Origin of the sequence: Rhizobium sp. 62_C5_N11_2, assembly GCF_051811185.1 — a bacterium.
GTDB lineage: Bacteria > Pseudomonadota > Alphaproteobacteria > Rhizobiales > Rhizobiaceae > Rhizobium > Rhizobium leguminosarum.
In genome coordinates, this window is sequence record NZ_JBPWPW010000001.1 from 2,567,969 (window position 1) to 3,442,500 (window position 874,532).

General features: G+C 60.9%; 821 protein-coding genes, 4 tRNA genes, 2 rRNA genes, 2 other RNA genes, 14 pseudogenes and 2 riboswitches (2 of these 845 running past the window's edge). Of the genes and pseudogenes, 378 read left to right on the forward strand and 465 right to left on the reverse strand.

Annotated features, from left to right (window positions below):
- From AB8B31_RS12975 to AB8B31_RS13010, 8 genes are all read right to left on the reverse strand, one after another.
- Positions 1-56 carry the start of a right-handed parallel beta-helix repeat-containing protein gene (locus AB8B31_RS12975; RefSeq protein ID WP_130652651.1) on the reverse strand. The gene continues 1,432 nt to the left of window position 1, outside the view, so only the first 56 of its 1,488 coding nucleotides appear in the window; the start codon lies at positions 54-56; its stop codon lies off the left edge, out of view.
- 422 nt (positions 57-478) lie between these two features.
- Positions 479-1,450: a DMT family transporter gene (locus AB8B31_RS12980; RefSeq protein ID WP_130652652.1), complete on the reverse strand. Its 972-nt coding sequence runs from the start codon at positions 1,448-1,450 to the stop codon at positions 479-481.
- Positions 1,451-1,589: 139 nt separating this feature from the next.
- Entirely contained in the window at positions 1,590-2,792 is a 1,203-nt protein-coding gene (locus tag AB8B31_RS12985) for an ABC transporter permease (protein ID WP_130652653.1), read from the reverse strand.
- 4 nt (positions 2,793-2,796) lie between these two features.
- A complete protein-coding gene (locus AB8B31_RS12990; protein ID WP_130652654.1) occupies positions 2,797-3,936 on the reverse strand; it encodes an ABC transporter permease in 1,140 nt (379 codons plus the stop codon).
- Entirely contained in the window at positions 3,933-4,637 is a 705-nt protein-coding gene (locus AB8B31_RS12995) for an ABC transporter ATP-binding protein (protein ID WP_130652655.1), read from the reverse strand. The genes AB8B31_RS12990 and AB8B31_RS12995 overlap by 4 nt, the downstream gene beginning before the upstream one ends.
- Positions 4,638-4,648: 11 nt before the next feature.
- Complete coding sequence (locus AB8B31_RS13000) at positions 4,649-5,929, reverse strand: efflux RND transporter periplasmic adaptor subunit (RefSeq protein WP_130652656.1); 1,281 nt, start codon at positions 5,927-5,929, stop codon at positions 4,649-4,651.
- 172 nt (positions 5,930-6,101) lie between these two features.
- Complete coding sequence (locus AB8B31_RS13005; RefSeq protein WP_130652657.1) at positions 6,102-7,175, reverse strand: helix-turn-helix domain-containing protein; 1,074 nt, start codon at positions 7,173-7,175, stop codon at positions 6,102-6,104.
- A gap of 264 nt (positions 7,176-7,439) precedes the next feature.
- Entirely contained in the window at positions 7,440-8,420 is a 981-nt protein-coding gene (locus AB8B31_RS13010; RefSeq protein WP_130652658.1) for an SDR family oxidoreductase, read from the reverse strand.
- A gap of 263 nt (positions 8,421-8,683) precedes the next feature.
- On the opposite strand from AB8B31_RS13010, the gene AB8B31_RS13015 reads away from it, so the two are divergent.
- Entirely contained in the window at positions 8,684-8,860 is a 177-nt protein-coding gene (locus AB8B31_RS13015; RefSeq protein WP_165403095.1) for a hypothetical protein, read from the forward strand.
- 8 nt (positions 8,861-8,868) lie between these two features.
- A complete protein-coding gene (locus AB8B31_RS13020; protein WP_018242616.1) occupies positions 8,869-9,243 on the forward strand; it encodes a VOC family protein in 375 nt (124 codons plus the stop codon).
- Between the two features lie 94 nt (positions 9,244-9,337).
- Here the strand turns inward: AB8B31_RS13020 and AB8B31_RS13025 are convergent, their stop codons facing one another.
- The 5 genes from AB8B31_RS13025 to AB8B31_RS13045 form a co-directional block, all read right to left on the reverse strand.
- Entirely contained in the window at positions 9,338-9,919 is a 582-nt protein-coding gene (locus AB8B31_RS13025; protein ID WP_018447120.1) for a dienelactone hydrolase family protein, read from the reverse strand.
- Between the two features lie 73 nt (positions 9,920-9,992).
- On the reverse strand, positions 9,993-10,778 hold the full coding sequence (locus tag AB8B31_RS13030) for an ATP-grasp domain-containing protein (RefSeq protein WP_130652659.1): 786 nt from the start codon (positions 10,776-10,778) through the stop codon (positions 9,993-9,995).
- A gap of 75 nt (positions 10,779-10,853) precedes the next feature.
- Entirely contained in the window at positions 10,854-12,842 is a 1,989-nt protein-coding gene (locus AB8B31_RS13035) for a primary-amine oxidase (protein WP_131604868.1), read from the reverse strand.
- Positions 12,843-12,917: 75 nt separating this feature from the next.
- On the reverse strand, positions 12,918-13,091 hold the full coding sequence (locus AB8B31_RS13040; protein ID WP_165403096.1) for a hypothetical protein: 174 nt from the start codon (positions 13,089-13,091) through the stop codon (positions 12,918-12,920).
- Positions 13,088-14,539, reverse strand: a complete 1,452-nt coding sequence (locus tag AB8B31_RS13045) for an APC family permease (protein WP_047621233.1) — start codon at positions 14,537-14,539, stop codon at positions 13,088-13,090. The genes AB8B31_RS13040 and AB8B31_RS13045 overlap by 4 nt, the downstream gene beginning before the upstream one ends.
- Before the next feature lie 121 nt (positions 14,540-14,660).
- On the opposite strand from AB8B31_RS13045, the gene AB8B31_RS13050 reads away from it, so the two are divergent.
- Complete coding sequence (locus AB8B31_RS13050; protein WP_047621154.1) at positions 14,661-15,698, forward strand: AraC family transcriptional regulator; 1,038 nt, start codon at positions 14,661-14,663, stop codon at positions 15,696-15,698.
- Between the two features lie 62 nt (positions 15,699-15,760).
- Here AB8B31_RS13050 and AB8B31_RS13055 read toward each other — a convergent pair whose 3' ends face one another.
- From AB8B31_RS13055 to AB8B31_RS13080, 6 genes are all read right to left on the reverse strand, one after another.
- Entirely contained in the window at positions 15,761-16,126 is a 366-nt protein-coding gene (locus AB8B31_RS13055) for a cytochrome C oxidase subunit IV family protein (protein WP_018242624.1), read from the reverse strand.
- Positions 16,127-16,151: 25 nt separating this feature from the next.
- Positions 16,152-16,871 carry a heme-copper oxidase subunit III family protein gene (locus AB8B31_RS13060; RefSeq protein ID WP_018242625.1) on the reverse strand — a complete coding sequence of 240 codons (720 nt, stop codon included), beginning with the start codon at positions 16,869-16,871 and terminating at the stop codon, positions 16,152-16,154.
- A gap of 11 nt (positions 16,872-16,882) precedes the next feature.
- Positions 16,883-17,602 carry a cytochrome c oxidase subunit 3 gene (locus AB8B31_RS13065; RefSeq protein WP_018447115.1) on the reverse strand — a complete coding sequence of 240 codons (720 nt, stop codon included), beginning with the start codon at positions 17,600-17,602 and terminating at the stop codon, positions 16,883-16,885.
- On the reverse strand, positions 17,599-19,392 hold the full coding sequence (gene ctaD, locus AB8B31_RS13070; RefSeq protein ID WP_018447114.1) for a cytochrome c oxidase subunit I: 1,794 nt from the start codon (positions 19,390-19,392) through the stop codon (positions 17,599-17,601). Before ctaD ends, AB8B31_RS13065 begins: the two co-directional genes overlap by 4 nt.
- Positions 19,393-19,450: 58 nt before the next feature.
- Positions 19,451-20,269: a cytochrome c oxidase subunit II gene (locus AB8B31_RS13075; protein ID WP_018242628.1), complete on the reverse strand. Its 819-nt coding sequence runs from the start codon at positions 20,267-20,269 to the stop codon at positions 19,451-19,453.
- A gap of 148 nt (positions 20,270-20,417) precedes the next feature.
- A complete protein-coding gene (locus tag AB8B31_RS13080) occupies positions 20,418-20,807 on the reverse strand; it encodes a c-type cytochrome (protein ID WP_018242629.1) in 390 nt (129 codons plus the stop codon).
- Between the two features lie 267 nt (positions 20,808-21,074).
- Here AB8B31_RS13080 and AB8B31_RS13085 point away from each other — a divergent pair, with 267 nt between their 5' ends.
- The gene (locus tag AB8B31_RS13085) at positions 21,075-21,719 is read left to right on the forward strand and encodes a LysE family translocator (protein WP_018447113.1); all 645 of its coding nucleotides are present in this window, start codon (positions 21,075-21,077) and stop codon (positions 21,717-21,719) included.
- A 131-nt stretch (positions 21,720-21,850) separates the two neighbouring features.
- Here AB8B31_RS13085 and AB8B31_RS13090 read toward each other — a convergent pair whose 3' ends face one another.
- Positions 21,851-22,774 (reverse strand): MYG1 family protein, encoded by a 924-nt coding sequence (locus tag AB8B31_RS13090; protein WP_018447112.1) that lies wholly within the window; start codon positions 22,772-22,774, stop codon positions 21,851-21,853.
- Positions 22,775-22,995: 221 nt separating this feature from the next.
- Here AB8B31_RS13090 and AB8B31_RS13095 point away from each other — a divergent pair, with 221 nt between their 5' ends.
- Entirely contained in the window at positions 22,996-23,493 is a 498-nt protein-coding gene (locus tag AB8B31_RS13095; protein WP_018447111.1) for an HIT family protein, read from the forward strand.
- Here AB8B31_RS13095 and AB8B31_RS13100 read toward each other — a convergent pair.
- The 4 genes from AB8B31_RS13100 to AB8B31_RS13115 all read right to left on the reverse strand — a co-directional run bounded on the left by AB8B31_RS13100 (position 23,490) and on the right by AB8B31_RS13115 (position 26,966).
- Complete coding sequence (locus tag AB8B31_RS13100) at positions 23,490-24,053, reverse strand: hypothetical protein (RefSeq protein WP_018242633.1); 564 nt, start codon at positions 24,051-24,053, stop codon at positions 23,490-23,492. The genes AB8B31_RS13095 and AB8B31_RS13100 overlap by 4 nt on opposite strands.
- Positions 24,054-24,151: 98 nt before the next feature.
- The gene (locus AB8B31_RS13105; RefSeq protein WP_018447109.1) at positions 24,152-24,916 is read right to left on the reverse strand and encodes an ABC transporter ATP-binding protein; all 765 of its coding nucleotides are present in this window, start codon (positions 24,914-24,916) and stop codon (positions 24,152-24,154) included.
- A complete protein-coding gene (locus tag AB8B31_RS13110; protein ID WP_018447108.1) occupies positions 24,913-25,944 on the reverse strand; it encodes a FecCD family ABC transporter permease in 1,032 nt (343 codons plus the stop codon). The genes AB8B31_RS13105 and AB8B31_RS13110 overlap by 4 nt, the downstream gene beginning before the upstream one ends.
- A 5-nt stretch (positions 25,945-25,949) precedes the next feature.
- Complete coding sequence (locus AB8B31_RS13115; protein WP_018447107.1) at positions 25,950-26,966, reverse strand: ABC transporter substrate-binding protein; 1,017 nt, start codon at positions 26,964-26,966, stop codon at positions 25,950-25,952.
- A gap of 178 nt (positions 26,967-27,144) precedes the next feature.
- Positions 27,145-27,399, reverse strand: a riboswitch (cobalamin riboswitch).
- A gap of 221 nt (positions 27,400-27,620) precedes the next feature.
- Here AB8B31_RS13115 and AB8B31_RS13120 point away from each other — a divergent pair.
- Complete coding sequence (locus AB8B31_RS13120) at positions 27,621-28,223, forward strand: tetratricopeptide repeat protein (RefSeq protein ID WP_018447106.1); 603 nt, start codon at positions 27,621-27,623, stop codon at positions 28,221-28,223.
- A 64-nt stretch (positions 28,224-28,287) separates the two neighbouring features.
- On the opposite strand, the gene blh is transcribed toward AB8B31_RS13120, so the two are convergent.
- Both blh and AB8B31_RS13130 read right to left on the reverse strand, forming a co-directional pair.
- Complete coding sequence (blh, locus tag AB8B31_RS13125) at positions 28,288-29,568, reverse strand: bifunctional sulfur transferase/dioxygenase Blh (protein ID WP_130652661.1); 1,281 nt, start codon at positions 29,566-29,568, stop codon at positions 28,288-28,290.
- 181 nt (positions 29,569-29,749) lie between these two features.
- Complete coding sequence (locus AB8B31_RS13130; RefSeq protein ID WP_130652662.1) at positions 29,750-30,118, reverse strand: DsrE family protein; 369 nt, start codon at positions 30,116-30,118, stop codon at positions 29,750-29,752.
- Between the two features lie 90 nt (positions 30,119-30,208).
- On the opposite strand from AB8B31_RS13130, the gene AB8B31_RS13135 reads away from it, so the two are divergent.
- The 3 genes from AB8B31_RS13135 (at position 30,209) to AB8B31_RS13145 (ending at position 33,148) form a co-directional block, all read left to right on the forward strand.
- A complete protein-coding gene (locus tag AB8B31_RS13135; RefSeq protein WP_018447104.1) occupies positions 30,209-31,204 on the forward strand; it encodes an AraC family transcriptional regulator in 996 nt (331 codons plus the stop codon).
- A gap of 125 nt (positions 31,205-31,329) precedes the next feature.
- Positions 31,330-32,802: a sensor histidine kinase gene (locus AB8B31_RS13140; RefSeq protein WP_130652663.1), complete on the forward strand. Its 1,473-nt coding sequence runs from the start codon at positions 31,330-31,332 to the stop codon at positions 32,800-32,802.
- Position 32,803: 1 nt separating this feature from the next.
- The gene (locus tag AB8B31_RS13145) at positions 32,804-33,148 is read left to right on the forward strand and encodes a response regulator (RefSeq protein ID WP_018242640.1); all 345 of its coding nucleotides are present in this window, start codon (positions 32,804-32,806) and stop codon (positions 33,146-33,148) included.
- A 107-nt stretch (positions 33,149-33,255) separates the two neighbouring features.
- Here the strand turns inward: AB8B31_RS13145 and AB8B31_RS13150 are convergent, their stop codons facing one another.
- Both AB8B31_RS13150 and AB8B31_RS13155 read right to left on the reverse strand, forming a co-directional pair.
- Complete coding sequence (locus AB8B31_RS13150; protein WP_018447102.1) at positions 33,256-33,738, reverse strand: cupin domain-containing protein; 483 nt, start codon at positions 33,736-33,738, stop codon at positions 33,256-33,258.
- A 45-nt stretch (positions 33,739-33,783) separates the two neighbouring features.
- Positions 33,784-34,164: a VOC family protein gene (locus AB8B31_RS13155; protein ID WP_130652664.1), complete on the reverse strand. Its 381-nt coding sequence runs from the start codon at positions 34,162-34,164 to the stop codon at positions 33,784-33,786.
- Between AB8B31_RS13155 and AB8B31_RS13160 the strand changes: the two genes are divergently transcribed.
- Positions 34,153-34,554, forward strand: a complete 402-nt coding sequence (locus tag AB8B31_RS13160; protein WP_165403071.1) for a hypothetical protein — start codon at positions 34,153-34,155, stop codon at positions 34,552-34,554. The two genes, AB8B31_RS13155 and AB8B31_RS13160, sit on opposite strands and share 12 nt — an antisense overlap.
- On the opposite strand, the gene AB8B31_RS13165 is transcribed toward AB8B31_RS13160, so the two are convergent.
- Positions 34,482-34,745: a DUF1127 domain-containing protein gene (locus AB8B31_RS13165; protein ID WP_018447101.1), complete on the reverse strand. Its 264-nt coding sequence runs from the start codon at positions 34,743-34,745 to the stop codon at positions 34,482-34,484. The two genes, AB8B31_RS13160 and AB8B31_RS13165, sit on opposite strands and share 73 nt — an antisense overlap.
- 176 nt (positions 34,746-34,921) lie before the next feature.
- Between AB8B31_RS13165 and AB8B31_RS13170 the strand changes: the two genes are divergently transcribed.
- The 3 genes from AB8B31_RS13170 (at position 34,922) to AB8B31_RS13180 (ending at position 38,742) form a co-directional block, all read left to right on the forward strand.
- Positions 34,922-36,934, forward strand: coding sequence for a BTAD domain-containing putative transcriptional regulator (locus AB8B31_RS13170; RefSeq protein ID WP_131702759.1), 2,013 nt, complete (start codon positions 34,922-34,924; stop codon positions 36,932-36,934).
- A 106-nt stretch (positions 36,935-37,040) separates the two neighbouring features.
- On the forward strand, positions 37,041-37,577 hold the full coding sequence (locus AB8B31_RS13175; RefSeq protein WP_112903868.1) for an ATP-binding protein: 537 nt from the start codon (positions 37,041-37,043) through the stop codon (positions 37,575-37,577).
- A gap of 178 nt (positions 37,578-37,755) precedes the next feature.
- Positions 37,756-38,742, forward strand: a complete 987-nt coding sequence (locus AB8B31_RS13180) for an aldo/keto reductase (protein ID WP_130652667.1) — start codon at positions 37,756-37,758, stop codon at positions 38,740-38,742.
- A 214-nt stretch (positions 38,743-38,956) separates the two neighbouring features.
- On the opposite strand, the gene AB8B31_RS13185 is transcribed toward AB8B31_RS13180, so the two are convergent.
- Both AB8B31_RS13185 and AB8B31_RS13190 read right to left on the reverse strand, forming a co-directional pair.
- Positions 38,957-39,394, reverse strand: coding sequence for a hypothetical protein (locus AB8B31_RS13185; RefSeq protein WP_130652668.1), 438 nt, complete (start codon positions 39,392-39,394; stop codon positions 38,957-38,959).
- A 69-nt stretch (positions 39,395-39,463) separates the two neighbouring features.
- Complete coding sequence (locus tag AB8B31_RS13190) at positions 39,464-39,952, reverse strand: hypothetical protein (RefSeq protein WP_018447095.1); 489 nt, start codon at positions 39,950-39,952, stop codon at positions 39,464-39,466.
- Positions 39,953-40,097: 145 nt separating this feature from the next.
- Here AB8B31_RS13190 and AB8B31_RS13195 point away from each other — a divergent pair, with 145 nt between their 5' ends.
- The 4 genes from AB8B31_RS13195 to ftsZ (AB8B31_RS13210) all read left to right on the forward strand — a co-directional run bounded on the left by AB8B31_RS13195 (position 40,098) and on the right by ftsZ (AB8B31_RS13210) (position 44,227).
- Positions 40,098-40,766: a response regulator transcription factor gene (locus tag AB8B31_RS13195; RefSeq protein WP_130652669.1), complete on the forward strand. Its 669-nt coding sequence runs from the start codon at positions 40,098-40,100 to the stop codon at positions 40,764-40,766.
- The gene (locus AB8B31_RS13200; RefSeq protein WP_130652670.1) at positions 40,763-42,148 is read left to right on the forward strand and encodes a sensor histidine kinase; all 1,386 of its coding nucleotides are present in this window, start codon (positions 40,763-40,765) and stop codon (positions 42,146-42,148) included. The genes AB8B31_RS13195 and AB8B31_RS13200 overlap by 4 nt, the downstream gene beginning before the upstream one ends.
- A 150-nt stretch (positions 42,149-42,298) precedes the next feature.
- Positions 42,299-42,949, forward strand: coding sequence for a hypothetical protein (locus AB8B31_RS13205; protein ID WP_130652671.1), 651 nt, complete (start codon positions 42,299-42,301; stop codon positions 42,947-42,949).
- A gap of 258 nt (positions 42,950-43,207) precedes the next feature.
- Positions 43,208-44,227 carry a cell division protein FtsZ gene (gene ftsZ, locus AB8B31_RS13210; protein WP_012758070.1) on the forward strand — a complete coding sequence of 340 codons (1,020 nt, stop codon included), beginning with the start codon at positions 43,208-43,210 and terminating at the stop codon, positions 44,225-44,227.
- 103 nt (positions 44,228-44,330) lie between these two features.
- On the opposite strand, the gene AB8B31_RS13215 is transcribed toward ftsZ (AB8B31_RS13210), so the two are convergent.
- The 3 genes from AB8B31_RS13215 to AB8B31_RS13225 form a co-directional block, all read right to left on the reverse strand.
- Entirely contained in the window at positions 44,331-44,609 is a 279-nt protein-coding gene (locus tag AB8B31_RS13215; protein WP_018074348.1) for a hypothetical protein, read from the reverse strand.
- 472 nt (positions 44,610-45,081) lie between these two features.
- Positions 45,082-46,623, reverse strand: a complete 1,542-nt coding sequence (locus AB8B31_RS13220; RefSeq protein ID WP_130652672.1) for an Ig-like domain-containing protein — start codon at positions 46,621-46,623, stop codon at positions 45,082-45,084.
- 286 nt (positions 46,624-46,909) lie between these two features.
- Positions 46,910-47,734, reverse strand: coding sequence for a helix-turn-helix transcriptional regulator (locus AB8B31_RS13225; protein ID WP_018447088.1), 825 nt, complete (start codon positions 47,732-47,734; stop codon positions 46,910-46,912).
- 91 nt (positions 47,735-47,825) lie between these two features.
- Between AB8B31_RS13225 and AB8B31_RS13230 the strand changes: the two genes are divergently transcribed.
- Positions 47,826-48,716, forward strand: coding sequence for an SDR family oxidoreductase (locus tag AB8B31_RS13230; protein ID WP_130652673.1), 891 nt, complete (start codon positions 47,826-47,828; stop codon positions 48,714-48,716).
- Between the two features lie 101 nt (positions 48,717-48,817).
- On the opposite strand, the gene AB8B31_RS13235 is transcribed toward AB8B31_RS13230, so the two are convergent.
- On the reverse strand, positions 48,818-49,027 hold the full coding sequence (locus tag AB8B31_RS13235) for a hypothetical protein (RefSeq protein ID WP_130652674.1): 210 nt from the start codon (positions 49,025-49,027) through the stop codon (positions 48,818-48,820).
- Position 49,028: 1 nt separating this feature from the next.
- A complete protein-coding gene (locus AB8B31_RS13240; RefSeq protein ID WP_018242661.1) occupies positions 49,029-49,229 on the reverse strand; it encodes a hypothetical protein in 201 nt (66 codons plus the stop codon).
- 194 nt (positions 49,230-49,423) lie between these two features.
- Between AB8B31_RS13240 and AB8B31_RS13245 the strand changes: the two genes are divergently transcribed.
- Positions 49,424-49,594 carry a hypothetical protein gene (locus AB8B31_RS13245; RefSeq protein WP_018242662.1) on the forward strand — a complete coding sequence of 57 codons (171 nt, stop codon included), beginning with the start codon at positions 49,424-49,426 and terminating at the stop codon, positions 49,592-49,594.
- A 184-nt stretch (positions 49,595-49,778) separates the two neighbouring features.
- On the opposite strand, the gene AB8B31_RS13250 is transcribed toward AB8B31_RS13245, so the two are convergent.
- A complete protein-coding gene (locus AB8B31_RS13250; protein WP_439007444.1) occupies positions 49,779-58,988 on the reverse strand; it encodes a VCBS domain-containing protein in 9,210 nt (3,069 codons plus the stop codon).
- A 618-nt stretch (positions 58,989-59,606) separates the two neighbouring features.
- On the opposite strand from AB8B31_RS13250, the gene AB8B31_RS13255 reads away from it, so the two are divergent.
- Both AB8B31_RS13255 and AB8B31_RS13260 read left to right on the forward strand, forming a co-directional pair.
- Entirely contained in the window at positions 59,607-59,780 is a 174-nt protein-coding gene (locus AB8B31_RS13255; RefSeq protein ID WP_018446286.1) for a hypothetical protein, read from the forward strand.
- Between the two features lie 175 nt (positions 59,781-59,955).
- Positions 59,956-60,879 (forward strand): hypothetical protein, encoded by a 924-nt coding sequence (locus AB8B31_RS13260; protein WP_130652676.1) that lies wholly within the window; start codon positions 59,956-59,958, stop codon positions 60,877-60,879.
- Between the two features lie 50 nt (positions 60,880-60,929).
- On the opposite strand, the gene AB8B31_RS13265 is transcribed toward AB8B31_RS13260, so the two are convergent.
- From AB8B31_RS13265 to AB8B31_RS13275, 3 genes are all read right to left on the reverse strand, one after another.
- Positions 60,930-61,373, reverse strand: a complete 444-nt coding sequence (locus AB8B31_RS13265) for an SRPBCC family protein (RefSeq protein ID WP_018242667.1) — start codon at positions 61,371-61,373, stop codon at positions 60,930-60,932.
- 114 nt (positions 61,374-61,487) lie between these two features.
- Positions 61,488-61,901 carry a GFA family protein gene (locus AB8B31_RS13270; RefSeq protein ID WP_047623313.1) on the reverse strand — a complete coding sequence of 138 codons (414 nt, stop codon included), beginning with the start codon at positions 61,899-61,901 and terminating at the stop codon, positions 61,488-61,490.
- Between the two features lie 258 nt (positions 61,902-62,159).
- The gene (locus AB8B31_RS13275; protein WP_439007445.1) at positions 62,160-62,852 is read right to left on the reverse strand and encodes a type 1 glutamine amidotransferase domain-containing protein; all 693 of its coding nucleotides are present in this window, start codon (positions 62,850-62,852) and stop codon (positions 62,160-62,162) included.
- A gap of 462 nt (positions 62,853-63,314) precedes the next feature.
- Here AB8B31_RS13275 and AB8B31_RS13280 point away from each other — a divergent pair, with 462 nt between their 5' ends.
- Positions 63,315-63,797 (forward strand): DUF4168 domain-containing protein, encoded by a 483-nt coding sequence (locus AB8B31_RS13280; RefSeq protein ID WP_130652678.1) that lies wholly within the window; start codon positions 63,315-63,317, stop codon positions 63,795-63,797.
- Between the two features lie 240 nt (positions 63,798-64,037).
- Here AB8B31_RS13280 and AB8B31_RS13285 read toward each other — a convergent pair whose 3' ends face one another.
- Positions 64,038-64,424 carry an ectoine synthase gene (locus AB8B31_RS13285; protein WP_130652679.1) on the reverse strand — a complete coding sequence of 129 codons (387 nt, stop codon included), beginning with the start codon at positions 64,422-64,424 and terminating at the stop codon, positions 64,038-64,040.
- Between the two features lie 130 nt (positions 64,425-64,554).
- On the opposite strand from AB8B31_RS13285, the gene AB8B31_RS13290 reads away from it, so the two are divergent.
- The 7 genes from AB8B31_RS13290 (at position 64,555) to AB8B31_RS13320 (ending at position 72,333) form a co-directional block, all read left to right on the forward strand.
- The gene (locus AB8B31_RS13290; protein WP_047623316.1) at positions 64,555-65,433 is read left to right on the forward strand and encodes a LysR substrate-binding domain-containing protein; all 879 of its coding nucleotides are present in this window, start codon (positions 64,555-64,557) and stop codon (positions 65,431-65,433) included.
- A 223-nt stretch (positions 65,434-65,656) separates the two neighbouring features.
- The gene (locus AB8B31_RS13295) at positions 65,657-67,312 is read left to right on the forward strand and encodes a putative bifunctional diguanylate cyclase/phosphodiesterase (RefSeq protein WP_130652680.1); all 1,656 of its coding nucleotides are present in this window, start codon (positions 65,657-65,659) and stop codon (positions 67,310-67,312) included.
- 75 nt (positions 67,313-67,387) lie between these two features.
- Positions 67,388-67,897 (forward strand): hypothetical protein, encoded by a 510-nt coding sequence (locus tag AB8B31_RS13300; protein ID WP_018242674.1) that lies wholly within the window; start codon positions 67,388-67,390, stop codon positions 67,895-67,897.
- On the forward strand, positions 67,894-69,066 hold the full coding sequence (locus AB8B31_RS13305; RefSeq protein ID WP_018242675.1) for a class I SAM-dependent methyltransferase: 1,173 nt from the start codon (positions 67,894-67,896) through the stop codon (positions 69,064-69,066). Before AB8B31_RS13300 ends, AB8B31_RS13305 begins: the two co-directional genes overlap by 4 nt.
- Positions 69,063-71,423, forward strand: a complete 2,361-nt coding sequence (locus AB8B31_RS13310) for a SpoIIE family protein phosphatase (protein WP_130652681.1) — start codon at positions 69,063-69,065, stop codon at positions 71,421-71,423. The genes AB8B31_RS13305 and AB8B31_RS13310 overlap by 4 nt, the downstream gene beginning before the upstream one ends.
- Positions 71,424-71,426: 3 nt before the next feature.
- Complete coding sequence (locus tag AB8B31_RS13315) at positions 71,427-71,987, forward strand: slr1658 superfamily regulator (RefSeq protein WP_018242677.1); 561 nt, start codon at positions 71,427-71,429, stop codon at positions 71,985-71,987.
- Positions 71,988-71,994: 7 nt separating this feature from the next.
- A complete protein-coding gene (locus tag AB8B31_RS13320; RefSeq protein WP_003560625.1) occupies positions 71,995-72,333 on the forward strand; it encodes a slr1659 superfamily regulator in 339 nt (112 codons plus the stop codon).
- 162 nt (positions 72,334-72,495) lie between these two features.
- Here AB8B31_RS13320 and AB8B31_RS13325 read toward each other — a convergent pair whose 3' ends face one another.
- The 9 genes and pseudogenes from AB8B31_RS13325 to AB8B31_RS13365 all read right to left on the reverse strand — a co-directional run bounded on the left by AB8B31_RS13325 (position 72,496) and on the right by AB8B31_RS13365 (position 78,930).
- Positions 72,496-72,624, reverse strand: a complete 129-nt coding sequence (locus AB8B31_RS13325) for a hypothetical protein (RefSeq protein ID WP_439007449.1) — start codon at positions 72,622-72,624, stop codon at positions 72,496-72,498.
- Positions 72,582-72,722, reverse strand: a pseudogene (locus AB8B31_RS13330) (transposase domain-containing protein); the annotation flags it as partial. The pseudogene AB8B31_RS13330 and the gene AB8B31_RS13325, both read right to left, overlap by 43 nt.
- 114 nt (positions 72,723-72,836) lie before the next feature.
- Positions 72,837-73,838: a tyrosine-type recombinase/integrase gene (locus tag AB8B31_RS13335; RefSeq protein WP_096772358.1), complete on the reverse strand. Its 1,002-nt coding sequence runs from the start codon at positions 73,836-73,838 to the stop codon at positions 72,837-72,839.
- The gene (locus tag AB8B31_RS13340) at positions 73,835-74,758 is read right to left on the reverse strand and encodes a tyrosine-type recombinase/integrase (protein WP_086083856.1); all 924 of its coding nucleotides are present in this window, start codon (positions 74,756-74,758) and stop codon (positions 73,835-73,837) included. The genes AB8B31_RS13335 and AB8B31_RS13340 overlap by 4 nt, the downstream gene beginning before the upstream one ends.
- Complete coding sequence (locus AB8B31_RS13345; protein WP_096772357.1) at positions 74,755-75,996, reverse strand: site-specific integrase; 1,242 nt, start codon at positions 75,994-75,996, stop codon at positions 74,755-74,757. The genes AB8B31_RS13340 and AB8B31_RS13345 overlap by 4 nt, the downstream gene beginning before the upstream one ends.
- Positions 75,997-76,146: 150 nt before the next feature.
- Positions 76,147-77,667 (reverse strand): annotated as a pseudogene (gene tnpC, locus AB8B31_RS13350) (IS66 family transposase); the annotation flags it as partial.
- Positions 77,668-77,712: 45 nt separating this feature from the next.
- The gene (tnpB, locus tag AB8B31_RS13355; RefSeq protein WP_018241646.1) at positions 77,713-78,060 is read right to left on the reverse strand and encodes an IS66 family insertion sequence element accessory protein TnpB; all 348 of its coding nucleotides are present in this window, start codon (positions 78,058-78,060) and stop codon (positions 77,713-77,715) included.
- The gene (gene tnpA, locus AB8B31_RS13360) at positions 78,057-78,467 is read right to left on the reverse strand and encodes an IS66-like element accessory protein TnpA (protein ID WP_018241647.1); all 411 of its coding nucleotides are present in this window, start codon (positions 78,465-78,467) and stop codon (positions 78,057-78,059) included. The genes tnpB and tnpA overlap by 4 nt, the downstream gene beginning before the upstream one ends.
- A gap of 46 nt (positions 78,468-78,513) precedes the next feature.
- Positions 78,514-78,930 (reverse strand): Lrp/AsnC family transcriptional regulator, encoded by a 417-nt coding sequence (locus AB8B31_RS13365; RefSeq protein WP_131703009.1) that lies wholly within the window; start codon positions 78,928-78,930, stop codon positions 78,514-78,516.
- A 139-nt stretch (positions 78,931-79,069) separates the two neighbouring features.
- Between AB8B31_RS13365 and AB8B31_RS13370 the strand changes: the two genes are divergently transcribed.
- From AB8B31_RS13370 to AB8B31_RS13390, 5 genes are all read left to right on the forward strand, one after another.
- Positions 79,070-80,125 carry an ornithine cyclodeaminase gene (locus AB8B31_RS13370; RefSeq protein ID WP_130652682.1) on the forward strand — a complete coding sequence of 352 codons (1,056 nt, stop codon included), beginning with the start codon at positions 79,070-79,072 and terminating at the stop codon, positions 80,123-80,125.
- 10 nt (positions 80,126-80,135) lie between these two features.
- Positions 80,136-81,065 (forward strand): citrulline utilization hydrolase CtlX, encoded by a 930-nt coding sequence (gene ctlX / locus AB8B31_RS13375; protein ID WP_130652683.1) that lies wholly within the window; start codon positions 80,136-80,138, stop codon positions 81,063-81,065.
- Between the two features lie 155 nt (positions 81,066-81,220).
- Positions 81,221-83,422 (forward strand): M48 family metallopeptidase, encoded by a 2,202-nt coding sequence (locus tag AB8B31_RS13380; RefSeq protein WP_130652684.1) that lies wholly within the window; start codon positions 81,221-81,223, stop codon positions 83,420-83,422.
- 190 nt (positions 83,423-83,612) lie between these two features.
- On the forward strand, positions 83,613-84,260 hold the full coding sequence (locus AB8B31_RS13385) for a hypothetical protein (protein ID WP_130652685.1): 648 nt from the start codon (positions 83,613-83,615) through the stop codon (positions 84,258-84,260).
- 1,052 nt (positions 84,261-85,312) lie between these two features.
- On the forward strand, positions 85,313-85,558 hold the full coding sequence (locus AB8B31_RS13390) for a hypothetical protein (RefSeq protein WP_155256924.1): 246 nt from the start codon (positions 85,313-85,315) through the stop codon (positions 85,556-85,558).
- A gap of 269 nt (positions 85,559-85,827) precedes the next feature.
- Here the strand turns inward: AB8B31_RS13390 and AB8B31_RS13395 are convergent, their stop codons facing one another.
- From AB8B31_RS13395 to AB8B31_RS13420, 6 genes are all read right to left on the reverse strand, one after another.
- A complete protein-coding gene (locus AB8B31_RS13395; RefSeq protein WP_018446301.1) occupies positions 85,828-86,049 on the reverse strand; it encodes a hypothetical protein in 222 nt (73 codons plus the stop codon).
- Between the two features lie 211 nt (positions 86,050-86,260).
- Positions 86,261-88,399 carry a beta-galactosidase gene (locus AB8B31_RS13400; RefSeq protein ID WP_130652686.1) on the reverse strand — a complete coding sequence of 713 codons (2,139 nt, stop codon included), beginning with the start codon at positions 88,397-88,399 and terminating at the stop codon, positions 86,261-86,263.
- A gap of 17 nt (positions 88,400-88,416) precedes the next feature.
- Positions 88,417-89,562 (reverse strand): ABC transporter ATP-binding protein, encoded by a 1,146-nt coding sequence (locus tag AB8B31_RS13405; protein WP_130652687.1) that lies wholly within the window; start codon positions 89,560-89,562, stop codon positions 88,417-88,419.
- 46 nt (positions 89,563-89,608) lie between these two features.
- Positions 89,609-90,460, reverse strand: coding sequence for a carbohydrate ABC transporter permease (locus AB8B31_RS13410; RefSeq protein ID WP_115157262.1), 852 nt, complete (start codon positions 90,458-90,460; stop codon positions 89,609-89,611).
- Positions 90,460-91,344 carry a carbohydrate ABC transporter permease gene (locus AB8B31_RS13415; RefSeq protein WP_018242688.1) on the reverse strand — a complete coding sequence of 295 codons (885 nt, stop codon included), beginning with the start codon at positions 91,342-91,344 and terminating at the stop codon, positions 90,460-90,462. Before AB8B31_RS13415 ends, AB8B31_RS13410 begins: the two co-directional genes overlap by 1 nt.
- A 133-nt stretch (positions 91,345-91,477) precedes the next feature.
- A complete protein-coding gene (locus tag AB8B31_RS13420) occupies positions 91,478-92,752 on the reverse strand; it encodes an ABC transporter substrate-binding protein (protein ID WP_130652688.1) in 1,275 nt (424 codons plus the stop codon).
- A 195-nt stretch (positions 92,753-92,947) separates the two neighbouring features.
- On the opposite strand from AB8B31_RS13420, the gene AB8B31_RS13425 reads away from it, so the two are divergent.
- The 4 genes from AB8B31_RS13425 (at position 92,948) to AB8B31_RS13440 (ending at position 96,259) form a co-directional block, all read left to right on the forward strand.
- Positions 92,948-94,165, forward strand: coding sequence for an ROK family protein (locus AB8B31_RS13425; RefSeq protein WP_113544272.1), 1,218 nt, complete (start codon positions 92,948-92,950; stop codon positions 94,163-94,165).
- A 118-nt stretch (positions 94,166-94,283) separates the two neighbouring features.
- On the forward strand, positions 94,284-94,670 hold the full coding sequence (locus AB8B31_RS13430) for a cupin domain-containing protein (protein WP_028732752.1): 387 nt from the start codon (positions 94,284-94,286) through the stop codon (positions 94,668-94,670).
- A 199-nt stretch (positions 94,671-94,869) separates the two neighbouring features.
- A complete protein-coding gene (locus AB8B31_RS13435; protein ID WP_130652689.1) occupies positions 94,870-95,397 on the forward strand; it encodes a cupin domain-containing protein in 528 nt (175 codons plus the stop codon).
- 526 nt (positions 95,398-95,923) lie between these two features.
- A complete protein-coding gene (locus AB8B31_RS13440) occupies positions 95,924-96,259 on the forward strand; it encodes an antibiotic biosynthesis monooxygenase family protein (protein ID WP_018242693.1) in 336 nt (111 codons plus the stop codon).
- Between the two features lie 61 nt (positions 96,260-96,320).
- Here the strand turns inward: AB8B31_RS13440 and AB8B31_RS13445 are convergent, their stop codons facing one another.
- Positions 96,321-97,184, reverse strand: a complete 864-nt coding sequence (locus AB8B31_RS13445; RefSeq protein ID WP_130653547.1) for a DMT family transporter — start codon at positions 97,182-97,184, stop codon at positions 96,321-96,323.
- A 102-nt stretch (positions 97,185-97,286) separates the two neighbouring features.
- Here AB8B31_RS13445 and AB8B31_RS13450 point away from each other — a divergent pair, with 102 nt between their 5' ends.
- The 3 genes from AB8B31_RS13450 (at position 97,287) to AB8B31_RS13460 (ending at position 101,284) form a co-directional block, all read left to right on the forward strand.
- Complete coding sequence (locus tag AB8B31_RS13450; RefSeq protein WP_131703010.1) at positions 97,287-98,699, forward strand: PLP-dependent aminotransferase family protein; 1,413 nt, start codon at positions 97,287-97,289, stop codon at positions 98,697-98,699.
- Between the two features lie 199 nt (positions 98,700-98,898).
- The gene (locus AB8B31_RS13455; protein WP_130652691.1) at positions 98,899-100,722 is read left to right on the forward strand and encodes a HAMP domain-containing methyl-accepting chemotaxis protein; all 1,824 of its coding nucleotides are present in this window, start codon (positions 98,899-98,901) and stop codon (positions 100,720-100,722) included.
- 190 nt (positions 100,723-100,912) lie between these two features.
- The gene (locus tag AB8B31_RS13460; RefSeq protein WP_130652692.1) at positions 100,913-101,284 is read left to right on the forward strand and encodes a nuclear transport factor 2 family protein; all 372 of its coding nucleotides are present in this window, start codon (positions 100,913-100,915) and stop codon (positions 101,282-101,284) included.
- A 65-nt stretch (positions 101,285-101,349) separates the two neighbouring features.
- Here the strand turns inward: AB8B31_RS13460 and AB8B31_RS13465 are convergent, their stop codons facing one another.
- Together AB8B31_RS13465 and AB8B31_RS13470 are read right to left on the reverse strand one after the other, a co-directional pair.
- Positions 101,350-101,751 carry a response regulator gene (locus tag AB8B31_RS13465; RefSeq protein WP_018242699.1) on the reverse strand — a complete coding sequence of 134 codons (402 nt, stop codon included), beginning with the start codon at positions 101,749-101,751 and terminating at the stop codon, positions 101,350-101,352.
- Between the two features lie 10 nt (positions 101,752-101,761).
- The gene (locus AB8B31_RS13470) at positions 101,762-103,507 is read right to left on the reverse strand and encodes a sensor histidine kinase (RefSeq protein WP_130652693.1); all 1,746 of its coding nucleotides are present in this window, start codon (positions 103,505-103,507) and stop codon (positions 101,762-101,764) included.
- An 86-nt stretch (positions 103,508-103,593) separates the two neighbouring features.
- On the opposite strand from AB8B31_RS13470, the gene AB8B31_RS13475 reads away from it, so the two are divergent.
- Positions 103,594-104,127 carry a GNAT family N-acetyltransferase gene (locus AB8B31_RS13475; RefSeq protein WP_018446317.1) on the forward strand — a complete coding sequence of 178 codons (534 nt, stop codon included), beginning with the start codon at positions 103,594-103,596 and terminating at the stop codon, positions 104,125-104,127.
- A 110-nt stretch (positions 104,128-104,237) separates the two neighbouring features.
- Here AB8B31_RS13475 and AB8B31_RS13480 read toward each other — a convergent pair whose 3' ends face one another.
- The 3 genes from AB8B31_RS13480 to AB8B31_RS13490 form a co-directional block, all read right to left on the reverse strand.
- Positions 104,238-105,152: a phosphotriesterase family protein gene (locus tag AB8B31_RS13480; protein ID WP_130652694.1), complete on the reverse strand. Its 915-nt coding sequence runs from the start codon at positions 105,150-105,152 to the stop codon at positions 104,238-104,240.
- A gap of 318 nt (positions 105,153-105,470) precedes the next feature.
- Positions 105,471-106,103, reverse strand: a complete 633-nt coding sequence (locus AB8B31_RS13485) for a Vgb family protein (RefSeq protein WP_115157653.1) — start codon at positions 106,101-106,103, stop codon at positions 105,471-105,473.
- A 49-nt stretch (positions 106,104-106,152) separates the two neighbouring features.
- The gene (locus tag AB8B31_RS13490) at positions 106,153-107,373 is read right to left on the reverse strand and encodes a helix-turn-helix domain-containing protein (RefSeq protein WP_130652695.1); all 1,221 of its coding nucleotides are present in this window, start codon (positions 107,371-107,373) and stop codon (positions 106,153-106,155) included.
- Between the two features lie 119 nt (positions 107,374-107,492).
- On the opposite strand from AB8B31_RS13490, the gene AB8B31_RS13495 reads away from it, so the two are divergent.
- Together AB8B31_RS13495 and AB8B31_RS13500 are read left to right on the forward strand one after the other, a co-directional pair.
- Complete coding sequence (locus tag AB8B31_RS13495; protein ID WP_130652696.1) at positions 107,493-108,290, forward strand: DUF899 domain-containing protein; 798 nt, start codon at positions 107,493-107,495, stop codon at positions 108,288-108,290.
- Between the two features lie 5 nt (positions 108,291-108,295).
- A complete protein-coding gene (locus AB8B31_RS13500; protein WP_130652697.1) occupies positions 108,296-108,658 on the forward strand; it encodes a hypothetical protein in 363 nt (120 codons plus the stop codon).
- 108 nt (positions 108,659-108,766) lie between these two features.
- Here the strand turns inward: AB8B31_RS13500 and AB8B31_RS13505 are convergent, their stop codons facing one another.
- From AB8B31_RS13505 to AB8B31_RS13515, 3 genes are all read right to left on the reverse strand, one after another.
- Complete coding sequence (locus tag AB8B31_RS13505) at positions 108,767-109,414, reverse strand: metallophosphoesterase family protein (protein WP_112903946.1); 648 nt, start codon at positions 109,412-109,414, stop codon at positions 108,767-108,769.
- A gap of 189 nt (positions 109,415-109,603) precedes the next feature.
- The gene (locus AB8B31_RS13510; RefSeq protein ID WP_130652698.1) at positions 109,604-110,557 is read right to left on the reverse strand and encodes an ADP-ribosylglycohydrolase family protein; all 954 of its coding nucleotides are present in this window, start codon (positions 110,555-110,557) and stop codon (positions 109,604-109,606) included.
- A gap of 309 nt (positions 110,558-110,866) precedes the next feature.
- Entirely contained in the window at positions 110,867-111,184 is a 318-nt protein-coding gene (locus tag AB8B31_RS13515; RefSeq protein ID WP_376775522.1) for an inositol monophosphatase family protein, read from the reverse strand.
- A gap of 44 nt (positions 111,185-111,228) precedes the next feature.
- Between AB8B31_RS13515 and AB8B31_RS13520 the strand changes: the two genes are divergently transcribed.
- Complete coding sequence (locus AB8B31_RS13520) at positions 111,229-112,251, forward strand: LLM class flavin-dependent oxidoreductase (RefSeq protein ID WP_130652699.1); 1,023 nt, start codon at positions 111,229-111,231, stop codon at positions 112,249-112,251.
- A 25-nt stretch (positions 112,252-112,276) separates the two neighbouring features.
- Here AB8B31_RS13520 and AB8B31_RS13525 read toward each other — a convergent pair whose 3' ends face one another.
- Positions 112,277-113,101, reverse strand: a complete 825-nt coding sequence (locus AB8B31_RS13525) for a helix-turn-helix transcriptional regulator (protein WP_130652700.1) — start codon at positions 113,099-113,101, stop codon at positions 112,277-112,279.
- A 97-nt stretch (positions 113,102-113,198) separates the two neighbouring features.
- Between AB8B31_RS13525 and AB8B31_RS13530 the strand changes: the two genes are divergently transcribed.
- Positions 113,199-114,122: a phytanoyl-CoA dioxygenase family protein gene (locus AB8B31_RS13530; protein ID WP_130652701.1), complete on the forward strand. Its 924-nt coding sequence runs from the start codon at positions 113,199-113,201 to the stop codon at positions 114,120-114,122.
- 174 nt (positions 114,123-114,296) lie between these two features.
- The gene (locus AB8B31_RS13535; RefSeq protein WP_130652702.1) at positions 114,297-115,229 is read left to right on the forward strand and encodes a LysR family transcriptional regulator; all 933 of its coding nucleotides are present in this window, start codon (positions 114,297-114,299) and stop codon (positions 115,227-115,229) included.
- Here AB8B31_RS13535 and AB8B31_RS13540 read toward each other — a convergent pair.
- The 3 genes from AB8B31_RS13540 to AB8B31_RS13550 all read right to left on the reverse strand — a co-directional run bounded on the left by AB8B31_RS13540 (position 115,216) and on the right by AB8B31_RS13550 (position 118,293).
- Positions 115,216-116,460 (reverse strand): MFS transporter, encoded by a 1,245-nt coding sequence (locus tag AB8B31_RS13540; protein ID WP_131703011.1) that lies wholly within the window; start codon positions 116,458-116,460, stop codon positions 115,216-115,218. The genes AB8B31_RS13535 and AB8B31_RS13540 overlap by 14 nt on opposite strands.
- Positions 116,457-117,101: a winged helix-turn-helix domain-containing protein gene (locus tag AB8B31_RS13545; RefSeq protein ID WP_130652704.1), complete on the reverse strand. Its 645-nt coding sequence runs from the start codon at positions 117,099-117,101 to the stop codon at positions 116,457-116,459. Before AB8B31_RS13545 ends, AB8B31_RS13540 begins: the two co-directional genes overlap by 4 nt.
- A 73-nt stretch (positions 117,102-117,174) precedes the next feature.
- The gene (locus AB8B31_RS13550) at positions 117,175-118,293 is read right to left on the reverse strand and encodes an adenylate/guanylate cyclase domain-containing protein (RefSeq protein WP_130652705.1); all 1,119 of its coding nucleotides are present in this window, start codon (positions 118,291-118,293) and stop codon (positions 117,175-117,177) included.
- A gap of 203 nt (positions 118,294-118,496) precedes the next feature.
- On the opposite strand from AB8B31_RS13550, the gene AB8B31_RS13555 reads away from it, so the two are divergent.
- Positions 118,497-118,721 carry a hypothetical protein gene (locus AB8B31_RS13555; protein ID WP_018446333.1) on the forward strand — a complete coding sequence of 75 codons (225 nt, stop codon included), beginning with the start codon at positions 118,497-118,499 and terminating at the stop codon, positions 118,719-118,721.
- Positions 118,722-118,835: 114 nt separating this feature from the next.
- Here AB8B31_RS13555 and AB8B31_RS13560 read toward each other — a convergent pair whose 3' ends face one another.
- Both AB8B31_RS13560 and AB8B31_RS13565 read right to left on the reverse strand, forming a co-directional pair.
- Positions 118,836-119,147, reverse strand: coding sequence for a GCG_CRPN prefix-to-repeats domain-containing protein (locus AB8B31_RS13560; RefSeq protein ID WP_028732772.1), 312 nt, complete (start codon positions 119,145-119,147; stop codon positions 118,836-118,838).
- Between the two features lie 233 nt (positions 119,148-119,380).
- Positions 119,381-119,827 carry an SRPBCC family protein gene (locus tag AB8B31_RS13565; RefSeq protein WP_130652706.1) on the reverse strand — a complete coding sequence of 149 codons (447 nt, stop codon included), beginning with the start codon at positions 119,825-119,827 and terminating at the stop codon, positions 119,381-119,383.
- A 243-nt stretch (positions 119,828-120,070) separates the two neighbouring features.
- Positions 120,071-120,213: riboswitch (FMN riboswitch) on the forward strand.
- A gap of 78 nt (positions 120,214-120,291) precedes the next feature.
- Here AB8B31_RS13565 and AB8B31_RS13570 point away from each other — a divergent pair.
- Together AB8B31_RS13570 and AB8B31_RS13575 are read left to right on the forward strand one after the other, a co-directional pair.
- Positions 120,292-120,726, forward strand: coding sequence for a 6,7-dimethyl-8-ribityllumazine synthase (locus AB8B31_RS13570; protein WP_018242719.1), 435 nt, complete (start codon positions 120,292-120,294; stop codon positions 120,724-120,726).
- 174 nt (positions 120,727-120,900) lie between these two features.
- The gene (locus AB8B31_RS13575) at positions 120,901-121,590 is read left to right on the forward strand and encodes a VOC family protein (protein WP_028732774.1); all 690 of its coding nucleotides are present in this window, start codon (positions 120,901-120,903) and stop codon (positions 121,588-121,590) included.
- Positions 121,591-121,708: 118 nt separating this feature from the next.
- Here the strand turns inward: AB8B31_RS13575 and AB8B31_RS13580 are convergent, their stop codons facing one another.
- Complete coding sequence (locus AB8B31_RS13580) at positions 121,709-122,593, reverse strand: LysR family transcriptional regulator (RefSeq protein ID WP_130652707.1); 885 nt, start codon at positions 122,591-122,593, stop codon at positions 121,709-121,711.
- A gap of 123 nt (positions 122,594-122,716) precedes the next feature.
- On the opposite strand from AB8B31_RS13580, the gene ampC reads away from it, so the two are divergent.
- Entirely contained in the window at positions 122,717-123,874 is a 1,158-nt protein-coding gene (gene ampC, locus AB8B31_RS13585; protein WP_130652708.1) for a class C beta-lactamase, read from the forward strand.
- A gap of 123 nt (positions 123,875-123,997) precedes the next feature.
- On the opposite strand, the gene AB8B31_RS13590 is transcribed toward ampC, so the two are convergent.
- Positions 123,998-124,774 (reverse strand): DUF1194 domain-containing protein, encoded by a 777-nt coding sequence (locus AB8B31_RS13590; protein ID WP_028732776.1) that lies wholly within the window; start codon positions 124,772-124,774, stop codon positions 123,998-124,000.
- Positions 124,775-124,887: 113 nt separating this feature from the next.
- Entirely contained in the window at positions 124,888-125,790 is a 903-nt protein-coding gene (locus tag AB8B31_RS13595; protein ID WP_113544290.1) for a LysR family transcriptional regulator, read from the reverse strand.
- A gap of 193 nt (positions 125,791-125,983) precedes the next feature.
- Here AB8B31_RS13595 and AB8B31_RS13600 point away from each other — a divergent pair, with 193 nt between their 5' ends.
- Complete coding sequence (locus AB8B31_RS13600; RefSeq protein WP_130652709.1) at positions 125,984-126,709, forward strand: SDR family NAD(P)-dependent oxidoreductase; 726 nt, start codon at positions 125,984-125,986, stop codon at positions 126,707-126,709.
- The gene (locus AB8B31_RS13605) at positions 126,703-127,191 is read left to right on the forward strand and encodes a RidA family protein (protein WP_130652710.1); all 489 of its coding nucleotides are present in this window, start codon (positions 126,703-126,705) and stop codon (positions 127,189-127,191) included. The genes AB8B31_RS13600 and AB8B31_RS13605 overlap by 7 nt, the downstream gene beginning before the upstream one ends.
- 102 nt (positions 127,192-127,293) lie before the next feature.
- On the opposite strand, the gene AB8B31_RS13610 is transcribed toward AB8B31_RS13605, so the two are convergent.
- Positions 127,294-127,833: a Pycsar system effector family protein gene (locus AB8B31_RS13610; protein WP_130652711.1), complete on the reverse strand. Its 540-nt coding sequence runs from the start codon at positions 127,831-127,833 to the stop codon at positions 127,294-127,296.
- 128 nt (positions 127,834-127,961) lie between these two features.
- Here AB8B31_RS13610 and AB8B31_RS13615 point away from each other — a divergent pair, with 128 nt between their 5' ends.
- Both AB8B31_RS13615 and AB8B31_RS13620 read left to right on the forward strand, forming a co-directional pair.
- Positions 127,962-131,750, forward strand: coding sequence for a FecR domain-containing protein (locus tag AB8B31_RS13615; RefSeq protein WP_112903982.1), 3,789 nt, complete (start codon positions 127,962-127,964; stop codon positions 131,748-131,750).
- The gene (locus AB8B31_RS13620) at positions 131,750-133,723 is read left to right on the forward strand and encodes a CHASE2 domain-containing protein (protein ID WP_130652712.1); all 1,974 of its coding nucleotides are present in this window, start codon (positions 131,750-131,752) and stop codon (positions 133,721-133,723) included. Before AB8B31_RS13615 ends, AB8B31_RS13620 begins: the two co-directional genes overlap by 1 nt.
- Before the next feature lie 48 nt (positions 133,724-133,771).
- Here AB8B31_RS13620 and AB8B31_RS13625 read toward each other — a convergent pair whose 3' ends face one another.
- On the reverse strand, positions 133,772-134,311 hold the full coding sequence (locus AB8B31_RS13625; RefSeq protein ID WP_018242730.1) for a GNAT family N-acetyltransferase: 540 nt from the start codon (positions 134,309-134,311) through the stop codon (positions 133,772-133,774).
- Positions 134,312-134,355: 44 nt separating this feature from the next.
- Positions 134,356-135,108 (reverse strand): nucleotidyltransferase domain-containing protein, encoded by a 753-nt coding sequence (locus tag AB8B31_RS13630; protein WP_130652713.1) that lies wholly within the window; start codon positions 135,106-135,108, stop codon positions 134,356-134,358.
- A gap of 284 nt (positions 135,109-135,392) precedes the next feature.
- Here AB8B31_RS13630 and AB8B31_RS13635 point away from each other — a divergent pair, with 284 nt between their 5' ends.
- On the forward strand, positions 135,393-136,088 hold the full coding sequence (locus tag AB8B31_RS13635; RefSeq protein ID WP_018242732.1) for a fumarylacetoacetate hydrolase family protein: 696 nt from the start codon (positions 135,393-135,395) through the stop codon (positions 136,086-136,088).
- Positions 136,089-136,098: 10 nt separating this feature from the next.
- A complete protein-coding gene (locus tag AB8B31_RS13640) occupies positions 136,099-136,629 on the forward strand; it encodes a gamma carbonic anhydrase family protein (RefSeq protein WP_018242733.1) in 531 nt (176 codons plus the stop codon).
- Between the two features lie 51 nt (positions 136,630-136,680).
- Here AB8B31_RS13640 and AB8B31_RS13645 read toward each other — a convergent pair whose 3' ends face one another.
- Positions 136,681-137,391, reverse strand: coding sequence for a methyltransferase family protein (locus tag AB8B31_RS13645; protein ID WP_026188458.1), 711 nt, complete (start codon positions 137,389-137,391; stop codon positions 136,681-136,683).
- A 225-nt stretch (positions 137,392-137,616) separates the two neighbouring features.
- Positions 137,617-138,018: a hypothetical protein gene (locus AB8B31_RS13650; protein ID WP_032980478.1), complete on the reverse strand. Its 402-nt coding sequence runs from the start codon at positions 138,016-138,018 to the stop codon at positions 137,617-137,619.
- Positions 138,019-138,349: 331 nt separating this feature from the next.
- Here AB8B31_RS13650 and AB8B31_RS13655 point away from each other — a divergent pair, with 331 nt between their 5' ends.
- Positions 138,350-138,721: a hypothetical protein gene (locus AB8B31_RS13655; RefSeq protein ID WP_130652715.1), complete on the forward strand. Its 372-nt coding sequence runs from the start codon at positions 138,350-138,352 to the stop codon at positions 138,719-138,721.
- A 31-nt stretch (positions 138,722-138,752) separates the two neighbouring features.
- On the opposite strand, the gene AB8B31_RS13660 is transcribed toward AB8B31_RS13655, so the two are convergent.
- The gene (locus tag AB8B31_RS13660) at positions 138,753-139,151 is read right to left on the reverse strand and encodes an ester cyclase (RefSeq protein WP_130652716.1); all 399 of its coding nucleotides are present in this window, start codon (positions 139,149-139,151) and stop codon (positions 138,753-138,755) included.
- A gap of 89 nt (positions 139,152-139,240) precedes the next feature.
- Complete coding sequence (locus tag AB8B31_RS13665) at positions 139,241-139,816, reverse strand: transglutaminase-like cysteine peptidase (protein WP_130652717.1); 576 nt, start codon at positions 139,814-139,816, stop codon at positions 139,241-139,243.
- A 192-nt stretch (positions 139,817-140,008) separates the two neighbouring features.
- On the opposite strand from AB8B31_RS13665, the gene AB8B31_RS13670 reads away from it, so the two are divergent.
- Positions 140,009-141,217, forward strand: a complete 1,209-nt coding sequence (locus AB8B31_RS13670; protein WP_439007452.1) for a hypothetical protein — start codon at positions 140,009-140,011, stop codon at positions 141,215-141,217.
- A 289-nt stretch (positions 141,218-141,506) separates the two neighbouring features.
- Here AB8B31_RS13670 and AB8B31_RS13675 read toward each other — a convergent pair whose 3' ends face one another.
- From AB8B31_RS13675 to znuC, 3 genes are read right to left on the reverse strand one after another with little or no spacing between them, the layout of a single operon-like run.
- A complete protein-coding gene (locus AB8B31_RS13675; RefSeq protein WP_011652680.1) occupies positions 141,507-141,905 on the reverse strand; it encodes a Fur family transcriptional regulator in 399 nt (132 codons plus the stop codon).
- Entirely contained in the window at positions 141,902-142,717 is an 816-nt protein-coding gene (znuB, locus tag AB8B31_RS13680; RefSeq protein WP_130653548.1) for a zinc ABC transporter permease subunit ZnuB, read from the reverse strand. The genes AB8B31_RS13675 and znuB overlap by 4 nt, the downstream gene beginning before the upstream one ends.
- Positions 142,710-143,621, reverse strand: coding sequence for a zinc ABC transporter ATP-binding protein ZnuC (gene znuC / locus AB8B31_RS13685; RefSeq protein WP_018446456.1), 912 nt, complete (start codon positions 143,619-143,621; stop codon positions 142,710-142,712). Before znuC ends, znuB begins: the two co-directional genes overlap by 8 nt.
- 102 nt (positions 143,622-143,723) lie before the next feature.
- On the opposite strand from znuC, the gene AB8B31_RS13690 reads away from it, so the two are divergent.
- The 3 genes from AB8B31_RS13690 (at position 143,724) to AB8B31_RS13700 (ending at position 146,237) form a co-directional block, all read left to right on the forward strand.
- Positions 143,724-144,716, forward strand: a complete 993-nt coding sequence (locus AB8B31_RS13690; RefSeq protein ID WP_130652718.1) for a zinc ABC transporter substrate-binding protein — start codon at positions 143,724-143,726, stop codon at positions 144,714-144,716.
- A gap of 139 nt (positions 144,717-144,855) precedes the next feature.
- Positions 144,856-146,061 carry a zinc metallochaperone GTPase ZigA gene (gene zigA / locus AB8B31_RS13695; protein WP_018242742.1) on the forward strand — a complete coding sequence of 402 codons (1,206 nt, stop codon included), beginning with the start codon at positions 144,856-144,858 and terminating at the stop codon, positions 146,059-146,061.
- Entirely contained in the window at positions 146,058-146,237 is a 180-nt protein-coding gene (locus AB8B31_RS13700; RefSeq protein WP_130652719.1) for a hypothetical protein, read from the forward strand. Before zigA ends, AB8B31_RS13700 begins: the two co-directional genes overlap by 4 nt.
- A gap of 151 nt (positions 146,238-146,388) precedes the next feature.
- On the opposite strand, the gene AB8B31_RS13705 is transcribed toward AB8B31_RS13700, so the two are convergent.
- On the reverse strand, positions 146,389-146,700 hold the full coding sequence (locus AB8B31_RS13705) for an RcnB family protein (RefSeq protein ID WP_112904010.1): 312 nt from the start codon (positions 146,698-146,700) through the stop codon (positions 146,389-146,391).
- Between the two features lie 434 nt (positions 146,701-147,134).
- Between AB8B31_RS13705 and AB8B31_RS13710 the strand changes: the two genes are divergently transcribed.
- Positions 147,135-147,518 (forward strand): VOC family protein, encoded by a 384-nt coding sequence (locus tag AB8B31_RS13710; RefSeq protein ID WP_026188460.1) that lies wholly within the window; start codon positions 147,135-147,137, stop codon positions 147,516-147,518.
- A 222-nt stretch (positions 147,519-147,740) separates the two neighbouring features.
- Positions 147,741-149,072: a hemolysin family protein gene (locus AB8B31_RS13715; protein WP_115157230.1), complete on the forward strand. Its 1,332-nt coding sequence runs from the start codon at positions 147,741-147,743 to the stop codon at positions 149,070-149,072.
- Here the strand turns inward: AB8B31_RS13715 and chrA are convergent.
- Together chrA and AB8B31_RS13725 are read right to left on the reverse strand one after the other, a co-directional pair.
- The gene (gene chrA, locus AB8B31_RS13720; RefSeq protein ID WP_130652720.1) at positions 149,069-150,490 is read right to left on the reverse strand and encodes a chromate efflux transporter; all 1,422 of its coding nucleotides are present in this window, start codon (positions 150,488-150,490) and stop codon (positions 149,069-149,071) included. The two genes, AB8B31_RS13715 and chrA, sit on opposite strands and share 4 nt — an antisense overlap.
- 1 nt (position 150,491) lies before the next feature.
- Entirely contained in the window at positions 150,492-151,307 is an 816-nt protein-coding gene (locus AB8B31_RS13725) for a chromate resistance protein ChrB domain-containing protein (RefSeq protein WP_130652721.1), read from the reverse strand.
- 326 nt (positions 151,308-151,633) lie between these two features.
- Here AB8B31_RS13725 and AB8B31_RS13730 point away from each other — a divergent pair, with 326 nt between their 5' ends.
- Positions 151,634-151,942, forward strand: coding sequence for a hypothetical protein (locus AB8B31_RS13730; protein WP_080764175.1), 309 nt, complete (start codon positions 151,634-151,636; stop codon positions 151,940-151,942).
- Positions 151,943-152,182: 240 nt separating this feature from the next.
- Here AB8B31_RS13730 and AB8B31_RS13735 read toward each other — a convergent pair whose 3' ends face one another.
- The 6 genes from AB8B31_RS13735 to AB8B31_RS13760 form a co-directional block, all read right to left on the reverse strand.
- Entirely contained in the window at positions 152,183-152,485 is a 303-nt protein-coding gene (locus tag AB8B31_RS13735; protein WP_130652722.1) for a hypothetical protein, read from the reverse strand.
- A gap of 176 nt (positions 152,486-152,661) precedes the next feature.
- The gene (locus tag AB8B31_RS13740) at positions 152,662-152,958 is read right to left on the reverse strand and encodes a hypothetical protein (protein WP_047623359.1); all 297 of its coding nucleotides are present in this window, start codon (positions 152,956-152,958) and stop codon (positions 152,662-152,664) included.
- A 154-nt stretch (positions 152,959-153,112) separates the two neighbouring features.
- Positions 153,113-153,188 (reverse strand) — tRNA-Lys (locus AB8B31_RS13745).
- 243 nt (positions 153,189-153,431) lie between these two features.
- On the reverse strand, positions 153,432-154,343 hold the full coding sequence (locus AB8B31_RS13750; protein ID WP_018242751.1) for a PhzF family phenazine biosynthesis protein: 912 nt from the start codon (positions 154,341-154,343) through the stop codon (positions 153,432-153,434).
- Positions 154,344-154,508: 165 nt separating this feature from the next.
- Positions 154,509-155,282, reverse strand: coding sequence for an NUDIX hydrolase (locus AB8B31_RS13755; RefSeq protein WP_130652724.1), 774 nt, complete (start codon positions 155,280-155,282; stop codon positions 154,509-154,511).
- On the reverse strand, positions 155,279-156,388 hold the full coding sequence (locus AB8B31_RS13760; RefSeq protein WP_047623362.1) for an endonuclease/exonuclease/phosphatase family protein: 1,110 nt from the start codon (positions 156,386-156,388) through the stop codon (positions 155,279-155,281). Before AB8B31_RS13760 ends, AB8B31_RS13755 begins: the two co-directional genes overlap by 4 nt.
- A gap of 198 nt (positions 156,389-156,586) precedes the next feature.
- Here AB8B31_RS13760 and AB8B31_RS13765 point away from each other — a divergent pair, with 198 nt between their 5' ends.
- The gene (locus AB8B31_RS13765; RefSeq protein ID WP_018242754.1) at positions 156,587-156,949 is read left to right on the forward strand and encodes a DUF4189 domain-containing protein; all 363 of its coding nucleotides are present in this window, start codon (positions 156,587-156,589) and stop codon (positions 156,947-156,949) included.
- Positions 156,950-156,975: 26 nt separating this feature from the next.
- Here AB8B31_RS13765 and AB8B31_RS13770 read toward each other — a convergent pair whose 3' ends face one another.
- The 3 genes from AB8B31_RS13770 to AB8B31_RS13780 are packed head-to-tail and all read right to left on the reverse strand — an operon-like array spanning position 156,976 to position 160,692.
- Positions 156,976-158,025 (reverse strand): ABC transporter ATP-binding protein, encoded by a 1,050-nt coding sequence (locus AB8B31_RS13770; RefSeq protein ID WP_130652725.1) that lies wholly within the window; start codon positions 158,023-158,025, stop codon positions 156,976-156,978.
- The gene (locus AB8B31_RS13775) at positions 158,013-159,707 is read right to left on the reverse strand and encodes an ABC transporter permease (protein ID WP_130652726.1); all 1,695 of its coding nucleotides are present in this window, start codon (positions 159,705-159,707) and stop codon (positions 158,013-158,015) included. Before AB8B31_RS13775 ends, AB8B31_RS13770 begins: the two co-directional genes overlap by 13 nt.
- A gap of 7 nt (positions 159,708-159,714) precedes the next feature.
- Positions 159,715-160,692 (reverse strand): ABC transporter substrate-binding protein, encoded by a 978-nt coding sequence (locus AB8B31_RS13780; protein ID WP_130652727.1) that lies wholly within the window; start codon positions 160,690-160,692, stop codon positions 159,715-159,717.
- Between the two features lie 301 nt (positions 160,693-160,993).
- Here AB8B31_RS13780 and AB8B31_RS13785 point away from each other — a divergent pair, with 301 nt between their 5' ends.
- Together AB8B31_RS13785 and AB8B31_RS13790 are read left to right on the forward strand one after the other, a co-directional pair.
- Positions 160,994-162,052, forward strand: a complete 1,059-nt coding sequence (locus AB8B31_RS13785; protein WP_047623366.1) for an aldo/keto reductase — start codon at positions 160,994-160,996, stop codon at positions 162,050-162,052.
- A gap of 101 nt (positions 162,053-162,153) precedes the next feature.
- Complete coding sequence (locus AB8B31_RS13790) at positions 162,154-163,197, forward strand: DUF2278 family protein (RefSeq protein WP_018242759.1); 1,044 nt, start codon at positions 162,154-162,156, stop codon at positions 163,195-163,197.
- A 16-nt stretch (positions 163,198-163,213) separates the two neighbouring features.
- On the opposite strand, the gene AB8B31_RS13795 is transcribed toward AB8B31_RS13790, so the two are convergent.
- Complete coding sequence (locus AB8B31_RS13795) at positions 163,214-164,434, reverse strand: PLP-dependent aminotransferase family protein (RefSeq protein ID WP_047623368.1); 1,221 nt, start codon at positions 164,432-164,434, stop codon at positions 163,214-163,216.
- Positions 164,435-164,734: 300 nt separating this feature from the next.
- On the opposite strand from AB8B31_RS13795, the gene AB8B31_RS13800 reads away from it, so the two are divergent.
- The 5 genes and pseudogenes from AB8B31_RS13800 (at position 164,735) to AB8B31_RS13820 (ending at position 167,450) form a co-directional block, all read left to right on the forward strand.
- Positions 164,735-165,835, forward strand: coding sequence for a branched-chain amino acid aminotransferase (locus tag AB8B31_RS13800; RefSeq protein ID WP_047623369.1), 1,101 nt, complete (start codon positions 164,735-164,737; stop codon positions 165,833-165,835).
- A gap of 101 nt (positions 165,836-165,936) precedes the next feature.
- Positions 165,937-166,188 (forward strand): annotated as a pseudogene (locus AB8B31_RS13805) (PIN domain-containing protein); the annotation flags it as partial.
- Between the two features lie 122 nt (positions 166,189-166,310).
- Positions 166,311-166,562: a ribbon-helix-helix domain-containing protein gene (locus AB8B31_RS13810; protein WP_018242765.1), complete on the forward strand. Its 252-nt coding sequence runs from the start codon at positions 166,311-166,313 to the stop codon at positions 166,560-166,562.
- On the forward strand, positions 166,546-166,881 hold the full coding sequence (locus tag AB8B31_RS13815; RefSeq protein WP_018242766.1) for a type II toxin-antitoxin system RelE/ParE family toxin: 336 nt from the start codon (positions 166,546-166,548) through the stop codon (positions 166,879-166,881). Before AB8B31_RS13810 ends, AB8B31_RS13815 begins: the two co-directional genes overlap by 17 nt.
- Positions 166,871-167,450, forward strand: a pseudogene (locus AB8B31_RS13820) (class I SAM-dependent methyltransferase). The gene AB8B31_RS13815 and the pseudogene AB8B31_RS13820 overlap by 11 nt, the downstream one beginning before the upstream one ends.
- A 48-nt stretch (positions 167,451-167,498) precedes the next feature.
- On the opposite strand, the gene ilvC reads toward AB8B31_RS13820, so the two are convergent.
- Positions 167,499-168,518, reverse strand: a complete 1,020-nt coding sequence (ilvC, locus tag AB8B31_RS13825) for a ketol-acid reductoisomerase (RefSeq protein WP_026188461.1) — start codon at positions 168,516-168,518, stop codon at positions 167,499-167,501.
- Positions 168,519-168,567: 49 nt separating this feature from the next.
- Positions 168,568-169,233: a TetR/AcrR family transcriptional regulator gene (locus AB8B31_RS13830; RefSeq protein WP_183619152.1), complete on the reverse strand. Its 666-nt coding sequence runs from the start codon at positions 169,231-169,233 to the stop codon at positions 168,568-168,570.
- 141 nt (positions 169,234-169,374) lie between these two features.
- On the opposite strand from AB8B31_RS13830, the gene AB8B31_RS13835 reads away from it, so the two are divergent.
- Entirely contained in the window at positions 169,375-169,851 is a 477-nt protein-coding gene (locus AB8B31_RS13835; protein ID WP_183619154.1) for a hypothetical protein, read from the forward strand.
- A 23-nt stretch (positions 169,852-169,874) separates the two neighbouring features.
- A complete protein-coding gene (locus AB8B31_RS13840) occupies positions 169,875-170,240 on the forward strand; it encodes a DUF4087 domain-containing protein (protein WP_130652730.1) in 366 nt (121 codons plus the stop codon).
- 11 nt (positions 170,241-170,251) lie between these two features.
- On the opposite strand, the gene AB8B31_RS13845 is transcribed toward AB8B31_RS13840, so the two are convergent.
- The 3 genes from AB8B31_RS13845 to AB8B31_RS13855 form a co-directional block, all read right to left on the reverse strand.
- Positions 170,252-171,934, reverse strand: coding sequence for a hypothetical protein (locus AB8B31_RS13845; protein ID WP_130652731.1), 1,683 nt, complete (start codon positions 171,932-171,934; stop codon positions 170,252-170,254).
- Positions 171,934-172,989: a glycosyltransferase family 2 protein gene (locus AB8B31_RS13850; protein ID WP_130652732.1), complete on the reverse strand. Its 1,056-nt coding sequence runs from the start codon at positions 172,987-172,989 to the stop codon at positions 171,934-171,936. Before AB8B31_RS13850 ends, AB8B31_RS13845 begins: the two co-directional genes overlap by 1 nt.
- Positions 172,990-173,166: 177 nt before the next feature.
- Entirely contained in the window at positions 173,167-174,075 is a 909-nt protein-coding gene (locus tag AB8B31_RS13855; RefSeq protein ID WP_130652733.1) for an AraC family transcriptional regulator, read from the reverse strand.
- Between the two features lie 205 nt (positions 174,076-174,280).
- On the opposite strand from AB8B31_RS13855, the gene AB8B31_RS13860 reads away from it, so the two are divergent.
- Positions 174,281-175,327 (forward strand): NAD(P)-dependent alcohol dehydrogenase, encoded by a 1,047-nt coding sequence (locus AB8B31_RS13860; RefSeq protein WP_018242772.1) that lies wholly within the window; start codon positions 174,281-174,283, stop codon positions 175,325-175,327.
- Positions 175,328-175,423: 96 nt separating this feature from the next.
- On the opposite strand, the gene AB8B31_RS13865 is transcribed toward AB8B31_RS13860, so the two are convergent.
- From AB8B31_RS13865 to AB8B31_RS13880, 4 genes are all read right to left on the reverse strand, one after another.
- Positions 175,424-176,506, reverse strand: a complete 1,083-nt coding sequence (locus AB8B31_RS13865; protein WP_130748007.1) for an acyltransferase family protein — start codon at positions 176,504-176,506, stop codon at positions 175,424-175,426.
- 115 nt (positions 176,507-176,621) lie between these two features.
- The gene (locus tag AB8B31_RS13870; RefSeq protein ID WP_130652735.1) at positions 176,622-178,568 is read right to left on the reverse strand and encodes an elongation factor G; all 1,947 of its coding nucleotides are present in this window, start codon (positions 178,566-178,568) and stop codon (positions 176,622-176,624) included.
- 317 nt (positions 178,569-178,885) lie between these two features.
- Entirely contained in the window at positions 178,886-180,151 is a 1,266-nt protein-coding gene (locus AB8B31_RS13875) for an NAD(P)/FAD-dependent oxidoreductase (protein WP_018242775.1), read from the reverse strand.
- 108 nt (positions 180,152-180,259) lie between these two features.
- Positions 180,260-180,724 (reverse strand): Lrp/AsnC family transcriptional regulator, encoded by a 465-nt coding sequence (locus AB8B31_RS13880; protein ID WP_018446488.1) that lies wholly within the window; start codon positions 180,722-180,724, stop codon positions 180,260-180,262.
- A gap of 157 nt (positions 180,725-180,881) precedes the next feature.
- On the opposite strand from AB8B31_RS13880, the gene AB8B31_RS13885 reads away from it, so the two are divergent.
- The 4 genes from AB8B31_RS13885 (at position 180,882) to AB8B31_RS13900 (ending at position 184,735) form a co-directional block, all read left to right on the forward strand.
- Positions 180,882-181,601 carry an aspartate/glutamate racemase family protein gene (locus tag AB8B31_RS13885; protein ID WP_026230679.1) on the forward strand — a complete coding sequence of 240 codons (720 nt, stop codon included), beginning with the start codon at positions 180,882-180,884 and terminating at the stop codon, positions 181,599-181,601.
- Between the two features lie 213 nt (positions 181,602-181,814).
- Complete coding sequence (locus AB8B31_RS13890) at positions 181,815-182,732, forward strand: bifunctional helix-turn-helix transcriptional regulator/GNAT family N-acetyltransferase (RefSeq protein ID WP_112904056.1); 918 nt, start codon at positions 181,815-181,817, stop codon at positions 182,730-182,732.
- Between the two features lie 60 nt (positions 182,733-182,792).
- Positions 182,793-183,416 (forward strand): TetR/AcrR family transcriptional regulator, encoded by a 624-nt coding sequence (locus AB8B31_RS13895; protein WP_028732791.1) that lies wholly within the window; start codon positions 182,793-182,795, stop codon positions 183,414-183,416.
- Positions 183,417-183,526: 110 nt separating this feature from the next.
- Positions 183,527-184,735 carry an MFS transporter gene (locus tag AB8B31_RS13900; protein WP_018446492.1) on the forward strand — a complete coding sequence of 403 codons (1,209 nt, stop codon included), beginning with the start codon at positions 183,527-183,529 and terminating at the stop codon, positions 184,733-184,735.
- An 11-nt stretch (positions 184,736-184,746) separates the two neighbouring features.
- Here the strand turns inward: AB8B31_RS13900 and AB8B31_RS13905 are convergent, their stop codons facing one another.
- Positions 184,747-185,163 (reverse strand): winged helix-turn-helix transcriptional regulator, encoded by a 417-nt coding sequence (locus tag AB8B31_RS13905; RefSeq protein WP_018446493.1) that lies wholly within the window; start codon positions 185,161-185,163, stop codon positions 184,747-184,749.
- 137 nt (positions 185,164-185,300) lie between these two features.
- Between AB8B31_RS13905 and AB8B31_RS13910 the strand changes: the two genes are divergently transcribed.
- The gene (locus tag AB8B31_RS13910) at positions 185,301-186,188 is read left to right on the forward strand and encodes an SDR family oxidoreductase (protein WP_018242782.1); all 888 of its coding nucleotides are present in this window, start codon (positions 185,301-185,303) and stop codon (positions 186,186-186,188) included.
- 183 nt (positions 186,189-186,371) lie between these two features.
- On the opposite strand, the gene AB8B31_RS13915 is transcribed toward AB8B31_RS13910, so the two are convergent.
- On the reverse strand, positions 186,372-187,124 hold the full coding sequence (locus AB8B31_RS13915) for a pyridoxine 5'-phosphate synthase (protein ID WP_026230680.1): 753 nt from the start codon (positions 187,122-187,124) through the stop codon (positions 186,372-186,374).
- 452 nt (positions 187,125-187,576) lie between these two features.
- Between AB8B31_RS13915 and AB8B31_RS13920 the strand changes: the two genes are divergently transcribed.
- Positions 187,577-188,269, forward strand: coding sequence for a MerR family transcriptional regulator (locus AB8B31_RS13920; protein ID WP_018446495.1), 693 nt, complete (start codon positions 187,577-187,579; stop codon positions 188,267-188,269).
- Positions 188,270-188,345: 76 nt separating this feature from the next.
- Here AB8B31_RS13920 and AB8B31_RS13925 read toward each other — a convergent pair whose 3' ends face one another.
- Positions 188,346-189,473, reverse strand: a complete 1,128-nt coding sequence (locus tag AB8B31_RS13925) for an ATP-dependent DNA helicase (RefSeq protein WP_018074216.1) — start codon at positions 189,471-189,473, stop codon at positions 188,346-188,348.
- Between the two features lie 136 nt (positions 189,474-189,609).
- Positions 189,610-190,536, reverse strand: a complete 927-nt coding sequence (locus tag AB8B31_RS13930) for a LysR family transcriptional regulator (protein WP_018242785.1) — start codon at positions 190,534-190,536, stop codon at positions 189,610-189,612.
- Between the two features lie 132 nt (positions 190,537-190,668).
- On the opposite strand from AB8B31_RS13930, the gene AB8B31_RS13935 reads away from it, so the two are divergent.
- The 4 genes from AB8B31_RS13935 (at position 190,669) to AB8B31_RS13950 (ending at position 194,135) form a co-directional block, all read left to right on the forward strand.
- Positions 190,669-191,148, forward strand: coding sequence for a carboxymuconolactone decarboxylase family protein (locus tag AB8B31_RS13935; protein ID WP_018242786.1), 480 nt, complete (start codon positions 190,669-190,671; stop codon positions 191,146-191,148).
- Positions 191,149-191,216: 68 nt separating this feature from the next.
- Positions 191,217-191,972 (forward strand): SDR family oxidoreductase, encoded by a 756-nt coding sequence (locus AB8B31_RS13940; protein WP_130652736.1) that lies wholly within the window; start codon positions 191,217-191,219, stop codon positions 191,970-191,972.
- A 68-nt stretch (positions 191,973-192,040) separates the two neighbouring features.
- Positions 192,041-192,457 carry a cupin domain-containing protein gene (locus AB8B31_RS13945; protein ID WP_018242788.1) on the forward strand — a complete coding sequence of 139 codons (417 nt, stop codon included), beginning with the start codon at positions 192,041-192,043 and terminating at the stop codon, positions 192,455-192,457.
- A gap of 196 nt (positions 192,458-192,653) precedes the next feature.
- Positions 192,654-194,135: a mechanosensitive ion channel family protein gene (locus AB8B31_RS13950; protein ID WP_130652737.1), complete on the forward strand. Its 1,482-nt coding sequence runs from the start codon at positions 192,654-192,656 to the stop codon at positions 194,133-194,135.
- Between the two features lie 16 nt (positions 194,136-194,151).
- On the opposite strand, the gene AB8B31_RS13955 is transcribed toward AB8B31_RS13950, so the two are convergent.
- Together AB8B31_RS13955 and AB8B31_RS13960 are read right to left on the reverse strand one after the other, a co-directional pair.
- Positions 194,152-194,640: an RrF2 family transcriptional regulator gene (locus AB8B31_RS13955; protein WP_012758212.1), complete on the reverse strand. Its 489-nt coding sequence runs from the start codon at positions 194,638-194,640 to the stop codon at positions 194,152-194,154.
- A gap of 133 nt (positions 194,641-194,773) precedes the next feature.
- Positions 194,774-195,349 (reverse strand): MarR family winged helix-turn-helix transcriptional regulator, encoded by a 576-nt coding sequence (locus tag AB8B31_RS13960; RefSeq protein WP_018242790.1) that lies wholly within the window; start codon positions 195,347-195,349, stop codon positions 194,774-194,776.
- Between the two features lie 143 nt (positions 195,350-195,492).
- Between AB8B31_RS13960 and AB8B31_RS13965 the strand changes: the two genes are divergently transcribed.
- From AB8B31_RS13965 to AB8B31_RS13985, 5 genes are all read left to right on the forward strand, one after another.
- Complete coding sequence (locus AB8B31_RS13965) at positions 195,493-195,828, forward strand: cupin domain-containing protein (protein WP_032980482.1); 336 nt, start codon at positions 195,493-195,495, stop codon at positions 195,826-195,828.
- A 46-nt stretch (positions 195,829-195,874) separates the two neighbouring features.
- A complete protein-coding gene (locus AB8B31_RS13970; RefSeq protein WP_018242792.1) occupies positions 195,875-196,294 on the forward strand; it encodes a VOC family protein in 420 nt (139 codons plus the stop codon).
- Between the two features lie 156 nt (positions 196,295-196,450).
- Positions 196,451-196,831 (forward strand): COG4315 family predicted lipoprotein, encoded by a 381-nt coding sequence (locus tag AB8B31_RS13975; protein ID WP_130652738.1) that lies wholly within the window; start codon positions 196,451-196,453, stop codon positions 196,829-196,831.
- A 34-nt stretch (positions 196,832-196,865) separates the two neighbouring features.
- Positions 196,866-197,381 (forward strand): RNA polymerase sigma factor, encoded by a 516-nt coding sequence (locus AB8B31_RS13980; RefSeq protein WP_026188465.1) that lies wholly within the window; start codon positions 196,866-196,868, stop codon positions 197,379-197,381.
- Positions 197,378-198,160 carry an anti-sigma factor family protein gene (locus AB8B31_RS13985; RefSeq protein WP_439007456.1) on the forward strand — a complete coding sequence of 261 codons (783 nt, stop codon included), beginning with the start codon at positions 197,378-197,380 and terminating at the stop codon, positions 198,158-198,160. The genes AB8B31_RS13980 and AB8B31_RS13985 overlap by 4 nt, the downstream gene beginning before the upstream one ends.
- Positions 198,161-198,163: 3 nt before the next feature.
- On the opposite strand, the gene AB8B31_RS13990 is transcribed toward AB8B31_RS13985, so the two are convergent.
- Genes AB8B31_RS13990 through nthA form a run of 3 tightly spaced genes read right to left on the reverse strand, consistent with a single transcriptional unit; the run spans position 198,164 to position 199,828 of the window.
- Positions 198,164-198,532 carry a nitrile hydratase accessory protein gene (locus AB8B31_RS13990; protein WP_130652740.1) on the reverse strand — a complete coding sequence of 123 codons (369 nt, stop codon included), beginning with the start codon at positions 198,530-198,532 and terminating at the stop codon, positions 198,164-198,166.
- Positions 198,519-199,178 carry a nitrile hydratase subunit beta gene (gene nthB / locus AB8B31_RS13995; protein WP_130652741.1) on the reverse strand — a complete coding sequence of 220 codons (660 nt, stop codon included), beginning with the start codon at positions 199,176-199,178 and terminating at the stop codon, positions 198,519-198,521. The genes AB8B31_RS13990 and nthB overlap by 14 nt, the downstream gene beginning before the upstream one ends.
- A complete protein-coding gene (gene nthA, locus AB8B31_RS14000; RefSeq protein ID WP_131605668.1) occupies positions 199,175-199,828 on the reverse strand; it encodes a nitrile hydratase subunit alpha in 654 nt (217 codons plus the stop codon). The genes nthB and nthA overlap by 4 nt, the downstream gene beginning before the upstream one ends.
- Positions 199,829-199,925: 97 nt before the next feature.
- Here nthA and AB8B31_RS14005 point away from each other — a divergent pair, with 97 nt between their 5' ends.
- Both AB8B31_RS14005 and AB8B31_RS14010 read left to right on the forward strand, forming a co-directional pair.
- A complete protein-coding gene (locus AB8B31_RS14005; protein ID WP_130652743.1) occupies positions 199,926-201,203 on the forward strand; it encodes an SDR family oxidoreductase in 1,278 nt (425 codons plus the stop codon).
- Positions 201,203-201,679, forward strand: coding sequence for a DUF2269 family protein (locus AB8B31_RS14010; RefSeq protein ID WP_130652744.1), 477 nt, complete (start codon positions 201,203-201,205; stop codon positions 201,677-201,679). Before AB8B31_RS14005 ends, AB8B31_RS14010 begins: the two co-directional genes overlap by 1 nt.
- Here the strand turns inward: AB8B31_RS14010 and AB8B31_RS14015 are convergent.
- A complete protein-coding gene (locus AB8B31_RS14015) occupies positions 201,671-202,264 on the reverse strand; it encodes a LysE family translocator (protein WP_018242801.1) in 594 nt (197 codons plus the stop codon). The two genes, AB8B31_RS14010 and AB8B31_RS14015, sit on opposite strands and share 9 nt — an antisense overlap.
- Positions 202,265-202,508: 244 nt before the next feature.
- Between AB8B31_RS14015 and AB8B31_RS14020 the strand changes: the two genes are divergently transcribed.
- Positions 202,509-203,357: an aldo/keto reductase gene (locus AB8B31_RS14020; RefSeq protein ID WP_130652745.1), complete on the forward strand. Its 849-nt coding sequence runs from the start codon at positions 202,509-202,511 to the stop codon at positions 203,355-203,357.
- Between the two features lie 58 nt (positions 203,358-203,415).
- Here the strand turns inward: AB8B31_RS14020 and ilvN are convergent, their stop codons facing one another.
- Positions 203,416-203,988, reverse strand: a complete 573-nt coding sequence (gene ilvN, locus AB8B31_RS14025; protein ID WP_003541288.1) for an acetolactate synthase small subunit — start codon at positions 203,986-203,988, stop codon at positions 203,416-203,418.
- Positions 203,989-204,009: 21 nt separating this feature from the next.
- On the reverse strand, positions 204,010-205,800 hold the full coding sequence (locus AB8B31_RS14030) for an acetolactate synthase 3 large subunit (RefSeq protein ID WP_130652746.1): 1,791 nt from the start codon (positions 205,798-205,800) through the stop codon (positions 204,010-204,012).
- A 322-nt stretch (positions 205,801-206,122) separates the two neighbouring features.
- On the opposite strand from AB8B31_RS14030, the gene AB8B31_RS14035 reads away from it, so the two are divergent.
- Positions 206,123-208,147 carry an ATP-binding protein gene (locus AB8B31_RS14035; protein ID WP_130652747.1) on the forward strand — a complete coding sequence of 675 codons (2,025 nt, stop codon included), beginning with the start codon at positions 206,123-206,125 and terminating at the stop codon, positions 208,145-208,147.
- Here AB8B31_RS14035 and AB8B31_RS14040 read toward each other — a convergent pair.
- Together AB8B31_RS14040 and AB8B31_RS14045 are read right to left on the reverse strand one after the other, a co-directional pair.
- Complete coding sequence (locus AB8B31_RS14040; protein WP_130652748.1) at positions 208,132-209,058, reverse strand: dihydrodipicolinate synthase family protein; 927 nt, start codon at positions 209,056-209,058, stop codon at positions 208,132-208,134. The two genes, AB8B31_RS14035 and AB8B31_RS14040, sit on opposite strands and share 16 nt — an antisense overlap.
- A gap of 21 nt (positions 209,059-209,079) precedes the next feature.
- Positions 209,080-209,694: a LysE family translocator gene (locus AB8B31_RS14045; protein WP_130652749.1), complete on the reverse strand. Its 615-nt coding sequence runs from the start codon at positions 209,692-209,694 to the stop codon at positions 209,080-209,082.
- A 151-nt stretch (positions 209,695-209,845) separates the two neighbouring features.
- On the opposite strand from AB8B31_RS14045, the gene AB8B31_RS14050 reads away from it, so the two are divergent.
- Positions 209,846-211,354 (forward strand): PLP-dependent aminotransferase family protein, encoded by a 1,509-nt coding sequence (locus AB8B31_RS14050; protein ID WP_182563543.1) that lies wholly within the window; start codon positions 209,846-209,848, stop codon positions 211,352-211,354.
- Here AB8B31_RS14050 and miaA read toward each other — a convergent pair.
- On the reverse strand, positions 211,351-212,247 hold the full coding sequence (gene miaA / locus AB8B31_RS14055; protein WP_130723522.1) for a tRNA (adenosine(37)-N6)-dimethylallyltransferase MiaA: 897 nt from the start codon (positions 212,245-212,247) through the stop codon (positions 211,351-211,353). The genes AB8B31_RS14050 and miaA overlap by 4 nt on opposite strands.
- On the opposite strand from miaA, the gene serB reads away from it, so the two are divergent.
- Positions 212,246-213,136 (forward strand): phosphoserine phosphatase SerB, encoded by an 891-nt coding sequence (gene serB / locus AB8B31_RS14060; RefSeq protein ID WP_018242810.1) that lies wholly within the window; start codon positions 212,246-212,248, stop codon positions 213,134-213,136. The two genes, miaA and serB, sit on opposite strands and share 2 nt — an antisense overlap.
- 330 nt (positions 213,137-213,466) lie before the next feature.
- Here serB and AB8B31_RS14065 read toward each other — a convergent pair whose 3' ends face one another.
- The 5 genes from AB8B31_RS14065 to AB8B31_RS14085 form a co-directional block, all read right to left on the reverse strand.
- Positions 213,467-215,242: a Do family serine endopeptidase gene (locus tag AB8B31_RS14065; RefSeq protein WP_047623386.1), complete on the reverse strand. Its 1,776-nt coding sequence runs from the start codon at positions 215,240-215,242 to the stop codon at positions 213,467-213,469.
- Between the two features lie 197 nt (positions 215,243-215,439).
- Complete coding sequence (hflC, locus tag AB8B31_RS14070) at positions 215,440-216,396, reverse strand: protease modulator HflC (protein ID WP_018242812.1); 957 nt, start codon at positions 216,394-216,396, stop codon at positions 215,440-215,442.
- Between the two features lie 3 nt (positions 216,397-216,399).
- Positions 216,400-217,482: an FtsH protease activity modulator HflK gene (gene hflK, locus AB8B31_RS14075; protein ID WP_018446516.1), complete on the reverse strand. Its 1,083-nt coding sequence runs from the start codon at positions 217,480-217,482 to the stop codon at positions 216,400-216,402.
- Positions 217,483-217,630: 148 nt separating this feature from the next.
- Positions 217,631-218,149 carry a dihydrofolate reductase gene (locus AB8B31_RS14080; RefSeq protein ID WP_047623387.1) on the reverse strand — a complete coding sequence of 173 codons (519 nt, stop codon included), beginning with the start codon at positions 218,147-218,149 and terminating at the stop codon, positions 217,631-217,633.
- 13 nt (positions 218,150-218,162) lie between these two features.
- On the reverse strand, positions 218,163-218,957 hold the full coding sequence (locus AB8B31_RS14085; RefSeq protein WP_018242815.1) for a thymidylate synthase: 795 nt from the start codon (positions 218,955-218,957) through the stop codon (positions 218,163-218,165).
- Between the two features lie 111 nt (positions 218,958-219,068).
- Here AB8B31_RS14085 and ssrA point away from each other — a divergent pair.
- The 4 genes from ssrA (at position 219,069) to AB8B31_RS14105 (ending at position 220,703) form a co-directional block, all read left to right on the forward strand.
- Positions 219,069-219,431: a transfer-messenger RNA gene (ssrA, locus tag AB8B31_RS14090) on the forward strand.
- Between the two features lie 127 nt (positions 219,432-219,558).
- Positions 219,559-220,074: an SspB family protein gene (locus AB8B31_RS14095; RefSeq protein ID WP_018446518.1), complete on the forward strand. Its 516-nt coding sequence runs from the start codon at positions 219,559-219,561 to the stop codon at positions 220,072-220,074.
- Positions 220,075-220,124: 50 nt separating this feature from the next.
- Positions 220,125-220,319, forward strand: a complete 195-nt coding sequence (locus AB8B31_RS14100) for a DUF4169 family protein (RefSeq protein WP_018242817.1) — start codon at positions 220,125-220,127, stop codon at positions 220,317-220,319.
- 159 nt (positions 220,320-220,478) lie between these two features.
- Complete coding sequence (locus tag AB8B31_RS14105) at positions 220,479-220,703, forward strand: ribbon-helix-helix domain-containing protein (protein WP_018242818.1); 225 nt, start codon at positions 220,479-220,481, stop codon at positions 220,701-220,703.
- Between the two features lie 105 nt (positions 220,704-220,808).
- On the opposite strand, the gene AB8B31_RS14110 is transcribed toward AB8B31_RS14105, so the two are convergent.
- The 3 genes from AB8B31_RS14110 to AB8B31_RS14120 form a co-directional block, all read right to left on the reverse strand.
- Positions 220,809-224,519 (reverse strand): AsmA family protein, encoded by a 3,711-nt coding sequence (locus AB8B31_RS14110; RefSeq protein ID WP_130652751.1) that lies wholly within the window; start codon positions 224,517-224,519, stop codon positions 220,809-220,811.
- A 202-nt stretch (positions 224,520-224,721) separates the two neighbouring features.
- A complete protein-coding gene (locus tag AB8B31_RS14115; protein WP_018242820.1) occupies positions 224,722-226,134 on the reverse strand; it encodes an FAD-binding oxidoreductase in 1,413 nt (470 codons plus the stop codon).
- 162 nt (positions 226,135-226,296) lie between these two features.
- On the reverse strand, positions 226,297-227,331 hold the full coding sequence (locus AB8B31_RS14120; protein ID WP_130652752.1) for an aldo/keto reductase: 1,035 nt from the start codon (positions 227,329-227,331) through the stop codon (positions 226,297-226,299).
- A 92-nt stretch (positions 227,332-227,423) separates the two neighbouring features.
- Here AB8B31_RS14120 and AB8B31_RS14125 point away from each other — a divergent pair, with 92 nt between their 5' ends.
- Positions 227,424-228,326 carry a LysR family transcriptional regulator gene (locus AB8B31_RS14125; protein ID WP_130652753.1) on the forward strand — a complete coding sequence of 301 codons (903 nt, stop codon included), beginning with the start codon at positions 227,424-227,426 and terminating at the stop codon, positions 228,324-228,326.
- Between the two features lie 256 nt (positions 228,327-228,582).
- On the forward strand, positions 228,583-229,677 hold the full coding sequence (locus tag AB8B31_RS14130) for an AbrB family transcriptional regulator (RefSeq protein ID WP_018242823.1): 1,095 nt from the start codon (positions 228,583-228,585) through the stop codon (positions 229,675-229,677).
- A 60-nt stretch (positions 229,678-229,737) separates the two neighbouring features.
- Here AB8B31_RS14130 and AB8B31_RS14135 read toward each other — a convergent pair whose 3' ends face one another.
- Entirely contained in the window at positions 229,738-230,652 is a 915-nt protein-coding gene (locus tag AB8B31_RS14135; RefSeq protein ID WP_018446523.1) for an AraC family transcriptional regulator, read from the reverse strand.
- 45 nt (positions 230,653-230,697) lie between these two features.
- On the opposite strand from AB8B31_RS14135, the gene AB8B31_RS14140 reads away from it, so the two are divergent.
- The gene (locus AB8B31_RS14140; RefSeq protein WP_018242825.1) at positions 230,698-231,105 is read left to right on the forward strand and encodes a DUF2000 family protein; all 408 of its coding nucleotides are present in this window, start codon (positions 230,698-230,700) and stop codon (positions 231,103-231,105) included.
- A gap of 49 nt (positions 231,106-231,154) precedes the next feature.
- On the opposite strand, the gene AB8B31_RS14145 is transcribed toward AB8B31_RS14140, so the two are convergent.
- From AB8B31_RS14145 to AB8B31_RS14185, 9 genes are all read right to left on the reverse strand, one after another.
- Positions 231,155-231,820 (reverse strand): OmpA family lipoprotein, encoded by a 666-nt coding sequence (locus AB8B31_RS14145; protein WP_012758248.1) that lies wholly within the window; start codon positions 231,818-231,820, stop codon positions 231,155-231,157.
- A 273-nt stretch (positions 231,821-232,093) separates the two neighbouring features.
- Positions 232,094-233,092, reverse strand: a complete 999-nt coding sequence (locus tag AB8B31_RS14150) for a flagellin N-terminal helical domain-containing protein (protein ID WP_018242826.1) — start codon at positions 233,090-233,092, stop codon at positions 232,094-232,096.
- A gap of 372 nt (positions 233,093-233,464) precedes the next feature.
- Entirely contained in the window at positions 233,465-236,620 is a 3,156-nt protein-coding gene (locus AB8B31_RS14155) for an efflux RND transporter permease subunit (protein ID WP_112904112.1), read from the reverse strand.
- Positions 236,617-237,828 carry an efflux RND transporter periplasmic adaptor subunit gene (locus tag AB8B31_RS14160; protein ID WP_112904114.1) on the reverse strand — a complete coding sequence of 404 codons (1,212 nt, stop codon included), beginning with the start codon at positions 237,826-237,828 and terminating at the stop codon, positions 236,617-236,619. Before AB8B31_RS14160 ends, AB8B31_RS14155 begins: the two co-directional genes overlap by 4 nt.
- 268 nt (positions 237,829-238,096) lie before the next feature.
- The gene (locus AB8B31_RS14165) at positions 238,097-239,020 is read right to left on the reverse strand and encodes an adenylate/guanylate cyclase domain-containing protein (protein WP_112904116.1); all 924 of its coding nucleotides are present in this window, start codon (positions 239,018-239,020) and stop codon (positions 238,097-238,099) included.
- Between the two features lie 160 nt (positions 239,021-239,180).
- A complete protein-coding gene (locus AB8B31_RS14170) occupies positions 239,181-240,731 on the reverse strand; it encodes a SpoVR family protein (protein WP_112904118.1) in 1,551 nt (516 codons plus the stop codon).
- Positions 240,728-241,999 carry a YeaH/YhbH family protein gene (locus AB8B31_RS14175; protein WP_018242830.1) on the reverse strand — a complete coding sequence of 424 codons (1,272 nt, stop codon included), beginning with the start codon at positions 241,997-241,999 and terminating at the stop codon, positions 240,728-240,730. Before AB8B31_RS14175 ends, AB8B31_RS14170 begins: the two co-directional genes overlap by 4 nt.
- Positions 242,000-242,011: 12 nt before the next feature.
- Positions 242,012-243,955 carry a PrkA family serine protein kinase gene (locus AB8B31_RS14180; protein WP_018242831.1) on the reverse strand — a complete coding sequence of 648 codons (1,944 nt, stop codon included), beginning with the start codon at positions 243,953-243,955 and terminating at the stop codon, positions 242,012-242,014.
- A 410-nt stretch (positions 243,956-244,365) separates the two neighbouring features.
- A complete protein-coding gene (locus AB8B31_RS14185; protein ID WP_439007458.1) occupies positions 244,366-244,842 on the reverse strand; it encodes a VOC family protein in 477 nt (158 codons plus the stop codon).
- Positions 244,843-245,087: 245 nt separating this feature from the next.
- Here AB8B31_RS14185 and AB8B31_RS14190 point away from each other — a divergent pair, with 245 nt between their 5' ends.
- The gene (locus AB8B31_RS14190) at positions 245,088-247,568 is read left to right on the forward strand and encodes an ATP-dependent helicase (protein ID WP_018242833.1); all 2,481 of its coding nucleotides are present in this window, start codon (positions 245,088-245,090) and stop codon (positions 247,566-247,568) included.
- A gap of 27 nt (positions 247,569-247,595) precedes the next feature.
- Here AB8B31_RS14190 and AB8B31_RS14195 read toward each other — a convergent pair whose 3' ends face one another.
- Positions 247,596-247,943 (reverse strand): hypothetical protein, encoded by a 348-nt coding sequence (locus AB8B31_RS14195; RefSeq protein WP_026188466.1) that lies wholly within the window; start codon positions 247,941-247,943, stop codon positions 247,596-247,598.
- Between the two features lie 399 nt (positions 247,944-248,342).
- On the opposite strand from AB8B31_RS14195, the gene AB8B31_RS14200 reads away from it, so the two are divergent.
- The 3 genes from AB8B31_RS14200 to AB8B31_RS14210 all read left to right on the forward strand — a co-directional run bounded on the left by AB8B31_RS14200 (position 248,343) and on the right by AB8B31_RS14210 (position 250,551).
- Positions 248,343-248,828, forward strand: a complete 486-nt coding sequence (locus AB8B31_RS14200; protein ID WP_130652756.1) for an EF-hand domain-containing protein — start codon at positions 248,343-248,345, stop codon at positions 248,826-248,828.
- A 331-nt stretch (positions 248,829-249,159) separates the two neighbouring features.
- On the forward strand, positions 249,160-249,786 hold the full coding sequence (gene pncA, locus AB8B31_RS14205; protein WP_130652757.1) for a bifunctional nicotinamidase/pyrazinamidase: 627 nt from the start codon (positions 249,160-249,162) through the stop codon (positions 249,784-249,786).
- 99 nt (positions 249,787-249,885) lie between these two features.
- A complete protein-coding gene (locus tag AB8B31_RS14210) occupies positions 249,886-250,551 on the forward strand; it encodes a dihydrofolate reductase family protein (RefSeq protein ID WP_130652758.1) in 666 nt (221 codons plus the stop codon).
- A 103-nt stretch (positions 250,552-250,654) separates the two neighbouring features.
- Here the strand turns inward: AB8B31_RS14210 and AB8B31_RS14215 are convergent, their stop codons facing one another.
- Positions 250,655-250,918 (reverse strand): DUF2164 domain-containing protein, encoded by a 264-nt coding sequence (locus tag AB8B31_RS14215; protein ID WP_131703018.1) that lies wholly within the window; start codon positions 250,916-250,918, stop codon positions 250,655-250,657.
- 133 nt (positions 250,919-251,051) lie between these two features.
- Here AB8B31_RS14215 and AB8B31_RS14220 point away from each other — a divergent pair, with 133 nt between their 5' ends.
- Both AB8B31_RS14220 and AB8B31_RS14225 read left to right on the forward strand, forming a co-directional pair.
- Positions 251,052-251,783 (forward strand): AzlC family ABC transporter permease, encoded by a 732-nt coding sequence (locus AB8B31_RS14220; protein WP_018242839.1) that lies wholly within the window; start codon positions 251,052-251,054, stop codon positions 251,781-251,783.
- Between the two features lie 3 nt (positions 251,784-251,786).
- Positions 251,787-252,095, forward strand: a complete 309-nt coding sequence (locus AB8B31_RS14225) for an AzlD family protein (protein ID WP_018242840.1) — start codon at positions 251,787-251,789, stop codon at positions 252,093-252,095.
- 43 nt (positions 252,096-252,138) lie between these two features.
- Here the strand turns inward: AB8B31_RS14225 and AB8B31_RS14230 are convergent, their stop codons facing one another.
- Positions 252,139-253,974 carry an aminopeptidase P family protein gene (locus tag AB8B31_RS14230; protein ID WP_130652760.1) on the reverse strand — a complete coding sequence of 612 codons (1,836 nt, stop codon included), beginning with the start codon at positions 253,972-253,974 and terminating at the stop codon, positions 252,139-252,141.
- A 279-nt stretch (positions 253,975-254,253) separates the two neighbouring features.
- Here AB8B31_RS14230 and AB8B31_RS14235 point away from each other — a divergent pair, with 279 nt between their 5' ends.
- Entirely contained in the window at positions 254,254-254,427 is a 174-nt protein-coding gene (locus AB8B31_RS14235; protein WP_012758267.1) for a hypothetical protein, read from the forward strand.
- A gap of 259 nt (positions 254,428-254,686) precedes the next feature.
- On the opposite strand, the gene AB8B31_RS14240 is transcribed toward AB8B31_RS14235, so the two are convergent.
- Both AB8B31_RS14240 and AB8B31_RS14245 read right to left on the reverse strand, forming a co-directional pair.
- Positions 254,687-255,565, reverse strand: coding sequence for a 50S ribosomal protein L11 methyltransferase (locus AB8B31_RS14240; protein WP_130652761.1), 879 nt, complete (start codon positions 255,563-255,565; stop codon positions 254,687-254,689).
- Positions 255,566-255,633: 68 nt separating this feature from the next.
- On the reverse strand, positions 255,634-256,236 hold the full coding sequence (locus AB8B31_RS14245; protein WP_026188469.1) for an SCO family protein: 603 nt from the start codon (positions 256,234-256,236) through the stop codon (positions 255,634-255,636).
- Positions 256,237-256,720: 484 nt separating this feature from the next.
- Here AB8B31_RS14245 and AB8B31_RS14250 point away from each other — a divergent pair.
- A pseudogene (locus AB8B31_RS14250) lies at positions 256,721-257,098 on the forward strand (methyl-accepting chemotaxis protein); the annotation flags it as partial.
- 2 nt (positions 257,099-257,100) lie between these two features.
- On the forward strand, positions 257,101-257,568 hold the full coding sequence (locus tag AB8B31_RS14255; protein WP_017965084.1) for a chemotaxis protein CheW: 468 nt from the start codon (positions 257,101-257,103) through the stop codon (positions 257,566-257,568).
- A 110-nt stretch (positions 257,569-257,678) separates the two neighbouring features.
- On the opposite strand, the gene AB8B31_RS14260 is transcribed toward AB8B31_RS14255, so the two are convergent.
- Together AB8B31_RS14260 and AB8B31_RS14265 are read right to left on the reverse strand one after the other, a co-directional pair.
- Positions 257,679-258,173, reverse strand: coding sequence for a CreA family protein (locus tag AB8B31_RS14260; RefSeq protein WP_130652762.1), 495 nt, complete (start codon positions 258,171-258,173; stop codon positions 257,679-257,681).
- A 76-nt stretch (positions 258,174-258,249) separates the two neighbouring features.
- Positions 258,250-258,840 (reverse strand): 3'-5' exonuclease, encoded by a 591-nt coding sequence (locus tag AB8B31_RS14265; protein ID WP_028732831.1) that lies wholly within the window; start codon positions 258,838-258,840, stop codon positions 258,250-258,252.
- Positions 258,841-259,123: 283 nt separating this feature from the next.
- Here AB8B31_RS14265 and AB8B31_RS14270 point away from each other — a divergent pair, with 283 nt between their 5' ends.
- Positions 259,124-259,660 (forward strand): GNAT family N-acetyltransferase, encoded by a 537-nt coding sequence (locus tag AB8B31_RS14270; RefSeq protein WP_130652763.1) that lies wholly within the window; start codon positions 259,124-259,126, stop codon positions 259,658-259,660.
- Between the two features lie 31 nt (positions 259,661-259,691).
- Here AB8B31_RS14270 and ligA read toward each other — a convergent pair whose 3' ends face one another.
- From ligA to aqpZ, 10 genes are all read right to left on the reverse strand, one after another.
- Entirely contained in the window at positions 259,692-261,848 is a 2,157-nt protein-coding gene (ligA, locus tag AB8B31_RS14275; RefSeq protein WP_130652764.1) for an NAD-dependent DNA ligase LigA, read from the reverse strand.
- A 110-nt stretch (positions 261,849-261,958) separates the two neighbouring features.
- On the reverse strand, positions 261,959-262,486 hold the full coding sequence (locus tag AB8B31_RS14280) for a DUF6886 family protein (protein ID WP_113542719.1): 528 nt from the start codon (positions 262,484-262,486) through the stop codon (positions 261,959-261,961).
- Between the two features lie 80 nt (positions 262,487-262,566).
- Complete coding sequence (gene recN, locus AB8B31_RS14285) at positions 262,567-264,240, reverse strand: DNA repair protein RecN (protein WP_130652765.1); 1,674 nt, start codon at positions 264,238-264,240, stop codon at positions 262,567-262,569.
- A 5-nt stretch (positions 264,241-264,245) separates the two neighbouring features.
- Positions 264,246-265,115, reverse strand: coding sequence for an outer membrane protein assembly factor BamD (locus AB8B31_RS14290; RefSeq protein WP_018242851.1), 870 nt, complete (start codon positions 265,113-265,115; stop codon positions 264,246-264,248).
- Between the two features lie 257 nt (positions 265,116-265,372).
- On the reverse strand, positions 265,373-266,329 hold the full coding sequence (gene lpxC / locus AB8B31_RS14295; RefSeq protein WP_018446543.1) for a UDP-3-O-acyl-N-acetylglucosamine deacetylase: 957 nt from the start codon (positions 266,327-266,329) through the stop codon (positions 265,373-265,375).
- A 261-nt stretch (positions 266,330-266,590) separates the two neighbouring features.
- Entirely contained in the window at positions 266,591-268,309 is a 1,719-nt protein-coding gene (ftsZ, locus tag AB8B31_RS14300; RefSeq protein WP_105006763.1) for a cell division protein FtsZ, read from the reverse strand.
- Between the two features lie 55 nt (positions 268,310-268,364).
- Positions 268,365-269,696 (reverse strand): cell division protein FtsA, encoded by a 1,332-nt coding sequence (gene ftsA / locus AB8B31_RS14305; RefSeq protein ID WP_003561012.1) that lies wholly within the window; start codon positions 269,694-269,696, stop codon positions 268,365-268,367.
- Positions 269,693-270,625, reverse strand: coding sequence for a cell division protein FtsQ/DivIB (locus AB8B31_RS14310; protein ID WP_130652766.1), 933 nt, complete (start codon positions 270,623-270,625; stop codon positions 269,693-269,695). Before AB8B31_RS14310 ends, ftsA begins: the two co-directional genes overlap by 4 nt.
- Positions 270,613-271,539: a D-alanine--D-alanine ligase gene (locus AB8B31_RS14315; RefSeq protein WP_018242855.1), complete on the reverse strand. Its 927-nt coding sequence runs from the start codon at positions 271,537-271,539 to the stop codon at positions 270,613-270,615. The genes AB8B31_RS14310 and AB8B31_RS14315 overlap by 13 nt, the downstream gene beginning before the upstream one ends.
- Positions 271,540-271,812: 273 nt before the next feature.
- Positions 271,813-272,523 carry an aquaporin Z gene (gene aqpZ, locus AB8B31_RS14320; protein WP_281032805.1) on the reverse strand — a complete coding sequence of 237 codons (711 nt, stop codon included), beginning with the start codon at positions 272,521-272,523 and terminating at the stop codon, positions 271,813-271,815.
- 195 nt (positions 272,524-272,718) lie between these two features.
- Between aqpZ and AB8B31_RS14325 the strand changes: the two genes are divergently transcribed.
- Both AB8B31_RS14325 and AB8B31_RS14330 read left to right on the forward strand, forming a co-directional pair.
- Entirely contained in the window at positions 272,719-274,032 is a 1,314-nt protein-coding gene (locus tag AB8B31_RS14325; RefSeq protein ID WP_130652767.1) for an MFS transporter, read from the forward strand.
- Positions 274,033-274,146: 114 nt separating this feature from the next.
- Entirely contained in the window at positions 274,147-275,076 is a 930-nt protein-coding gene (locus tag AB8B31_RS14330; protein WP_130652768.1) for a UDP-glucose 4-epimerase family protein, read from the forward strand.
- Positions 275,077-275,079: 3 nt separating this feature from the next.
- Here the strand turns inward: AB8B31_RS14330 and murB are convergent, their stop codons facing one another.
- The 18 genes from murB to AB8B31_RS14420 all read right to left on the reverse strand — a co-directional run bounded on the left by murB (position 275,080) and on the right by AB8B31_RS14420 (position 294,685).
- Positions 275,080-276,054: a UDP-N-acetylmuramate dehydrogenase gene (gene murB, locus AB8B31_RS14335; protein WP_018242859.1), complete on the reverse strand. Its 975-nt coding sequence runs from the start codon at positions 276,052-276,054 to the stop codon at positions 275,080-275,082.
- Positions 276,051-277,466: a UDP-N-acetylmuramate--L-alanine ligase gene (gene murC, locus AB8B31_RS14340; RefSeq protein ID WP_018446549.1), complete on the reverse strand. Its 1,416-nt coding sequence runs from the start codon at positions 277,464-277,466 to the stop codon at positions 276,051-276,053. Before murC ends, murB begins: the two co-directional genes overlap by 4 nt.
- Complete coding sequence (murG, locus tag AB8B31_RS14345; RefSeq protein ID WP_130652769.1) at positions 277,463-278,587, reverse strand: undecaprenyldiphospho-muramoylpentapeptide beta-N-acetylglucosaminyltransferase; 1,125 nt, start codon at positions 278,585-278,587, stop codon at positions 277,463-277,465. Before murG ends, murC begins: the two co-directional genes overlap by 4 nt.
- Before the next feature lie 6 nt (positions 278,588-278,593).
- Complete coding sequence (gene ftsW / locus AB8B31_RS14350; protein WP_018242862.1) at positions 278,594-279,748, reverse strand: putative lipid II flippase FtsW; 1,155 nt, start codon at positions 279,746-279,748, stop codon at positions 278,594-278,596.
- Position 279,749: 1 nt separating this feature from the next.
- A complete protein-coding gene (murD, locus tag AB8B31_RS14355; protein WP_131703019.1) occupies positions 279,750-281,162 on the reverse strand; it encodes a UDP-N-acetylmuramoyl-L-alanine--D-glutamate ligase in 1,413 nt (470 codons plus the stop codon).
- 7 nt (positions 281,163-281,169) lie between these two features.
- Positions 281,170-282,270, reverse strand: coding sequence for a phospho-N-acetylmuramoyl-pentapeptide-transferase (mraY, locus tag AB8B31_RS14360; protein WP_003541415.1), 1,101 nt, complete (start codon positions 282,268-282,270; stop codon positions 281,170-281,172).
- Positions 282,271-282,292: 22 nt separating this feature from the next.
- Positions 282,293-283,726: a UDP-N-acetylmuramoylalanyl-D-glutamyl-2,6-diaminopimelate--D-alanyl-D-alanine ligase gene (locus AB8B31_RS14365; protein ID WP_130652771.1), complete on the reverse strand. Its 1,434-nt coding sequence runs from the start codon at positions 283,724-283,726 to the stop codon at positions 282,293-282,295.
- Positions 283,723-285,243 (reverse strand): UDP-N-acetylmuramoyl-L-alanyl-D-glutamate--2,6-diaminopimelate ligase, encoded by a 1,521-nt coding sequence (locus AB8B31_RS14370; protein ID WP_130652772.1) that lies wholly within the window; start codon positions 285,241-285,243, stop codon positions 283,723-283,725. The genes AB8B31_RS14365 and AB8B31_RS14370 overlap by 4 nt, the downstream gene beginning before the upstream one ends.
- A 6-nt stretch (positions 285,244-285,249) precedes the next feature.
- The gene (locus AB8B31_RS14375) at positions 285,250-287,010 is read right to left on the reverse strand and encodes a peptidoglycan D,D-transpeptidase FtsI family protein (protein ID WP_018242866.1); all 1,761 of its coding nucleotides are present in this window, start codon (positions 287,008-287,010) and stop codon (positions 285,250-285,252) included.
- Positions 287,010-287,513, reverse strand: a complete 504-nt coding sequence (ftsL, locus tag AB8B31_RS14380; protein ID WP_130653549.1) for a cell division protein FtsL — start codon at positions 287,511-287,513, stop codon at positions 287,010-287,012. The genes AB8B31_RS14375 and ftsL overlap by 1 nt, the downstream gene beginning before the upstream one ends.
- 1 nt (position 287,514) lies before the next feature.
- On the reverse strand, positions 287,515-288,540 hold the full coding sequence (gene rsmH / locus AB8B31_RS14385; protein WP_018242868.1) for a 16S rRNA (cytosine(1402)-N(4))-methyltransferase RsmH: 1,026 nt from the start codon (positions 288,538-288,540) through the stop codon (positions 287,515-287,517).
- A 17-nt stretch (positions 288,541-288,557) separates the two neighbouring features.
- A complete protein-coding gene (gene mraZ / locus AB8B31_RS14390; RefSeq protein ID WP_026188472.1) occupies positions 288,558-288,995 on the reverse strand; it encodes a division/cell wall cluster transcriptional repressor MraZ in 438 nt (145 codons plus the stop codon).
- A 410-nt stretch (positions 288,996-289,405) separates the two neighbouring features.
- Positions 289,406-289,803, reverse strand: an RNA gene (rnpB, locus tag AB8B31_RS14395) — RNase P RNA component class A.
- Positions 289,804-289,959: 156 nt separating this feature from the next.
- Positions 289,960-291,135: an NAD(P)/FAD-dependent oxidoreductase gene (locus tag AB8B31_RS14400; protein ID WP_130652773.1), complete on the reverse strand. Its 1,176-nt coding sequence runs from the start codon at positions 291,133-291,135 to the stop codon at positions 289,960-289,962.
- A gap of 11 nt (positions 291,136-291,146) precedes the next feature.
- Positions 291,147-292,331 carry an NAD(P)/FAD-dependent oxidoreductase gene (locus tag AB8B31_RS14405; RefSeq protein ID WP_130652774.1) on the reverse strand — a complete coding sequence of 395 codons (1,185 nt, stop codon included), beginning with the start codon at positions 292,329-292,331 and terminating at the stop codon, positions 291,147-291,149.
- A gap of 98 nt (positions 292,332-292,429) precedes the next feature.
- Positions 292,430-292,957 (reverse strand): lytic transglycosylase domain-containing protein, encoded by a 528-nt coding sequence (locus tag AB8B31_RS14410; RefSeq protein WP_018242872.1) that lies wholly within the window; start codon positions 292,955-292,957, stop codon positions 292,430-292,432.
- 262 nt (positions 292,958-293,219) lie between these two features.
- Positions 293,220-293,981 carry an N-acetylmuramoyl-L-alanine amidase gene (locus AB8B31_RS14415; protein ID WP_018242873.1) on the reverse strand — a complete coding sequence of 254 codons (762 nt, stop codon included), beginning with the start codon at positions 293,979-293,981 and terminating at the stop codon, positions 293,220-293,222.
- The gene (locus AB8B31_RS14420) at positions 293,978-294,685 is read right to left on the reverse strand and encodes a J domain-containing protein (RefSeq protein ID WP_018242874.1); all 708 of its coding nucleotides are present in this window, start codon (positions 294,683-294,685) and stop codon (positions 293,978-293,980) included. Before AB8B31_RS14420 ends, AB8B31_RS14415 begins: the two co-directional genes overlap by 4 nt.
- Before the next feature lie 409 nt (positions 294,686-295,094).
- On the opposite strand from AB8B31_RS14420, the gene AB8B31_RS14425 reads away from it, so the two are divergent.
- The 3 genes from AB8B31_RS14425 to AB8B31_RS14435 all read left to right on the forward strand — a co-directional run bounded on the left by AB8B31_RS14425 (position 295,095) and on the right by AB8B31_RS14435 (position 298,050).
- A complete protein-coding gene (locus tag AB8B31_RS14425; RefSeq protein WP_130652775.1) occupies positions 295,095-296,306 on the forward strand; it encodes a pyrophosphate--fructose-6-phosphate 1-phosphotransferase in 1,212 nt (403 codons plus the stop codon).
- Between the two features lie 57 nt (positions 296,307-296,363).
- On the forward strand, positions 296,364-296,999 hold the full coding sequence (locus AB8B31_RS14430; RefSeq protein ID WP_018446558.1) for a LysE family translocator: 636 nt from the start codon (positions 296,364-296,366) through the stop codon (positions 296,997-296,999).
- A gap of 115 nt (positions 297,000-297,114) precedes the next feature.
- On the forward strand, positions 297,115-298,050 hold the full coding sequence (locus AB8B31_RS14435) for a lytic transglycosylase domain-containing protein (protein ID WP_065276109.1): 936 nt from the start codon (positions 297,115-297,117) through the stop codon (positions 298,048-298,050).
- Between the two features lie 39 nt (positions 298,051-298,089).
- Here the strand turns inward: AB8B31_RS14435 and AB8B31_RS14440 are convergent, their stop codons facing one another.
- The gene (locus AB8B31_RS14440; RefSeq protein ID WP_130652776.1) at positions 298,090-299,514 is read right to left on the reverse strand and encodes a serine hydrolase domain-containing protein; all 1,425 of its coding nucleotides are present in this window, start codon (positions 299,512-299,514) and stop codon (positions 298,090-298,092) included.
- A gap of 217 nt (positions 299,515-299,731) precedes the next feature.
- Here AB8B31_RS14440 and AB8B31_RS14445 point away from each other — a divergent pair, with 217 nt between their 5' ends.
- From AB8B31_RS14445 to AB8B31_RS14465, 5 genes are all read left to right on the forward strand, one after another.
- Positions 299,732-300,976, forward strand: coding sequence for a DUF3419 family protein (locus tag AB8B31_RS14445; RefSeq protein ID WP_130652777.1), 1,245 nt, complete (start codon positions 299,732-299,734; stop codon positions 300,974-300,976).
- Positions 300,973-301,647, forward strand: coding sequence for a class I SAM-dependent methyltransferase (locus tag AB8B31_RS14450; protein ID WP_130652778.1), 675 nt, complete (start codon positions 300,973-300,975; stop codon positions 301,645-301,647). The genes AB8B31_RS14445 and AB8B31_RS14450 overlap by 4 nt, the downstream gene beginning before the upstream one ends.
- 125 nt (positions 301,648-301,772) lie before the next feature.
- Positions 301,773-302,570 carry a glycoside hydrolase family 25 protein gene (locus tag AB8B31_RS14455; RefSeq protein ID WP_018242881.1) on the forward strand — a complete coding sequence of 266 codons (798 nt, stop codon included), beginning with the start codon at positions 301,773-301,775 and terminating at the stop codon, positions 302,568-302,570.
- Between the two features lie 81 nt (positions 302,571-302,651).
- Positions 302,652-303,869: a lytic murein transglycosylase gene (locus tag AB8B31_RS14460; RefSeq protein ID WP_130652779.1), complete on the forward strand. Its 1,218-nt coding sequence runs from the start codon at positions 302,652-302,654 to the stop codon at positions 303,867-303,869.
- A 132-nt stretch (positions 303,870-304,001) separates the two neighbouring features.
- Entirely contained in the window at positions 304,002-304,907 is a 906-nt protein-coding gene (locus AB8B31_RS14465; RefSeq protein WP_130652780.1) for a DMT family transporter, read from the forward strand.
- Between the two features lie 464 nt (positions 304,908-305,371).
- Here AB8B31_RS14465 and metF read toward each other — a convergent pair whose 3' ends face one another.
- The 4 genes from metF to AB8B31_RS14485 form a co-directional block, all read right to left on the reverse strand.
- The gene (gene metF / locus AB8B31_RS14470) at positions 305,372-306,274 is read right to left on the reverse strand and encodes a methylenetetrahydrofolate reductase [NAD(P)H] (protein WP_018446564.1); all 903 of its coding nucleotides are present in this window, start codon (positions 306,272-306,274) and stop codon (positions 305,372-305,374) included.
- Position 306,275: 1 nt separating this feature from the next.
- Complete coding sequence (locus tag AB8B31_RS14475; RefSeq protein WP_112904174.1) at positions 306,276-307,301, reverse strand: ArsR/SmtB family transcription factor; 1,026 nt, start codon at positions 307,299-307,301, stop codon at positions 306,276-306,278.
- 166 nt (positions 307,302-307,467) lie between these two features.
- Positions 307,468-309,117 (reverse strand): energy-dependent translational throttle protein EttA, encoded by a 1,650-nt coding sequence (gene ettA, locus AB8B31_RS14480; protein ID WP_130652781.1) that lies wholly within the window; start codon positions 309,115-309,117, stop codon positions 307,468-307,470.
- A 98-nt stretch (positions 309,118-309,215) separates the two neighbouring features.
- A complete protein-coding gene (locus AB8B31_RS14485) occupies positions 309,216-309,956 on the reverse strand; it encodes a ribonuclease T2 family protein (RefSeq protein ID WP_047623414.1) in 741 nt (246 codons plus the stop codon).
- 157 nt (positions 309,957-310,113) lie between these two features.
- Here AB8B31_RS14485 and AB8B31_RS14490 point away from each other — a divergent pair, with 157 nt between their 5' ends.
- Genes AB8B31_RS14490 through AB8B31_RS14505 form a run of 4 tightly spaced genes read left to right on the forward strand, consistent with a single transcriptional unit; the run spans position 310,114 to position 314,918 of the window.
- Positions 310,114-311,043: an alpha/beta fold hydrolase gene (locus tag AB8B31_RS14490; RefSeq protein WP_065276113.1), complete on the forward strand. Its 930-nt coding sequence runs from the start codon at positions 310,114-310,116 to the stop codon at positions 311,041-311,043.
- Positions 311,044-311,075: 32 nt separating this feature from the next.
- On the forward strand, positions 311,076-312,032 hold the full coding sequence (locus AB8B31_RS14495; RefSeq protein WP_047623487.1) for a DMT family transporter: 957 nt from the start codon (positions 311,076-311,078) through the stop codon (positions 312,030-312,032).
- A 17-nt stretch (positions 312,033-312,049) separates the two neighbouring features.
- On the forward strand, positions 312,050-313,252 hold the full coding sequence (locus AB8B31_RS14500; protein WP_130652782.1) for a CaiB/BaiF CoA transferase family protein: 1,203 nt from the start codon (positions 312,050-312,052) through the stop codon (positions 313,250-313,252).
- A gap of 13 nt (positions 313,253-313,265) precedes the next feature.
- Positions 313,266-314,918 (forward strand): thiamine pyrophosphate-binding protein, encoded by a 1,653-nt coding sequence (locus tag AB8B31_RS14505; RefSeq protein WP_047623417.1) that lies wholly within the window; start codon positions 313,266-313,268, stop codon positions 314,916-314,918.
- Between the two features lie 30 nt (positions 314,919-314,948).
- On the opposite strand, the gene AB8B31_RS14510 is transcribed toward AB8B31_RS14505, so the two are convergent.
- The 4 genes from AB8B31_RS14510 to AB8B31_RS14525 form a co-directional block, all read right to left on the reverse strand.
- A complete protein-coding gene (locus tag AB8B31_RS14510) occupies positions 314,949-315,185 on the reverse strand; it encodes a hypothetical protein (RefSeq protein WP_130723523.1) in 237 nt (78 codons plus the stop codon).
- Positions 315,186-315,312: 127 nt separating this feature from the next.
- The gene (locus tag AB8B31_RS14515) at positions 315,313-315,654 is read right to left on the reverse strand and encodes a RidA family protein (RefSeq protein WP_047623419.1); all 342 of its coding nucleotides are present in this window, start codon (positions 315,652-315,654) and stop codon (positions 315,313-315,315) included.
- A gap of 72 nt (positions 315,655-315,726) precedes the next feature.
- Entirely contained in the window at positions 315,727-316,065 is a 339-nt protein-coding gene (locus AB8B31_RS14520; protein ID WP_018074112.1) for a TIGR01244 family sulfur transferase, read from the reverse strand.
- Positions 316,066-316,136: 71 nt separating this feature from the next.
- Positions 316,137-316,976 carry an aldose 1-epimerase family protein gene (locus AB8B31_RS14525; RefSeq protein ID WP_047623420.1) on the reverse strand — a complete coding sequence of 280 codons (840 nt, stop codon included), beginning with the start codon at positions 316,974-316,976 and terminating at the stop codon, positions 316,137-316,139.
- A 361-nt stretch (positions 316,977-317,337) separates the two neighbouring features.
- On the opposite strand from AB8B31_RS14525, the gene AB8B31_RS14530 reads away from it, so the two are divergent.
- The 4 genes from AB8B31_RS14530 (at position 317,338) to AB8B31_RS14545 (ending at position 321,559) form a co-directional block, all read left to right on the forward strand.
- Complete coding sequence (locus AB8B31_RS14530; RefSeq protein WP_028732858.1) at positions 317,338-318,738, forward strand: L,D-transpeptidase; 1,401 nt, start codon at positions 317,338-317,340, stop codon at positions 318,736-318,738.
- Positions 318,739-318,972: 234 nt separating this feature from the next.
- Positions 318,973-319,941 carry an aliphatic sulfonate ABC transporter substrate-binding protein gene (locus AB8B31_RS14535; protein ID WP_026230694.1) on the forward strand — a complete coding sequence of 323 codons (969 nt, stop codon included), beginning with the start codon at positions 318,973-318,975 and terminating at the stop codon, positions 319,939-319,941.
- A 21-nt stretch (positions 319,942-319,962) separates the two neighbouring features.
- Positions 319,963-320,802: an ABC transporter permease gene (locus AB8B31_RS14540; protein WP_047623422.1), complete on the forward strand. Its 840-nt coding sequence runs from the start codon at positions 319,963-319,965 to the stop codon at positions 320,800-320,802.
- Position 320,803: 1 nt separating this feature from the next.
- A complete protein-coding gene (locus tag AB8B31_RS14545) occupies positions 320,804-321,559 on the forward strand; it encodes an ABC transporter ATP-binding protein (RefSeq protein ID WP_047623424.1) in 756 nt (251 codons plus the stop codon).
- Between the two features lie 55 nt (positions 321,560-321,614).
- Here AB8B31_RS14545 and AB8B31_RS14550 read toward each other — a convergent pair whose 3' ends face one another.
- The 6 genes from AB8B31_RS14550 to AB8B31_RS14575 form a co-directional block, all read right to left on the reverse strand.
- Entirely contained in the window at positions 321,615-322,313 is a 699-nt protein-coding gene (locus AB8B31_RS14550) for a ParA family protein (protein ID WP_047623426.1), read from the reverse strand.
- A 231-nt stretch (positions 322,314-322,544) separates the two neighbouring features.
- Positions 322,545-323,696: an iron-containing alcohol dehydrogenase gene (locus AB8B31_RS14555; RefSeq protein ID WP_028732863.1), complete on the reverse strand. Its 1,152-nt coding sequence runs from the start codon at positions 323,694-323,696 to the stop codon at positions 322,545-322,547.
- Positions 323,693-325,078 (reverse strand): aldehyde dehydrogenase family protein, encoded by a 1,386-nt coding sequence (locus AB8B31_RS14560; protein ID WP_112904196.1) that lies wholly within the window; start codon positions 325,076-325,078, stop codon positions 323,693-323,695. Before AB8B31_RS14560 ends, AB8B31_RS14555 begins: the two co-directional genes overlap by 4 nt.
- A 206-nt stretch (positions 325,079-325,284) precedes the next feature.
- Complete coding sequence (locus tag AB8B31_RS14565) at positions 325,285-326,652, reverse strand: glutamine synthetase family protein (protein WP_130652783.1); 1,368 nt, start codon at positions 326,650-326,652, stop codon at positions 325,285-325,287.
- A 145-nt stretch (positions 326,653-326,797) separates the two neighbouring features.
- Entirely contained in the window at positions 326,798-328,354 is a 1,557-nt protein-coding gene (locus tag AB8B31_RS14570; RefSeq protein ID WP_028732865.1) for an amino acid permease, read from the reverse strand.
- A gap of 119 nt (positions 328,355-328,473) precedes the next feature.
- Positions 328,474-329,244, reverse strand: a complete 771-nt coding sequence (locus AB8B31_RS14575; protein WP_130652784.1) for an N-formylglutamate amidohydrolase — start codon at positions 329,242-329,244, stop codon at positions 328,474-328,476.
- Positions 329,245-329,423: 179 nt separating this feature from the next.
- Between AB8B31_RS14575 and AB8B31_RS14580 the strand changes: the two genes are divergently transcribed.
- The 6 genes from AB8B31_RS14580 (at position 329,424) to AB8B31_RS14605 (ending at position 334,916) form a co-directional block, all read left to right on the forward strand.
- A complete protein-coding gene (locus tag AB8B31_RS14580; RefSeq protein ID WP_018242903.1) occupies positions 329,424-330,296 on the forward strand; it encodes a MurR/RpiR family transcriptional regulator in 873 nt (290 codons plus the stop codon).
- 190 nt (positions 330,297-330,486) lie between these two features.
- Positions 330,487-331,590 (forward strand): ABC transporter substrate-binding protein, encoded by a 1,104-nt coding sequence (locus AB8B31_RS14585; protein ID WP_018242904.1) that lies wholly within the window; start codon positions 330,487-330,489, stop codon positions 331,588-331,590.
- Positions 331,591-331,661: 71 nt separating this feature from the next.
- Entirely contained in the window at positions 331,662-332,555 is an 894-nt protein-coding gene (locus tag AB8B31_RS14590; protein WP_018242905.1) for an ABC transporter permease, read from the forward strand.
- Positions 332,552-333,340, forward strand: coding sequence for an ABC transporter permease (locus AB8B31_RS14595; protein ID WP_439007460.1), 789 nt, complete (start codon positions 332,552-332,554; stop codon positions 333,338-333,340). The genes AB8B31_RS14590 and AB8B31_RS14595 overlap by 4 nt, the downstream gene beginning before the upstream one ends.
- A 12-nt stretch (positions 333,341-333,352) precedes the next feature.
- Complete coding sequence (locus AB8B31_RS14600; RefSeq protein ID WP_018446586.1) at positions 333,353-334,414, forward strand: ABC transporter ATP-binding protein; 1,062 nt, start codon at positions 333,353-333,355, stop codon at positions 334,412-334,414.
- A gap of 196 nt (positions 334,415-334,610) precedes the next feature.
- Positions 334,611-334,916 carry an NIPSNAP family protein gene (locus tag AB8B31_RS14605; RefSeq protein WP_012758329.1) on the forward strand — a complete coding sequence of 102 codons (306 nt, stop codon included), beginning with the start codon at positions 334,611-334,613 and terminating at the stop codon, positions 334,914-334,916.
- Between the two features lie 74 nt (positions 334,917-334,990).
- Here the strand turns inward: AB8B31_RS14605 and AB8B31_RS14610 are convergent, their stop codons facing one another.
- The 5 genes from AB8B31_RS14610 to AB8B31_RS14630 all read right to left on the reverse strand — a co-directional run bounded on the left by AB8B31_RS14610 (position 334,991) and on the right by AB8B31_RS14630 (position 340,329).
- Positions 334,991-335,992, reverse strand: coding sequence for an ABC transporter ATP-binding protein (locus AB8B31_RS14610; protein WP_017988986.1), 1,002 nt, complete (start codon positions 335,990-335,992; stop codon positions 334,991-334,993).
- 10 nt (positions 335,993-336,002) lie between these two features.
- Positions 336,003-337,061 carry a Gfo/Idh/MocA family protein gene (locus AB8B31_RS14615; protein ID WP_130652785.1) on the reverse strand — a complete coding sequence of 353 codons (1,059 nt, stop codon included), beginning with the start codon at positions 337,059-337,061 and terminating at the stop codon, positions 336,003-336,005.
- On the reverse strand, positions 337,058-337,897 hold the full coding sequence (locus AB8B31_RS14620) for a carbohydrate ABC transporter permease (protein WP_018074095.1): 840 nt from the start codon (positions 337,895-337,897) through the stop codon (positions 337,058-337,060). Before AB8B31_RS14620 ends, AB8B31_RS14615 begins: the two co-directional genes overlap by 4 nt.
- Positions 337,898-337,906: 9 nt before the next feature.
- Complete coding sequence (locus tag AB8B31_RS14625) at positions 337,907-338,854, reverse strand: carbohydrate ABC transporter permease (RefSeq protein ID WP_018242910.1); 948 nt, start codon at positions 338,852-338,854, stop codon at positions 337,907-337,909.
- Positions 338,855-339,072: 218 nt separating this feature from the next.
- The gene (locus tag AB8B31_RS14630; RefSeq protein ID WP_018242912.1) at positions 339,073-340,329 is read right to left on the reverse strand and encodes an ABC transporter substrate-binding protein; all 1,257 of its coding nucleotides are present in this window, start codon (positions 340,327-340,329) and stop codon (positions 339,073-339,075) included.
- A 532-nt stretch (positions 340,330-340,861) separates the two neighbouring features.
- Here AB8B31_RS14630 and AB8B31_RS14635 point away from each other — a divergent pair.
- Both AB8B31_RS14635 and AB8B31_RS14640 read left to right on the forward strand, forming a co-directional pair.
- Complete coding sequence (locus AB8B31_RS14635) at positions 340,862-341,746, forward strand: N-acetylglucosamine kinase (protein WP_130652786.1); 885 nt, start codon at positions 340,862-340,864, stop codon at positions 341,744-341,746.
- A complete protein-coding gene (locus AB8B31_RS14640) occupies positions 341,743-342,507 on the forward strand; it encodes a GntR family transcriptional regulator (RefSeq protein WP_018242914.1) in 765 nt (254 codons plus the stop codon). The genes AB8B31_RS14635 and AB8B31_RS14640 overlap by 4 nt, the downstream gene beginning before the upstream one ends.
- A gap of 134 nt (positions 342,508-342,641) precedes the next feature.
- On the opposite strand, the gene metH is transcribed toward AB8B31_RS14640, so the two are convergent.
- Positions 342,642-346,415: a methionine synthase gene (metH, locus tag AB8B31_RS14645; RefSeq protein ID WP_130652787.1), complete on the reverse strand. Its 3,774-nt coding sequence runs from the start codon at positions 346,413-346,415 to the stop codon at positions 342,642-342,644.
- Between the two features lie 269 nt (positions 346,416-346,684).
- Here metH and AB8B31_RS14650 point away from each other — a divergent pair, with 269 nt between their 5' ends.
- A complete protein-coding gene (locus tag AB8B31_RS14650) occupies positions 346,685-347,944 on the forward strand; it encodes an AGE family epimerase/isomerase (protein ID WP_130652788.1) in 1,260 nt (419 codons plus the stop codon).
- Positions 347,945-348,051: 107 nt separating this feature from the next.
- On the opposite strand, the gene AB8B31_RS14655 is transcribed toward AB8B31_RS14650, so the two are convergent.
- The 8 genes from AB8B31_RS14655 to AB8B31_RS14690 all read right to left on the reverse strand — a co-directional run bounded on the left by AB8B31_RS14655 (position 348,052) and on the right by AB8B31_RS14690 (position 355,335).
- Complete coding sequence (locus tag AB8B31_RS14655) at positions 348,052-348,675, reverse strand: DUF2799 domain-containing protein (RefSeq protein ID WP_130748010.1); 624 nt, start codon at positions 348,673-348,675, stop codon at positions 348,052-348,054.
- A gap of 132 nt (positions 348,676-348,807) precedes the next feature.
- Entirely contained in the window at positions 348,808-349,305 is a 498-nt protein-coding gene (locus AB8B31_RS14660) for a heme-degrading domain-containing protein (protein WP_018446594.1), read from the reverse strand.
- A gap of 192 nt (positions 349,306-349,497) precedes the next feature.
- Positions 349,498-350,109, reverse strand: a complete 612-nt coding sequence (locus AB8B31_RS14665; RefSeq protein ID WP_130652790.1) for a flavin reductase family protein — start codon at positions 350,107-350,109, stop codon at positions 349,498-349,500.
- Between the two features lie 3 nt (positions 350,110-350,112).
- A complete protein-coding gene (locus AB8B31_RS14670) occupies positions 350,113-350,856 on the reverse strand; it encodes an aspartate/glutamate racemase family protein (RefSeq protein ID WP_130652791.1) in 744 nt (247 codons plus the stop codon).
- 1 nt (position 350,857) lies between these two features.
- Positions 350,858-351,679 carry an ABC transporter permease gene (locus AB8B31_RS14675; protein WP_018242920.1) on the reverse strand — a complete coding sequence of 274 codons (822 nt, stop codon included), beginning with the start codon at positions 351,677-351,679 and terminating at the stop codon, positions 350,858-350,860.
- 1 nt (position 351,680) lies between these two features.
- Entirely contained in the window at positions 351,681-352,595 is a 915-nt protein-coding gene (locus AB8B31_RS14680) for an ABC transporter permease (protein WP_130652792.1), read from the reverse strand.
- Between the two features lie 300 nt (positions 352,596-352,895).
- Positions 352,896-354,194 (reverse strand): ABC transporter substrate-binding protein, encoded by a 1,299-nt coding sequence (locus AB8B31_RS14685; RefSeq protein WP_018074083.1) that lies wholly within the window; start codon positions 354,192-354,194, stop codon positions 352,896-352,898.
- Positions 354,195-354,246: 52 nt separating this feature from the next.
- On the reverse strand, positions 354,247-355,335 hold the full coding sequence (locus AB8B31_RS14690; RefSeq protein WP_018446597.1) for an ABC transporter ATP-binding protein: 1,089 nt from the start codon (positions 355,333-355,335) through the stop codon (positions 354,247-354,249).
- Between the two features lie 267 nt (positions 355,336-355,602).
- On the opposite strand from AB8B31_RS14690, the gene AB8B31_RS14695 reads away from it, so the two are divergent.
- On the forward strand, positions 355,603-356,313 hold the full coding sequence (locus AB8B31_RS14695; RefSeq protein ID WP_018242923.1) for a GntR family transcriptional regulator: 711 nt from the start codon (positions 355,603-355,605) through the stop codon (positions 356,311-356,313).
- Positions 356,314-356,376: 63 nt separating this feature from the next.
- Here the strand turns inward: AB8B31_RS14695 and AB8B31_RS14700 are convergent, their stop codons facing one another.
- On the reverse strand, positions 356,377-356,790 hold the full coding sequence (locus tag AB8B31_RS14700; RefSeq protein WP_018446598.1) for a DUF4174 domain-containing protein: 414 nt from the start codon (positions 356,788-356,790) through the stop codon (positions 356,377-356,379).
- Positions 356,791-356,989: 199 nt separating this feature from the next.
- Positions 356,990-357,373: a hypothetical protein gene (locus AB8B31_RS14705; RefSeq protein WP_018446599.1), complete on the reverse strand. Its 384-nt coding sequence runs from the start codon at positions 357,371-357,373 to the stop codon at positions 356,990-356,992.
- 355 nt (positions 357,374-357,728) lie between these two features.
- On the opposite strand from AB8B31_RS14705, the gene AB8B31_RS14710 reads away from it, so the two are divergent.
- Complete coding sequence (locus tag AB8B31_RS14710) at positions 357,729-357,935, forward strand: hypothetical protein (protein WP_018242926.1); 207 nt, start codon at positions 357,729-357,731, stop codon at positions 357,933-357,935.
- A gap of 25 nt (positions 357,936-357,960) precedes the next feature.
- Positions 357,961-358,191, forward strand: a complete 231-nt coding sequence (locus AB8B31_RS14715) for a DUF2934 domain-containing protein (RefSeq protein ID WP_018446600.1) — start codon at positions 357,961-357,963, stop codon at positions 358,189-358,191.
- 88 nt (positions 358,192-358,279) lie between these two features.
- Here the strand turns inward: AB8B31_RS14715 and AB8B31_RS14720 are convergent, their stop codons facing one another.
- The gene (locus tag AB8B31_RS14720; protein WP_130652793.1) at positions 358,280-360,205 is read right to left on the reverse strand and encodes a DUF5054 domain-containing protein; all 1,926 of its coding nucleotides are present in this window, start codon (positions 360,203-360,205) and stop codon (positions 358,280-358,282) included.
- A 336-nt stretch (positions 360,206-360,541) separates the two neighbouring features.
- Entirely contained in the window at positions 360,542-360,736 is a 195-nt protein-coding gene (locus tag AB8B31_RS14725; protein ID WP_018242928.1) for a hypothetical protein, read from the reverse strand.
- A gap of 123 nt (positions 360,737-360,859) precedes the next feature.
- Between AB8B31_RS14725 and AB8B31_RS14730 the strand changes: the two genes are divergently transcribed.
- The 3 genes from AB8B31_RS14730 (at position 360,860) to AB8B31_RS14740 (ending at position 362,606) form a co-directional block, all read left to right on the forward strand.
- Positions 360,860-361,585 carry a LuxR family transcriptional regulator gene (locus AB8B31_RS14730; RefSeq protein WP_130652794.1) on the forward strand — a complete coding sequence of 242 codons (726 nt, stop codon included), beginning with the start codon at positions 360,860-360,862 and terminating at the stop codon, positions 361,583-361,585.
- A 155-nt stretch (positions 361,586-361,740) separates the two neighbouring features.
- Positions 361,741-362,406, forward strand: a complete 666-nt coding sequence (locus AB8B31_RS14735; protein WP_018446603.1) for an acyl-homoserine-lactone synthase — start codon at positions 361,741-361,743, stop codon at positions 362,404-362,406.
- Positions 362,403-362,606 carry a hypothetical protein gene (locus AB8B31_RS14740; RefSeq protein ID WP_018242931.1) on the forward strand — a complete coding sequence of 68 codons (204 nt, stop codon included), beginning with the start codon at positions 362,403-362,405 and terminating at the stop codon, positions 362,604-362,606. The genes AB8B31_RS14735 and AB8B31_RS14740 overlap by 4 nt, the downstream gene beginning before the upstream one ends.
- A gap of 121 nt (positions 362,607-362,727) precedes the next feature.
- On the opposite strand, the gene AB8B31_RS14745 is transcribed toward AB8B31_RS14740, so the two are convergent.
- Positions 362,728-363,096 carry a response regulator gene (locus tag AB8B31_RS14745; RefSeq protein WP_018242932.1) on the reverse strand — a complete coding sequence of 123 codons (369 nt, stop codon included), beginning with the start codon at positions 363,094-363,096 and terminating at the stop codon, positions 362,728-362,730.
- Between the two features lie 201 nt (positions 363,097-363,297).
- Here AB8B31_RS14745 and AB8B31_RS14750 point away from each other — a divergent pair.
- Positions 363,298-363,373, forward strand: a tRNA-Ile gene (locus AB8B31_RS14750).
- Positions 363,374-364,000: 627 nt separating this feature from the next.
- Here the strand turns inward: AB8B31_RS14750 and AB8B31_RS14755 are convergent.
- The 5 genes from AB8B31_RS14755 to AB8B31_RS14775 all read right to left on the reverse strand — a co-directional run bounded on the left by AB8B31_RS14755 (position 364,001) and on the right by AB8B31_RS14775 (position 369,403).
- Positions 364,001-364,195 (reverse strand): hypothetical protein, encoded by a 195-nt coding sequence (locus tag AB8B31_RS14755; RefSeq protein WP_003577126.1) that lies wholly within the window; start codon positions 364,193-364,195, stop codon positions 364,001-364,003.
- A 479-nt stretch (positions 364,196-364,674) separates the two neighbouring features.
- Entirely contained in the window at positions 364,675-364,986 is a 312-nt protein-coding gene (locus AB8B31_RS14760) for a hypothetical protein (RefSeq protein WP_047618398.1), read from the reverse strand.
- A gap of 326 nt (positions 364,987-365,312) precedes the next feature.
- Positions 365,313-366,731: a hypothetical protein gene (locus AB8B31_RS14765; protein ID WP_130748012.1), complete on the reverse strand. Its 1,419-nt coding sequence runs from the start codon at positions 366,729-366,731 to the stop codon at positions 365,313-365,315.
- 11 nt (positions 366,732-366,742) lie between these two features.
- Complete coding sequence (locus AB8B31_RS14770) at positions 366,743-368,176, reverse strand: DUF6384 family protein (RefSeq protein ID WP_130652797.1); 1,434 nt, start codon at positions 368,174-368,176, stop codon at positions 366,743-366,745.
- A gap of 12 nt (positions 368,177-368,188) precedes the next feature.
- Positions 368,189-369,403, reverse strand: coding sequence for a hypothetical protein (locus AB8B31_RS14775; protein WP_130653550.1), 1,215 nt, complete (start codon positions 369,401-369,403; stop codon positions 368,189-368,191).
- A 415-nt stretch (positions 369,404-369,818) separates the two neighbouring features.
- Between AB8B31_RS14775 and AB8B31_RS14780 the strand changes: the two are divergent.
- Both AB8B31_RS14780 and AB8B31_RS14785 read left to right on the forward strand, forming a co-directional pair.
- Positions 369,819-370,334, forward strand: a pseudogene (locus AB8B31_RS14780) (contractile injection system protein, VgrG/Pvc8 family); the annotation flags it as partial.
- Positions 370,335-370,931: 597 nt separating this feature from the next.
- Positions 370,932-371,126: a hypothetical protein gene (locus tag AB8B31_RS14785; protein ID WP_130652799.1), complete on the forward strand. Its 195-nt coding sequence runs from the start codon at positions 370,932-370,934 to the stop codon at positions 371,124-371,126.
- Between the two features lie 103 nt (positions 371,127-371,229).
- Here AB8B31_RS14785 and AB8B31_RS14790 read toward each other — a convergent pair whose 3' ends face one another.
- A complete protein-coding gene (locus AB8B31_RS14790) occupies positions 371,230-371,430 on the reverse strand; it encodes a hypothetical protein (protein WP_018446607.1) in 201 nt (66 codons plus the stop codon).
- Positions 371,431-371,683: 253 nt separating this feature from the next.
- On the opposite strand from AB8B31_RS14790, the gene AB8B31_RS14795 reads away from it, so the two are divergent.
- Entirely contained in the window at positions 371,684-371,830 is a 147-nt protein-coding gene (locus AB8B31_RS14795; protein ID WP_164902606.1) for a hypothetical protein, read from the forward strand.
- A 174-nt stretch (positions 371,831-372,004) separates the two neighbouring features.
- Here the strand turns inward: AB8B31_RS14795 and AB8B31_RS14800 are convergent, their stop codons facing one another.
- Positions 372,005-372,547: a hypothetical protein gene (locus AB8B31_RS14800; RefSeq protein WP_130652800.1), complete on the reverse strand. Its 543-nt coding sequence runs from the start codon at positions 372,545-372,547 to the stop codon at positions 372,005-372,007.
- Positions 372,548-372,741: 194 nt separating this feature from the next.
- Complete coding sequence (locus AB8B31_RS14805) at positions 372,742-373,188, reverse strand: GNAT family N-acetyltransferase (RefSeq protein ID WP_130653551.1); 447 nt, start codon at positions 373,186-373,188, stop codon at positions 372,742-372,744.
- A 197-nt stretch (positions 373,189-373,385) separates the two neighbouring features.
- On the opposite strand from AB8B31_RS14805, the gene AB8B31_RS14810 reads away from it, so the two are divergent.
- Positions 373,386-374,126 (forward strand): SIMPL domain-containing protein, encoded by a 741-nt coding sequence (locus tag AB8B31_RS14810; protein ID WP_018242956.1) that lies wholly within the window; start codon positions 373,386-373,388, stop codon positions 374,124-374,126.
- 325 nt (positions 374,127-374,451) lie between these two features.
- Here the strand turns inward: AB8B31_RS14810 and AB8B31_RS14815 are convergent, their stop codons facing one another.
- The 6 genes from AB8B31_RS14815 to AB8B31_RS14840 form a co-directional block, all read right to left on the reverse strand.
- A complete protein-coding gene (locus tag AB8B31_RS14815) occupies positions 374,452-374,832 on the reverse strand; it encodes a hypothetical protein (protein WP_018446610.1) in 381 nt (126 codons plus the stop codon).
- Positions 374,833-375,009: 177 nt separating this feature from the next.
- Positions 375,010-375,315 carry a hypothetical protein gene (locus AB8B31_RS14820; protein WP_018242958.1) on the reverse strand — a complete coding sequence of 102 codons (306 nt, stop codon included), beginning with the start codon at positions 375,313-375,315 and terminating at the stop codon, positions 375,010-375,012.
- 126 nt (positions 375,316-375,441) lie between these two features.
- The gene (locus AB8B31_RS14825) at positions 375,442-375,864 is read right to left on the reverse strand and encodes a secondary thiamine-phosphate synthase enzyme YjbQ (protein ID WP_018446611.1); all 423 of its coding nucleotides are present in this window, start codon (positions 375,862-375,864) and stop codon (positions 375,442-375,444) included.
- A 104-nt stretch (positions 375,865-375,968) separates the two neighbouring features.
- Complete coding sequence (locus tag AB8B31_RS14830) at positions 375,969-376,322, reverse strand: DUF1428 domain-containing protein (protein WP_018242960.1); 354 nt, start codon at positions 376,320-376,322, stop codon at positions 375,969-375,971.
- Between the two features lie 91 nt (positions 376,323-376,413).
- A complete protein-coding gene (locus tag AB8B31_RS14835; RefSeq protein WP_050565075.1) occupies positions 376,414-376,953 on the reverse strand; it encodes a DUF922 domain-containing Zn-dependent protease in 540 nt (179 codons plus the stop codon).
- Between the two features lie 134 nt (positions 376,954-377,087).
- A complete protein-coding gene (locus tag AB8B31_RS14840; protein WP_026230697.1) occupies positions 377,088-378,308 on the reverse strand; it encodes an MFS transporter in 1,221 nt (406 codons plus the stop codon).
- Between the two features lie 239 nt (positions 378,309-378,547).
- On the opposite strand from AB8B31_RS14840, the gene AB8B31_RS14845 reads away from it, so the two are divergent.
- Together AB8B31_RS14845 and AB8B31_RS14850 are read left to right on the forward strand one after the other, a co-directional pair.
- Positions 378,548-379,015 (forward strand): ester cyclase, encoded by a 468-nt coding sequence (locus tag AB8B31_RS14845; RefSeq protein WP_047618415.1) that lies wholly within the window; start codon positions 378,548-378,550, stop codon positions 379,013-379,015.
- A complete protein-coding gene (locus AB8B31_RS14850; RefSeq protein ID WP_130652801.1) occupies positions 379,015-379,941 on the forward strand; it encodes an NADP-dependent oxidoreductase in 927 nt (308 codons plus the stop codon). Before AB8B31_RS14845 ends, AB8B31_RS14850 begins: the two co-directional genes overlap by 1 nt.
- Before the next feature lie 27 nt (positions 379,942-379,968).
- Here AB8B31_RS14850 and AB8B31_RS14855 read toward each other — a convergent pair whose 3' ends face one another.
- Both AB8B31_RS14855 and AB8B31_RS14860 read right to left on the reverse strand, forming a co-directional pair.
- A complete protein-coding gene (locus tag AB8B31_RS14855) occupies positions 379,969-380,904 on the reverse strand; it encodes a LysR family transcriptional regulator (RefSeq protein ID WP_018242965.1) in 936 nt (311 codons plus the stop codon).
- 78 nt (positions 380,905-380,982) lie between these two features.
- The gene (locus tag AB8B31_RS14860) at positions 380,983-381,702 is read right to left on the reverse strand and encodes a Crp/Fnr family transcriptional regulator (RefSeq protein WP_018446617.1); all 720 of its coding nucleotides are present in this window, start codon (positions 381,700-381,702) and stop codon (positions 380,983-380,985) included.
- Between the two features lie 133 nt (positions 381,703-381,835).
- On the opposite strand from AB8B31_RS14860, the gene AB8B31_RS14865 reads away from it, so the two are divergent.
- Positions 381,836-382,081 (forward strand): DUF6894 family protein, encoded by a 246-nt coding sequence (locus tag AB8B31_RS14865; RefSeq protein ID WP_018242967.1) that lies wholly within the window; start codon positions 381,836-381,838, stop codon positions 382,079-382,081.
- A 159-nt stretch (positions 382,082-382,240) separates the two neighbouring features.
- Here AB8B31_RS14865 and AB8B31_RS14870 read toward each other — a convergent pair whose 3' ends face one another.
- From AB8B31_RS14870 to dnaG, 17 genes are all read right to left on the reverse strand, one after another.
- Positions 382,241-382,483 carry a DUF6894 family protein gene (locus AB8B31_RS14870; protein ID WP_018242968.1) on the reverse strand — a complete coding sequence of 81 codons (243 nt, stop codon included), beginning with the start codon at positions 382,481-382,483 and terminating at the stop codon, positions 382,241-382,243.
- Between the two features lie 81 nt (positions 382,484-382,564).
- Positions 382,565-382,963 (reverse strand): DUF427 domain-containing protein, encoded by a 399-nt coding sequence (locus tag AB8B31_RS14875; RefSeq protein WP_130652802.1) that lies wholly within the window; start codon positions 382,961-382,963, stop codon positions 382,565-382,567.
- A gap of 98 nt (positions 382,964-383,061) precedes the next feature.
- A complete protein-coding gene (locus tag AB8B31_RS14880) occupies positions 383,062-383,754 on the reverse strand; it encodes a B3/B4 domain-containing protein (protein WP_130652803.1) in 693 nt (230 codons plus the stop codon).
- A gap of 3 nt (positions 383,755-383,757) precedes the next feature.
- Complete coding sequence (locus tag AB8B31_RS14885; protein ID WP_130748014.1) at positions 383,758-384,657, reverse strand: DMT family transporter; 900 nt, start codon at positions 384,655-384,657, stop codon at positions 383,758-383,760.
- An 83-nt stretch (positions 384,658-384,740) separates the two neighbouring features.
- Positions 384,741-385,547, reverse strand: coding sequence for a helix-turn-helix transcriptional regulator (locus tag AB8B31_RS14890; protein ID WP_130652805.1), 807 nt, complete (start codon positions 385,545-385,547; stop codon positions 384,741-384,743).
- 75 nt (positions 385,548-385,622) lie between these two features.
- Positions 385,623-386,420 carry an APH(3') family aminoglycoside O-phosphotransferase gene (locus tag AB8B31_RS14895; RefSeq protein ID WP_130652806.1) on the reverse strand — a complete coding sequence of 266 codons (798 nt, stop codon included), beginning with the start codon at positions 386,418-386,420 and terminating at the stop codon, positions 385,623-385,625.
- Between the two features lie 100 nt (positions 386,421-386,520).
- A complete protein-coding gene (locus AB8B31_RS14900; RefSeq protein WP_018446623.1) occupies positions 386,521-386,682 on the reverse strand; it encodes a hypothetical protein in 162 nt (53 codons plus the stop codon).
- A gap of 105 nt (positions 386,683-386,787) precedes the next feature.
- A complete protein-coding gene (locus AB8B31_RS14905; RefSeq protein WP_166465881.1) occupies positions 386,788-387,903 on the reverse strand; it encodes a DUF930 domain-containing protein in 1,116 nt (371 codons plus the stop codon).
- An 85-nt stretch (positions 387,904-387,988) separates the two neighbouring features.
- Entirely contained in the window at positions 387,989-388,729 is a 741-nt protein-coding gene (locus AB8B31_RS14910; protein ID WP_130652807.1) for a DUF930 domain-containing protein, read from the reverse strand.
- Positions 388,730-388,896: 167 nt separating this feature from the next.
- Entirely contained in the window at positions 388,897-389,190 is a 294-nt protein-coding gene (locus AB8B31_RS14915) for a GYD domain-containing protein (RefSeq protein ID WP_018242976.1), read from the reverse strand.
- Between the two features lie 242 nt (positions 389,191-389,432).
- Complete coding sequence (gene rpoD / locus AB8B31_RS14920; protein WP_018074040.1) at positions 389,433-391,490, reverse strand: RNA polymerase sigma factor RpoD; 2,058 nt, start codon at positions 391,488-391,490, stop codon at positions 389,433-389,435.
- Between the two features lie 571 nt (positions 391,491-392,061).
- Positions 392,062-392,409, reverse strand: coding sequence for a GFA family protein (locus AB8B31_RS14925; protein ID WP_130652808.1), 348 nt, complete (start codon positions 392,407-392,409; stop codon positions 392,062-392,064).
- Between the two features lie 10 nt (positions 392,410-392,419).
- Entirely contained in the window at positions 392,420-393,457 is a 1,038-nt protein-coding gene (gene tdh, locus AB8B31_RS14930; RefSeq protein WP_130717301.1) for an L-threonine 3-dehydrogenase, read from the reverse strand.
- Positions 393,458-393,719: 262 nt separating this feature from the next.
- A complete protein-coding gene (locus AB8B31_RS14935; protein ID WP_130652810.1) occupies positions 393,720-394,907 on the reverse strand; it encodes a glycine C-acetyltransferase in 1,188 nt (395 codons plus the stop codon).
- A 164-nt stretch (positions 394,908-395,071) separates the two neighbouring features.
- Complete coding sequence (locus tag AB8B31_RS14940; protein WP_112904278.1) at positions 395,072-395,800, reverse strand: class I SAM-dependent methyltransferase; 729 nt, start codon at positions 395,798-395,800, stop codon at positions 395,072-395,074.
- A gap of 48 nt (positions 395,801-395,848) precedes the next feature.
- Positions 395,849-397,729, reverse strand: coding sequence for a DNA helicase RecQ (gene recQ, locus AB8B31_RS14945; RefSeq protein WP_439007461.1), 1,881 nt, complete (start codon positions 397,727-397,729; stop codon positions 395,849-395,851).
- Positions 397,729-399,738 carry a DNA primase gene (dnaG, locus tag AB8B31_RS14950; RefSeq protein ID WP_130652812.1) on the reverse strand — a complete coding sequence of 670 codons (2,010 nt, stop codon included), beginning with the start codon at positions 399,736-399,738 and terminating at the stop codon, positions 397,729-397,731. Before dnaG ends, recQ begins: the two co-directional genes overlap by 1 nt.
- A gap of 670 nt (positions 399,739-400,408) precedes the next feature.
- Here dnaG and AB8B31_RS14955 point away from each other — a divergent pair.
- Positions 400,409-401,299: a hypothetical protein gene (locus tag AB8B31_RS14955; RefSeq protein ID WP_130652813.1), complete on the forward strand. Its 891-nt coding sequence runs from the start codon at positions 400,409-400,411 to the stop codon at positions 401,297-401,299.
- A 6-nt stretch (positions 401,300-401,305) separates the two neighbouring features.
- On the opposite strand, the gene AB8B31_RS14960 is transcribed toward AB8B31_RS14955, so the two are convergent.
- Entirely contained in the window at positions 401,306-401,758 is a 453-nt protein-coding gene (locus tag AB8B31_RS14960; protein ID WP_130652814.1) for a GatB/YqeY domain-containing protein, read from the reverse strand.
- 273 nt (positions 401,759-402,031) lie between these two features.
- Between AB8B31_RS14960 and carA the strand changes: the two genes are divergently transcribed.
- Both carA and AB8B31_RS14970 read left to right on the forward strand, forming a co-directional pair.
- Positions 402,032-403,237 (forward strand): glutamine-hydrolyzing carbamoyl-phosphate synthase small subunit, encoded by a 1,206-nt coding sequence (gene carA, locus AB8B31_RS14965; protein WP_026230698.1) that lies wholly within the window; start codon positions 402,032-402,034, stop codon positions 403,235-403,237.
- A 128-nt stretch (positions 403,238-403,365) separates the two neighbouring features.
- Positions 403,366-403,683 (forward strand): annotated as a pseudogene (locus AB8B31_RS14970) (antibiotic biosynthesis monooxygenase); the annotation flags it as partial.
- Positions 403,684-403,696: 13 nt separating this feature from the next.
- On the opposite strand, the gene AB8B31_RS14975 reads toward AB8B31_RS14970, so the two are convergent.
- From AB8B31_RS14975 to AB8B31_RS14985, 3 genes are all read right to left on the reverse strand, one after another.
- Complete coding sequence (locus AB8B31_RS14975; RefSeq protein ID WP_018446635.1) at positions 403,697-405,100, reverse strand: MATE family efflux transporter; 1,404 nt, start codon at positions 405,098-405,100, stop codon at positions 403,697-403,699.
- Between the two features lie 142 nt (positions 405,101-405,242).
- Entirely contained in the window at positions 405,243-406,493 is a 1,251-nt protein-coding gene (locus tag AB8B31_RS14980) for a TCR/Tet family MFS transporter (RefSeq protein ID WP_018446636.1), read from the reverse strand.
- A 138-nt stretch (positions 406,494-406,631) separates the two neighbouring features.
- The gene (locus AB8B31_RS14985; protein WP_047618471.1) at positions 406,632-407,543 is read right to left on the reverse strand and encodes a LysR family transcriptional regulator; all 912 of its coding nucleotides are present in this window, start codon (positions 407,541-407,543) and stop codon (positions 406,632-406,634) included.
- 139 nt (positions 407,544-407,682) lie between these two features.
- On the opposite strand from AB8B31_RS14985, the gene AB8B31_RS14990 reads away from it, so the two are divergent.
- Positions 407,683-408,678: an aldo/keto reductase gene (locus tag AB8B31_RS14990; RefSeq protein WP_047618474.1), complete on the forward strand. Its 996-nt coding sequence runs from the start codon at positions 407,683-407,685 to the stop codon at positions 408,676-408,678.
- 58 nt (positions 408,679-408,736) lie between these two features.
- Here AB8B31_RS14990 and ypfJ read toward each other — a convergent pair whose 3' ends face one another.
- The 3 genes from ypfJ to AB8B31_RS15005 form a co-directional block, all read right to left on the reverse strand.
- A complete protein-coding gene (gene ypfJ / locus AB8B31_RS14995; RefSeq protein ID WP_047618476.1) occupies positions 408,737-409,657 on the reverse strand; it encodes a KPN_02809 family neutral zinc metallopeptidase in 921 nt (306 codons plus the stop codon).
- A 244-nt stretch (positions 409,658-409,901) separates the two neighbouring features.
- The gene (locus AB8B31_RS15000; RefSeq protein ID WP_130653553.1) at positions 409,902-412,199 is read right to left on the reverse strand and encodes an autotransporter family protein; all 2,298 of its coding nucleotides are present in this window, start codon (positions 412,197-412,199) and stop codon (positions 409,902-409,904) included.
- Positions 412,200-413,081: 882 nt separating this feature from the next.
- Positions 413,082-413,555 carry a DUF2306 domain-containing protein gene (locus tag AB8B31_RS15005; protein ID WP_130652815.1) on the reverse strand — a complete coding sequence of 158 codons (474 nt, stop codon included), beginning with the start codon at positions 413,553-413,555 and terminating at the stop codon, positions 413,082-413,084.
- A 47-nt stretch (positions 413,556-413,602) separates the two neighbouring features.
- Here AB8B31_RS15005 and AB8B31_RS15010 point away from each other — a divergent pair, with 47 nt between their 5' ends.
- Both AB8B31_RS15010 and carB read left to right on the forward strand, forming a co-directional pair.
- Positions 413,603-414,379 (forward strand): LytTR family DNA-binding domain-containing protein, encoded by a 777-nt coding sequence (locus AB8B31_RS15010; protein ID WP_130652816.1) that lies wholly within the window; start codon positions 413,603-413,605, stop codon positions 414,377-414,379.
- Between the two features lie 269 nt (positions 414,380-414,648).
- A complete protein-coding gene (gene carB / locus AB8B31_RS15015; RefSeq protein WP_112904308.1) occupies positions 414,649-418,137 on the forward strand; it encodes a carbamoyl-phosphate synthase large subunit in 3,489 nt (1,162 codons plus the stop codon).
- A 77-nt stretch (positions 418,138-418,214) separates the two neighbouring features.
- Here carB and AB8B31_RS15020 read toward each other — a convergent pair whose 3' ends face one another.
- On the reverse strand, positions 418,215-419,669 hold the full coding sequence (locus tag AB8B31_RS15020) for a UdgX family uracil-DNA binding protein (RefSeq protein WP_130652817.1): 1,455 nt from the start codon (positions 419,667-419,669) through the stop codon (positions 418,215-418,217).
- Positions 419,669-420,901, reverse strand: a complete 1,233-nt coding sequence (locus tag AB8B31_RS15025; protein WP_028732917.1) for a putative DNA modification/repair radical SAM protein — start codon at positions 420,899-420,901, stop codon at positions 419,669-419,671. The genes AB8B31_RS15020 and AB8B31_RS15025 overlap by 1 nt, the downstream gene beginning before the upstream one ends.
- A 253-nt stretch (positions 420,902-421,154) precedes the next feature.
- Between AB8B31_RS15025 and greA the strand changes: the two genes are divergently transcribed.
- Together greA and AB8B31_RS15035 are read left to right on the forward strand one after the other, a co-directional pair.
- Positions 421,155-421,631, forward strand: a complete 477-nt coding sequence (gene greA, locus AB8B31_RS15030; RefSeq protein ID WP_003541639.1) for a transcription elongation factor GreA — start codon at positions 421,155-421,157, stop codon at positions 421,629-421,631.
- A gap of 27 nt (positions 421,632-421,658) precedes the next feature.
- A complete protein-coding gene (locus tag AB8B31_RS15035) occupies positions 421,659-422,717 on the forward strand; it encodes a glycosyltransferase family 4 protein (RefSeq protein ID WP_130652818.1) in 1,059 nt (352 codons plus the stop codon).
- Between the two features lie 73 nt (positions 422,718-422,790).
- Here the strand turns inward: AB8B31_RS15035 and AB8B31_RS15040 are convergent, their stop codons facing one another.
- Positions 422,791-424,125: a dicarboxylate/amino acid:cation symporter gene (locus tag AB8B31_RS15040; RefSeq protein WP_018242998.1), complete on the reverse strand. Its 1,335-nt coding sequence runs from the start codon at positions 424,123-424,125 to the stop codon at positions 422,791-422,793.
- A gap of 224 nt (positions 424,126-424,349) precedes the next feature.
- On the opposite strand from AB8B31_RS15040, the gene AB8B31_RS15045 reads away from it, so the two are divergent.
- A complete protein-coding gene (locus tag AB8B31_RS15045; RefSeq protein ID WP_130652819.1) occupies positions 424,350-426,218 on the forward strand; it encodes an ATP-binding protein in 1,869 nt (622 codons plus the stop codon).
- 4 nt (positions 426,219-426,222) lie between these two features.
- Entirely contained in the window at positions 426,223-427,569 is a 1,347-nt protein-coding gene (locus AB8B31_RS15050) for a sigma-54-dependent transcriptional regulator (RefSeq protein WP_439007463.1), read from the forward strand.
- 32 nt (positions 427,570-427,601) lie between these two features.
- Here AB8B31_RS15050 and AB8B31_RS15055 read toward each other — a convergent pair whose 3' ends face one another.
- Complete coding sequence (locus AB8B31_RS15055) at positions 427,602-428,069, reverse strand: Lrp/AsnC family transcriptional regulator (protein WP_003541645.1); 468 nt, start codon at positions 428,067-428,069, stop codon at positions 427,602-427,604.
- Between the two features lie 231 nt (positions 428,070-428,300).
- Here AB8B31_RS15055 and trxB point away from each other — a divergent pair, with 231 nt between their 5' ends.
- From trxB to AB8B31_RS15085, 6 genes are all read left to right on the forward strand, one after another.
- Positions 428,301-429,275: a thioredoxin-disulfide reductase gene (gene trxB / locus AB8B31_RS15060; RefSeq protein ID WP_130652821.1), complete on the forward strand. Its 975-nt coding sequence runs from the start codon at positions 428,301-428,303 to the stop codon at positions 429,273-429,275.
- Positions 429,276-429,297: 22 nt separating this feature from the next.
- Complete coding sequence (locus tag AB8B31_RS15065; protein ID WP_018446649.1) at positions 429,298-430,194, forward strand: LysR family transcriptional regulator VtlR; 897 nt, start codon at positions 429,298-429,300, stop codon at positions 430,192-430,194.
- Positions 430,195-430,747: 553 nt separating this feature from the next.
- Positions 430,748-431,041, forward strand: a complete 294-nt coding sequence (locus AB8B31_RS15070; protein ID WP_018484589.1) for an ArsR/SmtB family transcription factor — start codon at positions 430,748-430,750, stop codon at positions 431,039-431,041.
- 1 nt (position 431,042) lies between these two features.
- Positions 431,043-432,209, forward strand: coding sequence for an MFS transporter (locus AB8B31_RS15075; protein ID WP_130652823.1), 1,167 nt, complete (start codon positions 431,043-431,045; stop codon positions 432,207-432,209).
- Positions 432,210-432,234: 25 nt separating this feature from the next.
- On the forward strand, positions 432,235-433,359 hold the full coding sequence (locus AB8B31_RS15080; protein ID WP_018243004.1) for an alkene reductase: 1,125 nt from the start codon (positions 432,235-432,237) through the stop codon (positions 433,357-433,359).
- Between the two features lie 74 nt (positions 433,360-433,433).
- Entirely contained in the window at positions 433,434-434,234 is an 801-nt protein-coding gene (locus tag AB8B31_RS15085; RefSeq protein WP_018243005.1) for an aminoglycoside phosphotransferase family protein, read from the forward strand.
- On the opposite strand, the gene AB8B31_RS15090 is transcribed toward AB8B31_RS15085, so the two are convergent.
- On the reverse strand, positions 434,231-435,253 hold the full coding sequence (locus AB8B31_RS15090; protein ID WP_130652824.1) for an NAD(P)H-binding protein: 1,023 nt from the start codon (positions 435,251-435,253) through the stop codon (positions 434,231-434,233). The two genes, AB8B31_RS15085 and AB8B31_RS15090, sit on opposite strands and share 4 nt — an antisense overlap.
- 94 nt (positions 435,254-435,347) lie before the next feature.
- On the opposite strand from AB8B31_RS15090, the gene AB8B31_RS15095 reads away from it, so the two are divergent.
- Positions 435,348-436,247, forward strand: a complete 900-nt coding sequence (locus AB8B31_RS15095) for a LysR family transcriptional regulator (RefSeq protein WP_131702174.1) — start codon at positions 435,348-435,350, stop codon at positions 436,245-436,247.
- A gap of 95 nt (positions 436,248-436,342) precedes the next feature.
- Positions 436,343-436,858: a GrpB family protein gene (locus AB8B31_RS15100; RefSeq protein ID WP_130652825.1), complete on the forward strand. Its 516-nt coding sequence runs from the start codon at positions 436,343-436,345 to the stop codon at positions 436,856-436,858.
- A 2-nt stretch (positions 436,859-436,860) separates the two neighbouring features.
- Here the strand turns inward: AB8B31_RS15100 and AB8B31_RS15105 are convergent, their stop codons facing one another.
- A complete protein-coding gene (locus AB8B31_RS15105) occupies positions 436,861-437,142 on the reverse strand; it encodes a DUF2188 domain-containing protein (protein WP_017965291.1) in 282 nt (93 codons plus the stop codon).
- Between the two features lie 232 nt (positions 437,143-437,374).
- Between AB8B31_RS15105 and AB8B31_RS15110 the strand changes: the two genes are divergently transcribed.
- Complete coding sequence (locus AB8B31_RS15110) at positions 437,375-438,472, forward strand: calcium:proton antiporter (protein ID WP_130652826.1); 1,098 nt, start codon at positions 437,375-437,377, stop codon at positions 438,470-438,472.
- A gap of 110 nt (positions 438,473-438,582) precedes the next feature.
- Here AB8B31_RS15110 and AB8B31_RS15115 read toward each other — a convergent pair whose 3' ends face one another.
- From AB8B31_RS15115 to AB8B31_RS15125, 3 genes are all read right to left on the reverse strand, one after another.
- Positions 438,583-439,452 (reverse strand): 3-deoxy-manno-octulosonate cytidylyltransferase, encoded by an 870-nt coding sequence (locus AB8B31_RS15115; RefSeq protein WP_130652827.1) that lies wholly within the window; start codon positions 439,450-439,452, stop codon positions 438,583-438,585.
- Positions 439,453-439,499: 47 nt separating this feature from the next.
- Positions 439,500-440,405 (reverse strand): glycosyltransferase family 8 protein, encoded by a 906-nt coding sequence (locus AB8B31_RS15120; protein WP_130652828.1) that lies wholly within the window; start codon positions 440,403-440,405, stop codon positions 439,500-439,502.
- A 270-nt stretch (positions 440,406-440,675) separates the two neighbouring features.
- Positions 440,676-441,878: a pyridoxal phosphate-dependent aminotransferase gene (locus AB8B31_RS15125; protein ID WP_018243012.1), complete on the reverse strand. Its 1,203-nt coding sequence runs from the start codon at positions 441,876-441,878 to the stop codon at positions 440,676-440,678.
- A gap of 384 nt (positions 441,879-442,262) precedes the next feature.
- On the opposite strand from AB8B31_RS15125, the gene AB8B31_RS15130 reads away from it, so the two are divergent.
- The 3 genes from AB8B31_RS15130 to AB8B31_RS15140 all read left to right on the forward strand — a co-directional run bounded on the left by AB8B31_RS15130 (position 442,263) and on the right by AB8B31_RS15140 (position 446,670).
- Positions 442,263-444,650 carry a marine proteobacterial sortase target protein gene (locus AB8B31_RS15130; RefSeq protein WP_130652829.1) on the forward strand — a complete coding sequence of 796 codons (2,388 nt, stop codon included), beginning with the start codon at positions 442,263-442,265 and terminating at the stop codon, positions 444,648-444,650.
- Complete coding sequence (locus AB8B31_RS15135) at positions 444,640-445,359, forward strand: class GN sortase (protein ID WP_130652830.1); 720 nt, start codon at positions 444,640-444,642, stop codon at positions 445,357-445,359. Before AB8B31_RS15130 ends, AB8B31_RS15135 begins: the two co-directional genes overlap by 11 nt.
- Before the next feature lie 168 nt (positions 445,360-445,527).
- A complete protein-coding gene (locus AB8B31_RS15140) occupies positions 445,528-446,670 on the forward strand; it encodes a PQQ-dependent sugar dehydrogenase (RefSeq protein WP_130652831.1) in 1,143 nt (380 codons plus the stop codon).
- A 4-nt stretch (positions 446,671-446,674) separates the two neighbouring features.
- Here AB8B31_RS15140 and AB8B31_RS15145 read toward each other — a convergent pair whose 3' ends face one another.
- Entirely contained in the window at positions 446,675-447,145 is a 471-nt protein-coding gene (locus AB8B31_RS15145; protein WP_026230701.1) for a hypothetical protein, read from the reverse strand.
- A gap of 100 nt (positions 447,146-447,245) precedes the next feature.
- Between AB8B31_RS15145 and AB8B31_RS15150 the strand changes: the two genes are divergently transcribed.
- The 3 genes from AB8B31_RS15150 (at position 447,246) to AB8B31_RS15160 (ending at position 449,436) form a co-directional block, all read left to right on the forward strand.
- Positions 447,246-448,136, forward strand: coding sequence for a DMT family transporter (locus tag AB8B31_RS15150; RefSeq protein ID WP_130652832.1), 891 nt, complete (start codon positions 447,246-447,248; stop codon positions 448,134-448,136).
- Positions 448,137-448,623: 487 nt separating this feature from the next.
- On the forward strand, positions 448,624-448,839 hold the full coding sequence (locus AB8B31_RS15155; protein ID WP_003561293.1) for a cold-shock protein: 216 nt from the start codon (positions 448,624-448,626) through the stop codon (positions 448,837-448,839).
- A gap of 141 nt (positions 448,840-448,980) precedes the next feature.
- A complete protein-coding gene (locus tag AB8B31_RS15160; protein ID WP_183619175.1) occupies positions 448,981-449,436 on the forward strand; it encodes a BA14K family protein in 456 nt (151 codons plus the stop codon).
- Between the two features lie 60 nt (positions 449,437-449,496).
- On the opposite strand, the gene AB8B31_RS15165 is transcribed toward AB8B31_RS15160, so the two are convergent.
- On the reverse strand, positions 449,497-450,363 hold the full coding sequence (locus AB8B31_RS15165) for an oxidoreductase (RefSeq protein WP_130652834.1): 867 nt from the start codon (positions 450,361-450,363) through the stop codon (positions 449,497-449,499).
- A gap of 33 nt (positions 450,364-450,396) precedes the next feature.
- Between AB8B31_RS15165 and AB8B31_RS15170 the strand changes: the two genes are divergently transcribed.
- A complete protein-coding gene (locus AB8B31_RS15170) occupies positions 450,397-450,855 on the forward strand; it encodes a winged helix-turn-helix transcriptional regulator (RefSeq protein ID WP_018243020.1) in 459 nt (152 codons plus the stop codon).
- A gap of 101 nt (positions 450,856-450,956) precedes the next feature.
- Here the strand turns inward: AB8B31_RS15170 and AB8B31_RS15175 are convergent, their stop codons facing one another.
- The 3 genes from AB8B31_RS15175 to AB8B31_RS15185 are packed head-to-tail and all read right to left on the reverse strand — an operon-like array spanning position 450,957 to position 453,551.
- On the reverse strand, positions 450,957-452,333 hold the full coding sequence (locus tag AB8B31_RS15175) for an ATP-binding protein (protein WP_047618532.1): 1,377 nt from the start codon (positions 452,331-452,333) through the stop codon (positions 450,957-450,959).
- A gap of 24 nt (positions 452,334-452,357) precedes the next feature.
- Positions 452,358-453,059: a response regulator gene (locus AB8B31_RS15180; protein WP_003581129.1), complete on the reverse strand. Its 702-nt coding sequence runs from the start codon at positions 453,057-453,059 to the stop codon at positions 452,358-452,360.
- Positions 453,060-453,551, reverse strand: coding sequence for a MarR family winged helix-turn-helix transcriptional regulator (locus AB8B31_RS15185; RefSeq protein WP_026230704.1), 492 nt, complete (start codon positions 453,549-453,551; stop codon positions 453,060-453,062).
- A 328-nt stretch (positions 453,552-453,879) separates the two neighbouring features.
- Here AB8B31_RS15185 and AB8B31_RS15190 point away from each other — a divergent pair.
- A pseudogene (locus AB8B31_RS15190) lies at positions 453,880-454,083 on the forward strand (branched-chain amino acid aminotransferase); the annotation flags it as partial.
- Positions 454,084-454,231: 148 nt separating this feature from the next.
- On the opposite strand, the gene AB8B31_RS15195 reads toward AB8B31_RS15190, so the two are convergent.
- On the reverse strand, positions 454,232-454,501 hold the full coding sequence (locus AB8B31_RS15195; protein ID WP_003541697.1) for a hypothetical protein: 270 nt from the start codon (positions 454,499-454,501) through the stop codon (positions 454,232-454,234).
- A gap of 182 nt (positions 454,502-454,683) precedes the next feature.
- On the reverse strand, positions 454,684-455,301 hold the full coding sequence (locus AB8B31_RS15200) for a DUF1236 domain-containing protein (protein ID WP_047618539.1): 618 nt from the start codon (positions 455,299-455,301) through the stop codon (positions 454,684-454,686).
- A gap of 288 nt (positions 455,302-455,589) precedes the next feature.
- On the opposite strand from AB8B31_RS15200, the gene AB8B31_RS15205 reads away from it, so the two are divergent.
- Complete coding sequence (locus AB8B31_RS15205; protein WP_047618542.1) at positions 455,590-456,285, forward strand: MBL fold metallo-hydrolase; 696 nt, start codon at positions 455,590-455,592, stop codon at positions 456,283-456,285.
- Between the two features lie 113 nt (positions 456,286-456,398).
- On the opposite strand, the gene AB8B31_RS15210 is transcribed toward AB8B31_RS15205, so the two are convergent.
- The 4 genes from AB8B31_RS15210 to AB8B31_RS15225 all read right to left on the reverse strand — a co-directional run bounded on the left by AB8B31_RS15210 (position 456,399) and on the right by AB8B31_RS15225 (position 458,730).
- Positions 456,399-456,740, reverse strand: a complete 342-nt coding sequence (locus tag AB8B31_RS15210) for a tRNA-binding protein (RefSeq protein WP_047618545.1) — start codon at positions 456,738-456,740, stop codon at positions 456,399-456,401.
- Positions 456,741-456,750: 10 nt separating this feature from the next.
- Positions 456,751-457,578 carry a pyrroline-5-carboxylate reductase gene (gene proC / locus AB8B31_RS15215; RefSeq protein ID WP_018243027.1) on the reverse strand — a complete coding sequence of 276 codons (828 nt, stop codon included), beginning with the start codon at positions 457,576-457,578 and terminating at the stop codon, positions 456,751-456,753.
- Position 457,579: 1 nt separating this feature from the next.
- Complete coding sequence (locus tag AB8B31_RS15220; RefSeq protein ID WP_003541709.1) at positions 457,580-458,080, reverse strand: YbjN domain-containing protein; 501 nt, start codon at positions 458,078-458,080, stop codon at positions 457,580-457,582.
- 389 nt (positions 458,081-458,469) lie between these two features.
- Positions 458,470-458,730, reverse strand: a complete 261-nt coding sequence (locus AB8B31_RS15225) for an accessory factor UbiK family protein (RefSeq protein WP_003541711.1) — start codon at positions 458,728-458,730, stop codon at positions 458,470-458,472.
- A 201-nt stretch (positions 458,731-458,931) separates the two neighbouring features.
- Here AB8B31_RS15225 and lgt point away from each other — a divergent pair, with 201 nt between their 5' ends.
- The 6 genes from lgt to AB8B31_RS15255 all read left to right on the forward strand — a co-directional run bounded on the left by lgt (position 458,932) and on the right by AB8B31_RS15255 (position 464,914).
- Complete coding sequence (lgt, locus tag AB8B31_RS15230) at positions 458,932-459,780, forward strand: prolipoprotein diacylglyceryl transferase (RefSeq protein ID WP_047618549.1); 849 nt, start codon at positions 458,932-458,934, stop codon at positions 459,778-459,780.
- 19 nt (positions 459,781-459,799) lie between these two features.
- Positions 459,800-460,900, forward strand: coding sequence for a class I SAM-dependent methyltransferase (locus tag AB8B31_RS15235; protein ID WP_018243029.1), 1,101 nt, complete (start codon positions 459,800-459,802; stop codon positions 460,898-460,900).
- 111 nt (positions 460,901-461,011) lie between these two features.
- Positions 461,012-461,806 (forward strand): peptidoglycan editing factor PgeF, encoded by a 795-nt coding sequence (gene pgeF, locus AB8B31_RS15240; RefSeq protein ID WP_018243030.1) that lies wholly within the window; start codon positions 461,012-461,014, stop codon positions 461,804-461,806.
- Positions 461,807-461,811: 5 nt separating this feature from the next.
- Entirely contained in the window at positions 461,812-462,963 is a 1,152-nt protein-coding gene (locus AB8B31_RS15245) for a M24 family metallopeptidase (protein ID WP_018243031.1), read from the forward strand.
- Positions 462,964-463,054: 91 nt separating this feature from the next.
- Positions 463,055-463,876, forward strand: coding sequence for a hypothetical protein (locus tag AB8B31_RS15250; protein WP_018243032.1), 822 nt, complete (start codon positions 463,055-463,057; stop codon positions 463,874-463,876).
- Positions 463,877-463,981: 105 nt separating this feature from the next.
- Entirely contained in the window at positions 463,982-464,914 is a 933-nt protein-coding gene (locus tag AB8B31_RS15255; RefSeq protein WP_018073974.1) for a ribose-phosphate pyrophosphokinase, read from the forward strand.
- A 222-nt stretch (positions 464,915-465,136) separates the two neighbouring features.
- On the opposite strand, the gene AB8B31_RS15260 is transcribed toward AB8B31_RS15255, so the two are convergent.
- Complete coding sequence (locus AB8B31_RS15260; protein ID WP_047618557.1) at positions 465,137-466,684, reverse strand: hypothetical protein; 1,548 nt, start codon at positions 466,682-466,684, stop codon at positions 465,137-465,139.
- A gap of 403 nt (positions 466,685-467,087) precedes the next feature.
- On the opposite strand from AB8B31_RS15260, the gene AB8B31_RS15265 reads away from it, so the two are divergent.
- From AB8B31_RS15265 to AB8B31_RS15285, 5 genes are all read left to right on the forward strand, one after another.
- Positions 467,088-467,696, forward strand: a complete 609-nt coding sequence (locus tag AB8B31_RS15265) for a 50S ribosomal protein L25/general stress protein Ctc (RefSeq protein WP_018243034.1) — start codon at positions 467,088-467,090, stop codon at positions 467,694-467,696.
- 184 nt (positions 467,697-467,880) lie between these two features.
- Positions 467,881-470,232, forward strand: coding sequence for a putative bifunctional diguanylate cyclase/phosphodiesterase (locus AB8B31_RS15270; protein ID WP_439007464.1), 2,352 nt, complete (start codon positions 467,881-467,883; stop codon positions 470,230-470,232).
- Positions 470,233-470,257: 25 nt separating this feature from the next.
- A complete protein-coding gene (locus tag AB8B31_RS15275; RefSeq protein WP_131702177.1) occupies positions 470,258-470,971 on the forward strand; it encodes a substrate-binding periplasmic protein in 714 nt (237 codons plus the stop codon).
- A 92-nt stretch (positions 470,972-471,063) separates the two neighbouring features.
- Complete coding sequence (gene pth / locus AB8B31_RS15280; RefSeq protein WP_047618563.1) at positions 471,064-471,795, forward strand: aminoacyl-tRNA hydrolase; 732 nt, start codon at positions 471,064-471,066, stop codon at positions 471,793-471,795.
- A gap of 4 nt (positions 471,796-471,799) precedes the next feature.
- Positions 471,800-472,252 carry a GNAT family N-acetyltransferase gene (locus AB8B31_RS15285; protein ID WP_047618566.1) on the forward strand — a complete coding sequence of 151 codons (453 nt, stop codon included), beginning with the start codon at positions 471,800-471,802 and terminating at the stop codon, positions 472,250-472,252.
- A 31-nt stretch (positions 472,253-472,283) separates the two neighbouring features.
- Here AB8B31_RS15285 and clpS read toward each other — a convergent pair whose 3' ends face one another.
- Positions 472,284-472,595: an ATP-dependent Clp protease adapter ClpS gene (clpS, locus tag AB8B31_RS15290; RefSeq protein WP_026188480.1), complete on the reverse strand. Its 312-nt coding sequence runs from the start codon at positions 472,593-472,595 to the stop codon at positions 472,284-472,286.
- Between the two features lie 264 nt (positions 472,596-472,859).
- Between clpS and ychF the strand changes: the two genes are divergently transcribed.
- Positions 472,860-473,963, forward strand: a complete 1,104-nt coding sequence (ychF, locus tag AB8B31_RS15295; RefSeq protein ID WP_026188481.1) for a redox-regulated ATPase YchF — start codon at positions 472,860-472,862, stop codon at positions 473,961-473,963.
- 192 nt (positions 473,964-474,155) lie between these two features.
- Here ychF and AB8B31_RS15300 read toward each other — a convergent pair whose 3' ends face one another.
- The gene (locus tag AB8B31_RS15300) at positions 474,156-475,253 is read right to left on the reverse strand and encodes a hypothetical protein (protein WP_130652835.1); all 1,098 of its coding nucleotides are present in this window, start codon (positions 475,251-475,253) and stop codon (positions 474,156-474,158) included.
- Between the two features lie 81 nt (positions 475,254-475,334).
- On the opposite strand from AB8B31_RS15300, the gene AB8B31_RS15305 reads away from it, so the two are divergent.
- Both AB8B31_RS15305 and AB8B31_RS15310 read left to right on the forward strand, forming a co-directional pair.
- Positions 475,335-475,826: a MaoC family dehydratase gene (locus tag AB8B31_RS15305; protein ID WP_130652836.1), complete on the forward strand. Its 492-nt coding sequence runs from the start codon at positions 475,335-475,337 to the stop codon at positions 475,824-475,826.
- On the forward strand, positions 475,823-476,290 hold the full coding sequence (locus tag AB8B31_RS15310; protein WP_130652837.1) for a MaoC family dehydratase: 468 nt from the start codon (positions 475,823-475,825) through the stop codon (positions 476,288-476,290). Before AB8B31_RS15305 ends, AB8B31_RS15310 begins: the two co-directional genes overlap by 4 nt.
- A 24-nt stretch (positions 476,291-476,314) precedes the next feature.
- Here the strand turns inward: AB8B31_RS15310 and AB8B31_RS15315 are convergent, their stop codons facing one another.
- The 4 genes from AB8B31_RS15315 to petA form a co-directional block, all read right to left on the reverse strand.
- Positions 476,315-476,857 carry an adenine phosphoribosyltransferase gene (locus tag AB8B31_RS15315; protein ID WP_018243044.1) on the reverse strand — a complete coding sequence of 181 codons (543 nt, stop codon included), beginning with the start codon at positions 476,855-476,857 and terminating at the stop codon, positions 476,315-476,317.
- Positions 476,858-476,972: 115 nt separating this feature from the next.
- Positions 476,973-477,857 carry a cytochrome c1 gene (locus tag AB8B31_RS15320; RefSeq protein WP_047618577.1) on the reverse strand — a complete coding sequence of 295 codons (885 nt, stop codon included), beginning with the start codon at positions 477,855-477,857 and terminating at the stop codon, positions 476,973-476,975.
- Between the two features lie 25 nt (positions 477,858-477,882).
- Positions 477,883-479,151 carry a cytochrome b gene (locus AB8B31_RS15325; protein WP_018243046.1) on the reverse strand — a complete coding sequence of 423 codons (1,269 nt, stop codon included), beginning with the start codon at positions 479,149-479,151 and terminating at the stop codon, positions 477,883-477,885.
- A 14-nt stretch (positions 479,152-479,165) separates the two neighbouring features.
- Positions 479,166-479,744, reverse strand: a complete 579-nt coding sequence (petA, locus tag AB8B31_RS15330) for a ubiquinol-cytochrome c reductase iron-sulfur subunit (RefSeq protein WP_026188482.1) — start codon at positions 479,742-479,744, stop codon at positions 479,166-479,168.
- 284 nt (positions 479,745-480,028) lie between these two features.
- On the opposite strand from petA, the gene AB8B31_RS15335 reads away from it, so the two are divergent.
- Positions 480,029-480,961 carry an endonuclease/exonuclease/phosphatase family protein gene (locus AB8B31_RS15335; protein WP_130652838.1) on the forward strand — a complete coding sequence of 311 codons (933 nt, stop codon included), beginning with the start codon at positions 480,029-480,031 and terminating at the stop codon, positions 480,959-480,961.
- On the opposite strand, the gene AB8B31_RS15340 is transcribed toward AB8B31_RS15335, so the two are convergent.
- Positions 480,917-482,830, reverse strand: a complete 1,914-nt coding sequence (locus AB8B31_RS15340) for an ABC transporter ATP-binding protein (protein WP_130652839.1) — start codon at positions 482,828-482,830, stop codon at positions 480,917-480,919. The two genes, AB8B31_RS15335 and AB8B31_RS15340, sit on opposite strands and share 45 nt — an antisense overlap.
- A 162-nt stretch (positions 482,831-482,992) precedes the next feature.
- Between AB8B31_RS15340 and AB8B31_RS15345 the strand changes: the two genes are divergently transcribed.
- Complete coding sequence (locus AB8B31_RS15345; protein ID WP_018446685.1) at positions 482,993-483,223, forward strand: CopG family ribbon-helix-helix protein; 231 nt, start codon at positions 482,993-482,995, stop codon at positions 483,221-483,223.
- 112 nt (positions 483,224-483,335) lie between these two features.
- On the opposite strand, the gene AB8B31_RS15350 is transcribed toward AB8B31_RS15345, so the two are convergent.
- Positions 483,336-485,192, reverse strand: a complete 1,857-nt coding sequence (locus tag AB8B31_RS15350) for an ABC transporter ATP-binding protein (RefSeq protein ID WP_130652840.1) — start codon at positions 485,190-485,192, stop codon at positions 483,336-483,338.
- A 386-nt stretch (positions 485,193-485,578) separates the two neighbouring features.
- On the opposite strand from AB8B31_RS15350, the gene AB8B31_RS15355 reads away from it, so the two are divergent.
- Both AB8B31_RS15355 and AB8B31_RS15360 read left to right on the forward strand, forming a co-directional pair.
- Complete coding sequence (locus AB8B31_RS15355) at positions 485,579-486,040, forward strand: tRNA (cytidine(34)-2'-O)-methyltransferase (protein WP_018446686.1); 462 nt, start codon at positions 485,579-485,581, stop codon at positions 486,038-486,040.
- Positions 486,041-486,256: 216 nt separating this feature from the next.
- A complete protein-coding gene (locus AB8B31_RS15360) occupies positions 486,257-487,903 on the forward strand; it encodes a Na/Pi cotransporter family protein (RefSeq protein WP_113542353.1) in 1,647 nt (548 codons plus the stop codon).
- A 3-nt stretch (positions 487,904-487,906) separates the two neighbouring features.
- Here AB8B31_RS15360 and AB8B31_RS15365 read toward each other — a convergent pair whose 3' ends face one another.
- Complete coding sequence (locus AB8B31_RS15365) at positions 487,907-488,167, reverse strand: hypothetical protein (protein ID WP_018243054.1); 261 nt, start codon at positions 488,165-488,167, stop codon at positions 487,907-487,909.
- 178 nt (positions 488,168-488,345) lie between these two features.
- On the opposite strand from AB8B31_RS15365, the gene hemF reads away from it, so the two are divergent.
- The 4 genes from hemF to AB8B31_RS15385 all read left to right on the forward strand — a co-directional run bounded on the left by hemF (position 488,346) and on the right by AB8B31_RS15385 (position 491,397).
- Positions 488,346-489,257: an oxygen-dependent coproporphyrinogen oxidase gene (gene hemF / locus AB8B31_RS15370; RefSeq protein WP_018446689.1), complete on the forward strand. Its 912-nt coding sequence runs from the start codon at positions 488,346-488,348 to the stop codon at positions 489,255-489,257.
- A 103-nt stretch (positions 489,258-489,360) separates the two neighbouring features.
- On the forward strand, positions 489,361-489,630 hold the full coding sequence (locus AB8B31_RS15375; protein WP_018243056.1) for a hypothetical protein: 270 nt from the start codon (positions 489,361-489,363) through the stop codon (positions 489,628-489,630).
- A 243-nt stretch (positions 489,631-489,873) separates the two neighbouring features.
- On the forward strand, positions 489,874-490,941 hold the full coding sequence (locus AB8B31_RS15380; RefSeq protein ID WP_026188612.1) for an IS110 family transposase: 1,068 nt from the start codon (positions 489,874-489,876) through the stop codon (positions 490,939-490,941).
- Positions 490,942-491,211: 270 nt separating this feature from the next.
- Complete coding sequence (locus tag AB8B31_RS15385; protein ID WP_003561358.1) at positions 491,212-491,397, forward strand: DUF1059 domain-containing protein; 186 nt, start codon at positions 491,212-491,214, stop codon at positions 491,395-491,397.
- Here AB8B31_RS15385 and AB8B31_RS15390 read toward each other — a convergent pair whose 3' ends face one another.
- From AB8B31_RS15390 to AB8B31_RS15400, 3 genes are read right to left on the reverse strand one after another with little or no spacing between them, the layout of a single operon-like run.
- Positions 491,398-492,651 carry a CCA tRNA nucleotidyltransferase gene (locus AB8B31_RS15390; RefSeq protein ID WP_018446690.1) on the reverse strand — a complete coding sequence of 418 codons (1,254 nt, stop codon included), beginning with the start codon at positions 492,649-492,651 and terminating at the stop codon, positions 491,398-491,400.
- The gene (locus AB8B31_RS15395) at positions 492,648-493,298 is read right to left on the reverse strand and encodes a CoA pyrophosphatase (protein ID WP_018243058.1); all 651 of its coding nucleotides are present in this window, start codon (positions 493,296-493,298) and stop codon (positions 492,648-492,650) included. The genes AB8B31_RS15390 and AB8B31_RS15395 overlap by 4 nt, the downstream gene beginning before the upstream one ends.
- Complete coding sequence (locus tag AB8B31_RS15400) at positions 493,295-493,918, reverse strand: DUF1285 domain-containing protein (RefSeq protein WP_018243059.1); 624 nt, start codon at positions 493,916-493,918, stop codon at positions 493,295-493,297. Before AB8B31_RS15400 ends, AB8B31_RS15395 begins: the two co-directional genes overlap by 4 nt.
- Before the next feature lie 158 nt (positions 493,919-494,076).
- On the opposite strand from AB8B31_RS15400, the gene AB8B31_RS15405 reads away from it, so the two are divergent.
- The 5 genes from AB8B31_RS15405 to AB8B31_RS15425 are packed head-to-tail and all read left to right on the forward strand — an operon-like array spanning position 494,077 to position 501,323.
- Complete coding sequence (locus AB8B31_RS15405; protein WP_003541786.1) at positions 494,077-495,087, forward strand: AAA family ATPase; 1,011 nt, start codon at positions 494,077-494,079, stop codon at positions 495,085-495,087.
- 13 nt (positions 495,088-495,100) lie between these two features.
- On the forward strand, positions 495,101-496,021 hold the full coding sequence (locus tag AB8B31_RS15410; protein ID WP_018243060.1) for a DUF58 domain-containing protein: 921 nt from the start codon (positions 495,101-495,103) through the stop codon (positions 496,019-496,021).
- Positions 496,018-498,831, forward strand: coding sequence for a DUF4159 domain-containing protein (locus tag AB8B31_RS15415; RefSeq protein ID WP_130652841.1), 2,814 nt, complete (start codon positions 496,018-496,020; stop codon positions 498,829-498,831). Before AB8B31_RS15410 ends, AB8B31_RS15415 begins: the two co-directional genes overlap by 4 nt.
- Before the next feature lies 1 nt (position 498,832).
- Positions 498,833-500,902: a hypothetical protein gene (locus AB8B31_RS15420; protein ID WP_113542360.1), complete on the forward strand. Its 2,070-nt coding sequence runs from the start codon at positions 498,833-498,835 to the stop codon at positions 500,900-500,902.
- 4 nt (positions 500,903-500,906) lie between these two features.
- Positions 500,907-501,323 carry a GNAT family N-acetyltransferase gene (locus AB8B31_RS15425; RefSeq protein ID WP_047618602.1) on the forward strand — a complete coding sequence of 139 codons (417 nt, stop codon included), beginning with the start codon at positions 500,907-500,909 and terminating at the stop codon, positions 501,321-501,323.
- Between the two features lie 67 nt (positions 501,324-501,390).
- On the opposite strand, the gene AB8B31_RS15430 is transcribed toward AB8B31_RS15425, so the two are convergent.
- Positions 501,391-501,954, reverse strand: coding sequence for a GNAT family N-acetyltransferase (locus AB8B31_RS15430; RefSeq protein ID WP_080763986.1), 564 nt, complete (start codon positions 501,952-501,954; stop codon positions 501,391-501,393).
- Between the two features lie 194 nt (positions 501,955-502,148).
- Between AB8B31_RS15430 and AB8B31_RS15435 the strand changes: the two genes are divergently transcribed.
- Complete coding sequence (locus tag AB8B31_RS15435; RefSeq protein WP_047618605.1) at positions 502,149-503,135, forward strand: glutathione S-transferase family protein; 987 nt, start codon at positions 502,149-502,151, stop codon at positions 503,133-503,135.
- A gap of 6 nt (positions 503,136-503,141) precedes the next feature.
- Here the strand turns inward: AB8B31_RS15435 and AB8B31_RS15440 are convergent, their stop codons facing one another.
- Complete coding sequence (locus AB8B31_RS15440; RefSeq protein WP_018446696.1) at positions 503,142-503,618, reverse strand: NUDIX domain-containing protein; 477 nt, start codon at positions 503,616-503,618, stop codon at positions 503,142-503,144.
- A 73-nt stretch (positions 503,619-503,691) separates the two neighbouring features.
- On the opposite strand from AB8B31_RS15440, the gene AB8B31_RS15445 reads away from it, so the two are divergent.
- The 4 genes from AB8B31_RS15445 (at position 503,692) to AB8B31_RS15460 (ending at position 506,864) form a co-directional block, all read left to right on the forward strand.
- Complete coding sequence (locus AB8B31_RS15445) at positions 503,692-504,600, forward strand: metallophosphoesterase family protein (RefSeq protein WP_018446697.1); 909 nt, start codon at positions 503,692-503,694, stop codon at positions 504,598-504,600.
- Between the two features lie 159 nt (positions 504,601-504,759).
- Entirely contained in the window at positions 504,760-505,320 is a 561-nt protein-coding gene (locus tag AB8B31_RS15450; protein WP_003561379.1) for a tetratricopeptide repeat protein, read from the forward strand.
- A gap of 186 nt (positions 505,321-505,506) precedes the next feature.
- Positions 505,507-506,016: an RNA polymerase sigma factor gene (locus AB8B31_RS15455; protein ID WP_018243069.1), complete on the forward strand. Its 510-nt coding sequence runs from the start codon at positions 505,507-505,509 to the stop codon at positions 506,014-506,016.
- 2 nt (positions 506,017-506,018) lie between these two features.
- Positions 506,019-506,864: an anti-sigma factor family protein gene (locus AB8B31_RS15460; RefSeq protein WP_018243070.1), complete on the forward strand. Its 846-nt coding sequence runs from the start codon at positions 506,019-506,021 to the stop codon at positions 506,862-506,864.
- A gap of 56 nt (positions 506,865-506,920) precedes the next feature.
- Here the strand turns inward: AB8B31_RS15460 and AB8B31_RS15465 are convergent, their stop codons facing one another.
- Positions 506,921-507,901 (reverse strand): quinone oxidoreductase family protein, encoded by a 981-nt coding sequence (locus AB8B31_RS15465; RefSeq protein ID WP_018446698.1) that lies wholly within the window; start codon positions 507,899-507,901, stop codon positions 506,921-506,923.
- A 5-nt stretch (positions 507,902-507,906) separates the two neighbouring features.
- Between AB8B31_RS15465 and AB8B31_RS15470 the strand changes: the two genes are divergently transcribed.
- Entirely contained in the window at positions 507,907-508,416 is a 510-nt protein-coding gene (locus AB8B31_RS15470; RefSeq protein ID WP_028732927.1) for a winged helix-turn-helix transcriptional regulator, read from the forward strand.
- Positions 508,417-508,508: 92 nt separating this feature from the next.
- Here AB8B31_RS15470 and leuA read toward each other — a convergent pair whose 3' ends face one another.
- From leuA to AB8B31_RS15485, 3 genes are all read right to left on the reverse strand, one after another.
- Complete coding sequence (gene leuA, locus AB8B31_RS15475) at positions 508,509-510,260, reverse strand: 2-isopropylmalate synthase (protein WP_018446700.1); 1,752 nt, start codon at positions 510,258-510,260, stop codon at positions 508,509-508,511.
- 428 nt (positions 510,261-510,688) lie between these two features.
- The gene (locus tag AB8B31_RS15480; RefSeq protein WP_018446702.1) at positions 510,689-511,918 is read right to left on the reverse strand and encodes a benzoate/H(+) symporter BenE family transporter; all 1,230 of its coding nucleotides are present in this window, start codon (positions 511,916-511,918) and stop codon (positions 510,689-510,691) included.
- 142 nt (positions 511,919-512,060) lie between these two features.
- The gene (locus tag AB8B31_RS15485) at positions 512,061-512,645 is read right to left on the reverse strand and encodes an ATP-dependent Clp protease proteolytic subunit (RefSeq protein ID WP_003561390.1); all 585 of its coding nucleotides are present in this window, start codon (positions 512,643-512,645) and stop codon (positions 512,061-512,063) included.
- Positions 512,646-512,876: 231 nt separating this feature from the next.
- On the opposite strand from AB8B31_RS15485, the gene AB8B31_RS15490 reads away from it, so the two are divergent.
- Positions 512,877-513,644: a DUF2076 domain-containing protein gene (locus tag AB8B31_RS15490; RefSeq protein ID WP_018243075.1), complete on the forward strand. Its 768-nt coding sequence runs from the start codon at positions 512,877-512,879 to the stop codon at positions 513,642-513,644.
- A 136-nt stretch (positions 513,645-513,780) separates the two neighbouring features.
- Here the strand turns inward: AB8B31_RS15490 and queF are convergent, their stop codons facing one another.
- The 6 genes from queF to AB8B31_RS15520 form a co-directional block, all read right to left on the reverse strand.
- The gene (gene queF / locus AB8B31_RS15495) at positions 513,781-514,245 is read right to left on the reverse strand and encodes a preQ(1) synthase (protein WP_018446703.1); all 465 of its coding nucleotides are present in this window, start codon (positions 514,243-514,245) and stop codon (positions 513,781-513,783) included.
- Positions 514,245-515,159: a CDF family cation efflux transporter EmfA gene (gene emfA / locus AB8B31_RS15500; protein WP_026230710.1), complete on the reverse strand. Its 915-nt coding sequence runs from the start codon at positions 515,157-515,159 to the stop codon at positions 514,245-514,247. The genes queF and emfA overlap by 1 nt, the downstream gene beginning before the upstream one ends.
- Before the next feature lie 213 nt (positions 515,160-515,372).
- Entirely contained in the window at positions 515,373-516,044 is a 672-nt protein-coding gene (locus AB8B31_RS15505; protein WP_028732928.1) for a DUF2161 domain-containing phosphodiesterase, read from the reverse strand.
- A gap of 15 nt (positions 516,045-516,059) precedes the next feature.
- Positions 516,060-516,299, reverse strand: coding sequence for a hypothetical protein (locus tag AB8B31_RS15510; RefSeq protein WP_028732929.1), 240 nt, complete (start codon positions 516,297-516,299; stop codon positions 516,060-516,062).
- Positions 516,300-516,420: 121 nt separating this feature from the next.
- Entirely contained in the window at positions 516,421-518,610 is a 2,190-nt protein-coding gene (locus AB8B31_RS15515) for an anthranilate synthase (RefSeq protein ID WP_028732930.1), read from the reverse strand.
- A 266-nt stretch (positions 518,611-518,876) separates the two neighbouring features.
- Positions 518,877-521,111: a TonB-dependent hemoglobin/transferrin/lactoferrin family receptor gene (locus AB8B31_RS15520; protein WP_028732931.1), complete on the reverse strand. Its 2,235-nt coding sequence runs from the start codon at positions 521,109-521,111 to the stop codon at positions 518,877-518,879.
- A 270-nt stretch (positions 521,112-521,381) separates the two neighbouring features.
- Here AB8B31_RS15520 and AB8B31_RS15525 point away from each other — a divergent pair, with 270 nt between their 5' ends.
- Positions 521,382-522,335: an extensin-like domain-containing protein gene (locus AB8B31_RS15525; protein ID WP_028732932.1), complete on the forward strand. Its 954-nt coding sequence runs from the start codon at positions 521,382-521,384 to the stop codon at positions 522,333-522,335.
- Positions 522,336-522,508: 173 nt separating this feature from the next.
- On the opposite strand, the gene AB8B31_RS15530 is transcribed toward AB8B31_RS15525, so the two are convergent.
- The 5 genes from AB8B31_RS15530 to AB8B31_RS15550 form a co-directional block, all read right to left on the reverse strand.
- The gene (locus AB8B31_RS15530) at positions 522,509-523,504 is read right to left on the reverse strand and encodes a HupE/UreJ family protein (protein ID WP_028732933.1); all 996 of its coding nucleotides are present in this window, start codon (positions 523,502-523,504) and stop codon (positions 522,509-522,511) included.
- Entirely contained in the window at positions 523,501-524,358 is an 858-nt protein-coding gene (locus AB8B31_RS15535) for a peptidyl-prolyl cis-trans isomerase (RefSeq protein ID WP_032998395.1), read from the reverse strand. The genes AB8B31_RS15530 and AB8B31_RS15535 overlap by 4 nt, the downstream gene beginning before the upstream one ends.
- 85 nt (positions 524,359-524,443) lie before the next feature.
- Complete coding sequence (locus tag AB8B31_RS15540; protein ID WP_028732935.1) at positions 524,444-526,384, reverse strand: DUF3604 domain-containing protein; 1,941 nt, start codon at positions 526,382-526,384, stop codon at positions 524,444-524,446.
- A gap of 429 nt (positions 526,385-526,813) precedes the next feature.
- Positions 526,814-526,975 (reverse strand): hypothetical protein, encoded by a 162-nt coding sequence (locus AB8B31_RS15545; RefSeq protein WP_162769097.1) that lies wholly within the window; start codon positions 526,973-526,975, stop codon positions 526,814-526,816.
- A 75-nt stretch (positions 526,976-527,050) separates the two neighbouring features.
- Positions 527,051-528,730 carry a formate--tetrahydrofolate ligase gene (locus AB8B31_RS15550; protein WP_028732936.1) on the reverse strand — a complete coding sequence of 560 codons (1,680 nt, stop codon included), beginning with the start codon at positions 528,728-528,730 and terminating at the stop codon, positions 527,051-527,053.
- 159 nt (positions 528,731-528,889) lie between these two features.
- Between AB8B31_RS15550 and AB8B31_RS15555 the strand changes: the two genes are divergently transcribed.
- Positions 528,890-529,420 carry a TIGR00645 family protein gene (locus AB8B31_RS15555; RefSeq protein ID WP_080671775.1) on the forward strand — a complete coding sequence of 177 codons (531 nt, stop codon included), beginning with the start codon at positions 528,890-528,892 and terminating at the stop codon, positions 529,418-529,420.
- A gap of 84 nt (positions 529,421-529,504) precedes the next feature.
- Here the strand turns inward: AB8B31_RS15555 and AB8B31_RS15560 are convergent, their stop codons facing one another.
- Entirely contained in the window at positions 529,505-531,199 is a 1,695-nt protein-coding gene (locus AB8B31_RS15560; RefSeq protein WP_028732937.1) for a hypothetical protein, read from the reverse strand.
- 474 nt (positions 531,200-531,673) lie between these two features.
- On the opposite strand from AB8B31_RS15560, the gene AB8B31_RS15565 reads away from it, so the two are divergent.
- Together AB8B31_RS15565 and AB8B31_RS15570 are read left to right on the forward strand one after the other, a co-directional pair.
- Positions 531,674-532,399 (forward strand): helix-turn-helix transcriptional regulator, encoded by a 726-nt coding sequence (locus tag AB8B31_RS15565; protein ID WP_018243091.1) that lies wholly within the window; start codon positions 531,674-531,676, stop codon positions 532,397-532,399.
- A gap of 46 nt (positions 532,400-532,445) precedes the next feature.
- The gene (locus AB8B31_RS15570; protein ID WP_018243092.1) at positions 532,446-532,907 is read left to right on the forward strand and encodes a PAS domain-containing protein; all 462 of its coding nucleotides are present in this window, start codon (positions 532,446-532,448) and stop codon (positions 532,905-532,907) included.
- Positions 532,908-533,028: 121 nt separating this feature from the next.
- On the opposite strand, the gene AB8B31_RS15575 is transcribed toward AB8B31_RS15570, so the two are convergent.
- From AB8B31_RS15575 to AB8B31_RS15585, 3 genes are all read right to left on the reverse strand, one after another.
- Positions 533,029-534,159, reverse strand: a complete 1,131-nt coding sequence (locus tag AB8B31_RS15575) for a DUF2333 family protein (protein WP_065276282.1) — start codon at positions 534,157-534,159, stop codon at positions 533,029-533,031.
- Positions 534,160-534,307: 148 nt separating this feature from the next.
- Entirely contained in the window at positions 534,308-535,381 is a 1,074-nt protein-coding gene (locus AB8B31_RS15580) for a hypothetical protein (protein WP_028732939.1), read from the reverse strand.
- A 76-nt stretch (positions 535,382-535,457) separates the two neighbouring features.
- Entirely contained in the window at positions 535,458-536,060 is a 603-nt protein-coding gene (locus tag AB8B31_RS15585) for a thymidine kinase (RefSeq protein ID WP_028732940.1), read from the reverse strand.
- 237 nt (positions 536,061-536,297) lie between these two features.
- Here AB8B31_RS15585 and AB8B31_RS15590 point away from each other — a divergent pair, with 237 nt between their 5' ends.
- The 6 genes from AB8B31_RS15590 to AB8B31_RS15615 all read left to right on the forward strand — a co-directional run bounded on the left by AB8B31_RS15590 (position 536,298) and on the right by AB8B31_RS15615 (position 542,116).
- Positions 536,298-537,254, forward strand: a complete 957-nt coding sequence (locus AB8B31_RS15590) for a choline ABC transporter substrate-binding protein (RefSeq protein WP_018243096.1) — start codon at positions 536,298-536,300, stop codon at positions 537,252-537,254.
- Positions 537,255-537,326: 72 nt separating this feature from the next.
- Positions 537,327-538,172, forward strand: coding sequence for a choline ABC transporter permease subunit (gene choW, locus AB8B31_RS15595; RefSeq protein WP_026242356.1), 846 nt, complete (start codon positions 537,327-537,329; stop codon positions 538,170-538,172).
- Entirely contained in the window at positions 538,169-539,221 is a 1,053-nt protein-coding gene (gene choV / locus AB8B31_RS15600) for a choline ABC transporter ATP-binding protein (RefSeq protein WP_018243097.1), read from the forward strand. Before choW ends, choV begins: the two co-directional genes overlap by 4 nt.
- Before the next feature lie 31 nt (positions 539,222-539,252).
- Positions 539,253-540,002 carry a HugZ family protein gene (locus AB8B31_RS15605; protein ID WP_028732941.1) on the forward strand — a complete coding sequence of 250 codons (750 nt, stop codon included), beginning with the start codon at positions 539,253-539,255 and terminating at the stop codon, positions 540,000-540,002.
- Between the two features lie 115 nt (positions 540,003-540,117).
- A complete protein-coding gene (locus AB8B31_RS15610; protein WP_003561417.1) occupies positions 540,118-540,435 on the forward strand; it encodes an ArsR/SmtB family transcription factor in 318 nt (105 codons plus the stop codon).
- 355 nt (positions 540,436-540,790) lie between these two features.
- Positions 540,791-542,116, forward strand: a complete 1,326-nt coding sequence (locus AB8B31_RS15615) for an aspartate aminotransferase family protein (protein WP_018446724.1) — start codon at positions 540,791-540,793, stop codon at positions 542,114-542,116.
- Between the two features lie 124 nt (positions 542,117-542,240).
- Here AB8B31_RS15615 and AB8B31_RS15620 read toward each other — a convergent pair whose 3' ends face one another.
- A complete protein-coding gene (locus tag AB8B31_RS15620) occupies positions 542,241-543,155 on the reverse strand; it encodes an HD-GYP domain-containing protein (RefSeq protein WP_028732942.1) in 915 nt (304 codons plus the stop codon).
- Positions 543,156-543,643: 488 nt separating this feature from the next.
- Between AB8B31_RS15620 and AB8B31_RS15625 the strand changes: the two genes are divergently transcribed.
- Together AB8B31_RS15625 and ade are read left to right on the forward strand one after the other, a co-directional pair.
- The gene (locus AB8B31_RS15625) at positions 543,644-544,747 is read left to right on the forward strand and encodes a branched-chain amino acid ABC transporter substrate-binding protein (RefSeq protein ID WP_028732943.1); all 1,104 of its coding nucleotides are present in this window, start codon (positions 543,644-543,646) and stop codon (positions 544,745-544,747) included.
- Between the two features lie 119 nt (positions 544,748-544,866).
- The gene (gene ade, locus AB8B31_RS15630) at positions 544,867-546,564 is read left to right on the forward strand and encodes an adenine deaminase (RefSeq protein ID WP_028732944.1); all 1,698 of its coding nucleotides are present in this window, start codon (positions 544,867-544,869) and stop codon (positions 546,562-546,564) included.
- Positions 546,565-546,638: 74 nt separating this feature from the next.
- Here ade and bglA read toward each other — a convergent pair whose 3' ends face one another.
- Positions 546,639-548,285 carry a beta-galactosidase BglA gene (gene bglA / locus AB8B31_RS15635; protein ID WP_028732945.1) on the reverse strand — a complete coding sequence of 549 codons (1,647 nt, stop codon included), beginning with the start codon at positions 548,283-548,285 and terminating at the stop codon, positions 546,639-546,641.
- Between the two features lie 285 nt (positions 548,286-548,570).
- Between bglA and AB8B31_RS15640 the strand changes: the two genes are divergently transcribed.
- The 7 genes from AB8B31_RS15640 (at position 548,571) to AB8B31_RS15670 (ending at position 555,627) form a co-directional block, all read left to right on the forward strand.
- Positions 548,571-550,151 carry a peptide ABC transporter substrate-binding protein gene (locus AB8B31_RS15640; RefSeq protein WP_018446729.1) on the forward strand — a complete coding sequence of 527 codons (1,581 nt, stop codon included), beginning with the start codon at positions 548,571-548,573 and terminating at the stop codon, positions 550,149-550,151.
- A gap of 48 nt (positions 550,152-550,199) precedes the next feature.
- A complete protein-coding gene (locus AB8B31_RS15645; protein WP_018446730.1) occupies positions 550,200-551,123 on the forward strand; it encodes an ABC transporter permease subunit in 924 nt (307 codons plus the stop codon).
- Positions 551,120-552,037 (forward strand): ABC transporter permease, encoded by a 918-nt coding sequence (locus AB8B31_RS15650; RefSeq protein ID WP_018243106.1) that lies wholly within the window; start codon positions 551,120-551,122, stop codon positions 552,035-552,037. The genes AB8B31_RS15645 and AB8B31_RS15650 overlap by 4 nt, the downstream gene beginning before the upstream one ends.
- Positions 552,038-553,030 carry an ABC transporter ATP-binding protein gene (locus AB8B31_RS15655; protein ID WP_018446731.1) on the forward strand — a complete coding sequence of 331 codons (993 nt, stop codon included), beginning with the start codon at positions 552,038-552,040 and terminating at the stop codon, positions 553,028-553,030.
- Positions 553,023-554,009: an ABC transporter ATP-binding protein gene (locus tag AB8B31_RS15660; RefSeq protein WP_018243108.1), complete on the forward strand. Its 987-nt coding sequence runs from the start codon at positions 553,023-553,025 to the stop codon at positions 554,007-554,009. Before AB8B31_RS15655 ends, AB8B31_RS15660 begins: the two co-directional genes overlap by 8 nt.
- Before the next feature lie 162 nt (positions 554,010-554,171).
- Positions 554,172-554,513 carry a hypothetical protein gene (locus tag AB8B31_RS15665; RefSeq protein WP_018243109.1) on the forward strand — a complete coding sequence of 114 codons (342 nt, stop codon included), beginning with the start codon at positions 554,172-554,174 and terminating at the stop codon, positions 554,511-554,513.
- Between the two features lie 193 nt (positions 554,514-554,706).
- Positions 554,707-555,627, forward strand: coding sequence for a sugar kinase (locus tag AB8B31_RS15670; RefSeq protein ID WP_028732946.1), 921 nt, complete (start codon positions 554,707-554,709; stop codon positions 555,625-555,627).
- Positions 555,628-555,738: 111 nt separating this feature from the next.
- Here AB8B31_RS15670 and gstI read toward each other — a convergent pair whose 3' ends face one another.
- Positions 555,739-555,930, reverse strand: a complete 192-nt coding sequence (gstI, locus tag AB8B31_RS15675; protein WP_018243111.1) for a glutamine synthetase translation inhibitor GstI — start codon at positions 555,928-555,930, stop codon at positions 555,739-555,741.
- Positions 555,931-556,362: 432 nt separating this feature from the next.
- On the opposite strand from gstI, the gene AB8B31_RS15680 reads away from it, so the two are divergent.
- Both AB8B31_RS15680 and AB8B31_RS15685 read left to right on the forward strand, forming a co-directional pair.
- Positions 556,363-557,403 carry a glutamine synthetase beta-grasp domain-containing protein gene (locus tag AB8B31_RS15680; RefSeq protein ID WP_018243112.1) on the forward strand — a complete coding sequence of 347 codons (1,041 nt, stop codon included), beginning with the start codon at positions 556,363-556,365 and terminating at the stop codon, positions 557,401-557,403.
- Positions 557,404-557,644: 241 nt separating this feature from the next.
- On the forward strand, positions 557,645-558,826 hold the full coding sequence (locus AB8B31_RS15685) for a glycosyltransferase family 4 protein (protein ID WP_028732947.1): 1,182 nt from the start codon (positions 557,645-557,647) through the stop codon (positions 558,824-558,826).
- 6 nt (positions 558,827-558,832) lie between these two features.
- Here the strand turns inward: AB8B31_RS15685 and AB8B31_RS15690 are convergent, their stop codons facing one another.
- Entirely contained in the window at positions 558,833-559,846 is a 1,014-nt protein-coding gene (locus AB8B31_RS15690; RefSeq protein ID WP_028732948.1) for an alpha/beta hydrolase, read from the reverse strand.
- A gap of 161 nt (positions 559,847-560,007) precedes the next feature.
- Here AB8B31_RS15690 and AB8B31_RS15695 point away from each other — a divergent pair, with 161 nt between their 5' ends.
- Positions 560,008-560,445 carry a MarR family winged helix-turn-helix transcriptional regulator gene (locus AB8B31_RS15695; RefSeq protein ID WP_028732949.1) on the forward strand — a complete coding sequence of 146 codons (438 nt, stop codon included), beginning with the start codon at positions 560,008-560,010 and terminating at the stop codon, positions 560,443-560,445.
- A 228-nt stretch (positions 560,446-560,673) separates the two neighbouring features.
- Here the strand turns inward: AB8B31_RS15695 and der are convergent, their stop codons facing one another.
- The 3 genes from der to AB8B31_RS15710 form a co-directional block, all read right to left on the reverse strand.
- Positions 560,674-562,098 carry a ribosome biogenesis GTPase Der gene (der, locus tag AB8B31_RS15700; RefSeq protein ID WP_018243116.1) on the reverse strand — a complete coding sequence of 475 codons (1,425 nt, stop codon included), beginning with the start codon at positions 562,096-562,098 and terminating at the stop codon, positions 560,674-560,676.
- 18 nt (positions 562,099-562,116) lie between these two features.
- Complete coding sequence (locus AB8B31_RS15705; RefSeq protein ID WP_028732950.1) at positions 562,117-562,800, reverse strand: tetratricopeptide repeat protein; 684 nt, start codon at positions 562,798-562,800, stop codon at positions 562,117-562,119.
- Positions 562,801-563,006: 206 nt separating this feature from the next.
- Complete coding sequence (locus tag AB8B31_RS15710) at positions 563,007-563,591, reverse strand: NnrU family protein (protein WP_018243118.1); 585 nt, start codon at positions 563,589-563,591, stop codon at positions 563,007-563,009.
- 136 nt (positions 563,592-563,727) lie between these two features.
- On the opposite strand from AB8B31_RS15710, the gene AB8B31_RS15715 reads away from it, so the two are divergent.
- Positions 563,728-564,714: a polysaccharide deacetylase gene (locus tag AB8B31_RS15715; RefSeq protein ID WP_028732951.1), complete on the forward strand. Its 987-nt coding sequence runs from the start codon at positions 563,728-563,730 to the stop codon at positions 564,712-564,714.
- Between the two features lie 210 nt (positions 564,715-564,924).
- Here AB8B31_RS15715 and sbmA read toward each other — a convergent pair whose 3' ends face one another.
- Positions 564,925-566,190: a peptide antibiotic transporter SbmA gene (gene sbmA / locus AB8B31_RS15720; RefSeq protein WP_028732952.1), complete on the reverse strand. Its 1,266-nt coding sequence runs from the start codon at positions 566,188-566,190 to the stop codon at positions 564,925-564,927.
- 125 nt (positions 566,191-566,315) lie between these two features.
- The gene (locus AB8B31_RS15725; protein ID WP_176707458.1) at positions 566,316-567,500 is read right to left on the reverse strand and encodes a YbfB/YjiJ family MFS transporter; all 1,185 of its coding nucleotides are present in this window, start codon (positions 567,498-567,500) and stop codon (positions 566,316-566,318) included.
- 166 nt (positions 567,501-567,666) lie between these two features.
- Here AB8B31_RS15725 and AB8B31_RS15730 point away from each other — a divergent pair, with 166 nt between their 5' ends.
- The gene (locus AB8B31_RS15730) at positions 567,667-568,242 is read left to right on the forward strand and encodes a PadR family transcriptional regulator (protein ID WP_018243122.1); all 576 of its coding nucleotides are present in this window, start codon (positions 567,667-567,669) and stop codon (positions 568,240-568,242) included.
- Between the two features lie 72 nt (positions 568,243-568,314).
- Here the strand turns inward: AB8B31_RS15730 and map are convergent, their stop codons facing one another.
- The 6 genes from map to glpK form a co-directional block, all read right to left on the reverse strand.
- The gene (gene map, locus AB8B31_RS15735; RefSeq protein WP_018243123.1) at positions 568,315-569,073 is read right to left on the reverse strand and encodes a type I methionyl aminopeptidase; all 759 of its coding nucleotides are present in this window, start codon (positions 569,071-569,073) and stop codon (positions 568,315-568,317) included.
- A 259-nt stretch (positions 569,074-569,332) separates the two neighbouring features.
- Entirely contained in the window at positions 569,333-570,394 is a 1,062-nt protein-coding gene (locus tag AB8B31_RS15740; protein WP_028733396.1) for an LLM class flavin-dependent oxidoreductase, read from the reverse strand.
- A 255-nt stretch (positions 570,395-570,649) separates the two neighbouring features.
- Complete coding sequence (locus AB8B31_RS15745; protein ID WP_018243126.1) at positions 570,650-571,117, reverse strand: SRPBCC family protein; 468 nt, start codon at positions 571,115-571,117, stop codon at positions 570,650-570,652.
- 100 nt (positions 571,118-571,217) lie between these two features.
- Positions 571,218-572,477, reverse strand: a complete 1,260-nt coding sequence (locus AB8B31_RS15750; RefSeq protein WP_018446744.1) for an RNA polymerase sigma factor — start codon at positions 572,475-572,477, stop codon at positions 571,218-571,220.
- Entirely contained in the window at positions 572,474-572,848 is a 375-nt protein-coding gene (locus AB8B31_RS15755; RefSeq protein WP_018446745.1) for a YciI family protein, read from the reverse strand. Before AB8B31_RS15755 ends, AB8B31_RS15750 begins: the two co-directional genes overlap by 4 nt.
- 172 nt (positions 572,849-573,020) lie before the next feature.
- Positions 573,021-574,514: a glycerol kinase GlpK gene (gene glpK / locus AB8B31_RS15760; protein ID WP_018446746.1), complete on the reverse strand. Its 1,494-nt coding sequence runs from the start codon at positions 574,512-574,514 to the stop codon at positions 573,021-573,023.
- Between the two features lie 158 nt (positions 574,515-574,672).
- On the opposite strand from glpK, the gene AB8B31_RS15765 reads away from it, so the two are divergent.
- The 4 genes from AB8B31_RS15765 to xdhC all read left to right on the forward strand — a co-directional run bounded on the left by AB8B31_RS15765 (position 574,673) and on the right by xdhC (position 580,265).
- Complete coding sequence (locus AB8B31_RS15765; protein ID WP_018243130.1) at positions 574,673-575,449, forward strand: 3-hydroxybutyrate dehydrogenase; 777 nt, start codon at positions 574,673-574,675, stop codon at positions 575,447-575,449.
- A gap of 28 nt (positions 575,450-575,477) precedes the next feature.
- Positions 575,478-576,944 (forward strand): xanthine dehydrogenase small subunit, encoded by a 1,467-nt coding sequence (gene xdhA / locus AB8B31_RS15770; RefSeq protein ID WP_018446747.1) that lies wholly within the window; start codon positions 575,478-575,480, stop codon positions 576,942-576,944.
- 103 nt (positions 576,945-577,047) lie between these two features.
- On the forward strand, positions 577,048-579,387 hold the full coding sequence (xdhB, locus tag AB8B31_RS15775) for a xanthine dehydrogenase molybdopterin binding subunit (RefSeq protein ID WP_131646728.1): 2,340 nt from the start codon (positions 577,048-577,050) through the stop codon (positions 579,385-579,387).
- A 62-nt stretch (positions 579,388-579,449) separates the two neighbouring features.
- Positions 579,450-580,265 (forward strand): xanthine dehydrogenase accessory protein XdhC, encoded by an 816-nt coding sequence (gene xdhC, locus AB8B31_RS15780; RefSeq protein ID WP_018446749.1) that lies wholly within the window; start codon positions 579,450-579,452, stop codon positions 580,263-580,265.
- On the opposite strand, the gene AB8B31_RS15785 is transcribed toward xdhC, so the two are convergent.
- The gene (locus AB8B31_RS15785) at positions 580,241-580,432 is read right to left on the reverse strand and encodes a hypothetical protein (RefSeq protein WP_018243135.1); all 192 of its coding nucleotides are present in this window, start codon (positions 580,430-580,432) and stop codon (positions 580,241-580,243) included. The genes xdhC and AB8B31_RS15785 overlap by 25 nt on opposite strands.
- Before the next feature lie 101 nt (positions 580,433-580,533).
- On the opposite strand from AB8B31_RS15785, the gene gcvA reads away from it, so the two are divergent.
- Positions 580,534-581,430: a transcriptional regulator GcvA gene (gcvA, locus tag AB8B31_RS15790; RefSeq protein ID WP_018446750.1), complete on the forward strand. Its 897-nt coding sequence runs from the start codon at positions 580,534-580,536 to the stop codon at positions 581,428-581,430.
- Between the two features lie 88 nt (positions 581,431-581,518).
- Here the strand turns inward: gcvA and AB8B31_RS15795 are convergent, their stop codons facing one another.
- The gene (locus AB8B31_RS15795) at positions 581,519-581,851 is read right to left on the reverse strand and encodes a hypothetical protein (RefSeq protein WP_018243137.1); all 333 of its coding nucleotides are present in this window, start codon (positions 581,849-581,851) and stop codon (positions 581,519-581,521) included.
- A 164-nt stretch (positions 581,852-582,015) separates the two neighbouring features.
- On the reverse strand, positions 582,016-582,174 hold the full coding sequence (locus AB8B31_RS15800; RefSeq protein WP_157213765.1) for a hypothetical protein: 159 nt from the start codon (positions 582,172-582,174) through the stop codon (positions 582,016-582,018).
- 43 nt (positions 582,175-582,217) lie between these two features.
- Here AB8B31_RS15800 and puuD point away from each other — a divergent pair, with 43 nt between their 5' ends.
- The 3 genes from puuD (at position 582,218) to AB8B31_RS15815 (ending at position 586,027) form a co-directional block, all read left to right on the forward strand.
- Complete coding sequence (puuD, locus tag AB8B31_RS15805) at positions 582,218-583,456, forward strand: urate hydroxylase PuuD (protein WP_018446752.1); 1,239 nt, start codon at positions 582,218-582,220, stop codon at positions 583,454-583,456.
- A complete protein-coding gene (gene guaD, locus AB8B31_RS15810) occupies positions 583,453-584,763 on the forward strand; it encodes a guanine deaminase (protein WP_018446753.1) in 1,311 nt (436 codons plus the stop codon). Before puuD ends, guaD begins: the two co-directional genes overlap by 4 nt.
- A gap of 121 nt (positions 584,764-584,884) precedes the next feature.
- Positions 584,885-586,027 carry an alpha-hydroxy acid oxidase gene (locus AB8B31_RS15815; RefSeq protein ID WP_026230721.1) on the forward strand — a complete coding sequence of 381 codons (1,143 nt, stop codon included), beginning with the start codon at positions 584,885-584,887 and terminating at the stop codon, positions 586,025-586,027.
- Between the two features lie 251 nt (positions 586,028-586,278).
- On the opposite strand, the gene AB8B31_RS15820 is transcribed toward AB8B31_RS15815, so the two are convergent.
- From AB8B31_RS15820 to AB8B31_RS15830, 3 genes are read right to left on the reverse strand one after another with little or no spacing between them, the layout of a single operon-like run.
- Positions 586,279-586,719 carry a hypothetical protein gene (locus AB8B31_RS15820; RefSeq protein ID WP_018446756.1) on the reverse strand — a complete coding sequence of 147 codons (441 nt, stop codon included), beginning with the start codon at positions 586,717-586,719 and terminating at the stop codon, positions 586,279-586,281.
- Positions 586,716-588,044, reverse strand: a complete 1,329-nt coding sequence (locus tag AB8B31_RS15825; protein ID WP_028733349.1) for a phosphatase PAP2/dual specificity phosphatase family protein — start codon at positions 588,042-588,044, stop codon at positions 586,716-586,718. Before AB8B31_RS15825 ends, AB8B31_RS15820 begins: the two co-directional genes overlap by 4 nt.
- Positions 588,045-588,053: 9 nt before the next feature.
- On the reverse strand, positions 588,054-589,838 hold the full coding sequence (locus AB8B31_RS15830; protein WP_028733348.1) for a bifunctional alpha/beta hydrolase/class I SAM-dependent methyltransferase: 1,785 nt from the start codon (positions 589,836-589,838) through the stop codon (positions 588,054-588,056).
- 200 nt (positions 589,839-590,038) lie between these two features.
- Between AB8B31_RS15830 and AB8B31_RS15835 the strand changes: the two genes are divergently transcribed.
- The 4 genes from AB8B31_RS15835 to AB8B31_RS15850 all read left to right on the forward strand — a co-directional run bounded on the left by AB8B31_RS15835 (position 590,039) and on the right by AB8B31_RS15850 (position 594,444).
- The gene (locus AB8B31_RS15835; RefSeq protein WP_018446759.1) at positions 590,039-590,650 is read left to right on the forward strand and encodes a CDP-alcohol phosphatidyltransferase family protein; all 612 of its coding nucleotides are present in this window, start codon (positions 590,039-590,041) and stop codon (positions 590,648-590,650) included.
- Between the two features lie 235 nt (positions 590,651-590,885).
- The gene (locus AB8B31_RS15840) at positions 590,886-592,043 is read left to right on the forward strand and encodes a PspA/IM30 family protein (protein ID WP_026230723.1); all 1,158 of its coding nucleotides are present in this window, start codon (positions 590,886-590,888) and stop codon (positions 592,041-592,043) included.
- Positions 592,044-592,048: 5 nt separating this feature from the next.
- Positions 592,049-592,696 (forward strand): OB-fold-containig protein, encoded by a 648-nt coding sequence (locus tag AB8B31_RS15845; RefSeq protein WP_018446761.1) that lies wholly within the window; start codon positions 592,049-592,051, stop codon positions 592,694-592,696.
- Positions 592,693-594,444: a flotillin family protein gene (locus tag AB8B31_RS15850; RefSeq protein WP_028733347.1), complete on the forward strand. Its 1,752-nt coding sequence runs from the start codon at positions 592,693-592,695 to the stop codon at positions 594,442-594,444. Before AB8B31_RS15845 ends, AB8B31_RS15850 begins: the two co-directional genes overlap by 4 nt.
- Before the next feature lie 135 nt (positions 594,445-594,579).
- Here the strand turns inward: AB8B31_RS15850 and AB8B31_RS15855 are convergent, their stop codons facing one another.
- From AB8B31_RS15855 to AB8B31_RS15890, 8 genes are all read right to left on the reverse strand, one after another.
- Positions 594,580-595,320 carry a metallophosphoesterase family protein gene (locus AB8B31_RS15855; protein WP_028733346.1) on the reverse strand — a complete coding sequence of 247 codons (741 nt, stop codon included), beginning with the start codon at positions 595,318-595,320 and terminating at the stop codon, positions 594,580-594,582.
- 3 nt (positions 595,321-595,323) lie between these two features.
- Positions 595,324-595,680, reverse strand: a complete 357-nt coding sequence (gene uraH / locus AB8B31_RS15860) for a hydroxyisourate hydrolase (RefSeq protein ID WP_003541961.1) — start codon at positions 595,678-595,680, stop codon at positions 595,324-595,326.
- Positions 595,677-596,177, reverse strand: a complete 501-nt coding sequence (locus tag AB8B31_RS15865; RefSeq protein WP_032998469.1) for an ureidoglycolate lyase — start codon at positions 596,175-596,177, stop codon at positions 595,677-595,679. Before AB8B31_RS15865 ends, uraH begins: the two co-directional genes overlap by 4 nt.
- A 4-nt stretch (positions 596,178-596,181) precedes the next feature.
- Complete coding sequence (locus tag AB8B31_RS15870; RefSeq protein ID WP_018243152.1) at positions 596,182-596,544, reverse strand: HepT-like ribonuclease domain-containing protein; 363 nt, start codon at positions 596,542-596,544, stop codon at positions 596,182-596,184.
- Positions 596,541-597,041 (reverse strand): 2-oxo-4-hydroxy-4-carboxy-5-ureidoimidazoline decarboxylase, encoded by a 501-nt coding sequence (gene uraD, locus AB8B31_RS15875; RefSeq protein WP_028733344.1) that lies wholly within the window; start codon positions 597,039-597,041, stop codon positions 596,541-596,543. The genes AB8B31_RS15870 and uraD overlap by 4 nt, the downstream gene beginning before the upstream one ends.
- On the reverse strand, positions 597,041-597,964 hold the full coding sequence (gene puuE, locus AB8B31_RS15880; RefSeq protein WP_018446766.1) for an allantoinase PuuE: 924 nt from the start codon (positions 597,962-597,964) through the stop codon (positions 597,041-597,043). The genes uraD and puuE overlap by 1 nt, the downstream gene beginning before the upstream one ends.
- A 115-nt stretch (positions 597,965-598,079) precedes the next feature.
- Positions 598,080-598,787, reverse strand: coding sequence for a DUF1045 domain-containing protein (locus tag AB8B31_RS15885; RefSeq protein WP_028733343.1), 708 nt, complete (start codon positions 598,785-598,787; stop codon positions 598,080-598,082).
- A gap of 114 nt (positions 598,788-598,901) precedes the next feature.
- Positions 598,902-600,080 (reverse strand): NAD(P)/FAD-dependent oxidoreductase, encoded by a 1,179-nt coding sequence (locus AB8B31_RS15890; protein ID WP_028733342.1) that lies wholly within the window; start codon positions 600,078-600,080, stop codon positions 598,902-598,904.
- Between AB8B31_RS15890 and mnmD the strand changes: the two genes are divergently transcribed.
- Complete coding sequence (mnmD, locus tag AB8B31_RS15895; RefSeq protein ID WP_028733341.1) at positions 600,079-600,822, forward strand: tRNA (5-methylaminomethyl-2-thiouridine)(34)-methyltransferase MnmD; 744 nt, start codon at positions 600,079-600,081, stop codon at positions 600,820-600,822. The genes AB8B31_RS15890 and mnmD overlap by 2 nt on opposite strands.
- On the opposite strand, the gene AB8B31_RS15900 is transcribed toward mnmD, so the two are convergent.
- Positions 600,816-604,175 (reverse strand): PAS domain-containing hybrid sensor histidine kinase/response regulator, encoded by a 3,360-nt coding sequence (locus tag AB8B31_RS15900; RefSeq protein ID WP_028733340.1) that lies wholly within the window; start codon positions 604,173-604,175, stop codon positions 600,816-600,818. The genes mnmD and AB8B31_RS15900 overlap by 7 nt on opposite strands.
- A gap of 109 nt (positions 604,176-604,284) precedes the next feature.
- Positions 604,285-604,494, reverse strand: coding sequence for a hypothetical protein (locus AB8B31_RS15905; RefSeq protein ID WP_157213766.1), 210 nt, complete (start codon positions 604,492-604,494; stop codon positions 604,285-604,287).
- Between AB8B31_RS15905 and AB8B31_RS15910 the strand changes: the two genes are divergently transcribed.
- From AB8B31_RS15910 to AB8B31_RS15925, 4 genes are all read left to right on the forward strand, one after another.
- On the forward strand, positions 604,493-604,801 hold the full coding sequence (locus tag AB8B31_RS15910; RefSeq protein WP_028733339.1) for a hypothetical protein: 309 nt from the start codon (positions 604,493-604,495) through the stop codon (positions 604,799-604,801). The two genes, AB8B31_RS15905 and AB8B31_RS15910, sit on opposite strands and share 2 nt — an antisense overlap.
- Positions 604,802-605,105: 304 nt before the next feature.
- A complete protein-coding gene (locus AB8B31_RS15915) occupies positions 605,106-606,026 on the forward strand; it encodes a hypothetical protein (RefSeq protein ID WP_028733338.1) in 921 nt (306 codons plus the stop codon).
- A 14-nt stretch (positions 606,027-606,040) separates the two neighbouring features.
- On the forward strand, positions 606,041-607,156 hold the full coding sequence (locus AB8B31_RS15920) for a DNA alkylation repair protein (RefSeq protein WP_018243163.1): 1,116 nt from the start codon (positions 606,041-606,043) through the stop codon (positions 607,154-607,156).
- A gap of 246 nt (positions 607,157-607,402) precedes the next feature.
- On the forward strand, positions 607,403-609,136 hold the full coding sequence (locus AB8B31_RS15925) for a DEAD/DEAH box helicase (protein ID WP_028733337.1): 1,734 nt from the start codon (positions 607,403-607,405) through the stop codon (positions 609,134-609,136).
- A 157-nt stretch (positions 609,137-609,293) separates the two neighbouring features.
- Here AB8B31_RS15925 and AB8B31_RS15930 read toward each other — a convergent pair whose 3' ends face one another.
- The gene (locus tag AB8B31_RS15930; protein WP_028733336.1) at positions 609,294-610,193 is read right to left on the reverse strand and encodes a DMT family transporter; all 900 of its coding nucleotides are present in this window, start codon (positions 610,191-610,193) and stop codon (positions 609,294-609,296) included.
- Positions 610,194-610,560: 367 nt separating this feature from the next.
- Here AB8B31_RS15930 and AB8B31_RS15935 point away from each other — a divergent pair, with 367 nt between their 5' ends.
- From AB8B31_RS15935 to AB8B31_RS15945, 3 genes are read left to right on the forward strand one after another with little or no spacing between them, the layout of a single operon-like run.
- The gene (locus AB8B31_RS15935; protein ID WP_018446777.1) at positions 610,561-611,970 is read left to right on the forward strand and encodes a circularly permuted type 2 ATP-grasp protein; all 1,410 of its coding nucleotides are present in this window, start codon (positions 610,561-610,563) and stop codon (positions 611,968-611,970) included.
- Positions 611,970-612,911, forward strand: coding sequence for an alpha-E domain-containing protein (locus tag AB8B31_RS15940; RefSeq protein ID WP_018446778.1), 942 nt, complete (start codon positions 611,970-611,972; stop codon positions 612,909-612,911). The genes AB8B31_RS15935 and AB8B31_RS15940 overlap by 1 nt, the downstream gene beginning before the upstream one ends.
- Before the next feature lie 12 nt (positions 612,912-612,923).
- A complete protein-coding gene (locus AB8B31_RS15945) occupies positions 612,924-613,748 on the forward strand; it encodes a transglutaminase family protein (protein ID WP_018243168.1) in 825 nt (274 codons plus the stop codon).
- A gap of 170 nt (positions 613,749-613,918) precedes the next feature.
- Here the strand turns inward: AB8B31_RS15945 and araD are convergent, their stop codons facing one another.
- From araD to chvE, 6 genes are all read right to left on the reverse strand, one after another.
- Entirely contained in the window at positions 613,919-615,658 is a 1,740-nt protein-coding gene (gene araD / locus AB8B31_RS15950; RefSeq protein ID WP_018243169.1) for an L-arabinonate dehydratase, read from the reverse strand.
- A 61-nt stretch (positions 615,659-615,719) separates the two neighbouring features.
- Positions 615,720-617,153: an aldehyde dehydrogenase family protein gene (locus tag AB8B31_RS15955; RefSeq protein ID WP_028733335.1), complete on the reverse strand. Its 1,434-nt coding sequence runs from the start codon at positions 617,151-617,153 to the stop codon at positions 615,720-615,722.
- 68 nt (positions 617,154-617,221) lie between these two features.
- On the reverse strand, positions 617,222-618,217 hold the full coding sequence (araD1, locus tag AB8B31_RS15960) for an AraD1 family protein (protein WP_028733334.1): 996 nt from the start codon (positions 618,215-618,217) through the stop codon (positions 617,222-617,224).
- Between the two features lie 106 nt (positions 618,218-618,323).
- On the reverse strand, positions 618,324-619,535 hold the full coding sequence (gene mmsB, locus AB8B31_RS15965; protein WP_018243172.1) for a multiple monosaccharide ABC transporter permease: 1,212 nt from the start codon (positions 619,533-619,535) through the stop codon (positions 618,324-618,326).
- Positions 619,532-621,070: a multiple monosaccharide ABC transporter ATP-binding protein gene (gene mmsA / locus AB8B31_RS15970; RefSeq protein ID WP_018243173.1), complete on the reverse strand. Its 1,539-nt coding sequence runs from the start codon at positions 621,068-621,070 to the stop codon at positions 619,532-619,534. The genes mmsB and mmsA overlap by 4 nt, the downstream gene beginning before the upstream one ends.
- Positions 621,071-621,162: 92 nt before the next feature.
- On the reverse strand, positions 621,163-622,227 hold the full coding sequence (gene chvE / locus AB8B31_RS15975; RefSeq protein ID WP_003561803.1) for a multiple monosaccharide ABC transporter substrate-binding protein: 1,065 nt from the start codon (positions 622,225-622,227) through the stop codon (positions 621,163-621,165).
- Positions 622,228-622,497: 270 nt separating this feature from the next.
- On the opposite strand from chvE, the gene AB8B31_RS15980 reads away from it, so the two are divergent.
- Together AB8B31_RS15980 and AB8B31_RS15985 are read left to right on the forward strand one after the other, a co-directional pair.
- Positions 622,498-623,502, forward strand: coding sequence for a LysR family transcriptional regulator (locus AB8B31_RS15980; RefSeq protein ID WP_028733333.1), 1,005 nt, complete (start codon positions 622,498-622,500; stop codon positions 623,500-623,502).
- A 157-nt stretch (positions 623,503-623,659) separates the two neighbouring features.
- A complete protein-coding gene (locus tag AB8B31_RS15985) occupies positions 623,660-624,130 on the forward strand; it encodes a hypothetical protein (protein ID WP_028733332.1) in 471 nt (156 codons plus the stop codon).
- On the opposite strand, the gene AB8B31_RS15990 is transcribed toward AB8B31_RS15985, so the two are convergent.
- Complete coding sequence (locus tag AB8B31_RS15990; protein ID WP_028733331.1) at positions 624,131-624,412, reverse strand: hypothetical protein; 282 nt, start codon at positions 624,410-624,412, stop codon at positions 624,131-624,133. It lies immediately after the preceding gene.
- Between the two features lie 333 nt (positions 624,413-624,745).
- On the opposite strand from AB8B31_RS15990, the gene iolG reads away from it, so the two are divergent.
- Positions 624,746-625,738 carry an inositol 2-dehydrogenase gene (iolG, locus tag AB8B31_RS15995; RefSeq protein ID WP_018243177.1) on the forward strand — a complete coding sequence of 331 codons (993 nt, stop codon included), beginning with the start codon at positions 624,746-624,748 and terminating at the stop codon, positions 625,736-625,738.
- A gap of 173 nt (positions 625,739-625,911) precedes the next feature.
- On the opposite strand, the gene AB8B31_RS16000 is transcribed toward iolG, so the two are convergent.
- Positions 625,912-627,153 carry an ROK family transcriptional regulator gene (locus tag AB8B31_RS16000; protein WP_028733330.1) on the reverse strand — a complete coding sequence of 414 codons (1,242 nt, stop codon included), beginning with the start codon at positions 627,151-627,153 and terminating at the stop codon, positions 625,912-625,914.
- A gap of 228 nt (positions 627,154-627,381) precedes the next feature.
- On the opposite strand from AB8B31_RS16000, the gene xylF reads away from it, so the two are divergent.
- From xylF to AB8B31_RS16020, 4 genes are all read left to right on the forward strand, one after another.
- Positions 627,382-628,422, forward strand: coding sequence for a D-xylose ABC transporter substrate-binding protein (xylF, locus tag AB8B31_RS16005; RefSeq protein WP_018073829.1), 1,041 nt, complete (start codon positions 627,382-627,384; stop codon positions 628,420-628,422).
- 266 nt (positions 628,423-628,688) lie between these two features.
- Positions 628,689-630,002 (forward strand): sugar ABC transporter permease, encoded by a 1,314-nt coding sequence (locus AB8B31_RS16010; RefSeq protein WP_028733329.1) that lies wholly within the window; start codon positions 628,689-628,691, stop codon positions 630,000-630,002.
- A gap of 14 nt (positions 630,003-630,016) precedes the next feature.
- Entirely contained in the window at positions 630,017-630,799 is a 783-nt protein-coding gene (locus AB8B31_RS16015; RefSeq protein ID WP_003542059.1) for an ATP-binding cassette domain-containing protein, read from the forward strand.
- 204 nt (positions 630,800-631,003) lie between these two features.
- Positions 631,004-631,080: transfer RNA gene (locus AB8B31_RS16020), tRNA-Arg, on the forward strand.
- An 81-nt stretch (positions 631,081-631,161) separates the two neighbouring features.
- Here AB8B31_RS16020 and AB8B31_RS16025 read toward each other — a convergent pair.
- The 5 genes and pseudogenes from AB8B31_RS16025 to AB8B31_RS16045 form a co-directional block, all read right to left on the reverse strand.
- A complete protein-coding gene (locus AB8B31_RS16025; RefSeq protein ID WP_130769022.1) occupies positions 631,162-631,446 on the reverse strand; it encodes a hypothetical protein in 285 nt (94 codons plus the stop codon).
- Positions 631,447-631,531: 85 nt separating this feature from the next.
- Positions 631,532-632,059: pseudogene (locus AB8B31_RS16030) on the reverse strand (ATP-dependent DNA ligase); the annotation flags it as partial.
- A 941-nt stretch (positions 632,060-633,000) separates the two neighbouring features.
- Positions 633,001-633,090 (reverse strand): annotated as a pseudogene (locus tag AB8B31_RS16035) (transposase domain-containing protein); the annotation flags it as partial.
- Between the two features lie 96 nt (positions 633,091-633,186).
- A complete protein-coding gene (locus tag AB8B31_RS16040; RefSeq protein ID WP_018243180.1) occupies positions 633,187-633,636 on the reverse strand; it encodes a hypothetical protein in 450 nt (149 codons plus the stop codon).
- A 159-nt stretch (positions 633,637-633,795) separates the two neighbouring features.
- A pseudogene (locus tag AB8B31_RS16045) lies at positions 633,796-634,025 on the reverse strand (IS481 family transposase); the annotation flags it as partial.
- 188 nt (positions 634,026-634,213) lie between these two features.
- Here AB8B31_RS16045 and AB8B31_RS16050 point away from each other — a divergent pair.
- The gene (locus AB8B31_RS16050; RefSeq protein WP_028733326.1) at positions 634,214-635,590 is read left to right on the forward strand and encodes a DUF882 domain-containing protein; all 1,377 of its coding nucleotides are present in this window, start codon (positions 634,214-634,216) and stop codon (positions 635,588-635,590) included.
- Positions 635,591-635,653: 63 nt separating this feature from the next.
- Here AB8B31_RS16050 and AB8B31_RS16055 read toward each other — a convergent pair whose 3' ends face one another.
- Positions 635,654-637,969 (reverse strand): rhodanese-like domain-containing protein, encoded by a 2,316-nt coding sequence (locus tag AB8B31_RS16055; protein WP_028733325.1) that lies wholly within the window; start codon positions 637,967-637,969, stop codon positions 635,654-635,656.
- A gap of 442 nt (positions 637,970-638,411) precedes the next feature.
- Here AB8B31_RS16055 and AB8B31_RS16060 point away from each other — a divergent pair, with 442 nt between their 5' ends.
- The 7 genes from AB8B31_RS16060 to AB8B31_RS16090 all read left to right on the forward strand — a co-directional run bounded on the left by AB8B31_RS16060 (position 638,412) and on the right by AB8B31_RS16090 (position 648,039).
- Positions 638,412-638,780 (forward strand): hypothetical protein, encoded by a 369-nt coding sequence (locus AB8B31_RS16060; RefSeq protein ID WP_130769024.1) that lies wholly within the window; start codon positions 638,412-638,414, stop codon positions 638,778-638,780.
- A gap of 105 nt (positions 638,781-638,885) precedes the next feature.
- On the forward strand, positions 638,886-639,842 hold the full coding sequence (locus AB8B31_RS16065) for an NAD-dependent epimerase/dehydratase family protein (protein WP_028733324.1): 957 nt from the start codon (positions 638,886-638,888) through the stop codon (positions 639,840-639,842).
- Between the two features lie 31 nt (positions 639,843-639,873).
- Complete coding sequence (locus AB8B31_RS16070) at positions 639,874-641,091, forward strand: glycosyltransferase family 2 protein (RefSeq protein ID WP_028733323.1); 1,218 nt, start codon at positions 639,874-639,876, stop codon at positions 641,089-641,091.
- Positions 641,085-644,087 (forward strand): trifunctional glycosyltransferase/class I SAM-dependent methyltransferase/polysaccharide deacetylase, encoded by a 3,003-nt coding sequence (locus AB8B31_RS16075; RefSeq protein WP_028733322.1) that lies wholly within the window; start codon positions 641,085-641,087, stop codon positions 644,085-644,087. Before AB8B31_RS16070 ends, AB8B31_RS16075 begins: the two co-directional genes overlap by 7 nt.
- Before the next feature lie 7 nt (positions 644,088-644,094).
- Entirely contained in the window at positions 644,095-645,171 is a 1,077-nt protein-coding gene (locus tag AB8B31_RS16080) for a glycosyltransferase family 2 protein (protein ID WP_018243187.1), read from the forward strand.
- Positions 645,164-646,918: an ABC transporter ATP-binding protein gene (locus tag AB8B31_RS16085; RefSeq protein WP_028733321.1), complete on the forward strand. Its 1,755-nt coding sequence runs from the start codon at positions 645,164-645,166 to the stop codon at positions 646,916-646,918. The genes AB8B31_RS16080 and AB8B31_RS16085 overlap by 8 nt, the downstream gene beginning before the upstream one ends.
- Entirely contained in the window at positions 646,915-648,039 is a 1,125-nt protein-coding gene (locus AB8B31_RS16090) for a glycosyltransferase family 2 protein (RefSeq protein ID WP_028733320.1), read from the forward strand. The genes AB8B31_RS16085 and AB8B31_RS16090 overlap by 4 nt, the downstream gene beginning before the upstream one ends.
- A 726-nt stretch (positions 648,040-648,765) precedes the next feature.
- Here the strand turns inward: AB8B31_RS16090 and AB8B31_RS16095 are convergent.
- Entirely contained in the window at positions 648,766-649,086 is a 321-nt protein-coding gene (locus AB8B31_RS16095; RefSeq protein ID WP_128408352.1) for a hypothetical protein, read from the reverse strand.
- A 220-nt stretch (positions 649,087-649,306) separates the two neighbouring features.
- Between AB8B31_RS16095 and AB8B31_RS16100 the strand changes: the two genes are divergently transcribed.
- Positions 649,307-649,513: a hypothetical protein gene (locus AB8B31_RS16100; protein ID WP_032980530.1), complete on the forward strand. Its 207-nt coding sequence runs from the start codon at positions 649,307-649,309 to the stop codon at positions 649,511-649,513.
- 258 nt (positions 649,514-649,771) lie between these two features.
- Here AB8B31_RS16100 and AB8B31_RS16105 read toward each other — a convergent pair whose 3' ends face one another.
- The 7 genes from AB8B31_RS16105 to AB8B31_RS16135 form a co-directional block, all read right to left on the reverse strand.
- On the reverse strand, positions 649,772-650,020 hold the full coding sequence (locus tag AB8B31_RS16105) for a hypothetical protein (protein WP_018243191.1): 249 nt from the start codon (positions 650,018-650,020) through the stop codon (positions 649,772-649,774).
- A 103-nt stretch (positions 650,021-650,123) separates the two neighbouring features.
- Entirely contained in the window at positions 650,124-650,831 is a 708-nt protein-coding gene (locus AB8B31_RS16110) for a TfuA-like protein (protein WP_018243192.1), read from the reverse strand.
- Positions 650,828-652,021, reverse strand: a complete 1,194-nt coding sequence (locus AB8B31_RS16115; protein ID WP_018243193.1) for a YcaO-like family protein — start codon at positions 652,019-652,021, stop codon at positions 650,828-650,830. The genes AB8B31_RS16110 and AB8B31_RS16115 overlap by 4 nt, the downstream gene beginning before the upstream one ends.
- A 41-nt stretch (positions 652,022-652,062) precedes the next feature.
- The gene (locus tag AB8B31_RS16120) at positions 652,063-652,275 is read right to left on the reverse strand and encodes a hypothetical protein (protein ID WP_018243194.1); all 213 of its coding nucleotides are present in this window, start codon (positions 652,273-652,275) and stop codon (positions 652,063-652,065) included.
- A 20-nt stretch (positions 652,276-652,295) separates the two neighbouring features.
- Positions 652,296-654,143, reverse strand: coding sequence for a peptide antibiotic resistance protein (locus AB8B31_RS16125; protein ID WP_028733319.1), 1,848 nt, complete (start codon positions 654,141-654,143; stop codon positions 652,296-652,298).
- Positions 654,144-654,152: 9 nt separating this feature from the next.
- Positions 654,153-654,578, reverse strand: a complete 426-nt coding sequence (locus tag AB8B31_RS16130; RefSeq protein ID WP_018446802.1) for a helix-turn-helix domain-containing protein — start codon at positions 654,576-654,578, stop codon at positions 654,153-654,155.
- Positions 654,579-654,749: 171 nt separating this feature from the next.
- Positions 654,750-655,442: a class I SAM-dependent methyltransferase gene (locus tag AB8B31_RS16135; protein WP_028733318.1), complete on the reverse strand. Its 693-nt coding sequence runs from the start codon at positions 655,440-655,442 to the stop codon at positions 654,750-654,752.
- Positions 655,443-656,179: 737 nt separating this feature from the next.
- Here AB8B31_RS16135 and AB8B31_RS16140 point away from each other — a divergent pair.
- The gene (locus AB8B31_RS16140) at positions 656,180-657,070 is read left to right on the forward strand and encodes a DUF6030 family protein (RefSeq protein WP_018243198.1); all 891 of its coding nucleotides are present in this window, start codon (positions 656,180-656,182) and stop codon (positions 657,068-657,070) included.
- Positions 657,071-657,181: 111 nt separating this feature from the next.
- On the opposite strand, the gene AB8B31_RS16145 is transcribed toward AB8B31_RS16140, so the two are convergent.
- On the reverse strand, positions 657,182-657,625 hold the full coding sequence (locus AB8B31_RS16145; RefSeq protein WP_026230733.1) for a hypothetical protein: 444 nt from the start codon (positions 657,623-657,625) through the stop codon (positions 657,182-657,184).
- 139 nt (positions 657,626-657,764) lie between these two features.
- Here AB8B31_RS16145 and AB8B31_RS16150 point away from each other — a divergent pair, with 139 nt between their 5' ends.
- From AB8B31_RS16150 to AB8B31_RS16210, 13 genes are all read left to right on the forward strand, one after another.
- Positions 657,765-658,838 (forward strand): endo-1,4-beta-xylanase, encoded by a 1,074-nt coding sequence (locus AB8B31_RS16150; protein ID WP_018446806.1) that lies wholly within the window; start codon positions 657,765-657,767, stop codon positions 658,836-658,838.
- A 31-nt stretch (positions 658,839-658,869) separates the two neighbouring features.
- On the forward strand, positions 658,870-660,021 hold the full coding sequence (locus AB8B31_RS16155; protein ID WP_028733317.1) for a glycosyltransferase: 1,152 nt from the start codon (positions 658,870-658,872) through the stop codon (positions 660,019-660,021).
- Complete coding sequence (locus tag AB8B31_RS16160) at positions 660,021-660,527, forward strand: acyltransferase (protein WP_028733316.1); 507 nt, start codon at positions 660,021-660,023, stop codon at positions 660,525-660,527. The genes AB8B31_RS16155 and AB8B31_RS16160 overlap by 1 nt, the downstream gene beginning before the upstream one ends.
- Positions 660,524-661,426, forward strand: coding sequence for an exopolysaccharide glucosyl ketal-pyruvate-transferase (pssM, locus tag AB8B31_RS16165; protein ID WP_018243203.1), 903 nt, complete (start codon positions 660,524-660,526; stop codon positions 661,424-661,426). The genes AB8B31_RS16160 and pssM overlap by 4 nt, the downstream gene beginning before the upstream one ends.
- A 151-nt stretch (positions 661,427-661,577) precedes the next feature.
- Positions 661,578-663,080 (forward strand): lipopolysaccharide biosynthesis protein, encoded by a 1,503-nt coding sequence (locus AB8B31_RS16170; RefSeq protein WP_026188495.1) that lies wholly within the window; start codon positions 661,578-661,580, stop codon positions 663,078-663,080.
- 30 nt (positions 663,081-663,110) lie between these two features.
- On the forward strand, positions 663,111-664,142 hold the full coding sequence (locus AB8B31_RS16175; protein ID WP_018243205.1) for a polysaccharide pyruvyl transferase family protein: 1,032 nt from the start codon (positions 663,111-663,113) through the stop codon (positions 664,140-664,142).
- Between the two features lie 11 nt (positions 664,143-664,153).
- Positions 664,154-664,975 carry a hypothetical protein gene (locus AB8B31_RS16180; RefSeq protein ID WP_018243206.1) on the forward strand — a complete coding sequence of 274 codons (822 nt, stop codon included), beginning with the start codon at positions 664,154-664,156 and terminating at the stop codon, positions 664,973-664,975.
- Between the two features lie 82 nt (positions 664,976-665,057).
- Entirely contained in the window at positions 665,058-666,002 is a 945-nt protein-coding gene (locus AB8B31_RS16185) for a glycosyltransferase (protein ID WP_018243207.1), read from the forward strand.
- Between the two features lie 24 nt (positions 666,003-666,026).
- Complete coding sequence (locus tag AB8B31_RS16190) at positions 666,027-666,911, forward strand: glycosyltransferase family 2 protein (RefSeq protein ID WP_131646726.1); 885 nt, start codon at positions 666,027-666,029, stop codon at positions 666,909-666,911.
- A complete protein-coding gene (locus tag AB8B31_RS16195) occupies positions 666,908-667,888 on the forward strand; it encodes a glycosyltransferase family A protein (RefSeq protein ID WP_018243209.1) in 981 nt (326 codons plus the stop codon). The genes AB8B31_RS16190 and AB8B31_RS16195 overlap by 4 nt, the downstream gene beginning before the upstream one ends.
- Positions 667,875-668,087 (forward strand): hypothetical protein, encoded by a 213-nt coding sequence (locus AB8B31_RS16200; RefSeq protein WP_130717552.1) that lies wholly within the window; start codon positions 667,875-667,877, stop codon positions 668,085-668,087. The genes AB8B31_RS16195 and AB8B31_RS16200 overlap by 14 nt, the downstream gene beginning before the upstream one ends.
- 13 nt (positions 668,088-668,100) lie before the next feature.
- Positions 668,101-668,559, forward strand: a complete 459-nt coding sequence (locus AB8B31_RS16205) for a glucuronosyltransferase (protein WP_018446812.1) — start codon at positions 668,101-668,103, stop codon at positions 668,557-668,559.
- The gene (locus AB8B31_RS16210; protein ID WP_018243211.1) at positions 668,556-669,032 is read left to right on the forward strand and encodes a glycosyltransferase; all 477 of its coding nucleotides are present in this window, start codon (positions 668,556-668,558) and stop codon (positions 669,030-669,032) included. Before AB8B31_RS16205 ends, AB8B31_RS16210 begins: the two co-directional genes overlap by 4 nt.
- A gap of 43 nt (positions 669,033-669,075) precedes the next feature.
- Here the strand turns inward: AB8B31_RS16210 and AB8B31_RS16215 are convergent, their stop codons facing one another.
- The 4 genes from AB8B31_RS16215 to AB8B31_RS16230 all read right to left on the reverse strand — a co-directional run bounded on the left by AB8B31_RS16215 (position 669,076) and on the right by AB8B31_RS16230 (position 675,109).
- Positions 669,076-669,771: an SGNH/GDSL hydrolase family protein gene (locus AB8B31_RS16215; protein WP_130652901.1), complete on the reverse strand. Its 696-nt coding sequence runs from the start codon at positions 669,769-669,771 to the stop codon at positions 669,076-669,078.
- A gap of 143 nt (positions 669,772-669,914) precedes the next feature.
- Positions 669,915-671,222 (reverse strand): HlyD family type I secretion periplasmic adaptor subunit, encoded by a 1,308-nt coding sequence (locus AB8B31_RS16220; RefSeq protein WP_130652902.1) that lies wholly within the window; start codon positions 671,220-671,222, stop codon positions 669,915-669,917.
- 15 nt (positions 671,223-671,237) lie between these two features.
- Entirely contained in the window at positions 671,238-673,004 is a 1,767-nt protein-coding gene (locus AB8B31_RS16225) for a type I secretion system permease/ATPase (RefSeq protein ID WP_018243214.1), read from the reverse strand.
- A gap of 488 nt (positions 673,005-673,492) precedes the next feature.
- The gene (locus AB8B31_RS16230) at positions 673,493-675,109 is read right to left on the reverse strand and encodes a right-handed parallel beta-helix repeat-containing protein (protein ID WP_130652903.1); all 1,617 of its coding nucleotides are present in this window, start codon (positions 675,107-675,109) and stop codon (positions 673,493-673,495) included.
- A 688-nt stretch (positions 675,110-675,797) separates the two neighbouring features.
- Between AB8B31_RS16230 and AB8B31_RS16235 the strand changes: the two genes are divergently transcribed.
- Positions 675,798-676,496 carry an Ig-like domain-containing protein gene (locus AB8B31_RS16235; RefSeq protein WP_047618813.1) on the forward strand — a complete coding sequence of 233 codons (699 nt, stop codon included), beginning with the start codon at positions 675,798-675,800 and terminating at the stop codon, positions 676,494-676,496.
- 210 nt (positions 676,497-676,706) lie between these two features.
- On the opposite strand, the gene AB8B31_RS16240 is transcribed toward AB8B31_RS16235, so the two are convergent.
- The 5 genes from AB8B31_RS16240 to AB8B31_RS16260 form a co-directional block, all read right to left on the reverse strand.
- The gene (locus AB8B31_RS16240; protein ID WP_130652904.1) at positions 676,707-677,411 is read right to left on the reverse strand and encodes a hypothetical protein; all 705 of its coding nucleotides are present in this window, start codon (positions 677,409-677,411) and stop codon (positions 676,707-676,709) included.
- A complete protein-coding gene (locus AB8B31_RS16245; protein ID WP_047618818.1) occupies positions 677,411-679,687 on the reverse strand; it encodes a polysaccharide biosynthesis tyrosine autokinase in 2,277 nt (758 codons plus the stop codon). The genes AB8B31_RS16240 and AB8B31_RS16245 overlap by 1 nt, the downstream gene beginning before the upstream one ends.
- Before the next feature lie 54 nt (positions 679,688-679,741).
- Positions 679,742-680,398, reverse strand: a complete 657-nt coding sequence (locus tag AB8B31_RS16250; RefSeq protein ID WP_130652905.1) for a sugar transporter — start codon at positions 680,396-680,398, stop codon at positions 679,742-679,744.
- Between the two features lie 74 nt (positions 680,399-680,472).
- The gene (locus tag AB8B31_RS16255) at positions 680,473-681,684 is read right to left on the reverse strand and encodes a polysaccharide biosynthesis/export family protein (RefSeq protein WP_130653560.1); all 1,212 of its coding nucleotides are present in this window, start codon (positions 681,682-681,684) and stop codon (positions 680,473-680,475) included.
- A gap of 310 nt (positions 681,685-681,994) precedes the next feature.
- The gene (locus AB8B31_RS16260) at positions 681,995-683,398 is read right to left on the reverse strand and encodes an O-antigen ligase family protein (protein WP_130652906.1); all 1,404 of its coding nucleotides are present in this window, start codon (positions 683,396-683,398) and stop codon (positions 681,995-681,997) included.
- Between the two features lie 309 nt (positions 683,399-683,707).
- On the opposite strand from AB8B31_RS16260, the gene AB8B31_RS16265 reads away from it, so the two are divergent.
- Both AB8B31_RS16265 and AB8B31_RS16270 read left to right on the forward strand, forming a co-directional pair.
- Entirely contained in the window at positions 683,708-684,307 is a 600-nt protein-coding gene (locus tag AB8B31_RS16265) for a transglutaminase-like cysteine peptidase (protein ID WP_018446822.1), read from the forward strand.
- Positions 684,308-684,575: 268 nt separating this feature from the next.
- Positions 684,576-685,904, forward strand: a complete 1,329-nt coding sequence (locus AB8B31_RS16270; RefSeq protein WP_113544224.1) for a UDP-glucose dehydrogenase family protein — start codon at positions 684,576-684,578, stop codon at positions 685,902-685,904.
- A gap of 164 nt (positions 685,905-686,068) precedes the next feature.
- Here AB8B31_RS16270 and AB8B31_RS16275 read toward each other — a convergent pair whose 3' ends face one another.
- Together AB8B31_RS16275 and AB8B31_RS16280 are read right to left on the reverse strand one after the other, a co-directional pair.
- Positions 686,069-686,860 (reverse strand): metallophosphoesterase family protein, encoded by a 792-nt coding sequence (locus AB8B31_RS16275; protein WP_018243224.1) that lies wholly within the window; start codon positions 686,858-686,860, stop codon positions 686,069-686,071.
- Positions 686,861-687,160: pseudogene (locus tag AB8B31_RS16280) on the reverse strand (TolC family protein); the annotation flags it as partial.
- Positions 687,161-687,562: 402 nt separating this feature from the next.
- On the opposite strand from AB8B31_RS16280, the gene AB8B31_RS16285 reads away from it, so the two are divergent.
- Positions 687,563-687,805, forward strand: a complete 243-nt coding sequence (locus AB8B31_RS16285; protein WP_012758625.1) for a KTSC domain-containing protein — start codon at positions 687,563-687,565, stop codon at positions 687,803-687,805.
- A 101-nt stretch (positions 687,806-687,906) separates the two neighbouring features.
- Here AB8B31_RS16285 and AB8B31_RS16290 read toward each other — a convergent pair whose 3' ends face one another.
- The 3 genes from AB8B31_RS16290 to ung all read right to left on the reverse strand — a co-directional run bounded on the left by AB8B31_RS16290 (position 687,907) and on the right by ung (position 690,398).
- The gene (locus AB8B31_RS16290) at positions 687,907-688,512 is read right to left on the reverse strand and encodes an alpha/beta hydrolase (protein ID WP_018243225.1); all 606 of its coding nucleotides are present in this window, start codon (positions 688,510-688,512) and stop codon (positions 687,907-687,909) included.
- 11 nt (positions 688,513-688,523) lie between these two features.
- Positions 688,524-689,456 carry a VOC family protein gene (locus AB8B31_RS16295; protein ID WP_105007104.1) on the reverse strand — a complete coding sequence of 311 codons (933 nt, stop codon included), beginning with the start codon at positions 689,454-689,456 and terminating at the stop codon, positions 688,524-688,526.
- A 240-nt stretch (positions 689,457-689,696) separates the two neighbouring features.
- On the reverse strand, positions 689,697-690,398 hold the full coding sequence (gene ung, locus AB8B31_RS16300) for a uracil-DNA glycosylase (RefSeq protein WP_018243227.1): 702 nt from the start codon (positions 690,396-690,398) through the stop codon (positions 689,697-689,699).
- 239 nt (positions 690,399-690,637) lie between these two features.
- Between ung and AB8B31_RS16305 the strand changes: the two are divergent.
- The 3 genes and pseudogenes from AB8B31_RS16305 to AB8B31_RS16315 form a co-directional block, all read left to right on the forward strand.
- Positions 690,638-692,059, forward strand: a pseudogene (locus tag AB8B31_RS16305) (phosphomannomutase); the annotation flags it as partial.
- Positions 692,060-692,101: 42 nt separating this feature from the next.
- On the forward strand, positions 692,102-693,529 hold the full coding sequence (locus tag AB8B31_RS16310) for a mannose-1-phosphate guanylyltransferase/mannose-6-phosphate isomerase (RefSeq protein ID WP_182565951.1): 1,428 nt from the start codon (positions 692,102-692,104) through the stop codon (positions 693,527-693,529).
- A 119-nt stretch (positions 693,530-693,648) separates the two neighbouring features.
- The gene (locus AB8B31_RS16315; protein ID WP_026188498.1) at positions 693,649-693,954 is read left to right on the forward strand and encodes a hypothetical protein; all 306 of its coding nucleotides are present in this window, start codon (positions 693,649-693,651) and stop codon (positions 693,952-693,954) included.
- Between the two features lie 37 nt (positions 693,955-693,991).
- Here AB8B31_RS16315 and AB8B31_RS16320 read toward each other — a convergent pair whose 3' ends face one another.
- Positions 693,992-694,948, reverse strand: a complete 957-nt coding sequence (locus tag AB8B31_RS16320; protein WP_130652909.1) for an endonuclease/exonuclease/phosphatase family protein — start codon at positions 694,946-694,948, stop codon at positions 693,992-693,994.
- A gap of 281 nt (positions 694,949-695,229) precedes the next feature.
- On the opposite strand from AB8B31_RS16320, the gene AB8B31_RS16325 reads away from it, so the two are divergent.
- A complete protein-coding gene (locus AB8B31_RS16325; protein ID WP_130652910.1) occupies positions 695,230-696,246 on the forward strand; it encodes an NAD-dependent epimerase/dehydratase family protein in 1,017 nt (338 codons plus the stop codon).
- Between the two features lie 146 nt (positions 696,247-696,392).
- Here the strand turns inward: AB8B31_RS16325 and AB8B31_RS16330 are convergent, their stop codons facing one another.
- Together AB8B31_RS16330 and AB8B31_RS16335 are read right to left on the reverse strand one after the other, a co-directional pair.
- Positions 696,393-696,779 (reverse strand): hypothetical protein, encoded by a 387-nt coding sequence (locus AB8B31_RS16330; protein WP_130652911.1) that lies wholly within the window; start codon positions 696,777-696,779, stop codon positions 696,393-696,395.
- Between the two features lie 193 nt (positions 696,780-696,972).
- Positions 696,973-697,125, reverse strand: a complete 153-nt coding sequence (locus tag AB8B31_RS16335) for a hypothetical protein (protein ID WP_018243232.1) — start codon at positions 697,123-697,125, stop codon at positions 696,973-696,975.
- 523 nt (positions 697,126-697,648) lie between these two features.
- On the opposite strand from AB8B31_RS16335, the gene AB8B31_RS16340 reads away from it, so the two are divergent.
- The 7 genes from AB8B31_RS16340 to AB8B31_RS16370 all read left to right on the forward strand — a co-directional run bounded on the left by AB8B31_RS16340 (position 697,649) and on the right by AB8B31_RS16370 (position 706,112).
- Positions 697,649-699,739: a phospholipase D-like domain-containing protein gene (locus AB8B31_RS16340; RefSeq protein WP_131605017.1), complete on the forward strand. Its 2,091-nt coding sequence runs from the start codon at positions 697,649-697,651 to the stop codon at positions 699,737-699,739.
- Between the two features lie 158 nt (positions 699,740-699,897).
- On the forward strand, positions 699,898-700,599 hold the full coding sequence (locus AB8B31_RS16345; RefSeq protein WP_018243234.1) for a CerR family C-terminal domain-containing protein: 702 nt from the start codon (positions 699,898-699,900) through the stop codon (positions 700,597-700,599).
- Positions 700,596-701,609: a secretion protein HlyD gene (gene hlyD / locus AB8B31_RS16350; RefSeq protein WP_018243235.1), complete on the forward strand. Its 1,014-nt coding sequence runs from the start codon at positions 700,596-700,598 to the stop codon at positions 701,607-701,609. Before AB8B31_RS16345 ends, hlyD begins: the two co-directional genes overlap by 4 nt.
- On the forward strand, positions 701,606-703,351 hold the full coding sequence (locus tag AB8B31_RS16355) for an ATP-binding cassette domain-containing protein (protein WP_018243236.1): 1,746 nt from the start codon (positions 701,606-701,608) through the stop codon (positions 703,349-703,351). The genes hlyD and AB8B31_RS16355 overlap by 4 nt, the downstream gene beginning before the upstream one ends.
- Entirely contained in the window at positions 703,348-704,475 is a 1,128-nt protein-coding gene (locus AB8B31_RS16360) for an ABC transporter permease (protein WP_018243237.1), read from the forward strand. The genes AB8B31_RS16355 and AB8B31_RS16360 overlap by 4 nt, the downstream gene beginning before the upstream one ends.
- A 1-nt stretch (position 704,476) precedes the next feature.
- Positions 704,477-705,586, forward strand: coding sequence for an ABC transporter permease (locus AB8B31_RS16365; protein WP_018243238.1), 1,110 nt, complete (start codon positions 704,477-704,479; stop codon positions 705,584-705,586).
- Positions 705,587-705,716: 130 nt separating this feature from the next.
- Positions 705,717-706,112 carry a DUF1236 domain-containing protein gene (locus AB8B31_RS16370; protein WP_018243239.1) on the forward strand — a complete coding sequence of 132 codons (396 nt, stop codon included), beginning with the start codon at positions 705,717-705,719 and terminating at the stop codon, positions 706,110-706,112.
- Here AB8B31_RS16370 and AB8B31_RS16375 read toward each other — a convergent pair whose 3' ends face one another.
- The 6 genes from AB8B31_RS16375 to AB8B31_RS16400 form a co-directional block, all read right to left on the reverse strand.
- On the reverse strand, positions 706,113-706,349 hold the full coding sequence (locus AB8B31_RS16375; RefSeq protein WP_018243240.1) for a hypothetical protein: 237 nt from the start codon (positions 706,347-706,349) through the stop codon (positions 706,113-706,115).
- A gap of 98 nt (positions 706,350-706,447) precedes the next feature.
- Positions 706,448-707,983, reverse strand: coding sequence for a winged helix-turn-helix domain-containing tetratricopeptide repeat protein (locus AB8B31_RS16380; RefSeq protein ID WP_018517012.1), 1,536 nt, complete (start codon positions 707,981-707,983; stop codon positions 706,448-706,450).
- A gap of 104 nt (positions 707,984-708,087) precedes the next feature.
- Positions 708,088-709,131, reverse strand: a complete 1,044-nt coding sequence (locus tag AB8B31_RS16385; RefSeq protein ID WP_018073767.1) for a Gfo/Idh/MocA family protein — start codon at positions 709,129-709,131, stop codon at positions 708,088-708,090.
- Between the two features lie 9 nt (positions 709,132-709,140).
- A complete protein-coding gene (locus tag AB8B31_RS16390; RefSeq protein WP_018243242.1) occupies positions 709,141-709,926 on the reverse strand; it encodes a ThuA domain-containing protein in 786 nt (261 codons plus the stop codon).
- 191 nt (positions 709,927-710,117) lie between these two features.
- Positions 710,118-710,459: an SMR family transporter gene (locus AB8B31_RS16395; protein ID WP_018243243.1), complete on the reverse strand. Its 342-nt coding sequence runs from the start codon at positions 710,457-710,459 to the stop codon at positions 710,118-710,120.
- A gap of 17 nt (positions 710,460-710,476) precedes the next feature.
- Positions 710,477-711,037, reverse strand: coding sequence for a TetR/AcrR family transcriptional regulator (locus AB8B31_RS16400; protein WP_131646724.1), 561 nt, complete (start codon positions 711,035-711,037; stop codon positions 710,477-710,479).
- A gap of 169 nt (positions 711,038-711,206) precedes the next feature.
- On the opposite strand from AB8B31_RS16400, the gene AB8B31_RS16405 reads away from it, so the two are divergent.
- Entirely contained in the window at positions 711,207-711,617 is a 411-nt protein-coding gene (locus AB8B31_RS16405; protein WP_026188500.1) for a group II truncated hemoglobin, read from the forward strand.
- Positions 711,614-711,985, forward strand: coding sequence for a DUF423 domain-containing protein (locus AB8B31_RS16410; RefSeq protein ID WP_018243246.1), 372 nt, complete (start codon positions 711,614-711,616; stop codon positions 711,983-711,985). Before AB8B31_RS16405 ends, AB8B31_RS16410 begins: the two co-directional genes overlap by 4 nt.
- 96 nt (positions 711,986-712,081) lie before the next feature.
- Here AB8B31_RS16410 and AB8B31_RS16415 read toward each other — a convergent pair.
- From AB8B31_RS16415 to AB8B31_RS16440, 6 genes and pseudogenes are all read right to left on the reverse strand, one after another.
- Positions 712,082-712,452 (reverse strand): annotated as a pseudogene (locus AB8B31_RS16415) (bleomycin resistance protein).
- Positions 712,449-712,763, reverse strand: a complete 315-nt coding sequence (locus tag AB8B31_RS16420; RefSeq protein WP_017994942.1) for an antibiotic biosynthesis monooxygenase family protein — start codon at positions 712,761-712,763, stop codon at positions 712,449-712,451. Before AB8B31_RS16420 ends, AB8B31_RS16415 begins: the two are co-directional and overlap by 4 nt.
- 9 nt (positions 712,764-712,772) lie before the next feature.
- Positions 712,773-713,045: a hypothetical protein gene (locus AB8B31_RS16425; protein WP_018243247.1), complete on the reverse strand. Its 273-nt coding sequence runs from the start codon at positions 713,043-713,045 to the stop codon at positions 712,773-712,775.
- Positions 713,042-713,449 carry a DUF2325 domain-containing protein gene (locus AB8B31_RS16430; RefSeq protein ID WP_018243248.1) on the reverse strand — a complete coding sequence of 136 codons (408 nt, stop codon included), beginning with the start codon at positions 713,447-713,449 and terminating at the stop codon, positions 713,042-713,044. Before AB8B31_RS16430 ends, AB8B31_RS16425 begins: the two co-directional genes overlap by 4 nt.
- A gap of 107 nt (positions 713,450-713,556) precedes the next feature.
- Positions 713,557-714,879, reverse strand: a complete 1,323-nt coding sequence (locus AB8B31_RS16435; protein WP_018517014.1) for a cell envelope integrity protein TolA — start codon at positions 714,877-714,879, stop codon at positions 713,557-713,559.
- Positions 714,880-714,934: 55 nt separating this feature from the next.
- Entirely contained in the window at positions 714,935-715,357 is a 423-nt protein-coding gene (locus AB8B31_RS16440; RefSeq protein ID WP_026188501.1) for a hypothetical protein, read from the reverse strand.
- A gap of 176 nt (positions 715,358-715,533) precedes the next feature.
- On the opposite strand from AB8B31_RS16440, the gene hemP reads away from it, so the two are divergent.
- The 7 genes from hemP to AB8B31_RS16475 all read left to right on the forward strand — a co-directional run bounded on the left by hemP (position 715,534) and on the right by AB8B31_RS16475 (position 720,564).
- Positions 715,534-715,716 (forward strand): hemin uptake protein HemP, encoded by a 183-nt coding sequence (hemP, locus tag AB8B31_RS16445; RefSeq protein ID WP_012758649.1) that lies wholly within the window; start codon positions 715,534-715,536, stop codon positions 715,714-715,716.
- Positions 715,717-715,724: 8 nt separating this feature from the next.
- Positions 715,725-716,774 (forward strand): hemin-degrading factor, encoded by a 1,050-nt coding sequence (locus AB8B31_RS16450; RefSeq protein WP_018243251.1) that lies wholly within the window; start codon positions 715,725-715,727, stop codon positions 716,772-716,774.
- Between the two features lie 11 nt (positions 716,775-716,785).
- The gene (locus AB8B31_RS16455; RefSeq protein ID WP_018243252.1) at positions 716,786-717,715 is read left to right on the forward strand and encodes a heme/hemin ABC transporter substrate-binding protein; all 930 of its coding nucleotides are present in this window, start codon (positions 716,786-716,788) and stop codon (positions 717,713-717,715) included.
- A 2-nt stretch (positions 717,716-717,717) separates the two neighbouring features.
- Complete coding sequence (locus tag AB8B31_RS16460) at positions 717,718-718,830, forward strand: FecCD family ABC transporter permease (RefSeq protein ID WP_018243253.1); 1,113 nt, start codon at positions 717,718-717,720, stop codon at positions 718,828-718,830.
- A 36-nt stretch (positions 718,831-718,866) separates the two neighbouring features.
- On the forward strand, positions 718,867-719,661 hold the full coding sequence (locus AB8B31_RS16465) for a heme ABC transporter ATP-binding protein (RefSeq protein WP_018243254.1): 795 nt from the start codon (positions 718,867-718,869) through the stop codon (positions 719,659-719,661).
- 147 nt (positions 719,662-719,808) lie between these two features.
- Entirely contained in the window at positions 719,809-720,153 is a 345-nt protein-coding gene (locus tag AB8B31_RS16470; RefSeq protein ID WP_018243255.1) for a DUF883 family protein, read from the forward strand.
- Between the two features lie 9 nt (positions 720,154-720,162).
- Positions 720,163-720,564, forward strand: coding sequence for a hypothetical protein (locus AB8B31_RS16475; protein WP_018243256.1), 402 nt, complete (start codon positions 720,163-720,165; stop codon positions 720,562-720,564).
- 250 nt (positions 720,565-720,814) lie between these two features.
- On the opposite strand, the gene AB8B31_RS16480 is transcribed toward AB8B31_RS16475, so the two are convergent.
- Both AB8B31_RS16480 and AB8B31_RS16485 read right to left on the reverse strand, forming a co-directional pair.
- Positions 720,815-721,372 carry an RNA polymerase sigma factor gene (locus AB8B31_RS16480; protein ID WP_003542247.1) on the reverse strand — a complete coding sequence of 186 codons (558 nt, stop codon included), beginning with the start codon at positions 721,370-721,372 and terminating at the stop codon, positions 720,815-720,817.
- A 10-nt stretch (positions 721,373-721,382) separates the two neighbouring features.
- A complete protein-coding gene (locus AB8B31_RS16485) occupies positions 721,383-721,589 on the reverse strand; it encodes a NepR family anti-sigma factor (RefSeq protein ID WP_024319398.1) in 207 nt (68 codons plus the stop codon).
- Positions 721,590-721,845: 256 nt separating this feature from the next.
- Here AB8B31_RS16485 and AB8B31_RS16490 point away from each other — a divergent pair, with 256 nt between their 5' ends.
- The 4 genes from AB8B31_RS16490 to preA all read left to right on the forward strand — a co-directional run bounded on the left by AB8B31_RS16490 (position 721,846) and on the right by preA (position 726,926).
- Positions 721,846-722,640 carry a response regulator gene (locus tag AB8B31_RS16490; protein ID WP_018243259.1) on the forward strand — a complete coding sequence of 265 codons (795 nt, stop codon included), beginning with the start codon at positions 721,846-721,848 and terminating at the stop codon, positions 722,638-722,640.
- Between the two features lie 192 nt (positions 722,641-722,832).
- The gene (locus AB8B31_RS16495) at positions 722,833-723,828 is read left to right on the forward strand and encodes a sensor histidine kinase (protein ID WP_018243260.1); all 996 of its coding nucleotides are present in this window, start codon (positions 722,833-722,835) and stop codon (positions 723,826-723,828) included.
- A 407-nt stretch (positions 723,829-724,235) separates the two neighbouring features.
- The gene (locus tag AB8B31_RS16500; protein ID WP_018243261.1) at positions 724,236-725,597 is read left to right on the forward strand and encodes an NAD(P)-dependent oxidoreductase; all 1,362 of its coding nucleotides are present in this window, start codon (positions 724,236-724,238) and stop codon (positions 725,595-725,597) included.
- Between the two features lie 15 nt (positions 725,598-725,612).
- Complete coding sequence (gene preA / locus AB8B31_RS16505; RefSeq protein ID WP_018243262.1) at positions 725,613-726,926, forward strand: NAD-dependent dihydropyrimidine dehydrogenase subunit PreA; 1,314 nt, start codon at positions 725,613-725,615, stop codon at positions 726,924-726,926.
- A 77-nt stretch (positions 726,927-727,003) separates the two neighbouring features.
- On the opposite strand, the gene ftrA is transcribed toward preA, so the two are convergent.
- Positions 727,004-728,005 (reverse strand): transcriptional regulator FtrA, encoded by a 1,002-nt coding sequence (ftrA, locus tag AB8B31_RS16510; RefSeq protein WP_018243263.1) that lies wholly within the window; start codon positions 728,003-728,005, stop codon positions 727,004-727,006.
- 70 nt (positions 728,006-728,075) lie between these two features.
- Here ftrA and AB8B31_RS16515 point away from each other — a divergent pair, with 70 nt between their 5' ends.
- Positions 728,076-728,486, forward strand: coding sequence for a rhodanese-like domain-containing protein (locus tag AB8B31_RS16515; RefSeq protein WP_018243264.1), 411 nt, complete (start codon positions 728,076-728,078; stop codon positions 728,484-728,486).
- Between the two features lie 113 nt (positions 728,487-728,599).
- On the opposite strand, the gene AB8B31_RS16520 is transcribed toward AB8B31_RS16515, so the two are convergent.
- Positions 728,600-729,622 (reverse strand): zinc-dependent alcohol dehydrogenase family protein, encoded by a 1,023-nt coding sequence (locus AB8B31_RS16520; RefSeq protein ID WP_018243265.1) that lies wholly within the window; start codon positions 729,620-729,622, stop codon positions 728,600-728,602.
- A gap of 102 nt (positions 729,623-729,724) precedes the next feature.
- On the opposite strand from AB8B31_RS16520, the gene AB8B31_RS16525 reads away from it, so the two are divergent.
- The 3 genes from AB8B31_RS16525 to AB8B31_RS16535 all read left to right on the forward strand — a co-directional run bounded on the left by AB8B31_RS16525 (position 729,725) and on the right by AB8B31_RS16535 (position 733,866).
- On the forward strand, positions 729,725-730,624 hold the full coding sequence (locus AB8B31_RS16525) for a LysR family transcriptional regulator (RefSeq protein WP_018243266.1): 900 nt from the start codon (positions 729,725-729,727) through the stop codon (positions 730,622-730,624).
- A gap of 141 nt (positions 730,625-730,765) precedes the next feature.
- The gene (locus AB8B31_RS16530) at positions 730,766-731,302 is read left to right on the forward strand and encodes a biliverdin-producing heme oxygenase (protein ID WP_026188502.1); all 537 of its coding nucleotides are present in this window, start codon (positions 730,766-730,768) and stop codon (positions 731,300-731,302) included.
- Positions 731,299-733,866: an HWE histidine kinase domain-containing protein gene (locus tag AB8B31_RS16535; RefSeq protein WP_018243268.1), complete on the forward strand. Its 2,568-nt coding sequence runs from the start codon at positions 731,299-731,301 to the stop codon at positions 733,864-733,866. The genes AB8B31_RS16530 and AB8B31_RS16535 overlap by 4 nt, the downstream gene beginning before the upstream one ends.
- Positions 733,867-733,871: 5 nt before the next feature.
- Here AB8B31_RS16535 and AB8B31_RS16540 read toward each other — a convergent pair whose 3' ends face one another.
- Positions 733,872-734,549 (reverse strand): TetR family transcriptional regulator C-terminal domain-containing protein, encoded by a 678-nt coding sequence (locus AB8B31_RS16540; protein ID WP_018243269.1) that lies wholly within the window; start codon positions 734,547-734,549, stop codon positions 733,872-733,874.
- Positions 734,550-734,825: 276 nt separating this feature from the next.
- Here AB8B31_RS16540 and AB8B31_RS16545 point away from each other — a divergent pair, with 276 nt between their 5' ends.
- The 3 genes from AB8B31_RS16545 to hydA are packed head-to-tail and all read left to right on the forward strand — an operon-like array spanning position 734,826 to position 737,808.
- Positions 734,826-736,079, forward strand: a complete 1,254-nt coding sequence (locus AB8B31_RS16545; RefSeq protein WP_018243270.1) for a Zn-dependent hydrolase — start codon at positions 734,826-734,828, stop codon at positions 736,077-736,079.
- Positions 736,076-736,357 carry a hypothetical protein gene (locus tag AB8B31_RS16550; protein ID WP_018243271.1) on the forward strand — a complete coding sequence of 94 codons (282 nt, stop codon included), beginning with the start codon at positions 736,076-736,078 and terminating at the stop codon, positions 736,355-736,357. Before AB8B31_RS16545 ends, AB8B31_RS16550 begins: the two co-directional genes overlap by 4 nt.
- Positions 736,354-737,808, forward strand: coding sequence for a dihydropyrimidinase (gene hydA / locus AB8B31_RS16555; protein WP_018243272.1), 1,455 nt, complete (start codon positions 736,354-736,356; stop codon positions 737,806-737,808). Before AB8B31_RS16550 ends, hydA begins: the two co-directional genes overlap by 4 nt.
- Positions 737,809-737,866: 58 nt before the next feature.
- On the opposite strand, the gene AB8B31_RS16560 is transcribed toward hydA, so the two are convergent.
- Positions 737,867-738,280: a cupin domain-containing protein gene (locus AB8B31_RS16560; protein ID WP_018243273.1), complete on the reverse strand. Its 414-nt coding sequence runs from the start codon at positions 738,278-738,280 to the stop codon at positions 737,867-737,869.
- A 94-nt stretch (positions 738,281-738,374) separates the two neighbouring features.
- On the opposite strand from AB8B31_RS16560, the gene AB8B31_RS16565 reads away from it, so the two are divergent.
- From AB8B31_RS16565 to AB8B31_RS16595, 7 genes are all read left to right on the forward strand, one after another.
- Positions 738,375-739,151 carry an ABC transporter ATP-binding protein gene (locus AB8B31_RS16565; RefSeq protein WP_018446866.1) on the forward strand — a complete coding sequence of 259 codons (777 nt, stop codon included), beginning with the start codon at positions 738,375-738,377 and terminating at the stop codon, positions 739,149-739,151.
- Positions 739,152-739,209: 58 nt separating this feature from the next.
- Positions 739,210-740,139, forward strand: coding sequence for an ABC transporter permease (locus tag AB8B31_RS16570; RefSeq protein WP_439007468.1), 930 nt, complete (start codon positions 739,210-739,212; stop codon positions 740,137-740,139).
- Complete coding sequence (locus AB8B31_RS16575; RefSeq protein ID WP_018243276.1) at positions 740,136-741,263, forward strand: ABC transporter permease; 1,128 nt, start codon at positions 740,136-740,138, stop codon at positions 741,261-741,263. The genes AB8B31_RS16570 and AB8B31_RS16575 overlap by 4 nt, the downstream gene beginning before the upstream one ends.
- A 59-nt stretch (positions 741,264-741,322) precedes the next feature.
- Positions 741,323-742,294, forward strand: coding sequence for an ABC transporter substrate-binding protein (locus AB8B31_RS16580; RefSeq protein WP_018243277.1), 972 nt, complete (start codon positions 741,323-741,325; stop codon positions 742,292-742,294).
- A 613-nt stretch (positions 742,295-742,907) separates the two neighbouring features.
- Complete coding sequence (locus AB8B31_RS16585; RefSeq protein WP_018243278.1) at positions 742,908-744,098, forward strand: efflux RND transporter periplasmic adaptor subunit; 1,191 nt, start codon at positions 742,908-742,910, stop codon at positions 744,096-744,098.
- Between the two features lie 12 nt (positions 744,099-744,110).
- Positions 744,111-747,437 carry an efflux RND transporter permease subunit gene (locus AB8B31_RS16590; RefSeq protein ID WP_018446868.1) on the forward strand — a complete coding sequence of 1,109 codons (3,327 nt, stop codon included), beginning with the start codon at positions 744,111-744,113 and terminating at the stop codon, positions 747,435-747,437.
- Between the two features lie 167 nt (positions 747,438-747,604).
- Positions 747,605-748,288, forward strand: a complete 684-nt coding sequence (locus tag AB8B31_RS16595; protein WP_018243280.1) for a Crp/Fnr family transcriptional regulator — start codon at positions 747,605-747,607, stop codon at positions 748,286-748,288.
- A gap of 90 nt (positions 748,289-748,378) precedes the next feature.
- On the opposite strand, the gene ureG is transcribed toward AB8B31_RS16595, so the two are convergent.
- The 18 genes from ureG to AB8B31_RS16685 form a co-directional block, all read right to left on the reverse strand.
- Positions 748,379-748,990, reverse strand: a complete 612-nt coding sequence (gene ureG, locus AB8B31_RS16600) for an urease accessory protein UreG (protein WP_003590582.1) — start codon at positions 748,988-748,990, stop codon at positions 748,379-748,381.
- 90 nt (positions 748,991-749,080) lie between these two features.
- Positions 749,081-749,752: an urease accessory protein UreF gene (locus AB8B31_RS16605; RefSeq protein WP_018243281.1), complete on the reverse strand. Its 672-nt coding sequence runs from the start codon at positions 749,750-749,752 to the stop codon at positions 749,081-749,083.
- A 6-nt stretch (positions 749,753-749,758) separates the two neighbouring features.
- Positions 749,759-750,355, reverse strand: a complete 597-nt coding sequence (gene ureE, locus AB8B31_RS16610; protein ID WP_018243282.1) for an urease accessory protein UreE — start codon at positions 750,353-750,355, stop codon at positions 749,759-749,761.
- Between the two features lie 86 nt (positions 750,356-750,441).
- Complete coding sequence (locus AB8B31_RS16615; RefSeq protein ID WP_018243283.1) at positions 750,442-751,305, reverse strand: GGDEF domain-containing protein; 864 nt, start codon at positions 751,303-751,305, stop codon at positions 750,442-750,444.
- A 331-nt stretch (positions 751,306-751,636) separates the two neighbouring features.
- Positions 751,637-752,308: a TIGR02117 family protein gene (locus AB8B31_RS16620; protein ID WP_018243284.1), complete on the reverse strand. Its 672-nt coding sequence runs from the start codon at positions 752,306-752,308 to the stop codon at positions 751,637-751,639.
- 31 nt (positions 752,309-752,339) lie between these two features.
- Positions 752,340-754,052, reverse strand: a complete 1,713-nt coding sequence (ureC, locus tag AB8B31_RS16625; protein ID WP_018243285.1) for an urease subunit alpha — start codon at positions 754,050-754,052, stop codon at positions 752,340-752,342.
- A 3-nt stretch (positions 754,053-754,055) separates the two neighbouring features.
- The gene (locus tag AB8B31_RS16630; protein ID WP_018243286.1) at positions 754,056-754,679 is read right to left on the reverse strand and encodes a hypothetical protein; all 624 of its coding nucleotides are present in this window, start codon (positions 754,677-754,679) and stop codon (positions 754,056-754,058) included.
- Between the two features lie 16 nt (positions 754,680-754,695).
- Positions 754,696-755,103 carry a lysozyme inhibitor LprI family protein gene (locus AB8B31_RS16635; protein WP_018243287.1) on the reverse strand — a complete coding sequence of 136 codons (408 nt, stop codon included), beginning with the start codon at positions 755,101-755,103 and terminating at the stop codon, positions 754,696-754,698.
- Between the two features lie 22 nt (positions 755,104-755,125).
- Entirely contained in the window at positions 755,126-755,431 is a 306-nt protein-coding gene (locus tag AB8B31_RS16640; protein ID WP_018243288.1) for an urease subunit beta, read from the reverse strand.
- A 10-nt stretch (positions 755,432-755,441) separates the two neighbouring features.
- Positions 755,442-755,693 carry a DUF1272 domain-containing protein gene (locus AB8B31_RS16645; protein ID WP_018243289.1) on the reverse strand — a complete coding sequence of 84 codons (252 nt, stop codon included), beginning with the start codon at positions 755,691-755,693 and terminating at the stop codon, positions 755,442-755,444.
- Positions 755,694-755,703: 10 nt separating this feature from the next.
- The gene (locus tag AB8B31_RS16650) at positions 755,704-756,006 is read right to left on the reverse strand and encodes an urease subunit gamma (RefSeq protein WP_018243290.1); all 303 of its coding nucleotides are present in this window, start codon (positions 756,004-756,006) and stop codon (positions 755,704-755,706) included.
- A gap of 112 nt (positions 756,007-756,118) precedes the next feature.
- Entirely contained in the window at positions 756,119-756,940 is an 822-nt protein-coding gene (locus tag AB8B31_RS16655) for an urease accessory protein UreD (RefSeq protein ID WP_018517017.1), read from the reverse strand.
- A 150-nt stretch (positions 756,941-757,090) separates the two neighbouring features.
- Positions 757,091-757,786, reverse strand: a complete 696-nt coding sequence (gene urtE, locus AB8B31_RS16660) for an urea ABC transporter ATP-binding subunit UrtE (RefSeq protein ID WP_018243293.1) — start codon at positions 757,784-757,786, stop codon at positions 757,091-757,093.
- A 70-nt stretch (positions 757,787-757,856) separates the two neighbouring features.
- A complete protein-coding gene (gene urtD / locus AB8B31_RS16665) occupies positions 757,857-758,612 on the reverse strand; it encodes an urea ABC transporter ATP-binding protein UrtD (RefSeq protein WP_018446880.1) in 756 nt (251 codons plus the stop codon).
- A 5-nt stretch (positions 758,613-758,617) separates the two neighbouring features.
- On the reverse strand, positions 758,618-759,781 hold the full coding sequence (gene urtC, locus AB8B31_RS16670) for an urea ABC transporter permease subunit UrtC (RefSeq protein ID WP_018243295.1): 1,164 nt from the start codon (positions 759,779-759,781) through the stop codon (positions 758,618-758,620).
- Positions 759,778-761,415, reverse strand: coding sequence for an urea ABC transporter permease subunit UrtB (gene urtB, locus AB8B31_RS16675; protein WP_018243296.1), 1,638 nt, complete (start codon positions 761,413-761,415; stop codon positions 759,778-759,780). Before urtB ends, urtC begins: the two co-directional genes overlap by 4 nt.
- A 115-nt stretch (positions 761,416-761,530) precedes the next feature.
- Positions 761,531-762,823, reverse strand: a complete 1,293-nt coding sequence (gene urtA, locus AB8B31_RS16680) for an urea ABC transporter substrate-binding protein (RefSeq protein ID WP_018243297.1) — start codon at positions 762,821-762,823, stop codon at positions 761,531-761,533.
- Between the two features lie 187 nt (positions 762,824-763,010).
- The gene (locus tag AB8B31_RS16685; RefSeq protein ID WP_026188503.1) at positions 763,011-764,915 is read right to left on the reverse strand and encodes an acid phosphatase; all 1,905 of its coding nucleotides are present in this window, start codon (positions 764,913-764,915) and stop codon (positions 763,011-763,013) included.
- Between the two features lie 179 nt (positions 764,916-765,094).
- Between AB8B31_RS16685 and AB8B31_RS16690 the strand changes: the two genes are divergently transcribed.
- Both AB8B31_RS16690 and AB8B31_RS16695 read left to right on the forward strand, forming a co-directional pair.
- Entirely contained in the window at positions 765,095-768,481 is a 3,387-nt protein-coding gene (locus AB8B31_RS16690) for a hybrid sensor histidine kinase/response regulator (protein ID WP_018243299.1), read from the forward strand.
- The gene (locus tag AB8B31_RS16695; RefSeq protein ID WP_018243300.1) at positions 768,474-769,391 is read left to right on the forward strand and encodes a response regulator transcription factor; all 918 of its coding nucleotides are present in this window, start codon (positions 768,474-768,476) and stop codon (positions 769,389-769,391) included. Before AB8B31_RS16690 ends, AB8B31_RS16695 begins: the two co-directional genes overlap by 8 nt.
- A gap of 21 nt (positions 769,392-769,412) precedes the next feature.
- Here AB8B31_RS16695 and AB8B31_RS16700 read toward each other — a convergent pair whose 3' ends face one another.
- The 7 genes from AB8B31_RS16700 to AB8B31_RS16730 all read right to left on the reverse strand — a co-directional run bounded on the left by AB8B31_RS16700 (position 769,413) and on the right by AB8B31_RS16730 (position 776,050).
- Positions 769,413-770,384, reverse strand: a complete 972-nt coding sequence (locus AB8B31_RS16700; protein ID WP_018243301.1) for a 2-hydroxyacid dehydrogenase — start codon at positions 770,382-770,384, stop codon at positions 769,413-769,415.
- 134 nt (positions 770,385-770,518) lie between these two features.
- A complete protein-coding gene (locus AB8B31_RS16705; RefSeq protein ID WP_018243302.1) occupies positions 770,519-771,640 on the reverse strand; it encodes a branched-chain amino acid ABC transporter substrate-binding protein in 1,122 nt (373 codons plus the stop codon).
- Positions 771,641-771,760: 120 nt separating this feature from the next.
- The gene (locus AB8B31_RS16710; protein WP_018243303.1) at positions 771,761-772,114 is read right to left on the reverse strand and encodes a DUF6867 family protein; all 354 of its coding nucleotides are present in this window, start codon (positions 772,112-772,114) and stop codon (positions 771,761-771,763) included.
- A gap of 19 nt (positions 772,115-772,133) precedes the next feature.
- Positions 772,134-772,877, reverse strand: coding sequence for an ABC transporter ATP-binding protein (locus AB8B31_RS16715; RefSeq protein WP_018243304.1), 744 nt, complete (start codon positions 772,875-772,877; stop codon positions 772,134-772,136).
- Positions 772,877-773,752, reverse strand: a complete 876-nt coding sequence (locus AB8B31_RS16720) for an ABC transporter ATP-binding protein (protein WP_018446887.1) — start codon at positions 773,750-773,752, stop codon at positions 772,877-772,879. Before AB8B31_RS16720 ends, AB8B31_RS16715 begins: the two co-directional genes overlap by 1 nt.
- Positions 773,752-775,143 (reverse strand): high-affinity branched-chain amino acid ABC transporter permease LivM, encoded by a 1,392-nt coding sequence (gene livM, locus AB8B31_RS16725; protein ID WP_018243306.1) that lies wholly within the window; start codon positions 775,141-775,143, stop codon positions 773,752-773,754. Before livM ends, AB8B31_RS16720 begins: the two co-directional genes overlap by 1 nt.
- Positions 775,144-775,147: 4 nt before the next feature.
- Positions 775,148-776,050 (reverse strand): branched-chain amino acid ABC transporter permease, encoded by a 903-nt coding sequence (locus AB8B31_RS16730; RefSeq protein ID WP_017965841.1) that lies wholly within the window; start codon positions 776,048-776,050, stop codon positions 775,148-775,150.
- Between the two features lie 542 nt (positions 776,051-776,592).
- On the opposite strand from AB8B31_RS16730, the gene cysQ reads away from it, so the two are divergent.
- Both cysQ and AB8B31_RS16740 read left to right on the forward strand, forming a co-directional pair.
- The gene (gene cysQ / locus AB8B31_RS16735; RefSeq protein ID WP_018243307.1) at positions 776,593-777,390 is read left to right on the forward strand and encodes a 3'(2'),5'-bisphosphate nucleotidase CysQ; all 798 of its coding nucleotides are present in this window, start codon (positions 776,593-776,595) and stop codon (positions 777,388-777,390) included.
- Between the two features lie 645 nt (positions 777,391-778,035).
- On the forward strand, positions 778,036-778,761 hold the full coding sequence (locus AB8B31_RS16740; RefSeq protein ID WP_018243308.1) for a sugar transferase: 726 nt from the start codon (positions 778,036-778,038) through the stop codon (positions 778,759-778,761).
- Positions 778,762-778,877: 116 nt separating this feature from the next.
- Here AB8B31_RS16740 and AB8B31_RS16745 read toward each other — a convergent pair whose 3' ends face one another.
- The 3 genes from AB8B31_RS16745 to AB8B31_RS16755 form a co-directional block, all read right to left on the reverse strand.
- Complete coding sequence (locus tag AB8B31_RS16745) at positions 778,878-778,970, reverse strand: hypothetical protein (RefSeq protein ID WP_370090421.1); 93 nt, start codon at positions 778,968-778,970, stop codon at positions 778,878-778,880.
- 151 nt (positions 778,971-779,121) lie between these two features.
- On the reverse strand, positions 779,122-779,262 hold the full coding sequence (locus AB8B31_RS16750; protein ID WP_245268239.1) for a hypothetical protein: 141 nt from the start codon (positions 779,260-779,262) through the stop codon (positions 779,122-779,124).
- 46 nt (positions 779,263-779,308) lie between these two features.
- A complete protein-coding gene (locus AB8B31_RS16755; protein WP_245268240.1) occupies positions 779,309-779,608 on the reverse strand; it encodes a hypothetical protein in 300 nt (99 codons plus the stop codon).
- 512 nt (positions 779,609-780,120) lie between these two features.
- Between AB8B31_RS16755 and sciP the strand changes: the two genes are divergently transcribed.
- Entirely contained in the window at positions 780,121-780,396 is a 276-nt protein-coding gene (sciP, locus tag AB8B31_RS16760) for a CtrA inhibitor SciP (RefSeq protein WP_007533628.1), read from the forward strand.
- Between the two features lie 23 nt (positions 780,397-780,419).
- Here sciP and AB8B31_RS16765 read toward each other — a convergent pair whose 3' ends face one another.
- A complete protein-coding gene (locus tag AB8B31_RS16765; protein ID WP_026188504.1) occupies positions 780,420-780,965 on the reverse strand; it encodes a paraquat-inducible protein A in 546 nt (181 codons plus the stop codon).
- A 55-nt stretch (positions 780,966-781,020) separates the two neighbouring features.
- Here AB8B31_RS16765 and AB8B31_RS16770 point away from each other — a divergent pair, with 55 nt between their 5' ends.
- Complete coding sequence (locus tag AB8B31_RS16770) at positions 781,021-781,299, forward strand: GNAT family N-acetyltransferase (protein WP_018243310.1); 279 nt, start codon at positions 781,021-781,023, stop codon at positions 781,297-781,299.
- Positions 781,300-781,673: 374 nt separating this feature from the next.
- On the opposite strand, the gene AB8B31_RS16775 is transcribed toward AB8B31_RS16770, so the two are convergent.
- Positions 781,674-782,024 (reverse strand): hypothetical protein, encoded by a 351-nt coding sequence (locus AB8B31_RS16775; RefSeq protein WP_026188505.1) that lies wholly within the window; start codon positions 782,022-782,024, stop codon positions 781,674-781,676.
- 436 nt (positions 782,025-782,460) lie between these two features.
- On the opposite strand from AB8B31_RS16775, the gene ctrA reads away from it, so the two are divergent.
- Positions 782,461-783,162 carry a response regulator transcription factor CtrA gene (ctrA, locus tag AB8B31_RS16780; protein ID WP_003542362.1) on the forward strand — a complete coding sequence of 234 codons (702 nt, stop codon included), beginning with the start codon at positions 782,461-782,463 and terminating at the stop codon, positions 783,160-783,162.
- A gap of 227 nt (positions 783,163-783,389) precedes the next feature.
- Here ctrA and AB8B31_RS16785 read toward each other — a convergent pair whose 3' ends face one another.
- Together AB8B31_RS16785 and chpT are read right to left on the reverse strand one after the other, a co-directional pair.
- Complete coding sequence (locus AB8B31_RS16785; protein ID WP_010069020.1) at positions 783,390-783,752, reverse strand: response regulator; 363 nt, start codon at positions 783,750-783,752, stop codon at positions 783,390-783,392.
- 120 nt (positions 783,753-783,872) lie between these two features.
- The gene (chpT, locus tag AB8B31_RS16790) at positions 783,873-784,520 is read right to left on the reverse strand and encodes a histidine phosphotransferase ChpT (RefSeq protein ID WP_018446891.1); all 648 of its coding nucleotides are present in this window, start codon (positions 784,518-784,520) and stop codon (positions 783,873-783,875) included.
- A gap of 194 nt (positions 784,521-784,714) precedes the next feature.
- Here chpT and AB8B31_RS16795 point away from each other — a divergent pair, with 194 nt between their 5' ends.
- Both AB8B31_RS16795 and AB8B31_RS16800 read left to right on the forward strand, forming a co-directional pair.
- On the forward strand, positions 784,715-785,302 hold the full coding sequence (locus tag AB8B31_RS16795) for a DUF1134 domain-containing protein (protein WP_018243313.1): 588 nt from the start codon (positions 784,715-784,717) through the stop codon (positions 785,300-785,302).
- A gap of 115 nt (positions 785,303-785,417) precedes the next feature.
- Positions 785,418-786,578, forward strand: a complete 1,161-nt coding sequence (locus AB8B31_RS16800; RefSeq protein ID WP_018243314.1) for a hypothetical protein — start codon at positions 785,418-785,420, stop codon at positions 786,576-786,578.
- A gap of 77 nt (positions 786,579-786,655) precedes the next feature.
- On the opposite strand, the gene AB8B31_RS16805 is transcribed toward AB8B31_RS16800, so the two are convergent.
- Together AB8B31_RS16805 and AB8B31_RS16810 are read right to left on the reverse strand one after the other, a co-directional pair.
- A complete protein-coding gene (locus AB8B31_RS16805) occupies positions 786,656-787,480 on the reverse strand; it encodes a TrmH family RNA methyltransferase (protein ID WP_018243315.1) in 825 nt (274 codons plus the stop codon).
- Between the two features lie 7 nt (positions 787,481-787,487).
- Positions 787,488-787,874: a hypothetical protein gene (locus AB8B31_RS16810; RefSeq protein WP_018243316.1), complete on the reverse strand. Its 387-nt coding sequence runs from the start codon at positions 787,872-787,874 to the stop codon at positions 787,488-787,490.
- A 42-nt stretch (positions 787,875-787,916) separates the two neighbouring features.
- Here AB8B31_RS16810 and AB8B31_RS16815 point away from each other — a divergent pair, with 42 nt between their 5' ends.
- Together AB8B31_RS16815 and rpoH are read left to right on the forward strand one after the other, a co-directional pair.
- Positions 787,917-788,942 carry an RluA family pseudouridine synthase gene (locus AB8B31_RS16815; RefSeq protein WP_018243317.1) on the forward strand — a complete coding sequence of 342 codons (1,026 nt, stop codon included), beginning with the start codon at positions 787,917-787,919 and terminating at the stop codon, positions 788,940-788,942.
- Positions 788,943-789,129: 187 nt separating this feature from the next.
- A complete protein-coding gene (gene rpoH / locus AB8B31_RS16820; RefSeq protein ID WP_018243318.1) occupies positions 789,130-790,038 on the forward strand; it encodes an RNA polymerase sigma factor RpoH in 909 nt (302 codons plus the stop codon).
- A 128-nt stretch (positions 790,039-790,166) separates the two neighbouring features.
- Here the strand turns inward: rpoH and AB8B31_RS16825 are convergent, their stop codons facing one another.
- Both AB8B31_RS16825 and AB8B31_RS16830 read right to left on the reverse strand, forming a co-directional pair.
- On the reverse strand, positions 790,167-792,674 hold the full coding sequence (locus AB8B31_RS16825) for a hypothetical protein (RefSeq protein ID WP_018243319.1): 2,508 nt from the start codon (positions 792,672-792,674) through the stop codon (positions 790,167-790,169).
- Positions 792,675-792,734: 60 nt separating this feature from the next.
- Positions 792,735-794,033 (reverse strand): adenylosuccinate synthase, encoded by a 1,299-nt coding sequence (locus AB8B31_RS16830; protein ID WP_018243320.1) that lies wholly within the window; start codon positions 794,031-794,033, stop codon positions 792,735-792,737.
- A gap of 191 nt (positions 794,034-794,224) precedes the next feature.
- Here AB8B31_RS16830 and AB8B31_RS16835 point away from each other — a divergent pair, with 191 nt between their 5' ends.
- A complete protein-coding gene (locus tag AB8B31_RS16835) occupies positions 794,225-795,142 on the forward strand; it encodes a DMT family transporter (RefSeq protein WP_018243321.1) in 918 nt (305 codons plus the stop codon).
- 3 nt (positions 795,143-795,145) lie between these two features.
- Here AB8B31_RS16835 and AB8B31_RS16840 read toward each other — a convergent pair whose 3' ends face one another.
- The 7 genes from AB8B31_RS16840 to AB8B31_RS16870 form a co-directional block, all read right to left on the reverse strand.
- A complete protein-coding gene (locus tag AB8B31_RS16840) occupies positions 795,146-795,994 on the reverse strand; it encodes a GNAT family N-acetyltransferase (RefSeq protein WP_018517019.1) in 849 nt (282 codons plus the stop codon).
- Positions 795,995-796,375: 381 nt separating this feature from the next.
- Positions 796,376-798,193, reverse strand: coding sequence for a putative bifunctional diguanylate cyclase/phosphodiesterase (locus tag AB8B31_RS16845; RefSeq protein WP_131646723.1), 1,818 nt, complete (start codon positions 798,191-798,193; stop codon positions 796,376-796,378).
- A gap of 129 nt (positions 798,194-798,322) precedes the next feature.
- Positions 798,323-800,107 carry an IlvD/Edd family dehydratase gene (locus tag AB8B31_RS16850; protein WP_018243325.1) on the reverse strand — a complete coding sequence of 595 codons (1,785 nt, stop codon included), beginning with the start codon at positions 800,105-800,107 and terminating at the stop codon, positions 798,323-798,325.
- Entirely contained in the window at positions 800,104-801,015 is a 912-nt protein-coding gene (locus AB8B31_RS16855; protein ID WP_018243326.1) for an NAD(P)-dependent oxidoreductase, read from the reverse strand. Before AB8B31_RS16855 ends, AB8B31_RS16850 begins: the two co-directional genes overlap by 4 nt.
- A gap of 215 nt (positions 801,016-801,230) precedes the next feature.
- Positions 801,231-804,431 carry an efflux RND transporter permease subunit gene (locus AB8B31_RS16860; protein ID WP_018446903.1) on the reverse strand — a complete coding sequence of 1,067 codons (3,201 nt, stop codon included), beginning with the start codon at positions 804,429-804,431 and terminating at the stop codon, positions 801,231-801,233.
- A gap of 118 nt (positions 804,432-804,549) precedes the next feature.
- On the reverse strand, positions 804,550-805,740 hold the full coding sequence (locus AB8B31_RS16865; protein ID WP_018446904.1) for an efflux RND transporter periplasmic adaptor subunit: 1,191 nt from the start codon (positions 805,738-805,740) through the stop codon (positions 804,550-804,552).
- Positions 805,741-805,786: 46 nt separating this feature from the next.
- Positions 805,787-806,599 carry an alpha/beta hydrolase fold domain-containing protein gene (locus tag AB8B31_RS16870; RefSeq protein WP_026188507.1) on the reverse strand — a complete coding sequence of 271 codons (813 nt, stop codon included), beginning with the start codon at positions 806,597-806,599 and terminating at the stop codon, positions 805,787-805,789.
- 164 nt (positions 806,600-806,763) lie between these two features.
- On the opposite strand from AB8B31_RS16870, the gene AB8B31_RS16875 reads away from it, so the two are divergent.
- Positions 806,764-807,675, forward strand: coding sequence for a LysR family transcriptional regulator (locus AB8B31_RS16875; RefSeq protein WP_018243330.1), 912 nt, complete (start codon positions 806,764-806,766; stop codon positions 807,673-807,675).
- Between the two features lie 265 nt (positions 807,676-807,940).
- On the opposite strand, the gene AB8B31_RS16880 is transcribed toward AB8B31_RS16875, so the two are convergent.
- Positions 807,941-808,843, reverse strand: a complete 903-nt coding sequence (locus tag AB8B31_RS16880) for an SDR family oxidoreductase (RefSeq protein WP_018243331.1) — start codon at positions 808,841-808,843, stop codon at positions 807,941-807,943.
- Between the two features lie 87 nt (positions 808,844-808,930).
- Positions 808,931-809,674 carry an SDR family oxidoreductase gene (locus AB8B31_RS16885; RefSeq protein ID WP_028733256.1) on the reverse strand — a complete coding sequence of 248 codons (744 nt, stop codon included), beginning with the start codon at positions 809,672-809,674 and terminating at the stop codon, positions 808,931-808,933.
- Between the two features lie 119 nt (positions 809,675-809,793).
- Between AB8B31_RS16885 and AB8B31_RS16890 the strand changes: the two genes are divergently transcribed.
- The 3 genes from AB8B31_RS16890 to AB8B31_RS16900 are packed head-to-tail and all read left to right on the forward strand — an operon-like array spanning position 809,794 to position 811,727.
- The gene (locus AB8B31_RS16890) at positions 809,794-810,702 is read left to right on the forward strand and encodes a LysR family transcriptional regulator (RefSeq protein WP_028733255.1); all 909 of its coding nucleotides are present in this window, start codon (positions 809,794-809,796) and stop codon (positions 810,700-810,702) included.
- A gap of 39 nt (positions 810,703-810,741) precedes the next feature.
- Positions 810,742-811,056 (forward strand): hypothetical protein, encoded by a 315-nt coding sequence (locus AB8B31_RS16895; protein ID WP_012758722.1) that lies wholly within the window; start codon positions 810,742-810,744, stop codon positions 811,054-811,056.
- Between the two features lie 53 nt (positions 811,057-811,109).
- Positions 811,110-811,727, forward strand: coding sequence for a DNA-3-methyladenine glycosylase (locus AB8B31_RS16900; RefSeq protein WP_130769038.1), 618 nt, complete (start codon positions 811,110-811,112; stop codon positions 811,725-811,727).
- A 60-nt stretch (positions 811,728-811,787) separates the two neighbouring features.
- On the opposite strand, the gene AB8B31_RS16905 is transcribed toward AB8B31_RS16900, so the two are convergent.
- The 3 genes from AB8B31_RS16905 to AB8B31_RS16915 are packed head-to-tail and all read right to left on the reverse strand — an operon-like array spanning position 811,788 to position 815,002.
- The gene (locus AB8B31_RS16905) at positions 811,788-813,329 is read right to left on the reverse strand and encodes a DHA2 family efflux MFS transporter permease subunit (protein ID WP_018243336.1); all 1,542 of its coding nucleotides are present in this window, start codon (positions 813,327-813,329) and stop codon (positions 811,788-811,790) included.
- Positions 813,322-814,545 carry an HlyD family secretion protein gene (locus tag AB8B31_RS16910; RefSeq protein WP_018243337.1) on the reverse strand — a complete coding sequence of 408 codons (1,224 nt, stop codon included), beginning with the start codon at positions 814,543-814,545 and terminating at the stop codon, positions 813,322-813,324. Before AB8B31_RS16910 ends, AB8B31_RS16905 begins: the two co-directional genes overlap by 8 nt.
- Positions 814,538-815,002: a MarR family winged helix-turn-helix transcriptional regulator gene (locus tag AB8B31_RS16915; RefSeq protein WP_003542422.1), complete on the reverse strand. Its 465-nt coding sequence runs from the start codon at positions 815,000-815,002 to the stop codon at positions 814,538-814,540. The genes AB8B31_RS16910 and AB8B31_RS16915 overlap by 8 nt, the downstream gene beginning before the upstream one ends.
- Before the next feature lie 523 nt (positions 815,003-815,525).
- On the opposite strand from AB8B31_RS16915, the gene AB8B31_RS16920 reads away from it, so the two are divergent.
- Both AB8B31_RS16920 and AB8B31_RS16925 read left to right on the forward strand, forming a co-directional pair.
- A complete protein-coding gene (locus tag AB8B31_RS16920) occupies positions 815,526-816,701 on the forward strand; it encodes an efflux RND transporter periplasmic adaptor subunit (protein WP_130758913.1) in 1,176 nt (391 codons plus the stop codon).
- Positions 816,698-819,886: an efflux RND transporter permease subunit gene (locus AB8B31_RS16925; protein ID WP_028733253.1), complete on the forward strand. Its 3,189-nt coding sequence runs from the start codon at positions 816,698-816,700 to the stop codon at positions 819,884-819,886. Before AB8B31_RS16920 ends, AB8B31_RS16925 begins: the two co-directional genes overlap by 4 nt.
- Before the next feature lie 30 nt (positions 819,887-819,916).
- Here AB8B31_RS16925 and AB8B31_RS16930 read toward each other — a convergent pair whose 3' ends face one another.
- Positions 819,917-820,693, reverse strand: a complete 777-nt coding sequence (locus tag AB8B31_RS16930; RefSeq protein WP_018446912.1) for a metallophosphoesterase family protein — start codon at positions 820,691-820,693, stop codon at positions 819,917-819,919.
- 164 nt (positions 820,694-820,857) lie between these two features.
- Here AB8B31_RS16930 and AB8B31_RS16935 point away from each other — a divergent pair, with 164 nt between their 5' ends.
- Positions 820,858-821,985, forward strand: a complete 1,128-nt coding sequence (locus AB8B31_RS16935) for a monooxygenase (protein ID WP_028733252.1) — start codon at positions 820,858-820,860, stop codon at positions 821,983-821,985.
- On the opposite strand, the gene AB8B31_RS16940 is transcribed toward AB8B31_RS16935, so the two are convergent.
- On the reverse strand, positions 821,986-822,450 hold the full coding sequence (locus tag AB8B31_RS16940; protein WP_026188508.1) for an RrF2 family transcriptional regulator: 465 nt from the start codon (positions 822,448-822,450) through the stop codon (positions 821,986-821,988).
- A 176-nt stretch (positions 822,451-822,626) separates the two neighbouring features.
- Positions 822,627-823,415, reverse strand: a complete 789-nt coding sequence (locus tag AB8B31_RS16945; protein ID WP_028733251.1) for an SDR family NAD(P)-dependent oxidoreductase — start codon at positions 823,413-823,415, stop codon at positions 822,627-822,629.
- A 143-nt stretch (positions 823,416-823,558) separates the two neighbouring features.
- On the opposite strand from AB8B31_RS16945, the gene AB8B31_RS16950 reads away from it, so the two are divergent.
- Positions 823,559-824,329, forward strand: coding sequence for a TIM barrel protein (locus tag AB8B31_RS16950; RefSeq protein WP_028733250.1), 771 nt, complete (start codon positions 823,559-823,561; stop codon positions 824,327-824,329).
- Here AB8B31_RS16950 and AB8B31_RS16955 read toward each other — a convergent pair.
- Entirely contained in the window at positions 824,326-824,862 is a 537-nt protein-coding gene (locus tag AB8B31_RS16955) for a hypothetical protein (protein WP_028733249.1), read from the reverse strand. The genes AB8B31_RS16950 and AB8B31_RS16955 overlap by 4 nt on opposite strands.
- 132 nt (positions 824,863-824,994) lie before the next feature.
- On the opposite strand from AB8B31_RS16955, the gene AB8B31_RS16960 reads away from it, so the two are divergent.
- Positions 824,995-825,468 carry a cupin domain-containing protein gene (locus tag AB8B31_RS16960; RefSeq protein ID WP_028733248.1) on the forward strand — a complete coding sequence of 158 codons (474 nt, stop codon included), beginning with the start codon at positions 824,995-824,997 and terminating at the stop codon, positions 825,466-825,468.
- Between the two features lie 72 nt (positions 825,469-825,540).
- Here the strand turns inward: AB8B31_RS16960 and AB8B31_RS16965 are convergent, their stop codons facing one another.
- The 5 genes from AB8B31_RS16965 to AB8B31_RS16985 form a co-directional block, all read right to left on the reverse strand.
- Positions 825,541-826,650, reverse strand: coding sequence for a sn-glycerol-3-phosphate import ATP-binding protein UgpC (locus AB8B31_RS16965; RefSeq protein WP_130717668.1), 1,110 nt, complete (start codon positions 826,648-826,650; stop codon positions 825,541-825,543).
- Between the two features lie 12 nt (positions 826,651-826,662).
- On the reverse strand, positions 826,663-827,577 hold the full coding sequence (locus tag AB8B31_RS16970) for an ABC transporter permease subunit (protein WP_018446920.1): 915 nt from the start codon (positions 827,575-827,577) through the stop codon (positions 826,663-826,665).
- Positions 827,578-827,587: 10 nt separating this feature from the next.
- Positions 827,588-828,472 carry a carbohydrate ABC transporter permease gene (locus AB8B31_RS16975; RefSeq protein ID WP_018446921.1) on the reverse strand — a complete coding sequence of 295 codons (885 nt, stop codon included), beginning with the start codon at positions 828,470-828,472 and terminating at the stop codon, positions 827,588-827,590.
- 213 nt (positions 828,473-828,685) lie between these two features.
- On the reverse strand, positions 828,686-830,041 hold the full coding sequence (locus AB8B31_RS16980; protein WP_018243350.1) for an extracellular solute-binding protein: 1,356 nt from the start codon (positions 830,039-830,041) through the stop codon (positions 828,686-828,688).
- 357 nt (positions 830,042-830,398) lie between these two features.
- Positions 830,399-831,610, reverse strand: coding sequence for an ROK family transcriptional regulator (locus AB8B31_RS16985; RefSeq protein WP_131647649.1), 1,212 nt, complete (start codon positions 831,608-831,610; stop codon positions 830,399-830,401).
- 222 nt (positions 831,611-831,832) lie between these two features.
- On the opposite strand from AB8B31_RS16985, the gene AB8B31_RS16990 reads away from it, so the two are divergent.
- The 6 genes from AB8B31_RS16990 to AB8B31_RS17015 all read left to right on the forward strand — a co-directional run bounded on the left by AB8B31_RS16990 (position 831,833) and on the right by AB8B31_RS17015 (position 837,900).
- Positions 831,833-833,071 carry an extracellular solute-binding protein gene (locus tag AB8B31_RS16990; RefSeq protein ID WP_018243352.1) on the forward strand — a complete coding sequence of 413 codons (1,239 nt, stop codon included), beginning with the start codon at positions 831,833-831,835 and terminating at the stop codon, positions 833,069-833,071.
- Between the two features lie 80 nt (positions 833,072-833,151).
- A complete protein-coding gene (locus AB8B31_RS16995) occupies positions 833,152-834,036 on the forward strand; it encodes a carbohydrate ABC transporter permease (protein WP_018243353.1) in 885 nt (294 codons plus the stop codon).
- Entirely contained in the window at positions 834,036-834,881 is an 846-nt protein-coding gene (locus AB8B31_RS17000; protein WP_012758755.1) for a carbohydrate ABC transporter permease, read from the forward strand. The genes AB8B31_RS16995 and AB8B31_RS17000 overlap by 1 nt, the downstream gene beginning before the upstream one ends.
- Positions 834,878-835,900 (forward strand): SIS domain-containing protein, encoded by a 1,023-nt coding sequence (locus AB8B31_RS17005; protein ID WP_131647648.1) that lies wholly within the window; start codon positions 834,878-834,880, stop codon positions 835,898-835,900. The genes AB8B31_RS17000 and AB8B31_RS17005 overlap by 4 nt, the downstream gene beginning before the upstream one ends.
- The gene (locus AB8B31_RS17010; protein ID WP_028733244.1) at positions 835,901-836,830 is read left to right on the forward strand and encodes a PfkB family carbohydrate kinase; all 930 of its coding nucleotides are present in this window, start codon (positions 835,901-835,903) and stop codon (positions 836,828-836,830) included. It abuts the gene before it with no gap.
- Entirely contained in the window at positions 836,827-837,900 is a 1,074-nt protein-coding gene (locus AB8B31_RS17015) for an ABC transporter ATP-binding protein (RefSeq protein WP_028733243.1), read from the forward strand. The genes AB8B31_RS17010 and AB8B31_RS17015 overlap by 4 nt, the downstream gene beginning before the upstream one ends.
- Positions 837,901-837,925: 25 nt before the next feature.
- Here the strand turns inward: AB8B31_RS17015 and AB8B31_RS17020 are convergent, their stop codons facing one another.
- The 5 genes from AB8B31_RS17020 to AB8B31_RS17040 all read right to left on the reverse strand — a co-directional run bounded on the left by AB8B31_RS17020 (position 837,926) and on the right by AB8B31_RS17040 (position 843,688).
- The gene (locus AB8B31_RS17020) at positions 837,926-838,753 is read right to left on the reverse strand and encodes a glycoside hydrolase family 16 protein (protein ID WP_026188509.1); all 828 of its coding nucleotides are present in this window, start codon (positions 838,751-838,753) and stop codon (positions 837,926-837,928) included.
- A gap of 50 nt (positions 838,754-838,803) precedes the next feature.
- Complete coding sequence (locus tag AB8B31_RS17025) at positions 838,804-840,285, reverse strand: lipopolysaccharide biosynthesis protein (protein WP_028733242.1); 1,482 nt, start codon at positions 840,283-840,285, stop codon at positions 838,804-838,806.
- Between the two features lie 78 nt (positions 840,286-840,363).
- A complete protein-coding gene (locus AB8B31_RS17030; RefSeq protein ID WP_028733241.1) occupies positions 840,364-841,608 on the reverse strand; it encodes a glycosyltransferase family 4 protein in 1,245 nt (414 codons plus the stop codon).
- Positions 841,605-842,954, reverse strand: a complete 1,350-nt coding sequence (locus AB8B31_RS17035; RefSeq protein ID WP_171820908.1) for a glycosyltransferase family 4 protein — start codon at positions 842,952-842,954, stop codon at positions 841,605-841,607. The genes AB8B31_RS17030 and AB8B31_RS17035 overlap by 4 nt, the downstream gene beginning before the upstream one ends.
- Positions 842,951-843,688, reverse strand: a complete 738-nt coding sequence (locus tag AB8B31_RS17040) for a Crp/Fnr family transcriptional regulator (RefSeq protein ID WP_018446931.1) — start codon at positions 843,686-843,688, stop codon at positions 842,951-842,953. Before AB8B31_RS17040 ends, AB8B31_RS17035 begins: the two co-directional genes overlap by 4 nt.
- Before the next feature lie 470 nt (positions 843,689-844,158).
- Between AB8B31_RS17040 and AB8B31_RS17045 the strand changes: the two genes are divergently transcribed.
- From AB8B31_RS17045 to AB8B31_RS17065, 5 genes are all read left to right on the forward strand, one after another.
- Positions 844,159-844,860 (forward strand): sugar transferase, encoded by a 702-nt coding sequence (locus tag AB8B31_RS17045; RefSeq protein WP_018446932.1) that lies wholly within the window; start codon positions 844,159-844,161, stop codon positions 844,858-844,860.
- Between the two features lie 120 nt (positions 844,861-844,980).
- Positions 844,981-846,735, forward strand: a complete 1,755-nt coding sequence (locus AB8B31_RS17050) for a polysaccharide biosynthesis tyrosine autokinase (protein WP_028733239.1) — start codon at positions 844,981-844,983, stop codon at positions 846,733-846,735.
- On the forward strand, positions 846,732-847,754 hold the full coding sequence (locus AB8B31_RS17055) for a glycosyltransferase family 2 protein (protein ID WP_028733238.1): 1,023 nt from the start codon (positions 846,732-846,734) through the stop codon (positions 847,752-847,754). The genes AB8B31_RS17050 and AB8B31_RS17055 overlap by 4 nt, the downstream gene beginning before the upstream one ends.
- A gap of 6 nt (positions 847,755-847,760) precedes the next feature.
- Positions 847,761-849,146, forward strand: coding sequence for a polysaccharide biosynthesis/export family protein (locus AB8B31_RS17060; protein WP_018446934.1), 1,386 nt, complete (start codon positions 847,761-847,763; stop codon positions 849,144-849,146).
- 125 nt (positions 849,147-849,271) lie between these two features.
- Positions 849,272-850,741 (forward strand): hypothetical protein, encoded by a 1,470-nt coding sequence (locus AB8B31_RS17065; protein WP_028733237.1) that lies wholly within the window; start codon positions 849,272-849,274, stop codon positions 850,739-850,741.
- A 188-nt stretch (positions 850,742-850,929) separates the two neighbouring features.
- On the opposite strand, the gene AB8B31_RS17070 is transcribed toward AB8B31_RS17065, so the two are convergent.
- Positions 850,930-851,229 carry a hypothetical protein gene (locus tag AB8B31_RS17070; RefSeq protein WP_018446937.1) on the reverse strand — a complete coding sequence of 100 codons (300 nt, stop codon included), beginning with the start codon at positions 851,227-851,229 and terminating at the stop codon, positions 850,930-850,932.
- Positions 851,230-851,535: 306 nt separating this feature from the next.
- Between AB8B31_RS17070 and AB8B31_RS17075 the strand changes: the two genes are divergently transcribed.
- Positions 851,536-852,447: a glycosyltransferase family 8 protein gene (locus AB8B31_RS17075; protein WP_018446938.1), complete on the forward strand. Its 912-nt coding sequence runs from the start codon at positions 851,536-851,538 to the stop codon at positions 852,445-852,447.
- Between the two features lie 132 nt (positions 852,448-852,579).
- Entirely contained in the window at positions 852,580-853,602 is a 1,023-nt protein-coding gene (locus AB8B31_RS17080) for a glycosyltransferase family 2 protein (protein ID WP_018446939.1), read from the forward strand.
- Positions 853,603-853,790: 188 nt separating this feature from the next.
- Here the strand turns inward: AB8B31_RS17080 and AB8B31_RS17085 are convergent, their stop codons facing one another.
- Complete coding sequence (locus AB8B31_RS17085; RefSeq protein ID WP_018446940.1) at positions 853,791-854,543, reverse strand: Crp/Fnr family transcriptional regulator; 753 nt, start codon at positions 854,541-854,543, stop codon at positions 853,791-853,793.
- A gap of 452 nt (positions 854,544-854,995) precedes the next feature.
- Here AB8B31_RS17085 and AB8B31_RS17090 point away from each other — a divergent pair, with 452 nt between their 5' ends.
- The gene (locus AB8B31_RS17090; protein WP_018446941.1) at positions 854,996-855,652 is read left to right on the forward strand and encodes a sugar transferase; all 657 of its coding nucleotides are present in this window, start codon (positions 854,996-854,998) and stop codon (positions 855,650-855,652) included.
- Between the two features lie 151 nt (positions 855,653-855,803).
- Here AB8B31_RS17090 and AB8B31_RS17095 read toward each other — a convergent pair whose 3' ends face one another.
- A complete protein-coding gene (locus AB8B31_RS17095) occupies positions 855,804-856,103 on the reverse strand; it encodes a hypothetical protein (RefSeq protein WP_018446942.1) in 300 nt (99 codons plus the stop codon).
- 916 nt (positions 856,104-857,019) lie between these two features.
- Complete coding sequence (locus tag AB8B31_RS17100; protein ID WP_028733236.1) at positions 857,020-858,240, reverse strand: acyltransferase family protein; 1,221 nt, start codon at positions 858,238-858,240, stop codon at positions 857,020-857,022.
- Between the two features lie 144 nt (positions 858,241-858,384).
- Here AB8B31_RS17100 and AB8B31_RS17105 point away from each other — a divergent pair, with 144 nt between their 5' ends.
- A complete protein-coding gene (locus AB8B31_RS17105) occupies positions 858,385-860,703 on the forward strand; it encodes a membrane-bound PQQ-dependent dehydrogenase, glucose/quinate/shikimate family (RefSeq protein ID WP_018446944.1) in 2,319 nt (772 codons plus the stop codon).
- A gap of 711 nt (positions 860,704-861,414) precedes the next feature.
- On the opposite strand, the gene AB8B31_RS17110 is transcribed toward AB8B31_RS17105, so the two are convergent.
- Entirely contained in the window at positions 861,415-862,170 is a 756-nt protein-coding gene (locus tag AB8B31_RS17110; protein WP_018243376.1) for an SDR family NAD(P)-dependent oxidoreductase, read from the reverse strand.
- A gap of 230 nt (positions 862,171-862,400) precedes the next feature.
- Between AB8B31_RS17110 and AB8B31_RS17115 the strand changes: the two genes are divergently transcribed.
- From AB8B31_RS17115 to AB8B31_RS17145, 7 genes are all read left to right on the forward strand, one after another.
- Entirely contained in the window at positions 862,401-862,988 is a 588-nt protein-coding gene (locus AB8B31_RS17115) for a L,D-transpeptidase (RefSeq protein WP_026188513.1), read from the forward strand.
- A 165-nt stretch (positions 862,989-863,153) separates the two neighbouring features.
- A complete protein-coding gene (locus AB8B31_RS17120; RefSeq protein WP_018243378.1) occupies positions 863,154-863,273 on the forward strand; it encodes a hypothetical protein in 120 nt (39 codons plus the stop codon).
- A 158-nt stretch (positions 863,274-863,431) separates the two neighbouring features.
- Complete coding sequence (locus tag AB8B31_RS17125) at positions 863,432-864,016, forward strand: hypothetical protein (RefSeq protein ID WP_028733235.1); 585 nt, start codon at positions 863,432-863,434, stop codon at positions 864,014-864,016.
- A 51-nt stretch (positions 864,017-864,067) separates the two neighbouring features.
- A complete protein-coding gene (locus AB8B31_RS17130) occupies positions 864,068-864,661 on the forward strand; it encodes a protein-S-isoprenylcysteine O-methyltransferase (RefSeq protein WP_018243380.1) in 594 nt (197 codons plus the stop codon).
- 10 nt (positions 864,662-864,671) lie between these two features.
- Positions 864,672-865,457 carry a hypothetical protein gene (locus AB8B31_RS17135; RefSeq protein WP_018243381.1) on the forward strand — a complete coding sequence of 262 codons (786 nt, stop codon included), beginning with the start codon at positions 864,672-864,674 and terminating at the stop codon, positions 865,455-865,457.
- Entirely contained in the window at positions 865,454-866,254 is an 801-nt protein-coding gene (locus AB8B31_RS17140) for an SDR family NAD(P)-dependent oxidoreductase (RefSeq protein WP_439007469.1), read from the forward strand. The genes AB8B31_RS17135 and AB8B31_RS17140 overlap by 4 nt, the downstream gene beginning before the upstream one ends.
- A gap of 186 nt (positions 866,255-866,440) precedes the next feature.
- Positions 866,441-866,581, forward strand: a complete 141-nt coding sequence (locus AB8B31_RS17145; protein WP_165505500.1) for a hypothetical protein — start codon at positions 866,441-866,443, stop codon at positions 866,579-866,581.
- Between the two features lie 185 nt (positions 866,582-866,766).
- Here the strand turns inward: AB8B31_RS17145 and AB8B31_RS17150 are convergent, their stop codons facing one another.
- The 3 genes from AB8B31_RS17150 to AB8B31_RS17160 form a co-directional block, all read right to left on the reverse strand.
- Positions 866,767-867,549 carry a FadR/GntR family transcriptional regulator gene (locus AB8B31_RS17150; protein WP_028733233.1) on the reverse strand — a complete coding sequence of 261 codons (783 nt, stop codon included), beginning with the start codon at positions 867,547-867,549 and terminating at the stop codon, positions 866,767-866,769.
- Positions 867,550-867,745: 196 nt separating this feature from the next.
- Positions 867,746-868,732 carry a substrate-binding domain-containing protein gene (locus AB8B31_RS17155; RefSeq protein ID WP_018243384.1) on the reverse strand — a complete coding sequence of 329 codons (987 nt, stop codon included), beginning with the start codon at positions 868,730-868,732 and terminating at the stop codon, positions 867,746-867,748.
- A 48-nt stretch (positions 868,733-868,780) separates the two neighbouring features.
- The gene (locus AB8B31_RS17160; RefSeq protein WP_028733232.1) at positions 868,781-869,761 is read right to left on the reverse strand and encodes an NAD-dependent epimerase/dehydratase family protein; all 981 of its coding nucleotides are present in this window, start codon (positions 869,759-869,761) and stop codon (positions 868,781-868,783) included.
- A gap of 259 nt (positions 869,762-870,020) precedes the next feature.
- On the opposite strand from AB8B31_RS17160, the gene AB8B31_RS17165 reads away from it, so the two are divergent.
- Positions 870,021-870,761, forward strand: coding sequence for an ATP-binding cassette domain-containing protein (locus tag AB8B31_RS17165; RefSeq protein ID WP_018243386.1), 741 nt, complete (start codon positions 870,021-870,023; stop codon positions 870,759-870,761).
- A 36-nt stretch (positions 870,762-870,797) separates the two neighbouring features.
- Positions 870,798-871,796, forward strand: a complete 999-nt coding sequence (locus tag AB8B31_RS17170) for an ABC transporter permease (protein WP_018446950.1) — start codon at positions 870,798-870,800, stop codon at positions 871,794-871,796.
- A gap of 540 nt (positions 871,797-872,336) precedes the next feature.
- Here AB8B31_RS17170 and AB8B31_RS17175 read toward each other — a convergent pair.
- The 3 genes from AB8B31_RS17175 to AB8B31_RS17185 all read right to left on the reverse strand — a co-directional run.
- Positions 872,337-872,413 (reverse strand) — tRNA-Met (locus tag AB8B31_RS17175).
- A 248-nt stretch (positions 872,414-872,661) separates the two neighbouring features.
- Positions 872,662-872,776: ribosomal RNA gene (rrf, locus tag AB8B31_RS17180) — 5S ribosomal RNA — on the reverse strand.
- Between the two features lie 242 nt (positions 872,777-873,018).
- A 23S ribosomal RNA gene (locus AB8B31_RS17185) occupies positions 873,019-874,532 on the reverse strand (it continues 1,301 nt past the right edge of the window).

Here is an 874,532-nt window from a genome sequence, read left to right on the forward strand (position 1 = left end):
CCCGTTCCACCGTTGCGGTCGGAGCCAGTCGCTGAGTTCACATAGTAGACTGTCATATCGCCATGTTGCCCTGTTCGTCGGATCGCTAATGTCGCCGCCGGGATCGTCCAGGATCGGCCGATCGGATGCGGCGGGGGCAACCGGCCACGGCAAAAAGGCGACAAGATGTTGTCAATGGGGCAATGAGCGCCTCGCAGGCCTTATTCCACAGGCAATGGCCTGGTGTGACGAAAGTTACAACTTGGGCCAAGAAATCGGCGACTTCGAGGTGAATAAATCGCGGCATGTTTGCGCGAGGCACACGTCGCCTTCCGTCTGTGCGCCATGTGATTCGTGCCTTCGCTTGCGCTCAGGGGGTCGGGAGCGCCGGCGACGAACGCCTTCAGCGTAAGCGAAAGACGCACTCCAAGGTGAAACCCTACCCCCTCGCCCTCAAAGCCGAGGTCAGCGGCAACCATGTCGCAGCGATGGGGAGACCTCAGGCCCTAGCCGCTTCGGCCTTGATCTTCGGCTTCAGCAGGATGATGAGAAGCAAGCCGGCGATGATGAGTGCCGCGCCTTCGAGGTGATAGCGTTGCAACTGCTCGCCGAGGATCAGATAGGCGAGCACGGCTATGAAGATGGTCTGAATGTAGAGGAGGACGCCCGCCCGAGCCGCGCCCAGTGCCTCGATGCTGCGATTGAAGAGGTAGTACATGACCGCCCCGCCGGGGATCGCGACATAGGCGAGCGCGATGAGCCCGCTGCCGTTGAGCGTCGAGCGCTCGTCTGAGAATAGCTCGAACAGGTAGAAGGGCAGCGCCGTCAGCACCGCCGCACCGAGCAGCAGCACCAGGAGCGCAAGGCGATTCACGTCGAATTTCGCGCGGCGGAGCAGGACGGTATAGAGACTGAAACAGAACGCGCCGGCGACGATCCACAGTTCACCCGGGTTGAAGTCGAGCCGCATCAGCGCGGCCGGACTGCCCTTGATGATGATGACCACGATCCCGAGAAAGGCCAGGATCGATCCGATCACCTGCCAGCGTCCCATCGGCTCGGCCAGCATCAAGCGGGCAAGGATCATGGTGATGATCGGGATCAGGGCGATGATGATGCCGGCAGTGGTGGCATCGGCATGTTCGAGGCCGACAAAAATCATGCCCTGGCAGATCGCCAGTCCCACGCCGCCAATAAGAAGCAGTTCGAGCGGGCGAGCCCACATCAGCGCGACCATGTCGGCGAAATGTCGGCGCACGATCGGCATCAGGATCGCGAAGGCGATCAGCACGCGCCAGAAGCAGAGCGCCCAGGGCGGCATCTCGGTAGAAACCCATTTCGCCGCGATATAGACGCCGGCCGAGAGCAGCCAGCAGAGAACGCCCACGGAATAGGCGGCGGCAAGCGAATTGCCTGCCGCCTGTTCCGTCCCGACCGTGTCGCGATGGACCGCCAAGACATTCATTGCCATGGCTCAGTTATGCCACAGTTTCGGTGGGCTGCACAGATGAGGCGGCGGCGCTCCGCCTGTTGCGGATGTCTCCATCGGGCCGATCAGGACGGGTCGCCGTGATGATGTGAGCCGCCCGGAAGGTTCAGACAGCCAGCCTCTACCCCCTCGCCCTCAAAGCCGAGGTCAGCGGCAATCGTGTCGCCGCAAGCGCCGGCAACGCGCCGCCGATCACGCCGATGGCGAGGCCCAGTAGGCCGGCGGTCAGCGCCACGTCGGTGGTGACGCCGAGCTGGAAGGCTATCTTGGTATTGTTGGCGCCCATCGTGCTTGCCTGCCAGCCATTGAAGGCGAGCCATGAGGCGAGGATGCCGAGCGCTGCCCCGGCGACCGAGAGAAGCATGGCCTCGACCCAGGTGGCAGTGAAGGCCGGCAGGCGGCCGAAACCCAGCAGGCGCAGCGTGGCGATTTCGACGGTGCGGTCAGAGACCGAGCTCATCATCGTATTCAAAGCGCCGGCGGTTGCCCCGACCGCCATCAAGAGCGCCAGCGGCCAGCCGAACAGGCGGATGAGGCTCGCGGTACGCTCAGATTGCGCGGCATAGAGGTCGGCCTCGGAGAGGGCGGTGAGCGGCGCACCAGGAAATGCGGAGAGATGCTCCTGCAACACAGGCAACCCGCCTGCCCCATCGAGACGCACGCGCAGGGTCTGCACCTGTCCCTGCCGGTCGAAGGCCGATTGCACCGCCTCCAGATCCGCCCAGATCTCGGATTCGAAGGCGTTGCCGCCAGAGGTGAAATGCCCGACGACCGTCCAGTCCACCGCACCGAGCCGCACCTTGTCGCCGACGGCGAAGCCGGAGAATTCATTGGCGATGCGGGCGCCGACGACGATATCGCGGGCGCCTGGTGAAAACAGCCTGCCCGCCGACAGCGTGGCGAGGTCGCGCAAGCCGGGGCCGGCCAGATCCATGCCCCGCAGCGACAGCGTCTGATCGGCGCCGTCGCTTGCCCTGGTGACATCGACGGCAACGACGATTTCGCGCGACAGCGCCAAGCCGCCTGCGGCATTCCGCGCCACGCCGATCCCGCCGGTTGCGGCGGTCAGGCTGCGGATCTCTTCGGCCGGCACATCCGACCCGGTTTCCTGGTTGGTGCCGCCGCCGAGGATGACGGCGATATCGGGCGAGCCTGCCCCGACAAGGGCGGCCTCGAAGCCACGCGCCATCGCCAAAAAGCCCGAGAGCACCGCCACCACGAGGGCGACCGACAGCACCATCGACAGCGAGATCCAGAGCCGCCGCGGCAGGCTGCCGAGATTGACTCTGATCATGAGAAAGATCTGCTTGAGCGCTGATGACATTGGACTATCTCGTTCTGAAGGCGTTGACGATGGGCAGGCGCATGGCGTTGAGGGCGGGGAGCAGGCCAGTCAGCAGACCAAGCCCCGCAAGGATCGCGACGGACTTCAACAGCACCGACAGACTGAAGGCGAGGCCGAACTCGGGGCCGATCAACAGCGTCGCAAGCCTGGCGAGAAGGAGCCCGCCCGCCCCACCGGCGGCGAAGATGAACAGCGTCTCGCCGAGCACCAGCGTCATGATCCGGCCGCGCGAAAAGCCCAGCACCTTCATGACGCCGATCTCGAAGCTGCGTTCCCGGATGGCGAAGAGCATGGTGTTCACCGTAATCATCAGGATGGTCACGAAGGCCGCGCCGACGACGAGGCTGACGATCAGGCCAACGTCGGCGAACTGACGCAGGAAGGCTTCGAGGAACTGCTTTTCCGATTGCGTCCGCGTCTGCGCCGCCGAGTTGGCAAACAGTGCATCGATCCGCGCCGCCAGCACGCCCGGCGACACGCCCTGGCGCGGGCGCACCACGAAGGCGTCGACCGTATCCTTGTCGCGCGCGCGGGCTGCATTGATCGTGTCGTAGCGGGCGAGCATGAAATAAGTGTCGGTGCTGGCATTCGCACCCTCGAAGATACCCGCGATCACGAAGCTCCAGTCACGACTGCCATCGGCCTTTATCAGCTGGCTGGTGACGCTGATGCGCTGGCCGACCGACCAGCCCTGCGCCTCCGCCAACGCCCGGCCGACGAGCACCCGGTCGCGGCCCTCTTCGAGCGCTGCGATCAGCGCGGACGTCAGCCCAAGCTCGTCGCCATTGGCAGCGGCAATCGAGCGTGGATCGACCGCGCTCGTCATGACGACATTCTTCTCCACCTCGACGAACCCACGCATGCGCGCGGTATAGGCGACCGCGGCGACATCGCCATCCGCAGCGATCCGGTTGAGATAGGCGAACGGCAGCGGCAGCCCCCGGCCCGATTTGTTGAAGACGCCGAGCAGATTGTCGCTGGCGCCGGCCGCCCCTTGGCTGCCGCCGAGGAAACTCGCCGTCAGGGCATAGATCAGGAAGGCGATGCCGACCGAGAACATCAGTAGTGTTGCCCTGAACCGCTTGCGGCAGGCATTGCGCCGCATGAGCTGGAAGAAGGTCATCGGCCCCTCCCTTGCTGCTCGACGAATTCGCCCTTGTTGAGATGCAGCGTGCGCCGAGCGAAGGCGGCGGCCTCGGGATCATGCGTGACCATGATGATGGTCTTATGAAGCTCGCGATTGAGAAAGCCCAGCATCTCCAGGATATCGTTGGCCGACTTCCGGTCGAGATCGCCGGTCGGCTCGTCGCAGAGCAAAAGGTCGGGATCGCCGACGATGGCGCGCGCGATACCGACGCGCTGCTGCTGCCCGCCGGACATGCTCGATGGAAACTGCCGCTGCCGGCCCGCAAGACCGACGAGCTCCAACACGGTCTCGACGCGGGCGTGCCGCTCCTTTCGCCCGAGCGGCTTCAAGAGCAGCGGCAGCTCGATATTCTCGCCGGCATTCAGCATCGGCAGCAGATTGTAGAACTGAAAGACGATGCCCATGCCATGCGCCCGCCATGCGGCTCTGGCGCCCTCGCCCATCTGCTCGAGATGGCTGCGGCCGATCCTGATTTCCCCGGCATCAGGGCTGTCGATGCCGCCGAGCATGTTGAGAAGCGTCGATTTCCCCGAACCCGACGGCCCCATGACGGCGATGAAATCGCCGCGCGCGATGGAAAGGTCGAGCCCGGAAAAGATCGGGATCGTCTCCGCGCCGATCCTGAATGCCTTCCGGACGCCGCGAAGCGCGATATAGGGTTCTTGAGAGTCGACCATCGCTCTGCTCCTTACTGATGGTCTGTGATATCCGCGGCCTGCGGCCGAAAGGTCGCAGGTCCGCCCGCCTGCGGGCCGAAATTTGTTGTTTCGTCCACCACAAGGCGGATGCGCGCGGCCATGGCGGGGCGCATGTCTGGCGGCGGCGAGGAGGGCGACAGGCGAAGCGTCACCGTCCCCTTCTCCCGCGAAATCATGGGCGCGATCTTCGATACTTCGACCGCAAACGGCTGGTCAGGAAAGCCGTCGAGCACCGCCTCCCCACGCAAGCCCGGCCGCATCAGTGCGATATTGGCCTCGGCCACATCGGCATCGATGACCATGTCTGTCATGTCGGCAATCGCAAGCAGGCTTTCATTCTCCCGCACGCTGTCCTCGCGCGACAGCACGGTGTCACCAACATGCGCGTCGAGCCGCGTGACGGTGCCCGATATCGGCGCCCGGACGGCCAGTGCCTCCACCTGCTCGCGCGCCCTCTCGATATCGAGATCCGCCTTGGCCACATCCTGCCGTGCCCGCAGGGCGGCATTTTCGGCAGTGTCGAAGGCCGTCCGCGCCTCCTCCAGCGTCTGCGCCGACATCGCATCGCGCCCGGCCAGCCGCTCGGTGCGCGTCAGGGAAGACCGCGCCTGCGCCAATTCGATAGTCTTCGCCGCAAGCGCCAGCCCCGCCGATTGCCGGGCGATCTCGGCCGCCTGAAGCGCAAAGCGGGCGCCCGCATCGTCGAGCCGCAGCAGCACCTGCCCCGCCGCGACCCTGCTGCCCGCCTCGACTTCGACGGCGACGATCCGGCCCTCATATTTGGAAAAGACGGTGGCGATATCGGGCGCCACGACGTAGCCGGAGCCGGTGACTTCCCGGATTGGCAAGGCCGGGCTCGCTGCTTCATCGGCAGGCAACGCCCGTCCGCGCTCGGCAGCAGCGCCGCCCTCGGCCGGCGCCTTCGCTCCACCAGCGGATATCGCAGAGTCGCTGTCCTCGAAGCCTGCAAGCATGCTTTCGATGCGCTCCAGCGTCTCTGGCCGATAGAAAAGAACCACCGCTAGCGATGCCGTCGCAGCAACGGCCAGCACTGCTCGAGGGATCACTCGCCGCCGGGCACGGCGCTCCGGCGGCTCTGTCTTGAAGGCCGCGGGCTCGATCGAAAGTGATCTCAGCTTGGCGGCAAGGTCTCGGTCATGTTCTGATGTCGTGTTCATGCCGCAAGCATCGCCGATCCGGCTGAAATCACGACCTCGAACACGTTCCAGACAGTCCTCGATCGCGATTGTGTACGTGGCAGCGCGGGGCATCCGGGTCAGCCCTCGTGGTGAGGAGGCCCGAAGGGCCGTTTCGAACCACGAGGGCGGGTGATTGCGTGGGGGCAGGCTGCATGCTGGCTGGATGAAGTGCCGGTGGCCAGCCCCGTCCTTCGATGCCCCTTAGGGGCGCCTCAGGACGAGGCGGAAGAGGACTGGCGTCACTTCAGGATGACACTGGAGGGAAGCCCGCGCCGCCCTTTTTCTGCCGCCAGGCGAGCGGCGTCATTTCCGTAACTCGGCGGAATTCGCGGTTGAAATTTGACTTGGTCTGGAAGCCTACCTCGAACATCACTTCGGTCACCGATTTCTGGGTAGCGGCAAGCAGCCGGCAGGCCTCGCCGATCCTGTAATCATTGACATATTGCGAGACGTTCTTGTCCATCGCCCGGTTGATCGCCGTTGAGATCTGGCGGGCGGGAATGCCGGCCTTACGGGCCAGCCGGTCGAGATTGAGATTGGCGTCGCGATAGAGCCTCTTTGCCTCCATCAGCGCATCGACCGTGGCGATCGTCTCCTTGTCCTCGGTCGTTTCGAGCTTCAGCGCCGCCTCCATCGTCTCGGCCGGCGCCCGGCTTCGGCTGGCGGCGGCGGCCGCAATGCCGAGGATGACAAGGACGGCAAGGTTGCTGACGCTGATCAGCGTCAGCGCATGCTCGCCATGCGTCCATGTGAAGTCGAGAAAGACGAAGATATCGACCGAGGCCGACAGGCACAGCGCCGCCGCCGCGAAGATGATTGCCCGATAGGCCGGCACCGCTCCCTCGAAGGGCGCAAGCCGAAGCGCATCCGCGCCCGGCCGCATCAGAAGCAGGATCGCCAGGGCATAACCGACGAAAACAAGCACCAGCGCGATATCGATCACATCCCGCCAGACCACCATCAACAAGAGGATGACGGCAGCGGGCACGGCATGCAGCGCAATCCGCGCCGCCAGCGGCCGCCGGCTCGTCCTCACCAGCCTGGAAACCCCGGCATACGCAAGCGGCGGCACCATCGCCGCGGTGACGGGCGCGATCACACCCACAGCCTGCACCCCGTAGCCCCAGCGCAGCCCGGAGAGGACGGATTGCAGCACGGCGAGCAGGATCAGTGCCAGAAACGGCCGGTTGGGCTGCGTCTCCTCGTCGCGCCGGAGGACGGTGACGAAGAGGACAAGCAGCAGAATGGCAACGACGAAGGGAAGCGGAACGAACAGCATGGCCTGGTAGGATCGGAGTGGCGAATAGATGGCCATCATTGCCGAGATCCTCACCCGGCGCGACCTCCATCATGTTTTAGGACGCGTTTTAGGCTGGGATTTTTTGTGAATGCCTGCCGTGATTCCTCGTCCGACCCTTTGGGCCGCCGGCCGCAACTCTCAATCCGCCGTTGAGGTCTGCATGGTTGTTTTCCAGCCAACCCGACAGGCTGTCGAGATCGGCGACATCGCAAGTCCGGGTGATCAGCGCGGGCACGACCGCCTGCGCCGTGTCTTTCGGAAAGTTGCTCTACGAGGACCTGCCTAGCCGAGAGCGCTTTGCGCAGCGCAAATCCGATCGACCAAAGTATCAAGATCGCCCCTTGGCGGGCGGTTCTTGGCCAGGCGCTGCTTGAGATGCATGATCGGCCCCGCCAGAATTTCATCAAGGCTCTCGGCGCAGGTGAAGTCGCCTGCCACGCTTTTGACCTTTGAGTTGTCAAAGATTGCCGACCACGCCTTGTCGCCCCGGAGAGGTCCAACCCACTCCGGATTGTAGCGGACCAAGGTGTCCGTCGGCACGTGTACGATCCTGGCCTCGACATCAAGCAATCTGGCGATCGCCGTTTGAATATCGTTCCAGATGTGGGCGCGGTCGGAGGTGATGTGGAAGATCTCGTTCAACGCCGCAGGCTTGCCGAAAAGCCCGACAAAGGGCACCGCAAAATCGACCGAGCGGGTCAGCGTCCAGGGCGTATGGCCATCGCCCGCCACGATGGTGGGCTCACCATCCAGCATGCGTCTCGCCATGACATCGCTGTCGCCCATCATGATGGGCAGGCCCGTGCGAACGGTGTGACTGGGACGTACGATGGTCCAGGCGAGATTCTGGGAATTCTTGAGCAGCGTCTCGCAGGCAATCTTGTCCTGGCTATAGCGCCAGTAGGGGTTGATCGCCGGTGTCTGCTCGGTAATCACGTAGTGGCGCGGTGGCTTTTCATAGACCGAGGCCGAAGAGATGAAGATGTACTGGCCACAGTGCCCCGCAAACACATCGATATCGCGCGCAATCTGATCGGGTGTAAAGGCAATGAACTGGCAGACAACGTCATAATTGGCTTTGGACAAGTCCACATAGGCGGGTGCCGCGAGATCGCCGACGATCGAGGTAACCCCCGCAGGCAATGGGTCGCCTCTCAAACTGCGGTTGTAGACGCTGACATGGTGACCCTGGGCCACAGCGCGCTCGACGCACGGATATGAAATCTGGCCGGTACCGCCAACGAAAAGGATTTTCAAAGCCATGGGAAGGACCTCGGTGTCGGATGTGGCGGGATATGCGGTCAGTCTTCATAGCGCGAAAGAAAATGGTCGTCTCCTGCAAAATCAGGCGCACCGGGTCACATCGTTTGATCGATCTGCCCCCTACCAACATTGTGACATTCCGCATAGGCCGATCGGTCGGCGTGAGGTTCGACCGCAGCCAACCATTGCCGATAACGCAAAGATCTCTATCTCAAGCGAATGACGCAGCTAATGTTTGATATCAGCACAAGACCGAGGCTCTCTTGAAAGATTATCTGCCCTATGCAGCCGGGGCGCTGGCAGGTTTGCTGGTCGCCTTCCTCATGTCTGGCCTGTTGGGGCTGACGGAGACACCGCATCTCGTGCTTTTTGCATTGCTGCCGGCAGTCGGCGGTGCGGTCGTTGAACGCGTTTGCCATCGCCGGCCGAACAATTCTTGAAGAGCTCCATGGCAAGGCTGAAAGAAATTGTCATTGATTGCGACATTCCCTCGCGTGTCGCCCAGTTCTGGGCGGAGGCGCTCGATGGCTACGAAGTGATGCCATATGACGACGACGAACTGGCCCGCCTGGCCGCTCTCGGACTGACGCCAGAAACTGACCCGACCGTGATGGTCGAAGGTCCCGGAACCCGCCTTTGCTTCCACCTCCGCCAGGGGGAACGTCCCGCCCGCAACCGGCTTCATTTCGATATTGCCACCCCCGATCGGGCCAGGGAGGTAGAACGGCTTTTATCCCTCGGAGCGACCTTCGTCCGGGAAGCAGATGGCTACACGGTCTTGAATGATCCCGAAGGCAACAATTTCTGCGTGGCGTCCGAATAGTCCGCGCCGCGCCGAAGCCGCGACGCAGGATGAACGGCACCCATCTCAGGACGGCTTGCCGGAGCCAAACCGGATCTCTCGCGGAATGTCTGGATCAGACGCGATTCAGGAACTCGATCACGCGGAGGGTGAGCAGCGCGGTCGCATCGGCGTCATAGGACGGCAGCGAGCTATCGGCAAAGTAGTGCTGATCGCCTGGGTACAGGAAAAGCTCCGCGTCTTCGACCTTCGCGACGATCTCGCGGGCGGCGTCGATGTCGCCCTCACCTGTGAAGATCGGATCGTTGTCCATGCCGTGGATCTGCACCGCGACGCCGTCCGGCCAGGGTCCGAAGGCCCACTCGCCGCTGATCGGCAGGCAGGAATAGAAGAGCAACGCCCCTCGGGCGCCGGGGCGTGTCTGCGCCAGCTTCTGCGCCGGCAGCACGCCGAACGAGAACCCAGCATAGACGAGCCCGGGCGGCAATTCGTCGGCGACCCGGACACCGCGCTCCCTGACTTCGTCGAATCCGATCTCCCCGATGTAGGCGAGACCCTCTTCGATGCTCGGGAATGTGCGTCCGTTAAACAGGTCAGGCGTGTGCACGATATGGCCGGCTGCCCTGATGTCATCGGCGAACGCGCGCACACCCGGGGTCAGCCCTTGTGCGTGGTGAAACAACAGGACCTCAGCCATACGGAGCCTCCGGGTGGGATAGTCGGGCAAACATTCTGCAACTCTACAGCGTCATTCCATCGCCGGAAAGACGTCAGGTGCGGGCCAGGCCGTCGATCGCCCTCGCCAGCTTCACGAGATCTGCGGCGTAGAACCCGGCGGCATTGAGACAGTTCGTCTCGAGCAGCTTCAGTCCCTCTTCCGTCCGACAGACATCGATGACATAAGCTTGGGAGTAGCCGGCGTTGATGTCGACCATGCGCTGCCCGAAGTCCAGCGCATCGTCATCAATCTCGTGGCGATGGACGACACGCGATCCGTCTTTGTAGAGCGAATAGGTGACGATCCGACCGTCGACGACCCAGAGACGCCATTCGCGCAGGATGCGAACGGGCTCGGTGAGCATCAGCAGCGTGTCGTGACGAAGTGAACCCTTGGGGATTTCATCTTCGTCGAGCGCCAGCACCCTCTCTGCCATACGGATGATCTCGCCGGTCGATTTAACATTTCCGGGCTCCTCCTTGCTGTCGTCGACCGGGCGCAGGAACCAGTCCCTGCCGTCATCCGCCAGACGCTGGGGGACATCCTGGAGTGTCAGGAACAGCGCATCAGCACCGTTGAGGAGGTAAGGGTGCCACGCCTGTTCGTGAACAAAAGGACGCAGTTTAAAAACACCCGGCCGGTAACCGTTCGCCTCGGCGTTCTTCCACAGCGTGTAGGAGCCGAACATGACCACTGAACCCGGATCAGCAACGACCGGCTCGGGGATGAGCTCGCCGACAAACGGTACGACCTTGTGCCATGTGTAGGAGATTCCGAGCTGGTCGAGCGCCTCGGCCAGCTTGTTGGTATCTTCGAACTGCTGGAGAAGCCACTGCATTCTGTTCCCTGCCTTTCTTACAATCCGTCGGACTATCAAAAAGCAATTTAAAAAGGAACAGCCGTAGTATTACAGCTATGTGTGGCAGCAGGAACCGTTTCCGATGTCGTCGGGCGAAGGCTGCAGGCGACTGTCGACACTTTGGCCGTTTCCTTCCGGCGGCAGGTCCATGGCGATGTTGGACGCGAAGAAGCCGTTCGGTTTCAACGTGAAGCCGGCATATTCCACGGGCATGATCGGAAAATCTTCGGGCTTGCAGACATGGGTATGGCCAAAGGAATGCCAGAGCACGACATCGGCATTCTCGATATTACGGTTCTGCTTGACATAACCCGGCAGACCGTCGCCGCCGGCGTGCACGTTTGGGTAATCGCCGCTCGCATATTTTTCCCTGGCATCGAAGGCGGTGACCCAGATGTGCTTCTTGGCGAAGCCGCCGCGCTGGGCAACGGTCGAATCCGGCTGGGCAAGCATGACAGGCGACGGCATGACGACAATCTTGTAGCCCGGCGCCTTGCCGACACTGTTCTGGATGTTGGGGTTGGAGACTTTCCAGTAACGGCCGGTCTCGCCATTGGCGAGTGCCGGGGAGTCGAGTTCGCGCTTCAGCACACGGGTCCTGGTATCGAAGACATTGCCATAGCGATTGTCTTCACCCCAGGGACGCGGCACGAACTCATGTTCGGTCACGGTATTGTCGCCGCCGTCGACATCCATGTGCAGGCGCGCATTGAAGAAATGTTGATGGGTCGGACCGCCGAGATTGTCATCGACCATGCCGCCCCATGGATAGGTTTCGCCGGTCGCGACCGCCGCCGTCTGGATGATGCCGGTGAGCTTGGCTTCGAGTTGGATCGTGCCGTCCTGGTAGAGATACCAGTAGAAGCCGTAATCGTAGTTGCCGACGGTTGCGAAGAAGGAGATGACGAGGCGGCGCGAACGGCGCACTTCGAAAATACCGTTGCGGAATTCGTAATGCTTCCAGAGGATGCCGTAATCTTCCTCATGCATGCAGATGGCGTTCTTCATGGTGAAGGGCTGGCCGAAATCATCCGCCGCCGGCACGTCGAAATAGTGAATATGGCCGAGGCAGTCGCAGCCGAGTTCGAGGCAATTGGCCAGGCGTCCGAGACCATATTCGCCGGCATCGAAGGCGCTCTTCCAATAGTGGTTCGCGGTCGGATCGGCGTAAGGCACGACCATTTCAGTGACACTGGCGCGAAAGACGACTGGCCGTAGCCTGCCCTGATCCTTGATGCCGAGTTCATGCAGAACGAGCCCCTCGCGCGGGGTGAACCCGACACGGAAACTCCAGTTCTGCCATTCGACTTTCCAGCCGTCGACAGTAAAGCTCGGCCCTTGCGGCTGAACGATATGCAGCGGCTTGAGATCAGGCCGCGGTTCCGGGAAGGTTTCGCGGCCATAATTGCGCTTCTTCCTCGGGACCGGAATGATCTTCTCATCGTCGACGAGATCGACCACTCGGTTGGCGATCAGATCGACCACCGCCACCACGCCCTCGATCGGATGCGCGTAGCCGTTGTCACGGATATCCTCGCGCCAATAGGACACGGCGCGGACGATGCGCTTTCCCTTCTCGAACTCGCGGCCAAAATAGCCCGAGGAAAAAGGATCGATCTGGATGAGCGGAATATCCTCGTCAGTAATGCCGCGTTTCTTGACGGCAGCGATCCAGCGCGGATCGGATTTGACGGTGCCTTCAACAGTTTCGAATTCGCACAGCATGATCGGCGGCTGGCCATAGGGCAGTTCATCGAGAGGCAGCCGGATATAGGAGCACACCGTGCCGGTAGTCAGGTCGACGATGCCCTCGAAGGTTTCGCCATTGCTGATGTCGCTTGCCAGGATGAAGGCGAGGCGCGGCAGCCTCTCGCCCAGGCGATGGGCGGCAAGATCCGCCTTGGTCGGCTCCTCCAGCCGGGTTATCGGAAAGCGGAAGGTGGCTGCGAGTGTCTGCGTATCCTTGAGTATGGCAACGGCAGAAGCGATCTCAGCGAGGCTCAGGGGATCGAGCGGATGGGTGACTGCGACAACGGCGTCCATTGGTATACCTCTTGGTTTCGGGCCTCTTGGTTTCGGGAGAGACGACGCACCATGGCGCGTCGCAAGCTGCGGTGATCAGGATCGACCGGAGCAGATCTGCGTATCGATCATCATCAGGTTTGGATGAATGCAGAACACCGAGCAGAAGGCGTGGGCCTCGACGGCAACCAGCAATGTTGCGCCGGCAAGGATCGCGACCGCGAGAACCAGAAGGCGATCGACGGGTGCACATTCAGCAACGGCACTCATTCAAAGACCTTTCCGAGCGAGGCGTAGAGAGCGGGGTTGGATCTCTTGATCCGGATCGCAAACAGCGCGCCAAGAATGCCCACCAGCACCATGGCATAGGGGAAAGCCTTGACGATCAGGCTTTCGCTGCCGGAAAGGAGTGAAAGATTGGAACTGACCAGCACCAGCGAACCAATGAGGCCGAGGAGCGCGAGCGTCGGAGCGATCATCGTGGTCCAGGCGCTGTAGCTGTTCGGCGTCTTGCGGAAGAACATGATGATCGCGACGGAGACAAGCACCTGCACCAGCAGGATACCGATACCCGCAAGCGCCGCCATCCACGAGAACACGACGGTGTAGGGATCGGCGCCGAAGATCACGAACAGGCCAAGGACGACGGCCGCGATCAGGCTTTGCAGCAGACCTGCAGCATAGGGTGAGCCATGCTTGGCGTGAACCTTGCCAAGCACCTGTGCGGCCAGGCCTTCACGGCCAAGGGCGAAGAAATAGCGGTTGAGCGTATTGTGGAAGGACAGGATGCAGGCAAACAGGCTGGTGATCAGCAGCACGTTCATCGCCTGGCTCGACCATGCGCCAAGCACGGAATTGGCGGCCGTGAAGTAGAAGCTGTCGAGACTGGCAGCCGCAGCAGCCTGCACCTTGCCCGGACCGTAGAATTGCACGATTGCCCAGGTGGAGAAAGCATAGAAGAGGGTGATGAGCAGCACGGCAACATAGGTGGCGCGGGGAATGGTCTTTTCCGGATCTTCGGCTTCCTCGCCGAAAATGGCCGTAGCTTCGAAGCCGATGAAGGAACCGATGACGAAGACCAGCGCCACACCAAGACCGGGCGCGAAGACCGACGATGGCGCAAAGGAGGAGAAGCTGATGCCTTCTGGTCCGCCGCCTGAAAAGACGATGGCAAGATCCAGAACCAGCAATATGGCGATTTCGGCAATCATGCAGACGCCGAGGATCGCGCCTGAGAAGGCAATGTTGCGCTGACCGCAGACCAGCACGACGACGAGTGCTGCGAAGGCCCAAGCCCACCAGGGCAGGACCAGCCCAAGCGGCGCTATGGCATTGGCCATGAAGAAACCGAACAGGCCATAAATGGCGATCTGAACCGCGCTATAGGTGACCAGCGCCATGAAGGCGCCACCCACGCCAGCCGGCTTGCCGATGCCATGGGTGATATAGGTGTAGAAGGCTCCTGCCCCGCCCACATGCCGGCTCATGGCGGTGAAGCCGACCGAGAAGAGCAGGTAGAGCAGGCCGGCAAGCACGAAAGCGCCGGGGACGCCTGCGCCATTGCCAAAAGCGAAGGCGGCCGGCGAAGCGCCGACGACGGCCGTGAGCGGCGCGGCCGCAGCAACGACGAAGAACACGATGTGGGCGAGGCCCACCGAGTCCTTGGCCAGACGACGCTCCGGCGATGATGGTGCGGGCATGCTTGCTTCCAGTGTCATGGAGAACCCCTCTTTGCTTGTCTGTTGCGAAGAAGGTAAGCGCGGCGATCTGGCCCCGAAATTGCAGTTTATGCCAATGAATCGATAATTCGCGCCACGAAGGTCACCGGAGACGCTGAAAATGGCAGTTGCATCGCATTTGATCAGCCGCATGCCCGCAGTTGCTTCAATTCGAGCCTCTGTCTTGATCCCGCTGGTGCAACAAATCGATAAAAGATCCGGGAAAACCGACCTTCTTCTGGCTTCGCACGGCATTCTGCGCTCGCAACTGGAAGACCCCTATGCTGTCCTGCCCATGGCGCGTTATGTCGCGCTGTTCGAGGATGCGGCGACCATAACCGGCGAACCGGCACTGGGAGCCCGCATGGGCACCGGATTCAAGCCCGCCGACATCGGCCCTATCGGCATGCTCTTTGCGCTCTCGCCGACCATTCGCAGCGCTTTCGAACGGCTGTCGAAATATGTCAACGCGGTCCAGGGCGCGACCAGTTCCGGCGTGTTCGAGGAGAATGGCGATTTTGTCTGGACCTACCGGATCGTCGATCCCAGCATGTGGCCACGCCGGCAGGACAGCGAATTCACGATTGCCGCCTCGTGTCAGCTCGTCCGGTCGTGCTTCCGCCGTGGCTGGCGGCCGATCGAAATCCAGCTTGAGCACCAGGCCCCGCGCGACGCCAGCGTGCTGGAACGCATCTATGGCGCGCCCATCCTGTTCGGCCAATCCGGCAACCGGATCGTCATGAACAAGGCGGATGCCGATCGTGTGTACCGTTCGGAAGACAAAAGCCTGATCGAAATCCTGGAACGGCATATCGGCGATCTGGTCAACGAGCCAGCGGCCGGTGATGTCGTCACGGAAAAGGTCCAGGCTCTGATCAGCATCTATCTCGGCCAAAGGCCGATCACGGTCGCAACCCTTGCCGCCGAACTGAAGATGTCGCCGCGAAGCCTGCAGCGCCGACTGTCGGAGGAAGGCGTGTCGCTTCGCGATCTCGTTCGCCAGCACCGCCAAACACTCGCCGCCCATTATCTCGGCGACCAACAAGTCGCACCGATGTCCGAGATTGCGCGTGTGCTAGGTTATGCAGACAACACGGTGCTCTGGCGTGCGCTGCGGTCCTGGGAGAAGAAGGGAAACCACCTATCTTCGAGACGTTGATCGAAGATGTAAAAGTAAAGCAAATACGATCGGACCGACAACGAAGACCGCCGATTGCTGCCCTACGGCCCAGCCCCAAAGAAGGCGAGCCGGGTGAAGATCGTGTAGTCCGCTTCCGATACCATCAGCGCGACAAAAACCAGCACCAGCAGCGGCGGCAGCAGGATGGCGTAGACGAGCGCCAGCCGTTCCCAGGCCATGTGCATGAAGACGGCGACGATCAGACCGGCCTTCAGCATCATGAACAGCAGGATCAGCGTCCACCTCAAGTAGCTCTGGACGCCGAGATAATCGACCATGTAGGACGCTGCACTGAGCACGAAGAGCAGGCCCCAGACCAGGAGATAGAGCCGGATCGGGTGCTGCTGTCCGGTGTGTGCTTGTGCGTGCACCGTTTGGCTTTGTGCATGCGCCGTTGTTTCGCTCATGACGACCTCACCACAGATAGAAGCCCTACCACAGATAAAAAAACGCGAAGATGAAGACCCAGACCAGGTCGACGAAGTGCCAGTAGAGGCCCATGATCTCAACGGCCTCGTAGCGGCCTTTCCGGCTGGTGAAAAAGCCGCGCCGTTCCTGGTCGAAATCGCCGCGCCAGACTTTGCGGGCGACGATGAGGAGGAAGATGACGCCGATCGTCACGTGGGTGCCGTGAAAGCCGGTGATCATGAAGAAGGTCGATCCGAACTGTGCCGCCCCCCACGGGTTCTCCCAGGGACGCACGCCTTCGGTGATCAGCTTCGTCCATTCGAAGGCCTGCATGCCGACGAAACATGCGCCCAGAACGGCCGTCAGCAGCATCAGGATCGCCGTCGTGCGGCGGTCGCGGCGATAGCCGAAATTGACCGCCATCGCCATGGTGCCGCTGCTGGAGATCAGCACGAAGGTCATGATCGCAATCAGGATCAGCGGCACGTCCTGGCCGCCGATATGCAGCGCGAAGACCTCGCTCGGATTGGGCCATGGAACGGGCGTCGACATGCGGGCGGTCATATAGGCGATCAGGAAGCAGCCGAAGACGAAGGTGTCGCTGAGCAGAAAGATCCACATCATCGCCTTGCCCCAGGAGGCGGTCTTGAAGGCGCGCTGATCCGAGCTGAAATCGGCGGCGACACCGCGCAGGCCGGCGGGCCTTACGTCTGGCTCACCGTGTATCCCGATAGTCTGTGCCATCTGCAAATCTCCTAGTTCAGAAGTGTGCGGCAGAGATCGACGAAATCATTTGCCCAGCCAGCAAAGAGCGCGAAGAGCAAGAGCCAGACGGCGAGCATGAAATGCGAATAAATGGCGGAAAGATCGACGCTGAGGCGCAGCCTCTCCGGCGCAATGTCGGTAGAGAATGCCCTGACCGTCGTGTGCGAAAGCACGGCAAGCCCGCCGAGGATATGCAGGCCGTGCAGGCCGGTGAGCATATAGAAGAAGCTGTTGGAAGGATTGTCGGCAAGCACGTAGCCGGCTGATACCAGCTCCCGCCATGCCTGGACCTGTCCGACGAGAAAAGCGACGGCAAGGACAAACGCGGCGGCAAGCGCCGGCCGCAGGTTTTCCATGCGGCCATGCCCCGCTTCTCGTTTGGCCCATTGCAGCGCGGCGCTGCTCAAGGCGAGTGCTGCGGTGTTCACCCAGAGGAGGCGCGGAACCGGCATTGCCCACCAATCGGCGGACGCCATGCGCATGAAATAGGCGCTGACGGCAAGACTGAAGACGGCGCCGACGACGCCGAGAAACACGAAGAGACCGATTTTCACTGCCGGCGCGGGCGACTGTTGCCGGTCGACGCCGTCATGAGCCGGCAGCTGTACTGACCCGGTTTCCAGCCAGGGCTTCGAGGTCAGCCGTTGCCCTGCCAGCCACCAGAAGATGATGGCGCCGATGGCGGCAAGGAAGACCAGGATGACGTTCATGCGTGGATCTCCCGGGTTACGCCGCCGCCTGACGGCACATTCTGCGGAATGAAATCCTCGGCCGCCCCCGGCACGCTGTAGTCATAGGCCCAGCGGTAGACGACAGGCAGATCCTTACCCCAGTTGCCATGCGCGGGCGGCGTCTGCGGCGTCTGCCATTCGAGCGTCGTTGCCCGCCATGGATTGCCGCCGGACTCCCTGCCCCGGAAAAGGCTCCAGACCAGATTGAACAGGAAGACCATCTGCCCGGCCCCGACGATCAGCGCCATGACGGTGATGAAGATGTTCAGAGTATGGGCCGAAGGCGGAACGAAGGCCGTCTCTCCCATCTCGAAGTAGCGACGCGGCACGCCGAGCAGGCCGAGATAGTGCATCGGAAAGAAGATCGCATAGGTGCCGAGGAAGGTGATCCAGAAGTGGATATGGCCGAGCACGTCGTTCAGCATGCGTCCCGTGACCTTCGGATACCAGTGATAGATCGCCCCGAAGATGACGAGGATCGGCGCCACACCCATGACCATGTGGAAATGCGCGACGACGAACATCGTATCCGACAGCGGCACGTCGACGACGACGTTGCCAAGGAAGAGGCCGGTCAGACCACCATTGACGAAGGTGACGATGAAGGCGAGCGCAAAAAGCATCGGCAGCGTCAGGTGGATGTCGCCGCGCCAGAGCGTCAGCACCCAGTTGTAGACCTTGATCGCCGTCGGGACGGCGATGATCAGCGTCGTGGTGGCGAAGAAGAAGCCGAAGGCCGGGTTCATGCCGCTGACATACATGTGGTGCGCCCAGACGACGAAGCTCAGCGCCCCGATGATGACGATCGCCCAGACCATCATGCGATAACCGAAGATGTTCTTGCGCGCATGCGTGCTGATCAGATCCGAAACGATGCCGAAGGCCGGGAGTGCGACGATATAGACCTCCGGATGCCCGAAGAACCAGAACAGGTGCTGGAAGAGAATTGGGCTGCCGCCGCCGTGCTGCAGCTGCGTGCCCATTTCGACGATGGCGGGCATGAAGAAGCTGGTGCCGAGCACGCGATCGAACATCATCATGACGCAGGCGACGAAGAGCGCGGGAAAGGCAAGCAGCGCCATCACGGTCGCGGTGAAGATGCCCCAGACGGTGAGCGGCATCCGCATCAGCGTCATGCCGCGCGCCCGCCCCTGCAGCACGGTCACCACATAGTTCAGCCCGCCCATCGTGAAGCCGATGATGAAGACGATCAGCGAGGAGAGCATCAAGAGGATGCCCCAGTCCTTGCCGCCAGGCGTGCCTGACAGAACCGATTGCGGCGGATAAAGCGTCCAGCCCGCCCCCGTCGGGCCGCCAGGCGCGAAAAAGCCGGCGGCGAGGATCAGCACCGCAAGCAGATAGATCCAGTAGCTCAGCATGTTCGCGTAAGGGAAGACCATATCGCGCGCGCCGACCATCAGCGGAATGAGATAATTGCCGAAGCCGCCGAGGAAGAGCGCAGTCAGGAGATAGATCACCATGATCATGCCGTGCATGGTGATGAATTGGTAATAGTGATCGGCATCGATGAAGGCGAAATAGCCGGGAAAGGCGAGCTGAATCCGCATCAGCCAGGAGAGCACCAGCGCCACCAGGCCGATTGCGATGGCGGTGATCGAATATTGCACGGCGATGATCTTGGCATCCTGGCTGAACACATATTTCGTCCACCAGCTATGTGGATGATAAAGCTCGACATCCTCGACTTCGGCGGAGGGGATGGCGCCAGCACTACCGGATGGAATGCTTCCGGATGGAATCTCGACCATGATCTCTCTCCTCCCTTTTCCCCGCCGGTTCCTTGAACCGGCACGCCGCCTGACCGGTTCAGTTTGCCGGCGGCAACGCTTCCGATGACGCCGTCAACTGGGTGAATGTCTGCTGCTGCCCGAGCCAGGTCTGGTAGTCCGCATCCTCGTCAACGACGACGGTGCCGCGCATTTGCGGATGGCCGACGCCGCAGAGTTCGGCGCAGAGAATCTCGAAGGTCCCCGTCCGCGTTGGCGTGAACCAGAAATAGGTGATCATGCCGGGGATCATGTCCATCTTGGCGCGGAATTCCGGCACATAGAAATCGTGGAGCACATCGACGGAGCGCAGCAATATGTGCACCGGCTTGCCGATCGGCAGATGCAGCTCGCCGCCCTCGATGATAACGTCGTCGAGACCGCTTGCGTCATTCTTGTCGAGGCCGAGCGGATTTTCCGGGGTGACGTCGCGCGTCTCGGCGCGGCCGAGCTTTCCGTCGGCTCCGGGCAGCCGGAAGCTCCATAGCCACTGCTGGCTGACGACCTCAACCGATGCGGCATCGGCAGGCACCGTGATGAACTGGTTCCAGACGATGAGGCCGGGTGCCAGCATCGCCGCGACGCCGAGCGCCGTTCCTCCTCCCAGCAGCAATTCCAGCCTGCGGTTCTCGGGCTCATAATGCGCCTTGTTGCCCGGCTTGTGCCGGAAGCGGAAGACACAATAGGCCATGAACGAAACCACCGCCACGAAGACGATGCCGGTGATCCAGAAGGTGATGACGAGGGTGCTGTCGATATAGGTCCAGTTGGACGCGATCGGCGTCCACCACCACGGGCTCAGCACATGGAACAGCACGGAGCCGACGACAATCAGGACGAGGATCAGCACGACAGCCATTTCCGCTCCTCCCTGAGCAGTCGACCCGTGAAACCGCATTCCGCAAAAAAGTCTGTTTTATTATCGCACAGATAGAAAATATCGGCAATTACGGCAATTTAGGCATGCGCCGCCGGCCGCGAACCGTCGTTTGGAGTATTGCTGCCCATCATTGGGAATACTGCTTGAGATAGGCGATGAGATCGGTGATCTCCTTGTCGTCCTTCACGCCGACGAAGGCCATTTTCGTGCCCTTCACCTTCGCTTTCGGATTGTGGAGATAGTCGCGCAGCACTGTCTCGTCCCAGACGAGACCGCCCTCGCCGGCAGCCTTCATTCCGGCCGAATAGGCAAAATTCGGATGCGTCCCGGCCTTTCTGCCGAACAGCTTGTTCAGCGACGGGCCGACCTTGTTCGTATCGGTATCGGCGACATGACAGGTCGCGCATTTCTTGAAAACGGTGGCACCCGCCGTCGCATCGCCCTCCTGCGCCCCGGCGTTACCAGGGAAAAGAGCAATCACGAATGCGCCGATCAGCAGAACAACACGGTAATCCATGGCAAACCTCATCCTCCTCAAGGTTGCCAGCCACTCACACCCTCCGTTATCTCTCGCGTGTGAGTGGTGGTTGTATGGCGTAAAGCTTAGTCCTTCACGATAGCAAGTCAATCGCTTCCACAATTGGGACGCGGGCCAGGCCTGGTCCAGTCCTCCCGGGCGGGTCCGTCACCCTCGAGGATTGGATATTGACGGCGGTATCGGCGACGACATACTTGACCGTCGGCTTCAAGGCCGCCCTCGAAACCAGCCCAGGAAAGGCGCGCAATGTCGATTGCTGAAATTCTGTCTTTTGCTTTCGTCACCGCGCTGCTGATCATCTCCCCCGGGCCCAACGGCATCCTCATCGCCAAGACGGTGCCGGCCTCGGGGCGTGGCGCCGGTTTCGCCAATATTGCCGGCTTCGTCGCCGCCTTCTATGTGCACGGCACCCTGTCGATCTGTGGCATCTCCCTGCTGCTGGCGCAGTCGGCGCAGGCCTTCCTCGTCGTCAAATTGATTGGCGCCGCCTATCTCTGCTGGATCGGTATCAAGGCGCTGGTCGGTGCTTGGCGCGGTTATGCTTCCGTAACGTCAGTGGCCCCTTCCCGTAAGGTAAGGCATCTCCCCCGCGCCTTCCTCGAGGGGTTCCTCACCAACGCCCTGAATCCGAAAGTGTCGATGTTCTACCTCGCGGTCTTCCCGCAGTTCATCTATCACGATGCCAATGGCCGGGCCGCGATCGGCGAGGCTTTCCTTCTGGTCACCGTCCATGCCAGCCTCAACGTCATCTGGTTCGGCTCGATGGTCCTGCTCTTTGCGAGGCTCGCCAGAGCTGCGCGCAACCAGCGCTTCCAGCGCTGGCTGAAAGCCGCGACAGGCGTGGTCTTCATCGGCTTCGGCGCCAAGATGGCGACATTGCAGGCCGGATAGCGAAGACGGGCAAACCGCCTTCGTCACAGAAAGGCTGGGCGAACGTCCGGAGGGCGGCAACAGGATCAGCGACCTGCCGCCGGGACTGGATATGATACTGGCCTCGCGCAACCTCAACCGCCGCCATTTAACTACGCCCCGATTGAAAGCGCCTCCTTTACCGCCAAATCGGCCATGGCAAGCACCGCCTCGCGGGTCCTGGCGGCGGCGATGAAGCGGCCGTTGTGGCAGAAGCTTGCGCCCTCTATGCCGCAAACCGCCTCCAGTGCGCCATTGGTGAGCCCGGCCCAGGCCGCCGGCAGATCAGCCCTGAGCTCGAACCCCTCCTCGGCGCGCCGGATGCCGGTCACGCACCAGTCCTTTTCGCGCGGATGAACGACGAACAGCAGGTGATCGGCGCTCGCCTTGACGATGGCGGGACGGAAAGGCATGCCCCTCGGCAATTCCAAAACACGCCCCTGCCCCGCAGCTTCGATTGCCCGATGCACAATCGCCTCGGCCCGCAATTTTGCGGCACTCTGGGCGATCCTGGCCTCAACGAAACTGCGGGCAATGGCAAGGGCCGCGTGGAAGGCGCGGTTATCGGCCTCAGGGTCCGCTTCGTCGAAAACCGGTTTCAGGGTCTCCAGCAGCGCCGGCAGCGTCAACCCGGCCAACGGCCCCGAGGGGCTGAGCGCGCCATTATCAGTCAGATCGACCGGCAGCACGAAGCTGGCGTCGAAAGAGCCGTGCATCGCTTCCACATGTGCTTGGGGAAGGCCGAAGGCCGTGAGATAATCACGGCCGTAATGCTTCCAGATCAGGCCGAACGAGCTGTAGGGCTGGCCATCGTCGCGCAGCGGCGCGCCGCGCTGGTGGTGATCGAACATCCCCGCAGCGGGGTCATAGGCTCCGCCGACATCATAGATGATCCGGTCTTCGCCCGGCGTGATCCACTCCGGCGCCCGGCTGCGGACGATCCGCGCCTGCGGGAAAAGCCGGGTCAGGATGACGCTCGACAGCAATTCGTCGGCATGAAAGCCACCGGAATGGGTGACGAGGAAATCGGGGATCATGGGAGCTATGCGCCTTGTCGTTCGCGGAGAGTCCGCTTGCAGGTCGGCACCAAATAACCGTTGCCGGCTGCTATCTCAACCCATACCTTAAATCGGAGTCGATTTAAGAATAAAATGATGCAGCAATCCAATGTGTTACAGCGTCCTTTCTGACGTCACCGCGATACCGGCCTCTAGCGGGATTCATCGAAGCCCCTGAAGGGTGCATCAGGAGTAAGTCCGTGGAGATTCCCCAGCACTTTCACGTCGCCGAGACGGCAGGATGGTTTGTGAACCACCGCATCAATTCTGCCCTTCCCGGTTACCTCATGATCAGCTCCAAGACCGACACCAACGATCTGTCGGATTTGTCCGAAGATGCTTTGGCTGAATTCGGCCCTTTGCTGGCAAGAGCTCAGAGTGCTTTGAAACAGCAATTGAATGCTCAGCGCGTCTATATCGGCCGATACGGGCACTCGCCTGGTTACCCGATCCATTTTCATGTGATCCCGATATATGACTGGGTGGAGGAGTTGTTCTGGAAGGACGCTCGCTATCGTCTGCTCGAGAATTTCGCAGAGGGGCCAGGGGAAACCGCAACGGGTGGCGCGGAACTGACGCTGTTTGTCTGGCGCGAGTTCTGCGAACGCGCAGAGCCGCCACCGGTCAAAGGGCCATCGGTCTCAGAGGCCATCGAGCTGCTGCGGGAGACAATGCGGTTTTCGGCGCCTGAAGCCTAAGACAACACCGTTCCCGGCTGTCTTGCGACAAGCGCCCGGCTGGCCGCCGCGCCGGCATGCAGGCAGATGAGCCCGATCGCCGCGAGAGAATTGATTAGCAGAACATTCGCCACCACCGCTGCCGAAAACGCGCCCTCACCTGACGGAAGCACCGCCGTTGCAGCAAACAGCGCGCCTTCATAGGCAACGAACCCGGCCAGGAAGGCGCCGGCCATCGTAACGGTAAGATCTGTCGACAGACGAAGTACCCCGAGCGCCGTAGCCAGGCACGCAAATGCCGCGATACCGATCGCCAGACCCCAGGCATAACTGTCCCAGGTCTGGGGATAACCGAGCACGAGATATCCGACCATCTGGTTGGCGAGCCAGGCCAGCAGAACCGCCGTCACCGCCATCCGCCGGGGAAGAATGACAGCCGATACCGCCGCCAAGGCCACGAAGGGCGTTATGCAGGCGAAAAGCAGGCTGAGAGCGACGCTCGCACCTGAAATGACGACGACCCAGGCGACAGCGAAGCCGGGTGCGACAGGGCGCAGGGGAAGCTGATTTCGTTCGAGCATCTCGAAACTCCATTCGACCGCAGGAAATAATACGCCAGTCCGGGAAAAAGGCTAGCGAGGCCATACCTCCTCTTGAGATCGAAATTCCCCGCCATTCCTCAATCCATGACGTATTGGATATGATGCCGGCCGTGCACGGCCGATTTCTGGACATGGGCGCGAACGCCGAAGACCCGGCCGATCATATCCTCCGTCAGCACCTCCTCCGGCGCCCCCGAGGCGACGACCTCGCCTTTCTGAAGCACCGCCAGCCTGTCGCAGAACATCGCCGCCAGATTGAGATCGTGCAGTGCGACGATGCAGGTGATGCCGAGCTTCGAGATCAGCGAGAGAATGTCGAGCTGATGCTGGATATCGAGATGGTTGGTCGGCTCGTCGAGCAGCAGTTCGCTCGGCGCCTGCGCCAGCGATCTGGCAATATGGACGCGCTGGCGCTCACCGCCCGACAGCGTCTGCCAGAGCTGGCCCGCCCTCTCCCGCATGCCCGTCCGCGACAGGGCCTCGTCGACGGCTGCGTCGTCTCCGGCGCCCCAGGACGACAACAGCCCGCGATGCGGCGTACGGCCGAGCCGCACCACGTCGCGCACCGTCAATTGCGTATCCGTCGTCGTCTGCTGCTCGACGAAGGCGACGCGCCGCGCAAGCGCTGCGCGCGACAGCGAGGATATATCGTCATCACCCAGCCGGATGACGCCGCTGCGAACCTTGCGCAGCCGGCAAATCAATCTGAGAAGGCTCGATTTGCCGGAACCGTTCGGCCCAAGCAGGCCGAACACCTTGCCCCTTTCCACCGTTAGGCTGACGCCGTTGACGATGACGGTATCGCCGGCGGCAAAGCTTACCTCGTCGACGCTGATGCTCATGCATTCCCTCGCACGCGATAGAGGATGATGGCGAAGGCCGGCGCGCCGAAGAGTGCGGTGACGACGCCGATCGGCAGGATTTGCTGCGGTATGATGACGCGCGAAACAATATCGGCGCCGACCATGTAAATCGCACCGCCGAGCGCTGTTGCCGGCAGCAGCCGCCCATGCCCCGGCCCGACGAGGAAGCGGGCGGCGTGAGGGATGACGAGGCCAACGAAGCCGATCGAACCCACCATGCTGACGACGCTTGCCGTCATCGCCGCCGTCATGCCGAACAGCACGATTTGGACGCGGCGTACGGCAATGCCGAGCGAGGCGGCAGCATCCGTGCCGAAAGCGAAGGCGTCCAGCGCCCGCACATGGGCCATGCAGATGATGAAGCCGGCAAGCGCGATCGGCACCGACAGATAGACATCGGGCCAGCGCACGCCACTGAGCGAACCCAAAAGCCAGAACAGGATGCCGCGCGCCTGCTCGGCATTCGCCGATGTCGTCACGATGTAGGAGGTCAGCGCATTGAAGAGCTGCGAACCGGCGACGCCGCAAAGGATGATGCGCTCGCCGCTTCCTCCCGCACCCGTTGCCAGGAAGCCGACCAGCAGAAAGGCGATCACCGCACCGATGAAGGCGCCGCTCGAGAGGCCGAGAATACCGTAGCCGAAGCCGAGGATCATCACGCAGACGGCGCCCGTCGAGGCGCCGGCGGAGATGCCGAGCACATAGGGTTCGGCCAGCGGATTGCGCAGCAGCGCCTGCAGGATCGCACCGCAAAGCGAGAGCGATGCGCCGGCGCTGGCCGCGACGAGCGCGCGGCTCAGACGATAATCCCAGACGATGCCCTGGTGGATGCGGCTGATCTCGAAATTCGTTCCGAACAGCCGGTTCGAGACCGCCTCCGCCGTGGTCGCAACGGGAATTGCGATCTCGCCGATGGAAACGGCAAGGCTGATCATCAGCCCGAGCAGGAGAAGTGCGGCAATGGTGAGCGCGGCAAGCGCCCACCATCCCTGTTGCCTGACCGACATTGCCTTCACTGCGCCAGGCCGAAGGACTTGATGCCGTTCGCCAATGTCTCGATGCCATCGATCGTGCGGATCGTCGGGTTCATCGACTGCGCGTCCATCATCACGAAGTGCTTGTTTTTGACCGCGTCGAGCTCCTTGGTCACAGGGTCGTTCTCAAGAAAATCGACCTTGACCTTAGGATCGTCAGCCGCATAACGGCGGCGGTCCATGGTCGCGAGCACGATGACGGCAGGGTTCGCCTGGGCGATGGTTTCCCAACCCACCAGCGGCCATTCCTCTTCCGTGGTGACGACGTTCTTCGCACCGATCGTCTTCAGGATATAGGCGGGCGCGCTGTTCTTGCCGGCGATGAAGGCGTCGCCGCTGACCTCTTTGCTGGAGAACCAGAAGACGACGGGCAGGTTCTTGCCCGATGCGCCCGATATCGACGCGACAGCATCCGCCTCGCGCTTCTTCAGCGCCGAAATCAGCGCATCGCCGCGGTCCTTCACGTCGAAAATCTCCGAGAGCTCGGCGATTTCCCGGTAGATCAGGTCCATCGTGAACAATTCCCCACGCACGCCGTCGCCGCCATCTGTGTTGACCTTGGCGACGCAATCGGCCGGCGCGAGATAGGTATTGATCCCGAGATCCTTGAACTGTTCCCGCTTGCCGACGGAGCCCTGCGCGCCGACATGCCATTCGAACTCGGCCGCCACCAGGTCGGGCTCCTGCCCGACGACGGATTCGAAGCTCGGATCGTTGTCGGCAAGCCGCTTTATCTTGCTGTTGGCCTCGGCATATTGCGGCAGGACTGGACCGACCCAGACGGCCGTCCCGGCGATCTTGTCGGCAAGGCCGAGCGAGAAAAGAATTTCGGTCATACCCTGGCCGATCGAAACGATCCTGGCGGGCGCCTTCTGAAAAGTCACCTGCTGGCCGCAATTACTGACGGTCAGGGGGTAGTGCGTCGCGGCAAGGCTTGGTGCCGCAAGGCCGGCGAGCCCGAAGGCAAATGTCATGGCGGCGAGAATCTGGCGCATGGAAAACCTCGATGAAGGAAAAAATCACGGCCGTTCCGCGCATGTGCGCGGACCGAAAGCACGCTTAAGCGTGCCCTAGCCGCAGGAGGCCCAATCGAGACGGATGCATGCCGGAATTCGGCGAAGGTTCAGCAGGTCAATCATATCTGTTCCTTGTCCGGGCATCCCCGCCCGGTTGATTGGATCGTGATTGACGGCAGGTCTCCTGGCTTGCGGATATCCGTCGTTACATCCGCCTTCCCGCGATATCCGCAGTGGCAGGGCCATAGGCCCTTCAGAGATGGCCAGTCGCTGGCCACTCCTGAGATGATCGACAATCCGCTTACAGTTGCGGGGGCAGCCACGGTCTCGGTCCCTACTGGGTCGTCCTCACCGTGTTCCCTATTAATCCCCTTGGAGTCATCTTCAGGGAACCGTCGAACCCAGTTACGTCGCAGACCTGCCTAACGTCAATGATTATTGCGGAGGATCGTGCCGGCCCACCGCGGCAAATTGCGAGACCTCGAAGCAAAACTCGCGAGCACCCTCGCGCAAAAGCTATCGTCTGCGGCGCTGGCGTCGGGTCATCAGTCGGCGTGCGTCACGACGGATTGCGGAAGGCGGGCCCCCGACATAGCTTTGGCGCCACCGATTTCAACGAGGTCTGATGTAGCAATGAGCAATCCGGATAGCACCGATCTCGCCGCAGCCAGGATAGACGCAATTCGCCAAGCAGCCGAGCAAGGCGATGCACAAGCACAATTTGAATTAGGCCATATGACCGCACGAGGTGAAGGTGTCACCGGGGATAAAGCCGAAGGCGCGAGATGGCTTCGGAAAGCGGGCGAACAAGGTCATGTCGATGCGCAATTCCTCCTGGCTGGCCTGTATCTCATGGGGGACGGCGTTGCACAGAGCGCGCCGGAAGGCGTCGAGTGGCTTGATAGAGGCGCCAGTCAAGGCCATGCCGACGCACAGTATTTATTGGGCTTGATGAGAGAGGACGGCGACGGTTGCGATATCGATCCAACAGACGCCGTGAGATGGTACGGCCAGGCCGCAAACCAGGATCATGCCGGTGCGCAATACAGGCTAGCCCAAATGAAAGAGCACGGCGTGGGCTGCGAGATCAATCTGACAGAGGCTTTCAAATGGTACCGTCGTGCAGCGCTTCAGGATTACCCTGATGCAAGAGAAGATCTGCTCGATTTATGTCGTGCACATCCAGACCTGCCGCTTCCAGTATCAGAATTGCTCGATGGCAAAGGTCGTTCCTGATACTCAGCCCTTTGTCCGGCGGCGCAATCGTCCAGACGCCGTCGCCGTCCTATTCACTCCGCCCCTACAACGCATCCAGCGGTATCTTCAAATACCGCCGGCCGTTCTCCTCCGGCTCGGGCAACCGCCCGCCGCGGATATTGACCTGCAGCGCATGCAACATCAGCTTCGGCTTCGGCAGCGTGCGGTCGCGCGCCTGGCGCAGCGCAACGAAGCCGGCCTGGTCGATGCCTGCGATATGAGGATTGGCGCTTTTCTGGGCGGTCACCGTGCTTTCCCAGCGGGGGTGGCGGCCGCCGGGCTGGTAGTCGTGGCCGGAAAAGAGCCGGGTCTCCTCGGGCAGCAATAGGATGGCCTGGATCGAGTGCCAGAGGGCACTGGCGCTGCCGCCCGGAAAATCGGTTCGCGCCGTGCCGGAATCCGGCGTGAACACTGTGTCGTGCACGAAGGCGGCGTCGCCGACTACATAGGTCACTGAGGCGAGTGTGTGCCCGGGCGAAAACATCACGCGGGCTTTAAGCGCACCGATCTCGAAGGCGTCGCCATCGGCAAACAGCCGGTCCCATTGCGAGCCGTCGGCTTTAAGCGCCGGCCAGTTGTAGATCTCCTTCCAGAGCATCTGCACGTCGGTGACATGGGCGCCGATCGCCGTCGGCGCGCCGGTCTTCTCATGCAGATAATCCGCGGCGGAGAAATGATCGGCATGCGGATGCGTGTCGAGGATCCACTCGACCGTCAGCCCCTCACTTTTGATATGAGCGAGGATGGCGTCGGCGTTGGCCGTTCCCGTCGCCCCCGACATCTCGTCGAAATCGAGGACCGGGTCGATGATGGCGCAGCGTTTCGTCGCCGGGTCGGAAACGACATATTGTACACTGCAGGTGCGGGGCTCGAAGAAGGCCTTCACATGAGCCGCCTGCCCTGCCCGCTTTTCCAGAAAGCGGCGCGCGCCGGCAAGATCGAAGCCGAGGTTTTGACCGAAGGCCTCGACATCTCCGGGCTTCATCCGCCCGTCGAGCACCTCGCCCAGTGCATAGAGCGTCAACGCTCGTGTGCCGCTCTTGCAATGGGCGACGACCGGTCCCTTGGCCTCGGCCATCGCTGCCTGGAAGGCACGGATATCGGCCTCGGTGATCTCGGTTCCCTTCACCGGCACGAAGCTGTAGGCGAGCCCGGCGGTGGCGGCGGAAGCCTTTTCCGCGGTATTGCCCGGCTGCCCCGGCTCCTCGCCATCCGGTCGGGCATTGATGACGGCGGCAAAACCATCAGCCGCGAAGGCGGCAAAACCTGCGGCGTCGGGCTGCTCCGCCACCGATATCAGCTCATTGACCCTCACGGATGTCATCGAAGCCCCCGCGCTGCCGCTCCAGGCATTATCGCACGTATATCGATACAATCTCACAAGTATATTGCCGAACGCAAGAATAGGCGTTTGGTATTTCTCTGCACCTGTCGCCGATCCGCAAAGCCTGAAGAAACCGGTGGGAGACGCCGCCCAAACTCCCGCCCATCCCGACGGAGTATCGTCAAAACGATAGCGTCGCAGCTCCTTCCTTGATCTCGGCATGCATGGCGCTGGCACCGACGATGACGACGCCGTCGAGCAAGTCTTCCTGCGTATAACCGCGCGAGGTCACACAGGGCGGGCAAGCCCAGATCGTGCCGCCGCGCTGCTGGAAATTCTCGATCAGGCTCGACAGCGGATCGAGCGGCGGCACATGCGTCATGCGCTGGCCGCCCTTGCGCACCAGGTCGATCCCGGTGCTGGTGAGGAACACCGAGACCTTCAGCCCGGCGGTGATGCCGCCATTGGCAATGGTGAAGGCGACGGAGGAAAGTTCGGATTCGATGCCTTTGTTGACGAGCACGACCAGCTTGTCGCTTTGGGTTTGCATAGTATTCTCCCGTTTGTCAGGGTGAACAGCGTTCACCCTGTTTGAACGAGCTGATGATAGGAGGGTGCGCGGGGCGCGTATTTGGCCGGAATGCGTGAAGCCTTGTCCGAAAATCCAGGCGCTGCGGGTGTCGCGCGTGACGACGTGCTGTCGGCGCTGCTGTCGACGATCCGCCTGTCGGGATCACTGCAGTTCTGCTTCATGCCGACGGGCGACTGGCAGACCGATGCCACGCCGGCCTTGGCGAGCCTTTCGGCGAAGGCTTCGGGCACGATGCCGTTTCACATCGTTGTGGAGGGCCGCTGCTGGCTGAAGACGGAAGGTGAAGAGGCCGATCTCGAGGCGGGCGACGTGCTGGTCTTTCCCTTCGGCACCGGACATCAGCTCGGCGCGGGAAGAGACGGCAAGCTGGTGCTGCCGACCCGCGACCTGCCGCAAAAGCCGTGGCGTGAGATTCCCGTGCTGCGCTACGGCGAGGCCGCGCAAGGCGTGCGGCTGCTCTGCGGCTATCTGCAATGGGGCGGGCTGAGCTTTGCGCCGCTGCGCCAGGCGCTGCCCAGGCTGATCCATGTCAGGACACGGGCAGCCAATGACGGCGACTGGCTGCGCGCCACCATCCGCCAGATGGTCGAGGAGGTCGACAGGCGGCGCGCCGGTGGCGTCTCGATGCTGCCGCGACTGACCGAAATCATCTTCATCGAGATCCTGCGCCATCAGATCATGATGGCCGAGTCGCGTTCCGTCGGCTGGCTGGCAGCGCTTGGCGACCCCGCGCTCTCGCGCTGCCTCTCCCTCATTCATGGCGATCCCAAACGCGACTGGTCGCTGGAGCAACTGGCGGCGGCCTCTGGCCTCTCGCGCAGCGCCCTCGCCGATCGCTTCCAGACGGTGCTCTCGACCTCGCCGATCCGCTATATCAGGGACTGGCGGCTCTACCTCGCAAGCGTGGCGCTCGCCACCACAAGCCAGCCGATCGCGGCGATCGCTTACGAGGCCGGCTATGCCACCGAAGCCGCCTTCAACCGCGCCTTCTCCCGCGCCTTCGCCACCCCGCCGGCCGCCTGGCGGGCGATGTCGCGGGCGTAGAGGGTGATCGGCTCAATAAGCGCCGATGCTCAAGAGAGGTTGGTAGGGAGAAGCCACGACATCCATGGGTGGAAAAAATCAAGGGATGCGCTAATTAGAAACACCATCAAAATTTGGAGCGAGCCTTGGATTCCGAATCCCCTCAGCCACTCACAGCTCGCTTTCCTGTCGGTGGCGGAGAAATTGGCCGGCTGATCCAGACCCGCGACTGGAGCAAAACGCCGCTCGGTCCTCTCGACCTCTGGCCGCAAAGTCTGAAGACGGCCACCAATATGCTCTTGCTTTCACCCGTGCCAATCGTTCTTCTATGGGGCGAAGACGGCGTGATGATCTATAACGACGCCTACTCCGTGTTCGCAGGCAGCCGTCATCCGGATCTTCTCGGTTCGAAGGTCCGCGAGGGCTGGAGCGAAATTGCCGACTTTAATGACAATGTGATGAAGGTCGGACTGTCAGGGAAAACACTCGCCTACGAGAATCAGGAGTTGACGTTGTTGCGCCACGGCAGTCCGGCTCCTGCCTGGATGAACCTCGACTATTCGCCAGTCCTCGACGAAAGCGGAAAACCCGCCGGCGTCATCGCGATCGTCGTCGAAACCACGAAAAGCGTCCTTGCCCAGCGTCGGCTGCGCGAGAGCGAAGAGAGGTTCAGGGCGTTCACGACTGCGACGACCGACATCGTCTACCGTATGAGCGCCGACTGGAAGGAGATGCAGCAGCTCGACGGTCGCAATGTTCTCGCAGACACGGCCAATCCAACTGTCGCGTGGCAGGAGGCCTATCTGTTTCCCGAGGACATTCCCGCGATCCAGGCGATAATCGACGAGGCCATCGCAAGCAAGGGTGTTTTCGAATGTGAGCATCGCGTCCGGCGGGCCGACGGCAGTACCGGCTGGGTGCTGTCACGAGCGGTTCCAGTCTTGAATGACGGCGGCGCTATCGTCGAATGGTTTGGGGCCGCGACCGATATCACCGAGCGGCGACGCAAGCAGCAACAGCTGGAACTTATCGTTCATGAGCTCAACCATCGCGTTAAGAACAATCTGGCGATGGTGCAGGCTTTTGCGTACCGCACCTTCCGCGATGCTGAAGACATCCCTCGTGCACTGGACAGTTTCACGGCGCGGCTGGTGTCGCTCGGCCGTGCCAATGATCTGTTGACAGGCGAACTGTGGAGCAGCGCGTCGTTGAAACAGACGCTCGACCAGGCGACCGTTCCGCATCGGCCGGACGGCGAGCGATGGAAGCTGACCGGAGACGATATCCGGGTTTCCGCAAAAACGGCCCTGGCGCTGACCATGGCCTTTCACGAACTCGGCACAAACGCTGTCCGTCATGGCGCATGGTCGAATGATGGCGGCGCCGTCAGCGTCAAATGCTCCCTCCAAATCATCGACGACGGAACGCAACGCTACCGCATAGACTGGGACGAACATGGCGGACCGCGCGTAGAGCAGCCGAAGAGGAAGGGATTCGGCACGGTCCTCATCCAGCGCGGCCTTGCCGCGGAGACCGGAGGCAGTGTGGATATCTCGTTCGCCGAAACGGGTTTTTCCTTCCGTCTCGACGCTCCCGCAGACCGTCTGCGGAATGAATGACATGGCCAAGCGCGTCCTTGTCGTTGAAGATGAAATGACCATCGCCATGATGATCGAGGACATGCTCATGGACCTCGGTCACGAAGTGGTCGCGACAGCCGCGCGATTGCCCACGGCGCTGGAGGTTGCCGGCGACGGTAACCTTGATTTCGTCATTCTCGATGTGAACCTCGCCGGGCATCAGTCATTCCCGGTGGCGGCAGTCCTTCAGCAGCGCGGTATCCCGTTTGCCTTCGCGACCGGATATGGGCCAGCGGGTATCGATCCCGCCTTTGCCGGCCGACCGGTGCTGACCAAGCCGTTCACAACTGCCGATCTTGCCGCTGTCATCGAAACTGAAGGCTGAGATGCAAGAGGGCCGATGCCCAAGTCAAAGAGCCGCTCCAATGAGACTTGTTGTGGCGGGCGATGGCGCAGGTCTGAACTGGATCCGATCGACACCCTGATGGACGATCAGCGCGGTTGCAGGCCTGTCAATCCGAGGGCAAGCGTGATGTCGTTGATGATCCCCAGTCGCGCTTCGATCACCGCGATTTTCTCGGGCGTATCAGCACCAAAAGCCTCGATATCGATGAACAATTGCTCGCAGCCGCCTGGCGTGACCGTGCCGAACATCTGGCCGGGTTCGTCGCCTATGTTTCGCCAGCTGTGCGGCACATGTGGCGGCAGAACGACGACGGTTCCCACAGGCGCGTCGAACGCCTCGTCGCCGCATTGGAATCGATAGAGCCCGCGGATGACCCGAAAGACTTCCGTCTCCCGCGTATGCGTGTGCGGGGCCGGGCCATGACCGGGCGGTGTGAAGGTTTCCCACATCCCGAGCGCGCCGCCGGTCTCGGCGGCCGTGGCATGGATGACGATCCTCGCGCCAAAGGGCGTCCTCGCCACGCGCTCCTTACCGGGCAAAGAGACGACGGCGTTCCTGAAACTCGACATATCCACCTCCCCCTCGATTGCATTCTTTGGGCGGAGCCCTGCGCCTCACCCTTGCGGCGCCGGCTCATTGAGCATCGCTTCGATATTGTATCCGTCGGGATCGAGAACGAAGCAGGCATAATAGTTCTCTTCATATTCCGGCCGCGGGCCGGGCGCGCCATTGTCCCGGGCGCCGGCGTCGAGCGCGGCCCGATAAAACGCCTCGACCTCCGCCCTGCTCCGAACCCGGAAGGCAACGTGCACACGCGTCAGAGGCGGCTTGTCTTCGGTGCGCTGGATTTCGAACAGGCTGCCACCCACATCGAAGGCCCAGAATACGCCCTCCTTTCCGAAGGAGAGGCGATAACCCAGAGGGTCGAAAGCGCGCTCATAGAACAGCTTGCTCTTCTCAAGGTCACTCACTGCGATGGTGATATGATCGATCATGCCGTGCCCTCCCGATCGTTCCAGCGCCCCATCATAGTCGAAATCGCCGCAGCGGAAAAACCGACGACTCTGATGGCGAAGGGTGAATGCCAGATCAACGGTCCCTGCCCCGACAGAGCGGACTCGCCCACACCCACAGCCCACCTGCCGCCGAACAGCAAAAAACCCCGCCAATCATTGACAGGGCTGTGCATGCTGAAAATCGATCGGCATTACATCCTCGGAGGAATCAATGATTGCCTTCGGTCAAAGCTTGCGCCTTGGATCCTCGCCTTGTCGACCGACAGCCGACGCGTCCGCACGGTGGAACGTTCCGATTATCGCATCGACATCAACTTCGTCATCAGCCCCGCTTTGATTTCGAGCACGGGTCGATTGGCCCGGGGATGACCGATGTCATCCCGGGGATGACCGATGTCCCTCAGTTGGTCGGGCGTCATGTCTGCCAATGCTTTCCGTCTTGCGACGCTCCGCTGCCACTTCCTCAGGGCAGCGACGATCATTGCGACGCTGTTGGACCTGAACCCGAACAACTGTCCTTTCGGCGCGCTGATGCCGGCGTGAGTTTCCGTGTGAGCCATTTTCAGTCTCCCATGTGTGAGATTTGCAGATGGGAGCCTGACACGCGGACGTATTGCGGCTGTTCGGTTCAGCGTGAACGGCCAGGAAAACTTCGACAAGCCGCCGCTAAATCGGTGTTAAATCTATCTGCCGAAATGCTATTCTGCGGTGGCGGTCGAAATCTGGGAGACGATCTGTGCGCATCAGGTTGCTGGGTGGCCTTGAAGTGACGTCCCGGGAGCACCGGCAAATCCGCTTCACCACGCGCAAGACGTCACTTCTTTTTGCTGCCCTGGCGCTTGCAGGCCGCCGTGGCCATCGCAGGGAACTGCTTTCCGAAGCCTTCTGGCCGGGACGAGGCAGTGAGCAGTCCCGCAATAGCCTGCGGCAGGCGCTGGTGGATATCAGACGATCGTTCCCGAGCGGGGGAGATGCCGCCGTCTACATCGACGGGGATCAGGAGACCGTCGCGCTGATAACAGGTCCTGATGAAACCGACATTTCGATCTTCGACCGTAAACTGGAGGCCGGCCGGACGGCCGATCTCGCCTTCGCCGCCGACCTCTACCGCGGCGAGGTGCTCGCAGGCGAGGCCATTCCGGACGGGCTGGATGAGTGGTTTGGACCCTATCGGAGCACATATCAACGCAAGGCGCTGCAGCTGGTGGAGCGGTTGAGCCTCGCGTTCTCCGAGCCGGGCTCCGCGGAAGAATCGGCTTGCGAAGGGCTCGCCGAGAGGCTGCTGGCCGTGGACCCGACCGTGGAGGCCGCCCATCGGGCGCTGATGCGGATCCACGCTCTCAGGGGTCACGAAAACGCGGCCTTGCGCCAGTTCGAAGCCTGTCGGGCGTTCTTGAAGAAGCATCTTCAGGCAGAACCTGAGGCAGAGACCTTTTCCCTGGCCGCTTCGCTGCAATCGCGCCAGGGATCCGAACATCAGCGGACGGCACCCAGCCTCGACGTGGCCTTACAGCCGCAGGTCTTCCCAGCCCCGGCGAAACATCACGACCGGCCATCGGTTGCCGTATTGCCGTTTCAGAATCTGAGCGGTGATGCGGAGCAAGAATATTTTGCCGACGGCATCGTCGAGGACATCACCATCGCGCTTGCTCAATTCCGCCACCTCTATGTCATCGCACGGAATTCGAGCTTCACCTACAAAGGTCAGGCGGTCGACATAAAGCAGGTCGGACGCGAGCTGGACGTACGCTATGTGGTCGAAGGAAGTGTGCGCCGGACGGGTGACCGCCTGCGCATTGCCGGGCAGCTCATCGATACGTCCACCGGTACACATCTTTGGGCCGATCGTTTTGACGGAACACTGGCGAATGTCTTCGATCTCCAGGATCAGGTCGCCTCGAGCATCGTCGGCGCCATAACGCCGAAAGTGGAGGAGGCTGAGATCGAGCGCGCCAAACGCAAGCCGACCGAGAGCCTCGACGCCTACGACTACTATCTCCGCGGCCTGGCGGCCTTCGACCGGACGATCACCAACAGATCGGTCATCGACGAGGCCCTACGGCTTTTCATGAAGGCGATCGAGCGTGACCCGGAATTCGCCATAGCCCATGCCCGAGCGGCGCGCTGCTACGCCACCCGAAAGAGCAACGGCTGGATGCTCAATCCCGCAGAGGAAACCGCCGAAGCCACCCGGCTGGCCCGCAGAGCGGTCGAACTCGGCTGGGACGATGCGGTTGCGCTCACCTACGGCGGATATGTCATTGGTTATGTCGGCGGTGACCTCGACGACAGTGCGGCCTGCATCGATCGCGCAGTCTTTCTCAACCCGAACCTGGCCGCTGCGCTCGGTGTCAGCAGTTGGGTGAAGGCTTGCCTCGGCGAGCCCGACAAGGCCGTTGAACACGCAGCACTTGCCATGCGCCTCAGCCCTTTGGATCCGCGCCTGTTCGCCTGGCAATTCAACACCGGCCTCGCGCATTTTTGCGCTGGCCATTATGACGACGCTGCCGCTTGGGCGGGAAAATCGCTACAGCACCAGCCGAACTACCCGAGCGCCATGCGCGTGATGGCGGCGGGCCAGGCCATGGCCGGACGGCTGGCGCAAGCCGGGGAAACAATCACTCGCCTGTGCCTGATGGACCCCGCCCTCCGGCTTTCCAATCTCGCCGACGTGCTGCCACCATTCCGGCGACCGGACGATCGCAATCGATATATCGAGGCTCTCAGGATGGCGGGACTGCCGGAGTAGCTGCCGCTTCAGCGGCGTCCTCGGAACGAAGGGGCATACCGGGCTATTACCCACCCCCTATCGGCTAATTGCGAAACGATGCTGCTTCGTGCGAAATTGCCACGCGATGGATCACACGGGTGAAGTTCTCATTCTCACCGGGCCGCCGGGCTCCGGAAAAACCACGACGGCCGAGGCGCTCGCCAGCGAGCCCGGCTCGCCGAAGGTCCATCTTCATTCCGACGACTTCTGGCATTTCATCAAGAACGGCGTGATCCCGCCCTATCTGCCGGAAGCTCATGAACAGAACATCGTTGTCGTCGACGTGTTGACGAAGGCCGCGGCGGGCTATGCCGGCGGAGGCTACTTCGTCGTCGTGGACGGCATTGTCGGGCCGTGGTTCCTGGAACCGTTCCGGAAAATCGCGACACCCCTCCACTACGTGATTCTGCGTCCGCCGCTCGATGTCGCCATCCGGCGCTGCCGGGAGCGTGGCGGCGATACGCTGACCGATCCCGGCCCTATTGCAGAGCTCCATCGACAGTTCTCATCGCTGGGTGCGTTTGAGCGACATGTTCTGTCGACGGATGGGCAAGGCAGGAAAGAGACGCTGGGCGCGGTTATCGAAGCCGTGCAAAGCGGAGCCTTCCGGCTGGCGTCATGACGTCACGCCATCGGCCTTCAGCGCAAACCAGCCCTCGCCCGCCCTTTTGCAATTCGCCGTTTTCCAGTTCGTCGGGCGACATTCATGAACCCAACTCATAAGCCCATGCCGATATCACCGGCTAATCGATACCAGCCTTTGCCCTTAGGGTAGGATCAAACCTGAGGAGGACATCCGCATGATCAAACGCAAGCTCGGCCAAAGAGGCCCTGACGTTTCGGCGATCGGTTTCGGCTGCATGGGGCTGAACTATCATCGCGGGCCGGCGATGGAGCGCGGCGATGCCATTGCGCTCTTGCGGGCGGCGCATGAGCGGGGCGTGACCTTCTTCGACACGGCAGAGGCCTACGGGCCGTTCACCAACGAAGATCTCGTCGGCGAGGCGCTGGCGCCGATCCGTGATGAGGTGGTGATCGCGACGAAATTCGGCTTCAAGGATGGCCGGCCTGATGTGGGCCTGGATAGCCGGCCGGTTCGCATCCGGCAGGTTATCGAAGAAGCCCTCACGCGGCTTCGCACCGATCGCATCGATATCTTCTACCAGCATCGGGTCGACCCTGCCGTACCGATCGAAGAGGTGGCAGGCACGGTCAAGGATCTGATCGACGCCGGCAAAGTGCTGCATTTCGGCCTCTCCGAAGCCGATGCCGACTCTATCCGCCGCGCCCATGCCGTGCAGCCCGTCACCGTGTTGCAAAGCGAATATTCGCTGTGGTGGCGTAACCCGGAACGGGAAATCCTGCCCATCCTCGAAGAAGTCGGCATCGGCTTCGTGCCCTATAGCCCGCTCGGCCGCGGCTTCCTCACCGGCAAGATGGATGAGAACACCAGTTTCGAAGGCGGCAACGACCACCGCAAGACCAATCCGCGCCTTTCGGCCGAAAACCGCAAGGCAAACCAGCCGGTGGTCGATGCGATCGAGGCCATTGCCGCTCGCAGAAAGGCAACCGCAGCCCAGGTCGCCATCGCCTGGCTGATGGCGCGCAAGCCTTGGATCGTCCCCATTCCCGGCACCACCAAGCTGCACCGGCTGGAAGAAAACATCGCCGCCGCCGACAACACCTTCACATCGGAAGAACTGGCCGAGATCGACTCGGTCTTCTCAGGTATCGAGATCCACGGCGACCGCTACTCGGGAACGTCGGCCGCCCGCGTCACACGGTGAGCCGAAGGCCAATGACCCGTTGGCCCCTTGGTCGCTGAGGGCAAACCATGCGGGGGATCGAGCAATTCGAGCGGCGGCATCATTCCTTGAGGTCTACAGGATGGCGTTTGACTTCGACGGCGGTGTCACGGCCCCCGAGAAACCCGCAAAACCGCCCGCGAGAAAGACGCGGACGGTTGCATTATTGTACGGCATCCGCCTCAAGCGCGGATGATCAGTCCTGGCCCTGCAGGCGGTCCATCACCTGGAGCAGCAGATCGGCGCAGGCCTTCATCGGTTCGTCCTCGGCGCATTTCAGATCGATCCGGGTGTTCCCATCCTCGATCCGGAAATGCGCTGCCTTGGACGGCGGTGGCGGTGGCGGGCGATGACCACGGAAGCCCATGTCGCCACGGAAGCCCATGTCGCCTCTCCGACCATGCCAGCGGTAATCGGGGCGATCTCCCGGCCGTGCATCCGGCCCGCCCATCATCCGCTCATCGTCATCAGAGGCGGACGGAGACGGCGGAGACGGCGGAGGCGGAGGCGGCGGTGACGCCGGATCGCCCGCCACGGGCGGAGTGCCGGCGGATGGCGGAGCGGGCGGCTGCTGGGCGAAGGCGGTGCCGGCCAGTGCGGCAAGGGCAAGGCCTGATAGGAGAAGTCGTTGCATGAGAAGCTTTCCTTTCGGAGTTATGAGGCGTGTCTGTAAACACCGCAGCGCGGCTTTGGTTCACGCCCGTCAGGGCCTGTGATCGAAATCGGCAAATCGTCTGTGCGGCGGACCTTTCGGCGGTCGCAGCGCTTCGGTTCGTCCGTCCTGGCGAACGAGGTAGCTTGCATGCACGAAGCCATCGTCGAAGCGTCCCTGAACGGTGACGGCTTCATCCCGGGTGACGAGGGCGCCACCCTCGCCGGCCCGGCCCGTTTCAACAAGCGCCTTGCCGCTCTCGTCCTGCAGCACGAACTTGTTGCCATAGATCTCGGCGACCTTGCCCTTGATGGTGATGAGGCTGGTGGCCGGCATGGCCGAAATCGCCACAGGCGTCAGCGGCGCCATTTCAGGCGTGGGACGCATCATCTTCACGGCGCTCGCGCCCCCGGCAGCACCGATGACAAGCGCCACGGCGGCAGCGATCACGGGGATCGCCAGTCGGCGCCGGCGGTATCCTGGCGGCATAGGCGTGGCGGCGCCTTCGGGATGTCCGTTGTCCTGGTCTTCATCAGGCATATATCTGCTCCTTGCTTCAGTAATGGCCGCAATCTAGCCGCCATACCCCCTCGCCTGCCTGAACCTCTCCGTTCAGATTGAGTTAAGCTCGGCCCGATAGTTTTGGCCCGTCCTCAGAGATGCCCTGCGATGAAAGCCCTGCCCCATGCGCGTATTGCTCGTCGAAGATGACGAAGACCTGAGCGGCCGGATCGCCGCCGTGCTGCGATCGGAAAACTTCGTCGTCGATATCGCCCGCAACGGCGAGGACGCTCTCCATGCGGGGCTCACCGAACTCTTCGATGTCGCGATCCTCGACCTCGGTCTGCCGAAGATCGATGGCGTCAGCGTGCTGAAGGGCTGGCGCGAGGGCGATCGCAACCTGCCGGTTCTGGTGCTGACGGCCCGCGACGGCTGGCCGGACAAGGTCTCGAGCTTCAAGGCCGGCGCCGACGATTTCCTCGCCAAACCTTTCAAGGTGGAAGAACTGGTGCTGCGCCTGCGCGCTCTGGTGCGCCGGGCGTCCGGCCATGCCGCCTCGCGGCTCGTCTGCGGCGCACTGGTCTTCGATGCGCAGCTCGGCACCTTCGAGCTCGACGGACTACCGCTGAAGCTGACGGCGCTGGAATGGCGGGTGCTCTCCTGTCTGATGTTGCGCAAGGAGATGATCGTCGACCGGCGCGAACTCACAGAGCGCGTCTATGACGGCGATGCCGAAGTCGACTCCAATTCCATCGAAGTCATCGTCGCGCGCCTGCGCAAGAAGCTCGGAGCCGATCGGATCGAGACGGTGCGCGGCCGCGGCTATATGCTGACGGCGGCAGTGGCGCCATGAAGGCCCCGTCCCTCAAGCCGCGATCGATCGCCGGCCGGCTGCTGATGTTTTCCGGCATCTTCGTGACGCTGGCGCTCGCTGTGGCCGCCATCGTGCTCTGGCTGGCGCTGAAAACGGTGGTGCGCGAGCAGGTCGACCAGCGTTTGGACATCCAGATCGGCGCCCTTGCCGGCGCGGTGACGCGCGACGCCGAGGGACGGATCGCCCTCTCCACGCCGCTCGATGCGCCGCCCTTCGATCGCCCCTCCTCCGGCTGGTACTGGCAGATCGACGACGGGCAACAACGCCTGACCTCCCGCTCCCTGATGAATGGCACGATAGACGCACCGCCGCCACGGCAGGATCTGCGTCATGTGCTGATGGGCATGCCGACATCAGGCAGCGGCGGTGATCGGGGAAGAGGGCCGCTCTATCTTCGCCAGGCGGTGCGCAGCATCGACGGCATGACGCTGACGATCACCGCGACGGCACCGATGATCGCCCTCGTCGGTCCGGCGCTCCGCGCGCTCTTCTGGCTTGTGCCCTGTATGCTGCTGCTCGGCCTCGTGCTGATGGCCGGTACGCTCTGGCAGATCCGCTTCGGCCTGCGCCCCCTGAAATCCATGGCGGCCAATATCGATGCCATCAACCGGGGCGAACGCGCCCGCCTGCCCGATGAGGCGACCGTCGAGCTTACGCCGCTCTCACTGAAAACCAACACGCTGCTGGCGGCCAACGAAGAGCGGCTGGCGGCAACACGCATGCAGTTCGCCAACCTTGCCCATGGCCTCAAGACACCGGTGGCGAGCCTGCTGCTGGCGCTCGACGAGAAAAACGATCCGCAAGGCGCATTGCGCAGCATCGCCGCCCGGATCGATAACAGGATCAAGCATCACCTCGCCGCAGCCCGCCGGGTGATGGCCACGTCGGACAGTGTCGCCGGCACCGACGTGGCAACATCGATCGCCGATCTGCACCGGGCGATCGGCCAGATTCATGCCGAACGCAAGATCGCCTTCGACACCGATATAGCCCAAGGCCTGCGGGTCGCCTGCGACGAAAGCGATGTCGAGGAAATGCTCGGCAACCTGATCGACAACGCCTTCAAATGGGCCGCCTCCCGCGTCACCCTCCGCGCCCGCCGCGACGGCCCGACCGCCCGCATCACCATCGAAGACGACGGCCCCGGCATCCCCCCGGCCCGCCTCGCCGCCGTCCTCCTGCCGGGCGTCCGCGAAGACGAACGCGTCCCCGGCAACGGCTTTGGCCTCAGCATCGTCAACGAGCTCGCGGGGCTTTACGGTGGGTCGCTGGTGTTGGAGGCGAATGGGATGGTGGGGTTGAGGTGTGTGCTATGTTTGCCGGTGGCGGTAACACACGTCGCTGCTTCGGGAGGAAGTTGACGCCCGCATCGCCTAGACGGTTGATGCAATGCTACAAGTTCTTGAAGCCTTTGGTGTCTTTGGCAAACGAAGACGTTAGCATCGTCGCCGCTTTCCCAGAAAGAATCGTCATTGAATTCTACAAAAATTCGCTCACCTTGAGGAAACACAATGGCGAAGAAGCCGACCGGTAACCAAGGACGCTATCGGGTCATAGTTGAGGACGATGGAAACGCTTCGGGCGAATTCCTGCGTGACCTGCTAGGGACAAGCAAAGACGCCATTGAACTCCGCGTGGTTGAATTGTTTGCCGAAGCCTGGAAGACAAAGACTGGTGTGGCGTTCCGGTGGCATCAGAATCCCGAGAACGACGTCGACTTCACCCTTGACCTACCGGGCGGGCGGGTAAAGCTCGAACTAACGGAGCTTGTGCTGCACGACGGCGAAGGAAACCCGTTCAAATCCGGAAACAAGCTTCGGACGTTTGGCCAGTATGCAGAGGCGTTGGTCGAGCGCGTTACAAGCAAGTCCAATCACTATCAGGTTGTGTCAATCCCTACTCACCTGTTGATCTATCCGACCCACGAGCCCTTTGACGCGCCCGGCCAGGCTATTGCGTTGGCCAAAATGAAGCTGAAAGCACTCAATCCGGCTCCAGTCTTCGAGAATATTTTCTACCTGCAGATGCTTCCCACCGGTCCGATTGTAAGATGTTTGCATCCTACCCCCGATGGTTTTCTTTCTGATTTCAATCCTGATGAATGGGAGAACCGGGGAATAGTCATCTTCGACCCCACTCTGGCTGAATTCAAAAGCGGATAGTGTCTCACCCTGCGCTGTTAAGCGTAGGACTGGCATGGGTTAACATTGGGAGGAGGACCTTATGCCTTAAGCGCAATTGTCAGTTCCCGGCACAACGCTCCCTCCCTCAATGCCGCCATCAAGCCCCATCCCGATTATCGCCGCTCCCGTCGCGACGTCTTTCGCCTCGCCTCTGCCTTGTTGCTCGCGTATCGTGGACGCACGATTCGCCGTCCGCAAACGAGGGTGGGCATGAACGAAGCATCAAAGGAGAGCGCGATGACGGACGCCAAGAGCGGCATTTCTGGACTACGGCCGCATATTACAGTCATTGGCGTCGGCGGCGGTGGTGGCAATGCGATCAACAATATGATCGCGGAAAAGCTGGCGGGCGTCGAATTCGTCGCTGCGAACACGGACGCTCAGGTGCTGGCCACCTCCAAGGCGACGCGCCGCATCCAGCTTGGCGCGAATGTGACGGAGGGTCTCGGCGCCGGTTCGTTGCCGGAGGTCGGCCATGCGGCTGCCGAAGAGTCGCTCGATGAGATCATGGATCACCTGGCCGGCTCGCACATGTGCTTCGTCACCGCCGGCATGGGCGGCGGCACAGGCACGGGTGCCGCACCTGTCATCGCCCGCGCTGCACGTGCCGCAGGCATCCTGACGGTCGGCGTCGTCACCAAACCCTTTACATTCGAAGGCAACCGCCGCATGCGGATGGCGGAAATCGGCATCGAGGCGCTTCGCCAGGCGGCCGATACGGTCATCGTCATTCCCAATCAGAACCTTTTCCGCATCGCCGATGCAAAAACGACGTTCGCCGATGCTTTCATGACCGCCGACCGCGTGCTCTATGCCGGCGTCGGCTGCATTACCGACCTGATCGTCAAGGAAGGCCTGATCAACCTAGATTTTGCCGACGTGAAGTCGGTCATGTCAGGCATGGGCCGCGCCATGATGGGCACTGGCGAAGCCTCCGGTGAAAGCCGCGCGATGAAGGCGGCGGAAGCGGCGATTGCCAACCCGCTTCTTGACGATATCTCGATGCGGGGCGCCAGGGGCGTACTGATCTCGATCTCCGGCGGTTCGGACATGACGCTGTTCGAAGTGGACGAAGCGGCAAGCCGCATTCGTGACGAAGTGCAGGAAGACGCCGATATCGTCGTCGGCGCGATCTTCGACCGCAGCCTCGACGGCAAGTTCCGCGTTTCGGTGGTAGCGACCGGCCTGGAAGGCAGCCCGCTGCCCGCATCCGCGCCTCACGCCGCCGAACAGATCCAGACGCGCACGCTGCAGTAAGCGCAGCGGCGCGACATATCCGAGCACGACAGCCTGCCGCGTCTTTTCAGACGCGCGGCGCTGTCGTGCTTCAATGTCCTGCGCTCCGGCGAAATCGCCGCGATCACCGGTCGTTGATCGTCGGAAGGTGCGTTTCGACCTCTACGCGGCGCTTGTCATCCAACGGCTCAATGTGCTTCTGCCAGAAGGCCTCGGCCTCCGGCGTGTCATCATCCCAGTGGCGGATCTTGACAATATTGTCATCGATTTTGGCCAGCCGTTTGCCGCCAAGCCGCAGGTATTCGTCCGCCAGTTCTTTCGATCGGGTCGTTTGCATGTCGTGCTCCTCCATAGGCGAACCGAAAGGCCGATCGTCATTACCGGGTTGGCCGGCAATCGGCATCCCCGTTATCGGCGCTTCCGCGCCTTCCTGTTAAACAGTACGGCGGGATCATGGTTCCAAATCATCGGCCGAGACCGGTCCACGCGGCCGGCTGAAGGCGTCGGCCGCCATCCATGTTCCGCACGGCCCGCCGCTCTTGCTGCCAGGACAGCCGGAGACGCCTCGTACTGGCAGGAGAGCGGCCTTGTCCGCAACGGCAAGACTGCATACGTCGGGGTGATCTCGACCGCTGCCTCGACGGCAAGTTCCGCGTCTCAGTGGTAGCGACCGGCCTGGAAGGCAGCCCGCTGCCCGCATCCGCGCCTCACGCCGCCGTTAAAGGCCCCGCCGTGAAGAGAACGGGCGGGGTCGGCATTCGAGCGGTAAGGAATAGAACGCCGTGCTTGCTTTCGGACGCACAAAGGACGCTCTAACACTTTCAATCCTCGCATCGTGCTTTCCGAAAATCGATTCCGATTTTCGGGCCGATGCGCTAGATGAACAGGACGTCCGAGATATTGTGCACCACGGAGATTTCGTCGATCCCGGTGTTGGTGATGTAGAGATTATCCGCCGCTGAATCATAGACCACGTTGGTGATCAAGTCGTCTCCCGGTATGGCGATGTTGACGTCGACCGCTGTCTTGACCCCGGTTTCAAAGTCGAAGGCCGTGCCGATATGCTCGCTGCTGGAGGAATCGCCGAAGAAGAACGTGCCGTCGACGGCAAAGCCGTAGCCGAGCCCGCCGGCCGCGAAGGTCTTGGATTCGATCGGGTTGAGCGTGTCGGGATCGATCTTGGAGACCTGCCAGGTAGCATCATCGATGCGGCCGACGACGTAAATGCCGGTCGAATCCTGCATCGTATTGACGGCCGTGTATCCACCCCAGTCGAACGTACCCGCCCCGTTCTTGCCGATAAGGCCGGGAATCGGGTCGCCCTTCTGATCGAGCGATCCGTCGGCGGCATCCCACTTTGCGAGATAGGTCTGATCGGGGAAAGGGTCCTCCTCGCCTCTCGCCTCGTTGGTTCTTCCGATGATCTCGCCGCCGCGGACCGAAAAATAGGTTCCGCCGATGTCATATTCGCCCTTGTCATAGTCGCCGAGAGAGATGGCGCCGCTGGCGTTGTCGGCTTCAAATGCGGCTGCGTTGTCGTAAATGCTCACCATGGAACCATCTGGGAAACCATGGCCGGAACTGACGTAATACTTGCCGGTTAGCGGATCGATCGCGACCCCCTGGAGTTCGTAATGGTCCAGGAAGGGGCGCACCACATCCGCCTGGGCCTCGACATGATTGGTGTTCAACGACTTCCCGTCCGTCACGCCGTCGACGGTCAGCGTGATCACGCCGGCATCCGCGTGACCGGCGCCGTCGGAGACCTTGTAATATTGGAGTTTCTCCGTGATATGCTCGCCGTCGTTGAGGCCCGCCTTTACGGCCGGATCGAGATCGTAGGTGAAGCTTCCATCGCCTGCGAAATGGAAGGTGCCGAATTCACCCGCCACGTCGGTTGTCTGCCCTTGCCCCTGACCGGCAGGAATGCTCGTGCCCTCGACCGAACGCAGGAAAAGCGTGCCCGCCTCTCCAGCGTGATCATTGGCAAGCACGTTGCCGGCCATCTCGCTTCCTTCGCGGAACGAGAAGGCGTCGTCGACCGCGACCGGCGGGCTCGTGACCCCGTGAATGTCGAGCGTGAAATGGCCGACATCGGTATTGCCGGCGCCGTCGGAGATTTTGTAGCCGATCGTCTCCGTCAGCGTCATTCCGTCAACGAAGCTCGCCTTGGCCGCCTCGTTCAGCGTATAGGTGTAAGAGCCGTCTGCCTTGACGTGGAACGTGCCGTATTCACCCTCGATATCGGTAATCGCACCATCCTTCTTGGCAAGCACCCGCTCGCCGTCGAAGAAGTTGAGAAACATGTTGCCGGAGCCCCCTGCCAGATCATTATCCAGCAGGTTGCCTGAGATCACATCATTCTCGGAAGCGCTCCTGACATCATCGACCGCCACAGGTTTTGCAAGCACTGCCATGGATATCTCCTTCAAGCTCCATTCGCCTTGGTCTATCGGGAGGAAAGCAGCTGAAACCGGGTCGGTCAATAAATTTTCTAGCAGGAGTGGTATTTTAGCCTTTCACAGCTTTGTCATGCTAGCAAGCCCGAAGCGGCGCCCAAGACCGCGGCAGATATGAATTCATTGAAATCCCCCATCCGCGCGGCTCAAATCTTGGGCGCGCCTATCCACAGAATGACTGCAGATTTGTCGGGACTGAGGCGATGAAGACCGCAATCTCGTCGATCGACCAATTGCCCTCGCCTCAGCCCACCAACCCCTTGATCTTCGCCGTATCCTCCGCCGTCGCCGGGTTGTACACCACCATGCTGAGATCCGGCCGGCCATCCACCTGGAAGGCGGAATATTCGAAAGCGAGTGGGCCGAGGATGGGGTGTTTGATGTGCTTGGCGCCCTCGCCGTGGCTGCGCACGTCGTTGTCGCGCCACATCGCCAGGAATTCGGGGCTCTTGCGGCAGAGTTCGTCGACGAGGGGCTCGACCTCGGCCGCGGCACCCGCGCGGGCCGCATCCACGCGGAATGCGGCGACGACGAAGCGGGCCACACTTTCCCAGTCGTACTGGGCGGCGCGTACGCGCGGATCGAGGAAGATGAAGCGCAGCACGTTGCGCTCCTCAGGCGGCAGCGCGCCGTAATCGGTCAGAAGCACCGTCGCCGCCCTATTCCAGGCAATCACGTCCCAGATGGCGTTGCGGATCAGCGCCGGGCTCGGGTCGAGCGCATCGAGCACGCCCTGCAGCCTCGGCGTCACGCCCTCTTGCCTGTGGTAGCGCACCTCGGGTGGTCGGCCGAGACCGATGAGGAAGAGATGCTCGCGCTCGACATCCGTCAGCATCAGGGCGCGCGAGATCCGGTCGAGCACGTCGGCAGACGGCGCACCGCCGCGCCCCTGCTCCAGCCAGGTGTACCAGGTCGGGCTGATATTGGCGCGGCTTGCCACCTCCTCACGCCGCAGACCCGGCGTGCGCCGCCTCTCCCCCGCAAAGCCGAAGGCGGCGGGATCGAGCCTGACGCGGCGACCCTTCAGATAGGCGCCGAGCCGGTTGTCTGAGGTGACGAACTCACCCATCCTGTTAGCCTTTATACCATGATAATATCACTACTTTACCATGATACAGGCAGAGCCGATATGTGTCTCCGGCAAAAACTGGAGATATCACATGCGCATATTCGTCACTGGAGCCACCGGCTGGGTCGGCTCGGCCGTCGTCGATGAATTGATCGCCGCCGGCCACAAGGTGCTCGGCCTAACCCGCTCCGACAAGGGAGTGGATCAACTGGCGGCCGCCGGTGCCGAAGTCCATCACGGCACGCTTGACGACCTGGGAAGTCTGAAGAGCGGTGCCGCTGAGGCGGACGCCGTGATCCACACGGCTTTCAACCACGATTTCTCGAAATTCGCGGAGAACTGCGCCGCCGACCGGCGCGCCATCGAGGCGCTCGGCGAAACCCTCCAAGGCTCGGGCCGGCCGCTGCTGGTCACGGCCGGCCTCGGCTTTGCCCCCGGCCGTGTCGGCACCGAGAAGGATCCGCCCATGCCGACGTCGGAGACCTACCCTCGCGCCTCCGAAATCACCGCGGTATCGCTTGTCGCCCGCGGCGTGCGCGCCTCCACCGTCCGGCTCCCGCCCTCGGTGCATGGCCATGGCGACCACGGCTTCGTGCCGATCCTGATCGATTTGGCCCGGCGCAAGGGCGTCTCGGCCTATATCGGCGAAGGGGAGAACCGCTGGCCGGCCGTGCACCGGCTCGATGCCGCCCGCGTCTATCGCCTGGCGATCGAGCGCGGCGCCGTCGGCGGTCCGTTCCTGGCAGTCGCGGAAGAGGGAGTTCCCTTCAGGCAGATCGCCGAGGTCATCGGCCGTCGGCTCGATGTGCCCGCCGTCTCGCTCTCACGGGAAGAAGCGGCCGAGCATTTCGGCTGGTTCGGCATGTTTGCCGGCTTCGACGTCCCGACCTCGAGCGAGCATACCCGCGCGCTGCTCGGCTGGCAGCCGCAACAGCCCGGCCTCCTCGCCGATATCGACCACCCGGCCTATTTCGGTGGGTAGCGTAACCGTGCCCGCATATAAAAATGGAGCATTTCCGTGACTGGAAAAAAACGGAAATGCCTCCCGGCTTGGCTCGTGAGGAGAACCGGCGGCAGCCCGAGCTAGTGCGACCGGCTCTCGTTCCTATCGGCGGGATCGTAATTAATTTCCCAATCCTTCTCAGGCTTTTTCTTGCCGGGCGGGTTCTTGTTTACCGTCGCATCCTCGGAGCCGGTGATGACGGTCGGCTTGGCGCTGGCGACGCCGGTGCTCTTCCGGTCGGCCCGCGACTTGGCGAACTGGCCGGTCGCGTCTTTCTCGGTGTTGGCCATGTCAATCGCCCTTCTGCTTCAGCGCATCGCCGAGATCTCTGGTCTCGGGGTCGCGATTGTTTTCGCCATGCGCGTCACGGTCGCGATCCGGATCATCCTTGGCCTTCATGTAGCCGCGAGGCTTATTCCCCCTCGGCCCTTCCCAGCGGGGTGACTGGTCGGTCGTGCCGGGGGCGCCGTCTTTCGGTGTCGTCATGCCCATGTTCGTTTCTCCATGTTGAATTCGAACAACAGGCAAAACCCCGAACTGTTCCCGCCCAGTCTCACAAATGCCAGCCAGTCGGCCGATCTTTTGCTCTCACCGAACAGCCAGCCCCGGCGTTGGCGCAGAAAAATATGGAACAGTGTCGGCCTCCATCGGTTGACCACAGGTCGACCTCAAATATGGAGCCGAAAATGAGCAAGACCAACGCCCGTGAACTTCAGAAACGCGCCGAACAGCAGGTCAAGAACACCAGCGCCGGCGGCCACCTCGGCGGCACCTATTTCGGCCAACAGCCGGACGGAAAAACCGCCTCGGACAGCAGCAATGACAGCGCCAAGGCACGGCCCAACGACGGCAATTGAGATCGGAAGGCTGCCGCAACGCGTGTGACCTGATGCTATCCACTACCCGATGAATCCGTCGCGCCCAGCGCGCTGGGCGCACAAACGTCCGGGACCTCCCCGTCAGGCCCGAGTACGTACGCCGCAGGCGAGGTCTCCATTGGGCTGCGTCTGCGATGAATGCTGGTGGTGATCACAGACCGCCTCAGCTAAACAAGAAGTCGCCCGAGTTGAAATTTGTAAGCCCGCTGAGGGTGGTGATGTTGTCGAATTCAGCAACCAGCACCGCGCCGCCGGCTGAACTTGGGTTCTGATCGTAGTAGACCGCCGCATGGCCGAGATCCGTGTTGTGGAACACGAACAATGCCCCTGTGGTTATGTTGCTGTAACCATTGATGGTGCTCTGGACGGTTGCGTTCGTGACGCTCACGTCCGTTTTGACGGCAACCTCCGTTCCGGCAACATTGATCGTGCCGTTGTTTCCCACCTTCACATTGTCCACGTTTGTATTGTTGTTGCCGACGGCGAACTCGAACGTGCCGCCTCCGACGTCCAACTGGAACCTGTCCACGGTTGTGCTATTCGTCCCAGCGTTGAAGTCAGTCATATGGTTCGTGGTGGTGGCAAACTTTTGGAAAAAGAAGGTATCATTTCCCACGCCCCCGGTCAGGGTGTTGTTGCCAGCACCACCGTTTAGGGTCTCGTTGCCGTCTTGGCCGAAAAGAGTGTCGTCACCTCCGAGCCCGAACATCATATCGTTACCGCCACCGCCGTAGAGCATATCGTCGCCCGTTCCACCGGTCGGATTGTCCACTGAGTTGCCATTGCCACCGGTGATAATCGTGAACGTCTCGGTCTTTTCGAAGGCCGGGCCTATAGGATCACCGGTCTGCGTTGCCGTTACCGTCACTGAAAATGTACCGTTCGTCGATAGCGCATCCGAATGAAGCGTATTGCCGGTAATCGAAAACAAGCCCGGATTCGACTGCGAGGCAATGCTGAAGCTGAATCCACCTGCGTCGGGATCAGTCGCCGCCAGCAGCCCACTGAACTCAAAACTATTGAAGTTAACGCTATCCGCCGGAACGACAGGCGTCAGCTTAATGTCGGTCGGCGCCTGCCTAGCTGGACCATCATCTGCGCCGGTGATGGCGACGACGATGTTGTGGCTGGCCGTGCCGTCGAGCGAGCTGACGCTCAGCGTGTCGCTGACGGCGTCGCCCTGGTTGAGCGCCTGCGTCGCGGCCCGGTTATTGTCGAGCGTATAGGTCCAGCTGCCGCTGGCGGCATTGAAGGTGAAGCTGCCATAGATGCCGTTGAGGGAGGCCGGGGCGGCAAACGCCGCCTCGCCGTCGTCGACATCGCTGACCGTCAGCTTGCCGGAGGCATTCGGATCGCCGCTGCCGGCCGCACCCGCCTCGACCGTCGCCCGATCGTCGGTGACCGTCGCATCGACGACGATCGAAGCCGCATCGTTGGCGCCGGTGATGGCGACGACGATGTTGTGGCTGGCCGTGCCGTCGAGCGAGCTGACGCTCAGCGTGTCGCTGACGGCGTCGCCCTGGTTGAGCGCCTGCGTCGCGGCCCGGTTATTGTCGAGCGTATAGGTCCAGCTGCCGCTGGCGGCATTGAAGGTGAAGCTGCCATAGATGCCGTTGAGGGAGGCCGGGGCGGCAAACGCCGCCTCGCCGTCGTCGACATCGCTGACCGTCAGCTTGCCGGAGGCATTCGGATCGCCGCTGCCGGCCGCACCCGCCTCGACCGTCGCCCGATCGTCGGTGACCGTCGCATCGACGACGATCGAAGCCGCATCGTTGGCGCCGGTGATGGCGACGACGATGTTGTGGCTGGCCGTGCCGTCGAGCGAGCTGACGCTCAGCGTGTCGCTGACGGCGTCGCCCTGGTTGAGCGCCTGCGTCGCGGCCCGGTTATTGTCGAGCGTATAGGTCCAGCTGCCGCTGGCGGCATTGAAGGTGAAGCTGCCATAGATGCCGTTGAGGGAGGCCGGGGCGGCAAACGCCGCCTCGCCGTCGTCGACATCGCTGACCGTCAGCTTGCCGGAGGCATTCGGATCGCCGCTGCCGGCCGCACCCGCCTCGACCGTCGCCCGATCGTCGGTGACCGTCGCATCGACGACGATCGAAGCCGCATCGTTGGCGCCGGTGATGGCGACGACGATGTTGTGGCTGGCCGTGCCGTCGAGCGAGCTGACGCTCAGCGTGTCGCTGACGGCGTCGCCCTGGTTGAGCGCCTGCGTCGCGGCCCGGTTATTGTCGAGCGTATAGGTCCAGCTGCCGCTGGCGGCATTGAAGGTGAAGCTGCCATAGATGCCGTTGAGGGAGGCCGGGGCGGCAAACGCCGCCTCGCCGTCGTCGACATCGCTGACCGTCAGCTTGCCGGAGGCATTCGGATCGCCGCTGCCGGCCGCACCCGCCTCGACCGTCGCCCGATCGTCGGTGACCGTCGCATCGACGACGATCGAAGCCGCATCGTTGGCGCCGGTGATGGCGACGACGATGTTGTGGCTGGCCGTGCCGTCGAGCGAGCTGACGCTCAGCGTGTCGCTGACGGCGTCGCCCTGGTTGAGCGCCTGCGTCGCGGCCCGGTTATTGTCGAGCGTATAGGTCCAGCTGCCGCTGGCGGCATTGAAGGTGAAGCTGCCATAGATGCCGTTGAGGGAGGCCGGGGCGGCAAACGCCGCCTCGCCGTCGTCGACATCGCTGACCGTCAGCTTGCCGGAGGCATTCGGATCGCCGCTGCCGGCCGCACCCGCCTCGACCGTCGCCCGATCGTCGGTGACCGTCGCATCGACGACGATCGAAGCCGCATCGTTGGCGCCGGTGATGGCGACGACGATGTTGTGGCTGGCCGTGCCGTCGAGCGAGCTGACGCTCAGCGTGTCGCTGACGGCGTCGCCCTGGTTGAGCGCCTGCGTCGCGGCCCGGTTATTGTCGAGCGTATAGGTCCAGCTGCCGCTGGCGGCATTGAAGGTGAAGCTGCCATAGATGCCGTTGAGGGAGGCCGGGGCGGCAAACGCCGCCTCGCCGTCGTCGACATCGCTGACCGTCAGCTTGCCGGAGGCATTCGGATCGCCGCTGCCGGCCGCACCCGCCTCGACCGTCGCCCGATCGTCGGTGACCGTCGCATCGACGACGATCGAAGCCGCATCGTTGGCGCCGGTGATGGCGACGACGATGTTGTGGCTGGCCGTGCCGTCGAGCGAGCTGACGCTCAGCGTGTCGCTGACGGCGTCGCCCTGGTTGAGCGCCTGCGTCGCGGCCCGGTTATTGTCGAGCGTATAGGTCCAGCTGCCGCTGGCGGCATTGAAGGTGAAGCTGCCATAGATGCCGTTGAGGGAGGCCGGGGCGGCAAACGCCGCCTCGCCGTCGTCGACATCGCTGACCGTCAGCTTGCCGGAGGCATTCGGATCGCCGCTGCCGGCCGCACCCGCCTCGACCGTCGCCCGATCGTCGGTGACCGTCGCATCGACGACGATCGAAGCCGCATCGTTGGCGCCGGTGATGGCGACGACGATGTTGTGGCTGGCCGTGCCGTCGAGCGAGCTGACGCTCAGCGTGTCGCTGACGGCGTCGCCCTGGTTGAGCGCCTGCGTCGCGGCCCGGTTATTGTCGAGCGTATAGGTCCAGCTGCCGCTGGCGGCATTGAAGGTGAAGCTGCCATAGATGCCGTTGAGGGAGGCCGGGGCGGCAAACGCCGCCTCGCCGTCGTCGACATCGCTGACCGTCAGCTTGCCGGAGGCATTCGGATCGCCGCTGCCGGCCGCACCCGCCTCGACCGTCGCCCGATCGTCGGTGACCGTCGCATCGACGACGATCGAAGCCGCATCGTTGGCGCCGGTGATGGCGACGACGATGTTGTGGCTGGCCGTGCCGTCGAGCGAGCTGACGCTCAGCGTGTCGCTGACGGCGTCGCCCTGGTTGAGCGCCTGCGTCGCGGCCCGGTTATTGTCGAGCGTATAGGTCCAGCTGCCGCTGGCGGCATTGAAGGTGAAGCTGCCATAGATGCCGTTGAGGGAGGCCGGGGCGGCAAACGCCGCCTCGCCGTCGTCGACATCGCTGACCGTCAGCTTGCCGGAGGCATTCGGATCGCCGCTGCCGGCCGCACCCGCCTCGACCGTCGCCCGATCGTCGGTGACCGTCGCATCGACGACGATCGAAGCCGCATCGTTGGCGCCGGTGATGGCGACGACGATGTTGTGGCTGGCCGTGCCGTCGAGCGAGCTGACGCTCAGCGTGTCGCTGACGGCGTCGCCCTGGTTGAGCGCCTGCGTCGCGGCCCGGTTATTGTCGAGCGTATAGGTCCAGCTGCCGCTGGCGGCATTGAAGGTGAAGCTGCCATAGATGCCGTTGAGGGAGGCCGGGGCGGCAAACGCCGCCTCGCCGTCGTCGACATCGCTGACCGTCAGCTTGCCGGAGGCATTCGGATCGCCGCTGCCGGCCGCACCCGCCTCGACCGTCGCCCGATCGTCGGTGACCGTCGCATCGACGACGATCGAAGCCGCATCGTTGGCGCCGGTGATGGCGACGACGATGTTGTGGCTGGCCGTGCCGTCGAGCGAGCTGACGCTCAGCGTGTCGCTGACGGCGTCGCCCTGGTTGAGCGCCTGCGTCGCGGCCCGGTTATTGTCGAGCGTATAGGTCCAGCTGCCGCTGGCGGCATTGAAGGTGAAGCTGCCATAGATGCCGTTGAGGGAGGCCGGGGCGGCAAACGCCGCCTCGCCGTCGTCGACATCGCTGACCGTCAGCTTGCCGGAGGCATTCGGATCGCCGCTGCCGGCCGCACCCGCCTCGACCGTCGCCCGATCGTCGGTGACCGTCGCATCGACGACGATCGAAGCCGCATCGTTGGCGCCGGTGATGGCGACGACGATGTTGTGGCTGGCCGTGCCGTCGAGCGAGCTGACGCTCAGCGTGTCGCTGACGGCGTCGCCCTGGTTGAGCGCCTGCGTCGCGGCCCGGTTATTGTCGAGCGTATAGGTCCAGCTGCCGCTGGCGGCATTGAAGGTGAAGCTGCCATAGATGCCGTTGAGGGAGGCCGGGGCGGCAAACGCCGCCTCGCCGTCGTCGACATCGCTGACCGTCAGCTTGCCGGAGGCATTCGGATCGCCGCTGCCGGCCGCACCCGCCTCGACCGTCGCCCGATCGTCGGTGACCGTCGCATCGACGACGATCGAAGCCGCATCGTTGGCGCCGGTGATGGCGACGACGATGTTGTGGCTGGCCGTGCCGTCGAGCGAGCTGACGCTCAGCGTGTCGCTGACGGCGTCGCCCTGGTTGAGCGCCTGCGTCGCGGCCCGGTTATTGTCGAGCGTATAGGTCCAGCTGCCGCTGGCGGCATTGAAGGTGAAGCTGCCATAGATGCCGTTGAGGGAGGCCGGGGCGGCAAACGCCGCCTCGCCGTCGTCGACATCGCTGACCGTCAGCTTGCCGGAGGCATTCGGATCGCCGCTGCCGGCCGCACCCGCCTCGACCGTCGCCCGATCGTCGGTGACCGTCGCATCGACGACGATCGAAGCCGCATCGTTGGCGCCGGTGATGGCGACGACGATGTTGTGGCTGGCCGTGCCGTCGAGCGAGCTGACGCTCAGCGTGTCGCTGACGGCGTCGCCCTGGTTGAGCGCCTGCGTCGCGGCCCGGTTATTGTCGAGCGTATAGGTCCAGCTGCCGCTGGCGGCATTGAAGGTGAAGCTGCCATAGATGCCGTTGAGGGAGGCCGGGGCGGCAAACGCCGCCTCGCCGTCGTCGACATCGCTGACCGTCAGCTTGCCGGAGGCATTCGGATCGCCGCTGCCGGCCGCACCCGCCTCGACCGTCGCCCGATCGTCGGTGACCGTCGCATCGACGACGATCGAAGCCGCATCGTTGGCGCCGGTGATGGCGACGACGATGTTGTGGCTGGCCGTGCCGTCGAGCGAGCTGACGCTCAGCGTGTCGCTGACGGCGTCGCCCTGGTTGAGCGCCTGCGTCGCGGCCCGGTTATTGTCGAGCGTATAGGTCCAGCTGCCGCTGGCGGCATTGAAGGTGAAGCTGCCATAGATGCCGTTGAGGGAGGCCGGGGCGGCAAACGCCGCCTCGCCGTCGTCGACATCGCTGACCGTCAGCTTGCCGGAGGCATTCGGATCGCCGCTGCCGGCCGCACCCGCCTCGACCGTCGCCCGATCGTCGGTGACCGTCGCATCGACGACGATCGAAGCCGCATCGTTGGCGCCGGTGATGGCGACGACGATGTTGTGGCTGGCCGTGCCGTCGAGCGAGCTGACGCTCAGCGTGTCGCTGACGGCGTCGCCCTGGTTGAGCGCCTGCGTCGCGGCCCGGTTATTGTCGAGCGTATAGGTCCAGCTGCCGCTGGCGGCATTGAAGGTGAAGCTGCCATAGATGCCGTTGAGGGAGGCCGGGGCGGCAAACGCCGCCTCGCCGTCGTCGACATCGCTGACCGTCAGCTTGCCGGAGGCATTCGGATCGCCGCTGCCGGCCGCACCCGCCTCGACCGTCGCCCGATCGTCGGTGACCGTCGCATCGACGACGATCGAAGCCGCATCGTTGGCGCCGGTGATGGCGACGACGATGTTGTGGCTGGCCGTGCCGTCGAGCGAGCTGACGCTCAGCGTGTCGCTGACGGCGTCGCCCTGGTTGAGCGCCTGCGTCGCGGCCCGGTTATTGTCGAGCGTATAGGTCCAGCTGCCGCTGGCGGCATTGAAGGTGAAGCTGCCATAGATGCCGTTGAGGGAGGCCGGGGCGGCAAACGCCGCCTCGCCGTCGTCGACATCGCTGACCGTCAGCTTGCCGGAGGCATTCGGATCGCCGCTGCCGGCCGCACCCGCCTCGACCGTCGCCCGATCGTCGGTGACCGTCGCATCGACGACGATCGAAGCCGCATCGTTGGCGCCGGTGATGGCGACGACGATGTTGTGGCTGGCCGTGCCGTCGAGCGAGCTGACGCTCAGCGTGTCGCTGACGGCGTCGCCCTGGTTGAGCGCCTGCGTCGCGGCCCGGTTATTGTCGAGCGTATAGGTCCAGCTGCCGCTGGCGGCATTGAAGGTGAAGCTGCCATAGATGCCGTTGAGGGAGGCCGGGGCGGCAAACGCCGCCTCGCCGTCGTCGACATCGCTGACCGTCAGCTTGCCGGAGGCATTCGGATCGCCGCTGCCGGCCGCACCCGCCTCGACCGTCGCCCGATCGTCGGTGACCGTCGCATCGACGACGATCGAAGCCGCATCGTTGGCGCCGGTGATGGCGACGACGATGTTGTGGCTGGCCGTGCCGTCGAGCGAGCTGACGCTCAGCGTGTCGCTGACGGCGTCGCCCTGGTTGAGCGCCTGCGTCGCGGCCCGGTTATTGTCGAGCGTATAGGTCCAGCTGCCGCTGGCGGCATTGAAGGTGAAGCTGCCATAGATGCCGTTGAGGGAGGCCGGGGCGGCAAACGCCGCCTCGCCGTCGTCGACATCGCTGACCGTCAGCTTGCCGGAGGCATTCGGATCGCCGCTGCCGGCCGCACCCGCCTCGACCGTCGCCCGATCGTCGGTGACCGTCGCATCGACGACGATCGAAGCCGCATCGTTGGCGCCGGTGATGGCGACGACGATGTTGTGGCTGGCCGTGCCGTCGAGCGAGCTGACGCTCAGCGTGTCGCTGACGGCGTCGCCCTGGTTGAGCGCCTGCGTCGCGGCCCGGTTATTGTCGAGCGTATAGGTCCAGCTGCCGCTGGCGGCATTGAAGGTGAAGCTGCCATAGATGCCGTTGAGGGAGGCCGGGGCGGCAAACGCCGCCTCGCCGTCGTCGACATCGCTGACCGTCAGCTTGCCGGAGGCATTCGGATCGCCGCTGCCGGCCGCACCCGCCTCGACCGTCGCCCGATCGTCGGTGACCGTCGCATCGACGACGATCGAAGCCGCATCGTTGGCGCCGGTGATGGCGACGACGATGTTGTGGCTGGCCGTGCCGTCGAGCGAGCTGACGCTCAGCGTGTCGCTGACGGCGTCGCCCTGGTTGAGCGCCTGCGTCGCGGCCCGGTTATTGTCGAGCGTATAGGTCCAGCTGCCGCTGGCGGCATTGAAGGTGAAGCTGCCATAGATGCCGTTGAGGGAGGCCGGGGCGGCAAACGCCGCCTCGCCGTCGTCGACATCGCTGACCGTCAGCTTGCCGGAGGCATTCGGATCGCCGCTGCCGGCCGCACCCGCCTCGACCGTCGCCCGATCGTCGGTGACCGTCGCATCGACGACGATCGAAGCCGCATCGTTGGCGCCGGTGATGGCGACGACGATGTTGTGGCTGGCCGTGCCGTCGAGCGAGCTGACGCTCAGCGTGTCGCTGACGGCGTCGCCCTGGTTGAGCGCCTGCGTCGCGGCCCGGTTATTGTCGAGCGTATAGGTCCAGCTGCCGCTGGCGGCATTGAAGGTGAAGCTGCCATAGATGCCGTTGAGGGAGGCCGGGGCGGCAAACGCCGCCTCGCCGTCGTCGACATCGCTGACCGTCAGCTTGCCGGAGGCATTCGGATCGCCGCTGCCGGCCGCACCCGCCTCGACCGTCGCCCGATCGTCGGTGACCGTCGCATCGACGACGATCGAAGCCGCATCGTTGGCGCCGGTGATGGCGACGACGATGTTGTGGCTGGCCGTGCCGTCGAGCGAGCTGACGCTCAGCGTGTCGCTGACGGCGTCGCCCTGGTTGAGCGCCTGCGTCGCGGCCCGGTTATTGTCGAGCGTATAGGTCCAGCTGCCGCTGGCGGCATTGAAGGTGAAGCTGCCATAGATGCCGTTGAGGGAGGCCGGGGCGGCAAACGCCGCCTCGCCGTCGTCGACATCGCTGACCGTCAGCTTGCCGGAGGCATTCGGATCGCCGCTGCCGGCCGCACCCGCCTCGACCGTCGCCCGATCGTCGGTGACCGTCGCATCGACGACGATCGAAGCCGCATCGTTGGCGCCGGTGAGCGAGATCGAGACATTTGCCTCGCTCAGCGTGCCATTGCCGAGCCGTATCGCGTAGACGAAACTATCTTTGAGGATTTCACCGGCAGACAGCGTGTTGATATCCGCGCCCGAGCCCGCGATGCCGCTTCCGTCACTAAGACGGTATTCGATCTTTCCATTATTGATCCTGACCCAATTGCCGAGCAGGGACTTCTCCCAGGCAGATGCCCCATTCGCTCCGACGTCTTTCGCAAGAAGCTCGTAGTCGGCGGTAATTGGATTGCCATCACCGTCGTCGACCGAAAAGAGGGATTTGGCATTCCCGCCAAGATCATTCGACATGACGTCGAGGGTTATGGTTTTGGTGGCCGCATTGTAGAGCTGGAGACTGAGCAGTTGGTCTTCTGTCCAGATGTAAGAGTCATCCTTCGCCTGCGGCGTATTGGAGAAAGAAGTCGTGCTGCCGCCGCCGGTGCTTTGCGTACCCATCAAAATAACCCCCCATAATACAAAACAAGTAACCCGGCATTGATTCAAGATTAGCAAACCAGCATGACACGCGTTGAACATGCGGTCGTGCCGATATTATCGGCAACAATGCCCATATTTCTTAAATCAGAACCGGAATACTCCCCATCCCTAATAAAGTGTTAACACATATACTGTGAAATGAAAGACGATTTTCTTGTGATGGTAAATTTGTCCAGGAATTCGCTGCGAGAGACGCCGAAGTCGCAGACCTCGATCCTGACGAGCAGTGGAGTGGGATGGCGGCGCGCAAGGCGCTTGCGAAGCGCAGGCCCAAACTTTAGAGCCTTTCCGCTTTTCCTCGCTTAGGTCGGCACCGGCTGCTCCACGCCGATCATTTCATCGGGATGTTGTCCCGGATCGGCTTTCTACAACGAAGCCAAAAGAAGGAGCTCCAAATGTCCGACGTGCGAATATTTCCATCGGGTGAGCGGCAGCGAAGCGGGACACCGACGACGGGTGAGCAAACGTTCCCCCAAGCCCGCCGCCGACGTAAAGGACACCGCCCTCCGCAAAAATATGGAACCGTGTCGTCCGCCATCGGTTGACCAGATGTCCACCTCAAACATGGAGCCGAAAATGAGCAAGACCAACGTTCGTGAACTCCAGAAACGCGCCGAACGGCAGGTGAGGAACACCAGCGCCGGCGGCCATCTCGGCGGGACATATTTCGGGCAGCAACCAGACGGAAAAACCGCCTCGTCGACCAACAACGACAGCGCCAAGGCGCGCCCGAACAACGGAAGCAAATAAGCGCCGCGGGCCTCACCGCACCTAAGTGAAGAATTCTCCTGCGCCCAGGGATCTGGGCGCCTCCCCTGCTCGCGACGTCCACCTCGCTATTGATCGGCGACGCCTCCGCGCTAGCTTCTGCTCGCGGCCGAGCGGCCGCGGGGGATACGATCTTTGGGCGAAGGCGGAGGGCGACGTGGCATTCTATTCGATTGACGATGCGATCCGGGAACTTGCACCGGCTCTCGACAAGGCGCCGGCGGGCGCGGTCAGCGGCGAATGGACAGCCACCACGATGCAGGCAGGGCATTCCTCCCGGACGGGCGGCTACCGCGATGCCGAGGGAAACTATGTCCCTGAGGCCTCCAGGCATCCGCTCGATATCATCTCTGATGTCGTTGAAAAGCTCGGTGCATCAGGGATGCCCCGCTTCAACAAGGTGATAATCCGCTGGAGGAAGCCGAAGTTCCCCTTCATGCGGGGAGAGATCACGCTCGAAACGAGTTATGACCGGACGATCGTGCCGCGCGGCCCCGACGACCCGATCTACGAAACCGCTGCCGCTACGCGGCGCGTCTTCTGGCAGAGCCGCGGCACAGTCCAGGAGGATTTTGCCGCAGAGCGCGGAACGGCCAACATTCACGCCCAGACGAAATGGTTCGGCCCGCACCGCCGGATCCTCGCCATCCATGCGCCGGGAAGGCTGACGCTTGCCACCGACGGGCTGTCGACCCCCTGGGCCGGCATATCTGAGCCTGAGAACGGCGTCGAATGCGAGCTTTTCATGGAACTCGACGCCGCGACACTGGATGCGGCCGGGATCGAAAACTGGGCGAACCTGTTGATCAACATCGGCGACCTCGTGGCAGACGGTTATCGTGTGGCCCGCGATGTCGAGAAGCACGGCGCCATCCTGTTCTGCCGGCTGACCGAGGATTACCGCCCGATGACCCGGATCGTACTCAGCCGTGACGCAGGCCGGATCGACGGCCTGCCTTTCGGCTCCACGCCGCTGATCCTGGCAACGCCGATCAAGGAAGCCGAAATCGAGGGGCAGGACCTTTCCGACGACTGGGGCGCTGCGGCCGCCCGCAACGCCCTGGCCAAACATGGGGATTGATTGATGTCGCCGATGCCGGACGGTTGTCGTCCGACCGGCGCGATCTTGCGCTATTCCTGGATGTCGGGCTCGACAACCCTGGCGAGGTTTCGCAGCGACTCCTGCCAGCCGAGATAACAAGCCTCGGGCGGAATGACGTCGGGCACGCCTGCCTGTACGATATCCACCTCGGTGCCGACCGAAACCTTCTTCAGCGTCACGGTGACTTCCATTTCGCCCGGCAGGTTGGGATCGTCGAACCTGTCGGTGTAGCGCAGACGTTCGCCCGGGACGAGCTCGAGATATTCGCCGCCGAAGGCGTGGCTGTTGCCCGTCGTGAAGTTGCGGAAGGACATTCTGAACGTGCCGCCGACAACCGGCTCCGAATGGTGCACAGTGCAGAGGAAGCCGTTCGGCGGAAGCCACTTGGCAAGCGCGTCCGCCTCCAGGAATGCGCGATAGACTTTCTCCGGGGTGGTCGCCAGAACGCGGTGCAGGCGTATGGTACTCGGCATGGTCGTGATCCTTTTTGGATTTACGGAATGGACGAACCTAGGACGGACGTGGCTTGGCCGATCCGACACCGGATCGAATTTTTCTTCAAGAAGAATTCGATCCGGCGTCGCGGCTCAACCAGGCATGCCATCGAACTGCGGAAGATCGAGCGGCCTTGCCCAGGCCAGCCGGCGCCGGGTGAACATTTCGACCCCCGGCTTGATCAACTCGGGCCGGTCGAGGCTGCCGAGCGTCACGAAGACGAGGCCGGGGAAGCTCTCGAGGTTGCTGCTGAATAACCTGGCGCCGCAATCGGGGCAAAAGTTGCGGTCGAGCCCTTTGCCTGAATCGGCGATGTAATGAAACGCTTTCGGGCTGCCGCTGATCACGGTGAAATCTTCCTGCGGCACGGCGAAGAACGTGGCGGCCTCGCCGCCCGTTGCCCTCTTGCAGTCCAGGCAATGGCAGTTGGCGACAAAGTTCGGGTCCGTGTCGAAGGCAAATCTTACTGCGCCGCAGGCGCATTGCCCGGTATATTTCCTGGTCATGTCAGATGCCTCCCATCCCGTGTTCGAACGTCGTGCGATTGGCACTCCACCGCCTCAGAGCGCCGTGCGTCCTTTATGACCCACAAAGGACGCCCTAACTCTTTCAATCCGCGCATCGGCCCGACAAGCGATTCCGATTTTCGGGCCGATGCGCAGGTGCCGCAGAGGTCGTCGAAACGCGCCTGCGGCCGGCGTTGGCACAAGCCGAATGAGGAGATCTCGCCCCCGGCCAGCAATTATGCCCAGGGGCTGAAGTGCTTAAGCCGCGGCCTGCTTTCCCAAGGCATCAAGCAGCGTGCGGGCGCCCTGTTTTGACGAGGCCGGGTTTTGGCCGGTGATCAGCAGGCCGTCCTGGACGACATGCACGCCCCAATCCGCCGTCTTTGAAAACTTTGCGCCCTGCTCTTTCAGGACGTCCTCGAGCAGGTAGGGAACGACCTCGACCAGGTGCATGGCCTCTTCTTCTGAATCGGTGAACCCCGTGACGGCCCGGCCCTTGGCGATGGGCTTTCCATCCGGCGCCTTCACATTCGTCAGGATACCGGGTGCATGGCAGACGAGCGCCACAGGCTTTCCCGCCGAAAGCATGTCCTCGATAAGCGACAGCGCATTGCGATCGTTCGTCAGATCCCAAAGCGGACCGTGCCCGCCGGGGAAGAACACGCTGTCATAGTCCGCCTGGTCGATTTCAGAAAGCTTGATGGTGTTTGCGAGCGCAGCCATTGCGGCCGCGTCTCGTTCAAACCGTCTCGTATCTTCCGTCTGGAACGCCGGCTCATTGCTCTTCAGATCGAGCGGAGGCTGGCCGCCCTTCGGCGAAGCGAGTGTAATATCGACCCCGGCGTCGCGGAAAACGAAATAAGGAGCAGCAAGCTCTTCGAGCCAGAATCCCGTCTTCTTGCCGGTGTTTCCCAACTGATCATGCGATGTGAGAACCATGAGAATTTTCATTGCTCAGCTCCTTCAAGCCGGCCGGCGGACAACGCCGTCGGCACCCGGATTTACGGTGAATACTGCCTGCAGATCTCATGCTGAAACGGGTGAGGACATAGAGCGGCGGCGCTGCGAAACAAGCTCTCCCGCGCAGCGTTTGCTAGAATTGCTTTAGCCGAAGCCTAACCAGACAAACGGAGGTCGCGCGCGACATCCGTTTGTCTGGGCTGAGCCGACCAAGACCCGCGCTGGAAAAGCGCAGCGTGAGACCCCGGGCTGACCGGCTCGCGCTGGAATTTCCCGCACCAGTCGACATGCCGGCGGTCACAAAACCGCCGCTCAATCGTCAGCAAATCGCCCCGTTACCGCCGCACCGTACCCTCTTCAAGGTTCCATCGTCGCGAGCTCGCCGGCCTTTGAGCGGCTGAGCGATCGACCGAGGCGGTCTTGCTGCCGATCAAATCATGCACTTGAAGAGGAATGAATATGATCAATCGTTACACATCTGTCGCAACATTGAGCACTGTGGTCTTCAGTCTGCTTGCTTTCAGCCCGGCATCCGCTGTCGACATGGCCCAGGCGCAACAGCAGCCGGCACAGGCGCAGCCGCCGGCTCAGGGCCAGACGCCGATGCAGGGACAGCAGGGCGGCACCGGTGCGACAGCAGCCGTCAGCGATCAGAAAATCGAGGCCTTCGCCGTTGCCTATCTGCAGGTCGACAAGGTGAGGCAGGAGTATTCGGCCAAGATCGGCGCGACGAAGGACGAGACTGCCAAGCAGCAGCTGCAGGAGGAGGCCAAGAAGCAGATGGTCGACACCGTCAAGGCTTCTCCCGACATCTCCGTCGAAGAATACTCGTCGATCCTGACGGCCGCCCAGAGCGACCCGGCTCTGGCCAAGAAAGTTCTGGAAAAAATCGGCACGCCACCGCCGGGCCAACAGCAGCAGCAGCAGCAGCAATAGGCTGCGCGCGGCGCTGTAAGTCGCCACGAAAAGGCAGCGGACGTCTTGCCGTTCACGCCGGAAGCAGTGCCCGCCATTTGACGGGCTCTGCTTTCCACCTAAGAAGTCGACGAAATGATCGGCTAGAACAGGATGATATTAGGCCGGGTCGGCCTAAAATCTGAATCCTGTTCTACATTATATAGTGAGAGCATGATTTCGTCCGAAAACCGCTCACACTTTTCGGCATCATGGTTTCGTTCAGTATTGCGAGCCGCTCTGGTTGTTCAGGTCGTGCCGTTCGGTGCCCGTCAGCGGCGGGTTGAAGATGCTGACCAGAATGAGATCCTGATCCTTGCCGCCGCGCAGATAATGGCGGTCATGCTTGTCCAGCACATAGATATCACCGGCGCGGATCGGAAAGACGTTGCCGTCCATATCCTCCACTTCGCCCTCGCCCTTAATGCAATAGCAGGCCTCCAGATGATTGCGGTACTGAAGCAGGGCTTCGCTATTGGCGCGAACGACGGTATGGCACACCGTAAAGCCCATGCCGTCGTCTTTGGTCAGCAAGCGGTGGCTCGTGCCGTTGCCCCAGTCGACGAAACGCTCGGTGAGCTCCACCTCCTTCAGATTTCTGACGAACATCGCCGATTCTCCTGATAAATTATTGAAGATGCAGCGATGATTCTTTTTTATCGCTCACGACAATTAGCTATTGAAATGGCTGGCATTTTCAAATGATGATTCTTGCGTCATCTGTGAGGAAATTTTACAAATGCAATTGCCGCCGTTGAACGCCCTGCGCGCTTTCGAAGCCACGGCCCGCCTGATGAGCCTTTCGAAAGCGGGCGACGAGCTGCACGTTACCCATGCGGCGATCAGCCATCAGATCAAGCATCTGGAGACCTGGCTCGGCCGCAAGCTGTTGCAGAAATCGGGCCGCGGTGTCGCGCTGACCGCAGCCGGCGGCGAATATTACCGCGCCGTGTCAGGATCGCTGGCGGCGATCGCGCATGCGACCGGCAACATGCGGCGCGATCACAACATGCGGGCCATCACCGTCGGCTGCATTCCCTCGATCGCCTCCCGCTGGCTCGTCCCGGCCCTGCCCTCCTTCCAGGAGAGCGACCCCGATCTCGACGTCAGGATCGTCTATGCACGCGCCGAAGAACGCTTCGACGACGAAAGCCTGGACGTGCTGATCACCATGGGCGAGGATCTGAGCGGCGGCAGGGAAAGCCGCCTGCTCTTCTCCCGCCGCAACCAGCCCGTCGCCAGCGGCCATTACCTTGCCAAACGAAACTGGACGATCGACGACGTCTCGCTCGCCGGCGCCGATCTGCTGCACGACGAATCCGCCGACGGCTGGAAGGAATGGTTCCGCAAGGCCGGCCAGAAAGCGCCGGAGCCGCTCCGGGGTCCGATATTCCAGGATTTCAACATGCTGGCGACGGCCGTAGTCGCCGGCCATGGCGTGGCGCTCTGCCCGGTCGAGGTGTTCCGCCGCGAGATCGAACGCGGCGATCTGCTGGTGCTTTCCGACATCGCGACGGCAGAAAACCAAGGCTATTACGTCATATCGAACAGCTGGGCGAAAAAGCCGGTGCGCCGCTTTATCGACTGGTTCATGACGGAGTGCGGATCGGGCGCGTGAGATCCCCTGCCGGCAATTTATCGAAGGGTCGCCGCCGAGACGATGGATGCAAATGGGTCGCGAAAATAAAGATGTGGCATAAGCCCATCCGTGAGCGAGTTGGGCCGAGGTTGGGGATTGTTAATCAGAAATGCCTAATGTAAATCTTGGCGTGCACAAGTTGTGTGGGAGCTAATTTGCTACAATATCTGGTTATGACATGAGACTAAGGAGGGCCTCGGACATGCAGAAAATTCGTGCGGCCCCCTCGGCGCTCGGACAAACAGAGGCGAGAGCTTCGAGCTCGATCGACCGGCTTTTGTTCTTTGACCGCGATTTCAATCCCGTCGAGAATTTGCTGGGCACTGAGCTGCCTGATTCTGTCAAACCAGCAGCGTCGTTTTGGGAACATTTTCCAGAATTGGACAAATCGGCGATCACACTCGCCCTCCGTTCATTGGGCGACAGTGCCCAGCCTTTGCAAATATCGGGGGATTTTGGCGCGCCAGCGTCGCACGGACTGACGATCTATCGGATCGGAGATCTGTTTGCCGTGGTTCGGTCCGAGGAATCTATCGACGATGAGCGGGCGACCCTTTTGCATCTGGCCACCCACGATCCGCTCACTGGACTGCCGAACCGACGCCAGTTCAGCGAGGACCTCGCTGTGTTGTTACGGGAGACCGCAGGCTCGAACGAGACTCTGTCCCTGATGCAACTCGATCTTGACGATTTCAAACCCGTTAACGACACGCTTGGGCATCCGGCCGGCGACAAGCTCCTTCAGCTGGCTGCAAGCCGCATTCAAGAGTGCCTTACCAGCGACGACAGAGCCTATCGACTGGCGGGTGACGAATTCACCGTCATATCAAGGGGCCCGGGACATCCCGCCAAAGGACACCAGCTAGCAGAAGCTTTGGTTGATGCATTCAAAAAGCCCTTCACGATAGATGGCATCGCGCTATTTGTGGGTGCCAGCATCGGCATATCTGCTGCTCCACCGGACGGTACAAATCCGGAGCAGCTGATGAAGGCGTCCGACGTCGCACTCTACGCCGCGAAGAAAGACGGACGCGGTCGCGCAAGACCGTTTGATCCCTCAATGCTTGAGTTGCTGGAACAACGCGAACTGCTGCGCCGCAGCCTTCGCATGGCCCTGGTCCAACAACAATTCTCTATCGAGTACCAACCCATCGCCGAGGGCGGCAGCATTGTCGGCTTCGAAGCCTTGCTCAGATGGAACCACCCTCTACTTGGAAAAATCCCACCAACGGCATTTATTCCGATGGCCGAGGCCGATGGAATCATGCCGGAAATAGGTGCATGGGTTTTGGAGCAGGCATGTCGCGAGGCAATGAAGTGGCCGCAGAACTACATCGTCGCGGTCAATGTGTCCGCGGCTGAATTCTTGACAAGCGGCCTCACTGATCGGGTATCCCAAACGCTAGACCTGATCGGGTTGCCGCCCGACCGTCTGGAGCTTGAGATAACCGAAAGCGTGCTCCTTGAGCGGACCGTCAACAATATCGACACCCTGAATACTCTCAACGTGCTAGGGATACGAATCTCGCTTGATGATTTCGGGACAGAATATTCTTCCTTGAGCTATCTGAAGACATTCCCTTTCGACACGATCAAAATCGACAAATACTTTATCACCGACCTCGAAAGCGATCTGAAAGGCCAGGCAATCGTCCGCTGCATCGTTAACCTCGCCCATGACCTCGACATGCAGGTGACAGCCGAAGGGGTTGAGACGCCAGGTCAGGCGGAATGGTTGCGCGGTGTGGGCTGCGATAGACTTCAAGGCTATTTGATTAGCAGGCCGCTTCCGGTCGAGGCGATTGGCGAGTTCATCACCCGGGCGGAAACATCCGTAAGACCCGCGCTACGACAGTGAACAACCGATTTTCGCCGCGCCTTTAGCTATCGCGTGCATCAACCTGACGCCCCAGGCAAACGAAAGGAGGGTGTATTGGAACAGGAAGCAGCTAGCTTCGATGACCATGCATTTGCGCCGATGGTATCGCTGGAACTGAACGTTGCGATGTTCAAATCCCGATGGCAGTTTTGCGACAGGATTACCGAATACCTCTCAGACATTCTCGGCCAAGGTCACAGCGATCCCGCTCGATATTCCAATTTTCTTTCCGTCGCGACGAATGAGCTCATTGAACTTGCTTTCCGTTCAACGAGCGAGCCAGGAAGGATAAGTTTCAGTCTCTATCGGAGCGCGACAATCAATCGGCTGAGAATTGTCTTTCCCGGCGAGGAAGCATTTGGCCGAAAGCACGCCAATGCAAGATCAAGTGAGCGCCAGCCGGTCCCCGGCGCCGGCTCTGGATACTTGGTGATGAAGTCCGACGGGACGGTTTTGCTCAGCGATTTGGCAGCAATATTCCGCGCCACGATCCGGATTGAGAAAGACGGCGGACAAGGGATACAGATCATAGCGGATTTCCCCTCGGCCGAGGACTTCCGATGAGCCTGCTCCCGCAGCCCTTCACTGTTCATTTTGATCCGACAAATCAGGAGCTGTTGCTGTCTGGCAAGATGCGACCGGAAAGCGCCACTGAGATTGCCGATGCCCTCAAGCTGGTGCAGCAAAGTTTGGAAAAATACAGCGGGATCGTTTACCTCAATGTCAAACGTCTGACGCACATTAACATGACTGCCTTCGTAACCCTGTCCGATGTCCTCGCGGCAAGCTGTCGGACCAGGCCAGAACGGAAGATCGTCATCATCACGTCGAGCGTGGTGGCATGGTCGACCTCTTTGTTCGAGACGCTGGCGGCATCACAACCAAACTTGTCGGTTGAAGTCTACGATTCGGCATTTTATCCGGGCCAGAGCTTTGTCGAGGACGAGACTTTCATCCCCATTCTGCGCACCCAGACGAAAATGACATGGAGGCACGAACGTGAACTGTTGCCTCGCCACGGCCTGCGCAGCGGTCTTGTCATCGCGGATATCTGTTGCGGAATTGGGGATTTCGCGGCCTTGGTTCAGAGGGAATTTAAACCGGCACGCCTTGTCGCGCTGGATCATTCCGTGCGCAGCCTCGAATATGCGCGCAGGGTCGCTGCCGACTTCGATCTACAGGGAATCGAGTACACCTATGGTGACGCCTCCCAAATGCTGCTGCGAGACAATCAATTTGACTTTGTGACCTGCCGACATTCGCTGCAGATTTTCAACCGTCCCGAGATGCTGCTGCGGGAGCTCTACCGCATCTGTAAGCCTGGCGGCCGTGTCTACATCACGAACGAAAAAAATTCGCATTGTCTCGGCGAACCACATGCTGAAACAATAAGATGGACTTACGAGGAAGTCGCCAAATTGTTCAGGTATTTCGACATGGATGTCGAGATGGGGCCGAAAAGCCGCCATCTCCTCGCTGACGCGGGGTTCGATAGTATCAAGGTCGATTCCTTTATGGTCACCAACCTTGACGGGGACCCCCAAGACTTCGCGGACATCATCGAAGCTTGGGAAAATGTCTATGCGGGTGAGATGGCCGTTCGACGGGGCGACTCGTTGGATTTTATTCGCAGGTTCCGGCAGGGATTCAAAGATCATGTCTTTGCTGCTCTTCACCCCAAGGGTTATGCAGGCTGGCCGATCTGGGCAGCCTCCGGCCGAAAGCCGCTATGATGGACGAGAGATCATTGAAGAGACCGACAAGACTAGGCTCATTTCGGGCAAAATTCATCTTGGTCGTCGGTGGAGCAGTCCTCTTTGACTTGCTGGTCAGCGGCGGGCTGGCACTTTGGAACGTTCAGAGGCTGTCGCGCGACGCAACCCTCGAAGTCGGACAGGGCCTTGAAGCGGCAAACCAAGAATACATTCGTACATATGCTGATTCCACCGCAGCCCAGGTGAGTTTGCTCCTGCGGCAGGTTCATAACGACGTCAGCACCTTGGCAGGTGTGCTCCAGGCGCAGATCGACGATCCCGAGCGTAATTCCGACGTCGGCGCGGCGATCGCTCGCACATCGCCCAGCAGCGTCAGCCTTGCTTACGATCAGACGGGAAAGTGGTCTCAGAACGCTCCGGGCTCCGTCTCGGTTGTCAGCGTCTGGAGTTACTTGCTCGGACAAGACCACAACCCAAGGTCTGACGTCCAGACCGATATCCAGACGAGCGCGGTTCTGGACCTTGTTGCACCGAGCCTGCTGCAGCACGGTGCTTCAAAGCTGCAGATGTATTACATCGGATCGAAAGAACGACCAATCTTCCGGACAGCGCCCTATACCGACCAGGCTCAAACCTTCGACCGCCTTTATCCGGGTCACAACGAGGCCAATTTCTGGGACTTCTTTTTTCCTGGACTTTATGAGTCCTGGCAGGGCTGGGCCAAGGATATGAAAACGCGGCCGGTCGCGGACGATATAACGCAGACAGCTCCATATACCGATGCCATTACCGGGAAACTGATCGTCAGTTTCTTTCATCCATTATGGACAGCCGACAGGAAGGATGTCGCCGGGACGGCTGGCGCGGACATAACACTCGACCAGCTCGCACAGACTGTTGAAAATGTGAAAGTGGCCCAGTCCGGCTTTGGATTCCTCGCAATGTCCGACGGAAACGTTGTGGCGATCAACAGCACAGGCGAAAAAACGCTCGGTCTGCGTTCTGCGAGCGATGCAAGCGGAACCGGCGTGACCGGATTGGAGCGCTCCCTGAAGGGAAGCTCCCAGCCTGCCATAGCGAAACTGGCCCTTGACCGCGAACAGGGCATCCAACATTTGCTGTTGCAGCAGGACGGCAACCAGGTCCCCTACATCTTTATCGTGAAGAAGCTCCCCGCGACCAATCTCTGGCTCAGCGGCCCGGTTCGGCAAGAGGCAATGTCTCTTGGAGTGGTTGTGCCTGAACGAGAAATCGAGGCCTCCCTCTATGCGGCCCAGGCCAAGATTTCAGACGCTACGAATCGGATCGTGCTCTACCAAATTCTAGCGATCTTAATGTCGCTGCTTATTGTAACGATCGCGGTATTTGCGGCTTCGAAACGAATAACGGGCGGAATCAGTGCGCTTGCAGATGCCGCCAGACGGATACAAGCGAAGGACTATTCGGTCAGGGTGGCCATATCAAGTAAAGATGAGGTCGGCGAGGCTGGGGAAGCATTCAACCGGATGGCTGAGCAGATCAGCTATCACACCGAAAATCTCGAACAACTCGTCGAAGAGCGAACCGCTCAAATCGAAGATGCAAAGGAAGAGATTTCGACACTGAACGCACAGCTCCAGCGAGAAAATCGACGTCTCGGAACAGAGCTCGCCGTCGCCGAAAGAATCCAGCTCATGGTTCTTCCGCTGCATCAGGAGCTTGAGGAGTTTCAGGCCCTCGAGATCGCAGCTTATATGAGACCGGCGGAAGAAGTCGGCGGCGATTATTATGACGTCTTGAAGAGCGGAAACCGATTGAAGATCGGCATCGGCGACGTCACCGGACACGGGCTCGAAAGCGGCGTATTGATGTTGATGGTTCAGTCCGTCGCCCGCGCCCTGCAGGAAGCCGGAAACACCGATGCAGTCAAATTTCTCACAGACCTGAACAGCGCCCTGTTTAAAAACATAGTGAGGACTAAAATCGATAAGCATCTCACTCTGGCGTTTCTTGACTACGACGGAAAAGAGATGATCCTGTCGGGACAACACGAGGAAGTTGTCATCGTGCGGGCGAACGGCAAGGTCGAGCGCATAGACACCATGGATCTGGGCATACCGATCGGGCTGGAAGCCGATATTTCTGCCTTCATTAAAACCCGTGAAATAGCGTTCGAGAAGGGGGACGTCATACTCCTGCATACGGACGGCGTGACAGAAGCCGAAAACGACGCGGGAGAACTGTTTGGCATCGAACGTCTGTGCCGCGAAGCACTTCGCCTGAAGGATCAGAGCGCTGAGAAAGTCGTTTCCGGAATTGTAGCGACATTAATGCTCTTTATCGGATCGCAGAAGATTTACGACGACATCACGCTTCTCGCAGTGCGACATAGGTGAGATATGACGCCAACGGTATATGGTATCGAATCTCTGGTGGGCATAAGCCTGGATTCATGCACTCGCCTTACGTTAAGCGATGGACCGCTTCAGCTTGGATGGAAGCACTCAGGAATGACCTCGGACTTCATAGCGGAAGTCATGGCTCTGCCCTATTCACGGTCAAGGAAAGACTACGTGCAGGCGCATCATGACATCGGATATCTGAGCAATGAGTTGATCGAAAATGCCGTTAAGTTTCGACAGCCTGGGGAGATCCTAATTGAAGCCGGCATATTCGACGGAACCTTTTTAATAAGGGTCAAGAACACGATCGATGGCGTGACATCATCTCGGTTTCAGCTACTGCTGCATCGCCTTCAATCGAAGGACCCTGGGGAACTTCTTCTTGAGCAAATCGAAACCAATGCCATATCGGCAGCAAGCGGTTCGGGCTTGGGGTTGCTCACCCTTTTGAGCGACTATGACGCAAAAATGGCATGGGCATTCGAAGGGAATAATGACCGGCATATCATACTGACGACGACTGCGGCTGTGGCGATGCCACCCTCCTCCAATCTGTGAGCGAAGAATGGAAATCAGCGACGAAAACTTCCGCGTATGGGCTGAGAAAAACGAAGTGTATTTCGATGGCGTATTCAGGCTGGCCGGACCGGACGCCTATGCGCCGATTTACTCATTGGTATTCGGCCTGCTCCACGAGGGGCACAAACAGGTGACGTTCAACCTGACGGGTCTCGAATTCCTCAATTCCTCTGGCATAAATCTCTTGGCTAAGCTGACTATTGAAGCCAGAAAGATGGGCGACCTCCTGCTCGTTGTCAAAGGCACCAACCAATATCCTTGGCAAGCGAAGTCCCTCCCGAATCTCAAGAAGTTACACCCGCTTCTCGATTTGCGCTTGGCGTGATTCTCTTTCGGAGGATAGCCAATTCACACCTCGACGCTCCGTCATAAATCGAAGCCAACGCCAAGAGCTGCCGAATTTGAGCAGTATCCTTGGCTCTTCGCCAGCCCCCGCAGCGCCAGCCCGTGGTGATGGCGCTCCGCGTCGACCCACGCTTGGCAACCCTCAGACGCTGCTGAGGAGGAGACTGGTCTCGCTGTTTGCGACACCGTCGATCATGCGCACCGTAAGCATACGGTGAAGGCCGCTGGTCACGCCGCTTGAGCGTCGATGGTCGGCGGTGTCCAGTTCCATGGAAGCAGTTGCTCCAACCTGGTGATCGGAGTGTCGGCTATGCGGGCGAGGATGTCGGCAAGCCACGCCTGCGGATCAATGTCGTTGAGCTTTGCCGTTTATGCCGACCGGCGAACTATGCCGAGTGCGTCTTCTGGCAGGAACGGCAAACCGTGCGTTCCGAGCCAGTTTGGCGGGTCGCCGTTGTTTGGCACTCGGCATAGTTCTCATGCTCAGAGGGTGTTCAGGAATTCCAGAAGCCGGTCGCTTGGTCGAAATCGCTCGGCCTTGGCGCCTTCGTACGGCTTCAGCTTTGCGAGTGCAGATTCCTTCAGTTCGAGATGCGCATGAAGATAGGTCAACGTCGTTTCCATCGCTTCATGGCCCAACCACAGGGCAATGACGGAGCAGTCGACGCCCGCCTGCAGCAACTCCATGGCAGCAGAGTGCCGCAAGACATGGGGCGACACCCGCTTTGAGCGAAGGGAGACGCAGTGCTCACGTGCTTTGGCGACATATTTGTTCAGCAGTGCCTGCACGCCGTCGGCGCTGAGCCTGCCACCGTGCGTATTCGGAAAGAGGGCTGTTGAGCCTCGCTTCCCTGGTTCCTTGAGCCAATAACGGAGGGCTTGCTGTGCAACCTTTGTGAGCGGCGTACTTCGCTCTTTGCGGCCCTTGCCGATGCATTGCACATGCGCACCGCGGCCGAGCATTACCGAATCTCGGTCAAGGTCGATGATCTCCGAGACCCGCAGCCCCGTTTGGGCGGCCAGTAACAGCAGAGTGTAGTCGCGGCGTCCCAGCCACGTGCTTCGATCCGTGCAGTCCAGGATCGCTTCAATCTCGGGCCTAGTTAGAAACTGAAGCTGCCGCTTGTCACATCGCTTGCTGGGGATCGCGAGCACACGCTGAATGTGGGCGCTATGTGCCGGCTCCTCGAACGCCGCATATCGGAAGAAAGAGCGGATGGCTGTAAGGCGGAGATTCCGGGTCCGCACCGAGGCGGATCTCTTCGTCTCAAGATCCTCCAGGAATGCGCCGATGAAGGGAGCGTCCAAATCCCGCAGCGTCAACTCCGATGGGGATCTCCCAAGGCGCGTCTGTGCGAACGCAAACAGGAGCCTGAAGGTGTCGCGATAGGAGGCGATGGTGTTAGAACTTACACCTCGATGCTTCATGAGCCGATCTGTGAACCACCGCTCGATCAGCACGGCCAGGTCTTTCGTGCGTCTCATGACCGTACCTCCCAGCGCTTATTCAATCGCCGTACGGCATGGTTCATCAGTTCCGGCGTGGCGGACAGATACCAATAGGTGTCGCGAACATTCGCATGGCCGAGGAAGGTCGAGAGAACCGGCAGCTCGCGTTCCACATCTTCGCCGGCGCGATGCCAGTTGATCAGGGTCTGGACGGCGAAACGGTGACGAAGATCATGAATCCGTGGGCCATCTCGTTTCCCCTCCTGCCGTAATCCGATTTGCCGAGATAGTCGCCAGAACACGCGGTGCACGTATTGATGCAGCAATCTGCCGCCCTGTTCGGCGACGAAGAAATAGGGACTACGCGGCGTACCAAGGTGTGCATCGCGTCGGGCGGCATAGCCTGAAAGGACAGCAATTGTCGTGGCATGCAGCGGCACCAGCCGTGACTTGCCAAACTTTGTCTCTCGGATGGTGAGGACGCCCTGGTCGAGATCTACATCGGCCCGGAGCAGGCTGAGCGCTTCGGAATGGCGCAGTCCGGCGACCGCTATCAGCCCGAACAGGCAGTGATATGTCCAGCGCCGCAGGGCGTTGGCCGGCGGCAACGACAGTGCTGCCGCCAGAAGTGCCTGAATCTCGACCTCACTATAGATGTAGGGTTTTGTCCGCCGTGCCGGCGCCACAGCGTCGCTCGGTGGCACTTCCGTCAAAGGATCGAAATGACTGAGGTGCTGGGCAAAGCAGCGCACATCAGCCAGTCGGATTGACCAACTCGGCTGCCGGCCCATCGAGGTGACCCACTCCATTGCCAGGTCCGCCGTGATGGTCTCGGCGCCGCGGGCTTCCATGAAAGCGACGAACTCCGACAATCGTTTTGCCGGACCGTCATATTTGTATCCCAGCCCTTGGCGCATGCCGATGTAGCGCTCAAGCGCGGTGCGAAGCCGGCTCATTGGACACCTCCCGGCCAGGGTAGGCTCAGTTCCCGCAGCTTCTCAATATCGAGCTTTGCATAGATTCTTGTACTGTCGATGCTTCGATGGCGGAGCAGTTGACCGATCTCGGCAAAGCTGGCGCCCGACCGCAAAAGGTCGGTCGCAAGGCTGTGGCGGAAAAGATGGGCACCGTGATGCGCATAGCCGTCAATGCCTGCCCGTTCGAGTGCCTGCTTCGCGATCATCGTGATGGCGCAGCCGGAGGCAAAGCCCACATGCGGCGCAAGTGTTCGCAAGAAGACTCGCCGACATGCCGAAGCTGGGCGCCCATGCCGGATATAAGCGACGATCGCTGTTCCGACGTCGTGACGCAGCGGCATAGTCGCTTGTCGTCGTCCCTTTCCGTGTACGAGGATCGTGCCCGACTGCCAGTCGATATCGTCAAGATTGAGGGTGGCCACTTCGCTGGCGCGCAAACCGAGCTTGGCGAGGATCATCAGAACCGCATAGTCCCGACGACCCATTGCCGTCGTCCGATCGCAGGCATCGAGAACCTTCTGGACTTTCTCGGGCGGCAGGAAGGTTGGAAGGCCGGCAAGTCGCCAGCGGCGGATGGACGGCACACAGTCAGCGAGCGGCGTCGAGATGAAGCCCTTCAGATGCAAATAGCGCAGGAAAGCACGCACAACCCCGCACATGGCTTTGCCACTGTCGGCGGAACCGTCGAGCGCATGTCGCTCGACATAACCGATAACGATCTCCGGGGTGAGCGCTGCAAACTCGTCTGCGCCGAAAGGACACACCTCCCGGAGAAATCGAAGCGACAGAAGCTTGTGGCTCCCCACTGTCGCGGCGGCGAGCCCTCTCTCATTCGAGAGATATTGCCCGAATACATCGACGATCATCTCGTGCTCACTGCGCTGAATCGGAAGCGCGGCTGGTATTAAGCCTTTCTCCCGTAACGCCAAAAGCAAGCGGCGGAGCGCCGATCGATCGCCCGAGTCGGGCTTCCAGTGTTTGAAACGATGCTCAAGAAAGCGGTCGGCGTGAACCTCATTCAAATCCTGCGGAGCATGTCCATTGCCAACATGCCAGTCCATCAGATCCCGAAACAGGCTCAGCGACCGCCACGTGCATTGCCGCCCCAAACCTTCGTTCGACATTTTGGCGGCGTAAACGCCCGCAAACTCCCGATACGGACCGTAGACCAGCTTCCGGTATAGGGCGCTGCGATTCAAATAGTCAGTTGCGTTCATGTGTCCTCTCCTTCGCGACAATTGCGACGGAGAGACCCTAAGCTATGCCGACTAGGCGGCCGCTATGGTGCTGGAAACGTTGGCAAAAAGTTGATTAATCGGCATAGTTCGCCGGTCGGCATAAACCGCCTTATGCCGCGCGCGGCATAAGGCAGTCATGATCAGCGTAGCCATGAAGGCGGCACGGTCAGCGCCACGATCCGATCCGGCGAATAGCCATGATTTCCTGCCAAGTGCGAAGCCTCTGAGCGCGCGCTCGGCGGCATTGTTGGTCAGGCAAATCCTGCCGTCGTCCAGGAATGACGTGAAGCCATCCCAACGCTTGAGCATGTAGTCGATCGCCTCTGCGACCGGAGAACTGCGCGACAGTTTTGCACGCTCGGTTTGAAGCCAAGCCTGGAGATCGTCGACGAGCGGCAGGCTGTCTCTGCGGCGTCGGTCCAGGCGTTGACCGGCGGCAAGCCCGTTTATATCCCGCTCGATATCGAACAGGGCGTCGATCCGTTTGACGGCTTCCAGCGCCATGGGCGAGATCGGCGCAGCGTTCTTTCCACGCTTGGCATTCGCCGCGATGTCGGCGAGCACGAAGAACTTACGTCTCGAATGTGACCAGCAAAACGCCTGCCTTAGCGGATTTGGATCGCGATCAACCTTGAACAGCGGATTATAGCCGCCATAGGCATCCGCCTGCAGAATGCCGGTGAAGGTCTTCAGATGGCGTTCCGGATGCTCCTGTCGCCGGTCCCGCGATGCATAATACAGCGCGGCCGGCGGTGAGAGCCCGCCGAATGGTCGGTCATCCCGGACATAGGTCCATATGCGACCGGTATCGGTCTTTCCCCTCGCCAAGATCGGCACTGTCGTGTCGTCGCCATGAAGCCGCCCGGCGGCCAGAACGTGCGCTTCGATCAGTGAATGGATAGGCTTCAAAGCCGCGGCGCATGCTCCGACCTGGTCGGCCAATGTCGATAAGCTGAGGTCGATGCCCTCGCGGGCATAGCGTTCGCTTTGGCGATTGAGCGGCTGGTGCTGGGCGAACTTCTCAAACAGGATCATCGCCAGCAGGTTCGGCCCGGCAAAACCGCGGGGCGTCACATGGAAGGGTGCTGGTGTCTGGGTGATCTTCTCACACTCGCGGCAGGTAAACTTCTCCCGCACCGTCTGGATAACCTTCCACTGGCGCGGGACGACCTCCAGGGTCTCGGTGATATCCTCACCGAGTTTCGACAGTTTGGTCGACCCGCAGCAGGCGCAATTCGTGGGAGCAGCGATGACGATGCGCTCGCGCGGCAGGTGTTCTGGAAAGGGTTTGCGTGAAGGACGCTTGCGCTCAAAGGCTTTGACGGCTGAAGCTTTGGCTGCGATCTCCGCGACCAGTTCATCTTCACCGGCATTTGCTTCTAGCTCCTCGAGCTGCAGCTCCATCTGCTCAAGGAGCCGCGCCTTACGCTCGGACCGGCTGCCGTAGAGTTCGCGGCGAACCTTGTCGATCTCCAGCTTCAGCCGCGCGATCAGCGCCTCGGAATGTGATACGAGTGCCTTTGCACTGGCGGCTTCTGCCTTGGCAGTTGCTGCTTCAGCCTCGGCTGCAACACGCCGAGCACGTTCCTTGGCCAGCAGTGCAAGCGCACTGGTAAGGTCGTCCGGAAGCTCTTCGGTCGCATTGCTCATGACAGGATGGAATCATATTCGACCCTGTCATTCCAGTGTTTTTGCTTATCCGGCCGACGTCGGCCGCCAGGTCTTTTGCGGCATCCGCCAGTCGATGCCTTCCAGTAAATAACCGAGCTGCGCGGGCGTGATCACCACCGTGCCATCGGCTGCCGAGGGCCAGATGAAGCGTCCCCGTTCTAACTTCTTTGTAAACAGACAGGCTCCCTGGCCGTCATGCCAGATCACCTTGATCAGACCGCCACCGCGGCCGCGGAATACGAACAGGTGCCCACACATCGGGTCACGCTTCAGCGCCTCCTGCACCATCAACGATAGACCCGGAAAGCCCTTTCGCATGTCCGTATGGCCTGTCGCCAGCCAGACCTTTACACCAGTAGGGACCGGGATCATCGACGACCCAGCACGCAATCGAGAATGCGCCCAAGCGCTTCCGTGTCGATATCGCTATCCACGCGTACGCGTCTGCCCCGACCCAGCTCAATCGTTACATCGCTGCGTTTGCGACGAGGATGGGATGTGGTGGGCGGTTCCGTTTGAACGGGAGAGACTGCCGGCGCGGTCTCGGACACGATCACCGGCACCAACGTGGTTGCCGTCTCGGTCTTCAGCTCCTCGATCCGGCACAGCTCCTTGCGCCAACGGAACAACTGGCTGACATGGATACCGGCCGCGCGAGCAATCTCAGAGATAACCGCGTCCGGCTCAAAGCAGGCAGCGACGAGGCGCTCTTTGTCCTCGCGTGACCAGCGCCGACGGCGCTCTACGGACGTGATCACCTCAATTGGATGCTTCGTCATATGACTACTCCTAGCGTTACCACTAGGACTGCCAGTCAGTAGCCCGTCATCGCAAGACGGCTTTCACCGTGGGCTTACTGCGCACCTCGCGTAGAACCCGGTCGAAGTCGGCAAGGCTTGCGGCCCGGATATCGGCGACAAGGTCCCAGTTGCCGTTGGTCGTGTGCAGCGCTGAAATCTCCGTCAGGCCACGGAGCTTTCGTATGACCTGGGTCGTCGATTTGCCGACAACCTCGACCATCATCACGGCACGCACGGCGTTGACGTCGTAGTCCTCCCGCACCCGAACGGTGAAGCCGAGCAGCGTACCCGTCTCCATCAGGCGGTCCAGCCGGTTCTGAACTGTGCCGCGCGCGACACCGAGTGCATCGGAAAGCTTGCTCAAGGAAGCGCGCCCATCGGCGCGGAGGTGAGCGATAATCCGGCGATCCAGATCGTCGGGTGCGTATTTCGCGATGGTCATATTGCCTCCTTGCTAAATTCGCGCAAATGAACTGAACGAATTGCACAATTTACTGCCAGAATTAGCACAGATTTGAACTTTCGGCCAACATGCAGGACAGTTAGTCTTTCTCCTCGAGCATATGCAGGAGGAACTCAGCATGTCGTCGCCCCTTCCATCGGAAAAAGCTCTCGTACCCTTCGTCAGCGTCGAGAACATGATGCGTCTTGTCCACCACATCGGCATCGAAACCGTTTTGACCGAACTTACCGACGTCATCGAGGCGGATTTCCGCCGCTGGGGATCGTTCGACAAAACCCCGCGCGTTGCCTCTCACTCCGGCGAAGGTGTGATCGAGCTGATGCCGACTTCGGACGGCGAAATCTACAGCTTCAAATATGTAAACGGCCATCCGAAGAACATGGCGCAAGGCCTGCAAACCGTGACGGCTTTCGGCCTCCTGGCAGAAGTTTCGACCGGCTATCCGGTGCTGCTCACCGAAATGACCCTGCTGACAGCGCTGAGAACCGCCGCAACTTCAGCCATGGCCGCGCGGCACCTCGCACCCAAGGGTGCCCGCACGATGGCCATGATCGGCAATGGCGCCCAGGCGGAATTCCAGGCGCTTGCGATGAAAGCCGTTTGCGGCATCGATCACATCAGGCTCTACGACATCGATCCGCTGGCGACGGAAAAGATGGTCCGCAACCTTGCAGGCACGGGGCTGACGGTGACCGCCTGCAGCTCGTCCCAATCGGCTATCGAAAATGCCGATATCATTACGACCTGCACCGCCGACAAGCAGTACGCGACGATCCTGACCGACAACATGGTTGGCTCCGGCGTCCACATCAATGCCATCGGCGGCGACTGCCCGGGCAAGACCGAGCTGCATCGCGACATCCTGTTGCGCGCCGACACCTTTGTCGAATATCCGCCACAGACCCGCGTCGAGGGCGAGATCCAGCAGATGGATGCCGACTATCCTGTCACCGAATTCTGGCAGGTTGTGACGGGACAGGCGACCGGTCGCGGCGATGCCAGTCAAATCACCCTATTCGACAGCGTCGGTTTCGCGATCGAGGATTTTTCCGCTCTTCGTTATGTCCGTGACAGGCTCAGGGGGACCGGGCTTTACCAGGACCTCGATATCATCGCCGATCCGGACGATCCGCGCGACCTGTTCGGCATGTTGCAGCGAGCAAAGCAGGCATAGGAGCGCGACGATGCCAAGACACGTCACATATTCCGTCCAGGCGCCCTCTGCAGTCGTCATGGTCCGGCCGCACCACTTCACCGTGAATACCGAGACCGCCATCGACAACCTGTTCCAGTCCAGCCCGGATACGACGGAAGACCTTTCACTGGCGGCCTATGACGAAATCACCCGGGCGGCCGATGTGCTCAGAAGCCATGGCGTGAACGTGCATCTTTTCGACGACACCGGTACCGAGACACCGGATTCGGTCTTTCCCAACAACTGGTTTTCCACCCATGCCGGCGGTCATGTGGCGATCTATCCGATGAAGGCCGTCAGTCGCCGGCGCGAGCGGCGCAGTGACGTCATCGAAATGCTGAAGAGCCAGTATCGGGTGCAGGAGGTGATCGACTATTCCGGCCTCGAGCCGGACGGACTGTTTCTCGAGGGCACCGGCGCCATGGTTCTCGATCACATCGATCGGGTGGCCTATGCCGTCCGCTCCGACCGCACCGATCCAATCGCGCTGGAACGCTTCTCGACCCACTTCAACTTCGAGCCGATGGTATTCGACGCGCGGGATGGAAACGGCGTCGCCGTTTATCATACCAATGTCCTGATGTGCATCGCCACCGACTTCGCCATGATCGGACTGGAGATGATGACCGATGCAGCAAGACGGCGGGAGGTCGTCCTAAGACTGGAGCGCTCCGGCCGCAGCGTCATCGCACTCACCAACGATCAGATCGCCTCCTTCGCCGGCAACGCTCTCGAACTCCAGGGAAATGCGGGGCGTATCCTTGCGCTCTCGACCACGGCGTTTGCATCCCTGAGCCGAGATCAACGCAACACGATCGAAGAAAGCGCCGAACTGGTCGCGCTTGATATCCCGACCATCGAACGCGCCGGTGGATCGGTCCGCTGCACGCTCGCAGGCATCCATCTGACGCCGCGATGATTGCGTGCTGACGGTGGAATATTGCGACTGCCGTTTAACACTCTCGTGAAACTCAGCGAGGCATCTTGTATGAAGTCGACATCCTTCGATAATGGGCGCGCGGCCAAGTTTTTTTGACCTCGCAAATGGGGAGAAAAAAGTTGGGGGGAACAAGCATGGCCCAAACCAGCCGTCGACAAGAAGCCCGCAAAATTGCAAGCCTCGGCTTGGCGGCGTGGGTGCTGCTCCTACCGATCGCACTGGTCTCTTTGGGGATTTGGCAAACACAGCGTGCAGCCGAAACGCTTGAACATGCGCGCCGTTCTTCGGCGGAACTCTCGACGACCCTGGCTCAGGTGAAAAACATCGCGGCATCCGATCCAACAGCCATTCTGACCTTCCAGGGAGCGGGCGAGCCCACCTCCCTTGCCGCCCTGGTCGCCGTTTCGCAAATCGAGGCAGCCCTTTCTCAAGCCGACGAGGAGCTGGAAATCTCGCAGATCCGCCGGCCACTGGTTTGGGGAACGATCGGCGGAGCCGTACTTGCGTTTTTCGGCGGTGCGCTGGGACTGATGGCGGCCGGCATTTCCGGGATCCGCGCGCGCGTCTCCCAACGCCAACTGATCGCGAGCTTTCAACGTCTGCGGTCGCTCCTTCCGTTCATTCTTGCGACCGTTGTGATTGGGTTTTCTATCGGCGTCATTTCGGCGGCCCTGTTCGAAGCAGTCAGCATGGGACTATGGGCAGATTTTACCACGGGCAGTGCCAAGCTTTTCGCGGTCGCCGTCGTCCTCGCCGTCATCGCAGCCTACAGCGCCTTCACGGCGCTGCGTGGCTTGAAAGATGTCTTTGCCCTGTTCACACCCGAACCGCTTGTCGCGGCGGGACGCGTCATCGAAGAAACGGAGGCTCCGGAACTTTGGCGTTTCGTCCGCAGCCTGGCCGGGCGGCAACACGCTTTGTTGCCCGACACGATCATCGTTGGCCTCGGCCAGGGCTTTTTCGTAACGGAGAGCCAGCTGCGTCTCTGGCCTGAGGACAGACTGGTGACCGGACGGTCGCTCTATCTGCCTGCGGCCTATCTTGATCTTCTCGACCAGGCCGAAATCGCGGCAATCATCGGCCATGAGCTCGCCCATTTTTCTGGCGAAGACACCACCTATAGCCAGCAATTCACGCCGATTTATGCAGGCCTCTGGCGTGCTCTTGCAGCTCTTGGACGCGCCGACGGTGGTCGCTTCGTCCTGTATCCGGCGGTGAAGCTCGGCTTTCACGCCATGCAGCGGTTCGATCATGCCGTCGCACACTGGAGCCGGCTGCGAGAATTCGATGCTGACCGTAGCGGCAGTCTGCTGGCGACGCCGGCAGACGCCGCCTCGGCTCTCATCCGCACGGGGATTATCGCTCCCGCCGTCGCCTATGTTCTTCAGCGCGCATATGCCGGACCGGATGATACCGGTTCCGATGATGCCTGGCCTGACCTCGTCGCGCAGACAACGGAACTGGTCACCACCAATGGATGGAGCGATCCGATGCCCCTTTTGGGAGATCGGCAACCGCATCCGACCGACAGCCATCCGCCGACGATCCAGCGGATATCGGCCCTCGGTGTGGAAATTGGCGATGACCTCCTGAGACGAGCGATGCGTCAGCCGGAGCCGGGAGCTCGCTCTTTTGCGGACGATCTGTTTTCGGATTGGGCCGGACTATGCCGTCTGTTGAGCAAGGATTTCATCGACGACGCGCGCATGATGCGTGACCGCCGTCGCGAAGTGCTTGAAAAGGTGGTTGCCGGGGCCTCACAGGAGACCGTCGTCTACGACAACGTCAAGCCGATGATCTGGACGATGGTGATCGTCGCCATGATTTTCGCCGGATTTGGCCTGACGGTCGTCTTTCTCAGCGGCCAATTGGGCCTCGGCTACGATGAATTCGCACAGTCACTGATCGCCGCGATCACCGCCTTCGGCGCTGTCACCTCCCTTCTCTACGCGGCCTTTCTGTATCGGAGCGCGGCACGACCGCTCATGGTGCTGACCCCGGATGCATTGCTCGCCTCCAGACTGGACAAGCCGGTTGCCTGGACGGATGTTGCGGGCTACGCGGTCTACGCATCGAGCCGTTTTGCCCTGCGCCTCTGGCTCAATCAGGATGCGCCAGTGCCAAAAAAACATTGGCGTGCGATCTATAGTAAAATCGACCGCCGGCAGCGCATCATCACGCTGGGTGCACTGGGGATTAAAGGGGTGAAGGCCGCCGACTTCAGCGCACTCGTCGGCCGGTATCACGAGGCCGCTTACGCCCGACAGGAGCTCGCCGCCGCTATGTTGCACCCGTCCCGCGATGCGTCCGCAGACGAGACAGCCGGAAAATACTGAGCAGCAATGAGCTCAACCGATGGCCGCTTCGCGCGAAGAGGGAATCGTTAAGCATTTCAGGTCGTCTAAGACCATTGCCGGGCCAGCATCGGACCTCGGTCCGATGTGCAATGTGCGATCACCGTCTAACCTCTCCTATCTGCTCAAGCCGTGTATCTGCGCGGCGCTTGATCTGATTTGGAGGAAAACAATGCGGATCGCAACCTTAGCGTCCCTGACCGCGCTCTCGCTGGCTCTTGCGGCGAGCCCGGCAACAATTGTCGGAATCGATATGACCGCACTGGCGAAGAACGGTGGAAACGGTGGAGGCAATGGTGGCGGCAATGGTGGCGGTCACGGCGGCGGCAGTGGAAACAGTGGCAACCATGGCAGCAACAGCCAGGGTGGCAGTTCAAACCACGGCAACTCCAAATCTCAAGGCGTGAAAGGCAAATCCACCGAGGCGTCAAGCAAGTCGAAGTCCGCGAAGGCAGACGAGACTAAAATCGGCACGAAAGAAAAAAACCTGTCGGCGCAGCTTGCGGGTCTGAACTCCTTGAAGCGGAACTATAAGGCACTGATGCATACGTCAGATCCACGCATGACCGCTATCGCGGCCTATGCCGTGGCTTATGCCCAATATGAACTCGACAATGGAATCGAGCCCGCAGCCGATGACCCTCTGTTGGGGGATCAGGCGCTGGAGGACGCATTGGCTTCAGCGACGAAAACCGGAGAAGTCAGCCCGGCGGTTTTGGACGAAGCCAAAACCATCTTGGGGGTTGGCGACGCAAACGGGAAGATCGATCAGATCCGCGCCTCTCTGGAGAACGCGGCGCCGGTGACATCAGACGAATAGCCGAGAATTCAGGTGCGAGCGGTGTGGAGCTGACAAGTATGGCTCCGCACTAAACTACGAAAGAGCATTTCCGTTTTGTTTGAGTACGGATATGCTCTTTTTTTGCAGACACAGAACCCTCTGTTGAAACTGCTCCAAGATGAATGCGCCTCTATCAGCCCAGTTCATCGAACAATTTCACGACGCCAAGTCATCATCGTTATTTCCTATTTATCAGAAGGCCGGGCGGGCAAACAGGTTCTCCTGTCGCTCATAGCCCAGATGCCGTCGACGCTGCGCTCGACCCAAAAGCGACACTCCCACTGAATCATGAGACCCTTCCCAAACTTCCGGCCCAAGCTTTAGCTCACCTTGCTGGATGTAGGATCATCCGGATTTAACGCGGGATGACCACAGTGGAGGTCAGCCGCCCATGCTTTAAGGCGAACGGTTTTTGCGGCGCGTTCTGCGATTTCGCTGGTCGTAATTTTCTCGAAAGTGCGCCTGGTCATCTCAAGCGGATCGCGGCCGGATATTTCGGCGCTTGATCGCGTTGAATTCCAATCCTTCGGTTAAGAGCCAAGTGAATTGTTGACGCAACGAATTATAATACTATTGAATCCGGAATAGAATGGATTGGAAAATGATGAATTATTCAGGTATTTTATAAATTTTATTTTCAACGGTTCGATAATTTCACTATTTTTCTTTATGCACACTTACTGATACTTACGTGAACGCATAAAGAACTTTCGAGCATTCCAGCTGTTGCGAGCAGTGTTTTCTAGGCTTCACGCCTGATTTGGAACGAAGGCGGATCAAAACGAGTTCCTAGAACAGCTGAGTTGAAACCGGTTTGGCTCTGCCTCGCCGGTCCCTATCCCCACGGCGGAACTCCTCGAATAGCGCCCCGGTCGCTCTCGATGCATCGGCGGGCGGCGTGATGCCACGTTCACCGCCCGCGGGCATCATTGCAAACTGAAGGTATCGTAACCACGTTAAAGCTGACGGCAGCCATGTCACGGGCGCTGCTGTTTGAGGGCAATTACCCTAGCCCCAGCAAGGAGGACGTCGTGTCTTCCACTCATTTGTCAGAAATTGATGATCCAACCGACATCGGCCTTATCAGGACAGTCCTTCGAAGTGCCGGCTTTCGGGGCAGCCACGCTGTTGCAGACTCCGAAGAAAAGCGTGCCGCGCTTACCTTTCTCAAATCGGAGTTTCGAAATGGCGTATCCTCGGAAAACGAATTGTTGTCGGCGCTGAAACGTCGAGACGATCTTTTACCGCCGGCACTTCGGCGAATGCAGGGGATATAGCAAACGACGTCGCGATCGCCTGAAAAACAGACAGTAGTGACATGACCCTGTCGTTTCCCAATGCGGCGCGCAGTTGCGACGAGACGAAACACGGCATCCGTTTTTGTAGTCCATGACAGCAAACCTCGAGGCGGAACCCCGTATTTGCAGGTGGCAGCACATTTCCAGCCGGTGCGACCGCTCGACCTTTCGTAAACAGGCTTGTGTAGGCGCCCGCAGCACTCATGAAGGCGCGTTTAAACTATCTCAGTTTCGATCTTCGGACTGTGCTATGATGAGCAATGGCAGAGTTCTCCGCACTTGAAGCAGCCACGCGACGGGTCACCGATGATCGAATCCAGATCGCGGTCCAGGAAGCCGAAATTGCCGGGGGCGTTCTCCGGGGCGAATCTACGTCTTTGGCTCGAGAAAAGCTCAAGAGCTGTTTGCAAAATCTTCGATTTCACATCTTTGCGCGTGACCTGATCCAAGCGAGGATAAGCGTAGATCATCACCTGCCGCCCATGTCGAGGACATGAGTTCCACGAAACTGCATTCAACGACGAGCAGTAAATTCATTGCGTTCCCGCCTTCCTTCCCCAGACTGGTGCTCCCCGATGATGACCGGTATTGAGCCGAAGGAGCTTCAGGCACGTTCCCTCGCCCATTTGGGGGAGAGGGTTGGTGTGACGCAGCTCTTGGGCTTCGACGGCGCGCGCAGGCTCATCCCTCCAGTTCGATGATCGCGCAGCCATAGCCTTTGAGATCGAGCCGGCCGGCAACGGGGTTTTCATCATTCAGGAGATCACGGCCAGCGGGAACGCCGCCGATGGCGGCCGGCTGGTCGGTGTAGTTCTGGATGAACAGCAGCCGACGGTCGTCATTCATCCGCATGGTCACCTCGACACCCTCGGGAAGCTCGCCGATCAGCGGCTCGATGCCGACGGGCGCAAATAGCCGCCCGGCAAGCGCTGCCGTCAGATCCGGCGTGAGATAGGTGCCGACATAGACCACCTGCCCTTTACCGACCTTGCGCGACGTCGCCATCGGCTGGCCCTCGGCATAGCGGTTCGACCAGGCCGCGACCACTTCGACATCGCCGTCGGTCGCAAGGTTTTCATAAAAATAGCCGGCAGCCAGTTCGCGGTTGCCAATCTTGAAGCGGCGCTCGCGCCGGTGCGATTCCGCCGGCTTGTTCGGAGGAATGACAAGCCCGCCCGAACGCTCCATCACATCGAACAGCCCGTTGGCGCCCGGAGCAGCAAGACGGCCGAAATCCTCGACGCGCACGCCTGTGAGCTGAGACAGCGAGGTGCCGGGCGCGGTCTCGCGGATGACGTGGTTGTCTTCGTTGCGCGTGCCGGTGCGCGCGCCGATGACGACAGTGCCGCCATGCTCGGCGAAGGATTTCAGCCTTTCTGTCCATTCGTCCTTCCACATCACCCAATGGGGGACATAGAGCAGCTTGAGCTTGGAAAGATCGTCCTCGGGATGAATGAAGCCGCAGGCAATGCCGCGGTCGTAGCAATATTGGTGCAGCAGGATCGCATCGTCCTGTGGGCTCGGCAGGCCGATTGGATAGGTCTTGTGAGCTTCCTGATTGTCGAAGTCGGATCCGGCGATGCCGACATCCATACGCACATAGGTGCCGAGGATCTTGGGCGCTAGCGCTGTCATCTCGGTTGCGAAGCGTTTCGCCTCGTCATAGCGATGGCGGGCGACGTCGTCGTGGTCGATGATGCCCATCCAATAGATCTCGGCGCCGAAATGCGCGGGGCGCCAGCGGAAGAACATCAACCCGTCAGCGCCATGGGCGACCGAGGAAAGCGCCATGCGGCGAAGCTCGCCCGGCTCCGGCGTCAGCGTGCAGAAGCCCGGCTGGCTGCCGAAGCCCGATTGCTGCTCGGGAACGATGTAGTTGCCGGAAAAACCGCGGCAGATATCGAGGTGCAGCGCTTGGACCTTGGCGTGGTTTCCGAGCCGTTGGAACTCGTCGTAGAGCATCGGATAGATATCGTAGCCGACGAAATCGAGATCGGTGGTGAACTGGCCGCGAAAGTCGATATCTCTGAGACCCCCGAGATTGTGGAAGACGAACCAGGAGGGTTTCACGGCGCGCAGGATCTCGACCTGGTCGTGCTGGAAGCGCGCCGTCGAAAAGGCCAGGAAACGGTGATAATCCTGGAGATGTCCGGGGCTCGGGAAGGTCGGGCCGAACTCGATCGGCAGCACCACCTGGTCGAAACTGTCATAGGCCGTCGCCCAGAAATCGCCGCCCCACGCCGTGTTGAGCTTGTCGATTTCGCCATATCTGCCGGCCAGAAAGGCCTGGAATTCGGTGAGCGTCGCCTTCGAAAAACTCTCCGGCATGCTGGTATTCAGCTCGTTGTCGGTCTGCCAACCGACGACAAAAGGATTGTCGCGATAGTGCTCGGCCATCGCTTTGGTGATGCGCCGGCTGTGTTCGCGAAAGACCGGGCTCGCCGTGTCGCAATGCTGCCGCGAGCCATGGCTCATCGGTCGGCCCTTGCCGTCGACCCTCAGAATCTCCGGGTGCGCCACGGTCAGCCAGCGCGGCGGCGTTGCCGTCGGCGTGCACATGATCGTGTCGATGCCATAGCGCCCGAGCATGGCGATGGCACGGTCGAACAGATCGAAATCGAAGGTGCCGAGTTTCGGCTCGAGAATATGCCAGGCGAATTCGGCCATTCTGACCACGTTGAAGCCGGCCTTCGCCATGCGCTCGGCATCGCGCTCCCAGTAGCTTTCATCGACGTGCTCGGGATAATGCGGGGCGCCGACGAGGAAGCGGTCGGTCTTGACGGAGTTCCATACGGAAAGGCTTGCGGTCTTGTCGGACACGGTGATGTTTCCTGTGATTATCTGTCGAGGATCGTCTTGCGGGCGCTGATCGTGCGTCCGCCGTCGGGCGAGAAGAGATAAAGTTCGCTGGCGTCGAGCTTCAGCGCCACGTTTTGGTCGGCGGTAACGGGCGCGACGTAGCTCAGCTGCACCGTGATGTTGCCGGTGCCGCTTTCCGAGGCGATGGTCCTGAGATTGCCGGCGTCGATATAGAGGATGGTTTCGCGCCCGAGATGCTCGACCAGTCGGACCGCACCGCTGATCGCCCCGCCTTGGGCAGCGTCGGCGACCACCGATATGTTTTCCGGCCTTACACCCAGCGTCAGGCTGGCGCCCTTCGGCAGCACCGGGGCCTCCGCCAATTCCACCGTCACCGGCACAAGGCCGGGTGCCGAAACCGTGATATTGCGGCCGGACACCTCATCGACGGTAACGCCGAGGAAGTTCATCCGCGGGGCACCGAGAAAGCCCGCGACGAAGAGGTTGTCAGGGTTGCGGTAGAGCTCGAGCGGTGAGCCCACCTGCTCGATTATCCCCTGGTTCAAGACGACGATCCGGCTCGCCATGGTCATAGCCTCCACCTGGTCGTGGGTGACGTAGACCATGGTGGCGCCGAGTTCGGCATGCAGGCTGCTGAGCTCGACGCGCATCTGGGTTCGAAGTGCTGCGTCGAGGTTCGACAGCGGCTCGTCGAAAAGGAAAACGTCGGGCGAACGGGTGATTGCCCGGCCGATCGCCACACGCTGCCGTTGGCCGCCGGAGAGCTGCTTCGGCCGCTTTTCCAGCTGGTCGGTGATCCTCAGGATCTTGGCGGCGCGGGCCACCGCCGCCTCGATCTCGGCCTTCGGGCGCTTGGCCATGCGCAAACCGAAGCCCATGTTCTCCGCCACCGTCATATGCGGATAGAGTGCGTAGGACTGGAAGACCATAGCGATGCCGCGGTCCCCAGGCTCCTGTTTGCTGACGTCGCGGCCGTTGATCAGGATCTGGCCGGAGGAGATCTCCTCCAGGCCGGCGATCGACTTCAAAAGCGTGGACTTGCCGCAGCCGGAGGGGCCGACCATGACGATGAACTCGCCTTGCGCTACGGAAAGATCGATGCCGCGCAGCGCATGATAGGCGCCGTAATTCTTGTTGATCTGTCGGAGTTCGAGACTGGTCATGCGTCCTGGCTCTCTGCTGTTGAAACTTGGAACGTTAGGAGATCGCTCATCCCTTCACCGCTCCCATCGTCAGGCCGGCGATGAAGTGGCGCTGCATCAGGAAGAACATGACGACGGGCGGCACGGCGACGACGATGGTGCCGGCGGAAATCAGGTTCCAGGCCGACACCCATTCGCCGCGAAGATTGGCAAGGCCGGCGGTAACAGGCTTGACGGAGTCGCTGACGGTCAGCACCACGGCCCAGAAATAATCGTTCCAGATGAAGGTGAAGATCAGGATGGCGAGCGCGGCAAGGGCCGGCCGCACCAAGGGGATCGCCACATGCACCAGCGTCTGGAAAGGAGAGGCCCCCTCGGCGCGGGCCGCCTGGAACAGTTCATCGGGAAGTGCGGCAATGAAATTGCGCATGAACAGCGTTGCAAAGCCGGTCTGGAAGGCGACGTGGAAGATGATCAGCGCCGCCGTGGTGTCGATCAGGTCGAGCCGGACCATCAGGTCGCGTACCGGGATCATCATGATCTGGTGCGGCAGGAAATTGCCGCCGACGAACAGCGCGAAGATCAGCATGTTGCCGGGAAAGCGGTAGCGCGACAACACATAGCCGGCGAGCGTGCTCAGCACCAGGACGCCGATCACCGAGGGAATGGTGATCGTCAGGCTGTTGAGGAAGTAGCGGGCCATCGGTGTCTGCGTGAAGACAGCCGTGTAATTGTCGACCACGCCGATGCCGGTCGGCCATCCCCACAGATTGCCGCCCATGACATCCTCTGTCGAACGGAACGAGGTGAGGATGATCGCAAACAGCGGGCAGAGCCAGAGCAGAAGGACGATGACGACAGCGAGCACATAGAGGCGGCGCTGCCAGACGTCGGCTTCGGGAATGGGACGAGGATACATCAGCCTCCCCTTTCTTCTGTATGGATGATGCGGCTGAGGTACCAGACGATGAAGGCGGCCATGATCACAAACAGCACGGAGGCGATCGCCGCGCCGTAACCGAAGCGGTAGGAGAAGATCGACTGTTCGAACATCTGGTAGGCGAGAACCGAGGACGAACCGAAAGGGCCGCCATTCGTCATAACCGATACCATATCGAAGGACCTGAGTGCCCCGACCACGGTGACGGCAATGGCGATGAAGGTGACCTGGGTCAGCTGCGGCAGCACGATGTGCCACAACATGTTCCAGCCCCTCGCCCCATCGACGCGCCCGGCACCGATCAGCTCTTCGCTGAGATTGTTGAGCCCGGCGAGATAAAGCACCATGCAGAAGGTGATCTGCGGCCAGAGTGCTGCAATCACGATGGCGAAAGTGACGAAATGCTCGTCGGAGAGAACCGCCGGAGCCGTCGCCCCGAACGCCCTGAAGATCAGCGCGAGCAACCCGAACTCCGGCGTATAGACCCAGGTGAACACCACGCCGACCGTCACCGAGGCGAGCACCAGCGGGATGAAGAACAGCGACTTCAGGAAGCGCATGCCGCGAATTTTCTGGTTGACCAGCAGCGCGATGGCGAGCCCGATCGGCGGTGCCGCCATGAACATTACCAGCCAGATCAGGTTGTTCTTCAGCGACACGTAGAATTGCGGATCGTTGTAAAGCTCGACGTAGTTGCCGAAGCCGATCCAGACCATCGGGCCGAAGCCGTCCCAGTCGTGCAGGCTGATCCAGAGGCTCCTGACGGCCGATAGCAGGATGACGGTGAAGAACAGCAATATCGCCGGCGCGATGAGTAAAGTCGGGGTGAGCCACCAGCGCTGGCGGCGCCATAACATCAACATCTCAAGAACCTCATTAATACAGGAGCAGACTCATGCGTGCTCCGGGAGCAGAGGCGCACCTCTCCCAAGGTGCGGAGGCAAACAGCCTCTACACCTTGGGAACAGCGGTTCGCCGCCGCCCCTGGGAGAGCTGCTAGATCTTGTAGATGCGCTTGCGCGTGCCCTCGAGGCGCGTCAGGATAGCCTTGCGTCGGTCGGGTTTGGCCATGAACTCCTGGAAGCCGACGAGGCCGGCCTGCGCCATATCGGGGTCGCTGTCGCGGTCGTAATATTGCGACGTGCCCTGCACCGTCTTCATCGTCTCGACAGCGACGTTGACCAGCGGGTCTTTGCTTGGCGGCAGGTCGTGGCGCGGCGGCACGTTGCCGCCCGGCTCCAGATAGGCCGCCAGGTTCTCGGGCTTGTAGAAGTAGGCGAGGAATTCGCGCGCGCCCTGCTTGTTCTTGGCCTTGGCGGGAATGTGGATCGAGTTGACCGAGAATTCCTCGTAGTGGCCGACCTTGGCGTCGAGCGCCGGGAAGGTCGCGTAGGAGAGCTGCGGTAGATCTTCGGCGGTGAAAGCCGAGCGCAGGAAAGCGCCGAGATTCATCATGCCGGCCTTCTTCTGCGCCAAGAGCGCCGCGGCCTCCTGCCAGCCGAAGGACGTGTGGTTCTCCGTGAAGAACCCCTTCGAAATCATCGCCGCCCACTGGTCGAAAACCGCTGTCAGCGCGGGATCGAGATAGCTCATCTCGCCGTTCATCAGCGCCATATGCTTGTCGAGGCCATTGATGCGAAGGTTCATCTGGTCGAACCAGCCGGCCGCCGGCCATAATTCCTTGGTGCCGATCGCAACCGGCGTGATGCCCGCGGCCTTGCACTTGTCGCCATAGGCCATGAACTCTTCGGCCGTCTTCGGCACGGTCAGGCCATGCTGCTCGAACACATCCTTGCGATAGAACATGCCCCAGAGCGTGCCTCCGGTGGGAAGGCCATACTGCTTGCCTCCGTCGGTGACGGCCCCTGCCGTCGCGCCGAGCACGTCCTTATATTTCTCTTTCTCGAAAAGGTCGGAGATGTCGTCGAACAGGCCGCGCTTGACGAAGGCGCGCATGCGGTTGCCCGAAAACCAGGAGCAGACGTCGGGCGCGCCGGCGACGAGATAGTTGCGAATGGCCGTCTTGTGGGCCTCGTGGTCCATATTGTTGATGACGACGTTGACGCCGGCTTCCTTGCTGAAGCCCGCGGCAATCGCCTTCAGCGCATCGAGTGCGGCACCATTGTTTTCGGCGGAGATCATCGTGACCTCCTGGGCCTGCGCGATCGCCGGGATCGGAAAGCTGCCGGTGACCGCTGCGGCGGAAACCAGCCCCGCGCCCTTCAGGAAGCGTCTGCGGGTGGTCGTCGGAAATTGCTTCAAAAATGTCATTGAATTCCTCCCAGTTGATCGATCAACATCTCCCGACCGTCGCCTCCTCCATGAAACGACCGACCAGGCATTCAACGCTGCGATCCGCTCGGCGATTCCAGCGATAATCCGTCTGGCTGAGTTGATCCGCGGCCGAACTTATGCATAGATCTTTGCAGCCCGCAATAATTAATTTACAAAATTAAGGAATGCATCGTGAAGTTAAAAGGCGACCAGACCACGGCGAGAGCCATGAACCGACGCCTCATCCTCAACCTTCTCCGGCGCGAGGGGCCGAGGAGCCGCGCCGACATCGCGACGGTGATTGGTTTAAGTCCTGCCGCCGTCACCTTCGTCGTCGCCGACCTTCTGGAGGAAGGCATCGTCATCGAAGGGAAGACCGTGCCCGGCCTCACCGGCCGCCGCCCGATCCCGGTGGATATCAACTACGAGCACGCACTCGCCGTTGGCTTCAAACTGATGGTCGACTCGGTGGAGTGCGTGGCAACCGACCTTGCCACCAACCCCGTCGCCGCCATGCGAGTAAACCTCGACGGCCACGACCCCGATAAGGTCGCCGACCTGCTGGCGGGCACCGTTCCCGAACTGGTGAAGCTCGCCGGCCGGCCAGATGCGAAGCTCGCCGGCATCGGCATCTCCATGCCCGGTGTCATCAATCACGAACAGACGGCCTGCGTGCGCAGCCACCGCTTCAGCTGGAACAACGTCCCCCTCGCCTCGCTCGTCGCCAGCCGTGTCCATGTACCGGTCTGGCTGGAGGACGACACCAACGCTTATGCCATTGCCCAGCAGCTCTTCGGGCTCGGCCGCCAGCATCGCAACATGGCCGTCCTCGCCGTCGGCGTCGGCATCAGCTGCGCGCTTGTCATCGACGGTAAGCTCTACCGCGGCGCAAACGGCGCGGCCGGCAAGTTCGGCCACACCCTCTACGAGGAGAATGGCCGGCTCTGCGAATGCGGCAAGCGCGGCTGCCTGATGGCCTATCACTCCGAAGCATCGATGCTGAGACGCTGGCGGGAAGCGACCGGCCGCGAGGAACTGGGATTGCCAGAACTGTCGGCTGCGCTCGCATCAGGCGACGCCGTCGCCCTCGCCCTCGTCGCCGATTCCGGCCGCGGCATCGGAACCGCCCTTGCTAATCTCGTCAACATCACCGATCCCGAAGTTATCGTCGCCGGCGGCGAAGCCGTCTCCCTCGGCGACCCTTTCCTGACGCCACTGCGTGAAGCCCTCGCCGCCCGGACCTTCCGAACCGCCCCGCCCCTCCTGCCTGACTGGGAGGACAATTCCTGGGCTCGGGGTGCCGCTGCGCTGGTGACTCAGAAAATATTCGACTTCGAATCCTCCGGCGGCATCACGGATATTGCCAACCTCGCCGGCGTCAGACCCGTAGACTCGTCGTCAGCGGCGTAGTGATACACTGGATTACAAAAATGGGGGGTTTTCAGACACATCCCTGGTTCAATCCTCAGGTGAAATCCGGACACGACCCAATGGTCGAGATTGGTTTAAATCCAGGAAGGATGACCACATGAAAATGATCCAGGCTATCGCGCTCGCCTTTGTTCTCGGCGGCGCAGCAACAGCACATGCAGAACAGCCGCTGCAGCGCACCGATCTCATCAGGAACGATATCGACGTGCCCGGCCACGAGGCCATTCAGGTCCGCGTCGATTTCGCGCCGGGCGTTCTCGCCCCCCATCACTCGCATCCCGGCGAGGAGATCGCCTTCGTCATTGAGGGAACGCTGGAATACCAGCTCGAAGGCAGACAGCCGGTTACCCTTAAAGCCGGCCAATCCCTCTTCATTCCATCAGGCGTTGTTCACTCGGCGAAGAACGTCGGGAGCGGCAAGGCTTCGGAATTGGCAACCTATATCGTCCGCAAGGGAGAGACGCTCGTCGTGCCTGCGAAGTGAGTCAGTTGTAGAAACCCGCGTCTGGATAGGGAGCCGCCGCTGCACGAAGCGCTCGCCCCCGAACCTTCAGGACCGCGCCGCTTGCGTGGGAGCGCCGTTTCGCCCTTGCGGTCGCTTTCCATTCACGGCAGCATGGCCATACGGATTGATGGAATTCGTGTCCCCAGTCATCTGACCTCTCACACTCAGGAGGATTACCATGGCAACGCTGGAGCAGCCGTCCTTTGTCGTCCATTGGAGCGAGATCGAACGGCCGGACGACTCACACTATGACGATGACGACGAACTGATGAGCATTGGTGCACCTTTCGGACGATATTTCGGCCTGACGAAATTGGGCATTCATCACGAGCGATTGCCTCCTGGCCGGCGCACCTCCTTTCCGCATGCCGAGAGCGCCGAGGAAGAATTCGTCTACGTTCTCGAAGGCGAGCCCGACGTCTGGCTCGACGGCCATCTCCGCCGACTGAAACAGGGCGACGCCGTCGGATTTCCGGCCGGCACCGGGATCGCCCATAGTTTCCTCAACAATACGCAAGCCGAGGTGCATCTCCTCGTCGTCGGCGAGCGCCACAAGGCCGAGAACCGCATTTTCTATCCGCTCCACCCTCACCGCCGACCGCTGCACGATGATTGGTGGGATGGCCATCCCACCCACGCCCTCGGTCCCCACGACGGAATGCCGGACCTGGTGCGGGAAGCAAAGGGTGGCGGAAACAGCGAATAGATCGGCCGGGGTGATTGCGTGTCGCAATGTCGGCGTCGCGCAAAGCGGAGACCAACGCCTGCTTGGAGCTTCGACGGGTCATTGCGGTGCCTCCGTCTGAATTCAGCGGGTAGATGGTGATCTCGCGAGAAATGCCGCGATCACCACCATCGCAGTTTGCCACGGCCGACGAAAACGGGTGAGCGAAATTGTCGAAGCCAGCACCTGCCGCCGGCAGACCTGGTCGGGGGCCATAGCCATAAGAGCAACTCTTGCGCTTTCCCGACATTGAGCGAGCGAGGGCCCAGCCGTCACAACGGATCGCTGATACCGATCAAAGAGAACTTGTCGAACCATAATGGATGGTATTCAGTCCGAAGCCCCGGCGCAACCATGGCAAAACGGCATCGAGCTGTCACGGCAGATGGCTGACTCAAGATGAGGGGCAATCCGCCGCGCCTAAGATTGCTCGCTTTCGCAGTATGCCGACAGCAGTCATTGCGATCGCGGCGATAAACCACACACATAGCAATCGATCGGAGCCCAAATGTCCACCGCCGCTTTGCCTGAACCGCCATACTATATGGTCAGTTTTTCCTCTCAACGAACAAAGCTCGACAACGGCTATGGCGAGATGGGTTATGCGATGACGGAACTTGCAAAACAGCAGCCAGGTTATCTCGGCTTCGAAAGTGCTCGCGGGGCAGACGGTTTCGGCATACTCATCTCCTATTGGAAGGATGAGGATAGCATTCGAGCCTGGAAATCAGTCGTCGATCACATTCAGGCGCAAAATCGCGGTCGGTCAGATTGGTATACTCGGTACGAAATCCGTGTTGCGCTCGTCACGCGAGCCTATGGATTCAATATTGAAGAGACATGAGTTGACTCGTTGAAGAATCTTGCCCCCTAAAACGGTATCCTCTGTAAAGCGACGGACAAGCCTACCGCGCAAACCTGCGGGCGCCGGCAACGCAGAGGATGACGGCAACCGTCACGGCGAGCATGGCCCAGGTCACGGGCTCGTGCAGCAGGGTTGCGGCGAGCGCCAGCCCGAAGAACGGCTGGAGCAGCTGCAGTTGGCCGACGGCGGCGATGCCGCCCTGCGATAGGCCGCGATACCAGAAGATGAAGCCGATCAGCATGGAAAACAGCGAGACATAGGCAAGGCCCAGCAGCGCCGGCACTTCGATGCCAGAGAAGGTCTCCGGCCTATGGAAAAGCGCGACCGCGACCGTCACCGGCAACGACAGCACGAGCGCCCAGGAAATCACCTGCCACCCGCCGAGCGTGCGCGAAAGCCTGCCGCCTTCGGCATAGCCGAGGCCGCAGACGACGACTGCCGCCAGCATCAGGAGATCGCCGACCGGCGAGGCCGTCAGCCCCTGCGTCAGTGCGAATCCCGCCACCAGCGCACTGCCGAGAACCGAAAAGAGCCAGAATGCCGGCTTCGGCCGTTCTCCGCCACGGACCACGCCGAAGATCGCCGTTGCGAGCGGCAACAGGCCGATGAAGACGATCGAATGGGCTGACGTGACATGCTGCAGCGCCAGCGCCGTTAGCAGGGGGAAGCCGACAACGACGCCCAGCGCCACGACGGCAAGGGAGAGGATGTCACGCCGGCTCGGTCGCTTCTCTCCGAAAGCGATCAGCAGGCCAAGGGCGAGAATGCCGGCGATCGCCGCGCGCGCTACGGTGAGAAAGACCGGATCGAACTGCATCACCGCCACGCGCGTCGCCGGCAGCGATCCGCTGAAGATCACCACCCCGATAAAACCATTGATCCATCCCGATGCCATGCGGTCCATCTCGCGCTCCATGATGCACTGCACTCCTTCATTCTCTCGCTCTTATCGGCCAACACGGATGGTTATGACAGTCACAGTCTGATACAATTTCGCGAAACTGTAATGGTGCGAAAAGCAATACGGATGAACGAAGGACGCACGCGTGTGGAGATGGTCGCCGCGACGATCAGGCAGCGCATCGCCGGGCGCAGCCTGACGCCGGGCGCAAAGCTACCCTCTGTGCGGGGGCTGGCGGCGACGTTGAAGCTGTCAACATCGACAGTCGTCGACGCTTATGAGCGGTTGGTCGCCGAAGGCGCGATCCTGGCAAGACCAGGCTCGGGATTCTACGTCGCCAACCAGGCAGCGCCCTTTGCGCTTGCCGAGACCGGACCGAAGCTCGACCGCGCGGTGGATCCGTTCTGGATATCGCGGCAATCGCTGGAGGCAGCCGAAGCCGACCTGAAGCCCGGCTGCGGCTGGCTGCCGCCCTCCTGGCTACCGGGGGACGGCATGCGCCGCGGGCTCAGAACGCTTGCCCGCGCCGACGGGCCGGCGCTCGCCGATTACGGCTCGCCGCTCGGCTTGCCGCAACTGCGCCAGCTGATTTCCCGCCGCCTGGGCGAACGGGGGATCGAAGCCTCCCCGGACCAAATCATGCTGGCCGATTCCGGCACGCAGGCAATCGATCTGCTCTGCCGTTTCCTGCTGGAACCCGGCGACACGGTGCTGGTCGACGATCCCTGCTATTTCAATTTCCATGCGCTCCTGCGCGCCCATCGGGCAAAGATCGTTGGTGTGCCCTACACGCCGTCCGGTCCCGATATCGAAGCCTTTGCGCAAGCCGTCGCCGATGAGCGTCCGCGGCTCTACATCACCAACTCCGCCATCCACAATCCCACAGGCGCGACGTTGTCTCCTGTTACCGCCCACCGCGTTCTAAAACTCGCCGACCAGTTCGACCTGACCATCATCGAGGACGATATCTTCGCCGATTTCGAATATACGCCGGCTCCCCGCCTTACCGCCTTCGACGGGCTCGAGCGGGTTATCCACATCGGCAGCTTCTCGAAGACCCTGTCGGCCTCGGCCCGCTGCGGCTTCGTCGTGGCGAAACCGGAATGGATCGACGGCCTGACAGACCTCAAGATCGCCACCTCCTTCGGCGGCGGCCGGCTGACGGCGGAACTGGTGCTGAACGTCTTGAGCGACGGCAGCTATCGCAAACACATGGAGACGCTGAGACACCGGCTCTCCCGAGCGATGAGCGAGGTCTCGGCCCGGCTGAAGAATCTCGGCATAACGCCCTGGCTGGAGCCCCAGGCTGGAATGTTCCTCTGGTGCCGGCTACCCGACGGCATCGATGCGGCTGATGTGGCGCGGGCCGCACTGGAAAGGAGGATCGTTTTGGCGCCCGGAAATGCATTCAGCCTGTCGCAATCGGCAACGAATTTCATGCGCTTCAACGTGTCGCAAACGCTCGACCCGCGCGTCCTCGAGGCGCTCCGCGACTTCTTGGCGAAAGAGAGGCATTAGGCACAAGGGTGCTCTTCGGCGGCAACAGTCCTCGTACTAGTGGTCATCCGCGTAAGACGCGGGGAACACAGCCGCCTGCCCGCTATGCCACATACATATATTCATTTTTCTTTAAATGCAGAGAGTTAGAATTCGCACACGCCAAACGATCACCAAGTCTAGAACTTTGGCCTGATCATTGCTCCGAAGAAGGTGTTGCATGCGCAAGCCAAAGGTTCGAACCTCGCTGACAATCATCAATGTAACATTTGCGTTCATCTTCCTGAGCTTTGGGCTGTTTTCCCTCAGGAGCGTACAGCAGGTTAACCAGGACACGACGGCAATCGCCAAGAACTGGCTGCCGAGTGTTTCGGTAGCCCGCAATATCGGCTTCGAGCTGGAACGCATGAAGTTTGCCTACGCCAACCATATCATGTCGATCAGCGACCAGGCTATCGCCGCTGCAGAAGTAAAGATTACCTCTCAGCGCACTGAGCTTGACAATGCGATTGCAGCCTATCGGCCGCTCATATCCTCGCCGCGCGAAGGCCAATTGCTGCAGCAGATCGAGGAGCAGGCCGCGAGCTACCAGAAATCGTCCGAGCCTATGCTGGAAAAATCCCGCAAGAACGACAACGATGTTGCCAAGACGATCTTCTATTCCGACATGGAGCCATTCGTCGACCGCGCGGAAGAACTGGCCAATGAATTGCTGACGATAAACGTCAATGGCTCCGAGGCGTCCTACGAAAACAGTCAATCCACGTACTTGGGCATTCTCTGGACAACCTCGGTATTCACGGCACTCGTGATTGCGATCGTTGCCGGCGCGATCTCCTATGTGGCAATCCAGATCTCGCGTCCGATCAAGAAGATCACGCAATCGATGACCGGGCTGGCCGCTGGCGACACCGGCACGCAGATTCCCTATTCCAGCCGCACGGACGAAATCGGTGCGATGGCGGCGGCGGTTGAGGTCTTTCGGCAGACGGCGCTTGCCAAGATCAGAGCCGATGAAAATATCGAAACGAATCGAGTGCTGACGGAATCCGAGCGGCAGCGCCGCGAGCAGACGGAGCGCGCGCGGGCTGCCGCGATGGCGCAAGCCACGAACGGATTGGCAGAGAGCCTGAAGCAACTTGCCGGCGGCGATCTCACCGTTCAGATCAGCGAGCCTTTCGATGCGGATTTCGAGGGCCTGCGCGGGGATTTCAACGGCGCCGTCGCAAAACTCTGCCAGACCCTCGCCAAAGTGGCGGGATCAGCCGTCAATATCGACGGCGGCTCGAATGAAATCGCCAACAGCGCAAACGACCTGGCGAAACGAACCGAACAACAGGCAGCGGCGCTCGAGCAGACAGCCGCTGCTCTCGATGAAATCACAGCCAATGTCGCATCCGCCTCCAAGCGCGCCGAGGAAGCCCGCGAGGTGGCCGCGCAGGCGAATGCCGGTGCGACGACATCAGGTGAGATCGTAAGCCAGGCGGTCCAGGCCATGAGTCGGATCGAGCAATCCTCCAGCCAGATTTCCAACATCATCAGCGTGATCGACGAGATCGCGTTCCAGACCAATCTCTTGGCCCTCAATGCCGGTGTCGAGGCCGCGCGCGCCGGCGAGGCAGGCAAGGGATTTGCCGTGGTGGCGCAGGAGGTCCGCGAACTGGCGCAGCGCTCCGCGCAGGCGGCCAAGGAAATCAAAACGCTGATCCATGCATCGGCGGGAGAAGTCGCAGCCGGCGTCGGACTGGTCTCAAAAACCGGCGAAGCGTTGAAAACCATCGGCGAGCTGATCGTTGCCATCAACCGCCATGTCGAGGCAATCGCCGTCTCCGCCCGGGAACAATCCGTCGGACTGGCGGAGATCAATACGGCCGTCAACAGCCTCGACCAGACCACGCAGCAAAACGCAGCCATGGTCGAAGAGGCGAGCGCCGCTTCCGCATCGCTTGCCGACGAAGGCGCCACGCTTCGCCAGTTGATCAGGCAATTCAATTTGAACGATATCGTGCAGGACAGCGCTTACGCGCGTCGCAGAACGGCTTGAGCCGGAGGACGATCGCATCGCGAAGCACGGAGTCTACCGGCTTTGCGAACCGGAATGCGGGCCGCGGCCTCCCTGCGCGACCTTCGATGCTGGTCCTAGCTAACGTTGCTGAGCAGGCGGGCTGTCGCGATAGCGCCGCGAGAGAACAAAGTGATATCGTTCGACATTCGCGTATTTAGGGAATTTCACGATGTCTGATTTCGATCTCGAAACCGTTCTGGGCGAACTCCTGCAGAGGGAGCCGATATTCCATCGGCGTGCCTTCGGCACGAGCCGTGACGATCTGGAAGCCATGACGGCGGAGGATTTCTTCGAGATTGGCGCAAGTGGCAGGATCTACCAGCGCGACTTCGTCATCGCCAACCTACTGGAGCGCTACCAGCAGCCGGAAAGGCATGACTGGCCCTGCCGGGACTTCTCGATCCGCCGACTCGCCGAAAACCTCTATCTGCTGAACTACACGCTGGACGAACCCGGCAGAACGACGCTCAGAACCACCATCTGGCAAAGCTCTGGCGGGAGCTGGAAGATCGTCTTCCATCAGGGAACCATTGCCGGCTGAGCCGCCAATGTCAAAATCGCGCGAGGCGTGGAATTGACGCAGCCGCCCCCTAACCCCGTCGATCATCAGAACGACCGGTGGACCGCTTTGTCATTGGCAAGGCGCGTCACGCAGCCTTCGAGCTTGGCGAGCAGCAGATCGAAGTCGAGCGGCTTCGTCAGATAGTCCGCCGCTCCGCCGCGCAGGCCGGCTAGCGTGTTTTCCCGGTCGGTCAGTGCCGTCAGCAGGATGAAGGGAATGTTGGAGAGCTCGGGATGATTGATCTGAATTTCCGCCAGAAGCTGGTGCCCGTCCATGACCGGCATCGAAATATCGCTAATGACGATATCGGGCCATTTCGACAGGATCATTTCCAGTCCCTCGGCGCCGTTCGAGGCCTCGAGCGTCCTGTAGCCGGCTTCGCTCAACTCTTCGACGAGGAGGTTCCGGATCTCGACTTCGTCTTCTATGCACAGGACTGTAACCATGAGCTCTTCCTTAAGCTGCGACTTGTTGATCCGACAATAGAAACTCTATTGGCAGAAGAATGGTAAATGTTGTGCCTTTGCCAAGCTCGCTCGTCACCTCGACGGTGCCGCCGTGTAGTTCGATAACCTGCTTGACGACGTTGAGACCGATGCCCGTCCCGGCAATGCCCGTCGCGCTGCGGGCGCGATAATAGGGCTGGAACAGCTTCGGCAGATCCTCCGCATCCATGCCGATGCCGCTGTCGGAGATGGCGATCTCCACCGTCTTGTCGTCGGCCCGGGCGCGAACATGAATGTCAGGCGCGTTGGGTGAATATTTGACGGCGTTCGAAATCAGGTTGGTGAAGACCTGTTCCATCGCGCTGCGGTCGAACGTCAATACATCCGGTATGGGCTCAAGATCGAGATGGAACACATGCGTGCGGCTGAGATGGCGCTGCCTGTCGCAGCACGTGACGAGCACCGCTTTCAGGTCACCTTCGCTCCGCTTCAGTGTGATCTGTCCGGTTTCGAGCCGCCCGCTGGCGAGGATACTCTCCATCAGATCGACCATGCGCACCACCGCACTGCGGATCACGCCGGCCTTTTCGTGAACGTAATCGCCGCTGACGTTGGTGGTCGAGCGGCAGAGCCGCTGCGCAGCGGCGTCGATGATGGCGAGCGGCGTGCGAAACTCGTGCGAGGCCATGGCGACGAACTGGCGCTGGAGCGCATTCACCTGGCGTTCGTGCACCAGCAGGCGGTCCAGTTCCTCTCTCTGCCTTTCGATCTCGGCCGTTCGATCGGCCACCATCTCTTCCAGATGGTTGCGGTGGTGGGTGAGCTGCTCTTGGCTGTCCAGCAGGGTCAGCGAGGTGCGATGCAGACCTCGTCCGAGCCAGAACACCACGGTGATCAGCAGCGCCAGGCAACCGAGCCCTGCCGGCGCGATTTGATGAAGCAGCATAAAACCGGGCAGGATAGGCGGCCACACGAGATAGCCGATCGTGCCGCCGTTATGGGACGACACCAACACTTGCGCCCGCTCGTCCTCACCTTTCGAAGGCGCGAAATGCAACCCTTCGAGCAGCGCATGATGGGCGATGTTTTCGGCAGTTATTCCATCGATGAACTTGACCGAGATGGCGATGAACTCCTGGCCCGCCTCGATCTGCATCCTGGCCGAGCTCGGCAGAATGGGACGCGCACTGGCAATTGCCGGTCTGTTGCCGATCATAATCGTCCGAACCTTGGCCAGTTGACCAAGCGCTTCAGCGCCGGGCTTTGCAGCCCGCTCGACGAGAACGGCGCGAATCTCTCCGGCGAGAGCAGTCATTTCTTGGCCGTCGTCGTCACCGAGCCGCGGCGGCATGGCATCGGCGCCGTCACGGAAGGCGAACATCAGGCGATTGGTGTCGTCGAAGATGTAGGTTCTGTCGTGCCCGAAATACCGGTTGGTCCACTGGCCGATATTGTCGAGCAGCCACTCATGGTTCCGCTGTTTGGTATAGAGGAAGGCATCGTCCCATTTGGTGACGCTTTCCTGCTCCCGCGGAAGTGCCGCGATCTGCTCTTCCAGTCCCTGTCGGACGAATTCGGCCTGCCGACGGAGCGAGAGATCATCGACCTTCACCGCTGCGAGCCACGCAAATCCGCACAGCAACACAGCCGCCGCGCAGGTGAGCGTCACCAGGACGAACGTAATGTGCGATGTGAGCCCGACCTTCAATACCTGCAACCTTTTGATGGCGCCCGCTGCCGAGAAATTGACACGCAAAGGTTGACGGACCGTGAATTATGCGCTCCCGTGCGGGTCTGCGGCAGGTCCCCCCATAGGCATCGCAATCGTTGAAGGAGAAGCACATGGATGCAGCATCGTCGGATAAATCAGGCATCAGGATCGAGCCGATCGCTGCCGTCCATATCGACAGCTTTCATCATGCGCTCGACGTGGTCGCGCGGGAGAAAAAATACCTGTCCATGCTGGAAGCAACGCCCCTGCCGCAGATGCGTGAGTTCGTGATGGACATGATTGCAAAAGGCAATCCGCAATTCGTCGCCACCGCTGAAAACCAGGTCCTCGGCTGGTGCGACATCAGCCGGCATTTTTTCCCGTCCCACGCCCATCGCGGAAAACTCGGAATGGGGATCCTTCCCGCCTATCGGGGCAAGGGCCTCGGACGAAGGCTCATCGAGACCACATTGAGAGCCGCGCAGAAAAGCGGTTTTGCCAGGGTTGAACTCGATGTTTATGAAGACAACGCCCGTGCTATCGCTCTCTACGAAAAGATGGGATTTGCACGCGAAGGCATCGTCCGACGTGCGGCACGCATCGACGGTCAGTTCATCGATGCGATCAGCATGGCGCTTTTGTTCGACGAGCGCGGCGCGGCATAGATCCCGGTATCGCGTCGATTTCTGAATGGGCCCCCGCGAGCCCGGCTGATCAACATTTCGGCCTGAACTTGAAACAAATGCCCTTTCGAGCAATTAGGCCAGCCACTCCCCTATCGGGCGAATGCCTCGAATGGATTGTCGTGGGTCAGGCGCATCAGGGTCCCGTCGTCTATGCCCCGCCGTTTCAGCTCGGGCAGCAAGACGGTGGAAAGATGGGTGTACGGTTTGGGTATCCCGCCCATCGGCAACGCCGGATCGAACCAGCCCCGGTCATGGCTCAACAACAGGTGATCGCCGCAGCCCGCCTCCAGCGCCCTGATCACCAGCTCCGCCACCTCGTTGTCTCCGCCCCGGCCGACATGGTCATACTCGATCCAGGCGCCTCGCTCGGCGACAGCGACATTATAGGCGAAGTCCTTTTCTTCCTGCGTATGGATCGAGATGAACCTGTCAGCCCTGTAGCCCTCTGCCTCGATGACATCGAGCTGATCCATGACGACCCGTCCCCTGATCGTATGACTGCCGATGACGGCGTCCGTCTGCGCCGCGGCGCGCGCGGCTGCCCGCAGGATTTTCGTCTCGAGCGCCGTCATGCCGTCATCGCCGGCGCTGAGCTTGATCCAGCCTGCCTGGAACCCGGTCTTGTCGATCTGCTCCGTCAGCTCGCGAAGCATCCATGCCTCCAGCTCTTTCTCGGAAGCCTGACGGACCCATTCGGGAATCCAGGGTTCACGGTAATTGCCGGTGGGCACGACGATCGGAAAATCCGTCGCGAGCGACACGGCAAGATCGATATCCGCACGGCGTCCAACACCGCCCGTCGAGCATTCGACCAGTGCCGTCACCCCGAGCTTCTTGATCCGCTCGATTTCGGGGGCCATCAACCGAACGACGTCTTCGATGTCTGCTTCTGCATAACCGGGCTGGTCCGGCGTCCTGAGGTCGACGAAGACGTGCTCATGCGGGAGGATCATCCCAAGTTCGGATCTGCTCTTAGGCCCGAGCGTCGTGCGCAGATGTTTCAAAGTCTCTCCCCCGCGATCATACCGGCTTTGCGTACAGCCTTCGACCGAAACCTCGACACTGCCGCGAAAGTAGATCGTGACGTGATGAAATCAATCGCTCACTTGATCGAAATTCTTACGACTGACCTTGATATCGACGTCCGGCTTGGCGAGCTGACTGTCGCCGGGGGGAAGATACGCCGCATCGACTACTTCCCCATGTCAACTTGCCTCTCCCAACCCTTCGCATGGCTCAGGGCGTTCGGCCCTGCAATCGGTTCACTGGATCGATTGCTCCCGCTTCGCCGGACCGGGCCTCACCACGGTGGCGCATCGCGCTCAACCCGGCCGGCGCACCGCGCGGATCTTGCCGCTGCCGCCTCCGCCGCAGAAGAAGCAGTCGCCGCCGTCGGATTCGAGGCCGGAGACGCCGGTGCCCTCGGGCATCTCCAGCCGCTCCAGCACCTCTCCGGTTTCCGGGTCGATGCGCCTGACGTCGCTGTCATCGCCCTCCCAGGTGCCGTGCCAGAGCTGGCCGTCGACCCAGGTGACGCCTGTCACGACGCGGTTGGATTCGATGGTGCGGAGAATCTTGCCGGTTTCCGGGTCGATCTGATGGATTCTGCGGCCGCGGTGCTGGCCGACCCAGAGCGAGCCTTCGGCCCAGGCAAGGCCGGAATCGCCGCCATTGCCCGGCGCCGGGATGGTGGAAAGGATACGCCCGGACTTCGGGTCGATCTTGTGAATGACATCCTCGGCGATCTGATAGAGGAACTCGCCATCGAAGGCCGTGCCGGCATGCGATGCGACCTCGATCGAGCGCACCACCTCGCCGCTTGCGGGATCGAGCGCATTCAGCTTGTCACCCGATGCGAACCAGACGTGCTCACCGTCGAAGGTGACGCCGTTGACGCGCTCGGCACCGGGAAAGGGTCCATATTCACGGATGATCGTCGCAGCCGATTTTTTCATCTCTTCCATCCTGTTCGCCCGTAGGGCCATCCTCATCAGTCAGGCCATACTAATCGCTTGGCAACGGTCCCGGGAGTAACAAGATCGTCGGGAAACCGGGCAGCGGCGGGCTCATCCAGCGCCGCGCCCGCCCGCGCCCGAAGGACTGCACCCTGCCTTCATCGGCGACCGAATCCAGCGCCCGCTGCACGGTGCGCGGGCTGGTGCCGAGCGCAATCGCGAGCGCCGAGCTCGACCACGCCTCGCCATCGGCGAGAAAGGCGAGCACCGCCCCGTGCTGGCCTTCGACCAGCGGCGCCAGCACGGCGGTCTCTTCGGCACGCCGCGGCGAAAGCGCAAAGCCGCGTTTCGTTGCCGAAACTTCCGCCAGTCCCCGCAGTTCGGCGCGCAGCCGGCCGATCTCGACGCGCAGCCGGGCGCGATGCGATTCATCAGCATGTTTGCCGCGGAAGGCGCGCGCGATGAGCGTGCCGCGTGCCACATCCGTCGGCCAGGCTTCGGCAAGCGTCCGGGCGAGCGTGAAGAGCACGGGCCGCGTTGCCAGCGACACCGACAGCTGATCGTCGCGCACGACGTGGCGGCAGGCATCGACGACAAGCGTGCCCGAACCCAGCAGCTCTTCCACCTCCTCAAGCAACAGCGGGCTTTCCCGCCAGCGCGAGATCAGCCGCGCCACCGGCGCGCTGAGCACGTGGGCGGCATTTTCCACCTCCGCCGTCAATACCGGCATACCGGCCTCGCGTGCAGCCCGCCTCGCCCGGTCGAGAGCCTCGTGCGCCGCATTCGTCTGCAGGCGCCGGATCGCGATGCCCGCGACCACCAGCTCATGAGCGGCCCTCGCCGCCGGCGGCAGCGGCGTTGGATCGAGCGTTTCCAGCGCCCGCTCGGCCTCGTCGAGCCGGCCGATCAGCACCAGCCGGCGAAGCTCGACATTCCTGGCATGGGCGGCATTGACCCTGTCGCCATGCGCTTCGAGCACCTTGCGCGCCGCTTCCAGCGCCTTGGGCGGCCAGGTGAGATCGCGCGAGACGAGCGCGATCTCGGCCTCGGCGACCACGCAGCGGGCCCGGGCCATCGCCTCCCGCGGGCCGAAGGCACGCGCCGCACTCTTCAGCAGCGCCTTGGCGCGGACGAGATCGCCGAGCTGCGCCATCGCAATGCCGCGCAGCGCCAGCGCCGGCGCATCGTCGCGCAGCGCCACCCGCTTCAGCGCGCCAAGCGCATCGCCCGCTGCCAGCGCCTGCGCCGCCGCCGTGATCAGCGAGTCCATTCAAATCCCGTCACACTTGTCACTCCCACCGTTTCCCCACCTGGCCTTAGATTTGTCGTCGACCGGCAAGCAAGCCTGCGCCGGATGCTACGACGAGAGACAGGCAAAGGAGAAGACCCATGACGGAACAGCTGAACGCAACACGCCAGCAGTGGCTGGCAGCAAGGCTCGATCTGCTCGAGGAGGAGAAGGAACTGACCCGGCAGAGCGACGCGCTGGCGATGAAGCGCCAGCAATTGCCGCGAGTGAGGATCGACAAGCAATACCGCTTCGACACCGACGGCGGCAACGTCTCGCTGAAGGACCTCTTCGGTGGCCGCTCGCAGCTTCTCGTCTATCACTTCATGTTCGGGCCGGACTATACCGCGGGATGCCCGTCCTGCTCGTCGATCGCCGATGGCTTCAACGGCTTCTTCGTTCACCTGGAGAACCACGACGTCGCCTTTTGGGCGGTCTCCCGGGCGCCGTTGGCAAAGCTCGAAGCATTCAAGCGACGGATGGACTGGAGCTTTCCCTGGGCGTCGTCCTTCGGCAACGACTTCAACGGCGATTTCAGCGTCTGGTTCTCTGCCGAGCAGCAGCACCAGGGCGATGTAGACTATAATTATCGCCGCGAACCTCCCGCCCCCCAACCGCTCACCGCAAGGACTGTCCAGGAGCGGCAGCCCCGCGACAGCGAGGCGCCGATCACCCAGATCGCCGCCATGACCGGCACCGATGTCCCCACCTATACCCGCGACCGCCCGGGTGTCAGCGCCTTCGAGCTCATCGACGGTGCCGTCTACCACAGCTATTCCAGCTATGCGCGCGGGCTGGACGGGTTATGGGGCATGTATCAATGGCTCGACCGCGCCCCCAAGGGCCGCAACGAAACCGGCATCTGGTGGCGCCACCACGACCGGTACGGCAAGGAGTGACGCCGATGCTGTTCTCCGCCCACACTCCAAGCAGAGGCGACGGCAACGTCGCTCTCAACGCCGCCGAATGGCTCTCGCTGGCTGCCGCCGCGGATGGATCAGCTGGGAAACCGAGCGGTGGCATGGCTAGCCCAAGCAGCCGGATCACCGGCCGCGCCGCCGATTGGCTGTCGCTTGCAGCCGCTCCGACATTCGCGATCATGGCGGTGCTGACAGCCACGACCGGCAGCGCCGACATGATCTGCACGACAATGCCGGATGCCTTCCCGATCGGCGGAATGGTGCCGATGTACCTGCTGATGAGCGGCTTCCACTTGGCACCCTGGCTGCGGCTCGCCGCTGGCTGGCGGGGCACAAGCCCCCGATAACGCTCCACGACGCCACCGGTATCTCTTCTTCCCAGCGGGGAGAAGAGGGAGCAAGCCGCACTCCCACTCAGCCGCGTCCGGCTTTACCTCCTACCGGCGCGACCAAGTTCATGCCCTCACCTCGATAAAGTCGATCGGCCCGCCGGCAACATCGTCGTCGAAGACCGCACAGGAAAGCTTGCCGCCGAAGACGCAGCCGCTGTCGATGTTGGTGCGGTTTCCTGTCGTCACCGGGTTAGACAGCGACGGTGTATGGCCGTGGACCAGGTGCTTGCCCCAATAGTCGCTGGACTCACCGGGAGGGAACCGTAACCAGAGAAGATCGTGCTCGCTCTGCTGCTGCAGCGGAAATGCTGGATCGACGCCCGCATGGACGAAGATGCGATATCGATCAATGTGCATGAAGGGAAGATCGGCCGCCCATTGCAGATGCTGGGGCAGAACTCTGCCGCCATAGGACATTTCGGTTTCAAGTCCGCCGATGCCGATTCCGATCCAGACGTCTCTGCTGTCGCTATCGGCATAGGCAGCAACCATCAGGTCCTCATGATTGCCTTTCAGGCAGATCCATCGCCACGGGTCCGATGGACCGGCGATGATCCGGTCGAGGACGCTTTTGCTGTCAGGCCCGCGATCGACATAGTCGCCAAGGAAGACGACGGTCCCTTCAGACGCATAAGCCTCGACCCGATCGATCATCCTGTTCAGCGGATCGATACAGCCGTGGATATCACCTATGGCGAACGTGTAGCGCATGTTTCATTTTTAGCGCCTGTCGGGGGTCAGGTGAAGTCCGGATCGCCGCGGCAGATCTCAATACTGCCGACAGAAAATCCGACTCATTTCCCGGCACTTACGGCGATTGCCTCGCCTTTGGCTTGAGTTCGCATATTGATCGGCGCATCGGCCGCCGAGGATGCCGATCTGCGGATGGGTACGGCATTGCTAACCAGCCCTCTTCAACAACTGGCTGGCCAGCTCGATGCAATCAACCGGCCAATATAGTTCAGGCCTTGGATGCGCGACCTTTGGGTTTCCCTCGTGTGGTCGGCAGGAAAGTATCGATTCACGCCATCGGCTGGGAATTGCGCACTCCCCATGAATCGCACCGAGCAGAGCTCCAGCAATCGCTGCGTTCGTATCAGTATCACCACCATTTGAGACGGTGCTCACTACGCCGTCCTCCAAGGAATTCGAATGCAGCAATTGAAAAATGGCATTCTGAAACGCGATCAGGACCCAGCCTTGCTGATTCACGAAGTCCTTTGGCGGTTCCTTTTCGGCGGCGGCGATTGCATCACGAATGCTGTCATGGACACCAAGCTCATCGGACCATTTTCTGATCGTCTGATAAACATCTCGAGGCGTCGGGCCTTCGGCAATTGTGTACGATAGCGCGCGAGCAAAGAGATTGTTGATCTGCCGGCACACAAGGTTCGGATGTGTGATGATGGCGTCCTGTTCCGCCCAGAACCCGACCCGTTCGGTTGGAAACTGAGATCCAAAAATGCCGAGAGGTGACACGCGCATGAGCGCACCGTTGGCTTGGCTTTGATGATCAGGCTCGTAGCGAATTCCATTATATACCGTCCGGCCAATGTCGAAAGGCTTGGATGCCAGCCAGTCTTCATAGGCCCGTCGGGCAGCGTCTTGAATGTATGCTCCTTCCGCGACAATCGATCTGGCCAAAGCCAGCGCCATCTCGGAGTCATCAGTCGGTTGACCGGCAATGGTGTTCCATGCGCCGCCATCATGAATTTCGCGGACGCCACGGGGATATTTCTGGCGTATTTCTTGGGGCGTCTGAAACTCCACCAGCGAGCCAAGCGCATCTCCTGCCAGTTGACCGAGAATACAACCGATTGCACGGGACGTCGTTGTACTATCTATGATTTTCATGCAGCCTCTGGCGAGTAGTAAGCGCCTTGATGGGATCACCCTGTCATGCAAATGGCGCAACCCCGCTAAGCGACGATACAAATACGCTCAGGTTTCCGCTAGTCGTTACGATGTTCGAGCGACCGCCATCGGCACAAAATAAAAGCCCTCATCCGCCTGCCTGCACTTTCTCCGTTCCCTGCCCACCTCCCGCATGCCACGTCCCCTCGCCCCGTGTACTGGAAGAGGGTTGGGTCAAGGGCAGCGTCTTGCGCCTCCCGCTTCAAGTGGGCGCCTTCGCTAGATTTTCCGCCAGCGTGCTAACCGCCATCACCCCTCGGCAAAACTCCGCCGGATCGCTTCCCAGCTTTCGGCATCCGGCGCCAACAGCAGCCAGCCCTTGGTCATCGCCGGCCGATAGGCTTCGCCGGAGAGGAGCGCACTATAGCCGCTGGCTTCGAGGTGGATCAGGACGCCGGCGGCGTGGTCCCAGGGTTTGAGCTCGGCGTTCAGGGCAAAGCTCATCGCGCCCGTCGCCACCGCCCGGTATTCATAGGCCGAGCAGCGCCATGTGGTCGTGCGGGAAAAGCGCTGCACGCGCTCGGCCCCTTTCGGTTCCGATTGTCTTCCGGGCCGAAACTGTGCGATGACCGGTCGAACCCAGATACAACGGATCAAGGTGCGGCATCGGCATGAAGAAGATTGGTTTTCTCTCGTTCGGACACTGGACGCCCTCGCCTCAATCGCAGACGCGCTCGGCCGGCGATGCGCTGCTGCAGTCGATCGACCTTGCCGTCGCGGCCGAGGAGCTCGGGGCTGACGGGGCGTATTTCCGCGTGCACCACTTCGCCCGACAGCTGGCAGCACCCTTCCCGCTGCTATCAGCCGTCGGCGCGAGAACCAGCCGCATCGAGATCGGCACTGCCGTCATCGACATGCGCTACGAAAACCCGCTCTACATGGCCGAAGATGCCGGTGCGGCCGACCTCATCGCCGGCGGCCGTCTGCAGCTCGGCATCAGCCGCGGTTCGCCCGAACAGGTGATCGATGGCTGGCGCCATTTCGGCTATGCCCCGCCCGAAGGCCAGAGCGAGGCCGACATGGCCCGCCACCATGCCGAAGTCTTCCTCGAAGTGTTGCGCGGCGAAGGTTTTGCCAAGCCGAACCCGCGGCCAATGTTTCCGAACCCGCCTGGCCTGCTGCGCCTCGAGCCGCATTCCGAGGGCCTGCGTGAACGGATCTGGTGGGGCGCCAGCTCCAATGCCACCGCCGTCTGGGCAGCCAAGCTCGGTATGAACCTGCAGAGCTCGACGCTGAAGGACGACGAAACGGGCGAGCCCTTCCACGTCCAGCAGGCCGACCAGATCCGGGCATACCGCGAGGCCTGGAAAGAAGCCGGCCACACGCGCCAGCCTCGCGTCTCGGTCAGCCGCAGCATCTTCGCGCTCGTCGACGATCGCGACCGCGCCTATTTCGGCTACGGCAACGACGGTGAGGACAAGATCGGCTTCATCGACGAGAAGACCCGGGCGATCTTCGGTCGCAGCTATGCCGCCGAGCCCGATGCCCTGATCAGGCAGCTCGCCGAGGACGAGGCGATCGCCGAGGCCGACACGCTGCTGCTCACCGTCCCCAACCAGCTCGGCGTCGAATACAACGCCCATGTCATCGAAGCGATCCTGACCCATGTCGCGCCTGCGATGGGTTGGCGCTGACGCTCCGGCCACAGCTGCCGGGCTCTCAAACTCGCGGATACCTCGCGCGAAATTCGCGAGGACTGCAGCCTTCGCGTTCGTGAAAGACACGCGAAAAATAAAACGGATCATCCAGGCCGATCATGGCGGCCACCGTTTCGATCTTTTCGTCGGTGGTTGCCAATAGCTGTTTGGCATGGTCCATGCGCGCCCGAAGCTGAAATGCCTTGGGAGGCAATCCGGTTTCGAGCGTGAGCCGCCGGCGCAGCGTGGCCGGCGACATGCCGTGCTCGGCAGCAAAGGCTGCGAGGTCCAACGGTTGCATCGCCCGCCGCCGTAGCGTTTCCACGATGTCGGCCATGTCGCGCCTTTCCTGGCGTCGATCGGCCGCGCCGCTTGCCTGTCTGGCGGCTGATATGACGATATGATGCAGCATCAATGCCGCCGATGCCTGCCCGAGATTGGTATCGTCAAGCAGATCGGCATGAAGCTTGCCGAACAGCCGGACCACCTCATCGAGATGATGCAAAGCCACGACGGGATGTCGCTCGGAGATAATCCTCAGCCTCACGAAGTCCCGCATGAAAGATCCTTCGAAAAGCGCCCAGCGCTCGTCCCAGCCGCCTTCGTCGGGGCCATAGGAATGCACCCGGTTGGGAAACAGCCAAAACAGTGCAGGTCCGGTCAGGCCCAGCCGGCCGCTGGCGGCGGTTTCCAGCCAGCCCTGCCCGCGCTCTACCAGGACGACGGCGAAACTCGGGAGTTTCCGCTCAGTCACCGCGCGGCGGGCCTGCTGCCTGCCGCCGCCGGTGACAGCAAGTCCGCCGGCAGCGGCAAGCGGCGTTCTATAGATGGCTTCGGCGTTTCTCATGATGAGCGAAAAGTCCAGGTATGAATTTCCTCTATGTCGGTTGGCGTGCCAGATCAGGTAATTGATGACAAACCAACTGAAGCGACGGAGGAGTGAAATGTCAATTGCTGCGGAGGTCATGCAGGTCCGAAAGCCGGAATTTTCCCTTGCCGCCCATGGCAAGACCTTGCCTGCGGAGCGAACGGGCTGGCTCACGCCGACCGATCCCGCCATCGGCGTCGACGCCATCCGCCGCCGCTACCAGGACGATGGCTATGTCTGGCTGAAAGGCCTTCTGCCGAAGGCTGGCGTGATCGACTTCCGCCGCTGGGTCTTCGAACATCTCGCCGAAACCGGACTGGTCGAACCCGGCAGCGATTTTTCCCTTGGCATTGCGTCTGCCGGTGGCTTCGACAGGAGCCTGGCGGACCGGCGCCTGATGTCGCTCGTTCGCTCAGCCGCCTATGAAGGCTTTTGTGCGCAACCGCCACTCGCCCGCTTCATGGACGATTTCCTGCAGGGCATTTCCTATCTGCATAAGCGCAAGCTCATGCGTTTCATCCAGCCGGGATCGCCGACGGCCACGCCCGCCCACTATGATCTCGTCTATCTCCGCGGCGGCACCAGCCGCCTGGTGACGGCCTGGATTCCAATCGGCGACATCCCCACCGAGATGGGCGGCCTGGTTTACCTCGAAGGCTCGCACGCGTTGGGTGTCAAGATGGAAGCCGAGTTCCGGGCCACGAGTGGCGATCTTTCTCCGGAAGAGCGGATCAGCGCCTATAACAGTCACATGGCGGAAGGCGGCTGGGTCTCGAAGGATCTCCCGGATATGGCGAAGCGCTTCGACACCCGCTGGCTCGCGGCCGATTATGAGGCGGGTGACGTGGTGCTCCACTCGCCCTACATGATCCACGCCTCGACCATCAATCAGGACCGCAGCCGGCGGCTGCGCCTTTCCACCGACATAAGATATCAGAATGTCGACGACGAGATCGACGTCCGATGGAACAACCACTGGAGCCTCGGCGACATGCTGTAGCCCGGCTTTCCAGTGCCCATCTTTGACCTGCTATCCGGTTGATTGGCGAAGGGACGTCTACATAGAATCGAAGCGTGGGGACCTTACTGCCGCGATGGGCGTTGATGGTCCGGGCCTTGAACGATCCCATGACTGCCCGACTTATTGATGTAGCCGAACCGCTCGAGTTGCCTCATGCCGCGTACGAACCTGAACGATATCCTGATCTTCATGGCCGTCGTCGATGCGGGGAGCTTTATCGCCGGCGGCCAGGCTATGGGCTTGTCCCGTTCGGCGGCTGGCAAGGCAGTCATCCGACTGGAAGACCGGCTCGGCGCGCGTCTGCTCAACCGCACGACGAGGACGCTGAGCCTGACCGACGAAGGCCGGATGTTCTACGAGCGCGGGCTGCAGATCCTTGAATCGGTCGACGAGGCGGAGGCGAGCGTGGCAGGGCAGAACAGCACGCCGCGAGGCGTTCTCAGGCTCACGGTTCCCGATGCCTTCGGGCGGCTCGTCATGCTGCCCCTGCTTAAAAAATATCTTCGGGCCTGGCCCGACATCCAGGTCGAAGTGAGCTTCACCGATCGCCCGGCCGACATCGTCGAGGACGGCTTCGATCTGGCAATCCGGATCGGCGCGACGGCGACGGACACCGGCCTGATCGCGCGGCCGGTCGCCAGATACAAGGCGCGGCTCTGCGCCTCGCCGTCTTACCTCGCAGAGCGCGGGGAGCCGGGCGATATCGACGATATCACGGCCCACGACTGCCTGATCTTTGCCAGCCGCAATCAAAGGCAGGGCTGGCGCTTTCGCGGGGAAGGCGGTCCCTGGGTCAAAGCGCAAGGGCGCAGCCGTCTGAGGCTCGACAGCGCAGAGGCGATCCGCGACGCCGCCCTGGCGGGACTGGGGATTGCCCTCCTTCCCGATTTTCTCGTCGCCGATGATCTCGTCGCCGGGCGCCTCCGGCAGGTCCTGCCCGGCCTCGAAACTGACGACGCAAAGATCGTCGCTCTCTATCCCGACAAGCGCCTGCTGGAACCGCGTGTCCGCCATTTCATCGATCTGATGGTCGAGGAGCTTGGGCACCTGGGCCAGGCACGCAACCGCGACGCTAGCTCTGGGTGATAGGCTTGTCGAAGCCGCGGAAGCTCTTCAGCGCCAGGGGAAAGAGCGTTGCGGCGAGATAGGTGAGCCCAGTGAGCGAGAGCGCCGCGGCAAGGCCGATCATGCTGATCAGTGCGCCGCCGACGAGGCCGCCGAAGGGGATGAGCGCGAAGCAGAGGGCGGCGTTCATCGCGGTGACGCGGCCGGTCAGCGGCTTGGGGATGCGCTCGAAGATCACCGCCGACAGGATCGGATTGAGGAAGCCCGAGGCAAATCCCGCGATTGTCAGGGTGAGGAAGATGAGGGAGAGCGGCGCATCCAGGGCAATAACGAGAAAGCGCGGAAATCCGGTCAGCAGGAAGGCCGCGGTATAAACCATCAGGCGCGGTATCCGCTCGCCGATCGCAGCGGCAATCGCAGCACCCGCGATCGAGGCGCCGGTGAAGGCCGAAAACATCGCCCCCAACAATTCTGGGCCATGGCCTGAGCTCTGGGTCCAGACGGGCAGCAGCACCGCGTGATAGGCCTGGTCCAGCAGGTTGGTGGTCGCCACCATGATGACAATGCTGACGAGCACCGCGTCGCCGCGCAGAAAGCGCCAGCCTTCCCTGAGATCGCCGAGATAGGACGACATCCCGCCCGGCCGGGCCTCGGGCGCGTCGCGTAGCTCAGACATACTCCTGAGCCGGGGGATGCCCACTCCAACGATCAGCGCCGCGGCAGCGAAGGTAGTGGCATTGACGACGAGCGCCTGGCCCGGGCCGATCAAGCCGATCAGCGCTCCGGCACCCGCAGCACCCGCCGTTGAGGCCAGCCGCTCGATGGCGCCGACGACGCCGGTCACCCGTTCGAGCGGCATGGCCGCCAGCGCGGCGATATCAGGAACCATCGCCTGCTTGGCGGCATCGGAAGGGCCGCGCAGCATGCCCATGGCAAAGACAACAGGCAGCAGCAGCGGCATACCAAGCAGGCCGAACCAGTCGAGCATCGGCACCAGCATCACCACGGCCACCGAAGCGATGTCGCAGACGACAGCGATGCGCTTCGGGCCGACGCGGTCGATCAGCGGCCCACTGAGCGCCTTGGCGGCGACATAGGGCAGCATCTCCATCATCGCCGTCAGCCCGGTTAAAACGGGGCTGCCCGTCGTGCTCAGCACCAGCCAGGGAATAGCGATGGTCGACAGCCGCGTGCCGGAAAGCGAAAGCGTCTCGGCCGCGGCAAGCGCCAGGAATGGCCCACCCTTCTTCATGACCCATCATCCCCCTCGCGATGCGGGAGCCGGCCCGGATAGGGAAAGGCGTGCAGCATGATCGAGAAAGGAACCATATCCGGGGGTGCCCGCTCTCCCAAAGGCGGAGCCACCCGCATCGCTTCGAGAATGATATCGGTCAGCCGCCTGGTCAGGGCTTCGGCCTGTTCCGCCGTCATCGGGATGATGATGTCGCTGGCTGTACTCGCCTTGCGCCATTCCGCCGGCAGCTCGGCATATTCCTCCAGCGCCTGTTGCATATGGCCGACCTGCAGAGAGAGTATCGCCTGGTTGAAGGCGAGATCGAGATCCAGCCCTTCGCCCTCAACCTCGCTTGCCGGCACCGAGGTGAGCTCGTGCCTGGCGCGCCACCAGCGGTCGCGCCGCGAAGCATGCGGCGCTTCCTCGATGAATCCGTACTGGGCGAGCTGACGCAGGTGATAGCTGGTCGCGCCGCTATTCAGCCCGAGCCGCGCCGCAAGCTGCGTCGCGGTGGCGGGGCCATCGAGCCTGAGCATGCCGAGCATGCGCAGCCGGACAGGATGCGTCAGCGCCTTCAGCGCGGTTGGATCGGGCACGACACGGCTGAGGGTGCGGGGTGCGGTGACGGATTGAGCAGGCTGCGGGCGCGGATTTTTCATGCCGGAAGCCTACTATTGCAAAGATATCTTTGCAAAGCTTTCTTTGCATAAATGCAACTGCCCTGTCCGCAGCTCAATCCTCAGGCAGGGTGAAGACCGCGCAAGGGTCGGCGATGCCACGCAAGGTGTGCTCTCCGAGCGGCATCAGTGCCGTCGCCGTATTCGCCGCAACCGCGCCCGAGATCAGCACGCTTCGGCCGAGCGGCTTACACAGCCCTTCCAGCCGGCTGACCAGATTGACGGCGGGGCCGATGGCCGTAAAGTCCAACCGGTCGGCAGCACCAATATTGCCCCACAGGATCTCGCCAAAATGCAATGCTGCGCCGAAGGGCAGCAGCGCCAGCCCCTGCGCCTGGCGCACCTGATCGAGATGGGCCATGCCGGCGCGGCTGGCGGCGACCGCGCGCAGTGCTGCCTCGCAGGCCTCGCAATCCCCTCGAGCGGCGTCGCCCTCGCTCGACGTAGCCGTGACCGGAAAGATCGCCAGCACGCCGTCGCCGATGAACTTCAGCACCTCGCCCCCGAAGGCATGCACGGCGCCGGCGACGCGGTCGAACCAGGCATCCAGTGCGGTGATCATCACGTGAGGCTCGGTCACTTCGGAGAGCGCGGTGAAGTCGCGCAGATCGGCGCAGAGAAGGGCTGCGCGGATGGTCTCGCCGGTGCCGCGGGCAAGGGCGCCGGCCTGCACCCGGGCGGCGCTGCGGCGGCCGAGATAGGCTTCAAGCAGCGCGGCCTTCGCCTCCCGCGCCGCCAAGGCGGCGAGCGGCGCTCCAGCAAAACGCGCGACCTCGTGCAGCAGGCCAGCCTCAGCCGGGCCGAATGCACCGGCCCCCGCCCCATTGGCGATACCCGCCCAGCCGAGCACCGGTCTGTCAGATATCTGATTGTCCTGTACAGGCCCGATCCTATCCTCCCATACCGGTCCCAACCCGGCCAGCCACTCGCGCCCGGCCTCACTCTGCGGAGCCGCGGCGAAGGCCAACGCCTCGATGACAGCACCGGTCTCGGCCCGCCACAGCCAGGTGCGCCGCGCGATGATCGGATGCGGCACCGAAAGCGTCAGCGCGCCACCGGAAAGCGGCAGGCCATCGGCCAGCAGCCGGCGCCCGAGTTCGGCCAGAAACCGTTCGGGACCAGGCGAGGCGCCGGCCTCGTCAATCAGCCAGGCAAGGGGGGACGGCAGATCCATGGCTTAACATCGCACGCTCACCGGGGCGGCCGCAAGGACATCCCCGGAGTGACCGCTTGCGGTCATCCCCGGGTTCGAAAAAGGACGTCCGCTCCCTGTCGAAAGCCATTCGCCACGGTGGAAAACAAAAAATAAACACTTTAAACTTGCGCGACTTTGATTCCATTATAGGGCCGTTCGTCATCGTGTGATTGAGGGGTACGATGGGCACGATATTCTGGCCGAAAGATCCGCTGGATGGGAATGACATGACGCTGCTGACGTCGATCCTTCGGCGATGGTGCGAAAGGTATCAGGTCGAGCTGACGGCGGAGGAGAGCAGCCGCAAGGCGAAAGAACTCGTCGAATGGTTCGAATTCGGCGTCAAGGATCCCATCGAGCTCGAGGAATTGATCGACGACAAGCACTGGCTCGTCGGCAGGATCTGACCCTCTCGGGCAAATCGGGAGAACGCTGGCTGTCAGCGTCGGCGAAGCTGTTTCATTAGAAAAGGCCGGGCGAAAATCGCTCCGGCCTTCATCCATTACATCTAAGCGAGACCTTTAGTCGTCATCCCGCCAACGCCGGTCGCGATCCCAGCGCCTCTCATGGCGCCAGCGCGGGCCATCATCCCAATCCCGGTGACGCCGCTCCCAGCCCCAGCGGGGCGGACCACCGTAGAAAGCTACCGGCGGCGGGCGTCTCCAGTTTCGCCGGCATTCGCCCCAGCGCGTCAGATGCCAGCCGCGACCGCAGGCGTAGTCGACCTTTGTGACATTGCTCTGGACATTGATTGTCCCCATCGGCGTCGCCTCAGCTGTGCCGATCGAGAGGCCGCCAACGAGCAAGGCGGCCGCGATAGAAAGCGCTTTCATCGAGAACTCCATTTTCAATCCAGCCGTCCCCACTTTATGGCCGCTAAATTGAACTGGAGATGAACTGCGCGTTCATGTTTGGCGCTGGAGCATGATGCCGAAAAGTGTGAGCGGTTTTCGGACGACCTTATGCTCTAACTCTTTAATTTAGAACAGGATTCAGACTTTGGGCCGATCCAGCCTAAAATCATCCTGTTCTGGCAGCGCGCGATGTCGAAGGTGGAAACGCTGGGCTACGTCCTGCCGTAAAATGGGTCGGGACCTGGACTACGCCCGGCGGCGACTTCGGTCAGCCGCCCGAGGTAATGCGCCCAGCCTTCCGCATGGCCGGCGCATTGATCGGCGCTGGGCAGGCCGCTATGGGTGAGCCGCAACAGCGTTCCGCCCCCCTGCTCGATCAGATCGATCTCGACCAGGCTCGACCCCGGCGGCACCACCTCGCTGCCGTCCCAGCCGAAGCTGTAGGCAAGGCGATGAACCGGCACCACTTCACGAAACGAGCCGCGCGCAAAGCGGGCGCCGGTGACGTTGACGAGATAGAGTCCGCCGGGCTGCGGCTCGACCTGCGCTTCCGTTCCCATCCAGCGCAGGATCTTCTCCGGATCGGTCATCAGCGCAAACACCGCGGCCGGCGGCGCCGCGATATGCGCCTCGCGGTGAACGACGAAAAATTCTGGCATCACTCTCTCCCATGGTTGTCACGGCCCCGCCCAGGCGGAGACAGCGCGTCCTGTCTTGTCGTGGTATTTCTGACCTAGATGTCCTCACAGAGAGCATGTAGGCGCATGCCCCTCCTCCGCAAGAGGGATTGCCGGTCGCCATCGACGAACGAGCGAAATCGCCGCTTGGGGAGCTCTGATCCAGCTCCGGCCGCGAAAGCATTTCGACCTATTGCCAGCCCGCCGCCTTCCCCCTATTGTTCGTGCCGTTCTCAGGGCGGGGTGAAAGTCCCTACCGGCGGTATGCAATTTTGATTGCGAGCCCGCGAGCGCCTTCTCAGGAAGGGTCAGCAGATCAGGTGAGATGCCTGAGCCGACGGTCATAGTCCGGATGAAAGAGAACGTGCGTTCCTGCCGCCCTTGCGGCTGTCGGGGACGTTCGTGATCGCCTTGGGTGATGTGTCTGTTCGCCAAAGGAGATTACCGTGACACCCACCCGCTACGCCTTCGTCAAAGCCAGCTGGCACGCCGACATCGTCGACCGCGCCCTTGATGGCTTCTACCAGCTCGTTCCGCCCGAGCAGGTCGACGTGTTCGATGTTCCCGGCGCATTCGAGATGCCGCTGCTTTCCCGCGATCTTGCGGCAACCGGGCGTTACGGCGCCGTCATTGCCGCCGCCTTCGTCGTCGACGGCGGAATCTACCGCCACGAATTTGTCGCCCAGGCCGTCGTCGATGGGCTGATGCGCGCCGGCATGGATACGGGCGTGCCGGTGCTGTCGGTGTCGTTGACGCCGCACCAGTATCAGGAAACCGAGCATCACAAGCAGATCTACCGCGCGCACTTCGTCGAGAAAGGCCGTGAAGCGGCAAAGGCAGCTCTGACGATCGGCAAAACCCGCGCCGCTCTTGCCGCGTAGTCAGCGGTTCGACGAACAGAAGACGGCGGGAACAGTCCCGCCGCTTCGATACAACTCCGCTACACGGCCAAACCAGACAGAATAATTGATTCGACGGCCTCACCGCACTGTGGTCCACTGGCCACTGACATGTATCGCCATTCTTAACGCATCCAAAACCCCAAGGAGCTGAAGATGAGCAATGCAATGCGCAGTGAAACCCCCATTGAGACCCCGAGAACACAGCCCGTCGACACCAAGCTCGAGGTGGTCGTCATCCCCGTTTCCGACGTCGATCGCGCCAAACGCTTTTACGACGGCCTGGGCTGGCGGCTCGACGCCGACTTCGCCAATGATGCCGATTTCCGTGTAATCCAGTTTACCCCGCCCGGCTCCGGCTGCGCGATCATCTTCGGCAAGAACGTCACCGCCGCGGCCCCCGGTTCCGCCCAGGGGCTCTACCTGATCGTCTCCGACATCGAGGCCGCTCGCCGCGATCTCATCGCCCGCGGCATCGAGGTCAGCGAAGTGTTCCATGACGCTGCCGGCGTCTATGCCGGCAAGGACGAACCCTATCTGTTCGGCCGCCTGCGGATCGCCGGCCGCGATCCCGATCATCGCAGCTATCGCTCCTTCGCCTCATTCAAGGATCCCGACGGCAACGGCTGGCTGTTCCAGGAAGTCACCACGCGGCTGCCGGGGCGCATCGACGCCGACGAGACGAAATTCACGACGTCGACCGAGCTTGCGTCAGCACTCCGCCGTGCGGCAACTGCCCATGGTGAACACGAGAAGCGAAACGGCGGCAAGCACGACGAAGGCTGGCCGGACTGGTACGCCGAATACATGGTCAGCGAACAGGCCGGCAAGCAGCTTCCCTTGTAGGCAAAGGCGGCAACATCCTCTGAGAAGCAAGGGCATTTCGGTATGGCGCGCGCCATACCGAAATGTTTTATCGTGTCTATGCCTCGTCAGGTCGAGGATCGCGATCCGCCAGAAGCTGTCATTGAGATGCGGAAGAGATCTGCGACGTTATCCAATCGGAAAATGCGAGCATGGCTGCCGTTGGCGGCCTTGATTGAAGTCGAGTCAGCCAATAGCTGCCCAATGATATGGTCGTGGGAAAAGGTTGTAATATAGCCCCTGATGACAGATGCCTGGAAAACATCGACGGCGGCGCCAGAGCAATTCCCAATCCTTGCATGGCCGCCTCCATCATGGCGAGGGAAGAGTCAAAAACGATCCCTGCGTTGACCTGTGCCGCCGGCGGAACATCCGCGGCCTCGAACCAGGTACTCCACTCGTCGGCCCTATAGCTCCGCAAAAGCGTCGCTTCGGCGAGATCTGCGGGCGATCTTAAACGGTCTGCCAGTCTGGGGGTGCACAGAGGCGAAAGCGGAGCGTCGAACAGACGCAGTGCTTCTGTGCCGTGCCAGGAGCCGCTGCCGAAGCGAATGGCAAAATGCAGCCCCTCAGCGGCCATATCGACGCGATTATTGTTTGTCGAAATGCGCACGTCGATGAATGGATGCTGCTGTTGAAAATCCGGAAACCTTGGCAATAACCAGCCGACAGCAAAGGTTCCAACCACGCCCAAAAACAGCAATTCCCGAACTTGCCCGGCTTCAATCCTGTCCAGCGTGATTGCCATTTGATCGAAGGAATTGGTCAACGTTGGCAAAAGAGCTTCACCTTCCGCGGTGATTTTCAAACCCTTTGGGAGGCGCTGGAAAAGCGCAACGCCCAATCGCTTCTCCAGGCTTTTGACCTGCTGGCTTACGGCGGCCTGAGTAACGCAAAGTTCGATTGCGGCGCGGGTGAAGCTGAGATGTCTCGCCGAAGCTTCGAAGGCTCTCAAGCCATTCAAAGGGAGGAATTGCCGAACCATCTTAGCCCTAGATTTTCTTGTATCTCCTCCGAGATATCATCGTTTGCTGCCGCAAAACAGTGCCATTAAATGCCGTCCTCATGCGCCTTTGCGCTGATTGAACCGCGTCTGGAGGATGAAAAAATGAAGCTTGATTGGATAGGAATTCTATCAGCCGCCCTGGTCGCGACATGCATTTCCTCAAATGGCTTTGCGGCTGACGAGATGAAACTGCAAGCCATCTCGGACAACGCGATCAAACCGATCATGGATAAATACGGCATCCCGGGCATGGCCGTTGCCATTACCGTTGACGGAGAGGACCACATCTTCAACTACGGCGTCGTGTCGAAGGACACCGACAAGCCCGTCACTGCGGCCACCATGTTCGAACTCGGGTCAATCAGCAAAACGTTTACAGTGACCCTCACATCCTACGCTGAGGTGACCGGCCGACTTTCGCTGTCGGACAAGGCAAGCAAATATCTTCCATCGATGAAGGGAAGCCCCTTCGGCGATGTCGCGCTGATGAATTTGGGCACGCACACGGCTGGCGGATTTCCGCTGCAAATTCCTGATGACGTCAAAACCGAAAAACAACTGATGGACTATTTTGAAGCCTGGCATCCTTCATACGAGGCTGGAACCCATCGAACTTACGCCAATCCAAGCATCGGGATGCTTGGCTATATAACGGCGAAAAGCATGGACGATGGTTTCGTCGCCTTGATGGAAGGCAAACTGTTTCCCTCCCTTGGATTGAAAAGCACGTTTATCGATGTGCCGAAATCGCGGATGGCCGACTATGCCCAAGGTTACAAGCGAAGCGGTGAGCCGGTTCGTATGACACCTGCCATTCTTTCATCCGAGGCCTATGGAGTGAAATCCACAGCAAGCGACATGATCCGGTTCATCGACGCGAACATGGGCCTCGTCGACCTGGACGAAAAGCTCCGGCAGGCGATCACGAATACGCATAGGGAATACTTCGATGTCGGCGCAATGACCCAAGACCTTATTTGGGAGCAGTATTCTTATCCCGCGACGCTGACGACGTTGATGGACAACAATTCCAGCGCGATGCTGAAAACCATTCCCGTCAAGCAACTGATGCCCGCAATGGAACCGCGCGACGATGTATGGATCAATAAGACCGGCTCAACGAATGGTTTCGGCGCCTATGTCTCGTTTATCCCGAAAGAGCGAGTTGGCATCGTCATCTTGGCCAATAAAAACTATCCCAACGAGGATCGAGTCTCTGCCGCTTACCAAATACTGACGGATATAATTTCCGCGCGCTAACCCGGTAGAGCATGATGCCGAAAAGTGTGCGCGGTTTTCGGACGACATCATGCTCTAACTATGTAATTCAGGACAGGATTGAGATTTTAGGCCGACCCGGCTTAAAATCATCCTGTTCTGGCATCAGCGGTCGAAGATGTCCCGCCACTGCTTCTCACCGATCAGGCAGTCAGTGCCCGCCTCAGCGCCAGCGATCTTCTGCACCGTCGCCGGCCGGGAAAGGTCGCTGATCTCCAGCACCAGCTTGCGGCGCACGGCAACGGCGAAATCCTCGATCTTGCGGACCGGCAGCACGAAGGCGCCGGGGCCGCCGATCACGCAATCCGCATAATATTTGTCGAGCCCGTTCGGCGCATCGGAGGGTCGCAGCATGATGGCCAGGCCGTTGATGATCATGCCCGCTTCCACCGCCTTGTCGCGGGCGGGGGTGACGGGATCGCCTGAGTTGTTCGGCCCGTCGCCGGAGACATCGATCACCTGTCGCCTGGACTGAAAGGGACTGGAAACGATCATGCTGGCGCCCTGGGCGATCGCGGTGGAGATCGATGTGCGCCGCTGCGTGGCAATCGGCCTGGCTTCGAGCTTGTCGGCAAACGCGATCGCATCCTCTTCCGTCTCGATCACCTGCCAGTCGATCACGGAATCCTGGACGACATAGCCTGCCCATTCGAAATAGCTGATGGCAATGCGGCCGGTCAGCCCGCCCTTCACCGCGTCGATGAATTCCTTGTGCTTGAGCGCCTCGACATAGCCCTCGCGCTGGATGCCGATCTCCTCGAAATCCATCGACCGCGAGGTGTCGACGGCGAGCACCAGCGTCACGTCGACCTCGCTTCCCCCCGCCTGCGCGGCCGGGGTAATGCCTGTCAGCCCCATAAGCACCGCAAGTGTCGTCAGCATTGGTAATCCAATCCCTGCGCCATCCAAGCCAGCAAACTCTAACACAGCTTGGCCGACGCAGGACGCTCGCCCACGCGCACGGCTTCAATTTTCGGTGATGGAGCGGAAGGCCTTCAATGCAAGGGAAGCCACAAGGGGGTCTTCCATGCCTTCAGCGCATCGAGAAAGACCTGCAATCGGGAAGGCAGGAAGCGGCGCGTGGGATAGACGGCGTGCACGAAAATTTCCTCGGACGACCAGTCTGGCAGCAGGCGGATGAGTTCGCCACTTCTGATCTGTTCGTCGCAATAGGTCGAAGGCAGCAGGCCGATGCCGTGTCCGCGATAGGTGAAGGCGCTCACCGCATCGAAATCCCGGCTCGATACCGGCCCCGACACATGCAGGCGAACAGTTTTGCGCCCGTTCACGAGATCCCATTCCGCTTCGCCGTTGCGGCCGTTCAACAGAATGCACTGATGGTCCTTCAGGTCTTCGGGCTTCAAGGGAAGCACCCTGCCCTTCAGATACTCGGGCGCAGCGACCAGATAGCGCACACTCTTCCCGAGCCGCTGCGCGACGATGGTCGAATCCTTGAGTTCGCCGAAACGGATGCCGAGGTCGATGTTCTCCGCGATCAGATCGAGGAACAGGTTGGTGACGAAGAGATCGACCTGGATCTTCGGATATGCCTTCAGGAAGGCCGAGACGAATTCGTAAAAGACCTCCTGTCCGAAGATGACAGGCACGGAGATCTTCAGCAAACCCTCCGGTTTTCTCTGTGTCTCGGTGAGTACCTGCTCGGCGTCGAGGAGATGGGCGAGCGGTTCACTGCACCTGTTGTAATAGGCCCGGCCCTGGGCGGTCAGGCTCAGTTTGCGGGTCGTCCGCTGCAGCAGCGTCACGCCGAGCTGCTCCTCCAGCGACGTCACCTTCCGGCTGACCGTCGATACCGGCATGCCGAGGGAATGGGCAGCACGGCTGAAGCTGCCGTACTGCGCCACCTTCACGAAGACTGCGATATCGTTCAGATCAGCCATCGCTAGATTTTTGCATGGATGCAAAAGAGAATCCAGACATTTCCATCTAATCGGGTAATGGAGTTTTCGCCATATTCACCTTGCGAAAACAAGACAACCCGATGGAGGCGCATTCGCAGCAGCCCCATCTCGAGCGACCCGGCCTTCGCAAATGCAAGGCCCGCGTTGCCCAAACCAGTTTATGGAGATCAGCATGACTACGAAAAAAACAGTCATCGTCACGGGCGCCTCGCAGGGTATCGGAGCCGGCCTCGTTAACGCCTTCATCGAGCGCGGCTATAATGTGGTCGCCACCTCGCGCCAGGTCAGCACTTCGAACGCCTTCCAAGCCTCCGACAAGCTGGCGCTCGTCGACGGTGACATTGGCGATGCCGAAACCGCCGCGCTGGTGGCAAGGACCGCAATCGACCGGTTCGGCTCGATCGACGGCCTCGTCAACAATGCCGGCATTTTCCTGGCCAAGCCGTTCGTCGATTTCACCATGGCCGACTTCAAAAAATTGTCCTCGACCAATCTCGAGGGCTTCATCCACCTGACCCAACTGGTCGTCAGGCAGATGCTCACACAGAAAACGGGCGGCAGCGTCGTCAGCATCACCACGCCATTGACCGATCATCCGATCGCCGGTTTCTCCGCTTCGGTGTCGATGATGACAAAGGGCGGTATCAACGCCATCTCCAAGAACCTGGCGATGGAATATGCGAACGAAGGAATTCGCTTCAATATTGTAGCTCCCGGTGTGGTGGACACGCCGCTGCACAAGGACAATCCGAAGGATTTCCTGAAGACGTTGTCGCCGATGGCAGGCATATCGAACGTCGAGGAGATCGCCGACGCAGTCGTCTTCCTCACCGAAGCGCCGCGCGTAACCGGGGAGGTGCTGCACGTCGACGGCGGCGCACATCTGGGCAGATGGTAGACCATGCGAAAACGCAGGTAGCCGGCGCGGAACGGCGGCTGCAGAAACTCGGCATCACGCTTCCCCCGCCGCCGACACCCTTTGGGGCCTATGTCGAAGCGATAAGGACCGGTAACCTGGTCTTCTTCAGCGGGATGCTGCCGGTCGTCGGCCATGAGCCGCGCTATATCGGCCGCGTCGGCGGTGCTCTGACGGCCGAAGGCGGCAAGAAGGCGGCCGAAACGGCAACGCTCAGCGCGCTCGCCGCCGCCAGGGACTATCTCGGTTCACTGGACAGGGTCGTTAGGGTCGTCAAGCTGGGCGTCTATATCGCGACCGAAGGCGATTTCCGCGACCATCCGAAGGTTGCGGACGGAGCATCCGAAATGCTGCTTGCGGTCTTCGGCGAGGAAAAACTCTCAGGCCGTGTCGTGCTCGGCGTCGCCAGCCTGCCCCTCGGCCTGCCGATCGAACTTGAACTCATCCTCGAAGTCGAGGATTGAAAGTAGCCGGGCACGTTTCTGCGTGCCCGGCGAAAGCATGCCTCGCCCTTCGAGGCCCCTCCGGGCCACCTCAGGGCGAGGCTCTCTTGAGCCATGTTGCGCTCACACCGCCACCAACAGCAGCACGTAAGCGATCACACTCACCATCAGCCCGCGGAACGCGAAGGTAACGCAACGATATTTGCTGCGGGCGATGGCGGAGAGGATGTTGGCGTTTTCGAGATACTGGTCGAAGAGATAGCGTTCGTCGCGCCTCAGTGCCGCCTCGAAGAACGGGTCGCGGTGGTTCTGCCAGGCGCCCCAGAACAGCGAGGTCGAGCTGTCCAAACGGCGCGGCAACACGACGAGGATCGCCGAAAGGATGGAAAAGACCGAGGCTGCAGCAAGCAGGCCCGACAACAGCATGCTCCCTGGCGCCCCGCTCGCGTAGCGTGCCGGGCTGAAGACTGCCCTCACCTCGCTCGAACTCACCAGGAAGGCTAGCATGAAAGTAAAGATATAGGCAGCCTTCTGGTCAGATATCTTGACCTGGTCGTAGAATATGTCGTTGATTTTCTTGATATGGTCGAAATACTCGGAACTGATATCACCGCTCGACGGCGCGCTCAGCATAAGATCAGTTGCATTTTCGAAATCGCTCACCTGAATACTCCAGCTACAAAGTGTTTCCCTGATATTACACTGCACGGCGAATTCAAGAACACGTGTGCAATGCGCTTGACTTTTCTTTTCTACATGGACAAAGGGGATGTGGGAGTTGGGGTTGGGTCATGCTGGGTCGCTGGAAAAACATCTGTCGCGCCGGGGTGGCGCTTGCGCTCGTCTTGCCAGGCTTTTCGCCGCCGGCGGCGGCCGACCCTGTTCAGCGTGCAACACCGGTTGCCGGATCCGTCATCGCCCGCAAGACCGGCGAGGAGGTCCGCTTCATCGACGTGTCGAACTGGCGTGTCGTCGACATCAATCAGGATCTCCTGACTGGCGACGTGCTGCGCACCAATGCCAACGGCCAGCTCGCCATCGTCTTTTCCGATCACACCCAGGTCCGTCTCGGCCGCAATTCCTCGCTGCAGGTCAAGAAGATGGCCGCGAGTGGCGACACGACGCTGGAGCTGCAATCGGGAACGATCTGGGCGCGCGCCGAGCGCGGTGGCCAGGGCCTGACCGTGGAAACGCCGGCGGCAGCAGCCGCCATCCGCGGCACCGACTGGACGATGACCGTCGAGGGCGCCAAGACCTCGATGATCGTGCTCGAAGGCCGCGTCGCGCTCACCAACCCGCAGGGCAGCGTCGAGGTGAACGAGGGGGAAGGAGCGGTCGCCACGATCGGCCAGGCGCCGCGCAAGCTCGTCATCGTCACACCCGACGATCGCGAGCAGATGCTGTTCTACCTGAACCTGCGTGACGGCTTCGGGCTGATGCCGACCTCGCCGCTGCCGGCAGGCCGCATGGCCGACGAGCGCCGCCGGCTGCTGGCTTTGCCGCCGGAGCGTCGCACCACCGAGGACTGGCTGGAGCTTGCAGAAGTGCAGAGCGCCTTCGATGGCCGGCAGGTTGCAGCCGCCACGCTTCAGGAAGTTCGGGGCCGTAAGCTGACGACCGCCCAGAAGGCCCGCGTCGACCTGATCGATGCCACGATCGCCGGCTCCGAAAAACGCTACGACGAAGCCGCAAGGCTATTTGCGGCAGCACTGCCGCATCTCGACGCCAACCGCCGGAACATGGCGCAATATGGCGGCTATTTCGCCCGTTCGCTTGCCGATCCCGCCCATGTCGAAAAGCCGCCGTCATCAGCTGTCGGCCCCTATGGCGCGATCATGCAGGCCTACACCGCCGGCTTTCTGCAAAACCCGCGCGCCGCTGTCGATGTGATCAGGGACGCCGAGAAGCGTTTTCCCGACGATCCCACCCTGCCCGCGATCCGCGCCCAGCTGGCGCAGCTGATCGATGACCGCGCCCAGATGCAGGAGGCGGTGAACCGCGCCCTCTCGCTCGATCCGAACCATCCGATCGCCCTTGCCGCGCGTGCGTCTTACAAGGCGAGCTACGAAAGCGATATCGACGGCGCCCTGGCCGATCTGAACCGCGCCATCGAGCTTGCGCCGGGGGCGTCGGGATCGTTGAACTCGATGGGCCTGCTGCAGAGCGCCCGCGACGCCAATGGCGAGGCCGAGGCGGCCTTCCTGAAGGCGATCGCGCTCGATCCGCAGGACCCGGTTCCCCACGGTAATCTTGCCATTCTCTATCTCGACCAGTCCAGGATGAAGGATGCCAAGCGCGAGATCGATGCGGCGCTCGCGGTCGATCCATCCTACGACATCGCTCTCCTCGCCCGCGGCCGCTACTACCTGCAGACCGGCGAACGCGACAAGGCGCTGGCGGACCTGCTGGCAGCCAGCACCGCCAATCCGGCGCATTCGCAGTCACAGTTGATGCTCGCCGCCGCCCATTACGAAAAGGGTGACCGCATCCCCTCCGCACAGGCGGTCGACAATGCTGACAGGCTCGACAAGAACGATCCCGTCATCTCCTCCTTCCGCACCGCCGTCGACATCGACGACTACGACGCGGACGGCGCGATCCGCAACGCCCAGGAATTTCTCCGCCGCTCCAGGGCGCGCGGCGGCGACTACAGCGCGCTCGGCGCCAACCAGGATGCCGGCTCGACGCTGAACAACGCCTTCCGCCTGCAGGGCCTAGACGCGTGGGGCCGTTATTATGGCGATGCCGTCTTCAGTCCCTTCGAAGGCAGCGGCTATACCGACCAGTCGATCAAGGGCAGCATCTTCCCCTTCAATAATGCGACCGATTTCGGCGACGACAACATCAGCCAGTATCGCGTCAACACGTCGAGCTTCTCCTCGCTGTTCCAGGGACTGCTGCTCGATCCGCACATGCTGTCGGGCCGTTCGCGCTCGGCAACGCTTCTGCGCACCCCCTTCATCGAAGGTTCACTCGGCGGCGGCATCAACAGCGTCGATGGCCATACGAGGCGCATCGGTGAGGCCGAGATCCAGGGCTTCTCTAACGAGACCATCCCGCTCAGCTTCTACGGCAACCTGAACTGGGAGGAGATCGCCCGCGATGGCGACTATACGGATTTCGGCGGCTTCTCCACCGAGAACAAGATCCTGAGCGGCAACGGTTATCTCACAGCGACGATCACCCCTGATGATCGTGTCGTCGCCTATTTCAACGGCGCCAAACGCGATTTCGACCTCGATACCTTGAGCAGCAATTCCCAGCTGTCGACCATTTTGAACGACGGGCTGTTCGATCCCATCCTCGTCCCCTTTTTCGGCATCCCGCGTGTGCCCGACGAATTGCCGCTTTATCAGACCCGGCGCGACATCATTACGGCGACCAATGCCGGCATCGGTTGGAGCCACACATTTGGCTACGAAAACGTGCTGAATGCAGCGCTGCTCTATTCCGGCACGCGAACGAAGACCACCGACGAACTGGCGTTCGATTGGGAGACTGTGCCGTTCCTTGGCGGTCCCGGCACCGATATCCGCCCTTTCGCGCAGATCAGCCAGGACCAGAGCTCGAAGACCTATGTCGCAGCCCTCAATCACGACATTGGGGCGGGACCGCTGACCTTCCGCTACGGCATCGAGGGCGGCTGGATCGATGCCCACAACAGCAGCTTCCTGCACATCGAGGATATCGTTCCGGGCTTCCTCGACGGCACGACGCTTGGCCCCACGGAGGCCGACAATCGCGTCGATATCGCCCGCGCCTATGTCGACGTGCTGCACGAGATCGCGCCTGATCTGAAGGGCGAATATGCGCTGTTCGGCACGCACATGTCAGGCGACGGCGTCGATGTCAGCCGGCTGGAGCCGCGCTTCGGCCTTGCCTGGTCGCCCGTTCAGAACCACTGGCTGCGCGCCGCCTTCATGCGTCAGAGCGTCGATACCGGCGTTCCCACCCTCGCTCCGATCGGCATCCTCGGCCTGCAGCCGAACCAGTTCTCGGTCGGTATCGAAGGTTATAGCGATACGGTCGCGCTGCAATGGGATGCCGAGTGGACCGATCGTTTTTTCACCTCGGTCGAATACCAGCACCAGGAATTGCATGATTTCTCGATCGACTTTCCGCTGATCTCGCTTCCGGCGGCCGACAGCCTGCCGCTGTCGCGCGGCAGCGTCGACCGCGCCGCCGTGACTGCCAACGTCGCGCTCGGCTATGGTTTCGGCCTTTCCGCCACTTATGCCTACATGGAATCGGAGAACAAGGACCCGCTGGAGCCGAACTACGGCGGCTCGCTGCCGTTCATTCCCCGCAACTCTGGCCAGATCGCGCTGACCTGGGTCAATGAGGCCAAGGTCAAGGCGACTGTGGCGGCCAATTATGTCGGCGAGCGCGATGGTGACGACCTCGGCACGAAACTCGACGACTATTGGAGTCTCGATGCCCACCTGATCTGGGAACCCCTGGACAAACGCATCGCGCTGGAAGCGGCCGCCTATAACCTGCTCGATGAGGATTTCGAGCTCACGCCCGGCGTGCCCGGCTGGGGCCGCGCCTTCAAGGGCACGCTCAAAGTCCGCTTCTGATGCCGGTGCGAGGCAAGCCTCGGCCGGCCGGCGGGCAAGCTGAAAGCCGTCATCTCAGGCTGCTGGTGCTGGCGCTCGCCACCCTCGTCACCATCTCGCTGCTGTCGCGCCTGCCGGCATGGTCGTTGCTGGAACTCAGAAGCTTCGACTATCTCTCGACCGTCGACGATCCACGCCCACCGCAAGGCGGGCCTGTCATCGTCGCGATCGACGAACCTTCGCTTGCCGATATCAATGCGCAATGGCCCTGGCCGCGCAGCCTGCATGCCGAACTCATCAGGCAGTTACGCGCGGCCGGCGCCCGTGTCATCGGCCTCGACATCATCATGGCCGAACCCTCGAACCCCTACAACGACGATGCGATCACCAAGGCCGTCGGCCCCGATGTCGTGCTCGCCGGCGACGAAACACTAATCGAGACGCCACAGGCTTCGCAGCTGATCCGCGCGACGCCGCTGCCGCAACTGACCGAAGCGGGTGCTGTGACCGGCATTGCCTCGATCGATCTCAGCGGCGACGGCACGTTCCGGCGTATTCCCGGCTATAAGGACGGCTTCGCCGCTATGCTGGCAAAGGCGTCCGGAGGTCCGGCCGAGGTGTTGTCGGCCGGCCGACTCATCCAATCCTTCGGCCCGGCCCGCAGCTATCCCACCGTCTCCTACTACCAGGCGCTAGACCCTGAGAACCTGCTGCCACCGGATTATTTCAAGGGCCGCGTGGTGCTGGTCGGCCTCAGCCTGCAGAATGCGCCTGCCATCGACAAGGGTGGCGTCGATGCCTTTGCCACGCCCTATACCGTTCACACCGGCAAGCTGGTCTCCGGTGTCGAGATCCAGGCGACGATCTACGACAATATCCGTCGTGGCCTGTCGATCGCGGAAGCCCGCCTGCCGCTGGTCGCCGCCTGCATCCTGATCACCGTGCTGCTTGCCGCCGCCACCGTCTGGCGCTCGACGGGATGGTTGACGATCGTCGCCAGCGCCGCGGCAGTGCTTGCCTTCGCAGCGGCGAGTTTTGCGGGTATCCGCTTTGCCCATGTCTTCGTCTCGCCACTCGGGCCAGTCGTTGCCTATGTCTCGGTCGCCTTCGGCCAGGCCGCCTTCGATTATGCCGAGGAGCGCCGCAACAAGCGGCAGATCATCCGCGCCTTCGCCCAATATATCTCGCCCGATCTGGTCCGGCGCCTGTCGAACGATCCCTCGCAGTTGAAGCTTGGCGGCGAGCGGCGCACGCTCTCCGTGCTGTTTTCGGATGTGCGTGGGTTCACAACCATCGCCGAGACGCTGAAGGACGATCCGGAGCAACTGACCGGCCTGATCAACCGGCTGCTGACGCCGCTTTCCGACGTCGTGATGGATCATGGCGGCACGATCGACAAATATATGGGCGACTGCATCATGGCCTTCTGGAACGCCCCGCTCGACGATCCCGACCATGCGCTCCACGCGGTCACCGCCTCGCTCGCCATGCAGGCGGCGATATCGAGCCTGAACCGTGAGCTGGAACGGGAGGCGGCGGCGCGCGGCGGCAAGCCGCACGTGCTGAAGATGGGCGTCGGCATCAACACCGGCGAATGCATCGTCGGCAACATGGGCTCGACCCGCCGCTTCGACTATTCCTGCCTCGGCGACAGCGTCAACCTCGCCTCCCGCCTCGAAGGCGCCTCGAAGAATTATGGCGTAGCACTGCTGCTCGGCGAGGAGACCGCAAGGCTGGTCGCCGGCACCCACACCGTCGTCGAGCTCGATCGCATCATCGTCAAAGGCCGCACTGTCCCCTCGCCTGTCTATACCGTCGTGCACAAGGCCGAGGCCGAAGCCCTTGCCGCCCATCGGGCCTTCACGCAAGCGAAATACGCCGGCACCCTTGCGCCATCCGACTCCGCCTTCGACAGGCTGGCCGCCGATATCCCCGAGCTTGCCCCCTATTACGCGATCGTCCGCGATGCGCTGGCTGAATCCGGCGAGGAATGACCGGCGGCGACGTCTCGTCACGCCTGATAATTGCGCACGGATGTTCGTTCATAAGCCGCTCGTTTTGCCAAAGGCGTACATGTTGGTTGGCGCGCCATGCAGCATCACCTCCCGCTCGAAGTTGAAGCCACACTTCTCAAGAATACGTCTTGAAGCGGCATTGGCGGTACGAACCAATCCGATCACCCGCTCCCCATGCAGATCATCAAAGGCAAACACCAGGGCTTCCCTGACCAATTCCGTGGCATACCCCTGCCCCCAGCTTTCGGGTTGCAGATGATAGGAAAGATTGAGGCCGTCGAATTCCTTGGAAAGGGTTACGCCGCCGAAACCGATCAGCGCACCGTTCGCCTCGACGGCCCAGCGCCCAAACCCGTGATCTTTCCAATGCCCGATGTCGCGCGCAAGCCGCGCTGCACTTTCCTCGCGCGAGTCCGGCCGTGGTACCGGTCGGTGCGCGACCAATTCCGGCTGCGAAAAAAGTCGGGTCAGGAAATCGATATCCCCTTCCACGGGAATTCTGAGACGCAATCTGGCGGTACGCCTTACCGCCGACGGCAAGGCACCCTTGAATTCATACTCAAGCATCTTCCATCCAATTTTCAAAACGCGGCAATGTGACCGATACCAAACTATTCCAGGCGGCGCGCTTCCAGCGGCGCGTTCTGCCTGAATCCCTCGAAATAGCGGCCACCATGCACGGCAAGCTCTCGGTCGGCCAAAGCCAGGAATCGAGCGCCGTCACCCGCTGCCGCCAGCCCGAATGCCATGTCGAATTCGGCCGCCAATTGCGCGTCGAGCTCTCTCATCAGACGCGGCGCCCACTTTCCCCGGCCAGACCACGCGCCACGCCCGAGGAGGATCAGGTCGGCGAGCTTCTGATAGAGCAGCGCGGCGATGGCGGCGATCTCTTCGGGCGGGCGCGTTCCGCGCAGGTCGTCGGCCAGATCGGTGACCTGATAGCGCAGCAAGTCGTAATCTACCCCGGCAAGAGGTTTCGGCCCCGCCGCAAGCATCCTTGCCGCCTTTGCCTGGATGACGCGCGCGCTGTCGATATCCGATCCCATTATACAGCCCGTCGCGACCATGTTGACCATGATCGGATAGCCGCTGTCGGCATCCTGATGGAGATAATGCGCCAGCGTCTGCGGATCATGGACGAAGGCCTCGACCGGGAAAGCGTCCTCAGTGAACGATTCCCGCCAGGCTCTTTCGAGAGACGGGAACACGACGACCAGATCGATATCCGAAAAGGCGGTCCCTTCGCCGCGCATGAGGGAGCCGGCTACATAAGTGAAAGCAGCCCCGGCAAAGCGGCTGGCGACACAGTTGCGGGCAGCGGCCAGCGCCCGCTCCGCAAGAATATGCTTCTGGATATCGTCCACGATCTCGTCCTCGAATGCGGACACGGGCGGGAACAAAAAACCCGCTCGTCTCCGGCGGGTTGGTCTTAGCAGCGATGAACGGAATTCAGTTCACGCGTCTACCACCCACCGCGGCGCGGTGGTCGTAGACGTCGTCGAAATTGCAAAAATCCTGCTCATGGCTAAGGTTAACCCGCCACCGTGAGAGCGTCAATGCACCGAAGCCGGACGCCAAGGACGGCTTTCCCGGCGCGATGTTTTCCGTCTAAGATGGCGCAAGACTCGTAAACAGGAAGAACCCGCCAATGTCCGATCCCGTCACCGTTATCCCGCTTCCGCAACCGGTGCTGCTGCCGGTCGAGGGCAGCGCCGAGCGTTTTCCGGTGCGCCGCGTCTATTGCGTTGGGCGTAACTATGCCGACCATGCGCTCGAGATGGGCCATGATCCCAGCCGCGAGCCGCCCTTCTTCTTCCAGAAGAATGCCGACAACCTGCTGCCGGCGGGCAAGGCCTTTCCCTATCCGCCGCTGTCGAACGACGTGCATTACGAGGTCGAGTGCGTGCTGGCGCTGAAATCGGGTGGCGCGAACATCGAGGCCGCCGACGCGCTCGACTGCATCTACGGCTATGCCGTCGGCATCGATTTCACCCGCCGCGACCTACAGGGCGAGGCAAAGAAGCTCGGCCGTCCCTGGGAAGTCGGCAAGGCCTTCGAACATTCCGCCCCCGTCTCGTCGATCATTCCGGCAAGCCGCCTCGGCCACCCCGCCGAAGGCAAGATCTGGCTGGAACAGAACGGCAAGCGCGTGCAGGACGGCGATCTCAACCAGATGATCTGGAAGGTGCCGGAGATCATCGCAGAACTGTCGAAGCTCTTCACCCTCGCACCAGGCGATATCATCATGACCGGCACGCCCGCCGGCGTCGGCGCGGTGGCCAGGGGCGATCGCATCAACTGCGGCATCGACGGCGTCGCCACCCTATCGGTCGAGGTCGTCTGAGGAGAAAGCGATGCCCGTCTACGCACTTGGCGGATCGACGCCGAAACTGCCCGCCGCCGGCCTCTATTGGATCGCACCGGACGCCAATATCATCGGCCAGATCGAGCTCGGCGAGAATGTCGGTATCTGGTTCGGCGCCGTGCTGCGCGGTGACAACGAGCCGATTACCGTCGGCGAAGGCACCAACATCCAGGAAGGCGTGATGGCCCATACCGACATGGGCTTCCCGTTGACGATAGGCAAAGACTGCACCATCGGCCATCACGCCATCCTCCACGGCTGCACCATCGGCGACAACACGCTGATCGGCATGGGTGCGACCATCCTGAACGGTGCGAAGATCGGCAACAACTGCCTTGTCGGCGCCAATGCGCTGGTGACCGAAGGCAAGGAATTCCCCGACAATTCCCTGATCGTCGGAACACCTGCCCGCGCGGTGCGCGTGCTCGACGAGGCGGCAATCGAAGCCATCCGCCGCTCGGCAAAAAACTACGTCGCAAACTGGCAACGCTTCGCGCGCGATCTCAGGCAGATCGGTTGATAGGATAACGCGAGGCTGGTGGTCAGGCGCCCTTTGCGCCCGCCAAGGCGTTCACCACACGCCCGGAATCCAGCGCCAACGCACACGCGCCATATAGTCCGCATAGCCTTCGAGGCCCTTGCGCAGTTCGGCTTCCTCGCCGAGCGTACGGCCGAAGAGGACGATAACGAGCAGGCCGGCGGGGATCAGCGCGTAGAGCGATCCAAGCGACAGTGCCATGCCGATGCTGAGCACGATAGCGGTTGCGTATCCGGGATGGCGGATGGCGGCGTAGGGTCCGGTGTCGATTACCTTGTGGTTGCGGTCGGTCTGGATGCGCACCGTCGGCTCGAAATGCCGGTTGACGGATTGCGCCCAGGTTAGGCCGAGATAACCTGATGTCATCAGGAGATAGCCGATGAGGACGATCCAACCGGGCTGCGGCGCCCAATGGAAACGCCCATCGTCGAACGCACCGACCGGAAGAATGGCGGCAAAGAGAATGATTGTCAGCGTCGCCACCACCGCGTCCCAGGGCCTGGTGCCTTTCTGATATCGGCTGCGCGCCGCAAACAGCTCCGGATTTGTCCGCCAGATCCAGACGATCGCGACACATGTCAGTGCAAGGAAGAGGCCCAGAAAGATCCAGCCACGCGGCCAGTCGAGCGTACCGGCCGGCCAGAATAGCGCGGCAAACATCACGGCAATGGTGATGGCGAGCGAGCCGAGCGATGGCGCCGTCGCTGCGAACGAGTGATTGGGCCGAGTGTCTTGCTCTGTCATGACCGCTCTCCGTTCAACCGGGAACGAGCTGTTTGCATCCCAACGGCTGCCGCCCGAGTCTAACACTACCGCACCGGATTGAGGAGACGGAACGCTCCCTAATGGCAGGGTAGCGACGAAAGCTGCCTTGATCGCAGCGACGCCTTTGCATCCAGGATTCGAGATGTCGGAGAAATTCTGCCGTTGCCGCAATAACGGCTCAGGGCGGATTCGGTAAAGAGCCGCCTACTCGGCAGCTTCCAGAAACTGGCTGTTTCGTGATGAAGAGGCAAGAGCCTGAACTCTGGCTTCGGCCTTGGCGATCAGCTGATAAAATTCGTCCTGCGCTTCGACATCCAGTTGAATAACGGCATTGACGTCGTCGGGCGTATCGCAAACGCAGGCGACCGCCGAAATGGGACAGATGCCGCCGGGATAACGCTTGCCGGTGCCCGTGTAGGCGCGGCGGCCCCAACGCTCGGAATAGACCGTCTCTTCCCGCTCGAGCTGCAGGATCGTTCCCTTGCAGGCGGTCACGATAGCCGCCTTGCCGTAAGCGAACCAGTGATAGTTCAGCCTCCGGAGAATATATTTGCCGGTGATATCCTCGCCAGCCAGTTCGGCAGGGTTTTCAATCATTCTAATCATGACGGCTTCCTCAACGTTTAAACAATATCCGTCATGTTTTCGCGCGCAGCAAGTCAAAAAACGCTGCTTTTGGAGACACTTAGTCACAAAGTGTTTCCGATTCTTACATTAACCACGCGCCGAGCATCCCCTTGTGCACACAATTCTTCGTCGAATTTCCCGCGACCTGCTACCGATTTCGTCATTGTCCGAGGTGGCAGTCACGTCAATGTCCCCTTGTGTTTTTCGGCGCGGGCTCGATATGTCTCCCTGACTGGCCCCAAGACCGCGCCGTTTTTCACCCCACGAAACGGCCGGCTGTTTCGCCAGTTGGTCCCCGCAGGAGAATTTCATGGTCGACGCGATCAACCCCATCTCCGCCACCGCCCCGTCCGAACCCACCAAGGTCGGCACCAGCACCTCGATCGGCTCCGAACCCGACAATGCCTGGGTTGCTGCCCGCCAGACGCAGATCACGGCCGATCAACTGGCAGCGAAGAAGGCCGCAGAAAAGGAAACCGCAAGCGACCTCATCCCGCACGCGGATCTGATCGTCGAAAACGAGGCGCATCCGCAAAAGCGGCACGGGCATGCGGCATTGGAAGAAGGGGAAGAGGCTGGCGAACTGGCGGAAGAGCCGGTCTTGTCAGGCGAAAGCGACCGGATCGGCACTCGCAATTTCGACGACGACACACCCTTCGGCGAGCGCGTCGCCATCATCTGATCAAAACGCAGACCGGAAACCGTCCGCACGATCAATTCGAGCCCGCGAGCTGGGACTCGATCGCCGCCTTGTCGATGACCGACCAGACCTCGACGATCTTGCCGCCGCGAAATTCGTAGATCACGTTCTCGCTGAAGGCAACGCGCCTGCCGTTCACATCGAGGCCGAGGAATTTTGCCTTCGGCCTGCAATCGAAGCCGAGCCGGCAGGCTATGTATGGCGGATCGCCAAGGAGCATCAGCACCTTGAAATAAAGATCGGGAATCTCATCGAAGTCTCGCTCGAGCATAGCGACGTAACCCGACAGCCCGAGCCGGCGGCCATTATGAACCGCATCGTCGCCGACGAACTGCCCGAGATTGGTCCAGTCCTGACTGTTCAGGCAGGCGATGTAGCCGCGGTATATCTCCGCGAGTTCGGTTTTCGTCACGCGATCGTCCCTGGCTTGCGCTCTGCGGCAAAGATAGCGCCAGGATCTGCACTTGCCAGCGGCGAGCGCGCCGCCTTGAGACTTTCAGTTCAAGAGAACTCACCTGCGCGGGGACCAGCAAGCGTCACGCGCCAGCCCGTTCGCGATTGGAAATCCTGAGTGGCCAGAAACGTATAGCCCGTCGTACGCCAGAGCCTCACGGCACTGGTCAGATTGTCGAGCACATAATCGCCGCCATCCGTCCGGGCAATCAGAACGACATGGTTTTGATCGTGCGGTCCAATCACGACGGAAAGCGCCAACCGGTTCGATGGAAAACCAGCTTCGATCAGGTCCTTCATCTTCTGGAGAGCGTAGTCCTCACAGTCGCCACGGCCGGCAACCGGCAGAGACCAAACATCCTTATTTCGGGAAGACGGGCGATCTTCCGCGGGAATGATACGTCCATTTACGGCACGATTGACCTTTTGAAGAAGCGCTGTTCCTGCCTGATCATTCAGCTGTTGCGCCGCCATCCTGCCGCACAGCCACTTGTACTTGGCGCAGGCTGCGGCGAATCCCACGGGTGCGCCGATGCTTCGCGTCACAGGAAGCGATGATCCCGCAACAGCTTGAAAATGCAGAAGAATCAATAAAAAGCCAGCGAGCGAAAAGAGGCGCCTCATAGCCGATTCCTTTTATTTATTCCGAGACGATAACATAGGCGAAATAAAAATTTAGTAAAATTTTATACTTGCGAATTTAACTGTATTAGACGAATGAGACAGATTAACCATTATCTATTCTTCGGGTTAATTGATTGTTAGTATAAGAGTTCTCCCCATTAACATTCAGTTAACCTTGGGAGATGGATTGAAATGATCAGCAGAGCAGCGAAATTCAGCGTCGCCGTTGCTACCCTTCTGGCAAGCAGCAGCTTGGCAACGGCAGCCCCGGCAGTCGTCAATTGCAAGGCCGCAGTTCGCGGTACACTCGAATACAGACTGTGCATGCCGACCAGAGCAATTCAGTCCGATAGCAGGTTCAGCCCGAACGATAACGATCGCGGCAGCCCAAACATTGGCGGCGGCAAGAAGACATCCAGCACCGGCTCCCTCGCCAGCAATGGGAATGATGGCGATAATGGTAATGGTAATGGTAATGGCACTGGCAGTGGCAGTGGCGACGGCAGTGGCGACGGCGACGGCGACGGCGACAATGGCGGAAAGGACGATCACGGCGGCAAGGGCCATGGTCATCACGGCGGCGGCAAGGGCGGGAAAGATCACGGGCACGGCAAGGACGGTCCGGGCCACGGCGGAAAAGACAATCACGGCGGCAAGGACCGCGATCATCACGGCCACGACAAGGGCGGAAAAGATCACGGTCACGGCAAGGGTGGCAATGACGGTCCGGGCAAGGGCGGCAACGACGGCCCAGGCAAGGGTGGCAATGACGGTCCCGGCAAGGGCGGCAATGACGGTCCCGGCAAGGGCGGCAACGACGGCCCAGGCAAGGGTGGCAATGACGGCCCTGGCAAGGGCGGCAATGACGGCCTAGGCAAGGGTGGCAATGACGGCCCTGGCAAGGGCGGCAACGACGGCCCGAGCAAGGGTGGCAATGACGGCCCTGGCAAGGGCGGCAACGACGGCCCGAGCAAGGGTGGCAATGACGGCCCTGGCAAGGGCGGCAACGACGGCCCGAGCAAGGGCGGCAATGACGGTCCGGGCAATGGCGGCAACGACGGTCCAGGCAAGGGTGGCAATGACGGCCCTGGCAATGGCGGCAACGACGGTCCAGGCAAGGGTGGCAATGACGGCCCTGGCAATGGCGGCAACGACGGCCCAGGCAAGGGCGGCAACGACGGCCCGAGCAAGGGTGGCAATGACGGCCCTGGCAACGGCGGCAACGACGGCCCGAGCAAGGGCGGCAATGACGGCCCTGGCAAGGGCGGCAACGACGGTCCGAGCAAGGGTGGCAATGACGGCCCTGGCAAGGGCGGCAACGACGGTCCGAGCAAGGGCGGCAATGACGGTTCGCACGAAGGCGGTTCCGGCAAAGGCGGCTCGGGATCTAAGCCGAACTAAGCCGATCAGCGAAAAAACGTGAAAGGTGAGGCCGGTCTCCGGCCTCACCTTTTTGGGGATCGTCGGCTTTGTATGGCAAGCGCCATCGGGAAGGCGGCCAGACGCAGGAGCGAGCCTAGCGGGATGACCCGGCGGCTCGGCCATCACAATACCCGCCCGTCAGGCAATAGTGTCCTCGGCCATCGAGCCTTCCGCGGCAGATCATGCCTATGATCGGATCGACACCCGCAAGTTCACGACACGCCTTTCGGCGAGCGCGTGGCGATCGTCTAGCGAACACGAGCCGAACTTACGCCGCGCAGGCCTCGCACAATCCGCGGATCTCGATCGTCGTCTTTTCAGGCTTGAACTTCTGCCCGCGCACCCATTCCATCAGCCTGTGGTCGACCTCATGGTCGTGGAACTCCGTCACCTGGCCGCAGCTTTCGCAGATGGCGAAGGCGACGATGCCGTGGCTGTGGCAGTCGTCGCCCGGATGGGCGCAGGCGACGAAGGAGTTGATGCTTTCGAGCCGGTGCACGACGCCGTATTCAAGCAGCTTCTCCAGTGCACGGTAGACCTGCAGGGGCGCGCGAAAACCGTGGTCGCGCAGCTTGTCGAGGATGGTGTAGGCGCTGAGCGGCCCTTCGGCCTTTTCGAGCACGTCGAAGACCAGCGACTGGTTCTTGGTCAATTGCGGTGTCGTCATGAGCCTTGTCCTTGCATGACCGCGCGGTGGCGCCTGATGGGAAGCAGGCTGAGCATGAAGAGGATCAGCGCCGCGACCACGATCGAGGGACCCGAGGGCGTGTCGTAGGTAAGCGAGCCGAACAGCCCGCCGACGACGGCGACCGCCCCGATCAGCGAGGCGAGCACCGCCATGATCTCCGGCGTCGGCGAGAAGCGCCGGGCCGCAGCCGCCGGAATGATCAGCAGCGAGGTGATCAGCATGATGCCGACGATCTTCATGGCAATGGCGATGACGACGGCCATCAGCAGCATGAAGAACAGCCGCGCCCGCTCCGGCTTCAGCCCCTCGGCCTCGGCGAGCTCGGCATTGACGGTCGCAGCCAAGAGTGGCCGCCAGAGCCAGACCATTGCCACGAGCACGAAGAGCCCGCCGCCCCAGATCAGCGCAATGTCGGTCGTGGAAACAGCAAGGATATCGCCGAACAGGAAGGCAATGAGATCGATCCGCACCCAGCTCATGAAGGCGACCATGACGAGGCCGATCGCCAGCGTGGCATGCGAGAGGATGCCGAGGAGAGCATCGGCCGACAGCGCCTGGCGCTTCTGCAGGAAGAGCAGCAGCACCGACACGAGGGCGGCGACGGCAAAGACAGCCAGTGTCAGATTGAGTTCGAAGAGCAGCGACAGTGCGACGCCGAGCAGCGCCGAATGGGCGATCGTATCGCCGAAATAGGCCATGCGCCGCCAGATGACGAAGCAGCCGAGCGGCCCCGTCGTCAGCGCCAGGCCGACGCCGGCAAGGATGGCACGCACGAAGAAATCGTCAAGCATGGCGCTCTCCCGCTGCATGCGCGTGCGGATGGGCATGGTCGGTATGATCGTGACCATGTTCATGACCGTCATGCCCATGCTCGTGCGCGTGATGGCCATCATCGGGATGGCAATGATCGGTCACCGTGCCGTCGGCATGTTGCACGCGGCCGTCCGGCAGGTGCGTATGATCGTGGTGATGGCTATAGACGGCAAGTGTTTGCGCCGCCCGGCTGCCGAACAGCTGCACATATTCCGGGCTGCGGCTGACGGCTTCGGGCGTGCCGCGGCAGCAGACATGGCCGTTGAGGCAGATGACCGTGTCGGTCTCGGCCATGACGACGTGGAGATCGTGCGAGATCAGCAGGATGCCGCAGCCAGTCGCATTGCGGATCGATTTGATGAGGTCGTAGAGCGCGATCTCTCCGGAAAAGTCGACCCCCTGCACCGGCTCGTCGAGCACCAGCAGATCGGGCTTGCGGGCAATCGCCCGGGCCATCAGCGCCCGCTGGAACTCCCCGCCGGAGAGGTGCTGGACCTCGGCATCGAGCATATGGGCGATGCCGGCGGATTCGAGCGCCGAGAGCATGTCGCGCTCCGGCAGCGGTCCTGTCAGCGTCATCAGCCGGCGCACCGAAAGCGGCAGCGTCCAGTCGATCGACAGCTTCTGCGGGACGTAGCCGACCTTGAGGCCGGCCTTGCGCTCCACCCTGCCCTCATCCGCCTTCAACACGCCGATCGCCGCCTTGGCACTGGTCGACTTGCCCGAGCCGTTCGGCCCGATAAGCGTGACGATTTCGCCCCGCGAGACGGAAAAATCGACGCCGCGCACCAGCCACCGGCCATTGCGCAGGATGCCGACATTTTCAAGCGAAACCAGCGGTTCGGCCCTGATACCAGCGGCGGTCTTTGCGGGAGAGAGCATCAAATTTTCCGAAAGTGCTGTTGCGTCCTGCTATTGCACACGTTATAGCATAACGCAATTGATGTAATAACATAACAGTTGCAATTCAAGCGGAGCATGTTGATGAAACGCGCCTTCGGGCCTGCCCTTAAAATTTTGGCCCTCAGAATGCCCACCCTCGCAATCCCGGCCCTGGCGATCCCCGTCCTCCTCTTCGGCAGCACTATGCGCGCAGCCGATGCGCCTGTCGTCGTCACCTCGATCAAACCGATCCATTCGCTGGTTTCGGCGATCATGCAGGGTGTCGGCGAACCGAAGCTGATCGTCGACGGCGCCGCTTCCCCGCATACCTACAATCTCAAGCCGTCCAACGCCCGCGCCCTGCAGGATGCCAGGGTGATTTTCTGGGTCGGTCCCGGCCTCGAGGCCTTTCTCGAAAAGCCGCTGCAGGCGCTGGGTCGGGATGCCAGCATCGCCGAACTCGACAATGCCCCCGGCCTCGTCAAGCTGCCGTTCCGCGAAGGCGGCGCCTTCGAGCCGCATGATGACGCCCCGGAGCACGAACACGATCACGCCGAGGCTGACCACGACCACGACGCCTTCGACACACATCTCTGGCTCGACCCGATGAATGCAAAGGCAATGGCGGCGCTGATCACCACGACACTGGTTGCCGCCGATCCCGCCAATGCACTGACCTATCAGGGCAACGCCAAGGCGCTAAACGACAGGCTGGATGCGCTCGACGCCGAGATCAAGGGTATCGTCGCTCCCGTCAAGGGCAAGCCCTTCATCGTCTTCCATGACGCCTACCAGTATTTCGAGCACCGGTATGGCATCCGCGTCGCCGGCTCGATCACCGTCAGCCCCGAAACCATTCCCGGTGCCGAGCGTGTTTCGGAAATCCGCCACAAGGTCGGTGAACTCGGCGCCACCTGCGTCTTTGCCGAGCCGCAGTTCGAGCCTCGCCTCGTCAATGTGGTCATCGAAGGCACGCGCGCCAAGTCAGGCGTGCTCGATCCCGAAGCGGCAACACTGAAGGCCGGCCCCGATCTTTACTTCACCCTCATGCGCGGCATCGCCGACAGCATGAAGGACTGCCTCTCCAGCACATGACTCTCATGCGCGCTCCGCGCGTCCTGCCGGACACGCGACGCTCAGGAGAGACCGGAAAAAGGCGGACAACCCCGTTCCGCCTTTTTTTGGCGCGTCAGATGTAATGATATAACATTAACTATGATCTTATGAGGTTCCCATGGACAACAGACTTCCCGTCACGGTGCTTTCAGGCTTCCTCGGCGCCGGCAAGACGACGCTGCTCAACCATGTATTGACCAATCGCGAAGGCTTACGCGTCGCGGTCATCGTCAACGACATGAGCGAGGTGAATATCGATGCCGCCCTGGTACGCGACGGCGGCGCCAATCTCTCCCGCACCGAGGAGCAGCTCATCGAGATGACCAATGGCTGCATCTGCTGCACGCTGCGCGACGACCTGCTGAAGGAGGTGCGCCACCTCGCCGATCAGGACCGCTTCGATTACCTCTTGATCGAATCGACCGGTATCGCCGAGCCCCTGCCCGTCGCCACCACCTTCGAATTTCGCGACGAGAATGGCCAAAGCCTTTCTGACGTCGCAAGGCTCGACACCATGGTGACCGTCGTCGACGCCGCCAATCTGCTTGCCGATTATGCCTCGGCCGATTTCCTCGCCGACCGCGGTGAAACGGCAGGCGATGGCGACAACAGAACCATCGTCGACCTGCTGGTCGAGCAGATCGAATTCGCCGATGTCGTGGTGCTGAACAAGATCGGCACGGCAGCCAAGGAGGAGCGCGACGCCGCGCGCAAGATCGTCACCGGCCTCAACCCGGATGCACGGCTGATCGAGGTGGATTTCGGCAAGGTCGCCTTGAAAGACGTGCTCGGCACTGGCCGCTTCGATATCGACAAGGCCGAGACCCATCCGCTCTGGTACAAGGAACTGCACGGTTTCCGCGATCACGTGCCGGAGACCGAGGAATATGGCATTCGCTCCTTCGTCTATCGCGAGAAGCGGCCCTTCCATCCGGCAAAGCTGCAGGCCTTCCTCGATAGCGTATGGCCGGGCGTCGTGCGCGCCAAGGGCTTCTTCTGGCTGGCGACGCGCCCGCACCATGTCGGCGAGATCAGCCAGGCGGGCGCGATCGTGCGCACCGGCAAGATGGGCCTCTGGTGGGCGGCAGTGCCGCGCGAACAATGGCCTGAGGAACCGGCCTTCATGCGCGCCATCGGCCCCTATCTCGACCCCGTCTGGGGCGACCGCCGCCAGGAAATCGTCTTCATCGGCGCCGATCCGATGGACGAAACCTGGATCAGGAAGCAACTCGACGCCTGTCTTATCAGGACAGATGCCTTCGCGCCCGAGCGCTGGCGCGACCTGCCCGATCCTTTCGCCAGCTGGAACCGGCAGGCGGCATGAAGGCGAAGGCAATCAAACGCTATCTCTGCGTCTGCACCGAATGCGAGCCGCTACCGCCGATCGAAGGGCTTCATCCGCTGACGCACGGGCAGGACACCGACGCTGAAGTCGGAAGACCAAGAGGTTTTCTCGGCGTCATTGCTGAACGGGTCATGCCTTCACGCAGGCAATCCTAAATCAGTTCATAACCGCCGCCGGCCCTTCCCCCTCCCTTTCATTCCTATACTCGTCACAGGAATGAAGGAGGAGGAAGGGCGCGAAACGGCTACGCGCCCTCCCAGAGTCAAAAAGGCGGCCGAAGCCGCCCTTTCCTCATTTGTCGACCGATCAGCGGCCGGCAATAATGCTGGAGATGATGCCGCTGGTGACGCCGATCAGCAGGTAGTCATTATCGGCCCGCACCCAGCGATAACCGCGGGGCGGAGGCGCCAGCCGGTAGCGGCGGTAGTCGTTGACATCGGAGAACCGGCGACGTTCGCTGGCATTGACGCGGTATCCCTTCTTCCAATGCGACCGGACGACCACCTTCTTCTGCACGACGACGGGGGGACGGCGATGATCGTCGGCGCTGGCCTGGGAAACAACCATCGGAGAAAGAAGGAAGGAGGCGGAAAGAAGAGCTGCAAAAATCTTTTTCATGTGGGGTTCCTCGTGTTGGGCACGTGACCAAACTAGGGCCGAAAAGATGAACTGAAACTGAAATAAAAATTAAACTTTTGTAATGGAATCCAATAGCTACGGGTCGAAGCTTATGTTTTAGATTAAGCTTATACACGGTGATCGGGGTTTTAGCGCGGCCGGCTGGCTTCGTTCCTGAAGCCCTTCGGCCTCTGTGCTCATTGCCTAGAAGGCGCGGTCGTGGAGGGTTGCCCTGCGGCAGGCGGCATGCTCTCCATTCAATCTAGTCTCGCCCAAAGGTGCTCAGCGATTTGGCATAACGAGATACATAAAAAACTTGAAACGGGCGCATAATCGAGTTTCGAAGCGACACATCCTAGGAACAGGAGAGTTCTGGATGCGCCCCGCGAAGGGACGATCAGATCAAGACAACGAAGACCACAATGGAGGAAAACATGCCCGGTATCAGCATGCGCTACATCGTCGACGACGTCGACGCCGCAGTGGAATTCTACACGAGACATCTCGGCTTCTCCGTCGCACTTCGTCCCGCGCCGAGTTTCGCCATCCTGACCAGGGACGGTTTTCGTCTGTTCGTCAGCGGCATGACGGGACCCGGCGGAGCATCTCAAGCAATGCCAGATGGGAGAAAGCCGGAGCCCGGCGGTTGGAATCGCATCCAGATCGAGGTCAAGGATTTGGAAGCAGACGTCGTCGCGCTGCGTCAGGCCGGCGCGCGTTTCCGCAACGAGATCGTGCAGGGCATAGGCGGCAAGCAAATCCTGCTCGACGATCCGGCCGGAAACCCGATCGAGCTCTTCGAGGCGCCCAAGCGATGAATGGCGCGACGCCGGTCACGTCGTTTGCCACACATTTTTGCGCTCCACATCAACGCGCATAAGCCCGATCATGCGGTGCGCGACACAACTGCGCTCCGCATCCGCAGACCGGTGCCTTGATCTCGATCACGGCGGGCTCCGCCGCGAGAATACCAGCTGCGCCTTGCCACCGGTGTGCGAGCGTGTAGGGTCGGACTCGCATCAATTCAGAGGTAGGGAAATATGTCCGAATCCGCGGGCGGGCTCTTCGACTATGTCGGGATACTAGCCGTGTTACTTCTCGTGGCCGCCAATGGCTTCTTCGTCGCCGCCGAATTCGCGCTGGTATCTGTGAGACGCAGCCGTGTTACCGAACTTGCCGCGGCAGGCCGGATGAATGCCTCCGCACTTCAGCGCGCCGTCGACAATCTCGACGCCAACCTTGCAGCCACCCAGCTCGGCATAACCATCTCGTCGCTCGCCCTCGGCTGGGTCGGCGAACCGGCGCTTGCCCACCTTATCGAGCCTCTGCTGTCCTGGCTGCCGGGGCAATGGGCGACAACAGGCGCGCATACCGTCGCCATCGTCATTGCCTTCGTCATCATCACGGCGCTGCACATCGTGCTCGGCGAGCTCGCGCCGAAAAGCCTGGCGCTTCAGCGCAGCGAAGCCACCTCGCTTGCCGTGGTGCGTCCGCTCGGGTTCTTCCTGGTGCTGTTCAAGCCGGCAATCTTTGCCCTGAACGGCATGGGCAACCTCGTGCTGCGGGGTGTGGGTCTCCGCGCCGGAACCGGCGAATCGTCGTTTCATTCGCCGCAGGAGCTCAAGCTGCTGGTCGCCGAGAGCCAGGAGGCCGGCCTTCTCAACCAGGTGCAGCAGCAGCTCGTCGAGCGGGTGTTCAACATCGGCGACAGGCCGATCTCCGACATCATGACCCCGCGTCTCGATATCGAATGGTTTGATGCCGACGACAGCGAGACCGAGATCCTGAAGACCATCCGCGAATGCAGCCACGAGCAATTGCTGGTCGCCCGCGGCTCGATCGACGAGCCGATCGGCATGGTGTTGAAGAAGGACCTTCTCGACCAGGTTCTCGACGGCGGCAAGGTCCGGCCGATGGAGGTGATCAAGCAGCCGCTGGTGCTGCATGAGGGCACCTCGGTCGTCCGCGTGCTCGACAGTTTCAAGGCCTCACCCGTTCGCCTCGCCATCGTCATCGACGAATATGGCAGCCTCGAAGGCATCGTCACCCAGACCGACCTGCTCGAAGCCATCGCCGGCGATCTGCCGGGATCCAATGAAGAGCCCGATATCGTCGTCAGGGAAGACGGGTCGCTCCTGATCGATGCGATGATGCCGGCCTTCGACGCCTTCGAACGGCTGGGCCTGCGCGATCGTCCGGATGCCGATTTCCATACGCTGGCGGGCTTCGCGCTGCATCAGCTCCAGCACATCCCCGAAGCCGGCGAAACCTTCGTCTTCGACAATTGGCGCTTCGAGGTGCTCGACATGGACGGCATGCGCATCGACAAGATGCTCGCGACGCGCATTCCCGCGGATGGGACAGAGGCCTAGCCGACTGCCAGCGTCCAGATCATCCCTGCGGCTGCGCAGGCTAGCAGCGTCGCGATCACGGAAGCCTTGAAGCGGAAGATCGCGACGGCGGCGGCGGCAGACAGCGCCATTGCCGCCGGCACGGCCGATTGCAGCACGGGAATATCGAGCCGCAAGCCGCCAAGGCGGACGGTGGCAACCTCGGCAAACAGCGTGTGCAGGGCAAACCAGATAGCGAGGTTGAGGATGACCCCGACTACCGCCGCGGTTATGGCCGACATCGCGCCGGCGAGCGCAATGTTGCCGCGCAGTTTTTCGATGAACGGCGCGCCGAGGAAGATCCAGAGGAAACAGGGCACGAAGGTGACCCAGCTCGTCAGTATCGCCGCAAGGGTTGCCGCAAGCATCGGGTTCAGCGCTCCCGGATCCCGGTAGGCGCCCATGAAGCCGACGAACTGGACGACCATGATCAGCGGCCCCGGCGTCGTCTCGGCCATGCCGAGACCATCCAGCATCTCGCCGGGTTTCAGCCAGCCGAAATGCTGCACAGCCTCCTGCGCGACATAGGCAAGTACGGCATAGGCCCCGCCGAAGGTGACGACCGCCATCTTGCTGAAGAACAGGCCGATCTCGGTAAAGACATTGTCAGCACCGAAGGTTACGTAGAGCGCTGCAAGTGGAGCTAGCCAAAGGGCGATCAGCACGGCCGACATACGCAGCGACCAGGCGAGATTCGGCCGCGCATGCGCCGGTATGCCTTCGCCGAGCGCCGACTCGGCATCCGACAGCACCGGGCCGCTCCCGGCCTTGTGGCCGCCGCCCGTCTGGAAGGCGGCAAGCCCGAACCTGCCGCCGAGGAAGCCCGCAATGGCGGCCGCGAGCACGATCAGCGGGAACGGGACATGGAGAAAGAAGATGGCGATGAAGGCCGCGGCCGCGATGCCGACCATGACGCGATTCTTGAGCGCACGGCCGCCGATGCGGATGACGGCCTGCGCGACGACAGCAAGCACTGCCGCCTTCAGCCCGAAGAAGAGGCCGGCGACGATGCCGACGTTGCCGTAGGCCGCGTAGATATAGCTGAGACAGAGGATCGACAGGAAGCCTGGCAACACGAACAGCAGGCCGGCGACGAGACCGCCCACTGTTCGATGCATCAGCCAACCGATATAGATGGCGAGCTGCTGCGCCTCCGGTCCGGGAAGCAGCATGCAATAGTTCAGCGCATGCAGAAAACGGTGCTCACCGATCCATCGCTTCTCATCGACGATGATCCGGTGCATGACGGCAATCTGGCCGGCGGGGCCGCCAAAACTCAGGGCGGCGACGCGCAGCCACACCCTGAAGGCCTCGCCAAACGAAACGCCGTGGTGATGCCCCTCTCCCGCGTCTTCCTCCGCCATTTTGCCGCCGGGAGCACTATCCGTCATCTCGACCATCTCACACCCTCTTCTTTGGCGCGGGCCAATTGTGGGTTTCCTCGGTCGCATCGCGGCACCAGCGGAAAAAAGCGTCGTAGAGAAGCATCCCAGCCTCGAGTTGCTCCAGATCGTCGGAATACATCCTGGAGAGGCCGAGCGATGCCGCAAGCAGGCCCGCCGCCTCAGGCGCGAGGTCGAGCCTCGCTGTATCTGCCGCCCTGACGATCCGCGCCAGGCGCAGAAGCGGTTCCGACGCCAGTCCGAACTCTTCGATCATGACGTCGAAAGTGCAGAATTCGCCGCGATGACTCCAGAACACGTCTTCGATATCGAAGGGCGTCGCCCCGAAGCGCTCGCCGACGGCCAAAACCTCGGGCGCAGGCACGAACAGGAACACGGCGTTCGGATCGACGAAGCGCCGGATCAGCCAGGGACAGGCGATGCGATCGATTTTCGGCCGCGCCCGCGTCACCCAGACGGTGCGCTCTTCAGCGTCGCGCTGCGGCAGCTTTGCATCGGGCACGGCCGGTCCGCCTGCGATCCACGCCTCGAAGCCACCTTCGAGGCTTTCCGCGTCAATCCCGGCATGGCGGAGATAGGCGGCAACACCATGACTGAGCTTGCCGCCTCTCTGGCACACCACGACGACGGCTTCGGCATCGACGCCGCCACACCAGGACGCGACGTCGGCATGAGCGCGCCGGATCGAGCCCGGCACCAATCGCGGATCGAGCGCGAAGTCCTCCTCAGTGCGAACGTCGATAATGCAGGGCGCACCGGGGGTTCCGATGAGGCGGCTCAGCTTGTCGGGAGAAATTTCGAGAAATGACGGCATGACGCGTCCCTCCGTTGATCGGTTTTACTGGACGCGATTCTTCAGCATGACGCCTCGTGGGGTGATCGCGACCCCATGCAGAAATCATGCGCAAACAGACCCCGGCGTGTCAAGCGCGCTTGCATCGAACCGGCACGCACAATGTTCGTTTCGAGACGAAATGAACTTCCGTGGAGGCCCTTCGCCTCGGGAAGCCGAGCGGCATTGGCTGCCGATTCTGGCCGGTAGCAGCCCGGAAATCCCTGATAACAACCGCTTCCCTGCACCCATATGGAACAAAAAGCCAGCTCCGCCATTATTGTTTCACCGAAAGAGGAGAAAGTACCATGACGTACGACCCCAATAATGCCAACGATCCCAACCGCCCACTGAACCCAAATCTCGATCTGCGCACCACGCCGAGCGCGCGCAGCACTAACACGTGGGTTGTCTGGGTCGCTGCATTGGCCGTGATCGCTGTCGCTGCATTCGCCTATTCGCAGTGGAGCACCCCCGGCACATCGCCGGACACGACAGCCTCCACGACCCAATCCGAGCCGGCGCCGGCCAAGCCGATCGCTCCGACCGACAACAGCGCAACGCCCGCACCGGCACCAGCACCGGCCACTCCGCCGGCTGCCCCGGCCCAGCAGTAACGCCTGCTCGGCCGAAAGAAGCCGGCCATATGCCGGCTTCCTTTCTGCTGCGAGCTCTTGAAGATGTTTAAGCAAACCCTATTTAAGGGATATTGAATCTGTCTCTGACGGCTGACCACGGAGGTACTGGCAGTCGTTATCGAGACCGGTCGAGGAAGGTCGTGCGAATTTCGCCCGGCCTTTTTTCTTGTCCTCGTCATCCATGCCGAACAGCGCTTTGGCAACGCCTGGATCGGGATATTATTTGGGAATCCTGTTATAGAAGGACTGCGGATCGTACACGCACTCGTAGTCGAGGAGGCAAAGCTTGCCATTGGCATCCCTCACCCGTGCGGTGTCGTACTTGTCGCCGAGATTGCACCTGGCCGGCGGATAACGGAAGCTGCGGCCGCCAAAGCCCATCCGCACAAAAACCGCCTTGTCCTTGCGGATGATCTGCGCAAGCTCTTCGCAACTGTGATCCCTGGCATTGACCTCCACCGCCTCGACGGCAAGAGCTGCGGACGGAAACAACACTGCGACGGCCAGAACAACGCTTTTCATGGAAACTCCTGAATGTGAGAGAGCGAAGTTAGGGCATCGCACCCCATGCCGCCAGTCCAGAAACCCTCCGAACTGTACGCCTGGGCACAGCCGCATGCACTTCCCGCTCGCTCCCCGTCTCAACCGGAAGCGCCGAGAACCCCGTGCGTCCTTTCGGACGCACAAAGCACGATGCGCTAGGGAAAATTATAAGGCGACGCAGGGTCAAAAACGCAGGCATAATCGAGCATGCACTGCTTTCCCTCGGCATCGCGAAAACTGGTCGTGGTGCGTTTTTCGCCCATGCTGCATTGGGCCGGCGGATAGCGGAAGCTGCGACCGCCGAAGCCGACGCGGACAAAGACCTTTTTATTCTGACGAATGATCTGCGCGAGCTCGCCGCAGCTATGATCGCCCGCTTTGACCTCCATTGCGCCTGCGGCAAAGGCAGGCAACGGCAGAGACAATGCGACGGCAAAAACAACGCTTCTCATGGACCCCTCCTGATACGCGAGAGGGAGATAGGGCGCGCGGATCGACGCGGCCAGTCCTGCGGATAACGCGAACCATGCCGCTTGCTTCGCGACAGTTTCCCACAGACCGGAAAATCCGGTCTGTGTTCAAATATGTCAATCTTTTCAAGAGATTTGGTGGGTGATGTAGGGCTCGAACCTACGACCCGCTGATTAAGAGTCAGCTGCTCTACCAACTGAGCTAATCACCCGTTCGCGCTTGGCTGCGCGGTGTGACGGGGCGTATAAACAGGATCGGCCGGCTTGTCCAGCGCATAGGCGAAATTTCTTTGGTTAATCGCGAAGATTTTTCGGCATGGCTGAAATGCGGCGCACAACCCCGAAAATCCGAATCCATTTTCGGAAAGGATTATGCGCCGATTCAAAGTGATAGAGCGTCCTAAGCGCGTCCTGTCGGACGCGCGGCCTATCGCACGCGCGGCGGTCTGGTGAAATCAAAGGTCGAGCGTGCCGCTGGCCAGCCGCACTGCCTGGCCGCCGATCCGCGCGTTGGAGATCGCTCCGCCGTCGACATCGATATGCAGGTGGATGAAGGACGGCCGGCCCATCTCTACGCCCTGCTCGATCATGATCGGGTGATGCCCGTCCGTCAGCCGGTCGAAATGGTGGATCGCGCCGGAGAGTGCGGCCGCCGCCGAGCCGGTGGCCGGATCTTCGACGATGCCCATGCCGCTTGCGAACATGCGCGCATGGAACTTTGCCACGTGGTTGACGCCGCCGCGGCAGTACACATAAGCCGAGGCAAGAGCGCCATCGACGAAGGGCACGATCTTTTCCCAGAGTTGCGGATCGAATTCCACCCGCTGCGTGGCTCCGACATCGTGCACCGGAATGAGCAGGAAGGGAACGCCGGCGCTCCAGATCGACGGGACGTGATTTTCGAAGCCGATCTCGGTCACCTTCAGCGATAGCGCATCGGCGATGCCGAGCTTGTCGAGCGGCATGACGGCGGGCTGCGATTTGCGCGGCAGGTCGAATTCGGCAAAGCTCGCCTCGCCCTCCCTCAGCCGCACCGCGCAACGCACCGGCCCGACATTTTCCTCGAGCACCGTGACGAGATCGCGCGTCGCGGCACCGTGCGCCCGTTCGGCCAGCGCCACCGCCGTGCCGACCGTGGGATGGCCGGCAAACGGCAGCTCGCGCCCAGGCGTGAATATCCTCAGACGCGCCGCATAGGCGGGGTTGGTTGAAGGCTGCACGAAGACCGTCTCCGAGAGATTGATCTCCCGGGTGATCGCCTGCATTGCCTCGTCGCTGAGATCGTCTCCGTCGAAGATCACCGCCAGCGGGTTGCCCGCAAGCTTTCGATCGGTGAACACGTCATAGACGCTGTAGCTTCGCGCCACATCGGCCTCCCTGAATCGTCATCGCGCCGCCAACCTGCCCGACCGGACGAGCGAGTGCAAGGCGCTAAAACGCGTCACGCCAACCGGATTCACATGTCGCGCTTTCGATCTTTACGTGATGCATGTCGTTATCCCAAAACGCTACACGGCTTTAGGCGGCATAGATCAACTCCGCTCGACCTTGCCGAAATACCAGTCGATCACGGGCAGCATGGCGATATTATAGGGGTGCGCCGAGTGATCGGCCGAGCGGATCGCCGCTGCACCCGCGATCTCCTTATCCTCGGCGACGAGCATGTGGCTTTCGATCCGTTCGACCATCTCGTCCGCCGTCATATCGAAACGGAAGAGCCGCAACACCGTCACCGTTCGGTTGGAATGACTGGCAAAGAGCCCTTGCCCCGCCACCGAACGGCCAAGATCCAATCCGGTTTCTTCATGGACCTCGCGGCGCATGTTCGCCTCGATGTCGCAACGCCCGTCGACGATATCCTCCGGCTCCAGCGAGCCGGCGGCGAAATAGACCTGGCCGGGATTGGCGGTATGGGCGCCCATACGGATCGCCACCAGCGCGCCGTCCGAGGTTTCGAGCACCGGATAGGCGAAGATGTGAACGCCGCCCTGACGCTGCGGCTGTCGGCGCCACCACATGAAGGCGGAAAAGGGAATGACATGGCCCTCGCCCGCAATCCCGTTTTCACTGAGCGAGAGCCGCTGCTGAAACACCATGCGCCCGTCGAACAGCGCCGGATTGGCGGCGGTCTCCCGCGCCCAGTTCTCGCGGATCGCTGCTTCCTCGGCGGCGACCAAAGGATGGGGGCCGGGCAGGATGCGCAGATCCACCCCGGCAATCGGGAAGACCGTCGCCTCCGGCGGCCAGCCGGCGAAATCATCGGATATATTGCTGTTGTTGAAATTCGCGTTCAAATTCGCATTCATGGGAGATCCAGTGTCATGACGACGGGGCAGTGATCGGACGCCTTCGGCCTGTCCCAGCCGGTACGCGGATAACGCTCCACCTCCTGCCCCGGCGGGAAGATGGTGCGGTAAGGCTGGCCACTGCGGATGATTTCCGGCAGGCGGCCGACATTGTGGGCGGCGAGTGCTGGCGAGAGCCAGAGATAATCGAGTTGGCAGAGCCACTGCTCCTGCGGCCCGCGTGCGTGATAGAGCGTCCAGCGGTCGAGGGCGGTGCGACGCCGCATCACATTTTCGGCAAAGCCATCGCGGCTGAAAACGTCGAGTGCGCTTTCGGCCTCATCCTGATGCTCGAAACGATAGCCAGCGCCCCGGCGGCCGATGACATCGACGCGCTCCTGATAATCGTTCATGTCGCCACAGATAGCGAAGCTCTTCGTGCCGGCTTGATCTGCCCCGAAGCGGTCCTCGATGATGCGGCGAACGGCGCGCGCCTCGGCGCGGCGGATCGGCATGGTCGATTGCCGCCCGTCCAGTCCGTCGCGCGGATTGCCCATGGACTTGAAATGCACGACGTAGAGCGAAAACGGCCGGCCGCCGATCAGAAGATCGAGCTCCAGGCAATCGCGTTTGAAGATCTTGTCGTCGATACGGTTGGTGAGCGCCAGCTCCTCGTCGAAAAGATCGAGATCGCGATAGGTCGTCATCGCATGGCTTTTGATGTCCCTGAGCTCGATCTTCTGGCCGTCGCGCGTTTCCTCGCGCATCAGGACGGCAACATCGATGCCACGGCTGTCATTGCCTTCGACAAGGTATTTCTGCCGGTAACCATTTCCGACCATCCGGAAGAGATAGCCGTATTCGAAAGCCTGAAGGGCGGCCATGTTGTCGATTTCCTGCAGGCAGAGGATATCGGCATCCGCGTCGGCAATCGCAAGCGCCGTCATCTGCCGCGTGTCGTCGGTCGCCGCGATCACGCGGGCCTGCTCGAGCTGCTGATAGACGCCCTCGCTCGACACCTGGAAAAGCTTGATGACGCGGTCCTGGCGCAGCTGGTTGCGAAAGCCGGTGAAATCGAAACGGGTCAGGAGATTTTCGACATTGAAGGTGGCGAGGCGAAGCGACATGGGAAGGATCCGGTTGCGGGGAGTACCTTAACCAGCAGAAGCCGCAGGAAAAGATGGCGAGGCCAAGAAATATGCGGACAACCACCCCTCTTGCAGCCCCGGACGCGATTGCCTGTGACTTAGGCCGCTGACATTCTCCCGCAAGCCCCGAATAATTCGTCCCGGACGACATTCACCAGTTCCGGCGGGAGGCATTTCATGAAACGGATTTCTGCATCGCTGGCGATTCTGACCGTCCTCGCCGGCGCCGGCCCGGCACTTGCCGACAGCTACGGTGCCATCGCCTATTCGCCATCAACAGGCGCTCTCGGCTGGTCCTATGCCCATGACAATCGCGGCGACGCCGAAATCGTTGCCCGGCGCAATTGCGACAGCAGCGCCAATGACTGCCGGATCGCCATCTGGTTCCGCAATGCCTGCGGCGCGGTGGCCGTCGGCCATCGCGGCGGCTGGGGCTCCGGCTGGGGTTACGACAACCGTGAGGCCCAGCGTCAGGCAATCCGCAGCTGCCGAAAACAAACCGGCAGCTGCCGCGTCATCCGCTGGCAATGTTCGGAGTAGGAATGATTCTGGTTGAGTGCGGCGCCTCAAAGCCGCCACGCCGCGCGCACCGATAGCCGGAGGCTGTCACCCGTTCGGACGGGAAAGCGGGTATAGGCCCGCAGCACCTGACTATCGGCGAGGACCAGCTTCAGCGCGTAACGCTCACCCTCGAAGAGAACGGACTCGACCGTCGCCGCGATCCCCTCGCCGGCGGCGATATTCTCGCCGGAGACGACATCCTCCGGCCGGACGAGGACATCCACCCTGTCGCCACTGGCTGCCCCGGCAGCAGCAGCAAATATCGGCTCCAGCGCAGGCCAGTCGAGCGCCCTGGCATCGCCGAAGGGACGAGGCAGCGTCACGATCGCGCCTCGCCCGATCAGCCCGCCAACGACGCGGCCTTCCGGCCGGGCATAGATTTCAGCGGGCGGGGCCACTTGCAGCAGCCGACCCTCCGACATGACGGCTACGTCGGTCGCAAGCGCCATCGCCTCGCTCTGGTCATGGGTGACGTAGATCATCGTCGCGCCCGAGCGCTGGTGGAATTCGCGGAAGGTTTCCTCCATCTCCTGTTTCAGGTGCCGGTCGAGATTGGCAAGCGGCTCGTCGAGCAGCACCACGTCGGGCGATGTCACCAGGCAGCGGGCGAGCGCCACGCGCTGACGTTGACCGCCGGAGAGATCGGCCGGCCGCCGTTCGGCATAATCGGCAAGCCGCACCGTGCCGAGCGCGTCGCGCACCTTCGCCCGGTAGACCTCGCCCGAGATGCCGCGCACCTTGAGGGGGTAGCCGACATTGTCGGCGACACTCATATGCGGCCACAGCGCATAGGACTGAAAGACCATCGCCATGTTGCGCTTTTCCGGTGGCACCGACTGCGCGGCATCGGCAAGCAACCGCTCGCCGAGATGGATCGAGCCATCGCTCGGCGTCTCGAAACCGGCGATCATGCGCAGCACCGTCGTCTTGCCGCAGCCGGAAGGCCCGAGCAGCGCGAGGAAGCCGCCCTCGCGCACCTCGAGCGAAAAGCCGCTGACGGCGGCCCGCCCGCTGCCAAAATCCTTGCCGAGCTGGTTGAGGATCAGCCTCGCCACGGGACCACTCCTTTCGGCAGTCGTTTGGCCAGAAGCTCAAGCAGCAGCATCAGCACGACGACCATGAGGACGACGAGCACCGAGAGCGCCGACGCAAGGTCGGAACTGCCGCTGTCGTCGAGATTGTAGATGGCGACGCCGAGCGTCTGGGTGCCGGCCGACCAGAGCAGCGCCGAGATCGTCAGCTCGTTGCAGGCGATCAGGAAGACCAGGATGACCGAGGCGCCGGCGGCCGGCGCAATCAGCGGCACGATGATATCGGCAAGCCGGCGGAAAAAGCCGGCGCCGGAAAGCCGCGCCGCCTCCTCGAGCGCCGGATCGAGCTGATGGAAGGCGCTGACCACCGGCTTCAGGCTGACGGCGAAGAACGATGAGAAATAGGCGATCAGGATGATCCAGATCGTGCCGTAAAGCGAGACGTGCAGGATCGGGATGGGTGCAGCGAACACCAGGATGAAGGAAACGGCCATGACGATGCCGGGCAGCGAATAGGGTATTTCGATCAGGCTGGAAACGATACGGGAAACCACATCCTTGCGCCGCGTCAGCGCATAGGCTGCAAGCACCGTCACCACAAGGAGACAAAGCGCAGTGGCACCGGCAAGCGACAGCGAATTGATAAAGGCCGTGCGCGTCACCGCCTGTCGGAACAGGATCTCCTCAAAAGCATGCAGCGACATCGTCTTGAAGGTGAGCGGCACGCCATAGGCCGGCACCAGCGCACCGGCAAGGAGCGCGAAGAACGGCGCGGCCAGCATGAAAAACAGGATCACCCAGACGAGCGGCGTGAAGGCAAACCGCCAGATGCCGAGTTCGAAGGCAGCACTCGCCCCGGATAACCCGATGACGCGGTAGTCACGGCCGCGCAGCGCCCGGTCCTGGATCATCAGCCCGACGACCGAGATGACGGCGATGATCGCCGAGAGCACGGCGACGTCGCCGAAGGTACGGCTGGTGAAGGCGGAAAACTTGGTGAAGATCAACGTCGGCAGCGTGAAGATCGAGGCCGGAATGCCGAGAATGGCGGGAATACCGAAATTGCCGGTGCAGGAGACGAAGGAGATCGCCGCTCCCGCGATGATGCCGGGCAGCGACAGCGGCAGAATGATATCGCGGAACACTCGCAAGCTGGAGGCGCCGGAAAGCCGTGCTGCCTCGACGCCGTCGCGGGGCAGCGTCATCAGCCCGGCCCGAAGCGCCAGGTAGACCAGCGGCGCATGCTGCACGCCATAAAGCAGCGCGATGCCACCCACCGAATAGAGCGGCTGCGGCGAGCCGAGCGGCGGGGCGATATGCAGCGCCTTCAACAGCGGGCTGGAGGGGCCTGACATCTGCACCCAGGCAAGCGCCGTCACCTGCGGCGGGATCATCATCGGCAGCACGAAGAAGAAGCTGAGCAGCCCCTTGGCGCGGATATCGGTCAGCGTCAGCAGGAAGGCGAAGAGGCAGCCGATAACAAGCGAGATCACCGTGCCCAGAATGGCGGTGACGACCGTGTAATAGGTCATCGACCATAGCGAGGCTTCGCCGAGAACCGTCATCACGCCGCCATCGGCAAAGGCCGCTATCCCGACCATGGCGAGGCGGGCGAGCGGCAGCACGCTGAGGATCAGGACGACGATGACGACAAAAGGAAACAGCCAGGCGGGCTGGCTGTTTCCGGTTTTGATATATCCGTGCATGAAAGGATCAGTTCGAGCCGTAGATGCCCGAGAAGGTCTTGAGATCCTGATCGGTATTCTTCAGAGCGTCTGCGGCCTTGATCGGCAGGACCTTGATGGTGTCGCGCGCGGGGAAGCCTTCCGGCAGCTTCATGCCGTTGCGGGCTGGGATGTAGCCGAGCTTCAGGAAGCCTTCCTGGCCCTTTTCGGAGAGCACGTAATCGACGAATTTCTTGGCGGCATCGGCGTTCTTCGTGCTGGCAAGGATACCGACCGGCTCGGTGACGGCCGAAACGCCTTCGCTCGGGAACACGAATTCGACCGGCGCGCCCTTGGCCTTCTCGCGGATCGGCAGGTAGTCGACGACCATACCGTAGGCCTTTTCGCCCGAGGCGACGGACTTCAGCACGGCGCCGTTGCCGCCGGCCGCGATCGCACCGTTTTCGGCAAGCGACTTGTAGAAGTCCCAACCGAGGCCGGGAACGGCGGCAAGCGTCTGGGCGTGGATCAGGGCCGCACCCGAGGCAAGCGGGCTCGGCATGGTGACGAGGCCCTTGGCTTCCGGCTTCGTCAGGTCCTTCCAGCTCGCAGGCTTCATCGCGGCCGAGGTGTTATACATGATGCCGGTGGTGATCAGCTTGGTCGAGTAGTAATAGCCGTCGGTGTCATAAAGGGCGGCGTCGTATTGGGCAGCTTCTGGCGACTTGTAGGCCAGGAGCTTGCCGTCTTCCTTGAGGCGCTCCAGCGTCACCACGTCGGCGATGAGGAGGACGTCGGCGACCGGGTTGCCGGCCTGAATCTCGGCCTGGAGCTTCGCCATGATCTTCGGCGTGCCGTCGCGTACCCAGTCGACCTTGATATCGGGATTGGCGGTCATGAAGCCGTCGACCGTCGCCTGCGCGTCCTCGTTCGGCTGGCTGGTATAGAGAACGAGGTTTGCGGCCGAAGCCGGAATGGCAAGGAGGCTCGCAGCGACAAGTGCTGCGGCGGAAACGATCGTTTTCATGGGAAGGATCCTCGATTTCGATACCCCTCCCTTATTAGGGGTCGTTGACAGAGATGTGACAGTGCGCCGCAGCCCACCAGGCTCCGGTTTCACAACCCTCCTTGATCTCTACCGGCTTTGCCGACAATCGGGGCGATCGCCTTTCCCGCAATCTCGCCGGCGTTGTCTTCAACCCTGTGAAAGAGGCGATCATCTGGTATCCTCGCGCGCAAGCGATCTCACACAGGCGTGAACACCCGGCGATTTGCCATTGCCGGGCGTTGCGCTACGTCACTCACGTTTCGATGAAGGAGGAATTTCAATGGAATATCGTCTGCTCGGCCGTTCCGGCCTGAAGATTTCGACTTTGACCATGGGCACGATGACCTTCGGAGGCGTCGGCTGGGCGAAGACCGTCGGCGACCTCGGTGTCTCCGAGGCCCGCAAGATGATCGATATATGCATCGATGCCGGCATCAACCTGATCGACACCGCCAATGCCTATTCAGCAGGCGAATGCGAAAACATCATCGGCGATGTGCTCTCCGGCAAGAGGCCGCAGGGCGTGCTGCTCGCCACCAAGGCCCGCTTCGGCATGGGCGACGGCCCGAACGACCAGGGCCTGTCGCGCTACCACCTCATCCGCGAATGCGAAGCGAGCCTCAAACGCCTGAAGACCGATGTCATCGACCTTTACCAGGTGCATGAATGGGACGGCCAGACGCCTCTGGAAGAGACGATGGAAGCGCTCGACACCCTGATCAGGCAGGGCAAGGTGCGTTACGTTGGCTGCTCGAACTATTCCGGCTGGCACATTATGAAGGCGCTCGGCATCGCCAAAGAGCACAGGTACCAGCGCTTCGTCAGCCAACAGATCCACTATACGCTGGAAGCCCGCGACGCCGAATACGAGTTGCTGCCGATCTCGATCGACCAAGGCCTCGGCGTGCTGGTCTGGAGCCCGCTCGCCGGCGGCCTGCTGTCCGGCAAGCATCGCCGCAACCAGGCAGCGCCAGAAGGCACGCGTCAGTTCGCCGGTTGGACCGAACCGCCGATCCGTGATGAGAACCGCCTCTGGAACATCGTCGAGACACTGGTCGCGATCGGCGAAGAGCGCGGTGTCTCGGCCGCCCAGGTGGCGCTCGCCTGGCTGATCGGCCGCAAGGCGGTCACCTCGGTCATCATCGGTGGCCGCACCGAAGCCCAGTTCCGCGACAACATCGCCGCCGCCGAGCTGAAACTGACGGACGAGGAGCGCAAGCGCCTCGACGCGGTCAGCCTGCCGCCGGTGATCTATCCCTATTGGCACCAGCTGAACACAGTTAGCGACCGGCTTGGTGAAGCCGATCTCGAGCTTTTCGGTCCGCATCTCCAGCAATAGCCGATCATGGATCAAGCATTGCACGGCGAAAGGCAGACGTCACAAAAGATGCACTTTCGCCGTGTTATCCTGAAACCCCGCCACCCGCTGCGAGGTTCTCCATGCTGAAGAATTACAAGGTCCTGAAGGGTACGGCGAGCGCCCTTGCCCTCGACGACGACAACGATCCCCATATCGAAATCCGCATCGAGGCGAACGGCATCAGCTACCGTATCGCGCTCAACGTCCGCTCCAAGGAATCGCCGCACGACCTGCTCTACGCCAATATCGTCGACTTCAAGCATTCGTCGCTGACGGAGGCACTCGAAGCGCTGCCGATGGGCCTGACCGACATCCGCAACGACCGTCCGGAGCTCGCCATCGATTATGTCCGCGGCGGGTTGATCGAGCGCGAGGACATGAATGTCGCGCCCTTCCAGCTCTCCGGGCCGAAGAACGACCTGCGTGACTTCATCGAGCCGATCGTCCAGGAAGGCATTGCCGATTCCGACGTGCATTTCTACGCCTTCGGCGAAGCCTGGGGTCCTGAGAACAACAAGCCGGACCAATATTTCCGTTTCGAGCCGGGCAACGGCATCCACGACATCCACATGAACCAGGGCGACGGCGGCAGCTTCAAGGCCACCAACGGGCCGAACCAGGACGGCGCCCTGCTCGTCCATTTCAACGATACCGACGAATGGGCGGCGATCTTCCTCTGCTTCCAGTCGCAGAACTGGAACACCGATGCGGCGACCGGCCATCCGGTTTCCGACAGTCGCGGCGGCCAGGGCCGCGGCGAAGGCACACGCCGGCCGCAGCCGATCGTCGCCTCGTCGCTGCGCATCGTCGCCGCGCTGATCAACCCGGTGAACGGTGAAGGCGGCACCGAGGCCGAAACGGTGACGATCATCAACCGCTCCGACATGCAGGCGTCGCTCGACGGCTGGAAGCTGGAGGACGAAAACGGCAGGACCCAGACGCTATCGGGGTCGTTGAGCGCGGGCGAGCTACGCACCATAGCGCTCGATGCCGCAGCCGGCGGCCCGCAGCTTGCCAACAGGGGCGGCGACATCATCCTGCGCAATGCCGACGGTGCCGTGGCCGACCGGGTCGGCTACGGCAAGAGCGAGACGGCGAACGAAGGCTGGACGACGATCTTCTGATCGGCGCCAGCCTGGATCAGCCGCCGATTTCGGCCGAGATCAGCGCGCCGAGGCGGCCGATGCCGTCCTCGATCATCTGCTCGTTGGCGCAGGAGAAGCTGACGCGGAAGGTGTTGGCGCCGGAACCATCGGCGAAGAAAGCCTTGCCGGGCACGAAGGCGACTTTGGCGGTTTCGAGTGATTTCGCCAGCAGTTTGGCGCCGTCCATGCCCTCCGGCAGCGTGATCCAGATGAACATGCCGCCTTCCGGCTTCGTCCAGCTGATGCCTTCAGGCATGTATTTTTCGAGCGCGGCCAGCATGCAGTCGCGGCGTTGACTGTAGGCGGTTTTGATCTTGGCGACCTGCGCATCGAAGGCGCGCTCGGCGACATCTGATATCGCCATTTGGTTGATCGTCGAAGAATGCAGGTCGGCCGCCTGCTTCATCAGCACCAGCTTGCGGATGACGGGCGCGTTGGCGACGATGAAGCCGACGCGAAGGCCGGGCGCCAGCGTCTTCGAGAAGCTGCCGCAATAGATCGTGCGCGTATCGTTGATATGGCCCTTCTCGGCGATTTCGAGCGCCAGGATCGGCGGGATCGGATCGCCGTCGTAACGCAGCGACTGGTAGGCCGCATCCTCGATGACGGCGATGTCGAGATCTTCCGCCAGTGCCAGGACCTTCTTGCGGCCGTCAAGATCGACGGTCTCGCCGGTCGGATTGGAGAAGTCGGCGGAGAGATAGGCGAACTTCACTTTGCCGCCGGCAGCGGAAGCGGCCGCGCGGTAGGACTCGGGCGTCCGGTTGCCGTTCGGCGTCAGTTGGTCGTAGGCCGGTTCATAGGCGTTAAAGGCCTGCAGCGCGCCGAGATAAGTCGGCCATGTCACGAGCGCGGTGTCGTTTGGTGACAGGAAGAGCTTGCCGAGATAATCGAGGCCCTGCTGCGAACCGGAGACGATGAAAACATTGTCGAGCTCGCAGGGAATGCCGAGAGCGGCCATCTGCCCGACCAGCCATTCGCGCAGCGGCTTGTAGCCTTCGCTGACCGAATATTGCAGCGCCGAATTGACAGCGGCGCCGTCGAAGATGTCGGCATAGGCCTGCTTGAACTCCCGATCCGGAAAGAGCGCCGGATCCGGAATGCCGCCGGCAAAAGAGATGATGTCGGGCCTGTCGAGAAGCTTCAGGAGTTCACGGATTTCGGATGCGCGCATGCGCGACGAGCGCGACGCAAACATGGTGTCCCAGTTCAGCATGGGGTTTCCTCGTATTTTCTATACCGTCGACAAACCATGCGGTGGAAATTATGTCAATAATGCTGACCTAATTTCTTGTTATGGTGACAAGTTGGAAATCTTATATTCCAAAGTCTTGGTGCGAGATTAGCGAACGTCTTTGCGACGGCGCTCGATCCCGAATTTGCTGCTCGACGTCAGCCACATCAAGCGATTATTCCTCTGATCAAAGCCGAAACCGGCTGATTCAGACCTTTCCAAGACCAGCTCGGCGGCGGTAGTGTCGCCGCCACTATTCAATTTACTATCAAGGTGCCAGCAATGACCGTAACGTCGGCCTCTCCTGAAATCAAAATCGAACTCCACAAGTCTCCCGTGTCGGACGCCGATCGCATCCAGGCACTGGAGACGCCCGGCTTCGGAAAGGTCTTCACGGATCATATGGTCCTGGCACGATGGACTGCCGACAAGGGCTGGCACGATGCGAAGGTTACGCCGAGGCGCCCCCTGGAGCTCGATCCTGCGAGCGCCGTGCTGCACTACGCTCAGGAAATCTTCGAGGGCATGAAAGCCTACAAGGCGGATGATGGCCGGATCCTGCTCTTTCGGCCTGAAGAGAACGCACGCCGCTTCGCGCAGTCGGCGACCCGCATGGCGATGCCTCCTGTGCCCGAAGAACTCTTCCTGAAGGCGGTCGAAGAACTGGTCCGCGTTGACAAGGCCTGGATTCCGTCCGGCGACGCCAGCCTGTACCTTCGCCCCTTCATGTTCGCCAATGAGGCGTTTCTCGGCGTTCGTCCGGCTCTGGAATATGTCTTCTGCATCATCGCCTCTCCGGTTGGCGCCTACTTCAAGGGTGGCGCGAAGGCCGTCTCCCTTTGGGTCGAGACCGAATACACCCGTGCGGCCAGCGGCGGCACTGGCGCTGCAAAATGCGGCGGAAACTACGCAGCCAGCCTCGTGGCGCAAGCCGAGGCGTCGAAGAAGGGTTGCGATCAGGTCGTCTTCCTGGACGCCGCAGAGCATCGCTGGGTCGAAGAACTCGGCGGCATGAATGTCTTCTTCGTGATGAACGATGGATCAGTGGTGACCCCGCCCCTTGGCGGCACGATCCTGCCGGGCATCACCCGGGCCTCCGTGATCGTGCTCGCCGAAGAAAGGGGCTTGCGCGTCGAGCAGCGCCCCTACTCGTTCGCGGAATGGCAAGAAGACGCTGCCAGTGGCAGGCTCGTCGAAGCCTTCGCTTGCGGCACTGCCGCAGTCCTGGCGGGCATCGGCCTGGTTCGACATGCCGGCGGCGAGTTTCTGGTCGGAGACGGACAGACCGGCAAGTTGACCAGCGAACTGCGCCAGCAGCTCGTCAGTCTGCAGAAGGGCGTAACGAACGATGAGCACGGCTGGACCCGCCTCATCCCGACCTGAACTCCAGACGTTCCACGCGAACGGCGGCGTCAACACCCACATGGTGGGCGCCGCTCTCCGCCTCGCCCGCAAAGTCGTCGGGCTGGCGATATATTCCGCGCGAGCTTTCCAAATGGCTGGCACGCGAAAAGGACGAAGAAGCCGTCGACAGCTTCATCGCCTATACCGCAATATGCATGGTTGTTTCGCTCGACACGACACTTGCCCGCCGTGCTGCCGAAATAACGGCAACTCATAAATTCGCCACTGCCGATGCGATCATTTATGCGACCGCGGAACGCCATGATGCCGATATCCTGCCGTGCGACGCCCATTTCAAGGATCTCGAACGCGCCATCCCTATCGATAAAAAGACTTATCCTCATGTGACCCAAGCCCTCGACGGCGCAGCACAACGCTTCTATCACAACATGGAAAATGGTAATCTGGCATCTGAAATGGCTGAAAACCGGCATGTGCGGGCGGCACGAATCCAATGGCGAAAATGACGATCTCGCTTCCGGATCATCTGGCGGAATACGTCGAAAATCGTGTCGCAAGCGGCAGATACAGCAGTGCCGGCGCATTCCTGGCGGAGCTCATTCTGAAGGATCAGCTCCATCACAAACTAGACGACGAAGAACTGCGCAACATCCTGAGGCAGGCTGAGGAAAGCGGCCCGAGCGATCGACGCATTCCCGACATCCTGTCGGAAACGAAGGCCAAGCTGCGTGACAACAACCTATAGGCTGACCCGAACCGCGGACGCCGTGCTATCAGGCATCGACGAATATGCTTGCCTCAACTTCGGCGAGGCGCAGGCAGACGCCTATCTTCTCGACTGGGACAGGATTTTCGTGCTTCTTTCCCACGCTCCCTCCATGGGAGAAGAGTGCGACGAACTCGGCGCTGGCCTTCGCCGGCTCCTCCACATGCGCCACGTCGCCTTCTACCGGGTGGCATCGGAAGGGATTGTCGTCATTGACATCATCGACGCGGACCGGCTTCCCGAAAAACATCTTCAATCCAACCGACGCCCGCGATCGGCCGAACAGCATGCCTCCTGACTGCACCTCCGCCTTCTACGAGGAAAATGCCGAGACGTATGCCAACCGGGCGCGCAGCCTGCCAAAGCAGCGGCTCGATGCCTTCCTCGCTGGTCTTGCACCCGGTGCGGCAATCCTCGAACTCGGCTGCGGCGGCGGGCAGGACAGCGACTACATGCTGTCGCAGGGTTTCGACGTTATGCCGACGGATGGCTCGGCCAAGCTTGCAAGACAAGCGGAAGTTCTGATCGGCAGACCGGTCAGGGTCATGCTGTTCCAAGAGCTCGACGCCGACAGCGCCTTCGACGGCGTCTGGGCGCAGGCAAGCCTTCTCCACGTCCCGAGGCCCGAGTTGCCCGATGTCTTCGCCCGCACCCGGCGCGCCCTGAGGACAGGCGGCATCATTCATGCGACCTTCAAGGCAGGCGATGCGGAAGGCCATGACGGCTTTGGGCGGTATTACAACTATCCCTTGGCTGTCGGAGCTTTTGACGAACGGCGGCTGGGGGAACATCGCCATCAGCGAGAGCGACGGCGGCGGCTATGACGGCAAGCCGACCCGCTGGCTGACCGTGAGCGCAGAACGGTAAAGGCCGGAGCTTTCGCCCCGGCCTCCAACCGCAGAATCTTGAAACCGCTTAGTTGACGGACTTGTCGACCAACTTGTTCTTGCCGATCCAGGGCATCATGCCGCGCAGCTTGGCGCCGACTTCCTCGATCTGGTGGCTGTCGTTCATGCGGCGGATGCCCTTGAAGCGCGAGCCGCCGGCACGGTATTCCTGCATCCAATCGGAAGTGAACTTGCCGGTCTGGATGTCCTTGAGCACGCGCTTCATCTCGGCCTTGGTCTCGGCGGTGATGATACGCGGACCGGAGACGTATTCGCCCCATTCGGCCGTGTTCGAGATCGAGTAGTTCATGTTGGCGATACCGCCTTCATAGATCAGGTCGACGATCAGCTTCACTTCGTGCAGGCACTCGAAATAGGCCATCTCAGGCGCGTAACCGGCCTCAACAAGCGTTTCGAAACCGGCGCGGATGAGCTCGACCAGACCGCCGCAGAGAACGACCTGTTCGCCGAAGAGGTCGGTTTCGCATTCTTCGCGGAAGTTGGTTTCGATGATGCCCGAGCGACCGCCGCCGACGCCGCAGGCGTAGGAGAGCGCCAGTTCAAGCGCATTGCCGGACGCGTTCTGGTGAACGGCAACGAGGCAGGGAACGCCGCCGCCCTTCTGGTATTCGCCGCGAACCGTATGGCCCGGACCCTTCGGCGCGATCATGACGACGTCGAGCGATGCCTTCGGCTCGATGAGGCCGAAATGAACGTTGAGGCCGTGTGCAAAAGCGATCGCAGCGCCGTCGCGGATGTTGCCGGCGATGTCGGCCTTGTAGATGTCGGCCTGAAGTTCGTCAGGCGTAGCCATCATCAGGAGGTCACCCCATTTGGCAGCGTCGGCAACGGTCATGACCTTGAAGCCGTCGGCCTCTGCCTTCTTGATGGTCGGCGAGCCGGCCTTGAGAGCGATGACCACGTTTGCATGGCCGCTGTCCTTGAGGTTCAGCGCGTGCGCGCGACCCTGGGAGCCGTAGCCGACGATGACGACGTTCTTGGACTTGATGAGGTTGAGATCGGCATCACGATCGTAATAGACGCGCATTTGAAGTTCCTTCCCTTTGCTTGTCTTGTTGACTGTCATTAAAGCGGAATCAACCGAGAACCGGCATCTCCGCCAGAACCTTGTCCGTGCCATAAAGCCTGAGGAAGGCAGTGACCGCCCTCTCCGCCTGGCGCGCGGTATCCTTGAGGCCTGGCTCACCGAGCAGCATGCGCACATGCAGGTCGGAAACGATCAAGCCGTAAAGCGTGTGATAAGCCTCGTCGGCATCGGAAAAACGCAGGAGCCCTGCTCTCTTCCCGGCATCGATCAGCGCCATGGCGCGCCGGTCGATCTGGCGACGGCCGCGCTCGAGCAGCAGCTTGCCGAGCTTCGAGCCGTCACGGTTCGACTGGCCGATCGCCAACCGGTTCAGTGCCAGCGAGACGTCGCCGGCGAGCACCTCGAGCAGGTCACGCGCGAAAATGACGACATGGTCGTGCAGGCTCGCCGCCGTCAGCCGCTCTCCATTGCGCTCGAAGGTGCGCACCTTGCTCGCCTGATAGGCAATCATCGCCGATAGCAGACCGTCGCGATCGCCGAACCACTTGTAGAGGCTTTCCTTCGAGCAATTGGCGGCGCGCGCGACGCCCGAAGTCGTCAGCGCCTTCTCGCCGCCATCGACGAGCAATCGCAGCGCCTGCTCCAGAACGGCGTTCTGGCGCGGCGAAAATTCGCTCGGCTCTGCGGTATCGACAGACACGGTCATGACTCCCATATACGTACCGTACGGTACGGTTCGCGAGGTTTATGCGATAAACCGATCAGGTCGTCAAGAAGTCCAGATAGATTTTTTTAATACGGGAAACCGCGATGAAACACCAGAATTGGATAGGCGCGAATCCTCGGCGACCGCATAATGTCGCGCTATACCATTTGCCCGGAGGCTTCGATGTCACGCCTGTCTGCAGCTCTTCTGCTCGGAGCAATCCTCCTTGGCGGCTCAAGCGCTGTCGCGCAGTCCGACAGCGACGTCTATAACCGCATCGAGGAACTGCACGGCGATGCCGCAAGCTTCGACCGGCCGCTGCGCCAACTTGTTCGGGCGATGCGCTCAGGCGACGCCGAGACCATCGCCGGCCTTGCCGAATACCCGCTGACGGTCAAGGCCAACGGCGAGACCTACGACGTCGAGAACGCTGAGGATTTCATCGACAATTTCGACGATCTCGTGACGCCCGAGACCCGCCGCGCCGTCGGACGCCAGCAATACGAGGATCTCTTCGTCAACAGCGACGGCGTCATGATGGCCGGCGGCGCCGTCTGGATGGGCGCGGTCTGCGACGACACCGCCTGCGAGGCGAGCCATTGGGCGATCATCGCGATCAACAACTGAAATCTGGTGATGAGGGAAAGCCGATGAAATACCAGATAACAGCCGCAGTCATCGCCGCAGCTCTCACGATCGCCGCAAACGCACAGGCCGCCGAAACGCGCTGCGGCTGGATCGAGAATCCGACGCCCGCCAACTGGTGGCTGGAGGACGCGGAGAACACCTGGACGATCATGACCCAGGGCGACGATGCCGGCGAGGTGGAAGGCATGGAGCTGATCTCCGACATCTCCGAACATGAGTATGTGAGAACCAACGGCAATTACGGCTACGCCTGCGCCTGCATGAGTGTGGAGACCGATGGCACGGAGCGCATCACGAAAATCCTCTCCTTCCGCCAGCTAAAGCTCGCCAAATGCCGTGCCGACAAGGCGCTGAAATTCCCCGGCTGATGAGCCGCGGCTTATAACGCCGTGGCGCAACCTGCCGGGATGGCGAAAGGCTCTGCCGGCACCGCCTTGTCGATCGCGTAAAGCTTCGCGAAACCCGCATCTTCGACGAGCGTCAGGCCGGCCGGCATGAAGGTGCCGACATAGCGGTCGGGAATATCGGCATTGGCGACGAGGACGAAATCGAATCGACTGCGCCAATCCGACAGATAGGGCGTGAAGTCTCGATATTGCTGCATCATTGTCGGGCATGAAAGCACACCAATCGACAGCAGATTGCCCTCGGGAATCGCGATCTCAGACCATGGCGACAGAACGGAAAGCGGCTGTTTACCCTTTGCCGTGAAGAGCGTCGGAACGAAAGCATGCGAGAAAGGCACGGCAAGCGTCGGCAGGTGCCGGAAAGTATCCAGTCCCCAGGCAAAATGCCGGTTGGAATGGGAAAGACCGTTCACCGTCTCGGGTTCGTGTCCCAAAGGCAGCACGGCGGCACCGGCCGGCACCCTTTTGAGCGCGGTCTCGAGGGCACCAACGTCCTCCTGTGCCAGCCACCAGTTCCAGCCGACCCAGCCGGTGCGGCAGGAGACCGCGAGATTGATGACCAGCGCTAGCAGCAGCGCATGCCGGCGCGTGAGATTGGCAAAGGGGCACACCATCGCCATGGCGACCAGCGCCGTCATGATCGGAAAGCGCCAACTGATCCATCCGGTGCCCAGCATGTGGCGCGGTGAAACACAGGAGAGCAGCAGCAGGCCACAGGCGGCGACGGCAAGCCCCGCATGCATGCGGATATCGCCCGCGCGTATGGCGCGTGTGCAGATGAGGATCAGCGGCAGAACCAGGACGACATCCACCACCGGGACATAGGTTGTGATGGCGGAGAGCAGATTCATGACGATCAGGACAACGCCGTCATTCCATGCAAGCCCAAGGCCGTTGCCGCCGGCGTTGGGCAGAGCTGCCGTGTGAAGGTAGAGCGCGAGCGGCGGCAGGACGCAGGCGCCAAGCGCCAGCACCAACCGGCCGACGAGCCTCATCAGACCCGCCTTCGATCGCACTATGTCGATGCGCCAGGAAAATTCTAGGCCGCAGACGATCGCCATATAGAAGCCAAGAGCGAAGATGTGCATGACTGTCAGCAGCAGCGCGGCGGCGAGCCGCCAGGCAAAAAGCAGCGTGGGATTTCCGCCCTGCAGACGGAGATCGATGCAGGCAAAGCCGAGCGCCATGCCGAGGCCGATCTGGAAGTTGATGAAGCCGCCGATCATAGTGGCACACCAGCCGAGCGACAGCATCGCGGTCTGCCAGTGGTGCCGGCCACCGAAAAGCGCGCGGTGCAGGCCGATCGCCCCGAGTGGCGGCAGCACGATCGCCAGGAAAAGCAAAGCCCGCGCAAGCCTGTCGGCGCCGACAAGCGGCCCCAGCCAGGTGGCCAGAACATCGATCCCGACATTGGTGAAGGTGCGGCTCCAATCGACCGTATAGATCTTGGGAAACGGTTGCTCGCCTATCCCGCCCGAAAGGAGCCAGATACGGGCGTAGTGATTGGCGTAATCGAGAACTGGCGGAAAAGGAAACAGGAGGACCAAAGCCGCGGCAAGCCCGACGAAAGCAACGATCGCAACGGTGGAATCCTGCCTGGCAATCAATTTCTCAGGCCCGGCAGCGGCCAAGGCAGGCGCAGCAATCCGGTCCATTATCCGATCCGACTGCTCCTTTGCGACCGCGGCTCACCGGATGCAAAGGCCGCATCCAGCGCCGTGCGCCTGTCGCTGGCGCTCATCTCCGAGAAAGCGATCGACAGTTCTGCGTGTTCACTGCCGCGCACGATCGTCTCGACCATGAACATCGGCCGCTTCTTGCTCTCCTGTACCAGCCGTCCGAGATACTCGCCGATGATGCCGATGCAGATCAGCTGGATGGCACTGAAGGCGCTGACGGCGGCCATGATCGACGACCAGCCGGTGACCGTTTCGCCCTGCAGCCAACGAACGAAGGTGTAGACGAGCAAAGCGATCGCGACGCCGGCGCTCATCATGCCAAGCCATGTGCTGATGCGCAGCGGCGTCGTCGAAAAGCTGGTGATCGCATCCAGCGCGAAATTGATCATCTTGCGCAGCGGATATTTCGTCGTGCCGGCAAAACGGGCGTCGCGCTCGTAGGGAAGCGCCACCTGCCTGCCGCCGATCCAGCTGACCATGCCACGGATAAAGCGATCGCGCTCCGGCATCGCCAGCAGGATATCGACGACGCGACGGCGCATCAGCCGAAAATCACCGGTATCACGGGGGATGGTCACGGAAGCGAGCTTGGACAAAGCGCGATAGAAAAGCGAAGCGGAGGCGAGTTTGAACCAGGTTTCGCCCTGGCGGCGCGTGCGCTGGCCGTAAACGACGTCGGCGCCGCGCTCCATGATCGGCATCATCATCAAAAGCAGCTCAGGCGGATCTTGAAGATCGGCATCGATTAAAAGCACGCGCTCGCCCCGCGACGCGGAAAGACCAGCCGTTGACGCCAACTGGTGGCCGTGATTGCGCAGAAGACGTATACCGAGCACCTGCGGCACATCAGCCGCCAGACTGGAAATGATCTCCCAGGTGCGGTCGGACGAGCCGTCGTCGACGAGAATGAGCTCGAAGGCGTCGCCGGCAACGCTGTGAGCAGCAGCAACGGCGCGGCGGCAGAACTCGCGCAGGCCCTCTTCCTCGTTATGACAAGGCGCGACGATGGAAAGAAATGGTATTTGCGTCATGCGGACATCGGCGCCTGCTTGATGGTGGCGCCAGACTAGCGACGAAAGGTCAAACATCCTTTAACGATTGGATGCCTGTCGCAGAGCTATCCTGTCCGCAGCCAGCGGAATGTCGCTTTGCTTCGACCGATCAGACGACAAATCTCGACAATACTTGGCTTCCAGACGCGCGCCGCGCTACTCCGCCGCCATGATGTCGCGAGCGCCGTCGACATCGCGGGCCGGCGAGGCGCCGTAGAGGCGGCTGTATTCGCGGCTGAACTGCGACGGGCTTTGGTAACCGACGCGGTGGCCGGCCGTGCCCGCATCGAGGCGCTCCACGAGCATCAGACGGCGCGCCTCGTGCAGTCGAAGCTGCTTCTGATACTGCACCGGCGTCATCGCCGTGACCGACTTGAAGTGATGATGGAAAGACGACACGCTCATGCTGACGCGGTCGGCAAGGTCTTCGATGCGCAGTGGCCGGGCAAAATTCTCCTTCAGCCATGCGACGGCGCGCGCAACCCTGTTGCTGTGGCTGTCTGCAGTGGCGATGTTGATCAGCCGCGCGCCATCCGGCCCGGTCAGCACCCGGTAGAGGATTTCCTGTTCGATCAGCGGCGCCATGGCAGGAATGTCGCCTGGACGATCGAGCAAGCGCAACAGGCGGACGGCAGCATCCAGGAGCTCCGGCGGAGCGACGTTCACCGCCATCCCGCGCTGCCCGTCGGTATCGGCGGCTGGGCGCGGAATATCGATGCGGCTGAGCAACTCCAGCAGCTTTTCGGAATCGATTGCCAGCCCCAGGCAGAGATGCGGAACCTCAGGGCTCGCCTCCGTGACGCGCCAGGCGACCGGCAGATCGAGCGAGGTCAGCAGATAGTCGCCAGTCCCATAGCTGATAAGTTCCGCGCCGAGGCGCAGGCTCTTGGCCCCCTGCAGGACAAAGGCAAAACAGGGCCGATAGCTGCTGTGCAGCGGATCGCTGGGCTTGGACCGACGGCTGATGTGAAGATTGCCGATATCAGTCGCGAACTCGCCGTCACCGGTCGCGAAGCGCATCGCGATATCGACAATTTCCTGATAGGGGCTGAAGGGCAAGGTCATGCGGCAACTCTTTCTGTCAACTCTCTGACACCGGCGATACCGCTCTTATCTAGAGTGCCTTCGCCATTTCGCAAACAGGCTGGCGCCTCACTTTTGCAGGATCGTGCAAAAAGCTGAGAGGATCGCTCTAACCCTCAGCCGCCGTTCCGGGCAATAGTCCACCATCTCTTTCAACCCCTACCCACAATCGAAAAGGATGGTTCCCATGCCTATTGCAAGAGGCTACGCCGCGACCGATGCTTCCAAGCCGCTGACCCCTTTCACCTTCGAACGCCGCGATCCGAACCCCGATGACGTCGTTATCGACATCAAGTTTGCCGGCATCTGCCATTCGGACATCCACACTGTCCGCAACGAATGGAAGAACGCCGTCTATCCGATCGTGCCGGGCCATGAGATCGCCGGCATCGTCTCGGCCGTCGGCTCTGATGTGACCAAGTTCAAGGTCGGCGATCGCGTCGGCGTCGGTTGCTTCGTCGATTCCTGCATCGGCTGCGCCGAGCGCGACCTCGATCGGGAACAGTATATGCCCGGGCTCGCCGGCACCTACAATGACTTCGAAGCCGACCGCAAGACACGCACCCAGGGCGGCTATTCGGACTCGATCGTCGTCAGGGAAGGCTATGTCATGTCCATTCCGGACAATCTGCCGCTCGATGCCTCCGCGCCGCTGCTCTGCGCCGGCATCACGCTCTATTCGCCGCTGCGCCACTGGAATGCCGGCCCCGGCAAGAAGGTCGCGATCGTCGGCATGGGCGGCCTCGGCCATATGGGCGTCAAGCTCGGCGCCGCCATGGGCGCTGATATCACCGTTCTCTCCCAGAGCCTTTCCAAGAAGGAAGATGGGCTGAAGCTCGGCGCCAAGGAATATTACGCCACCAACGACCCGGAAACCTTCACGAAGCTTGCCGGCACTTTCGACCTGATCATCTGCACCGTCAGCGCCGAGATCGACTGGAATGCCTATCTCGGCCTCCTGAAGGTGGATGGTTCCTTCGTGGTGGTCGGCGCGCCGGAAAACCCGATCCCCGTGCATGCGTTCTCGATCATCCCCGGCCGCAAGAGCATTTCGGGCTCGATGATCGGCTCGATCAAGGAAACCCAGGAAATGCTCGACTTCTGCGGCGAGCACAACATCGTCTCCGAGATCGAGAAGATCAACATCCAGCAGGTCAACGAAGCCTATGAACGCGTTCTGAAGAGCGACGTCCGCTACCGCTTCGTCATCGACATCGCCTCGCTGGCGGCTTGAGGAACGAGGGGCGGCTCCTTCGGGGGCCGCCTGTCCATCCGGCCCGGACTACCCGCAACCGGTCGTCTCGAAGTGTAGGTCGTCAATTCTGGACAGCTAGATAGGCCTCCAACGAAGCCACAATTTTCGACCAGGGGTCTGTATCGAGATAGCAATGAGGTACGCCATCAACAATGACAGGGGTAAAAGGAATGCCACCAGGGGAATTGCGTCTCGATGGCATTCGCCGCCCCAGGAGGTGTTTCCGAGCCCGAGATAATTGCGCAAAGCAAAACAATCGCCCACTCCGTACGTTGCGAGAAGAATGAGCAGCGGTACGTGCACGAGATAGAGAGGGTAGGATATCTCGCCCATCCAGGTGGCGATGCGTTCAAACCGTGCATTTCTTGCCAGACACAAGCCAAACCACATGATCATTGGGTGAGCGGCAAATGTCAGGAGCAGATAGTATTTTCTCTCGGTGAGGACGAATCCCGAATAAAGCGCCGCAAGAGCAGCCACCAAAATCCAGCCAGACCAGGCTGCAAGCCTGATGCGGAAGCCTCGTCGCCAAAGACAACTGAGAAGCACTCCGCCATAGAAAGATGCCAGAACCCGGGGAAAGCCCCCGACAATATCACCCCAAACAGAGCCCGGCGGGTACCGAAAGTACCACAGCGCAACGACGAACGCCGGCGCCGATAACGCGACAATAGAAACGGCCACTCGGAGACGAGCCGCAGTGAATAAAAAGACTGCGTTGGCCACGACTTCAAAGAACAACGACCACGCCGGGCCGTTCAAGGGCAGAATGCCGAGAACAGTGTCCGACGGCGCGGGAAGCATGAGCAGGCTGGCAACGAAGGAAACGGCAAAAGTGCTGAAGCTCCAGTTTTCAAGATGACCAATCAGTGGGAAAACCGAAGCAGCGCCCAGCAATGTGCAAACCAGGTAGACGGGGTACAATCGCGCAATACGGTGGCTAATGAAGTTTCGGCAGCCGTCCGCCTGCAACAGGCTCTCGCCGTATCTTTCCGCCAAAACGAAGCCGCTTAACATGAAGAAAAGATCGACGGCAGCATAAGCGACGGGAAACGCACTGCTGGAGTGATAGATAAGCACGAGTATTGCGGACGCTCCACGCAATAAGTCGAGCATCCAGAAACGATGCTTTCCGTCAGCAGATACGTCGCTTGTCATGCAAAGATCTCACGCTCTCTTCCCGGCCAGCGAGCTATGGTTATTCGATGTAGAGACCTTTGGCGAGGGAATAGGTCTACATCTACGTTCTCTATGCGTCGCCAGACTACTGTACTTAAATGGGAACAACCCTTAGGCGCAGCAGATATTCGGTGCCGTTGAACGGATCTGGCCCCGAACGCCGCCGCAGGCGCGGCGGGCCGGCGATCGGGGCGTAGTGATCGAAAGAGGTTTCCATGGTCCCCGCCCCGCTGGTCAGGCCCGGCAATTGCTGCCGGACGCTTTGGACCATCTGAGACGCCATGGTGCCCTCGAGCCGTGCGACGCCATCGGCGATCACCGAATCCGTCGTCGCCGCCGCCGATTTTGCAAGCAGGGTGAGCACGCCGCTCAAGTTCTCCATGGGCGCGACGAGATGAAAGCGGTCGACCGGCTCGCAGAGGACGGTCTGTGCGGCCGATAACGCCGTTGCCAGCACCCACGGCGTCAGCTGCCGGAAATCGGCGGCGGTGCTTGCGGGCGAGCTGTGGCGGGCTGCCGTCATCGCCACGTGGCAATCGGCGACCTGCCAGCCGAAAATCCCCTGCTTCAGCGTCTCGAACACGGTTTCCTCGACCGCCCGGTAAAAGGCGACCGGCATCTGGCCGACATCTACTTCGAGCGCGAAGCTGTTGCCTGCTCCAGGGGCGCGCGGCTCGACGCGCAGGCCGACGGTCGCGAGAAACGGATTGGGCTCCTTGAAGAGGATCTGCAGGCCGCTCCCGGTCCCCAATGGCCTCTCGACCAGGATGACCGTGCTCTCCTCGAACCTTGCCTCGAGGCCGAAATCCGTCAGCAGGGTCGATTGGATAACCTCCTTCTGCACCTCGCCGTAAAGCGACACGTAGACTTCGTCCGCCTCCTCGTTCCGGCGCAGATTGATCAGGGGATCCTGTTCGGCCATCTGGTTAAGCGCCAGCCAGAGCGCCGCCTTGTCGGAAGGCCGACGGGCAAGAACGCGGGTTTCGAGCGCGGGCGGCGCGAAGTGAGCCCACTCGCCCAAAGGATTTCCGCCCACAGCATCACCGATGCGGGCGCCGGCAAGGCCGCTGACGCGCGCGATCTGCCCGGCGCGGAGGCTCTCGGCGCCATGAACCCGGCCGGCCTCGAACACATGGATCGCGGTAACCCGTTCCGGGCCCTTGGGCAGGCCCAGAGATTGCCGGAGCCGCACCGTGCCGGAGTTCAGGTAGATGTAGGAGAGCTTTTCCCCGCCCCAGCCGCGTTCGATCTTGAAGATCTTGCCCGCCACCGGACCATCCGGATCGGGGCGCCGCTCGGGCAGGATCGTCGCAATGGCCGATGCCAAAGCGGGGATGCCGGCGCCGGTCATCGCAGCGCCCGCGAAGACGGGATGCACGAGGCCTCTCGCCACTTGGTCAGCCAGGCAGCGCCAGAGCCTTGCCTCCGTCAGCCGATCGGGAGCGACGACATAGTCATCGAGCAGCGCCTCGTCATTTTCCCCGAGCGTCTCGCAGAGCGCCGAAAACAGCGGCTCGTCTCCCGGAGCGAGCGCCTCCACACGGGCAAGCTTGGCTCCGGCGTCGATCACCGAGGACATAGCGATGGGGCGGACCGCCAGCTGCGCGGCAAGAACCTCCATCACATCCCGATAGCGCGCGCCGGGACGATCGACCTTGTTGACGAAGAAGATGAAGGGAACGCCGAGCCGCCGCAGCGCCCGGACCAGCACGCGCGTCTGCGCCTGCACGCCTTCGACCGCCGAAACGACGACGACCGCAGCATCCAGCAATCCCAGCACTCGCTCGATCTCGGCGATGAAATCGGGATGCCCAGGTGTGTCGATCAGATTGACGACCCTCTCGCCGATCACAAAAGACACCACCGCGGCCCTGATCGTGATGCCGCGTTGCCGCTCGAGTTCGAGAGTGTCCGTCTGTGTATTGCCGGTATCGACGCTGCCGAGCTTGTCGATCACCCCGGCGTTAAAAAGCAGTCTTTCGGTAAGGCTAGTCTTGCCTGCATCCACATGGGCGAGGATGCCCAGATTCAAAGTGCGCATAAACCACCAACTTCTCGGAAATTCGGATGTGATTTTCGTGAGAAGTGAATCGGCGCATTGAAACCTCTACCCGTTGCTACGGCTGGATGCGTAACTCCCGGTGGTTGGGAGACGCGGGTGAAATGTTAAGGGTGTGTGCGGAGATATGTCAAGGTTGGGTGTATTGCATTTACGGTGCGGGCGCGCCGGGAGTGGTTTCCTGTGTCGGGGGCCGTGGAATACCCCTTTGCTTTGTCATGCCCGCGCCCTTAAGGCTTGCCCAAGATATGTCACAGGAATCCAACACCGTATTTGCACGGCGAATAAAAATCTCCCGTCTACCCCTCCTCCCGCATCGTCTCCCGCTGGGTGATCAGCCGGGCGCTGTGCTGGCCGCTGAGATAGATCCACAGCCAGCTCCAGGCGACGGAGAAGCGCGAGCGGGTGCCGATGAGGAAGTAGATGTGGGCGATGCCCCAGATCCACCAGGCGATCCAGCCCTTGAGCTTGATCCGGCCGAAATCGATGATCGCCGCACTCTTGCCGATTGTCGCCAGGCTCCCCTGGTGCCAATATTTGAAAGGCGCCGGCGCCGGTTTGCCGGATATGCGGGCGCGGATGACCTTGGCGACGTAACCGCCCTGCTGCTTGGCGGCGGGCGCAATGCCGGGCACCGGCTTGCCGTCCTCGCGCATGACCGACGCGGTATCGCCGACGACGAAGACGTCGGGCAGACCAGGCGCGCTCAGATCCTTCTCGACCACGACCCGCCCTGCCCGGTCGGCTGCAACATCAAGCCACCGCGCCGCCGGCGAGGCGGTGACCCCGGCTGCCCAGACGATCGTCCGGCTGGCAACGAAGGTCTCGCCGATCTTCACGCCGTCGGCGTTGCATTCGGTCACCGGCTTGCCGAGATGGATCTCGACCCCGAGTTTCTCCAGCGCCTTCTGCGCATAGGCCGAAAGCTCTTCGGCGAAGGTCGGCAGCACCCGCGGCCCAGCCTCGACCAGCACGACGCGGGTCTTGCGCGTATCGATGTTGCGGAATTCCTTGGGCAGCGTGAAATGCGCAAGCTCGGCAATAATGCCGGCCAGCTCGACACCGGTCGGCCCGGCCCCGACGATGGTGAAGGTCAAAAGCGCATCGCGCACGGCCGGATCGGACTCCATCTCCGCTTTCTCGAAGGCAAGCAGCACGCGCCGGCGGATCGTCGTCGCATCCTCCAGCGTCTTCAGGCCGGGCGCCACCGGCTCCCATTCGTCATGGCCGAAATAGGCATGCGTCGCTCCGGTGGCCAGCACCAGCGTATCGTAACCAAGAGTCATGCCGTTGCGTAAGGAAACAGTCTTCGCGCCACTGTCGACGCCCGTGACCTCGCCGAGCAGCACCGTCACGTCAGGCCGGTCTGCATAGAGGCGGCGGATCGGCCAGGCGATCTCTGAGGTGGAGAGAATGGTGGTCGCCACCTGATAGAGCAGCGGCTGGAAGAGATGGTGATTACGCCGGTCGACCAGCGTGATCCTGACGCCGGCACCCTTCAACCCGTTGACGAGCTGCAGCCCGCCGAAACCGCCGCCGACAACGACGACATGATGATCGCTCATGACCTGCCCCTTTGCGCCATTTCGCTCAAAGTCAATGTGGCCTTCGCCGCAAAGGTTGCAACTGACGTTTCGGCATACCTCCCCTGCATCCCGGTCGGTGGAGCTGACTCAATCGGCGTACCCCACAGGGATTGCCGTGCCGCCCTTCAGAAGCTCCATCGAGATCGAGGCCGAGACGTCGAAGAGCTCGATCTTGCGCACGATCTGCTTGTAAATCACATCGTAATGCTCGACGCGCGGCAGCACGATCTTCAGGATGTAATCGTGGTTGCCGGTCAGCCGGTGCGCTTCGACGATCTCGGGAATGTCACTGATGATCCTGCGGAAGGTCTCCGTCCATTCGTCGGAATGATGCGCCGTCTTGACCAGAGCGAAGACCGTTGTCGGCACACCCATCTTGTCCCGATCGAGCACGACGATGCGCCGGGCAATATGGCCGCTCTCCTCCAGCCGCTGGATGCGCCGCGAACACGCCGACACCGAAAGCGCCACGCGCTCGGCAAGATCGGTCACGGATATGCCCGCATCCTTCTGCAGCATGTCCAGAATGCGTCTGTCGCGATCATCAAGCATGTGTCGAACATAAACCTCTCGCCTCTTTTTTGCATGATTTCATAAAATGACGCAAAATCCCATCACCAATCTGAAACGAGAGACAAACAACGCAAACACGCCGCGCCGGGATTGCGGCATCATTTCCGAAGTTCAGAAGCATGGAGAGCATGAAGAAATGGAAACGATCGGCCTGATCGGCGGCATGAGTTTCGAAAGTTCGGCGGTCTATTACCGTATCGTCAACGAGATGGTGCGTGACCGCAGGGGTGGCCTCGCCTCGGCCGAACTCATCCTGCATTCGGTCAACTTCGAGGAGATCGTCGCCCTTCAGAAGGCCGGCGACTGGGATATGGCTGCCCGTCGCCTCGCCGACGTGGCTCTGCGCCTGCAGATCGCCGGCGCCGGCTGCATCCTCATCTGCACCAACACCATGCATCTGATTGCCGACAAGGTCGCGGAGAAGATCTCTGTGCCACTGATTCATATCATCGACGAGACGGCGAAATCGCTGCATGCGGCCGGCCGGAAGCGCCCGCTGCTGCTCGCCACTCGCTACACGATGGAGCACGGCTTCTACAGCGACCGCATGAAGAGCCTTGGTATTGATATTATGGTGCCAGATGCTGGCGACCGCACGACCGTGCACGACATCATCTTCAACGAACTCTGCGCCGGCAAGGTGCTCGACAGCTCTCGCGACAAACTCATGGCGGTGATTGCACACGCCATCGACAACGGCGCCGACAGCATCATCCTCGGCTGCACCGAGATCTGCCTGATCCTCGATCCCGACCATTTGCCGCTGCCGGGCTTCGACACCACAGCGATCCATGCGCGGGCGGCGGTCGATTTCGCGCTCGGTGCAGACGAGACCGCGGAAGAAGAAGCGGCCTGACATCAGCGAATTAGTTGACTCAGTCCATTAAATGCAGGAAAAGATCTCCATCTGGAGATTCTTGTCAGCTTGTTGACAAACCTCGTTCTTGACTCGGCCTCATGCCGAGGATCTGCTGCACCCGATGCAGATGCTCGGGACAAGCCCGAGCATGACGAGAGTAGTTGGCCGACTTTATCAGCGGTCTGACAAGATCTCCATTTGGAGATCATCATGTCTAACCTATCGCTCATCGAAACCGCCCGCGATTTCAACCGCTTCTATACGAACTTCCTCGGCCTCTTGAACAAGGCCTATCTCGACACGCCCTTCACGCTAACCGATGCCCGCATCCTCTTCGAGATCGGCTCGCATGGGGGCATCAGTGCTGTAGCGCTCGCCCGCGACCTGCAGCTCGACCCGGCCTATCTCAGCCGCATCCTAAAGCGTTTTCGCGCCGAAGGGCTGATCGAAACCAGCCCCGACCCGGCAGATCTTCGCAGCCAGGTCATCATTATCACCGATCAGGGACGAGAAACGTTCGAGGAACTCGGCCGACGCTCCAATGCGCAGATCGCCGCTCGTTTCGATCGCTTGGCGACTGGCGAACCGGAGGCCGCCGTCTCCGCCATGCACACGATCCGCGCGCTGCTCGACCCGGCGGCGAAGCCCGCCCCGGCCATCATCCGCGCCCACCGCGCCGGCGATATCGGCTGGATCGTTCAGAGCCAGGGCCGATTCTACGCAGAAGAGTATGGCTGGGATCTGCGCTTCGAGGCGCTGGTCGCCGAGGTCGCCGGAAAATTCCTCGTCAATTTCGATCCGGCCAATGAATATTGCTGGATCGCCGAACGCGGCGGCATCAATGTCGGTTCGGTCCTCGTCACCAATGGCGGCGACGGCATCGCCAAGCTTCGCCTGCTCTATGTCGACAAATCAGCCCGAGGTCTCGGGCTCGGCAAACTGCTGGTCGACGAATGCATCCACTTCTCCAGGCAGAAGGGCTACCGCGAACTCTCGCTCTGGACCAACGACATGCTGGAGACCGCCCGCGCCATCTACGTCAAGGCGGGCTTTCGTCTTGTCTCCGAGGAGAGACATAAGATGTTCGGCCCCGAGGCGAACGGCCAGAACTGGGTGCTCGATCTCTGAATTTGCTGCGTCGCAGAAATTTCACTTGATTTGGAAACGTTCATTCCCTAATTAGGCGCCATGACCGTTGCCACTCTCACACCAGAAGCAAAGACCCGCAGCCGTGGCCGTCCGCGTGAGTTCGATATGGACGCAGCACTCGATGCAGCGCTGCGCGTCTTTTCCGAACGCGGCTACCATGCCGCCTCCATCAGCGAATTGACCGAAGCAATGGGCCTTGCTTCGGGGAGCATCTACAAAGCATTCAAAGATAAGCGCGGCATCTTTCTCGCTGCTTTCGCCCATTATCGAAAGCTCGGCCGACGGCGGCTGGAAGCGATGATCGCGTCTGCGAAGACCGGTCGCGAGAAGGTCTTCCAGATGGTGATGTATTATACCGAGCTCTCCTATGGCGAAGCCGGCCGCAAAGGCTGTCTCGTCGTTGGCGGCGCCAACGACTTCGCCCTGCTTGACGAAGAAGCCGCTGCCCACGTCGTGACGGCCTTTGCCGCGGACGAAAAGCTGATGGCCGATCTCATCCGCACCGGCCAGGCAGACGGCACCATTCCGAAGACAGTAGACCCGGATGCCGCCGCCCTCGCCTTCCTCTGCTTTACCAAGGGCCTGCGCGTCATCGGCAAAACAGGACGCAGCAGAGAAGAGATGATGTCTGCGGCCGAGGCCGCGATGAAGCTCGTGACCTGAACAGTCCACACCGTGGACGAGAGAAATACCGGCATTCGGTCAAGGATCGGGTGGCCGCAGCCAGCATTTTTGCATTCAATCCTTTCAATCTTTGAATACCGGAGTTTCTGATGAGCATTTCAGCCACCACGCCGGATGAGGCCATTCCCAGGGCGCTATCCCCCTGGCTAACCTTCCTTTTCGCCGCCGCCTGCGGGCTGGTGGCCGCCAATCTCTATTACGGCCAGCCGCTGGCCGGCCCGATCAGTGCCGATCTCGGCTTCACGCCTGCCGCCACCGGTCTGATCGTCACGCTGACACAGATCGGCTACGGCCTCGGCCTGCTGCTGATCGTGCCGCTCGGCGACCTCACCGAAAACCGCCGTCTGGTGTTGATGCTGATCGCCGTCTCCGCAGTCGCGCTCATCGGCGCGGCGCTGTCGTCGACGCCCACGACCTTCCTCATCGCCTCGCTCTCTATCGGTCTTTCATCTGTCGCAGTTCAGGTCCTGGTTCCCTTCGCCGCCAATATGGCGCCGGATGCAACGCGCGGCCAGGTCGTCGGCAACGTCATGAGCGGCCTGCTCTGCGGCATCATGCTCGCCCGCCCCTTCGCAAGCTTCGTCGCCGAGGCCTCCTCCTGGCACGTGGTCTATTACGTCACCGCAGCGCTCATGCTCGTGCTCGCCGTCGTCTTGCGCATCAACCTGCCGGTTCGCGTGCCGAAAACGAAGCTGCGCTATGGCGAACTGCTCGCCTCCATGGGCCATTTGGCGCTCACCTCGCGCGTCCTGCAGCGCCGGGCGCTCTATCAGGCCGGTATGTTCGGCGCCTTCAGCCTGTTCTGGACGACGACGCCGCTGCTGCTCGCAAGCCCGGCCTTCGGCCTGACGCAGAACGGCATCGCCCTCTTCGCGCTTGCAGGTGCGGCCGGCGCCGTCGCTTCGCCGATCGCCGGCCGGCTTGCCGACCGCGGCATGACGAAGATCGCCTCGACGCTTGCCATGCTGCTCGGCATGGCTGCCTTCCTGATCGGCCATTTCGCCAGCGATGGCTCGCTTGGTGCTTTGCTGCTCTTGACGGCAGCGGCAATCCTTCTCGATTTCGGCGTGACGACCAATCTCGTCTGTGGCCAGCGCGCCATCTATGCGCTGAACCCGGAACACCGCAGCCGGCTCAACGGCCTCTTCATGGCAACCTTTTTTGCCGGCGGCGCGCTCGGCTCGGCGCTCGGCGGCTGGGCCTATGCGACCGGAGGCTGGACGATGACGGCCTGGATCGGCTTCTGCTTCCCGGCGTTGGCCTTCCTGCTGTTCCTGACGGAAGGACGCGGCAAGTAGAGGAAAGCGGTCTATTTGTCGGCGGAATCAAATTGAGAACGGGCGGCGCGAACGGCATCATGGTTCGCTTCCGCCCAGTTCAGAAGCTGCGACAGCGGCTGGTAGAGGGAGCGTCCAAGTTCGGTCATCGAATATTCGACGCTCGGCGGCTTGGTCGGGAAGACCTCGCGGTCGATATAACCATCCCTCTGCAGGTCGCGCAGCGTCTGCGTCAGCATGCGCTGCGATATATCGGGGATCATCCGCCGCAGCTCGCCAAAGCGATAAGGCCGATCCGCCAACACCTCGAGTAGCAGCGTCGACCATTTGCCACCGATCTGCTGCATCATGTCCCTGACCGGGCAATTGCCGAAATCGAGGCCCGCGAGATCGATCTCGCGCCGCGCCCCCGGCACCCTGTTCTTCAGACTGACAACCGCACCGCTCATCTGCTGGTTCCCTTTTGGTAACGTAGAGCCTAAAAACTGCCTCCTTTACACAGCCAGGTCAATTCCTATTCTAGTGTTACTCTCTTTTTGAGACCACTGGCACAACACAGCCAGCACAACACAGAAGGAAACGACGTATGAGCGAAATCATCCTGGTCACCGGCGCTGCCGGGCAGCTCGGCCAACGTGTCATCCATCACCTCATCGAGACCTACAAGGTCGCTCCCGGCAACATTGTCGCGGCGACGCGCAGCCCGGAAAAGCTCTCCGAACTCGAAAAGAAGGGCGTCGTCACCCGCAAGGCCGATTTCGATGACGCGGCAGGCCTGGAGAAGGCTTTCGCCGGCGTCGACCGGCTGCTGATCATCAGCACCGATGCGCTGGACACTCCCGGCAAGCGCCTCGCCCAGCACAAGGGCGCCGTTGCAGCGGCCGTCAAGGCTGGCGTCAAGCACATCGCCTATACCTCTATGCCCGCGCCCGAGGATTCGCTTGTCACCTTCGCGCCCGATCATCTCGGCAGTGAAAACGCCATCAAGGCAAGCGGCATCGCCCATACGATCATCCGCGACGCCTGGTATCACGACAATTACCTGCACGGCATGCCGCACAACCTGCAGGGTGGCAAATGGTATAGCGCCACGGGCGACGGCAAGGTCTCGACCATCTCGCGTGACGACTGCGCCCTGGCGATTGCCGCAGCCCTTGCCTCTGGCACCTCGGAGAGCGCCACCTATACGCTGACCGGCGCGCAATCGCTGAACAACCGGCAGATCGCCGCCATCGTTTCCGAGGTCGCCGGCAAGCCGCTAGAGGTGATCGACGTCAATGATGAACAACTCGGCCAGGGCATGCGCGGCGCCGGCCTTCCCGGTTTCGTCGCCGACATGCTGGTTTCTGCCGACGCCAACACCCGTGCCGGCAAGTTCGACATCGTCACCGAAGACTTCACCAAGCTGACCGGCAAACAGCCGCAGCCGCTGAAGGATTTCTTCGTGGAGCACAAGGCGGCCCTGACCGCCTGAGGCTATGCCGCCCATTGAGCCTTTCGCTGCATCCCTGCGCTTGCTGCAGGGATGCAGCGCCACCGGACTTTTGACGCGAAAAACTTCTTCATTTCAGACTCTTCCTGCGCGGCGCACTGTGTGAATCGCGATCAGAAGCGTCGCGGTTCGATTCCAGTCAAAGCACTGAAAGAGACGCCCTAATCAGACCGCCTGCCCGCAGGCCCGGCAAAAGCGCCGCACCGTTTCCGCCATGCCATATTCCAGCGCATCGGCGGTCAGCCCGTGACCGATCGAAACCTCGGCAAGAGCGGGAATGCGCTTCACCAGCGCTGGCAGGTTTTCCACTGTCAAATCGTGGCCGGCATTGACGGCGAGGCCGATTGCGAGGGCTGCATCGGCCGTCCGTCCAAGCGCTTCAAGAATCGGGCCTGCCCGCTCCGGCGCGTCGAAGCAACCGCCATAGGGGCCGGTATAGAGTTCGATCCGATCGGCGCCGACCGCCTTGGCGATCTCAACCGCCTGTGCGTCCCCGTCACCATCGGCAAACAACGACACCCGGCATCCCATCGTCTTCAGCCGCGCGACGGCATCCGTCAGGAACGCCTGGTGCTTGCGGAAATCCCAGCCGTGATCGGAGGTCGCCTGGGCGGGATCGTCAGGCACCAGCGTCACCTGCTCGGGTGCCGCCCCGGCGCAGAGTTCGAAGAATTCCTCTGTGGGATAGCCCTCGATATTGAACTCGGCCTTGGGGAATTCGTCGTCGATCAGGTTGCGGATCACAGGCAGGTCGGAAAAGCGGATGTGCCGCTGGTCGGGGCGCGGATGCACCGTCAGGCCGCTCGCACCAGATTTCAGCGCGATACGCCCGAGCGCTTCGACGCTCGGCCAGGGCAGGTCGCGCCGGTTGCGCAGCATGGCGACGGCGTTGAGGTTCACGGAGAGCTTGGCGGACATGGCGAGATCCATCGGTCACGGAAATGGGAGGCCCCTGCTTTTAAGCCAACTGCTCCGCGATGGCCAACGAGATTCACAAATGGATGCGATGCCAATCGCTGATGGGCACCGAAATTACGCTGAGCATTTGCCGCGCGCGTACCGCAGATAGTAAATCCCGTCGGCTTTGAAGAGGACCGCCAGATCCCGCAGTGCAGCACATGTTTTTGTGCAACACACCCAAGAACCCGGCAAAATATGCCGGTAAAGTTGCTATCCCATTTAAAAGAGATTATTTTTAGCACTTATAAAAAAGATCGTTCACGCATAACGTGGACATCGTATCGCGTAGAGTACGCCGCGTACTGCTTCTTTCCCACTGAGAAGAACGCCTAGAGGAAACCCCACTCGCCGCGCATGGGAAGCAACTGGCAAAACCGCATGAGGTGCAACAACATGCCCCAGGAGGGTTCATGCCAGACGGTTCCAAACGCCTGTTTGCCACCGCCGGTATCGCTTCGGAGGCCCGATCGAAATATCGGTTCCTGCCTTCAGCCGCGCTACCGCCGGATCTACCGGACGGTCCGGTGCCCATTGCCGACATGGCAAACGCATTCGGCGTCACGCACAGGACACTGCATTTCTATGAAGAGAAAGGGTTGATTTCAGCCAACCGCATCGGCCTGATGCGGGTCTACGGCCAGGATGATGTGATGCGCATGGCCGTCATCACAGTCTGCCGCGATACAGGCATGCCGATCGCCGTCATCCAGGAACTGATGGACGAACTCCGCAACGCTGATTCGCAGGAAACGGCCGAGGCGATGTTCCGCGAGGCCTTGCAGGTACGCAAGCGCGAACTGACGGCGGAGATGTCGACGCTGCACCGCCAGCTCCAGCAGGTCGGCGACCTCCTGGATTACGACGGCAGCGTCGAGGAGCCGCCGTTAAACGACAATCAGGACAGTGCAAGCCTGACCGCAGAGGAGCGGCGTTGCCTGGAACTGATGGCGGAGGGTTATTCCACCCAACGCATCGCCCGGGCGCTCGACCTGAAGCATGACGAAACCCGTGACCTGGAGGCCGGAATCATCCTGAAATTCCGCGCCAACAACCGCTTCCAGGCCATCGCCAAGGCAGTTCTGCTCGGAATCGTGCAGGCCTGAATCACGCCCCGACGGCCGCCACCGTCTCCTCTTTCTTCTGTCCGATCAGCAGATGCGACCTGCGGGTGCGATGGGATCAGCGAACGATCGTCAGCGTCTCCGCCGCGCGGGTGATCGCGGTATAGAGCCAGCGTTCCCGCGTGTCGCGAAACGCCCAACTCTCGTCGAAGAGCACGACATCATTCCATTGAGAACCCTGCGCCTTGTGAACGGTGAGCGCATAGCCGTAGTCGAACTCGTCATAGCGCTTGCGGGTGTTCCAGGGGATCTCGCCCTCGACGTCCTCGAAGGCCTGTTTCAGCAGCTTGATCTTTGCAGCCCCGCGGTCCATGTCATCGTCTTCGGGGCGGACGAGCAGATTGATGCCGGGCTTCGTCGTTTCCTTGGACGAGGTCATTACCTGCCAGAGCGAACCGTTGAGCAGGCCCTTAGCTGGATCATTCCGCAGGCAGACGAGCTTGTCGCCGGTCTGGGGATAATCGGCATTGAAGCCTTTCAGCTCGCGCAGGCGCTGATTGTAGCGCCGACGCGTCCTATTGGTGCCGACGAGCACCTGGTCGGCGTCGAGGACCAATTGCTGCGTCACCTCGTTCTTCGAGATCACCTTGGCCGTGCCGTAGTCACCGTACATCACCTCATTGCCTTCGCGCACCTGCATGGCGAGCTTGATGATCGGATTGTCGCGCGCCTGGCGGTGGATATCGGTGAGCAGGTAGTCCGGCTCCTGATTGGTGAAGTAGCCGCCACCGGTAACCGGCGGCAACTGGCCGGGATCACCGAGCACCAGGATCGGCGTGCCGAAGCTCATCAGATCCTTGCCGAGCGCCTCGTCGACCATCGAGCATTCGTCGACGATGATCAGCGCCGCCTTCGCGACCGGGCTCTGCCGGTTGATCGAAAACATCGGCGCGATCGAGGTCTTGCCTGTTTCCTCGTCTTCCACCGCCTCCTCGCCGCGCGGCCGATAGATCAGCGAATGGATCGTCCGGGCGTTGGAGGCGCCGCGCGAGCGCAGCACCTGCGCCGCCTTGCCGGTAAAGGCGGCAAACAGCACGTCGCCATCGACATTCTCGGCGAAATGCTTGGCAAGCGTCGTCTTCCCTGTCCCGGCGTAGCCGAACAGGCGAAAGAGCGGCGAGCGCCCTTCCTTCAGCCATTTCGAAACAGCCTTCAGGGCTTCGTCTTGTTGCGGCGCAAATTGCATGATCGCAGGACTTGGCAGGATTCGCCGCCTTTAGGCAAGGCGGAAACTGGCGAGCAAGGCACCAATGACGGCAAATCCGCCCGGCGCCAAACCCGCTGCAGCTTCCCGCCGTGCACGATAAGCCGCCGGCCGACAGTCATCCCTCCCACCGCCGGCCCGCGCTGCTCGCGCACATTGACGGGTCCTGCCCGATGGCATCGGTCAGAAAGTCCAGAACCGCTTTGACGCGCAACGGTATGTTTCTTCGTGAGGGATAGACGACATAGATCGGCAGCCGGGTCGGTTGAAAGTCGTTCATGACAGGGATCAGCCGACCGGCGACGATATCCGGCACGGCGACGATGTGGGAGAGCACCGCCAGTCCTGCGCCGGCAAGGGCCGCCCTGTGAATAGCGACGGCGCTGCACGCGGTCAGCCGCGGCGAGATCCTGACGGATATGTCTTCCGAGCCGTTCGAGAACGACCATGAACAGGCATCGCCGGCTCTGCTGTAGCACAGGCATTCATGGTCCTTGATGTCCTTCGGCGTCCTTGGAGACGCCTTGCGCGCGAGATAGGCGGGCGAGGCGACGAGGAATGCCGTCGTCCAGCCGATCCGCCGGCAAACGAGGCTGCTGTCTGCGACGGAACCCAGACGCACTTCGACGTCGAGGCGTTCCTCGATCATATCGGAGCTTTGTTCCCTGAGGAGCAGTTCCACAGAGAGTTTCGGATGGGCGGCAAGAAGATCGCCCAGCCGTTCGCTGAGATAGAGGCCGAGCGGCGCGGGAACGCTCAGCCTCACCTTTCCCGAAGCCATGGCTCCATCCGATCCGGCGGCATCGCCAAGCTCCTCCACGGCTTCGAGAATCCGGAGCGCCATCGGCAGCATGCGCTCCCCCTCCGCCGTCAGCGACAGGCCGCTCGTCGTGCGATGCAGGAGGCGGATGTTGAAATGGCCCTCGAGGGCCGCGACCTGTCGCGAGACCGCCGGCTGCGTCACATCGAGATCGTGCGCCGCCGCCGAAAACGAGCCCGTCTCGACGACGCGCTGAAAGGTCCGCAATGCCGAAACGATATCCATCCCTGCCCCCTCATACTTCTGCGCATAGGCTTTATGCCGCCAGACTAAGCGAGAATGGCTTTACAGTCCAGCAATTAAGGATATCTTTTATCCATAAGGATATCTAATATCCTTAATTAGAGGAGAAATGACATGACCCAGCGATTGAACTACGCCCAGCAGTCCCCCGAGCTTTTCAAGAAGTTCATGGAATTCAGCATGGCTCTGCGCAGCAGCGTGATCGACGAGAAGTTGCAGGCCCTCGTCGAAATCCGCGCCTCGCAGATCAATGGATGCGGCTTTTGCCTCGACATGCATGTCAAGCAGGCAAAGATCCACGGCGAGACCGAACTGCGTCTCTATCACGTCGCCATCTGGCGGGAATCGAACCTGTTCGTTCCCCGCGAGCGTGCGGCCCTTGCCTGGACTGAAGCGCTGACGAACCTTCCCGAGGGCGGCATTCCAGACGAGATTTACGAACGGGTTCGCGGCCAGCTTTCCGAGAAGGAAATCTCGGACCTGACCTTTGTCGTCATGGCCATCAATGCCTGGAACCGTGTCAATGTCGGTTTCAAGACCGTGCCCGGCACGGCCGACAAGGCCTACGGCCTCGATAAGGCCGGCCTGAACTAAACCGCGCAATTCCTTGAGAAGATTCACCTTTGACGCTGCCGCACCCCGGCGGCGAACGGAGATCCATTATGAAAATCGTTGTCATCGGCGGAACCGGCCTCATCGGTTCGAAGACTGTCGAACGCCTGCGCAAGCGCGGACATGACGTGATTGCCGCATCGCCGAACTCCGGCGTCAACACAATCACCGGGGAAGGATTGGCGGAGGCGCTCTCAGGCGCCGAAGTTGTGCTCGACCTCGCCAATTCGCCGTCCTTCGAAGACAAGGCCGTGCTCGAATTCTTCGAGACCTCGGGCCGCAATCTTCTCGCCGCCGAAAAACTCGCCGGCGTCAGGCACCATATCGCCCTCTCCGTCGTCGGCACCGAGCGTCTGCAGGAAAGCGGCTATTTCCGCGGCAAGCTCGCTCAGGAAAAGCTGATCAAGGCATCGGGCATTCCCTATACCATCGTGCATTCGACGCAGTTCATGGAATTCCTCGGCGGCATCGCCCAATCGGGGACGGTCGGCCAGACGGTCCGCCTGTCGCCGGCCTATGTGCAGCCCATCGTTTCCGACGACGTCGCCGATGTCATGGCGGATGTGGCTCTCGCACCGCCCGCCAATGCGACGATCGAGATATCAGGTCCGGAACGGGCGCGCCTCAGCGAACTCGTCGCCCGGTATCTGAAGGCCATGAAGGACCCGCGCACCGTCGAGGCCGATGCCGAGGCGAAATATTTCGGCGCGAGACTCAACGATCAGTCGCTCGTTTCCGACAACAACCCGCGGCTCGGCTCGATCACCTTCGAGCAGTGGTTCGCAAAGTCCGCCCAGCCAAAGTGATCCGACTTGCCCTGAGGACGCGGCCACTCGGGCGCATCCTGCCCCACCCTGCAACCATGGAGATTCCGATGATCAGAACATCATTCCTCGCCGGTGCGCTCGCCCTTCTGGCAGCCACGGGCGCTAGCGCCGATGAGGGCAGCAAAGCTGCCAAGGTGACGCTCGTCTATGAACACGAACTTCCAAACGTACCGGGCAAGAGCATCAAGGGCGTGCTGGTCGAGTACGGCCCAGGCGGCTTCTCCGAAGGCCACACCCATCCCGATACGGCCTTCATCTACGCCACCGTGCTCGAAGGAGCGATCCGCAGCCAGGTCAACGACGGCCCCGTCAAGGTCTATCATGCCGGAGAGAGCTTCTCCGAAATGCCGGGCGACCGCCATGGTGTCAGCGCCAACGGCAGCAAAACGAAGCCAGCCCGCTTGCTCGCCGTCTTTGTCGTCGATACCAAGCAGAAAGAGTTGACCTATCCGCTCAAGAAGTGATGATCCGCATTACAGCGCCGCGCGTCTTTCAGACGCGCAAAGGACGCTGTAACACTTTCAACCCTCGCATCGTGCTTTCCAAAAACCGGTTCCGATTTTCGGGCCGATGCGATACCGCCTGCGCAAGCCCCGATGCTTGCGCGGGCGGTCTAGATGCTGAATCATGGGCGGCTCGCCCCATTCCGGAGACAGAGAGATGATTGACGACGCGCTCTTCGGTAAACCTCTGATATCCCTCATTACGATAGGTTTGGCCGGTATCGTCGTCTGGCATCTTCTCTCCCGCCAACGGCCGACGACGCGACTGGTGGTGCAAATCCTCTTCTTCGCGATGATGACGTTGATCCTCGTCGTCAGCGGCATCGAACCACACCGGTTTCAAGGATATGAGTCCGAGGATCCGCAGGCTTTGCTCGTCATCGTCGCGAAATCGCTCTGGTGGATCCATCTGGCATGGGCCGTCATCGGTTTCATCAGGCTGTATCTGGTGCTGGAGGGCAGTCCGCGAGAGGCCCGCCTGCTCCAGGATCTCGTCATCGGCGTCGTCTATATCGGCATGGCCCTGTCAGTTCTGGCCTTCGTCTTCGGCGTGCCGATCGGCACGCTCGTCGCGACCTCGGGCGTCGTCGCCATTATTCTCGGCCTGGCGCTCCAGAACACGCTCGCCGACGTCTTCTCCGGCATCGCGTTGACGCTCGGCCGGCCCTACATCATCGGCGACTGGATCCTTCTCAGCGACGGTACGGAGGGGCGCGTCGTCGAAAGCAACTGGCGCGCGACACACATCCTGACCAGCGCAAACAATGTCGTCGTTCTGCCGAACAGTTTTCTGGCAAAGCTCGGCCTGACGAATGTAAGCCGGCCGGACGAGACCCATCTCCTGGTCCTCACTATCCGCATCGCTCCGACGCGGATGCCGGCATCAGTCCGGCACGTCATGGCAACGGCGCTGGCGAGCTGCAATTCGATCGTGCGCGAGCCGCCGCCGGTCGTGGCGCTCAAGGGGCTGGATGCCACGGCGCTGGAGGTCGAGCTGCAGTTCCGGGTGACGAGCCCGAGCCAACGGGTGACAGCACGAAACGAGGTGCTCGATCTCGTCTATCGTCACTGCAAATCGGCCGGACTGCTTTTGGCTGTTCCGGCCGCGGCCTCAGTCCTGACGGGCGATCTGCCGACCGAAGAAAGCGCACGACCGCCCCGTGTAACGCCGCTCGAACTGATCGAGGCCATTCCGATCTTTGCGACGCTGACATCAGATGAAAAGCAGAAACTCGCCGAGACCACGGCCGTGCGGGAATTCCGCAAGGGCGATGTCCTCGTGCGGGAGGGCGAAATGCTCCCGTCGCTGATGATGGTGCGGGCGGGCATCATCGCGGCGCGGCACGGAGATGAGGAGCGCGGGCGGCTCGCGCCGGGTGATTTTTTCGGAGAGACCGGCCTGCTCGCGGGCATGCAGGAAGCCTGCACCCTGGAAGCTCTGACCTCCGTGACCGCGTATGAGATCGATCAAGAGGCCTTCGCGCCGCTGGTAAGCGAACGCCCGGCGCTGGCGGAAGAAGTCGCCGACCATCTCGCCAGCCGCGCCGAGCGTTTCCGCAACGGCGCCTCCTTGCCCCCGGAACATGCCCGCAGTGCGCATGCCATCCTGAAGACCATCAGGACCATCTTCAAGGCGTAGAGATCGGCACCCCCGCTCAGCCGGCGCGCTTGAGCACCCATTCGAACGTGCTCCGCCAAATGTCGGCCGGCACTTCCTCGGACAAGGTGCCGACCAGATCGGAAAGCCGGACGCGCCTCAGCGTATCCCGCCAGGCCTCGTCGGCCTCCCACATGATGCGCGCGACCGCGCATGGCTTGCTGTCGCAGTATCCTTCCGGCCGGCAGGGATTGTTCGCCCGGATGTTCGTACAGGTGAAGCTGCGGGCCTTCCCCTCGACCGCCTCGACGATCTCGAGAAAATTGATATCCGAGGGGGTCTTGGCAAGCCTGTAGCCGCCACTCGGGCCGAGCGTGGTCTCGACAAGCGATGCCTGCGAAAGGCTTTGCAGTGCTTTGGAGAGATATTCCTTCGGCAGACCATGAAGCTCGGCGAGCGCCTTGGTGGAAAGATACCTGCCCTCTGGCAGGCCCGCGAGAATGGCGCAGCAGTGAAGCGCCCACTCGACCTGGCTTTTCAGGATCATTCAGCAACTCGTGTGATGGCTGGCTCTGCCAATGGAATTAAGGACATATCATATCCGAAAACCGACACGATGTAAATGAGCCGCAAAAGCAGCGTGTTGTTGCCTGAACGGCGATGCGGGCTCCGATCTCCACTCAGCCCGCGTTCTCATCCTCTCCCCGCGCCTGCTCATTTTCAATTCCGGCGATCAGCTTGCGCAGCAGCGCAGCGAGCGCCTCGCGCTCCTTTCCGTCAAGAGCCTGCAGAAAAGAAGCTTCGCTCGCCATGTCGGTGCGGAAAGCCTTTTCGGCGAGTGCCGCACCCGCTTCGCTCAATGCCACTAGCACGCTGCGCCCATCGCGTGGTGATTTCTCCCGGCGGATCAGCCCCGCCTTCTCCAGCCGGTCAAGCCTGTGGGTCAGGCCTCCCGAGGAGATCATCAGCGCCGAATACATCTCCGTCGGCGTCAGCCGGTAAGGCGTTCCGGAACGGCGAAGCGTTGCAATCACGTCGAATTCGCCACGGTCGAGGCCAAAATCGGCAAAGGTCGCCTCGATGCTGGGGCGCACCAGGTTCGACAACCGAAAGGCCCGCCCCAGGATCGCCATCGGCTCCGTGTCGAGGTCCGGCAGTTCCACCGCCCATTGCCGGCGCAGCCGGTCGACATGGTCATCCCCAGGGCGGTCCTCGTCCCCCGGGCGGTCGCGGTCCCCTTCAGTTCCATTCATCATTCTCTGCCTCATATCAACACAAGCGAGACATACACCTTCCACGCGAGTCACGGAAGATATCTTGACAAGAAGATAGTTTTAAGAATATATCTTCTCGAGAAGATAGTTTTGTATTCATAGACAGAACGAGCGGGAGGCACGTGATGTTCAGGATTCTTCGCCACCAGGAAGTGCGACCCAATCACAGCCGCACTGTCCGATTCGAAGGCCGCGACTATGGCGGCGAGATATCGCTCTTCCTCGTCGACAACGAGCCCGGCCAGGGGCCCGACCTGCACGTCCATCCCTATTCCGAGACATGGGCGGTCAGGAAGGGTGAAGCCGAGTTCACCGTGGGCGACGCCAAAACCCGCGCCTTTCCAGGCGATATCGTCGTCGTAGCCGCCAACATTCCCCACCGTTTCGAGAATGTCGGCACGGGACGGCTCGAAATCGTCTGCATTCATGCCAGCGATACGATCGTGCAGGAGTTTGTGTGAGAAGAAACCGTCGCCCCGAAAGGGGAAGGAAGAGGAGGAAACTGCCATGCCCAAGATGATCTTCGTGAACCTGCCGGTGAAAGACCTTGCCGCTGCCACCCGCTTCTATGAAGCGATCGGGTGCAGCAAGAATGAACAGTTCAGCGATCACCAGGCGTCGAACATGGTCTGGTCCGAAGCGATTATCTTCCACTTGCTGACGCGCGATTTCTTCGCGAGTTTCACGCCGAAACCCGTTGCCGAAGCGCAGAAGACGAGCGAGATGCTGATCGCGCTGACGATAGACAGCCGTGAAGAGGTGGACGCCATCGTCGAGGCGGCCGGAGTGGCCGGCGGCAAGGCCGATCCGCGCGCGCCGACGGACATGGGCTGGCTCTATAATCGCGCCTTCGAGGATCCCGATGGCCATATATTCGAAGCAGTGTGGGTCGACATGGCGGCGGCTGCGGCCGCCACCGGAGAATAGCCGGCAAGGCGCCGGGCGCGATGTGCGCGACGAAACCGGCTTCGGCCTACCACGCCCGCCATCAAAACTTTTCCGGCGCTATGGAATAAAACCGCCTCGCCTCGTGTCTCATCTCAGGTATCGCAAGACTGCGTGCCCAATCTGAGGAGAGACACCATGAAATCCGTGAAATTTCTGTCCGTCGTGGCGGCTGCCACCTTTGCCGCGACCGCTGTTTTCGCCGCGCCTCCTGTCAAAACAGTCGAATCCGAAAAGGGCAAGGTGCTTGCCGGCGAAAACGGCATGACGCTCTACACCTTCAAGAAGGACGTCAAGGGCGTTTCCAATTGCAACGACGACTGCGCCAAGAACTGGCCGCCGCTGATGGCCGCTGGTGATGCCAAGGCCGATGGTGCATATTCGATCGTCGATCGCAAGGATGGCACGAAACAATGGGCCAAGGACGGCATGCCGCTCTATTTCTGGGTCAAGGACAAGAAGGCCGGCGACATCACCGGCGATGGCGTCGGCGGCAACTGGGATCTTGCCAAACCTTGATCGCGAAGTCCCCGATCACAAGAAAGCTGCCGGCGTGAAACCACCCGCACCCGAAACCTTCGAGGGCCAGATCCTGGCCCTCCTGCCCTCGCTCAGGCGCTATTCGCGCAGCCTGACACGCTCGGATACTGATGGCGAGGATCTGCTCCAGGATTGCGTCGAAAAGGTTCTCACGCGCCGCGGCCAATGGCGCGGCCTCAACCTGCGCGCCTGGGTCCTGACCATCATGACCAATCTCTACCGCAACGGCCGACGCGGCAAGGCGCGCGACGGCCTCGTCGAGCTTGACGCCGCAGAGGATCTGGCCGCGTCCGAACCGCCGGCCGATCCGCTGGAGCGCGCCCGCCTGGATGATGCGCTGAACAGCCTTTCAGAGGAGCACCGCGCCGTGCTGATGCTCGTGGTCATCGAAGGATACACCTATGGGGAGGTCGCCGCCGCGCTCGATATCCCGATCGGCACCGTCATGTCCCGCCTGTCACGCGCCCGCCGGCGCGTCGCCGAGCGATTGAAGGCCGACAACATCATTACGCTTCGGAGACCGAAATGAACGAGACCAATCCGAACGTCACCGAAGCCGACCTCCACGCCTATGCAGACGGCCAGCTGCCGGAAACGGCGCGCGCCCGCATCGAGGCCTTCCTGGCCGACAATCCCGACGAGGCGGCGATGGTTACCGAATGGCAGGCGCAGAATGGGGCCATCCGGTCGCTGTTTGCCGGTTATGAGAAGGCGAAGGACAGCGATCCTCTGCTCTTCGCCCCCCCGCGCGCCGTCTCATCGGGGCCGAAACGCTGGGCGATCGCCGCATCAGCCCTCCTCGTCTTCACGCTCGGCGCCGTCAGCGGCCATTATGGCCCGGCACTTCTGGAAAAGCCGGAGCTGCAGCTTGCCGGCTCCGAAACCCTGCCGAAACAGGCTGAGACCGCCTTCACGGTCTATGCCGCCGAGGTTCGCCACCCCGTCGAGGTCTTCGCCGACGAGGAGGCTCATCTTGCCACCTGGCTCGGCAAGCGTCTGGCAATCCAGAATCTCAAGATCCCGAGCCTGCAGCCGCTCGGCTTCAAGCTGGTTGGCGGCCGCTTGCTGCCGGTCGATGGCCAGCCAGGCGCCATGTTCATGTACGAGAACCAGGCTGGCGAGCGCCTGACTGTCCTGGTTGGCCGCAACACGGAAAATAGCACGACGAGCTTCCGCTTCGCCTCATCAGGCAATATCGAGACCTTTTACTGGATCGACGGCGAACTCGGTTATGCCGTCACCGGCGAAATCTCCCGCGAGACGCTGCGGGAGGTAGCAGAAGAGTGCTACAAGCAATTCCCGTCGTGAGGATCAGCGTGAGGGATCGTTGCCGAGCTCGATCGGCCGGCCGTGCGGCGTCGCTTCCGCCGCCCGCTGCCAACTCTGTTGCAGTGCCTGGATCGTATCCGCATCGGCGATGCCGCGGTTGACGATGAGGTCCGAGAGAGCAGCCACCCAGCAGTCAAAATAGTCGCTGCCATCTTCGGCCCGGCCAGGCTTGTGCAGTTGCGCGGAAAGCGTTTCAGCCCATTCGCTCCAACTGAACAGGCCTTTTGCGTGCAGGTGCACGGTCATGGCAAAAGCTTCCGCCGCCCACGGCTCGGGAAAGACCAGCTCGCCCTTCGGCGACCTCGGCAGCCCGGACGATTGCGTCAGCGGCGATGTCTCATGCCGGCTCAAGATAGCCCTCCCAGGCATCGATCGACACCGTCAGCGTTGGATCGGCATCCTCGCCCCAGATCTCCGCACCGTCGAAAACGACCGTATAGAGCCATTGCGGGTTCTCGCCCTTGCCATGCGCATTGTCGTCGGGAAAGACGAACGAACCCTGCACCGCCTCGACCACGCCAGTCCTGGCGCGGGCATAACGCGGCAGGCGCGTATGCGTCGCCGGATTGAAGTTCTTCGTCCTCACCGCCTCACCGACCACGAAGAGCGGCGCGGTCTCGACAAGACGATCACAAGGCCCGCCCTTCGCCAGCACGGCGGGCACCATGTCCGCCTTCAGCACCCGTTTTGGCGCCGCGCCGTCCTGCAGCTTCCGCCCCGAAAGCAGCTCCTCACGCGTCGCAAAGCCGTGCCGTTCGAGCAGCTTGTCGATGCCGCGGATCCAGATCTCGTAATAGCTGGCAGCGAGGTAATTGGCCGGCGGAATATTCTCGCGCGCATGCCGGCTTTCATCGATCGTCCATGCGCCGAAAGCGCCGCAGGAAAGCGTGATGCCGAGTGCCCGCTTTTCCCAATCGGCATGGAAATAGAGCTCGTCCTTTTCGGGCGCGACAGGCCCGAAGCCCATCTGCCCGCCGAGATCGTGCGGTCCGTTCATGTGGCGCTCTCCGGCTTGCGGGCAACGGCCGTGCCGATCATCGCATCGCGGCTGACGAGGCTGGCGAGCGTCCGCTCGTCCATTCCCTCTGTCCCTTCGGGCCGCTCGGGAATGACGAGGTAACGCAGCTCCGCCGTCGAATCCCAAACGCGGATCTTCTGGTTCTCAGGCAGCATCAGCCCGAATTCGGCCAGCACGCCGCGCGGATCGATGACGGCGCGCGAGCGATAGGCCGGCGCCTTGTACCAGACCGGCGGCAGGCCGAGCACCGACCAGGGATAACAGGAGCAAAGCGTGCAGACGACGAGGTTATGGGTCTCGGCCGTGTTGAAGACGGCACGCATGTGCTCGCCCTGCCGGCCGGTGTAACCGAGGCTTGATATCGCCGCCGTCGCATCGCGCTTCAGCCAGTCGGCGAAATCGGCATCGCTCCAAGCCCTGGCGACGACATGGGCGCCGTTTCTCGGTCCCACCTTGGTCTCGTAAGTATCGACGATCGCATCGATCGCCGCCGGATCGATCAGCCCCTTCTCCGTCAGCAGCGTTTCCAGCGCCTTCACGCGCGCCTGCATGTCGGAATAATGATTGTCATGATCGTGCCCGTGGGCGTGCTCATCTCCGTGAGCATGGTCGTCGTCATGGTCGTGCAAGGCGATGCCCTCCCGAAACTGCCCGCTCTTTCTAACATATGCCGCAGGCCCGCCAAGCCCTTCTATGTCTCATCCGCTTTTCCGCTAATCTCCTGCCATGAATATCCTGATTCTCGGCGCAACCGGCTTTATAGGCTCCGTCGTCGCGGCCCGGCTCGTTGCCGACGGCCACGTCGTAACCGGGCTCGGCCGCAATCCCGTACGTGCCCGTTTGAAACAGCCGGCGATCGAATGGCGGCGCGCAGATCTATCGCGCATGACGAAACCCGCGGATTGGGAGGATATCCTCAAGGACCAGCATGTCGTCGTCAATTGCGCCGGCGCCTTGCAGGACGGCCTGTCGGACGATCTGGCGGCCACCCAGGCAGAGGCGATGCTGGCGCTCTATGCTGCTGCAAAGTGCTCGTCGCGCCCGCTCATCGTGCAGATATCGGCAAGGACGGCAGGAGCGGCCGGCGACCTTCCCTTTCTCGCCACCAAGCGCCGCGCCGACGAGGCGCTCGCGGCAAGCGGCCTGCCTTACCTCATCCTGCGCCCTGCCCTCGTGCTCGGCCGCAATGCCCATGGCGGCTCGGCGCTGCTACGGGCGCTTGCCGCCTTTCCCCTGGTGCTGCCACTGATCCATGCCGAAAGCCCGGTCGAAACACTTTCGGTGGACGATGTGGCGGAAGCCGTGTCGCGGGCAGTCTCCGGCGGCCTTCCTTCAAAGGATATCGATCTCGCCGCCAATGAAGTCCTGACGCTCGCCGATCTCGTTCACCTGCACCGGCAGTGGCTGGGCCTGCCGCCCGCCCGCGTCTTCGCCCTGCCCCCCTGGCTGGCCAGGCCAGTGACGTGGCTGGCCGATCTATCGGGCCTGCTCGGCTGGCGTTCGCCGCTGCGTTCGACAGCGCTGACAGTGATGTCGGAAGGCGTGCAAAGCTCGAAAGCAGGAAGCGGCCTCGTCGCGACACCCGCGGCCGCAGCGCTCTCGGCCAATCCCTCCGGCGTCCAGGATCTCTGGTTTGCCCGGCTCTATCTCCTGAAGCCACTCGTCATATCGGGCCTATCCGTCTTCTGGCTGCTGTCCGGTCTGATCCCGCTGCTGGCACTGGAGAAGACGTCTGCTCACTTCTTGCCGTTCATGCCTGAGGCCTCGGCAACGGCGCTGACGCTTGCGACCTGCCTGATCGACGTCGTCCTCGGTGCCGCCGTCCTTGTCCGTCCCCTGGCGAAACGCGCCCTTCTCGGCATGCTTGGTGTATCGCTCGCCTATCTCGCCGGCGCCAGCCTGCTCGAACCCGCGCTCTGGTTCGATCCCCTCGGCCCCCTCGTCAAGGTTCTGCCGTCGATCCTGTTGACGCTCGTAGCCCTTGCCACCCTGGATGAACGCTGATGCTTGAAGAATGGCTGCTGCTCGCCCATGTCATTGGCGCGACCGTACTCTTCGGCACCGGCGCCGGCATCGCCTTCTTCATGGTGATGGCGCACCGGACGCGCGATCCCAGACTGATTGCCCATGTCGCCGGCACCGTCGTCATCGCCGACACGATCTTCACCGCGACCGCGGCCATCCTCCAGCCGGTGACCGGCTATCTGCTGGCCCGATCGATCGGCTGGGACCTGTCGGAGGGCTGGATTGCGCTGTCGCTGCTGCTCTATGTCGTCACCGGCCTGTTCTGGCTGCCGGTCGTCTGGATCCAGATCCGGCTGCGCGACCTCGCCCGCGCCGCAGCAGCGGCGGGAAAAGCCCTGCCGCCAGCCTATTTCAGCCTCTACCGCTTCTGGTTTGCTTTCGGATTTCCAGCCTTCTCAGCCGTCCTCGGCATTTTCTGGCTGATGCTGACAAAACCGGCGATCACTCTATTTTAGCATCGGCCAGAGGCTTAGCACCAAGAGTATCGCCATGCTGATATTGAACCACTTCAACCGCACCGGATCGGAAAGCCATTCCCTCAGCGCCGAGCCGAAGCCTGCCCAGGTCGAAACGCTGGGCACATTGACCGCCGCGAAGGCGAGACCGACGATCAGCACGCTCACGAGGTAGAGTTGCGGATTGGTATAGGTCGCCATCGCCGTGACCGCCATCACCCAGGCTTTCGGATTGACCCACTGGAAGGCAGCGGCCGACAGGAAGGACATCGGCTCGACGCCGCTCCTGCCTTCGCTGAGCGAGCGCGACGAGGCTATCTTCCAGGCGATCCAGACGAGATAGGCGCCGCCCGCAAATTTCAGCGCGGTATAGACCACAGGCACCGTGTGCAGCAGCGCGCCGAGCCCAAGGCCGACGCCGATGAGCAGCGAGAAGAAACCGACGCCGATGCCGAACATATGCGGGATCGTCCTGCGGAAGCCGAAATTCACGCCCGATGCGAAGAGCATCATATTGTTCGGCCCCGGCGTGATCGAGGTCGTGAAGGCGAACAGAACGAGGGCGAGAAATGTATCCAGTGGCATGCGACCTCCCGAAGCCAGCTTTTCCGCGGCCTGTTTATTTAGGTCAGCCTAACTGTCCTAAACCGGCGATACCATCGCATCATTGTCATGGTGACAGGATTACTTGAAAGATGGCGACCCGGCCCAATCTCTTGCCGACTGCATAATTCCTTAAATCGGCATCGATTTAAGGATAAAATCATGCAGCAATTCAAAGTGCTACAGCGTCCATCTCAAGGACGCGCGGCGCTGTAGGAAGAAACCCATGCAGAACGACCCGATTCCATCGATCACATTTCCGAACGGCACTGAGGTGCCGGCGCTCGGCCAGGGCACCTGGGCCATGGGCGAGGATGCCGGCCATGCCAAGGCCGAGATCGAAAGCCTCAAGGCCGGCATCGATCTCGGCATGACGTTGATCGACACCGCCGAAATGTACGGCGACGGCGGCGCCGAGGAGATCGTCGGTCAGGCGATCAGGGGACGGCGCGACGAGGTCTTCATCGTCAGCAAAGTCTATCCCTGGAATGCCAGCCTGAAAGGCACGGTCGAAGCCTGCGAGCGCAGTCTCGAACGGCTGGGCACCGACTGCATCGATCTCTATCTGTTGCACTGGCGCGGCAACTATCCGCTCACTGAGACCGTCACGGCCTTCGAAACGTTGAAGGCATCGGGCAAGATCGGCGCTTGGGGCGTCTCTAACTTCGACACCGACGACATGGAGGAACTGCTTAGAGTGCCCGACGGCGCCAATGTCGCCGCCAACCAGGTGCTCTATAACCTTTCCCGCCGGGGCATCGAATTCGATCTGCTGCCCTGGTGCCAGAGCCGCGGCATTCCCGTCATGGCCTATTCCCCGATCGAACAGGGCAATATCCTGCACCATCCCGAACTGATCCGCATCGCCAAGGCCTATCAGGCGACACCCGCCCAGCTGGCGCTCGCCTTCCTGCTGGAACGCGACGGCGTCATCGTCATCCCGAAGACCTCGAATGCCGAACGCGCGGCAGAAAACCGCGACTGCGTCTCGCTCGATATCACCGACGACGACTGGGATGCGCTCGACGCCGCCTTTCCGCCGCCTACAAAGAAAAAACCGCTGGAGATGCTCTGACCTTCAGCGGCTTTCCCAATGATTACAGCATCTGCCTTACATGCCCGGCCTGTAATCTTTACATGCCCTGCACGCCGCGATTCATCGCCGCGATACCGGTACGGCAGACCTCGATGAGGCCAAGCGGCTTCATGATCGCCACGAACTGGTCGATCTTCGACGATTTGCCGGTGATCTCCAGAATGAAGTGACCGACCGTCGCATCCACCACCTTGGCATGGAAGGCATCGGCAAGGCGCAGGGTCTCGGCGCGCATCTCGCCCTCGCCGATCACCTTGATCAGTGCCACTTCGCGCTCGATCGGCCGGTCCTGGCCGAGTTCGCGGGCGCGCACCGTCAGGTCGACGACGCGATGCACCGGCACGATGCGCTCGAGCTGCGCCTTGATCTGTTCCAGCACCTGCGGCGTGCCGCGAGTGACGACCGTGATGCGGGAAAGATGCGCCTGATGTTCGGTCTCGGAGACCGTCAGGCTCTCGATATTGTAGCCGCGGCCGGAGAACAGACCGATGACCCGGGCAAGAACGCCCGGTTCGTTGTCGACGAGAACCGAAAGCGTGTGGCTTTCGACGGCCGCCGTTTCCGGCGAAATGAAGTAAGCGGAGCCCGTGGGCTGTAGGTGAGCGTTCATTATCCTGGTTCCTCTTCCCTTTTAGACGAGCGCGCGGCCCTTGGCGTCGATCGCATTGGCGACCGCTTCGTCGGTGGCTTCGTCCGGCAACAGCATTTCGTTATGGGCCTTGCCCGAGGGGATCATCGGGAAGCAATTGGCGAGATTGGCGACGCGGCAATCGAAGATGACAGGCTTTCTGACCTCGATCATCTCCAGAATGGTGTCATCAAGCGCATCCGGCTTTTCGCAGCGCAGGCCGACGGCGCCATAGGCCTCCGCCAGCTTGACGAAGTCGGGCATCGCCTCGGTATAGGAGTTCGACAGGCGGTTGCCGTGCAGCAACTGCTGCCACTGGCGCACCATGCCCATATACTGGTTGTTCATGATGAAGATCTTGATCGGCGCATCGTGCTGGATCGCCGCCGACATTTCCTGGATGCACATCTGGATCGAGGCATCGCCGGCAATGTCGATGACGAGGCTGTCGGGATGGGCGATCTGCACACCAAGTGCGGCCGGCAGGCCGTAGCCCATCGTGCCGAGCCCGCCCGAGGTCATCCAGCGGTTCGGCTGCTCGAAACCGAAAAACTGTGCCGCCCACATCTGGTGCTGGCCGACCTCGGTGGTGATGTAGGTATCGCGGTCCTTGGTGTGGGCGAAGAGCCGCTCCAGCGCATATTGCGGCATGATGACGTCATTGCTCTTCGTATAGGCGAAGGAGTTGCGTGCCCGCCAGCGGGCGATATCGGTCCACCAGTCGTCCAGTCGGCTCTTTTCCGGCTTCTTCGGCAGCGCCCGCCACAGCCGGACCATGTCTTCGAGGACATGGCCGACATCGCCGCGGATGCCGATATCGACGCGGACATTCTTGTTGATCGAGGATGGATCGATATCGATATGGATCTTCTTCGAGTTCGGCGAAAAGGCATTGAGACGGCCGGTGATGCGGTCGTCAAAACGGGCGCCGATGCAGACCATGACGTCGCAGTCATGCATCGCCATGTTGGCCTCGTAGGAGCCGTGCATGCCGAGCATCTTCAGCCAGTTCTTGCCGGAAGCCGGATAGGCACCGAGGCCCATCAGCGTCGAGGTGATCGGGAAATCGGTGAGCTCGACCAGCTCACGCAGCAGCTTGGAAGCCTCGGGGCCGGAATTGACGACGCCGCCGCCGGAATAGATGACTGGACGGCGCGCATTCGCCATCAGCTCGATCGCCGCATGGATCTGGTTGAGGTCGCCCTGGATCTTCGGCTGGTAGCTCTTCTGGATCGTGTAGTCGGCGGGCGGCGTGTAGGTACCGGTCGCAAACTGCACGTCCTTCGGAATATCGACGACGACAGGTCCCGGACGGCCGGACTGGGCGATGCGGAAGGCCTCGTGAATGACGGCGGCGAGCTCGTTGACGTCCTTGACCAGCCAGTTGTGCTTGGTGCAGGGCCGGGTGATGCCGACCGTGTCACATTCCTGGAAAGCGTCGGAGCCAATCAGCGAGGTTGGAACCTGGCCGGTCAGGCAGACGAGCGGGATCGAATCCATCAGCGCATCCTGCAGCGGTGTGACGGCATTGGTGGCGCCCGGACCCGAGGTCACCAGCATGACGCCGACCTTGCCGGTGGAGCGGGCGTAACCTTCGGCCGCATGGCCTGCCCCCTGCTCGTGGCGGACGAGGATGTGCTTGACATCCTCCTGCTGGAAGATCTCGTCATAGATCGGCAGGACCGCGCCGCCGGGATAGCCGAAGATATGTTCGACGCCGTTGTCCTTCAGCGCCTTGAGAACGATCTCCGCTCCCGTCATCCGATTGCCTGCCGCCTGATTGTCCGTGCTCATCTGTCTGTTCCGTTTGATGCTGGGATTGCGTTTGTGGCCGGAAGCCCGAATTTCGGGCATAAAAAAAGGCCCCGGAGGAGCCTGTCATCTAGCGCATGGGTGGCTATCGCCGGATGGTTACACCATCCTGCCCATGCGCTTTCCCACCACGATAAGAGCCGTTGCGATTTTCATGGTCGGAAGTGATAGACAGAAAATTTCGCAGCGTCAACGCATGCCGCAATAAAAAACTCCCGGCTCCCCGCATCCCTAAAATCCATGGCCGGAAGGATTTGTTAAAGGAAGGGCTTTATTCTCGCTTCCCATTGCAGGAGTAGGCCCTTTGCTTAACAACGACTTGCACGCGCCTGGTAAGGCGGGTGAACAGGATCGCCGCGATGGCCATACACCGGGGAACCGCTTTCTCGGCCGCGTCGTTGCATGCAGCGGTTCGCGGGCGACCATCGCCGCCGTCGCCGAACAGGGCGGCACCGATCTGACGGAACTGTGGTCCGTGGGCCGGTTGATTTCGATCAGCGTCGGCCGCAACCGCGTCGTCGCCCTCGTCTATCAGATGAACACCGGCAGCCATGCCTGGGGCGAAGGCGAAGACAATACGTTCAGGATCGAGACGGAACTGCTCGGCGAAGTCCGTGTCGACGAGGACGGGCGCGAGGAATTCTCGACCGGCATCTCGCGTTATCCCTATCTCGGCGCCATCGCCCACCGCATCCGATCCGCCGACCTGATGCGCATCTACGACGCCGGCGAGGGTACGACCGCCGTTATCGGCAAGCTGACGCAGGACGAAAGCATCGATGCGGCGATCCACATCCCCTCAATGCTCTCCAAGCATTTCGCCGTCGTCGGTTCCACCGGCGTCGGCAAGTCGACGGCCGTGTCGCTGCTCCTGCACAAGGCGATCTCGGCGGATCCGAAGCTGCGCGTGCTGATCCTCGATCCGCATAATGAATTCGCTGCCGCCTTTCCCGAGCACGCCGTCACCATCGATACCGATACGCTCGACCTGCCCTTCTGGTTGATGCGGCTGGAGGAATTTGCCGAGGTCGTGTTTCGCGGCCGCCCGCCGGTGCCCGAAGAGCTCGACATGTTGCGCGACATCCTGCCGGAGGCCAAACGCGCCTTCCGCGGCAGCGACAACTCGCTGGTGCGCCGCACGACCGAAAAGAGTTCGATCACTGCCGATACGCCGGTCCCCTACCGTATGGCCGATTTGCTGGCGTTGATCGACGAGCGCATCGGCCGCCTGGAAGGCCGCTCGGAAAAGCCCTTCCTGCGGTCGCTGAAGATGCGCCTCATCGCTGCGATCAACGATCCGCGCTATCACTTCATGTTCTCCAACAACACGATCAGCGACACGATCACCGAAACCATCGCGCAGATCTTCCGCATCCCCGGCGAGAACCGGCCGATCTGCACCTTCCAGCTTGCCGGCATCCCCTCAGAAGTCGTCAATTCGGTCGCCTCCGTGCTCTGCCGCATGGCCTTCGAGGTGGCGCTGTGGAGCGAGGGCGCCATCCACATGCTCGTCGTCTGCGAGGAAGCGCACCGCTACATCCCCTCCGATCCGAGCCTCGGCTTCGTGCCGACGCGCCAGGCGATCGCCCGCATCGCCAAGGAAGGCCGCAAATACGGCGTCTCGCTCGGCATCATCACCCAGCGGCCGGGCGAACTCGACCAGACGATCCTGTCGCAGTGTTCGACGCTCTTTGCCATGCGCCTCGCCAACGACCGAGACCAGGAAATCATCCGCTCGGCCATTCCGAATTCGTCGATCTCGACGACGAGCTTTATCTCCTCGATCGGCAACGGCGAGGCGATCGCTTTCGGCGAAGCGATCAGCGTGCCGATGCGCATGCGCTTTTCCCGCGTCGACGAAAACCTCCTACCGAAGGCCAGCAGCGCCAACAGCAAGCAGAGCGAGGAAGATCCGGATACGGTCGATCTGCGCAAGATCGTCACCCGCATGCGGGCGGTGACGGTCGGACCCGACATTTCGAATTTTCAGCAGAGCTATGCCGCGTCCGTGGCAAGCTTGGACGAGGCTGATGCGGCCGACGAGGATCTCGACGCCAAGCCGTACGCGCCGCCCGCCTCCTCCGCTGCACCGCTCGAAACCTATCGGCGGGAACTGCTGCCGCAAACGCCGCGGCTGGACCCGGCTGCGGTGCCGGCGATCGATCCCCGGTTGGACGCGCTGCGTCGCGAAATGCGCCGCGAGGAGCCGGTCTTTCCCCGGCCGGCACCGGCGACGGATCAGCCTGCGATCTCCCGCCGCGAGCCCGGCACGTCGCTGCGCGAAAGCATTTTGAAAAAACCGCTGAGCAGCCTTTACAACAAGGAATAAGCCTTCCACTCGCTCTCCAGTGCGATCAGAGGCTCGACGGCCTCGAGTACACGCTGCCGATCCATCGGTCCGAGCGGCAAGAGAGGGCGTGGGAGCTCGGCCTTGGCGAGTGAGAGAAGGTCGATCAGCGTATAGATCACGCGAAGGCTTCCGAACGCCTTGAACGTTTGCCAGAGCGGCTGGAGAAGACCATCGAGCCGACGCACTTCGCCGTCCTCGCCTGCAATCGCGGCCTTGGTCAGGGCAAAAGCGATGCGCGGAAGCAAGCCGCCGATGACGCTGTACCAGGCGTCGGCACCTGAAAGCAGTGCTTCGCCAGCGCCCCAGTCGCCGCTATAGCCGATCGCAAGCTTGCTCCTCTCACGCAATGCCGCCAGTTCGCCTGCGAAATCGCCGTCAACTGGCAGAGGCATCTTCACCGCCCTGATCGTCTCGATGTCCGACAGGCGCTGCAGAAGATCCCGGCTGAAGGTGAAGTGGGTCGTGCCGGGATTGTTGTAAATACAAAGCGGCAGCTTCGCCGCCTCCGTGACGGCAAGGAAATGCTGATAGGCCTCCTCCTGAGTAAGCGGCGTGTAGGACACCGGCGCAAGCAGAAGCGCATCTGCACCAGCGGCCTCCGCATCCCTCGCCAGGGCCTGGGCGTGGTCTGTCCTCAGAGCACCGACACCGACGACGATCGGAACACGACCGCGCACGCACTCGACGGCGGCCTCGACGGCTCGCCGTCGCTCCTCGCGTGTGAGAAAGGCGTAGATCCCGGTGCTGCCAAGAAGGCCTATCGAAGCGACGCCGGCATCACACAAGCGTTCCAGCAGGCGGCAGAGGGCATCCGTGTCGACCCGGCCATCCCTATCGGCGGGCGTTGGCGGAAAGGCCGAAAGACCATGAAACGGAGAAGCGACAGACATGATGCGATCCTGAAAATCCGGTCAATGTGAGAACAGCAGGCGCGATCCGGCGCCCGCGAAGAAGACGGCGAGACTTCCCTCGATCCACCGCCGCGCACGGGCGTAGCCGCGCACCATCGGTGCCGTCGAGAAGAGCACGGCATAGCCGGTAAATATCGAGATCCCGAGCAGCACGCAGCCGCCGAAAGCTGTGACGGCCATCTCCGGTGAAGCGCCGGGCTTGAGGCCGAGAGACATGATCGCGACCCAGGCCAGAACCGCCTTCGGATTGCCGAGATGCATCAGAATACCACGACGATAGAGCGCGCCGAGTTGCGCGGCAGGTTGGACGGCCTCGCTTGCCGGCCTATCCGGGGTGGCTGCCGAGCGGGCCGCCCTCCAGGCGAGCCAGAGGAGGTAAAGCCCGCCTGCGACTTTGAGGAACAGCAGCGCATGGGCATAGCGGACCAGGAGTGTGGAAATGCCGGTGACAGCGACCAGCCCCCAGCATGTCGACATCGTTATAACCCCGGCAGCAAGGGCGAGCGCCGGTCGACGCCCTTGCCGCATCGCCACGTTCATGATGGCCATGTTGCTTGGTCCGGGACTGCCTGCAGCGATTGCGTAGGCGATGTAGACGACGAGAAGATCCTGCATTTGCGTTTTTCCAGAAGTTTGCGCCCGCGCACGGCACGACCGCGAAGACGAAGAATGCGCCATCGGGAAGCCGACGATCTGCTTCCTTTTCTTCGAAAATTGGTTCACCATGAAGCGCCATTTTTGAAGAATCTCTATGGACCATTTTGCGATGTCCAAACGGCGCAGCACTATCGAAATCCCATCGCTCAACGCAATCGACCGAACGGACAATGTCGGTCGCCAGCTTGCGCAGGCCCTGCGGAACGCAATCGCCTGCAGTGATCTGAGGCCAGGCGAACGCCTTCCTTCGACGCGTAGCCTTGCAGCTTCACTGAAGATCGCGCGCGGCACTGTCGTCGAGGTGTTCGATCAGTTGACCGCCGAAGGCTATCTCGAAGCGCGGGTCGGAGCCGGAACCCGTGTTGCCGCTGATCTGATTGACACCACGCCGGCGCCCCCGCCTGCACCGGCGGTGCCGTCTGCCGTGGATGCCGTCGATCTGCCTTCCCAGGCTGCTCGGCTGATCGCCATCGCCCGTGCGCTCACCCCGCACCCGCCCGTTCCCTTTGCCATCGCCGTCCCGGCTTCCGGCATTGCGCCCGACGACAACTGGCGCCGTCTCGGCAACCGCGTGCGCGCGTCGAGACAGGCCGCACCCTCGGGTTACCACGACCCGATGGGTCTGCTCGAACTCAGGCTTGCCATTGCCGACCACGTCCGCCGTGCGCGGGCCGTTCATTGCGAGCCGGAACAGGTCATCGTCACATCAGGCACTCAGCAAGGTCTCTATATGGCGGGGCGGGTCCTTCTCTCGCGTGACGATCCGGTATGGGCCGAGGACCCGGCCTATCCCGGCCTGACGGCAGTGCTCGACGATCTCGGCGTCCGGACGCACCGCCTGCCGGTCGATGCACAGGGAATGAACGTGGAACGCGGCCTCGAGCTATGTCCCCAGGCGCGCGCCGCATTCGTGACCCCTTCGCACCAATATCCGATCGGCATGCCGCTCAGCATGGCCCGACGCAATGCCCTGATAGCCTGGGCCGACCAAAATCGTGCCTGGATCGTCGAGGACGACTACGACAGCGAGCTGCGTTATGCCGGACACCCATTTCCCTCAATGCAGGGATTGCGTCCGTCACGCGTCATCTATCTCGGCACGTTTAGCAAGGTGCTCTTTCCCTCCCTGCGCCTCGGCTACGTCATCGCCCCTCCTCCACTCGCAGAAGCCTTTGCCGGCGCCCGTGCCATTCTCGACCGGCATTCGCCGATCGCCGAACAGCACGTTCTGGCGGCCTACATGCGGGAAGGCTATTTCGAAGCGCATATCCGGCGCATCCGTGGCCTCTATGCCGAACGCCGCGCTGTTCTGCTCTCGGCGCTCGAGCGGGCCTTGCCGGAGGGGTGCTGCGTCCAGCAGAGCGACCAGGGCATGCATATTCTTCTATGGCTGCCCGAGGAGGTCGATGACGTGCAACTCGCAGCCCGTGCCCTGTCGGCCGGCCTTGCCGTGCGCGCGATCTCCCCGATGTATTCCGCGCGGCCGGCACGCCCCGGCCTGATGCTGGGCTTCGGCGGATTTCTGGCGGACCAGCTACAGGCGGCGGTTGGCGAACTCGTCGAACTGTTGAGCCAGCAGATGTCTCAAGCGGGAGGCCCGCAACAAACTGAAACCTAAACTGTCAGCCGTTCCCAGCTATCGTCCATCTGGTTGCGGAACCATGTCATTTGCCGCTTGGCATATTGCCGCGTCGCCGCAGCCCCCTTCTCCAGCACCTCGTCGCGCGTCATCTCACCCCTGACCATCGCCGTAATCTGCGACACGCCGATTGCCTTCATCACAGGCGCCTCGGCCGGCAGGTCGAGCGCAAGCAGCGCCCTTACTTCGTCTTCCGCGCCTTGCTGCAGCATCTTTTCGAAACGCCCGTTGATGCGCTGATGCAGCACCGCCCTATCCGGCAGCACGACGACCTTGCGGGCCTCATCGGCGTCGATGATCACCGGTCCCGACTGGCCCTGGAAATCGGCGATCGACCGCCCCGTCGCCTTCATCACCTCCAGCGCCCGCACGATCCGCTGCCCATCCTGGCGGTTGAGGCTTGCCGCCATGGCGGGATCGGCCACCGCGAGTTCGGCATAGAGCCCGTCGGTGCCCTCCTCCAGCAGCCGCGACCTGAGTGCCTTCCGCAGGGCCTCCGGTATCTCGGGCATATCTGAGAGACCACCGGTCAACGCCTTGAAATAAAGCCCCGTGCCGCCGACGAAGACCGGCAGCCGCCCTGCGGCCCTGAGCGTCGGCAGCAATGCCGAGACATCCCGTAGCCAGCCGCCTGTGGAATAGGCCGCACCGGCCGGCACGTGGCCGTAGAGATGATGCGGCACGCCCTGCATCTCCTCTTCCGACGGGCGCGCGGTCAGCACCCGCAGCGTGTCGTAGACCTGCATGCTGTCGGCGTTGACGACCACGCCATCATGGCGCTTGGCCAATTCGACGGCGAGCGCGGACTTGCCGCTGGCGGTCGGCCCGGTTATCAGGATCGCGTTCACTGTGCTCAGAAGGTTTTCCATCATGGCCCTCGTTGCCACGCTTGTTGCCAATCCGTCAAATCCCGTGCTGACACCCGAAATCGCCGAGCAGGCGGCCGAGGCCGTGAACGCTTCCGGTCTCTACTGGCTGGCCGATGGCGTTGCCTGCGACATCGCGCTGCGCGACGGCACCGATGCGCAAGCGGCCGAGGCCAATATCCTTGCCGTCATATCAAACGCACCGATCGATCTCGTCATCCAGGAGCAGGAAACCCGCCGCAAGAAGCTGCTGATCGCCGACATGGATTCGACGATGATCGGCCAGGAATGCATCGATGAACTCGCCGCCGAAGTCGGCCTGAAAGAGAAGGTCGCGACCATTACCGCCCGCGCCATGAACGGCGAGATCGCCTTCGAGCCTGCCCTGCGTGAGCGTGTCGCGCTGCTGAAGGGCCTGCCGATATCGGTCGTCGACGAGGTGATCGCCAAGCGCATCACGCTCACCCCGGGCGGCCCGGAACTGCTTGCCACCATGAAGTCGAAAGGCCATTACACCGCGCTTGTCTCCGGCGGCTTCACCGTCTTCACCAGCCGCATCGCCGCCACTCTCGGCTTCGACGAGAACCGCGCCAACACACTGCTCGAAGACGGCGGCATTCTCTCCGGCTTCGTCGCCGAACCAATCCTCGGCAAGCAGGCGAAGGTCGATGCGCTGAACGAGATTTCGGCTCGCCTCGGCATTTCGCCGGAAGAAGCGATCGCCGTTGGTGACGGCGCCAACGATCTCGGCATGTTGCACCTTGCAGGCTCCGGCGTCGCCCTCCACGCCAAGCCGGCAGTCGCTGCCGAAGCGCAGATGCGCATCAACCACGGCGACCTGACCGCACTGCTCTACATCCAGGGCTACCGGAAGACGGATTTCGTGACGGTATGAGCGCGATACCAGCGACATTCCCAATCGGGGCTGATCGCTGGTGGCTCGTACGGAAGGCAACCTCCGTAAACCCGCCAAATAGCCTGTCACCTCCGGACCGTTAGGCCACCGATTCCGTTTCGAAAGGCCCCCCGGCACACCCTCTCCGCCCTCATTCCTGTGCTCGTCACAGGAAACCAGCCACCGCGCGTCTGCGCGGTGAGTGACTTACGTCAGGAGAGAAGAGTTTTCTGCGCCCAAGGACTTAGGCGCACTGGATTCCTATGACAAGCAGAGGAATGAGGGAGAGTTGGAGAGTACGGCGGCTAATTCACTACCGCCGTAGCTCCCTTATTCCATCGGCACCGCCACGAACCGCAGATCACCATTCGCCGATGCGATCATCAGCTGGGCGTTGCGGCGGCCCTCCTGTTTCAGCGCCTGCACCTTGGCGGCGACCGCATCCGGCGACTTCATGAACTCCTGCGCCACCTCGACGATCACGTCGCCGGGCTTCAACCCCTTTTCGGCGGAGGCGGAGCCGGGCGTCACCTCTGTGACGACGACGCCGTCGACGCTCTCGGCAATCCCGAAGGCCTTGCGCGTCTCGGCGCTCAACAGCGACAGCGACAGCCCGAGCACGTTCTTCGGCGTTGCAGCATCCGGCGACACCTGGCCCTTATGCTGGTCGGGTGTATCAGGTGCGGGTTGGGCCTGATCGCCGGTATCCGGCTGGTCCATGTCGTTGTTCTCGCCGGGGTCCGGGGTGATCACGCCGTCATCCTGCGAACCATCAGGCGCCGCATCATCGGATGCAGCCGCCTGATCGCTGTCCTCAAGCCGGCCAAGCTTCACCTTGACGGTCTGCTCCTTGCCGTCGCGCAGCACCACCACATCGACTTCCTTGCCGACTGTGCTTTCCGCCACGACACGCGGCAGGTCGCGCATTTCGCTGACGGTCTTGCCGTCGAATTTCAAAATGACGTCGCCCGCCTTGATCGAGCCGTCGTCGACTGGGCCACCCTTGATGACGCCGGCGACCAGCGCGCCCTTTGCAGTGTCGAGCCCGAGGCTGTCGGCGATATCGTCAGTCACCGGCTGGATGCGCACGCCGAGCCAGCCGCGCCGCGTCTCGCCATATTCGCGCAACTGGTCGACAACGCCGGAGGCAAGCTCCGACGGCACCGAGAAACCGATGCCGATCGAGCCACCGCTCGGCGAAATGATCGCCGTGTTGATGCCGATCACTTCACCCTTCATGTTGAAGAGCGGGCCGCCGGAATTGCCCTTGTTGATCGCCGCATCCGTCTGGATGAAGTTGTCGTAGGGGCCGGCATTGATGTTGCGGCCGCGCCCGGAAATGATGCCGACCGTCACCGAACCGCCGAAGCCGAACGGATTGCCGATCGCCATCACCCAGTCGCCGATGCGCATCTTGCTGGAATCGCCGAATTTCACGGACTTCAGCGGTGCCTTCGGCTCGACCTTCAGCACCGAAAGATCGGTCTTCGTGTCGGTGCCGATCAGCTTCGCCTTGAGCTTCGAACCGTTGGCGAAATTGATCTCGATGTCGTCGGCGCCCTCGATCACGTGGTTATTGGTGACGATATAGCCGGCCGGATCGATAACGAAGCCGGAGCCGAGCGAGCTGACATTGTGGTTGCCGCCCTTGTTGCCCTGCTGCTTGTTGAAGAAATCGTTGAAGAATTCCTGGAAAGGCGAGCCGTCGGGCGCGCGCGGCGCCGGGCCTGCGCCCTCGTCGTCCTTCACATTCTGCGAGGTCGAGATGTTGACCACCGCGTCGAGCAGCCCCTCGGCAAGATCGGCGACCGAAGCCGGGCCGTTATTCGGTACGACGGCCTGGCTCGGGGCGGCCTGCTGCGGTGCGGCGGGTACGGGAGGCGTAGGAGCGGGAGCAGCTGTTTCCGGTGCAGCCGCGGCCGGCGGTGTGGGTGCGGGAGCAGCCGGCTCAGGAGTAACCGGAGCGGGCGTCGCAACCCCGGGTGCTGTCGTCTCAGGCGCGGTTTGGGCGTAGGCGACCCCGTTCATGCCGGCATGCGCAAGAATTGCAGCGCTGGCCATAAGCGCGAGCGTTCGTCTGAAGGGCGAGCGAATCGTGGGGGCCATCAAGCTTCCTCATAAGGGGTACATGCGCACATTGAGCACCAGCATAAGGCGGAATGATGGAGGGCGAAATCACCTTTTCGCGAAATCCCCGTGCAATGTGACGTGGCCTCGCAAAAGCCCAATTATAGCGACCATTCCACGAAAAAAGGGCCGGCACTCGGGCCGGCCCTTCCAGGATTATCGGGGTATCCCCTGCTTCAATTCGTCGGCTGGGCAGGAGCCCCAGGCGCTGCCGGAGCCGGCACTGCCGGGCTTGCTGGCGACGGCTGCAGAGTGCCGGCGGCATTGTCGAAATAGCGGAAGAATTCCGAATTCGGCGACAGCACCAGCGTCGTGTCCTGCGACGAGAGAGCGGAGGAATAGGCCGCCATCGAGCGATAGAACTCGAAGAAGGCTGGATCCTTGCTGAAGACTTCGGCGAAGACGCGGTTGCGTTCCGCATCGCCCTGGCCTCGAAGGATTTCCGCATCACGCTGGGCGCCCGCGGTGAGCTCGACAACCTGACGGTCGGCGATGGCGCGCCGCCTTTGGCCTTCCTCATTGCCCTCAGCACGGATGCGCTCCGCCTCGGCAAGGCGTTCCGAACGCATGGCATTATAGGTGTTCGGCGCAACCTCCGGCGAAAGGTCGGTGCGGCGGATGCGAACGTCGTCTATATGCAGGCCGAGATTTTCGGCATCCGTGCGCAGATCGTCGCGAATCTCCAGCATCATTGCGACACGCTCTTCCGAGAGCGCGGCATTGTAGTCACGCAGACCGTAGACGCGGCGAAGCGATGAATCGAGCTGCGCCCTCAACCGCGCTTCCGCAGCCTCGCGATCACCCGACACCGTTTCGCGGAAACGGCGAACATCCGAGATGTTATAGATCACGAAGGCATCGACGTCGAAGGTCTGGCCGTCCTGGACCTGAACGCGGATATTGTCGAGATCGAGCCTCAGCGCCTGCTTTTCGACCAGCTGAACGCGGTCGGCATCCATGAAGCCGAAAGGCAGCTTGAAATAAATCCCAGGCTCGGTCTTGACCGACTGGATCTGGCCGAAGCGGACGACGATGGCCTGCTCACGTGCATTCACCACGAAGATGGACGAATAAAGCCCGACCAGCACAATGGCGAGGATGAGGAGAATGATGGGAAGTCTGTTCGATGTCATGACTCAACCTCCCTGTTGCGCCGGTTTGCCGAGCTCATTGAGCGGCAGATAGGGCAGGACGCCCTGCTTCTCGTCGATGATGACCTTCCGGGAGTTCTTCAGCACCTGCTCCATCGTTTCGAGGTACAACCGCTTGCGGGTCACATCGGGCGCCTTGGAATATTCGTCGTTGATCGCCGTGAACCGCTGCGCCTCACCTTCCGCCTCCTTCACCACACGGTCCTTGTACGCGGCTGAATCTTCGCGGATTCTGGCCGCATCGCCTCGCGCCTGGCCGAGCTTTTGGTTCGTGTAGCGATTGGCCTCTTCGATCGTGCTATCGCGGTCACGGCCGGCACGCTGGACTTCTTCGAAAGCATCGGCGACTTCCCGCGGCGGCGCCACGTTCTGGATCGTCACGCCGGTCACGGTCACGCCCGCGCCATAGCGGTTCATCGTGTCCTGCAGGATATTGAGCACATCCACTTCGATCGGCTGGCGATTACTGCGGAAGGCGTCCTGCGCCGGACGCCGGCCAACGATTTCACGCATGGCACTGTCGGAAACCTGCTGCAGCGTCTCTGCCGGATTTTCGACGTTGAAGAGATAGGCCTTGGGATCGCTGACGGTGTAGAAGACAGCGAACTGCACGTTGATGACGCTCTTGTCGCTGGACAGCATCAGGCCGTTCGAAGACGATGCCGAAGTCGCCCCGATGTTCAATTGCTGCACGGTCACCTTGACCGTCTCCACGGTCTCCATCGGCCACAGGTGGAAATGCAGGCCCGGCATGGAAATCTCGGCCTTCGGCTTGCCGAACCGCAGTTCGACGCCGCGTTCGTCCGGCTGCACGACATAGATGCACTGGATCAGCCAGAAGACGGCGACGATCGCCGCGACGATCACCGCCACGCCGCCGTTGAAGCCGCCGGGAATGATGTTGCGCAGTTGGTCCTGGCCGCGCCGGATGATATCTTCCAGATCAGGCGGTCCGCCCTTGCCGCCGCCACCGCGCGGCCGGTTCGGCCCCTGTCCCCATGGTCCCTGATTATTACCGCCGCCGCCGCCCCAAGGGCCGCCGCCGCCATTCTGATTGCTCCAGGGCATCAAAACCTCGTTGTTCGTTAAGTCTCCACGCATCCGAAACCGTGGGGGCTGACCGGCGGACGCGTTGGTGACCGTTATAGGTATCGCCGCATCGCCTTTCAACGCAGCGTGAGAAACTTGGTCAATTTAATTGGAAAATAGTTCATTTTCAGGCGTGACGGCGTTCGTAGACGATGAAACGCGTGGGATAGCTGTCCTTTTCGCCGGCCGGAACCGCGATCGCCTCCCCCGCCTGCCAGGTGTCGGGATCGATCACGGGAAACGACGCGTCTCCATCGAGATCAGCCTCGACATGCGTGATGCACATCCGGTCGGCAAGGCCGATCGCCTGGGCATAGACCTGCCCGCCGCCCAGAATGCAGATTTCGTCGACGCCGGTTTCGAGCGCCAGCCTTTCGGCCGCCGTCATCGCCTCCGGCAGCGTATGGGCCATGGAGACATCAGGATGGTCTATCGCCGCCTGCCGCGAGATGACGACGTTCGGCCGTCCCGGCAGCGGCCTGCCGATCGAATCGTAGGTCTTGCGGCCCATCACCACAGGCTTGCCCAATGTCAGCGCCTTGAAGCGCTTGAGGTCGCTCGAAAGCCGCCACGGCATGTCGCCGTCGCGGCCGATAATGCCGTTGCGGGCAACGGCGGCGATAATGGTCCTGCGGATGTCGGCCATGGAATATCCTGGATCAGACGGCGATCGGCGCCTTGATGCTGGCATCGGCCTCGTAGCCGATCAGCTCGAAATCGTCGAAGGTGAAGCCGAAAATGTCCTTCACCTCAGGATTGATGCGCATGAACGGCAGCGGCTTCGGCCGGCGTGCAAGCTGCAGTTTCGCCTGGTCGAAATGGTTGTGATAGAGATGGGTGTCGCCGAGCGTGTGGACGAAATCGCCAGGCTTCAGTCCGGTCACCTGAGCCACCATCATCGTCAGCAGCGCATAGGAAGCGATATTGAACGGCACGCCGAGGAAGATATCGGCCGAGCGCTGGTAGAGCTGGCAGGAAAGCTTGCCATCAGCCACATAGAACTGGAACAGGCAATGGCAGGGCGGCAGCGCCATTTCGTCCACTTCGGCCGGATTCCAGGCCGAGACGATGTGGCGGCGCGAATTCGGATTGTTGACGATGCCTTTGACGAGATTGGCGATCTGGTCGATATGGCCGCCGTCGGGCGCTGGCCAGGAGCGCCACTGGGCGCCGTAAACAGGCCCGAGATCGCCGTTTTCATCGGCCCATTCGTCCCAGATCGAAACGCCGTTCTCCTTGAGATAGCGGATATTCGTCTCGCCCTTCAGGAACCAGAGAAGCTCGTGGATGATCGAGCGCAGATGCAGCTTCTTCGTGGTGAGGACGGGGAAGCCCTCTTCCAGATCGAAGCGCATCTGGTAGCCGAAGACTGAGCGTGTGCCGGTGCCGGTGCGGTCGCCCCGGTCGGAGCCCTTTTCCATCACATGATTCAAGAGATCGAGATATTGCTTCATGTCGCGCTGATTCCGTTTCGGCTAATTTAAGCCTTCAGAACCGGGAAACCAATCACCGCCGGGCATTTTCCCAATGTTTCTGATGGGTCGCATAACGCTTTTATGACGTTTGCCCTTTCCTTGGGCTGAGGAAACCACTATATCACCCATGCTGGCTTTCGGGCCGGCTATGGCGATAAACGAGCGGTGTAATAAACCTATTGGACCCGGGGGCGGTACCCGGCGCCTCCACCAAAAACCGGCGGTCTCGAAGGCCGGCTTTTGATGGGGGCGAAACAGGATCGACAAGGGTGTAAAGATCGTCTTTTTGCTCGGCATTGTACCGCCGTTATCGGGCTAAAATTGTAGTTGCAAACGACAACTATGCGGAAGCTCGTCTCGCTGCTTAATCGCGGTGTGACACTTCAATCAAAGTCCTAGTGGTTCGCACCTCTAGGCGGGGTCCGAAGGCACCTGGCAACAGAAGCCTTCACCTTCTCCCTGCCGCCGAAATCATGTATGCTGCTTAAAAACGTGACTCGGCTCCGGTCTTTCCCAAGGCGCCCGGACGTGGCATACAACCTTGTGAAAAGACTCCGAACCGACGAAAGACAGGAAAAGCATGGGGCAGGATCATATCCGCTACGACATTCTGGCACAGGATGCACTTCGCGGCGTCATCCGCAAGGTATTGGCGGAAGTCGCAGCCACGGGCCGCCTGCCCGGTGATCATCACTTCTTCATCACCTTCCTCACGGGCGCGACCGGGGTGCGCATCTCCCAGCATCTGAAGTCGAAATACCCCGAGCAGATGACCATCGTCATCCAGCACCAGTTCTGGGACATGAAGATCACCGAAACGCATTTTGAGATCGGCCTTTCCTTCTCCGACGTTCCGGAAAAGCTGGTCATCCCATTCAATGCGATCCGCGGCTTCTACGATCCCTCCGTCAACTTCGAGCTCGAATTCGACGTGCCTCTCGCCGATGGCGAGGAATTGCCGTCCGGTGAAATCACCGCCTATCCGGTGGATGCGGCTGGAAAGTCGGATGACGCTGCGGGCGCAAAACCCGTCGATGGCGAAGAGAAGAAACCGGGCTCCGTCGTCTCACTCGACTCCTTCCGCAAGAAACAGTGATTTGAAGGGAGGCCAAGCCTCCCTTTTTCATAGGGAATTCAGGCAAACGCATGAGCGCCGAAATCATCAATCTGCGCCAGTTCCGCAAGAAGCAGGCTCGCTCCGAAAAGGAGAAGCAGGCCGAACAGAACCGTATTTCCTTCGGCCGCGCCAAGGCCGAAAAGCAACTGACCCGCAGCCTGAACGACAAGGCCGACAAGATCCATCGCGACGGCCGGATCGAGACTGATGACGACGGCGCGTGAGGGTTTCACGCAAAGCTTGAAAAGCTGGAATGGATTCTGCGATCAGCCACTTGCGCGGTTTCCTTGAATCGATCTGCCAACCCACGCATGATTTGACAAAACGTCCTGAGCGCGTCCTCGCGGACGCTCGGCGCTATAACCGGGATGTGAAGGCGCTCCATGATCCGCAAGCATTCGGCGACATTGCACGGCCATCGCACCAGTTTTTCGCTTGAAGATGAGTTCTGGGCCGAGCTGAAGATGATTGCCGCGGGCCGTTCGATACCGCTCGCCGCCCTGATCTCCGAAATCGACGACCACCGCCCGCCGGACAGCAACCTGTCCTCGGCGCTGCGCTTGCATGTGCTTTCCTGGCTGAAGGCTGGGGGCGACCGCCAGCCGTGACCCGGGCCTGATGCATGCTGCACAAAACCGTGGGGCGATTTGGGGAGAAAAATCAATGAAAACAAAGATCTGATACGCCCTGCATGAATCAAATTCTACGCAATCTCACTGCGCCTGAACGCCCGGCAACTGGTCAAAATTGAGCGGACCCGGCTGTGCTTGCCCGCTGCGCCGTGCCGCTTCCGCCTCGGCGGCAGCCCTCGCTTGCGCATCCGCCTTCGCTTTGGCTTCCGCCGCGCGTGCAGCCTCTGCCTCGGCAGCAGCCTTCACAGCGGCTGCTTGCTGCGCCAGTGCACGCAGCCGCTCTTCCTCCGCCTGCCGTTGTTGCTCGATCTCGGCCGCCTTGATGCGCTCGGCGTCGTTGAACCGATAGAGCGCCACCTCGCGGCGCAGCCGTTGTTTTTCGAGCACGATCGCCTGCAGCCGTTCGACCCGCCGGCGCTCGCGCTCGAAAGCGCGCAGCGACAGATAGCTGGTGATATCGGTCACATCCATCGTCTTGCCGGGTGATGGCAGCATGCCGGAAAAATTCAGCCTGAGCGCCGGCTCCGCACCAGAAAGCGCTTCGGTGCCCGGATTGAACCCGACACCCAGCGTCGCGCTGACCCGCTCTTCCGGCAGCGCGATCTGCGCATCGGCGGTGATGCGGGCGAGATCGTTGGCGACGGTGACATTCTGCACCCTCAGCGTCCCGTCGGTGATGTTGAAGGGGACGCCGAGCGGCGGCAGCTTCGCCTCGCCGTTGCTGAGCAGCGTTTCGATGATCGGATGCACCTTGCCGGCATTGATCTGCTCCTGCATCGTATCGGTCGCGGCAAGCAGCGGCGGAAGGATGGCAAGATTCAGCCCGCGTATGCTGGTATCGCCAAGCCTCAGTTCGCCCGAACCATTGAGCGAGCTGGCAATTTCGCCGATCGTCTTGCCCGAGGCCTCCATCGACAGCGACAATCCGAACTTGCCGTTGGCGATCGGCGCGCCGTCGCGCAGCCAGACGACGCCGGAAAGATCGGAATCGGCAAGCGCAAGCTTCGTCTGCAGGAAGCCGGTGCCGTTGGCATTGGTGAAGAGCAGGTTGCCGGAAAGCTTTCCACCGTCCCAGTTGCCGGCCATGTCGTTGAGCTGCAACTCGTCGCCCTTGTAGGCGACGTTGCTGGTGAAGTCCGACACCGCCGTATCCGGCAGGCCCGGCCAGAACTGCTTGGCCATCAGCTTCACGTTGACGTCGAGATCCTTGAAGATGGGCAGCCCCAGCGGCGCCGTCGTCAGCTGACCGTTGGCGGGATCGACGATCTGGCCGAACACCGCCTCGCCGAGCCAGCCGGCATCGGCCTTGGTGAGTGTCAGCCCACCGCTCGCGGTCGTCTTCGCAGCCTTCCGGTCGAAGGTCAGCGCACCTGAAAATTCGTTATCGGCCGCATGCCCCTTGAGATCCGAAAAGACGATCTTGTCGCTGTCGACGGCGGCATTGACCTGCAGGCCGAGCGGCAACCCGGTTCCGGTCTGCGGCAGGGCGATGCCGTTCATGATGAGATAGGGGTCAATATCGGCACTGTCCAGCGAAAGCCCGATCTGGCCGTTCATGAAGGTCTCCGGCCGAACATCGACCTTGCCGTTGGCGGTGAACGAGGTCCGGTCGGTCGCAAAGCTCAGGGCCGCATCGGCGGGATCATTGCCCGATGCCTTCACCTTCAGCGTCAGGCGGCCATTGGCCCCGACATCGACCGGCAGCGGGTCGAGCCCGGCCTGGCCGAACAGGATGGACGGCACGGCGTTTTCGAGCGTTGCCTCAAGGCTCGTCGTGCCATTGCCGGTCAGCGCCAAGAGGTCGGACATGCGGTAGTCGAGATTGACGCGGCTGCCGTTCGAGACACCGGCAAGTGTCACCGTCAGCGCGTTGCCCTCGTCGCCGCCGAGCGTCAGCGCGCCGCGAAGCGCCGTATTGCCGTACCACCCGGCATTGCGCACCAGCCGGTCGAGCACCGGGTGATGCGGCAGGTGCTCGCGCAGCATGGTAAAGAAGCCGCCGGGATCGGCCGATTTGAAGGTGATTTCACCCGCGCCTTTGTAGTCGAGCAATGAGCCTTCCGCTCTGCCCGTCGCCGTCAGCTCGGCGCCTGCGATATCCTTGATCGACAGCCGGTCGACGGCAAGCGCGCCATCGGCGATCGTAAAGGTGGTCTCGACATTGTCGGCACTGACGCCGAAGGCGGTGAACTTGTCGGCCTTAAGCTGGGCGGCGATCTTGTGGTCGAGCACGTTGTCGCCGGCATCCTGGCCGGTCATGAGCCCGCTCAGCGCCTGCAGCGCGTCGAGATCGAGCGTATCGCCGTTTAGCGCCACCGACAGCGTCGGCGTCTGGCCGGAAATCGCCTGGCGCTCCAGCCGGCCCTTCAGCGTCGCCGGTCCGATGGCAATCTCGAGATTTTCGAAACGCTGCAATTCATGCGTCAGGCTGACATTGGCGGAAAAGCCCGCCTGCCGCAGTTGCCGGATGGCCGGATCGACCGCGCCGGCAAGCCAGGAGGCAAGCCCGGTCGGCTGGCTGGAAGCCACCACGATCTGGCCGTTGAACGAGGCCTCACCCTGAAGCAGGAGCTTGCCCTTGCCTTCCACCTGCGTGCGCCCCGGCAGCGTGCCGGTGGCGCTGTCGATCATCCAGCCGGTGCCGGCCGGCTCGAGCTCCAACTGCACGTCACGCAACGTCGTATCACCGGCGACGATCGCCGGCAGCTTGACGCTCGCCTTGCCCGGCACCTGCGGGATCGGCACCTGCCCGACGATATCGATCAGCGAATTCAGCCGTTGGCGCGCCGAAACAGCCGCATCGCGCGTCGTCTTGCCGGCAGTGCCCTGATTGCCGATACGGTTGACGTCGATCTGTTGCCCGTCGGCGGTCAGCAGGAATTCCGGTGCATTGCCGGTATCGAGCGTCGCCTCGCCGGTTATAACATAGGGATCGTCGGTCGGGCCGATCTCCATCCGGTATTCGGGAATGCGGATGCGTTCATTGGTGAGCTCGAAGCGGCCCTTGACGCGCGGCGGCTGCTCTTTTTTGTTGGCGGGCTTGGCGCTGTTGCGGATCTCGATCGCCGCCGAAAGCTGGCCCTGATAATTCGGCTTGCTGTCGACGAGCTTCAGCTCGCCGTCGAGATCGACGCTGACAGGGTGCTTGTCCGGCGAAAGCCTCGTGCGCATGCGCAGCACGCCCTTGTCGTCCGGCTGGCTGCTCGAGATCGAGAAGCCGCCGTGCTCGCCGTCAAGCGCAGCGTCGCCCTCGATGCGCCAGGGGCCGGCCAGCGACTTTGCCGACATTTCCGCATTGAGGCCGGTGATGCGACGCGAGCGGCCCGACTGGTCGTCGATGAATTCGACCTCGCCGCCGCTGACATGCACGTTTTCGAGAACGACGGTCCTTGCCGGTATTTCCGCGCGGCTGCCGCGCATCCAGTCGAGCGTGCCGTCCTTGAGCAGTCTCAAGCGTACCTTCGGATTGACGATGCGCATGTCGAAGATCAGCGCTTCGCCGGACAGGAAAGGTGCGAGCTCCGCATCCATGGAAAACTGCTCGACCTTGACGATCGGCGTGCCGTCCGCTTCCTGGCCGACGCGCACATCATGCAGCGTCACCGATGGAAACGGCAGCAGGCGCGCATCTACCGTGCCGTAGACGGTGACTTTCTTACCGATAATGCGGCTTGCCTGATCCTCGAAATTCTTGCGGAAATCCGTCCAGTCGATGAACAGCGGCGCAAGCAGCGCCACAAACAGCACTACGACGATCACTCCCCCCAGAAAGACGAGGAACCGGCCTACCAATGCAAAGCGTCTCCATTCGGGATTCTGTTGCCGACACTAGAGCATGATGCCGAAAAGTGTGAGCGGTTTTCGGACGACATCATGCTCTAACTCTTTATTTGAGAACAGGATTCAGATTTCAGGTTGAGCTGGCCCAACATCATTCTGTTCTAGCGCTATTCATGCCGGGGGCAAGGCCCAAGTTCATGAGAATATTCCGTTTTCAGCCATGGTGGAAAATCTTGCCGGGATTGAAGATATCGTCTGGATCGAGCGCCTGTTTCACCTGTCGCATCAGATCCACCGCGCCGCCGAGCTCCTGTTCCAGAAACGCCATCTTGCCTTGCCCGATCCCGTGTTCGCCGGTGCATGTCCCGTCCAGGTCGAGCGCTCGCTGGTTGAGCCGCTGCACGAAGCTCTCAGCCCTGGCGATGTCTTCGGCACTTTTGTCGTCGAACAACAGCAGCACATGGAAGTTCCCGTCGCCGGCATGGCCGACAATCGGCCCCAACAGCCCGTGCTCCTCGATATCCGCCTGCGTTTCGGAAACACAATCGGCGAGCCTCGATATCGGAACACAAACATCGGTCGAAAGTGCGGCAAGCCCAGGCGCCAGCGCCCTTGCGGCCCAATAGGCGTCGTGGCGCGCCTTCCAGAGCTTCGTCCGTTCCTCGGCATTGGCCGTCCACAGGAATTCGCCGCCGCCGCATTCCGCCGCGATCTCGGCAAAGGCTGCCGATTGCAACGGCACCGTCTCGTCGGTGCCGTGAAATTCGAGGAACAGTGTCGGGCTTTCGGCATAGGAGAGCTTGGAATAGGCGTTGCAGGCCCGCATCTGTACCGTGTCGAGCAGCTCGATGCGCGCCACCGGAATGCCCATCTGGATCGTCATGATGACGGCATCACAAGCGGCCTTGATGCTCGGAAAGGCACAGGCCCCTCCGGCGATCTTCTGCGGAATCGCCTGCAAGCGCAGCGTTACCGAGGTCAGGATGCCGAGCGTGCCCTCGGCGCCGACGAAAAGCCGCGTCAGGTCGTAGCCCGCCGAGGATTTGCGGGCGCGCCGGGCCGTGCGGATCTCCTCGCCATTGGCGGTGACCGCGGTGACGGCAAGCACATTGTCCTTCATCGTTCCGTAGCGCACGGCATTGGTGCCGGAGGCCCGCGTCGAGGCCATGCCGCCGATCGAGGCGTTGGCGCCGGGATCGATCGGGAAGAACAGGCCGGTATCGCGCAGGTGGATGTTCAGCGCCTCGCGTGTCACACCCGGCTCGACGGTACAGTCGAGATCTTCCGGATTGACCTCGAGCACCCGGTTCATGCGGCTGAAATCGATCGAAATACCGCCATTGGCGGCATTGACCTGGCCCTCCAGCGAGGTGCCGACACCGAAGCCGATCACCGGCACCTTGTGAGTCGCACACGCCCTGACCGCCACCTTCACGTCCTCGGCGCTCTCGGCGAAGAGCACACCGTCCGGCAGCTGCGGCGGGATGTAAGTGGTCGTATGGGCATGTTGTTCGCGGAAGGACTGGCCGGTCTGAAAACGCTCACCGAAGCTCTGCTTGAGAATACCAAGCACCGCGGCAATTCCGGCCTCGTTGCGTGTGCCCGCCTTCGCGTCCTTCAGCGCCATCCCTTTGATCTCCCTGCCATTCCGCAGAAACCATATCGTGTTCCGCAGGTCAGGCTGGGTATGCGGCAAGTCTAAGCGGCTGTCCAGTTAAGATTGGCAGAAGATTTCATTCCTACTTTGTTATAGGCCGGTTGTTATAGCCAGGTCCGCAGTCCCCGCACCTCAGACAATCGGCGGATTGAGCCGCCCAAAACCCGCCTGCCTGCGATAGGGAAAATAGGGATAGGGCGCCGTGACAGTGCTTATGGCGTCGAGCCTTTCGATCTGCTCCCTCGACAGGCTCCAGCCGACCGCGTCGAGGTTCTGCCGGAGCTGTTCCTCGTTGCGGGCGCCAATGATGACGCTCGATACCGTCGGCCGGTTAAGCAGCCAGTTGATGGCGATCTGCGGCACCGTCCGGCCGGTTTCTAATGCGATCGCGTCCAGCACCTCGACGATGTCGAATAGCTTCTCGTCGTCGACAGGCGGGCCGTATTGCGCCGTCTCGTGCAGCCGGCTTGCCTTGGGCAGCGGCTGGCCGCGGCGGATCTTGCCGGTCAACCGTCCCCAGGCAAGCGGGCTCCAGACGAGGGCTCCCACACCCTGGTCGGCGCCAAGCGGCATCAGCTCCCATTCGTAATCGCGCCCTGCCAGCGAATAATAGACCTGATGGGCGACATAACGCGGATAGCCGTGGCGCTCGGCGGCGGCGAGCGACTTCATCAGTTCCCAGCCGGCAAAATTGGAAACGCCGACATAGCGGATCTTGCCTGCGGCGACGAGCCCGTCGAGCGTCGACAGCACCTCCTCGACCGGCGTCGAGGCATCGAAGGCGTGAAGCTGCAAGAGGTCGATATAGTCGGTCCCGAGCCGGCGCAGCGCATCCTCGGTCGCGCGGATCAGCCGCGCCCGCGACGTTCCCCAGTCCTGCGGCCCCTCGCCCATCGGCAGTGCCGTCTTCGTCGAAATCAGCACAGCGTCGCGCCGGCCGCGGATCGCCTGGCCGAGCACCTCTTCGGAGGCGCCGGCCGAATAGACGTCGGCTGTGTCGAAGAGATTGACACCCGCTTCAAGGCAGATGTCGACGAGCCGCCGCGCCTCTTCCGCATCGGTATTGCCCCAAGCGCCGAACAGGGGACCACTGCCGCCGAATGTGCCCGCGCCGAAGCTCAAGACCGGCACTCTGAGGCCGGAGGCGCCAAGATTTCTGTAGTCCATGGATCTGTCTCCTGTATTTCCTATGAGATAGACCTTGGTCTCTCGATGATATAGATTGCCTAAAAGCAAATCATTTGTGACTTAAATTCATCATGAGTCGTCAGGACATCAATCGCTCCGGCGAAATGGAAGTCTTCGTCAGCGTCGTCGAACGTGGCGGTTTTTCCGCCGCCGCTACCGCCCGGCGCATGACGCCGTCGGCTGTGAGCAAGCTCGTCGCCCGACTGGAGACACGCCTCGGCGCCCGCCTCGTCAACCGTTCGACCCGCAGGCTGCAACTGACGCCGGAAGGCTGCGCCTTCTACGAGCGCAGCATCGCCATCCTTGCCGATATCGCCGAAGCCGAACGTCAGGCCTCGACAGGCGAACAGGCCTCGGGCCGCATCCGCATCAACACCAGCGGCTCCTTCGGCAACCATGTGCTGGCGCCGCTCGTGCCTGCCTTCATGGCGCTTCATCCGGCCGTGACGCTGGATATTTCCCATACCGACAGGATAGTCGACTTGATGGAAGAACGCGCCGATGTCGCGATCCGCGCCGGCCCGTTGAAGAATTCCAGCCTGATCGCCCGCAAGCTTGGCGCCACCAGCAAGATCGTCGTCGCATCGCCGGATTATCTATCGCGCCACGGCGAACCGCGCTCGGCTGCCGATCTCCGCCGCCATTGCCGCATCGGCTTTTCCTACGCCCGCGCCGTAGAGGGCTGGCCGCTGCGCGAGGACGGCGAAACGCTGATGATCCCGATCACCCCCGGCGTGCAGGTGGGAGACGGCGAAGCCATGCGCCACCTCGCTTTATCAGGCGCCGGCCTTGCCCGCCTTGCCGCCTTCACCGTGCGCGCCGATATCGATGCCGGGCGCCTGGTGCCGGTGCTCGAAGAGGCCAATCCCGGCGATCTCGAGGAGTTCTACGCCCTCTATATGGGCCAGGGCGGGCTATTGCCGGCGCGTGTACGCGCCCTGCTTGATTTTCTCGCCGGCCATGTGCGTTTGTGACGGTACCCCGCCCAAAACCGCGCAGCGGCTCAAGAGGGAGACATACATAAAAACAATGACTTAGCGCGGCAACATGAATCAAATTCGCATCTTAAGGCGCCGAGTAGCCAAATTTCGCAATTGACCGCTCGTCTTCCACCCGCCTATACCGGACCCGCGCCAGCCGGCTCTCGTAGCCGGCCTTTTTTCGTCATGCCGGAGCCCCTCCCATATTCAGCCTCAGGGCTTGGCGCCGGCCAGGAAAGACACGGGGATCATGTCACTCAGCGACGCAAGCCGCCTGCTGCGGGATGCCGGCCTGCCGAAATGGGCGCTGCTGCTCGCGCTTTCCTCAGCTCTTGTCGTCTTCCTCGAGCTCTTCGCCCTGCCGGCCTCGCTGCTGATCGGACCGATGGTCGCGGCAATCGCACTGGCGCTGACCGTCGGCAAGGGAAAGCTTCGCGTGCCCTTCTGGCCGCTGCAGTTCGGCCAGGTCCTCGTCGGCCTGATGATGGCGCGCACCATCACCCCTGACATTCTCGGCACCATGGCGAAGGACGCGCCGCTCTTCCTGCTGTTCATCTTCTCGGTCATCGCCATCGCCACCGGCCTCGGCTGGCTGCTGACGCGCTGGCAGGTGCTGCCGGGAACGACGGCGGTATGGGGCTCCTCGCCGGGCGGCGCCTCCGCCATGGTCATCATGTCGGAAGCCTATGGCGCCGATGGCCGTCTCGTCGCCTTCATGCAGTATCTGCGCGTCGTCTTCGTCGCCGTCGGCGCCTCGGTGATCTCGCGCCTGTGGGTGGCAGCCGACGGCGCCGAGCCGCCGCCGCTTGTCCTCTTTCCCGAGATCGACTGGCCGGACTTTGCAGCGACGATGGCTTTTGCGGCCTTTTGTGCCTATGGCGTTTGGCGCCTGCGCCTCCAGGGCGGCACGATCATCGTCCCGCTCTTTCTCGGCGCCTTGCTGCAGGGCACGGGCCTCCTGAAGATCGAGCTGCCGATGTGGCTGCTCGCCATCGCCTATGCGCTCGTCGGTTGGAGCATCGGCCTGCGTTTCACCCGCTCGATCCTCAAGCACGTGGCGCGCGCCCTGCCGAGGGTATCGGCCTGCATCGTGCTGCTGATGGCGCTCTGCGGCTGCATGGCGGTGGCGCTTCACGTCTTCGCCGGCATAGACCCGCTGACCGCCTATCTCGCCACCAGCCCCGGCGGCGCCGATTCCGTCGCTATCATCGCCGCCTCCAGCGATGTCGACGTGCCCTTCGTCATGGCGATGCAGACCGGTCGCTTCCTGGTGATCCTGATGATCGGCCCGATGCTCGCCCGTTTCATCGCGCGCCGCTCCGGCCTTGCGGAAAATCCCGCTTGATGCATATCGCACCAAAAGCGCGCAGCGGTTTTGGGATAACGACATGCATAAATCAAAGACTTAAAGCGCGTCGCATGAATCCGGATTGACGCGACGCGCTTTAGAGCGCGGCGCGGAGTTATGCGCGAGCGCTGCCCACTGGCCGGGCGTCATGCCGTATGCCTTCTTGAAATGGCGATTGAGATGGCTCTGATCGGCAAAGCCGGTCGCCGCCGCCACATCGGAAATCCCTTCGCCCGCGCCGATCATCGCCCGCGCCCGCTGCAGCCGCCGCATCAAAAGGTAGCGATGCGGGCTGGTGGCGAAGACCGCCCGGAAATGCCGCGACAGCGCGAAACGGTCGAGCCCCGTCACCGCTTCCAGCTCTAGGGAATGCACTGCCCGGGTCGCATGCGCCTCAAGATAATCTCGCGCCGCCTGCGCCTGCCGCCAGGCGACATCGCCGAGCGGCCGGCGCGGCATGCGCGCATGCCGTGACAGCTCGCCGGTCACCCGCGATACGAAATCGTCGACGAAAAGCTCGTCCAGTTCGCGGTCGAGTTCGCCGAGTGCTGCCAGCAGCACGCCCGCCAGCGCGGGATCGCCGATAACGGGTTCATCGACAAAAGGCAGGCCGACGCCATCGGCTTCCAGGCATTCAAGAAGCAGCGACGGCTCCAGATAGAGCATGCGGTACTGCAGCCCGTCCTCGGTCCCCGCCCCGCCGTCATGCTCCTCATCGGGATGCAGCACGATCACCTGTCCCGGCATGCTGAAGCGCCGCTCGCCGCGATAACGAAAGGTCTGAACCCCCTTCAGGGTCACGCCGAGCGCATAGGTATCGTGTCGGTGCGGCTCGAAGGCATTGCCTGAGAACTGCGCCGCGATGCGCTCGATGCCGGGAAAGGCCGGCGCAGCCAGGATGGCGTTGCCGGATGGTCCCGCGCACAAACGTTCAAGACCTTCGAAGACCTGCGGATGTAAATCCTGGTTCAACGCGCCCGATACTCCATAACCCGTAGTTAGGTGAAAGACCGTCCGATGTTTGATACCAAAATTGCCGTCGTCCTGCGAAACAATCTTGCCGGCTGGCAGAAGCTGAACGTCACCGCCTTCCTGATGACAGGCATCGCCGGCCGGCATCCGGAGATCATCGGCGAAGACTATAGGGACCGCGCTGGCAATCTCTACAATCCGCTATCGATCCAGCCGATCATCGTGCTCTCTGCCGACGAGGCGACGATGTCAGCCGTTCACCGCCGCGCGCTGGAGCGCGATATTGCCAGCTCGCTGTTCATCGAGGAGATGTTTGCGACCGGCCACGACGCAGCCAATCGCGCCGTCTTCGCCGAATTTGCTCCCGAAGACGCGAAGGTGGTCGGCATCGCGCTGCGCGCCGAAAAGAAGATCGTCGACAAGATCACCAAGGGTGCGACGATGCAGCATTAACAAAAACGGCCGGGCTAGGCCCGGCCGCTTCAAAGGTAGAAAATCCGCTTCAGCCCTGCGTGATCGGAGCGATCTGGATCTCGACGCGGCGGTTCTGCGCCCGGCCGGCCTCACTCGCATTGGAGGCGACCGGCTGGGACGGGCCGAAACCGACGGCGGAGACGCGGCGCTGGTCGATGCCCTGGCCGCCGAGATAATCGGCAACCGACAGCGCACGGCGCTGCGACAGGTCCTGATTGTGCTGCAGGCTGCCGGTCGAATCCGTATGGCCATTGACGTCGATCAGCGTGCGGTTGAACTTGCGCAGCACGATCGCCACCGAATTCAGCGTCGGATAGAAGCCCGGCTTCACCGCGTCCTGGTCGACGTCGAAGGTGATGTTCGAGGGCATGTTGAGGATGATGTTGTCGCCGTTGCGTGTCACCGAAATGCCGGTGCCTTCGAGCTGCGCGCGAAGCTCGGATTCCTGCTGGTCCATGTAATTGCCGATCGCGCCGCCGGCGAGAGCGCCGACGCCTGCGCCGATCAACGCCGCATTGCGCTTGCCGTGGCCGCCGCCGCCGACAGCCACGCCGACGAGAGCGCCGCCGAGGGCGCCAAGCGCGGCGCCGCCCGCCGTATTGGAAACCTTCTGTTCACCGGTATAGGGGTCGGTCGTCGTGCAGGCACTGAGATAGCTTGCGGCAATAGCGAGAAGTACGAATTTTTTGATCATGGACAGGACGGTCTCCGTTCGACTGATCCGAGCAAATGGCAAGGATTGCGGCAAGAAAATGAAGATGTTCCCCTGATAGGGGAATTTCAGGCGCCGAAACAGAAGCGATGTTGCGGGAATGCGCAGATATCACCAGTTTTAGCGAGTAGTGCGCCTGCGCGACGGTATGGCCGAACGATAGCCTCTGCGGCCAGCGCGACAATCAGCCCTCATGGTCATGAGGCCGAAAGGCCGTCTCGAACCACGAGGGCGGATGGCTGGGTGACCGCACTCTTAGAAATTCTGGAACAACTGCCTGACCGTATCGTAGGTCGCGTTGGCGATATTCAGCGATTGCAGGCCGAGCTGTTGCTGCGTCTGCAGCGCCCTGAGCTTGCTGGACTCTTCCTCCATGTCCGCATCGACAAGCCGTCCGATGCCGGCGGTGATGTTGTCGTGGAGTTTCGTGGCGAAGTCGTTTTGCAGGTTGATGCGCTTCTCCAACGCGCCGAAGGCTGAACCGACTGTCGTCAGCTGCGTCAGTGCCGCATCGACGACACTGATCATTTCGCTGACCTGTCCTTTCGTCGTGACGTCCGAGAGCGAAATCACCACCTGCCCCGTGGTCGTGCCGTTCTTGCTCTCCATCAGCACATAATTCTGCGAGGCGCCGAGCTCGGTGGCGAAATAGGCCGATGTCAGCACGCCGTATTCGCCCGAACCGGTGGCGCGATCGTCGATCAGGTAGCGCGCGTCCTTGGAGGAGGTGCTCCCGGTCGGCGTCGTGTCGATATGGTAGCTCAGCATGCCGACCGAGATCGTGCCGTCGGCATTGCGGATGAAGGAGGCCGGGATCTGGCGCGGCTGGGTCGGCGTCGCGTTGTTGTCGAGAACCACCCAGTTGTCGCTGTTGAAAGTCGCCGCCTCGGAGACGCTGCGCAACTGCTCCTGCAACTGCTTGATCTCTTCGTTGACCTTGTTCTTGTCGATGCCATCTTCGGTCGCGGCAACCAGCTTGGCCTTGATCTCCGAGACGACATCGATGACGTTCTGAACGCCGGTATAGGCCGTTCCCATCGTCGCCGCCGCCATACCGAGCGCATCCTGGATTGCTGAAATCGCCTTGTTGTCGGTTCGCGCAGTGGTCGCGACAGACCAGTAGACGGAATTGTCTCTGGCCTCCGCGACGCGCTTGCCGGTGGTGATGTGGTTTTGCGTGACCGCCATATTGCGGTTGATATCGCGCAGCACATGAAGCGCCGCATCCACCGAGACGCGCTGGTAAATACTCACGGAACTAAACTCCAAAAACACAACAGGACGCAAACTGCACAAGAAATGAACCGTCCGCGCGGACTCTCATGTCCGGGGTCGCTGGAATTCCAGCGCGTTGCGGCCTCCAAGAAACGAAGAAGACCAGTCGGTTACTGATAACAATCATTGCCGTTTATGCTTAACAAACGACTAAACTTCAGAAGTAATTTATCTTATTTCGCAAGGTTTCATACACCATGAGGAGCGCCGCCCGATTACAGCGCCCCGCGTCTTTTCAGACCCGCAAAGGACGGTGTAGCACCTTGAATTGCTGCAAAATTTATCCTTAAATCCATTCCGATTTAAGGGGTTGTGCGGCAGTCCGGCGGCCTTCGAAATCGGATGAACGCCTTATTCGGCGGCCTGCAGCTGCTCGTCGTCGGGCGCAGCGCGCGGCCGCGTGGCGACCGACATCTCTTCGTGCAGGCGCGCCTCCTCATGGGCGTGCGGCTTGGCGAAGCGGGCAAGCAGCAGATAGGCGACCGGCGTGATGAACAGCGTCACCAGCGTCGCGAAACCGAGACCGCCGACGATCACCCAGCCGAGCGCAACGCGCGCTTCGGCGCCCGCGCCATGGGCAAAGACCAGCGGCACGCCGCCGAGGATGGTGGCGATCATCGTCATCATCACAGGGCGAAGGCGTAGCGCGCAGGCCTTCTCGATCGAGGACCGCACATCCTCGCCCCGGTCGCGGAGCTGATTGGCGAATTCGACGATCAGGATGCCGTTCTTCGCCATGACGCCGACCAACAGCACCAGGCCGATCTGGCTGTAGATGTTGAGGCTGGAGCCGGTGATAACAAGCGCGAAGACGGCGCAGGCAAGACCGAGCGGCACCGTCGACATGATGATCAGCGAGGACAGCACGCTTTCGAACTGCGCAGCCAGCACCAGGAAGATGATGACGATGGCGAAGCCGAAGGTCAGCGCCATGCCGCTCGAATTCTCTTCGAGCGTCGCCGCCTCGGCAAGCGGCAGCAGGCGGGAGCCTGGTGGCAGCAGCGGCTCGGCAAGAGCCGTCACTTGGCTGACGGCATCGCCGAGCGACATGCCGTTCCTGAGTCCGGCGGTGATCGCGACGGAGGCGAGCTGCTGCTCGCGATTGAGCTGCGGCGCGACCGACCCTTCCTTCATCGTGGCAATGACCGACATCGGCACGATCTTTCCATCGCCGGTCTTCAGGAACACGTTCTCGAGGTCGGTCGGATCGTCGATCGGCCGCGTCGTCGAGGTCAGAAGCACGGGATAGGATTCGCCGTCGACGAAGACGTCGACCACCGAGCGCCCTTCGAGCAGCGATTGGATTGCCGTCGAAAGCCCGGTTATGTCGATGCCGAGATCCGAGGCGCGCTCGCGGTCGATTGTCACCGACACCTGCGCCTGGCTGGGCTCGTTAGTCAGGCGCGGCGTCTCGTATTGGCCAGTGGCCTCGAGCGCCTGCACCAGCTTGGCGGCCGCCGCCGTCAGCGCCTCGTGATCATTGCCGATCAGCGCCATCTGCACGCCGCTGCCTGCGCCGCGGATGCGCAGGCTGTTCGATGAGATAGCATTGCCGCGCAGAGCCGGCACCCTGGAGGCCGCTTGGTTGATATCGCCGACGATCTCCGCCTGCGTCCTCTGGCGCTCTCCCCAGGGGGCAAGCGTCAGCACCATGAAGCCGCTGTTCAGCGAACCGCCCTGGCCGGAAATCGAGAAGACGTTGCGAATGTCGCCGCTGTCGACCAGCGGCTGCAGATATTCCTCGACGAGCTGCATCTTGTCGCGGGTATATTCGAGGCTCGATCCCTGCGGCGTCGTCAGCCGCATCATCACCATCGACCGGTCCTCTTCGGGCGTCAGCTCACTCTTGACCGTCGAGAAGGCGACGAGTGCCGCACCGGCAAAGATCACCGAGAACAGGATGACCACGAAGGGCGCGTTGAGACAGCCGTGCAGAGCCCATTTGTAGAGATTGGCAAGCGCCCCGCCGAAGCGGCCGAGCACGCCGTGATCTTCGAGCATCGGCTTCGTCAGCATGCGCGAGGCAAGCATTGGACACAGCGTCAGCGCCACGATCGACGACAGCCCGACCGAGAAAGCGAGCACGAAGCCGAATTCGCGGAAGAGTCCACCGACCTGTCCCGGCAGGAAGGAGAGCGGAATGAACACCGCCGCCAACGTCGCCGTCGTGGCGATCACGGCGAAGAACACCTCACGCGTGCCGAGCACCGCGGCCGCGCGCGGTCCCATGCCTTCGGCGCGCCGGCGCACGATATTTTCGAGCACGACGATCGCATCGTCGACAACGAGGCCGGTCGCCAGCACGATCGCGAGCAGCGTCAGAATGTTGATCGAGAAGCCGACCATATAGATCGCCGCCAGCGTGCCGATCAGCGCCACCGGCATGCTGACCGCCGGAATCAGCGTCGCCCGCCAATCGCGCAGGAAGAGATAGATGACGGCGGTGACGATGACGGCGGCGAGCACCAGCGCCAGCACCACCTCGTGGATCGCGCCCTGGATGAAGACGGCGTCGTCGCTGGTGATGGCAATCGTCGTGCCCTCGGGCAGCGTCTTCGACAGTTGGTCGACAGCCGCCTTGATGCCGGTCGAGATGTTCAGCGTATTCGACTGCGCCTGGCGGATGATGCCGAGGCCGATGCCCGGCTTGCCGTTGGAGCGCAGCGCCGTTTCGCCGTCGCGCGGCCCGAGCATCACCGTCGCGACGTCGCCGAGCCGGACGCGGTCCTGTAGGATCACGTTGGAAAAATCCGCCGGCGTCTGCAGGTTGGCGGTGGCGCGCACCACGATATCCTGCGTATTGCTCTTCAGCGATCCGGCCGGCACGTCGAGTGCGGCATTGTCGAGCGCCTTCGTCAGGTCGCCGATGGTCAGCCCGCGGCTGGCGAGCGCGCCCTGGTCGACGTCGACGCGGAAGACCTTCTCCTGGTCGCCATACTCCTCGACGTCGGCAACGCCGTCGACGGAGGCGAGGCGATCGATCACCTCGTTTTCGACGAGCTGCGTCAGGTCGTCCATGTTGAGCTTGGTGGAGGTGACGGCAAGTCGCAAGATCGCCGAGGAATCCGAATCCGCCTTGACGATCTGCGGCGCGTCCGCTTCGTCGGGCAGGTTCTGGGTGATGCGGCCGATCGCGTCGCGCACGTCGTTGGCGGCGACCGCGAGATCGATCGCATCCGAGAATTCCAGAGTGACCCGGCTCTGGCCGAAGGAAGAGGTCGACGAAATCGACTTCAGGCCGCTGACGCGCGCGACCGCCCCCTCGATCACCTTGGTCAACTCCTGGTCGATCGTCTGCGGCGAAGCGCCGTCGAAGGTGGTGCGCACGGTGACGACGGGACGGTCAACATCCGGCAGTTCGCGCACCTCGACGCCGACATAGGCGGCAAGGCCGGCGACGACCATCAGCGTGTTGAACACCAGCGCCAGGATCGGCCGGCGAACGAAAAGTGCGGTGAAGCTCTGCTTGCCCGAGGCCCTGTCCTGATGAATCTCGGTCACGCTCATTGGGTGGCGACCTCCGCAGTCGCGGCGACATCGGCGCTCACACGCACAGCCCCGCCCTCACGCACACGCTGCAGGCCCTGCGTCACGATCTTGTCGCCGTCCTTGAGGTCAGCTTTGACGAGCACGAAATCCGGGTTGCGCTGCACGATGCTGACCCGCACCTTGCGCGACTTGTCGTCATTGACCTGCCAGACGAATGACCCTTGTGAATCCCACTGCACGGAGACCGGATCGACCGCCGGATATTTGTCGCCGGCAAATTTCATGCTGACGCTGAAGGACATGCCGGCGCGCAACTCATCCGAACTATTGTCGATCTTGGCGCGCAGGCGAAGTGTGCGACTTGCCGCGTCGATGCGGTTGTCGACGGCTTCGACCACGCCGGAAAAGACCTGTCCCGGCCGCGCCACCGACATCGCCTCGACCGGTTGACCGACCAACACAGTATTGGCGAAACGCTCCGGCACCCAATAATCGACGAGGATTTCCGAACGGTCGTCGAGCGTGACGATCGGGATGCTCGTCGTGACGTTGTCGCCGATATTAACCGGCACGATGCCGACGATACCGTCGATCGGCGCGGTGATGTTGCGCCGTGCGAGATTGAGCTCGGCGGCCTGCAGTTGCAGCCGCGCGCCCTGCTCGGCAATCTCGGAATCGAAGACGTCCATGCGCGACACGCTGGACTTGATATTGTGATAGAGATTGGACTTCTCGACGGCGGCTTTGACCGCCACGTCAGCCTGGCCGCGGGCGATCACCTGCTCCTCGCTGTCGAGCTTGGCGAGCACCTGCCCGGCCTTCACCCTGTCACCAGACTTGATGAGGATTTCGCGGATCGTGCCCGATGCCTGCGGCGTGACCGCCACCGAGCGGATCGCGTCCCCCGTGCCGATGGCGTTCAGCCGGTCGTTGACGACGCCCTGGACGACAGCCTGCGTCGCGACGAGAATGGCGCTGTTGCGCCCGCCGCCGTTGCGGCGGTTTTGTCCCTGCCCTTGTCCGTCGCCGCGCTGCTGCCCTTGCGCCCGGGCGGGAGCATCGGCATCCGCAGTCTCCTCAGCCTTCGGCGCGATCTTGGAAACGATGCTGTCTGGAATACCTGCATCGCGCATCGTATCGCCGGCGCCGGGCACAAAGAAAACCCACGCGGCAAAGCCGGCAACAATGACGATGAGCGACAGTATAAACTGCTTCCAAAAGGCCATTCACGTCTCCAGAGGGACTCGAGGTTGGACCAGGGTCGGTCGAAAGAGGCGCTGCGGGATCAAGATTCCCGTCTGATGCGACAATATCGCGCGTTTACAGCTCACCGGCAAGCATAAGCAGCCGGCATTACCGATTTGTAATATCAGCAAAGAATGGAAATAACCCGACCGCTCACTTTTGCTTGAACGAACACTCGCCGCTGTCTTTGACACCGCCGATTGTCGGGCGAAATATTGCACAAAATCTCTGACGATGCGGGTTGGATGTCTATCGGCGCATCGACCATCGCACGCCCATGACGGCCGCAATCCCCAGTATCGGCCACATCGCCCAGAACTGCCCCGTCCAGGTGAAGAGGTTGATGCCGGCAATGCCGAGCGCCACGATCGCCAGCGAGGTGATCTTGCGGTTGAACAGCGTCTGGTCGCGGTTCCAGGCGAGCGCCGCGACGACGGCCAGCGCCAGCACAGGAAAGCGCGCCCAGAAAACGCCCTGCCATGACAGCAGATTGATGCAGATCAGGACAGCGGCGATGACGGCGAGCACGCCGTAGAGCCTACGTTCGCGCGGTGCCGGCCTTGCCTCGGAGATTGCCGCCGCCATAACCGCCGGCTGCGGCTGCGGACGCGCGGGGCCGGATCGTTCGGCAGGCGGCGTCTCGTCCCTGGCATCGCCGATCTTCACCGCGTAGCTCGGCACGCCTTCATCGACATTCTTCACCATCAACGGTCCGAGAAACTCGAAACCAACAGCCACCTTGTTGCGCACCTGATCGTAGACTGTGCTTGAAATGACGATGCCGCCGGCCGCAGCCGAAGCCTGCAGCCGCGCCGCAATATTGACGCCGTCACCATAGATGTCTTCGCCTTCGACGATCACGTCGCCGAGATTGATGCCGATGCGAAAGAGCATGCGCCCGTCGGCCGGACGGCGGGCGTTGAAGCCCGCGAGTTCGTTCTGGGTGTCGACGGCCGCGCGCACCGCTTCGACCACGCTCGGGAAATCGGCGATCAGCCCATCGCCCCAGGTATTGATGACGCGGCCGCCATGGCTTTCGATGAGGCGCCCCATCGCTTCTCGGCAGCGCTTCAGGCTCGCAAGCGTCCCCTCCTCGTCAGCCCCCATCAGCCGCGTATAGTCCTGCACGTCAGCACAGAAGATCGTCGTCAGCTTGCGCCGCGTTTCACTCATGGTCTCTCGTCTCCGCGCCATCCGCCCCGGGAAAGATCGCTGCAAAGGCTGAAACTGGTCGAGATCAAGTGGGCGATTGCAACGGCGGTAAACTACTAAGGCTTTGTGTTTGTTGCCACCGATAATTGTTCACGTTATCGCCCGTCAGCACAACGGGTGATTATTGAACGATCTTGCGCGGGCTCGCCGTGTGTTCTCTCGCCACCGCGCTGGAACTGTCGATTTCCTGAAGCAATACGTCATAGCCCCAGAGATCGGCGAGATGCTGCAGGACGAGCTTCGTGTCATTTTCCTGAAGATAGCAGCCATTCATCATGATGTGTTGCAGCAACAGCCGGCGGTCGCCGGCGAGATCGACATCGACGATATCGATTGCCGGATCTGTCCAGCCGATATCATATTCGCGGGAGAGCTGGCGGCGGATGCGCAAGTATCCACGCTCATTATGGATCGCCGAAACCAGCACTCCCTCGGTCTGTTCAGGATCGTCGTAGAGATGGAACAGCCGCAACTGCCGGATCAGGTTCGGGCTCAGAAACTGGCTGATAAAGCTCTCGTCCCGGTAATTGGCCCAGATGTCGCGCAGGACCGCCATCGCATCGCCTCGTCCAGCGATATCGGAAAACCATGTGCGGTCCTCTTCCGTCGGCTTCGTGACGATCCGCTCGATATCCTGCATCATCGCAAAACCAAGCGCATAGGGGTTGAAGCCCGAGAACCGCCGGTCGTCGTAGCTCGGCTGGAACACGACGTTGGCGTGCGACTTCAGGAATTCGAGGAAGTTTCCGTCGCTGATCTGCCCCCGCTCGTGAAGCCGGTTCATGATCTGGTAGTGGACGAAAGTGGCGGTTCCCTCGTTCATCACCTTGGTCTGCCGCTGGGGATGGAAATATTGCGCGACGTGGCGGACGATGCGGAGGATCTCGCGCTGCCACGGCTGCAGCCGCGGCGCCGATTTTTCAAGGAAGTAAAGGATGTTGTCCTGCGGAAGACCGAGGGCGGCGCGGCGCTTTTCCAGGCCGATGTCACCCGCCTTCCGGGCCTTGCCGACCGGAACCGTGCGCCATAGGTCGTTGAACATCTGCTCCTCGTGGGCGCGGCGCTCCTGCTGCCGCTTCTCCTCCTGGCGAAGATCGATGGTGGTCTTGCCCGCGTATCGATGTACGCCGTGCGACATCAGCGCATGGGCTGCGTCGAGCGTACGCTCGACCGCCGTCTCGCCGTAACGCTCCTCACAGCGGGTGATATAACCCTTGGCGAAATCGAGGTAATCGAGGATACCCTCCGCATCGGTCCAGAGCTTGAAGAGATAGTTGTTCTTGAAGAAGTGGTTGTGGCCGAAGGCCGCATGCGCGGTGACGAGCGTCTGCATCGTCGCCGTGTTCTCTTCCATCAGGTAGGAGATGCATGGAGAGCTGTTGATGACGATCTCATAGGCAAGGTCGCGCATCCCGCGGCGGTAGAAGGTTTCGTGATGCGCGAAGTGCTTGCCGAAAGACCAATGGCGGTAAAAGAGCGGCATGCCGGTGGAGGAATAGGCATCGAGCATCTGCTCCGAGGTGATGACTTCGATCTGGTTCGGATAGACATCGAGGCCGAGTTCGTTAAGCGCGATCTCCTCGCAGGCGTCGTGGATGCGCTGGAGCGTTGCGAAATCCCAGTCGGCTCCCTGGAACAAAAGCCGCTCTCTTGGTCTCATCGTCGTGGTCATGGCGTCACCCTCGACTGTGCGTCACGTTTCTGGAAGAGATCGTGGAAAACAGGGAATATTTCGCTCCGCCGGCAGACCTTGCGCATCGAAAGCGATAGCTCGGAACGGATCCCGTCATAGAGCATCCAAAGCGGTGAACGGGATATTGAGGAGTCGCCGCCCTCTTCGCCGACCTCGATATAGGCGAAATACTGGCACAGCGGCAAAATCTCGCGCAGCAGTTGCCCGGTCAGGTTTCCGTCCGAATGGGCGTTGTCACCGTCCGAAGCCTGGGCGCCGTAGATATTCCACTCTGCCGGATCGAAACGCGCCGCGATGATCCCGCGCATTGCCGCAAGGGCGCTGGATACCAGCGTCCCGCCCGTCGCCGGACCATAGAAGAAGGTTTCCTCGTCGACCTCCTCGGCCTTGTCGGTATGACGGATGAAGACGATCTCCACTTTCTTGTATCGCTTCGACAGGAAAAGGTAGAGCAGCAGGTAGAACCGCTTCGCAAGGTCCTTCATGTGTTCCGACATGGAGCCTGAGACGTCCATCAGGCAGAACATCACGGCCTTCGCCACAGGCTTCGGCTCGTTTTCGAAGCGGCGATACCGCACGTCGAGCGGATCGATATAGGGAATGCGCCGGCTTTTTTCCGTCAGGGATTTGAGTTTTGCCTCAAGCGTCAGGCGGCTTTCGTCGTCCTCGCATTCCTCGATCTGTCGCTGCAGGGCTTCGATCTCTTCGCGACGCGGACGGTGAAGCGCGACGCGGCGCATCATCGCGAGCCTCGTCGTGCGACCGACGGCGATGTTGGACGGCGATCCCGATACGGAATAGCCGGCCCGCGACGGAGTTTCCTCCTCGGTTTCGGTCAGACGCCGCTTGGCAAGGTCGGGCAGTTCCAGGTCATCCAGAAACACATCGAGGAATTCCTCGCGCGTCAGCACGAAACGGAAGCCGTCCTCGCCATCGCCTTCGCCTGCATCTTTTGGTTTTCCACCCTTCCTACCCGGCGGCCGTGGAATGATATCGCCTTCGACGAATGCCCTGTTTCCCGGCAGGATGTGATCGGCGACGCCGCCGTCGCCCCTTCGAAGGCTCGGTTCGGCCATTCCATCGATCGGCAGGCTGATCTCACCGCCGTCGAGCACATCGCGAATGTTCCGGTTTTGCAGAGAACGCTTTACCGCCTGCTGCACGGCGCCTTTCATGCGCCGAAGAAACCGTTGCCGATTTTCCAGACTTTTACCGCGCGGATTTAGCCGACGGTCGACAATGTGCATATTGGCTCCACATTAACTTGCCTGTTTGACGCGCATGTACCATTCGACGAGGCGCCGAACCTGCCTCTCCGTGTAGCCCCGCGCAGCCATGCGCGAGACGAACTCGCTGTGTTTCTTTTCTGTTTCCGAATCCTTCTTCGAACCGAAGGAAATGACCGGCAAAAGATCCTCGACCTGCGAGAACATTCGCTTCTCGATGACTTCCCGGATCTTCTCGTAGCTCGTCCATGACGGATTCTTTCCGCCGTTGGCTGCCCGCGATCTCAAGCAGAACTTGACGATTTCGTTGCGGAAATCCTTCGGATTGGCGATTCCCGCCGGCTTTTCGATTTTCGTCAGTTCCTGGTTGAGGAGCTCGCGATCGAGAAGCTGGCCGGTATCGGGATCCTTGAAGTCCACGTCTTCGATCCAGGCATCGGCATAATCCACGTAGCGGTCGAACAGATTCTGCCCGTAATCCGCATAGGACTCAAGATAGGCCTTCTGAATCTCATTGCCAATGAACTCTGCGTAACGTGGTGCAAGATCGGCCTTGATGAACTCCAGATAGCGCTTCTCGACATCGTCGGAAAACTGCTCGCGGCGGATCGACTGCTCCAGCACATACATCAGATGAACCGGATCGGCGCCAATATCCGTGGTGTCGTGATTGAAGGTGGAGGCGAGCACCTTGAAGGCGAAGCGGGTCGATATGCCGTCCATGCCTTCGTCGATGCCGGCGGCATCCCGATATTCCTGGACACTGCGGGCGCGCGGATCCGTCTCCTTCAGGCTCTCGCCGTCATAGGTACGCATCTTCGAGAAGTACGTCGAATTCTCATGTTTACGCAGACGCGAAAGCACGGAGAAGCGGGCCAGCATTTCGAGCGTCGCGGGGGCGCATGGCGCATCGGCCAGTTCCGATCCCTCGATCAGCTTTTCGTAGATCTTCTGCTCTTCCGTGACGCGCAGGCAATAGGGCACCTTGATCACGCAAATACGGTCGATGAAGGCCTCGTTGTTCTTGTTGGCCTTGAAGGTTTGCCATTCCGCTTCGTTCGAATGCGCAAGGACGATGCCGGAGAAGGGTATGGCGCCGATATTCTCGGAGCCGATATAGTTCCCCTCCTGCGTCGCCGTCAGCAGCGGATGCAGCATCTTGATCGGCGCCTTGAACATCTCGACGAATTCGAGCACGCCCTGATTGGCGCGGTTGAGGCCGCCCGAATAGCTGTAGGCATCGGGATCGTTCTGGGAATAGGTCTCCAGCTTGCGGATATCGACCTTGCCGACCAGTGACGAGATATCCTGATTGTTCTCGTCTCCAGGCTCGGTCTTGGCGATAGCGATCTGGCGCAGCCGCGAAGGCTGTACCCTGACGACACGGAAGCGGGAAATATCACCCCCAAAATCATCGAGCCGCTTCAGGCACCACGGGCTCATCAGTCCGCTCAGGCGTCGCAGCGGAATGCCGTATTGCTCCTGCAGGAGCGATCCCATCGTGTCCGGGTCGAACAGGTTGAGCGGACTTTCGAAAACGGGGCTGATCTCGTCACCCGCCTTCAGCACGTAGATCGGATGAAGCTCCATCAGCAGCTTCAGCCGCTCGGCCAGCGATGACTTGCCGCCGCCGACCGGGCCGAGCAGATAAAGGATCTGCTTGCGCTCCTCGAGCCCCTGCGCCGCGTGCCGGAAGAAGGAAACGATGCGTTCGATTGTCTCTTCCATGCCGTGGAAGCCGACAAAGGCCGGATAGATCCGGATGGTCCGGTTCATGAATATCCGACCGAGGCGCGTGTCCCTGGCGGTGTCGACCATCTGCGGTTCGCCTATCGCGGCGAGCAGGCGCTCGGTCGCATTGGCATAGGCAAGCGGTTCCTTTTTGCAAAGGTCGAGATACTCCGCGATCGACATATCGGTTTCGCGACGCGCATCATAGGTGCGGGTGAACGCATCAAATACGGATTCACTCAGCATGGGCCCTCCATTCAAGGTTAATGCCACAGGCTCTAGGTCGTCATACCAAGGAGATGGACACGACATTCCTAAGAATCAATAGTTTCGCAGGTATATTCCACGCTCACCGGCTGTTTCTGGCAATGCACAAAAACGTGCATGCACCGGTTATTTTTTTACTCTACGAAACTGTTCCTTATTGTAGTGGAGAAGGGTGCCATCGCGGTATCAGCACATTTCGCGACGTGACAGAAAGATGAAAAAGGTGTGCAATGTCGCCCGTGATTCGAGCACTGGAGAAATCGACGGTTGGCAGCCAATCTGCGCAAAGTCGATGCAGGACAGCGTGTGCCGATCCGCTTCAGACATGATGGAAACGGACGCATCGCGACTATGCGCCCATCATCGTGATCATACGCTAACCGCGCGACTCAGCCGTTGAATGCCTTCTCCAGCGCGGCGACATCGATCTTGACCATGCCGAGCATCACTTCGGTTACGCGCCTGGCCCGCTCGCGGTTGCTGTCGGCGATCATTTCGGACAGCGTGCGCGGCACGATCTGCCAGGAAAGACCCCAGCGGTCCTTCAGCCATCCGCAGGCCTCCGGCGTGCCGCCATTGGCGAGAAATGCCTCCCATATCCGATCGATCTCGGCCTGGCTTTCCACAAGAATCGCGATCGAGAAGGAATGATTGAAGCTATCGAGCGGGCCGGCCTTCATCGCCAGGAAGGCCTGGTCGGCGAGCGTGAACTCGATCAGTTCGACACTGCCGGGAGGCCCGCTCGGCGTTTCCGCCGGCAAAATGGTGGTGCGGCCGATCCTGGAATCCGGGATAACAGACACATAGAATTCGACGGCTTCGCGTGCTTCCTCGGCGAACCAGAGATTTGAAACGACCTTCGGCATGAAACGACCTCCTTGTTGACGGTATCGATCCGGACTGCTGTCCGATGACCTAAGGACGCCCCACCGGCGCCGGTTCCGACAGGCCGCGAACCGTTTTTTGGCCCCGCTCGCCCGCGTGACCACCATGGCCGCGCTCTGCGGCGGCATTGCTGCCCGCAACCTACCGCCCGGAATAGCGGCGGCTCGGGAATGAAAGCAGAACATCTTTTCTGGTCTTTCCTTCCCGAATCACTACATTACGCGCCATGAGCAATAGTTTCGACGATATGCCCTTCTTCGACGAAGAGCCGGGCGAGATGGCGCGCAAGCCGCAGCCGCCTGCCGCACCCGCCGAAAGGGCGCCCGTCGCCGGCGGCGGCATCGCGGCGCGCGCCATGGCGGCTCGCGACGGTGGCAAGCGGCCGGATTACCTCGCCGGGCTGAACCCCGAGCAGACCGAAGCCGTCGAAACGTTGGAAGGCCCCGTCCTCGTGCTGGCCGGCGCCGGCACCGGCAAGACGCGCGTACTGACGACCCGCATTGCCCATATCCTCAACACCGGCCGTGCCTTCCCCTCGCAGATCCTCGCCGTCACCTTCACCAACAAGGCGGCCCGCGAGATGAAGGAGCGCATCGCGCTGCTCGTCGGTGGCGCCGTCGAAGGCATGCCCTGGCTCGGCACCTTCCACTCGATCGGCGTCAAACTTCTGCGCCGCCACGGCGAGCTCGTCGGCCTGCGCTCCGATTTCACCATTCTCGATACCGACGACGTCGTCCGCCTGATCAAGCAGTTGATCCAGGCCGAAGGCCTCGACGACAAGCGCTGGCCGGCCAAGCAGTTCGCCGGCATGATCGACACCTGGAAGAACAAGGGTCTCGGCCCCGCCGATATCCCCGAGGGCGACGCCCGCGCCTTTGCCAATGGCCGCGGCCGCGATCTCTATTTTGCCTATCAGGCGCGCCTGACGACGCTGAACGCCTGCGACTTCGGCGACCTGCTGATGCATCCGATCGCGATCTTCCGCAAGAACCCGGATCTCTTGAAGGAATATCACGGCCGCTTCCGCTATATCCTCGTCGACGAGTATCAGGACACCAACACCGCTCAGTACATGTGGCTCAGGCTTCTCGCCCAGCGCCCCAAGGGCGAGCCGCAGAACGTCTGCTGCGTCGGCGACGACGATCAGTCGATCTATGGCTGGCGCGGCGCGGAGGTCGACAATATCCTGCGCTTCGAAAAGGATTTCCCCGGCGCCAAGGTGATCAAGCTCGAGCGCAACTACCGCTCGACCGAACATATCCTCGGCGCCGCTGCCCATCTGATCGCCCATAATGAGGGCCGCCTCGGCAAGACGCTGTTCACCGACCGCTCCGATCCCGATGACGTCAAGGTGCAGGTCCACGCCTCCTGGGATTCGGAGGAGGAAGCCCGCGCCATCGGCGAGGAGATCGAGCAGCTCCAGCGCGGCAAACATCTGCTGAACGACATGGCGATCCTCGTGCGCGCCTCCTTCCAGATGCGTGAATTCGAAGACCGCTTCGTCACCCTCGGCCTCAACTACCGTGTCATCGGCGGCCCGCGCTTCTACGAGCGCCTGGAAATCCGCGATGCCATGGCCTATTTTCGCCTGGTCGCTCAAGCCTCCGACGACCTCGCCTTCGAACGCATCATCAACACGCCGAAGCGCGGCCTCGGCGACACGACGGTACGTGCGCTGCACGACTATGCCCGCGCCCGCGATATACCAATGCTTGCGGCGGCGGCCGACATTATCGAGACGGACGAGCTGAAGCCGAAGGCGCGAAAGGCGCTCTTCGACGTGATTCAATCTTTCCGCCGATGGCAGGAACTGCTTGAAAACACACCGCATACCGAACTTGCCGAGCAGATCCTCGAAGAGTCCGGCTATACCGACATGTGGAAGAACGACAAGAGTGCCGAAGCCCCCGGCCGCCTTGAGAACCTCAAGGAACTGATCCGCTCGATGGAAAGCTTCGAGTCGATGCGCGGCTTCCTCGAACACGTCTCGCTGGTGATGGATGCCGAGACCAACGAGAACCTCGACGCCGTCTCGATCATGACGCTGCATTCGGCCAAGGGCCTGGAATTCGACACCGTCTTCCTGCCCGGCTGGGAGGAAGGCCTCTTCCCGCACCAGCGCTCGCTCGATGAGAGCGGCCGCGCCGGCCTGGAGGAGGAACGCCGCCTCGCCTATGTCGGCATCACCCGCGCCAAGCACCGCTGCCACATCTGGTTCGTCTCCAACCGCCGCATCCATGGCCTCTGGCAATCGACCCTGCCCTCGCGTTTCCTCGACGAACTGCCGGAAACCCATGTCGAGGTCGCCGAAATGGAGCAGAGCTACGGCGGTTACGGTCGCGGCGGCTACGGCCAGTCCCGCTTCGACAAGGCCGAACCCTTCGCCAACTCCTATTCCACTCCCGGCTGGAAACGCGCCCAGGCCAACAAGACCGATGCCACGCGCGACAATTGGGGCACCCGCTCCGGCCACGCCGTCGAACGTATCGGCTACGGCGAGAGCGGCCCCAAGGGGCGCACCATCGAAGGCGAGCTGGTGGCGAAATCGACCTCATCGGAACCGTCGAGGTTCACGCTCGGCGACCGCGTGTTCCACCTGAAATTCGGCAACGGCAACATCACCGGCATCGAAGGCAACAAGCTGACGATCGAATTCGACCGGGCCGGACAGAAGCGGGTCTTGGACGGGTTCGTCGAGCGCGTTTGACCTGGCATCAACACGGCGCGAAAACCTTCACCCGAGCATCCGCATCCTTCCGAGCCCGAGAATATCGTTGATCAGGGCAATGCCGATTCCGGCGGCGACGATTCCCAATCCAATCAGGAAGAGCCGGCGAGACCGATCATATTTGACGGCAAAGAGAGAATCGCGCGCGAGCAGATCGGCAAAGACCTTCACCTGGACGGCGATGCCGATGGTCAGAAACAGCATCGGCGGAATATCGATGCGGCTCCAGTCGTTGGGATTGGAAACCCAGACACTAATAAAATTAAGGGAGAAGCCGAGGATGATCCCGGCCGCCGTCAGCGATCCGTTGCGGAACGTCGCATCGATCTTTTCGTCTGGATCGGGCTCGGACATGGCTTCGCTCCGGCTTGCTGCTGAGGCAAGAAAGGCAGAAATCGCGGCAGGGAGCAAGATCGACCTGGCGTAGCGCTTCGAGAAGGCGGACGAAATGCCGCAGCGGCGGAGAGCTGGTATATCGCCCATCGCCCCTTCCGCAAGCCGCACCGGCGCGATCTCCTGCTATCGCACGCATGTGCTTCCGCTCGCCAGAACCCATGGGTCGCCAAAAAAAGCCAATAATTCCAATGAGACAGTTTTGGTAACCGAAAGGTTAACGTGCGTCGCCCCGCGCCGTCAATCGCACTTCTACCCTGTCAAAACGTCGCTTTGACGCTTTGCGCAAATCAGCTTAGCCCAAAGGCTGCCCGCCCATGAAAGGCAGGCTTCACGACGAACTTTTCAAAGGAGGTTCAAGTGACCAGTGTTTCATCTCTCGGCAGCACAGTGACCCAGTACCAGTCTCCACTTTCCAGCCTCGACAAGAATGGCGACGGTGTCATTTCGGCGGACGAGTTGGCCGCCGCCTCGCCGTCCTCGACGTCGACCGACAGCGACGACAGCAGCACCGATATCGTCAAGAAGATCACCGCCGATATCCTGTCGCTGATGCTGTCCATGCAGAAGACCGACGGCAGCGACGATCAGGGCGACGGCAGCGATCAGAGCGACGACGATTCCAAGGGCGTCTTCGCAGCGATGGATACGAATGGCGACGGCAAGTTGACCGAGTCCGAATTCCTCGCCGCCGATCCGAACAGCATCAAGACTTCAGGTGATAGCGATCCGCTCCTCACCAAGGTGTTGAGCGACATGCAGACGGCCCTTCAGGCCTACCGCAATACCTACGGCGCTTCCGCCGCAGCAGGTGATTCCGCAGCCGAAGACGTGGCGGCCGTCTAGCTGGCCAAGATCCGGGCTCTGCCGGGGGAGCCTCGATCCATCGATGCGCACAAAGGCGTCCTACGCAGGCAGATCGATTTGCCGGCAATTGCCACCGTCGCGGGCTGCGATCCGGAAATCATGCACGAGCCGTCCCCATCCCTCCGCTCCATTTCAACACGAGAACCGCCGCCAACTAACGCAATGATTGCATTAGAGCATTCTGTTTCGACGACTTACTACCGCTAGTGCCAGAATTAACACTTGCGCGTCCGCGCCTGGAAATCCACTAGTTGATCCATTCAGTGTGCTTGGCGTCTTGCACTGCAATAAAGCGAAGGGATTGGCCTTGATGAAAGCGCTGCTGCTCGTCGATATTCAGAACGGCTTCTGTCCGGGTGGCAATCTGCCGGTGCCGGAGGGCGACAATGTGGTTCCCGTCGCAAACAGACTGATCGATAGCGGCAAATACGATTTGATCGTCGCCTCGCAGGACTGGCATCCGTCTGGCCATGGCAGCTTTGCCTCCGCCCATCCGGGTGCCGCCCCCTTCGAGATGGGGGAACTGTCGGGCAAACCGCAGATGATGTGGCCCGACCACTGTATTCAGGGTACGCTTGATGCCGAACTGCATCCCGAGCTCAAATCCGAAGAGATCGACCTGATCCAGCAGAAGGGCGAGAATCCCTATATCGACAGCTATTCGGCCTTCCGCGACAATGACCGCGACGCCTCGACCGGCCTTTCCGATTTCCTCGAGGACCAGGGCGTCACCGACCTAGACGTCTGCGGACTGGCAACCGACTATTGCGTCAAATTCTCTGCGCTCGACGCGCTGGAGATGATGCCTGGTGTCCGCGTGCGCTTCATCAAGGATGCAAGCCGCGGCATCACCCCCGAAGGCGTCGCCGCCGCCATCGAGGAAATGCAGGCGCATGGCATCGCGATCATCGACAGCGCCAAGGTCCTAGCCGGCTAGTTTAGCTCGGATAACGCCCGAAAAAATCGCATCGAATGTCGGATCGGTGCAAGTCAATCCGTCCTTGGCTCTGAACGCACCAACAATGGGAGTTGAGAGATGAGAAAGTTAGTTGCTGCCGCCTTCGTGAGTTTGGACGGCGTCATGCAGGCGCCCGGTGGGCCGCGGGAGGATCCGACCGGCGGCTTCACTCAGGGCGGCTGGACCGTCAACTATTGGGACGAGCCGATGGGCCAGTTCATGGGCGGGATCTTTACCGATCCCTTCGAACTGCTGCTCGGCCGCAAGACCTACGAAATCTTCGCCGCGCACTGGCCCTTCGTCGGGAAAGACGATCCGATCGGCAAAGTCTTCAACGCCGTGACCAAATATGTCGCGACCACTTCCGCAGAGCCGCTCACCTGGGCAAATTCCGTCGCCCTGCGCGGCGATGCAGCTGCCGAAATCGCCCGGTTGAAGCAGCTGGATGGCCCCGTCCTCCTGACACAGGGCAGCAGCGGCCTGTTGCAGACCCTGTTGGCGCATGACCTGATCGACGAGTTGCGGCTTCTGACTTTCCCGCTCGTGCTTGGCCCGGGCAAACGCCTGTTCGGTCAAGGCGCCAAGCCGGAGGCGCTGAAGCTCACCGCCAACACGGTATCGACGACAGGCGTCATCATGAGCATCTACGAGCGTGCTGGCGCAATCAAGACAGGCACGTTCGAACTGGCGCAGCCCTCCGAGGCCGAAATCGCCCGCCGGGAGAGGATGAAGCGCGAGGGCTGACGCCTTCTGCCTTCCGCAATCTTTGCGGGGCGCGGCGCCGCCGCGTCCCGTTATCGGCTGCAGCGCCGCGCGTCCCTTCAAATGCGCAAGGAACGCCTTAAAACTATGCAGCAGTGCCTTTGCTCTTGTCGTCTCGCTCCAGCACATAGATGTCCTCGGCCAGGTCCTCCATCTTCCTCAGAAGCGCCGCATGCGCATCACGAAGGCCCTGGTTGTAATAATGGGCGCCGATCTCGTCCGCGAAGAAATCGAGCAGGAATTCCGCCTGCAGCACGCCGATCGGCTGGTCGAGCTCGGCCTCGAAATAGCGGCGAATGCTGGCAACGATCGTCGCCTTCGTCTCCTTCGAAAATTCGATCTTCTTCATCATTGCCTCTTTGCCGAATGCGATCGGGACTTTGATGGTTCAGCAAAATCGATTGGTCAATCAAGGAAATTCAATTGCTGTTGCAAGCCATAGACCATAAGGGAAAACTTGTATTCCAACTGGACAAGATCGCATGAATCGCGCCGACTTTGTTGAAGGTTTGCGGGGTGGCTCCGCCGTTGCGCTGGCATCCGCGCCCTTTGGCGCTCTCTTCGGAGCGCTTGCGGTCGAAAACGGCTTGTCGCTCTCCGAAACCGCCTTCATGAGCGCCACCGTCTACGCCGGCGCTAGCCAGATGGTCGGTATCGAACTCTTCGGTCACAATGTCCACGCCTGGCTGATCGTGCTGTCGATCCTCGCCGTCAATTTCCGCCACGTGCTCTATTCGGCGGCCCTGGCGCGCTACATCGGCCATTTCACGCCGGTGCAGAAATTCTTCACCTTTTTCCTGCTCGTCGATCCGCAATTCGCCGAAGCGGTCAAGCGCGGCGAGGCCGGCCGGCAACTCACCTTCGCCTGGTATTTCGGCTTCGCCATCATCATCTACGTCCCCTGGGTGCTGATCAGCGTCGCCGGCGGCATGCTCGGCGGCTTCATTGGCGATCCCAAGGCCATCGGCCTCGACATCCTGCTGCCGGCTTATTTCCTTGGCATCGTCCTCGGCTTCCGCAAGCGAGACAATTTCCTACCGGTGGCGCTCGTCAGCGCGGTGGCTTCCGTGCTCGCCTACCGCTATGTCGGCTCGCCCTGGCATGTCAGCCTCGGCGCCGCCGTCGGCATCGTGCTCGCCGCCGTGCTGCCTTTGCCGCAGCAAGAGCCTGATCTCGAAGCCGACGCCCTTCAATCCGAAGTGCACGAGGTCTGAGCCATGGAATTCGATCTTCACATGGCGCTCGTCATCCTCGCCGCAGCAGCTGCCACCTTCGCCACCCGAATCGGCGGATATATCCTCATCACCCGCATGAAGAGCATTCCGCCGCGCATGGAGGCGGCGCTGAATGCCGTGCCGGCCGCCGTGCTGACGACGCTGGTTGCACCCGCCTTCTTCATCGGCGGCTGGGAATCGAAGCTGGCGCTGATCGTCGCCCTCTTCATCGGCTTGCGCTTCACCCACACATGGATGCTGGTCGCCGCCTGGATCGTCGTGATGATCTGGCGCCATGCCGGCGGGTTCTGAGCACCGGCCCGGGGCCGGCGCCGAGACATCTTAGTATTCCAGCTTAGTATTCCAGCGGCAGCGTCGCGTTTTCGAGCCACGCCCTGACATTGTGATCATGGATGAGCGGCATCAGCGCCTCGCAGGTGCGGCGATGATAGTCGTTGAACCAGTGCAGTTCGTCATGGGTCAGCAGCTCGGGAATGACGAGGCTGCGGTCGATCGGGCAGAAAGTCAGCGTCTCGAATCCGAGCATAGGCGCATCGCCGCCCTCGATCTCTTCGGCCCCGCGCACGTAGATCAGGTTCTCGATGCGGATGCCGAAGCTGCCGGGCCGGTAATAGCCCGGCTCGTTTGAAAGGATCATGCCGGGCAGCAGTTCCTGCGTCGAAAGCCTGGAGATGCGCTGCGGCCCCTCATGCACCGAAAGATAGGAGCCGACGCCGTGGCCTGTGCCGTGAGCGAAATCGGCGCCGGCCCGCCACAGCGCGATGCGCGCCAGCGGATCGAGATCGCAGCCGCGCGTGCCCTTAGGGAAACGCGCGGTGCTGATGTCTATCATCCCTTTCAGCACCAGCGTGAAGAAGCGCCGATGCTCTTCCGCCACCGCGCCGATGCCGACGGTGCGGGTGATGTCGGTCGTACCGTTGATATATTGCGCGCCGGAATCGATCAGGAACAGTTCGCCGGCCTCGATCATCCGGTTGGTCTCGGTCGTCACACGGTAATGCATGATCGCCGCATGTTCGCCGGCTCCCGAAATCGTGTCGAAGGAAATGTCCTTCAGCGGGTTCTGCATGCTCTGGCCGACGCGGGCGCGCGCCGCTTCGAGATGCTCGGCAGCAGCGATCTCGCTGACCGTGCCGGGTTTTGTCTGCGACAGCCAATAGAGGAACTCCACCATCGCCGCACCGTCCTGCAGATGCGCGGCGGCCGAGCCGTTGATCTCGACGTCATTCTTCACTGCGCGCGGCAACTTGGCGGGATCGGCGCCCTCCACCACTTCGCCGCCCGCCTTGCGGATGATCTCCGCCAGCGCATAGGAGGCGACATCAGGGTCGATCAGCACGCGGCCGCCATCCCTCGAAACGGCAGCCAACCTCTCCTCCAGCGCCGAGGGCGGCAGCTGCGTGCAGATCTGCGCGAGATAGGCCTCCGGCTCGATGCCGGTCTTGCGCTTGTCGAGGAAGATCTCGGCCCGGCCGTCAGCATGGATGATGGCGCGCGCCAGCGGATGCGGCGTGTGCGGCACGTCGGCGCCGCGGATATTGAAGGTCCAGGCGACAGAAGAGGGATCGGCGATCAACACCGCCGCAAGATTCTTCTTCGAAAGATCGGCGGCGATCGTCGCGATCTTCTCTCTCGCCAGCACGCCGGCCTGCGCGACGTTCTGGATGCTGACCGCGCCGAGCGGCTCGGCCGGCCGGTCGCTCCAAAGCCTGTCGAGCGGATTGTGCGGCAGGAAGACCAGCGTGCCGCCGATCTGCGAAAGGGCTCTTTCCAGCCGGCGCACCTCGGCACCCGCATGCAGCCAGGGGTCGATGCCGAGCCGCAGGCCGTTGCTGCCGTTTGCCGCAAGCCAGACATGCGGCGGCTCGTTGACGAGATCGCCGCCAGAAAAGACCGAACCGTCGACCTGTTCGGCAAGCTGCGTCACATAGCGCCCGTCGACGAAGACGATCGCCTGCGTGCGCAGGATGAGCGCAATGCCTGCGGAACCGGTAAAGCCCGTCAGCCACGCGAGACGCTCGGAACCTGCAGGAACATATTCGCCGTTGAACTCGTCGGCGCGCGGCACGAGGAAGGCGTCGATGCCGAGCGTATCGAAACCGGCCCGCAGCGCCGATACACGATCCCTGCCGAATTGCGGCGTGGAGGTAACCTCGAAAGACTGGAACATGCTGGAAACCCGAATGATTGAGACGAATCCGGTTAATGGGATGCTGGCCATGTTAGCGAAATTTCAACCGATGGGGAGAAAAAGCGACCAAACGAGTCGAAACCTCTGGGGCCGCTCAACATTTTGACAGAACTGTGACGCCAAAAGTTAATTTGGCACGCTTTATGCATTGGCCGCATGGCTCCCATGAGCGAAACCCTCTGCCTCCGCATTTCAGAATAGCTATATAGGCGTCATCGAACGGTTCGCGATGAACCTGCAAACAAAGGAATTCTTGAAATGACCGCCTCTCTCTCGCGCTTCGCATATAGCAGCCCGGTGCAGGCTGGCGAACGCCAGACCGTGCGTCACGTGATCGGCGCCCGCCGCCCGCAGAACGAGGACAGCCTCAAGCTGCTCGGCGCCGGCCAGCGGGCCACGCGCCACAAGGGTGCCCTCAGCTACGCGTTCTAAGCCTGGAAGCCAGTCCGTCTCCTCCCTCCCGGACCGGCCTATTGGAATGCAGTAGAGCCCGCTCGAGCGCTCCTCCCCTTGAGCTCGCGGGCATTGACCGGATAGACCGGTCCAAGGCGGTGCCATCGGCACCGCCTTTTTCTTTTGCCGTTTCCGGATGCGACGCATGCCCAAACCGTGCAGCAGTTTGGGGATGACGACATTGCATAAAAACAAGGATCTAACCGCGTCGCATGAATCAAATTCTATGCGACGCGCATTAGGGTCGGTCGAAGTGGATGGTCACCCAGCCGTTGCGCCAGATGGTTCTGACATGGCGAAGCCTCGCGCCGCTATAGGCGGCGATCACCTTCCAGCGTTGCCCGGCAAGGATGCCGGAGAGAATGACCGATCCGCCAGGCGCAAGATGCGCCGCAAGCTTCGGTGCCATGCGGATCAGCGGCCGGGCGAGAATGTTGGCGATGATGAGATCGAAGGGACCGTGCTCGGAAAAGGCCGTCGAATGAAAGCCCGGCGCGGTCCTGGTGACGATGCCCGAGGCAATGCCGTTGCGGCGCACGTTTTCGGCCGCCACCTTCGTCGCGATCGGATCGATGTCGGTCGCAAGCACTGGTATGTTCCTGAGCTTGCGCACCGCAATCGCCAGCACGCCGCTGCCGGTGCCGAGATCGAGCGCGTTGCGGACCGGGCGCGAGCGCACCACGGCATCGATCACCTCGAGGCAGCCCGCCGTCGTGCCGTGATGACCGGTACCGAAGGCCTGGCCGGCATCGATCTCGATGGCGATGTCGCCGGAGCGAATCTTGTCGCGGTCATGCGAACCATGCACCAGGAAGCGCCCTGCCCTGACGGGCTTCAGTCCCTCCAGCGATTTCACCACCCAGTCGACATCCGGGATGACTTCCCGCTGCAACCGGGCATCAGGGAAAGAGGTCCTCAATGCCTCCTCGACGCGGGAATGCACCTCCGCCTCGTCCTCGGCCATCATATAGATCGAGGCTTCCCAGATATCCTTCTTCTCATCGATCTCGGTGGTGCCGATGGCAAAGTCTTCTTCACCGAAGACCGCACTCAGAAGGTCGAGGATCTGTTCGGCCTTGCTTTCGGTCGTCGTCACGTAAAGGCGGATTTCACTCACGATAGGCGGTCTTTCCCGTTTCCGTTGCCCGCCATCGGTCGAGCCAACGCCCCATCACGCTGAAACCATCACCCCTTGCTGACGAGATTCTCCAGCTTCTTTACCGCCGTGTCCGGGTTTTCGCCATAGGCGATCGTTCCGGAAAAGCGCCCGGCCGAATCGAGCAAGAAGACCGAAGCGGTGTGATCCATCGTATAGTCGCCGTTCGGATCCTTCTCGTCGACTGGCACCTTCTTGGCGTAGACGCGGAACCCCTTGATAACCTCGGCGATCTTGTCAGGCGCGCCGGAAATGCCGGTGATGCGCTTGGAAACGTTGGAGACGTATTCGTTCATGATCTCGGGCGTGTCGCGCTCCGGATCGACGGTCACGAAATAGGCCTGCAGCTTGTCGCCCTTCGGATCGACCTTCTCCATCCAGCCGTTCAGCTCGAAAAGCGTCGTCGGGCATACTTCCGGGCAATGGGTGAAGCCGAAAAACAGCGCCGTCGGCTTGCCGCGCAGCGCCTGCTCGGTGATCGGCTGCCCGCTTTGGGAGACCAGGGTGAAGGGAACGCCGAAGGGAGCCTCCGCCACCACATTCCCCGATCTGTTGAGATAGTACGTGAACCCGCCAAGAAACCCGGCAAGTATCAGGACACCGATCCAGACGGCGATGCGGAATGTCTTCATTGGCATGATCCTCGATCCAGGCGGATATGTACCGCCCGCCCCTTGCCCCGCGTGATTATAGTCTCGACCGAACGGGCGCAATTCAACAATATGTTTTCTAACCCGCGATCGATTGTCTCACCGGAGACGACGCCGTGCCCTCGGTCGGATCGGCTAAAAATCGAAAGCAACACGTTTTGATGATGTGTTCTCAGCCGAACAAGCAGTTTCGAGATAGATATCGTTAGCAAAGGCTTAAGTCGTTGTATCTATATTAGCAATCGCGTGCGGCGCTCTTCTGCCGTTCTGACATGATGTCTGCCGCGTGGCGAAAACCCCGGACTCCGCATGAGGGAAGACAAACACGAATCCGAGCGGTTTTCGGAAGGGGTATTTCGTGACCAACTCAGCGGCGCGCAAGAGCCTGTCGGCCAGCCAGCGGCTTTCGACGCTCGACGGCGCGGCGTTTCCAGGTTTCGGAACAATGATCGGCGCCGGCTGGTACGAAGCGCTTCGCCAGATCGGCGAAGATGTTTTGCGCATCCATGAACATGTTAAATCAATCGTAACCTCTGCGCGCGAACAATCCGTGGGACTGAACGAAATCAATACATCCATCAGCCAGATGGATCAGGTCACGCAGACGAACGCCGTAGACCATAGGCTCGGCATCGACGCCGCAAACCTGATGCAACTGGTCATGCAGTTCAAGACTGGCGAGGGCATGAGCGCCCGGCAAACGCCGCGAGAGGGACCTGCCGCCTCGCATTCGAGACAATCACCCGCGCGCAGCCTGATCGGTAAAATCGCGGTCGCATTCAACGGCGGCACTGCCGCCAAAGTCATCGCTTCTCCCGTCGGGGACAACTGGGAAGAATTCTGACCATGAACAACAACGCCATCAAGCAGTCGGGCGCTTATCTCGAAATCGTTTCGTTCCACCTGGGCGACCAGGAGTTCTGCATCGACATCATGGCCATCCGCGAAATCCGCGGCTGGGCGCCGGTGACGCCGATGCCGCACACCCCGCCCTATGTGCTGGGTCTCATCAACCTGCGCGGTGCGGTGATCCCCGTCATCGACATGGCCTGCCGCCTCGGCATGAAGATGACCGAGCCCTCCGAGCGCTCGGCGATCATCGTCACCGACATTGCGGGCAAGCTGGTCGGTCTGCTGGTCGAGCAGGTTTCCGACATGATGACCATCAAGAGCGAAGATCTGCAGCCGCCGCCGGAAATCATCCCGGAAGCCCAGCGCGCCTTCTGCCGCGGCATCGTCGCGCTCGAAAAGACCATGGTCTGCTTCTTGAATCTCGACACGGTCATTGCCGACGAACTGACGCAGGCCGCCTGAGGGCTATCCATATCTGGAATTCGAAGGCCCGGCTCGTCCGGGCCTTTTTGATTTTGCAATGAGAGAAAAAGGGAAGCAGCGCTCTTTCCAAATATCTCACAGCAGAAGCTCTATTGCGGCTTCCCATTCTTCCAGACAACGTTCTGCCCATAGAGCGGAATGGTCGAGATCGACATCTTCGCCGAGCCGTCGGTCAGTTCGCGCGAATGGGCGAGATAGATCAGCGTGTCGTTCGTCTTATCGTAGATGCGGTTGACGACCAGCGTCTTCCAGATCAGCGACATGCCCTGGCGGAACACCTCGCTGCCATCCTTGGACAGATCGATACTACCGATCTCGATCGGCCCGGTCTGCCGGCAGGCGATGGAATTATTGGACGGGTCCTCGAACCAGTTGCCGTTCTTGAACCGGTCGATCAAGCTGCGATCGAAATAGGTGACGTGACAGGTGATGCCCTTGACCTCAGGGTCGGAGACCGCCTCGACAATGATGTCGTTGCCGATCCAGTCGACCCCGACCTTGCCGACGACTTCGGCTGAGGCAGCGCCTGCGGAAAGGACGGCGAAGGAAAAGGCGGCGAGGAGAAGATTGCGCAGTCTGGACATGGCGGCTCCCTGAATAATCCGCATTTTAGATAAGCATGCACCCATGCTTTGCAAGAAATGGGGCTCGTGGAAGGAATCAGCCTTTCCGGCAGGTACAGGGCTCGTAGGCCCGCGCAGTCAGCCGGCCGGGCCTCATGCCGATCAGCGCCGGTATCGCGTGAACGGCGTTGGCCTTGACGGCTTTCGCCATCTCGATCGCCGCGGCCGCGCAGACCACAGCATCCTCGGCAGCGTTGTGGTGCACGAAACGCAGGCCGAGATGCTCGGCGATCAGGTTCAAACGGTGCGAGAGGAAATGCGGCCAGATTCGTTGCGCCATCTTCAGGCTGCAGAGATAGGTAAGCTCCGGATAGGATTGCCGGTAGAGATCGAGGCTCGCCCGCCAGACGCTGAAATCGAAGGAAGCATTGTGCGCGATCATCGTCGCGCCGCGAAAATCCTCCTCGAACTCGTCCATCACCTCGGGAAACTCGGGCGCGTCCTCGACATGCTCCGGCCGGATGCCATGGATTGCGATGTTCATCCCGGAAAAGCGCATCTCCCGCGGTCGGATCAGTCGCTCTTCGACGCGCGTGACCCTGCCCTCCTCGATCCAGGCAAGGCCGACGGAACAGGCGCTGCCGCGCTGTTCGTTCGCCGTCTCGAAGTCAATCGCGATGGTCTTCAAATCAGCAACCCGAATCGTTTCTTCAGGAACAGGAATACCGCCCCGCTTCCGGCCGCGCAAATTCGACACGACGCATGGTTGACTTTTTAACCCCCATATCGAAACTTGCCGCCATGATCAGTTCCGTGACCATGGCAGCGCTTATCCATCACACCACGACCCTTGAAGGGTACGCGGGAGCGATGGCGCGTTAGCAGCGATCCGATCATCATCCCGAAACCCTGCCGAGGCGAGCAGGGTTTTCGGAAACCGGCTCTCCTCCTGACACCGATGGAGAGCATGAATGTCCGAAAACGAAGAGAATGAACCTCGCGGCCGAGCGCGCCTGCCGGATGGCGTCCTGGTGCGCGCCGTCCGCCTGTCCGATGCGGAGGAGATCACGGATCTCATAAATCTGCCGGGCTATAGGGCCGGCACCTTGAGGCCGCCCTACCAGCGGGTCGAGGAGGTTCGCAAGCACATGGAAATCCCGTCGCCAGGCGCGCTCAACCTCGTCGTCACCCAAAATGGCAAGATCGTCGGCAATGGCGGCCTCAACCGCCTCTCCGGCCGTCGGCAGCACGTCGCCAGTATCGGCATGGGCGTGCATGACGATTTCACCGGCCGCGGCTTCGGACGGATCCTGCTCGGCGCGATGGTCGACGCCGCCGACGACTGGCTTGATATCAAACGGCTGGAACTGACCGTCTACACCGACAACGATGTCGCCATCGGCCTCTACCGGAAATTCGGCTTCGAACGGGAAGGCCTGCTAAGGGCCTTCGGCTTTCGATCCGGGGAGTATGTCGACGCCTATGGGATGGCGCGGCTCAGGCTATGAGAAAACGGGCTGGCGGCTTGCCGTCAGCCCCTCACCCGCTGATCAGTGCCAGCCATTCGTCCTCGTCCATCGTCTGCACGCCAAGCTCGCGTGCCTTGTCGAGCTTGGAGCCAGCACCTGGGCCGGCGACGACGATGTCGGTCTTCTTGGAGACCGATCCCGCCACCTTGGCGCCGAGGCTCTCCGCCCTCGCCTTCGCCTCGTCGCGGGTAAACTTTTCCAGCGAGCCGGTGAAAACCACGGTCTTGCCGGCGACCGGGCTGCCTGTCGTCACCGGCTGCTCGGCCTCCTCGGGCGTCACCTCCTCGATAAGCCGGGTGATCACCTCGACATTGCGCGGCTCCTTGTAGAATTCGACGATAGCCCGCGCCACGACCTCGCCGATGCCCTCGATGGCGTTGAGATCGTTCCAGGCGTCGCCGGCAAGCGTCTCGGCCTCCCGCATCGCCGTCTCAAAGGCGGCATAGGTGCCATAGGAGCGCGCCAGCAGCTTCGCCGTGGTCTCGCCGACGTGACGGATGCCGAGCGCGTAGATGAAGCGGTGGAGCGCAATGCTGCGCCGTTCGTTGATCGCCGCATAGAGCTTGCCGACGCTGACCTTGCCGAAACCGTCAATATTCTCCAGCTTGGTCAGCGATTGCTGCTGGCGCTTCTCCAGCGTGAAGATATCGGGCGCGGTGCGGATCTGCAGCGACGCGTCGTCGTTTTCGAAGAAGAAGTCGATCTGCTTCGAACCGAGCCCTTCAATATCGAAAGCGTTGCGCGAAACGAAGTGCTTCAAATGCTCCGTCGCCTGCGCCCGGCAGATGAAGCCACCGGTGCAGCGGCGCACCGAATCCATCTTGCCGGTCTTCTCGTTGACCTCGCGCACGGCATGCGAACCGCAGACCGGGCATGTCTTCGGGAATTCGTATGGCCGGGCGTCGGCCGCGCGTTTTTCCATCACCACATCGAGGATCTGCGGAATGACGTCGCCGGCGCGCTGAACGATGACGGTATCGCCCTCACGGATATCGTGTTCCTCCGGTCGGATGCGCTCGCCGCTATTGCCGATGCCCTTGATGTAATCCTCGTTGTGCAGCGTCGCATTGGTGACGACGACGCCGCCAACCGTAATCGGCTTCAGCCGCGCCACCGGCGTCAGCGCCCCGGTGCGACCGACCTGAATCTCGACCTTTTCGACCTCGGTGAAGGCCTGCTCCGCCGGAAACTTGTGCGCCGTCGCCCAGCGCGGCGAACGCGAGCGGAAGCCAAGACGAGCCTGCAGCTCGAGACTGTCGACCTTATAGACGACGCCGTCGATGTCGTAGTCGAGATCCGGGCGCTCGAGGCCGATCTCGTCATAATGCGCCAGGATGTCGGCGACCGAGTTCAATCGCTTCATCAGCGGATTGACGGGAAAACCCCAGTCCTTGAAGGTCTGCACCATACCGAACTGTGTGTCGGCGGGCATCTCCGACATCTCGCCCCAGGCATAAGCGAAGAATTTCAGCTTGCGGCTCGCCGTCACCTTGGCGTCGAGTTGGCGCAACGATCCGGCCGCGGTGTTGCGCGGATTGACATAGGTCTGCTTGCCCTCCGCCTCCATCTGCCGGTTCAGCGCCAGGAAATCGCTCTTGGCCATATAGACTTCACCGCGGATCTCCACGACCGCGGGCGCGCCCTTCGGCAGCTCGTTGGGGATCTCGGCGATGGTCCGGATGTTGGCGGTGACGTTCTCCCCCGTCGTGCCGTCGCCACGCGTTGCAGCCGTCACCAGCCTGCCATTCTCGTAACGGATCGACATCGAAAGACCGTCGATCTTCGGCTCGGCGGTAAAGGCGATCGACTGGTCGGGCAGCCGGCCGAGGAAGCGATAGACGCCGGCGACGAAATCCTGCACGTCCTCCTGCGAGAAAGTGTTGTCGAGCGACAGCATCGGCCGCGCGTGGATGACGGGCGAGAAGGTGACGGAGGGCGCTGCACCGACATGCCGCGATGGGCTGTCTTCGCGGATCAACTCGGGAAAGCGCGCCTCGAGCGCATCATTGCGGCGCTTCAGCGCGTCGTAATCGGCATCCGAAATCTCCGGCTGGTCCTTGCCGTGGTAGAGCGCATCGTGATGCGCGATCTCCTTTGCCAGCCGTTCAAGCTCGGCGGCAGCCTCTTCGATCGTCAACGTGTCGACGGCGGAACCTTCGGTGGACATGGAACATCACTCCAGAGAATCTGGTCAGAAATCTGGATTGTTTTTAGAGCAAAATTTCTGGATGAAAAGGGAGACCACATATCCTGCGAAAGGAAGGTCGGTTGCCCGGCCTATTCCCAATCCCTGGCATTGCGCAGCCGGATGCCGCTGACATGCAGGCCGGTGTTCCGGAGGCTCTTCAACGGCTGCAGGCTATCGACCACCCTGAGCTCCACCCCGCGCGGCGCAAACTCCCGGTCGAGCCGCGAGATGGCGGTGCGCTCGGTGGGAACAACGCGTCTGCGGGCCACCCACATGCCCGCATCATCCAGATCCTCGAAATTGTCAGCCGGAAGCTCGTAGCGATGGATCGTCTCTGTCGAGAGCCTTTCCAACCAATGGCGCTCGACATAGGCCGCGCCCCGGTAATCCCCGAGCCAGCGCCGCCGCTCGGCCTCCCGCGTCTCGGGTGTCGCCCAGATCAGGATCCGCGGGCAGTCGCGCGGATAGAGATACATGAAGTCATGATCGGCATCGATCGCCCAGACCAGCGGACCGTTCAGCCATTCCCGGCCGGTCGGGCGAATCGAGGGAGTGCGGACCGGGCGCGGTTCGAACACGGCAATATCGGGATTATCGCTGAAATGGAAAAGGCGCATGGCAAGGGATCGCCTCTGATCGGGGATATTGCGCATAACGCGAAGCGGAACGCTTGTCACCGCTCGCCGTCGCTTGGCGATCAGCCGTTGCCGGCAAGCAGCCGCTTCGCCGCCGCCCTCGCCTCTTCGGTGACCGAAGCCCCGGCCAGCATACGGGCGATCTCCTCGGTACGGTCCTTCTGCGCCATCGTCGCGACGCGGGTGGCGATCTTTTCCGAACCGTCGGCCACCGGCCCCTTGGAGATTAAGAGATGCGTCGCAGCCCGTGCCGCGACCTGCGGCGCATGCGTAACCGACAGCACCTGCACCCGCTCCGACAGCCGCTTCAGCCGCTGGCCGATCGCATCGGCCACAGCACCGCCGACGCCGGTATCGATTTCGTCGAAGACCAGCGTCGGGGCCGATCCGCGATCGGCGAGCGCCACCTTCAGCGCCAGCAGGAAACGCGAGAGTTCGCCGCCCGAAGCGACTTTCATGATCGAGCCCGGCCGCGTGCCCGGATTGGTCTGGACATGGAACTCGACGACGTCGATGCCTTCGGCCGCCGCCTCCCCCGCATCCGTGCTGATCTCGACCATGAAACGGGCCCGTTCGAGCTTCAGCGCCGGCAGCTCGGCCATGACAGCCCCGGCCAGTGCGGTGCCGGCATGATGGCGCTTGTCGGACAGTGAGCGCGCCGCTGCATCGTAATTTTCCCGCGCGAGGCCAACCTCGGCTTCGAGCCGCGCAAGCCGCTCCTCGCCCGCGTCGAGATCGGCAAGATCGGCGATCATGCGCACGGCAAGCGCCGGCAGTTCGGTGACGGGAACGGAATATTTGCGCGAGGCGGCCCTGAGCGCGAAAAGCCGCTCCTCCACCCGCTCCAGCTCTCTCGGATCGTATTCGGTCTTGCGGAGTGCCGCCTCGACTTCCATCTGCGCGTTGGAAAGCTGATCGAGCGCGGCATCGAGCAGCGTCACGGTGTCTTCGAGCAGTCCCGGCGCCTCATGGCTCTTACGCTCCAGCCGGCGCACCAGCGAGGCGATATGGGGCACCGGCGAGGCATTGCCGTTCAGGAATTCGGACGCCTCGGCGATATCGCCGGCGATTCGCTCGGCCTTCATCATCTTCTGCCGGCGATCGGCGAGCTCTTCCTCCTCGCCATCCTGCGGCGAGAGCTTCTCGAGTTCCTCGACCGACGAGCGCAGGTAGTCGGCTTCGCGCGCCGCGCTTTCCACCTTCTCCCGGTGCTTCTTCAGCGTCCGCTCGCTGTCGCGCCACAGCCGATAGAGCCTGGAGACCTCTGAAACCTCGTCGGTGAGGCCGGCGAAGGCATCGAGCAGGGTGCGGTGGGCATTGGTGTCGACAAGGGCGCGATCGTCGTGCTGTCCATGGATTTCGACCAGCATCTGCCCGGCCTGGCGCATCAGCTGCACGCTGACCGGCTGGTCGTTGACATAGGCTTTGGTGCGCCCGTCCGCCGATTGCTGGCGGCGGAAAATCAGGTCGCCCTCGTCGTCGATGCCATTTTCACGCAGGAGTATGCGGGCGCCGTGTTCCATGCCGACGTCGAACACCGCCGTCACCTGGCCCTTATCCTCGCCGTGGCGCACCAGGTCGCCGTCGCCGCGCCCACCGAGCGCCAACGACAGGCTGTCGAGCAGGATGGATTTGCCCGCCCCGGTCTCGCCCGTCAGCACGGAGAGGCCGGTCTCGAAGGCAAGATCCAGCCGCTCGATCAGGACGATATCGCGGATCGAAAGCTGGATCAGCATTGGCCTCAGGAACCGAGAAGAAGTTTCTTGCCCGCTGCTGCGATCCACGAGCCCTTGTTTTCACGCGGCTCGGCACCGCCGCTCTGCAGCAGCTTGTAGGAATCAGCATACCACTGGCTGTCGGGGTAATTGTGACCGAGAACGGCAGCGGCTGTCTGCGCCTCGTCGACGATGCCCATGGAATAATAAGCTTCGACGAGACGCGCTAAGGCCTCTTCGATCTGGTTCGTATTCGGATATTTCTCGACGACGATGCGGAAGCGCGAGATCGCGGCGAGATATTCCTTCCGCTCCATGTAGTAGCGGCCGATCTGCATTTCCTTGCCGGCGAGCTGGTCGCGCGCGAAGCGAATCTTGGCCTGTGCATCGTCGACATATTCGGAGTTCGGATAATTGTCGATGACGGCCTGCATCGCCTCGATCGTCTTGGCCGAGGCGCGCTGGTCCTGCGTCACGTCGACGATCTGCTTGGAATAGGTGAGACCGATGAGATACTGCACATAGGCAGCATCCTGGGACTTCGGATATTGCGACATGTAGCGGTTGCCCGATGCAAGCGCGTCGTCCAAACGGCCTTGGCGGTATTTGACGAAGGTGCTCATCACAAGCGCTTTGCGCGCCCATTCGGAGAACGGGTTCTCGCGGTCGATCGCGTCGAACTTGCGCGCCGCTTCCGCCATGTTGCCGGCCTTCATATTGGCAAGACCCTGGGTGTAGAGCACGTCAGGCGGATCGGTTTCGAGACCGAGCTTGGTGATGTCGATGTCGGGATCCGACTGGCAACCGGAGATCGAGGCGCCTGCGCTGAGCACCAGAAGCGATGCGAACAAAGCGCGCGCTGTCTTCATCATACCTTCAGATCCTGCATAACCCATTCGAAAGAACCCCACTGCTGCCGCTCTCTCCACGGCAGCCACGCCTCGCTGGCGTTTCTAGCCACAAATGTGCATCAAGAGCAACGCAATGATAAGGCATTAACGCATTTTTGTGGCAGCAGCCGCAGAATGATCGGCTTTTCAACTTCTTCCCGACCTGTGGCGGCCAAGCATCGGTTTATTGCCGCAGATATGGCCGGACATAAAAAAAACGCCTCCGGGAAAGAGGCGGCCTGGTCTTGAGAATATGCTGGAGGTCATGCCGACCAGGGAGCGAATTCCGAAGCGCTGACTGCAATCAGTTCGCGGGCAGCGACACGCTGGCGCGGCGTCGACGTCTCCACAACCTCGTAGGCGGAAGGATCGGCGAGCAGCGCCTTCAGCGCATTGGCATTCATCTTGTGACCGCCGCGATAGGAACGGTAGCAACCGATGAACTGGACACCGGCAAGCGACAGATCGCCGACGGCATCGAGCGTCTTGTGGCGGACGAATTCATCCTTGGCGTAACGCAGCCCTTCGACGTTGATGACGGTGTTGTCGTCCGAGATGACGACGGAATTTTCAAGCGAGGAGCCGAGCGCATGGCCCGACGCCCAGAGGCGCTCGACATCGCGCATGAACCCGAAGGTGCGGGCGCGGGAAAGCTCGGCCTTGAAGACGGCGGCGGTCATGTCACCGGCCCACTTCTGCCGGCCGATCAGCGGGCAGTCGAAATCGATCTCGACTTCGAAGCGCGTACCGTCATAGGGGCGGAATTCGCTCCAGGAGCCGCCATGCTCGATCCGCACCGGCTTGGTGATACGGATATAGCGGCGCTTGACGCCGAGCGAGACGAGACCGACCTGCTCGATCGCCTCAACGAAGGGCAGCGAGCTGCCATCCATGATCGGCATTTCGGAGCCCTGCACTTCGATCACCACATTGTCGAGGCCGAGCGCATAGACGGCGGCCATGACATGCTCGATCGTCGCGACCGAATGGGCGGGAGAGAAGCCGAGGACTGTGCAGAGGTCGGTATTGCCGACCTGCGAGGAGACGGCCTTCAGTTCGGTGATGTCGCCATTGTCATGCAGGCGCTGGAAAATGACGCCGGTGTCCGATTCGGCCGGGTTCAGGGTGATCGAGACGTTAGCGCCCGAATGCACCCCGATGCCCGAAAGCGTCACCGGACGCGATACCGTCGTTTGAAAACCCAGCAAGCCAATTGCCATAAATTCTGCCTTTATTCTTCCGTACCGGCGGTCTGTCCGATCGGCACGGTCATCGTTCATTCTGCACAAGGAGCCTGTCGAAAGGTCTCCTAGTGCAGTTTCCTTGCACCATACTTACGTGCGCCGGCGCTCCAATCCAAATCACTGTTTCTTTCGCTTTGTTACGAAGTCACGCAATTGAAATTGCTCGCGAATCACGGGCTGAAAAACAGCAATGCCCGGGACCTTGATCCCGGGCATGAACGGTGCCGAAGCACGCACTCAATTCGACTGGCGACGCAGGAATGCCGGGATTTCCAGCTGGTCGTCTTCCTGCATCATCCGGGCCTGCGGAACTGCCCGGCCCTGGTCGTCGAGATTGCCGCGACGCGGTGCGTAGAGGCTTGCCTCAGGCGACAGCGGACGGCGTTGCTGCGAAGCGGCCGGCGGTGCGGCGGTCATATCGGCGGCAACGGCGTCGTCGTCGCGGCGGCCAAGCGAATTGGTGATTCGCTTGAGCAGGCCCATCGGACCGCGCTCCTCCGCCGCATGCGCGGAAGCCGGCTGCGTGCGGTGGTCGAGTTCGGCCTGGACGACCGGCGGGAAATCCTCGACCTTCGGCATGCGCACCGGTTCGGGCGCCTGGCGGATGGTCGGCTCCTGCCGGACCGGCTGCTGCTGAACCGGCTGGCTTATGACAGGCTGGCTCATGACGGGCGCCGGAGCCTGCTGCTGCACCGGGGCCGGACGCATTGCCGGAGCTTCCGGTGCAGGCGCGAAGATCTTGCTCTGCGGACGGAAGGTTTCCTGCTGTACTACGGGCTGCTGCAGCGGTGCGGCAGCACGCGGGGCCGGAATTTCGAGCTCGCGTTCCATCTCGGCTTCGCGGATGGTCTGCGCGATCGGATCCATGGCCTTCGGTGCCTGCATCACGGGGGCAGGCTGAACTGCGGCCGCTGCCGGAGCAACAGCCGCGGAGGGACGGATAGCGGGCCTTGCTGCCGGCTGGAGGTTCCGCTCGGCGGCTTCGTTCATCGCCCGGTCGATGCCGGTTGCGACGACCGAGACACGGATGATGCCTTCGAGCGATTCGTCGAAGGTGGCGCCGAGGATGATGTTGGCGTCAGGATCGACTTCCTCGCGGATGCGGGTCGCGGCTTCGTCGACTTCGAAGAGGGTGAGGTCGCGACCGCCGGTGATGGAGATCAGCAGGCCTTGGGCGCCCTTCATCGAGGTTTCGTCGAGCAGCGGGTTGGCAATCGCAGCCTCTGCTGCCTGCAGCGCTCGGCCGGAGCCGGAGGCTTCGCCGGTGCCCATCATCGCGCGGCCCATTTCGCGCATCACCGAGCGGACGTCGGCGAAGTCGAGGTTGATCAGGCCTTCCTTAACCATCAGGTCGGTGATGCAGGCAACGCCCGAATAGAGAACCTGGTCGGCCATGGCGAAGGCATCAGCGAAGGTCGTCTTGTCGTTGGCAATGCGGAAGAGGTTCTGGTTCGGAATGACGATCAGCGTATCGACAGACTTCTGCAGTTCCTGGATGCCCATCTCGGCCAGACGCATGCGGCGCCCGCCTTCGAAATGGAACGGCTTGGTGACGACGCCGACCGTCAGGATGCCCTTGTTGCGGGCCGCCTGCGCGACAACGGGCGCAGCGCCCGTGCCGGTGCCGCCGCCCATGCCGGCGGTGACGAAGCACATATGCGTGCCGTTCAGGTGATCGACGATCTCGTCGATGCACTCCTCGGCGGCCGCGCGGCCGACTTCCGGCTGCGAGCCGGCACCGAGGCCTTCGGTGACGTTGACGCCGAGCTGGATGATGCGCTCAGCCTTCGTCATCGTCAGCGCCTGCGCATCCGTGTTGGCGACGACGAAGTCGACGCCCTGGAGGCCGGCGGTGATCATGTTGTTGACGGCATTGCCGCCACCGCCGCCAACGCCGAACACGGTGATGCGCGGCTTCAGCTCTGTGATGTCAGGCTTTTGCAGCTTGATGGTCATGGTACCTGTTCCTTCTCTCTCTGGCCGCATCGCCACGCCGGCCAATTACTCAATTTCAGAAACTTTCCTTCAGCCACTGGCCCATGCGGGCTATGCGGCTGTTATTTCCTCCAAGCGACATGAGCAGACCGCTCTGTGACGCATGTGTCTCCATGTCCGCGACCTGCGGATAAATCATCAGGCCGACGGCCGTCGAAAAGGCCGGACCCTTGGCAGCCGTCGGCAGCCCCGAGACGCCCATCGGACGGCCGATGCGGACGTTGCGGGCAAGGATGCGCCGCGCCACGTCGGCAAGGCCGGTCAACTGGCTCGCCCCGCCGGTCAGCACGACACGCTTGCCGACGATCGGGCTGAAGCCTGAGCGCTGGATACGGTCGCGGATCAGTTCCATTGTCTCCTCGATTCGCGCCGATACGATGCGCGAAACCAGTGCCCGCGGCACCTGCGACGGCTGGTCGCGATCGTCCTCGCCGATCGGCGGGATCGAGATCAGCTCGCGCTCGTCGGAGGAATTCGAAAGCGCCGAGGCATGCACGACCTTCAGCCGCTCCGCATCCTCGATGCGGGTCGAAAGGCCGCGCGCCAGATCGGTGGTGACGTGATGGCCGCCGAGGCCGACGGCGTCCGTATGAACGAGCTTGCCTTCGGCAAAGACCGAGATCGTCGTCGTGCCGCCGCCCATGTCGATCGCCGCGCAGCCGAGTTCGACCTCGTCGTCGACGAGAGCTGCAAGACCCGATGCATAGGGCGTGGCGACGATGCCCTCGACCGACAGATGCGCACGATTGACGCTGAGTTCGAGGTTCTTCAGCGCCGAGCGCTCCGCCGTCACCACATGCATGTCGACGCCGAGCGCATCGCCATACATCGCCAGCGGATCGCGGATGCCGCGCTCGCCGTCGAGCGAGAAGCCGGTCGCCAGCGAATGCAGCACCGAACGGTCCTGGCGCAGCGACTGCTGGCAAGCGGCCGACAGCACCTTCTTCAGATCGTTGAGCTCTACTTCCTGGCCGCCGAGATCGATCGTCGCGGTGTAGATGTCGCTGCCGAGCCGGCCAGCCGTCAGGTTGACGATCAGGCTCTCGACGGTCAGTCCCGCCATGCGCTCCGCCGCGTCGACTGCAAGGCGGATGACGCCTTCCAGCGCGTCGAGATCGGCAATCACGCCGGTCTTGATGCCGCGGGAACGCTGGTGGCCGATGCCGATGATCTCGATATTGTGCGTGCGACCCGGCAGGATCTGGCTTTCCTCGCGCGGCGTCAGCCGGCCGATCATGCAGACGACCTTGGTCGAGCCGATGTCGAGCACCGAAACGACATGTGACCGCTTCGACGAAAGCGGCTTCAGGCGCGGCAATCCGAAATGGGATGAACCGAACAAGCTCATATATTTTGCCCCGCCTTCTTCAATTCTTTCATACGCTCCGTCACTGCCGTCTGCCTGCGGACCGCCGCCTCCGGCGTCAGCTGGATGGCGGTTCTGTCGGACAGTCGGAGATCGACTGCGGCAATGTCCCGCTCCAGGAGTTGGTGCTCCTTGTCGAACTTCGAAAGCGTCGCCAGTGCCTGGTCGATGCCATCTTCCGGCAGCTTGACGACGACGCCATTGTCCATGTGCAGGTCCCAGCGACGGCCTGATATCCAGACATAGGCCTTCACGCGGGCCTTCACGTCGGGCCACTTCGAGAAGGCGTCGTCGAGCGAAGCCGCCGCCGTTTCGGCATCGCGGCCGACGACGAGCGGCAGCGCCGAAAACTTGTTGTCGCGCAGCGGTGCAATGACGCTGCCGTTCTTCTCGATCAGGGAAAGCTCCTGCCCGTGCTGCCAGATCGCATAGGCCTGGCGCTCCTTGAGCTTCACCTCGATCGTTTTCGGATAGATCTTGCGGACCTCGACACTTTCGACCCAGGGAAGATGCGCGATCTTCCGGCGGGCGGCATCGACGTCGAGGGCCACCAGCGAGGTCGTGCCGTCAAGGCCGATCAGCTGCAGGATCTCGATTTCGGAGGTCTCCGAATTGCCGGAGACCTTGACGTCCTCGATCGCAAAACCCGCCGCCGTCGTCGTCGCCTGCGCGACAGCTTCGGTGTGGCCGCCAAGCGACATACCGTAAAACCCCGTCGCAGCCAGGAAGGCGAGCGCCGAGACCGTACCCGTATGAACAGGAATATGGATACGGCCGCTGCAGAGGCTGATCAGGAAGCGCGTGACGCGGCGCAGTGGACGCGGCAGCACGAACCGCTCTTCGGCTTCCATGATCGGAAGCACGGCATGATGGCTGGGGCGCCCAATCCTCTTGACTGTCAACGCAAACAAGACGCGTCCTCCACCATCCACCGGAGAAACTGACCAAACGAATAGCCGGCATGACCGGCCATTTCGGGCACGAGCGAGGTTGGGGTCATACCTGGCTGGGTATTGACCTCCAGCCAGATGATTTCGCCGTCTTCGGAGAAACGATCGTCGTAACGAAAGTCGGACCGACTGACGCCGCGACAACCGATTGCCTGATGCGCCCTTAGGGACAATGTTTGTATTTTTTGGTAAATATTCGGTGAAATTTTCGCGGGGATGACGTGTTTTGAACCGCCCGCCGCATACTTGGAGTCGTAATCATAAAAATTGTGTCCCTGTGGCACCACTTCCGTGACGCCGAGCGGCGTTTCGCCCATGACACCGCAGGTGAGCTCGCGACCGTAAACATAGCGCTCGACGATCACCTCCTCGCCGTAACGCCACTCGGGCGAGCTGACGATCTGTGGCGGATGCGCCTGATCTTCCGTGACGATGACGACGCCGAAGCTCGACCCCTCGCGGACGGGCTTCACCACATAGGGCGGCTTCATCGGATGCGTCGAGGGAAAGGCGAAACGGTTGACCACCTGCGATTCGGCGACCGGAATGCCGGCGGCGGCAGCGACACGCTTCGCCTTGGCCTTGTCCATCGCCAGCGCCGAGGCAAGCACGCCCGAATGCGTATAGGGGATTTCGAGATATTCGAGGATGCCCTGAATGGTGCCGTCCTCGCCGAACGGGCCGTGAAGCGCATTGAAGACGACATCGGGCTTCAGCGCGGCAAGTTTCTCGGAAACGTCGCGCGCCACGTCGATGCGCGTCACGTCGAAGCCTTCCGCCTCGAGGGCTTCTGCGCAAGCCTTTCCCGAGGAAAGGCTGACGGGCCTTTCCGAGGAAAATCCGCCCATCAGGACAGCGACATGCTTGCGACTCATCAACACCCCCAAAAATAACTTTCATTTTCGAAATCGACGCTTGCGCGAAGCTGTCTGCGCCGTTTCAGGCCTTTGTCCGACCTGGGTGCATTAGAGCATCATTATGGTTAATGAAGTGTTTACTTTCGTTAACTCCATATTGCCGCGCCCATGATTTTTTAACCTTCGCGCCTTCGGGAGTGTCGGAGCGAAGGTGCCCATCGTTCCGTGGAAACAGAAAAGCCCGCGCGGAAAAACCGCGCGGGCTCAATGGGATAGTTCGATGTCCTGTAGTCAGTCGGCGTCGTCGAGGAATTTCCAGACGAGCCCGCCAAGCGCCCCACCCGCAAGCGGCGCAATCCAGAACAGCCAGAGCTGCTGCAGCGCCCAGCCGCCGACGAAAAGCGCCTGGCCGGTGGAACGCGCCGGATTGACCGAGGTGTTCGTCACGGGGATAGAAACGAGATGGATCAGCGTCAGTCCGAGGCCGATCGCAAGCGGCGCGAAGCCGGCAGGCACCCGGCTGCTGGTCGATCCCAGGATGATGATCAGGAAGAACATGGTCAGCAGCACTTCGATCAGCAGCGCCGAAAGCAGTGAATAACCGCCCGGGGAATGATCGCCATATCCGTTGGCGGCAAAGCCGCCGAGTTCGAAACCCGCCTTGCCGCTGGCGATGAGATAAAGCAGCGCCGCCGCGGCGATGGCGCCGACAACCTGCGCGACGACATAGGGAACGAGGCGCGCCGCGGGAAACCGTCCGGCAACAGTTAGGCCGAGGGAGACGGCGGGATTGAAATGACCGCCTGAGATGCCGCCCACGGCATAGGCCATGGTGAGCACGGTCAGACCGAACGCAAAGGCCACGCCGACAAAACCGATCCCAAGCTCGGGATAGGCCGCGGCCAGCACGGCGCTGCCGCATCCGCCGAAGACCAGCCAGAACGTGCCGAGAAACTCGGCAACTAGACTCTTTTGCATGCGCGCCTCCTTAACCTCAACCAAGAGTTTAAGTGAATCCGTTACAATTCGATTCCGGTCAAGCGCGCGGACATTGCCGCGGCAAGCTTCACGCAAGGATCGAGAAGCGGGTGGAGATGCGGTACCTGCGGCGCAAGGAGACGTTTTCTCAGGCCTGAAATTGCGTTAAGACCCGCCGGCCTCCCAAGGCGATTCATAAAAATACTGATTGGATTGAAAATGACAGACGCGATCTCCGCATCGCCGACTCCTGCCTCGAACAGCGCGCAAGTCAATTCCCCGGCTCGCGTCCTCGTCGCCAGCCTTGTCGGCACCACCATCGAATTCTTCGACTTCTACGTCTATGCGACGGCAGCCGTCCTCGTCTTCCCGCATCTCTTCTTCCCGGCAAGCGATTCGAACGCCGCAACGCTGCAGTCGCTCGTCACTTTCTCGATCGCCTTCTTCGCCCGCCCCATCGGCGCCGTCGTGTTCGGTCATTTCGGCGATCGCATCGGCCGTAAGGCGACGCTCGTCGCCGCGCTGATGACGATGGGGCTTTCGACCGTCTTGATCGGCATGCTGCCAGGCTATGATGCGATCGGCATCGCCGCGCCGCTATTGCTGGCGCTTTGCCGCTTCGGTCAGGGCCTCGGCCTCGGCGGCGAATGGGGCGGCGCCGTCCTGCTTGCCACCGAAAACGCTCCTCCCGGCAAGCGCAGCTGGTACGCCATGTTCCCGCAGCTCGGCGCGCCGATCGGCTTCATCCTTTCCTCCGGCTTCTTCCTCATCCTGGCGGAAACGATGAGCAACGAGGATTTCCTCGACTATGGATGGCGCATTCCCTTCATCGCCAGCCTCGCCCTCGTCGCCGTCGGCCTCTATGTCCGCCTGAAGATTGCTGAGACGCCGGAATTCCGCAAAGCCGTCGAAAAGCACGAGCGCGTCGCCGTGCCGATCGAGGTGGTCTTCCGCGGTCATCTGCGCAGCCTGATCCTCGGCACCTTCATTGCCGTCGCGACCTTCGTGCTGTTCTACCTCATGACGGTCTTCACGCTCTCCTGGGGCACGACACCCTTGGAAAGGGGTGGGCTCGGTTATACGAGAGAACAGTTTCTGGTCGTCCAGCTTGTCGGCGTCGTCTTCTTCGGCCTGACGATCCCGCTCTCCGGCTGGCTCTCCGATCTCTATTCGCGCCGCACCATCCTGACGCTGACGACGATTGCCATCGCGATCTTCGGCTTCTTCTACGCGACGCTGTTGACCAGCGGTCTCACAGGCGCCTTCCTGTGCTCGATCATCGGCCTCGCCTTGATGGGCTTCACCTACGGTCCGATCGGCGCTGCCCTTGCCGCGCCCTTCCCGACCATGGTGCGCTACACCGGCGCCTCTATGACCTTCAATCTGGGTGGCATCTTCGGCGCCTCGCTCGCTCCTTATATCGCCACCTGGCTCGCCACCCATTACAGCCTCGACTATGTCGGCTACTACCTCGCCGCCTCGGCGGTGATCTCGCTGGTCTGCATCCGGCTGTCGGGCCGCGAGGAAGTCTGAACCTCGAGTAGCAAGTCAACAACAAGCCGCGACGGCCACCGTCGCGGCTTTTTTATTGATGCCGTGAGCACTTCCGGTTAACCGGAACACTCACGGCAAAACGGGGAACAGATCATGCGAAGCCTCATTACCGGCGCAGCCGGCTTTGTCGGTGGGCCTCTCGTCGAAAGACTGCATAGAGAACGGATATGCGAGCTTGCGGTGACGACGCGATCTGCAGCCGCCAGCTTCCCGACATCTGTGCGGCATTTCCCCATCGAGATAACAAGCGAAACCGATTGGGCAGCAGTTCTCGAGGGTGTTGATGTCATTGTCCATCTCGCCGCTCGTGTACACATCATGAACGACCGCGCAGCCGATCCGCTTGCGGAGTTTCGGCGGATTAACACCGCCGCGACGTTGAACCTCGCCGAGCAGGCCGCCCGCGCGGGCGTAAAAAGGTTCGTCTTCATCAGCAGCATCAAGGTCAACGGTGAGGAGAACGATCGGCCCTTCCGGCACGACGATACGCCAATGCCGATCGATCCCTATGGCATCTCGAAGCTGGAAACTGAAATCGGGCTGCATGAAATCGCCGCCCGAACAGGCGTGGAGGTCGTCGTCATTCGCCCGCCGCTCGTCTATGGACCCGGCGCGAGGGGCAATTTCGCCCTGCTCGTCGGACTTGTCCGGAAGAAGATACCGCTCCCCTTCGCGTCGCTGAAGAACCGCCGAACACTGGTCGCGCTTCCAAATCTCATCGATCTGATCATCACCGGGATGAAGCATCCCGAGGCAGCCGGCGAGACCTTTCTCGCAGGCGATGGAGAAGATCTTTCGACTCCAGGGCTTATTGAAGGGATTGCCGCAGGGCTGGGTGTCAAACCGATGCTGCTCCCCTTTCCCCCCGCCTTGTTGCAGATGGGCGCGAGAGTCACGGGAAAGGACGCCGTCTACCAACGTCTTTGTGGCTCCCTCCAGGTCGACATATCCCGTGCCCGCGACGTGCTTGGCTGGTCGCCCCTGGTCACGCCGCGCGAAGGCCTGAAGCTTGCGGTGAAGTAACCGTTACTCGCTCGTCACACCCTGAAACGGGTGCACCTCACGGCCGGGCATGAAGACGCCGAGACGTTTGATTTCCCATTCGAGCTTGATGCCGTCTTTTTCGAAGACCTCGCGGCGCACCTGTTCGCCGAGATATTCGAGGTCGTAGCCGGTCGCCTGCCCCATGTTGATCATGAAATTGCAGTGCAGCGACGACATCTGCGCTCCGCCGATGACGAGGCCGCGGCAGCCTGCCTCGTCGATCAGTTTCCAGGCCGAATGGCCGGCGGGGTTCTTGAAGGTCGACCCGCCGGTCTTTTCACGCACCGGCTGCACCGTCTCGCGATGATTGCGCACGGCGTCCATCTCGGCGCGGATCTGCGCGCGCTCTTCCGGATAGCCCTCGAACAGCACGGAGGTGAAGATCAGATCTGTCGATGCGGTCGAATGCCGGTAGGAATAGCCCATCTCGGCATTGGAAAGCACATGCTTGTCGCCCTTGCGGTCGACCGCATGGACTTCGATCAGCCGCTCGCGCGTCTCCACGCCATTGGCCCCGGCATTCATGCGCGCCGCGCCACCGATGCCACCGGGAATGCCGTAGAAGAAATGGAAGCCGCCGATGCCGTTGTCCATCGCCATCGCCGCCACATGTTTGTCAGGGCAGATGGCGCCGGCCAGGATGCGGTTTTCGCCGGCGAGCTCGACGAAGCCGAACCCCTTGGCCGACAGGCGCAGCACGACGCCGGGAATGCCGCCATCGCGCACCAGGATGTTGGAGCCGACGCCGACCACCGTCAGCGGCACCTCTTCCGGCAATATCTTCAGGAAGGCGATGAGATCGTCGATGTCATGCGGCTGGAACATCAGCTCAGCCAGGCCGCCGGCCCTGAACCAGGTGACGCGGTCCATCGGGGCATCCGGCGTGATACGGCCGCGGATATCCTTTACACCCTCTCCGAGAGACGCGAGAAGCTTTTCCCCATTCACCTGTTTCATACGGACTTTCCCGATAGGCCTTCCAGTTGCTTGGGCAGCGCCGCTGCCCAGGATGTGATGCTCCCAGCCCCCAACAGAACCACGAAATCGCCAGGCTTTGCAACCTCCGCGACCATCTGCGGCAAAAGCTCCGCCGAGGTGAGAAAGCGGGCGTCGCGATGGCCGCCGGATTTTATGCGCGAAACCAGCGACACGGAATCGATACCCTCGATCGGATCCTCCCCCGCTGCATAGACAGGTGCCAGGAAGATGCTGTCGGCATCGTTGAAGCAGGCGGCGAATTCCTCGAACAGGCTCGCAAGACGACTATAGCGGTGCGGCTGGTGGACCGCGATGATGCGCCCCTTGCAGGATTCGCGGGCAGCGCGCAGCACAGCCTTGATCTCGACGGGATGGTGACCGTAATCGTCGAAGATCTGCACCCCGTTCCATTCGCCGGTCAGCGTGAAGCGCCGCTTGACGCCGCCGAAGGAAGCAAGCCCCTTGGCGATATCGGCGCTCGATATGCCGAGCCGGTTGGCAACGGCAATCGCCGCCGTCGCGTTGGAGATATTATGCCGTCCGGGCATCGGCATGACCAGCCCCTTGAGCTCGATCACCTGGCCGGTGCGGCGGCGGCGGATTTCGACGTCGAAGATCGAGCGCGTGCCGTCGATGCGGACATTCTTGAAGCGCACGTCGGCCTGCGGGTTCTCGCCATAGGTGATGATCTTGCGGTCCTCGATGCGGCCGACCAGCGACTGCACCTCGGGATGGTCGAGGCACATGACGCCGAAGCCGTAAAACGGCACGTTCTCGACGAACTGCCGGAAGGCGGCGCGCACGGCGTCGAAATTGCCGTAATGGTCGAGATGTTCCGGGTCGATATTGGTGATGACGGCGACATCGGCCGGAAGCTTGAGGAAGGTGCCGTCGGATTCGTCGGCCTCGACCACCATCCACTCGCCCTCGCCCATGCGGGCGTTGGTGCCGTAGGCATTGATGATGCCGCCATTGATGACGGTCGGGTCGAGCCCACCGGCTTCGAGCAGTGTGGCGACCAGCGAGGTGGTCGTCGTCTTGCCATGCGTGCCGCCGATGGCGATCGCATTGCGGAAGCGCATCAACTCGGCCAGCATTTCGGCACGGCGCACCACCGGCAGCAGCTTTTCGCGCGCGGCGATGAGCTCCGGATTGCTCTTCTTGATCGCCGTCGAGACGACCACGACTTCGGCCTCGCCCAGGTTTTCGGCTCGGTGACCGACGAATACCTCGATGCCCTTGTCGCGCAGGCGCTGGACATTGGCACTGTCGGCCTGGTCCGATCCCTGCACCTTGTGGCCGAGATTGTGCAGCACCTCGGCAATACCGCTCATGCCGATGCCGCCAATGCCGATGAAATGGACGAGACCGATCGTCTTCGGCAGTTTCATGCGCGTGTCCTCTTGAATTCCGCAATTGTCCGTCCGGCGGCAATAGCCTCAACCATGTCGGCAAGCAAGTTTGCTGCGTCGGGTTTCCCGGCGAGTTTCGCTGCCGCCGCCATGTGCGAAAGCTTTTCCGGATCGTTCATGACAGCCGTCAGGATCGCCGCGATCTTCTCCGGCGAAAGCTCTGACTGGGCAATCACCTTCGCCCCGCCGGTCGCAGCGAGTGCCGCCGCATTCGCCGCCTGGTCGTGATCGAGAGCGTGCGGGTAAGGCACGAGCACGGCAGGCCGCCCGATGACGGAGATTTCCGAAACCGTCGAGGCGCCCGAACGGCAGATGACGAGATGCGCCCTCGCCAGCCTCTCGGCCATGTCGGTAAAGAAGGGTGCGATATCGGCCCCCATCTCCAGCTTGGCGACGCAGCCGCTGACCATCTCCATGTCCTCGGGACGCACCTGCTGGGTGATGCGCAGGCGCACGCGAAGCGCGTCGTCGAGCAGGCTGATCGCCGTCGGCAGCGCCTTGGAAAAATATTGCGCGCCCTGGCTGCCACCGAAGACGACGAGGTTGAAGGCCTCACCCGGATGCGACGGCGTATAAGGCACCTCGGCCGCGGCAATGATCGCCGGGCGGACCGGATTACCCGTCGTCACCGTCTTGTCTGGAAAGGCGGCACCGCCCTCCGGCAGGAACCCGCCGGCGATGGCCTGCACACGGGTTGCTAAGGCCTTGTTGGCGCGGCCCATCACGGCGTTCTGCTCGTGGATCATCGAGGGCACGCCGAGCCGGGTAGCGGCAAGCAGCGGCGGCACGGTGGGATAACCGCCGAAACCGACGACGATGACCGGCTGCAGCCGCTGGATCAGTTTCTTTGCGGCCCGCATGCCGCTCCAGAGCGTCCACAGCGAGCGGGCCACGGCAACCGGATTCTTCGAGCCGATCGTCGCCGACGGCACCACATGGATCTCCTCGGCCGGGAACTTTCCGGCATAACGCTCGGCTCGGCTGTCCGTGACGAGATGCACCGAATAGCCGCGCTCCTTCAGCTTGAAGGCCAGCGCCTCCGCCGGAAACACATGGCCGCCGGTTCCCCCGGCGGCAAGCAGCACGATGCCTTTGCTCATGGTCTTCTACTCCGCCGGCATGCCGTGCGGGACGCGGAAGAGGCTCCGGTCCTGCGCGCGTTTTTCCGGTCGATGCCGCGTCAGCGCCAGGATGAAGCCGGCGGTGACGCAGATCGCCACCATGGACGAGCCGCCATAGGAAATCAGCGGCAGCGTCATGCCCTTCGCCGGCAGCAGTTCGAGATTGACGCCGATATTGATGATCGACTGGATGCCCATCTGCAGCACGAGGCCGGCGACGGCGAAGCGGTTGAAGTCGTTCCGCTCGCGATAGGCATGCGAGAGGCCGCGCAGCACCAGCACGGTAAACAGCGCAACGAGCGCCATGCAGAAGACGATCCCGAATTCCTCGGCAGCGACAGAGAAGATGAAGTCGGTATGCGCATCCGGGATGATGCGCTTGACGATACCCTCACCCGGTCCCTGGCCGAACCAGCTGCCGCGGATGATCGCCTCGCGCGCGGTGTCGATCTGGAAAGTATCACCCTCGCCGGTCATGAACTTGTCTATCCGGCCGGCGACGTGCGGGAAGACGTAATAGGCGCTGAGCAGGCCACCGGCGCCGCCGATGCCGAGCAGCATGATCCAGATCCATGGCATGCCGGCCATGAAGAACATCCCGCCCCAGACGGCCGTGGTCAGGATGGTCTGGCCGAGGTCCGGCTGCGCGATAAGAAGTGCCGCAACGATGCCGAACAGGATGATCGCAAAGAGATTGCCGGGGATCTCCGGCTGGCGCGCATGTTCGGCAAACAGCCAGGCGCAGACCACGACGAAGGCAGGCTTCATGAATTCAGACGGCTGGATGGAAAGGCCAGCGATCCAGATCCAGCGCCTGCCACCCTTGACCTCCTGCCCGACGAAAAGCACCAGCACCATCATGGCGACCGAGATGATCAGGATCAGGATCGCGGTTCGTCGCACCTGGCGCGGCGTCAGGAACGACAGCCCGAGCATGACGCCGATCGAGGGGATCATGAAGGCCGCATGGCGCTTGACGAAGTGGAAAGGCTCGAGCCCGATGCGCTCGGCGACCGCAGGAGATGCCGCAAACGACAGCATGAAGCCGATGCCCATCAGGAAGATGAACATCGCCAGGAAGAAGCGGTCGATGGTCCAGAACCAATCGGCCAGAGGCCCACGTTCCGCGCGGCTTACCATGTCATTTCTCTCCTGTTGCCGGACCGATCAGCATCGCAATCCCGTCAAGCGCTGCCACGTGGCCGACGAAGGCATCGCCCCTGACTTCGAAGTTCTTATACTGATCGAAGCTTGCGCAAGCCGGGGATAACATCACCGCTGAAGCAACGTTCTCGTCGCGTTCGGCATCGGCTGCCGCATGCGCGACCGCGCGCTCCAGCGTACCCGAAATCTCGTAAGGCACGGCCTCGCCGAGCGTCGCCGCGAATTCCGCCGCCGCCTCGCCGATCAGATAGGCCTTGGCTATGCGCGGAAAATAGGGAGCGAGCGTCGTGATGCCGCCAGCCTTCGGCAGGCCGCCGGCGATCCAATAGATGCGATCATAGCTCGAAAGAGCGGGCGCTGCGGCATCGGCATTGGTCGCCTTGGAATCGTTGATGAAAACGACGCGACCACGCTGTCCAACCGGCTGCATGCGGTGCTTGAGTCCGGGGAACGAGGCAAGGCCGGCGCGGATGTCGTCGGCGGAAACCCCGACAGCGAGGCAGGCGGCGACGGCGGCGGCGGCGTTCTGCGCATTGTGGCTGCCGCGCAGCGTCTGGATGCCGTCGAGATCGGCGAAAGGCAGCATGGCGCCGCCGGCGGCCTGGATGAGTTTGGTGCCCTCGGCATAAATGCCGTCCGCCACCACGTTGCGGCGCGAAATGCGGACCACCTTGACACCCGCCCGCTGGACGCGGTCAGCGATCAAGGCCGAATGGCTGTCGTCGACGCCGACAATCGCGACATCGCTGCCGGCAACCAGCCGCTCCTTGATATCTGCATAATGCTGCATCATGCCATGACGGTCGAGATGATCGGGCGTCAAGTTGAGCAGGATTCCGGCCGACGGGTTCAGCGTCGGCGCCAGATCGATCTGGTAGGAGGAGCATTCGACGACGTAAAAGCGCTCGCCCCTCGGCGGATCGAGGGTCAGCACCGCCGTGCCGATATTGCCGCCAAGCTGCGTGTCGTAGCCTGATGACCTCAGGATATGGGCGACCAGCGCCGTCGTGGTCGACTTGCCGTTGGTGCCTGTTATGGCGATGAAGGGGCAGTCCGGCGCATGAGCGCGGCGCTCGCGCACGAAGAGCTCGACGTCGCCGACGATATCGACGCCCGCCGCACGCGCAAGATCGACCGTCCAGTGCGGCTTCGGATGGGTGAGCGGCACGCCGGGTGACAGCACGAACAGCGTCTGCTGGCTCCAGTCGATGTTGTGCAGGTCTTCCGTTCTGATGCCTTCGGCCGCGGCCTTGGCGACGCTGTCGGGATTGTCGTCCCAGGCGGTCACCTCGGCACCGCCTGATATCAGCGCCCGGGCAGTGGCAAAGCCGGAGCCGCCGAGCCCGAAGAGCGCGACCTTCCTGTCCTTGAGCGTCGTGACCGGGATCATCGCCGCCTCACCGGAGCTTCAGCGTCGAGAGACCGAGCATGGCAAGGCCGACGGCGACGATCCAGAAGCGGATCACCACCTGACTCTCGGTCCAGCCCTTCTTCTCGAAGTGATGATGGATCGGCGCCATCAGGAAGACGCGCCGGCCGGTCATCTTGAAGAAGCCGACCTGGATGATGACCGAGAGCGTCTCGATGACGAAGAGGCCGCCGATGATTGCCATGACGATCTCATGCTTGGTGGCGACGGCGACGGTGCCGATCGTGCCGCCGAGTGCCAGCGACCCGGTGTCGCCCATGAAGATGGCGGCCGGCGGAGCATTGAACCAGAGAAAGCCGAGGCCGGCGCCGATGACGGCGCCGAGCACGACGGCGAGCTCGCCGGTGCCGGGCACGAAATTGATCTGCAGGTAGTTCGCAAACACCACGTTGCCGGCGAGATAGGCGATGACGCCGAAGGAGGCGGCTGCAATCATCACAGGCACGATGGCAAGTCCGTCGAGACCGTCCGTCAGATTGACGGCATTGCCGGCCCCGACGATGACGAAGCCGCCGAAGACGACGAACATGATGCCGATATTGATCATGAAGTCCTTGAAGAAGGGAAAGGCAATCGAGGAGCCGAAGGTCGAGCCGGCAATCCCCGAGGCAAGGGCGGTGCGCATCATGAAATAGACGGCGATGCCGGCGATGACGAATTCGATGCCGAGACGCGCCTTGCCGGAAAAGCCCATGTGGCTCTGCTTCGTGACCTTAAGATAATCGTCGTAGAAGCCGATCGCGCCGAAGCCCAGCGTCACCAGCAGCGTGGCGACGACATAGACGTTGGAAAGATCGGCCCAGAGCAGCGATGCGCCGACGATGCCGGCGAGGATCATCAGCCCGCCCATGGTCGGCGTGCCGGCTTTCTTGAAGTGCGTCTGCGGCCCATCGGCGCGGATCGGCTGGCCCTTGCCCTGCCGGATGCGCAGCGAATTGATGATCGTCGGCCCGAACAGGAAGACGATCAGTGCTGAGGTGAAGAGAGCAGCCCCCGTGCGGAAGGTAATATATCTGAACAGGTTCAGAAATTTGAAATATTCCGACAGTTCGACAAGCCAGATCAGCATTCAGGGCCCCTTGTTTACCCGATCAAAATTCGCTTTGCGTGTCGGCAAATGCCGGGAACTTGTCAAGGAGCGCGGCGACGATCTTGCCGAAACCGATGCCCAGAGACGATTTCACCATCAACACGTCGCCTGGCGCGACCGAGTTCAATACATAATCCGTCAATTCGTCCGTGTTCTCGCGATAGTCGACATGCACGCTTTCCGGCAACGATTCCTTCAGCGCAGCCATCTCGGCTCCAGCCATCCAGACATGCTCGATGCCGGCCGCAAGCAGGGGCACGGCAAGGTCGGTATGGACCTTCTGCGCATACTCGCCCATCTCCAGCATGTCGCCGAGCACGGCGATACGGCGTCCGCGGCCGGTCGGCTCGGAGGCCGCCAGCAGCGCGATCGCCGCGCGCATCGAGGCTGGATTCGCATTGTAGCTCTCGTCGATCAGCGTGAAGCTGCCGCCGCCGATTAAAAGCCGGTGGCGCTTGCCCCTGCCCTTTTCCGGCCTCAGCGTCGCAAGCGCTTCGATCGCCTTCTGCATATCGGCGCCGACGATCCTGACGACCCCGAGTGCTGCGAGCGCATTCTCGGCGATATGGCGGCCCGGCGCGCCGAGCGCGACTTCCAGCGTCTCGCCACCAATCGTCAGCCACAGCGTCGAATTCTCGTCGGAGCCATTGAATTCTGCGAGCCGGAATTCGGCCTTGGCATGCTGGCCGAAGGAATGGATATGCTCGATGCCGAGCGATTGCGCCGTGCGGTCGAGGAAATTGAACTGGTCGTTGTCGCGATTGAGCACGACATGGCCGCCGGATTCGAGCCCCTCGAAGATCTCGGCCTTGGCAGCGGCGATTTCCTTGATGTTCTTGAAGTTGCCGAGATGGGCCGGCGCGATCGTCGTGATGATGGCGACATCGGGACGGATCATCCCCACCAGGGGCCGGATCTCGCCGGGATGGTTCATTCCGACTTCGAAAACGCCATAATCCGTATCCTCAGGCATGCGCGCCAGCGTCAGCGGCACGCCCCAATGATTGTTGAAGGAGGCGACGGAGGCGTGCACCTTGCCGGAGGGCGACAGCACATGCCGCAGCATTTCCTTGGTGGTCGTCTTTCCCACAGATCCGGTCACCGCGATGATCCGGGCCCGCGAGCGCTCGCGCGAGGCAAGGCCGAGCCGGCCAAGTGCCGCGAGCACGTCTTCCACGACGATCATCGGCACCGTCAGGCGGCCCATGGCGGGAAGCCTCGCCTCGCTGACGACGAGAAGGGAAGCGCCGTTCGCCGTCGCCATCGATGCGTAGTCGTGACCGTCGACACGGTCGCCCTTGATCGCGAAGAAGGCTTCGCCTGGAGTAATCGAGCGGCTGTCGATGGAAATGCCGGTGATGCCTTCGGGCAGCGTGCCGAAAGGGCGCCCCGCCATCGCTGCGATCATGTCTTCCGTCGTCCAGAGCCAGCTCAAGATTTCAACTCCTCCAAGGCCTTGCGCACCTCCGCATGATCGGAGAACGGCAGGGTGACGCCGCCGATCGTCTGCCCTTCCTCATGCCCCTTGCCGGCGACGATCAGCGTATCGCCGGATCTCAGCATGCCAACAGCCTCGCGGATCGCCGTGGCGCGATCGGCGATTTCCGCGGCGCAGCTTGCTGCTGCCATGATCTCCGCCCGGATCGAGGCCGGCTCCTCAGAACGCGGATTATCGTCGGTGACTATAACGACGTCGGCAAGTCGGCAGGCGATTTCGCCCATGATCGGCCGTTTGCCGCGGTCACGGTCGCCGCCGCAGCCGAAAACGACAATGACGCGGCCGGTGGTGAAGGGTCTGACCGAGCCCAGCACGTTTTCCAGCGCATCCGGCTTGTGGGCGTAGTCGACATAGGCGAGCGCGCCGTCTTTTGTATGGCCGACGAGTTCGAGACGGCCGGACGCGCCGACGAGTTTCTCGAGCGCGGCCATCGCAACCTTCGCCTCAACGCCGGTCGACATGGCAAGCCCCGCTGCGACCAGCGCGTTGGCCACCTGAAAATCGCCGGCCAGCGGAATGTCCACCTCGAAGATCTCGCCGCCGATATGGATTTCGGCCATCTGCTTGTGGCGGAAGTGCTCGACGCGCTTTAACGAGAGGTAATCGCCCTTTCGCCCGACGGTACGAATGTCGTGACCGGCATCGGTCGCGGCCTTGATCGCCTGCGCCGACCACGGATCGTCGGCGAAGATCACTGCCGGCGACCCCTTCGGCAACAGCGTATCGAAAAGCCGCATCTTGGCGGCCATATAGGCCTCGATCGTGGGATGATAATCCATGTGGTCCCGGCCGAGATTGGTGAAGGCGGCGGCAGCAAGCTTCACCCCGTCGAGCCGGCACTGGTCGAGGCCGTGGCTGGACGCTTCCATCGCGGCGTGCGTCACGCCTTCTCCGGCGAGTTCCGCCAGCAGCGCGTGCAGAGACACCGGATCGGGCGTCGTCAGCGAGCCATATTCGTTGCGCGTCGGCGAAACGACGCCCGTCGTGCCGATCATCGCAGCCGCGTGGCCCGCATGCGCCCAGATCTGCCGGGTGAAAGAAGCGACGGAGGTTTTGCCCGCCGTGCCGGTGACGGCGACCATGGTATCGGGCTGCTTGCCGTGGAAACGCGCGGCGGCGATGGAAAGGAAGCGGCGCGGCTCCTTGACCGCAAGCACGGGGATCGAAGCATCGACGGCTTGGGAGGCGATCGCGACGGCAGCGCCACGGCCGGCGGCATCCGCGATGAAGCCTGCGCCGTCCGCCTTGGTGCCGGCGACTGCGACGAAGGCATTGCCAGGCGCCACCTTGCGGCTATCCGAAGACAGGCCTGAGATATCAAGCAAGCCTGCCGGGCCTTCGAGCTGTGCTTCAAGTTCCGGAAACTGATCTCCGGCCAGGTCTCGCAATTTCATCGAACGCACTTTTCTCTCTTGAAGCCGGTTCACCCCTCGCGAATCAGCGTCGATATTCATTCACACTCAATAAGACACCAGCAAGGCCGATCCGCCCTCCCCGAATTTCGGCTCGATGCCGAGAATGGGGGCCGCGCGGCTGATGATCTCACGAGCGATCGGGCCGGCGGTGCCGGCGGAGATCGTTCCGCCATATTGCTTCTCACCGGTCTTCGGCTCGTCGCAGAAGGTGATCACGGCATATTTGGGATCATTGATCGGGAATGCGGCAATGAAGGAATTGAAGTTCAGCGTCGCCGAATAACGCCCGTTCACCACCTTGTCGGCCGTACCGGTCTTGCTGCCGACGGCAAAGCCCGGCACGCGGGCAACACGCCCGGATCCCTTGTAGCCGTTGAAATCAAGGAGATAGCGGATGTTGTCGCTGGTCGACTTCTTGATCACCTGCGTAGCGATCTGATCGGCCTGTTCGCGCGTGCGCGGCAGGAATGTCGGCTCGATCAGCTTGCCGCCATTGACGAGGGCGGCGGCGGCCACCCCTGTCTGCAGCGCCGTCGTCGAGACGCCATGGCCGAAGGAAATCGTGATCGAATTGATCTTCTTCCAAACGCGCGGCTGGCTCGGCATCTTCACTTCGGGCAGTTCCGTCTGCATCTTCGTCAAGAGGCCGAACTTGGTCAGATAGTCCTTCTGCGCATCGATGCCGACGATGTCGATGACGCGCGCCGTACCGATATTCGAAGAATATTGGAAAATCTCGGGAACAGTCAGCCAGCGGCGCTGCCCGTGAAAATCGTGGATGGTGAAGCCGCCGATATAGATCGATTTGCTGGCATCGAAACTGTCGGTCATCTTCACCTTGCCGCTATCGAGCGCCATGGCCAGCGAAAAGGTCTTGAAGGTCGAGCCCATTTCGAAGGTGCCGTTGGTCATCCGGTTGAGCCAACCGTCCTTGGCGCCTTCCTGCGGATCGTTCGGATCGAAATCCGGCGCCGATGCCATCGCCAGCACTTCTCCCGTATGCACGTCGATGACCGCGGCACCGGCGCCCTTGGACTGGAAGTTGTTAACGGCGTTGACGACCGCGTCCCGCACGATGTTCTGCACGCGCAGGTCGATCGATAGCCGCACCGGCTCGAGCGGCTGGTCGCTGGTCATGCCGACCGAGGCGAGATCGGCAAGCCCCTGGTCGTCGATAAATTTCTCCATGCCGGCGACACCGCGGTTGTCGATGTTGACGTAACCGAGGATGTGCGCGGCGGTCGAGCCGCCCGGATAGAAGCGGCGCTTCTCCGGCCGGAAGCCGATGCCGGGAATGCCGAGCGCCAGGATCTGGCTCTGCTGCTTCGGCGTCAGCTGCCGGCGCAGCCAGGCGAAATGCGAGGTCTTGACCGAGAGCTTCTTATAAGTGTCCCTGACGTCGAGCTCGGGCAGCACCGTTGCAAGTTTCTCCACTGCCTCGTCGGCGTCGACGATCTTGTTCGGCTCGGCAAACAGCGAGACGGTGCGGATGTCGGTCGCCAGTACCTCGCCGTTGCGGTCGAGAATGTCCGGGCGCGAGGCCATCAGCCGGTCGGGCGGCAGAATGCTGGAGACGACCTCCTGATCCTTCATCGCATATTCGACGAGACGGCCGCCGATGACGGCGTAGACGCCCATGAAGCCAAGGATCAGCAGGCCGACGCGGCTTTTCGCCTGCCCGGATTTCTTCTTGCGCGATCCCTCGATCGCCAGGCCGGCGGGGGAAGGACCGCCGAACCGGTTATAGACGCCGGCGGAGAAATGCGCCTGGCTCTTCAAAACCATGATGCGGGAAAGAAACGACATTATTCCTCCACCGATCCGGTTTCGATCTGGTCTGCATCTTCTGCCTCGCCGCGTGGCGCTGACATCGGAATGGGCTGCGCCTTGGCGTTGGCTTGCGCGCCCTTGGCGGTGTCCGGTGCGCCTTTGGCGCTGGCCACGGTCGCGCTCTTGGCGCTGGCCACGGTCGTGCCTTTGGCGCTGGCCTTGGCCTCCGTCACGTCAGGCACGGGAACCTCGGATTTCAGCATCGGCAATTCCTTGGCATGCACGAGCGCCGTCGATTCCGTCGGCTGCAGCTTCAATTCGTCATTATAGGACTTGACCAGCCGCTCCAGCCGGTTCGGCTGCGATTGCAGCGCCCAGTCGGCCTTGAGAAGGTCGATCGTGTCCTTCTCAAGCTTGATCTCGGCTTCGAGGCGATGAACCTCCTCGAGCTTCAATTCGGCGCGGTGCTTGATCGTGTAGGTCACGGCGGCGGTGGCCGTCATGACGCCGATAAGCACGAGATCGAAGGTTTTCAGCATATCAACCACCAAGCTTTCCGAGACTGGCAAGATTGGGAAACCCGAAGAGCGACATATCCGCGGCTTCGGCGGCGGCGTCCGTCCTCAGGCCGGCGCGCAGCTTGGCGGAGCGGGCGCGCGGATTGATCTCGGCCTCCGCCTCGCTTGCCGAAACCATCGCCTTGCCGATAGCCGCAAAAGTTGCCGCTCGCTCATGCGCGACCGGCAGATGCCGTGAACCCGACGCCTTGCCGGCGCGGTCGGAGAAGAATTTCTTGACGATGCGGTCTTCCAGCGAATGAAAGGTGACGACGACGAGCCGCCCGCCGGGCTTCAGCGCCGTTTCCGCCGCAAACAGCGCCTGCGCCAGTTCGCCGAGCTCGTCATTGACGAAGATGCGCAATGCCTGGAAGACGCGCGTTGCCGGATGGATCTTGTCCTTCATCTTGCGCGGCGTAACGAGCTCGATGAGACCGGCGAGATCGCGCGTCGTCTCAAATGGCTTTTCGGCGCGGCGCTTCTCGATCGCATGCGCGATGCGCGGCGCCTGGCTTTCCTCGCCGAGAAAATGGAAGATGCGGATGAGATCGGCGACCTTGGCGCGGTTGACGACATCGGCGGCCGAAACACCTTCGGCCGACATGCGCATGTCGAGCGGTCCGTTCTTCTGGAAGGAGAAGCCGCGCTCGGCCTCGTCGATCTGCATGGAGGAGACGCCGATATCGAGCACGACACCATCGAGCCCGCCCTGCGGCGCATGATCGGCGAGATGCGAGAATTGCGAATGAACAAGCTTGAGACGACCACCATGGGCGGCGACCATCGCCTGCCCCGATGCAATCGCCGTCGGATCGCGGTCGAGCGCAATCACCTCGGCGCCGGCCGCAAGGATGGCCGAGCTGTAACCGCCCGCACCGAATGTACCATCGAGGATGAGCTTGCCGGGCGCGGGCGCCAGCGCCGCAAGCACTTCTTCGAGTAGAACAGGAATGTGACGAACCGGTCCGCCACCGGCATCAGTTGAACCTCCGCCAGGATTCGCCACCATTCCGTTCCCTCGTTCTTTCAGGAACGCTTGCCCGCCAGCTTGCGCTCCCCTCGTGCTTGCGCCTGTGCGGCCACAAAAGCCTGCGGCTGCCAGAGCTGAAAATGATCCGCCCGACCGACGAAGGTCACTTCGTCCGAGATACCGGTAAAGCCGCGAATGAAATCCGTGACCATCAGCCGCCCCTCGGCATCGAGCTTCATGAAGACCCCGCCTCCATGAATGAGAAGCGACATCTCGTTCGCATCCGGCGAAAACGGATCCTCCGCAGCAATCTGCCGTTCGAATCTTTCGAGAAGATCCGGACCGCCGATGCTGATCGCCGGAAACACAAAGTCCTGGAAGCAATAGAGCTCCTGAACATTGCGCTGCGCCAGCACGGAACGAAAAGCCGAAGGCACGGAAACCCTGCCCTTGGCATCGATCCTGTTGGTCGCGTTCGAAAGGAAGCGGTTCATGACACGAAACATCCGTTCCCGCAGGGATCCGGACCAAAAGACGCCCGAAACTCCCGATATCAGGCACAGCTTCGCAAGCCGGATGAGCCAAAACCCCTCCGACGCTTCCGGAGAGGAAGACGCCTTTACTTTGCGATGAATGGGCAGGTGATTGCCCTGGTGCAGTGCGCATTTGGGATAGCATGGGACCATATGGGCGTCAATGGGATACGCCCATTTTGCAATGGACGCATGATCAAAAATTTATAAGCCGTTAAGTTTAACAAAGGGTTAGCATCGCCATCTTACAAACGACACGTAGTGGTGGCTAAGCGAGAAAAATCAACCCATGAATGCATTAACATCCGCTCGATAACAGTCAGTTTCAGCGACTTACGGTGAAAATCCGGCCGACGCGCCGCAAGATGTTAATCGCCAGTTGGCCTGTAAGCCGGGTTCTGTAAGGCTCCGGCGTGAACCGGAACGTGGCAGCCATTCCTCTGGGACAGCGTTCGCACGCTGCCTCGCGCAACCCACCCGGATGACTGGCCTGGAAACCAGCCGGAAGGCCTTTCGGCCTGCCGCGTCATCCCTATTCGGTCTTGCTCCCGGTGGGGTTTACCGTGCCATTTCCGTTGCCGGAGATGCGGTGGGCTCTTACCCCACCCTTTCACCCTTACCTGTCATGACAGGCGGTTTGCTTTCTGTGGCACTTTCCCTGAGGTCGCCCTCGCCGGACGTTATCCGGCACCGTGTTTCCGTGGAGCCCGGACTTTCCTCACCCTACCGCCTTTCGGCATTGGTAAAGCGCGGCTGCCCAGCCAACTGGCAGGGCTCCCATAAACGAGAGAGATCGCAATTGCTATCGAAATAAATGATATCGCTTGGAGCTATTCCAGCAAAAATGCGCAGCGGTTTTGCGTCCGCAATTGCGTAGGAACAAAAGAGAGAGCACTTCCGTGATTCGGAGAAAAACGGAAATGCTCTAGCGAAATTGCGGTGTGAAATCCGTGGAGTAGCCCTCTTCGCCGATTCCGCCTGATAAAAGCAGCTCGGCCCCAAGCCGGCCGATTTCGTCCGAGCTCTTGGCCGACGTGCCGGCGCAGCCCGTCAGCACCGCGATCTCGGGCGAGGAAGTATAGCCAATCATCGGATAGCCGCTTTCCGTATGCGACACGACGCAAGCGGCCGTCGAAATCGAAAGCGGCACGATATTGGGCACAAGACCTTCAACGATGCGTTTGAGATGCGCGCGCACCGTATCGCGCCCCTCGGTCTTGAACCAGGCGCGCATCTCCGCTTCGTCGCTAAGCGCCAGATCGTCAGGATCGCCGCCGATCTTCAGGTAAAATTTGCCGTTGGGATACCGGATCGGCGGCAGCAGGTAGATATCGATGCCGGGCGCCCTGAGAATGAGCGACGGCATCGCGGCCAGGCGCACCGCGTCGGCCTCGCTTACTTCAAAGAGCGTCACGGTCCGGGCATAAACCGTCATGGCAACCGGCCGCGGCAACAGATTCTTCGCAATGGAAAATCCGCCCGCTGCCAGCAACACCTTTGCACCGCGATAGGTCAGGCCACCGGCCGTCTCGACGGCGGCCCATCCGCCCTCGCTGCGGATCGAAATGACATGATCGCGGATGACGGCAGCACCTGCCTTTTCCGCCAGCAGCGATTGGGCTTTCACAAGCTTGCGCGGACTGATGTGGCCGGCCCCCCTCGCCTCGAAGACGCCCGTGCCCCCATCAGGAAAGGCGAAGAAGGGAAAGGCGGCCTTCAGCCCGGCCTCATCGAGAAGGCTGGTTTCGACGTTCAGCGAAATGGCGGCCCGCCGGGTCTTCTCGATATAATCGCCTCCCGTCGGCGCGACGGCGACGCAGCCCACCTCCCGATAGAAATCGATACCGCTGTCGCGGGCGATCTCGCCATAACGGCCGATCGAGCGGTTGGCGAGCAGTGCCCAATTGCGGTCGGGATCGATGGTACGAGTGATGCGCCCCTCGTCATAATGGCTGGCGAAGACGCCCTGATGCGCCTTGCGATCATCCGGCTCGTCCGGCCCAATCACCGCGACACCGTCCACTTGGCGCGCCAGATGCCGCGCCGCCGCTGCCCCCATCAGCCCGCGGCCGACGACGATGTATTTGAAATCGACTGCCATAACATTTCCCCTCAACCAAAGACCGGCGTCAGCTCGCCGCCGAAATCCTGATCCCCGAGCCTTCCTTCCGCCAGAAGCACCGCTCCCAGCCGCCCGAGCTCGTCGGAGGATTTGGCCGCGACGAAATTGCCGCCGGTCAGCACCGCGATGCGCGGCGACTGCGTAAATCCAGCATAGGGATAACCGGTCGGCGTGAAATTCGCCACACAGGGCGCCGATGTGACAGGGCAGCCGGCAAGCTCCGGCATCAGCTGCAGGGCGACACGCGCGAGATGATCGCGCTCGGGAGCACTGCCGTCGGAACGGAACCACGCGCCGGCATCTTCCAACTGGCTGAAAGAAAGCGCCTCAGTGTCACCACCGAGCTTCAGATAAGTCTTGCCGTCGGGATAACGCACCGGCGGCAGGATATAGATGTGATCCTCTTCTCGGTCACCGAGCACGATCGTCGACGGCATGCCGCCGAAAACCGCCATCTCGCGCTCGCCGAGTTCGTAGAAGGCGACCGTGCGCGCCATCACCCTGGTATCGACGGGACGCGGCAGCAGTGTATGGAAATTGCTGAATCCGCCGGCGGCCACCAGCACACGTTCAGCGCCGTAGCTTCTGCAGCCTGCCGTCACCTCGACATGGGAACCGGTATCGCGCACGGATGTCGCGGTTGCCTCGATAAGCGAGACGCCGCCCTGTTCGGCAAGCATGGTCTGCGCCCGCACCAGCGCCCGCGGGTTGATGTAGCCGGCGCGCCTGCGTTCGAAATACCCGCTGAAATCCGGATCGACGGCAAGATAGGGAAACCGCCGGCGAAGGTCTAACGGCGCGATGGTCTCGATATCGCTGCCGAGTGTCCGGCTGACGGTCAGCGCCCTTTTGATATAGTCCTGCTCGCCCTTCTCAGGAGCGGCAAAGAGGCAGCCGACCTCCGAATAGAAGGAAATGCCGCTCCTTGCCTCGATCTCGCGGTAGCGGTCGAGCGCGCGGGCGGCGAAGGTTCCCCAGGCAAGATTGCCGTCGAAGGTGCGGGTGATGCGCGCTTCGTCGTAATGGCTGGCGAAGACACCGTGATGAGCCTTGCGCTCCTCAGGCTCGCGCGGGCCGATCAGCGCGATGCCGTCGGCCATCGAGGAGAGATGCCGTGCGACGGCAGCCCCCATCATGCCGCGTCCGATGATGATAAACCTGAAATCGACTGCCATATCCCACCTCGTTTCAAGGTGGGATATCACGGCAAGCGCACTGATTCACATCGCAAAATTGCCGCAAGGGAATTTCGTCAGGACGCGTCAGACTATGCTCAGTCGAGCATCGCCAGGACCTTGCCGCAATAGGTCTTCGACACCGGGTTCATGCGCGTGGCGGCATGGCCGGCATTGTATTTCAGGATAGTGTTGCAGGTCTGCCCGCCGCCGAGCTGATGGGCAGCCGCCAGATACTTCATGCCGTATTTGATGTTGGTCTCCGGATCGAACAGGCCCTTCTTCGAGCCGGAATAACCCATCATCCGCGCCGTCGCCGGCTTGATCTGCATCAGGCCGACTTCACCGGCGCTGCCGCGGGCGTTCGGATTGAAATTGCTCTCGACGCGCACGACAGCCTGGGCGAGTGCGACGGGCACATCGTATTCAGCGGCATATTTGTTGATCAGTGCGGCATAGGGAATGCTCGTGGAAAAATCCGGCATGGCATAGCCGCTCTGGCGATCGACGGTTTTCAGCGAGATGGTTTCGGCCCGGACACCCCAGTCATCACCAGCCAAGGCAACACTATATCCCGCCAGCAGCATGCCAACGCATGCCGCAGCACCAACAATCATATTCTTCATGTAGTCTCTTCACTCCGACCCAAAGAATTGCAGGACTGCGCGCCTCGCCGTCATCCGGTCACACGCGACCCAGGACTGGTCGCGTTCCGTAGCAATTCTTATCGTTTCATTTGGCGCTCATGGTTACACTTGAAAACAGCCGCGAGCGCTGTTCAGCGGGCGTTCTTAGACCATCGCAATGAGGAGATAATAGGGAAATGATGTGGCGAGGCGGTTTTCTCGCCGGCCGCGAGAAATCCGTCCTGATATCCGGTTCTTCCGGTCAGGTATAACGCGGCAGCGACGACAGCAGCCGGTGCAGCGTGTCGATCGTCGAGAAATCGGCGATGCCATCTACCCGTTGGGGCCGGAAATGGCGCTGGAAAGCTTCCACATCGCCCGCCGTTTTCTCGGAGAATTCACCCGTGATTTCAGTGCCGTAACCATAGAGCGACAGCATCGACTGCAGCGCCTCGACAGGCTGGCCAGTATCGCCGCGCTGGAAGAAGCGCCCGCCGGTGATCGTTGCCGGCTCGACCCAGTGCCCGATGCCCGCCCGGTGGAGCTCGGCCCAGGGGAATTTCTCGCCCGGATCGACCTTGCGGATGGGGGCGACATCGGAATGCCCGAGCACCCGTTCCGGCACGATCGACCAACGTTTGACACAGTCGCGACACAATTCGATCACCGCGGCGATCTGCTCTTTCGGATAATCGGGGAGTCCGCCGGGATGGCCGGCATTAGCGATCTCGATGCCGATCGACAGAGAATTGATGTCCGTCTCGCCGTGCCAGCTGCTTTTTCCCGCATGCCAGGCACGCCGTGTTTCCGGCACGAGCTGCACCACCTCGCCGTTTTCATGCACAAAATAGTGGCTGGAAACCTGGCTCTCGGCGCGACAGAGCCAGTCGAGCGCGCCATCAGCCGTTGGCATGCCGGTATAGTGCAGCAGGATCATATCGGGATGGCGCCCGTCCGCCCGCTCGCCATGGTTCGGCGAGGGCTGCACGCGAGCGCTTCTGCAGTCGGCCTCGAAAGAGGTCATGCCGCGCGGCGTTCCTTCTCGATCGCCTCATAGGCCGCGTTCAGCGCCGCCATGCGCTCATTGGCGATCACATGGAATTCCTTCGGCACGCCGCGCGAGATCAGCCGATCGGGATGATGTTCGCTGACAAGGCCATGGTAACGGCGGCGGATGGTCGGGAAATCGTCCGAAGGCGAGACGCCGAGAACCTTGTAGGGATCGCCGCCGGACGAGACGTGGCGGGCAGCGATCTGCTCGAAGCGGGTCTCGCTCATCTCGAAGATCTCGCCGATATGACGCAGGAAATTCAGTTCCTTCTCGTGGATCAGCCCATCGGCCTTGGCGATGTGGAAGAGGCCGTCGAGCACGTCTTCCAGCACTGTGCAATTGGCTGCGCAAGTAACGCAGAGCGTGGAAAGCCGTTCGGCATAGGCTTCGTAGCCGGCGACGTCCTGGCGCGCGAGGTTGTAAAGCCTGGCGACGTTCTTTGCCTGATCCTGCGGGAATTCGAAGATTTCGCGGAAGGCTTCGACCTCCTTCTCGCTAACGATGCCGTCGGCCTTGGCCATCTTGGCCGACAGCGCGATGATCGCCACGGAGAAAGCCACTTTACGCCGGGTCTCGGGATCGCCTTCGAAAACCGTGCGGATAGCCTCGACCACCGCAGACAGCGCATTGCCTGCGGTATTGCCAATGGCATTCAACAGCTTTTCCCAGAAGGACATCGAAAATCTCACACACTTGTCAACTTATAACAAACAGCTTGACCAAAGAATCGCAGCCTTTGCAAGGCGACTATTGGTCGTAGGGCCGAACACAGTTTTCACGATTTGGTAATTGTCGCACCGCAGCAAACGATTCATCGCCCCGCTTTATCTTACCTTAAGGCCTGGCTAGCGGTCGCCGCCATTGGCCAGGCACGTACGCTGCGGAGCGCGCGATGGAAATTTCCACAACAGATCCCCGACAGGCAGACCGGGCTTGAAACGATTATATCCGCACTTCCGGTCGCCTTTGCAGTTCAACACGGCAGAAAGGCGCATTTTTCGTAAATTCTTTACTTTACAGGGCCCTTTCCCTGCCGCATCCATGCGTTAGCTAACGCTGCCGCACCGAAACACCGTAGGAGGGATCATGGCCAAACAGAAAGTCGCAATGCTGACCGCCGGAGGCCTGGCGCCCTGTCTTTCTTCCGCCGTCGGCGGCCTCATCGAACGCTACAGCGACATCGCACCCGATCTCGACATCGTCGCCTACAAATCCGGCTACCAAGGGGTGCTGATCGGCGACAGCCTCGAGATCACCCGCCAGATGCGCGAAAAGGCGCCGCTGCTGCACCGCTACGGCGGCTCGCCGATCGGCAATAGCCGCGTCAAGCTCACCAATGCCGCCGACTGCGTCAAGCGCGGCCTGGTCAAGGAAGGCGAGAACCCGCTGCGGGTCGCCGCCGAACGTCTTGCCAATGACGGCATCACCATTCTCCACACGATCGGCGGCGACGACACCAACACCACGGCCGCCGACCTTGCCGCCTACCTCGCCGCCAACGGCTACGATCTCACCGTCGTCGGCCTGCCGAAGACTGTCGACAATGACGTCGTGCCGATCCGCCAGTCGCTCGGCGCCTGGACGGCCGCCGAAGTCGGCGCGCATTTCTTCGACAATGTCAGCAACGAACAGACGGCCGCACCCCGCACCCTCGTCATCCACGAGGTCATGGGCCGCCATTGCGGCTGGCTGACGGCCGCCACCGCTCGCGCCTATCTCCAGCGCACCAGCCGCAACCAGTATGTCGACGGCCTGATGATGGACGCGCATCTGAAAAGCATCGACGCCGTCTACCTGCCTGAGATGGCCTTCGACCTCGACGCCGAAGCCGCCCGCCTGACGGAAAGCATGGACCGCAACGGCCATGCCACGGTCTTTGTCTCGGAAGGCGCATGCCTCGACGCCATCGTCGCCGAGCGCGAAGCCGCCGGCGAGACCGTCAAGCGCGATGCCTTCGGCCATGTGAAGATCGACACGATCAATGTCGGCGCATGGTTCCAGAAGCAGTTCGCCAATCTCTTGAACGCCGAGCGTTCCCTCGTACAGAAATCAGGCTATTTCGCCCGCTCGGCGCCCGCCAATAGCGACGACCTGCGGCTGATCCAGAGCATGGTCGATCTCGCCGTCGAAAGCGCGCTCAATAAAGTCTCCGGCGTCACCGGCCATGATGAAGGCCAGAACGGTAAATTGCGCACTATAGAATTCCCGCGCATCAAGGGCGGCAAGGCTTTTGACCTTTCGACGGCATGGTTTGCCGAAGTCATGGACAATATAGGCCAGAAATACAAAGAAGCGTGATTGACGGATGGTTAATATGATGTCTTTGCTTGTTCCCGAGGAATAGGAGGAGACACCATGTCACTTGAAGCTTGGCTCGCTTTTGCGGCGGCATCCGCCATCATGCTGGCCATACCGGGGCCGACGATACTGCTCGTCGTTTCCTATGCGCTCGGTCATGGACGCAGGACGGCGTTTGCGACGGTAGGCGGCGTGGCGCTCGGTGACTTCACCGCGATGACCGCTTCTCTCTTCGGTCTCGGTGCTGTTCTGGCCGCCTCCGCGACCCTCTTCACCGTGTTGAAGTGGATCGGCGGCGCCTACCTGATCTGGCTGGGACTCAAGCTCTGGCGGGCTCCCATCATCGGCGAACCGATTGCCGACAACGACAATCTGCCGGAGGAGAAGTCCCTCAAGATCTTCCTCCACGCCTATGTTGTCACCGCCCTCAATCCGAAGAGCATCATCTTCTTCGTCGCCTTCGTGCCGCAGTTCCTCAATCCGGCCCTGCCCTTCCTCGGCCAGATGGCGATCATGGAAGCGACCTTCCTCGTGCTGGCGATCCTCAACGCTTCCACCTACGCGTTTCTCGCCCATGCCGCGCGCGGACTGATTCGCAAGGCGAGCATCCAGCGCGCCGTGAACCGAACCGGAGGCACTCTGCTGATCGCTGCAGGTGCCGTAACGGCCGGGTATCGTCGTATTGCAGCCTAGTAATACTCCGTGGTTGCCGGAATGCCACGAATAGGTTAATGGGGTCACCAGGGCTTAAGGTTTTTGGTAACTTTTATACGCTGCCGGGGCGGCGCGATTTCACGAAAGTGGCGGAATGGTAGCGATCGGATTATCCGGCCTGAAACGCAGTCTTGTCGTTTCCACGATACTCTGCGGCGTGATGACGGGATGTGCGAGCGTCGAATACACGTCCCAGGCCGAACTGACAGCCGCCCAGACCGTCGTGCCGATGCCGAAGCCCGGCGAAGATGCAACACTTGCCGCGATCCCGACAGCCGAAGGCGCAGCTGTCGCTGGCGCCACCATCCCTCAGGCATCACCCCCCTCCCTGACCGCAACGGCGATGCCGGCCGTGGCGACCTCTCAGCCTGCCGATCTCGCCATGCAGGCAGGCATACAGCCGGCAGCCTACGCGCAGATTCCGCTGACGCCCGAGATGACGGCGATCCAGTCCGTCGTGCCGACGCCGCGTCCGGGAGCGCCCGCACAGCCGACGACGCAGCTTGCCTTTGCTGCGACACCGCAAAACAGTGCGCTTGCAGCACTTGCCGCAGTTGACACCACGCCACGCGCCAGCATGGATTACGGTTTCGACGAATCCGGGCCGATCGATCCGCCGACGGCGCCCCCGATGTTCAGCGACGACGACAAAGACGATGCGCCGACGGTCGAGAAGAGCTTCGTCACCAAACTCATCGCCAAATATTCGAAGGTCTACGAGATTCCCGAGACGTTGCTCCACCGCATCGTCCATCGCGAGAGCCGCTATAATCCGAAGGCCTACAACAAGCGCGGCTATTTCGGCCTCATGCAGATCAAGTACAACACCGCCAAGTCCATGGGTTATGACGGTGCCCCGGGCGGCCTCTTCGATGCCGAGACCAACATCAAATATGCCGCGAAATATCTGCGCGGCGCCTGGCTCGTCTCCGACAATAAGGAAGACGATGCCGTCCGCCTCTATGCGCGCGGCTATTATTATGACGCCAAGCGCAAGGGCATGACCGACATCGCCCAAGGCAACTACTGACACCAAGGCAATTGCTGAAACGGCGATCGCAGCTCCGGCCTATGGCTGCGGCTGCGCCTTTTGTTGTGACCCGGCCTGCTGTTTCGGCTCCCCCGGTTGCGGCACGGCGGCCAGGATCTTCTTCAGCAGCGTCTGCGGCTGATAGTCGAGCCGGCTTGGCGTCAGGCCGAGCCGGACGACGACCAGATTGGCGGAAGGCACGATCGCCATGCTCTGCCCGTCATGCCCCGTCAGCCAGAACGTATCCTCCGGCAGTCCGAACGCGGCGCTTGGGCCGCCAGGAGCGAGCCAGGCTTGGCCTTGCGTATACCGCCCGTTCGACGCTGCCGTCGGGGTACGCATGGCGCCGACGAAACCCTCCGGCAGCAGCCGCTGGCCGTTCCACACGCCATCCTGCAGCAGGAACTGCCCGAAGCGCGCCCAGTCATGCGCCGTCGCATAGAGATAGGAGCTTCCGGCAAACGTGCCGCGCGCATCGAGTTCGAACACCGCGCTCGTCATGCCGAGCGGCGAAAACAACGCGTCGTGCGGATAGGAAAAGGCGGCCTGCGCATTGCCGACCCTGTCCATCCAGATGCGTGACAAGAGCACGGCCGTACCGCTCGAATAGCGGAAGCGCTGGCCGGGTGCTGCCTCCATCGGCGCATTGGCCGGCAGCGATACCATGTCGGGATCGAGATAGAGCATGCGCGTCACATCGGCGACGTCGCCATAGTCCTCGTTGAAGGCAAGGCCGCTCTCCATGCCGAGCAGGTCGGAAACCTTGATCCTGGCGCGCGCATCGTTCTTCCACTGCGCCAGCAGGTTATCATCGTCAAAGGAGATCTTGCCGTCGAGCATCAGCCGGCCGAGGACCGCCGCATTCACGGTCTTCGTCATCGACCAGCCGATGAGCGGCGTCTTTGCCGAGAAGCCGGGGCCATAGGCTTCGGCGACGATGCGGCCATCGCGCACCACGACGATCGCCCGCATTGCAGGGCCGGCCACGCCGGCATCGGCAAGCAGCGCGGCGATCTTGCCGTCCGCCGGGTTGCCGGTGCCCTCGCCCTCCGGCCACAAGGCGTCATTCGGCTGCATCTTGGCCGGTGGATCGAAGGGCGCTGCATTCGCCGCCGCCTCGAAATTGCCGTCCGGCACGCTCGCGCAGCCGAAAGCGCCGCGATAGAGCGCATAACTCGGCGCAAACAGTCCCATGAAGCGCGCCGTCACGCGGTCGTTGTCGCGGTCGACGCTGACACGCACGAGCCGCAGCAGCGGATTTCCGGGCGCCTGGACATCGTCATGAAGCACATCCTCGGCCCCCCGGCCGGCGATGAAGACATTGGAGCAGACGATCTTGGCGGCATAGCCGTCGCCGACGCTGAGCAGTTCCGGCGGCCGGATGAAGAGCCAGCTGGCGGCAGTGATGACGAGGAGAACGAGAAGGAGAGCAAGCGCCTTCAGGATACGCAGGACAAATCGCATGGCATTCCTCCATGCCGGGAGAGAAGCAGGAATCACACGCGCCGGAAAGGGGCCGAAGCGAAGAACGGCCATCGTCCCGATCACTTTCCCAGGAGAGCCATCCCGGTTGCTCGCCCGAGGAGGTCGAAGCCTCCGAAGAACGGCGCCCACAGCCCGCGTCATCAAACTGTAGCAGAGGCGCGCTACACGCCCTGAACGCTAAAAAGGTGACAGACTCATGTCAGAATTTGCACCGGATGCCGGCTTCCGCAAGAACCGGAAACTCAAGGACGCCCTTCTCCGCCATAAGGCCTTTTCGAAGGATGGCTTTTCCGAGCGTCTCTTCGGCCTTCTCTTCTCCGGCCTCGTCTATCCGCAGATCTGGGAGGATCCGGATCTCGACATGCAGGCGATGGAGCTGAAGCCCAACCATCGCATCGTCACCATCGGCTCTGGCGGCTGCAACATGCTCGCCTATCTCTCCAAGGCGCCGGCCTCGATCGACGTCGTCGATCTCAACCCGCACCACATCGCGCTGAACCGCCTAAAGCTTGCCGCCTTCAAGCATCTTCCCGGCCATGCCGATCTCGTCCGCTTCCTGGCGATGCCGAACGAGAAGTCGAACAGCCGCGCTTACGACCAGCATCTCGCCGCCCGTCTCGATGAGGCAACCCGTAGCTACTGGAACGGCCGCAAGTTCGGCCGCCGCCGCGTCACCGTTTTTGACCGCAACATTTACGAGACGGGCCTGCTCGGCCGCTTCATCGGCGCCGCCCACCTTCTTGCCCGCCTGCATGGCGTCAAACTGCGCGAGATGACCAAAACCCGCTCGATCCGCGAGCAGCGCCAGTTCTTCGACGAGCAGATCGCGCCGCTCTTCGAAAAGCCGGTCGTGCGCTGGATCACCGGCCGCAAGAGCTCGCTCTTCGGCCTCGGCATTCCGCCGCAGCAATATGACGAACTTGCGAGCCTTGCCGCCGATCATTCGATCGCGCCGGTGCTGAAGCACCGCCTGGAAAAGCTCGCCTGTCATTTCCCGATGAGCGACAACTATTTTGCCTGGCAGGCCTTCGGCCGCCGCTACGGCACCGAAACGGAAGGCCCGCTGCCGACCTATTTGAAGTCGGAGCACTATCAGGTGATCCGCGCCAATGTCGACCGCGTCAACGTCCACCACGCAAGCTTCACCGAGCTTCTGGCTCGCGAGCCGGCCGCCTCGCGCGACCGCTACATCCTGCTCGACGCACAGGACTGGATGACGGACGAGCAGTTGAACGACGTCTGGACGGAAATCACCCGCACGGCGCGCGACGGCGCCCGCGTGATCTTCCGCACCGCCGCCGAAAAAAGCATCATCGAAGGCCGTCTGGCTCCGGCGATCCGCGACCAATGGGATTACTTCGAGGAGAAGTCGCTTGAACTGACCGCGCTCGATCGCTCGGCAATCTACGGCGGCTTCCATATTTACGGGAAGAAGGCGTGAACAAGGTCAGCACTGAGACGGCAGGAAAGAGTGATGAACATGCCAGCCTCATGGATGGCATCTACCGCTACCAGCGGCACATCTACGACCTGACCCGCAAATATTATCTTCTCGGCCGCGACAGCACGATCCGCAATCTCGACGTTCCCGAAGGCGGCACCCTGCTTGAAGTCGGCTGCGGCACCGGGCGCAACATGGCCTTCGCCCACAGGCATTTCCCGACCGCCAAGCTGTTCGGCCTCGACATTTCCCAGGAAATGCTGATTTCGGCGCGCAAGACCTTCGCCACCAAGGCGACGATCCCGGAATTCCGCGTCGCCGACGCCACGGCGTTCACGCCGCGCGAATTCGGCGTCAGCGGCTTCGACCGCATCCTGATTTCCTATGCCCTGTCGATGATCCCGGACTGGGAGCGCGCCGTCGATGCATCGATCGCCGCACTCAATCCCGGCGGCCAGCTGCACATCGTCGATTTCGGCCAGCAGGAAGGCTTGCCGGCCTGGTTCCGGCGCATGCTGCAGTCCTGGCTTGCGAAATTCCACGTCACCCCGCGCCCCGATCTGCGTGAGGTTCTGGAAGCGCAAGCCCATGAAAACAACGCGATATTGTTGTTCGATACCGCCGGCGGTGGTTATGCCTGGCGGGCTGCCATTATCAGCAAGCGCTTATAATTCGCTTGAAACTAACCGATTTTTTACGTTGATATGGTGAAAAGAGGGTTATCCTCTGCTGACTCGTCTTTTTCGAAGGTCAAGTTGTGGGGCAAAAAGATCATTCGAGTTACGACGGGACGCCTATGCGCCGGCTTTTGTTTTGCGTTTTGCCCCTGGCCATCATGCTGGCTGGCTGCACTTCTTCCGGTTATGACTATCTCGAAACGGCATCGATCAAGCCAAAGACGCGCTTCAAGGATACCGATCCGCAGGATTTTGGTCCGAAGCATCCGCAGCAGAACCAGGTCCACGGCATCGATATCTCCAAATGGCAGGGCGATATCGATTGGGCCACGGTAAAGAATTCCGGTGTCGCCTTCGCCTTCATCAAGGCAACCGAAGGCAAGGACAGGGTCGATCCGCGCTTCGACGAATACTGGCGCGAAGCCCGCGCAGCCGGCATCCCGCATGCCCCCTATCATTTCTATTATTTCTGCTCTTCGGCCGATCAGCAGGCAGACTGGTTCATCCGCAACGTGCCGAAGGAGGCCATGCGCCTGCCGCCAGTGCTCGACGTCGAATGGAACGCCGAATCGAAGACCTGTCGCTACCGCCCCGACGCTGAAACGGTGCGCGCCGAAATGCAGCGTTTCATGGACCGGCTGGAGGCCTATTACGGCAAGCGCCCGATCATCTATACCTCGGTCGATTTCCATCGCGACAATCTCGCCGGCTACTTCCAGGATTATCATTTCTGGGTCCGTTCGGTGGCAAAACACCCCGAAGTGACCTATTCCGACCGCCGCTGGGCCTTCTGGCAATATACCTCGACCGGCGTTATTCCCGGCATCAGTGGGCCGACCGATATCAATGTCTTTGCCGGCAGCGCAAAGAACTGGAACAATTGGGTCGCGGCCGTTTCCAAGGATAGAAATTCTTAGTAACGTCTTGCGATGTTTCTTGCTTCCGTCACATTCGTCTGTGAAAGCGACGGCATTCTGTTTGATATAAGGACCACATCCATGCACCGCTCGCTCGCAAGCCGCTCTGCACTCGCCCTTCTGTTTGCCCTCGCCCTCGCAGGCGGCGCGGCCGCCCAGCAGGCGCCAGACGCAGCCCCGGCAGCGCCCTGCGGCGGCGATCTGTCCACCTTCCTCGAAGGCGTCAAGAAAGATGCGGTCGCAGCCGGCGCCAGTGCGGTAGCCGCCGACGAGGCCTTTGCCGGCGCCGAGATCGACCCCAAGGTGCTGAGCCGGGACCGCGCCCAGGGCGTCTTCAAGCAGACCTTCCTCGAATTCTCCCAGCGCACTGTCAGCCAGGCCCGCCTCGACATCGGCCGCCAGAAGATGAAGCAATATGCCGACGTCTTTGCCCGCGCCGAGCAGGAATTCGGCGTCCCCCCGGGCGTCATCACCGCCTTCTGGGCAATGGAAACCGATTTCGGCGCCGTCCAGGGCGATTTCAACACCCGCAATGCCCTGGTGACGCTGTCACACGACTGCCGCCGCCCGGAACTCTTCCGTCCGCAGCTCATCGCCCTCGTCGAGATGGTTCAGCACGGCGACCTCGACCCCGCCACCAATACCGGCGCCTGGGCCGGCGAGATCGGCCAGGTGCAGATGTTGCCGCGCGACATCATTGCCTATGGCATGGACGGCGACGGTGACGGTCATATCCGCCTGAAGCAGAGCGGCCCCGACGCCATTCTGACGGCGGCAAAATTCATCCAGCATCTCGGCTTCGAGCGCGGCCAGCCCTGGCTGCAGGAAGTGACCCTGCCCGATAATCTGCCCTGGGAAAAATCCGGTCTCGGCGGCACGATGAAAGCGGGCGAATGGTTCGCGCTCGGCGTCAAGCCGCGCGACGGCAATACCACCTTCGGTAACCTCGAAGGCGATCTCGTTCTGCCGCAGGGCCGCATGGGACCGGCCTTCATCGCCTATCCCAATTTCAAGATCTATCTCGAATGGAACAAGTCGTTCATCTATACGACTTCGGCCGCCTATTTCGGGACCCGCCTTTCGGGCGCCGAGCCCTATCTCAAGGGCGTGCCGGAACAGGGGCTTGCCAGCGACCAGATGAAGGCGCTGCAGACCAAGCTGCAGTCGCTCGGCCATGATGTCGGCGAGATCGACGGCATCCTCGGCTCCGGCACGCGTGTTGCAATCCAGAAGGAACAGCAGCGCCTCGGCATGCCGGCCGATGGATGGGCAACGCCTGCCCTTCTCAACGCTCTCTGATCTCCGCTGACACTTTACCGCCGCCCGCTTCGCAAGAAACGGGTGGCGCGATCCGCTGCTTGCGCTAAAGCATCAAGCCGAAACCGGTGCCGATTTTCGGCAAAACGAGCAGCTTGCGGTGGAGCAATCGGCATGGACAGCAGAATGAATGCCTGGACCTGGGGTCTGCTGGTCCTGCTCGGCCTGATCTGGGGCGGCTCCTTCTTCTTTGCCCGCATCGCCGTCGAGCATGTGCCGCCGCTGACCCTCGTCTTCTTCAGGCTGCTGCTCGCAGCGCTGGCGCTGCATGTCTATATCGCCGGCCGTTTCGACTTCTATGCGATCCTCAAGGCCCGTTGGCGCGAATTCCTGATCCTCGGGCTCATCAACAATGCCCTGCCGCATGCGCTGATCTTCTTCGGCCAAACCCGCATCGGCGCCGGGCTTGCGGCGATCCTGAATGCGACGACACCGATCTGGACCGTGCTCATCGCCAACTACTTCACCTCAGACGAGAAGCTGTCGCCGGCAAAGATCGCCGGCTGTCTTGTCGGCCTGGTCGGAACGATCGTGCTGATCGGCCCCGGCATGTCGGCCGGTGGCGAAGCCCCCCTCTGGGCGCTGCTTCTTCCCGTACTTGCCGCGATCTCCTATGGCTTTGCCGCCACTTACGGCAAACGCTTCAAGAATGTTCCTGCCCCTGTCACCGCAGCCGGCCAGTTGACCGCCTCCTCGCTGATTGCGCTGCCGCTGTCGCTACTGGCCGATCGTCCCTGGACGCTTACTGCACCGCCGCTCGATGCCTTCCTCGCCATCCTGGCGCTGGCACTGCTGTCGACCGCCTTCGGCTACATCCTCTATTTCAGGATCATGACGTCGGCCGGCGCCACCAACGCCTCGCTCGTCACCCTGCTGGTGCCGCCGAACACCATCCTTCTCGGCGTGCTCTTCCTCGGCGAAAGGCTTGCACTGGGTGAATTCGCCGGCATGGCGCTGATCGGTTTCGGCCTGGTCATTCTCGACGGCCGCGCCTATCGCATGCTGGCAAGGGCCGCCTGAAACCGGTTGCGAATTCCATATGTTTTCAACCGGTTGTGAGCCCGCCATGTTTTAGGCGCATAGATAAATGCTCAATCGCCCGATTTAACGGCATGTTAAATTGTGTGAACAAAAATTTGTCGCGAATTATTGACTTATTTCAAAGGCTTGCAAGAGCGCTATTCGACTTATCCACCGAACCGTTCTGCAGCGCAGCATAAGATCTGCTTCCCAACCGACATATTTCAGACATATTATCGGCCGGTTAACGCGAGGAGACAGACATGGGACTCACGCAATCCTTGAATGTTCTGTTGGTCAGTGCAGCGTTTGCTTTCGTCTTGTCCATGCTCTTCATCTGAGCTGGCCGACGAAAGTGTAATGACTGATAGTGCCTAAACTCCTGAATAGCTGATCAATCCGCCAACGAAAAAGCGCATGTCCCGCCCGACATGCGCTTTTCACTTTTGAACGTCCCGAAAGGATCAGGCGGCTGCGCCCGCACTTTTTGTTTCCCGGCGGGATATGCCGAGATTGTCGAGCACGGCGGAAACCAGCGGCGCACGGTTCATCGTATAGAGATGGAAATCATGGATGCCGCGCCGGACGAGATCCTCGATCTGTTCGGCAGCGACTTCGGCCGCGACCTTCGCCCGCTCCTCAGGCTTGTCGTCGAAGCCCGCAAAGCGCTCGTCGAGAAAGGTAGGGATGATGGTCCCACAGGCCCCGGCGAAGCGCTTCAGCTGCGTCAGGTTCTGGATCGGCATGATGCCGGGCACGACAGGGATCGAGATGCCGGCGCCGCGCACCCGCTCCAAGTAACGCTCGAAATTGTCGTTGTCGAAGAAGAATTGCGTCAGCGCCCGGTCGGCGCCATTGTCGGCCTTGCGCTTCAGCATGTCGATATCGGCCGCCGTATCGCGGCTTTCCGGGTGCTTTTCCGGATAGGCGGAGACCGAAATCTCGAAATCGCCGATTTCCTTGAGGCCGGCCACCAGCTCCGCCGCATTGGCGTAACCGCCGGGATGCGGCTGGTAGGGCGCGCCGGCGCCGCCGGGCGCATCGCCGCGCAGCGCCACGAAATGCGTCACGCCGGCTTTGCGGAACGTGTCGACCACCTGATGCGTCTCTTCCTTGGTCGCACCGACACAGGTGAGATGCGAGGCGGTGGCAAGCGGCGTCTGCGACAGGAACCGCGTGACGGTGGTCAGCGTCGGCGCTTTGGTGGTGCCGCCGGCGCCATAGGTCACCGAGACGAAATCCGGGTCCCAGTCCTGCAGCTGGCTGACGGTATGCCAGAGCTGCCCTTCCATCTCCTCCGATTTAGGCGGGAAGAATTCGAAGGAGACCCTGATGTTGCGGCCGCGCGCTTCGTTTTTCAAAACCATGTCATACCCTCCCGGCAAATGTAGGTTCGGCACCTTCGCTCGCCTGCGAAGCCATGAGGCGCCTCGGATCGCGCGCGAGCCAGACGGTAACCGTCAACCCCTGCTCACTTTGCTGACCCGGATGAAGATCGACGACCTGCTCGACGTCGAGCCCGGTCTTGCGCAGCCAGTCGGACATTGCCTGGTGCGAAAAGCCGAGACGGACATGCGCATGCTCGTCGCGGAGATATTCGAGCGTGTGCGGCGCAAGGTCGATGACCACGAGCCGGCCGCCCGGCCGGAGCATGCGCGCCGCTTCCGCGATCGCAATTTCCGGCTGATCGAAGAAATGCAGCACCTGATGGATCGTCACCAGATCGAAATCCTGTCCCTCGAACGGCAGGTTGAGGATATCGGCATGGCGCACGGTGGCCTTGGTGATGCGGGACTTGTCGAGATTCGCACGCGCCACGCTCAGCATGTCGCGGCTGGCATCGACGCCGGTCGCGCGGCGGTAGAGCCCGGACAAGAGTTCGAGGATGCGGCCGGTGCCGGTGCCGAGATCGAGCAGCGAGTCGATCGGCTGGCTGCCGAGCAGCCGGATGACAGCGGCGTCGACCTCTTCGTCGGCCGCATGCAGGCGGCGAAGCTCGTCCCACTCGGCCGCGTTGCGGCTGAAATAGGCCTGCGCCCGCTCGGCGCGCTGACGCTTGACCTGCGAGAGCCGCTCGCCGTCGCGAAGGATGGTCGGATCGTTCTCGGAAACATGCTTCAGCAGCGCCCGCACCAGCATGGCGGCCTTGCCGTCCTGCTTGAGGCGGAAATAGGCCCAGGCGCCCTCCTGGTAGCGTTCGATCAGTTCGGCCTCGCCGAGCAGCTTCAGGTGACGGGAGATGCGGGGCTGGGATTGGCCGAGAATTTCGGTAAGATCGGTCACCGTAAGGTCGCCGCCGTCAAGAAGCGCCAGAAGACGCAGGCGCGTGGGCTCGCCGGCCGCCTTCAAGACGTCCACCAGCGCATCCAGTCCAAGCTTCAAGGGTTCGCTCATCTTCGATCCAATCAAGATATAAAGATATCTTTATGTGATTTGAAAAGCAGTGGCAAGCGAGAATTCGCTCTCTCCACGAAATTGCCTGCTCAGATTGCGACAGAGCCAGATATGAAAAAGCCCCGGCCGAACCGGGGCTCTCGCAAGCGAAAACAGTTGGAATAAATCAGCGCGTCAGGCGCTTGTGGGCCTGGCTGCCCGGGTTAAGGGCGTCGGGGCCAAGGCGGCGCACCTTGTCCTGTTCATAATCCTCGAAGTTACCTTCGAACCATTCGACATGGCCGTCGCCTTCGAAAGCGAGGATATGCGTCGCCAGACGGTCAAGGAACATGCGATCGTGGCTGATGATGATGGCGCAGCCGGCGAAATTCTCAAGCGCGTTTTCCAGCGCACCCAGCGTTTCCGTATCGAGGTCGTTGGTCGGTTCGTCGAGCAGCAGAACGTTGCCGCCGGCCTTCAGCATCTTGGCAAGGTGAACGCGGTTGCGCTGACCGCCGGAGAGATTGCCGACCTTCTGCTGCTGGTCGCCGCCCTTGAAGTTGAAGGCGCCGCAATAGGCACGGGAGTTCATGTCGAATTTGCCGAGCTTGATGATTTCGGCGCCGCCGGAGATTTCCTCCCAGACCGTCTTGTCAGCCGCAAGCGCGTCACGGCTCTGGTCGACATAACCGAGATGCACGGTCTCGCCGATACGGATCGAACCGCCATCCGGCTTTTCCTGGCCGGTGATCATCTTGAACAGTGTTGTCTTGCCGGCGCCGTTCGGGCCGATGATGCCGACAATGCCGCCCGGCGGCAGCTTGATCGACAGGTCGTTGATCAGCGTGCGGCCCTCGAAGCCCTTGATGATGCCTTCCATCTCGATGACCACCTGGCCGAGGCGCTCGCTGACCGGGATGATGATCTGCGCGTCGCCGGGACGCTGCTTCTCGGCGGCATCCACCAGTTGCTCGTAGGACTTGATACGGGCCTTGGACTTGGCCTGACGGGCCTTCGGGCTGGAAGCGATCCATTCCTGTTCGCGGCTGATCGCCTTCTGGCGCGACGCGTCTTCGCGGCTTTCCTGCAGCATGCGCTTGGCTTTCGCCTGCAGGTAGGCCGAGTAGTTGCCTTCGTAAGGAATGCCACGACCGCGGTCGAGTTCGAGGATCCATCCGGTGACATTGTCCAGGAAGTAGCGATCGTGGGTGATCATCATCACGGCGCCCGGATAGTCGCGTAGATGCTTTTCGAGCCAGGCGATGGTTTCGGCGTCCAGGTGGTTGGTCGGTTCGTCAAGCAGCAGCAGATCCGGCTGCGAAAGCAGCAGACGGCAGAGCGCGACACGGCGACGCTCACCACCGGAAAGGCTGGTGACTTCGGCGTCGCGCGGCGGGCAACGCAGCGCTTCCATCGCCATCTCGACCTGGCTTTCCAGATCCCAGAGGTTCTGGCTGTCGATGACGTCCTGAAGCTTGGCGCCCTCTTCCGCCGTCTCATCGGAATAGTTCATCATCAATTCGTTGTAACGATCGAGGACAGCGGTCTTCGAGGCAACGCCTTCCATGACGTTCTCGAACACCGTCTTGTTGGGATCGAGATGCGGCTCCTGCTCCAGATAGCCGACCGTCGCACCTTCGGCGAGCCAGGCTTCGCCGGTATACTCCTTGTCCTGGCCCGCGATGATGCGCAGTACGGTGGATTTACCCGCGCCGTTCGGACCGAGGATACCGATCTTGGCATCCGGGTAGAACGAAAGGTGGATATTCTCCAGGATCTTCTTGTTGCCATAGGCCTTGTTGAGGCCGGACATATGATAGATGAACTGACGTGCCATGCTGCGCTGCTCCGGGCGGGAAACTTTGATTGTGCCGCTATGTAGGCGAAACAGCGCCTCCGGGCAACGCCGAAACCCGGTTTACTCAGGATTTCCGGTCAAAAGCCCGCAGCGTCGACGACGCCCTCGTCGCAGCCGAACGACGTTTTTCCAGCACCCTGGATCAGATCGGCAAGCCCGGCACTTTTCGCCGATGCCGCTCCGGCAGCTTCCGAAAGCCCGATCGTCAGCTCGCTGATCATCCTGACATTGCCGGCCCGCCGGCAGCTCATCTTGACACGATCGCCGGCACCCGGTCCAAAGCTCTTGTCGAAAGCCGCCTTGATCGCTTCGGCCTTGACCGGCTTGCCGATATTGGCAGCGAAGAGATCACGCACAGCCGACGCGTTGAGTGCGCCCACGAGATGCACACCGACGCCGAAATAGTCGTCGGCACTCATCTTCGTGCAGGTGCCGTGCTTCACCCATTCATGCCGTTCCAGGCCGGATTGCGTGCCGGGCATCGCCTTGGCAAGCGCCGTCTTCGTCTCCGCTGCAAGCGTGACCTCCGGCAGCTTGTTCCAGTCGCCGTCCTTGTCGGCGGTCTTCTGATCGGCGCTCACACCACAATAATCCTGCCGCATCGGCCAGAGCCCGTGCAACGAGAAGTTCGTCGCGTCAGGGCGCTCGCCGGTCTGGCTGGCGCATTCGGCCTTCTTCTGGTTTGTCTGGCAAAAAGCCGGCTGCCAGCTCGCCGCCAGAATGAAGCGGGTGCGCCCGCCGGCCTCCTGCGCCACGGCGGCGCCGGCAATAACCATCGACACAGCGAACGACAAAGTACGCAACTGCATGCTGCTCATTTCAACCCCCAAAAAGAACAATACAGGAACAAATAAGCATCAAATTCAAACGATCGCAACCCTGAATCGCAACAAGGCTGCAATTTGTTATCGGATAACCAAACGCCGATGTTGCAATTACCCGGCGATCTGGTCTGTTGCCGCCGGGAGGATCCACATGTTTTCTGAAACGCAAAGGCTCGTCGTGCCTGGGGCGTCGCTGGCCTATCACCATGCTAAGGCCGAAGCTGCGGCACGCGGCATCCTGTTGATATCGCATGGCCTGGCCGAACATTCGAAACGATACCGCTCCTTTGCCGAGGCGATGGCGGTGCGCGGCTATCATGTCTATGCCCACGATCATCGCGGCCACGGCGAGACGACGGCAGCCGATGCGCCGATCGGCCGCTTTGCCCGGCGTGGTGGGGTCGAAAGGGTGATTGGCGACGTCATCGCCATGCGCGGCCATGCGGCCTCCTGCCATCCCGGCCTGCCGGTGATCCTCTTCGGCCATTCGATGGGCGGCCTCATCGCCCTCAATGCAGCCGTCACGGCTCCGGCCGACTTCGATGCTGTCGCCGTCTGGAATTCGAATTTCGCCGTTGGCCTTGCCGGCCGCGCCGCCCAGGCGATCCTGCTTGCCGAGCGCATGCTGAAGGGCTCTGACGTGCCGAGCGGCCTGCTGCCGAAGCTCACCTTCGGCACCTGGGGCAAATCCATTGCCGGCCGCCGCACCGAGTTCGATTGGCTGTCGCGTCGTCCTGATGAAGTTGACAAGTATGTCGCCGATCCACTCTGCGGCTTCGACGCCTCAGTCTCTCTCTGGCTCGATCTCTTCGAGTTGACCTTCCGCGCGCCGCAGAAAATCCATCTAGACCGGCTGCCGCGGGATATGCCGATCCATCTGGTCGGCGGTGGAGTGGACCCGGCGACGGAGCGTGGAAAAGCGGTGCTCTGGCTGTCAAAGCATTTGAAAGACCAAGGCTTCTCCCGTATCAGCAGTGAGATATATCAGGACATGCGGCACGAAACACTGAATGAGATCGGCGCGGATGCGGCGATCGCAGCCTTTGGCGAGTGGTGCGACAGGGCCGTCGCAAGATCCTGAGCGACCAATATCCTGAGTACAGGGATTTCATCATGAGCAGCTCCTCCGCCCGCCCCGTTTCGTCCGCCTCCGACGTGACGATGGGGCTTGTGCTGATGGTACTCTCGGTGATGGTCTCGCCGCTCATCGATATTTTTGCCAAGCTTGCGATCACGACCGTGCCATCCGGGGAGATCACCGCCGGCCGTTTCATCGTCCAGGCGCTCTGCATGCTGCCACTCGTGATATGGCGGCGCAGCTTCGCCGATTTTTCCTGGCGACAGAGCCTGTTCCATGCCATCCGCGGCGCGATCATCACCGTCTCGATGATCTCCTTCGTCACGACGCTGAAATATATGGCGGTCGCAGACGCGATCGCGATCTTCTTCGTCGAGCCAATCATGGTGACGATCCTCGGTGGCATCTTCCTGAAGGAGACGATTGGCTGGCGGCGGTATACCGCCTGCGGCGTCGGCTTCTTCGGGGCGATGCTGATCATCCAGCCGAGTTTCGAAGAGGTCGGCTACATCGCGCTTCTGCCTGTCGTCAGCGCGCTCTGCATCGCCATCTTCGTGCTGATGACCCGCGCCCTCTCGCGCAGGGAAGACCCCTGGTCGATGCAGTTCCAGATGAGCATCTGGGGCCTGCTCTTCTGTGTCCTCCTGCTTTTCCTCGGTCAGGGAACCGGCTCCGACCTCTTCGATCCGGTCATGCCGGAAGGCCGCGCCTGGTTCTATGTCGCCGGCGTCGGCGCCATGGCCGCAATCACCGGCATCCTCGGCGTCTACGCCTATCGCGCAGCACCGGCCTCGACGCTGGCGCCGCTGCAATATTTCGAGATCGTCTCGGCGACAATCTTCGCCTGGCTGGTCTTCGGCGACTTTCCGGATGCGGTCAAATGGCTCGGCATTGCCATCATCGTGGCATCAGGCTTCTACATCCTCTGGCGCGAGCGCCGCTTTGCTTCAAAGCCTGTATCCGATACATCTGAGGTGACGCTGGCGCCATAGAAATTGCCGGGAGGAACATGACAGAGACCGTGACGAAAAAACCACCGCTTGCCGGCATCCGGGTGATCGAGCTTGCCCGCGTGCTCGCCGGCCCCTGGGCGGGACAGATGCTCGCCGATCTCGGCGCCGACGTCATCAAGGTCGAAAATCCCGACGGCGGCGACGATACGCGCCAATGGGGACCACCCTTCGTCGAGGGCGCCGACGGCGAGAACCTCTCGGCCGCCTATTACCACGCCGCCAATCGCGGCAAGCGCTCCGTCACTGCCGATCTGAAGAGCGCCGAAGGCCAGGATTTCGTCCGCCGCCTCATCTCCACCGCCGACGTGGTCATCGAGAATTTCAAGCTCGGCGGCCTCGTCAAATACGGGCTCGATTATGACAGCCTACGCAAGGTGAACCCGAAGCTCGTCTATTGCTCGATCACGGGCTTCGGCCAGAACGGCCCTTATGCCAGCCTCCCCGGCTACGATTACATCGTCCAGGGCATGTCCGGCTTCATGTCGATCACCGGTGAACCAGGCGGCCAGCCGATGAAGGCAGGCGTCGCGATCGCCGATATCTTCACCGGCATCTATGCCGTCTCGGCGATCGAAGCCGCCCTGATTCACGCCCTCAAATCAGGCGAAGGCCAGTTGGTCGACATGGCCCTGCTCGATGTGCAATCGGCCGTGCTCGCCAATCAGAACATGAATTATCTGGTTTCCGGCGAGGCACCGACCCGCCTCGGCAACGCCCATCCCAATATCTCGCCCTATGAGGTCGTGCCGACGGCCGACGGTTACCTCATTCTCGCAGTTGGAAACGACGGCCAGTTCCGCCGCCTCTGCACCATCCTCGGCCTGGAGGCCATCGCCGGCGACGAGCGTTTCGCCACCAACAAGGCCCGCGTCGGCAATCGCGGCGAAGTGCGACGCCTCGTCTCCACCGAGACGTTGAAATGGCAGAAGGCGGATCTGCTGAAGGCCTGCGAGGAGAACGCGGTTCCATCAGGCGCCATCAATACGATCGAGGAAATGTTCGCCCATCCGCAGGTGCAGGCCCGCGGCCTGCGCATCGACCTTGCGGATGCCGCCGGCACCGTGATCCCCGGTGTCAGGACGCCTGTGGTGCTGTCGGAGACGCCGCTGCGTTACATCAGGCCGAGCCCGCGTCTTGGCGAACATCAGGCCGAAATTCTGGCGGAACTCGCCGAACTCGAGAGGAAGGCATCGTCATGAAGAAGGCATTGTCATGAAGAAGACGGGCGGAGAACTGATCGTCGAGGCGCTGAAGGCGAATGGCGTCAAGCGTCTCTCCTGCGTGCCCGGCGAGAGTTTCCTCGCCGTGCTCGATGCGTTGCGCGACAGCGATATCGACGTCCTCGTCTGCCGCCAGGAGGGCGGAGCGGCGATGATGGCGGATTGTTGGGGCAGGCTGACCGGCGAACCCGGCATTTGCATGGTGACCCGCGGCCCCGGCGCCACCAACGCCTCCGCCGGCCTGCATATATCAAGGCAGGACTCGATCCCGATGATCTTGTTCATCGGCCAGGTGCAGCGGGAAGCACGCGAGCGCGAGGCCTTCCAGGAGATCGAATTCCGCCGCGCCTTCACCGAATTCGCCAAATGGGTGGGTGAGATCGACGATGCCGCTCGTATTCCCGAATTCGTCACCCGCGCCTTTGCGGTCGCAACCTCCGGCCGGCCCGGCCCTGTCGTGCTGACGCTGCCGGAGGACATGCTGCGCGATGAGGTCGAGGCACCCCGCGCCAGGCATTATGCCAACGTCGAGGCCCATCCCGGCCGCCGCCAGATCGACGATTTCTATCTCCGCTTGCTGAAGGCCGAGCGGCCGATGGTAATCCTGGGCGGCACACGCTGGGATGCCGATGCCGTCGCCGATTTTCAGAGCTTCGCCGAGCGTTTCCAACTGCCCGTCGGCTGCTCCTTCCGTCGGCAGATGTTGTTCGATCATCTCCATCCCTGCTATGCCGGTGATGTCGGCATCGGCATTAATCCGGCATTGGCAAAAGAGATCAAGGAGAGCGACCTGCTGATCCTCCTCGGTAGCCGCATGTCGGAAATGCCGTCCTCGTCCTACACACTGATCGATATCCCCTACCCCCAGCAATCGCTGGTACACATCTATCCCGACCCTTCCGAGCTGGGCCGCGTCTATCGCCCGGATCTTGCCATCTGCGCGGCACCGGCCGATTTCGTCGCCGCGCTCGCCGACCTGGAAGCGCCGGCCGAACCGCACTGGACCGAGCGCACCGCACGCCTGCACCAGGCCTATCTCGCCTGGTCGACGCCGCCATCGACAGGTCCGGGCGCCGTCCATATGGGGCCGATCATGGAATGGCTGGAGGCCAATACCGGACCGCAGACGATCTTCACCAATGGTGCGGGCAACTACGCCACCTGGGTGCACCGCTTCCATCGTTTTCGCCGTTTCAACACCCAAGCCGCCCCCACCTCCGGCTCGATGGGTTACGGCCTGCCGGCGGCGGTGGCCGCCAAGCGGCTGTTTCCCGAGCGCGAAGTCATCTGCTTTGCCGGCGACGGCTGCTTCCTGATGCACGGCCAGGAATTCGCCACCGCCATCCGCTACGGCCTGCCGATCATCGCAGTCGTCGTCAACAACGGCATCTACGGCACGATCCGCATGCATCAGGAGCGCGAGTATCCAGGCCGCGTCAGCAGCACCGATCTGACCAATCCCGACTTCGCAGCCCTTGCCCGCGCCTATGGCGGCCACGGCGAGACGGTGGAAACGACAGCGGAATTCGCCCCCGCCTTCGAGCGGGCACGTGCCAGCGGAAAACCCGCGATCATCGAAATCAAGCTCGATCCCGAGGCGATCACGCCGACGCGGACCCTGACGCAGATTCGCGAGAAATCCTGATTGAAAAGCGGCGCTTGGGACGGCAGAATCTTAGCGAGCGAGCTCGCGCTTCAGCATTCTGCCCAGCTGATCGCAGCTCTCGTTGGTATATTGTCTCGTCGACTGCCGCGTGACACCACGGCGAGCAGTACCAAAAGCCCGTTCTGTTGCGGTTTCCGGGTCTTTGAGTTCTTTTCGAGCAAACTTCAGGAAAAGAGCTTTCGCGTCGCTGACGAGCTGTGGACGCTTGTAGTGCATGTCGCAAGTCAATGCGATGACCATGCTCACGGAGGCCACGCCAAGCCCCTCACCTCTAGGGATTGACGGAAGTTCTTCCGTAGAAGCCACGGAGGCCGCGAGGCAACCGGCAAAACAAAGTGTCAGCAGGCGTCTCGTCGGCATCCGTGTCCTCAAATCAGATCGCAGCCGTGATGATGAACTCGACCTTGTATTTCGGCGCAGCGAGCTTGGCTTCGCTGGTGGCGCGGGCCGGCGGATTGGCCGGATCGATCCAGCCTTCCCAGACGGCGTTCATCTCGGCGAAATCGGCGATATCGGACAGGTAGATGATCGTCTGCAGGATCTTCGACTTGCTGCTGCCTGATGCAGCCAGCAGGCGGTCGACTTCGGCAAGCGAGGACTTGCACTGATCGGTGACGCTTTCGCCCTCGCCGACCTGACCTGCGAGATAGACCGTGTTGCCGTGAATGACGGCGCCGCTCATGCGCGAGCCGACGTCGATACGCTTAATGCTCATTATAGTCTCCTGAGTGAATGGAGGTGGCGGCGCTGAGGTTCAACGCCGGAAAATCGGCCCCCCGGAACGGGCTCAATTACGGATATGGTGGGTCTTCTGGTAAATCGCCGTCGAGCGCGCGCCGGAGCGGCAATAGCCGAGCATCGGCCGCGGGAATTCATCGAGCGCGTCGACCATGCCCTGCACGGCTTCCTCGGTCACGCCCATCGGTCCAACCGGCACATGGGCGATCTCGAGGCCGAGCTCCTTGGCGCGCGCCTCGATGACGGAGAACGACGTCTGGTCGGGACTTTCGTGATCGGGGCGGTGGCAGACGATCGATTTGAACCCCAGTGCCTTGATCTCGTCGAGCTCCTCCAGCGTGATCTGGCCCGAAACCGAATATTCATCGTCGATCTGGCGAATATCCATCGTCTTGTCTCCTCAAAAATCGTGGGCTGAAGGTCTACGACGGAGGTCTGCCAGCGTCAACAACACTTCGTTCACAGGAAGGTAAAGGTCAGCGCATAGCTTCGGCTCTCGCCGGGCGCCAACATGTTGAACTCACCAGCGGCCTGAAGCTCGTCGCGCGATATCCAGCGATGCGAAACCGGCTCGATACCGATGATATGGGCGGGCGCCTTCTGGTTCCGCCAGACCTGCAGATGGGGCAGCGTGTCGGCGCGGAAGCGCACACGCAGCGTCCTGCCGCCGATTGCGGCGATCGGTCCGAGGCGGACCTCTGCGAAGCCCTCCTCCGTCGCCGGCGCCGTGACGCAGAAGATGCCGCCCGGCTCCTCGCCGAACGCCCAGGGGAAACCACCATTCTCCAGCATCTGGCCCTCGAGCCGCGTGCCCTCGTCCAGCCATTTGCCGCCAGTGTTTATGTGGTACATCAGGAAGGTCGGCACTGTCCGATCGCTCGTATTGACGACTCGGTCCTCGAGCCGCACCTCGCCGGTCGCCCCATCGATCCGCCACAGCCGCTCGATGCGCTGCGGCAGTCCTTCGACGGTGGTGATGTCGATATCGGCGCGGCATTCGGCATTGCCGTTCTCGAACTTCGTCCACAGCACCTTTGCCGTATGGCCGGAGGCTGATCCGTGCAGCGGATAAACCTTGCCGTCGTCCCGGCCGGGAATCGGCTGGCGGTGGCGGATATGATCCGGCCCGCAGGTGAAGAGAAAGCCTTCGAGCGAGTGGTCGATTCGCGCATCACCGTCGTCGGGAATGGCACGTTTCGGCGCGATGTCGACGCCGTCGACAATGCATCCGCCGATATCCAGCACCGATGTTTCGTCCAGCATCAGGCGCGGGCCGCTTGCGGCGGCAAATTCGATCATCACGGTCTCCTCGGGGAATTGTCGGCCCCTTAGAGCGCCGTGCGTCCTTTCGGACGCACAAAGGACGCTCTAACACTTTGAATCGACGCATTGTGCTTTTCGAAAATTGATTCCGATTTTCGGAAAGCACAATGCGCTAGCGTTAGGTTTCGCGCCGCCATTCGTCAATCGGTGCCGTTCCTATCTTGTGGTTTTGCAGCAACCGTGGAATTCGCGGAACTGCCACAAGGACGCAAACGTTTATGAGTAAAAGGAAATCTTAGTGATTTTCATATTTTGTTCAGCACGGTTTCATAAATTCCACACTAGCGTCAAAATTCGCATGTGTGTGTCTGCCCAGTCACTGTTCGAGGTGTGAGACGTGAATCGCTTTTTAAAATCGGCATTTTGCCTCGCAGCCAGCTTGGCTGCCCTTGCGGCTATAGCGCCGGAGGCAGGCGCGCAGCAGTTCCGCGACCGCCGCCAGAGCGATATCGTGCTCGTGACGCCAAACGGCGAAATCCTCGACTACGTTCCAACTGGCTATGCCTACGCCCGGGATCGTAGCGGCAATCGCGTGTTGATCGATGCCTATGGCAACGTCGTCGCTACCGAGATGCGCGCCCGGGGCTACTATCCGCCGCGGCCCGGCCCGCGCGAGGTCTATAACGACCAGTACGGCGACGACCCCTATTATTCCGACAACAATCCCGATGGCGATACGCGTTATTCCGAGCGGGGCGCCGTCACCGGCGGCATTCCGCGCGATGCGGCGATCGAACGCCGGCCGCTTGGCGAGCAGCCCTATCCCGATGACAACAGTATCGGTAATCCGCAGCCCGGCGACGATTATGCCTCGATCGACCCCGATCAGCAGATCCCGCCCGCCGACGCGCCCAAGACCGCGCCTGATGAGCCCGTCATCACGCTGAAGAACAAGTCGAAGCCCGAAATCGTCGCGCTGCAGGTCTTCCTCGATCGTGCCGGCATCTCTCCGGGTGTCATCGACGGCCATATGGGCTCGAACGTCACCAAGGGGATCTATGCCTATGACCAGATGACCGGATCGAAGCTCGATCCCAACGACACCGATGCCATTCTGGAAGAGCTGCGCATGAACGGCGGCCTGCCCGTCGTCAGTTACACGATCACGCCGGCCGATGCCGCCGGTCCCTTCGTCGCGGAGATCCCGGAGGATTATTCGCACAAGGCGCTGCTGCCGTCGCTCGCCTATACCTCGACTACCGAAATGCTGGCCGAACGCTTCCACATGGATGAGGCCTTTCTCAAGGAGATGAACCCCGGCGCCGATTTCAGCGTTCCCGGCACCGTCATCAAGGTCGTCAATCCGGGTGAGCCGAAAAGCGGCGAGGTTGCCCGTATCATCGCCGACAAGGGCCGCAAGCAGGTCTTCGCCTATGACGGCGCCGGCAATCTCCTCGCCGCCTACCCGGCATCGATCGGCTCCACCGACACGCCCTCTCCGTCAGGCTTGGTGAACGTCGAGCGTGTCGCCTTCAATCCCGGCTATACCTACAATCCGAAGATCAATTTCCAGCAGGGTGCCAACGACAAGATCCTCAACATCCCGCCCGGCCCGAACGGTCCCGTCGGCACCGTCTGGATGGCGCTTTCCAGGCCGACCTACGGCATTCACGGCACGCCCGAACCCTCGAAGATCGGCCGCACCCAGAGCCACGGCTGCATCCGCCTGACTAACTGGGATGCCACCGAACTTGCCAAGATGGTCAAGCCGGGAGTGACGGTCGAATTCGTCGACTGAACATACCATCGCGTCTTCAGGCGGAATGACCGCAAAGCGAACAGACAACAATGTCACGCGACTGGATCGACCAATACGCGGCGGGATCGGCGCTGCCCCGCACTTTGACACAACAATCTAGCGCGGGCCGCGACGGCAGTTCAAAATTGCTCTTCCGCACCAAAGTTTGGAACCCGAAAGCGCGCCAAAAGCTATTAAATCTGTAGATTTCACTTCCTACATTTTGGAGGTCGTATGAAATCGCTTGTTCGATTGGCTTTAAGCGTTTTGGCGGGTTTGGTCGCAGTCGGCACGGCGCAGGCTGCCGATGTCTCGGAAATTCGCGTGGACTGGGCGACCTACAACCCGGTCAGCCTCATTCTGAAGGATGAAGGCATCCTGGAAAAGGAATTCGAAAAGGATGGGATCAAGATAACCTGGGTCCAGTCCGCAGGCTCCAACAAAGCCCTGGAATTCCTCAATGCCGGCTCCCTCGACTTTGGCTCGACGGCGGGTGCGGCTGCATTGATCGGCCGCGTCAACGGCAACCCGATCAAATCCATCTATGTGTATTCGCGTCCGGAATGGACTGCGCTCGTAACACGCAAGGATACCGGCATCGCCAAGGTCCAGGACCTCAAGGGCAAGTCCATCGCCGTGACGCGCGGCACCGACCCGCACATTTTCCTGGTGCGCGCCCTTGCCGATGCAGGTCTGACTGAAAAGGACGTTTCGCTTGTTCTGCTACAGCACGCGGACGGCCGCCTTGCGCTGAAACGAGGCGACGTCGACGCTTGGGCCGGCCTCGATCCGATCATGGCCTCCGCCGAGATTGAAGATGGCGATGTGCTGTTCTATCGCAAGCCGGAAAACAACAGCTGGGGCGTGCTTAACGTGCGCGAAGAGTTTGCTATCGCGCATCCTGATCTCGTCAAACGCGTGCTTGCTTCCTACGAGAAGGCGCGCATTGAAGCTCTGAAAGATCCGACCAAGCTCAAAGCCGCCCTCGTTGCCGCCACCAAGCTGCCCGACACGGTGATAGAGCGCCAGCTGGAGCGCACGAACCTCACCTATTCCGTGATCGGCGATGCACAGCGCGAGACGATCGAAGCAGCGGGTCTCGCTTTGCAAAAGGCCGACGTCATCAAGGCGGATGTCGATGTCGTCAAGACCGTATCGTCGCTGGTCGATCCCAGCTACGCCTCGGCCGCTCTCGGCCAGTGAAGCGATAGAAAGAACGTTCCCATGTCCTTGGTGCACATCGCGCTGTCATGGCACAATACGGAAACAGGAAGGGAGACCCGGCAGCGCCGGGTTTCGCCTTTCGATCGCCCGATTGTCGGAATCGTGTTTCCGGTTGCGTTGTTTGCCGCCTGGGAAATCCTCGTTCGTGCGGGAATAGTCGGAGGTCGTTTGATGCCCCCGCCCTCGAAAATTCTCTATACGGTCTATGCGCTGGCGGCCTCCGGCGATCTGGGAACGCATGTCGGCGCGACGCTGCGCAGAGTGGCGATCGGCTTCGCCTTCGGGTCCTTGGCGGGGACCGCTCTTGGGGCGCTGACCGGCTACTCCAAACCGCTCGCACGTCTGCTGGATCCGACCCTGCAGGCTCTGCGAGCCATTCCCTCCATTGCCTGGGTGCCGCTGTTCATCCTGTGGTTCGGTATTTTCGAAGCCTCCAAAGTCGCCCTGATTGCCGTTGGCGTCTTCTTCCCGGTCTATCTAGGAGTCTATGGCGCCGTCGTCGGCGTCGATAGGCGCATCGTAGAGGTCGGTCGCGTCTTTCGGCTTTCGGGCTTCGAGCTCATTCGTCTGATCTTGCTGCCGGCGGTCCTTCCGGACTTTATCCTTGCCCTGCGCGCAGGCCTGGGCCTCGGTTGGATGTTCGTCGTTGCGGCGGAATTCATGGGCGCATCCGAAGGCCTGGGATATCTTCTGGTGGATGGTCAGCAACTCGGAAAGCCGGATCAGATCCTGGCGGCTATTTTGATCTTTGCCGTTGTCGGCAAGGCGACCGATAGCCTGCTTCTGATTGCGAGCGCGCCGTTCCTGCGCTGGCGCGACACCCATGCGAGCGGGATCTGACATGCTTGACATCCGCTCCCTATCCAAGATCTACCCCAATGGAACACATGCTCTGCAAGACTTCTCCCTCAGTATCGGTAAGGGAGAGTTAGTCGCGGTCATCGGAGGATCGGGTTGCGGCAAGAGCACCCTTCTGAGACTGTTGTCGGGCCTCGAAGCCCCTACACAGGGCGAAATCAGCTTGGAGGGACGGCTGCTGAGAGAGCCGGACTCGCTCGTGAATATCGTCTTCCAGGAGCCCCGGCTCTTTCCATGGCTGACAGTCGCGGACAATATCGGTTTCGGCCTGCGCCATCTGGCAAGCAGCGAACGGGATGAGCAGGTATCGGCGGCCCTGGAGAAGATTGGCCTTCGCGGCCACGAGAAGCGCTGGATAAAGGAGCTGTCCGGCGGTCAGGCGCAACGCGTGGCCCTGGCGCGAGCACTCGTGACGAAGCCGGCCGTTCTCCTCTTGGACGAGCCCTTCTCCGCACTCGATGCGATGACGCGTGTCGAACTCCAGGATCATCTGATCGATCTATGGCGCGTGAATGCCACGACGATGCTGCTCGTCACGCACGATATCGAAGAGGCAGCCTTTTTGGCGGATCGCGTTGTCGTGATGCGCCCTTGGCCGGGACGCATTCTAGAGGTGGTCGATATAGGCCTGCCGCGACAACGCAATCGCATGTCGGACGAATTGGCCGAAGTCAAAAGGCGTCTTTCCGACCTTCTGGCTCATTCTCTCAATGATGGCAGCCGCACGGCAAGCGCCTGAAAACGAAATGCGTCGCGGACCGAACCGGACGCACTTCGTTCCAGGATGCGGGGACTCAGGCTGCCGTCGCCATGCGGGCGGACGCCACCAGCCTCACCGGCAGCTTGCGCATCATTTCCTCGGCAAAACAGGTGGCGTTTTCACGGGCCTTGTCGAGGTTGCTGACGCGCGTGGGATCGATCGTGTGCAGCGTGCCGCCACAGTCGAAGATGTCGCGAAAGGCGGAGCGTTCGATAATTGCGGTGTCCAGCACCGGCACATGCCGTTCGCTGAGCAGCGACTTGACGACTTGCAGCGCCCGTGTCGTCACCATCGAGTTGACGCGGGTCAGCACCACCGAATGGCCAATCTTGATGCCGGCCTTCTCATCCAGATACTGCAGCAGTTCGAGCACCTGCGCGCCACCGCGCGCATCCATTGCACAGCCCTGGATCGGAATCAGCACGTGGTCGGAAAGGCCGACGGCGGTGGCAAGCAGCGGATTGCGTGCACCCGGCAGGTCGACGATGAAATAGTCGGTATTGTGCTTGTTCTCGCTGATATGCTGCGGCAACGAGGCGGTTGTCACGAAATCGATCACCGAAAGATTGGCCACGTGACCAGAGATCTCGTGCCAGCGTGAAATCCAGTGCTGCGGATCGGCGTCGAGAATGGTGACGCGATAGCCTTTGCGGGCAAGCTCGGTCGCGAGCAGGAGAACAGCGGTCGTCTTGCCGGCGCCTCCTTTGGTATTTGCGAATGTGATAACAGGCATGTTCGGTCCTCGGAAGGAAAGAGGTGCGAGCCGGAATCGCTCTTTTACGCACCCTCGGAGCATCGTGCGGTTAATCCATCCTTTCTAATCATGGTTAACAAATTCGAAACACGCGCGGCGAAATTGCAGCCGGTATTTTTCACATCCCTAAAACTTGGGATATCGCGGCAACGAAAAAAGCCCGGAAAACCGAGGTTTTCCAGGCCAGTCAGAAGGTCCGCTCTAATATTGTCAGAAGCAATCCCTGAAAAGGACCTTGGTATTTTCGAGCGTCATTGCAACCGGGTTGCCGCCTGCACTCGGATCTTCGATCGCCATGGCCGACAATTCGTCGATGCGGTCGGCAGCGATTCCCATCGCCGACAGCGTCTCCGGCACCCCGAGTTCGGAGCGGAGCTTCAGCACATAGTCGTAGAATCCGTCGAACCCGCCCGAAATGCCGAGATAGGCGGCGGCGCGGCCGATCTTCTCCTCGATCGCCTTGCGGTTGAAGCGCAGCACCGCCGGCATCACCACCGCATTGGTCATGCCGTGATGGGTGTTGTAGACGGCGCCGATCGGATGCGAGAGCGCATGGATGGCGCCGAGCCCCTTCTGGAAGGCGACGGCGCCCATGGCGGCGGCGGCCATCATGTTCGCGCGGGCTTCGAGATCGGTGCCTTCCCTGTAGGCGCGTGGCAGGAATTCCTTGACGAGCCGCATGCCTTCGAGCGCGATGCCGGCTGACATCGGGTGATAGAAGGGCGAGGAATAGGCCTCCAGGCAATGGGCGAAGGCATCCATACCGGTGCCGGCCGTAATGATCTTCGGCATGCCGACCGTCAGTTCCGGATCGGAGATGACGACGCCAGGCAGGAACTTCGGATGGAAGATGATCTTCTTCACATGCGTCTCGGAATTGGTGATGACGCTGGCACGCCCGACTTCCGAACCGGTGCCTGCCGTTGTCGGTACGGCAACGATCGGGGCGATGCCCTCCAGGCTCGCGCGCGTCCACCAGTCGCCGATATCTTCAAAATCCCAGACCGGCCGCGTCTGGCCGGCCATGAAGGCGACGCACTTGCCGAGATCGAGGCCGGAGCCGCCACCGAAAGCAACGACGCCGTCATGGCCGCCGTCCTTGAAGGCCCTGACGCCGGCTTCGAGGTTCTTCTCGTTCGGGTTCGGATCGACATCGGCAAAGATCGCGCGGCCGAGACCTGCATCCTCGAGGATATCGAGCGCAGTCTTGGTGATCGCCATCGAGGCAAGGCCGCGGTCGGTGACGAGCAGCGGCTTCTTGATGCCGAGGCTCTTGCAGGCGACGGCCAGTTCAGTGATGCGGCCCCGGCCGAGCTTGACCGATGTCGGGTAGCTCCAGTTTGCGGTGATGTTGCTGCTCATGCTGTGACTTTCTTCAGATGGAAGGATTTCGGACGCGTCAGATTCTGGAAGCCGATGATCGACAGCGAGCCGCCGCGGCCGGTCTCCTTGACGCCGGTCCAGCAAAGTGCCGGGTCGAGATAATCCGCGCGGTTCATGAAAACGGTGCCGGTTTCGATCTCGCGGCCGAGCCGCCCTGCCCGCTCGACATCCTGGGTCCAGAGCGAGGCCGTCAGCCCGTACTGGCTGTCGTTCATCAAAACGAGTGCCTCCTCGTCGCTCTTCACCTTCATGATGCCGACCGCCGGACCGAAAGTCTCTTCGCGCATGAAGGCCATGGAGTGGTCGACGTCGACGAGAACCTGCGGTGCAAGATAGGCGCCGCCGTCATCCTGGGGGAAAAGCTTGGGATCAACAAGCGCTTTGGCGCCCTTGGAAACCGCATCGGCGATCTGCTCGCGCACCACCTTGGCGAAGCGCTTGTGCGCCATCGGCCCGAGCGAGGTATCGGGATCGAGAGGATTGCCGAGCTTGTAGTTCGACACCCAGGCAACCGACTTCTCGACGAAGGCGTCATAGAGCGATTCATGCACGTAGATGCGCTCGATGCCGCAGCAGCACTGGCCGGAATTGTAGGTCGCGCCGTCCATCAGCGTGTCGACGGCTGCCTCGAGATCCGCGTCCTCCATGACATAACCCGGATCCTTGCCGCCGAGTTCGAGGCCAAGTCCGGTGAAGGTGCCGGCGGCGGCCCGCTCCATCGACCGCCCGCCTTCGACCGATCCGGTGAAGTTGACGAAATTGAAGCTGCCGGCGGCAATCAGCGCCGATGTCGTTTCATGGTCGAGAAAGACGTTCTGGAACACATCTTCGGGAACGCCGGCCTCGGTGAAGGCCTGCACCAGCCGCTCACCGACCAGCAGCGTCTGCGAGGCATGTTTCAGCACCACGGTATTGCCGGCCATCAGTGCCGGCGCAATCGTATTGATCGCCGTCATATAGGGATAGTTCCACGGCGCGACGACAAAGACGACGCCATGCGCCTCGCGCTCGATGCGGCGCTCGAAACGCTCGCTCTCCTCGACGACGAGAGGCGCCAGCGCATCCGCTGCGATCGAAGCGACATAGTTGGAGCGCTCGTTGAAGCCCTTGTATTCGCCGCCATATTTTACCGGCCGACCCATCTGCCAGGCAAGCTCCGGCACGACGACGTCGGACATCTCGTTCAGCCGCGCAGCACCCTTCAGCACCAGCTGCACACGCTCTTCGAGCGGCCGTTTCGCCCAAGCCTTCTGCGCCTTGCGCGCGCGCGCCACCACGTCCTTGGCGGCATCGAGAGAAAGTGCGGCACGCTCGGCATAGACCGACCCGTCAACCGGTGAAATGCATTGGATCATTGCCATGATCGAATCCTGTCCTCGTATTCTTCAAAATCTTTGCGAAGGCCGTAGCCCCTCATCCGCCTGCCGGCACCTTCTCCCCGTAAACGGGGCGAAGGGGATATGCCGCACCGGCTTTCCCCAACATCGACGCTGCGTTTGGCACGTTCCCTCTCCCCGTTTTACGAGGGGAGGGTTAGGGTGAGGGGCAAGCAACCCGCAAATGCCTATTAAGCTCTTTCGAAACCGCGCGCCACTTCCCAGTCGGTGATGCGGCGGTCGTATTCTTCCTGCTCCCATTCGGCGGCGCGGGTGTAATGGTCGATCACGTCGTCGCCGAAGGCTTTGCGCAGCATTGCCGATTCCGTCATTTCGGTCGTGGCCGCACGCAGCGTGCGCGGGATTTCGCGAACGCCCTTGCCGCCATAGGCGTCGCCGACGAAGGGGGCTTCGAGTTCCAGCTTGTTCTCGATCCCGTCAATGCCGGCGGCAAGCAGCGCGGCGAAGGCGAGATAGGGATTGAGATCGGAGCCGCCGACGCGGCACTCGATACGAATTCCCTTGGTCTCCTCACCGCAGAGCCGGTAGCCGGCGGTGCGGTTGTCCTTGCTCCAGATCGCCTTGGTCGGCGCAAACGTGCCGGCCATGAAGCGTTTGTAGGAGTTGATGTAGGGCGCCAGGAAATAGGTGATCTCGCTCGCATGGGCGAGAAGCCCGGCGATGTAATTGTGCATCAGCGGCGACATGCCGTATTTGCCGGTATGGTCGAAGAATAGCGGCTTTTCCTCCAGGCTCCAGAGCGACTGGTGGATATGCGAGGAACTGCCGGCCGCATTGTAATTCCACTTGGCGAGGAAGGTGATGGCCTTGCCCTTCGACCAGGCGATCTCCTTGCAGCCGTTCTTGATGATTGCGTGGCGGTCGGCCATGGCGAGCGCATCGGCGTAGCGCACGTTGATCTCCTCCTGGCCGGCCGAAGCTTCGCCCTTGGAGTTCTCGACCGGGATGCCGGCGCCCTGCAACCCGGTGCGGATCGCCCGCATCACCTCTTCCTCCTTGGTGGTCTGGAAGATGTGGTAGTCCTCATTATAGGCGCTGGCGAGCTTGAGGTTGCGGTAGCCGGAAGTCTGCGCCGCCTCATAGCTCTGGTCGAACAGGAAGAATTCGAGCTCGGAGGCCATGTAGGCCTTCATGCCCATATCCTCGAGCCGCTTCACCTGCTTCTTCAGGATCGCGCGTGGCGAGTGAGCGACTTCCTCATGCGTATGATGGTCAAGCACATCGCAGAGCACCAGCGCGGTGCCTTCCAGCCAGGGAATTCGACGCAGCGTCGCAAGATCCGGCTTCATCGTGTAGTCGCCGTAGCCCTTCTCCCAGCTCGTCGCCTTGTAGCCGGAGACGGTCTCCATCTCCATGTCGGTGGCGATCAGGTAGTTACAGCTGTGCGTTTCCTTCCAGGCGCTCTCGACGAAATATTCCGCCTGGAAACGCTTGCCCATCAGCCGGCCCTGCATATCCACCTGGCAGGCCAGAACCGTGTCGATGCGCCCTTCGGCAACATCTTTCCTGAGGTCGTCGATTGTGTAGCTGCTGCTCATGATTGATCCGCCTGAATTGGATTGACAAAATCGGGGCAACGAAATCGCATGCGCTCGGCCGGACTTTTCGGCCCGATGCCTTTTCGTTGAACCGTGATGGGGCCGCAGGATGCGGCCCCGCCATTTGAGAGGGAAGCCTTGATGCTTAGTTTTCGCCGCTTTCGCCGACGGCTGCTTCGGCGGCCGCGATCTCGGCCTGACGCTTTGCCACTTCGGCGCCGATCGGCGGCCCCTTGAAGCGACGGCTTTCGAAGCCGAACCAGACGATCGCGGTCAGCACCAGGAAACCAACGGTGATGTAGAGCGCCCATTCATTCGGCGGCTGGATGCCGAGGATGAAGATCAGGATCATCGCGATCACAGTCAGCACCGCGAAGAGCTTGAAGACGCCTTCGCCGAGGTTCCATGGCCCCATCTTGTCCCACTTCGACGTGCCCCAGGCGAACAGGCCGAGCGTGATCGGGATCGCGAAGGAGAAGAACAGGAAGATGACCGTGCACGAGACGACGATCGTATAGACCGGCGTATCGCCGATCGAAACGAGCGAGGAACCCCAGACGAACAGAACCGACAGGATCGAGCCGGTCCAGATCGCAGCCACCGGCGTGCGATACTGCGGACTGACCTTCGACAGTGCCTTCGATGCCGGCAGACCGCCGTCACGCGAGAAGGCAAAGATCATGCGCGAGACCGAGGTGACGGTCGCAAGCCCGCACAGCCACTGGCTGACCAAGATGGCAAGATAGAGAATATCCTTGACGATCGGGTTCACCTGGCTGTCCATCGCCCAGAAGAACACGTTCCAGCCCTGCTTTGCCGCATCATCCATATTCGGCAGCATCAGAACGAAGGCGCAGAGCATGATGTATCCGAAAAGCGCCGACCAGAGAACCGACGCGACCATGCCGCGCGGGACCGATTCGGCAGCCTTGACTGTCTCTTCCGACGTATGCGCCGAGGCGTCATAGCCGGTGATGGTGTAGATCGGCAGAAGCAGGCCGAGAAGGAAGACCCAAGCACCGGAAGTGGAGGGCCAGACATTGCCGCCGACTTCGCCGGAATAGTTGGCGAAGGTAAAGAGGCGACCGATCTCGTAGGAGGGCGCTGCGATCAGGCAGACGGCCGCCAGCGCGATTGCTGTTGCAAAGATCAGATAACCCGAAAAGTCCGTCAGCTTCGCGGTCAGTCCGATGCCCATGTGGTTGACGAGCGCCTGCGCGCCGGTGATGACAACGAGGAAGGCGATGCGCACCATCGTCGTATCCGTCAGCCCGAAATAGCTGGTGCCGAACGAACCCATGAAGAAATAGTAGGTGCCGACGTTGATGGCGCCGAGCACAGTGACGAGACCGAGCAGGTTGAACCAGGCGGTCAGCCAGCCGGTGAAACGGTTACCGAGGATGGAGCCCCAGTGATAGAGGCCGCCGGCCGTCGGATAAGCGGAGCTGATCTGCGCCATGGCGACGGCGAAGACGAGCGAGATGAAGCAGCCGAGTGGCCAGCCGATGCCGATCGCGGCTCCGCCGGCGCCCGAGGTTGCCTGCGCCAGCGAATTGATGCCGCCGGAGAGGATGCAGATAATGGAGAATGATACGGCGAAGTTCGAGAACGAGCTCATGCGTCGTTCGAGTTCCTGGGCATAACCCATGGAATGCAGGATGTGCACATCCTGCTTCTTGTCCAGTTCGGAATAATCCGACATGACTTCCCCCTGTTCACGATCGGCCGCGGGATTGCGGCCGGTTCAGTGCCAATTGTCCGCGGCATTTTCGCCGTGCGGACGTCCGCAGTTAAACTGCTCCCTCGGGTCTTCTTTTTATGTCAGGCGTCCAGGCTTTGCTGGAGCAGCCCTTTCAGATAGTCGGCCATGACCCCTTGGCCGATATCGTCTGCGATGAGGTCGTTACGGACCTCGATCATCACATTGCGCAAGCCGTTCGAAAGCCCGTGCAGGATCAGCGTGTGGGTCACGCCGTCCTCAGGCCCGTAAGGCTGGTTGCGTTCCGTCCTGTAAAGCGGCGCTTCGGCCGCGACCTCCAGCATACGGTCGGCAAGCCGGCTGTCCTCATCGTGCAATATGCCGAGTTCGACGGCACGTTCGCGGCCGTGATAGACCGGCGTGAAGCTGTGCATCGTCACGATGACGCTGTCTTGTCCCCTCGCCCGGCGATCGCGGATCAGTCCGCGAATGGCGTCATGGAAAGGAACGTAGAGCGCGTCGGTGCGCGCAAGCCGTTCTTCAGGGCTCAAATCCTTGTTGCCGGGGACGGCGTAGATCTCGCTGGTTTCCGGCATGGCGCCGGGTGAACTGGGCGGCCGGTTGCAGTCATAGATAAGCCGCGAGAACCGCTGGCAAACAAGCGTCGCGTCGAGCGCTTCCGATATGCTGCGGGCGACCGCAAGCGCGCCCGGGTCCCAGGCAATGTGGCTGGTGAGCGCCTCGCTGGGCAGGCCGAGATCGCCGAAAAGGGCTGGAAGCGCATTCGAAGCGTGCTCGCAGATGAGAAGCACCGGACTCCGGCCGTGGATGCGCTCGATCCCGACGCAGTCACCGTCCGCTTCGCTGAGGATTTTCGGTCGGGCTAGCACCAAAGGCGCCACTCCTTATCCCTTAACAAATTCCTTATGAAGAAAAGAATTCTTCAGGTTTCAACCTGTGTCAAGCATCCACTGAAAATTTCTTTTCATGACAGTGGTTGACATGGATTATGACAGCGTTGTTAACTTTGAGTGGGAAAGTGGCGCCAGACCATCCCGGGGAGCATAAGTACGTGACAGTTGCGTCGAAGACGGTTTCGGACGTCATACACTCGCATTTGGGGGTGTTGACGCGTGCCGAGAAGCAGCTGGCCGAGAGCCTGCTCGACAATTATCCGGTCTCCGGGCTCGGTAGCATCACCACGATCGCCGAGAACGCCGGCGTCTCGACGCCGACCGTCGTGCGCATGGTGCAGAAGCTCGGCTTCAAGGGCTATCCGGACTTTCAGGCGCATCTGCATCAGGAAGTCGAGGCGACGATCTCGAACCCCATCGCCAAACATGACCGCTGGGCGCAGAACGCCCCAGGCACCCATATTCTCAACCGTTTCGCCGATGCGATCATGGGCAATCTGCGCCAGACGCTGACCGATCTCGACACCGCGACTTTCGACAGCGTCGCCGCGTTGCTCTCCGACCGTAAGCGCGGCCTTTATTTCGTCGGCGGTCGCATCACTGGCGCGCTTGCCGAATATTTCTTCACCCATATGCAGGTCATCCGGCCGGCAACGACACTGCTATCGTCGAATTCCAGCAGCTGGCCGCAATATGTCCTCAACATGAATGCCGGCGACATCCTGATCATCTTCGACATCCGCCGCTACGAGCAGGAGATGGTGAGCCTCGCCACCGCCGCCCGCAAGCGTGGCGCCGAAATCGTCGTCTTCACCGACCAGTGGGCCTCGCCCGCCGCCAAGCTCGCCAGGCATGCTTTTCGCGTCCGGATCGAGGCGCCGTCGGCCTGGGATTCCTCCGTCGTCACCCTTTTCATCGTCGAAGCGCTGATCGAGGCCGTTCAGAATTCGACCTGGGACGAGACGAAGGAGCGCATGAAGACACTGGAAGGCCTGTTCGAGCAGACCAGGCTTTTCCGTAAACCCGGCTAGGAGGACAAGATTAAAACAGAAGAAAAACAATGACGGATTTTCACGGAACCACGGCGCGCTGTCGCAAACGAAACATTGCCGCAACCGCCTGCTATTTAGGGTGAAATGAACGTCATCCAATCGTCATACAAGCTTCATGTAAGCTCATTAACAGCATCGCCAGACACTGAAAACCCGAAGGAGAACAACAGTGATCTCTAACATTTCTCGACTACTGTCGCTTTCTACTGCGATGATCGTGGCTTCGACCGCGATTGCCGCTGCCGAGCCGAGCGCTGAACTTATCGCCGCCGCCAAGAAGGAAGGCACGCTGACGACGATCGCTCTTCCGCACGACTGGTGCGGCTACGGCGAAGTCATTGCCGGCTTTAAGGCCAAGTATGGCCTCGAGGTCAACGAGCTCAACCCGGATGCGGGTTCGGGCGACGAAGTCGAAGCCATCAAGGCCAATAAGGGCAACACCGGCCCGCAGGCTCCTGACGTCATCGACGTCGGCCTCTCTTTCGGCCCGTCTGCAAAGAAAGACGGCCTGATCCAGCCTTACAAGGTCTCCACCTGGGACTCCATCCCGGATACCGCCAAGGATGCCGAAGGCTACTGGTACGGCGACTACTACGGCGTTCTCTCGTTCCTCGTGAATAAGGATCTCGTCAAGGAATCGCCCGCCGATTGGGCCGACCTGAAAAAGAGCGACTACGCAAACAGCGTTGCCCTCGCAGGCGACCCGCGCACCGCCAACCAGGCCGTCCAGGGCGTCTATGCCGCCGGTCTTTCCGCATCCGGCGGTGACGCTGCCAAGGCCGGCGAAGAAGGTCTGAAATTCTTCGCCGAATTGAACAAGAACGGCAATTTCGTGCCGGTCGTTGGCAAGGCGGCTCCGTTCGCGCAGGGCTCGACGCCGATCATCGTTGCCTGGGATTACAACGCCCTCTCCTGGGGAGAAAGCCTCAAGGGCAATCCTCCGTTCGAGGTCGTCGTTCCGAAGTCGGGCGTCGTTGCCGGTGTCTACGTCCAGGCTATCTCCGCCTTCGCTCCGCACCCGAACGCTGCCAAGCTCTGGATGGAATACCTTTATTCCGACGAAGGTCAGCTCGGCTGGCTGAAGGGCTATTGCCACCCGATCCGCTTCAACGATCTTGCCAAGAACAACAAGATCCCGAAGGAACTGCTCGACAAGCTGCCGCCGGCTGCAGCCTATGAAAAGGCCGTTTTCCCGACGCTCGAAGAACAGTCCGCTGGCAAGGAAGCCATCACCAAGAACTGGGATTCCGTCGTCGGCGCCGCCGTCAAGTAGCCTCTAATCCTGCCTCCCCGCCGCAAGGCGGGGAGGTTTTCTCACTCCGACGCCCCAGGATGAGCTTTTCCATGAGCACCGTTTCAACGCCTATGGTGCGCAGTGCCCCCTTGATCAACAGAGATCGCGTGATCGACTGGCTGGGCATTGCACCCTTCATCATTTTCTCCCTGCTGTTCCTGATCATCCCCACGCTTTATCTTGTGGCGGGCGCATTCCTGACGCCCGAGGGCGATTTCACGCTGAAGAATATCGGTGATCTCTTTACCCCATCCATCATGAGCGCCTACTCGATCAGTATCCGTGTCTCGGTGGCGTCGGCTCTAGGCGGTGCGCTGATCGGCTTCTTCCTCGCCTGGGCCGTCGTGCTCGGTGGCCTGCCCGCCTCCGTCCGTTCGACGCTCTTGACCTTCTCCGGTGTCGCCTCGAATTTCGCCGGCGTGCCCCTTGCCTTCGCCTTTCTCGCAACGCTCGGCCGCACCGGGCTTGTGACGATTTTCCTGCGCGAATGGTTCGGCTTCAATCTCTACGGCACCGGCTTCAATCTGCTGTCCTTCTTAGGCCTCACCATCACCTACATGTATTTCCAGATACCGCTGATGGTGCTGATCCTGACGCCGGCCCTCGACGGCATGAAGAAGGAATGGCGTGAAGCCTCGCAGATCCTCGGCGCCACCAACCGCCAGTACTGGACGATGGTCGCGCTGCCGATCCTTTGGCCGAGCCTGCTCGGCACGACGCTGTTGCTCTTCGCCAATGCTTTCGGCGCCATCGCCACCGCTTTCGCGCTGACCGGCAGCTCGCTGAACATCGTGCCGATCCTGCTCTACGCGCAGATCCGCGGCGACGTTCTGCACAATGCCAATCTCGGTTACGCCATCGCGCTCGGCATGATCGTTATCACCGGCGTCTCCAACGTCCTTTACCTCATGCTGCGCATGCGCGCCGAACGGTGGCAGAAATGAAAGCTCAACGTCTCGGAGCCTGGATCGCTGTCATTCTGGGTGCATCCTATTTCGTCATTCCGTTGATCGGCACAATCGAGTTTTCGTTGCGCATGCGCCGCGGCGAATACAGCCTCGATGCTTATGAGTCGGTATTCTCCGACATTCAGTTCCGCGAGACCTTCGGCTATTCCATGTTGATGGCGCTTCTGACCATCGTCTTCGGCATGCTGCTCGTCGTGCCGACGGCCTATTGGGTGCGCCTGCGCCTGCCGCAGATGCGTCCGGTCGTCGAATTCATCACGCTGCTGCCGCTTGTCATTCCGGCGATCGTCATCGTCTTCGGTTACCTCAGAGTGTATAATTCGTCCTCTTACCTACCGTTGACGGGTTCGACGACCGGCACCAACGCCCTGCTGGTCTTCTCCTATATCACGCTGTCCCTGCCCTATATGTACCGCGCCGTCGATACCGCCATGCGCGCGATCGACGTCCGCACGCTGACGGAAGCGGCCGAAAGCCTCGGCGCCCGATGGACGACCATCATGTTCAAGTGCATTTTCCCGAATGTCATGAGCGGCGTGCTCTCAGGCGCTTTCATCACGCTGGCGATCGTCATGGGCGAATTCACCTTTGCCGCACTTTTGAACCGTCCGGCCTTCGGTCCCTACCTGCAGCTCGTCGGCGCCAACAAGGCCTACGAGCCTTCGGCGCTTGCGGTCATCGCCTTCTCGATCACCTGGCTCAGCATGGGCCTGCTCAACCTCGTTTCCCGCTTCGGCAAAGCCGCCCCGGCAAAGGCTTAAGGTATCTGGCTCATGTCTTTTCTCACGCTGAACAACATTCAGAAATCCTTCGGCCCGGTTCAGGTCGTCAAGAACTTCAACATGACGATCGAGAAGGGTGAGTTCATCTCCTTCCTCGGACCGTCGGGCTGCGGCAAGACGACCGTCCTGCGCATGATCGCCGGCTTTGAAACGCCGACTGGCGGCACGCTGACCATCAACGGCAAGGATCAAAGCTCGCTGAAGCCGAACCAGCGCAATATCGGCATGGTGTTCCAGGCCTACGCGCTGTTCCCCAACATGACGGTGCACGACAACGTCGCCTTCGGCCTCAAGGTGGCAGGCGCGCCGAAGCCTGAGGTCGACGCCCGCGTCAAGGAAATGCTCGGCCTGATCAAGCTCGATCACCTGGCCGACCGCTTCCCCTATCAACTGTCGGGCGGCCAGCAGCAGCGTGTCGCCCTTGCCCGTGCGCTTGCCGTCAAGCCGCAGGTGCTGCTGCTCGACGAGCCGCTCTCCGCACTCGACGCCAAGATCCGCGTGTCGCTGCGCGAGGAAATCCGCCAGATCCAGCAGCAGCTCGGCATCACCACGGTCTTCGTCACCCATGATCAGGAAGAAGCCCTGTCGATCTCCGACCGCATTGTCGTCATGAATGCCGGTAAGGCCGACCAGATCGGTTCGCCCTTCGAGATCTACAACACACCGGCGACGCGCTTCGTAGCCTCCTTCGTCGGCACGCTGAACCTCATCGAGGCCAAGGTCGTCGATCCCGATACCAACCGCATCCAGATCGGCGATCAGGGCATAACGCTGAAGCAGTCCGTCGCCGCCCACAAGGCCGGCGAAACCATTTCGCTAGCCCTGCGTCCGGAAGCCGGCTCGCTCTCCGACAGCGTCAAGAGCGACACGGCGCTGACCGGTCAGGTCGTTTCGGCCCATTTTCTGGGGTCGGTCATCCGCACCCGCATGAATGTTGGCGGCAACGTCATCTCCTTCGATATGTTCAACAGCCCGGGCACCACCCCGCCGCAGGCCGGCGAAACGGTAACGCTGCGCTTCATGGCAGCCGACCTGCTCATCATCCGCGACTAACCAGCGTAGCGCGACCTCGCCTGGAAGGCGCCGCCGACGCGGCGCTTTTTTCATTTCAGGCCGGCCGACCTGTCAGCAAACGTGATGCAGCCATCACCGTAAAGCACTTGAACTCTCCCAGCCCGGTGCCACAAGTTGAATAGACCAAATGAGCCGGGCAGCCCTCCGCCCGGCATTTACGCGATGGGATATGTCAATGATTACCTGCCACCTGCGTTATGTGATCGATCCGTACAAGCTTGCCGAATTCGAGGAATATGCCCGGCTCTGGATTCCGATCGTCAACAGAATGGGCGGCACCCATCACGGTTATTTCCTGCCGTCCGAAGGCGCCAACAACATTGCCGTTGCCTTGTTTTCCTTCCCGAGCCTTGCCGCCTACGAGGACTATCGCACACGCATGGCGAGCGATCCGGAATGTCAGGCCGCTTTCGAACTCGACAAACGCAACCGCAGTATCGTCAGCTATGAACGCAGCTTCATGCGGCCCGTGCTCGGCTGAGCGAACCGCACACGAAGGGAAACGAAAAAGCCCCGCCAGGCTGGCTGGCGGGGCTTTTTCGTTCTGTCATGCGCTTAGCGGATCGCCTGGTCGTCTACATCGAAGCGATGCACATGCGCCTGGTCCGGGGTCGCATAGACGATCTCGTCCGGCTCATACTGGTGCTCGCCGAAAAGACGCGCCGTCAACAGGCCGCATTGATCAGATTCGAGATAGATGATCGTGTCGGCGCCGAGATGCTCGACATGCACGACCTTCGCAGCCCAAGTCCCCTGTTCGCGCGACAACGTCAGGTGTTCGGGACGCACGCCGATCGTCTTGGCGCTGTGATCGCCAACCTTCTCGGCCGCGATGAAATTCATCTGCGGCGAGCCGATGAAGCCGGCGACGAAAACATTGGCCGGTCGTTTATAGAGTTCCATCGGCGAACCGATCTGCTCGATCGCCCCGGCATTCAGCACCACGATCTTGTCGGCAAGCGTCATCGCCTCGACCTGATCGTGGGTGACATAGATCATCGTCGCCTTCAGACTGCGGTGCAGCCGGGCGATTTCGAGACGGGTCTGGACGCGCAGCGCCGCATCGAGGTTCGACAGCGGTTCGTCAAACAGGAAGAGTTCGGGTTCGCGTACGATGGCACGGCCGATGGCGACGCGCTGGCGTTGGCCGCCGGAGAGCTCGGCCGGCCGCCGCGCCAGATAGGGTTCCAGCGAAAGCATGCCGGATGCCTTGCCGACACGCTTGTCGATCTCGTCCTTGGCGGTGCCGGCCTGCTTGAGACCAAGCCCCATATTGTCCTTGACCGTCAGATGCGGATAGAGCGCGTAAGACTGGAACACCATGGCGATGCCGCGCTTGGCCGGCGGCGTCAGCGTCTCATCGCGACCATTGATGACGACGGCGCCTGACGTGACGTCTTCGAGGCCTGCAATGCTGCGCAGCAGCGTCGATTTCCCACAGCCCGACGGCCCGACGAAGATGACGAATTCGCCGTCCTTGACCTCAAGGTCGATGCCTTTCAGCACCTCATGCGTGCCATAGGTCTTGCGGATGGATTTGAGTTGAAGCGATCCCACTGTTTTTCCCTTACAATCTGACCGGCTGGCCGGTACGCACGCTCTCGTCGGCGGCAAGGCAGATGCGCAGCGACGCCACCGCATCCGCCATATGGCGGTCGAGGTCCAGATCCTCGCGGATCGCCCTCAGCATGAAGGCCTGTTCCAGGTCGCAGAGCGCCTGATGGCCGGGTTCGCCTTCCATCGTCATGTCCTGGTCGGGTCGGATGAACTTGCCGTCAGGCCCGGTCTCGGCAGTGTGCAGCCGGATCACCGAGGTCTTGGTGTGTGTGTCGATATCGTCGGACTTGGCGTTCGGATCCATGACGATCGACACCGCGCCTTTCGGCGACATCACATCCTTCACGAAGAAGGCGGTCTCCGAGATCATCGGGCCCCAGCCGGCCTCGTACCAGCCGACCGAACCATCCTCGAACAGCACCTGCAGGTGACCGTAATTATACATGTCGGCGGCGATCTCTTCCGACATACGCAGCCCCATGCCGCGCACCTCGACAGCCTTGGCGTCGGTGATCTGGCACATGACGTCGACATAATGCACGCCGCAGTCGACGATCGGCGAGGTGGTGCGCATCAGCGACTTGTGCGTCGCCCACGTCGGGCCGCTGGACTGCTGGTTGAGGTTCATGCGGAAGACGTAAGGTGGACCGAGCTTGCGCGCCTCTTCGATCAGCTTCATCCAGGAAGGATGATGGCGAAGGATATAACCGATCACCAGCTTGCGCCCCGCCTTCTTAGCTGCCGCGACGACGCACTCGGCATCGGCGACGGTGGTTGCAAGCGGCTTTTCCACGAAGACGTCGCAGCCGGCCTCGAAGGCGGCGACGGCATAATCGGCATGACTGTCGGAGTAGGTGTTGATGGAGCAGAGGTCCGGCTTCAGCTCGGCCAGCGCCGCCGTGAAGTCGGGATGGATCGTATAGCCCTGCAACTCAGGCTCCAATTGCGGCGTCGAGCGGTTGACGAGACCGACGATCTCGAAGCCGGGATTGTTGTGATAGGCGAGCGCGTGGCTGCGACCCATATTGCCGAGGCCGGCAACGAGGACACGGATCGGTTTTACTGTCACTTGACGGCTCCTGACGTGATGCCGCGGATCAGCTGCCGCGAGAAGATGACGTAGAGGACGAGGATAGGCAGGATCGCCAGTGACAGCGCCGCCAGCACCGCGTTCCAGTTGGTGACGAACTGGCCGATAAAGATCTGCGAGCCGAGTGTGACCGTCTTGGTGGCCTCGGAGGGCGCGAGAATCAGCGGGAACCAGAGGTCGTTCCAGATCGGGATCATCGTGAACACCGCGACCGTCGCCATCGCCGGGCGCACCAGCGGCAGCACCAGACGGAAGAAGATCGCATATTCGGAAAGCCCGTCGATGCGCCCGGCATTCTTCAGATCGTCCGAAACCGTGCGCATGAATTCCGACAGGATGAAGATCGCCAGCGGTATGCCCTGCGCGGTATAGACGAGGACCAGCGCCGTCAGCGTATTGACGAGGCCGGCCGCGACCATGCCCTGCAGGATCGCCACCGTGCCGAGACGGATCGGGATCATGATGCCGATCGCCATGTAGAGACCAAGCAGCATATTGCCGCGGAAGCGATACTCCGAGAGCGCGAAGGCCGCCATGGCGCCGAAGAGCAGCACCAGCAGGATCGAGACGATCGTGACGATGAAGCTGTTCTGGAAATAGGTGGCGAAATCGCCCTGCCCGAGCACCGTCTGATAGCCGACGAGGCTGAAGGTCGACGGCGTCGGGATCATCAGCGGCTCGCGGAAGATCGAGGCACGATCCTTGAACGAGTTGACGATGGTCAGAAACACCGGAAACAGCGCGACCAGCGTATAGGCGCTCAGCGCCAGATGCACGAGGCCGGTGCGGATGGGAGATGTGCGTGCCTTGGACATGCGCGCTCCTCAGAACTGGTAGCGACGCATGCGCCGCTGGATGACGAACAGATAAAGCGAGACGCCAGCGAGAATGATGAGGAACATCACCGTGGCGATGGTCGCGCCCATCGAGCGGTCGCCGAGCTGAAGCTGGAAACCGAAGAAGGTGCGGTAGAGCAGCGTGCCGAGAATGTCGGTCGACATGTCTGGCCCGGCAAGCGCCCCCTGCACGGTATAGATCAGGTCGAAGGCGTTGAAATTGCCGACGAAAGTCAGGATCGAGATAATGCCGATCGCCGGCAGGATGAGCGGCAGCTTGATTTTCCAGAATTGGGCCCAGCCGGTGATGCCGTCGCATTCGGCCGCCTCGATCACCTCTTCGGGGATGCTGAGCAGTGCGGCATAGATCAGCATCATCGGAATGCCGATATATTGCCAGTTCGAGATCAGCGACACCGCGATCAGCGCCGAACCGGACTTACCGAGCCAGGGCGCGAACAGGAATTTCAAGCCGATGAGATCGAGCATCCAGGGCGCCACACCCCAGATCGGCGAGAGGATGAGCTTCCAGATGAAGCCAACGATGACGAAGGATAAGAGCGTCGGCAGAAACATCGCCGTGCGGTAGAAGGCAACGCCGCGCAGCTTCGGCACCGAAAGCAGGGCGGCAAGCGCCACGCCTATCGGGTTCTGCACGCACATGTGGATGGCAAAGAAGATCAGGTTATTGACAAGGGCATTCCAGAAATCGCGCGCCCAGCGCGCATCGCCGAACAGCACCTTGAAATTCGCCAGTCCGACGAAGGCCGGCTGCCCGTCGACCGTATTGTAGAGCGACAACCGGAGCGTTTCGATGAGCGGCAGCACCATGACGGCGGAATAGACGATCAGGGCCGGCAGCATGAAGACGAAGATGTGCCAGCGCACCGGGCGCCTGATCGGGACGATATCGACCGCGTTGTCGGTTTCGCTCATGGCTTTTGCCTGTTCTTGTCGACTGGCCGCAAGGCGCAGCACAGATGGAAAACATTGCGCCTCACCCTGCCCTTCTCTCCGGCTGCGGGGAGAAGGAACGTGCCCTGCTGAAATGCCATGTCGGGCTGGGAGGTCGCTGCGAGTCTCCTTCTCCCCGCAAGCGGGAGAAGGTGGCCAGCAGGCCGGACGAGGGGCGGCAAACGCCGCCCCTGATCACATCACTTGGCCGGCTTGTACCAGCTGTCGAGGCCCTTCTGGAGCTTTTCGGCAGCAACCGCAGGCGTATCCGTGCCGTTGATCACATTGGCCGATTCGACCCAGGTCTCGTTTTCGAGGTTCGGCGTGCCGCGCGACAGGATCTGATAGGTCGAGCGCATGGTCGACTTGTACGGGCCGCGCCAGGAGACGAACTCCTGAGCGAGCGGATCGGACATCTTGACCGGGGTGGAGTTCAGGCTGAAGAAGCCCGGCAGCGAGTTCGCATAGATGTCGGCGAACTCAGGCGAAGCAACCCAACTGAGGAACTTCTTGGCTTCCTCGGCATGTGTGCTCTTCGCGTTCAAGGCGACGCCGATGTCCGGATGGTCGGAGATGTAGCCGGTGTCACCGGCCTTCGGAACCGGCGGCGGGAAGGCGCCCATCTTGAACTGCGCCTGGCTGTTGAACAGCGAGATTTCCCACGAACCGGCCGGGTAGATGGCGGCACGGCCGAGCGTGAAGAGGTTCTGGCTGTCCGAATAGGTCTGGGCTTCGAAACCGTCGCCGAGATAGGGCTTCCACTTGGCAAGCTCTTCATAGGGCTTGACCCATTCGGCGTCGGTCAGCTTCTGCTTGCCTTCGATCAAGGCCTTACGGCCTTCCTCACCCTTCCAGTAGTTCGGGCCGATATTCTGGTAGCCCATGGTGGCGGCCTCCCAGAGATCCTTGGTGCCCATGGCGAGCGGGATGTAGGTGCCGTCGGCCTTGATCTTGTCGAGCGCTGCGTAGAACTCGTCCTGCGTCTTCGGCACGGAGATGCCGAGCTTATCGAAGGCGTCCTTGTTGTAGATGAAACCGTGGATGACCGATGCCATCGGCACGCAGAAGGTCGACTTGCCATCGTCGGTCGCCCAGGCGGCCTTGGCGACCGGAGAGAAGTTCTCCATGCCCGGCAGGCTGGTAATGTCGACGAGCTGTTTCTTGTTGAAGAGCTCGAGCGAGGTGAACGGACGGCAGGTGATGATGTCGCCTGCGGAACCGGCATCGAGCTTGGCGTTCAGCGAAGCATTGTATTCGGTCGGCGCGGTCGGCGAGAAGACGATCTTGATGCCCGGGTTCTTGGCTTCGAACGCCGGAATGATCTTTTCCTGCCAGATCTGCAGGTCGTCGTTACGCCAGCTTTCGAGCGTCAGCGTGACGTCGGCGGCATGGACGAGACCTGCCGGCGTCAGCAGGCTAGAGGCAAGCAGCAAGCTTTTCAGAGCAGTGTTTTTCATTTCCCTCTCCTGTTGTCAGGCGCCGAAGGCGCCGTTTTTCGATCTGAAACAAGCAATTGGCGTGTCTGAGGAAACACCCCAATGCCCCTTGGAGGACCGCCAGCGACTGCCGGCCCCGAAAGCTCGTGGACGCAAAGGCGGATCGCCTGCGGCCGGAAGTGCGCGCCTTCCCGGTGACCTGCACCGGGCGTGGCGAAATGACGAGGGAAAGCCGATGGATGCCTGAACTCAACCACTGGCCACACGGGCCGGCAGGTGTCCTTGCAATCATCCTCGAAGCGGTTCCGGCTTGGCTTTACTGCCGGTTTTTGTGGGCTTCGAAACGCTGTTCCCTTTGATCGAATTAAGGCCAAAAAAATACCAATTGTCCAGCCGAATTTAACTTTTTCGCTGCCAAAAATTCATTAAAAAATTTTATCTAGCAAAATCAATAAGATAAAAAGATTGATTTTCTCCTTCATTCCCACTTGGTAAATGGTATTTTTTTGGTATTGTATTAAAAAACATGGGGAACGGCATATTCGGAGGCCCGATGACGGAGCTTGCAATCGGCATAGACGGCGGCGGAACAAGCTGCCGAGCCGCGGTCGCGGACAGAAACGGCAATATCATCGGCCGCGGCAAGGCAGGCCCTGCCAACATTCTGTCGGATCTCGAAAACTCTCTTCTCAATATCGTTGAATCCGCCCGGCAGGCGCTGCGCGATGCCGGGCTTGCTGCAGAAACCATTTCCTCCGTCGCAGCCGTCGTCGGCGTCGCAGGCGCCAATGTCGGGGATTACGGCAGGCGAATCGAAAAGGCCCTGCCCTTTGCCGAAGGCCGCGTCGTCACCGATGCACTGATCGCGCTGCAGGGCGCGCTCGGCGATGCCGACGGCATCGTCGGCGCCTTCGGCACCGGCTCGGTCTATAACGCCCGTAGGGATGGCCGACTGAATGGCATCGGCGGCTGGGGTTTCGTCGTCGGCGACCAGGCAAGCGGCGCCCGCCTCGGCCGCGACCTCCTGGAACGATCGCTGCTCCCCCATGACGGAGTGCGCCCGGCATCGCCGATCACCGAAGCGGTCATGGCCGAATACGGCAATGATCCGGAGCGTATCGTCGAATTCGCGCATTCGGCAAGACCGAAGGACTTTGCCCGCTACGCACCGATCGTCTTCCAACATGCGGCCAAGGGCGATGCCGTCGCGGTCGGCATCGTCACGGATGCCGCAGCGGCGATCGGCGAAAGCCTCGACGCGCTGCTCTGGCCTGAATGCCCGTCGATCTGCCTGCTCGGAGGTCTTGCTGAAGCTTATGAACCCTGGCTTTCCGAACGCTACAGACCGCTGCTCGCCAGACCGAGGAACGATGCCTTGCACGGCGCGGTGGAACTTGCGGTGAAGCTCCTGAACGATCGGCAGAGAGGCGCGGCATGAGCGACGACCTCGCTACCATCCTGTCCCTGGAGCGCCTGCAGGCTGCCGGCACCGGCCCGCTCTACGTCAAGCTGCGCCGCATGCTCGAAGAGGCTGTGCGCACCGGCACGCTCGGCCACGGCGATGCGCTGCCGCCGGAACGTGACATCGCCGAATTCGCCGCCGTCAGCCGCGTCACCGTGCGAAAGGCGATCGACGATCTTGTCGCCGACGGCCTGCTGGTGCGCCGCCACGGCTCGGGCACCTTCGTCGCCAAGCCGGTCTCCAAGGTCGAGCAACGCCTGTCGCAGCTCACCTCCTTTACCGAGGATATGGCGCGCCGCGGCATGTCCTCCCGCTCCGAATGGCTGCACAAGGGCATCCACACCCCCTCGCCCGACGAGATGATGATCCTTGGCCTCGGTACCGACGTCAAGGTTTCGCGCCTCTCCCGCCTGCGCATCGCCGACGACCAGCCGCTGGCGATCGAGAACGCTAGCGTCTCCGGCGAATTCCTGCCCGATCCCTCAGCCGTCACCAATTCACTCTATGCCGAACTCGAACGCCTCCAGGTTCGCCCTGTGCGCGCCGTGCAGCGCATCTCGGCGACCAACATGAAGGAAGCCGATGCCCAGCTTCTCGGCGTCTCCGTGGGTGCGGCCGGCCTGTCGATCGAGCGTATTTCCTATCTCGGCTCAGGCCGCGCCGTCGAATTCACCCGCTCGCTCTATCGCGGCGACGCCTATGATTTCGTCGCGGAGCTGACGATCGCGGTGACTTGAACCGCAAAGCCGACAGCATCGGCTCCAAGGAATAATCTTCTTGATTTTCAAAAGCATGGAGCCGGAAAGTGAATCACTTTCCGGCTCCATCGTTTCTTGAATCACTTTATCAGCGGACGACGCCAAACGGCTGGTTACGCCGCATCCTCGATCTCGGTTTCGACCTTGCGCGGCACGTAGTTCAGCACCGGTCCGAGCCAGCGCTCGACTTCGGAAACCTCCATGCCCTTGCGGGCCGCATAGTCTTCCACCTGATCGCGCTCCACCTTGGCAACGCCGAAATAATAGGAGTCGGGATGGCCGATATAGAGGCCGGAGACCGAGGAACCCGGCCACATCGCATAGCTCTCCGTCAGCTTCACGCCAGCCGCTTTTTCAGCGTCGAGCAGTTTGAACAGCGTTGCCTTTTCGGTGTGGTCAGGCTGGGCGGGATAACCGGGCGCCGGGCGGATGCCGGCATAGGCTTCGGTGATGAGATCCTCCTTGCTGAGCGTCTCGTCCTTGGCATAGCCCCAGTATTCGCGTCGTACCTGTTCATGCATGCGCTCGGCAAAAGCTTCGGCGAAGCGGTCGGCCAGCGCCTTGACGAGGATCGAAGAATAATCGTCGTTCGCCCGTTCGAAACGTTCGGCAATGGCGATCTCCTCGATACCCGCCGTCACCACGAAGCCGCCGACATAATCCTGAACACCGCTTGTGACAGGCGCGACGAAGTCGGAGAGCGCCACGTTCGGCCGCCCGTCCCGCTTCGAAAGCTGCTGCCGCAGCGTATAGAAGGTCTCAAGCTCCTGTTTCCGGCTCTCGTCCGTGAACAGCCGGATATCGTCGCCGACGGCGCCGGCCGGCCAGAAGCCGATGACGGCGCGCGGGCGGAACCACTTCTCGTCGATGATCTTCTTGAGCATGGCCTGCGCATCGGCCCAGAGCGCGCGCGCCGCCTCGCCCTGCTTCTCGTCTTCCAGAATGGCGGGGTAACGGCCGCGCAGCTCCCAGGTCTGGAAGAACGGCGTCCAGTCGATGTATTTGGCAAGCTCGGCCAGATCGTAATCCTCGAACACCCGCGTGCCGAAGAATTGCGGCTTCACCGGCTGGTAGGCAGACCAGTCGATCTTGTGGGCATTCTCGCGAGCCCGGGGCAATGGCAGGCGCACCTTCTCGGCCTCGCTGCGCGCATGGGCGGCCGCCACCTTGGCATATTCGGCTCTTATATCGTCGACATAGCTCTGGCGGGTCTCCGGCGACAGCAGCGCCGAAACAACGCCGACGGCGCGGCTCGCATCGGTGACGTAGACCGTCTGCCCCTTGTTGTAGCCCGGATGGATCTTCACGGCCGTATGCACGCGGCTGGTCGTCGCCCCGCCGATCAACAGCGGGATCTCGAAACCCTGCCGCTCCATCTCGGCGGCAACATGCACCATCTCGTCGAGCGACGGCGTGATCAGGCCGGAAAGGCCGATGACGTCGACCTTCTCGGCAATCGCCGTTTCAAGGATCTTCGTCGCCGGCACCATGACGCCGAGGTCGACGATCTCGTAATTGTTGCAGGCAAGCACGACGCCGACGATGTTCTTACCGATATCGTGTACGTCGCCCTTGACCGTCGCCATCAGGATCTTGCCGGCCGACCGGCGTTCATCGCCGCCGTTGAGGCGCTTTTCCTCTTCCATGTAGGGCAGCAGCACGGCGACCGCCTGCTTCATCACGCGCGCCGACTTGACCACCTGCGGCAGGAACATCTTGCCCGAGCCGAACAGGTCGCCGACGACATTCATGCCGGCCATCAGCGGCCCTTCGATGACGTGCAGCGGCCGGGCGGCCTGCAGGCGCGCCTCCTCGGTATCGGCCTCGATATATTCGGTGATGCCGTTGACCAGCGCGTGTTCGAGACGCTTCTCGACGCTCCATTCGCGCCAGGAAAGATCCTGGACCCGGCCTTCCCTGGCACCGGCGCCACGGAAACGCTCGGCCACTTCGAGCAGCCGCTCGGTGCCGTCGGGGCGGCGGTTCAGCACCACGTCCTCGCAAGCCTGGCGCAGCTCGGGATCGATATTGTCGTAGACGGCAAGCTGGCCGGCATTGACGATGCCCATGTCCATGCCTGCCTGGATGGCGTGGTAGAGGAACACGGCATGCATCGCCTCGCGCACCGGCTCGTTGCCGCGGAACGAGAAGGACAGGTTGGAGACGCCGCCCGAAATATGCACCAGCGGCATGCGCTCGCGGATCGTCCGCGTCGCCTCGATGAAATCGACGCCGTAGTTGTTGTGCTCTTCGATGCCGGTGGCGACCGCGAAGATGTTCGGATCGAAAATGATGTCCTCAGGCGGGTAGCCGATCTTTTCGGTCAGCAGCTTGTAGGCGCGCGTGCAGATATCCACCTTGCGCTCGTAGCTGTCCGCTTGCCCCGTCTCATCGAAGGCCATGACGACGACGGCGGCACCGTAATTGTGCAGCAGCCGCGCCTGGGCGAGGAAGTTCTCCTCGCCTTCCTTCAGCGAGATCGAGTTGACGATCGGCTTGCCCTGGACGCGCTTCAGGCCGGATTCGATGATCGAGAACTTCGACGAGTCGATCATCACAGGCACGCGGGCGATGTCAGGCTCGGCGGCGATCAGGTTGAGGAACTCGACCATCGCCTTTTCGGAATCGATCAGGCCTTCGTCCATGTTGATGTCGATCACCTGCGCCCCGTTCTCAACCTGGTCGCGGGCGACATCGAGCGCTGCGGTGAAATCGGCGTTGGTGATCAGCTTGCGGAAGCGGGCCGAGCCGGTGACGTTGGTGCGCTCGCCGACATTGACGAAGGGGATGTCCTTCGTCAGTTCGAAGGGTTCGAGACCCGACAGCGACATGAAGGGGCGGTGCTCGGGAATCGGCCGTGGCTTGTACTTGGCAACGGTCTCGGCGATCGCCTTGATATGCTCCGGCGTCGAGCCGCAGCAGCCACCGACGATGTTGACCAGGCCTTCGCGGGCGAAGCTGTCGATCTGCGCCGCCATCAGCTCCGGCGTTTCGTCATACTGGCCGAACTCGTTCGGCAGGCCGGCATTCGGATAGGCGCAGATGAAGGTGTCGGCAACGCCCGAAAGCTCCTGCAGGTGCGGGCGCATCGCATTGGCGCCGAGCGCGCAGTTGAGCCCGATCGTGAAGGGATTGGCATGGCGCACGGAATTCCAGAAGGCCGACGGCGTCTGGCCGGACAGCGTGCGGCCGGAAAGGTCGGTGATCGTGCCGGAGATCATCACGGGCAGACGCACGCCCTTGGCCTCGAAGCGCTCCTCGCAGGCGAAGATCGCCGCCTTGGCGTTCAGCGTGTCGAAGATCGTCTCGATGAGGATGATGTCGGCGCCGCCGTCGATCAGCCCGTCGATCTGCTCGCCATAGGCGGAACGCAGATCGTCGAAGGTGACGGCGCGGAAACCGGGATTGTTGACGTCAGGCGAGATCGAGGCGGTGCGGTTGGTCGGCCCGATGGCGCCGGCGACAAAGCGGCGGCGGCCGTCCTCGCGCTCGGCGCGCAGTGCCGCCCGGCGCACGATCTCGGCGCCTTCCTTGTTGAGGTCGTAAACCGCACCTTCCATCTCGTAATCGGCCTGCGCGATGCGGGTCGAGGAGAAGGTGTTGGTCTCGAGAATGTCGGCGCCGGCCTTGGCGTATCTGTAATGGATCTCTTCGATCGCATCCGGCTGGGTCAGGATCAGAAGGTCGTTATTGCCCTTCTGGTGACAGGCGCAGCCGATGAAGCGCGTTCCGCGAAACTGGTCTTCGTCATAGCCGAGCCCCTGGATCTGCGTGCCCATGGCGCCGTCGAGAACAAGGATGCGTTCGCTCGCGGCTTGTTTCAAAGCTGCGAAAACTTCACTGCCGTCACGCTTGCCCGTTTCCGGACCAAAGAGATTGTCAAACACGGGAGGGCTCCTTGACGTCATAAGACCAGACTTCCAAATCACATAAAGATATCTTTATGTCAATATATGCCTGGCGATTTCGTGCTTTGCAAGTCTACAGCGCCGCGCGTCTTTTAAGACGCGCAAAGGACGCTGTAGCAGTTTGAATCTGCGCATCGTGTTTTCCGAAATTCGATTTTCGGAAAGCACGATGCGCTAGCCAGATGACAGGCTTGCCCGACCTCTATATAGGCGTTTGCGACGCTTGTGCACGAAATCGGAGGAGCATCATGGCACCCGCAACCGGCAACGCCGCGCTTGGAAACTGGACGACCCGCGCCTATCATCGCGACTGGCTGCTGACCCAGGCGAACGGTCTTTTCGATTTCTTCCAGCACAATTCGGTCAACCCCAAGGGCGGTTTCTACGATCTCGACGACCAAGGCGGGCCGCTCGACGCCGAGGGCCAGGTCCGCGGCATCCATATCGCCGCGCGCGCCGTGCATTGCTTCTCGATCGGCGCCCTGCTTGGTCGTCCCGGCGCTGCCGATGTCGTCGACCACGGCATGGACTATATCTGGAACCATCATCGCGACCGGAAAAATGGTGGCTATTTCTGGTCCCTCGACAATAACGGTCCCGTCGATTCCAACAAGCAGGGCTATGGCCATGCTTTCGTGTTGCTTGCCGCCTCAGCCGCAAAGACGATCGGCCATCCGCTTGCCGACGGCATGCTTGATGATATCACCGAGATCCTGAATACGAAGTTCTGGGAAGCGAAACACGGCGCAATCGCCGAGGAATTCACCGCCGACTGGCAGCCGCTCGACGGCGGCGCCTATCGCGGTCAGAACTCCAACATGCACCTGACCGAAGCGCTGATGGCGGCCTTCGAAGCCACCGGCGACCGGGACTATCTGACCAAGGCCGAAAGCATCGCCGATCTCGTCATCCGTCGCGCCGCCGGTTCGGTTGACTGGCGCGTCGCCGAGCATTTCGACGCCGAATGGAATCTCGACAAGACATACTATCATCCGAATGAAATGTTCCGCCCGGCCGGCACGACACCCGGCCACTGGCTGGAATGGGCCCGCCTCATCCTGCAGCTCTGGGCGCTCGGCGGCAAACGCATCGAATGGATGCCGGATGCGGCCAAGGCGCTCTTTGCGCAATCCATGGCGCTCGGCTGGGACAACGACAAGGGCGGCTTCTTCTATACGCTCGATTGGGACGACAAGCCCGCCAAGCGCAACAAGCTCTGGTGGCCAGCCTGCGAAGGTGCGGCCGCTGCACATTTCCTCAACGAACACCTGCCGAGCGATTACCACGAAGAGAGCTACCGCAGGATCTGGAACGTGATCGAACGCGCCTTCATCGATCACAAGAACGGCGGCTGGCACGAGGAACTGACGGAAGATCTCGTCCCCTCGCATTCGCTGTTCCCCGGCAAGGGCGATATCTATCACGCCCTGCAGGCCTGCCTCATCCCACTCTTCCCGGCAACGGGCAGCCTGACAAGGGGCATCGCCGAGGCCGGCGGGAAGCTCTGAAGCAGAGCATGATGGCGAAAAGTGTGAGCGGTTTTCGGTATCACGCTCTAACTATTCAATTTACAGCGTCCTTTGCGCGTCCGAAAAGACGCGCGGCGCTATAAGGATCAGTAACCCGGCGCCGGCAGTTCGACACTCGGGTTCCGCTGGAACCACTCGACATCCTCGTTGACACGGTCGAGATCGTCCTGCACGTCGCGCTGGTCGCGGCGGATGTCGTGCATGTCGTCTTCGAGATCCTCGGTCCGCCGGCGCAGTTCCGAGCGGTCACCGTCCTTGGCATCTCTCAGCTTGTCGGAAAGCTCGTCGATTTCAGTTTCCTTATTGCTATAATCGCTCTGCATCGAGCTGAGACGCGACTGCAGCTCGTGCTGCTTGCTGCCGAGGTTGAAGCCGCGCAGGAAGCCCGGCGCGGTCTCGGGCGGGCAGACATTGGCGTAGCCGCTGCCCGCCTGGCCGCGCGCAAGCCCGCTGAGCGGCGTGCAGTAGCGCACCAGACCGGCCTGATATCCCTGAAACCAGATCGTCTGATCGGGTACGATCTTGACCCGCTCGCAGGATTTCGCATGTGCGGCGAAGCGCTGTTGCGGCTCGTAGCCCGCCGCGCCGTCGCTCTCGCCGATCACCCGCCAGTCGGCGGCGACGCATTCCTCCTTGGAAAGCGTGTTGCAGGAGGCAAGCAAAAGGCCGAAGCCGATGGTGGCGGCAAGCGCAAGAAACAAGCGGATCATGGCGTCCCGGGTAAGATGAGGAGTGCGATGCCGCAGCTTAGCCGTAGGACAAGCCCGCGTCACCGTCACGGCGACGCAAATTTGAAGTTTTCATGGCTTTTTTCTGTCAAAATTACGGCGGGAAAAACCGCATCAAAGCGGCGGGGCGAGCCGGAGCGTATCCAGATCCTTCGCCAGCATCAGCGCCAGCGCTTCGACCGCGAGATTATGGTCGTCGCGCTGCGGCAGTCCCGAGACGGTGACGGCGCCGATGCAACCGGTGCCCTTGACGTTGATCGGGAAACTGCCGCCATGCGGCGCATAGTCGGCGCCGGAAAGCCCGTTATCCTCGACCGTCTTGCCGTCCTTCTGCAGCTTCAGGCCGGAAGCGTAGCTGCTGCGGAAATAACGCAGCACCATATTGCGCTTGCGACGCACCCAGTTGACGTTGTCGGGCGTGACACCCGGGAGTGCCGCATAGAAGACCGGCATCGAATGCAGGGTCACGTCGATCGCGATGCCGAGGCCGCGCTCGGTGGCGAGTTCCTGCAGAAGCTTGCCGAGCTGCCATGCCGTCGTCAGGTCGAAGGCGTCGAAGCTCAGGACTTTCTCCTGCTCCGCGATCCGGCTGAGATCGTCCTCGATTGTCATGGGTAAAGCGCTCCTCTGTCGCGATGATCCGTAGCCGACCATTCTCGCGGGAGCCGAAAAAGTAAAGCAAAAACTTGGGCCTATCCCTGGAGCAATTCCAGCAAGAGTGCGCAGCGGTTTTGCGTCCGGAATTGCGCGAAGCCAAAGAGATAGAGCATTTTCGTCACTCGAAGAAAACCAAAATGCTCTATGTCAGAGCTTCGGCGTCAGCATCTCGAAACGGTCGCGGATGGTGGCGCAGGTATCGCCGCCGAGCCTCGCAATGGCATCGACCGCGGCCGGATCGACATGCAGCCGTTCCGGATCGACGACCCCGTCGCGGTAATGCGCGTAGACGATCTCGCCCATGATGATCTGCCGCGAGCGGCCAAGCTCCAGCGTCACATGCCGCCGGCATTCGAAGGCAGCCGGCGCCTCGGCGATGAAGGGCGAGGCCACCTTCTCGCCCGGCATCGCCGTCAGGCCGGCTTCCTTCAGCTCGTCGACGCCGCGCGGATATTTGGCGCCGCAGATATGCATGGCCTCAGCGATCGCGAAGGAGACGATATTGACCGTGAACACCTCGGTCATGCGGATATTGTGGCCGGTGTCCTTGAACGACATGTCGGCATTGTTCTCGACCCCGATCGCAAGGATCGGCGGATCGGCCGAAAGGCAGTTGAAGAAACTGAAGGGCGCGGCGTTGATCCGGCCATTCTCGTCGACCGTCGTCACCAGCGCAATCGGCCGCGGAATGATCGTGCCGATCATCAGCTTGTAGCGTTGGCGCTCGGTAAGCTGCTCGAAATCGAAGGAAACGGACATCGGTCAGCCGACCTTCAGGATCGGCGAGAAACCGCTCATCGCCCCAGTGAAGGGTTTCGGCAGCGGCGAGGCGTAGGAGCCGCGCTTGCTGGTGCAAAGTCCGAGCGACACCAGCGCTTCGGCCTGCTTGACGGCGGCGGCGACGCCATCGACGACAGGCACGCCGTAGATCTCCTGCAGCTCGCGGGCCAGATCGGTCATGCCGGCACAGCCGAGTACGATCGCCTCGGCTCCGTCTTCTGAAAGCGCCCGCTCGATCTCGGCCCTGAGCTTGCCGATCGCGCCGGAGGCCGCATCTTCCAGCTCGAGCACCGGGATATCGGAGGCGCGCACCTTGGCGCGGTCGCCCATGCCATAGCGGCGCACCAGATTGTCGATCAGTACCCGCGACCGCTCCAGCGTCGTCACCACGGTGAAGCGCTGCGCCAGAAAGCCCGCCGTCACCACCGCGGATTCGCAAAGCCCGAGGATCGGCACGTCGGCAAGGGTCCGCGCCGCTTCGAGCCCAGTATCATCGAAGCAGGCGATCACGGCCGCATCATAACCCGCCGGCTGCCGGTCCCTGAGTTCAGCGAGCAGACCGGGGATCGCCAGCGCACCGTCGTAATGTCCTTCGATGGAGACCGGCCCCATGCGCGAGGTGGCGGCGATGATCTCCGTGCCGGATGCCGCCACCGCACGCGCGACGGTCGCGGCCTTCTCGGTCATGGAGGCCGTGGTGTTCGGATTGACGATGAGGATGCGCATGTCAGTTTATCTTTGCCTGCCGCCGGCTGAGCATCGTCATGATGCCGAGTGCGACGAGAATGATGGTGAAGGAGAACAGCGTCGTCACCGTGCCGAGCGCATAGAGCACCGGCGTCGTGACGTTGGTGGTCATGCCGTAGATTTCGAGCGGCAGCGTATTGTAGGTGCCTGATGTCATCAGCGTGCGGGCGAATTCGTCATAGGAAAGCGTGAAGCCGAACAGGCCGACGCCGACGAGGCTCGGCGCGATCATCGGCAACACCACATGGCGGAACGTCTGCCAGGAGCTGGCGCCAAGGTCACGCGCCGCCTCTTCATAGGCCGGCGAAAAGCGGTTGAAGACGGCAAACATGATCAGCACGCCGAACGGCAGCGTCCAGGTCAGATGCGCACCGAAGGCCGACGAATACCAGGCAGGCTTCAGCCCTCCCTCCTGGAAGACGACGCCGATGCCGAGCGAGATGATGATCGACGGCACGACGAGGCTGGCAACTGTGGCGTAGAACAGCGCGGTGGAACCGCGGAAGCGGCGGCGGAAGGCAAGGCCGGCGAGCAGCGAGACGACGACAGTCACCACCATCACCATCAGCCCGAGGGTGAAGGAGCGGCGGAAAGAAGCGCCGAAATCGCCGACCGCCTGCTTCTCGAACAGGTTGAAGAACCAGTGCGTGGAAACACCGTTCATCGGGAAAGTCAGGCCGCCATCCGGCCCCTGGAAGGAGAGGATCAGGATCGCCGAAAGCGGGCCGTAGAGGAACAGCACGAAGATGATGAAGAAGATCGCCAGCAGATAGAATTCCAGGCCGCGTTTTTCGTGGTTCATCTCAAAGCTCCTTGCGGATGTCGACGACACGCAGGATGGCCGCGACCATCAGGAGCACGACGGCGAGCAGCACCACGGCGTTGGCGGCAGCCGCCGGATATTGCAGCAGCGACATCTGGTTCTTCATCATCAGTGCCACCGAGGCGCTCTGGCCGCCGGACATCACCTGCACCGTCGAAAAATCAGCCATGACGAGCGTGACGACGAAGATTGTGCCGATCGCCATACCGGGTTTGGCGAGCGGAATGACGACGTTCCACAGCACCTGCCAGCCGGAGGCGCCGGCATCGCGCGCCGCCTCGAACAACGATCGGTCGATGCGCATCAGCGTGTTGAAGATCGGCGTCACCATGAACAGCGTATAGAGATGCACCATGGCGAGCACGACGGCGAAATCGGAATAGAGCAACCATTCGATCGGCTTGGGGATGATGCCCATATTGATCAGCGTCGAATTGACGAGGCCGTTGCGCCCGAGCACCGGGATCCATGAGATCATGCGGATGATGTTCGACGTCATGAACGGCACGGTGCAGACGAGGAAGAGGATCATCTGCGTCGAAGTCTTGCGAATGTGGAAGGCCAAGAAATAGGCGATCCAGAAGCCGATGACGAGCGTCAGCGACCAGACAATCGCAGTGAATTTCAAGGTGTTAAGATAGGTCTTCCACGTCACCCACGAACCGAGCGTGTCGGTGTAGTTCATTGTCAGGAAATCGGGATAGAGACCGGCAAAATCGTAGTCCCAGAAGCTGACGACACCGATCATGGCGATCGGCAGCAGGAAGAAGAAGCCGAGAATGACGAACAGCGGCGTCGCCTGGAGATAGGATATCGCCGATGGGGAAAGCTTCAGTCCGCGCCCGCCGCGCGCGCCCTGGCCGTCCTCCTCCGTTTCCGCCGCGATGGTCGCCATGATCCGGTTCTCCGTTGTCTCATTGTCAAGCGTGACGACCGAGGGCTCGTGCCCCGCCCCTCGTCCGCCTGCCGGCACCTTCTCCCCGCCGAGGAGAAGAGAATCGCGGCGGCACCTAAGCCACCGCGCACCTCAGTTTCGTCTCGCGGCCAAACCGCGAACTCCCTCTGCTCGCCAAAGGACGGGTCGAGACCCGTGGCTCGACCCCGGTCAGATGCCAGAAGGGCAGATGAGTGGGCGGAGCGAAGCCACGTCTTGAGCATCGCCAAAGACAGTGGCTCTCCGCCCTCTCTGCGGAGATCAGGCAGCGATGAACTCGTTCCAGCGACGGACCATGTAGCGGTCCTCGTCCATGACGGAGTTCCAGCAGGCAACCGCGCCCATGCGGGCTTCGAAGGAACCGCCGTCGCGAACGGCGCCGGCCTTCTCCATGACTTTGCCCTCGGGAGACAGGATATCACCCTGCGCCGGCTTGCCCTCGATCCAGTAGCCCCATTCGTCGGCCGACATGAATTCCTTGGCGGTGTCCATGCAGGCGGAATAGTAACCCTGGCGGTTGAGGTAGCCGCCGACCCAGCCCGACGTGTACCAGTTGATGTATTCATAGGCGGCATCGAGCTGCGCGCCCTTGAGATGCGAGGCAAGGCCGAGACCGCCGCCCCAGGCGCGATAGCCTTCCTTGAGCGGCTGGAAGGTGCAGGCGATGCCCTTCGAACGGACAGCGGCGACGGCCGGCGACCACATCGACTGGATGACGACTTCGCCCGAGGCCATCAGGTTGACGCTTTCGTCGAACGACTTCCAGAAGGCACGGAACTGGCCGTCACCCTTGGTCTTGATCAGGAAGTCGATCGTCTTGTCGATTTCTTCCTTCGTCATGTTGCCCTTGTCGGCATATTTGATCTTGCCGGAGGCTTCCATGATCATCGCCGCATCCATGATGCCGATCGACGGGATGTTGAGGATCGCGGTCTTGCCCTTGAAGGCCGGATCGAGAATATCGGCCCAGCTGGTGATCGGACGGCCGGTGAGGTCGGGGCGAATACCAAGCGTATCGGCGTTGTAGATGGTCGGAACCATCGTCATCCACTGCGTCGGCTCCTTGGCGAACTTCTTGGAACCCTGCGCCTCGACGAAGCCGACCGTGTGCGGCGCCGTGCCCTGGGCGATGACGCTTTCCGGCTTCAGCTTGCCGTTGATGAACAGCGGCACGATCTTGTCGTAATATTTCAGCTTCTTGACGTCCATCGGCTGCATGACGCCAGTCGGGAACACCTTCTTGGCGATCCAGTATTCGATGTCGGCGATATCATAGCTGTCAGGCTGGGTGACGGCGCGCTGGGCGGCGGCGTCTGAATCGGTTGCCGTCATCTCCAGGGTGATGCCGAGATCGGCCTTGCACTTCTCGGCGATGGCATTGATGTTCGAAACACCGGTGCCGAACTGGCGAAGCGTGATGTTCGTCTGCGCCCAGATGGTGGGAAAGCCGGTGATGGCGCCGGAGCCGGCGATGGCGCCGACGGCGGCAGCACCCGTCTTCAGCAGCGTGCGGCGGGAAAGTCCCTTCTCCGCCTTGGTCGATGTCGTTTCAGTCGTCATGTCAGTTCCCCTTTTCTTGGATAGAAGGTTCAGTGTTCTTGATGGTGATGGCTCATGCGGAAGAGCGGCCGAGAAGTACGGCATCTTCGAGCGCCCAGCTGAGCGAGACGGTGTCGCCAACGGCAACCGGCCGGGCGAAATAGTCGCCGTCGTCGGCAATGACGGTGAAATCGTCGCTGCCGGCGCCGATAACGGTGATCTTTACGGAAGAGCCGCGATATTCGATGTTGGAGACGATGCCGTCGAAGCCGAGCGTCCATTCGGTCGCCACTTGCAGGCGGACGCGGTCGGTGCGGATACCGATATCGACAGGCTCGCCGACTTCCCTGCCCGTCCCGCGCACGGAAAAGCTCTGACCTTCCGGCACGGTCATGACGAGCACCCCGTTCTCGCTCGAAGTCACCCGGCCGGACAGCACATTGTGGTCGCCCATGAAGCGCGCGACGAAGGCAGTCGCCGGCCGCTCGAAGACCTCGCGCGGGGCGGCCGCCTGCTCGATCCGGCCGTCATTCATGATGACGATGACGTCGGCGAGCGCCATCGCCTCTTCCTGGCTATGAGTGACGTGCACGAAGGTGATGCCGAGCGACTTCTGCAGCTTCTTGAGTTCGGCGCGCATGCGGATCTTCAGGAACGGATCGAGCGCCGACAGCGGCTCGTCGAGCAGCAGCGCTTCCGGATCGGTGATCAGCGCGCGCGCCAGCGCCACGCGCTGCTGCTGGCCGCCGGAAAGCTGGGCCGGACGCCGGTTGGCATAGGCCTCCATCTGCATCAGTTTCAGCATCTCGAGCGCCTTGGCTTGCCGCTCTTGCCTGTCGACGCCCTTCATCTTCAGACTGAAGGCGACGTTGTCGATCAAATCGAGATGCGGGAAAAGCGCGTAGGACTGGAACATCATCGCCGTGCCGCGCCTGGCCGGCGGAAAATCGGTGACGACGATATTGCCGAGCCTGATGTCGCCCGACGAGATGCTCTCGTGGCCGGCAATCATGCGCAGCGTCGAGGTCTTGCCGCAGCCCGACGGGCCGAGGAAGCAGCAATAGGAGCCGGCCGGAATCTTCAGGCTGATCGCATGGACCGCCGTCGTCGCGCCATAGACCTTCGAAACGGATACTATATCGATCTCTGCCGCTTTCGACATCATGCCTTCCCCTGTTCGGAAAAGACGATGCATCTGCCGTGCCAAACTCCGTTGCTCGCGTCAAGCCATTGCGAAATCAGGCTTTTTTCGACGCAAAACTTGCGAGAGCAAATTATATGCACAACGAACTCTGCACATGATTTAGGCTATCGTGCACAGTTTGTGCAGAAAATCGTATACAATATTGCCATCATTTCGGGCACAAATTCCGTTTAACTTTTGCCGCGAACACGGATATGGTTTCTCGTCATCAGGAAATCGATTTTCATGAAATCCGCCGCCAAGGCTCAGCAAGCCGAAGACTCCGCCGAAACAGGCGCGCAACAGATCCGCGATGCCATTCGTGAAGCGATTGTCGAGCGCAGGCTCTCGCCCGGCACCAAGCTTTCGGAGAGCGATGTCGGCAATCTCTTCAACGTCAGCCGCACGCTTGCGCGCGCCGCCCTGCAGGCGCTGTCCTATGAAGGCCTCGTCAGCGTCGAGAAGAACCGCGGCGCTTTCGTCGCCTATCCCTCGCCGGAAGAGGCTCGCCAGATCTTTTCCGCCCGACGCCTGGTCGAACCCGGCATATTGCGCGAGGCCGCGGCGCGGATCACGCCTGATGACATCGCGCATCTGAGACAGCTTCTGCTGGAAGAAGGCCGTCTGATGAGCGAGCGCGGCCAGACGGCGCGCCGCGCCGAAATCAAGGCATCGGGCGATTTTCATCTGACGCTGGCGCTCATATCAGGCAATTCGATCATGCAGCGCTTCATGGAGGAACTCGTCGCCCGCTCCTCGCTGGTGATTGCGCTCTATGGGCAGTCGACCGCATCGAGCTGCGGCCACTCCGAACATGGTGACATCATCTCGGCGATCGAAGCCAACGAACTCGACCGCGCCTGCCAGCTGATGCTGCATCATATCGCCCATATCGAGGCCGATCTCGACCTGCGTGAACGCAAGAGTCTGGGCCTCAAGGAAGCCTTCGAACTCTGAACATGCAAAAGCTGCGGGCGCGGATGCTCCACCGCGCTCCGCTTCAAACGGAATCTCGAAACACTACCAAGGCGTCTTCTTCGGCAACATCTCGAAGGCCGCGAAGATATCCTCCGCGGTCATTGGCTCGCTCGAGCGCAGCTTCACGGTTCCGTCGCGTCCGATCAGGATCAACCCGAACTCGCCGGTCGGCGGCCCCTGCAGCCGCTCGCGAATATCGTCGGCATCGAGTTCCCAGTCATCGTCGAACAGCGCAAACGCGCCGCCGCCGGCGATGCTGAACACTTCGACGTCTTCTTCGATGAGGCGCATATGCGACTTGCGCAGCCATTCGTCCTGAATGAGCGCGCGGTCGTCTTGCGCATCGGCGAAGATGATCAGCACCCGCTTCCTGTCGCGAAACTGCTCGAGCGATTGCGGAAGGTCAGGCTCACGCCTGGATGTACCGATGATTTCATGAACGATGGATTTTAGCATGGTACTTATTCCTCGCCCGTCGCGACTGCATAATTCCTTAGATCGGGATCGATTTAAGGATAAAATTATGCGGCAATTCAAAGTGCCACAGCGGCGCTGTAGCGGCGGGCCGTGCCTGCCGAATTAAACGGTTGGGAATAGGTGAGGTTCCGCCAGGAAGCGGAAAAGGATCGCAGCCATGGCCGCGATCCTCATCCTGTCAGTCGCGGCTCTGGTCTTCGGACGCGTGGGCCGAAACGGCAACGAGATCCACGGCACCGGTGGCGAGAAGGCGCTTGCGCACCAGCACGCGCATGACGCGCGCCGCCGTGGAGAAGGTCATCTGGTCGAGCGGGCCTTCGCCCTCCCACGGCTTGGTCAGCCGTTCAGTGACGGCGCCGACAATGTTCATCGGCACAATGTCGGTGCATTCGCGCATGGCTTCGAAAACGAAGCTGATTGGAATGACCCTTCCTTCGTGGGTCACGATCGGCTCGGTCAATTCGCTGTCCCATTCCTCAAAGGCATAGAGCGCTTCGCGAAACAGCTGCTGGAGGGTAAACGGCGCGTGGCCGTTATGAAGTGGCGGCAGTGCATTCATCATGTCTGTCTCCTCTTGTTGGATTGAAGCCAAGTCCTCCGGTATCGGTCGGCATCAACGCGGGGAACGAATATTTGCCCCTGCGGACCGAATAACACGATTGATTCTATAGAGTAACGCGCCGGGGTAAAGCCCATTTATCAACCGCTGCGGAAACGAATTCCATAACACCCTGATATTTCTGCATGTTTTAGGCGAAATTTTCTGAGCGTCCCGCATTCTTAAAAATCTATGCCAGCCGCTTCAGATCGCTCCGGAATGGCACGCCGAGGCGAAAAAACCCTGAAAATTCACGGAACTTTTGTCTCTGTAATTTGTTTTGTTCTCACATTCGCAAAACAGTCTGGGGTTATCACCAATGACGCAAATCCATGAGCCGGAGCGCCGAAGCAGAATCCTGCGCGGCCGCCCCTATAGCCTTGACGAATTCGCCTCCAAATATGGCCTGCATGGCGATCAGGCCGAAAGTCTTTTCACCCGTTTCGGACCCTCCTCGATCGAACTCGACCTGCTGATGGCAGCCAAACGCCGGCCACCGGTTCTGCAGGACAAAATTGCCGAATAATACTTTAGACGAGTGGGATGGATAGATGAGCAATAGACGCCACGAATGGATCAGCAAAAGAGCTTACGCGATCTGGGAGGAACAGGGCCGTCCTCACGGCCGCGACGACGAACACTGGCGCCAGGCAGTTGCCGAACGCGATGCACTGGAGCGCACGAAGGCCTCTTCCGACGGTCGCGAAGTACTGAAGTTTCGCCCGAGGCAGCCCGAAGCGCTATGCACCGGCTGGCTCGGCCGATCGGCAAGCGTCGGCTGAACCGCTTCCTGTCTCGGCCCCGGACGGCTCAATCCGTACCGGGTCGAGCGGCAAATCCCCGCGGGATCGCATCCCCGTTAGGGGTGACTCAGTCGAGCCTTAACCGGAAACGCGCCTGAAAATCTCCCTGCCACCACATCGGGAAATTGGTTCCCCATTTATTGTTGTGCAGATTGAAACGGATGCCGGCGGTGAAATCCGGCAACGTCCTGCAAAACGTCATGAAATCTGAGCCTTGCGGCGCAACGAGCGGCGCATCGAAGGTTTCGATTGTCAGCGGACCATCGGCAAGATCACCGCGTGCCGATGTCACCGCCTGCAATTGTCCGCCGCCGCTCGTCGCAATATTCCCCGATCGATGCCAGAGGCCCATCTTGCGGAAATTCCACTCCGCGGCACGATCAGGCGTGAAGGAGAGGAAGCTTGCCTCCGGCATACGGTTGGCCGGCTTGTCAAGCAACGTCAGACGCAGATCAAGACGATCACCCTCGGCGGTGAAATGCAGCATCACATGCGGCGGCGCGCCATATTTCTGCACGGCCTCGACCGGCATCGACAGAAGGATGCCCGCCTCATCAGTCGCTTCCAGCACCGGCAGAAAAATCTTCGAAAGTGCCGCCCCCGACCGGGCAAGCCCCGGCTTGTCATGGTCTAGTATCGCCCATTCCTGCCGATGAGTCAGATAGGTCTGCATGTGACGGTTGATGTCGCCGGCATCGTAGCTCTCGTATCGATAGGCGATCAGCGCGCCGTCGCGGCCGGTGATCGTCCTGCCGGAAGGCGAGGTAATTTCGGCAATATCGCCGCTCACGCCGTCGAGCGCGATCGACCAGCCACCGGCCTGCAAGCGGAGCTCCCGCCCACCGCCCTCGATGACGGCAGGCGTGGCGAGTTCGGCGAGCACGGCCTGGGCCGCCTTCCGGTCCGTCTCGTCAAGCTCCGAGACCGCCTGGTCGAGATAGGCCCGCTGCTCGTCCCAGGAGGCTTCGGTATAGGCGAAGCGATAATTGGATCGGCGCGCGGCCTCGAAATCGGCCCGCGACCACGCCTTGTCGTCGCGCAGATAGGACTTGATATCCACGCCGCAGGTATGCTCGGCCACCATCGCCAGTCCGCGCCCGAAGGCGAGACGCCGCGCATCGAGACCATCCGCCGCGAAACGGTCGTAGAGCCGCTGCAGCGCGAGAAACCGCGCCGTCTTGACCGGATCGCTGCCGCTACCATGGATCCAGCTGTCGCCGAGTTCCAGCTCAACAACAGGAAAACGCTCACGCTCGCTCCAGAGAATGGCGCCGTAATCCTCGAGCGTTGCTGCGCGGATGATCGCATCCGGCCCACGGGCGCGCAATTCGCGATAGGCCTCGGCCGTCTGCGGCACGCTCTGCGGCCCGATATTGTCGTTGGTATGGGCAAAGCTCAGGCCATCCTCGAAACCATCGGGGAAGCAGGTCTCGCCATAGGAGCGCTGGTACATGACGACCACCTCCTCGCCGCCGGGCGCCCGCCAGCGGAAGATATCGGGCACATCGGGCGGCGGCGACGCCGTATTGACACCGAGATGCAGGAAGCGGATGCCCGCCTCGGCAAGCAGCGGCACCATGCCGAGCGTATGGCCGGGCACATCGGTCATCTTTGCCGCGATCGTCGTCTTGCCGAAACGCCGGTCGAGCTCCTGCGAATAGGAAAGCCCGGCCCGAAAGAGATCCGGCGACATCAGCTCCGTATGCGTGGTGAACGGCAGGCCGTGCCAGCGAATCAGTCCGCGCTCGATCGCCTGCTCCAGCGCCGCAACTTCTCCCGCCGAGCGCGAATTCAGATGGTCCCAGATCAGCCAGGCGCCCGTCGTCCAGATGAATTTCGGCTCTTCAGGATTTTCGGCATGAAAATGCCTGGCCGTCTCGATCGCCTGCGGAATGAAGCGCTCGTGATATTGCCGGCGGACTTTCTCGGCATGGTCGGTAAAGCCGATATCGAGATGGGTCTTGAAGACCAGATGCACGCGCTTTTCAGTCATTCCATTTCACACATCGGTGATGACAGTCGAAACAGTCTGCAGCCAGTGGCGGTACAGGTGAGGAGTGTAACCGTTTCCACAAACACCCTTGCTCCTGCCGCAAACGCTCCGTCAACCGTTTTGGAACAAAAGGATAAAATAATGCGGATTTCTTAACCATATATCCAGAACGCAGCGTCCGATCCTTTCGCCGCCAAATCGAATCACGACATGAATGAAGACGTGTTCATTGACAATTTTGCAGAGCAGAAAGGCGGTGGGATTTCCCTGCCGACCGGCGTGGGTGGCCCGCCTAAATTGCGGAGAAAAGGCTGAGCCGTTCGGGAAGGCCGATCGTCAGAAAGCGTTGGTTTCCTGGCAGAGCGCCCGGTGAACCTCGGTCCAGAACAGCGCCAGCGGCCTGTCGCCATTGCGTTCGGCAACGAGGGCGCGGATCAGCGCTTCGGAGCCTGCCATGTCCTGCCAGCTGGATTTCAGGCCCTTGGCGGCCTGTTGGCATTCGGCAATCTCGAATGGTCTCTTGCTGTCCATATGAGGTCTCCTCATCACAGGCGCTAGCAGATGGGACCCGGATTGTCATTCCCCGCATATGTGGGGATGCCTTGTATTTGTGACGGCCCTCGCGGTAGGATTGAGGGAATTGGGGCAGTGGAAATGATTGAGAATACCTATAGCGAAAAGTTCGAGTCCACATTCGAACAGATCAAGGCGGCGGCCAACGTGGATGCCGCCATCCGTATTCTCCAGGCGGAATATAACCTCGATTTCGTCACCTACCATCTCGCCCAGACGATCGCGAGCAAGATCGATTCGCCCTTCGTGCGCACCACCTATCCGGATGCCTGGGTCTCTCGCTACCTCCTCAACAGCTATGTAAAGGTCGATCCGATCGTCAAGCAGGGCTTCGAACGCCAGCTGCCCTTCGACTGGAGCGAGGTCGAACCGACGCCGGAGGCCTATGCCATGCTGGTCGACGCCCAGAAACACGGCATCGGCGGCAATGGCTACTCCATCCCCGTCGCCGACAAGGCGCAGCGCCGCGCCCTGCTGTCGCTGAATGCCCGTATACCGGCCGACGAATGGACCGAGCTCGTGCGCCGCTGCCGCAACGAATGGATCGAGATCGCCCATCTGATCCACCGCAAGGCGGTCTATGAGCTGCATGGCGAAAACGATCCCGTGCCGGCATTGTCGCCGCGCGAGATCGAGTGTCTGCACTGGACCGCCCTCGGCAAGGATTACAAGGATATTTCGGTCATCCTGGGCATATCCGAGCACACCACGCGCGATTATCTGAAGACCGCCCGCTTCAAGCTCGGCTGCGCGACGATCTCGGCCGCCGCCTCACGGGCCGTGCAATTGCGCATCATCAATCCCTAGTCTTTTTGTTGGCGCATGTCGTTATCGCAAAACCGCTGCACAGTTTTGCGCGACATGCTGCCCCCTCATCTGGGGGGGCCTATCTGAGGGAATTTCCGATCCGGCTCGCCTGAACCATTCTGCTTTCCACGAACTTGAAAACGCTGGAGGGCAAAATGTTCGTTATCATTCAGGCACATGAGTATCAGAAATACGCTGCCGTACTCGACCAGATGTTTCGTCTGCGCAAGAAGGTCTTCGCCGATACGCTCGGCTGGGACGTTCCTGTCATCGGCCCTTACGAACGTGACAGCTACGATTCGCTTGCTCCCGCCTATCTCGTCTGGTGCAATGACAGCCGCACCCGTCTTTATGGCGGCATGCGCCTGATGCCGACGACGGGCCCGACCCTTCTCTACGACGTCTTCCGTGAGACGTTCCCTGATGCCGCCGATCTTATCGCCCCCGGCATCTGGGAAGGCACGCGCATGTGCATCGACGAGGAGGCGATCGCCAAGGATTTCCCCGAGATCGACGCCGGCCGCGCCTTCTCCATGATGCTGCTCGCGCTTTGCGAATGCGCGCTCGATCACGGCATCCACACGATGATCTCCAACTACGAGCCCTACCTCAAGCGCGTCTACAAGCGCGCCGGCGCAGAGGTGGAAGAACTTGGCCGCGCAGACGGCTACGGCAAATATCCCGTCTGCTGCGGCGCCTTCGAAGTCTCGGACCGGGTGCTGCGCAAGATGCGCGCCGCCCTCGGCCTCACCCTACCCCTTTATGTCAGGCACGTGCCGGCCCGCTCGGTCGTGACCCAATTCCTGGAGATGGCAGCATGAACCGCCTCGCTGAAACCGCTACGCAGACCTCAATGCAGAAGGATATCGGCGCGCTGGAGCGCCATGTTCTCGCATCCCGCGACATCGCCACGCAGATAGGGGATCCCTTCCTCTCCTATCTCCTCTCGATGGCGCTGTTCACGATCTACGAGAAGAAAGCCCATCACGAGAACGAGGCGCTGAAGAGCAGCTTCAGCTGAGGGTGCGGTTCCCCTCCGCCCGCCTGAAGACGAGCATGTCTCCCGGCGCCTCGCGCGCAGCCGCAAAAACAGTCCCCGTTTTGCGGCTGCGCGCCCCTGCCATGTCATCAGGACATTGCCGTTACGTCATCAGGGAATTGATGGTCGATATCAGCGCGTCGTGCAGATAGGGCTTCGGCAGGAAAGCGGTATTGGCGGGCAGCGCCATCGGGTCGAGCCGCACCATGCCGGAGGTGATGATGATGCCGATGTTCGGCCGCATCGCCCTCACCCGCTTGGCAAGCTGGAGACCGTCCATCGAGCCGGCCATGTTGACGTCGGTGAATAGAATATCGACATCCTGCCTGCCCTTCAGCACCACCAGAGCCTCGTCGGCATTCGCCGCCTCCAGCGCCACATGGCCGACCTCCTCCAGCACATCGAGGATATTGAACCGGATCAGCGGCTCGTCCTCCACGATGAGCACCACGGCACTGTTCGAAGCCACCATCTGCGATCGCCCTCTTCATGCGGAATGTGACTTGGATAAGTGTAGCCCGCGCGAGAAGGTTCCAGTGGCTGCCCACGAATTATGCATCATCCACAGATGCTTGCGCTGCCCGCTTGTGGCTCCTTGCAATTTGCGTTAGAGCGAACCGATGCTCGCGGGAACCATTGCCCCGGCATCACGGCGCCGGCCACCCGACGCCAAGGGCCTGTAGCTCAATGGTTAGAGCCGGCGGCTCATAACCGCTTGGTTGGGGGTTCGAGTCCCTCCGGGCCCACCACTTTTTCCAGGGTTTTGCGCCGTGCGGCCCGTATCGCCGGCTTCCCCTGGTCAACAGGACGACGGCTTTATATCGCCTCCTGTCCCGCATATTTTACAGGAAATGAGCGGTGTTTTCAAACCCTTAGTGAACCGCTGGATTGGTCACTCCTGCACGACGCTGAGCTGCTTTTGCCTTGGAACTCCTGACTGCCGTTCGAGCGCCGGTTCTAACCGCCCCGTCCTGCGGCGGCTAGGCGGGATTCCACTCTCGGAGTTCCAGCGGAGTGTCGTTGCGGAGGGCATTATGTTGAATTGCGAGGACTGCCGTCGGCTCGCCTTGAAATATGGCGACAAGCTTGAAGTTCGTGAGTAGGAAGCAAGAGCCCTGAGCACTGGCCGATCAGCTTGGACATCAACACGACATCCGACCTCGGAGCCACGAGAGAATTCAGTTCGATGACGGTGTTCGGGAGTTTCATGGTTGAGACGTGGGGCATTGAACCCGCCTCGGCTGATGCTCTTTCGTCCACCATTCTTCACTTTTGAGTTCTCGTAATCGGGCAGCGTAGTGAAGCAGATGGGGATTGCGTTCATGTCGGCCTCCGATGACGGACGCCGCATGACGTAGAAAAATATCTCCTGCCATTCAGTGCGAGGTGATCGCACGACCGCTGGACGCGAGATGCTCGGTAATGGCGCGCCGGATTTCGGTAACCGTGTCGAAGAGCCTGTTGTCCAGGTCGATGACATTGAACCGGACAGCGATGAATTTGAGGCGGTTTTCGACAGGGACCGCGATCCCGACTTCCTGACCGTTGAATACGACAGCTTGCTTTTGCATAACAAACCTCGGGCGCGCCACACGGGAGCACCATCTTAGAAAAGTGGAACAAAGGGTTTACGACGCGTCAGATTGCCGTCGTAGGTCGGTATCGGATCGAGACGAGATCACGCACTCGCTGCACCGTTGCGAAGAAACGAAGTCGGACAAACAACGTCATCATCCTCCTCAAGCGAGGTCAAACGACCGCTGAGTATCGCCGGCGAGGGCCGGTTATTTCGGAACTCTTCTGTAAAAAACGTAGTCGAGAAACTTCGAGTAAGCAACTGATTTTTGTTATTATTTAGCGTTTTGAATCGTATGATAATTACCGCAGGTGCGAAGTAATAAATGATGTACGTTCGTCCGACCCCATCGTCAACGGCTTTACTCGGCGATGTTGCAGATCGCCACTGAGCGCAGGTGCCAGGTCGGCTGGGCCAAAGAGTCCGATTCCGCTCCCACGTAGTTTCCGAACGGGCGCGATATCCCTGAGGGCTTCAGAAGTACCTGATCACCGTATAACCAGCGATATATCCGAGTGGGAACATTGCCGCTACAATGTAGCCAGGTCGATAGTTCGACGTGATGGCAATGACGCTGGTTACTAGCCCGGCTGCAATTCCAGCCGCGAGGACAGCTGGAAGGGCATCCGCCGCGAACGCGCCTGGGCCATCCCCTGATCCTATGGAAAAGAAATAGACAACAATCATTGCGACGGTTGCCGCCATAAGCGTCCACCCCTGTCGCCAGAACGCAAGCGCGACGAAGCCGACGATGTACGGCAAAACAAAAAGGATAAAGAACAACATACCCTACCAACTTGCTATTTCGGAGAATAAGACCCTCGCGCTGGGGTGCCAGCAGAGCGGCGCGAACAACGATGACCGCGTTCGGCCGCCAGGAAACATTAACCCGTCGCCTTTCAGGAGCGGCCATTTTGGTCGCTCGCGAAGCGCCGATCATTCGGCTGATTTTCCGGACCAGAAGGAGGCGGCCGATGTCCAAAGTATTCGAGGTTTTAAAACGGCTCGGTGATGCGAACGTCCACTATTTCATCGGGAGATATCGTACTGACACGATAGACGACATTCTCCCGCCTGCCAAATGGAAGGTGACTTTCATCGCCCACTGCCAATCAATCTCCACCGAACCCGCCGGTCGTCGTGTGTGACGAGCTGCCACCGAACGAACTGGTGGTCGACGAATCGTCGAAGCCGCCAAAGCCACCGGAGGAACTGGAGGACGAGCTGCCACCAAAGCCACCACCGAAATCGCCCGACGATGGTGTCGGACGCGGTCGAGGCGGGTCGCGGTGCGCATCGTTCAGCTGCCCAATGACGCTCGCGTCCGTCATCATGTCGCGAAGGAAGGCGTCCGCGAGCGTGCCAACGTTAACACCGCTGAACGTATGACCAGTCGCGTGCCAGTTATTGTGGTCGATCTCACTTTCGATGCGGCGCAGACCTTCAAGCTTGCTCTCGCAAGAAGAGAGATTGCGCTTCTCGTCGTCGATCTGGCTGTCGCGGGTTGCGACCTCAGAGGCGATTGCCTGGATGCGTGAAACCGTCGCGTCGTCTTCAGTTGAAGGCGTCTGCTCTGCCATCGCACGCATCTTCGACTGGAAATCCGGCTTTGCCAGCAAGTCTGCAAAATTCGAGATGATCGACTTCAGGTCGGCGTCCTCAGCGAGTGCGGCGTCGGCCAGGAACTGATTGATCGTAGCAAGTGCATCGGCGTGGCTCTTACCGCTGTCGATTGCCTGCTGCCGCTGTTCCTTCAGAGTTTCCAGCTCATCGCGCTTCGGCTTGGTGACGTCGAAATATTCTGCTTCCAGTACATCATACTGGGCCTGCAGTTTCTCATGCTCCGGCTTGCGAGCCGCAATGCGATCTTCGATCATACCCGGCCGGGCAACGAGGAAATCGTAGTCGGCAGCCTGAACGACATAGTTGAAGCTGTTGGCAAGCCGACGATCAAGCATCCGCGTGATCGGAAGGAGACTTCCCTTGTAATCCGGCGTGCCGAACTTGCGCTTATGCAGGTAGACGAACAGTTCGTCCTTTTCGAACGCAAGGCGCTTTTCAGCCAGCTCTTCGTTGGCAGCCTGTAGCGCACGATTCATGTCGCCATGAGCCTGCGAGGCGGCCGCCAGATCAACATAGATCGGCTTGACCCGCTCGTCAGCCATGAAGCGCTCACGGATCGCGGCTTCTTCGCTTTCAATTTCGGCGGTGAGGGCATTGATCTTCTCGTCGAGGATCGCGACCTGCTTCTTCGAGACACTGATCAGCCGGGTGCGTTCGCCGACCTCTTCCTTCTTGGAGGCCACCTTGGCTTTCCGCTCGTCAAGGGCCTGTTCGACGGTAGCCGGGAGGGCGACACCTGCGGAAACGTGGAATGCCGCCAACTTTTTGAAGAGCCCAGACTGCTCGCGAAGTAGCTTGTCGACTTCGCCCTGCAAGCCGAGAATTTTCTCGGAAATGTTGCGACGGTCACGCTCGACATCGTCACGGATGCTGCTGAACTGGCGGTAAACGTCATATCCTGAGATCATGGTCGATCTCCCTACCAGTGCGTGATCGTCTGATTGTCGATGGCGTCAAGGGTCCAGTTCACATCGAGCGAGCCCTTGGGTTTCGTTCCGGCACGGTCGTCGTCGATGATCTTGTCATCGGAGTAATCGTCCAGAACTTTGGTGTATTGGCGCTTGGAAACCCGAATACCCCAGTAGGGAACCGTCTCAGCAATGCCGTCCTCCTTGTTACCAACTTCGACTGGAACGGGCTTTCCGCCGACAAGTGCTTCGACAACAAGATACCAGCGGGTGCCATCCCGCTCGACACCGGCTCGCACGCCACGACGATTGACGATCCTAATCTTGGCTTCGTTCTGAACGTAGGTGACGAGGTTCTTGTATGACGTCATAGCCTGACGCATCTGCTGACCGTCGCCATCCTCGGCCGCTTCCGTGATCAACGAAAGTCGACGGGTCAGCGTGGTACGAGCGCCATCGTCGAGAGGGTTGCCCGAATTAACATAACGAGACAGGGACGCGTCCGCATCAGCAACGAAGTTCGCCGCTTCACCAGTAAGCTGCTTTTGCGCCTGGACCTGTCGAAGATGACTTTCAATCACCCCGATAGCCGAGATAGCTTGCTGCGCACCTTCGACATTCTTCGCAGCAATCGCGCCGAGACCTTCGGTATTGCGGCTTTCGATGTCGGTGACAGCCTGATTGTCGGAGACCGCCACAGCAAGTGCCTTGGCCGAAGTGTAGGCGGCCTGAAGTTGGCTTGGCTGAATCGCAAGCTTGGCTGCCACCTGCTGTACCCGTTGTTCCTTCCAACGCATCGACGTTTCGATAGTGCCAATTTGACGGATTGCCGTTTCAGCACCCGCAACGTTGCGAGCGGTGATGGCAGCCAGCGCCTCTGTATTTCGGCTATCGATGTCAGCCTTGGCCTGAACATCCGACACGCGGTCTGCGGCGACGGTTGCCGACGACACTGCCGCCTTCAATTCGGCTGGGAGCCGAACGGTGAGCGCAGTTTCAAGCTCGCGAGCCGCCGCTTCCTTTGCCGCCGCTTCGCGGGCGATGGCCGCCTCACGCGGTTTAATCACGAACTGATCGTAGCCAACGTTGTACGCTACCGTACCGACCACCAGGACAGCCGCCGCAATGGCCGTATTGCGGAGATACCGGCCGCGACGCACGTAAGCCGTCGCCGCGAGCCGGTTAGCCCCGGATTTCATCGGGGTGAACGTGAAACGCCGCTCTTCATATTGCTCCACGGCAGCTTCGATGACGTCATCTTTGACGACGACGCCCTCCTTGGCCTTCTGCTCCTTGAGGCGCTGGATGAGGGCCTTCCGGCGTTCACCGGCCCCCAATTCAAAGTCAACCACCCGGTCGCTGGCTCGAATATCGTCGATGATGTTGGAAACACCCAACATGTCGCCGAAGGAAGGGCTCGCGCCCGATGCTGACGAAGCTGCCATGGATATTACCCGTTACGCTGCGATTTTGTTCGCCATTGCCGCATAGCGACGCTTGACGTCCTCGACCGACGCGCGAATTTCGTCCGCGTTCTGACTAGCTTCCGCGCGGCTCTGTTCGATGAGCTTGGCGTTTTCTTCGTCTTCGACGAGAAGGGCTTCGGCCAGCGTCTTGACGACATCAGCGTCGATGGTCTTTCCGTAGCCACTCCTGATTGCCTTGGCGTTCACCTCGCCGGAAACATCCGCGAGATCGGAAAGCGACTTATTGATGCCGCCGGTCATGGAGTCCAGGGCATTGGTCCCCTCGGCCAGACCGATGGTGGCGTTGTAGTTCGCCTTCAGCGAAGCAAGCGTCGAACGGTTGGTGGCATAGAAGCTGACAGAGCGCTTATAGATGCGGTCCTTGAGCTTACTGGTGCCTTCCAGCTTCTTCATGGTCACTTCTGTGATGTTGTAGGCGATCATCAGGTTGTCGGCGAGGTCCTTGCCGATATCAAACTGACTTTCGGCCTTTGACCGAGCGTCGTTGGCGCTGTCGCGAGCGATCTGCAGACTGACCTTGGTCGCCTCATCAGCAGCCTGGGCATCATCAACAGCCTTCTGCGCAGTTTCCGCCTTTTCCTTGGCCGCGTTCCAGGTCGCTTCCAGGTTCGCCTTGATCGCGAGCGCCGCGACCTGCGACTGGCCGAGTGCGCCACGGAACAGCTGGTAGGCTTCGAGAATTTCCTTTTCACCCTTCAGCTGGGCCGCAAGAGTCGTCGTGACCTGCTCGAAACGATCTTCGATCTTTGAGAAACGGTCGGCGATGTCGCCCTGGGTCGCTTCCTTGAAGAAGCCGGTGATCTTGCCCCAGATGGATTCATTGCCATCGGCTGCATCAAGCACAGCTTTCTTGGCGTCGGCGCGGATGGAGTCGAAGGCTGCCGTGATTTCCTTATAGTCGTCGCCGACGGCGATGCCGGAAATCTTCTGGACGACCAGGTCGTCGAAAGCCTCCTGCTCAGACAGCGTGCGTGCGATAAAATAGGCAAGGTCCGGATCGGCGTCCTTGATCTCTTCGATGATCGACACGATAGCCTGCGGCTTGCGAACGTCACCACGCAGACCGAGCGACTTCACAATGTCGATAGCCTGCTGCAGCTTTTCGCCGCCTTCCTTCAGAACCGTGGCAACGGCCGTGCTTGCAGTCGCCACGATGGCGTTCCCTTGCGCGGTCAGATCGGTCATGCTGTTCTCCATCTCCGTGGACGAAATCTCGTCTTGGTGAATATCTAATGCAACAATAACTTGTTCGCAATTACCGGTTTCCCGTGCTTGATATCGCCACGGCACCGACGTCGCCAAACAAGCGACCTCCCGTTGTCTGATAGGGTCTGATCAGCTCTGCAGCTTGCTCGATGATGTAGTTGTTATCCATGTGGGCAGGTTAGCATCCCCAATCATTTCACCAGGTATCGATGATATCTTTCATGTGCGGCTAGTAAGCAGCTCCAACTTGATCTGCCGTCGGGTCTCAATCGACTCCACACGCTTTCCGAGTGCCGGGGTTGACAGACCCTCAGAGGTTCCTACTTGCCGCCGATATTGATGATTATAGAACCTTAGATTGAGCGTATCTCAGGGATTTCATTCGGAGAACGTTATGAACGACCTCTTTTTGTCTTCCGATTTCATCCAAGCAAATCGCGTTCTAAAGCTTACGTCACCGTTGGGTGACGACCAGCTCCTACCGGAGAGGATGTCGGTCGAGGAAGGGGTAAATCAACTTTTCGAGATAAAGCTCGTCGTTCGTGCCAAACGTGAAGTGGTGAAGCCGGAAGAGCTGATTGGCAACCTGGTGACCGTCGACGTCGAGATCGCCGAAGGCCTTCGACGGCCCTTCAACGGCCTCGTTACAAGGCTCTCAGAAGGCCCGCCAGTAACGCGGGGCCTACGGTCCTATACGCTGACCATACGCCCGCAGATATGGCTGCTCTCGCGCCGTTCAGATTGCCGCATCTGGATGGACAAGACTGCAATCGAAGTGTTGCAAGCGCTTTTCTCTGAGCATGGCCTGCCCTCGCCCGATGTTTACAGTGTGTCAGCCACACCCCCGCAGCACTGCTCAGTCCAGTGGAATGAGACCGACCTGGACTACGTGCTTCGCCGTTTCGAAGAGAGATCCGCCGCCTTCTCGGCCTTCCAAACTGCAGGATCGTATATGCCGACGCTATTGGCATCTTGCCTGTCGTTCACACTTTCGGAGCCCTCATTCCGCGCATCGTTTTCGAACAAAATGCCGCTGATTAAGATCGAGGCGGTTAGGACAAGGAAGGCGATTCCGGCACGCTTCAATTCGGACGTCCTTCGGCTCCGCTCGAACAGAGACGTGAGTAGGTTCCAGCCCCTGTAAATGGTGGCAAACCAACCTAGAAGGGAAAACGCCGTGCTCATTTCATTTCCCGTCAAGCCGAAGGTGCCCGCCCTCAATGTCCAGCTTCTTCGCATTTGATACCGATCCCCGCGTAGGCCAAATAGGGAAATCGACTTGGTGAATGGGACCTCTTTGACAGGCTGCGGCTCCCCATATCGTCGTTGTCCAAACAAACGACATCTGTAGGCGTGGCCGAGACAACCTTGATCGTGGCAGCGAACGCCAGCGAAGGGGTTTTCAGGCAATAACAAAATCTTGATCGACAACGACAGTTATCAGGACGCCTCATCGGCCCTACTTGCCAGGATTATACGGACACTTTGGCCAGTAAGGGGTGGGGAGATGCTTCAAACTCGCAAACTATCGGCAGCCATGGCAGCCGTCTTCGTCATTGCCGTATCGGCGTCGTCGTGTACCACGAGCTCAAACGACTCGGTGCAGACGGGTTCGGTCGGCTATACCGCTCAGAGTGCAGACTTTGCCCTTCGGCCTGCCTGCCGCGATGGATTCGGCAATGATCGTCCGTGCAGCTACTAGCGCTGGAAAATGAGAAGTCTGATTGCCGCGATGGTTCGTCTGTGGGGATGGCCAGTATCACACGACTTCGTCCGGCGGCATCATGCCCGATCGGCGCACATTTCTAATAGCTACAAGAGCGGCCATCGCTCGGCCTGAACCCACCCCCACACGCCGGATTAAGCGGCTGACGCTCATAATAACCGCCATAACCGCCGCCGATCGACGACGTCTGGTCGAGATTTCCGGACGAAGTGCAAGCCGAAATGATCGTGGCAAGGCTGATCAGCGTTCCGGTCGCGATAAATGCGAAAAATCGGTTCATCTGAGCTTCTCCTCGGAGGGGCACGGCTTTAGCCGAAGTTTGCAATCTACCACGCCATCACGAGGGTATGCGAGGACTTATAGGGGTTGAGCGGCCTCGGCGGCCCCTTCTAACGCCAATGTGATCGTTTTTCAGCCCCACTGCCTCAAGCCATGCACTGTCGCATAACTGTCATGTAAAATTGCCCATTGCGATAGCAGCTTGCGCAAAATATATGCTGCCAGCTAACAAAAAAAAGAATGAGTAAACTGCCATGAGTGCCATACACAAACTTTTCCACCGCAATCTCCTGACCCGCTTCGTTGCTGGTCTCGGCGCGGTTCCCCAGCGTATTCGCGACGCACGCGAAGAGCGCAAGCCCGCCATCCATCCATCCTTCATGGACGATTTCGGCGCCTGAAGCGCGTAGCGAACTTTTAAGTTCGCTTACCGCGCTTTCGCCTTTGGTTTCGCGCATCTGTTTATCGCGAAACCGCTCCACACATTTGCGCGACATGCTTTGGCCATCCAAGGCATCCGCTCGCCGCCGGGTAAGGTAGTGACCTCATCCCGGCTGGCGCGCATCCTCAGCTGACTACGGGTGCGGCCGGTCGCCCCAGCTGGAGATAGGCTGGCCGGCCTTGGTCGCCACCCTGACGTCATAGAGCGCGAGTGAAGCCTGGAGCTGGCGCATATCGTTGCAGCGGTTGATGATGCCACCGATATACTGCACGCAATCGCTGGCGCTGCCCTGTACCGAGCCCGTGGCCCAATCCTTGACGATTCCGTCGGCGCCCACCAGGAAATAGGAAAGCCGGTTGTTCTGCGAAATCGTGGAACTGCCGACCAGGCCGGCGAAATTCGTGCCGGTCTCGGTCTGGGAGCCGGGCGCCATATGCCGGTAGATCGTCATGCCGTTCATCAATGGCGTCGCGCCGATCATCGGCCCGAAGGTCGCTTCGGAGCCGGAAAGCCGCGCCATTGGCGACTGGCCAAGATTGGCGACCTCCGCATAGGGCTTGCCCAGCGCATAGCTGGTGTAAGAGCGGTTGGCGGCGTTCTCCGCCTTTTCCGCCACCTGAGAGCACCCCGCCAGACCGATGGCGAGGCTGATCGAAAGAATTGCCATGAAGCGCATGCTGCCCCCTTGCCGGCCGCAGCAGCGCGGCCGCCGTTTGTTCCTTAACCCGCCGTATTTGCTATCAGGTCTGCAGGATTTGGGAAGCGGTCGCGCCAGAGCAGCATTGTTTGCTACAGCTTTACCGGCGTGCCGTGTGAGTCCCCTCTGCCCAGGCCCGGGCAGAGGGGGGCGGCCACAGCCGGCGGTCATGATCAAGCCACGGCGGACAATTCCTTGCGGAACCAGATCCGGTCAACGGGCCGGCCTCCCGCGTGCCCGCTGATCCTGCCGAATTCGACATATCCGAGCTTCGGGTAAAAATCCGGGGCCTGGGTCGAGAGCGTGTCGACGCAGGCCGCGACCGCGGCGCGGCGACGCCCTTCTTTTTCGGCCGCCGCCATCAATTTCGTGCCGATGCCGCCCAGCCGCAGCGATTTTGCGACCCACAGATTACCGATGAAAAGAACCGAGAAGGAAACGGACGCCGTTATTCCGGCGATAAGCCCTCCGTTCTCTCGCCAAACGATGGCAAAAGCCTCGCGTCTGATCTCAGCGCTCTCGTTGAAGGCGTTCAGGCCGTCGGAAATCGCGGTGGCGATCTCGGACGGGACGGGATCGAGCGTTTCGAACATTGCTTCCTCGTTGTCGATGGTCGCCACATGATAGCGAGCCGTCGGTTCCGGTCCAGCCGTTTCGGCTCTTAAGAGTTGGCGGACGTCCTGCAGGTACAGGCTCCGATACAGGCATCCCTGACATTTTTTTCTCGCTACACATGCGCCTGTCTTTTCCGCCGTAATAGCTTCACAATCAACCGACAGAAAGCTCTTCCGGGAAACGACAACCAAGGAATGAAAACATGGCGCCGATCTATACCAGAACAGTCCTGATGACCGCCCTTTTGGCGCTGCCGCTCGCCGCCGCAGCGCCCGCCTTCGCGCAGGAGATGAAGCCGCGCGAGCCGGTGATTTCGGTGACCGGCGATGGCGAATCGTCCGTCGCTCCCGATATGGCCATCGTCAATTTCGCCGTCGTCAAACAGGCGAAAACCGCCCGCGAAGCGCTCGACGAGAACAACAAGGCGATGAACGACGTGCTTGCCGCGCTGAAGAGCGGCGGCATCGCCGAGCGCGACCTCCAGACCTCCGGCTTTTCCATCCAGCCGCAATACAATTATCCGCAGCCGGTCGACGGCCAGCAGCAGCAGCCGCAGCTGATCGGCTACCAGACCATCAATTCGGTCACCGTCCGGCTGCGCGATCTCGCCAAGCTCGGCGCGGTGATCGACCAGTCCGTCAGCCTCGGCATCAACCAGGGCGGCGACATCCAGTTCACCAATGACAAGCCGGATGCCGCCATCGAAGAGGCGCGCAAGGATGCCGTCGCCGAAGCGGTCAAAAAGGCGAAGACGCTGAGCGAAGCCGCCGGCGTCAAGCTCGGCCGCATCATCGAGATCAACGAGAATGTGCCTCGCGCAATGCCGCAGCCGGTCTATCGCGCTACGATGATGAAGGAGGCCTCCGACGCTGCCGTTCCCGTCCAGAGCGGCGAGAACAATTACAATGTCAGCGTCACCGTGACCTTCGCCATCGAGCAGTAAAATGAAAGCGCCGCGCCTCTTTTCAGGCGCACGGCGCTCAAACTGCTGTCAAAGTCTACCGACTTCCTGCTGATTGAGACACGCAACATCTCGGCTCTGGAGATCGGCGAGACCAGCCCCTCATCCGGCTGCCGCCACCAGCCGGATGAGGGGCAGCCATTGGCGCCAACCGGACAGCCGTGGCACAAGACCCACGATGATGCCGGAGGAAAGAGCGCAGTCAAACTGAGCGCACAAAGAAAACCGCCCTTGCCGATCCGGGGAGACTGGCAAAGGCGGTTGTGGCCGCCGCATCGGGGAGACGAGGCGGTATTCGACCTTGATATCAGCGGCGCAGAGCGGGGCAACCGCGCACATTGCCGAAGCTCATCTCATCGGGGCCGCGACGGGTCCAACCCTGGACGATCACGCGGCGCGGCGTGATGTCGACGACCCGGGCGCGGCGGAAGCCGTAATCGCGAGCGAGGTTTTCGGCGAGCTGCGGATTGCAGCCGCGCGACGGGCGGCCATAGCCCGGAAGCGGACGGTCATAACCCGGAGGCGGACGGTCATAACCCGGAGGCGGACGGCGATAGTCCTGCGGCGGACCCCGGTCCGGCTCGCCAATAATAATATTCAACTGGGCGGCGGCAGGCGCCACCGTGCCGGCCAGGGTACCGGCTGTCAGCATGACGGCAAGACCCGCCTTTGCCAGAAACTGCATCATCGAAAAACCTTTCGTTTGAAAGTCGGGCCGGTCAAGCCGCCCTCCCCATTCGTCCGCATTACGCCGAAGCGTCATTTGGGAATCACTCATACGGGTCAGAGAAGAGACGGCTGAAAGTGTCAGCGTCAAGGCAAAAACGGGGCGGCAAGCACCACATGGGCGCTTGCCGCGGAGTCCTCAGCGCCGGATCAGCGGGCAGCCGCGGACATTCGCGAAGGTAATCCTGTCCCAGCCGCGGCGTTCGCGCCCCGCGACGACAACGACCCGTGGCGACATGCGGGTGATGTGGGCGTCCCGCAGGCCGAAATCACGCGCCTTGCGCACCGCATGCATCGGCGAGCAGCCGCGTATCGGACGATGGTATTGCGCCTCGACGATAAAGCTCGTCTGCGGCCCTGCGGCGGCGGCCGTGGAAACTGTGGCCGGAATGGTGCAGAGGGCGAGCAAAGCGGCAAGCGAAGCCTTAGTCAGGAAATGCGTCATGGGGTGTCTCCGTCGATTGGTATTACCTAAGCTCTCCCTTCAGGGATTGTCTCGACAGTAACCGCCGCAAACTGAACGGTGTTCGAACCGGGCATTCAGTTTGCATTCACAAGAATGAATCCGGTTTCAGCTGCCAAGATGCAGCACGATTTCGCGCCGGTGCGGCCGGTCGCGATGTTCGTAGAGATAGATACCCTGCCAGGTGCCAAGCATCAGCCGCCCCCTGGCGACGGGAATGCCGATCGAGACCTGCGTCAGCGCCGCCTTGATATGCGCCGGCATGTCGTCCGGCCCCTCGGCCCGATGCACGACCCAGCCCATCGAGGGATCGGAGGCCGGCGGCACGAGGCGGCGGAAGAAGGAGAGAAGATCGGTGCGCACGTCGGGATCGGCATTTTCCTGGATCAGCAGCGAACAGGAAGTGTGGCGCACGAAGACGGTGAGAAGCCCCTCCTCCCGCCCCGACGCTCTGACGAAGGCCTCCGCCTGGTCGGTGAATTCGTAAAGGCCCTGTCCGCGTGTGGACAAGATGAGGATCGTCTGAGGCAAGGCGCTCTCCCGTCTGGAATGACATCTCCCGGGAGTTGGCGCGCCGTGACGGCCAAGTCAATGCTTGCCTCACGCAAGTCTACACGCGCCCTGGCAAGGCGGCATCAGAGCTTGAGCATCATCTCGAAGCCGCCATAGATCATCCGCTTGCCGTCGAACGGCATCTGCCATTGGTCGCCCTTGAGTCTCGGATCGTCCATCACCTTCGCATTGATATCGTCACGCTCCTGCCGGGACCGGTAGACGATCCAGGAAAACACCACCACCTCGTCCTCCTTGGCCTGCACGGCGCGGGGAAAGGAGGTCAGCTCGCCATAGGGCACGTCGTCGCCGATGCATTCGACATATTCGAGCGCGCCATATTCCTTCCAGATCGAGCCGGCGAAGGTCGAGAATTCTTTGTAAGCATCGACATTCTCCTTCGGCACCGCCACGATGAAACCGTCGACATAGGACATTGCGCTTCTCCTCCACCTGCCCTCGTTAGCGGGAGAGATAGGAGATCGGTCGGGCAGGTCCAGGGATAAAGCGCGCGGCAGCGACGGGCAATCAGGGCCCGTTCACCAGCTTCAGGATGAGCTGCTGGATATTGCCGCCGTCACCCATTTCGATCTTGTCGAAGTCACGGCCGCGCTGGCGCTGCCTGCCGGAAATCTCGCCGAGGCGGCGGGTCAGTTCGATCCGGATCTTCTTGCAATCGGGATCGTCGGCGACGGTGAGGCCGATGCTCGTCGCCTCGATTTCCTTGACCATCTCCTTGATGGTCTCGCCATGCACCCGCTCATGGGCCTGCACGCCTGATATGAAGGCCTGCCAGCTGCTCTTGACGGCGGCCGGCAGCTCGGCCGCCGGCTTCGGCAGCGTATAGGTGATGATCAGCTTCGGCCGGTTGGTCGTGATCACGCAGGCGTTTCCCTGCGGTTCGTATTTCCGGGTCCAGGTCAACTTGAACGTCGTATGCGCGATCACCCTGCCCGCACCGGCTTCAGGCCCTCGCGCCCCAATCGATTCATAGAGCTCAGCGCCCGTTTTGCCTGATATCGAATAAGGCCGCACCTCTTCGACCGCCTGCCACTCGGCCAGCGCCATAGCCGGCACCGACGTGAAAACTGCCGCCAGGACACAGGATAGGAAATTTGTCGTCGTCACGCGCGGCTCCGCCGAATGATATTTGGGGCGAACCTAACGGGAGCGGTCGCCGCTTTCAACGCGTCATGCATGCACTAGCCCTGCAGCGTCTTGACCTTGGTGAGATCGGGGAAGAGCCGCATCCACAGGAGCACGACGACGATCGTGCCGAACCCGCCGACAACGCCGGTGGCGACGGGCCCGAGGGCTGCCGCCATCATGCCGGATTCGAATTCGCCGAGCTGGTTGGAGGTGCCGATGAACAGCGAGTTGACGGCACTGACGCGGCCACGCATTTCGTCCGGCGTCAAAAGCTGCACCAGCGAGCTGCGCACGACGACGCTCACCGTGTCGGACGCGCCGACGACGAGCAGCGCTACGACGGAAAGCGCGATATTGGTGGAGAGCGAGAAGACGATGGTGGCGACGCCGAACACGGCGACGGCGGCAAGCATCTTGCGCCCGACATTGCTCTCGAGCGGCCGGCGGGCAAGCACGATCGACATGGCGAGCGCGCCGACCGCGGGCGCCGCGCGCAGCAGGCCGAGCCCCCACGGACCGGCATGCAGGATATCGCGGGCAAACATCGGCAGCAGCGCGGTCGCGCCGCCGAGCAGCACCGCGAAGAGATCGAGCGAGATCGTGCCGAGCATCACCGGTCGGCTGCGGATGAAGGAGACGCCGGCAAAGACCGAGGCTAGTGTCACCGGCTCGCGCTTGGCAGGGCTCCATTGCATCCGGATCGAGATGACGTTGAAACTCGCAACGGCAAAAAGCAGCGCTGCTATAGCAAAGGGCGCGACGGGATGGAGGCCATAAAGCAGGCCGCCGAGCGATGGGCCGACGATCAGCGCCGTCTGCATCATCGAAGTCGAGGTTGCAACCGCCTTCTGCAGCATCGAGGCCGGCACGATGTTCGGCAGCAGCGCCGCCATGGTCGGGCGCTCGAAGGCGACGACGGCGCCGAGCACCGTGACGGCGGCAAGGATGCCGGCCGGCGTCAGCCATTGCTGCCAGGTGGCGATCGCCAGCACCAGGGCCGTCACCGCCTCGATCAACTGGCAGACAAGCCCGATGCGCCGCCGGTCGAACCGGTCGGCGACATGACCGACGACGAAGGTCAGCACCGCCATCGGCAGGAACTGGCAGAAGCCGACGAGGCCGAGCGCAAAGGCGCTGTGCGTCTGATCGTAGATCATCCATCCCATGGCGATGCCAATGGACTGGAAGGAGAGCGAGGAAAAAACGCGGGAGGCAGCGAAGTTCAGATAGCCGGGGTGGCGAAGAACGCTCCCCGGTCCTTGGGATATGTCCATTGCGATGTCACCGGCCGGCAGCGTGGGTCCGCCAGCCTTTATAGAGTTTTTGAATGCCGGAACGGTGTTCTGCTCGAATGGATGGCTTGTCAATCGGAATGAGCTGCGCTCACCGGATTGCGTTAGGCCCGGGCCTTTGCTCATACAAAATATGGATGAGGCGATATATCAGGTATCAATTTCCGATATGGAGCGGCTGGCCGTAGCCTCATTGCTGTTACCAAACCAAGAGGCTTTCGATGACCATCGACACCACGGCAAGTACGCTGACCGCAGAGCAGCACGCAACGCTTGAAACCTTCTACGGCGCCTTCACGCGCAAAAATCCCGATCTTCTCGATGAGGCCGTCACATCAGGCTGGCAGGATATTCCGCTCGCCCCCGGCCAGGGTCCCGGGCCAGCCGGGCTGAAGCCGATCATCCTCGGCTTTATCGAATCCCTGCCGGATGTGGAGATCGTGGTCGACGAAGTGATCGGCTTCAACGACCGCGCCGGCGTTCGCGCCCGTATCGTCGGCACCCAACGCGGCGCGCTCTTCGGCATTCCGGCGACGAATCGCCGAATCGAGATCGCGCTCCATGAATTCCACCGCTTCGAAGGCGACAGGATCTCCCACACCTGGCATCTCGAGGACTGGTTCGGCATGCTGCACCAGCTCGGCGCCTGGCCGCCGAAGACGACGTCCCTTCATCCGGAGAGCGCGTGATGAAGGCCGCCCGCATCCATGCCTATGGCGCGATATACGATATCCGGATCGAGGATGTGCCCGAGCCGGTACCCGGCCTTGACGACGTGCTCATCCGTGTCGAGGCGGCCGCCCTCAATCCAATGGATAACAAGCTGCTTGCCGGATATCTGAAGGACTTTTTCCCCCTCGCCTTCCCCTATACGCTCGGGACCGATCTCGCCGGAACGGTGGTTGCAACAGGCCCGCTCGTCGCCACCGTCAGGCCGGGTGACAGGGTGATCGCGCGCACCGATCCGGCAAGCGGCGGCGCCTTTGCCGAACTGGCGGCCGTGCCCGCCCGATTGGTCGTTCCGATGTCGGCCGATCTGCCGCTCGCAAGCCTCGCCGGCCTGCCGACGGCTGCGGCCAGCGCCTGGCAGGCGCTGTTCGAGGCCGGAGCCGTCCAGCCCGGCCAATCGGTGCTTATCCATGCCGGCGCCGGCGGCGTCGGCAGCTTCGCGGTTCAGCTTGCAAAGCGTGCCGGCGCGCATGTGACGGCGACAGCCTCCGCGGCCAATCTCGACCTCGTCCGCTCGCTCGGCGCTGACGGGGTGATCGACTATCGCAACCAGGATTTTACCGCCTTCGCGACGGGCCTCGACCTGGTGATCGACACGATTGGCGGCGAAACGCTGGAGCGATCACTCGGCATCATCCGCCGCGGCGGCAAGCTCATCGGCCTTTCCGCACCGTTCGACACCGAAGGGCCGAAGGCGCGCGGCATCGATGCGCAATTCCTCTTTCACCAGAGCGATGCCGGCCGCCTGGCTGCGGTGGCGGCACTTGCCACAGATGGCCGTCTCCAAAGCGTCATCGGCCAAGAATTCGCCCTTGCGGACACGTCCGAGGCCTTGCGGTCCCTTTCGAAGGGTGGCGCCCGCGGCAAGACGCTGCTGATGGTGTAAGGCGAGCTGGCGACTTCACAAGCAGGATCAGTTCGATTCCCCGAGCCGATCCTGCTTTTTCGCCGCAACTGACCCGATCAGTTCGCGGAACCACTGCTGCCCGACATGGGAATCGTTGCGGCGATGCCATGACAGCGCAAAGGAGACCGGCAGCAGCTCGATCGGCGGCTTATGGAGAGACAGCTGGGCGCGGCTATCCGAAACGTCGACGATGCCGCGCATCAGCGTGGCGACGAGATCGGTCTCGGCGACGATCGCCGGCGCCGCATACATCTGCGGCAGCGTCAGGCCGAGCCTGCGGCGCAGGCCGAGTTCCGAAAGCTTACGGTCGACATGGCCATAACGATCGCCTTCCGGCGATACGAGCAGGTGGTCGAGCGCGACGAAAGTATCGAGATCGAGACCCCTTGCCGCCGCCGGATGATCGGCGCGGACGATCGAAACGAAGCTCTCCTCGAAAAGCAGCCGGGAAAGGATGCGTGGCGACGTGGAAACCGGCACGCCGACCGCCGCATCGACCTCGCCAGCATCGAGCATTTCCACCGCCTTTTCACGGGCGATGAAACCCTTGACATCGATGCTGATATTGGGCGCGGCCTGCCTGATCGCAGCCAGCAGCTTCGGCAGAAGCACGAAGGCTGGGTGTTCGGAGAGACCGAGCCGGAACGAAGCCGATGACGACCGCGGGTCGAAGACACCGCTGAAAGCCAGCGCCTCCTGCGCATGCCGCAGAGATTTTCCGATCGGCTCGGCAAGATCGAGCGCGCGCGGTGTCGGCTCCAGCCCGCTCGGGCTGCGCACGAAGAGCTCATCCTGAAAAAGCTGGCGCAACCTGGCAAGTGCAGCACTCATCGCCGGCTGGGTGCGGCCGATGCGGGCGCCGGCCCGGGTGACGCTGCGCTCTGCCATGATCGCGTCGAAGGCGACCAGGAGGTTGAGATCGACCGCTGGAAGGTTATTCATGATGTGGATGATCCCGGTCGACGACTATCGACCGGCAACATGTTGCAAACCCCGTTTAGATGCAAGAACCATGACGCCCTAGCGCGGTTCCCTGGAGATGCTGAGATAGCCGGGATCGAATTCGGCGATTTCCTGCAGGCGTTCCCAGTCGACGATGGTGATCGTCCGGTTCTCCCAGATGAACACGCCCTCGCGCCTCAGCGCCTGCAGCGTCTTGTTCAGATGGACGACGGAAACGCCGAGCACGTCGGCCATCTCGATCTGCGTCAACGGAAACTGGAAGCTTGCGCCCCGCGTCCGCTTCACCACCTGCAGCCGCACGAACAGTTCGCAGACGAGGTGGGCGATATGGGCGCGCTTGGAGCGCCGGCCCATGGCGACGATCCACTCGCGGTGGATGGCGCCATCGACGAGCGTGTCGAGCCAGAGCAGCCGCGTCAGGTGCGGCATGCGCTCGGTGATCGTTCTGAGATCGCCGTGGTCGGCGAAGGCGACATGGCAGGACGACAGCGCAACGATGCCGTGATCCATCTTCTTGATCGGGAAAGCGTGCAGATCGACGAAATCGCCGGCGACATGCAGTGCGGTGATCTGGCGACTGCCATCGGCCATCACCTTGTAGCGCGCCGCAAATCCATCAAGCAGCAGCGTGCTGTAACCCGGCCTGCTCCCTTCGGAGACAAGATCCTCCCCGGCAGCAAAATACCTGTCTTTGACGATGATCGCTCTGAGATGGCTTTCCTCTTCGGCCGACAAAATATCGCGGCTTCCAAGGTTGAGCAGCAGGGATTCAATCACGGTCTTGCCCGCCCGATATTGCTGGAGCCCTGATCCATTTCGATGCGACCTATATTTTCTATAAGAATCAATGCCTAGCCTCGGGAACAATTGTCTTCATCTGTGATTTCTCCTGTGACGCGCAGGAAAGAACATGGCTCGCTACTATTTCGATCTACACAACGGGGAAGGCCCCACGCGCGACGAGCACGGTACCGAGCTCAGATCTCGTGAAGACATTCCGAAGGAGCTGACCCGCATCCTGCTGGATGTGGCCCGCGACGAACTGCCCGCGGGTGATCGAATGACGATCGCCATCACCGTTCGCGACGAGAGCGGCGATCCGGTCACGGTTGCCAGCCTCGTCTTCAACAATGAATGGCTCGACGTCTTACGATAGCGGTTGCCGTTTAGGGGCTGCCGCCGGTCACTCCTACGCATCAATCCGACTCGGTCGGTTGGCGCGACGCTAAGACCCGCCTTGATAGCCGGCAATTAAATTTGACATAGTCTTTTGATTGCTTTGGCTCGATCGACCGGCATTCGCAGCTTGGCGTGCCTATCGTGGCTGTTTCGCAATTTCTTCGAGAATCAGCCGGATTTCCGCGAGCGGTCGCCGGCTTTCATCGAAGAGTTCCACCGACATCATGTTCAGAGGTGCAGCCGGCAGACCTTCGGTGGCCATCTCCGCCAACACGCGCCGTGCCTCCGCTTTCGCAGCTTCGATGGATTCAAAATCATATGCCGTCTCGGTCGTCCCGGCGCCATCACGATCGAAGAGCTGAAAATAGAATTTTGGCACGACACATCTCCCCGCTAGATGACCCTAACGGTCCGGCGGCAAACATGTTCCGCCGGAACGGGTTCAATGTCATGCCTGCCGTCAGAAGGCGCCGGCTTCCGGAGAGGCCATCTCTTCGATACCGTCGACGCGGTCGGGATAGAAGGCGAGATGGTCCTTGATGCTGCTGACCACGGCATTCGGCGCCTCGTAGGTCCAGACGGCATTCTTCGAGCGCTCGCCGCCCGGAATGATGCTGTAATAGGAGGCGTCGCCCTTATAGGGGCAATGGCTGCTATGGTCGGTGCGCTGAAGCAGCGACATGTCCACATCCCTGCGCGGAATATACTGCACCGGCGGATAGGAGGCCTCGCACAGCGTCAGCGCATCGCGCGTATCGGCAATCGTCTTGCCGCCGAGCGTGACGACGACGCGGGAGGGATTGTGTTCGACGGTGATCGGATGATCCGGCCCCGGAATCTTGAACGACTTGTCTGACATCGGGTTCGTCTCCAGAAGCTATCGATCGCATAGAGATAGGGCGGGCATGCCGCCGGCCCAAGACCACGAACGTTGCTTTCCCTGAAACGCTGCGCCCTTTAGAACTCGAAACGCGGCGACACCGGACTGAGCATCGCCGTTTTCGCCGCCGCCGGCCAGTGCCGTGCAAGCGCATCCGCAACTGTTTCGACCAGCCTGGCGATGTCGTCGCCGGCGGAGGCGTGCAGCGCCTCGGCAACGATCAGCACCGAGCGCGTCGTCGCCCGCACCGCCGAAAGCCCGCTCTGCCGGTTCGTCCAGCGCCGCGCATGCGCATTCTGCGCCCCATCTGCGAAGATCACCTCGTTTGGCTCCGGATGTTCGCTCTCGCCGCCAAAGGTCAGATAGGTCTCGTCACCCCCAGCCCGCCGGACCTGGAGATCGCCTACGATCTTTTCAGCGTCGAAGACGGCGACCGGAATGGCGAAGGCAAGCGAAATCGCATTGCAGAGATCGATGAGCGGATGCAGGCGCGGCAGCGCATGTTCCTGGCGGAAGCGGCGCAGCAGCGCCTCGGAAGCGCAGCGATATTGCGTCGGCTTCAGCCCCATGCGGGAAAAGCCGCGCCGCCAGGCCTGGATTTCGGGGAATTCGCCTTCCTGCGCTTGCGCCAGCCGGGCCTCGGCGATTGCGTTGAAGTCTGCGATCGCCGCTTCGACATCGGCATCCGCATGGATCCCTCCCGCATGCAGCGCGCCGGCGCGAAGCTCTGGAAAGGCCTGCCATATGGCATCGGAATGGCTGAACTGCATGATCTATCTCCCGCCGGCAAGTTTGACCGTGCGGGTCCCGGCAAAGGCGAGACCGAGCACGGCCGCAAGCACGCAGGCGATGCCGGCGAGCTGGTGGAGCCCGACCGGTTCGCCAAGGAGGATGAAGGCAAGCATGACGGCGGAAACTGGCGCAACCGCGGTGAAGAGTGCGGCTTCGGTGCCGCTCACCCTTTCTGCCCCCGCATACCACAGCAGAAATCCGCCGACGGTCGGCACCAGCGCATAATAAAAGACGGCGGCGACAGTGCTTGCGGAAATACCCTGTGCGAAAGGCGCTTCGAAAATAGCGGCCGGGATGGCGGCAACGATGAAGCCGATGCCGGTCATCAGCGTCGACTGGGCAAGCGGCGCAATCTCCGTCTTCAGCTTTTTGTTCAGCAGGATGAACAATCCCTCGCAGACGACCGCCAGGAAGATCAGCGCATTGCCGGAGAGCGATCCGCCGGCCGCATCCGGCGTGAAGGCGATCGACAGCACGCCAGCCGTCGCAAGCGCCACGGCCAGAAGCAGGGCACGCTGCGGCCGTTCGCGAAGCAGCAGGATGGAGATTGCGGCCGCCACCACCGGCAGCGTGCCGATGATGACGCCGGCATCGGCCGCCGAAGTCAGGCTGAGGCCGGAGATCAGCAGCGTCGTATAACCGACGCTGCCAGCCCCCGCCTGAATGAGGAGGATGAGGCGGTCGCTCCTGGAGAGTTTCGGCAACCGCGCGCCGGTCGCCCGCATCAGCAGGAGAAAGACAGGAAAGGCGATGGCGAAGCGCAATGCGGTGGCGCTGAACGGCGGCAGACCCGACGCGATCAGCTTGCTGGCTATGACGGTGCTTCCGACCGTCAACATCGCCAGCGCCAGATAGAAAAACCCATGAACCTGCCTCGACATCCAGCTTCTCCTGTTGCGCGAGCCGAGGAAACAGCAGGAGCCGGTCGGGGTCTTGAACGAAATTGCAGCCGCAAAATCGACGTTCAGACAAAGGCGCCGGCATAGAGGCGCGGCGACAGACCGTATTTGCGCACGAAGACGCGCGTCATGTGGCTCTGGTCGGCAAAGCCGCTGGCAAAGGCGGCTTCCGCCAGCGGCATGCCCTGAGCGATCAGCCGCCTCGCGATATGGATGCGGGCCTGGATGAGATAGGCATGCGGCGTCAAACCGGTCGCCTTGGCAAAACCGCGCAACACCTGGAAGCGGCTCAGCCCGCTTTCCCTGGAAAGATCGGCGAGCGAGACGGCGGCAAGCGGATCGTCGTCAATCAGGTTTCGGGCGGCGCGGATCGACGCCGGCACCAGTGGCCGCTCTTCGGTAGCAAAGCGCTCGCGCATGACGTCGGCGACGAGTTGCAGAAGCAGTTCCTCGCAGAGCAGCCCATCCGCCGCCGCGCCGTCGGTCACCGCGCCAAACAGCGTTTCGAAACGGGCGGCGATCGCCGCATTGCGGATGACCGGATGCGGGATTTCCGATCGCCCCGCCCCGCCTTCGCCGATCTCTTGCGACAGACCGGTGACGATGGCGGGATCGAAATAGAGGATGCGCCACGATCGCCCCTCACCGATCGGCGCGCCGTCATGCACCTCGTTCGGATTGACCGTGATGATGTCGCCGGCCTCTGCCTCCACCATGCCGCGGCCGCTGAGCGAAGATTGCGCGCCGGCGGAAATCAGGCCGATGCCGAACTGCTCATGCGTGTGCCGGTCGAAGCTGTGAGGCGTTTCCGCTTCCACCGCTTCGACGCCAGCCAGCGCCGAGCGCAACATCCTGAACTGGTTTTTCGCCATTTTCTGCCCGCAGGTCCGATCACCGGGCACTCTGCCAGCCGCATGGGCATGACGCAATCGTTGCAGCCTGGAGGCCTAGAAGAACTCGTCGAGCAACTGATAGTATTCGAGCCGAGCCGGATCGGTGGCCGGCATGCCATAACAATCAAGGAAGGGCTGCACCAGCGCCTCGCCGAAATTATAGGCGATGCTGCGGCAGGCGAGCGCGATATCCTGATAGCGGTCGGCGACACCGAGACGGCTGCAATCGATATAACCCGAAAATCCCTCTTCGGAGGCGATGAAATTCGGCAGGCAGGCGTCGCCATGGGTGACGACGAGATCCTCGCCGCCTGGCCTCCCGCTTTCGAGTTCGGCAAACAGAGCCTCGGCACTCTTTCCAAGCCGCGTCTCATCGAAATCGGTCTCGTCGACGATGCCGGCCTGCATCCGCGCTTTCGCCGCCGCAATACGCGTCTCCAGCCGATGGTCGAAGGGGCACGATGCGATCGGCAGGCGGTGCAGGTCAAGAAGCGCCGCAGCCAGCAATTCGACCCGCGCAAGCGGCGTCAGCGCCGATGCACTGGCGAGGTCACTCCCGGGTAGCGCGCTGATCAGCAGCCGGTTGTGCACACCGTCGCTGTCCTCTGCAATGAAATCGGGACAGGACAGACCGCAAGTCTTGAGCCAGCGAAGCCTGACTGCCTCGTCGGCGAGTTCGCAGAAAGCACCAGCCTCTTCGACCTTCAGATAAAGCGTCGGCAACCCAAGAGCTTCCAGCCGGAAGACACTCGCGGCGGAACGGCCGAGTGCATCGCGCTCGAACCGGTAACCGGCCAAACGGGCATCAAGTGCGCCCGCCGACGGCGGTTGATCCTCTTGAAAAATCGACATGATATCTAGGCCATCGATGCTGCGGCATTATCCCGACCGGACGGGAGACCGCAAGCGGCACGGTCAGTCAGCGCACATCGGCACTGAACCCTCTGCGACCTCAATGAACGGTGTCGGCGGGCGCGGCTTCGAGAAGGATTTCGAAAGCCTCTTCCAGAGCAGCCACCAGAATATCGGTCAACTCGTCGCCCTTGTTTTCCAGGAACAGCGCGCTCACGGCTTCGTCCTGACGCTCAAAGAAACGCTCGATCTCATTCGACATATCATTGTCCTCTTCTTCACCGGATCATCACGGCCATGGGAAGAAGCTAGGTAGGGTTGCTTGCGCGTGGCTGTTGCCGGTGAGACGCAATCCAGGTCACGAGGACTAGTCACGAATTTCATATTTCGCATACTGACTGCGGGGGATCAATCCACCAACTTCGTGGGCAAACGACACGACTTTCGTGGCGTCCTCATCCACCTCGCAACGGAAACGAACCTGGTACCAGCCCTTAACTGTGCCAAAGGCTGCATCTCTCACATCAAGGATGGTACCGGTTCGCAATCCAAAACTAGGCAATGCGGACGGGAAATAACGCGGCGAACCGTGAACGAGTTGGCCCTGAAGCTCGGTGGCGCAAAGCGTGGCCACTCGCTCTTTGCGCGGAAGACCACTGACCGCAGTTTGCGCAAACAAACTGCCATCTTCCGTCCGTGAAAACAGAGTTTTTGCCTTGGGCAGATCGTCTTTAGCTATCACTTTCGGTTTCTCAGCGGTCTGCTGCTCCGGCGGCTTGGCCTCCTCGATACTTGTATTGGCTTCGCCAGAGACATCTGTCGGCGGCCCATTACGCTCTGGGGAAACGTCGGTCGTCGCGACCTCAGGAAGCTTCACATCGTCCGGCACCGGCTTTGACGGAGGCTCCTCAGTTTTTGGTTTTTCTGCGGCAGCCTTTGTCGGCATCTGCGCCGGTTCGGCATCGTGCTGCGGCGGAGTTGTTGCGGGTTTGTTTTCGCCCTGAGAAGAATTTCCCGCCAACGACTTTTCGGGGCCGCTATTCCTGTCGCCAAACTCGATGACAGGGCTCAGAGTCGGCATAGGCCTCGGCTTAGTTTGCTCGGGAGTCTTGCTGGCCGGCGGAGGTGGAGGAGGAGGAGGCGGTGGCGGCGGAGGCGGTGGTGGTGGCGGTTCCTTCTTGGCCTCTTCCGGCGGCTTCGGCTCCGGTGGTTTTTCCTCGGGCTTGGGCTCCGGCTTCTTCTCCTCCGGCGGCGGAACGAGCTCCACTTTCACGCTCTCGTCTTCGACAGGCTTCGGCTCGATCTTCGGCAGCCCGAAAATCAGAAGAGCAATGATAGGAATATGCGCAACAACAGACACAACGACGCCCCAGCGGATTTCAGGCCGCTGTTTTCCCGTTTCATGCTGCGTTTCCGCTGGTTCCACGTCTTCTTCTGTCACAGCAGCGATGTGGCCTCTAAAGCCGGCAGCATCAAGCCACAAAAGAAAAAAACCGCGTGATCGCAACAGCCATTTAAAGTGCTACAGCGTCCTTTGCGCGTCCGAAAAGACGCGCTACGCTATAGTGTCATTGGTCGGCGGCTCCATCGTCGGCCACCAGATCATGCGCCTGCCATTCGCTTTGCGGAATGGCATCGCCGATGAGAAAGGCGAAGGAAGCGACCTTGCCGGAGCCGGCATCGAGTTGGCATTTGAACTGAATATTGTACCACTTCCGTTTGCTGCGGAAGGCGCCGCCCTTCACCTCGACCCTGTTGCCGGTGACCTTTTCCGCCGCCATCGCATAGGGCGCGAGCGCATCCGGCGCCATCGCCGGCTGCGCCCGGCGCACCTGCTCCATCGCCTCCAGATCACAAAGCTGTAGATTGCGCTCGCTGCCGGCAAGGCCGCGCAGCGCCTCGCGGGCGCGCCGGCTGCGCGAATCTGACAACACCGTCTCCGAAAACAGCTGGCCCGCCTGGACGAATACACCAGGCTTCGGCGGCACCGGAGGGACGGAAGCCACTTCAGGCGACCTCGCGGCCGTCGGCGCCTCCTCCTGATGCGGCGGAGCGATCTCCTGGACCGACGCACTCGCGTCCGGCTTTGCCGTAGTGGGTGCAGGCGTCTCGACCCGCTGCGCTATCGCAGAAGGTTTGGCGACTTCGGGAACGATATCAACCGTAATGCCGTCGTCCGGCAACGGTGCCGGCGGCTCAGGTCTCGGAAGCAGCAGGAGCAGCAGTGCAAGCATGACGGCATGCAGAGCGAACGAGGCGAAAGCGCCCCGCTCGATGCCTTCGTCCCGATTTTCCCACACCAGTGCCATCGCTCAGGAAGCAGCTGTCGGACAATCGAAGGCGGCCATAAAACCCGGGAACGCTTTCATCAAGAGCCCTGCCGATACGCCACGAGGAATTAAGGACAGGGCGACAGTGCCAGTCTGACGCGAGTTGCGCAACGCTTATGATCCCCGATAGCGTTCCTTTGTCGCGATCAACCAAGCGAGCCGATGATCTCTCGATAGGCCGCCTCCGGGAATGCCTTCAGTGTCTGGGTGCGGACATTGCCGCCCATCGCCAGCGAGAGGCCAAACCGCGCCATGACGGCATCGTCAGGCGCTTCGCAGACAGCCACCATGTCGTGGCCGCCCATCGTCAGAAAGAACTGGTTGAAGGAGCCGCCCATGTCGCCGAGCAGCTTCTTCGCCGCATCCAGCCGTTTTGACGAGTCGCGAACATTGCGCACACCTTGGTCCGTCCAGTTGATCAACACAATGTAAGTGGTCATTTTGCACCTCCCAGCGGAGGATTCGCCCGACACGGGCATGCGTCGGTCCTCGCTCGCGCATCGCGATCGATTTCTTCCCCCGTGGCCGGACTATAATCTTGTCACCACCAAGCGACAAGAAAGCCGCCGGGATCATTGGTATTAGGCATGTCGCCCAAAAGTGTGCGGCAGTGGCGCAAAGATCGAAAGAAAAAGCCGGACATGAAGCCCGGCTTTCGCAATCGTAGAGATCTTGTCGTCCCTCAGCTGTCGAGGAACGAGCGCAGCTTTCTGGAGCGGCTCGGATGCTTCAGCTTGCGCAGCGCCTTCGCCTCGATCTGGCGGATACGTTCGCGGGTGACCGAGAACTGCTGGCCGACTTCTTCGAGCGTGTGGTCGGTGTTCATGCCGATGCCGAAGCGCATGCGCAGAACACGTTCTTCGCGCGGCGTCAGCGAGGCGAGAACGCGGGTCGTCGTCTCGCGCAGGTTCGCCTGAATGGCGGCGTCGATCGGCAGCAGCGCGTTCTTGTCCTCGATGAAATCGCCGAGATGCGAATCCTCTTCGTCGCCCACCGGGGTTTCGAGCGAGATCGGCTCCTTGGCGATCTTCAGGACCTTGCGGACCTTTTCGAGCGGCATGGCGAGCTTTTCGGCCAGTTCTTCCGGCGTCGGCTCGCGGCCGATCTCGTGCAGCATCTGGCGCGACGTGCGGACGATTTTGTTGATCGTCTCGATCATGTGCACCGGAATGCGGATCGTGCGGGCCTGGTCGGCGATCGAACGGGTGATCGCCTGGCGGATCCACCATGTCGCATAGGTCGAGAACTTGTAACCGCGGCGGTATTCGAACTTGTCGACCGCCTTCATCAGGCCGATATTGCCTTCCTGAATGAGGTCGAGGAACTGCAGGCCGCGGTTCGTGTACTTCTTGGCGATGGAGATGACCAGGCGAAGGTTCGCTTCGACCATTTCCTTCTTGGCGATACGCGCTTCGCGCTCGCCCTTCTGCACCATATGAACGATGCGGCGGAATTCCGAGATCGAGATACCGGTTTCGGTCGCCAGATTCTGGATTTCCTGGCGGATGTCACGGATCGTCGTGTTTTCGCCCCTGGCGAATTCCTTCCAGCCGCGGGCGGCCAGATTGCCGATCGACTTCATCCAGTTCGGATCGAGCTCGGCGCCCTGGTATTGCTCCAGGAAGGAGTCGCGCTTGACGCCGTAGGATTCGGCCAGACGCAGCAGGCGGCCCTCGTTGGAAACGAGGCGCTTGTTGATGTCGTAGAGCTGCTCGACGAGGGCGTCGATGCGGTTCTGGTTCAAGGACAGAGATTTGACAGCCTTGATGAGCTCATCTTTGAGTTCCTTGTAACGGCGCTCCTGGGCAGTGGACAGCGTGCCGGAAGCCGACAGCCGCTGCTCGACCTGCTGGTCCTGCAGCTTGCGCAGCTTCTTATAGGTCTCGGCGATCGTATCGAGCGTCTCCATCACCTGCGGGCGAAGCTCGGCTTCCATCGCCGCCAGCGAAAGGTTGGATTCGTCCTCGTCCTCTTCCTCCTCCTCGGGAGGCAGGCCTTCGCCGCCGACATCGGTGATGTCGTCGTCGCCGGAGCGGGCGCGACGGGTCTTTTCCTTCTCTTCTGCGAGCTTGCGATCGGCTTCGATCTTCTCCGGGCTCTGGAACTGCGGCGCAGCCTTGGCTTCAGGGCCGGAATAGGTCGTTTCGAGATCGATGATCTCGCGCAGCAGCGTCGTGCCTTCGTTGAGTTCGTCACGCCAAATGATCAGCGCCTGGAAGGTCAGCGGGCTCTCGCAGAGACCCGCGATCATCGTCTCGCGGCCGGCCTCGATGCGCTTGGCGATCGCGATTTCGCCCTCGCGGGAAAGAAGCTCTACCGAGCCCATCTCGCGCAGGTACATGCGAACCGGATCGTCGGTACGGTCGGTCGGTTCTTTTTTCTTGGCGGTCGCCAGCGCCGTGCCGCTCGAAGGCGCGAGTTCGCCGCCTTCGCTCTCCTCGTCGCCGCCGGCGTCGTCGTCATCGCTGCCGCCGGAAGCACCGGCTTCCTCGGCTTCCTCGTCTTCAATGACGTTGATGCCCATGTCGGACAGCATCGACATCGTGTCTTCGATCTGCTCGGACGTCACTTCTTCGGACGGCAGGACCGCGTTAAGCTCGTCCATGGTCACATAGCCGCGCTTCTTGGCGGCCTTGATCATCTTCTTGACCGCGTCGTCGGAAAGATCGAGAAGAGGGCCGTCGCTTGCGCCGTCGCGTTCGACTTCCGCGTCTTCGTTCTCTTTGACCTTGGTTGCCATTTATATCGTCGCCTTCCTGACGCTATCCAATCTCGCTACGGTGAACGGGCTGTCTCAGGGCCTGACGCGCCGCACGCGCCGCCCTCGAATCACCTTTGCCCACCTAACGGGATGACATTTAAAGCCTGATTAACCACGATTACCGGCACCGGACAGCAAAGCTTTCTTGCTCTTGGATTTCCGGCCATGGTTGCGCGATCCGCCTTGACCCAGTTCACCATTCAACAAGTCGAACGGTGATTCCCACATTTTTTGTTCTCGTCAAGCTTTTCCAGAAAAAAAGCCCACAAAAATACGGAAAAAGCCTTATCCACAGGCTTTGAACCGCGGCAGCGATTGCGAACCCTTATTTAAGATGCGGCGAACAAAAGACAAGGGCAGCAAATATTTTGCCCGCCGTACCCAGTTGTTTCCATCATCTTTGCAGTTGTGCAGACGGTATATGCACCTTTAGAGCGCCCTGCGTCCTTTCGGACGCACAAAGGACGCTCTAACTCTTTCAATCCTCGCATCGTGCTTTCCGAAAATGATTCCGATTCTCGGGCCGATGCGCCGGCCTGAGAAATAGTGGCTAACGCGCCGCGCCGTCATACGCCTTCACTGTCAGCGCGCCGAGATCGACCGCGGGAATGCAGCGCAGATTGATCGAAGCCATTGCCGCGCCGTCCGGACCCACGCCTTCGCCGAACGGTGCAATGCCGCAATTGGCGCAGAAGTGATGCCGGATGACATGCCGGTTGAAAGTGTAGGTCGAGACATTGTCCTCCGGTGTTTTCAGCACCAGCTTCTCGCGCGGCACGAAGGCCAGAAGTCCGCCCCGCCGGCGGCAGAGCGAGCAGTTGCAGTCGAGCGCCTCGGTGAATTCGCCTTCGACTTCGAAAGCCACATTGCCGCAATGGCAGCTTCCTTCATAGCGCATGTCGTCCTCCCTACATCCAGTCCATCACAACCTTGCCGGAATTGCCTGACCGCATCGCCTCGAAGCCGTCGCGGAAATCGTCGATGCCGATCCGGTGGGTGATGACGGGCGCGAGATCGAGGCCGCCCTGGACGAAAGCGATCATCTTGTACCAGGTCTCGAACATCTCGCGGCCGTAGATGCCCTTGAGATTGAGCATCTTGAAGATCACCTTGTTCCAGTCGATCTCGAAGCCCGCCGGCGCGATGCCGAGAATGGCGATCTTGCCGCCATTGTTCATCTTGTCGATCATGTCGCGGAAGGCAGGTGCGGCCCCTGACATTTCGAGCCCGACGTCGAAACCCTCCGTCATGCCGATCGCCTTCATGACGTCGGTGAGGTTTTCCTTCGATGCGTCGACGACGTGATCGATGCCGAGCTTGCGTGCCAGCTCCAGCCGGTGTGGATTGATATCGGTGATGACGACCTTGCGGGCGCCGGATCGCTTGGCGACGAGCGCGCCCATGATGCCGATCGGCCCGGCACCGGTGACGAGCACGTCCTCACCGACGAGATCAAAGGAAAGCGCGGTGTGCACGGCATTGCCGAACGGATCGAAGATCGCGGCGATCTCGTCTGATATATCATCCGGGATCGGCACGACATTGCTTTCGGGAATGCAGACGAATTCGCCGAAGGAGCCTGGGCGGTTGACGCCGACACCGAGCGTATTTCGGCAGAGATGCCCCCTGCCCGCCCGGCAGTTGCGGCACTTGCCGCAGACGATATGCCCCTCACCGGAGACCCGCTCGCCGACATGATAGCGGGTGACCGCCGAGCCGATCTCGGCGATCTCGCCGGAGAATTCATGGCCGACTACCATCGGCACCGGAATGGTCTTCTGTGCCCACTGGTCCCAGTTCCAGATATGGACGTCGGTGCCGCAGATCGCCGATTTCTTCACCCGGATCAGCACATCGTTCGGCCCAACCTCGGGCACCGGCACATTCTCCATCCAGAGCCCGACTTCCGGTTTCGCTTTGACCAGCGCCTTCATCATGTTCGACATCAACGATATCCCGCCTTGTTCTGGTGCCCGACTTTGCGACTCCCTCTTCTCCCCGTCGGGGAGAAGGTGCCCGTAGGGCGGATGAGGGGGCGGCACGGCACGCCATATAAACTTTACTTTGTTCCTCGCTTACCGCTCGAAACGTCGCTTCGCTCCTCCCCCTCTTCTATCCTGACGGACATCTCTGCCTGGGTCGAGCCGCGGGTCTCGACCCGTCCTTGGGACCCCCGCTGGGGAGAAGAGGGAGATGGCAACGCTATTCTCAAATCACACCCAGTTCCCGCCCTGCCTCGGCAAAGGCCGCGATCGCCCGCTCCACATCTGCCCGCGAATGCGCCGCCGACATCTGCGTGCGGATGCGGGCCTGGCCTTTCGGCACGACGGGGAAGGAGAAGCCGATCACATAGATCCCCTTCTTCAGCATCAGGCCGGCCATATCCTGGGCGAGTTTGGCGTCACCCAGCATGACGGGGATGATCGGATGGCCTTCGCCGGCAAGTGTGAAGCCGAGCTTGGTCATCTCTGTGCGGAACAGATCCGCATTGTCGGAAAGACGCTTGCGCAAGGCATCGCCGTTTTCGATGAGGTCGAAAACCTTGAGCGAGGCAGCGGCAATGACGGGCGCCAGGGTGTTCGAGAACAGATAGGGCCGCGAGCGCTGCCGCAGCCATTCGACGACTTCCGCCTTGGCGGAGGTATAGCCGCCCGAGGCGCCGCCAAGCGCCTTGCCGAGCGTGCCGGTGATGATGTCGATTCGGCCCTCGACGCCGCAATGTTCGGCAGAGCCGCGACCGTTCTTACCGACGAAACCGACGGCATGGCTGTCATCGACCATGACCATCGCGCCGTATTTCTCGGCGAGATCGCAAACACCGCCCAAATTGGCGATGATGCCGTCCATCGAGAAGACGCCGTCGGTGGCGACCAGTTTGAAGCGGCTGCTTTCGGCCTTTTTCAGTTCCTCCTCGAGCGCCGCCATGTCGTTGTTGGCGTAGCGAAAACGCTTGGCCTTCGAAAGCCTGACGCCGTCGATGATCGAGGCGTGGTTCAGCGCGTCCGAGATGATCGCGTCCTCCTCCGAGAGCAGCGTTTCGAAGAGACCACCATTGGCGTCGAAGCAGGAAGAATAGAGGATCGTGTCTTCCATGCCGAGGAAGGTGGAGATGCGCGCTTCGAGCAGCTTATGCTCCTCCTGCGTGCCGCAGATGAAGCGCACCGAGGCCATGCCATAGCCGTATCGGTCGAGCGCCTTCTTGCCGGCCTCTGCCAGCTCCTCGTTGTCGGCAAGGCCGAGATAGTTGTTGGCGCAGAAATTCAGCACCCGCTCGCCGGTGGAAATCGCGATCTCGCCCGCCTGCTTGGAGCTGATGACACGCTCGGATTTATAGAGGCCGGCATCCTTCAGCGCCGAAATTTCAGCTTGGAGATGGGAGAGAAATTGCGAGGTCATGGGGCGGCCCTTCGTGAAGATTTCTCTACAGCGCCGCGCGTCTTTTCAGACGTGCAAAGGACGCTGTAACACTTTGAATTTGCGCATCGTGCTTTCCGAAAATCAATTCCAATTTCGGGCCGATGCGCCAGCCGAGTTAGCATATCACCATCTGCTTGTCTTCTTCAGCGCTGGACCGAGATCAGTAGGAACATCGGCCGGTCCAGCTCCTCCGCCCAATCTGGATTGTCGTGGAGCTCATCTTCGTTCGGGCTCCACTCCTCGACATGGCGAATGGCAAAACCGGCCGCGATCAAGGTGTTGAGCGTCGTGCCGAGCTTGCGGTGCTGCTTGACGACACCTTTGGCGAGCCAGTCGGTGGTGCGTGGACCTTCGACGGAATAGCGGTCGAGCGGCCAGATGCGCCGCCCCTCGGCATCGGCCGCCCAGGTCGGGTGGGTCGGCGCCATGAAGATCGGATGCTCGATGGTGAAGACGAATTGCGATCCCGGCAAAAGCGCGCGATGGACCGTCGCGACCAGACCGGCGAAATCCTCGATATAATGCAGCGCCAGCGAGCTGTAGGCGAAATCGAAAGAAGCTTGAGCAAGCGTGAGATGCTCGAGATCGGCGATCTCGTAGGTGATCGCGGCTTCAGCCGTATCGGCCCTCGCTCTGGCGATCATCTTTTCGGAGATGTCGAGCGCAAGCACGCTTGCAGCACCTTGATTCACGGCGAAACGCGAAAACCAGCCGAACCCGCAGCCGAGATCGACGATACGCTTGCCGGCAAGATCAGGCAGCAGCGCACGCACAGCCGGCCATTCGGACGCCCCGTCGAGCCCGTGAACGGATCGTCTCATGCCGCTATATCCGGCGAAGAATTCCGGTCGGTCGTAGATATTCTGGGCCATCGGCGCTCCTCCTTCAGAGGCAGCACTACCATGCCCCCTCGCCCGATCTCAAGGATCAGGCGGGCCGTTGTCCTGCGCCAGGATGATCTCCAGGAAGGCATCGCCGTAGCGTTCGAGCTTCGCCTGCCCGACACCTGATATGGCGAGCAATTCCTTGCGGCTGCGCGGCTTCTCGGTGGCGAAGGCGATCAGCGTCGTATCGGGAAAGACGACATAGGGCGGCACGCCGAGCGATTTCGCAATCGCCATACGCTCGGCCCGCAGCGCCTCGAAGAGACTGCCGTCGGCGCCCGATAGTCCCGATTTGCGCTCGCTGCGCTCCGCCTTCTTCGTGCGCCGTTCCGAGGCAGGCCGGTCTTTGCGGAAGAACACCTGTCGCTCGTGCTTGAAGACGGCGCGCGCCTCCGGTTCCAGCTTCAGCGCCCCGTAAGCCTCATGATCGACGCGGATCAATCCCATGGCAAGCAACTGGCGGAAGACCGACTGCCAGACGCGCGCCGGAATATCCTTGCCGGCGCCGAAGACCGGCATTTCGGCATGGCCGAAACGTTCGGTCTTTTCGTTGACGTTGCCGAGGAGCACGTCGACGACATGGCCAGCGCCGAAACGCTCGCCGGTGCGATAGATGGCAGCCAGCGCCTTGATCGCCGCCTCCGTGCCCTCCCAGGTCTCGACCGGCTTCAGGCAGGTGTCGCAATTGCCGCAATGGCCGGCATGCGCCTCGCCGAAATGGGCAAGGATCGCCTGGCGACGGCAGGAGGCGGTCTCGCAGATCGCCAGCAATGCGTTGAGCTTGGCGCGTTCGACCCGTTTGATCTCCGCGGCGGCATTTCCCTCATCGATCATCCGGCCGCGCTGGATCACGTCGGCCATGCCATAGGCCATCCAGACCTCGGACGGCAGGCTGTCGCGGCCGGCACGCCCGGTCTCCTGATAATAGGCCTCGACGGAGCCCGGCAGATCGAGATGGGCGACATAACGCACATTCGGCTTGTCGATGCCCATCCCGAAGGCAACGGTGGCGACCAGGCAAAGGTTCTCTTCTTTGAGGAAGGCATCCTGATTGGCGTCACGAACCGACCTGTCCATGCCGGCATGATAGGCAAGCGCGCGGATGCCCTGCCCGTTCAGCCATTCGGCCGTATCCTCGACCTTGGCGCGCGACAGACAATAGACGATGCCGCTGTCGCCCTTGTGGCCGGACAGGAACCGCAACAGCTGCTGGCGCGGCTGGTCACGCTCGACGATCTCATAGGCGATGTTCGGTCGGTCGAAGCTGGTGGTGAATATCTGGGCGGCATCGAGCCCCAGCCGCTCGATGATGTCGTCGCGTGTGTGCGGATCGGCCGTCGCAGTCAGCGCAACGCGCGGCACACCGGGATATTGCTCGCCGAGCCGGCCTAGCGCGCGATATTCCGGCCGGAAATCATGGCCCCATTGCGAGACGCAGTGGGCCTCGTCGATGGCAAACAGCGCGATCTTCTCGTTGGCGATCAGCTCGCGGAAACCATCGGTCAGAATGCGCTCGGGCGTGACGTAGAGAAGGTCGAGCTGGCCCGCCGAAAGCGCGCGGCGAACCTCGACGAACTCCTCGCGCGACAGCGACGAATTGAGTGCTGCGGCGCGGATGCCGAGCTGCTTCATCGCCTCGACCTGATCGCGCATCAGCGCGATCAGCGGCGAAACAATGATGCCGACGCCAGCGCGGCAAAGCGCCGGGATCTGGAAGCACAGTGATTTGCCCGCACCAGTCGGAAAGAGCACGACCGCATCGCCACCGGAAACCACGTGCTCGACCACCTGCTGCTGCTTGCCGCGGAAGGAGGAATAGCCATAGACCTGCTTGAGAATATCGAGCGGCGAGCGGCCGGAAGAAAACAGCGCGCCGGAAGCGGAAAAACCCGGTTCATTCCGTTCAGTCAGCGACATCAGTGGTTCGCCGCCCCTTTGACGCGGCCGGAAAGCACGCCGAAGCCATCGATGATTGCCTCCTGGTTCTCAAGGCGCACCCCTTCGAAATGCACTTCCTGCTGCGCTCGCATCAGCTGAACGATCGCCTCGCCGTCGCCGGCTTCGGTCGCCAGCGCGATCTCGCGCTCGAGCTCGATCTTCTGCCGGCGCAGCGCCTTCGCCCGCTTGTGGGAGGCCAGCGCCTGGCGGTATCCCTCACGCGCGTCCTCCATCGCCGCCTCCTCGGTCGCGATCCACAGCCGGGCATTGCGCACCTGCTGGTCGAGGCTCTTGATGAGCGGGCCGAAGCCTTCGAATTCCAGCCTTTCGGTCAGATATTCGCGCGTCAGATGCGGGCCGGCGACGGCCGCGGCTGCCCCCAGCATCGCCGACCAGAGCCGCTGCAGCTCGCGGCTGTCATATTCGATCGCGGCGATCTCGTCATAATCATCGATCATCAGCGAGGGGTGATTGACGACGGTCAGCGCCAGCACGCTTTCCCGCAGCGCCGTATTGTTCTGGTGGCCGCGCACGGGGCCCGAGCGGGCGAGCCTTTCGGAAATGACGCTCGGGCTTTTCGGCCCTGCCTTGCCCGCATTGTCGCGGCCCGCCCGGTAATTGCCATTGCCGTTGAAGCCGCCACGGCGATCGCCATTGTTGCGGTTCTGGAACTGCGGCTGGAAGAAGGCGTTCAGCCGGTCGCGAATATCCTGCTGGTAGTGGCGGCGCACGTTCTCGTCGACGATGACGGCGACCAGTTGCTTCAGCCGCGCCTCCAGTTCGGCGCGCGCCTCGGGCGTATCGAACTTGCCGGTGTTGATCTCCCGGCTCCAAAGCATCTCGGAGAGCGGCTTTGCCTGGCTCATCACCTTGTCGAAAGGCGCGCGCCCGTCATCGCGCACGAGATCGTCGGGATCCTTGCCGTCGGGCAGAAGCGCAAAGCGAACGGAACGGCCAGGCTTCAGATGCGGCAGCGCCAGTTCGGCGGCGCGATTGGCGGCGCGGATGCCGGCGCCGTCGCCGTCGAAGCAAAGCACCGGTTGCGGCACCATCTTCCAGAGCAGCTCGAGCTGGTTTTCGGTGAGCGCTGTGCCGAGCGGCGCAACGGCATTCTCGATGCCCGCCTGATGCAGCGCGATCACGTCCATATAGCCTTCGACGGCGATGATGGTGCCGGTCGCATTGTCGTCCTGAAGATCACCGCGGCCCGGTCCCTGGATCGCGCGCCGCGCACGGGCGAAATTGTAAAGGACATTGCCCTTGTGGAAGAGCTCCGTCTCGTTGGAGTTCAGATATTTCGCCGGCGCGTCGGCCGACATGGCGCGGCCGCCGAAAGCGATCACCTTTTCCCGCGACGAAAGGATCGGGAACATGATGCGGTCGCGGAAACGATCGTAGGAAACCGGCACGTTTTCATGGACGACCAGACCGCAGGCCTCGATCTGGTCCTTGGAGACACCCTTGCCGGCGAGGAATTCCTTGAGCGCATTGCGGCTGTCGGGCGCATAGCCAAGACGGAAGGTCTCGATGGTGCGCCCCGTCAATCCGCGGTCGCGCAGATAGGCGCGCGCCCTCGCCCCATTTGCCGTCTGCAACTGATCCTGGAAAAATTGTGTCGCCATTTCCATGACGTCGATCAACGAGCCGCGCTCCTTCTCGCGCTTCTCCATCACAGGATCGGCAAGCGGCATCGGCACGCCTGCCATATCGGCGATCTGCTGCACTGCCTCGGGAAAACTCAGGCCCTCCAGCTCGGTGAGAAAGCGGAAATGGTCACCGGTGACGCCACAGCCGAAGCAGTGATAGCGGCCCTTTCGGTCCTCGCAGTGGAAGCTCGGCGATTTCTCGCCGTGGAACGGGCAGCAGGCCCAGTAATCGCCGCGCGACACATTCGTCTTGCGCTTATCCCAGCTCACGCGGCGCGCGATCACGTTCGAAATCGGAACGCGGTCGCGGATATCATCGAGAAAGGTGTTGGAAAAGCGCATTTATACCTCTTGGCCAACCTCCATATAAGCTGCTTTGCCGCTCCATGCCACGAAACTTGTCATGAAAACCCGCTATTCACAGGCTATATGGCCGTCATCGGCGGCTCCGGTTATCCGATCAACAACGCGTTATCGCCCCCTGCGACAGGGTGCGACATTATTGTCCCTTCAGAGCCGGAATTCCGCCGGCAGAAAAAACTTCAGCAAGCGCAGCGGTCTCTGACGGAGACGAAGAATCCCTTTTAGAAACAAAAGATTAGCACCTCGGATGATTGCGCCTCATCAACCTCCGCGCCACCTCCCGAGAGTCCGCTTCGACGCCTCCAAACCGCCGATTCCGGCAATTATTATTTTTTTGTAATTTGAATAAGCCGCCGCACCGCAATAGGTTCGATCTCAACAAAGCGATCCCCGAGCGAAGCACCATCCCTACCCCCGGCGCCGCTTCGCAAGGGTGCCTTTGCAAATACCCTCCGGCTTGGGCTTCGGCCCTGCGTGCCGGTGGAAGCAAAGAGCAAGAAGGCAGGAGCGCCCCCAGCTCCTGCCTTCTTAAATTTTTGGCTCTCCCTGCGACAACTCTCCCTTTGAAATTAACCGCTTATTAACAAAACCGTTGACAGGCGGCGCTCGCATGAAAGATGTATGCGCCGAACTCCCTGGACCTCTCCAAATGGCTTTTACCGCGGACAATCTTGCAGCAGACGATCGCTTTCTCGCTGCCATCCTGCATTGCGCCGATCAGATGCTCTCCATCTATCGTGAGAGCCCGCGCATCGCCTCGATCTTCGCCGCGCAGCAGCGCTGGCTGATGGCCCATGCCGGCTTCGCGCTTCATTACGGTTATTCCGACGACGGGAAGAGCGGCGGCCTCTATTCCGGCCGCTTCATCGATTTTGCGGTCAGGAACGACATCGCCAGCCGCAACACGGCCGCGGCCTTCATGCAGGAGATGCTGGCCTATCGCTTCCTGCGACCGGTTCCCGGCCCCGACAAGCGCACACGCTACCTCGAGCCCACCGAAATCGCCGAGCAGCATTTCACCCGATGGCTCGTCGCCCATATGATGATCCTCGACAGTCTCGACGGCGGTGAGCGCGCCGATAAGATCACCGCCGATCCCTCCGCGATGATGGCAGCAATCCAGCCGCTGATCGCAAGGGCGATCATCGGGAGTGAAGCGGTGCGCAATCCGGGCGCCACCTTCAACCTCTTCAACTGGGCAAATTCCGGCGGCCTGGTGATGGATTACCTGATCTCGCGGCTTCCGGAATTTCCAAGGACGGCCGACCGCGTCGTTCTCGGTCCTCTGTCGCTCAGGGAAATCCGTGAACAGTTCATGATCTCCAACACCCACCTGAAGCGGCTTCTGACGCAGGCCGCGACCATGGAAAGCGTTGGCTGGACAGAACCCTCCCGCAAGGGCGACTTCTGGCTGTCGAGCCACTTCATCGGCGAATATTGGAATTATCAGGCGGCGAAATTCGCCATCATCGATGCCGCAGCGGAAGCGGTGCTCCGGCCTGCGGTTCGTAACGAACCGCAGGCAAGGCTCGTCATCTGAGGCTTATCAGTTCAACAGTTCCTTGACGGTCGCCGACGCCTTGGCAAAATCCATCTGGCCGGCATAACGCTCCTTCAGCGCCGCCATCACCTTGCCCATGTCCTTGGCGCCCGCTGCACCCGTCTCGGCGATGATCGCCGACACGTTGGCGCGCACTTCGCTGTCTGAAAGCTGCTTCGGCATGAAATCCTGAATGACGATGATTTCGGCACGCTCCTTGGCGGCAAGCTCCGGCCGGGAATTCTCCTCGTAGATCTTTGCCGATTCGTCGCGCTGCTTTACCATCTTAGCGAGGATCTGCAGGATTTCGTCGTCGCTCGCCTGTTCCTTGCCAATGCCGCGATTGGCGATATCGCGGTCCTTGACCGCGGCCTGGATCAGCCGGACGGTGGAAAGCCGCTCTGCATTCTTGGCCTTCATCGCCTCTTTCAGCTGGGTGGCGAGTTGATCGCGCAGCATGGTCTTCACTCCTGTTTTGATGCCGCTTCATAAACCACGCTGATGCGGGGGATCAAATAAATTGCGCGGTCAGTGCGATAAAGCGCAGGAAAATGGCAGCAATCTCGGCTACAAAGATTGACGCTAAGCGATTGCGTGGCTATTTACCGCCACCTGCACCAAAATTCGTGATCAGGCCTGAAGCGCGCGGCATTGCCGCGTCCACGCGCCTGCGAGATCAAAAGGCGGCGAGCCGCGGCAACGCGCGCACCGAACGCCGGAAACGGGATGAAGATGACCGCGACAGCACCCTGGACAATCGAGAAGCCGACCGCCCTGCTCGTTCTTGCCGACGGCACGGTCATCGAAGGCAAGGGCATCGGCGCCACCGGCAAGGTGCCGGCCGAAGTGGTCTTCAACACCGCGCTGACCGGCTATGAGGAGATCCTGACGGATCCCTCCTATCTCGGCCAGATCGTCACCTTCACCTTCCCGCATATCGGCAATATCGGCACCAACGATGAAGACATCGAGGATCTGACGCCTGCCGCCCGTCACGGCGCCGTCGGCGTCATCTTCAAGGCCGACATCACCGACCCTTCGAACTACCGCGCCGCCAAACACCTCGACCAATGGCTGAAGGCCCGCGGCGTCATCGGCCTTTGCGGCATCGACACGCGGGCGCTGACCGCCTGGATCCGCGAGAACGGCGCCCCGAACGCGGTGATCGCCCACGACCCGAACGGCGTCTTCGACATCGAGACGCTGAAGGCTGAAGCCAAAGCCTGGAGCGGCCTCGAAGGTCTCGACCTCGCCAAGATTGCCTCGTCGGGCCAGTCCTCGCAATGGACCGAAACGCCGTGGGTGTGGAATGAAGGTTACGGTGAACTCAAGGCGACGGAGGCGAAATACCACGTTGTCTGCCTGGATTACGGCGTCAAGCGCAACATCTTGCGCCTGTTTGCCGGCCTCGGCTGCAAAGTGACTGTTGTGCCGGCGGCAACGAGCGCCGAAGACGTGCTCGCCATGCAGCCGGACGGCATCTTCCTGTCGAACGGCCCGGGCGATCCGGCGGCAACCGGTGAATATGCCGTGCCTGTGATCAAGACGCTTGTTAAGACCGATATCCCGGTCTTCGGCATCTGCCTCGGCCACCAGATGCTGGGCCTCGCACTCGGCGCGAAGACCGAGAAGATGCATCAGGGCCATCACGGCGCCAATCACCCTGTCAAGGACCATACCACAGGCAAGGTCGAGATCGTCTCGATGAACCACGGCTTCGCGGTCGACTCGAAGTCGCTGCCAGATGGTGTTGAAGAGACTCATATTTCGCTTTTCGACGGCACCAATTGCGGCCTGCGTGTCCTCGGCAAGCAGGTTTTCTCCGTCCAGCACCATCCGGAAGCCTCTCCGGGGCCGCAGGACAGCCACTATCTCTTCCGTCGCTTCATCAACATGGTGCGTGAGAAGAAGGGCGAACCGGCGCTCGCCGAGCGCTGATTTCAAACAATGCCCATTTCAGATGAAGGCCCACCCAAGTGGGCCTTTTTCTCTAATCGCCTGTTGACCTCAACTTAACTTGAGGAACTACAGATCTGCCTGCAAACATTTATGCGGGAGAAAACCGGATGAACGGCGTTTTCTACAGGATCGACAAGTTCGCCGTGCCGGCCCCGGCACGCGACGAGTTCCTGATGCATATGGTGTGCACACATGCCTTGCTGCAGGCGCAGGAAGGATTCACCGGACACTCTGTCCTGGAGCAGGTCGCCGGACCCGGCGAATTCAACTTCGTGACGATCGCCGAATGGGAAAATGCCGAGGCGTTCGAGCAGGCGCAGGCAGCGATCGCCGCCGCGCGGGCGACGGCAAACCTTAGTCCGCAGGAAATGTTTGAACGGCTCGGCATCCGCGCCGATATCGCCGGCTACAAGCCGGTCGCAGCCCGATCAGGAGATATCAGGCGCCGGCCGTCACTCCTTCGCGGCGAAGGAGAAGGTAGAAGCGCGCGCAGAGCATGACGGCGGCGGCGGCCAGCCCGACGAGGAAGCCGAACCAGATGCCGATGCCGCCGAAACCCAGCGGGAAGGCAAAGGCCCAGGCGAGGAAGAAGCCGATCGGCCAGTAGGCGATCAACGCCATGATCATCGGCACGCGTGCGTCCTTCAGGCCGCGCAGCAATCCATTGGCGATCACCTGCAGCCCGTCGACGAGCTGGAAAAGCCCGGCAACGACGATCAGCGGCCCGGCATAGGCAAGGACCTCGGGCGCCTCGGCCGCATTGACGTCGAGGAACCAGCTGCCGAGGAATTGCGGCATGGTGGCAAAGAGCACGCTGCCCACCGCCGAAATGGCGCAGGCGAGGACGAGCACCGTAATCGAAGCGCGCACCAGCCCCTGATAATCACCCTGCCCGTGCGCGACACCGACGCGCACCGTCGCCGCCTGGCTGAGGCCGAGCGGGATCATGAAGGCGATCGAGGCCCATTGCAGGGCAATGCCATGAGCCGCAAGCTCGATCGTGCCGATATAGCCCATCAGGAGCGAAGCCACCGTGAACAGGCTGACCTCGGCAAGGATGGTGACGCTGATCGGGAAACCAAGCCGGATCACCTCCAGCAGCGCATGCCAGTCGGGCTTCCAGAACCGCACGAAGATCTCGTAGCGCCGAGTCTCCTCCCGCCGCTGCACGAAAGCCAGGATGAAGAGGAAGCCGGCCGTTTGCACGACGACCGAAACGATCGCAGCACCTTCGAGCCCCATCGCCGGAAAGCCGAAATGGCCGAGGACAAGGATATAGGCGAAGATCGCGTTCATCACCAGCGTGGCGATGGTGACGTTGAGGATGATACCCGCTTTGCCGATGGCGCTGACCAGCGCCCGCATGACGTTGAAGAGCAGCGCCGGCAGCACGCCGAACTGGCCGATCATGATGTAGCCGTGGGCGAGCTTGGCCACCTCGGGCTTCTGCTGCGCGAAGAGAAGGATCTGCTCCGAATTGAAGAAGGCCGGCTGCATGATCACCCAATAGGCGATCACCACCCACAGACCCATGCGCAGCGACCGGCGCACCGACACGACGTCGCCGCGGCCATAGGCCTGCGCCACCATCGGAATGACGGCGATGGCAAAGCCCGAGCCGAAGATCAGGATCGTGAACAGGAACTGCGCAGCAAGCACCATCGCCGCCAGATGCTCGGCGCCGAGCCGGCCGACGATCATGACGTCGGTGGTGTTGATGCCGAGCTGGGCAAGCTGCGCGCCGATCAGCGGAATGCCGAGCGCCAGCGTTGCGCGGAAATGTGCGCCCCAACGATTATCGGCTGTCGGCGCAAGCCTGCGCGTGTCGATCGGCGTGTCCATGACACCAGTCCTGTGATTGAAATATGCGTCGCCGCAGCTTGCGGCGAAATAACATCCGGACTTAGAGCAAAGCCCCGCAAAGAACTACCCCAGATGAGGCAAATGATGAAAAATTCATCATCGCATCAGCGTTTCTGATCGATCAACCTGCCGCTTCCAGCGCCTCGGCCGGCTCACGGACGCGGACTCGGACCCGCATGAGGAACACGCCGGCGGCCAACAGGATGAACAGGGCGGCGGCAAGATAGGGCGCGCCGGCAAAAGTGACCGGCGCCTCGGGCCGCGTGAAATAACCGAACATCTGCGTGAAGATCAGCGGTCCGAGGATGGTGGTAATGCTGCTGAGGCTGGTGAGCGCGCCTTGCAGCTCGCCCTGTGCCGAGGGCGGCACCATGCCGGCCGCGATGCTGCGCAGCGGCGGATCGGCGACGTTTTCCATGACAGTCGCAACGATGATGACATAGACGACCCAGCCCTCCCAGGCGAAAGCATAACCGGTGAGCCCGACGGCCGAGAAGCAGAGGCCGAGAAGAGCGGTCTTCCACTCGCCGAGCACCGGCACGATCCGCGGCAGAACCAGGCCCATGACGATCGCGGCGCCGATGCCGTAAATGCCGAGCGACAAACCGATCTGTCCCTCGCTCCAACCGTAGCGATAGGTCGAGACGAACGACCAGACCGAGGGATAGACGGCATGCGCCAGGAAGAACAGGAACATGACGAGGCTGACCCAGCCGATGCCGGGATAATGGCGCATCTGGCGCAACGCGCCGAGCGGATTGGCGCGCTTCCACTCGAACCGGCGGCGGTTTTTCGCCTCCAGCGTTTCCGGCAGCAGGAAGCAGGCGGCGATGAAATTGACCAGCGATAGCGCGGCCGCGCCGAGGAACGGCACACGCGGGCCGAATTCGCCGAGCAAACCGCCGATGACGGGACCGATCGTGAAGCCGACGCCGAAGGCGATGCCGATCAGCCCGAAATTCTTCGCGCGGTTCTCCTCGGTGCTGATATCGGCGATATAGGCCGAGCAGGTGGCGAAGCTGCCGCCACTGATGCCGGCAAGCACGCGGCCGACGAACAGCATCCAGTAGCTGGTGGCGATGCCACAGATGAAATTGTCGATCGCGAAGGTCAGCACCGAAAGCAAAAGGATCGGCCGGCGGCCGAAACGGTCGGACAGGTTTCCGAGCAGCGGCGCAAACAGGAATTGCATGCCGGCATAGACGAGCATCAGCCAGCCGCCGTCAATCGCCGCATCGCTGACGCTGCCGCCGGTCAGTTGCTCCAGATAAGCGGGCAGCACCGGCATGATGATGGCGATGCCGATAATGTCGAGGAAGAGGATGATAAAGACCAGAAAAAGGCCGCGGCGAACGAATTTAGGGTCAAGCATGAGGCATCTCTACAGCGATCGGTTCTGAAAAGACGATCTCGTCGCCAAGAAAGTGACATAGCTCAGAAAGGAAACCGAAACAATCCGTGAACATTTCAAAGTTTTTGATAGTGCAGAACGGGAAGTTTATGAGACGTCTCAACCGAGGGGCGCGCGCTGCCGTTCCAGCTTCAGAAAATCGACGAAGGCGCGCAATGGTGCCGGCATATGCCGTCGACTGGCGTAATAAAGATACGGACCGGAAAATTCGCTGGCCCAATCGTCGAGGATAGCGACCAGTTGACCGGAGGCGAGGCCCGGTTCCAGGAGCTCTTGGAATGAGCTGATGATGCCCAGCCCCGCGACGGCGGCGGCAAGCTCTATCTCGATCGAATTTGACGTAAGCGCACCGCTTGGCGAGATGGCAAAAGTCTCCCCGTCGCGCTCGAATTCCCAGGTGAGCCCGATCCCGCTGAGAAAGCGATGCCGGATGCAGCTGTGCTCCAGCAGGTCACGCGGATGTTGCGGCATGCCCCTTTCCTGCAGATAAGCCGGTGAAGCGGCGGTGACATAGCGCTGCCGGCGCGGACCGATCGGCACGGCGATCATGTCGCGCTCGATGCGCTCGTCATAACGGATGCCGGCGTCGAAACCGGCGGCGAGCACGTCGATGAACGTATCCTCGGCGACGATCTCCAGCTCGATCTCAGGATAGAGCTTCAGGAACCGGCAGGCAATGTCGGGCAGGAACAGCCGCGCCGCGACCGTCGGCACGTTGAGCCGCAGCGTGCCGGCCGGCCTGTCGCGGAAATTGTCGAGCGCCCCGAGCGCGGCGGCGACCTCACTGAGCGCCGGCTCTAGTTGCGCCAACAATCGTTCCCCGGCGGCCGTCGGCGTGACGCTGCGCGTCGTCCGATTGAGCAGGCGCACGCCGAGCCGCTCTTCCAGCCGCCGCAGCGAGTCGCTGAGCGATGAGGCTGAAACCCCACGCTTGCGGGCGGCGGCGCGAAAGCTGCGCTCCCTTGCAATCGCCGTGAAGGCATCCAGATCACTCAAGGGAAGATCGCTCATTGTGCATTTTTCCGTACGGCCTGTTCGACACTATCCAGATTATCGCACAAATACGAAAGCGCTAAAACGGCGTCCGGCAGCGCCGACCCGGCGCGGACGTCCGATAGCGCGCCGCTCCGGCGCAAAGAAGGAGAAGACAATGCAGACCTATCGTTTGGGAAAGACCGGACCTGATGTCTCGGCCATCGGCCTCGGCTGCATGGGCATGTCGGGCATGTATGGTCCCTCAGATCGCGCAGAAAGCATCGCGACGATCCATGCCGCGCTCGATGCCGGCGTCAACCTGCTCGACACCGGCGATTTCTACGGCATGGGCCACAATGAAATGTTGATCGGCGAGGCATTGAAGGGCCGCAGGCGCGAGAACGCCGTCATCAGCGTCAAGTTCGGCGGCCTGCGCGATCCGGTCGGCGGCTGGAACGGCATTGACGCCCGCCCGGTCGCGGTCAAGAATTTCCTCGCCTATTCGCTGCAGCGCCTCGGCGTCGATTATATCGACATTTACCGCCCCGCCCGCCTCGATCCGAACGTGCCGATCGAGGACACCGTCGGCGCCATCGCAGATTTGGTCAAGGCGGGTTATGTCAGGCATATCGGCCTGTCGGAAGTCGGCGCCGATACGATCCGCCGCGCCGCCACTGTTGCCCCGATCGTCGACCTGCAGATCGAATATTCGCTGATCTCACGCGGCATCGAGGAGAAGATCCTGCCGACGACACGTGAACTCGGCATCTCGATCACCGCCTACGGCGTGCTGTCGCGCGGCCTGATCAGCGGCCACTGGCAGAGGGGCCAGGGTGCGACGGCAGGCGACTTCCGTAATTACAGCCCACGCTTTCAGGAAGGCAATATCGAGCAGAACCTCGCTCTGGTGGAGAAGCTGCGCGAGATCGCCGAGGCAAAGAGCGTCTCGGTCGCCCAGATCGCCATCGCCTGGGTCGCCGCCAAGGGCAAGGATATCGTCCCGATCATCGGCGCTCGCCGCCGCGACCGACTGAGCGAGGCGCTCGGCTCACGCGCCGTCGACCTGTCGCCAGAAGATTTCGCCATCATCGAACGCGCCGTGCCGAAAGACGCGGCCGCGGGTGGGCGTTATCCCGAGCATATGCTGCAGCATATGGACAGCGAGAAGTAAGCAAGGGATGGAAGGGGCTGCGATGTGCTTGTGCCATGCGCCCCTTCCTCTCCACTCCTCAAATCGGGCCGGAAAACGTATCGCAGGCTGACAGCTGGCCGCTGTCGAAGCCGCGCTTGAACCATCTGACGCGCTGCTCCGAGGTGCCGTGGTTGAAGCTTTCCGGCACGACATAACCCTGTGACCGCTTCTGCAGCGAGTCGTCGCCGATCTGCTGGGCGGCGTTCAGCGCTTCCTCCAGATCGCCGGACTCCAGCAGGCCCTTCTGCTGGGTATATTTGCCCCAGATGCCGGCGAAGCAATCGGCCTGCAGCTCGACGCGCACCGACATCTTGTTGGCTTCGGCCTCGCTCATGCGCTGACGCGCCTGGTTGAACTTCGGCAGGATGCCGAGCAGGTTCTGCACGTGATGGCCGACCTCGTGGGCAACGACATAAGCCTCGGCGAAATCGCCGGACGCGCCGAAGCGGTCGGAAAGCTCCTGGAAGAATTCGGTATCGAGATAAACCTTGTGGTCGCTGGGGCAGTAAAACGGGCCTGTTGCAGATGATGCGGAGCCGCAGGCCGATGCCGTCGAGCCCGAGAACAGCACGAGGCGTGGCTCCTCGTAATTCTGGCCCTGCGCCTGGAAGATGCCCTGCCAGGTATCTTCGGTCTCGGCAAGAACGGTACGCATGAAAGCAGTCATCTCGTCATTGGCGGGCGTGCGTGTTCCGCCGGACTGGCTCTGCTCGTAGCCGGGACCGCTCGTCGTGCCGCCGGTATCGAGCACCTGCATCAGGTCGATGCCCATCGCCTTGAAGATAAAATAGATGACGACGAGGAAGATGATCGTACCGATGCTGAGGCCGCCGCCGGCGCGGCGAACGCCGCCGCCGGAAGGGAAATTAAAGCCGCCACCGCGGCCGAAACCGCCACCGGTCGGATCGCTGCGGCGATCTTCGATATTGTCGGACTGACGCCGGCCTCTCCATTCCATCTTCGCTCTCCCCGGCAATGCCTGTGCTTGCACTCAAGGAGTCTATATATCCGTCGGCGGCTGGAATTCCAGCGACTTCATCGGGCAATCAGGCGCCCGCGTCGGCGGCGCGATTCTCCTCACCCGGACGGTAGTGTATCGTCCCGCCGCTGTTATAACCCGTTGCGATGATGAAATCGCAGATGCGGCGCAACATCGGCTAATCATCTTCTCGACCGATGTGCGTAACGAGAGCGGCACTCCTCTACCATTTCACGCTGAACCCGACCTTCGCCCCGATGGCGTTGCTGTCGCCAAAGTCCTTGAGGCTCGTGCGGGCGAAGGCTTCGCCGTTGAGCGCATAACCGTCGTCCGACCAACTGAGCGAGCCGCCCACACCAAGGCCGCCCCAGAGCGCGTGGTTCTCGCTGACGAGGCTGGTCCCCGAGACATCGACATCCGAGCCGTTGAGGAAGTCATGATAGAGATTGGCGATGCCGTAGAGCTTCACGCGGTTGATCTTTCCGGAGGCATCCTTCCAGTCGCCGTCATAATCGGCCGAGATGCCAAGACGGCCGGTCAGGCTGTCGCCGTCGTCGAGCGATACATCGGCGCCATATTGATCGGTGAAGCTGTCGAAGCGCACGGAGGAATAGGCTAGCTGCGCCTGCGGCGTCAGCGACCACTGGCTCGTCAGCGCGATCTTCTGGCCGGCTTCGACGCTGAACCCATAGCCGAAGCCGTCATTGCCGTCGGCAAGCGTGGTACGAAGGGTCGAGGATTTGAGATCGCTGCTGTACCAGGTCACGCCAGCCTGCGTATCCACGTAAAAGCCGCTATTGCCGTACCAGGTCAACGTGCCCTCGAAGCCGTAGCCTGTCGTGTCGATGTCACCCTTTCCGAAGCGCGAGGAAATGTCGGCCGAGGCGGTATCGACATGGAAGCTCACTCCGCCGATCAGCGCGCCGGCTCCGCTTTCATGCAGCATTCCGTCGACGCCCGCCTGCAGCGTCCAGCTATTTACATCGTATTCGGTGCCCGCCGTCGAGGTCTCCGGCTCAAAATGCGAATGCGTTCCATCGATGCGCGTCCAGATCGCCCTGGCAGGCTTCCCGGCGTCGTCGGCCGATTGACCGTCGTCCTCCTCGCGCCCGCCAGTGCGCTGGCGCAGCGTTCCGAACTCATTGAGGCTCCGCAGCACGCCGGCATAGGCTTCGTAGAGCGGCACACCGGGCGCATAGAGTGGCACGATCTCGGCGCCGGAGAGATCGAGCAGGGCCGAGCGAAGATACCAGTCGCCGTCAGCCGGGGTACTGGTGCCACCTTGGTAAAGGCGATAGCCATAGGCCCCGGCGACCACGGCTTGATCCCCTTCGAACACATAATCACCGACCAGCGAAAAGCTGCCGGCCGAGGTGCCGCCGACATCGACGATCTTGATGCCTTCGAGGGTTTGCGCGCCACCGCCTCCGAGGTTGATCACTTTGACATTGGTTGTGCCTGACGTGTTGCCGGTGACGACGAGGCGGTCGGTCGATGACGTATCGTCGCCGAGCACGCTCTCGATTTCGAGCGTGCCGCCGCTGCCGGTATAGTTGCCGGAGATCGTCAGCGTGCCGATCGAATTGCCGGGCGCGATCGTGCCGGCATTGATCACATCGCCGAAGATCGTGCCGGTGCCGCCGAGAATGCCGGCTCCCGATGTCGTGACAGGGCTGGTGATCGAGCCGTTGACGGCAAGCTGGCCACTGCTCACCGTCGTCGCGCCGGTATAGGTGTTGACGCCCGAAAGCGTCTGCCTGCCACCAGTGACGGTCAGTCCGCCCGTGCCGCCGATGACGCCCGCGAACGTGTCGTTGGCATTGGTGATCGTCAGGGTTTGGGCTCCGAGCGCCACGGTGCCGCTGCCGGCCAGGCTCTGGATGGCAGGAGATGCAGAGGCGGAAACGTCAAAAGTGCCGTCGGCGACAACCCGGCTCGAACTGGCGATGGCGCCGGCGCCGGAAAGGGCGAGGCTGCTGCCGAGGTCGATCTGCGTCTGGCCTGAGTAAATGCTGTTTGCCAGCAAGCTGAAAGTACCGCCACCCGTGACGGTCAGACCGCCGACGCCGGTGAACCCGGACGCTGCGTCGGTGCCCAGCGCGAAGCCGGCGGTGTCAATCGTCAGCCCGCCGGCGAGCAGATTGAGCTCAGTACCGTTGAAACTGTTGATGAAGGTGGCATTATTGGCCCCCGCGCGCAGAATTCCGTTGTCAAAATTGGCCTGGCTCCCGCCGGGGCCGCCCCGAAGGGACAGCGTCTGCAACGTGCCGCCGCCGCTGATGTTGAGTGTGCCCGACGACACGGCATTGCCACCCAGCACCGTATTGGACCCCGTGGTGACTTGTCCGTCGTTCTCAACGTTGAGCGTGCCGATGCCGAAAAAGCCGACATAAAAAGTTCCGCTTGGTATGTTCCATTGCGATCCAGGGCCGGTGACAGTGACGGTCCCGGCGCTTCCGGCTGGTACCCCAAGCCGGGAGCTGCCCGTGCTGGTCAGACGGCTGCCGTTCTGGATCGTCAAAGTCCCAGGCACAGTAGCGCTCTGGCCGACATTTATAGTACCCACCGAGACGCTGACCGGGCCGGTGACACCGAGGATTGCCGGTGTATTGCCCGGTGCACCCGGCGTACTGATGTTGACGGTTGCACCGGCACCAGGAACGGTGCCTCCCGACCAGTTACTCCCGTCCGTCCAGTCGCTGCTTGTCAGTCCGTGCCAGTCAGCGGTTTGAGCCGCCCCGGCGGATAGGACCACAAGCGCCGCCGCCGATACAGTCGAGAGGTACCGGTGTCGCCGAACTGACCACCGACGCCTTCCCGCGCCACTTACCGCAGTTCTCCTGTTAAATAAGACACCCGCCCGCATTATATCGCCCCTCAAAATACCCTTAGAGATTGACTCTAAACGGGATTCAACCGCAATTAACAACCCAGTCGCGAAAAGAACTAGCGGGTGTTCAGAAATTGTCACAGGCGCGGGTGAAAAATGACACCGGACCGCTCGGCAAGCGGCCGCGAGTTCAGCCGCCATTATCTTGGTGAGCTAAGGTCGTGGGCCCCGACCAAGCGAAAGACTGGCGCGCCCTAGTCGTCTTTTGCCCGCGCTTCAAGGCCTCGTCTTCGGGTCGCTTGAATCTCAAGGGTTTTCTATAAGTGGGGCCGCATTTTCTGCCAATTGAATTTCCGTCCCACTTTCGTTGACCGCATCCCTTAGTTTTCAATGGCTTGCGATTTGAACGCTTGGGCCGGTCAGCCGCTGGCCGCCGTTTAGTGCCGAGATCTTGCGCGCAAACTCTCCGCTCGCTTCCGCCGCTTCCCCCCAAAACCCCTTACAGATCAGACGGTCCCGCGAATTCCCGGTAATTCCCAGATAATACCGGTTAGTGCCATGTGCTCTTGCGGGTTACATCACCGCCGCAGCAAGGGCAGCCGGCCATTCCGCTCCGGTGAAGACGACCGCATGCATGATCCGGCCAGGCACGAAAGTGAACAGGCCGGCAAGGACGATGCCGCCGAAATAAAGGCCGGCGACGATGCGTTTGTGCAGACGGATATCGCCGCGGCGGGCCGCCGCGATCGCATTCCAGCTGCCGAACAATGTTGCGATCGACAAAAGATGGATCGGGCTGAACCCGTAGAAGAGATCGAGTTGGTGAATGAAGAAACTTGATATTGCCGTTACAATCATCAGCACCATCCAGATCCTGCCGAGCAGCCGGTGCAGCGGCGTGCCCTTGGGGCGCAGCAGGATATAGGCGCCGAGAAGGGCCGCCGGCGTAACAGCGGCGACATGGATCTGAACGGCGAGCGGGGCATCGAAGAGCGGTTCGAGGGTCATGAGCGGCATCCGGTTGAATTCGATCGCTCTTTCCGCCAAGACTTCATCTGCCTCAATCCGAACCGCGCGAACGGCAGGAAAACTTCGTGATTCACCCCTTCTTGCAATCCACGCTTCGCGAATTGCAGGTCTTTCTCCACTCCCGGCGCTTCTGGGGAACCTTTGCCGCGATCGTCCTGCTCTTTGCCTTCACCGGCCCCTACGGCACGATGCAAAGCATGGCCTTCGGCGAACGCCTCGCCTATTGGCTGAGCCTGCATGCCCTTGCCTGGGTGATCGCCATCCTCTACGCGGTCGCGGCCGAAAGACTGCTGCGGGAGGTGATCGTTTCCATGTTCGCCCGCATGATGACGGGTTCGCTCGCCGCCGCCCTGCCGATCGGCTTTGCCATCGGCCTCGTCGACTATGTCTTCACCGGCGAAACGACCACGCTGCAAAGCGGCCTGCAGCACGCGCTTTTTGCGGTGCCGCTCTGCGCCGTCTTCTGCCTTTTGACCTATATGGCGATGAGCCAGAAAATCGCCGAAGCCGCAGCACCTCACGAAACCAGCCCCGGCGCCTCGATCCTCGACCGGCTGAAGCCTGAAAACCGTGGCTCGCTGCTGCGCCTTTCCGTCCAGGATCACTATACCGAGGTGGTGACCGGCCGCGGGCGCGAACTGGTGCTGCTGCGTTTTGCCGACGCGCTGAAGGAAACCGCCGCAACGCCGGGCCTTCGCGTTCATCGCTCGCACTGGGTGGCCGACGCCCATGTCGAAAGCCTGAAACGCGACAATGGCAGGCTGCTGATCCTCACCCGCGACGGCACGAGAATCCCGGTTAGCCGCAGCTATGCCGAGGATGTGCGCCGCCGCTTCACCTAAAGAAGACGCGCCAAACACTTGACGGGACTCCCGCTTTCGCTCTTCCGGAAGCAGGGCGGCGGCGAAATCCGGGTTGCGGTCGTGTCTGATGGAAAATAGTCTTTCGCGCCGTGTTGGATTCCTGTCGATTCCGCGATTTATGGGGTTCCGTTTGCAAATACATTTGCCTATAAGCCGCTTCTAGCCTGAAAAGACCCAGCATGCGCGACCCGACCCGGTGATCTCCCACCCTGGCCGGCTTTCTGCGCAGCCAGAAAACGGAAGCACTCATGCCGAAGCGCCAAGATATCAAATCGATCCTCATCATCGGCGCGGGACCGATCGTCATCGGCCAGGCTTGTGAGTTCGACTATTCCGGCACCCAGGCCTGCAAGGCGCTGAAGGAGGAAGGCTACCGCGTCATCCTCGTCAACTCCAACCCGGCGACGATCATGACCGATCCGGGCCTTGCCGACGCCACCTATGTCGAGCCGATTACCCCCGAAGTCGTCGCCAAGATCATCGCCAAGGAGCGCCCGGATGCGCTGCTGCCGACCATGGGCGGCCAGACGGCGCTGAACACCGCGCTTTCGCTGAAGCGCATGGGCGTGCTCGACCGTTACAATGTCGAGATGATCGGCGCCAAGCCCGCCGCCATCGACATGGCCGAGGACCGCGCGCTGTTTCGCGAGGCGATGGCCCGTATCGGGCTGGAAACCCCGCGCTCGATGCTGGCGAACGCCACCGACATCAAGGACCTCGACCGCAAGACGCACGAGGCCGAGCGCAACAAGCTGCGCGAAAGCCTCTCCGGATCCGATCTCGACAAGGCGCTGGACGAGCTGGAAAACCAGTGGAACCTCGGCGAGAGCGACCGCAAGCAGCGTTATATGAGCCATGCCATGGCGATTGCCGCCCAGGCGATCGACCATGTCGGCCTGCCTGCCATCATCCGCCCCTCCTTCACGCTCGGCGGCACCGGCGGCGGCATCGCCTACAATCGCTCGGAATTCTTCGAGATCGTCGGCGGCGGCCTCGACGCCTCGCCGACCACCGAAGTGCTGGTCGAGGAATCGGTGCTCGGCTGGAAGGAATATGAAATGGAGGTCGTCCGCGACAAGGCGGACAACTGCATCATCATCTGCTCGATCGAGAACATTGATCCGATGGGCGTCCACACCGGCGATTCGATCACCGTCGCGCCGGCGCTGACGCTGACGGACAAGGAATACCAGATCATGCGCAACGCCTCGATCGCGGTGCTGCGCGAAATCGGGGTCGAGACCGGCGGCTCGAACGTCCAGTTCGCCGTCAATCCGAAGGACGGCCGTCTCGTCGTCATCGAAATGAACCCGCGCGTCTCGCGCTCGTCGGCGCTCGCCTCGAAGGCCACCGGTTTCCCGATCGCCAAGATCGCCGCCAAGCTCGCGATCGGCTATACGCTGGACGAACTGGATAACGACATCACTGGCGGCGCAACGCCTGCCTCCTTCGAACCGTCGATCGACTACGTCGTCACCAAGATCCCGCGTTTCGCCTTCGAGAAATTCCCCGGCGCCTCGCCGGTGCTGACGACCGCGATGAAATCGGTCGGCGAAGTCATGGCGATCGGCCGCACCTTCGCCGAATCGCTGCAAAAGGCGCTGCGTGGCTTGGAAACCGGCCTGACGGGCCTCGACGAGATCGAGATCCCCGGCTTTGAAGAGGGCGAATCCAGCCAGAACGCCATCCGCGCCGCAATCGGCACACCGACGCCCGATCGCCTGCGCATGGTCGCCCAGGCGCTGCGCCAGGGCATGAGCGAAGCCGAAGTCCACGAGGGCTGCAAAATCGATCCCTGGTTCATCGCCGAACTGAAGGCGATCGTCGAGATGGAGGCCCGGATTCGCGAGCACGGCCTGCCTGATGATGCCGCTAACCTGCGCATGTTGAAGGCCATGGGCTTTTCCGACGCGCGCCTGGCGACGCTAACCGGCAAGCGCCCGAAGGAAGTCGCCGAATTCCGCAACAGCCTGAACGTCCGGCCTGTCTTCAAGCGCATCGATACCTGTGCGGCCGAATTCGCCTCGCCGACCGCCTATATGTATTCGACCTATGAGACGCCTTTCGTCGGCGCCGCTCGCTCCGAAGCTGAAGTGTCGGACCGCAAGAAGGTTGTTATCCTTGGCGGCGGCCCGAACCGTATCGGCCAGGGCATCGAGTTCGACTATTGCTGCTGCCACGCCGCCTTCGCGCTCAAGGATGCGGGTTATGAGGCGATCATGATCAACTGCAACCCGGAAACCGTCTCGACCGACTACGATACGTCGGACCGCCTCTATTTCGAGCCGCTAACGGCCGAAGACGTGATCGAGATCCTGCGGGCAGAACAGGAAAAGGGCGAAGTCGTCGGCGTCATCGTCCAGTTCGGCGGCCAGACGCCGCTGAAGCTCGCCGAGGCCCTCGAAAAGAACGGCATCCCGATCCTCGGCACCGCGCCCGACATGATCGACCTTGCCGAGGACCGCGACCGCTTCCAGAAGCTGTTGATGAAGCTCGACCTCAACCAGCCGAACAACGGCATCGCTTATTCGGTCGAGCAGGCCCGCATGGTTGCCACCGAAATCGGCTTCCCGCTGGTCGTGCGTCCCTCTTACGTGCTCGGCGGCCGCGCCATGCAGATCCTGCATTCGGAAGGCCAGTTGCAGACCTACCTGCTCGATACCGTGCCTGAACTCGTGCCTGAGGATATCAAGCAGCGCTATCCCAACGACAAGACCGGCCAGATCAACACCCTGCTCGGCAAGAACCCGCTGCTCTTCGACAGCTATCTCAGCAACGCCATCGAAGTCGATGTCGACTGCCTCTCCGACGGCACCGATGTCTATGTTGCCGGCATCATGGAGCATATTGAGGAAGCCGGCATCCATTCCGGCGACAGCGCCTGCTCGCTGCCGCCGCGGTCGCTGTCGGTCGAACTGCTCGACGAGCTGGAGCGCCAGGCCAAGGCCATGGCCAAGGCGCTCAATGTCGGCGGCCTGATGAACGTTCAGTTCGCCATCAAGGATGGCACCGTCTACGTTCTCGAAGTCAATCCGCGCGCCTCGCGCACCGTGCCCTTTGTCGCAAAGACCATCGGCGCGCCGATCGCCAAGATCGCCGCCCGCGTCATGGCCGGCGAGAAACTCGATGCGACCTTCGCCGCCTATGGGCAAAAGCCCGATCCGCGCAAGCTGAAGCACATCGCTGTCAAGGAAGCCGTCTTCCCCTTCGCCCGCTTCCCCGGCGTCGACACGCTGCTCGGCCCGGAAATGCGCTCGACGGGTGAAGTCATCGGCCTCGATACCGATTTTGCGCTGGCTTTCGCCAAGTCGCAGCTTGGCGCCGGCGTCGAGCTGCCGCGTGACGGGACGGTCTTCGTCTCCGTCCGCGACGCGGATAAGCCGCGCGTGCTGCCGGCGATCCGCATCCTCGTCGAGCAGGGCTTCAAAGTGCTGGCGACCGGCGGCACTGCCCGCTTCCTTGGCGAAAACGGCATCACCGCTACCAAGATCAACAAGGTGCTCGAAGGCCGTCCGCACATCGAGGACGCGATCCGCAACCGCCAGGTCCAGCTCGTCATCAACACCACCGATGGCAACAAGGCGATCTCGGACTCCAAGTCGCTGCGCCGTGCGACGCTGATGCAGAAGGTGCCCTACTACACGACGATGGCAGGCGCAGAGGCCGCCGCCCAGGCGATCAAGGCGCTGAAAGCCGGCAATCTGGAAGTGCGGCCGCTGCAGAGCTATTTCGCCTGAGATACGGAACGCCATCGCTCGATGAGCGATGGCGCCAGCCTTGCCGCTGAGGCATCGCCGGAGGCTTCGGAATCAGTTTATGCAGCCGCCAGCATAAGGCGCTGAATTGTCAGCATATCTTCGCGAAATCGTGCCAGTTCATCCGCTTTCAGCCGCTCGTCGGGAATACGCAGCAGATAGGATGGATGCACCGTCACGAAGAGCGTTCGCCTCTCGTCGATCGCGACCGCTTTCCCCCTGACATCCTGCAGCCGCTGTTTCGTATCGGTCAGCGCCGCGAGCGCAGTCGCCCCCATCGCAACGACCAGCTTCGGCTTGATCAGCGCCATCTCCAGATCGAGCCACCAGCGGCAATGCTTCACCTCGCCCATATTAGGCTTCTGATGGATGCGACGCTTGCCGCGCGGCTCATATTTGAAATGCTTGACGGCATTGGTGACGTAAAGCGATGAGCGGTCGATGCCCGCTTCTTTGATCACTTGATCGAGGAGCCTGCCGGCAGGACCGACGAAGGGGCGCCCTGATATATCCTCCTGGTCGCCCGGCTGCTCGCCGACGAACATCACCTCGGCATCGCGCGGCCCCTCCCCGAATACGGTTTGCGTCGCCTTCGCATGAAGCGGACAACGGGTGCAGACGGCAGCTTCCGCGCGCAGTGCTTCCAGCGTGCCCGCCGGCGCTTCGGGCGCGGCAGGAATAGTGCGCGCGGCTTCCTGCAGGCGATCGTGAAAGGGCAACGATTGGGTCGCCTCCCGCGCGGCCATGGCCCGCACCTTGCTCTCCGCCGATGCGATCAGCCCGGGGATGAGATCGGCTTCCGCCAGGTTCTTCCAGTATTTTTTCGGCATCTCCGCCTGCATCGCCTTCAGCTTCAACCGCGCCGGATTGAAAATGCTGGCGTAGTAGGTGCGCCAAAGTTCATCGGCAGCATCGGTGAGATTGGGTTTTTCGCACGGCTCGTCGCTCATCGTCAGCCGCTCGCCGTCCCAGGCGGCCGAACCCTTGGGCGTGGCGATCAGCCAGTCCATGTCGGTGAAGCGCCGTTGGAAGAAGGGCGCTGTGCGCCTGACGATATGATGATCCGGCTCGAACCAGGCGAGGAATTTTCGACGGTCCGCCGATACCGCACCGACCTCCTTGAAGCGGACGAAGGCCGTCATCTTGTGCGCGTCGCGTCGAACGTTTTTCGCCATCAGCCTGGCATGGGCAACGTCCTCGTCGGAAGCCACTTCCAGCAGTTGCCGGTCCAGTTGCAGCCGCCAGAGCAGACGGTAAAGCAGGGAAAAGCGCGCCGGGTCGGTATGGCAGAGAACTGTCTGCGCGAGCTCGATGAAGGCGGGCGGCACCGTCATCGGCTTACGTGCCGTGACAGGCGCCGGCGGCATGGCGTCGCGTTGAAACGCAAGGTCCGCCTCCGCGCCTTTTTCGCGCCAATCGATCTCTTCCGGCAGGATGCCCGCAGCCGCGAAAGCGCGCGCGGCGTCACGCCATTCGGCAAGCTCCCCTCGTCCTGCAAGCACGACCCGGCGCATCACAGCAACGACAATTGTTCAGGTTGCGGTTCGAACATGGCGCGAAGGTCGGGGCGCTCGATCAATCGGCGCGGCGACCAGCCTTCCGCCGAGATGAAGGATTGGACCTTCTTGATCGAAATGCCGAGCCGCTGGAGATCGTCCAACCGCAACCGGCGAAACCGCCGAGCCGAAACGATCGCTTTGACCGTCTTGGTGCCGAGCCCCGGCACGCGCAGCAACCGTTCACGCTCGGCCCTGTTGATATCGACGGGAAACTCGGCCCGGTTGGCGAGCGCCCAGGCAAGTTTGGGGTCGAGCGTGAGATCGAGCATGCCACCCGCCTGGTTCGCGGTGATCTCGTCGATGCCGAAACCGTAGAATCGGTAGAGCCAATCGGCCTGATAGAGCCGGTGCTCGCGCATCAGCGGCGGCTTGATCAGAGGCAGATTTTTCGACGAGTCCGGGATGGGGCTGAAGGCGGAATAATAGACGCGCTTCAGGCCGTAGCTGCTGTAAAGCCGGCCGCTGGTCGCAAGAATCGTCGCATCGTTCGCCCCGTCGGCGCCGACGATCATCTGCGTGCTCTGGCCGGCCGGCACGAAACGCTGACGCTTCTTCGTCCGCAGCGTCGGTTCGCTGGCGGCCTCGATCTTCAGCCTCAGATCTCCCATCGATCGCCGGATATTGGCAGGCTTCTTTTCCGGCGCGAAGCGGGTGATGCCGTTATCCGTCGGCAACTCTATATTGAGCGACAGCCTGTCGGCATGAAGCCCCGCCTCCTCGATCAGACGCGGTGACGCCTCGGGGATCGATTTCAGATGGATATAGCCACGGAAATTATGGGTCACACGCAGTTCGCGGACGATGCGGACCATCTCTTCCATCGTGTAATCGGACGAACGAATGATGCCGGAGGAAAGGAACAGGCCTTCGATATAGTTGCGGCGGTAGAATTCCAGCGTCAGCCAGATGACCTCCTCGGGCGTAAAGCGCGCCCGTTCGACATTGCTCGACGAGCGATTGACGCAATAGGCGCAGTCGTAGATGCAGAAATTGGTCAGCAGTATTTTTAGAAGCGAAATGCACCGCCCGTCCGGTGCATAGGCATGACAGATGCCGGATCCCTCGGTCGAACCGAGCCCGCCACTTGCCCGGGAATCACGTTTCACCGTGCCGCTGGAAGCGCAGGAAGCGTCATATTTCGCGGCATCGGAAAGGATGGCCAAGCGTTCTGTGAGCGACTTCTTCATTAGTATGTTCACTATATGTTCTCTTGTGCGGAGTCAATCGGGACGATCGGATTTCTGCCCATTCTCAAGGCGCACCACCTGATATCGGGGCGGGCGGCGTTTCTCTTATGCGAATTTTCTGGAAATCGGCCGTGGCGATCTGCTATAAGCGTCCGACTAAGATTGTGGCACGGTTCCGAAGCTCCCCTTCGGGACCTGTTTTCTTTTGTGTTCGCCGCTGATTGTGCGGATACGAGGATTGAAGGACAGAAAAATGGTTGAAAAGGTACCGATGACACCGGGCGGTTTCGTCAAGCTGCAGGAAGAGCTGCGCTGGCGCCAGCAGGAGGAGCGCCCCCGAATCATCGAGGCGATCGCCGAAGCCCGTGCTCATGGCGACCTTTCCGAAAACGCCGAATACCACGCCGCCAAGGAAGCCCAGAGCCACAATGAAGGCCGCATCAGCGAGTTGGAAGACCTGACGGCGCGCGCCGAGGTCATCGACCTCACCAAGATGTCGGGCGACAAGATCAAGTTCGGCGCCAAGGTGAAGCTCATCGACGAGGACACCGAGGAAGAAAAGACCTACCAGATCGTCGGCGACCAGGAAGCCGACGTCAAGGCCGGCCGCATCTCCATCTCCTCGCCAATCGCCCGTGCGCTGATCGGCAAGGAAGTCGGCGATTCCATCGAGGTCAACGCGCCGGGCGGCTCCAAGGCCTACGAAATCCTCCAGGTTTCCTGGGGCTGATCGCCCGCGAGCCGCGAGACCCCTCCCTTGCCTGATATCCGTGACGTCGAGATCATTGCGCCCAATTTCAAGCGCCGGCTCTCCGGCGTCACGTCGACGATCGTCCAGCTCATCCCGTGCCAGATCCGGCTCGGCATCAAGATCGCGACACTCGGCCCCGGCCTGCCGGAGGACCTGCCGAAACTGAAGTGGCGGCAGCTCCTCGGCCTTTGGCGCCCGCCGGCGCGCCCGCGCCGGCGTGTCTGGCACGCTCGCCGCAACAACGAGATGGCCGTCGGCATCCTGCTTCGCCATCTCACGCGCATGCCGCTGAAGCTTCTCTTCACCTCGGCCGCGCAACGCCGCCACACCGCCTATACGAAATGGCTGATCCGTCGCATGGACGCCGTTATCGCGACCAGCGACCGTTCCGGCTCGTTCCTCGAGGTGCCGCACACGGTCATCCAGCACGGCGTCGACCTTGCTCTGTTCCATCCGCCGGAAACCGCAGAGGACGGCATCGCCGCCACCGGCCTGCCCGGCCGCCATCTCGTCGGCTGCTTCGGCCGTGTGCGCCATCAGAAAGGCACTGATCTTTTCGTGACGGCGATGATCGAACTCCTGCCGCAGCATACTGAGTGGACGGCAGTCGTCTCCGGCCGCGTGACGGCGGAGCACGTGGCATTCGCAGACAAACTCAAGGCGGACGTCGCCGCCGCCGGACTGAGCGACCGTATCCTCTTTCTCGGCGAAGTGCCTGACATCAAGATCTGGTATCGCCGCCTGACGCTTTATGTCGCCCCCTCCCGCAACGAGGGCTTCGGCCTGACGCCGCTCGAAGCCATGGCCTCGCGAACCGCGGTGGTGGCATCGGATGCGGGCGCCTATGCCGAGCTCATCGTCACGGGCGAGACAGGTTCGGTCGTCGCCGCCGGCGATGGCGAGGCGCTGACGCGGGCAATCGCGCCCTATATCGCAGATCCCGTTCTGGCGCTCGCGCATGGCGAGAATGCGCTGCGGCATGTCAGGGCGAATTTCGCGCTGGAGAAGGAAGCAAGTGCGATCGGCGCCGTTTATAACAGTCTTCTCGGCGACAATCGCAGCTGAAGCCGAAAAGAGAAACGGCCCGTTGGATGACGGGCCGCTGCAGGGTTTCTAAGGATAAGGGGATAGCGGCTGACTATTCGGCCGGCTGCAGCCCGGCAGCCGAAGTATCCTCTCCGGTCTGGCCGCCCAGTGCTGCGGCGAGTTGCACCGTATCCAGCTCGTTTTCCCAACGTGCCACGACGATCGTCGCCACCGCATTGCCGACGAGGTTGGTCAGCGCCCGGCATTCCGACATGAAGCGGTCGATGCCGAGAATGAGTGCCATGCCAGCGACCGGCACGGATGGGACGACGGAGAGCGTTGCGGCAAGTGTGATGAAGCCGGCGCCGGTGATGCCTGCGGCACCCTTCGAGCTCAGCATCGCCACCAGCAGCAGCAGGATCTGGTCACCCCAGGAGAGATGGATGCCGGTTGCCTGAGCAATGAACAGCGCTGCCAGCGTCATGTAGATGTTGGTGCCGTCAAGATTGAAGGAATAGCCGGTCGGGATGACGAGGCCGACGACCGAGCGCTTGCAACCGGCCTTTTCCATCTTGTTCATCAGCCCCGGAAGTGCGGCTTCCGAAGACGAGGTGCCGAGGACCAGCAGCAGTTCTTCCTTGATGTAGCGCAGCAGCGCCACGATCGAGAAGCCGTTGTAGCGGGCAACAGCACCGAGAACGATGAAGACGAAGAGCAGAGACGTGATGTAGAAAGTGCCGATCAGCATGGCAAGGTTGGCGATCGATCCGACGCCGTACTTGCCGATGGTGAATGCCATGGCGCCGAAGGCGCCGATCGGGGCAGCCTTCATGAGGATGGCGACGAGCTTGAACACGGGAGCCGTCAGGGAATTGAGGAAGTTGACGACCTGCTCGCCCTTTTCGCCGACCATGGCGAGCGCGATGCCGAAGAGCACCGAGAAGAACAGAACCTGCAGAATATCGCCATCGGCAAAGGCGCCGACAATCGTCGTCGGGATGATGTTGGTGAGGAAGCCGACGATGCTCTGCTCATGCGCCTTGGCGGCAAAGGTGGCGACGGCGGCCGGATCCAGCGAGGCCGGATCGATGTTCATGCCGGCGCCTGGCTGGACGACATTGGCGACGATCAGGCCGATGATGAGCGCCAATGTCGAGAAGGTCAGGAAGTACAGCATCGCCTTGCCGGCGACGCGGCCGACCTTCTGCAGGTCGCTCATGCCGGCAATGCCGGTCGCAACCGTCAGAAAGATCACCGGCGCAATGATCATCTTGACGAGCTTGATGAAGGCATCGCCGAGCGGCTTCAGCTGGGTGCCGAGTTCGGGATAGAAATGACCGAGAAGGATACCCGCAGCGATGGCCACGAGAACCTGAACGTAAAGATGGCTATAAAAGGGCTTCTTGCCCTTGCTGCCTGCGACTGCATCGAGTGGTGCTGCGATCATGATGTCCTCCTAGTGGCTCGTCCGGAACGAACTCCGGCCTCCCGAGCCGTTCGCTTCAAGTCCAACAGCTCAGCCGTTGTTGCCACCTCCTTCGCAATCGCCGTGCCAGTTTTAAGCCGCCAACCAACCGATTGAATTTATTAATGAAAAATTTACGAGACTGCTGACAACTCATTAATCAATGCGGAAATCCGCACAAATCCATTTGCGTTTCGTGCAGAACAATGCACAAATCCGCCATGTCCGTGTCGCAGAAATTGTGGCCTTCCCTGCCCCTGCAACACCGCATCCGCCGGATGTGGTGGGCCTATGCCGCGCTCGCCTTCCTCGCCGTCGTCGCAAGCCTTTGGACCAGCGGCGAGATCGGCCAGCACCGGGCGGAGGCTGCCCTCGAGGAGCAGGCCCGCATGGATGTGACGCTGAATGCGGCGTTGCTGCGCACGGTCCTCGAAAAATACCGGGCGCTTCCCTTCGTGCTGTCGCAGGACACCGCGCTCGCCGCGGCGCTGGTGGGAAACGATGCCGGCACGTTCGAGCGGCTCAGTCAGAAGCTGGAAATGCTGGCGGCGGGCACGAAGGCCGCCGTCATCTATGTCATCGACAAGGACGGCATCGCGGTTTCGGCCAGCAACTGGCGCGAGCCGACGAGCTTCGTCGGCAATGACTACCGCTTCCGGGAGTATTTTCAGGGGGCGGTCGAACGAGGACAGGCCGAGCACTTCGCGCTCGGCACGGTCAGCAAGAAACCGGGTCTTTATATCTCGCAGCGGATTTCGGGCAGCAATGGCTTGCTGGGTGTCGTCGTGGTCAAGGTCGAATTCGACGACGTCGAGGCGGATTGGAACGCCTCCGGCACCCCGTCCTACGTCGTTGACGAGCGTGGCATTGTCCTCATCACCAGTCTTCCATCATGGCGGTTCATGACGATCGGCCGGATCGCCGAAGACCGGCTGACAGCGATCCGCGAAAGCCTCCAATTCGGCGCTGCGCCACTTCAACCCCTGCCCCTCGACATGGTCCGAAACCTCGGCGAAGGGCTCGATGTCGTCGAGATCGTCATGCCCGGCGATGCCGGGAAAACCAGGTTTCTCGATGTCGCAACGTCGGTGCCGGCGACCGGATGGCATTTGCAGCATCTGGTGGCGCTGGGGCCGTCCGTCGATGCGGGGATTCGCGAAGCCCGCATGCTGGCATTGCTCATACTCTTGCCACTGCTGGCCGGAGCAGCCTTCCTCTTGCGCCGCCGCCATACGATCGCCCTGCGGATCTCGAGCGAACAGCAAGCACGAGAGGAACTGGAACGGCGGGTAGTCGAGCGGACGCTGGATCTCAGCCAGGCGCGGGACCGGCTGCAGGCTGAAATCATCGGCCACAAGAGCACCGAGCAAAAGCTGCAGGCGGTGCAGCAGGATCTGGTGCAGGCCAATCGGCTGGCCATCCTGGGCCAGGTGGCCGCCGGCGTCGCTCATGAGATCAACCAGCCGGTGGCGACCATCCGTGCCTATGCGGATAACGCCCGCACCTTCCTCGATCGCGGCCAGACTGCGCCTGCCGGCGAAAATCTCGAAAGCATTGCGGCGCTGACGGAGCGCATAGGTTCGATCACCGAGGAGCTGAAGACCTTTGCCCGCAAGGGCCGCGGCAGCGCCGAACCAACAGGATTGAAGGACGTCATCGAGGGCGCGGTGATGCTGTTGCGCAGCCGGTTTGCCGGCCGCATGGACACGCTCGACATCGACCTGCCGCCCGACGAACTGCAGGTGATGGGAAACCGGATTCGTCTCGAGCAGGTCCTCATCAACCTGCTTCAGAACGCCCTGGAGGCGGTGGCGCCGAAGGCCGGAGAGGGTCGCGTCGAGATCAGAACATCAACTGACGCGGGGATGGTAACGGTGACAGTCGCCGACAACGGCCCCGGCATTCCCCCGGAAATCCGTAAAGGCTTGTTCACGCCGTTCAATACCTCGAAGGAAAGCGGTCTCGGCCTTGGCCTCGTCATCTCCAAGGATATCGTCGGCGACTACGGCGGCCGGATGGACGTTGCAAGCGACAGCGGTGGTACCCGGTTCATCGTTCAGCTGAGGAAGGCTTGAGGTCATGGACACACTGATGCCCGTTGCGCTGATCGACGACGACAAGGATCTGCGCCGTGCCACCGCGCAGACGCTCGAACTCGCCGGATTTTCCGTTTCCGCCTACGACGGTGCGAAAGCCGCGCTGGCGGACCTGCCGGCGGACTTTGCCGGCCCCGTCGTCACCGATATCCGCATGCCCGAGATCGACGGACTGCAGTTCTTCGCCACGCTGCAAGGGATGGACGTCGACCTGCCGGTGATCCTGATGACCGGCCACGGCGATATTCCCATGGCCGTTCAGGCGATCCAGGACGGCGCCTATGATTTCATCGCCAAGCCCTTCGCAGCCGATCGGCTCGTGCAGAGCGTGCGTCGCGCAAGCGAAAAGCGTCGGCTTGTTCTGGAGAACCGCATGCTGCGCAAAGCAGCCGAAGATGCGCAGGAGAATTTGCCGCTGATCGGCCAGACGCCTGTGATGGAAAACCTCAGAAACATTCTTCGCCACATCGCCGATACCGATGTGGATGTGCTCGTCGCCGGCGAAACGGGCAGCGGTAAGGAAGTGGTCGCCCAGATCCTGCATCAATGGAGCCACCGCCGGAAGGGCAATTTTGTGGCGCTGAACTGCGGCGCCCTGCCCGAAACCGTCATCGAAAGCGAGCTGTTCGGCCACGAGGCCGGCGCCTTTACCGGCGCCCAGAAGCGCCGCACGGGCCGCATCGAACATGCAAGCGGCGGCACGCTGTTCCTCGACGAGATCGAAAGCATGCCGGCCGCTACGCAGGTCAAGATGCTGAGGGTGCTGGAGATGCGCGAAATCACGCCGCTCGGCACCAATGAGGTGCGCCCCGTCAATCTTCGCGTCGTCGCGGCTGCCAAGATCGACCTCGGGGATCCCGCGGTTCGCGGCGATTTTCGCGAGGATCTCTATTACAGGCTGAATGTCGTGACGATCTCCATTCCGCCGCTGAGAGAACGGCGGGACGATATTCCGCTTCTGTTTTCCCACTTCGCCGCTCGCGCCGCGGAGCGCTTCCGTCGCGATGTCCCGCCGCTTTCACCTAATGTACGGCGACATCTGGCCTCGCACACATGGCCAGGCAATGTCCGCGAGCTCTCGCATTATGCCGAACGCGTGGTGCTTGGCGTGGAAGGCGGCGGAGCGGCAGCGGTCCCTCCTCAGCCGACGGGTGCGACGCTCCCCGAACGGCTGGAACGCTACGAGGCGGAGATCATCCGCGACACGCTGTCAGCCAATGACGGCGACGTGCGCCGCACCATCGAGGCGCTCGGCATTCCGAGAAAGACGTTTTATGACAAACTTCAGCGCCACGGCATCAACCGGGGCGGCTATAGCTCGCGCAAGTAATCCGTGACGACGATTAACCTGCCAAGGTCGTTTTAGACTTCGACCAGTCCCAGCTTCTTCACCTGCCGGATCGTCAGCATGGTGCGCACGGTATCGACATGTTCGTTCGCCGTCAGCACCTCGATGACGAAATCCTGAAAGCGGGTGAGGTTCTCCGCCACGCAATGCAGCAGGAAATCGCTGTCGCCCGAGACCATCCAGGCCTGGCGCACCAGCGGCCATTCGGCGGTGGCAGCGGCGAAGGCCTTGAGATTGCCTTCCGACTGGTGCTTGAGGCCGACCATGCAGAAAGCGACGAGGTCGAAGCCGAGCTTCGGGCTGTTCAGCATCGCGTGGTAGCCCTCGATGATGCCGGCTTCCTCGAGCTTGCGCACACGGCGCAGGCAAGGCGGCGCCGAGATGCCGACGCGATCGGCGAGCTCCACATTGGTCATGCGGCCATCGGCCTGCAGTTCCCGGAGGATCTTTATATCGATGACGTCGAGTTCCGCACGCCCCACATCATTGCCTTTCTTTAATTCTCCGCGGGGAGCTTCTATATAAAGCCGCGGAATACGCAAGAAAGTTTCACGCCGATGACGGATTCTTGCACATCTGGGCGATTTGCCTTGTTGGTAACGCAAGGCTGCCCTTGAATAAAAGCATTGGACGTTCATAAATGGCGCATGGACCGCGAAACGGCCGCAATCGCCACTTAGCCGCCGCCCTCCTGCCAGTCGAAAGGAAATGACATGCCCGCCCGCCACACCAAGGTGCTCATCATCGGTTCCGGACCCGCAGGCTATACTGCCGCGGTCTATGCCGCGCGCGCCATGCTGAAACCGGTTTTGATCGCCGGTCTCGAACAGGGCGGACAGCTGATGATCACCACTGATGTCGAGAACTATCCGGGCTTTGCCGATCCGATCCAGGGTCCCTGGCTGATGGAACAAATGCTGCAGCAGGCAAAACATGTCGGCGCCGAAATCGTCAACGACCTCGTGACCGAAGTCGACATGAATCAGCGTCCGTTCGTCGCCCGCACCGACAGCGGCCAGGTCTGGACCGCCGATACGCTGATCATTGCCACCGGTGCCAAGGCCAAATGGCTCGGCATCGAGAGCGAGCAGCATTTCCAGGGCTTCGGCGTTTCGGCTTGCGCCACGTGCGACGGTTTCTTCTATCGCAACAAGGACGTGATCGTGGTTGGCGGCGGCAACAGCGCCGTCGAGGAGGCGCTCTATCTCTCCAACATCGCCAAGTCGGTTACATTAGTGCACCGGCGCGACTTCTTCCGAGCCGAGAAGATCCTGCAGGAACGCCTGTTCTCCAAGGAGAATGTCAAGGTGCTGTGGAATACCGAAGTGGCCGAAATAACAGGCACACCGGCCAAGCCGCCAATGCCGCAATCCGTATCCGGCGCGCGCCTGCGTGACGTCAGAACCGGCACGATCACCGACATGGTGATCGATGGCGTCTTCGTCGCGATCGGCCATGCGCCGGCAACCGAACTCTTCAAGGAAAAGCTGAAGCTGAAGGACAATGGCTATCTCTGGACCGCGCCGGATTCGACCGCGACCAGCCTGGACGGGGTCTATGCCGCGGGCGACGTGACGGATGATACGTTCCGCCAGGCGATCACTGCCGCCGGCCTGGGGTGCATGGCTGCACTTGAAGCCGAGCGATATCTGACGGGCCACATGCCCGTCGCCGTGGCCGCGGAGTAAGATCGGCATGAGGGGTGGGGGAATGCCATTGGATTGGGACAAGCTGCGTATTTTTCACGCAGCTGCCGAGGCGGGTTCGTTCACGCATGCGGCGGATAAACTGCATCTGTCCCAATCCGCCATCAGTCGCCAGGTCAGCGCGCTGGAGCAGGATGTCGGCACCAAGCTGTTTCACCGCCATGCACGCGGCCTGATTCTGACGGAACAGGGCGAACTGCTTTACCGCACCGCCCATGACGTGCTGCTGAAGCTCGAAACCGTGAAGATGCAGCTCACCGAGACGACCGAGACGCCATCCGGCAAGCTGCGCGTCACGACGACGGTCGGTCTCGGCCAGGGCTGGCTGACCGACAAGATCCAGGAGTTCCTGCAGCTTTATCCCGATGTGCAGATCCAGCTGATCCTCGACAACGAGGAAGTGGATGTGAACATGCGTCATGCCGACTGCGCGATCCGCCTGCGCCAGCCGCAGCAATCCGACCTCATCCAGCGCAAGCTCTTCACCGTGCACATGCACGTCTATGCGGCCCCGTCCTACATCAACCGCCACGGCGAGCCGCAGAAGGTCGAGGATCTCGACAATCACCGCATCATCACCTTCGGTGAGCCGGCGCCGAGTTACCTGCTCGACGTCAATTGGCTTGAGGTCGCCGGCCGCTCCTCCGACAACAAGCGCATCCCGCATCTGCAGATCAACAGCCAGACCTCGATCAAGCGCGCCGCCCTGCTCGGAATCGGCGTCGCCTGCCTGCCGGATTACATCGTCGGTCGCGACCCCGGCCTGATTCAGCTGGCGATCAATGCCGACGTCCCCTCCTTCGACACCTATTTCTGCTATCCAGACGAGATCAAGAACGCCGCCAAGCTGAAAGCCTTCCGCGATTTTATCGTCAGCAAGGCCAGAAACTGGAACTTTTGAGCCCGGTTTTATTGATGAATCGTCGACTATGCAGAACGTGCATGACTGGCATGCACAAATGAGGGTTGCCGTTTGCCCAATAAACCACCATATCGCACATAGCTGATGCACATGGTGGCTTTTCCTCCCAGTTCCACCGCATTAGCTGTTCCCCTCTGGAGGTTTTTGACCTTCACACTTATAAGGGCCCTGGTTTTCCAGTGGCCCTCTTTTTTTGCCCTTACTTCCTCGATAAATGCCGCACCGCAAAAAAATTGTGCGGCGCATAGCAGACATGCACAAAAAAGCATTGAAACCTGCTCAAGGAAGCACCATATCTCTCTGAGCTGATGCATCTTGTGGTTTCTCTCCCAGTACCACCGCATTAGCTGTTCCCCTCTGGAGGTTTTTGACCTTCACAATTACAAGGGCCCTGGTTTTCCGGTGGCCCTCTTTTTTTGCCCAAAATTTGCGCACTCACTAAAAACCACGGCCTCACGCCTCCGTGATTTGCATATCGAAACCTGCCGATCATTATATCGATTAAACACGATTTATAGTTCGGCGAATGACGATGGACAAAGACGAAATTATCAAGGCCCTCGCCCATCCCACCCGGATGGACATTCTGAGCTGGCTGAAAAACCCCGAGGAACACTTCCCCTCGCAGGAGCATCCTTTCGAAATGGGCGTCTGCGCCAGCCAGTTCGAGCGCTGCGGCCTGTCGCAGTCGACCGTTTCGGCCCATCTCGGCACGCTGCATCGCGCCGACCTCGTCACCACCAAACGCGTCGGCCAGTGGATCTTTTACAAGCGCAACGAAGAAACGATCGCCGCCTTCCTCAAGCAACTGACGCAGGATCTTTAGAATGCCCCTCGCCCTCCTCGTCCTCGCCTTGAGCTCGTTTGCGATAGGCACCACCGAATTCGTCATCATGGGTCTGTTGCCGGAGGTGGCTGCCGATCTCTCGGTCAGCATCCCGCAGGCCGGGTGGCTGGTCACCGGTTATGCCCTGGCGGTCGCGATCGGCGCCCCTGTGATGGCCGTTTCGACTGCGAAGCTGAAGCGCCGTACCGCCCTGATTGCGCTGATGGCATTCTTCATCGCCGGCAACCTGCTTTGCGCTCTGGCGAGCGATTATTGGGTGCTGATGATCGCCCGAGTCGTTACGGCACTCTGCCATGGCGCCTTCTTCGGCATCGGCTCGGTGGTTGCCGCCGGCCTCGTCGCCGAGGATCGCAAGGCCCGCGCCGTCGCGCTGATGTTCACCGGCCTGACACTTGCCAATGTTCTTGGCGTGCCGCTCGGCACCGCGATCGGCCAGGCCTATGGCTGGCGCGCCACCTTCGGCGTTGTCACCGTCATCGGTATCGTCACCATATCAGGCCTGATCGCCATCCTGCCCAGGGATAAGCAGCAAAAGAACGGCAGCATCCTGCGTGAGATCGCAGCCCTCAGGAATGGCCGCCTGTGGCTGGCACTCTCCACCACCGTCTTCTTCGCCGCCTCTATGTTCGCTCTCTTCACCTATATTGCGCCGCTGCTGCGCGACGTCACCGGCGTTTCGCCGGAAGGCGTCACCTGGACGCTGTTTCTGATCGGCCTTGGACTGACCATCGGCAACCTCGTCGGCGGCAAGCTTGCCGACTGGCGGCTCGGCGCGACGCTTGCCGGCGTCTTCGCCGCGATCGCCACGACCTCGATCGCCTTCAGCTATACGAGTCGCTTCTTCATCCCGGCTGAAATCACCCTCTTCCTCTGGGCGATGGCAAGCTTTGCCGCCGTGCCGGCGCTTCAGGTCGGCGTCGTCGGCTTCGGCAAAGACGCTCCGAATCTCGTCTCGACGATCAACATCGGCGCCTTCAACACCGGCAATGCGCTCGGCGCTTGGGTGGGCGGCGTGGTCATCGACGCCGGTTTCGATCTCACCCGCGTTCCGCTCGCCGCAGCCTTGATGGCCCTGATAGGCCTCGGCGCGACGGCACTCACCTATCTCTCCGCCAGGGGCCGGGCCGCCCTCGCCCCTGCCGAGTGATCCTCCCGCAAAAGAAAGGACCATCATGGCCAAGCTTTTCGAACCCACGAAAGTCGGCGACATATCAGTCAAGAACCGCATCGTCATGGCGCCACTCACCCGCAACCGATCGCCGGGCGCAATTCCCAACGACCTCAACGTCGAATATTACCGCCAGCGCGCCACATCAGGCCTGATCATCACCGAAGCAACCGCGATCACCCATCAGGGCCAGGGTTATGCCAACGTGCCTGGTCTCTACACCAAAGAGGCTCTCGACGGCTGGAAGCGCGTCACCGACGCGGTCCATGCATCAGGCGGCAAGATCGTCGTCCAGATGTGGCATGTCGGCCGCATCTCGCACACGACATTGCAGCCGAACGACGGCAAGCCGGTTTCATCGACCAATCGTGTCGCCAAGGCCAAGACCTATCTGGTCAATGCCGACGGCACCGGCAGCTTTGCCGACACCTCCGAACCACGCGCGCTCGAAACCGCCGAAATCCCCGGCATCATCGAGGATTACCGCAAGGCCGCACGGGCGGCGATCGACGCCGGCTTTGACGGTGTCGAGATCCACGGCGCCAACGGTTACCTGCTCGACCAGTTCATCCGCGACGGCGTCAATGACCGTACTGATGCATATGGCGGCTCGATCGAAAACCGCACCCGCCTGACTTTCGAAGTCGTCGATGCCGTGGTGAAGGAAATCGGCGCCGGCCGCACGGCGATCCGCATCTCACCGGTGACGCCGTCCGGCGAAAGCTACGATTCCAACCCGCAGGCGACCTTCACCCATGTCGTCGAGGGACTGGCCAAACACGACCTGGCCTATATCCATGTCATCGAAGGCCAGACCGGCGGCGAACGGGACTATAAGCAGGGCGACAATCCCGCCTTCGATTACAAGGGACTGCGCCAGACTTACGAAAAGGCTGGCGGCAAGGCCGACTGGATGGTCAACAATGGCTATGATCGCGATCTGGCGATCGACGCCGTCGCAAGCGGCCGCGCCGATCTCGTCGCCTTCGGCAAGCCTTTCATTGCCAATCCCGATCTCGTCGAGCGCCTGGTACACAATCTGCCGCTCAACACGCCCGACCAGTCGACCTTTTACGGCGGCACCGGCAAGGGCTATATTGACTATCCCGTCCTCGAAAAAGTCGCCTGAACCTTTCACACGCGAATGGGAATCCCGCCGAAAGGCGGGATTCCCATTTTCACGACCTCTCAGTAAGTTGCACCATGTTTAGTCCCCATCTTGATCGCTGGTCGCTGATATCAGACGGTGAACCCATCATCACCCATTCCAGCCGCCTGCTGCCGGTCCGCTGGCAGGGCAGGCCAGCCATGCTGAAAGTGGCGGCCGATATCGACGAACGTTATGGCGCGCTATTGATGCAATGGTGGGACGGCGACGGCGCAGCCTATGTCTACGCCCATGAGGGCGACGCCGTGCTGCTGGAAAGGGCGACGGGAAAACGCTCATTGCTTGCCATGGCGATGAACGGCGAGGACGACGAGGCAAGCCGCATCCTCTGCCGGACAGCGGCACGGCTGCATGCGCCGCGCGAAAAACCGCTTCCCGATCCCATACCCCTCACCCGCTGGTTCCGCGATCTGGAGCCGGCAGCAGGCAAGCATGGCGGCACGCTTACCGATTGCTCGGCGATCGCCAACACCCTCCTTGCCGATCAGCGTGAAGTCACCATCCTCCACGGCGACATCCACCACGACAATATCCTCGATTTCGAGGCACGCGGCTGGCTGGCAATCGATCCGAAGCGGCTCCATGGCGAACGCGGCTTCGATTTCGCCAATATCTTCGCCAACGAGGAACTGCCAACGATCACCGATCCCGCCCGTTTCCGCCGCCAGCTCGCCATCGTCTCAGCAGAGGCGAAACTGGAGCCGAAGCGGCTGCTGCGATGGATCGCCGCCTATTCCGGTCTTTCCGCCGCCTGGTTCCTCGGCGATCCGAATATTCAGCAGGCAGAGACAGCCCTGACGGTCGCCCGGATCGCGCTGGCCGAACTCGAGAGCTAACCCGCGTTCTGCGACGGGTGCCCGATAAGGGCGGCCGCGGCTTGACGGTGCGGTTCGGGCAGGCAGCCAAGCGCCACGAGCGAAGCCCTGACCGCCTCGTCGATCGGCGTCTGCGGCTCCTTGCCGAGTTCGGCCGTAAGCCTGGTATTCCGCATCCGCACCGGCACCTTCCAGAGATAGCGCATCTCCTTGATCTCCCGCATCACGGGAACGAAAGGAGCGGTCAGCGGCACGATCCACCAAGGGAAGTTGCCGATCTTCGCCCTACCGCCGACGACGCGCTTGATCGCTTCGGCCATCTGCATGCCGTCCGCATCCCAGAAGCCCTCCATGTGATAGACGGCGAAAGGCGGCAGTCGATCGGCCCGCTCGACGAGTTGGGCAATGGTTTCTGCCATGTCGGGCAGGTAGGCCCATTGATGGCCGATGCCACGCCGTGCCGGGTTCCTGATCGTGCCGACCGGCTTGCCTGGGGTCACGAGGCCGGACGAAAACCAGCTATTGGCCGTCGTGCCTGGACCGAAGAAATCCCCTCCCCTGACGATGATGGCGCCGGCGCCGGACTGCGACGCCGCCTTCAGCCGCTTCTCCATTTCGACGCGGATCGCCCCCTTCTTCGTCACCGGATTCTGTGGGCTTTCTTCCGTCGGCGCCGGCTGGGCATCGGGACCAAAATTATAGACGTTGCCCGGCAGCACGACGCGCACGCCGACTACGCGAGCAGCGGCGATGGTATTGTCGAGCATCGGCAGCACCAGCGTTTCCCAGTCGCGATAACCGGGCGGATTGACAGCATGGACGATCAGGCCGACGCCTTCAGCCGCCCTCAGGACGTCGCCGGCATTCATCGCATCGCCCTGCACCCATTCGAAAGCCGGCTCGTTCCTCGACGCTTTGGCGGCGTCACGGTTCAGCGCCCGGATGCGCCAGCCGCGCGCAAGCAGCTTGCGGGCAACCGCGCCGCCGATACCGCCTGTGGCGCCGAGAATGAGGGCCGTCGTCTTCATTTTGCTGCTCATGACAATCATCTCCTTCGATCGGATGAGAGGATCATGCCCCCAGAAGGGAATAAACGAAATTGACGAAATAAATGCATCTGCTATACAAAAATATATGAGCGTCGAACCAAGCTGGGATTTCTACCGCAGTTTCCTGACCGTGCTCCAGCAAGGGTCGCTGTCAGCCGCCGCCCGCGAACTGGGGCTGACTCAACCGACCATAGGCCGCCATGTCGACGCCCTGGAACTGGCGATCGGCGCCGAACTCTTCACCCGCTCACCGAACGGCCTGCTGCCGACCGACGCCGCACTGGCGCTCAAGCCCTATGCCGAAACGCTGGCGGCAACCACCGCCGCCCTTTTGCGCACAGCATCCGGCCAGCGCGATTGCGTGACGGGAACGGTCAGGGTCAGCGCCAGCGAGGTCATCGCCGTCGAAGTACTGCCTGCGATTCTCGGACCGCTGCAGGAGACTTATCCGGAACTTCAAATCGAGCTCTCGGCTTCCGATACGATCGAGGACCTGGTGAACCGCGAAGCCGATATTGCCGTGCGCATGGCCGAACCGCAGCAGGACGCACTCGTCGTGCGCCGAATCGGCGATATCCCGCTCGGCTTTCACGCCCATCGCCGCTATCTCGAACGATACGGCATTCCGCAGACCCTGGCTGACCTCGCAAACCACCGGCTCATCGGCTTCGACCGGCAGACGGCCTATGTCCGCATGGTGATGAAACGTTATGCGGTGCCTGGCATCGAGTTCTCCTTCCGCTCCGACAGTAACCTTGCCCAACTTTCGGCGATCCGTGCAGGCGTTGGCATCGGCATCTGCCAGACAGGGCTCGCGCGTGAAAATCCAGACTTTGTTCACATCCTGCCTGATGCCTTCAGCATTCCGCTCGGCACGTGGGTGGCGATGCATGAGAGCCTGAAGTCTTCGCCGCGCTGCCGCGCTACCTTTGATGTATTGGTCAAGGGACTTCAGGACTATCACCGATATTCGACCAGCGCATAATCGCGAAAATCAGAATCGATTTTCGCAAAGAATCATGCGCAAATTTCGAAGCGATAGAGCCTCCTTAACGCGTCGAGCACCACAGCGGGATGAAAATGATAACGCACAGCCCGGTTGAACTCGTGCCTCACGATCCGCAATGGCCGCAAGCCTTCCAGCGCATCCGCAACAGGCTGCTGACCTTGCTGCCGCAGGCGCTCTCCATCGATCACATCGGCAGCACGTCCATACCGGGCATGACAGCCAAGCCGCTTATCGATATCGACATTGTTCTTCCCGACCTCGGGCATATCGAGGGCGCCACACGCGTGCTCCTGGTAGAAGGCTACGAGCCACGCGGCAACCGCTATGACGACGAGGTTTGGGCTTTTCTATCGAGAGGTTCAGTGCCGGCGGAACGGGTCTACCTTTGCCCTTCCGGCAACGGCACGCATCGAAACAGGCTGGCTTTCCGGGATTATCTCATCGCGCATCCGCAAGCGGCGGCCGATTATACCGCGCTCAAACGCAGGCTGGCAGCCGAATTCAGGATGGACGGCGACCGCTACACTGCGCATAAGCGCGAATTCGTCGATGCGATCGTCGCGCGGGCATTGACGGGCGATGCTTAGCTTCAAATGCCTTGCGAGGCCTCGGCCGTACGGTCCTTCCACAGACCGTCCACCACTTCGGTTTCCGGCCGGTCGCCGCCCTCGGCATATTCCTCATGCCATTTGCCGTTCTCGTCCTGCCAACTGATCTCGGCGGAATCGCCGCCGACCTGCTGTTCGGCCGCGACGATGCGCGCAGCTTCGAGCGCCTCGGCATGGGTCGGGAATGCCTCGGAATAGACACCTCCCAGCCTGTAGGCCCAGCCGCCGTCATGTGGCACGACTTCGTAGACCACCTTGATCATGCATCCGTCTCCTCATCTTCTTGTTGCGCATTCGCACGCTTCCGGACAGGATCCGGATCATCGCGGCCGCTTGACGAGAATTCGAGGACGCCGCGATCTGCTTTCCGGCCCCGATGACGTTCAGTATTCCATTAAACGCCGAAGACTGCAAATGGCACTCGACCGGAGCTCGCTTGATAGGCGAAATCAGCGACTTAGATAAAAATGCGTGAATCTGGACAGGAGGTGAGGCTTGAGGATCGCGTCACGCTTTAAAGAAGAAAAGTTTCTGGTCGCCGCACTTGTCGTTGCAGCGATCGCCTATCTCTTGGAACACGCCGTGATTGGGATGGGGCGCGGGGTCGCGCTGATCGCAGCCGTCGTCCTGGTCGGCACCATCGTGCTCGCCTCGATCCGCGTCGCCCATCATGCCGAACTGCTCGCCGTCAAGGTCGGTGATCCCTATGGCACGATGATCCTGACGCTCTCGGCTGTTGCCGTCGAAGTCATCATCCTCGCCATCATGATGGGCGGCGAGAGTTCGCCGACGCTGGTGCGCGACACGATCTACTCGGCCCTGATGCTCGATATCAACGGCATTCTCGGCCTTGCCGCCCTGCTCGGCGGCCTCAAGCACGGTGAACAGCCCTATAACGACAATTCCGGCAAGACCTACGGCGTGATGATCCTCACCGCCATGGGCATCTCGATGATCGTGCCGGAATTCGTGCCGAGCGACAAATGGCACTATTATTCCGCCTTCACCATCGTCGCGATGATCGCGCTCTACGGCCTCTTCCTGCGCATGCAGGTTGGCCAGCACAGCTATTTCTTCAGCTACAGCTACCCGCGCTCCGAACGGAAGAAAGAAACTCCGGACGAGCATGGCGCCGACGAGTCGACTGCAATCTCGATCGCCACCATTCTCGTCGGCGTCGTCATCATCGGCCTGCTGGCGGAGTTCATGGCGGCCTTCATGACCGAAGGCCTGCGCGACAGCGGCGCGCCGATCGCCGTGACCGCCGTCGTCGTCGCAGCGATTTCGGCGGCCCCCGAGATCCTGACCGCATTAAGGGCGGCACTCAGGAACCGCATGCAGGCGACGGTCAACATCGCCATGGGCGCCTCGCTGTCGACGGTCATCCTGACGGTGCCCGTCATGGAGGCGATCGCGCTCTATACTGGCCAGCCCTTCATCATGGCGATGACCCCGGTGCAGACGGTGATGGTGGCGATCACGCTGATTGCCGCCGCGATCAACCTCAACGACGGCGAGACCAACGCCATCGAGGGCATGACGCATTTCATCCTCTTCGCCACCTTCGTCATGCTGACGGCGCTGGGACTTTGAGGGCTCCCCTTCTCCCCGACAGGGGAATGGAGAGCAGCCATCCGCGCGCGGAACGTTAGCTCAAAGACAGCTTTCTCGACAGCCTCGCCTTTGGGGAGGGCTTTCGACAGTCATTCCTTCGACTTTTCGAGGAAACGCTGCTTGCGGGTTTTCGGCTTGAAGCGCCGGAAGAAACCCTCAATGGCGCGGATCGATTTGGTGACGGACATCAGCCTGTCGATCTGGCCGTTCGCATTGTGGAGCCGTTCCGACAGAACTTCAGCCGCAGTCATCGCGATCTCGATCGGCGGCACCTGTGGGAAGCGTTTGGCGAGTGCCGCATAGGGGCCGGCGTCCACGCCGCCCATCATCGAGATCGTGCCCATCCTGGCAAAGAGACGCAGGAAGATCTGCTCGAACGTCCAGTCGTGCACGTCGAAGACCTTCCACTTCTCGCTCCTCTTGGCCGAAAAGCCGGCGAGCAGGATCTTGCCCGGCAGTTGCAACTCGGCAAGCCAAAGCGCCATCGCAAAGCCGCTCGTCGCGATTTTGCCTGTCGGATAGAGGTCGCCGAGCACTTGCGTCAGATCGAGATGGCGGGTTCTGGCGCCCTTGAAGCCGCTCGCGTCACTGAAGTTCTCCTCCGGGGAGACGCGAATGTTGACGACGCCCAGAAAATCGTCGCCGGCAAAGAAACGCAGGACATCCACCACCTCGCGCCGGTGAACGATATTGGCGCCCATCACGCCGCTGCGGGCAATCAGCACCGCATGGCCGGCGAAGGGTTCGTCGAGCACCTTATAAACATTGTTGAAGAACACGTAGAGCGCTGTCTCCGGCAATTCGCTTCGCAGCCGTCCGAAATCGACCGCCTCGCTGTTTGCCACCAGCACGACGTGGGAATAGGGGGACAGCAACGCCTTCCACGCCTCCGGCATCAGGACGTTGAAGCCGCCATCTGCGGCGGCGGCACTCTGCGTATCACTGGGGATTGCTTCCATACCGGCTCACATGCACTTTCCAAGGACGATGCGCTCTGCCCGCCTTACTAGCTGTTGCTGAAATAGGCGCGCGTTCGTGCCAGCCGCGTCAGCCCGCCGATGCGCTTTCCCAAATGCGAGAAGAAACCCGCAACTCGACCCGCCATTGACGGCTGCCCGCAGAAAGAGGCCCACGGTGTGTTGCTGAGATCCTCGATATAGTGCTTGGCCATCCGCCGGTGCACCCAGGGCACGGTGGCCTGCCACGGCTTTTTCCGGCCGGTGAAATGAAGGATCGCCGGCCGGTCGACGAAGGGCAGCAGGCCCGTCTGCGTGTTCCAGCGCGGACCGAGCACCAGCCAGTCGCCGTCGAAGATGACATTCAGCGCATCCTGGTCGTTATTCTCGAAAAGATGCGACCGCTCCTCGAAGATCTCCCGTGTCCTCGCAAAAAGCTCCCTCTCCCGGCAGGCCGACCAGTCGAACAGCAGCACGCCGGCATTGAAATAGCGGCCGCCCTCGCGCATGCCGATCTTCCGCTGCCGGGCACCGGCCTTTTCAGGAAAGGCCATGACATAATCGTCGACCGCAGCCAGCGCTTTGCCTTGAAAATTTCTCGTGAAGAGTTCGTCGACCGGCGAAACCGCCAGCACATCGGCGTCGAGATAGAGCAGGCGCTCGATATGATCGGGTATATGCAGATCCATGTAGAGTCGCGCCAATGTCGCGCCCGACCAGCGGCCCCGCGCCTGCAGCGCCGTATCCGGCGTATTGTAGGGCAGCACCCTGATCGCCATGTCATGCAGCCGCGCGAAATTTCCCACCTCGGCGATCTCGTTCGGCTTGAGGTCGATGCCGAGAAGCAGGAACTCCACGGCAGGACCTGAGAGATTGCGCTTGACGGAAAGCAGGGTGCAGCAGGCGGCAGGCAGCATGTTGACATCCGAACAGACGATCACGGCACTCTGCTGCAAAATCCCGGCCTCCCGAAGCGGCACTTAAACTTGATGCCGGATATCTAGTTGGTTTGATGGCAACCCGCAACCGCAGATCACCCGCCGGACCGTCACTCTGCCGTCACGTTTTGAATCGGATTTCAACGACTTGAGAGGCAAAGCGGAATCAACTCCGCAGCATGTTGAATCGGGATGTGAGCGATAATCGCAGCGCCAGCCCAACGTCGCCGCAAACAAAAAGGCCCGCCGTCGCCGGCAGGCCTTCGATCGGTGTTTTTGAAAACCCGCTTACTTGCAGGCGCCGCAGAAGCGCTGGATGCGGCGGCAGGCTTCCTCGAGCTGCTCTTCCGAAGTCGCATAGGAGATACGGAAGTTCGGGCCGAGGCCGAAGGCCGAACCGTGAACAACGGCAACGCCTTCCGATTCCAGAAGTTCAGAGACGAAATCCTCGTCCGTCTCGATGACCTTGCCGGAGGGCGCGGTCTTGCCAATCAGACCCTTGCACGAGGGATAGACATAGAAGGCGCCCTCCGGCACCGGGCAGACAATACCCTTGGCCTGATTCAGCATCGAAACGACGAGATCGCGGCGGCCTTCGAAGATCTTCTTGTTCTCGGGGATGAAGTCCTGCGTGCCGTTCAGCGCTTCGACAGCCGCCCACTGGGCGATCGACGTCGCACCCGAGGTCTGCTGACCCTGGATCATGTCCATGGCCTTGATGAGCTGGATTGGGCCGGCCGCATAGCCGATACGCCAGCCGGTCATCGCATAGGCCTTGGAGACGCCGTTCATCGTCAGCGTGCGGTCGTAAAGCTGCGGCTCGACTTCCACAGGCGTAACGAACTTGAAGTCGCCATAGGTCAGGTGCTCGTACATGTCGTCGGTCAGCACCCAGACCTGCGGATTCTTCATCAGCACATCCGTCAGCGCCTTCAGCTCGTCATGCGTATAGGCGGCCCCCGTCGGGTTGGACGGCGAGTTGAAGATGAACCACTTGGTCTTCGGCGTGATCGCCTTTTCGAGATCGGCCGCCTGAAGCTTGAAGTTATGCTCCTGGGTGGCAGAAACGAAAACCGGCGTGCCGCCGCACAGTGCCACCATCTCAGGATAGGAAACCCAGTAAGGCGCCGGAATGACGACTTCGTCGCCGGGGTTCAGCGTTGCCATGAAGGCGTTGAAAAGGATCTGCTTGCCGCCGGTGCCGACGATGGTCTGCTCCCAGGAATAGTCGAGGCCGTTCTCGCGCTTGAACTTGGCGGCGATCGCCTTGCGCAATTCCGGGATACCGGAAACCGGCGTGTACTTCGTTTCGCCGCGGTTGATCGCGTCGATGGCCGCCTTCTTGATATTATCGGGCGTATCGAAATCCGGCTCACCGGCGCCGAGGCCAATGACGTCACGTCCTTTTGCTTTCAGCTCGCGCGCTTTCTGGGAGACGGCGATGGTGGCTGAAGGCTTCACACGGGAAAGAGCATCGGCAAGGAAAGCCATGATAACGGTCCTAATGGTTGAAACGGGCAGAAAGCCGGGACCGGAGTTCTGCGGTTAGCTCTATGTCCAATGTATGGCGGCATTTCAAGCGGAAAGGCGTCATGGTGGCATGATTCTTATTGATCGGTTCGCCGCACCATCAGCCCGGCATGCCGCGCCCTTGGGAGAGGCTTGCGTCACCTGGTCGAAACGCCATGCGCAGATCTTGAATCAATCTCTGACGTCATCCGGATTTATTCCCTGAAATCAGTGGCATCGCCGAATTTGGCCATCGCCACGAATAAGCCGCAACAAATGCCGCGCCGCGCCGCAATTCGGTCGCGAGCGCGCCGAGATCGAAGCCGCATCATCCGGCATCCGAAATTGGTTATTGAGGGTATGCCAATGTTTCTGGAAGATGAGTTTGCCATAGGGCGCATTCGCGCGCGCCGAATTTCCGTTTCAGTCCTTGTTGCATTCACTATCTTTGCGGCCTGCATCACCGCGGTGCTGGGACTTGCCTCCGCCGCCCGCGCGGCCGAGACGCCGCAGGCATCCGCTGAGCTCGCAGCACTTGTCCGGCCGAACGACGTCCGCAGCGGCTCGCTGCTCTTTCCGTCGAAGGAGCCGGGCTTCTATGTCGAAGCGCCGCGGCTGAAGAGTGATGTCGCCATCGATGTCTCCGGCCCGATCGCCAGGGTGAAGGTGACGCAACGCTTCCAGAATCCGAGCCAGGGTTGGGTCGAGGGCACCTACGTCTTTCCGCTGCCGGATAATTCCGCCGTCGACACCCTGAAAATGCAGATCGGCGAACGCTTCATCGAAGGCCAGATCAAGCCGCGCCAGGAAGCCCGCGAGATCTACGAGCAGGCCAAGGCCGAGGGCAAGAAGACGGCGTTGCTCGAACAGCAGCGGCCGAACATCTTCACCAACCAGGTCGCCAATATCGGTCCCGGCGAAACCATCGTCGTCCAGATCGAGTATCAGCAGATGATCCACCAATCGGGCGGCGAGTTCTCGCTGCGCGTCCCGATGGTCGTCGCCCCGCGCTACAATCCGGCGCCGATCGTCCAGACCGTCGAGTTCAACAACGGCGCCGGTTTTGCCACACCGCGCGACCCGGTGGAAAACCGCGACAAGATCGAAGCCACCGTGCTTGACCCGCGTGAGAACGCCAGGATCAATCCGGTTTCGCTGACCGTCGATCTCAAGGCCGGTTTCCCGCTCGGCGACGTCAAATCCTCCTTCCACGCGGTCGATATCAGCCAGGACGGCGACCAGGCGAGAACGATCAGCCTGAAGGCGGACTCCGTTCCCGCCGACAAGGATTTCGAGCTCACCTGGAAGGCCGCCCCCGGCAAGATGCCGAGTGCCGGCCTCTTCCGCGAAGTGATTGATGGTAAGACCTATCTGCTCGCCTTCGTCACCCCGCCCACTGCCCCCGATACGGCAGCGCCGCCGGCGAAACGCGAGGTGGTCTTCGTCATCGACAATTCCGGCTCCATGTCCGGCCCGTCGATCGAGCAAGCAAGGCAGAGCCTGGCGCTTGCGATCTCCAAGCTGAACGCCGACGACCGCTTCAACGTCATCCGTTTCGACGATACGATGACCGATTATTTCAAGGGTCTCGTCACTGCCACCCCTGACAATCGCGAAAAGGCGATTGCCTATGTCAGAGGCCTGACTGCCGACGGCGGCACGGAAATGCTACCTGCCTTGCAGGCTGCGCTGCGTAACCAGGGACCGGTCGCAACCGGAGCGCTGCGCCAGGTCGTGTTCCTGACGGATGGCGCGATCGGCAACGAACAGCAGCTTTTCCAGGAGATCACCGCAAACCGCGGCGATGCCCGCGTCTTCACCGTCGGCATCGGCTCGGCGCCGAACACCTATTTCATGACCAAGGCCGCCGAAGTCGGCCGCGGCACCTTTACGGCGATCGGCTCGACCGATCAGGTGGCGAGCCGCATGGGCGAGCTTTTCGCCAAGCTGCAGAACCCAGCCATGACCGATATCGCCGCAACCTTCGAAGGCATCGCTGCCGAGGATATCACGCCAAACCCGATGCCGGACCTCTATAGCGGCGAGCCTGTCGTGCTGACCGCGCGACTGCCTGACGATAAGCCCGCCGGCAAGCTGCAGATCTTCGGCAAGACAGGCGAGCAGCCCTGGCGCGTCGAGATGAATATCGCCAATGCCGCCAACGGCAACGGCATTTCCAAGCTCTGGGCGCGGCGCAAGATCGACGATTTCGAGGCGCGCGCCTATGAACGTCAGGATCCGGCCGCGCTCGACAAGGATATCGAGACCGTCGCGCTCGCCCATCACCTCGTCTCCCGCGTCACCAGCCTGGTTGCCGTCGACGTCACCCCGTCTCGCCCGGTCGATCAGCCGCTCGGCTCGACCAAGCTGCCGCTCAACCTGCCGGAAGGTTGGGACTTTGATAAGGTCCTCGGCGAAAACCCTGTCCCTCGTGACGACGCAGAGCGCCATGGCTCGGCTACGCCTACGGGAAGCGCCGGACCGGAGCAGGCTGAGGCCGAAACACAGAAACTCATCGCATCGCCTGAGATCGCAAACATGATGGCTGCAGCCCCGACCGCCAAGGCCGCCACCATGATCGCGCAAAAAAGCACGACCGTGAACCTGCCGCAGACGGCGACGCGCGCCGACGAGCAGATCATCCGGGGGCTGACCATGTTGCTCCTCGCGCTGATGGCGGCAAGCGGGCTGGCCGTCTGGCGGCGGCGCCTCAAGGGCATTATTGCCGTCGGAGCCAAACGAAATGGTCTCTAGGCTCTCTGCAAGCCAGAATGAGGAAGTGGCCGAATTCGAGCCGCTTCCGACCTATCTGGAACTCGCCATGGCCGCCGCCACGGCCTATGACCGACCGAAGATGCGCCAGAAGAAGGGTTTCTTCCTCTGGCGTCTTTCCTCGATCGAAAAAGCAATCGCCTTTGCCATCGCCGGCCTTGCCCTCTATGGCTTGGCGCTGATCGGCGACGGCTTCCTGCTGAAGGCGAAGGCGGAGCTTTCCCAGGTTCTGCTGAAACGCGCCTTCGCCGCCGAATTGCGGGGCGAAGAAACAAAACCCTGGCCCTGGGCGGATTTCACCACGGAGGCCAAGGTACGCGCCCCGCGCCTCGGCAAGGAGGCGATCGTGCTCTCCGGCGCCTCCGGCGAAGCTCTCGCCTTCGGTCCGGCCTGGCTCGTCAACACGCCACAGCCCGGAGAGGAAGGCACCTCCGTGATTGCTGCCCATCGCGACACGCATTTCCGCTGGCTGCAATATATAAGGCCCGGCGATACGATTGAAGTCACGCGCCGCGACGGCAAACTGTTGACCTTCAAGGCCGGCGAGGGCCGCATCGCCCCGTGGGATGCAAGCGGCATCGATTCCACCTCCGATGGCCGCCGCCTGGTGCTGACCACCTGCTGGCCCTTCGACGCGACGGAACGCGGGCCGTTGCGCTACATCCTCGAGGCGGAATTGGTCGATGGCTAGAGCGCCGTGCGTCCTCTTGGACGCACAAAGGACGCTCTACCTCTTTTGAATCTGGACAACGGGATCAGTTCAACCGGTAAACACAAAGCCGTTATTGCAGGTCGAATGAGGGTTGAAGCCCTCCCCTGCCCGCTCCACGTTCAGCCTGAGAGACGACGGGGATGCACGATGAAGAGAATGTCCGCCTTCCATTTCGCCGCAGCGCTGGTTCTGTTCGGCACCGTGTCGGCGGATGCGGCCGACACCATCAACACGCAGGATCTCGCGGTCCGTGTAGACAAGCTCGCCGACGGCCTCCAACATCCCTGGGCGGTCGAGGTCATGCCCGACGGCGCCTATCTCGTCACCGAGCGGCCGGGCCGCATGCGCATCGTCCGCGACGGCAAGCTCTCCGACCCGATCGGCGGCGTGCCTAAGGTCAGCGCCCGTGGCCAGGGTGGCCTGATGGACGTGGCGCTCGCACCGGACTTTGCGACGAGCCGCAAGCTCTATTTCACCGCCGCCATCGCCAACAGCCGGGGCTCCGGCACCGAAGCCTTCAGCGCCACGCTTTCAAATGACGAAAAGACGCTTCACGCCGTGACGCCTGTTTTCACCATGCAGCGCTTCACGTCAGGCAATATCCAGTACGGCTCGCGCATCGCGATTGCCCGTGACGGTTCGCTGTTCATCAGCGTCGGCGACCGCGGCGACCGCGACCGCTCGCAAGATTGGCAGGACGATGCCGGCTCGATCATCCATATCAATGCCGACGGCAGCATCCCTGCCGACAATCCGTTCAAAGACGGCGGCAAGGCGCTGCCGGAAATCTGGTCGAAAGGCCACCGCAACCCGCAGGGCATCACCTTCGACGCCAAGGACGGCAAGCTCTATACCGTCGAGCACGGCGCGCGCGGCGGCGACGAGATCAACCAGCCCGAGGCCGGCAAGAATTATGGCTGGCCTATTATCACCTATGGCCGCGATTATTCGGGTGCCGAGATCGGCGAAGGCACGGCCAAGGAAGGGCTGGAACAGCCGCTGCACTATTGGGATCCTTCGATCGCACCCGGCGCGCTCGTCGTCTATCGCGGCGCCATGTTCCCGGAATGGGACGGCAATTTCATCGTCGCGGCGCTGAAGTTCCAACTGCTCTCGCGCATGCAGCGCGACGACGGCGGCGCCTTCGTCACCGAAGAACGTCTGTTCGAGGGCGAATACGGCCGCATCCGCGACGTCGTCGTCGCACCCGACGGCGCCCTGCTGATGGTGACGGACGAGGACAACGGCGCGCTGCTCAGGATCTCCAGAGCGCAGGCCCGCAACGGCTGAGACGTCACAACGCGCCGCGCAGTTCCTTGCGGATGACGAATTTCAACCCGGACCAGATTTCGTCGACGGCGCAGACCTTGATGTCGACGAGGCCCATCGGAAGCAGAACCTCCCGCAGCACGTCCTCGGTGATATCAGTCGGCACCCTCGAGCTCTTCTTAGGCCAGGAGATCCAGACCATGCCATTCGGCACCAGAACAGGCAGGAGCGCAGGCGCGGTCCGCTCTAGCACGGCCCGTTCGGTCGTAAAGAGATGCACATAGTCGAATACGCGTGCGGGCGTCTCCGGAAGCGCCCGAACGACCGAGGCAAAACCGTCGAAACCATTGATGTCGCCGATCGTTTCGGGAATGCCGAGAAGAGCGGCTGACTGCCCCTGTGCAAGGCCGAGTTTCCTGACGAGCGGCGTGCCGGAATAGCCTGCCGCCCTCGGCGCGGCCACGTCGCCGGCCGGCTTCCGTTCTTCGCCTCGCATGCCTTCACCTCCGTCAACCGGCACGAAGTCTTCACCCTTGCCGAAAGGAAACGCAACTGCTAACCGCTTGCGCACATCTCCCTTCCCCATCGAGGACGACATGACGCGCGTTCAGGCGAACCTCCTCCTATTGCTTGCAGCCGCCATCTGGGGCGGCGGCTTCGTCGCGCAGTCGACGGCGATGAAGGCGATCGGCCCTTTCTGGTTCATCGGCCTGCGTTTTGCCGTCGCCACGCTGGCCGTGCTGCCCTTCGTCCTTTTCGAAGCGCGCAAGGCAAAGGAGAAGACCAGCGCACGCCATGCGAAGCTCTATATCCTGATCGGCCTTGCCCTTTTCGGCGGCGCGGCCACGCAACAGGTCGGCCTGCAGACGACGACGGTGACGAATTCCAGCTTCATCACCGGCCTCTATGTGGTCTTCGTGCCGCTGATCGCCGTGTTCTTCCTGCGCCGTGCCCCGCATTGGGTCATCTGGCCGGGCGCGCTGATGGCGGTCACCGGCATCTATCTTCTGTCCGGCGGCCATCTCTCGGCACTGACCCCAGGTGATCTGCTGACCGTCGTCTGCGCCGTCTTCTGGGCGATCCAGATCACCCTTGCCGGCACGACCGTTTCGGAGACCGGAAGGCCGCTCGCGCTCTCCGCGGTGCAATTCGCCGTCACTGCAGTCTGTGGGCTGGCCGTTGCCGTAGCTGTCGAACCGGTCAGCCTTTCGGCGATCTGGGCCGCGGCGCCGGAGATCCTTTATGTCGGTATCTTCTCCTCGGGCGTCGCTTTCGTCCTGCAGGTGATCGGCCAGCGCTACACGACGCCCTCGCAGGCCGCGATCTTCCTTTCTTCCGAAGCACTCTTTGGCGCCTCACTCGCTGCCCTGCTGCTCGGCGAGACGATGCCGGTAACAGGCTATGCAGGTTGCGCGCTAATGTTTATCGCTATGCTTGTAGTCGAACTCGTGCCGGGACTGACCCGCCGGCGCTTGCCAGCCGCGTGAACACGCGTCCAAATATGGGTGAGTCACGCATCGGAAAAAAAATTCATTTGCCGCGAGAGACGCGTTCACGTTGCATTTTTGGGAAAATCTGCTCGGAACTTATATTGCAGACGATATAAAACGTTAATCATTCCCTATCAGCGAAGGAAATTTTGCGTTTTTTCGCAAATTGGATGTCGGCAGGGGTGTGCCCGGAGCGACACGTTAAAAAACTTTTGCTTGCCAAAATCCTTTAAACGCAGCACTCTCAGCGCGTTCGGGCATTTTGCGAGCATGGGAAGTCCTTAAGTATTTGCGCGCCGGGAACGCTAATATTCCGGTCAGCCGGTTCCGAAAATGGCGGGCGAAAGTCCTGCCTGGAACAGGCCGAGGTAGAGGGGACCTTTTTCTCACATTTCAAGAATTGCCTGCCAACACCTCCCCGCAAGGAGGCAATGCTATGATGCTGCCCGTGTGGATGGCGGGCAGAGAGAAAAGGACCTGAGGCATGGCAGAGACTGGCACTGTAAAATTCTTCAATACCGACAAAGGCTTCGGCTTCATCAAGCCGGACCGGGGCGGCGCCGATATCTTCGTTCACATTTCTGCCGTTCAGGCCTCCGGCCTGGCCGGTCTGACGGAAAACCAGAAGGTAAGCTTCGACACGGAGCCGGATCGCCGCGGCAAGGGCCCGAAAGCCGTCAATCTGCAGATTGCGGGCTGAACCCTTAACAAGGCTGGCGAGTTCGAGTTGAAGCCCGGCAGCAATGCCGGGTTTTGTCGTTCAGCCTTCGTTCAGCTACAAATCTGTACTTCTCTCATCATCGAGAAAGGGGCCGGCGTTCGGTTCCCGGGATTAGGATTTATGCTTATGAAAAGGCTCGCCAAGACCATTCTGCTGACGGCAACCGCTGCCGCACTCACGCTTTCCGCCATCGGTGAAGCGTCGGCCCGCGACCGCCACTGGCGCCACGGCAATCACGGCAACAACGATGCGTGGGTCGGCGGCGCCGTCGGCCTTGCCACCGGCCTGATCGTCGGTTCGGCCATCGCCAACGCCAATAACGGTCCGGTCTACGAAGAACGCCGCTACATCGACCCGGCCTACGAGCCGGATTATTACGAGCCCGCCCCGGTCTATCGCGCGCCCCGCCGCGTCTATGTCGATCAGCCGCAATATTACGCGCCGGTCCGCACGGCGGTGGAGCCCTGGTCGCCGCAATGGGAGCGTTACTGCTCTTACCGCTACCGCTCCTTCGATCCGCGCAGCGGCACCTATGTCGGCAATGACGGCCGCAGCCACTTCTGCACCGCCGGCTGAATCGTCGAATATCCCTGATGCAAAGCGCCGCTTTTTAGCGGCGCTTTTGTTTTGCCTGCGTCAGCCGGTCTTCTTTTCCCAGGGCATGGGCTCGGCCTCAGCATCAAAATCGGTCGAGACACTCACGGTGCGCCACATCCGATCGGCTTCGATACGCGCCGCATCCGCCTTTTCGACATTGCGTACCGCATCGCTGCCAAGCAGCAGCCGGAACGGCGGCTCGTCGAGACCGGCGATGTGGATGACGACTGCCGCCGCTCTGGCAGGATCGCCGGGCTGGCGACCATCGTACTCACGCTGGAAACGCACCGTAGCACCGACCGTCTCCGCATAGTCCTGCCGCCCTTCGGCAAGCACCGTCGAGGAGCCGGCGAAATCGGTCCTGAAGCCGCCGGGCTCGATCACCGTCACCCTGATGCCGAACGGCGCGACCTCTTTCGACAGCACCTCGGAAAAGCCCTCGACACCGAATTTCGCCGCCGAATAAGCGCCGCGCCCGGCGGGTCCGATCCGGCCGCCGACCGATGAGAACTGGATGATGTGCCCCGCCCCCTGCCCGCGCATCAGGGCGATGACAGCCTTGGTCATGATGATGGTGCCGAAGAGGTTGGTCTCGATCTGGGCGCGGAAATCGGCAAGACTGGTATCCTCGATCGAGCCGACATTGCCGTAGCCGGCATTGTTGACGAGCACGTCGATGCGCCCGAACCTCTTCACACCAGCCTCGACTGCTGCCGCTGCCGCCACCTCGTCGGTCACGTCAAGCGCCAGCGTCAGGACCTGATCGCCATACCGCTCGGAAAGATCGGCAAGCTGGCCGGGATCGCGCGCAGTTGCCACCAAATTGTCGCCGGAGGCCAAAACCGCCTCCGCCAGCGCCCGGCCAAGACCGCGCGAACTCCCTGTTATCAACCAGACTCTGAACATCGGAAACCTCCTGCTTTGGTTCCCGGCTCATGTATGGTCTATTGTATCCAATCGAAAGAAGGTACCCGGACGATCTATACACACCTTGAGGTAACTGACTTGACCAGTGACATCTTCGATTTCTGCAGCAGTATGACGGACGAACAGGATGGGCGGGCCCGTGAACTGATCGAGCGGGCGGCGGCGAAATGGCCGCTGCGCATCCTGCACGTACTCTCCGATGCCGGCGCACCCCTGCGCTTCTCACGCCTTATGGAGAGGGTCGAGGGCATCAGCCAGAAAGTGCTGACGCAGACGCTGCGCACCCTCGAAAGAGATGGCCTCATCATCCGCACGCTCTATCCCGAAGTGCCGCCGCGCGTCGAATATGAGTTGACGCCGCTCGGACGCGACCTCCTCATGCAAGTCGTCACGCTCTGGCGCTGGATCGTCGAACACCTGGATGATTTCGATGCGCGCAAAGCCGTAAAGCTGACGGCCGCCGGCGTCTAAAGCCCGTCGCAATCTTTCAGATTCGCTCCTTGCGCTTTATCTCTTTGTTTCTACGCATGTCGTTATCGCAAAACCGCTGCACATTTTTGCGCGAGATGCCTTCAAGCCGGAATGCGGATCGTTGCCCTCAGCCCACCGAGCGGACTGTCGGTGAGCGTGACGTTGCCGCCGTGGCTGCGGGCGATGTCGCGGGCGATCGCAAGGCCGAGGCCGGTGCCCGACGCATCCAGGTTGCGCGCCGTATCCAGCCGGAAGAATGGCTTGAACACGTCCTCGCGGTTCTTCTCAGGAATGCCCGGCCCATCATCGTCGAAGACGACGGTCAGCCATTTGGCGTTGTGCTTGGCTTCGATGTCGAGCCTATTGGCATAACGCCGAGCATTCGAGGCAAGGTTGGTGACGAGCCGCATGAAAGCGTTCGGCCTGACGGATATGTCGTCATCGCCTTCGATGGAATAGCTGAATTTTTTGCCGTGCAGGGCGAAATCGGATTCCAGCTTTGCGAAGATCTCACTGAGTTTCAGCTCGCCGACATCCTCTTCGACCTCGCCGCGTGCAAAGGCCATGTAGGCCTCCAGCATGGTCTGCATGTCGTTGACGTCATCGTTCAGCCCATGCAGGTCGGGATTGTCGCCAGCGAGCGCCAGTTGCAGCTTGAAGCGGGTGAGGATGGTGCGCAGGTCATGGCTGACGCCGGAGAGCATCGCGGTGCGCTGTTCGATCTGCCGTTCGATTCGCTCCCGCATCAGAATGAAGGCAAGACCGGCGCGCCTGACCTCGTCGGCGCCGCGCGGATAGAAATTATCGGGCTTCTGCCCCTTACCGAAGCTTTCGGCCGCGCGCGCCAAGGTCAGGATCGGCCGGATCTGCCCGCGCAGGAAGAGGATCGAGATGCCGATCAGCACCAGCGAGGTGCCGACCATCCAGACGATGAAGATATGGGTGTTCGACGCATAGGTCTGACTGCGTTTGGTCAGCACCCGCAGGATCTTGTTGTCGAGTTTGATGCGGATCTCGACGAGGTTCGAATTTCCGACTGTGTCGATCCAGAAAGGCCGGTGGATCTCGTCGGTGATCTCGTCGCTGAGGATGCCATCGAGAATCGAGAAGAAAGGCTTGACGCGCGGCGGCGGCAGATCGCCGTCCGGCTCGATCGAGATCTGCAGGCTGAGCTGGTCGCGGGCGATGCGGATGATCTCGCTATAGTCCGAGTTCTGCGGATAGGTCTCGATGATTTCGATGATGGCGGCGATGTCACGGGTGACGGCAAGCGACAGCCGCTCCGTCACCATTTGCCAGTGGCGCTCCATGAACACGGCGGCGACGACGGATTGCAAGAGCACCATCGGAATGATGATGATCAGCAGCGAGCGCGCGTAAAGTCCGGTCGGCAGCCGGCGGCGCAGCCACCGGACGATCCAGCGCCAGCCCGGCGCAGAAGTGCGGTCTTCCCGCCGCAAGCTGTCGATCGTCACCATCAGCGCCGGTCCCGAACCTTGAGTTTAGTCGATGCTCAGCCTGTATCCGATGCCGCGCACGGTCTGCAACCAGACGGGATTGGCGGGATCGTCCTCGATCTTACGCCGCAGCCGGTTGATCTGCACGTCGATCGTCCGCTCGCCGACTTCGGTATCGTTGCCGATCAGTTCATGGCGGGGGATCGTGTCGCCGGCGCGCCGTGCAAAGAGCAGCATGATCTCCTGCTCGCGGTCGGTGAGCCGGATCACCTCGCTGGCTTTCTTCAGCTCCTTGCGGGTCAGCGAGAAGGTGTAGGGGCCGAACATCACTTGTTCGATCTTCGGTCCCTCGCCGCCGGCGTTGCGGCGCAGGATGTTGTTGATGCGCAGCACCAGTTCGCGCGGGTCGAAGGGCTTGGAAAGATAGTCGTCGGCGCCCGCCTCCAGGCCTTCAATGCGGTTGCCCGATTCTGCCAGCGCCGTCAGCATGATGATCGGGACGTTCTTGATGGCGCGAAGCCCGCGGGTGACGTCGATGCCGGATTCGCCCGGCATCATCACATCCATGATGATCAGGTCGAAATCGAGACCCGCAAGCTTGCGCTGCGCCTCGGCGCCGTCGGCGGCGACAGTGACGCGGAAGCCGTTCTCGGCGAGATAACGATTGAGCAGCGCGCGGATACGGGAGTCGTCATCGACCACCAGCAAATGCGCCGCATCGTCGGAAATACCTGTCTTGACCGCCATTCAATCCGCCCTCTGTCTGTCCCGCATGCCGCTGAGGAAAGCTTTTACGCCCTCCCGCACCTCCGCAGAAGCCCCTTCGAATGCCCGCTCAATGCGGCGCGATTGCGGCTCGGCAAGGGCAAGCGCCAGCTCTCGTCCCGATTGCGTCGGATAAAGCTTGCGCTGCCGCCGGTCCTCGGGACCTGCCACCTGGCGAATATAGCCTGAATCGATCAGCTGTTTCAGCACCCTTGCGAGGCTCTGCTTGGTGATCTTCAAGGTATCGAGAAGATCAGCCACCGTCATGCCGGGATTGCGGTTGACGAAATGCACGACGCGATGGTGCGCCCGGCCGAAGCCGCTCTTTTCGAGGATGGCATCCGGATCGGAAACGAAGTCGCGATAGGCGAAGAAGAACAGCTCGATGATCTCGAAATCGATGATATCAGTATCTTCCATCGGCGTGCCCAGCGGCTCTGGCTTGCCTACTTTCGGGCCGGTCTGTCGTGACACTCGGCATTCCTTTCTCGTTCCGCGCGCTGCGGGAAACTTTCGCGAAGATATGTCAGCTTTATTGACATAAATTTGGCTGTTAGCTTCCGCGAACTCTGCGGGAGGCCCGCACGGTCTCCTCATTTCCCTGGCACTTCCTGGAAACTAAGGCCCGTCTGGCACTCCGACGCAACACGCGATTTCCCCTTGCGTCTGTGGATAAGACGTAATGGGGACAACAATCAACAGGCATGGCGCGTGAAGCGCCTGAGGAGTTAGGGATGCGCCGGTCGCTTCGGCGACCTGGCCGCGATAATCGAGCACCATAGCATCGGCGTAGCCCTAGGCTGCAAAACGCCGCAGCATCGAGGTGATCGAACGCGCGATCCTGCCGGAGGAACTCCCCGGCTTTAGCGAGTGCTTCTTCACCGGTTCGGCTGCGGAAGTGACCCCGGTTTCCGAAACCGGCCCGTACCGCTTCACGCCGTCGACGATCTCCGAAATGAACGACTACATGAAGGAAGTCTATCCGGCGGTGATCGCCGCCGAATAAGACCCTCAGGAAATCGGCCGGCTACTGCATAATTCCTTAAATCGGAATCGATTGAAGGGTAAAATTATGCAGCAATTTAAAGTGCTACAGCGTTCTTTGCGCGTCTCAAAAGCGCGCGGCGCTGTAGATAAACGCCTGCCGGGCCTTTTTACCTGTGCGCCCGTGCCATGACCAGTCCGGCAAGCGTCGAGAGAATGCCGCCGCCGATCAGGCCGCCGATGCCGTCGGCGATCAGGCCGGTCATAGCCGCTTCCCCACCGACCATGCTGAGCAGCATACCGCCGGCAACGCCGCCGATCGCGCCTGCGATCGTACGGGCGACGACGTTGATCGCCTGCTGCTTCAAAGCGGCGCTCGCGGCGTTGCCGCCGATTGCACCGGCAATCAATTGTGTGATGAGCGGAAGTAGGGCTTCCATGATTTCCTCCTCTGGCGATCTCCCCGATCGCCCGGCTACGCCGATCTTTGGCGTATTAGCATTTTATCATATTTCGGAGGAAAGCGTTAAGAAAAATCAACCGATGCGGGATTAAGGCAGGGAGAAGCGCCCCGAAACGAGGCGGTCCGACGTCCGCCTCGCCTCAGTTTCTGTCGATCACGTCATTGATAGACGTAGACGATCCGGCGCGTACCGGGATCGACCAGCACCGGCCGATCGTTGATCCTCGTATAGCGGTACTCGTAGTCGGGAATCGTCTGGAAGGTAACGTCTGCAGGCACTTCCGCGCCGACGACGACATCGCCGCCAAGCTGCACCGTCTCACCCGGGTTGGTGTCGATATAGGTGCGGACCGTCTCCGGCGGGGTGATAGTCTCGACCGACCCGACGGGGCCGAGCAACTCGTCGCCCGGCGCCGGCTGCGGCTCGGCCGGAACGACACTCGCGGTCGACTCGTAGGTCACGCTGGGAACGCCGATCTCGGAGCGGTGTTGCTCGACGATAACAGAGCTGCCGCCGTGATCGACCTGCAGATAATCGGCATAGACCCAGCCACGCATGCCGTTGACGTCGACACGGCACCAGCGGCTGCCTTCGATGCAGCCGTCGAGGACTGCGGTGGAGCCGCGGGTGGCAAGACCGACCGAGGGATATTGTGGGCCGGGGCCAGCACGGACGTTGAGATCATTGACCGTCGTCGCCATCATCTCCGCCTGCGCAAGACCGGCGCTAGCCATCAGCACCGCGCCTGCCAGCAGAATGTTTCTCTTTAAGGTCATATGAGCGTCTCCTTGGTTTCGATGGGCTGACAACGCACGGGGTTCCACGATGTTCCCCTGTGCTCCGCCGAGCGAAGCACTACTTGCGGGAGATTTCATGCAAATGTTTGGAAGAATTGAGAGAAAAACGATTTTATCACCCTGCGACGATGGCAAAGAGGGGCATAAATTCTTGTTGCGGTCCGTCTTTTTACCGTGAGGCACAGCGCCCATGGCACAAGATTCCGGCTGTCCTTGCCGCGGTTTCGGATTATACCCGAAGCAGCAGAGACACCAAGCGAGGCACTTATGGGCATGCTCCAGGCCGGCATCATTCCGGTGACACCCTTCCAGCAAAACTGCACGATCTTCTTCGATCCCGATACCAAGGAAGGCATCGTCGTCGATCCCGGCGGCGACGTGTCGCTCATCCTGCAGGCGATCGCCCAGAACGGCCTAACCATCAAGGAAATCTGGCTGACACACGGTCATCTCGACCATGCCGGCGGCGCCAGTGAACTGAAGGAAGCTCTCGGCATCGACGTGGTTGGCCCGCATCAGGACGACCTGCCACTGCTGCAGCGGATCGAGACCCAGGCCGCGAAATACGGCATATCAGGATTGCGTAACGTCGTGCCCGACCGCTGGCTGAAAGACGGCGACAAGATCTCTTTCGGCGCCCATGAATTCGAGGTCTATCACACGCCCGGCCATGCCCCCGGCCACGTCATCTATTTCAACCGTGCGCAGAATTTCGCCCATCTCGGCGATGTCCTCTTCAACGGTTCGATCGGCCGCACCGACCTGCCGGGCGGCGATCATCAGCAGCTTCTCGATTCCATCCGCGACAAGGTATTGCCGCTTGGCGACGACGTCGGCTTCATCTGCGGCCACGGCCCGGGCAGCCGCATCGGCGACGAGCGGCGCAGCAATCCATTTCTACGGGAGATCAGACCTCGTGGAGGATCCGATGCCGGCACATCAGGCGAAGCCTTGAACAACTAAAGCATGTCGCCCAAAAGTGCGCAGCGGTTTTGGGCGACATGCATAAAACAAGGACTTAAAGCGCGTCGCATGAATCCGCTTCGACGCGACGCGCTTTAAGTGTGAGCTTGCGCTCACATCATCTTTCGGCCGTTCGGGACCGGCTGTTCGACGGCAGCAAGCACGATCGCGCCGTTCTCGTCCTCGACTCCCAGCGTCAGCACTTCCGAGCGGAATGGCCCGATCTGGCGCGGCGGAAAGTTGACGACGCCGAGCACCTGCCGGCCCAGCAGGCTTTCCGGCGTATAATGCACAGTAATCTGCGCTGAGGATTTTTTGGTGCCGATATCAGGGCCGAAATCGATCACCAGCTTGATCGCCGGCTTGCGCGCTTCCGGAAAGGGACTGGCCTCGATGATCGTGCCGACGCGAATGTCGACACGCTCGAAATCGGCGTAGGTGATCTCTTCGGCCATATGGTCTCCGTCAGCCGGCCAGTTCCTCGGCCCGCTTGCGCGCCGCCGCGAGTGCTGCGTCGAACAAGGGCTGCATGCCGTCTTCGGCCATCAGTACGGCCAGCGCCGCCGCCGTCGTGCCACCGGGAGAGGTTACATTCTCCCGCAGCCGCGAAGCGTCGTCGGGGGACTGGTGCATGAGTTCACCAGCCCCCGCGACTGTTTCCCGCGCAAGACGCATGGCGAGGTCCGCCTGCAGACCGAGTTTACGGCCTGCCTCCGCCATACATTCGACGAGATAGAATACATAAGCCGGGCCGCTGCCCGAAAGCGCCGTCACGGCATCGATATCGGCTTCCGCGGGCACCCATTCGACTGGGCCCGAGACGCGCAGAAGGGAATGGACGCGTTCGCGCTGCCGATCGCTGACCCTTGAATTGGCAAAGGCGCCGGTGACGCCACGCCCGACCATGGCCGGCGTGTTCGGCATGGCCCGCACCATGGCGGCCTTGCCGAGATGTTTCTCGAGGAAACCGAGCGTCTTGCCGGCCGCGACCGAGACGACGACCGTGTCAGGCCCGACGGCGCTCTTCACCGCCGGCAGCACCGTCTCCATCACCTGCGGCTTGACCGCCAGGAACAGCACGCTTGCCTTCAAATCCGTGGGAAGCGCGGTCAGATGGGTGGCGCCAGCCTCGTTGATCGTCGCCAGCATCGCCGGCGACGGACCGGGATCGACGACAATGACGGCCGAGCCCGGAACGCCGCTCTTCAGCCAGCCGGAGAGCATCGCCCCACCCATATTTCCGGCGCCGATCAGTACGACGGGATGTGTCGAGGAGAAAGCCTTCGTCGGCATCTCAAGCCTCGCCGACCGTTTCAAACAGCACGGCTTCCATCGCCTTCGTCGCTTCCATGCCGGACCAGACGACGAACTGGAATGCCTGGAAATAGGCCTCGCAGGTATCAAGCGCACTGGAAAGCAGCACCTCAACCTGGCGATTGGTAGGCTCCGCACCGCCGGCAAGCAGCAGCGATTGGCGGAAAATGACGACATCTTCCTGGCGCCAGAGATCGAAATGACCCATCAGCACCTGCCCGTTGATCGCCGAGAGCAGCTTGACCACCTCGTTGACCCTGATGTCGGGAACTTTGATATCGAAGGCGCAGCCAAGATGCAGCGCCTCGAATTCCTCCATCCAGGAGAAGGAGACGTGGTAGTCCGTCCAGCGCCCCTCGACCGTCATCGCGATCTCGTCCTCGCCGGACCGTTCGAACGACCAGTCGTTGTTGGAGGCAACGTACTCGATCATGTCGACCGGGTTCGACTGACGCTCGACTTCCAATTCCATCAGGTTCATGCAGCACCTTCTTGACCGGAACGAATGCGACCTAACTTGGTGTACGAACACAAGAAAGACACACGCAAATACCGGAAACCACCACTCGGATGATCGTTGAACCGCTGCCAGACTTAACGCAGATAACCTGCCCGGAGCTTACCAAGTCGCTTCGAATCATCATTTAAAATCAGTGTATAGCGCCCCTTGCCCCCTGCCAGCCCCCCGAACGGAAAATAGGACCGGCCACTGTGGAAAGGCTCTTCGAAATTCAATTCAGAAGGGAGAATAAGCGACTCTGCGAATTGGCTTTTTTGGCAGTGTCCACAGGTGGAAAACTCACCTGGTTTTTTTACGGAAGATGCGGCGTGTGGCATGAAGGCAACGCCGCATCTGTGTCGTACTAGGATTTAAGCGCCCTCGCCGGCAAGCTTTGCCTCGAGTGCTGCGATGCGGGCGGCAAGCGCCTCATTCTCGTCGCGTGCCTTGATCGCCATCTCGCGCACAGCCTCGAACTCCTCGCGCTTGACGATGTCCATGCTGTTCAGCCAACGCTCGGCTTGGGCGTTGAAGGCGGTTTCGATCTCCTTGCGGACGCCCTGGGCGGCACCGGCCGCATCGGTCATCAGCTTGGCGAATTCGTCCATGATGCGGTTCGTTCCGGTCGTCATGGCGGTTTTCTCCCTTCGCATGAGGTGAATTCAGCCCTTCAGGGCTTCAAGAGTTGAGGTAGGGCTTCACCATCGACGATGCAAGCGCTTTGCACGGGATAAGCTTGCCGGAACCGGCCGGGAACGAGCCATCACGAACAATGGACTTGACCGTCCGGGATCGCAGCGGCATGTTCCGCGCAACTCAACAGGTGGAAAACCTTGCCGATAACAGCCGATCTCCTTGCCATCATGCCTTTCCCGGATATCGATCCGATCGCCTTTTCGATCGGTCCGCTGGCGATTCACTGGTACGGCCTCGCTTACGTCGCCGGCATCCTGCTCGGCTGGGCCTATGCGCGCCGCCTCGCCGCCAATGAAAGTCTCTGGCCCGGCAACGTCTCGCCGATATCAAGGACGCAGCTCGATGATTTCATCGTCTGGGCAGCGCTTGGCGTCGTCCTCGGCGGCCGTCTCGGCTATATTTTCTTCTATGATCTCCCTGCCGTCCTGCGCAGTCCCGTCCGTGCGCTCGAGATCTGGAACGGTGGCATGTCCTTCCATGGCGGCCTGACCGGCACGACGATCGCCATGATCCTCTTTGCCCGCCGCAACGCCATCCCGATCTGGAGCCTGTTCGACATCGTCGCCACCGTCGTTCCCTTCGGCCTGTTTTTCGGCCGCATCGCCAATTTCATCAATGGCGAGCTCTGGGGCCGGTTGACCGACGTGCCCTGGGCCGTGGTCTTCCCGACTGGCGGCCCGTTCGCCCGCCATCCGAGCCAGCTTTACGAAGCCGGCCTCGAAGGCATCGTTCTGCTCCTGGTGCTGGCCGCCTTGGTCTACGGCATGCGCGCGCTGAAAAGCCCCGGCTTCATTACAGGCGTCTTCGTTTGCGGTTATGCGCTGTCGCGCATCTTCGTCGAATTCTTCCGCGAGCCTGACGCCCAGCTCGGTTATCTCCTCGGCACGAACTGGCTGACCATGGGCATGGTGCTCTCCTCCCCGATGATCCTGCTCGGCCTCTGGGCGATGCTGCGGGCCCGCCGCCAGGCTGCGCTGCAGCTCTGAAAACGGCAGGACGCGCGACATGACCACCGCTCTAGGCGAAAAGATCAAGGCGATCATCCAGGCCAACGGCCCGATCAGCGTCACCGATTATTTCTCGCTCTGCCTCGCAGACCCCGAACACGGCTATTACCGCACCCGCGAGCCCTTCGGGCGTTCCGGTGATTTCGTCACCGCGCCCGAGGTCAGCCAGATCTTCGGCGAGATGATCGGCGTCTTCATCGTCCATGCATGGCAGCGCCACGGCACACCGACGGACGTCCGCCTCGTCGAGATCGGCCCCGGCCGCGGCACCATGATGGCCGACATGCTGCGCGTCATCTCCCGCATCGCTCCACCGCTTTTCGACGCCATGACCGTGCATCTCGTCGAAACCAGCGAGCGCCTGCGCGACGTCCAGAGCCAGACGCTCGAACACCACGGCGAGAAGATCACTTGGCACGATGGCTTCGATGAAGTACCGCCCGGCTTCACGCTGATTGCCGCCAACGAACTCTTCGATGCCATCCCCATCCGCCAGTTCGTTCGCATGCCGACGGGTTTCCGCGAGCGCATGGTCGGCATCGACGCCGATGGCGAGCTGACCTTTGCCGCCGGCGTCGCCGGCATCGACCCCACCTTGCTGCCCGAACCGGTGCAGGACGTGCCGGTCGGCACGCTCTTCGAGATCTCGCCTGCCCGCCAGGCGGTGATGATGGCGATCTGCGAGCGGCTGCGCGCCTTCGGCGGCACGGCGCTTACGATCGACTACGGCCATCTCGTCACCGGCTTCGGCGATACGCTGCAGGCCGTGCGCATGCATGAATTCGACCCGCCGCTCGCCCATCCAGGTGAAGCCGATCTGACGAGTCATGTCGACTTCCAGCAACTCGCCGAAACGGCGCTTGCGGCCGGCCTCCATCTGAACGGCGCCCTGCATCAGGGTGATTTTCTGACCGGTCTCGGCATCCTCGAGCGCGCAACCGCCCTCAGCCGCGATCGCGAGCTGCAAACCCAGCAGGTCATCCAGACGGCGGTCGAAAGGCTCGCCGGCGCCGGTGAAGGCCGGATGGGCGAACTCTTCAAGGTGATGGCGGTCTCCTACCCCGCCATCGATCTCATGCCCTTTCGTCCGGTGGATTGACAGGGCGCACGCGGCTGGTTCAACATCCGCCCGAAACAAGAACTTGAAGCGCGCCGCATATGCGATGCGCTTGGGATCATGACAAACCCCTCGAAAACCCCGGAATCACAGATGCAGGACGCGGCCTCTCCCGCACCGATCGAAAGCGCGCTGCTGAACCAGGCGGCGGGCAGCACGATCCGGCACGGTTATTTCACTCGGGCCGGCGGCGTTTCCGAAGGGCTTTATCGCGGCCTCAATGTCGGCCTCGGCTCCAGCGACGAACGCGACAAGGTCCTGGAAAATCGCCGTCGCGTCGCCGCCTGGTTCGGCTTGCCGGTCGAGCGGCTGGCAACCGTGCATCAGGTCCATTCCCCCGATGTCGTGACGATCGGCGCCGATTATGACGGCATCCGCCCCGACGCCGATGCGATGGTAACGGCAGCCCCTGGTATTGTGCTTGGCGTGCTTGCCGCCGATTGCGGACCGATCCTGTTTGCTGACCCGGACAATCGCGTCATCGGCGCCGCTCATGCCGGCTGGAAGGGCGCATTGACGGGCGTGCTCGAAAATACCGTCGCCGCCATGGAGGCGCTGGGTGCGGACCGCGGCAGCATCGTCGCCTGCCTCGGCCCCTCGATCAGCCAGGCAAGTTATGAGGTCGGTCCCGAATTCGTCGAGCGTTTCGTCGCCGAAAACCCGGACGACGAGCGCTTTTTCGTGCCTTCCGCAACGCCCGGCCACGCCATGTTCGACCTGCCGGCGCTGACCGTCGACCGGCTGGCGAAAGCCGGCGTGCGGGCCGAAAGCCTCGGCCTCTGCACTTATCCGGACAACGAGCGCTTCTTTTCCTACCGCAGGACGACACATCGCAAGGAGCCGGATTACGGCCGCCAGATTTCCGCGATATCAATCAGGGAGACTTGAGCAGAATGGCACTGCACTTCGAAAAGGCCGAATTCGCAAGCCGGCTTGCGCGCCTCACCGAGAAGATGAAGGAAGAAAAGCTCGACGCCTTGCTGCTCTTCGCCCAGGAAAGCATGTACTGGCTGACTGGCTACGACACCTTCGGCTACTGCTTCTTCCAGACGCTGGTCGTCAAGAGCGACGGCACCATGGCGCTGATCACCCGCTCGGCTGATCTTCGCCAGGCCAGGCATACCTCAATCCTCGAGGACATCCATATCTGGGTCGACCGGGTCAATGCCGACCCGACGCTCGACCTGAAGAACCTGCTGGTCGAGATGGATCTGCTCGGCGCCCGCATCGGCGTCGAATACGATACGCATGGCATGACCGGCCGCGTCGCCCGCCTGCTGGACGCGCAATTGACCACCTTCGGCCAGATCGTCGACGCCTCCTACCTCGTCAGCCGCCTGCGCCTGATCAAGAGCCCGACGGAGGTCGCCTATGTCGAGCGCGCCGCCGCTCTCGCCGACGATGCGCTCGATGCTGCGATCCGGCTGACAAAACCCGGCGCCGACGAGGCCGATATCCTCGCCGCCATGCAGGGCGCGATCTTTTCCGGCGGCGGCGACTATCCCGCCAACGAATTTATCATCGGCTCCGGCGCCGACGCGCTGCTTTGCCGCTACAAGGCCGGCCGCCGTAAGCTCGACGCCAGCGACCAGTTGACGCTCGAATGGGCCGGCGCCTATGCGCATTACCATGCCGCCATGATGCGGACGATCGTCATCGGCGAGCCGACGCATCGCCATCGCGAGCTTTACAACGCCTGCCGCGAAACCATCGAGGCGATCGAGACCGTGCTGAAGCCCGGCCAGACCTTCGGCGATGTCTTCGACATGCACGCCAGGATCATCGATGAGCGCGGCCTGGCCCGCCACCGGCTGAATGCCTGCGGTTATTCGCTCGGCGCCCGTTTCTCGCCCTCCTGGATGGAGCATCAGATGTTCCATGTCGGCAATCCGCAGCCGATCGAGCCGAACATGTCGCTCTTCGTGCACATGATCATCGCCGATTCCGATACGGGCACGGCGATGACGCTCGGCCAGACTTATCTGACGACACCGGATGCGCCGCGCGCCTTGTCGCGCCATCCGCTCGATTTCATCGGGCTTTGACCGGTGAGAATCCGGAATTGACAGACGACCGCCCCCACCCGCATAAATTCGGGTGGGGCTGATTGCGATTGTGGGAAGGACGGATCAAGGGATGACGCGAGCTGCGATTGTGCCCACGTTCCTGTTCGTCATGGCTCTGCTGACCGCCTGCAACACCACCGATGCGCTGACGCCGCAGGTCGATATCGGCGATTCCTCCGGCCGCCCGTCGTCGAGCCCGGTAACGCAGAGCGAAGCCGAGCGGTTGGCGGGCACCCGCCAGCCGAGTTTCTCGGCAAGCTCGCAGCAGGGCGGCTACCATCCAGCCTATGATCAGTCACAGCAGGCCTATCGGCCCGGCACCGGCGCGCCGCCGACGACGATGCAGGAGCAGGCAGACGCCCTGTCGAGGAGCAGCTCCTCGCCGGCCGCCTCCGCCCCGATCGACGGACAATCGCTGCCACCGCCGGTGGCCAGTGGTGGGCTTCCCGCACAGTCGGCTCAGCCGGCCGAGGCACAACAGCCGCAGCAGACCGCCGCCCTCCCCTCCAGTTCCTCCTCCGTTCGCGGCAGTACCGTGCGCTTCCTGCCGATCATCGGCGCGCCGGTGCAGGCCGTGACACCGCTCTCGCGCCAGCTCGGCACCGAGGCGCGCGCGCACGGCCTTTCCATCAAGAGCTCGAACGATGCGAGCAGCGATTACATCCTCAAAGGCTATCTCTCCGCCTTCAGCGACGACGGCAAGGTTACCGTCGTCTATGTCTGGGACGTTCTCGACAGCGGCGGCGGCCGCTTGCATCGCATCCAGGGACAGGAAAGCGTGCCGACGGCCGCGGCCGATCCCTGGGCGGGCGTTCCGGCCTCGGTGATGCAGCAAATCGGCTCAAAAACCATCGCGGAATTCTCCTCCTGGCGGCAGACTCAAGGCGGTTAGTCACAAACTTTTTGCAAATATGGAAGCCTGTGGCGCCTTTGCCCTTGCATTCACGGGGAAGCTGACTAAAAAGCGCGGCTATCAGCGCGTAACAGGCGGACCAAAATGAAGGTTTTCGCAGGCAATTCGAACCGGCAACTCGCCGAAGCGATCTGCAACTATCTCAATGTTCCCTTGGGGAAAGCCAGTGTTCGAAGGTTTGCCGATCAGGAAATCTTCGTGGAAATCCAGGAAAATGTGCGCGGTGAGGACGTTTTCCTCGTGCAGCCGACCGCCTTTCCCGCCAACGACCATCTGATGGAACTGCTGATCATGATCGACGCGATGCGTCGTTCGTCAGCCCGCCGCATCACCGCCGTCCTACCCTATTTCGGCTATGCCCGTCAGGATCGCCGGGCCTCCGGCCGCACGCCGATCTCCGCCAAGCTGGTCGCAAACCTCATTACCGAAGCCGGCGCCGACCGCGTCATGACGCTCGATCTCCATGCAGGGCAGATCCAGGGCTTCTTCGATATACCCACAGACAACCTCTTTGCCATGCCCGTGCTGACCCGCGACATCAAGAGCCACTATGACCTCAGCAACGTCGTGGTCGTCTCGCCCGACGTCGGCGGCGTGGTTCGCGCCCGCGCGCTCGCGAAGCGCCTGGACTGTCTTCTGGCCATCGTCGACAAGCGTCGCGATCGGCCGGGTGAATCCGAAGTCATGAACATCATCGGCGACATTGCCGGCAAGGACTGCCTGCTGATCGACGATATCGTCGATTCGGGCGGCACGCTCTGCAACGCGGCCGACGCGATGCTGGCCAAGGGCGCATCCAGCGTCACCGCCTATATCACCCACGGCGTTCTCTCCGGCGGCGCGGTCACCCGCGTCACCTCCTCGAAGCTGCGCGAACTCGTCATCACGGATTCCATCCAGCCGACCACGGCCGTCCTCTCGGCCCACAATATCCGCGTCGTAACGACGGCGCCGCTGATCGGCGAAGCCATCAGCCGCACGGCTCAGGAAGAGTCCGTCTCCAGCCTCTTCGATTAAAAGGAGCCGGCGTTCGACCGGCTCTTTCAATCTCTACTTCAGATGGACCAAGCTATTGCCGGGCATGCTCTCCGAGCCGCATGAATTGCTGGCCGTTGATTGTCGCGGAGCCGCGTCGCAAACCGCCGTCCCGATCGTTGGTCTCCGCAGGGCTTGTGACGCAAGACGCAAAAGGCCGGCACAAGGCCGGCCTCTTTCACTTCTGATGCCAATTGATAACGCTCAAGGTTGCTGCGGCGGCGCAGGTACCGCGTCCTGACCCTGATCCGGTTCCTGCTGGTCTGGCTCCAGCTCCTGATCTTGATCCTGATCAGGACCATCCGGACCCTTGATCTGCTGGCCATTGATCGCCACGGAACCATCGCGACTGATGCTGATGTCCCAGCGCGAGCGGCCATCTGCATCGGTCTTGGCAAAGCCCTTCACCATCATGATGCCGAAGGAGACCTGGTTGAGGTCGGGATCTGTCTTGGCAAGCTCCTGAACCGCGGCGATCGTCTTGTCGAGATCGCGGGCAAGGATGGTCGCCTCCATCGAATAGTCTTTCTGAGTATCGACGCGTCCCTCGATCTTGCCCGTCATGTCGACGTCGTAGACATCGGACTTGGCGCTGACCTTCGGAAACTCGACGGTGAGCCGGCCATCGCGGAAGAGCTTTTTCGCCATCTCGTCGCCGCTTTGCTCCGGCGGCTTGGCGTTGAAATCCATCGCCATGAGCGCGTCGCCGAAGGTTGCGAAATCCAGATTCGGAATGGCGAGTTGCAGATCGAAATTGGTCGGCACGAAGGGCGAATAACTTGCCGGCATCGCCGGGCTGTCGAGGCTGATGTCCTGAGCGTCGATACCGAAGCCGAAACGCATGGCATCGCTCGGCCCATCGATGGCCAGGTTGTAACCGAACGCCTTGACGCCGCCATTGCCTACCTGGCTGCTGATGGTCAGGTTATTGACCCCGATTGTCTCGCTGAACGAGGCAAGAATCGGAAAGGCTTGCTTGAGCATTCCCTTTATCTTGTCGCTGTTCTCCGGGCTTAGTTCCTTCTCCTCGAGATGGTCGAGAATGAAAAGGACGATCTCGCGGATTTGCTTGGCCGGCAGGCCGTTCACCTTGGCATCGAAATCAATGGAGTCGGCACGGATTTCAACAGGCGGCATTTGCAGGCCGGAAACCTGCTCGACGAAAGTCGACATCGAGCCGCTACCGGCAAAATCGATACGCCCATTGCCGCCTGCGCTGTCCGTTGAAGTCAGCTTTTGGTCCATCCCGGCAAAGCTGGCATGGACTTCCTCGGTGTCGGATTTGCTGGCGACCTTGATGTCCTTGGCGGTGAAAGTGCCGGAGCGCAGATAGCTGATCGCCGGATCGAAGACGCCGGTGTAGACAAGCGAAGCGATGGAGTAGGAGAAATCCGTTGGCTTCTGGTCGGGGCCTTTGAAATGGCCGGAGACGTTGAGCTTGTTGTCACCCTCAATGTTCCAGAGCCCGCTGTCGAGCGGCGTAGCGAACATCGAGAACGGCGTCAGCCCGTTGATCGCGAATGTCGCCGGATCGGCCTTGGCAAGCAGCTTCGCCAGATCGTAAATGATCTCGTAGCGAGTGCCTGCCGGATTGACGGTAAGCAGGCCGCTCTTCGCAAGATCCTCGGGAAGCAGCTTCGTCAGATTGCCCTTGACCGCATTGGCGCCATCCTGATTGATCTCGACACCCTGAGCCGTGGTGACAAGGCAAAGTGCCAGCAAGCTCGTTGCCGTGACAAGTTTGAGACGCATAGTCCGATTTCTCCTCAGCCCCTTTTTTGAATGCGGCCATCCAAAGATGCGAAGCGCGCCGATGTCAACCTCAGCTGTGGCAGAGAATGGCAATTTCGCCGTTCATACGGCCGCGTATTTCGGACGGGCGAGGATATCGCCTCCTCGTATGCGCCATTCGGCTCGCCGTTGACGATCGACGCAATGCTCGAATGCGGTTTCGGCTTGTCGAAGCGTGTATATCACCGGAAAACAGCCCGAATCCGCAACTTGCGTTTCCGATCGACTTATAATATAGGCCACCGGTCCGTGTAGACACCCTTGGAGGCAACGCGGATGAGGTCGGGTCATACCGCCTCCGGTTCGTCGGAACAAGGCTTTTGCCCGCCGCCGAACTCTCCATATAACCTCGAAAGGAATAGCCATGAGCCAGGAAACTTACGAGCTCAAGGCCGAGGCGCGCGAACGGGTTGGTAAGGGGTCCGCCCGTGAACTTCGCCGCAACGGTTTGATTCCCGCTGTCATCTATGGTGACAAGCAGGCCCCCATTGCCATCGCTCTCAACACCAATGAGGTGACGAAGCGCATTCACGCCGGTGGTTTCATGACCACCGTGGCGACGATCGAAATCGACGGCAAGAAGCACAAGGTTCTGCCGAAGGACTACCAGCTCGATCCGGTCCGTGACTTCACGTTGCATGTCGATTTCCTGCGCGTCTCCGGCAACACCCAGGTGACCGTCGAAATCCCCGTTCACTTCATCAACGAAGAGAAGTCCCCGGGCCTCAAGGTCGGCGGCGTTCTGAACATCGTTCGCCATGAAGTCGAAGTTCATTGCCCGGCCGATGCGATCCCTGAGTTCTTCAACATTGACCTCAGCGGCAAGAAGATCGGCGACAGCATCCATATCTCGGAAGTCACCCTGCCGAAGGGCGTGACCCCGGTCATCGACCGCGACTTCACGATCGCGACGATTATCGCTCCGGCTGCCGGCATCGACGAGAGCGCCGCGGAAGGCGAAGCCGAAGCCTGATCGCTTCGACCAATTTATAAAGCATATGGCCCGCTTTCCCCTGGAAGGCGGGCTTTTCATTGCCCGGAAATGCCCCGTTTCAGCAACATTTAACAAATTCGTGAAAGCATGATCCGTCAGCTGCGAAGAAGCCCGCCTCAACGCGCGACAGCAAATATGGTCGGCCTGGGGAGTAGACGGAACCATGAACAATTCCGTTGAGAACAGATTTTTTGCGATAGTTTGCGGAGCGCTGCTCGTTTTTGTCGCTCCCCTCTTTGTTCTCTTCCTTTTTCTTTCCTCGGAACGGGCCGACAAGGAAATACGTGACCATATCTCCGTTCTTCTTGTCGCCAATGCCCAGGCGCTGGCCAAACCCCTGTGGGACCTCGATGAAGACAGCGTTACCCAGATCAGCGCGACGGTCGTTTCCCAAGGCGCCATCGTCAGGGTCGAAGTGCGTGACCAGTCAGGCCAGCTCGACGTCAGCCAGTCCACCATTCCGCGCTCATTCGACGGCAAGCTGGTGCAGGTGTCGCGCGCCATCATCTACAACACCGTCGACGGTCCGAGGAACCTCGGCAGCATCAGCGTCTATTATCCCGCGCTCGGCCTGTTTTCCGGCCTGAAGCAGGAAGAGGTCGTCTTCATCTCGATCTTCATCTTTGCGGTATTGACCGTTTTCGGCACGGCACTGATCGGCAACCGCTTCTTCGTCATCCAGCCGCTGATGCGGCTGACGGCAGCGATCGAAGCCACCCGCCAATTGGGCTCCCGCCATCATGTCGACTGGCAGTCGAACGACGAGATGGGGCGACTTGCCCATAGCTTCAACGAGATGCAGACCAAGCTCGAAAGCGAGGAAAAGGAGCTGAAGTTCGCTCACCGCCGCGCCACCGACATCTACAATCTGACTCCCGCCATGCTCTTCTCGCTCGACGAGGAGGATCGCATCACCGCCGTCAGCGATTATTGGCTGCTTGCCACAGGTTACAACCGCGCTGCCGTCATCGGCCGCAACTTCGCCGATCTCGTCACCCCCACCACCCGCGACAAATTCGTTAAGCGCCGCCGGGCCGAAAGCGGCTTGACCGTCACCGTCAAGTTTGTCTGCCTGGACGGCCGCACGATGGACGTCCTCATCATGGAATCGGAGGCGGGAGCCGGCGCTCACGACCGCCTCTCGCTATCGGTCATGACCGATGTCACCGAACTCAAGGCCTCCGAAGACCGCAACCACCGCCAGGCAATCACCGATCACTTGACTGGGCTTCTTAATCGCCAGGGCTTCGAAGCCGTCCTCGACAACAAGATCGCCGCCGCCGACGCCGCCGGCCAGGAACTCGCCTGTCTCTTCGTCGATCTCGACCGCTTCAAGTGGATCAACGACAATATGGGCCATGCCGCCGGCGACATGGCGCTGGTCGAGCTCGTCGAGCGCCTGAAGGCCCATCTTGCCCCTTCCGACGAGGCAGCCCGTCTCGGCGGCGACGAATTTGCCATCCTGTTGCCGGCGAAGGATGCAGAAAAACGCGCCAGGGTGATGTGCGAGCAGATTGCCTCGATCTTCGAAACGCCATTCGCCCCCGACATGCATCTGAGCGCTTCCGTCGGCATCGCCATCTATCCGCATCATGCTGCAACCGCGGCCGAACTGCTGCAGAAATCCGACATGGCGATGTATGCAAAGAAACGCGACGGCAAGAACGGCGCGCAGCTCTTCGACAATGCCATGCTCGACCGTGCCCGCAGCCGCGCCGAAATCGAAGCCAACATCGAAGCCGGCCTCGTCGACGACTGGTTCGAGGCCTTCCTGCAGCCGATCGTCAACCTGAACGGCCGCGGGATTGCCGGTTTCGAGGCGCTGATGCGCCTCAACCATCCGCAGAAGGGCTTGATGCCGCCGGCCGAGATCATCAGCGTCGCCGAGGAGACGGCAAAGATCGTCCGGGTGGGCAACGTCATCATGGAAAAGGCGATCGCCAACCTCGCAAAAATTTCCCGCATATCAGGCATGCAGGATACCTATCTCGCCATCAACTTCTCGCCACTGCAGTTCGAGCCGGCGCTGCCGGCCCGTCTTGCCGCCTTCGTCGGTCGCCACGGCATCCGCCCCGAGCGCATCGTCGTCGAGATCACCGAAGCCGTGCTGATGCACGACAATCCTGAGATTCGCATGATCGTCACGGAGCTTCGTCGCTTTGGCTGCCGTATCGCGCTCGACGATTTCGGCACCGGCTATTCGTCGCTGAGCTACCTCAACCGCTTCCCCGTCGACATCATCAAGATCGACCAGTCCTTCACCCGCGCCATCAACGACGGCGACGACGACGTGCGCCAGAAAAGCCGTATGTTAATCGAAGGCATCACCACGCTCTCCCACAAGATGAATTGCACCGTCATTGCCGAGGGTATCGAGACCGAAGAGGAATGCCGCACGCTCCACCAGATGGGGCTTGACTATGGTCAGGGCTACCTCTTCCACCGTCCGCAGCATGCAGCCTCACTGATCGAGAACCTGATGGCCTCGCAATCGGCCGTCGCACGCGCCTCGTAAACGAAGAACGAAGGAGATGATGCCGATGAAAAAGCTCCTGCTTCTCGCATGCCTGGCGCTGCCCTGCACCGCCCATGCGCAAAGTGTGACCTTCACGACCGAGGATTATGCCCCCTTCAACTACCGCGAAGGCAAGGAGATCAAGGGCGCGACCGTCGAGCAGGTCGAAAAGGTAATGGCCGCAATCGGCGTCGACTACACGATCGAGATCATGCCCTGGGCGCGCGCTTTTAGCCTTGCCCGCACGGCGCCGATGACCTGTGTCTTCGCGACCGCCCACAACGGCGCGCGCGACCCGTTGTTCAAATGGGTCGAGCCGCTGCTCATCGACCGCAACATCCTGATCACTCGCAAGGGTTCGGGCGCCACCGCCGGCAATCTGGACGAGGCAAAGAAATATACGGTTGGTACTCAGCGCGAGGATTACACCGAGACGATCCTGAAGGAGAAGGGCTTCACCAAGCTCGATGTCGCCAGCGACTTCAACGCGACGCTGCGCAAACTGCTTGGCGGGCGCATCGACATGATGCCGATCTCCGAACTCTATTTCGAAAAGCTGAAGGTCGACCAGCCGGTGGAAATGGTGACCGTGCTCTCCGCCCAGCCGATGGGCATCGCCTGCGAGAAGAACTTTCCGGACGATCTGCTCACCAGGATGCAGGCTGCCCTCGACAAGCTGATCGCCGATGGCGACCAGAAGCAGATCTTCCTGAAATACGGTATGAACCTCTCGGAATGACCCTGCTCGGCGGGCTGCTGCCCTTTCCGCTTGACTTTGCTTTCGTTTCGCGGTGGTGAACGGCGGGAAGTTTTAGCGAGGGAAGACAGGCCATGCTGATCATCGCGGGTCTCGGCAATCCCGGCGGCAAATACGCCGGCAACCGCCACAATGTCGGTTTCATGGCCGTCGACGCCATCCATCGGCGCCACAGCTTCTCGCCCTGGTCGAAGAAGTTCAGGGCCGAGATCGCCGAGGGCGAGATCGCCGGCGAAAAGGTGCTGCTGATCAAGCCGCAGACCTTCATGAACCTCTCCGGTGAGTCCGTCGGTGAGGCGATGCGCTTTTACAAGCTCCAGCCCGCCGACCTTGTCGCGATCTACGACGAACTCGACCTCCCCCCGGGCAAGGCGCGGCTCAAGACCGGCGGCGGCCATGGCGGCCACAACGGCATCAAGTCGCTGGACGCCCATTGCGGCAGGGAGTACCGGCGGCTACGCCTCGGTATCGGCCATCCCGGCGTCAAGGAAATGGTGCAGAACCATGTGCTCAGCGATTTCGCCAAAGCCGACAAGGCCTGGCTGGAACCGCTTCTCGACACGCTCGCCGACAATGCCGACATGCTGGTACGAAACGAGGATTCGCAGCTGATGAACAAGATCGCGCTGGCGCTCGGCGACAAGGCCGAGGAGGAGAAACCGCGAAAGGAAAACAAGAGTACCGAAAAGAAGCCGGCCGGCCAGTCGCATATCCATCAGGCCCGCAACCACAATCAGCCGAAGCTGCTGACATCAGGGCCGATGGCCGACATGTTGAAGAAGATGTTCGGCAACAAGGGCGACTGAAGCCATGACGGACCGGGACTTCGTCATCCGCCCTGCTGCCCGCAGCGATCTCCCCAGTCTCATGACGCTTTACCGTCACCTGAACCCGACCGATCCGGTTCTCGACGAGGCACTTGCCGAGGAACGCTTCTCCGCCATCCTCTTGCAGCCGGGCATGACCGTGTTCATCGGCTATGCCGGTGATGTCGCCGCCGCAACCGTCACAACCGTCGTCGTGCCGAACCTGACGCGGAGCGGCGCTCCTTATGGGCTCATCGAAAACGTCGTTACCCACGCCGATCATCGCAAGCGCGGTTACGCCGGCGCCGTTATCCGCCACGCGATCGCAGACGCCTGGAACGCAGGCTGCTACAAGGTGATGCTGCTCACAGGCTCCAAGAATCCGGCCACGCTGCGCTTCTACGAGAATTGTGGCTTCGCTCAGGACAAGACCGGCTACCAGATCCGCCGACGCTGAGCCCCTCTCGGGACTGCCCCCGGCAAAGCGCCTATTCTTCCGGCTCTGTGGTGAACATCAGCGGAAAGCCCATGCCCTTGGCGAGGTCGATGCCTTCCTTGGCCTTGGTCTCGGCGATGTCCCTTACGCAGACCACGACCACACAGGAACCGAGCTTGTGCGCCGTCATCATCACCCGGTAGCCGGTCTCCTCGCTCATGCGGAAGACGGACTTCAGGATCATGATCACCAGTTCGCGCGGCGTATAATCGTCATTGACCAGAATGACCTTGTAGAGCTTCGGCTTATCCAGCTTCGGCTTCACCTTGGTCTTCGGTTTCAGGGCAACGTCATTGTCACTCATCGGAAAAATCCACCCGTTGATGACATGGAAAAGGCGGAGAAAACGTCCGCCGACAATATATTGCACCGTAAGCACGGCAGTTCAATGACGTAAATATCACTCAGCGGAAAGCGGAGGCAATCCCGGCCACGTTTTTCGAGAATCGCCGCAGCCTTCCTGTCATCCGGAGAGCCGTTGAACTTCAATTCCTGTTGCGAACCCTTGACCCAGGGCGGCCATTCCCGCATAGGCAGGGCAAAGTTGCAAACAGATATGGATCAAGCCATGGGCTTCAAATGCGGTATCGTCGGGCTGCCGAATGTCGGCAAATCGACCCTCTTCAACGCGCTCACCAAGACGGCCGCCGCACAGGCGGCGAACTATCCCTTCTGCACCATCGAGCCGAACACCGGTGAAGTCGCCGTTCCCGATCCGCGCATGCGCAAGCTTGCCGACATCGCCAAGTCCAAGGAACTGATCCCGACCCGCATCTCCTTCGTCGATATCGCCGGCCTCGTGCGCGGCGCCTCGAAGGGTGAAGGCCTCGGCAACCAGTTCCTCGCCAATATCCGCGAGGTCGATGCCATCGTCCATGTGCTGCGCTGCTTCGAAGACAGCGACATCACTCATGTCGAGGGCCGCATCAATCCTGTCGCCGACGCCGAGACGATCGAGACCGAGCTGATGCTCGCCGACCTCGAAAGCCTGGAGCGCCGCACCGAGCAGACGCGCAAGCGTGCCACCGGCAAGGACAAGGATTCGGTGGCGATGCTGCCAATCATGGAAGCCTCGCTGAAGCTGCTCAACGAAGGCAAGCCGGTGCGCACGCTGCTCTCGACGCTCGATGCGGAAGAGATCGTCATCCTCAAGAGCCTCAATCTTTTGACCTCGCATCCGGTGCTCTACGTCTGCAACGTCGCCGAAGGCGATGCCTCGACCGGCAATGAGTTCACCGAAGCCGTCGCCGTGATGGCTAGGGAACAGGGTGCCGAAACCGTCGTCATCTCGGCGGCGATCGAAGCGGAAGTTGCCCAGCTTCCTGAAGAGGAAGCCAAGGAATTCCTCTCCGCCCTCGACCTTGACGAGGCAGGTCTCGACCGGCTGATCCGCGCCGGCTACAAGCTGCTCCACCTCATCACCTATTTCACTGTCGGCCCTAAGGAAACGCGCGCCTGGACGATCGAGCGCGGCACCAAGGCGCCGCAGGCCGCCGGCGTCATCCATTCGGATTTTGAGCGCGGCTTCATCCGCGCCAACACCATCGCCTATGACGACTACATCAAATACAACGGCGAAGTCGGCGCCAAGGATGCTGGCAAGGCGCGCGACGAAGGCAAGGAATACGTCGTCCAGGACGGCGACGTCATCCATTTCCGCTTCAACACCTAAAGCAATTCCAGGAAAAGTGCGAAGTGATTTTCCCAGGCAAAGCGCAAAGCGATTTTGCCGGAATTGCGTGAAAACAAAAGGTTAGAACGGTTCTGTGCTTCCATGAAAAGCTGAACCGCTCTAACCGGAAATCGCTGCTATCTCGACCAATGCTTGTCGCCCAACTGCTGAGCAGATTGGGCGACATTTGTTTTACGACGTCGCCGCTAAGACAGCAGGCGGCAGTTTTTGCGAAATAGCGGCTGGCAGCGCCCGCAGCACGATGCGGCGCAGCGGCATCCAGCCTGTTCCGATGATGAGTACGATCGCTCCGACGACAATTAGCGTCGTGTAGATATAGGTGTCAACAGTCGCACTCCCCTGCCGGAAAATGCCATAGATCGCAAAACCGAGCGACAGCAGGCCTGACGTGACGAAGGCACGGCGGTCGATGACAAGGCCGATCAGCATCAACACCGCCACGCTGATAACAACGACGGGCGTCTTGATCGACACCGACTGGGCAACATCCAGCCAACTGCCGTCGAACGAAATCAGCAGCCTTACGCTGAAGAGCAGCGCCGGCGCAGCACCCAGATGAAGCCAGAAGGCGATATCGGAGCGTGTCGTCCGGCGCAGCCGATCGCCAAGGTCGAAATAGAGCGCCGTCGCGAACAAGCCCAGCGCGCAAGCGAGGAAGGCCACCGCCAGCACCATGGGATGGTTGCCGAAAAACGCAGGATCCCCGCTCGCCCATTGCACGAGCCGCAAAAGCAGGGCGAGGACGAGGGCAAGGGCCGACATGATGCAGAGCGCCAGCGACAGCGGCACGCGATAACGGGCATAATAGAGGCCGAGTATGATCGGGAAGCCGGCGACGAACTGCGTCATGTCCGCCCCGATGTCGTTAAAGAAGGCTGTTCCCGGCTTGAAGAAGAAGGACATCAGCAGGACTGTCCAACAGAACAGCGCGATTGTCAGGCTGACGGCCGGCAGCGCAAGCCGCTGGCGGCGTACCAGGATTTCCGAGAGCACGATGATTGCAGGCAGCACGGCATAGAGCGCGGCAAGCCCCCAGAGACCGCCGAGCGCCACGGCGACGCCGATGGTGATCAGCACATCGTGGAAGCCGCGCACGAAGCGCGGCGTCTCGGTATCCGACCAGACCTGTCCCTCCGCCGCCATTGCCGGCTGCGCCTCAGCGACGCCGACACCGCGCTCCGTCAGGAACGGCAAAAGCCGCCCGCCGGCCTCCGGCGAGATCAGCTCTTGGCGCACGGCCTCATCGAGTATCGACCTTAGTTCAGTCATGCCGGTTTATCTCCCCGGAATCATTGAGCCCGCGCGGATGCTATTGTAAGCATTGTGCGCTGCATATGGCGGGAGGAGCGAATGTCGGCAGAAAAGCTTTCCTTCGAGGATTTCCAGCCCGGCCGCCGCTTCACGCTCGGCCCGAAGCTGGTGACCACCGAGGAGATCATTGAGTTCGCAAGCGAATTCGACCCGCAGCCGATGCATCTCGATGAGGCTGCCGGTCGCGCCAGCATTCTCGGCGGGCTTGCCGCTTCCGGCTGGCATACCTCTTCGATGTTCATGCGAATGATGGCCGAGAGCTATGTGCTGCATTCGCTCTGCGAGGGTGCGCCGGGCGTCGATCTGATGGAATGGCGAAAGCCGGTGCTTGCCGGCGACACGCTGTCGGGCCGCTCGACCGTGCTCGAAGCCCGGCCGATGCGCTCGCGCCCCGGCATGGGCATCGTCAAGTTTCGCCACGAGGTGGAAAACCAGCGCGGCGAACTCGTCTGCGTCTCCGAGAACTCGGTCATGTTCGGCATGCGCGTCCGGCCCGCAGATATCGGCATAAGCCCGGAGACATCCGCATGAGGATGTCCGAGCTTTACACCGTCGGCGAAAAGGCCGAGATCGGCAGCTACACCTTTACCGAGGAAAACATCATCCGCTTCGCGACGCGCTACGATCCGCAGCGTTTTCACGTCGACAAAGAAGCCGCCAAAGACACCCTCTTCGGTGGCCTCTGCGCCTCGGGCTGGCACACCACCGCCGCCTGGATGCGGACCTTCCTCGCCTTTTGGGAAAGGCAGAGCGCCGCCCTCGCGCAAAAGGGTCTGACATCGCCGAACCTCGGCCCTTCACCCGGCTTCCAGAAACTGCAATGGCTGCGGCCGGTTTTCGTCGGCGACGTCGTCACCTATTCCGTCGCCTTCCTCTCCAGCCGGCCGCTCGCATCGCGACCAGGCTGGCACCTCAACACCATCCTCTGCGAGGGTGTCAATCAAAACAGCGATCCCGTTATCCGCTTCGAAAGCGGCGTGCTCGAATTCGACTGACACTGCAGGCGGTCGGACGAGGGTTCAGTGCCCGGAGAATTCGACCAGAGTGTGCACGACAACGCCGAGCTCTTCCAGTTTCTTGCGGCCGCCAAGGTCCGGCAGATCGATAACAAAGCAGGCGCCGACCACTTCAGCGCCGATCTGGCGCAACAGTTTCGTGGCACCCACAGCCGTACCGCCGGTGGCGATCAGGTCGTCGACCAGGATCACCTTCTCTCCAGGCTGCACCGCATCGCGATGCATCTCCATTTCGTCAACGCCATATTCCAGGCTGTAGGCGATACGCACGGTCTCGTGAGGCAGCTTGCCCTTCTTGCGGATCGGCACGAAGCCGGAAGAAAGCTGATGCGCCACCGCGCCCCCAAGGATGAAGCCCCGCGCCTCCATGCCGGCGATCTTGTCGATCTTCATGCCCGCATAGGGCTGCACGAGTTCGTCGACCGCCCGGCGGAACGCACGGGGGTTGCCGAGCAGCGTGGTGATGTCACGGAAAATGATGCCGGGCTTGGGATAGTCGGGAATGGAGCGGATGCTGGCTGCGAGCTCCGAAGTCGTATTGTCCATGGAAAGTCCATATTCTGCGAGGGCATGAAACTGGCCGCACCCTATCAATTGCCAGGGGTGGAACCAACAAAAAAGGCGGCCCGAGGCCGCCTTTTGAATGTCGATCGGAAACCGCTCAGTGTTCCTTGTTGGCGTAGATCGAGCGCTTCGTCAGGTAGATCAGCACCGTGAAGATCGCCAGGAAGATCATGACCATGAAGCCGGTGCGCTTGCGCTCCTCGAGATGCGGCTCTGCGGCCCACATCAGGAAGGCGGAGACGTCTCTCGAATACTGGTCGACCGTCGCCGGCGCGCCATCGTCATAGGTCACCTGCCCGTCGGAGAGCGGCTTCGGCATGGCAAGGACGGCTGCAGCGTGGAAATATGGATTGTAATGTGAGCCCTGCGCCACCTGAAAGCCGGCTGGCGGCTCTTCATAGCCGGTCAGCAGCGCGTGGATGTAATCCGGGCCACCCTCCTGATACTGCGTGAAGATGTCGAAGACGAATTGCGGGAAGCCGCGTTCGACCTCGCGGGCCTTGGCGATCAGTGAAAAGTCGGGCGGAGCCGCACCGTTGTTGGAAGCAGCAGCGGCCTCTGCATTGGGGAAAGGCGCCGGGAAGTGATCGGAAGGGACGGCCTTGCGGCTAAACATCTCGCCGGCCGCGTTCGGGCCGTCCTGAACCTCGTAGTTCGCAGCGAAAGCCTTTACCTGCGCCTCGGAATAACCGAGCTCATCGAGCATGCGGAAGGGCACGAGGTTCATCGAGTGGCAGGCGGAACAGACTTCGGTGTAGACCTTGAGGCCACGCTGAAGCTGACCCTTATCGTAATGACCGAACGGACCGGCGAAAGTCCATTCCTCCTCCTTCGGCTCCTTCAGCGGATAGTGCGGCGTCTCACTTTCCGCGTGATGGGCAGGAGCCGCGCCGTTGGCGGGCGTCGCCTCCTGGGCCAGCACGGCACTGCCAAGACTGGCAGCGAATGCGAACGAGAGAATGCTTGTAACAAGCGTTTTCATATTTCTATTCCCTTCCGTCGCTCGCTTATGCCTTGACCGCTAGGGTCTTGTTGCGCTTTTCGAGCACCGCTTCGGTGATCGAGTTCGGGATGCGGCGCGGTGTTTCCACCAAGCCGAGAACCGGCATCGCGACCAGGAAGAAAGCGAAGTAGAGGAGCGTGCAGATCTGCGAGATCGTGGTGAACAAGCCTTCCGCCGGCTGCGAGCCGAGCCAGCCGAGGATGATCGCGTTGATCACGAACAGCCAGTAGAACAGCTTGTACCAGGGGCGGTAGACGGCGGAACGGACCTTTGAGGTATCGAGCCACGGCAGGAAGAACAGCACGATGATCGCGCCGAACATCACGAGCACGCCGCCGAGCTTGGAGTCGATCGGGCCGACGTTGAAGGTGATCGAACGCAGCATCGCGTAGAACGGCAGGAAGTACCATTCCGGAACGATATGGGCCGGCGTCTTCAACGGGTCGGCCGGGATGTAGTTGTCGGCATGGCCAAGGAAGTTCGGCAGGTAGAAGACGAAATAGGCATAGACCAGCAGGAAGATCGAGACGCCGAGAGCATCCTTCATCGTCGCATAAGGCGTGAAGCGCACCGTGTCCGTCTTCGTCTTGACCTCGACGCCCGTCGGGTTCGTCTGGCCGACGACGTGCAGCGCCCAGATGTGCAGGATGACGACGCCGGCGATCATGAAGGGCAGCAGGTAGTGCAGCGAGAAGAAGCGGTTCAGCGTCGGGTTTTCAACCGCGAAGCCGCCGAGCAGGAACTGCTGCACCCATTCGCCAACCAGCGGAAAGGCAGAGAAGAAGCCGGTGATGACGGTGGCGCCCCAGAAGGACATCTGGCCCCAGGGCAGAACGTAGCCCATGAAGCCGGTCGCCATCATCAGGAGGTAGATGACCACGCCGAGTATCCAGAGGATCTCGCGCGGCGCCTTGTAGGAGCCGTAATAGAGGCCGCGGGCGATGTGCAGGTACACCGCGACGAAGAAGAAGGATGCGCCGTTGGCATGCATATAGCGCAGCAGCCAGCCGTGGTTGACGTCGCGCATGATCTTTTCGACGGAGTTGAAGGCGACCGACGATTCGGCGGCGTAATGCATGGCGAGCGTGACGCCCGTCAGGATCTGCACCACCAGCATGACGGCGAGCATGGCGCCGAACGTATAGGCATAGTTCAGGTTACGCGGAACCGGATAGGCGATGAAGCTGTCATAGACCATGCGCGGCAGCGGAAGGCGCGCATCGACCCATTTCTCGAGGCCGGTTGATGGCTCGTAGCTGGAATGGCCACTCATTAATCAGTCTCCCCTCAACCGATCTTGATCTTGGTATCGGACAAAAATGAAAAGGTCGGAATCGCCAGGTTCTGCGGCGCCGGGCCTTTGCGGATGCGGCCGGCCGTGTCGTAGACCGAGCCATGGCAGGGACAGAACCAACCATTGTATTCGCCGGCCTGGCCGAGCGGCACGCAGCCGAGATGCGTGCAGGTGCCGATCATGACGATCCAGTTTTCCTTGCCCTTGCCGCCCGAACGGTCAACAGCCGTTGCCTGAGCGTCGACAGGAAGGTTTGCATTGCGCGCGATCGGGTCCTTTAGATCAGCAAGCTGGACGGCGTTTGCCGCTTCCACTTCCTCAGGCGTGCGATTGCGGATGAAGATCGGCTTGCCGCGCCATTTGACCGTCAGCGACATGCCGGGCTCAAGGCTGGCAACGTCGACTTCGATGGAGGCGAGAGCGAGCGTCGAAGCATCAGGACGCATCTGATCGATGAACGGCCAAGCGACCGCAACGGCGCCGACGGCGCCTGCCATACCAGTGGTGAGATAAAGGAAATCACGGCGAGTGGGTTCGCCCATGCCCTCGCTTGTCGTTTCGTGTTCGCTCACGGCTAACATCCTCTGCGCAATTTTCGCGGAATTCCGCCCTGCCCCCTCTACCGGCGAATCTCTCTGGACACAATTCGGCCATAGATTCCCCGGCAATCCGGCGCGTTCTATGCTTGATCGCAAATTATGTCCAGCCTTGGCAAGGGGATGAGGGCACAATGTCGCGGGAAATTTCGGATGAATTTTTTAAGGCAAACACGCGCTTGCCATTATGTTGCATTGCAACAAAAATGCCCCCGTGATAGGCGCAGTCGCAGCCATGCCAGCGAGCCGGACCGGAGCGGATGAGAGACACGATTTTTTGCGTATTCAGCGTTCTCACGACGCTCGTTCTCGCCATTGTCTCCCTCCGATACTTCACCGATTTCTATCTGCTGTCCTTCTTTTACAGCTTCCAGGTCCATCTGGCGGTGGCCGGCGCCGTGGCCTCGGTCGCTGCCCTTCTCGTCAAGCGGCACTGGTATGCGCTGCTGACCCTCGCGGTATCGGTGGTCCTTGCCGTCCATGGTGTCGTGATGATGCGCGAATTCGTCGAGCCGGCTGTCGAGGAGAGCCGCCCCGCCCTCTTCAGGCTGATGTCCTTCAATATCGAGAATGATAATTTCGCAAACGGCCCTGACATCGCCGATATGGTCATTGCCTCAGGCGCCGACGTCGTCAGCATCCTGGAGGCCGAACCGCTGCTGTCGGAACTGCCGCGGTTGTTGAAGATCTATCCCTATTACATCGGCTGCGGTGTCGGCATGGAGCAATGCGATACGCTGGTGCTGTCGAAGCGTCCGTTAATCGAACCCCGTATCCGCAATCTCGGCCTGCTCTGGCGCAACCGGCTGACGATCTCGACGATCGATTTCGATGGCCAGAAGATCAATTTCCTCGCCGCGCATCTGACCAAACCTTATTACGACGAATTCCACGGCCTGGAAATCGAGGATCTTGCGGAGATCATTCCCTCCCTTTCGGGACCGCTCGTTCTTGCCGGCGATTTCAATACGTCGATTCTGGCGCCCGACGTGCAGTATCTCATGCGTAGCCAGGGCTTGGGCACGGTATCGCTGGAGCCCGCGACATGGCCGATCCGCGCCGGTGCTTTCGGCATTCCGATCGATCATATCTTTACCCGCGCGCCCCTGCGGCTGAAATCGGTTCGCCGCATCGAGAACGGCTTCGGATCAAATCATTTTGGCCTGATGGCGGAATTCGTCGTCAACCCCTAGGCCCGCATCCTCATCCATAGCGAGGAAGCCGCCAGACTGGCGCGCCCAAAGTTCCGCATAGAGTCCACCGCGGCGAAGCAGTTCGTCATGGCTGCCCTCCTCGATGATCCGGCCGAGATCGACGACGATCAGCCGGTCGAGCGCTGCGATCGTCGACAGCCGATGGGCGATCGCAAGCACCGTCTTGCCTTCCATGATCCGATGGAGATTGGACTGGATTGCTTCTTCTACTTCCGAATCGAGCGCCGACGTCGCTTCGTCGAGAACGAGGATCGGCGCGTCCTTCAGCATGACGCGGGCAATCGCGATGCGCTGCCGCTGCCCGCCTGACAGTTTGACGCCGCGTTCGCCGACATGCGCATCGAAACCTCTGCGGCCCTGCTGATCTTGCAGGCGTTCGATGAACTCGATGGCTTCGGCGCGCCCGGCCGCCTCGACCAGCCCCTCCTCGCCGGCATCGGGCCGTCCGAATAGGATATTGTCGCGCACTGAACGATGCAGCAACGAGGTATCCTGGCTGACGACGCCGATCTGCATCCTGAGAGATTCCTGCGTCACGGCTGCAATATCTTGGCCGTCGATTAGAATGCGCCCGTCCTGAATATCGTAGAGGCGCAGCAGCAGGTTCATCAGCGTCGATTTCCCCGCGCCCGAACGGCCGACGATCCCGACTTTTTCGCCCGGCCGAATGGTCAGGGAGAAATTCTCGACGACCGGCTGATGACCCTTGCCGTAGCGGAAGGAAACATTGTCGAAGCGGATGCCGGGCTGCCGGATCACCAGGCCTCTGGCATCCGACCGATCGACGAGCCCCAGAGGCTGGGAGATCAGCTCGGCGGCGTTCTGGATGGTGCCGAGATTGCGCATGATGCCGTTGAACTGCGTCATCAGCCGTCCGAGCAGGAAATTCAACCTGAGCACCAGTGCCAACGAGAATGCCACGGCACCGGAGCTGACCAGGCCGCGCAACCAGAGATCGACGCTCAACCCCGCCATCGTCACGATCATCAGGCCGGAGAGCAGCGCCATCGAGGCCCTGACGCCCGTGATGAACCGCGTGAAGCGCAGCACCGTATCCTGATAGATATCGAAACCCTGCCGCATATAGCGGTCGCTCTCCTCGTCGCGGGCAAACAGCTTCAGCGTCTGCATGTTGCTGTAGGAGTCGACCATCCGGCCATTCAGCATCGATCCGGCCTCCGCCGTTTCGCGAGAATGATGACGAATCCGCGGAACGAAGTGGCGGGCAAGCAGGCTGAAGGCGCAAAGCCAGAACAGCACGACGGCAGCCAGGGAAAAGTCCAGCCGGGCAACGAGCACAAGCGTCGTTGCGGCATAGATGCCGACGAACCAGACGCTTTCCATCAGCGAGGTGACAAGATCGCCGGTTGCCTGCCCGGCCGACCAGACTTTGGTGACGATGCGCCCGGAGAAATCACTCTGGAAGAACGACAACGACTGCCTGGAGACGTGGAGATAAGATTGCCAGCGTGCGAGATTATAGAAGCCCGGCGTGATCACCTGCTGGTCGACGAGGGCAATCAGGAAGGCGACGACGAAACGCACGAGCCCGATGAGGGCGAGCATGCCGAACAATTCGCCGCCATGGGCGGCGAGAAGACCGTTCCAGCCGGCCCCAGGCGTGATGCTGCCGAGGATATCGACCAGGCGTCCGACGAACCAGAACAGTGCGGCCTCGATCGCCGCCGACGTGCCGCCCAGAACGAGCATGGCGACGAACGGCATCCTCGCCTGGCCGATATAGAACCAGATGAATCCGAGCGTCGAGCGCGGCGGCTGGAGATTGGCGCGTGGGCGGAACGGATCGATCCAGGTTTCGAACCGGCGGAGGATGGGGTTCAGCAACATAGAAGCGATATAGGCGGATTAGCCGAGCCGGCAAAGGGAATGAAAAGCGGACAGAATGTTATATTTTGGTAATTATCGGTAACATCGGCGGCATACCCATTGAATGCCCCCGAACTGGTCACAATCTCACGTTACGATCGCGGTTTACCGGAGACCACTTCCATGGAAACGAAAATGCTCGATGTGCATGTTCCGCTTCCGCTTGCAGAAAGGCTGGATGCCCTGGCATTCGCCCTGGGGTTGCCGCGCGACGAGATCATCGCCGAGGCCATCACCACCTGGATCGATCAGGAGGAGCACCGCCGCCTTGTCGCCCTGCGCACGATCGCGGCTGTCAACACCATGGTCGTCGTCGAGCATCACCGCGTGATCGATTGGGCCGACAGCCTTTGAACGGATAAGAGGCAAACGGAGTCAGTTCTTCAGCAACCGTCCGGCAAGCTTATAGCCATCCTAAGAATTCAAGAGGCCCTCCCCGCTTTCGCAGGGAGGGCCCCATTGCATCTTATTGCGCCGCCACCTCCGCTTCCTCGGCGTGATCGGAGAGGAAGCCGCCGGACTGGCGGTTCCAGAGGTCGGCATATATGCCGCCTCCTTCGACCAGCTCGATATGCGAGCCGGCCTCGATGATCCGGCCTTTGTCGAGCACGATCAGCCGGTCCATCTCCGTCAGCGTCGAAAGCCGGTGGGCGATCGCGATCACCGTCTTGCCCTCCATCAGGGCGAAGAGGTTTTCCTGGATCGCCGCCTCGACTTCCGAATCGAGCGCCGAGGTCGCCTCGTCGAGTACCAGGACCGGCGCGTCCTTCAGGAAGACGCGGGCGATCGCGACACGCTGCCGCTGGCCGCCGGACAACTTGACGCCGCGTTCGCCGACCTGTGCGTCGAGCCCCGCGCGGCCCTGCATGTCGACGAGGCCTTCAATGAACTCCCAGGCATTGGCGCGTTTGGCGGCCTCGATCACCTCGTCGTCCGTTGCTTCGGGACGACCATAGGCGATGTTGTCGCGGATCGAGCGATGCAGCAGCGAGGTGTCCTGCGTCACCACGCCGATCAGCGAGCGCAGGCTTTCCTGCGAGACGCCGGCGATGTCCTGCCCGTCGATGGTGATGCGACCGGCCTCCAGATCGTAGAAGCGCAGCAGCAGGTTCATCAGCGTCGTCTTGCCGGCGCCGGAACGGCCGACCAGGCCGACCTTCTCCCCCGCCTTGATGTCGAGCGACAGGTTGTCGATGACGCCCTTGCTCTTGCCGTAGTGGAAGCGGATGCGGTCGTAATGGATCGCGCCCTTCTTCGCCGTCAAGGTGGGTGCACCCGGCTTGTCGACGATATCGTGCTGTTTGCTCATCATCTCCATGCCGTCATAGACCGTGCCGATATTCTCGAACAGCGCCGAGACTTCCCACATGATCCATTGCGACATGCCGTTGACGCGCATGGCAAGACCGATGGCGATGGCGATAGCGCCAACCGAGATCGCGCCGTTCAGCCAGAACCAGATCGACAGGCCCGAGATGACGAAGAGCGCAACACAGTTGTTCACGTAGACGCAAATATGGAAGAGCGTCACCTTGCGCATCTGCTTGTGCACAGTCTGCAGGAACTCGTCCATGCCCTCCTTGGCATAGACCTCCTCGCGGCCCGCATGCGAAAACAGCTTGACGGTCGCGATATTCGTATAGCTGTCGACCACGCGCCCCGTCATCATCGAGCGCGCATCCGCCTGCGCCGCCGCGATCTTGCGAAGCCGCGGCACGAAATAGGCGACGATGCTGATATAGACCGCGAGCCAGACGAGGATCGGGATCATCAACCGCCAGTCGGCCGCTGCGATAACTATGATCATCGTCAGGAAGTAGGTGACGACATAGACGAAGACGTCGAGGATCTTCATTACCGTCTCGCGCACGGCAAGCGACGTCTGCATCACTTTGGTCGCGACACGCCCGGCAAACTCATTGGCGAAGAACGACATGCTGTGGCGCAGCAGGAAGCGGTGCATCTGCCAGCGTGCGATCATCGGATAATTGCCGAGCATCATCTGATGCATGATGAGCGAATCGAGCCCGGCCGTCAGCGGCAGGCCGACCAGCACCAGCGCCGCCATCCAGAAAAGCTTGTGGCCTTCTCTCTCCAGGAATGTGGCGCGGTCGGCATTGGTCAGCCAGTCGACGATGTCGCCGAGGAACTGGAAGAGCGCCACTTCGCCGATCGCGATCAGCGCGGTCAGCACGGCCATCAGGCCGAGCCAGGGCGCAGCCGGTTTGCTGTAGTGCCAGCAAAAGGCAAAAAGACCTTTCGGCGGGGCGACAGGGTCCTCGCTTGGAAAGGGATTGAGTCGCTGCTCGAACCAGCCAAACATGAAATTGCTCCGAAACGTCACCGTTCCGGCTCCCGGCTTCGCGCCATCCCAGCGCACTGCAAGCACATATGGGAACCGAACGTTCAAGGGGCGAGGCTGAGACAGCCGCACAATGGATCAAAAAAGGAAATTCAGGGAAGAAACCCGCACTATCGGCGGAAAATCGCACCGCTTGGCATCACGGCCGGGAGGCGCACATACAGCAAAATATTCATTCTGGCGCTCCTTGCTGGCGATTAAAGATATGCACCGATAACGCGAAAACGAGGAATTTTCCAGCCCTGTTCTGCCGAAAAATTCATCTTTTCGGGTCCAAACGCGCCCTGTTGCGTCGAAATCACAGTTGCATTAGGCCTTTTGTGGTGAAAGCGGGAAGACGGCGCATCATGACTTCACTCAGACTGGCACTCTATCAGCCCGATATTCCCGGCAATACCGGCACGATCCTGCGTCTTGCCGCCTGCCTTGGTTTCGCGGTCGATCTGATCGAGCCCGCCGGCTTCGACATCTCCGACCGCAACCTGAAACGGGCGGGTATGGATTATATTGCCGCCGCCGCCCTCACCCGCCATGTCAGCTGGGACCGCTTCGAGGCATGGCGTCTGACCACCGGCCGCCGCCTGATCCTCGCCTCGACCAAGGCTGCAGAGCGCTACACCGATCTTGCCTTTCGCCCGGACGATATCCTGCTCTTCGGTCGCGAAAGCGCCGGCGTGCCGGATCAGGTGCATGAGAGGGCCGACGCCCGAATTCTGATCCCGATGCTCGAAGGCCAGCGCTCGATCAACGTCGCCGTCTCGGCCGCCATGATCGTCGGCGAGGCAATGCGCCAAACCGTTTGGTCTTGACGGACGCCGGCGCTGACGGAGCAAAGCCCGCGGAATTGCCGATCCGCTCCAGAATATGTCGCAAAATAGCGTTGTCTATCTGTCAAACCGGCGTATATTTATTAGCCGGGCAATCAAAAATTCAGTATTGGCCTCCATGATTCCAACACGTTGGAATGACCATGTGAGGAAAACCGCATTTCTCCAGATCTGTGAAAGAAGAATAAAAACAACAAAATGGACTCTACAATCATCATGATCAACCTGTTCGGCGCCGTGGCTCTGTTGCTGTTCGGCCTCGCGCAGGTGAAGGATGGCGTATCGAGAGCCTTCGGCGCCCGCTTGAGAACGGGGCTGGCGACCGGCACGCGCGGCAGTCTTCGTTCCTTCCTGTCAGGCCTCGTTGCAACCGTCGCTCTGCAGAGCTCGACGGCAACGGCGCTGATGACTGCCTCCTTCGTCGAGCGTGACCTGATCAAGCCGCGCATGGCGCAGATTGTTCTGCTCGGCGCCAATGTCGGCACCGCGATCACCGCCTGGATCGTGGCAACGGGCATAGAATGGCTCTCTCCTCTTCTCATTCTTGTTGGCATTGTGCTTTACCGCGGTCGTTCAAGCACCAGCCAGGGCGGCGGCACAGCGCTGATCGGTATCGGGCTGATGCTGCTGTCGCTGCACCTCCTCGGTCTTGCGACGGAGCCGATGCGCGCCTCCCCTGCTCTCGCCGCCTTCATCGGCCTGCTGGATGGCGCCCTGCCCGTGGCAATGATCGTCTCGGCAGCACTTGCCTTCGCATCCTCGTCGAGCCTTGCGGTGGTGGTGCTCATCCTGTCGCTCGCCTCGGCCGGCGTCGTCTCCGCCGAACTCGTCATCGTGCTCGTGCTCGGCGCCAATCTCGGCGGCGCAATACCGCCTGTCGTCGCGACATTGTCCGGTCCGGTTTCGGCGCGGCGCGTCACCCTCGGCAATCTCGCCGTCCGCACGCTCGGCTGCCTTATTGCCTTGCCGCTGGCGGGTTATGGGGCGGAACTCATTCAGATGCTGCCCTTCGGTCCTGCCAAGCTGCCGGTCGATGCGCATCTTGCCTTCAACCTTCTGCTGGCGGCGCTGGCCTGGCCATTCTCCCGGCCGCTCGCCACCTTGATGGCCCGGCTGGTGCCGGATCAGGCCGAGCCTGACAGCGCCCCGAAATATCTGGATGCGCAGGAACTTTCGACGCCGGTCGTGGCCCTGGCCAGCGCTACCCGCGAAGTACTCGGCGTCGGCGACTTGATCGAGCGCATGCTGATCCGGGTCTCCGAAGCCTTCGAGCGTAACGACGCATCGAAGCTTGCCGAGATATCCGCCCTCGAAGAGCGCGTCGACCGACTGCAGCAGGCGGTGAAGGTCTATCTCTCGAAGCTCGGTCGCGAGGGTCTCAGCGACGAGAACGCACGCCGCTCGATCGTCGTCATCGATTATGCGATCAACCTCGAACATATGGGCGACATCATCGAGAAGGGCTTGCTGGAGCAGGTGGCGAAGAAGATCTCCCTCGGCCTGAAATTTTCCGAGGACGGTCATCAGGAACTGCGGAAGCTGTTCGATCTGACGATCGACAATCTGCGCGTCGCTCAGACGATCTTCGTCACCCGTGACTTCAATCTCGCGCGCCAGATGATGGAGGTAAAGGTCGAGGTGCGCCGGATGGAAAAACAGTCTGCCGAGCGCCACCTTGAACGTCTGCGTGACGGCCGCGCCGACAGCCTGCAGACGAGTTCTCTGCATCTCGACATGCTGCGCGACCTGAAGCGCCTCAACGCCCACATTGTCTCGGTGGCGCATCCGATCATGGACGAAAACGGCCTGCTGATCGAAAGCCGTGTGCGGGCGACTACGAAGTGACCGTCAGTCGGCCGAAGGCAGGCGGCGCATGGTGAATTCGATCTGGTCGCCGTCGAGCTGACGCCAGCTCTCCACCTCGGTCCAGTAGGCGGCTTTCGGATATTCGTCGAACCATTCGCGCGCCTTGGCGCGTGCGTCCATGAGGCCGAGGCAATATGTCTCACGCACGAAATGGTCTTTCCTGCTCGGGGGATTTTCCGCCCGATGTCTCGCTATCCTGCGCTTCAGGCCGTCGAAGGACGGAGGCCCTGGAACTTTTTTCATCAAACCTACCTCCTCGGAAAAGGTAGTATCGAAATTCTTGATTTGCGAGTCGAATCTTGGAAGCGCTCGGCGGTGCTTGGCCACGCTTGGCGAGATGCAGCACCAACTGCTAGTCATGGCGCGCAATCAAGAATGAGCGAGTCGCCTCCGAAGGAGATGTCGACCGTCGGAGGCGTAAATGGAAAGACCGGAACTGCCGATCGGCTTGCCTGACGATATCGAAGAGAAGAAGGCTGCCGCCCGCAGTTGGTTCGAGGGATTGCGCGATACGATCTGCGCCTCCTTCGAGGCCCTCGAGGATGAGTTGGAAGGGCCACTCTCCGACCAGGAGCCTGGCCGCTTCGTCGCCAAGGACTGGTCACGCGAAAACGGCGCCGGCGGCGGTGGCCGGATGTCGATGATGGAAGGCCGCGTCTTCGAAAAGGTCGGCGTCCATACCTCCACCGTCTACGGCGAATTTGCCCCGGATTTCCGCGCCCAGATACCCGGCGCCAAGGACGATCCGCGTTTCTGGGCCTCGGGCATCTCGCTGATCGCCCATCCAGTGAACCCAAACGTTCCGGCCGTGCACATGAACACACGCATGGTCGTCACCACCAGCCGCTGGTTCGGTGGCGGGGCCGACCTGACGCCGGTGCTGTCGCGCCGCCGCACGCAGGAGGACGAAGACAGCCAGCTCTTCCACAAGGCCATGGAGATCGCCTGCCGCAATCATGCAGTCGCCGATTACGATGCGTACAAAGCCTGGTGCGACGAATATTTCTTCCTGAAACACCGCAACGAGGCCCGCGGCATCGGCGGCATCTTCTACGACTGGCTGCATTCAAGCGAGGAAGCCGGCGGCTGGGACGCCGATTTCGCCTTCACGCGTGATGTCGGCCGGGCCTTCGCCATGGTCTATCCAAAAATCGTCCGCTCCAACTTCAATAAATTGTGGACAGAGGCCGATCGCGACGAACAATTGATCCGCAGGGGCCGCTACGTCGAATTCAATCTGCTGTATGATCGCGGCACGATCTTCGGCCTGAAGACCGGCGGCAACGTTGAATCCATTCTCTCTTCGTTGCCCCCCGTCGTCCGCTGGCCATGAAACTGTGATATCTCGTCGATAAATTCGAGGTGATAGACCTTCACGAAAATTCAGTGCGTCCTAACTTTATATGTATGTGCGTAACAATCGGAGGAGGATTGTCATGACGATACAAAGTGGCTCGCCAGCGTCTACGGATGTCCAGGAAACATCCCGCACGATCGACACATCCGAGTTTCTGACGCGCATCGCCGAGAAACTGCGGACCAAGAGCGGCTCGGATCTGCCGCTGTCCTGCTTCATCGAGCAGGTCAAGCTGCAACTGGCCGGCGGGAAGTCGCCGGAACAGCTGCAGAACGAAGCAGCGGCCGCCAACAGCAACATGCCCGGTCAGCTTTCGGATACCTACAAAGCCTGGGCGATGCCCGACTGATACGGCCTTTACTGGCCGGCATGTCGATGCCGGCCGGAACCTTCCCTCCCCCCGCACATTCATAAATCGCGTAAGATCGCGCTCGTCGTTGTGTTTTGAACAGAGGAGGTGGCATGAAAGAGGCCGCGGCCGTTGAGAGAACGGATCACTGAGATGCAGATGATGATCGAGGGACAGTCACACTTCCAGCCTTTCGGCTTATCTTATTGGGGTTTCGAAGATCTCAATAAGGGAGTTGGAAGCATGACTGCCTCTTATGAATACCATATCGGGGTCGACTACCACAAATCCTACAGCCACCTGGTGGTTCAGGACAGCAGCGGCAAGACGCTGAGATCCGGCCGGGTGAAGAACGACCGACAGTCGCTCGGCGGGTTTCTCGAACGCTATCGGGAGAACTCGCATGCGGTTGTCGAGGCGACGCGCAACTGGATGGTGATCTACGACTGGCTCGACGACATTTGTGATGATGTCGTTCTCGCCCATCCGCTGAAGGTTAAGGCGATCGCCGACGCCAAGATCAAGACCGACAAGATCGACGCGACGGTGCTGGCACATCTGCTCAGAGCCGATCTGGTACCCGAAGCCTGGGCGCCAAGCGAGAGATCGCGGGACCTTCGCGTCGCGCTACGCGAACGGATGTTTTACGTGCGGCTGCGCACGATGACCAAGAACCGCATCGTCACGGTGTTCGACCGCTATCCGGAGCAGACGGCGCAATTGAAGAAGCTTGGCGACCTGTTTGGCAAGGCCGGCCGCGTCCAGCTGGCTCAAGTGAACGTCTCTGAGATCGACCGCATCCAGATTGATCGTGGTCTCGCCTTCATCGGCGACATCGACATGCGGATCAAACAGTCGGAAGCAACGATCCGGGCGATGACCAAGGCCAATGCCAACGTCAAGCTGTTGAAGACGATCCCCGGCATCGGCGAGTTCTTCGCCCGGCTGATCGATGCGGAGATCGACGACATATCGCGGTTCCGCCAACCGAAGAAGCTTGCCGCCTATGCCGGGCTTGTGCCCTCGACCTATTCCTCCGGCGGCAAGACCTTCCACGGCAAGATCATCAAGCAGGGCAACAAGTGGCTGCGCTGGGCCTTCGTCGAGGCGGTAACACCTGCCATCGCCAGCGATCCACAGCTGCGCGCCCAATACGAGCATCTGAAGATCAAAGGAATAAACAAGGCGCGGGTTGCCATCGCGCGCAAGCTTCTGACGATCGCCTTCCAGATCCTGCGTGACCAGCGCGCCTACGAGCCGCGCGGCACCGCCACCATGGAAGGCGCGTCGACGATATCCCGGTTGTCCTGATGGTCGTTTAGCGAGCTCGGCAGGACTGGGCTGCGCTCCTCTAGGAGAATGGGAAACCGGGAGCCGAACGCCACTCTGTGACCGAAGCCCCAGGCATCAGGTCACGCATTGGAGACTGGTTCAAGAACCGAAGGACAGCAAAGCGATCTGTCCGGCGGAAAGAGAGACTTTGCCGATCGGTACGAATGCCGGTCAAAACTTAACCGAACCCAAGGAAAAGCCGCCAAATGCTGGTGTTCTGCCCCTTGCGTTCTTTCATTGGAGAAGACCATGCGACTTTTCGAATGCGGCACTCTCGTTCCGGGCTGCGCCTGGCATACACGGGCGGATAGCGACGCCGAGGTGGTTCGCCGTGCCGTCGAGCACCTGAAAGATGCTCACGGCGAAACCACGATCCGCGAGAACATGGTGGATAATATCAAGGCTCGCATCCGTGACGAAGCGACCGCCGCCTGATTATTGCACGCGTTCCTGCAGCCGGGCGAGCAGCGCCGCCCGGTCGGAAACGAAGTTTTCCTCCACCCACTGGTTTTCCAGGCCGGCAAGCAGCTCGCCGACGCGCGGACCGGACGCGATTCCTGCCGAAATCACGTCGCCGCCGTTCAGCGGAAACTGCGGTTTCTTCCAGTGCATTGCCTTGTCCAGCAACTTGATAAGCCGCGCCGACCGCGCCATTTCGTCGAAATCGCTTTCAGCCTTGCCGCGCGCAACCGCAAGCGCCAGCTTCAGCCGTGTCGTGATGCCATCGGCACCGTTGCGGTAAAGCAGCCGTTCAAAGGCCGCCGACGACATGTCGTCATTAACAGGCGCTGCCATTGCCCAGGCCTTGAGATAGGCCGCTTCCGCATTCGAGAGCTTGAGCCGGGCTGCGAGCGCCTCCATGCGCGCCGCATCGGGCGGCACGATCGCCGCAAGGCGCAGCAACGGATCGGGCGTCCAGCCGAGCGCCTTTTCGGTGGTGATCAGCGAAGGGATCGCATCGATCCCCCATCGTTCCGATTCCGGGAGGATTTCCGTCAGCACCGCCACCTGCCGCATCCAGAGCAGCGCCCGGCCGGGATCGCCGGCGCCAAGCAGCTTTCGCAGTTCCGACCAGACGCGTTCTGCTGAAAGCGTCGTCAGTTTCGAACGCGCCGCGGAACACGCCTTCAGCCCCTCGGCATCCGGCCGTCCGGAACCGTAATAGGCAAAGAAGCGGAAGAAGCGCAGGATGCGCAAATGATCCTCGGCAATACGCCTTGCGGCATCGCCGATGAAGCGGATGTTGCGCGTCTCGATGTCGGCAAGTCCGCCAACGAGATCCACCACCTCGCCCTCGGCATCGGCATAAAGCGCGTTGATCGTCAGATCCCGCCGTTCGGCATCCGCCCTCCAGTCTGTGCTGAAGGCAACCTTGGCGTGGCGTCCGTCGGTCTCGACGTCGGTGCGAAGGGTCGTCACCTCGAAGGGCTTGCCGTCGATCACGAGCGTCACCGTGCCGTGCTCCAGGCCGGTTGGGACTGCCTTGATGCCGGCGCCCGCCGCCCGCTCCATCACCGCCTCCGGTCTGAGTGTCGTGGCTATGTCGACATCATTGACCGGCAGGCCCATCAGGCTGTTGCGCACCGCCCCGCCAACCACACGCCCTTCCCCGCCATCGGCGCTGAGAAGTGCTAAGATCCGGCCGAGCGCCGGGTCGCGGAACCATGCTTGGTCGGCAAGGCCGGTCATGCATAAAGCCTTTCGTAAAGCGTGCGGACGATGCCGGCGGTGATGCCCCAGATCATTCTGGTTTCATAGGGCACGCGGTAGAAATGCCGGTCGATGCCGTCGATGACACGCCTGTCGCGGGTGTGATTGGCAGGATCCATCAGGAAGGAAAGCGGCACCTCGAACACGTCGTCCACCTCGGTCGGGTTCAGCGTCAGCGCAAAGCCCGGCGTGACGACGCCGAGCACCGGCGTGATGCGAAAGCCCGTCGAGGCAAGGTAATTCGGCAGCCGCCCGACGGTTTCGACGAAGGAACCGGCCAGTCCGATCTCCTCCTCCGTCTCGCGGATCGCCGCCATTTCAGGGGAGATATCGGTGGGATCGATCGAGCCGCCGGGAAAGGCGATCTGCCCGGAATGTTTGCGCAGCGTCGCCGTGCGCTTGGTGAAGATCACATGCGCCTCTTCGCCGTCGTCGACGACGGGCACGAGCACGGCGGCGTCGCGCAGTTTGAAGGTCTCGACCTCGGCGACGATGTCGGGGTTGAGGATATGGTCCCCGTGATCGCGCCAGGCATGGTCGACCGGCCCGCCATTCTGATTGAGCGCGCGGCGGCGGAATTCGGTTGCGGAAAACAGCGGGTAGCGGTGGGTGATCGCATCATTCATCGGCAAAGCGCATCCAGTTCGTCGGCCGGCATGACCGGGAAGACCTCGCCGGCGGAGCAGATCGCAAACATCGCCCGCCCCTCCACGTCGAAAGTCTCGCCGAGCGCGACCAGTTCATACATCACTGCACGCGACACCAGCGCCTCCAGCCGCCCGCGCACATGCAGATAGGGTTTCAATTCGGCGTTGCCGTCAGCAATGGCAAAGCGCAGCCGATGCTCCCCTCCCGCCTCCACGACATCGCCGACATTGGTGCGGAAGGTCAACACCTGTTGGCCTTCGCTCTCCGTCACGCTCATCTCCACGGCGATGAAAGGCGCGTCGACGACCCTTATCCCAACCTTTTCCACAGGAGTTACGAGATAGGTCTTCTGGTCGTCGTCTTTCCTCAAAACCGTCGAAAACAACCGCACCAGCGCCGGCCGGCCGATCGGCGTGCCCATGTAGAACCAGGTGCCGTCAGCCCGGATTTCCATGTCGATATCGCCGCAGAAAGGCGGATTCCACCGTTCGACCGGCGGCAACCCTCGTTTTTTCTCGCCACTTTCCTCAGACGCACGCGAAATCAGTGCGGCAAGTCCCGCCGCATCCGCCTGTCCGCTGATTTCCTCGGCTGCCATTCTTCCGTCCCGGTTTGTCCCTAACGAAGTAAAGTCACGAGATAGTCATTCGCAACGAACTTGTCAGCCCGTCACATCTCCATAACTCTATCGGGTATGAGGCACATGTATAAGTCCGCCGATTCGCTGCCGAATGATTTCAGCCGTTGGAGATACGCATGGGTATGATGAAGACCGAAGCCAGCCTCGATGAAAAGGCGATCGTCGCCGCCGCCGAAAAGGCGCTCTCCGATATTGCCGCCATCCGCGGGGAAGTCTCGAAAGTGATCTTCGGTCAGGAAAGCGTCGTCGAGAACACCATTCTCGCTGTGCTGTCAGGCGGTCATGCCCTGCTCGTTGGCGTTCCCGGTCTTGCCAAGACCAGACTGGTGACCACGCTCGGCGAGGTGCTCGGCCTTGCCGCCAACCGCATCCAGTTCACGCCGGATCTGATGCCCTCGGATATTCTCGGCTCCGAGGTAATGGACCAGGACGACAGTGGACGCCGCTCCTTCCGTTTCGTCAAGGGCCCGGTCTTCGCCCAGCTTCTGATGGCCGACGAGATCAACCGCGCCTCGCCGCGTACCCAGTCCGCCCTTCTGCAATCCATGCAGGAATATCACATCACAATCGCCGGCCAGCGCTATGACCTGCCGGCGCCCTTCCATGTGCTCGCCACCCAGAACCCGCTCGAGCAGGAAGGTACCTATCCTCTGCCCGAAGCCCAGCTCGACCGCTTCCTGCTGCAGGTCGACGTCAACTACCCCGAACTCGCCGCCGAGCGCCAGATCCTGCTCGAGACGACGGGCTTGGGCGAAACCCGGCCGGAAGCCGTCATCGATGCGCAGCGGCTGATCGAGATCCAGACCCTGGTGCGCCAGATGCCGGTGAGCGACACGGTCGTCGATGCCATCCTGGCGCTGGTGCGTTCCGCCCGCCCCGGACAGGGCAATGCCTCGACCGACAAGAACGTCGCCTGGGGTCCAGGCCCGCGCGCCGGCCAGGCAATGATGCTCTGCGCACGCGCCCGCGCGCTCTACGAAGGCCGTCTCGCACCGTCTCTGGACGATATCTTCGCGCTCGCCGAACCCATTCTCCAGCACCGCATGGCGCTGACCTTCGCCGCCCGCGCCGAAGGCATGTCGGTGCGTGACGTCATCGCCGGACTGGTCAAGCAGGCAAAGGGATAAGGAAGCCGGACGCGTGGCATCTATCGGACAGATCGTCAATCCGACACCCGGCAGCGATGCCCTTTCTCGCGCCAGGCAGCGGGCCGCCCTGGTGCCGGACTGCCTGGTGGAAGCCAAGCGCATCGCCAACACAGTGATCGCCGGCTGGCATGGTCGCCGCAAGCGCGGCATCGGCGAGAATTTCTGGCAGTTCCGTCCCTATGCCGAGGGCGAGAGCCTGTCGCGCATCGATTGGCGCCGCTCCGCCCGGGACGACCACACCTATGTGCGCGAGCGCGAATGGGAGGCGGCGCACACGATCTGGCTCTGGTGCGACATGTCGCCCTCGATGATGTACAAGTCGAGCTATGGCAACGTGTCCAAGGAAAGCCGCGCGCTGGTCATCATGCTGGCGCTTGCCGAAATCCTCGCCCGCTCCGGCGAGCGCATCGGCTGCCCCGGCATCATGGAACCCGCCTCCGCCCGCAACGCCGCCGAACGCCTCGCAGCCGCGCTCATGCACACGCCGCTGACCGGCGGCCTGCCGGAAACGGCGATGATCCGCGGCTGGAGCGACCTCGTCCTCATCGGCGATTTCCTCGACGATGCGCCGGCAATCATGGAACGGCTCGGCCCGCTCGCCCGCCGCGGCCTGCGTGGCCACGTGGTCGAGATATCAGATCCCGCCGAAGAGATATTCCCCTATAGCGGCCGCACCGAATTCACCGATCCGGAGAGCGGCGCCAGGCTCGTTTCCGGCCGCGCCGAACACATCCGCGAGGCCTATCGCAACGCCTACCTCGCCCGCAGGGACAGCCTCGGACAGTCGCTGCGCCATCTCGGCTGGACCTTCGCGACCCACCGCACCGATCATCTTGCTTCGGAAGCGCTGGTCGCGGTGCACATGTATCTGTCCGGCATGCCGGCCAAAGCAACACATGGAGGGCAGCTATGAACGCCCTTCCCTTCGCTTTCGCCTATCCCGCCATTCTCGGCGCGCTCGTTGCCTTGCCGGTCATCTGGTGGCTGCTGCGGCTGACACCGCCACGTCCGAAGACCGAGGTCTTCCCGCCGCTGAAGATCCTCGCCTTGGTGTTGAAGCGCGAGGAGACGCCGGCGCAAAGCCCTTGGTGGCTGACGCTGCTGCGCATGCTGCTCGCCGCCACCATCATCCTTGCGATCGCCGATCCGGTTTTCAATCCGCGCACCAGTTCGCTCGCATCAGGTGGCCCGCTCGTCCTCTTCGTCGATAACAGCTGGGCGGCGGCACCCGACTGGGAGCGCCGCATCCAGACCGCCGACGCGTTGATAGACGATGCCGAATCCGCCGGCACACCCGTGTCTATCGCTTTCACCGCCGATCCGACCAACGACGCCGTGCCCGGCACCGCCGCTGCCGCTCGCGACAAGCTGCGCGCTGCCGAGCCGCGACCGCTGGTACCGGACCGTGAGCGCGCCTTCCAGGCGCTGCGCGCCGCCCTGAACGGCATAAAGCCCGGCACCCTCGCCTTCCTGACCGACGGTGCCGCCGCCAAGGCCGACGACACGACGGTGCGCAGGCTGGCCGAACTCCAGCCCGCTGATCTGCGCCTGATTGAGGGCGATGCCGCAAGGACGGTCGCGATCACCGCGGCCAACAATGCGGCTGATGCCATGGCCGTCAAGGTCACGCGGCTCAATACATCGCAGGCCGCATCCGTGGCGCTGAACGCCGTCGATAGCCAGGGGCGCTCGATTGCCAATGGCAGGGTGGATTTCCGCCCCGGCCAGAGTGTTGCGACAAGTTCGATCACAGCACCCTTCGAGATGCGCAACGATTTCGCGCGCGTCAGCGTCGACAATGGCGCGACGGCCGGCGCCGTCCATCTTCTCGACGACGCGTTCAAGCGTCGCCGTGTCGTCTTGCTGTCGGGCGAAGGAGGGGATGAGTTCCAGCCGCTGCTCTCGCCGCTCTATTATATCCAGCGGGCACTGCAGCCCTATGCGGATCTGATCCAGCCCGCCGATTCCGATCTCTCGGTCGCGATACCAAAACTTCTCGCCAACAATCCCTCCATCATCATCATGGCCGATATCGGCCGGCTGCCGGAGGAGACCTACGAACCTCTGACGCGCTGGATATCGAATGGCGGCATGCTCCTGCGTTTTGCCGGCCCGCGCATGGCGGCGGCTCCCGCAGACGATCCGCTGATCCCTGTCATCCTGCGCCAGGGAGAACGGGCGCTGGGCGGCACATTGTCTTGGAGCGAGCCGCAGTCGCTTGCCGAATTTCCGAGTTTCGGGCCTTTTGCCGGCATAGCGCGCCCTGCCGATGTCGTCGTCAAGCGGCAGGTGCTTGCCGAACCGACGCCCGATCTTGCCGAGCGCACCTGGGCTAGCCTGGCTGACGGCACGCCGCTCGTCACGATGAAGCAGATCGCATCCGGCCAGATCGTCCTGTTTCATGTCACCGCGGAAGCAACCTGGTCCGATCTGCCGATCTCAGGCACTTTCGTCGACATGCTGCGTCACCTCCTGCAGATATCGCGCTCGGGCGGCGTGACGTCGGAGGCGCGCGGCAATGCGCGTGTCTCCGAAACCCTGCCGCCATTCCGTATGCTGACGGCCAAGGGCACGCTGGTCTCCGAGACGGGTTCGGCGCGGCCGCTCATTCCGCAGGCCGGAGCTGAACCGACGGCGAATTTCGACAACCCGCCCGGGCTCTACGGTTCGGAGGACGGTTTCACTTCCCTGAACGTGCTGCCCGAGAACGCCGAACTGACGCCGCTCGACACGGCAGGGACCAATGCCGTGCGCGAAGGCCTGATCGGCGGCGAAAGCTGGTCGGCAAAACCCGCACTCTTTCTCGCAGCCTTTCTGCTGCTGCTGGCCGACAGCCTGATCGTCCTCTTCATGAATGGCGCGTTCTCGCGATTGCGCCCGGCTGTCCGCACCGCCGCGATGATCGCGGTCGCCGTCGGCGCCGGCTTTCTCGTGCAACCCGGCACGCTTCACGCCGACGACTCCCAGCCCGGCGACGACCTCATCTTGCAGAGGCTTGATAACACGCACCTCGCCTATGTCGTCACCGGCGAACAGGACGTGGACAATATTTCCGAGCGCGGTCTCGAGGGACTCACCCAGTTCCTGACTTTCCGCACGACGCTGGAGCCGGCACCGCCCGTGGGCATCGACCTCACCAAAGACGAGCTCTCCTTCTATCCGATCATCTACTGGCCGGTTTCGGCAACGGCGCCGATGCCGTCGACCGCAGCGATCAGCCGTATTGATGCCTATATGCGCAACGGCGGCACCGTGCTTTTCGATACGCGCGATCAGATCAGCGCATTGGACAATGGCGGCAATGTCAGCGCTAACGGTGAGAGGCTGCAGGCAATCCTCGCCAATCTCGACATTCCGCCGCTCGAACCGGTTCCATCAGACCATGTGCTGACGAAATCCTTCTATCTCCTGTCGAGCTTTCCCGGTCGTTATACCGGCAGCCCCCTCTGGATCGAATCCCGGCAGGGTGGTCAGGGGCCGAGCGAAAAATCGGCGGCAACGGCCGACGGCGTTTCGCCGATCCTGATCACCGGCAATGATTTCGCCGGCGCCTGGGCGATCGACGACAACGGCGTACCGATACTGCCGACCGTGCCGTCGGATGAAACGCAGCGCGAATATGCCTACCGTTCCGGCGTCAACATCATGATGTATATGCTGACCGGCAACTACAAGACCGACCAGGTCCATGTTCCCGACCTCCTCGAACGGTTAGGACAATGAGATGACGTTCGACTTTTCGCCCTTCCTCCCCTGGTCGGTTCTGGCTGCACTTGCCGTCGTCAGCGCTGTTATCGCCGCCTTCGCGATCTGGCGCGGCATTCGCGGCGCCTGGATCAGAACGCTCGCAGCACTCGCCATGCTGACCGCCCTTGCCAATCCAGTGCTCCTGCAGGAAGACCGGGATCAGTTGTCGACGATCGTCCCGGTTCTTGTCGATCGAAGCCAGAGCCAGCAGACGCCCGATCGCGTCAAGATGACCGACGATGCGCTTGCGGCCTTGAAGGGACAGCTCGCCCGCTTCCCTCAGATTGAGCCCCGCTTCGTCGATGTCGAAGGCGACGTCAATTCCGACGTGCCGTCCACGCGCCTGTTCGACGCGCTGTCGGCCAACATCGCCGATGTCCCGCCCGCCCGTATCGGCGGCGCAATCATGCTGACCGACGGTGAGGTCCATGATGTTCCGGCCGCCAATCAGGCGCTCGGTTTCGACGCGCCGATCCATGGCCTCGTAACCGGCAAGGCCAACGAATTCGATCGCCGCATCGAAGTCATCAAGGGGCCGCGCTTCGGCATCGTCAACGAGGAGCAGCAGGTGATCTTGCGCGTCTTCGACGACGGTCCGAGCCCGGGCGGCGCGGCCGATGTCACGGTGAAGCTGAATGGTGACGAGATCGCCACCCTGCAGGCGACACCAGGGCAGGATACGCCCTTCTCCTTCAAGGTGCCGGGTGGCGGCAGCAATGTGCTCGAATTCTCGGTCGCAGCACTTCCTGGCGAAGTCACCACCGCCAACAACCGTGCCGTCCACGTCATCGACGGCATCCGCCAGAATCTCCGCGTCCTGCTTGTCTCCGGTGAGCCGCATGCCGGTGAGCGCGCCTGGCGCAACCTGCTGAAATCCGATGCGTCGGTCGATCTCGTCCACTTCACCATCCTGCGTCCTCCGGAAAAGCAGGACGGCACGCCGATCAACGAGCTGTCGCTGATCGCCTTCCCGACGCGTGAACTCTTCGTCGACAAGATCAAGGATTTCGACCTGATCATCTTCGATCGCTACCAGCACCGCGGCGTGCTGCCGCTGCTCTATTACGATTATATCGCGCAATATGTCGACAATGGCGGCGCGCTGCTGATCGCCGCCGGCCCCGAGCACGCCGGCCCCGATTCCATTGCACTGACGCCACTCTCCTCGGTCCTGCCAGCAACGCCCACCGGAGAGATGATCGAAAAGGCCTTCTATCCCCGCCTCTCCGAGGAAGGCCGCAAACATCCCGTCACGCGCGGCCTTGATGGTTCGGGCGAGGAGCCGCCGCATTGGGGCCGATGGTTCCGCAGCGTCGATGTCGACCGGCCGCAGGGCGAGACGATCATGCTCGGCGCCGACAACCACCCGCTGCTGGTGCTGAACCGCGCCGGCCAGGGCCGCGTCGCCATGCTGCTTTCCGATCAGGGCTGGCTCTGGGCGCGCGGCTTCGAAGGCGGCGGTCCGAACGTTTCGCTCTATCGCCGTATCGCCCATTGGCTGATGAAGGAGCCGGCGCTCGAGGAAGAAGCGCTGACGGCGCGCGCCTCCGGCCGGACCCTTGAGGTCACGCGCCAGACGATCGGCGACAATCCCGGCAACGCCACCGTGCGTTATCCCTCCGGCAAGACCGAAACCCTGCCGCTCACCCAGTCCGAACCGGGCCTCTACAAGGCCGAGAAGAGGATGGACGAGATCGGCCTCTTCGAAATCCGCAACGGCAAGCTGTCGACGCTTGTCCATATCGGCGCCGTCGACGCGCCGGAATTCAAGGCAATGATCTCGACAACCGATGTGCTGCAGCCGGTCGCCGACAGAAGCAAGGGTCTCGTCGCCCGTGTTTCCAATGCAAATGGCGCGATCTCCGTCCCGCCGATCCTGCCGGTGCGCGGCCAGGTTCGCGTCTCCGACAACGATCGCATGATGATCCGCATGACCAGCGAGACGGTCTTGAAGGGCATCAACACGCTGCCGCTCTTTGCCGGGTTCGCTGGCGTCGGCATCCTGCTTCTCGCCTTCGGCGCCATGTGGTGGCGCGAAGGACGGTAATCTCATGCCGGAATTCGAGCTCACCGCTTCGCCCTCGCCGGAGGAACTGGCAGTGATCACCGATGCGCTCTCGGCCTTCAACAACAGCGATGTCGGCCCCTCGAATCGCCGGCCACTTGTGGTCCTCATCCGCGACACCGACGGCAAGGTGACGGGCGGTCTTTCCGGCTTTACCGCCTGGGGCTGGCTCTTCACCCAGATGCTCTATATTCCCGATACACTGCGCGGCACCGGTATATCAGGCAATCTTCTCGCAAAGGCGGAAGAAGAGGCCAGGGCGCGAGGGTGCCGCGGCGCCTGGATCGACACGTTCAGCCCTCAGGCTCTGCGCGTCTATCTGCGTCAGGGTTATGAGATTTTCGGAGAGCTCAAGGATTTCCCGGAAGGCCGCACGCGCAGCTTCCTCCGGAAAAGCCTGTAGCAGGATGCGAGGATTGAAAGAGTTAGAGCGTCCTTTGTGCGTCCGAAAGGACGCATGGCGCTCTAAATCATTCGCGCCAGGCGATCGTGCCTTTCAGCCGCTCGTGCACGCCCTCGGCGATCGGAACGACGAGCACACGACGGGGATCGACCGGGCCTGGAAAAGAAAGCGCGTTGTAGGCGACCTTCTCGAAGCCGAGCGGTCCGTAATAAGGCGGGTCGCCGACGAGGATGACAGCTTCCGAGCCCTTGCGTCTTGCCGCCTCCACTGCGATCCGCACCAGTTCCCGGCCGATGCCCTTGTTCTTGTGAGAGGGACGGACGGCGAGCGGGCCGAGCAGATGGCCCTTCACTGTACCGGCCAGTACCGGCGTCATGCGCACGGAGGCAATCGTCTCGCCGTTATCGGTGCAGATGAAAGAAAGCGACAGGTCATGCGGTCCCTGCTCACGGATGCGCGCGGCAGCGCGCGTGAAGCGGCCTGGACCGAAGGCTTCTTCGTTGATGTGTTCGATGGCGGCGTCATGGGACGCGTCTTCAGTGAGGTAGACGAGATCGTGCTTGTACATGATGACAGAAACCGGATGGACAGATTGATGGGTCTCGAACACGCCTTGGGCGTTCGGGAGCATCAGCGTCGTCGCGGGTTTCTGGAAATGAACATCAAGTAGGGGTCCGAAAATCGTGAAAAGGCCGATAGCAGGAAAAATTTCCGCCGTCCAACGCAAAATGCACGACGTGACGCACTGTTCAATCTTTGCCGCCTGTAAAGCCCTGCCATCTGCGATATCTTCCATTCCAACACGCAATCAAGGGAATGTAGACCATGGGAATGCTGGTGGACGGCGTTTGGCATGACGCCTGGTACGACACGAAGGAGAGCAAGGGCCATTTCAGGCGGCAGCCCTCGCAGTTCCGCAACTGGGTGACATCAGACGGTGAGGCCGGCCCTTCCGGCAGCGGCGGCTTCAAGGCCGAGGCCGAGCGTTACCATCTTTATGTCTCGCTCGCCTGCCCCTGGGCGCATCGCACGCTGATCTTCCGCAAGCTAAAGAAGCTCGAAGAGCTGATCTCGGTCTCCGTCGTCGATCCGCTGATGGTCGAGAACGGCTGGGAATTTAAGGTCGGCGACGGCGCCACCGGCGATCACCTCTTCGGAGCGTCCGCGCTTTGGCAGATCTATGTCAGGGCCGATCCGCACTATTCCGGCCGCGTCACCGTTCCCGTGCTCTGGGACAAGAAGACCGGCACGATCGTCAGCAACGAATCCGCCGAGATCATCCGCATGTTCAACAGTGCCTTCGACGGGCTGACCGGCTCGACGGCTGATTTCTATCCCGAGGACCTTCGCACCGACATCGATGCACTGAACGCCACCGTCTACGACACCGTCAACAACGGCGTCTACAAAGCGGGCTTTGCCACCACCCAGGAAGCCTATGAGGAAAATGTCGGCAAGCTGTTCGAAACACTCGACACGCTCGACGAACGCCTCGGCAAGGGCCGCTACCTCTTCGGCAACAGATTGACCGAGGCCGACTGGCGCCTGTTCACCACGCTGGTGCGCTTCGACCCCGTCTATGTCGGCCATTTCAAGTGCAACATCCGCCGCATCGCCGACTACCGCAACCTGCCCGGCTATCTCAGGGACCTCTACCAGACGGCAGGCGTGGCCGAGACGGTGAACCTGTACCACATCAAGCAGCATTATTACCGCAGCCACAAGACGATCAATCCGACCGGCATCGTCCCCGTCGGTCCGGCGCTCGATCTCGACAGCCCGCATGGCCGCGCCAGGCTAAATGCCGCCTGATACTTCTTACCACCAGTGATCGGGCTCCTGCTCGCCCCGAAGCTCGGCGAGGCGGCGATGCGTCGCCTTGGTCGTGCCCTCGGGCAAGCTGTCGAGGGAAAAGAAGCCGCTGTCGGATATCTCCCAGTCCGGCGGCCGCGGCGCCGTCTGCTCGACTGTCGCCCGGTAGAAGACGACATGGTCGCGCCTTGTCGTCGTGGTATTGAAATAGACCTGGATCAGTTGCGGCTTGCCGATGATCCTAAGGTTGCCCTCCTCGCGCAATTCCTTGACAAGCGCTTCCTCGACCGTCTCGTTTCGCTCCAGCCCGCCGCCCGGCATATGCCAGCCGCCGATATAGCTGTGGCGCACGAGAAAGATGCGCCCGTCTTCATCGAAACAGGCGGCCCGCACGCCCACGGTCATGCTCCGGACGAAACTGAAATAGACATGCAGCAGGCGCAACGCCAGCCTCGTGTAGAGGGGCTTGTTCTCTTTATCCACTATCGCTCCGTTTCAGCTCTTCATCGCGCCCGATGTGTTTGATTTGTCAATAAGCTGGTCTATGTCTCGTAACATGTTCAAGCTCGCGCATATCTCCGACGTCCACCTTGGGCCGTTGCCCAGTCTTTCCATTCAGGAGCTGTTTTCAAAACGCATAACAGGCTTTGTGAACTGGCATCGAAATCGACGCAAGCACCTTTTCGGCAGCACGTTGGATCTGCTGCTCGACGACATCCGCGCCCATCAGGCCGATCACGTGGCCGTCACCGGCGACCTCGTCAATCTGGCGAGCGGCATTGAGATTCGCGCTGCCGCCGCATGGCTGCGCGCGCTCGGCGATCCCGCGAACACGTCAGTCGTTCCCGGCAATCATGACGCCTATGTGCCAGGCGCCTATGAGAAGTCGATGCGCGCCTGGTACGACTATGTCCGCGGCGATCTGGCCCCGCCGCAATGGCAGGACGACCGCCATATCTTCCCCTATCTGCGCGTCCGCGGCAAAGTCGCGATTGTCGGCTGTTCGACGGCGGTCGCCACCCCTCCTTTCGCCGCGTCTGGCTTTTTCGGCGCGCGACAGGCCCGCGATACTGTCAACATACTGCGTGCGGCTGGCGAAGCCGGTCTCTTCCGCGTCGTCATGATCCATCACCCGCCGATCCGCGGCGCCACGGCCTTCTACAAACGGATGATCGGCATCCGCCGCTTCGCTGCCGTGATTTCGACGGGCGGCGCCGAACTCGTGCTGCACGGTCATACGCATCTTAACACGCTGCATTGGCTGCGCGGCCAGGTGCAGCCAGTGCCGGTCGTCGGCATCGCGTCAGCCTCGCAGGGACCGGGCAGCATCAAGCCGCCCGCCGCCTACAACCTCTTCTCCATCGACGGCTCTCCCGGCGCCTGGGAGCTCAGCGGCGAGCGCTTCAGCCTCAACAGGGCCGGCGACGCGGTGATGCCGGAAAGTGCCAATATTTTCGCACCTTAGCGCCGGGTCCGGACTCCTTTTATGCAGCACTTAAATCGATCTGCGAGGAGATCGCGCCACCGTCGCAACATTTGCCATGGCGGTTGCTTACCCTCTTGGTATTTTTAGTGGTAAGCGTACAATCCGAGCAACTGCATTGCCTGAGAACGGAGCGCGCCGATGACTTCTTCTTTCCGTCACCTGTCCAGACTTTCGCTCGCCGCCGGCTTTGCCTTCGGCATCGCCACGGCCGCTTTCGCGGTCGGCGACAACAACGATGACACCAATCCGCCGCCGAAGACCCAGACGACCAAGACCTGCACCGGCGGCAAGGTCTGGGACAAGGCCAAGAAGGAATGTGTCAACCCGAAGAAGAGCAGCTTCAACGACGACGATCTCTATAAGTTCGCCCGCGAGTTTGCCTATGCCGGCCAGTATGACAACGCCATCACCGTGCTCAATCTCGCCCGCAACCAGAACGACCCGCGCATCCTGAACTATCTCGGCTACGCCAACCGCAAGGCCGGCCGCATGGAGCTCGGCATGTCCTACTACCGCAAGGCGCTGCAGGCGGATGAGAATTACATCCTCGCTCGCTCCTACATGGGCATGGCGCTGGTGGAACAGGGAGATATCCAGGGCGCCCGCGTCCAGCTGGTCGAAATCCGTGATCGCGGCGGCGAAGGCACCTGGGCCTATCGCGCTCTGCTGCAAAGCTTGAACGGCTACAAGACATATTGACGCAAGCTTTGCGGGCCACAATACGAAAATCCCTTGGGAAAGAGGGATGAAGACGACCGGATGCTTGCGAAGTGCAGGAGACTTGTTTCATAAAGCACATGTATCGCCGGCGCCAACCATGTCGGCTTCGCGCCGAGGGTGAACCCTTCGACCGCGAAACCATTGTGAATGCTTCTTGGATAGACAATGCGTCAGCCCGCAACGACCATCGATCTCCGGCGTGATCTCGTCGGCCTCCTGCCCCGCCTCCGCCGCTTCGCGATCACGCTCGCGGGTGAGGTTGCTGTGGCCGATGAACTCGTTCAGTCCGTCTGTCAGCGCGCCATCGCCAAAGGTCATCAATGGAGCGGCGAAGGCCGGCTGGAAAGCTGGATCTACACGCTTGCCCGCCAGCAATGGACCGACGACAACCGCAAGCGCAAGCCTAAGGCTTCCGTCCGCGGCAACGTCACCGATATTCGCGAGGCCGCGCGTGAACGCTCGGCCGCGGTCGATCCCGACACCATCCATCACATGATTTCCGATATGCCGGATGGCGTTTCCAGCATGTTCCTGCTTGTCGACGTCGAAGGCCACAGCTACCAGCAGGCGGCCGACATCATGGGCATTCCGGTGGCAAACGTCGTCTCGCAACTCGCCACCGCAAGGCTGCAATTTGCCGGGCTTGCCGGCACCCACCCGATCCACAGGTTCTGAATTTGCTCGATCTTAGGAAACTGCCGCTCGAAGCCCAGCTCACCGCCCTTCTCGATGGCGAAGTCTCGCCCGAACAGCGGCACGAACTGGAGCAGCGTCTGGCAAGCGACGAGAATGCGCGCCGGCTGCATGAGAAGCTGCGCCACGGGGCTGATTTCGGCCGCCGCCGCCTGGACGATATCCTGAAGGAGCCGGTGCCGCTCGCCCTCGTCCGTTCCATCAAGAGCACGCAACCGCCGAAAACGTCGATCGCCCAGCGCGCCACGCGCCCGCAAGTGAAACTGGCGCCGAGCGGCCCGCAGGCGCTGGCCGCCGCCCTCATTCTCTTTGCCGTCGGTTGCGGTATTGGCTATTTCGTCGGCACCGCCCCGGATGCCGACGAGATTGCCACCACGGCCACCACCAATCCGGCTCCGGCCAATACCAACGACTGGCTCGGCGACGTCACCGCCTATCAGCGCCTGCTGATCCGCCAGCCCCGCCATCTCGTCGAAGTGCCCGCCTCGCAGGCCGAGGAAATTTCCAGTTGGCTGACGACCGCGATCGGCGTGCCCTTCCGCGTGCCGGATCTGAGCGCCGAAGCCTGGACCTTCCAGGGCGCGCGCGTCATCCTCGGCGACAGCCGCCCTGTCGGGCAGCTCGTCTATTCGAATGCCGATGGCGACATCATCTCCATTTGCTTCCGCAAGGACGCGCAGCCGCCGGAGACCGACGACTTCAAGGAAACGATCAAGGACGAGATCGGCCTCGTGACCTGGCACAATGCCGGCACCTCCTACGTGCTCGCCGGCCCTTCCGCCGAAGCAACGCTCGGCCAGCTTGCCATGGAGATCGCCACCGCGATCTGATTGCCGGAGCATGATGACGAGCGGTTTTGCGCGGCGTCGTGCTCGCCTTCTTTGACTTAAGGCACCAGCACCACCTTGCCGACCGCCCTCCGCTCCTCGATGGCGAGATGCGCTTCCGCCGCTTGATGCAGTGGGAAACGACCGCCGTCGGTAACCGTCAAGGCGCCCGCTGCGGCAAGCTCGAAGAGCGCGGCAAGATCCTCCCGCACACCCTCAGGCGTCAGCAGCGGCAATAGCGAAAATCCCTTGATTGACTGATTGTCATCAAGCATGTGCTCGACATCGGCCGCCTCAAGCCCAAACCGCCCCATCGCCGCCAGCACCAGCTCGCCGCAAGGCGCCAGCACATCGAGCGCCGCCTTAGAAACCGCGCCGCCGACGGTTTCATAGATGATATCCGCGCCGGCCCCTCCGGTCAGCCTCTTGACGTCCTCCTGCCAACCGGGCGCCGTATAATCGGCCGCATGATCAGCGCCGAGAGATAGGGAAAGCGCCCGCTTCTCGTCACTGCTCGCCGCTGCGATCACCATCCTCGCCCCGTCGCGCCTCGCCAGTTGCAGGAGCAGAGAACCAACACCGCCGGCTGCTGCGTTGACGAGAACGATTTTGCCTTTCACGGGACTGCGGCGTAGGAGGTGCAGCGCCGTCAACCCCTGCACCATCAGCGCGGCAGCCGCCTCGAAGGAGACCGCATCGGGCAGCGGCACCACCGCCCCGCCATCGACCGCGACGAACTCGGCATAACCGCCCGAACCGCGCCCGATCGCAAAAAGAGGAACGGCAACCCGCGTGCCAATCAGCGAGCGGTCGGCACCAGGCCCTGCTCGCTCGATTATACCCGCGACCTCGACACCGGGAAACATCGGCAGGTCAGGCGTTGCGGCATAGCGGTCGGCCCGAATCAACACCTCGAAGAAGTTGACACCCGCCGCATGGACGCGGACGAGAACCTCGCTCGGGCCCGGCTCGGGAACCGGCAGTTCCACGAGCTCGAGGACATCGGGCGCACCGAAGCGAGTGAATTGAACGGCTTTCATGGCAGATGAACCTCACGTCTGATTGGCGTGGGGCAGGTTTAGCAATAGGATATCAGGTAAAAATACACACTCTTTCGTGCCCTACCCACCAGGAGGTGACCATGGCTGAGCCGATGAAAAGACTGCCGGAACTGCCGGTCGAACGCGCGCTGAAGGTGATCTCGGGGCGCTGGAAGCCAGTCATCCTCTATTACGTCTTCTCCGGCCCGAAGCGTCTGTCGGAGCTAAAGCGGATGATGCCCGCCATCACCCAGAAGGTGCTGATCCAGCAGCTGCGCGAGATGGAGGAGCACGGGCTGGTCGCCCGCCAGATCTTCGCCGAAGTCCCCGCCCGCGTCGAATACAGCGCGACCGAACTCGGTCTCGGTCTCGAACCGGTGTTGCTGGCGCTCTGCCACTGGGGTCAGCGGCACGCCGAGGCGCGCGACGAGGCCGACGAAATCGCCGACTGCATCGTCAGGCCGCGCAGCGCTACAGCGCCGCGCGTCTTTTCAGAGGCGCAAAGGGCGCTGTAACACTTTTGAATTGCTGCATAATTTTATCCTTGAATCGATTCCGATCTAAGGAATTATGCAGTAGTGCGATCGCGGCCTAAGACCTTCCGAAATCAGGCCTTGCCAGCCTTCACGTCGAGCACGCGGTTGGCGGCCGAGACGATCGCCTCCAGCGACGCCGCGACGATGTTGGTATTGATGCCGGCGCCGAAGAGTTTGCCACCGGGATAGGAAGTCTCGACGTAGGAGATTGCCGCTGCGTTCGAGCCATGCTGGAGCGAATGCTCGGAATAGTCCTCGACCGACATCTCGATGCCGAGATAATGCGACAGCGCATTGATGAAGCCGTCGATCGGACCGTTGCCGCGCCCTTCGATGCGCTTGATCTCGCCATTGTCGGTGATCTCGGCTGCGACGATCCGCTGGCCCTTGTGCTCAGTGTCAGGATAGGTGTGATGGTCGACGAAGCGCAGGCGCCCTTCCGGCTGCGTCACGTAGCGCTCGATGAAGCGGTCATAGATGCGCCGGGACGGAAGCTCTTTGCCCTCTACGTCGGTGATGCGCTGGATATCCTCGCGGAATTCCACCTGCAGGTTGCGCGGCAGGTTCAGCCCGTAATCCTGTTGCAGGATATAGGCGATGCCGCCCTTGCCGGACTGCGAGTTGATGCGGATGATCGCCTCGTAGGAACGACCGACATCACGCGGATCGATCGGCAGGTACGGGACTTCCCACACGGGATGATTGGCGACCTGTGCTGCCTTCATACCCTTGTTGATCGCATCCTGATGCGAGCCGGAGAAGGCCGTGTAGACCAGCTCGCCGACGTAAGGATGACGCTCGCCGATCGCCATCTGGTTCGAATATTCGAACACTTCCTTGATGCGCTCGATATTCGAGCAGTCGATCTCGGGATCGACGCCTTGCGTGAACATGTTCAGCGCCATCGTCACCATGTCGACATTGCCGGTACGCTCGCCATTGCCGAACAGCGTGCCTTCGACGCGGTCGGCACCTGCCAGCAATGCCAATTCGGCAGCAGCGATGCCGGTGCCGCGATCGTTATGCGGATGCAGGGAAACGATCAGGTTCTCACGATTGTCGAGGTTGCGGCACATCCATTCGATCTGGTCGGCATAGACGTTCGGCGTCGCCATCTCGACGGTGGACGGCAGGTTGATGATCAGCTTGTTATCGGGCGTCGGCTTGACGACCTCGATGACGGCATTGCAGATCTCCAGCGCCACATCGAGTTCGGTGCCGGTAAAGCTCTCCGGTGAATATTCGAAACGGTAACCGCCGCCGGCCTTCGTGGCCATATCGGTGATCATCTTGGCGGCATCGACGGCGATCTGCTTGATCCCCTGCACATCCTTGGCGAAAACGACGCGGCGCTGCAACTCGCTAGTGGAGTTGTAGAAGTGCACGATCGGCCGATTTGCGCCTTCCAGTGCTTCGAAGGTACGGGTGATGAGTTCCGGGCGGCACTGTACCAAGACCTGCAGGGAGACGTCGTCGGGCACATTGCCCTCCTCCACGCACCAGCGGGCAAAGTCAAAATCGGTCTGCGAAGCCGAGGGGAACCCGATCTCGATCTCCTTGAAGCCCATCTCGATCAGCAACTGGAACATGCGCGCCTTGCGATCGTGGCCCATCGGGTCGACGAGCGCCTGGTTGCCGTCGCGCAGGTCGACCGAGCACCAGACCGGTGCCTTGGTAATGGTCTTCGTCGGCCATGTGCGGTCGGGAATGTTCACCTGCGGATAGGCCCGGTATTTCACCGCGGCGTCGGGCATGCCTTTTGCGGGGGCCGTCTTGTTTGTGGAGGCCACCTTATTTTGGGAAGATTGCGTCTTCGCGTCCATCGTATCGTCTCCTCGTCCCGGCATTTGCCCGCTCTTAGCCGATCACGTCGGGCTTGGCGATAAACAAATGCGGACCTTTGTCGGTCGTTAGGTCAATTTTGAAAGTGAGTCGCGAGGAGCGATGGCCGGCGGGCTTTCGGCCGCCGGGCGCTCCTCAAAGGACCCGGCAACCGCGCGTAAGGCCGAGGAGAAGAAGCGAGGTCAGGGCGCGCGTATTGTCACGCAGGGCGATGCGGCCGCGTGCAATCGTGTCAGAAATTCTGGCGCCAGTGGTCTTCATGCCCGCGCTTATAGCCTCGGACGGTAAAGCTGGCAAGTCCTTGCCCGGCTTTTGGTGGCCGCCAACATTCGACGAACTGCCCAGCTATTGCCGCGGAGCTGCTTGAAAGCGCCAGGCTCCGGCATTTGGAGAGCACAACGACCTTCCGTTACCTCGACTGAGTTCGGTCTTTCCAAATCTTCACCAACCGCGACAGCGCCAGCATCAGCCCACCCGCGATCAGGCCCCAGAAGGCACCGGAAATGCCGCCGAAGGAAACGCCGGAGGCGGTGACAAGGAAGGTGATTGCCGCCGCCTCGCGCGAGTCCGGCGCCTGGAAGGCCGACATTGCCGAGGACGAGAAGGCTCCGACCAGCGCCAGCCCCGCTACCGCCTCGATCAGGATCGAAGGTGCGAGCGCGACGAAGGCCGTCACCGCGCCGGCGAGCAGCCCGAGAATGATATAACCGACGCCGGCGATCAGTGACGCCCAATAGCGCCGCTTCGGATCGGCATGGGCGTCCTGTCCGGCGCACATTGCCGCGGTGATGGCTGCCAGATTAACCGCGTGGCCGCCGAACGGCGCCGACAGCAGCGAGAAGAAGCCGGTGACGGCAAAGAGCGGACCAGGCTTTGGATCGTAGTGGTTGACCTTCAGCACCGCGATACCCGGAATGTTCTGCGAGGCCATGGTGACGATGAAGAGCGGCAGCGCGATCGAGATGAGGCCGGCAAGATTGAACACCGGCCGGACGATCTCCACCGTCGGCACCAGTGATTGTTCCAGCGAGCCGAGCGCATCGTCAGGGATATCGACGCCGAAGGCGAGCACCAGCACGAACGCCGCGAGTGCTGCCGGCACCGCCCAAAGCCGCTTGAAGGCGCCGACGACGATCCAGGCGACGACGATTGGCAGGCCGAACAGCGGATTGAAGCCGATCGCCTTCACCGGCGCGAAGCAGAGGCCGATCAGCACACCGGCAAGCATCGCATTGGCGAGTGGTGCCGGAATGGCGGCAACCGCCCGCCCGAGTGGCTTGAACAGTCCCGCAACGATAATCAGCGCAGCACAGATCAGGAATGCCCCGACCGCCGCATTGAAGCCGCCCTCGATCGCCCCGGTACTTGCCAGCAGTGCGGCACCCGGTGTCGACCAGGCGATGCTGACCGGCAATCGGCTCACGGCACTCAGCACGATCGCGCAGACGCCCATGGAAATCGACAATGCCATCAGCCCGGAAGCCGCCTGTACATCCGTAGCGCCGACCGCCTGCAGCCCGTGCAGCACAACGGCGAAGGAGCTGGCGGAACCGACGAAGGCGGTCAGCAACCCCATGAACAGCGCTTGGACGGAAAAATCTTTGAGCATGGCGGGACTCGAGCTGCGCGAATGCCGCATGGAGCATGATGGTTGTCACAGGCGCAAGTCCGGATTCATTGCTTTCCGTTCAGACCTTGCCGCTAGCACTATCCGAAAACAGAACGCCCTCACCTGCGATCGGCAGGCAAGGGCGGGTTCTTGCAGTTTTGGCTGAGAAAACTCAGATATCGGCCTGCGACGTCACGATCCGTGAAACGAGGCCATATTCCTTCGCCTCTTCGGCCGAAAGCCAGTAGTCGCGATCCGTATCCTTGTCGATCTTGTCAAGCGGCTGGCCGGTGGCCGCTGCCATGATCCTGTTCAGACGCTCGTTCATCTTGATGATCTCGCGCGCCTGGATTTCGATGTCGGATGCCATGCCGCGCGTGCCGCCGGAGGGCTGATGCAGCAGGAAGCGTGTGTTCGGCAGGCACAGGCGCCGCTCCTTCGGAGTGGCGACATAGATCAGCGCGCCGGCGGAGGCAACCCAACCGGTGCCGATCATCCAGACCTTCGGCTTGATGAACTTGATCATGTCATGAATGGAATCGCCGGATTCGACGTGGCCGCCGGGCGAATTGACATAGATGCGGATGTCCTCGTCGCTGGCAGCAGCAAGCGCCACAAGCTGCGAGCAGACCTTCTGCGCCAATTCCTGATTGATCGGTCCGTAGATGAAGATCGAACGCGACTTGAAAAGATTCGCCTCCGTTTCCTTGCCGAGCGGCAGTTCCTTCGTCTTGTCGTCCTGGTCTTCGTCGTTCATTCGAACCTCTTGGAGATGAATTCGGGTTCCTCGCACATAGTGCGACTCAATGCCTAAAACAATGCGGGAAAAACACAAGGCACCGAAGCGATGGAGATATCCTTAAGAAGCCGCGCGCCGTTCTGCAAGCCTTACTGAATTGTAACGGCGAAAGGCTTTGAAAAGCCTAAATCGGTTCCTACCTCAGCCTCACGCGGCAAATGCCGCATCAGATCATTAGGAGGCAGGACAATGTCACCCGAAGAACGCCAATTGCTGACCGCCCTCTTCGACCGCGTGCGCACCGCCGCAGCCACGCCGCGCGACCGCGACGCCGAAGCCCTGATCGACCAAGCGACGCGTGAGCAGCCGTCGGCCACCTATTATCTGGCCCAGGCCGTCATTGTTCAAGAAAAGGGGCTGGAGGCGGCCGCCAACCACATCAAGGAACTCGAGGAGCATGTTCGCCAGCTGGAAGCCGGCGTGAGCGAACACCGCCAGGCCGAACAGGGCGGCGGCTTCCTGAGCTCGATCTTCGGCAACACCCAGACGCAGCAGCCGGCCCCAGTTCCGTCCAACCCCGGTCCTTGGGGCCAGTCCCGCAGCTATGACGATCCCCGCGACGGCAATGTCCGCCAGACGCCACAACAGCCGACCGGCCCCTGGAGCCAGCAGGCCTATGCGCCGTCGGCCGGCGGCAGCTTCCTGCGCGGCGCACTCGGCACGGCAGCGGGCGTTGCCGGCGGCATGCTGCTTGCCAATTCGCTGAGCGGCATCTTCGGCAACCACATGTCCTCGCTCGGCTGGGGCTCGCCCTTCGGCGCCAATCCCTTCGGCAATGCCAGCGCCCCCACAGAGGAAACCGTCATCAACAACTATTACGGCAATGACGACACCCGCCAGGCCTCCGATAACGCCGGCGACAAGGACGACGACAACGCCAACGTGCAGCAGGCCGATTACGACGACGGCGACGATTACGCCGACGACTCGTCCAGCGACGACGTTACGGATGTGTGAGATCTAGCGGCCAAAGAATGGGCGGCCGTTGGCTTTACATTGCCGCACCGTCGCCCGGCCCTTCGCTTGGGCTCAGGGCGTTCGCTGCTGCAATCGATTCACTGGATCGATTGCTCGGGCTGCGCCCGAACGCAACTCACCCACGGCCGCGATAGCTGGCAACGCCCTGTTCCGGCAGCCACACGCCTTCCGGCGGCTTGCCCGTCTGCCAGAAGACGTCGATCGGAATGCCGCCACGCGGATACCAGTAGGCGCCGATCCTCAGCCACCGGGGATCGAGCAACTCGACGATGCGCTTGGCGATGTAGATCGAGCAATCCTCGTGGAAAGCGCCGTGATTGCGGAAGGAATGCAGGAAGAGCTTCAGCGACTTCGATTCCACCAGCCATTCGCCCGGAATGTAGTCGATGACGATATGGGCGAAATCCGGCTGCCCGGTCATCGGGCAGAGCGAGGTGAATTCCGGCGCGGTGAAGCGCACGACGTAATCGGTGCCGGCATGGTTGGACGGCACTTTTTCAAGCACCGCCTCCTCCGGTGATTGCGCGGTTTCGGTCTGCTGACCCAGCATCGACAGGCTGGAAACATCGGTACTCGGCATTATGCCTCCTTGACGACTTTGACGCGGATGCCGTGAGCCTTTTCGCCCTCCGGCTCCACATGAATTGCGATAGTGGCGCCCTCGTGCACTGCCCTGATGGCATCCTCAAGGCGGTCGCATATATCATGCGCCTGCCGCACGGACATCCCACCGGGCACCACCATGTGAAAATCGATGAAGGTGACGGTGCCTGCCCGCCTCGTTTTCAGGTCGTGCACACCGATCGAACCCGCCGCATGGGTGGCAATCGCCTGCTTGATCGCTTCTTCCTCCTGCGGCTCCACCGCCTGGTCCATTAGCCCGCCAATCGATTGCGAGATCACCTTCCAGCCCTGATAGAGGATGTTGACGGCAACGAGAATGGCAAGCACCGGGTCGAAGATCGCATAGCCCGTTGCCAGCGCCAGCAGCAGACCGACGAGCACGCCGACAGAGGTCACCACGTCGGACATGATGTGCTGTCCATCCGCCGTCAGTGCCGCCGAACGATGCCTGCGTCCGGTTCTGATCAGCAACCGCGCCCAGACCGCATTGATGACACCGGCCGCGAAATTGATCGCAAGCCCGAGCACAGGTGCGTCCAGCATGCGCGGCGCGGCGAGATAACCGACGGCTTCGTCGACGATCAGCAGGGCAGCGACGACGATCAGCACGCCCTCGGTCACGGCAGACAGATATTCCGCCTTATGATGGCCGAAGGGGTGATCGTGATCGGCCGGCTTCTGCGCATAGCGGATCACGAAGAAGGCGATGAAGGCGGCAGCGACGTTGACCGACGATTCGAGCCCGTCCGACAGCAGCGCCACCGACCCGGTAACCCACCACGCCACCATCTTCAGACCCATGACGCCGAGCGACAGTGGGATCCCCCACATCGCCAGCTTCCGAACCGTAAGATCGCCGTTGTCACTCATATCGTCCCCCTGCGGTTGCGAATGAATTGCAGCATCTAAGCCGTTGAAACGCAAAACCGCCCACGCGAATGTCGCGCAGGCGGTTCAGTTGAGGGTGATATGGGCGATGATGGAGGATTTGTCAAAGGGGAATGACACGCCCTTCACAGGCGTTACCGTCCCCGGCCGGAAAACAGCCCCAACGAGCGATCCCGATGCCCGGTACAGCGCGGCTCAACGAGCGGGGTCGGAGAGCAAAGATTGCGGCCAGCGCAAAAGAGCAGCCTGCCCTACAGACGTCAGGGCGTAGACGCCCTTGTCCACGCGTTCGAACCATCCGTAGACGTTGTCACGCAGGATCGAGCCGGCCTTGGGCGTAAGCGCCTTCATATCCCGCGGCCGCACCAGTCCCTGGGCGAGTGCTGAAGCACAGAGCAGCGCCTGTTGGCGATAGGCGGTCATGATCGGCGCCCGCGAGCCGCCACCGACGGCGGGATCGCCACGGCGGCGCTGATGCTCCTTGACAAGGCGCGAGCGCCGTTTCGGATTGGTGCGCGGCATCGGCGAGACGGAACTGACGATGACGCTGACCTCGCCCCCATCGGAGACGCCGAGCATGCCGATACCGAGCCTTCGGCAGAGATCGCGGTAGCGTCTATCGGCCTCTCGCCCGCGGCCCTTGGCGGAAACGCGGGCCGCAACCCAAACTTCATCGCTCAACGCGGCGCGATCGACCGCCTGGAGAAGCAGTTCGAGGTTGAAGGAGAGTTTCAATTCGCAGACCACCACGACCGGCGGTTCGGCACCGCTCAAGCCGACGAGATCGCATCCGCCGACCTCGCCCTTCACGACATAACCGGCCGCCTCCAGGAAGGCTTTGACCGGCAGGTAGAGCGACGTCTCCATGGTGAAAACGGCGCCTCAGGCGGCGTTGAGATCGGCAATCTCGCCATATCGTGCAAGCAATCGCGGCGACGACATGTCGCCGGTTTCCTCGTCGACGATCACGGCATAGGCGGCCACGCCGACGAAACGCCCAGCCATCGCCGAAGCGATCTTTTCCGCGCTGACGGAGTTCGATGCCTGGCGCATTTCGCCGGGCACGAGATTGCCACGGTTCTTGCGGTAAGGGAGAACGATGAACTTTTCAGCATTGGCCACGGCGATAGGTTCCAATTGATCGTTCCTGAAATGTTCTGATTTGCCGGAAGAAGTCAAGTCGCGGCCCGACGGCCTAATGGCCGGCCCTTCCCACAGTAGGAAGGGCCAGGCGAAATTGCGGTCAGGCAGCCTTCGTCTTCACCTTGCGTGCCAGATGCGCCACGACATTTTCGATCATCCGCATCCCGGCATCGCCACCGAGCGTCATGATCGATTCCGGATGGAACTGCACCGCGGCGATCGGCTCCTTGGCATGTTCGATGCCCATGATCGTACCGTCGTCGCTTTCCGCCGTGATGATGAACTCGCGCGGCAGCGTCGAGGGATCGGCGAAGATCGAGTGGTAGCGGCCGACCGTCACCTCCTTGGCAAGGCCGGAGAAGACGATGCCTGGCTCCAGCACGCGGATGCGCGACGGCTTGCCGTGCATCGGCAGTGCCAGATGGCGCAGTTCCCCGCCATAGGCTTCGGCGATCGCCTGCAGACCGAGGCAGACACCGAAGATCGGCAGGTTGCGCGCCCGCGCCTTCTTGATCGTCGCCTTGCAGTCGAAATCCTTGGGTGTTCCAGGTCCGGGCGACAGCACGACGAGGTCCGGGTTCAGCCTGTCGAAGATTTCCTCCGGCACCGGCGTGCGCACGGTCGAAACCGTCGCCCCCGTCTGGCGGAAGTAATTGGCGAGCGTGTGGACGAAGCTGTCCTCGTGATCGACGAGCAGGATGCTGACGCCCTTGCCGACGCTCGCGACGTCGCGCTGGACCCTGCCGGAATTGCCGGTCTTGGCGTCTCGGATGGCGGAAAGCATTGCAGAGGCCTTCAGTTCTGTTTCGGCTTCTTCTTCGTCAGGAATGGAATCGTTGAGCAGCGTCGCACCGGCGCGCACCTCGGCGATACCGTCCTTGATGCGCACGGTGCGCAGCGTCAGGCCGGTGTTCATGTCGCCGTTGAAGCCGACCATGCCGATCGCCCCACCATACCAGGCGCGTGGGCTTTTTTCATGGCTCTCGATGAAGCGCATCGCCCAGAGCTTCGGGGCGCCGGTGACGGTGACGGCCCAGGCGTGGCTGAGAAAACCGTCGAAAGCGTCCATGTCGTCGCGCAGCCGCCCTTCGATATGGTCGACCGTGTGGATGAGGCGCGAATACATCTCGATCTGCCGGCGGCCGATCACCTTGACCGAACCCGGCTCGCAGACACGGCTTTTGTCGTTGCGGTCGACATCAGAGCACATGGTGAGCTCGGACTCGTCCTTCTTCGAATTCAGGAGCTTCAGGATCTGCTCGCTGTCGGCGATCGGATCGTCACCGCGCTTGATCGTGCCCGAAATCGGGCAGGTCTCGATGCGGCGGCCGGAAACGCGCACGAACATTTCGGGCGAGGCGCCGACCAGATATTCCTGATGGCCGAGATTGATGAAGAAGGAATAGGGCGACGGATTGATCGCCTTCAGCCGCTTGGAAATGTCGGACGGCTTGCTGTCGCAACGCTCCATGAATTTCTGCCCGGGCACGACTTCGAAGAGGTCGCCCTTGCGGAAACTTTCCTTCGCCTTGGTGACGAGCTCGGCATATTCGCCTGGCCGGTGATCGCTCTTGGGCGGAATGGCATCCGTGTGTTTGAAGGGCTCCGCTGCGATATCCTGGGCCTTGCCCTCGGTCGTCACGCCGTCTTTTTCGAAGTCGTAACGGTCGACCCAGGCCTTGGCGGCGTAGTTGTCGACGACGAGGATCTCGTCCGGCAGGTAGAGCACCATGTCGCGCTGGTCGGAGGGTCGCGTCAGCTTCAGATCGATCGCGTCGAACTGGAAGGCAATGTCGTATCCGAAGGCGCCGTAGAACCCGAGGCTCGCATCCGCCTGCGAATAAAACAGGTCGGTGACGGCGCGCAGCACGGTGAAGACCGTCGGCATCTTCGAGCGCTCTTCCTCGGTAAACACCCGGTCCGGCGTCTTGACGGCGAGGTCGAGGCGACGGGCGGAAGAAGCGCCGAGCACGATGTCGGACACCGTCTTCAGCCGCTCGGTCACGAAGCCGAGGATTACCTCGCCGCGTTCATTATAGGCCTCGATCCAGACGTCGCGCCCGAAGGAAGAGATGCCGAGCGGCGGATCGACGACGGCGGTATCCCAGCGCGTATAGCGGCCCGGATATTCGTAGTTCGATGAAAACACCGCACCGCGGCGCTCGTCGAGCTTGTCGACATAGGAAGAGACCGCATCGCCGTAGGGGATCGCCCGCCGCTGCCGCGTGACTGATATGCCGCCTTTGGTCTCGTAGATTTCCGCACCATCATCCCGCAGGATCGTTACCATTGTTCCACTCCGTTATCGGGGCCCGGACGACAGGCGGCCATAAAACAAAAAAAGCCGCCTCGAAGTTTCGGGCGGCTCACTCGTCGTCTTTGAACACGATTGGTCGAGGCCGCCTTAGCGAACCCACCACCAAACTGCAATGTTCAAGGACTTGATCATGGAAAAATTGTTAGCCTGAGATCAGCCATTGCGCAAGAGGCGAATGCGGGAATGAAAAAGGGCGGCCCGAAAGCCGCCCCTCCCCAGCCTTGAAGAGGTGATCGTGATCAGAAAGTCTTGGTGATCGACACCTTGAACGTACGGCCCGGCTCCGAATACCACTCCTGCGGCTGCGACGCCGTCACCGAGGTCAGGTTGACGTCGCGCACGGCGAGCGCATTGTAATGCTCCTGATCGAAGATGTTGTAGACACCTCCCTGGATCCGCAGACCCTTCAACTGTTCCGGCGTCCACCATGCCGTCAGATCGACGACACCATAACCGGGCGCATCGAATGTGGCCGCAACATCGTCGTCAGGCATGGCTGCCGAAAGCGTCGAGGAAAGATCGAAACCGTAGTTGTCGTTGCTCCAACCGCCGCCGATGATCGCCTTGAAGGGAGCAACCGATCGCAAGTATTTGCCTGTATCCTCGTTGCGGCCATAGGCATAGGCAAGCGACGCATGCAGGTTGATGCCGTTGTTGAACGTCTTGACGGCACTGGCTTCAACACCCGAAATCGTGGCGGCAGACACGTTGGTGTAATTAAATGTCGTGAAGCCGGTCGCGTCGACGCTCGTCACCGTCTGGATAAAGTTCTGGTAGCGGGTGTGGAAAGCCGCAATCCGACCGGTAAAATCGCCCGTGTCGAAATTGGCGCCGATTTCGACACCGCGGCCGATTTCCGGTTCCAGATCAGGATTGCCAAGCTGGGCATAACGACCCGTCGGGTTGTAGAAGCGACTGTAGAGCTCGTCCACGGTGGGTGCACGGAAACCGACTGCCAGCTGTGCGTAAATCTGCACGTCAGGCGTCAGCTCGTATGTCGCAAGAATCTTCGGCGACAGGCCGGCTTCCGTCCGATCGTTCAGGTCCCCGAAACGGCTAAGCCCGGTATTGCTTGCGAAACTTCCGCCGGTCGAGGGATTGTAGTTGAACCAGTCGAAGCGGAAGCCGGGTGTCAGCGCGAAGCCGGTATTGCCGATTTCGATCTTGTCTTCGAAGGTCAGCCCAAGATTCTGGCTGTCGACATTGGGCACTTCCGCCTGGTTGTTCAGCGCCGGGCACGTTGTGGGCGTCGGGCAAAGGGCCCAGCTATACTGGCTCCAGCTCGAAACGCCGACGTCGAGACCAACGCGAACGGAATGGCTGAGACCGGAATATTCGAAATCCTTCGTCGCCGTGCCGCTGAAGCCCCAGGTTTCGTTTTCTACCTGGTTGTTACGGCCATAAGCCACATTGGCAGTCGTACGGCCTCTGCTGCCGGCTTCCTTCTTCAGATCCAACCAGTAAAGCGTGGCTCGCGCACTGCTGAAGAATGCGTCGGAAGACTGCGCCTCATAATCGTAATCGAGAGAAACTCGGTCGCGGTCGCGCAATTCGCGGCCGTCATAATTGTCGATCAGGAAGTTGCGGGGCGTAGTGCCGCCCTGGAGCTCGCGCAGGTCGGTCTTGAGATCGCGCCGGAAGCGTTCGGCCGTCAGGCCGATGCGATGACCACCTTCGAGCTCCTGGCGCAGCTTGAAGAGCAGGTTGTGCTGGTCGAAATCGGCGGGATCCGCCTCGGTACGAGGACGGCCATAGCTGTCATTGTCACCCATATTGTCGCGTTCATGGCCCTTGCGGTAGCCGCCCTGAAACAGGATCGACGTGTTGCCGATCTTCTTGGCAGCCGCCGCCGAGCCGGAAATGCTGCGGTCTTCGCTGTCGTATGTCGACTTGACGATCGCACCCCAATCACGGCCTTCGGGAATAAGATCCTCCGGCTCGAGCGTATTGAGAACGATGGCGCCGCCGAGCATTCCCGAGCCACCCTTGCTCGAATCCGCGCCTCGCACAATATCGAGCGAGGAAAGCGAATCGAAATCGAAGGTGTCGCCGCCGCCATTGGCGTTGGCCGGCGCGAAAGCGCCCTGGCGCGAACTATTCGAAAGATACGGGATCGGAATGCCGTCGATGGTGGTCAGGATGCGAGCGCCGGAAAGGCCGCGCAGGTTGAAGCCCGCGTCGCCGCGTGAATAGTTCACACCTGCATCGACGCTGCGGCCGATATCGTCAAAATTGGTGACCTGCTTTTCTTCCAGCGTCTTGGCGGTGATCTCAGTCGCAAGCGGCGTGTCGGCGACGCTGCCCGGCGCCACGCGTTTGCCCTTGACGACGATCTTCTGCAGAACAGTGCTGCCCTCCGTCGTCGCTTGCGGCGTGGTTGCCGGAGCGCTTTGCGCGAAAGACTGCGAAACAGGAAGAACAACTGTGGCTGCCGTGCAGACCAATAGAACCGAACGCCAATGCCGGACGATCATAACCTACCCCTTAATGATGATTACCGGGCTGGCTGGTCGTGGCGCGTCGAACGCTCGATGGGCTGGCTGGGCTTTTGCGGATGAAGACGATGCAGAATTCCGCCTTCTTTTTGCCGCATAAAAAACATGAGAAGTATTGTCAACATAAACCAGCGACTTATGTTGAATAAAATTATCAAGTTTTAATGATCTCTCCCGACGTTGCGAAATTGCAACGAAATCCGCCCGCTTGCGTTATCCCTAGCTATCGACACCAGGGAATCGGATGCGTTGAGAAAACTTGCGATACTGGCGATCCTTCTCGCCGCAACCGCCGTTCTTGCCGGTGCCCGCCTGCCCGTTCACGGCCCTCTGCCACAACAAAGGCCGGATATCGAGGGCAGTTCCGCACCCACCCCCGATTCAAATGCCGGAGGCACGCAACCGCCGCCGGCCGCAGAAATGCCCACTCCTGAACCGAAGCCCGACAATCAAAAACCAGAGACCCAAAAACCAGAGACATCGACGCCGAACGAAACGGCGACACCGAAAACCGAACCCGCCAAACCAATGCAGGGTCCGCCACTTCCCCCAGGGAAGGAAAACCCGCAGGGTCCGACGGAGGAGAACAAGCCCCCCGCCGCACAAACACTTGAGGAACAGCATCTGACGATCGAGCCCGAAAGCGATGCCGACCACGCCGAGTGCACGGCTGCGCTTCAGGCCCTGGGCGTCGTCTTCAAGGACGCGCCGCGCATCGACGACGGCAATGGCTGCGGCATCGACAAGCCGATCATCGTCTCCGAAGCCCTGCCCGGCATCAAGCTGAAGCCGGAGGCGACGATCCGTTGCCCGGCAGCCCTTGCCCTTGCCCGCTGGATGAAGGAGAGCGTCATCCCGGCGGCCTCCGCCGCTCTGCCGGAACGGGGCCGCATCACCACCGTCAACCAGGCAACGTCCTATATGTGCCGCCTGCGCAACGGCGCCGAAACGGGCAAGATCTCCGAACATGCCCGCGGCAACGCCATCGACATTGCGAGCTTCCATTTCGAAAAGGGCGAAGATGTCGCCGTCCGCTCCCGTCGCGAGGATCCGACGCTCACCGGCGCCTTCCAGCGCACCGTCAGCGCCGCCGGCTGCCTCTACTTCACCACCGTCCTCGACCCGGAAAGCGACGCCGCCCACGAAACGCATTTCCATCTCGACGTCATCGAGAGGAAGGGCAACTATCGTTATTGTCACTAAAGCATAATGCTGAAAGCAAAGCCGCATGGCGGCGAGCTTGCGTATCGCATGATCCTTCTCGGCAGGCCGAAAGGCCAAGCGCAATCTGCTTGGCCTCCAGATGCGACATTGCCGCTCAGCACCCCGACTTCCGCTTACGGCGCGTGAAGCAGACTTTCCGGTGGATCGCGGTTTCAAGCCGCCAGGCTTGCGATCCTTTGGACCAGCCAGAACATCGCGGCGGTGCCCACGATGTAGGCTGCCCCCTGACGTGCCAGCGTGGGCCGTATTGTGCTCAAGGCGCCCGCCACCTTGAACAGGATCAGCACTGCGGCCACGAAGATCAGCTGTCCCGCCTCGACGCCAAGGTTGAATGTCAGAAGGCCGAGCGGCACATCCGATTGCGGCAGACCGATCTCCTTGAGAGCGCCAGCAAAGCCGAAACCATGCAGCAGCCCGAACGCGAAAGCCACGACCCACGGATAGCTCTCGGAAAGTCGCCTTTCGCCAGGCCTGATCTTGATCAGTTCGCTGGCGACAAACGCTATGCTGAGGGCAATCGTTGCTTCTACTGGCCTCTGCGGCAGACTGAAATATCCAAGCGACGCTCCAGCCAGAGTGATGCTGTGAGCGACGGTGAAGGCCGTGATCGTCTTCATCAGCATCCATCGATCCCGAATGAGCAGGATGAGAGCAAAAACGAAAAGCAGATGATCGATGCCGGAAAGGATGTGGTCGACCCCCAGCAGGAAATAGGTTTTCGCCACCTCGATGCTGGTTTGCGCGCCGGCTGCGGCGAAGGATGGCATTTCCGGCTTGAGACGGGCAATCTCCTTATTGCCGCGCGCGTATTCGATGCGGACCAGGGCATCGGTCATGGTTGACTGCAGCCCGTTGATACCGATTTCGCCACCTTTCAACCCGCCTGCGCAGGTGACCGTCCATCGCTCGATATATGCGCCACCTTCGATCGACTTCGTGCGTATGGCCTTCTCCCTGCACGAGACCGGCAGGCGTGCGTAAAGGCTGAGCCGCATCTCGCCTTGCGCCGGGATCTTCCAAACGACCGCGAACTCGTTCGGGGCGGTTTCGCGCATATCGAGATAAGCTGGCCGAATTTCATGGCCGTATCCCGGCACGCTTAGAAATACCAGGAGGAGTAGGCCCAGTAGGGCTCCGAGCCGCATCATGGGCTGGTTTTCGCGTCGGTTAGGCTCTCGATGCGCACGACATACCCTTTAAGAAGCTCCGCAAAACGTTGGTCATCGAGTTCCCTCCGTTTTGCATTGATCCACTCGCGCGTCACGGCGTCGCGCACCTCGTCGAGGCTCGGCACTCGGCCTGGCTTGCGTTCCACCACCCGGACGAGATGAAATCCAAAGCTCGAAAGGACGGGACCTGTCCACTGCCCCACCGGAGCCTTGTCGAGTGCCTCGGCGAAATCCATCCCGAAAGTCTGAGCGATCGATGTCTTGTCGGTAAGTGGCAGATCGGACGGAAGCATAGTGGCATCACCGAGCGATGTGTAATCTACCGCAGGATTGGTCAGCAGTACCTGCAGGTTGGAGGTTGCGTCCCGTGCGACTGTCTCGCCACGCCGCTCCGGGTTGAGGAAGATCTGTTGGAATGCCAGCTTCGCATCGATATCGAACGCCCTCGGATTGGCCGCCAGATAGGCCTCCAGTTCAGCATCGGTGGTACCGAGCGCATCGGCGTCCGCGACGTTCAGGAACTCCATCTTCTGGCGCAAGCGGCGACGAACAACCGTGTCGTCCTTGTCGAGCCCAAGCGCAAGCGCCTGACGAACGAGGATCTCCTCCTTCACATAGTCGTCGATGAGGCCCTTGAGTTCTTCCGCAGTCGGTGAACGCTGCCAGGTCTTGGTGAACAGGATGGCCATCTGCTCGATCTTCGGTGCCGTTACCACGATGCTGTCCGGCCTGTCTTTCGCGTCGGTGCCGATTGCCCGGTAGGCCGCGAAAATTAGTAGCGCGAACAGCAGGAAGTGGACCAGCGGCTCCCTCAAAACACTCTTCAACACCATCGCACTTGCTCGTTTACGGAGTGAATGGGCCCGAAAGGTTCGGCGGCCCACATAGCCGCCGGCATCGTGAAAAAATGCCCTTACATCAAGGCGTATACCAGATCGGCGAGGTGTAAGCGCGTTCGGTGACGGTCATCCGCGTCCCCTCCAGCGGCTTGACGCCGAACCGCTTGGCGTCATAGGCGGTCCAGCGCGGTGTCGGAATCTCAATGACGCGCCCGTAATAGAAGGCCTTCTGCTTCGGATCGAAGCCCGGATCCTTCCAGACCGCGATCAATTCCGGTGCGCCGATGGTATTGGTCCAATTGGCATTCCCGATGTCCACAGTGTTGCCGACCGGCGGCACCTTGCCGTCGGCGCCCGGCTTGCGGTCGCCGCCCCAGACAACGTCGTAAACCTCTTCGTGGGTCTCGCCGTTCTCGTCGAGCCAGCCCTTCACAATCTGGTAGCGGTCGAGATTGGCCCCGATCGGATCCCTCAGCGCAGCGACGAGGAATGTCGGCGCCCTGCCTTCCGGGGCGGTAGTGAGGTCGCCGCCCATAGGCACGCCCTTGCTATATCCGACAGCGCCGGGATTGCGGCTCTGGGCATCGGCTGGCTCGAAGTCCCAGCCGCCAAAGAAGCGCACGGTCATGCGTGGTCCAGTAGTGGCGTAAGTCTCCTTGCGCTGCATCGCATCCCAGATCGACTCTCGGGTATTTTCCATCGCCCAGACGGCGGCATAACCCGACGCGCCCACTTCCCAATCCATGACCATGATATTCGTTTTAGGATTTTTTACGAAAGTCGCCGTGAGACGCTCCGGGCTTGGCTCTTGCGGCGTCGTCTTGCCGAAGAAGTTTTCCTCCTCCATGGCCGCAAGTCCTGTATGCGCATCGGAACTGCCGACCAAGCCGAACTTATACGGATTCGTGCCAAGCTGCGCTTCGAGCTTGAGGCCATTTCGCAATGCGGACCGCGTATATTCGAACTCGAGCATATCCGGAGTTTTGGGGACGCTGGCATCGAGATTGCCGAAATCCCAGATCTCGAAATCGGCGAACTCGTCGTTTGGAGACAGGGTGGGATGGGCCTCACCGGTACCCTTCGTCTGGCTTGTCTCGTAGAGACGTTCCCACTTTGCACGCTCCTCGACATATTCTTTGTCGACCGGCTTGCCAGTGAATGACTCGATCATCGGAAACATGCGACCGTTAGACAGGTTGCCGTTATGGGCGATCGCCAGCACATTGCCGCCTGTCTTCTCTTCATACGCCTGCATCCATTTCCACAGGTCGCGGGGGTTGTCACTGCCCAACGGCTTCAGGGTCGTGTAGGGAACGACCTGATCCGCCTTGTCGCCGTTGTCGCGGAAGATCACATTGCGATGCAGATTGTTTCCTGCAGTGTTCGAGGTCCACTCGTAGCCGATAAAGGCGGTGAATCGGCGGGGATCGTTGTACTCTTCGGCGGCTTTTACTGTATCCTGCCACGCTGTCTTGTAGGGACGCGTCTCCGGGCCATAGATCATCGACTTAGGAAGCGTTCCCTTGCCGAAGCTGAAGATGATCTCCAGCGCTGCCGTGCCGCCGTCACCCGACTTGATCATATCGTACCAAGTCTTGGCCTGCGGATCGGCGATAACATCCGGCTTACCGGCAAAAAGATCAGGAAACATGCCCATATTATCGGAATGGTCTGCGACCACCAGGAAATCGAGTGGCCGCGACAGCTTGGCCGGTTGGCCGCTCGACGCCATGATTTCCTCACCGCGCGCGAAGCGATATGCATCGCGGGGCGTCAGCCTCGCACCGAATGCCCCGGCATCAAACGACGCTCCGGTGTGTAAATGAGTGTCGCCGAAAAACGGCCGGGTCGGAAAGTTACGCCCTGCATAGGGCGAATAGGCCGGCTTGCTGGCAAACGCCCTATTGGCGGTGGCCTTATCGAGCGCGCCGATATCCGTGGCCTCCTGGGCTGCGGTCGCCAAGGGAAAGCCCAGACTGATGAGCCCGGCAAGAATCAGCTTCACGGATGTGTTTTTCATCGTTCCCCCCTTTTTCTTCCGCGTCATACTGACATCGCCTGACGGGGCATCTTTTGATCTGCCTCAACGACAGGACCCCTGCCTCCCGGTCCTCGGTCATTTCTAGGCGTGTTGTCGTGAATGCGGCTTCAATCATAGCACGCGGCCAAAACCTGTTCAGTCTCTCATTTTACAACCTCCAGAAGAAATCTAACTCATGTAGCATCTGGTTTCTGCAAACGCATCGCGGCCTGCCAGTTTGGCTTTGGCCGAGAACTGAACGTTGAACGAGCATGATGGGCATGGCGGTCGTTGGCGCTTCTGCAAATACCTCAACGGCCCCTCTATGTCCGATCCCTCTGAAACCGGACGTTGCGGTTCGTGAGCAGAGGACATAATTGTTTCAAAAGCCTGCAATCCGCGATTGAATCAGGCCGTGAAATATCCAAATCAAAGATGCAAATGCAAAGACAAGGGTTGGCGGCGAATGAAGATCATCGCATAGCTGATTGCCGCTCTCTCTTTCGTCGCCATTGGATCGGTTACCGGCGAACTGCCTTGGTTCCTTGTCATCGGAATGCTGTTTTCCGCCCCTCTGGAAAAGCTTTTCATCTGGCTGTTCATCGATCCGGACTTTGAGAAGCGCCAGCGTCGTCTGGCCGAACGGCCCGTCCAGCGCTCCCAGGATCAGAACAATCCCTCGATATAACCTTGATCGTTGAGGAAAATCCGCTCCGCCGACGGCGATTTCGGCAGGCCGGGCATCGTCATGATCTCGCCGGTGATGGCGACGACGAAACCGGCTCCCGCCGAAAGCCGCACCTCTCGCACCGTGACGATATGGCCTTCCGGCGCGCCGCGCAGGTTCGGATCGGTCGAGAAGGAATATTGCGTCTTCGCCATGCAGATCGGCAGATTGCCGTAGCCCTGCTCCTCCCATGTCTGCAGCTGGTCGCGTACCGCCTTGTCGGCCGTCACTTCGCCGGCGTGATAGATCTTCGAGGCGACGATCTCGATCTTCTCGAACAGCGAAAGATCGTCGCCGTAGAGCGGCTGGAATTTCGCCTGTCCTGACTCGACCAGTTCCACCACCTTGTGTGCCAGTTCCTCGATGCCGGCCGAACCCAGCGCCCAGTGGCGGCAGAGGATCGCCTCAGCGCCCAGTCTCGAGACAAATTCCTTCACTGCCGCGATCTCGGCATCGGTGTCCGAGACGAAATGATTGATCGCCACGACGACGGGCACGCCGAAACGGCGGACATTGGCGACGTGCCGGCCGAGATTGGCGCAGCCCTTCTTCAATGCGACGACATCCTCCGTGCCGAGATCGTCCTTCTTCACCCCGCCATTCATCTTCAGCGCCCGGACGGTGGCGACGATCACCGCCGCATCCGGCTTCAGCCCGGCCTTGCGGCACTTGATGTCGAAGAATTTCTCCGCGCCGAGATCGGCGCCGAAGCCTGCTTCCGTCACCACATAGTCGCCGAGCTTCAGCGCCGTCTTTGTCGCCGTTACCGAATTGCAGCCATGGGCGATGTTGGCGAAGGGCCCGCCATGCACGAAGGCCGGATTGTTCTCCAGCGTCTGTACCAGGTTCGGCTGCATCGCATCTTTCAACAGCACCGCCATGGCGCCGTCGGCTTTCAGATCGCGCGCATGCACCGGCGTCCGGTCGAAACGATAGCCGATGATGATGTCGCCGAGCCGCCGCTCCAGATCCTTGAGATCGGTGGCAAGGCAGAGGATCGCCATCACCTCGGAGGCGACGGTGATGTCGAAGCCGCCCTGGCGCGGAAAGCCGTTGGCAACGCCGCCGAGCGAAGAGACCATGCTGCGGAGTGCCCGGTCGTTCATGTCCATGACCCGCCGCCAGGTGATGCGGCGGATGTCGATATTCTCTTCGTTGCCCCAGTAGATGTGGTTATCGACCATCGCCGCCAGCAGATTGTGCGCCGAGGTGATCGCATGGAAGTCGCCGGTGAAATGCAGGTTGATGTCTTCCATCGGCACGACCTGCGCGTAACCGCCGCCGGCCGCCCCGCCCTTGACGCCGAAGCAGGGGCCGAGAGAAGCCTCACGAATGCAGACAATCGCCTTTTTGCCGATCCGGTTCAGCCCGTCGCCGAGCCCGACGGTGGTCGTCGTCTTGCCCTCGCCCGCCGGCGTCGGATTGATCGCGGTGACGAGGATCAGCTTGCCGTCCTTCTTGCCTGTCTGCGCGGCGATGAACTCGGCGCTGACCTTTGCCTTGTCGTGACCATAGGGAGCGAGCTGCTCGACCGGAATGCCGAGCTTCGCCCCGATCTCGAAAATCGGCTTCTTGGCTGCGGCGCGCGCGATCTCGATATCGGATTTGATGGATGGCATGAATGTTCCCCGTCCCGACCTCCGCAGACGCGGAGTTATTTGTTCTCTCTTTATCGGGATAGCGAAATATCGGCGGGGTGTGAATAGCGCCGCGCCTTGCGGCCGCCACGCCGGATGTTTATGTGGCGGGCAACGATCGCGGTTTTACAGGGTGAAGACATGAAAGTACTGGAACTCATCATCGAGCGCATCATCCTGTCGAGCCGCTGGATCCTCGTCGCCTTCTATATCGGCCTGGTAGCGGCGCTCGCCGTCTACGCGGTTTCCTTCGGCTACAAGCTCCTGAAGATCGCTTCCGGCGTCTTCGCCCTCGACGAGGCGGAGATGATCCTTGCCATGCTCAGCCTGATCGATGCGGCCCTCGTCGCCAGCCTGATCGTCATGGTGATGATCTCGGGTTACGAGAATTTCGTCAGCCGCTTCGACGAGGCCAGCGAGGCCGACAACGAGGTCTCCTTCCTCGGCAAGCTCGATTCAGGCAGCCTCAAGATCAAGGTCGCCTCCTCGATCGTCGCCATCTCCTCCATCCACTTGCTGCAGGTCTTTCTCAACGCCGACCAATACGAGGACGGCAAGATCATGTGGCTCACGCTGATGCACCTCGCCTTCGTCGCCTCCGCCGTCATGCTCGGCTTCCTGGAGAAGCTCATGAGCGTCACGTCAAAGAACGATTTGAAGGATAAGGCTTAGAGGACGGCACAGGGGCCCTTTGAGCGGGTGAACAAGCAGCTGCCCGACGCAAAACGCCGCGCTATGCTCTTTCGCGTCCCGATATCAATTGACCGAAGCAGCAGCAGGAACGGTCTCTGCTTCAGCTTTTCTGGGGCATCGAAGGCTTTCCTTGGCATCCGGCCCACACAGGTGATAACCGGGCTCCTCATCATAAGGGATGATCCCATTGATGATGCCGAGATCGAGCGCCTGAGAACGAAGTATTTTCCGTTGCTCAATTGATGTCGCAAGCATCATGGTCTCGTATGTCTCGGCCCTGACGCCCATCTCGTCGAAGTAGGCGAAGAATTTCGTATATTCAGCCGCCGTGGGTCTGACGAGGCCGATAGCGGAATATCCGACAATCCGCGGCGTTCCGCTCGTCAAGACAACAGTACAGGTCGAAAGGCAGTACGCACGGCCGGCAAAGACTTCACCCTCGGTCGGTCCGCTTTTGGCGATGCTGGCTATGCAACGCGGATCCAGCTTAGGACAATTCGGCAATTGCGTTCTGCCAATTGATGTCTCCAGACCTGCCGCACGGATCATACGCCCCATCGCGAAAGCCGCATCCATGTCCCCGCCATTAGACTGAAGGACGACCGGCAGCTTTCTTTCGCCGAGCGTCGTCAACATCGCCTTCAGCCGAGCCGGCGTGTCCGGCGTGATGTCTCCATCCGCGGAAATCCACTGCGTGCACTCCTCCTGGCAATTGCCATTGTACATCAGGAGAAAGTCCATCGGTCGGGTTCTCGGCAGTCTCTCGCTTATGTCTGCGGCCGCATCCTGCACGGGCGACTCAAACACCGGCGTCTCAGATACAGGCGCCTTAGCCGCCACGGGCGCTTCGGCTACCGGATGGCCGTGACACACAGCTTGGGCCGCTGCATCCGGCGCGCAGAGCGGCATGCCGGGCCACTCATTGTAAGACAGCATGTCCGTGATGAGACCTGTTCGAAGTGCCTCTGCAGCCGGTACGATATTGATGTTGTCAGGCGTGGCGCTCATCATCAGACCGATCACATCTTCGCTGACGCCCATTTCTTTCAAATAGGCCGTCAAGGCAGCGGTAGCCTTCTTTCCAAGCTTGGTGGAACTGCTCTGCCCCGCCACCTTGCGCCCAACCTCCTTGCGGGAGATTTCCTTCTTCTTGCCGTTCACGATCTTGTATTCGATGCGATAGGAAACACGCACCTTGTTGTAGACGGTCGTGATCTGGTGGACGCCGATAAAGGCCCATTGCGACGAGACACGCGACGCACCGCCCGCTAACGCCAGCGGACAGGCGGAAAGACAGTATGCACCAGCAGAATAAGTGTAGCCGCCCGAGACACCGTCCTTCGCAATAGCGGCTTCGCAGCGCGTATCCCCAACGGGGCACCCCTTCAGCCGCGTACCGCCTACCGCCGTTTCCAGCCCGGCCTTGCGAATTATCCGGCCCATCGCATAGGCGGCATCGACATCGCCACCCTCCGAACGGAAGACGACAGGCAACTTCCGGCCGCCGATCTTCTTGAGAATTTTTCTCAGCCGCGCGGGGGTATCGGACGTTATGCGTCCCTCCGCCGATATCCATTCCGGACAGTTTTCCTGGCAGAGAAAACTACGCACGAGGATGAAGTTCATGGGCGGCTGTGCTGCCTTCTTCTTCTCGGCAGCCTGCGAGGTTACCGCTCCGATCGGTAAGGTCAAAAGGAGAAAAACAAGTAATGATCTGGAAAATAGACACTTCACCAAAAAGGAAACTGCAAAGCGCACGATTAAATTGCCTCAGTTGTACTGAACATACGCTTAGCAATTGGATTGAACACCAGCAAGCCGGATTTCGACGCCCGCTGCGGCCCTCTTAGGCTTGTTCTCTCATTCGCAATCCGGCTTACATGGCGCCCCGCTGCGGCAGTGTTCACGCAGTTCATCTGCTCCAGCGCAAAGCGCTGCAGGTGGACCGGTCCATCGCCTTTTCGCCGGTGCGAGAAGACCGGAGTTCTCATCGAACTCACTCAGGTGATTCTCCGCCTGCCCTGCTGCGTGAGGCCATAGCTATGCCGTCACGAAGCGCCTCAAGATACCGCAACGTTATCTTTGCAAGTCGAAACTCAATCAGAGCGCGATCTCCCGTGGCTAATTTCTCACAATTTGAATGAATCGGCCTGCCTTAAGTTAATTGGGCTAGCATCCTGCAGATTTTCTGTGTTTGATAGCGGTAACATTGAGGCTGCCGGAGGCGTACAAATGTCTTACATGACTACCTCTGAAAGACAGTCATTGCTTTCGGCAGAGCTTGCGACCGCTCGAACGCGCAGCCTTTTTGCGCAGGCGCTCGGCAGGGTTTCCACAGCCTTCGGATTGTCGCATGCGACGCTGATGCACGCCCCCTCCCCCGAAGACCTTCTCTTGAAACCTCTGCTGATCGAGAGCTCGCTTCCGGCCGCCTATGTCAGGGATTTCGACCGCGCCCACATGATGCGCGGCTGCCCTTTCGGCCTAAGGCTGAGGCAGTCCGCTGTGCCGCCGGCTTGGCACCTCAACGACGCCGTCAGTGGTCAGGCCTTTCCCGCCGAACTGCGCGCCCTGATGTTGCGCCATGCCATACCGGCAGGCGTTGCCATGCCGACCATCGCAGCCGACGGCCAGCGCCTGGTCTTTTGGTTCTGCGGCGAGCGCACCGCACTCGGCCAGAGCGAGATCAACGAGCTGGTAATGATCATTCTCCATGCACTCGATGCATACAATGCAGTCAAGCGCAACGAGGAATGCGCGCATACCGCGCTATCGAACCGAGAACTAGAAGTTGTGCGATGGACGGCCCAGGGCAAGACCTCGATCGAAATCGGCCAGATCCTGACGCTCTCGGACCATACGGTGAACGCCTATATGACGAATGCGATCAAAAAACTCGATTGCGTCAACCGCACCCAGTTGGTAGCTAAGGCAATTCGATTGAAGCTGATCAACTGAGGAATCGGAAGAGAGTCGGCACGTCGTCCCGTGATCTGGGGGAATCGTGCCTCTTCACTTCGAACAGCCCGTCATTGACAAGACAGAACAATCCCGCGCCCACATCGGCATTACCGATGCGGACGTCGTCCAGATGCTCGCTGCCTACCGTCTTTTTGGCTTTTGGCGCATCGACATCGAGACAGGACATTTCTTTGCAAGCGAGGATGTCCACGCGATCTTCGGCCTCCCTTACAGCGACGGCCCTGTCAACCTGACAGAGCTGATGTCGCGCATCCACGAGGAAGACCGCAGCCTGATCGCCCAAACCTTCGAAGAAGCAAGCCTTCACGGCGTCGGCTTCCATTTCGTCTATCGCGTCGACAATCGGCTTGGCGGCTATAAGCTGGTGCGCAGCGTCGGCCGCTTCCGTGACGATGAAAGCGGCGGCGGCATCGTCGGCGTCACCTATGAATTCGTCGAAAGACTGCGCGTCGTCGGCTTCGAGGACAACACGATACCCCGCTGATTCAACAACGATAGCGCGTCCTGCTGGACGCGCAGGATCCAAAGCATGTCGCGCGACACCGACATGCGTAAAATCAAAGAGCCAAAGCGCGAGGAGCGAATCTGAAAGATCGCGACGCGCTTTAGCGGTCGAGCACTGAACGGATCTCGACGAGGTTCGAGCGCACCCTCAGAATATAGAAGCCCATCGTGGCGAGATGGCTCGGCATGATCCAGCCATCCTCACGCCCGTTCGAGATGATCGCCGGCTGAATGCGCAGCGCCGACTGGAACTGCCGCATGGTCCCGCCCCAGATCGCTCCGAGATTGCGTTCCGCCACCACCTGCGAGAAATCCGCCTGAGCCGCCGCCATGATCGCGTAATAGCCATAGAGCTGGCCGTAGGCGAACCAGAACCGGTCGTCGGCACGTGTATCGAACCAGCCACGGTTGTGGTTTTCCGAACGCTCGGCGAGCATGTCGGAGGTGCCGCCGAGATCGTTGGCGATGCGGTCGATGAATTGGACGAGATTGTCGGCACGTCCGTCGAAAATGGCGTTGCAGAGGGCGAGATCGGTGTTGAACTTGCGCAGGCTGCCGATCGCCGAGCGATAATAGGAAGGCGTCGGCGTCTTCGGCCCGAAGGGATTGAGCCCGAAATACCAGCTATATTCGTCGAACTGCAGGTTGCCACGTGCGTTCTGCAGGTCGTTGTTGATGCCCGATGTGCCGCGCACACGTCCGAGCGTATCGACAAGCTCCACCGAGGTTCGCCGGACCGCCTGGTTGACGCCGCGTTGGAACGACGCCTTGTTGTCGAGGAAGGGCGTGTGATCCCAGTCGATGCCGAAGAAACCCATCTTGTAGAGCACCATGGAGGAGATCCATGCGTTCTGGTTGACATTGAAATCGGTCAGATCGGCCGCGACGTCGACGATCGCCGAGCGCTGGCAGGTCTTCGGCGCCGTCGTATTGGCGCCCTCGGCGACCGGCACTTCCTGCCCGGCGGCAACCTTGCGTTCGGAAAGCCGGTACTGGTCGACAAAGGCGGTGTTAAAATTCGACCAGACCTGCGTCTCCCAGAAGAAATAGCCGTAGAGCGCGACCAGCAGCGCCACGAACGCGATGACCGGCAACCGGATCATCCAGCTCCGGCGCTGATACCAGCCGTGCGCGGCAAGAAAGGGCCAGAAGGCCCAGGCGGAAAACAGGCGGGCCCAGCGGCCGATCATCTGGCCGATCAGCCTGAAAAAACCGGCTATCCGGTCAAGCATCGTCGTCTCCTGTCAGGCGAGGCGAACATCGGGACATTGCCGCCCCGCTGCATCCCACATATGCGCTCGATGGGCCGAGCACAACACGAGCCCTTCGATTTTCCGGAATGAAAGCATTGGGAAGAGGGGTATTGTCTGCGCCTGTGGGTCAGGAGCGCAGGAAAGGCAGGCTGAAACGGAAGGACCTGCGCGCTGTGTCGATCAGAGGTGCTCCCGATGCTTCCGGCGGCAGTTCGGCATAGGTCGGGAACCTTCTGGCGAATTCGAGATCGACACGGCTCTTCCGCCGCTCCAGATCCTGGGCGACCAGCATGCCCTTCTCGAACAGCCTGATCGGCGCAGCGATATCAGGAAAGAGTTCCGGCTTGATCCTCACCTTCATGCCTGGCCGGTCGGTATCGACCTGCGCCTGGTAGATGATCAGCCGCTCCTCTACGTCGATCAACAGCTTGCGCAGCAGCAGGTTGCAGGCAGCGATCCGACCATTCAGCGAATCGACAAAAGCCTGGAACAGGCCGATGAAGCGCTCACGCCGCTGGCTGTCGTCGCGCATCTCGTGTTCCCCGGCGGAAATCCGCTCGGCTTCCGCCTTCAGCGCCCGCCGCTCCGCCTCCATCTGCTCCCAGTGCGCCCTGTTACCATAGACGCCGATACGGCCTTGCGTCGTCAGCGCCTTGGCATTGAGCTCCTTCATCTTGAGACGGGCGATATCGATGGAAACGACCAGTCGGCGCCTTTGCTCGACGATGTCGACGAGGTTGAGTTCGGCTGCCCTGTGCCGTTCGGTGAGCGCGGCGCGCTGGCCGGCGATCAGCCTGGCGAGCGCGTCCGATTTCGTCAGAAGGTCGAGCAGCCGTTCGATGACCGGCGCCTCGCGCACGCGTTCCGTATACATGCGCCACATCCGCTGGCGCGACACCCAGCCGGCCATCTTCTCACGCGGCGTCAGCCCCCGGAAACTATCGAGATCGGCAGAAACCTCGGCCGTCAGCCGGTCGAGGGAAAAAACCAGCTCGGCCAGTTGGGCGTCAAGCGTCGCAGCATCGGCGATATGTGCTTGGAAGCGGGCATTCTGCTCGAGGAAGACCTCGTCGGCCGACCGTGTTTCGTCGCCGCCGAAGGCGCCGATCGCGGCCACGCAATAGGACCCCTCGGCCGCAATCCTCTCGGCAAGGCTGTCGGCGGCTTCGTACTGGCTGTCGAATGGCGGGGGTTTGCGCACCTGATCTCTCCAGGGAATCTCCTGACCCCAAGCTAGTCGCTTGCGGCGCCAAAGAAAACAGGCGGCGTCGCCGGCTTCAGACCGGCTCGGCGATCCAGGCACCGTTCATCGCGTCGTCCCAATGCCTGCGGCAGAGCGAGACATATTTCTCGTTGCCGCCGACATCGATCTGGGCGCCTTCGTGCAACACTTTTCCTTCTCCGTCGAGCCGCACAACCATCGTCGCCTTGCGCCCGCAATGGCAGATCGTGCGCACTTCGCGCATTTCGTCGGCGATCGCCAGCAGTTCCTGCGAGGCTGGAAACAGCTTGCCCTGGAAATCGGTTCTCAGCCCGTAGACCATCACAGGGATTCCGAGCCTGTCGACGACGCGGGCAAGCTGCCAGACATGGACAGGCGTCATGAAATGCGCCTCGTCGACGAAGATGCAGGAAATCGGTGCTCCTTCGCCGCTCAGCGTCCCAACCAACCGGAACAGATCCTCATGCGGCTCGAAGGGAATGGCGCTCGCCTCCAAGCCGATCCGCGAGCCGATGACGCCTCGGCCCGCGCGCTCGTCGAAAGCGGCGATCAACTGCACCGTCCGCATGCCGCGCTCCTGGTAATTATAGGAGGCCTGCAGCAGCATCGTCGACTTGCCGGCGTTCATCGTCGAGTAGTTGAAATAGAGTTTTGCCATCCGATGTCTCCTTAATCGGCTTATTGAAAGCTTGGAATGGCAAAGAAAAGCCCCGTGACGGCGATAATCACAGGAATCCACGCTCAAAAACCGCCAAAAGCCCAGAAACTAAGGCGTCGCGAAAAAATCCACCGACGTCGCAATCGCATGGGTCGATACGACGCAAACGCACTGAGGTCGCTTGTCAAACTCGGCTATTGATGGTTGGCTTGGGAACTTAAAGACTGGGAGTCTAAAATGAAAACAACAAGCACGTTCAAACTCGTTACCGCAACTGCCGTCGCCGCCCTCTCCGTTGCGACCGCCGCCTTCGCCGCCGATCCCGACAGCTGCTCCACCGTTCATTTCTCGGACGTCGGCTGGACGGATATCACCGCTACCACCGCCACCGCATCCGTCGTCCTGAAGAGCATCGGCTATCAGACCGACATCAAGGTTCTCTCGGTGCCGGTCACCTACACCTCGCTGAAGAACAAGGACATCGACATCTTCCTCGGCAACTGGATGCCGACACAGGAAAAGGACGTCCGGCCCTATCTCGACGACAAGTCGGTCGAATCCTTCGGCCCCAACCTCGTCGGCGCCAAGTATACGCTCGCCACCAACGCCAAGGGCGCCGAGCTTGGCATCAAGGACTTCAAGGACATCGCCGCTCATAAGGACGAGCTGGATGGCAAGATCTATGGCATCGAGCCCGGCAATGATGGCAACCGCCTCGTCATGGACATGATCGAAAAGAACACCTTTGGCCTGAAGGATTTGGAAGTCGTCGAGTCCTCCGAGCAGGGTATGCTCGCTCAGGTCGCGCGCGCCGACAAATCAGGCAAGCCCGTTGTCTTCCTCGGCTGGGAACCCCATCCGATGAACACCAACTTCAAGCTGACCTACCTGACTGGCGGTGACGATATCTTCGGTCCGGATTTCGGCGGCGCCAAGGTCTTCACCAATGTCCGCGCCGGTTATCTCGACGAATGCCCGAATGTCGGCACGATGCTGAAGAACCTGACGTTCTCCCTCGACATGGAGAACCACATCATGGGCAAAATCCTGAACGACGGCAAAGAGCCGGAGGCTGCAGCTTCCGAATGGCTGAAGGCGAACCCCACAGCACTCGAGCCCTGGCTCGCGGGCGTCAAGACCCGCGATGGCAAGGGCGACGCTCTCGCCGCCGCCAAGACCGGCCTCGGCCTCTGATGATACGAACGGGGCGGCTCGCCGCCCCGTTTCATTTTTGTCCGATTGTTGTTTTTCTGGATGGGCGCGCCCTTGAATTGGATCACCGAATTTAAGATTCCCGTTGGCCCCTGGGCCAAATCCTTTGTGGACTGGCTGACCTCGAACGGCGAATGGTTCTTCAACCAGATCGCCTTCCTGCTGTCGAGCGCCATAGACGGCCTGCTCTTCGTGCTGCAGAAGCCTCATCCGCTGATCGTCATCGCGGCCATCACCGCCATCGCCTTTTGGCTGCGCCGCTCGATCGCGGTCGCCGTCTTCACCTGTCTCGGGCTGCTGCTGATCGTGAACCAGGACTATTGGAAGGAAACGACGGAGACGCTCGCCCTCGTGCTGGCCGCCACCTTCGTCTGTATGGTGATCGGCATTCCGCTAGGGATTGCTGCCGCCCGCCGCCCTTGGATCTATGCTGCCATGCGCCCGGTACTCGATCTCATGCAGACCATACCGACATTCGTCTACCTGATCCCGGCGCTCATCCTGTTTGGCCTCGGCATGGTGCCGGGCCTGATCGCCACCGTCATCTTCGCAATCCCCGCCCCGATCCGGCTGACGCGCCTTGGCATCATCTCGACGCCGCCGTCCCTCGTCGAAGCCGCCGTCGCTTTCGGCGCGACGCCGATACAGGTGTTGCGCAAGATCGAGCTTCCCTACGCCACGCCGCAGATCATGGCGGGTCTCACCCAGACCATCATGCTGTCGCTGTCGATGGTTGTCATCGCCGCCCTTGTCGGCGCTCCCGGGCTTGGCGTGCCCGTCGTCCGTGCACTGAACACCGTTAATATCGCCAAGGGCTTCGAGGCGGGCTTCTGCATCGTCATCCTGGCAATCATTCTCGACCGGATGTTCCGCACGGCGGGTGAAGGAGGCGGTGCATGACCGCGGTAAGCTTTAACAATGTCAGCATCATCTTCGGCGATCGGCCGGAAACCGCGCTTGCCATGGTCGATCAGGGCAAATCGCGCGACGAAATCGGCGCCGCCACCGGCTTGGTGCTCGGCGTCGCCGATGCCTCGCTGACGATCGAGGAAGGCGAGATCCTGGTGCTGATGGGCCTTTCCGGCTCCGGCAAGTCGACGCTGCTGCGCGCCGTCAACGGGCTCGCTCCCGTGGTGCGTGGTGATGTCGCCGTCTCCACGACCACCGGCCCCGTCAACCCTTACAGATGCAATGCCAAGGCGCTGCGGGATCTGCGCACGCACACCGTCTCCATGGTGTTCCAGCAGTTCGCTCTCCTGCCATGGCGCACGGTCGCCGAGAATGTCGGCTTCGGCCTCGAGCTCGCCGGCATGCCGGAAGCCGAACGCAAGCTCCGCGTCGGCGAGCAGCTTGAACTGGTCAACTTGACGAAATGGGCGGGCCGCAAGGTCAACGAGCTTTCCGGCGGCATGCAGCAGCGTGTCGGCCTTGCCCGCGCCTTTGCCACCGGCGCCCCGATCCTGCTCATGGACGAGCCTTTCTCGGCGCTCGACCCATTGATCCGCACCCGCCTGCAGGACGAGCTCCTGGAGTTTCAGCGGCGGCTGAAGAAGACCATTCTTTTCGTCAGCCACGATCTCGACGAGGCCTTCCGCATCGGCAATCGCATCGCCATCATGGAGAGCGGCCGCATCATCCAGTGCGGAACGCCGCACGATATCGTCAAGAACCCCGCAGACCAGTATGTCGCCGATTTCGTGCAGAACCTCAATCCGATCAACATGCTGACGGCGGCCGACGTCATGCAGCCGGGCCTTGGCCAGACTGCCGCCGGCATGAGCGTCAGCGCGACGGCCCGCGCCGCGACCCCGCTCATCGATATCCTCGATGCCCTTGCCCGCCAGCCAGGCAGTATCGGCATCGTCGAGAACGGCGCGATCGTCGGCACCATCTCGGCTCAGGATATCGTTGCCGGCCTCACCCGCCATCGCCGCAAGCAGGAAGCTTGATGTTTTCCATCCGCTTTGTCACAAAGTGGATATGAAAGATCAGCCCTCGCCCTTACGCGAAACCGACGACGATGCCCGAAAGCTCGCCCGCGTGCTTCTGCGCTCCGCCAGGCACGCGGCGATTGCCGTTCTCGCCCCCGAGACCGGCTTCCCCTTCGCCAGCCGCGTGCTCGTCGCCACCGATATCGACGGCATCCCCGTCATCCTGGTTTCGCAGCTGTCGGCTCATACCAAGGCGCTCGCCAGAGATCCGCGCGCCTCGCTCCTGACCGGCGAGCCCGGCAAGGGGGATCCCCTTGCCTATCCCCGCCTGACGACCCAATGCCTGGCAGAACCCATCGAGCACAGCAATCCATTCTACGCGCGGATCCGCGCGCGTTTTCTCGCTCGCCACCCAAAGGCGAAGCTTTATATCGACTTTCCTGATTTCCTATTCTTCCGTCTCAAGCCTGAGCAGGCCAGCCTCAATGGCGGTTTCGGCCGCGCCTACCAACTCGATGGGAACGATCTCGTAATCCAGTCGGCCGCGAATGAGGAGATTGCCGCCAGGGCAACAGAGACAGTGCGAGATTTAGTAGAACGCCACCCCGATGTGGAGGAAAGCCTTGCTACCAGGCTAAAGGCGCCGGAATCGGGTTCTTGGCGCATTTGTGGTGTGGATTCCTCAGGTTTCGACATGATTTCCGGCGATTTTCTGCTGCGATACGAGTTCGAAACCCTCGCGGTGGATGCCGATCACATTTGTTCAAACATATCTAAAATAGCATACTCGATACCTTAAATTTAGGTATATACAATCTTCGAGCCCAGTTGCTAGTTTTTGATGTCAGTCAAAATCCCGGCTGGCGGCCTGCGCCAACACACTTGATGTACGTTTCGCATTAGGAAGATAACATATGGAAACCTCTGATTTGGCCGATCACACGAACGTGGCGGCAGCTTTATTGTCGGCCATGGCAAACCCGAAGAGATTGCTGATCCTGTGTAGCCTGGTGAAGGGCGAAGTAGCCGTCGGCGTGCTTGCGACGCAGGTCGGGCTCAGCCAGTCGGCTCTCTCTCAACACCTGTCGAAATTGCGCGCTCAAAAGCTGGTCAAAACCCGCCGGGACGCACAGACCATCTATTATTCGAGCACCTCCGAGCCGGTCATGAAGATCCTGGCAACGCTCGAAGATATCTACCTCGTGCAGAACCGGAATAGATCCGCCGCTTAATGATAGCGCTGACATGAAGTCGGCCGATGCCATGCCGCAAGGGAATGTTCCCGGAGGCTTGGCAACGATATTTCAGCACGTGAACCTTATGGCACGACCGGCAAATTTGCGATTTGCCGGTCGTGCCTTTGCGCGCCCGGTCTTTTGCTCCTTTCGCCGGCGGGGAAAGAATTGCAGCCTGATCGAGCCGAAGCGCTCGCCCCGTGATCGACCGAGACAAGTTGAGCTTCCCGTTAGGAACCTTTCTCGGGACTTTTCCCGTTGACGCCTTGGGAAGCCCTGATAATTTGACCGGGCAGTAAAAATATGGGCGTAAAGCCCCCGGGAAAGGGCCGACAGCGGCCAGGAGAACAGCATGTCCAATCGCCTCAACGCACCGAACGATCTTCGCGCCTTCTGGATGCCGTTTACGGCAAATCGCCAGTTCAAGAAGGAGCCGCGTTTGTTCGTTGGCGCCAAGGACATGTACTATACGACCCATGACGGCCGTCAGGTGCTGGACGGCACCGCTGGCCTCTGGTGCGTCAATGCCGGCCACTGCCGCCCGAAGATCACCGAGGCGATCCGCGAGCAGGCCGGCGAGCTCGATTACGCGCCGGCCTTCCAGCTCGGCCATCCCAAGGCCTTCGAACTGGCAAACCGCCTGGTCGACATTGCCCCTGAAGGCCTGAACCACGTTCTCTATACCAACTCCGGTTCCGAATCCGTCGAGACCGCGCTCAAGGTGGCGCTCGCCTATCACCGGGTGAAGGGCAATGGATCACGGTTCCGCCTGATCGGCCGCGAGCGCGGCTATCATGGAGTCAATTTCGGCGGCATCTCCGTCGGCGGCATCGTCACCAACCGCAAGATGTTCGGCACGCTTCTAACCGGCGTCGATCACATGCCGCACACCCACCAGCCCGGCAAGAACAACTTCACCCGCGGCGAGCCCGAGCATGGCGGTGACATCGCCACCGAGCTGGAGCGTATCGTCACCCTGCATGACGCCTCTACCGTCGCCGCCGTCATCGTCGAGCCGGTGGCGGGCTCCACCGGCGTCTTGATCCCGCCCAAGGGCTACCTGCAGAAGCTGCGCGAGATCTGCACCAAACACGGCATCCTTCTAATCTTCGACGAGGTCATCACCGGCTTCGGCCGCCTCGGCGCCCCCTTCGCCGCCCAATATTACGACGTCAAGCCCGACATGATCACCGCCGCCAAGGGACTGACCAATGGTGTCATCCCGATGGGCGCCGTCTTCGTCACCTCCGAGATCCATGATGCTTTCATGAACGGCCCGGAGCACATGATCGAGTTCTTCCACGGCTACACCTATTCCGGCAACCCGATCGCTTCTGCCGCCGCACTCGCCACGCTCGACACCTATAAGGAAGAGGGGCTGCTGACACGCGCCGCCGAGCTTTCCGACTACTGGGCCGACGCTCTGCATTCGCTAAAGGACTGCCCCAATGTCATCGACATCAGGAACACCGGCCTGATCGGCGCGATCGAACTCGACCCGATCGCCGGCGAGCCGACCAAGCGTGCCTTCACCGCTTTCCTGAAAGCCTATGAAAGCGGCCTGCTGATCCGCACCACAGGCGATATCATCGCGCTCTCGCCGCCGCTGATCATCGAGAAGCACCATATCGACGAGCTCTTCGACAAGCTGCGGACCATCCTGCAGAACAACATCTGAGAAGCTCTGAAATTTCCGGCAAAAGGGCATGCAGCACGTCAAAGTGTTATAGCGCCGCGCGTCTGAAAGGACGCGCGGCGCTATAAGTCCACGCAGGCCGGTTTGTTGCGAAGCTGGATAGACCTCAGGTCACGGCGGCGACGGAAAGGCAGAGGGCGAATTTCTTCAACAGCCGGCGATCGAAATGCCCTTCGTTACCAAGCATCCATTTCAGTGCTTGGCTCGCGCTCCATGGCGCCCTGTACGGCCGCACCGAGGTGATGGCGTCGTAGACGTCGCAAATCGCAGCAATACGCGCATGGAGGCTGACCTGCGCCTCGGAAAGTTTGCGGGGGTAGCCTTTGCCGTCGATACGCTCATGATGGTTGAGGCATACGTCGAGAACGATCTCCGAAATGCCTTCCTGACGCGACAGGATGGCGTGTCCCTTTTCCGGATGGTCGCGGATCATCTTGATCTCGTCCTCGTCCAGGGGGCCTTCCTTGTTGAGTATCTCGAGCGGAATTTCGAGCTTGCCGACGTCGTGCAGCAATCCTGCTGTGCCGAGCATCTGAACAGTCGTCTCGTCAAGTCCGAGATGACGGCTGAAAAGGATCATCAGCGCGCTCACCGAAATCGAATGCAGGAACGTTGCCTCGTCCTTGGATTTCAGACGCGTAACGCTCAGAAAGACCGTGGGATTCTGATCGATAGACTTGGAGACCGAGGAAATCACCGGCGCCACCTGATCGACGCTGATCCCATCGCCATGCTGGAGTCGACCGAAAACGCTTTCCACCACCTGCATGGATTTCTGGATGGTCTCGCGTGCCGCCTTGGTGTCGATCTCGATATTGCCACCTGGCAGGCCGTCAATATCCAGGCCTCTGCTGGTGTTGATGATCACGCCTGTCATGCCGTTCTTGCGAAGTTTCTGGGCATCGATTTCACGGCGCAGAAGAAATCTTCGCTTGGACAGAAAAGGATCGTGCCATGCACCCTCGATGGCCTCTACAAACATTCCGGTGCGCACCTGCCTGGCTTCGACCCGCTTGAGCATCCAGCTCTCTATTCCTGAAATAACTCTCTGTTTATTGTCGACCGTTCTTTTGCATCGCAGCAATATATGCGCGAACAATGGTTCTACTCTAATTGGTAGAATCAAATGTTAATCTCGAAACAGAATTCGAATATTCCGAAAGGCGAAGAGAGCCTCCGCGAAATTCGGCAGGTTTGATCGGCGCACCGCTGACGCGGGGTACCGGCACCCTCCAGAAATCGGCAGACGGCGTCAAAATCGACGATTTCGGACGATTTCGCACGGGATCGCCTCAATTCTCGTTTCATTTTGCTATCAACTTGCGGAATCTCACCAAAATTCCTAGAAATCTTGCCGTTGCACCCATTCGAGCCAAATATGGCCGGAGGGCGCATTGATCGCGCCGATATCGATCGTCCTTGGCACGGCCTTGGGGCCGTTGAACGATCCGGAAAAGTCGGCGCGACGCTTCATCGCGGGTCGAATGACCCCATCCAAGGAGACAGACAATGACCCTCAAGACATTGACGGCGACCCTCGTCGCGTCACTCGCCTTTGCGCCGCTTGCCCATGCCGATATCACCATCGGCCTGATCGCGCCGCTGACCGGCCCCGTCGCTGCCTATGGCGACCAGGTGAAGAACGGCGCTCAGACGGCCGTCGACGAGATCAACAAGAAGGGCGGGATTCTCGGCGAGAAGGTCGTCCTCGAACTGGCCGACGATGCCGGCGAACCGAAACAGGGCGTTTCCGCCGCCAACAAGGTTGTCGGCGACGGCATCCGCTTCGTCGTCGGCCCGGTGACATCGGGCGTCGCCATTCCCGTTTCGGACGTACTTGCTGAAAACGGCGTGCTGATGGTCACCCCGACTGCGACCGCCCCTGACCTGACCAAGCGCGGTCTGACCAACGTGCTGCGCACCTGCGGCCGCGACGACCAGCAGGCCGAAGTCGCCGCCAAATACGTGCTGAAGAATTTCAAGGACAAACGCGTCGCCATCGTCAACGACAAGGGCGCCTACGGGAAAGGCCTCGCCGACGCCTTCAAGGCGACGCTGAACGCCGGCGGCGTCACCGAAGTCGTCAATGACGCGATCACGCCCGGCGACAAGGATTTCAGCGCGCTCACCACCCGCATCAAATCCGAGAAGGTCGACGTGGTCTATTTCGGCGGCTACCACCCGGAAGGCGGCCTGCTCGCCCGTCAGTTGCATGACCTCGCCGCCAACGCGACGATCATCGGCGGCGACGGCCTCTCCAACACCGAATTCTGGGCAATCGGCACCGATGCGGTAGCAGGCACCATCTTCACCAACGCTTCGGACGCCACGAAGAGCCCGGATTCCAAAGCCGCAGCCGACGCGCTCGCCGCGAAGAACATCCCGGCCGAGGCCTTCACGCTCAACGCCTATGCCGCCGTCGAAGTGCTGAAGGCCGGCATCGAGAAGGCCGGCAGCGCCGAGGATGCGGAAGCCGTTGCGACCGCGCTGAAGGGCGGCGAAGAAATCCCGACCGCCATCGGCAAGGTCACCTACGGCGAAACCGGCGACCTGACCTCGCAGAGCTTCTCGCTCTACAAGTGGGAAGCCGGCAAGATCGTTGCCGCCGAGTAAACCATCTCTGACCGTCGACGACCGGGCGCCCTTACGGCGCCCGGTTTCGTTTTGCGGCACTCGCTTGTGGCGGCAGATCGGTTATAAGTTTCGGAATCGGTTGTAATGTGAGCAATGCCATGACCACCAAGCTCGAACGTCTCATCGACCAGGGCGTCGGCCGCGTGCCGGCCGATATCGTGCTGAGGGGCGGCCGTTTCTTCGATCTCGTTACCGGCGAACTCGTCCTGTCGGACATTGCGATCGGCGCCGATCGCATCGTCGGCACCTCAGGCAATTATGATGGCGAGACCGAAATCGATATATCGGGCAGGATCGTCGTTCCCGGCTTCATCGACACGCATCTGCATATCGAATCTTCGCTCGTCACACCGCATGAATTCGATCGCTGCGTCCTACCCTACGGCGTGACGACCGCGATCTGTGATCCGCACGAAATCGCCAATGTGCTCGGAACCGCCGGCATCGAATTCTTTCTCGAATCGGCGCTGGAGACGATCATGGACATCCGCGTCCAGCTCTCCTCCTGCGTTCCGGCGACGCATCTCGAAACCTCCGGCGCCGATCTGCCGATCGAGCGCCTCCTGCCCTACCGCCACCATCCGAAGGTCATCGGCCTTGCCGAATTCATGAATTTCCCCGGCGTGATCCACAAGGATCCCGTCTGCATGGCCAAGCTTGATGCCTTCCAGGGCGGCCATATCGACGGTCACGCGCCGCTGCTGTCCGGCAACGATCTTAACGGTTACCTCTCGGCCGGCATCCGCACCGAGCACGAATGTACGACCGCCGCCGAAGCGCTGGAAAAGATCCGCAAGGGCATGCATATCCTCGTGCGCGAGGGTTCGGTATCCAAGGATCTCGCGGCGCTGATGCCTATTATCACCGAGCGGCTTTCCCCTTACCTGGCACTCTGCACCGATGACCGCAATCCGCTCGATATCGCCGAACAGGGCCATCTCGATCATATGATCCGCACGGCGATCGCAAGCGGCGTCGAGCCCCTGGCGATCTACCGCGCCGCCTCGATTTCGGCCGCCCGCGCCTTCGGTCTCAGGGACCGCGGCCTGGTCGCGCCGGGCTGGCGCGCCGATCTGGTGGTTCTCGACAGCCTGGAAAACTGCCGCGCCGACATGATCTTCTCCGCCGGTCGCCGCGTCACCGATGCGCTCTTTTCTTCGCGCAAACCGGTTGCCCCAATCGGCCTCGACAGCGTCAAGGCCCGGCCCGTCAACGCCGCCCATTTCGGCGTCCCGGTCGCCGAGGGCGAGACGCCTGTCATCGGCGTCATGCCGGGCAAGATCATCACCGAGCATCGCCGCTATCGCCTGCCCGTCAGGGGCAACGAGACGACGGTCGATCTCGCCAACGATATCATCAAGGTCGCCGTCATCGAGCGCCACGGCAGGAACGGCAACCATGCCAACGGCTTCGTCCAGGGCTTCGGCCTGAAGAAGGGTGCGATCGCCTCGACCGTCGGCCATGACAGCCACAATATTTGCGTGGTCGGCGTCAGCGAGGACGACATGGCCTGCGCCGCAAACCGCCTTGGCGAGATCAAGGGCGGCTTCGTCGTCGTCGAAGACGGCAAGGTCACCGGCGAAATCGCCCTGCCCATCGCCGGTCTTATGAGCCTCGAGCCCTACGAGACGGTTCGCGACATCCTCCACCATCTGCGCAAGGCCGCCTTCGCGCTCGGCGCCACGCTGGAAGAACCTTTCCTCCAGCTCGCTTTCCTACCGCTGCCGGTCATCCCGCACTTGAAGATATCCGACCGCGGCATGGTGGATGTGGACAAGTTCGCGCTCATCGGGTGATGCGAATGAAACAGGGCTGGCTCGGTGGTGGACAACCTCTCGGCGGTCGCCTTCAGAGACACAGCAGTCGAACATCAAACCCGCGCGCAAAACCCGTCGAGCGCCGCAAGCTTCACTGACCCCGCGCCCGCTACCGCCTCGAAGCCCGGCATCTCAAGCGGTTCCCCGAGCACGATGCCAATAGGCAGGCGGAATTCCGCCGGTTTGCGCGTCAGGTTGAAAACGAAGAGCAGTTTTTCTCCGTCCTTTTCGCGGGTGAAGGCGAGCAGGTCCTGGTTGGTGCCGATGAAGGCCATGTCGCCGTCGACCAGCGCCGGATGGCTCTTCCGGAATGCAAGCGTCTTGCGGTAGTGGTGCAGCACCGAGCTATCGCTCGCCTCCTGCGTATCGACGGAAAGTGCTGCCTGCTCGTAAGGCACCGGCAGCCAGCTCTTTTCCGCGGATGTGAAGCCCGCATGCGCCTTGCCGGCTTCCCAGGGCATCGGCGTGCGGCAGCCGTCGCGGCCCTTGAAGGCCGGCCAGAAGCGGATACCGTAAGGGTCGCGCAGATCCTCGAAGGCGAGCTCTGCCTCCGGCAGGCCGAGTTCCTCGCCCTGATAGAGGCAGATCGAGCCACGTAGCGCCGCAAGCACCGAGACCGCCAGCTTGGCGATGACGGGCCGTTCTTCCTCCGTCCGCGCGAAACGGCTGACATGGCGCATGACGTCGTGGTTGGAAAAAGCCCAGCAGACCCAGCCGTCCGTGACTGCCTTGTCGAACGCCTCGACGCAGCCGCGAATATGCTCGGCGGTGAAATCCGGTCCGAGCAGATCGAATGTGTAGCACATGTGCAGCTTGTCGCCGCCACTCGTATAGGCGCCAACCGTCTTCAGCGAACGCGCGCCATCGCCGACTTCGCCGACAGTCGTGCGATCCTCGTACTGATCGAGCAGCGCCCGGAAGCGCTTGAGGAAATCGACATTTTCCGGCTGCGTCTTGTCGTAGAGGTGGTTCTGCATGCCGTAGGGATTGCTGTCGGGCGCATCAAGGCCTGCGTCATCCTCATCCGGCTCATGCGGCGGATTGCTCCTGAGCTGCTTGTCGCAGAAATAATAGTTGACCGTATCCAGGCGGAAACCGTCGACGCCGCGGTCGAGCCAGAACTTCACCGTCTCGAGGACCGCATCCTGCACGGCCTTGCTGTGGAAGTTGAGGTCCGGCTGCGAGGTCAGGAAATTGTGCTGGTAGTATTGCCGGCGCACGCCATCCCATTCCCAGCCCGGCCCGCCGAAAATCGACAACCAGTTGTTCGGCGCCGTACCATCCGGCTTCGGATCGGCCCAGACATACCAATCCGCCTTGGGATTGGTCCGGCTCGATCGGCTCTCGACGAACCAGGGATGCCGGTCGGAGGTATGCGAGATCACCTGGTCGATAACAACCTTGATGCCGAGCCTGTGCGCTTCGGCCATCATCTCGTCGAAATCGGCGAGCGTCCCGAAGATTGGATCGACGTCGCAATAATCGGAAACGTCGTAGCCCATGTCGGCCATCGGCGACTTGAAGAAGGGCGAGAGCCAGATCGCGTCGACGCCGAGGCTGGCTATATGCGGCAGCCGGCGGGTGATTCCCCTGAGATCGCCAAGACCGTCGCTGTTGGTGTCCTGAAACGAGCGCGGATAGACCTGATAGATCACCGCGCCGCGCCACCAGTCCGCACTCCCGCCTGCCTGCAATGCCATCGGCTACATCTCCTGCCTCGTTTGCGCTCGCCACACTAAAGCGGACAAAACAAAAGACAACCGGGTGAAGCTGTGATGAGAGCGTGGCGGATGTCACGGCGCGTCGTCGCGATCCGACAAGGAGGAGACGTATATAGGCTTGTCCACAACCCGTTTCCAACCTCCGGATTTGGGGTTGCAACGCAAAGCCTTTGCGATAATGTGCGCGCTGACCTGCACGTAAGAGGTCAAACACCGGGAACAAATGTCTAATAAAGGCGAAAAGCCTAGAAAGGTGGACCCACCATGAACCATTTCGCGAAAAAATTTCTCGCCTCTGCAATGCTTGGCACATTGCTGGCGTTTTCGGCCCATGCGGCCACGCTCAACATTCACAATGGTGGCGACCCGCAGTCGCTCGATCCGCAGAAGCTTTCCGGAGACTGGGAAAACCGTATCGCCGGCGACATTTTCGAAGGCCTCGTCACCGAGGACGCCAAGGATAATCCGATCCCCGGCCAGGCCGAAAGCTGGACGATTTCGCCTGATGGCAAGGTTTACACCTTCAAGCTTCGCGACGGCATCAAATGGTCAGATGGCCAGCCGGTAACGGCAGGAGACTTCGTCTTCGCCTTCCAGCGCCTCGTCGACCCGAAGAACGCCGCTGACTATGCCTATCTGCAGTTCACCATCAAGAACGCCGAAAAGATCAACAAGGGTGAGATCACCGATCTCAACGAACTCGGCGTCAAGGCGATCGACGACAAGACGCTCGAAATCACCCTCGAAAATGCCACCCCCTATTTCATCAATGCGCTGATGCATTACACCGCCTACCCGCTGCCGAAGCATGTCGTCGAGGCGAAGGGCCAGGATTGGGTCAAGATCGGCAACATTGTCACCAACGGCCCCTACAAGCCGGTCGAATGGGTTCCGGGCTCGCACGTCACAACTGTTAAGAACGACCAGTGGTACGGCGTAAAGGATTTGAAGATTGACGGCGCGAAGTTCTTCGTGCTGGAAGATCAGGAAGCTGCACTGAAGCGTTACCGCGCCGGCGAATTCGACATCATGACCGATTTCCCGGCCGACCAATATCAATGGATGCAGAAAAACCTGCCAGGCCAGGCGCACGTCGCGCCGTTTCTTGCCAGCTATTACTATGTCGTAAACGCCCAGAAACCGCCCTTCAACGACAAGCGTGTGCGCCAGGCTCTTTCGATGGCAGTCAACCGTGAAGTGATTGGTCCGCAAATTCTCGGCACCCAAGAACCACCCGCCTATTCCTGGGTTCCGCCAGGCACCGCCAACTATGGCGAACCAGCCTATGTCAGTTGGAAGGATCTGCCCTATAGTGAGAAGGTAGCGGAAGCTAAGAAGTTGCTGACGGAAGCCGGCTTCGGCCCAGATCATCCGCTAAAGGCGCAGCTCCGTTACAACACCAACGACAACCACAAGCGCGTTGCCGTCGCGATCGCCTCCATGTGGAAACCGCTCGGCGTCGAGGTTGAACTTTATAACACCGAAACCAAGGTGCATTACGACGAAATGCAGCGCGGTCAGGTAGAAATCGGTCGAGCAGGCTGGATCGCCGACTACAACGATCCAGATAACTTCCTGAACCTGCTAACAACAGGCGTCTCGATGAATTACGGTCGCTGGAGCAATCCCGAGTACGACAAGCTGATCAAAGAAGGAAACACCGAAACGGATGTCGGTAAGCGCGCTGAAATCTTCAAGAAGGCCGAGCAGTTGGCTCTGGACGACAGCGCTGCCATTCCGCTCTACTACTATGTTTCGAAGAACGTCGTTTCTCCAAAGGTCGAAGGCTTCGTCGACAATATTCAGGACATCCACCGCACCCGCTGGCTGTCGATGAAAGAGTAAGGGAAAACGGCTCTTCCCGGCACATCGGGGAAGAGCCGGCCCACGATCATGATCAAATACGCTCTCCGTCGATTGCTGTCGACGATCCCCGTCCTGTGGATCGCCATTACAGTTTGTTTTTTCGTTTTGCGCCTTGCCCCCGGCGGCCCTTTCGATGGCGAAAGGCCATTGCCGCCGGTGATCCTAAAGAACCTTGCGGCCCACTATAATCTCGACAAGCCTCTCATCGCGCAGTACCTGATCTATGTCGGCGATGTGCTGAAAGGCGATCTTGGGCCTTCCTTCGCCAACGAAGATTTTTCTGTCGCCCAGCAGATCATGATCGGTCTGCCCTATACCTTTACCATCGGTACGGCTGCCTTCCTGATTGCCATCATCGTCGGTGTCGCCGTCGGCTGTCTTGGGGCGCTCTATCAGAACAAGGCACCGGATTATATTCTGGGCGCGCTCATTCTGATCGGCGTCGTGCTACCGAACTTCCTGATCGCGCCCATCCTGCAGCTCGTCTTCGGCATCCATCTCGCGTGGTTTCCAGTCGGCGGCTGGGGTGACGGCTCGATCAAATACCTCATCCTGCCGATCGTCGTTCTCGCCCTGCCGCATGCCGGCCGTATCTCGCGCATCACGCGCGGCTCGATGATCGAGGTGATGAACCAGAATTTTATCCGTACCGCCAAGGCAAAGGGCATCGGCCCGCGACTGACGGTCATGCGCCACGCGCTGAAGCCCGCCTTGATGCCGGTCGTCTCCTATTTGGGTCCGGCAGCAAGCTATCTTCTCACCGGCTCGCTTGTTGTCGAGAGCATCTTCGGATTGCCCGGCATCGGCCGCTATTTCGTCAACGCAGCGCTGAACCGTGATTACGGCATGGTTCTCGGCACGGTCATCTTCTACATGGTGCTGATCGTGTTCCTGAACCTTCTCGTTGATATCGCCTATGCGTGGCTCGATCCGAAAGTGAGAAACAGATGATCCTCAACCCCGCAAAACGCGAGCTGCTCGCCCAGGAGCTGCTGGCGGCGGAAGGCCTGGCACCCGAAAGCCGCTCGCTCACCAAGGATGCGTTGCGCCGCCTCGGCCGCAACAAGGCAGCCGTCCTGTCGATCGTCGTCCTGACGCTGCTGATCCTCGTCGCCTTCATCGGCCCCTGGTTCATTCCCTTCAACTATGAGGATCCAGACTGGGCGGCCTTCCGGATCCCGCCCTCGTTCGAGACCGGTCATTATTTCGGCACCGACCCGAACGGCCGCGACCTTCTCGCCCGCGTCCTCTACGGCACTCGCGTCTCGCTGGCCGTGGCGCTGACGGCGACCGTCGTCTCCGTCTTCATCGGCGTGCTCTACGGTGCGGTATCGGGATATATCGGCGGCAGGCTGGATGCGATCATGATGCGCTTCGTCGACATCATGTATGCGCTTCCCTATATCCTCTTCGTCATCCTGCTGATGGTGATCTTCGGCCGCAACGTCTATCTGCTCTTTGCCGCCATCGGCGCGCTGGAATGGCTGACCATGGCCCGCATCGTTCGCGGCCAGACGCTATCGATCAAGCATCGCGAATTCATCGAAGCGGCCCGCGCATCCGGGCAGCGGCCGTTCAAGATCATCATCAAGCACATTATCCCGAACCTCGTCGGACCCGTGGTCATCTTCGCAGCATTGACGGTGCCTGAAATCATCGCCACCGAAAGCTTCCTTTCCTATCTCGGCTTCGGCGTGCAGGAACCGCTGACCTCGCTCGGCACGCTGATCGCCGAGGGGACCGATGCCATGGAAAGCATGCCTTGGCTGCTGGTCTTCCCGGCAAGCTTCCTCGTGGCCCTGCTACTCAGCCTGCTGTTCATCGGCGACGGCCTGCGCGACGCGTTCGACCCGAAGGATCGTTAAATGACGGATACCCTCCTCGAACTCAAAGACTATTCGATCACCTTCAAAACGCCGGACGGTGAGGTGAAGGCAGTCTCGAACATGAACCTGACCGTCAAGCGCGGCGAGCGCATCGCCATCGTCGGCGAATCCGGTTCCGGCAAGAGCCAAACCTTCCTCGGCATCATGGGCCTGCTCGCCAAGAACGGCAAAACGACGGGAAAGGCGCTGCTCGAAGGCAAGGACGTGCTGGCGCTGAAACCGCGCGAGCTCGACCAGATCCGCGGCAAGGACATGGCGATGGTCTTCCAGGACCCGATGACCGCCCTCAATCCATCGCTGAAGATCTCCCGGCAACTGACGGAGCAGCTCGAGGTTCACGGCGGGCTGACGGCGCGCGCGGCATCCGCCGCCGCACTCGACATGCTGAAACGCGTCGGCATCCCCGATCCGACACGACGCTTCCATCTCTACCCGCACGAGCTCTCCGGCGGCATGCGCCAGCGCATCGTCATCGCCATGGCGCTGCTCACCCGGCCGAAGCTTCTGATCGCCGACGAACCGACGACGGCGCTCGACGTCACCATCCAGGCGCAGATCCTCGATCTCTTCAACGACCTGACGGCGGAGATGAACACAGCGCTCGTCATGATCACCCACGATCTCGGCGTCGTTGCCGGCCTCGCCGACCGCGTCGCCGTCATGTATGCCGGCCGCATCGTCGAGGAGGCTCCGGTCGACGAACTCTTCGACAATCCGGCCCATCCCTATACCGCAGCACTGCATGCCTCGATCCCGCGCCCTGACCAGGATGTTGACGACCTCGTCGTCATCCCCGGCCGTCCGCCAAACCTGAAGCACCTGCCGAAGGGCTGCAATTTCTCGCCGCGCTGCTCGCAGGTCCAGGACGATTGCATCGACCGGCCGCCGCCGCTCGAAACGCTGGCACCGCACCATTGCGCCGCCTGTTACCACCCCTTCCCGCGTCGCGAGGAGCTGTTGAACCATGGCTGAACGATCGCTTCTGAGGGTCGAGAACCTGACGACCCAATTCGAACTGCCGGCAAAAGGCCTCTTCAAGCCGCCAATCTTTCTCACAGCCGTCAACAATGTCAGCTTCGACCTCAGCGAAGGCCGCACGCTTGGCATCGTCGGCGAATCCGGCTGCGGCAAGTCCACGCTCGGCCGCTCCATCTTGCGGCTTTTGAAATCGCAGAAGGGCCGCATCCTCTGGCAGGGCCGGAACCTGCTTGACCTGTCGGATGAGGAAATGCGCGCCGCGCGCCGCGACATGCAGATCATCTTTCAGGATCCGATCGCCTCGCTCGACCCGCGCATGACGGTCGGCGACATCATCGCCGAGCCGCTCACCGTCTTCGAGCCGAAACTCTCCAAAGCCGAGCGCACCGAACGTGTCCGCGAGATCATGACCGCCGTCGGCCTGGTGCCGGAAATGATCAACCGCTATCCGCACGAATTCTCCGGCGGCCAGGCGCAACGCATCGGCATCGCTCGCGCGGTCGTCACCAAACCGAAGCTCATTATCTGCGACGAGCCGGTTTCGGCCCTCGACGTCTCGATCCAGGGTCAGGTCATCACGCTCCTGCGCAAGCTGCGCAAGGAATTCGGCCTGACGCTGATCTTCATCAGCCACGACCTCTCCGTCGTCCGCCTGATCTCAGATGATGTGCTGGTGCTCTACCTCGGCAGGGTGGTGGAAGCCGGCGACTGCGCCACCGTCTTCGATCATCCGGCCCACCCCTATACGCAGGCGCTCTTCTCCGCCGCGCCCATCCCGGATCCGAAGCTTGCGCGCCTGCGAACCCGCATCCGCCTGCAGGGTGACCCACCCTCGCCGCTCAACCCGCCGAAAGGCTGCGTCTTCTCACCGCGCTGCTGGAAGGCGACCGACATCTGTCGCACCGAAATGCCGCCGACCGAGGAGGTCCGCCCCGGGCAGAAGGCCGCCTGCTATCATATGGACAGGCCATGAACGGAAAGACGGCCGCCCAGGCGGCCGTCGCCTTGAATGTCCGACCGCCGTCCATCTCGGGACGAAGCGGACTATTTTTGGATCTAAGGTCCCCGATAAGAAAGATTTTATGAGCCAATGCTATCCCATTTCGGCCTAATCGCAAGCCAGGGGAACGCATACATGAAATCGAAAATATCAGCTTTGATCGCACTCGCCGCCACGATGATCGCCGCCTCCGCGGTTTCGTCACATGCCGAAGATCTGAACTTCAAGCTCACCAACGGGACGAACTCCGTCCTGACACGTTTCTACAGCTCGCCGACCGGCGTCGGCGAATGGGAGGATGACGTCTTCGGTGACGACGTTCTCAATCCGGGCGAAAGCATCGATATCACCATCGCCGATGGCCGCACCGTCTGCAAATACGACATGCGCTTCGAATTCGAAGAAGGCTCAAACCTCGCAACCACGGAAGATACGCAAGATCTTTGCGCGATGGGCAGCTACACCATCCACGAATAGGCGTCCTTCTGAAAGCCCGCCTTCGCCTCGCCCGCGAAGACGGGCTTCATCTCCTGTAATATCGACGCTTGTCACTCTGCCCGGCTCCGCGTATCAGCGAATGAAGACCTGCGGATAATCCGCCAATTCAAAGTGATAGAGTGTCCCTAGCGCGTCCTGTTGGATCCGCAGCGCTCTAAGCCGGGAGGACAAGGTGAGCAGACGGTTTCTATCGATCGGTGAATGCATGGTGGAACTCTCGCAGGCAGGCGACGGCCTGCTGCGCAAAGGCTTTGCCGGCGATACCTTCAACACCGCCTGGTATGCCCGCGCCTGCCTTGCCGACGACTGGTCGGTCGATTATTTCACCGCCCTCGGTGACGACGCCATGTCGGACGAGATGCTGGCCTTCATCGACACATCAGGCATCGGCACGAGCCTCATCCGCCGCATCAGGGGCAGGACGCCCGGCCTCTATATGATCAATCTGAAGAACGGCGAACGTTCCTTCAGCTACTGGCGCGACAGCTCGGCAGCCCGCAGCCTGGCGGCTGATCCGGACCGCCTGCGCGAGGCGGTGGAGAGCGCTGCCGTCATCTATTTCTCCGGCATCACCCTTGCCATCCTGCCACATGAGGATGCCGAGACTTTGCTTGCCGAAGTCCGTCGCGCCAAGGCCGCCGGCAAGCTCGTCGTCTTCGATCCGAACATCCGGCCGCGCCTCTGGTCGAGCTACGACGTGATGCACACGACGATCAGCGAAGGCGCCCGCTCCTCCGTGCTCGTCATGCCGAGCTTCGACGACGAGGCGGCCCATTTCGGCGATGATTCCATTGAGGCGACGATCCACCGCTATCGCGCACTGGGCGCCGTCGATATCGTCGTCAAGAACGGCGCTGACGGTGTCACGCTGAATTTTGCCGGCGAGCAAACATTCGTTCCGGCCGAAAAGGTGAAGAAGGTGGTCGACACGACCAGCGCCGGCGACAGCTTCAACGGCGCCTTTCTCGCAAGATACCTCGAAGCAGGCGATGCGCCTGCCGCCGCCCGCTTCGCAGCAAAGGTCGCTGCCCGCGTCGTCAGCGAACATGGTGCATTGGTCGTAAGGGAAAAGCTCGGATTGGATGGCGGCTAGCCGCACGTGCTGACGCAGTACGAACGCCATGCACAGGCGCTTCCGCCTTGTCGGCATCGTTTGCTCCGCTGATCCCCCTCAAATCGATCCGATTTCAGGGGTCATACGAAATTAGGACTTCGTCGGCCGATCGGACTCGCGAACTGCCTCGTCATGGTACCAGCAGCTGTCGAGCGCAGCATCGCAGACGTCTGCTGCCTCGCGCTCCATCAGCCTGGCGCGTTCGAACCGGTTGGCGTTTCGTATCGCCTTCACGGGAAACTGGTAGATCGTTGCGGATTCACGATGGAAACCGGTGGGCATGAGATCGCCTCCATTCAGTTCGGCGCATCAACATTTCAGGACCATCTACATAGCACAATGCACATAGTTTATGCAAATTGCACAAAATAAGGGCAATGTTACAATTGTGATCGGTCGGCATGCTGTCTCGGCTAAAAGCTTCCGATAATTTGTTTAACACTTCATCATTTCAGCCTAACGCCGCAATTTTCATCCAGTTCCAGATGGGAAAAGTGCGTTTTGATGGGCGATACCGCCTGTGAGCGTTAAAAACAGCCCGATTTTCCAAAAGAGAAAAAATCGGCCGGCACGCTGATTCGCGATTTTTCTTTTGCGTGGCGCCAAAACTGGCACGCTACGTGCTTTTAAAGCGTCATCCCTGGCGGTCGGATGCGCTTGCGCGCCGAGATCACCTCCGGATTTGCTCACCTTCGTAGCATTGAGAGAGTCACGATGACAAAATATAAGCTCGAGTATATTTGGCTCGATGGGTACACTCCGGTACCGAACCTGCGTGGCAAGACGCAGATCAAGGAATTCGACGCATTCCCGACGCTGGAACAGCTTCCGCTCTGGGGCTTTGACGGCTCCTCGACACAGCAGGCTGAAGGCCGCAGCTCCGATTGCGTGCTGAAGCCGGTCGCCATCTATCCCGACCCGGCCCGTACCAACGGCGCTCTCGTCATGTGCGAAGTCATGATGCCGGATGGCGTCACGCCGCATGCATCGAATGCCCGCGCCACCATCCTCGACGACGAAGACGCCTGGTTCGGCTTCGAGCAGGAATATTTCTTCTACCAGAACGGCCGCCCGCTCGGCTTCCCTGAGCAGGGCTACCCCGCTCCGCAGGGTCCGTACTACACCGGCGTCGGCTATTCGAACGTCGGCGACGTTGCCCGCGAAATCGTCGAAGAGCATCTCGACCTCTGCCTCGCTGCCGGCATCAATCACGAAGGCATCAATGCCGAGGTGGCCAAGGGCCAGTGGGAATTCCAGATTTTCGGCAAGGGCTCCAAGAAAGCCGCCGACCAGATCTGGATGGCACGCTACCTCTTGCAGCGCCTGACCGAAAAATACGGCATCGACATCGAGTATCACTGCAAGCCGCTCGGCGACACCGACTGGAACGGCTCGGGCATGCATTGCAACTTCTCGACCAAGTACATGCGCGAAATCGGCGGCAAGGCCTATTTCGAAGCGCTGATGGCGCAGTTCGAAAAGAACCTGATGGACCACATCAACGTCTACGGTCCTGACAACGACAAGCGCCTGACCGGCAAGCACGAAACGGCACCGTGGAACAAGTTCTCCTACGGCGTTGCCGACCGTGGTGCTTCGATCCGCGTTCCGCACTCCTTCGTCAAGAACGACTACAAGGGCTATCTGGAAGATCGCCGCCCGAACTCACAGGGCTGCCCCTACCAGATCGCTTCGCAGGTTCTGAAGACGATCTCGGAAGTTCCGACTGCAAGCTCGGCTTCCGCTGCCGCTTAACCTCCCAAACGGCGCCGGTCCTGGACCGGCGCCGTTATTCTTTGTGCATGAAAACCGCCGCCCGCCGCCGACATAATCGAGGCGATCAGGCCAGCGAAAGCCCCTGCAATCCTTGCAATATGGGCTGTAATATTTCCATCATGGTCATGCCTCAAAATAAGCAAGCGGGAATCGCCGTTCCGGAACCCCGCTGAGGGGTTGAGCGTTGCCAGATCACTGCGACGCGGATGGAAATCGTGACATGCTGCAACGTCCGGCAAACACTTATAGCGGCGAGAGCTGGGCCAATGCCGCAGCCGCCGGAAACCTGCCCGAAAGGCTGGTGATCGTTACCGATGCCTGGCACCCCCAGGTCAACGGCGTCGTGCGCTCGATCGAGAACACCAATCGCGAACTGGCGAAGATGGGCGTCGAGGTTTCGATGGTGACGCCGGAGCGCTTCAACAGCATCCCCTGCCCGACCTATCCTGAGATCCGCCTATCGATCGCCAATTACCGCCGCATCGCCCGCGAGATCGAAAAGCACAATCCCTCCTACGTGCATATTGCCACCGAAGGTCCGCTGGGGCTGACCGCCCGCCGCTGGTGCCTGAAGAACCGCATGCCGTTTTCGACGAGCTACCACACCCGCTTTCCGGAATACGTCTCCGCGCGCCTGCCCATACCGAAGAGCTGGCTCTATTCCTTTGTCCGCTGGTTCCACAATGGCGGCGCAGGCTGCATGGTGGCGACACCGAGCCTTGCCCGCGAACTTTCGGAAAAGGGCATCCGCAACCTCATGCCCTGGAGCCGCGGCATCGACGCCACGCAGTTCCGTCCGATGGCGCTCGAGGAAAACCCGTTCGGCCTGCCGCGTCCGATCTTCATGACCGTCGGCCGCGTGGCGCTGGAAAAGAACCTGCCGGCCTTCCTCGATCTCGACCTGCCGGGTTCCAAGGTCGTCGTCGGTGACGGTCCGGCCCGCGCCGAGCTCGAAAAGCAATATCCCGACGTCTTCTTCGCCGGCGTGCAGTTCGGCGAGGATCTGGCGAAAGCCTATGCCCAGGCCGACGTCTTCGTCTTTCCCTCGCTCACCGACACCTTCGGCAACACCATCCTCGAAGCACTGGCATCGGGCGTGCCGGTCGCAGCCTACCCGGTCACCGGCCCGCTCGACATCATCGGCGAGGACAGTGACGTCGGGGCGCTCGACGCCAACCTGCAAGCCGCCTGCCTTGCCGCCCTCTCCGCCTCGCGCAGCAAGGCGCGTGAACTCGCCATGCAATATTCCTGGGAAGCGGCGACACTGCAGTTCATCAACAATATCCGCGCCGCCAACGGCGTCATCACGCCGAAATGGAGGAAGGCCTGGCAGTTTGCCAAATCGCTTCCAAGAAGCAGAAAGCCCGGCGAAACCGCCGGGCCCCTCCCGTCCGCAGACTGATTGGTTTTACTTGTGAAGCGCGCTGCGAAGCGTGTCGTTCGCGACCGCAATCGCACTGCGTGCGGCAGGCGTTTCGGCAATGGCGTTTAGCATCACGAAGTCATGGATCGTGCCGTTGTATCGCATCGACGTGACCTTCACGCCGGCCTGGCTGAGCTTGCGGGCATAGGCCTCGCCCTCGTCACGCAGCACGTCGTTCTCGTCAACGATGACGAGCGCTGGCGGCAGGCCGTTCAACTGCTCCAGCGATGCCTGCAGTGGCGAAGCCGTCGGCTCCTTGCGCTTGGCTTCGTCGGGCAGATAGGCGTTCCAGAACCACTTCATCGCCTCCTTGGTCAGCCACGGGCCATCGGCGAACTGGTTGTAGGAACCATTTTCGAAATTGGCGTCGGTGACGGGGTAGAACAGCACCTGCTGATCGATGGCAGGACCGCCGCGTTCCTTGGCAAGCAGCGTCACCACCGCCGCCATGTTGCCGCCGACGCTATCGCCTGCGACCGCGAGCCTGGAGGCGTCGACCTTGAACTCCTTGGCATGCTCGGCGACATATTTGGTCGCAGCATAAGCCTGCTCGATGGCAACGGGATAGCGGGCTTCCGGCGAGCGCTCGTAGTCGACGAAGACGACAGCGGCATCGGCGCCGTTGGCGATCTCGCGCACCAGCCGGTCATGCGTATCCGCATCGCCCAGCACCCAGCCGCCGCCATGGAAATAGAGAATGACCGGCAGTGTGCCCTTGGCATGTTCCGGGCGGACGATGCGCAGCTTGATGCTGCCTGTCGGACCAGCCTTGATGACCCGGTCCTCTTCCTTGGCGGCAAGCTTCTTCACATCGCCCTTCTGCGCGCCGGCCAGGACATTGCGGGCATCGGCCGGCGACAGCGTGTAGATCGGCTTGCCGCCGGCAAGCCCGTCGATGAATTTCTGCGTTGTCGGTTCGAGTACCGGATCGGCAAGCGCGCCAACGGCGGAGGCTGCGAGCAGTGCTGCTGCGGAAACTACGGTCTTGATGGTCGACATTGTCTTGTCCTCTCGGGTTCGATGTTCGTTGTGAACACTGACTTTATATCGCGCACGATTGTTTATCGCACAATTTATATTTCTGCATAGCTACCATGCATAAAAAGCGGCTACGATTATTTATCGCACGATGTAAATTTGTTTGATTTTGGAGATTTCCCATGCTGGATCAGTTGAAGCTCGACAATTTCATCTGCTTTGCCGTCTATACGGCAAGCCACGCACTGAACCGCGTCTACAAGCCGCTGCTCGAGACGCTCGGCCTCACCTATCCGCAATATCTGGCAATGGTTTCGCTCTGGGAACAGGACGGCCAGACCGTCGGCGGCTTGGGTGAGAAGCTCTTCCTGGAATCGAGCACGCTGACCCCGCTGCTCAAACGCCTTGAAACCGCAGGTTATGTCAGACGCGAACGCAGCCGGGAGGACGAACGCGTCGTCGTCATTCGCTTGAGCGAAGAAGGCATTCGCCTGAAGGAAACGGCGATCGGCATCCCGGGTTGCATCGCCGCTGCCAGCGGTCGCGATGCAGTCGACCTCACCCGTCTGCAGGCCGAGATCGTGGCGCTGCGTGAGGCGCTGAATCGAAGCGTGGTTTAGCGGCTAACCGGACTGGGTATCACAGCGCTTGTGCTACGCCCCTCTGCCTGCCGGGCATCTCCCCCATGGGTGGGGAGGTCAGCAGGAGGCGAACGCTTCGTCCCTCTCTGTCGATATTTTAATCGCCAAGCGGAGTTGTTTTGGGAAGCATCAACGCCCATCCGATCTCCCCTTGTGGGGAGATGCCCGGCAAGGCAGAGGGGGTGTTCCCACCACGGCCCCTGAACCCTACGTCCGCCTCTTCTTGCCTTCGAACGGATTATCAGGCGAGCGGAAATGGATGCGGATCGGCACGCTCGGCATGTCGAAATCGGCGCGCAACCCGTTGATTAGATAGCGTGTATAGGATTCAGGCAGCGCATCCGAGCGGGTACAGGAGATCATGAAGGCCGGCGGGCGGGCCTTGACCTGCGTCATGTATTTCAGCTTGATGCGGCGGCCGGAAACGGCCGGAGGCGGATGCTGAATCTGCTGCGTCTCCAGCCAGCGGTTGAGCCGCGCCGTCGAGATGCGTTTGTTCCAGACCCTGTCCGTGTCGATGATCGACTGCATCAGCTTGTCCAGTCCCCAGCCGGTCTGGCCAGAGATCGGCACGGCGCGGATGCCGCGCGCCTGCGGCAGCAGGCGGTCGGTCTTTTCGCGCAGATCCGCAAGCACCGCCTGCCGATCTTCGATCATGTCCCACTTGTTGAAGGCGAGCACGGCGGCACGGCCCTCGCGCAGCACCAGGTCGACGATCTGCAGGTCCTGCTTTTCGAAGGGGATCGTCGCATCGAAGACGATGACGACGGTTTCGGCGAAGCGGATTGCGCGCAGCGCATCGGCAACCGAAAGCTTCTCCAGCTTCTCGATAACCCGCGCCTTGCGGCGCATGCCTGCCGTATCGAACATCTTGATGGTGCGACCGCGCCAGTCCCATTCGACCGAGATGGAGTCGCGGGTGATGCCTGCCTCCGGCCCGGTCAAAAGCCGGTCCTCGCCGAGGAAACGGTTGATCAGCGTCGATTTTCCTGCATTCGGCCGGCCGACGATCGCCACCCTGAGCGGCTTCGTCTCGTCATAGGCCGGCTCTTCGTCCGCGTCGCTGTCCTCGCCTTCCGTCTGTGGAATGTCGACATCCGTAACGGCGACATCCTCCTTGGCGGGATAGGCCCGGTCCTCGCCGATTGCCGCAACGATCGCATCGCGCAAGTCGAGCATGCCCTGCCCATGTTCGGCCGAAATCGGCGTCGGCTCCCCGAGCCCGAGCGTGTAGGCGTCATAAAAGCCGCTGTCGGAGCCCCGCGCTTCGGATTTGTTGGCGACAAGCACCACCGGCTTGCCGCGCCGGCGCAACATTTCGGCAAGGTCGGTATCGACGGGCGTCAATCCGCTCTTGGCGTCGACGACGAAAAGCGAAAGATCCGCCTCGTCGATCGCCGCTTCCGTCTGCGCCCGCATCCGGCCCTGCAGGCTCTCCGCGTCGGCCTCTTCCAGACCAGCCGTATCGATGATCGTGAAGGTCAGGCCCATCAGCCGCGCATCGCCCGGCCGGCGGTCGCGGGTAACACCCGGCGTGTCGTCGACAAGCGCCAGCTTCTTACCTACCAGCCGGTTGAAAAGTGTCGACTTGCCGACATTCGGACGACCGACGATGGCGACCGTGAAACTCATATCTTGTCCTTAACGCGATCAGCCCTGAGCGGCGGGCGCCTTGCCGGATGCGGTAATCAGATCAAGCATCATATGGGCGCGATTGGCAACATTGCGTGGGCTGTCGGTATCATCGACGATCGACTGGAACCACTGCCGCGCCTGCGCCATGTTGCCGGCTTTGTAAGCGGCAAGGCCGAGTGCCTCGCGCGCCGAATGACGGAAGGCGTTCCCGGGAACAGCCATTTCCTCGATCGCGGCCGAAACCTGTTCGTAAGCGCCGTTCTCGATGAGCAGCCAGCCGGCACGCATCTTGGCGGCATCGCGCACGGCGGCCGGAACGGCATTGTCCTTGCCGATCTCGTTGAAGGCGGCGATTGCCGCGGCGGTATCGCCCTTCTGCACCTGGACGGTCGCGGCCCGCATCCGCGCCAGCACCGGATAGGCGCCATGGCCTTCCTTCTCGAGCTTGTCGAGCGCGGCCAGCGCCTCGTCGTTCTTGTTCTCGTCGGCAAGCTTCATCGCCGCCAGAAACTGGTCGCCGGTGCCGGAGGAACGGTTGTCGTCCCAATACTCGTAGAGAACCTTGCCGGCTGTGCCGACGACGATCAGAATGGCGACGACGATGATATAGCGGCCGAACCGGCGCCAGACACCCTTCATCTGGTCGGATCGCAATTCCTCATTGACTTCACGGATGAAGCTGTCGTCGTTGAATGCCATTCTCGTCTCCGGCCGCGGAAATACCCATACACAATGCAAAACGCATATTATCGGGCCTTCTACCCCATTTTGCAGCCGTTGTAAGGGGGATGTGAAAGATTAGAGCGCCGCGCGTCCAACAGGACGCGCTAAGGACGCTCTAACACTTTGAATCCGCGCATAATCCTTCCCGAAAATCGGAATCGAATTTCGGGGTTATGCGCCGGTCACATGACGAGCGGCGAAACCCCGATCAACCATTCGTGCAGCTTCCAGATGATCAGCGCCCAGACGACGATGCCGATGACAACGGCATAGAGGTCGTATTTGGCCGAGACGAACGGCCGGAGTGTGATCTCACCCGCCCGCTGCCGCCGTTTCAAGGAAATGCGCAGGATGACGCCCCAGGCGAGAAAGGCGGCAAACAGCAGGACCGACGACGTCTCGCCATTGGCGAGCAGGTGCGCCAGCGCCCAGATCTTCACCGACAGCACCATCGGATGTTTGGTCTTGGTCGCGATATGCCCCGCCGGCAGCAGCGAGGCGACGAGACAGATCATCGCGATCAGCATCAGCGTGATTGTTATATGCGCCATCCAGACTGGCGGATTGTAAAGCATGCCGGTCACATCACGCGCCTGCCCGAAGCCGTAGATCAAAAGTATCAGCGTGGCGATGCTGGCGATCGAATAGGCTACCCGCCAGCCTTTCTCGCCGAGGCTTGCGATCATCGAACGGCGAAAGTCCGGCGACACCACCCGCACCAGATGCACCCCGAGGAAAAGTATGATGCCGACGATAAGCAATGTCATTGCGGATCCCTTCCGTACCGTTTGTCACATCTGACCAGGAAAGGCTCTAACGGCTGGCGTGAAGAAATGCCAGCGCGACCGCAGCTTCGCCGCAATTCTGTCGGAGGGAAACCGCGAACAAATTGTCGCGGTGTCCATGTCCCGTCTTCTCCTCTCCACCTGTCTGGCTGCCTCGTTCCTGCTCCCGGCAATCGCCGAGGCGGCCGACCGGCCGAAACAGCTCGTCATCATTTCCTTCGACGGCGCCCACGACAACGCGCTCTGGCTGAAGAGCCGCGAGATGGCGGCGAAAAACGGCGCCCACTTCACCTATTTTCTCTCCTGCACCTTCCTGATGAATGAGGCGGCGAAGAAGGCCTATCAGGCGCCGCACCAGAAACGCGGAAAATCGAATGTCGGCTTCGCCCAGAGCGACGACGAGATCCGCGAGCGCCTCGGCAATATCTGGCACGCCCACCTCGAAGGACACGACATATCGAGCCATGCCTGTGGCCATTTCGACGGCCGCCTCTGGAGCGAGGCCGACTGGTCGGCCGAATACGCAACCTTTCATGCGACGTTGAAAAACGCTTGGAAGAGCGTCGGCCTGCAGGAGCCGGCCGGCTGGCAGGATCTGGTCGATCACGGCATCAAGGGCTTTCGCGCCCCCTATCTCTCGGCAACCGCGGGCGCTGACATGATCGCCGCCGAAAAGAGGGCGGGCTTCACTTATGATGCGAGCCTGGTCACCAAAGGGCCTGCCATGCCTGTCGAGGAAGACGGCATCATCCGCTTCGGCCTGCCGCTGATCCCCGAAGGCCCGAACGAGAAGCCGATCATCGGCATGGACTACAATCTCTTCGTCCGCCATTCCAAGGGTGAGGAGGATACGGCCGATTCCGCGGAATTCGAGGATCGCGCCTATGCCGCCTTCAAGGAAGCTTTCGACAAACAGTATGCCGGCGCCCGCGTCCCGCTACAGCTCGGCTTCCACTTCGTCGAAATGAACGGCGGCGCCTATTGGCGGGCGCTCGACCGCCTGGTCAGCGACGTCTGCCACCGCGCCGACGTCGCCTGCGTCAGCTATTCGGAGGCGATCCCGATGATCGAGGCCCGCGGCAGATTGCAGACGTCAGGTCTTTGATGGCGGCTATGGCGCGGTCGAGCCTGCAGGGTGTCTCTAAGTTCCCTTGAACGAGAAGATGTGCCGGGCCGCCCCCTCATCTGCCTACCGGCATCTTCTCCCCGCGGTGGAGAAGAGATTCGTAGCGACGCTGCGATTGCCCCTCCTACCCAGCGAGGAGGAGGCGCCCCAAACGCCAATCTTCCGATGCTCGCAAAGATTCCCTGCCCATCAGCCGTCGGCGTGCACGACCCCCGTCTCACGCTCCAGGTAGCGCTGGTCGATTTCAGGCAGCGGTTCGTCGTCGATCGCAGCCTCGAAGGCCTTGAGGCGTTTGTGGATCGAGAGCAGTTCAATGATCGTTGTCCAGGAGTTGACGAGATACTGAAACGAGTTGCTGACCTGTCCGAAGGCGGTCGAGATCTGCTGGAAGATACCGTAAGTGATGGTGCCAGCCACGATCGTCGGCACCAGCATGAAGACCACGAAGAGCGCGTCGGCCTGGATGTAGAAATAACGGGCGACATTGAAATACATGTAGTGGAAATACATGCGATAATAGTTCCGGCGAACGTTGCCGAAGAGCTCCCTGACGGTCAGCGGCTCAGCCCGTTCCGCATGGTCTTCACCATAGACGAGCTCCTTGCGATACGCCGCTTCGACGCGCTGGTTGCGGAAATTCAGCCCCGGCAGCTTGACGCCGGCGACCGCCAACAGAAGCGTGCCGAAAGCCGACCAGAACAGCGCCAGCCAAAAGAGCGAATTCGCCACTGGCCCGATGAACGGCAGCTCGGTCACGTAATGCGACAGGGCCAGAAGGATCGGAAGGAATACCACGAGCGTCATCACCGAGTTGATGAGGCTGATGCCAAGACCTTCGAGCGTGCTCGAAAAGCGCATCGTATCTTCCTGAACGCGCTGGGAGGCGCCTTCGATGTGACGAAGCTTTTCCCACTTCGACATGTAGAAATTGTTCATCGCCGTTCGCCAGCGGAAGATGTAATGGCTGGTGAAAAAGTCGGTCATGATCGATACGAACATGCTGAGGAATGCGATCTGGCAGAAGACCCACATCAGGCTGTAGAAATTATCGACGGAAATGCCTGGCTGCTTCGACAATGCATTCTGCAGAAGGTCACCAAACGGCCGGCGCCAGTTATTGATCACAACGCTAATCTGGACGCCAAAGTAGGTCACGAAGATGATCAGTGCCGAACCCCAGATCGACCAAATCTTCCAAGGGTGGTTCAGCGCCTTCAGATGCCATGCACCGCAGAAGACCACCGCCGACAGAAAGAAATAGCCGTAGAACCAGACATTTTCGAGCAGCAGGAAGAACGAAAGGTCGATCGGCTGCTGCTCTTCGGCAACCGGCGCATAACCGAGCGATACACCGAGGCTGGCGGCGAAGAGATACCAGCCGGCAATGGAAATCAGGGTCCAAACGACGAGCGAACTAAAGAACGCCTTTGGCTGCGGAAAAAAGGAATGAAACACGGGAGGCTTTGCTTTCCTGAACTGTGAGTCTCGGGAGTGTCGTCGAACACTGATTGTGCCGGAAACTAAGGCAGTTCGAAGGAAGCAGCAATGGGTTCGGCCGATTGTTACGGAGATGTAACCGGTTAAGAGATTTTCTTGATCACGGGCATCACCAGCGCCGCGCAGGCGACGAGCGCGATCGCGGCGATCACCGTCGGGACGGTAAAACTGCCGCTGCGCTGGGCGATCCAGCCGGCAACAACAGGTCCGACGATCTGGCCGAGGCCGAAGGCGGCCGTCATCATCGCCAGGATCCGCCGCGGACTGTCAGGCGAAAGCTTGCGGCCGATCTGCAGCCCATAAGCAGTGATTGCCAGGAACGTCGCCCCGAACAGCGCCCCGCCGATCAGCGGTGCGACGGAAGGCGGCAGCGCTACGGTCGCAAGCACACCGGCGGCCTCGATCAGAAGCGCTGCGACATAGACCCCGCCAAGCCCGAGCGGCTTGACCAGCGGCTTCCAGGCAAACAGCGCCACCGCCGCCGTCAGGCCGGCGATGAACCAGCAGAGGAATTCGACGAAAGGTCCGGTTGCAGAAAGGCGCGCGATGGTAACGAGGAAGGTCGCAGTGATGACGTAACCGAAGCCGAACAGGCCGTAGGACAGCGTCAGAAGCACCATTGGCCGGTTCCAGGTGAGCGCCGGCTCCTTGCCCACCTGCGCCGATTGCGCCGGCGCCGACGGCAATAGCAGGAAGACGACGACAAGGCTTGCTGCGCAATAGAGCGCCCCGCCGATCCAATCGGCCCGCCAGCCGCCCGGTTCATCGTGAAAGCCGAGGCCGATCAGCAGCACCATGACCGAAGACAGCGCGATACCCGCACCCGGCCCGCCGAAATGCGCTGCTTGCACATGATCGTTGCCAGCGGCAGCCCCGTGGCTGAGCACGATCGACGAGGTGAAGACCATCGCAAAGGCGCTGGCGACGCCGGCCAAGAAACGAATGATGGCAAAGACGGCGACGGAATCGGTGGCGGCCATGGCGGCAAGCAGGATCGCGGTTGCCAGCAGCGACAACAGCGCCACCGGCCGCTCCCGCCCCGCCGCCCAGCCATAGGCTGCAAGCACGGCGCCGACGAGATAGCCGACGAAATTGGCCGACGCGATGAAGCCTGCATCCGCTGCCGAAAGCGGAACGCCGCTGATCATCCCGGGCAGGATCGGCGTGTAGGAGAAACGCCCGAAGCCCATGGCGGCGGCCATGGCAACGGCGCCGGCAGCGGCAGTGGAAACAAGGTTCGGTGGGGAGTGACGGATGCGCTCGAGCATGCCGCGTTTATCACGCCGCAGTACCGGCATCACAATCAAGTAATTCTGATCGATCGATCAATTTCCCGAAACATCAAAAATTCTCAGTCGCACTTGAAAGCTATTATCGTACGATATATGTTTTACGACATAGCTAGAGATACATCCCACGATGAAAGGAAAAGCCATGAGAGGTTTTAAAGGCGGCATGTTCGGCGGAGATTTCCGCATGGGCCGCAAATTCGCGGCCGGCGATCTGCAGCTGGTCATCCTGGCGCTGCTCGCTGAGCAGCCGCGCCACGGCTACGAATTGATAAAGATATTGGAAGAGCGCTCGGGCGGCTTCTATGTGCCGAGTCCGGGCGTCATCTATCCCGCCCTCACTTATCTCGAGGAAACCAGTCTTGCCGAGGTGGAGGCTGAGGGCGCCAAGAAGCTCTATCGCATCACCGAGGCGGGCCGCCGCCGCGTCGAGGAAAACCGTGCCATGATCCTGCATACCTTCGCCAAGTTGGAACGCATCGGCGAGAAGATGGCCCACGTGAAGCGTGTCTTCGAAACCGATCGTCACGGCGCCGACGACAGTGATGACGGCGACTTCATGCAGGACGGCGGCGATATCCGTGCAGCCCGTATGCTGCTGCGCTCGGCGATGCGCATGCGCTATCCCTGGTCGAAACCCGAAGCCGCCCGCATCGCCGGCATCCTCGAACGCGCCGCCACCGAAATCCTGCAAGGCGGCAGGCCGGAAACGCGGAGCTGAGACGAAGACTGTACGGCGGGATTTGAGACAGAGTCAGCTCCTGCCGCCTCTCTTCATTGTTCAGTACCGGTCTTACGCCCGCTCATCCGGCAAGGTCAGAACCACCGGCCCGTTGCGCGTTGCAACCACCGTATGCTCATATTGCACGGTCGGCGCCTTCGGATCGGCATAGAGCGTCCAGGCATCGTCGCCGCCTTCGGCCCATGTTGCGCCGAGGGAGAGAAAAGGTTCGACCGTGAAGACGAGACCTTCCGTCATCATCCGTTTTTCCGAAGGGTCCGGCCAGGTCGAGAGCTCGGCGGGCTCCTCGTGCAGCGAGCGGCCGACGCCGTGGCTCGCCAGATTGGCGACCAGCGTATAGCGGTTCTTCTGCGCAAAGGCGCCGACGGCGGTGCCGATCTTTGCCAGTGGCTCACCCGATTTGACCTGGTTGAGCCCGACCCAGAGTGCCCGTTTGCCGTCGCGGCAGAGCCGCTCGATCTTTGGCTTGATCGGCGGCACCGCGAAGGAAGCGCCAGTATCGGCAAAGAAGCCATCCTTTTCCGCCGAGACGTCGATATTGATGAGATCGCCGGCGCGGATGACGCGCGGGCCGGGAATCCCGTGGGCGATTTCCTCGTTGATACTGATGCAGGTGGCACCGGGAAACTGGTAGCAGAACTCTGGCGCCGAGCGCGCGCCCGAATCCTCGAGCACCTTGCGGCCGATCTGGTCGAGCTCCAGCGTCGTCATGCCGGGCTCCATCGCCGCTGCCATCACTTGGATGGCGTTGGCGCAGATCCGGCCGATCTCCTTGAGCTTTACCAGTTCGTCGTCGTTTGCGATAACCATTCGTCTGTTCCGGCCTTGCGCAAGACGGCCGCGGCCGCCTCAGAGCATGATGCCGAAACGTGTGAGCGGTTTTCGGACAACATGATGCTCTAACTATCTAATTTAGAACCGGATTCAAATTTTAGGCCGAACCGGTCTAAAATCATCCTGTTCTAGACCGCCGCGCGTTCGACAGGACGCGCGAAGGACGCTCATCACGTTGAAGTGGCGCACAATCCATTTTCGAAAATCGATTGCGATGTTCGACGTTATGCGCTCGTCAGGCCGTGGCTTTCGCCTCTTCGCCCCTTTCAGTCAATGCCTTTCTGACGATCGGCGCGACTTTCGTGCCGTAAAGCTCGATGCCGCGCATGATCTCGGCATGCGGCATCAGGCCGATCGCCATCTGCAGCAGGAAGCGGTCGTTCTTGAAGAGTGCATGATGGGCGATGATCTTTTCGGCGACCGCCTCGGGATCACCGACGAAGAGCGCGCCGTTCGGCCCGCGCGACATGTCGAAATGTGCCCGGTTCGTCGGTCCCCAACCGCGCTCACGGCCGATGCGGTTCATCACCTCGGCTTGAGGCCCGTAGAACTGATTGGCCGCCGCCTCCGTTGTATCGGCAATGAAGCCATGGACGTTGATGCTGGTCTTCAGCTTCGCTGGATCCTGCTCTGCCCGGCGCGCCGCCTCGCGGTAGAGATCGAAGAGCGGCGCAAAACGACGCGGCTCGCCGCCGATGATCGCCAGCGCCACCGGCAGGCCCAGCGCGCCGGCGCGCGCCACCGACTGCGGCGTGCCGCCGACGGCAACCCAGAGCGGTAGCGGATCCTGCAGCGGTCGCGGATAGACGCCGCGCCCGTTGATCGGCGCGCGAAGCTCACCCTTCCACTCCACAACCTCGCTATCACGCAGCGCCAGCAGCAGATCGAGCTTCTCCTCGAAAAGCTGGTCGTAGTCTTCGAGATTGTAGCCGAACAGCGGGAAGGACTCGATGAAGGAACCACGCCCCGCCATGATTTCGGCGCGGCCGTTGGAGATCAGATCGAGCGTCGAAAACTGCTGGAAGACGCGCACCGGATCATCGGAGGAGAGCACGGTGACCGCACTGGTCAGCCGGATATTCCTGGTCTTGACGGCAGCCGCCGCCAGCACGACCGCCGGAGCAGAGGCCGCATAATCCGGCCGGTGATGTTCGCCGAGCCCGAAGACGTCGAGCTCCACCTGATCGGCAAGCTCGATTTCTTCGATAAGATGCTTCAGCCGCTCCGCCCCTTCCGCGCCCTTGCTGCGGGAGGGGTTGGGATTGACGTCGGCGAATGTGTAAAGCCCCAGTTCCATCATCGGCATCCTGTTGAATTCTCGGCTGAGATAAGGATGCCGGGGATAGAGCGCAAATACAAATTCTGGAACGGAATGTTCGAGAATTTCGATGGGCGGCGTGATGTCTTCGGCGATCTGGAAGACCGATCGGCGACCAATTCGAATCTGAATTCAACGACTTCGAAGCACCGGCGGAATCATCTTTCGAACCGTCTTAGACGATGCTTCAACTGCCAGGACGACGCGGTCTCGCCGCGCCGCCTCGCCCCCCGCTTACATCTTCGCCAGCAACTCCGCCAGTTGGTCCGCTGCCTTGCCCCATCCTTCGTGGAAGCCCATCTTCTCGTGCGCTTCCTTGTCCTCGGCGCGCCAGTGCAGCGCCTTGGCCGTATATTTCGTCCGGCCGTTGCCGAGATCTTCGAGCAGGATGACGCCCGTGAAGAAAGGTTTCTCGGACGGCACCCAGGCGCTTGTATAGGCATCGGTGAAGACGATCTTCTCGTTCTCGATGATCTCGAGATAGACGCCGCGGTTTGGGTACTGATTGCCCTCGGGGTCATGCATGACGACCACACTGGAACCGCCGGGGCGGACGTCGAGCGTCGCTTCCGCCACCCCCCAGGGACGCGGCACGAACCACTGCTTCAGCAGATCAGGATTAGTCCATGCCTTGTAGATCTTCTCGCGTGGCGCGTCGAATTCGCGAACGAGGACGAGTTCATGTTGCGTGCTGGCGGTCATGTCGACATCTCTCCATTTGAATGAAACCTGTCTCCTGTCAGGTCGTTACAAGGACGTGTCGAAGTTCGGCATTCCGACAGCCCGCAGGCCCTTTCGCATTTTATTTTGCGATCGGCTGCGTGGTCTCTTCCTGCATCTTGTCGATCTGCCGGCGGATATGGGCTGCCTCAGCCGCCGAATGGGCAAGTGCAATGGCCCGGTCGAAGGCTTCGCGCGCCTGACTGGTCAAGCCAAGCTGCTTCAGCAGCCCGCCCCGTAAGCCGTGATAGTAGAAATAGCCGCCAAGTTTTTCGCCTAGCGGATCGATGAGGTCGAGCGCATCCTGCGCACCTTGGAGCTTGGAGACGACGACGGCCCGGTTGAGCGTTATGACAGGCGACGGCTGGAGACGCTCCAGCGCGCGATAAAGCAGGTCGATCTCTACCCAGTCGGTATCCCCAGCGCGTTTTGCGCGGGAATGAACAGCAGCGATGGCCGCCTGAATCTGATAAGGGGCAGGCTGACGATGGCGCAGCGCCTTGTCGAGCAGCGCTAAGGCCTCATTGATGAAGGGCTGGTTCCACAGCGACCGGTCCTGATCTTCGAGCAGCACGATCTCGTCCCCGGCGTTGAAGCGTGCCGGCCGGCGCGAGATCTGCAGAAGCATGAGCGCAAGCAGCCCCATCAGCTCCGGTTCCGATGGGAAGATATGCAGCATCAATCGCGCCAGCCGGATCGCTTCGTCGCTGAAGGCAGCCGCTTCATGCCTGGGATCGGCCTGGCTGTAGCCCTCGTTGAAGATCAGGTAGATCATCGTGCTGACGATCGAGAGCCGTTCGGCCCTCTCCTGCGGGCTCGGCGTTTCGAAAGGCACGCCGGCCTTGGCGACGCGCGCCTTGGCCCGGGTGATGCGCTGTTCCATGGCGCTCTCGGAAACCAGGAAGGCGCGCGCGATCTGCGGCACCGAAAGGCCGGAGACGATGCGCAGCGCCAGCGCGATCTGCTGGGTCGCCGGTAGATCGGGATGGCAGCAGATGAACAGGAGCCGCAGAATATCGTCGCGATAATTGGAATCGTCCAGCCGCTCGACGATGTCGCTTTCGGCATCCTCGGTATCGGAGATGACGTCCTCATCCGGCAGAGCCTGGATCTTCGCCCGCTTGCGCACCGCATCGATGCCGCTGTTTCGACCGACGAAGATGAGCCAGGCTGTGGGATCGCGCGGTGGCCCTTTCTCCTGCCATGTTCGGATCGCCCTCAGACACGCTTCCTGAAACGCCTCTTCCGCGGTATCGAGATTGCGGAAATAGCGCAGCAGCGCGCCGAGCGCCTTCGGGCGGGCCGATGCAAGCGCGAGGTCGATCCAGGCAATGTCTGTCATGATGAAGCATCTCCGGGCCTGAAGACGTAGAAAGGCCGAATTTCGTAAGAGGTGGAACCTGGATTGACGGATGAAAGCTGCTTCGAGAAGGTGATCGCCTCGTCGAGCGTTTCAAAGTCGACGACGTAGAAGCCGAGAAGCGCCTCTTTCGTTTCCGCAAAAGGTCCGTCAATGACCAAGGGCTCGTCCTTGCCCTTGCGCACGGTAGTCGCGGCCGTCGTCGGCATCAGCCGGCCGACGGGGCCGAGTTTGCCGGATGCGGCAAGCGGCTCCTGCACGGCGTAGAGTTTCTCCATGACGGCAGCTTCTTCCTCCTTGGTCCAGGCGAAGACAGTTTCCTCATGGGCGTAACAAAGGATTGCATAAAGCATCGCTCACTCCTCTTTTTGAATGACGAAGGAGTAACCGCTTACCCGACAGGCCGCATCAAAAAATTATTGACCGGAAATTCGTGATCTTCCGGAGCACGGACGGCGTCATAGCTGAAGAAATGGCTGGCATCTCCCGGGACGAGCGGCGCTACATGAGGGCGCTGATCGCGCCTCAGCCCTCGCTCAGCGTCCGCTTGACCGCATTCTTCCAACCCTTGAGCTTCGCCGCCCGCACCTTCTCGTCCATGTCTGGCTCGAACCGCCGATCCCGTTTCCAGGTCGCCGAAAAACCGTCCCTGTCCGGCCACACCCCTGCCCGGCTGCCGGCGAGCCAGGCAGCCCCCAGCGCCGTCGTCTCCAGGATCATCGGGCGATCGACCGGCGCATCGAGCAGGTCGGCAAGGCGCTGCATCGTCCAGTCGGAGGCAACCATGCCGCCGTCGACGCGCAACACTGTGTCCTCAGTGCCGTTCTTCCAGTCCTTCTGCATGGCGTCGAGCAGATCGCGGGTCTGGTAGCAGACGGCCTCCAGCGCCGCTCGGGAGAGTTCCGCCGGGCCGCTGTTGCGCGTCAGCCCGAAGATCGCGCCCCGCGCCTTGGCATCCCAATGCGGCGCGCCGAGACCGGTGAAGGCGGGCACCAGATAGACCTCCTGCGTCGGATCGGCCCTTTCGGCAAGCGCGTTGGTCTCCGCCGCGCTGCCGATGATGCCGAGCCCGTCCCGCAGCCATTGCACGGCGGCGCCGGCGATGAAGATCGAACCCTCCAGCGCATAGGTCGTCTCGCCGTTCAGGCGATAGGCGATGGTGGTCAGCAGCCGATTTTTGGAGCGCACCATGTCGGCGCCGGTGTTAAGCAGCGCGAAACAGCCAGTGCCATAAGTCGATTTCATCATGCCCGGCGCAAAACACGCCTGGCCGATGGTGGCCGCCTGCTGGTCGCCGGCAACGCCGAGGATGGGGATAGCAGCACCGAAGATATCAGGATCGACGGTGCCGAAATCCGCGGCGCAATCCTTGACCTCCGGCAGCATCGCGGCGGGGACCCTCAGAATATCGAGCAGATCCTCGTCCCACGCGTTTTCGGCAATATTGTACATCAGCGTGCGCGAGGCATTGGTGGCATCGGTGACGAAGCTCTTGCCACCCGTCAGCCGCCAGATCAGGAAAGTGTCGATCGTGCCGAAGCAGAGATCGCCCCTGGCAGCGCGCGCCCGCGCGCCCTTCACGTTTGCAAGCATCCAGGAAAGTTTGGTGCCGGAAAAATAGGGATCGAGGATCAAGCCGGTCTTCTTCGTGAACAGCCGCTCGAGATCCTGCCTTTTCAGATTGTCGCAATAGCTTGCCGTGCGCCGGTCCTGCCAGACGATGGCATTCTGGATCGGCCGACCCGTCTCGCGTTCCCAGACGACCACCGTCTCGCGCTGGTTGGTGATGCCGAGTGCTGCAAGATCCCTAGCCTCGATCCCGGCATCGCGCAGCGCCATGTGGACGGTGGAGACGACCGAATCCCAGATTTCCTCGGGATCGTGCTCGACCCAGCCGGAGCGCGGGTAGATCTGGGTAAATTCCTTCTGGCCCTTGCCGGCGACATGCATGTCGCCATCGAAGACGATCGCCCGCGTCGACGTCGTTCCCTGATCGATCGCCAGAACATATCCGCTCATGAAAACCCTCCCTCAGCATGTCAATTGTCGAAGCAAATCAATAGGACACGGATGGGGGCGAGAAAAGCGAATAAAGCGGAATTGCCAGCCCGCCGGCTTTGGGCATAACCTCGCAGCTAAGCGCTGCACCGCAGCATCGCCATTTCAGGGAGAACAGCATGAGCAGAACAGTCGTCGTCACCGGTTCCACCAGCGGCATCGGCCTTGCGATCGCCACTGCCTTCGCAGAAACGGGCGACAACATCGTCATCAACGGTTTTGGAAAGGCTGATGAAATCAAGGCGATCGTCGAACGGCTTGAATCATTATCCAAAGGCCGGGCGCTCTATCATCCGGCCGACATGACCAAGCCCGCAGAGATCGCCGACCTGATCGAAACGGCGGCCAAGACCTTCGGCGGCGTCGATGTCCTGGTCAACAATGCCGGCATTCAGCATGTCGAAAAGGTCGAGGATTTCCCGATCGAGAAATGGGATCAGATCATCGCGATCAATCTGTCGAGTTCCTTTCATACCATGCGCGCCGCGATCCCGCTGATGAAAGCGAAGAAGTACGGCCGGATCATCAACATCGCCTCGGCCCACGGGCTCGTCGCCTCCCCTTTCAAATCCGCCTATGTCGCGGCAAAACATGGTATATTAGGCCTGACGAAGACGGCAGCGCTGGAGCTCGCCGAATTCGGCGTGACCGTGAACGCCATCTGCCCCGGCTACGTGCTGACGCCGCTCGTGGAGAAGCAGATACCGGATACCGCCAAGGCCCGCGGCATGACCGAGGAACAGGTGAAGAGCGAGGTCATACTCAAGGCGCAGCCGACGCATGAATTCGTCAAGGCCGAAGAAATCGGCGCACTGTCGCTCTATCTCGCCAGCGATGCCGCCCGGCAGGTGACGGGAACGCACATCTCGATTGACGGTGGCTGGACGGCGGCTTAACCATTTGGAAAACAACAACAGGAACATCATGAACGACAGCATCCGCTTCATCCTGAATGGCGAGGACGTCACGCTTACCGATGTCAGGCCAACCGAGACGCTTCTCGATTTTCTGCGGTTGAAGCGACAGCTGACGGGCACCAAGGAAGGATGCGCGGAAGGCGATTGCGGCGCCTGCACCGTGCTCGTCGGCCGGCTGGCCGACGGCAAGCTCGCCTACGAATCCGTCAATGCCTGCATTCGTTTCATGGGTTCGCTGCATGCCAGCCATGTGGTGACCGTCGAGCATCTGGCCGGCAAGAACGGCGCGCTGCATCCCGTCCAGCAGGCATTGGTCGATTGTCATGGCTCGCAATGCGGCTTCTGTACCCCGGGCTTCGTCATGTCGCTTTACGGTCTCTGGCTCGCCAAGGAAAAGCCGAGCCGCCAGGAAATCGAAAAGGCGCTACAAGGCAATCTCTGTCGCTGCACGGGCTACGAGCCGATCGTCAAGGCCGCCGAGCAGGTGAGCCTGATGCGGCCGAGTACGCTCTTCGACCCGCTGGAGCGGACGCGCTCGGAAATCGTCGCGCGGCTGTGGGCAATGCAGGCGAGCGGCACGATCAGGATTGGGAATGGCGAAGACCGGCTGATCGTGCCGGCTTCTGCCCAGGCGCTGGCCGAGGTCCTTTCGCAGGAACCCGACGCGATTATCGTCGCCGGCGCGACCGATGTCGGCCTCTGGGTGACGAAGCAGATGCGCAGGCTGAGCCCGGTCGTCTTCATCAATCACCTCAGCGAATTGCAGTCGGTTACGGAAGGCGAGGACGGCGTCACCATTGGCGCCGGCGTCAGCTACACCAGGGCCTTCGAGGCGATCTCCAAGAAAATCCCGGCGCTCGGGCGGCTGATCGATCGCATCGGCGGCGAGCAGGTGCGCAACATGGGCACGATCGGCGGCAACATCGCCAACGGCTCGCCGATCGGCGATAGCCCGCCGCCGCTGATCGCGCTCGGCGCGACGCTGACGTTGCGGTCCCTGCAAGGCCAGCGCAGAATGCCGCTCGAGGATTTCTTCATCGCCTATGGCAAGCAGGACCGAAAGCCCGGCGAATTCGTCGAGAGCGTCTTCGTGCCCTACCCCGCAGCAATGAGCCGCTTTGCCGCCTACAAGATCACCAAGCGCCGCGACGAGGACATCACTGCCGTGCTCGGCGCCTTCCTGCTGACGCTCGACGATGCCGAGATGATCACCGATATTCGCATCGCCTTCGGCGGCATGGCGGCGACGCCGAAACGCGCCCGCACGGTGGAGGCCGAGTTGATCGGCAAACCATGGACGGAAGTGACGATCGAGGCAGCCCGCCCCGCCTTCGACGCCGATTACCAGCCGCTGACCGACTGGCGCGCGACGGCGGAATACCGCCAGCTGACAGCGAAGAACCTGTTGACGCGGTTCTATCTTGAGACCGTCGGCGCGCCGGCCGAACTGAAGCGGTTCGAGGAGGTGGCGTGATGGAAAAATCGATCTTCAGCCTGATCTCCAAGACCTGGTGGCAAGCTTCGATGGGAACGGTCGCGGTCGCCTCCCCTCACTCCCTTCGCGGAGGGAGGCGCTAATGGACAAGTCCACCTTCGAAGACCGCAAGGCCATCATCGCAGGCCCGATGCACGGCTCGCAGCGACATGATTCAGCGCATAAGCATGTGACCGGAACCGCCGATTATATCGACGATATTCCGGAACCCGCAGGTCTACTGCACGGCGCCCTCGGCCTCTCCGACCGGGCACATGCCGAAATCGCCGCTATCGATCTCTCCGCGGTCGCCGCCTATCCCGGCGTCGTCTGGGTCTTCACCGGCAAGGATGTCCCCGGCGTCAACGACGTCAGCTCCAACGGCAGCCATGACGAGCCGCTGCTGGCCGAAACTTTAGTTCAGTTCCACGGCCAGCCGATCTTTGCCGTCATCGCCGAGACGCGTGATGCCGCCCGCTGCGCCGCGCGGCTGGCAAAGATCGACTATCGCGACCTGCCGCATTGGAGCGATATCGACGGGGCGCTCGCCAATGGCAGCCCGCTCGTCATCACCCCGATGACGCTGCGGCGCGGCGAGCCGGATACGGAAATGACGAATGCCGCCATGCGTGTGAAAGGTCAGATGCGCATCGGCGGACAGGAGCATTTCTACCTCGAAGGCCATATCGCCGTGGCGATCCCCGGCGAGGACGACGAGGTCACCGTCTGGTCCTCGACGCAGCATCCAAGCGAGATCCAGCACATCGTCGGCCATGTGCTCGATATTCCCTCCAACGCCGTGACCGTCAACGTGCGCCGCATGGGCGGCGGCTTCGGCGGCAAGGAGACGCAGGGCAATCAGTTCGCAGCACTTGCGGCGATTGCCGCCAAGAAGCTCGGCCGCGCGATCAAATTCCGCCCGGACCGCGACGAGGATATGAGCGCTACCGGCAAGCGCCACGATTTTCTCGTCGATTACGAGCTCGGCTTCGATGCCGAAGGACGCATCCACGCGGTCGACGCGACCTATGCTGCGCGCTGCGGCTTCTCCTCCGACCTCTCAGGGCCGGTAACCGACCGTGCCCTCTTCCATGCCGATTCCAGCTATTTCTATCCGCATGTGCATCTGACGTCGAAGCCGCTGAAGACTCACACCGTCTCCAATACCGCCTTCCGCGGTTTCGGCGGGCCGCAGGGCATGCTCGGCGCCGAACGCTTCATCGAGGAGATCGCCTATGCCGTCGGCAAGGACCCGCTCGATGTCCGCAAGCTGAATTTCTACGGCCAGCCGGGCTCCGAACGCACGCTCACCCCCTACCATCAGGAGGTCGAGGACAATATCATCGCCCGCATCGTCGAGGAGTTGGAGGAAACGGCCGAATACCGGGCGCGGCGCAACGCCATCATCGCCTTCAATCGCGACAGCCGCTATATAAGGAAGGGCATCGCACTAACCCCGGTCAAGTTCGGCATCTCCTTCACCATGACAGCCTTCAACCAGGCCGGCGCCCTCGTCCACATTTACCAGGACGGCTCGATCCACCTGAACCATGGCGGCACCGAAATGGGCCAGGGCCTCTATACCAAGGTGGCGCAGGTGCTGGCTGACAGCTTCCAGGTCGATATCGACAGGGTGAAAATCACCGCGACGACGACGGCCAAGGTGCCGAACACCTCGGCCACTGCCGCCTCCTCCGGCTCGGACTTGAACGGCATGGCCGCCTATGACGCTGCCCGCCAGATCAAGGAACGGCTGGTCGCCTTCGCCGCCGAGAAATGGGATGTTAGGCCCGCCGACGTCGTCTTCCTGCCGAACCGCGTGCGCATCGGCGAGATCGAGATCCCCTTCCCCGATTTCATCAAGCAAGCCTATTTCGCCCGCGTCCAGCTTTCCGCCGCCGGCTTCTACAAGACGCCGAAGATCCACTGGGACCGCAAGGCCGGCCGCGGCACACCCTTCTATTATTTCGCCTACGGCGCCTCCTGCACCGAGGTTTCGATCGACACGCTGACCGGCGAATATCTGATCGACCGCACCGACATCCTCCACGATGTCGGCCGCTCGCTGAATTCGGCGATCGACATGGGCCAGGTCGAAGGCGCCTTCGTGCAGGGCCTGGGCTGGCTGACGACGGAAGAACTCTGGTGGGACGACAAGGGCCGGCTGCGCACCCATGCCCCCTCGACCTATAAGATCCCGCTCGCTTCCGACCGTCCGAAGATCTTCAACGTGCGCCTCGCCGAATGGTCCGAGAACACTGAGGCCACCATCGGCCGCTCCAAGGCCGTCGGCGAACCACCCTTGATGCTGGCGATCTCGGTGCTGGAAGCGCTGTCGATGGCGGTAGCAAGTGTCGCGGATTATCGGGTCTGCCCGAGGCTCGACGCACCGGCGACACCGGAGCGGGTGCTGATGGCGGTCGAGCGGATGAAGCGGGTGTAGCAGATGCGAATGCGTCCGGCTCGTTTGTTGGCCTCGGCGGCGACCCCATCGGTCAGCCACCCATGACAGACATCCGCCGCTTCCTCGCCGCCCACCCGGACTGCATCCTCATCGACATCACCGGCACACAAGGCTCCACCCCGCGTGAGGCCGGTACCTTCATGCTGGCATCGCACACCGCGTTATGGGGCACGATCGGTGGCGGCCAGTTCGAATTCATGGCGATCGCGAATGCGCGGGACATGCTAGCGGGAACAGGTGGAATGGCGGAGATGGATATCCCCCTTGGGCCCGACATCGGCCAGTGCTGTGGCGGACGCACGCAACTGCGGTTTCGCCGGGTGACAAAGGCGGTTGCTGAAGAAATCGAAGCCAGGCTAACCAGTGAGATCGAGTGTCTGCCGGAGGTCTATCTCTTCGGTGCCGGCCATGTCGGCCGGGCGCTGGCTGCGGCCTTGGCGCCGCTGCCGCTGTCGGTGACGGTCGTCGAAACGCGGCAGGAAGAGCTCGCCAACCTGCCGGCAGAGACGAAGGCGCGGCTCGTGCCGATGCCCGAAGCACTGGTCAGGGATATTCCGGCCGGCGGCGTGGTCGTCATCCTCACGCACGACCACGCGCTGGATTTCCTCATCGCCCGCGAGGCGCTGGAAAAGACCGACCTCGCCTATACCGGCATGATCGGCTCGGCGACCAAGCGCGCCACCTTCGCAAGCTGGCTTTCCCGCGAAGGTGGCGGAGAGCGCGGCTGGATGGAGCGGCTGACGCTGCCGATCGGCGGCTCGGCGGTCAGGGACAAGCGCCCTGAGGTGATCGCCGCCATGACCGCCGCCGAAATCCTGACGGCGCTCGCGGCCTACCGCATGCGCTCGTCCTCGTAATAGGGATCGCGTCCGTCGAGGAAACCGAGATCGCGCTTGACGCGATCCGGCACCGTGTCGAGATCGAGGCTGGGCATGCGCCAGATCCGCGTCAGCCGACCGCCGATGCGCCGGAAAATTCCGATGGTCTGCTGCGGCGGGCTCTGTTCGATAGCATAGCAATCCATGACATCACCTCGATGGTTTGATGGTATGAGTTGCAGTTTGACGGTAAAAATGCTGCAATTCCAATCGAACGACCGTCTGCCTGCATCAAGAGAACTTATCCATGAAACTCTCCAAACAATTCCCGCTGAATGCGCTGCGCGTCTTCGAGGCCGCTGCCCGGCTCGGAAGTTTCACCAAGGCGGGCAACGAGCTCGGCATGACGCAGACGGCCGTCAGCTACCAGATCAAGCTGCTGGAGGAGAATGTCGGCGAGCCGCTCTTCCTGCGCCGTCCCCGCCAGATCGCACTGACGGAGACCGGCGAGCGGCTGGCGCCGAAGGTAACCGAAGCCTTTGCCATGCTGCACGACGCGATGGCGACGGCCCGCGACAGCGTCGAAGGCACGCTCGCCATCAGTTCGACCCATACCTTCGCCTCGAAATGGCTGGCGCCGCGCCTCGGCTCTTTCCACTTGAAACATCCGGCGATCGCGGTGCGCTTTCAGGCGAGCTCTGATATCATCGACTTCGCCCGCGAGCAGATCGATGTCGGCATCCGCTGGGGCGACGGCAACTGGCCGGGGCTGACGCTGCACCGGCTGATGGGCCTGGAGTTCACCCCGATGCTGAGCCCAAAGCTGGCGGAGACGGCAGGAGGCATCAGCGAGCCGCGCGATCTCCTGAAGTTCGATCTCTTTGACGCCGGCGACATCTGGTGGAAACAATGGTTCGAGGCAGCCGGCGTCACCGAGACGGATCTCGATCGGCGCCCGCGCAACCAGCTTGGCTCCCAGGCGGTGGAAGCCGATGCGGCGATCGCCGGCCATGGCGTCGCCATTCTCCATCCGGCCTTCTATGCGGCCGAGATCGCGCTCGGCCGGCTCTACCAGCCCTTCGAACTGACCCGTAGCGACGGCAAGGCCTACTGGCTCGTCTACCCCGAAAACCGTCGCAACGTGCCCAAGATCAAGGCCTTCCGCAACTGGATCCTTGAGGAGATGAAGGCAGCCGGAAATTGATGCATGCCGCCTGAAACTGTACAGCGGTTTTCGGACAACGACATACCAGACCCGGTTGGTGAGCCGGGTCCGGTGCTGTGGTCCGCCTTCAATATCCCATTTCCGGCGCATAGAAACAGCGCGGCGTATCCTCGTTCGGGAACAGACAGAGATGATAGTCGTTATCGCCGGATTGCATTGCCTTCGTCATTGGCAGCAGGAAGACATGAGCATGCGTCACCAGCCGGTGGTCTCCCGGCATCAGCGTCACACGATATCCGCCTGGCGTCACCGCCACGCTTTTCGAAGGGATCATCTGGCAATCGCCATTATGACTGTCGCCGTTGCAACAATAGGGGTCATAACTCCACCCCGAAGGTGCGTCGTGAGCCGTCGCCAACGACGCATACGCAATCATCACACACGTCAGAATACTGCGCATGGGCATCTTCTCCGTCGATGAATGCGCCGCCGATGAGCTAACGGTTCTTATTTTATTCCGGCGGCCTGCAAAAATAACTGTAATCGAGTCGTCGCAGTTCCAGATCTGCTGAATTAGCAGATTCAGTATAAGGCTGAGATAATGCACAGCCTTCTCGGCAGCTTTTAGGCACGCGACAGCAGATCGGCGATCCGGCCGCTGTCGGCAGCTTCGGCAAAACCGCTCAAGATCTCGACGAGCGCGGTGATCATTCCATTGCTCCTTTGGCCGCGCCGGTCGTCGCGCGTGTGCAGTTCTTCAATCTCCTCTTCCCTCCCCGCCAAAATTTCCGCAATGTCACGAGTCGGAGGAAGATAGGGGAACTCGATGTATGAATATGCCATAGCATGGGAATGGCTCGCCTTCGCGGCACGCTGGTTCCATGTCATTACAGCGATCGCCTGGATCGGATCGTCCTTTTATTTTATCGCGCTCGATCTCGGACTGGTGAAACGCCCGCATCTGCCGCCCGGCGCCTATGGCGAGGAATGGCAGGTTCATGGCGGCGGCTTCTACCATATCCAGAAATATCTGGTGGCGCCCGCCCAGATGCCGGAGCATTTGACCTGGTTTAAATACGAAAGCTATTTCACCTGGATTTCCGGCTTCCTGATGCTCTGCATCGTCTATTATGGCGGCGCCGACCTCTTCCTCATCGACCGGCATGTGCTCGATATCAGCTCGCCCGTCGCCATCCTGATCTCGCTGGCGTCGCTTGCCCTCGGCTGGATCGTCTATGACCTGCTCTGCAAATCCCCGCTTGGGCGGAATACCTGGGGGCTGATGGCGGTGCTCTATGTCGTGCTCGTCTTCATGGCCTGGGGCTATACGCAGCTTTTCACCGGCCGCGCCGCCTTCCTGCATCTCGGCGCCTTCACCGCCACGATCATGTCGGCCAACGTCTTCATGATCATCATTCCGAACCAGAAGATCGTTGTCGCCGACCTTATCGCCGGGCGCACGCCCGACCCGAAATACGGGCAGGTCGCCAAGCAGCGTTCGCTGCATAACAACTACCTGACGCTGCCCGTCATCTTCTTCATGCTGTCGAACCATTATCCACTGGCCTTCGGAACGCAGTTCAACTGGTTGATCGCCGCCCTGGTCTTCCTGATGGGCGTCACCATCCGTCACTGGTTCAACACCACGCATGCCAGAAAGGGCCGGCCGACCTGGACGTGGATCGTCACCGTCATCCTCTTCATCCTGATCATGTGGCTTTCAACCGCGCCGAACCTGCTGACGGGTGAGACGGATGCGGCCGCGGTCGCGCCCGCCTTCCAGCAATTCGCCGGCGATCCGCATTTCCCCGCCGTCAAGCAGCTGGTCTCGACGCGCTGTTCCATGTGCCACGCGGCCGAGCCCGTCTATGAGGGCATCGTGCGGCCGCCGAAGGGCGTGCTGCTCGAAAATGACGCGGAAATCGCCGCCCATGCCCGCGAAATCTATATACAGGCGGGCCGCAGCCATGCCATGCCGCCCGGCAACATCACCGACATCACGCCGGATGAACGCAAGCTGCTCGTCGCCTGGTTCGAGAGCGCAGTCGAAGGCAAGACACAATGACGACGACACTCCTGCGCGGCCGCCTGCTTTCCTTCCATCGCGCGCCGCTAAGCCTTACCGACAGCCAAAGCTATCTCTACGAGGAGGATGGCGGCCTGCTGATCGAGAATGGGCTGATCGCGGCAGTCGGCCCCTATGCCGACATCAAGGCTAAAACAGGCGAGGACATGGTCGAGATCGACCACCGCCCGCATCTGATCATGCCCGGCTTCATCGACATGCACCTGCATTTTCCGCAAATGCAGGTGATCGCCTCCTATGCGGCCAACCTGCTCGAGTGGCTGAACACCTACACCTTTCCCGAGGAATGCCGTTTCGTCGAAAGTGCGCATGCTGAAAGGATCGCCACGCATTTCTATGACGAGTTGATCCGCCACGGCACGACGACGGCGGTCGCCTATTGCTCGGTGCACAAGACCTCGGCCGACGCCTTCTTTGCCGAGGCGCTGAGGCGCAATATGCGCATGGTCGGCGGCAAGGTGATGATGGATCGCAATGCCCCGCAGGGCCTGCTCGACACGCCCGAGATGGGCTATGATGAGACCCGCCAGGTGATAGCGGACTGGCACGGCAAGGGCCGTAACCATGTCGCCATCACTCCGCGCTTCGCCATCACCTCCACGCCGGCGCAGATGGAGGCGACATCAGCGCTTGCCCGCGAATTTCCCGACCTGCACATCCAGACGCATCTTTCGGAAAACCACGACGAGATCAAATTCGCCTGCGAGCTCTATCCCGACGCGCTCGACTATACCGACATCTACGCCCGCTACGGCCTGCTCGGGCCGAAAAGCCTCTTCGGCCACGCCATCCACCTGTCCGAGCGCGAAGCCGATGCCATGAGCGAGGCGGGTGCCGTCGCCGTCCACTGCCCGACCTCGAACCTCTTCCTCGGCTCAGGCCTGTTTCCGCTGAAGGCGCTGGCGCGGCGCGAAAAGCCGGTTCGCATCGGCGTGGCGACCGATATCGGCGGCGGTTCCAGCTATTCTATGCTGCGGACGATGGACGAGGCCTACAAGATCCAGCAGTTGCTCGGCGAACGGCTAAACCCGCTGGAAAGCTATTACCTGATGACCCGCGGCAATGCCGAGGCCCTGTCGCTGGCGGACCGGATCGGCACGCTGCAACCCGGCACCGAGGCCGATCTCGTCGTTCTCGATGCCGCGGCGACACCAGCCATGGCGCTGAAGATGGAAGTGGTGAAGACGCTGCCCGAGGAGCTTTTCCTGCTGCAGACGATGGGCGACGACCGGGCGATTGCCGAGACCTATGTGGCCGGCGTTGCGTTGAAGAAGGAGCTTCAATGACACGCCCTGTCACTCTTGAAATCGGACCGTGAAAGCTGCCTGGCACGGCCAATTTCCCGTAACGCTCCCATGAAATTCATGTTATGGCCGATAGCCGCATTCAGATGTGAAGGTTCAATTCATGGCCGCTCCGCTCACCATCGCTGACCTGAAAAAGCTCGCGCAGCGCCGTGTGCCGAAGATGTTTTTCGACTATGCGGATTCGGGCGCCTGGACGGAATCGACCTACGCGGCCAACGAGAGCGATTTCAGTCAGATCAAGCTGCGCCAGCGGGTGATGGTCGACATGACCGACCGCACGCTGGAAACGACGATGATCGGCCAGAAAGTGTCGATGCCGGTAGCCCTGGCGCCGACCGGACTCACCGGCATGCAGCATGCCGACGGCGAGATGCTGGCGGCGCGCGCCGCCGAGGAGTTCGGCGTTCCCTTCACGCTTTCGACGATGAGCATCTGCTCGATCGAGGACGTCGCGTCGGTGACGACGCGCCCTTTCTGGTTCCAGCTCTACGTGATGAGGGACAAGGATTTCGTCCTCAACCTCATCGACCGCGCCAAGGCCGCCGGATGCTCGGCGCTGGTGCTGACCGCCGATCTGCAGATCCTCGGCCAACGCCATAAAGACCTGCGCAACGGCCTGTCGGCGCCGCCGAAATTCACGCCGAAACATGTCTGGCAGATGGCGACCCGGCCCTTCTGGTGCCTGGATATGCTGCAGACCAAGCGCCGCACCTTCGGCAATATCGTCGGCCACGCGAAGAATGTCTCCAGCATCGCCTCGCTCTCCGCATGGACGCACGAGCAGTTCGACCCCCGGTTGTCCTGGGCGGATGTCGCCTGGATCAAGGAACAATGGGGCGGCCCGCTGATCATCAAGGGCATACTCGATCCGGAGGATGCGAAGGCGGCCGCCGACACCGGCGCCGATGCGATCGTCGTCTCCAATCACGGCGGCCGCCAGCTTGACGGCGCCCCCTCCTCGATCAGCATGCTGCCGAAGATCGTCGACGCCGTCGGTGACCGTATCGAGGTCCATCTCGACGGCGGCATCCGCTCCGGCCAGGACGTGCTGAAGGCCGTGGCGCTCGGCGCCAAGGGTACCTATATCGGCCGCCCCTTCCTTTACGGTCTCGGCGCCATGGGCAAGGAAGGCGTATCGCTGGCGCTCGGCATCATCCGCAAGGAGATGGACATCACCATGGCGCTCTGCGGCAGGCGCGACATCAATGACGTAAATTCGTCGATCATCGCAGGGCGGCAATGACCTGCTTGAGAAGCCATCTTGGGAGAGTCACCAATCCCGGAATCGCCGTCGCGATTGCTGAGTCATTGAGCACACGATTCTGAAGAGCATGCTGTCCGGGCGTCCGTTTCTGGTATTCCAACTCGAACGCCAGATAACCGCAAAGAGGCTCAAGGAGAGAAATCGGCACTGGCTGAACGTCCCTGATGGCGTGGGCAAGACCTGCCAGACGCGTGCCGGAGAGCACCCGCATCTATCGCCTGCCGTCGTATTCAGCAGAGCGGCTGCCCATCGGTCGCATCGAGCAGAAGGATCGCGAAAATCACGAGAGAGACGGCGAGCGCAAAACGCTGCCGCCAGACGATGCGGCGCGATCCGGCAATCCGCCTTTCGAGGTCAGGCGGTATCCCGTCAGGCTTGCGAAGCTGCATTCGGGACAACAGGTCGTCGACGGCGGCAAGACCGGCCGTCTCGGTCTCGTGGCTCGCCGCGAGGCGAAACAACAGCGCATCGAAGAGGAGATGGATCGCCAGCGCAAGAACAATCACGCAGAAAACGAGCATCAAAAGCCAGCCGAGCGGTGGAGCGAGGCCTCGATATCCCACGGTGACCGGGCCGACAATCAGTGGCAACAGCGCTGTCAGCCCGCAGAAGATTGAATTGCGGCCGAGATTTCGCGCAGCCGCCGAGGCCGTGGTATTCCACTGCGTCATTGCACGCCCTCCGCTATGGCATGGATACTTTCCGCCGGCAGATGAACGCGCCACCCCGCCCGTTCGATCAGCCGCAGTGCTTCGGCTGGATTTTCGCAACGTCGGCTGATGAGCAGCCAGCCCACGATAACGCAGGCGCTCCGCTGGAAACCTAGCGCACAGCAGACGAGGACCGGTCCCTGCTGGCGCGCATCCTCGACGAGGTTCGCTGCGGCGAGCGTCTGGATCTTGTCGAGGGCTGTAAGATCAAGGGTGGGAAAGCTGCACCAGCGCGCGCGTGTCCCGCCGGGGCGCAGAAGTTCTCCGGTAATGTCGATCACCATGGCAAAACGGTCGGTCTCGTGGCCACGTGGAAAACGACCGAGGTGGACGCCGTCAGCGATCACCACAGAAGCCGGCATTCTCCGGGTCCAGAGCCGAATGTTGATGAGAGCGCCGAACCGGTAGGGTGCCAATAGCCAGCGACTGGCAAGCGTGGCCCGGCCATCGACGCGTTTCTGGAATATCTGCGGACCGGCGCCGAAATATCCGACTGCGACGATCGCCAGCGCAACAGCCGGCCAGAGCAACAGAAGCGCTGCGGCCGATAGAGGCGTGCAGAGCGCTCCAAGGCCGAGAAATGCGACGGCACCGCACAGATAATAGATGCCGAGACGGCGCGACTTTGGATCGCCGCTCATCGTAAAGTTCGCGAGAGGCGACCCGGCATCGCGCGGAAAAAGCCAGACGGCAGACAGACCGAGCAGCATGCCGGTCGGTATGTCGATGACGTGATGCTGCCACGTGGTCAACACGGAGACACCGATCAGGAGGCACCAAAGGTGCCAAAGAAGCCGTGCCTTCCGCGGCAACCGGCCGCGCAGATGATCCCAGATCACCACCAGGAGTGCGATATGCAGCGACGGCGCCTGGTTGAACGGCTTATCGAAGCCGCCGAGGACGGCGAACATGAAACCGGGCAGGCCGCTCGTTGCCGGCCGCACGAAAGTCGCTTCGAGCGGAAACGCGACGAAGCAGGCGACGGCTACTATCTGGATCGTCAGATAACGTCGCGCGAGCATATCCACGTCGCGCGGCGTCGTGTTGATGAACAGGCAGAGTGCATAGAACAGATTGATCGACCAATATGGAATAATAGTCCATCCAAGGAACGGAATGGCGCTTTCCCATGCGAAGGCGACGTTCGGCACATGAGCGCGTTGCGATGCCAGCCAATTGGCGCCGCCATAGCTCAGATAGAAGAACGGTCCCAGGAAGACGAGCCAGAGCGCCGCCCGCTTCGGGACCGGTGCTGCCGCGGAAAAAGTAGAACGTGCCCTCTCCACGCTTTGCCCTCAGACTCTCTCGGCCAGCGAGACAGTGAAAATGCCCCATTGATCGATGCGCTGTTCGATCTTGCGGAAACCGGCTGCGGCGACCAGTTGGTCCATTTCCTCTTGCGTCCGCCGTCGCATCACCCACGCCTCGCCGCCGCGGTGGGAGGTCAGTGCGCGGGCGATCATCTCCAGTTGTGGATGCCATGGCTGGTTGGTGTAGACAAGCAGACCACCGGGCAGCATCGCGCGGGCGATCCCGTTGAGCGACGCGGCGATCATCGCATTGTCGGAAAACAGCTCGTAAAGGCCGGAGACGATCGCGAGATCCGGAGCCGGCGTGATTGCAGCCAGCCCCTCGCAGTCAAAGGCATCCTGCTGGCGGAAGCTGACGAAATCACTCAGTCCACGCGCCGCAATGCTCTTGCGGCCGGCATCGACGTTGATGGAGGAATAGTCCTGCAACCGCGCACTATCGGGACGCACGGCAGCCGTCTCGATCGCATCAAGGACATAACGGCCGTGCCCGGCCGCTATGTCGAGCATGTGGGTATTGCGGCCGACTGCTTTCAGGCGCTGCAGCGCGCGGTCGATCAGTTCCTGCAAGTGTAGCTTGCGCTGCCTGATGCCGCGCCAGCCAATCGCATCGAGGAACACCTTGTCGATCAATCGCCCGCCGGGACCGAGCCCGCGCGGCTTGTTCTCGTAGACGTAATCGAGGGTCGAGCCGGAATCAAAACCGGTCTTCACCCCTGTCTTTATGCCTTCAGACACCAAAGCACCGATCTTGATGTTGAGGCGGCCGAGCGCCCAGTAGATGCCACGTGGGGATGTGGCGTCCAGCGGGCTCGCGAGCCGGTCGGCCTCGTCCTTTGTATAGCCCTGGATATGGGCGGTGCAAAGGTTGGCAGCCGCCCGGGGCTCGGCGAAACGCGCGTCTATAAAACGGCGGACTTCGGCCAGGGCAATCGCGCGCTCCTTTTCGCCAAGCGTGTCATGGTAGAAGCCGGCAAGCACATGCCGTTCCTTGATCCGGCTGCCGAGGTTTTCGTAAAACCGGTGCTGCGGCGCGTGTCGCACCACCCAGTCGCTGCCAGAGATCAGCAATTGGGTCGGGACGGTGATGGCGCGGGCGTCGCCGACAACGCGGGCTGCCGCCTCATAGAGCTGCAACAGGATGTTGGAGGCAATTGGCCTAGATATCAATGGGTCGGATTCGTACGATGCGATGCGCTCGGGGTCATGCGTCAGGAACCTCGCCTTGACATAGGAATTGACGAAGAATGTCCCCTTAACCTTTTCCCAGAGCGCAATGCCTTCTTTGGCGAAAGGCACGTAGAGCTTGACGCTGAAGGCCGGTGAGGCAAGCACGAGCGCACGGATCGGCGGCGCATAGTCGTGCACCCAGGTGGCGGCGAGGACCGCACCGACGCTCTGCGCAATGACGGCGATGTCTTCGACAGCAGTACCGCTTGTCTCGCTGACATGGCGGACGAAACAATCGAGATCATGCGCCGAGGCAGCAAAGGATGGCGAATAGCCGCGCTCTCCCGGTGAACGTCCATGGCCGCGTGCGTCCCAGGCGTAGAAGGAAAAATCATCGAGGCCGAGCTCGGTGGCAAGATGAGTGACGCGGCCGCTATGCTCGTGGCCGCGATGGAGAAGAATGATTACGCCCTTCGGTGCAGCGCCCGTCGAAGGCCACGCCCGATAAAAGAGTCGAGTGCCATCATGCGATGCGAATTCGGATTCATGCATTGGTCTGGCCGTCGAGGACGGTTGCCCACTATCGGCAGTTTGCAGCACGGTCTTCTCCAATTCTGATTGGTGGGTGGGTTACAACCATTGGCGGGAACAGTGATTTGCCTGCATTGCAAAAGTCTAGTTGCAAATGTAAGTCCTTTACGAGAACCGATATGAAGTGTGGCTTTCCTCATAAGTACGATGATCTGCACCCGCGAGAGGCGGGGATAGTATTTCGATGCACGAAATTCCAATGAGGTAGCATGTCTGTCTATCAATTGAAGTCCCGATTTCAGAATATTCTTCGCCCTCTGGTGCGTTCCCTCGCGGCGCGAGGCGTCACCGCCAATCAGGTGACTTCAGTTGCCGCCGCCGTCTCGGTTGCATTGGGCTTTTTTCTGAGCGTCGCCCCGCTGCCGCATTGGTTCCTGCTGGTGCCAGTATGGTTTCTGCTGCGCATGGGACTCAACGCCATCGACGGCATGCTCGCGCGCGAACATGGGCAGAAGAGCATTTTAGGCGCGTATCTGAACGAGATCGGTGATGTCGTGTCGGATGTCGCCCTGTATTTGCCGTTTGCGCTCATCGATCCGAACGGCTTGGTGCCGGCGATGGCGGTCATATTCCTCTCGGCGCTGACGGAATTTACCGGCGTTCTGGGTCAAACGGTCGGGGCAAGCCGGCGTTACGACGGGCCGCTGGGCAAGAGCGACCGCGCGGTCCTTTTCGGCGCGCTCGGCATCTTTGTCGCCGTTGGTGGTACATTTGCAGCATGGACTTCGTGGCTCTGGGCGGTGGTGGCTCTACTTCTCATATGGACCACCATCAACCGTATCAGCGCCGGTATTCGCGAGGCGCATACGGCCGCCCGATAGGGAACGGAGCCGATCTGCTGCCGGTTCTTTCATCGGCACATGTGATCCGGAATTGTGTCGAGGCTTTTGCTGCCGGTCACGCGTTGGGCTTCAAGAGTCCGTGACTCTTTTCACAAGGCTGCTCACTGCCGCCAGCTCGCGACATCTCTCGATAATGGACACTGCCTCAGTCCTTCTAACCGCACGTTAAGCCTAGGTTGTATTTTCATCGTCACCCCTTGAAAGCACAAAAGCGGTGCTTTATGTTTTACCTATGGTTATCACAGGCAAGACACCACATCCATCGCTGCTGCGCTACACGCTGGCGCCTGACGACAACGCCCGGCAGGCGCTGGACGATACTATTGCCGCCTATCTCAGGATGATCGAAATCCTGACTGGCCTCGTCTCCGACAGGACGGGCGCCAATCTCGTCGTGCTGCATGACCTTGCCTATGAAACCGTCCGCGAGCAGACGGGCTTGCCGGCAAGGCTGGTCACGCTCGGCCTTCGCGATTTTGCCGCCAATCGCGGCGTCACCGCCGATCCGCCGCATCTGCCGCTCGATGACAAGCTCTTCGCCATCAAAGGCCCCTCGGACCTGACGATCGCCACGGTGCACGGACGTGTTGCCGTGCCCTTCGATGTCGCGGGTTATTCCAGGGGATGGGAGAGTATTTTTCCGGCCTACCTCGTTGCAGGCCAGGATCGCTACGAGATTCACATCGGCGTTACGCCGAATTCCGCTCGGATGGAGGAAAACATGACGAACGAAGGCATTCTCTCACGCATGGGCCGTCTGATCGCGGGCATCGCGAATGCGGCGATCGACAAGGCCGAAGGCGTAAACAAGATCGCCGTCATCGAACAGGCGATCCGCGAGATCGAGGCAGCGGCGGATGAGGCCCGCACCGATCTCGGCAAGGCGCGCGCGGAGGAATACCGCATCCAGAGCCGCAAGGACGAAATCGTCGACGACCTGAACGCGCTCGACCAAAAGATCCGCATCGCCGTCTCGTCAGAGCGGGATGACCTGGCAAAGGCCGGCGTTGCTCGCCAGATCGATCTCGAATCCCAGATCGCAGCGCTCGACAAGGCGCTGGCCGATGCCAGGGAACAGGTGGACGAAGGCCAGAAAGCCTTGCAGGCCGTCCTCGCCACGCGCCGCGAGGCGGACGCCCGCCTTGCCGATTTCAAGCGCAGCATCGCCCGGCATCCAGAACACGCCGCGACCGGCCACAGCCAGCCCGCACCGGGTGCAGATGCTGCCCGCGCTGCCGCGGCAGTCTCTCGGCTGACCGGGGTTCCTACTGGCGAGCATGCCCATAGTTCCGAATTGGACGAACTCGACCGGTTGCATCGCGAACAGGCGATCGAGGCACGCCTCGCCCGCTTCAAGGCGGATAACCGGTAACGCCGATGGCCCTTCTCTTCGCTCCCGAATGCGCTCCCTTTGCCATTGCCGCCGCCGTGCTTGCAGGTCTGACCGCGATCGAGATGCTTGCGATGGTCATGGGTTTTTCGATGACGGAATTTCTGGGAAAGCCGGAGGCTCATGGCCATGACGGCATCCTGGCATACCTGTCCTGGCTCAATCTCGGCGGTGTTCCCCTGCTGATTCTTCTGATGATGACACTCGGATTCTTCGCGATGACTGGGTTTGCCTTGCAGGCCGTCGCCAGCGCCCTCTGGGCGCCGCTGCCGAGCTTCATCGCCGTCATACCTGCCGCGCTCGCAACCATCCCTATGGTCAGGGCATCGAGCCGAACTGTGGCGCGGCTCGTACCGCACGACGAAACCTATGCCGTCGATCTCGACGCCTTCCTCGGCCGGACCGCCGAGGTGTCAATCGGCCCGCTCGATCAGGGACTGCCGGGCCGCGTCCGTGTCAAAGATCAGCACGGAAACTGGCATGTGCTTCGAGCCCGAGCCGCCAAGGGCGAGGGTCCGCTTGGGATCGGCGCTTCGGTTCTTCTCGTCGATCACAAGGCCAATGTGTTTATCGCCATTCCCGCGCCGGTCGACCCCACCGATGCGAACAATCAATCTTTCAGGGAGCAGCAATGATGTACGACGTTATTCTACCAGCCGGCATTGGGATTGTTCTGATCTTCGGCATCGGTTTTGTCCTCGCCTCTCTTTACACGCGCTCCAGCCGCGATGAGGCCTATGTGCGCACCGGTCTCGGCGGCCAGAAGGTCGTGCTCGACGGCGGTTCGGTCGTCCTTCCGATCTTCCATTCGACCGCGCGGGTCAACCTGAAGACGCTGCGGCTCGAGGTTCGCCGCGGCGAAGGCGATGCACTGATCACCAAAGACCGCATGCGCGTCGATATCGGCGCCGAGTTCTATGTGCGCGTCAAACCCGATGCCTCCTCGATTGCGCTTGCAGCGCAGACACTCGGCAATCGCACCAATGACGCCGAGGCCCTCCGCATCCTGATCGAGGCGAAATTCGTCGACGGTCTTCGCTCGGTGGCCGCGACGATGAATCTCGACGCGCTGCAGGAACAGCGCATGGATTTCGTCAAGGCCGTGCAGGAAGCTGTCGGCGCCGATCTCCAGTCGAACGGCCTCGAACTCGAATCCGTGTCGCTGACACGCCTCGACCAGACCGATATCAAGCATTTCAACGCCAACAACTTCTTCGACGCGCAGGGCCTGGCGGCATTGACCCGCATCACCGAGGGACGCAAGAAGGAGCGGAACGAGATCGTTCGCGACACCGAAGTCGCCATCGCCCAGAAGGATCTCGAGGCCCGCCAGCAATCGCTGACCATCGAGCGGACGAAGCGAGAGGCCGAACTCAGCCAGGAAAGAGACATCGCCAACAAATCCGCGGCGACACGCGCCGAAACCGCGCAGCAGGAGCAGGCCGCAAAACGCGCCGAGGAGGAAGCCCGCATCGCCTCCGAACAGGCGATCGCCGAACGCGAGGCATCCGCCAAGCAGGCTCGCGAAAGCGCCAACATCGACGCCGCCCGCGCCGTCCAGCAACGCGAAACCGAAGCCAAGCGTGACCTCCAGATCGTGGCGCAGGAGAGCGCGATCGCCGTTGCCAACAAAAGCCGTGAAGAATCCGAAGCGAAGGCGGCTGCGGAAACGGCCCGCGCCCTGGCGATCGCGGCAGAGGAAAAAGTCGGCACAGCCAAGGCGATCGAGATTGCCGAACGCGAAAAGCAGATTGCCGTGATTGATGCGCGCAAGAAGGCCGAGACGGAAGCAACCGCCGTCACCGTCGGCGCGGAGGCCGAAAAGCAGGCGGCAAGCGACCAGGCCGAGGCCATCAAGACGCTCGCAACCGCCGAGGCGGATGCGGCGATCATCAAGGCCAAGGGCATTCTCGAAACCGGCAAGGCCGCGGCCGAGAGCGAAGCATTGCTCAACGACGCTCGCAACAAGTTGAGCTCTGCTATCATCGAGTTCGAGATCACCCGCGAACGTATCCGCATCATTCCGCAGGCGCTCGCCGAGGCGGTCAAGCCGATCGAGAAGATCTCCGATATCAGGATATTCGATACCGGCGGCATGCTCGGCCGCGGAAACGGAGCGGCCGGCGGAAACGGCATCGGGCTCGGCGAAGGGCTGGCCAGCCAGCTCCTCTCCTATCAGGCGAATAAACCTATCCTCGACAAATTGCTGAAGGAAGCCGGCTTCGACGGCGACGATGCCATCTCATCACTTCTTGGAAATCTCGATGGCGCAAAACCGGCAAGACCGGCCGCCGCAGCCCCGGCAAAGCCGGCAACACCGGCCCCAGCCCCGACACAAACGATCATCCCTCCGGCCCCGAAGCCGGCACCAAAGAAGGACTGATCACTGCGCAAGCGGGTCTGGACTACAAAAGGATGATTTTAGGCCGGTTCGGCCTAAAATCTGAATCCTGTTCTAAATTAAATACTTAGAGCATGATGTTGCCCGAAAACCGCACATACTTTTCGGCATCATGCTCTATCTCACCCAACCCGTTGCCAGCGCGCCTGCCCAGTCGGCACGGCCCCTTTCGGCGGCCAGTGCCGACATCGCCATATGGTCGTAGGCGACGGTTCGGAACTGCCATATCCATCCGGCCGCCGTCTTTTCCAGAATGGCGTAGCTCGCCAGCGGATGGCCGACTTCCACCTTGTGGTAATAGGGCAGCTCGTCGTCATAGGCCGCGCAGCCGACGCTGCCGGGGTTGACGATGAGACGGCCGTCGGAAAGCCTGATAGCGCGGGGGATGTGGCTGTGGCCGCAAAGGATCAGCGGCAGGTCGATGCCGTCGGCCAGCGCCTCGATTGCCTCGATCGGCTTCAGGAAGACGAAACCCTCCGGCGAAACGGATTCCAGCCAGTAGAGATTGTCGTCCTTCGGCGTCGCATGGCAGAGATAGACCTCATCGCGATAGACGGTATCGAATGGAAGACTACGGATCCAATCGAGATGGGCTGGCGACAATTGGTGATAAGCGGCGGCATCCGAAACATGCAGCGCCGCCGGATCCTGTTCGATCAGGTAGCGGTCGTGATTGCCGCGGATCGAGGTCAGGCCGAGCGGCATCAGCAAGTCTGCCGTCTTGCCGGCTTCGAGCGGGCCGCTAAAGAAATCGCCGAGATTGACGATCTCCTCGATCCCCTGTGCACGAATATCCGCAAGCACCGCCTCGAGCGCCAGATGGTTTCCGTGGATATCGGCAATTGCCGCAAACCGCATTTTTTAGCTCCCTCGATAGGTAGAATAGCCATAGGGCGAAATCAGCAGCGGCACATGGTAATGCGCCGTGACGTCGGCAATGCCGAAGCGGATCGGCACGAGATCGAGGAAGGCCGGATGCGGCAGCGGCGTGCCGCTCGCCCTCAGATAATCGCCGGCGTGGAAGACCAGCTCATAGGTACCGGCTCGAAAATTTTCGCCAATGAGGATTGGGCCGCCATCAACCCGGCCGTCGGCATTGGTCTCGACCGTCTTCAGATGCCTGCGGATCTCGCCGTCGAGCTGGAAAAGATCGATCCTCAGGCCCTCGGCCGGCTTGCCGAGGGCGGTGTCGAGAACATGCGTGGTCAGTCCGGTCATGGGGCTGGCTCTTTGATGATAAAAGGGGTTTCGAAGAAGAATTCTTCCAGATTGTTGCCTGGCCCGTCGCGGTCGACGACCAGGAAGTCTGAGGCTTGGTCGAGCGCCATCAGCGGATGATGCCAGACATTGCGGCGGTAGTTTACGCCCTGGTCGCCGCGCGCCAGAAACACCTGCGGCCTGCCCGGGCGGCCGTTCTCGTCCTCGGAGACGATGACGAGAAAAGGACGGCCCGAGACCGGCGAGAAACTCTGGCTGCCGAGGGGGTGGCGCTCCATCATCCCGACGTCATAGGGGAAGCTGCGCGGCTGTCCGCGAAAGAGGTTGATGATGACGCTTGCGCCCTCGCCCGTCGCATCAGCGGTGGCCAGCGCATGAAAACGCTCCGTCGTGCCGCCATTGATGAACCGCATCGAGGCCGGATCGGCCTCAATCACCTCGCCGAAGGGAGCGAAGGCGGATTTGGTGAGCGGGCGGATCTCGAGAAATTCGGACATGGCTTCATTCGCCTTGGGCATGCCAGTAACGGACAGCATCGATCGCGGAAAGAAGCTCCGGCAGCGTGCGATAGGTCGCCTCCCATATGTTCGACGGACTGAGATCGAAGACTTCCTCGAGGATACGGTTACCCATGCCACAGATTCTCGTCCATGGCAGATCGGGATGCTCAGTCGCAAATTCCGGATGGTTGACGAGCAGTCGGGACGCCGCCGCACCGATGGTGAAGTGGCAGAAGGCAACAGCCTTGAAGGTGAGCTTGTCCCCGGCGAACGCCGCCTCATCCATTCCGCCGACGAAAGACAGCGCTTCGGATGCCGCCTCATACATTTCATTGAGATAGTCGATGGCGCGCCGCTCTTTCATTCAGCCTCCGGCAGCATCGATGTCAGCCGCAGCAGCGCGATCCGTTCGACCTGCGCCGTCGCGGTCACAAATTCCTCATGCCGATCATTGCCGATCCGTGTTTCGAACGCCGACAGGATATCGTCCTTGCCGAGACCCTTGACGGCGATGATGAAGGGAAAGCCGAATTTTCCGACATAGGTCGAATTGAGTTCGGTGAAGCGGGCATGCTCGGCTGGGCTCAAGCGATCGAGACCGGCGCCGGCCTGCTCCTTCCGGCTGTCCTCGGTGAGTTCGCCCGATATCGCGAGGCGCCCGGCAAGGTCAGGATGGGCGTTGAGCACGCCGAGACGCTCCTGCGGGCTTGCCGCCCGGAACGCGGCGGTTAGCGTCGCATGCACGCCGGCCGCCGTCAGCGGCTCCGTCACGGGGCCGGCGTCATAGGCGCGCTCGGCGATGAAAGGCGAATGTTCAAAGACGCCGCCGAAGCGGGAGACGAAATCCTCGCGCGACACCATCAAAGCGCTTCCGGCTGATGGTGCTTGTGCCAGTGCTCGGCAATCTCGATGCGGCGTGGAATCCAGACATTGTCGTGCTTCAGCACATATTCGATGAAGCGCTTCAGCGCCGCTGCCCGGCCGGGACGTCCGACGAGGCGGCAATGCAGGCCGACTGACATCATCTTCGGGCTGCCCGCCTTGCCTTCCTCATAAAGCGTATCAAAGGCATCCTTCAGATAGGTGAAGAACTGATCGCCGGCATTGAAGCCCTGCGGCGTCGCAAATCGCATATCATTGGTTTCAAGCGTATACGGAATGATCAGGAAGGGTTTCCCGTCGACGCCCTTCACCCAGTAAGGCAGGTCGTCGGCGTAGGAATCGGAGGAATAAAGGAAACCGCCCTCCTCCTGCACCAGCCGAAGCGTGTTGTCGGAAGGCTTGCCCTGATACATGCCGTAGGGCCGCTCGCCGGTGAGTTCGGTGTGCAGTCGCACGGCTTCGAGGATATGCTTGCGCTCCAGATCTTCTGGAAAATCCTTATATTCCAGCCAACGGTAGCCGTGGCTGGCGATCTCCCAGCCTGCCTCCTTCATCGCAGCGACGGCCTCGGGGTTGCGGGCCATCGCCAGCGTCACGCCGTAAACGGTCGCCTGCACCTTGAGATCGGTGAACATGCGCCAGAGCCGCCAGAAGCCGGCACGCGAACCATATTCATAGATCGATTCCATGTTGAGGTTGCGCTGCCCTGGCCAGGCGGCCGCGCCGACGATCTCCGACAGCAGGTTTTCCGAAGCCGGATCGCCGTCGAGGATCGAGCTTTCGCCGCCCTCCTCGTAGTTGATGACGAACTGCACGGCGACGCGTGCCTCGTCCGGCCATTTCGGATCAGGCGTCAGACGCCCGTAACCAACGAGATTGCGCGGATAAGTCTCGGATACCATCAAATCACCTTCTGAAAAGACGGGGAACGGTAGCATCCGCAGCCGGAATGTCGAGACGGAAACTGCTCGGCCGGATTTTGCCTTTACGGCACAAGCCTTTAGCTCATCAGCAGGTTCAAGCGATTTTGCGCGCGCTGACCTTGCCCATCGGATGCAGCGAATGAACGCGGAAAGGACCGCCCGTGCCCTCCTCTATCATCAGCGCCACGTTCGAAACCATGACAGGCTCGCTCAGGACAGGCTCGAAGATCGTGCGCAACACCGGCTCGATGCGCGGCATGTCGATCGCGTTGACGGGACCCGTCACCGGCATATGAAAGCGGAACTCCTCCATCACGTAAGGGTTACCCCAGCGATGCAGATTGGCAAATTGCGTCGCCGATAGCCCGTCCGGATCGCTGCGTTCGATCTCGGCCTCGCTGAGCGGCGCGCGGAAACGATCGAATTCCTGCACGATCGCCGAAGCGAGATACTGGATCTGCTCGCAGGGAGTGCTCGGCAGCAGGCTGTAGAAATTGCCGAGCCGGGCGACTTCGATACGCGGAATCTGGAAGGGAACGAAGGTCTCGGAAAAACGCATCAGATCGCGCAGGAGTTGCGATTCGGGCATGTCGCGGGACAAGTGGAACGGCGCCTTCAAAACGCCGTGAAATCCGTAGCGCCGCGGCACCGCGGTATGGAAGGCGATCTCGTGAATGCCGAGGCCACGGACTGCCGGAGGCTCCATCATATCGCCCGAAAACACGTTTCGGCCAAGCCAATTGGCGGCCACGAGCGACAACGGGTCGCTCGCCGGAGGCGTGAAGCAAATGGCATAGCGCATGCAATTTCCTCCATCAAGGAAGTGAGCGCCGGTGAGATCCGGCGCTGTCGATGCGCAAGCAGATAGGTGATTTCCATGACAGAATAACGAAACGCAGCGCCGCCTAATTCACGTTTAACGTGAAGCCGTCGCAATATGGCTTGAAATTGCGAAGCTTTCCGGCAGCAGAAATCCGCAGTCTGTATCGCTTGCGATACATATCGCCGCCTCAGCCAGCCGGTGGGCGAGGCCGAAGCTGACCTTGAAGCCGCCGGTCAGCGCGATCAGGCGCCGGTGATCGGGATGGCGGCCGATCATTGGATCCCGGTCGATCGCCTTCGGACGAAGCCCGGCCCAGCGCTCGACAACGGGAGCGTCGCGAAGCGTCGGCACGATGCCGCGCGCCGCCTCGATCAGCACGTTGAGCTGGGCGTCGGTCGAGGTGGGATCGTCAAAACGGTTCTCGCTGGTGCTGCCGATTGCCACGTGCCCGCCCTCATGCGCGATGACATAGAGCCCGTCGAGAAAGATCGTCGGCAGCGCCGGGTCAATATCGGCTTTCAACAGTGCTGCCTGTCCCTTGACCGGCTGGCCGAGCGGTTGTTTCAGCCCCGGCGTCAGTTCTTGCAGCAATGGAAAGGAGCGATGGCCGGCGGCCACGATGCAGTGACTGAAAGCGATCGTTTCACCGTTGATCTCGGTCGTGCCGCGATCAGGATCGAGGCCGGCAACCGTCGTATGCTCCAGGATACGAACATGTTTTGCCCGCCGCAGGAAGGCGATAAGCGCTGCGATTAGCAAGCGGGGCGCAACGCGGGCGGCGAGCGTGTCGTGCACGAAGCCGCTCTCGCCGGCGGACGCCTCGATCCAGCCGTTGACCGGTGGCCTGTCGAGCACATGCCAATGGAAGCGGCGCTCGCCCGCCCGCCAATGCTGTTCAGCGTCCTCGAAATGGCCGCGCGCTATTTTTTTGAGATGCGGCTTCGGCAGCGGGATCAGCCGTCCGGACCTGTTATACCCGGCGGAAAGCCCGGTCTCGGCTTCGAGCGCTGTGATTTCGGCTTCGAGCGAGACCAGTGCATCGAACTGGAACTGCTTCTTCTCCGACCATCGGTCCGGCATATGCGGCATCAGCGCGCCGAGCAGGCCGCCGCTTGCACCTTCGCCCAACCTGCCGGCGTCAGCAACAAGAGTACGGATGCCCCGGCGCTCGGCATGGACGGCCGCCCAGAGCCCCATGATGCCGCCGCCGACGATCAGCAATTCTGAGGATGATTGACCTGAGACCGGCTGAGGACTATCGGCTTTTTCCATGAGAGACGTGAACCCCGATCAGATTGGCGCGGGCGCGCCGCAGCCGCTCGAATGGCGCGACGGCGATATGCCCTATTCCACCGCCTTTGGCGATCATTTTTATTGCCAGACCGATGGGCGGCTGGAATGCGGCCACGTTTTTCTCGCCGGCAACGGCCTGCCGGAGCGCTGGAACGGGCGGCAGAGATTCCGGATCGGAGAACTCGGCTTCGGCACCGGCCTGAACTTCGCCGAAACCTGGCGGCAATGGAAGCTCCACCGTGCCGACGGCCAGCACCTGCGTTTCACCTCCTTCGAACTCCACCCGATGCGCGGCGAAGAAATCGGCCGGGCGCTGTCGCACTGGCCGGAGATCGATGCCGAACGCGAGGCGCTGATGGCGGCGTGGCCGCAAGCGCCTGGTGGAATCGTTGAGCTCGATCTCGATGCCCAGACGACGCTCAAGGTCGTATGCGGCTATGCCTTGGACGGCGTCGCGGCAGCCGAAGACGACTTCGACGCCTGGTATCTCGACGGCTTCGCCCCGTCGCGCAACAGCGATATGTGGTCGGAGGAACTGATGCGGCTCGTCTGCGAGAAAAGCGCAGCCGGCGGCACTTTCGCCACCTATGCGGCGGCCGGCTTCGTGCGCCGCAATCTCATCGCCGCGGGTTTTGCCGTCGAGCGCCGTAAGGGCTTCGCCGGCAAGCGCGAAATGCTCTGTGGCATCAAGGCATCCCCCAGTCAGCGCGCAGATCAGTAGCTGGTGCGCTCCGGCTGCTGCTCGCTCGTTCCGAGCCACTGGCGGATTTTTTCCTCGAGCAGCTCGGGACTGATCGGCTTCGACATGTAGTCGTCCATGCCGGCATCGAGGCAGAGCTCGCGGTCGCTTTCGAGCGCATGGGCGGTGACGCCGATGATCGGCACCCGGTGCCCCTGCCCGTTTTCGCGCGCGCGGATCGTCTGGGTCGCCTGATGGCCGTTCATGACGGGCATTGAGACGTCCATCATGATAATGCGCGGCGTATACCGCTCCCAGGCGGCGACCGCCTCCTCGCCATTGTCGACGACGAGGAAGGAAAGACCCGTGCCTTGCAGGATCTGTGTGAAGACGATCTGGTTGACCTCATTGTCCTCGGCGACGAGCACGTCGACGAATTCAGCGGTTCGCTTCTGCGGCGCAGGCGCGGGCGCCTGCACGGCCACTTCCGTCTGCAGCCGGGCAATCTCGGCCTCGGATGCCTGCTTGACGCGGCTGGCGCGCACCACCTCGACGACCGTGTTGCGCAGCACGTTGGCGCGCGCCGGCTTCATCAGATGCGCGTGGCCGTTCAGCGCCGCGAATTCCTTTTCCGTGCCGGAAATATCCATCGACGTCAGGAAGATGATCGGCAGTTCGACGAAGCGGGGATCGGCTCGTAGCCTGCGCGCGACATCGGCGCCGTTCATATCGGGCATGTGATAATCGAGCACGACGGCATCGACTGTGACGCCGAGATTGGCCGCCGCCTCCAGAATCGCAAGACCGGTACCGCCGCCTTCGGCGGCCACGCCGTCGAAGCCCCAAAGGGACAGCTGTTCGGTCAGGATTCGCCGGTTCACCTCATTGTCGTCGACGACGAGGATGCGCGCACCCTGCACGTTGATCGGCAACGGCTTCGGCTCAAGGCGGGCGGCCGCAACCGCAAACGGCAGGTTGACGGTGAAGACCGAACCCTTGCCCCATTCGCTCTCGACACTGAGATAACCGCCGAAGAGGTCGACGAGCCCGGCGGTGATCGCAAGACCGAGGCCTGTACCCTCATGCCGCCGGGTCGATGAGGCATCCACCTGCGAGAACTTGTCGAAGACCGATTCGAGCTTCTCCGGCGGAATGCCGATACCAGTATCCTCGATGCGGATGCTCGCCATGATCTCGCCGCCTGCTGCCGGCTGGAAGCCGACATCGACAAAGACATGGCCGCGCTCGGTGAACTTGACAGCGTTGCCGACGAGATTGGTGACGATCTGGCGGAAGCGCCCGGCGTCGCCAATGACCGCAGCGGGCAAATCGGGAGCGGCTCGCACCAGGAGCTCGATGTTCTTCTCGGCGGCGTGCGAGGACAAGAGTGTCGCTACGTCCTCCACCGCTTCGGTGATATCGAAGGCGGCTTTGCGCAGTTTCATCTGCCCGGCATCGATCTTCGAGAAGTCGAGGATATCGTTGATGATCGTCAGCAGCGCATTGCCCGACTTGACGATGATATCGACGAAGGTCTTCTGGCGCGTATCGAGATTGGTCTTGGCAAGCAGTTCCGCCATCCCAAGCACGCCGTTCATCGGTGTGCGAATCTCGTGGCTCATATTGGCGAGGAATTCGGATTTGGCGCGGTCGGCTGCTTCGGCGCGCGACAGCAGCTGGCGCAGTTCCTCTTCGCGGCTCTTGAGTTCGGTGACATCGGTAAAAAGCGCCACCCAATGCTGTCCCCGGCTGACCGTTGCATCCATGTTCACCCAGCGCTCGCCGCCGACATGGAAGGCAGTGGAGATGGGCAACCTCGCCGCGATATTGTCGCGCCAACCCTGCAGAATCTCGGCCGCGTCCTCGTGGAAGTCGCCACGCGCAGCGCAGAACTCGAACATGCCGAGCCAACCTTGCCCGGTCTCGATATAGGTGGCGGGAATCTCCAGGATATGAGCCAGCGCCTCATTAGACATCTTGATAATGCCGTCCTGGACGATGGCGAGGCCCTGCGGCATGGCGTGTGTCGCGTCGCGCATCATCTCGCCGAGATGCTCCAGCGCGGCACGGGCCTCGTGGACCTCATTTTCCCGCTCACGCACTGCCGTGATGTCGGCATAGGTCAGCAGGATCCGGTCGTTTGAGATACGGCGGCTGTCGAAAATGACGGATTTGCCACCCGCCCAGCCGAGCTCGATCGGCTCGGGCTCCTCGGTTTCGAACAGGTGCTTGCGGAAAGCGTAGATCTCCTCGGGCGTCTGTGTGCCGTCGTAGCGACCGAGCTCATAATTGCGGCGGATGACATCGATGAAGGGGCGGCCGTCGAAGGGATCGTCGAGCGGCAACTCCCAGATGCTGTAGAACTCGTCGTTGACGGAGAGGATCCGGTGGTCGTTATCGAGGATCAGCACGCCGATCGGAAGCGAGCGTAGGATATTCTCGATATCCCGGTGCAGCACCTCTTCCTGCTTCTGCGCCTCGATCAGCGCCTTCTCTCGTTCCTTGAGTGGCGAGATGTCTGAAAAGGAGCCGACGACATAGGGCCGACCATCCGCTGTCACAACGCGGTTGACGCGCGAGAGGACGGAATAGATATGGCCGTCCTTGCTCGGCAGCAGGCTTTCGATCTCCTTCGACTTGCCTCCCTCCAACGCCAGCAGGTTTTCCTGGTAGATCGCCTCGCCGCCTTCCGGACCGAACATTTCGTGTTCGGTCATCCCAAGGACCCGAGAACGGCTATGGCCGCTGAAGGTTTCGTAATATTGATTGGCATAGACGAGGCGATGCTTCTCGTCGCGCACGAAGGCCGCGACCGGGAGGTCCTCCAGGATGGTACGCAGCAGGTCGAGCTCGTTGACGCTCTCATGCCAGGCCGTGTCGCTGACAGCCGCAGGCTTTGCGTCGTTGCGATAGGCGGCGTTGACGACCAGCGGCCGGCCATCCTCGGCAAATATGCCAATCGGATGGTCGAGCTGTTCCAGTGCCTCGCGCACGCGGGCGAAATCGGCGGCGTCGTCGCTATCGTCGGCGGCGCGGCGCGGCGCGGCGCGCACTTCGAAAATGCCGAGCACGTAAGCCCGGTCCAGCGATGGCGAAAAGCTTTCTATCTGGATGCGTTCATGGCTGAGGCCCGCCGCATCGAAGCAGATTGCGTTTTCCTCAGTGCCGAATACCAGCGCGCGGCGCTCCTTGTCCTCACGATCCTCTTCCTCGGGACGGTCGAGAAGCTCGCGGCTGCGCCTGCCGATGAAATCGGAGATTTCGCGACCCAGAAAACGGGCATAGGCCTCGTTGACGGCGACATAGCGTAACTCGCTGTTCTTGACATAGGCCGGGGTATCCAGATCAGCGATCCGGCGACAAGCCAACTCCAAAAGTTCCCCGGCTGATTTCAAAAAATATCGCTCCCGCAATGAATGAAATATCGACTACAAAAACTATAACGCCAAGGCTTTTAACAAGGTTTTAACCATAAATTTCGACAGCGGAATTTTACGAGGCGGCTCACCAAGCTGAAGATAATTCGAGATTACCAGCCCCGGCTTGCACGAGACTGAAAGAACGCCCGCAATAATTCTTTCGACGTCGGGATCCCTTGAAATCATGACGAAAATTTAATGCCGGAGCCGCTTGCGCGGCCATTGCGCCGCCGCGATCCGGGCCGAGTCTCGGCATGGCTTTATGGAAGCCATGCCCATGAAAGGAAAATACCATGTCCGTTTTTCATAAGACCATGGCGACGGGCCTGATCGCCCTGACCTTCGCCGGCGCCTCGCTCGCCACCGCCACCACCGCCGATGCCCGTCCACGCGATGCCTTCTGGGGCGGCCTTGCCGCCGGCGTCGTTGGCGGCGCCCTGCTGTCGGAGGCCGCCCGTCCCGCCTACCCGGTCTATCCCGCTTATCCCGCTTACCGCCCCTACCCCGTTTACCGGACTTACTATCGGCCGTCATATTGCCATATCGAATGGCGGCACGATCGCTGGGGCGAGCCCTACCGCGTCAAAGTCTGCCCGGAATAGGAAAACCGCATCCGGCGCCGCTTGACCTCCGGCGGCGCCGGGGCAAAGCAACGATGAGCTTCGGCATCAATGCCGGTAACGCAATGCACGCGACATCACTCAATTCGATAAAACGCCTTAGCTCCACAATGCCAGAGCAACAATTCCGCGCTAAATCCTCGATTGGCAATTTGTTCGTCGCTCTGTCAAATATCGCAAAAGCCAGCTAGTAATCCGCTCGTAGCGTTCATGCATCTTGCTTTCGCTATCGATCGCATTTCAAGCATTCAGCCGGACGTTAAGCATGCAGAGGGGCAGAGACGGAATGGCCGCGAACATCCCGGCTGCCGGTTGGGCGGCCGACGTCGTCGATTTCCTATCCCGAAACCTCCCTCGCAACGATGAGGAAGACGGATGGGACCATATGTTCCTAACGGCCTATCAGATCGGTTGCGAAGCTCTGGTGGCGCTTGGTCAGGCTGATGAAACCAGCAGAGGTACGATCCCGCGTAAGAATGCCCGACTACCTGACGAGTTGCCGCGTTGGGACGACCTATGCGTCTCAGTGCTTCGACTGGCGGCACAGCAGAGGTTGCTATTTTATCGCTTGCCTGACGGCAGTGTGCCTCTAGCGACGGGTGACTGGGGCATTTACCGGATAGGCGCACCACCTCCGCCTCCACCGAACATCGCTGCTGCTAACGGTCTTGGTCCCGCGTTCGCAACATCCGAGGTTTTGACGGTCCTTCGGGCATTGGGGTTACTGACCGAAGGCCGTTGGACCGAGATTGCTGAAACCGTCTTCTGGCGAGACTGGCCAGAGGAATGGGAAATGGATTTCAACTCCGATCCCCGTTTCTCTGATGCCGTCGAGCAAGCGCTCGCTACGATACCAGCTGATATCCGCGCCGAAATGGACAAGCTTGTCACCATCACCAACACGGATGTTACGGCCGCAGTGAAGCGAAGTGCGTCAGCTGCAGAGGAGACGCGCGCTAAGTATGGGCCGAACGCCTCTATAGGCCCACCCGACACTCCTGAACAGGCAAGAAGAGGTTTGGAGTTCCTACGCCGGGCCGAACTTGACTGGCTGTTCTTCCGCCGCTGGCGTCTTGCTGACGGTTGGCTCGCACCAAAGGAGGCGAGCAAAGCGCTGGAAATCTTCCACGACGATCTGGCTATCGCCATGAGGCGCGCCGTCGCTAAACGGCTCTACCCGAACTTAACGTTCGCGGCCGCCAGATAAGTAGGAGGACCAGCATGCCGGAACCGCTCAAGAACCTGCTGCATGAGGCATTGGTCGGCGATATGGCCGATCGCATTGCCGGCAACGCGCCGACTTTCGATAAAAGCCGCTTCGTGACGCTGGCGACCGAGGGCCTCACCGCGTTGGAGCTGATGGAGCGCTCGGCCCTGATCCGCGACGCACTGTTTGCAACACTTCCCGGTGATTTCCGAGAGGCCGCAGCCATGCTCAAGGCGAGCCTGCCCGCCGCCGGCAGGCCGGGGCTCTCCGGCTGGATGCTGCTGCCGGTCAATCAGTTCATCGCCGCACGCGGCCCCGATCACTTCGATCTCGGTCTTGCTCTCCTGAAGGCGCTGACGCCACATTTCACAGCCGAATACGGCATCCGCCCCTTTATCCACCGCGACCAGCAGCGCGCGCTGGCCATCATTTCAGGCTGGGTCGACGATCCCGATCAGCATGTGCGACGGCTGGCGAGCGAAGGAACGCGGCCGCGCCTGCCTTGGGCGATGCGTCTGCCGCAGCTCGTGAAGAATCCAGCGCCGATCCTGCCTATCCTGACCGCGCTGATGGATGATCCGGAAGATTATGTGCGCCGCTCCGTGGCCAACAGCCTGAACGACGTCGCCAAGGACCACCCGGACCTGGTCGCCGCCTTCATCGCCAGTCATATCGACGGCGCTTCATCCGAACGTCGCTGGCTGCTGAAACACGCCTCGCGCACGCTTCTGAAGAAAGGCCACGCGCAGGCGCTCGCCAATTTCGGCTTCGCCGCGGCCGCTTCGCTCGAATGCGAACTGCGGCTCCGGAATGCTGAGGTGATGTTCGGCGAAGGGCTGGATTTCGAAATCCTGGTAACAAACGCCGGCGAGCGAGCGCAGTCGCTGATGATCGACTACGCCATTCACCATGTGAAGAGCGACGGTTCGCTCTCACCCAAGGTCTTCAAGTGCAAGGCAATAATGCTCGCTCCGGGGCAAAGCCATACAATTGGGCGCCGCCACGCCATGCGGCCAATCACGACGCGACGCTATTATCCAGGCGAACATCGCATCGCCATCCTCGTCAACGGCGTTGAGACCGCATCGCAAAGCTTCGTCCTCGTCATGCCCTCCCCTGACCCGGCTTGAGGCTTTCTTGTGCCCTGCACTTGACTTTCCACGCGAACTAGCCCAAATGCGGGTCAGCTTTCACCCTTCCGGCCGCCGCGTGAGCGTGCCCCTGCTGAAAAATACAGACGCAGGAAGAAGGGACAAAAGCGCATTTCGATAGAGCGCCGCACTCCCATGAGCGGCCAGAAGCGCTGGAAAGCTTTTTCCAACTCACAAGTTCCCACTTCACGCGGGGTTCTTGACGCCAGAATGAAACCGGATCGCATGGTGCGTTCCGGCGATAGTCATTGTGGCGCCCCGAAAGGTTATACCTTGACTAATTTTGAATCGCTTGGTGTCTCCAAGCCGATCGTCGCTACTTTGTTCCAGCTCGGCATCGAGACGCCGACGCCCATCCAGGAACATGCCATTCCCCTCCTCCTCGAAGGCCGCGACCTGATCGGCCTTGCCCAGACCGGCACCGGCAAAACCGCCGCTTTCGGCCTGCCGCTGATTGAAAAGCTGCTCGCCGACGAGCGGCGTCCCGACAACCGCACGACGCGCACGCTGATCCTGGCGCCAACCCGCGAACTGGTGAACCAGATCGCCGAGAGCCTGAAGAAGTTCATCCGCAAGTCGTCGCTGCGCATCAACGTCGTCGTCGGCGGCGTCTCGATCAACAAGCAGCAGCTTCAGCTCGAAAAGGGCACCGACATCCTCGTCGCCACGCCGGGCCGCCTGCTCGACCTCGTCAATCGCCGCGCGATCACGCTGACCACGGTCCGCTATCTCGTGCTCGACGAAGCCGACCAGATGCTCGACCTCGGCTTCGTGCATGATCTGCGCAAGATCGCCAAGATGGTGCCGAAAAAGCGCCAGACCATGCTCTTCTCAGCCACCATGCCGAAGGCGATCGCTGATCTCGCCGGCGAATATCTCGTCGATCCCGTCAAGGTCGAAGTCACGCCCCCGGGCAAGGCTGCCGACAAGGTCGAACAGTACGTCCATTTCGTCGGCGGCAAGAACGACAAGACGGAACTGCTCCGCAAGTCGCTGACCGAAAACCCTGACGGCCGCGCCATGGTCTTCCTGCGCACCAAGCACGGTGCGGAGAAGCTGATGAAGCATCTCGAGAATATCGGCTATTCCGTCGCCTCGATCCACGGCAACAAGAGCCAGGGCCAGCGCGAGCGGGCGCTGAAGGCCTTCCGCGACGGCAGCATCAAGACGCTGATTGCCACCGACGTCGCCGCCCGCGGCATTGACATCCCTGCTGTCAGCCATGTCTACAACTACGACCTGCCTGAGGTGCCTGACGCCTATGTCCATCGCATCGGCCGCACGGCGCGCGCCGGCCGCGACGGTATCGCCATCGCTTTCTGCGCTCCCGACGAAGCCAAGCTGCTGCGTGATATCGAGCGCCTGATGGGCATCGACATCGCTGTCGCAAGCGGCGAACCGCCGGCCAACATCAGCGGCGGACCCCGCCGTGCCAACGGCAATGGCAACAACCGCAGCCGTAATGGCGGCCAGGGTCGCGAAGGTCAGGGTCGTGGCGAAGGCCGTGGCGACCAGAACCGTTCGGAGCATCGCGGCAACCGTCAGGAACGCCGCCCGCGCCGCGAAGGTGAAGGCAGCGAAGTCCGCGCCGGCGGCGACGAGCGTCGTCCGCGTCCGGAGCGCCCGACCAGCCGCAGCGAGGATTTCCGCGGTCAGCGCCGCGGTGAAGCGACCCCGGATCTCGGCCCCGACAACGATCTGGCCTCGACCTCCGATTTCCGCTCCTCTGCAAAGCCACAGCGTCCGGCCCATCACGGCGCCCATGCCAATGGTGAACCGAGCGGTCATCACCGCGGCAACAGCCGTCACGCCCACGGCCGTCCGGCCCGCAAGCACGGCGAGGACCGCGGCCCGCAGCAGGCCCAGGCCGGCGAACCGCGCCGGGATGGCAACGGCGGCAACCGTCGCGGTGGCTCCGGCTCCCGCAACGGCGGCGGCCAGCGCCGCGAACGCGCCTGATAATTGAACGATCGAAAAGCAAAAAGGCCGGGGATATCTCCGGCCTTTTTGTTATCCAGCGCATCGGCCCGAAATCGGAATCGATTTTCGGAAAGCACGATGCGTAGATTCAAAGAGTTAGAGAGTCCTTTGCCCGTCCGAAAGGACGCACGGCGCTCTAAGCCTCCGCAGGCCTATGCTCGCTGAACGCCTTGCGGTTGGTGAGATAGACGCCTGTCACGACCACTACGGTGCCGACGATCAACGGCAGGGTCAGCGGTTCTCCGAAGGCGATGAAGGCTTCGAGAGCGACCGCTGGCGGCATCAGGTAGATCAGCGAGGCGGCGCGTGACACCTGGCCCCGACGGATCAGATGAAGCAGCAGCCCGACGCCGCCCATCGACAGGCCGAAGACCGACCAGGCAAGCGCGCCATAGGCCTGTGCGGCGCCGTCGAAATGCTGATGCTCGAAGATCAGCGAAAGCGGCAGGGTGAGGATCAGTGCTCCGACATATTGCAAGGTCGCGATGGTTCTGAGGTCGCCGGATTGCAGGTGCTTCTTCTGATAGAGCGTGCCGTAGGTGACGGACGCCATGGCGACCAGGTTGATCGCTAGCGGCGGGGCGGCATGCGTGAGATCGGCGGTCGCCGGATCGAGCAGCTTCGGCGAAATGGCGATGGCAATGCCGATGAAGCCGAGGGCAAGACCGAGTTTCTGTGCCTGCTGCAGCCGCTCGCCGATGAGGAAGGGAGCTGCCATCGCCGTCAGCAACGGCTGCAGCGCCGCGATGATGCCCGATATGCCGGCCGGCACGCCATTGGCGATCGCCCACCAGAGACCGGCGAGATAGAAACCATGCAGGAAGAAGCCGGAATAGACGGCGCGCAGCGTCGCCGCCCGGCTGGGCCATTGCGCCCGCACCACCAGGCAGAGCGCCAGGAATGCCGCCGCCGACAGCGCATAGCGTATCGAAAGAAAGGTGAAGGGCTCTGAATGCAGCGAGGCGTATTTCGCCACTACCCAGCCCGTGGACCAGAGCAGGACGAAAACGGCGGGGGCAAGGCGATCGAGAGACATGGGGCATGGCTCGGGAGAGAAGGGTTCGCCGTGCTGATAGCCCCACCCGGCGGCTGCAGTCAAAAGCGAAGCGTTGATGCTTATTTGAAATTTCGCTGATGCAACGACCCGATGGCGGTTGCCACGGAGGGCGCCGAGCCTCGCGCACATGACCATATTCGATCGCCCTGGCCGAACGAAAAACGGTCACATGCTCAGATTTTGCGCAGCCCTTGCGATTGATTATCCGCCATGCCGCACCGCATCACCTTAAATGCCCAGATTTTCACCCGTTTCCCGCAGCGCAAAATCTTTTCCTCGAACTGCGCATGGTTCTTGCATTGCCATTTGCGTTGTATTCAAATGAACAAAAAGGGGAGCCGAGCCTTTGGCATTTGATGAAATGATTACCGGGGACGAAAGTCCTCGCGCGCCTTATGAAAAATACTTCGAGTGGTACAACAGCCAAGACCGGGCGCATCTGATATCCAAGTCCCGCGATGCGGAAAACATCTTCCGGAAGACCGGCATCACGTTCGCGGTCTACGGCCACGCCGACAGTTCCGAAAAGCTCATCCCCTTCGACATCATTCCCCGCATCATCTCCGCCCGCGAATGGCGCAAGCTCGCCCAAGGCATCGAGCAGCGGGTGATCGCGCTTAACGCCTTTCTGGACGATATCTACCATAAGCAGGAGATCATCCGCGCCGGCCGCGTTCCGCGTGAGCTGATCGAGAACAACGTCACCTTCATCCCCGAAATGATCGGTTTCCGGCCGCCCGGCGGCGTTTACACGCACATCGTCGGCACCGACATCGTGCGCACCGGAGAGGACCAGTTTTACGTGCTGGAGGATAATGCCCGCACGCCCTCCGGTGTCAGCTACATGCTGGAAAACCGGGAAACCATGATGCAGATGTTCCCTGAACTCTTTCATGAGAACAAGGTGCAGCGTGTCGAGGATTACCCCTATCTGCTGCGTCAGAGCCTCGCCTCGCTCGCCCCTCCTGGCTGCAAGGGCAAGCCGCGCGTCGCCGTGCTGACGCCGGGCATTTACAACTCCGCCTATTACGAGCATTCCTTCCTCGCCGACATGATGGGCGTCGAACTGGTCGAAGGCTCGGATCTGCGCGTCATCGACGGCAAGGTGAAGATGAGGACGACACGCGGTTACGAAGCGATCGACGTGCTCTACCGCCGCGTCGACGACGACTTCCTCGATCCCCTGACTTTCCGGGCCGATTCCGCGCTCGGCATTCCCGGCATCATGGATGTCTACCGCTCCGGAAACATCACCATCGCCAATGCGCCGGGCACCGGCATTTGCGACGATAAGGCGATCTACTCCTATATGCCCGAGATCGTCGAATTCTATACCGGCCGCAAGGCGCTGCTCGAAAACGTGCCGACCTGGCGCTGTTCGGAAGCCGATAGCCTGAAATATGTGCTGGAGCATCTGGAAGAGCTGGTGGTCAAGGAGGTGCACGGCTCCGGCGGCTACGGCATGCTGGTCGGCCCGACGGCATCGAAGAAGGAGCGCGCCGATTTCGCCGAGAAGCTGAAGGCCAAGCCGAACAATTACATCGCTCAGCCGACGCTGTCGCTCTCCACTGTGCCGATCCTCGTCAACAAGGGCATCGCGCCGCGCCATGTCGACCTTCGCCCCTATGTGCTTGTATCCGACAAGGTTCAGATCATTCCGGGTGGTCTCACCCGCGTGGCGCTGAAGCAGGGCTCGCTGGTGGTCAATTCCAGCCAGGGCGGCGGCACCAAAGACACCTGGGTATTGGAGGACTGATGCTCGGAAGAACCGCAAACGGCCTATACTGGATGTTCCGTTACATCGAGCGCGCCGAAAATATCGCCCGCCTCGTCGATGCTGGGCTGCGCATGTCGCTCACCCGCAGCAGCGCAGGCGATGACAATTGGGATGGCGTGCTGCAAAGCGCTGGGGTGCGCGAGGCATATGACGAGGGCCACACGAAGCTGACGAATGCCGACGCGATCGACTATCTGCTGCGCGATCGCGCCAATCCATCGAGCGTCATGTCCTGCATCGAGTCCGGCCGCAACAATGCCCGCATGGTGCGCACCGCGCTGACGCGGGAGACCTGGGAAGCCACCAACGAATGCTGGATCGACTTGAAGTCGCTGCTCGAAAAGCGCGTCAAGGCGGCCGAAATGCCAGAGGTGATCGATGTCATCAAGCGCCGGGCGGGCCTCATCCGCGGTGCCTTCCATGGCTCGACACTGCGCAACGAGCTCTATAATTTTGCCCGCATCGGCACCTTCATCGAGCGGGCCGACAATACCAGCCGCATCCTCGACGTGAAATACTACGTGCTGCTACCCTCGGTCTCGGCCGTCGGCTCCTCTCTCGACAATGTGCAGTGGGAATCGATCCTGCGCTCGGTCTCCGCCCACCGCGCCTATAGCTGGGCCTATGACGGCGAATACCGGGCGATGAACATCGCCGACTTCCTGACCCTCAATGTCCAGATGCCGCGCTCGCTTGCCTATTGCTACGAGAAGATCGTCAGCAATCTCGGCTATCTCGCCCAGGATTACGAGGAGCGGCTCCCTGCCCACGATACCGCGGATGCGATCCGCAAGACACTGCAGACGAGAGCGATCCGGGATATCATGGATCAGGGCCTGCACGAATTCCTGGAGGATTTCGTCTCGCGCAATAACAAGCTCGGCGCGGAAATTTCCGACGGCTATCGGTTCTATGTATAAGCGGATAACAACATGAGACTGAAGATCAGCCACCTCACCGAATACCGCTACGACGGACCGACGCAGTTCTCGCTGCAAAGGCTGCGGCTGACGCCGCCGACGAGCCCCGCTCAGAAAGTGCTCGGCTGGGCGCTGAACGTCGAGGGCGCCACCCCCGAAGTGGAATATGACGACCAGTACGGCAATCACGTCAATCTGGTCTCGCTGGAAGGCGAGCAGGATGTGACGCGTATTCTCGCCGAAGGCGAGGTCGAGACGGAGGACAATAACGGCGTCACCGGCCCGCATACCGGCTTCTGCCCGCTTTGGCTCTTCCTGCGCGACACGCCGCTGACCAAGGGCGGCAAGTTGGTCAAGGAACTGATCAAGGGCGTCGGTGGCGATAACGAGCTTGCCCGCATGCACGCGCTGATGGCCGCAATCCACGAAACGGTCGACTACAAGCCCGGCACCAGCAACACCGAGACGACCGCCGAACAGGCGTTAGAGAAGAAGAGCGGCGTCTGCCAGGACCATGCGCATATTTTCATTGCCGCCGCCCGCGCCTTGCAGGTACCGGCGCGTTACATCTCCGGTTATTTGATGATGGAGGAAAAGATCGAACAGGCTGCGACCCATGCATGGGCCGAGGCCCATATTCCCGGCCTCGGCTGGGTCGGGTTCGATCCCGCGAACGAGATTTGCCCGGACGCGCGCTACATCAGAGTCGCCTCCGGCCTCTGCTATCGCGACGCCGCGCCGATTTCAGGCATGCGCATCGGCACGCCGGGCGAAACGCTGTCGGTTACCGTGAAGGTCGAGGACGGCGGACAGATGCAAAGCCAGAGCCAGAGTTGAGCCGACCGCAAAGACAAATGGCCGGCGATCCGCGCACTCTTCGAACATAGCCTCGACAAGGATCCCAGCATGGCCATGTCGAACGGCTGATTGCCGTTAGCCTGGAAAAACCGGCGGACAAGAAAAAAGCGGGGTGATGCCCCGCTTTTTCCATATCTTGGGTAACCCGACTAGTGGCTGTCCTTGCCGACCGCGTTTCCGCGACATCCCTTGAGGAAGTCGAGGTCGGCGCCGGTATCAGCCCCCTCGACATGCTGCTGATGCAGGAAGGCATAGCCGGATGTCGGCAGATCATGGTTCGGCTGCCACTCGGCGAGCCGCCGCGCCAGTTCCTCCTCGGAAATGTCGAGATGCAGACGACGGTTCGGCACATCAAGCTCGATCATGTCGCCGTTTTTCACAACCGCGAGCGGCCCTCCAACCGCCGCTTCCGGGGAGGTGTGCAGCACGACGGTACCGTAGGCCGTTCCGGACATGCGGGCGTCGGAAATGCGCACCATGTCGAGGATGCCCTTCTTGAGCACCTTCGGCGGCAGCCCCATATTGCCGACCTCGGCCATCCCGGGATAGCCCTTCGGCCCACAGTTCTTCATGACCATGATGCAGGTTTCGTCGATGTCGAGGTTATCATCGTTGATCTTGGCCTTGTAGTCGTCGATATCCTCGAAGACAACAGCCCTGCCCCGGTGCACCAGCAGATGCGGCGAAGCCGCTGAAGGCTTCAACACCGCGCCCTTCGGCGCGAGATTGCCGCGCAGCACGACGATGCCGCCCGAAGCTGTCAGCGCCTTTTCGGCCGGCAGGATAACGTCTTCGTTCCAGTTGACGACGTCCTTGACCTCGTCCCAGACGGTTTCGCCAGATACCGTCAGCGCATCCTTGTGCAGGAGGCCCGCCTCCCCGAGGCGCTTCAGTACCACCGGCAGGCCGCCGGCATAGAAGAACTCCTCCATCAGGTACTTGCCCGACGGCATCAGGTTGACGATGGTCGGGACGTCACGGCCACAGCGATCCCAGTCGTCAAGCGAAAGATCGATGCCGACACGGCCGGCGATGGCGAGCAGGTGGATGACGGCATTGGTCGATCCGCCGATGGCCGCGTTGGTGCGGATGGCATTCTCGAAGGCTTGCTTCGTCATGATCTCGGAGGGCTTCAGGTCGTCCTTGACCATCTGCACGATACGCCGGCCGGTGAGCTGCGCCATGACCTTGCGGCGGGAATCAACGCCCGGGATCGCGGCGTTGCCGGAGAGCGCCATGCCGAGCGCCTCGGCCATGGAAGCCATGGTGGAGGCCGTGCCCATGGTGTTGCAGGTGCCCGACGAACGGCTCATCGAGGCTTCCGCCTCGAGGAATTCCGCCTGCGTCATCTCGCCGGCCTTCACCATTTCGGAAAACTTCCACAGATGCGTGCCCGAGCCGACCCGTTCGCCGCGGAAATAGCCGTTCAGCATCGGCCCGCCAGTGACGACGATCGAAGGCAGGTCGCAGGAAGCCGCCCCCATGATAAGCGACGGCGTGGTCTTGTCGCAGCCGACCAACAATACGCAGCCATCCATCGGCTGGCCGCGGATCGCCTCTTCCACCGCGAGCGCGGCAAGATTGCGGTACATCATCGCCGTCGGGCGGAAGGTGTTTTCGGATGCCGAGAACACCGGCACCTCAAGCGGGAAGCCGCCGGCCTCCCATACGCCCGCCTTCACCTTTTCAGCCAGCTCTCTGAGATGACCGTTGCACGGGGTCATATCCGACCAGGTGTTGAGGATGCCGATCACCGGCCGGCCGTCGAACAGGTCGTGCGGATAACCCTGGTTCTTAAGCCAGCCGCGGTGATAGATCACGTCGCGGCTCGTACCGCCGTACCATTCCTGCGACCTCAGCTTGCGCGGCCATTCCGCTTTCTTTTTCATCGTCTCTATCCTTCGGGATATCGCCGGACCGCCTCGTACGGCCCGGTTCATCGCATTTTTCTCAAGCCAGCGTGTAGGCGGTCTTGACGGTTGTGTAGAATTCGGCGGCGTACTTGCCCTGCTCGCGCGGGCCGTAGGACGAGCCCTTGCGGCCGCCGAAGGGAACGTGGAAATCGACGCCGGCGGTCGGCAGGTTGACCATCACCATGCCGGCCTCGGAATTGCGCTTGAAATGCGTCGCATGTTTCAGGCTCGTCGTCGCGATGCCGGCAGAGAGCCCGAACGGCGTGTCGTTGGCCGTCGCCAGCGCCTCGTCGTAATCCTTGACCCGGATCACCGACACAACAGGCCCGAAGATCTCCTCGCGCGAGATCCGCATCTGGTTGGTCGCTTCGGTGAACAGCGTCGGCTGCAGATAGAAGCCGGGCGTTTCGCGGGAGATCACTTCGCCGCCGAAGGCGAGTTTCGCGCCTTCTTTTCTACCGATCTCGATATAGTCGGTATCGGTCTTCAGCTGCCGCTCATCGACGACGGGGCCGATATGGGTGCCGGCCTTCAAGGCGTTGTCGACGACGAGCGTCTTCAGCTTGTCGGTCAGCGCCGCCACGAACTTGTCGTGGATGCCCTCGGTGACGATGAGGCGCGATGACGCGGTGCAGCGCTGGCCTGTAGAGAAGAAGCCGGAATTGGCGGCTGCCTCGACGGCGACGTTGAGATCGGCATCGTCGAGCACGACCATCGGGTTCTTGCCGCCCATTTCCAACTGGAACTTGCGGTTATGCTCGATCGAAGCAGCGGCGACGCGCCTGCCGGTGCCGGTGGAACCGGTGAAGGTGATGCCGTGAACGTCGGGGCTTTCGAGCATGGCCTGGCCGACGACCGAGCCCTTGCCCATGACGAGGTTCAGCACGCCCTTCGGCAGGCCGGCGCGATGCAGGATATCGACGATCGCCCACGAACAGGCGGGCACCAGTTCGGCCGGCTTGAAGACGATGGTGTTGCCGTAGCAGAGCGCCGGCGCGATCTTCCAGGCGGGAATGGCGATCGGGAAATTCCACGGCGTGATGATGCCGATGACGCCGAGAGCCTCGCGGGTGATCTCGATGCCGATATTCGGACGAACCGACGGCAGGACCTCGCCGGCGAGCCTCAGCGCCTCGCCGGCGAAGAATTCGAAAATCTGCGAAGCGCGGATAACCTCACCGGTGGCTTCCGGCAGGGTCTTGCCTTCTTCGCGGGCAAGCAACGCCCCGAGCTCGTCCTTGCGCGCCATGATCTCGTCGCCGGCCTTCTTCAGGATGACGTGGCGCTCCCAGATGCCCGAGCGCGACCAGGCCGGGAAAGCGGCCTTGGCGGCAGCAATGGCGTTTCTCGTGTCATCAGCGCTGCCGTCGGCATAGAGGCCGACGACCTCATTCGTATCCGACGGATTGATGTTCTTCGTCGCGTTCGAGCCGACCCATTCGCCGGCGATCAGATTTTGATAAATGGTCATGGGCTTAACAAGCCTCCTTTACCGTTTACGAGCAAAGATCCGGCCGCCGATGCGGCCAGGTCTGGAATTCAGAGCTGCCTGACGGCGATCTCTTCCTCGGCGGCAACCTTGAGCGGATTACGGAGCGAAAGGCCGAATTCGGCGACTTCGATCTCGAAGACATCGCCCTCTTCCGTCTTGACGCCATCGGCAAAGGAAAGGGTCGCCGTGCCGAACATATGGACGTGAACATCGCCCGGGACACGGAAGAGGCCGTATTTGAAGTGGTGATATTCCAGATTGGCGAAGGTGTGCGACATGTTCGCCTCGCCGGACAGGAACGGCTTTTCGAAAATCACCTTGTCGCCGCGCTTGATGCGCGAGGTGCCGCGAATATCGTCCGGCGCCGCGCCGACGCGGATTTCCGGACCATAGGCAGCCGGGCGCAGTTTCGAGTGGGCCAGAAAGAGATAGTTGATCCGCTCGGTGACGTGGTCCGAAAACTCGTTCGACAGTGCAAAGCCGATGCGGAACGGCGTGCCGTCCTTGGCGATCACGTAAATGCCAGCCATTTCAGGCTCTTCGCCGCCGTCGAGCGCGAAGGAGGGCGAGATGAGCGGCGCGCCGGGGGCAGCGGCGCCATAGCCGTTGCCCTTGTAGAACCATTCGGGCTGGACGCCCTTTTCGCCAGCCTTCGGCTTGCCGTTCTCAAGGCCCATTTTGAACATCTTCATCGAGTCCGTGAGGGTTTCCTCAGCGGCTTCGGTGGTCTTCTTGTGCATCGAATCGCGTGTTGCCGCCGATCCCAAATGCGTCAGGCCGGTGCCGGTCAGATGCAGGTGCGCGGCATCGGGATGGGTGATCGGCGGCAGGAAGCGGCCTTCCGCATAGGCCTTCTCAAGATCAACGCCATCGCCGTAGCCATGCGCTTCGATGACGGCGGCCAGCGACTTGCCGCCATCTGCGGCTTCCATCGCCAGCGCATAGACGCTGACGGCATTCTTGATCGACCTGGCAGCGCCGCCCGCCTCGCGCACGGCGACGATGATCTCTCCGTTTGCACCCTTGATCTGTGAAATAAGCACGTTACTCATCCTTTTCCTTTGGCGATGGCACAGCTACGCCTCTCCGGCTCCATGCGGAGCCGGAATTCAGGTTTCTTATGACTGCGATGCGGGTGCCGAGCTAAGCTCAGCCCTTGTTCTTATTGTAAACGTCGAAGAACACGGCAGCGAGAAGCACCGCACCCTTGACCATCTGCTGCGAGTCGGTGCCGAGACCGTGGATCGACATGCCGTTGTTCATGATGCCCATGATCAGAGCGCCGATAACAGCGCCGGTCACCTTGCCGACGCCGCCCTGGGCGGATGCGCCGCCGATGAAGCAGGCCGCGATCACGTCGAGTTCAAGACCGAAGCCGCCCTTGGCCGTCGCCGAGTTGAGACGCAGGGCAACGATCAGTCCGGCCAGTCCGGCAAGCAGGCCCATGTTTGCGAACGTCAGGAAGGTCAGTCGCTCGGTGTTGATACCGGAAAGCTTCGTCGCCTTCTCATTGCCGCCCATGGCGTAGATGCGGCGGCCGATCGTCGTACGGCGGGTAATGAAGGCATAGGCAGCAACCAGAACGAGCATGACCATCAGCACATTCGGGAAGCCGCGATAGATCGACAGCTGGTAGCCGAGCGCCAGAATGGCGAGGGTGACGAGGGCGTTCTGGACGAGGAAAAAGCCCAGCGGCTCGACGTCATTGCCATGCTTTTCATTCGACAGGCGCTTGCGCCATGCCAGATAGAAGAGGGTTACGGCGCCGACAACGGTCAGAATGATCGAGGTCGAGTTGATGCCGCCCATATCGAAAGCGTTCGGCAGGAAGCCGATGCTGATCAGCTGGAAAGCCGGCGGGAAAGGACCGATGCTGGTGCCGGTCCCCGATGCCGTCATCACGAACAGCGTCAGGCCGCGGAAGACCAGCATGCCGGCCAGTGTGACGATGAAGGACGGGATCTTGTGATAAGCGACGAAATAGCCCTGGATGCCGCCGACAAGCGCGCCCATGGCGAGACATACGATACCCGCCAGGACATAATTGGTGTGCCATTGCACCGTCATGACGCCGGCAATAGCGCCGATAAAGCCGACGACGGAACCAACCGAAAGGTCGATATGGCCGGCAACGATCACCAGCAGCATGCCGAGCGCCATGATGACGATGAACGAGTTCTGCAGAATGATGTTGGTCAGGTTGAGCGGCCTGAAGAGAACGCCACCGGTCGAGAACTGGAAGAACACCATAATCGCGATGAGCGCGATAAACATGCCGTATTCGCGGATGTTGCCGCGAACGTAGTCTCCGACGGAGACGACACGCCCCTGCTCAGCGATGGGTTGATTGATCGGCGTCATTGTTTCTTCTCCCCTGAGCGCATGATAGCGCGCATGATGGTTTCCTGGCTTGCTTCTCCCTTCGGCAGTTCCGCGACGATGCGTCCTTCGTTCATCACGTAGATGCGGTCACACGTACCGAGCAGTTCGGGCATTTCCGACGAGATCATCAGAACGCCCTTTCCATCGGCGGCAAGCTGGTTGATGATAGTATAGATTTCGTATTTTGCGCCAACATCGATGCCGCGCGTCGGCTCGTCGAGGATCAAAATATCGGGATCCGAGAACAGCCACTTCGACAGCACCACCTTCTGCTGGTTGCCGCCGGAAAGATTGACCGCCTCCTGGAAGATGCTGGAGGAGCGGATGCGCAACTTCGACCGATAGTCGGTCGCAACCCTCGATTCCTTGACGCTGTCGATAACCGACGCATTCGACACCGCCTTCAAATTGACGAGCGTCGTGTTGTGCAGGATCGTGTCGTTGAGCACGAGGCCGAGCTGCTTGCGGTCTTCGGTAACGTAGGCGAGACCTGCATCGATCGCCTTGCGAACGGTGCTGACGTCGACCGGCTTGCCGTGCATCAGCGCCTCGCCCGAAACCTTGTGGCCATAGGCTTTGCCGAAGAGGCTCATGGCGAATTCGGTGCGCCCTGCCCCCATCAAGCCAGCGATACCGACGACTTCGCCCTTGCGGACGGTGACGTTGATATTGTGCAGGACCTGACGGTCGCGGTGCTGCTGGTGATAGGCGTTCCAGTTCTTCACTTCGAGAATGGTTTCGCCGATCGGCACCGAACGCGGCGGGTAGCGGTCCTCGAGATCGCGACCGACCATGTTGCGGATGATGATGTCTTCGCTGATCTCGTCCGCATGACAGTCGAGCGTCTTGACGGTCATCCCGTCGCGCAGGACCGTGATCTGGTCGGCGACCTTGCGGATCTCGTTCAGCTTGTGGGAAATGATGATCGAAGTGATGCCCTGCTTGCGGAACTCGATCAGCAGGTTGAGGAGAGCGTCGGAATCACGTTCATTGAGCGAGGCTGTGGGCTCGTCGAGGATAAGCAGCTTGACGCTCTTCGACAGCGCCTTGGCGATCTCGACGAGCTGCTGCTTGCCGACGCCGATATCGGTGACCAGCGTGTTCGGAGATTCGGACAGGCCCACTTTCTTCAGCAGCTGCTTGGTGCGGTTGAATGTCTCGTCCCAGCTGATGACGCCGCTCTTGGCATTCTCGTTGCCAAGGAAGATGTTTTCGCCGATCGACAGCAACGGCACGAGCGCCAGTTCCTGGTGAATGATGACGATGCCGATTTCTTCGGAGTCCTTCAGGACCTTGAAGTTGCGCGTCTCGCCTTCATAGACGATGTCGCCTTCATAGCTTCCAGTGGGATAGACGCCTGATAGCACCTTCATCAGGGTCGATTTGCCGGCCCCGTTTTCGCCCACCAATGCGTGGATCTCACCCTGGCGAACCTTGAGGTTCACATTCTCCAGCGCCTTGACGCCCGGGAACGTCTTGGTGATGCTCCGCATTTCGAGGATTGTATTGTCCATAGTCAAAGTTCCAGCGCCTGCAGCCGTCAACCAGCCGGGCGATCATAAAATCGAAGACCGGAACCCGCAAGCGCGGGCTCCGGTCCTTCTCATTACTTCAGCTTGTCTTCAGAGTAGTAACCGCTGTCGACGAGGATCTGCTTGTAGTTGGTCTTGTCGACGGCAACCGGCTTCAGCAGATAGGACGGGACGACCTTGACGCCGTTGTCGTAGGTCTTCGTGTCGTTGACCTCAGGCTCCTTGCCCGACATCACGGCATCGACCATGGCAACGGTGACCTTGGCGAGTTCGCGGGTGTCCTTGAAGATCGTCGAGTGCTGTTCGCCAGCGATGATCGACTTGACCGACGGGATTTCAGCGTCCTGACCGGTGACGATCGGCAGCGGCTGAGCCGCAGTACCGTAACCAACGCCCTTCAGCGAGGAGATGATACCGATGGACAGACCGTCGTAAGGCGACAGAACGGCATCGACCTTGGCGTCGGTGTAGTTGGCCGAGAGCAGGTTGTCCATGCGGGCCTGGGCCGTTGCCGGATCCCAACGCAGCGTGCCGACCTTGTCCATGCCGGTCTGGCCGGACTTCACGACGAGCTTGCCGCTGTCGATGTAGGGCTGCAGAACGGACATTGCGCCATCATAGAAGAAGAAGGCGTTGTTGTCGTCAGGCGAGCCGCCGAACAGTTCGATGTTGAACGGGCCCTTGCCATCCTTGAGGCCGAGGCCGTCAACGATGGAGCCAGCCTGCAGAACGCCGACCTGGAAGTTGTCGAACGTCGCGTAGTAGTCGACGTTGCCCGAATCGCGGATCAGACGGTCATAAGCAATGACCTTGATGCCGGCGTCGTGCGCCTTCTGGAGAACGTCAGAAAGCGTCGTGCCGTCGATCGAAGCGATGACGAGAACCTTGGCACCCTTGGTGACCATGTTTTCGATCTGCGAAAGCTGGTTCGGAATGTCGTCGTCGCCATACTGCAGGTCAGTGCCGTAACCGGCAGCCTGGAGCTGCTTGACGATGTTGTTGCCGTCGTCGATCCAGCGGGCAGAAGCCTTGGTCGGCATCGCAATACCGACAGTGCCCTTATCCGCGGCCAGAGCCGGTGCAACGAACGAAGCGACGCCGAAGGCAGCCGCGGCCATCAATGAGATAATGGATTTCATTTCTCTCTCCCTTGTTAATAAGCAGCGGACGAAAAATCGCCCGCCCCGAAACTGTGGCAGGTTCCGTATTGGATAGTTACTTCAGATGGTGAGAAACGAAGTAGGTCTCCTCCACGATCTCACACGTGTTGAGTGCCAACCAGCACACGGCGGCAAACTGGTATGGATTCCTATAACTGTCAAATAGAATAAGTGCTAACGTGCATAACAATTTTGGTATATCGTTAAAAAGTATTACTTTTGATGGAGCGCAGCGAGGAGGCTGCAACCATGACGGTTATTTCTGAGCCATTTTCGATGGATCACGTCGATATCCACAGCGATAATTTCGGCGATGACAGCCTTTTGCGTGCAGGACTTAAGTTGAATCACCTGCGGATGATCGTCGCAATCGAAGATAGCGGACAGATTTCCGCAGCTGCGGAGGTTCTGAACATTTCGCAGCCCGCCGCATCGCGGATGTTGTCCGAAATGGAATCAATCACCAAGACATCGCTCTATGAGCGCGTGGCCCGCGGCGTGGTGCTGACGACCTTCGGCGCAGCCCTTGCCCGGAGAGCCCGGAAGATCCTTTTGGAACTGCGCGAGGCGAGCCGCGAGATCGGCGAACTGAAAAGCGGCAAGGGCGGCTCGGTCTTCATCGGCTCGGTGACGGCGCCGGCCATGAGCCTCGTCGTGCCGGCGATCAACAAGGTGCGCAAGGCCTATCCCGGCATCGAGATCAACATCCAGGTGGAGACGAGCAACGTGCTTGCCCGCGAGCTGCTCGCCGCCCGCCATGACTTCATCATCGGCCGCATTCCCGATGATCTCAACCCGCGCCTGTTCGAGGTGACGGAGATCGGCATCGAGCGGGCTTGCCTGATCGTGCGCAGCTGCCATCCGCTCATGAAGCAAAAGACCAGCAGCCTTTCCGACGTGAGGGATTATGACTGGGTGTTCCAGCCGCCGGGCACGCTGCTGCGCCGCACGATCGAGGACGTTTTCCTGTCGCAGGGTGTGGCGCTGCCGGAAAATATCGTCAACACCTCCTCGCTGCTTCTGACCTGCGCCATCATCTGCGAATCCGACGCGATCGCTCCGGTCGCCGTCGACGTCGCCCAGTTCCTTGCCAGCCAAGGCTCGAATGCCTCGGACGTATGCATGCTGCCGATCGATTTCGACATCAATGTCAAGCCCTACAGCATGATCACGGCGAGGGAGCGGGCGCTGCCGCCGAGCGCAAGGCTGCTCTACGACATCATCCTCGAGGAGAGCCGCAAGCAGGCCGGCTGACGACGGCCGCAAGCCCTGCGCCATCTTGCTCTCTTCTAATGCGCCTGGAGCAATTCCAGCAAAAGTGTGCAGCGGTTTTGCGTCCGGAATTGCGTGAACAAGGAGATGAGCATTTCCGTGGTTCGAAGAAAAACGGAAATGCTCTCAAGGAAGGCGGATGCTGTTCGGGCAGTCGGTATTTCAATCAGTCCTCGAGCGGCTGAAGGCGGAAGACGAGATGGCCGAAGACGCCGAAGCGCCGGCCGCCCATCGCGTGTCCGGCCTCGGCACCGGGCTTGCCTTCGATGTCATGGAGGGCGTCTCAGTCGCGTCGCAGCGCGTCGGCCAGGCTTATTTCGACAATCTGGATCTCGATGCCGCCGCTGGGGTCGTGGAGAAACCGGCGTCTGCGCCTCCAGCCGGGCCCGTCACGCCGGATCATCTCATCCGCACGGCACCGGAGGAGGTTGCCGCCGAACTGGCGATCTCCGCCGCCGATACGCCACTGACGCTCCGCGAGAAGCGCCGCGCCTTCGCCCGCGCCAATCATCCCGATGGCGTAGAATTGCCCTTCCGTGACAATGCGACGAAGCGCATGATGCTGGCCAATCTGCTGATCGACGAAGCGCTGCGGCGATTGAGCCGCTGACTATTCCGCCTGCCCGTCCTTCGAAGGTTTTTCATCGGTCACAGCGGGTTCGTCCTCGTCCTCGGCGTCAGGCTGCACGGGCGGCTCGATGGCCGGAGGCTGCGGATTGAAGGTCCAGAACAGCATATAGAAGGAATAGGCGCCTGCCCCGCCGGCCAGCACCGCCCAGAACGGATCGCCGGTGACAAGTTCGACCACGGCCCAGCCGAAGCAAACGGCAACGATGGCAATCCGCACCCAGAGGCGCCGATATGCCGGATGATTCGGATCGATGAGTTTCATTCCTGCCCCGCGGTCGCATTTGTCGCACTGCCTTCGGCCCGTGCCGCGATTGTCTCTAGAGACTTTCCTGGCCAGATTAAAGCATTCTCTTGGCTGAAAGGCCGGGCATCTCTCGCCGGGATCACAGGCGATCGGGTCTGCCCTGACCAAAATCTGCTCCGGCAGAATACGTCAATCCGACCATCAAAGGCTCTGGCCGACCATGAAAGGCTCTGGTTCGAATCTTGCAAATGTGAAAGATCCGCGGGCTTGACGCGGTCCACAGAAGATGGAATGAAAATTCCAGAATATTGGCAATTCGGTTTATTTGTTCCGAATTCAAGGGAGGTTAGAATGACAGTGAGATTTGGTCTTCTCGGCGCCGGCCGCATCGGCAAGGTCCATGCAAAGGCCGTCAGCGGCGACGCCAATGCGACGCTCGTCGCGGTCGCCGACGCCTTTCCGCAGGCCGCCGAAGCGATCGCCTCCGCCTATGGCTGCGAGGTCCGCACCATCGAGGCGATCGAGGCAGCCAAGGATATCGACGCCGTCGTCATCTGCACGCCGACGGATACGCATGCCGATCTGATCGAGCGCTTCGCCCGCGCCGGCAAGGCGATCTTCTGCGAAAAGCCGATCGATCTCGACGTCGCCCGCGTCAAGGCCTGCATCAAGGTGGTGGAAGAGACCGGCGCCAAGCTGATGGTCGGCTTCAACCGCCGCTTCGACCCGCATTTCATGGCGGTGCGCAAAGTCATCGACGAAGGCAAGATCGGCGATGTCGAAATGGTGACGATCACCTCGCGTGACCCCGGCGCCCCACCGGTCGATTACATCAAGCGTTCCGGCGGCATCTTCCGCGACATGACGATCCATGACTTCGACATGGCCCGCTTCCTGCTCGGCGAAGAGCCGGTGTCGGTTTTCGCGACCGCAGCAGTTCTCGTCGACAAGGCGATCGGCGAAGCTGGTGACTATGACAGCGTTTCGGTGATCCTGCAGACCAAGTCCGGCAAGCAGGCCATCATCTCCAACTCCCGCCGCGCCACCTATGGCTACGACCAGCGCATCGAGGCGCACGGCTCCAAGGGCCTCGTCTCGGCCGAAAACCAGCGCCCGGTCTCGATCGAAGTCGCAAACGGCGAAGGCTACACCCGCCCGCCGCTGCATGACTTCTTCATGACCCGTTATACCGAAGCTTATGCCAACGAGATCGCAGCCTTCATCGCCGCGATCGAGAAGGGCTCCAAGATCTCGCCTTCGGGCGCCGATGGTCTCGCAGCGCTCGCGCTCGCCGATGCCGCGGTCCAGTCCGTTAAGGAAGGCAAGCTTATCAAGATCGGCTGACGGCCCTCTCCCGACCGGAAGCCATGCATGAGATGGCCGGGCACCCGCCCGGCCATTTCGCGTTTGGCAGACATTCAATCAGGCAACGTGCTGTGTCGCGCCCCCCTCAAAGTCGCATACTACAGACTAGCCCGTTGCTGCTGCGATCCCCAGACGCCGGTTGAAAGAAACCCTCAATCCGTCTCTTGAGTGGCCGCCGATCCCTGCACGCCCGAGAGCACGATATCCTCGTCGATCACCGACAGCGCCCGGTTGAGATGTCCTTCGAAGACGAGGATCTGCTCGTCGGCCACCACCCTGATCTCGGGCATGCCTTCCATGCGCACGATATGCGACTGCCCCAGACCCTCTTCGATCCCCTGCCGAAGAAGGTCGTAATAGCGGGTGCCCGGCCCGGTGATGGCGATCGGCATGCGCTCCGTCAGGCTCAGCATGCGCGACAGCCCGTTGCCGAGCGCCAGCCCTGCCTGGCGAAAGGCGAAGGCGGGGACGCGGTGGCCCTGGCGCGCCTTGGCGGCGATCTTGTCCAGTTCCGCCACCGGCACGAACTTTGCCGGAATCGTATCGAGCGGCACCTCGAAGGCGCTGCGCAGGATCGCGTAGAAACCGGCATAGGCCTCGATGCAGCCGCGGGTGCCGCAGCGGCAGAGCCCACCATTGGCCATGTGCAGCATGTGCCCGAAATTCGGCGCCGATATCTCCTGGCCCGTCTGGTTTCCGCGCCTGACGATGCCGAGCCCGACGCTATGGCCGAGCGAAAGGGCGGCGAGCGAACGGAAATCGGCGCCTTTCACCATCTCTTCACGCGCGCCGAGCGCTGCCGCGACCAATAGCGTCTCGTTGTCGAGGATCACCTTGGCCTGCCATTCCGGCCGCAGTGCCGATTCGAAATCGATCTGGTCACTGCCGAAAATCGGCGACCAGACGAGAACCGGTTCGGTGGAATTGACCAGCCCCTTGCTGCTGATCGAGATCAGCAGCACCTTTTCTTGGCTGATCTTCGAGCGATCGAGAATACGCAAAAGCCCGGCCCGCACTGCCGCGACGAAGCGGCCAGCACCCGCAGGATCATGCGAACGTTCCTCGCTGAAGCGGTCGATCAGCTTGCCGGCATAATCGACCAGCGAATATTGCACCGCATCCGAGGAGATGATGACGACGATGAGATAGCCGCAATCGCGTCGCTGCCGCAGCAGCACGCGCGGCCGGCCGCGGCCGCTTGCCGGCTGATGTTCAGATTTTTCGATGATCTGGGCTTTTTCCAGCTCAGTGGTGATGGCCGAGATGGTGGCCGATGACAGCCCGGTGAAATCGGATATTTCGGTATGCGCGAGCGCACCGTGGCGACGCAGCACGGACAGCACGAGCACGCTGTTTCTCTGCCGGACCAGCTCCGTGCTCGACTTGGTCAGCATGAACGCCGCCCTCTCTCCCTGCTTGCTCCACCCTTGGTTTCCACTGCATCTCCAGCCGATGTTTCGCAAGGAAATTAAGCCGGCAGTGCAGTGTTGACAGTTGAAAAAATCTCTGACACTAAATTTCTCGACTGTCGAGAAAAAAAATCCGAACCTTTCTCGACAGCTTTTCGCGGTGGCCGGAGGAAGCATGGGCTGGGCCGGTCGCAATCCACTCGGGAGGACATTATGAAGTCGATTTTGAAATTGATGGCCGGTGCGGCCATCCTCGTTTCCGTGCATACCGCTGCCATGGCTGCCGATCTCGTCGTCGGTGTTTCCTGGTCGAATTTCCAGGAAGAACGCTGGAAGACGGACGAAGCCGCCATCAAGAAGGCTCTCGAAGCCAAGGGCGCCAAGTATATTTCCGCTGACGCGCAGTCTTCTGCCGCAAAGCAGCTTACCGACGTCGAATCGCTGATCTCGCAGGGCGCCAACGCGCTGATCATTCTCGCCCAGGACTCCGACGCAATCGGCCCGGCGATCGAAAAGGCCGCCGCTGAAGGCATCCCGGTCGTCGGCTATGACCGCCTGATCGAAAACCCGGCTGCCTTCTACATTACCTTCGACAACAAGGAAGTCGGCCGCCTGCAGGCTGAGGGCGTTTTCAAGGCCAAGCCGGAAGGCAATTACGTCTTCATCAAGGGCTCGTCTTCAGATCCGAATGCTGACTTCCTGTTCTCGGGTCAGCAGGAAGTGCTGAAGGCCGCCATCGACGCCGGCAAGATCAAGAATGTCGGCGAGGCCTATACGGACGGCTGGCTGCCGGAGAACGCTCAGCGCAACATGGAGCAGTTCCTGACCGCCAACAACAACAAGGTTGACGCCGTCGTCGCATCGAATGACGGCACCGCCGGCGGCGCGATCGCTGCTCTCGACGCACAGGGCCTCGCCGGCTCCGTTCCGGTTTCCGGCCAGGACGGCGACAAGGCAGCACTCAACCGCATCGCTCTCGGCACGCAGACGGTTTCCGTCTGGAAAGACAGCCGCGAACTCGGCAAGCGCGCCGCTGAAATCGCTCTCGACCTCGCCGGCGGCAAGGACATGAGCAAGATCGACGGCGCCCAGGCTTTCAAGGGCGGCCCCAAGGGCGTCGAAATGCAGTCGGTCTTCCTGAAGCCGCTTGCGATCACCAAGGAAAACCTGAACGTCGTCATCGACGCCGGCTGGATCTCCAAGGCTGAAGCGTGCCAGGGCGTCAAGGCAGACAGCGTCGCTGCCTGCAAGTAAGCCAAGGGCTGTAAACTGAAATTGCCGGCGCCGCAGCGGAACACCGTTGCGGCGCCGGATGCGGATGAGAATTCCAACGACGAAGTTTTCTCCGCCTCGCCGCACCATCGCGGGTTTTCATTCCCTGCCGGAACGGTGTCGCGACGCCACGCGACCGGTTTCCGGAAGCATCGCGATGGTGAGTTGAAGAACAGACGCATGACGCCGATGGCAGCCTCTAGCACGCCGGCGCGTCCGTCCAAACAAAGTGGGGGAACGGCAAACCCATGGCCGAAATGGTAAAATCCACAACATCAAGCGGACCGCGAGCGGCGGAAGCCAGTCCGGTGACCCGCTTCTTCCGCGCCACCGAGATCGACACGCGTCTGCTCGGCATGATCGGCGCGCTGATCATCATCTGGATCGGTTTCCACATCATCACCGGCGGTCTCTTCCTGACCCCGCGCAATCTCTGGAACCTCTCGGTCCAGACGACCGACATCGCCGTCATGACGACGGGCATGGTGCTGATTATCGTCACCCGCAACATCGACCTGTCGGTCGGTTCCGTGCTCGGCCTCTGCGGCATGATCATGGGCGTGACGCAGGCCAAGATCCTGCCGGAATATATCGGCTTCGACAGCCCCTTCACCTGGGCGATCACGCTGCTGGTCGGATTGGCGGCAGGCTGCCTGATCGGCGCCTTCCAGGGCATTATCATCGCCTTCCTCAACGTTCCCTCCTTCATCGTCACGCTCGGCGGCCTGCTCGTCTGGCGCGGTGCCACCTGGCTCGTCACCAGCGGCCAGACGGTTGCCCCGATGGACCAGACCTTCCGCATCATGGGCGGCGGCGCCGAGGGCTCGATCGGCGCCACCTGGAGCTGGATCGTCGGCATCGGCGCCTGCCTCTTCGTGATCGCCAGCATCGTCGGCTCACGCCGGCAGCGCCGGCGCTTCGGTTTCCCGCGCCGACCGATGTGGGCTGAATATTTCCTCGCCATCCTGAGCTGCGTGCTCATCCTCGGCGCGGTCTGGATCGCCAACAGCTATTACTGGCCGATCAACATCGCCAAGAAATATGCCGAGACCAACAACATTCCCTGGCCCGAAACCGGCCTGGATATCCCCTACGGCATCGCCGTGCCGGTGTTGATCGCCATCGTCGTCGGCATCATCATGACCTTCATCGCGACAAGGCTGCGCTTCGGTCGCTATGTCTTTGCGATTGGCGGCAACCCCGAAGCGGCCGAGCTCGCCGGTATCAAGACGCGCTGGGTCACCGTGCGCATCTTCGCGCTGATGGGCATTTTGGCCGCTATCGCGGCCGCGATTTCCACCGCCCGCCTCAACGCCGCAACGAACTCGCAGGGTACGCTCGACGAGCTCTACACCATCGCCGCCGCCGTCATCGGCGGAACGTCGCTGGCAGGCGGCACCGGCACCATCGCCGGCGCCATGCTCGGCGCGCTCGTCATGCAGTCGCTGCAATCGGGCATGGTGCTCGCGCATGTCGATACGCCGCTGCAGAGCGTCGTCGTCGGCACCGTCCTTGTCGTGGCGGTCTGGCTCGACACCGTCTACCGCGCCCGTGCCAAGTGAGAGGAGCCCCAGACATGGCTGATCAACGCACTCCCCTCGTGGAACTGAAAAACATCTCGATCTCCTTCGGCGGCATTCACGCCGTCGACAATGCCTCGGTCGATCTCTACCCCGGCGAAGTGGTCGCCCTGCTCGGCCACAACGGCGCCGGCAAGTCGACGCTCATCAAGATCCTCTCCGGCGCCTACAAGCGCGATGGCGGCGAGATCCTGATCAACGGCGAACCGGCCGACATCCGCAATCCGCGCGATGCCAAGAAATACGGCATCGAGACGATCTACCAGACGCTCGCCGTCGCCGATAATGTCGACGCCGCCGCCAACCTCTATCTCGGCCGCGAGCTGAAGACCCGCTGGGGCACGCTCGACGACGTGGCGATGGAGGCCTCGGCCCGGGAGGTGATGGGGCGCCTCAACCCCAACTTCAAGCGCTTCAAGGAGCCGGTGAAGGCGCTCTCGGGCGGCCAGCGGCAATCGGTGGCGATCGCCCGTGCGATCCTCTTCAACGCCCGTATCCTGATCATGGACGAGCCGACGGCAGCACTCGGCCCCCAGGAGACGGCGCAGGTCGGCGAGCTGATCAAGCAACTGAAGAAGGAAGGCATCGGCATCTTCCTCATCAGCCACGACATCCATGACGTCTTCGACCTGGCCGACCGCGTCTCGGTGATGAAGAACGGCCAGGTGGTGGGCCACGCCCGCACCGAGGATGTGACCAAGGACGAAGTGCTGGGGATGATCATCCTCGGCAAGGTGCCGCCAAAGGCAATCCCCGGCCCCGGCGCCATGCAGATCTGACCGCCGCCAGGCGACAGTCGACAACAATCACGCTCCGCCGCCCGCAAGGCCGGCGGAGTTTTCATATGCATTCACCGGACTGACGGATAAAAACGTCCGCCAAATCGCAAGCATCGGTATTTCCGAGAATTTCGCGATTGAAGCCAGCCGCAAGCTAGGCTAAGAACCACCCATCGGACAGGCGATTCAAACCGCCTTCGGCATGCACCCGTAGCTCAGCTGGATAGAGTGTTGGATTCCGATTCCAAAGGTCACAGGTTCGAATCCTGTCGGGTGCGCCAGTCTTTTCAAACGTTTATCGTATGTTTCCAAACCTGACTGCCATTCGCAGGAAGCATATAGGAAGCACGCGTAAAAGCAGCCTAGGTTTTCTTTTTTCGCTTCTTCCGGATCGTCAGCTCTTCAAGGAAGAGGCGTTCCCGGATTATGTCGGCTTCGTTCATCTCCGGTCGATCAGCACGCGGTGATTCCGTTGACTGTCGTCCATCCCGCTGCGCCGATGCCGCCGGCGTCTGGCGCTCCTCGTTAGGCCGATCCCCGACCCTTTCGTTCATTTCCTCAGTAAGGCATCTTTCGATATCGCGCATCGAATAGGCGATCAGCCCCTTCGAATATATACCAATCATTTTTTCAAAATCCGCTGCCAATCGTTCCGCTCCCGCTCGATCGCTTTAAAAGGATATCTGAGGCGAGATCCGCGGCCCATGCAGCGCCAGGCCATAAGGTCGGAATCGGATTTACTTCCTCAAGGAGATGGCGCCGTGCCGAGAGTTCGGTCCCGGTGAGGTCACGGCCATCGAAATAAAGCAGATCGAATGCCATCAAGACAGCTTCCCGCGACGTCCTCTTCCCGCCCCGGCCGCCAAGCGACTGCTGAAGCCTGCCGAAGTCCGACCGGCCACGCTCGTCGAACACGACGGCCTCGCCGTCCAGAATGGCCGTGGCGACAGGCAGGCGCCGTGCCTGGGCAGCGATCGCGGGAAAACGATCCGTCCAGTCGTGGCCGCCGCGCGTCAGGATGCGGACGCCTGATGGTTCGATGTGAATCGCGAGTCGGTATCCGTCCCACTTCACCTCGAAGGCCCATTGCCGGCCTTTGGGCGGCTTGGTCTTGAGGAGAGCAAGGCAAGGATCGACACGATCCGGCATAGGGTCGAGGGGAAGATTTGGTTGCGCGGGATTTCGAGGCTTGCGCGGCCGGGATTGAACCGGCTTGTCAGCATCCTGCAGGAGCGGCTTTCGTGTTGGCGGCTTTGTCATGCCGCCATCCCATCAGCAATGTCGTAAAAAGCAATTGCCCAATACGTGTTATTGACTTCGGCCACGCGAGAACATTTAGCAACATCACTCGACGGTCGCCGATGGATCACTCGCAGATTTGCGAGTCGACGCGTCCTGAAAAACTACTGGAATTGCACGGTCGGCCGGCAAGTCGATAACGCTCTTCAACTGAAAGAAAGGCTTCGCTACGACGTGGAGCCCGAAACAGGGAAACGAACTCAAAAAAATCTGTCGGCACGGGAACAATATGCTCCGTTGATCGTAAAACCTTCGGGTCGTGCGGAGATTCGTTACACTTCGCTACATGCGACCCACCTCAACCTTAGCCCCGCTCCATAGTGGGGCCTTTTTTGTGTCTGCGGCAGTGGTATGGGTGGCCCTCTGCACTAAGGCAGCGCCGTTGCGTTTACCTCGACGAGCGGCGCTGTGGACGGCAGACCTATCTAGCGACTCCGCCTGCGGATAAGCTCCGCAGGCGCCTCCTCCAGGCGAATTCGCGGTATCTAGCTCGGCGACGAGCATTACGAAGTTCCGACCGATTCCGGCACGTGCGACCGTCGACTTCTCCCACCCGAATAATCACATTGATGGTGTCGCCTCGGCGCTGACATCGACGAATTATCGCGAGTGAGTCGGACTTCGGTCCGATGGTAGACAGCAATCTCTCTGCTAATTTCCGTTCCGCTGAGACTGCAAAACTCAGCACGAAAAGGGTGTCTGCCCCTGATCCGGAGCACCCTTTTCAATCTCGTTTTCGGAAATCCCCCCTTAACCCTCGGCACCGACGGTTTGCGGGCGGCCAACCTTCCAATTGATCATAGGGTATAGGTAATCTGTCGGAGCATGTTGCGTGCGATGTGTCGCCAGTTCCATCGCATCTTAAGCGGGCGGTCGTCAAAGTCGAAGTCTGTGATTTCCTTCCACGGCAATTGCTCATCGATACGGCTCTGCTTGTGACTATTGACAATGGCAGTGAGCGTGGCGGTCAGATAGGTCTGCGGATCGACGGCTCGATGAGCGAAGCAATGGTCGCCCTTTTCTCCTGCCCCTCGCCTTCAAATCGAACGTAGAACGGTCGCGCGCGTGAGCAACGTCTTCGAGCAAGATCAACCCTGGTTTGGTAACGGCTTACCCTCGTAGCGCACGCGAAAATTCCTCCTGTGAAAATCCTGCTCGAAGCAGACGAAGACGAGTTCCAGGTCATTGGCGCTGTCGCGCTTCCCAAGGAGACTGAGCGTGACAACGATAACGCCACTGTATCCGCGCGTCAGGCGGAAAGCCGCGTTGCGGATGTCAGTCCCTTCTGGATCCCTCCGGTCTTCGCGGCGCTCATAGATGACCCAGAAGCGGGCAGCATCCCAAGTCTGCCGTAGGATTTGGCTGACCTCTGCCTTGAACTCTTCGGCATGCATTGCTGGCCCCCAAGACAATGCCGTCTCGCCCGCATCGCTAACGACATTGAGGTAACCGTCATATCGGTAGGCGCCTGACAGTGACCGTTCGATCATCTCGAATGCCGTGTTTTCGCTGATTGTTGTTTTGAAGAGAATTGCCATGGAATCGCTGCGTGCCACTGCCGATATGTCGGTGAGACGGCGAGATTACTGGGTGTCGCCTGGGCGAGCAACGGCGACTTGATTGTCGGGCATCCGAGTCCGCCGCATCGTTCAGGAAATCTGCCTGTCCATACCGGAGACATAGGTAACAGAACGTCCCTAAGACATGGGTGACAACCTTGTGCCGAACGGGTTCTCGATGGTTTGCAAAGTCCTCTGCTCCAGATCGATATATCGGAGACCATAGCGCATGAAGCTGACGAGCCAAACGCCGTCATCGACCTCCTCGATGTCGAGCTCTGGCCGGCCATGACTGTGAAGATATTGATCTTCTTGCGGTACATGCAGATGCGGCCGCAATCGGTCACCAGTACGTCACGGTCGTGGGAGCGTATTTGTGCTTGGCTCCCATGAATGGGCGCAGGGGCGCGATTTCGCCTCGGGTTGGGGCCGGCATCCTCAATTCGCCAAGCTCACGCATCCGCTCGTTAGCGATTTGTTGACCATAAGCTGGCTTTACTAAGCGTGATGGATGCGGAGGTTCCCGCACGTCGTCGAGTGTTTGGTGTGGGCGGGTTTGTTCGTGTTGAAGTATCCAGTGCAAGGATTGTCGGGTGGGGCCTTGGGCGGAATTGCCACGCTACTGTCGCGGGCGGAACGGTTGGTCGCGCAGACCATTCTGCCGGCTCTGTTGGCGCTGCCGGCACTTGTCGCCTCCGCATCATTTGCCTCGGCGGAAGATCGCGCCCTGAAGCTCTTCTTTACCCATACGGGCGAGAGGGCCACGATTACCTATAAGCGGGACGGAAAGTTCGATCCCAAAGGCCTCGCCCAGATCAATCGGTTTCTGCGCGACTGGCGAAGGAACGAGCCGACCCGGATGGATCCCCGGCTGCTCGACCTGGTCTGGGAGGTGTACAAGCGCAGCGGCGGCAAGGACTACATCCATATCGTCTCCGCCTATCGTTCGCCCACCACCAACAACATGCTCCGCAACCGCTCGCGCAGCACGGGCGTCGCCAAGAAGAGCCAGCACATGCTGGGCAAGGCGATGGACTTCTACGTTCCCGGTGTGAAGCTTTCGACGCTGCGTGCGCTTGCAATGCAGATGCAGGTCGGCGGTGTCGGATATTATCCGACCTCGGGATCGCCCTTCGTGCATCTCGACGTCGGCAATGTCAGGGCCTGGCCCCGCATGTCGCGGCAGGAACTCGCTCGACTATTCCCGAATGGGCAGACCATGCATCTCCCGGCTGATGGCCGGCCGCTGCCGGGATACAATCAGGCGATTGCGAACTACAAGAAGCGCGTCGGCCCCACCTCGATCCAGATCGCCAGCACCGCGGGAGAAGACGAAGAAGCCGGAGCGTCGACCACGTCGAGCAGCGACACCACAGACAATAAGCTCGTGACGGCGCTTCTGCCCGCGCCCCGGAGCCGGGCACTGAATGCGCTGGCGCTGCAGACCGGCGCGGTCGAGCGGGATGACAAGCGATCCGCTTCGGACCTTGCATCTTTGCCGATTCCGATACCGGCGATGCGGCCAGCCACGCTTGAGCACGACGTTGATATGGATGACAAACTGGAGACTGCATCGATCGGTCCAATTGCCGTGCTTCCGGACAGCCCGGCGCCTGCATTGCCGGGCTACGCGCGCTTCGAACCTCTCCGTGTTGCACACCAGGCCTCCAAGCAGGGCGCTGATATGATCGCCTCCCTGCCGATGACCGCTTCCTGGGAAGAAGCAAATTTCTTCGAATCGACGTCCGACGCGGCGCTGATGAAATGGGCGCTGCATTCTCCCGGCGAGGTGATGGAATTGAGCGCGCCTCGTATTTCCCCCCGCGCGGTTCATCGTGAGGTCAATGCCGCGAAGTCCGGTGAGGACATCATTCCGGTCGCCGCCATAGACCTGTTCGATGCGAGCCGGTTTGCGTCGCCCCCGGAGGGCTGACCTCAATCATCAGGCTTGATGCGCAGCACCTCTTACGACATGCGACTTCGGCACGGTATCCGCCTATTGTCCCGGAGCGGTCTCTATGGGGTAGTGAGCATCCTCCCACGCGGGAAAGCCACCGGCAAAGTGGTAGACATTCTTAAACCCCCATACCAAGGCTTTGGCCGATGCGTAGGCGGAATCGCCGCAATATTTGCCATGGCATGAGAAGATCACTTCCTCCTCCCTGCTCACGGCCTTCGACAGCGTGTCCTTTGCCAAAACCTCCACGACCGATAGGTTGATGGCTCCCGGCGCATGCCCGCGACCAAAGCTCAGCGCGGTGCGCACATCGACGAGCTTGACGCCGCGGTCGTGCAGCCGCTTGGCCGTCGGGGCGTCTATTTCAGTGGCTCCCTTGATATTGTATTCCCCGTTGCTTTTGCCGATCAGGCGAGCGTATTCGTCATAGGAAATATCTGTGCCCGCTCCCTCCGGCACGCCGGCTTTGCGCAAGCCCTCCTTCAGGCGCTCGCGATAGGTCGTATCGTAGTTGAAAATGTCGCCGTACCAGTACCATCCCAGTTCCTGCACCGTCAGCGGCGAGTAGCCGGCGGGAACCGCGAGCGCGTTGTATTTTCCGATGTTTTCCTGAACGCCGTCCGTCCGCCCGAGGTGGCCGAAGCTCGACACCAGCGTGGCGTAGTCTTCACTGACGTCTGATTGCCTGATCACCAGCAGTTCGAGGTTCTTCACCGCCTCCTCATATTTCTCCTGGTGGAACTGTGAAATCGCAAGAACCCTGAGATAGCTCGGCGGATATTGCGGGTCGACACGCATAGCTCGTTGCACTTCGCGTTCGGCTTCCGGAGCCTGGCCCGTTGCGTTCAAAATGCGTGCTTTGCTGAGGTGATTTTCGGGATCATTGGAATCGAGTTCCATGGCACGACTGATTTTGGCAAAGGCGTCAGCATACCGGCCCTGCCTTGCCAGCACCTCAGCGGAGATCGCATAGGCAAGCGAATTGGGCTTTCGAACCGCAAGAGCCAGGTGCCGATCCACACGTTCCATCGCCCTCTCGAAGCCAAGGTTGGCGGCCTCCCAATTGGAAACGGCAATCCTCCAATTCGCCGAAGCGAGCGCCGCATGAGCGCGGCTGTAATCGGGGTCGAGCTCGATCGCCTTTTCGAAAAAGGGAATTGCCTTGAGGGTTTCATTCTCGCTGTCGTGGCGCAGGTGATCCCAGCCTTGCAGCAAAGCGTCGTAAGCCTGCGGGCTATTCGTCTCCGCCTGCTCGGACTGAGATCGCTCCGCCATCGTGAACTTGACGGTGAGCGCAGACACGATCTCGCCGATGACCTTATCCTGAAGCGTAAAAATCTCGCTCATCGCGCCGTCATAGCGGTCAGCCCATAGATGATGGCCGCCGAGCGCGTCTATGAGCTGTGCGTTGATGCGAACCTGGTCCCCCTGGCGGCGCACGCTGCCTTCAAGGATATAACGGACCCCGAGTTCCTCGGCCACCTGCTGAACTTTGATGGGCTTGCCCTTGTAGGCGAAGGTGGAGTTTCGAGCGATAACAAAGATGCTGGACAGCTTCGAAAGGTCTGTGATCAGATCTTCCGTCATGCCGTCGGCGAAATAGGCCTGTTCCGGATCGGAACTGAGGTTGTCGAACGGCAGGACGGCAATTGACGGCTTGTCAGGCAGCGGAAGGGCCATGCGAGCGATCGATGCCGTTTCCGCACTGGTCGTCCATGGACCCAGCCATATTGCGACGAAGGCAGCCACCAGCACCAGAGCCACCGCCGCCAGCGGTCCCCAACTGAGAAGACGCTGGATTTTGAACTGCCAACGAGGAGCGTTTCCATCGAACAGCACGCGATAGGTGCGTACGGGGCGCGCGATGTTTTTGACATGCTGCTCGCCAATAAATTCAAGCGGCAGTTCGAGCTTGCCTTGCAAATGATCGAAAGCAGTGCCGGATACAAAAAGCCCTCCGGACTCACATATCTGCTCCAGGCGAGCAGCGACGTTGACCCCATCGCCCAGCAAATCATCGCCCTCCACGACGACGTCGCCCAGGTTGACGCCCATGCGGAAGAGAAGCCGCTGTTGGGGCAGGAAATCCACTTGCCGTGCTGCAACCTGCTTTTGCAGGGCAACGGCACATAGGACAGCATCCACGACGGAGCCAAATTCCACGATCGCGCCATCGCCCATGAGCTTCACTGTGCGTCCGTGATATTCCGCGAGCAGTGGGTCGAAGACTTCAGAGCGCAATGCCCTCATCGCGGCCAGCGTACCGGCCTCGTCATCCTCGATAAGTCTTGAATAACCAACGATATCGACGGCGAGAATTGCAACCAGCCGCCGCTCGGCATGATCGTCTCCCATGGTCATCCTCTCCAGCGAGGTGACGAAAGCCACGCTTAGCGGATCCTTCGGTCGACGGGAACACTCCTCCGGCCTTCGCCATTCTACTCCAGTTTCCTTCTCCAGACGAATGAACTCTTTCGAAATATACCTATCCCGTTCGCGCTGGTCATATCACCGCCTGCGCGACAAGCATGTCGACGTGTACGCCAATGCGTTCTATTTCCGTTGGAACAGGCGATGACACTTCCGGAGGCATAAACCCGGCAAAATGTTGCGGTATCCTTTGCCCGCCTGAAAAGGCGCGCGGGCGCCGTCATTGGGATGGCCGAACTACGATGCCCCCGTTCCGCGCCCGCAAACTCAGACCAAAGTCCGATCCGCCCCCGGACTTCGTGCCCATACTAAACTTCCGATCGCTGTAATAACAATAATATATTCTCAAGTAACGAGGCGAGATGATGTGAGAAACAGGGTCGGCTTCATTGGATCTCATTTATGTGACGACTTCTACTTAAAAGATGATACCCAGAAACTGGTTGTTGTTGACAATCTTTGCACCGGACCTTTCGAAAATATAACACACATTCGGATGCCCGTTTCCACAGGCAACCTCATCTCCCTGGATCCGGAACTCGTTGGAGAGGTTCTCGATACCATGCCGATTCCTTCGATCGAACCGTTGATGGTGGCGGCCGTCTCATGGCACGGATGGTCGAGATTGGGCGGGCAACGATCACCTGTAACATCCGGCCCGGCGCGGCCGACCGTTATCGAGCGCAGCATCGGCAGCGACACACGTCGCCTTAAAGTAGGTAGATTTAACGATTAACATTAATACGCGAGTATTTCTTAGAATTTTTCTAAGTAATTGTCATGCATTACAGGCGATGCTAATAGACAAGCAGCTTAATCTCAAGTCACGAGGCACGAAGCAATGAAGAGCGTATTGATTTCTGGCGGGGCTGGCTTCATCGGATCCCACATGTGTGATCGACTTTTGCTGAGGACGGACATTCAGAAGCTGGTCGTTGTTGACAACCTCTGGACCGGGCTTTTCGAAAATATCGCCCACATCCGGGACCCCCGTTTCCACTTCGTGAAATCCGACGTCGAGACACTGCAGACCTCGGATAAATTCGACGAAATCTATCACCTTGCATCCCCCGCATCGCCGCCATGGTACATGAAGGAGCCGAAGAGAACGATCTCCGCCAATCTTCTCGGGGCATTCCGGTTGCTCGACTTGCTGAAGAAGGGCGGACGTTTCGGTTTCACCTCTTCTTCCGAAGTCTATGGCGATCCTCTGGTGTCGCCGCAGCCGGAATCCTACAAGGGTCAGGTCGACTGCACCGGACCGCGCTCATCCTACGACGAGAGCAAAAGGTGCACGGAGTCGCTGCTGTTCGAGATGCAGCGTACCCAAGGGCTCGACGTCAAGATCGTTCGCCCCTTCAACATCTACGGTCCCCGGACACGTTCCGACGATGGTCGCGCGGTCTCCAACTTCATCACTCAGGCGCTTTCGGGCCGCCCGATTACCGTGTTCGGCGACGGCCTTCAGTCACGCAGCTGGGGTTATGTCGATGACGTTGTCGATGGTTTCGCGCGATATTTCTGGATAAATGAAACCGACTATAAGGGGCCTCTGAACGTCGGCAATGATCGCGAGATTTCGGTTCTCGAGGTCGCCCAATATGTCTCCAAACTGGTTGGCGGCGTGCCGATCGTCTTCGAGCCGTCACCGCCACAGGACCCCACGAACAGACGGCCGGACCTGACCAACGCGCACTATGTCATGCCCGAGTGGTCGTGCAAAATCACCTACGAACAGGGCGTGGCGATGACGCTCGATTGGTTCAGGGACCAAATGAAGGCGCACGCGGCCGAATAAACCACGATGACTTTCGAGACTCGCGTCCTGGATGCAGTTGGCGTATGTTCACGGTGCGATTGAGAGAGTAATGATGAGAGAACCAATTCCGTCCGATCTGAAGGATATAAGTTTTCCCATACCGATTCACTATCTCGATCTCGCCACCTCTCACCTCGCCGTTTCGCCCCCGGTCTCCGATGGGCTCGTGGTCTTTCTGTCGGATGGTCTTCCCGTAGGACAAGCCTATATCGAAAGGCCCGAGACGGCGGCGGCACTCGCCGAGCGTGTCGTGCGGCCCGAGACGCTCGAGCATGCGCGTCAAGTCGCGCAAACCCCTGTGGGCAACCGCGACGTCAGCATTCTGATTTGCACGAAGGACCGGCCAGAGGAACTACGCCGTTGCCTGGCCTCGATCCCCAAACAGTCGCTCAGCCCCGTCGAGATCATCGTGGTGGATAATGCCTCCGCAGGCGAGGCAACGCGCCGCGTGGTAGAGGAATCGGGCGCAACCTATGTCCGTGAAGATCGGGTCGGGCTGGATTACGCGCGCAATGCGGCGGTTCGTGCGGCGAGAACCGAATTCGTCGCGTTTACGGACGATGACGTCGTCCTCCATGAGCGGTGGCTGGAGAACCTGATGAAGGGGTTCGATCTGCCGGAGATCGCCTGCGTCACCGGGTTGGTCCTTCCCGGAGAACTTGCAACGCCGGCGCAGTTTATCTTCGAAAAGCATTGGAGTTTCGGCCGAGGCTATCTGCGGCAGGATTTCAACCAGGACTTCTATACCAGGGATACACGTTACGGCGCTCCGGTCTGGACGATAGGAGCCGGCGCAAGTCAGGCCATCCGCCGCAAGGTCTTCGACGAGATCGGCCTGTTCGATGTCCGCCTGGACATGGGCGCTGCCGGATGCTCAGGCGATTCCGAATACTGGAACCGGCTCCTCCATCATGGTCATGTCTGCCGCTACGAGCCGACGGCGGTCGCCTGGCACTTTCATCGCAAGGATATGAAGGGGCTCGCCAAACAAATCTACCAATATATGAGTGGCCATGTCGCAGCCCTGCTGGTCCAGTATCAGAACACCGGAAATAACGCCAATCTGCGGCGAATCCTGCTCTCGTTTCCGAAATATTACGCCGGAAGGCTCCGAAGACGGCTTCGCAAAGGCACGACGTCGCACGACGTCTTCCTGAGGCAGGAGATGCTCGGAAGCGTAAATGGCGCTCTCTACGTTCTGCGACGATGGAAGAGGCCCGCATGGTGATCGCCGCAACGCCTGACATTTCATTCCTCATCCCCGCCTATAACGCAGCCGATACGCTAGCCGAATGTCTTGCCAGCCTGCAGCAGCAGTCGCGATCGAACTGGCAGGCTGTCGTGGTCGATGACGGTTCGACCGACCGCACTTGGGAGGTTCTCGAGAGCGTCGCAAAAGCGGACAGCCGCATTCTCCCCGCTCGTCAGCCGAATGCTGGTGCGGCCGCCGCGCGAAACCATGCCGCAAGACTGGCAGCCGCGCCCCTGCTCTGCATGCTGGATGCCGACGACTGGCTGGATCCGACCTTCATCGAAAACATGCAGCCAGTGGCGGAGAATTCATCTCCAGCAGTTATCGCCTATTGCGCCTTCCGCCGCGTCGCCCCGGACGGCAGGCTTATGCAGGTGGAACAACCTCCCATCTTGACGGGAGACGTCGCCAAGCGTGAGTTCTCCTCTTTTTGTGCACTCGCCATCCATACGGTTGTCTTTCCCAGAAGCCTTTTTGAGCTGGTTGGAGGCATGGATGAGACCTTGCAGACCTGCGAGGACTGGGATCTCTGGCTTCGCATGGCCTTTTCCGGCGCCGAATTTCGTCGCGTCGACCAATGCCTCGCTTTCTATCGCATGAAGGCGGACTCGCTCTCCGGCGATCCGACCAAAATGGTGCGTGACGCCATTCGCGTGACATCGAAGGCGCAAGCGCTGCAGGCGCAGCAAGGCTTGTCGGCCGAGGGGCCGGAGACAGGCTGGATCACGCCCCCGGTCAGCCAACTGCGCATGCTAGCCTGGGTCGTCGCGGCCAAGCTCGACCCGACTTTGGATATTGCAGCCCTTGCAGCGCTTCTGCCTGAGATGCCGGACGCCGCGGGCTACGAAAACTTTCTTGCCGGGGTAATCCTGCATGGCCTGCAGACCGGGCTCTCTACTGATCGGGCCGACGATCTCATTGATGTGCTCGATAAATGGCGGCCGACGTTCCTTTTGCTCATCCAGCTGATTCAGGAACATTCCTTACCCGGCACTGGGCGCAAGATCATTGAGGCCGCCTCTTGGCACATATCCGCCGCAAACCCTTTGCGGTCATTCACGCTTGGCAATGTCCAGGTGGTCAGTGCCGCGCTCGAAACGCTTTCGCGGATCCCCAAGGCCGAGCCAGCCGACACGCTCATCATGCACGCCTTCTCCGGCGGACAACATGTCGGCTCCTTTGTCGGGCCATTCTGGGGCGATCTTTCGATCCGGGCACAGATCAGGCTGATCATGCATGAGATGCAGGCAGAAGAACATCTGCAGACGCCGCCCACCCTCGTCTATATGAGTTCGTGGACAAGGGAGGCATTGCGCGGCTACAGAGCCTTCGGCGGGCTGATCATCCGGAATGGCCAGCGGCGAGGACGTCTCGACCGAATTTTGGTGCGTATCGGACGCAACGCTCTTCTTGCCTGCGCGCCAAGCGACAGAGAAGACAACGACGCCCGACTGTCCGACATCCAACAAAATCTCCAACGCGGTCTGGCTCCACGGTTCCGAAATCCCACTCGGCTGCGGCCCGACGAAAAAACGGGGGCTGCCCCGGTTCAGTCGGAAGAAGAATACTGGGAGCATATCTTTGAACGCCCGGATCCATGGAATTACGTCTCCGTCTACGAGCAGGTTAAATATGCGCAGACGTTGAGCCTGATCCCGGAAGGGATCGAGAAGGCCCTCGAGCTCGCCTGCGCCGAGGGGATCTTTACCGAGAAGCTGGCGCGAAAGGTCGGCCAGCTGACGGCCACGGATATTTCCCAGCGGGCAATCGACCGGGCTGTCGAGCGCTGCCGCGACCATCGCAACGTCGAGCTTCGCGTGCTTGACTTCGTCAAGAGCGATGTTCCGCCCGAACAGGACCTCCTCGTCTGCTCCGAAGTCCTTTACTACATGAAAGACGAGGAGATGCTTGCGGCGGTCTGTCAGAAGATGGCCGCAGCGGTGAAGCCGAACGGCTACCTGATCACTGCCCACGCACATATCCGCCGGGACGAACCCAACCGGACCGGATTCGATTGGGACAATCCTTTCGGTGTCGGGACGATCAAACAGCTGTTAGCCGCACAAGCTGATCTGGCCCTGGAAGAGACGATCGAAACCGAACTTTACGCCATCCACCGGTTTAGGAAAGGCCCGGTGGCAGATCCTGTCCTGCGGGTCGAGCGGCATGGAACTCCGCTGGACGCGGATGTGGCAAAGCACATCATCTGGGGCCCGGCGGGTACTGAGCGTGGGGCGGCATGGACGACGGAGGTCACGACCTCGGTTCCCATCCTCATGTATCACAGGATCGCAGAGGAAGGACCGGCGGCACTCCAGCGCTTCCGCACGCCGCCGGAGATCTTCCGCAAGCAGATGCAGTTCCTTCGGCGACAGGGTTATTACACGGTGACGGCGCAGACCCTGGCGGGGCTTCTGCGCAGCGGCAAGCCGATCCAGGGCCGGCCCGTCATGCTGACCTTCGACGATGCCTACTCGGATTTCCTGGAGGAGGCCTTCCCGATCCTGGCCGAGAATGATTTCAGCGCTGACGTATTCGTCGTGACCGATAAAGTCGGCGGTCGGTCAGATTGGGATGCTGCCTATGGAGAGCCTGCACCGCTGATGTCGTGGTCGCATATTCAGGAGTTGCACCAGAAAGGCATCAGCTTCGGCTCCCACCTCGCATCCCACACACCAGCCAGTGCGATGGACAACGAAGCCCTGCTGGCCGAAGCCATGCGATCGCGCAATGCGCTGCAAAGCCGGCTGGGCAGCTCCGTGGAATCGATCGCGCTTCCCTATGGCGGGACAGACTTCAGGGTGCCGGGTATTCTGGCGCTTGCCGGCTACGGGATCGGCTTCACGACACGACCGGCAAAAGCCACATTTTCCGATAATCTCTTCGGTCTGCCACGCCTCGAAGTCCGCGGCGATCGTCCTCTCGAAGCGTTCCCTGAACTGATGGGCCTGCCGGGAGCTTATATCGGATGACAATACCATGACTGGCGTTGCGGCCCCTCTCATCACCGTCGTCATACCGGCTTACAACGCCGAAAAGACGCTTGCCGAAACATTGCAAAGCGTCTCCAGCCAGTCCTATGACAAGCTCGAAATCCTTGTGGTCGACGACGGATCGCGGGACCGTACCTTCGATCTTGCTCGCGACTACAGCCTGACCGATCACCGTGTCCGTGTTCTCCGCCAGGAGAATGGCGGCGTTGCCCGCGCGCGCAACCACGGCATCGAGGACGCGCGCGGCCTTTATATAGCCCCCGTCGATGCCGATGATTTATGGCACCCTCGCAAAATCGAACTCCAGCTCGAGGCGCTAGGGAAATTTCCGGACGGACGCGGAGTCGCTTACAATTGGTATGCGGCGATCGACGAGAACGGCATCATTTTCGGTCATTCGCGACCAGTCCTGCATCAAGGGACTATCTTCGAACCGCTGTTGCGGGAAAATTTCATCGGCAATGGCAGCACACCCTTGATGCCGCGGGCGGACATTCTTCGCTGCGGCGGCTATGACGCCAGCCTGCGCGACAACGGCGCCGAGGGATGTGAGGATCTGAAACTTTATCTGTCCTTGGCCGAAACCTTGCCCTTCGTGTTGGTTCCCGATTTCCTGACCGGTTATCGCTTTACCAAGGGAAATATGTCCAGCAACGCCTACAGGATGCTGAAATCCCACGCCCTGGTCATGGCCCCGATCATCACGCGCTATCCGCAGTTTACGCGCGACATCCAGACAGCCGAGTTCAACACCGCACGCTGGTATTTCAAAAAGGCGTTTCTGGGCAATGACTTTGCCCAGGTCAAACAGCTGGCGCCGATGATGGTCAGAAAATATTCCTCGCGCCTCGTCGTCCATGGAGTACAGCAGGGCTGGCGCCAAGCAAAACGCGTCCTGCGGACGGCAAAGCGCGCCCTCGGCAAGTCTTCGGCGCGGCCGAAAATCCGCCTTGGGAGCGCCCCCCTGCCGCAACCAGGAACAGCATTCAGCGATCGTTTCGCGGCCACGCCTGCCAGGGAGACAATAAGCCTGACCTCTTCGCGGATGGTCGACAATGAATAGGTTTCGAAAGCCACCTTCCGCTATGCCCGCAAGAGCCTACAACCTGGTCGTTGCATCTCGGTTTCGCGAGCTTCGGCAACTCGTACCGGCGCTGCGGCTCAAGATGACGGTGATGATCATCCTGGGAATTCTCACAGGGTTCTCGGAAATGGTCGGCATCACCTTTCTGGTCAGCCTCGTCTTTCTTCTCGGGCAGCAAGGTCCCGTTTCCGGCTCCGCCGTCGCATGGCTTCCAGCGATTTTCGGCGGCATCGACCTCAGTCTTTCGAAGCCTGTCCTGATCGGCATCCTCATCGGCTCCATCCTGTTCCGGATTTTATTGGGATGCGCCAATTCGCTGATTGCAAGCGCAGTGAACCACCGAATTAGCGACCGCATGCGAGACCGCCTCTACGCCAAGGTCTTGACCATGCCCTTCCAGCGCTTTCAAGACTATGAGCGCAGCGACCTGATCAACGTCATCGCGACCGAATCCTATGCGGTGTCGTCGGCGCATGCCAGCCTGGTACGTCTGGGGGTGAATTTCGGGACGATTGTGATTTTCGGCGTCGGCATGCTGGTCATGGCCTGGCCGATCGCGTTGCTGGCTCTCGCCTTCGGCTTCATCCATAATTTTGTATTGGGTTTCTTTGCCGGTGCCTACCGCCGTCTCGGTGCCTCTGCACTGGCTGCGGTGGAAGCCTTGACACAGTTGAGCTGGACAACGCTGCAGACTTTGAAGGCCGTCAAAAGCTTCGGCATGGAAAAGCGCCATCAACAACTCTTCGAGGCGCTTTCCAACGACGTCGGCCAGACCTGGCGCCGGTCGGATGGGATGGGAGCGATAACCTCGCTTCTCAGCGAAATGCTGACCTTCGGGGTCATCCTGACGATCATTCTGTCCTCCGAATTCCTGCCGGTCGATTTCAAGGCGGCGCTCTCGGCCACGATCCTTCTCTACAGGCTTCAGCCGCATATCAAGGGATTTGATTCCCAGATTCTCAGCCTTTACGAGATGGAAGCGTCCCTGCAAAACGTCCTGGCCCTGCTTGCAGAGAAGGATGACATCAAGCAGGCATCGCGAGGGGAGAAGGTAAGCCGCCTGGCGGAGGCGATTGTCTTCCACAACGTCTCGTTCGCCTATGAGCGATCGAACGCCCCGGCGGTTGACGACCTCAGCTTCGCAATCAGAGCAGGCGAGACGACGGCTCTGACGGGGCCGAGTGGCTCCGGCAAAACCACCATCCTCAACATGATTCTCGATCTCAACCCGCCGACCCGGGGCCTGATCACGGTCGACGGCAGGGATCTGACAACCATCGACCGGTCCAGCTGGCTGCAACTGCTCTCCGTGTCGGGCCAGGATGTTGAACTGATGGAAGGCACGGTCCTCGACAACATCCGGTTTCGTCGCGATATCTCGGAGCAGGATATCCGCTGGGCGGCCGATGTGGCCTGCGCAACGGAATTCATCAAAGATCTGCCGTATGGCTTTGATGAATGGCTGGGCGACGAGGCGATCCGGCTTTCGGGCGGACAAAGGCAGCGCATAGGTCTGGCGCGTGCGCTCGCCGGCCGGCCTCAGATCCTGCTGCTGGACGAAGCAACAAGCGCACTCGACGAAGAGACCGAGATGCGGGTGTTTTCGGCAATGAAAGAAGACGCCGGCAGAACGCTGATCGTCGTTAGCCATCGGCCCGCTGTGGCCAGGCTGATGAAGAACCGGATCGATCTCCGCCCCCCCACCCCCACATCCAAGCTCGGGTGACAGCCATGGAGATGCCAACCACATCCCGCATTCAAGTGGCCGTTATTATCCCTGCTTATAACGCCAGCCGCTACCTTGCCCACACGCTCCAGTCGGTCAGCAACCAGACCCACAAGGCGCTGGAGATCGTCATCATCGACGACGGTTCGACGGACGACACGGTCTCGATCTGTCGCCGTTTCGCCGCGGGCGACCCAAGGATCCGGATTCTGTCGACCGAAAACCGTGGCGTCGCTGCGGCTCGCAATAGCGGAATAAAAGCGTCGAAATCCGCCTATATCGCCTTCCTCGATGCGGACGACATATGGCATCCGACCTATGTCGAAAGAATGCTTGCGGCGCTCCATCCCCTGCCGGACGCCTGGGGCGCGGTGTATGCCCTTCACCGCTTCATCGATACCGAAGGATATTGCACGAGATCCGGTTCATCGCTGAACGCCCGGGACAACATTCTCAACCGTCATCTGGTATTCCGCTTCGTCGGCAATGGCAGCGGCTTCATGGTTCGCCGCGTTGTCGTCGACAAGATCGGCGGCTACGATTCAAGCTATGCCAGAAAGGGGATTGGAGGATGCGAGGATTTCGATTTCGAACTCCGCACCGCTGAACATTTCAAGATCGAGACGGTGCCGTTGGGTCTGGTGGGCTATCGCTCACATTCCGCAGCCATGTCTTCAGACAGGTCGCGGATGGCGCGATCGCTTCTGGCGGTGACCGAGCGATGTATCGCTCGCAATCCCCAGCTTCCGGCATTTGTCGTCAGCTGCGCCCGCGCGTCGGCGCATCTTTATGCATTTTCAAAATTTGCCGCTTTGAAAGATTGGCCCAGCGCTGCGACCTCGCTCAAACACATTTATCATCATAGCCCTATGGTCGCCTCCGGCGTCCTCGCCAGATTGATCTTTACAAAATCTGACAGAGCCGCACGCAGGGCGTTGTCGAAAATCTGGCCAGCGAGGGAGCAAAAGCAAAAGAATCTGAGGAAATTCGAAGAGATAGACCCGCTCCTGCCCTTGGTCGGCGGTTGGTCTCGCTTCAGAACGAAGACATTGCTCAGCCGCTTATCTGAGATCGATCGGTCTGACGAATGCGCTGCGGCGACCTCATTGCAGGAGGCTTGAATCTGTCGGCTGAACGGCTGTCGACGGCATTTTCCGCTCGACCGCTATTGTCGCGCCGAAGAGATCGAGCGCCGTCAAACATCCAAAGGTTTGACACCCCTTCCTTTCCATCAGCCTGGTGACTATCTCACTATTTTGTACTATGAAATTTTATATTGATGTAGAATAGTAATTGCTAAAAAAGAGAGTAATCTAAAGAAAAAAAGAACTACCCCAATAATGATCTTCGACAATGTCGAATTTAACTGAAATCATACCTACGTACAGTGCAGGCATTCCGACTGGAGGACCCGTCACCCACCCCGGCGGGTCCTCAACTTTGCTTCTCGGCTGGTTGCACAAATGCGGTCGCCGTTGTCGCTGCATCAGCGTAGATAGATCTTCCTTCGGATGACGATATTACGCTGTTGAGATCGGCTTGATGAGAAAATCCCGCATCATCGGCAAGTGACGGTCGAATTTCCGGCTTTCCCTGCTTAATATTTTGACCATAATTGCAATTTATCTCCGGATATTTCGAGATCCGCAATGAAATTGCGGAAGCGGAGCAATCGTCATGAAGTTGATATTGTTTTCCAATAGAAATTTATAATTATCGCTGATGCTCCTAAGCAGAACACATCCCGCGATTATAGTTTTATATAATTTCAATCGTCTAATATTGATGTTTAAATACAACCATTATCTGAAAATAATAAATTTACCTTTTGATAAATTTTATTTCTTCTACTCAATTATCGTTATTGGTTTTATTAGCTCCTTCATTTCACGAGAATCGGCGTTTAGCTTTCGGAGAAATCTCCCGAAAGTTATTTCCCTCCCCCGGTTCTCAACGGTCCGACAACCTGCCGGCACACTGGTGATGTTGTTACGGCCGATGGTCCAATAATCCTGGGCTGGCCGGGCGTGAAAAAGTTGCCGATGCAATTCAACACCGCAGCACGAAACATTAACAACCTGATAAATAAAGTTATTATATAATTCAATACGATCTGGACTGGCCGATTCAGCCAACAGCATTCGGTCTGCCATATCAAGCGTCGGCATATGAGCCTGTCCTTGCGGCGTCAGAAATTCCTATCCTCTTGGCGAGATATGCTTGGGCGAAGTTGGACAGTCGTGATTCAATACATCGGAGGCCCCGACATGTCCCGACCTGTGTCGAAATGGTCGCACCTCGCCAGCGAATTAACCCTTCATAAAGCATTTGCTTGCTCAACTTATAATTTGTGTCATGGTCACTGTAAGTAGCGAGGGAGCCGACCTGATGAGTGATATGGCATCGCAGATTCCGGAATTTGGTTACGATGAGCGCGTGATGATCTGCCGGAAGCAGATCGAAAAGGCGGTCTATCAGTTCATTACAAATACGAAGGTCGAGGGATGCGATCCGGCGGAAGTCGCCATGGCCATCGCAGACATTGCCGACGATTACATTTTGCTGCTGGCCCAGAAGCGCAATTTGACCCATTGAGGTCAATGGATCGGCCGCCGATCGTCCGCACGATGTGTGAGACCCAAAATCGCCGCCGCTTCCGCGTGCGCCCGGCCCAGAACGAGGCGGGCTTCTCCCAACCTACAATTGGCGCCAGCTCACAGATGGATTTCGATTGACCGCTCACTTGCACAGCAACACATGCATAACCCCGAAAATCGATGCCGATTTTCGGGGTTATGCATGTGTTTGAAGTGGTAGTGCGTTTCCAGCGCGTCCGGTCGGACGCATGCCGGCCTAATGGCTTCTCACGCTCACTTGCGGAACCGGGGAGCTCAATTCGGCCAATTCCTTGGTCAAGCCCTCCCCGACCTCCTGCTTCACCGCCTCAAGCGCAAGGTCGAGGCAATTGGTCGCAAACGGCAGTTTGACATCCTGAGAGACCTGTCGCGCATAGGCGATCATCCGCGCCAATGCGACGAGTTCTTCCAGTCCGTCTTCTGCCCCTTGGTCTGCTTTTATCTTGACAACCGATGTCACGCCCATGCCCCATTTCTCCAATGAATTGAAGGAATGATACGCCTGTGGACGTGATCCAGCCCGTGAAAAAAGCGTGACACAACCCTCGGTGACAAATGCCGACTTCAATTCACAATGCAGGGCGCGTGGGGAATGCGGTTTTGTGCAGTTTCCACGGCAAATCTGCATTCGAGCGAATGTCGCGGGCGTCCTGCACGGCTTTCAACAATTCCAAGGCATCGCTGCGTTTTTGATCGACGGCATTCGACAAAAGTGCCGCCAGCAGCCGCGGACGATCCGGCTCGGCCAGCCCTGCACATTGCTCGACGACCGCCCGCCACGTTCGCTTCTTGAAGAATATCACGCTTGCGGCATCTTCGAGCTCTTGACGCAACCCACTGGCCAGCTGCCCGCTATCCTGCATCACATCGAGCGTTGCGCTGACATTGACAAGCGGAACCGTCAGCGGCTTGCTGCCCAGCGCGCTCGGCGCGTGAGTGAGTGCGACGGCGGCATCGTCGACCAGCCGGCCGGTGCGATAGTCTTCGAAAATGCGGCCGATCCCGATCATGCCGAACGAATGGCATTCGGCAGCGCGCAGCGCGCCCATGCTTGCCGCCCCGAGAACCGCGACGCCCAGCGAAAGAGCACGGAGAATTTCCTTGTGCCAGACCGGTGCGGCATATTCGAAGCCGCCGTCGATCAGGCCGATGACATTGGCGCCCTGTTCCACCGCAGCCAAGACATCGCCCTGCGTCGCAGGCGGCAGGACGCCTATCCCCTCGCCGGCAAGCGACGCCGCATCGGGAAGACTGGGCCCTGCGAAAATGATCTTCAAAACCCTATTGCCCTGGCAAGCGCCCTCGTTCCGAACCGCCGGGCGCGCTCCCCCTCCGGATTTTCAAGCTCGGGAATGACAATCTTGACGACACTGAAGGGAAGCGTGTCGTCGCTGAGGCGCACGGCGATCACCGAAGCGATCTGCCTGTTGCGTAGCCGGTCGAGCACATGCTGCAGCAAGTGGGCCAGATCCTGCTGCCCATGTCCTGCCACCCCGTCACGGCCGATGGCGGCAGTGGGCGGTGCCGCAACCGCAGCGAAGGCCTGCCGCATCAGCGGCGGCAAGCATCGTGAGAACGTTGCAGAAGAAATATCGTCCCTGGCTCCGCTGATATAGGTCAGTCGGGATTGCACGGCTTCCGTCACCGCCCGAATGGCCGCGCGCACGGGAAACGGATGCGCGCCGGTGCCGCCGGTTACCTCGACGAGGCGAATCTCCCTGTCGCCGTGAAGAGCCCGACGGCCCGGAATGAGATCCCCAGGGCCCAGCATGGCGGTGAAACAGGGGATCCCGATGTCGCTGGTGATATCGAAGAGCCTGAGCGCCAATCCTGATGTTTCGATCTTGTCGATCAGGCCGCCCAAAGCACCGTCCTTAAAGCCGCGGGGATCGACGCAACCAGCGTAACGATCCGCTTCCGCGCCCACCTGCCACAGCACATGGGCGTCACGCTCGATGCGCTCCAGGACGCCATGAAAGATCGCCTCCTCGGCATTGTTACCCGACGCCAGGCCGTCCGAAGACATCCAGTATCGCGCGTCACGGGTGCGGTCGAGCACCACCGCTTCAAAGGGGACATAAACCTCGTCGCCGGTGAGGATATTGACGCCGGCAACCCATTCCGTCTCCTCGTCCGGTCCGAGATCGGGTTTATGAAGAGCGGTCAGGCAGTTCAGCATGTCGGTCTTGCGTCCCATCGCCTGCAGACGGGAAGAGGTGCCGTGGACGAGATCGACGGAGGGTTCGCCGGCAACCGCCCGTTCGAGGGCTTCCATAACAGTGGATACTTTGGCGTCGATATCGGTCAGGCCCTTTCCCTGGGCAATCACGATCGAACGGGAATTCGGGGCGTATGCGCACCAGACCGGGATTCCGATGTCGTCCAGTCCGGTATGTCGCGCAACCCTGGTAATGCCGAACCCGGCCAAAAGAGGTTCGACGCGGGAAAGGGTTTCCCGCGGCGACATAACCCTCTCGGAATATACGGACCAGTCCGTCAGAAGCCGGCTCAGCCGTCGACGTGACCGGAGAGGGCAACCTGCGCCGACGAAACGGCGACGGCGAGGTCGACGCCCTTCACAAATGTGCCGCCGGCTTTGCGCAGGTCGTTCGCAGTCCCCAAATCCCCCGTCGGATTGAGAGGCTTGACCGTACCCGCACCGAGATCGGCAAGCCAGAGACCCGCCTCGCCGGGTATACCTATAATGACAACTTTGGCCATGTAATGCCCCTAAGTTATTGTTAAAAACCGGCCTTCAATAGGCCCTCCCGATATAGCTCTTTTTGCCAATGTTCCTTGAAGGGGACGATGGCGAGCCACTTCTCGACGTCGAAGACCGGGTTGATGCTTTCGGCCCGTTGCCGATGGAAGAGCGCCCGTTTTCGATCGCCGATCATTGCGCAACTGGCCGCGGCGATGCGATGGGCCGGCGCTTTGTCTTTCATCGCCTCGACATAGGCGATGGCCTCCTCGTACTGTTCCAGGAAAAAACTCGCTCCCGCAGCACACCAGAGATAGGCGTCAGGCGCTATCGGATTGAGCGAAATCGCCTTTTTGATCTTGGCGAGCGCATCGCCGGGGCGGGATGCATGCACGAGCGTGTCGGCATGGCTATAGATGACATCGGCAAAATGCGGGCTGAGTTCTTCCGCCAGATGAAGTGCGGCGACACTGGCATCGACATCGCCGAGATAGAGTTTGGTGACGCCAAGCTCGCGATGGCCCGCCGCCGATGCCGGGTCCCGCTCGATGGCCCGAAGTGCATTCTGTTCCGCCAGATGCAGCAGCTCATTGTTTCCCTGCGCCGTCACAAGCCACTCGCTGGTGAAGGTCCTCGCCAGCCCGGTAAATGACGGAGAAAAATCCGCCTTGTGCGACAATGACTGCTTGAATGCCTTCCGTGCCCGGCGGATATGCGGCAATGTCAACTTGCTCATCAGGCTCGAGCCGACCAGATAGGCGTGATAGGCCTCAGGATTGGCTTCGAAACGTAAGCGCTCTTCCTCGTTTTCAGCCAGCTCGCGGGCCACCGACATGGTCAGCTGCTGCGCGATCAGCCGTCTCTGACGCGGCAATATATCAGGCGTCATCGCAAAGCGATTGGCCCAGATAATCTCGTCGGTGGGAAAATAAACCAGCTGGGCGAATAATCCCTCTTCGGAAAGCTTTGTATCCAGAAGATAGGCGATCGAATGACGGGCGACCACGGCAGCCTTCTCGGAGTCGCGGCGGATCTGGCCGGCCGTATGTGGCGCGACGATGGAAATGTTTCTGAGCGCGCAGAGTTCGATCGTGACGTCTTCGATCAGGGCGTTGGCAAGCGCAAGTCCGGCATCGGCATGTTTCGACGTCGGGGGAAGCAGCACCAGGCGAGGCAAGATCAGCGGCATCGGCGATATGCGTTCGATGTCGGCAGGTGTCTCATCACCGGCCTCTGACCGCTTCACCTGTACCCGGGCATGGTCGTCGCCGTTCGACAAGCTCTCATTGAGGGACGAACCGCCAGATAGCCGGTGCAGTAAGGCTCTGACCTGCTCGTCTTTCGGATCCCGTTCGAGGATCTGCAGGGCGGCGCTGGAAATGGTGCGCGTCGCGCCGGGCTTTTGCGCATCCGGCAGCGCATCCAGCAATGCCTGCCGCAATTGCAGCGCCTGAGTGTCCCGTTGCGCCCTGATCCACGCATCTATCAACTTTGTCGCTGGTTTGATATTTCCGATGAACCCGCGCTGGGTCAGTTCGGCGATCGCGTTCAGCCGCTCCAGTGGCGAACCGCCGGCGCGAAAAATATCCAGATCGCTGGAAACTACCTGCGTGTTGAGACGAACCGTGGTGGCGGTGAAATCGAAGGGCATTTCGGCGCGTCCGCTGTCTGTCTCACGGATGCGGGAAAGCAGTTTGCGCAGATTGAGCCGCGCCAGATCAGCTTCGACGTCATTCCATAGAAACTGAGCCAATTCATAACGACTGAGTTCTTGGCTCGCGCCGGCATAGATATGGGCCATCATCAACAGGCCCTTGATCGGATAGCGAACCGGATCGCCATTCGTCTCGATCAACCGCAGATCGCCGAATGTCTGCAGATGGAGCACGATCCGTCCTCAGCTGTTCATAACCGAATCGTGCAACTCACTGTCGCTTTCAGGCAACCCCGCGGCTGCCAGGCTTTTGGCCAACGCCACCAGCTTTTGCCTGATATTCGGGTCCTCGATGGCGATGAATGCCTTGTTGAGCGCCAGCCCCTCTTTCGAGGACAAAAAGCTGTTCAATTCACTCGTCTCGCCATCGATCGGCCCGGCGCCGCCGTTCTCGAAGAAAAAGCCGACGGGCACGCGAAGAATCTCGGATATGCGCTGAAGACGGCTGGCGCCTATTCTATTCGTTCCTTTTTCGTATTTCTGGATCTGCTGGAAGGTAATGCCCAGAAGTTCGGCCAAGCCGTTCTGGGTCATCCCGAGCGTCTTCCGTCGAACTCTCACGCGGTTGCCAACATAGACATCGATCGAATTCGGCGATTTAGCCTTCATGTGAATAAGTCTCCCGCGTTATCAGCACGCCCAGCTGTATAATGGAGAGTTTAAGCAAGAATGCAACTAAAAGTAAATATTTCGTAAGGGTTTTTTTCAGCAGTGCAGACAGTAAAAGCAACCTGTGGATTATTGCAACGGGCGGCATTTGGCGCGGGTGGGCACCGTGCTTTATCGCACACGTCGCAGCGGACGAATGCCGTCCGAAATCAGTGCAGCTCCGACGCCGTGTCTAAGAGGCTTTTGCGCAACGGCGATCATCGACTTGGCGAAAACGGGAATCCTTCCGACATATTCAAAATGTACATTGTCGAAGCCGGCATCCAGCAACAGCGTACTCAGCGTGTTTTTCGACCAGAACTTGATATGCCCATGATCCGTCAACGGCATGAAATGGTCGTCCATTTTCCCCACCGCAGCCAGGGCAAGGTTCTTCAGATAACCATGATAGGGCGTCGAAATCACGGCGATACCGCCCGGCTTGACGAGATCGTACATCGTCGAGGTGAAAGCCTTCGGATCGTAGACATGCTCGACGACCTCCAGGCTGATGACGGCATTGAATGTGCCATATTCCCTGGAAAGCTTGTCATACGCCGAGCCGACATTCAGCGGCAGTTCGGGATAATTGACATTGGCCTTCGCGATGCCATCGCTGGAAGGATCGACGCCGACGACATAATATCCCTTTCCCGCAAGAGCCGCAGCTGCCCCGCCGGTACCGCATCCCAAGTCAAAAACGTCGTTCTCAAGAGCACCGTCGAAATGGCTCTCCAGCACATCGAGCACGGCGGGCAAGATGTAGGAATGCGCGGTGGTCGGTTTGGCGTGAACATAGGTGGTTGCGTCTAGCTCGACAGACATATCCCTTCCCCTCGGCGATTGCGCGGCAAACCCTATCGAAGAATACGTCGAAAATTTGATGAAAATCGCCAAAACCCGTCCGATTCCAAGGATATCCAAAATATAATCTATGGTTTCATAATAAAAATAAAAACTTTTGCGCGAAAATAGACTCAGACTATAATATAAATTAATATATATGGATAGCTATCATATAGTAATTCAGAAATTGTCCAAAATATCCTACCTTAATCATAATAATAAAAACAATAATCCGTCGAAATCACGCGGAAGCCGAGCTAACGCTGATCGATTCATAGACCGAATGGTGAGATCATTCGCCATCTTCCACCGCGATTGCCCCTAGCTATCTTGGAGCTTCCCAATCGACATAGGGTTGAAGCGCCTCCGCCGAAATCTGCAGCGCTCCCTTCCTGATGACACACAAAGGTGCCCAATTGCCGACACGAAGCCAAAGATATTTAACGGCTGAATGTATATGCTTGATCTAAAGCGCGTCGCGATCTTTTAGTTTCGCTCCTCGCGCTTTAGGTCTTTGTTTTACGCATGTCGTTGTCGCTAAACCGCTGCACACTTTTGCGCGACATGCTTTGGTGCAATTCCAGCAAAAGTGCGCGGCGGTTTGCGTCCGGAATTGCGCAAAAACAAAAAGATAGAGGGTTCCGTGGCTTGGAGAAAAACGGAAATGCTCTAGACCGCCCGATCGAAAACCTTCTCGCACGCCGGAGAAGACAAGCTTGCCCGATACTTCGTCGTCCGCATATGCGAAACAGCCGGTGAGAAAACCGCGGATTCCCGTTGTCTTCTGGTTGCTGCTGACGATTTCCCTCTCGCTGGTTATGGGAACGGTGCTGCTTTCCAACGACATGAAACACTTAAAGACGGTCAGCCATTATTTTGGCTTCGATCTATTTCCCCCTGAGGTTAGGCCGCCGCCGCCCAAAGCTCTTCCCCGTCCGGCGCCTCCAGCCACCTTCGCGCTTCCCTTGCATGTCATTGAACCGCCGGCCGCACAGACCGCGTCGACTTTTCTACGGACATGGCGGATATCCGGCGCCGCAATGTGTGCGGCGCTGCGCAATGCCGGCATCGAAACCACCGATTGGGCGGCGACGAGCTTCAACGCCGATACGTTCGAATGCTTTTTCGAGCAGAGCGGCAAGCGGGAAAAGGATCAGCTCCCGAACTCCATCTTCGTCATCGTTCGCGGCGACGCCGCCGGCACGATCAACAATATGCGCGTGAAGATCGTCAATCCCGAGACCGATCAAAATGGCCAGCTCGATCCCGGCATTCTGCGAATTTTCCAAATCATGCTGCGGCAACCGCAATGGCTCGATTTTCACGAGACCCTGAACGCCATCAAGAACCTGAGGGATATCAAGGAAGACGGCTTCGGAGCCAGTATCAGCTTCACCCGCGAGGTGCTCAATCCCGGGAATTACAATTTCACACTCTCGCTGGATGCGACTTCAGGACCGCAGAAAAGAACGAGAAATTACTTTTCCGGCAGAATATGGCTGCCATTGCCCGACCATGCGGTCGACATCAACAGCGCGCAACCGGAATCAGTCTCCGAGCCTTCCGATGCCGAGGCCCCGGCAGAAAGTCCGGAGCATCGGCATTAGAGAAATTCCAAAGGTGCGCAGCGGCTTCACAGAAATTGTGCAAAAACAAAGAGATAGAGCACTAAAAAGGCGGACATCTTCTAGATTTCTGACTTCCCGCCGCGCGCCGACTTATCTCGCCATGTAACTTGCATCGTCGTGATCTCTGGCCAGAATCTTGTAAAGCTCTTTCAAACTGTCCGCACTCGGCCGTTCGGTGCTGTCCCCACCCGCCAGGCGCCAAACACGCTCGACATTGAGGTCCTGCGTGACTTGCGCAAGGTCTTCGTTCAGCGAGCGAATGACGATCTCCGATTGACGCAGCCGCCACGACATTCTGACGAGCGCTGCGAACGGGAGGAAAATGACGCCGATGATGCCGAGAACAAGGGCTGCGAACTGCCGGTCATCGAGGAGCGATAGATCGTTTCGAACAGGCGCCATAAAAAAAACGGCATTTTGAAATGCCATATAAAAATAGCTCATCAGATAGCTGGACCAATCTTCCATCACGAGCGCCCTCCCCGAGCGGTTTATATCTTGGAATATGCTGAAAAGTCTAGCAGACACCAACAATATCCCCTGCGGCGAAAGTATATTTGAGGTTGCATTACTCTGCTGAATTGAACGCGAATCCCGTGATGGATCGGTGCCGACGAGCCTGGCCCTTCAAATTCCACCGCGGACATGAAAAAAGCTAACAGTGAGAGATAGAATGAATAGAAGACGTTTCCTCGCCTCGGTTCCGCTCGCTCTGTTGTATGTTCGTGCGGGCCAGGCCCTAGCGCAGGTGCCTGCCTCTGCAGGGCTGCGCGCCCTCGCCGATAGGAAGTCGTTCCGATTCGGATCGGCAATCGACCTGCAAAACATCAACGATCCAATCGCTTCCGAGATTTACATCGACAACGTCAATTCAATAACGCCGCGAAACGAGCTGAAGTGGAATGCGACGGAAAAGAGACCGGGTGTTTTCAGCTTCGGTAGCGCCGACCGCATGGTTGCATTTGCACGTAAAAACAACATGAGGGTTTATGGCCATACGCTGATCTGGTATCGCGTCCCGGGCTGGGTGTCTGATATCACGGACGCAAAGACCATTCAGGCGGCCATGAACCGTCATATAAAACAGGTTGTCACTCGCTATAAGAACTCGATCGATGCTTGGGATGTGGTGAACGAGCCGTTGGAGTATGATGCAGCGGATCTGCGGGATTGTGTTTTCCGACGCCTTCTTGGCGACGATTATATCCGTATGAGTTTCGACATGGCGCACCAAGCTAATCCCGGCGCGACGCTGGTCCTCAACGAAACGCATCTGGAGAAAAAATCCGACGTGTTCGAACAGAAGCGTGCGCGCATCCTGAAAATCGTCGAGGATCTCGTCGCCAAAAAAACGCCGATCAATGCGGTAGGGCTGCAGGCGCATTTCCGCCCAGGCCTCGACCGGATCGATCCGGAAGGAATGGGACGCTTCTGCGCGGCGCTGAAGGACATGGGTGTCGGCGTTTTCATCACCGAACTGGATGCGTCCTGCCACTTCCTGAACCGCGACAAAGCCTTCACGCCGGCATCCTACGCCGATATTTTCAGTGACGTGATCACCGTGGCGGCCGAACATGGCGACTTGAAAGGCGTGACAGTATGGGGCATGTCGGAAAAATACGGCGAGCGCGATGAGAAAGCGGCCGATCCAGCTGCGGCTTGCACGAAGCGCGTTAATCTTTACGACGAAAATAATGCGCCAAGAAGTGCGATCGACGGTATCCGGCGGGCAATAGAGGCGATGTGATGCACAAGACAACGGAGACGCGAACAGATTCATGAAAAAAGCCGTTATTTATGTGGAAAAATTTTTGCCTGCCAGCCAGGCATTTGTTCTCAACCAGGCGGTAGCGTTTCGTTCTTTCGAAGCTGAAATTCTTGCCGGCTCGCGAATTTCTTCGGCGCATACAAAAAAATCCACTGTTCCGGTTCATGACATCCGTCGCTCTCCCATTGCGCGGGCCGGTGAACTGCTACTGAAAATCCCGCAGATCGGCCTTCCCTTCCTCTTTCCTGCGATCGGCAAAGCCGATCTCGTTCACGCCCATTTTGGAAAGAACGGCTATGTCATCGGCCCGCTGGCCCGGGCCGCCGGCAAGCCGCTGATCACGACGTTTCACGGCTTTGACGCCACCTATGGCGGCGATCCGAAAAAGCCGGGCGGCTTCAATCAGGTGCGTTTCTTCGCCAAGGGCCGGAGCGAGATGGCCGGATGGAACAGCTGGAACATCGCCGTTTCCGATTTCATCCGAGACCGGTTGCTGGCACTCGGCTTTCCAGCCGAACGCGTCTATCGCCATCATATCGGCATCGATCTCGATCTCTTCAAAATGGAACCCCGTCCCCGAAAAAAAGGGCGCGTGGTTTCAATTGCCCGCTTCGTCGACTATAAGGGCCATCGTTTCATGATCGATGCGCTTTCGCGTGTGGCCGCCGCCGGCACCCCGGTCGAATTCGTCATGGTCGGCCAGGGTCCCTTGAAGGAGGAAATCGAAGCACTGGCGCGTCGTTCCTTGCCAAGCGTCACGATCCATGAAAATCTGTCGCAGACTGAGATAAGAGATCTGCTCGCCAGTGCGGAGCTTTATCTCCATGGAAGCGTGACCCTCGACAATGGTCACGCCGAAGCTTTCGGCCTCGCAAATCTCGAGGCGGAAGCCGTCGGTACTCCGGTCGTCGCATTTCGCTCGGGAGGCGTCGGCGAAGCGATCGAAGAGGGGAAAACTGGTTATCTCGTGGAGGAGCGGGATGTCGCAGGAATGGCGGACGCGGTCGGAAGACTGCTCAACGACCAGACCCTGTGGACAGCCTTTAGCGCGCGGGCACCGCTTCTGGTGGCCGAGCGCTTCGACTTACGTCGTCAGACGGGGACGCTCGAGGACTATTACAGTTCCGTGCTAGACGAATTTTCCAGCCGGGGTCGGACTTGATGGTGCAGACAGGAAAAAAGCCGAAGTGGGGACTGAACGTATTTCGGCCACTGCGGAACGGATTTGTGAAGGCCAAGTGGCTCTACTATACGAAATTCTGGGGAATGGACATCGATCCGACGGCCAGCTTTTCCTTGAGCGTGCGTTTCGACAAGACCAACCCTAGGGGATTGCATATCGGCGCGGAAACTTACGTCGCCTTTGAGGCGGCGATTCTGACCCACGATCTCACGCGCGGGCTCTATCTTCACACGAGGATCGGCAAGCGCTGCTTCATCGGCGCCCGCAGCATCATTCTGCCCGGCGTCGAGATCGGCGACGAATGCGTCATCGGCTCAGGCTCGGTGGTGACCAAGAGCGTCCCGCCGCGCTCGCTTGTCGCTGGCAACCCGGCAAAGATAATCCGCAGCGACATCAAGATCATTTCGCGTTACGGACGCATGGCTCGCGAAGATGACACGGTCTCGCAGATCGTGACGCATTTGCCGACTGGAGAAGCACGATGAAGATGTTTGCCTACCGGGGGAAACACGAGAATTTTGGCGACGAACTGAACCATTGGCTTTGGGAGCGTTTGCTGCCCGGCTTCTTCGACGAGGACGAAAGCCAGCTCTTTCTCGGCATCGGCTCGATCCTCTACGATAATTTCGATCCGAACATGCAGAAGATCGTCTTCGGCTCGGGCTATGGCGGATACACCAACCCGCCGAAGGTCGACGGCAACTGGACGTTCTATTTCGTGCGCGGAAAGAAGACCGCGGAAATCCTCGGCATCGATCCGAGCTACGCCATCGGCGATTCGGGCATCCTCACGCGCAGCTGCTGGGATGCCAAAAGCATCGAGAAGCGTTATCCCGTCTCCTTCATGCCGCATTATGAAAGCGCCATGTACGGCAGCTGGGATAAAGTCTGCGATCTCGCCGGCATCCACTATATCGATCCCCGCTGGTCGGTGGAAAAGGTTCTGACCGAGATCAGCGCATCACATAAGGTCGTCTCCGAGGCGATGCATGGCTGCATCATATCCGATGCGCTGCGCGTTCCTTGGCGGGCGATCCGGCCGATCGCGCCGGGCAATCGCGCCAAGTGGTATGATTGGGCGAGTGCGCTCGATCTGGAGATCGATTTCGATCCGATCGGCCCATCGAACCTTGTTGAAGCCGGAGCGTCGCTGGTACGGAAAAATACCTACCTTTTGAAGAACATAACGTTCCGCCACCGCCGCATCCGACAGCTCACTGGCAACTATGTCTTCGGGTCGACGGTCAAGACGTTGCAGCGGGTAGCAGAGAAGCCGGGCCAGCTCAGCACAGATGAGTCTATCGTGAAAGCGCACGACAGAATGCTGCTTGAGCTAAACCGACTGAAGCAAGATTTTTCCAAGAAAACGGCAAGCGTTCTGTGAGGTCGCAAACCGGGTTCGTGACGAGGCAACAAGGCATGATGCTTTCTAACTCCATCAACCCCTTCTGCACCAGCAAAAGGGAAAAGCATTTTGGTTGGGCGTGCAGTCCAATTAAACGGTCAATGTCCTCGACGTGCGGAGCCGTTCATCTATGAGCAGTGTTACCGACCGACTGATTCAGGGCAGCATGTGGCTGAGTCTGTCCCGCGCCATCGTCAACGGACTTTCGGCACTCAGCACCTTTGTGCTCGCCTGGTATCTCGTGCCGGCTGATTTTGGTCTCGTCGCCATTGCAACGACGATCCAGGTCATCTTGAGTTCGGTGACCGAACTCTCGCTCAATCAGGCGCTTATCCGCCACGAGTCTCCCAGCGAAACGCACTTCAGCGCGGTGTGGACGTTGAGCGTGACGCGAAGCGCTGTTTTGGCGCTGTTGTTTGCCGCCGCGTCCTATCCGATTGCCGAATTTTATAACGAGCCGCGGCTGACGAGCGTGATGCTTGCCTTGAGTTTCAGCCTGCTCTTGAGCGGGCTGGCCAATCCACGCCGCGTCATGCTGCAGCGTGATCTGATCTTCTGGCAGGAGTTCGTACTCAACGTCTCGCAAAAGCTGGTCGGCTTCGTCGTGACGGTGGCAATTGCTGCCATCTACCAGAGTTATTGGGCGCTCGTTATCGGCACCCTCGCCTATCAGGTCACGAATATCATCGTTTCCTACACCGTCCTGCCGTTCTGGCCGCGCATCACCTTTCGTCATGCACGCGAATTGTTTTCGTTCTCGGTGTGGCTGACGGCCGGACAGATCGTCAACACGCTGAACTGGCGCATCGAATACTTGCTGATCGGCAAGATGCTGGGCGCCACGCAGCTTGGCCATTATACCGTCGGCAACACTCTTTCGACGCTGCCGACGCGCGAGGCGACGGCGCCATTGAACCAGACGATTTACCCGGGCTTTTCGAAGGTCCGCAACGATCCGGTCCGGCTGATCGCAGCCTATCAGCGTGCACAGGCGCTTCTGGCGGCGGTGGCGCTTCCGGCCGGTATCGGGATGGCTGTCGTGGCCGATCCGATGATGCGGCTTGCCTTGGGAGAAAAATGGGTTCCCGCCATCTTCATCGTGCAGGCGCTCGCATCGGTCTTTGCCCTGCAGACCCTCGGTTCGCTCGTCCAACCGCTCGGCATGGCAAAGGGCCATACCAAGATGCTGTTCATCCGCGACACGCAGATGCTGGTGGTCCGCGTGCCCATCATCATCGCTGGTCTCATGATGGCCGGGCTTCCGGGCGTCGTTTATGCCCGCGTGTTGACGGGTCTGATTTCCACCGTAGTCAACATGCTTCTCGTCAAGCGCTTGATCAATCTGCCATTCTTCCAGCAGCTCGCGGCAAACTTCCGCGCGCTTGCCAGTGTCGCCGTGATGGCTGCCGGCGTCTGGGGATTGTCGCATGTCCTGAACACCCCCACCGACAAATTGGCGTTGGCTCTTCACCTGGCCATCCTCGTCGTCACCGGCGGTATCCTCTATGTCGGTTCCAGCTGTGTCCTTTGGCTCGCGATGAAGAAGCCAAACGGCCCGGAAACCGAAGTTCAGCGTATCGTTGTCAAGTTCCTGTCAAAAGCCAAACGTATTGCCGTACCCAAGTCGGCCTGAAGTTAAACGAACATCAACAAGAGAGGCAGAATGACCAGCCAATCCAGATCGGAGCTGATCTCAAAACTCAACGGCATGATCCATGATTGCCTGAAGGACTATGTCTCGCGCGACGAGCCGCTTGCGATTCTCGACTTTCCCGACATCCGCAATTGCGGCGACTCGGCAATCTGGCTGGGTGAGATGGCCTATCTCAAAGATCGCTTCGGCAAGCGCCCGGACTATGTTTCCAGACTGTACGACTTCTCCGCCGACGAACTGAAACGGCGGGTACCGACCGGCCCGATCTTCATTCACGGCGGCGGCAATTTCGGCGATATCTGGGTTGCCCACCAGGATTTCCGCGAATCGATCATGGAGCGTTTCCCGGATCGGCAGATCATCCAGTTCCCGCAGTCGATCCACTACAGCTCGCCTGAGCGCATCGAGCAATCCAAACGGGCAATCGGGCGCCACAAGAATTTCGTGTTGCTCGTGCGCGACGAAGAATCGAAGGAGTTTTCCGAAAAACACTTCGACTGCACCGTACGACTATGCCCCGACATGGCTTTTGCCATCGGTCCGCTTCCGGAAAGGGCGACACAGATTCCCGTCCTCGCCATGTTGCGGGAGGATGCGGAACGGGTTGGCGGTACCGATCGCACAATTCCTTCCGATATTCCTGTGGAAGACTGGATTACCGAGTCGAAACGGAAGGTCGATATCGCCAAGAAGTTGGGGGTAGCTTCGGCCTATCTCGCATTGAAGCCGAGCGAAGTTGCCTTGCGTAGACTGGACGCTGCGGCACACAACCGTTTCGAGCGCGGCATCAGTCAGATTTCGCGTGCCCGCGCAATCGTGACCGATCGCCTGCACGTCCATATCTGCTCGCTGCTGCTCGGCCGCCCGCATGCCGTGCTGGACAATAGCTATGGAAAGATCCGCCGCTTCATGAATGCTTTCTCCGGCGGAACAGACCTTTCATACAAGGCAACCTCGCTCGAGGACGGAATAGAGTGGGCGCGTCGTCAGGCGGCAAAGGGGCGTGTCGATGCAAAAGAAGCTGTGAGCTTGCGGGCTTAAGGGGGCATTCGATGACACTTGTCACCTTCATTATCCCGGTCCGACATCAGGACAATGCCCGCGATTGGAGCAGGCTGAAGGCAAACCTGACCCAGACCGTGGCCTCCATTTCCAACCAGACCAATGGAGACTGGCGCGGCATCATCGTGGCAAACGAAGGTGCGGATCTGCCTGACCTGCCGGAAAAATTCTCCGCCGTGCGTGTCACCTTTCCGCCGAACGACCTGCATGAGCTCGGAAAGGGCAGCAAGGAAGACTTCCTTGATGCCTTCCGGGCAGATAAAGGCCGTCGCGTTCTGAGCGGCATGCTGAACGCCACCGACAGTCGCTTCTTCATGATTGTCGATGACGACGATTTCGTCAGCTCTCGGATCGTTCAACACGTATCCGACAATCGGGACGCCAACGGATGGACGATCGATCATGGTTATATCTGGGACGATGGCGGCAACTTCCTGTTTGGCCACGACGACTTCAGCCATCTCTGCGGTACCTCGTTGATCATTCGTGCCGATCTCTATGAACTGCCGGAACGTTTCGAGGAGGCTTCGCTCGACTGGATCAAGTCGATGCTGGGCAGCCATGTCCGCATAGCAAGCATCCTTGCCCAGCGAGGCGCGCCGCTAACGAAACTGCCGTTTCGCGGGGCGGTCTATCGGGTCGCCCATGGCGGATCGCATAGTCAGGCACCGAGCCTGCTGCGGCAGTATTTCCTCAACCGCGGTGTGCTCACCAAACCGCGGCGGTGGTTACGCAATCTTCGCAAGCTGAGGGTACTCGGCGAGGGTCACAGGCGCGAGTTTTTCGGCAAGACACGGTCAAACCCCGCGTAGGCGCCGAACTGCTCGAACATCGCACAGGCAGTCAAAACATGAAGCTCTTCTCTTACGACTTCACCAAGAGGGTTGGTAACTGATGTCGGATCTCTTCGTCAGCGTGCTCTTTTCATCTTACAATGGCGCCAGCCGCCGGCTGCGCCATACTTTGGATTCCTTGGTGCGCCAGGAGCTTCCCCATGATCGATGGGAATTGGTTGCTGTCGACAATAATAGCAATGACGATACGTTTGAGCTTTTGAAATCGTACAGCGAGAAGCTTCCCATCACCATCCTGCAGCAGCGCAAGCCGGGAAAGTCTGGCGCGCTGAATTTGGCTTTGGATCAAATAAAGGGAGATCTCATTGTCTTTACGGACGACGACATACGCGCCGAACCGAACTGGCTGAAAGCGATCGTCGACTGCGCTATCGCCCATCCGGGCTATGGCGTGTTCGGCGGCAGAATCGTCCCCGATTGGGAAAAGGAGCCGAAGGGCCGCTTTATCGATTGGATTCCAATGGGCTCGACTTTCGCGATCGTTGATGAAACGCAAAGCGGACCTTGTGACCCGACGAAAGTCTGGGGTCCCAACACGATCATTCGGCGAGAGTTGCTCGGAACGAGCGTGCGCTACCGGGAAGATATCGGCCCTCTCCCAGGGAAGATATTTGCCATGGGTGAAGATGCGGAAATCATCATTCGACTGGCGGCCAATGGCGCCAAGTCCTATCGATGCGCAGAGGCCGTGGTTCATCACTGGATACCGGCATCAAGTGTCACTGAGGATTGGGTACAGAAACGCGGCGAACGGCTCGGCTATGGCATGCCGGCGCTCTTCCCTGACGAGGTACCTGGAGGGGTGAGACTCAGCGGAGTTCCACTACCGATCTGGATCGAAAGCGCGCAATGGGCATTTCGGGCAGCCATGCTTTATCTCTTGCCGCAATCGAAGAAGCGTTTCTGGGCTATCTGGAAATATTACTACATGCGTGGATATCGTGCTGGAATTCGCCGATATGCGCCCCAGACGCTCGCGCGGTGATCGATTGGCCCAGGAGGCAGTGAATTGAAACTCTCGGTGCTCATCAACAATTTCAATTATGGTCGCTTTTTGCGCCCATGCATCGACAGTGTTTTGTCGCAGGCCTACCCCGACTTCGAAGTGGTGGTAGTCGACGACGGATCAACGGACGATTCCCGCCAGATCCTTGCCTCCTACGGTGAACAGATCCTGACGGTATTGAAGGAAAACGGTGGCCAGGCCTCGAGCTTCAACGCGGGTTTTGCGGCCGCAAGCGGTGATGTCCTCTTTCTCCTCGATGCCGATGATGCATTCTTGCCGGGCAAGCTCGCTCGTATAGCCGAAATCTACGACCGCAGCGAAATCGACTGGTGCTTCGACCGGGTGACGACCGAGGAAAGCGACCAGCCTCCAGCAGAGCTGCAGGTGACACTGTTCGACAAGCGGGATACGCTGCGCAAGGGCGGCTTTCCCTCGCTTCCTGTGCCGACCTCCGGCTTGAGCTTCCGCCGCGATCTGCTGTCTCAGATCCTGCCAATGTCTGTCGCGAAAGACGTCGTCCTCAGCGACAATTACATCAAGTTTGCAGCCGCCTATCTGGGTCGCGGCGCCATCGTCGAAACACCGCTGACGTTTCAGCGCATTCATGAGTCGAACCGCTACACGGGCACAAGCAGGGCAAAGACACTGCGCCCGCGGATCATGATCGCGACTGGGCTCGAACTGGCACGCCGCTATGACGGGCTGCAGGCACTCGGCAAGAGCCTCGTGGCCGGCGGAATTGCCGAAACGACATCGCTTCTGAAGCTCCGGGGCGAAGCTCGGAACACGGTGGCCGGCGGTCCGTTCGGCGATGCTGCCGCGACCGAAGTGGCCTTGATGGCGGCGCGCAAGCGTTTGGGAAATATGCTGCGGAGAGGACAGTTATGAATCAGCAAAAGACTTTTCCGCATTCATCCGTCGGCACAGAAGTAGGCGCCGCGCCGCTGAGGATCGCCGTCGGCGTGCTGACCTATCGCCGCCTCGACGGGATCGCCAAGCTTCTTGACGTCATGACGCGCCAGGTCAGGCAGCCGGCTCGCCCCTATCATCTCACTATGGTGATCGTCGATAATGATGCGGCCGGCAGCGCAAGGGCCACGGTAGAGAGCTTTGGCCAAACAGGTGCCTACGACCTGATCTACGTCATCGAACAAAATCAGGGCATACCCTTTGCACGCAATCGCGCATTGGATTCAGCGCCTCCCGGCACTGACCTCTTCTGCTTTCTCGACGATGACGAATGGCCGGTCGATGGCTGGCTGGACGCGATGCTGGAGACACGGGAGAAAAACCGCGCCGATTGCGTCTACGGCCCCGTCCAACCGGTCTATCCCGAAAACCCGCCGGAATATTTCATCAAGGCAAGGGTGTTCGAGCGCAAGAAGAACAAGGACGGTCAACGCATTTCTTATGCGGCCTCTAACAACGTCATGTTCGACTATCCCCTGATCCGCTCATGGAATCTGCGTTTTGAAGAGAAGATGCGCTTCACCGGGGGCACGGATTACCTTTTCTTCAACCAAGCCATCCGCCGTGGCATGCAGGTCTTCTGGGCTGACAAGGCGCTCGTCCATGATATCGTTCCGGCCAGCCGGATGACCTGGAAATGGGTATTGCAAAGACAATACCGGCTCGGCAATACCTTCGCAGTCAGCGAGGTCCTGCATGGCAACCTCAAGCGCCGGATCTATCGCGCGGCCTATGGTGCCACGAGAGTCATCCTTGGGCTGGTCATGCTGCCGGCGATCTTGATTTCACCCTATTGGGGCATGCGAGCCCTCACCCATGTTCTGCGCGGCGCGGGCATGGTTAATGGGATTCTCGGCCATGCATACCAGGAATACAAGCCCAATGCCGCGCTCTGATATTTGTTTACGCGAGCGCCCTTGGAAGAGTTTTGACCCTTATTATGTTCCAGTTGAAAATATCATGAGTGATTGGCTGTCCATGAACTTCAAGGCTTCAATCGACCAGGCCAAAAATGGTACACTTCTATTGAACTATCGTGAGACAATCGCTGTTCGTACAGAACGGTTTTTCGCCCCTATCATCGGTCAAATATAGGAGATGCCTGTCTATGACTGAGAAAAAATTGAAGGTTCTCGCTGCCTCGTCAGGAGGCGGCCACTGGGAGCAACTGATGGCCATGCGCGGCGCATTCGAGGGCTGCGATATCGTCTTTGCAACGACCATCCCGGGACTGCTTGCAAAATACGACATTCGGGACGGACTAGTGCTTCCCGATTGCAGCCGCGACTCGATACCCATGTCGATCCGGTGCTTTTTCAGCGCCTTTTCCATCGTCATCAAACAGAGGCCCGATGTCGTCATCTCGACCGGTGCCGCGCCCGGGCTTTTTTGCCTGCTTGCCGGCAAATTGATGGGCAAGCGGACGATCTGGATTGATAGCGTCGCCAATGTCGAGAAGCTGTCGCTATCGGGTAAATTGGCCGGCCATATTGCGACGCTCTGGCTCACGCAGTGGCAGCATCTTTCACGGCCGGATGGCCCCCACTACGCAGGAGCTGTCCTTTGATCCTTGTCACCGTCGGAACGCAGCTGCCGTTTGATCGCCTCGTCAAATCTGTCGACACCTTCGCAAAGGAACTGTCCAAACCGGTTCTGGCGCAGATCGGCAAGGGCACCTACACGCCACAGAACATGAAATGGATCAAGAATATCGAGCCCGCGGACTTCGATAGAGTCTTTTTCGATGCAAGTGTCATCGTCTCTCACGCGGGAATTGGCACTGTGCTTACGGCGAAACGTTTTGGAAAGCCGATCATTCTCGTTCCCCGGCAGGCATCCCTCGGCGAGCATAGAAACGATCATCAGCTTGCCACGGTAGGCCAGCTCGCGGGCCGACCGGGTATCTACGTTGCACATACCGATGACGATCTCAGGAGCTATCTGCTCGAAGACCTGGATAGCCCGTCTCACGAAGATTCGTCGGAGGCCGGTCGGGCTTCACTGGTCACCTACCTGAAAAACTATATTGCAGCAGTCTGAACCCTGAGAGCCGTCAGGGACTGTGACGGGCATGAGAGAATTTTCATTCTCCGCAATTGTTGCCGGCGATACGTTTGGCGAGTTCGGGCGCGATGATTTTGGAGGCCACGTCGGGCAAAGGATGCACACCATCAGGAATTGCCCTGGCCAGATCATCCGGCGTAAGACGCTCCCAGTTGGGCCGGTGGTCGACAAACTCCAGACCACGTATTTCGGCCTCTGTCTGATGGGCAGAGACATAGCTGTCGGCAAAGGGGCGGATTAGCCCCCGCAGCCCCGAAAACGGATTCATGGCCATGACGATGATCCGCGCTTGCGGCAGGCGCTGCCGCAGCTGGTCGAGGATCTCGCCGATATTCTTTCGGCTTTGCGCAAGCGACACGAACCGATGCAATGTCGCATCGTTAGCATAGAGTTCAATCAGGATGATATCCGGCTGCGCGGCAACGACGCGATCAACTTGGGTAAGGGCCCATAGTGACGTCTCGCCGCTCTTTGCAACGCTCTCGACTTTCACGGGCCTTTGCAGGCAGACTGAAAGCCCTGTCTCGAGAGCGGGCTGCCATCCCCCGCGGGCCGTCAAGGATGTTCCGAAAGCCACTATTTTCAGCGGCTGAGGACTATCGGCATGGCCGTTTTTGACCGCGGAAAACATCACCAGACACGCCAGAAACAGAACCAGTCCATAAGCCGGTCGCCTCGCAGTCGGCGCCGCTCGCCAAAGCAGCAAACACATCATCGGGAGACCTTGCCGCAGACTTGAGACAATTTCGTGAAATGGCCGCTCATGCCCGTTCGAGCAACGCGAAACTATCCAACCTCACTCTGGCGGATGGCTGCTTTGAGACGTCCGGGCTTTCAACCACGCGAAACAGCCGCCAATCACTCCTGACGAAATACGTGCTGCATCTGATCGGTCAGCGGCTTCGTCAGATAGGATATGACGGTCCGGTCGCCGATCTTGATAAAGACCTCGGCCGGCATGCCGGGATAGAGCTTTATCGTCTTCATCCTGGCAATGCTTTCAGCTTTCGGCTTGACGCGCAGGGGATAGTAGCTGATGCCCGTGCGCTCATCCTTGACGATATCAGGGGCGATTGAGGTAATCTCACCGCTCACATCAGGCGTCGTGCGTTGATCGAAAGCACTGAAGCGCACATCGACGGACTGACCGACGTGAACCTGGTCAATATCGCGGGTGGCGACTTTCGCCTCGACCGTAAGTTCGTTATTTTCGGGAACGACGAGCATCAACGTCTGACCGGGATCGATGACACCATTGACGGTGTGAACCGAAAGTTCGTGAACTCGCCCAGTCAGCGGCGCGGTAATGTCGAGACGGTGCAGCTGATCGAGTGCGGTTCCGCGGCGCTCTTCATATTCGGCGATCTGTGCCTCGACGTCGGTCAGGTCCTTTGCGATCTCCGAACGACGATCCTCATCCAGCTGGATCGACTGGCGATCGATCTCGATTGCCTTACCCTCGGCCTCGGCCTTTGATGCGATTTCCTGGCCGCTGTTGCCCTGGAGATCGGCGCGTGCGCGCTTGAGCGTATTCAAACGCTGAAGCGTGACGAGACCCTTCTTGTAGAGCGTATCAATGCCCTCAAGCTCCTGTTCGATCAAGCCCAAGGCATCGCTGGTGGCGTTGATCTGAACGACCAACCCCTTTACCTGCTCGGCCAGCTGGTCCTTGCGCGATGCCAACTGGCTCTTCATTCCGATAAGCGCCGTCCTGCGACTGTCGAACAATTTCTGCTCACCATCGAGAAGCTTCGCCGCGGAGCTGCTGGATGTCAGATCAGTGATGTTTTCCTCGACCTCGAACGAATCGGCGCCAATCCGTTCCGCCTTCAGACGGGCGCGGCGCGCATAAAGCTGAGCGAGCGTGCTTTCGACAATCGAGAGGTTCGCTCTTGTCGTCGTCCCATCGAGCCGTATCAGCACCTGCCCTGCCGTCACATGGTCGTTTTCGGCGACCAGCAGTTCCGACACGATACCACCTGTCAGGTGCTGGACCTTCTTGACATCGCCGTCAACAACGATCACGCCCTCGCCGATGACTGCGCTCGAAAGCTCTGTCGTCGCCGCCCAACCGCCGATGCCGCAAACGAGGGCTATCGACAACGCACCGACAACGGCAACATGCCGATTGAGGGAGCGTTTCGATTCACTGATAACTTTATTCACAATCTTCCCTCTGGCCTATTCGGCCGCATTGATGCCGTCGACCACGACTTTAAGCTGAGCCACGCGCTCGGCAATCGGCGTGCGCGCCGCTTCCGGCCGGCTGACCCTTGCCAGAACTTCCTCTTTCGGACCGAACGCGATCATCCGGCCATCTTGCATCATCAGCACGAAGTCACAGACCGCCAGAACGCCGGACCGATGTGCGATGACAACGACAATGCCGCCGCGCGCCCGCACGCTCATGATCGCAGCACTCAGCGCCCGCTCGCCTTCTTCATCAAGATTGGAGTTCGGTTCATCGAGCACGACGAGGAATGGTTCGCCGTAAAGCGCTCTTGCAAGCGCGATCCGCTGTCTCTGGCCGGCCGAAAGCGCCGCACCGCCTTCGCCGATTTCGGTTTCGTAACCGTTCGGCAGACGAAGGATAAGATCGTGAACACGCGCCGCCCTCGCTGCGGCAACCACTGCCTCGGGCGACATCTCCTTCGCGAAACGGCAGATATTCTGCGCGACGGTCCCCGAAAAAAGCTCCACATCCTGCGGGAGATAACCGATATGCCGGCCAAGTGCGTCACCGTCCCACTGGTCGAGTGCCGCACCATCAAGGCGAATGGATCCTCTGACGGTCGGCCAGATGCCCATCATCGCCCGCGCCAGCGACGACTTACCCGAGGCACTGTAACCAATGACCCCAAGCGCGCTCCCTGCCCTTAAGCCGAAGCTGACATCGGAGATGACCAGGCGCTGGCCAGCCGGTGGTCCGCTCGCCAGGCCCTCAACAGTGACTTGCTTGGTAGGAGCCGCGAGCGCAAGCGGGGCTGGAATCTCAGGAATGGTTTTCAGCAGGCTCGAAAGCCGCGCCCAGCTCTGCTGAGCAGAAACGAAGCCACGCCAATTTCCGATCGCTGCTTCGACAGGCGCCAGGGCGCGCGAGGTCAATATCGAGCCCGCGATGATAATTCCCGAAGAGGCCTGCCCTTGAATGACCAGGATTGCGCCGGTCGCAAGCGTCCCCGATTGCAGAGCAATACGGAAAATCTTCGACAAGGTCGCATATCCGTTGCCGACATCCGATGCCTGCCGAGTGATCGTCCGGTATTCACTGTTCTTGCGGTCCCAGATTTCGGCCATCGTGCCTGCCATGCCCATGGCGTGAATGACCTCGGAGTTGCGGATCGAGGTCTGCGCGAAGGCATTCCGCATATTTGCGGAGTCAGACTGCTTTTTTGATAGCGTCCGCGTTCCCTGATTGGTCATGAACGTCAGGATGGCGAGAACCAGCGATCCACCGATCGCGATATATCCGATCGCCGGATGAAAGAGGAAACAGATCACGATATAGAACGGCAACCACGGCAGATCGAACATCGCTGTCGGGCCCATACCGGACAGGAAGGTTCTGATCTGGTCGAAGTCGCGCAACGGCTGAAGCCCGTCGCCGCCGATTTTGACCTTCAGCGGAGCCTTGATAAGCGCCCGGAACACACGTCCGTTCACCATCTCGTCAAGTGAACCGGCAACACGCACGAGCATCCTGCTTCGCAGAACCTCGAACGCTCCTTGAAAGGCGTAAAGCATCAACGCAAGTATTGCCAGGGCAGCCAGCGAGGGTATGCTTTTGCTGGGGATGACCCGGTCATACACCTCAAGCATAAAAAATGAACTTGTAAGATAGAGGATATTGATAAGCGCACTTGCTATTCCAATGAAAACAAGCCCCCCCTTGCATTTCCTCAAGGCTTTGGATGGCTCGCTCGCATCCGCTGTTGAACTCTGAAACACGAAGTAATCCCTCTCTTACCGCATAACCCACAGGCATACATGCCAGCGCACTGCAGCTACGGGTCCATCAAGCCCGATCAATAACACAGCCGCATCTGGATTGTCGGCACCGGTGCCGATCTTCCGCTTGCAAGCTCACACCTATTATATGAATCCCACCGAAAAATGGCCAAGAAATTCCAATTTATAGCGCGCGCGATTTCAGGGGTTCTAACTTGACGCTACGCTAAATATACCGGCCCAAGCAAGTGAAAATCGCAAACCGCCCAATAACGGGCCAAAGGGATAGCCGTGCCGCGTGCTTAAACACGATGTTTACTCGGGCATTAACTATATATTCAGTCCATATTTTACTCTGAAGATGAACGGCTGAAATATTAGGTCAGCGACCATTCCCCGACTCGACTGCCGGCGAGCACTCATCATCGAGCTTTAATGTCGAGATAAAACGGCTGGCAAGGCGGCCCCGCCGACCCGTCCCGTCTGACTCAGACCAGCAGATGTGAGCCATGAAATGCATCCACGTTGATGGAGACGCTCAACGAGTCCGTATCGATGTGTGAAGCACCGTCGGAGATCTTGTACTGGAAGGATTCGCTGACGTTACCGCTAATGCCGGCGAGTTTGGCCGCATCGACCGTATAGGCGTAGTCACCATCGCTGTCGACATGGATGACGCCGTATTTCCCGGTCAGCGTCAGCCCATGCTTGTCCACCGCACTGTCACCGAAGCGGCGGAGCAGCACAGTCCCGTTGGAGGCACTGTCGTTTTCGAGGATATTGCCGTGATAGGCGCTGCCGGTGTCACTCGCGATCTTCAGGTTGTCATGGACGGCGACGATCTTGGGAACGACGGCTGCGGCTACCGTCGCGGTATGCGTTTCTGTTGCGGGAGCCTGGGTAATTGTTTGCGGCAGCGCTGGTACTTCCACATGCTGCTCGACGACTGGTACGGTAGGCGTCTGCTCATTGTTCGATGACGTATTGCTGCTCGTGCTGCCAGCGGCGCTGTCAAGCTCGGCCTGCGCTTGTTCGAACGTTTTGTTCTCGCCGATGGAGAACGTGTTCTGAGCAGCAATTGCGGGCGGCATCGTCAGCGTCGATACCAGGCTGTCGATGATATTGTCATGAAAAGAACCCGATGCGGACCTGTCTACCTTCAGCGCTGACGAGGACAGGCCGTCAAAGACATTGTCATGGATATCGATGTTCTCACGAACATAGTTTGGATAGCCCGCTGCGCTAACCAGGACGCCATAAACGCCACCATGCACATAATTTCCGCTGATGTCATAGTTCTTCGCATCTCCCTGATCGCCAAGGCCAATACCGTAGGACCAGCTATAGCCGCCGTATCCCGAGATGTCGTTGTCGTGGATGGCGATATTCGTGCCCGCCTGGGCACTCAACCCAAAGCCACCGCCGATGAGCGTGTTGCCATCGACCACGGCGTTTACAGCCCTGACCAACACGAGGACACCCTTGGCGCTATTGGTCTCCGTCTGCTCCAGATGATTGTCCTTGACCAGAATATTGCTGCTATCATTGAGCTGGATAGCGTCTGCCGCTGCACCCTGGCTGTTGGTGACGGTATTGTTGACGAGGGTGACACCGTTGACCTTGTCCATCCAAATGCCATCGGCATGCACCCCGGTCAGCTTGCTGTTCTCAATCGTGATGTTCTGGCTGCTTTGGAAGCTGATCGAGCCGGGCTTTCCAGCAAGGCCTGTATTTGTCACCTCGACGTTGCGAACCGTCCAGTTCGACACATTCCCTGCATATATCGCGTTGGCGCCGGTATCGGCGATCTTGATGTTCTCAATGACGATGTTCGAAGCCTTGGAACCGTGGATGCCGTCATTGCTGCTGTGAATGACCGGCGCATCGCCAACACCGTAACTGCCAATCGTGATTGGAGCGGCAACGCTGCCGGAGTATTTCAAATCGAACTGTTCGTTGAACACGCTTCCGGCAGCCAGGAGCACGCTATCGCCCGGGTTGAGCTTGAGCGCCTCGACAGCGGAAAGCGTCGCGAAAGCCGCCTGCTCGCTCACTCCACTGTTCTGATTGGATCCCGTTGCCGAATTTACATAGTAGACGGTCACACCATGATCTCCCAAAGATACTGGAAAACCTTCTACCCGCGGACCTCTCTCTGCCTCCTAAAATGGAACACTAAAATGCGTTCTATCTCGAGATAATTCTTACGTCCGCTGCAAAATATCTTCATTTCGCAAATATTTCGCATTGCAAAAAAAGTTGCACTGCACAATTATGAACAAGTTACCTGATATCGGCATCGGCAATAAGATTACCTCCTAGAACACGCATCTTAATTTGTAAAAAATGCGCCTCCAAAGAGACATTACTTGATAAACATATGTTACAAGAGAACGACATCAGTTACTTCGTCGAAAAGCATGAGATAGAGCGATCAACGAAACAAAACCGCGATATCACGCCATAGCCCGTAGTGATTATATCAACATCTCATCTGCACATCAGAACCTCAACGTATTCTTATAAATTGCTGCTGAATAAACATTCTTTCCCTCTGAAGAAATTTGAATTCGTATCTGTCATTTGACACTTTCACTTATTATTAACGCAACAAACGCCAGGCACTTCATTGTCTTATGCGAGTTGCATGTGTGTCATTATTGTACAATACACCAGAAAATGTTCACTTGCTGTTAACTACGCCCTTGACTCTCTGTATTAAGATATCCTTAATCGGGCAGCTCGCTAAAGGTCAGAATTGACCTATCAAAGAACTATTCAAGGAGAGAACTGATGGCTGTTCACGCAACCGACGATAGTGCAACATTCCTGGAAACAGACGCCATTTCAGGAAATCTGCTTTCCAACGATTCATCCGATAACGGACACCTTTTCCTGCGCGCCTTCGACGGCGCGAGCGTTGGCGCCAAGAGCGGCAACAGCCAGATCACCGAAATCCAGGGCGACTACGGCACCTTCTTCGTCAAGCCCGATGGCAGCTACACCTATGTGCTAAGCGATGCTGCCAAGGTCAACTTCACCAATGGTGAATTGCTCCAGGAGAAGGTTTCGTACAAAATCTCCGACGGCAGCGGTCATACCGATGTCGGCCTGTTCACCCTGAACATCCAGGGCGTAACCCAGGTCAAGCCGATCGCGGTCGACGATCACTACAGCTTCACCGAGGGCGACGCCATCGGCGGCAACGCCTTGGACAACGACATTGCCGGCGACAATGGTCATCTCTTCCTCCGACAGTTCGCCAACACGGCCGTAAACGGCGATCCAAGCGCAACGACCGACGTCGCCGGCACGTATGGCACGTTCCATGTCAAAGCGGATGGAACATTCACCTATGATCTGGCAGTAGATGTTGCTCCGGGCGATCACGTCACGGAAACTATCCAGTTCTACAAGATCTCCGACGGCGAAGGCCACACCGATGTCGGCGTTCTGACACTCAACATCACTGGCGCGGACGCAGACGTCTGATCATTCAATAACCAACTAAAAAGCAACGCCCGCCGAGCAGATGGCGGGCGTTTTACAAGTCGAGCCGCGTCACGAGAATGAGCAGTCGGCAACCATTTACACCGCTTCGAGCTTTCAGCAATGTTCGGAACGACCACCCCGGAACAGCACGAATTATATGCAGTCCGGTGCCGTTGGGCTTGGAACTGTCCAAAAGCCTGCTTTGTTGATTTACTTGCTGCAACGCTGCCGGAACCGCGCCGTCGCGGAATCTCCAACGCTCGTCCAGGCTTGATCGAAGATTGGACGAAGCTGTGGGCTGATCTCTTTTATCGTGGCATTCACCCTGCAACGATCGCCCAGTTTCAGCATCGTCGTAAGATCGCTGTCGAGCGCGTTCCTTGCCGCCGCAAGTGTTGCATCCGTAAAATCGTTCCAGAAGTAAAACCGCGTCAGGATCATCACCTGGTCGTAGGGCGCAAGCACAACCGAGCGCTTCATCATTCCTGCAACCGCAGCCGGCTCCTCCGCAATTATCGACTGCACGGCCGCAAGGCGAAGCCAAAAATTACTGTTCGTCGGCATGCACGAAAGCGCATACCGCAGATACTGGCGCGCACTCGACGCCGCAGCGGCCCAGGTGTCGTAGTTGACATTGACATTCTGCCGATCGAGTTGCGCCAGAACGAGGGTTACGACAGCAGCCACAATGTCGGATCGGCAATAATGACCGTCAACAACGTCGACACTACGCGACGCGTATTTGGCCACGACATCGTCCGCGACTGTCTCTCCACGCTCGATCCTTTCGGCGACGATCGAGATGCTGGCCGTTCTTATCGAAGCGTATAGCTCTCGACCGGCCAGCACCAAAAAGACGAGGGTGACAATAATGAAAGCGATCCTGGTAACCGAAACGAACTGACCTCGGAACATCAGCTTTCGGTATAGTATCGCGAATAACGCTTATAATAATACTCGCTCGAACCGAATGTCCGGTAAAGTTTCATCTGCGACGGGTCGACCTTGGTCAATATAGTACCGACGCATTTCGCATAGAGTTCCGGTTCGGACAGCAGTGTCGACTGCACGACCTTGCGCGATGTCTTTCCCCACTCGATAACGAAAACGACCGCATCGAGCTTCGAATTGATGGCGCGCGCATCCACAACCGGCGCCAAGGGCGGCAGGTCGACGATAATATAATCGAAGCTTTGACGCGCCGTTTGAAGAAGCTGATCCATGCCGCGTGACGCAAGCAACTCCGACGAATGCGGAACACGATACCGTGCCACCGTCGGCAAAAATGCGAGTTTTGTTTTGGGATCGAGAAGGATCAAATCCTTGAGCGGACGGCTGTCGACGATCGCCTCGAGCAACCCGGCCTCGGCATGGCGGCCGATCGCCCGGGTGGCACCAGGATTGCGCATGTCGCCGTCGATAAGCAGGCAACGCGCACCCTGCATTGCCAGGAGTTTGGCAAAATTGATGGAGGTCGTCGACTTCCCTTCGCCGGGCAAGCTCGACACGACGCCGATGACCTTGCAGCGCTGATCGGCAGCACTGAGGTCGATGGCAATCTTGGCGCTTCGAAGCGTCTCGGCAAATGCCGAGAGCGGATGCTCCTCGACATAGGTCGTGGTCTTCCCGCCCCTGGCGATGCTTCGTGGATTGCTGGGATCAACGAGCGTCGGATCGTCGACGTTATTTTCAATCAGCGGCATGACACCGAGAGACTCGACATCAAGCACGTCCCGGACATCATCGCCGGTGCGGAAGAACCGATCCCGGAATTCGCGGAAGGCCGCTATACCACTTCCAAATGCACATCCCATGAACATCGCGAAAGCAACGACGAGAGCTCTCTTCGGAGCGCTCGGCTTCGTCGGCGTCTCCGCCGTCGTGATGATTCGCGCAGCGGTGATCGGAAAGCTCTGCTGTTGAATTGCTTCCTGATAACGCGTTAAGAAGCTCTGATAGAGATTCTTATAGGTATCGCGCGTGCGCTCGAGTTCGCGAAGCTGCACCTGGGTTTCGCCAGCCATTGCGGCTACGCCCGTCGCCTGTGTAACGCTGTCGCGCAAAGAGTTTTCCCGCGATTTCGCGACCTGCAGCTCGCTTTGGTAGCTCTCGGCGATACGGTTCAACTCATCGAACATGAGCCTCTTATATTCTTCCATTTCCGCACGAAGCCGAACCGCCTGGACGTGATCGGGACCGAGCCGCGCCTCAATTTCAGTTTCGAGCTTGGAAGCCTCCAGATACTTCTTGCGCAGGTCGTTCGAAATGGAGCTGTCGAGCACATCGGTGACGATCGCATCGGTCTGCTTAGCGTCGATGATCGACTTGACGCGCGCATATTTTGCCTCGGCCTTCGCAGTCTCGGCCTGCGCATTGATCAATTGGGTATTGATCTCGGAAAGCTGCTGATCGCTAATCAGCGTACCGGATCCAGCCTCGACAAGTCCATGCTCGCTGCGGAATTTTTGCACGGCGAGGTCAGTGTCCAGCGCCTGCTGCCGGAGCTCTTCGATACGCTCCTGTAGCCACTCGCCGGCCCGACGTGTCGCCTCGTATTTCGAATTGAGCTTGTCAACCAGATAGACGTCGGCGATGGCAGCTGCGATATCACGCGCTAGATCCGGTGACTGCGAGGTAAAGCTGACATCGAGAACATAGGATTTGCCAACGCGTTCGACATCGATGTTGCCTGCAACAGTCTCCGCAGCACTCCGCCGCCTCATTTCCGGATCGGGTGCGACGGCTGCGTCATCGGCAAACCACGACCGAAAATTCACGAAGGATTTCAGCGTTGAGACAGAAAAAAGCGAGCTTTTCGGTCCCATGAACTCCGCATTGTCGACGAGTTTCAGCTTGTCGACGACGGCATAGGCGATGGTGTCGGACTTCAAAAGCTCGACCTGACTGAGGACAGTACCTTCGTCATCGTCCATCTGGCCGAAAGCCGCCAGCTGGTTGATCACCTGGCTATCGCTGCGGTCGATCAGCACGCTTGTGTCGGCGGTGTAGACGGGCACCGAGGTCAGGACATACACAATGCCCAGAATGGCGAAGGCGAAACCGCACGCCGCAACCATCCGCCACTGTCGGCGGGCGATTGCGATGAGCTTGTCGAAATCGATGAAGTCAGCTTCGTTTCCCGTATCGCGGGAGGGGTCGATACGTGGCGTAAGTTTATCTGGCGATAGCAATTTCGATCTCCAACAAATGCGTCAAGCGCTAAGATCTAAGGGCAATTCCAGCTATTATATGACCGGGATACTAACACTAGTCGATTCCGCCGAGTCAGACGATTGCCCTGCCCCAGCATTCGAAACCTTCAGCGTACCGGCGGTTGTCTCGCTGCCCTCAAAAGGCGTACCGTCGTCCGCTCCCGGCCCCGTCCGGCCAATCGACCCATTATTGCCGATGCCGGATGCGGCGGCTGCAGCACTTCCACCCGGGCCGAGCGCCGCCGTTCCGCCTTCGGCGAGAACCTTCGCAAAGGCGGCAAGGAGCGGCGCAAGATTCGGATCCGCGCTCGCCGCCTCGGCGACGGCTTTTTCAATGGCCAGCTTGAATAGCGGATCCGTTACCTGGCAGCTGTTTGCAGCCCGCCCAAGACCGGAACCGATAGCAGCCATCTGCGCGGCATCGGCTTTCCTGGCCTGCTCGATCACCGGCGACAGCGCCTCATTGCTGCTCCCAACCAGCGCGCGGACGCTCGATGACAAAACCAGCGGATCGGACATATCAAGCAGAACGGCGGGGTTGGCCGTAAATCCACTGATATCGATGGAAGTCAGATTTGAAAGCCTCACGCAAGCTGCCGCGAAAGCGCTTGAATTCATGCCGGTAAACATCGCGACGACAATTCCGCTATACGCAAGCTTACGATAAACACCAGACCTTGCCATAACCATAGTCCTTCATCAAATCCGCTATATAGGCCGCCGTCATTGATCATTCGAGATCGATGACGGCCCGCCTATTTCAATCAATTTCCAAGATCGTTTACCGCGTTACGGGTATCATTCGCATCGTCGGCCACACCGGAAACAGTGGACGATACCGAGTTTACGATGTCAAGGAACTTGACCAATTCAACAGAGTCCGAATTGGAAATATAGATAATATCCTTGTCTTCCATCTTGAATTGCTGAACAGCAAACAGGGTTGCGGGATCGCGAAGATTCGCGCGGATGATCACCGGAACCGTTTCACCCGTAAATCTCGTCGCGTCCACGTGCATCGCTGCAACCGTTTTCTTGGGGACAAGGCGATAGAGCAGGACCTGAGCCGGATCAGCGCGATCATCGCGCAGGCCGCCCGCCTTGGCGATTGCCTCTCCAAGGGTCAGGTCGGATTCTTCGAAATCGAAGCGGCCACTTGTGCCTGCGGCGCCGAGCATAAGATAGGTACGGCGCTCATGATCGATCGAGATCGTATCATCCGGTGCGACGTAGATATTTTCGGCCGGGTTCTTTAAGAGCGTATTGTAGGCGACGGTAGCCGTCTTGCCGCGGCGCTGCAGCGTCACATTCGTTTCGATATTGTTGGTCGTCAAACCGCCCGCAGCGGAAATGACATCGAGAACACGCTCACCGGCCGGGCTGATCTCGACGCGCTGGGGATTGTTGACATCCCCGAGCACGGCAACCTGACTGGAGCGACTTGTCGTCGTCGTAATAACCACCTGCGGCTCGATCGCCCGGCTCGCCAGGCGATCCTCGACGTCCTGTTCCACGGTCTCCTTGAGGCGACCGGCAGCCGGAACCCGACCCGCATAGGGAATTGTGATCGTCCCGTTTCTATCGATCGTCTGGCTCGGCAAAGAGATGTAATTACCCGGTCGGCTACCGGCATCGGACGGAATGAAAAGACCGCCGGACTGAGCTTCGAAGATGGCGACCTCAACGACATCCCCGTAACCGAGCGGAATTTCAGGCGCCCCGCCTCGACCACCGCCAAACCCCTTGAAGGAGGTCGGCTGGGGAGCGGAAAAATACGGCAGAACGTTCTTGCTGAGATCAATCAGGGCGTAATCGATACCGACGCGACGCTCCTTCGTTGTCACTTTCACTGCTGCATCCCGATCAACATCTTTGTGATCAGGACCAGATCTTGGCAACGATGTGCAGCTTGCCAATATAGTCGTTAGCGCTACAACAATGGCGACGCGTGTACTACCGATACGAGAACAACCCATAGAATACCCTGTGTTGACGCCTCTGAAGCTACTGCTCCGCAATCTGACAAAATACAAGACGATCCCCGATCAATAACACTGAAAGCCGATTAACATTCCCCTAACTGTGGCAGGCTGGCAACGGCGAGCCCTTTAGGAAGCGAAAAACGACTTCGGTCCGACTTTTCTGGCGTCGCAACAATCCGAAGGCTGCACCCGCTATAAAATTTCTTGGGTTTCAGAGTCAACTGTTCGCACCTGCACAATCGATCTTTTCCGAAAATCTTATTAAAATCCATCCATTTAAACTTTAAGTGGTTAACGGCTGCTCTTATGCCATGCCCAACTCTCCGTTGCTGCGCCCGAGACTTATCGCGACAACCGCACTGAGGAAGGCGGCGTAAAACACCGCAAATCCCGGTATCTGCAGCGAAAAATCGACCGCCGCATGAAGGGCGACCAAAACCGTCGCCGCCAGGCCAAGAAGGACATAGGGCCTCAGACGCCGTCTTTGGGCGAACCCGCGCCAGAACACCCTGGCAAGCACCGAGAAGGTAAGGACCGCCGCAATCGGGAACATTATTCCGAGGCCCAGAAATCCTTCGAGATAGAAATTGTGCGCACGGTCGAAGATCCCGAAAATTCCGCAGGCCGGATCGCGGTAGGCAGAAAATACCGTCCGAAAAGTTCCGAGCCCCGTCCCCGTCCACCAATGATCCGATATGGCGCGCCATATGCCCGGCAGGATGCAGAAACGATCATCATCCTCGAGCCGCCGCTCTTGCGCGCGCAAAATCGCCTGGCCTGCAAACATCGTCAGTAACACTACGATGAAAGCAATCGCCGAGAGGAGCTTCAGCATCGAACGCCATCTTGGCGCCGGTCTCAAATGACGCCTCGAGCCGTTCCAATTGATGACAAGCCATGGAAAATAGATGAGAGCGGCAACAAAGGTCGCAAATATCCCGGCGCGAGAGCGGCTCAGCATCAGTGCGGTGAAGCATGCGCATAAGAGCAGGATATAGATCCACGATCTCAAGAGAAGCGCGTTTCGGCCCGGCTCGCCGGGCGGATAGTTCGAATAGGCACGGGCAACGTCCCTGACCAGGGTTAGCATGAGCAGCGTTCCAAGCCCGAGGAAGGTCGCTGCGGTATTACGGTTGACGAAGACCGCGGTGAGGCTGTCGAGGTAGGCGTGTTTCTCGACGACGATCAGGATGTTGGGAAACAGCAAAAACTGCAGCAGGCCGAAAGTAGCGATGATGCCCGCCGAAAGCCCGAGGCCGGCAAGCACTTTCCTCGCGCGCTGATCGGTATCGCATAAGAGGAGCCCGGTCAGGAACGTGACGAAAGGCAGAGCGACCCAGAGGATCGACGCGAACGTGTCGGCCGGTTCGACGGAGATCGCTGCGTAATTGACACCCGCTAGGTGACGCGCGGCATCCCAAGCGGGATTTGCCAGCCACCGCGAAGGCAGTTCGATCGTCTGAATAAACGTCCATCCTGTCAAAACGATCAATAGAAACAGAGCGATGCCGAACACCCATCTGCTCTGTCTCGGCTCTCCGAACAGCAGTCCCGAGATAATGGCGAGAGCAAACATTCCGATCGCCGCGAAGGCGAAAGCCAGGGGTGTAACACTCCCGAACGGTATGAGCGTCAATATAACGAGGCCGATGAAGGCGAAAAGCAAAACCTCTCGCAAGACCCGCCTATTAATGAGGTGGGAGAACATGTGAATTAATTTACCAGAGTAGGCAGCGACCAAAGCAATTACAACCGAAGAGTTTAATTTACTCGTACAAACATAAGTTGAACATCAAGCACCTGCGTGCTAAAGTGTAACAGAATTCCACATCGTTTAAAATTGTCGCGATAGGTTTAAGCCAATCGAGACAAGGCCCGGCTATGCTCCTTCCAAGCAGCAGAAACGGGACAGATATTCTGCGCCCAATACTTGGCAGATCATCAGATCGCCATGCCATTGACCGAGAAAAAAGGCAAGCCTGATCTCAATCGGTTGCCCTGAACGGGGATTTAACAGATGAAGAAAACATTCGTTACACTTCTGGCGCTGGCCTTTACAGCAGGCAATGCCTGCTCGGCATTTGCCGCCGGTCCCGCAGGTTTCGCCCGCGGCCTGAACGGTAGTTCGGCGGTCAGCTATATCTCCGAAAAAGGCAAGATCATCCCACCCTTCGCCCAGGTATTGTTCTGCGCCCAGAACCCGGCCGAATGCCGTGACAACAATGGGCTCTCGGTCGTTGCGCTCACCGACGAGCAGATGTTGCAGCTGAAAAATGTGAACAGCACGGTCAATCGGACGATGATCGGACGCAACGACTCCAGCAGCGAACTGAACGGCGACGTCTGGAAGGTGAATGTGCGCAGCGGCGACTGCGAAGATTTCGCATTGACCAAACGCAGCCGGCTGATTGCGATGGGCTGGTCGTCGCGCGCGTTGCGGATCGCGACGGCATATACGCCCTCCGGTGAAGGACATGCGGTCCTCGTCGTCAGAACCGACAGGGGCGATCTCGTCCTCGACAACAGGAAAAGCAGCATCAAGAACTGGCGCGATACCGATCTGCGCTGGGACAAGATCCAATCGGGAACAGACCCCTATGTCTGGTACCGGCTATAACAGCCGAGGCAGCGACATAGACAGATTGATCCTGTTTCCGGATTGAAGTCGAGCCTGCTCTGACGAGCCGCTCGACTTGTCATATCGCCCACACAAACCTATGTTTTGGCTATCGACGGGGCAGCGTGCGGCAAGCTGCGGTGCCCGGAGTTCGATTTCCGATGTGGGTTTCAGGCGATCTTCGGTATTGTCTTTTCGTCCAGATTAACTATGACGAACTCATGCTGCGACGCAGCATGACGTTCTACTCTAATGATTTGAGGGAAATATGCGCATCACGATGATTGGATCAGGCTATGTCGGCCTCGTTTCAGGCGTTTGCTTTGCGGATTTCGGCCACGACGTCATCTGCGTCGACAAGGATCTGAGTAAGATCGAAGCCCTTCGCGAAGGCCGCATTCCGATCTACGAGCCGGGTCTGGAGCAATTGGTCGCTGAAAACACCAGCACCGGCCGGCTGTCATTTTCGACGGATGTCGGCGAAAGTGTCCGCAGCGCTGATGTCGTGTTCATCGCCGTCGGCACGCCCTCCAGGCGCGGCGACGGCCACGCGGATCTCTCCTATGTCTACGCCGCTGCGCGCGAGATTGCCACCTATGTGGAAGGCTTCACCGTTATCGTCACCAAGTCGACGGTACCGGTCGGCACGGGAGACGAAGTCGAGCGCATCATGCGCGAAACCAATCCCACGGCGGATGTCGCCGTCGTTTCCAATCCCGAATTCCTGCGCGAAGGCGCCGCCATCGAGGATTTCAAGCGTCCTGACCGTATCGTCGTCGGGCTGAACGACGACCGGGCACGCGAAACCATGACCGAGGTCTATCGCCCGCTTTACCTCAACCAGGCACCCCTGGTCTTCACCACCCGCCGCACCTCGGAACTGATCAAATATGCGGCCAACGCTTTCCTCGCGATGAAGATCACCTTCATCAACGAGATCGCCGATCTCTGCGAACGGGTCGACGCAAACGTTCAGGACGTTTCGCGCGGCATCGGTCTCGATGGCCGTATCGGCTCCAAGTTCCTGCATGCCGGGCCGGGTTACGGCGGCTCGTGCTTCCCCAAAGATACGCTAGCTCTTGCCAAGACGGCGCAGGATTACGATGCGCCGATGCGTCTCATCGAGACGACGATCTCGATCAATGACAACCGCAAGCGGGCGATGGGACGCAAAGTCATTTCGGCCGTCGGCGGAGACATTCGCGGCAAGAAGATCGCAATCCTCGGGCTGACCTTCAAGCCGAACACCGATGACATGCGCGACAGCCCGGCAATCGCGGTCATCCAGACCCTGCAGGACAACGGCGCGCAAGTGGTCGGCTACGACCCCGAGGGCATGGAAAACGCCCGCAAGGTGATCGAGAACATCGAATATGCAAGCGGACCCTACGAAGCAGCCGCTGGTGCGGATGCGCTTGTCATCGTCACCGAATGGAACCAGTTCCGCGCGCTCGATTTCAACCGCCTGAAGCAGTCGATGCGCGCTCCGATCCTGGTCGATCTGCGCAATATCTACCGCAGCGACGAGGTCCGCAAGTACGGGTTTACCTATACTGGCATCGGCACCAATCTCTATCACGATGTGACCAACACCTGAAATAGCCTGCTGAACATCTGATCTTCCTGACGCCGCGGAACACAATCCGCGGCGTTTGGTTTTACAGCACCGTCATCTTTCAGACGCGCAAAGGACGCTCTAACTCTTTCAATCCTCGCATCCTGCCCCCGAAAATCGATTCCGATTTTTGGGAAGCAGGATCGCTAGAGGATCCCGACCCGTGTTCCCTTTATCGTCAGCACGGTCAGCCGGCCCGTCGCCGAAACCGCAGTGTCGATACCGATGCGTTGCGGCCCGAATGTCGGTGTTCGCGCCGGGGTATGCCCGTGGATCACGAGGACAGGAAGCTGCGGTCCTTCATCCAGGAAGGGCTGACGGATCCACATGAGGTCGCTGTCTTTCTGCTTTTTGAGGTCGATGCCCGGCTTGATGCCCGCATGAACAAAGAGGACCCTTCCTATCCGCAGCATGATCGGCAGCGATTCGAGGAATTGGATATGCCGTTCGGGTATCATGTTGCGAATGACGCGGGCAATTGTTTCGTTTCCAGCCGCCGACTGCAGCAGATGCTCGATATCGATACCGTATGAGTGCAGCGTCTCCGGTCCGGCAAAGCCGAGCCATTCGAGAATGCGCGCCGGTTTGCGATAGAGCTTCACCAGCTCCGCGTCGTGATTGCCGCACAGGACGAAACGTTGAAATCCCGGCGGCGGGGTCTTGCTCAGGAACTCCAGCACCGCGCTCGAATCAGGCCCGCGATCGACATAATCGCCGAGCATGACGATGAGTTTCGGTCCCGGAATGCGCGCGGCATCCTCCTCGATGCGGCGTTGCGCCTTGACGAGCTCATTATAACATCCGTGAACATCGCTCATCGCGTAGACCGCAGCGAATTCGCCTTCGGCAAACGTCAACCGAGCGCGTCCTTTGCGGTTGCCAGCCAGTATCGGTATCTGTTGTCGCCACGGCCCTAGATAGTTAAACATGTAACCCATTTATGAGACCCGACCGAATGGCGGGTTGTCTGAAATAATCCATCTCTTATCCATCGCTGCAACGGCATGAGGCTCAGTATTCATAAGAAGTTGGCCTGATCGCGGCCCCACCGAAGTTGTAACCGGAACCACCACATTGAGCGCGACATAGTTCTTCGCCATATGCTGCGCCGCTTGCGCCAAGTTCGCCTGGCCGGTCGCCACCGAACGCTGCACATCAAGCAAGGATGATTGTCCATCCTTGTAGCTCCCGATTGAAAGCGCAAGAGTCTCCTGCGTGGTCTTCACCTGAGCGCGCAGCCGTCCGCCATCGAAAATCGGCAGGTGGGCCCGAACCACCAGGTGGTCAGGCCCGCTCACGCAACTCGCCAACGATAGTAAAGCGACTGTCGCGAGAAACGGCAATTTGTATTCATTCATACTTGGGAGGGTGCTGCGGTTAATATTATGCTATAGTTTGCTATTTAATGGTTAATCCGGCGTTAAAACGGCGATTATTGCGTTTCTCGCGACATTATCGGCTAATATTCCCCAAATGGAGGAGCCGCAGGTATCGGATTTCCACAGGCAAGGCGTCCGAAAAGCTGTGAAAATCAACTATAACGAGAGCCATTACGAAAAAATGAACGTTAAAGAAGATCATGCTTGACGCCCCCGCGGCGCAGCATAATGATGGCGCGTTGCGAGTGTGAATGACATTTCTTGATCAGGAATCTCAGATCCAAAACTGCGGGGTGCAAAGTGGAAACTGCGGTTGATTCGAAACTTATCGAGGCGATCACCTACGACGAAGACAGCCGGCATCTACGGGTCTATCTGACCAACGGTCAGAGGCGAGAATATGAAGGCGTTCCCAAGGGCGTCGTCGTCGGGTTGACGATGGCGGAATCACCGGGAAATTTCTACATGAAGGCAATCAGGGGCAAATATCCTCCTCGCCCCTAATGTCCTATCGATCACGATGATAGGATCCTTGTTTCAGCAAAGATGCGGGACCGGCATTTCCGGTCCCGCAATCGTTTTCCCGCCGAGCGGCGGTGCACGCGTCAATAACCGCCGAGGAAATCGCGAACCGCATCGATCTCGAGCGGCGCAATCTCGTGACCGCCGGGATGCCAGACCGTTCTGACCTCCGCCCCTCGGTTTTTCAGGTGTTCGGACAGCGCCTCGGTCATGGAAACAGGCGCGATCGGGTCTCGCTGCCCGGCCGTCATCAGCACCTTTCTTCCCGCCAGCGTCGACTGGGCTTCGGGTTGAAACGGAATGAGCGGGTGCATCAGAACCGCGGCATCGAAGATACCCTTCTCGATCAGCACATTGGCAAGAATGTTTGCGCCATTCGAAAAACCCAGGCCGAGAATATCGGAAGCCTGGTACTCGTCCGCGAATGCCTTGACGTAGGCCGCCATCTTCTCCGTCGCCCGGGAAAGGTCGGCCATGTCGTAGACCCCCTCCCCGGTGCGGCGGAAGAACCGCGCCGCGCCATGTTCAGAAACGTCGCCGCGCGGCGAGAGAATCGTCGCTTCGGGCAGCAGGCGCCGACCGAAGTCGAAAAACTGGTTCTCGTCGCCACCGGTGCCGTGCAGTAGCAGCAGGATGGGTTTATCAGGTGCGCCGGCATGCAGCCGGTGCACATATCCAGTTTCGGTCATATCGCCTCTCCCTATGCTTCGAGCGGCTGCAGGTGCTGTTCGAGCAGCGCGCGAAGATGGGCGTGCTGCTGCGGCAATTTCAGTGCTTCGCCGAGATGGGCCGTATCCTCGTCACGGTCGAAGCCGGGTTCATTGGTCGCGACCTCGAACAGCACGCCGCCCGGCGTGCGGAAATAGATCGCCCAGAAATAATCGCGGTCGATCACCGGCGTGACCTGATAGCCGGTGTCCATCAGCGCCTTGCGCACTTCGAGCTGCTTCTCGCGGTTTTCGACGGCAAAGGCGACATGGTGGACCGAGCCGGCGCCGGGAAGCGCGCGGGCAATGTTCGGCATGGTCTCGAGATCGATGCGATGCGCCCCATTGCCGGAGGGCATGATCAGCCGCTTGACGCCGTCCCTTTCCTCGGCAACTTCATAGCCCATGAACTTCAGGAGTTCGGCCGTGGCGCCCTCGTCCCTCAGCCGCATGGCGACGGAGTGGAAGCCGCGAATGGCATGGTCTTCGCTGATGCCGCCATGTGTCCAGGCCTGACGGGCGTCATCCTTGACCTCGACGAGCGCAAAGCCGTCGCCATCAGGCCCGGAGAAGTTCAGCCGCTTTTCGCCGAAACTTTCCTCGGCCTTCAGGCCGCCGACACCAAGCGTGGCAAACCGATCGCTCCAGAAGCCGATCGAGCCCTGTGGAACGGAAAACACCGTCGTGCCGACTTCGCCGGTACCGGGGCGACCCTGCGCCATCTTCGGGAACGGGAAATAGGTCATGACCGTGCCGGGTGCACCGGTCTCGTCACCATAATAGAGGTGATAGACATCAGGCGCGTCGAAGTTCACCGTCTTCTTGACGCGGCGCAGGCCGAGCGCATTTGTGAAAAACTGGTTGTTGGTGCGGGCGTCCTCCGCCATCGACGTGACGTGGTGCAGACCCTTGATCTGATCGAGCATATGAAACCCCTTTCATGCCCGCCGTTGCGGGCTTTCGATGAGGCTAAGATGCGCGCTGAAGCGCCCACAGAACAGACCCGCAGACCAAAACGCATTGTCTTCTATTAGTGAACGAACACCGACTCGCGTTCACATCTCAAGCATGTCGCGCAAAACTGTGCAGCGGTTTATGCGATAACGACATGCGTAAAAACAAAGAGCTAAAGCGCGAGGAGCGAATCTGAACGATTGCGACGCGCTTTAAGCATCATGGGGATTGGCCGGCAATTGCCAGTCGATCGGCGCGCGCCCGCGCGATTGCAGGAAGGCATTCGCCTTCGAAAAATGCCCGCAGCCGAAAAAGCCGTTATGGGCCGAAAGCGGCGAGGGATGCGGCGCCCTGAGCACAAGATGGCGCGTCGTATCGACGAAGGCGGCCTTGCGCTGAGCATAGGAGCCCCAGAGCATGAAGACGACGGATTCGCATTCATCGTTGACCTTGCGGATGACGGCGTCGGTGAAGCGTTCCCACCCCTTGCCCTGATGGGCAGCCGCCTGCCCTTCCTCGACGGTCAGCACGCTGTTCAGCAGAAGCACGCCCTGTCTTGCCCAATGTTCGAGAAAACCGTGACGTGCCGGTGCTATGCCGAGATCCGTCTCCATTTCCTTGTAGATATTGACGAGGGAGGGCGGTATGCGCACGCCCGGCCGGACACTGAAGCACAGCCCATGGGCTTGCCCGAGTCCATGATAGGGATCCTGGCCGAGGATGACGGCCTTGACGTTGGAGATTGGCGTCAGATCAAGAGCGCGGAAATATTCGCTGCCCTTGGGGAATATCCGCTTGCCGACCTGCTTCTGCGCGATGAGGAAGGATTTGAGCTGTTGCATGTAGGGGCTTGAAAACTCCCCCTCCAGCGCAGCCTTCCAGCTCTCCTCGAGACTGACGGATGTATCGCTCATCTAGGAAAATCCTTCGCATAGGACGAAACAACGGACACACGGTTCTAACAAAATCGATCTACGCTGCAATGCCTGCCGGCTCGGCAATAGGTTCACACCTTGAGAATTCGGTGAGCGAGGATTGCGAGAGGCTGTCCGAGGCACCGTCGTCCGTGTTTAACTATATGATAGCTTCGGTATTTACGCCGGCAGGCGGCCTGAGTAGAACCTTGATTGTGAAATCGGAGTCATGTCTTCCTATGAAATTCGGCACGAGCGGCCTTCGCGGACTTTCAGTGGATCTAAAGGGACATGCCTCCGCCCTTTATGCCACAGCGTTCGGCAAATATCTGATCGGAACTGGCAGGGCCAAAGCTGGCGATGCCATTCTGATCGGCCTCGATTTTCGCGATTCTAGCCCTGAAATCTCGGGAAATTGCGCCGATGCACTCGCTGCGCTCGGCTTCCGGATATTCGACTGCGGCAATGTACCCACACCCGCACTCGCCCTCTATGGCCTTGAAAGAAACGCCGGCTGCCTGATGATCACGGGCTCGCATATTCCGGCGGACCGCAACGGCATCAAGTTCTATCGGCCGGATGGCGAGATTGACAAATCGGACGAGGCGGCGATTACCGCATTGGCTGCCGAGATCGAACGAAACGGCGAAACGGTGGTACAAGCACCGGCCGTGACGGAAGACCACGAGGCTGCTTGCCGGCAGCTCTTTTTCGAACGCAATGCCGCCCTGCTTCCGCAAGGCGCGCTGTCCGGCCTGAAGATCGGCGTCTACCAGCACAGCACCGTCGCCCGCGACCTGCTGGTTGACGTTCTCGCCCATTACGGCGCCGAGATCACCGCTCTCGGACGTTCGGAGAGCTTCATTCCCGTCGACACCGAAGCCGTTTCCGACGAGACGATCACGCTGATGAAGCGCTGGGTGTCCGAGCACAGGTTCGATGCGATCGTCTCGACTGATGGCGACGGCGACCGCCCGCTGGTCGCAGACGAAACCGGCACACCGCTGCGCGGTGACCTACTCGGTCTTGTGGCAGCCAATTTCCTCGGCGCCGGCACGGTGGTGACACCGGTTACCTCCAATTCGGGCATCGAGGCCGCGGGCTCTTTCGCCGTCAGGCGCACCCGCGTCGGCTCGCCCTTCGTCATCGCTGGCATGGAAGAGGCCGTAGCGGCCGGCGAAGATCATGTCATGGGCTTTGAAGCCAATGGCGGGCTGCTGACTGCAACCCCATTCGACATCAACGACAGAGCCGTGCGAGCCCTGCCGACGCGCGATTGTTTTATCCCGATGCTCGCGATCCTCTCGCTCGCTGCCATTCGCAGGCAGCCGCTTTCTGCCGTTGCCGCGTCCTATCACCTGCCCTTTGCCGCGGCCGATCGCCTGGAGAATTTTCCGCTGGAGGCGAGTGCCGCGCTGATGGCGCATCTGCGCGCTTCGGAAGAAAATCTCTCGGCTTTCCTGCAGCCGATCGGCGAGGTAGCGACAAAATCCGACATCGACGGACTTCGCGTGACGCTAAGGGATGGCCGGATCATTCATTTCCGCCCGTCGGGCAATGCGCCGGAAATGCGCTGCTACACGGAGGCCGGCAGCGAAGCTGCAGCCCGGGACCTGCTGAATACCGGGCTCAATCGAATAAGAGACTGGGCAGGCGCCCGGCAACATGCGACGAACAAGCCGTTTATTTCAAGGAACCCGCCTATGACGCAGAAAATCATTCCCGTGATTATGGCCGGCGGCAAAGGCACGCGGCTCTGGCCGCTTTCCCGTGCCACCGCACCGAAACAATTCATCCAATTTGTCGGCGACAAGACGTTGTTTCAGGAAACTCTCGAACGCGTTTCCGATCCCGAACTCTATGAAGCCCCGATCGTCGTCACCAATGAGGAATTCCGCTTCCTGGTCGCCGAACAAGCTCGCGAGCGCGCCATCCCGCTCGCAGCGATCCTGCTCGAACCAGTCGCCCGTAACACAGCCGCAGCGGTGGCCGCGGCCGCAACGCTTGCCGCCGACCTGTTCGGCAAGCACACCATCATCCAGATGCTCGCCTCGGATCACGAGATCCTTGCCGACAAGAGCTATTTCGATTGCATCCGCATCGCCCGCGATGCCGCTGCCGACGGCAAACTCGTAACCTTCGGCATCACCCCGACGGAGCCGGCGACGGGTTACGGCTATATTGAGATCGGCGATGCCCTCGAAAACGGTGCACACAAGGTCAAGCGGTTTGTCGAAAAGCCGGCATTTGAGAAGGCCGAGCAGATGCTCGCCGACGGCGGCTTCTACTGGAACTCAGGCATCTTCATGTTCCCGGTGCCGGAACTCATCGCCGAACTGCAGGAATATGCGCCCGATGTGCTGAAGGCGGCCAGCAAGGCCGTTTCGAAAGCAAGCCGCGACCTCGATTTCACCCGCCTCGACGCCGACCATTTCGCCAAGAGCCCCGATATCTCCATCGACTATGCGATCATGGAAAAAACGTCCAAGGCCGCCATCGTCCCCTCGCCGTTCAAATGGTCGGACATGGGTAGCTGGGATGCCGTCTGGAAATCAGGCGCACGCGACGAAAACGGCAACGTCGCCGCCGCCAACACCACCGTCGTCAATACCCGCAACTCGCTCGTCATGACCCATGGCGTGCATCTTGCCGTCCAGGGCATGGATGATGTCGCCGTCATCGCCAGCGAAGACGCCGTCTATGTCGGACCGCTCAAAGACAGCCAGAATGTCGGACAATTGGTCAAGATGCTGGCCTCTAGGTCCGCCACGGCGAAATTCGCCGAAACCCATCCGACATCCTATCGCCCCTGGGGCGGCTATACCTCCATCTTCAACGGCGATCGTTTCCAGGTGAAGCGCATCTTCGTCACCCCGGGCAAGAAGCTATCGCTGCAAAAACACCACCATCGCTCCGAACACTGGATCGTCGTCAAGGGAACGGCTGAGGTGACGGTCGGCGAGACCGTCCGGATGCTGCGCGAGAACGAGAGCGTCTATATTCCGCTCGGCGAAGTCCACCGCCTCGCCAACCCCGGCAAGATTCTTCTCGAGCTCATCGAGGTTCAGACGGGCTCCTATCTCGGCGAGGACGACATCATCCGCATCGTCGATGAGTTTGGAAGAACGTAAAATCGCAGCCGGAGCGATGGTCGGGCCTTTTCCGGCGCAACCATCCTCACTGTTGAATTTCCTCTTGGGGTTCTCGTAGAATGGATGTACCGACAGACATGACCGGAGATATCCCCCTGATGCGTACCTTGCCCGTCCTCGCCGGATTTCTTGCAATCATGGTGCCGGGAATGGCGTTTGCCGAAACGGCAAGCATGCGAACCGCAAGCGAGTCGGAAATTCGCCAGCACCTGCCCGGTACGTCCGAATTGAAAGAAGGCAAGAACGGCTACGAATATCGCGACGGCAATAAGAATGGCTACAAGATAACCAATGGCCAAGTATGCGTCCTGTTCCCGAGCAAGAAGACCGATTGCGTCAACGTGAAGACCGACGGCAAGACGTTTCAGATGATCGACAAAAAAGGCGGCCGAACCAGATTCTGATTTGTAGGCTCGGCAAGATTTCCTTGCCCAGGCAAAGTCATTTTGCCGGTGAAGTTTCGCCGTCCTTGTCGAGAACAAAGTCGGCGACCAGGCCCGAATGGTTCGAGCCGAGATTATCATTGAGACGTTTCAGCGATGTCAGATGAAGCGGCGCGCGCGCAAATATGTGGTCGATGGCGATCCCGAGCGCGCCGCCGCCGATCGGCCATGTTGCCGGTTCTGGCGTGATCGTTTTCAGCTTCTGCTCACGCAGGAAAGCTTGGATGCTCGGGGCGATCGCCGAGGAGTTGAAATCACCTGACAGCACCAGAGGGCCGTCGATCGAGCCGAGCGCTTTGGCGAGATCTTCCAATTCAGCCATCTGAAAATCGTCGAAATATGGTTTGGTCAGGTGCGCTGAAACCAGATTGATAGTCTCGCCGCCGAAGTCGACGCTTGCTATAACAAGCCTGTTTTTTCGCAGACTGCCCATACTTGCGACCTGCCGGCTGACGAACGGGCGTTTGGAGAGCACCAGCGTATCGCATGTATCCTTCCCGGCATCGCAACCGATATGGTAGGGATAGGCCTTGAACAATTGCTGCAGGTGGAACGTCAGCGGCTTGGCTTCGAGCAGATTGACGACATCGGCATTCGACGCGATCACCATGTCGGTGATTTCAGTCGAGTTTATCCAGTTATCGATCGCGATGTTGAACGACATCAGACGAAAAAGCGGCGGCTTGTTCATCGCTCTGTCGTCCTGCGAGAACTCGCCCAGCATGATGGCGCCGTGAACGACGAGAAAAAGCGCGGCAAGCAGAAGGATAAAGCCGTAAATCTGCCTTTTGATGCCCAGAACGACGAGACTCGCGGCGACGAACACGACGCCGAGGTGAACCTGAAAGCTGTAGACGAAGGACAGAAGCCAGAAGTTCGTGACATAGCGTAACGACACGATCGCGATGGCAACGGTCAGAAACGCGCAGAGAATCCAATAAATTATATCTCTCATCGATCCTGACCTGCTTGCAGACGACCGGCCGGCCATAACATGCAAGCAATCATGTTGCAATGCAGCATAGCGGCCGAGAGCCGCGGCTGATCGGCAGACGATATCGATGGTCTCGCCCTCATCCGGCAAGGCAGCGGCGGACAGGCCGCCGACAGTAGAGACAGCGCTGTGACCTTCTCTTTCAAAGACCTATCGACTCGGCCTCTTCTTATCTTGTAAGTGGGGTCACTTGATACGGAATCGGCTCTTTGCCGCCGGCAGGGAGCCGAGAAAAGGTGGGAATGCGCTACTTCATTACAGGGACTGCCGGCTTTATCGGTTTTCATCTGGCCAGGCGCCTGCTGCAAGAAGGGCATGACGTCACAGGCTTCGATGGCCTCACTCCCTATTACAACGTCAAGCTCAAGGAGATGCGCCATGCGGCACTCTCCCAGTTTCCGACCTTCAAACCCGTCATCGCGATGCTCGAGGACCGCCCAGCCCTGGAAGCGGCCGTTCTGGAAGCCAAGCCCGACATTCTGATCCACCTCGCCGCACAGGCCGGCGTGCGCTACAGCCTGGAAAATCCAGAGGCCTATCTTCGTTCGAACGTCGAAGGCTCGTGGAACATCATGGAAATCGCGCGGCGCGTCGAAATCCGCCATCTGATGCTGGCCTCGACATCATCGATCTATGGCGCCAATGCGACCGTCCCCTTTCGCGAGACCGATCGCGCCGACGAGCCGCTGACCATCTATGCTGCGACGAAGAAATCGATGGAGCTGATGGCGCATAGCTATGCCCATCTTCACAAGATTCCAACTACGGCATTTCGTTTCTTCACCGTGTATGGTCCGTGGGGCCGGCCCGACATGGCGCTGTTCAAATTCACCAAGAACATGCTTGAAGGCCAACCGATCGAGATCTACGGCGAAGGCAAGATGAGCCGTGACTTCACCTATATCGACGATCTTATTGAAGCGATCGTCAGACTGTCGGCAATCGGCCCGAGCGAGGAAAACCGTCTCGACGACGCGGCTGTCGAAACGCTTTCGCGCCAGGCGCCCTTTCGCGTCGTCAATATTGGCGGAGGCCAGCCGGTCAGCCTGATGGATTTCGTCGAAACGGTAGAAAAGGCGCTCGGCCGTCCTGCCATCCGCAAGATGCTGGCGATGCAAAAGGGTGATGTGCCGCGTACCTTCGCCGCCCCCGATCTGCTCGTCGCGCTGACGGGCTACAAGCCGGATACGACCTTGGAGGTCGGCGTCAAGGCCTTCGTCGACTGGTATCTCGACGTGCGCGGTGGGCTCGACGCCTAGAGCATTTCCGCTTTCTTCGAGTAACGGAAATGCTCTATCTCTTTGTTTTCACGCAATTCCGGACGCAAAACCGCTGCGCACTTTTGCTGAAATTGCTCTAGGTGCGGACGATCTTGGGTCGGATCGGCCTAAGTTCTGGCTAAGTGTCAGCGAAGAAACGCAACTGCCTGCACGGCCTCGACCGCCGTCGAAAACACGTAACCGACGACAACGGTGAGGCTCTGCGAATAGGTCTTGAGCCGGGAGCCCTCGCCCTCGACGGTCGCGGGGCCGCGCAGGACGAAAGGAACGCCCGGGCGCACGAAACCGGCGCGTGTCGTCAACGGAACTTCGGGTGAATGGCCGATGGCGGAGGTGTACATCAGGTCGCGGGCAAGGCTGGCCGGACCGATGGCGAAGGCCGGCTCGGCAGCGGCGGCGATGGTCAGAGTCAAGGCGATGGCGGCAAGAGTTCTGTGCATGTCGAAGTCCCCGTTTGCGGATCGGCGGGCTTTCGGTTTGCCCGGCTCCAAACGATCGATGCGTCTGTCCACGCCTCTGTCGCTTTCATGAGGCCACTCTACACATCAGTATTTTCAGGGCTTTTAAGCGGATCGGTCAAATTTTACGAAATTTGACTTTCTGTCCGGAAGGGCTCGGGACGCACAAGGAAAAATGTCTGCCGGCCTGCAGGCCAACAACGCAACATCAGAAAACGTGTTGATGACCTGGACGCTGCATCGCAGTCTACAGAATGCGATCCAGCTTCTTGTTGAGGTGCAGGTTCGGCATCAATCCTGCGCTTTGCGCGGCATGATAGGATTCTCGCGCCGCATCGAACGAGATCGACCACATGATGGCGCTGAGCAGCAGCGCGATGATATAAATCTGAATACGCATCGAACCGGCGATACGGAAAGAGCAAGGCAGTTTTGTGTCAAAACATAGCCACAGGAATCACAAAAAGTGGCACTTCTTTTATTTCGCAGTCGGCAGGCAGCAGACATATTAGTGTCGTGAAAATTAGCGATATTGTATCGCTACCTGTTAGCAGCCGACCCCGAGGCTTGGTTCCTCTTCCCACCCCGAGAACCCTGAGAGGTCCGTTCTCCACGGGCCTCTTTGCCTTATTTCCGGAACAGCTGAGATCGCCAGATCCGATAGACGCTGAACCGCGCATCTCGATCCCAATCAGGCACGCGTCCCGCCATGAGCGATGTCACGTTACTTTAGTATCGTTAGCTTATATGTGTTGAAATGGGCGCAACCGACGATAGAGTTGGTTCATTCGAGATCTGGGGCTGCGCATGCCTGTAGAGCCAATTGCCCCGGCGACCGGTGGCATGGCAGGCGCATGCGATCTTCATCGTCATGGCGGATGCAATCGTGGTCTGAGCAAACAACGGGCGGGAGGCAGGCAGGCATGGGAAGGATTACCAAGGCAGGCGCATGGTGCAACGGCGAGGTCGCCTACCTCGCCTGGATGGCTGACGGCCCGATTGCCGATTGCCTCGGCTTCATGATCACCCGCGTACACGAGACCGGGCCGGAGGCCGGAGCCCGGCGCATCCTGCCGACCTGGATCGCTTTTACCGACCAGTCGAATCCAGACTGGCTGGAGCAGGACAGTTCGGTCTGGCCGATCCAGCAATATCAATGGCGCGACCTGACGCTGCGCCGCTCCCGCGACGAGGCGACCGTTCGGCCGATCGATTTCAGGATTCACTATGAAATTACGCCGGTCGGCCTTGCGGGCCCCGGCCGGAAACCGGTTCCTGCCTCCGACACCGCCCCCTATCGCGACGAAAACGGCAAGCCGCGTTATGTCGGGCCGCCACGGCCGCTCTTTTTTCTGGACGAACCCTGCAAGACCGAGAGCATCGACGTCACCCATGATTTCCCGGGCGGCGGCGCCATCAAGGCGACCTATACCAACGGCATCCTTTCGACGCAGAACCTGCTGCGCCAGCTGGAAAAGGTCCAGGGCGTCAAGCCGCAGAATATTGCCCCCGGCCCGGCGATGCGCATTACCGAAGGCCTGCTGAAGACGCTGAAGGCGCACATCCCGAAAAAGGGCGATCCAATCCGCCTGTTCCTGACCGCCGATGTGCTGAGCTTCCTGACGATGCTGATTGACCGCGCCGAGACGGGCAACGGCGAGCTCTATCTCGCGCTCTACGAGCTGCACGATCCCGAACTGATCGAGCGGCTGACGGCACTGGTCAAGGCCGGCAAGGCGCATGTGATCCTTTCCACCTCGGGCTCGACCGATCTCAACAAGAAGGGCGACCCGCTGCCGAGGAAACCGGTCGTCTGGGACACCGGCAACCATGATGCACGCATCGGCCTCCATGCCGCTGCTCCCGCGGCAGAGCGCATGCAGGATCGCCTCTTCAACAACAACAGCCATATCGGCCACAACAAGTTCGCCGTCTATGTCGAGGGTGGCGTCGCGCGAGCCGTGATGACCGGCAGCACCAACTGGACCGAAACCGGCCTCTGCACCCAGTCGAACAACGTCATCCTGATCGAGGACAAGAATGTCGCCGCCCGTTTCCTCGCCTATTGGAAGCTTCTGCGGGACGATCCGCAACCTGTGGGCGTTCCGCTGACCGTTTCCAACCATGGTGAGACCGCCGAGGGCTTTGCCCCGAGCAAGGGCGTGCAGGGCCCCGCCCTGCGCTTGGCGAATGCCGCGCCGACCGGGCCGGTGACGCTGAAGGACGGAAAGACCACCGTCGAAATCCTGTTTTCACCCAACACCAAGGCGCCGAGCAAGAACAAGACTTCACCGACACCCGTCGATCTCAGCCGCGTCTATTCGCTGATGGAGCATGCCGACAGCGCCATCCTGTTCCTCACCTTCTATCCCGGTGTGCGCGGCGAACAGAACGTCATCGGCCAGGCAGCGGAGCTTGCCGTCAAGCGACCGGACCTGCTCGTCCAGGGCGCGATCAGCAATCCGGCAGCACTGCCGCCGGCAAAACCCGGTGAACCCACAACCTATGTCCATCAGCCGGGTGGCGAGGTCAGGGACCTGCCGCAGCGGGCGATCTGGTGGCCGGACGGCGATACCGGCCGTGTCGTCATGGTGCGCGCAGCGGCCATCTCCGCCCAGTTCGGCGATCTTCGTCCCGAATTGCTGAGCGCCGGCCACGCGATCATCCACGACAAGATCGTCGTCATCGACCCGCTCCATCCTGACAATTGCACTGTCATCACCGGCAGCCACAACTTGGGTTACAAGGCCTCCTACCAGAACGACGAGAACCTGCTGATCGTCCGCGGCAACCAGTCGCTTGCCGTCGCCTATGCGATCCACATTCTCGACGTCTATGACCACTATGTCCTGCGCGCCAAGCTGCAGGAGGAATTGCGCCAGTCGTTGATTGCCACAGGCCGGCCGCCCAAGGCGGAATCGGGTGGCTTCCTCAACGCCAAGGCAAGCTGGCAGGGGCGTTGGTTTGCCCCTGCCAAGGCTCCGTCGAGCCGGGATTACTTCCTAGGCCTCTGATCGCCACCCAAGCATTGCGTCCATCGAATTGAAGACATCCGGATAGCGGATGCCTTCTTCTGGTTCTTGCCTTCGCATCAGCGAAGGCAAGAGTGATAGCGCCGCCTAAAATATATCAATCGATTGACTTATTTCCCTGCCAATGCTATAAAATTGTCATGACCCAAGAACACGACAACCAGCCACCGGCCTCCGCCCGTGCAGAGATCGCACGCCAGAAGATGCTGTCCGCTGCCCTCGACGTCTTCGGCCGCTATGGCTTCGACGGCGCCTCGACGCGCCAGCTCACGGAAGCGGCCGGCGTCAACCTGCAGGCCATCCCCTATTACTTCGGCAGCAAGGAAGGCCTCTACATCGCCACGGCCGAATATCTGATGATGCGGATCAATACGCATGTCGGTGACATGAGGGCGCGCGTCGGCGCGCATCTGTTGGCGCTCGATGCTGCAGGCAAACCGCTTGGTGAAGCTGAGGCCCGCCATTTCCTGACCGAGATTTTGCAGACCATGGTGACGCTGTTTGTCGGCAGGGAATCCGAATCCTGGGCGCGCTTCCTGATCCGCGAGCAGATGGAACCGACGGAAGCCTTCACACGGGTCTATCAGGGCCTCATGCGGCCGATGATTGAGATGGGCCGGCGGCTGATCGGCGCCATCCTTCATGAGGATCCCGCCTCGGAACATGTGCGCCTGCGCACCTTCACCCTTCTCGGCAGCATCCTCGTCTTTCGCGTTGCCCATGCAGCCGTGCTCGCCCAGATGGAGTGGGATGGCGTCGGCCCCGAACAGGTGGAAACCGTGCGCGGCCTGGCCGCAGAGCTGGTCGATGCCATCGGCCCGCTGAATGGAAGTGCAGCATGAAACGCATCCTTCCCATCGCCATCCTTCTTCTCGTTGCGGCAGGGGCCGCCGCCTGGTGGTACGCCCTGCCCCAAAAGCTCGGCTGGTTGCCAGAGGCCAGCCGCGAATTCGTCCTTTACGGCAATGTCGATATCCGTCAGGTCTCGCTCGGCTTCCGTGTCAGCGGCCGCCTCGCCGAACTCCACGCCGACGAAGGCGACGTCATCAAGAGCGGAGACGTTCTCGCAAAGCTCGATGCAGCTCCTTATGAATTCGCGGTCCGCTCGGGCGAGGCCAATGCCGCAGCCCTTCAGGCGACGCTCGACAAGCTGAAGGCCGGTCCGCGGCCGACCGAGATCGCCCAAGCGCGCGCCGCCTATGACGAAAGTCTCGCCGATCTCCGCAATGCCAACCTCGCCTATGACCGCGCCCGCCAGTTGCGCCCGCAGGGCACAATCTCTGAGGCGAGCCTCGACCAGGCGACTGCCGCAAGGGCGATGGCCGCCGCACGCTCCGATTCCGCCAACGAAGCACTGAAACTGCTGCTGGAAGGCTCCCGTGTTGAGGATATCGCCTCCGCCGACGCCCAGTTGAAGGCGGCTCAGGCAACACTCGCCTCCGCCCGCACTTCGCTCGATGATACCGAGCTGCGCGCCCCGAACGACGGCGTCATCCTCTCGCGCGTGCGGGAAAATGGCGCGATCGTTTCGCCGGCGGACACGGTCTTCGTGTTATCTCTGACCGAACCTGTCTGGGTGCGCAGCTATGTCGCCGAGCCTGATCTCGGCCGCATCCATCCCGGCATGAAGGTTTCTGTCGCCTCCGATACGTCGCCCGACAAGCCCTATGAAGGCACGATCGGCTTCATCTCGCCGGTCGCCGAGTTCACCCCGAAATCGGTGGAGACGCCGGAGCTCCGGACCGACCTCGTCTATCGCCTGAGGATCGTCATCGACAAGCCCGGCCCGGATCTGCGCCAAGGCATGCCGGTCACCGTTCGCTTTCCCACGCCGACAGCGGGCGGACAATGAGCGCCGCCGAGACCGGCCGGGACGACAAGCCGCTCGTCCGGATCGACGGCGTCACCAAGCGCTTCGGCACCGCGCCGGCCGCCCTTGACGCCGTCTCCGGCGCGATCGGCGGCGGCGCAATCACCGGCCTCGTCGGCCCTGATGGCGCCGGCAAGACAACGCTGATCCGCCTGATGACCGGTCTGATGTTGCCCGACGTGGGAACGATGGAGGTTCTCGGCTTCGATACGCGCAAAAACGCTGCCGGCATCCAGGCGGCGATCGGCTACATGCCGCAGCGCTTCGGTCTCTATGAGGACCTCTCGGTGCAGGAAAACCTCGATCTCTATGCCGATCTGCGCGGCCTGCCGAAGAGCGAACGAGCAGGCGCCTTCGACGAATTGCTCACCTTCACCGACCTCAAACGCTTCACCGGCAGGCTGGCCGGAAAACTCTCCGGCGGCATGAAGCAGAAGCTCGGCCTTGCCTGCGCGCTTCTGAAGAAGCCGCGCCTGCTGCTGCTCGACGAGCCGGGCGTCGGCGTCGATCCGATCTCGCGCCGCGACCTTTGGAAGATGGTCGAGAACCTGACGAAGGAAGGCATCGGCGTGCTCTGGTCAACCGCTTATCTGGATGAGGCGGAAGCCTGCGATCACGTGCTGCTTTTGAACCAGGGCAAGCTGCTCTTTTCGGGAAAACCGATGGAAATGACCGAGCGCGTCAAGGACCGGGTCTTCCGGGTATCCGATGTCAGCGGCCGCCGCCGGCAGGTGCTCGCCGAACTCCTGCAGGCCGATGGCGTCATCGACGGCGTGATCCAGGGCGAGGCGATCCGCATCGTCGCGGCGAAGGGCAAGAAGCCCGATATCGGCAAGGCGGGCGATGGCGCAACGCTCGCCCCTGCCCCGCCGCGCTTCGAGGATGCCTTCATCGACATGCTGGGCGGCGGTCCCGGCGGCCGCTCGCGGCTGGCAGAGGCGCAGGAGCCAGTGAAGGATGATGGCGATCGGCCGGTGATCGAGGCCAAGGGACTGACCAAGCGCTTCGGTGATTTCACCGCTGCCGATGACATCAGCTTCGATATCCGCCGTGGCGAGATCTTCGGCCTGCTCGGTCCGAACGGCGCCGGCAAGTCCACCACCTTCAAGATGCTCTGTGGCCTGCTGAAGCCGACCGGCGGCGAAGGCCGTGTTGCTGGTTTCGATCTTCGCCGCGATGCCGCCGAAGCCCGCAACCAGCTCGGCTACATGGCGCAGAAGTTCTCGCTCTACGGTGATCTCACAGTCATGCAGAACCTCGAATTCTTCTCTGGTGTCTATGGGCTTCGCGGAAAACACCGGCGCGAGCGCATCGATCTCATGGCCGGCATCTTCGATTTCGGCCGCCATATCGGCCAACCGGCCAAGGACCTACCACTCGGCCTGAAGCAGCGGTTGGCGCTAGCCTGCGCCGTCATGCACGAGCCGCGCGCCCTCTTCCTCGACGAACCGACTTCCGGAGTCGATCCGATTACCCGGCGCGAATTCTGGACGCATATCAATGCGCTGGTCGAAAAGGGCGTCACCGTGCTCGTCACCACCCATTTCATGGACGAGGCGGAATATTGCGACCGCATCTCGCTGATCTACCGCGGCCGCTCGATTGCGCTCGGCTCGCCCGATGAATTGAAGGCCCGGATCGCGACCAAGGAGCAGCCGGACCCGACGATGGAGGATGCCTTCATCGCCCTCGTCCAGCAATCGGAAGCGGAGGATGCCGCATGAGCGCCTCTTCCGGCAGGCTTCGGCGTCTTTCAGCTCTGGTGCGCAAGGAAAGCTTCCAGGCGATCCGCGATCCGAGCAGCATCCTCATCGCCTTCGTGCTGCCGCTGATCCTGCTCTTTCTTTTCGGCTACGGCGTCTCGCTCGATACCACCCGCACGCGCATCGGCCTCGTGACCGAGGAGATGACGCCGCTGACACAGGATCTGTCGGCCAGTTTCCAGGCCTCGCGCTATTTTGATGTCGCCATGGGACGCGACCGGCGTCTGTTCGAGGAAGACCTCGTGCTCGGCAAGGTGCGCGGCATCGTCGTCATTCCGGCCGACTTCACCACGCGCTACACCGCCGGCAACCGCCCCGGTATCCAGGTGATCGTCGACGGCTCCGATCCGAACACCGCGAATTTCGTGCAGAATTATGCCCAGGGCGCCGTCGCCAACTGGGAGCGGCAGAGGCAGGCGGACGTCGCCGTGCAGAGTCCTGCCATCTCGGTCGAGCAACGCTTCTGGTTCAATCCCGAACTGACCAGCCGCAATTTCCTTGTGCCGGGCTCGATCGCAATCGTCATGACGCTGGTCGGCACGCTCCTGACCTCGCTCGTCGTCGCTCGCGAATGGGAGCGCGGCACAATGGAGGCGATGATGGCGACGCCGGTGACGGCGGTCGAGCTGCTCGCAGGCAAGATCCTGCCCTATTTCCTGCTCGGCCTCACCTCGATGACGCTCTGCGTGCTGCTTGCGGTCTTCCTCTTCGGCGTGCCGTTCCGCGGCTCCGTCGCTGCTCTTTACGCATTGTCGGCCGCCTTCCTGATCCCGGCGCTCGGCCAGGGCCTGTTGATCTCGACGGCAACGAAGAACCAGTTCCTCGCCTCGCAGCTGGCGCTGATTACCGCCTTTCTACCGGCCTTTCTGCTGTCTGGCTTCCTCTTCGAGATCAATTCCATGCCGGTGGTGATCCAGTGGATCACCTTCATCGTGCCGGCGCGTTACCTGATCCCCAGCCTGCAGACGGTGTTCCTCGCCGGCGACATCTGGCCGATGTTCCTGCAGGCGATATCGGTCATGCTGACGATCGGCGCCATCATGTTCATGCTTGCCGCCCGCAGCACCAGAAAAAGGATCGGCTGAGATGTGGACAAGGCTTTACGCCCTGATCGTCAAGGAATTGCTTGCCGTCCTGCGCGACCCCAAGGGCCGCGCCATCCTGATCGGCCCGCCGATCGTCCAGCTTCTCGTTTTCTCCTATGCGGCGACGCTCGAGGTCCGCAATGTCGACGTCCTGATCCTCAACCGCGACAGCGGCCACTGGGGCCAGGAACTGATCGAGCGCATCGATGGCTCGCCGACTTTCCGGAAGATCGAGATCGCCTCCAGCCAAGCGGAGGTCCGCGTGGCGATCGACAACCAGACGGCCATTGCCGCCGTCGAGATCGGCCCTGACTTTTCGCGCAATATCGAGGCGGGAGCGCCGGCCGACCTGCAGATGGTGCTTGATGGCCGCCGCTCCAACGCCTCGCAGATCGTCGCGGGCTATCTCTCGCAGATCGGTGCAGCGCTCGCTGCCGAGACCCCGGCCGGCAAACGCGCCGGCGCCGATATCGTGTCGACCGTGCCGCGCAACTGGTTCAATCCGAACCTCACCTACCAATGGTTCATGGTGCCGAACCTGATCGCCAGCATCGCGCTGCTGATCGGCCTGATCGTCACCGCGCTGTCGATCGCCCGCGAACGCGAACTCGGCACCTTCGACCAGCTGATGGTCTCGCCGCTGCGCATCCACGAGATCCTGATCGGCAAGCTGATCCCGCCGATGATGATCGGCCTCTTCCACATCACCGTCTATATCCTGGCCGCAGTCTTCCTCTTCGAAGTGCCGCTGCGCGGCTCGCTCTTCCTGCTTTACGGCAGCGCGATCTTCTATCTCGGCTCGGTCGCCGGCCTTGGCCTCTTCATCTCGGCACTGTCGATGACGCAGCAGCAGGCGATCCTCGGCGCCTTCCTTTTCATGGTTCCGGCCATGCTGCTCTCAGGCTTTGCGACGCCGATCGAGAACATGCCGGGGTGGTTGCAGCCGGTGACCCTGATCAACCCGCTGCGCTATTTCCTGGTGATCGTCAAAGGCGTCTTCCTCAAGGATATTCCGCTGAGCGAGGTGGTGAACCAGACGATCCCGCTGGCGCTGATCGCCACCGTTACGCTCAGCGCCGCCGCCTGGCTCTTCCGCCGGCGGCTGGAATAACGCCTCCCAACCCCGGCTTCAGCCGCCTCACATAATGTGAACCGGCCTTCCAAAGCGTGACTCTCTCCTGCTGGAACCTCGGATTGGCGTGGTCGTTACCCAAACGCAACCCCAGCAAAGGAGAAGCAAAATGTACAAGGTCCTACTTGTCTCCAGCGCCCTTGCGCTGTCGTCACTTGCAACCAATGCGCTCGCTGATGGAGCCGTGACCGGTGCAGCCGGTGGTGCCATCACCGGCGCAATCGTCGGCGGCCCCGTGGGTGCTGCCATTGGCGGCGTGGCCGGTGGTGTCGCCGGTGCCGTTGTCGATCCGCCGCCGCGCGAGGTCGTTACCTATGTCCAGCAGCAGCCGGCCCCGACCGCCTCCGTGGTAGTCCAGGAACCGATCGTCGTCGGCAAGCCGCTTCCGGCAGACGTCGTCGTGACGCCGGTGCCTGACAATCCGAAATATGCCTACACGGTCATCAACAATCAACGCGTGATTGTCGAACCCCGCAGCCACCGTGTGGTGCAGGTCATAGAATAATCAGGCAACCGAAGCCGCCTGTTGCGGCTCGGCAACTTCCGGCCCCGCTTCGGCGGGGCCTTTTTTCGTGCGCTTGCGCCACCTGCCGATCAGCGAGAACAGAACGACAAGGTGCCGTGGCAACTTGGAGCCTTTCCTAGGAAAGGCTCCAAACCCCTGTGGCAGCGCCTCTATCGGAATTCGGTCGCCGTAAAGCTTGCCCTGTTTGAGCGATAGAATATGCATGCTGGAAAGCATGAGCCGATCCTCCATCCTGATTGATGGGATCAGCGTGGCCGAAGCGACGGGGCTGGGTCTTTAAAGTCCGACTAAAAGCTGCAAAAACTTGCAAAAGCCTATAGCCGCGGCCGCATCCCGGCGCGCGCCAGTCCTTCCAGAACCGGCGCAAAACGCAGCGGATCCTTGGCCGGCTGACCCGCCAGAATGCCTTCCAGCGTCACATCAGGTGCCATCGCCTCGAGCGCATGGAGGAACTGGCGCGCCTGCTCCATATTGCCGAGATGCGCATGTGCGGCGATCAACATCCAGTAGGTCGGGTCGAAATGGGCATTGAGCGCCAGCGAACGAGACGCGTATGAAATTGCCGCCTCGTAATTGCCGCGAAAGAGTTCGGCCATGGCAATGCCCGTCAGCGAAAACCGCGCATCCGGATCGCGGGGTCCCAATTTCACGGCGCGATGCAGTCGCTCGAGCGCCTGTTCGATATCGCCGCAGTGCAAGGCCGCAATGCCGGAGCAGGCCGCGACCAGAAGATCGTTGGGATTGGCGGCAGCGGCGGCCTCCAGCACGGCCATGCCACCTTCGTAATCCTTGCCCGTCTGCAGCAATGCCATGCCGCAATGGGCCATCACGCGGGGATCGCCGGCCGAATGCTGAAGCCCGCGACGGGCAAGGCTGATACATTCCGCCTTGTCGTCCGTCCCGAGCCGTGGCCAACCCATGGTAATGCGATGTTCGAGCGCCCATGCGGCATGGGAAAGCAGCATCGCATTTTCCGGCTCCATGGCGAGCGCTTCCTGCAGCAAGGCATAGGCGGCGGCATTACTTTCGATCGATTCGTCGATGATCGCGGCAAGCGCACGCAGATAGAGATCGTAAACTGCCGGACTGTTCGGCCGGTCACGTCGTGACCTCTGGATTTCGGCGATCTCGATCGCCGGCTCAACGATCGAGGCGACGCGTTCGGTGATATGGTCCTGGAAGGCGAAGATGTGGCTGATGCCGTCTTCAAAATGATCGGCCCAGAGATTGGTCGCGGTCACGCCGTCGACCAGCTGCACATTGATACGCACCTGCCCGCCTTCCCGCCGGATGCTGCCTTCGAGCACGTAGCGTACTCCGAGCTCCGCCGCCACCTGTCGCACATCGATGCTGCGTCCCTTGTAAATAAAGGCGGAATGGCGCGAGACGACCGAAAAGGAGCGGAAGCGCGCAAGGGCGGTGATGATCTCCGTCACCACGCCATCGGCAAAATAATCCTGGTCGACATCGCCACCGAGATTGACGAAGGGAAGAACCGCGACGGAAGGCGGCTGCGGCGCCACGGGCGCCATCCCGGCATCGTCCCGGCGCGGCAGGCGATAACCGACCCTGGGAACCGTGACGATCCACTCCGTGCCATCGGGCCTTGCGCCGAGAATCTTCCTGAGCGTGGCAATCTGAACCGTGAGGTTGCCTTCCTCCACGGCAAGCCCCGGCCAGGCCCTGTCCATCAGATCCGCCTTGGTGACGACGCGGCCCTCAGCCTCCAGCAGCAAACCGAGCAGAGCTGCCGGCCGTGGTCCCGTCGCAATGGACTTCCCTTCCCGCCACAGGCTTCCTGTCACGGGATCGTAAAGGAACGGACCAAAGGAAAGCGTCGAGCTGCCCATGCAGAAGCATAGCGTCAAAATCTCGCAAACGAAAAGCGGATCAACGCGCCGATGCGCTGGATAAGCTGCCGTCGGATGAACGGCGGCCTATCCAGCGGACAGGATCAGACCTTCAGCTCGCGCCGCTCGCGCTCGGTCACCATCGCAAGATCGAGCACCTTCTGCAGGTTGGCGGCGTGGCGGAAGTTCGGATCCGGCTGGATGCCGCTTGCCACGGCCTCGGCAAAACGCTCGTAGTTGGTCGCTACCGGTTCAACCTCGATCTTCGTCCAGGTGGCGGTTTCGACATCCTCGCCGAGGCAGCCATGCAGCTCAGAACCGCTGGGACGATGGATGACCTCAAGGCTGCCCCTCTCGCCATAAATCCGCAGCTTCAACTCGTTCAGATGCCCTGTCGCCCAACGGCTGGCATGGATGACGCCGAGTGCACCATTGGCGAAATCGACAGACATGGTGAAGCTGTCATTGGCATCGAGCAGATATTCGCCGATCTGGCCGCCCGGCGCCTTGTTAAAGGTCTTCAGCCGCGCAAAGACGTGGTCGATGTCGGTCGCCGCACCATAGGCGGCGAAATCGAGGATATGGATGCCGACATCGCCGAGCACGCCGTTCGAGCCATGGCCGGTGGAAAGCCGCCACAGCCAGGTCGATTCTGTGCGCCAGTCGCCCCAGGCGCGCGACACGAGCCAACTCTGGAGATAGGAGGCTTCGACGTGCCTGATCGTGCCGAGCTCGCCGGCGAGCACCATCTCACGGGCGCGCTGCAGCGGCGCGACGTTTCGATAAGTCAGGTTGACCATGTTGATGACGCCGGCTTTTTCGGCCGCCTCTGTCATCTCCAGCGCCTTCGCATAGTTCTCCGCCAGCGGTTTTTCGCAGAAGACGTGCTTGCCGGCGGCAATCAGAGCCATCGTCGTCGGGTGATGGATGCGGTCGGGCGTCACGTTCGTCGCCGCATCGAATTCACCCCAGGCGATCGCCTCCTCCAGTGAAAGAAACCGCTTTTCGATGTTGAACTTGTCGGCGAAGGCCGAAAGCCGCTCAGGATCGGTGTCGACGGCACCGACCACAGTCACGCCGTCGATAAGGGGGAAGCGGGCGAGCTGGTTTTTCGCCATCACCCCGGTGCCAAGAACGAGTAGTCGCATGGATGCTCCTCAGCGGTAACCGGCTTCGCCGGCCTGGTGCAGTTTCGGGCCGCGTTCGACGATCGGCTCCAGTGCTTTTTCTACCGGGACATTTGGAGCGTCGGTGATACCAGTCAACGCCCCCTCAGGGTTATAGGCCCACTTCACGCCGTTGATCAGCACCTTCTGGACATTGACGTCGTGATAGGTCGGATAGGTCTCGTGACCGGGGCGGAAATAGAAGATATTGCCGGCGCCACGGCGCCAGGTCAGGCCCGAGCGAAACACTTCGCCGCCCTGGAACCAGGAGATGAACACCGTTTCGAGCGGCTCCGGCACCGAGAACTGCTCGCCGTACATTTCTTCGTTCTCGAGCTCGAAATGCTCGCCGATGCCTGCTGCGATCGGATGGCGCTGATTGATTGTCCACAGACGCTCGCGTTCACCCGCCTCGCGCCATTTCAGCGCGCAGGGCGTACCCATCAGCCGCTTGAAGATCTTGGAGAAATGCCCCGAATGCAGCACGAGCAGGCCCATGCCTTCCCAGACGCGCTTGGCAACACGCTCGACGACGACGTCGGAGACCGCGCCGTGATCCTTGTGGCCCCACCAGGTCAGCACGTCGGTTTCGGCAAGGCGGGCTTCGCTGAGGCCGTGTTCCGGCTCCTGCAGCGTCGCTGTCGTCGCCGAGATATCGGAATCGGTATTCAGCGCGTTGGCGATCGTCGTGTGCATGCCTTCGGGATAAATATCCCGGACGATGGCATTGGTATTCTCGTGGATATTCTCTCCCCAGACGACGGTGCGAATGGCCATGATGTGCTCCTGTAGAACCTGGAAGTATCGATAGGCGGGAAGGCAGGATTCAAAGCGCTTTGGAAAATGGCGCTGGCTGCGCCTCGTCTCCTCCACGTTCAAAGAACACATAGACCTTTGTCAGTATTTTGACAAAGGGGAAAATTTACCGGCCTGAGGCGGAGAAACGGCCTTCAAATATCACAGCAATATCAATGCGAAACGGATTTCGAGAATAGATTGACGACCACAACGCCCGATATGATCAGCCCGAGCCCGACGACTGCCGGCAGGTCGAGGCGCTGCTTGAAGAAAACCAGACCGACCGAGGAAATCAGCACGATTCCCAAAGCGCTCCAAATCGCATAGGCGATACCGACGGGGATGCTTTTCAGGGTCAGCGACAGGCAATAGAAGGCAGCCGCATAACAGGCGACGACGAGTGCCGTCGGCCCGATGCGGGTGAACTGCTGCGACAGCTGCAGCGCGGTCGTGCCAATGACTTCGAGCACGATGGCTGCAAACAGCAGCCCGTAGACGGCGGCCTGGCTCATGGCGAATCCCTTTCGAATTACTTGCCGGTCAGTTCGACAAGGCGATCGATGAGATCCCGCCTCAGAACGCCGCTGATATCATGGCTTTCCAACGTATCTGCGAACCAAAGTCCGTCGGCGGCGAAACGCACGACTTGTGCGTCGAGGGAGGAGTCTGTGCCGATATATTCCTCCGACCGCGCCTGTACCCATTGGCGCCAGCGAAGACGCAACCGGGGTTCGGCAAGAAGCGCGATCGTCACCTGCGTCCAATTCCTGGAATCGTCGGGACGATCCTTGAGACCGGATACCGCCCTGAGATAGGCGCGGGTGAAGCGGCCCTGCGGCAGCGGATCGCCGCGCATCAGTTCCTCTATATCGGCGTCGAACTTTTCGAGCAGGCTCTCGAACAAGGCGTCGAGCAGCGCATTCTTCGTCGGGAAGTGATGCAGCAGCCCGCCCTTGCTGACGCTGGACGCAGCGGAAACCGCATCGAGCGTGACGGCGGCCATGCCTTCGCTGGCAGCAAGGCGCGCGGCGACCTCCAGCAACTGCTGGCGCACGAGGACGGGCTGCTTCTTGCGATGATGAGCGTTCAACGTGCAAATTAAAAGATACCGTCCGGACGGTTTTGTCAAGGAGAATCGGCCACAACCCCTGCCGTGCCTGCATTATGCGCGAAATGCCGCGGCACCTTGATGACAGTTGCGATCATTTTCCGCCCGGTGCATGAAGGGCCTGGGGATTAGGATGGCATGGGATGGTTTCGTGACGGAGAAGATCACCACACTCTATCAGGCGGTCGGCGGCGATCCTGTCGTACGGGCGCTGACGCACCGCTTCTATGAGCTGATGGACACGCTGCCGGAGGCGAGAAACGTGCGCGCCGTGCATCCGCCGAGCCTTACCGGCAGTGAAGAGAAATTCTACGAATATATGAGCGGTTATCTCGGCGGCCCGCCGCTCTATACCGATAAGCGCGGCCATCCGCGCCTGCGCAGCCGCCATTTCGTCGCCGAGATCGGCCCTGTCGAACGCGACGAATGGCTGCTCTGCTTCCGCCGCGCCCTGGACGAGACGATCGCAAGCCAAGCGCTGCGCGATCTCATCTGGGCGCCGGTGGAACGACTCGCCTACCATATGCAGAACAGGGCCCCTGACCACAAGGAACAACCATGAGCTTGAACGCGCGTCTGGAACCGGTGCTCTATCTCTTTGCCGGCCTGTTCGGCGTAGCCGGCGTGGCGCTTGCCGCCCTTGCTGCCCATGGCGGCGGCGAGGCCAATCTTGCGGCATCCGCATCTGCCATGTGCCTTGCCCACGCCCCTGCCCTGCTGGCATTGGCTCTCGGCAGTGCCAGGCTCAGAACCGCCTGGCTGGCCGGTTTCCTGTTGATTGTCGGAACGCTGCTTTTTGCGGGCGATCTCGTCACCCTGCGCTTTACCGGCTCCGGCCTCTTCCCCTATGCCGCGCCGACCGGCGGCTGGGCGATGATGCTTGGCTGGCTGGCCGTTGCGGCAGGCGCTGTCTTCCGCGCCAAGGCATAGAGCATTTCCGTTTTTCCCCGAGCGAGGGAATTTCTCTATGTTTTGTTTTCTCGCAATCCGGACGCAAAACCGCTGCGCACTTTTGCTGGAGTTGCTCTAGTCACGCGGCTGCGGCACACGGCCGAAGCGCAGCAGATTGCCGTGCGGATCATGGATGTAGAACTCTCCATGTTCCATGGCCGCACCTCCATATCGCTCAGGCGCTCGACGCCCTTTTCGCGATATTCCGCGTGGAGGGCGCCGATGCCGCCGCCTCGGAGATAGACGGAGCTGTTCTGGCAAAGCGTGGCATCCTGCGTCCGCCAGAAATGCAGCTCCATGTCGTCGCGCCGCAGGACGAGATAGTCCGCCGCCCGACAGACGATCTCGGTAAAACCGAGCGCATCGCGGTAGAAGGCAAGCGTCTCATCGATATCGAGCGACGGCAGGACCGGCAGAACCTCGATGCGATCCGGCCCTTCGTTCATATGCCGTCGACGACGTTGAAGCCTTCGAAGACTGGCGGTCCCTTGTAGATCGCCTTGTGATCGCCGGCATTGCGGTGCGCTGCACGAAAGCTCTCGGACTTCGTCCAGTTCTGAAAATCCGCCTCGCTTTTCCAGACCGTGTGCGAGGAATAGAGCGTGTAGCCTTCCTCGTCGTTGACCTTGCCGCGCAGCAGGCGGAATTCGACGAAACCGGGCACCTCGGGCAGGCTGGAATCGCGATTGCGCCAGACCGTCTCGAAATCGCCTTCGCTCCCGGTTGCAACCTTGAAGCGGTTCATTGCGATATACATGAAATCTCCTTACGCCTTCCTCTTGCCCGCCCTTGCCGCACGCGAGGGAAAGGCGAGAACATTATCGCCGTTTGCCGCCGCCGGGCCAAGCGGTCTTGTTGCCACCTCTCCGGGCATGCGCGCTTCCCAGGTCGGAAAGAACATCACATTCTGGTAGATCTGCTGGCGTTCGGCATGCTGCTGGAAAAGCTCGTAGAGTTCGGGCACGAGGCCCTCGCCTGTCTGCGCGGCAAGCTTGTGCAGGCCGATCATGGTGAAGCCGTCGGGGCGCTGGTCGTTCATCGGGAATTGTCTCGTTCGTTCATCGTCTGCAGCGCACGCTCCAGGCTGGACTTGCTGCCGTTGCGAAGCGGGATGAAGGCCTTGCCGAACTTCTTGCAGCCGGTCTTCACGCGCAGGCAGGCATCGTGGCTGATACAGTCGATCGGGCAGAACACGCAGTCGACCGAGGGAAGGACGGTATCGATGCGCGAAACCGCTTCGCGTAAGCCGCCGTCGTGATGAATGAGCTCGGCGCCGAAATTGCTGCAGATCTGGCGAAGATGCGCCACCTGGCAGTCACGGCCGCCGACATAGAGGAAACTGCGGCCATCCAGTTTGGATCGCCCAAGGGATGCCTGACCGGCGTCCTCGCCCGCGCTGTCGCGGACCTCCCGGTTCGAACCCTTCTTGCCCTTGCGAGCCATATACCACCCGTTCGCTCGTTGATCGTCACACGATTCCTGCGTGTGCGAGCGGACCTTATTAAACTTGATTTTTAGAGTAAAGTATAAAGTTGATTACTTTTATCATATTATCTAGTGACCTGAACTTCCTGGGTGAAAGTCCAGCTAGGCTTACCCCACTCCGAGGGTAGCGGCGGAAACGGCGCCGCGCGCCGCACACCATCCAGAACAGCTTTATCCAACTCTGCAATACCCGAACTGCGAGCAACAGAAACCGACGCTACCCTGCCTGTTCCGTTAATCGTCAATTGAATCCTTACCGTCATACCGTCGCTCTTGTTTTTGTATTCATCAGGCACGCGAACAGCGCGACGGATCCGCTTCTGTATCTTACCAGGGTAGTTGGCTACGGCAGCACTTCCCATACCATCAGTTCCGCCTGTCGTGGTTGACGTGCCGTCAGTTTGCGGCCCGTGCTGGCCGTTCACCGTGCCCCTCGTCGAGTCCTCACGATCTGAGCCCTCTTTCCCACCAGCAGGCTTGGCCCTCTTCTGAGACTGCTTCTTTTCAACGGGTTTCGGTTTTTCAGCCTTCGGCTTCGGTTTGTCTTCAGGTTCCGGCGACACTTCGACAGTCTTTACTTCTTCCGGCGGAACTGCGGTGGGCTGGACAGCCGTTGGCACTACTTCTTCCGGTACTGTTGCCTGCGCGATATCAGGCATGGGCTGTTCGGGCACAGCCGTTGCCATCGGCTGAGCGACGAAAGATTCTGCAGGGCTCTCGGAGACAAGCACCTCTGGCTCGGCGGCAACAACGGCCTCAGGGGAAACCCGCGTAACTTCCTGCACCGACTGAACGGTCTCCATCGTTTCAGTTTCGACCGGCTGGGCCTGCTCCGGCGGCACGGTCGTGGCATTTAGTTCGGTGGCCTCCTCCGATTGAACTGTATCCGGCTCAACCTCCTCCGAGGCAACTTGCTCGGGCTGGCGCTGTAACTCTGGATCGCCGGCCGATGTCTGGTCAACGTCAGAGTCGCCATACACGACGACGCTGACAGCCTCACCAGCATCTTCAATCGCTTCGTTCGGCGGCGTCGGCATGAACACGCTAAGAGCAACCACCAGACCCGCATGAAAAAAGAACGAACCAATACAAGTCAGCGCCACCCGTCGCCGCACCGGCTTCTTCTCGTCCTCCTGCTTTTCCACCGCCGCATCGATCGGCGGCGCAGGAACGGAGGCTATCGGCTCGGCTTCCGGATGATCGGGAAAGGCGGGTATCTGCGCGAAACGCGCATAGTGGACCACCGCCTCGCCAGCCGGCTGCCGCTGCACATTGCGCAGGTCGGAAAGCTCGTGGCCGGGATGCATGTTATTGTCGTTCAGACTGCCGTCAGCGTCCGGCTCCCCGATGAGCACCTGTCTCGATCTGGACTTCGCTGAAATTGCCATTTGTATGCCTCGGACAGTCTGACCATGCCCGCCGGGATTCATTCCCAGCGTATTCTTAGCCCTCGAAGGGAACGGAAATCTGTGAACGGGTAACAAGACCCTTCATGCATTCGCCCGTCGCCGGGCCGTCGCAGACCGGCGTGTCGTTGATGATGATGCGCGTGACCGTCTCGCACTTCACATTCGGCATATCGAACTGGCGCACGCGCTTCTTGCCCTGCGGCAGATCGCGGAAATCGAGCACGGTGATGCGGTCGACGGCATTCTTGTCGTTGAAGAAAGCGAGCTCGAAGGAGATCTTGCTGATCGGCGCCTGAAGATTGTTCTCGGCGACGAAGGTCATCATGCAGCCCTTTTGCGACGGCGCCAAAGCGTTGAGTTCGACATCCAGCTTGGCGGTTGCGGCATCCTGCGCCTGGCATACGCTTGAAACCGCCATCACCACGCCGGCTGCAACAGCCGCAAACCTAACCGTCATCATCTTCTCCGCCATTGTCGCGAACCGCCGCCAGGCGGCTTCATATCAGCAATCTCAAAAACTTGACTATATTAGTCTCCTATTGCGTCTTTAAAAAACTATGAGTAAGAAAGTCAAGATAATTGTCATCACAACCGGGGACCCTGATCACCGGTCTCGCGGAATTGCCAACTGAAATGATGGTTGAAAAGCCAGATAACTTTAAGCACGTGCCGCTGCAGAGCGAGCCTGCGGCGCAGCACCGGATCGTCGAAAGCGCGGATCTCTTCCGCGGCACGAACGAGATCATGATTAGACACGACGGCTTGGTCTATCGCCTGAAGATCACCCGTCAGGGCAAGCTCATTCTCAATAAGTAGGGTAGGACATGACCGAACAGACAAGACCGGCGCCAGCCGAAATCCGTACGTTTCGCGCCGAGAATCCGAAAATGCGCGAGCGCGATATCGCCGCGCAGCTGAAGATTTCCGAGGCAGCCCTCGTCGCCGCCGAAACCGGCATCAGCGTGACCCGCATCGATGGCAGCGCACTGAAGCTTCTCGAACGCGTGGCCGGCCTCGGCGAAGTGATGGCGCTGTCGCGCAACGAAAGTGCCGTGCACGAGAAGATCGGTGTCTTCGAAAACATCAAGAGCGGTGCGCAGGCCGCGATCGTTCTCGGCGAGAATATCGACCTGCGCATCTTCCCGAGCCGCTGGGAGCATGGTTTCGCCGTATCCAAGAAGGATGGCGACCAGGAGCGCCTCAGCCTGCAATATTTCGACAAAACAGGCAACGCCGTGCACAAGGTGCACCTGCGCCCGAGCTCGAATGTCGAGGCCTATCACGCGATCGTCGCCGAGTTGAAGCTGGAAGACCAATCGCAGGAATTTGTCGAGGCTGAAACCTCGAACGCCGCCGATGATACTGCCGACGTCAGCCGCGACGAACTGCGCGACAACTGGAGCAAGCTCACCGATACGCATCAGTTCTTCGGCATGCTGAAGCGCCTGAAGATCGGCCGCCAGGCGGCGGTGCGCACTGTCGGCGACGACTATGCCTGGAGGCTCGACAACAGCGCAACGGCAGAGATGATGCATGCCTCTGTGAAATCTGGCCTGCCGATCATGTGCTTTGTCGCCAATGACGGCATCGTCCAGATCCATTCCGGCCCGATCTTCAACGTGCAGTCGATGGGCCCGTGGATCAATATCATGGACCCGACTTTCCACCTGCATCTGCGCCAGGATCACATCGCCGAGACCTGGGCCGTGCGCAAGCCGACCACGGACGGCCACGTCACCTCGCTGGAGGCTTACAACGCAGAAGGCGAGATGATCATCCAGTTCTTCGGCAAGCGGCAGGAAGGTTCCGACGAACGCGCCGCATGGCGCGAGATCATGGAAAACCTGCCGCGGGCAGCAAGCGTGGCCGCATAAGGATCGCAACGATGACGATGCGTAACAATCTGCGCCGGATCCGCCCTTGGGAACTGGCCCTGACGGCGGCCGTCATGGCGCTGCCGCTGATCCCGACGGCGCGCCCAATCGAAGGCTTCGCCTTCGTCCGCGCCGCCCACGCTGACGAAAAGAAGCTCGACACCTCGCGCCTGGTTTCGGTCGGTGGCGACATCACCGAGATCGTCTATGCGCTCGGCGAAGAAAGCCGGCTGATTGCCCGCGACACGACGAGCATGTATCCGGAGGCGGCGTTGAAGCTGCCCAACGTCGGTTACATGCGCGCGCTCTCGCCGGAAGGCATCCTCGCCATGAACCCGACGGCGATCATCGCCGTCGACGGTTCAGGCCCGCAGGAGGCGCTGACCGTGCTGAAGAATGCCAGCGTGCCCTTCGAAACCGTGCCGAGCGCCTTTACCCGCGACGGTATCATCGCCAAGATCGACCGTGTCGGCACGCTGCTTGGCGTGCCCGACAAGGCGAAGGCACTTGAAGAAAAGGTCGCGGCCGATCTCGACGCGGCGATCGCCGATGCCGAAAAGCGCCCGGAGGCCGAACGCAAGCGCGTTCTCTTCATCCTCAGCGCCCAGAACGGCCGGATCATGGCATCGGGCACCGGCACGGCCGCCGATGGGATCGTCAAGCTCGCCGGCGCCATCAACGCCGTCGGCGCATTCCCGGGCTATAAGCCGCTGACGGACGAGGCGATCATCGAAGCCAAGCCCGATATCATCCTGATGATGAACCGCGGCGATGGCGCCGGTACCAAGAACGAGGACCTGCTGGCTCAGCCGGCGATCGTGCTGACGCCGGCAGGCGAGAAAAAAGCGATCATCCGAATGGACGGCGTCTACCTGCTCGGCTTCGGCCCGCGCACCGCAGCCGCCGCACGTGAGCTCAACTCGGCGATCTACGGGGGCTGATCATGGCCCTGCCGCAAGCCATGGCGGAACGAAGGCGACCATTCCCGATGGCGGACATCCGCGAAATCAGGCAGGCGGGCGACAGGACGCGGCTCGCCTTGCTGGCGATCGCGCTGCTCGTCGCCGGCTCGGTCTTTTCGATGCTGTTTTCGGTGACGACAGGCGCCTCGGATGCCTCGATCCTCGACGTCATCAGCAACATGGCCGGCTCTGAGACGGCGCTCAGCACGCGTGACCGGATCATCATCTTCGATATCCGCCTGCCCAGGGCGATTCTTGGCTTCCTGATCGGCGCCTCGCTGGCCGTCTCCGGCACGGTGATGCAGGGCCTGTTCCGCAATCCGCTGGCCGATCCCGGCCTGGTCGGCGTCTCCTCCGGCGCAAGCCTCGGCGCGGTCGCGATGATCGTGCTCGGCAGCGGCCTTGCAGCTCCGCTCCAGGCGCTTCTCGGCATCTACGCTCTGCCGGCGGCCGCTTTCGGCGGCGGCCTCGTCACGACGCTACTGCTCTACAGGATCGCCACCCGTCATGGTCAGACCTCGGTTGCGACAATGCTGCTTGCCGGCATCGCGCTCGGTGCGCTCGCCCTCGCCATAACAGGCTTGCTGATCTACATGGCCAACGACCAGCAGCTGCGCGACCTGACCTTCTGGAGCATGGGCTCGCTTGCCGGCGCCACATGGACGAAGATCGCTGCCGCCAGCCCGATCATCCTGTTGTCCTTCACCGCCCTGCCCTTCATGGCCCGCGGCCTCAATGCCATCACGCTCGGCGAGGCGGCCGCCTTTCATATGGGCGTGCCGGTGCAGCGGCTGAAGAATGTCGCGATCGTCGGCGTCGCCGCGGCGACCGGCGCGTCCGTCGCCGTCAGCGGCGGTATCGGTTTCGTCGGGATCGTCGTGCCGCATATCCTGCGTATGGCGATCGGCCCCGACCATCGTTTCCTGCTGCCGGCCGCAGCACTGCTCGGCGGCTCTCTGCTGATCTTCGCGGATGTCCTGGCGCGCACCCTGGTTGCCCCGGCCGAACTGCCGATCGGCATCATCACCGCGGCGGTCGGCGGCCCGTTCTTCCTATGGATCCTGCTGAGGCAGCGTTCGCGCCTTGCCCTGTGAGTGACCCCGGTGAGTGACCCCGTGAGTGACATTTAGATGATCGAAGTTTCCGGCGTCTCCGTGCGCCTTTCCGGCAAGACCATCATCAGCGACGTCGCCTTCACGGCAAAGGCCGGCGAACTGACGGCGATTGCCGGGCCGAACGGCTCCGGTAAGACGACGACGATGAAAGCCATCTCCGGCGAACTTGCCTATGGCGGCTCGGTGCGCATCGGCGGCGACGAGGTGAAGGGGCTGAAACCCTGGCAGCTTGCCGCCATTCGTGGTGTGCTGCCGCAGGCGAGCACCATCTCCTTTCCCTTTACCGTGCGCGAGATCGTCCGCATGGGCCTGACATCAGGCCTCAACCTGCATCCCGACAAGGCCGAGCAGACGGCCGCCGCAGCACTAGCCTCCGTCGACTTGACCGGCTTCGAAGGCCGTTTCTATCAGGAGCTCTCCGGCGGCGAGCAGCAGCGTGTGCAGCTTGCCCGCGTTCTCTGCCAGATCGCCGAGCCCGTCGTCGACGGTAAGCCCTGCTGGCTACTGCTCGACGAACCGGTCTCGAGCCTCGACATCAGCCACCAGTTGACCATCATGACGCTCGCGCGCAATTTCTGCGAACGCGGCGGCGGTGTCATCGCCGTCATGCACGATCTCAATCTGACGGCGCTCTTTGCCGACCGCATCGTGCTGATGAAATCCGGCCGGCTCGCGGCCGCCGGCAGCATCGTTGAGGTGCTGACGGACGAAACGATGCTCTCGGTCTTCGGTTGCGCGCTGCGCATCAACCAAGTGCCGGCCGACGGTACGCCCTTCGTGCTCGCCCACAGTGCCGTTTCCCGCCCCTGAGCACTGCTCCGGCGGAACTTTTGATCGTCCGGCACGTTTTTGGCATGATCTGGGTCAATGCCGGGCGATATCATTCATGCAACGGACGGTGGTGACCCTCGTGCGAAACAGGCGGGCTTGCGCGCGCCCCAGCCAATGGAGACAGCCATGAGCTATTCTATCTTCCAGTCCGCCCGCAGCCGCCGCAACGGCACCTTCCACAATCTGGAATCCGGCATCGAGGAGCAGATCGAGGCGCTGCGCGATGAACTCGCGGAACTGACGCGCCTCGTCGGCAAGAGCTCGCGCCACCAAGGCGAGAAAATCCGCAGCCAGGCCGGCGCCGGCTACGAAGAACTGCTTGGCCGCAGCGAGGATCTGCTGCGCGAATTGCAGCACGGCTATGAGCGCGGCGCGACGGAAATGCGCGATACCGTACGCAAGCATCCGCTGGCAACCATCGGCGCCGCAGCCGCTTTCGGCCTTGCCATCGCCTTCCTCGCCCGGCGCTGAGGAAGCGCGATGCTGTTTTCGATCCTCAGCCTGCTGACGGGCGCAAGCGTGCACCGGACCGTTGTGCGCGCCAAGCGCAATAGCATCTTCATTGCGCTTGCCGTGCTCTTCCTTCTCACCGCCTACGCGCTGGCCGTCACCGCAGGCGCCATCTGGCTCGCCGCCATCTACGGCCCAGTCGGGGCTGCCCTCTTCCTGGCCGCCTGCGCGCTGCTGATCGCCATCATCGCCCTGGTCGCGATGTCGATCATCAACACCCGGGAAGCACGCCGCGCCCGTGAACGCCGTGCTGCGGTGGAATCGCTGGCAACGGTCGGGCTCGGCCTGATCCGCGCCCAGCCGCTCCTAACCGCCGGTGTTCTGGCAGCAATCGTCGCAGCCAATCTGGTGGGCTCGAAGCGCGACGATTGATTGAGGGACTCGCTCTATGCGTACTCGCTACGAAAATGGAGAGAGTGAACACTTTCCCCCTCACATACGAGCGGAAAATTAGGCAAGGACGCCATCTCACGCTCCCTCATCCGGTGCGTGTCACAGGAATGAGGGAGCGTGAGGTAGTTGCCTTGAACAGCTATCCACGACTTGGATACGCGCCCTTCTCCCAAAACAAAAAAGCCGGCGCCCCGAGGGGCGACCGGCTTTCCTCCAAATATAACTCTTGTCAGAACGCGAAGGCCTTCGACGTTAGCGGCGCCGAGGTGGCGTCGGGGCCAAAATCAGCCTCGCCAGATATCTGCAGCAACTCCTGCAGCCGCTGGCGGGCCCGGTTGACGCGGCTCTTGATGGTGCCCACGGCACAGCCACAGATTTCGGCCGCCTCCTCGTAGGAAAAACCCGAGGCGCCGACGAGAATGATCGCCTCGCGTTGATCCGGCGGCAGCTGGTCGAGTGCCTTCTTGAAGTCCTGCAGATCGAGAGCGCCATATTGCGAGGGGTGCATCGCCATCGATTCAGTGAACAGCCCGTCGCTGTCCTGCACTTCGCGGCCGCTCTTGCGCATCTGGCTGTAGAGTTCGTTGCGCAGGATCGTAAAGAGCCAGGCCTTCATATTGGTGCCCATCTCGAAATGATCCTGTTTGGCCCAGGCTTTCATGATGGTGTCCTGGACGAGATCGTCGGCACGGTCGTGCCGCCCGATGAGCGAGATTGCGAAAGCGCGAAGACTTGGGAGTGCCGCCAGCAATTCCCGCTTGAAGCTGGGTTGCGATTTATCTTCCATGCGGGCGATCCTATTCGGCCATCTTGGCAGAAGCCATCATTTCAGCATGGTCGAGCTTTTCGAGAAGGTCGAGAAAACGATCGGGGATCGCCTCATCCTGTGCGGCCGCATAAAGCGACCTCAGCCTGACGCCGATCTGATTGTTCGGGTCCAAGATGTCGCTTGCCCGCAGCTCCAGCTTTCGCTGATCGGCTGCTTCTTTCTTGCGTGTAGTCATCAATTCGTCTTCTCGCCGGTTGTCTGTTCGCGGGGCGTGGATGGGATCAATCACAATTTCAACCATCGACATCGAACGTTCGATTGTCGATGTCGCTGGTATTTGCCGCTGCATGGGTCAAAACGCTACGCCCTTTCTTCGTCGGCTGGAATAATGCGGCGCGACGAAAAAAGTTCCTGCCATTCCGGAACTTTTTTACCAAGGCGGCGTTAACCGCTCATTGAAGCCAATGCCGGCCTGTATGCAGGAGCCATGAATGACACTTTCTACTCGGATTGCGCCGCACCTTCCTTATCTGCGCCGCTATTCCCGCGCCCTTACCGGCACTCAGACTTCGGGCGACGCTTACGTCGCCGCCGTTCTCGAAGCCATCATCGCCGATCTGTCGATTTTCCCGGATACGGCGAATGACCGGGTCGCACTCTACAAACTGTTCACGCAACTGTTTGGTTCCACCGCAGTCCAGATTCCAGAGCCGACCTCGCCCTATGCCTGGGAGCAACGCGCCACGCTGAACCTTGCCAAGGTTTCGCCGCGCGCCCGTCAGGCCTTCCTGCTCGCCTCCGTAGAGAATTTCCGCGTCGCTGAAATCGCCGAAATCCTGGAAACCGAAGAACAGGATGTCATGCATCTGCTCGACGTGGCGTCGCAGGAGATTTCCCGTCAGGTCGCAACCGATATCATGATCATCGAGGACGAACCGCTGATCGCCATGGATATCGAGCAGATGGTCGAGAGCCTCGGCCATCGCGTCACCGGCATTGCCCGTACGCATGCCGAGGCCGTGGCGCTCTACAACAAGACCAAGCCGAGCATGGTGCTGGCCGACATCCAGCTTGCCGACGGCAGCTCCGGTATCGACGCAGTCAACGACATCCTCAAGACGTCGAGCGTGCCGGTGATCTTCATCACCGCTTTCCCGGAACGGCTTCTGACCGGCGAGCGCCCGGAACCGACTTTCCTTGTCACCAAGCCCTTCAATCCCGACATGGTCAAGGCACTGATCAGCCAAGCGCTTTTCTTCAATGAATCGACCAGAGTAGCCGCCTGAGACGCAATTTTCCGGCCTTCGGAACCAAATCGCCAAAGCAGGCGTTCCGGTGCTACCGGGACGCTCCGGTGGCTTTAACGGTTTTTGCAGCGCTTTGTTCTAGAGTTGGCAGGCGGTGTCTGTAAGGGCGCTCCCTTCAGCGACGTTCAAGATGTCACAAGGAAAGGCGGCCGCGTGAATACGACTGAACCATTGTCCGGCATGCCTTTCACCTTCGAGGGCAAAGCCGCAATGATGGAACGCGCGCTCGGCAGCGCCGGGATTTCGATCCTCTGCCAGGACGCCCGGCTGTCGATCTTTTACGCCGAAAATCTGCCGCCGCATTTCGCAGCGCTCTTTATGCCCGGCGGCAGCGACGCCGCCCTTTTCGGCGACGCCCATGGGCGATATCTGACCGCGCTGAAACACAAGGTGCTGGAAACCGGCATCCCCAACAATGCCGAAGTTGAGATCGACGTCGACGGCGAAAGGCGCACGTATGAACTGAAGATCCAGCGCACCGGCGAACGCGGCGTACATGGACTTCTGTCCGTCATGACTGAAGTCACCGAAAGCCGGCATCGCGAAAAAGTTCTGAAATCGCTGCTGCGCGAACTCTCGCACCGCTCGAAAAACCTTCTCGCCATCATCCAGGGCATTGCCACGCAGACGGCGCGCAACACGCTCTCTCTCGACAGCTTCCTCCTCAAGTTCCGCGGACGGCTGCAATCACTTTCCAACTCGCAGGACCTGATCACGGATTCCAGCTGGCGCGGCGCCTACCTCTTCGAACTCGCCGAAAAGCAGTTCGCCCCCTATTGGCCGGAGACGGCCGGCTCCATGCCGATCTATGGCATCAACGCTCACCTGACACCGAATGCTGCCGTGCATCTCGGGCTCGCCCTCCACGAACTCATCGTCAACTCCGCCTCCTTTGGCGCGATATCAGGCGGCGCCGCCTCCATCACGCTGAATTGCCGCGAAGCCATGATCAACGACAGGAAGGCAATCGAAGTCGCCTGGGCGGAAGTTCTGCACGATCAGTCGGAAGTCCACGAATTCAGCGACAACAGCTTCGGCCGCACCGTGCTGGAGCGTGTCGTGCCATCGTCGGTCAATGGCAAAGCGGAGTTGAACCTCGTTCCCGGCCGCATTGAATATCGTCTGACCATTCCGGAAACCGAATTCGAGATCTTCAAGCGAGTGTGAAAGCCCTGGAGACAATCGAGAACGAAAAACAGCCGGTGCGAGGGCGGCGCACCGGCTGTCTTCACTCACCGGGAGGGGACCGTGAGTACGTCCGGATAGTGGGTTGGGGGCGCGCATGTTGGGTCGATGCGATCACCATCCGGATATCGCAATAACGACGACATCAAACTTTGGTTCCCTGCCATCCGAAAAAAATTCGACTTTTTTGAATCTTTTTTCGGATGCCCTTCCCTCGTCGCGCGTTCAGCCGTTTTACCGATGCAGGCCGAATAAATTCTTCTAGCAAAAACAGCGGATTACTGGCGTGACAGCGAGAGAAAATCGTCAAAATTTTACCGTTTGATAAATTTTTAAACCTGAGTTACGCTTTCCCTCACAGGCCGTTTACCAATAATGAGGGAACTTCAATGGAACGACTGGAAACTGGGATTCATGCCGGCCGGCTTTCGCCCGCCGAGTATGAGGCTAATTTTTCCGATCTTCATCCGCGCCTCGACAATCACGAGGCGCTGGTCGCCGCCGACCGCTGTTATTTCTGTTATGACGCGCCGTGCATGACGGCCTGTCCCACCTCGATCGACATTCCGCTGTTCATCCGCCAAATTTCGACCGGCAATCCGATCGGCTCGGCAAAGACGATCTTCGACCAGAACATCCTCGGCGGCATGTGCGCCCGCGTCTGTCCCACCGAAGAACTCTGCGAACAGGCCTGTGTGCGCAACACGGCCGAGGAGCGGCCCGTCGAGATCGGTCGCCTGCAGCGTTATGCGACCGATGCCGCCATGCAGGCCGGCAAGCAGTTCTATGCCCGGGCCGAACCGACCGGAAAGACGATCGCCGTTGTCGGCGCAGGCCCAGCCGGCCTTGCCGCCGCCCATCGCCTGGCCGTCAAGGGCCATTCCGTCACTATCTATGATGCCAGGGAAAAATCCGGCGGCCTCAACGAATACGGCATCGCCACTTACAAGACCGTCGACGACTTCGCCCAGAAGGAAGTCGATTACGTCCTCTCGATCGGCGGCATCGAGGTCCGGCATGGGCAGCGTCTCGGCCGCGATTTCTCGCTTTCCGATCTGGAAGCGCAATATGATGGCGTCTTCCTCGGTATCGGCCTTGCCGGCGTCAACGCGCTGCGCATCGAGGGCGAGAACCTCGCAGGCGTCGACGACGCCGTCGATTTCATCGCGGCTCTCCGTCAGGCCGAAAACAAGAGCGAAATCGCCGTCGGCCGCCGCGTCGTCGTCCTTGGCGGCGGCATGACGGCGATCGACGCCGCCGTGCAGGCAAAGCTGCTCGGCGCCGAGGAGGTGACGATCTGTTACCGCCGTGGCAAGGAACACATGAACGCCTCCGAATTCGAGCAGGATCTGGCTAGCTCTAAGGGTGTCATCATCCGCCACTGGCTGGCGCCGAAATCGATCCTGTCACAGGACGGCAAAGTCGCCGCCATCGAGGTGGAATATACGAGGATTCTCGAAGGCCGCCTGGTCGGCACCGGCGAAACCGGTGTCATTGCCGCCGACCAGATCTTCAAGGCGATCGGTCAGACCTTTGACGCCTCTGGACTCGGTTCGTTGCGCATGGAATCCGGCCGCATCGCCGTCGATGGCGACGGCCATACCTCGCTCGACCGCGTCTGGGCGGGCGGCGACTGCGTCTTCGGCGGTGAAGATCTCACGGTTTCCGCCGTCGCCCACGGTCGCGACGCGGCTGAATCCATCCATCGTGCCCTGTCCGCAGCAGCCGCTCCGGCTGTCGCGGTTGCTTGAAGGGGAGAATGAACAATGGCTGATCTCCGCAATAATTTCGTCGGTATTAAATCCCCGAACCCGTTCTGGCTGGCGTCTGCGCCGCCGACCGACAAGGCCTACAATGTCGAGCGCGCCTTCAAGGCCGGCTGGGGCGGCGTGGTCTGGAAGACGCTGGGCGAGGAAGGCCCGCCCGTCGTCAACGTCAACGGCCCGCGCTACGGCGCGATCTGGGGCGCCGACCGCCGCCTGCTCGGTCTGAACAATATCGAGCTCATCACCGACCGCGACCTCTACACCAACCTGCGCGAAATGAAGCAGGTGAAGATGAACTGGCCGGACCGGGCACTGATCGCCTCGATCATGGTACCCTGCGAGGAGCAGGCCTGGAAGGCGATCCTACCCTTGGTCGAAGAGACCGGCGCCGACGGCATCGAGCTCAATTTCGGCTGTCCGCACGGCATGTCGGAGCGCGGCATGGGGTCGGCGGTCGGCCAGGTGCCGGAATATATCGAGATGGTCGTGCGCTGGTGCAAGCAGTACACCCGCATGCCCGTCATCACCAAGCTGACTCCCAACATCACCGATGTCCGCCGTCCCGCCCGCGCCGCCAAGGCCGGCGGCACCGATGCCGTGTCGCTGATCAACACGATCAATTCGATCGTCTCCGTCGATCTCGACAACTTCGCCCCCAACCCGACGGTCGGCGGCAAGGGCAGCCATGGTGGTTATTGCGGCCCGGCGGTAAAGCCGATCGCGCTCAACATGGTGGCCGAGATCGCCCGTGATCCCGAAACCTACGGCCTGCCGATCTCGGGCATCGGCGGCATCACCACCTGGCGGGACGCGGCCGAATTCCTCGTACTCGGGGCCGGCAACGTTCAGGTCTGCACGGCGGCGATGACCTACGGCTTCAAGATCGTCCAGGAGATGATCACTGGCCTCTCCGACTGGATGGACGAAAAAGGCCATCGCAGCCTCGACGACATTACCGGGCGCGCCGTCCCCAACGTCACCGACTGGCAGTATCTGAACCTCAACTACATCGCCAAGGCGAAGATCGACCAGGACGCCTGCATCAAATGCGGCCGCTGCTACATCGCCTGCGAGGATACCTCGCACCAGGCGATCACCAACTTCGTCGATGGCGCGCGTCATTTCGAGGTGATGGACGAGGAGTGCGTCGGCTGCAATCTCTGCGTCAGCGTCTGTCCGGTCGAGAACTGCATCACCATGGAGCAGCTTCCCGCCGGCACTCTCGACAAGCGCACCGGCCGCGTCGTCGACCCCAACTACGCCAACTGGACGACGCACCCGAACAACCCGATGGCGCGCCAGGCGGCGGAGTAAGGATCTGCACCGCCGCGGAAAAGATCGATCCGCGGCGTTGCAATCTTGCCGGCAACGTTCGAAAGCGTCAGGCCAGTCTACCCGCCGAATGACTTCCGATAGGCATTGGGACTCGTCCCCAGACGCCTGCGGAAATGATGGCGCATCGTCGCCAGTGTTCCAAAGCCGCTGGCGGCGGCGATATCGTCGAGCGAAACGGCAAGCTCCCTCTCCAGCAGATCGCGGGCATGCCGCAGCCGCTCCGTGAGCAACCATTCGCCGACGCTGACACCCGTTGTCGCTTCGAAGCGCCGCTGGAAGGTGCGCATGCTCATGCCGGCTCTTTTCGCAAGCAGGCTGATCGGCTGGTCCTCGGACAGGCTTTCGCGCATCCATTCGATCAGCGGCCCCAAGCGGATGCCCTCGCGCTCCTCGGGAACCGGCGCGTGAATGAACTGCGCCTGTCCGCCTTCGCGGTGCGGCGGCACGACGAGCCGTCTTGCCACGCTGTTTGCAGCCTCCGAACCGAAATCGCCGCGCACCACATGCAGGCAAAGATCAATGCCGGCGGCACTCCCCGCCGCCGTCAGCAGGCTGCCTTCATCCATGTAGAGAACGTCGGCATCAAGCCTGATGTCGGGATAACGTGCGGCGATCGAGGCGACATAGCGCCAATGTGTCGTCGCCCTGCGGTTGGCAAGCAGCCCCGATCCGGCAAGAACCGCAACGCCCGAGCAGAGCGACATGATGCGCGCGCCGCGCTGATGCGCTGCCCTGAGCGCTGCGCCGAGTGGTGCCGGTACCGGCGCATCGATTGCCCGCCAGCCGGGCACGACGATCAGGTCCGCCTCATCGAGCACCTCCAGGCCCTTGTCGACCGCGACCGTCAGTCCTCCCGCAGCGCGAAGCGGCCCCGGCTCGATGGCGCAGACGGAGAAGCGATACCAATCCTCACCCATCTCCGGGCGCGGCAGGCCGAAGACCTCGTAGGCGATGCCGAATTCGAAGGTGCAGAGCCCGTCATAGGCAAGCGCTGCGACCAGCGGTCCTTTCGTCTGCTGTGGCGATGAGTTTGGCATGATCTTTACGCTGTCAGTCATGATGGCCAATTTCGCAAAGCTTTAGCATCGGCGATACCAGGCGGCAATTCGAACCCAAGAGGAAATCGCAATGCCAAGCCCTGTCGCAGAAATCCCCGCCGCCGCCGCTGAAATCGCCGCCGCCCATTTTGGAGCCAAGCTTGCCTTCGAGACTGATTGCTCCGATGTTCACGCCGCCTTTGCGTCGGGCAAGGTCGATTTCGTTCTGCTCGACGCGCGCTCGCCGACGCTCTTTGCACAGTCCCACGTTCCCGGCGCCCTCAACCTGCCGCATGGCAAGATGACTGCGCACCGCATGTCGGCCTGGCCCTCCGACACGCTTTTCGTCGTCTATTGCGCCGGCCCGCATTGCAACGGCGCGGATAAAGCCGCACTTCGCCTCTCCCGCCTCGGCCTGTCGGTGAAACTGATGATCGGCGGCATGACCGGCTGGGCCGATGAAGGCTTCGCCTTCGAAGAGGGCGTCCCCGCTGCCGCCTGATCAGCCTCCCTTCTCCGCCTACAGCGCCGCGTGTCTTTTCAGACGCGCGGCGCTGTAGCACTTTGAATTGCTGCATAATTTTATGCAGCAGGCAGAAGGGCAAATCGCTACCGTCAGAACTCGACGACCACCTTGCCGAAAGGCCCGCGATAGAGATGATCGAGCGCCTCAGGGAATTCGTCGAAGGCATAGCGCTTGTCGATCACGGGCTTCAGCCCGGTCTGGTCGATTGCCCGCACCAGGTCTTCGAGCGCACGGCGATGGCCGACAGAAATGCCCTGGACAACAGGCGCCTTGAGCAGCAGCGGGCCGGCCGGGCCGGAAACCTCGAACCCCTCGAGCACGCCGATAACGGAAATACGGCCATTGATCGCCACCGCCTTCAGCGCCTGGTCGAGATGCGGGCCGCCGACGATCTCAAGCACGTGATCGGCGCCATAGCCGCCGGTCAACTGATAGAGTTGCTCAACCCAGTCGCCCTCATGGCGGTTGATCACGTGATCTGCGCCCAGCGCAGCGGCGCGCCCGAGCTTCTCGGCGCTGCCTGATGTGATGAAGACCACCGCGCCGTGCGCCTTGGCGATCTGCAGACCGAAGAGCGCCACGCCGCCGGTGCCTTGCACCAGCACCTTGTCGCCGGCCTTCAGACCGCCGCGTTCGATCAGTGAGAACCAGGCAGTCAGCCCGGCGCAGGGCAAGGTGCTTGCCTGCGCCGCATCGAGCGTCTCAGGCGCGCGTGAATACCATTCCTCCGACAGCACAGTATATTGCGAGAGCACGCCAGGATAGAAGCCGCCGCGTGTCTTGTAGGGTGGCGTGCGCGCATCGCCCAACCCGCGTCCGTCGATCCAGTCGGGCGAAAACGTCGAAATGACCCGATCGCCCGGCTTGAAACGGCTGACTTCGGGTCCGACCGCCTCGACGACCCCCGCCATATCGGAAGCCGGGACGAAGGGAAATTGCAGCGGCAACCCCATGCCGCTCTCCAGCACCAGCCGGTCGCGGAAATTGAGCGAGACGGCTTCCGTCCGGACCAGAACTTTGTTTCCCGAAATCGGCTCGAGCCTCCGCTCGCCGATCGTCACCTGGCGCTCCGGTCCGATCGTGTCGATCTGCCATTGCCGTGTTGTCTGCATTGTCTTGCTCCTTGTCCATTGCAGGGAGCCGAAACCATATCGTTGAATATTTCGCACCAGTTGCGATATTAATTCTCCAGAATGGTTCCAAGAAGGAAACAAATGGAACAGTTGAAGGGTATCTCGATCTTTGTCGAAGCCGTCGAGGCAGGTGGCTTTTCGGCCGCTGCCGAGCGGCTTCATCTCACGCGTTCGGCGGTCGGCAAGACCATCGCGCGGCTGGAACAGCGTCTCGGCGTGCGGCTTTTCAACCGTACGACGCGCATGCAGAGCCTGACCGAGGAAGGCCGCTTCTTCTACGAGCGCTGCCTGCGGGCGGTCGAGGAAATCCGCCTGGGCGAAGCCATGTTGGAATCCGGCCGGCGCGATGTGCGCGGCCGATTGCGCATCTCGATGCCCGTGCTCTTCGGCCGCCATTGCATCTCGCCGATTCTCGCACGCCTGCTCGATGAACATCCGAACCTCGAACTCGACCTTTCCTTCAACGACCGCATCGTCGACCTGCTCGAGGACGGCTTCGATCTTGTGATCCGCAACGGACCGCTGAAGGACAATCCGGATCTGATGGCCCGGGCGATCGCCCGCCAGCGCATGACCGTCTGCGCATCGCCCGCCTATCTGGAAAAACATGGCGCACCGCAGACAGTCTTCGATATTCCCCAGCATGAAGGCATCGTCTACAGGCGGGGCGACGATGACAAGGGTTGGATCTTTCCGACTGCAGCCGATCCCGGGCGGCGGCTGGCGCCAAAGGCGCGACTGCGGCTCGACGACCTCGCTTCGATTTCCGATGCGGCCGTCGCCGGGCGCGGTCTTGCCTGGCTGCCCTGCTGGCTGGTCCGTGAGGAGGTGCTGGCGGGCCGGCTCATTCAGGTGTTGAAGCATGAACCGGCCAATGTCTTCGATGCCCATGCCGTTTGGCTGCGCTCCCCGGTGATGCTGCCGAAGGTGCGGCTCGCGATTGATACGCTCGCCGCGGGGCTGCCGGCAATGATGGGCTGAAGCGCTCGCCACGCGTCTGCGAGCGGCGAGAAACCCATGTTATTCCTAGGCGTTTCTCTGGAAATAACGCGATGCCGCAGTATATCCGCTAGTTCGTCGTCCCTTTTGGGCGGCGGCCATATCACTCGGAAAAACGTCAGCATGTCACTTCGCAGCGCCCTCCGCGCACAAACTGCAGATTGCCACGCCGCGGTCGACACCCTCTTCGGCAGTTTCAACCTCTCACGCACCCAGGATTACAAAGCGTTCCTGCGCGCGCATGCCCGGGTCGTACCATCAGTCGAACATGCGCTTGAGGAAGCCGGAATCAACAGCCTGCTGCCGGACTGGCCGGAACGAAGACGCGCGCATCTGCTGGCCGCCGATATAAGGGAACTCGATGATCGATTGCCCGTACCGCTTCCGCGACCGGCATTGCGCTGCGAAGCGGCAGTCTGGGGTGCCGCCTATGTCCTTGAGGGCTCCAAGCTCGGCGGCGCGCTGCTCGCCAAGGCCGTGCCTGACCACTTGCCCAGCAGCTACTTGAGCCCGCAAGGGCCGAAGGGCGCCATGCGGCTTTTCATGGATCGTCTTGACGCGAGCAAGGTGGACGATCCCGGTGCTGCTGTCGCCGCAGCCCGCGATGTCTTCGATCTCTTCCTCAAAGCGGGGCAAGTCGAACTGGAAGCCGTCCCATGAGCGGCACGCACGAACCCGTCGATCTCACCAATTGCGACCGTGAGCCGATCCACCAGCTCGGCTCGGTCCAGCCCTTCGGCTTTCTCTTGGCGGTATCCTCAGACTGGATTGTCATCCGCGCCTCCGCAAATCTGGCGGAGTTTCTCGGAGTGACAGAGGCCAATGCGCTCGGCCGTCCCGTTATCTCTCTGATCAGCCCCGAAGCACTCCACGCAATCCGCAACAAACTTACCACGCTGCGCGGTTCCGACGTCGTCGAGCGTATTTTCGGCATTGCTCTGACGCCCGATCAAAACAGTTTCGACCTTGCCGTGCATCTGAACGAAGGTCAGGTCATCATCGAAGGCGAGCGCTGCCAGGAAGACCGGCACGACGCTGCGTCGCTCTCCATGCGCAGCATGATGTCCCGCCTCGATCACACGGAAACACTGGAAGCTTTCTTCCGCGAAGGCGCAAGACAGGCGCGGGCGCTCACCGGCTTCGATCGGGTCATGGTCTACCGTTTCGACGAAAGCGGTTCCGGCGAAGTGGTGGCGGAAGCCGCCCGGGCCGGCATCGGATCGTTCCTCGGGCTGCACTATCCGGCTTCCGACATTCCGGTTCAGGCGCGCGCGCTTTATCTGCGCAACCTGTTCCGCATCATTGCCGATGTCGACGCCGTCCCGGTCCCGATCCTGCCGCCGCTCGACGAGCACGGCCAGCCGCTCGACCTCTCCATGTCGGTCTTGCGTTCAGTCTCGCCGATCCATATCGAATATCTGAAAAATATGGGCGTTGGCGCCTCGCTTTCCATATCGATCGTCGTCGACGGGAAGCTTTGGGGGCTATTTGCCTGCCATCACTACGGTCCACGTCTGCCTTCGGCCCAAAGCCGCTCCACCGCCGAACTCTTCGGCCAGATGTTTGCCTCGCGCCTTGAAAGCCGCGAACGGCGACTGGCTCTCGATTACGAGACCAAGGCGCGCCGCATCGCCGACCGGCTTCTCACCTCCGTCGCAGACAATGCCAGCCTGCTCGACGATCCGGCTTGGCTGATCGAGGCGCTCGCCGACGCCATTCCTGCCGACGGGATCGGCGTCTGGATCAACGGCCGGCTGGCACTTGCCGGCATCGGGCCGGATGAGAGAAGTTTCGCAGCCCTCGTCCGACACCTCAACCGCAACGCCGCCGGCCGCATCTACGCCGTGGACAGGCTCGCGGAAACCTATCCGGATCTTGAGGTCGACGATGCGGTGGCAGGCATGCTCGCCATCCCGATCTCACGATCGCCGCGCGATTATGTCGTGCTTTTCCGTCAGGAATTGGTGCGCACCGTTCGCTGGGGCGGCGACCCGCACAAGCCGGTGGAATACGGGCCCAATGGCCCGCGGCTGACACCGCGCAAGAGTTTCGAGGCCTGGTCGGAACTGGTGCGTGGCCGCTCCCTCCCCTTCACGGAAGCAGAGCGCCGTGTCGCCGAAACCATCCGCGTCACATTGATCGAGGTGGTGTTGCGCCTCACCGACGAGGTCAGCATGGCGCGCCAGACGGCAAACGAGCGTCAGGAATTGCTGATCGCCGAGCTGAACCACCGCGTCCGCAACATATTGAGCCTCATCACCGGCATCATTCGGCAGTCGCAGGCAACGTCGGTCAGCCTTGGCGATTACATTCGCCAGCTCGAGGGCCGCATCCAGTCGCTCGCCCGCGCCCATGACCAGATCACCCGCGATCATTGGGCGCCCGCTTCGCTCCGGCAATTGCTGCTGGCAGAGACCGCCGCCTATCTGGGGAAAAATGCGCAACGCATTCAGATGGGCGGCGAGGACGTGCTGCTGGAACCGCAGGCTTTTTCCACCGCCGCCCTTGTCTTCCATGAGCTGATGACCAACAGCGCCAAATATGGCAGCCTTTCCGGTACCGGCAGCGGCACGGTCCAACTCCGCTGGCATCGCGACGACGAGGGTAATCTGCGCATTGGCTGGCGCGAAAAGGATGGCCCGCCCGTCGTCGAACCCAAACGTCATGGCTTCGGTTCGACCATCATCCGCCGCTCGATCCCCTATGACCTTGGCGGCAAGGCGGAGGTCCGCTACGTCGAGGATGGGCTCGAGGCCGATTTCTCTATTCCGGCGCGACATGTCGTCGGCCCGACGAGCGAACGGTCAAATCCGCTTCCCGTCGGAGCGACCGGACGCAAGACGATTCCCGACGATCAGCCGCTCTCCGGCCTGAACGTGCTACTGGTGGAAAATAATCTGATCATCGCCATGGATGGCGAAGACATCCTGCGCCGCCTGGGCGCCGACGTAGCAACGGCACCAAGTGTCACTGAGGCGATGGAAATTCTCGCCGGCCAGTCCTTCGATCTGGCGCTTCTCGATGTCAATCTTGGCGATGAGACGAGTTTCGGGATTGCCGACCGGCTGGCAGCCGATGGCGTGCCCTTCGTTTTTGCCACGGGGTATGGGGAAGGCATCGCCCAGGCAAACAGCCACTCGGACGCGCCTGTGCTACAGAAGCCTTATACGATGGAAGGCGTGACGGATATTCTTGCCCGGGTGCCGCTTCCGAGGAGAGAGTAAAACTCTCAGCCGCCAAGGGGATCCGGTCGCAGCCCGCCGATGAAGAGCTGTTCCAGAAACCGCGCCGCATCCTCGAAACGCCCTTCGCCGGAATGTTCCTGCCCCAGCACGGCACGCACCTGGACGTCGAAATCGGCGTAATGTTGCGTCGTCGACCAGATGGAGAAGATCAGGTGGTAGGGATCGCATTTGACGATCTTGCCGGCTTTCGCCCAGGCGCGGATGACCTCGGCTTTCTCATCGACCAACTCCTTCAGCGGCCCCTTCAGCTCGTCCTCGATATGCGGCGCGCCCTGCAGCACCTCATTGGCGAAGAGCCGGCTTTCGCGCGGAAAGTCGCGCGCCATTTCCAGCTTGCGACGGATGTAGCTACGGATTTCCGCTTCGGGATTGCCCTCGGCGTCGAAGGCCCGTAACGGCTCCAGCCAGGTGTAGAGCACCCGGTCGATCAGCGCCCGGTGCATGGCTTCCTTGGTGCGGAAGTAATAGAGCAGGTTGGGTTTCGACATGCCGGCCACTTCGGCGATCTGGTCGATGGTCGAGCCGCGGAAGCCGCTTGCCGAAAACACGTCGAGCGCCGCTTCCAGGATCTGCTCTTCCTTCTCCTCCTGGATTCGCGTCCGCCTCAGGGTTTTCGCTGCTCTCGGTATGGTCACAGGCTGTCGTTTCCCCTTGAAATTCAACTTCTTCGCTCAAATTTGGGTTGGGGACGACCCTCGCCGCGTCCTTGAGCAACTGCCCGCATTTTTATCAGCAATTTTCGTGATTTTCGTCTTGAGCCCGGCGGTGGAAGTTGTAATGTTTACCAATCGGTCAAATTATCCGTCAGATGCAAAACAAAGGCAACTGGCGATTTTCCGGCACTCGACAAAACCAATAAGGGGGCGCAGGAAAGGACCACGGGAACAGGCGGGCATGCCTCTTTGCATGACTGCCGCAAACAGGTGAGGGCATAAAGAATGGTGGCAGCACCAGGCGAGAACATGCGCGTCAATGGCGACCGTCTCTGGGACAGTCTCATGGACATGGCGAAGATCGGCCCCGGCATCGCTGGCGGCAACAATCGCCAGACGCTGACGGATGCCGATGCGCAGGGCCGCAGCCTTTTCAAAAAATGGTGTGACGATGCCGGTTTGACCATGGGTATCGACCGCATGGGCACGATGTTCGCCACCCGCCCGGGCACCGATCCCGATGCCCTGCCCGTCTATGTCGGTTCGCATCTCGACACCCAGCCGACCGGCGGCAAATATGACGGTGTGCTCGGCGTGCTTGCGGCCCTCGAAGTCGTCCGCACCATGAACGATCTCGGCATCAAGACCAAACATCCGATCGTCGTTACCAACTGGACGAATGAGGAAGGCGCGCGTTTTGCCCCTGCCATGCTGGCGTCAGGCGTTTTCGCCGGGGTGCACAGCCTTGACTTTGCCTATAACCGCAGGGACCCCGACGGCAATCTGTTCGGCGACGAACTGAAGCGCATCGGCTGGGTCGGCGATGAAGAAGTGGGCGCCCGCAAGATGCACGCCTATTTCGAATATCACATCGAGCAGGGGCCTATTCTCGAAGCCGAGGAAAAGCAGATCGGCGTCGTCACCCATTGCCAGGGCCTCTGGTGGCTGGAATTCACGCTGACCGGCAAGGAAGCCCATACCGGTTCGACACCGATGAACCTGCGCGTCAATGCCGGTCTCGCCATGGCCCGCATTCTGGAAATGGTCCAGGACGTGGCGATGGGCGAACAGCCAGGCGCCGTCGGCGGCGTCGGACAGGTATTCTTCTCGCCGAATTCGCGCAACGTGCTGCCCGGCAAAGTGGTCTTCACCGTCGACATCCGCTCGCCTGACAAGGAGAAGCTTGATCGCATGCGGGCAAAGATCGAGGCGAAGGCGCCTGAGATCACCGATGCGCTCGGTGTCGGCTGTTCCATCGAAGCGATCGGCCACTTCGAGCCGATCACCTTCGATCCGAAACTGGTCACGTCGGTGCGCGAAGCCGCCGAGCGGCTCGGCTATAGCCACATGAACATCATCTCCGGCGCCGGCCACGACGCCTGCTGGGCCGCCAAGGTGGCCCCTGCGACGATGGTCATGTGCCCCTGCGTCGGCGGGCTCTCGCACAACGAGGCGGAGGAAATCTCCAAGGAATGGGCGACGGCCGGAGCCGATGTGTTGTTCCATGCGGTGGTCGAGACGGCGGAGATCGTTACGTGACAACCGATCCGGACGCAGATCTGGACAGCATGAGCCACACCGACCTGTTGTCGGCGGCACGCGTCATGCGCCAGACGATCCGCATCCATCGGGATACGTCGGGACACGAACTCTGTTGGCATCATCCCGATTTGTGGGCGCTCCTGCCTGATACCCCGATTGGTGGTCAGATCGTGCCCGATTGGCCTCAATTCATGCGCGGCTGCATCCGCTACCGCCAGTCATTGGATAACCAGCTTGCGCAGGCACCGCGCAGCCACAGGGAGTTCGGAGAATGAGCACAGTCATCAAAAACGGCACCATCGTCACTGCCGACCTCACCTACAAAGCCGACGTCAAGATCGACGGCGGCAAGATCATCGAGATCGGGCCGAACCTCTCGGGCGACGAGACGCTGGATGCGACCGGCTGTTACGTCATGCCGGGCGGCATCGATCCGCACACGCATCTCGAAATGCCCTTCATGGGCACCTATTCCTCCGACGATTTCGAAAGCGGCACGCGCGCCGCCCTTTCCGGCGGCACGACGATGGTGGTCGATTTCGCCCTGCCCGCCCCCGGCCAGTCGCTGCTCGAGGCGCTGACCATGTGGGACAACAAATCGACCCGCGCCAATTGCGACTATTCCTTCCACATGGCGGTCACCTGGTGGAGCGAGCAGGTCTTCAAGGAGATGGAGACCATCGTCCGCGACAAGGGCATCAACACCTTCAAGCACTTCATGGCCTACAAGGGCGCGCTGATGGTGGACGATGACGAGATGTTCGCGTCGTTCCAGCGCTGCGCCGAACTCGGCGCTCTGCCGCTGGTGCACGCCGAAAACGGCGACGTCGTCGCCTCGATGTCGGCAAAGCTGCTCGCCGAGGGCAATAACGGCCCCGAGGCGCATGCCTATTCCCGCCCGGCCGAGGTGGAAGGCGAAGCCACCAACCGCGCCATCATGATCGCCGATATGGCCGGTTGCCCGGTCTATATCGTCCACACCTCCTGCGAACAGGCACACGAGGCGATCCGCCGCGCCCGCGCCAAAGGCATGCGTGTCTATGGCGAACCGCTGATCCAGCACCTGACGCTCGACGAGAGCGAATATTCCAATCCCGACTGGGATCATGCGGCTCGCCGGGTGATGTCGCCACCCTTCCGCAACAAGCAGCATCAGGACTCGCTTTGGGCAGGCCTTGCCTCCGGCTCGCTGCAGGTGGTCGCCACCGACCATTGCGCCTTCACCACGGCGCAGAAGCGCTTCGGCGTCGGCGATTTCACCAAGATCCCGAACGGCACCGGCGGCCTCGAAGACCGCATGCCGATGCTCTGGACGCATGGCGTCAACACCGGCCGGCTGACGATGAACGAATTCGTCGCCGTCACCTCGACCAACATCGCCAAGATTCTCAACATCTATCCGAAGAAGGGCGCGATCCTTGTCGGCGCCGATGCCGACATCGTCGTCTGGGACCCGCAACGTTCCAAGACCATTTCGTCCAAGGCCCAGCAGTCGGCGATCGACTACAACGTCTTCGAAGGCAAGGAAGTAACCGGCCTGCCCCGCTACACGCTGACACGCGGCGTCGTGGCGATCGAGGAAGGCGCGATCAAGACCCGCGAGGGCCACGGCGAATTCGTCAGGCGCGAACCGGTCACGGCTGTCAGCAAGGCGCTTTCCCAGTGGAAGGACATCACCGCGCCGCGCAAGGTGACTCGCAGCGGCATTCCGGCAAGCGGCGTATGACGATGGCGCATGACGATACGGCCATCAATCGGAGACCGCTTCCTCTATGCCAATGACCTCACGCCGGCACCAAAGCGTCCAACTCCGGCAGAAGCACGACGCTTTCCTGCTCGTTCGGATCGGTGCGCGCGATGATCGCCGTGCACGGCGTGCTGCTGAGGTTCGCCGGCAGGTGCGGCACACCGGCCGGGATATAGAAAAGTTCGCCGGCATGGACGATGACGTGATGCTCAAGTTCGTCTCCGTACCAGGTATGGGCCTCGCCGGAGAGCATGTAGATCGCCGTCTCGTGCGCCTCGTGCAGATGCGCCTTGGCGCGCACGCCCGGCGGGATCGTCAGAAGGTGCATGCAGATACCCTTGGCGCCGACCGTCTCGGCGGCGATGCCTGCGAAATAGCTGAGCCCCTGCTTGCCGTCATAGGCATGATTGGGGCGAACGATGTGGCAGGTGGGCTTTGATGTCGCGTCCATCCTCATCCTCCATGGAGTGTGTCGTCGATAAAACCGGCGGTAATGATAACATGCAAACCGCGCTCCCGCGGGGAAAACAAGACTGGTCGCATTGATGCAAGCACCCTCCGTCGTATCCGCCAAGGATCTCTGTCTCACCTACCAGGCGAATGACGGCCCGGTGCGTGCACTGAGCAATGTCAATCTCGACGTCCGCAAGGGCGATTTCGTTTCTTTCATCGGTCCATCGGGCTGCGGCAAGACCACTTTCCTGCGTGTCATCGCCGATCTCGAAAAGAGCACTTCGGGCGAGATTTCGATCAATGGCATGACGCCGGAGGAAGCCCGCAAGGCCCGTGCCTATGGCTATGTCTTCCAGGCGCCGGCGCTCTATCCCTGGCGCACCATCGAAAACAACATCGCCCTGCCGCTGGAGATCATGGGCTATTCCAGCGCCGACCGGACGAGGCGCGTCGCCGAAGCGCTCGATCTCGTCAGTCTTTCGGGCTTCGAGAAGAAATTCCCCTGGCAGCTTTCCGGCGGCATGCAGCAGCGCGCCTCGATCGCCCGTGCGCTCGCCTTCGACGCCGACCTGCTGTTGATGGACGAGCCCTTCGGCGCCCTGGACGAGATCGTGCGCGACCATCTGAACGAAGAGCTGCTGAAACTCTGGACCCGCACCAACAAGACAATCTGCTTCGTCACTCATTCCATCCCCGAGGCGGTCTATCTCTCGACCAAGATCGTGGTGATGTCTCCGCGCCCGGGCCGCGTGACCGATATCATCGACTCGACCCTGCCGGCCGAGCGCCCGCTCGACATCCGCGAAACTCCCGAGTTCCTGGAGATTGCCCATCGCGTCCGCGAAGGGCTGAGGACGGGGCACGCATGAGGAATAGGGGTTTGATTTCCGGGCTCTGCAGGCTCAACACCACATGGGAGCGAATCCCATGAAAGCCGACACCCTCAAGGACAAGATCGTCCCCGTCACCACCATCCTGCTGGCGCTCGTCGTCATCTGGTATGTCGCCGCCATCCTCATGAACGCGCCGTTCCAGCGCGACATGGACGGCCGCGCCGGCGCCACACCTTCGACCCTCGAATTCATCGGCAAGACGCTCGCCCAGCCGAAGCCGATCCTGCCGGCGCCGCACCAGGTGGCGCAGAACGTCTACGAGAACACCTTCCTGCGCAGCCTTTCGAGCAACCGCAGCCTCGTCTATCACAGCTGGGTAACGCTCTCCTCCACTCTGCTCGGATTCGGCTTCGGCATGCTGCTCGGCATCCTTCTCGCCGTATTGATCGTCCATAACCGCGCCATGGACCGCTCGCTGATGCCCTGGCTGGTGGCGAGCCAGACCATACCGATCCTCGCCATCGCGCCGATGATCGTCATCATCTCTTATAACGTGCTGACCGGCGACAATTCCGTTGCACATCTCCTCAATCTCGATTCCGACGCCTCCCGCCTCGTCTCGAAGGCGCTGATCTCCACCTACCTCTCCTTCTTTCCGGTCGCCGTCGGCATGGTGAAGGGTCTGCGTTCGCCCGAGATCATGCATCTCGACCTGATGCGCACCTACTATGCCAGCCCGATGCAGACCTTCTGGAAGCTGCGCGTTCCCGCGTCGATCCCTTTCCTCTTCACCTCGATGAAGGTTGCGATCGCCGCCAGCCTCGTCGGCGCCATCGTCGGGGAGTTGCCGACGGGTGCTGTCGCCGGCATCGGCTCGAAGCTGCTCGCCGGCTCCTATTACAGCCAGACCATCGATATCTGGGCGGCACTTGTCGCCGGATCGCTGCTGGCCGGCATCCTGGTTGCGATTGTCGGCGTTGCGGCGAAAATCGTCGACCGCGCCATGGGCGGGAGGCCGGCATGAGACATCTGACCTTCTCCTGGCAAGGCGTGGTTGCTCTCCTCCTCTGCATCGGGGCACTGACGGCCCTGCCGCTCCTGGCCGAGGGCGCGACGCGACCCCTCACCGACGGCACGGCAAGCCTCATCTTCATCATCGTCATCGCGGCTGCCCTGCTGTCCCTAGCGCCGCAACCGCCGGCCTATCGAGCCACCGTGCTGTTTATCGGCGCGCATGGCGCCGCCTGGATGCTGCTTTCCGCTCTTTCCGGCAACGAGGGCGCAGGGACGCGGGCTTTCTTCCTACTGCTCTTCGCCTGCTGGCTGCTTGCCTGGCGATGCGTCACCGAGCTGTCGAAACTGCAGCCCGTCACCACTTTCGGCAAGTCGACACTGCAGTTGCTGATCCCGGCGATCTTCGGCGCCTGGATCCTCATTCTCTGGGAGGCGGTCACGCGTGGCGCCGGCGTTCCCTTCATCCTGCTGCCGCCACCGAGCGCCATCGGCGCGCGGTTCATGGCGTCGCTGCCGATCCTCGGCGCGGACGTCAGGCAGACGATCTTCAAGGCGGTGCTGATCGGTTATATCGTCGGCTGCCTCAGTGGCTTCGTCGTCGCGGTGCTCGCCGACCGCATCGCCTTCTTGCGCCGCGGCCTTCTGCCGATCGGCAACATGGTTTCGGCCCTGCCGATCATCGGCGTCGCCCCTGTCATGGTCATGTGGTTCGGCTTCGACTGGCCGTCGAAGGCCGCCGTCGTCATCATCATGACCTTCTTCCCGATGCTGGTGAATACCGTCGCCGGCCTTGCCGCCTCCGGCAGCATGGAGCGCGACCTGATGCGCACCTATGCCTCAGGCTATTGGCAGACGCTGCTGAAGCTCAGGCTTCCAGCGGCAATGCCCTTCATTTTCAACGCACTGAAGATCAACTCGACGCTGGCGCTGATTGGTGCCATCGTTGCGGAATTCTTCGGAACGCCGATCGTCGGCATGGGCTTCCGCATCTCCACCGAGATCGGCCGCATGAATGTCGACATGGTCTGGGCGGAAATCGCCGTCGCGGCGCTGGCCGGCTCGATCTTCTATGGCATCATCGCCCTGACCGAACGGGCGGTGACGTTCTGGCATCCGTCTATCCGTGGTGGCTAGGCGCGCACGGGCTCCAGAAACGGATCCCGGGCATAACTTCAGAGGGTAAGGATAAGAAAATGAGAAAGTTGATGGTTGCAATGATGGCGAGCGCGATGTCGCTTGCATCGGCCCATGCCATGGCCGCCGACAAGGTGGTGCTGCAGCTGAAATGGGTCACGCAGAGCCAGTTCGGCGGTTACTACGTCGCCAAGGACAAGGGCTTCTATAAGGAGGAAGGCCTCGACGTCGACATCAAGCCAGGCGGCCCCGATATCGCCCCCGAGCAGGTGATCGCCGGCGGCGGCGCCGATGTCATCGTCGACTGGATGGGCGGCGCCCTGGTTGCCCGCGAAAAGGGCGTTCCGCTCGTCAACATCGCCCAGCCCTACCAGAAGGCTGGCCTGGAAATGGTCTGCCGCAAGGACGGCCCGATCAAGACCGAAGCCGACTTCAAGGGCCACACGCTCGGCGTCTGGTTCTTCGGCAACGAGTATCCCTTCTTCGCCTGGATGAACAAGCTCGGCCTGTCCACAGAAGGCGGTCCGAACGGCGTCACCGTGCTGAAGCAGAGCTTCGATGTGCAGCCGCTCGTCCAGAAGCAGGCCGACTGCATCTCCGTCATGACCTATAACGAATACTGGCAGGCGATCGATGCCGGCTTCAAGCCGGAAGAACTGACGGTCTTCAATTACACTGAAATGGGCAACGACCTTCTTGAAGACGGCCTCTATGCCATGGAAGACAAGCTGAAGGACCCGGCCTTCAAGGAGAAGATGGTCAAGTTCGTCCGCGCTTCGATGAAGGGCTGGAAATATGCCACCGAGAATCCCGACGAAGCCGCCGAGATCGTCATGGACAATGGCGGCCAGGACGACAACCATCAGAAGCGCATGATGGGTGAAGTCGCCAAGCTGGTCGGCGACAGCTCCGGCAAGCTGGATGAGGCGCTCTATGCCCGCACGGCAAAGGCGCTGCTCGACCAGAAGATCATCAGCAAGGAGCCATCAGGCGCCTGGACGCACGACATCACCGACGCCGCTTCCAAGTAGTTTCGGCAAGATGCTAAGCGAAACGCGCGGGAGTTTTCCCGCGCGTTTTATCTTTTTCTAAAGCGCGTCGCGATCTTTCAATTTCGCTTGTTGCGCTTTAGGTCTTTGTTTTTACGCATGTCGATATCGCAAAACCGCTGCACACTTTTGCGCGACATGCTCTGGAGCATGATGCCGAAAAGTGTACGCGGGTTTCGGACGACATCGTGCTCTATTTATTTGATTTGGATGGTGATTCAGATTTGAGGCCGGTCGACCTAAATCATCAGCAGCCGGCAACCGAAAAAAATCCCTTGCAACTGTCGCATTTATCGGGCGTCAAACGTCTTAGAGATAGAGGCGCGATCAATCTTCGTAATGTTGACATAACCTTGCGGTGATTGATTGACGTCAGAATGGTAATTATTATCGCCTAATGGGGAATTGTTTTCTGCCGGACTTGTAGATCGAGCAAATCGATACCACCTACAAACCGAATTTGCCGACGAGGGATGAAGACGGCAAAGGATCGGCGGATACCTCTGAGAATGCAGGAAGGGCAGTGGCCTGATCGCGCGCTGAGTGGCAGACGCTCGAGTTCGGCCAACCTTATCATAAGATTGGACGAAGACGCATGGCACGCAAGCCGATTGGAATTCTAGGCGCCTTTACTCTTTTTGCAGCGGTACTTGCTGCATCTACCGCATTATCGCAGGAAGCGCCGGTCGCAAAACCGCAGCAGAACCTGCCGGCGATCGTCGTCACCACGGCGGTGAACCGCACCCTCGTCGACCGTGTCATCGGCACAGGAACGGTCAAGCCCGTCGAGGAAGTCTATATCCAGCCGCAGGTCGAAGGCCTCTCGATTCGCACGCTGAAAGCCGATGTCGGCGACAAGGTTCAGGCGGAAAGCACGCTGGCGACGCTCAACGATGACGCACTGGTCTTGGAAAAGAGCCAGATGATGGCGACGAAGGCCAAGGGCGAGGCAAGCCTCGCCCAGCTGCGCGCCCAGCTCATCGAGGCGCAGGCCAATGCCGAACAGGCAAGGCAGCAGCAGGCCCGCGCCCAGGAAATGGGCAAGAAGGGCACCGTTTCCACCGCCCAGGTCGAACAGGCCGATGCGACTGCCGCCGCAGCCAATGCCCGCGTCGTCTCCGCCGAACAGGCGATCGAGGTCTCCGAAGCGGATCTCAAGGTCTTCGACAGCCAGATCGCCGATGCAGATTTGAAGCTGGCGCGCACCGATGTGAAGACGCCGGTCGCCGGCACGGTCTCGGCAAAGAACGCCAAGGTCGGCGCCATTGCCGCTGGCAATGGCGATCCGCTGTTCACCATCATCCGCGATGGCGATATCGAGCTTGTCGCTGAGGTCGCCGAAAGCGATGTTGTCAGGATCATGGCCGGCCAAAAGGCAACAATTTCGCTTTCCGGCAGCCGCGACAAGCTTTCGGGCGCCGTCCGCCTGGTTTCGCCGACTGTCGATCCGGTTACCCGCCTTGGCCTCGTCCATATCTCCATCGACGATGACAGCAAGGCGCGTTCCGGCATGTATGGCAGCGCCGAGATCATCGTGCGCGAGACGCAAGGCGTAGCGCTTCCCCTGACCGCGGTACTCACCGGCAACGAAGGTTCCTCCGCCCGCAAAGTCGAGGACGGCGTGGTGAAATTCGCCAAGATCGAGACCGGCATCCAGGACGGCGCCTATGTCGAGGTCATCAATGGATTGAAGACCGGCGACGAGGTCGTGGCCAAGGCGGGCGCTTACGTCCGCGACGGCGACCACATCACGCCGGTGCGTGAACAGCTCCCGGCTTCCAACTAAAGAGACCATCCGATGAATTTTTCAGCCTGGTCCATTCGAAATCCCATTGCGCCGCTGCTGGCCTTCTGCCTGCTGGTGTTCATCGGCATGCAGTCCTTTAATTCGCTGCCGATCACGCGTTTTCCAAATATCGACGTGCCGCTCGTCTCGATCAGCGTGACGCAGAGCGGCGCTTCGCCGGCTGAACTCGAAATGCAGGTGACGAAGGAGATTGAAGACGCAGTCGCCTCCATCACCGGCATCGACGAAATCCAGTCGACGGTGACCGACGGCAGCTCGCAAACCAACGTCATGTTCCGGATGGAAGTGCCGACCGAACAGGCCGTACAGGACACCAAGGATGCGATCGACCGCATCCGCAGCGATCTGCCGGCGACGGCCGAAGCACCGATCGTCTCCAAGGTCGATGTCGAGGGACAGGCGATCCAGACCTTCGCCGTTTCCTCGCCTGCCATGTCGCTGGAAGAACTTTCCTGGTTCGTCGACGATACGATCAAGCGTTCACTGCAGGGCCAGGCCGGCATCGGCCGTGTCGACCGTTACGGCGGTGCAGAGCGCGAAGTACGCATCGAACTCACCCCTGACAAGCTCAATGCCTACGGCATCACCGCCGCGAGCGTGAACCAGCAGCTGCGCGGCACCAACATCGACCTCGGCTCAGGCCGTGGCCAGGTGGCGGGCAGCGAACAGGCGATCCGTGTTCTCGGCGACGCCCGCAACGTCGCCGACCTCGCCAACACGACGATCGGCCTGCCGAACGGCCGCTTCGTCAAACTGTCCGATCTCGGCGTCATCAAGGACACCTATGAGGAGCCGAAATCCTTCTCGCGCTTCAACGATACGCCGGTCGTTACCTTCGGCGTTTTCCGCTCCAAGGGCGCCAGTGAGGTCAGCGTCGCCGAAACCGTGGCGCAGAACCTCGACAAGGTGCGGGCCGAAAACCCCAATGTGAAGATCGAACTGATCGACGATTCGGTCTATTTCACCTACGGCAACTATGAAGCCGCCATTCATACGCTCCTCGAAGGTGCGCTGCTCGCCGTCATCGTCGTCCTCCTGTTCCTCAGGAACTGGCGTGCGACCCTGATCTCTGCAATCGCCCTTCCGCTGTCTGCGATCCCGACCTTCTGGGTCATGGACATGATGGGCTTTTCGCTGAACCTCGTCAGCTTCCTCGCTCTGACGCTGGCCACCGGTATCCTTGTCGACGATGCGATCGTCGAAATCGAAAACATTGCCCGCCACATCAAGATGGGCAAGACGCCCTATCGAGCGGCGATCGAGGCGGCTGACGAAATCGGCCTTGCCGTCATCGCCACCACCTTCACCATCATCGCCGTTTTCGTGCCTGTTTCCTTCATGCCGGGCATTCCGGGCCAGTACTTCATCCAGTTCGGTCTGACCGTCGCCTTCTCCGTCTTCTTCTCGCTGATGGTCGCGCGACTGATCACCCCGATGATGGCCGCTTATCTGATGCGCGCCGAAGACGGCATGGAAGACCATCACGACAATGACAGCCTGCTGATGCGGGGATACACCCGTCTCATACGTGGCACGACTGGACGCTGGTACACGCGGTATGCAACGCTGATTGTCGCGTTCGCTTTCCTGGTCGGCTCCGTTTTGCTGCTGATGCAGGTTCCCGGCAGCTTCCTGCCGCCGGAAGATGCCTCACGCATCGTTCTCTCCGTCGAGCTGCCGCCCAATGCGCGCCTTGACGACACCGAGAAGACGACGGATGCGATCTATGACAGGGTCAAGGACATCAATGGCGTCGAAAGCGTCTTCGTCCTCGGCGGCGCGTCGCCGAAGGGTGATCTCGAACTGCGCCGTGCGACCATCACGCTGGCACTCGACAAGCTCGACCAATCGCTGGTCAAGAAGATGGTCAACGACGTGCTCGGCCATATCCCCGTCATTGGCCCGAAACTGCCGAAGGTGGAGGTCCACGGCCGTGAACGCCCGCAATGGGATATCGAAAAGGAAGTCTTCGCCAAGCTGCGCGATATTCCCGACGTCCGGATCCTGAAGCTCAATGACCGCGGCGAACGCGACCTCTCCTTCAACTTCCTTTCCAAGAACGACAAGGACCTGAACGACGCCGTAGGCATTCTGGAATCCAAGCTGCGCGCCGATCCGCTGCTTGCCAATGTCAGCGCCGACGGCTCCCTGCCCCGTCCGGAGCTGCAGGTTCACCCGCGCATGGATGAGGCGGCCCGCCTCGGCATTACGCCGCAGCAGATCTCCGAGACGATCCGCGTCGCCACCATCGGCGATGTCGATGCCGCCCTTGCCAAGATCTCGCTCGACGATCGCCAGATCCCGATCCGCGTTCAGGCCGCACTCGACATGCGTCGCGATCTGGCGGCCATCCGGACATTGAAGATCCAGACCGCCAGCGGCGGCACCGTTCCGCTCGCGAGCGTCGCCAATATCGACTATTCGGAAGGCGTAAGCTCGATCAAGCGCAACAACCGCAACCGCGTCGTCTCGATCGGCTCCGACCTGCCGCAGGGCGTAGCACTCGACACGGCTTCGGCCCGCTTCCGTCAGATCGTCAACGACGCCAATATCCCGGCCACGGTGCACCTTGCCGAAAGCGGCGACACCAAGGTGCAGACCGAGATGCAGCAGAGCTTCGTCAACGCCATGTTGATGGGCCTGCTGCTGGTGCTGACGGTGCTGATCCTGCTCTTCAAGGACGTGATCCAGCCCTTCACCATCCTGTTCTCACTGCCGCTCGCCATTGGCGGCGTCGCAGCCGGCCTGATCCTCACCAGCAATCCGCTGTCGATGCCTGTCATGATCGGCATCCTCATGCTGATGGGTGTCGTCACCAAGAACGCCATCCTGCTGGTCGATTTCGCAATCGAGATGCGCCATCAGGGCATGCCTCGTGTCGAGGCCATGGTCGAAGCCGGCCGCAAGCGCGCCCGGCCGATCATCATGACCTCGATCGCCATGTCGGCGGGCATGCTGCCTTCCGCGCTTGGTGTCGGCGAAGGCGGCTCGTTCCGCGCGCCGATGGCAATTGCAGTGATCGGCGGCATCATCGTTTCGACCGTACTCTCGCTCGTCGTCGTGCCCTCCTTCTTCCTGATCATGGACGACCTGTCCCGCCTGCTCGGCTGGGCTTTCGGCCGCCTGGTCGGCAGGAAGGACGAGGAGGAGCTGCCGCTGTCGCGCGAGGATCTCACCCGCGTCACCCGCGAGAACCGCAGCGAAATCGACTCGCTGGAGGAGCGTCTGACCGCAATCGAAAAGCCGGAAGGCAAGCGCAAGAGCGCCAAGGGCAACGACACCAACGTGCTGCGCCTGCCGCCCTTCGCGGCGGAATAGGCAAAGCCCAGGAAATGAACGGGCCGGGAGCGATCTCCCGGCCCGTTTCGTTTTTGCTGTTCACTTCTGGCGATTGACCGAAATCAAATCCACCGCCATCTCCTTCCCGTATTTTGCCCGGCATGCACATGGAATTGGAAAGACCGGCCATATCAGGAGACCGGGAGATGAACAGGACGCTGACATTCAACGGCCAAGAGGCCGCTGTGCTCGCCAAGGCCGCCCTCATGGCCGGGCTCGACCGCAACGAGGCTGAAGCCCTGCGCGCCTGCGCCACCGTTCGCCTCTGCGACCCGCATGACGTTCTCATCGAGGAGGCCGACAAGGCGGCCTATTTCTATTGCGTGCTGAGCGGTTATGTCAGGCTCTATCGTCGCAACGGCGACGGCAGGCAGGCCGATATCCGCATCTGCGAGCCCGGCGACAGCTTCGCGGAATGCCTGATCCACGCCGACGAAACCTATCACTACGGCGCGCAAGCAATGGATCATGCCGTGCTGGCGTGCTTTGATATCGCAAAGGTTCGGCTGTTGCTGGAGGAGCGGCCGCGGATCGGCAAGGCGATCACGCGCAGCCTGTCACTGCATCTGATCTCGATGATGGAATGCCTGGCAAGCGACCGCATGCAGACCGCGCCGCAGCGCGTGGCGCATTATCTGCTGACCCACTGCGCCGAGAACGGTGCGGCCGCTTCGCTGCGGCTGCCCTTTCCGAAAAACCTGCTCGCCCGCAAGCTTGGCCTCGCACCGGAGGCGCTCTCGCGCGCCTTCTCGACGTTGAAGACGAAAGGTGTCACGGTGCGCGGCCGGACGATCGCCATCAGCGACGTCAACCTGCTCCGACGGATCTAACCGTCAGAGCATGATGCCGAAAAGTGTGAGCGGTTTTCGGACGATATCATCCTCTAATTCGTCGACTTTGATCCGGCCTAAAATCTGGATCTAGAGACCGCCCTGCTCCCTGAGGAAGCTGACGATCGAGCTGACACCGTCGCCGCGCTTCATGTCGGAGAAGACGAAGGGGCGCGAAGCGCGCATGCGCGTCGCATCCCGGTCCATCACCTCGAGATCGGCGCCGACATAAGGCGCCAGATCCTTCTTGTTGATGACGAGCAGGTCCGACCGGGTGATACCAGGCCCGCCCTTGCGCGGGATTTCCTCGCCCTGGCAAACGGAAATGACATAGATGGTGATATCGGCAAGATCGGGCGAAAAGGTCGCCGCCAGATTGTCGCCGCCGGATTCGATGAAGACGACGTCGAGATCGGGAATCCGCTGGTTCAGGCCGGCGATCGCCTGCAAATTGATCGTCGCATCCTCGCGAATGGCTGTATGCGGGCAGCCGCCCGTTTCGACACCGACGATGCGGTCCGAAGGCAATGCCTGCATCCGCACCAGCGCCTCGGCATCCTCTGTCGTGTAGATATCGTTGGTGACGACGGCGACAGAATAGTCGTCGCGCATCGCCTTGCAGAGCTTTTCGGTCAGCGCCGTCTTGCCCGAGCCGACCGGCCCGCCGATGCCGACACGCAAAGGTCCGTTTCTTGATTTCATATGCCTTACTCCAATCGAACCTTGATGATAGCGAAGCCGCCCGCCGGCGCCACCGTCAAATGACGCAGCCACAGCGATAATTTCAGACAATCACGAACGGAACAGCCGCGTCGCCTGCGTCTCGTGGCGCAGGCTGGCAATATCGGCCTGCACCGTCGCCGAACCCAGATCGTCAAGCGCCGAGGCTGCCGCCCGCCGGGCGACCTCCGCGATATGGTCTTCCAGACCGGCAAGAACGGCGAGGCCATCCCTTTGCCCGGCGACACCGAGGCGGATGCCGGATGAAACCGCTTGTGAGACATAGGCATGCAGAAAGGCGGCGAGCGCCTTCTCGGGCATTATGCCATGGGCGCCTGTAACCGCCCCGACCGCAATGGGATAAGCGACCTTGTCAGGTAGCCGCTCGAACACCCCGTCCGGCCAGGCCCGCGCCGCTGCGAGGAAAGCCTCGCCGAGCAGCATCGTTTCCTGATGCCGCTCGCGTGATCCGGCCAGCGCCTCGGCGAGTGCAGCGACTTCGGCAAGGCGTGCGGGCTGTGCCTGTTGCCTATGGCTTTCGGCCAGAAGCACCGCATCGTTCCAGGCCGAACCATTGCCGACCAGCGTGCCGATCCAGGCCGCAAGCGAGGCCGCATCCGTAACGAGCCCATCGGCCACCGCTCGCTCCAGCCCGCCCGAATAGGCAAAGCCGCCGATCGGAAAGGCTGGTGACAGCCATGCCGTCAGGCGCAGCAATGCCTGCAGCTCGCGATCCCTGGTCATCAAGGCTCAGTCGTGCTTGTGGTCATGATCATGGCCGCGATCGTGGCGGTGCTCATGCTCATGCTCGTAGCCATGTTCGTGATCATGGTCATGGCTGTGACTATGATCATGCCCGTGGTCATCCCCGTGGTCATGATTGTGATCGTGATCATGCCCATGCGAATGCCCGCCTTGGGAATGATAGGCGCCCCGCGCCGGCTGGAACGGCTCGTCGATCTCGAGGACGACGGCGCCGAGGCCCTGCAGCATGGTGCGGATGACATGATCGCGGAGGATGACGATGCGGTCTTCCTCGATCTGAGCGGCAAGATGCCGGTTGCCGAGATGCCAGGCGAGCTCGACCAGATGGGTGCGGTCGCGACCGCGGATTTCGAAAAGTTTCTCGTCGGCGGCGAGGATCTCGATCAGTTCGCCGTCGTCGCGCACCAGCAGGTCGCCATTGGCGAAAAGCACCGGATCCTTGAGATCGAGCATGACCATCTCGCCATTTTCCAGATGCAGCAGCTTGCGGCGAAGATGGCGCAGATCATGCGGCAGCTTGACCTGGGCGATGGGGTGAGAGGAAGGGGTTCCGGCGGGAAGATAGGAGGTGACGCGCTGCATGACATGTCCGTTTTTCTGAGAGGACGACCATGCAAAATAGCTCTTCCCGATGCAAGCACCAATGGCCTTTCGTCCGGCTTCGGCTTTTATATTCCGTAAGCCTGCATCACGTTGTCGCTCTCCGGGCCTCTTTTCTCGCCATCGACGCCGTTATCGACGAGCCCGTGCCAGGCGTGATGAAGACCTTCCCGTTCATGTACGACGCGATTGCGCCCGAGCGCCTTGGCGAGATAGAGCGCCCGGTCGGCGGAGGCATAGACCGCCTGCTTGTGGCGCCCGGTGACCAGATCGGCAACACCGCCGGAAACGGTGATGCGGATCTCGTGCCCCTCGGCCTTAATGGCGCCGCTAGCGATCCGAGCCCGGACACCCTCGATCCGCTCCATCCGCGCCTCCAGAGGTTCGCCAGAGACGATGACGCCGAACTCCTCGCCCCCCAGGCGTGCGACGACGGCCATCTCATCGAAGGCGGATGTCAGCATGGCCGAAACCGCGATGATGACGGCATCGCCGCAACCGTGGCCAAAGCGGTCGTTGATCGCCTTGAAACGATCGACGTCGAAAATTACCAGCGACGCGTTGCTATCGACGTTATCGAGTGCCTCAGTAAAGGCACGCCGGTTGAGTAGTCCCGAAAGCGTATCCGTGCGGCTCAGCTTTTCGAATTCCGCCCGCGAGAGCGCAAGATCGCGCATGGCAAAGCCGGCAAACAGCGACAGCATGCCGGAAACCGTGCCGCCGATCAGCCAGGAAAAGATCGCACTGAAGCCAATTGCATGTGCGAGCGTCACCGGCAAAAGTCCGAGAAGATCGAGCGACGGCATCGTCAGCGCAATAATGACGCCGGAGAGAATGACGGCAAGAAAGCTCATCTTCAGGGCGAAGACATAGACGTTCCTGCGGTATTGAAGATCGCCAAAATCGGCCTGCAGCGAAATCCAGTTTCTCATGAGAATCAACCTTCTTGCCCGGCGTTTCAAGGCATTGATAAGAGCCCAATTGCTGCGGGGTTCTTAATCAACTCGTTAAAATTCGAGCCACTTTGGACGATTCGGTGGACAGAATTTTTCTAGCAGTGGATGCAGCTTTCCAATCCCTGAATCGAACACTATAGAAATACATTTAAACTATTGATATTGAACGGATTTATCCAATTGTGCAGTGCCGTTGTTCCAGAATGGTTTAACTGGGGAAAATAGCGATTTTTTCACCGATTTTTACAACCAGATGGAGAGTGCTCTTCACAATTCACTTTAAGAGCGGGATGGCCCGACGGTTGCTTCAATTGTAGACAGCAACAGACAATCGCAATGCTTGTGGAAACGGGTTCCATAAGCCGGTTCGAAGCCCGGCCGAGCGGAGGGCAGCGGCAGTCCAGGTATTGCAGCCGAAGAGCGCATTGAAGTATCCCTTGGCCTCGAAGAACCGATCGATCTCGCCGTAGCCCGCATCCGGGATCGGCACGACCGCGCCCGCGTCGCGCACGAAACTGTCCGAGATAAAGTCGCGCAACTTCGCCAATTGATCCTCACTGACATCGAATGCCGCGACGTTGGACTGCGGTTCGGTGATATGACCGGCAAGGTCCACATGCAGCACTGAACGGTCGATCGTCAGCGCGCGCAGCACCGGCAGTGCTTTCAGTTCCGCCCATGTGGGCGTTTCCAGATAGAAAGCACGACCGCCCCAGCCGATAATGAGCCACTCCGCATTCGGATGGGCGAGCGGAAAATCGGTATTACCGAGGAAGGAAAAGGCAGCCCGCGTCTCCTCGTCGAGCGGAATGGCAATATCGGTATGGATTGGTCCCGACAGCAGAAGAATCCGATGTGTCACTGCGACGGACGACGCCTTGACCGGCGCAATCAGCGGCCGGGGAATGAAGGTTCCGCAGGCCACCAAAAGCACAAGCAGGAATACGATCCGCAACAACCAGCGGATACCTGTCCTCATCGGAACCGCCCGTTGCACATCGGACGTGGGTCTAGAACAGGAAATAGCGCTGCGCCATCGGCAGCACCGTCGCCGGCTCGCAAGTCAGCAATTCCCCGTTCGCCCTGACCTCATAGGTTTCCGGATCGACCTCGATCTCGGGTGTAAGGTCGTTGTGGATCATCGATGCCTTGGAGATGCCGCCGCGCGTATTTTTCACCGCGACCAGTTCCTTGGCGACGCCGAGCCGGCCCTTCAGGCCGGCATCGAGCGACGCCTGGCTGACGAAGGTGACGGAGGAATTGGTGAGGCTCTTGCCGTAGGAGGCAAACATCGGCCGGTAGTGCACCGGTTGCGGCGTCGGGATCGAAGCGTTTGGATCACCCATCGGCGCGGCCGCGATCGAGCCCCCGAGCAGCACCATGTCGGGCTTCACGCCGAAGAAGGCCGGATTCCACAGCACGAGGTCGGCACGTTTGCCGACTTCGACCGAGCCGATCTCACGGCTGAGGCCATGGGCTATCGCCGGGTTGATCGTGTATTTGGCGATATAGCGGCGGACGCGGAAATTGTCGTTGTCACCCTTCTCCTCCTTCAGCCGGCCGCGCTGACGCTTCATCTTGTCGGCCGTCTGCCAGGTGCGGATCGCCACTTCGCCGACGCGGCCCATCGCCTGGCTGTCGGACGAAATGATCGAGAAGGCGCCGATATCGTGCAGAATATCTTCGGCAGCGATTGTTTCCTTGCGGATGCGGCTTTCGGCAAAGGCGATGTCTTCGGGAATCGACGGCGACAGATGGTGGCAGACCATCAGCATGTCGAGATGCTCGGCGATCGTATTGACCGTATAGGGACGCGTCGGATTGGTCGACGACGGAATGACGTTCGGCTGGCCGCAGATCTTGATGATGTCAGGCGCGTGGCCGCCGCCCGCCCCTTCCGTGTGGAAGGCATGGATGGTGCGGCCCTTGATGGCCCCGATCGTATCCTCGACGAAGCCGCTTTCGTTCAGCGTATCGGTGTGGATCATCACCTGCACGTCGTATTCGTCGGCGACCGACAGGCAGCAGTCGATGGCGCCTGGTGTCGTGCCCCAATCCTCGTGCAGCTTCAGCGAGGTGGCGCCGGCCAGCACCATTTCGGTCAGCGCCCCCGGCAGCGAGGCATTGCCCTTGCCGGCAAAGGCAAGGTTCATCGGAAAGGCGTCGGCCGCCTCGATCATGCGCGCGAGATGCCAGGGACCGGGCGTGCAGGTGGTGGCAAGCGTGCCGTGCGCCGGTCCCGTGCCGCCGCCGAGCATGCAGGTCATGCCGCTCATCAGCGCTTCCTCGATCTGCTGCGGCGCGATGAAATGGATATGGCTGTCCATGCCGCCGGCGGTGATAATTTTGCCTTCGGCGGCGATCGCCTCCGTGCCCGGGCCGACGATGATATTGACGCCAGGCTGCATGTCGGGATTGCCCGCCTTGCCGATCGCAACGATGCGCCCGTCCTTGAGCCCGATATCGGCTTTGTAGATGCCCGAATGATCAACGATCACCGCATTGGTGATGACCGTGTCGACCGCGCCATCCGCCCGCGTCACCTGGCTCTGGCCCATGCCGTCGCGGATCACCTTGCCGCCGCCGAACTTCACCTCCTCGCCATAGGTGGTGAAATCCTTCTCGATCTCGATGAAAAGCTCCGTATCGGCAAGGCGCACCTTATCGCCGGTGGTCGGTCCGAACATGCCGGCATAGGCGGCGCGCGAGATCTTATAGGGCATCCATCAGGCTCCTTGGGAGGAAGAAACAGGTGTATCTCCGCCAAGCCGCGTGAGGCGGCCGGCGGCAATATAACTATCGACAAGCTGTCGTTCGGCCGCAAATGGGTGCCATTCCCAGCCTGAGTGGCCGAAGCCGGCAAGCGTCACCTCGGCCTCGGCATATGTGTTCAAAACCTCGGCAATGACGATCATGCCACTGCTCGGCACGACATAGGGCGCCGGAGCAAAGGCCGAAAGCGAGGCATCGACGGCCTCGTGAACCGATTTGCCGATGACGATGTGCGCCTTGTCGGTGTCGACGCAGAAGGCGCTGAACTCATCGGTGTAGTCGTCGCAGAAATCGTCGAGTTCCGGATGCGAGACGGCAAGCGGCGCCCGCATCGCCGCGAACTTTTCCGGGTCGCGCACGCTCCAGATTTCGCCAGCCGAAACGACGCCGGGATGGGCGCGCCACTCAAGCGAACCGAGCATCGCCTTCGCCGGACGGCCGGTATTGCAGACCGCGACGGCATCCGTGCGCCGGCCGCCGGTGTCATAGGAGCGGCAATCGTTGAAGCGGACGACGAAATCGGCGGCATCGATGATGCCTGCCTCTGCCTCCGCGATCTCACCATTGCCGACGATCATGATCTTCCTGATCACCTTAATTGCTCATCGTGTCTTCGAGCTCTTTAAGCTCTTTTGTACGTTTGTCCGTGATGTTGGCGAGACATCCGGCGACCAGCATCGGCTCCATCGTGCCGCCGCGGGCCTGAAAGCCGAAGGCGTCGCATTCGGCGTCCCGATAATCGATCCAGGCGCGCTGCGCCTTGACCAGCGCCTGCTCTGCGCCCTTCATATCGCCGTCGAGATCCTTGTCGATCGCCACCATCGCGGCCCGGGTCTTCTTGTATTGCGCATTCAGCACCTTGTCGGCGGCCTCATGGCGCGCCGCCTCGCAGCCAGTCATGTCCGATTGCGTCTTAGGATTGTTGCAATCGATATCCTGAGCGGAGGCCGCACCTGCCGTCAGCAACATCGCCGCCCCGACGAGGCAGACATTCAAACGCATGCATTCCTCCAGCCTATTGTTCTTAAAGCTTACCCATCACCAGCTGACGGAAGCCATAGACCTCGCGCTTGCCGGAAAGTGGGATCAGCGTCACCGAGCGCGTTTGCCCCGGCTCGAAGCGCACGGCCGTTCCCGCCGGAATATCGAGCCGCTTGCCATGCGCCGCCGCGCGATCGAAGGAAAGCCCGGCATTGGTCTCGGCGAAATGATAGTGGCTGCCGACCTGCACCGGTCGGTCGCCTGTATTGGAAACCTCCAGCGTCACCGTCTGCGCGCCGGCATTCAGTTCGATGTCGCCGCTTGCGGCAATGATCTCACCTGGAATCATCTCGTCCTCCTTAAGCCGCCTTGGGCGCACAGCCCTCGGCCTTCAGCACACGCTTCCTCGAAGCCGGATTTTTAGCAAGCATGGCCGCCGGCCGAATAGGTCTCGCGACGAGATTACCGCCGCAGTTCGGGCAGACACCCTTCAACACACCGTTCACGCAATCCGCGCAGAAAGTGCATTCATAGGTGCAGATCCGTGCCTCAGTGCTATCAGGCAGCAGATCCTTGTCGCAGCATTCGCAATTGGGCCTGAGCTCGAGCATTCCTATCTCCTCACCGGATCGGCTCGTGCACGGTGACGAGCTTGGTTCCATCCGGGAACGTCGCCTCCACCTGCACGTCGTGGATCATCTCGGCAACGCCCTCCATCACCTGGGAGCGGCCGATCACATGGGCGCCGGCTTCCATCAGCTCGGCAACCGGGCGACCGTCGCGAGCGCCTTCGACGACGAAATCGCTGATCAACGCGATCGCTTCGGGATAGTTCAGCTTGACGCCGCGCTCCAGCCGCCGGCGTGCCACCATCGCCGCCATTGATATCAACAGCTTGTCTTTTTCTCTCGGAGTGAGGTTCATTGCTTGCCCATCTGCTTCATGCCTGGAACAGGATGATCCTGTTCTACATTAAAGAGTTAGAGTATGACGTCGCCCGAAAACCGCTCACACTTTTCGGCATCATGCTCTAGATTCATAGATTCCAGACTTTCGGCACAGGCGCACCATTTCGCAAGGCGGAAATGACCGGGATCAGGATTTTTCTGAGTGAGAAGCCGTCGGCTGCCGCAAGGCGGACAACGAGCTTGCCGTCCCAGGCGCTCGCACCGCCCATCGATCCTTCGACGAGCGGCCGGACTTTGCCAAGATAGGCTTCCGAAAGCGGCCCGGCATAAAGCAGCGTCGCAAACGCCACCTGCCCGCCGAGCACGGCCTGGCGCGCGGCAAGGGCCGCTACGCCGTCGGACAACCTCAGTTCTTCGGCATGGATCAACCGCCCCGAGCGGCGGATGCGCCAGCGGTCGCGAAACAACCCGGTCTCCACCGTCTCACCCATTGCCTTGCGGCCGAGCAGCACGGCTTCGACGGCCAGAAATTCGGAGTCTTCGTCAAGATCGACATCCAAGCGGCGGGAAAGCGCTGCCCGGTCGAAGAGGATCGTTTCCTGCGGCAGCCAGTCGACACGGGCTTGAGCTCCAACCTCGATGCTGGTCGTCACCTCGGCGGTACCGGCCGATGCCTTGTAGATCTTCTCGCAAGCCTGGGTGGTAACGTCGATGCGCGTGCCGGCGCCGGCATCAACGCTCCAGTCCATCCGGTCGCCGCCCGTCAGTCCGCCTGCTGTGTTGATGATGACTGCTTCCATCGAGGCATCGAAGGTATCCGGCAGGCGGATCTTCGCCGCCCCTTCCTGATAGAGTTCACGAATGCGCGTGCGGCCATCGAACAGCTTCGCCGCCAGATGCCCGCGCCCTTCCGCTCTCTGCGGTCTCGTACTCGCCGCCACGGTCGTCATATCGTCCCTTTCGGTCGCGCCACCGTTTTCATTCAATCGCGCGGATGACGGAAAGCAAGCAATTCCTATGCCGTCTGGAGCAGACCAGCAGAGGCAGAGGAAGATTTTCCAGGCTCCGTGTCCCTTGCTGCAAAATGCGGCATTTGCCGGTCAGACAGTCAGATGGCGGCGGGCCTCCGGTGTATCCAGCGTTTCGGCAAGCCCTTCATGGACGATCTCGCCGCGATCCATGATGTAGACGTAGTCGGCGAGCTCTCGGCAGAAATCCAGATATTGTTCGACGAGAAGGATCGCCATGCCGGTGGAGTCACGCAAGTAGCGGATCGCCCGGCCGATGTCCTTGATAATCGAGGGCTGAATGCCCTCGGTCGGTTCGTCGAGCACGAGAATCCTAGGCCGCGTCACCATGGCGCGCCCAATCGCCAACTGCTGCTGCTGCCCACCGGAAAGATCGCCGCCGCGACGTGACAACATCGACTTCAGCACCGGGAAGAGGCTGAAGATATCATCGGGGATGTTGCGGTCGCGGCGGCCAAGCGGTGCAAAGCCGGTTTCGAGATTTTCCTTGACGGTGAGCAGCGGGAAGATTTCGCGCCCCTGCGGGACATAGCCGATACCCTGCTTGGCGCGGGCAAAGGGCGGCAGGCCGTTGAGCCTGGTGTCGTTGAAGGTGACCGCGCCCGCCGACAGCGGATGCTGGCCGGTAACGGCGCGCAGAAGAGAACTCTTCCCCACGCCGTTACGCCCCAGCACGCAGGTGATCTTGCCCATCTCGGCCTTGATCGAGATGCCGCGCAGCGCCTGAGCGGCGCCATAATGCAGGTTTGCGTTTTCAACTGTCAGCATGATGCCGTCTCCCGAATCTTTGTGGGACCGCAATAGACCCCTCCCCAACATTCAATGGACCCATCATCCCTCACCGCCCCAGATAGTTCTCGATCACCTTCGGATCGGAGCTGACGAAATCGATCGACCCTTCCGCCAGCACCGAGCCTTCCGCGAGGCAGGTCACCTTGACGCCGAGGTCGCGAATGAAGCCCATGTCGTGCTCGACGACGACGACCGACCGGGTCTTGGCGATATCCTTGAGCAGGATTGCGGTTTCTGCAGTCTCCGCATCGGTCATGCCGGCCACCGGTTCGTCGACGAGCAGAAGCTTCGGCTCCTGCGCCAGCAGCATGCCGATCTCCAGCCACTGCTTCTGCCCGTGCGAGAGATTGGCGGCGAATTCGTCGCGGCGGTGCGTCAGCCGCACCGTGTCGAGGATTTCCTCGATGCGTGCCTTGTCCTCGCCCGAAAGCCGGTAGAACAGCGTCGAGAACACACCACGACGTCGGTTCAGCGCCAGCTCCAGATTGTCCCACACCGTATGGCTTTCGAAGACTGTCGGCTTCTGAAACTTGCGGCCGATGCCGAGCTGAGCGATATCGGCCTCATCCTTCTTGGTGAGATCAATCGTACCGTTGAAGAACACCTCACCCTCATCGGGCCGGGTCTTGCCGGTGATGATATCCATCATCGTCGTCTTGCCGGCGCCGTTAGGGCCGATGATGGCGCGAAGTTCACCGGGCTCGATGACGATCGACAGCGAATTCAGCGCCTTGAAGCCGTCGAAGGAAACCGAAACGCCGTTGAGATAAAGCACGCTATTGGGTTTGACGTCGGGAATCATGGCGCTCACTCCGCTGCCTGGATTTTCGGCTCGATACCGTCTTCCTCAGCCGCCGGCGGGGCAGCCTTGGAGACAAGCTTCCGCTTGCCAAGATATTGCGCAATCGTGCCGACGACGCCCTTCGGCAGGAACAGAGTGACGGCGACGAAGAGACCGCCGAGTGCAAACAGCCAGAACTCCGGGAAGAGGCCGGTGAAGATCGTCTTGCCGCCGTTGACGAGGATCGCGCCGATGATCGGCCCGATCAGCGTCGCCCGCCCGCCGACCGCGGTCCAGATGACGACTTCGATCGAATTGGCAGGGGCGAATTCGCCGGGATTGATAATGCCCACCTGCGGCACGTAGAGCGCGCCGGCAATGCCTGCCATCATCGCCGAGACGACGAAGGTGAAGAGCTTGAAATGCTCAACGCGGTAGCCGAGGAAGCGCGTGCGGCTTTCGGCATCGCGCACGCCGACCAGCACCTTGCCGAACTTCGAGCGTACGATCGCCGAAGCAATCATCAGCGATAGAGCGAGGAAGATCGCAGTTGCGGCAAAGAGGGCTGCACGCGTGCCGTCAGCCTGTACGTTGAAACCGATAATGTCCTTGAAATCAGTAAGGCCGTTATTGCCGCCGAAGCCCATGTCGTTGCGGAAGAAGGCCAGCAGCAGCGCGTAGGTCATCGCCTGGGTGATGATCGAGAGATAGACGCCGTTGACGCGTGAGCGGAAGGCAAACCAGCCGAAGACGAAGGCGAGCAGACCGGGTACGACGAGCACCATCAGCGCCGCAAACCAGAAATGGTTGAAACCGTACCAGAACCAAGGCAGATCCTTCCAGTTCAGGAACACCATGAAGTCGGGCAGAACAGGATCTCCGTAGCTGCCGCGCGTGCCGATCTGGCGCATCAGATACATGCCCATCGCATAGCCGCCGAGCGCAAAGAAGGCACCGTGGCCGAGGGAGAGGATGCCGCAGAAGCCCCAGACGAGGTCGAGCGCCAGCGCCAGCAGCGCATAGGTCAGATACTTGCCGAACAGCGACATGATATAAGTCGGCACGTGTAGCGGATTGGTCGGCCCCGTCATCAGGTTCAGGACCGGCACGAGGACCGCGACCAGAAGCAGGAGGGCGATGGCAATGACGATCTTGCGATCGAGTGATCGGAGAAGGAAGGCCGTAATCATGCTTCCACCGCCCTTCCTTTGAGTGCGAAGAGCCCGCGGGGACGCTTCTGGATGAAGAGAATGATGAGGACGAGCACCAGGATCTTGCCGAGCACGGCGCCTGCAAAGGGCTCGAGGAACTTGTTGACGACGCCGAGCGAGAGTGCACCGACCAGCGTGCCCCAGAGATTGCCGACACCGCCGAAGACGACGACCATGAAGCTGTCGATGATGTAGGATTGACCGAGGTTCGGCGAGACGTTGTCAATCTGGCTGAGCGCCACGCCGGCGATACCGGCAATGCCCGAGCCGAGCGCGAAGGTGAAGGCATCGACCCAACCGGTGCGGATGCCCATCGACGACGCCATGCGGCGGTTCTGCGTAACGGCGCGCATCTGCAGGCCAAAGGCGGACCGCTTGAGCAGCAGGAGCAGCGCCACAAAGACCACCATCGAAAAGACGATGATCCACAGTCGGTTCCAGGTGATGGAGAGCCCGCCGAGATCGAATACGCCGGACATCCAGGTCGGATTGCGGACCTCGCGGTTGGTCGGGCCGAAGATGCTGCGCACCGCCTGCTGCAGGATCAGCGACACACCCCAGGTGGCGAGCAGCGTTTCGAGCGGCCGACCGTAGAGATAGCGGATGACGGCGCGCTCGATCAACAGACCGACGAAGCCGGTAAAGACGAAGGCCGCAGGCACAGCAAAGGCCAGCGAATAATCGGCAAGCTCAGGAAAGGCGGAGGTTATGTATTCCTGCACGACATAGGTCGTATAGGCACCGATCATCACCATTTCGCCATGCGCCATGTTGATGACGCCCATGACGCCGAAGGTGATGGCAAGGCCGATCGCGGCAAGCAGCAGCACCGAGCCGAGAGACAATCCGTACCAGATGTTCTGGACGATGTCCCACAGCGCCAGGCTGCGATTGATGGAACTGATATCCGCCTGGATCGCCGGCTTCAGGTCTTCAGGCGCGGTTTCGAGTGTGGTCGTGAGGATGGTCAGCGCATCGCGATTACCGCGCGCCGCGATCGTATCGATCGCAGCCTTCTTGTCTTCGACGCTCGCATCCGTCTTGAGCAGCAGCACTGCGCGCGCCGCTTCCATCGTATTCTTGATCTCTGCGTCCTTTTCGGCCGCCAGCGCCGAGTTCAGCAGGTCGAGATTGGCGGGGTCGGCATCTTTCAGGAGGCCCTGCGCCGCGGCAAGCCGCGCGGAACGGTCCGGGCTCATCAGCGTCAGTTGGCTGGTGGCGGCGCTGATGACGCCGCGAAGCGCGTTGTTGATCTTGACCTTCGTCATCAGATCCGGATCGACATCTGCAGCGGGTTCGCCGGTGATCGGATCGGAATAGGTCGGTTCGTCATCGGTACCGCCCTGGAGAAGAACCGGGCCGCCATCAGAATTGACGTAGAGAAGGCCGTCGCTCAACTGCTGCAGGATCTGGCTGACATGCTGGTCCTTGGAGGCGACCAGCGCTTTGATGGCCGCTTCGCGTTCCGGGAAGTCGCCGACGCCGAGCGCGTCGATGAGCACATGGATATCGTCCTGAGCCTGGGCTTCGCTCGAGATTATCACGCCCGAAAATGTCAGGCCCGAAAATGTCAGGCAAACCGTGATGAGGAAAATCTTTATGGCGCGATACATCGGCTTTCTCGCCCTTGATAGTGTTGGCCTCGCGGCGCAATCGCTGGGACGGAGCTTCCGCCCGGGATCAAACCCGGACGGAAGCCTTCAGGCAATCATTGGATCGGGGCCGTACTCAGGAACCCTTGCCACCGCACTTGCCCGTAGCAACGTTGAAGTTGCCGCAGGACATCGGCTTGCGCCAATCGGAGATCAGGTCCTTGGAATCAGGCAGGTAATCCGACCATTCGTCACCGACGACGGCAGGTGTCTGCTGGACGATTTCGAACTGGCCGTCGGCCTGAATTTCACCGATCAGCACCGGTTTGGTGATGTGGTGGTTCGGCATGACGGTCGCATAACCGCCGGAGAGGTTCGGAACGCTGACGCCGATGATGGTGTCGAGAACCTTGTCGGTGTCGGTCGTGCCGGCAGCCTGGACGGCCTTAACCCATGCGTTGAAACCGATATAGGCGGCTTCCATCGGGTCGTTCGTCACGCGCTTGTCGTTCTTGGTGAAAGCGTGCCAGTCCTTGATGAACTTCTTGTTGGCAGAGCTTTCGACCGACTCGAAGTAGTTCCAGGCAGCGAGATGGCCGACGAGCGGCTTGGTGTCGAGACCGGCAAGCTCTTCTTCGCCGACCGAGAAGGCGACGACGGGAATGTCGGTTGCCTTGATGCCCTTGTTCCCCAGTTCCTTGTAGAAGGGAACGTTGGCATCGCCGTTGATCGTCGAGACGACGGCGGTCTTCTTGCCGGCCGAACCGAATTCCTTGATCTTGGAAACTTCGGTCTGCCAGTCGGAGAAGCCGAACGGCGTGTAGTTGGTCATGATATCTTCTTTCGGAATACCCTTCGAAATCAGATATGCCTCGAGAATCTTGTTGGTCGTGCGCGGATAAACGTAGTCCGTACCTTCGAGAACGAAGCGCTTGACGCCCTCTTTTTCCATCAGGTAGTCGACAGCAGGAATGGCCTGCTGGTTCGGAGCAGCACCGGTGTAGAAGATGTTGCGCGAGGACTCTTCGCCTTCATACTGGACCGGGTAGAAGAGGATCGAATTGGTCTCTTCGAAAACCGGCAGAACGGACTTGCGCGACGAGGACGTCCAGCAACCGAAGACTGCGGCAACCTTGTCCTTCTGGATCAACTCACGAGCCTTTTCGGCAAACAGCGGCCAGTCGGAAGCCGGGTCGACGACGACGGCCTCAAGCTTCTTGCCGAGAAGGCCGCCCTTCTTGTTCTGCTCGTCGATGAGCATCAGCATGGCGTCCTTGAGCGTGGTCTCGGAGATGGCCATGGTGCCGGAAAGCGAGTGCAGAATGCCGACCTTGATCGTGTCGTCGGCGGCAACCGCACCGCTGAAGGCAGCCGAGGCCGCCATGACGGCGCCGAGTGCAGCGCCCGTAATAGTAGTTCTGAGATTCATCTGGTTGAGCCCCTCTTCTTGTTCCGCAACAGGCCGGAAACGGAGATTAACTGTTGCTTAAGGGACTATCGGGCGCTGCAGCGCAAAAACACATACGCAAAATGACGTAGGCGCGGGGGTCAAACAGGCAGACCAGGGAAGGAAGGGCATCCCCGCGGCGGGAGATGCCCTGTCTCGATACCGGAATTTATCCGTCGATCGTCAAAGTGACTGATGTCGGGCCGTAGGAGAGGGTCGCCTTGTGGCCGGAAACCGTGAACTTGCCGAAGGTGCCAGTCACGGCACTCGCCTTCAGGATTTCGATCTTCGTTCCGGGCGTTGGGGCATAGCCATCGGCAATCGTCACGTCGAGGTCGCCGGCCAGCACTGCCTTGCCTTCGACAACCAGCGTGCCCGCGCCGTTTTCGCCGAGCGCCGACTTCGCCGTGGCATTGGCGAGTTGCTGATAGTCACCGCTCACGGTCAAAGGCTTGTCGGCCGCCAGAACGAGCGAGCCGCCATTGACCGTCAGCTCGCCACGACCGAAGGCCGACGGCGACAAGGCCACCAGCGCGCCCTCTTCCAGCACGGTGCCGCCGGCATAGCTGTTGGCGCCTGAAAGCCCGAGGATGCCGTTGCCGCGCTTCACCAACCTGCCCTTGCCGGTAATGTGGTTCCGCCAGGTGTCGATCGAATTGAACCCGCCCTTTGCCGCGTCCATCGTCACGGTCACGTCCTGTTCGAACGCAGCGTAACCGTCGGCGGCGGCAAACAGGTTGAGACGGCCGTAACCTTCCACATCGTCGAGGAGCGGGTAGCCGGAGGCGATCTCCGTCGTCTTCAGCACGTCGCGGCGCTGCTCGCCGTCCAGATAGGGCAGACGCGTTTCGAGAAGCGCTTCAGCGCCCTGCGGCACCCGCGCCGGCTGATCGGTCGCATGGATCGTCGGCAGGCCGTAGCTCAAGCGCTGCAGCACGTAGGCTCGGTTGGCGTCATGATCGGCGAAACGGTCTGCGGCAAGCGGTGCCGCGTGGGCAGCGACCTCGAGCGCACCTGCATCCGCAACGCCTGACTTGGCGATAAGCCATGCCTGCGCTTGGGCGTAAGCATCGCTCTTCAGCGCCGCATTGTCGGCCTTGTTCAGATTGTAGACGACCGTAGCGGTGCCGAGCATCCGGCCGCCCATCACGTCGAGAGGAGAATGCATGCCGGCAAGGATGCGGTCTTCACCCAGTTCGCTGGCGCGTGTGATCATTTCCTGAAAGCGCTGCGGCACGAGATAGGCCATGGCGAGCGCATCCCGCCAGGCTTCCGCCGTATGCCCGCTGGGGAAACCGCCGTCCTCGACCGGCTTGCCGCTCTTGGCGGGCTCCAGCGTCGGGACGACCGATACGTCCTGGCTCCAGCGGTAGGGACGGCCATATTTGAAATAGCGCTTGGCCGGTTCCGTCGAACCGTCACCGCTTGCGGCGTTGATGAAGTCGATTGCAAGGCCCATGTCGGGGTTGGCATCGGTCTTGTTTTCCGCGTCCGGCTTGCTGCCGGCGCCGCGATTGTTGCCCTTGTCGTCATATTTGACCGTCGTCGCGTCGGCCGCCACCGCGGTGATCGTGGTGGTCTGCTTCGAACCGGCCTTCCAGGCATCCGTCAGCGGACCGAGACCATCGACAATGCTGGCATTCTTGCCGCGCCGATCGTCGAGATAGGCGGCCACCGCTTGATCGGCCGTCCGCGCCCGCGTCGCATTGACGACATAGGCGATGTTCGCATCATGGACAGCCTGGTTGACGATATGGCCGTCGGTCTTGCTGGCGGGAATACCGTCCCAATCCGTCTTGGCGACAGCCGGGCAATTGTCCTTGGCCGGGGCCTCGACACCCGCATCGACGAAAGGCGTGCGCGGAGTCCAGATTTCAAGGAAGCCGGAGAGAAGGTGAACGGCGGCGTTGGTGTCTGCCGTCGAGAAGCAGGCGTCACCACGCTTGTTGGTGTTTCCGGCCTCCACATAAGGAACTTTGGCCGCCGTGGCCTGCTCGGCGCTGGCAAGCGATGGCACGATCGAAAGAAGGCAGACGAGGGCGGTGCTCAGGCGGCAGAGGCTTAAAACAGACATGGTGATACCCGAAATGGTTGAACGAACGCCGGGAGAGTTAGAGCTCTTACGTGACGGATCAATTGCAAATATATTGCCATTCTGTGAACCAGTCGGTGCCCGCCTCTTGCCTTTCCCAACCATCCCGCCAAAACTGCCAGAGAGACGATGAGCCCAACCGGAATGCCGGAAAGGAAGACATGGCAGCGCGCCAACGCATCATTCCGGTGAGACGCGAATACAATCGCTGGGTCGCCAACCAGACGCTGGAAGATTACGCGTTGCGCTTCACCGCAAAGAGCGCTCGCCATTTCTCCTCGCAGCGCATCTCGCAGACGGCGATCGGCGCGATCTCCTTCCTGGCGCTGGAGGCAATCGGCGGCGCGATCACTCTCTCCTACGGCACCACCAACGCCTTTTACGCCATTATCGTCGCCTCGGTCGCCATGCTGGCGATCGGCCTGCCGATCAGCCGCTACGCCATCCGCCACGGTGTCGACATCGATCTTCTGACGCGTGGCGCGGGCTTCGGCTATATCGGCTCGACCATCACCTCGCTGATCTATGCAAGCTTCACCTTCATGCTGTTTGCGATCGAGGCTTCGATCATGTCGGGGGCGCTGGAGCTTACCCTCGGGATCCCGCTCTGGATCGGCTACATCATCAGCGCCGTCATGGTGATCCCGCTGGTGACGCACGGCGTGCGGCTGATCAGCAAGTTTCAGCTGATGACCCAGCCCTTCTGGATCGTGCTGAATATCCTACCCTTCATCTTCATCGCCTTGCTGGACTGGGAAAAATTCGATCTCTGGCGCGCCTTTGCCGGCATCCGCCATGCCTCCGGTCCGCCCGGCACCGTCGCCGAATTCGATCTGGTGGAGTTCGGCGCTGCTTCTGCCGTCATCCTGGCGCTGATGTCGCAGATCGGCGAACAGGCCGACTTCCTGCGCTTCCTGCCGCCGGATCCACAGCGCAAGTGGCGCCATCGCCTGGCGATCTTTCTCGCCGGGCCCGGCTGGGTCATCATCGGCGCCCCGAAGCTGCTTGCCGGTTCATTCCTGGTCGTGCTGACCTTCACCTCGGGTGTGCCCCTCGATCGCGCCGCCGACCCGGCGCAGATGTATCTGACCGCCTTCGGCTACATGGTCCCCTGGCACAATGCGGCGCTGCTGTTGATGGCTGCCTTCGTCGTCGTCTCGCAGCTGAAGATCAACGTGATGAATGCCTATGCAGGCTCCCTCGCCTGGTCGAACTTCTTCTCGCGGCTGACCCACAGCCATCCCGGCCGCGTCATCTGGTTGGTCTTCAACGTCGCAATCGCCCTGCTTTTGATGGAACTCGGCATTTACCGGCTGCTGGAGGAGACGCTCGGCATCTTCTCGATCATCGCAATGGCCTGGCTCTGCACGATCTCCGCCGATCTCTTCATCAACAAGCCGCTGGGCCTTGCTCCCCCCGGCATCGAGTTCAAGCGCGCCCACCTCTACGACATCAACCCGGTCGGCCTCGGCGCCATGACGCTGTCGGCGACGGTGTCGCTGATCGCCCATTTCGGTGCCTTCGGCGACATCGCCGCCTCGCTCGCCCCCTACATCACCCTCGTCATCGCCCTAATCGCCTCGCCTGTCATCGCCTGGGCGACGAAGGGCAAGTTCTACCTCGCCCGCAAGCCGCGCCAGAGCTGGAAGAACCTGACGAGCATTACCTGCTCGGTCTGCGAACACCCGTTCGAGCCGGAGGACATGGCCTGGTGCCCGGCCTACGCCGCGCCGATCTGCTCGCTCTGCTGTTCGCTCGACAGCCGCTGCCACGATATGTGCAAGCCCGCCGCCCGTTTCAACGCGCAGGTCGGCACCGTCGCCAAGGCGCTGCTGCCGGAAACCATTCTGGGGAAGCTGACGACGCGCCTCGGCCGCTACGGCATCGCCGTCGTGCTCGCATTGACGGCCATCGGCGCGATCCTGGCGATGATCGCCCATCAGGTCGCCTCCGCCTCACCCGCGACCGCCGAAGTCGTCAACCGCACCATCTTCATCGTCTTCTTCGTCTTCTCGGTAATCTCAGGCGTTGTCTGCTGGTTCTATGTGCTCGCCCATGACAGCCGCGTCGTTGCCGAGGAGGAATCCTCGCGCCAGAACACGCTGCTGCTCAAGGAAATCGCCGCCCACAAGAAGACCGACGCCGCCCTGCAGAACGCCAAGGAGACGGCCGAGGCCGCCAACCGCGCCAAGAGCCGCTACGTCGTCGGGCTCAGCCATGAGCTGCGCACGCCGCTGAACGCCGTACTCGGCTACGCCCAGATCCTCGAACGTGACGAGACCATCCCGGCGCCGCGCCAATCCTCGATCAAGGTCATTCGCCGCAGCGCCGAACACCTCTCCGGGCTGATCGACGGCCTGCTCGATATTTCCAAGATCGAGGCCGGCCGCCTGCAGGTCTATTCCAACGAGATCAACATCCAGGATTTCCTCGACCAGATCGTCGATATGTTCCGCCCGCAGGCGCAGGCAAAGGGGCTCACCTTCATCCATGAGCGCTCGCCGGCCTTGCCGCAGTTCGTCCGTACCGACGAAAAGCGCCTGCGCCAGATCCTGGTCAACCTGCTCTCCAATGCCATCAAGTTCACCGACGAAGGCAGCGTCACCTTCGATGTCGGCTATCGCAGCCAAGTCGCGACCTTCACCGTCACTGACACCGGCCGCGGCATCACGGAGAAAGACCTGACCCGCATCTACGAACCCTTCCAGCGCGGCGAGGCCGAAAGCGTGCGGCCAATGCCGGGGCTTGGCCTCGGCCTCACCATCACCCGGCTTCTGACCAACACGCTCGGCGGCGAGATTTCGGTCTCGAGCGTGAAGGACGAAGGCTCGACCTTCCGGGTCCGGCTGATGCTGTCCGGCGTCATGCGCGCCGTGGCCGCCGCACCGCAAGAAAAGCGCATTGTCGGTTACGACGGCCCGCGCCGCACGGTCGTGGTCGTCGACGATAACGAGGACCACCGCGAGATGATGCGCGAAATCCTGGCGCCGCTCGATTTCATCGTGCTGACGGCGGCAGGCGGCGGCGAATGCCTGACGCTGATCGAGGGCATCATACCGGACCTCTTCCTTGTCGATATCCTGATGCCCGGCATGAACGGCTGGCAGCTCGTCTCGCGTCTGCGCGAGGCCGGTCAGACGGCGCCAGTGCTGATGCTTTCGGCCAATATTGGTGATGCAGCGGTTCTCAGCGACAGTGACGACAGCCATAACGATGCGATCGGCAAACCGGTCGACATCCGCCAGCTGCGCGACAAGCTCGCCCTGCATCTTGGCCTGAAATGGATCTTTGCCGATGCCGCGCCAGCCGTTCCTGTTAAGATCGAAGCGCCGATGCTGAGCCCAGGCGCTGCCCATATCCAGGAATTGCTGCGGCTCGGCGAGATCGGCTATATCAGAGGTATCGAAGCCAAGCTTTCCGACCTTGCCAAGGTGGAGGCAAATCAGCCATTCACAGAGGAACTTCGCGCCTATGTCGCCGCCTTCGATCTTGCCGGCTTCATGACCTTCCTGCACGACTTCGACGAAAAGGTGGAACCCATTGCCTGAGCCGGCCCTCCCCCGCGACATCGTTCTGCTCGTCGACGACTCGGCCGAAGCACTCGGCTTCTTGACCGACGCACTCGAACAATCCGGCTTCTCGGTGCTGATCGCCACGTCGGGCACGGCCGCACTTGGTATCGTCGAGCGCATCACGCCCGATATCATCCTGCTCGACGCGGTGATGCCCGCCATGGACGGCTTCGAGACCTGCCGTCGGCTGAAGGCGAATGCCGCGGTGGCACAGGTGCCTGTCATCTTCATGACCGGCCTGACCGAGACCGAGCATGTCGTGCACGCGCTGGAATCCGGCGGCGTCGATTATCTCAGCAAGCCAATCAACATCGATGAACTGCGCGCCCGCATCCGTGTCCATCTGCGCAACGCTCGCTCGGCCCAAAGCGCCCGCATCGCGCTGGACGCGGCCGGCCGCCATCTGCTTGCTGTCAAGGGCGACGGTGCCATCCACTGGTCAACGCCGCAAGCCACACGGCTGGTCAATGCGGCCATGGGCAGCGACGACGGCATGGAAATCGTCGTCCACCATATCGCCGACTGGATGCGCGACCGCGTCGCCGCGGTGCGCGACGGCATCATCTCCGTTGCCCATGCCGGCCAAGCGGCGCTGCAGCTCGCCTTCCTCGGCGCAATCGGCCCTGACGAATATCTCTTCCGCCTCACTGCCGCCAATCAGCGCAGCGACGACGCGGTGCTGCGCCAGCGGTTTTCGCTCACCCAGCGCGAATCCGAAGTGCTGCTCTGGATTGCCAAGGGCAAGGCCAACCGCGACATCGGCGAAATATTGGGACTGTCGGCGCGAACGGTGAACAAGCACCTCGAACAGATTTATGTGAAGCTCGGCGTCGAGAACCGTGCCTCAGCCGCCGTGAAGGCCACGCATGTGCTGCACGAGATGTGAGATGGCGTTGGCGGCTGGTCGCTAAACCACCCGATCCGGCACATCCCTGCCCTCGAAAAACGCCGCCACGTTGTCGACCACCTTCATGCCCATGGCGGTCCGCGTCTCTTCCGTGGCGCTGCCGAGATGCGGCAGCACCATGACGTTCTCCATCCGCCGCAGCGCCTCCGGCACATCAGGTTCCGCCTCGTAGACGTCAAGCCCGGCGCCGCGGATTGTGTCCGCCTTGAGCGCTGCAATCAGCGCCGCCTCATCCACCACGTCGCCACGCGCCGTATTGATGAGAAAGGCGCCCGGCTTCATCGCCGTAAGCCGTGCCGCATTTATCAGGTGTCGGTTCTCCGCTCCACCGGGGCAATGCAGCGAGACGAAATCGGCCACCGCCAGCACGGCCTCGATCGTCGGCAGCTGCCGCGCGCCGTAACGCGCCGCCTCCGGTGGATCGACCGGCGAACGGTTGAAGAACACCACGTCCATGCCGAAGCCGAAATGGCAGCGTTGCGCGAAGGCCTTGCCGATTCGGCCGAAACCGATGATGCCGACCGTCTTCCCGGTCACCTTGGCGCCGACCATATGCGTCGGGCACCAGCCCTTCCATGCACCAGCGCGTACCTGCCGCTCGCCCTCACCGCCGCGCCGGGCAACGGAGAGCAGCAGCAACATGGCGATATCGGCCGTGCAGTCGGTCAGCACGCCCGGCGTGTTTGTGACCGCAATGCCTCTCTCCCTGGCAGCGGATATATCGATGTGATTGTAGCCGACGCCGAAATTGCCAAGGATCTTGGTGACAACAGGCACGCCGTCGAAGACAGCGGCGGGCAACCGATCGGAAACCGTCGGCAATACGGCATCATAAGTCGAGAGCGCCAGCCTTAGCTCGTTTTCACCGAGCGGAATATCGTCAGGATTGAACGTCACGTCGAAACGTTCGGCAAGGACGGCTTCCACCGTGGCTGGCCAGCGCCGGGTGACGAGAATGCGGGGTTTGGACATGACGGTTCCACTCAACGCTTCAAAACGATGCCAAGAGTTAGACCAGCCAGGCGAAAATTGAAACGTCCGCAAAAAGAAAGAAGCCCGGTCGGAACCGGGCTTCGATAATCATGTCCCATAAAGGGGAGCGAAGCTTACATGCCCTGCGGGAAGTAGCTGTACTTGCCGTCCGGACCCTTCTTCCATTCGTACATGATGTAGCCGGGGATCTTCGGATCGCCCTTTTCATCGAACGAAATGTCGCCGAGAACGGTCGGGAACGGGCCCTTTTCCTTCATAGCCTTGGCAACGGCCTCAGGATCCAGCGAGCCGGCAGCCTTGGCGGCCCCGGCAATCGTCTGCATCGCAGCGTAGGAATAGAGCGTGTAGGCTTCCGGATTGAAACCAGCGGCCTTGAACTTTTCGACGAGTTCCTTGTTCGCAGGGTTCGCCGTCGGATCGGGGCCGAAGGTGTTCAGCGTACCGGCGACGGCGTCGCCAGCGATCGAGGCCAGTTCGTTCGAAACGATACCGTCGCCCGAAACCAGCGTCGCCTTCAGGCCCTGGTCAGCCGCCTGGCGGATGATGAGACCGGCTTCGGTGTGCAGACCACCCCAATAGATGATCGAGACGCCGGCTTCCTTCATCTTGGCGATGAGGGCCGAGAAGTCCTTGTCGCCGACATTGATGCCTTCGTAAATGACTTCCGTCACGCCGGCGGCGTTCATAGCCTTCTTGGTTTCGTCGGCAAGGCCCTGACCGTAGGGGGTCTTGTCGTGAACGACAGCGATCTTGGCGTCCTTGAAGTGATCGGCAAGATACTTGCCGGCGATGGCACCCTGCTGGTCGTCACGGCCGCAGGTGCGGAACGTGTTCCAGAGGCCCCGTTCCGTGAAGGTCGGGTTCGTCGCGGCCGGGGTGATTTCGAGGATGCCGTTTTCGGCATAGACTTCCGAAGCCGGAATCGAAACGCCCGAGTTGAAGTGGCCGATGACGAACTTGACGCCGTCAGCAGCGAACTTGTTGGCAACCGAAATGCCCTGCTTCGGGTCGGAGACGTCGTCGCCGAGTTCGATCTTGATCTGCTCGCCGTTAATGCCGCCAGCAGCGTTGATGTCGGCGGCCGCCTGTTCAGCACCCTTCTGGAGCTGAGCGCCGAACGCGGCGTTCGGACCAGTCAGCGGACCAGCGACAGCGATGAGAACGTCGGCCCACGCGTTGCCGCTGAAGGCGAGCATCGCCGTCAGAGCCACTGCCGACAGAAGAGACTTCTTCATATTATTACTCCCAATTTTTGGGCGGGTTCCGGTCCAAGGCCCAGCGCACTACCCACCATTGACTGCGCCAGGAAAGCTGTTCCACTCGGAAGGCAATTCATGCCTAGTTTCAACGGACTGTCAATGTTTGTCCTTCCACGAAAACGCGGAAGTCTTTTCGTACAGCCAGTAATAGTTGTTAACCATCTGATTGGTGCGGCGGTGGCGGAAGCCGGCCGTCGAGAAGACCAGCAGCGTCACGAAATCGAGGATATAGTAGAAGGTGCTAAGCATTGGCCCATTGAACAGGGCATGATGCAGGAACTGCATCGCCCAGGCGAGCAGAAATGTATAGACGATGACCAGCGGATAGTCGCTCCAGCCCTCGGCAACCGCTTTGCCGGCGCGCCAGGCCGTCCAGAAGCCTAAGAGCAAGACGATGACACGGATCGCCACAAGGGGGCCGACATCCGCTTCGAAGAAAAGTCCCTGCATGTCAAACTCTCCTTTCGACCTAGTGTCTTCCGCCTTCGAGATAGGCGGCGCGGACCTCGGGATTGGCAAGAAGCTCCTTGCCGGAGCCGCTCATCGTCACCTTGCCGTTCACCATCACGTAGGCGCGGTGAGAAAGCCTGAGGGCGGCGAACGCGTTCTGCTCGACGAGGAAAACGGTCAGCCCCTCCGCCTCGTTGAGCTTCTTGATCGCCTCGAAGATGCCCTTGACGATCAGCGGCGCAAGACCGAGCGAGGGTTCGTCGAGAAGCAGCAACTTCGGGCGCGCCATCAGCGCGCGGCCGATCGACAGCATCTGCTGCTCACCGCCCGAAAGCGTTCCGCCGCGCTGGGCGTGACGTTCCTTGAGACGCGGGAAGAGCGTGAAGATCTTCTCGACGTCTTCGGCGAAGTGTTTCAGATTGTCGAGGCCTGCGCCCATCTGAAGATTTTCCAGAACCGTCATGCGCGGGAAGATGCGGCGGCCTTCTGGCGACTGTGCAATGCGTAGACGGGCAATTTCATGCGTCGGCATGCGGGTGATGTCGCGGCCCTCGAAGACCACCGAACCGGTGCGGGCCTGCGGGCTGCCGCAGATCGTCATCATCAGTGTCGACTTGCCGGCGCCATTGGCGCCGATCAGGCTGACGATCTCGCCCTTGTTGACGTGGACATCGACGCCGGCCAGCGCGCGGATATTGCCGTAATAGGTTTCGACGCTGTTGACCTGAAGGAGCGGTTGACCGGTCATTACTTCATCGCCCATCAGTTTGCGCCTCCTTCGAGCTGCTCGACGGCTGCGATCACCTCTTCCACTTCTTCATCCTCGACACCGAGATAGGCCGCGATAACCCTCGGATCGTTCTTCACGTGATCCGGCGTGCCATCGGAAATCTTCTGACCATATTCGAGGACGACGACGTGGTCGGAGATTTCCATGACCACCGACATGTCGTGCTCGATCAGCAGGATCGACGTTCCTGTTTCGGCGCGAATGCTCTTCAGCAGCGCGTTGAGCGTTGCCGATTCCCGGGGGTTGAGGCCGGCAGCCGGTTCATCCAGGCAAAGCAGCTCGGGGCCAGTGCACATGGCGCGGGCAATTTCGAGACGCCGCTGGGCGCCGTAGGGCAGGTCGCCGGCGGGGTCGTCGGCGCGGTCGATCAGGTCGGCCTTCTCAAGCCAGAAACGGGCAAGCTCGATCGCCCCGGCCGCTTCCCGCTTATAGGGGCCGACACCGATGAGGCCGAGGATCGTATAACCCGATGCCTTCATCAGCTTGTTGTGCTGGGCAACCAGCAGGTTTTCGAGAACGGTCAGGCCGGAGAACAGCCGGATGTTCTGGAAGGTGCGTGCGACCTTGGCTTCCCTCGTGATGCGAAAGTCCGGCAGGCGCTCCAGCAGGTATTGCTTGCCGCTCTTCTGGTTGAACGTGATCATGCCCATCGTCGGCTTGTAGAAGCCGGTGATGCAGTTGAAGACGGTGGTCTTGCCAGCACCGTTCGGCCCGATCAGCGCGGTGATATCGCCACGCTTGGCTTCAAAGGAGAAGTCGTTGATGGCCATCAGGCCGCCGAACTTCATCGACAGGTGTTCGACCTTGAGCAAAGTGTCATCAGACATCGTATTCGTTACGGGGCTCATCAACCATGGCCCTCCTTGATGAAGCTTCCGGATATCGCCTTGCGCTCTCTGAGGAAGGCTGTCGGCTCACGCGAGCCGACGAAGCCGCGCGGCTTGAACAGCATGACGACGACCATGGCGAGGCCGAAGATCAACATGCGGTAGAGTTCCGGCGTAAAATCGGGTCCAAAGATGAGTTTTAGGAAGTCCATGCTGCGCAACAACTCGGTGCCGCCGACCATGACGATGGCGGCAATCGCGATGCCGGTCAACGAACCCATGCCGCCGAGAACGACGATAGCGAGAATGACGGCCGATTCCAGGAAGACGAAGGATTCCGGCGAGACGAAGCCCTGGCGGGCGGCGAAGAACGAGCCGGCGAAACCGGCAAACATCGCGCCCGTCGCAAAGGCGGTGAGCTTGGTCGTGACCGTGTTGATGCCGAGCGAACGGCAGGCGATCTCGTCTTCGCGCAAGGCTTCCCAGGCGCGTCCGATCGGCATGCGGCGCAGCCGGATGGTGACATAGGCCGTCAGCATGCAGAGCGCCAGGATCAGGTAAAAGAGGAAGATCTTGTAATAGGCCGAGGAGATCGGCAGGTGAAAGAGCTTGGCAAAGCCGCCGGCCGTCGCATCGAAGGGAATGCCGAAGAGTGTTGCCTTCGGGATGCTCGAGATACCGAAAGTGCCCTTCGTCACTTCAGTCCAGTTGATGAGGACGAGACGAATGATTTCACCGAAGGCAAGCGTCACGATGGCCAGGTAATCGCCGCGCAGGCGCAGCACCGGGAAGCCGAGAATGACGCCCCAGAGTGCCGCGAAGATGCCCGAAAGCGGCAGCAGCACCCAGAAGGACAGGCCGAAATAGCTCGAAAGCAGCGCGTAGGAATAAGCGCCAACAGCATAGAAGGCGACATAACCGAGGTCGAGCAGGCCGGCGAGGCCGACGACGATGTTCAGCCCCCAGGCGAGCATTACATAGATCAGGATCTGGATGCCGAAATTGTCGACATATGTCAGCGAGCCCTGAGGGCCTTTGAACGCCACCACCACCATGGGATAAAGCAGCAGCGCGATCAGCGCGATCTTCAGGAAATGCCGGTGGAAGAAGCTCTTCTCGGTTGAGATGTCGAGTTCGCCCTGTCTCGACTTTGCCAGCTTGCGGCTATCGAGATGCGGCCGCAGGAAAACCACCGTGGCGAAGCGGCCGATGGCGGCGACCGCGACGAAGATCGCAAGCAGGCCCCAGCGCTGGACAATGATCAGCTCGTTGCTGATGTTCTGGTCAGTCTTGAGGCCGACATAGAGAACGAACATGCCGAACGACAGGACGGCGGCGAAAAGAGCTTCGGTAAGGCCTTTGCGGACAAGTCCGGCATCGGGCTTGCCTGCAGAATTTTCGATGTTTGCCATGACGTTATACCTTCTCGACTTCCGGCCGCCCGAGGATGCCGGTCGGCTTGAAGATCAACACGAAAGCCAGGATCGCAAAGGTCGCGACGTCCTTATAGGCGATGGTGAAGTATGCCGACCACAGCGACTCGATAAGGCCGATAAGGAGGCCGCCGAAGACGGCGCCGGGTAACGAACCGATACCGCCGAGAACGGCTGCCGTGAAGGCCTTCACACCGGGCGTGAAGCCGTCGTTAAACGAGGCGACGCCATAATACATCAGGTACATCGTGCCGGCGACGGCTGCGAGTGCCGCACCCATAACGAAAGTGATCGAGATCGTCTGGTCGACGTTGACGCCGAGCAGCGCTGCCATCTTGCGATCCTGCTCAGTGGCGCGCTGGGCACGGCCGAGTGCGGTACGATTGACGATGTACCAGAAGATCGTGAGCAGCACTGCCGTGATCACGATGATGATGATCTGTTTCAGCGACACCGAAATGTTGCCGAACTGGTAGACCGAGCTCACCATCGGCGGAATCGGCTTGTTGCGTGGACCCTGCGTCACCTGGATGAAATTGGACAGCGTGATCGACATGCCGATCGCGGTAATCAGCGGCGCCAGGCGGAAGGAACCGCGCAGGGGACGGTATGCGACGCGCTCAATCGTCCAGTTCCACAAGCTCGTCATCAACATCGCGACGACAAGCATCGCCAGCAGCAGAACTGCCACCGGGAGACCTGCGAAGATGGATGTGAGGACGAGGAAGACGATAAGAGCGGCGAAACCACCGAGCATGAAAATGTCGCCATGGGCGAAATTGATCATGCCGATAATGCCGTAAACCATCGTATAGCCAATAGCCACAAGGCCATAGATGGATCCGAGCGTCAGCCCATTTAAGAGCTGCTGGACGAAATACTCCATATGTCGTTTTCCCCTGGATGCGAGCGAAACACGCTGCATCTCTTTTTGGTTCTTCAGTTCTCCGTTTCAGAGAACCTCATAGGCCGAATGCATAGCGGTTTCGTTGGAAATGTGAAGACAAAAAGGATTTACTCCGACAGATTCTTGTCAGAACAGGCCTAACTGGCGCGTTTTGAACCAAAATCCACAGAAAAACGGCAGAGCAGGGCCTATTTTTAGCCAGAAACTGCCACTGGCTTAACCATACGGAGATATCGCCGTCGATTTCCTGCCCCGCTTGCTGCGTAAGCTATTCCACAGAATTGGGAGATGGAGCAAATTCAGACCCCAAGGCAGCCTCTTTGACGAATGCCATTTCACGAACAATGCCCCATCTTCGTCTGACAAGGCCGAAAACTTATGGTAGCATCGTCAAGCTGTGCATTGAGGGATGCAGAGCATGACGGGGAACACCATATAACTTAAGTATCTGGTTGTAATAGGGATGGTTTGCGGACGAGCGACAACGGGGTGCTCGCCGCGTGGCGAACGGCAAAAGGACAATGCTGAGGACATTTGAAAAGGCGGCACTCGAAGCCGGCAGGGCCATCATCACGGTCTTGCGCGAAGGCTTCCCCGTCGCCATGAAGGCGGATGCCAGTCCGGTCACGGTCGCCGACGAGGAGGCTGAACGCATCATCCTCGCTCATCTCGCCAGAGATTATCCCGAAATACCCGTCGTGGCGGAAGAATCGGTCGCCGCCGGAAAAGTGCCCGACATTGCCGGCCGTGGCTTCTTTCTTGTCGACCCTCTCGACGGTACCCGCGAGTTCGTCGACGGACGGCAGGAATTCACCGTCAACATCGCCTATATCGACAACGGCGCCCCGGTGGCGGGCATCGTCTACGCGCCAGCGCTCGGACTTGCCTTCTCGGGAGAACGCGGCCACGCCGAAAGGCTTGTCGTCGCGGACGATTTCACGGTTGGTGCACGCAGCACAATCACTGTGCGCGAACAGCCTGACGACAGGCTGGCGCTTGCAAGCCTTCGCCACAACAGCCCGGAGACCGGAAGCTTCCTCGCCGACCACGCGATCTTCAAATGCACCAATATCGGCTCCTCGCTGAAATTCTGTCTGCTGGCCGAAGGCAAGGCCGACGTCTACCCGCGTTTCACCCGCACGATGGAATGGGACACCGCGGCCGGCGATGCGGTGCTGCGCGCCGCCGGCGGTTCGACGGTGACGCTGGACGGAACGCCGCTGACCTATGGCAAGACGGGAACGGCGGCCGATTTCGACTTCGCCAACCCGAACTTCATCTCCTGGGGCGGCAGGAAACGCGTCCTCGAACCGGCGTGACCATCCTTAGGATCGTTGAATACCGGCAAGCGGCGCGATTCTCTGCATCGTAACCATGAGCTCAGACCTGTCGCGACAATCCGCGACCGGCCTCGGGCATGCGCGCCTCAACTGCGCAAGCGTCCCTCCGTAAAGCGCATCCACGATCCCCTCTCCAGCTGTGGAGTGATTCGCGTTATCGGGCCTCACTGAGCGATTCGGGCCGCAAATTCGTTGCCCTGCATCTTTTCAAGACGCTGCGCGCCATCAATCCTGCCTTGATTTTGTCACATTTCGGCACGGCTTCGATAGTGATCGATATCTTCATCAGAAAAATTTCGCCCCGTGTTCCGTTAAGAAATATGCTTAAGAGACCTGGGTCACGTGTCGAAACGGCACGTCGCCACCCCCCTGTGAAGCCCTGCCAAAGGCCTAGAAACTTTGACAAAATTCCAATTCTTAACGAAATATCATGAGCTTGCCTCAACTTAACGCACATGCGAAAGATTTGCTGCGATGCGATATTTCTCTGGACACCATTACACAATTGTCGCATTTTTCCGTTTTAGTAGGGTTACCAAGACCTGAGTGCAGCCCTGGTGACAGGGTTAACCATTGATCGCCTATTGCCGCCGCGCCCCCCTCGAAGACAACAGAGTACGATCCTTGAGCATCACGGAACTAAACAACAGCATTTCGACAGACTCCTTCCGGCCGAGCCGCCGCCAGCAGCCGAGCCTGAAGATCCAGACCCCTGTTATCCATAGCGATGCGCCGCAGGCGCCGTTGGTGGATCTGGTCCTGAAGCGGGCGTTCGACATTTTTTCGTCGTTGAGCGCCCTCCTCGTCCTCGCCCCGTTCCTTCTGTTCGTCGCCCTGCTGATCAAGCTCGACAGCCCGGGACCGGTGCTCTTCAAGCAGACCCGCTGGGGCAAGAACTGCAAGGCCATCAAGGTCTACAAGTTCCGTTCCATGCGCACCGACCTCTGCGACGTCTCCGGTGTTGCCCAGACGGTGAAGAACGATCCGCGCATAACTCGCATCGGCGCCATCCTGCGCCGCACGAATGTCGATGAGTTGCCGCAGCTGCTGAACGTGTTGCTGGGCCACATGTCGGTCGTCGGCCCGCGTTGCCATGCAATCGGCATGCGCGCCGGCGGCATGCTCTACGAAGAGCTCGTACCGGAATACCATCAGCGCCATGCGATGCGCCCCGGCATGACGGGTCTTGCCCAGATGCGCGGCTTGCGCGGCCCGACCGATCGTCCGGCCAAGGCGCGCGCCCGCATCGCCAGCGATCTCTATTACGTCGGGAATTTTTCGATCGTGATGGACATGCGCATCATTTTCGGAACCGTCGTGTCGGAGCTGACCCGCGGAAAAGGCTTCTAAGCTTTAAGCTTTGTGAGAAGAGACCGGCTGCCTTGTGCATGTCGCCGAAAAGTGTGCAGCGGTTTTGCGAAACCGACATGCATAAAACAAAAACCTAAAGCGCGATGCCACGCGCTTTAGAGCATCCGGCACCGGAATGCTCTGGCGACCGCCTGCATGCGGTTGGCCGAATCGAGTTTGCGCATCGCGCTCTTCAGATAACCTGCCACCGTATGCGACGAGAGATCGAGAACGATCGCGATCTCGTCGCTGCTCTTGCCGGCAGCCGACTACAGCGCCGCGCGTCTTTTTAGACGCGCAAGGACGCTGTAGCACTTTGAATTGCCGCCTGATTCCTTAAGTCGATTCCGATTTAAGGAATCAGGCGGCGTCGCAGGCATTCGATTTCGCGCCGGGTGAGCGTCTCCGACGGACCGTTTCCGGGTTGCCATTGCGCGAAACCTTGTCCAGAAGCTCCATGCAGCCGTAAAGCAGCGCCATCGCCTGCTCCCGCGTGGGCATAGGACAGTCGCCTGAGAAGGCGAAGATGTATTGTTTCAGGTCAGCGTCATGCAAGCGCGAAGGCGAAGGTATTCTTCAGCCCGTGCAGCTGAAAGAGCGTGTTGAGTCTGCGGTTTTCCTGATTGGCGGCGCTGCCCGCAAACGACCCCTCTTTGCAGAAGATCGGCACGATCGTCCGCTTCATCGCGGTCACCAGTCTGCTGCAATAGAAGAGATCGGCGGCCTCGTAAAAGCCGACCAGGCTTAGCGGCCAGTTCCTGATCAGCCGGTTTTCGATGAAAGCCGTACGGTCGCCGCGCGGGAAAACCGAGAGCAGATAAAAATCGAAGCCCGCAAGCTTCGCCACTCCCCGAGCCGTTCCTTGCCGTCGTTAAACGAAGCCCCGGCGCCCACGGCCTTCGAAGGCGAAAATGCAGCATCCTCAGCGCAGTCGTCGACTGCGCGCTCAGGTCTTTCCATCTTCGTATCCTCGTAAGGCCAGCTTCGGCTCGGCCTCGCTGCCGGCGGCGAGAAGCTCGCGCCGGAGCATCAGCAGAGACGGATTTCTGCCCCGCATCCCGAGGACACGAAGCGTCAAAAGCGCAAACTGGACTGATGCAGCGGGAAGAGCGGAGTCGAAGTCTTGCGCTCATTCCTTTGTTGCAGCGCTTAGAAGATCATCCCGGGAAATCAGCTAATCTTTATTCCGCATGGCTCCCATGCAGGCGCTACAAATTGACGTAGCGGCAGGCGGCCGCCCCAAATCCGCGGCCCGAGGGCATCTAAATTTGTTATCAAAGTCTTACGATGGGTTTAGGCAATTTTTAAATGTGGCAGGCTAGAGTGGGGTTCGTGGTCTTGCGTTGTGTAGAGAGTCCAATGACCGAAATGATACGTCCCCGAGTAAAATATGTCATCGGCCCCGATGGCAGCCCCCTGACGATCGCGGATCTTCCGCCGCCCAATACGCGGCGCTGGGTGATTCGCCGGAAGGCAGAGGTTGTCGCGGCTGTTCGCGGTGGCTTGTTGAGCTTGGAAGAGGCCTGCGAGCGTTATACGCTCACGGTCGAAGAATTCCTCTCCTGGCAGTCGTCGATCAACAGCCACGGTCTCGCCGGCCTGCGCACCACGCGCATTCAGCAATATCGTCACTGATCACCCGCCAGCATCGACGACATCTATTTCGGGCCGGACGCATCTCCCATCAGGGAATGAAGAAGGCCCGAAATCATTGACGAGGCCGCATAGCACCAGAGGCCTGGCTGCGTGAAGGCATCCGCCAGCCCCGTCGTCTTCGCCGCCGCAATGACGATCGCGACCAGCAGCACGTCCATCATCGACCACTTGGACAGATGCGGTACGACACGACGATAGAAGAGGCTGCCGGCCCCAACGCCGGTGGCCGTCGCTTCTGCGGCGATCCCGATCATCTTCAGAGACGGGAGCAGGATCGAAACCAGTGCAACGATCGCCGCCAGCAGCCCGTCCCCGCCTTGCCAGAGCGAGACGATGATTTCGATGAGGGACGGCGTCTCGTCGAAGAAATACAGCGTCTCGAAACGGACCAGCGGTAACACGAGACCGAGCGCCAGGAAGAACGGCGCGGCCACGAGAAGCACGGGGCGAATCATCGAAAGCGCCTTCATTGCCCTGAACCTCGTATCGATCCGATATTTTGCATGAACACTCCGTCTCCTGCCTGTACTGCCTCCACGGCTTGGCACGACCGCGCCGCCATGTCACGGTCCGCGACGACACTATCCGTTACGAGGAAAGACAATGGACATTCGAAACGAGGAAGGCGCCTCCGGCGGCCGGTATGCGGCCGAGGTGGACGGGCACGAGGCGGAGATGACCTATTCACGCACATCGCCGAAGCTCGTCATCATCGATCACACGGCCGTTCCCGATGCGTTGCGCGGCAAGGGTGTCGGCCAGGCATTGGCGCTCCACGCCGTGGAAGCAGCCCGCACCGGCGGGTGGAAGATCATCCCGCTTTGCCCCTTCTTCAAGGCGCAGGCGCAACGCCATCCGGAATGGAAGGATGTCGTGAACTAGCGCATCTGCCCGAAAATCGAAATCGGTTGTCAGAAAGCACGATGCGCGGATTGAAAGAGTTGGAGCGTCCTTTGCGCGTCCGAAAGGACGCACGGCGCTCTAATGCGCGTCGCTCAAAGACAGGCTGCAGGTTTGGGGCGGCGCATAAAAAGTCATGACTCGCGTCGCGTGAATCACGCTCGATGTGACCCGCTTTGGAGGTAGCTTCTTCAATCGCCTTCGGCGTGACAGCCTCGATTTCGGCGAGAGCTGCACCGAGGCGCTCGCCGAGAGGCGAAAACACCAAAAGCCATGTATGACGGACAGCGCGCCCGTCATACATGGCTTCTCAGCGGCGATCCCAGGCGCCGAAACCGGCGCCCACCGTTTTTCTCTTACGCCCTTGCTCGGGCGCCGCTGTCACGCTCTTCCAGCGCCGTCGCCCTTGCATATTCCGCCTGCATCTCCTCGAGCGCCATTTCCAGCGTCTCTTCCTGCATCTTCAATTCTTTGATCGAAACCTGCAGGTTATCGGCCCGCTGACGCGCGGCCTTGGCGAAGGTCGGATAAGCAAAGTGATTCGGGTCGGAAATACCGGACTTCTTTTCCTCGACGACGATCTGGCTCTCCAGATCCTTCGTCATCCGTTCGAATTCAGACATCATCATTTGCAATTGCTGCAACTGACGTCGTTTTTCGTTCACCTGAAATTCCTTCAGGCGAACGAGACTTTCTCGCGACTTCATACGCATTACTCCCGTGATGCGAGACCCCGGCTCAACTTGAAACCGCCCTGCGCGCCGCTTTGACACGGTTTGCTAAAAAATTTCCTGCGATATTAACAAATACCTACCGCTGGTAACCTTTCGTTTACGGGCATCGTTAATGATAGGCCCTATGATTTAAGGGTCGGTAAATGCCACGGCATGAAGTTCGAACCTTTTCATTGGCGAGTCGGATGAATCACTTAGCGCTGTTTCCTAATGTTAAAGTTGAGGAACGCCTTTTTGAGATTCCTATTGGAAAACAGAGAAATGGAAAAATTATTTAATAAATTCGATACTCCTTGCCAGAGTGAATTAGAATTTGTTAACCATTTCGTGGCAGCTTCCAAATCACGTAGCGTGTTCGGTATCGTGTAGGGGGCCAGACCACCTTTCGGCGGCGGTAAAGGGGATAATTATGCGGGTACTTCTAATCGAGGATGACAGCGCGACGGCGCAGAGCATCGAGTTGATGCTGAAATCAGAGAGTTTTAATGTTTATACCACCGATCTCGGTGAAGAAGGCGTCGATCTGGGCAAGCTGTATGATTATGACATCATCCTTCTCGATCTGAACCTGCCCGACATGTCCGGATATGAAGTGCTTCGCACTCTCCGGTTGTCCAAGGTCAAGACGCCGATCCTCATCCTGTCGGGCATGGCCGGCATCGAAGACAAGGTTCGTGGCCTCGGCTTCGGCGCCGACGACTACATGACCAAGCCGTTCCACAAGGACGAGCTCGTCGCTCGCATCCACGCCATCGTCCGCCGCTCCAAGGGCCATGCCCAGTCGGTCATCATGACCGGCGAGTTGATCGTCAACCTCGACGCCAAGACTGTCGAAGTCGGCGGCCAGCGCGTCCACCTGACGGGCAAGGAATATCAGATGCTGGAGCTGCTTTCGCTCCGCAAGGGCACCACCCTCACCAAGGAAATGTTCCTGAACCACCTTTACGGCGGCATGGACGAGCCGGAACTGAAGATCATCGACGTCTTCATCTGCAAGCTCCGCAAGAAGCTCGCCAACGCTGCCGGCGGCGCCAACTATATCGAGACCGTCTGGGGCCGTGGTTACGTTCTTCGCGAACCGGATGGGGCCGAATACGCAGAAACCGCCTGATTTTTTCCGATCCCCCTTATCGGATAAACGAAGATCCCGCCTTTCCGGCGGGATTTTTCGTTTCTGCCCTGGGCAAATAAGAAGCCACCCTGACGGAAGATTTCAGGCTGGATAGGCCTGATCCTCCGTGTCTCGTTTAAGAAAAAATAGGACGTGGCGACGGCCGAACGCACTTGCACTTTCGGCATGATGCTCGAGGGACAACCGATATGAGCGGAAGATCTGCGTCAGGCGGCGATCGCGCGGTTTCCGAAAACCGCGGTCAGGATCTTGCGATCGAACGGCTTCAGCAGGAAGTCGGTCGCACCGGCCCGTTTGCCCGCCATCAGCTTCTTCAGATCCGCCTCGACGACGCAGTAATAGATCTTGACCTCTTTGCCGCCGTCCATTGCGCGGATGGCGGCGATGAGATCGAGGGCGCCTTCCATGCCGGAATCGACGATCAGATATTCCGGCAGCTCCGCCTGGCAGCGCTGCAGCGCCTCGCCGGCATTGGAGGCTTCGCTGACGAGAAAATCGAGTTCGGAGAGAATGCGCTTGCCGACCTTGCGGACGATGTCCGAATTATCGGTGATCATGAACCTTTGCATGGCCGCTCCTTTGCCCCCGCATTCGTCGCAGCAAGAGGCCTCTTACAACCCTGGAGAATAGGTCCATCAGGCTAACGAATCGTTACCGGACGGGCGCCGACACGCGTCCGCGCTCCGAAATCAGGCCACCGCGGCCACTGCCGTGAACACCAGCTCGTCTGCGCTGGCGCTGTGATCGAGCGTCATTCCGCACTCTTGCGCCAGAAGTACTGTGTAATAGGGCTGGATCGAATGGGCGTCGATCGCCTCCTCGATGGTGCCGGTCGATATCTCGACGAATTTCGGCGGCAAGCGCATCAGTTTGCCTTTGGCCGTGAGCTTGAACCTGGCATCGAATTCGGGATTTTCGAGCGTTACCTCGAGTACACCGCCGCGCGGAATGGCAGAATAGGCAACGAGGAAGAGGTTGAGCAGCAGTTTGACACGATTCTTGGCGACGATGGCGCGCGGTCCGTTCCAGATCACCTCGGTCTTCTTCTCGGCGACGGCAAAATCCTTGGCAGCGCGTTCGGCCTCGCCCGTGTCGATCGAGGCGCCGACGGAGCCCGACGCACCAAAGGCGAGGCGTGCGAATTTCAGGCGGACGGACGCGTTGAGGGCGCTGGTGCGGATCAGGTCCATCGCATCGGAATCGGCGCCGCCCTCGTCCAGCAGTTCCAGCCCGTTATTGATCGCGCCGACGGGCGAGATGACATCGTGGCAAACGCGGCTGCAAAGAAGCGCGGCCAGATCCGGGCCGGACAGGGTGAGATTGGGGTTCTTGGACATCATCGTCTCCTGAGGGGCGGCAATTTCATTGCGCCCGGAATATACTTCATCAAAATTGCGCGAAGTTTGCGATCGTACTCGATGCCATAATGACACCATATTTGGTAAACCGATTGTTAAGATCATCGGCGCAAAATGCACCAATCGCCGCGAGCGGTTGCCCGCTCCTAGCCAAACGACGAACGGATGACACAATGCGCCCTCGATTTCCGCACCGATTCATCGGCTTCTGCAGGTTGCTTTCGGCCCTCGTCTTCTCCTCGCTGATGGTTGCCGCACCGGCCGCTGCCCAGGACAACGGCCAGTACACGATGCAGGAAATCGTTGACGCCGGCCACTCCTTCTTCGGTTCCGCCAGCGGCGGACTTGCCAAGGTCGTCGAGAGTGCCTTCCAGAAATACGGCCTGCCGAACGGCTATATCCTCGGACAAGAAGGCGGCGGCGCCTTCATCGCCGGCCTTACCTATGGCGAAGGCCAGCTGAACACCAAGAACGCTGGCGAACATAATCTCTACTGGCAGGGACCCTCGCTCGGCCTCGATTACGGCGGCCAGGGCTCGCGCGTGATGATGCTGGTCTACGACCTGCCCTCCATCAACGGCATCTATGCCCGCTTCGGCGGCGTCAGCGGCTCGGCCTATGTCATCGCCGGCTTCGGCATGACGCTGCTCAAGAGCAACGATGTGCTGGTCGTGCCGATCCGCACCGGCGTCGGTGCCCGCCTCGGCGTCAACGTCGGCTATCTCAAGATCACCCAGGCGCCGACCTGGAACCCCTTCTGAGGCCGCAAAGCCGCCGGAATCTGCCGCCGTCCCCACCGGCGGCCTTGCCATGGGCGTCATGCCTGCTTAATCATCGCGGCTGACCCGTATCAACCTTCTTACCGATGGCCGCGCCGTGATCGAATATGCTCTTTTGTTCGGATTGGGCTTCCTGACCGCGGCCTTCCTCGTCTTTCTGGTCTCGCCGGCCGTTCACCGCCGTATTGTCTGGTATACAGAGAACCGGCTGAAAGCGACGATGCCGCTGAGCCCACAAGAGGTTCGCGCCCAGAAAGACATGGTGCGCGCGCTTTATGCCGCCGAAAATGCCCGCACCACCCAGGACCTTCTGCGTGAGCGCGAGAAATCCCTGTCGTTCCAGCTTCGCCACGACGCCCTCGCCGTCGACGCCGGCAGGCTTGCCGCCGAGATCGGCGATTTGCAGGCGCAGATCGGCGAGATGCATGTCGAAGCAGCCGACCAGCGCTCGCATCTGCGCAAGGACGAGAACTATATCAGCCAGTTGAAGACCAACCTGCATATTGCCGAGCAGTCCGCTGCCAACAAGGAAAGCGAACTGGCGACGATGCGGACGCGCCTGAGCAAGCTCGGTGAACAGGCCGATGGGCTGAGGATCGACCTGGCCGCGCGCGAGACCGAGGCGGAGAGCCTGAAATTCCGTGTCAACGCGCTGCGCGACGAACGCGACACGCTGCGCCAGGACGTCAGCCTGCTGCAGAAGCGCGCCAAGGATGCCGAACAGAAACTGACGCAGCAGCAGCATATGGTAATCCGTCTGGAGGATAAGGCCGCGCGCGAGAGCGCTTCCGCCACCGAAAAGGAAACCCTGGTCGCGCGCCGCCAGCAGGAGATCACCAAGTTGAAGGAGCAGTTGAAGGCCGCCAACGCCGAAATCCGCAAGGTCAACCGGGTGCTGCGCGACGCCGGCCTTGCCGGGATGGTGGCGGACCTGCCGGCGGAAATGCCGGCCGAAGACACGGTCGCATCCGCGCTCGACACCGCCGTCGTCACGTCTGAGATCGGCGAAGATGTCCGCACGCGCAGTGCCGCCCTTGCCGAGCGGCTGGAAAAGGCAAAGGCCTCAACCGGGCGCGATGGCGCGATCCGCGAGGAGATCGCCTCGATCGCCGCCAATATGGTGGCGCTGACCGCACTTAAGGAAGGTCCCTCCTCACCGATCCGCACACTGCTGTTGGATGCTGCGGAAAGGAATCCGAACGATCGCGTCAGCCTTGCCGACAGGGCGGCCGCGATCATCGCCGATCCCCCGCGCTGACGCCTTAGCGCGGCGCGCCATCATTTTTGAATTGGCGCAGAACCCTGAAAATCGATTTCGATTTGAGAAGGCATGCGTTAGATCCGGCCCATCGCCGAGGCCATGGAAAACAGTGCGATCCCCGTTGCCGTCGCGGCGTTGAGGCTGTCGAGTTCCTCCGACTGCGGAATGCGCGCGCTCTGGAACCGCGCAAGCAGCGCCTCCGGCAACCCCTCGCCTTCGGTGCCGACGACGAGCGCCATACGCGTCGAGGCCGGAATGGCGCGGATATCGGTCTTGCCGTGCGGCGAAAGCGTCCAGATGGCAAAGCCCCGTTCGGCAAGCGCCAGAAGCACATCCAGCGCCTTGCCGCCGCGACGGTGCGCAACGCCCAGCACCGAACCGACCGAGACACGCAGCGCCTTGCGGTAGAGTGGATCACAGGAGGTTTCGTCGAGCAGCACCGCATCGGCCCGGAAGGCAGCCGCATTGCGAAACATCGAGCCGGCATTGTCGTGATTGGAAATGCCACAACCGACGAGCACCAGCGCCTGCTCCGGCAGCGCGTCAAGAAGGGCAGCTTCCCCGCGATCCTCCCGCCGGCCGAGCGCGAGAACGCCGCGATGCAGATGGAAACCGACGACGCCGTCGAGCACATCAGCCCCGGCGACATAGACCGGCACATCGGCCGGAAACCGCTCCAGGATGGGCCGGAGGCCCTCGACGCGGTTGCGCAGCAGCAGGATCTTTTCGGCGAAAAAGCCGCGGCCGGCCGCATGCGCCTCGGCGAGCATGCGCAGCACGACGGTGCCTTCGGCGATGAAGCGGTTCTCTCGGCCGGTCAGGTCGCGCTCGCGAATATCGCGGAATTCGGCGACGCGCGGATCGTCGGCGCTGTCGATGTCGATCGGAACGGCGGCCATGCCGGCCTCAATTGCCCGCGACGGTGACGTCGGCGACGGTGCGGCCGGTCCTGAGATCGTAGACCAGAGCCTTGCTCTTGCCCTCGACCGTTTCGCCGTAGAAAAGGATCTGCCCGGCCGAAAACGATGTGGACTGCACCTTGAAGCCAAGCGGCAGGGAAACGGTTGCCGCAAGCGGCGCATCCGAAGGCACGCCGGAGGCGGCAACAGTGGACGCCGTCTCCTTCGGCTCGCTGTGCATCGCCTTGTAGACAACCGCGCCGAAGACCGCCATAAGGCTCACGAACATGATGGCGCCGGAAACGATCTGCAGGCGGACCATCTTGCGCCGGACACTTTCCATCGCCGGATCAAGGGGCTTCTCTTCCTGGTCGTCTGGCTCGATTGCTGTCATCTGTGCGTCCCGTTCTAAAAAATACGTCGGAGAAGAAGCGTCTTGAGCGACCCCTTTAAACAAGCCGCCGGCAATAGAAAAGTCCTGACCGCCGATGAAAGCGCCGAAGGCCGGCTCGACGCCTGGCTGACGGCGCAGGTCGGTGAGGAATTTTCGCGCAGCCGCATCAAGACGCTGATCAAAGATGGCCAGGTTTTTCTGCGCGGCCAGCCCGTCACCGACCCGCAACGCAAGGTGCGCACCGGCGATAGTTTCGAGATCACGCTGCCCGAGCCGGAAGACCCGACGCCGCAGGGCGAGGACATCCCGCTTGATATCCTCCATGAGGACGACGACGTCATCGTCATTTCCAAGCCTTCCGGCCTCGTCGTCCATCCCGGCCCCGGCAACTGGACGGGGACGCTGGTCAACGCGCTGATCCACCATTGCAGCGATACGCTCTCCGGCATCGGCGGTGTGCGCCGCCCCGGCATCGTCCACCGTCTCGACAAGGACACGACAGGCGTCATGGTCGTCGCCAAGAACGACATTGCCCATCGCCACCTCTCGCTGCAATTTGCCGACCATGGCCGCACCATGCCGCTGGAGCGGGCCTACCAGGCAGTCGTCTGGGGCCGACCCCGCACGCTGTCGGGCACAGTCGACGCGCCGCTTGGCCGCGCCACCGGCGACCGCACGCGCCGCGCCGTCAAACGCCCCGACAGTCGGGACGCCGACGAGGCGATCACGCATTACCAGGTGATCGAGCGCTTCCATGAGAAGCCGGACGCGACCGCGTTCGCCTCGCTGGTCGAGTGCCGCCTCGAAACCGGCCGCACCCACCAGATTCGTGTCCACATGGCCCATATCGGCCATCCGCTGCTCGGCGATACGGTTTACGGCGCCGGCTTCAAGACCAAGGCCAATCTTCTGCCCGAAGAGATCCGCAAGGTTGTCAACGGTTTCGGCCGCCAGGCGCTGCATGCCTTCATGCTGCAATTCGAGCATCCCCGCACCGGCGGAATCATGCATTTCGAGGTGCCGCTGCCGGATGATATGGTCGAATTGGTCGAGGCGCTGCGGCGATAAAGGCGGCTCTGAATGCCGGCCTTCCAACTCACAGCTGCGTGAGCGGCACCTTGAACCGCCGTTTCGCCACACTTATCTGTATATTGACTTAGTGCGGGCTCGGAGAGAGCCGCACGTCCCGGTTTGCCTTTTTAACGCGAGGACGCGTTTCCATCGGGAACCGGAATTCACTTTAGGAGGGTGCACTATGGCCCGAAATACCTTGCCGTCCATCACCGCCGGTGAAGCCGGTCTCAATCGTTACCTCGACGAAATCCGCAAGTTCCCGATGCTGGAGCCGCAGCAGGAATACATGCTCGCCAAGCGTTATGCCGAGCATGGTGACCGGGACGCCGCCCACAAGCTCGTCACCAGCCATCTTCGCCTCGTCGCGAAGATCGCGATGGGTTATCGCGGCTACGGCCTGCCGATCGGCGAAGTCGTCTCCGAGGGCAATGTCGGCCTGATGCAGGCCGTCAAGAAATTCGATGCCGAGCGCGGCTTCCGCCTCGCCACCTATGCCATGTGGTGGATCAAGGCCTCGATCCAGGAATATATCCTGCGCTCGTGGTCGCTGGTGAAGATGGGCACGACCGCCAACCAGAAGCGCCTGTTCTTCAACCTGCGCCGGCTGAAGGGCCGCATCCAGGCAATCGATGACGGCGACCTGAAGCCGGAGCACGTCTCGGAAATTGCCACCAAGCTGAACGTCTCGGAGGAGGAGGTCATTTCGATGAACCGCCGCCTCTCCGGCGACGCCTCGCTGAACGCACCGATCAAGGCAGCCGAAGGTGACAGCGGCCAATGGCAGGATTGGCTGGTGGACGACCATGACAGCCAGGAAGACGTGCTGATCGAACAGGATGAGCTCGACACCCGCCGGCGCATGCTGGCGAAAGCGATGAGCGTGCTGAACGAGCGCGAACGCCGCATCTTCGAGGCTCGCCGTCTCGCCGAGGATCCAGTGACCCTGGAAGACCTTTCGACCGAATTCGACATCAGCCGCGAACGCGTGCGCCAGATCGAGGTCCGCGCCTTCGAAAAGGTGCAGGACGCGGTCCGCAAGGAAGCCCTGGAACGCGCCAAGGCCGTCCGCGTCGTCGAAGCCACGGCATAAGCCTGCCGCGCGATACAATTGAAGAAGGCGGGTCCCTTGCGGCCCGCCTTTTCATTTTCATTCACTTTTGTACCGCAGTCTCAGCGCCACCCCAAAGGTCCGGAATTCTGGCGTTGCTGAAGAAACCCTCACTGGCTCGTCGACACATCCCCGAGCGCGGTCCATTCCTTGATCGCGGTATTGAAGGCGTCCGTTCCCGTACCGCCTTTTTCCATCGTCAGCAGCGCGCGGCGGCCGTTGCGGTAGGTGATCGGAATATCGATCCAGTTGCGGGTCGACATCAGGTCGAGATTGGCCTTGCGCGCATCAGGGTAATCGTTGAGCGCGATCATATGGAAATCGTCGGTGATCTTGGCCGGAACCGCGATCAGCGCGTCGCCGCGGTCCTGCTCCGTGCGCTTCATCGAGATGCGCTGGACGCTGTCGATGCTGCCGCCTTCGAAATTCGGCGGCACCGAGAATACGATCTCCACGAGATGGCTTGCCGGCAGTGACGGATCGGAATTGCGCTTGAAGGTGACGAGAGCCGAAAGATTGCGTTCGGGAACGGTGACGTTGCCCTGTACCGTCGCCTCCTGCCGGCCGTCCTGACCGGCCTCGTGCTGCACGCTCCAGACGACCGATCCCTCGATCGCCGTCGGCGAACTCTGGCCGATACGCTCCTCATAGAGGAACATCTTTTCCGACGAACCGACGGGTGGGGTCTGCTGCGGCGATGACACCGGGCCGTTTGGCGTCGGCGTTTCGGCGGGTGCCACATCGCCCTGCGCGCTGGCAGGCGGCGTATCTGCTGCCGCGACATTCTGTTCGGCGACCGATTTTCCTTCCGCAGTCGGTGTTCCCGGCACAGTCGCCGGTCCACTGTCGACCTCGGTCCCATCGGTCAGCAGCCGTTGGGTGAATTTCGAATTGGCCGCAGCGCCGTCATTGTTCATTGACGCTACCTGCGGGTTCGGCTGAGCCGGCGTCGCTGGGGTATTCTGCGCTCCTGGTGTGGTTGGCTGGGCTGGCGTCACCGCGCCCGGCTGGGCAGGCGTCGCCGAGCTAGCCGGCGGTGTTGCCGCCTCGTTCTTGGTCGCCTGCGACGGTGCCGAGCTGACGAGCCCGTCGACCATCGCCACTAGCGCCTCTCTGTTCATCCAGCCGGCATAGGCGCCGCCACCAATCAGGATGAGTGCGAAGATGAGCGTGATCACGGTACCGATGCCGAAGCGGCGACGCTTCGGCTCCATACGGAAACTCTTGCCCTGCAGCTTGGAGGCAACGATCTGATCGATATCCATCGACGGATTGGCGTCATCGTCATCAGCGGCGACCGAGCCGCGGCGGTCGTAGCCGCGCAGCGCCTTCGCCTCGCGCCAGTCCTCGCTCGGCGCGCCGCTAGCAGCCGCGGGCTTGCCGTTGTGCACTTCCGCGAAGATGTCGACATCGTCGAAATGAGAGGCAACCGGCGCCTTCTTATTGCTGCCGGCCTCGATCGGCGGCAGATCGTCGAAGGCGGCTGTCTCCCAGGAGAAACTTTCCTTGGCGGCCGGCATGACGGCCGCGGGGGCCGCATTTTCGAGGCTTGATATCACCTCTTCGAAGGCGCGCGCCGAGGCATCCGCGGTGACCGGCGCCGCCTGCGAATATTGCCTGAGTTCCTCTTCCGCCCATTCGGTCTCCGCATCCTTGGGCGGCGGAGCCGGCGTTTGGGCAACGGGCTCGGCCCAGACCGGGTCGAAATGCGCCGCAGCATCGGCCTGCAACGGCTCCTCGCGGCTGTGCTCGACGAATTCCTGCTGACGATCGAAATCGGCGACCGGCTCCACCAGCCGGTTGGATGCATGGTCTATGCCGCGGGTGGTCGGCGGCAACGGCTCGACGGGCTCGTAAGCCTCCTCGGCCTCCGGCTCCTCGTTGTCCACCGCCACCGGCTCGGCCGCGATCTCGTCAGCTTCCAGGGGATGCTGCTCGTCGGCACGGTCTTCGTCGGCTTGCTCGCTGCGATGCGCGGCAGGCGGCTCCCGGCCGTCATGTTCGGCCGACACGTCTTCGGCAGCGACGTCGCGCGCCTCGCTAGCATGCCATTCCTCGGCTGGCGCTTCCTCTTCATGCGAGGGATGCCAATATGTCTCGGCGGGACCGGATGTCTCCGGCGAAACCGCTGTCTCGGCGGCAACAGGGATTACGGCGGGAACAGGTTCTTCCGCGGAAAGGGGCTCCTCGGCAGCGACCTCTTCCTCAGCGTCCTCTGGCGCGGCGGCTTCCACGTGATCGGGCTCGTCGGCGACCTCGGCCGCCTGCGGTTCCGCATAGGCTTCGTCAACCGGCTCCTCGACAGCAGTCTCCGGCGCAGGCGCCGGTTCGCTTTCGTCGTGAAGAGTTTGCTCTTCCGCGGATTCCAGCGCGGCGACGGCGGCGACCGGCTCATCGAGCGGCAGCGCCTCGGAGTGTTCGCCTTCCACCTCGCGGATGGCGGCCTCGAGCTTTTCGAGCTGGCGTTGCAGCATGGCTTCCGGCGGACGCGGCTTCATATTCTCGAGCTGCCGCTGCACTGCGCCGCGGGCACGTTCGTAGACTTTCACCCGCATCTCGGGGGTATTTTCAGCCAAGCCGTCAACGGCCCGCCGAATGACTGCAATAAAATCCGCCATCAGTACTTTCTCAAGAAGTCCGGTACCCTACCGAACCATCCTCCACAGTGACCCGTGAGCTTAATCCTCAAACGGATCGGTCACAAGTATCGTATCATCCCGCTCCGGGCTGGTGGACAAGAGCGCGACAGGCGCCCCGATCAGCTCTTCGACCTGGCGAACATATTTGATCGCCTGTGCCGGCAGATCCGCCCAACTGCGGGCGCCGACGGTCGATTCCTTCCAGCCTTCCAGCGTGATGTAGATCGGTTCGACCCTAGCTTGCGCTCCCTGGCTTGCCGGAAGATGATCAATCTGTTCGCCGTCGAGCATATAGCCGACGCAGATCTTCAATTCCTCGAGACCGTCGAGCACGTCGAGCTTGGTGAGCGCGATGCCCGTGATGCCATTGGTGGCAATCGATTGGCGCACGAGAGCAGCGTCGAACCAGCCGCAGCGCCGCTTGCGTCCGGTCACCACGCCGAACTCATGACCTTTTTCGCCAAGGAACTCACCGATCGCGTCCTTCAGCTCGGTCGGGAACGGGCCTTCGCCGACGCGTGTCGTATAGGCCTTGGTGATGCCGAGGATATAGCCGAGCGAGCCAGGTCCCATGCCTGAACCGGCCGCGGCCTGACCGGCCACCGTGTTCGAGGAGGTGACGAAGGGATAGGTGCCGTGATCGATGTCGAGCAGGCTGCCCTGCGCGCCTTCGAAGAGGATGCGGGAGCCCTTGCGACGCTCCTTGTCGAGGAAAAGCCAGACCGTATCACGGAAAGGCAGTACCCGATCGGCGATCGAGGTCAGTTCGTCCATGATCGCCTGGTGGCTGACTTCGGCGACACCGAGGCCGCGGCGAAGCGCGTTGTGATGCGTCAGAATACGGTCGACCTTGCCGGAAAGACTATCGAGATCGGCAAGATCCATGACGCGGATGGCGCGACGGCCGACCTTGTCTTCATAGGCCGGGCCGATGCCGCGGCGCGTCGTGCCGATCTTGGTGCCGCTGTTCGATGCGGCATCCTCGCGCATCGCGTCGAGCTCGCGGTGCAGCGACAGGATGAGCGTCGCATTGTCGGCGATACGCAGATTTTCGGGCGTGATCGTCACACCCTGACCGGCGAGCTTTTCGATCTCGGCGATCAGCGCATGCGGATCGACGACGACGCCGTTGCCGATCACCGCCATCTTGCCGGGACGCACGACGCCGGACGGCAGCAGCGAGAGCTTGTAGCTGGTGCCGTCGATGACGAGCGTGTGGCCGGCATTGTGTCCGCCCTGAAAGCGCACGACAATATCTGCACGCTCCGAAAGCCAGTCGACAATCTTGCCCTTGCCTTCGTCACCCCATTGCGAACCGACCACGACTACGTTCGTCATCCAACTCTTCCTGTTACCGGCGCGGAACCGCGCACCTGCTCAAACCCGCGCATCTATAAAGCTTTGTTTTTTGGAAAGCGACCCTGTTGTCACAGTAGATTGGGCTTTTTACGTGACAAATCAGCAGCCGACAGGCTATTTCCCCTCACAAAACGCCGCACGGCGATCGCGGAAAGACGGGAAGAACGCTCTTGCAAGCCACGGCCTATATCTGCCTCGTTATCGCCACCCTTTGCTGGGGCGGCAACTCCGTCGCCGGCAAACTCGCGCTCGGGCATATCAGCCCGATGATGCTGACCTTCCTGCGCTGGTTCCTCGCCGTGGCGGTGATCGCTGTGATTTCAGTACCGCAATTGCGGAAGGACTGGCCGGTGGTCAGGAAGAACCTGCCGCTGCTCCTCTTCTACGGCGTCATCGGCTACACCCTTTTCAACGCCATGCTTTACTCGGCCGTGCAATATACAACGGCGATCAACGTCGCCATTGAGCAGGCCGGCATCCCGATGCTGATCTTCCTGCTGAATTTCATGTTCTTCCGCACCGGCATCTCGCTGGCGCAATGTCTCGGCTTCGGCATGACGCTGATCGGCGTCGCTTTGACCGCCGCGCATGGTGACCTCTCAACGCTGCTGCAACTAGGCCTCAACCGCGGCGACGGGCTGATGCTGATCGCCATTGCCGCCTATTCGGTCTACACGATCTTCCTGCGCTGGAAGCCGCCGCTCGACTGGCGCACGCTGATGGCGGTCCCGGCGCTCGGCGCGATGCTGACCTCGCTGCCGCTGCTCCTCTGGGAGGTCGGCCGCGGCGCTGCGCAGTGGCCGGACCAGGCCGGCTGGGTCATCACTCTCTATACGGCGATCTTCCCCTCGCTGGTCGCGCAGATCCTCTATATCAAGGGCGTCGTCGCAATCGGCGCCAACCGGGCCGGCCTCTTCATCAATCTCGTGCCGGTGTTCGGAACGCTGCTCTCCGTCGCCCTGATCGGGGAGAGGCTGCAGTCCTTCCATGTGATCGCGCTGGTGCTCACCTTGGGCGGCATCGCGATCGCCGAAAAGGGCCGTCCGAAAGCGTCGGCACAGACCGTGCCCGCCTCACCCATGGATTAGAGCCTAACCGAGTTCCAACGTTGTCACGCCGAAGACGTGCTTCAGCGGGATGGCCGGCGCCGGCCCGCGATACATGCGCGTCGTCTCGAACACCGGTTGAAGGCCGAGGCCTTCGGCAAGCGCGACTGCCTCGTGGTTCGCCGTGGGAATATCGATGAAGACCGCGGCCCCCTTCGCCTCCGGGATCAATTCGGCAAGCAACGCCGCGGCGCTATCGGCATCATTGGCAAAGAGCGGGCCGATCTTGTAGCCCTCGTAGCAGCGGCGGATCGTGCCGTAGCCGCGGATCTTACCGCTCTTGCGCACCACCGCCGAACGGCGGCCCTTACGGCCGGTGCACCAGGAGGTGAGGAAGGCATCCCGCGGCTGCGGAAAGATCGCCGAATCATAGCGCTGCAGGCCTTCGAGACGTGAATCCAGTACCGACTGCGCGACAAGCGTCGAGACTGGCAGGGAGCTGGCGACCCCGCCGTAGCGAATGGTGGAATAGGCGGGTTCGAAGCCGGCCTTGCGGTAGTTGTCCTGCTGTGCGGCGACACCGTCGAGACCGATCGTGCGGTCTCCCGCGCTGGCGATGCCCGCCTCCCAGATCGCCTTGCCGTAACCCTTGCCGCGGAAATCGGGATGGACGATGTAGAGGCCCAGGAAGGCGAAACTCTCGCCATATTTGACGACCGAGATCGAACCGACGGGGACTTCACCGATCGAGCCGACGAAAAATCCTGACGGATCGGCCTCGAGGAACGCAAGCGAATCGTCAAGGCCCGGGTTCCAGCCCTCCTGACGCGCCCATTCGAGCACGAGTTCCAGTTCGCCGGGCCGCATCGAACGAACGGCAAATTCCGAATTCATGCGACTTTCCTAGATTGAATGTCCCGCAAGTCCATCCCGGCAAAGGCAAAGCAATTGTCAGGTCCCAGTTCCCCGATTGCACCTGCGAATGATGGAGAGCCGCGCTCATGGACTTGACGACGCGTATAATCATTTTTCGATGCAATGCAGAAATCTTCGTTTCCGAATTACCATGAAACAATGCCGTTGCAAGCTCAAGAAAATTACTTGTGCGCCAATTATCTTCCTGCCGATGCAAATAAAACGCCGCGCCGAAAAGATATCGCCTGCCAAGTTGAAAGGCGAGGAAAGCATTTCGGCCGAAATCTCCTCCGCGACGCGGCAAAGGCGCCGTTGAAACCGGCGGCGACCACGGTCGCCCGCGAACGGATCACCGACCGTTCAGCCGCCCATTGCGGTCTTCTGCTTTTCGATCCCGCTCGCCATCGATGAGAAAAGACGGTCTGTATCTGCCACCGGTGCGGGATAACCGAACGCATAACCCTGCAGACCGTCGCAGCCGAGCTGCGCCAGCACGACGGCATGCGCCTCGGTCTCGATGCCCTCGGCGATCACCTCGACATCAAGCGCCTTGGCGATTTCCACGATCGAACCCACCACGCGCCGCTGCTCGGCCGAGCTGACGACCTCGGTGACGAGCTGCCGGTCGATCTTCAGCCTCTTCGGCCGCAGCTTGACGAGACCGATGAGCGAGGCATGGCCCGATCCGAAGTCGTCGATCTCGATGTCGATGCCCATCTGTTTGATATCGCCGATATGATCGAGCAGTTTTTCGTCGCTGTCGTCGAGGAAAATCGTCTCAACCAGTTCGAAGACGATCACGCCAGGCGGGATGTCGAGTTTCCTCAGCTTGTCGAGCAACGCCGGATCGGCAAGCCGCGAGGCGGAAATATTGACAGCGATGCGCGGAACCGCAAGGCCGCGCAACAGCCAGAATAGCCGGTCTTCGAGAGCGCTTTTGAGGATCGCCGCGTCGATCTCCGCCGCAAGTCCGTGCTCGTCTGCGATCTTCAGGAATACCCCTGGGGCAAGCACGCCCTTCTCGGGATGTTTCCAGCGCGCCAACGCCTCGAAGCCGATGACTTCCCGTGTCCGGGCGTCGAGCTGCACCTGATAATAGGGAAGGATCTCGCCGCGCTCCAGCCCGAGCTTCAGCTCTTCGGCGAGGCGACGCTTGGAGCGCAGATCCTCCTGCAATTGCCGCGTGAAAAATTCGACGCGGTTCCGTCCGAGCTTCTTGGCCTGGTAGAGCGCCAGGTCGGATTCGGCCAGCAGGTTGCGCGCCCGCCGATCGCCGCTCCAGGAAACGCCGATCGAGGCGCCGGATTGCAGCATCTCCTGGCCGAAACGGACTTTCTTCCGCAGCCGTCGCTGGACATCCTCGGTGATCAGCCTCAGCTCAGTGAGATCGGTAAAATTGACCAGCACGATGACGAATTCATCGCCGCCGACGCGGGCGACCATGCCATTTGCAGGAATGGCAGCGGTGATGCGAAGGGCTGCTGCCCTGAGCACTGCGTCGCCTGCCGCATGACCGTGGCTGTCGTTGATCTGCTTGAACTGGTCGAGGTCGAGATGCAGCACCGCGAGCGTCGTGATGCTCTTGTCGGCCGGCAGCTCCGCCAGCCGCTTGTCGAGAAGGCGCCGGTTCGGCAAGCCGGTGAGATAGTCGTGATCGGCGACATGCTCGATGCGGGCATTGCTTTCCTCAAGCGCCAGCGCCCTCGCCTCGGCCACCACCTTCTGCCGCGCCAGTTCCGCGTTGAGCATTACGTCGGCAGTCACATCCCATTCGGCGCCAATGAAGGAGGGCAGACCTTCCGCATCGACATAGAAATGCGCGCGCGAACGCAAATGACGGATTTCGCCGCTCGGCAGCACGATACGGAATTGTGAGTTATAGGCGCCGCGCGTCGCGATTGCCTGCTCGAAGTCGCTTTCGGCCCGCTCACGATCATCGGGATGGATGGCATTCGACCAAAGCGAAGCCGGCACAAGACGATACGTCTCGCCGGTCTCATAGAGACGATGCATTTGCGCATCCCACAAGATCCCGTCCTGCTCGATGCTATGCTCCCAGACACCAATCTGGGATGCATCGAGAGCGAGTTCGAGCCGACGCAGAAGATCCTGAAACTCTCGTTCGGATCGTGTGGCTTTGTTCTCTGGCAACGCGGTCCCAGCCTTAGAAGCTTGTATAACGGCAATATGGTCTCAAGCCGGCATTAATGAAGCCTTGTCCTAGTGACCGAACTAGTGACTAGGTGAACTGTTCGTTACGACTTCCCCTTTTGGATCAAAGGGCTCGCAGTCTTTAGCAACTCAAGTTCAATGATTGTGCCGCGGCGGGTTTTTCGCAATCCGACGAAATTCCGTCGCCCCCTCCAGCACCGCGCCGTCCGACAATTGCGTCACCGAGCGGCGATAGATCTGCTGCCACGGCGTCGCATCCGCCGGCACCGGCGGGATGCCGTCGCTCTTGCGCCGTTCGATCTCTGCGTCATCGACCAGCATGTCGCAACGCCCGTGGTTGAAGTCGATGCGGATGATATCCCCGCTACGAAGCCAGGCGAGGCCGCCGCCGGCGGCACTTTCCGGTGAGGCGTTGAGGATCGAGGGACTGTCGGCCGTGCCCGATTGGCGGCCGTCACCGATCGTCGGCAGGCTGCGGATGCCGCGCTTCAGGAGATGATCCGGCGGCTGCATATTGACGACCTCAGCCGAACCAGGCCAGCCGATCGGCCCGGCGCCCCGGATAACGAGGATGGTGTTTTCGTCGATGCCGAGTGCGGGATCGTTGATGCGCTTGTGATAGTCCTCGGAACCGTCGAAAACCACCGCTTTGCCCTTGAAGACGCCCTCGTGCCCGGGTTCTTCAAGGTATCGCCGGCGGAAATCCTCCGAGACCACACTCATCTTCATGATCGCGAAATCGAAGAGATTGCCTTTGAGCACGAGGAAGCCCGCCCGCTCCTTCAGCGGCTCAGCGAACGGCTTGATGACCTCGCGGTCGCGCGCTTCCTTGCCCTGTAGGTTCTCGGCTATCGTCCTGCCCGTCACCGTACGACAGTTGCCATCGAGCTTTCCGGCCTGCAGCAGTTCCCACATGATCGCCGGCGTACCGCCGGCGCGATGGAAGCGCTCGCCGAGATAGGCGCCGGCCGGCTGGACATTGGCCAGCAGCGGGATATCGAAACCATGCACCTGCCAGTCGTCGGGATGGAGTTCGACGCCGGCGTGCTTCGCCATCGCGGCCAGATGCGGCTGCGCGTTGGTCGAGCCGCCGATCGCCGAATTGGTGCGGATCGCATTCAGGAAAGCCTCGCGCGTCAGGATATCCGACGGCTTCAGATCCTCGAACACGATTTCGACGGCGCGCCGCCCGGTACGGTAGGCCATCTGGCCGCGTTCGCGGTAAGCGGCCGGAATGGCGCCGCAGCCGGTCAACGAAAGGCCGAGCGCCTCGGCCAGCGCATTCATCGTTGAGGCTGTACCCATCGTATTGCAGTGACCGACGGAAGGCGCAGAATCGAGCGCCGCCTGAAGAAACTCTTCCCGATCGATCTCGCCTGCCGCATATTTCCGCCGCATCCGCCAGATCACCGTGCCGGAGCCCGCCAGCTCTCCCTCATGCCAGCCGTCAAGCATCGGCCCACCGGAGAGCACGATCGCCGGAATATCGACCGTCGAAGCAGCCATGATCGCCGAAGGCGTGGTCTTGTCGCAGCCGGTGGTCAGCACGACACCGTCGAGCGGATAACCGTAGAGGATTTCGACGAGGCCGAGATAGGCTAGATTGCGGTCCAGTGCGGCGGTCGGGCGCTTGCAGTTCTCGAAGATCGGATGCGTCGGAAACTCGATCGGAATGCCGCCGGCATCGCGAATGCCGTCGCGCACGCGCTTGGCAAGCTCGACATGCACCCTGTTGCAGGGCGTGAGATCGCTGCCGCTCTGGGCAATCCCGATGACCGGCTTGCCGGAGCGCAGCTCTTCCGGCGTGATGCCGTAATTCATGAAGCGCTCGAGATAGAGCGCTGCCATGTCGATATGATCGGGATTGTCAAACCAGTCCTGCGAACGCAGGCGCCGTTTCGGCGAATGGCTGTCCGTCACTTCTCTCCTCCCGGCCGGGCATTCTTCTCTTCGAGATGGAGGAGCAGGGCGCTGTGATCCTTTTCGCCATTGCCATTGGCGACGAATTCGCTGAATTCGGCGTGCACCGCCGCCGTCAGCGGCAGCGTCAGCGACAGGGTCTTGGCCGCCTCCATGGCGGCGTTCAGATCCTTCAGCTGATTGCTGGACGAACCGCCTGGAGTAAACTGCCGTTCGACCATGCGCTTGCCGTGCAGCTCCAGGATACGGCTCTCGGCAAAGCCGCCGCGAATGGCGTCTCGGAAGGCCGCCGGCGAGCCGCCGCCCGCTTCGATCAGCATCATCGCTTCGGCGACGGCGCCGATCGTCACCGCGACGATCTGCTGGTTGGCGAGCTTGGCAAGCTGGCCTGCCCCGCTTGGACCGACGCGGGTCACCCGCCCCATCGGGGCAAAGACATCCGCAAGCCGGTCGATCACGCCTTCGTCGCCGCCCGCCATAATCGCCAGCGTACCGGCCTCCGCCCCGACGACGCCGCCCGATACCGGCGCATCGACGTGATCGACGCTGCGGTCGGCAAGCCTCGCCGAATGATCGCGGGCAAAATGCGGGGCAATCGAACTCATGTCGATGACGGTAACGCCAGGCGTCATCGCATCGGCCGCTCCGCGGTCGAACAATACGTCCTTCACCGCCTCGGCGTTGGTCAACATGGTGATGACGACATCGGCGCCTGCAACGGCATCCGCCGGTGTTTCCGCGCGAACCGCGCCATCTCCCGCTAGCGCCTCGGCCTTGCCGGGATCGCGATTCCAGACGGTGACTGCAAAACCCGCGCCGAGCAGCCGGCGAGCCATCGGCGCTCCCATCAGGCCGGTGCCGAGAAAGGCGATCCGCCTGCCCTCATCACCTTTTCTCGAACCTGTCATTCAGTCCTCCCAACTGTTGTCCGTCTTTGATAGTCCCCTCGCCCACCGATGCAAACCGTTTTGGCGGACGTAACGCATTTTTGTGGTGTGTCCTTAGATGCGGATGATGTCGTCCCAAAACCGCGCACAGTATTCGGCATCATGCTCTGAAAACGATACGGGCGAGAACCGAAGTTCCCGCCCGATTTACTCGACAAAGGAAGGTTGAATTCCGTTTATTCCGCCGCGAGCCGGATGACCTCCGCCTCTTCTTCCTTGTGTTCGTCCGGCTTGTGCTGGACGAGCGGACGGTTGCCCGTCAGCCGCCGCAGCAGCACGTAGAAGACAGGCGTCATGAAGATGCCGAAGAAGGTCACGCCGATCATGCCCGAGAAGACCGCGACACCCATGGCCGCGCGCATCTCCGCGCCGGCGCCTGTAGAGACGACGAGCGGCACGACACCCATGATGAAGGCGAGCGAGGTCATGAGGATCGGGCGAAGGCGAAGGCGGCTGGCCTCGATCGCGGCCTCCCGCGGTGTTCTTCCCTCGAACTCCAGTTCGCGGGCGAATTCCACGATAAGGATCGCGTTCTTCGCTGATAGACCGACAAGCACCACGAGACCGATCTGGGTGAAGATGTTGTTGTCTCCACCGGTGAGCCAGACGCCGGTCAGCGCGGCCAGCACGCCCATCGGCACGATCATGATGATCGCAAGCGGCAGCGTCAGGCTTTCATACTGGGCGGCCAGCACCAGGAAGACCAGCAGCAGCGCCAGGGGGAAGACCACGATGCTCGAATTGCCGGCGAGAATTTGCTGATAGGTCAGATCCGTCCATTCGAAGTCGATGCCGGCAGGCAAGGTCTCGTGAAGGATCTTCTCGATTGCCGCCTGCGCCTGGCCGGACGAGAAGCCCGGTGCCGGACCGCCGTTGATGTCGGCAGCGAGGAAGCCGTTGTAGCGGTTCGCACGCTCCGGACCGGTGCTCGGCTCCACCTTCAGGAGGGCCGAAAGCGGGATCATCTCACCCGATGCCGAGCGGACCTTCAACTGGCCGATATCTTCCGGCTGGGCGCGGAATTTCGCATCGGCCTGCACGCGGACGCTGTAGGTGCGGCCGAAAGCGTTGAAGTCGTTCACATAGAGCGAACCGAGGTAGATCTGCAGCGTCTGGAAGACGTCGGTGACGGAAACCCCAAGCTGCTCGGCCTTGGCGCGGTCGAGATCGGCATAGAGCTGCGGCACGTTGATCTGGAAGCTGGAGAACAGCCCGGCGAGTTCAGGCGTCTGGTAAGCCTTTGCAAGCACTGCCTTGGTTGCCTCGTCGAGCGCCTGGTTGCCGAGGCCCGCACGATCCTCGATCTGCAGCTTGAAGCCGCCCGTCGTGCCGAGACCATTGACCGGCGGCGGCGGGAACATGGCGATGAAGGCATCCTGGATGACGCCGAACTTCTGGTTCAGCGCCATGGCGATTGCGCCGCCCGAGAGATCTGGCGTCTTGCGCTCCTCGAAGTCCTTCAGCGTCACAAAGACGATGCCGGCATTCGAGGAGTTGGTGAAGCCGTTGATCGACAGGCCCGGAAAGGCGATCGCATTGGCAACACCCGGCTGCGCCAGCGCGATGTCGGTCATGCGCTTGATGACGTCTTCCGTGCGGTCGAGGCTTGCGGCATCCGGCAACTGGGCGAAGCCGATCAGATACTGCTTGTCCTGCGACGGCACGAAGCCGCCGGGAACCGAGCTGAACAGACTGTAGGTCGCACCGACCAGTGCCAGATAGATCACCATGACAATGCTCTTGCGCGACAAGAGACCACCCACGCCCTTGCCGTAGGCATTCGAGCCCGCGCCGAAGACACGGTTGAAACCGCGGAAGAACCAACCGAAGATGGCGTCCATGAACCGCGTCAGCCAGTCCTTCGGCTGATCATGGCCCTTCAGGAGAAGGGCTGCCAACGCCGGAGACAGGGTGAGCGAGTTGAAGGCCGAGATGACGGTCGAGATTGCGATCGTCAGCGCGAACTGGCGATAAAACTGACCCGACAGGCCGGAGATGAAAGCGAGCGGCACGAAGACCGCGACGAGGACCAGCGCGATCGCGACGATCGGACCGGAGACTTCCTTCATCGCCTTGTAGGTGGCAGCCCGGGGCGACAGGCCATGTTCGATATTACGCTCGACGTTTTCGACCACCACGATCGCGTCGTCAACGACGATACCGATCGCGAGCACCAGGCCGAACAGACTGAGCGCGTTGATCGAGAAGCCGAAGACATACATGACTGCGAAGGTGCCGATGATTGACACCGGAACCGCGATCAGCGGGATGATCGAGGCGCGCCACGTCTGCAGGAACAGGATGACGACGAGGACGACGAGCGCAATGGCCTCGAGCAGCGTGTCGATAACCTTCTCGATCGAGGCCCGCACGAATTTCGTCGTATCGTAGACGATCTCGTATTTGACGCCCTCAGGCATGGCGAGCTGCAACTGATCCATGGTCGCATTCACATTGTCCGCGATCTCGATCGCGTTCGAACCCGGCGCCTGCAGGACAGCAACGGCGACGGCCGGCTTGCCGTCGAGCAGCGAACGCAGGGTGTAGTCCGCAGCACCGAGCTCGATGCGGGCGACATCGCGAAGGCGGGTGATCTCGCCACTGGCGCCCGTCTTGACAATGATGTTGCCAAATTCCTCAGGCGTGCGCAGGCGGCCCTGGGCATTCACGTTGAGCTGCAGATCCACGCCCGGCTGGCTCGGCGACGCGCCGATGATACCGGCGGCGGCCTGGATGTTCTGGGAGCTGATCGCGCTGCTGATGTCGCTGGCGGCAAGATTGTGCTCGGCGGCCTTCTGAGGGTCGATCCAGACACGCATGGAATAGTCGCCGGCGCCGAAGACCTGTACCTGACCGACGCCTGCAATGCGGGCGAGACGATCCTTGACGTTCAAGGTCGCGTAGTTGCGAAGATAGGTGATGTCGTGATTGTCCCCGTCGGAGACGAGGTTTACCACCATGATGAAGTTGGGCGAACTCTTGACTGTCGTGATGCCGAGCGCGCGGACTTCCGCCGGCAGGCGCGGTTCGGCCTGCGAAACGCGGTTCTGCACGAGCTGCTGTGCCTTGTCAGGGTCGGTGCCGAGCTTGAAGGTGACGGTGACGTTGAGCACCCCGTCCGATGTCGCCTGGCTGGCCATGTAGAGCATGCCTTCGACGCCGTTGATCTGCTCTTCGAGCGGCGTTGCCACCGTTTCGGCGATGACCGACGGGTTGGCGCCGGGATAGGTGGCGCGCACGACGATCGACGGCGGCACGACCTCCGGATATTCGGAAATCGGCAGCGCGCGCAGGCCGATCAGGCCGGCAACCAGGATGAGGACCGAAAGAACGCCGGCAAAGACCGGGCGGTCGACAAAGAATCTGGAGATGTTCATATCAAAGCCCTCTCCGGGGTGAACATGGATGCAACGTCCCTCTCCGGCGGTTTGGGAGCCGCCGGCGGGTCATATCATTTCGGGTATTGGCCTTCCCCCGGAGGGGAAGGCAAAGTCTTTACTGCGCGGTCGCGACCTTCTCTTCCATCTGAGGTGCGACGACTGCACCTGGACGGATGCGCTGCAGACCGTTGACGACGATCTTTTCGCCGACGTTGAGGCCGCTTTCGACTACACGCTGGCCGTCGGCCAGCGTGCCGAGCTGGACCTGCCGATAGGCGACCTTGTTCTCACCATCGACGACGAAGACGAACTTCTTGTCCTGGTCCGTGCCGACGGCACGGTCGCTGATGACGATCTTGTTCTCGGCCTTCGGCTGGCCCATGCGCACCCGCACGAACTGGCCGGGGATGAGACGCCCGCCCGGATTATCGAAGACGGCGCGCACGCCGATCGTGCCGCTTGATGCATCGACCTCGTTGTCGATCAGTTGCAGCCTGCCCTTGATCGGCGTGCCGCTGTCGGTCAGCGTGCCGACCTCGACCGGGATCTGCTCGACGGCAGGCAGGGCGCTATCCGTCTGCGGAAGCTGGGCAAGCGCGCGCGTCACCATCTCTTCGCTGGCATTGAAGCTCGCATAGATCGGATCGACAGAAACGAGCGTCGTCAGCGCCGGCGAGGTCGAACCGGCCGCGACGAGGTTACCGGCGGTCACCTCGATCTTGCCGATGCGGCCGGAAACCGGAGCCCGCACTTCAGTATAATCGAGATCGAGCTGGGCCGACTGCAGGGCAGCTTGCGCCGAACGCAGCCCCGCCTGAGCCTCGGCCAGCGAACTCTGGCGCTGATCGAGATCGCTCTGGGAGATGGTGCGGTTGTCGGAAAGCCTGCGGCCGCGGTCGAGTTCGGTCTGCGCCAGGCTGACCTTGGCTTCGGCCGAAGCGACCTGGCCTTGCGCCTGCGCCACGCTCGCCTGGTAGGGGGCCGGGTCGATGGTGAAGAGCAGGTCGCCCTGCTTCACCAACGCCCCTTCGCGGAAAGCCACCGACAGGATGGCGCCGGCAACACGGGAACGCACCTGCACACGGTCGACGGCTTCCAGACGGCCGGAGAAATTCTCCCAGGCCGTCACATCGCGCGCCGCAACGACGGCAACCGTCACCGGCACAGCGGGAGCCTGTGCAGGGGCGGAGGCGGCCGTGGCGGTCGTGCTCATCGGCAGTTCGAAAAACAATGCGGCGCCGGAAACGGACGCAACAAGGCCTATGCCGGCGCCCACAAGGGCCCAGCGCTTCTTTCTGGACGTCATCGGTACTCTCCTTGCGGCTCAAGGCCGCCGAAATATCAGGTCTTCTTCAATGCAATTGCGGTTGAACGCTTACGTCCCGAAGGAAGCTTCCGAAATGGCGGCTGACGTTTTCCTGCCAGTCCGGCGCTCCGTCGGATTTCCCACCATAAATCGAGGGCCAGCCCGTCCCGGCGGGAAGGACATGCTGACGCACACCGACGCCGGCCTGTTTCAGGCGGGCACCGTAACCAATTGTCTCGTCGTGCAGAGGATCGTCCTCCGCAGTGAATATCAGCGCCGGCGCGACGCCCGAAATACGCGAACAGAGGCAAGGCGCCGCATAAGGGTGGCAACCGCCGCCGCTCAGATAGTGGCTCCAGCCCTCCGTCCAGCGTTGGCGCATGCCGATGGCTTCGGCCTTGCGGATCGAGGACGTGCCCATGAAGGGATCGAGCAGCGGCGAAATCAGGACCTGGCCGTCGAGCGCGTCCGGCATCTGGTCGCGCGCCTTCAGCGCCACGCCGGCGGCAACATTGCCGCCTGCTTCTTCGCCGGCGACGAAAAGCAGCGACTTGCGGTCGCCAAGACCGGCGCGTTTGTTGGCGAGATAGGTGAAAACGGAGAAGGAGACTTCCAACGCTTGCGGGAATATGTTGCCGGACAGGCTGCTGTAATCGGCAGCAACGACGATCGCGCCGGCCTTGGCGAGACTCATCGCTACCGGCCGGTCGACATTCTTGTCGCTGTCCAGAAATGCGCCGCCATGCAGGTAAAGCACGATCGGCGGACCCTTGCCGTAATCGGCGCCCTGGTAGATGCGTGCGGAAACGGGGCCGATGGCCACCTTGTCCAGCATCATATCTTTCCATTCCACCGTCATGCTTCCGGTCTCTTTTGCATCGGCCACAAGCAGACAACGCCTGCCGCTTGCATTTTCTACAAAAAAGATATTGTTATTCCAACCAAGGAATAAGAAGCTATATCGCGATAACACTGTTCCAGATTTCGAACAATGGTGCAACGCAAACTGCGGATTTGAAACCGATGGATCAGCTCTCGGCAATGCGCGTCTTCATTCGCGTCGTGGAGACGGGCAATTTCACCCGCGCCGCCGACATGCTCGCCATGCCCAAGGCGACGGTGACCAATCTCATCCAGGGTCTGGAGGCGCATCTGCGCACCAAGCTTTTGAACCGTACCACGCGCCGGGTGATGGTGACCACGGACGGTGCGCTTTATTACGAACGCGCCGCCCAGATTATTTCTGAACTGGAAGAGCTTGATGGCAGCCTCTCCAATTCGCAGAGCCTGCCGAGCGGGCGGCTGCGTGTGGAGATGGCCGGCGCTTTCGCCGATTGGATCGTCGTTCCGGCTCTTTGCGATTTCTATCAGCGTTATCCCGACATCCGTATCGACCTCGGTGTCGGCGACCGCACGGTCGATTATCTTGCGGAAAATGTCGATTGCGCGCTACGGGCCGGCACGCCGGCCGACCAGTCGCTGATTGCGCGGCGCGTCTCCGAAGTCGAGATGATCACCTGTGCTGCGCCGAGCTACATCCAGAAATTCGGCATGCCCGAGCGGCCCGAGGATCTGGAGGCTGATCATTACTCCGTCAACTATTTCCGCGCCCAGAACAACCGGACACTGCCCTTCGAATTTCGCCGGCACAACGAGGTGATCGAAACCAGTCCGCGTTACATCGCCTCGGTCAACGATAGCCGCACCTATCTGACAGCTGCGTTGACGGGCCTCGGCATCGCGCAGGTGCCGATCTTCATGGCGCGCGAGCCGATGGCAAGGGGCGAACTCGTCCGCGTGCTTCCGGATTGGCGTCGCGATCCGCTGCCGCTTTACGTCGTCTACCCCCCGAACCGCCATCTCAGCAACAAGGTGCGCGTCTTCGTCGACTGGCTGGTGAAGCTTCTGGTCGAGGCGAGATTGAACGACGTCTGAGCGCCAAGATAAATACGGCCCGGAAGGCAGGGGAAACCTTCGACGGGCCGCAATGTACAACTTTGAACATCAAGCCTGTCGCACCGTGGAAAGGGCGCGGCAGGCTTTGGAGGTCGGGAGAGAGCGGCAGGGAATTCCACTCTCTCGCGATAAAACAGATATACGCACTCCCCGCAGGATTGTAAGGAAAAATTCCGCAATCACGTTCACATAATTGCGATGACCGGTTGGCGCTCATGTTCCCGCGCCAGCGGCAGGCCGGATTTCAATTCCCGACGGCCGGCTTCAGCAGGTCCTCGAGGCCGATGCGGCGGAACAATTCTGCCCGGACACGGTCGGCGACGCCGTTGACGATCTCCGCGCCGTCCTCGGATGGATCGATATGGACGCGGAACGGCCTCGTACCGAACGGCTTGCCGACGACATCGACAATGGCGACGGCTACCGTGCCGGCATCGGCGCCGGCCGGTTCGAGTGCTGCCAGGCCCTGCAGCGCCTGTTCCGGCACACCGTTGTAGGGTCCTTCATTATATTCGGCGGCGCGGGCGGTATCATCCGGCGAACCGGAATGGGCGAAATGGTTGGTGCCCTTGGTGAAGGCGCCGGGCACGATGATCGAGGTCTCGATGCCCCAGCGGGTAAGCTCGCCGGCATAGGAGACGGCAAGTGAATCCATCGCCGCTTTGGCGGCGAAATAGGGCGAGAGGTAGGGAGGCGTGCCGCCGCGGCTGCTCGACGACGATACCCAGACCACCAGACCCTTGCCCTGCTTGCGCAGATAGGGGAGTGCCGCGCGGTTGACGCGCTGGGTGGAGAGCACGTTGATGTCGAAGAGCTCGGCGAACTGTTCCGGCGTGAAGGCTTCGGCCGGGCCGAAGGACATATGGCCGGCATTGTGGATGATGACATCGAGGCGGCCCGCATCGGCGATAATCCTGGCGATACCTGATACAACCGAAGCGTCGGAGGCGACATCGAGTTCGACCGAGCGCAGATCGACGTTGTTGTCCCTGGCGAATTCAGCCGCATCGGCGACGGCCGGAGCGTTGCGGCCTTCCGTGGCGCGCATGCCGGCATAGACGGTATGGCCGGCCTTCGCGAGGGCGCGGGCGGTAAGAGCGCCGAAACCGCTGGAAGCGCCGGTGATGATGATGACTTGCTTGCTCATGATCCTATTCCTTCTGGGTTCGATTGGGGTTGGTTGAAGTGGAAGCTTGAGGTTGGCGGCGGCATCGAGACAGCCGCCAGCCCTTCATCAGATCACGCCGCCATTGGCGCGCAGCGTCTGGCCGTTGATCCAGCCGCCGTCCGGACCGGCAAGAAAGGCAACCGCAGCGGCGATGTCTTCCGGTGTGCCGAGGCGTTCCAGCGGGTTCATCTTCGCCATGCGGGCGATCAGTTCGTCCGACTTGCCGTTGAGGAAAAGGTCGGTGGCCACAGGGCCAGGTGCGATGGCGTTGACCGTGATGTTGCGGCCCCGCATCTCCTTGGCCATGATCGCCGTCAATGTTTCCACGGCAGCCTTGGTGGCAGCGTAAACGCCATAGGTTTCGAGCTTCAGGCCGACGACCGACGTCGAGAAGTTGACGACCCGGCCGCCGTCACGCAGCCGCTTGGCGGCTTCCCGCAGCGTATTGAAGGTGCCCTTCAGATTGACGCCGATCTGCCGATCGAAATTGGCGTCATCGGCCTCGGCAAGCGAAGAGAGCATCATGATGCCGGCATTGTTGATAAGCACGTCGACGCCGCCGAAAGCGGCTTCCGCGGCATCGAACATGCGGCGGACGGCTTCGGCGTCGCTGACATCGGCTTTCGCCGTCAGCGCCTTGCCGCCGGCCTGCTCGATCTCCTGGACCAATTCCTCGGCCGGAGCGGCATTGCCGGAATAGTTGATGACGACGGTGAAACCGTCCTTGGCGAGGCGTCGGGCGACTGCCGCTCCAATGCCGCGGGAAGCACCGGTGACCAGTGCCACCTTGTCGTTTTCTTTGGAAGCCATTGTCCTTCTCCTTCATCCTGTGCCGCAGCGCGTTTTCAATGAGGAGAAGATGCACCTGTTCATTATGCGGATAATCATGCATTCTTCGGCATCACTATCCGGGAATTGCGAACAAAAAGATGGACAGATTTGATGCCATGCGCGTGTTTTGCCGCGTCGTGGAACGCCGCAGCTTCACGCTTGCTGCCGAAGACACCGGCCTGCCGCGCTCGACCGTCACCGATGCGATAAAGCAGCTCGAAGCCCGCCTCGGCGTGCGTCTGCTCCAGCGCACGACACGCCATGTCAGCCCGACGCTCGACGGCGAAGCCTATTACCAGCGCTGCCTGTCGATCCTTGCCGATATCGAAGATGCCGAAGGCGCTTTCGCCGGCGCCAAGCCGAAGGGCCTGCTGCGCGTCGATGTGCACGGCACGCTCGCCCGGCATTTCGTGCTGCCGAGCCTGCCGTCTTTTCTAGAGACCTATCCCGAGATCGAATTCTACATGAGCGAGGGCGACCGGCTGGTCGATCTGGTGCGCGAAGGCATCGATTGCGTGCTGCGCGTCGGCACGCCGCAAGACAGCGACATGGTCGCCCGGCGCGTTGCCATGCTCGATGAGGTGACACTCGCCTCTCCTGAATATATCGCCACCCATGGCCTGCCGCAGCACCCTGACCGGCTTGACGGCCATCGCATGGTTGGCTTCCGCTCCAGCAGCACCGGCAGCCTGTTGCCGCTCGAATTCATCGTCGACGGCAGGGTGCGTGACATCTCCATTCCCGCCACCGTCGCGGTCAACGCCGCCGAAAGCTATATTTCAGCGGCGAGGATGGGCCTCGGCATGATCCAGATTCCGCGCTATCACGCCGAAAAGGACCTTGCCGCGGGCACGCTGGTCCGCGTGCTGCAGGATTTTCCGCTGACCCCGACGCCGGTTTCCCTGCTCTACCCCCGTAACCGCCAGCTTTCGCCGCGCGTGCGCGTCTTCATCGACTGGCTGGTAAAGGTCTTCGCTCGACAAAATTCCGAAAACGCGCTTCACTAAAATGCGCCTTGCTAATATGAGCGCCCACGGAGAACGGCCATGGCACTCAACGATATCACCGTCTACCAGACGGAAGACGGCTTCGTCGTCGAATTCGGCGGCGAAGGCGAAGACAGCATTGCCGTGACGCTGCGCAGCACGCCTGAGCTGACGTCGGAAAACGCCGTCTTGCGTGCCAAGGCCCTGCTTGCCGCAGCGATCGAACCTGCCCATGGCGACGGCGCGCGCAGCAAGGACCCCGCTTTGCTCGAGGAAGAGCTGGAGGAGGGTCTGGAAGACTCCTTCCCGGCGAGCGACCCGGTCTCGGTCACATCATCCTCGATCCCGATGCGCGATCCGAACGCCGGCCGCTGATCCCTGTCGCGCAAACGGATGAAACGGTTTTGGGATGACGATAAGCGCGTTGAATGTTATCTGCGTCTGATATGACCGATGGTGGAACGATATCAGGTGCGATCGGCACCGGCACGCTCACCGGCGAAAGCCTCAGGAAGTTTTTCGAGCGCGATGCGATCACCGTCTCTCGCGACCTGCTCGGCTGCCATCTGACCGTGGATGGCGTCGGCGGACGCATCACCGAGACCGAAGCTTATTTCCCCGATGACGAGGCCTCGCACAGCTTCCGCGGCCTGACCAAGCGCAACGGCGCCATGTATGGCAAGCCGGGCAACGTCTATATTTACCGTATCTACGGCATGTACTGGTGCCTGAATTTCGTCTGCCATCCGGGTTCGGCTGCACTCATCCGCGCCCTGGAGCCGGAAACGGGAATTCCTGTGATGATCGAGCGGCGCGGCACCGATATGCTGACGTCGCTCTGCAGTGGTCCCGGCAAGCTCTGCCAGGCACTCGGCATCGATATCGAGATCAATGACAGGCTGCTCGATCGCCCGCCCTATGCGATCACGCCGTCCGCACCGGTGCCGATCGTCTCGGGAAAACGCATCGGCATCACCAAAAATGCCGAAGCACTATGGCGCTTCGGCATTCAGGGATCGCGTTATCTCAGCAAGCCGTTCCGCTAGAGCATGATGCCGAAAAGCGCGACGCAGTTTTCCGTCCGGAATTGCGGCAACGCCTGGAGTTCATTCCATCACGGCGCTGTGGTCGACGGCAGGTGCTGCCTTCGGTTTGCGTAGCAATAGCACCAGCGGGATGACTGCAAGCGACATCAGCATCAGCAGCTTGAAATCGTCCATATAGGCAATGATCGTCGCTTGCAGCGTGATGACCTCGTTGAGCGAGGCGCGGCCGGCCGCAGTCACCGGGCTGAGCCCCTGCGCAGCCACCGCATTGAAAGCGTGATTGAACGGCGTCACATAGGCCGCGATCGATTCATGATTGCTCTGCGTGTTCTCGACGATCAGCGCCGAGACGATCGAGATGCCGACCGCCGAGCCGATGTTTCGCGACAAGTTGTAGAGACCGGTGCCGTCGCCGCGCATATGGGCGGGCAGCGTGGAAAAAGCGATCGTAGTCAGCGGCACGAACAGAAAGCCGAGACCGGCGCCCTGGATGAAGCCGACCGAGACGATCGTCCATTGCGAGACGTCGGGTGTCCAGCCGGTCATGTCATACATCGCCCATGCGGTGAGCCCCAAGCCGAGCGCCAGCAACGCGCGCGTATCGACCTTGCCGACCAGCCGCCCGACGATGAACATGCAGAGCATGGTGCCGAGCCCGCGCGGCCCCATGACGATGCCGGCGGTGATGACGGGATAGCCCATCAGCGTCTGCAGATAGGGCGTCATCAGCGCCAGTGAGGCGAGATAGGTAATGCCGATCACAAAGATGAAGATCATGCTGATCGAGAAGTTCTGGTCGAGGAACAGCTTCGGGTTCACGAAGGATTTCTCCGCGGTCAGCGTATGCACGACCAGCAGATAGAAGGCGGCAGCGCAAATCAGCGCCTCGACGACGATCTCGCCCGAGGAGAACCAGTCGAGCTGCTCGCCGCGGTCGAGAAAGAGCTGCAGCGCGGCAATACCGAGGCTCATCATCCCGAAGCCGAACCAGTCCAGTTTGGCGAGCAGATCCCTCTTGGTCTCGGTGACGAAGACGACGATGCCCATGAAGGCGAGCGCGCCGATCGGCACGTTGATATAAAATACCCAGCGCCAGCTGATATTGTCGGTCAGCCAGCCGCCGATGACGGGCCCAAGCACCGGCCCGACCATGACCGAGACGCCGAAAAGGGCCATGGCCGAGCCGCGCTCCTCGACCGTATAGATGTCGAGGAGGATGCCCTGGGAAAGCGGCACCAGCGATGCCCCGAACAGGCCCTGCAGCAGGCGGAAGGCGACGATCTGGTTCAGCGATTGCGCCAGGCCGCAGAGAACGGAGGCCGCAACGAAGCCGGCGATGGCGACGAGCAGCACGCGTTTGCGGCCGAACTTGGCGGCGAGGAAGCCCGACGGCGGCGTCATGATTGCCGCCGCGACGATATAGGAAGTCAGCACCCAGTTGATCTGGTCGGCAGAGGCCGACACGCTGCCCTGGATATAGGGCAGCGCGACGTTGGCGATCGTCGTGTCCAGCGCCTGCATGATGACGGCGAGAATGACGCAAGCCGTGATCGCACCGCGATTGGCAATCGGCGTCGCCGGAGAAGCAGAAGCGTTACTCATGATCCTTGCCCTGAGGCCGACCCAGAAGCTTGTTGACGAAATCAGGCAGGCCGCGGGCATGGCCGGTCTCGACATCGACCACCGTGCTCATGCCGACGCGCAGCGGCGGCTTGCCCTCGGTGTCCTCGATGCTGACGCGCATCGGAATGCGCTGGACGACCTTCACCCAGTTGCCCGTAGTGTTTTGCGCCGGCAGCAGCGAGAAGCTGGAGCCGGAGGCCGGGCTGATGCTCTCAACCTTGCCCTTCCATGTCACGCCGGGATAGGTGTCGATATAGATCTCGGCCGTCTGGCCGGGCTTGACGTAGGTGAGTTCAGTTTCCTTCGGGCTGGCGGCGATCCACAAATGGTCGGTGGCAACAAGTGAGAAGGCCTGCTGCGAAGCCTGCAGGTAGGAACCGACCTGCAGCGCGTTGACATTGGTGACGATGCCGTCGAATGGCGCCTTGACGACGCTGTGGTCGAGTTCGCGCTGGGCATTGTCGACCTGCGACTTGGCCTGCAGGTAGAGCGGGTTTTCCTCGACCGGCTGGTCGGCATTGCCGCCGAGCTGGGCGAGTGTCGTTGCGGCTTCCGCCTTGGCGACGGCAACCTTCTGCTGCGCGGCTTCCAGATTGTGCTTGGCTTCGTCATAGGCCGACTGCGTCGCGCTGCCGTTGTTGACGAGGTTTTGCTGCCGGTCAAACTGATCCTGATAATAGGGCAGGTCGGCTTGCGCCTGGGTGATCTCGGCAAGCGACTGCTGATAGCTGGCCTTGAGATTCATGATCTGGTTGCGCTGCGCGCCGAGCTGCGCCTTGGCGCCATCGAGCGCAATCTTGAAAGAATCCGACCGCAGGCTGAAGAGCACCTGCCCCGCCTTGACGGCCTCGTTCTCATGCACGTTGATCTGGTCGACGATACCCGAGACATCGGTGGTAAGCCCGACCATGTCGGCCTGGATATAGGCGTTGTCCGTCGACATCACCTGGCCGCCATTGACGTAATAATAACCGCCGACGACGAGCGCCACCGGCAGCAAGGCAAACAGGATCGGCCGCGTGAGACTGCGCCGGCGGCGGACCTTGTTGCCGCCAGGCGCAGCCACGGCGGCAGCCGGCGCTGAATTGGATGAAGGCGCTTCGGCTACCGTTTCCTGCTGTTTCTCTTGGTTTTCTTCGACAGGGTTCTTGGCACTGGCGTCGGCAACGACGCGGAGGGGGGATTGATCAGCCATCGTTCGTCTCATTCTCGTCAACCGGGCTCCGGCATGCCTGAACCAGGTTCGTCTTCATTACGGATAGGATGTGGAAAAGCTGCTCGCGCTGCTCGGCCGAGACGCCTTGCAACGCTTCCGCACGGGTGGTGTCGCCGAGCTCGCGCATTTCGGCGAGCAGCGGGTGCGCCTCGTCGCGCATGTAGAGAAGCCAGATGCGTCGGTCGGTCGGGTGCTGGCGGCGCTCGATCAGCCCGCGTTCGGCGAGCTTGTCGAGAATGCGCACCAGCGTGATCGGCTCGACTTCGAGGATTTCGGCAAGGCCACCTTGATGGATGCCTTCGTTATTCGAGAGATAGGCAAGCGTCTGCCATTGCGACCGGGTCAGCCCAAGGCACTTCGCGCGCTGCTCGAACCGCTTGCGCAGCAGCCGTGCGACGTCGTGGAGAAGGAAACCGAGGGTGGGAGTGGCGTTCATGAAAACCTGTGCCGTTATTTATAAGCATACTTATAATATCGGTAGATATATTGAGCATGCGCGTCGCACAAGGGCATGGACGGCAGATTCAACGGCAGCGGCTAAAATGCCGCAGACCGGTCAAGCATATCCTGTGGCTCCTCCCTTTCGCCGTCCGATGCGCCGCGCCGACGAGATCGATATCTTTGAATTTCTCAGGAGCTCGACTGGGCCGAACTCGCCGCTCTGCCACCCGGCAGAGACGAGATCGTCGAGAGCTGATGCCCCCTGTAACGTTTTGATGGATTGCGGAATCGTTACCAATTGGCATTTGCAATTTTTCGCCGCTGCCGTTTATAGTCCAATTCCATAGGGTTACGATTTTTCTGATGTGCATTGCGTGCCGGCCTTCCTTTTCCAAGGGATTGAACGCCGGGGGAATCATGGGGGCAGAGGCCCTCGTTCAAAGCAGCAAGACCTGAACAGCATCACTTCATCTTGAGGTTGGCGGCAGTGAATCGGCCGTCGAGATTGGAGGACCGGTATGACTTACGCGCTTCGACAGATGGTGGTGCTTGGCTATATTGCCGCATTCATGCCTCTCCCCGCGCTGGCCCAGAGCGCCCCACCGCCCCCGCCCGTCACCGTCGCCAAGCCGGTCGTTCGCGATGTCGTCGACAGCGACGAGTTCATCGGCCGTTTCGAGCCGGTCGACGAAGTCTCCGTTCGCTCGCGCGTCGGTGGTTACCTGCAGGAAATCCATTTCCAGGACGGCGCATTGGTCAAGCAGGGCGACCTGCTCTTCGTTATCGATCAGCGGCCGTTCGTAACCGCGCTCAATCAGGCAAAAGCGACACTCGAATCGTCGCAATCGGCCCTGGTCTTTGCCGATGCGCAATATAAACGCGCGCAGTCGCTTGCTGCGAGCGGCAGCCAGTCGGCGCAGACGCTGGATGATCGCCGCCGGGAATTCGATTCGGCCGAGGCCAATGTCCGCGGCGCGCAGGCCGCAGCCGATCGCGCCTCTCTCGACATGGAATATACCGAGATCAAGGCGCCGCTCAGCGGCCGCATCGACCGCCGGCTGATCTCGGCCGGCAACCTCGTGCAGACCGACCAGACTGTGTTGACGACGATCGTTTCGCTCGACCCGATCGATTTCTATTTCGACGTCGATGAGCGCCGCCTGCTGAATTTCGCCGACACGGCGCGCAAACTGGGCAAGGATCTCCAGCAGGGCGGCGGCGGACTGGATGTATCCGTGACGATCTCGGATCCCAGTGCCAAACCATTCAAGGGAAAGCTCGATTTCGCCGAGAACCGGGTCGACAATGAGAGTGGCACCATTCGTCTCCGTGCCCGCTTCCCCAACCCAGATCTCGTCCTCCAGCCCGGCCTTTTCGGTCGCATACAGGTCGAAGCCTCCAACACTTACCAGGCCATCCTCGTCCCCGACGAGGCCATCGGCTCGGACCAGAATGAGCGCGTCGTTTATATCGTCGGGACAGACGGCACGGTTTCGACCAAGCCGGTGAGACCCGGACCGCGGCTCTACGGCTACCGTGTCATACGCGAGGGCCTTGACGGCACCGAGACGATCATCGTCAACGGCCTGATGCGCGCCCGGCCGGGTGCAAAGATCACGCCTCAGATGACCGAACTGCCGCAGGAGCGGCAGGACACTGCGCCCGAAACCGCCGGCGCGGAGAGCGGACAATGAGATTTGCTCATTTTTTCGTGGACCGGCCGATCTTTGCGGCCGTGATCTCGATCCTTCTTCTCGTCGTCGGCGGCATTGCCTATACGCAATTGCCGGTATCGCAGTATCCGGAGATAGCGCCGCCGACCATCGTCGTGCGCACCTCCTATCCGGGTGCCGACCCGCAGACGATCGCCGATACCGTTTCGACGCCGCTCGAACAACAGATCAACGGCGTCGAAGACATGCTTTATATGTCTTCTTACTCCAGCGCTGACGGCGCCATGTCGCTGACGATCACCTTCAAGCTCGGCACCGATCTGGACAAGGTCCAGGTGCTCGTCCAGAACCGCGTTTCCATCGCCCTTCCCCGTCTTCCCGAGGAAGTCCAGCGGCTTGGCGTGACCACCGACAAAAGCTCGCCGGATCTGATGATGGTGGTCCACCTGCTTTCGCCATCGCACCGCTATGACCAGCTTTACGTCTCGAACTACGCCCGCAACCGCATCCGCGACGTTCTCGTGCGCCTTGACGGCGTCGGCGACGTGCAGATCTTTGGCGAGCGCCAGTATTCGATGCGAATCTGGCTGGATCCGGAAAAGCTCTCCGCTTACGGGATGACATCCGATGACGTCGTCTCCGCGTTGAGAGATCAGAACGTCCAGGTATCAGGCGGCAAGATCGGTGCCCCACCCGTCACCGGCAAGAATGCATTCGAATATACGGTGCGAACGGATGGCCGCTTCTCCGACGTGCGCGAGTTCCGATATGTCATTGTGAAATCGACGACATCGGGGCGGCTCGTGCAGTTGCAGGATGTCGCCCGGATCGAACTCGGCGCACAGGATTACGTCACCAACAGTTATCTCAACAACGATCCCGCAGTTGCTCTCGGCATCTTCGCCCGGCCGGGAACCAACGCCCTGGACACGGCCCATCAAGTCCAGACGCTCATGAAGGACATATCCCAGAATTTCCCGCCGGGTCTGGAATATCGTATCGTCTACGACACGACCGAATTCATCTCGGATTCGATCACCGAGGTCTATAGAACCATTGCAGAAGCGGCCATCCTGGTGGCAATCGTCGTTCTTGTCTTCCTGCAATCCTGGCGAACCGCGATCATTCCGATCATTGCCATCCCGGTATCGCTGATCGGCACCTTCGCCGTCCTGCTCGCCTTTGGCTTCTCGCTCAACATGCTCACCCTGTTCGGTCTCGTACTGGCGATCGGTATCGTAGTCGATGACGCGATCGTGGTGGTGGAAAACGTCGAGCGCAATCTGGCACGCGGCATGACGCCGAAGCAGGCGTCTCACGTCACGATGGACGAAGTCGGAACCGCCGTCGTCGCCATCTCGCTGGTGCTGATCGCCGTGTTCGTGCCGACAGCCTTCATTCCAGGCATCTCTGGCCAGTTCTACAGGCAGTTCGCGGTCACCATCTCCGTCACCACTGCAATTTCCGCATTGAATTCGCTCACACTGTCGCCCGCGCTCGCAGGCATATTGCTGAAAACCCATGACCATGAAACCAAACGCATGAATGTCGCATCCCGTGTGGGAAGGGGGCTTGCAAACGGCTTCAACCATGGATTCGATCGGCTGAGTTCCGGCTATTCATGGACCGTTCGGCATCTGGTCAGCAGCTGGATTGGGTTGACAGCCGCGATGGTCACCTTCGCCTGCCTGCTCGGAGCGACCTGGTATATGGGCACGAAAGTTCCCGCGGGCTTTATCCCGACCATGGACCAGGGTTACGCCATCATCGTCATACAGCTACCGGACGGCGCCTCGCTCGCGCGTACCGATGCCGTCGTCAAACAGGTGGGCGATATCGCCCGCACCGTGCCCGGCGTCGGCAATGCCGTGCAATTTGCCGGCTTCAGCGGGGCGACGTTCACCAATGCCTCGAATGCCGGCGTCGTCTTCGTCCCGTTCAAATCCTTTGCCGAACGTGAAGAAGGCGGGGAGAATGCCAACAAGATCATCGGCGAGCTTTACGGAAAGCTGCAAAGCATCCAGGAAGCCTTCATCATTGCCATCCCGCCGCCATCCGTGCGTGGCGTCGGCAATTCCGGCGGCTTCAAGATGCAGATTTCCGATCTCGAGAACGCCGACATGACGCGCGTGCTCGGCCTCGCCCGGCAGATGATGGGTGCGGCGGCAACGACCGAGGGGCTGACCGGCGTCTTTACGACATTCTCCGATGCAAGCCCGCAATATTTCCTGGCGATCGACCGCGACAAGGCGCGTTTCCTGAATGTGCCGATCCCCAATATCTTCAACGCCCTTTCCATCAATCTCGGCGTCGCCTATGTGAACGATTTCAATGCGTTCGGCCGCGTCTACCAGGTTCGCGCCCAGGCCGATCGGCAATACCGCATGGACCGGGAAGACATCCTCGCCCTGAAGGTTCGGTCGGCGACCGGCGCGCTGGTTCCGCTTGGAACCTTGATGGACATCCAGGATGCCAGCGGCCCGGCGCTTGTCCAGCGCTACAACATGTACGTCTCGGTGCCGCTTCAGGGCAATCCAACGCCGGGCACGTCGACCGGTGATGCCATCGCCAAGATGGAAGCGCTGGCGGCGAAGATCCTGCCGCAGGGGACCACCTTCGAATGGACGGAACTCGCCTATCAGGAGACCCACACCGGCAACACCGCCATTTATATCTTTGCCCTGTCCGTCGTCTTCGTCTTCCTGGCGCTGGCGGCACAATATGAAAGCTGGGTTCTGCCCTTGGCGATCATTCTCATCGTCCCGCTTGCGGTGCTCGCGGCATTGATCGGGGTCTCTCTGAGGGGAATGGACAACAATGTCCTGACGCAGATCGGCCTGATCGTTCTGATCGGCCTTGCGGCCAAGAACGCCATTCTGATCGTCGAATTCGCCAGGCAAGCGGAAGACGAGGGCAAGTCGCCGGTGGAGGCGGCTATCGAGGCCAGCCATCTTCGCCTGCGCCCGATCCTGATGACGGCATTCGCCTTCATCTTCGGTGTTCTGCCGCTTGCCATCGCCACCGGCCCCGGCGCCGAAATGCGCCAGTCGCTCGGTACCGCCGTCTTTTCGGGCATGCTCGGTGTGACGATCTTCGGCCTGTTCCTGACGCCAGTCTTCTACGTCGTGCTGCGCGGCTGGCGCCGCAAGCGGCCGGCCACTGTAGAGTCAGCGAAGACAGAGCCGGTCAAGGAAGGGGTCGTCTGAGACGATCCCACCCGGCTGAGGAAACGGAAGTCAGGTCGAAAACAGATGCACCTTGCCCTGCCACAAGCGGGCGACGGTCAGTCTGCCGCTGCGGTAGGCGCGCGTATCGATATTGAGCCGCCTCGGCCGTATATCGGGTTCGTCGTTCGGCGTATGGCCGTGAACGACGAGTTTTGGTAGCGGCACCCGGCTTTCGAGAAACCGCTGGCGGATGAGGACCAGATCCTCGTCCGTCTGCCTGTCGAGCGGCAGTTTCGGATTGATGCCGGCATGCACGAAAATCACGCTTGGGGTTTCCAGCAGGACAGGCATCGCCCGCATGAAATCGATATGCGTACGCGGCAGCGACTGCCGTATGAAGGCATCGAGCTTCGCGCCAGTGGGGAAGACCAGCGGCAGGTGCTCCGGATCGAGGCCATAGGATTTGAGCAGCTCCGCTGACCCCATCTGCATCCAATCGTCATAGGAGATCCAGCCGTCGATATAGTCGAGCATGGCGACTTCGTGATTGCCGGCAAGGCAGATGCGGTCGAATCCATCCGGCGGTGGCTCCATGAGATGGTCGATGACCTGTGACGATTCCGGGCCGCGGTCGATATAGTCGCCGAGCGTGACGATCAGCTTACGCCCGGGCAACTGCCCGCCATCGCGCAGGATCGCCGCCTCGGCTTTCACAAGCAGATCGTAGCGACCGTGAATATCGCCGATCGCATAGGTTGGGATACCGGCAATATCCAGCGTCAGACGCGGTCTCGGCTGGCGCGCCATTTTCGAAACCTCGCTGTTGCGAGCACGAGAGTCGCTCATCATATTTCTCGAATAAGGAAGCCCCACTTCACCGTAAGTAGCGTGGAGAACAGGGCAATCAAGCTGGTAAGAAAATTCAAAGCACACGGGTTTTGTAGAAAAACCGGCCTTATCATTCGAGGGGCAATCCCTCACTCCTATATCCATAGAGAAAAGAGTGACCGATGGGAACGGTATCGCAGTTTCATGAGAGCCTGAGGCCTCCCGCGCATCGCATCGAAAGCGAAGAGGAGGCAATATCCACGGCCCGCGATCTCGCCGCCGCATTCCGGCGTCAGGCGAGCGAGCGCGATATCAACCGCATCCTGCCCTTTGCCGAGCTTGATGCGCTGTCGGTGTCCGGGCTGACGGCAATCGCCGTACCGCCTGACCATGAAGGGCTCGACGTGTCGAACGCCCTGCTCGCCGAAATCGTTGCAATCATCGCCGAGGGCGATTCGTCGATCGGCGAGGCGCTGGAAAATCACTTTTGCGTACTGGAAACGCTCCGCACCCAGGCTGCCGAGGATTTGAAGGCATCGCTGTTTGCCCGTGTGCTGCTCGGCGACCGCTTTTCGGCCGCCACCTTCACCGATGGGGCCGAGCTTACCGCCGAAGGTCCGGGCTACCGCCTGAGTGGGCGCACGCGGCAGGCGCCCGGTATTCTATTCGCCGACTGGATCGCCGCTGCTGCCACCGCCCCGCCCAGCCGCCCGGTGACGCTCTATCTCGCACGCGATGATGAAGGCGTGCAGGTGGTCGACGATTGGGACGGCTTCGGCCAGCGCACCAATGGATCAGCGACCGCGATCGTCGGCACGCTTCACGTCAATGCAGATGCGATTGCCCCTGCCCCCTCCTCCGGATATTCGACCGGCATCTCGCTCGGCCTGCTGCTCAAGGCCGGCGTCAGCCTGGGCATCGCGCGGGCCACATGGAGCGACCTGATGGCCGCGATTGGCGATCGCAGCGCGACCATCCTCCCCCGGATCGGCGAGCGCGCCATCCGCATCGAAGCGACGGCGGCAGCCTTGGAACGGGCTGGCCGCAAACTCGACATTGCCCAGGTCAATCCTATGGAGGCAGCGATGGCGGACGCGCATTTTTCCGCCTCGGCCGCCGCAATCCTTGCCGGGGAAACGGCGCTCGACACCGCAAACGCGCTGTTTGAACTTGCAGGAGAAACTTCGGCCGGCATCGGCCTCAATCTCGACCGCCATTGGCGCAATGCCCGCATTCACGCGCTATCGCTGCCGCGGGATAAGTTGATGCACACCGCAGGCGAATATATATCGAAGGCCGGCGGCGCCTAATCAGCTGGCGGCGGAGATCGGGAATTGTTCTTTGGCGCCTTCGATGCGGCCGCCGTCGGCGACGAACTGCTCGAGGGTCATATTGTCGAGAATGGCGGCGATCGCGTCACGAACATCGGTCATCGAGCGCCGCACCTGACAGGTCTCGGGATCGGCACAGTCGTCGCAGGCCTCGTAAGCCGTACGGCTGGCGCAGCGGATCGGCGCCAACGGCCCGTCGAGCGTGCGGATGACATGGCCGATGCGGATTTCGGAGGCCGGCCGTGACAAAGAATAGCCGCCGCCCGGTCCCTTCTTCGAGCGCAGGATGCCGACATTGCGCAGTTCGAGCAGAATGGTATCGAGAAACTTCTTCGGGATATTGTTGCGGGCGGCGATGTCATTGATGAAGGCAGTCTCGCCCGGCGCCAGCCGCGCCAGGTCGACCAGCGCCTTCAGCCCGTATTTTCCCTTTTTCGTCAGCATCGTCGTCGCCTTGTAGAAATCGCAATATTTATCCTGCCAATAGCAGGCAAATAGCGTCAAAAGCGTGAACATACAACAAAATAGCTATTATTTATAGCTTGTATCGGCAACGTCCACAGAAACGCCCGGCAGCCCTGAGAAAGACCGGCCGCCGCACGCCCTGCCGGCAGTCTCGGTCAGATCGTCTTCAGCATGCCGCCATCGACGAAATAGGTCGAGCCGATGCAATAGCTCGCGCGCTCCGAACTCAGGAAGACGAAGACGTTTGCCAGCTCCTCCGGTGTGCCGAAGCGTTTGGAGGCGGCGTGCTCATTGGCAACGCTCTGCAGGTAGCCTTCCCAGTTGCCGCCGGTTTCGGCCGTCAATTGTTTGGCGGTCTTGATCCAGTCGGGCGTCAGGATCAGGCCGGCATTGACGCAGTTGACACGGATATTGTCCTTGATGAGTTCGGTTGAGAGCGTCTTCGAAAACATCATCAGCGCCGACTTGCTGACATTGTAGATCGGCTCGTACCAGAGCGGCTGAACGGCACAGATCGAGGCGTTGTGCAGGATCACACCGCCGCCGCGCTCCTTCATCTGCGGGGCGATGCCGCGCGCCAGCCGCACGGCGGCCATCACATGCAAGTCCCAATAGGTCTGCCACTTCTCGTCGGGTGCCTCCATTACCGTCTCGTTCGATCCGGTGCCGGCATTGTTGATGAGGATATCGGCGCCGCCTCTTTCGGCCGCCGCCGCTATAATCGCCTCGGTTCCCGCAACCGTTGCCACATCGGCGACAACAGCGGCGGCGCTGACCCCGTATGTCTCGGCGATACGGGCGGCTTCCGCCTCGAGCCGTTCGCCGCCGCGCGCTGCCAGCAGGAGGTTGGCGCCCTCAGCCGCCAGCCCCTCGGCGATCGCCAGCCCGATGCCGACCGATGCACCTGTTATGACGGCAGTCTTTCCCTTCAATCCGAGATCCATGTCTTCCTCCGCAAACGGCCGGAGATTCCGGCCTGATGTGCTGAGTGTTCCGCCAATGAATCCCGGCGTCAAGCGCCCCGAACACCTCTTGCGGCAGGCGCCGATCTGTCGCATGCCTGCATCAACACTTGGGAGGAGTTTTCATGCGACGTTATTCAGCCTGCATAGAGTGGCTGTTTGCCGAAGAAGGCGACAGCTTTCCCGATCGCATCCGCCGCGCCCATGCGGCCGGGCTGACGGCGATCGAATTCTGGCGCTGGACCGACAAGGATCTGGACGCGATCGAGGCAGCGCTGAAGGAAACCGGCATTGCCGTCACCAGCCTCGTCGCCGAACCGATGATCGCGCTGACCGACGCCGCCAACCGGCAGGCCTGGCTGAAAGGCCTGGCTGAATCCGTCACTGTCGCGAAACGTCTTGGCGCGCCGGTGCTGATCGCCCAGGCGGGTGACGATCTCCCGGGCTTGACTCGCGAAGAACAGCGCCGGGCACTCACCGAAACGCTGAGAGCCGGCGCCGATATCCTCAAAGGCAGCGGTGTCCGCCTCGGCGTCGAGCCGCTCAATATCCGCATCGACCATGTCGGTTACTTCCTCGATTCGACCCGGGAGGGCCTCGACATCATCGATGACGTCGCCCGCCCCGAGATCGGCATCGTCTACGACATCTACCATTCCGCCGTGATGGACGAACGTACCGAAGAGGTGCTGAACGGCCGCCTCGACAGTATCATCCACGTCCATGTCGCCGATCACCCAGGCCGCAACGAACCGGGTTCCGGCAGCATCGACCTTGCTCCTCGCCTCGGCTGGATCTTCGCCAACAGCTATGACGGCGCCGTCGGTTTGGAATACCGGCCGACCAGGCCCGGTGCGGGCGCAGTCAAGGCCGCGATTGCATCGCTCGGCGGTTAGGCTGAGCTGGCGCCTTCGGCGAAGGCTTCAAGCTCGGGATCGAAATCGACCTCGACGACATTGTTGAAGACGGCGGTGGCCAGCATGATGCCGGCGAAGGCGACGAGATCAACGAGAACCTTGGTCTCGTAGCGCTCTTTCAGCTTTGCCCAGAGTTCAGAGGGAACGGCATTGGAATCGGCGACGATCGCCTTGCCGAAGGCGTCGAGCAGCACTTCTTCGTCGGAAAGCTCCAGCGCGTCGGGATTGAAGCCCTTGTTGATCAGCGCCCGGCGGAAGAAGGTGATGGCGATTTTCGATTGCGACGCCTTCGAGATCGCATGCGAGAAAATCCAGATCGCCCGGTCGTTAATCGCAGGGTCGAGTTCGGCGCGCAGCGTGAACCATTCGGCATAGATGCGATGGGCGGCCGGCGAATGCAGCAGCGTGCGCTTCATGTTGGTCATCCGTCCGCGCAGCCTGATTTCCTCGTCATGCGCCGCACGAACCTCTTCCGAAGCGGTGTCGTAATCGATCTGCGGGAGATGGCTCATCGGGTCCGTTCTTTCCTTTGTGCATAGAAGCTATCGGGGCGCCGAGATATTGTGCAACAGCCCAGCGGCAAATCCGCTTGGCCGCCGCCCGGCGCCGGCCTAGACTGACCAAATCGAAGCTGGAGGCAAGGCATGAGCGACGACCACGAGCAGCATCATGTCGACTGGCGGGAACATGGCGTCAAGGTCATTCCCGGCAATTCGCTCGATCCGAACACCGCGCAGACGCCGGGCATGAACCGCGCGACGGCGATCAACAATGCGCGCGCCGGCGCCGAGAAGATCTGGGCGGGAACGGTGACGATCCATGCCAATGCCAAGACCGGCGCCCATCATCACGGCGATCTCGAAAGCATCATCTACGTGGTCAAGGGCAGGGCCCGCATGCGCTGGGGCGAGCATCTGGAATATACTGCCGAGGCCGGCCCCGGCGACTTCATCTACGTTCCGCCCTTTGTGCCGCATCAGGAGATCAACGCCAGCCGCGACGAGACGCTGGAATGCGTGCTCGTCCGCTCAGGCCAGGAACCGGTCGTCGTCAATCTCGACATCGAGCCGGTCGAAAAGCCGGAAGACGTCGCGTGGATCGACCCAATCCACCGATAGGCAATTCACGTTCGAGCAAGCGGCTGACATCCTCAGCCGCCGAACGCTCTGCAAGGATCATCGCAGACCGCTTTAGGCGGGGACGGCGCCTGCGCCTTTCATAACAGGGTTCTCGATGATCCGGCCGGTATCGGCGGCATAGAGGTGGATCTGGTCGTAATCGATCGCGATGCCGATCGGATCTCCCGACTTCACCTTCACGGCCTCGGTCAGCGCCACCGCAAAGGGCAGCCCGTCGAAATCGGCGTGCACGACGCGGCTCGCGCCGAGCTCTTCGATGAAATCGGCCGTTGCGGTGAGGGCGCCGAGCGCATCCGGGGCCACCAGCCGGGCGGCTTCGGCGCGCATGCCGAGTACGACGCGTTTGCCTTTCAGCGGTGCAGCGCGTTCGCGCGGCAGTACGACCTTGCGGCTCTGATCGTAGACGAAGACGCCCTCGTCATTGATCGTGCCCTCGAGCAGGTTCATCGCCGGCGTGCCGACGAAGCCCGCGACGAAGCGCGAGACCGGATGATGATAGACCTCTTCCGGCGTGCCGACCTGCTCCACCCTGCCGCCGTTCATCACCACCAGCCGGTCGGCCAGCGTCATCGCTTCGGTCTGGTCATGCGTGACGAAGATCGAAGTGGCGCCGAGACGACGGTGCAAGCGGCGGATTTCGGCGCGCATGGCGATGCGCAGCTTGGCGTCGAGGTTCGACAGCGGTTCGTCGAAAAGAAACACCTTCGGTTCGCGGATCATCGCGCGGCCCATGGCGACGCGCTGGCGCTGACCGCCGGAAAGAGCGGCCGGCCGGCGTTCGAGGAAGGGTTCGAGGCTGAGCGCCTTGGCGACCTCGCCGATGCGCCGGCTCCGCTCCGCCTTCGAGACGCCGGCCACCTTCAATGCGTAGCCGATATTCTCGGCAACGCTCATATGCGGATAGAGCGCATAGTTCTGGAACACCATGGCGCAGCCGCGCTCGCGCGGTTCCAGCTGGTTGACGACGCGGCCGTCAATGGCGATTTCACCGCCAGTGATTTCCTCGAGGCCGGCGATCATGCGCAGCAGGGTGGACTTGCCGCAGCCGGAGGGGCCGAGGATGACGATGAACTCGCCGGACTGGATGTCGAGATCGACGCCGTGAACGACGGGATTCTTGCCGTAGTTTTTCTTCACGCCACGAATGGAGATCGGTGCCAAGGGAATACTCCTTCACTTCTCGGTGGAGATAAGGCCGCGTACGAACCAGCGCTGCATCAAAATGACGAGGATCAATGGCGGCGACATGATGATCAGGGTTCCGGCCATGGCGACGTTCCAGTCGGGCAGACCGAATTCGGACGGGATGAGGGTCTTGAGCTGCGTCACGGCGATTCCGAATTTCGGATCGGTGGTGATCAGCAGCGGCCAGAGATACTGGTTCCAGGCCCAGACGAACATGATGGTGAAGAGCGCGATCATGTTTGGCCGCGAAAGCGGCAGCAGAATATCCCAAAAGAACCGGACCGGGCCCGATCCGTCCATCTTCGAGGCCTCAGCAAGTTCGTCGGGAACCGTCAGGTAGAACTGCCGGTAAAGGAAGGTGCCGGTCGCGGTCGCGACCAGCGGCAGAACGAGACCGGGATAGGAATTCAGCAGGCCCCACTCGAGCTTGATCTGGAAGCCGGTGATCTGTGCAACGAGCCAGCTTATGCCGGTAAAGTCGAGGATCGTCTGGAAAGGCTGCAGCGCGTTGGCCGCAATCGAATAGGTCGGCACGATGCGGACTTCCAGCGGCAGCATCAGCGTGATGAAGATGATCCAGAAAATCACGTACCGGCCACGGAAGCGGAAGTAGACGATGGAGAAGGCTGCCATGGAAGACAGCATGACTTTGCCGGCGCCGACCGTTGCGGCGAAGATGATGCTGTGGAACAGCTTGTTGCCGAGATCGGCGCGAACCCAGGCCGTCTCAGCGTTTTCCCAGAAATGCGAGCCCGGAGTGAGCGGCAGCGGCACGCGATTGACCGTCTCCAGATCCAGCGTCGACGCGATGATGACGATGGCGAAAGGCAGAAGCGCGATCACCATGCCGAGCGCGAGAAGCGTATAGCAGATGAAGTTGAATATCGGCGTGCGTTCGATCATGTCCGCGACCTCACTTGTAGTGCACGCGCCGCTCGATGAAGCGGAACTGGAAGATGGTAAGAAGGACGACGAGCACCATCAGGATGATGGATTGCGCTGCGGCGCCCGAATAGTCGAGACCTCTGAAGCCGTCGAAATAGATCTTGTAGACCATGAGCTCGGTGGCGCGCGCCGGGCCGCCCTGCGTCATGACGTCGACGATACCGAAGGAATCCTGGAAACTCTCGGTGATGTTGATGACGAGCAGGAAGAACAGCGTCGGCGTCAGCAGGGGCAGCTGGATATCCCAGATCCGGCGCATCGGCCCCGAACCATCCATTGCGGCGGCCTCGATCAGCGAGCGCGGAATGCCTTGCAGCGCCGAGAGGAAGAAGATGAAGTTGTAGCCGATATATTTCCAGGAGAAGGCGACGATGACGGCGATCATCGCATCCTTGCCGTCGAGTGCGGGGTTCCAGAGGCCGGGCCAGACGTGGTTGATAACCGACAGAAGGCCGGCTTCCGGAGCCAGGATGAAGCGGAAGGCGAGGCCAAGAGCGGGAGCGGCAATTGCGTAAGGCCAGATGAAGACGGACCGGTAGACCTTGTGGCCGCGCAGTTCGCGATCTGTCAAAAGCGCCAGGATGAGCGCCAGCCCCATGGCAATGGCCGTCGAGCTGAAGCCAAAGATCATGCTGCGGGTGATCGAGTCCCAATAGATCGGATCGGTGAGCAGCTGTCTGAAATTGTCGAAACCGACCCAGGCATTGCCGCCGCCCCATGGCTGCTCGAGCGTGAACGCCCAATAGAGCGCCTGCGCACTCGGCCAATAGAAGAAGACGAAGATCAGCAACAGCATCGGAAATGCGAAGAGCAGTCCGATCGTCGTTGAGGAGAAAGTGACGCGCTTTTCCATGAGTGGTCGTTTTCGTCCTGGTTTGGTTTAAAGCATGTCGAGCAAAAGTGTGCAGCGGTTTTGCGGTAACGACATGCGTCGAAATAATGATCTAAAGCGCGAGCGGCGCGCTTTAGGCGCGGGCGGGGAGTTCGCATCCGCGGCCGACTAAAGAACTTACAAAGACGCACCCGGCGCGCGAAACGCGGGCCGGGTGCGGCTCATATCAAGCGATCAGGGGAGCTGAACGTTCTTGTAGGTCTGCTGGAAGCGACGCAGCAGCGTATTGCCGCGTTCGGCAGCCCCATCGAGCGAAGCCTGGACATCGGCATTGTTGACGAAGATTGCCTGCAGACCATTGGCGATTTCGGTGCGGACCTGCAGCAGGCCACCGAGGCGGATGCCGTGCGGAGCCGCGTCGCCAGCCGGGGAAGCGGTCAGGCTCTGAATGGCGAGTTCGCGGCCGGCATAAGGAGCCTTGTCGTAGAAGCCCTGCTTCTTCAGATATTCGAAGCCGGAGTTACGAACCGGGATGTAGCCGGTAACGGTCGACCAGGTAAGAGCTTCTTCCGGCTTTGCGATGAAGTTGAAGAAGGCAGCGGCAGCCTTGTATTCAGTGTCGGAATGACCCTTCAGAACCCAGAGCGAAGCGCCGCCGACATAAGAGCTGTGGCGGGTTGCGTCGCCGTAGGTCGGGAGCATGGCAACGCCCCAGTTCATGCCCTGCTTGGCGGTGCGGCCAACATTGCCGTGGTCGCCGACCGAGGTCAGGATGACCTGGCAATCGCCAGCGGCAAAAGCTTCGACGAAGGTCTGGCCGACAGCCTTGTTCTTGATGACGGCAAGCTTGTTGTCGTACCAGGACTTGAGGTCCTTGACGTAGCTGACGAGAAGCGGGTTCTTGTTGAACACCAGCTCGCCGTCGAGACCTTCAAAGCCGTTCTTCTTCGTGGCGATCGCTTCGCCGTTTACGGCTTCGAACTGCTCGATATACTGCCAGACTTCGTTGTTGGAGATGTCAAAGCCGAGCGGGCAAGCATAGCCTGCATCCTTCAGAGCCTTGAGGTCTTCGCCTGCTTCCTTCCAGGTTGCCGGAGCATGATCCTTGCCGATCTTGGCGAAGGCGTCCTTGTTCCAGTAGAGCAGAGCGGTCGAGGAGTTGAAGGGGAAGGAGTACATCTCGCCCTTCGAGGTCGCGTAGTAACCGGAGATACCGGAGAAATAGTCGTTCCAGTCGACCGTGTAGCCCATGTCGGCCATCAGCTTGTTGGCCGGGTAGTAGGCGCCGGAGAGCATGATGTCGAGCGTGCCGGCGTCGGAGACCTGGGCGATGGTCGGCTGCTTGCCGGCGCGGAAGGCAGCGATGGTGTTCTGCAGGGAAGCGTCGTAGCTGCCCTGGCTGGTGCAGACGACTTCGTAGTCGGCCTGCGACTGGTTGAAGCGATCGCACTGCTCCTGGACACGCTTTGCAATGTCACCGGAATTACCGAACCAGAAGTCAATCTTGGTCTTATCGGCGGCGGCAGCGGGACCAGCAAGAAACGCTGTAGCGAGAAGGGCGCCAACGGCGCCGAGAAGCTTGGCTTGCATGAGAACCTCGAACGTAAAAGGGACGCGCACTTTCAGCGCACGCCCTATTAGCTGGTTCAAATTGCCGCGGCCAATGAATATTACATGACATGAAATGAGCGAACTCCAGTTGTCATAAAACCTTCATACAGTCGTTATTCGCCAACCTCGGGGAAATATTTAGAGAAATTTCGCCGATTGCTTCAGCATGTAGTCAATAAATTACACCTATATTCGAAACAATGGATTCTTAGGGGATATTTAATATTTATTTATATTACGACGGAGCGCCGTTATTCGCCTGCTCCGCCGCAACGAAACTTGCAAAACGCTGACATTTTTGCCGTTGCACTGGTGTGCAACCTCAGGATTTAGACCTCAGGATTGAAGGGAATCCTTCAGGATCGCCGCAAAACGGGGATCGAATGCACGGCTGATCGGTCCGGCGGCAGCACCAAGCGCCACCGACCAAGGATCGGCCATGCCGGGCTGCAGGCGCGGCAGCGTCCGGCCACGACGCTCGGCGATCGAGGGCAGCAACGGGCCGATTGCCGCAATCAACCTGTTCACCAACGCTTCCGGCGCGCTGCCACAGAGGATCACCGTCTGCGGATCGAACAGCGTCTCAAGGAGATGGATGCTCCAGCGCAGATCCATTGCTGCCGCCTCGACCCAGGCGTGGATGCTTTGATCGCCCCTCAAGGCGAGATCGTTGATCCGTGCATAAAGGCCGGGATCGGCGGGATCGATCGACAGATGCTGGTAGAGCGAGGCGAGCGAAGCGCGATGTTCGAGCGGCGTCGATTTGCCGTCGGCAAACAACAGTGCCATACCGATCTCGCCGGCATTGCCGTTGGCGCCGCGGTAGAGCTCGCCGTTCAGAATGAGGCCGGCGCCGATGCCATAACCGACGAAGAGGCAGACGGCATGGTCGAGGCCATGGGCGGCTCCCACCATGCGCTCGGCGGTCGCCGCCGCCGCCGCGTCGTTTTGCAGGCCGACATCAAGCCCGGTGCCGGCAGTCAGCGTTTCCAACAACGGAAATTTCTGCCAGGTCTCCATCATCCACGGATCGTCGCCGCTGCCGGCGACCCCGAAGGGCCCTGGCATGGCGGCGCCGAGACCGACCAGCCGCTTTTCCGACTGCTGGACGATCCCGGCAAGTTTTGACCGCACGCTGGCGACGAGATCGAGGATGACCTTCGTCCCGTTCGACGGACCGCCTGGTGGGAGGCCGGCCTCATCACGCACGAGAACGCTGCCGACAAGATCGACGGCGACCGCCCGCGTCACATGCCGGTCGATCTGCAGGCCGATCGCAAAGGCGCCCTCGGGCACCAGGCCGTAGGGTGTCGACGGCTGGCCCCTGCCCCTTCTCACCGCCTCCTGCGAACTGACCAGACCGTCGCGCTCGAGTTCCTCGATGATATTCGACACCGTCTGTTTGGTCAGCCGCGTCGCCCGCGCCAGATCAGCGCGTGAAAGCGCACCGTTGATCCTCAGGGCATCGATCATCACGCGCCGATTATGCGCGCTGGTGCCTTCGTGATTGGTGCCGCTCTTGGCCCGGATCGGGCGGCTGTCATTCATGTGCAATTCCCTCTTGACTCCAATAGAATGTTGAAGAAGTAATAAGTCAAGACACTTGACTTAATAAGGAACCGGAGAGTTCCAGGGAACGCAGGAGCCCGCAAGGCGCTCCGACGACGCTCCGAGACGACGAACAGGCACGTTTTCGCGCGTGCCTTCTCGAACACCGATGGCGGAGGACCGCCCTCGGCAATGCGTAAATGTCAAAAACTGGAGGCTGCAATGCTGAAATCCTTTAACAAGACGCTTCTGGGTGCGGCCTTGATCGGCGCATCCCTTGCGCCGCACGCTTTCGCCGAAACCACGCTGAACGCGCTTTTCATGGCGCAGGCCGCCTATAGCGAGGCCGATGTCCGCGCCATGACCGACGCCTTCGCCAAGGCGAACCCCGACATCAAGGTCAATCTCGAATTCGTTCCCTATGAAGGCCTGCACGACAAGACGGTGCTGGCGCAAGGTTCCGGCGGCGGCTACGACGTCGTCCTCTTCGACGTCATCTGGCCGGCCGAATACGCCACCAACAAGGTGCTGGTCGACGTCTCCTCGCGCGTCACCGACGAGATGAAGAAAGGCGTGCTGCCGGGCGCCTGGACCACAGTGCAATATGATAGCAAATATTACGGCATGCCGTGGATCCTCGACACCAAATACCTGTTCTACAACAAGGAAATCCTCGAAAAGGCCGGCATCAAGACCCCGCCCAAGACCTGGGACGAACTGACCGAACAGGCAAAGACGATCAAGGACAAGGGCCTGCTCGCCACGCCGATCGCCTGGAGCTGGTCGCAAGCCGAAGCCGCGATCTGCGACTACACCACGCTCGTCAGCGCCTTTGGCGGCGATTTCCTGAAGGACGGCAAGCCGGCCTTCCAGACCGGCGGCGGCCTCGATGCGTTGAAATACATGGTCTCCAGCTATTCCTCGGGCCTCACCAATCCGAATTCCAAGGAATTCCTGGAAGAAGACGTCCGCAAGGTCTTCGAAAACGGCGATGCCGCCTTCGCGCTGAACTGGACCTACATGTACAACATGGCCAACGATCCGAAAGACAGCAAGGTCGCAGGCAAGGTCGGCGTCGTGCCGGCGCCGGGTGTTGCCGGCAAGAGCGAGGCTTCGGCCGTCAACGGCTCGATGGGCCTCGGCATCACCTCGGCCAGCAAGCATCCGGATGAGGCCTGGAAATACATCACCTTCATGACGTCGCAGGCGACGCAGAATGCCTATGCCAAGCTGAGCCTGCCGATCTGGGCGTCCTCCTATGAGGACCCGGCGGTCACCAAGGGCCAGGAAGAGCTGATCTCCGCCGCCAAGATCGGCCTTGCGGCCATGTATCCGCGTCCGACGACGCCGAAATATCAGGAGCTCTCGACCGCGCTGCAGCAGGCGATCCAGGAATCGCTGCTCGGCCAGTCCTCTCCCGAGGATGCGCTGAAGTCAGCCGCCGACAATAGCGGCCTCTGAGCAAAGCACGAAACCCCGGGCGGCGCCCACCGTCGCCCGGTTCGATCTCGATAACCTGTGAATGAAGAAGGGTCGCCTTGATGTCGGGCACTTGGCTGACAACCCGCGCGTGGCTTTTGATGCTGCCGCTTCTCGTGGTCATGATATCAGTCATCGGCTGGCCTCTGATCGATACCGTCGGCCTCTCCTTCACCGACGCCAAGCTCGTCGGCACGGAAGGAAACTTCGTCGGCATCGACAATTACGCGAAGATGATCTCAGGCTCGAATTTCCAGCGCACCCTGATCACCACCGCATGGTTCGCGATCGTCTCGGTCGCCGCCGAAATGGTGATCGGCGTTCTGGCAGCTCTGCTGCTGAACCAGCAGTTTCGCGGCCGCACCGCGCTTCGCGCCCTGATGATCCTGCCCTGGGCACTGCCGACCGTCGTCAACGCCACGCTCTGGCGGTTGATCTACAATCCGGAATACGGCGCACTGAACGCCGCGCTGACCCAACTCGGCCTGCTGGAGGCCTACCGCTCCTGGCTCGGAGAACCGGGCACGGCGCTGGCGGCCCTCATCGTCGCCGACTGCTGGAAGAATTTTCCGCTGGTGGCGCTGATCGCACTGGCCGCACTCCAGGCCGTGCCGCGCGACATCACCGCCGCCTCGCTGGTCGACGGCGCCGGCGCTTTCGCCCGCTTCCGCTTCGTCATCCTGCCCTATCTCGTCGGCCCGCTGATGGTGGCCCTGGTGCTGCGCACGATCGAAGCCTTCAAGGTCTTCGATATCATCTGGGTCATGACCCGCGGTGGCCCGGCCAACAGCACGCGCACGCTGTCGATCCTGGTCTACCAGGAAGCCTTCTCCTTCCAGCGGGCAGGCTCGGGGGCATCACTGGCATTGATCGTCACGCTGCTGGTGACGCTGCTTGCTGCCGGCTACGCCGCTCTGGTGCGCAAGACCGCCGGGAGTGCGGCCTGATGGAACGCCAGAGCCCACTCTTTTCTGTTTTCATTCATCTCTGCGCGCTGCTGCTTGCCGCCGTCATCCTGGCGCCGATCCTGTGGCTGTTCATCATGAGCATCTCGCCGGCCGCCGACCTTGCCGCAAAGCCGCTGCGCTGGTGGCCGCAGACGGTGGATTTCTCTCGTTACGGCGTACTGCTTTCGACGATCGAAAACAGCGCCGGCGCCGCCTTCACCTCGTCGCTGCGCAACAGCATCGAAGTGGCGGGCATGGCGACGATCGCCGCCATCGCGCTCGCCATTCCGGCCGGCTGGGCTGTGTCGCGCACACCTTCGGTCGGCTGGTCGCTGTCGATGGTGATCGCCACCTACATGTTGCCGCCGGTCGCGCTCGCCGTGCCGCTCTATATGGGCCTCTCCCATCTCGGCATGCTGAACAACGTCTTCGGCCTCGCCCTCGTCTATCTGACAATTCTCGCGCCCTTTACCACCTGGCTGATGAAATCGGGTTTCGATTCCATCCCGCGCGAGATCGAATCTGCCGCGATGATCGACGGCGCCGGCCTGTTCCAGACGCTGCGGATCATCACGCTGCCGCTCGCCGCCCCCGTGATGGCGACGTCAAGCCTCTTTGCCTTCCTGCTTGCCTGGGATGAATTCTTCTATGCGCTGCTCTTCACCTCGGACCAGCGCGCCAAAACGCTGACCGTCGCCATCGCCGATCTCGCCGGCGGCCGCGTTTCCGATTATGGACTGATCGCGACGGCAGGCGTGCTCGCCGCCCTGCCCCCGGTGCTGATCGGCCTCGTCATGCAACGCGCCCTGATTTCGGGGCTCACCAGCGGCGGCGTCAAGGGATGAACATGACAGCAGAAAGAACCCGGCCGGCCGGGCTTGCCGCGATCGATCGCGAAATGGCCCGCCAACATGCCGATGCGATCGCTTCCTATGAAGCGGCCCAGCCGATGGCGGCGAAGGCCGCCACCTCGCTGAAGAAGACCGGCAGGCTGCTGCTCATCGGAATGGGCGGTTCGCATGCCGTCAACCGCGCCGTCGAGCCGCTCTATCGTGCATGCGGCATCGATGCCCTCGCCTTGCCGCTGTCCGAGCAGCTCGGCCAGCCGTTGCCGATCGCTGGCAGGACGATCTTCGTCACCTCGCAATCCGGCGAAAGCGCCGAGGTTCTGCGATGGTTTAACGAAACCGGCGGCACCGAGGAGACCTTCGGCCTGACGCTCGAAGGCAACTCCTTCCTCGCAAGAACCGCCCCGTCACTCATTGGCGCCGGCGGCACCGAGCTTGCCTTCGCCGCGACCCGGAGCCTGACGGTGACCTTCGCCCTGCATCTGGCAATCCTCGCTGCCCTCGGCGAAGATCCAGACGCCGCGATTGCCGCCCTCAAGGCACCGGAAGACCATGACATCGCCGCCGCGCTCACCGCGCTCGAAAATGTCGCGACCATCGTCACGTCAGGCCGCCGGCTGCAGGGTATCGCCGAGGCGCTGGCGCTCGGATTGACGGAACTGTCGCGTCGTCCCTGCTTCTCGCTCGAAGGCGGCCAGCTGCGCCACGGACCGATGGAGATGCTGGGGCCGGAGATCGGTGTCGTGCTGTTTCGCGGCTTCGACGAGACGGCCGGCCTGGTGACTGCAATGGCGACATCCGCTGTCGAGACCGGCGCCCCCGTCATCCTTTTCGACGCCTCGGGCGAAGCGTCGGTCGCCGGCGCGGTGACGATCCGCTTTGCCCCTGCAACCGGTCTTGCTGCGATCTTCGCCATGCTGCCGGTCGCCCAGCGGCTGATGATCGCCTTTGCCGACGCCCGCGTGGAGTATGCCGGAACGCCGGTCCGCTCCACCAAGATCACCCGGAGCGAATGAATGCGGCCGCTTGCAGTCATCGGCAACGTCAACATCGACCTGATCCTTGGACCGGCCGCCCCCTGGCCAAAGGCCGGGACGGAAATCATCGTCGATCATGATGAGTTACGGGTCGGCGGCGCCGCCGGCAACAGCGCGCTCGCCTGGCAAGCGCTTGGCGTCGAATTCGAGATCGCCGCCAATATCGGCAGTGACCAGTTTGGCCGCTGGCTGAGCGAAGCCTTCGGCCGCCGTTCCGACAAGTGGCCGGTACATCCTGAGAAAACGACGCTCTCCGTCGGCATCACCCATCCGGACGGCGAGCGCACCTTCTTCACGACAAAAGGCCACCTGCCGCGCTTCAGCCTGGCGGATGTCCTCGCGGTCATCGACGGCGCTAGGCTGCAGGGCGGCTACGCCCTTCTCTGCGGCTCGTTCCTGACCGATGACCTGACAGCGGATTATGACGCCTTCTTCGACTGGGCCGACAGCCATGGCATCACCGTCGCGCTCGATACCGGCTGGCCGCTCGACGGCTGGACAGACGAGAATTGCGCAGCGACACGCGCATGGCTCTCTCGCAGCGGTATCGCGCTTCTGAACGAGGTCGAATCGACGACACTTGCCGACATTGCCGATCCGGTCGAGGCGGCCCGTCACACCAGGTCGCATATGCCGGAGGGTGCGATCATCGTCGTCAAGCGCGGCCCCGACGGCGCTCTCGCGATCGGGCCGGACGGCCTGCTGGTTTCGGTGGCTGCACCCGTTGTCGAGGTCGTCGATACGATCGGCGCCGGCGATGTCTTCAACGCCGCCTTTCTCGCCGCGCTCGCAAGCGATGAGCCGCTGATTTCTTGCCTGCAGGCGGGAACCGCAGTCGCCTCGCGCGCCATATCCACCCTTCCCCGCAACTATGGCGGCCCGTCATCTCCCGAGGTGCCTGTGCGATGAGCGCGCTCGAAATTCAGAACATCCGCAAGACCTATGGCGATGTCGACACGCTGAAAGGTATCGACATCTCGTTGGAAAGCGGCGAGTTCCTGGTGCTGCTCGGCTCCTCCGGCTGCGGCAAGTCCACCCTCCTGAACATCATCGCCGGCCTTGCCGAGGCAACGAGCGGCGATGTCAGGATCGGCGGCCGCTCGGTGCTCAGCGTACATCCGAAGGACCGCGATATCGCCATGGTCTTTCAATCCTACGCGCTCTATCCCAATCTGACGGTGCACCGGAATATCGGCTTCGGCCTGGAAATGCGCAAGGTGCCGGCGCCGGAGCGCGACAATGCCGTGCGCGATGCCGCAAGGCTCCTGCAGATCGAAAACCTCCTCGACCGCAAGCCGAGCCAGCTTTCCGGCGGCCAGCGCCAGCGCGTCGCGATCGGCCGTGCGCTGGTGCGCAAGCCTGAGGTATTCCTCTTCGACGAGCCGCTCTCCAACCTTGACGCCAAGCTGCGCATGGAGATGCGCACCGAGATCAAGCGGCTGCATCAGATGCTGAAGACCACGGTCGTCTATGTCACCCATGACCAGATCGAGGCAATGACGCTTGCAAGCCGCATCGCCGTCATGCGCGACGGCCGCATCGAGCAGCTGGGCACGCCGGAGGAGATCTACAACCATCCGGCAACGCTCTATGTCGCAACCTTCGTCGGCGCGCCGCCGATGAACCTGCTGAAGGCAACGGTGCGTGACGGCCGCCTGGCGCTTTCAGGCTCCGATGCCAGCCTGCCCCTGCCCGCCCGCTTCCGCGAGACGGCCGGCAATGGCCGCGAACTTATCCTCGGCATTCGTCCCGAGGCGCTTCGCACAGACGGCACCGGCCCATCGATCGAGGCAATCCTTGAGGTGGCAGAACTGACCGGCCCGGAACTCGTCGTCACCGCCCTTGCCGGAAATCAGCGCCTGATGGCCTGCCTGCCGCCACGCACGCCAATCCGCGACAACGAAAAGCTCACCCTCTTTTTCGACGAGGAAGCAATGCATCTCTTCGACCCGCAAACCGGCCTCAGCTGCGGCCGTTAGCGACGGAACGGCTATCCCCGGCTTTTCAATTTGCCGCGTCGGTGGGCTTGCGCTGGTAGACGTGAATATAGTCGACAAGCAGAATGGAAGGATTCGGCGTTTCATCGATCGGCCAACCCGAGCCGAGTGCCAGGTTCACCAGCGGATAGAACGGCATGTGGAACTCCTTCGGCGTGTCGAAGCTCCAGATGAACTGACGGTCGAGATAAAAACTCGTCTTGTCAGCTTGGATATCGACGCCGTAGGTGTGATATTCGCTGTTCAGAATTCCGTCCTGGACGGTTTGCCAATGGCCACCGGTGCTGTTCTGGCCGCCCTGGCTCTGACGCCAGATATGGAAGCCCATGCTGAATTCGTAGGGCGCGCGCCCATAATATTCCAGCACGTCGATCTCGGAGGTGTATTTCGACCGGTCGAGCCCGATGAGCCAGAAGGCTGGCCAGACGCCCTTACCCGGCGGCAGCTTCATCCGGGCTTCGAAATAACCGAATTGCTGCGAGAATCCTTCGCCTTTCGGGTTCACCGACGACAACAGGCCCGAGCGCCAGGTTCCATCGGCCTCCTTGCGCGCTTCGATCTTCAGAATTCCCTGATCGGTGGTAAACGGAAAGCCGGGGGCTGGATCAGTGAAACGGGCGTCACCGAAATCGCCGTTCCAGGGCGTATGGGCAATCCAGCGGGAGCTTCTCTCTCCCCAGGCCGAGACGTCGAGACTGTCGAAACTCTCCTCGAACGTTAGCTGATACGCATTGATATTGAGTGGTTGCTGAGCCACGCTGGGCTGGCCGGGCAACGCCCCCAGACCGAGAACGATGAGCAAACCCAGAGCCTTAGAAGATATCCCGTAACGCATTCTGCTCCTCCGAAAACGCCAAACCAATCGTTGGACTACACTTGTCTCGATCAAAAGGTGAGAACCCCGTTTCGTCGCGGCATGAGCCTTTGGACGACAATGGTCTCGATGCCGTCGGGCCTTCCCAGAATCTGCCACAGCAGCAACGCGAAGGCCCAGAAGATCGCCACTGCCGCTCCGCCGCAAAGCGCCAGGCTGACGATAAGGTTGAGGCCGGCAGGCATGGCGGAGAGCATCGGCTCGATCCACAGCAGGAAAGCGATCATCGGCAAGCTTGCGGCCAGAGGCCGTAAAAAGGCGTGCAACTGAGCGGCAAACGTCGCGCCGATCAGCCGTCGCGTGATGATGAGCGATGCGGCATAGGCGACAAGCACCGCCACGATCCGCGCGCCCAGTGCTCCTGCCACCTGAAAATAGGCAATGCCCAGGATGGTGACCGGAACCCTGACAGCGAACTCGGCAAACATCCGGAGAGCGAGATAGCGGGTTTTGTTCAGGACCATAGCCAATGGCGGCATCATGTTCGTGGGAAGACCGAGCAAACTGACGATGCACAGCCATTGCAGAATCGGCGCCGCAGATGCCCATTTCTCGCCGACGATGATCCGCACGGCCGGCTCGGCAAGCAGGGCGAGCGCGATGAGGATGGGCGCTGCCACGAAGGTGATCGCGTTCGTCGCCTTCAGATAGGCAGCGATCAGATTACGACGGTCATCGACGGTCGAAAATGCCGCCATCAGCGGACGCAACAATGGCCCGACGAAGGTCTGGTATGGAATACCGGCGATATTGTCGGCAACGCTGAAGGCGCCGAACGTCGACAAGCCGGTAAAGCGCGGCAAAAGCAGCCGGTCCAGTTGCCAGTTGATCGAACTCAGCACCTGCGAGACGGTGTTCCAGCTGATCATGTCCTGAAAGTGCTTCCACTCGGAAAGGCTGAACCTCGGTCGCATCGGCGCAAAGACATAGGAGGTGATCGCCGCAGCGGTCGGGCCCGCAACCGCGCCGATCGCCAGCCCCCAATAGCTGCCGGTCGCGACCGCCACCCCGACACCGAATAGCAGCGTCGACCCCTTGGTGATGAGATCGAGTGCGAACTCGCGTTTGAAATCGAACCGCTGCATGAAGAGAACCATGCGCGGGCTGATCACACTGCGCATGGCAGGCGCGATGGAGAGCACGGCGACAAGAGAGAAAAGCCGGGAATCGTCATAGATCAAAGCCATCGGCCAGGAGATGATCATCATCAGCGTGCTGATGGCCACGCCTCGAAGCAAGCTGAGGGTAAGGGCCGTGGCAAACATATCGTCCGAAGGCGACGGCTGGCGCATCAGGGCCTGCGTCAGCGGCAGGTCCAGGATTGTCTCGACGATGACCAGAACCGAGGTCGCGATGGCGACCAGGCCGAAATCCGCTGGGCTCAAAAGCCTTGCGAGGATCAGGAGGCTGACGAAATCGAGCAGTCGCGCCAGGAATTTTCCGCTGATGGTCCAGATACTCGCCGTCGCCGTCCTCTGAGATACGCTTGACATGATCTATCTTTTATTCCTCGTCGGCGGATTGAGACGGTTTCGGTCGCAGCGGCAAGACAGGCAGCTCCGTCCTTCCCATCAGCCCGGCCGTCTTCTGAAGACGTCGGCGGATCGGTCGCCATGGGTGGACAGTTGTTGCTCGATGAGACCGGACAGACGGTCGCGGAACACGGCGGAAGAAAATTTCAGCGAGTGCGCACGGATTGCATGCGGATCGATATCGTCCTCCACCTCTTCGAACGCCGCCATCGTTTCCAACAGAGCTTCCGTGGTCTGCTGCCCGAAGCGAAACCCGACCTGCGGCGAGGAAACGGTCTCTCTGGCGCCGCCGGCGTCGAAAGCCAGGACCGGCCGCCCTGACGCCATGGCTTCCACCGGCAGGATGCCGAAATCCTCCGTGCCCGGAAACAACAGGGCGCGGCATCGCGACAGGTGGTCGCGCAGAACGTTGAAGGGCTGATGGCCGAGAAACTCAACGGTCGGTCCGGCGATCGACTTCAGATAAGCCAATTGCTCTCCCTCGCCGATCACGACCAGCTTCCGCCCGGCCTCGGTGCAGGCGCGAACGGCAATATCCGGCCGCTTGTAAGTGGTCAGCTGTCCCGCATACAGATAGAATTCGCCTTTTCCCTTCCCCACTGCAAAATCTTCAGTCGCAACGGGCGGATGGATGACGATGGATTCCCGATCGTAGAAGCGGCGGATGCGGCTTGCGACATAATCGGAATTGGCGACGAACACATCGACCCGCGAGGACGTCGTCACGTCCCAGGCGCGCAGCATGGGTGCCGTGATCGACATCAAGGCGCGACCCACCCAGGGCAGGCCATGACGGTAGACATGGAACTGATCCCAGATATAGCGCATCGGCGAGTGGCAGTAGCAGACATGCAGGGCGTCGGCACGCGTGATGATGCCCTTGGCGGGTCCGGATTCGCTCGACAGCACGAGATCGTAGTCCTGCAGATCGAACTGCTCGAGCGCGAAGGGCATCAGCGGCAGCATCTTGGTATAATGCCGTTGCGCGCCGGGGATCTTCTGCAGGAAGGACGTGCGGATGTTCCGCGTCTTCAGAAAATCGCTGATGCGATCCCGGTTGCAGACGAGGGTGAAGATGTCGGCCTGCGGAAACATGCGGCACAGCTCTTCGACGACTTTCTCGCCGCCGCGCATCGAAACCAGCCAATAATGCACGATGGCGACACGAAGCTGCTTGGCATCGCTCGCGCTTCCGGCCTCCGTGACACGTCTTTTCGCCATCACCGGCGCATCGCCGAGAAATGCTCTCGCGTCGGGAAGAGAGGTAGTTGCTTTAAGAGTCAACTCAATACTCCTTGTATCGCCACACCGTCTGTCAGCTCGGGAACCGCATTCGTCGAAATCAGGCTTTGGTATTCGGCAAGAAGCGCGTCGCGCCATTCCTCGTGTGTCGAGGCGAGATCCGGCGACAGCCGGAAAGCCCGCTCGCTCATAGCGCGGACCTCATGCCCCGGCATTTGGCTAAATCTCGTCAAAGTATCGGCAAAGGCGCTTTCGTCAGCCGTATCGCAGGCAAGCGCCATGCCGGCTCTTTGCATTTCTTCGGCGAGAAAGGCGCTGCGCGACATGATGACGGGCAGACCGCTCCTGGCCGCTTCGATAGCGACGAGGCCGAACGGCTCGGGATAGCGCGACGGCATCAACAGGGCGCGCGCCTTGCGGATGGTCGGGCCGATCTCCGCATGCGACTGCCAGCCCACGGCCCTGACGTGATCTCCCGAAGCTGCGACCAGCGGCATCAGCGGCCCGTCCCCGATCACGCAGAGCTTGACGCCGGCTTTGCGCGTGGCGGCCACGGCGTCCTCAATGCCCTTCTCCTCATCCAACCGCCCGATGAAGACGAACTCCTCATTGGCCTCCGCCTCGATGCGTTTGATGGATAGCGGAGCGACGGGATTGCGGATCGTCGTCAGCCGTTCGGGCCGATATCCGGCGCCGACGAGAAAGCCGGCCATCTTCTCGTGCAGAAGGATGATCCGGCCGAAATCGGCCTGATCCTTCAGCAGCCGGAAGATATTGGAGCCACGGGCAACCCGCCACAATTTGTGCGAATAACTTCTCTTGTCGCAGGCCGTCGCAATGCAGCTTCCGCCGAGCGGGCGTCGAAGGCAGATTTCCTGCGCCTGATAGTCGAAGAAGGCGCCGTTGGGGCAGGCCGTGAAGAAATCATGCGCGTGAACCACGCATCGTCTGGCGACCCGCACCAGCGCCTTGAAAATCGCGGGAGACAGGATCTGGTGCCAGCCATGGACATGGTAGACGGTATTGGCGGTGTCCTCTGCGGCAATCCAGTTCGCGACCATACGAACGGCGGCGCCATTGTGAATGCCGGTCACGAAAGCCTTCGCACGCTCGGCGCTGAGCAGGTCGCGGCTGTTCAGCCCGACCATTGAGACTCCGAGGGCGACAAGCTCCGCATTGGCGGCGTCATCCCCGCAAATATAGGTCACGGGGATGTCGAGCCCCCGAAAAAGCTTGGCGGACAGCACCGCCAGCGCCGTCGCACCGCCTCTGGCCACCGAATAGTCGTCGATGATGACCACGCGATCGATCTTTGTCGTGCCGGGGCCGGGAAAGCGGCCGACGCTTGTGGCAGATCGGAGAACCCCGGGAAGCGATGGGCGCATCACTTCACCGAAACCGCGCCGTTGGCACAGGCCTCCAACGCCTTGCGGTTGAGAATGCGGATCTTGCCCTGCCCCCCATCGATGATCTTGCTTTCCCGCAGGCGCCGCAGGCATTGATTGACCTTCTCGCGAGACGCCGGCAGCGTTGCGGCCAGGTCATTTTGCGAGATGATCAGTTCGTCCCCGCTGTTTGCCGCATCTTTTCCGTAAACAGCGGAGAGCCGCAGCAGCGTGCTGGCCAGCCTCGATTGCAGGCTCGACGCCGCATTTGCAATGATCCGGAGTTCGAGCTCTGAAATACGCGCCAGCGCCCTGGAGAAGACCTTTTCGCGAAAGCAGGGATCGCTGGCGTACATGTCGCGCAGCAGCCGGCCTTCGAAGAAATGCAGTTCGCAGTTGGAACCGGCTCGGTATTCGAGACTCAACGTCTGCCTGCGCAGAACCTCGAGCTCGCCGATGAGGCCGGATTTCGGAATGATCTCGACGATGAATTCCCTGCCGTCGGGCAGCATCGTGCTGGCGCTGACCACCCCCGAATGCACGCGAGCGAAGGTATCGACGAGGACGCCGGCCCCGGCGATGACCTCGCCGCGCCGGAAACGCCGGACGCTCGACCGGCAGGAAAGAAATTCGTCGTCGATGACGATGCGGCTGTTGAGATGAATGCTGCCGTTAGCCGATATCGCCGTCTTGCCGATGCCGGCCCTGCGAGCTGATGCGTGTGTCGCCCCATCCATGAGCATAACTCCGAGTACTCGAATAACCATAGGAAATGCTGCACTGCATCATTTATATTGTCTTAATGTGGGTGTCAAATAACATCCCAGAGAGATAGCGTAAAGATCAAGTCTACATTTAGTTGAAAACAAAAATACATCAGCAATCGAAATCAAAATCTCGACGGAATCGAAGATAGATTGTACGATTGAAGACAGGTGCTTATTAAAAAGTCTTCATGAGTTAAAAATAAGCAATAATAGAAATGTGGATATCAAAAATATAAATGAATACCTGCGGATTATCACCTCGAAGTAGGTTATATTGGCATTTGCAATGAAAAGAGGCCATCGAGGACTAGTCGGAATTCTCGAATGCCGTTTAGTAGCATAAAGAATTTATTAAGGATTATGACCTTGGTAACAGACAACAAGAGTGCGGCGCAGCAAACTTTGAATGGTTCTTAATCGGAATATTTTGGAGACCACTGATGACATGGGAAGCACATAGTTTCGAGGCCTGGTCGCGTGTCGGACGGTCCGCGAAAGGCGGCGATCTCCATTCGTCCCTGCCTCGTGCGGCAGGCAGATCGTCGAAGCGCGCGATAGACCTTCTCATCGCGATCATTGCACTGATCCTGCTTTCCCCGCTTCTGTTGATTGTCGCGGTGATCGTGAAGATAAGCGACCGCGGCCCGGTCTTCTATTCCCATACGCGCATCGGCGTCGGCGGAGCACCGTTCGGATGCCTCAAGTTTCGCACGATGAAGACCGATGCGAGTGCTCAGCTTGCCGAATTGCTGCAAAACAACCCGATTGCGCGAAGCGAATGGGAAGCGACACGCAAGCTGAAGGACGATCCGAGGATCACGGCAGTCGGCGAGATTCTGCGGCGGTCGAGCATCGACGAGCTTCCCCAACTGATCAATATCGTGCGTGGCGAAATGAGCCTTGTCGGCCCCCGGCCGATCACCGCCGAGGAATTGCCGCGCTACGGCGAGCATGTATGGGCCTACATGGCCGTGCGCCCGGGCCTGACCGGTCACTGGCAGACCAGCGGGCGCAACGATGTCAGTTACGAGTACCGGGTTTCCCTCGACGTTCACTATCTCGACAACTGGTCGCTCGGCCGGGACTTCGTCATCATTGCCAAGACCATTCCCGCTCTGTTTTCACAACGTGGCTCATACTGAGCATGCAAGGGGAGAGCTGCCGATCATGCCCGAAATCGGAAGATATGCTACTCCCTCCGTCCCCTCCAAGCTGCCACTACCTGGTTACTCCGTGATCTCGCCATTTTGGATTAGGACGATATGACCTCCAGCACGATCTTCAGCGGCGTTTCGCCGCTACCTCTGGCTGCCGCAGCTCCCGGCGGGAACTCCCCGCTGACCTTGCGGGATATGCTTTTCTTTCTCAGAATGCGCTGGCTATGGGTTCTGGCGACAACTTTTGCCTTCCTCGCAATGGCCGGGACCTACGTGCTGACCGCCGACCCGACTTTCGTTGCCAGCACGCAACTTGTGATTGTCCCCCAGGTGAGCGGCTCTGAAGCACAGAGGGCTTTCGCGGAAGACGCGTTCATAGAGGGACAGCTAGAGATTGCCAGATCCAGCGATGTCGTCGGCGGAACGGTAAGGGCACTTGGTCTCGATACCGATCCTGACTTTGTCGATCAGACGCCTTCGCTGCAGGATAGGGCAAAGAACTGGTTGATGGGGATTTCTTCTGAACCGGATACGGAATCGCAGGAAGCGGCAGGCACAGGGCCGCGTCAAGCACAACCGCACGCAGAGGACGAGCGGATCCAGGATAGGGCGATCGCCACGCTGCTGAACATGATAGGAATACGCCGGGTCGGGAGTTCGACGATCATCGAGATCTCAGCGGCTGCGTCGACCCCTCAGAGGGCCGTCGACATCGCCGATATGCTCGCCAGGCAATATATCCAGAAGAATATCGCCATGAAGGCCAATGCTTCCCGGCAATATAGCGAATGGCTGGAAAGATTCGTAAGCGAGCAGCAGCGTGGACTGGCCGAGGCTGCCAGCGCCCTGGCCAGCTTCACGAGCAACCCGCGCGATCAGTTCAAGCTTGCGGAGCTGCAGAGCGCAACGGATGCCCGCCGCAGCCTCTATGAAAATACCTTAAACCAGCTGACGGAAGCCCGGCAGCGCATCACCTACCCGGTGTCCGATGCCACGATCGTCTCGCGGGCCACGCTGCCTCTTTCGAAAGCCAGACCGCGCAGCACGCTCATCATCGCCTTTGCGGCGGCGGTCGGTCTTGGCGTCGGCTTGGCACTCGCCATGATAAGGCACGTCGGCGATCGCCGGATCATCCGCCCTCATCAGATCGCTGAAGCCAGTGGGCTGCCCTTTGTCACTTTGCTGGCGACATCGAGGAAGACCCATCTCCCTGCGCGTTTCCTCCCCGCCGGTACCGGCAGCAGCAGCACAGCCGCCTATCCTGTTATTCCGGGCATGGCGGAACTGAGCGCGACGGTCGTCGGTCTTCGACGCAAACGCCGGGTCGTCATTGGAATCGTCGCCGTTGATCCAGGCAGCGGAGCCTCGACTATAGCATGCGAACTTGCAGTGCTGTCGTCGAGATCAGGGGCTCACACGCTGCTGATCGATGCGGCTGCGCAGAGGTCGTCACTCAGCAAATCGATCGCGCCCCATAGTTCCACAGGCCTCGTCGATGTTCTCGACAATGGCGAACTGATCCAGACGGCGGCATTGCCCCTCACTTCGACACTGAAATTCCTCCCCCTCGGCAAGGTCGAAGCAGTGACGCCGGCCATTCGCCTGAGTTCCCGCCGCACGCAGTTGAGCTTCGCCGACCTGAAAAAGGAGTTCGACGCCATATTCATCGACATTTCCGCATTCTCTGCTTCGCCGGATGCCAATGCGATCGCACCGGAGCTGGACGGTGTCCTCGTCGTCACCTCGCATGGACGCACCTCGATCGACGATACCCTGCGCGTCATCGACACCCTGCGCAATGTAGGCGCGGAGATCCTCGGCGCAGTCATCAACCATGCACCGGAAAGAATGCACTCATGACCTCGCCTTCGGCAGAAGCAACCAGGCAGGGCGGCCGGATCGGGTCGGCGCCTGTTCCTTGCGGCGCTGAAGCCATGGCTGAGCGCGCGAACCGCCCGTTGCGAATGGCCGTGGGGATCGCTTCGGCAGGCCGCCCCTCGATACTGCGGGAGACGATCGATTATCTCACCACCCTGCCGGATCAGCCCGAGCGGCTGATCGTCTGCGTGCCCACGATCGACGACGCCGCCGGGCTCACCGAGCGCCTCGATGTTGAAGTCATCGTCGGCAGCCGCGGCCTGACCTCTCAGCGCAACAGGATCATCCAGGCGGCGGCCGCCGATACGGATGTTCTGATCTTCCTGGATGACGACTTCATTCCCGCCGCAACCTTCCTGTCGCGGATGGCGGCTGTCTTTGCGGCAAACCCCGACGTGGCGATCGCCACCGGTGAAGTTCTGGCCGATGGCATCCTCGACGGCGGCCTCAGCATGTCAAACGCCCTGAAAGTTCTTGAAACTGCGGCCGAAGGGGCCGAGCAGGTGACGGAAGTCTATAACGCCTACGGATGCAACATGGCGGTTCGCCTTTCACCCATTCTCGAGCACGCGCTGGCCTTTGATGAACAACTGCCGCTCTACGGCTGGCTCGAGGATGTCGATTTCAGCCGGTCCATCGCCCGCTACGGCAGGTCCGTACGCGTCGAAGGCGCCCGCGGGGTGCATCTCGGCGTCAGATCCGGACGCCAGCCCGGCCGAAGACTCGGCTATTCGCAGGTTGCCAATCCTGTCTACCTGATCCGGAAGGGCACGATGTCGAAGGGCCGTGCCGTTGCGCAGATCGGCCGTAACATCCTGGCGAATACGCGGGGCCTATTGTTCAATGATCGCTTGATCGACCGCTGGGGACGTTTGAACGGCAATTTGCTGGCGCTGTCCGATCTTCTTGTCGGCCGCGCCTCGCCGTCCCGCATTCTCGAATTCGGCAATCCCTCGCCGCGCGAGATGCCTTCGCCGTCGATCGCAACGAAACGGAGATAGCAGTCAATGCAGCGCACATCCTTGTCCGATCGCCTGATCTCCGCCGCTCTTGCCTTGCTGGTATTTTCCTGCGTGACCGGCTGGAGCGTCGCCCATGCGGAAAACTATACCCTCGTGCCGGAAGATCAGGTGCGACTGCGCGTCGTCGAATGGCGATCTTCGGATTCCCGGTATGCCAGCTGGGAAGCACTCGGCGGGACATATACAGTCGATGATGCCGGCAATCTGGCGATCCCGATCGCCGGACAGGTGCAGGCGATTGGCAAGACGACGGAACAGGTTTCCGATGCGATCGCCACTGCGCTCTCCGAAAAGGCGGAACTGCCGGGAAAGCCGTTCATCGCCGTGGAAATTGCCCAGCATGCGCCGATCTTCGTAACCGGGACAGTGCAGACCCCCGGGCGTTATGCTTTTGAAGCCGATATGACGGTCATGAAGGCCGTCAGCATCGCCGGCGGCTTCCTTCGGGAGCGCGAGGAGAATACCGTCTTCGAACGCGACCGGATCCAGGCTGCCGGAGCCTATCGAACGGCCATTCTCAACCGGCGCGATCTTCTGATGCGTCAGGCGCGGTTGCGTGCCGAGATCGCCGGCGAACAGAGTTTCGAGATCCCTGCCGAGCTCGCCGGAACGCCCGATGTAGACAAGCTGAAGGCGCAGGAATTGAACCTGATGCGGCTGCGACGTGTCGATATCGAAAGCCAGATCGATGCGGCGAGCGACCTCACCCGTCTCTACGGCCAGCAGGTCCAGTCGCTCGAGGCCAAGATCAATTCGCAGAAGCGGCAGATCGACCTCGCGCAAAAGGAACTGGATAATGTCAACAGCCTGGTGAGCAAGGGCCTGGTCAGCAATTCCCGTCAGGTCTCGGTCGACCGCGGGGTCGCGGATGCACAAGGCACCCTGATCGATCTCGAAGTCGCTCTGACCACGGCTCGCCAGGGGCTCAGCGAAGCCGATCGTTCGAAGATCAATATCGTCAATCGGCAGAACAGTGAAAACCAGGAGCTGCTGAACCAGGTCAATCTCGCGATCGGCAGGGCGGCGATCGACATCCAGGTGGCCCAGCTTCTGGGCGAGCAGGCTGGCTACAGCGCGCAGCTCGCTCAGATGAATACGGAAACGCCGGGTCTTGGCAGAGCACAAAAGAACTACAGGATCGTGCGTCGCAACGAAGACGGGACTTATCGCAACATCGAGGCGGACGAGACGACCACCTTGCGGCCGCATGATGTCGTCGAAATCGGCATCGATACGGACCTTCAGACGCCGTCGCCTCCGCTGCAGTTGCAGTCCGCGCCGCAGCAGCAAACCTCGACCGTCCCGCTGTCGAAGGTGGCAGGCGATAATCAGGCGGCTCCCGGCTGGATATCCCAGACGGGATCGAATTAGGGGGCGGTTGTGACCATCGACGACAGCTGGCGGCTTGCGCCTCAAGCATCGCCCCGAAAGGCGGATGCCGGTCTTCGGCAAAACCGATGCCTCCGCCGCTCGCCGTCCGGATCGGGATTTGAAGCATGTCGATAGAACCGATCGGTTTCATCGTTCTGCTGCTTGGCCTGCTCGGCATGGTCAACGGCGCGCGATTTGCGATTGCGACCCTTTGCCTGTCGACGCTGCTGGGGGCGGCGGCGGCTCTCCAATTGCCCGCGCTCGGCGGCAGCAGCATCCAGCCGAGCCATCTTCTGGTGCTTTTTCTCGTGGCCGCCGCCCTGCTGCGCCCGGCTCAAACACAGGCCATGCTGGCCAGCATCGCCTATCCGGGTCCCGGTTTCTGGTTTGCCGCCTACATCCTGTTTTCCGTGGCATCGTCTTTCTTTTTGCCCCGCATCTTTGCAGGGGCGACCCTCGTCTACTCCTCTGCACGAGACGCCACGGGCATGATGTCGACGGTGGCCGCTCCCCTGTCGCCGGGTTCGTCCAATCTCAGCCAGTCCGTCTATCTGCTTGGCGACCTCGCCTGCTTTGCCGTCGTCTCGGGGCTTACCAGGCTCGGCTATGCCCGTTTCATCGCACTGCAGTTGATCGTGGCCTCGATCGCCTGTTTTGCCCTGGCGTTGATCGATATCGGAACGTTTCTGACCGACCAGTCCTACCTGCTCGATGTCATCAGAAATGCGAATTATACGATGCATACGGCCGAGACGATCAGCGGCTTCAAACGCATCGTCGGTCCGTTCCCCGAAGCAAGCACTTATGGCGCGGTCGCATTGGCCTATTTTTCCTTCACGCTCATGCTTTGGCTGGAGCGCGTCCAAAGCCGTATGGCCGGACTTGCAACGCTTTTCATCGGCCCGACGATCGTCCTTTGCACGTCGACAACCGCCTATATCGCCGGCATCTTCGTTGTCTGCATGTTCGTGCTGTATTGCTTGAAACGACTGATCAGCGGCCCGGCCACGACCCCGCACGTGACACTCCTGGTGATCACGCTGTTCTTGATTCCCTGCGGGATCGTCGCGCTAAGCCTTGTCCCCGATGCGTGGGATTCCATCGCCGGCCTGGTGAACAGCACCTTGTCGGACAAGCTTCAATCGCAATCCGGCGAAGAACGCACTGCCTGGAACACGCTGGCATTGATCGCATTCGTCGATACAGCCACCTTCGGCGCCGGGCTCGGCACGGTTCGAGCCTCGAGCTTCATCGCTGCATTGCTCTCCAATGTCGGATTGACCGGCACCCTTCTCTTCGCCGCCTTCCTGTACAGCCTTGTGAGAGCCTCCGGCCGGCAAATGTCAGGCGATCGGGAGATCCGCGCGATCGGAAACGCTGCGGTTATGGCATCCATCGCGCAGGTCGCCTCGGCGGCGATATCGGGAAGCGGTACCGATCTCGGCTTGCTGTTCAGCACGACGGCGGGTCTGGCAGCCGGCTGCCTGGCGGCAACCAATATCGCGCCACGGCGCGCAAACCGATCGCTTGCCAACCGAACCCCACTGGAGACATCGACATCTCTGCCGAGAGCGCCGATGTTTTCAACACGATGAGGCCCGCCGTGAAGCTCAGCCATCGCGCGGGATGGCGATCTCGTCAAGCCATCGGCGTGTCGGCACCGGGTCGACGTCGGCTGACCGCGCCGCGTCTTTCAAGGATCGCCTGTAAAAGCGGCCTTTCGGACGAACGCGCTCCGGCAAGGTCATCCGCACAAGGATATGCTGCAGGTTCTATGTCAATATTAGCCCTGTGGGCGCTCAGTGGTGGTCGCGACGCTATCTGCGACGGAATTGTTTTCCCGCAGCCTGGCACTACGCCGCAAAAGCCCCGACAGGAACGCGCCTGCCAGAAAGCCGATTTCCATGAGCGCGAGGATGGCGATACCGGAGAGCGCGCCCACGGTCACCGAAGACCCGTCGGCAAAAGCCACGCTGCCGAAGCCGATTGCCACGAGGAATGCAAAAATTGCGAAAGCCCAAGCCCGGATGGCAGCCCCGGCAGCGATCGAAATCACGGTTGCCACGAGCGCGGTGATCAGCATGACAATCCCCCTTCCCTCCGCATTCCGACAAGGGTCCCGGCACCAATCTTCGTACCGCGAAACAAGAAGTCGAAACACAGCCCTGTGACAGGCAAGGCACTCTTCATGGCGAATATCTCAACAATGAAACACACAAAAGCCGCCGGCAGCCAGACTCCGATTCAGCTCCACCGGTCTGGACGCCGGCTATATATACCGAACAGGGCCTTCATATGACAGACCCGTCAGCGCAATTCACAACGGTTCCCTCGACTGGAAAGACAATGCCGATTCATTTGTATTGCGGACAATCGGAAGGGTGATGACATGAACAATCAGTGCGTCGTCTACGTCACGGATGTCGAGTATTCATTTCCGACTATTCTCTCGGCGCTTCAGGCTCGAAAATTCGCAAGCCCCGCGACCGATGTCTGCGTCCTCTTGTCGGAACATCTCGATAATTTCGAAGAGCTGAAAGCCTTGCTTGCAAGGAGCAGTGTCATACTGATCGATGCGACCGAAGCGCTACAGGACTCGCTCGGCAAGCTCGACAGTTCGCATTTCCAGGGACGCATCAGCGTCAGCACGATGGCCAAGCTGGTCCTTTGCGAGATCCTGCCTGACAATTATACCCAGATCATCTACCTCGACGGTGATACCCAGATCGTCAGCGATCTCGGTGCGTTCGAAAGCGCCACGGTTCCAGAGGGCCGGTTTTTCGCGGCGCGAGATTATACGGCGATCCATGACTTCCTCGATACTGGAAGCAGCAGCCACTATTTCAACGCGGGAGTCCTGAAATTCCATCGCAACGGCTGGATCGGGCAGGAGGCGCTTGAGCTTTTTGCTAAAAATCCCGAGGCCTGCGAGGGCAAACATGATCAGGGCGCATTGAATTATGTCTGCGGTTCAGCGCTCATCCTCGTATCGAACCGCTGGAACTTTCCCAAACAGTTCCTTCATCTGGTGAACATGTCCTCCTTGTCGATCGTCCATTATATGGCGCATCCGAAGCCATGGCACGGAACCTTCTTTCCATGGACCGATAAGGAAAGCCAGGTCTACGTCGACCTGCGCAAAGCACATCCGATTTACAACTCGCTGTATCGCGGAATAAGCTTCGACCGTAAGATGCTGTATAAATACAGGTCGATACGGGCACGCATCGAACACGCAATTGAGAAAGACGGATCCAATCCTCGGGTCCAGAGCCTGCTGGTTGGCGATTACGCAGTATGATGATGTATGGTTGGTCCGACCTGAATGTCCGCGTGACTGAACTCAGCGTCGCCGGTCGAGCCGTGGATTTGCAGACGGAAGCGCAAGTATTCATCCATTCATTCCAGGAATGGATAATGTTCAGGACAGAATATGAGTTATAGGGCTTCCGCCGCCAGTATCTCGCATTACGTGAAAGCCCGCCTGCGCCGGTCGCTCAAGGCTCGGCAGGTTCGCTATGACCTGCTGCGCAGCGGGCTCAAGCAGGCGCGCCACGTCGTCATCTGCGTCATCCGCGACGAAGGGCACCGGCTGGCCTTCTTCCTGCAGTATTATCGTAATCTCGGCTTCGAGCACTTCATCTGCATCGATAACGGCTCCACCGACGGCACGGCTGAGTTGCTGTCCAGCTTCGACGATGTCTCTCTTCTTTCGGCTCATGGGTCCTACAAGGCGGCGAGATTCGGAAACGACTGGATCAACGAAGTCATCAACCGGCACTGCCGGGAGAAGTGGGTCCTGTATGTTGATGCAGATGAATTTCTCGTCTATCCCCATTGCGACACCCGGCCGATTGATCAATTGACCGCCTATATCGATTCCATGGGCGGCCACTCCCTCCGCTCGGTCATGATCGACATGTACAGCCCGCATCCCGTTCTTGAAAACATCTGCGAACCCGGTCGCAACCCGCTCGAGGTCTGCAATCTCTTCGACCGATCCGGATATGTCGCGCATTTCGACGAACGCAACGGGACAATATGGATCAAGGGCGGCGTTCGCGGGAGGGTCTATTTCCACGACCGGCTCTGGGACGGCCCCGCGCTTAACAAGATACCTCTCGTCTATGTCCAGGGTGAACGTCTGTTTCTCAAATCATCGCACCAGGTCTGGCCACTCTCCCTGAATTTGGGCGACATGCGCGGAGCGCTCGGCGTATCCGGCGCCCTTCTGCATTTCAAGTTCCTGTCGACCTTCGTGCACAAGGTTGCCGACGCGGCACACCTGTCCCAACATACGGAGGAATACACCGTATACTCCTCGGGCAAGGACATGGATGACTTCGTCTATGACGATACGGGCACCTACAGAAGCTGGAAGGACCTGTCCGATCACGGGCTCATACAGGGTGAAGGGTGGAAATACTGGAGGAATGCTTCCGAGAGCGAAATCTAGAGCATGTCGCGCAAAATTGCGCGGCCGTTTGGGCAAAACGTCACTAAGATATGGGGGTAAAACGCCAATTTGGTCTTTCAGCCCTGCTTCGTCCGACTATCAACACCCACAGCCATTCAAACACAGAACCCGCCGGTGGCGGGTTCTGTTGAGGCTTTCTGCTCTTTTGTTTTTATCACCGCGACGTCTCAAGCGAGGGACGTCACACCCTCAGCGTAAGCCTCCAGCGCCTTCCGATTGAGAATGCGGATTTTGCCCTGTGTCCCGTCGACCACTTTGCTCTCGCGCAAACGCCGCAGGCATTGGTTGACCTTCTCACGCGACGCCGGCAGCGTCGCGGCCAGGTCATGTTGGGAGATGATCAACTCGTCGCCGCTATTCTGCGCATCCATTCTGTACAAGGCAGAAAGACGCAGCAGCGTCCGGGCCAGTCTCTGCCTTAGACTCGATCCGGCGTTGGAAATGATCCGCAGCTCGAGTTCGGAAACACGCGCCAGTGCCTTCGACAGGATCTTCACCTGAAATTGCGGATCGTTCGCACACAAGTCCCGCAGCAATCGACCGTCGAAGTAATGCAGTTCGCAGTCCGAGGAGGCTCGATATTCCAGGCTGAGAGACTGCTTGCGCAGCACCTCCAATTCGCCGATCAAGCCACCTTTAGGAATGATTTCGACGATGAACTCTCGTCCATCGGCAAGCGGCGTGCTTGCGCTCACCATTCCGCGCTGTACGCGGGCGAACATGTCGATGAGGACACCGGCGCTGGCAATAACTTCACCGCGGCGAAACTTTCGAATACTTGAGCGGCAAAACGGAAACTCGTGATCCAAATCGGCCCGGCCGCCGTAAACAATACCAACAGGCCCGCAAGTAACCGCTTCGCCTATTCGCGCCGCGCTTCCTCTAGTCCTGTTGTCTCTGATGCTAATCGCCCCGTCCATACGCGCAACTCCACGCAGACTAATTGATTTACTGTCTTGATCGACATTCGTAATGCGTTAAATTATAAAGTCAAACAGTAATAAAATAAAAATCTCGTGTTTAAACTATACATAATTATGACGACTCCTCACATTTATATATAATAAAATTCATATCGAATTCTTTCACAAGAAACTCATAGAAGCTGCGCGACGGTTTTTATACAATTTATGACAATTGCTTACCCGTAGAATAAGTTAACAACTACAATAGTAATATAAGAATATAAAATAAATCTGAATGAATCCTCCGTTATATATTTCAATAACAAAGGTAATATTTTAAATAGTCAAAAGAATTTCTTCAGAGTATAAAGAATTTATTGAAGATTATGACCTCGGTCACAGACATAAAACTTGCATTAAAACAAGCTTTTGCTGTGATTTCTGGGGTTTGTCTAACGGAGACGCGGATGGCGGGAAAAAATCAGGGCGTCAACCCAACCAAACCTTGGCGGGATATCGCCAGGGTTCGACAGGAAAGGCGTCCATTCAATTCGTCACAATCCCATAGGATCAGCAGAATTCTGAAGCGTGCATTGGACATCATCATTGCGGCAAGTGTCTTATTCCTTCTGTCGCCGCTCCTTCTGTCGGTTGCAGTCATCATAACGCTAAGTGATTGGGGGCTTGTATTCAATTCCCATCGTCGGCTCGGTTATAAGGGAAAAGAGTTTGGTTGCCTCGAGTTTCGTACGATAAGAGCCGACGCAACGGCCAAAGCGCAGGTCACTGTCGTCGGCGGTATTTTGAGACGATCGAGCCTCGACAAGCTTCCGCAATTGATCAACGTGTTGCGGGGTCAAATGAGCCTCGTCGGGCCTCGCGCCATTACCAAAGAAGAGCTGTCGCGTTACGGTGAACATGCTTACGCCTACATGGCCGTCCGCCCCGGCCTGACTGGCCCTTGGCAGACCAGCGGGCGCAACGACGTCAGCTATCAGAATAGAGTTTCCCTCGACGTCGAGTATTTGTCCAAATGGACGCTCGCGCTGGATTTTGCGATCATGGCAAAAACACTCTCCGCCCTGCTGTCCCGGCAGGCCCTACTGCCCAGGGTGGACTCCTGAAGCATGTCGCGCAAAAGCGTGCAGCGGTTTTGCGATAACGACATGGGTTGGAAATAAAGATCTAAAGCGTGAGGAACAAATCTGAAAGATTGCGCCGCCCTTTAGACATCCTGACATAGCGCAAACACCGAGCATCCTGCCGCCTCAGTCATTATCCATGAGGACGCTTGCCTGTGACATGGGAGCGATCGGCGATCGAGTTCTTTTTCCGGCGCTTTTGATTATGCCCCCACAACGAGAAGGCGAATAGACCCGCCAGATAGCACATCTCCATCAACACAAGCACTTCGAGGCAAGAAACGATCGCTTCCGTCAAGGAGGAGCCTTTTAGCAGGGTCACGGCGCCCAAGGCCGCGACCACCAGAAATGCGAAGGTTGCAAAGGCCCAAGCGCGAATGGTCGCTCCGGCGGCGATGGAGACGGCAACCACGATGAGCGTGCTGTTCAGCATTATTCCGTTCCTCTCTTCACACCTCCTTCAAGCCACCGTCAGCCCTCAATGACATGACAAAACCCAAAGTCAGAACGAAGTCCGATCAAAGTATTTTATCCATTACGGTTAAAATATTGCTAACACCCGCCCAATAACTCGGCTGAGCCACGCCGGAGAATATTCGACTATTCATCCGCCATGGCCACTCCATCGTCAAAAACCAAGAAATTCATGGATATAGCGGCAGGAAAGATTTAGGCATCGAAGGCTTATACAGAAGCCGGGGATGCGGTTACGGCATTCTCTTGCCGAACTGAACATTTTTTCCGAAAAAATAAGTTTAGTCATAGGCCTAGAGCCTTTCCTGGTCAGATTGCAGCATTCTGCCGGAGCAGGTTTTCGTCAGGGCAGAGACGATTGGCGAAGGGCATACCTCTTGGTACGTTCGAGCCGATCGCCTCTGATCCTGGCGCAAAGATGCCCGGCCCACCGGCCGCACTGCTTCGCCATGCGAAGCAATAGGTGCGTCCGGCGATTCTAAAGTCTTGCAGATTTGCCCGGCAAATCCGCGGGAGGGTTGGCTGAAACGGACCGGCTGATCGACCGGCCGGCTTGGCCGTAGAGCTGGGCTACGACGCGCCGGCCGGTCGACCATCCGACTCCGTTTGAGCCAACAGAATGCTGCAATCTGACCAGGAAAGGCTCTAGCATCAGCGCATATGCGCTCGGCAAGCATGTGACATCGACGGTCTCAGGGTTGGGTAACCGCCTACGCAGAACTCGGCCCCTATGACGGACCGGGTGTTCATCAGTGGTGATGGGACAGGCAACAACGAAACAGGGCTCGCGGCGATGGCGAGCCCTGCTGACCTCTTTGTCGGTTAAGCGCCAGCGATGGAATTGCCAGCCTTGGGTCCGGTATCGACAGACAAGCCTATTTCGAGACTGCGCCGGCCAGTTGCCGTTTTGCGCCGCGTTGGAGCCTGAAGTTTTCCAGCCAGGTGACTTGCTTCCTCAATTTCAGCGCTGGCTTTTCGATGAATCTCCACGAGAAGGCGGCAAAGCAAGTGGCAATGATGCTGCAGACAGTGCCGTTCAGCCACCAGTTATGCGCCCAAGGCCCGAGCGCTACGAATGCCTGTTGGATCGGATAGCCATAGAGGAAGACGCCGTAGGAGTAGTCGGCTCCACGCAGGACGCCAAGCTTGCGGGGCGAGGTGAGGCCAAGGAAGATTGTGACATAGCCTATGGCCGGAATCGCAACGAAGTCCCCAAAGGAGGTGAACCAATAGGCCCATAGTATGAATGCCACCGAGGCGAGGAAAATTCTAACATCCCAACGAACCTTGTCCTTGTAGAGGTAGAAGGTCACCCCCACAAGAAAAGCACAAATGAGCAGATTGCCTGACGCAGTCGTCGGCATATTCGCCCAATCACTTTCATGTTTCCAATATCTTGCGATACCGAAGCTTATGATCAAGGCCGGCGTTGCGATAAGGGCAATCACCCGCCGCCTGACGACGCCGAGCACAAAGAGGACGGCGATCACCGCATAGCACTCAAGCTCGAAGGGCACCGTCCAGAGCTGCCCGTTCACCATCGCGGCATCAGGATTATCCAGGAATACCCCGGGAAGATTGAAGTGAATGTGCCCTGTGACATTCATCAGATATGTAAAGAACTGAGGATCGGTGAAATAGTCACGCAGGTCATACTCTGTATAGATCGCTCCGAGTATAAAGGCAGCCAGCAATACCTCAACCGCAAGAGCAGGGTAGATCCGGATAAATCGGTTACCGAGGAAGGAGATCAATGTCTTCGATCGTTCAAGACTGCCAGCCACCAGGAACCCGCTCAGGACAAAGAACATGGGCAGCACTGACTTGATAACAGGGCGGAAGGGTGACTCCCAGAGAAACAGGTCGTCGCCGTACGTAACGCGGGCCGTATGTATCCAAAGCACTGAAAAGGCTAACAGTAATCGCATATAATCGAATCCTGTCGGTCGCCCGTTCGCTTGATAAAGCTTTTCGCCGAGAAACATCTGTGCCCCTTTCAGAAGTATTGACTCGATTTGGAATGGCAAGCCGTTGCTGCAGAGTAGCGGCGGCATCATTGCCGGATCGGGGCCGCGTGTCAGTGACCACAGGTACATCAGGTAAAAATTGAACGAGAGAGCACCCCTCTCCCGAAGACGCATCTCTGACCATCAACCCACGGCCCCTGTGCTTCCCGAGGTGCCCTGCGACGGTCGGAGTTGGAATCCAGGTGATCGGGCGGCGGATTGGATGAGGAGACTATGAAATTTCTGGCTACCCTATTTTGTCTTGTTCTCGCCTTTATCGGATTGGGGCTGATCGGAGGCGGCGCCTGGCTGCTACGCCTCGGCGGCTCCCCCTATTACGCGATCGTTGGGCTTTCTTATGTGGTTGGCGCGTTTCTGCTGTGGCGCCGGAAGATATCCGGCAGCCTCATCGTCCTGCTTGTCGCCGTCTTCACCCTTCCCTGGGCGTTATGGGAGTCGGGTCTTAATTTTTGGGCGCTTTTTGCCCGCTTGATGTCCCCCATCGCGCTGGCAGGCTTTGCGCTTCTGTTTGCGCCGTCGCGTTCCCCGAGCGCCAACCGGAAGGTCTTTTATGCCGGCGCCTTGGTGACCGCTCTCATCTTTGTCGCGGGTTTCGGTCTCAGCTTCGTACCGCACGGCGTCATCCGCCCATCCGCCGACATCACCGCCTACAAGCCCGCCAAGGGCGACAACGCTCCCTCCGACTGGACATCCTATGGCCGCACTACGGCGGGAGACCGTTATTCCCCATTCGATCAGATCAACCGCGGCAACGTGTCCAAGCTCGATCTTGCCTGGACATATCGCACCGGAAAAAGCGATGGCGCCGATCAGAACACGCCTCTGCAGATCGGCGATACGGTCTACACCTGCACGCCGACAGATGTGATCGCAGCGCTCGATGCAGATACAGGCAAACCCCGCTGGACCTTCGACCCCAAGGCGACGGCGCCTTACTGGCAGCGCTGCCGCGGTCTCGGTTACTACAAGATGCCGCAAGAAGCGCAATCCGCCGATGGTCCTTGCAACGAGCGTTTGGTGCAGACGACGATTGATGCCCGTCTCCTGGAGATCGACAGCAAGACTGGCGTTCCCTGCAAGAGCTTCGGAGACAACGGCACCGTGCAGCTTTCCCAGGGCATGGGCGAAGTCAAGACAGGCTATTATTTCCAGACATCGGCGCCGCTGATTGCCCGCAACCTGATCGTCGTCGGAGGCTGGGTCACGGACAATCAGGAGATCGGCGAACCTTCGGGCGTCATCCGCGCGTTCAACGTGGTCACCGGCGAGCTCGAATGGGCATGGGATCTCGGCAACCCTGAGATCACCAAACTCCCGCCGGAGGGCCAGACTTATACGCGGGCCACCCCCAACATGTGGACGACGGCCGCATTCGACGACAAGCTCGGTCTCATCTATGCGCCGCTTGGCAATACCACCCCGGATTATTACGGCGTCAATCGCCCTGGTTTCGCCGATCAGTATAACGCGACATTGGTGGCGCTCGATGTGACGACGGGTCGCGAGAAATGGAAATTCCAGACCGTGCATCACGATATCTGGGACTATGACCTGCCGGCCCAACCGGTCCTGATCGACCTGCCTGACGGTAATGGCGCCACCGTGCCTGCTCTCCTGCAGACCACCAAACGCGGGCAGCTTTTTCTCCTCGACCGCCGGACCGGCACACCGCTTGCCGAAGTTGAGGAGAAGCCGGTGTCGCAGGACGGTGGCGCGCCGGAAGAGAAACTCTCCCCGACGCAGCCCTACTCCGTCGGCATGCCGACAATCGGTGCGGAGCGCGTGACGGAGCAGACGGCCTGGGGCCTGACGATGTTCGATCAGCTGGCATGCCGCATCGCATTCCGCAAGATGCGCTACGACGGCGATTTCACCCCGATCGGCACGCAGTATGCGATCCAGCAGCCGGGAAATCTGGGGGGCCTCAATTGGGGAAGCGTGTCGGTCGATCTGCCCAACAACCGGGTCTTCATGAACGATATCCGCGTGCCCAGTCTCTTCGCACTCATTCCGCGCGAGGAGTATGTCGACTTCGCCCTCACCACGACGGCGCACGGCCCCTCGGCACCGCAACGAGGCACACCTTACGCAATGGCTACTGAAATGTGGACGTCGAGGCTCCGCGTTCCCTGCACGCAGCCGCCCTTCGGTACCGTCACCGCAGTGGATCTCAACACCCGCAAGATCGCATGGCAGGTTCCGGCCGGCACAGCCGAAGAACTCGGGCCGTTCAAGATCAAAACCAAGCTGCCTATGCCGATGGGTCTGCCGAGCTACGCCGGCACGTCGGCGACCGCCGGCGGTGTCGTCTTTTTCGCTGGTTTCCAGGATTATTATATCCGCGCCTATGACGCCGAGAACGGTACCGAGCTCTGGAAATATCCCCTGCCGGTCGGCTCGAGCGCGACGCCCATGACCTATGTCTCACCGAAAACAGGCAAGCAATATGTCCTGATATCGGTTGGCGGCGCACCCTATTCGAAGGATATCGGCGACTACGTCCTTGCATTCTCTTTGAAGAGCCGAGATTAGCGAGGGGTTTGCATGATGGAAGAGCTTGGATCGAAAACCTCGCAAAAGCAGCGCGTATTCCGACTTCGATTCGGTTGTTGCGCGCTATTTCCAATCTCAGCTACGGTCCGGCACACGCCCCCTTGTCGGGGGGCTCTCTTTTGGTCATCTAGGAGAATGCCTGGGGCCCGATTTGCGCTGAGATTTGAAGCTCCTGAAAGTCACCAACGGAATGCACCGCAATTATTTCCACCTGTCCTTTCGCGCCCTGTGACCACTCGCTCTTCTCCCGCTAGCACATGATCGCGGTTTCCGAAGGCAGCGACGAAACTGGTGGAAGTGCCCCTGGCGGCTCGTTCTCTGCACCTGCCGACGGAGCCGGAGATGAACGGCGCATTCGGAGACATGCGCTTGCCACACCGCGCCATCGTTCGCCACGACGACAGTATGTTCGGCCTCAGTCTGGCACGCTCCACACCGTCATCCATCATCGCGCCGACCGCAAACTCTCCGACACAATCCACGCCTCATCTCGCCCCGTTAGCGGCGATGGCCGTCATGTCCGGTCTTGCTGTTCGTGAGAACCCCCAACGTGGCCCCACATGGCGATAGCCGACAGGATCACCGGAGAGGACCGCGATGTCGTGTAAAACACGGGCTATCCCGGCCAGCCACACCACCAGGCAAAATGGAGACAGGTTGGACATCGTCGCATCTTCTCAAGGCCTTTCTTCAGTGAGCGGTATAGGCCCCGTCCACCAAATAGTGCACCCCAGTGATGAAGCTGGCCTGCTCGGACAGGAGGAAACACACAAGAGTCGCGACCTCTTCCGGTTTTCCACGCCTGCCCATTGGTTGAAGCGATGCCATGCGTCGCGTACTCGCCGCCTCAAGATGCTCTGACAAAAGTGGCGTTTCGATCCAGCCGGGACCGACGGCATTTATGCGGATACCCAATCTCGCATACTCCATCGCTGCGACTTTCGTCAGTCCAACAACCCCGTGCTTGGCCGCGGTGTATGCCGCCGCGGTGGGTAATCCAACGGTCCCGAGAGTGGAAGACATATTCACGATTGCACCGCCGCCCAGCTTCAGCATCGCGCCAATTTCGGACTTCATGCAATAGAAGACGCCGTTCAGATTGACGTTCATCACCTTGTGCCAATTATCGAGCGGATAGTCTGCGACCGCTGCGCGCATCCCATCGATTCCCGCATTATTGACCGCCAGATTCAAGCCGCCACATGTCTCGACGGTAAAATCGACAAGTCTCTGCACACTTTCACTGTCACTGACATCGACGACAAATTCACGGGCGCGGCCTCCCTCTGATCTGATTGCGGCGGCAATCGTGTGTGCTGCGTCAGCATTGATATCGGCGACAACAACCTCGGCACCCTCCTCAGCGAGGTGTCGGGAAACGGCGGCACCAATTCCGGAACCTGCGCCCGTTACGATCGCGATTTTTCCTTCCAGGCAAAGCTTCATCGTCTCTGTCCTTGTTGATATGCTAATATTCGATCGGCGCGATTATTGATGCAAGGGGTTTCACGGATAAATAGAAGGGCATGGTATTGCGCAGCTTGAGATGTTGCCAGTGTTGCGAACTCATCCTCCACAGAGTTGAGTGTCTTTATCAAAAGATGTCGCAATCTAATTTGGAATGAACGGGCTAATTTGGAATGAACGGGATCGACGGAGTTACTTGGCAGGTGGAAATGGACAAACAGCATATTACACGCCGGGGGCTCGTGCTGGGGAGCCTGGCTCTGATGCTTTCTGGATGTACTTCGGGCGATGGGCCGCCACTGGGCTACCGATTCGCGAGGGATCCGGATGCCGATCCCCGCTATCGACGACAGGAGGTCGCGTATACGGGGAGTGAACCGCCCGGAACTATCGTCGTCGATACGGCGAGCCGCTACCTTTACTTCGTGGAGGCAGACGGACTGGCGACTCGCTATGGCGTTGCCGTCGGTGAGGAAGGACTGAGTTTCAAGGGCGAGGCTACCATCGGCTATAAGGCAGAGTGGCCTTCGTGGAAGCCCACCAATGACATGATTCAGCGCAAGCCCCGGCTGGCCAAGTATGCCGATGGGATACCGGGAGGACCGCTCAACCCTCTCGGTGCAGCGGCCCTCTACCTCTACCAAGGAGGAGAAGATACCCTGTTCCGGTTGCACGGAACGAATGCCCCCTGGTCGATAGGCCGTGCCGTTTCGAATGGGTGTATTCGCCTGACGAACACAAACATCGTCGACCTCTACTCCCGTGCACGCGTAGGCACGCGCGTGGTTGTCATCTGATGGTGTTTACCATTTGAAATCGCGGGGTTGGCCATAGCAATATGTATCTGCTAATGTAGATTCGTTGCATGTTGCATCATGTCTGCCCTATCCAGGGTACTGATTGTCGCTAAACTTTAAGGTGTAGCCTGAAAGGCTATTCCATGATGAGGAGAGGACTTCCTGATGAGCAGAATTCTAATTGTAATCGTTGCGATGTTTGCGGTGGCCAATCTGAGTGCTTGCGGGTCGATTGGCAAAGGCAAGGGGAAGGCCCCACCGCCGGCAGAAGCAGTCTACAAGTAGCATATCGGGTTTGATTCTTAGGAAGGGTCACATAGACCCTTCCTCTTCTTACATAAACCGCCAAGCTGCGCTCCTTCGTAACTCACAGCGCAAGAGTGGCATTTTTATATGCTGACTTCGGGCTCGCATTCGTCAGGGCCTGCATATGGAGCTTAGTGATGGCGCTTGGAAGAGGCGGTGTGTCGCTAGTTGTTATGTTGGCGTTCGTGGCATCGTCATGCCAGACAGAAGACAAAAGGCCTTTACCGCATTATACATCCAACGGCAGAGGCGTAGCTCCAACCAATACGGCTGAAAACAAATCAAATCGGCATTTCATCGAATTCCGCTCACGCTATGCGCTGACTTACGGCCACACCTACGTCGTTTTTGGGCAGGCGGATAAAAACGGAAATATGATCAATCCCGAAGTTGCAGGGCTTGCCCCAGCTTCTCCCGATGCCGCGCAGTATGTAATAGGCCACTTCATACCGGTTCCGGCCTCGACCGGACCAACGGATGGTGACCTGGAAGAGCAGTACAGATCAGCAAGCTGGCGTGTGATGCTGAGTGATAATGAATATAACGACACAGTTGCGTATATACGCAAACTGCAGGCAACCTCTCGTCTCTGGGAGGCATCGGTATACAACTGCAATGCCTTTGTGGCGGATATCGCACGGCACATGGGTTATAAGGCGCCCAGCATTTGGCTAAGGCCGCAACAGTTCATTACAAACCTTCGGGAGATGAATACAGGTTGATTACCGGGGCATCCAAGAAGGCAGATCATGGAAAGGTTCTGGTGACTTGATTTGAACTTATCAGCAGCCGTCGTCGGCGAGGGCGTCTGGGTTCTCGGAATTGTTGCCTGGTGCATCATTCGATACCCATTTGAGCGTCGCGCAAAGCGAGTGCCGGTCGTCAGTAAACGCCGTACCGGTTCGGAGGCGGTCGGACTTGCGGCAGCCCTCGCAGGACTTGCGATCGTGCCGGGATTTTACGTCGCGACCGGCATCCCTGAGGCAGCCAACTATACCGCCCATTTGTGGGCCGTCGTGATCGGGACAATACTCTTCTGCGCCGCGATGTGGGTCTTTCGAAGAACCCACAAGCAATTAGGACGAAATTGGTCGATTACGCTGGAGATCCGCCAGCAGCACGAATTGATATGCGCTGGCCCGTACGCCCTTGTCCGCCACCCCATGTACACGTCGTTCCTTTTGATGGGGCTTTCACAAGTGTTTCTGCTGCCGAACTGGGTGGCAGGCATGGCGGGCCTGATCGGTTTCACCGTTCTATTCTTCCTAAGGGTGGACAAGGAAGAACGTATGATGCTGGAAGTTTTCGGTCCGCAATATCAAGCGTATATGGCGAAGACCAAGCGCATCATCCCTTATCTTTATTAGAGGTGGCAAGATGAGAGGCCGAACGATCAAGCTCTCGGCATCGCGACGCCTTGTCGGAGATCTGATGAGATTCTCGATCGGGGTGCCGCGTGTGACGGTCCAGCGGCAAATGAACGTTCGGCCCCTCCTGGATGCAAGAGACGGAGCGGATGCCCGGCCGTCCTGGACGGTGCTTTTCTTGAAGGGATACGCTCTGCTCTCTCAAGAAATTCCTGAATTGCGGCGCGCTTACATCAAGTTTCCGTGGCCACAACTCTATGAATATCCGGCCAGCGTGGCCTCCATTGCCCATGAGCGCGAGCATGACGGAGAACGGGTCGTTCTGCTGAGCACCATCAAAGGTCCCGAGCAACGCTCAATCCCCGAGCTGGAGACGCTGATCCGTTCAGCGAGGTCACTTCCGGTTCTGGAGATCAAGGAGTTTCGGCGCTCTCTGGAGCTTGCTCGCGCACCTGCCCCTGTGAGGTGGCTGCTCATGTGGCTCGGACTCAATATAGGACGGAAGCGAGCGCGCTATTTCGGCACCTTCCAACTGTCTGTCTATTCGGGTCTCGGAGCGGAGTCTCTCAACCCTCTCAGTCCGCTGACCACACTTTTCAACTACGGCCCGATCGGCGAGGATGGATCGGTTACTGTCCGCATTCACTACGACCACAGGGTTATGGATGGAGCGAATGTGGCACGGGCATTGGAACGATTCGAAAGGATCTTGAATGGCGAGGTCACCGACGAAGTAAATAGCCTCGTCCACAGGGGAGCCGCGACCATCATGCCGTCGGTAGGAACATCGAAGTGACCCCGCACAACGAGTTCCGTTCGGCTGTCGTCGTGGTTGGCGGTTCCCGCGGCATTGGACGAGCAATCGCAAAGGTTGCCGCACGCGACCGCAACGTCGTCGTGCTCATCGCGCGCTCGCCTGAAGGCCTCACCGCTGCGGCGGCCGAGGTACAGCAGGCCGGCGGTGAGGCCTTCACGCTGGAACTGGATCTGCTTGCAGCCGACGCGTCCGAGCGTCTTGAGGCTTTTCTAACCGCCAATGATTTGGTCTGCGGCGTGCTGGTCAACAGTGCCGGGTATGGCCTGCGAGGCGCAGCAACATTACTCTCCCTCAACGATCAGCTTGGGATCGTCGATCTCAATATACGCGCCCTGACGGACTTGACCCTTCGCTTCCTGCCCGGAATGCTTGCGCGCGGACGTGGCGGCGTGATCAATCTCGGCTCCATAGCGGGTTTGTTTCCCGGGCCGTATATGGCGTTGTACTACGCAAGCAAGGGTTTCGTGCACTCTTTTTCGGACGCGCTCCATCAGGAAGTGCGCCGCTTTGGCGTTACGGTGACATGTGTCGCGCCCGGACCGGTGTCCACCGAATTCCTCGAAAAGGCTGGCGCGAACCGGGCGGCTCTCTTCAAGATATTGCCCAAGTTGGACGCTGAATATGTCGCTGAGCGGGCCTGGAGAGGATTCAACTCGGGCCGTCGCCGCGTTGTCCCTGGCATTTCAGCCAAGTTGCTCACTCTTGTCGCATTCTTGCCGACCGCGGCTGTCCTCCCCCTCATCGGTCGCCTGCAGCGCAGAAGCAAAGATCCATAACGTTGCGGTTCAGGGAATAACCTTGAGGTATGTTGCCAGAGCCGGTCTCCGGCGTGATGCAAGCCGATTCCGAGCCCGCAACGGGCGCGAAGAGGATGCAAAACGGATGCCCATTCCGATCGTCCTCCAACTTGTCGAGAAACGCCTGATCGGCGAGACACCCGCCATCAGCCGGGGGCGTTGCAGGTGCGTGGCCTCATCGCCAGCATCGTGGCCTCCATGGAAGTTCTCGATCTGATGACCTGGCGCAATCTTGCCGAGGTGCGGAACGATCTCGAAGAAAGACCGGCCTCAGGGAACTCAACCCGGGCGATCACCGGACATTAGACGCAAAAAACCCGCTTGATAGCGCATCTTTTGTGGATTTGGTTGCGGCGGACTGAAACTACGGAGGCCTGTAATTTCAATATTTATAGACGACCTCCGAAGCGCGGATCCGCTTTGCGTTACATCCGGAGTCGGCGAAGGTACCACGCGGGCCTAGCAGCCTGAGCCGGGCTGGATGCAGACTTCTATCGCGACCACCGTGCTATGATTTGATCGGTATTTGCCAGCACCTTGCGGACTGCGTTGCGCGCCATGTTCGGCCGCTGCAATCGGATGCTTTTCTCAATATTTTCATGAAGCTTCAGCGCATATCGCAAGTTGTCTTCCTCCCGCGTGACATGGGCGAAGAGGTGGTTCAGCGCCGATTCGATCAATACGCCGAGCGGCACCAGCAGATCATTTCCGGAGGCGCGCAGGATCGCGATGTGAAATCGCGCATCGGATTCCGTTCGCTGCTGGAGCGATGTCGCCCGATCCATGTCATGCAGGGCCTGGCTGATCGCATTCATCTGCTCTTCGGTTCGGCGTTCCGCAGCAAGCGCAGTCGCTTCCGGTTCGATCATATGCCTGAGTTCTTGCACGGCCCTCAGAAAGGATTCCCGATCGGGAGATGCGGCATACCAGCCCAAGACATCTCTATCCAGAAGGTTCCAACGTTCCTTGGGCTCCACCCAGCTGCCGATTTTCGGACGAGAGGAAAGCAGGCCCTTTGCCATCAACATCTTGATAGCTTCGCGAACCGCCGATCGGCTGACGTCAAAGACTTCCGACCATTTTGCTTCATTTGGCAGAATCGTGCCCGGCGGATAATCGCCACGCACGATTCGCAGACCGATCTCGCCCGCTAAGGACACATGCACACTCGCCCCAGTCATGCGGGGAGCATTTGGGCGCCTTGTGGTGGCCGAGCGGTCAACCGCCGCCACCTCGACCGGAGCCGTCGGCTTTCCCGATTTCTTGTCAGGCATTTATTTCTACTGCCTCAGCATTCTTTCGACTGTCTGCACGTATGATCAAAACAATCGTAATAACGAGGAAGTCGCCTGCGATTGACCCTGCGCAAAAAGCGCGGAATCCAAGGCACGTCAAGCCTGCGGATCTTTCGATCCGTCTCGTGCGGACAGTCGGCGGCACCCGTGAACCGAGTGCCGCCAAACTTTGAACCTACTTTTGAATGCAGGTATCGACTGTATCCTTCGTGCACTCATCGAGCCCGGTGAAGACTGGATCTTCGACCGGCTTGCCGGCAATCAGATCCATCATCACCGAAGGTGCCTTGTAGCCCATCTCGAATGGCCGCTGGCCGACGAGCGCAGTCACCAGACCTTCCTTCGCAATGGCAACCTCGTCGCCGATCGTGTCGGCCGCACCAATGACGAAATCATTGCTAGCGATCTTCTCGGCCATCGGTTTGAACAGGTCGCGATAGGGTTGCGGCGCACCGAACAATGGCCAGCCACCCATAATACCGAATGCGTCCAAGTCGGGATTGGCCGCGAGAATATCGGTCATTGCCTGAACACCCGCGGCACCGTTGTCATTGGTGAACACCGGGCAGCCGGCAACCTCGGTCCAACCACCCTCGCCTTTCAGCGCGGTCAAGCCCTTCTGGCCAGTGAGCGTGTCGCGCATCCCTTGTGCGCGGCGTAGAATATTGTCTGCTCCCGGATTGCCTTCGATCGTGCAGATCTTACCGCCCTTCGGCTTGGCCTTCTTGATGTACTCCCCGATGCGGGCGCCCATCAGATAATTGTCGGTGCCAAGATAGGTCTTGCGCAAGGCTGCATCCTCGGCGGCAAGATCGGCATCGAGCGTCATCACCGGAACCGTTGGATTGGCGGTCTTGAGGGTTTGGGCGATGAGCTTCGCATTTGACGGCGATATTGCGATTGCAGCCGTGTCTGCCTTGCCCAACATATCCTGAACGATCTGCGCTTCGCCGGCTTCATCGGATGTCGATGCCGGGCCGGTGTAGAAGCACTCGTATTCCGCCGTGGGGTTCTCTTTGTTCCATTTCTGGCAACCTTGATTGATTGCTTCGAAGAACGGATTGTCGAGGCCCTTGACGACGATGACGAGTTGCTTCTTGGCCAAGGCCTGCCCGGCGGTGAGTGCTAAGACTGCGGCTGTAAGTAGTAATGCCTTCCTCATAGTTTCCTCCCTTGAAACAGACGGACACCGCGTGCCCGCCACACGAAATCAACCCGGATACCAGACGATGCGAGGCTCCTCCTTCGAACGCTCGTATTGCCAGGCTGAGTCGATAAGCATTTCGAGATCGTAGTTTGGCCGCCAATCCAGCAGGTATTTCGCTTTGCTGTTGTCCATCCAATTGGAATGGAAGCGGCTTGGTATGTCGATGGAGCCGAGATTGCGCGTGCGCAGGAGATAGGCGGCGACTTCAGCATAGTCGACTGGTCGATCCATGCAGATATTGAAGAGTTGCCGCTCTGCCCGGGGGTTATCGATCGCTGCCAGTATTGCCGAGACGAGGTCGTCGACATGCACGAAATTGCGTTTCAGCGGACGCCCGTCGGCATCGAGCAGCAGCGGCACCGTACCCATCGCTGCATAACGCCGCGCCGCGTCCTCCGGAACGAGCGTCTTCCAGTCTGGGCCGCCAAAGACGTCGTCTCCAAAAGAAAGCGAATACTTGAAATCGTCCTTCTCCATGATCCAGGGCGCGCGCAGACAACACCCATTGAGGCCGTACTGAATGCCAAACTGCTCCAGCATGACCTCTTCCAAGACTTTGGAGAGCGCATAGCTTCCCGGATAGGCACAATGGCGGGCGTTCTCGGTGATCGGGCCGTCGTGGCGATGGTGGAAATGTCCCACCCCCGCATCACCGCCGATCAGGATGAACTGGCGTGCCGTGACGCTCGTACGGAACTCCTCGAGCAGCCAAAAGAGACCTTTGACCGTGACATCCATGATGTCTTCAGGCGTTTCCTTGCATGTGGCGAGATGCACGACATGGGTAACCGCATCCAACGCCGCTGCCACGACATCGCGATCGGCGATCGAGCCCTGGATGACGTCGACGCGGTCGGTCGCCTCGTACAAACGATTATGACAAAGCGCACGAACACGGGCTTTGGAAAATCTCGGATCGTCAAGCAGCCCAGCAATGAAGCGCCGCCCGACCTTGCCCGTCGCACCGGTAACAAGGATTAGCATGCTCTTTCTCCCCCATTGATAGCTAATATCCGGGCGCCACTCTCGTCAAATGATATTTGTCTGACAAAACAGATTTTTGCGACAATAAGGTCAATGGCCCGGACAATGAGTTGACGCTGTCGCAGGGTTTTGCGTAAATGCTCCCAATCGTTTTTCCTGGGAGGATATTGGAAAGGCGAACGCGCCGGAGCCTTGCGTCGAAGACAAGCAGGGTTGGGAGCGATGGATAGCCCGCAGGTTTTGGGAGGCGCGGAGGCTGGTGGCGGTTCTTGAGCTCAGCAATATTTCCAAACATTTCGGTGCCATCCAGGCAGTCAACGATGTTTCGTTTTCGCTCGAAGCGGGGCAGGTTGTCGGCCTCATGGGCGACAACGGGGCTGGCAAGTCCACACTGGTGAAGATGATTGCCGGCAACTTTCGACCGAGCCATGGAACCATGCGGCTCGACGGCGCCGATCTCGTGCTTCATCAGCCGAAGGAAGCGCGCCAGCATGGCATTGAGATCGTTCATCAAGACTTGGCGCTCTGCAACAATCTGACGGCGGCAGCCAACGTGTTCCTTGGCCGAGAATTGCGCCGCGGGGTATGGCCTCTTCGCATCCTCGACCACAAGAGCATGTACAAGCGCGCCAGCGAGATATTTCGCGAGCTCAAATCCGAGACGCGGGCCCGCGATCTCGTCAAGCAAATGTCCGGTGGCCAGCGGCAAGCGGTAGCGATCGGCCGCACGATGCTGTCTGAAGCGAAAATCGTATTGATGGACGAGCCGACAGCAGCCATTTCCGTGCGCCAGGTGGCTGAGGTTCTGAATCTGATCCGCCAATTGCGGGACCGGGGTATTGTAGTTGTCCTGATCAGCCACCGCATGCCCGACGTCTTTTCGGTCGCCGACCGCGTGATCGTGATGCGGCGAGGCAGAAAAGTAGCCGACAAGCAGATTGCGGCAAGTTCGCCGGAGGAAGTGACGGGACTGATCACCGGCGCCATCGAACAGGTGTGATCGATGCTATCCGTTGCAACAGGAAGGAGGTCGACGATGGCGATTACACTTGACCAAACGATCGGACAGAAGCAACGCAGCTGGCTTGCGACGATCATGGGCGGCCAGACATTCTGGGTGCTGATTGCCGTCATTCTCGCCTGCATTTTTCTGTCGATGGCGACGGACTCCTTTGCAACGGCGAAGAACATCTACAACATCACCCGCAACGTCACGTTCGTCGCCATTATCGCGCTAGGCATGACGCTGGTCATCATCACCGGCGGCATCGATTTGTCCGTTGGCTCCGTGCTTTGCCTGTGCAGCATGGTGCTGGCGGTCGTCATGCATGCGGGATACAGCATTGAAGTCGGCATCGCCGCCTCAATCGGTACTGCTCTTTTGGTCGGAGCTTTCAACGGTGCATTGATTGCCTATCTCGGCTTCCCACCTTTCGTGGTCACGCTCGGCATGTTGTCGATTGCGCGCAGCCTTGCGATGGTTGCGTCCAACAACACTGTCGTTTTCCAGTTCGGACCTGATCACGACAAGCTACTGGCGCTGGGTGGCGGCGCCTGGGTTTTCGGCATCGCCAATCCAGTGCTTTACATGGTCGTGCTGGCACTCATCACCGGTTTCGTGCTGCGCTGGACCAAGTTCGGCCGCTATGTCTTTGCCATCGGCGGCAATGAGCACGCCGCGACACTGACGGGCGTTCCCGTGCCGAGGATCAAGGTCATCGTCTATATGATTTCTGCCCTGTCCGCGGGGGTTGCCGGCATCATTCAAACCGGCTGGCTCGGCGCCGTCACCACAAACATCGGCGCCGGAATGGAACTTCAGGTCATTGCCGCCGCGGTTATCGGCGGCGCCAATCTGGCTGGCGGCGTCGGCACCGCCTTTGGAGCCCTGGTCGGCGCCGCACTTATCGAGGTCATCCGCAACAGTCTTGGCCTGCTCGGCATCAACGCATTCTGGCAAGGATGCTTTATCGGTGGGGCAATCGTGCTCGCCGTCCTCTTCGACAGACTTCGCAACTTGCGACAGGGCGAGTAGAAGAAGCAGGCCCTTGAGAGCACGCTGGTCTTGAGTTTTGAGTGAGTGACCGGATTTGTTAGATTGTCCCGAAGCGTGGTCCTATTAAACGCAATGCGGTTCGCGACCGCTCCAAGAGCGGCCGCGTTTAATCAATCCAGCCGCGCTCAACTATATCGCCAAGGCGGGTATTTCCCTCGAGCGGATCCGCATGAGTGCCGAGCCCGCCGCACGCAAGACGGACGTAATGCCGGAGACCATCGCCCGCTGGAACCGGGGACGGCAGCTCAGCGAGCGACGCCAACCGCGTTTGCATTGACGATTGTTGCTGCGATGTACCTTAGACTAGACACAAAAAAGCCCGCCGGAGTGGCGGGCATTTGTGTGTCAATGTTCGTATATTTGGGATTTGGTTGCGGGGGCAGGATTTGAACCGTCCTTCGGACCCTTCGAGTTATGAGCCTGACGAGGCGAGGCGGATAAGCAATCGATCCAGTGAATCGATTGCCCGCCGAGCGGGATGCTCCACGAGGAGCGTTTTGATTTTTGGAAGGAAAGGATTGGTTGCGGGGGCAGGATTTGAACCTGCGGCCTTCAGGTTATGAGCCTGACGAGCTACCGGGCTGCTCCACCCCGCGTTATTGTATTCCGAGCTGTTTGAGCCCGGGAGCGCTGTCAGGCGTAGCCTGACGAGGTGAGGCCGTGAGGGAATCGATCCAGTGGATCGATTTCAGGCCGAACGGGCTGCTCCACCCCGCGCCATGAGCAAATCGCTGGGATTTGCTGGTGTATTATAACACGAAAGGCCGCTTTGTGAGCGGCCCTTTTGTTTCGGCTTTGGGCCGTTTGTTTAGTGATGAGAAGATTGATTAGTTGCGCTTTGCAGACCTGGCAGCGACCTACTCTCCCGCGTCTTAAGACGAAGTACCATGGGCGCAGGGGCGTTTCACGGCCGTGTTCGGAAAGGGAACGGGTGCAGCCACCCCGCCATAACCACCAGGTCGGCAAAGCGCAACTATATGTTTTGAGAAGCTGGCAGGCATTAGCCTGTTTTCTTTTTTTGAACACGTCTTTGGAACCTCTTCTGACTGCGGATGCTTGTGGCACCCATACAGGCCAGAGGCCGTCGCGCTTGGTAGCGCGGGCCGTCCGCAGCGCCATTGGCGCGTCAGGACAAAGGTCTTGCATCATCGATCCGGACGACCGCTTTGCGGTCGCCTTGAGATGAGCATAGTCAATGAGAACGATCAAGCCGATCGAGCTATTAGTACCGGTAAGCTTCATGCGTTGCCGCACTTCCACACCCGGCCTATCAACGTGGTCGTCTTCCACGGCTCTGATAGGGAATACTCGTTTTCAGGTGGGTTTCCCGCTTAGATGCCTTCAGCGGTTATCCCGTCCATATATAGCTACCCTGCTATGCCCTTGGCAGGACAACAGGTCCACCAGAGATATGTCCATCCCGGTCCTCTCGTACTAGGGACAGATCCTGTCAATATTCCTACACCCACGGCAGATAGGGACCGAACTGTCTCACGACGTTCTGAACCCAGCTCACGTACCGCTTTAATTGGCGAACAGCCAAACCCTTGGGACCTGCTCCAGCCCCAGGATGCGATGAGCCGACATCGAGGTGCCAAACAACCCCGTCGATATGGACTCTTGGGGGTCATCAGCCTGTTATCCCCGGCGTACCTTTTATCCGTTGAGCGATGGCCCTTCCACGCGGGACCACCGGATCACTATGACCGACTTTCGTCTCTGCTCGACTTGTCAGTCTCGCAGTCAGGCGGGCTTATGCCATTGCACTCGACGACCGATTTCCGACCGGTCTGAGCCCACCATCGCGCGCCTCCGTTACTCTTTCGGAGGCGACCGCCCCAGTCAAACTACCCACCATACACTGTCCCGGACCCGGATAACGGGCCGCGGTTAGACATCCATGACGATAAGGGTGGTATTTCAAGGATGGCTCCACGGAAACTGGCGTCCCCGCTTCAAAGCCTACCACCTATCCTACACATGCCGACACGAATGCCAGTGTAAAGCTATAGTAAAGGTGCACGGGGTCTTTCCGTCTGACCGCAGGAACCCCGCATCTTCACGGGGAATTCAATTTCACTGAGTCTATGTTGGAGACAGCGGGGAAGTCGTTACGCCATTCGTGCAGGTCGGAACTTACCCGACAAGGAATTTCGCTACCTTAGGACCGTTATAGTTACGGCCGCCGTTTACTGGGGCTTCGATTCAAAGCTTGCACCTCTCCTCTTAACCTTCCAGCACCGGGCAGGCGTCAGACCCTATACGTCGTCTTGCGACTTCGCAGAGCCCTGTGTTTTTGATAAACAGTCGCTACCCCCTGGTCTGTGCCACCCCATAATAGTTGCCTAGCATGGGGTCACGCTTCTTCCGAAGTTACGCGTGCAATTTGCCGAGTTCCTTCAACATAGTTCTCTCAAGCGCCTTGGTATACTCTACCTGACCACCTGTGTCGGTTTCGGGTACGGTCTATACGGTGGAGCTATTTCCTGGAACCGCTCCGCTGCCCATCCAATCCAATTAGAATGAACAACTTGTGCAATCCGTCACTACCACCAGGCCCACGAATATTAACGTGGTTCCCATCGACTACGCATTTCTGCCTCGCCTTAGGGGCCGGCTAACCCTGCTCAGATTAACTTTAAGCAGGAACCCTTGGTCTTTCGGCGAGAGGGTCTCTCACCCTCTTTATCGTTACTCATGTCAACATTCGCACTT

Excerpts from the sequence above, each read along its gene's own strand:
- AB8B31_RS12980 (WP_130652652.1), bottom strand. The coding sequence starts at position 1,450 with ATGGCAATGAATGTCTTGGCGGTCCATCGCGACACGGTCGGGACGGAA.
- AB8B31_RS12985 (WP_130652653.1), bottom strand. The coding sequence starts at position 2,792 with ATGTCATCAGCGCTCAAGCAGATCTTTCTCATGATCAGAGTCAATCTC.
- AB8B31_RS12990 (WP_130652654.1), bottom strand. The coding sequence starts at position 3,936 with ATGACCTTCTTCCAGCTCATGCGGCGCAATGCCTGCCGCAAGCGGTTC.
- AB8B31_RS12995 (WP_130652655.1), bottom strand. The coding sequence starts at position 4,637 with ATGGTCGACTCTCAAGAACCCTATATCGCGCTTCGCGGCGTCCGGAAG.
- AB8B31_RS13000 (WP_130652656.1), bottom strand. The coding sequence starts at position 5,929 with ATGCCCCGCGCTGCCACGTACACAATCGCGATCGAGGACTGTCTGGAA.
- AB8B31_RS13005 (WP_130652657.1), bottom strand. The coding sequence starts at position 7,175 with ATGATGGCCATCTATTCGCCACTCCGATCCTACCAGGCCATGCTGTTC.
- AB8B31_RS13010 (WP_130652658.1), bottom strand. The coding sequence starts at position 8,420 with ATGGCTTTGAAAATCCTTTTCGTTGGCGGTACCGGCCAGATTTCATAT.
- AB8B31_RS13020 (WP_018242616.1), top strand. The coding sequence starts at position 8,869 with ATGGCAAGGCTGAAAGAAATTGTCATTGATTGCGACATTCCCTCGCGT.
- AB8B31_RS13025 (WP_018447120.1), bottom strand. The coding sequence starts at position 9,919 with ATGGCTGAGGTCCTGTTGTTTCACCACGCACAAGGGCTGACCCCGGGT.
- AB8B31_RS13030 (WP_130652659.1), bottom strand. The coding sequence starts at position 10,778 with ATGCAGTGGCTTCTCCAGCAGTTCGAAGATACCAACAAGCTGGCCGAG.
- AB8B31_RS13035 (WP_131604868.1), bottom strand. The coding sequence starts at position 12,842 with ATGGACGCCGTTGTCGCAGTCACCCATCCGCTCGATCCCCTGAGCCTC.
- AB8B31_RS13040 (WP_165403096.1), bottom strand. The coding sequence starts at position 13,091 with ATGAGTGCCGTTGCTGAATGTGCACCCGTCGATCGCCTTCTGGTTCTC.
- AB8B31_RS13045 (WP_047621233.1), bottom strand. The coding sequence starts at position 14,539 with ATGACACTGGAAGCAAGCATGCCCGCACCATCATCGCCGGAGCGTCGT.
- AB8B31_RS13050 (WP_047621154.1), top strand. The coding sequence starts at position 14,661 with ATGGCAGTTGCATCGCATTTGATCAGCCGCATGCCCGCAGTTGCTTCA.
- AB8B31_RS13055 (WP_018242624.1), bottom strand. The coding sequence starts at position 16,126 with ATGAGCGAAACAACGGCGCATGCACAAAGCCAAACGGTGCACGCACAA.
- AB8B31_RS13060 (WP_018242625.1), bottom strand. The coding sequence starts at position 16,871 with ATGGCACAGACTATCGGGATACACGGTGAGCCAGACGTAAGGCCCGCC.
- AB8B31_RS13065 (WP_018447115.1), bottom strand. The coding sequence starts at position 17,602 with ATGAACGTCATCCTGGTCTTCCTTGCCGCCATCGGCGCCATCATCTTC.
- ctaD (WP_018447114.1), bottom strand. The coding sequence starts at position 19,392 with ATGGTCGAGATTCCATCCGGAAGCATTCCATCCGGTAGTGCTGGCGCC.
- AB8B31_RS13075 (WP_018242628.1), bottom strand. The coding sequence starts at position 20,269 with ATGGCTGTCGTGCTGATCCTCGTCCTGATTGTCGTCGGCTCCGTGCTG.
- AB8B31_RS13080 (WP_018242629.1), bottom strand. The coding sequence starts at position 20,807 with ATGGATTACCGTGTTGTTCTGCTGATCGGCGCATTCGTGATTGCTCTT.
- AB8B31_RS13085 (WP_018447113.1), top strand. The coding sequence starts at position 21,075 with ATGTCGATTGCTGAAATTCTGTCTTTTGCTTTCGTCACCGCGCTGCTG.
- AB8B31_RS13090 (WP_018447112.1), bottom strand. The coding sequence starts at position 22,774 with ATGATCCCCGATTTCCTCGTCACCCATTCCGGTGGCTTTCATGCCGAC.
- AB8B31_RS13100 (WP_018242633.1), bottom strand. The coding sequence starts at position 24,053 with ATGCTCGAACGAAATCAGCTTCCCCTGCGCCCTGTCGCACCCGGCTTC.
- AB8B31_RS13105 (WP_018447109.1), bottom strand. The coding sequence starts at position 24,916 with ATGAGCATCAGCGTCGACGAGGTAAGCTTTGCCGCCGGCGATACCGTC.
- AB8B31_RS13110 (WP_018447108.1), bottom strand. The coding sequence starts at position 25,944 with ATGTCGGTCAGGCAACAGGGATGGTGGGCGCTTGCCGCGCTCACCATT.
- AB8B31_RS13115 (WP_018447107.1), bottom strand. The coding sequence starts at position 26,966 with ATGCGCCAGATTCTCGCCGCCATGACATTTGCCTTCGGGCTCGCCGGC.
- AB8B31_RS13120 (WP_018447106.1), top strand. The coding sequence starts at position 27,621 with ATGAGCAATCCGGATAGCACCGATCTCGCCGCAGCCAGGATAGACGCA.
- blh (WP_130652661.1), bottom strand. The coding sequence starts at position 29,568 with ATGACATCCGTGAGGGTCAATGAGCTGATATCGGTGGCGGAGCAGCCC.
- AB8B31_RS13130 (WP_130652662.1), bottom strand. The coding sequence starts at position 30,118 with ATGCAAACCCAAAGCGACAAGCTGGTCGTGCTCGTCAACAAAGGCATC.
- AB8B31_RS13135 (WP_018447104.1), top strand. The coding sequence starts at position 30,209 with ATGCGTGAAGCCTTGTCCGAAAATCCAGGCGCTGCGGGTGTCGCGCGT.
- AB8B31_RS13145 (WP_018242640.1), top strand. The coding sequence starts at position 32,804 with ATGGCCAAGCGCGTCCTTGTCGTTGAAGATGAAATGACCATCGCCATG.
- AB8B31_RS13150 (WP_018447102.1), bottom strand. The coding sequence starts at position 33,738 with ATGTCGAGTTTCAGGAACGCCGTCGTCTCTTTGCCCGGTAAGGAGCGC.
- AB8B31_RS13160 (WP_165403071.1), top strand. The coding sequence starts at position 34,153 with ATGATCGATCATGCCGTGCCCTCCCGATCGTTCCAGCGCCCCATCATA.
- AB8B31_RS13155 (WP_130652664.1), bottom strand. The coding sequence starts at position 34,164 with ATGATCGATCATATCACCATCGCAGTGAGTGACCTTGAGAAGAGCAAG.
- AB8B31_RS13165 (WP_018447101.1), bottom strand. The coding sequence starts at position 34,745 with ATGGCTCACACGGAAACTCACGCCGGCATCAGCGCGCCGAAAGGACAG.
- AB8B31_RS13175 (WP_112903868.1), top strand. The coding sequence starts at position 37,041 with ATGGATCACACGGGTGAAGTTCTCATTCTCACCGGGCCGCCGGGCTCC.
- AB8B31_RS13180 (WP_130652667.1), top strand. The coding sequence starts at position 37,756 with ATGATCAAACGCAAGCTCGGCCAAAGAGGCCCTGACGTTTCGGCGATC.
- AB8B31_RS13185 (WP_130652668.1), bottom strand. The coding sequence starts at position 39,394 with ATGCAACGACTTCTCCTATCAGGCCTTGCCCTTGCCGCACTGGCCGGC.
- AB8B31_RS13190 (WP_018447095.1), bottom strand. The coding sequence starts at position 39,952 with ATGCCTGATGAAGACCAGGACAACGGACATCCCGAAGGCGCCGCCACG.
- AB8B31_RS13195 (WP_130652669.1), top strand. The coding sequence starts at position 40,098 with ATGCGCGTATTGCTCGTCGAAGATGACGAAGACCTGAGCGGCCGGATC.
- AB8B31_RS13200 (WP_130652670.1), top strand. The coding sequence starts at position 40,763 with ATGAAGGCCCCGTCCCTCAAGCCGCGATCGATCGCCGGCCGGCTGCTG.
- AB8B31_RS13205 (WP_130652671.1), top strand. The coding sequence starts at position 42,299 with ATGGCGAAGAAGCCGACCGGTAACCAAGGACGCTATCGGGTCATAGTT.
- ftsZ (WP_012758070.1), top strand. The coding sequence starts at position 43,208 with ATGACGGACGCCAAGAGCGGCATTTCTGGACTACGGCCGCATATTACA.
- AB8B31_RS13215 (WP_018074348.1), bottom strand. The coding sequence starts at position 44,609 with ATGCCGATTGCCGGCCAACCCGGTAATGACGATCGGCCTTTCGGTTCG.
- AB8B31_RS13220 (WP_130652672.1), bottom strand. The coding sequence starts at position 46,623 with ATGGCAGTGCTTGCAAAACCTGTGGCGGTCGATGATGTCAGGAGCGCT.
- AB8B31_RS13225 (WP_018447088.1), bottom strand. The coding sequence starts at position 47,734 with ATGGGTGAGTTCGTCACCTCAGACAACCGGCTCGGCGCCTATCTGAAG.
- AB8B31_RS13230 (WP_130652673.1), top strand. The coding sequence starts at position 47,826 with ATGCGCATATTCGTCACTGGAGCCACCGGCTGGGTCGGCTCGGCCGTC.
- AB8B31_RS13235 (WP_130652674.1), bottom strand. The coding sequence starts at position 49,027 with ATGGCCAACACCGAGAAAGACGCGACCGGCCAGTTCGCCAAGTCGCGG.
- AB8B31_RS13240 (WP_018242661.1), bottom strand. The coding sequence starts at position 49,229 with ATGGGCATGACGACACCGAAAGACGGCGCCCCCGGCACGACCGACCAG.
- AB8B31_RS13245 (WP_018242662.1), top strand. The coding sequence starts at position 49,424 with ATGAGCAAGACCAACGCCCGTGAACTTCAGAAACGCGCCGAACAGCAG.
- AB8B31_RS13250 (WP_439007444.1), bottom strand. The coding sequence starts at position 58,988 with ATGGGTACGCAAAGCACCGGCGGCGGCAGCACGACTTCTTTCTCCAAT.
- AB8B31_RS13255 (WP_018446286.1), top strand. The coding sequence starts at position 59,607 with ATGAGCAAGACCAACGTTCGTGAACTCCAGAAACGCGCCGAACGGCAG.
- AB8B31_RS13265 (WP_018242667.1), bottom strand. The coding sequence starts at position 61,373 with ATGCCGAGTACCATACGCCTGCACCGCGTTCTGGCGACCACCCCGGAG.
- AB8B31_RS13270 (WP_047623313.1), bottom strand. The coding sequence starts at position 61,901 with ATGACCAGGAAATATACCGGGCAATGCGCCTGCGGCGCAGTAAGATTT.
- AB8B31_RS13275 (WP_439007445.1), bottom strand. The coding sequence starts at position 62,852 with ATGAAAATTCTCATGGTTCTCACATCGCATGATCAGTTGGGAAACACC.
- AB8B31_RS13280 (WP_130652678.1), top strand. The coding sequence starts at position 63,315 with ATGAATATGATCAATCGTTACACATCTGTCGCAACATTGAGCACTGTG.
- AB8B31_RS13285 (WP_130652679.1), bottom strand. The coding sequence starts at position 64,424 with ATGTTCGTCAGAAATCTGAAGGAGGTGGAGCTCACCGAGCGTTTCGTC.
- AB8B31_RS13290 (WP_047623316.1), top strand. The coding sequence starts at position 64,555 with ATGCAATTGCCGCCGTTGAACGCCCTGCGCGCTTTCGAAGCCACGGCC.
- AB8B31_RS13295 (WP_130652680.1), top strand. The coding sequence starts at position 65,657 with ATGCAGAAAATTCGTGCGGCCCCCTCGGCGCTCGGACAAACAGAGGCG.
- AB8B31_RS13305 (WP_018242675.1), top strand. The coding sequence starts at position 67,894 with ATGAGCCTGCTCCCGCAGCCCTTCACTGTTCATTTTGATCCGACAAAT.
- AB8B31_RS13310 (WP_130652681.1), top strand. The coding sequence starts at position 69,063 with ATGATGGACGAGAGATCATTGAAGAGACCGACAAGACTAGGCTCATTT.
- AB8B31_RS13315 (WP_018242677.1), top strand. The coding sequence starts at position 71,427 with ATGACGCCAACGGTATATGGTATCGAATCTCTGGTGGGCATAAGCCTG.
- AB8B31_RS13320 (WP_003560625.1), top strand. The coding sequence starts at position 71,995 with ATGGAAATCAGCGACGAAAACTTCCGCGTATGGGCTGAGAAAAACGAA.
- AB8B31_RS13325 (WP_439007449.1), bottom strand. The coding sequence starts at position 72,624 with ATGGAACTGGACACCGCCGACCATCGACGCTCAAGCGGCGTGACCAGC.
- AB8B31_RS13335 (WP_096772358.1), bottom strand. The coding sequence starts at position 73,838 with ATGAGACGCACGAAAGACCTGGCCGTGCTGATCGAGCGGTGGTTCACA.
- AB8B31_RS13340 (WP_086083856.1), bottom strand. The coding sequence starts at position 74,758 with ATGAGCCGGCTTCGCACCGCGCTTGAGCGCTACATCGGCATGCGCCAA.
- AB8B31_RS13345 (WP_096772357.1), bottom strand. The coding sequence starts at position 75,996 with ATGAACGCAACTGACTATTTGAATCGCAGCGCCCTATACCGGAAGCTG.
- tnpB (WP_018241646.1), bottom strand. The coding sequence starts at position 78,060 with ATGATCCCGGTCCCTACTGGTGTAAAGGTCTGGCTGGCGACAGGCCAT.
- tnpA (WP_018241647.1), bottom strand. The coding sequence starts at position 78,467 with ATGACGAAGCATCCAATTGAGGTGATCACGTCCGTAGAGCGCCGTCGG.
- AB8B31_RS13365 (WP_131703009.1), bottom strand. The coding sequence starts at position 78,930 with ATGACCATCGCGAAATACGCACCCGACGATCTGGATCGCCGGATTATC.
- AB8B31_RS13370 (WP_130652682.1), top strand. The coding sequence starts at position 79,070 with ATGTCGTCGCCCCTTCCATCGGAAAAAGCTCTCGTACCCTTCGTCAGC.
- ctlX (WP_130652683.1), top strand. The coding sequence starts at position 80,136 with ATGCCAAGACACGTCACATATTCCGTCCAGGCGCCCTCTGCAGTCGTC.
- AB8B31_RS13380 (WP_130652684.1), top strand. The coding sequence starts at position 81,221 with ATGGCCCAAACCAGCCGTCGACAAGAAGCCCGCAAAATTGCAAGCCTC.
- AB8B31_RS13385 (WP_130652685.1), top strand. The coding sequence starts at position 83,613 with ATGCGGATCGCAACCTTAGCGTCCCTGACCGCGCTCTCGCTGGCTCTT.
- AB8B31_RS13395 (WP_018446301.1), bottom strand. The coding sequence starts at position 86,049 with ATGATCTACGCTTATCCTCGCTTGGATCAGGTCACGCGCAAAGATGTG.
- AB8B31_RS13405 (WP_130652687.1), bottom strand. The coding sequence starts at position 89,562 with ATGACCAGTCTCGAACTCCGACAGATCAACAAGAATTACGGCGCCTAT.
- AB8B31_RS13410 (WP_115157262.1), bottom strand. The coding sequence starts at position 90,460 with ATGTATCCTCGTCCCATTCCCGAAGCCGACGTCTGGCAGCGCCGCCTC.
- AB8B31_RS13415 (WP_018242688.1), bottom strand. The coding sequence starts at position 91,344 with ATGTTGATGTTATGGCGCCGCCAGCGCTGGTGGCTCACCCCGACTTTA.
- AB8B31_RS13420 (WP_130652688.1), bottom strand. The coding sequence starts at position 92,752 with ATGACATTTTTGAAGCAATTTCCGACGACCACCCGCAGACGCTTCCTG.
- AB8B31_RS13430 (WP_028732752.1), top strand. The coding sequence starts at position 94,284 with ATGAAAATGATCCAGGCTATCGCGCTCGCCTTTGTTCTCGGCGGCGCA.
- AB8B31_RS13435 (WP_130652689.1), top strand. The coding sequence starts at position 94,870 with ATGGCAACGCTGGAGCAGCCGTCCTTTGTCGTCCATTGGAGCGAGATC.
- AB8B31_RS13440 (WP_018242693.1), top strand. The coding sequence starts at position 95,924 with ATGTCCACCGCCGCTTTGCCTGAACCGCCATACTATATGGTCAGTTTT.
- AB8B31_RS13445 (WP_130653547.1), bottom strand. The coding sequence starts at position 97,184 with ATGGACCGCATGGCATCGGGATGGATCAATGGTTTTATCGGGGTGGTG.
- AB8B31_RS13450 (WP_131703010.1), top strand. The coding sequence starts at position 97,287 with ATGGTGCGAAAAGCAATACGGATGAACGAAGGACGCACGCGTGTGGAG.
- AB8B31_RS13455 (WP_130652691.1), top strand. The coding sequence starts at position 98,899 with ATGCGCAAGCCAAAGGTTCGAACCTCGCTGACAATCATCAATGTAACA.
- AB8B31_RS13460 (WP_130652692.1), top strand. The coding sequence starts at position 100,913 with ATGTCTGATTTCGATCTCGAAACCGTTCTGGGCGAACTCCTGCAGAGG.
- AB8B31_RS13465 (WP_018242699.1), bottom strand. The coding sequence starts at position 101,751 with ATGGTTACAGTCCTGTGCATAGAAGACGAAGTCGAGATCCGGAACCTC.
- AB8B31_RS13475 (WP_018446317.1), top strand. The coding sequence starts at position 103,594 with ATGGATGCAGCATCGTCGGATAAATCAGGCATCAGGATCGAGCCGATC.
- AB8B31_RS13485 (WP_115157653.1), bottom strand. The coding sequence starts at position 106,103 with ATGAAAAAATCGGCTGCGACGATCATCCGTGAATATGGACCCTTTCCC.
- AB8B31_RS13490 (WP_130652695.1), bottom strand. The coding sequence starts at position 107,373 with ATGGACTCGCTGATCACGGCGGCGGCGCAGGCGCTGGCAGCGGGCGAT.
- AB8B31_RS13495 (WP_130652696.1), top strand. The coding sequence starts at position 107,493 with ATGACGGAACAGCTGAACGCAACACGCCAGCAGTGGCTGGCAGCAAGG.
- AB8B31_RS13500 (WP_130652697.1), top strand. The coding sequence starts at position 108,296 with ATGCTGTTCTCCGCCCACACTCCAAGCAGAGGCGACGGCAACGTCGCT.
- AB8B31_RS13505 (WP_112903946.1), bottom strand. The coding sequence starts at position 109,414 with ATGCGCTACACGTTCGCCATAGGTGATATCCACGGCTGTATCGATCCG.
- AB8B31_RS13510 (WP_130652698.1), bottom strand. The coding sequence starts at position 110,557 with ATGAAAATCATAGATAGTACAACGACGTCCCGTGCAATCGGTTGTATT.
- AB8B31_RS13520 (WP_130652699.1), top strand. The coding sequence starts at position 111,229 with ATGAAGAAGATTGGTTTTCTCTCGTTCGGACACTGGACGCCCTCGCCT.
- AB8B31_RS13525 (WP_130652700.1), bottom strand. The coding sequence starts at position 113,101 with ATGAGAAACGCCGAAGCCATCTATAGAACGCCGCTTGCCGCTGCCGGC.
- AB8B31_RS13530 (WP_130652701.1), top strand. The coding sequence starts at position 113,199 with ATGTCAATTGCTGCGGAGGTCATGCAGGTCCGAAAGCCGGAATTTTCC.
- AB8B31_RS13535 (WP_130652702.1), top strand. The coding sequence starts at position 114,297 with ATGCCGCGTACGAACCTGAACGATATCCTGATCTTCATGGCCGTCGTC.
- AB8B31_RS13540 (WP_131703011.1), bottom strand. The coding sequence starts at position 116,460 with ATGAAGAAGGGTGGGCCATTCCTGGCGCTTGCCGCGGCCGAGACGCTT.
- AB8B31_RS13545 (WP_130652704.1), bottom strand. The coding sequence starts at position 117,101 with ATGAAAAATCCGCGCCCGCAGCCTGCTCAATCCGTCACCGCACCCCGC.
- AB8B31_RS13550 (WP_130652705.1), bottom strand. The coding sequence starts at position 118,293 with ATGGATCTGCCGTCCCCCCTTGCCTGGCTGATTGACGAGGCCGGCGCC.
- AB8B31_RS13555 (WP_018446333.1), top strand. The coding sequence starts at position 118,497 with ATGGGCACGATATTCTGGCCGAAAGATCCGCTGGATGGGAATGACATG.
- AB8B31_RS13560 (WP_028732772.1), bottom strand. The coding sequence starts at position 119,147 with ATGAAAGCGCTTTCTATCGCGGCCGCCTTGCTCGTTGGCGGCCTCTCG.
- AB8B31_RS13565 (WP_130652706.1), bottom strand. The coding sequence starts at position 119,827 with ATGCCAGAATTTTTCGTCGTTCACCGCGAGGCGCATATCGCGGCGCCG.
- AB8B31_RS13575 (WP_028732774.1), top strand. The coding sequence starts at position 120,901 with ATGAGCAATGCAATGCGCAGTGAAACCCCCATTGAGACCCCGAGAACA.
- AB8B31_RS13580 (WP_130652707.1), bottom strand. The coding sequence starts at position 122,593 with ATGGTTCGGCAATTCCTCCCTTTGAATGGCTTGAGAGCCTTCGAAGCT.
- ampC (WP_130652708.1), top strand. The coding sequence starts at position 122,717 with ATGAAGCTTGATTGGATAGGAATTCTATCAGCCGCCCTGGTCGCGACA.
- AB8B31_RS13590 (WP_028732776.1), bottom strand. The coding sequence starts at position 124,774 with ATGCTGACGACACTTGCGGTGCTTATGGGGCTGACAGGCATTACCCCG.
- AB8B31_RS13595 (WP_113544290.1), bottom strand. The coding sequence starts at position 125,790 with ATGGCTGATCTGAACGATATCGCAGTCTTCGTGAAGGTGGCGCAGTAC.
- AB8B31_RS13600 (WP_130652709.1), top strand. The coding sequence starts at position 125,984 with ATGACTACGAAAAAAACAGTCATCGTCACGGGCGCCTCGCAGGGTATC.
- AB8B31_RS13605 (WP_130652710.1), top strand. The coding sequence starts at position 126,703 with ATGGTAGACCATGCGAAAACGCAGGTAGCCGGCGCGGAACGGCGGCTG.
- AB8B31_RS13615 (WP_112903982.1), top strand. The coding sequence starts at position 127,962 with ATGCTGGGTCGCTGGAAAAACATCTGTCGCGCCGGGGTGGCGCTTGCG.
- AB8B31_RS13620 (WP_130652712.1), top strand. The coding sequence starts at position 131,750 with ATGCCGGTGCGAGGCAAGCCTCGGCCGGCCGGCGGGCAAGCTGAAAGC.
- AB8B31_RS13625 (WP_018242730.1), bottom strand. The coding sequence starts at position 134,311 with ATGCTTGAGTATGAATTCAAGGGTGCCTTGCCGTCGGCGGTAAGGCGT.
- AB8B31_RS13635 (WP_018242732.1), top strand. The coding sequence starts at position 135,393 with ATGTCCGATCCCGTCACCGTTATCCCGCTTCCGCAACCGGTGCTGCTG.
- AB8B31_RS13640 (WP_018242733.1), top strand. The coding sequence starts at position 136,099 with ATGCCCGTCTACGCACTTGGCGGATCGACGCCGAAACTGCCCGCCGCC.
- AB8B31_RS13645 (WP_026188458.1), bottom strand. The coding sequence starts at position 137,391 with ATGACAGAGCAAGACACTCGGCCCAATCACTCGTTCGCAGCGACGGCG.
- AB8B31_RS13650 (WP_032980478.1), bottom strand. The coding sequence starts at position 138,018 with ATGATTAGAATGATTGAAAACCCTGCCGAACTGGCTGGCGAGGATATC.
- AB8B31_RS13655 (WP_130652715.1), top strand. The coding sequence starts at position 138,350 with ATGGTCGACGCGATCAACCCCATCTCCGCCACCGCCCCGTCCGAACCC.
- AB8B31_RS13665 (WP_130652717.1), bottom strand. The coding sequence starts at position 139,816 with ATGAGGCGCCTCTTTTCGCTCGCTGGCTTTTTATTGATTCTTCTGCAT.
- AB8B31_RS13670 (WP_439007452.1), top strand. The coding sequence starts at position 140,009 with ATGATCAGCAGAGCAGCGAAATTCAGCGTCGCCGTTGCTACCCTTCTG.
- AB8B31_RS13675 (WP_011652680.1), bottom strand. The coding sequence starts at position 141,905 with ATGACGACACCGCAATTGACCAAGAACCAGTCGCTGGTCTTCGACGTG.
- znuB (WP_130653548.1), bottom strand. The coding sequence starts at position 142,717 with ATGCTTGACGATTTCTTCGTGCGTGCCATCCTTGCCGGCGTCGGCCTG.
- znuC (WP_018446456.1), bottom strand. The coding sequence starts at position 143,621 with ATGCTCTCTCCCGCAAAGACCGCCGCTGGTATCAGGGCCGAACCGCTG.
- AB8B31_RS13690 (WP_130652718.1), top strand. The coding sequence starts at position 143,724 with ATGAAACGCGCCTTCGGGCCTGCCCTTAAAATTTTGGCCCTCAGAATG.
- zigA (WP_018242742.1), top strand. The coding sequence starts at position 144,856 with ATGGACAACAGACTTCCCGTCACGGTGCTTTCAGGCTTCCTCGGCGCC.
- AB8B31_RS13700 (WP_130652719.1), top strand. The coding sequence starts at position 146,058 with ATGAAGGCGAAGGCAATCAAACGCTATCTCTGCGTCTGCACCGAATGC.
- AB8B31_RS13705 (WP_112904010.1), bottom strand. The coding sequence starts at position 146,700 with ATGAAAAAGATTTTTGCAGCTCTTCTTTCCGCCTCCTTCCTTCTTTCT.
- AB8B31_RS13710 (WP_026188460.1), top strand. The coding sequence starts at position 147,135 with ATGCCCGGTATCAGCATGCGCTACATCGTCGACGACGTCGACGCCGCA.
- AB8B31_RS13715 (WP_115157230.1), top strand. The coding sequence starts at position 147,741 with ATGTCCGAATCCGCGGGCGGGCTCTTCGACTATGTCGGGATACTAGCC.
- chrA (WP_130652720.1), bottom strand. The coding sequence starts at position 150,490 with ATGGTCGAGATGACGGATAGTGCTCCCGGCGGCAAAATGGCGGAGGAA.
- AB8B31_RS13725 (WP_130652721.1), bottom strand. The coding sequence starts at position 151,307 with ATGCCGTCATTTCTCGAAATTTCTCCCGACAAGCTGAGCCGCCTCATC.
- AB8B31_RS13730 (WP_080764175.1), top strand. The coding sequence starts at position 151,634 with ATGACGTACGACCCCAATAATGCCAACGATCCCAACCGCCCACTGAAC.
- AB8B31_RS13735 (WP_130652722.1), bottom strand. The coding sequence starts at position 152,485 with ATGAAAAGCGTTGTTCTGGCCGTCGCAGTGTTGTTTCCGTCCGCAGCT.
- AB8B31_RS13740 (WP_047623359.1), bottom strand. The coding sequence starts at position 152,958 with ATGAGAAGCGTTGTTTTTGCCGTCGCATTGTCTCTGCCGTTGCCTGCC.
- AB8B31_RS13755 (WP_130652724.1), bottom strand. The coding sequence starts at position 155,282 with ATGAATGCGAATTTGAACGCGAATTTCAACAACAGCAATATATCCGAT.
- AB8B31_RS13760 (WP_047623362.1), bottom strand. The coding sequence starts at position 156,388 with ATGTCGCTTCGCCTCGCCACCTTCAATGTCGAAAATCTCCTGACCCGT.
- AB8B31_RS13765 (WP_018242754.1), top strand. The coding sequence starts at position 156,587 with ATGAAACGGATTTCTGCATCGCTGGCGATTCTGACCGTCCTCGCCGGC.
- AB8B31_RS13775 (WP_130652726.1), bottom strand. The coding sequence starts at position 159,707 with ATGCACGGATATATCAAAACCGGAAACAGCCAGCCCGCCTGGCTGTTT.
- AB8B31_RS13780 (WP_130652727.1), bottom strand. The coding sequence starts at position 160,692 with ATGAAAACGATCGTTTCCGCCGCAGCACTTGTCGCTGCGAGCCTCCTT.
- AB8B31_RS13785 (WP_047623366.1), top strand. The coding sequence starts at position 160,994 with ATGGAATATCGTCTGCTCGGCCGTTCCGGCCTGAAGATTTCGACTTTG.
- AB8B31_RS13790 (WP_018242759.1), top strand. The coding sequence starts at position 162,154 with ATGCTGAAGAATTACAAGGTCCTGAAGGGTACGGCGAGCGCCCTTGCC.
- AB8B31_RS13795 (WP_047623368.1), bottom strand. The coding sequence starts at position 164,434 with ATGCTGAACTGGGACACCATGTTTGCGTCGCGCTCGTCGCGCATGCGC.
- AB8B31_RS13800 (WP_047623369.1), top strand. The coding sequence starts at position 164,735 with ATGACCGTAACGTCGGCCTCTCCTGAAATCAAAATCGAACTCCACAAG.
- AB8B31_RS13810 (WP_018242765.1), top strand. The coding sequence starts at position 166,311 with ATGGCGAAAATGACGATCTCGCTTCCGGATCATCTGGCGGAATACGTC.
- ilvC (WP_026188461.1), bottom strand. The coding sequence starts at position 168,518 with ATGCGCGTCTATTACGATCGTGATGCCGATCTCAACCTCATCAAGTCC.
- AB8B31_RS13830 (WP_183619152.1), bottom strand. The coding sequence starts at position 169,233 with ATGGGAGTCATGACCGTGTCTGTCGATACCGCAGAGCCGAGCGAATTT.
- AB8B31_RS13835 (WP_183619154.1), top strand. The coding sequence starts at position 169,375 with ATGTCGCGCTATACCATTTGCCCGGAGGCTTCGATGTCACGCCTGTCT.
- AB8B31_RS13840 (WP_130652730.1), top strand. The coding sequence starts at position 169,875 with ATGAAATACCAGATAACAGCCGCAGTCATCGCCGCAGCTCTCACGATC.
- AB8B31_RS13845 (WP_130652731.1), bottom strand. The coding sequence starts at position 171,934 with ATGGACCGGATTGCTGCGCCTGCCTTGGCCGCTGCCGGGCCTGAGAAA.
- AB8B31_RS13850 (WP_130652732.1), bottom strand. The coding sequence starts at position 172,989 with ATGACGCAAATACCATTTCTTTCCATCGTCGCGCCTTGTCATAACGAG.
- AB8B31_RS13855 (WP_130652733.1), bottom strand. The coding sequence starts at position 174,075 with ATGACCTTGCCCTTCAGCCCCTATCAGGAAATTGTCGATATCGCGATG.
- AB8B31_RS13860 (WP_018242772.1), top strand. The coding sequence starts at position 174,281 with ATGCCTATTGCAAGAGGCTACGCCGCGACCGATGCTTCCAAGCCGCTG.
- AB8B31_RS13865 (WP_130748007.1), bottom strand. The coding sequence starts at position 176,506 with ATGACAAGCGACGTATCTGCTGACGGAAAGCATCGTTTCTGGATGCTC.
- AB8B31_RS13870 (WP_130652735.1), bottom strand. The coding sequence starts at position 178,568 with ATGCGCACTTTGAATCTGGGCATCCTCGCCCATGTGGATGCAGGCAAG.
- AB8B31_RS13875 (WP_018242775.1), bottom strand. The coding sequence starts at position 180,151 with ATGAGCGATCATCATGTCGTCGTTGTCGGCGGCGGTTTCGGCGGGCTG.
- AB8B31_RS13880 (WP_018446488.1), bottom strand. The coding sequence starts at position 180,724 with ATGCTTGATGATCGCGACAGACGCATTCTGGACATGCTGCAGAAGGAT.
- AB8B31_RS13885 (WP_026230679.1), top strand. The coding sequence starts at position 180,882 with ATGGAAACGATCGGCCTGATCGGCGGCATGAGTTTCGAAAGTTCGGCG.
- AB8B31_RS13890 (WP_112904056.1), top strand. The coding sequence starts at position 181,815 with ATGTCTAACCTATCGCTCATCGAAACCGCCCGCGATTTCAACCGCTTC.
- AB8B31_RS13895 (WP_028732791.1), top strand. The coding sequence starts at position 182,793 with ATGACCGTTGCCACTCTCACACCAGAAGCAAAGACCCGCAGCCGTGGC.
- AB8B31_RS13900 (WP_018446492.1), top strand. The coding sequence starts at position 183,527 with ATGAGCATTTCAGCCACCACGCCGGATGAGGCCATTCCCAGGGCGCTA.
- AB8B31_RS13905 (WP_018446493.1), bottom strand. The coding sequence starts at position 185,163 with ATGAGCGGTGCGGTTGTCAGTCTGAAGAACAGGGTGCCGGGGGCGCGG.
- AB8B31_RS13910 (WP_018242782.1), top strand. The coding sequence starts at position 185,301 with ATGAGCGAAATCATCCTGGTCACCGGCGCTGCCGGGCAGCTCGGCCAA.
- AB8B31_RS13915 (WP_026230680.1), bottom strand. The coding sequence starts at position 187,124 with ATGTCCGCCAAGCTCTCCGTGAACCTCAACGCCGTCGCCATGCTGCGC.
- AB8B31_RS13920 (WP_018446495.1), top strand. The coding sequence starts at position 187,577 with ATGCCAGACGGTTCCAAACGCCTGTTTGCCACCGCCGGTATCGCTTCG.
- AB8B31_RS13925 (WP_018074216.1), bottom strand. The coding sequence starts at position 189,473 with ATGCAATTTGCGCCGCAACAAGACGAAGCCCTGAAGGCTGTTTCGAAA.
- AB8B31_RS13930 (WP_018242785.1), bottom strand. The coding sequence starts at position 190,536 with ATGGATATCGTTTCGGCATTGCGGACCTTTCAGCGCGTCGTCGAGACG.
- AB8B31_RS13935 (WP_018242786.1), top strand. The coding sequence starts at position 190,669 with ATGACCCAGCGATTGAACTACGCCCAGCAGTCCCCCGAGCTTTTCAAG.
- AB8B31_RS13940 (WP_130652736.1), top strand. The coding sequence starts at position 191,217 with ATGAAAATCGTTGTCATCGGCGGAACCGGCCTCATCGGTTCGAAGACT.
- AB8B31_RS13945 (WP_018242788.1), top strand. The coding sequence starts at position 192,041 with ATGATCAGAACATCATTCCTCGCCGGTGCGCTCGCCCTTCTGGCAGCC.
- AB8B31_RS13950 (WP_130652737.1), top strand. The coding sequence starts at position 192,654 with ATGATTGACGACGCGCTCTTCGGTAAACCTCTGATATCCCTCATTACG.
- AB8B31_RS13955 (WP_012758212.1), bottom strand. The coding sequence starts at position 194,640 with ATGATCCTGAAAAGCCAGGTCGAGTGGGCGCTTCACTGCTGCGCCATT.
- AB8B31_RS13960 (WP_018242790.1), bottom strand. The coding sequence starts at position 195,349 with ATGATGAATGGAACTGAAGGGGACCGCGACCGCCCGGGGGACGAGGAC.
- AB8B31_RS13965 (WP_032980482.1), top strand. The coding sequence starts at position 195,493 with ATGTTCAGGATTCTTCGCCACCAGGAAGTGCGACCCAATCACAGCCGC.
- AB8B31_RS13970 (WP_018242792.1), top strand. The coding sequence starts at position 195,875 with ATGCCCAAGATGATCTTCGTGAACCTGCCGGTGAAAGACCTTGCCGCT.
- AB8B31_RS13975 (WP_130652738.1), top strand. The coding sequence starts at position 196,451 with ATGAAATCCGTGAAATTTCTGTCCGTCGTGGCGGCTGCCACCTTTGCC.
- AB8B31_RS13985 (WP_439007456.1), top strand. The coding sequence starts at position 197,378 with ATGAACGAGACCAATCCGAACGTCACCGAAGCCGACCTCCACGCCTAT.
- nthB (WP_130652741.1), bottom strand. The coding sequence starts at position 199,178 with ATGAACGGACCGCACGATCTCGGCGGGCAGATGGGCTTCGGGCCTGTC.
- AB8B31_RS14005 (WP_130652743.1), top strand. The coding sequence starts at position 199,926 with ATGAATATCCTGATTCTCGGCGCAACCGGCTTTATAGGCTCCGTCGTC.
- AB8B31_RS14010 (WP_130652744.1), top strand. The coding sequence starts at position 201,203 with ATGCTTGAAGAATGGCTGCTGCTCGCCCATGTCATTGGCGCGACCGTA.
- AB8B31_RS14015 (WP_018242801.1), bottom strand. The coding sequence starts at position 202,264 with ATGCCACTGGATACATTTCTCGCCCTCGTTCTGTTCGCCTTCACGACC.
- AB8B31_RS14020 (WP_130652745.1), top strand. The coding sequence starts at position 202,509 with ATGCAGAACGACCCGATTCCATCGATCACATTTCCGAACGGCACTGAG.
- ilvN (WP_003541288.1), bottom strand. The coding sequence starts at position 203,988 with ATGAACGCTCACCTACAGCCCACGGGCTCCGCTTACTTCATTTCGCCG.
- AB8B31_RS14030 (WP_130652746.1), bottom strand. The coding sequence starts at position 205,800 with ATGAGCACGGACAATCAGGCGGCAGGCAATCGGATGACGGGAGCGGAG.
- AB8B31_RS14040 (WP_130652748.1), bottom strand. The coding sequence starts at position 209,058 with ATGTCTGTCGCTTCTCCGTTTCATGGTCTTTCGGCCTTTCCGCCAACG.
- AB8B31_RS14045 (WP_130652749.1), bottom strand. The coding sequence starts at position 209,694 with ATGCAGGATCTTCTCGTCGTCTACATCGCCTACGCAATCGCTGCAGGC.
- AB8B31_RS14050 (WP_182563543.1), top strand. The coding sequence starts at position 209,846 with ATGTCCAAACGGCGCAGCACTATCGAAATCCCATCGCTCAACGCAATC.
- serB (WP_018242810.1), top strand. The coding sequence starts at position 212,246 with ATGGCCCTCGTTGCCACGCTTGTTGCCAATCCGTCAAATCCCGTGCTG.
- miaA (WP_130723522.1), bottom strand. The coding sequence starts at position 212,247 with ATGATGGAAAACCTTCTGAGCACAGTGAACGCGATCCTGATAACCGGG.
- AB8B31_RS14065 (WP_047623386.1), bottom strand. The coding sequence starts at position 215,242 with ATGGCCCCCACGATTCGCTCGCCCTTCAGACGAACGCTCGCGCTTATG.
- hflC (WP_018242812.1), bottom strand. The coding sequence starts at position 216,396 with ATGACATCGAACAGACTTCCCATCATTCTCCTCATCCTCGCCATTGTG.
- hflK (WP_018446516.1), bottom strand. The coding sequence starts at position 217,482 with ATGCCCTGGAGCAATCAGAATGGCGGCGGCGGCCCTTGGGGCGGCGGC.
- AB8B31_RS14080 (WP_047623387.1), bottom strand. The coding sequence starts at position 218,149 with ATGGCCGACATCCGCAGGACCATTATCGCCGCCGTTGCCCGCAACGGC.
- AB8B31_RS14085 (WP_018242815.1), bottom strand. The coding sequence starts at position 218,957 with ATGAAGCAATATCTCGATCTCTTGAATCATGTGATGGAAAAGGGCTCC.
- AB8B31_RS14095 (WP_018446518.1), top strand. The coding sequence starts at position 219,559 with ATGGGGCAGGATCATATCCGCTACGACATTCTGGCACAGGATGCACTT.
- AB8B31_RS14100 (WP_018242817.1), top strand. The coding sequence starts at position 220,125 with ATGAGCGCCGAAATCATCAATCTGCGCCAGTTCCGCAAGAAGCAGGCT.
- AB8B31_RS14105 (WP_018242818.1), top strand. The coding sequence starts at position 220,479 with ATGATCCGCAAGCATTCGGCGACATTGCACGGCCATCGCACCAGTTTT.
- AB8B31_RS14115 (WP_018242820.1), bottom strand. The coding sequence starts at position 226,134 with ATGGCGCTGAAGGACGCGAAGGCGGGCACACGCAACGAGGCCGGAATT.
- AB8B31_RS14120 (WP_130652752.1), bottom strand. The coding sequence starts at position 227,331 with ATGGACTACAGAAATCTTGGCGCCTCCGGCCTCAGAGTGCCGGTCTTG.
- AB8B31_RS14125 (WP_130652753.1), top strand. The coding sequence starts at position 227,424 with ATGAGTCGTCAGGACATCAATCGCTCCGGCGAAATGGAAGTCTTCGTC.
- AB8B31_RS14130 (WP_018242823.1), top strand. The coding sequence starts at position 228,583 with ATGTCACTCAGCGACGCAAGCCGCCTGCTGCGGGATGCCGGCCTGCCG.
- AB8B31_RS14140 (WP_018242825.1), top strand. The coding sequence starts at position 230,698 with ATGTTTGATACCAAAATTGCCGTCGTCCTGCGAAACAATCTTGCCGGC.
- AB8B31_RS14145 (WP_012758248.1), bottom strand. The coding sequence starts at position 231,820 with ATGATCAAAAAATTCGTACTTCTCGCTATTGCCGCAAGCTATCTCAGT.
- AB8B31_RS14155 (WP_112904112.1), bottom strand. The coding sequence starts at position 236,620 with ATGAGCGTGACCGAGATTCATCAGGACAGGGCCTCGGGCAAGCAGAGC.
- AB8B31_RS14160 (WP_112904114.1), bottom strand. The coding sequence starts at position 237,828 with ATGGCCTTTTGGAAGCAGTTTATACTGTCGCTCATCGTCATTGTTGCC.
- AB8B31_RS14165 (WP_112904116.1), bottom strand. The coding sequence starts at position 239,020 with ATGAGTGAAACGCGGCGCAAGCTGACGACGATCTTCTGTGCTGACGTG.
- AB8B31_RS14170 (WP_112904118.1), bottom strand. The coding sequence starts at position 240,731 with ATGACCACGACGATGAGACCAAGAGAGCGGCTTTTGTTCCAGGGAGCC.
- AB8B31_RS14175 (WP_018242830.1), bottom strand. The coding sequence starts at position 241,999 with ATGCACATTGTCGACCGTCGGCTAAATCCGCGCGGTAAAAGTCTGGAA.
- AB8B31_RS14180 (WP_018242831.1), bottom strand. The coding sequence starts at position 243,955 with ATGCTGAGTGAATCCGTATTTGATGCGTTCACCCGCACCTATGATGCG.
- AB8B31_RS14185 (WP_439007458.1), bottom strand. The coding sequence starts at position 244,842 with ATGCCGAAGGTCGTTTCAAATCTCTGGTTCGCCGAGGAAGCACGCGAA.
- AB8B31_RS14190 (WP_018242833.1), top strand. The coding sequence starts at position 245,088 with ATGAGCAATAGTTTCGACGATATGCCCTTCTTCGACGAAGAGCCGGGC.
- AB8B31_RS14195 (WP_026188466.1), bottom strand. The coding sequence starts at position 247,943 with ATGTCCGAGCCCGATCCAGACGAAAAGATCGATGCGACGTTCCGCAAC.
- pncA (WP_130652757.1), top strand. The coding sequence starts at position 249,160 with ATGAAAGCGCTGCTGCTCGTCGATATTCAGAACGGCTTCTGTCCGGGT.
- AB8B31_RS14210 (WP_130652758.1), top strand. The coding sequence starts at position 249,886 with ATGAGAAAGTTAGTTGCTGCCGCCTTCGTGAGTTTGGACGGCGTCATG.
- AB8B31_RS14215 (WP_131703018.1), bottom strand. The coding sequence starts at position 250,918 with ATGAAGAAGATCGAATTTTCGAAGGAGACGAAGGCGACGATCGTTGCC.
- AB8B31_RS14220 (WP_018242839.1), top strand. The coding sequence starts at position 251,052 with ATGAATCGCGCCGACTTTGTTGAAGGTTTGCGGGGTGGCTCCGCCGTT.
- AB8B31_RS14225 (WP_018242840.1), top strand. The coding sequence starts at position 251,787 with ATGGAATTCGATCTTCACATGGCGCTCGTCATCCTCGCCGCAGCAGCT.
- AB8B31_RS14230 (WP_130652760.1), bottom strand. The coding sequence starts at position 253,974 with ATGTTCCAGTCTTTCGAGGTTACCTCCACGCCGCAATTCGGCAGGGAT.
- AB8B31_RS14235 (WP_012758267.1), top strand. The coding sequence starts at position 254,254 with ATGACCGCCTCTCTCTCGCGCTTCGCATATAGCAGCCCGGTGCAGGCT.
- AB8B31_RS14245 (WP_026188469.1), bottom strand. The coding sequence starts at position 256,236 with ATGAAGACATTCCGCATCGCCGTCTGGATCGGTGTCCTGATACTTGCC.
- AB8B31_RS14255 (WP_017965084.1), top strand. The coding sequence starts at position 257,101 with ATGAACAACAACGCCATCAAGCAGTCGGGCGCTTATCTCGAAATCGTT.
- AB8B31_RS14260 (WP_130652762.1), bottom strand. The coding sequence starts at position 258,173 with ATGTCCAGACTGCGCAATCTTCTCCTCGCCGCCTTTTCCTTCGCCGTC.
- AB8B31_RS14270 (WP_130652763.1), top strand. The coding sequence starts at position 259,124 with ATGTCCGAAAACGAAGAGAATGAACCTCGCGGCCGAGCGCGCCTGCCG.
- ligA (WP_130652764.1), bottom strand. The coding sequence starts at position 261,848 with ATGTCCACCGAAGGTTCCGCCGTCGACACGTTGACGATCGAAGAGGCT.
- AB8B31_RS14280 (WP_113542719.1), bottom strand. The coding sequence starts at position 262,486 with ATGCGCCTTTTCCATTTCAGCGATAATCCCGATATTGCCGTGTTCGAA.
- recN (WP_130652765.1), bottom strand. The coding sequence starts at position 264,240 with ATGCTGATCCAGCTTTCGATCCGCGATATCGTCCTGATCGAGCGGCTG.
- AB8B31_RS14290 (WP_018242851.1), bottom strand. The coding sequence starts at position 265,115 with ATGGGTTATGCAGGATCTGAAGGTATGATGAAGACAGCGCGCGCTTTG.
- lpxC (WP_018446543.1), bottom strand. The coding sequence starts at position 266,329 with ATGGCAATTGGCTTGCTGGGTTTTCAAACGACGGTATCGCGTCCGGTG.
- ftsZ (WP_105006763.1), bottom strand. The coding sequence starts at position 268,309 with ATGACCATCAAGCTGCAAAAGCCTGACATCACAGAGCTGAAGCCGCGC.
- ftsA (WP_003561012.1), bottom strand. The coding sequence starts at position 269,696 with ATGAGCTTGTTCGGTTCATCCCATTTCGGATTGCCGCGCCTGAAGCCG.
- AB8B31_RS14315 (WP_018242855.1), bottom strand. The coding sequence starts at position 271,539 with ATGAGTCGCAAGCATGTCGCTGTCCTGATGGGCGGATTTTCCTCGGAA.
- AB8B31_RS14325 (WP_130652767.1), top strand. The coding sequence starts at position 272,719 with ATGACAGACGCGATCTCCGCATCGCCGACTCCTGCCTCGAACAGCGCG.
- AB8B31_RS14330 (WP_130652768.1), top strand. The coding sequence starts at position 274,147 with ATGCGAAGCCTCATTACCGGCGCAGCCGGCTTTGTCGGTGGGCCTCTC.
- murB (WP_018242859.1), bottom strand. The coding sequence starts at position 276,054 with ATGAAACAGGTGAATGGGGAAAAGCTTCTCGCGTCTCTCGGAGAGGGT.
- murC (WP_018446549.1), bottom strand. The coding sequence starts at position 277,466 with ATGAAACTGCCGAAGACGATCGGTCTCGTCCATTTCATCGGCATTGGC.
- murG (WP_130652769.1), bottom strand. The coding sequence starts at position 278,587 with ATGAGCAAAGGCATCGTGCTGCTTGCCGCCGGGGGAACCGGCGGCCAT.
- ftsW (WP_018242862.1), bottom strand. The coding sequence starts at position 279,748 with ATGGTAAGCCGCGCGGAACGTGGGCCTCTGGCCGATTGGTTCTGGACC.
- murD (WP_131703019.1), bottom strand. The coding sequence starts at position 281,162 with ATGATCCCGGTCACGACGCTCAAGGACAGGAAGGTCGCGCTCTTCGGG.
- mraY (WP_003541415.1), bottom strand. The coding sequence starts at position 282,270 with ATGCTGATCTGGCTTGTCGAACTGTCGGAATATTTCAAATTTCTGAAC.
- AB8B31_RS14370 (WP_130652772.1), bottom strand. The coding sequence starts at position 285,243 with ATGAATATCGACGCTGATTCGCGAGGGGTGAACCGGCTTCAAGAGAGA.
- AB8B31_RS14375 (WP_018242866.1), bottom strand. The coding sequence starts at position 287,010 with ATGTCGTTTCTTTCCCGCATCATGGTTTTGAAGAGCCAGGCGCATTTC.
- ftsL (WP_130653549.1), bottom strand. The coding sequence starts at position 287,513 with ATGCTGAAAACCTTCGATCTCGTGCTTATCGGCGTCATGACGGCCACC.
- rsmH (WP_018242868.1), bottom strand. The coding sequence starts at position 288,540 with ATGGTGGCGAATCCTGGCGGAGGTTCAACTGATGCCGGTGGCGGACCG.
- mraZ (WP_026188472.1), bottom strand. The coding sequence starts at position 288,995 with ATGAACCGCTTCCTTTCGAACGCGACCAACAGGATCGATGCCAAGGGC.
- AB8B31_RS14400 (WP_130652773.1), bottom strand. The coding sequence starts at position 291,135 with ATGGCAGTCGATTTCAAATACATCGTCGTCGGCCGCGGGCTGATGGGG.
- AB8B31_RS14405 (WP_130652774.1), bottom strand. The coding sequence starts at position 292,331 with ATGGCAGTCGATTTCAGGTTTATCATCATCGGACGCGGCATGATGGGG.
- AB8B31_RS14410 (WP_018242872.1), bottom strand. The coding sequence starts at position 292,957 with ATGAAGAATATGATTGTTGGTGCTGCGGCATGCGTTGGCATGCTGCTG.
- AB8B31_RS14415 (WP_018242873.1), bottom strand. The coding sequence starts at position 293,981 with ATGACCTCTTTCGAGGCCGACTGCAGAAGCGCTCGCGTGCAGCCCTCG.
- AB8B31_RS14420 (WP_018242874.1), bottom strand. The coding sequence starts at position 294,685 with ATGTCCTTCTGGGAAAAGCTGTTGAATGCCATTGGCAATACCGCAGGC.
- AB8B31_RS14425 (WP_130652775.1), top strand. The coding sequence starts at position 295,095 with ATGGCCAAACAGAAAGTCGCAATGCTGACCGCCGGAGGCCTGGCGCCC.
- AB8B31_RS14430 (WP_018446558.1), top strand. The coding sequence starts at position 296,364 with ATGTCACTTGAAGCTTGGCTCGCTTTTGCGGCGGCATCCGCCATCATG.
- AB8B31_RS14435 (WP_065276109.1), top strand. The coding sequence starts at position 297,115 with ATGGTAGCGATCGGATTATCCGGCCTGAAACGCAGTCTTGTCGTTTCC.
- AB8B31_RS14440 (WP_130652776.1), bottom strand. The coding sequence starts at position 299,514 with ATGCGATTTGTCCTGCGTATCCTGAAGGCGCTTGCTCTCCTTCTCGTT.
- AB8B31_RS14445 (WP_130652777.1), top strand. The coding sequence starts at position 299,732 with ATGTCAGAATTTGCACCGGATGCCGGCTTCCGCAAGAACCGGAAACTC.
- AB8B31_RS14455 (WP_018242881.1), top strand. The coding sequence starts at position 301,773 with ATGCGCCGGCTTTTGTTTTGCGTTTTGCCCCTGGCCATCATGCTGGCT.
- AB8B31_RS14460 (WP_130652779.1), top strand. The coding sequence starts at position 302,652 with ATGCACCGCTCGCTCGCAAGCCGCTCTGCACTCGCCCTTCTGTTTGCC.
- AB8B31_RS14465 (WP_130652780.1), top strand. The coding sequence starts at position 304,002 with ATGGACAGCAGAATGAATGCCTGGACCTGGGGTCTGCTGGTCCTGCTC.
- metF (WP_018446564.1), bottom strand. The coding sequence starts at position 306,274 with ATGGTTTTGAAAAACGAAGCGCGCGGCCGCAACATCAGGGTCTCCTTC.
- AB8B31_RS14475 (WP_112904174.1), bottom strand. The coding sequence starts at position 307,301 with ATGAGCGAACCCTTGAAGCTTGGACTGGATGCGCTGGTGGACGTCTTG.
- ettA (WP_130652781.1), bottom strand. The coding sequence starts at position 309,117 with ATGGCACGTCAGTTCATCTATCATATGTCCGGCCTCAACAAGGCCTAT.
- AB8B31_RS14485 (WP_047623414.1), bottom strand. The coding sequence starts at position 309,956 with ATGAGCAGCATGCAGTTGCGTACTTTGTCGTTCGCTGTGTCGATGGTT.
- AB8B31_RS14490 (WP_065276113.1), top strand. The coding sequence starts at position 310,114 with ATGTTTTCTGAAACGCAAAGGCTCGTCGTGCCTGGGGCGTCGCTGGCC.
- AB8B31_RS14495 (WP_047623487.1), top strand. The coding sequence starts at position 311,076 with ATGAGCAGCTCCTCCGCCCGCCCCGTTTCGTCCGCCTCCGACGTGACG.
- AB8B31_RS14500 (WP_130652782.1), top strand. The coding sequence starts at position 312,050 with ATGACAGAGACCGTGACGAAAAAACCACCGCTTGCCGGCATCCGGGTG.
- AB8B31_RS14505 (WP_047623417.1), top strand. The coding sequence starts at position 313,266 with ATGAAGAAGACGGGCGGAGAACTGATCGTCGAGGCGCTGAAGGCGAAT.
- AB8B31_RS14515 (WP_047623419.1), bottom strand. The coding sequence starts at position 315,654 with ATGAGCATTAAGCGTATCGACGTCGGCTCGCGCATGAGCGGCGCCGTC.
- AB8B31_RS14520 (WP_018074112.1), bottom strand. The coding sequence starts at position 316,065 with ATGGATATTCGCCAGATCGACGATGAATATTCGGTTTCGGGCCAGATC.
- AB8B31_RS14525 (WP_047623420.1), bottom strand. The coding sequence starts at position 316,976 with ATGATCGAATTTGCCGCCGCAAGCGGCCCGCGCCTGATGCTGGACGAA.
- AB8B31_RS14535 (WP_026230694.1), top strand. The coding sequence starts at position 318,973 with ATGAAATCGCTTGTTCGATTGGCTTTAAGCGTTTTGGCGGGTTTGGTC.
- AB8B31_RS14540 (WP_047623422.1), top strand. The coding sequence starts at position 319,963 with ATGTCCTTGGTGCACATCGCGCTGTCATGGCACAATACGGAAACAGGA.
- AB8B31_RS14545 (WP_047623424.1), top strand. The coding sequence starts at position 320,804 with ATGCTTGACATCCGCTCCCTATCCAAGATCTACCCCAATGGAACACAT.
- AB8B31_RS14550 (WP_047623426.1), bottom strand. The coding sequence starts at position 322,313 with ATGCCTGTTATCACATTCGCAAATACCAAAGGAGGCGCCGGCAAGACG.
- AB8B31_RS14555 (WP_028732863.1), bottom strand. The coding sequence starts at position 323,696 with ATGAGCAGCAACATCACCGCAAACTGGAGCTACCCGACATCGGTCAAG.
- AB8B31_RS14560 (WP_112904196.1), bottom strand. The coding sequence starts at position 325,078 with ATGGCAATGATCCAATGCATTTCACCGGTTGACGGGTCGGTCTATGCC.
- AB8B31_RS14565 (WP_130652783.1), bottom strand. The coding sequence starts at position 326,652 with ATGAGCAGCAGCTACACAATCGACGACCTCAGGAAAGATGTTGCCGAA.
- AB8B31_RS14570 (WP_028732865.1), bottom strand. The coding sequence starts at position 328,354 with ATGTCGGATTATTCCGAACTGGACAAGAAGCAGGATGTGCACATCCTG.
- AB8B31_RS14590 (WP_018242905.1), top strand. The coding sequence starts at position 331,662 with ATGAGCACCGTTTCAACGCCTATGGTGCGCAGTGCCCCCTTGATCAAC.
- AB8B31_RS14595 (WP_439007460.1), top strand. The coding sequence starts at position 332,552 with ATGAAAGCTCAACGTCTCGGAGCCTGGATCGCTGTCATTCTGGGTGCA.
- AB8B31_RS14600 (WP_018446586.1), top strand. The coding sequence starts at position 333,353 with ATGTCTTTTCTCACGCTGAACAACATTCAGAAATCCTTCGGCCCGGTT.
- AB8B31_RS14605 (WP_012758329.1), top strand. The coding sequence starts at position 334,611 with ATGATTACCTGCCACCTGCGTTATGTGATCGATCCGTACAAGCTTGCC.
- AB8B31_RS14620 (WP_018074095.1), bottom strand. The coding sequence starts at position 337,897 with ATGTCCAAGGCACGCACATCTCCCATCCGCACCGGCCTCGTGCATCTG.
- AB8B31_RS14625 (WP_018242910.1), bottom strand. The coding sequence starts at position 338,854 with ATGAGCGAAACCGACAACGCGGTCGATATCGTCCCGATCAGGCGCCCG.
- AB8B31_RS14630 (WP_018242912.1), bottom strand. The coding sequence starts at position 340,329 with ATGAAAAACACTGCTCTGAAAAGCTTGCTGCTTGCCTCTAGCCTGCTG.
- AB8B31_RS14635 (WP_130652786.1), top strand. The coding sequence starts at position 340,862 with ATGACGGAGCTTGCAATCGGCATAGACGGCGGCGGAACAAGCTGCCGA.
- AB8B31_RS14640 (WP_018242914.1), top strand. The coding sequence starts at position 341,743 with ATGAGCGACGACCTCGCTACCATCCTGTCCCTGGAGCGCCTGCAGGCT.
- AB8B31_RS14650 (WP_130652788.1), top strand. The coding sequence starts at position 346,685 with ATGGCACCCGCAACCGGCAACGCCGCGCTTGGAAACTGGACGACCCGC.
- AB8B31_RS14655 (WP_130748010.1), bottom strand. The coding sequence starts at position 348,675 with ATGATCCGCTTGTTTCTTGCGCTTGCCGCCACCATCGGCTTCGGCCTT.
- AB8B31_RS14660 (WP_018446594.1), bottom strand. The coding sequence starts at position 349,305 with ATGACAATCGAGGACGATCTCAGCCGGATCGCGGAGCAGGAGAAAGTC.
- AB8B31_RS14665 (WP_130652790.1), bottom strand. The coding sequence starts at position 350,109 with ATGTCCGTTTCCTTCGATTTCGAGCAGCTTACCGAGCGCCAACGCTAC.
- AB8B31_RS14670 (WP_130652791.1), bottom strand. The coding sequence starts at position 350,856 with ATGCGCATCCTCATCGTCAATCCGAACACCACGGCCTCCATGACCGAG.
- AB8B31_RS14675 (WP_018242920.1), bottom strand. The coding sequence starts at position 351,679 with ATGAACCACGAAAAACGCGGCCTGGAATTCTATCTGCTGGCGATCTTC.
- AB8B31_RS14680 (WP_130652792.1), bottom strand. The coding sequence starts at position 352,595 with ATGGCGACCATCGCGGCGGAAACGGAGGAGGACGGCCAGGGCGCGCGC.
- AB8B31_RS14685 (WP_018074083.1), bottom strand. The coding sequence starts at position 354,194 with ATGACGACTGAAACGACATCGACCAAGGCGGAGAAGGGACTTTCCCGC.
- AB8B31_RS14690 (WP_018446597.1), bottom strand. The coding sequence starts at position 355,335 with ATGTCGAAAGCGGCAGAGATCGATATAGTATCCGTTTCGAAGGTCTAT.
- AB8B31_RS14695 (WP_018242923.1), top strand. The coding sequence starts at position 355,603 with ATGAAATCCGCCGCCAAGGCTCAGCAAGCCGAAGACTCCGCCGAAACA.
- AB8B31_RS14700 (WP_018446598.1), bottom strand. The coding sequence starts at position 356,790 with ATGCTAAAATCCATCGTTCATGAAATCATCGGTACATCCAGGCGTGAG.
- AB8B31_RS14705 (WP_018446599.1), bottom strand. The coding sequence starts at position 357,373 with ATGATGAATGCACTGCCGCCACTTCATAACGGCCACGCGCCGTTTACC.
- AB8B31_RS14710 (WP_018242926.1), top strand. The coding sequence starts at position 357,729 with ATGACGCAAATCCATGAGCCGGAGCGCCGAAGCAGAATCCTGCGCGGC.
- AB8B31_RS14715 (WP_018446600.1), top strand. The coding sequence starts at position 357,961 with ATGAGCAATAGACGCCACGAATGGATCAGCAAAAGAGCTTACGCGATC.
- AB8B31_RS14720 (WP_130652793.1), bottom strand. The coding sequence starts at position 360,205 with ATGACTGAAAAGCGCGTGCATCTGGTCTTCAAGACCCATCTCGATATC.
- AB8B31_RS14725 (WP_018242928.1), bottom strand. The coding sequence starts at position 360,736 with ATGGACAGCAAGAGACCATTCGAGATTGCCGAATGCCAACAGGCCGCC.
- AB8B31_RS14730 (WP_130652794.1), top strand. The coding sequence starts at position 360,860 with ATGATTGAGAATACCTATAGCGAAAAGTTCGAGTCCACATTCGAACAG.
- AB8B31_RS14735 (WP_018446603.1), top strand. The coding sequence starts at position 361,741 with ATGTTCGTTATCATTCAGGCACATGAGTATCAGAAATACGCTGCCGTA.
- AB8B31_RS14740 (WP_018242931.1), top strand. The coding sequence starts at position 362,403 with ATGAACCGCCTCGCTGAAACCGCTACGCAGACCTCAATGCAGAAGGAT.
- AB8B31_RS14745 (WP_018242932.1), bottom strand. The coding sequence starts at position 363,096 with ATGGTGGCTTCGAACAGTGCCGTGGTGCTCATCGTGGAGGACGAGCCG.
- AB8B31_RS14755 (WP_003577126.1), bottom strand. The coding sequence starts at position 364,195 with ATGCAAAAGCAAGCTGTCGTATTCAACGGTCAGGAAGTCGGGATCGCG.
- AB8B31_RS14760 (WP_047618398.1), bottom strand. The coding sequence starts at position 364,986 with ATGTTGTTCTTTATCCTTTTTGTTTTGCCGTACATCGTCGGCTTCGTC.
- AB8B31_RS14765 (WP_130748012.1), bottom strand. The coding sequence starts at position 366,731 with ATGATCTCAGGATATGACGTTTACCGCCAGTTCAGCAGCATCCGTGAC.
- AB8B31_RS14770 (WP_130652797.1), bottom strand. The coding sequence starts at position 368,176 with ATGGCAGCTTCGTCAGCATCGGGCGCGAGCCCTTCCTTCGGCGACATG.
- AB8B31_RS14775 (WP_130653550.1), bottom strand. The coding sequence starts at position 369,403 with ATGACCGATCTGACCGCGCAAGGGAACGCCATCGTGGCGACTGCAAGC.
- AB8B31_RS14785 (WP_130652799.1), top strand. The coding sequence starts at position 370,932 with ATGCTTCAAACTCGCAAACTATCGGCAGCCATGGCAGCCGTCTTCGTC.
- AB8B31_RS14790 (WP_018446607.1), bottom strand. The coding sequence starts at position 371,430 with ATGAACCGATTTTTCGCATTTATCGCGACCGGAACGCTGATCAGCCTT.
- AB8B31_RS14795 (WP_164902606.1), top strand. The coding sequence starts at position 371,684 with ATGAGTGCCATACACAAACTTTTCCACCGCAATCTCCTGACCCGCTTC.
- AB8B31_RS14800 (WP_130652800.1), bottom strand. The coding sequence starts at position 372,547 with ATGCGCTTCATGGCAATTCTTTCGATCAGCCTCGCCATCGGTCTGGCG.
- AB8B31_RS14810 (WP_018242956.1), top strand. The coding sequence starts at position 373,386 with ATGGCGCCGATCTATACCAGAACAGTCCTGATGACCGCCCTTTTGGCG.
- AB8B31_RS14815 (WP_018446610.1), bottom strand. The coding sequence starts at position 374,832 with ATGATGCAGTTTCTGGCAAAGGCGGGTCTTGCCGTCATGCTGACAGCC.
- AB8B31_RS14820 (WP_018242958.1), bottom strand. The coding sequence starts at position 375,315 with ATGACGCATTTCCTGACTAAGGCTTCGCTTGCCGCTTTGCTCGCCCTC.
- AB8B31_RS14830 (WP_018242960.1), bottom strand. The coding sequence starts at position 376,322 with ATGTCCTATGTCGACGGTTTCATCGTGGCGGTGCCGAAGGAGAATGTC.
- AB8B31_RS14835 (WP_050565075.1), bottom strand. The coding sequence starts at position 376,953 with ATGGCGCTGGCCGAGTGGCAGGCGGTCGAAGAGGTGCGGCCTTATTCG.
- AB8B31_RS14840 (WP_026230697.1), bottom strand. The coding sequence starts at position 378,308 with ATGGACATATCCCAAGGACCGGGGAGCGTTCTTCGCCACCCCGGCTAT.
- AB8B31_RS14845 (WP_047618415.1), top strand. The coding sequence starts at position 378,548 with ATGACCATCGACACCACGGCAAGTACGCTGACCGCAGAGCAGCACGCA.
- AB8B31_RS14850 (WP_130652801.1), top strand. The coding sequence starts at position 379,015 with ATGAAGGCCGCCCGCATCCATGCCTATGGCGCGATATACGATATCCGG.
- AB8B31_RS14855 (WP_018242965.1), bottom strand. The coding sequence starts at position 380,904 with ATGAATAACCTTCCAGCGGTCGATCTCAACCTCCTGGTCGCCTTCGAC.
- AB8B31_RS14865 (WP_018242967.1), top strand. The coding sequence starts at position 381,836 with ATGGCTCGCTACTATTTCGATCTACACAACGGGGAAGGCCCCACGCGC.
- AB8B31_RS14875 (WP_130652802.1), bottom strand. The coding sequence starts at position 382,963 with ATGTCAGACAAGTCGTTCAAGATTCCGGGGCCGGATCATCCGATCACC.
- AB8B31_RS14880 (WP_130652803.1), bottom strand. The coding sequence starts at position 383,754 with ATGCAGTTCAGCCATTCCGATGCCATATGGCAGGCCTTTCCAGAGCTT.
- AB8B31_RS14885 (WP_130748014.1), bottom strand. The coding sequence starts at position 384,657 with ATGTCGAGGCAGGTTCATGGGTTTTTCTATCTGGCGCTGGCGATGTTG.
- AB8B31_RS14890 (WP_130652805.1), bottom strand. The coding sequence starts at position 385,547 with ATGGCGAAAAACCAGTTCAGGATGTTGCGCTCGGCGCTGGCTGGCGTC.
- AB8B31_RS14895 (WP_130652806.1), bottom strand. The coding sequence starts at position 386,420 with ATGTCGATTTTTCAAGAGGATCAACCGCCGTCGGCGGGCGCACTTGAT.
- AB8B31_RS14900 (WP_018446623.1), bottom strand. The coding sequence starts at position 386,682 with ATGTCGAATGAGATCGAGCGTTTCTTTGAGCGTCAGGACGAAGCCGTG.
- AB8B31_RS14910 (WP_130652807.1), bottom strand. The coding sequence starts at position 388,729 with ATGGCACTGGTGTGGGAAAATCGGGACGAAGGCATCGAGCGGGGCGCT.
- AB8B31_RS14915 (WP_018242976.1), bottom strand. The coding sequence starts at position 389,190 with ATGACCACTTACATTGTGTTGATCAACTGGACGGACCAAGGTGTGCGC.
- rpoD (WP_018074040.1), bottom strand. The coding sequence starts at position 391,490 with ATGGCAACCAAGGTCAAAGAGAACGAAGACGCGGAAGTCGAACGCGAC.
- AB8B31_RS14925 (WP_130652808.1), bottom strand. The coding sequence starts at position 392,409 with ATGCGCTATGAAGGAAGCTGCCATTGCGGCAATGTGGCTTTCGAAGTC.
- tdh (WP_130717301.1), bottom strand. The coding sequence starts at position 393,457 with ATGTCGAACATGATGAAGGCGCTGGTCAAAGCGAAACCGGAAGTCGGG.
- AB8B31_RS14935 (WP_130652810.1), bottom strand. The coding sequence starts at position 394,907 with ATGACCTCGCAATTTCTCTCCCATCTCCAAGCTGAAATTTCGGCGCTG.
- AB8B31_RS14940 (WP_112904278.1), bottom strand. The coding sequence starts at position 395,800 with ATGGCCCAGAATATCTACGACCGACCGGAATTCTTCGCCGGATATAGC.
- recQ (WP_439007461.1), bottom strand. The coding sequence starts at position 397,729 with ATGTCGCTGACTGAACGGAATGAACCGGGTTTTTCCGCTTCCGGCGCG.
- dnaG (WP_130652812.1), bottom strand. The coding sequence starts at position 399,738 with ATGCGCTTTTCCAACACCTTTCTCGATGATATCCGCGACCGCGTTCCG.
- AB8B31_RS14955 (WP_130652813.1), top strand. The coding sequence starts at position 400,409 with ATGGCTTTTACCGCGGACAATCTTGCAGCAGACGATCGCTTTCTCGCT.
- AB8B31_RS14960 (WP_130652814.1), bottom strand. The coding sequence starts at position 401,758 with ATGCTGCGCGATCAACTCGCCACCCAGCTGAAAGAGGCGATGAAGGCC.
- carA (WP_026230698.1), top strand. The coding sequence starts at position 402,032 with ATGACCGCGACAGCACCCTGGACAATCGAGAAGCCGACCGCCCTGCTC.
- AB8B31_RS14975 (WP_018446635.1), bottom strand. The coding sequence starts at position 405,100 with ATGGACACGCCGATCGACACGCGCAGGCTTGCGCCGACAGCCGATAAT.
- AB8B31_RS14980 (WP_018446636.1), bottom strand. The coding sequence starts at position 406,493 with ATGCTTGACCCTAAATTCGTTCGCCGCGGCCTTTTTCTGGTCTTTATC.
- AB8B31_RS14985 (WP_047618471.1), bottom strand. The coding sequence starts at position 407,543 with ATGAGCGATCTTCCCTTGAGTGATCTGGATGCCTTCACGGCGATTGCA.
- AB8B31_RS14990 (WP_047618474.1), top strand. The coding sequence starts at position 407,683 with ATGCAGACCTATCGTTTGGGAAAGACCGGACCTGATGTCTCGGCCATC.
- ypfJ (WP_047618476.1), bottom strand. The coding sequence starts at position 409,657 with ATGGAATGGAGAGGCCGGCGTCAGTCCGACAATATCGAAGATCGCCGC.
- carB (WP_112904308.1), top strand. The coding sequence starts at position 414,649 with ATGCCGAAGCGCCAAGATATCAAATCGATCCTCATCATCGGCGCGGGA.
- AB8B31_RS15020 (WP_130652817.1), bottom strand. The coding sequence starts at position 419,669 with ATGCGCCGGGTCGTGCTTGCAGGACGAGGGGAGCTTGCCGAATGGCGT.
- AB8B31_RS15025 (WP_028732917.1), bottom strand. The coding sequence starts at position 420,901 with ATGAAGAAGTCGCTCACAGAACGCTTGGCCATCCTTTCCGATGCCGCG.
- greA (WP_003541639.1), top strand. The coding sequence starts at position 421,155 with ATGGTTGAAAAGGTACCGATGACACCGGGCGGTTTCGTCAAGCTGCAG.
- AB8B31_RS15040 (WP_018242998.1), bottom strand. The coding sequence starts at position 424,125 with ATGATCGCAGCACCACTCGATGCAGTCGCAGGCAGCAAGGGCAAGAAG.
- AB8B31_RS15045 (WP_130652819.1), top strand. The coding sequence starts at position 424,350 with ATGCACAAATCCGCCATGTCCGTGTCGCAGAAATTGTGGCCTTCCCTG.
- AB8B31_RS15050 (WP_439007463.1), top strand. The coding sequence starts at position 426,223 with ATGGACACACTGATGCCCGTTGCGCTGATCGACGACGACAAGGATCTG.
- trxB (WP_130652821.1), top strand. The coding sequence starts at position 428,301 with ATGCCCGCCCGCCACACCAAGGTGCTCATCATCGGTTCCGGACCCGCA.
- AB8B31_RS15065 (WP_018446649.1), top strand. The coding sequence starts at position 429,298 with ATGCCATTGGATTGGGACAAGCTGCGTATTTTTCACGCAGCTGCCGAG.
- AB8B31_RS15070 (WP_018484589.1), top strand. The coding sequence starts at position 430,748 with ATGGACAAAGACGAAATTATCAAGGCCCTCGCCCATCCCACCCGGATG.
- AB8B31_RS15075 (WP_130652823.1), top strand. The coding sequence starts at position 431,043 with ATGCCCCTCGCCCTCCTCGTCCTCGCCTTGAGCTCGTTTGCGATAGGC.
- AB8B31_RS15080 (WP_018243004.1), top strand. The coding sequence starts at position 432,235 with ATGGCCAAGCTTTTCGAACCCACGAAAGTCGGCGACATATCAGTCAAG.
- AB8B31_RS15085 (WP_018243005.1), top strand. The coding sequence starts at position 433,434 with ATGTTTAGTCCCCATCTTGATCGCTGGTCGCTGATATCAGACGGTGAA.
- AB8B31_RS15090 (WP_130652824.1), bottom strand. The coding sequence starts at position 435,253 with ATGAGCAGCAAAATGAAGACGACGGCCCTCATTCTCGGCGCCACAGGC.
- AB8B31_RS15095 (WP_131702174.1), top strand. The coding sequence starts at position 435,348 with ATGAGCGTCGAACCAAGCTGGGATTTCTACCGCAGTTTCCTGACCGTG.
- AB8B31_RS15100 (WP_130652825.1), top strand. The coding sequence starts at position 436,343 with ATGATAACGCACAGCCCGGTTGAACTCGTGCCTCACGATCCGCAATGG.
- AB8B31_RS15105 (WP_017965291.1), bottom strand. The coding sequence starts at position 437,142 with ATGATCAAGGTGGTCTACGAAGTCGTGCCACATGACGGCGGCTGGGCC.
- AB8B31_RS15115 (WP_130652827.1), bottom strand. The coding sequence starts at position 439,452 with ATGGAAGCAATCCCCAGTGATACGCAGAGTGCCGCCGCCGCAGATGGC.
- AB8B31_RS15125 (WP_018243012.1), bottom strand. The coding sequence starts at position 441,878 with ATGGCTTTCCTTGCCGATGCTCTTTCCCGTGTGAAGCCTTCAGCCACC.
- AB8B31_RS15130 (WP_130652829.1), top strand. The coding sequence starts at position 442,263 with ATGTTTCTGGAAGATGAGTTTGCCATAGGGCGCATTCGCGCGCGCCGA.
- AB8B31_RS15135 (WP_130652830.1), top strand. The coding sequence starts at position 444,640 with ATGGTCTCTAGGCTCTCTGCAAGCCAGAATGAGGAAGTGGCCGAATTC.
- AB8B31_RS15140 (WP_130652831.1), top strand. The coding sequence starts at position 445,528 with ATGAAGAGAATGTCCGCCTTCCATTTCGCCGCAGCGCTGGTTCTGTTC.
- AB8B31_RS15145 (WP_026230701.1), bottom strand. The coding sequence starts at position 447,145 with ATGCGAGGCGAAGAACGGAAGCCGGCCGGCGACGTGGCCGCGCCGAGG.
- AB8B31_RS15150 (WP_130652832.1), top strand. The coding sequence starts at position 447,246 with ATGACGCGCGTTCAGGCGAACCTCCTCCTATTGCTTGCAGCCGCCATC.
- AB8B31_RS15155 (WP_003561293.1), top strand. The coding sequence starts at position 448,624 with ATGGCAGAGACTGGCACTGTAAAATTCTTCAATACCGACAAAGGCTTC.
- AB8B31_RS15160 (WP_183619175.1), top strand. The coding sequence starts at position 448,981 with ATGCTTATGAAAAGGCTCGCCAAGACCATTCTGCTGACGGCAACCGCT.
- AB8B31_RS15165 (WP_130652834.1), bottom strand. The coding sequence starts at position 450,363 with ATGTTCAGAGTCTGGTTGATAACAGGGAGTTCGCGCGGTCTTGGCCGG.
- AB8B31_RS15170 (WP_018243020.1), top strand. The coding sequence starts at position 450,397 with ATGGTCTATTGTATCCAATCGAAAGAAGGTACCCGGACGATCTATACA.
- AB8B31_RS15175 (WP_047618532.1), bottom strand. The coding sequence starts at position 452,333 with ATGGTGACGATCGACAGCTTGCGGCGGGAAGACCGCACTTCTGCGCCG.
- AB8B31_RS15180 (WP_003581129.1), bottom strand. The coding sequence starts at position 453,059 with ATGGCGGTCAAGACAGGTATTTCCGACGATGCGGCGCATTTGCTGGTG.
- AB8B31_RS15195 (WP_003541697.1), bottom strand. The coding sequence starts at position 454,501 with ATGGAAGCCCTACTTCCGCTCATCACACAATTGATTGCCGGTGCAATC.
- AB8B31_RS15200 (WP_047618539.1), bottom strand. The coding sequence starts at position 455,301 with ATGACCTTAAAGAGAAACATTCTGCTGGCAGGCGCGGTGCTGATGGCT.
- AB8B31_RS15205 (WP_047618542.1), top strand. The coding sequence starts at position 455,590 with ATGGGCATGCTCCAGGCCGGCATCATTCCGGTGACACCCTTCCAGCAA.
- AB8B31_RS15210 (WP_047618545.1), bottom strand. The coding sequence starts at position 456,740 with ATGGCCGAAGAGATCACCTACGCCGATTTCGAGCGTGTCGACATTCGC.
- proC (WP_018243027.1), bottom strand. The coding sequence starts at position 457,578 with ATGCCGACGAAGGCTTTCTCCTCGACACATCCCGTCGTACTGATCGGC.
- AB8B31_RS15220 (WP_003541709.1), bottom strand. The coding sequence starts at position 458,080 with ATGAACCTGATGGAATTGGAAGTCGAGCGTCAGTCGAACCCGGTCGAC.
- AB8B31_RS15225 (WP_003541711.1), bottom strand. The coding sequence starts at position 458,730 with ATGACGACCGGAACGAACCGCATCATGGACGAATTCGCCAAGCTGATG.
- AB8B31_RS15235 (WP_018243029.1), top strand. The coding sequence starts at position 459,800 with ATGACCACCGCTCTAGGCGAAAAGATCAAGGCGATCATCCAGGCCAAC.
- pgeF (WP_018243030.1), top strand. The coding sequence starts at position 461,012 with ATGCAGGACGCGGCCTCTCCCGCACCGATCGAAAGCGCGCTGCTGAAC.
- AB8B31_RS15245 (WP_018243031.1), top strand. The coding sequence starts at position 461,812 with ATGGCACTGCACTTCGAAAAGGCCGAATTCGCAAGCCGGCTTGCGCGC.
- AB8B31_RS15250 (WP_018243032.1), top strand. The coding sequence starts at position 463,055 with ATGACGCGAGCTGCGATTGTGCCCACGTTCCTGTTCGTCATGGCTCTG.
- AB8B31_RS15255 (WP_018073974.1), top strand. The coding sequence starts at position 463,982 with ATGAAGGTTTTCGCAGGCAATTCGAACCGGCAACTCGCCGAAGCGATC.
- AB8B31_RS15260 (WP_047618557.1), bottom strand. The coding sequence starts at position 466,684 with ATGCGTCTCAAACTTGTCACGGCAACGAGCTTGCTGGCACTTTGCCTT.
- AB8B31_RS15265 (WP_018243034.1), top strand. The coding sequence starts at position 467,088 with ATGAGCCAGGAAACTTACGAGCTCAAGGCCGAGGCGCGCGAACGGGTT.
- AB8B31_RS15270 (WP_439007464.1), top strand. The coding sequence starts at position 467,881 with ATGAACAATTCCGTTGAGAACAGATTTTTTGCGATAGTTTGCGGAGCG.
- AB8B31_RS15275 (WP_131702177.1), top strand. The coding sequence starts at position 470,258 with ATGAAAAAGCTCCTGCTTCTCGCATGCCTGGCGCTGCCCTGCACCGCC.
- pth (WP_047618563.1), top strand. The coding sequence starts at position 471,064 with ATGCTGATCATCGCGGGTCTCGGCAATCCCGGCGGCAAATACGCCGGC.
- AB8B31_RS15285 (WP_047618566.1), top strand. The coding sequence starts at position 471,800 with ATGACGGACCGGGACTTCGTCATCCGCCCTGCTGCCCGCAGCGATCTC.
- clpS (WP_026188480.1), bottom strand. The coding sequence starts at position 472,595 with ATGAGTGACAATGACGTTGCCCTGAAACCGAAGACCAAGGTGAAGCCG.
- ychF (WP_026188481.1), top strand. The coding sequence starts at position 472,860 with ATGGGCTTCAAATGCGGTATCGTCGGGCTGCCGAATGTCGGCAAATCG.
- AB8B31_RS15300 (WP_130652835.1), bottom strand. The coding sequence starts at position 475,253 with ATGACTGAACTAAGGTCGATACTCGATGAGGCCGTGCGCCAAGAGCTG.
- AB8B31_RS15305 (WP_130652836.1), top strand. The coding sequence starts at position 475,335 with ATGTCGGCAGAAAAGCTTTCCTTCGAGGATTTCCAGCCCGGCCGCCGC.
- AB8B31_RS15310 (WP_130652837.1), top strand. The coding sequence starts at position 475,823 with ATGAGGATGTCCGAGCTTTACACCGTCGGCGAAAAGGCCGAGATCGGC.
- AB8B31_RS15315 (WP_018243044.1), bottom strand. The coding sequence starts at position 476,857 with ATGGACAATACGACTTCGGAGCTCGCAGCCAGCATCCGCTCCATTCCC.
- AB8B31_RS15320 (WP_047618577.1), bottom strand. The coding sequence starts at position 477,857 with ATGAAAACGCTTGTTACAAGCATTCTCTCGTTCGCATTCGCTGCCAGT.
- AB8B31_RS15325 (WP_018243046.1), bottom strand. The coding sequence starts at position 479,151 with ATGAGTGGCCATTCCAGCTACGAGCCATCAACCGGCCTCGAGAAATGG.
- AB8B31_RS15335 (WP_130652838.1), top strand. The coding sequence starts at position 480,029 with ATGAGAGACACGATTTTTTGCGTATTCAGCGTTCTCACGACGCTCGTT.
- AB8B31_RS15340 (WP_130652839.1), bottom strand. The coding sequence starts at position 482,830 with ATGTTGCTGAACCCCATCCTCCGCCGGTTCGAAACCTGGATCGATCCG.
- AB8B31_RS15345 (WP_018446685.1), top strand. The coding sequence starts at position 482,993 with ATGGAAACGAAAATGCTCGATGTGCATGTTCCGCTTCCGCTTGCAGAA.
- AB8B31_RS15350 (WP_130652840.1), bottom strand. The coding sequence starts at position 485,192 with ATGTTTGGCTGGTTCGAGCAGCGACTCAATCCCTTTCCAAGCGAGGAC.
- AB8B31_RS15355 (WP_018446686.1), top strand. The coding sequence starts at position 485,579 with ATGACTTCACTCAGACTGGCACTCTATCAGCCCGATATTCCCGGCAAT.
- AB8B31_RS15360 (WP_113542353.1), top strand. The coding sequence starts at position 486,257 with ATGGACTCTACAATCATCATGATCAACCTGTTCGGCGCCGTGGCTCTG.
- AB8B31_RS15365 (WP_018243054.1), bottom strand. The coding sequence starts at position 488,167 with ATGAAAAAAGTTCCAGGGCCTCCGTCCTTCGACGGCCTGAAGCGCAGG.
- hemF (WP_018446689.1), top strand. The coding sequence starts at position 488,346 with ATGGAAAGACCGGAACTGCCGATCGGCTTGCCTGACGATATCGAAGAG.
- AB8B31_RS15375 (WP_018243056.1), top strand. The coding sequence starts at position 489,361 with ATGACGATACAAAGTGGCTCGCCAGCGTCTACGGATGTCCAGGAAACA.
- AB8B31_RS15380 (WP_026188612.1), top strand. The coding sequence starts at position 489,874 with ATGACTGCCTCTTATGAATACCATATCGGGGTCGACTACCACAAATCC.
- AB8B31_RS15385 (WP_003561358.1), top strand. The coding sequence starts at position 491,212 with ATGCGACTTTTCGAATGCGGCACTCTCGTTCCGGGCTGCGCCTGGCAT.
- AB8B31_RS15390 (WP_018446690.1), bottom strand. The coding sequence starts at position 492,651 with ATGACCGGCCTTGCCGACCAAGCATGGTTCCGCGACCCGGCGCTCGGC.
- AB8B31_RS15395 (WP_018243058.1), bottom strand. The coding sequence starts at position 493,298 with ATGAATGATGCGATCACCCACCGCTACCCGCTGTTTTCCGCAACCGAA.
- AB8B31_RS15400 (WP_018243059.1), bottom strand. The coding sequence starts at position 493,918 with ATGGCAGCCGAGGAAATCAGCGGACAGGCGGATGCGGCGGGACTTGCC.
- AB8B31_RS15405 (WP_003541786.1), top strand. The coding sequence starts at position 494,077 with ATGGGTATGATGAAGACCGAAGCCAGCCTCGATGAAAAGGCGATCGTC.
- AB8B31_RS15415 (WP_130652841.1), top strand. The coding sequence starts at position 496,018 with ATGAACGCCCTTCCCTTCGCTTTCGCCTATCCCGCCATTCTCGGCGCG.
- AB8B31_RS15420 (WP_113542360.1), top strand. The coding sequence starts at position 498,833 with ATGACGTTCGACTTTTCGCCCTTCCTCCCCTGGTCGGTTCTGGCTGCA.
- AB8B31_RS15425 (WP_047618602.1), top strand. The coding sequence starts at position 500,907 with ATGCCGGAATTCGAGCTCACCGCTTCGCCCTCGCCGGAGGAACTGGCA.
- AB8B31_RS15430 (WP_080763986.1), bottom strand. The coding sequence starts at position 501,954 with ATGCTCCCGAACGCCCAAGGCGTGTTCGAGACCCATCAATCTGTCCAT.
- AB8B31_RS15435 (WP_047618605.1), top strand. The coding sequence starts at position 502,149 with ATGGGAATGCTGGTGGACGGCGTTTGGCATGACGCCTGGTACGACACG.
- AB8B31_RS15445 (WP_018446697.1), top strand. The coding sequence starts at position 503,692 with ATGTTCAAGCTCGCGCATATCTCCGACGTCCACCTTGGGCCGTTGCCC.
- AB8B31_RS15450 (WP_003561379.1), top strand. The coding sequence starts at position 504,760 with ATGACTTCTTCTTTCCGTCACCTGTCCAGACTTTCGCTCGCCGCCGGC.
- AB8B31_RS15455 (WP_018243069.1), top strand. The coding sequence starts at position 505,507 with ATGCGTCAGCCCGCAACGACCATCGATCTCCGGCGTGATCTCGTCGGC.
- AB8B31_RS15465 (WP_018446698.1), bottom strand. The coding sequence starts at position 507,901 with ATGAAAGCCGTTCAATTCACTCGCTTCGGTGCGCCCGATGTCCTCGAG.
- AB8B31_RS15470 (WP_028732927.1), top strand. The coding sequence starts at position 507,907 with ATGAACCTCACGTCTGATTGGCGTGGGGCAGGTTTAGCAATAGGATAT.
- leuA (WP_018446700.1), bottom strand. The coding sequence starts at position 510,260 with ATGGACGCGAAGACGCAATCTTCCCAAAATAAGGTGGCCTCCACAAAC.
- AB8B31_RS15480 (WP_018446702.1), bottom strand. The coding sequence starts at position 511,918 with ATGCGGCATTCGCGCAGCTCGAGTCCCGCCATGCTCAAAGATTTTTCC.
- AB8B31_RS15485 (WP_003561390.1), bottom strand. The coding sequence starts at position 512,645 with ATGAACGACGAAGACCAGGACGACAAGACGAAGGAACTGCCGCTCGGC.
- AB8B31_RS15490 (WP_018243075.1), top strand. The coding sequence starts at position 512,877 with ATGTCACCCGAAGAACGCCAATTGCTGACCGCCCTCTTCGACCGCGTG.
- queF (WP_018446703.1), bottom strand. The coding sequence starts at position 514,245 with ATGCCGAGTACCGATGTTTCCAGCCTGTCGATGCTGGGTCAGCAGACC.
- emfA (WP_026230710.1), bottom strand. The coding sequence starts at position 515,159 with ATGAGTGACAACGGCGATCTTACGGTTCGGAAGCTGGCGATGTGGGGG.
- AB8B31_RS15505 (WP_028732928.1), bottom strand. The coding sequence starts at position 516,044 with ATGGAGACGTCGCTCTACCTGCCGGTCAAAGCCTTCCTGGAGGCGGCC.
- AB8B31_RS15515 (WP_028732930.1), bottom strand. The coding sequence starts at position 518,610 with ATGGTAACGATCCTGCGGGATGATGGTGCGGAAATCTACGAGACCAAA.
- AB8B31_RS15520 (WP_028732931.1), bottom strand. The coding sequence starts at position 521,111 with ATGATCGTCCGGCATTGGCGTTCGGTTCTATTGGTCTGCACGGCAGCC.
- AB8B31_RS15530 (WP_028732933.1), bottom strand. The coding sequence starts at position 523,504 with ATGATGCGGCTCGGAGCCCTACTGGGCCTACTCCTCCTGGTATTTCTA.
- AB8B31_RS15535 (WP_032998395.1), bottom strand. The coding sequence starts at position 524,358 with ATGGTGTTGAAGAGTGTTTTGAGGGAGCCGCTGGTCCACTTCCTGCTG.
- AB8B31_RS15540 (WP_028732935.1), bottom strand. The coding sequence starts at position 526,384 with ATGAAAAACACATCCGTGAAGCTGATTCTTGCCGGGCTCATCAGTCTG.
- AB8B31_RS15545 (WP_162769097.1), bottom strand. The coding sequence starts at position 526,975 with ATGAAAAGCTTTTCCAGAGGGGCGGAAAACAGCATTCCGATGACAAGG.
- AB8B31_RS15550 (WP_028732936.1), bottom strand. The coding sequence starts at position 528,730 with ATGCCATCCATCAAATCCGATATCGAGATCGCGCGCGCCGCAGCCAAG.
- AB8B31_RS15555 (WP_080671775.1), top strand. The coding sequence starts at position 528,890 with ATGAAAGTACTGGAACTCATCATCGAGCGCATCATCCTGTCGAGCCGC.
- AB8B31_RS15565 (WP_018243091.1), top strand. The coding sequence starts at position 531,674 with ATGTCTTACATGACTACCTCTGAAAGACAGTCATTGCTTTCGGCAGAG.
- AB8B31_RS15575 (WP_065276282.1), bottom strand. The coding sequence starts at position 534,159 with ATGCTTGACCGGATAGCCGGTTTTTTCAGGCTGATCGGCCAGATGATC.
- AB8B31_RS15585 (WP_028732940.1), bottom strand. The coding sequence starts at position 536,060 with ATGGCAAAACTCTATTTCAACTACTCGACGATGAACGCCGGCAAGTCG.
- AB8B31_RS15590 (WP_018243096.1), top strand. The coding sequence starts at position 536,298 with ATGAAAACAACAAGCACGTTCAAACTCGTTACCGCAACTGCCGTCGCC.
- choV (WP_018243097.1), top strand. The coding sequence starts at position 538,169 with ATGACCGCGGTAAGCTTTAACAATGTCAGCATCATCTTCGGCGATCGG.
- AB8B31_RS15605 (WP_028732941.1), top strand. The coding sequence starts at position 539,253 with ATGAAAGATCAGCCCTCGCCCTTACGCGAAACCGACGACGATGCCCGA.
- AB8B31_RS15610 (WP_003561417.1), top strand. The coding sequence starts at position 540,118 with ATGGAAACCTCTGATTTGGCCGATCACACGAACGTGGCGGCAGCTTTA.
- AB8B31_RS15615 (WP_018446724.1), top strand. The coding sequence starts at position 540,791 with ATGTCCAATCGCCTCAACGCACCGAACGATCTTCGCGCCTTCTGGATG.
- AB8B31_RS15620 (WP_028732942.1), bottom strand. The coding sequence starts at position 543,155 with ATGCTCAAGCGGGTCGAAGCCAGGCAGGTGCGCACCGGAATGTTTGTA.
- AB8B31_RS15625 (WP_028732943.1), top strand. The coding sequence starts at position 543,644 with ATGACCCTCAAGACATTGACGGCGACCCTCGTCGCGTCACTCGCCTTT.
- ade (WP_028732944.1), top strand. The coding sequence starts at position 544,867 with ATGACCACCAAGCTCGAACGTCTCATCGACCAGGGCGTCGGCCGCGTG.
- bglA (WP_028732945.1), bottom strand. The coding sequence starts at position 548,285 with ATGGCATTGCAGGCAGGCGGGAGTGCGGACTGGTGGCGCGGCGCGGTG.
- AB8B31_RS15640 (WP_018446729.1), top strand. The coding sequence starts at position 548,571 with ATGAACCATTTCGCGAAAAAATTTCTCGCCTCTGCAATGCTTGGCACA.
- AB8B31_RS15645 (WP_018446730.1), top strand. The coding sequence starts at position 550,200 with ATGATCAAATACGCTCTCCGTCGATTGCTGTCGACGATCCCCGTCCTG.
- AB8B31_RS15650 (WP_018243106.1), top strand. The coding sequence starts at position 551,120 with ATGATCCTCAACCCCGCAAAACGCGAGCTGCTCGCCCAGGAGCTGCTG.
- AB8B31_RS15655 (WP_018446731.1), top strand. The coding sequence starts at position 552,038 with ATGACGGATACCCTCCTCGAACTCAAAGACTATTCGATCACCTTCAAA.
- AB8B31_RS15660 (WP_018243108.1), top strand. The coding sequence starts at position 553,023 with ATGGCTGAACGATCGCTTCTGAGGGTCGAGAACCTGACGACCCAATTC.
- AB8B31_RS15665 (WP_018243109.1), top strand. The coding sequence starts at position 554,172 with ATGAAATCGAAAATATCAGCTTTGATCGCACTCGCCGCCACGATGATC.
- gstI (WP_018243111.1), bottom strand. The coding sequence starts at position 555,930 with ATGCCCACCGGTTTCCATCGTGAATCCGCAACGATCTACCAGTTTCCC.
- AB8B31_RS15680 (WP_018243112.1), top strand. The coding sequence starts at position 556,363 with ATGACAAAATATAAGCTCGAGTATATTTGGCTCGATGGGTACACTCCG.
- AB8B31_RS15685 (WP_028732947.1), top strand. The coding sequence starts at position 557,645 with ATGCTGCAACGTCCGGCAAACACTTATAGCGGCGAGAGCTGGGCCAAT.
- AB8B31_RS15690 (WP_028732948.1), bottom strand. The coding sequence starts at position 559,846 with ATGTCGACCATCAAGACCGTAGTTTCCGCAGCAGCACTGCTCGCAGCC.
- AB8B31_RS15695 (WP_028732949.1), top strand. The coding sequence starts at position 560,008 with ATGCTGGATCAGTTGAAGCTCGACAATTTCATCTGCTTTGCCGTCTAT.
- der (WP_018243116.1), bottom strand. The coding sequence starts at position 562,098 with ATGAGTTTCACGGTCGCCATCGTCGGTCGTCCGAATGTCGGCAAGTCG.
- AB8B31_RS15705 (WP_028732950.1), bottom strand. The coding sequence starts at position 562,800 with ATGGCATTCAACGACGACAGCTTCATCCGTGAAGTCAATGAGGAATTG.
- AB8B31_RS15710 (WP_018243118.1), bottom strand. The coding sequence starts at position 563,591 with ATGACATTGCTTATCGTCGGCATCATACTTTTCCTCGGGGTGCATCTG.
- AB8B31_RS15715 (WP_028732951.1), top strand. The coding sequence starts at position 563,728 with ATGTCCCGTCTTCTCCTCTCCACCTGTCTGGCTGCCTCGTTCCTGCTC.
- AB8B31_RS15725 (WP_176707458.1), bottom strand. The coding sequence starts at position 567,500 with ATGCTCGAGCGCATCCGTCACTCCCCACCGAACCTTGTTTCCACTGCC.
- AB8B31_RS15730 (WP_018243122.1), top strand. The coding sequence starts at position 567,667 with ATGAGAGGTTTTAAAGGCGGCATGTTCGGCGGAGATTTCCGCATGGGC.
- map (WP_018243123.1), bottom strand. The coding sequence starts at position 569,073 with ATGGTTATCGCAAACGACGACGAACTGGTAAAGCTCAAGGAGATCGGC.
- AB8B31_RS15740 (WP_028733396.1), bottom strand. The coding sequence starts at position 570,394 with ATGGAACTGGGGCTTTACACATTCGCCGACGTCAATCCCAACCCCTCC.
- AB8B31_RS15745 (WP_018243126.1), bottom strand. The coding sequence starts at position 571,117 with ATGACCGCCAGCACGCAACATGAACTCGTCCTCGTTCGCGAATTCGAC.
- AB8B31_RS15750 (WP_018446744.1), bottom strand. The coding sequence starts at position 572,477 with ATGACAGACATTGCCTGGATCGACCTCGCGCTTGCATCGGCCCGCCCG.
- AB8B31_RS15755 (WP_018446745.1), bottom strand. The coding sequence starts at position 572,848 with ATGCTTTATGCAATCCTTTGTTACGCCCATGAGGAAACTGTCTTCGCC.
- glpK (WP_018446746.1), bottom strand. The coding sequence starts at position 574,514 with ATGAGCGGATATGTTCTGGCGATCGATCAGGGAACGACGTCGACGCGG.
- AB8B31_RS15765 (WP_018243130.1), top strand. The coding sequence starts at position 574,673 with ATGAGCAGAACAGTCGTCGTCACCGGTTCCACCAGCGGCATCGGCCTT.
- xdhA (WP_018446747.1), top strand. The coding sequence starts at position 575,478 with ATGAACGACAGCATCCGCTTCATCCTGAATGGCGAGGACGTCACGCTT.
- xdhB (WP_131646728.1), top strand. The coding sequence starts at position 577,048 with ATGGACAAGTCCACCTTCGAAGACCGCAAGGCCATCATCGCAGGCCCG.
- xdhC (WP_018446749.1), top strand. The coding sequence starts at position 579,450 with ATGACAGACATCCGCCGCTTCCTCGCCGCCCACCCGGACTGCATCCTC.
- AB8B31_RS15785 (WP_018243135.1), bottom strand. The coding sequence starts at position 580,432 with ATGGATTGCTATGCTATCGAACAGAGCCCGCCGCAGCAGACCATCGGA.
- gcvA (WP_018446750.1), top strand. The coding sequence starts at position 580,534 with ATGAAACTCTCCAAACAATTCCCGCTGAATGCGCTGCGCGTCTTCGAG.
- AB8B31_RS15795 (WP_018243137.1), bottom strand. The coding sequence starts at position 581,851 with ATGCGCAGTATTCTGACGTGTGTGATGATTGCGTATGCGTCGTTGGCG.
- puuD (WP_018446752.1), top strand. The coding sequence starts at position 582,218 with ATGTATGAATATGCCATAGCATGGGAATGGCTCGCCTTCGCGGCACGC.
- guaD (WP_018446753.1), top strand. The coding sequence starts at position 583,453 with ATGACGACGACACTCCTGCGCGGCCGCCTGCTTTCCTTCCATCGCGCG.
- AB8B31_RS15815 (WP_026230721.1), top strand. The coding sequence starts at position 584,885 with ATGGCCGCTCCGCTCACCATCGCTGACCTGAAAAAGCTCGCGCAGCGC.
- AB8B31_RS15820 (WP_018446756.1), bottom strand. The coding sequence starts at position 586,719 with ATGACGCAGTGGAATACCACGGCCTCGGCGGCTGCGCGAAATCTCGGC.
- AB8B31_RS15835 (WP_018446759.1), top strand. The coding sequence starts at position 590,039 with ATGTCTGTCTATCAATTGAAGTCCCGATTTCAGAATATTCTTCGCCCT.
- AB8B31_RS15845 (WP_018446761.1), top strand. The coding sequence starts at position 592,049 with ATGGCCCTTCTCTTCGCTCCCGAATGCGCTCCCTTTGCCATTGCCGCC.
- AB8B31_RS15850 (WP_028733347.1), top strand. The coding sequence starts at position 592,693 with ATGATGTACGACGTTATTCTACCAGCCGGCATTGGGATTGTTCTGATC.
- AB8B31_RS15855 (WP_028733346.1), bottom strand. The coding sequence starts at position 595,320 with ATGCGGTTTGCGGCAATTGCCGATATCCACGGAAACCATCTGGCGCTC.
- uraH (WP_003541961.1), bottom strand. The coding sequence starts at position 595,680 with ATGACCGGACTGACCACGCATGTTCTCGACACCGCCCTCGGCAAGCCG.
- AB8B31_RS15865 (WP_032998469.1), bottom strand. The coding sequence starts at position 596,177 with ATGTCCGAATTTCTCGAGATCCGCCCGCTCACCAAATCCGCCTTCGCT.
- AB8B31_RS15870 (WP_018243152.1), bottom strand. The coding sequence starts at position 596,544 with ATGAAAGAGCGGCGCGCCATCGACTATCTCAATGAAATGTATGAGGCG.
- uraD (WP_028733344.1), bottom strand. The coding sequence starts at position 597,041 with ATGGTGTCGCGCGAGGATTTCGTCTCCCGCTTCGGCGGCGTCTTTGAA.
- puuE (WP_018446766.1), bottom strand. The coding sequence starts at position 597,964 with ATGGTATCCGAGACTTATCCGCGCAATCTCGTTGGTTACGGGCGTCTG.
- AB8B31_RS15885 (WP_028733343.1), bottom strand. The coding sequence starts at position 598,787 with ATGCGCTATGCCATTTGCTTCACGCCTCCGGCGAGCGACCCGTTGTCG.
- mnmD (WP_028733341.1), top strand. The coding sequence starts at position 600,079 with ATGAGAGACGTGAACCCCGATCAGATTGGCGCGGGCGCGCCGCAGCCG.
- AB8B31_RS15890 (WP_028733342.1), bottom strand. The coding sequence starts at position 600,080 with ATGGAAAAAGCCGATAGTCCTCAGCCGGTCTCAGGTCAATCATCCTCA.
- AB8B31_RS15910 (WP_028733339.1), top strand. The coding sequence starts at position 604,493 with ATGTCCGTTTTTCATAAGACCATGGCGACGGGCCTGATCGCCCTGACC.
- AB8B31_RS15905 (WP_157213766.1), bottom strand. The coding sequence starts at position 604,494 with ATGGTATTTTCCTTTCATGGGCATGGCTTCCATAAAGCCATGCCGAGA.
- AB8B31_RS15915 (WP_028733338.1), top strand. The coding sequence starts at position 605,106 with ATGGCCGCGAACATCCCGGCTGCCGGTTGGGCGGCCGACGTCGTCGAT.
- AB8B31_RS15920 (WP_018243163.1), top strand. The coding sequence starts at position 606,041 with ATGCCGGAACCGCTCAAGAACCTGCTGCATGAGGCATTGGTCGGCGAT.
- AB8B31_RS15925 (WP_028733337.1), top strand. The coding sequence starts at position 607,403 with ATGGTGCGTTCCGGCGATAGTCATTGTGGCGCCCCGAAAGGTTATACC.
- AB8B31_RS15930 (WP_028733336.1), bottom strand. The coding sequence starts at position 610,193 with ATGTCTCTCGATCGCCTTGCCCCCGCCGTTTTCGTCCTGCTCTGGTCC.
- AB8B31_RS15940 (WP_018446778.1), top strand. The coding sequence starts at position 611,970 with ATGCTCGGAAGAACCGCAAACGGCCTATACTGGATGTTCCGTTACATC.
- AB8B31_RS15945 (WP_018243168.1), top strand. The coding sequence starts at position 612,924 with ATGAGACTGAAGATCAGCCACCTCACCGAATACCGCTACGACGGACCG.
- araD (WP_018243169.1), bottom strand. The coding sequence starts at position 615,658 with ATGAAAAAGAAAGCGGAATGGCCGCGCAAGCTGAGGTCGCAGGAATGG.
- AB8B31_RS15955 (WP_028733335.1), bottom strand. The coding sequence starts at position 617,153 with ATGACCATTTATCAAAATCTGATCGCCGGCGAATGGGTCGGCTCGAAC.
- mmsB (WP_018243172.1), bottom strand. The coding sequence starts at position 619,535 with ATGACGCCGATCAATCAACCCATCGCTGAGCAGGGGCGTGTCGTCTCC.
- mmsA (WP_018243173.1), bottom strand. The coding sequence starts at position 621,070 with ATGGACAATACAATCCTCGAAATGCGGAGCATCACCAAGACGTTCCCG.
- chvE (WP_003561803.1), bottom strand. The coding sequence starts at position 622,227 with ATGAAATCCATTATCTCATTGATGGCCGCGGCTGCCTTCGGCGTCGCT.
- AB8B31_RS15980 (WP_028733333.1), top strand. The coding sequence starts at position 622,498 with ATGACGGTTATTTCTGAGCCATTTTCGATGGATCACGTCGATATCCAC.
- AB8B31_RS15985 (WP_028733332.1), top strand. The coding sequence starts at position 623,660 with ATGCTGTTCGGGCAGTCGGTATTTCAATCAGTCCTCGAGCGGCTGAAG.
- AB8B31_RS15990 (WP_028733331.1), bottom strand. The coding sequence starts at position 624,412 with ATGAAACTCATCGATCCGAATCATCCGGCATATCGGCGCCTCTGGGTG.
- iolG (WP_018243177.1), top strand. The coding sequence starts at position 624,746 with ATGACAGTGAGATTTGGTCTTCTCGGCGCCGGCCGCATCGGCAAGGTC.
- AB8B31_RS16000 (WP_028733330.1), bottom strand. The coding sequence starts at position 627,153 with ATGCTGACCAAGTCGAGCACGGAGCTGGTCCGGCAGAGAAACAGCGTG.
- xylF (WP_018073829.1), top strand. The coding sequence starts at position 627,382 with ATGAAGTCGATTTTGAAATTGATGGCCGGTGCGGCCATCCTCGTTTCC.
- AB8B31_RS16010 (WP_028733329.1), top strand. The coding sequence starts at position 628,689 with ATGGCCGAAATGGTAAAATCCACAACATCAAGCGGACCGCGAGCGGCG.
- AB8B31_RS16015 (WP_003542059.1), top strand. The coding sequence starts at position 630,017 with ATGGCTGATCAACGCACTCCCCTCGTGGAACTGAAAAACATCTCGATC.
- AB8B31_RS16040 (WP_018243180.1), bottom strand. The coding sequence starts at position 633,636 with ATGGCAATTCTCTTCAAAACAACAATCAGCGAAAACACGGCATTCGAG.
- AB8B31_RS16055 (WP_028733325.1), bottom strand. The coding sequence starts at position 637,969 with ATGGGAGACGATCATGCCGAGCGGCGGCTGGTTGCAATTCTCGCCGTC.
- AB8B31_RS16065 (WP_028733324.1), top strand. The coding sequence starts at position 638,886 with ATGAAGAGCGTATTGATTTCTGGCGGGGCTGGCTTCATCGGATCCCAC.
- AB8B31_RS16070 (WP_028733323.1), top strand. The coding sequence starts at position 639,874 with ATGCAGTTGGCGTATGTTCACGGTGCGATTGAGAGAGTAATGATGAGA.
- AB8B31_RS16075 (WP_028733322.1), top strand. The coding sequence starts at position 641,085 with ATGGTGATCGCCGCAACGCCTGACATTTCATTCCTCATCCCCGCCTAT.
- AB8B31_RS16080 (WP_018243187.1), top strand. The coding sequence starts at position 644,095 with ATGACTGGCGTTGCGGCCCCTCTCATCACCGTCGTCATACCGGCTTAC.
- AB8B31_RS16085 (WP_028733321.1), top strand. The coding sequence starts at position 645,164 with ATGAATAGGTTTCGAAAGCCACCTTCCGCTATGCCCGCAAGAGCCTAC.
- AB8B31_RS16095 (WP_128408352.1), bottom strand. The coding sequence starts at position 649,086 with ATGCCGACGCTTGATATGGCAGACCGAATGCTGTTGGCTGAATCGGCC.
- AB8B31_RS16100 (WP_032980530.1), top strand. The coding sequence starts at position 649,307 with ATGAGTGATATGGCATCGCAGATTCCGGAATTTGGTTACGATGAGCGC.
- AB8B31_RS16105 (WP_018243191.1), bottom strand. The coding sequence starts at position 650,020 with ATGGGCGTGACATCGGTTGTCAAGATAAAAGCAGACCAAGGGGCAGAA.
- AB8B31_RS16115 (WP_018243193.1), bottom strand. The coding sequence starts at position 652,021 with ATGTCGCCGCGGGAAACCCTTTCCCGCGTCGAACCTCTTTTGGCCGGG.
- AB8B31_RS16120 (WP_018243194.1), bottom strand. The coding sequence starts at position 652,275 with ATGGCCAAAGTTGTCATTATAGGTATACCCGGCGAGGCGGGTCTCTGG.
- AB8B31_RS16130 (WP_018446802.1), bottom strand. The coding sequence starts at position 654,578 with ATGAAGGCTAAATCGCCGAATTCGATCGATGTCTATGTTGGCAACCGC.
- AB8B31_RS16135 (WP_028733318.1), bottom strand. The coding sequence starts at position 655,442 with ATGTCTGTCGAGCTAGACGCAACCACCTATGTTCACGCCAAACCGACC.
- AB8B31_RS16150 (WP_018446806.1), top strand. The coding sequence starts at position 657,765 with ATGAATAGAAGACGTTTCCTCGCCTCGGTTCCGCTCGCTCTGTTGTAT.
- AB8B31_RS16155 (WP_028733317.1), top strand. The coding sequence starts at position 658,870 with ATGAAAAAAGCCGTTATTTATGTGGAAAAATTTTTGCCTGCCAGCCAG.
- AB8B31_RS16160 (WP_028733316.1), top strand. The coding sequence starts at position 660,021 with ATGGTGCAGACAGGAAAAAAGCCGAAGTGGGGACTGAACGTATTTCGG.
- pssM (WP_018243203.1), top strand. The coding sequence starts at position 660,524 with ATGAAGATGTTTGCCTACCGGGGGAAACACGAGAATTTTGGCGACGAA.
- AB8B31_RS16170 (WP_026188495.1), top strand. The coding sequence starts at position 661,578 with ATGAGCAGTGTTACCGACCGACTGATTCAGGGCAGCATGTGGCTGAGT.
- AB8B31_RS16175 (WP_018243205.1), top strand. The coding sequence starts at position 663,111 with ATGACCAGCCAATCCAGATCGGAGCTGATCTCAAAACTCAACGGCATG.
- AB8B31_RS16180 (WP_018243206.1), top strand. The coding sequence starts at position 664,154 with ATGACACTTGTCACCTTCATTATCCCGGTCCGACATCAGGACAATGCC.
- AB8B31_RS16185 (WP_018243207.1), top strand. The coding sequence starts at position 665,058 with ATGTCGGATCTCTTCGTCAGCGTGCTCTTTTCATCTTACAATGGCGCC.
- AB8B31_RS16195 (WP_018243209.1), top strand. The coding sequence starts at position 666,908 with ATGAATCAGCAAAAGACTTTTCCGCATTCATCCGTCGGCACAGAAGTA.
- AB8B31_RS16200 (WP_130717552.1), top strand. The coding sequence starts at position 667,875 with ATGCCGCGCTCTGATATTTGTTTACGCGAGCGCCCTTGGAAGAGTTTT.
- AB8B31_RS16205 (WP_018446812.1), top strand. The coding sequence starts at position 668,101 with ATGACTGAGAAAAAATTGAAGGTTCTCGCTGCCTCGTCAGGAGGCGGC.
- AB8B31_RS16215 (WP_130652901.1), bottom strand. The coding sequence starts at position 669,771 with ATGATGTGTTTGCTGCTTTGGCGAGCGGCGCCGACTGCGAGGCGACCG.
- AB8B31_RS16235 (WP_047618813.1), top strand. The coding sequence starts at position 675,798 with ATGGCTGTTCACGCAACCGACGATAGTGCAACATTCCTGGAAACAGAC.
- AB8B31_RS16240 (WP_130652904.1), bottom strand. The coding sequence starts at position 677,411 with ATGTTCCGAGGTCAGTTCGTTTCGGTTACCAGGATCGCTTTCATTATT.
- AB8B31_RS16250 (WP_130652905.1), bottom strand. The coding sequence starts at position 680,398 with ATGGTTATGGCAAGGTCTGGTGTTTATCGTAAGCTTGCGTATAGCGGA.
- AB8B31_RS16255 (WP_130653560.1), bottom strand. The coding sequence starts at position 681,684 with ATGGGTTGTTCTCGTATCGGTAGTACACGCGTCGCCATTGTTGTAGCG.
- AB8B31_RS16260 (WP_130652906.1), bottom strand. The coding sequence starts at position 683,398 with ATGTTCTCCCACCTCATTAATAGGCGGGTCTTGCGAGAGGTTTTGCTT.
- AB8B31_RS16265 (WP_018446822.1), top strand. The coding sequence starts at position 683,708 with ATGAAGAAAACATTCGTTACACTTCTGGCGCTGGCCTTTACAGCAGGC.
- AB8B31_RS16270 (WP_113544224.1), top strand. The coding sequence starts at position 684,576 with ATGCGCATCACGATGATTGGATCAGGCTATGTCGGCCTCGTTTCAGGC.
- AB8B31_RS16275 (WP_018243224.1), bottom strand. The coding sequence starts at position 686,860 with ATGGGTTACATGTTTAACTATCTAGGGCCGTGGCGACAACAGATACCG.
- AB8B31_RS16290 (WP_018243225.1), bottom strand. The coding sequence starts at position 688,512 with ATGACCGAAACTGGATATGTGCACCGGCTGCATGCCGGCGCACCTGAT.
- AB8B31_RS16295 (WP_105007104.1), bottom strand. The coding sequence starts at position 689,456 with ATGCTCGATCAGATCAAGGGTCTGCACCACGTCACGTCGATGGCGGAG.
- ung (WP_018243227.1), bottom strand. The coding sequence starts at position 690,398 with ATGAGCGATACATCCGTCAGTCTCGAGGAGAGCTGGAAGGCTGCGCTG.
- AB8B31_RS16310 (WP_182565951.1), top strand. The coding sequence starts at position 692,102 with ATGACGCAGAAAATCATTCCCGTGATTATGGCCGGCGGCAAAGGCACG.
- AB8B31_RS16315 (WP_026188498.1), top strand. The coding sequence starts at position 693,649 with ATGCGTACCTTGCCCGTCCTCGCCGGATTTCTTGCAATCATGGTGCCG.
- AB8B31_RS16320 (WP_130652909.1), bottom strand. The coding sequence starts at position 694,948 with ATGAGAGATATAATTTATTGGATTCTCTGCGCGTTTCTGACCGTTGCC.
- AB8B31_RS16325 (WP_130652910.1), top strand. The coding sequence starts at position 695,230 with ATGCGCTACTTCATTACAGGGACTGCCGGCTTTATCGGTTTTCATCTG.
- AB8B31_RS16335 (WP_018243232.1), bottom strand. The coding sequence starts at position 697,125 with ATGCGTATTCAGATTTATATCATCGCGCTGCTGCTCAGCGCCATCATG.
- AB8B31_RS16340 (WP_131605017.1), top strand. The coding sequence starts at position 697,649 with ATGGGAAGGATTACCAAGGCAGGCGCATGGTGCAACGGCGAGGTCGCC.
- AB8B31_RS16345 (WP_018243234.1), top strand. The coding sequence starts at position 699,898 with ATGACCCAAGAACACGACAACCAGCCACCGGCCTCCGCCCGTGCAGAG.
- hlyD (WP_018243235.1), top strand. The coding sequence starts at position 700,596 with ATGAAACGCATCCTTCCCATCGCCATCCTTCTTCTCGTTGCGGCAGGG.
- AB8B31_RS16355 (WP_018243236.1), top strand. The coding sequence starts at position 701,606 with ATGAGCGCCGCCGAGACCGGCCGGGACGACAAGCCGCTCGTCCGGATC.
- AB8B31_RS16360 (WP_018243237.1), top strand. The coding sequence starts at position 703,348 with ATGAGCGCCTCTTCCGGCAGGCTTCGGCGTCTTTCAGCTCTGGTGCGC.
- AB8B31_RS16365 (WP_018243238.1), top strand. The coding sequence starts at position 704,477 with ATGTGGACAAGGCTTTACGCCCTGATCGTCAAGGAATTGCTTGCCGTC.
- AB8B31_RS16370 (WP_018243239.1), top strand. The coding sequence starts at position 705,717 with ATGTACAAGGTCCTACTTGTCTCCAGCGCCCTTGCGCTGTCGTCACTT.
- AB8B31_RS16375 (WP_018243240.1), bottom strand. The coding sequence starts at position 706,349 with ATGCTTTCCAGCATGCATATTCTATCGCTCAAACAGGGCAAGCTTTAC.
- AB8B31_RS16380 (WP_018517012.1), bottom strand. The coding sequence starts at position 707,983 with ATGGGCAGCTCGACGCTTTCCTTTGGTCCGTTCCTTTACGATCCCGTG.
- AB8B31_RS16385 (WP_018073767.1), bottom strand. The coding sequence starts at position 709,131 with ATGCGACTACTCGTTCTTGGCACCGGGGTGATGGCGAAAAACCAGCTC.
- AB8B31_RS16390 (WP_018243242.1), bottom strand. The coding sequence starts at position 709,926 with ATGGCCATTCGCACCGTCGTCTGGGGAGAGAATATCCACGAGAATACC.
- AB8B31_RS16395 (WP_018243243.1), bottom strand. The coding sequence starts at position 710,459 with ATGAGCCAGGCCGCCGTCTACGGGCTGCTGTTTGCAGCCATCGTGCTC.
- AB8B31_RS16410 (WP_018243246.1), top strand. The coding sequence starts at position 711,614 with ATGAGCTTGAACGCGCGTCTGGAACCGGTGCTCTATCTCTTTGCCGGC.
- AB8B31_RS16420 (WP_017994942.1), bottom strand. The coding sequence starts at position 712,763 with ATGTATATCGCAATGAACCGCTTCAAGGTTGCAACCGGGAGCGAAGGC.
- AB8B31_RS16425 (WP_018243247.1), bottom strand. The coding sequence starts at position 713,045 with ATGAACGACCAGCGCCCCGACGGCTTCACCATGATCGGCCTGCACAAG.
- AB8B31_RS16430 (WP_018243248.1), bottom strand. The coding sequence starts at position 713,449 with ATGGCTCGCAAGGGCAAGAAGGGTTCGAACCGGGAGGTCCGCGACAGC.
- AB8B31_RS16435 (WP_018517014.1), bottom strand. The coding sequence starts at position 714,879 with ATGGCAATTTCAGCGAAGTCCAGATCGAGACAGGTGCTCATCGGGGAG.
- AB8B31_RS16440 (WP_026188501.1), bottom strand. The coding sequence starts at position 715,357 with ATGACGGTTAGGTTTGCGGCTGTTGCAGCCGGCGTGGTGATGGCGGTT.
- hemP (WP_012758649.1), top strand. The coding sequence starts at position 715,534 with ATGATGGTTGAAAAGCCAGATAACTTTAAGCACGTGCCGCTGCAGAGC.
- AB8B31_RS16450 (WP_018243251.1), top strand. The coding sequence starts at position 715,725 with ATGACCGAACAGACAAGACCGGCGCCAGCCGAAATCCGTACGTTTCGC.
- AB8B31_RS16455 (WP_018243252.1), top strand. The coding sequence starts at position 716,786 with ATGACGATGCGTAACAATCTGCGCCGGATCCGCCCTTGGGAACTGGCC.
- AB8B31_RS16460 (WP_018243253.1), top strand. The coding sequence starts at position 717,718 with ATGGCCCTGCCGCAAGCCATGGCGGAACGAAGGCGACCATTCCCGATG.
- AB8B31_RS16465 (WP_018243254.1), top strand. The coding sequence starts at position 718,867 with ATGATCGAAGTTTCCGGCGTCTCCGTGCGCCTTTCCGGCAAGACCATC.
- AB8B31_RS16470 (WP_018243255.1), top strand. The coding sequence starts at position 719,809 with ATGAGCTATTCTATCTTCCAGTCCGCCCGCAGCCGCCGCAACGGCACC.
- AB8B31_RS16475 (WP_018243256.1), top strand. The coding sequence starts at position 720,163 with ATGCTGTTTTCGATCCTCAGCCTGCTGACGGGCGCAAGCGTGCACCGG.
- AB8B31_RS16480 (WP_003542247.1), bottom strand. The coding sequence starts at position 721,372 with ATGGAAGATAAATCGCAACCCAGCTTCAAGCGGGAATTGCTGGCGGCA.
- AB8B31_RS16485 (WP_024319398.1), bottom strand. The coding sequence starts at position 721,589 with ATGACTACACGCAAGAAAGAAGCAGCCGATCAGCGAAAGCTGGAGCTG.
- AB8B31_RS16490 (WP_018243259.1), top strand. The coding sequence starts at position 721,846 with ATGACACTTTCTACTCGGATTGCGCCGCACCTTCCTTATCTGCGCCGC.
- AB8B31_RS16500 (WP_018243261.1), top strand. The coding sequence starts at position 724,236 with ATGGAACGACTGGAAACTGGGATTCATGCCGGCCGGCTTTCGCCCGCC.
- preA (WP_018243262.1), top strand. The coding sequence starts at position 725,613 with ATGGCTGATCTCCGCAATAATTTCGTCGGTATTAAATCCCCGAACCCG.
- ftrA (WP_018243263.1), bottom strand. The coding sequence starts at position 728,005 with ATGACTGACAGCGTAAAGATCATGCCAAACTCATCGCCACAGCAGACG.
- AB8B31_RS16515 (WP_018243264.1), top strand. The coding sequence starts at position 728,076 with ATGCCAAGCCCTGTCGCAGAAATCCCCGCCGCCGCCGCTGAAATCGCC.
- AB8B31_RS16520 (WP_018243265.1), bottom strand. The coding sequence starts at position 729,622 with ATGCAGACAACACGGCAATGGCAGATCGACACGATCGGACCGGAGCGC.
- AB8B31_RS16525 (WP_018243266.1), top strand. The coding sequence starts at position 729,725 with ATGGAACAGTTGAAGGGTATCTCGATCTTTGTCGAAGCCGTCGAGGCA.
- AB8B31_RS16530 (WP_026188502.1), top strand. The coding sequence starts at position 730,766 with ATGTCACTTCGCAGCGCCCTCCGCGCACAAACTGCAGATTGCCACGCC.
- AB8B31_RS16535 (WP_018243268.1), top strand. The coding sequence starts at position 731,299 with ATGAGCGGCACGCACGAACCCGTCGATCTCACCAATTGCGACCGTGAG.
- AB8B31_RS16545 (WP_018243270.1), top strand. The coding sequence starts at position 734,826 with ATGGTGGCAGCACCAGGCGAGAACATGCGCGTCAATGGCGACCGTCTC.
- hydA (WP_018243272.1), top strand. The coding sequence starts at position 736,354 with ATGAGCACAGTCATCAAAAACGGCACCATCGTCACTGCCGACCTCACC.
- AB8B31_RS16560 (WP_018243273.1), bottom strand. The coding sequence starts at position 738,280 with ATGGACGCGACATCAAAGCCCACCTGCCACATCGTTCGCCCCAATCAT.
- AB8B31_RS16565 (WP_018446866.1), top strand. The coding sequence starts at position 738,375 with ATGCAAGCACCCTCCGTCGTATCCGCCAAGGATCTCTGTCTCACCTAC.
- AB8B31_RS16570 (WP_439007468.1), top strand. The coding sequence starts at position 739,210 with ATGAAAGCCGACACCCTCAAGGACAAGATCGTCCCCGTCACCACCATC.
- AB8B31_RS16575 (WP_018243276.1), top strand. The coding sequence starts at position 740,136 with ATGAGACATCTGACCTTCTCCTGGCAAGGCGTGGTTGCTCTCCTCCTC.
- AB8B31_RS16580 (WP_018243277.1), top strand. The coding sequence starts at position 741,323 with ATGAGAAAGTTGATGGTTGCAATGATGGCGAGCGCGATGTCGCTTGCA.
- AB8B31_RS16585 (WP_018243278.1), top strand. The coding sequence starts at position 742,908 with ATGGCACGCAAGCCGATTGGAATTCTAGGCGCCTTTACTCTTTTTGCA.
- AB8B31_RS16590 (WP_018446868.1), top strand. The coding sequence starts at position 744,111 with ATGAATTTTTCAGCCTGGTCCATTCGAAATCCCATTGCGCCGCTGCTG.
- AB8B31_RS16595 (WP_018243280.1), top strand. The coding sequence starts at position 747,605 with ATGAACAGGACGCTGACATTCAACGGCCAAGAGGCCGCTGTGCTCGCC.
- ureG (WP_003590582.1), bottom strand. The coding sequence starts at position 748,990 with ATGAAATCAAGAAACGGACCTTTGCGTGTCGGCATCGGCGGGCCGGTC.
- AB8B31_RS16605 (WP_018243281.1), bottom strand. The coding sequence starts at position 749,752 with ATGACCAGGGATCGCGAGCTGCAGGCATTGCTGCGCCTGACGGCATGG.
- ureE (WP_018243282.1), bottom strand. The coding sequence starts at position 750,355 with ATGCAGCGCGTCACCTCCTATCTTCCCGCCGGAACCCCTTCCTCTCAC.
- AB8B31_RS16615 (WP_018243283.1), bottom strand. The coding sequence starts at position 751,305 with ATGAGAAACTGGATTTCGCTGCAGGCCGATTTTGGCGATCTTCAATAC.
- AB8B31_RS16620 (WP_018243284.1), bottom strand. The coding sequence starts at position 752,308 with ATGAGGACAGGTATCCGCTGGTTGTTGCGGATCGTATTCCTGCTTGTG.
- ureC (WP_018243285.1), bottom strand. The coding sequence starts at position 754,052 with ATGCCCTATAAGATCTCGCGCGCCGCCTATGCCGGCATGTTCGGACCG.
- AB8B31_RS16630 (WP_018243286.1), bottom strand. The coding sequence starts at position 754,679 with ATGATCGTCGGCAATGGTGAGATCGCGGAGGCAGAGGCAGGCATCATC.
- AB8B31_RS16635 (WP_018243287.1), bottom strand. The coding sequence starts at position 755,103 with ATGCGTTTGAATGTCTGCCTCGTCGGGGCGGCGATGTTGCTGACGGCA.
- AB8B31_RS16640 (WP_018243288.1), bottom strand. The coding sequence starts at position 755,431 with ATGATTCCAGGTGAGATCATTGCCGCAAGCGGCGACATCGAACTGAAT.
- AB8B31_RS16645 (WP_018243289.1), bottom strand. The coding sequence starts at position 755,693 with ATGCTCGAGCTCAGGCCCAATTGCGAATGCTGCGACAAGGATCTGCTG.
- AB8B31_RS16650 (WP_018243290.1), bottom strand. The coding sequence starts at position 756,006 with ATGAACCTCACTCCGAGAGAAAAAGACAAGCTGTTGATATCAATGGCG.
- AB8B31_RS16655 (WP_018517017.1), bottom strand. The coding sequence starts at position 756,940 with ATGACGACCGTGGCGGCGAGTACGAGACCGCAGAGAGCGGAAGGGCGC.
- urtE (WP_018243293.1), bottom strand. The coding sequence starts at position 757,786 with ATGCTGACAGTTGAAAACGCAAACCTGCATTATGGCGCCGCTCAGGCG.
- urtD (WP_018446880.1), bottom strand. The coding sequence starts at position 758,612 with ATGATTCCCGACGTCAAACCCAATAGCGTGCTTTATCTCAACGGCGTT.
- urtC (WP_018243295.1), bottom strand. The coding sequence starts at position 759,781 with ATGATTACGGCCTTCCTTCTCCGATCACTCGATCGCAAGATCGTCATT.
- urtB (WP_018243296.1), bottom strand. The coding sequence starts at position 761,415 with ATGTATCGCGCCATAAAGATTTTCCTCATCACGGTTTGCCTGACATTT.
- urtA (WP_018243297.1), bottom strand. The coding sequence starts at position 762,823 with ATGAATCTCAGAACTACTATTACGGGCGCTGCACTCGGCGCCGTCATG.
- AB8B31_RS16685 (WP_026188503.1), bottom strand. The coding sequence starts at position 764,915 with ATGTCTGTTTTAAGCCTCTGCCGCCTGAGCACCGCCCTCGTCTGCCTT.
- AB8B31_RS16690 (WP_018243299.1), top strand. The coding sequence starts at position 765,095 with ATGGCAGCGCGCCAACGCATCATTCCGGTGAGACGCGAATACAATCGC.
- AB8B31_RS16700 (WP_018243301.1), bottom strand. The coding sequence starts at position 770,384 with ATGTCCAAACCCCGCATTCTCGTCACCCGGCGCTGGCCAGCCACGGTG.
- AB8B31_RS16705 (WP_018243302.1), bottom strand. The coding sequence starts at position 771,640 with ATGAAGAAGTCTCTTCTGTCGGCAGTGGCTCTGACGGCGATGCTCGCC.
- AB8B31_RS16710 (WP_018243303.1), bottom strand. The coding sequence starts at position 772,114 with ATGCAGGGACTTTTCTTCGAAGCGGATGTCGGCCCCCTTGTGGCGATC.
- AB8B31_RS16715 (WP_018243304.1), bottom strand. The coding sequence starts at position 772,877 with ATGGGCGATGAAGTAATGACCGGTCAACCGCTCCTTCAGGTCAACAGC.
- AB8B31_RS16720 (WP_018446887.1), bottom strand. The coding sequence starts at position 773,752 with ATGAGCCCCGTAACGAATACGATGTCTGATGACACTTTGCTCAAGGTC.
- livM (WP_018243306.1), bottom strand. The coding sequence starts at position 775,143 with ATGGCAAACATCGAAAATTCTGCAGGCAAGCCCGATGCCGGACTTGTC.
- AB8B31_RS16730 (WP_017965841.1), bottom strand. The coding sequence starts at position 776,050 with ATGGAGTATTTCGTCCAGCAGCTCTTAAATGGGCTGACGCTCGGATCC.
- cysQ (WP_018243307.1), top strand. The coding sequence starts at position 776,593 with ATGCTGAGGACATTTGAAAAGGCGGCACTCGAAGCCGGCAGGGCCATC.
- AB8B31_RS16750 (WP_245268239.1), bottom strand. The coding sequence starts at position 779,262 with ATGCCCACGCGGGAGCAGGCGATGGCGCTGCTTTACGGCTGCATGGAG.
- sciP (WP_007533628.1), top strand. The coding sequence starts at position 780,121 with ATGACCGAAATGATACGTCCCCGAGTAAAATATGTCATCGGCCCCGAT.
- AB8B31_RS16770 (WP_018243310.1), top strand. The coding sequence starts at position 781,021 with ATGGACATTCGAAACGAGGAAGGCGCCTCCGGCGGCCGGTATGCGGCC.
- AB8B31_RS16775 (WP_026188505.1), bottom strand. The coding sequence starts at position 782,024 with ATGAAGTCGCGAGAAAGTCTCGTTCGCCTGAAGGAATTTCAGGTGAAC.
- ctrA (WP_003542362.1), top strand. The coding sequence starts at position 782,461 with ATGCGGGTACTTCTAATCGAGGATGACAGCGCGACGGCGCAGAGCATC.
- AB8B31_RS16785 (WP_010069020.1), bottom strand. The coding sequence starts at position 783,752 with ATGCAAAGGTTCATGATCACCGATAATTCGGACATCGTCCGCAAGGTC.
- chpT (WP_018446891.1), bottom strand. The coding sequence starts at position 784,520 with ATGTCCAAGAACCCCAATCTCACCCTGTCCGGCCCGGATCTGGCCGCG.
- AB8B31_RS16795 (WP_018243313.1), top strand. The coding sequence starts at position 784,715 with ATGCGCCCTCGATTTCCGCACCGATTCATCGGCTTCTGCAGGTTGCTT.
- AB8B31_RS16805 (WP_018243315.1), bottom strand. The coding sequence starts at position 787,480 with ATGGCCGCCGTTCCGATCGACATCGACAGCGCCGACGATCCGCGCGTC.
- AB8B31_RS16810 (WP_018243316.1), bottom strand. The coding sequence starts at position 787,874 with ATGACAGCAATCGAGCCAGACGACCAGGAAGAGAAGCCCCTTGATCCG.
- rpoH (WP_018243318.1), top strand. The coding sequence starts at position 789,130 with ATGGCCCGAAATACCTTGCCGTCCATCACCGCCGGTGAAGCCGGTCTC.
- AB8B31_RS16825 (WP_018243319.1), bottom strand. The coding sequence starts at position 792,674 with ATGGCGGATTTTATTGCAGTCATTCGGCGGGCCGTTGACGGCTTGGCT.
- AB8B31_RS16830 (WP_018243320.1), bottom strand. The coding sequence starts at position 794,033 with ATGACGAACGTAGTCGTGGTCGGTTCGCAATGGGGTGACGAAGGCAAG.
- AB8B31_RS16840 (WP_018517019.1), bottom strand. The coding sequence starts at position 795,994 with ATGAATTCGGAATTTGCCGTTCGTTCGATGCGGCCCGGCGAACTGGAA.
- AB8B31_RS16855 (WP_018243326.1), bottom strand. The coding sequence starts at position 801,015 with ATGACAGGTTCGAGAAAAGGTGATGAGGGCAGGCGGATCGCCTTTCTC.
- AB8B31_RS16860 (WP_018446903.1), bottom strand. The coding sequence starts at position 804,431 with ATGAACATCTCCAGATTCTTTGTCGACCGCCCGGTCTTTGCCGGCGTT.
- AB8B31_RS16865 (WP_018446904.1), bottom strand. The coding sequence starts at position 805,740 with ATGACGTCCAGAAAGAAGCGCTGGGCCCTTGTGGGCGCCGGCATAGGC.
- AB8B31_RS16870 (WP_026188507.1), bottom strand. The coding sequence starts at position 806,599 with ATGACGGTGGAATGGAAAGATATGATGCTGGACAAGGTGGCCATCGGC.
- AB8B31_RS16875 (WP_018243330.1), top strand. The coding sequence starts at position 806,764 with ATGGATCAGCTCTCGGCAATGCGCGTCTTCATTCGCGTCGTGGAGACG.
- AB8B31_RS16880 (WP_018243331.1), bottom strand. The coding sequence starts at position 808,843 with ATGAGCAAGCAAGTCATCATCATCACCGGCGCTTCCAGCGGTTTCGGC.
- AB8B31_RS16885 (WP_028733256.1), bottom strand. The coding sequence starts at position 809,674 with ATGGCTTCCAAAGAAAACGACAAGGTGGCACTGGTCACCGGTGCTTCC.
- AB8B31_RS16890 (WP_028733255.1), top strand. The coding sequence starts at position 809,794 with ATGGACAGATTTGATGCCATGCGCGTGTTTTGCCGCGTCGTGGAACGC.
- AB8B31_RS16895 (WP_012758722.1), top strand. The coding sequence starts at position 810,742 with ATGGCACTCAACGATATCACCGTCTACCAGACGGAAGACGGCTTCGTC.
- AB8B31_RS16900 (WP_130769038.1), top strand. The coding sequence starts at position 811,110 with ATGTTATCTGCGTCTGATATGACCGATGGTGGAACGATATCAGGTGCG.
- AB8B31_RS16905 (WP_018243336.1), bottom strand. The coding sequence starts at position 813,329 with ATGAGTAACGCTTCTGCTTCTCCGGCGACGCCGATTGCCAATCGCGGT.
- AB8B31_RS16910 (WP_018243337.1), bottom strand. The coding sequence starts at position 814,545 with ATGGCTGATCAATCCCCCCTCCGCGTCGTTGCCGACGCCAGTGCCAAG.
- AB8B31_RS16915 (WP_003542422.1), bottom strand. The coding sequence starts at position 815,002 with ATGAACGCCACTCCCACCCTCGGTTTCCTTCTCCACGACGTCGCACGG.
- AB8B31_RS16920 (WP_130758913.1), top strand. The coding sequence starts at position 815,526 with ATGACTTACGCGCTTCGACAGATGGTGGTGCTTGGCTATATTGCCGCA.
- AB8B31_RS16925 (WP_028733253.1), top strand. The coding sequence starts at position 816,698 with ATGAGATTTGCTCATTTTTTCGTGGACCGGCCGATCTTTGCGGCCGTG.
- AB8B31_RS16930 (WP_018446912.1), bottom strand. The coding sequence starts at position 820,693 with ATGAGCGACTCTCGTGCTCGCAACAGCGAGGTTTCGAAAATGGCGCGC.
- AB8B31_RS16935 (WP_028733252.1), top strand. The coding sequence starts at position 820,858 with ATGGGAACGGTATCGCAGTTTCATGAGAGCCTGAGGCCTCCCGCGCAT.
- AB8B31_RS16940 (WP_026188508.1), bottom strand. The coding sequence starts at position 822,450 with ATGCTGACGAAAAAGGGAAAATACGGGCTGAAGGCGCTGGTCGACCTG.
- AB8B31_RS16945 (WP_028733251.1), bottom strand. The coding sequence starts at position 823,415 with ATGGATCTCGGATTGAAGGGAAAGACTGCCGTCATAACAGGTGCATCG.
- AB8B31_RS16950 (WP_028733250.1), top strand. The coding sequence starts at position 823,559 with ATGCGACGTTATTCAGCCTGCATAGAGTGGCTGTTTGCCGAAGAAGGC.
- AB8B31_RS16955 (WP_028733249.1), bottom strand. The coding sequence starts at position 824,862 with ATGAGCCATCTCCCGCAGATCGATTACGACACCGCTTCGGAAGAGGTT.
- AB8B31_RS16960 (WP_028733248.1), top strand. The coding sequence starts at position 824,995 with ATGAGCGACGACCACGAGCAGCATCATGTCGACTGGCGGGAACATGGC.
- AB8B31_RS16970 (WP_018446920.1), bottom strand. The coding sequence starts at position 827,577 with ATGATCGAACGCACGCCGATATTCAACTTCATCTGCTATACGCTTCTC.
- AB8B31_RS16975 (WP_018446921.1), bottom strand. The coding sequence starts at position 828,472 with ATGGAAAAGCGCGTCACTTTCTCCTCAACGACGATCGGACTGCTCTTC.
- AB8B31_RS16980 (WP_018243350.1), bottom strand. The coding sequence starts at position 830,041 with ATGCAAGCCAAGCTTCTCGGCGCCGTTGGCGCCCTTCTCGCTACAGCG.
- AB8B31_RS16985 (WP_131647649.1), bottom strand. The coding sequence starts at position 831,610 with ATGAATGACAGCCGCCCGATCCGGGCCAAGAGCGGCACCAATCACGAA.
- AB8B31_RS16990 (WP_018243352.1), top strand. The coding sequence starts at position 831,833 with ATGCTGAAATCCTTTAACAAGACGCTTCTGGGTGCGGCCTTGATCGGC.
- AB8B31_RS16995 (WP_018243353.1), top strand. The coding sequence starts at position 833,152 with ATGTCGGGCACTTGGCTGACAACCCGCGCGTGGCTTTTGATGCTGCCG.
- AB8B31_RS17000 (WP_012758755.1), top strand. The coding sequence starts at position 834,036 with ATGGAACGCCAGAGCCCACTCTTTTCTGTTTTCATTCATCTCTGCGCG.
- AB8B31_RS17005 (WP_131647648.1), top strand. The coding sequence starts at position 834,878 with ATGAACATGACAGCAGAAAGAACCCGGCCGGCCGGGCTTGCCGCGATC.
- AB8B31_RS17010 (WP_028733244.1), top strand. The coding sequence starts at position 835,901 with ATGCGGCCGCTTGCAGTCATCGGCAACGTCAACATCGACCTGATCCTT.
- AB8B31_RS17015 (WP_028733243.1), top strand. The coding sequence starts at position 836,827 with ATGAGCGCGCTCGAAATTCAGAACATCCGCAAGACCTATGGCGATGTC.
- AB8B31_RS17020 (WP_026188509.1), bottom strand. The coding sequence starts at position 838,753 with ATGCGTTACGGGATATCTTCTAAGGCTCTGGGTTTGCTCATCGTTCTC.
- AB8B31_RS17025 (WP_028733242.1), bottom strand. The coding sequence starts at position 840,285 with ATGTCAAGCGTATCTCAGAGGACGGCGACGGCGAGTATCTGGACCATC.
- AB8B31_RS17040 (WP_018446931.1), bottom strand. The coding sequence starts at position 843,688 with ATGGATGGGGCGACACACGCATCAGCTCGCAGGGCCGGCATCGGCAAG.
- AB8B31_RS17045 (WP_018446932.1), top strand. The coding sequence starts at position 844,159 with ATGACATGGGAAGCACATAGTTTCGAGGCCTGGTCGCGTGTCGGACGG.
- AB8B31_RS17050 (WP_028733239.1), top strand. The coding sequence starts at position 844,981 with ATGACCTCCAGCACGATCTTCAGCGGCGTTTCGCCGCTACCTCTGGCT.
- AB8B31_RS17055 (WP_028733238.1), top strand. The coding sequence starts at position 846,732 with ATGACCTCGCCTTCGGCAGAAGCAACCAGGCAGGGCGGCCGGATCGGG.
- AB8B31_RS17060 (WP_018446934.1), top strand. The coding sequence starts at position 847,761 with ATGCAGCGCACATCCTTGTCCGATCGCCTGATCTCCGCCGCTCTTGCC.
- AB8B31_RS17065 (WP_028733237.1), top strand. The coding sequence starts at position 849,272 with ATGTCGATAGAACCGATCGGTTTCATCGTTCTGCTGCTTGGCCTGCTC.
- AB8B31_RS17070 (WP_018446937.1), bottom strand. The coding sequence starts at position 851,229 with ATGCTGATCACCGCGCTCGTGGCAACCGTGATTTCGATCGCTGCCGGG.
- AB8B31_RS17075 (WP_018446938.1), top strand. The coding sequence starts at position 851,536 with ATGAACAATCAGTGCGTCGTCTACGTCACGGATGTCGAGTATTCATTT.
- AB8B31_RS17080 (WP_018446939.1), top strand. The coding sequence starts at position 852,580 with ATGAGTTATAGGGCTTCCGCCGCCAGTATCTCGCATTACGTGAAAGCC.
- AB8B31_RS17085 (WP_018446940.1), bottom strand. The coding sequence starts at position 854,543 with ATGGACGGGGCGATTAGCATCAGAGACAACAGGACTAGAGGAAGCGCG.
- AB8B31_RS17090 (WP_018446941.1), top strand. The coding sequence starts at position 854,996 with ATGGCGGGAAAAAATCAGGGCGTCAACCCAACCAAACCTTGGCGGGAT.
- AB8B31_RS17095 (WP_018446942.1), bottom strand. The coding sequence starts at position 856,103 with ATGCTGAACAGCACGCTCATCGTGGTTGCCGTCTCCATCGCCGCCGGA.
- AB8B31_RS17100 (WP_028733236.1), bottom strand. The coding sequence starts at position 858,240 with ATGTACCTGTGGTCACTGACACGCGGCCCCGATCCGGCAATGATGCCG.
- AB8B31_RS17105 (WP_018446944.1), top strand. The coding sequence starts at position 858,385 with ATGAAATTTCTGGCTACCCTATTTTGTCTTGTTCTCGCCTTTATCGGA.
- AB8B31_RS17110 (WP_018243376.1), bottom strand. The coding sequence starts at position 862,170 with ATGAAGCTTTGCCTGGAAGGAAAAATCGCGATCGTAACGGGCGCAGGT.
- AB8B31_RS17115 (WP_026188513.1), top strand. The coding sequence starts at position 862,401 with ATGGACAAACAGCATATTACACGCCGGGGGCTCGTGCTGGGGAGCCTG.
- AB8B31_RS17120 (WP_018243378.1), top strand. The coding sequence starts at position 863,154 with ATGAGCAGAATTCTAATTGTAATCGTTGCGATGTTTGCGGTGGCCAAT.
- AB8B31_RS17125 (WP_028733235.1), top strand. The coding sequence starts at position 863,432 with ATGGCGCTTGGAAGAGGCGGTGTGTCGCTAGTTGTTATGTTGGCGTTC.
- AB8B31_RS17135 (WP_018243381.1), top strand. The coding sequence starts at position 864,672 with ATGAGAGGCCGAACGATCAAGCTCTCGGCATCGCGACGCCTTGTCGGA.
- AB8B31_RS17150 (WP_028733233.1), bottom strand. The coding sequence starts at position 867,549 with ATGCCTGACAAGAAATCGGGAAAGCCGACGGCTCCGGTCGAGGTGGCG.
- AB8B31_RS17155 (WP_018243384.1), bottom strand. The coding sequence starts at position 868,732 with ATGAGGAAGGCATTACTACTTACAGCCGCAGTCTTAGCACTCACCGCC.
- AB8B31_RS17160 (WP_028733232.1), bottom strand. The coding sequence starts at position 869,761 with ATGCTAATCCTTGTTACCGGTGCGACGGGCAAGGTCGGGCGGCGCTTC.
- AB8B31_RS17170 (WP_018446950.1), top strand. The coding sequence starts at position 870,798 with ATGGCGATTACACTTGACCAAACGATCGGACAGAAGCAACGCAGCTGG.